Raw genomic sequence first — 922,746 nt, forward strand, 5'->3', positions numbered from 1 at the left:
CCTTCCAGCTGACCGTGCCATTGGCAGCGCGCACCGGGACGATGACAGGCTTGCCGAGCACATGACCGATGTTCGCGCGCACGGTGGCATCGCCGCTGAGATCGTTGATCTCCCAGAGGCGGCTGCCCGTACCGAAAGTCGCCGGATTAGTGACGTCTAATGCGAAGACACCGCGACCGCCTGCCCCAGTGGTGCCGACCAGGGTCGTTTTCCAGGTGTTGTTGTAATACGTATCCCCCACCGCAATCGGACCATCGACGAAGTAGCGATGATCAAACGGCTGGGCATTCCCCTTGTTTGCTTGATACGGCAGCAGCAGATTTCCCATATGGCCGTAAGACGTCGCAGGCACGTACGCAAAGCGTTCGCGTCCACCGCTGCCAGTGATAGCGCCGGCGCTGTCCATGCCTCCATCGAACGCATGCAGCATGCCGTCGTTGGCGCCCGCATACACCATATAGCCCTGACTGCTACGCTTGCTGTTCAGGTAGTTGGTATAGCTGGTTCCAAGCGTCCCACCCAGACCACGATACCCATAGTCGTCGACCGGCGCACTGATCACCGGCGCGGAGTTGATGATGTCGCCCAGCACCGTGGTTCGGTCGCGGAACTTGCCACCCTGCTGAATTTCCCCGCTCCGATCACCCAGCAGATAATTGGCTGCAGTGACGGCTGTTGCCCCAAGGTTGGTCAGATCCGTTTGCGAGCAGAGCGTCTGACTGGGATACAAGGTCTTGGACAGACCGCACAAGCCACTCAAACTGATCGTAGTGCCATCGAACTTCTGTACATTGCTGCCATCGTTGAAGTACACATTGCGCGCAGTGGCAGCGGGCATCTGCGCAGATGCTTCCCAGATCGGGGTGAAGCGCGCCTCCCGCGTATCCGGATCGACCGTGGCCTGATTGGCCTTCAACTTACTCGACCAATCGGTACCGTTGTTCTTGATCTGGTATTCGGGAGTCACGGTCAAGGAGCCCGCGCCAATACGCGCACCCGTCAAGGCCAAGGTTCCCGATGGTGAATTGGCAGCGCTGGCAGCCGACAGCACCCGACGCATGGCGCCAGTCACTTCATCAGGGCTCTTGGCATTGATGAACTGACCGCGGCTATTGATCGTGGCGTGCCAGAGCTCGTCGATGACGCGGCCATCGTCATCTGCAATCGGATCGCCATTGCTATTCCAGTCGGGAGCATTGGCATAAGGATCATTGGTAGCTGCCTGATTGACCTCGTAGATATTTCCTTGAGCACCCAGAGTGATTGCATAGAAATTCATATGCAGGTCTTTCTGGCAGTCCAAGCGCTTCCAATCCGCCGATGTCTTGTCGAGCGTCGCGCACTTATCGTCCACGGGCACGAGGCCTGTCGGAAAACTTGGACCGGTTACCAACGGCGTAGACGCGCCAGAATAATAGCTGGCAGTGATATCGGCGATCGTATTGCTGTAATTGTCGGCAAAGGGAGAGGCCGGAAAATCCACCGTGCCGGTCGAATCTGCATTGCCATATCCAGTAGCAACATTGTTGCTATTCGTATAGCCGTCAGTGAACAGCATACCGCCATTTTTCTGACAGGCACGCACCACCGGTGCACCATCTCCGGTCCGCTTGAACTGCTTACCCAGGAAATCGATGGCGACGCGGTTCGGCGTACCGCCATTCGGCTTAAGTCTGTAGATCAGCCCGAATAGCGATGTGCGCGAGGCGTCGTCATCCATGTCGTACATGGTCACGTTAGTTCGGTTATTAATCGTGAAATACCCAACTCGCATCTTGTCGACATCGGCCAAAGTGCGCGATGCGGAGCCGATGATCGAAAGAATTCGATTACGACTATATTGAAACCAATTAGCAAAATTCTGTTGCGCAGCGGTATAGGCAGCTGTATTGGTGCCGTAATTCGCTGCCAATATCTGATAGCGCCGCATATTGCAGCCTGGACCACAGGCATTGGCAATAATCGGTCGATTGGCATCGTTAGTGAGATAGCCCGTCGGCGCAGGAGCGCCCACAGGCAGATAAAACGTTGCCGGGACGTAGCCGATCTGAACCTGGCAATTGGCCATGATGGAAACTGTGCTACCTAATGTTGCCCAAATTCCGTTACTGCTAGGCAATCCATTACTGTTGGTCGTATTACACGACCGACTGCTCGACCGATATCGCGTCCCCGACGGTATCGTCATTCCCGTTAGGAACTGGAACGACTCGTCGTTTCCCTCGCGATAGGCAAGATTGTAGGTAGTGTTGTACCCCTTGGTGAAATCAGTGCCGTAAACCGCTGGATTACGCGGATCCAGGCGCGCCTGACTGAACGTGGCTGCCGGCCAAAGATTAGCTGTCGCCGTCGTTTGTGTGGGCGGCGTCCAAGGCTGATAGAGTACGTCGGGATTGTAGTAGCTCTTGTTATAGGTTGGTGATCTAGCAAACCCGAACGCATCAAGCGGCGGCATCGCATCACCTGGCGAATAAGAGGCGTTATAGCCGTCGCTTGGATACAGGTATACATAGCAATCGGCTGAGTTATTTGCACACCCCTCGCTAGAATTGTAGAAGACACCAGCAGAGCTGAAGAAACTACTGCCTGTCCATTGCAGACGTCCATCACCACCGGTGAAGATGCGCTCGAACGTCATCGAGTTGGAATCATCCACCGAAATAATGAATGCCGGCGGGATCGAGGTCGCGTTATTGAGTGGAGCTTGGGCCAAAGCGCCCTGCCCCTGGGCCGCGATCAAGCTGTAAACGAAGTACCCCCCAACCGCGACAAGCAGGATGACGGAGGCGATGGCGGTTCGAACGGTGCGACGAGACATGCTCACGGCCTCAGAGCTTGAAAATGGAATCGATCGCCGCCGACGAGGATGCATCCGTCGTCGCATCGTTGGCGAAAGTGGTGATTTGATAGACCGGGGTCACCGGGTCGACCGGATCGCCCATCGCGAGCGAACCGCCGCCGATGATGCACGAATCGATGCGCCGCACATTGACCGCCTGGTTCACCGACGTGGCCTTGCTGCGCGCCCAAGCCAGCGGATCGAAGACGGTATCGCAATTTTGCTGGATATCGGTGTCCACCACCGTTGCGTCGCTGGGAGCAGCCTTTCGATTGGCGATGGCTTCGATCGACCGCTCGCTCCTGCGCGTCACGCCCTCGGCATTCTGGAACGCAATATTGGTGACCAGATAATTGGACGCCATTTTTTCCTGCATGCCGGCCACCTGCATGCCGGCGATCCCGATCAATGCCAGCAGGATCAACATGATCAGGGCAACATAGAGCACTGCACCGCGGGGGCGGGAGGGCATCGGGCGGCGGCGAGCAAATGTATTCATGGGTCAATTTCCGAACAGGCGATTACGCAAGGCAATCGTGGATTCGTAGGTCATGCGGTAGCGGCCGTCGTTCTTGTCGGGTGGCGTGAAAGAGACGCCGAGTGCATTGGGATAACTGACAGCGCTTGCCGCCCGTTCTGCCGTGGCAGGTGCAGGACTACGTGCCAGGATGCCGACCTGAACCTGCCCAACCCGCCTCCACTGGCCCGCTGCGGTAGCATCGGTCGCGGTAGATACGTCGCTCGCAACAGCCTGCGTATTGATGTTCCCCAACGGCGGCGAGGTATTGGACATGTTCACGGTCTGATCGAGACCGAACAGCAACTGCATGTTCTCGATCCCTTCGACCAACTCTTCCGGCATGCCGTAATCATCGACACCATTGGACCGTGCGCGCATCAGTGCCGGCTCGCCCGATGTGGCCGAAGTGCCGACGTAATAGACCAGCGACTCAGCGCGGTAGAGCATCGCCTGGCCACTGGGACGGGTGGAGTAATTGGACAGATTGGTCCCGGTGGCGGTGACCTGGCCGCTGGCATAGGTGCCCTTGAACACCGTGGCATGGGCGCAGTCCGCAACCCCGAACAGGTTCGGAGCCGTCTGCCCTCCCTCTGTCAACCGCAATCCGGCAGAGGCATTGAAGCCCACGACGCTGTTGCTGCCCGTGGTCAACGTGGTGATCGGCACGCCTTCCGGAGCCAGGAAACGCAGAACCAGGATATCGCTGCCGCCGCGCGGATTGAGCTTGGCGATCGACGCTGGCAGATTCACTGGTACTGCCCAGCTGCCTCCAAGCTGCAGGCTGCCAGGAGGCGTCGTATTGGGCGCCTCGTAGCCTTGCACACTAATGCTGAAATCCAGCGGATGACCTGACCCACTGACCGCACCAGTATTGATGGTCGGATCACCTTCCCCGCGCACAAAATGAGCTTGGTCGTTGACGCAACCGAAGTGCCCGGCCATGCGAATGTCGCGCTGGAGAAAATCCATCGCGAAACGTCCGTTTTCCTGCGCACGCGCACCACCTTCGGCCAACATCGACGCGGTACGCGAGGCAGAAAAGACCTGAATGACCCCCAGCATCAGCACCAGGCCGATCACCATAGCGATCATCATCTCCACCAGGCTGATACCGGCAGCAGCGCGTTGGTTAGAAAAACGCCGCGTCATAGCTGCGATACCAGGGTGAAGGTAGTCTGAGCGTTGGGATTATTAGCATCCCAACGCTGATCCCCCCAACTGATGCCAACGGTGACCTGACCGTTATTATTGAGAACGGTTGCACTGGCGCCTTCGCCCAATGCGCGCACGACCTGGCATTTCCAACGCGAGATATTGTCAGCGATGGCCACGTTCCCAAGAGGTCGACTGCAGCTGGCTGCAGTCACAGTGTTTGCGGAAAAGGTGGCATCGGTATACCAGGCAGACTGGAAGCGGTTGCTTCGCATCTGGTCCATCAGGTCATACGCTAGGTTGGTCGCCTGGGTGCGGTAGTTGGAACTCTGCACGAAACGCACATTGGCCGTCTGCAACAGCGCAAAGCCGAGCAAGCCAAACGCGAGAACGACGATAGCAATCAACACCTCAAGCAGACTAAATCCCTTGGTGTGAGAGGGCGAAACGAAGGGACGGAGACGCATCATTGGCAGGAGCTCTTCTGAGACGTGATCTGGCCAGCGGCATTGACGAACAAGGTGCGACGCAGCGCCTGACCATCGCAGGTCATCGGCTGCAGCGTGATCTGCTGGTTGGTTGACGCGACCCTGCGCCCACGCCCATCGAAGGCAATCACGGCGCCAGAAGGACCGGTATTGGATAGTGAGGTGTCGATCGCGACAAAGCGCAGGACCGTATCGCCAGTTTTGAATGCCCCATCGCCATCTGTATCGGCCCAGGCCAGCATTCCTGCACCCCAGTTGTTGTCGCACGCGGTCCCGGATGCGCTACCGCAGACACCGCCACCACGGCGATTGCGAATAGCCTCACTGCGCGCCAACGATAGCAGACCGAGGGTTTCGTTGGCGCTGCTCGCGACTCGATTCGAGCGAAGCGTTCCGCGGAAGCTGGGAAACGCAATGGTGAGCAGGATGGCCAGTACGACGATCGTGATCATTAGTTCCACGAGTGTAAAGCCGGCAGATCGGCGAAAAGACATTGAACGCTCCCCAGCGTGACGTGTGCAGAATGCTACGTCCGCCCCCTAGCAACAAGCGCATGGGGGACGAACGGTTGTTTCAGGGTTACCGACGTATGCGTCAGACAATCTTTTCGGCGAATTACCTCTCCCTACCACTTTTCGGCCAGAGCTTGGAAATTCTTGAGCCCTAGGTCACCACCCGATAACAAGGCCGATAGTCCCCCGAGATCTTCATCCGGCGCTGCTCAACGAAGCCGCGCAGCAGCGCATCCAGGGCCTGCATGATCTCGGGATCGCCGTGGATTTCGAAGGGGCCGAATTCCTCGATGCGGCGCATGCCGTCTTCCTTGACGTTGCCGGCGACGATGCCGGAGAAGGCGCGGCGCAGGTCGGCGGCCAGGGCCGGCGCCGGGCGGCCGTGGTGCAGGTCGAGCGCGGCCATCGCTTCGTGGCTGGGCTCGAAGGGCTGCTGGTACTCGAGCGGGATGTGCACGGACCAGTTGAAGTAATACGAGTCTTTCTGGTCCTTGCGGTGCGCGCGCACTCCGTGGACCCCTTCGGCCATACGGCGCGCGACGGCGACCGGGTCGCCGACGATGATCTCGTAGCGCGAGGCGGCAGCGTCGCCCAGGGTGAGGCGAATGAAACGGTCGATCTGCTCGAAGTACGGCGCGGCGATGGTCGGGCCGGTGAGGATCAGCGGGAACGGCACGTCCGCGTTTTCTTCGCGTAGCAGGATGCCGAGCAGGTAGAGAATTTCCTCCGCGGTGCCGACACCGCCCGGGAACACTAGGATGCCATGTCCGATGCGGACGAAGGCCTCAAGGCGCTTCTCGATGTCCGGCATGATCACCAGATGGTTGACGATCGGGTTCGGCGATTCGGCGGCGATGATGCCTGGCTCGGTGACGCCGATGTAGCGGGTATTGTGCTTGCGCTGCTTGGCATGCGCGATGGTGGCGCCCTTCATCGGCCCCTTCATGGCGCCCGGGCCGCAGCCGGTGCAGATATCCAGCCCGCGCAAGCCAAGCTCGTAGCCGACCTGCTTGGTGTAAAGGTATTCATCGCGCGAGATGGAATGGCCGCCCCAGCACACGACCAGGTTCGGATCCAAGGGCTGCAGGATGCGCGCATTACGCAGCTGGCCGAACACGGCATTGGTGATGCCTTCGCTGGTGTCGAGATCCGCGCGTTGCGCTTCGAGCTCGATGGCCATGTAAGCGAGATCGCGGACGACGGCAAACAACAGTTCGGCCACGCCGCGGATGATCTCGCCATCGACGAAAGCCATTGCCGGTGCGTTGATCAGATCGATGCGGATGCCGCGATCCTGCTGATTCACCTGGATGTCGAAATCCGGGTAGAGATCGCGCGCAGCGCGCGGGTCGTCCGATGCGCTTCCGCTGGTCAGCACGGCCAGCGCACAGCGGCGCAACAGCTCATGCATGCCACCGCTGGATGCATCGCGCAACCGGGCCACTTCTGCCTTGGACAACACATCCAGACCACCACGCGGGTAGATCCGCGCATCCACCACCGGCAGCGCCCGTGCTGCCGTACTGCTGAGTTCCATAGCATGCTCCTGTCGTATGCACGGAACTTTAGCGTACTCACCCGCACAAAAGAAAACGGCCGGGAGACCCCGGCCGTTTTTGCAAACATCGACACGCTAGCCGGCTTTAGAACTGGTAGCGGAAGCCCAGCTGCAGCGCCCAGCGGGAGATGCCCTTGTCGTCGTAGACGGTCGCGGCATCCGGCTCATTGAAGCGGTAAACATACTTGCCAGTCGCCGCGTCGATACCGCCGTATTCAGCAACACCCTTGAAGCCCGGGAATGCGTACTCATCGACGCGGCCCCACTTCTTGTTGAGCAGGTTGCCCACGTTCATGACGTCGACCCAGATCTGCGCCTTGTTGCCATCGAAGAAGCCAGGAAGCTCCTGCTCGATGTGTAGATCGAACTGGTTGACCCAGGAATTACGTACCGCATTGCGGCCAGCAACCTGGCCCTTGTGCGTGGACAAGTACTGGTCATTGTTGACGTAGTTCCAGAACGCGTTTTCTTCGGCCGCGTTACGGAACAGCACATCGCCGCGCGCCGCCGGGATGTACAACAGGTCATTGGAGCGACCGTCGCCATTGGCATCGTTGTCGAACGTATAGCTGTAGGGACGACCGCTGCGGCCTTGATACACCAGACCGACCTTCGTTGCAAAATCGCCGAAGAAATTATGCTTCCACTGCAGCGTACCCAGGAAACTGTCCTTGATTTCGTATGCCGAGGTTGCATTGACCTCTTCATTCGCCTGGAAGGTTGCGGTGTTGAGCAGCTGCGACCCCGAAGTGGAACTGGTCAGACCGCTGACTTCTTTCGCGTTCGAGTAGGTGTAAGCCAAGCTCCACGACCAGTCGCTGTCGTTGAACGGCTTGTTCAAGCCGACAGTGAAACTTTGCGAGCCACCCTGATCGGTGGGGCGCGCAATGATGGCATCGTTGAAGCTCATGTTGCGACCAGCACGGATATCGGTACCGCTGTTCACACATGACGAACCAGCCGCCACACCCGTTTCGCGGAGACATGCATTACCCAGGGAATTCCAGTTAGCCGGATTGCGGCCATTGGCATTCCAGTAGATATCACGACCATCCTGGCCAACTGCCGTCGGATTACCGAGATTGAGCTGCTGGTAATAAATCGCTTCCTTGACCTTGGTCACCACACCTTCCATCGAGGCGACGATGCCGTACCACGGCAACTCGGTATCGAAGGCGAGGTTTGCTTTCCAAACGGACGGCTGGCTCAGATCCTTGTCAACAAAGTCGACCGACTGCGTGGCGCCCGATGTTCCGCGCGGCTGGTTGTTGATATCCGGCGTGAAGCGGATACCACTGTTGGACGCGTTGTTGAAGTTGTAATCGGTATAAGCCAAACCAGTATTGGAATACGGATTGGACAACCAAACCGACGCGGCAGCACCCTGGAACAGACCAACGCCGCCACGCAGCTGGGTCGGACGATCTGCATCGAAGGTGTAGTTGAAACCAAAGCGCGGCTGCCACAAGCCGTTGCCGTCAATGGTTTCATCATTGCGAAGACCGAATGCGTTAAACGCAGCCTGGTTGAACTGCGGCGAGTTCTTCACCATCGGCTCGTCATAACGCAGGCCGAAGTTCAGTGTCAGGTTGCTATTGACGGCCCAAGAATCCTGCAAGAACACGCCCACATTCCGCATGCCCCACTTCGCAGCGATATTGTCGATACCGGTGGGCGAATACGAGTAACGATACGCGTTCGGCAAATTTGCCTGGTAATTGGCAACCGAGTTGAAGGTGTAGCTACCGAAAACACGCGGACCATACAAGTTGTAGATGTCATTGTCTTCGTAGTCGAACCCGAACTTGACCGTGTGGTCATTCAAGAACAACGTGCCGGCGAAGAACGCGTTCCAGGTTTCGGTGCGCAACTCGTTAGCCTGAGTATTGGCTTCAGTACCCAGATTTAAGGTGTTGTTGCCGAAACGCACGGCGATGGCCGGCAACTGCGATGCCGCAGTACGAACTGCCGAGTAATCGCGATAAGACACCTTGGCTTCGGTCGAGAAAGTATCGGTCCAGTCGCTGAACAACTGACCGGTGTAGGTCTCGAGTTCGAAGTCGCGCACATAGTGGTACGAGTTCAACGCCAGCTGATTGTTGCCGAACCCATTGAGATTGGCCGTGCTCTGCTCGGACTTGCCATAGCGAAACGAACCACGATGCTTGTCGCTGATGTTCCAATCCAGCTTGAAGCCCTTCTCTTCTGAATCAGAATCCAATGCCGGCAAGGCCAGGGTCCCAGGGTCGAAGCCATAGACATTGCGCGAGATATCGATCACCTGATCGACCTGCGCCTGGGTAATACCGACTTCATTGCTGGCACCAGAACCGGCTGGACCGTAGCCACTGTTACCGGTAAACACACCCTTACCCTTGTACTTCTCATAGTTGGCGAAGAAGAACAATTTGTCCTTTACGATCGGGCCGCCCAGAGTCAGACCATACGTCGCTTCGTTGTCGAACAGCTGCGGGCGGATGTTGTTCTGATTCTTGCCCGACCAGTCGTTCTCGCGATAAGTGCCGTAGACCGAACCATGGAATTCGTTGGTGCCCGACTTGGTGACGGCATTGATCACGCCACCGGTGCCGCCACTGATCGTCACGTCGTAGTTGGCCACGTCCACCGAGATTTCATCGATGACGTCCATCGAGAACGGCTGGCGCGGGGTCGGCAGACTGTTGGATTCCAGACCGAAGGCGTCGTTGGTGCTGATGCCGTCGACGCGGATCGCGTTGTAGCGCGGGTTCTGGCCGGCGATGGAGATTTCGTTGCGGGCCTTGTCGGTTTGCGCAACGCGCGGATCCAGACGCACATAGTCCTGCAGGTTACGGTTGATCGACGGCAGCGACTCGATTTCTTCGCGGGTCACGTTGGTGCCGGTACCCATCTTGTTGGCGCTGAAAATGGCCGAGCCGTAATTGCCGGCGATTGCCTGCACAGTGCCCAGCGTCGCCAGATCGCCGCCCAGAGCGGCATCGACCTGATTGACCTTGTCCAGATTCAGATACACGCCTTCGCGGGTGGTGTTGCCAGCGCCCGAAGCGGTAATGGTAATGGTGTACGGCCCGCCCACACGCAAGCCGCGCGCGTTATAGCGTCCGCTGGCATCGGTGGTGGCGCGGCTGACCGTTCCGGACTCCACGTGCGTAATGGTGACTTCGGCGTTCGGGACGGGCTGGCCGCCACTGCCGGTCACCAGGCCGGCGACGCCAGCCGAGGTGCTTTGCGCAAACACAGGAGCGGCGGCGAGCGCGGCGACAAGGCCAAGCGTCAGCTTGGACATGCGGAGATAACGGGGGTGGGTCATTTCGGTAGCCTCGATACAGGTTGGGCAGTGACAAAAAGGCGCAGTCAGCCCAACCGTTCCCGGGGGTGGGCTGCCGATGATCTGGGGTCCCTTGCCGCGCGACTGGTTGCTGCCGCAACGGTTAACAACAGATTAACACGCTAAGCCCTGATTGTGACGGCGGCGTGACAAACTTCGCGCGCTGCTACATGAACTGCGAAGGTCAAGGCGTAATCGCCAGATCGTGCAAGGTCGCAACTTGAGCGAGACGCCCATCGCGCCTTTGAAGCTACGAAGTGGCCAAATTGGGTCAAATCGCCCAAACGCTTGCATTCGGCCATGGCGTGCGTGCTGCACATGGGGTTGCCATCTCTGTCGATGCGCCCCACCGAATATGACATTCCACCTGCACTCATGCGTCAGTGACGGATCAACCTCAAGACAGTCGCCAGCGGCCAAGGGCTGCGCCGCCTTTCATCGTCCAGAGCCCATTGCGTCGCACCGCTAGATGTCCGGACGCGACGGCGCGCTGGTGCCGGCACCATGGACCGTGCGCACGTAACCCACGGCCAGTGCGGGTTGAAACCCCGGGCCATCGATGCGTGTCGACGCACACACGGCGCGATCGCCAAGCCGCCCCGAGCTGCGCTAGATCGACACCGGCAGCTTGAAGTACGTGCCCAGGCCGTCCAGGAACATCTGTACCGAGATGGCGACCAGCAGCATGCCCATCAGGCGCTCGATGGCCGTCAGGGCGCGGTGGCCGAGCAGTTTGTACAGCAGCGGCGCGGCGGCCAGGATCGACGAGGCGCCGATCCAGGCGATCATCAGCGCAAGGCTCCAGTCCCACAGCCGCGTGGGCTCGTTGCTGCCCATGAGCATCACCGCGGCCATGCCGGACGGGCCGGCCACCAGCGGGATGGCCAGCGGCACGATGAAGGGTTCGCCGTCGGGAATTTCGCCCATCAGGCCTTCGGGCCGCGGGAAGATCATGCGGATGCCGATCACAAACAGCACGATGCCGCCGGCAATGGCCACCGATTCCTGGCGCAGGTGCATCAGCTCCAGCGCGTACTTGCCGCCCCACAGGAACGCCATCAACACGCACAGCGCGATCAGCAGTTCACGCGCAAGCACGAAACGCTGGCGCTTGGGCGGCAGCGGCTTGAGCACGCTGAGGAACACTGGAATGTTGCCCAGCGGGTCGAGAATCAGAAACAGCAGCAGCGCCGCAGAAAGAATGGTCATACCTGCGGACTCCAGATCGCACCGCGATGCGTCGCCCCTGCGGCTGACAGCATGCTGACGCATGCAGGTGCGTAACGTGCGGCATCGACCGCGTCGTTGTCTTCGTGATGGGTGAAAGCGCGTGCGCGCAATGCGGTGCGCATCGGGCCGGGCTGCATGCCGCCGACGCGTACCGGGCCGGCGGCGGTTTCATGATGCAAGGTGGCGATCAAGCCGCGTTGCGCATGCTGGGCGGCGCCATACGCCCCCCAATAGGCCTGACCCACGCGCGCGGGGTCGTCCACAACGAAGACAGCTGCCGCATCGTCCTGCTGCCGCAACAGCGGCAGGCATGCCTGGGTCAGCCAGGCGCGCGCGGTCAGGTTGACATGCAGGGTGCGTGCGAACTCAGCGGGTGAGACGAGTTCGGTTGGCGTCAGGCCGGAAAAGTCGGCAGCGCACTGCAGCAGACCATGCAGGCCACCAAGCTCGGTCTGCACCCGTTGCGCAAGCGCGGCGTAGTCGTCCGGGGTGGCGCCGGCCAGATCCAGCGGATACAACAGCGGCTCGGCACCCAGCGCTGCAACCGCGTCGTAGACGCGCTCCAGCGGGCGCACCTTGCGACCAAGCAGCACTACCGTGGCGCCTGCAGCCGCGCATGCCTGCGCCGCGGCGGCGCCCAGGCCACCGGCGGCGCCGGTGATCAGCACGACGCGCCCCGACAAGGCAGCCGACTGCGGCTGGGCCTGCACCGAACTCACGGCTGGTACGCCTCGCTGACGATGCGCTTGAGCTCGCCGGCTTCGAACAGTTCCAGCGTGATGTCGCAGCCGCCGATCAGCTCGCCATGGATGAACAGCTGCGGAAACGTGGGCCAGTTGGAGTAGCGCGGCAGATTGGCGCGCACTTCAGGCTCTTCCAACACGTTGACCGTACGCAGTTGGTCGGCACCGGCGGCCACCAGGGCCTGCACGGCGCGACTGGAAAACTCGCACATCGGAAATTGCGGGGTGCCTTTCATGAACAGCACGATCGGGTGTTGTTCGACTTCGGCCTGGATCCGTTCCATCACCGGCATTGGACTCTCCTGACTGGGAGCGGCAGGCCCGACCGCCGGGTCGGATAGACTTCCGCAAAGGCGCGCATTGTAAGCCTTCAGCGCGACCTGTCGCCGCACTCCCTTCGCTGCCACTGCCATCATGCCGATCGAACACGTTGCACTGCCCTATTCCCGCGCCGCCCTGGAACCGCATCTGTCGTCTGCGACGTTGGAGGCGCATCACGGCGTCTGTCACCGCAGCGAGGTCGAACAGCTCAACGCACGCCTGGAAGGCAGCGAGTTTGCCGAGCTGACGCTGGAAGACATCATCGCGCAGGCGCAGGGCACGTTGTTTCATCTGGCCGCGCAGGTGTGGAACCACAATTTCTATTGGCAGTGCCTGCGTCCGCGCGCTGGCGGGGAGCCGCTTGGGCGGCTGGGCGACGGCATCGCCAAATCGTTCGGCGACTTCGTGCATTTCAAGCAGGAGTTCAATCGCGTGGCCCTGAGCACGTTCGGCTCGGGCTGGGTGTGGCTGGTGCAGCGCCCGGACGGCGCGCTGGCAGTAGTCGCCACACCCAATGCCTCCACCCCGCTCACCGGGCCAGACATTCCGTTGCTCGCCTGCGATATCTGGGAGCACGCGTATTACCTGGACTACCAGCAGGATCGTGCGCGCTATCTGGAGGCTTTCTGGAAGCTGGTCAACTGGGATTTCGTCGCAAGCCGGCTGGGCTGACCTGGCCGCTCAGTTTCCAGCCGCAGATGCGAACCGGCTCATCTGCTGACACATCGCAGAACGGGTCCGCGTCCGCGTCCGACGCGCCCGCGCAAACGGGCGTGTCGTCGCGCGTGATCGCAACCGAAACGCTGCGCGCCTCACCCTTCGTTCAAACGCGCAACCACCGGCCGAACTTGCGCATCGCGCTGCAGCGCCGCGCCAGCATCGCTCACCGCCAGTGCCAGCGCCTGCGCTGTCTCCGCGCGCAGCGTTGCGTGCCCCACCTTGCGTCCATCGCGCGCTTGCTTGCCGTAGTCGTGCCAATGCCCACCGGGCACCGCCAGAAACGCCCTGGCCTCTGGCATCTCGCCCAGCCAGTTGAGCATGCAGGCGTGGCCGCGCATCGCAGTACTGCCCAGTGGCAAGCCAAGGACGGCCCGCACATGATTTTCGAATTGCGAGGTCTCGGCACCTTCGATGGTCCAGTGCCCCGAGTTATGCACGCGCGGCGCCATTTCGTTGGCAAGCAACTCGCCGTCGCGCACGAACAGTTCCAGCGCAAATACGCCGACATAGTCGAGCTTTTCCGCCACGGCACGCGCGTGCGATTCGGCCGAGGCTTGAAGGGCCGCCTCCACGCTCGCCGGTGCCAGGCTGGCCGACAGCACACCGTCCACATGCCAGTTTTCGGTCAACGGCCAAGCGCGGAATTCGCCATCGCGGCCGCGTACTGCAACCACGCTGACCTCGCGCTGGAACGGCACGAACGCTTCCACGATCAACCCGACGTGCGCCGCCTGGGCGCCAAGCGCGTCCCACGCTGCATCGGCATCGGCGAGCGTCTTGATCCGGAACTGGCCCTTGCCGTCGTAGCCGAAGCGGCGCGTCTTCAGCACGCAGGGCGTACCGATCCGCGCGAGCGCTGCGTCCAGGCCGGCGCGGTCGTCGATCGCGGCAAACTCGGGCACCGGAATGCCGAGTTCGCGGAACAAGGTTTTTTCGCTGAGCCGGTCCTGCGCAACCGCAAGCGCCGCCGGACTCGGAAACACCGGCACCTGCGCGGCAAGTTGCTGCGCGCTGGCGGCCGGCACGTTTTCGAAATCGAAGGTGATCACGTCCACCTGCCCGGCGAATGCGGCAAGGGTCGCCACGTCATCGAACGCGCCAACCTGCAGCGGTGCCACCTGGCCTGCGCAGGCATCGACTGCCGGATCGAAGACCGCAAAGCGTATGCCGAGCGGCGCACCGGCCAGTACCAGCATGCGCGCCAGCTGGCCGCCACCGAGAATGCCAACCGTGCTCATTGGCGCGGGTCGTCGCTGGCCATGACATCGTCGGTCTGCTTGGCGCGGAATTGCGCCAGCGCCTGACCGACCTGCGCCTGCTCGGGCGCCAGCATGGCCGCCGCAAACAACGCCGCATTGGCCGCGCCCGCATTGCCGATGGCGAAGGTGGCCACCGGAATGCCTGCAGGCATCTGCACGATCGACAGCAGCGAATCCATGCCGTTCAGCGCCTTGGACTGCACCGGCACGCCAAGCACCGGCACTGCGGTCTTGGCGGCCAGCATGCCCGGCAGGTGCGCCGCGCCGCCGGCGCCGGCAATGATCGCGCGCAGTCCGCGTGCGCCCGCCTGCTCGGCGTAGGTGAACAAGACGTCCGGGGTGCGGTGCGCCGAGACCACCTTGACTTCGTACGGCACGCCCAGCGCGTCGAGCTTCTGAGCTGCATGTTGCATGGTCTCCCAATCCGAACGGGAACCCATCACGATGCCGACCAGCGGCGCGGAGTGGTTGGAGGTCATGGCCCTGCCCTGCGGTAAAGACGTATTCTAGCCAATCTCCACGCAAGACAAGACTTCGATGGATCGCAAATTGCTCGACCTGCTGTGCTCGCCCGACACCCGCCAGCCGCTTTCGCTGCTCGACGGCAAAGGCCTGGAAGCACTCAATGCCGCCATCGCAGGCGGAACCCTGCAGCGCGCCGACGGCGCCGCACAAACCCAGCCGCTGCGTGAAGCGCTGATCACCCGCGACCGCAAGCAGATCTTCCGCGTCGACGACGGCATTCCGGTGCTGCTGGCCGAAGAAGCCATCGCCACCGCACAAATCGCCGACTTCCCCGAGAAGTGAGCCTGTCTCAGCACACCAACGTGCCGGCCGCGCCGCCCGCCGAATCGATCGACGCCGACGTAGCGCGTGCTTTGGCCGAAGACATCGGCAGCGGCGACGTCACCGCCGCACTGCTACCCGACCAAGCCGACAGCGCCTACCTGCTGTGCAAGCAGGACGCGGTCATCGCCGGCCGCCCCTGGTTCGATGCCACCCACCGCGCGCTCGACCCGCAGGTACGCATCGACTGGCACGTGCACGAGGGCCAGCACGTCGGCGCCGGCACGGTGCTCGCGCTGTTGCAGGGGCGCAGCCGTAGCCTGGTCAGTGCCGAACGCACCTCGCTCAATTTCATGCAGACACTGTCTGCCACGGCGACCACCACCGCGGCGTATGTGGCTGCGGTGGCCGGGACGCGCGCGCGCATCCTGGACACGCGCAAGACGCTGCCGGGCCTGCGCGCCGCGCAGAAATACGCCGTGCGCTGCGGCGGTGGCGACAATCACCGCATCGGCCTGTTCGACACGGTGATGCTCAAGGAGAACCACATCCGCGCAGCCGGTTCGCTGAGCGCGGCCGTGCGTGCCGCACGTGCGCAGCAACCGCAGCTGCCGCTGGTGGTGGAAGTGGAAACGCTGGAGCAACTGCACGAAGCACTGCAGGTTGGCTGCACGCGCATCCTGATCGACGACTTCGACCAGGCCATGCGCCGAGAAGCGGTGCGTCTCGTTGCTGCGCTACAGCCGGAACAACGCATTCCGCTGGAAGTCTCCGGCAGCGTGGATCTGGCCGGCATTCGCGCAATTGCCGAAGACGGGGTGGACTGCATCTCGATTGGCGGACTCACCAAGCATGTGCAGGCAGTGGATCTGTCGCTCAAACTCGGCCCACCGCCAGCGCGCTGATTTCACGCGTGCGCGCAGCCGGCTCTGGCAGCCTGCTGCGATTGTTTCCGTGCAGGACCTGCAATGACCGTCAAACCTTGGCCGTGGATCTGCTTCTTGCTGGCAGGTATCGGAAGTAGCGCTGCGGCTGCGGAGGTGTGCGATATCCCGCCACGGTTCGGAACGAGTCCCGCCGCGATCGCCATCGTGCGCAGCGCCTGCAATGAGCATCGGTTGTGGCAACGCCCGTTTATCGATGCCAAGGGACGCTTGGCCAGCCTGGGCGTCACCGAAGCCGAATCGGGCTATCTCGCCGATCACGGCGTGGTCGCCTGGCAACGCGTTGCAGGCTACTGGCGCGACAGTGGCACGCTTGCGTCCATGGGCGGACGCCCCGGCGCATCGAGCTGCGCGGCACTGGATGGTACGCGCTACACCGCCAGCGACTGCCGCGCATTTCTGATCGACAACCCATGGTCGGCCGCTTTCATCTCCTGGGTGATGACGCAGTCGGGGCTGAGCGGTTTTCATCGCTCCGCGCGCCATCTGGATTACATCCGCAGCGCCTACAACGACGGCACTACCGGACCGTACCGGTTCACCGATCCAGCGGTCGAGAAGCCGGCGCCCGGCGATCTGCTGTGCCTGCTGCGCGGCCGCAGCACCGCGTTGGGCTATGCCGGCTTGAAGGCCGCGCTGGGCGGCAGCGCACCGATGCCATGGCAGTCGCATTGCGATGTGGTGGTGGCCGCCAACGTCGGCGGCGATCGCACGCTGTATCTGATCGGCGGCAACGTATTCAACACGGTGATGATGCGCAAGATGCCGCTGGATCGCGCCGGCCGCGTGGTGTGGCCAACACCGCAATCGGACAGCAGCCAGGACCAGAACGAAGACAGCCTGGGCATCGCCAGCGAATGCACGCCGGCGCACGAAGACCTGTGCGACTTCAATCGACGCGACTGGGCTGCGCTGTTGAAGCTGCGTCCTGATGCGGCGATGGTTGCGCCGCTACCCACTGCGCCGCTGCCGACACCCGACACCGCACCCACAGAACAAACGATGCCGCCGGGCTTCCCACGCGTCGTGCCGCCGCGTCCGCAAACGCAGCAAGCGCCGACGCAGCAGCAAGGATAGATCGAACCAGTAACGCCGGGCGTACCCTCGTCGGCCCCTGCGGGGTACCTTCTCCCGATGGGAGAAGGATTCAAAGCCCCTCTCCCGCGGGAGAGGGCTTGAGGTGAGGGTACGGTGCGAAGCTCCTGCTCGCCTTCACCCCATTCAGCGTTGCACGCCCCCGTCCAGCGCTGTGCGCCCTTCTCTCGGGATGAAAAGGAATCCAAGCCCCTCTCCTGCAGGAGAGGGGTTGGGGCGAGGGTACGGGCAAGCCACTTACGTTCCGAATATCACCAGGCCTTGCACGTACCTCATCCGCCCCCTTTTGGGCACCTTCTCCCAGAGCGAGAAGGGGTCAAGTGCACAACAAAAAAGCGGGCCGAAGCCCGCTCTTTCGTCATGCATCACGCATGCTGCATCAGCACGCCGCGATTACTCGGCCGACGCCTGCACGCCTTCGCCTTCTTCCACTGCCTTGATCGACAGACGGATGCGGCCCTGCTTGTCCACTTCCAGCACCTTGACGCGGACCAGATCGCCTTCCTTCAACTTGTCGCCGACCTTCTCCACGCGCTCGCTGGAAATCTGCGACACGTGCACCAGGCCGTCCTTGCCCGGCAGGATGGTGACGAACGCACCGAAGTCCATGATCTTGGCGACTTTGCCTTCGTAGATGCGGCCCGGCTCCACGTCCGAGGTGATCTGCTCGATGCGCGACTTCGCAGCCTGCGCGGCAATGGCATTGACCGAGGCGATGATGATCGTGCCATCGTCCTGGATGTCGATCTGCGTACCGGTTTCCTTGGTGATGGCCTGGATGGTCGAGCCACCCTTGCCGATCACTTCGCGGATCTTGTCCGGGTGGATCTTGATGGTCAGCAGGCGCGGCGCGTAGTCGCTCAATTCCTGACGCGGGGTGGTCAGCGCATGCGCCATCTCGCCCAGGATGTGCAGGCGGCCAGCCTTGGCCTGCTGCAAGGCCTGCTTCATGATCTCTTCGGTGATGCCTTCGATCTTGATGTCCATCTGCAGCGCGGACACGCCTTCGGCAGTACCGGCCACCTTGAAGTCCATGTCCCCGAGGTGATCTTCGTCACCCAGGATGTCGGAGAGCACGACGAAGTCGTTGCCTTCCTTGACCAGACCCATTGCGATACCCGCGACCGGCGCCTTGATCGGCACGCCGGCATCCATCAGCGCCAGCGAGCTGCCGCAGACCGATGCCATCGAGGACGAACCGTTGGACTCGGTGATTTCCGAGACCACGCGAATGGTGTACGGGAATTCTTCCAGGGTCGGCATCACAGCCAGCACGCCACGCTTGGCCAGGCGGCCGTGGCCGATTTCACGACGCTTCGGCGCACCGAAACGACCGCACTCGCCCACCGAGTACGGAGGGAAGTTGTAATGGAACAGGAAGTTTTCCTTGTACTCGCCCGACACTGCGTCGATGACCTGACCGTCGCGCGCGGTGCCCAGGGTGGTGATCACGATCGCCTGCGTCTCGCCGCGGGTAAACAGCGCCGAGCCATGGGTACGCGGCAACACGCCGGCCTTGGCGCTGATCGGACGCACGGTGTCCAGTGCACGGCCGTCGATACGCACCTTGCTGCTCAACACCGAACCACGCATGGTCTGGTATTCCAGCTCGCCGAATTCCTTGGCCAGAGCGCCGGCAGCCCAGCCTTCGATGGTGGCGCGCGGCGCCAGTGCGCCCAGCACGTCCTTCTTGATCGCCGAAATCGCATCGCGGCGCTGCAGCTTGTCGCGCACCTGGAATGCCGACGCGAGCTGATCGCCCACAGCTTCCTTCAGTGCGGCGATCATGCCCTCGTTCTTTGCCGGAGCCACCCAGTCGGACGGCTTGGTGCCGGCTTCGACGGTCAGCTCGTTGATGACGTTGATGACCTTCTGCATCTCGCGATGACCGAACGTCACTGCGCCCAGCATCACTTCTTCGGACAGCAGCTCGGCTTCGGACTCGACCATCAGCACCGCGTTGGCGGTACCGGCCACGACCAGCTCCAGCTGCGAATCCTTCAGCTCGGTCACGGTCGGGTTGAGGATGTATTCACCGTTCTTGTAGCCGACCTTGGCAGCGCCGATCGGACCCTTGAAGGGGGTGCCGGCCAGCGACAGTGCAGCCGAGGCGCCGATCAGCGCGGCGATGTCGCCGTCGATGTCCGGGTTCATCGACATCACGGTGGCGATGATCTGCACTTCGTTCTTGTAGTCCTCCGGAAACAGCGGACGGATCGGACGATCGATCAGGCGCGAGATCAACGTTTCCTTCTCGGTCGCGCGTCCTTCGCGCTTGAAGAAGCCGCCCGGGATGCGGCCGCCAGCGTAGAACTTCTCCTGATAATCGACCGTCAGAGGAAAGAAGTCCTGCCCTTCGCGCGCGCTCTTGGCGGCGACGGCGGTGACCAGCAGTACGGTGTCGTCGAACTTGACGATCACGGCGCCGCCTGCCTGGCGAGCGATTTCGCCCGTCTCAAGAGTGACGGTGTGCTTGCCGTACTGGAAGGTTTTGGTGATTTTTGCCACGGAGGTTTTTTCCCTTAGGTATTGCTGTCTGCGTTGGACCGTCGTCGACCCATGCCGAGAACGGGCGGCCGGGAGGCTCCGGCCCAAGAGTGCGTATTGCTTAAGACGTAGTGCGATTGACCAAAACAAAACCGCGGCGCATCGCTGCGCCGCGGCGGTAGGACTCGATTAGCGGCGCAGGCCGAGCTTCTCGATCAAGGACTTGTAACGCTCGTTGTCCTTCTTTTTCAGGTAGTCGAGCAGGCTGCGGCGACGATTGACCATCTGCAGCAGACCACGACGGCTGTGGTGATCCTTCTTGTGGGTCTTGAAGTGACCGGTCAGCAGCTCGATGCGGGCGGTCAGCAGAGCGACCTGCACTTCCGGCGAACCGGTGTCCTGGGCGCTGCGCTTGTTGTCTTCAATAACTTTCTGGGTGTCGACGGACATGATGTTTTCTCGATAGATGCGTGGTCGACAGGAACGTGCGTGACGCACCGTCGGACTCGCCGTTAGCTTAGGATGAGCGCGCTTGGCGCTGAGGTGCCCCGATCGGGGCCGCGAAATTGTAACGTCGCCCGGCCCAGGGAACAAGTTGACAAAATCTTAACAGGCCGTAATTTCGTTCAGTCCATTGAACAATCGCTGCGGCGACAAGCGCCCGTCGGCGTCGACCAGGCCTAGCCCCGAGGGGGTTCCGTCAGGTCCGAATACAGCGACCTGCCCCGGTGGAAATGCGGCATCACGCAGGCGCTGGCCCATGCGGAAACGCGCCGCATGGGCCTGATCGAGCACGATTCGCGCAAAATCGGCCAGGCCGGCCTCGATCGGCAGCAATAGCGTCCGTGCTTCGGCGCCCGCCTCCAGCGCCGCCGACAATGCCTCCAGCGTGATCATCTGTGGAGCGCGAAACGGCTCCACCCACAGCCGACGCAACGAGGCGATGTGCGCTCCACATCCCAGCACCTCGCCCAGGTCACGTGCCAGGCTGCGGATATACGTGCCCGAGCCGCAGGTCACGCGCAGCCGCAGACCTGGGGCGCTGTAGCCCAGCACATCGATCGCCTGCACATCCACCTCTCGCACCGGCGCTTCGATACGTTCGCCGCGTCGCGCCTTGGCATACAGCGGCTCGCCGCCCTGCTTGAGCGCGGAATAAATGGGCGCTTGTTGCTGGATACGGCCGATGAAAGGCGCCAGCGCCGCCTGTAGATCGGCCTCGCTCAGATCCGGCACCGCACGCTCGCGCAGCGGCTCGCCGTCGGCATCGTCGGTGTCGGTGGTGACGCCCAACACGATCTCGGCGTCGTATGCCTTGGCTGAACCAAGCAGCAGTCCGGCGATCTTGGTGGCTTCGCCAAAACAGAGCGGCAACAGGCCGGTAGCCAGCGGATCCAGGCTGCCGGTATGGCCACCCTTGTCTGCACGCAATAACCGGCGTGCGGCCTGCAGTGCATTGTTGGAGCTCAGCCCGGCCGGCTTGTCCAGCAGCAGGATGCCGTGCAACGGGCGATAAACGATGCGGGGTTTCAAAAGATCGGTGCTCGAATCAGGCGCAGTGCGCGCCTGCGGGAATCAGGGCCGCGGCAGATGCGGCAGGCCGTGACAGCGCTCAGCGCTGTTCGGCATCTTCATCGCTGGACGTGGCCTCGGGGCCAACGTCGTCCAGGTCACGCAGCAGATTGTCGATGCGTTCGCCGCGATCGACCGAATCGTCGTAATGGAAGTGCAGCTCGGGCACGTGGCGCAGCTTCATCGCGCGCGCCAACTGGGTACGCAGCTGGCCGGCGATTTCCTTGAGCCCCTTGACCGCTTCTGCCGAACGCTCCTGCTGCAGCGCGGTGACAAAGACCTTGGCATGCGCCAGGTCGCGACTGATTTCGACGTCGGACACGCTGACCGACGGCAGGCCATGGTCGCGCACGGCCGCGTGCACGATCGTGCCGAGGTCGCGACGCACCTGCGCGGACACGCGGTCGGTGCGATGGAATGATTTGGTTGGCATGGTCGTGGACCTGGTTGATTCGGAGGGCCAGTTGGCACCGAAGCCAAAAAACAAACGCGGGCGGCCATGCCGCCCTCGCCTTGCAGAACCTGCATTGGACAACTCCGCCGAACGGAGTCCGGGGCCGGTAGGCCCCGGCAGCCGTTACAGCGTACGGGCCACTTCGATACGCTCGAAGCACTCGATCTGGTCGCCGGCCTTGACGTCGTTGTAAGCCTTCACGCCGATACCGCATTCGGTACCGTTGCGCACTTCGTCGACGTTCTCCTTGAATCGACGCAGCGATTCCAGCTCGCCTTCGAACACCACAACGCTGTCGCGGAGCACGCGGATCGGCTTGCTGCGCTTGACCACGCCTTCGATGACCATGCAGCCTGCAACCGCGCCGAACTTCGAGCTGCGGAACACATCGCGGACCTGTGCGATACCGATGATCTCTTCGCGGATTTCCACGCCGAGCAGACCGGAGGCCACCTGCTTCACCTGATCGATCACGTCATAGATGATCGAGAAGTAACGCAGATCAATGCCGTTGGACTCGACGATCTTGCGCGCCGAGGCATCCGCGCGCACGTTGAAGCCGATGATCGTCGCCTTGGAAGCAGCGGCCGAATTCGCGTCGGATTCGGTGATGCCGCCCACGCCGGAGTGGATCACGTTGATGCGGATGTCCTCGTTGGACAACGCCACCAGCGACTGCTTGAGTGCTTCCACCGAACCCTGCACGTCGGCCTTGATCACCAGGTTCAGTACCTGCTGACCTTCGCCCTTGCCCATCTGGGCCAGGATGTCTTCCATGCGGTTGGTCGCCGAGGCCACCAGACGCGATTCGCGGCGCTTGGTTTCGCGCTGCTGCGCCACGTCCTTGGCCAGGCGCTCGTCGTCGACGACCACGAAGTCGTCGCCGGCTTCCGGCACGCCGGACAAACCCAGCACCTGCACCGGAATCGACGGGCCCGCCGAGGCCGGCTGATGGCCGGTTTCGTCGAACAACGCACGCACGCGGCCGTACTGGATGCCGCACACCAGATAGTCGCCACGCTTCAGCGCACCCTGCTGCACCAGTACCGTCGCCACCGGGCCGCGGCCCTTGTCCAGCGAGGATTCGATGACGGTACCGCTGGCGCGGCCCTCGGCCACGGCCTTGAGCTCCAGCACTTCGGCCTGCAGCGAAATCGCGTCCAGCAGCGTATCCACGCCGGTACCGACCTTGGCCGACACTTCGATGAACTGGGTATCGCCACCGAACTCTTCGGCCACCACGTTTTCGGCCAGCAGCTCGTTCTTGACCCGCAGCGGATCCGCGCCGGTCTTGTCGATCTTGTTGACCGCCACGATCAGCGGCACGCCTGCCGCCTTGGCATGCGCAACCGCTTCCTTGGTCTGCGGCATCACGCCATCGTCGGCGGCAACGACCAGCACCACGATGTCGGTGATCTTGGCGCCACGGGCACGCATCGAGGTAAACGCGGCATGGCCGGGCGTATCCAGGAAGCTGATGACGCCACGACCGGTTTCGACGTGGTACGCACCGATGTGCTGGGTAATGCCGCCGGCTTCGCCGGAGGCGATCTTGGTACGGCGGATGTAGTCCAGCAGCGAGGTCTTGCCGTGATCGACGTGACCCATGATGGTGACCACCGGCGGACGCGACGTGGCCTCGCCCTGCGCATCTTCGGCATGCGCCAGCAGCGCGTCCTCGAAGTCGGCATTGTCGGCACGCACGGCTTTATGACCAAGCTCTTCGGTCACCAGTGCGGCGGTGTCGTGATCGATGCTCTGGGTGATGGTCGCCATGACGCCCATCTTGAACAACGCCTTGACCACGTCGCCGCCCTTGAGCGCGAGCTTCTGCGCCAGGTCTGCCACGGTGATGGTCTCGCCGATCGCCACTTCACGCACCACCGGTGCGGTGGGACGCTCGAACCCGTGCGGGCCGCTGTTGGCCTGGCTGCCGCCACGGCCGTTGTCATTACCACGGCGCGAGGACGACGAACCCGGGCGGCCGGTCGGCTTGCCGCGCACATTGGAACGCCGCGCGCGATCGGCCGCGGACAGATGCAACTGCCCGGCAAAGCGCTTGGTCGCATCGTCATCTTCAACACCGGCCACCATGACGTGCGAACCGCGCGTCTTGTGCTTGGCGGCATTGCTGCGGTCGTCCGCACGTGCCGGCGCTGCCGGACGCGAGGCCGGAGATGCGCCCGCCGGACGTGCCGCACGCGGTGCGGACGACGGCGAAGACGGTGCCCGCGCGGCAGGCGCCGACGGCGTCGGCGCATCAGCAACCGGGGCCGGCGCACTGGCAGCCGCAGCGGCTTCCTCGGCAGCCTTGCGCTCGGCTTCTGCACGGTCCTTGGCGGCCTGCTCTTCCTCGCGCTTGCGCTGAATTGCCTCGTCGCGCACGCGGTCGCTTTCGGCCAGGCGCTGCTGCTCTTCGAGGTTGCGCTGACGCGACTCCTCGAGCTTACGCAGGATATCGGCGCGTTCTTCGTCCGGCGTCATCGGTGCGGCGCGGCCGCTGCCTTCGTTCTCGGACTTCACGTAAGTGCGCTTCTGCCGCACTTCCACGTTGACCGTGGTCTTGGTGCGGCCGGCGTTGACAGTGACTTCCTGCAGCTTGCGCCGGTTGAGCGTGATCTTCTTGGCTGCTTCGCTCGCCGCTTCGGCAGACGTTTCCGCCTTGCCATGCGTGCGACGCAGGAAGCCAAGCAGTTTCATCTTCTCGGTGCTGGTCACGACCTGGTCGGGACCGCTGAACTTCATTCCGGCCTCGGCCAGTTGAACCAGCAGTTTATCGACCGGCGTATTGACCAGTTCGGCAAGCTTGCGGATGGTGGTTTGCTGCGACATTCGGATCCTATGATCTGGTTGGCGCCCCCTCGCCCAGAGCAAGGGATACGCTGATTCTAAGCCCTGATGGGGTCAGGGCGCGGTTCATTGCCGGCTCATTCGCCGCGCTCCAAACGGGCGATCTCCTCGGCGCGGGCCGCCAGGATCAGCGCCGCAGCGCGCTCCTGGGTCATGCCCTCGATGCCGAAGTCGACGATCTCGTCGGCGGCCAGGTCGGACAAGTCCTCGCTGGTACGCACGCCGTGCTCGGCCAGCGCAAAAGCCGTCTCCTCGTCCATCCCCTCCAGCGCCAGCAGGTCCTCGGTGGGCTGAGTTCCTTCCAGGCCTTCTTCCTCGGCCAGCGCGGCGTTGAGCAACGCATCGCGGGCACGGGCGCGCAGTTCTTCAACGATGTCTTCGTCGAAGCCCTCTACCGCCAGCAACTCGCCGACCGGCACGTAGGCGATTTCTTCGACCGTATTGAAACCTTCGGAGACCAGGATCGCGGAGATTTCCTCGTCCACTTCCAGGCGGTCCATGAACAGCTGGCGTGCCGCGGCCTGCTCGGCCTCGGACTTGGCGGCCACCTGGTCGGCGGTCATCACGTTGAGCTGCCAACCGGTCAGGCGGCTGGCCAGACGCACGTTCTGGCCGCCCTTGCCGATCGCCTGCGCCAGGCGGTCTTCTGCCACGGCCAGGTCCATCGAGTGCTTGTCTTCATCGACGATGATCGACTGCACTTCGGCAGGCGCCATTGCGTTGATGACGAAGTTGGCCGGGTTCTCGTTCCACAACACGATGTCCACGCGCTCGCCATTGAGTTCGTTGGACACCGCCTGCACGCGCGAACCGCGCATGCCGATGCAGGCGCCGATGGGATCGGTGCGGGCGTCGTGCGCGATCACGGCGATCTTGGCGCGGTCGCCCGGATCGCGTGCGCAAGCCTTGATCTCGACCAGGCCCTGACCGACTTCAGGCACTTCGAGCTTGAACAGTTCGATCATGAATTCAGGTGCGGCACGGCTGATGAACAGCTGCGGGCCGCGTGGCTCGGAACGCACCTCGGCCAGGTAACCGCGCACGCGGTCGCCGGGACGCAGCACGTCGCGCGGAATGCCCTTGTCTTTCGGAATGAAGGCTTCGGCGTTGCCGCCAAGATCGACAAAAATATTGCCGCGCTCCGCGCGCTTGACCACGCCGGTGATCAACTCACCCACACGATCCTTCCACGCATCCACCACCTGCTGACGCTCGGCCTCGCGCACACGCTGCACGATCACCTGCTTGGCAGCCTGCGCGGCGATACGGCCGAAGTCGGGATTCTCGATCTGTTCTTCGATGTAATCGCCCACTTCCACGCCGTCGGCTTCGTCGATGGCATCCATCAGACGCACCTGGCGGTCAGGGGATTCCATCACCACGTCATCGGCAACCACTTCCCAGCGACGGTAGGTTTCGTAAGTACCGTCCTTGTGATCGATGGTGACGCGGGCCAGCACGTCCTGGTCGGGATAGCGCTTCTTCGCCGCGGAAGCCAGCGCGGCCTCGATCGCTTCGAAGATCACTTCGCGCGGCACGCCCTTTTCATTGGCGACCGCATCCACTACCAGCAAAAGTTCCTTGCTCATTTCGTCACTCCGCGCGCGGCTTGCCAGCCGCCGACTCGTTGGATGGTTTCTTCTTTTCGTGCCCGGGTTTTTTCGGGCCGGGCTTGTTCGGTTTCTGCGGTGCCAGACCCAGCGCAACCCAATCCGGCACGATGCGCGCTTTGTCGATATTGTCGTAGCCGATCTGCACGTCCTTGCCATCGACAGCGAACACCACCGCCTCTGCCTCGGCATCGATGCGCAGGATCTCGCCCTGGAAGCGGCGCCGACCATCCTGCGCCAGCTTCAAGACGATCTTTGCCGACTCACCGGTGTGGCGCGCGAACTGTTCCAGCGTGAACAGCGGACGATCCACACCCGGCGATGACACTTCCAACGTGTAGTTACCGCTGATCGGGTCTTCGACGTCGAGCTGGGCGGAGACTTCGCGGCTCACGCGCTCGCAGTCGTCGACATTGATGACACGCTCGGGCTGTTCGGCCAGCGGCACGTCGATATATAGGCGCAATGTGGCGCCGCCTGGAGCGGGAAGATATTCCACGCCCAGCAGTTCCAAGCCCAGGGACTCAACCGTTGGACTCAGCAGATTCGCGATTTCGGTCGCTTTTTCGCTCACAGACTGCCCTGATCAGATGATTGCCAGTAGAACCCCGGCAACCGGCAGCAAACTTTCCGGTTCCGGAAAAAACAAGGGGCCCGATGGGCCCCTTGCGTGAAAAAAACCCGACCTCTCAGGGTCGGCGTAAAGACGGGAACATGCGTCCTTACGATCCAAGAAGCTGAATTACTGCGATAAAGCAACAATTCGAAACTTGGTAGCGGGGGCAGGATTTGAACCTGCGACCTTCGGGTTATGAGCCCGACGAGCTGCCAGACTGCTCCACCCCGCAGCAGAAGCGGAATTATGAAGAACTTGAGCGGCAATTGCAAGCCCTAGTTTTTCATCTGTTGGACAGCGTGGCGGCTGTTCAACGTCGCGGCGAATAATACCCGCAATGCAACAAAAACGAAACAGTCAGCGCGGTTTTATTTCAGTGCGACGCCACATGCAGGATGCGACGCCGCAAAACCTAACGCTGGCGCAGCGGTCTTAGGCGAGGCCGGCGAATGCGCGCTGGCACCACACCATGATCGGACTCCAGGCCAGACCAAGTGCAAGCAGGGCCAGCGCATTGACGCCGAGCACGGTGCCGAGCACGCGATCGTTATTGGCCGGCAACGGCTCGCCTACCGGCTCGTCGAAGTACATGACCTTGATGACGCGCAGGTAGTAGTACGCACCGATCACTGCGCAGATCACACCGACCAACGCCAGCCACAGCATGTCGCCCTTCACTGCCGCGCCCAGCACCGCCAGCTTGGTCCAGAAACCGAGGAACGGCGGGATACCTGCAAGCGATGCCATGATGCACAGCACCAGACCAGCCATCCACGGATTGCGCGCGTTGAGTCCCTTGAAGTCGTCGATGTTTTCCGCTTCGAACCCGTTGCGCGACAGCGCGATGATGGCGCCGAACGAAGCGGTGGACATGATGGTGTAGCTGACCGCGTAGAACATCGCAGCCGCATAGCCCTCTTCCCCGCCGCCCGCCACGCCCATCAGCAGGAAGCCGATATGAGAGACCGTCGAGTATGCGAGCATGCGCTTGAGGTTGCTCTGCGCAATCGCCATCAGGTTACCGACCACCAGCGAAACCGCCGACAAGCCGCCGATCAGCAGATGCCACTGCGGCGACAACGGACCCATACCGACTTCCAGCAGGCGATAGGCCATACCGAACGCCGCAAGCTTGGGCGCCGAGCTGATGAACAACGCGATCGGCGCAGGCGCACCCTGATACACGTCGGGCAGCCACATGTGGAAGGGTGCAGCACCCAGCTTGAAGGCGACGCCAGCGATCATGAAGATGGTGCCGGTCAGCAGCAACGTGCGTTCGTTCGAGCCTTCGATCGCATCGTGGATGCCGGCCAGGCTGAGCGTACCGGTGGCGCCGTAGACCAGCGACATGCCGTATAGCAGCAGACCCGACGCCAGCGACCCGAGCACGAAATACTTCATCGCCGCTTCGGTGGCCAGGCCATTGTCGCGGTTGGAGGCGACCAGTGCGTAAGAGCACAGCGCCAGCAGCTCCAGGCCCAGATAGACCATCAACAGGCTACCGGCCGACGCCAGCAGCATCATGCCGGCAGTGGCGAACAACACAAGCACCGGGATTTCGCCCTGGTAGAGATTACGCTCGCGCAGGTAGGTCCAGCCATACACCAGGCTCAACCCGCTGACCAGCACGATCACGGTCTTCATGACATCGGCTGCCGTGTCGCGCACGAACATGCCATTGAAGATATCGCCCTGCCCGCCCGTGCCGGTTGCAAGCAACACGAGCACCACGGCAAGCACGGCAACGGAGAACAGGTGGGTCCAGACCTTGTTCCGCTGGCTCACGAACAGGTCGAGCATCAGCAGTGCGAAGGCGCCGCCGATCAGCACCAGCTCCGGTACGAGCGGAGCTAGGTCAGCGGTGGTCAACGGCGCGAGCGTTGGCGTGGTCATCATTAAATCCTGAAAATCAAAACGTACGGCAAGCGGTCAGAGCTTGGTCGCGGCAATCTGGGTCGCCAGCTTGGCGATCGACGGTTCCATCAGATCGGTCAGCGGCTTCGGGTACAGGCCAAGGGCCAGCACGCCAGCGGCGAACACCCCCAGCACGAATGCTTCGCGGCCATTGATGTCTTTCAGCTCGGCCACGTGTGCGTTGGCCACTTCGCCGAAGAACACGCGCTTGTACAGCCACAGCGTGTACGCAGCGGTGATCACCAGCGTGGTGGCGGCGCCGAAGGCAACCAACGGATGTTTCTGGAAGCTGGCCAGGATGACCATGAACTCGCCGACGAAACCACTGGTTCCCGGCAGGCCGGCATTCGCCATGAAGAACAACATGGAGAAGGTGGCGAACCAGGGCATCACGTTGACCACGCCGCCGTAATCGGCGATGCGACGGGTATGCATGCGGTCGTAGAGCACGCCGATGCACGAGAACATCGCGCCGGACACGAAACCGTGCGAGATCATCTGCACCATCGCGCCCTGCAGGCCCAGACGCGCAGCGTCAGTGCTGCCGTACTCGCGTACCAGGGTGAAGGCGATAAAGGTACCGAGCGTGACGAAACCCATGTGCGCGATGGACGAATACGCCACCAGCTTCTTCATGTCGTCCTGCACCAACGCCACCAAGCCGACATAGATCACCGCAATCAGCGACAGCGTGATGACCAGCCAGGCGAACTCATGGCTCGCGTCGGGCACGATCGGCAGGTTGAAGCGCAGGAAGCCGTAGCCGCCGATCTTCAACGCAATCGCCGCCAGGATCACCGAACCGGCGGTCGGCGCCTCGACGTGCGCGTCCGGCAACCAGGTGTGCACCGGGAACATCGGCACCTTGACCGCAAAGGCGATCAGGAATGCGAAGAAGATCCAGGTCTGTTCCTTGGCGGTCAGCTGCAGCGCATACAGGTCGGCGAGCTGGAAGCTGCCGCCCTTCAGATACAGATACACCAGGCCCACCAACATCAGCACCGAGCCGAGGAAGGTATAGAGGAAGAACTTCATCGCCGCGTAGATGCGCCGCGGGCCGCCCCAGACGCCGATGATCAGGAACATCGGGATCAGCATGGCTTCGAAGAACACGTAGAACAACATCGCGTCGGTGGCGGCGAAGATGCCGACCGTGACGCCTTCCAGAATCAGGAAGGCAGCGACGTACTGATTGACGCGCTTATCGATCGAGCGCCAGGCTCCGATCAGGGCCAGCACCGTCACCAGCGTGGTCAGCACGATCAACGCGACCGCGATGCCATCCACGCCCAGGTTGTAGCCGATGTTGTAGGCCGGGATCCAAGTATGCAGTTCGATGAACTGCATGGCGTCATTGGCAGTGTCGTAGCCCAGCAGCGGCAGACTCAGCGCAAAGGTCGCCACCGCTACCGCCAAAGACGCCCAGCGGGCAGTCTCGGCGTTGCGCAACGCAAGGATCAGGGCGCCACCGATAATCGGCAGCCAGATCAAGATAGACAGTAAAGGCCAGTTCGACACGTTTTCTTATTCCGTACAGGTCAACGCCAGAAATGCATCAGTACCGCCAACAAGGCGATCAAACCGATGATCATTGCGAAGGCGTAGTGATAGAGGAAACCGGATTGCGTGCGACGCAGCAGATTTGCAGCCAGGTCGATCAGTCGGGCAGAACCGTTGACAACAGCGCCGTCGACCACATGGGTATCGACTGCACGTGACGCCTTGCCAAGCACAACGCCACCACCGGCGAAGCCATTGATCCAGAGCTTGTCGGCGCCGTACTTATTCTCAAGTATCCACACCAGCCACGACAGCTTCTTACGTGAGCTAGCTGCCCACTCAGGCTTCCAGAGATAGAACAGTGCCGCCAACAACAGGCCGGCAACCGTCAGGAAGAACGGAGCGGCCATCATGCCGTGCAGTGCGAATGCAACCGGGCCGTGGAACTCTTCGGCCAATGCACCAACGGTATCGCGTGCCGGATCGTAGAAATCGACGATGCCAGTGAAGAACGAAACTGCCTGGCCCTGCATAGCGTGTGCTGCATGGTGGCCCTGCCAGTCGGTCCCGAACAACATCGGACCGATCGTGAAGAAGCCGATTGCGATCGAGGGGATTGCTAACAAGACCAACGGCAGCGTTACCACCCACTTGGATTCATGCGGCTCGTGGGCACCGTGGTGACCATGTCCGTGATCGTCGTGGCCATGCGTGTCGTGGGCATGCGCATCGTGCGAGTGAACCTGCGCTTCGGCATCGGTATGCGCGCTGTCGTGATGCGAATGCGCGTCGTGCGCATGGGCGTCGCGGAACCGCTCCTTGCCGTGGAAGGTCAGGAACAGCAGACGGAAGCTGTAGAAACTGGTCACCAATACGCCGCCAAGCACAGCCCAGTAGCCATAGGTTGCAATCCAGCCATGCGACTCATGCGCATGATGCGCGGCCGCCTCGATAATGGTGTCCTTCGAGTAGAAGCCGGAGAAGAACGGCGTACCAACCAAGGCCAATGTACCGATCACGCTGGTCCAGTAGGTCACCTTCATGTACTTGCGCAGGCCACCCATCTTGCGCATGTCCTGCTCGTGGTGCATGCCGATGATCACCGAGCCGGCCGCCAGGAACAGCAGCGCCTTGAAGAAGGCGTGGGTCATCAGGTGGAACACGGCTGCCGAATAGGCCGACACGCCCAATGCCACGGTCATGTAACCCAGCTGCGACAGCGTGGAATACGCCACCACGCGCTTGATGTCGTTCTGCACGATACCGATCAGGCCGGTGAAGAAGGCCGTGGTCGCACCGATGAACAGGATGAAGTTCAGCGCTGTTTCCGACAGCTCGAACAGCGGCGACATACGCGCCACCATGAAGATGCCGGCGGTCACCATCGTTGCGGCGTGGATCAGCGCCGAGATCGGTGTGGGGCCTTCCATCGAGTCCGGCAGCCACACGTGCAACGGCACCTGGGCCGACTTGCCCATCGCACCAATGAACAGGCAGATGCAGATCAGCGTCATCACGCTCCATTCGTGGCCCGCGAACAGCTGCACCTTGGCGCCGGCCATGGTGGTCGCGTTGGCGAACACGGTGGAGTAATCCAACGAGCCGAACCACAACAGGACGCCGGCGATACCGAGGATGAAACCGAAGTCGCCGACACGGTTGACCAGAAACGCCTTCATGTTGGCGAACACGGCGGTCGGGCGCTTGAACCAGAAACCGATCAGCAGGTACGACACCAGGCCCACCGCTTCCCAGCCGAAGAACAGCTGCAGGAAGTTGTTGCTCATCACCAGCGTGAGCATGGAGAAGGTGAACAACGAGATGTAGCTGAAGAAGCGCTGGTAACCCGGGTCCTCTTCCATGTAGCCGATGGTGTAGATGTGCACCAGCAGCGACACGAAGGTCACCACCACCATCATCATCGCAGTCAGGCGGTCGACCATGAAGCCGACATGTGCCGAGTAGTTGCCGACATCAAAGAACGTGTAGAGGTTCTGGTTGAAAGGGCTGGCGCCCTGCTCCACCAGCTGATACAGCGTCAGGCACGACAGTACGCAGCTGACCGCAACACCGAGGATGGTGACGTACTGCGCGCCCTTGCGCCCGACCTGGCGCCCGAACAGGCCGGCGATGATGCTGCCGACCAGCGGTGCAAGCACCACTGCGATCAACAGACTCTTGGAGAGAGTGATTTCCATCTACAGGTCAGCCCTTCAACGTATCGACTTCGGCCACATTGATCGTGCGGCGCGTGCGGAACAGAGTCACCAGGATCGCAAGGCCGATTGCAGCCTCCGCAGCGGCAACCGTCAGAATGAAGAACACGAACAACTGACCGGCGGTATCGCCAAGCTCGCGCGAGAACGCGATGAAGTTGACGTTGACCGACAGCAACATCAACTCGATCGACATCAGCAGCACGATGACGTTCTTGCGGTTGAGGAAGATGCCGGCCAGCGAGATGCAGAACAGCACCGCGCCCAGTCCAAGCAGGTGGCCCAAGGTAATCAAGACTTCGCCTCCTGTCCGTCGGCCGCGTCGATTTGCGGCGCAACCTGTACCGGCTTTTCAACCGCCATTTTGACCATGCGCAGACGGTCGCCCGCCTTGACCCGGGACTGCTCGCCGGCATTCTGCAACTTAATGCCAGTGCGCTTACGAAGGGTCAGCATCACTGCAGCCACCACCGCCACCGTCAGGATCACCGCGGCAAATTCGAAAGGCAGCAGAAATTCGGTGTACAGGCTCTTGGCCAACCAGGTCAGGTTGGAACTGTCAGCCGCTTGCGCAGCTGCGTTGTCTGCCGGGAACGGCGTGGCGCTGCGCGCCTTGACACCGATCAACGTGACCATCTGCGCGAGCATGGCCACCGCCACGATGACGCCGAGCGGCATGTACTTGACCCATCCCTCGCGCAGGCGGCTGGTATCGATGTCCAGCATCATCACCACGAAGAGGAACAGCACCATCACCGCGCCGACATAGACCAGCACCAGCGTCACGCCGAGGAATTCAGCCCCGACCAACAGCCAGATGCATGCCATCGAGAAGAACGTGAGGATCAGGCACAACACGGCGTATACCGGGTTGCGCACGCTGATCACCGCACCGGCGGACACGACCGCGACGGCGGAGAAGGCGTAGAAAGCAAGAGTGACCCAGTCCATCATGACCTCAACGGAAGGCGGCATCGGCAGCGCGACGCTCGGCAATCTCGGTCTCTAACCGGTCTCCGATCGCCAGCAGCTGCGGCTTGTTGACAATGTTTTCGCCACGCTTCTCGAAATGGTACTCGAGGATGTGCGTTTCGACGATCGAGTCCACCGGGCAGCTTTCTTCGCAGAAGCCGCAGAAGATGCACTTGAACAGGTCGATGTCGTAGCGCGTGGTGCGGCGGGTGCCGTCTTCGCGCTTGGCCGAGTCGATGGTGATCGCCAACGCCGGGCAGACTGCTTCGCACAGCTTGCAGGCGATGCAACGCTCTTCGCCGTTGGGATAACGGCGCAGCGCATGCAGGCCACGAAAGCGCGGCGACTGCGGGAACTTCTCCATCGGATACAGCACGGTGTACTTGGGCTTGAACGTGTATTTCAACGTCAGCCACAAGCCGCCGAGCAGCTCGAGCAGCAGCAAGCTCTTGAAGTAATGGGTGATCTTGTTCATCAATTACACGCCCTTCTGGATCACGCCGTAAAACACCATCAACGCCGTCACTGCGATCCACACGATCGTGAGCGGAATGAAGACCTTCCAGCCCAGACGCATGATCTGGTCGTAGCGGTAACGCGGGAAGCTGGCGCGGAACCAGATATAGGCGCTGGCGAAGAAGAACACCTTCATCAGCAGCCACGGCCAGCCGCCTTTCCACAACCAGTCGATCCACGGCGAAACGTCCGCATTGACCCAGCCCTGGATCGGGCTCAACCAACCGCCGAGGAAGAAGATCGAGATCAGGAAGCTGACCAGGATCATGTTGGCGTATTCGGCCAGGAAGAACAGGGCGAACGCACCGCCGGAATATTCCACCATGTGACCGGCGACGATTTCCGATTCGCCTTCCACCACGTCGAACGGCGCGCGGTTGGTTTCGGCGACGCCAGAAACCCAGTACACGATGAACAACGGGAACAGCGGAATCAGGAACCAGTCAAAGAAACCGGAGTTGCCGGCCTGCGCGAACACGATCTGGCTCAGGTTGACGCTGCCGGAGGCGATCATCACACCGACCAGCGCAAAGCCCATCGCGATTTCGTAGCTGACCACCTGCGCGGCCGAACGCATCGCGCCCAGGAAGGCGTATTTCGAGTTCGATGCCCAGCCGGCCAGGATGATGCCGTACACGCCCAGCGAGGTCATCGCCAGCAGATACAGCAGGCCGACGTTGGCATTGGACAACACCAGCTTCGCATCGAATGGCACTACCGACCATGCGGCAAAGGCCGGCGCCAGTGTCAGCAGCGGTGCGATGACGAACATCGCCTTGTGCGAGCTGGTTGGCTGCACGATTTCCTTGAACAGGAGTTTGAAGACGTCGGCGAAGGCCTGGAAGATGCCCATACCCACATACATGGGCCCATGGCGCACGTGCATCCAGCCGATCAGCTTGCGCTCCCAGACCACGTAGAAGGCCACTGCCACGATCACCGGCACGGCGATCAGCAGGATCTTCAATACCGACCACAGCACCACGCCGCCATCGCCCAGCCCCAGGAACCACTGGTGCAACGGGTCGACCAGGTTCAACAACAATTCGTTCATGCAGCCACCACCGTTACACGACCGGCACCGAGCGGCGCGGTTGCGCCATGGCCGGATTCGATCCACACCGTGCCCGGTGCGACGCGCTTGTCCAGCACCACCGGCAACGTTGCCTTACCGGCATCGGTACCGACCTTGACCATCTGACCAGCCTGGACCTGCAACTGCGTCGCCTGCTCCGGATGCATCGCCACGCACGGCGCGATGTTGAGCGGATGCGACTGCAGCGCAGCGGCCCGACGCACCACCGCATCGGTGCGGTAAATCGCCGCAGTTGCAGCGACTTCCAGCCCGTTGCTGGCGGCCGCTGGCTGCGCCGACGCCGTTGGCGTCACGTTGCGGTTCTGCATGCCGGCGCGCAGGCCGATCAGGTCGATGAATTCGAAACCGGGCAGACCCAGTTCACCGCCAAGTGCACGCAGCACGCGCCAGCCCTCGCGCGCTTCGACCGGTAGGCGGCCAGCAGCACGTGCAGTCTGCACGCGGCCATCGAGATTGGTCAGCGATGCATCGATTTCCGGCAACGCACCGATCGGCAGAATCACATCGGCCACATCGCGCGTCGACGCACAGGCGAACTGGCTGAAGGCAACCACCTTGGCGCCTGCCAGCGCGCTGCGTGCAGCGGCGGCGTCGGCAAAATCCAGGCCTGGCTCGATGCCGTACAGCACGTACGCCTGACGCGGCTGGGCCAGCATGCCGGCGACATCGCGCGCGGTCGGCAGCACGCCCTGCGCCACCAGACCCACGGCATTGGCGCCTTGCGGGATGCGGCACAATGCTGCGCCGGTTGCGGCAGCAAAGTCGCGTGCGGCGGCACGCAACGCGGCAGCCAGCGGATGATTTTCGGCCAACGCGCCGACCACGATCACGGCGCGGCTTGCAGCCTTGACCGCATCGCGCAGGGTCGCATCGCTCAGTGCACCCGCCAACTGCGACGGCGCCACCACGGTGCGGCTGGCCTGGGTGAAGGCGAAATCGAAGTCGACCGGGTTGACCGAGTGAATCTGCGTACGATTCTGGATATGCGCCTTGCGCAGACGCGCATGCAGCAACGGCAGCTCATGCCGCACATTGGTGCCGAACAACACCACCACGTCAGCCTGTTCGATCTCCGCCAGCGGCGTGGCGAACGCTTCGGCTACCGCAGCGTCGGAGAAATCACGGTTGAGCAAACGGTGGTCCAGGTTGCCGCTGCCCAGACCTTCGGCCAGACGCGCGAGCAATGCGCCTTCTTCGTTGGACGTGGACGGATGCACCAACACGCCGAGCTGATCGCCGGCGTTTTCGCGCAGGATCTGCGTGGCGGCGGCTAGACCTTCGGTCCAGCTCACTTCAGTCCACTGCCCGTTGACCTTCTTCAGCGGCTTGACCGCACGGTCTTCGGCATACAGGCCCTGATGCGAATAACGGTCGCGGTCGGAGAGCCAGCATTCGTTGACTGCCTCGTTCTCACGCGGCACGGTGCGCAGCACTTCGCCACGACGCACATGCAGGAACAGGTTCGAGCCCATCGCATCGTGGTAACCCAGCGATTCGCGCGCCATCAGTTCCCACGGACGCGCGCGGAACTGGAACACCTTGTTGGTCAGCGCGCCCACCGGGCAGACGTCGATGACGTTGCCGGAAATCTCGGTGGTCAGCGGCTTGCCGTCGTAGGTGCCGATCTGCAGGTTTTCGCCGCGATACATGCCGCCCAGCTCGTAAGTGCCGGCGATATCAGCGGTGAAACGCACGCAACGGGTGCACTGGATGCAGCGGGTCATCTCGGTGGCGACCAGCGGACCGATGTCCTCGTCCGGCACTACCCGCTTGCGCTCGTTGAACCGGCTGACCGAACGGCCGTAACCGAGCGAAACGTCCTGCAGTTCGCACTCGCCGCCCTGATCGCAGATCGGGCAGTCCAGCGGGTGGTTGATCAGCAGGAATTCCATCACGCTGCGCTGGTACTTCAAAGCCTTTTCGCTACGCGTGGTGACCTTCATGCCGTCCATCACCGGCGTGGCGCAGGCAGGCGACGGCTTGGGCGACTTTTCGACATCGACCAGGCACATGCGGCAGTTGGCCGCGATCGGCAGCTTCTCGTGGTAGCAGAAGCGCGGAATCGGGATGCCGGCCTTGTCGGCCGCCTGGATGATCATCGAGCCCTTCGGCACGACCAGACTCTGGCCGTCGATCTCGACGGTCACATGGTCCGGTGGCACGTTCGGGTTCACTGGTTGGGCGCTCATGCAGCCACTCCGACTTGCGTATCGACGATCGAACGACCGTTGACGATGTAGTACTCGAACTCGTCCCAGAACTGGCGCAGGAAGCCTTGAATCGGCCATGCCGCCGCTTCGCCGAACGCACAGATGGTATGGCCTTCGATCTGACCAGCCACGGTGCGCAGCTGATGCAGGTCTTCCATCGTGGCCTTGCCGGCGACGATGCGCTCCAGCACGCGGTGCATCCAACCGGTGCCCTCGCGGCACGGGGTGCACTGGCCGCAGGATTCCTTATGGAAGAACTGCGAGATGCGGCAGGCGAAACGTACGCAGCAAACGCTGTCATCCAGCACCACAATGGCACCCGAACCCAGGCCGGTGCCGAGCGCACGCAAGGTGTCGTAGTCCATCTGCAGGCCGGCCACCTGGTCGGCCTTCAGCACCGGCATCGACACGCCACCGGGCACCACACCCTTGAGCTTGCGACCCGGGCGCAGCCCGCCGGCCATTTCCAGCAGTTCGTCGAAGGTGGTGCCGAGCGGCACCTCGAAATTGCCGCCCTTCTGCACGCAACCGGACACCGAGAAGATCTTCGGGCCGCCGTTCTTGGTCTTGCTCAAACCGAGGAACCACTCCGGGCCGTTGCGAATGATCGCCGGCACCGACGCATAGGTCTCGGTGTTGTTGATGGTGGTCGGCTTGCCGTACAGGCCGAAATTCGCGGGGAACGGCGGCTTGTAGCGCGGCTGGCCCTTCTTGCCTTCCAGCGATTCCATCAATGCGGTTTCTTCGCCACAGATGTACGCGCCAGCGCCCAGCGCACCGTAGATGTCGATATCCACACCGCTGCCGAGAATGTTCTTGCCTAACCAACCGTTGGCGTAGGCATCGGCCAGCGCCAGCTCGAAGTTTTCGAACGGCTCGTGGTGGAATTCGCCACGCAGGTAGTTGTAGCCCACCGTCGAGCCGGTGGCGTAGCAGGCGATCGCCATGCCCTCCACCACCGAATGCGGGTTGTAGCGCAGGATGTCGCGGTCTTTGCAGGTGCCCGGCTCGGATTCGTCCGAATTGCACAGGATGTACTTCTGCATCGTGCCCTTGGGCATGAACGACCATTTCAACCCGGTCGGAAAGCCCGCACCACCACGGCCGCGCAGGTTCGACGCCTTGACCATTTCGATGACATCGGCCGGCGGGATCTTCTCTTCGAGGATCTTGCGCAGCGCGGCGTAGCCACCGGTTTTCAGATAGCTCTCATACGACCACGGAGTGTCGTAGTGCAGGGTCGTGTAGACGACCTGATGCGGCTGCGGCGCCGGACCGACCGGGCCTGAGGGTGCGTGATGATGTGCCATGTCTTACTCCAGCCCGTCCAGCAGCGCGTCGACCTTTTCTTTCGTCAGATGCTCGTGATAGTGGCCATTGATGACCATCATCGGCGCCGCGGAGCAGGCAGCCAGGCACTCTTCTTCGCGCTTGAGGTAGACGCGACCATCGGCCGTCGACTGCCCCAGCTTGCAACCCAGCTTCTTTTCCGCGTGGGCCAGCAGATCCTCGGCGCCATTGAGCCAGCAGCTGATATTGGTGCAGAACGCCACGTTATGGCGGCCGACGCGCTCGGTCTCGAACATCGAGTAGAAGCTGGCGACCTCATAAGCCCATACCGGCGGCAGCTCCAGGTACTTGGCTACGCCCACGATCAATTCGTCGGTCAGCCAGCCCTGGTTCTGCTCCTGCGCGGCGTGCAGACCCTGCAGCACCGCCGAACGCTTGCGGTCCGGCGGGAACTTGGTCAGCCAGTGATCGATGTGGGCGCGCGTCTTGTCGCTCAGCACCACCTGCGGATCGACGTCGCGCGCCGCTTCGAAATTACCCGTCGCCTTCATCGGTCAACCTCACCGAAAACTAAATCGTAAGTACCGATCATCGCCACGACGTCGGCCAACAAATAGCCACGCACCACCGCGTCCATCGACGACAGATGCGCAAAACCCGGCGCGCGCAGATGCACGCGGAACGGCTTGTTGGCGCCGTCGGACATCAAGTAGCAACCGAACTCGCCCTTGGGTGCTTCCACCGCGCTATAGGTTTCGCCGGCCGGCACGCAATAGCCTTCACTGAACAGCTTGAAGTGATGGATCAGTGCTTCCATGTCGTCCTTCATGCCTTCGCGGCTGGGCGGAGCGACCTTGAAATTGGTGACCATGACCGGGCCTGGGTTGGCCTTCAGCCACTTCACGCACTGTTTGATGATGCGGTTGGATTCGCGCATCTCGGCCACGCGCACCAGGTAGCGGTCATAGCAGTCGCCGTTGGTGCCGACGGGGATATCGAAATCCACCGCGTCGTACTTGGCGTAGGGCTGCTTCTTGCGCAGATCCCACTCGATGCCCGAGCCACGCAACATCGGACCGGTCATGCCCCAGGCGCGTGCCAGATCCGGGCTGATGATGCCGACGTCGACGGTACGCTGCTTCCAGATGCGGTTATCGGTCAGCAGGGTCTCGTACTCGTCCACGCGTGCCGGGAAGGTATTGGTGAACTCCTCGAGGAAGTCCAGCATGGTGCCTTCGCGACCGGCATTGCGCTTCTTCAGCGCCCCGCCCTTGTGCCAACGCGACTCCTTGTACTGCGGCATGCGATCGGGTAGATCGCGGTAGACGCCGCCGGGACGGTAGTAGGCCGCGTGCATGCGCGCGCCACTGACCGCCTCGTAGACGTCCATCAGTTCTTCGCGCTCGCGGAATGCATACAGCATCACCGCCATCGCACCCAGATCGAGCGCATTGGAACCGACCCACATCAGGTGGTTCTTGATGCGGGTGATCTCGTCGAACATGGTGCGGATGTACTGCGCACGCTCGGGTGCTTCGATCCCCATCAGGGATTCGATCGCGCGCACATAGGCGTGCTCGTTGCACATCATCGAGACGTAATCCAGACGATCCATGTACGGAACCGACTGGTTGAACGGCTTGGACTCGGCCAGCTTCTCGGTGCCACGGTGCAGCAGGCCGATATGCGGATCGGCACGCACCACGGTCTCGCCATCCATTTCCAGGATCAGGCGCAACACGCCGTGCGCCGCAGGATGCTGCGGGCCGAAGTTCATCGTGTAATTGCGGATTTCCTGCTTGCTTTCGACAGGATTGCTCGCGAAGGCATCGGTTGCCTGGCGGAACTCACTCACTTGGCAGTCTCCGACTTGCCCACTTCACCAGCGGCAGTCTCATAACGGGCATCGTCGCGAATGACGCGCGGCACGCCGACGCGCGGCTCGACCGAGGTCACCGGCTCGTATACAACGCGCTTGCGCTCCTCGTCGTAACGCACTTCGACGTTGCCGATCAGCGGAAAGTCCTTGCGGAACGGGTGGCCGACGAATCCGTAGTCGGTCAGGATGCGGCGAAGGTCCGGGTGCCCATCGAACACGATGCCGAACAGGTCGAACGCCTCGCGCTCGAACCAGTTCACGCCCGGCCAGATATCGGTCAACGACGCCACCACCGGCACCTGCTCGTCCGGTGCGTAGCAACGCACGCGCAGACGCTGGTTGTGCTGGTAGGAAATCAGCTGTGCGACCACCGCAAAACGTTGCTTGGGCAGCTGCTGCGGCTGCGCGCCGGAAGAGCTTTCCTGGCTGGGGAATTCGCCCCAGGCGAAACGGCCGACGGCCTTGCCTTCGACGCCGCGACTGAAGCCCTGCGACGACACGTCGGCGGTATCCCACTCGTCGCTGCCGTAGCCCAGGTAATCGACGCCACACAGGTCGCTGAGCTGTTCGAAACCGAGCTCGTCACGCAGTGCAAGACAGGTGGCGTGCCAATCGGCGGCCGCGACTTCCAGCGTCACTTCGCCGCGCGGCAATGCCACGGCAATCTGCGCACCGGCGAAACGTGCCGCAAGTCGGTCAGTGAAGGAGGATGCTTGCTCTGCCATGGGGGCTTGGCTGCTCTCGGTAGAAGAAGACGGGTGTCAGCGCGCGATCGTCTGGGTACGCCAGATCTTCTTCTGCAGCTGCAAGATGCCGTAGACCAGCGCCTCGGCGGTCGGCGGGCAGCCCGGGACGTAGATGTCCACCGGCACGATGCGGTCGCAACCGCGCACCACCGAATACGAATAGTGATAGTAGCCGCCGCCGTTGGCGCAGCTGCCCATCGAGATGACCCACTTCGGATCGGGCATCTGGTCGTAGACCTTGCGCAGCGCCGGGGCCATCTTGTTGACCAGGGTACCGGCCACGATCATCACGTCGGACTGGCGCGGCGACGGGCGGAACACCACGCCGTAGCGGTCCAGATCCAGGCGCGAGGCGCCCGCATGCATCATCTCGACCGCACAGCAGGCCAGACCGAAGGTCATCGGCCACATCGAGCCGGTGCGCGCCCAGTTCAGCAGCGCATCGACGCTGGTGGTCACGTAGCCCTTTTCGAGCAACGGGTTTTCGCCTTCCGGGCGCAGGATGTCTTCCACCCGGCCTTCCGGCATCGGGTTGGTCATCAGACTATCCAGGGTCTGAATCACTCCCATTCCAGCGCTCCCTTCTTCCACACGTAGATAAAGCCGAGGAACAACATGCCGACGAACAGCCCCATGGTGACCAGCGAACGGGCGCCGATCTCCATGAACACCTGCGTCCACGGCACGATGAAGATGATTTCCAGATCGAACACGATGAACTGGATCGCGATCAGGTAGTAGCGCACATCGAACTTCATGCGCGCGTCTTCGAAGGCTTCGAAGCCGCACTCGTAAGGCGAGAGCTTGCGCGGGTCCGGGCTACGCGGACCGAGGAATCGACCGACCAACATCAGCACGATGCCGATACCGGTGGCGACGATCAGAAACAGCAGACTCGGCAAATATTCGGCCAGCACAGCGATTCTCTCTTGCCTCTGCCCGCACGCGCCGCGTGCCGGCATGGGGTATAGGCAGACCCCGCGCGCGACAAGCGATGCGCAGGAACTGCAGCCAAACAATGGTGCCCAAGAGGGGACTCGAACCCCTACGACCTAAGTCGCTACCACCTCAAGGTAGTGCGTCTACCAATTCCGCCACCTGGGCATACGTTGCGCCGCTGGGCATCCCAGTGCGCAGCGTATTGTAACCGGCTTCAGCGTTTTTGTGCTGGTTCTGAAGCGTTTTCTTCGCTTGCTGCAGGCGCCGGCTGCGCCGGTGCGGACTGCGCAGGCGCCACTGCCGGGGCGGCGGCCGGAGCCGGCTGCGACGGAGCGGTCGGCACCGCACCTGCGGCCGGGGCCTGCGGCAACGGCTGGGTGAGCTCGCCGGCGGCGGCCGGAGCCGGGGTTGCCGACTGCGACATCACACCCAGGTTCTGATCCGTAGGACGTGCGCCGTGCGTGGCGTACCACGCCATGAACAGGCTGATGCTGAAGAACACCACCGCCAGCCACTTGGTCGACTTGGACAGGAAGTTCGACGCACCCTGCGAACCGAACACGGTGCCGGACGCGCCGGCGCCGAAGCCGGAGCCGGCCGCCGCACCTGCGCCACGCTGCATCAGGATCAGCGCAATCATCGCCAGGGCGACCAGCACGTAGACCACATTGAGGATCAACATCAGCATTTCGAAATCCGTCCCCGGACAAAACTTAATGGGTTAGCACGCGGCCGCCGCGCGTGCGATGGCCAGGAAATCTTCGGCGACCAGTGACGCGCCTCCGACCAGCCCGCCATCGACGTCAGGCTGCGCGAACAGCTCGCCGGCGTTGTCGGGCTTGACACTGCCCCCGTACAGGATGGGCAACGAATCGGCGATTCTAGCATCCGCCTTCGCGACTTCGCCACGCAGGAAGGCGTGTACGGCCTGCGCCTGCTCCGGGGTCGCAGTGCGGCCGGTGCCAATGGCCCAGATCGGTTCGTAGGCCAGCACCGCGCCTGCGAAACCGGCGCTGCCGACCAGCGCCAGGACCGGGTCGAGCTGGGCACGTAGGATTGCCTCGGTCTGACCGGCTTCACGCTGTTCCAGCGATTCGCCCACGCACAGCACTGGAATCAGTCCAGCATGGATGGCGGCGGCAAACTTGCGTGCCACCAGCTCGCTGCTCTCATGGTGATACTGGCGGCGCTCGGAGTGGCCGACCAGCCCGTAGCCGGCACCGACATCGACCAGCATGGAGGCCGAGACCTCGCCGGTGTAGGCGCCCTTCTCATTACTACTGACGTCCTGGGCTCCGAACGACAGGTGATGGGCCTCGAAATCCTCGATCAGGTCGCCGAGGTAAGGCAGTGGCGGCAGGATGACGACTTCGACACCCTCCAGGGGCATGTGCGCGGCCACCTTGGCCACCAGTTCGGTGGCGAAGGCGCGGCTGCCATGCAGCTTCCAATTTCCGGCAACGATCTTTCGACGCATCAGGCGCAGGTTCCTGAGTTGAAGACAGGCGACAGAATAGCCCAAGGGCTGGCAGCAACCGGCACACTTCTGTCCGCCAGATGTCCTTCCCCTCCCCTTACAGGAACCTGCCATGTCCGTTTCGCCTGTCTTCGCCTTGATCACCGGCGCCTCCAGCGGCATTGGCCGCGAGATTGCGCGCGCATACGCCAGGCGCGGCGTGCCGTTGATCCTGACCGCACGACGGGTGGACCGGCTGCAGGCATTGGCCGAGGAATTGCGCAGCACGGTTCGGGTGGAAGTGCTGCCGGCCGATCTGGCCGACCCTGCCGCGGCCGAGGCGCTGGCAACGCAGATCCAGCGCAACGGCTGGACCGTGGGCACACTGGTCAACAACGCCGGTTACGGCGTGCCGGGCCGCTACCTGCATCACGACTGGGCCACGCATGCGCGCTTCCTGCAGGTGATGGTGGGCGCGGTGTGCGAACTGACCTGGCGACTGCTGCCGATGATCCGTGCCAGCGGCCAGGGCCGCATTCTCAACGTGGCCTCGTTCGCCGCACTGACGCCCAGCGCCGATGGGCAGACCCTGTATGCGGCCAGCAAGAGCTTCATGCTGCGCTTCAGCGAATCGCTGGCGCTGGAAAACGCCGATTGCGCGGTCAAGGTCTGCGCGCTGTGTCCGGGCTTTGCCTGGTCCGAATTCCACGACGTGACCGGCACCCGCGAGGCGATGTCCACCCTGCCCGCCTGGGCCTGGCTGCAGGCCGATGCAGTGGCCGAATATGGAATCGCCGCACTGGAGCGAGGCCAGGTGCTGGCGGTACCGGGCTGGCGCTATCGGCTGGTCAACGCAGCACTGCGGCTGTTGCCGCATGCGTTTGCCCTACGCCTGATGGCGCGCGGCTCGCATCGGGTGCGGCCGCTGGAATGATGCATCGGCAGGCTGCGTGTGCGGGCCATATCGCCTGTGCTCGGCAGCGCTTCGTGCCCGCCTTCGACCCGGGCGACCGGAGGGCTTGCGACGACCACGCAAGCGCATGTATCGAGCGTCAGATGATTTGGATGCACGCGCATGCCAGCGCAAGTCGGCATCAGCTCACGCACCTTCCCGCCAACGCTAAACCACCCGCTTGCTTCAGTGATTGACGATCTCGCCGTGCATGGCCGCCAGACGCGCCAGCAGGCGGTTTTGCGTGCGACGCGGAATCTTGCGCTGATCCATGGCCCAGTTCAGATCCTCGACCAGGGCATTGAAGTCGCCTTCGCGGATGGCCAGGTGCGCGTGCGCCTGCTGCATCGATTTGGCGGTGTCCGGGCATGGGCCGTCGGCGACATGGCAGAACTTCTGCACCAGGCGCTCGTTGAGCATGACGATATTGACGCGCGCGAATTTATCGACGATGCGTGGATCGTCGGCGATGCGCGAGAGCATGGTTTCCACCAGCGCTTCGATGCCGGCCTGCCCGCCGAGTTCGTCGTACAGCGTCTGCCGCGATTGCGTGCTGGCGCAGGCGCTCGTCAGGCCCAGCACGCAGAGCAGCGACCAGCGCAGCCATCGGTTCATCAGAACGCCACCTGCAAGGAGAGATAAGGGCCGCGCTGATCGGCAAGCGTGGCGATGTCGCCAAGATCGGCGAATGCAGCGGTCAACGAGACATGCTTACTCGGGAACCAGGCAACGAATGCATCTGCCCACGCTTGCTCGCGCGCAAAGCCGAGGTTATTGGGTTTGTCGCGATATTCCACACCCACTGCCCAGGACGGCGACAGCACGACGGCGGCGCTGACCTCCGGAACCAGGCGATAGCTGTTGCGGCGATCGCCGCCGAAGCCGAGCAAGCCGGCCTGGTTGGCGCGGGTAGCGCGCAAGGTGCCGTTGAGCAGCAGCTGATATCCAGCAGCGCCCTGCAGCAACAGGCGGCTTGCGCTGACATAGATGTCGGTGCCGTGATCGTCGCGCGCACCGATCGCCAACGGCAAGGTGCCGTTGCGCAGGCGTTTGTACTGCACGCCCAGGCTGACTTGTGGCGCATGTCCATACACAAGGTCGCCGGCCACGCGCACCTTGGCACCGAACACGTCCTGGCCAAGCGCATTCCATGGCAAGCCGAGCCGGTCCTGCAAGGTGCCCAGATCCAGGCGCTGGCGGGCAAGCGACAGTTCCAGCCGATTGCCGACCGTGAGCGCGGCGCCCTGCACGTCGAGACGGTAATCGCCGCTGTCGACATGGGTTGCGAACGCGACGGTGCCAAGCTCGTCGCGCGTGCCGTACCCGGACAACGTGGCCCACGGCACGATGCCGCCGCCGCTACTGCCTTCGATCATCGACACGCCGCCGGTGGCGAGCAGGCGCCCGTCACCGGCCAGGGCATGCAGCGGCGCGAACACGCCGGCCACCGCAGCAGCAACAAGCGCAACACGCAGATGCCCGCTCATCGCTGCACTCCTGCATGCGCTGGCGTGGTGATACCGAGTTGGCGCATGCACCAGGCCACCAGCGGCGCTTCTTCCAGCGGTGGCGAATACAGATAGCCCTGCACCATGTCGCAGCCGTAGCCGCGCAGCAACGCGAGGGCCGCGGCGTTCTCGACGCCTTCGGCAATCACGCTCAGCCCTAGGTTATGCCCCAGATCGATCGTGCTGCGCACGATGAAGGCATCGTCGGTGCCTTCGGCCAACTGCATGACGAAACTCTTGTCGATCTTCAATTCGTTCACCGGCATGCGCTTGAGTTGTGCCAACGAGGAATAGCCGGTGCCGAAGTCGTCGATGGACAGGCGCACGCCGACACTGCGCAATTGATGCAGCATGTGCAGCGCGAATTCGACATCGCGCATCAGGGCGCTTTCGGTCAATTCCAGTGTGACCGACTGCGCTGGCACGGCATGATGCTCCAGGCAGCCGCGGACGAAGTCGGGCAATCCGGGATCGGACAGATCCAGTGCCGACAGGTTGATGGCCATGCCCAGTTCCAGCCCTTGCTTGCGCCATTGCGCCTGGCAGCGCAGAGCTTGGTCCAGCACGAAGCGGGTGAGCGGATGGATCACGCCGGAGTGTTCGGCAAGCGGGATGAATTCGTCCGGGCCGATCGGCCCTAGCACCGGGTGATGCCAGCGCACCAGCACTTCGACCTGTTCGACATGATCGGTGCGCAGACAAATCTTGGGCTGGAAGCGCAAGGTGAGTTCGTTGGCGCCGATGGCCTGACGCAGATCGCCGGTGAGGCGCAAACGCCGCAAATGCTGTTCGTCCTGGCCCATGCGGTAGACGCTGGCGCCGAAGGCGGCCGTCGTACCGACCTGCCGCCGTGCAATGTCGGCCCGGCGCAACAAGGTGTCCGGGTCGGCGCCGTGCTCGGGAATCAAGGCGATGCCGATGCTGGCTTCGAGCTGGATGCGCGCCTGCGGCAACACCAGCGGGCGGCGCAACTGCAGCAGCAGGCGCTGCGCATCCTGCTGCACGCTGGCCGCATCGGCTTGCGCCACCACCACCATGAATTCATCGCTTCCCAGCCGGCCCACCAGGTTGGGCTCCTGCACGACCTCCACCAACCGACGCCCGGCTTCCACCAATACCTGGTCGGCGAAGTCGTGGCCCAGGCTGTCGTTGAGTTCCTTGAAGCGCTCCAGATCCAGGATCAGCACCGCGGCGGTGCCACCGGATGCCACGGTCTGATCCACCACGTCCTTCAAGCGTTCCAGCAACCAGATCCGGTTAGGCAACCCGGTCAGGGCGTCATGGCGGGCCTGATGCAGGATGTGCTGTTCGCGGCTGGCGATCTGGTGCTGCATGCGCCCGAAACTGTCGGCCAGTTCGGCGAGTTCGCGGCCCGGCGGCACCTGCACGGCGGTGCGGTAATCGCCGCGCTGAATGCGCCGTGCGGCCTGCACCAGTTGCGCCACCGGTTTGCTCACGCTGCGCGCAAGAAAAATCGCCACGCCCAGTGCAGCGACCGTGGCCAAGCCTGCCAGCAGCAGGATCCGCAGCTTGAGGATGCGGTACGGCGCCACGGCGCGATCCAGCGATGCCTGCAAGGCCACCCGCACCTGGCTGTCGCCCTGGATCGATTGCAGCCTGACCAGATAACGCGACTCATCCAGCGTCAGCGGGATCGATGCAGCCTGCACCTTCTCGGCCAGGGGCAGCTGCTGCGCGAATTGGGCGCGCGCCGAGGGCTCCAGGGTGGAGGCCAGCACGCGCACCGGCGGGCCATCGGTAAAGAAGGTCGCATCCAGCCCGGTGGTGGTGCGGAAATCCTGCGCCAGGCCATCGCCGGATTCGTTGCCGATCCCAATCCAGCCGACCCGGTTCGGCGCCAGCACCTGCACCACCGCCAACCGCACGATGTGCTGATTCAGCGCCACCACACCGACCGCGCGTCCATCGCGCTGCGCTTGCTGCAGCAAGGCCTGCACCGCACGCAATTGTTCGGCCTGCGGCACGTCGGCCAGGCCGGTCAAGAATTGGCCATCGGGCGACAGCAAGAGCGCGGTTTGCGCCGACATGCGCGCGGCGTGGTTACGCAAGGCCGACTGCATGGTCGGCACATCGCCGCTTGCAACGGCCGCACGAAACCCGAAATCGTCGGCCAGCACCGACGCCGACTGCAGCAGCTGTTCGTCGCGGCGCACGTTGATGCGTTGCCAGACCCGCTGCCCGATCTCCAGCTCTTCGCCAAGTTGCGCCTTGACGCTGCGCTCGGTCGCCACCTGAACGGCAAGGAAGGTCAGCGCCTGGGTGGCAAGCACGACCAGCACGAGCAAGGCCGCGATGCGGGTATGCAGGCGCATCGGCCTCATGGGCGCGGCTTCTTCGGGTCGGCGTTACGGAACTTGTCCTGCAGGGCGCGCACGCGCGCATCCGGTGGCGCCACGGCCGGCGCGGCGCCGGTGGTCTGCAGAGTCACGCGGCGCTGCACTGGTTCGCGTGTGATCACCAACGGCTCGCTGCTGGCCGCGCCCTTGATGCGCGGGTGCCAGACCCGCAGCGTGTAATTGCCCGCAGGCGCCTCCAGCTGGGCGCGGCCATTGCTGCCGGTCTTGCCGAAATACGGCGTGTCCAGCACCACGATGTAACCCAGCATCCAATCGTGGATGTTGCAGCCGATGGTGACCAGACCCGCCTGCTCGAAACGCACCGGCGTTGGGGTGGTGCCTTGAAACAGCGGCAGCTCGAAGCGCTTGGCCGGAGAGAATGAATACACCTGGTGGCGAATCTGATCGTTGTTCGGAAAGCGCACCAGGGTGCCGGTGCGCACTGCGAGCACGGCAGGCACGAACTGCGAATTGACCTGATCCATCTCCGCAGTCTTGGCCGCGGCTGGCGGAGCCGGCCGCGCCGGCTCCAGGCTCACGACCGCATCGACCAGCACGCCGCCGGCATCGGCGACGGTCACATTGACCGCTGTCGCCGACACCGATCCTGCGCCGGCACAGGCCGCCAGCACCGACACGACACCCAGCCATTTGATCCATCGCATGCGCACGCCCCCAGCCCTGTGCAATCGGCAGCGGGCGCCAGGCGAGTCCGACGTCGCGCTAGCGATTAGCCTCGGTTATCGGCCCGAGTGAACGCAAGCTTTAACCAGACGCGAGCGGAATCTTCTGAACAGAAGTGCGGCACCGGTCACCGGTGGTGTTGCGAGCGCGGCTGTTGCGCAGGCGCAGATCACTTCAGCTTGATCTCGCGCAGACGCTCTTCCAGGAAGCCATGCGCCGTGATCGGCTCCGGATAACGGCTGGGATTGTCGGCGCTGATGCACGAGGGCAGCACGTCGATGAGGAAATCCGGATTGGGATGCAGGAAGAACGGCACCGAATAGCGCGGCTGGCGCGCCTGCTCTCCGGGCGGATTGACCACGCGGTGGATGGTGGACGGATATACATGGTTGGTCAGGCGCTGCAGCATGTCGCCGATGTTGACCACGATGGTGTCGGCGTCGGCAGTGAACGGCACCCACTCGCCATCGTGGGAACGCACTTCCAGGCCGGCGGCACTGGCACCCACCAGCAAGGTGATGAAATTGATATCGCCATGCGCACCGGCACGCACGTTGGGAATGTCGTCGCTGGTGATCGGCGGGTAATGGATCGGCCGCAGGATCGAATTGCCGTTGTTGGTCTTGTCGACGAAGTAGTCCTGCGGCAGGCCGATATGCAGCGCCAGCGCCGACAGCACGCGCGAACCCAGTTGATCGAGCTGCTGGTACAGCTGGTAGCCGCGCTCGCGGAAGCCCGGCACTTCGCTGGGCCACAGGTTCGGCGGCATCACTGCGCGGTACGGCGAATCGTCCGGAATCTCGCGGCCGATGTGCCAGAACTCCTTCAGGTCGAAGTGCTTGGAATCCTTGGCGGTTTCCACGCCGAACGCGGTGTAGCCGCGCGCGCCACCGCTGCCTTCCACGTGATAACGGCGCTTGGTCGCTTCGGGCAACGCGAAGAACGCCTTGAACACGTCGTAGGCGGCGTCGATGTCGGCCTGGGCGATGCCGTGGTTGCGGATGCCGGCAAAACCCCACTGCCGATAAGCCGCTCCGAGCTCGGCGACGAAGGCGTCGCGATCGGTGTCGAAACGGGTGATGTCCAGCGTGGGGATGCGCGCGCTCATACGGATGTCTGCAGTCAAGGTCGAAAGGTCCAGAGAAACCTGCTGATCAGATCAGCAGGCGATACAACAGGTAGAACGTGGCGGCCTTGGCGATGACCACGCACACGCCAATGACGATCGACTCACGCCGCGTCACGCACTGCACCCGAGAGCCGGTCGAGCGTGTCCTGCATCAGGCCGGCGTCGTCAGCCTCCACGGTCACCCGTACCACCGGTTCGGTGCCCGACGGGCGCAGGAACGCGCGGCCGCGCCCTTGCACGGCGGCCTGCGCCTGCTGCAATGCCTGCTGCACGTTGACCGCTTCCACAATGGCCTTGGCGGTGCCGCCATCCAGGCGCACGTTGACGGTCTTCTGCGGCACCTTGCTCAGGCTGGCCAGCGCCTCGCGCAGGCTCTGCCCATCGCGGCCCAGCGCTTCGAGCACCTGCAGCGCACTGACGATGCCATCGCCAGTGCTGGCACGGTCCAGGCACAACAGGTGACCGGACGTTTCGCCGCCCAACGTGCCGCCGCCTTCGACCAGGGCCTGATGCACGTAGCGGTCGCCGACCTTGGCGCGCTGGAACGGGATGTTCAGTGCAGCCAATGCCTGTTCCAGACCGTAGTTGGTCATCAAGGTGCCGACCACGGTACCCGTCAGCCGGCCGCTGGCCTGCCACGAGCGGGCCAGCACATACAGCAGATCGTCGCCATCGACCGGATTGCCCTGGTCGTCGGCCATCAGCACGCGGTCGCCGTCGCCATCGAAGGCGATGCCCAGATGCGCGCCGCACTCGCGTACCTTGGCGGCGAGATTGTCGATATGGGTCGAGCCCACGCCGGCGTTGATGTTGAGCCCGTCCGGCGCGGCGCCGATGACCACCACCTCGGCGCCCAGCTCGCGGAACAGCATGGGTGCGATGTGATAAGTGGCGCCATGCGCGCAATCCAGCACCATCTTCAGCCCGTGCAGGGTGAAACCGCGCGCCACGCTGGCCTTGCAGAATTCGATATAGCGGCCGATCGCGTCACGGGTGCGAATGGCCTTGCCCAATCGCTCCGATTCCACCGTGTGGAACGGCTCGTCCAACGCCGCTTCGATCGCCGCTTCGGTGGCGTCGTCGAGCTTCTCGCCTTCGGCGGAGAAGAACTTGATGCCGTTGTCGTAATGCGGATTGTGCGAGGCACTGATCACCACCCCCGCATCGGCGCGCAGCGTGCTGGTCAAAAAGGCGATGGCCGGGGTCGGCATCGGCCCGATCAGCTGCACGTCGGCTCCGGCGGCAACCAGGCCTGCTTCCAGCGCCGCTTCGAACATGTAGCCGGAAATGCGGGTGTCCTTGCCGATCAGCACCAATGGCCGCTTGCTGCGGCCCTGGGTCAGTACACGGCCAAGCGCATTGCCCAGGCGCAGCACGAAATCGGCCGAGATCACACCCTGCCCGACCCGGCCGCGGATGCCGTCGGTGCCGAAGTACTTGCGTGCGCTCATGCGGCGTCGGCGTCTTGCGGATGCGGCTGCCGCATCATCATCGCGGTGAGCTCGGCGATGCGGTCGCGCAGCTGGCGGCGGTCGCAGATCTGGTCGATGGCGCCGTGGTCGAGCAGGAACTCCGAGCGCTGGAAACCTTCCGGCAGCGTTTCGCGCACGGTCTGTTCGATCACGCGCGGGCCGGCAAAGCCGATCAGCGCATGCGGCTCGGCGATGTTGATATCGCCGAGCATCGCGAACGAGGCCGACACGCCACCGGTGGTGGGATGGGTCAGCACCGAGATATACGGCAGGCCGGCTTCGCGCAGGCGGCCGAGCGCGGCCGAGGTCTTGGCCATCTGCATCAGCGAGAACAGGCCTTCCTGCATGCGTGCGCCGCCACTGGCGGAAAAGCACACGAACGGGCAGCCCACTTCCAGCGCCACTTCGGCCGCACGCGCAAAGCGCTCGCCGACCACCGACCCCATCGAGCCGCCCATGAAGGCGAAATCGAACGCAGCGGCGACCAGCGGATTGCCCTTGAGCGTGCCGCGCATGGCGATCAGCGCGTCGTATTCGCCGCTGGCCTTCTGGCTGGCCTTGATGCGCTCGCCGTAGCGCTTCTGGTCCTTGAACTTGAGCGCGTCGACCGGCCCGAGCTGAGCGGCGATTTCAGTGGTGGCGGTGTCCGGGTCGAACAGCGAATTCAGGCGCGCGCGGGCGCGGATGGCCATGTGGTGATCGCATTTCGGGCACACCTCGAGGTTTTCTTCGAGTTCCGGGCCGTACAGCGCGCTCCCGCAATTGCTGCACTTTTCCCACAGGCCCTCGGGGACACTGCGCTTCTTGGCCGGGGTGTTTTCGGTGCGGATGCCGGAGGGCATCAATTTGCTGAGCCAGCTCATGCGTGTATGACAATCCATGCAGGGCGGCCTGGCGGGCCGCAGAGGGGCGACAGTCTAACGCGCCGTGGGAATGCCAAGGTAGCCGGGGTCATGAATGCGGGATCTGGCGCAGAGACTTGCGGTCTTGGGCGGCGTGATGTCTCTGCGCAGGATGGCCGCGGACATATCGCGGCGACTGCCGTGGCGCGATGCGGCGCAATGGATTGGCTGCACGTGGCTGCGCCCGCCCCTCGCCCCACTCCCTAGCGCTGAGAGAGACGTTAGCGCTGAGAGAGACGTTCGGTTCTCATTTCTGGTCGAGCGCCTGGCGCAACGGGGCCAGGAACGCTTCGGCGCGCTCACGGGCGCTGCGGACCTCGCCTGCGTCCGCCAATGCGGCGACCAGGGCACTGCCCACCACCACGCCGTCGGCATCCACGGCCATGGCAGCGGCGCTGGCCGCATCCTTGATGCCGAAGCCGGCCACCACCGGCGCGCCGGCACGCTGGCGCAGCTGGCGCAGGCGATCGCTGGCGGCATGGGTGTCGAGCAGATTGGAGGCGCCGGTGACGCCGGCAAAGCTGACGTAGTACAGATAGCCCTGCGCGGTGCTGCACAGCATGTCCAGGCGCTGCTCGCTGGTGGTGGGCGAAGCCAGTGCGATCAGCGCCAAGCCGACCTCGGTAAAGATGGCGCGCGTTTCGCCAGCTTCTTCCGGCGGCAGGTCGACCAGCAGCACACCATCCACGCCCGCGGCGACCGCGGCTTCGGCGAAGCGTCGCGTGCCATGGATCTCGATCGGGTTGAGGTAGCCCATCAACACCACCGGAGTGGTGGCATCTTCGCGACGGAACTCGTGCACCGCTTCGAGCACATACGCCAGGCCGGCGCCGCGTGCCAGCGCGCGCTCGGAGCTGCGCTGGATGGTGGGACCGTCGGCCATGGGGTCGGAGAACGGCACACCCAGCTCGATCACATCGGCACCGGCGCGCACCAGCGCGTGCATCACCGGCACGGTGGCTTCCAGCGATGGGTCGCCGGCGGTGATGAAGGGGATCAGTGCCTTGCGCCCATTGGCACGCAGCTCGGCGAAGCAGGAATCGATACGACGCATGAAATCACTCGAACAAGGGAGGAAAGCCAGCTGCCATCTAACCTCAGGTGGCAAAGAAATACCGCATCAGCGCAAAGCACAGCGCAAACAGGTAGCCGTGGGAAAATCGATCGATGCGCAGCACCGGGTCGCCGCGACGCGCACGCCACGCACCAAGCGCGGCCATCAGCCCACCGGCGACCAGCGGCGCGATCAGCAGCGCTGCCAGTCGCGCGCCCAAGGTCGCAGTGAGGTGCTGCGGCAGCAGGCAGAGACTGACACCGCCAAGTAACGCGCCCAGGATTGCGTAGCCCACTGCCGCCAGCCAGGGCGAGGGCCTGCGCTCGAACGACTCGGCGACAGAGTGCAGGCCAACTTCGATCAGCAGCTCGGCCAAGGCCTGCAGGAGCACCTCGGCCACCAACTGGAGCATTCCTTCGAGCATCGCCGCGTCCCTGCATCCGGATAGCGTCAGCCGCCACCACTCTTAAAGAGCGATCCCCTCGCGCGCTGCGATGGTATGCACATCCTTATCGCCACGCCCGGACAGATTGCACAACACCAGCGCATCCCTGGGCAGCTCGCGCGCAAGCTTGATCGACTGCGCCACCGCATGGCTGGACTCGAGCGCGGCAAGAATGCCTTCGGTATGCGCCAGCAGATGGAAGGCGGCCATCGCCTCGTCGTCGGTAATGCCCTGGTACACCGCGCGACCGCTGTCGGACAGGAACGAATGCTCCGGGCCCACACCCGGGTAATCCAGGCCGGCGGAAATCGAATGGGTCTCGGTGATCTGGCCGTCATCGTCGCAGATCACGTAGGTGCGGTTGCCGTGCAGCACGCCCGGGCGACCTGCGGCGATGGAGGCGGCGTGGCGGCCGGTGGCGATGCCATCGCCGGCCGCTTCGGCGCCATAGATCTTGACGCCCGGATCATTGAGGAAGGCATGGAACAAACCGATCGCATTGCTGCCGCCACCCACGCAGGCACTGATCGCATCCGGCAGCCGGCCATAGTCCTGCAGCATCTGTTCGCGCGCCTCGCGACCGACAATCGCATTGAAGTCGCGCACCATGCGCGGGTATGGGTCCGGGCCAGCCACGGTGCCGATGATGTAGAAGGTGTCGCGCACGTTGGTCACCCAGTCGCGCATGGCTTCGTTGAGCGCGTCCTTGAGCGTGGCCGAGCCGGAAGTCACCGGGATCACCGTGGCGCCGAGCAGCTTCATGCGGTAGACGTTGATCTTTTGCCGCTCGATGTCGGTGGCGCCCATGTAGACCACGCATTCCAGGCCCAGGCGTGCCGCCACGGTGGCACTGGCGACGCCGTGCTGGCCGGCGCCGGTCTCGGCGATGATGCGGGTCTTGCCCATGCGGCTGGCCAACAGCGCCTGGCCGATGGTGTTGTTGATCTTGTGCGCGCCGGTGTGGTTCAGGTCTTCGCGCTTGAGCAGGATCTGCGCCCCACCCACTTCACGGCTGAGCCGCTCGGCGTGGTAGATCGGGCTGGGCCGGCCGACGTAATGCTTGAGGTCCTTGTCGTATTCGGCAATGAAACTCGGGTCCTGCCGCGCCTGATCGTAAGCGGCGGACAATTCCTGCAGTGGGCCGATCAAGGTTTCGGCGACGAAACGGCCACCGAACTTGCCGAAGTGACCGGCAGCATCCGGATAGGCGTAAAAGTCACTGATGGGCTGGGCCGACATGGGAATCCTCTGCAGCGATGCGTCATACGAGAGGCATCACTCTAGCGCAGCCGCGGCGCGCGATAAATCGATAAGATTGCCGCAACCTGTGAGCTGGAATCACATATGAGCGCCTTGCTTCCTCCATTGGCGGCGCTGCGTGCGTTCGAAGCTGCCGCGCGCCTGCAGAGCATCAGCCGTGCTGCGCAGGAATTGCACGTGACCCATGGCGCCATCAGCCGGCACGTGCGTTCGCTGGAACAGGCGTTGGGCGCGGCGCTGTTTGCGCGCCAGGGCCGCGGCCTGGTGCTGACCGCAGCGGGCGTTCGGCTTCGCGATGCCACCGGCGAAGGCTTTGGCGTGATTGGTCAGGCCTGGGCGGCATTACAACGCCCGGCCGCCGAAGCGCCGCTGGTGCTGGGGTGTTCGGGCAGCTTGCTGGCGCGCTGGGTGATTCCGCGCCTGGGACTGCTGCAGCAAGAGCTGCCTGACGTGCGCCTGCATCTGTCGGCCAGCGAACAGCCACCTGGTCCGGAGCTGGACGGCTTGGATGCCGCCCTGCTGCTGGACACCCCGCCCTGGCCCAGCGAGTGGCAGGTGCACACCCTCGGCGTGGAGTGGATTGGGCCGGTGCTGAGCCCTCAGCTCGCATCGACCCTGCAGATCGAGGGGAGCAACCCGGCCGCGCTCGGCGATCACGCGCTGCTGCACACCCGCTCGCGCCCGCAAGCCTGGCCGGAATGGGCCCAGGCGCACGGGCTGGCACCTGAGGGGCTGCGCTTCGGTACCGAATTCGAACACCTGGTGTATCTGTTGGAAGCCGCTGCCGCTGGTCTTGGGATCGCGATTGCGCCGCAGCCGTTGGTCGCCGCGGACCTGGCAGCCGGGCGCCTGCTGGCGCCATGGGGCTTCACCGCCACGCGAGGGCGCTGGGTCTTGTGCGCGGCCAAGCGCAACCCCGATCCACGCATCGAACGGCTGGCCGGCTGGCTAGGCAAAGCGCTGGCGACAGACCAGCACACCTCTTCAACCCTGCAGGCAGCGGAGAACTGAGCAGCCATCGCGCGCGATCACCCCATGAGCACTTCGCCAGCTGCTGGCGCATCGCGAACACGTGCAAGCGAAAAGGCGCAAGGATCAGGCGACTGTCCAGTGGATCCTGACGCAGCGGTGTTGCAGGCAAGAAGCAGCGCTTGAGATGCCTCGGCATAGCCGCTGCCACGAATCCCGAACCCCAACCACCCTCACGACATGTCGTGACAATCCGCCCGCCGCACTTCCTCGACGAACTTGCGCATCTTGTGGCCGTCCTTGATGCCGGGCGCCAACTCCACGCCACTGGAAACGTCCACGCCCCAAGGCAACGTGGCCACGATGGCGTCGAACACGTTGTCGGCGTTGATGCCACCGGCCAGCAGAAACGGACGGTGCAAGCCGGTGGGCAAGCGCGACCAGTCGAAGGTCTTGCCGGTGCCGCCGCCCGCGCCGGGCGCATGGCTGTCGAACAGAAAGCCAGCGGTATTGGGATACGACAACTGCAGCGTGCGCGCGTTGGCGTCCTCGCCATTCACGCCGCTGCTGCCCATCGGCACCGCCTTGAGATACGGCAGGTTGAAGCTACGGCAGAACGCGTCGTCTTCCTCGCCATGGAACTGCAACAAGGTCGGGCGCACGGTGCGCACCACTTCGCGCACTTCTTCCTTGGAATTGTTGCGGAACAACGCCACCACATCGACCATCGGCGCAATGGCCTGGCGCATCGCGCGCGCCTCGGCCGGCGCCACGCGCCGGGGGCTGCCATGCGCAAAGATGAAACCTACCGCGTCCACACCCAGCTCGCCGGCCAGCCGGATATCGCCGGCGCGGGTCATGCCACAAAACTTGATACGGGTGCGGTACAGCGATCGATTCATTGGGTCACCTCAGCAGGCAGATGCCACTCTGCAGGATACAGAGGTCCGATAAATACCAGACCTTGTGGCGGCGCTGTCGGGCCGGCCACAGTGCGGTCGCGTCCGGCGAGCAACGTCGCGATCCAGTCGGCCGGCTGCTCGCCGGTACCGACCAAAATCAGCGAACCCACAATATTCCGCACCATGTGATGAAGGAATGCATTGGCCTGGACCTGCACCTCCACCACCTCGCCGATACGCTGCACGTGGATGGCCTGCAGGTGACGGCGCGCGTGCAAGGCCTGACATTGCACGCTGCGGAACGCGCTGAAATCGTTCTCGCCCAATAAGGCCTGCGCCGCCGCATGCATGGCATCGGCATCGAGCGGGCGACGCTCCCAGCTCAGGGTATGCCGATACAGGGCTGGGCGAATCTGCCGATTGAGCAGGCGATAGCGGTAACGACGCGCGCGTGCGGAAAAGCGCGCGTGGAAGTCATCGGCTGCCGGCACGCACCAGCGCACGGCGATCGACGGCGGCAGGCGCGCAGTGGTGCCCAGCATCCAGCCACGCGGCTCGCGGCGTGCGTCGCTATCGAAATGCACCACCTGGCATTCGCCATGCACGCCCGCGTCGGTGCGCCCGGCGCAGACCACCTGCACCGGCGCATCGGCGACCGACGACAAGGCCGCCTGCAGGCTGGCCTGCACGCTCGGCCCGCCATGCTCGCCCAACTGCTGCCAGCCCTGGAACTCGCTGCCGTCGTATTCCACGCCCAGCGCGTAACGCATCGGTACCTGCCCTATGAGTGAATCGATGAAATCGGCGCGCCGGTCATGCCGCCGCCATCGCAGGCGATTGCCAGCACAGCCCCGTCGCTGCAAAAAAGGTGAAGTGTACGAGCCGCATTGGCTGGTGCCGAGCCGCGGGACGCGCGTGCGACCAGCGCGCAGTCAGTCGTCGGACGCGACGCTGCGCTCGGACCACACGGCCAACGTGGTGCCGCCGGGCTCGCGGAAATGAAACCGACTGCCGCCGGGAAAGCCGAAGACCGGTTTGACGATCACCCCGCCTGCGTCACGCACGCGCTCGATCACCGGGGCCAACGCATCGGCATACAACACCACAAGCGGCCCACCCTCGTCCGGCGCCGGCGCGGCTGCACGGTAGAAGCCGCCGTCCAGGCGTCCATCGTTGAAGGCCAGGTAATCCGGACCGTAGGCCTGGAATTGCCAACCGAACACCGCTTCGAAGAACGCACGGCTGGCATCCGGATCGATGGAGGCGAACTCCACATAGTCGATCCGGCGCTCGCGTGCGTCACTTTCCTGCGCAGTAAGGCGATCGATCGCCGGGCTCATGCCAGGCGTTCCAGCAGCTCGGCGGCTTCGGCGCGCGTGGCGTCGTCGCCGGTGGCGGCAACTTCCAGCAGCAGGCCGCGCGCGGTGTCCTTGTCGCCCAGGTCCATGTAAGCCACCGCCAGTTCCAGGCGATCGCGCCCGGCCGAGGCGACGTCCCGGCTGGCCGAGGGGCTGGGCGCAGCGCTCGGCGCCGCAGGCGGACGCTCGAAATCCAGGCTGTCTTGCGTGGCCACCGCTACCGGGGAAGCGGTAGACGGGACATCACCGATCGTGGGCGCGACATCTGCGTGACTCGCTTCCACGGCCTCGGACGCCGGGTGCGGCGGAGCCTGCGCCGCGTCGACGGGGGCGCTGTCCTGCGGCGGCGTTGCCACCACCGGCGGTGCGGCTCTCAGCGCACGCCAATCGTCGCTGTTGACCGCCATGGGCGCAGCAGCCGGCTCGGACGGCAGCGGCTCGCGACGCAGCACGTCCGACAATGGTTGCTGCGCGTCATGGGCGCGCTCTTCGTCGCGCAGATCGGCCTGCTCGAATTCGGTCTCGTGCACCACATCGGGCTCGCTGGGCTCAGTGGCTTGCGTCGCCTCTTGTGGCTCGGCGGCCTGCACCGGCGCGCCAGGCAGGACGAAGTCGAACTGCCGACGCGGCAACGGCGGCAGCGGCGAGGGTTTGCGACGGCGCGCGGCCAGCCACGCCACCACGGCCGCGACGATCAACACCAGCCCGCCGATCAACCACAGCGGAAAACCGCCACCCTGTTGTGCGGCCGCCGGGGTTTCCGACAGGCGCTTCTGTGCAGCCGCCAGGTCGCTGTCCTTCATGGCGATCAGCGCTTGCTGTTGCTGCTTGAGCTTTTCCAGATCCGCCACGCGGGTCCGCAGGTCCTGCAATTCCGCATCGCGGGTGGCGATGTCTTCCTTGGCCTGTTGCAACTGTTGATTGGCCGCCATCTCGCCCTCGCCTTCGGCACTGGTGCCGGACGTGACGCCGGCCTTGTTGGTCTGACTCGCCACTGCAGGGGCGATTTCGAGCCGCGCGCCGTTGCCAGCCGCTGCGGCAGGTGTGGCGGGCGGCGGCGTTGCGGCAGCGGCGGCGCCGGCCTCGGCCGGTTGCGGCACCGCCGATCGCGCCTGCCGCCACTGGGCGGCCTGCTCGCGCACCATGACCGCCGCTTCGGCCGCACCGACCTGGGCAAGCGCGTCTTCCTGCGGCGTGCGCAGCACCGCGCCCTGCTTCAGGCGATTGATGTTGCCGTTGATGAAGGCGTCCGGATTGGTGCGCAGCAACGCCAGCATGGTCTGGTCCAGCGAGTGCCCGCTGGAACGCGCCACCGCCGCGGCGATCTCCGACAAGGTCTGGCCCGCGCGCACGGCCGGCAACGTGTCGCCGGCCTGCGTCGCAGACGCAGCAGACGCACTGCCAGCTGCACGCGCAGCCGGTTCGGCCCTGGCGTTGTCCTGCGCGGCGGGCGCGGCGACCGGCGCCGGCTCGCGTGCGATCGCATTGCTGGAACCGGCACGCGGCGCTTCGATGGCCGGCTCGGCGATGGCGGCCGCGGTGTTGGGCGCATCGACCAAGGCGGAATATTCGCGCACCAGCCGGCCCTGGCCCCACTCCACCTCGATCAGGAAGTTGATCGCCGGCTGGTCCACCGCCTGGCTGCTGGTCACGCGGATCACCGCACGCCCGCGTGCGTCCTGCGCGAACTGGAACTGCAGATTGCTGACCAGCCCTTGCGGGCGCTCCAGGCCGACGCGCGCAAACGTGGTGGCCGATGCCAGTGCCACGCGCGCGTTGTCCAGTTCGCCCGGCTCGTTGGAGATGACCGGAATCTCGGCCACCAGCGGTTGCCCGGGCTTGGACAGCACCCGGATATCGCCCAGTCCCAACGCCATTGCAGCGCCGCTGCAGGCCATCAGCAGCAACGCACCTATCCCTTGTATCGGACGCATCGCGCCCCCGCCCCTATGTTTCATGGGCATCAATATAGCCGCTGGATGAGCGAAAAAGTCGGCGCCGTGATGCAGAGCGCTGTGCCAGCGACACTGCCGCAGTGCGGCATGCATGCGTGGCCAATGCAAACCGGCAAGTGCTGATGGGCGCTCTCACTGCGCGAGGTCTCAAGCGCGCAACGGCCTGTCGGCAGATTGCGTGGTGCAAAGTCACGCGCTGCGGGATGCCATGACATGGCGCCAATGGCGTGTCGCCTGAGCAGGCACGGAGTGTGTGCGAGCGGCTGGCGACAGGTCTGCGCACTGCAAGCTGCAAGGTCCTCCAATGCCACATGAGGCGATACGCGCACGTGCGCATGCCCGCAGACGCGCGATGGGCAGCGCGCCTGCAGGTGGAATTCGGTTGAGGTGGAATTCGGTTGAGAATCGAGCCGACGTTCCATGTGTCGGTGCGCACCCTGCCGGAGCGCTTGCGCGCGGTGCGCCTCTCTGGGAAGCATCACCGCGCGCCGGCATGCTCCAGCACGTGCACGGCGGTTGAGAGCGCCAACCGCACGTCGCGAGCCGTCCCCATGCAGGCGCGAACGGCGCGCTCAGCATCGCAGTGGCCGGGTGAGGCCTGCTGCACCAGGCGCCGGCCGCGCGCACGCATGGCGGCTGCGCGGTCGTCTTTGTCGTGCTGCTTAGCCTTCCTGTGCGACCAGTTCGGCCAGCTGCACGGCGTTGAGCGCAGCGCCCTTGCGGATATTGTCGGAGACGATCCACAAGTTCAGGCCGCGCGGATGCGAAAAGTCTTCACGGATGCGGCCGACGAACACCGCATCCTTGCCGGAAGCATGCGTGACCGGCGTCGGGTAGCCGCCGGGCTTGCGCTCGTCCACCACTTCCACGCCAGGCGACGCTGCCAGCAGCGCGCGCGCCTGCTCCACGGTGATCTTGTCGCGGGTCTCGATCGCCACCGCTTCGGAATGGCCGTAGAACACCGGCACGCGCACCGCGGTGGGGTTCACCTGGATGCTGTCGTCGCCGAGGATCTTGCGGGTCTCCCAGACCAGCTTCATCTCTTCCTTGGTGTAGCCGTTGTCCTGGAAGTCGTCGATGTGCGGGATCAGGTTGAAGGCGATCTGCACCGGGAACCGCTGCGGGTCGATGTCCTGAAAGCTCAACAACTCGCTGGTCTGCTTGCCCAGTTCTTCCATCGCCGAACGCCCGCCGCCGGAGACCGACTGGTAGGTCGCCACGTTGATACGCTCGATGCCGTACTGGCGGTGGATCGGGCCCAGTGCCACCAGCATTTGCATGGTCGAGCAATTGGGATTGGCGATGATGCCGCGCGGGCGCTGCTTGAGCGCTTCCGGGTTGACCTCGGACACCACCAGCGGCACGTCGTCGTCGTAGCGGAAGGCTGAGGAGTTATCGATCACCACCGCACCGGCCGCGGCGAACTTGGGGCCGTATTCCTTGGACACGCTGCCGCCGGCGGAGAACAGCGCGATGTCCACGCCGGCGGGGTCGAACTCGGCCAGGTCCAGCACATCGACCTTGCCGCCATTGAACTCCACCTGCCCGCCCGCCGAGCGCGACGACGCCAGCGCGTACAGGGTGGCGACCGGGAAGTTGCGCTCGGCCAGGATGCTCAGCATGGTCTCGCCGACAGCGCCGGTGGCGCCCACGACGGCGACGTTGAAACGACGGTTTTCGTTGCTCATGAGTTTGTCTTTATCGAAAGGGGAAATGAGGAAGCACTGCGCGCTGGGTTCGGGGAACCTCCAACGCTGGCCGCGGAGGTTCCCTATCGTTTGGTCGAAATGCTGCCGGTGACGCCGTTTTTTTTCGCGTCCACGCCGGTGCCGCCACGTTTGGTAGCGGCAACTGCATCGGCGTTGAGGGCGCTCGGCGGGTTGCCGGCATGCGGGCCCTTGCCCAGCGCAGCGATCAGGTTGTCCACCGCCAGTTGCACCATCGCGCGGCGCGTGGCCAGGCTGGCGCTGCCGATGTGCGGGGTGAGCACCACGTTGTTCAGCGCCAGCAGCTCCGGACGCACATGCGGCTCGCCTTCGTAGACATCCAGGCCGGCACCGGCCAGGCGGCCGTTGGCCAGCGCATCGGCCAATGCCAGCTCATCGACGATGCCACCGCGGGCGATGTTCACCAGCGTGGCGGTGGCGCGCATCTTGCCCAACGCCGCGGCATCGATGATGTGGTGAGAGTCCCTGGTGTACGGCAATACCAGCACCAGGTGATCGGACTGCGCCAGCAACGTCTCGAAATCCACGTACCGTGCGCCCAGCGCCTGTTCGGTAGCGGCCGGCAACGGGCTGCGGTTGTGGTACAGCACGCGCATGCCGAAACCGTGCGCACCGCGCCGGGCGATGCCTTGGCCAATGCGTCCCATGCCCAGGATGCCGAGCGTGCTGCCGTGGATATCGGCGCCGAGCATGGTCTTGAACGACCATTGCCCCCACTGCCCGTCGCGCAGCCAGCGCTCGGATTCGGTGATGCGGCGCGCGGTGGCCATCAGCAACGCAAAGCCGAGATCGGCCGTGGTTTCGGTAAGCACGTCCGGCGTGTTGCTGGCCAGGATGCCGGCCGCGCTCAAGGCCTCGATGTCGAGATTGTTGTAGCCCACGCCGACATTGGCGATGGCGCGCAGCTGCGGCGCGGCGGCGATTTCGGCCGCGCCGATGCGCTCGTTGAGGGTGATCAGGGCGCCGTCCAACGGTGCCAGTTGCGCGGCCAGCTCGGCCGGCGAATATGCGCTGACGCGCTGCGTGGTGGTCAGCTCGAAATGCTCGCCCAACTGCGCGACGACATCGTCGAACAGCGGCTGGCTCACCCACACCCTGGGACGACGTCCGTCAGACATCGACCTGACCGGGAATGCGCGGCGACACCTCGCCCACATCGCCGCACTGGGCACGATGGCGCAACGCCTGGTCCATCAGCACCAGCGCCATCATCGCCTCGGCGATCGGGGTAGCGCGGATGCCCACGCACGGGTCGTGCCGGCCGGTGGTGATGACATCGACCACGCTGCCATCGGCATCCACCGTCGCGCCGGGCAGGCGCAGGCTGGAGGTGGGCTTGAGCACCATCGAGGCGGTGACCGCCTGGCCGGTGGAGATTCCGCCCAGGATGCCGCCGGCATGGTTGCTGAGAAAGCCTTCCGGGGTGATCAGGTCGCGGTGTTCGGTACCCTTCTGCGCCGCGCTGGCGAAGCCGTCGCCGATCTCCACGCCCTTGACCGCATTGATGCTCATCAACGCCGCCGCAAGTTCGGCATCGAGCTTGCCGTAGATCGGCTCGCCCCAGCCTGCCGGAACGCCGCCGGCCACCACGTCCACGCGCGCACCGACCGAGTCGCCGGATTTGCGCAGCGCGTCCATGTAGGTTTCCAGCTCCGGCACCTGCGCCGCATGCGGCCAGAAGAACGGGTTGTCTTCCACCGCATCCCAATCGAAACCAGCGGGACGGATCTGGCCCAGCTGCGACAGGAAACCGCGCACCAGCACGCCATAGCGCTGCTTGAGCCACTTCTTGGCGATCACGCCGGCGGCCACGCGCATGGTGGTTTCGCGCGCCGACGAACGCCCGCCGCCGCGCGGATCGCGAATGCCGTACTTCTGCCAGTAGGTGTAATCGGCATGGCCGGGACGGAACTGCTGGGCGATGTTGCTGTAGTCCTTGCTGCGCTGATCGGTATTGCGGATCAGCAAGCCGATCGGCGTGCCGGTGGTACGGCCTTCGTACACGCCGGACAGGATCTCGATCTCGTCGGCCTCGCGGCGCGCCGAGGTGTGCCGGCTCTTGCCGCTGGCGCGGCGCTGCAGATCGTGGGTGAACTCTTCCGGCGCGAGCTCCAGGCCGGGAGGGCAGCCGTCGACGACGCAACCGATCGCCGGCCCGTGCGACTCGCCGAAGGTGGTGACAGTGAACAGCTTGCCGAACGAATTGGCACTCATGCGCGCAGGCTCATCGCTGCGCGGCCAGCTCGGCGATGCGGGCACCGTGGGCGATCAATTCGCGGCATTCCACCGCGAAGATGCCCATCTGCCCGACCTTGAACTCGACCCAGGCCAGATCCACTTCCGGCAGCAGCTTGACCAGGTGCTGCTCGGACTCGCCCACTTCGCAGATCAGCAAGCCGTCTTCGCTCAGGTGCTGCGGCGCATCGCGCAGGATCTTCAACACCAGGTCCAGGCCATCGTCGCCGGCGCGCAGGCCGAGTTCGGGCTCGTAGGAATACTCCTGCGGCAGCGCGTCGGTTTCCTCGTTGGTGACGTACGGCGGGTTGGTGACGATCAGGTCGTACTGGCGACCGCCCAGACCGTTGAACAGGTCCGACTTGAGCAAGGTGACATTGTCGGCATGCAGGCGCGCCTTGTTTTCGGCGGCCAGCGCCAGCGCATCGTCGCTGATGTCCACGCCATCCACATCCCACTGCGGGTTGTAGTGGCCCATCGCGATGGCAATGCAGCCCGAGCCGGTGCACAGGTCCAGCGCGCGAGTCACTTCGCGCCCGCCCAGCCAGGGCTCGAAGCCGGCTTCGATCAATTCGGCGATCGGCGAACGCGGCACCAGGGCGCGCGCATCGCTCTTGAAACTCAGGCCTGCAAACCAGGCCTCGCCGGTGAGGTAAGCGGCCGGCACGCGCTCGGTGATGCGGCGCTCGAACAGACCAAGCACCTGCTCTTTTTCCGAGCGCAGCAAGCGCGCCTGGCCGTAGGCCGGGCCCAGATCGTGCGGCAGATGCAGGCTGTGCAGGACCAGCTGGGTGGCTTCGTCCAACGCATTGTCGTAGCTGTGGCCGAAGGTCAGACCGGCTGCGTTGAAACGGCTGGTGCCGTAGCGGATCAGGTCGATGATGGTATGCAGTTCGTCGGCCGCGGCGGCAGTCATGGCAACAACTAAAGAGGAATCGGCCCCCGATTATAGAGGTCGGATCGGTATCATGAGCGTCCGTTGCACTGGAAACCGCCATGTTCAATCGCAATACCGGCATCGTGCTGCTGGTGGCCCTGGCCGCTGGCCTGGGGATGTTGCTGGGCCAGAAGTTCCTTGGCGGCGCGCCCAGTTCGCCATGGCCGCCCACCAAGACCATCACCTTTTATCCGCAGCCGCGCCCGCTGCCGCAATTCAGCCTGCGCCAGTCCGACGGCACCCAGCTGGTGCCCGGCGAACTCAAGGGGCATTGGACGCTGGTGTTTCTGGGCTTCACGTTCTGCCCCGATGTCTGCCCCACCACCTTGACCGATCTGGCAGTGGCGCAACAGCAATGGGAAAGCATTCCCGATGGCCTGCGCCCGCGCGTGCTGTTCGTGTCGGTGGACCCGCAGCGCGATCCGCCCGCGCGCCTGGGCGAGTACGCACATGCCTTCCACAAGGACACCCTGGCCGCCACGGCGGACGTGCCGGCGTTGGAGCGCTTCGCCACCGCGCTGGGCTTCGTGTTCCAGAAGGTCCCGGGCAAAGGCTATGCGCAAAATCCCAACGACTACAGCATGGACCACTCCGCCGGCATTGCCGTGCTCGATCCGCAAGGCCGCCTGGCCGGGCTGATCCGCCCCCCGCTCGATCCGAAGGCGATTGCCGCCGACCTCCAACAGCTGACCAAGGTAACCGCTCCGTGAGTCTTGTCACTTCCCTGACCTACGTGCTGCCGCACCGGTTGCTGTCCTCGCTGGCGCGCGCGCTGGCCTACTCGGATAGACCCGCCACCAAGCAGTGGTTGATCGACACGGTCACACGCAAGTTCGGCGTGGACCTGAGCGAGGCACAGGAGCCGGATCCGCGCGCCTATCCCACCTTCAATGCGTTCTTTACCCGCGCCTTGAAGCCCGGCGCACGCGTGCCGGATGCCGACCCGGCTGCGTTGCTGATGCCCGCCGACGGCCGCATCAGCCAGCTCGGCCCGATCGAGAACGGCCGCATTTTCCAGGCCAAGGGGCAGTCGTTCACTGCTGCAGAATTGCTTGGCGACGAGGCCGCGGCGGCGCCGTTCAACGACGGCCTGTTCGCCACCGTGTATCTGTCGCCCAAGGACTACCACCGCGTGCATATGCCGTGGACCGGCACCCTGCGCGAGACCGTGCACGTGCCAGGGCGGCTGTTCAGCGTGGGCCCGGACGCCGTACGCAACGTGCCGCGCCTGTTCGCGCGCAACGAGCGGCTGGTCTGCCACTTCGACACCGATTTCGGCCCGATGGCCTCGGTGATGGTAGGTGCGCTGCTGGTGTCCGGCGTGGAGACGGTCTGGAGCGGCGTGGAGATTCCGCGCTATGGCGACCGCATCACGCGCAAGGACTACCGCGGCAAGGGCATCGTGCTGGAGAAGTTCGCGGAGATGGCCAGGTTCAATTACGGCTCGACCGTCATCGTGTTGCTGCCGCCGGGTGTGGCGACGCTCGATGGCGGGCTTGCGGCCGAAGCATCGGTTCGTCTTGGCCAGGCACTCGCGCGTCGTCAGTGAAGTGCAACGCCGCCCTCGTAGGAGCGGACCTGGCCGCGGCCAGGCGTTTCCGGTGATACGCCGCCCCCACGCGCACGCCATCCTGCTCAGCCTCGGATGAAGAACATCCGGCATAAAACGGGCTGTTTGGATGGTTTGGTTGCGACCGGGTCCGCTCCCACGGCAACCAGGCTTGTCGTGCGCTCGCTGCCAACGTAGCAGCGAACCTGACAGCGACGAGGCCTTCCCCACAAGGCCTCGCACCCCCGCGCACCGTTTTCCAACCTTCGACTGACGACACGCTGCGCGCGCCGGAGCTACCGGAACGGCTTTGGCACAGCCTGGCCTGCCCCACGCCAGCGGGTTCTGGCCGATGCGCACCGCCGTTTGAAGGGTGCGGACATCAGCAACGCTCCACCAGCGCCCGGTTCAGCGATCGCACCCCGCCAACCTGATGCTTTGCCCCGGCTTGAGCGCATACGACGGCGCTTTCAAGCCGTTGGCCTTGGCCAGCTCCTTGATCTCGCATTGGTACTTCTGCGCGACGCGACCGAGCGTGTCGCCCTTGGCGATGGTGTAGCTGCGCACTTGCTTTGCCTTGGGCTTGGCCACTGCCGGCTGTCCGGTGGCGACGGTGGTCGGGACGCCGGCCATCTGGCTGACATCGCCCACCGCCACGCTGGGCACGTACTCGGGCGCGCTGCTGCTGCGCACGATTGCGCTGTTGAGATCGGCGGTGATCAGGGTGCGCGCCAGATCCGCACGCGGGCCATTGACGCAGTAACGGGTGTAGAGGTTGACGATGCGGTTGGTGGCATTGATGACCGTGCCGGCCGGAATCCAGCCATCGGATTCGTAACGTGGGTTGAGATTGCGCAACGCACGCATGTAGCCGTCGCGTGTGCCCATGCTGCCTAGGCAGATGGTGAGTTCGTAGATGGTGGTCGACTTGGCCAGCTTGAGCGTGGCCGGCTGCGCATCGAGCTTGGGAAAGTCCACCCCGTATTGACGCGGGTGTAGGAAGATCCACGCCGCCGCGATCACCATTGGCACGTAGTCCTTGGTTTCGGCCGGGAACTGGTTATAGACGTCCTGGTCCCAGAAGCCGCGCCCGCCGCTCTGCGCGAACACGCGCGCGGCACGGCCTTCGCCACCGTTGTAGGCGGCCAGTGCCAGTTCGATGCTGCGGTTGAGTCCGGCCATGCGTTCGTTGAGGTAGGCGGCGCTGGCTTCGGCGGCGCTGCGTGCATCGAAGCGGGTGTCGAAGCCGGTGCCGTCCGGGCCCAGCCCGAAGCGACGTCCGGTGGCGGGCATGAACTGCATCAACCCGGCGGCACCAGCGCGCGAGCTGGCATGCACCTTGCCGTTGGATTCCTTGGCCATGATGCCGAACAGCAGCGCTTCTGGAAGGCCGCGCTTCTGCCATTCCGGCCACATCACGCCGCGCAGGTTGCTGTAGTTCTCGTAGCTGGTCAGCAGCGCCGGGCGCATATCGGTGAGCCAGCGCCGGATACCGGCCTGCACGGCCGGGTTGTACTGCACCATCTTGTCGAATTCGTGGCGCTGGTCGTTGAGCAGCGTGGCGGCACGCGCGGCCTCGGGCACGCCGTTCGACGCCGGACCCAGATGGTCCGGGTCGGCTTGCAGCAGCGTGTCGTCGTCTTCCGGATCTTCGGCGGCCGGCGCCTCGGCATCGGCGCGCGCCTTGAGCAGGCGCTTGTAGGTGGCCAACTGATTGGACACCAGGCAACCACGCTGCTTGATGCAGGCGTCGATGATGTCTTCCATGTCCTCCAGCGCAGCATCGCCTTCGGCAGTGCCCTTGGGGTCGGAGTTGTTCACCAGCACCAGCGCATCGCGATAGCGCTTTTCGGCGGCGGCCATGCGCGCATCGAGCGCGGCGGCCTTCTCCGTGTCGCGTTTGGAGATGGCGTGGGCGGCGGGGACGACAGACATCAGCGCCACCACAGCCAGGACAGGCCATGGGCGCAAACCAAAATGAGCGAGCGGCATCGTAGGCAGTACAGCGGAAAGGCAGGCAGGGTAGCTGCCGGGGCAACATCGGGGCAAGGCAGCGAGGCCACCGGGGTCAGTGGGCCGTTAGCTTGGTGGGCGCGGTCGATGCGTGCAGTACCTGCAAACCGGCGCACCGACGCGAACGATCGAGTGCGTCTGCGGCTGCCGCGCGGCGTGCGTGCGTCGCCCGTTCGACCCAGCCTGCCTGCCAGGATCTGCCGCGTTGCCGGTTGGCATTGCCCGCTGGGATTGCCCGCTAGAATCGGCCCTTTCCTACCGGATCAGCGCAATGGCCTCGTTCCTGCTCGGCAAAGGCGTCACCGATGACATCCCTGTAGTGCTGGAAGGACGCTTCGGCAACCGCCACGGGCTGGTGGCCGGCGCCACCGGGACCGGCAAGACCGTGAGCTTGATGACGCTGGCCGAAGGCTTCTCGCGGCTGGGCGTTCCGGTGTTCCTGGCGGACGTGAAAGGCGATGTCGCCGGCCTGGCCGTGGCTGGCGATGGCGCGCCCGGCGTGCTGCAGCGCGCCAACGATTTGGGCATGACCGACTACGCCCCGGCCGCCAACCCGGTGGTGTTCTGGGACCTGTATGGCCAGATGGGGCACCCGGTACGTACGACGGTCAGCGAGATGGGCCCCACCCTGCTCGCCCGGATTCTGGAACTCAACGACACCCAGTCCGGCGTACTCGACATCGTGTTCAAGCTGGCCGACGACCGCGGCTTGCTGCTGCTGGACCTGGACGACCTGCGCGCGCTGCTCGCGCTGGTGGTCGAAGAGCGCAAGGAGCTCTCCACCAGTTACGGACTGGTGTCCAGCCAATCGGTTGCCGCCATCCAGCGCGCCTTGCTGCGTTTGTCCCAGGACGGCGGCGAACAGTTCTTCGGTGAGCCTGCGCTGGAGCTGGCCGAACTGATGCGCGTCGCGCCGGATGGCCGTGGCGTGATCGGCATCCTGGCTGCCAACCAATTGGTGCTCAAGCCGAAGCTGTATTCCACCTTCCTGCTGTGGCTGCTGTCGGAACTGTTCGAACGCTTGTCCGAAGTGGGCGACCTGGAACAACCCAAACTGGTGTTCGTCTTCGACGAGGCGCACCTGCTGTTCGACGATGCGCCGGCGGCGCTGGTGCAGCGCATCGAGCAGGTGGTGCGCCTCATTCGTTCCAAGGGCGTGGGCGTGTATTTCTGCTCGCAGTTTCCCGACGACATTCCCGACAATATCCTTGGCCAGCTCGGCAACCGCGTGCAGCACGCGTTGCGCGCCTACACGCCGCGCGACCAGAAGGCGGTCAAGACTGCCGCGCAGACCTTCGTCGGCAATCCCAAGCTCGATGTCGCCACCGCCATCTCCAGCCTGGGCACCGGCGAGGCGCTGGTGTCGCCGCTGCAGGGCAAGGGCGTGCCGGCGCCGGTACAGCAGACGTTGATCGCACCGCCGCGCTGCCGCATGGGCGCCATCAGCGAAACCGAACGCGCGCAGGTGCGCGCGGCAAGCCCGGTCGGCACCCGCTACGACACCGCGATCAACCGCGAATCGGCTGCCGAACTGCTGGCGCGCCGCGTCGAACAGGCCGCCGAACACAACGCAGCCCCACCTGCCCGCACTCGCGAAGATGACGACGCGCACGACAGCGGCTTCGGTCAGGCGGTCAAGGACGCGGTCTTCGGCACCCGCCGCCGCCAGGGCATGCTGGAAGCGATGGCCAAGCAGACCTCGCGCACGGTGGGCAACAAGATCGGGCAGCAGATCGTGCGCGGCATCTTCGGTAGCATTTTTGGCGGGAAGCGATGATCTGCTTGATCGCCGCTGCCACGTCTCGATGGCACCGTCGCCGTGAAGGGCTACCGCGTGTTGGCGTGAACGGACTCCAACACGCCATGCAACTTGGCGTACTGCAACAGCATGATGGTCTTGGCATCGGCGATCTCCCCTGAGCCGATCATCGCCAGCGCTGCATCCAGTGACAGCTCCAGCACTTCGATCTCTTCGCCGTCTTCTTCGAGTCCACCGCCGCCGCTGACCTTGTCGCCGTCGACGTATTCGCCGACGAAAAAGTACAGGCGCTCGGTGACCGAGCCAGGGCTCATGAAGGCCTCGAATACCTTGCGCACGTTGTCGATCCGGTAGCCGGTTTCCTCTTCGGTTTCCTTGCGGATGCAGGTCAGCGCATCGTCCTGGTCGAGCAGGCCGGCACAGGCTTCGATCAACATGCCATCCGGGTTGCCATTGAGCAGCGTCGGCAGGCGGAACTGGCGGGTGAGCATCACCGTCTGCTTGGCGCGGCTGTACAGCAGAATGGTGGCGCCATTGCCACGATCGTAGGCCTCGCGCGACAAGGTCTGCCAGCGGCCGTCCTTGCGCTGGAAATCGAACGTGACCTTGCGCAGCACATACCAATTGTCCGAGAGCACATCGATGCTGCGGATGCGGACCTGCGGGTTGCCGGTGGCAGAGGGAATCAAGCGACACTCCTTGTGGTGCAAGCGAGCAGTGCCACGGTTGCGGCGCGCACGGTCGCTCGTAGGGCCGCGATAGTGCGGCGGGCCACCATTTTACCTGTCGCTCAGCTGGCACCTCAGGCAGTCACGCACGCACCGCGTCGGCGGTCTGCCGATGCGCTTAGGGTGATGTCTGACACAGCATGCTTCGATGTAGGGCCGGCACTGACGCACGGCCTGGCCAGCAGTCTCCAGACCATGCCCGCAACACGTCGCCGGTCGCTGGCGATCCGGGTTCGCCGGCTTGCCCTCCCCCAATTGCGTGGCGGCGCACGGCCCCGCACAATCCCTTCACATCACACGCCTGGGGAGCGTCATGGAAGACCGTTTTCGCGCACGCAAAGTGGCCGCGCTGGCTGCGCCTGCACCGTTCTGGACCCGCATTCCCGCCATCGCCACCTACCCGCTGCGTGGCTCGGCGCTGTATGCGCTGATCGCATTGACGCTGTGCAGCGCCTTGCTGGTGCTGCCGGGCATCCTGAAACTGGTGATTGCCGGTGTGCTGGGCATGGCGACCTATACCTATGCCTTCGACATTCTGCGCCACACCGCCGATGGCCAGACCGATGCGCCACGCCTGGGCTATAACAGCTTCGACAGCGCGGTACTGCGCCTGATCCTGCTGGCCATCGCGCTGGGCATCGTGATCGGCGTAGGAGCCGTGATCGCCGGCCCGTTCGGCCTGACCATCGCCTATCTGGGCACCATGCTGCTGCCTGGCATGCTGATCTCGCTGGCCATCGACGGCAGCCTGCGCCGCGCGCTCAACCCCGCCGTCTCCATCGACATGGCGCTACGGATCGGCTGGCCGTATCTGGCCGCCTACGGCCTGCTCTACGTGATCCAGGGCAGCGGCACGGCAGCGGTCTTCTTCGCTACCAAATACCTACCGCCGCTCGTGCGCGAAGCGACGGTCATGGTGACCTCGATCTGGACGCTGTTCGCCAGCTTTCACCTGCTGGGGTATCTGGTGTACCAGTACCACGAGGAGCTGGGCTATGTGCCCAGTGGCGCGGATGCGCACGAACGTAGCGACCCGGACCAGCGCCTGCTCGACGAAGCGGAACAGTACGTGCGCGACGGGCATTCCGACGAAGCCTTTCAGGCCCTGCGCGGTGCGGTGCGCTCGCGCGCGGTGAGCCTGGCGGTGCACGAGCTGTATCAGCGCCTGTTGCGCCAACACCATCGCAACGACGAGCTGCGCGAACACACTCGCCAATACATCAATCGCCTGTTGCAGGAAAAGCAGGAACGGCGTGCACTCGCGCTGCAGCGCGAAGCGCTGGACATCGACCCCACGTTTACGCCGCTGACGCCCGAGCAGGCCAACCTGCTGGCCGAGCGCGCAAGGATGGCCGGGCAGTTCCAACTGGTCACCGATGGCCTGCTGGCCGCCATTGCTGCGTGGCCGCGCGACCCGATGCTGCCTGCCTGGTCGCTGGACGCCGGCGTGCTGCTGGCCGAGCGCTTCGGGCGCGATGATCAGGCGCGCGTCGTATTGCAGAACGCAAAGGATCGCTGCGACGACGAAGCACTACGCGCGAAGCTGGACGCGGCACTGAAAGCGATGACGATTCAGCCGGCGTGATCGGCTGAGGATCCGTTCTGCAGCTTCCAGGCAGACAGATCCCATCAAGCTCCGAACCATGCATGTCAGCCAACGCGACCGGCCCTTGCCCGCCCGGCGCCGCGCGAGTCAAAGAGCACGCGTTGGGCAGAAACCGCTCAACCGTTTTCGAGCAAAAAGCGTGCTTTGTTGGCCTGTCCCTGCTCGGGAAACTGATCCAGCAGCTGGCGCAGCAAGCGCGTGCGCTGCGCACCGTCCTGCAGCTCACCGTGACGCAAGGCAAGCACGAACCATTGTTGGGCCAATTCATCGCGCGGCGTACTCAATTCGCTTTCCTTCAATAGACGCTCGGCATCGGCCAACAGGCCGTTACGCATGCACGCAGCGATCAGCGCCCTGCGCGCCGTCGGGCTGCAGGCAATCCTGGCCTTACTGAGTTCGGCGGCAACTGCCAGCTGGATGCGTGTCTGTTCGGCGCTATGGGTCTGCAGGGCCAGCAGCGTCTCGGCATGGCGCAGGCTGTCCTGGCTGCGCCCTGCATGACGCGCAGCGCGATAGCGCGCAAGCGCAACCTCCAGATTGTGCGGCTGCTCGCTCGCCAACTCCGCCAGCAAATGTTCGGCCTCGGCGTTTTCCATCCGGCCCAGATGGCGCTGCGCACGCTCCCAGCGATCGTCCACCGCAACCGCGTCGCCCTCCTGCATAAATTCTGGCCGAGTTTGCCTCAACGCCACCAGCAAGGCGCCCAGCAACGCACCGCTCACCAGTCCGCCGGCATGCGCCTCGAAGGCGACTGCGCCGTCGTCGCTGGATGCCAGGCTATACAACTCCCAGCCCAGCCACAGCGGCAACAGCAGGATCGCCGGGCCGCGCACGTAATTGAAGACGACGAAAAACCAATAGAAAAAACGCACCCTGCGCCTGCCCCAGACCACGCAGAACGCACCCATCAGCGCGGCGATGGCACCGGAGGCACCCAGACCGCCACCGGGCTCGCCCCAGCGCCACCACAAGCTGGCCAGGCTGGCGCCGAATCCGCCGAGCAGATACAGCACCAGGAACCAGCCACTGCCGATGGCGCCTTCCAGCAAGGTACCCAAGGCAAGCAGGAACAGCATGTTGCCCAGCAAATGATCGAAGCTGCCGTGCAGGAACGTGGCAGTCAGCATGCGCGCTGGCGACCATTCGGAACTGCGCTGCACATGGCGCAGCGTAAATATCCTGGACAGCCGCGTGTCGTAAGGCGCACGCAATGCGCGCCACTCGCGCAGACGCGCGTCGCCGTTGAACAACGTGCCGCTGCGCAGGGCGTGTTCGAAGGCGACATCGTGCATCGTCAGGTGCGCCAGATACGCGATGCGTTGCGGTTTAGGCACGCTGTCCAATTTTGCCTGGCGTGCCGCGCGCAACTTGGCGTTGGCGGTCTACTGCAGGTAGCGCGCATGCGCATCGGCCTCCAGCGCGCCCAAGCCGGAGTGCACGTAGTAGTGCACGGCGCTCTCGACCAGGCTGTCGTCCTTGCGCTGGTAGCCCAGGTAGACCGCCACATTGATCAGCACCAGCAGCAGCGTCACCCAGGGGATGTTCTGCCGCGACCAGGGTTTGTGCAGCGGCATGATCAGCATGACAACATCCGTGTCTTAAGAATGGCGGAAAGCTTCGCTGTGCGGCGGCAGATGCGCAAGCACGTCATGCGCGCTAGCATCGCGACCCCGCCGTTGGAAACTGCCTGCCCCATGAGCCGCTGGCGCCCGCCTGCCGAGAAAAGCACTGCGCTGATCACGCCCGAAGGCCATGCCCGCCTCAAGGCCGAGCTGGACGACTTGTGGCGCGTGCGGCGGCCCGAAGTGGTCCGTGCCCTTGCGGCGGCCGCCGCCGAAGGCGACCGCTCTGAAAATGCGGAATACACCTATCGCAAGAAGCAGCTCGGTGAAATCGATCGGCGTGTACGCTATCTGAGCAAGCGGCTGGAAGCGCTGCGCGTGGTGGACACCGCACCCACCGACGCGAACGCGGTGTTCTTCGGCGCACAGGTGGAACTGGAAGATGCCGACAGCGGCGAGTTGCTGCGCTACCGCATCGTCGGCCCGGACGAAACCGATGCCGGACGCGGCTGGATCAGCATCGATTCGCCGCTGGCGCGCGCACTGCTGAAAAAGCGCGTGGACGACGAATTCGACGCGCACTTGCCGGCCGGCAAGCACACGTTTGTGGTGGTGTCGGTGCAGTACGTGCCGCTGTAAGGGATATACAGCGCGCGAAGCGATTCTGGCGCGTGCATCGGCAACGGCGGTAATCGAGGCCACAGAGAACCGAACACCCAGTGCCCCAGGACTGCCGCGTGACCTGCTGATACGCTCGCGCCCCGACCACCCTCATGCGGCGATGTCATGCCCACAGGCGATGTTGGTGCGCAGCGCGTCGTGCCGGGGGCGGCTGCGCGTCGCCAGCCTCGTCGCGCTCAGGCACGCTCCTACGGCTTGGCGTGCCCACCGCGGCATGTGCGCCGACGGTTCGGCACAGTCGGGAGCGCCGACGCCATCGGCCAGCCGGCATCCTGCTGCGGCTAAACGATCTGCAGGTTCAATGTCCGCCCTGGCTGCTGCACCGCGGGGCCAGACGGCAATGCATCGCCAAACAGATCGTGCTCGTCGCTGTCGGTGATTTCCACATCGACCAGATCGCCCACCTTCAAGCCGAGCTCGCCGCCGTTCTGGATATGCACCAGCCCATCGATTTCCGGCGCATCGGCACGCGAGCGGGCCACCGCGATGTCGTCTTCGATCACATCCACCAGGCACTGCTGCACGCTGCCGATCTTGGATTCCAGGCGCAACGCAGAGATCTGCGCCTGCTTGGCCATGAAGCGCGCCAGGCGCTCGTGTTTCACTTCTTCGGGCACCTGATCCGGCAATGCGTTGGCGCTGGCGCCATCAACCGGCGAATACGCAAACGCACCGACGCGGTCCAGCTGCGCCTGATCCAGGAAGTCCAGCAAGGATTCGAATTCGGCATCGGTTTCGCCGGGGAAACCGACGATGAAGGTCGAGCGCACGGTGATCTCCGGGCACATCGCCTTCCAGCGCTGCACGCGCTCCAGGGTTTTTTCCACCGCGCCCGGGCGCTTCATCAACTTGAGGATGCGCGGGCTGGCGTGCTGGAACGGGATGTCCAGATACGGCAGCAGCCTGCCTTCGGCCATCAGCCCAATCACATCGTCCACGTGCGGATACGGGTACACGTAATGCAGGCGCGTCCACACGCCCAGCTCCGACAACCCCTCGCACAGCGCCTTCATGCGGGTCTGGTACATGCGGTCGCGCCACGGACGCTCGGCGTACTTCAGGTCCACGCCATAGGCCGAGGTGTCCTGCGACACCACCAGCAATTCCTTGACGCCACCGCGCACCAACCGCTCGGCTTCGCGCAGCACCTCATCGACCGGACGCGAGACCAGATCGCCGCGCATCGAGGGAATGATGCAGAAGCTGCACCGGTGATTGCAGCCTTCGGAAATCTTCAAGTAAGCGTAATGGCGCGGGGTCAGCTTGATGCCGTAGTCCGGCACCAGATCCACGAACGGGTCGTGACGCGGCGGCAACGCGGCGTGCACTGCCTCCATGACGCTCTGGTAGTCCTGCGGGCCGGATACTGCCAGCACCTGCGGATACGCCTCACGAATCTGCTCCGGGCGCTTGCCCAGGCAGCCGGTGACGATGACCTTGCCGTTGGCGTTCATCGCTTCGCCGATCGCGTCCAGCGATTCGGTCACTGCCGAATCGATGAAGCCGCAGGTATTGACCACCACCACATCGGCAGCGTCGTAGCTGGGCACGATGTCGTACCCCTCCACGCGCAGCTGGGTGAGGATGCGTTCGGAATCGACGAGCGCCTTCGGGCAGCCAAGGCTGACGAAGCCGACTTTAGGGTTCAGCTGGGACATGGAAGCAGGAGCCTGGGAAGCGGAGCGGCCTGGGGCCTGAGCGGGTCAATTATAGCGGCGCGGGGGCGACGCTCTGAACCGCATGCCGCGCACGCGGGGTCATCTTAGCGGAACCCTCACCTTCGCCCCCGCCGATCCGGTCGATAATGCGCGCCTCCCCGGACTGCAGCAGGAGTTTCCATGGGTCACTGGACCACGCTCGACACCCCCGACGGCCAGGTTGCCGCCTGGCACGCCACACCCGCTTCCAGCCCGCGCGGCGGCCTGGTGGTGATTCAAGAAATCTTCGGCGTCAACGAACATATCCGCGCAGTGGCCGACGACTACGCCGCACGCGGCTATGAGGTGCTGGCACCGGCCTTTTTCGACCTGGAAGAAAAGGACGTGCAGTTGCCGTACGACCAGCAGAGCCTGCAGCGGGGCCTGGCGCTGGCCAACGCGGTCGGCCTGGAGCGCGCCGTGGAGGTGGTGAAATCTGCCGCCACCCTGCTCACCCGCGCCGGCAAGGTCGGTACGGTGGGCTACTGCTGGGGCGGCTCCGTCGCGCTGCTGTCGGCCATTCGCCTGGGGCTGCCGTCGGTCAGCTACTACGGCGGCCGCAACACCCAGCTGCTGGACGAAACCCCCAAGGCGCCGGTGATGTTCCACTTCGGCGAGCGCGATGCCAGCATTCCGCCCGAGGCGATCCAGGCCCATCGCGAGAAGCTGCCGCAGATGGAAACCTTCGTTTACCCGGCCGGGCACGCCTTCAACCGCAGCATCGACTCCACCCACTACGACGCCGACAGTGCCGAGCGCGCACTGGAGCGCACCCTGGGCTTCTTCGCGGCGCACCTGGGATGAGCGACACCGGACCGGACAGGCCTGCGGGCGACTTCCAGCTCGACCCGCGCCTGGCGGCCGATAGTGTGTTCGTGGCCGACGGGCCGCTGTCGCAGGTGCGGCTGATGGACGACACCCGCTTCCCGTGGCTGGTGCTGGTGCCACGGGTGGCCGATGTCAGTGAATGGATCGATCTGGATGGCGGCCAGCAGCGTTTGTTGCTGGCCGAAATCAACCAGCTCTCGCAGTTGCTGCGCGCCGAACCCGGGGTGGGCAAGCTCAATATCGGCGCGCTGGGCAACATCGTGCGGCAGCTGCATGTGCATCTGGTCGGCCGCCACCCCGGCGATGCCGCCTGGCCCGGGCCCGTCTGGGGCAGCGGCAGTGCGCAGCGCTTTGCGGCCGAGGCGTTGCAGCAGCATGTCGCGGCGTGGGCGCAACGGCTACGATAGGCACCTGTCTTTCAACCAGTCTCCCGCATGAAATCCAATGTCGTCGCCGCGCTGATCCTGATCCTCGTCGGCCTGCTGTTTCTGGCCAACAACCTGGGCTGGACCAATCTCAGTATCGGTCGCTTGATCGCCACCTGGTGGCCGGCCGCACTGGTTGCGTGCGGAATTGGCATGCTGTTCGGGCGCGGGAAGTAGGTCGGGCGGGGATTCGGGAGTCGGGATTGGCGAATCGCAGCAGCGGTATCTGGCTGCTAATGGCTCTAACGACCTATCTTCTGCGGTGGCATGCAGCAGCTTCCTTCTCCCCTGGGGACATTGTCCTCCTTTATGGGGGAGAAGGTGCCCCGAAGGGGCGGATGAGGGTACGGGCGAAGCCTCGTGCATTTACCGACGGCTAGTCTGAGCTGGCACTTCCGGCCCCGCCCCACATAACCGAACACTGACAGCCCAGACCCGCGTCGCCTGCCCTGATCACGCATCACCGCACTTGAGGCACTCACTGGCGATGCAACATGACGACTGTCATCCGCAACTGTTGACTTCCGGCACCTGATTGACGGGCGCATCGAGCGCAGCATGGCCTCACACCAACCGAGGATGTCGCCATGAACTACCGTCTAATTCCTGCCCTGTTCCTGATCGTCCTGGGCGCGTTGTTTCTGCTGGACAATCTGGGATTGGCGCATATGGATGTGGGCAACCTGATCGCGACCTGGTGGCCGGTGTTCCTGATCGCCGCCGGTGTGCGCCAATTGCTGCGCTACCGCGAGAAGGCGGCTGTGACCTGCTGAAGGCCACGGCCGCGCCACCCATCAGGTCCGCGGCAGGGTCACGCCGGTCTGGCCCTGGTACTTGCCGCCGCGGTCCTTGTACGAGGTTTCGCACACTTCGTCGGACTGGAAAAACAGCATCTGCGCCACGCCTTCGTTGGCATAGATGCGCGCCGGCAGCGGCGTGGTATTGCTGAATTCCAGGGTCACGTGGCCTTCCCACTCCGGCTCCAGCGGGGTCACGTTGACGATGATGCCGCAACGTGCGTAGGTGCTCTTGCCCAGGCATACCACCAGCGTGTCGCGCGGGATGCGGAAATATTCCACCGTACGCGCCAGCGCGAAGCTGTTCGGCGGAATGATGCAGACATCCGATTCGATATCGACAAAGCTGCCGGGATCGAAGTGCTTCGGATCGACGATCGTCGAGTTGATGTTGGTAAAGACCTTGAACTCGCGCGAGCAGCGTACGTCGTACCCGTAGCTGGAAGTGCCGAAGCTGACGATGCGCTGCCCGGCAGCATCGTGCTTGACCTGGCCGGGTTCGAACGGCTCGATCATCGCGTGCTGTTCGGCCATGCGCTTGATCCAGCGGTCGCTCTTGATGCTCATGCGTGTTCCTTGAAGACGGAAGGCGGCGGGCCGAGCGGCCCGCGCGAAGACGGCGAATTCTACCAGCGGCCGGCATCGCCGGCCCGATGCGCTACAGCAGGGATGCAGAGATCGGGATGCTGGCGCGTGGGCGCTTGCCCAGTTCCTCGGCAAGCCGCGTCGCCGCCGCTAGGTAGGCCTTGGCTGCCACCGACTCTGGCGCGGCCACCACAACCGGCTGGCCGGCATCGCCTTGCTCACGGATTGCGATCTCCAGCGGCAACGACCCCAGCAACGGCACGCCGTACTGCGCCGCCATGCGCTCACCGCCGCCTTCGCCGAACAGATGCTCGCGGTGGCCGCAGTTGCCGCAGGTATGCACCGCCATGTTCTCGACGATGCCGAGCACCGGCACCTCGACCTTTTCGAACATCTTCAAGGCCTTGCGCGCGTCCAGCGTGGCGATGTCCTGCGGCGTGGTGACGATGACCGCACCGGCTACCGGAATCTTCTGCGACAGTGTCAACTGGATGTCGCCGGTGCCCGGCGGCAGGTCGATCAGCAGATAGTCCAGGTCGTCCCACAGGGTGTCGTTGAACAACTGGGTCAGCGCGGACGTCGCCATCGGCCCGCGCCAGATCATGGGGGTGTCCTGATCGACCAACAGGCCGATCGACATCGCCTCGATCCCGAATGCACGCAGCGGCTCGATCGACTTATTGTCCGGGCTGTCCGGCCGCCCGCTCAGGCCCAGCATTGCCGGCACGCTGGGGCCGTAGATATCGGCATCCAGCACGCCGACGCGCGCGCCCAACTGATGCAGCGCCAGTGCCAGATTCACCGCAGTGGTGGACTTGCCCACGCCGCCCTTGCCCGACCCCACCGCAATCACATTGCGGATGCGCGAATGCGGCGCCAACGTGCCCTGCACCGCGTGCGCGGCGATTCTGCGTTCGCCCGTCATGCGCCAACCGCCTGCGCAACCGCGCGCGTCGCCAAGAAACCACTTTTCGCCATCGTGTTCATCGCCTACCCGGTTTGTCGTGTGCTACCGCGAGCGACTCAAGCATCGCCTTGCGCCGCATCGAAGAGGGCGTGAGTGTACCGGCTCGATCAGACGCAGCCGCCTTGTTTGCCAACGCGACACAGACGCACGTGCAGCTCGCACGTGACACTTACTGACAAATTTCGCAGAGATGGACACAAGATTAAAGAATTGTTACGGTCAAAATGCGGTTCAGCTGGTGCTCAGCGAACCCAACTGTGCAAATCGAATCCCAGCAAGGAATCCGCGAAATCATGTCGAGCCGTACCTCGCAACGCACCCGTCGCCATCGCCTCAGCACTGCACTTTTCGGCGTACTAGCCGCCTCTGCGGGCAATGCTGCCGCCCAATCCGAAAATGGCGTCGCGCCTGATACGACCGATCTGGACAAGGTCACCGTCACCGGATCGCGCATTGCGCGTACCGGCTTTGTCACGCCCTCGCCCGTGACGGCCATCAGCGCCGAAGAAATCCGCGCCACCGGTGCGACCACCATCAGCGACCTGATGGCGCGTATGCCGGCACTGGCACCGAGCTACACATTGGGCAACTCCACCCGCTTCATCGGCACCGCCGGCCTGGGCCTGCTCGACCTGCGCGGCATGGGCGTGGACCGCACGCTGGTGCTGGTCAACGGGCGTCGCCACGTAGGCTCAAGCCCAGGCTCGACTGCGGTGGACGTCAACACCATTCCGGTGGAATGGGTCGAGCGCGTGGAAGTCATCACCGGCGGCGCATCGGCGGTGTATGGCGCCGACGCGGTGGCCGGCGTGGTCAACTTCATCCTCAAGAAATCCTTCACCGGTTTTGAAACGCGCGCGCAGACCGGCCTGGCCGACGAAGGCAACTACAACCGCTCATTTGCCAGCTTTTCTGTCGGTACCGATTTCGCAGGCGGTCGCGGCAACATCGCGGTGTCCGGCGAATACAGCAAACAAGATCGTTTCGGTCGCGGCAACCGCGCCATCGGCCGCGAGTATCTGGTGAGTGTGCCCAACCCCGGTTTCGACCCCACCCGTCCGCCGAGCGAAAGCAATCCGCAAAACGTGCTCAGCGGCCCCGGTGGCAATCATTCGACCTCCTACGGCGGCACCTTCAATCTGGGCACGTTCGATTTCCGTAACCCGGCCAGCTACGGCAACCGCTATGTGTTCAACGACGACGGCAGCTTCCGGCGCAACCGTTACGACGGCACCGTGGTGAGCAACACTTCGTGCGTGGATTGCGATTTTGTCGACCTCAATGCGGTGGCCGATCTGCAACCCGGCTTCGATCGTAAAAGCGTCAACACCATGGTCAACTTCGAGATCAGCGAAAACCATCGCGTGTTCTTCGAAGGCAAGTACAGCGAAACCGATTCGGAATTTTTCGGCCAACCGGCATTCGACAGCTCGCTGCGCGTGCGCCGCCAGAACCCGTACGTCAGCCCCGAGCTCGGCGCCCTGATGGATTCGCGCGGCGCCACGCAGATCCTGATGAACCGCTTCAACGTCGATGCCGGCCGCCGCGGCGAAAACATCGAACGCAAGACCTACCGCGCCGTTGTCGGCGCCGAAGGCAACCTGACCGACAACTGGACCTACGATGTGTCTGCCAATTACGGCAAGACCACGGTGGACCGCCTCAACCTCAACAACCGCATCAATGAACGCTGGCAGGCCGGCATCGACGCCGCACGCGATGCCAGCGGCAACATCGTCTGCCGCACCACGCTGGATCCGACTGCGGTCAACCCCAACACCGGCCGCGTGTACTCGGCGCTGGCACGCGAGGGCTGCGTGCCTTTCAGCGTGTTCGGCAATGGTGCGGTCACTCCGGAAGCGGCTGCATGGTTCAACACCACCGCGCGCTCGCAAGCCAAGATCCAGCAGACCGTATTCAGCGCCTCGGTGGCCAACAGCAACCTGCTGTCGCTGCCGGCCGGCGATGTCGGCATTGCCGGCGGCGTGGAATACCGCAAGGAACAAAGCGAGGAAGTCACCGACCCACTGGCAGCATCGGGGGCGACCTTCCTCAACGCCATCCCGAACAGTGGCGGCGACTACAGCGTCAAGGAAGTGTTCGTCGAAAGCACCATCCCGTTGCTGGCCGGCCTGCCGGGCGTGGATCGCTTGGCGCTGGACGTTGCAGGGCGCTATTCGGACTACAGCAGTATCGGCTCGACCAAGACCTGGAATATCGGTCTTGACTGGACCATTATCCCGTCGCTGCGGTTGCGTGGCACGCTGGCACAGGCCGTGCGCGCGCCCAGCATTGGCGAGCTGTACGACTCGCAGAGCGAAAACTTCGCCACCATCAACGACCCCTGCAATTACCTGCCCACCAATATCAACCGTCCCGGCACCGCCGGCGATGTGGCGTTGCGTCAGGCCAACTGCAGCGCGCTGGGCATTCCGGTGGGCTGGATCGATACCTTTACCTCCACTCGCCCCGGCGTGAGCGGCGGTAATCCGGAGCTCAAGCCGGAGCGCGCGCGTAGCCTCTCGTACGGTTTGGTGTGGCAGCCGGAGTTCTTCGAAGGGTTCGGCATGTCGATCGACTATTGGCGCATCGACTTGCGCGACGCTATCGGCGCAGTGACCGCGGAAACCAATGCCACCCGTTGCGTGGATAACCCCGGCGGTATCGGCAACAGTTTTTGCGGCTTCGTGCAGCGCGCACCATTGGGTGGCTTCACCGATCCGCAGGGGCGCATCTATCCCGAACACAGCATCATCGGGTGGCAGGCGCTCAACGAAAATCTTGCCCGTTCGCGTCGCGTGGGCGTGGATCTGGAAATGGACTACCGCTTCCAGATCGGCGGAGGCAATACCGTGCTGCGGTTCGTCGGCACCCGCCTGATCCAGTCGCGCGAATGGGTGTTCCAGGACTTCCCGGCCGAATACGACGAGTACGTGACCTACGTGACCGACCCGCGCTGGCGTGCGCAGTTCCAGACCAAGTACAACTGGAACGAGTGGCGCGCCTCGTGGGACATGAACTATGTGGACGGCAACCTGCGGGTGACACCAGAGAGCTATAACAGCAACCCTGGCTCGGCCAGCCCGATCAGGAACGGCTCGTACGTCTATCACAACTTCCAGTTCGGCTATCAATTCCCCGGCTCGAAGATCGACGTATACCTGGGCATCGACAACGCCTTCGACAAGGATCCGCCGCGCAACTACTTCGGCTCGGATTTCACCTCTGCGCTGTATGACAACGTGGGCCGGTTCTTCTACCTGGGCACGACAGTGCGATTCTGATGGCCTCACGCGTGTAGAAAGAGCCCCGCTTGTCGGGGCTTTTTTTTTTGTGGTTTGGCAACGCGATGGATCATTACTCGCTGCGCAGACCACCCAACAACCTTCGAACACGCCGATTACATCAGGCAATCTGTATCGAACGTAACCATTAACTCACGAGCGCCGCTCCAGGTCGTTTGCCCAGGTGTGCAACATAACGCCACTTTGTGCCGAATTCCTCATTTTCGATGCGGATTTGGGTTATTTCATTAACAAATCATGTCAGATGCTTGCACTCGGTAGCAGGCATTCATTACATTCGGGTTAAGGCCATCTGACTCCCCGATGACCGCCCTATCCGAACTCCAGTTGAAAGGTCAGGAATGAGCAATCAGTTTCGTCGCCAAGTCCTCAAACGCACCGCTCTCGCCGTCGTGCTCGGTGCTTGCCTAACCAACGGCGCGGTCTACGCGCAAAGCACCACGGGCAGCATTTACGGCAGCGCCCCGTCTGAAGCCGGCAGCACGATCGTCGTGCAGAGCGACACCGGGCTCAGCCGCACCATTACGGTGGATGCCAATGGCCGCTACAACCTCGGCTCGCTGCCGGTGGGCGCCTACACCGTCACCCTGAAGCGCGGCGACCAGGTCGTCGACACCCGCAAGAACGTGCAGTTGCGCGTCGGCTCGGGCACTGAAGTCTCCTTCGCCGGCACGGCCGCATCGGGCAGCAACGCCGATGCAACCACGCTCGGCGCGATCACCGTTACCGCCGCCAACGCACCGAAGATCGATGTCAGCTCGACCAGCTCGCGCTCGGTCATTACCTCCGAGCAGCTGGCCACCTTGCCGCTGGGGCGTAGCGCCGAAGCGATTGCGTTGCTGGCGCCGGGTGCGGTGGCTGGTGCAGGCGCATTCAACAATGGCTCGCGCTCGGTGGTGTCTTTCGGTGGCTCGGGCGTCACCGAAAACGCTTACTACATTAACGGCTTCAACGTTAGCAACCCATTGAGCAACCTCGGCGGCGTGAGCTTGCCATATGGCGCCATCGACCAGCAGGAAACTTATACCGGCGGTTACAGCGCCAAGTACGGCCGTTCTACGGGCGGCGTGATCAGCCAGGTCGGTAAACGCGGCACCAACGAATGGCACTTCGGTGCACAGGCGGTGTGGGAGCCGAAGAACCTAGCGAGTTCGGTCGGCGATGTTTGGTACCCAAGCAATACACTCAACTCCAATCCGCGCTACAAGTATGAGGATCCTGATCTGCCGGGCACGATCTATCGCAGCGGCAAGGGCGACGTGCAAAGCCGCACGGTCTATAGCGCCTATGCCGGTGGCCCGCTGATTGAAGACAAACTGTTTATCTTCGTTGCTGGCGAAACCGACAAGACCGACGGTGCGGCAACCAACACAGCGACTGCGGCTACCGCGCAAGGACGCAATCATTACGAGTACAGCTCGCCAAAATTCTACGGAAAGATCGACTGGAACATTAACGACAACAATATTCTTGAGTACACCCGTATCGAGAACACGGATCGTCGTGCTGGCGCTTACAGCAACTATGACTACGAGACACGATCCGATGGTGGTCCGTCCGGCCTCTACGCGGATACTTACAAAATCAAAGATAGCTACGACATCTTCAAGTACACCGGCTACATCACCGACGACCTAACGGTGAACGCTACCTGGGGCCGCAGCACGCAGCACAACCAACAGTTCAACCCGCTGGTATCTTCGCTGCCCTTCATCGCTGGCTTGAATTTGCAAAATCCGGCCATCACCGGTGGCACGCCGATCTCCAACAATCAGGCGACCAACCGCTCCAAAGCGGATGACCCGATTAACAAGACCCGCAATCTGCGTCTGGAGTTGAACTACCGGCTAGGCGACCACGACCTGACCGCTGGTGTGGACAACATGTACTTCAACGCTTACGACGAAGGCGTGCGCACGACTGGTCCAGGATATCAGTGGATCTACGGCAGCGCGGGTGACGAAGTTTCGCCAGTTCGCGGAACGCTGGGCGTGGGCGCCACCGGCCCGGGCACCGACGGCTACTACGCGCAACGACGTATCTTCACTACCACCACCAGCATGGCGGTGGAGCAGAAGGCGTACTACCTGGAAGACCGCTGGCAGGTCAACGACCATTGGTTGCTGACGCTGGGTATCCGCAACGACAAGTTCACCAACTTCAATAGCGATCATGTGCCCTATGTCGACAGCGGCGACCAGTGGGCACCACGCTTGGGCGCTAGCTGGGACGTGTTCGGCGACTCCTCGCTGAAGATTTTCGCCAATTTGGGACGCTACTACCTCGCCCTGCCTAATCAGGTCGCGATTCGCGGTGCGTCTGCTTCGACCTACACGGACGAGTATTTCGCCTATACCGGTATCGATGCCAACGGCGAACCGACGGGCCTGCGGCCAATCGGCCCTGGTCCAGTGTCGAGCAATGGGGAATACGGCCAGGCTCCGGATCCGAATGCCTTTGCGCCAACCGATTTGAAGTCTCAGTATCAGGATGAATTCATCTTGGGCTTCGAGAAGACGTTAGGCGAAAGCTGGAACTCGGGCGCAAAAGTCACCTACCGCAAATTGCAGGCCGCCATCGACGATGTTTGCGATACCGGACGTATTGCAGACAAGTTAGAAGCTAGCGGCGGCAACCCGGATGCGGTAGACATTCCCGGCTGCGTAATGTTCAACCCAGGTAAAACCAACACCTACAATCTCGCTAACGTGGATGGCTCCGGATATACCCAAGTATCCATGTCGCAGTCGGACTGGGGCTTCACCGACAAGGCCAAGCGCAGTTATGTGTCGGTCGACCTGTTCCTGGAACACCCGTTCGATGAGAAGTGGTACGGCCGCATCGATTACACCTGGTCGCATAGCTACGGCAACACCGAAGGTCAGGTGAAGTCCGACCTCGGCCAGGCCGACGTATCCAAAACGCAGGATTGGGATTCGGCCGAGCTGATGTATTACGCCGGCGGCAGCCTTGCTAATGATCGGCGCCACCAGATCAAGGCGTTTGGTGCCTACCAGATCAACCCGGAATGGATGGCCTCCGCTACCCTTCGTGTGATGTCGGGCACACCGATCAGCTGCTTGGGCTTCTACGGCGGCCCGGATGCGGCGGCGGTCGACTACGACCCGATCGGCTACGGCTCTTCGTACCACTATTGCGGCCTACAACCATCGTCTCCTGGCGACGCAGGCCGTACGCCGTGGATCAAGAACCTCGATCTGGGCTTGACCTACCGCCCGACGTTCGCCGATCACAAGCTGGCTTTTGGCGTGCAGATCTTCAACGTCCTCAACGATCGAACGGTCAATCGTGTCGATGGCGTCTACGAAGGCGATGTTCCCTTCAACGTCTCCAACACCTACCGGGTAGGTCTGCAGCCTTACAACTACAACACGCCACGCTATGTACGCCTAACCGCCTCGTACGATTTCTGATGAGAGAAGAGGATCGAAGACGTCACGACGTCTTCGATCCGTCATCGGTATTTGCTCCAGGCCCCGGCTAGTTCGGGGCTTTTTTTGCAGATGGGTAGAGGTTTGGCTCAGCCGCGGAGAATCACCCGCGCCGCGTTATGCCCAGGCGCACCCGTCACACCTCCACCGGGATGGGTGCCGGATCCACACAGATACAACCCCGGCACCGCGCCGCGATAGGCACCCTGCCCCAGTAGGGGGCGTGCGCTGAACAGCTGATTGAGGCTGAGGGCGCCGTGAAAGATATCGCCTCCAACCAGGCCGAAGATGCGTTCCAGATCGAGCGGGCTGAGGATCTGCAGGCCCAGGACCGATGCCGCGAATCCGGGCGCGTAGCGCTCGACCGTGGCGATCATCAGATCGGCCACCTCGTCGCGATAATCGTCCCAATGCCCGCCATCGGGCAGTTGCGGTGCTACGTGCTGACAAAACAGGCTGGCGACATGCTGACCAGGCGGCGCAAGGGTGTCGTCCAGGGTGCTGGGAATGAGCAGTTCGACCACGGGCTCACGCGACCATCCCAACGCGCGCGCGTCATGCCAGGCCCGGTCCATGTAGTCCAGGCTCGGTGCCAGGATGATGCCGGCGGTCAGGTGATCGCCGTCGCCGGGCAACGCGGTGAAGTCCGGCAGGCGCGAGAGTGCGACATTCATGCGGAAGGTGCCCGACCCGCAGCGGTAATGGGCAATACGTTCGCGCGTTGTCGCAGGCACGTCGCCTGGCCGCATCAGGCGCTGATACAGCAGTTTCGGGTTGACGTTGGCCACGATCGCGCGGGCGTGGATCGTCTCACCGCCGGTCGTGACGACACCGACCGCACGCCCCTGCTCCACCAACACGCGCTCCACCACGCAGCCGGTACGGATTTGCACGCCGTGTTCGCGCGCGCTGGCGGCCATGGCCTGAGTGATCGCGCCCATGCCACCGATGGCGTGGCCCCATGCCCCCTTGACCCCGTTGCTCTGCCCGAACACGTGGTGCAACAACACGTATGCGGTACCCGGCGTGTGGGGACTGGCGTAATTGCCGACAATGCCATCGAAGCCGAACAAGGCCTTGATCGGCGCGCTTTCGAACCAGCGATCCAGATATTCGGCCGCTGAAATCGTAAACAGGTCCAACAGCTCCTGGCGCAATGTCAGCGGCAGGCCCTGCAACTGCAGCCCGAGCTTGCCTGCCCGCCATAGCTGCGGCAATACCTGCAACCAGCCGCCATCGGTGACATCAGGCGGTGGCTGCAAGGCCAGCGCACGCAATACATCGGCCAACTGCTCCAACCGCGCTTCGTAGGCGGGCAATGCGGCCGCATCCCGCGCTGAAAACCTGGCAACTTCCTGCGCCGTGCGCCCTGCCCCGGCAAGCAGATAGTCACCGTTCGGCAACGGCAGAAAATTGTTGAGACGTCGCGGCACCACGTGCAGGCCATGGCGTTCCAGTGCGAGATCGGCGATGACCTTGGGTTGCAGCAACGACACCGTGTACGCCGCCACCGAATTGCGGAAACCTGGATGAAACTCCTCGGTCACCGCCGCACCGCCAACCACGTCGCGCGCTTCCAACACCAGCACCCTTTTACCAGCCTTGGCCAGATAGGCAGCGCACACCAGCCCGTTGTGGCCGGCGCCGATGATCAGTGCATCCAGGGGTTCAGAGGCGACGGGCATGCACTGGTATATAGCACCGCTCATCCGCGCCCACCATGTGGCAGCGGCAGCGTATGAGCGCCTGCCCGCCGCTAACAATGCAGCACTACGGCGGCGCGCGCGGGTGGTAGGCGAAGAACGGTCGCTGCACAGTGCCGCTAGTGGTTGCCAGCAAGTGCCCCGCTGGGTGATTCGGGGGTGACCACGCCGACACCTCCAGCCGACAGCTGCAGGTTGTGTGACATCGACAGTACCGCCGTTGCCTACTGGCCATGGCGGGCCGGCTCACTGGATGTTCGGTACCCCCGCGCCCCAAAAGCTGGTGCCTCCCCCGGCCCTCTACGCCCCGCACCCATGACCTTCGACACCATGCCATCCGGCTGGCGAGGCGTAGAGTGCCGGCCACGGCCCCGGCGACGGGGCTTCCCATCGATGCTTCCGGAGTCCTTTGTGATTCGTACACCTCATTTATTGACGCTGACCCTGGCCGTGGCCACCGCCCTGAGCGGTTGCAAGAAGTCCGAAGACACCGCACCTGCCGCCCCTGCGGGCGACACCGCGGCCACTACCCCGGCAGCGCCCAAGACGCTGACCCTGGACCAGAGCAAGCTGCCGGCAGTGAACCAGTTCACCGCGGCCGACCTAGACCCCAACAGCAACGCCTGTACCGATCTGAACGCCTACGCCAATGCCAAGTTCCTGGCCGCCAACCCGGTGCCGAGCGACCGCACCAGCTGGGGCGCGTTCGAGATGCTCGACGAGCGCTCCAATGCGATCCAGCGGCAGTTGGTGGAACAGGCCGCAGCCGACGGCAAGGCCACCGGTGTGGAAAAGATCGTCGGCGACCTGTGGTCGACCGGCATGGACGAAGCCAAGATCAACGCGCAGGGCATCGAGCCGCTGAAGCCGGAACTGGCCGCCATCGACGCGATCAGCGACCAGGCCAAGCTGGTGGACTACCTGCGCAGCAGCGCGGCCAAGGGCAACAACGTCCTTTTCGGCTTCGGCGCCGAAGCGGACTTCAAGAAGTCCAGCCAGAACATCGCCTATGCCATGCAGGGAGGCCTGGGCCTGCCGGACCCGGAGTACTACACCAGCCCCGCCAACAAGGCCAAGCTGGAGGCCTACCAGGCGCACATCGCCAAGGTGCTGGAGCTGTCGGGCGTGGCCGCGGCCGATGCCGCCGCGCAGGCCAAGCAAGTGGTCGCGTTCGAAACCCGCCTGGCCAAGGTGTCCAAGACCAGCACCGAGCTGTCGCGCGACGCCTCGCTGGCCTACAACCCGATCTCCCCCGCCGAGGCCGACAAGCTGACCCCGAACTGGTCGTGGACCGAGTTCTTCAAGTCGCAGGGCGTGGCCACGCCGGAGATGTTCTCGCTGGCGATCCCCGCCTTCCATCAGGAAGTGAGCAAGATGATCGCCGACACCGACCCGACGATCTGGCGCGCGTACCTGCGCTTCCACACCGTCGATGGCGCTTCGCCGTTCCTGAGCCAGCCGTTCGTCGATGAGAACTTCGCGTTCTACAACAAGACCATGCGCGGCCAGAAGGAAATCAAGCCGCGTTGGAAGCGCGTGCTGGCCACCATCAACGGCCAGGCCGGCGAAGCGCTGGGCCAGCTGTACGTCAAGGTTGCCTTCCCGGCCGATTCCAAGGCCAAGATGGAAACCCTGGTGACCAATCTGCGTACCGCGCTCAAGGCCCGCATCGAAAAGCTGGACTGGATGAGCCCGGAGACCAAGACCAAGGCCATCGCCAAGTGGGAAAGCTTCACGCCCAAGATCGGCTACCCGGAAAAGTGGCGTGAGTGGAACGGCCTGAGCACCGGCCGCGACAGCTACCTGGGCAACGTGATGGCCGCGCAGGAATTCAACTACAAGTGGAACCTGTCCAAGATCGGCAAGCCGGTGGACAAGACCGAATGGAGCATGAGCCCGCAGACGGTCAACGCCTACTACAACCCGCTGCAAAACGAGATCGTGTTCCCGGCCGCCATCCTGCAGCCGCCGTTCTTCGACCCGAATGCGCCGGAGGAAATGAACTACGGCGGCATCGGTGCAGTGATCGGCCATGAGATGACCCACGGTTACGACGACCAGGGCAGCCGCTTCGGCGCCGATGGCAACTTCATCCCCGATCCGGGTTGGTGGACGCAGAAGGACCTGGACGCGTTCAAGGCACGCACCGGCAAGCTGGTGGCGCAGTTCGACGGCTACCGCACGCCGGCCGGCGACAAGGTCAAGGGCGACCTGACCCTGGGCGAAAACATCGCCGACCTGGGTGGCCTGAACACCGCCTACGACGCCATGAAGGCCGCCACTGCCGGCAAGGACGACCCCAAGACCGACGGCATCACCCGCGACCAGCGCTTCTTCCTCAACTGGGCCACGGTGTGGCGTCGCAACTTCACCCCGGAAGAACTGGCCGTACGCCTGAAGACCGACCCGCATGCACCGGCGAACTTCCGCGCCATCGGCGCACCGTCGAACATGCCGGCATTCGCCGCCGCGTTCTCGTGCAAGGCGGGCGATGCGATGGTGCGTCAGGGCGACAAGCAGGTCGTGATCTGGTAACTGCGCAAGCGCGGTAAAACCACGGGCGGCCATCGAAAGATGGCCGCCCGTTTTCGTTGTGCACCCCGTATTTACCGCAGTGCCTTCCTCCAAATCCGCCAGCCGGCACCAACGACCGAGGCAGGCCATGCTCCTGCACTGGATGATCTTTCCTGCACGCACGCGCTGCCAGACCGATGCCGACCAACGGGTAGAACGCGCATCCTGCTGCGACGCCGTCGCTGCGCTCGCCACAAGCGCAGGCTACGCAAGACCCGCAAACACCAGTTGCAATGCGGTGCGATCTGCAATCGCGCCTGCATGCAAGCCTCAACAAAACTCAACGCACGCGCCCCCTGGTGATGGGTCCGCTTATGCTCGGCGTTTATCCCAGCCGCTGGCGCCCATGTCACACACCAAGACCTCCACGCTTGCCCTTGCCCTGCTGGTCGCCCTGGCAGGCTGCCAACGCGAAGCGCAAACCAGCAGCACGCCGGAAAAAACCGCGACCTCGGCACCTGCAGCGACAGCGGCCGCGAAACCTGCATTCGACATCGGCGAACTGGATGCAGCTACCAACGCGTGCCAGAACCTGGACGATTTCGTCAATGGCCGTTGGAAAAAAGCCAATCCCATCCCGGCCGACCGCACCAGTTGGGGGGTCTCCGACGTGCTCGTGGAGAACAGCCTGACCACCCAACGCCAGATTGCCGAAGACGCCGCAAGGCAGGCGGACACCCAAACCAATCCTGTCGCCCACAAGATCGGCATGCTGTATGCCTCGGGCATGGATGAAGCGGCCATCGAAGCGGCCGGCGACCGGCCGATCAAGCCACAGCTCGACGCCATCGCCGCGCTGACCTCAGGCAAGGAGGTTGCCGATTACATCACGCATCGTTTTGCCGAAGGCGATGCGCAGGTGTTCGATTTCGGCGCACGTGCGGACTTCAAACATGCCGACAGGCAGATCGGGTTCGCGCAGGAAGGTGGACTGGGCCTGCCGACCAAGGAGTACTACACCTCTCCCGAATACGCGCCTATTCGCGAGGCATATCTGGCTTACATCGCCAAATCCTTCGAGCTCACCGGCAGCACCGCAGACGCCGCCAAGGCACAGGCGAGCGAGGTCCTGGCGCTCGAAACACGGCTGGCCGCGGCCTCGCTCACACGCACCGAGGCGCGTGACCCCAGGAACCAGTATCACTTCGTCAGCACGGCCGAGGCCGACAAACTCACGCCGCACTTTGCATGGAGCAATTTCTTCGCCGTGCAAGGCATCGACAGCGGTGCCGGCTTTTCCCTGTCGCAGCCGCGGTTCTTCGCCGAATTCGATCGTCAGCTGGCGAACGCGCCGATCGCCCAATGGCAGGCCTATCTGCGCTTCCACACCATCGACGACGCCTCCAAGCAGCTCAGCAAGGCCTTCGTCGACAACAACTTCGCGTTCTATGGCAAAACGCTGTCCGGGCAACCCGAACAGCAGCCGCGTTGGAAGCGCGTATTACGCACGGTCAACGGCGCAATGGGCGAAGGGCTGGGGCAGCTCTACGTCGCCAAGGTGTTCACGCCGGAAGCCAAACAGCGTGCCAGCGACTTGGTGGACAACGCGCGTGTTGCGCTCAAGGCACGCATCGAGAACGTCGACTGGATGAGCCCGGAAACCAAGGCCAAGGCCATCGCCAAGTGGCAAACATTCCTGCCCAAAATCGGCTATCCCGACACCTGGCGCGACTGGTCGGGGCTGGAGATCGTGCCTGGCGCGTATTACCGCAACCTGCAGGCAGCAGCGAAATTCAATTATCACTACGACATCGCCCAGATCGGTAAGCCCACCGACCGGATGCGCTGGCAGATGACCCCGCAGACGGTCAATGCGTATTACGACCCCAGCACCAATTCCATCAATTTCCCAGCTGGAATTCTGCAGCCGCCGTTCTTCGACGCCAGTGCGGACGACGCCTTGAACTACGGCGGCATCGGCGCGGTGATCGGGCACGAAGCCACGCACGGCTTCGACGATGAGGGTCGGCAGTTCGACGGCGCCGGCAACAATGTCGACTGGTGGACACCGCAGGATCGCAAGGCCTTCGAGCAACGTGCCGAGCGACTGGTCAAACAGTTCGATGCCTACGTGCCGCTGCCCGACCACCCCACGGTGCACGTCAATGGCAGGCTCAGCCTGGGCGAAAACATCGCCGACCTGGGCGGTACCAACGTCGCCTACGATGCGTTGCAGGCAGATCTGCGCGCGCATCCGGAACGCGCCGTCGCGATCGACGGCTACAGCCCGGATCAACGCTTCTTCCTGAACTATGCACGCAGCTGGCGTGGGCAGACGCGCGAACAGCAGCAGCTGGTCTACCTGGCAAGCGACCCCCATGCGCCCGACAACCTGCGCGCCATTGCCCCGCCCTCGAACATGCCCTCCTTCGCCAAGGCATTTTCCTGCAAGGCCGGCGATGCGATGGTGCGGCCAGAAAAAGACCGTGTGGTGATCTGGTAAGCCTGCACAGGCGACGGCTGCAAGCGCTTCCAACACGGTGGCACCCGGTACAGGCCCGCACGCGGGGGCCTGTCGCATTCATGCAAGCGGCCGGCACCGAACACGAACCGGCGCGCGCGCCTGCCTGCGCGGCACGCAGCCTTGCTAAACTCCGCCGACTTCAATCTGGCCACCCTTCTTCTCGATGCCCACCATTCGTCCGCTTGCCCTCGCTCTTGGCTTCAGCCTGATCTCGCTGCTGTCCGCCCCCGACGCCGACGCCGCTCGCAAGAAGAAGGCCGCAGCGCCCAAGGCTCCGGCCGTCTCGGCGGCCTGCACCAATTTCTACGACTACGCCAACGCCAGCTGGCTCAAGGCCAACCCCGTGCCGCAGGCCGGCGCCGTCACCGCGCTGGGTCAATTGTCCGAGCGCGCTCTGCAGCAACAGCGCGAGTTGCTCGATGCATCGATGAAGTCCCCGCAGGGCAACGTGCAGAAGCTGCTCGGCGATTTCTGGGCCAGCGGCCTGGACGAAGCGGCTGTCGAGAAGGACGGCTCCAATCCGATCGCCCCCCTGCTCTCGCGCATCGACGCGATCAAGAAGGCCAAGGATGTGCCCGCTTCCATCGCCGCGTTGCATCAGGTCGGTATTCCGGTCGGCTTCAATTTCGGCCCGGACGTGGACCTGAAGGCGCTCGATCGCCATATCGGCTACTTCATGCAGGGCGGCATGGGCCTGCCCGACCCGGCCTTCTACACCCGCACCGACGCCGACACCCAGGCGCTGATGGGCCGCTACCGCGCGTACGTCAAGCAGATCCTGGCGCTGACCGGCACCGCTGCCGACAAGCTCGACGCCGACGCCGCCTCCGTGCTGCAGATCGAAACCGCGCTGGCGCGTAGCGCGCAGTCGGTGCAGGGCATCAACAACCCGTTCAACAACTACGCACCGATCGCCACCAAGGAACTGGGCAAGCAGTACAAGAACCTGCGCCTGGCCGACTTTCTGGAGGCGCAGGGCGTCAAGGACGACCTGGTGTCGATGGCCGACCCGGCCATGTTCAAGCAACTCGACAGCATGATCGTCAGCATCAAGCCGGACCAATGGAAGGCCTACCTGCGCTGGCGCGTGGGCGATGCGATGGCGCCGTACCTGTCCAAGAGCTTCCACGATGCCGAATACCAGTTCCGTGGCCGTCTGCTGCGTGGCGATGCGGTGCCGCCGCAGCGTTGGCAGCAGGTGCTGGACGCGATCAACGTGGCCGCCGGCCCGATGCTCGGCCGCGAGTACGTGGCGCGTTATCTGAGCAGCGACACCCGTCGCCAGGCCGAAGCCATCGCAGACCAGGTGCGCGATGCACAGCTGGCCGCACTGGAGCGCACCGGTTGGGGCAACGGCGAGGTGGTGGCCGAAGCCAAGGCCAAGCTGGCCGCGATGAAGATCGAAGTCGGCGCGCCGCGACGCGACCTGGATTACACCGTGCAGCCGATGGGGCGCGGCAGTTTCGGCGGCAATATGCTGATCGCCTCGACCTGGCGCCACCGCGAAGAGATGAAGCGCATCGGCAAGGGCAACGCCGACCGTCGCTGGGACGTGCTGCCGCAACAGCCGGCGGTGGCCTACGACATTGCGCAGAACCGCCTGATCGTCACTGCCGCCGTGTTGCAGGCGCCGGTGTTGACCACCGGCGGCACCCAGGCCGCGCAGTACGGTGCCTACGGTGCGCTGGTCGCACACGAGATCACCCGTGCGATCGATGCCAAGGGCTCGCTGGTCGATGCCAAGGGCGAATTGCGCAGCTGGTGGACGCCGGCCGAAAAGGCGAGCTGGACCATGCTGACCAACAAGGTCGCCGCGCAGTTCTCCGCCTACCCGTACCCGGGCGTGCCCAACGCCAAGGTCAATGGTGCGCAGACCGCCGAAGAGAACCTGGCCGATCTGGCCGGCGTCGAATTGGCCTGGCAGGCGTTCAGCAAGGCGCAGCCGGCAGCCACCGAGGCCGACAAGCAGGCCTTCTTCACCGCCTGGGCCGGGCTGTGGGCACAGCAGTTGTCGCCCAACGAGGCGGTGCAGCGCGCAAGCGCCGACATCCGCGCACCGGGCCAGTGGCGCACCAATGGCCCGCTCTCGAACCTGCCCGAGTTCGGTGCAGCGTTCAGCTGCAAGGCCGGCCAGCCGATGCAGCGCGTGGATGCCGAGCAGTTGAAGATCTGGCGCTGAGTCAGGCGCCAGCAAGTCGCTGGCAATCAGCACGCAGTGGCAGGCAATAAAGAAGAGCGCGGACTCCGCGCTCTTTTTTTGTGCCTGGCATTTCGCCCATCCGTTGCTTACCTCAACGCGCTCTTCGTAGGGGCGGCCCGGCCGAGATGAAGCCTTGCCGGTAAAACCCCATCGCGGCCAGGGTCGCTCCTACGGAGCAGCGTGGATCTCAACGCACCACGCGCAACGGCGGCTTGCGCTTCCCGCCGCCCTTCCTTCCGCCGCTGCCGCCGAATGGCGACTGGCCGCGCCAGTAGCGGATCATCAGCCAGCCGAACAGCATGCCGCCCAGATGCGCGAAGTGGGCCACGCCAGGCTGCCAACCGGTCGCCCCGAGCAGTAACTCGATCGCGCCGAACACGATCACGAAGGTCCGCGCCTTCATTGGAATCGGCGGGAACAGCAGCATCACGCGCTGATTGGGGAACAGCATTCCGTAAGCCAGCAGCAAACCGAACACGCCGCCCGATGCGCCGACGACCGGCGCACCGCTTTGCGTGAACCAGGCCATCAGCAACTGGCACAGGCCGGCGCCGGCGACGCACACGAGGTAGTAGGTGAGAAAGCGCTTCTGGCCCCAGGTCTGTTCCAACGGCGCGCCGAACATGAAGAGCGCCAGCATGTTGAAAAATAGATGGTTGAAGCCGCCATGCAGGAATGCGTAGGTCAGCAGCTGCCAGGGCATGAAGCTGGCACCCGGCGAAAACGCATCGAAGCCGTTGGACAGCGGCCACAACATCAGCCACGACAACACGCTGTCCGATGGCAACACGCCAGCGCCCAGGTCGCCCACCGCCCATTGCAGCAGGAACAAGCCGATGTTGGCGATCAGTAATGCTTTGGTGACGGGCGGCAATTGAGGCATGGCGGCTTCCTTCGGAATGCTGCCGATGATAACGGCAGGCTTATGAAGGTCCCCACACGGCCGCATCCAGCCGCTGCGCGGCGCTGGCCCGGCGCACACGGCCACGTTCCACCTGGACGCCCTCGTCGCGCAGGCGCTGGCATTGCTCGCGGTAGCCTGCCGAGCCTTCGGGCAAGGCAATCCGGCCGTCGCTGCGCAATACGCGGTGCCAGGGCAGCTGCGGGTCGTCGTTGCCGCTGAGCACGCGTGCCACCAGTCGCGCACGGCCCGGCAGGCCCGCGCGCCGGGCAACTTCCCCATAACCGGCGACCTCGCCCACGGGAATTGCGCCGATCGCCTGAAGAATCCGCAGCCGCGCCTGCTCGCCGGACCGTGACGCGCCCTTGGAGCCTGCGCGCGCAGGCGGGCTGGCGCTGCCGCGCGGTGTTGGATGGCGAGATGTGGGCATCGCACAAGCATGCCAGCTGATGAGCGTGCGTGTGCGGATCGCCCTGCACGCGAGGGGAAAGTTGCAAGCCCTCTGCTCCCGGGAGAGGGCTTGAGGTGCGGGCGCAGCAAAGCAAACCGCCGAGGACACGCAATCAGTCGTCGTTTGTTGGTGGATAAAGGTACAACCAACCTTGAACATCAGGTCGCGTTGGATCGATGCGTCGCTTGTACCAGACCCTCACCCAACCCTCTCCCACAGGGCCAGGGGCTCGCTCCCTTCTTCCATCGATACACTGGGGGACCAGGTGGCGCGCAGCGCCGGATGAGGCTACGGCTGCCACTGGCTATCCCAGCCTGGCATTGGTCAAGGCATCGCCTCATGCGCCGCCACGCGGCAACCCACCATCGATGGCGACAGCGCCCTCCCTCAATGCATCAACACAATCTCCTCAGACGAAGTGGGATGAATCGCCACGGTCTCCTCGAAGTCCCGCTTGGTCGCGCCCATCTTCACCGCCACCGCAAAGCCTTGCAGCATTTCGTCGGCGCTCTCACCCAGCAGATGGACACCGACCACACGTTCTTCCTCGCCCACGCACACCAGCTTGAACAGACTGCGCTGCGGCGCGTCGGCCAGCGCGTGCAGCATCGGGCGGAAATTGCTGCGGTACACGCGCACCGCACCGTTGTACCGTGCACGCGCCTGTTCTTCGGTGAGCCCGACATTTCCAAGCGGCGGGTGCGAAAACACCACGCTGGGCACGTTTTCGTAGTCCATGCGCGCATCCGGCTGATGACCGAACAGGCGATCCATCAGCTTGCGCCCTGCCGCAATCGCCACCGGCGTCAGTCCGACCTTGCCGCCCACATCGCCGATGGCGTGAATATTCGGCACGTTGGTGGTCTGCCCGTCGTCCACCACCACTTCGCCCTTGTCGCCAAGCGCAACGCCCACCGCCTCCAGACCCAGCCCGGCGGTATTGGCGCGGCGACCCACCGCAAAAAACACCTTGTCGAAGACGTCGTTGCCCTGCTCACGCGGATGCACGCAATGACCATGCACGCGCAACGCACCGTGCAGATCGCGCTCCAATGCGGTGGTGGTGAAACCGAAGTGCAGCCGCACGCCCAGATGGCGCAGGTTGTCGGCCAACTGCAAGGTCAGCTCCGCATCGAAGCGCTCCAGCAAGCGCTCGCCCTGCACGAACAGATGCACGCGGCTTCCCAGGGCCTGCAGCAGCCCGGCGATTTCCACCGCGATATAGCCACCGCCGACAATCGCGACCCGCTCGGGCGCATGGCAGAGATTGAAGAAATCGTCGGAGACTTCGCCATGTTCTGCGCCCTCCACGTCCGGGCGTAGCGGGTGTGCGCCGGTGGCGATCACGATGTGCTCGGCGGTCACCGGTACGCCGTCGCTGCCCATGACGGTATGGCGGTCCTGCAATACGCCGCGTTGCGGGATCAGGACCACGCCATCTTCGTTGAGGCGGCGTCGATAGCTGGCGTGGATGTTGGAAATGTACCCCTGCCGATGCGTGACCAGCTCCTGCCAGGCCAGCGTCGGGCGCGGCACCTCGAATCCCAGCGCGCTGGCCAACTCGATCTTGCCGGCCAGATCGGCTGCCAGCCACATCGCCTTCTTCGGCACGCAACCGAGATTGACGCAGGTGCCGCCCAGTTCGTCGGGCTCCATGATCGCCACGCGCGCGCCATGTTTTGCTGCGCGAAATCCAGCCGCGAGGCCGCCGGAGCCGCCACCCAGAATCACCACGTCGTAGTCGTAACGCGCACTCATGCGAAACGCTCCGCCCGGTAAGGATGCGGGTCCAGCGCGGGTGCGCGGCCCGTGATCAGGTCGGCCATCAATTGTCCGCTTGCAGTGCTCATGCTGATGCCGAGCATGCCATGCCCGGCTGCGAGCCAGACGTGAGGATGGCCCGGCACCGCGCCCAGGACCGGCACGTCGTCCCAGGTCATCGGCCGCCATCCGTACCAGCGCTCGATCACCGCAGGCCCGCATGGCGCCTGAAGATATTCGGCCGCTGCACGCTCCAACGCAGCCAGGCGTGTGGCATTGAGCTGCGTATCGCGCCCGGAAAATTCCATCGTGCTGCCGATGCGCAGGCGGTCGCGCCACGGCACCACAAACACCCAGCGGTCCTTCAACACCACCGGGCGGCGCGGCATCAGATGCGGCGCGCTGTAGGTAATCGAATAGCCCTTGCCGGCCTGCACCGGCAGGCGCAAACCAAGTTGCGCCGCCAGCACCGGCGACCATGGCCCGGTTGCGATCACCACTTCGCGCGCAGGGCGCTTGCCGTGCTCGGTCTGCACGCAGCTGCCAGCTCCATCGGGCACGATTGCCTGCACGCGGCAGTGCGCATCGATCACCACGCCACGTGCGCGCAGCACCCTCGCAAGCTCTGCGGTGTACTGCTCCGGGCGCAGATGGGCATCGCCCGGGAAGTGGATCGCACCGGCGATCCCATCGCGAAATGCGGGATTCTGGCGTATGTAGTCCGCACCATCGATGACCTCGGCCCGGATCCCCCACTGCGCCAGCAGCGCGCATTCGTCGCGGTATTGCGCAAAGCGGCGCGCATCGCCGAACACGTAATCCAGCCCGTCGTTACGAAACTCGCACTCCAACCCGTACCGCGCCACCCACGCGTCGAAGCGCTGCCGCGCGTCGTGCAACAACGCCGCGCGCGCCTGTGCACTGGCCTGCCAATCGCGTGGATTGCAGCGCCGCGCGAAACGCAGCAGCCAGCGCCACAACCCCGGATCCAGACGTGGCGGGATATACAGCGGCGCGTCCGGGGTGAACATCCATTTCAGTGCCTGCGCAATCATGCCGGGCGCCGCCAGCGGCGGTGCATGGCTTGGCGTGATGGTGCCGCAATTACCGTAGGAGGTCGCCGCGCCGGGCGCACCGGCATCGAGCACGCGCACCCGCCTGCCCGCTTCGACCAGTGCCAGCGCGGTGGCCAGGCCAATCGCGCCCGCACCGATCACCACCACATCATCGCGGCTGCCGTGCATGCAGGCGCTACCCGGCGCGCCCAGCGCCACGCCACATCGGCGGCACCTGCAGATAGGTCGCGCTGCGCCATAGCCATTCCATCGGCCCGAAGCGGAACCAGTGCAGCCAGCACCGGCTCAGTTGCACCTGCAGCGCGAACAGTGCCAGCGCGAACGGCAGTTGCCACACCCGCGGCAGCTGTTCGAAATAGCCCAGCCCGTAGCCATAGAAGATGCCGGTGCAGACCAGCGATTGCAGCAGGTAATTGCTCAATGCCATCCGCCCCGCCGGCGCAAGCCATGCCAGACGCGGTGCCAGGCGCACCACCCATGCGGCGTAGCCCAGGCACATCAACGGCCCTGCAATCAGCGACAGCGCGAAGGCGCCGGACAGGCGCAGGTCCAGCCGCGCCGGATCGATCCACGGTTCCAATGCATAACTTGCCAGCATCACGCCCAGCCCGAGCGGCAACACGCCATGGCGCAGCGTCGCAAACAAGCGTGGGAAGCGCTCGGGCGCGGCGATCGCACCGCTGCGCACGAACCAGCTACCGAGCAGGAACATGCCGAGCATGGCCGGGCCATTGATGCTGAGCCCGGTCATCGCCTGCTGAAAGTCATGCCAGCGCTGCACCGTCGCCTGCAGGTAAGTGCCGCTGCCGAATGCGGCGCGCTGCGCCTGCACATTCGCCAGCGCCTGCTGCGCGGCGTCGGCCATCGCCGCTTTCCACTGCACCGTCGCGGCAGGATCGGCCTGCGCCAACTCGCCTGCCACCCCATACAGCAGGGTCAGCCCGGGTGCGCACAGGTACACCAACGCAGCGAACCACGGCAGCGTCACGGTCGGCACGTTGCGCGCACTGAGCAGCAGCAACGCCAGCAGGGCATAGGTCACCAGGACATCGCCGGACCACACCAGCAGCGCGTGGGCAAGCCCGATCGCCAACAGCCCGAGGGTGCGGCGCAGATACAGGCCGAAGAACGCGCGCCCGGCCTGCGCGGCGCGCTGCGCCATCACCGCAAAGCCCATGCCGAACAACAGCGAAAACAGCGTGTAGAACTTGCCTTGCACGAACACGTAAACCAGCGCATCGGCAACCCGGTCGGCGCCATGCCAATGCGGCTCCACTCCGGTCATGGCCAGATCGAGCGGCCCGACAAAGGCTTCGATGTTCATCAGCAGAATGCCCAGCAGCGCCACGCCGCGCAGGACATCCAGCACGACGATGCGCTCGGTCGCAGCAATGGGAAGCAGCACGTCGCGGGATGTCATCACGGCTCAGGCAACCAGATACGGCGGCGCGCGCCGCAGAATGCAAACGGCCCGCCGATGGGGCGGGCCGTCAGGAACAGCAATCATGCACGCGCCGCGGCAAACCGCACGGATGGGCCGACATGCGCGTGGACTGCATGCGCCAGCGCAGCGCCGGATGACCGGCCTACGTCAGTGGCGCGCAGGCGTCCCACCCGTCCAACCGCCATACGAGCGCGTGCCCCACCCTTAGTGGTGATGACCGCCGTCGCCGTGCACATGGCCGTGGTCGCGTTCTTCTGCGGTGGCTTCACGCACTTCGACGATCTCCACGTCGAAATGCAGATCCTTGCCGGCCATGGGGTGATTGAGGTCCACATCGACCACGCTCATGCCGACTTTCTGCACCGTCACTGCGCGCGGGCCGAAGTTGGTCTGCAGCACGACCTGGGTGCCGGGCACCAGCTTGGTGGCGCCAAAATGCTTCTTGGGTACGCGCTGGCTCAGGCCTTCGCGGTATTCGCCGTAGGCGTCGGTGGCCTTGACGTCCACGCCGAAGCTCTCGCCGGCCTCCTTCCCCATCATGGCCGCTTCCAGGCCCGGGATGATGTTGCCGTGGCCGATCATGATCGCCAACGGGTCACGCTCCTTGGAGCTCTCGATCGGCTCCTGGCCGATCTCCGAAACGGTGTAATGGAAGCGGACGACGCTGTCTTTTTCGATCTTCATGCCTGGCTCTGAATGGGCTGCCCGGTGGCAGACGGTTGAGGACGGCTTGTCGGCCGCCGGGTGCGCCGCCATCATGGCGACCTTTCGAACCGCCCATTATCCCGGCTCCATGCATATCACGCCAGTTTTCGCCGCCCGCGCCCGTTGCGCCGCGGCCAGCCTGTTGCTGGGCCTGCTGCTCCTGGGGGGCTGTTCATCGCACGCGCCGGTTCAGCGCCCGGCCGCGCCACCGCCGACAACGCGCGTGTGGCCGCAGGTAACGCCAGCCGACCCGGCCGCCGCCAACAACATCCTGATGCGCGCGCTGGGGTTGGTGGGCACCCCGTACCGGTTCGGCGGCAACACGCCGGAGACCGGGTTCGACTGCAGCGGGCTGGTCACCTATGTCTACCGGGATGTATTGGCCCTGGCGCTACCACGCACCTCTCGCGAACTGGCCGCAATTCAGGGCCCGCGCATCCCGCCCGAGCGACTTGCCACCGGCGATCTGGTGTTTTTCGGCTCCGGCGGCAACGTGACCCACGTCGGCATTTATGTCGGTGAAGGCCGCTTCGTGCATGCCCCTACCACGGGCGGTACGGTCCGCCTGGATTTCCTTGATGGAGCTTACTGGCGTGACCATTATTCAGGTTCGAAACGGGTTTTGCACTGAAATGTGACGCAGATCACAAGTCATAAAACGGAAAGTTAACTTTTTTTGAACGTAACGATTCTTTCACCAGGGCATCATCTCGCATCGACAGCAGAACTGTGATTCCCGCGTGACGAACGACGAACAGATCAAAACTGGCGCCGCACCGCTTCCGCCCCGGAAACCGCTCCGCCTGCTATGCGCCACCGCTCTCTTGATTGCAACACTTCCCGCATTCGCGCAGACCGCCAGCAGCACGCCATCCGCTTCGCAGACGACCACGCCTGACAGCGCCGTCGCCGCCGAGAAAGCCGCAACCCGTAGTCGCGCCGACGCCGCTGCCACTGCAACACTGGCCGCCCTGCTTCCGCACCTGGCTGCCAACGACGCCATTCCGCTGATGGATCGCTCGGCAATGTTCGCCGGCGATCTCAGCCGCCTGCTTGCCAACTACGACGTGTCGCAGAGCGCAGCCAATGCGGCCCAGAACGCCGTGGCCGACAGCCGCGTGCAGGTGATCCTGCAGCGCGCCATGGCCCTGCTCGGCACCCCGTATGTCTGGGGCGGCGAGTCCACCGAAGGGTTCGATTGCAGCGGCCTGGTCGGCTATGTGTTCAAGACTGCACTCGGCATCGATCTGCCGCGCGTCTCGCGCGACATCGCCCGCGACGAATCGGCCGAACTGATCAAGGACCCGAGCGCGCTGAAGGCTGGCGACCTGGTGTTCTTCGGCAAGCGCGGTCGTATCGACCACGTCGGCCTGGTGGTCGGCGACGGCAAGTTCCTGCACGCGCCCAGCCGCGGCAAGGACGTGCGCGTGGATTCGCTGGCGAGCGGCTACTGGAGCGAGAAGTTCATCCAGGCGCGTCGCGTGCTGTAACGCTCGGTTGCCCGGACTCAGTCAAGCAAGGCCGCGACGATCTCGCGGCCTTTTTGTTGTGCGGAACCCGGCCGCGACGTCCGTGTGCGACTGCGCAGCCTCTTGGCGCCTACCGGCCCGCGTGCCAGGCGCACCAGGAGCCACGCTGCCCGCACCGCATGCGCTTTCATCGGGCCAGACGACCTACCCCGTACGCGGCTTACTGCGACGTGTCGGCCTTGTACCGTGCCATGGTGTCCTCGATGCCCTTGCTCAACTCCATCACCTTGAGCGCATATTCGGCCAGGCGTTGATCTTCCGGGGTGTCGGGCCGCCAGGACGGCACTTCGACCGGGGTGACCCCGTCCGGGTCCATCGCCACGAACACGATGATGCAATGCGTGCACAGGCGCGAGTCGCCTCCCATCGGACTGCGCGCGCGTACGTCGATGGCCAAATGCATGCTGCTGCGGCCGGTGTAGACCAGCTTGGCCGACACCGCCACCAGATCGCCGATGCGCACCGGCGCCACGAACCGGATGCCGCCCACCGCCACGGTGACGCAGTAATGCCCGCTCCAACCGCTGGCGGCGGCAAAGCCAACCTGGTCGATCCACTTCATCACCACGCCGCCATGCACCTTGCCGCCGAAGTTGACGTCGCTGGGCTCGGCCAGAAAACGAAATGTCAGATCACGCTGTTGGCCAATCACCGCCCGCCCTCGTCAATGGATGAGCTGGAAGTGTGCCATGTGGTTGAAGCTCGTCGTACCCGCGACGCGATGGCCGTACCGGTCGACGTGAGCGCCTACGAACATCGGCCGGCACACCCCTCGTTGCCATTGCTGTCCATCAGCGAATGCCGGATGCCTTGAAATTCACATGCGAGCGTGAGCAGCGTCATCGCCAGATCGCCCGACGCACACTGCCCGGCGTTATCAAACAACACCCACAAGCACCCTCAACCGCCAAGCACCCCAGGGTTGTCCCGCTTGCGCAGACACAGCCATGGAAAATGCGGCTGCGACACGCTGAGCGCCTTTCGCGCACGGGCACTCCAACAACGCGGGTCGAATAACCACTGCACCGCAAAGCGCTCGAACGTCGCGTAGGTATGCTGGTGGTAATGCGCGGCCAGCTCCGGGACGCCCAGCTCGGTGAAGTAGCGCAGGCTGCGTGCGGCACTCTCCTGGCCGCGCTGCGGCGTGGCGTAGAGCGGGCTATCGAGAATATGCAGCTCGCCATCCTCGCGCAGATGCGCGAGCAAACGTTCGATCAACGCGCCAGGATCAGCAAAATATTGCACGCAGGCGGGTAGCACGATGATGTCGAATACGTCGCGCGGCAGTGCCACGGTCTGGATGTCGCCAGCGATGAAACTCAGGCGCGCTGCATGGCCGAACACCCGTGCGGCCTGGGTGAGCTCGGTGCGATTGACGTCGATGCCGCAGACCTCGCGTTGCAGCGACTGCGCCAGCAAGTGCGATAGCCAGCCATTGCCGCAACCGAGTTCGAGGATGGCGCCCTCGCCGGCATGCGTGCCCAGGTGCTTCACCAGCAAACTGCTCGACAGCGCGCGCACGCGCCATTCCAGCGTTGCCCCCAGTTTTCCGCCCGGACGCGGCAGGCTGCGCACCTGCGCATCGGTGTACAGCCGGCCTTCCTTGCGCCGGATCTCCAGATAGCGCGTCTCGAAGGGGTCGTCGGCCAAGCCGCGCTGCACGAACACGCCATCCATGCGCTGCAGCTCGGGCAGCTGCTGCAGCCGTTCGCGCAGGAGTGGAGATTCGGCACGCATCAAGCCGCCTCAGCGCAGTGGTCTGGCGCTGTCGGCCGGCGGTTCTTCCAGTCCCACATTGGTGGAGGCGGAGTCGTAGATGCGCTTGTCGAGCAGTCCGGTTTCCTTGGCCACCAGCACCGGCACCAGCATCTGCCCGGTGACATTGGTCATGGTGCGCATCATGTCCAGGATGCGGTCGATCGCATACAGGTAGCCGATCACTTCCAGCGGCAGATTGGCCGCACTGAGCACCACCGTCGCCATGATGACGGCCGTGCCCGGTACACCGGCCGTGCCGAAGCTGCCGAGCACCGAGGCGATCAGCACCACGAAATACTGGTTGGCGGTCAGCGGCACGCCGGTGTATTGCGCGATGAACACCGCGCATAACGCCGGAAAGATCGCGCCGCAGCCATCCATCTTGATGCTGGCGCCCAGCGGTACCGCGAATGCGGCGTAATCCTTGCTGACCCCCAGGTTATGCGTGATCGAACGCATTGCCACCGGCATTGCCGCAAAGCTCGACGAACTGACGAACGCCACCTGCATGCCAGGCGCGGCACCGCGGAAAAACTTCCACGGGTTCAGCCCATGTGCGAGCAACAGGCTGCTGTAGACCACCACAATGTGGATCGCGCAGGCCACATACAGCGCCAGGACGAAATTGCCGAACGGCAGCAGTTTCGAAAAGCCGTAGCTGCCGACCAGGCCAGCGATCAAGCCAAAGGTGCCGAGCGGAGTCATTTCCAGCACGAAGCGCGTCACCTGGATCATGATGTCGCTCATCTGCCCGGTGAGCTTGCGCGCCTCGGCCACCCGCTCGCCGAGCTTGACCATTGCAAAGCCCAGCAACGCGGCGAAGAAGATCACCGGCAGGATCGAGCCACGCCCCGCCGCCAGCACCGTTTCGCCGGCCGCGTTGGTCTTGGTGCCGATGCCGGTCAGTGCGTAGAACGGATTGGACGGCACCACATCCAGCAGCACCTGGACCGGGCTTGGCACATCGCGCGGCTTCCAGGCCGAATCCACGCTCAGACTGAAATGGCCGGCGCCCGGCTGCATGATCGTGCCGACCGCCAGGCCCACGCCCACCGCCAATGCTGCGGTGATGACAAACCATAAAAACGTGCGTCCACCGAGTGCGGCAACCGACTTTTGCCCGTGCAAGGACGAGATCGCATTGATCACCGCGAAGAACACCAGCGGGATGGCGATCATCTTGATCAGCGTGACGTACAGGTCACCCAGGGGACCGAACCACACATCGGCCGCCGGGCCCATGGCCCAGCCGACCAGCGCGCCGAGGACGAAGCCGGCCACCACGCGTTGCCAGAACGGAATGCGCAACCACGCCGCAACCAGTTTCATGTCGTCGAATCTTCCGGGGGGAAAGTGCATGCACCATAGCCCAGGGCTGCCCTGCCCGCGAGATCACCGCTGGAACAGCGCTGTGTCATCGGTGTGACACCACCCAGCGCGGCATAATGGGGATTGATTCAGCCACGAGTTCGATGCCGATGCGTTACCGCCTGCCTACCCTCGCCGCCCTGACCACGCTGTGCGTCGCCGCCTGCGCCTCCACGACCGGCAGCAGCACCTCCGCACCCGCGTCGGTCCGCGTGGAGGTACCGCCGGTGGCGCACCCGGCGGGCGAAACCCCGCAGTGGTGGTACCGCTCGGGCGCCGCCCGTGCCGCCGGCAACGGCGCCATGGCCGGCAAGGCGCGCAACGTGATCCTGTTCCTGGGCGATGGCATGAGCCTGACCACGGTCGCCGCCGCCCGCATCCTGGACGGCCAGCGCAAGGGCGGGCCGGGCGAAGAAAACCTGTTGTCGTGGGAACAATTCCCCGCCACCGCTTTCAGCAAGACCTACAACACCGACTCGCAGACGCCGGATTCGGCCGGCACCATGACCGCGATCACCACCGGCGTGAAGTCGCACATGGGCGCGATCGGGGTCAGCAGCGGCAACCGCAGCGACTGTGCCGACAGCTTGAACAAGGGCCTGCTGAGCTGGCTGCAGCTGGCCGACAGCGCCGGCATGGCCACCGGCATCGTCACCACCACGCGCCTGACCCACGCCACGCCGGCGGCAACCTATGCGCATTCGCCGGACCGCAATTGGGAAAACGACACCGACCTTCCCGAATCGGCGCGTGCTGCCGGCTGCCAGGACATCGCCCAGCAATTGCTCTCCACCGCCCGCTACGGCCGAGGCCCGCAAGTGGTACTGGGCGGAGGACGCAGCCAGTTCCAGAGCGTGCAGGAGCGCGACCCGGAATACGACGACAAGGTGGGCCTGCGCCTGGACGGCCGCGATCTGGTGTCCGAATGGAAACAGGCGCACCCGCAGGGCGCTTATGTCTGGAACGAGCAGCAGTTGCAGGCAGCGTCCGGTGCACCGGCGCTGCTGGGCTTGTTCGAGCCGGACCACATGCAGTTCGACCACGACCGCAACCGCACCCCGCAGGGCGAGCCCAGCCTGACCGAAATGACCCGCACCGCGATCCAGTCGCTGTCGCGCGACCCGAATGGCTTCGTCCTGATGGTCGAAGGCGGCCGTATCGATCACGCCAACCACGCCGGCAATGCCTACCGCGCACTCGACGAAACCGTGTCGCTGTCCGATGCCGTACGCGCTGCCGTGCAGACTGCGCCAGCGGACACGCTGATCATCGTGACTGCCGACCATTCGCACACGCTCAACTTTGTTGGCTACCCGGTGCGCGGCAACCCGATCCTGGGCAAGGTGCGCGGCACCGGCGGCGAAGAAGGCGACCGCAGCCAGCTGGCCACCGACCTGGCCGGCCAGCCATACACCACGCTCAGCTACGCCAACGGTCCCGGCTACACCGGTGCCAGCAATGCGCAGCCGGCCGGCCCCAAGAAATATCCGCACGAACCCAGCAGCAGCGAGCCGGCTGCCGGCCGCCCGGACCTGACCCACGTCGACACCGAGGCCCCCAGCTACATGCAGGAAGCGCTGGTGCCGACCAAATCCGAAAGCCACGGCGGCGAAGATGTCGGCATCTGGGCCACCGGCCCCGGCAGCGCGGCATTCCGCGGCACGCTGGAAGAGAACGTGATCTACCACGTCATCGTCCAGGCCACCCCGCGCTTGCGCGAGCGCCTGTGCAAGGCAGGCACCTGCGATGCCGCCGGCGTGCCGGTGGAATTGCCCAGGCCGGCCACCTTCGAGGCTGCGGTCAAGCGCTGATGCGCGGGCGGCGCTGCGGCGATGGCGGGCGAGCTGGCGCGTGATGCGGTTGCCGCATCGCCGCTCGACCTGCCCGCCTGGCGTCGCCACCGCCATGTGCAATCGCGCCTGCGAACAGCCGCAGTCCCCAGCCGTTGGTGTGGTGCTCGGATGGGCCGTAGCGGAACGATGCGGTGACCGCGCACGGCAGCACGTTGCAGCCCAGACTGCAGCTGCGCACGGTTGTTCGCGCTACGGGGCGCCGGGAACGACGGAATCGTCGATGGGTCCCAAGCAGAGAACACCCCGGGCAGGCGGCCGACACGCAATCACGCAGCAGGGATGGCATCTGCTCGCCGAGCGCGCAGGAGCCGCTGCGAGATTGCGCCTATGCTGACCGGCACCCCGCTCCTGTTGCCAGCCACCCCGCCCGGCCCGGTGCTGCTGGCCTATAGCGGCGGGATGGATTCCAGCGTGCTGCTGCATCTGCTGGCGGCGACGCCACGCTATCGGCACGCAGGATTGCGCGCGCTGCATGTGCATCATGGGCTGCATGCCGATGCCGATGCCTGGGCCGCGCATTGCCAACGCACCTGCGACACGCTGCAGGTGCCGTTGCAGATCGTGCGGGTGCAGGTGGCACGCGACAGCGGTCTTGGGCTGGAAGCGGCAGCACGCCACGCGCGCCACGCGGCGTTCGCGCAGGCGCTCGCTACCGGCGAATGGCTGGCGCTGGCGCACCATCGCGACGACCAGGCGGAAACCTTCCTGCTGCGTGCGCTGCGCGCGTCCGGCCCCGAAGGCCTGGCGGCGATGCGGCCGCAGCGCCCATTCGCCAGCGGCACGCTGTGGCGCCCGATGCTGGCGCACGCCCGCGCCGATCTGCTCGCCTACGCGCATGCGCAAGGGTTGCGCTGGATCGAAGATCCCAGCAATGCCGACCCACGCCATGACCGCAACTTCCTGCGCAGCCAGGTCGTGCCGTTGCTGCAGCAACGCTGGCCGCAAGCACCCGACGCGTTGGCGCGCAGTGCGCAACTGAGCGCCGATGCCAGCGCATTACTGCTGCAGCAGGACATGGCGTTGTTGCCGAGCGTGCGGACCGCAAGCGGCGCGCTGGATCTGCAGGCATTGCGCGCGCAACCGGTGGAACGAAGGGCACGGCTGTTGCGCGCCTGGGTGAGTGCGGCGCACGCGCCGCCGCTGCCTGCGCAAGGCGTGGCCGCGCTGGAACGGGAAATCGACAATCACGCTGCAGATCGGCAGGCCTGCTTTGCCTGGCAACAGGTAGAAGTACGCCGCTGGCGCCAGTACCTGTTTCTGCATCGCCACGCTGCGGCCTGGCCGTCGGACTGGCACGCGCAGTGGGACGGCGCAGCGCCCCTGCACCTGCCCGACGGTGCGCAGTTGCAGTTGCTCGGCGCACCCGGGCTGCGCTTTGCGCAACCGCTGCTGGTGCGCGCACGCCGGGGCGGCGAGCGCGTCGTGCTGCCGCAGCGCACGCATTCGCACCAACTCAAACACCTGCTGCAGGCGCTGGATCTACCGCCGTGGGAGCGCGGGCGCCTGCCGATCCTGTGGGACGGCACGCAGGTGCTCGCCGCCGGCGACTGCATCATTTCCGCCACCTTGGACGCATGGTTGCAGACCAATGCCGCCGCGCTGCAATGGCGCGCGGCTGCCGACGCGAATTGACCCGCCTGCGCGCGCGCCGCACACTTTAGCGATGGCCAAGAAGTCTTTGAACGAAACGTCCCCGGTTGCCCGCTTCGAACAGTCGCTGGAAGAACTCGAGCAACTGGTGCAGAAGATGGAAGTCGGCGATCTGAGCCTGGAGCAATCGCTCACGGCCTACGAGCGCGGCATCGGGTTGTACCGTGATTGCCAGCAGGCGCTGGAACAGGCCGAACTGCGCGTGCGCTTGTTGACCGACCCCGCCCGCCCCGAGCTTGCCGAAGCCTTCGAACCGCCGTCGCTGGACGGCTGAGGTGAGCTCGGCGCTGTTCGACCACTGGATCGCCCGCACCGAACGCAGCCTGGAGGCGGGCCTGCCGCGCGCCACGCATGCGCCGCAGCGCCTGCATGCAGCGATGCGCCATGCCGTGCTGGGCGGGGGCAAGCGCATGCGTCCGCTGCTGGTCTACGCAAGCGGCGCTTTGTTCGGCGCTGCTGAGGATCAGCTCGACACGCCCGCGGTGGCGGTAGAGCTGATTCACGCCTATTCGCTGGTGCACGACGACTTGCCGGCGATGGACGACGACGCGCTGCGGCGCGGCCAGCCCACCGTGCATATCGCCTTCGATGAGGCCACCGCGATTCTGGCCGGCGACGCCTTGCAGACGCGCGCGTTCGAATTACTCGCCACTGCCCCTGCCAGCGCCGAACTGCGCGTCAGCTGGATGCAGAGCCTGGCCACTGCTGCGGGCGCGGCCGGCATGTGCGGCGGCCAGGCGCTGGATATCGATGCGACCGGGCAACTGCAGTCGCTGCAGGATCTGCAACGCATGCATGCGCTCAAGACCGGCGCGTTGATCCGTGCGGCGGTCCGGATGGGCGCACTCACCGGAGGCGCCGCGGCAGCCGACCAGCAGCGTCTGGACGAATTTGCCGACGCCTTGGGCCTGGCCTTCCAGGTACGCGACGACATCCTGGATGTGGAATCGAGCTCGGCGCAGCTGGGCAAGACCGCCGGCAAGGACGCGGCGCAAGCCAAATCCACCTACCCCGCCCTGCTGGGGATGGATGGCGCCAAGGCGAAGCTGGCCGAGCTGGCCGCGCGCATGCACGACGTCCTGCAGCCCTATGGGCAACCAGGCGAGACGTTGGCCACCTTGGGCCGGTTTGCGGTGAACCGCGCGCACTAGGCGCAGTTGCCAACGCCGCTACACCGCAGCGAGCGGGAACGGCCGATGCCCGAATCGATCTGAAGTTTCCCGCGTGCCGCAATGGCGCGCTGGTGGCTCGCGCAGCCACATCTGGACGATTTGCGACATAACGCGGACGCGCCGGACGCGATTTGCGCACTCCGTGCGCCAGCGCACGGTCAACGTCTGCACCGGAGGCGCGCAAGCAGCGAACTCGGTCACACATTGCAACTTTTCCTGGCTGCATTTGTGTCGTGCGTTGACACATTCGGAGTTGCAGCACATGACCGATCGCACATTTTAAAGCTGAATTGTCGACATCCGTGCTATTTCAGCGGCGTTCATAAGTTCGCTACGAACAAAAATATTCGCAATTGAATAACTTGTCGCGTCCGCTCGTCCTGCCTAGGTTTGGCTTGCCCGCATCCGCGGACATCCCCCGATCACACGGAGAGTCACTGGTGAAGAACGTTTTTCTCGCATCGTTTGCAGCAGGCACGCTGGCCGTTGTTGGCGTCCTCGGATCGGCCCAGGCGCAGTCCGTGCGCGGCCCGCTTCCGTTGACCATCGAACTGTCGCCAGTGGCCGACCAGGCTGGGCGTCATCAGGGCAAGATCGCCGTCACCGTCACCAATAACGGCAGCCAGACCGCACGCGTGCCGACGTACCAGCTGCCGCTGAAATCGCTGGATAACGGCATTCTGGAAGTGAGCCGCGACGGCAAGCCGGTGGACTACACCGGGCGCCTGGTCAAGCGCGGCCTGCCCAAGGCCGCCGACTTCACCATCCTGCAGCCAGGCCAGAGCGTGAAGGGCGAGGTCGATCTGGCCGGCGCCTACGATCTGTCCACCAGCGGCAACTACACCATCCAGGTGCGCTCGGCGCTGCAGTACGCTTCCTTTTCCGACGGCAGCCTGATGAAAGCCGCCAGCGGCGAGCCGGCCGTCGCCACCAGCACCCCGCTCACCGTGTGGCTGGACGGCGTCAACCGTGGCGTACAGCGCCAGCTCGCAGTCGGCCCGACCGCCGTGGTCAACGGCATCAATTACCTCAACTGCAGCACCACCCGCACCAGCCAGATCGCCAGTGCCGTCACTGCCGCGCGCAACTACTCGCAGAACGCGCGCAACTACCTCAATGCCGGCAGCACCGGCGCGCGCTACACCACCTGGTTTGGTGCCTATAACGCCTCGCGCTACAGCCGGGTCAGCTCCAACTTCGTCAACATCGACAATGCGCTGGACCAGAACAACGGCCAGATCACCATCAATTGCGGTTGCACCGACAGTGCCTTCGCGTACGTCTATGCCAACGCGCCTTACGAAATCTATGTCTGCAATGCGTTCTGGAGTGCATCGACCACCGGCACCGACTCCAAGGCCGGCACGCTGGTACACGAGATGAGTCACTTCACGGTCGTCGCCGGCACCCAGGACCGCGTCTATGGCCAGTCCGGCGCGCGCAGCCTGGCGATCAGCAACCCGGCGCAGGCCATCACCAACGCCGATAGCCATGAGTACTTCGCCGAAAACACCCCGGCGCAGAACTGATCGCTCCATCGCCTGATACGACAAAGGCCCGGCATCGCTGCCGGGCCTTTGTTGTTTCCACCGCGCCGATTACTTGATCAGGCGCAGCGCGAACGGGTAACGGTAATGCTCGCCGTTGTTGGCCTTGACTGCGGCCAGGATGCACAGCACCAGGTTGGCAATCCACACCAGCGTCGGCAAGAAGAACAGGATGCCGAACGAGACAATGGTCAGGATGATCGCTGCCACGGTGGCAATGAGCACGGTGATCTGGAAATTCAGCGCTTCCTTGGCTTGATCGGTCGCGAACGGCTTGGACGGGCTGGCGTCCTTGCTGATCAACCAGATCACCAACGCACCGACGAACGAGGTCACGATGCCGAGCAGATGCGCGGCCAGCGCGAGCGTACGCTCCTCCGACGGACTGGTGCCGACCGGTGGCGGTGGCGGTGCGGCGTGCGATTCGAATTCGCTCATCATGTCTCCCCGTGCATGGTTGTGGTGCGGCGGACTATAGCAACGATTCAGCCAGCCACCAGTGCGGAAAGACATGGGTGCGGGGCCCGGCCATGGCTGCAATCGGCCGCGCCATGGCGAAAAAGACCACCCTGCCTTAGTGCGAGCTGGTGCCGCCCACAAGACGCAGAGGGCTTATTCACGCGCGTCGCAAGGTGCGTAGGTAGCGCTCGCACGTCGCGCGCGCCGCCGCAAGATCCATACCCCATTGCGCATATCGCATCCGAGACAGCGGCGGTGACCGTGACCTGCCCGCTTCGGCGTTACGCAGATGCATCGTCAGGTGCGAGCGGCGGCTCGTGGGGCGTGCGCCTACACGACAAGCCGCCCGGAAACCGGCGAAGCCGGCACAGCGGTGCCGCTCAGCTGTCGCCTGCCACCGTCATGCGGTTGATCAGCACAGAGCCGATCTTGACGTGCGAGCGCGGGTCGACATCGCTGCCCACCGCTTCGATGCCGGCGAACATGTCGCGCAGATTGCCGGCGATGGTCAGGCCATCGACCGGGTAGGCAATCACGCCGTTCTCGATCCAGAAGCCGCCGGCCCCGCGCGAATAGTCGCCGGTGACGGGATTGACGCCGTTGCCCATCAGTTCGGTGACCAGCAGGCCGCGCGACATGCCGGCAATCATCGACGCCAGATCGCCCGCATTGGCGGTGACCTGCAGGTTGTGGACGCCACCGGCATTGGCGGTGGTCTGCAGGCCCAGCTTGCGCGCCGAATAGCTGCCCAGCACATAGCGCTGCAGCACACCGTCGCTGATCAGCGCCGAACGCCGCGTCGCCACGCCTTCGCCGTCGAAGGCGGCCGAGCGCAAACCGCGGCGCAGGTGCGGCAGCTCTTCGATGTTGAACCAGTCCGGGAACAACGTGCTGCCGACGCTGTCGAGCAGGAAGCTGGCACGGCGATACAGCGCGCCGCCGGACACCGCGCCGAGCAGGTGGCCGACCAGCGAGCGCGCCACTTCCGGAGCGAACAGCACCGGCAACTGACCGGTGGGCAGCGAACGCGGCTGCAAGCGCGCCACGGTACGCGCGGCGGCATGGCGGCCGATGGCGTCGGGCGCTTCCAGGTCTTCGCGTGCCAGTGCACTGCTGTACCAGCCGTCGCGCTGCATGCCGTCGCCCTGCCCGGCGATCAGCGCGCAGCTGATCGAATGATGGGTACCGCGCTCGCGGCCGATGAAGCCATGCGAATTGGCGTACACCGACAGGCTCAGCCCGGTGCTGGCCGAGGCGCCGTCGGAGTTGCTGATGCGCGCGTCGGCGTCGCGGCCGGCGGTTTCGCAGGCCAGCGCCAGATCCACGGCGGTATCGGCGTCCAGCGCCCACGGATGCCAGCTGTCCAGCTCGGGGAACTCGCGCGCCATCAACTCCGGGTCGGCCAGGCCGGCGGCCACGTCGTCTTCGGTGAAGCGGGCGATCGCGCAGGCCTGCGCCACGGTGGATTCCAGGCTTGAATCCTGCAGGTCGGCAGTGCTGGCACTGCCCTTGCGCTTGCCGAAGTAGACCGTGACCGCAATGCCACGATCGCGCGTGGATTCGACCGTCTCTACAGCGCCCAGCCGCACATTGACGTCCAAGCCGCGCTCTTCGCTGCAGCTGACTTCGGCCTGCGTGGCGCCGGCGGCGCGCGCGCGCTCGAGCAGGCGCTGGGAGATGTCGGTGAGCGCATCCAGGCGCTGCAGGCTGTCGTCGGTGACGCGGATTTCGGAGGAGAGTGCGTTCAATGCTTTATCCTTGGAAACGCGGATCCGTCCGCGAAAGCCCGGCCATCCATGACCGGAATGTTTGAATTCGGTGCGGAGTTGTTCCGCCGACGCCCGGCCGTTCGAGGCCGCAGATGTTTATCAACCAAGTTTCGGGATGTGGTGGCAATGCGCGGACGCGATGAAGAGACCGGTGAATTTCGTGGCGCCAGCCGCAGCCAGCAGCGGCGCGAGGCGCTGGAGATTTTCGACCTGGGCGAAAAGCTGGTGGCGCTGACCCCGGCGCAGCTGGCCAAGTTGCCGGTGCCCGAATCGCTGATCCCGCATATCGAAGAGAGCAAGCGCATCACCTCGCATATCGCGCACAAGCGGCAGCTGGCGTTTCTGGCCAAGCACATGCGCCGCGAGGACGAGCAGACCCTGGCCGCGATCCGCGATGCGCTGGACGCCAACAGCGATACCGCGCGCCGCGAAGTGGCGGCGATCCACCGGGTCGAACGCTGGCGCGAACGCCTGCTGGCCGAAGGCGACGTGGCGCTGGCCGAACTGCTGGAAGCCTACCCGGCCGCCGATCGCCAGCAACTGCGTCAACTGGTGCGCAACGCGATCCACGAACGTGCCAAGAACAAGCCCCCGCGCGCCTACCGCGAGCTGTTCCAGGTGCTGCGGGAGCTGTCTCAAGAGCAGGGATTGGAGCGTGGGGATTCGGGATTGGAAGACGACGAGTCGGCGGCGGAAGGCGACGAGTAAGGATTCACGGAAGCGGCGGCGCAGTCGCCCGGCAGTGATCGCAGACCGGCCCGACTTCCACCGCCAATTCCTGCTGCGACGCATCGAGGTCGACGCGCCGTAAGCGCCAGACACACGGCAACGGACTGCCGCTGCGACGACCTCCAAATCCCGATGCCGCAAGCGCATCGGGACCAGTGCATCGCAAAGGCCTGACGCACTGCTTTGCGCTCCTGCCGCTACGATTCCCAAATCCCGATTCCCGATTCCCCGCATCTCAGGCCTGCGTTCCGCCAACCGTGATGCCGTCGATCAGCAGCGACGGCTGGCCGACGCCGACCGGCACGCTCTGCCCGTCCTTGCCGCACACGCCCACGCCTTCGTCCAGCGCCAGGTCGTTGCCGATCATGCGCACCTTCTGCATGGTTTCCGGGCCGTTGCCGATCAGGGTGGCGCCCTTGACCGGTGCGGTGACCTTGCCGTCTTCGATCAGGTAGGCCTCGGTGGCCGAAAATACGTATTTGCCGCTGGTGATGTCGACCTGGCCGCCACCGAAGTTCACCGCGTAGATGCCCTTCTTGACCGAGCGGATCATCTCTTCCGGGTCGTGCTGGCCGGCGCGCATGTAGGTGTTGGTCATGCGCGGCATGGTCAGGTGCGCGAACGATTCGCGGCGGCCGTTGCCGGTGGGCGCCACGCCCATCAGGCGCGCGTTGTGGCTGTCCTGCATGTAACCCACCAGCACGCCGTCTTCGATCAGCGTGGTGCACTGGCTGGGCGTGCCTTCGTCGTCGATATTGAGCGAGCCGCGGCGCCCGTCCAGGGTGCCGTCATCGACGATGGTCACGCCCGGCGAGGCCACGCGCTCGCCGATGCGGCCGGCGTAGACGCTGGTGCCCTTGCGGTTGAAGTCGCCTTCCAGGCCGTGCCCCACCGCCTCGTGCAACAGCACGCCGGGCCAGCCCGGGCCGAGCACCACCGGCATCACCCCGGCCGGCGCCGGGATCGCGTCCAGATTCACCAGCGCCTGGCGCAGCGCTTCGCGCGCAAACCCTTCCGGGCGGCCGTCGGCGAACAGTTCGGCATAGCCATAGCGGCCGCCGCCGCCGGAATAACCGGATTCGCGCCGGCCGCCCTGTTCGACGATCACCTGCACGTTCAAGCGCACCAGCGGCCGCACGTCTGCTGCCAGCACGCCGTCGCTGCGGGCGATCAGCACCGTGTCCACGCCGCCGGACAGGCTCACCATCACCTGCTTGACGCGCGGGTCGGCAGCGCGCAGGAACTGGTCGATCCGGCGCAGCAGGTCCACCTTGGTGGCGCTGTCCATGTCGTCGATGGGATCGGTGGCCGGGTACAGCGCACGGCCATTGCCGCGTACCAGCGCGCGGGTGGATTGCGCCCCGCCCTCGCGCGAGATCGCGCGCGCGGACTGTGCAGCTTCCAGCAGCGCATCGCGGTGGATGTCGTCGGAATAGGCGAAGCCGGTTTTTTCGCCGGCGATTGCGCGCACGCCCACGCCTTGTTCGATGGAATGCGCGCCGTCCTTGACGATGCCGTCTTCTACGCTCCAGCTCTCGCGCCGCGAATGCTGGAAATACAGATCGCCGAAGTCGATGCCCGGGCCCAGCAGGGCGCCGAAGGTGCGGTCGAGATGGCCGGCGTCCAGGCCGGAAGGAAGCAGCAGCCGGGTTTCGGCCAGAGTGAGAGCGTTATCGGTCATGTGGTCAGGATGGGGCCCGCGCGCCGGGGAGACAAGTCGTTCGGCTGAACATGCGCGCGGCTATCATCGCTGGCCAGTTCTTCACCGATCGCCCGCGCATGAAGCTCATCGCCTACGTCCTGGATGGCCATACGCTGGACATCCGCCCTGCCCCGCACGAGCGCGCGTGGATGGATGCCACCGACCAGCGCTACGCCTACCGCTGCCTGCCGCTGGCGATCGCCAATGCGCATGGCTGGGAGCTGCTGTGCCAGTCCGGTTTCGAGGCCAGTTGGGACGGCAGCGACGCACTGGCGGCGATCAGCATCAGCGCCGATGCCAACACGCAGGCACCGGCGATCAGCCACTTCGGCTATGGCGTGCTGACCTTCCACGTACCGTGCCTGTTCCGCACCGACACCGGCATCGATCTCTTCGTCACCGGGCCGCTGAACCGGCCCAAGGACGGCATCGGCGCGCTGAGCGGCATGGTGGAAACCGACTGGAGCCCGCACACCTTCACCATGAACTGGCGCTTCACCCGGCCCGGGCGGGTGCGCTTCGAGGCGGGCGAACCGTTCTGTCATCTGTTCCCGCTGCAGCGGCAGTTGATCGAGCAGGTGCAGCCGCAGTGGAAGCCGCTTTCCGAAGCGCCGCAGCTGGCGCAGCAACACGCCGACTGGACATCCAGCCGCACGCGCTTCCTGGACGAACTGCCCGATGCGCAATCGGCGGCGGCACGCGAAAAATGGCAGCGTGGCTATTTTCTTGGTGTGGCCGCACCCGGGCAGCCGCCGGTGCCGGGGCACCGGTCGCGGCTGCGCCTGCCGATGTTTACCCGTGCCGGCAGCGAGGACGCGCCCGCGGAGTGAGGCCGACGGAGTCCGTCAGCGCTGCGTCGGATCTGGCTTGCCGGACCTGCCGGAGGGGGCGGCCGGTTTGCTCGGCGCCCGCTCGCGCGCCTCGCGCTCCACCACGTCCACCTGCGGGTCTTTCCATGGCCCGGTGACGTGATAGGTCTTGGCACCGATCGCACCCAGCGGTTTGCCGAGCACCGCGTTGGCCGCTGCGCCGACGGCGGCACCCACCGGGCCGCCGGCCACTGCGCCGACCACGGTTAGCAGGTTGCCGGCCTTGGGGTTCACGTCCACGGTCTGGTCGAAGGTCTGCGCGCGCAGGTCGGTCTGGCCTCGGATCGCGATGTCGGCAGCCGGGCCTTCGATGCGGATGGCATCGGTCCGCGCGAAGCCCTCGCCGAAGCGCACCTCGCCGGCCAGCTTGTTGAAGGCCAGCCCCTTGGAGAAGAAATCGCGGAAGTCGAACATCAACCGGCGTGGCAGCTGCGCCACGCTCAGCAGGCCGAGCACGCGGCCGGCGCCCGGGTCCACTTCCAGCAATTGGCCATTGCGCACATCGACCTTGAGGTTGCCGTCCAGCGAGCCGAGCGCGAAACCGGTTGGTGAGCCCTGCCAGCCGGCATTGAGCTCCAGTTGCCCTTCGCCGCCGCGCAATTGGCCGCCCAGGGTGAGGTTCTGCAGCAGATTGCCCAGGTTGCGGCTGTCCACGCGCGCCGACAACCGCGTGCTGGCCGCCTCGCCCTTGCCGCGCCAGGCCCCGGTGAGGCCGATGTTCTGATCGTCCGAGCGCAGTTGCAGCTGATCCACCTGCATGCCATCGGTGAGCCGGCTGCTGCGCAGGGTGGCTGCGCCGAAGGTCATCTTGCCGATCTGCAGATCGTCGATATCCAGCGCCAGCGGCGGGATCGACACCGGGTCGAATTCGGCCACGGCACGACGCGCGGGCTCCGGCAACGCGCCTGCCAATGGGTCGCCGGGCTCTGGCGCGGCCGGCTCGGCAGGCGCCTCCACCGGCTGCCAGTGCACGGTCTTCAACGTGCCCTGCACCGTTGCGCCGTCGGCATTGGGAACGGTGAGCTGGCCGGCCAGCGAGGGGCCGTCCAGCGTCACCGCCACCGTGTCGCGGGTGGGGCGCAGCCGCAGACGCGTCTGCGGGAACACCCCACCGATCATCAGCAACCGGTCTGCCTGCACATCCACCTGCTGCAACGGCATCGGGTCTTTGGTGGGCACGGCCGGCTGGCCGGGCAACGGTGGCATGTCGGCGTCGCCGCTGCTGCCGCTGCTGCCGCTGCTGCCGCGCGCCAGGCTGATCCAGTCGATCGCATCCAGCGAGGCGGCGCGGCCGGTGACCACCAGCCCGTTGGCGGGTGGCCGTTCGGTGACGGTATCGGTGCCCATCACCACACGCACGCCGGTCTGCGCGCCATGGCTGCTGGCCTTGAGCGCCACCAGCTTGCCGAACCCCACATCGATGTCGCCATCGCCGAGCGGCAGCGCGACCCTGACCCGGGTGTCCAATGGCTCGCTGGCTGCCTTGTCCAACGGCGCGGGCAGATCCAGCGTGGTGCCGACCAGATTGGAGCGCAGCGTCAGCACCGCGTTCGCATCGGTCTGCCCCGGCGGCGGCAGTGGCACATCCACGCCCACCTGCCATGGCGCACTGCCATGCACGTACGGGCGCAGCCATTCCATCTGGGGTGCACGGTCGAACAGTTCCCTGGCATCTAGGATGGCGCCCAGACGTGCTTCGAAAGCTTGCCTGGGGTCCTGCACCAACCCGCCGGCGCGCAACGACAATTCGCCGCTGCGGCCTTCGTGCTGCACGCTCAGCCGCTCGGCGGCAAAGCCGGTGTCGCGATACTCGGCCTGCCCGCTGACCTGGTCGAAGGCCAGGTCCCAACGCGCGTCGGCCAGCTTGGCGCCCTGCAGGGCCACCGTGCCCTGCAGATGGCCACCGGCACCGTGCGTCCGCAAGGGGCGCAGCAGGTCGAAGGTCACGGCGGCCGGCCCGGACACGGTGAGATTGCGCAAGGTGTCGCCATAGCGCCGCTCCAGCGGACTCTTGCGCAACATGCCGAGCAGTTGCGCCGCATCGGCCTGCGTGGATGCGCGCACGTACAGTTCGGAGGTGGCAAAGCTGGGAATACCCGCTTCCAGCTGCGCGACCGGGGTACCGGCCAGATCACCCTGCCCTTGCAGCGAGAAGCCGTTGCCGATGAAGCTCAGGTTGGCCTGGACCTGCTCCATCGCCGGCCAGTCCGGCTGGAAGCGGATCACGCCATCGCGGATCTGCCCGAACGCTTCGAAGCGCCCGTCGTTGTTGTCGAACGGCCAATCGTCCAGATCGCCGCTGACCAGGCCAGTGCCGCCGGTGACGGTGCCGCCGGCCACGGCCATGTCGAGCCAGTCGATGGCGGCCTCGCTCATCTTGGAGCGGATCCAGAACTTGCGCGCCACCGGCAGCGCCACATCGTCCAGTTGGGCCGCCAGCTGCATGCGCGGGCGGCTGCCATCGCCCTGGAACCACAGCCCGCCACGCACGTTGGCGCCGTAATCCTTGCCCTGCACGCGCAACGCCGGCGTGGCGACCTGCCAGCCCGCGCCTTCGCGCCAACCGACGATCTTGCCGGCCAGCTGGATCTCGTGCACCACGCCGAAGCCGGTCGGCCAGTCGAAACGCAGCGTGGCGTCGGGCGCGGGATCCAGCTCGACGCCCTGCGCATCCCCATCGAGGGTGCCTCGCAGGCCACTGATGCCAGGCGCATTGCCCACCGGCAGAAACGCCAACGCTTCGATCTGGCCCCGCGCGCGCAGCGCACCGCCTGGCTCGCCGGCGACCTGCAGGTCGGCCACGCGCAGCTGCGGTTTGGACAGGCTCAGCCAACGCCGCAAGGCGGGCGACAACTGCTCGCTCAAGGCGGCAGCTGCAATCAGGCCCGAGACATCCACATGCTTGCCCACCACCGCATAGCGGCGCCCGCCGGCAATGCTCAGCCCGTCCAGGTGCTGCAGTTGCGCTGCCGGGCCCAGGCGCAGCAGCGGCGCGTCCACGCGCCATCCGCCATCGATGGTCTGCCAGCGCGCAAGCGCCTGCAGCCGTTCCCAGGTGAGCGTGCGCCGCGCGGTCTCGTCCGGCAGCGCGGCCCCGGACAGGCGGAGCTGCTGCAGGTCGACATCCACGCTCACTGCAGCGATCCGGCGTGCGCGCAATTGCGCCCAGGCCTGCAAGCGCCCACCACCGCCCTCCACGCGCATTCCGCCGAACTGCAGCAACGACGCCCATGCGGACAGGTCGGCCGGATCGGCTTGCACATAAGCGCTGCCGTCGCCGCTGTCGCGATCGAATTCCAGCACCGCCGTCAGCGGCGCGCGCGTGAGATCGATCCAGCTACGGCTGCCCACCTTCACCGTCGAGCCGCTGACGCGCAGGCGCAGGTCGATGCGCGGCAGCGTGGTGTCCAGGCCGATCGAAGGCGCGGCCACGTGCAGTCGGGCTTCGGCCAGCTGGATCTCGCCCAGCCGGCGCAGCGCATCCAACGGATCGGAGTTTCCGCCGCTGGGCATGCCCTGGACCGACCACACACCGTCGTCGCTGCGCTGCAAGGTCAGCGCCAGGCCGCGCAGCCGTATTTCGGTCAGCGAATGGCCCGGCAGCAACCCGGCGTACATCGCCAACAGCACCTCGGCCTGGCCGACGCGCACCTCGCCGTGCGGACCGATACGCAGCCCATCCAGCCGCAGCAGCGGACCGCGCCGGGTCCATTCGGTCTGCAGCCGGTCGAACGCAATCGGCTGACCGGCACGCTGGCTCAGCCACTGCGCAATCTGCTGCGGATGTTCCTCGGCCAACGGCAGCGCCTGGCTGGCCGCGCCCACCAACAACGCGACCGCCACCAGCGCAAGCGCGCAGGCAGTGATCGCATAGCGGCGAAACAGACGAAGACGGCGGCGCAGCGGGGTGGGCATCAGGAGCGGGGATTGGGCATTGGGCATTCGGGATTGGTTACAGCGTGTCCAAGCACGGTAACGTCAACGCTCCTGCTGGCCGCACATCATGACGGGGCCGGCTTTTACAAATCCCGAATCCCGGATCCCCAATCCCGAACTCACAGCAGCACCACATCGAACTGCTCCTGCAGGTACTGGTCGTCGGACTGAAAGCGGATGCTCTTGCCGAGGAACTCTTCCAGTTCGGCCACGGCGGCGGACTCTTCCTCGGTGATGCGGGCGACCACTTTCGACGAGGCGATCACCAACAGGCGCGCGGCATCGAACTGGCGCACGGCGCGGGTGATCTCGCGGAAAATTTCGTAGGTCACCGTTTCGGCGGTCTTGATGGTGCCGCGCCCGCCGCACTGGCCGCAGGTTTCCGAGAGCTGGCGCTCCAGGCTTTCGACGGTGCGCTTGCGGGTCATCTCCACCAGGCCCAACGGCGAGAACTCATACACCGTGGTCTTGGCATGATCGCGCGCCAGCGCTTTTTCCAGGGTGCGCAGCACCTGCCGGCGGTGCTCCGCATCGTCCATGTCGATGAAGTCGATGATGATGATGCCGCCCAGGTTGCGCAGGCGCAGTTGCCGCGCCACCGCCTGCGCGGCTTCCAGGTTGGTGCGGAAGACGGTTTCTTCGAGGTTGCGCTGACCGACGAACGAGCCGGTATTGACGTCGATGGTGGTCATCGCCTCGGTCTGGTCGATCACCAGATAGCCGCCGGATTTGAGCGGCACCTGCTTGTTCAGCGCGCGCCCGATCTCGTCTTCAACCCCGTACAGGTCGAAGATCGGGCGGTCGCCGGTGTACAGCTCCAGCCGCTCGGCCAGCACCGGCATGTACTTGGCCACGAACGCCTGCAATTGCACGAAGGTCTCGTTGGAGTCGACCTTGACCTTTTCCACGTCGCGGCGGATCAGGTCGCGCACCGCGCGCAGCGGCAGGCTCAGGTCTTCGTAGATGATGCTGCACGGCGGCGCTTCGCGGCCGCGGCGCTCGACCACGTTCCAGACCCGCGACAGGTAGGCGATGTCCTCGGCCAGCGCCTCGGCCGGCTGGCCTTCGGCATTGGTGCGGATGATGTAGCCGAAGCCGCCATGCTGGGCCGAGACCTCGCTGACGATGGTCTTCAGGCGCAGCCGCTCGGCTTCGTCTTCGATGCGCGCCGACACCCCAACCACCTTGGACTGCGGCAGCAGCACCAGATAGCGCGAAGGGATGCTGATCTGCGTGGTCAACCGCGCACCCTTGGTGCCGATCGGATCCTTGACCACCTGCACCACGATCTCCTGGCCGTCGCGCAGCAGCTCCACGATCGGCACCGAGGCCGGCGGCGGCGGCGGGATCGGGGTTTCTTCGGTATCGACCACGCTGGCTGGTGCCGGTGCCAGACGGACCACGTCGTTGGCGTGCAGGAACGCGGCACGCTCCAGCCCCACTTCGACGAAGGCAGCCTGCATGCCCGGCATCACCCGCTGCACCTTGCCCTTGTAGATATTGCCCACCACGCCCCGGCGCCAGCCGCGCTCGATGTGCAGTTCCTGCAGCATGCCGTTCTCGATCACCGCCACACGGGTCTCGCGCGGGGTGACGTTGACCAAAATCTCTTCCGACATCAATGCGCTCCGAAGGCTGTGAGCAACTGCGAGGTGTGGTACAGCGGCAATCCCATCACGCCGGAATAGCTTCCGGACAGATGGCGGATGAAGCGTTCGGCGCGGCCCTGGATCGCGTAGGCGCCAGCCTTGCCCATCGGCTCGCCGCAGGCGGCGTAGGCGGCGATCTGCGCATCATCGAGCGTGTCGAAGGTAACCTCCGACACCACCAATGCCTGGGCCGGCGCGCGCTGTGCGCAGACTAGAACCACCGCCGTGAGCACCTGGTGGGTGCGACCGGACAACGCGCGCAGCATGGCAACGGCATCGTCCACATCGACCGGTTTGCCGAACACCCGCTCGCCCAGCACCACCTCGGTATCGGAGCCCAGCACGATGGCGTCGGGGTCGGCGGCCTGTACCAGCGCCAGCCCGGCATGCGCCTTCTCCAACGCAACGCGCTGCACGTACTGGTCGGGCGATTCGTCGGCTGCGCGCAGCTCGGGCACATCCAGTTGCAGCGTCTGGAACGGCACATCCAGGCGTTGCAGGAGTTCTTGTCGGCGCGGCGAACGGGAAGCGAGATAGAGCATCCGTCCAGCATACCTGTTGCCCGCACTCGCCCGCTTGCCTGGTGAACGCACACACCGTTGCCGACGGCGCTGTCGTGCTCGACTCACAACATATTCATCGAGCTGCCAACACGCTCGCCACACAGACAAGGAGATCTCATGCGTACCCATCTCAAGCCGTTGTTGCTGGCCCTGTCCATCGCTGCCGGAACCGCCATGACTGCCCACGCCCAACCTGCGTCCAGCTACACCATTCCCAGCGACGGCACCCTGCTCAACGTCTCGGCCGAGGCCGAAGCCAAGCGTGTGCCGGACATCGCCACGCTGTCTGCCGGGGTGGTCACCCAGGCCGCCGACGGCAACGCCGCCATGCGCCAGAACGCCGAACAGATGAGCAAGGTCATGGCCGCGGTCAAAGCTGCCGGCATCGCCGACAAAGACGTACAGACCAGCGGCATCAATCTGAGCCCGCAGTACACCTACAAGGAAAACGAAGCGCCCAAGATCAACGGCTACCAGGCCAGCAACACGGTCAGCCTCAAGGTGCGCGACATCACCCGCCTGGGCAAGGTGCTCGACGCCCTGGTCGCGCAAGGCGCCAACGACATCAACGGCCCCAGCTTTTCGATCGACCAGCCCGAGCCGGTCTACGACGAAGCCCGCGTTGCCGCACTGAAGAAGGCCCAGGCGCGCGCCGAAACTTACGCCAAGTCGCTGGGGCTGAAGGTGCGCCGCATCGTCAGCATTTCCGAAGGCCGCAGCGGCGGCGCAGTCCGCCCGATGATGATGGCCGCCTCGATGCGCTCGGCAAAGGCCGAGATGGACACCCCGGTCGCCCCCGGCGAGAGCACCTTGTCGATCAACCTGGATGTGACGTTCGAGCTGGGGCGTTGACAGGGCAGACCACCGTCAAGCCACTGCGTTTGCACTGCCCTCCTCGGAGGGCAGTGTCGTTTGTACGCTCGGTAAAGCGCACCGCACCTCCGACCGTTGGCAGTCGCTGATGGTGACCAGTCACTAGCGACTAGCTACCTCTCTAAAGCAAAGGCACTACTTAGGTGCAAGTGCCCACAGTCACAACGACTTATCCTGAATGCGCGTTTTCGGCTGTTTGTGCTTAAAAAAACATGAAATTTAGCGAAATCATTCTTTAAGCAAGCGCGACCGCTCTCTAGCATCGATTGTCAGCGCACCGTCATCTTCGTGACGGCGCCCATCTGGAGAGCGATAGAGATGACCAGCCACGCCGCGCGGCAACGCCGCCCGTTTCGTTCCACGTCGCCTGCGCGCTATGGCCGCATCAGCATGCTTGCGCTTGCCCTGAGCGGCGCCGTCGGCATGCTCGCGACCGGCACTGCAGCCGCGCAAAGCACCACTGCCGGCATCTACGGAAGCGCGCCGGCCAGTGCAGGTGCAACGGTCACCGCGCAGAGCGACACCGGTTTGACGCGCACGGCAACGGTCGATGCCAATGGCCGTTATGCCATTGGCAACCTCCCGGTGGGCACCTACACCGTCACCCTGCAACGCGAAGGCCAGGCCGCCGAGACCCGCAAGAACATCGCACTGCGCGTTGGCGCCGGCACCGATGTGTCCTTTGGCAGCGGCAATGCGTCCGACGACACGGCCACCCTGGGCACCATCACGGTGACCGGCAAAAACATCTCGCCGGTGGACGTCTCCGCCACTGCTTCACGCACCGTCATCACGGCCGAGCAACTGCAACGCTTGCCACTGGCACGCTCGGGCGAAGCGATTGCGCTGTTGTCGCCGGGCGCGGTACAGGGCAGCGGTTATTTCGGCAACGCCATTTCCTTCGGCGGCGCCGGCGTGACCGAGAACGCCTACTACCTCAACGGCTATCTCAGCTCCAATCCGCTGACCAACATCGGCGGCGTCACCCTGCCCTACGGCGCCATCGACCAGCAGGAAACCTATACCGGCGGCTACAGCGCCCGCTACGGCCGTTCGGCAGGCGGCGTGCTCAGCCAGGTCGGCAAGCGCGGCACCAACGAGTGGCATTTTGGCGGCCAGATGCTGTGGCGGCCGAAGAGCCTGTCCAGCGACTACAAGAATGTCTTTTATCCGAATACCGCACCGCCTGCCGGCTATGAGTACAGCGATGAAAGCCTGCCCGGCACCTTGTACCGCAGCCGCAAGGACGACCAGGCATGGAATACGGTCTACAGCGCCTACGCGGGCGGCCCGCTGATCGAGGATCGGCTCTTCGTTTTCATCGCCGCCGAACAGGAACGCACCGAAGGCGCGTCGACCGCCAGCCGCGACAGCCCGGTCATCGGCCGCAACAACTACCGCATTGATGAGCCGAAGGTCTACGCCAAGATCGACTGGAATATCAACGACAGCAACGTCCTTGAATTCACTGGCGTAAAAAACAATTACCGCGAGAGCGGTGTCTATAGCGCTTTCAATGGCTACGACGGCATCACCTCGGATGCAGGCGATGCATTCGCCGACACCGTGAAGGTCAACGACCGTTACTACATTGGCAAGTACACCAGCTACATCACCGACGCACTGACCTTCAGCGCGACCTACGGCAAAAGCCAGCAGAGCGACTATCGCAACAACCCGAGCACAAATCCGTATCTGTATTCCGCCAACCTGCAGGACCCCGCCGTCACTGGAGGTACCGAGATCCGTAACAATCAGACTTCGTCTCAAGGACGCGACGGCGAAAACCGCACGCACGGTCTGCGCCTGGATCTGGAATACGTGCTGGGCGCCCATACGCTGGCCGCGGGCGTCGACAATATGTACTTCAACGCCGACAACGAGGGCGTGGTCACGACCGGACCGGGTTATACCTGGACCTACGGTAATTCGTCGCGTCCGGATTTGCCGATCAGCGGTTCGCTAGGCGTTGGTCCGGCAGGCGGCAACGGTTACTACGTGTATCGAGGCGTTTACAACACGTCTACCAGCATGTCGGTCCGGCAGAAGGCTTACTTTCTGGAAGACAAGTGGCAGGTGACCAACAACCTGTTGCTGACACTGGGCGTACGCAACGACAAGTTCACTAACTTCAACGATGCCGGCACGCCATATGTCGAAAGCGGCGACCAGTGGGCGCCGCGCCTGGGCCTGAGTTGGGACGTCTTCGGCGATTCGTCATTGAAAGTCTACGGTAACGCTGGCCGCTACTATCTGGCCCTGCCCAACAGCGTCGCCATCCGCGGTGCATCACCATCAACCTACACCCGCGAGTACTTCAATTACACGGGCATCGACGCGCAAGGCAATCCCACCGGCCTGACCCCGATCGCAGTCGACCCAAGCGTGGGTTTCTCCTGCGGCGGCAACGTGGTCTCCTCCAATCAGGAATGCGGCCAGCCGACCGACTCGGCCAGCGTTGCCGCCCGGGATCTCAAGTCGATGTACCAGGATGAGTTCATGGTCGGCTTCGACAAGACGCTGGGCAGCGACTGGGTTACCGGCGCCAAGTTCACCTACCGCAACTTGGGCACCACCATCGACGATGTCTGCGATTCGGACAAGATGCGCACCAAGCTGACTGCGATCGGCGTTGACCCCAGCACCGTCAATGTTCCCGGCTGCGTCATCTTCAACCCGGGCGAAACCAATTCCTTCAGCCTGGCTAACCTGGATGGTTCCGGCCGCACCGCGGTTTCGATGTCGTCGGCCGATTGGGGCTTCGACAAGAAGGCCAAGCGCAAGTACCTGGCACTGGATCTGTTCCTGCAGCATCCGTTCGACGGCAAGTGGGAAGGCCGCATCGATTACACCCTGTCGCGCAACTTTGGGAACACAGAGGGCCAGGTGAAATCCGATATCGGGCAGACCGACGTGTCCAAAACCCAGGACTGGGATGCCGCTGCGCTGATGTGGTATTCCGGCGGCTACCTGGCCAACGATCGGCGCCACCAGATCAAGATTTACGGCTCATACCAGATCGCATCGGAATGGCTGATCGCGGGCAATATCCGCGTCCTGTCCGGAACGCCGCGGTCCTGCCTGGGCTATGTCAGCACCAACGGCACTGATGAGTCTTCCGATGCGGGCGACCCGGTCGGTTACGGCTCGGCTTATCACATCTGCAACGGCCAGCCATCGCGTCCTGGCGACGCCGGCCGGTTGCCGTGGACCAAGATCGTCGACCTGGGCCTGACCTACCGCCCGGCATTTGCCGACAAAAAACTGGCCGTTACCCTGCAAGGCTTCAACATCTTCAACGAACGCAAGCCGCTGCAAGTGGACTCCACCTGGGAAGACAGCCCCTACACCCTGTCCAACACCTATGGCATGGGGGTCTATTTCACTCAGCCCCGCTACGCCGTGCTGTCCGTGTCGTACGACTACTGACGCACTCTCCCGTCAGCGTCGCTTCCCCAGCCCTGCGAAGGGCTGGGCTTTTCTTCGATCCACGCCCAGCTTCGGCTGGGCGTTTTGCTTGCGCGGATGAGTGCCGCGGCTGGTCCATGCGATATGCGTGAGCCGCAACGCATCCCCAAGCACCATGAAAACGACGCGTGCCGCGTTGACGGCTCGATGCAACCCCGCGCATTTGCGCGGCGCTTGTGCGGTTGCCACCACTGCGGTAAACCTACGCCACCGGATGGTGATGTGCGTCCGGCTCGCGCTGGTCCTTTCCGCAGTTCCGTTCTGGAGGTGGATGATGGTTCGCACGCAATCGCAGGTTTCTTCCCGTCCCCTTGGCATCGACCCCTCCCGCGTTCTGGCGATGAGCACGGCCGTGGCATTGCACCTGCTGGCCGGCGGGTTGTTGCTGATTCCGCTCTCGCACCGGGCCATTCCGCAGCAGACCGCGCCAAAAGAGCGCTGGCTCATGCCGGTCAGCATCCCGACGCCGCCACCGCCGCTGGTGTTTCCAGTCGAAGTAAAGTTCACGCCGAAAACGCATTCACCGACCAAGACGCTGCCGGTGCCGGTACAGACCCCGGTGATCAGTGAACCCTCCGTTGTCGACAGCGCACCGGCTGCCGTTGCCGCAACGGTCTCCGACGCTGTTGCAGACAGCGCTCCGACAACCACCCCACCCAGCGGCCCGGTCGAAGCAGGGCAATTGCAGTATCTGAGTTCGCCCGCGCCGAGCTATCCGGCGGCTGCACTGCGTGCAGGGCAGCAAGGCACGGTGGTGCTGCGCGTACTGGTTGGCACCGATGGGCGTCCGGCCGAAGTGAGCGTGCAGACCAGCAGCGGCCATCGCGTGCTCGACCTGGCCGCGCGTAGCCAGGTGCTGCGCAGCTGGCGCTTCCAGCCGGCGATGCAGAACGGCCAGGCCGTGCAGGCCTATGGTCTGGTGCCGGTGAGCTTCTCGCTGAACTAAGTGGCGACTGGATGCGGCGGCCTGCAACCGCAGCCGCCGCATCGATGTGGCTCTGCGCACCAGTTCCGTTAGGCGCTCTTATGCGCGGTGATACGGATGGTTGGCCAGCATCGCCGCGGCGCGATACAGCTGCTCGGCGACGATCAGGCGCACCAGCATGTGCGGCAGGGTGAGCGGGCCGATCGACCAGCTTTCGCTGGCGCTCTTGAGCACCTCCGCCGCGTGGCCTTCCGGCCCGCCGATGAGAAACGCCAGGTCGCGGCCCTGTCCGCGCCAATGCTCCATGCGTTGGGCGAGCTGTTCGGAACTGAGCGGGCGCCCGGGGACATCAAGCGCCACCACGTAGGCATTTTTTGGCAGCGCCGCGAGCACGCGACGGCCTTCGTCGTCGGTCGCGCGCTGCGCATCGCGGCCCTTGCCGCGCAGGCCGGGCTCGATCTCGACCAGCTCCAGCGGCATCCAGTGCGAAAGACGTTTTTGATATTCGGCAAAACCTTGCGCCACCCAGCTTGGTGCGCGCTCGCCGGTAGCGATGAGTCGGCATTTCATGGCCACATGATATCCGCGTCACAGCCCGGGCAGCCCGCGGCGATTTGTCACCGCGTGTCATGGTGTGGTTACAGCTGGCAATTAGTGTCGCTCGACCACCCAGCCACGCAGGAGTCGTTCGATGCCGATTTTCGATCCCGCCCGCCGCCAGGTTCTCAAGGGCAGTGCTGCCGTCATGGCCGCCGGCGCCCTTGGCAGCTTGAGCGCGCTGCAGTCGCGCCAAGCCCAGGCCGCCACCTCGCCTTCCACGCAGCTTGCACCGGTCCCGAGCCGGTACGGCCCGCTCGCCCCGGTCGCCGACCAGAGCACCGGTTTGCCGCTGCTGCAGCTGCCACAGGGTTTCAGCTATCGCTCGTTCGGCTGGAGCGGCGACCGCATGGACGACGGCCAGCCCTGCCCCGACCGCCACGACGGCATGGCCGTGGTCGGCCTGCGCCGACCCGACTGGCGCCCCGGTAGCGACCCGCTACGCGGTCTGGAATATGTGCTGATCCGCAACCACGAACGCGGCGCAGGCAACCCGTTCCGCGCACCGGCGATGTACGACACCGGCATCGTCAGCGGCACCCAGCAGGCCGGCGGCGGCACCACCACGCTCAGCTACGGCCGGCGCGGCTGGGGCAGCCTGGAGCCCAGCCTGGGCGGCACGCTGGTCAACTGCGCCGGCGGCCCCACGCCTTGGGGCACCTGGCTGAGCTGCGAAGAGATCAAGACCAATACGGTCTCCAGCACCGGCCGCAAGCATGGGTACGTGTTCGAGGTGGACCCGGACAGCCACCGCACCACCGGCCGCCCGCTGGTGGGCCTGGGCCGTTTCAGCCATGAAGCGGTGGCGATCGATCCGCGCACCGGCATCGTCTATCTCACCGAAGACGACCGCAACAAGGCCGGCCTGTACCGCTTCATCCCCAACGACCGCCGCGGCCGCAATGGCTCGCTGGAAAACGGCGGGCGATTGCAAGCCGCGCGCGTGCGCGGGCGCCGCAATGCCGATCTCACCGTGGCCAGCATCGGCCAGCAATTCCAGCTGGAATGGGTGGATATCTCCGAGCCCGACCTGGACAGCATCGCTGCGCCGGCCGGCTTTGCCGATATCGGCGCCAACGACACCCTGAGCGGCCCGTTCGCGCAGGCCTGGGCCGATGGCGCGCTGCGCATGAGCCGCGGCGAAGGCATCTGGTACAGCTACGGCAAGATGTTCATCGTCGACACCAGCACCGGCGTGGATGCGCAGGGGCGCCGTGGGTACGGCAACGGTGCGGTGTGGGTACTGGACCTGTTTACCCAACGCCTGAGCGCGCTGTTCGTCAGCGGCAATCAGCTGGCTGCGCACAACCCGGATAACGTGACGGTGAGTGCGCGCGGCGGCGTGGTGTTGTGCGAAGACGGCGGCGAAAGCCCGGACCAATACGGCCCCGGCGCGCGTCTGCTCGGGCTGACGCGCAACGGCGCCTCGTTCTATCTGGCCAAGAACAACGTGCAGCTGACCTCGCAGCAGATTGCCGATGCCGGCAAGACGATCGCCGAAGGCGACTACCGCGACACCGAGTTCTGCGGCGCGTGCTGGGACCCGTTGGCGCGCACCTTGTTCGTCAACATCCAGACGCCGGGCATTACCCTGGCCATCACCGGGCCGTGGGAACGCGGACCGCTGTAAGCGCGTGGCGCTGCGCACCTGCGGTATGCATGTCCCGAACAGCGCGTGGCCAAGGAATGCACGACGCCGACCGATTGCGCAGCGAACGCCCCACACAACAACGGCGCCCAAGGGCGCCGTTGTTGTCTCTGCGCGCCTGCGGCGCACCTGCGCAGACTCAGCGCAGTTCGTCGGACTCGTCTTCGTCGGACGGGCGTTGATCGCCCACGGTCCACAGACGCTCCAGTGCATAGAACTCGCGCACGCGCGGCAGCATCACATGCACCACCACATCGCCCAGGTCGACCAGGACCCATTCGGCTTCGCGCTCGCCTTCCACGCCCAGCGGCATCACGTCCAGACGCTTGGCGAACTTGACCACTTCGTCGGCGATCGATTTGACGTGGCGGGTCGAGGTGCCGGAGACCACCACCATGTAGTCGCAGACGCTGGACTTGCCGCGCACATCGATCTCGACCACGTCCTTGGCCTTGAGTTCTTCGACAGCCTCGCGCACGGTAGCCAACAGGGCCGGCACGGACGGCGGCGGGTTCGGAAGGGAGGTCTTGATGACTTGGGCTTGGCTGGTCAAAGCGGCAACTCGATGGAATTGGCGTGAATTATAGGCCGGTCCGGCAGCACGCGTGTTCAGGTAGCCGGGCGGACGCTGCGGTACAGGCCTTCACGCTGGATCATTGCGGCCACCGGGGGCGGCACCAGACGCTGCCATTGCGCGCCGGTGGCGATGCGTGACCGCACCGCACTGGCCGATTCGCCGCGCAGTGGCTGATGCAGCAGATACAGGCGGCCGGCCGGCGCACTGACCAGCTCGTCCGCGCGTGCGACCCAGCGGCCCTGCACCATCGCGGCCAGCTGCGGTGCGTCGGCCAACGCCAAGGGTGTGCCCGGACGGGCGGCAACCACGAAATGCGTCAGCCCGAACAACGCCTCCCACTGATGCCAATGGTGCAGCCCGACGAAGGCATCGGCGCCGAGCAACCAGGCGATCGGCACCGTAGGGCCAAGTTCGGCACGCAGCTCGCGCAAGGTATCGACCGTATAGGACGGCGCATCGCACTGCGCGGCGCGCTGCAGTTCGCGGGTATCCAGTTGCAGGCCTGGAGAGTTGGCCAGCGCCAGTTGCAGCATCTGCGCACGCTGCGCAGCGGTGGCACCGGGTGCAGGGCGATGCGGCGGGTCGGCCGCCGGCACCAGTTGCACGCACGCGCCCAGTTCGTCGCGCGCCGCGCAGGCGATGGCCAGATGGCCCAGGTGGATCGGGTCGAAGGTGCCGCCGTAGTAAAGATGGAGCTGGGAATCGGGATTCGGGATTCGGGAACCGGAAGAGCCGGGGTCTGCAACGTGGTCGGGATGGGAGTGTTGCTGTTCCTGCGATCCGGAAGAGCTGCTTGCAGGGCTGGCCTGCGCAAGCTGGTCGGAATGGGCTCGCTGCCGGTCACCCTGCCCTTCCCGGCTCCCCGGTCCCGGGTCCCGGGTCCCGGCGTCCCTGGCCTTCACGCCAACAATCTCACCGCGCGGGCTTCGGCCACGGCCACCAGCAGGCGTTCCAGACCAACCCAGGCATCGCCGTCGGCGCGGCCCTTGGCCATGCGATCGACCAGCCCGGCTTCGGCGACGAAGCGTTCCCAGCGGTGCGGTTCGGGGTGACGCTGCAGCGCGCGCTTGAAGGGCGCCTGGCGCGATTCCCACAGCCCTTGCGCCTTCATTTCGGCAGCCAGGTTGCCGCCGTTGGCCTGCACCTTCGCCAGTGACGCGGTGCGCAGCAGTTCCTTGATCAGGATCGGCATCAGCGCGGCGACCGCCTCGCCTTCGCCGCGCAGGCCGGCAAGCATGCGGATCACCGCGGCCGGCTGCCCGGACAACGTGGTTTCGGCCAGCCGGAACACGTCGTAGCGTGCGGCATCGGCCACCAGCGATTCCATCGCCTCCAGATCCAGCGTCTTGCCGTCGGCCAACAGGGCGAGCTTGTCGATTTCCTGCGCGGCGGCGAGCAGGTTGCCTTCCACCCGCTCGCTCAGGCGCTGCACGGCAGCGGCATCGGCGCGCAGGCCGTGCGCGCGCAGGCGGCGCTCGATCCAGTCGGACAGTTCGTGCGGTTTGATCGCCCAGGCCACCGCGATGGTGCCGATGCGACCGACCGCCTCCGCCCACTTGCCGTGATGCGCCTTGCTCCAGTCGTTGGCGGTGATCAGCAGCACCACGTCCGGCGGCGGGTTGGCGCAGAAGCGGGTGATGACCTCGGCCCCGTCCTTGCCGGGCTTGCCGCTGGGCAGGCGCACTTCGACCAGGCGGCGCGGACTGAACAGGCTGGGCGCATTGAAGCTGGCGTCAAGCTGGTTCCAGTCGAACTCGCGGCCATCGGCATCGAACACTTCGCGTTCGCCGATGCCTTCGGCGCGCGCGCGTGCGCGCACCGCATCGGCGGCCTCAAGCACACGCAAGGTCTCGGGGCCGGCGATCAGATACACCGGCTGCAAGGGCTGGCTGGACTGGCCGGCCAGCTGCTCTGGGCGAAGTTCCATCACCGAAAGCGCGGGGCGCGGCTCAGTTGCCCGACGTGGGCGCGGGCGGCAACGAGGCCGGCACGCTGGATTCGGGTGTCGTGGTCGGCTGCGCTGGCGCCGTCGGGGCCGGCGGCAATGGCGCGGTCGGCGTGCTCTCCAGACCTTCGCCGCGCTGCAGGCGTGCCCGCACCACGCTGTCGATACGACGCAGGATCGAGGCCGACATGTCCTTGCGCAGTTCGTCGGCAAGGATTTCGCGCTCGGTTGCCGTACCGGTGGCATCCACCGGTGGCGACACGTAGTCGCGCGAGAGCTCGATCACCTGCTGCGGCACCAGCACCGAGCCATTGGCGGTGGTGACGGTGAAAATGGCCGCGTAGCGCAGGCTGTATTCCTGTGCACGGCCCTGGCTGTCGATGGCGATCGGCAGATCGCCCCAACGCTCGGACAACACCTGCAACTGCGCAAAGCCGGTCTTGGCATCCTCGTCAGCCAGCGTGGCGCCGGAGGCCTTGAGACCCCGCCGCAACAGCTTGGCCAGCTCGCTGTACTGCACGGCGGACTGCACCTTCACCGCTGGTGTGTCGGGCGGCAACGCCAGCGAATTGCGCAAATGGAAGCCGCAGGCGGTGAGGCTCGAGACGAGCACGAGGGACGCAGCGAAGGCAGTAGGAAATCGAATCATGGGCACAGTCTGGATGAGCGCCCCGGCGGCGGCAACAGGCGGCTAGCCTGCCCGAGACCGCGTGAACGGGGCTTGAGAGGACGCCGCGAAACACTGCGGCGCCCCACGAATGAAAAAACGCGTCGCCACGCGCCAGTGAAACGCATCGTCGGCAACCACTGCCAAAACTCTACCCACGCGTCGTGCGCGCCAGTGAAATGCGGTGTCGAAAACGAAAGCCGTGCCCACGTAAGCCACGCCACGCGCCGACGCGGTGATTTGCCTGAAAACCCAGCAGCACGTCGTCACGCACCGATGGAATGGACGCCCGAGACACCTGGCGCTTCTCACCGATCGGCCTCGCCTTTTTGTGTTGTCGCGCGCCCATGCCATGCATCGCAAGATCCATCGCAGCAGCACATCCGCACATCGCACGCCGGTGCAGTGTGCGGCAGCTGCAACATCACCCATGCGCCTGACTGCGCTGGACGCCCCACCACCGTGCAAGCGCCGTTGCCACGCCGATCCGGCGCACTGCCCGGACCGGCGAAGGCAACCCGCCGGACCAGCACGGCTTAGCCGGCGACGATGTTCACGATCTTGCCCGGCACGATGATGATCTTGCGCACGCTCAGGCCTTCGAGGAACTTGGCGGCGTTCGGCTCGGCCTGCGCCAGCGCTTCGATCTGTTCGCGGGTCGCATCGGCAGCGACGTCGATCGTGCCGCGCAACTTGCCGTTGATCTGCACTGCCAGTGTCAACGCATCGCGCACCAGCGCGCTGGCATCGGCCTGCGGGAACGCCACGTTTTCCAGCAGCGTCTCGCCGCGGCCCAGGACCTGCCACAACGCGTGGCTGGCGTGCGGGGTGATCGGATTGAGCAGCAGCACCATCGCCTCCAGCGCTTCCTGGCGCACCGCGCGGCCCTGTTCGCTGGCGTCGTCGAACTTGGCCAGCGCGTTGGACAATTCCATCACTGCGGCAATGGCGGTGTTGAAGCTGTGGCGGCGGCCGTAGTCGTCGCTGACCTTGCCGATGGTTTCGTGGGTCTTGCGGCGGATCGCTTTCTGCTCGGCGCTCAACGCGGCGACATCCAGCGCGGCCGCCGCGCCCTCACCCACGTGCCTATGCACCTGCACCCACAGCCGGCGCATGAAGCGCGCCATGCCGTCCACGCCGGCCTCGTTCCACTCCAGCGACTGCTCCGGCGGCGCGGCGAACATCGAGAACAGCCGCACGGTGTCGGCGCCGTACTTGGCCACCATCGACTGCGGATCCACGCCGTTGTTCTTGGACTTGGACATCTTCTCGGTGCCGCCGATCTGCACCGGCTGACCGTCGGCGATCAGCACCGCGCCGGTGACGCGGCCCCGCTCGTCGCGCTGGATTTCCACGTCGGCCGGGTTGATCCAGTCCTTGCCGCCGTTGTCGGCATCGCGATAGAAGGTCTCGGCGATGACCATGCCCTGGGTGAGCAGGTTGGTCACCGGCTCGTCGCTGTCCACCAGCCGCGCGTCGCGCATGAGCTTGTGATAGAAGCGGAAGTACATCAGGTGCAGGATCGCGTGCTCGATGCCGCCCACGTACAGGTCGGCCGGCATCCAGTAATTGGCGCGGCGGTCGACCATGTCGCGTGCGTTGGGGCTGGTGTAGCGCGCCACGTACCAGCTCGATTCCATGAAGGTGTCGAAGGTATCGGTCTCGCGCTCGGCCGGGCCGCCGCAGTCCGGGCAGGTGGTCTGGCGCCAGCTCGGGTCGGTCTTGATCGGCGAACCGGTGCCGGAAAATTCCACGTTCTCCGGCAGCACCACCGGCAGTTGGTCTTCCGGCACCGGCACCGCGCCGCACTTGGCGCAATAGATCACCGGAATCGGGCAGCCCCAATAACGCTGACGGCTCACGCCCCAGTCGCGCAGGCGGTAATTGACCCGACGCTGGCCCTGGCCCTTGCGCTCGAAGCGCTCGGCCAGTGCTTCGAAGGCACCGCCGAAATCCAGGCCATCGAACTCGGCCGAATTGATCAGCTCCAGCTCGCGGCTCTTGTCGGTGTACCAATCGCGCCAGTGGGTGGCGTCCCAGGTCTGCTCTTCTTCGTTGCGCGGCTCGCGCAGCTTGACCACCTGCACGATCGGCAGGCCGTACTTGTTGGCGAACTCGAAATCGCGCTGGTCGTGGCCCGGAACGGCCATCACCGCGCCGGTGCCGTAGCCCATCAGCACGAAGTTGGCCACCCACACCGGCACCTGCTCGCCGCTGATCGGGTGGACCGCGGTCAGGCCAGTGGCCATGCCGCGTTTTTCCTGGGTTTCCAGCTCGGCTTCGGAGACGCCGCCATGCTTGAGCGTTTCCAGCAGCGCGGCCAGTTCCGGGTTGGACTTGGCGGCATGCAACGCCAGCGGATGCTCGGCGGCGATCGACACGAAGGTCACGCCCATCAGCGTGTCCGGGCGGGTGGTGAACACGCGCAGCGGGTCCAGCGGTGCGCCGTCGATGTCGCGCACGTCGAACTGGATTTCCAGCCCTTCCGAGCGGCCGATCCAGTTGCGCTGCATGGTCTTGACCGAATCCGGCCAACCATCCAGTTGATCCAGGCCGTCCAGCAGCTCCTGGGCGTAATCGGTGATGCGCAGGAACCACTGCGGGATCTCGCGCTTTTCCACCAGCGCGCCGGAGCGCCAGCCGCGGCCGTCGATGACCTGCTCGTTGGCCAGCACGGTCTGGTCGATCGGGTCCCAGTTCACCACCGCGTTGCGGCGGTAGGCCAGGCCCTTGCGCATCAAGCGGGTGAACATGCGCTGCTCGTGCACGTAATAGTCCGGCGTGCAGGTGGCGAACTCGCGCGACCAGTCGATGGCGTAGCCCAGCGATTTCAGCTGCGCGCGCATGTGCTCGATGTTGGCGTAGGTCCACTTGGCCGGCGCGGTCTTATTCTTGATGGCGGCATTTTCGGCCGGCAACCCGAACGCATCCCAGCCCATCGGCTGCAGCACGTTATGGCCGGTCATGCGCTTGTAGCGGCTGACCACGTCGGAGATGGTGTAGTTGCGCACATGGCCCATGTGCAGCGCCCCGGACGGGTACGGCAGCATCGACAGGCAATAGAACTTGGGTTTCTCCGAGTTCTCGTCGACCTGGAAGGCGCGGGTGGCATCCCAGAACTGCTGGGCGGAGGTTTCGACCTGCTGCGGGTCGTAGACGTTCGGTTCGACGGTGGACATTGGGAGCGGATGCTCGGGCGGTGCAAAGCGGTACAGGGTACCGCAGTGCAGCAGGTGGACCAAACCGTTACCGCAGCGCGGCCGGCTTCGGCGGCCAGATCCAGCCCGCCACCGCCAGCCAGCCGACCCAGGCCAGGAACGCCAGCCGTTGCGCAATGGCCTGGCGCACCAGGCCCGGCGGGCCGAACGCCAGCACTGCCACCAGCAATCCGGCCGCCAGGCTCAACCAGGCCAGCCTGCGGGTCGTGGCATCGTTGAGCAGCGCGGCGGCAATCAACAACATGCCGGGCACGAACGCCACGGCCCACAACAACCAGGCGGTGGCATGGGCCTGGCTGGCACGGCCATCCAGATCGGTGGGATCCAGCGGCAGCATGCCCATGCCCAGGAAGGCCAGGCCGGCCAGCACGATCAACTGTCCGCCCACGCGCAGACTCCAGCTGGCCTTGGGCGGCATGCGCGCCAGCAGGCTGACCCCGGTGGCCATGCCCAGCGCGCCTACCAGCACGAAGGCGACCAGATTGAAGCCCAGCGCATGCGGCACGCCCTGCGCGCCCAACAGCGCCACCGGATGGCTGGCCTGCAGATAGCCCGGCAGCGTGACGCCGAAACCGGCCAGCGCCAGTACGAAAACCGTTGCCGCGATCAGGCCCATGTAGCGCTGCGCGCGCTCGGTGGTTGCCATTGGCTTGCTCCAACACGGGGCGCGACGCGCCGCCAGAACGCGGCATTGTCGTGCCGGTCGGGCGCGGCGTGAACCCCTGACGCTGCCACGGCCATGCGGAAGGCGCCCGAACCGGGCACGTGAGCGCCTCATTGCGGCTGGGCTTGTGTCAGCCGCGTTTGCCACCATTACCTCCCATTGTTGCCGCACTTAACTTCTGGAAGCCCATGTCCGACAAGCCGCATGTATTCGATGCCACCACCGACACCTTCGAGACCGAGGTCCTGCAGAAATCGTTGACGACACCGGTCCTGGTGGACTTCTGGGCCACCTGGTGCGGCCCCTGCAAGTCGCTGACGCCGATCCTGGAAAAGCTGGCCGGCGAGTACAACGGTGCGTTCGAGCTGGGCAAGGTCGACGTGGACAAGGAACAGCAGATCGCTGCGGCGTTCCAGATCCGCTCGGTGCCGACGGTCTTCCTGGTCAAGGGTGGGGAGATCGTCGACGGCTTCCCCGGCGCGATGCCGGAAGGCCAGGTGCGCGAATTCCTGACCCAGCACGGCGTGCTGCCGGCCGAGCCGCAGGTGGCAGAAGACGTGCCGCCGGCGCCGCTCGACCCACAGGCGCAGGCCGCGGCGCTGCGTGAAGCGGTCGCCGCCGAACCGGACAAGGACGAACTCAAGCTGGACCTGGCGCTGGCGCTGCTCAAGACTGGCGACACCGCCGAGGCCGAGCAGTTGATCGATGCCCTGCCCGCCAACCTGGCCACCGACGACCGCGCGGTGCGCGCCAAGGCGCGGCTGAGCTTTGCCAACGTTCTCAAGGACGCCCCGGACGCCGGCACCCTGCAGGCTGCCGTGGATGCCAACAGCGCCGACCTGCGCGCACGGCACCTGCTCGGCGTGCGCCATCTGCTCGACGGCAACGACGAAGCGGCGCTGGAGCAGTTCCTGGAAATGCTGCGGCAGGACCGCAGCTTCGACGACAACCTGCCGCGCCGTAGCCTGATCGATGCCTTCCGCGTGATCGAGGACGAAGATCTGGTCGGCCGCTATCGTCGCAAGATGTCGGCGCTGGTGTTTTAAGCCCCAGCGTTGACGTGCGACACCTGCGCTGAGTTGAGGCGGTCACCCGATCGCCCTGCTCACCGCAGGATGCGCGCCGGGCCTGTGCCCGGCGTGTTGCGTTCGGGGGCCTGCATGGCTTTTTGACCCGGGCCAACGACCATGACGACACCAGCTCGCGGTCGGCAGCAACGGACGGACGCCGTGCCGACCACGCGCAGCCGGCCTACTCCATACGCATGCGAATGTTATGCTGCGCACTTTCCCTCGCCAAGGAAACAGGCCCGTATGCGCGCATCGCTGTTCAAGTTAGGCATCAACCTGTGGCCGCCATTTTTGTTTGCCGGCATCCACGTCACCGTGCTCTCGGCCGACTACCGTTTTGCGCGGGTGGAGCTGCGCCAGCGCCCATGGAATCGCAACTATGTCGGCACCCATTTCGGCGGCAGCCTGTTTGCGATGACCGACCCGTTCTGGATGCTGCTGACCATGCACAACCTGGGCCGCGAATATTACGTGTGGGACAAGGCCGGTAGCATCGAATTCGTCAAGCCCGGGCGCGGCACGGTAACGGCGGATTTCGTCATCGACGACGGCGTGCTGGCGCAATTGCGCCAGGCCACTGCAAACGGCGAGAAACATCTGCGCTGGTTCGAGAACACGGTCTACAACCGCGACGGCGAAGTGGTCGCACATGTCCGCAAGCAGCTCTACGTCAAACGCAAGCCGGTACGCTGAGGATGACGGCAGTGACGCTGCCACGCCAGCCGATACGGCGATGCATGTTTCGCTCGACTCGCCGCCCACGCAACGGATGATGGCAGAGCGAAACAGCTGCACGCCCTCCTGACCAGGTGCTAATGCCGCAGCAGCAAACGCGCAGGCGCTTTGCTATGGGCGCAACGCGAGTGTGGCCACCGCAGCCGCAAGCGTGCCGGCCGTTGCTGCAGTTGTCGCGCAACGCGCATCTGTTTTGTATCAGGCCATGGGCGCATTGACTTGGAACCCGTTGCTCACTGACAAGCCTGCGTTCCGGCATGCAGGTAGCGCCAGGCTGACGCAAGCGCTACGGGCCGCAGCCCTGGCTGCAACTCGTAGCGCGTGCGTTTGGTTATGGCCAGGCGCCGGCGCCTGGGCGGCGCTCAAGGCCTACCCTGTTGCCACTGCTGCAGCGCCTGCTTCTGACGCAAGGCCGCGCCAAGCGCGTGCAATTGCGCAGACAACTCTGCGATCACCGCGCGGCCTTCGCCTTCACCCGCGACGGGGAGATCGGCCAGCCGACCAAGCGCATCGTCGATGGTCGCGATCGAGACCGCTTGCGCAGCCACCTGGTCCCTTAGCTGCTGCAACGCATTGCGCAATCGGTCGACGTCAGCGCTGAGCGGCACGGGCACGCCCGTGCCTTCTTCCATGGCACGCGCCACTTCGCCCTGGGCTGGCGGGGGAAGCAAGCCAAGCACTGTGTCCAGGGGCTGGGCGAGCGTCTGCAAGGTGCGTGAAATCGTTCTATCCTGCTCGGCCGCCGCAATGGCGCGCTCGTGATCCAATCGCGTGGCCTGGGTGGTATTTGTGCCGTTCTTGGCTTTCAGCGCATTCCACACCACATCGTTGAAGAACATCTGCGCTCCTTGCTGCAACACCCATGCTGGAGAATTGTCGGCCTCTCCGGGCAAGCTGCCGCCGCCATACCCTCCTCTCAGCGGGGAAGCGATCAATCTGGTGGCACCCAACGAAGCCATGTTGGCCAACACATTGCCGACCATATGGCGTCCCAGCACATCGCGCAGCGCCGTCGTTGCCGCGTTCGCCGTGCTGAACGCCTGTTTCGCTAATGCCATCGCTTCCTGACCTGTCTGCAACAGATAGCTGGGAAAATGCACCGCATCGGACCACGTGGCAGGAGGTCGTGTCTTGTCCGGCAATGCAAGAGCGAACAGATTCAAGCGCTGATGCCCACCGAGCAAATCGGGAACCGTCATCTGGCCAGTGCGCCCCATTGCCTTGCCGGTGTCCAGCAACGCCTTATGCAAAGCGCCTGCACCACCCACCGCCAGCCCGGCCAGGCCAACTTCGGCAACCGCCGTACGGGTGGAGGGGTCGCCTGAGGTGCGCCGCGCGGCGTTAAAGCCGCCGCTGATGGTCGGCCTGAGCAGCATGGTGTCCAGCGCCGTATCGTCCAGCATGGACTGACGCTGCGCGATTCCTGCCCGACGGTCATAGGCCTGTGCCGTGAGCTCGGCACGGGTCGGCGTACCGTTTTCTCCGGGACGCACGAAGCGCTTGCTTCCCTCAGGGGTGATTTCCAATAGGACCGGCGGCGGGTCCGGCACCAGGATCTTGGGATCGATCGCCTGGAAACGCGGCAGATTGGCGACGCGCGCGCGCCTGTCCATCGATGGAATCAACAGCGTGTCGCAGGCATGCGACCCCATTCCCGAGATCACCCCAGCCAGGGTCGCTGTACTCAAGGGTTCGGAAGCGGGCGGGCGGCTGCTCTGGTAGGCAGTGGCTGCAGAAATGCCGAGCGGCGTCCGCAACGCGCCAACGAAAAACGACCTGAGACTTTCATACGCAATGGGCAGCGACGCTTTCCTGCCGACCGCCTTCATATCCCCGGCAACTTTGTAGGCAGCGTCCGGACCGAACGCCTCAATACGCTCCTGCAAGCGGGCATCGGCCCACTGCACGTATTCCGCCTGCAATGCGAGCTGCTCGTCCGACGGCTCCGCAAACGGGCGATCCTTCAGAACTGCACGCAGTTGCGCCTTCAGGCGTTCGCAAGCGGCGACACAGCGCTGCGCGTAAGCCCCCTGCGTCGCCGAAGAAGAAGCCGCCTGCTGGTTGCCTGGATGCCGCCCAGCGCGATGCTGGCGCTCCGCGCGCTCAGACGCAGCGCGGGAGGATTCACCCGCTTCCGGACGCCACTGCCTGGTTTTGGCGGGGGATAATTCACCCGACGGCAGCGTTGTGGTCTTGCCTGCACGCGCGCGCAAGCGCGGGCTCGGCTCCGCCAGCCCCTTTAGCACCGTCGAACGCGGCGTCTGCGGCTCTGGCACGAATGGTTCGCTTGCGTGCGCGGCACCGGGATTTGCGGACGATCCACTTGGGATGGACGGTGGAGCGCTGTTCTGGCGTTGGAGCTTCATACGACAGCCTCCCTCGCGCTGCCCGCCTGCGTCACCAGCGCATCCAGCACGACACGTGCGACGATCTGCCCCCGCTCGAGAGTGGCTGCCACGTCTTCGGGCGTCTGCGCGAGCAGCAATGGGCAGATGCACAGCAGGCCCAGGTTGGACATCGTCAGCCGCCACCCGTACTCGGTCAGCAGTTGCTCTTGCAGCGCAAGCAGCGTGACGACCTCGTCGCCCTCAAGTTCGCGTGCGGCCAACGGCAGGATGACTTCCGGAAATCCCGACACGCCATCGTTCCGGGGCTGCGCATGCACGCGACACAGCATGCCCGCAGGCCCGAGAACGGTCTCGCCTTCACGCAGGCGCTGCACCAGTGCATCGGTCAGGCCCAGGCGAAGACCAAGACCGGAAAAGAACGAAGCCACCATGGAATCAACATTGATCTGATCGGATGTCATTTGAGGTATCTCACAATGAAAGTGCGAGCTTCATCGCTTGGCTCTGCCTGGGCAGTGTCACTGTCAGCGCCCGGTCACCGCAAAAAAAGCGCGAATCACCGGCGCAACGCACGAAGCGCAAAAGCCTCACGCAAATAGTTCGATCCGCACGCTGGCCTGTTTGCTCAAGTCAGCGATCAAGGCTGTGGTGGCCACAGATTTTTCGGCACCTCAGGCCATGCCCGTCACCAATGACCATCGCCTGGCGCGCCGTCCGGCGCGGCAGTCCTGACGCGCAGCACCATTGGCATGCACCCACGACGACCTGCTCGCCCTGGACGCGCATTTTTGGAAGGTTGCTGACGAGACAGAGACCGGCCGACTGCAGAGTGCCAGTGCATTTGAAAAGACTGCCCTCTGTCACGCTCCACATCCATTGCATACCAGGCGCCGCTTCGGAACCTGATTTGGTTCGCGTACGGCGATAGAAAATCTGCTGGACAGATAGCGGGCATACGCGTCTGGTAGTTCAATTTTCGCGCAGTGCATTCACCACTTCGCCTCCACCAATACCGGCAGGCTCAGGATTGCACCAGGAACTTCGCTACGGGAGGGAGGTTCCACGGCATCTGCGATGCAATCCCATGCGATGCGCACCAATCGTCCGGTACGCACGCAATCTATCTGCCGTATACACGTCAGGAGATGTCCCGATGAAGTCATCCGCATCCGTCGATTCGGCCAGCCGCAGTGCGGGGTCGCACTTGCCTGAGATCCAGGAAACAGAGCTCGCCACTGCCTCCACCTCTGCGGCCGTCACACACCAATCCGCGCCGGACCCCGCACTCAGCCCACTTGGGCGTGCGCCCGTCAGGCGCAGTGGCGCAAACACGCTAGGGGCGCTCCTAGCCAGGCCCGAGCAAGACGCCCAGGCCCTCGTCCCGCAACCGGCAACCTCATCGAATGCAACGAAGGCGACGCTGGCACGGCTTCGTCAGCAGTTGGCTTCGGACGATGCACGCGCAATCGCACCGGACTTGGCGGCCGATCTGATCAGCAGGCTCAGGCCGATGAAATCGCCCGGCACCACGGGTGCGCAGGCACGCGCGGCCACGCATGCGGACCTGGTCAGCCGTATCAGCGAACACGATGTGATCGATTGGTACAAGGCGCAGGGGCTGAACGAAAACGACGTAGCCACGCTGCGGCGCACCGCACTGCTTTCCGGCATGCCCAACCCGAGCGGCAGCTTCCTCACCAATGCCATGCAGTACATCGTCTCGCCGTGGATCAACTATGCGACACGCCAACCGTGGGCCGGCGCAGGGTTCGGTCTGGCCACCATGCTGGTCGCCGCACCTGTGAATGCCGGCCAACAATCGGCGGTTGTCAGCCTGTGCGAGTCGATTCGCGAACACGGCGCACACGTCATCGTGCCGGACAAGAAGCAGATCAACGACAAGCACTGGCTCCCCGAACTGGCACACGCCCTCAAGGAAAAGATCGAAACGTTCGCCAAAGCCTGCGACGTGTTTCGCGAGATTCAGAGTGATCCGAATTCCTCAAGTAAGGAACGCGCGGCGGCAGCCGACGTCTTGCTGGCAGCAGAGAAGGAGCTGCACCAGGCCCAGCATGATTTCGTCATGACCCAGGGCGCACACGATCGCCAGTGGCAGGGCAACCGCTGGCAGGCCGTTCCACGCATCTTGCGTTCGCCGGTGGCCAGCACGCTGGGGCTGCTCAGCAAGACAGGCGCGATGCGTGCGCTGTCGCCGACGGCGCAGACGGTTGGCGCGATGTTGATGACGGCTGCGCAACATGTGGCCGCCGGCTTCGACGAGCAAGCCAAGCAGGAAGCCAACAACAAGCTCAACCTCTTGTACGCCGATGTACTGACCGACGCAGGCAAGCAGAAGCTGGCCAGCGGCGCGGCGGTCAGCGCAGAGGACATCAAGGCCGACAAGCTACGCAGCCTGATCCAGTCGCCCACCCAAGCGCTGGTCAAGCGCGTCACCGCCGGGGTCGCCGAGTTGGAGAAGCTGCTGGCGGATGCAGTGACAGCAGAGGGTACGCAGCCAGGCGCAATCACGGCGGACGACCGCGACATCGAGGCCGGCGACGCCAGCAAGGCGATGCAGGAACTGCGCTTGGTGCGCAACGACCTTGAGGCATTGCGCGAAGGCAGGCTCGACGAAATCGACCCGAACGGCACCGCATCCAAGCTGCTTATCGGCGCCGAGAAGTCCGTGCTGTCGCAGCAGCTGTTCAACGATATCGCCAAGAAGTACAACTATCTCGAGTTCACCGCGCAAACCGCACAGCGCATCGGCCAGATGTTCCATCTGATCTTCCTGGGCAGCGCCGCATCGTCGGTAATCAGCAAACTCGTTTCGGCCTCCCAGGGCGGGACCCGCAATGTTCCGCTCCCGCAAAGCCTGGCGGTCTCGGCGATCTCCGGGGGCATGGCCGCCGTTGGCGCCCTGAACCAGCACACCGCCATCACCATCAAGAACAACCGTCGCGAGGGAAGCACCGACATCGGGCTGGGGAAGCAGCTAGGCCGCGGAGTCCTGGGCGCCATGTATGAAACGTTCTCCCAGCGACGTGGGACCAAGGCCAGCAAGGCCATCAACACCTTGTTGGAGGGCAATGATGTTGAAGCGCTGCTGGCAACGGCAAGAGCGTTGTCTGTGCAGGAGGCAAGCACCTCTTCCAGCCAGCCACAGGATTTGCCATCGACATCCAGGGCGGCACCACCGCGCCGGGAACATGTTTCGGCCCCGAGTAGCCCGAACCGATCGAGGCTGGAACCGACCAACAACGAGATAACGCGGTCCAAGAGCGCTCGGAACTTGGGGACGGAACTGCACGAGTTCGCCCGCATGGCCGGCAAACACTCCAAGCACCTGGTGTGAGGTGATGATCCGGCATGTTGCAGGGCGTCGCTTCCCTGCAACATGGCCGCCGCACCGGACGCTGCCTTGTCCGTTACCGACGTCGATTGACGCGGGGTGTGCTGCTTCCTCGGCAGCCGCGCCGGCAGGCGGATGCCGAAGCGGACTCAGTGCCGGACCAGCGGCGGCATCAGGCCGAAGATGCACGCCGCTGCATCGTTCGCCTCGGCGGTGAACGAAGCGATATCGCTCCTATCCATGTCGGGTCGCCGCCTGTCTGCCAAGGCATTGGTCACCGGCCATCGCGCAGCTGGCGACCGCTGCCCGAGCGCAGACACTACCCGCATGGCTGGCGGATGTGAGCGACATGTGTGCAAAGCGGGCCGCCAGCGGGCGACGCTCACGGCCTGCTCGCTGGGGCATGCGGAGTCTGGGGTTTCCCAACCCACATGGAATGCTTTCATGAAAGCGATCAACGTCATCACTCTGGTGCTTCTCATCGTCGGTGGATTGAACTGGGGGCTGGTCGGCCTGTTCCAGTTCGATCTGGTTGCCGCACTGTTCGGCGGACAGGACGCACTGCTGTCGCGTGTGGTTTACACGCTGGTGGGGTTCTCGGCGCTGTGGCAGCTGGTACCGCTGTTCCGCAACAACCATGGCACTGCCGAGCATCACACCAGCCCGCACGTGCGCAACAATCCGTAACCTCCTGCCCGCGGCAGGTCTAGCATCTGTGCATGACGCCGGCGCACTGCGTCGGCGTCATGCCATGCGATGCATGCTTTGCGTCTGGGCGCGTGGTCGGCAAGAATCGCAGACACCTCCCTGCTGGCTGCCTTCATGCTCCTGCGCACTGTTGCTTCTGCCTGCCTGCTCGCCCTGCTGTTACCCGTAGCCGCCAACGCGGCTTACCGTAGCCCGCAACAGATTCTGGACAGCTCGCCGGCCAGCGCGTGGCGCGTGCTCGATCCGGACCGCACGCTGTACCTGGAGCTGGATGCCGGACGGGTCATCATCGAGTTGGCGCCGCAATTTGCGCCGGAGCACGTCGCCAACATTCGCACGCTGGCGCATGAGCGCTTCTGGGACGGGCTGAGCATCTATCGCTCGCAGGACAATTTCGTGGTGCAGTTCGGCGACCCCGATGGCGAGACGCCGGCCAAGGCCAAATCGCTTGGCTCGGCCAAGACGCATCTGCCGGCCGAATTCGAACGCGCATCGCAGGGCCTGGATTTCCAGCGCCTGCCCGACAGCGATGGCTGGGCGCCGCAGGTGGGCTTTGTCGACGGCTTCCCGGTCGGCCGCGACACGGCCACCGGCAAGACCTGGCTGGCGCACTGCTACGGCACCCTGGGCGCAGGCCGCAACAACGACGAAGACAGCAGCATCGGCGCCGAACTGTACGTGGTCACCGGGCAATCGCCGCGCCAGTTGGATCGCAACATCACCGTGGTCGGGCGTGTGGTCAAGGGCATGGAATTGCTCAGCGTGACGCCGCGCGGCCCCGACCCGATGGGCTTCTACGAAGACCCCGCGCAACGCGCACCGATCCGCGCGATCCGGCTGGCCAGCGAAGTGCCTGCGCCAGAGCGCACGCCACTGCAATTGCTGCGTACCGACAGCCAGACCTTCCGCGATGTGGTCGAGGCGCGCCGCAACCGCAAGGACGATTTCTACAAGCGCCCGGCCGGGCACATCGACCTGTGCAATGTGCCGTTGCCGGTGCGTGTGCCGCCGGCTGGTTGAATCGGAAATCGGAAATCGGGAATCGCAAGAGCGAGCCGCGCCCCGTCAGCGGGCGCGCTGGCTGAAGGCGACGCTGCCGAGGATCAGCACCGCGGCCACCAGCATGGTCCAGGTGAGCGGTTCGCCCAGCAGCGACCATGCCAGCAGCGCGCCGAACACCGGCACCAGATAGGTCACCGTGGACGCACGCGCCGGGCCGATGCGCTGGATCAGGCGGTAGTACATCAAGAACGCCAACCCGGTGCACACCACACCCAACGCGGTGGCGCAGGCCCACGCCACCGCCGGCACCGGCGTGGTCGGCCATTGCCACCAGGCCAAGGGCGCCAGCAAGAGCGCACTGCAACCCAGCGTCGACGCCGCCGACGCAGCAGGCGGCAAATCGCCCATATGGCGCTTCACTAGGTTGTAGCCGATGCCGTACAGCAGCGAGGCAGTTGCACCAGCCAGCGCTGCCGGCCCGACGCTCAAGCCGGCGGATTTGCCGGTGGCCAGCACCAGCACGCCGATAAACCCCACCAGCAAGGCCAGCGCGCGACGCGTGCCGATCCGTTCGCCGAAAAACAGGAAGGCGATCAGCGCGGTAAACAGCACCGTCATCGCATTGCAGATCGCCCCGACTGCCGCCGGTGCGTGTTGCGCGCCCCAGGCGAACAGCAGGAACGGCAACGCCGAGTTGAGCACGCCGATTGCCGCCAGCATGGGCCAGCGCTGTAACGGGAAACGTTCGCGTGCCAGCCACAGGAATGGCAGCAGCACCAACGCACCCAGCGCCAGGCGAATTTCCACCAGCACCACGGTGCCGAACTTGGGCGCGGCCACGCGCATGAACAAAAACGAGCAGCCCCACACCACGCCCAGAAAACCAAGCTCAAGCGGCGTACGCCATTGACGTACCGCAAGCTCGGGCTGCACCGACGATTGGACGCTCATGACCGTGCTCCCGAACCGTGCCATGCGGGGATGAAACGGCAGAAGACGGCAGCAGGCAGACAAAGAGACATGGCACGATCGTCGCGAAGGAATGATGCAGCATCGGTTGCCACCAGGGGCGCGACAAGCGCGTAGTATCGGGGCGAGCCACAAATCTCACTCATGCCTCGATGAATCTGCGCCCTACCTTGTTACCTGCGCTGGGCGTGTTCGCCGCTGCCGCCCGCCACCAGAATTTCGCCCACGCCGCCGAAGAACTGCACCTCACCGCCAGCGCGGTCAGCCACCATGTGCGCAAGCTCGAAGCGCTGCTGGGTGCGACCTTGTTCCAGCGGCTACCGCGTGGCGTCAAACTCACCGCCGAAGGCCGCCAGCTGGCCGATGCGGCCACCGCCGCGCTGGCCGAGATCGCGGCGGTAGCCGGCAACCTGCATCCGCGCGAAGACGCCATTCCACTGCGCGTCACCACGTTGCGCTCGCTGTCGTACTGCTGGTTGTTGCCGCGGCTGCCGCGCTTTTGCCGCGCCTATCCGCATATCCGCATGGACCTGCAATCGGATACGGCCTTTTCGCGTTTCGAAGAAGGCGGCCCGGACCTGGGTATTCGTTATGGCCAAGGCGCCTGGCCCGGACTGACCTCGCATCACCTGATGGACGACGAACTGTTCCCGGTGGCCTCACCGTCGTTGCCGGAAGTGGCTGCCCTGCGCACGCCGGCGCAGATCGCGCAATTACCGCTACTGACCGACATGTCGCCACAGGGGTGGCGCGACTGGTTCCGCGCAGCCCAGGTCCGCGGTACCACCGTGCCGCCGATGCACACCTTCAACGACAGCACCGACGCGATGCGCGCCGCCGTGTATGGCCTGGGCGCGGTGCTGGCGCGCAAGCACATCGCCCAGCCCTACCTGCAGCGTTACGAACTGGTACGCCTGCCCGGCCCCACGCTCAAGGCGCGTTACGCGTACTACATCGTGCACCCCAGCCACCGCGAACTCAGCCCGGCCGCGGCATTGTTCATCGACTGGCTCAAGCGCGAAGCACAGGACGAACGCACCCCGATGCCGGCACTGCCCGCCGAATTGGTGGCGTTGCCGCTGAGCGAAGGCGTACAGGAGCCGCGTGCAAGGCGGCGTTTGCGTAGCGCATCGGCGGCGGAATGAAGTTGCGCGGGTATCTGGCTGTTTGCGTGAAACATTTCGCTGCCCTTCACGCTACGGAAAAGGTGCTCGGCAGGAGTGGATGAGGGTAAGAGCGAAGGCTAGTGGAGTCCGGTGCACTTGCGGCTTCGGCGCGTACCTTCACCTCAAACCCCCGTTCCGCGCGCTTGCGCACCATCGGTGCGCAAGCGGTAGATCGGCGCCCCGCAGGAAAGTGGCTACCAGCACATCCTGAGCGACACTGCATAAATCGCTTGACAGCCATCCCTATCAAGATCATTAATTAGCTAATTCGTTAATTAGCTAACCCCATCCATGTCCATCGACCGCATCTTCGAAGCCCTGGCTTCCCGGCCACGCCGGGAAATCCTGGCCTACCTGTCCGCGCAGGAACTGACTGCCGGGCAGATCGGCGAACGGTTTTCGATGAGCGCGCCAGCCATTTCGCGCCACCTCTCCGTGCTGTCTGCAGCCGGGTTGGTCAGCAGCGAGCGGCGCGGCCAATTCGTGGTGTATCGGCTGACGCCCGACAACATGGTCAATACGCTCAGCGGCTTCGCATTTGAGGTCTGCCCCAAGGCAGGCCCGCTGCAGCGCGAGTCACGCAAGCTGGCCAAAAAAACCCGCTAATCCTCCACTCGACTTCTGCTGCAAGGACATGCCATGGACCACCAACGGATCGTCGCAGACACAAGCTTTCCGCGCGTATCGCTGCCCTCGTACAGCGGCGGCCGCCCGGTCGAGGTGATGCTGATTGCGCAACTGGACCCAGGCGCAGGCGATAGCTTGATCGCGCAGACCGGCGAACGGCAGCGGCACCACCCAGCACACCACGATGCCCTGGACGAACCGTCGGCGCAGCTGTCCGCGCCGGACTTCGGCCATGACGATCGTGCCTCGCTATTTTCGTTTTCGGTCGGGCCGCAGGGGCATCCATTCCACTGCCATGCCGGCAATCGCGTGTTCACCGCAATCACCGGAAGCGGCGGTGCGCAACTGCGCTTTTCCACCGCCTCGGCGCAGCAATTGCGTCAGGACCCGCGGGCCTTCCTGCAGGCGCTGCGCTACGTGGATCTGCCCGGCGATAGCCTGTTTACGGTGCGCTTCGGCGGCGGAACGTGGCACCAGTTCGTGCCTGCGCAAGGGAACGCGGCACACTCGGCGTTCTTTGCGCTGTCCTGCCATCCGGACGAAGCCGGCGGCGACTTGAGCCCCGAGCAGCAAGCCTTGGTCACCCAGGGCACGGCGACCATTGCCAGCTTGACCGAACTGCTGCCGCCCCCTGTCGCGGCGCTGCTGCAGTCCGATGCCTTTCGTGCGGCGGATGTGCCTACCGTTTCGCTGTCGCTGCACGTCAAACCGCAGAGCTGGCAGCAGCGCGCCTGCAGCCGTGCGCGCCGTTGGAGCGGGCGCATCCGCCAGCTGCCGCCGCGCACCCGCCGCCCCGGATTTGTCGCCACCCGCGTGGCACCGCTACGGATCCGCTCGCTGCACGCACTGCCGGCCGATGCATTGCTGCGCGAGCAGTTGAGCGGGCAGGTGCATTTTCAGGACACCCATCAGTTGCGCCTGGACACACGCCAACTGCGCAGCGACAGCCTGCAAGGCCTGATGTGCGACTTGCTGCAGGCATTCGTCGATCAGCCGCCGGGCGGGGTGAGCGGTTTGATGCGCCTGCGCAACCTGATGGTCAAGCCATTGGGACTACGTACCTCGCACCTGGGTTGCCCGGTGTCTTCGTTGCTCGACCCGAGCGCAGCGCAACGTTTTGCCGGGCGCTTCCCGGTGCTGGCACAACGCAGCGACGCCGATGGGCAGCACGTGCAGATCGTGCTGGGCGCCGACGACAAACATCTGCGCTTCCGCTCGTCGGTGGCATTGCGCCGGGTCGGCACGCACGAGATCGAGCTGACCATGGCCACCCGGGTGAGCTGCCGCAACGGGTTTGGCCGTGTCTACATGGCCTGTATCCATCATGCGCATCACCAGTACGTCATGCCCACGATGCTGCGCGCCGCAGTAGGCCGCGTGATGCAGTCCGACCCCGTTACCAGCCAGGCATGGCCGGCACGGCCCGCGTGATGTGAGCAGCGCGCCATCACCTCGTTTTGTCCTGGCGATGCCTAGGCTTGATGTCCCCAATCCACAGGACACTCCCATGCCTACCCTCCGCATGCGCATCACCGGCACCGACGACGACGCGCGTGCCATTGCCAACCTGCTGCAAAGCATCGACGGCATCGAGCACGTGGAAGAAGTGGACGATCTGATGCCGCACCTGGACGACGAAGATTCCAGCTCGGCAGGCCTGTCGGACGACGAAGGTCCGGGCAGCCACGAGTTCGAAGTGGAAGCCGGCAACGAGGCCACCGCGCAGAAGGTCCGCGACGCGGTGCAAGAGCTGGCACTGCAGCTGGACGTGTTTGTGGAATACGAAGTGGACGAAGGTTGAGCCGGGCTCAGCCCTACCTGTGGCGACAGTGCTGCGTTGCTGGATCACACGCGACGCCATGACGCGTCCTGCGTCGCTTGGGCATGCCGCTGCGCGCTCAAGCCGCGTGCGACCGAGCGCTGACAGCGCACGCCGCATGCACTGATCGGTCGGATGACCCCGCAGCTGCACGGCAGTCCCGCGCAGCTGCGGTACATCAGGACATCCGGCGCCGACGTACGCGCCAGCGCCACGCCTGCAACAACAACCAGCCGGCGATCAGTGCAACCGCAGCCACCGGCAGTAGCGCTGCCACTGCGCGGATGACGAACGCCACGCTGCTGGAAAATACCTCGCCGAACTCGGCAGCGGCTTGCGCGATCTCGCCCCTGCCCTGCTCGCCACCGGTACTGCGGAAATTGAGCGTCAGCAACTGCGTGCGCACCCGGCGCTGCTGCTGCGCGGCCTGCTGTTGGGTCTGCTGCGCCTCGGCTTCGATCTCGGCCAGCCGCTTGGACAAGGCCAGCAGATCGGTCACCGCCAGATCGCGGCGCTGCTGCAATTCCAGCAGGCGCGCATGCTCTTTTTGCAGCCGCGCCTGTGCCAGGCCGGTGTCGGCGATCTGCTGGGCCAGATCTTCGGCCCGCGTGCTACGCGCGGCGACATCGCCATGCTGGCCGGCCAACTGCACCATGGGTTCGATCCCTTCTGGTGCTAGCCGTACGCTGACGCGCCCACTGGGATCGCGCCCGCCTTCCTGCTCGACCGCCAGCAAGGCGCAGTCGCCGAACTGCGCGTCCTGGCAGGCAGTGCGTATCGCGGCGATGCGCTGGCCGATCTGGTCGGCAGGCAGCTCGATGCGCACATCGTGCTCGTAGGCCAGGGCATTGCCCTGCGCGGCGGGCGGTGCCGGCGCCGCAGCCCCGCCGTCGGCCGCCATCTCCGCGTGATGCTTCGCACACCCGCACAGCGCCCATCCCAGCAGCATGGCCGTGGCATACCGCTGCATGGCACGGCTCATCGGCTGGCTCCGTCGATTGCATGCACCTGCAGCCCGGCAAGATCCAGCGCCGGCAGGCAACGCACATTGACCGCGACGCCCATTTCGCCGGTCTTGGGGTTGAGGCCCTCGCTGAAGGGCGCGATCCCGCACTGCGTGCAATAGTGGTGATCGATGTGCTGCTGATTGAAACGGTAGCTGCCCACAGCTTCCGGCGCGGCCTGAAGCTGCAGCTGCGTGCGCGCGCCGAACCAGAGCAAACCGCCACGGCGGCGACACAGCGAACAGTTGCAGTCGTAGACCTCGGTGATGGGCGCTTCGGTCTGCAGATCGAACGCGATGCGTCCGCAATGACAGCTACCGGCATAGTGCATGTGATCCTCCTTGGAACAGGCCACCGTGCGGGTGGCAAGCATGATGTTGCGTGTACGCGCCGCCTGGGTAGCGAGGCGGCGCCCGGGAACCGGAGTGTACGAGCGATCGCGCCCGCAACGTGCAGCCGTCGTGTTCACCCGGGCGATTGCGCCGCTGCACGGCCGGCAGGATCGGGGCGCTCACCCACACGTGGTGCGCATCTGTCAGGGCACATGGAGGGCGCGCACGATCCGCAGGGTCAGGCGGCACACGCTGGTCCAAGCCTCGGCCGCGCCCGCCTGGCGGTGAGCGCCGTCGATTTATTGGCTGCCCTACACCAATGGCGGATGCGCACGTGGGCGCAGATGCCTATGCTGGCGGTTTGATTCCACCAGGACCCACGATGCGTCAACGCCTGCTTGTCCTTGCCCTGCTCACCGGCCTCAGCGCCTGCCAGCAACAGCCCGAATCACCGCGCGCCGATGCAGCCGCGCCTGCCGCCAGCCAGGCACAGACCCCGGATGCGCGCTTTGCCGCATTATCCAAACAGGCCCTGGACACCTGGATGCAGCTGTCGCCGGTGACCGCCACCCAGACCGGCGACCATCGCTTCGATGCGCAAATCGACGACCTGAGCGCCGGCGGCCGTCAGCGCAGCGTGGATGCGGGCAAGAAGCTGCTGGCCACCCTGGATGCAATCGAGGTGGCCAAGCTTTCGCGCGAGAACCAGGTGGATGCGGCCATCCTGCGCAATCAGCTGCAATCGGAGATCTGGAATACCGAGGTGCTGCAAAGCTGGGCCTGGGACCCGCAGGTCTACAACGGGCTGGCCGGCAGCGCGCTGTACAGCCTGATGGCGCGCGAATTCGCGCCGCTGCCCGAGCGCCTGACCGCGGCCACCCAGCGCATGGAAAAGATCCCGAGCATCTTTGCGCAGGCACGCGAGAACCTGGACCCGGCGCGCGTGCCGAAGATCCATGCCGAAACGGTGGCCAAGCAGAACAAGGGCATCCTGAGCATCGTCGACAGCTTCATCGCGCCCAACATCAGCCAGCTTGGCCCGATCGAGGCGGCGCGTGCGCAGGCGGCCATCGACAACCTGCGCAAGGCAGTGGCCGAGCAGCAGACCTGGCTGGACACCGTGCTGGTCCCCAATGCCAAGGGCGACTTCCGCATCGGTGCGGAAAAATACGATCAGAAGCTGAAATTCGCGCTGCTGTCGTCGCTGTCGCGTGCCGACATCAAGCAGCGCGCCGAATCCGAGCTCAAGCGCGTGCGCAGCGACATGTACGGGATTGCGCGCACGGTACTCAAGGACAAGCCCGGCGCCCCCAAGTTGCCCGACTCGCCCACCGACGACCAGCAGCAGGCGGCGATCGAAGCGGCGCTGGAACTGGCGTATGCCGACAAGCCGGCGCGCGACAAGGTGGTGGACGCGGCCAAGGCAGCGCTGGCCCAATCCACCGAATTCGTGCGCCACAAGGACTTGATGACGCTACCCGATTCGCCGGTGGACATCATCCTGATGCCGGAGTTCCAGCGTGGCGTGGCGGTCGCGTATTGCGATTCGCCCGGCCCGCTCGACAAGAATCTCAAGACGTTCTACGCGGTATCGCCGATTCCCGACGACTGGAACGACAAGCAGGTCGATTCGTTCCTGCGCGAATACAACACCCGCATGATCCAGCTGCTCAGCATCCATGAGGGCACGCCGGGTCACTACCTGGAAGGCTGGCATTCGGCCAAGTTCCCCTCCACGCTGCGCGCGGTGCTGCGCTCGGGCATGTTCGCCGAAGGCTGGGCGGTTTACACCGAGCGCATGATGCAGGAGCAGGGTTACCTGGATAACGACCCGCTGTTCCACCTGGTGCAGCTCAAGTTCTACCTGCGCACCATTGCCAATGCCATTCTCGACCAGGGTGTGCATGTGGACGGATGGGATCGCGACAAGGCGATGCACCTGATGACCCACGACACCTTCCAGCAGGAAAGCGAAGCCTCGGGCAAGTGGGTGCGTGCGCAGCTCTCCTCCGCACAGCTCCCGACCTACTTCGTCGGCGTGCAGGAACATCTGGACACCCGCAAGGCGGTACAGGACAAGCTCGGCGAGACCTTCAACCTGAAGGCCTATCACGACAAGATGCTGTCCTACGGTGCACCGCCGGTACGCTTCGCCCGCGAGCTGATGCTGGATCAACCGATCGAGTGAGCATTTCCCTTCTCCCCGCGGGAGAAGGTGCCCCGCAGGGGCGGATGAGGGTACGGGCGACGCCTCGCGTGCCTCATAGAGGACGCATTTTCCTGGTGCGAATTCAATCGACCATGAAGCCTTGTGTCATCCAAAACTAGCAAGTGGCTTCGCCCCGGACCCTCACCCCAACCCCTCTCCCGCCGGGAGAGGGGCTTAGGTCGCCGCCAATGTCTATTGGCCAGTTTCCAACCCGCGTTACCCCAGTCGCGTGTCCTTACACGTAGCTTTCCGTCACGCATCCGCAGCAACAAACCCTCCGGTCTGCCGCGCCCAAAGCCGTGCATACAGGCCGCCATGCGCAATCAATTGCGCATGCGTGCCTGTCTCGACGATCTTGCCGGCATCCATCACCACCAGCCGGTCCATGCGCGCGATGGTCGAAAGGCGGTGCGCGATGGCGATCACCGTCTTGTTGCCCATCAGCGCGTCCAGGCTGTCCTGGATGGCGGCCTCCACTTCCGAATCCAGCGCCGAGGTCGCTTCGTCCAGAATCAGGATCGGCGCGTCCTTCAGCAATACCCGCGCAATCGCGATGCGCTGGCGCTGACCGCCGGAGAGCTTGACCCCGCGCTCGCCCACATGCGCATCGAAACCGCGGCGGCCTTCGCCATCGATCAGCGTGTCGATGAAACTGTCGGCGCGTGCCTTGCGCACGGCATCGAGAATCTGCGCCTCGCTGGCCTGCGGCCGCCCATACAGCAGGTTATCGCGGATCGAGCGATGCAACAGCGAGGTGTCCTGGGTGACCAGGCCGATCTGCCCGCGCAGGCTTTCCTGCGTCACGGTTGCGATGTCCTGCCCGTCGATCAGGATGCGGCCCTGCTCCAGGTCGTAAAGCCGCAGCAACACGTTGACCAGGGTGGATTTGCCGGCACCGGATGGCCCGACCAGGCCGATCTTCTCGCCGGCACGCACCTGCAGATCCAGCCCGGCGATCACCCCACCGCGCTTGCCGTAATGGAAATGGATGTGCTCGAACTGCACCTGCCCCTGCGTTACCTGCAGCGGCACCGCATCGGCTGCATCCTGCACCTGCACCGGTTGCGAGATGGTCTGCATGCCGTCCTGCACGGTGCCGATGTCCTCGAAGATGCCGTTGACCGTCCACATGATCCAGCCGGACATGTTGTGGATACGGATCACCAGACCGGTGGCCAGGGTGATCGCGCCCACGCTGATCTGGCCGCGGCTCCACAACCACAGCGCCAGCGCGCAGGTCCCCACGATCAAAAAGCCGTTGGCCACTGCGATGGCGGTGTCCATGGCGGTGGTCACCCGGGTCTGCCGGCGGTGTTTCACCGCCAGTTCGTCGATGGCATCGCGCACATACGCCTGTTCGCGGCCGGCATGGGCGAACAACTTGAGCGTGGAAATATTGGTATAGCCATCGACGATGCGGCCGGTCGCCTTGGAGCGCGCATCGGAGGCAACCCATGCGCGCGCCTTCATGCGCGGCACGAAAAACGCCATCAGCGCGACGTACACCACCAGCCAGAGCAGCAGCGGCGCCATCAGCCAGGGGTCTGCCTGCGCGAACAGCCACAGGGCACTGCCGGTGTAGACCACGATGTACCACAGCGCATCCACCATCTGCACGGCCGACTCGCGCAGCGAGGTGCCGGTCTGCATCACCCGATTGGCGATGCGCCCGGCAAAATCGTTGTTGAAGAAGCCCAGGCTCTGGCGCACCACGTAGTTGTGCATCAGCCAGCGCGAACGGTTGCTAAGACCCGGCACGATCGCCTGATTGACCAGCAGATTGTGCAGGCCGGTGAAGAACGGCCTTGCCACCAGCGTGATGACCGCCATCCAGATCAGTTCGCCCGCATGCTGCCGGAAGAAGTCCGGCCCAGGCTTGTCGGCAAGCATGTCGACGATGCGGCCGAGGAAGTCGAACATCGCCACTTCCACCAGCGCCAGCAGCAGCCCGGCGATCAAGGTGGCCAGCAGGATCGGCCACAACGGCCGCAGATAATGCAGATAAAAGCGCCACACGCTGCGTGGCGGCATCTCCCGCTCGATGGGCGGGAAGATATCGATCAGAGACTCGAACCAGCGGAACATTGCGCGGACTTCGGAAACACCGGGATCTCAGGCTAGCCGATCGGGCGTCAAGCCGCAGTGGCGCTGGTCGGCACGCGGCTTGATCAGCCCATGCACTGCGTCAACGCCGTCGCCAGGAGAACAAGAGACGAGGTTTGCAGCGCCTTCGCCCATGAGGCGCCACCGCTGTCACTCGCGCACGCGCGCGAGCAGGCGATTGACCTCTGCCAGATCGAAATGCCCGGGTTCCAAGCGCCCACCCAAGCTCGCCAATTCCTGCACATGCCGCGGGTGGTCCGGGTCGGCGATGATGTGCAACAGCGCCTGGTAATCGGCAATGCCGCCACTGCTATTCGGCGGGCAGGCATTGGCACCGTCCACACAGCGCGCCACGCGCAGGCCGGCATCGGTCGGCAACAGCGCTTCCACTTGCAGCCGATGCTGCCAGCCAGGGCCGGCGCCGTAGAAATACTCGAAGCCTTCCAGTTCGCCCACCGCGCTTTCCAGCGTGACACGCGCGGCATGCTTGAGCCGGGGACGCTCGGGCACATCCAGCCCGGATTCGCCGTAACGCCCGCCGCTGAGGTCGAATTCGTAGGGATGGGCGCCATTCCAGCCCATCACCGGCTGCAATACGCGATGCAAGGTGGCCAGGCGTACTGCGCCCGACACCAGCAGGCGCCGCCAGATCAGCGGCGCACTGCCGGTCAATGCCACATGCAGTTGATACACCGGCGCAGGTGCCTGCAGCGCTTGCTGCGCGGATTTCTTTTTTGCCTTGGTCATCATGCGATGCGTGTGCCTGCCTGTTACCAGTATGGCGTGCCAGGCAGGCGAATGTAGACGCTGTCCAGATCGGCGAATGAAATCACTGCGCAACCGCCAGGCGGGCGCTGCCGGTGCCCGGGTCGGGATGTAGCACTTGTCCATCCCGCCTCTAAGCGCCCGTCCACGCCCGCCCGACCGCCACGCGTCACGGTTTGTTGGCCACGCTCAGGCACTGCGGCGCAGGCGCAAACCGAACAGCAGGTCATACAGGATCGGAATCAGGCCCAGCGTCACCAACGTGCCCAACGCCAGCCCACCGATCATGGTGATCGCCATCCCCGTCCACAGCGGGCCTGCAAACAGCATCAGCGGCACCAGGCCGACGATGCAGGTGAGCTTGGTCATGACGATCGGGCGCAGCCGCTTGACCGCGGCCGCCACCACCGCTTCGCGGCGCGGCAGGCCATCGGCAAGTTCGGCTTCGATGCGCTCCAGCAGCAACACCGCGTTGTTGACGATGATGCCGGCCAGCGCCAGCAGGCCGAAGGTCGCCATGAAGCCGAACGGATAGCCGGTCATCACCAGCGCCAGTGCCGCACCGATCAGCACGAACGGCACCGCCGACAGCACGATGAACAACTTGCGGAACGAGTTGAACTGCCACACGAACAGCAGCAGGATCGCGCCCAAGGCATGCGGCATGTAGTGCAGCAGGGCCTGATTGGCTTCGGCCGAATCTTCCAGCTCGCCACCAATCTCCACGCGGTAGCCGGGCGGCAGCTTGAGCGCGGCGATTGGCGCGGACAGCCGCTCGACGATCTCCGTCGCGGTCAGTTGCGGGTTGCGCGCGGTCACGGTGATCGCACGGCTGAGGTTGCGCCGCTGGATCGCCGACGGCTCGCTGTCGCGCAGCACCGTGGCGACCGCCGCCAACGGTACCGGTGCGCCGCCTGCCTGCGGGTACACCAACGTATCGGCCGGGTTGCCGTTGGCGGCACGCTCGTCGGTGCTGCCGCGCACGACAACCGGCACATCGGTGCCATCGTCGCGGATCAACGTGGCATCCACGCCGCTGTAGCGCCCCTGCAATGCCTGCGCAATGTCCTCGCTGCTGACACCGGCGCGGCGGGCCTTGAGCTGGTCCACCTGCACCAAATAGCGCGGAATGCGCGCCTGCCAGTCATCCTGCACGTCCACGGTGCCCGGCACCGCCCGCAAGGCCCTGGCGATCGCAGCAGCGCTGCTGCGCAGGACCGCCTCGTCCGGACCCACCACGCGATACACCGCCATCCCGGCTTCGGTGGCGCCCAGCGAAAAGCGCTTGGGCTCGGCGCGCAGCGCGGGGAAGTGGCTGCGCACATGCGAGCGCACCCGTGCGATCACCGCATCGATGTCGGTCCCCGGCCGCACGCTGACCGTGAAGTAGGCCTGGTTGGCCGCCGGCAGCGGCGGGTTCAGGCCCAGCACGATGCGCGGCCCGCCATCGGCAACATACCCGATGCTGTCCACCACCTCGGGGTTGGCGCGGCGGTCGCCCAACCAGCGGCTGAGTTCACTCACCGTGCGCAGCGTTTGGCGTGCATCGCTGCCCGCCTGCAAGGTCACCGGCATCTGGAACTGCAGGCGGTCGGACTTGGGCAGGAAGTCGTATGGAATGGACACCAGCACGGTGACCGCCACTGCCAGCATCGCCGTCATCGCGCCGATGAACAGCACCTTGTGCTGCAGCACGCGTTCGATCACACGGCGGTAGCCGCGATAGAACCGCGATTCGGCTGCATCGCTGGTCTTGGTGACATGCACCTTGGCGAAGTGCATGCACAGCAGCGGCGTCACCGTGATGCTCAGCAACCACGAACCCAGCAGCGTCACGCCAAGCACGGTGGCCAGCGAGCGCAGATATTCATTGGTGCTGGTCTGGCCGAAGAAGAACGGCGAGAACGCCAGCACGATGACCAACGACGAGGTCAGCAAAGGTGTCGCCAACGTCCGGCCCGCATCGATGCAGGCCTGGCGGCGTTCCTCGCCGGCCACCAGGCGGCGCTCGATGTCTTCGGCAATCACGATGCCGTTGTCCACCAACAAGCCCAGCGCAAGAATGATGGCGGCAATGGAGACCGTCTGCAGCTCCACGTTCAGCACACGCATGACGATCAGCGAGGCGAAGATGGTCAACGGCACGATCGCGCCGACGATCAACCCGGTACGCCAGCCCAGAAACAGCATCACCACCGCCATGACGATGACAATGGTCTCGCCCATGACGTGATGCATCTTGCCCATCTCGCGCTCGACCACATCGGCCTGGAAGCTCACCACGTGCTGGGTGAAGCCGACAGGCAGCTCGTGCGCGGTGTCGTCGAGCTTGGCGCGCAGCGCCTTGCCGAACTCGGCGATATTGGTGCCCGGCTGCATCGAGACCGAGACCACCACCGCCGGCTGGCCCTGGTAAACGGCCGCGCTTTGCGGCGGGTCGGCCGGCATCACCTGCACCTGCGCCAGCTCGCCCAGGGTCACCTCGCGGGCACCGCCCGCAGGTGCGCCGGGCACGCTCAGCAGAACAGCGCGCAACTGCTCGGGCGTGCGGATTTCGCCGGACGTGGCCACGGTCAGCGCCAGCCCCGACACCGCGACCTGCCCACCGGAACCCACCACATTCTGCGCGCGCAACTGCGCCATCACGCTGGACGGCGTCAAGCCGCTCGCCAGCAACCGTGCGCGATCAAACGACACATACACCGATTCGTCCTGCAGGCCATATAACTTCACCTGCTCCACGCCGGGCAAGGCGTACAGCTGCTCGCGCATGCGCCGCAACGGGCCGCGCATTTCGCTCATCGAAAAGCCCGGTGCGGTCACCGCGATCGACGCCACCGACACGCGCCCGAAGTCGTCGTCGACAAAGGGACCAAGCGTGCCCGCAGGCAATTGCGCGCCGGCCTCCGCGGCCTTGGCGCGTACCCGCTGCCACAGCGCCGGCAGATCCTGCACATCGTCATAGGCGGTCAGCTGCACGATCGCGCTGCCCGGATGCACCGTGGTGACGATGCGCTTGATGCCGGCCAGCTCGCGCAAGCGCTCCTCCACCGGACGCGCCAGCAGGTTTTCCACCTGCTCGCTGGGCATGCCGGGATAGGCCACCGACACCAGCGTGTCGCGTACGGTCACCGACGGTTCTTCCTGCGATGGGAAACCGAGAAACGCCACGATGCCGCCGATCAGGATCATCGCTGCGGCAAACAACGTCAGCCGGCTCGAGCGCATCGCCATCTGGGTCAGCTTCATGGCGTGCGACCTCCGCTCAGCTGCGTCTGCGCCTGCAGTGGCGTCACCGGCTGGCCGTTCACCAAGAAGCCCACACCGGCGCTCACCACCTGCTCGCCTGCCCGCAGCCCGCGCAGAATCTGGACGCGCTCGCCGACGATCGTTCCCAGGTCGACCGCGCGTTCGATCACGGCCCGCGTGGCCGGCTGGTAAACGAACACGCTGGCCTGTTGCCGGTTGAGTCGGGGCAATACCGCCGACAACGGCACGCTCGGCGTGGACGCGGCAGCAGGCGGCAGCGTCAGCATCACGCTGTCGCCGCTGCGCAGCGAAGGCGCGGCGGCGAGCGGTTCCAGCAACGCCTGCACCGTCGTGGCATTGTCCAGGCGGCTGGAAAGACTGCGCAGACGCAGTTCGATCGGCGCGCCGCCCGCATCCACCACGCGGGCATGCACGGTTTGCCCCGGCACCAGACCGGCACCGGCAATTGCCGGCAGCGTGGCGACCAGTTGCACATGGCCCTGCCCCTCCACCTGCAGCACCGCCTGCCCCGCCGCCACATCGGCCTGCGGCTGTTGCAGGCGCGCCACCACGCTGCCATCGAAGGGCGCGCGGAGCTCGCCCAGACGCGCGCCGCGGCGCGCCATGGCCAGGTCGGCCCTGGCCACCTGCAGCTGCGCGGCGGCCGCATCTGCCGCCGCCCGCGCGGCAGTCAAGGTGGCGCTGGAACTGGCGCCGTCATCGAACATTGCCTGTTGCTGGCGCAATTGCAGTTGCCGTTCGCCCGATTGCGCCAGTGCCGCGCGCACGTTGGCATCGGCCTGCTGTTCGCGCAGGCGCAGCGGCTCATCGTCCAGCCGTGCCAGCAGTTGCCCGCGGGTCACCCGGTCGCCGACATCCACCAGCACCGCAGACAGACGGCCTGCCCCTTCGAACCCCAGCTCGGCGCGTTGTTCCTGGCGCACCAGCGCCGGCACCTGCAGTGGGTTATCGCCCCCGTTGCCGAAGCGCTCCAGCTTCACCGCGCGCGGCGTCTCGGTGGCCGGCGCCTCCGGCCCGCTGCATGCGGCCAGTCCCAGCAGCAACGTGCCGCACACCAGGCCGCGATAGAACATCGTCATCATTGGATCCCCCGGTGTATGCCGCTCAGCGGCTGTAGGTCAGTGCGAGGTTGCCGCTGACCACGCTGCGGCGTGCCACCAGCGGGCTGTCTTCGGCGTTGTCCAGGTAGCGCGTTCCGGTGACCCCCAACGTGGTGGCCCAGTGGTCGCCCAACGAGTGTGTCCAACTGCCACCTACCGCGGCGGCATACGCACCGGACCCGGCATTGAAGGCGGCAAAGCGGGTGCGCGCGGCTTGCGCATCGGTGACGCCGAAGTAAGCCTGATTGAAGCGGCGGTCGCCGCCATGCACGTCCAGGTCCAGGGTGACCGTGTCGTTAGCGCTATGCAGCAGGGTGAACTCCATCCCGGCGCGATAGCGGTTGCGGCGCGCAGCATCCTTGAGCGTGAATTCGGCCTCCGCATTGACGTTCATGTAGGGCGTCACTTGCTGCATCACCAGCGTGCGTGCGGTCACCGAGCCAGGCACATCGCCCATGCCGGCCAGCAGGCGCGAGCCCGGCCGCCAGTTGCTGTCGCTTTGCAGCCGGCCCAGGTCGTAATACAACGATTGCGATACGTAGAAGCCGGACTTGCTCTGGAATTGCAGGCCGCCGCCGCGGGAGGTGTCGAAGAACAACACGCCGCGCTGCACCACCAGCACCGGGTTGAATTGCACGCGCGCGCGCTCGGCACCGGCATACTCCGGCGTGGCAACCGCTGCGGCGCCTGCCGTGATTTCAGTGCGGTCTCCCAGCAGGCGCGAACTCCCGGTCAGATCGGTTTGTGCGTGCGCAATGCACGGAATGGCGCTCATGCAGGCAAGCACGCTGGCGCGAACGGCATGGTGGCCACGCAGGCGATTGAAGGACGATAGGTGCATCGAAAGTCTCCGTCGGAAGTCAGGAAGCGGTGGGCAGGCGCACGCCATAGAAGGCTTGAAACAGCGCAATACGGCTCAGCACGCGTTGGCGTGCGGTATCCAGGTAATCGAGTTCGGTCTGAGCGATGCGGGTCCGCTCGGCCAGCAGCGCGCTGCGGTCTTCCAGACCGGCATCCACGCGTTCATGCATTCGAGCAAGACGCAGTTGCTCGCGTTCGACCTGCTCGCGCGAGCGCGGCTCGGCCTGCGACAAGGTGGCGTGCGCGTCGAGCGCGTTGGCGACCTCGCGGAATGCAGACTCGATCGCCTGCTCGTAGGCAATGACATCGGCACGTTTGCGTATTTGCGCCAGGTCCAGGTTGGCGCGATTGCGGCCGCCATCGAACAACGGCAGGTTCAGTTGCGGCATGAAGCTCCATACGCCGTGGCCTGCAGAAAACAGGCCGTTCAATCCGTCGCTGGCCGTGCCCACGCTGCTGCTCAAGGTGATGGATGGAAAAAACGCCGCGCGCGCCGCGCCGATGTCGGCATTGGCCGCGCGCAATTCCAGCTCGGCCTGCTGGATGTCCGGGCGTTGCAGCAACAGCGACGAATCCAGGGCGCGCCACGCACTGGCAGGCGTATCAGCGGCGATCAGACCCTGCAGGTCGCCGGGTACCGGAGTGCTGTCGTAGCCGGCCAGCAACTGCAGCGCACGCAGCGCCGCAGCGTGGTTGTCGTTGCCCTGCAGGGCCGCCACATGGGCTTGGTCGGCCTGTCGCTGCTGCGCATCGCGCTCGTCGCGCGCAATCAGCCCTACCTGATATTGCCGCTCGGCGATGGCAAGCAGCGCAGCGCTGTCGGCATCCAGCGATTGCAGCTGCTGCAGCGCCTGCGCGGTGGTGCGCTCGGCGGTGTAGGCACGCAGCACCTCTGCAATCAGGGCGCCACGCGCCGCGTCGCGGCCATAGGCGCTGGCCAGGTAGCGCTGGCGTGCGGCCTCGGACATCGCCTGCAGCTTGCCGAAAAAGTCCACTTCGAAATTGCCGATTCCCGCATTGGCAATCACCAGATCCTGCTGGTACCGCGCATCCAGCGTCGGGTTGTCGAAATGTTGCCGCAGCTGCTGCGCGCCGACGGCGAGCGTCGGCAGGCGCGACGCCCGCGCAATGCCGTACTGTGCACGCGCCTGTTCTACCTGCAACGCCGCACGGCGGAAATCGCCGTTGTGCGCCAAGGCACGTTCGATGAGGGGCCGCAGGTCGCGGTCTGGCGCGAAGGCCTGCAGAAACGCGCGCTCTTGCTCGTTCAGAGCGACGGCGGCGGTCGCATCGGCGTCGGGCTGGCCGGATGCCGGCGCCAATGCCGCCTGCGGGCTGCCGAAGGTGGCCGGCACGCCGACCACCGGGCGCTGGTAGGCCGGCGTCAGCGAGCAGCCAACCGACAGCACCGCACTGGCGGCAACCAGGCACACGCAGGACCAACGATGCGGAATAATTTGTGGAATCATGATGTCGGAGCACAGAGCCAATCTCGACCGACATCCTCGACCCGCAGCGTCCAGGTTGTTTTCGGGAATTATCCAGATTTGATCGAGACGACAGGGCAACACGCCATGACAGGCAAAAAGGTTCTGCTGGTGGAAGACGACAGCGATAGCGCCAGCATTCTGGAGGCCTATCTACGCCGCGACGGCTTCGATGTGGCGGTGGCCGGCGATGGCGAACGCGCCATCCAGCTCCACCGGCAATGGGCACCGGATCTGGTGCTGCTGGACGTGATGCTGCCCAAGCTCAGCGGCATCGAGGTGCTGTCGACGATCCGCCGCGCCGGCGACACGCCGGTGATCATGGTCACCGCCATTGGCGACGAGCCGGAAAAGCTTGGCGCCCTGCGCTACGGCGCCGACGATTACGTGGTCAAGCCATACAGCCCCAAGGAGGTGGTGGCGCGCGTGCATGCGGTGCTACGCCGGAGCGTGGCGGTGCGCGCGCCAGGCGACCCATTGCAGCACGGTCGGCTGAGCGTGGATCCGGCCGCCGTGGTCGCCAGCGTGCAACACGAAAACGGCGACAGCGTGGCGCTGGATCTGACGCCGACCGAATTCAACCTGCTCGCGCTGCTGCTCAAGACCCCATTCAAGGCCTTTACGCGCAGCGAACTGCTCGACGCCTGCCTGCCCGACAGCGATGCATTGGAACGGGTGGTGGATTCGCACATCCACAACCTGCGTCGCAAACTCGAAGTGCATGGCATCACCGGTGTGCTGGTCACCGTGCGTGCAGTGGGGTATCGCTTTCAATGAAGGTGCTGCGGCGGTTTCATGCCTGGCGCAACCAGGCGCCCCTGTGGTGGTGGGTGGGACTGCGCATGAGCGCGCTGGCGGTGGTCACCATGATGGTCATCGCGTTCGGCATGTGGTGCTATTTCAACCTGCGCTACAGCCTGATCCTGAGCAACGTGCCGGCCGAGCCGCGTGCCGAGATCTCCCAGCTGATCGAGCAGCCCCGGGCCAACCAGGCGCGCCTGTGGGAGCTGTTCCAGCGCTATTACGACATCGAAAATTTCCTGCCCGGGCTGGCCAATCCGGACTGGTGGATGCTGGGCGCCATGATGACCATCTCGGTCCCGGTCATCCTGTTCTGCGGCCTGCTTGCGTCGCGGCCGCTGTCGCGGCAATTTTCGCAGGTGGCTTTCGCCGCGCACCGGGTCAGCGATGGCGATTTCGGCGCACGCGCGCAAGTGGTGCGCGGCGCGCCGGACGAGCTCACCGCCCTGGCCGACGACTTCAATACGATGAGCGGCAGGCTGCAGCAATACGAGCGCGAATTACGCGACTCCAGCGCGATGCTGGCGCATGAACTGCGCACCCCGCTCAATGCCGCGATGGGACGCGTGCAAGGCATGCTGGATGACGTCTTCCCGCGCGAACCGGAGCAACTGCGGCTGGTGCATCGCCAGCTGGAGCAGATCAATCGGCTGATCGGCGACCTGCACCTGGTGTCGCTGGCGCGTGCCGGCCAGCTGGTGCTGGAGCCGGAAAGCGTCGAGCTGCGGGAGCTCGTCGCCGAGCGCATCGAGTGGGCAGGCCCGGCGCTGCGCGAGGCGCAGATGACCATTCACTACCCCACGGCTCCGGCGCTGCGCCTGCATGCCGACCGGCACCGGCTGGGCCAGGTGCTGTCGATCCTGATCGATAACGCGTTGCGCTACGCCGCAGCCGGCAAGTTGCTGGAAATCGAGGTGCGCCGCGACGGCAACAGCGTGCAGCTCACCGTCGGCGACCGCGGTCCCGGCGTGGCGCCTGCGCAACTGCCGCACTTGCTGGACCGCTTCTGGCGCGCCGACAGCTCGCGCGCGCGGCATTCCGGCGGCAGCGGCCTGGGCCTGGCGATCGCCTCGGCCATCTGCCAGGCGCACGATGGCCAACTGGTCGTCAGCAACCGCCCCGGCGGTGGCCTGCTGGCCAGCGTGCAGTTGCCGCTGGGGCGTTGACGCAAGGCCCGGCCGCACACGCCGCCAGTGCACTGCCCGCACCTGCGGGCAGTCGCGCGCCGATCACCGCGACTGCAGGCTCGGCACCGCGTCGCTCACATTGGCGTGGCGGCGCATGATCCAGTTGAACAACGGCGTGGCCATCAGCGTGGACAGGATCGCCATCAGCACCAGCACCGAGAACAGGCCCTGTTCGATCACACCCGCCTGCAAGCCGATATTGATGATGATCAGCTCCATCAGCCCGCGTGCATTCATCAGCGAACCGATCGCCATCGCGTCGCGGTTGTTCTCGCCGGTCGCTCGCGCCGCGGCCCAGCAGGCCACGCCCTTGCCGATGAACGACGCGGCCAGGATCGCCACGCCCGCCAGCATGATCTGCGGCTGCAGCAATACGCTGAGCTGGGTTTTCAAGCCCGAATAGGTGAAGAACATCGGCAGCAGCAACACCACGACGAACGGCTGCATCATCTCGCGCAGCTTCTCGGTCAGTGCGCCCCTGGGCAGGCAGACACCGAGCAGGAAACCGCCGAACACCGCGTGGATGCCGATCGCATCCATGGCCCAGGCGCTGATGCAGAACAGGATCAGCACCACCGCCAGGACACTGTTGCTCAGCGGCTGGCCGGGCACCACATGATCGGCCAGCCGCTTGAGCAGATGCCGGCCGACGAAAATCATGAAGACCGCATAGCCGATGCCGCCGCCGATGGCCAGGTAGGCACTGCCCCAACTGCCGCCGAAACTGGCCAGCACCACGGCCAAAATGCACCACGCTGCGGCATCGTCGAACGCGCCAGCGGTCAGCGCCAAGGTGCCCAAGGGGCTATTGGTCAGACCGCGTTCGTGGATGATGCGCGCCAGCATCGGGAAGGCGGTGATCGCAATGGCCGCGCCCAGGAACAGCGACGCTTCGGCCAGCTTGGCCTTTTCCGAAAACAGGCCCTGCACGTTGATCAACCATGGGCACATGGCAAATGCCAGCAGGAACGGCACCGCGATGCCCGCCATCGACACGCTCATGGCACTGCGATAGCGCGCGCGAAAGTGGTCGCCGCGGAAATCGGTTCCGACCAGGAACATGTACAGGCCCACGCCGAACTGCGCGAACACATACAGCACGTCCATGGTCTGCTTGGGGAACAGGGCCGCCTGCGCGCCCGGCGCCAGCAAGCCGAACAACGAGGGCCCCAGCATCACGCCGGCAATCATTTCGCCCACCACCTGCGGTTGCCCGAGGCGCTTGGCCAGCATGCCGACCAGCCGGCACACCAACAAAATCGCGGCAGCCTGCAAAAAGAAATACACCGACATCTGCGGAGTGGTCATGCGTGCGGCGACATCCCTGAAAAGTGCGCAGATCGTAACTGGACCTGCCGCACTTCGGTAGCGTGCGGCGGCCGATGGCGATCTGAGCCACCTGCGCGCTTGGGCCCGCCAGGCGCAGCGCGCAGGTCATCCGCGCGTGCCTGCATCATTTGCCCACAGCGGTCTGCGTCGGCACCGGCGTCAGCACCAGGTCCTGGAAATCGAAGCTGAAATCGGTCAGCGGCGAAATCGGCTCCATACGCATCTCGCGCACCGTGCCGTCCGGGGTCAGCGCAAAATTGACGAAGGCATCGGCATTCAAGGAGCGGTCGTCCCAGCGCACGATGAAGCTGTCGTGCTGCCAATGCTCCAGCGTGCCCACCAACTGGGCGGTCCTGGCGAACTGCAGGCGCAGCCGCTTGCCGTCCTGGACGATCACCACATCGCCATACCAGGGGTCGCGATAGGTGGCCGCGTAACTGCGCAGCGGCAACGACGGCGTGGACCGCGCCGCGCGCGCGTCCTGGTGCTTCTTCCAACTTGCGTCTGCCTCGCTGTCGGCCTTCTCCACCAGCTTGGCGTAAGCGGCGGTCCAATCGGTGGACGGCACCTGCAAGAAGGCATCCAGCACCTGGAAGGTCACGGCGTTGAACGCAGCGCCCACCTCCTGATTGGTCAACACCACCACGCCCAGCTTCTGATCCGGCAGCAGCGTCAGGCGCGACACCATGCCGGGCCAGCCGCCGGTGTGCCAGACCAGGCGATGGCCGCGGTAATCGCTCAGGCTCCAGCCCTCACCGTAGCCGGCGAAGTTCGGCCGCGCCGCGGCAAGCTCGGACACTTGCACCTCGCCGATCGGGATCGGCGTGATCATCGACCACATTTCCTGCTGGCGCTTGGCGCTGAACAGGGGTTTGCCATCGGGCAGGATGCCGCCGGCCAGTTGCACGTTCATCCACAGCGCCATGTCGTGCACGCTGGAATAGATGCCGCCGGCACCGGAGTTGTTGGACCAGGTCAGCGGCGCCACCGTGCGCAGCTCGGTGAAGTCGTACTTGGCATGCCCGACTGCCGCGTGATCGCCGGGCTGCAGATGGTCGGCGTTGAAGCGCGTGCCGCGCATGCCCACCGGGTCGAAGATACGTTGCTGCAGAAATGCCGCATAACTCTGCCCGGAGACCTGCTCGATCACCTTCTGGGCGACTGCGTACAGGATGTTGTCGTACGCATAGCGGTCGCGAAAACCGCCCTTCAGCGGCACCTTGGCCAGGCGCTGCACGACCTCTTCGGTGGTGTAGCTGGTGCTGGGCCAGAACAATAAATCGCCTGCACCCAGGCTCAGGCCGCTGCGGTGCGCCAGCAGATCGCGGATGCGCATTTGCCCGCTCACATACGGATCGGACATGCGGAACCACGGCAGATGGTCGATGACCTTGTCATCGAGCGAGAGCTTGCCTTCATCGGCCAGGATCGACAGCGACGCGGCAGTGAACGCCTTGGTATTGGAGGCAATCGCAAACAACGTGTCGGCCTGCACGGGCGCAGGCTTGCCGGTCTCGCGCACGCCGTAGCCGCGCTCCAGCACCACCTGGCCGTCCTTGACGATGGCCACCGCAATACCGGGCACGTCGAACTGTTTGCGCACGCGTTCCATCTGCGCATCGAACTGCTGCATGCCGGCGGGAAGTTCGGCCGCGTGCGTTGTCGTCACCAAGCTTGCCACCATCAGCACGCCCCCACTCAGCCATCGGTTCAAGGTCACTGCATCACCTTCAGGTTGTTGGTCAGATCGATCCGCCGGCGCCATCCAGCGCCAACGGTTGCGGCGCCACCAGCACGCCATTGGCATCGGCGTACAGCCAGTGGCCCGGAACGAAGGGCACGCCGGCAAAATTCACCGGCACATCCACATCGCCCAGATCGCGTCGCTCGGTGCGGCGCGGGCAAGCCGCCAGCGCCAGCACCCCCAGCGGCAACGTGGCAAGAATCTCGACATCGCGCACGCAGCCGTGGATCAGCACGCCGGCCCAGCCGTTCGCCACCGCATTGGCCGCGATCTGGTCGCCCAGCAGCGCATGCTTGAGCGAGCCCTGCCCGTCCACCACCAGCACGCGGCCGTCGCCCGGCATGGCGGCCAGCTCGCGCACCCGCGAGTTGTCTTCGAAACAGCGCACCGTGACCATGGGCCCGGCGAATGCCGTGCGCCCGCCGAAGTGGCGGAACAGCGGTTCGGCGATCGTCACGTCGGGGTAGCGGTCACACAGATCAGGCGTGGTCCAGGTCATCGGGGCGATCTCGCGCGGCAGAGCTGGCATGGTAGCCGGCTGTGGCCGCGCGCGGGCGATGGGTGACGGATGACCGATACCCGATGACCGACACCCGATAACGCGCCATGCAGGCACGCACGCTCAGCGAAGGTGCGCGCACGCGGACAACGCTGCGTTCGCCGCGTCGTGATGGTCGCTACAAGGCAGTCGCCATGCGGCGCTTGCCGCGTATGGTCTCCGTCGAGGCGCGCAACGCAGAAGGCGTGGGTTTCCGGCAGCTACGCCGTCTGCGGCTTGCGCAGCCCATCTCCAGCAGCGTGCAACGCCGGCGCGGCAGACCAGCGCAGGCGTAACCCAACGTTGGCACGACCGCCAGCCTGCCATGCAACGTTGCGTCGTGCGGGCTCAACCATTGCACTGCCCCGCGGCGCCCATTGGCAACGCATTTTCTCATCGCGCCACCTGCGCCACGGCTATGATCGGCCGGCACGCGTCGCACCCATCGACGCATCCGCAATGACGCACGACCTCGCCAGCGAGTCTCCATGCAATGACCGATCTGTTCGCTTCCGCCCCGCCCGCCCTCGAAGGTATCCACATCGGCATTGGTGGCTGGGTGTATGCGCCGTGGCGCGCAGGCATGTTCTACCCGGAAGGCCTGGTTCAGCGCCGCGAGCTGGAATACGCAAGCCGCCACGTCACCGCCATCGAAATCAACGGAACCTATTACGGCACGCAGAAGCCGGCCACTTACGCGAAGTGGCGCGATGAAGTGCCGCCCGGCTTCGTGTTCTCGGCCAAGGCGCCGCGCCGCATTACCCAGTCGCGCAAGCTGGCTGGCACCAGGGCGCAGGTGGAAGATTTCATCGGCGGCATTGTCGAGCTAGGCGATACGCTTGGGCCGCTGGTGTGGCAATTCGAACAAGGGCACCGGTTGCAGGCCGACGATCTGGACGCGTTTTTGTCGTTGCTGCCCAAGCGTGCAGGTCCGCGTGCGCTGCGCCATGTGCTGGAGATCCGCGACCACGATGCGGTAGATGCCTCGCTGCTCGCATTGGTCCGCGGCCATGGCGTGGCCACGGTGTTCACCGATTCGGATGAGCACCCCTCGTTCGCCGATCTCTCCACGGATTTCGTCTATGCGCGTCTGATGCGCAGCCAGGCGCGCCTGCATGCAGGGTATCCGGCGCCGGCACTGGCGCGTTGGGCAGAGCGCATCCAGGCCTGGCGCCGCGGCGAAGACCCGGCCGATCTGCCGCACGTGGACGCTTCGGCAGCGCCGGCACGGCAGCCGCGCGAGGTCTTCGTGTTTTTCATCAGTGCGGCGAAGGAACGCAACCCGGCAGCGGCGATGGCGTTGTTGAAAGAAGTGTCGGCGCGTCAGGGCAGCTAGCAACACGACAGCGCCGCCGCTTCGGATCGGCAGGTTCCATGCGTACGTTCGATTCTGCGTGCGGCGTCGGCAGCCCATCTGACGACGGCTTGCCGTTTTATCAGCCGCCCTTGGTCCGCACATGAGGGCAATCCGCGATGGTTGACGCGGCCGTCTCTTGCGCACAGCGCTGAGCGCTGAGGTGCCACGATCGATCGCGGCGTGGGCTGGTGCATCGCTCCTCGGCCATCCTGCCGTGATCCAGGTCGGCCGATGGCTGGCGGGTCGCACGATTGCTGCGCGACAGCCTGGCCAGCCATCCCTCCACCCCGCCGCTGCACGCCGGCGCCGCGTCCCTTGCAGCGCAACATCACGCAGTTTTCGGCGACAATGGCGCATGCCCACGACCGACCTGCGCAAGGCGCAACTGCAAATCCACTTCTGCGTCCTGCTTTGGGGCATCACCGCGATCCTGGGCAAGCTGATCACGCTGCAGGCACTGCCGCTGGTGTGGTGGCGCATGTTGATCGTGGTGGTGGCACTGGCCTTGTGGCCACGCGTGTGGCGTGGGTTGCGTGGCTTGTCCGGGCGTGTGGTGCTGGGCTATTGCGGCATCGGCGCGCTGGTTGCCTTGCACTGGCTTACCTTCTACGGCGCGATCAAGCTGGCCAATGCATCGGTGGCGGCGACCTGTATCGCACTGGCGCCGGTTTTCACCGCGGTCATCGAGCCATTGGTCACGCATCGCCCGTTCCGTCCGCGCGAGCTGCTGTTCGGGCTGGCCGTGTTGCCCGGCGTGGCGCTGGTCGTCGGCGGGGTGCCGGACGGCATGCGGGCCGGCGTGGTGGTGGGCGCGATTTCGGCGGTGTTCGTCGGGCTATTCGGCTCGCTCAACAAGCGCATGGTGGCGCATGCCGACCCGCTCACCGTCACCGCGCTGGAACTGGGCGCCGGCACGCTGACCCTGACCCTGCTTGCACCGGCGATGCCGCTGCTGCTGCCGGCCTTGCATGGCGATCTGCTGGTGGTGCCCAGCCTGCACGATGGCGTGTTGCTGCTGGCGTTATCGCTGGCCTGCACCTTGCTGCCATTTGCGCTGGCGCTGGTCGCCTTGCGGCATCTGAGCGCCTATTCGGTGCAATTGGTGACCAATCTCGAACCGGTGTACGCCATCGTGCTGGCGATCGCGCTGCTGGGCGAACAACGCGAACTGACCCTGCAGTTCTATCTCGGCGTGGCGATCATTCTCGGCGCGGTGTTCCTGCATCCGGTTCTGGAGCGTCGGCGCACGGTGGCGCACCCGGAATTGCTCGGCACAGCCGAGGCGAAAAATATCGTCGACTGATTGCACAGCGCTGCAAGATCGCGCTTGTCCACTGCGACCGCCGCGTTGAAGCACGCCGGCGTTCACGCTGCATCGCGCGGCGTCCGCGCCGCCCGGCATACGGCAATCGACGTCCCATGCGCTGGCCAGGCGATCTGCATCGGCAGATGCGCAACCACGCGCCCCTACTCCAGTGCGACCACCTGATCGCGCCCACCGCGCTTGGCCGCATACAGGGCCTGGTCGGCACGCTTGATCACCGCCTCCACGCTTTCCTGCGGGTACAAGGTCGCCACACCGATACTCACCGTCACCGGCAGCGCGATCGTCATCGCCGCCACGCTCTGGCGCAGGTATTCGCATTGCACGCGTGCCTGCAGCAGATCCGTATTGGGGAGCAGCAATACGAATTCCTCACCGCCATACCGGGCGATGGTGCCGGCACCGGCCATATGCGCACGCAACAATGCGGACAATTCGCGCAGCACTGCATCGCCCTGATCGTGCCCATGCACATCGTTGACGGTCTTGAAGTGGTCCACGTCCAGCAGCGCGACCGACAGCGGCTGGCCCACCGCACGCGTCTGTTCGGTGGCCGCCGCCAATGCCACCGCGAACGCGCGCCGGTTGGGCAGGCCGGTCAACGGATCGGTGCGGGTCTGTTCGACCAGGTCGGCGTTCAACGCATCCATCTGCGCGTAATAGCCAGCCATCTGCTGTTCGTACCACTCGCGCTCGTGCAACTGCTGGCGCAACTGCCTGCCGGCCAGCCGCAACTCAAGCAGCTGCGAGGCCTGCCGCGACAATGCCTGCAAGGCCTCGCGCTGGTCTTCGCGCAGATGCGCCGGGGTCTGGTCGAACACGCACAGCGAGCCCAGCGCCAGGCCCTGGCTGGTCACCAGCGGCGCGCCGGCATAGAAGCGCACCCCGCCGCTACCGACCACCATCGGGTTATCGTGGAAGCGTGGGTCCAGCAAGGTGTCGTCCACCATCAGCACTTCGTCCGGGCTCAGGATCGCGTGCGCGCAGAACGAGATATCGCGTGGTGCTTCGCTGCGTGGCGCACCGTGCGCAGACTTGAACCACTGCCGGTCTTCGTCCACCAGCACCACCGCCGCCATCTGCGTCTCGCACAGCGTGGAGGCAATCATGGTCAGGTCGTCGAATGCACGTTCGGCTGGCGTATCCAGCACGTCGTACTGGCGCAGCGCGGCCAGCCGCTCGGCCTCGTTGCTCGGCAATTCCGGTTTGATCACTGCCGCCCCCTGGCTGTTATCTGTGAAAGTATGCCGGAGCCCGGCAAGTGCCACCATCGGGCGCACCCTACGCTGCAGCGCCGCCCTGGACGGCATCGGATATTTCGAAGCGCGATCCATACAGCGGGCGCAAGCACCCGGCACGGCGTTGCACGTTTGGTGCGGCAGCACGGCACTACAGCGCGCGCATGTGCCGTGTCCGAAACGCCGGCTGCGCTGGCCTGACTGCGATGCAGCCGGCCCGGCACAGGCGCTTACCAGTCGGTGCGTTGCGGCAGCAGCCCGCGCAATTCCGCATCGCTGAGGTTGCGCCACTGCCCTGGCTTGAGCGCAGCCAGCTTGATGTTGTCGATGCGCACCCGGCGCAGTTGCGTCACCCGGTAGCCGAACTCGGCAGCCATCAGGCGAATCTGCCGATTCAGGCCCTGCTCCAGCACGATGCGGAAGCCGAATTTGGCAATGCGTGCGGTGCGGCACGGCAATGTGGTTTCGTTGTGGATGCGCACCCCGCGTGCCATGCCGCGCAGGAATTCATCGGTGACCGGTTTGTTGACCGCGACCAGATATTCCTTCTGGTGGCGATTTTCCGCGCGCAGGATCTCGTTGACGATGTTGCCGTTGCTGGTCATCAGGATCAGCCCTTCGGAGTCCTTGTCGAGCCGGCCGATCGGGAAGATGCGCTGCTCGTGACCGACGAATTCGACGATATTGCCCTTGACCGAACTCTCGGTGGTGCAGGTGATGCCCACCGGTTTGTTGAGCGCGATGTAGACGTGCTTGCGACCACCGAGCTTCTTGGCCTCGCGTATGCGTAGCGGCTGGCCATCCACCAGCACGGTATCTTCCGCGCCGACCACCGCGCCGGTGCCGGCGGGTACGCCATTGACGGTGACCCTTCGTTCGCCGATCAGGCGATCGGCCTCGCGGCGTGAGCAGAAGCCGGTTTCGGCGATGTATTTATTGAGTCGGATCGTCATTTGCCAATTATCGGCGATTTGGAGCAGGCCGTGCGCCATGCCGGCTGACCGCGCCAGCAATCGGCAGCAGGCAGTCGCCAGCCGCGTTGTACACGCAGCACCGGCCTGACGCTGCCCGACATCGCCCGGGTCAAGCGCGCTTACCCGGAGACGGCCACCAGCTGCGGCGTGTGCAACAGTTCTTCCAGCGGGCATGGACGATGCAGGCTGAAACCCTGCACCTGGCCCACGCCGGCCTCGCGCAGCCCGGGGATGTCGGCCTCCGATTCCACGCCTTCGGCGACCACCTCGATGCCCAGCGCCAGCCCGACCTGGGCGATCGAATGCACCGCCGCGCGATCCACCGCATCGTGCGCATAGTTGCGGACGAAGCCGCAATCGATCTTCAACACGTCCACGGTGAATTGCTTGAGATAGCCGAACGAGGCCAGGCCGCTGCCGAAATCGTCCAGCGCCACGTGACACCCGCGTGCGCGCACGCTCTGCACGAAACGCTGCGCGTGTTCCAGATCGCCGATGACCGCGGTCTCGGTGATCTCCATGCACAGCTTCGGCACCAGTGCCGGGTAGCGCTCGAACAGGGCGCAGACGACGTCGAGAAAATCCGGCTGCGCGATCGATTGTGCAGACAGATTGACGTGGCACAGGTCCAGCATCGCCACATGCATCGGATTGGCCGCCAACTGCGCGCACAGCGCTTCCAGCACATAGGTATCGACCATGCGCCCCAGGCCGTAACGCTCCACTGCCGGCAAGAATTCACCCGGGCTCAGCACCCGCCCGTCGCTGGCGCGCATGCGCACCAGCACCTCGTACTGCAGGCGTCCCGGGTCGTTCAGCACCTGGATTTTCTGCGCGTACAGCAGCAAACGCTCTTCGGCGATCGCCTGTTGCACCGCACTGATCCAGCCACCATCGTGGCGGCGCTGCGCCAGTGCCAGATCGTTCTCGTTGAAGCAGCGAACGCGGTTGCGCCCTTCTTCCTTGGCCGCATGACAAGCCAGATCGGCGGCGGTCATCAAGGTAGTGAGGTCGCTGACGCCGTGGCGAATCTCCACCACGCCAAAACTGCAACTGGGCGTCAGCGGTCGCCCCCCTTGATGGCTCCACGGTTGACCGAGCACGCCGTGCATGCGTTCCAGCACGGCCTGCGCCTGCGCCAGGTCGGTATTGGCCAGCAGGATGGCGAACTCATCGCCGCCCAGACGCCCCAGCCAATCGCCAGAGCGCAGCTGCATGGTGATCACGTCGGCGAAGTGGCACAGGAACTTGTCGCCGACCGCATGCCCGAAGGTGTCGTTGACCAGCTTGAAATGATCCAGGTCGACAAAGCACAGCGCGTGGCACATCTGCGGCGATTGCGGCAGCTCGATCAGGCGCAGCAGCCGGCGTTCGATTTCATGCCGGTTGATCAGCCCGGTCATCGCGTCGTGGCGCGCATGGAAGGCCACTTCGTCGGCCAGCTCGTGCGCGTGCGAGACATCTTCGATCACCGCCAGCACCAGGGTCGGCTCTTCCGGCCCCGGCTCGACCAACGACGCGCTCCAGCGGCCCCACATCACCCCGCCGTCGGCACGCACGAAGCGCAATTCGCCGGACTGCAGCAGCTTGGGCCAATCGAGCATGCCGCGGCTGTCCAGCTTGATGTCTTCCGGATGCATCACCTCGGCCAGGGTGCAGGCCTGCAACTCTTCGGGCCGGTAGAGCAGCACGTTGGCCATCGACGCGTTGGCATCCAGCACGTTGCCGCGCAGATCGAACTTGACCATGCCTAGCGCCGCCTGCTGAAACGCAGTACGGAAGCGGCCTTCATGCGACAGCAGATAATCGCGAATGCGCCGCATCGCCAGTACGCAGGTGATCAACACCAGCAGCAAGGTGGCCAGGCTGCAGACCACCATCACATCGTGCAGCAGCCGCGCGCAGCGGGTCAGGTAGGCCAGAAATTCGGACGCGTCGTGACGCATGCGGCCGTCCAGCAGATGCAGTTCATCGCGCAGTGCCTGCAGCGCACGCGGGTCGGGCCGGTTGGCGGCCTGCACCGAAGCGGCGCGGTCGGCCAGATCGCTCAGTTGCAGGATGCCGGCGTCGGTGCGCTTCCACAGTGCGATGGCGTCGCCGAGATACGGAAATTGGTGCCCGTAGCGATACAGCCGCACCATTTGCGGCATGTCTTCATGGGCATTACGCCCAGCGGTCAGACCGGCGTAGACCGCGTCCCAATCGATCACCGGCTGTTCGATCGCCACGCGTGCGGCGCGGTCGCCCAGCGGCACTTCCAGCGCGCGGCAGGCGGCCTGCAGATCGGCCGTATCCCCGCTGCCCAGGTAGCGCTCCATCCAGTACACCGATTCCTGCTGGGCGTTGGACCAATGGCTTTGGCCGACGATCCAGGCGGTCGCGCCGGACTGCACTTCGATCACCAGCGCCGACACCACCGTCATGCAGACGGCGATGCCGATCAACAGCGCAAGAGGAAGCGTCAGCCAGCCACGCACCAGGTGCATGGTCTGCCCACCGCCCTTGCCGCGTACTGCTTGCGCCATCGCCGTCCGTCCTTCGCCGCCCCAATGCGATTCAGGCGCCCACTGGGCGCCTGAAGGCAGTAACGGCCGCAACGGCCGAGTCTGTATGGCTATGCCCGCTTGGCGTGATGCGACAGGGGTTAGCGACGCTGACTAGATCAGCCTGATCGCCGCCGCCTCGAGGCGCCGTAACGCCTTACCTGCTCGCTATGCCCTTGGATGCATAGCGATACTGGGCAACCCGACCGTCTGCAGGATCCCTGCAAGCAGGGCCGGGCAGCCTTACTCGCCGCGCGGCTTCGGCGGACCCTTGCGGTGCGGCGCGCCGGCGCGGTCCATCGGACGGCCCGGGCCGTTCGGGCGACCGGACGGCTTGCCGCCACGCGGGAAGCGCGGCTTGGACGCCGCTGCGGCCGCTTCGCCGTCTTCCAGCTTGCGCATGTTGAGCTGCTGGCCAGACACCCAGACCTTCTTGAGGTGCTGCAGCAGTTCGCGCGGCATGTCGGCCGGCAGATCCAGAATCGAGTAATCGTCCTGGATGTCGATACGACCGATATAGCGGCTTTCCAGCCCAGCTTCGTTGGCGATCGCGCCGACGATATTGGCCGGCTTCACGCCGTGGCTGTGGCCCACTTCGATGCGGTAGCTCTCCATGCCGAACTCCGGCTCGCCACGTGGGGCCGGCTCGCGGCGTGGACGCTCGCCGGCATCGTCACCGCGCGGCGGGCGTGCAGCGCGCTCGCCGTCGGCACGCGGGCCACGTTCGAACTTCGGCTCGAAGCGGGGGCGATCGCCGCGGTCGGCACGCTCATGACGTTCGCGCGGCGCAGTGTCCTCGCGCGCACCGCGCACCGGCGGGGTCAGCAGGAACGGGGCATCGCCCTGCAGCAGCTTGGCCAGCGCGGCGGCGATATCGATCGCCGGCACGTTGTTTTCGGCTTCGTAGCGCTGCAGCAGGTCGCGGTACATGTCGATCTGGCCACCGGCCAGGGTCTCGGTGATGCGGCTCATGAAACGCGCGACGCGGGTGTCGTTGACCGCGTCCACGCTCGGCAGCTGCATCTCTTCGATCGGCTGACGGGTGGCGCGTTCGATGGAGCGCAGCATGCCCTTCTCGCGCGGCGTCACGAATAGGATCGCGTCGCCGTTACGCCCGGCACGGCCGGTGCGACCGATGCGGTGCACGTAGCTTTCGGTGTCGTAGGGAATGTCGTAGTTCAACACGTGGCTGATGCGCTCCACGTCCAGACCGCGTGCGGCCACGTCGGTGGCCACCAGGATGTCCAGCTTGCCGTCCTTGAGCTGGGCGATGGTCTTCTCGCGTGCGGCCTGCTGCATGTCGCCGTTGATGGCCGCTGCCGCCATGCCGCGCGCCTGCAGCTTCTGCGCCAGCTCTTCGGTGGCCGCCTTGGTGCGCGCGAAGATGATCATGCCGTCGAACGGCTCGACCTCGAGAATGCGGGTCAACGCGTCCAGCTTGTGCAGCCCGCTCACCCACCAGTAGCGCTGGCGGATGTTGGCCGAGGTGGTGGTCTTGGCCGCGATGGTGACTTCGGCCGGGTCCTTCAGATAGGTCTGCGCGATACGGCGGATGGCCGGCGGCATGGTGGCCGAGAACAAGGCCACCTGGCGCTGCTCCGGCAACTTCTTCAGCACCGCTTCGACGTCGTCGATGAAGCCCATGCGCAGCATTTCGTCGGCTTCGTCCAGCACCAGCGTCTTGAGCTGCGACAGATCCAGGGTGCCGCGGTCCAGGTGATCGATCACCCGGCCCGGGGTACCGACCACCACATGCACGCCGCGCTTGAGCGCGCTCAGCTGCTGGGCATACGGCTGGCCGCCGTAGACCGGCAGCACGCGGAAGCCGGGAATGGCTTCGGCATATTTCTGGAACGCCTCGGCGACCTGGATGGCCAGTTCGCGGGTCGGGGCCAGCACCAATGCCTGCGGCTTGACCTGGTGGAGATCGGCGTTGGACAGCACCGGCAGCGCGAACGCGGCGGTCTTGCCGGTGCCGGTCTGGGCCTGGCCGAGCACATCGCGACCGGCCAGCAACGCGGGGATGGTGGCAGCCTGGATCGGCGACGGCGACTCGTAGCCGACATTGGCAACGGCCTTCATCACAGCGTCCGAGAGGCCGAGATCTGCAAACAGCAGCGGCGCGGAAGATTCTTGGGTCATGGGTAACTCCGGAGGCGCCGCACGGAGCCGGCAGGCGCAAAGCAGCATAGTGTGCCTCTTCAGCCCCCTTGCTGTCGAAATTTTCGTGACAGTCCATTCAGGTTGTGAGGAATTGCGCTGCTGCGCGAATCATCCCCCGTGTCGTCCCTTGACCTGCCCGACCGGAGCCACGCCCCTGGACACAGACCTGCACACCCGCTTCAGCGCCCTGCTGCAGCAGCATCGCGGCATCGTGCTGAAGGTGGCGGCCAGCTATTGCCGCGGACGCGACGACCGCGACGAACTGGCGCAGGAAATCGCCACGCAACTGTGGCGGGCATTTCCCGGCTACGACCCGGGTCGGCGCTTTTCCACCTGGATGTACCGCATCGCCCTGAACGTGGCGATCAGCGATCTGCGCGGCCGCCGCGCGGCCGGCGAGCCGATCGCGCTGGATGCGGTGATGGAGCGCATCGCCGATCCACAGGCGCACGACCCTGTACGCGCGCAACAGGTAGCCGCGCTGTATGCCTTCATCGCACAGCAACCGCCGCTGGAACGCGCGCTGCTGTTGCTCTATCTGGACGAGCACAGCTATCGCGAAATCGGCGAAGTGCTCGGCATCAGCGAAACCAATGTCGCCACCAAACTCAGCCGACTGAAAACGCGCATTCGCGCCGAGCTGTGAACCCCACCGATCCGCAACCGGAGCAAGACATGGAACTGGACGACATCGCCCTGGCCTGGCGTTCGCTGGAACAACGGCTGGACCAACAAGCCGCACTCACCGGCCAGGTGCTCGGCGACCTGCGCAGCCACGCAGCACGCGCCCACCTGCGCCCGTTGTGGCTGAGCCAGTCGGCGCAACTGCTGTGCGCCATCGCAGTGAGTGGCATCGTTGCCCACAGTTGGCTCAGTTTCGCCGAACAGGCCGCTGCCGTCGTCGGCGGCGTGTTGCTGCAGGCGTGGTGCGTTGCGCTGGCTGCGTCTGCGGCCCGTCAACTGTGGCTGTTGTCGCAGTTGGATTTCGCCAGGCCACTGCTGCAGACACAGCGCGCGCTTGCACAGCTGCGGCGCTGGCGCACACGCGTGGCGCCGTGGCTGGGCGTGGCGTTCTGGGTGCTGTGGGTGGCAGTGGCAGACGCTGCGTGGCGGGCCTTCACCGGCGTTTCGTTGCCGTACGCCTGGCTGTTATGCAACCTGCTGGTGGGCGTACTCGGCGGCATCGGCACCTGGCTGGGCTATCGACGGCTGCAGCGCAGCGGTCACCCCTGGCTGGAACGCCTGGACGCCGCGCATGCCGGCCGCAGCGTCGCCCGCACCGAGACCCTGCTGGAACAGATCGCGCGTTTCCAGCGCGAGTAGGCGGATAATCGCGGCCTCCCTGCCACCGAGCACACCATGCAATACCTGGAATTCGACCTGGACGGCGACTACATCGAACTCAACCAGTTGCTCAAGCTGGCCGGCATTGCCGACAGCGGCGGCCAGGGCAAGGCGATCGTCGCCAGCGGCGCGGTCAGCGTCGACGGCGTGCAGGAGCTGCGCAAGACCGCCAAGATCCGTCCCGGCCAGCTGGTGCAGCTGGACGATGTGGAAATTCGCGTATTGGCATGGAACCCGGACGCCGAGCCTGACGCATGAAGGTGGTGGAGATCGGCCGGCGCAACAACGCACCTTCGGCCGACGATCCAACCCACGACGTCTGTGTTTTTTCGATCGCCATCGACTCGGACCAGCCGTTCTGGCTGGAGCAGTCCATCCGCGGCGGCCATGCCGAGCGAGGCGGCTGCAGCATGCTGGCCTTGCACGAACTGGATACCTGGCGCGGCGACTGGCGTGCAGAGGTGACCAGGGCCGGTTGCGCCTGGGTGATTCCACTGCTGGAGCAGGCCCTGCATACCGGCGATACGCAGGCGGCCACCGATGCAATCCTGGCGCGGGTGCAAGCGACTGATTGAAGCTCACACCCGCCGGCGACGCTGCATCAAATGCCCAGCAGTGCGCGCACCAGTTTGATGATGCCCCAGAACGACACCACCCAGATGGCGCTGCGCAGGTACGGAATACCCGCGGCATACACCGGCACATACGCCACGCGCGCCCACAGGTAGAGCTGCACGGCGAGTGCTGTTTCTGCGCTGGTGCGCCCGGCCACGCTCACCGCCAGCACGGCGGCCGCGAAGATCGGAAAGGTCTCGAGATAATTGCGAAACGCACGGTCCAGCCGCGCCGCCACGCCGGTGAGCGGCTTGGCCTCGCCATCGCGTGCGCTGGCATTCCACTTGGTGCCGCGCTGGGCGGTCATGCTGGCCGAGGCGGCCAGTAATTGCACCAGCCCGAGCACCATCGCCCAGCCCAGCATCTGCAGCTCGATCGTCAGTTGCATACGTTTCTCCCGGCCGATGGAAACATCACTTCACCGCCGTGCGCAGGCTGTAACCGGCCAACCGCCAGGTCTTGTCTTCGTCCAGACGGAACGACACCAGCTCGCGGACCGGTTGCTGCGCCTTGGCGAAACGGGTCGGGAAGCTGACGTTGACATACAGGCCTTCGGGCACCTGCGCGCCGGGACCGTACTTGACCCGCGTGACCGAGCCCTGCCCGCGCCCCACCACCGCACCCAGCCGCGCGCGTTCGGTGCCGATCTGGCTGACGAAGACGTCGCGCTTGACCGCGGTCTTGGCCACCTTGGACGCGCCATCCCACAAGGACGCGACCTGGTTGCCGTCCACCATCTGCGCCACGCGCAAGGCGGCCTGAGTCATCTCGGTGTTCTGCTTGGTCAGCTGCGCCTGCTGCGCCGGGCTGAGCGCCGGCTGCCCTGCGGGCGCTGCAGCGGCCGGTTGCGCTGCCGCCGGGCTGGCAGGGCGACCGGCCGCCTGCGGTTGTTGAGCGAACGCCAGCGCTGGAGCCAGTGCCAACACGATAACCAGACGAGAACGAAGCATTGGATGGGGACCTTGTACGGATCGGGTGGAAAGGGAGAGGCGCCACCCACCTTTTAGTGGGTAGCGCAGTCTAGAGCGCGTCATGCGCAACACAAGTCTGCGGCTGCAGGTCCGGGGACGGCGCTGAGGGCGACAAAGCAAGCGCTGACGCGGGCCTTTTGGAAAACACACTTCTCGAGCGCGCAAGCGGCGAGCAGAGACCTCCGGCCACCAATGCGCGCATTGGAAGTCATCAGGTCTGGCAGCGGCGTTTCATCCTTCTGTCTGGAGTGGCAGGCATGCTGCAGATGTCGGGCTCGGCTGGGTGCGCGGACGCGTGCCGCAATCACGTGAAGTGACCAGGCGCGCATTCCGCACAGGCACGCACCAACCTTGAATTCCCATTGCCGTTGTCAACGCGATCTAGACCTCGCTCCCGGGAGCCGGCGGTACGGCCGCCACGCCACGCGGCCGCCACAGACGCCAACTGACCCAGAAGGCACGCGCGATCGCGGCAATCAGCGCCGCCAGACTCAGCCAGGTGGCCAGCGTCGCCGGCCATTGTTCGTGCATCGCGGCAGCGGCCAGACGCAGCAGCTCGGCCACACCGAAGCCAACCAGCACCAACAGGGCCGAAGGTAGATATGCCAGTAACACACCCTTGGTCTTGCCTCGCATACGCCCCCCGGCTCGGTTGTGATGCAGCGACGATAGGCAGCGCGCAGTGCGATACGCGTGAAGCCCTCACTGCGTTCAACCGTCGGGGTGCGTCGCGGGCGACGGGCCGGCCTGGGCCGCGTCCTGCGCTGGCGCGGAGTCTGGCTCGGCTGCAGGTGTCGCCGCACCTGCGGCATCGCGCTGGGCTTGGTCGTTGTGCGTCTGGCCGGCCTGCGCCTCACCGGTCTGCGTCTCGGACGTCGGGCTGGCCGGCAGCGCCGCGGCATCGGTTTCGGCCAGCGGGCTTTCTTCCGGGCAGGCCCCATCCGGAAAGCCGAAGCGCTGCTTCAAGGCCAGGCCGCAGGCATTGACCGCGTCCAGGTCTGCACCCTCGCCCTTGCACTTCTGGTCGAAGGCGACCAGAAACGCGTCCTTGCGGCGTACGAAGGCATCGCCGCACTTGCGCATCTGGCGGATGCGTTCCAGATCGTCCTGCACGGCGTTGGTGCCGTCCAGCCCGTATTCGCGCAACTCTTCCACGCTGAGCAGGCGCAGGCTGCGGTTGGGCACGGTCATCATCAAGTCGGCCACCGCCACCGCCACGCCGTTGCGCTCCAGGTAATCCTTGACGTTGCCGTAGACCTCGCGCAGTTCGCGATTGAGCTCGGCGCGCGAAGTGGCCTTGGAGCTGATCCGCATCATGCGGTGAATGCCGACCTTGCCGGCGACCAGGCGGTTGTCGCCGGCCGCCAGCACGAACACGCAGGCGCTGTGGCAGATCGAGCCTTCGCGCACCCAGATGGTCCAGTTGGACTCGCCGATGGTATCGCCGGCGCGGATCGCCGCCTCCACCTGCCCGCCACTGGAATCCAGGTCCAGGATGCGATGCGGCAACTTCCACTGCTCCGCGACCGAGGCCAGCCGCCACACCAGCGCCGCAAAACCTGCATTGATCTTGCCGGCGTAGCGCACCCGCACCAGCCCGGTCTCGCGGCACGGCGCCAGCGCCGCTTCCACGCTGGCCCGGTCCAGTGCCGGCAACAACGTGCCGTCGCCGGCCTCGCGGCTGTAATCGGTTGCGCAGCTGATCCAGGCCTGGCCCGATTCCAGTTCCGCCTGCGGCCAGCCGGCCTCGCCCGCCTGCGTGCGCGGGCGCGGTGGCGGGACCGGGTCGGGCGTATCCACCGACACCATGTGATCGCCATCGTTTGCCTGCCCTGCACCACTCTGCTGCGCAACCGCTGCATCGGCGGAGGTCGCCGACCGATCGCAGGCGGCCAGCAGGAGCAAGCAGGCAAATGACAGACAAACCGATTTCAGCATGATGTGGGGCACGGAGCGCGACGGAGATCACCCGCAGTCTATGGCTGAATGGGTCGATGGGTTGACCCGGCCATGAACGCGCGGGCTCGCCGCAACCCTGTCCGAAAACGGCCAGCCGGCGCTAGGGCGAGCGCATAGACTGGCGCCATGCAGACCGCAACGCCCGACCGAACCCAATGCGACCGCGCCCGCCTGGCACGCGATGCACGCTTCGACGGGCTGTTTTTCACCGCCGTGCGCAGCACCGGCATCTATTGCCGCCCGGTGTGTCCGGCGCCGCCGCCGAAGCCGGCCAATGTCAGTTACTACCCCACTGCCGCGGCAGCCAGCGCCGCCGGCTACCGGCCGTGCCTGCGCTGCAGGCCGGAGCTGTCGCCGCAGGCGCAGCAGCATCTGGGCGAAGAAAGCGTGCAGCGTGCGCTGGCGATGATTGCCGACGGCGCGCTGCAGGAGCAGCCGGTGCAGACGCTGGCCGATGCGGTGGGCTTGAGCGCGCGCCAACTGCAGCGGCAATTCGTGCAGCAGCTGGGCGCCACGCCGATCCAGGTGCACGGCACGCATCGGCTGCTGCTGGCCAAGCAATTGCTGACCGAAACCGCCCTGCCGGTCACCGAGGTGGCGCTTGCGGCAGGCTTCAACAGCCTGCGCCGCTTCAATGCAGCCTTCCTGCAGGGCTGCGGCATGCCGCCCTCTGCATTGCGCAAGCAGCGTACCGAGGTCCCCGGCGGCGAACTGACATTGCGCCTGGGCTATCGCCCGCCACTGGATCTGCCGGCGATGCTGGCCTTCTTGCAGCGCCGCGCGATCCCGGGCATCGAGCAGGTCGATGCCAACGGCTACCGGCGCGTGATCGGCCCGCCGGGCAAGGCCAGCGTGATCGAGGTCAGCGCGGCACCGCAGCGCGCGGAACTGCTGCTGCGCATTGGCGCCACCGACCCGCGCCAGATTCCGCAGATCGTGCGGCGCGTGCGCCGGCTATTCGATCTGGATGCAGACCTACAGGCCGTGCACGCCACGCTCGCGCCGGAACCGTTGCTGGCCGAGGCACTCGCGCGCCGCCCCGGTCTGCGCGTGCCCGGCGGCTGGGACGGCTTCGAAGTGGCGGTGCGTGCGGTGCTGGGCCAGCAGATCAGCGTGGCCGGCGCAGCAACGCTGGCAGCGCGGCTGGTGAACCGTCATGGCGGTCATCATGCCGACATGCCACCCGGACTGGATCGCAGTTTCCCCACGCCCGAACAGCTAGCCGACGCGCCGCTGGAACAACTCGGGCTGCCGCGTGCGCGCGCCGCCACGCTGCGTGCGCTGGCATCGGCCTGCGCGCAAGGCCAGCTGCACTTCGGTGCCGGGCAGCGCCTGCCTGATTTCATCGCTGCCTGCACCGCGCTGCCCGGAATCGGGCCGTGGACCGCGCATTACGTGGCCATGCGTGCGTTGTCGCATCCGGACGCGTTTCCGGCCGGCGACCTGATCCTGCAGCAGGTGCTCGGCGCTCCCGGGCGCCTGAGCGAACGCGCCACCGAGGCCCGTTCGCAGGCGTGGCGACCGTGGCGCGCCTACGCCGTGCTGCACCTGTGGCATCTGGCCAACGACCGCAAGGACACCCGCGCATGAGCACACTGCACTACGACACCTTTCCCTCGCCGATCGGCGCACTGAGCGTGGCCGCCGACGACAGCGGCGTGCACCACATCCTGTTCGCGCAGAACCGCTACGACGCCATCGGCCGTGCGCGCTGGTTGCACGACCCTGATGCGCCGCTGGTGCGCGAAGCACGCGAACAGTTGCTCGATTACCTGCATGGCGGGCGACGCAGTTTCGATCTGCCGCTGGCGCCGGTCGGCACACCGTTTCAGCTGACGGTCTGGCGCACGCTGGCGCAGATTCCGTTCGGGCAGACCTGGAGCTACGCGCAACTTGCGCAGGCGGTCGGCAAGCCGGCCGCGAGCCGCGCGGTGGGCGCTGCCAACGGACGCAATCCGCTGCCGATCGTGCTGCCCTGCCATCGCGTGATCGGCGCCAATGGCACGTTGACCGGCTTCGGCGGCGGCCTGCCGACCAAGCAGGCCTTGTTGCATTTGGAAGGCTGGTCCCCGCGTGGCGCGCGCGCCGACGATCTGTTTGCACCTGCCTCGGCAGTGCGCACTGGCTGACTTCGCGGCGTCATCGCTGCGCCGTAAACTGACGCCATGATCGACCGACGTTTTGGAGTTGCCGCAGCGGCGCTTGCCTTGCTTGCGGCCTGTAGCAGCCAGCCATCTGCGCGCAGCGCGCCCACGCAGGTGCCGACTGCAGCGCCCAAGACCGCATCGGCCAGCACCCCGCACACACTGCTGCTCATCTCCATCGACGGCCTGCGCGCGGACATGCTCGATCGCGGCATCACGCCGAACCTGTCGCAACTGGCACGCGAAGGCGTACGTGCGCGCTGGATGACGCCCTCGTATCCGTCGCTGACGTTTCCCAATCACTACACCCTGGTCACCGGGCTGCGCCCGGACCACCACGGCATCGTGCACAACAGCATGCGCGACCCGACACTTGGGGGTTTCTGGTTGAGCAAGTCCGAGGCGGTGGGCGATGCGCGCTGGTGGGGCGGCGAACCGGTGTGGGTGGGCGTGGAAAACAGCGGCCAGCATGCGGCCACCTGGTCGTGGCCAGGCAGCGAGGCGGCAATCAAGGGCGTACGCCCGTCGCAGTGGCGCCATTATCAAAAAGGCGTGCGCCTGGACACGCGCGTGGACGCAGTGCGGGGCTGGCTGAAAACCGACGGCGCCCGGCACAATCGCCTCGTCACGCTCTACTTCGAACATGTGGACGAAGCCGGCCACGACCACGGCCCGGAATCGCGCGAATACGCCGACGCCGTGCGCGCGGTGGATGCGGCCATCGGCCGGCTGCTGACAGGCATGCAACGCGATGGCACGCGTACGCGCACCAACATCATCGTGGTCTCCGACCATGGCATGGCCGAGGTTGCGCCGGGGCATGCGATCAGCGTGGAAGACATCGCGCCGCCGCAGATCGCCACCGCAATCACCGATGGCCAGGTGATCGGCTTGCAGCCACTGCCCGGGCAACAGGACGCTGCCGAGGCCAGCGTGCTCGGTGCGCACGACCACTACGACTGCTGGCGCAAGGCGGAGCTGCCGGCACGCTGGCAGTACGGCAGCCACCCGCGCATTCCGTCGATCGTGTGCCAGATGCACGAAGGTTGGGATGCACTCTTCCCGGACAAGCTTGCCAAACGCGCGCAGCGGGGCACACGTGGCTCGCATGGCTTCGATCCGGCATTGGCGTCGATGCGGGCGGTGTTCCTGGCGCAAGGCCCGGACCTGGCGCAAGGCAAGACACTGCCAGGCTTCGACAACGTGGATGTCTATGCGCTGATGACCCGGCTGCTGGGTATTCCGGCCGCGCCCAACGATGGCAACCCGGCAACCTTGCTGCCGGCCTTGCGCGTGCCGCCGGCAGCCGACGCCAAATAGACGCGACCGGCACCCGCAGCAACGCCGCCATGCGCGCGCGCAGCATCCACGCCGAAAACGCGCACGCAGGCAAGACGCCGCGCTACGTCGTGGCCGCGCGGCTCATGTCGGCGACAGCGCAGGAATGTGGCTCGCTGTAGACACCGCTGCGGCCCAGCAGTGCGACAATGACGCAATGTCTGGTTCCAATCCCCCGTCGCGTCGCTTGCGGCCGTTGTTGTCCAGCGAAGGCTGGCGTCGTCGCGCTGCACTGTGGGGCGGCGCCATTGCGGTGGCGCTGGTGGCGATCGTATTCGCCAAGGCCAGCGACGCGGCCTTTCATCTATTTCAACGCATCACCGCACACTCGATCTGGTGGGCACTGCTGCTGACGCCGGGCATCTTCGCGCTGCTCGCCTGGCTCACCTCCGGTGCGCTGCGGCCCACGCGCGGCAGCGGCATCCCGCAGGTGATAGCCGCGCTGGAGCACCCGGAGCCGGCGTTTCGCGACAGCAACCTCTCGTTGCGCGTGTCGGTTGGCAAGCTCGCGTTGACCACCTTGTCGCTGCTCGGCGGCGCATCGGTGGGACGCGAAGGACCCACCGTGCATGTCGGCGCCAGCCTGATGCATGTGTTCGGGCGCTGGTTCGGTTTTCGCGACCCACGCGAGCTCTCGCATTTCCTGCTCGCCGGCGGCGCCGCCGGTATCGCGGCCGCATTCAATACCCCGCTCGCGGGCGTGGTCTTTGCGATTGAAGAACTGAGCGGGCGTTTCGAGCACCGCTTTTCCGGCACCCTGCTCACCGCGGTGATCGTCGGTGGGGTGGTGTCGCTGGGCCTGCTGGGCAACTACACCTATTTCGGCAAGGTGGCCGTGGCCTTGCCCTTGGGCCAGGCCTGGCTGGCGATCGCCTTGTGCGGCAGCGTGGCCGGGTTACTCGGCGGCATCTTCGCGCGGATGGTGCTGGCCAGCGTCAGCGGCAAACCGCGCTGGTTGGGCGCGCTGCGCCAACGGCATCCGGTGCTGCTGGCCGCGTCGTGCGGCGTTGCCCTGGTCGGGCTGGCGCTGGTGTTCGGGCAAGGCGCCTTCGGCACCGGCTACGAACAGGCGCGCAGCCTGGTGCAGGGGCATGCGGTGGTCGGCCACGAGTTCGGCATGATGAAACTCATCGCCAACCTGGTCTCGTATCTGGCCGGCATTCCAGGTGGCCTGTTTTCGCCGGCGCTGGCAGTGGGTGCCGGCATCGGCCACAACCTCTCGGTACTGATGCCCAGCGTGGACCCGCGCACCTTCGTGCTGTTGGGCATGTGCGCCTATCTCACCGGCGTGACCCAGGCGCCGCTGACCTCGGCGGTGATTTCGCTGGAACTCACCGACACCAGCCAGATGCTGCTGCCGATCCTGGCCACCGTACTGATCGCGCGCGCAGTCTCCGGGCTGGTCTGCAAGACGCCGATCTATCGTGGCCTGGCCGAGCAGTTGCTGGCACCGGGTGGCGCTACCGTGGCACCGACGACTTCCGCGCCTGGTCACTGACGCTGGATGCGGCCGGCCAGCAGTGCGCAGCGCGGCCGGCTGCGACAGCAATGATTCAGTGCCGGGTCGCCTGGTGATCGACCACATGTCCCGGCGTTGATCAGGTGGCGCCGGGCCTAAGCCAGCGCGCACACGTACGCCGGGTCCATGAACGTGCCGGGGGAAAAGACGTTGCCGCGACCTGATCGGGCATCGCCTGGCCAGCCGGCGCCTTCACGATGCCGGCCAGGCAATGCCGGACAGCGGACATAAAAAAACGCGGCGCAAGCGCCGCGTTCTGGTGTCGCGAAGCTGGCCGGGATCAGCCGGCCTTGGCGACGGTCTTCTTGGCGACGGCCTTCTTGGCCGGGGCCTTGACCACGCCCTTCTTGGCAACCGGGGCAGCTGCACCCACGACAACCTTGCTCACCGCGTGCGAACGCGAATTGCCGTAGCTGGCGTTGTAGCGCTTGCCCTTGGCGGTCTTACGGTCACCCTTACCCATTTCGTCGACTCCTGAATGTGAATACAAATTCCCGTGCTGGCACAGGTCTGGCGAGGTTTCACCGGCGGCGCCCTCGCGCAAGGCCGACAAGCCTACCACGGCGGCCCCGGCGCGCGTAGCTGGGCAGCGCCCGGCCGCCTTGCGGCACTGATCGACCCAAGAACGATGCATGCAGTCGTGGACTGTGCGCGGCCGCGGTTGGAGCAGCAGAGCAGCCAGAAAATGCGGGGGCAGACGTGGAGGAACTCCGCTGTCCGCATCGGCCTGGCGGCGACGCAACCGCACTACGACAAAGGCTTAGTGCGACTAACAAAACGTAGCGAGCAGCTATCAGGTGGGCACGAACGGCGCGCTCAGAACCTTAGCGTACGCGTGGTACATGCCGATTCCGAGCACCGGCCGCGCCCGCCTGGCGGCTGCGCAGTCGTGTTGTTAGCCGCCCTTAGTGCGCGCAGCTGGCGTCGTGCACATGCCCATGCCCGTGATTCAGACGCAGATTGACCAGGTGGGCGATACCGACCAGGGCGCCGCCCAGCGTCATCACCACCGCATGCGGCACCACCGAATGATGAAGCGGGTCGTACAGCAGGCCCAGCCACAGCAACCCCAGGCCGGGCAGCAGCAACGCCAGTGCATGCAGCGCTTTATGCCGGCGATACCCGAGCACAAGGCTGAAAAGGCCCAGCAGCGTCACGAACACCACGATGGCCCGTTCCACCCCGTCGCCCAGCCAGAACGACAGGCCCAGCGAAGGCGCCAGCGCCAGCACCAGTGGCAATACCGCACAGTGCACCGCGCACAGCAGCGAGCCGGTTGCGCCGAAGCGGTCAAGAAGATGGCGAAGGGTTGGTAGAGGCATGACGTCCAGCAGGGTACTCGCGGCGACGTGGAATAATATAACATCTTACTGTTCCAGCCCCGCATCAGTGCATCGCGCAGTCATGCGGGCTCGCCGCCGGCGCAGCAGGAAAGCTGCGCCTTACCACTGATACACAGTAACAATTACAGAGTCCGGTCCACCATGCCCCCTTTTGCTCCCTCTTTCCGCCGTTCTGCGCTCTCGCTGGCCCTGACCAGCCTGCTGACCCCTGCCCTGGCCATGGCCGAGGACGCTCCGGTCGCTGCCGATGGGCAGACCCCGCCCAGTTCGGACACGCGCCACGATGCCAGCCCCTCCAGTGGGCGTCATATCAAGGATCTGGACAAGGTGGTGGTCACCGCCAGCCCGCTGCGCGATGCGGCCGGTGAGTTGAGCCGCCCGGTGGAAGTGCTGGCCGGCGAGCGTCTGGACGAGGTGCGCAGTTCCAGCCTGGGCGAAACCGTGGCCAGCCTGCCCGGCGTGCAGAGTTCCAACTTCGGACCCGGCGTGGGCCGGCCGATCATCCGCGGCCTGGACGGCCCGCGCGTGGCAGTGCTGCGCGACGGCCTGTCCACCCAGGACGTATCCACCGTCAGCCAGGACCATTCCCCGGCGATCGAGCCGTTCCTGGCCAACCAGATCGAAGTGCTGAAGGGTCCTTCGACCTTGCTGTATGGCTCCGGCGCCATCGGCGGCGTGGTCAACGTGGTCGACGGGCGCATCGCCGAGACCCCGGTGGACGGCTTCAGCGGGCGCGCCGAAGTGCGCTTGGACGGCGGCGACAAGGACGGCAACACCGATATGTTCCGCGTCGATGCCGGTAATGGCAGCGGGCTGTCGATCCACGCCGATGGCGTGTATCGCAACCAGAACGACTACGACACGCCGAAAGGTCGCCAGCTCAACAGCTGGATCGATTCCAAGGTGGGCTCGATCGGTGCATCGCTGTCCGGCGACTGGGGGTTTGTCGGCCTGTCGGCATCGCGTTTCCGCGACAACTACGGCAACCCGGGCGAGCCGGGCGACCCGTCCATCGGCGAGCGCGGCGTGTCGCTGAAACTGCAGCAGGACCGCTACGACCTCAAGGGCGGGCTGACCGATCCGTGGGGCGAAGGCAGCGCGTTGCGTTACAGCTTCGGCCATACCGATTACGCACATACCGAATTCGAAGGCGCCGAAGTCGGCACCGTGTTCACCAAGCGGGCCAACGAAGGCCGCGTGGAAGCCTCGTTCACGTTTGGCGGCGGCTGGCAGACTGCATTCGGCCTGCAAGGCAGCGACAGCACCTTCCAGGCGATCGGCGAAGAATCCTTCGTGCCCAAGACCGATACACGCTCGCTCGGCGCATTTGCCGTTGCGCGCAACAGTTGGGAGCGGGTCACCGCGGAAGTCGGCGCGCGCGTGGACAAGGTCAAGTACCAGACCGATGTCGGCGTGGATCGCGATTTCACGCCGACCAGCTTCTCGGCCAGCGGCGGTTTCCGCTTCAACGAACAATGGCGTCTGACCGCCAACCTGGACCATGCCGAGCGCGCGCCGGCCGAAGAAGAACTGTTCGCCAACGGCCCGCATATCGCTACCCTCGCCTTCGAAATCGGCGACGCCAACCTGAAGACCGAGAAGGCCAACCAGGCCGAGCTGGGATTGAATTTCCAGAACGAATGGGTGGATGCCAAGGTGGCGGCGTACTACAACCGCTACAACGACTTCGTCTACATCGTCGACACCGGCGGCCAGTGGTTCAACGAAGAAGACAACGACTTCCTGCCGATTCGCCAGTGGACGCAGGCCGATGCGATCTTCCACGGCTTCGAAGGCGAGGCCACCGTCCACCTGGCCAACAACGAGAACGGTGCGTGGGACCTGCGCGTGTTCGGGGATACCGTGCGGGCGCGCCTGAACGATGGCGGCAACCTGCCGCGGATCGCACCGGGCCGCTTCGGTGCGCAGCTGCGCTGGGATGCGCAGCAGTGGCGCGCATCGCTCGGTGCCACCCGCACCATGAAGCAGGACAAGGTGGCAGTGAACGAAACGCCGACCGACGGCTACACCTTCGTCGATGCACATCTGGCGTATCACGTGGACCGCGGCAGCACGGCGTGGGAAGTGTTCCTGGACGGCAACAACCTGACCAACCAGGACGCGCGCGTGCACACCTCCTTCCTCAAGGACGATGTGATGCTTCCTGGCCGCAGCGCCTCGTTCGGCGTGCGCCTGTTCTTCTGACGGCAGACTCTCTCCCCTGCTGACTGGAAGGAAGGCCGCCTTCGGGCGGCCTTTTTTATGTGCATTGCCGAGCTATCGGCGCCGGCTTGCGCGCACTGCACTGCGCTTGCAGTCGCGTTCGCCAGCGCGTGGATTTGCACGGCACTCAGGACGGGAACACCGACGCGCGACACGCAGGCACGACCTTCTTCCCAACGTGGAAGCGCAGCCCAAGGCTGCTGCGTCGCACAACACGCTGCGGCGCATCTAGGGTTAAAACTTCATTAGCACTGCGCTGACAGGGGGCGCAAGCGACGCGATAGCGCGGGCGCGCGCGTGTGTACTGGCTGCCGATGCCTGCACACGCGGCGTGGCCCGGCAGCGTTCTTGCACTTTAAGACAAGGAGCCTTGCGCATGCGTTTTTCATCGCCCCGCTACACCCTTTCGCTTGCCGTCGCTGCCGCGCTGCTGGCACCGGATGGCCGCACGCAGACCGCCACGCCTGCATCAGGCAACCAGGAGGCCACCACGCTGGATGCGGTCATCGTCAGCGGCACCGCGCGCTTCAAGGGCCTGGCCAAGCGCGACGCCAGTTTTTCGATCACCACGGCCAGCCCGGAGCAGATCCAGCAGGCGGTGCCGCAAAGCACCGCCGACCTACTCAAGATCGTGCCCGGCGTGTGGGCCGAGCCCAGCGGCGGCGGCACCGGCGCCAACATCTTCGTGCGCGGCATGCCATCGGAAGGCGATGCGCCGTTCGTGACCATGCAACTGGACGGTTCGCCCCTGTTTCCGCCGCCGACCTTGTCGTTCCTGGAGAATTCCACGCTGTTCCGTGTCGATGACACCGTCGAACGCATGGAAGTGCTGCGCGGCGGCTCCAGCCCGATCTTCTCCAACGGCCAGCCCGGCTTGACCGTCAATTTCATCCAGAAAAAAGGCCAGGACGAACCCGAAGGCAGCGTGCGCCTGACCGGCGGCAACAACGCCTTGCGCCGCATCGATGTGTTCAACAGCGGGCCGATGGGTAATGGCTGGTACTACAGCGTAGGCGGTTTTTTTCGCGAAACCGACGGCGTGCGCGACCCGCAGTTCTCCGCCGACAAGGGCGGCCAGTTCAGCGCCACCTTGAGCAAGCGCTGGGACAACGGCGAGCTGTCGTTCTACGCGCGCCACACCGACGATAACAACGCGTTCTACACCGCGATCCCGTTGCTCTCGCGCAACAACGGCAGCGATATTTCCAGTTTCCCCGGCTTGAACGCGCAGACCGGCACCCTGCTCGGCCGCGACTTCCGCAATGTGGATCTGTTGGTCGGACCCGATGGCCAGACGCTGCGGCGCGACCTGGCCGACGGACGCGGCGTCAACATCGACGTGTTCGGCGGCGAATGGAACTGGGAGAGCGGCGGCTGGACCGTGGCCGACCGTTTCAACGTGATCAGCGGCAGCGCACCGACCTACGCGCTATTTACCGGCGATGCGCCACAACGCCTGGGCGATTTCATCGCCAGCTACGGCAGCAGTGGTAGCGCCAGCTACACCAATGGGGGCGGCGTGGTGGATGCGAATCAGCAGGTGCTCGAAGCCGGTTGGTGGTCGGTGGACAAACGCCTGAATTCCTTTACCAACGACCTGCGTCTGAGCCGCGAGCTGTTTGCCGGCAACACGCTGACCGTGGGCGCGTATTACGCCAAGTATTCCTCTGCCGACACCTGGTACCTGGGCAATACCATGTTGCTCACCGCGCAAAACAACGCGCGCCGCATCGATGTGGCGTTGGACGATGGCCGCCAGGCCACGCGCCAGGGGTTCACCAGTACCGCGTTCTTGAACCTGCGCGCCAAGTACGACGGCGAAAACATCGCCGCCTTCGTTGCCGACGAGTGGGAGCTGAGCGAACGCCTGCGCCTGGACCTGGGCGCACGCTACGAGCGCCAGAGCGTCACCGGCGATGTGCACGACACTACGACCGTGGATCTGGATGGCAACCCGGCCACGTTGTACGACAACGCCACCTCGCTGGCGCTGGCGACCACCCGGCGCATCGATCAGAACGATGAAGCGCTGTCATGGACAGCCGGTCTGAACTTCACGCTGGACCAGCACAACAGCCTGTTTGCGCGGGTCAACTCCGGGGTGAAGTTTCCCGGCTTCGACAACCTGCGCGATGGACAGACCCGCGTGCAGGACGTGGATCAATACGAGCTGGGTTTGAAGTCCGGCACAAGCGTCTACGACCTGTATCTCACCGCGTTCTACAACACCTTCAAGAACTCGCCGTTCCAGGCATTCCTGGCCAATGGCGAGAACTTCACCGCCGTGGGCGATTCGCGCGCACGTGGCCTGGAGGTGGAGGGTGCGATCCGGCCGTTCGGCGGGTTCGAGCTGGCTGGCACCGGGGTGTGGCTGGACGCCAAGTACCGCAATTATCGCGAGTTCACCGGCAACCAGGTGATGCGCCAACCCAAGCGCCAGTTCCGCATCACGCCCAGCTATTACTGGATGCTGCCGTTCGGCGACCTCAAGGTGTTTGCTACCTATTCGTACATCGGCGAGCGCTTTGCGGACCTGGCCAACAGCCAGCGCCTGCCCTCGTACAACATGCTGGATATCGGCGCCAACCTGCATGTGGGCGAACATTGGGAAGTGACGGCCAGCGGCAGCAACGTCACCGACACGGTGGGCCTGACCGAAGGCAACGTGCGCGTGCCTGGCGCAGCCACCGGTGGTGTCTTCATGGGCCGCCCCATCGCCGGGCGGCAGTACCAGATGTCGGTGGCGTACCGCTGGTAGTTCGTCGCCACACGCTGAGCCGCGCAGCAGCGCAGACTGCTGCGCGGCACCTCGCTACCGCATGCCTCGATGCGCAGCCTGGTGGCACTGGCATGCCCGGGCCATGGCCGACGTTGCCAGACGCTGCGGGCCGCATGCGTTTTCCCATGCGCGGCAGACGGTGTAACACGGTGATGAGAGGGCGGAGCCGAACAGCGCCGCATGCGAAGCACGACGACGCATCGTGATCGCTTATTTCGATCGAAGTGACTGCCACCGCCAAATTTTTCTGCAATTTTCGTCGGCAGAACTTCGCATGCAACGCATCACCCGACATGCCAGCCGTAAATTGCGCGATGTGTCACAAAGATGTCGTCGCTGGCATGCCTTGCAGACAATGCTGCCCCCATTTGTAATCCAGGCGTTCTTGATGCACACGCATCGACAACATCGGCTGCGTCGACACGCACAGGGGAGCCGACGCCGGACCTGACCGCAGCGTCCATCGGCAGACATGCGCTTGGTAACTCAACTGGGATAAACGCACATGGCTCTTGTTGCAGCCTCCTTTGCATCGATGTCGCACACCCCGGGCATCGACACGCGGCATCTGACTGCCTGCGGTGCAGCTCGGCTTTCGGATCGCACTGCCTGACGGGCTTTCCGGACCCGGCTGGCACCTGTTGGGTCCTTCACTCGCATTCCTCTTTCCGGCTCCACCAACACCGGCTTCACAGGCGCGAGCTTCGTGGAGTGGAGCAGCTGCAAAGGCCGATCGCGCGGTTGGCCTGACGGAGGAGTGTGTCACTCGACGGCGCCCCCCATTTGACTGGAATCAAACGGAATGAACTCTCTTCGCAGGCGACCTCTCGCGCTGTTGATCGTTGTCCTCCTGAGCGGAAGCACGCCGCTGTCGGTACTTGCTGCCACCCAGGCAACGGCGGCCGCCACCCCGGCCACTGCCAGCGCCCGCAATAGCGCCACAGCGAAAGCCACTGGCAACGACCCATTGCTGCGGTACCAGTGGCATATCTCCAATCAGGGGCAGGCCGTGATCGGCGACAGCCGTCCGGTCGCCGGCGTGGACATGGATGTGGACATCCTGCATGCCCTGGGCATTCGCGGCCGCGGCGTGCGGGTCGGCGTGGTGGACGATGGGCTGGAATTGGGCCATGAAGATCTGGCAGACAATATCCTGCCAAACGGGTCGCACAATTTCGGCGACGGGTCGCACGACACCACGCCGATCGACCCGAAAAATGGTCACGGCACGTCCGTCGCCGGCATCATCGGTGCGGTGGGCTGGAATGGCCGCGGCGGACGCGGCGTGGCGCCAGAAGTGCAACTGGCAGGATTCGACGTGTTTGCGCGCGATTCTTCGGTCACCGATGCCAGCGTCCGTTATGCATGGGGCGATGGCCCGGAGGCCCGCAATATCGATGTCTTCAACAACAGCTGGGGTTCGGCTACCCCGTTCTACCAGGATTTTCCTCTGGAAGACCAGCGCAGCTGGCAAGCATTGATGGCTTCGACACGAGGAGGCCTTGGCGGCATTTACGTCAAATCTGCGGGCAATAGCTTCCTGCGCTTCCTTGTGCCCGACGAGAACGGAAACCCCGTCAATAGCTGCAGCGAACAATCGCGTGCATTGAAAGTCGGCTGCTCGCTGGCCAACATCGATCCGTTGGCAAATCTGCCCGGAACCATCGTCGTGGCCAGCCTGAATGCCAAGGGCACCCGTGCCTCGTATTCGTCCACAGGCTCTGCGCTGTGGGTCTCCGGTCTTGGCGGCGAGTATGGCTTTCAACACAAGTGGTATCCCGACGCAGCGTCCACCTTTTCCCCGGATGCTGCCCCCTATGCCTACGACCCGGCGATTGTCACCACCGATCTCAGCGGCTGCGCAGCGGGCGAGAACGTCGAAGCTCCCGACGTGGTCTACAACGCATTGGATGGCAGCAAGTCGCAGATCGACGCATCGTGCAACTACAACGCGATCATGAACGGCACCTCGGCTGCAGCGCCCACGGTGTCTGGCGTGGCTGCGTTGATTCTCGGTGCCAATGCGAGCCTGAGCGCACGCGACGTCAAATATATCCTTGCGACAACCGCGCGCCAGATCGACCCATGGCAGCCGCAGGCGGTCTACCAGGGCAGCGTGATCGATCCGGGCTGGATCACCAACGCAGCCGGGCACCATTTCAGCAATTGGTACGGCTTCGGCCTGGCCGATGCCGCGGCCGCGGTCTACAAGGCGCGCTATTTCACGCCGCTGCCGCCCATGCGCGATACCCAATGGATCAGCTCCACCGATGCCGCCAGCCAGATCGGCGGCCCGGCGCGCCCGGGCAAACTGCGCATCCGTGTGCAGCAGGCGATGAAGGTGGAAGCGGTGCAGCTGTCGCTGCAGTCGGCGCACAAGACGCCGTCCAACCTGCGTGTGGTGCTGGTGTCGCCGAGCGGGACGCGCAGCGTTGTCGCCACGCCGTTTTCCGTCCTGGATCCGGCTGCTTATGCGCAGACCGGGTTCTATATCGACCTGACCTCCAGCAATGCGTTTCTGGACGAGAAATCGCGCGGCATCTGGACCCTGGAAGTGACCGACATGAGCGATCCCAGGAGCACTGTCGCACTCAACGCTTTCAAACTTCGCATCGTGGGGCACTGATATGAAACCGATGATTGTTGCTTGCCTATTGACGCTGTCACTCGCCGCAACCGGTGCTGCCCAGGCAGTGCAATACATGGACACCAACACCCTGCGTGCGGCGGCGACCGGCGTGCGTTTCAAGTCCGGACCGGACATGTTCCGCATGCTGCCGGCCACGGTGGTGAGCGAGCACAAGCCGCCACGGAACGCGATATCGGCGCAGCGCTCGGCAGCCAAAGCCGGCATTACGGGTGCAGTGGCCCCCAGCGACAAGGTCGCCGCGCGCATCGGGCCGTATGCGGTGGTGCTGGATGCGCCTGCGGGTGCCGCACGCAGTCTTGCCACGAACACCGAACGCCCCATCGCCGCTGCGGTGAATGAGCGCAACGGGCGTGTCGTGCTGGTCAACCCGCAGGTGAAACTCACCGGTACCACGCCCGCCACTGCGAAATCGCTGGCTGCCAGCACCGGCGGAACCATTGCATACACCTCGACGGTGGACGGCAGCGCGGTGATCACCTATGCATCGGTGGACCAGGCCCAGCGCGCACTGCCCGGCCTGCAGCGCAGCAGCGGTGTCGCGCAGGCGGCGCTGGTGGTCATGCAGGCGGTGATGCAACCCATGTAAGTACACCTGCCGCAGGCCGATCCCTGCGGCCGTTTCACGTCAGGCAGCATGCCGGCCGGTTTGGCCGGCACCTGCATCTGGCGTGCGCCCCCATGACCGATACCATGCCATGACACTGTCTCCCCTGCGGCGATTGCCGCTGCTTTACGCGTGCCTGCTGGCGCTCGGACCCTTCTCGCTGATAGCCGACGCTGCAGCAACCGGTGTTGACGCGCCGATCAAGACCACCCAGAACACAAACAATGCCAGCGACCCGTTGTTCCGCTACCAATGGCATCTGCTCAATCAAGGCCAGCCGGTGTTCGGCGACCAGCGTCCACGGCCAGGCGTCGATCTGGATGTGGACATCCTGCACACGCTTGGCATTCGCGGAGCCGGAGTCAAGGTGGCGGTCATCGATGGCGGGCTTGAGATTGCGCATGAGGATCTCGTCGACAACATCGTTGCCGGCGGCTCGCATAACTTCTTGAATGGTTCCAACGATCCGACGCCGCCTGCGGATGAAATCGACAATGACCACGGCACCGCGGTCGCCGGCATCATCGCGGCACGCGGATGGAACGGGCTAGGTGGACGCGGTGTTGCGCCGGAGGCGAATGTGGCTGGCTTCAACGCAATTTCCGAGAATGACGGAAGCAAGCAGTACGTCGATATCCGTTACTCCTGGGGCGATGGCCCGGAAGCCCGTGCGATGGACGTGTTCAACAACAGCTTCGGCATCTCGACAGCGGTCTATCCATTCAGCGATCTCGACGAGCAGCGCTCTCTGGAAAAAATGATGCGTGCCCAGCGTGGCGGCAAGGGCGGCATCTACGTCAAGGCAGCCGGCAATGATTTCAATACGCTGCTCGATGTGGATGCACAGGGCAAACTGATCGATCGCTGCAGCGACCAGACCCGGCAGCTTGGCGTCGCCTGCAGCAGCGCCAATATCGACAACCTCAACAGCCTGACCACCATGATTGTGGTCGGTGCGGTCAACGCCGACGGCGTGCGTGCGAGTTATTCCTCGCCCGGATCCGCAGTGTGGGTGTCCGGTCTTTCCGGGGAATTTGGGTTCCAGCGTCGCTTCGATCCGCATCCTGAGACTTACAGTCCGTTCTATACACTGCTCGCTGCGCAGGGACCGCAGCCATTCTTCTCACCGGCGATCGTCACGACCGATCTGAGCGGATGCGCGGCAGGCAATAACCGCGATCGCACGCGTGCGCCGCAGAACGCGCTGGATACCAGCCACTCAAAGATCGATGCCTCGTGCAACTACAGCGCACGCATGAACGGCACCTCTGCCGCCACACCGACGGTTGCAGGCGTCGCAGCGCTGATGCTGGGCGCCAACCCGCAACTGACGCTGCGCGATGTCAAATACATCCTGGCAACGACGGCGGTGCAGATCGATCCCCATCAGGCCAAGGCGTTCTACAAGGACGCCGTGATCGAGCCCGCCTGGATCACCAACGCGGCCGGCCACCGTTTCAGCAACTGGTATGGCTTCGGCTTGGTGGATGCAGCCGCGGCGGTGGAGCGTGCGATGCATTTCACTCCGCTGCCTGCAATGCAAGACACCGAGTGGACCGTCTATGACGGCAAGAGCAGCACCATCGGCGGTATCGGTTCGCCAGCGCGATTGGCGATCGACATCAAGCAGTCCTTCAAGGTGGAAGGCGTACAGCTGTACTTCGCGGGGACGCACAAGAATCCGCGTCAACTGCGCGCCGTGCTGGTCTCGCCCAGCGGCACCCGCAGCACCGTGATGACGCCGTTTTCCACGCTCGATCCGGGCGATGGCTTCGTGGTCTTCCTGACCTCCAGCAATGCCTTCCTGGACGAGGCGGCCGCCGGTCGCTGGACATTGGAGGTGGACGACATGCTCGCCGACAACGGCAAGGAACAACTGCAGCAATTCGAAATGCGCGTGGTGGGCCACTGACATGAAAACTTCTCTGATCACATTGCTGTGCGTCGTTGCCGCCAGCATGTCTGCACCCGCCTCGGCACAGGTGTTCGATCGCGCCCGCCTGCGGGCTGCCGCAACCGGGCAAACCGTTGTGGTGGACCGTGCCAGTTTCCGGCTGATCCCAGCAGCAGTGGTACAGCTGGCCGACACCGCGCGCGGTACGGCCGCCACGCAAACGCTAGCAAGCACGCAGGTCAGCGCGAACGCACCGGTTGCCCGCGTCGATCGCTACGCGATCTACCTGGACACCAGCGGCGCGGCGAACGCGGTCGCGCGCACCGCGCGCAGCGAACCACCGGCGACCGTCGTTGCCGCGCTGGAAACGCGGAGCGGCCAGCCGGCATTGCTCGGCGCTTCGATCAAATTGTTCGAGACCACGCCAGCCATCGCGCGCGCACTGGCCAGGCGTACGGGCGGCAGGCTGATCTATGCTTCCGCCACCGACGGCAGCGCGATGATCGGCTATGCCTCGGCGATGACCGCATTGGATAATTGCCGCCAGCTGCAAGGCAGCAACGGCGTGGGCGCGATCAAGCCGGAAGTGATCGTTCCGGCGGCACGGCCGTTGTGACGCCGCTGCGCGAGAACCGCGGCAGTCACGCGTGCCACGCTGCAGTGTGTTGCAGCGTGACGCGTCGGCGCAGCCCGCCTTACAGCGGCAGCGGGCTGCGCTCTGCAAACTGCCCGCGCCAATAGGGGTAGTACGGGTATGGCGGCTCCACCGCGCTGGCCTGATCCAGGCGGGCACGCTGGTCCTCGGTCAACGACCACCCCACCGCACCGAGGTTTTCGCGCAGCTGCGCCTCGTTGCGTGCGCCAATCAGCACCGTGCTCACGGTCGGCCGCTGCAGCAGCCAGTTGATGGCGATCTGCGGCACGCTGCGGCCGGTCTCTGCGGCAACGGCATCGAGCGCATCGACGATGTCGAACAAGCGCGTATCGTCGATCGCCGGGCCGGCCGCGGCGGTGGCGTGCAGACGGCTGTGTTGCGGCAATGGCTGCCCACGCCGCAGCTTGCCGGTCAGCCGCCCCCAACCGAGCGGGCTCCACACCACCGCACCGATCCCTTGGTCGATACCCAGCGGCATCAGCTCCCACTCGTAGTCGCGCCCGGCCAGCGAGTAATACGTCTGGTTGGCGACAAAGCGGCTCCAGCCGTGCGCATCGGCGACCGCCTGCGACTTCATCAGCTGCCACCCGGAATAATTGGACGCGCCCAGATAGCGCACCTTGCCCGCGCGCACCAAGCCATCCAGCGTGGACAGGGTCTCTTCCATCGGCGTCATCGCATCGAAGGCGTGCAGCTGCAGCAGATCGATGTAGTCGGTGCGCAAACGCCGCAAGGAGGCCTCCACCGCACGCAGCAAACGGAAACGCGAGGCGCCGGCATCGTTGGGGCCATCGCCCAGGCGCAGGCCGGTCTTGGTCGAGAGAATCACCTGATCGCGGCGGCCCTGCAGGGCCTGGCCAAGGATGTCTTCGGATGCGCCATCGGAATACACATCGGCGGTATCGAACAGGTTGAGCCCCGCATCCAGGCACAGCTCGATCATGCGCCGCGCCTGCGCCACATCGGTATCGCCCCATGCAGAAAACAGCGGCCCCTTGCCGCCGAACGTGCCGGCACCCAGGCCAAGCACGGGTACCTTGAAACCGGAACGGCCCAGTAGACGGGTTTCCATTGAGAATTCCTTGGTAACGTTAAATGAAAGATGCGTTGGATGACCGCTGGCCGCTCGCGCTTGTGGAGTGCTGCGCGCGAAACCAATGTTTATGCGCCTCGAACGCCGCCTGAGGCGCACTGCGCCAACCCGGCGAATGACCAGGGCGCGATCACCTCAACCCATCTGCGTACAGGCCAGTGGCGCAGTCGCGCGGCGGCGTTGCAACTGCACGCTCCATAGCGCCATGCCCAGCCCGATGGCACTCAACAGCGCGGCCACCCAGGGCGTTGCGGCCAGGCCCGCCTGCATGGCGATCACCACGCCACCCAGCCATGCGCCCAGCGCATTGCCCAGGTTGAAGGCGGCGATGTTGAGGCTGGAGGCCAGGTTCTGGCCGGCGCCACGCGCGTGTTCCAGCACGCGCAACTGCAGTGGCGCCACGGTGGCGAAGGCGGCCACGCCCAATAGCCCGACAAAGGCCACCATGGCGGCCTTGCTGTGCAGGACACAGCCCAGCGCGCCGAGCACCACCACCAGGGCGGCCAGGCTGCCCAGCAGGGCCGCGGTGGGGCGACGATCTGCCAGCCGGCCACCGAGCAGATTGCCGACGATCATGCCTACGCCGAACACCAGCAGCACCGGCGACACCGCCGATTGCGCAAGGCCGGTGACCTGCAGCAGCAGCGGCTGAATGTAGGTGAACACCGCGAACACGCCGGCGTAGCCCACCACCGTGATCGCCAGCGCCAGCAGCACCTGCCCCCGCTGCAACACCGCCACTTCCTGCCGCCACGACACCGGCGTGGCAGCACCTGCCGTGGCCGGCACCCACACCGCGACCGCGGCAGTGGCCAGCACGCCGATCGCTGCCACTGCCCAGAAGGTCGCGCGCCAGCCCAGTTGCAGGCCCAGCCAGGCACCGGCCGGCACCCCGAGCAAGGTGGCCACGGTCAGCCCGGCGAACATCAGCGAGATGGCCGATGCACGGCGTTCGGCCGGCACCAGCGACGTCGCCACCACGGCGCCAACGCCGAAAAACGTGCCGTGGGCCAGCGACGTCAGCACCCGCGCGACCATCAGGCTGGTGTAGTCCGGCGCCAGCGCGCAGGCCACGTTGCCGACGGTGAAGATCAGCATCAGCCCGACCAGCACCGCCTTGCGCGGCAGGCGTGTGCTGGCCAGGGTCAGCACCGGCGCGCCGACGAACACGCCCAGCGCATAACCGCTGATCAACAGCCCCGCCGCGCTGAGCGAAACGCCCAGATCGGCGGCCACCTGCTGCAGCAGCCCCATGATCACGAACTCGGTCGTGCCAATGCCGAAGGCACCGATGGTCAGTGCCAGCAATGCCGGCGGAAAGCGCGACGCACGCGCAGAGGTGAGGTTGGACATGGGCATTGGCCAGGGATGACTGCGCACAGCCTGCGCCCTGCGTTTACTTACAGAAACCCCTGCTATCCTGATTCACTTTCAAGCAATCATTGACAATCGCATGGACCGTCTTGGCGACATTGCCCTGTTCTTGCGCGTGCTCGACCTGGGCTCGATCACCGCGGGCGCGCGTAGCCTGGATCTGTCGGTGGCGGTGGCCAGCCAGCGTCTCAAGCGCCTGGAACGCGAATTGGGCGTGCGCCTGCTGCACCGGACCACGCGCCGCCTGCATCCCACTGCCGAAGGGCAGCGGCTGGCCGAACGTGGCCGCGTGCTGGTGGAAGATCTGGACGCGCTGGCCGAGGATCTGCGCGAAAGCGCGCACGACGTGGGTGGCGTGCTGCGCATGACCATGTCCGCCTCATTCGGGCGGCAATACGTGTCGCCGCTGCTGCCGGAATTCCAGGCCCGCCATCCGCGCCTGCGCATCAGCGCGCACCTGAGCGACGACCTGGTGGACCTGGTCAAACAGGGCTTCGATCTGGCGATCCGGATCGGACCACTGGAGGACTCCGGGCTGGTGGCCCGGCGCATTGCCGACAACCGCCGTACCCTGGCGGCCTCGCCCGCCTATCTGCAGCGTCACGGCACACCGCGCACGCCGGACGAACTTGCACAGCACGCCGGCGTGCTGCTGATGGGCCGTGACGGCCGCCAGGACGTGTGGACATTGCAAACGCCCGACGGTGGGCTGGTGCGCGTGCGCATGCAGAGCCGCTTCGAAAGCAACTTCGGCGAGCTGGTGCGCGACGCCGTGGTCGCCGGCCAGGGCATCGCGGTGCATTCGTACTGGCACATCGCCGACGAATTGCGCAGCGGCCGCCTGGTCGAAGTGATGCGCGACTACCCCCCGCCCACCTCGCACATCAGCGCAGTGACGCCGGCGCGCCAGCTGCAACCGCCGCGCGTGCGTGCGTTCGTGGATTTCCTGCTGGAGCGGCTGGGCGAGCAGCCGCCTTGGGACCTGGCGACATAACGCCGCCGCGCGCATGGGACCGGCCGGCACCGGCGGTTGCCGTGCGGAAGGCGCTGCAGCGAAACGCGCCTGCCGCGACTGCGAGCAGGTGTAGGGCGCCGTTTGCGGCATGCCAGTCACCTTCGGAAACGGCGGCATCGATGCATGGTCGCTGCGTCTCACGCGCCCCGACTGCGCGACTGGCTGGCGGCCCGAACGCGCAGCCTTCGGTCGCATGAGGTGACTGGCGAGCTGCTGCATCGTGCTATCGGCATGACCGTGCACGACCACAAGCTGAGGCCGGCAGCGTGCGCAACCGCCGAGGCAATCGCTCCCGCAGATCAACGCCCGCCGCGCAGCAGGCGTTTGTGCAGGCTACGCCGCTGCGCATCGCTCAATAGATGTCCATGCGTCCGCAACAGCCCCAGGATCTGCAGATGCGCCTGTGCGGTGCGCCGCGCCAATTCGGTGGCGGCAGCGGCTTGGAGCCGCTTCCACTCTGCCGGGCTGGTCGGCGTTGGAAAGCTGGAACGTTTTGCGGGCATGGCAGCAAGTGAATGCGAGAGACCTCGCCATGATACGGCCGGCCTGTGATCGCCCTATCAGGGCCGACGCAGTTCACGCGCAGGCGGCCACGACTGCTGCCGCGCTGTCCATCGGGCGCAAGCCCACCGCCCGCGCGATGGACCTTGCCGCCCACACCACCTGCACTCTTGTACGATCGGTGCCCTCGCGGCCGGGCCGCATCGCATCGTCGACGGGTTTTCGCATGTCTTCGCTGACCGAATTGAGCACGATCTTGCTGCGTCATGCGCCTGGCGACGGCATGCATCCCACGCAGATCGCCCGATTGCAGATCATGCGTAGCGCAGCGCCGACAGTGGCCATGCCCACTGTCTATACACCCATGCTGTGTCTGGTGGCGCAAGGCCGCAAGCAGGCAATGCTGGGCGCGCAGGCGTATGTCTATCACCCGCAGATGTACCTGGTGGCGTCGGTGGATCTGCCCATCGTCGGCTCGGTGATCCAAGCCAGCAGCGCGCAACCGTATCTGTGTTTCTGCCTGGACCTGGACACCGCGGTGCTCAGCGAGCTGGCGATCAATCATCCGGAACTGGTGGACACGCAGCGCGATGCGGCATCGGCCGGGCTGCTGCTCAATCGCAGCACGCCGCAGTTGCAGGACGCAGCGTTACGGCTGGCGCGCCTGCTCGATCGACCGCATGAAATTGCCGCGCTCGCTCCCCTGATCGTGCGCGAACTGTTGTACCGCCTGATGGCCGACCCGGCCAATGCGGCAGTGCGCCAGATGGCCATCGCCGACAGCCGGCTCAACCAGATTTCCAGGGCCATCGTGTGGTTGCGCGAGCACTATGCGCAGCGCTTCAGCATCGAGCAGATCGCCGATCTCTCGGCGATGAGCCGCTCCACCTTCCATGCGCATTTCAAGGCGGTGACCACGATGACGCCACTGGAATACCGCTCGCAGCTGCGCGTGCACGAAGCGCGCCGCCTGATGGTCGCCGAGGCGCTGACCGCTGCCGACGCCGGCTTCCGGGTTGGCTATGAGAGCGCATCGCAGTTCAGTCGCGACTATGCACGCATCCTCGGCATCTCGCCCGCGCGCGATGCGCAACGGCTGCGTGCCAACGCGCAGGACGCCACCGAAGCGGCGTGAGGTCTGCCGGGCGCAGCGCGGGCCGCGCAGCAGCCCCGGCAATCCGCCGCAGCGTCCACTCACGCCGAGGCGGCACCGTCACCGCGCCAGCATCGGCATCACCGCTGTCTACTCAGCCGCATATTGCGCTTCGCTCACCTGCTCCAGCCAGGTGACGGGCGTGCCGTCCTGCGATTCGGTAATGGCGATATGCGTCATCGCCACGTTGGCATTGGCGCCGTGCCAATGCTTGACGCCGGGCGGAATCCACACGATATCGCCCGGGCGGATCTGCTGCGCCGGCTTGCCCCACTCCTGCACGCGCCCGGCGCCGGCGGTCACGATCAGCGTCTGGCCCAGCGGATGGGTATGCCATGCGGTGCGCGCGCCCGGCTCGAAGGTGACGGTGGCGCCGCCGACGCGTGCCGGTGCGTCGGCCTGGAACGGTGCATCGATGCGCACCTTGCCGGTGAAATACGCGGCCGACCCCACTGCCGACGGCGCCCCACCCGCCTTGCTCACCCTGATCGGTCTCGCGGCCTCATCAGGAACCACGGCGGCCATCATCGACAATGACATTGCAGTCGCGAACAGATTCATTGCAGTGCTCCTTGATTCGAGTGTTCGAACTGTAGCGCGCTTGCCCGAGGCCACTAACCGGCTAACCGCGCATGCTCCCAGAAACACGGCGCATCAATCCGCAGCGCCGCGGAGTGCCTGCTGCTGCATTGAAGCCATCACGCACATTCGCGCATGATGCAGCCGCATGAATGGCATGCCTGACGCGGGCATTGGTGGCAATGGCACGGGAAAATCTCAATGACCTGCAGGTGTTCGTCACGGTAGCGCGCGAAGGCAGCTTCACCCGTGCCGCCGCGCAACTGGGCCTCTCCCAGTCGGCACTCAGCCACACCGTGCGCGCACTGGAGACGCGGCTGGGCATTCGCCTGTTGACCCGCACCACGCGCAGCGTGGCGATGACCGAAGCCGGGGCACGCCTGTTCGAAACCGTGGCACCGCGCCTGGAAGAGATCGACGCGCAGTTGTCCGCGCTCACCGACTTCCGCGACAAGCCGGCCGGCACCATCCGCATCACCACCGCCGGCCATGCCGCCGATGCCTACATCTGGCCGGCATTGTCGAAGGTGCTGCCAGACTACCCGGACCTCAAGGTCGAACTGACCGTCGACTACGGCCTGGCCGACATCGTTGCAGAACGCTACGACATCGGCATCCGGCTCGGCGATCAGGTCGCCAAGGACATGATCGCGGTACCGATCAGCCCGATGCAGCGCATGGCTGTGGTGGCAGTGCCGGGGTATTTCGTGCACCACACCATCCCGGCAGTACCGGCCGATCTGGCGCAGCACAATTGCGTCTGTCTACGCCTGCCCACCCACGGCGGTTTGCTGCCGTGGGATTTCGACAAGGACGGGCGCGAAGTGAAGGTGCGCGTGGACGGGCAATGGACCTTCAATGGCAGCAGCGCCATCCTGCGCGCTGCACTGGCAGGCGGCGGCCTGGCCTTTCTGCCGGAGACCATGGTGCTGGAGCACGTGGCCGCCGGGCGGCTGCGCCGCGTGCTGGAAGACTGGTGCGAGCCGTTCGCAGGCTATTACGCCTACTACCCCAGCCGCCGCCAATCCTCCAGCGCGCTCAAGGTCGTGATCGATGCATTGCGGCACGATCTGGTGCGTTGACACGCTCGTACAGAGCGTGCCCGGGCGCGATGACGCGTGCGGCAGGCAAGACCGCTGACGTTATTTGCCGATGAGTTTCTGCCGCTCCGGGCTGTAACGCGCACCGACAATCGCCACCGCATCCAGCGCCTGCTGGAGACGCGCAAGCTCCTCGCTACTCAAGGTCAATGCAGCACCGCGCAGATTTTCGTCAAGGCGATGCAGCTTGGTGGTGCCGGGAATCGGCACGATCCATGGTTTGCGCGACAGCAACCACGCCAACGCCACCTGCGCCGGCGTGGCGGCCTTGTCGGCTGCAATGGCCTGGATGCGTTCGACCAGCGCCTGATTGGCCTGCCGCGCCTCGGCAGCGAACCGCGGAACCTGATTGCGGAAATCGTCGGCGGAAAATTGCGTGTCGGCTCGGATGGCACCGGTCAAAAATCCCTTGCCGAGCGGACTGAATGGCACAAAGCCGATCCCGAGTTCTTCCAGCGTTGGCAGCACACTGGTTTCCGGCTCGCGCCACCATAGCGAGTACTCGCTCTGCACTGCGGTCACCGGCTGCACCGCGTGTGCGCGCCGGATGGTATCGGCGGACGCTTCGGACAAGCCGAAATGCATCACTTTGCCTTCGGCGATCAAGTCCTTGACCGTGCTCGCCACTTCTTCGATCGGCACCGCCGGGTCCACGCGATGTTGATAGAACAGGTCGATACGGTCGGTCTTCAGACGCGTCAGGCTGGCCTCGGCCACCGCACGGATGCGTTCGGGACGGCTGTCCAGCCCGGCGTCGGCTTGCCCTTCCTTGAAGCCGAACTTGGTCGCAATCACCAGCGTCTCGCGCTGCGCCGACAGCGCTTCACCCAGCAACGTCTCGTTGGCGAAGGGCCCGTAAGCCTCGGCCGTATCGAAGAAGGTAACGCCGCGCTCCACTGCCGCATGCAGCAAGGCGACAGCCTGCTTGTGCGCGGTCGCCGGCCCGTAGCCATAACTCAGGCCCATGCAGCCCAGCCCCAGCGCAGACACACGTAATCCGCTGTTTCCCAACTGTCGTGTTTGCATCGTTTGCTCCCGCGGCAACGGCCGCATCGAATGAGTCCGCCGCAGACAACAACACCGCTGCAGCACCGATGCGCCACGATAGTCCGGTGCCACAGGCGCATTGCACAGCGGGCGACGCTAAGCCTTATGAGCGACCCTCATCAACGCGCAGGCTGACCGTAGGATCTGCGCACGAGACGACGACGGCGCGCTACCGACGCCAGCCATCCAGCGCGCCGCCCTGCTGCCGCAACTAGAACCCGCTGGGCACCTCGCGCTTGCGATCCGCCTCAACCAGTGCAGATGCGGGACGATACGCACGCAGGAACAACGCCACCGCGCCGCTGACATACGCATCCAGCTGCACCGATTGCGCCTCTGGCGCATCGCCGCGCGCGGCAGCGGTGGCCGGCCGCCCGGTCATCAATCCGAAAAAATGCATCGATGCATCGGGCAGGTTGTCGATCACCAATGCGCCGCGTTGCACCTCGCGCGCCAATAGCGTGCGCATCATGGTGTCGTAGCGCTCGAAGCACAGCGTCCACATTTCCTCGCGCACCTGGCCAGGCAGCAGTGGCGGGCGTACCAGGCCATACGCGGCATCATCCCGCATGCTGCTGGCAGACACGCGCAGCACTGCATCGGCTACCGCAGTCAGGCGTTGCTCCAGCGGCCCCTGCAGCTCCAGCAAGGCCGTCCAGCGATTGGGCGAGGCCTGCGCCAGCGCTTCCAGGGTGGTGCGGAACAGCACCTCCTTGGACGCGAAATGCGCATATACCGTGGCCTTGGACACCATCGCGCGCTCGGCGATGGTGTCCATGCTGGTCCTGTCGAAGCCGTGCTGCTGAAACAGCACGCGTGCCGCCGCCAGGATGGCGCCACGCTTGTCGTGCGGCGCACGCCTGGGCGCAACCGACGGTGCGTCGTCATCCACGCGGCGGCTCCGTTGCCGGGGCCGCGGCGGCAGTGGGCGCTGCGCTTTGCAGCCAGCCCCCGCCCATGGCCTTGTAGAACGTCACCAGGTTGGTGAAGCGCGACAGCTGGGTGTTGATCAAGGTCTGCTGCGCGCTGTACAGCGAACGCTGCGCATCCAGCGCCTGCAGATAGCTGTCGATGCCGCGTTCGAAACGCGCCTGCGACAATCGGTAGCTATCGGCAGTGGCATCCACCAGCGCTTGCTGGGCCTGCAGTTGCCTGCCCAGCGTGTCGCGCTGCGCCAACGCGTCGGAGACCTCGCGGAACGCGCTTTGGATCGACTTTTCGTAGCGCGCCACCTCGATATCGCGGTTGGCCTTGGCCATGTCCAGATTGGCGCGATTGCGCCCGGCATTGAAGATCGGCAAGGTCAGCGTGGGCACGAAGCTCCAGGCGCGCGTCCCGGCATCGAATAGCCTGGACAGGCTACTGCTGGACGAACCGGTCGATGCGGTCAGGCTGATGCTGGGGAAGAACGCTGCCCGCGCCGCACCGATATTGGCGTTGGCCGCACGCAAGTTGCGCTCGGCTTCCAGAATGTCGGGGCGACGTTGCAGCAACTGAGACGGCAAGCCGGCCGGCACGCTGGCCAACACATTGCCTTCCACGCTCGCGTTGTCGGGCAGTGCATGCGGCAGCAATTCCACCGGCACTTGCGTGCCGACCAGCAGCACCAGGGCATTGCGATCCTGCGCCACCTGCGCGGTGTAGCGCTCCACATCCACGCGTGCGGTTTCCACCGTGGTCTGCGCCTGACGCAAGGTCAGTTGCGAGGCCGCACCCAGTTCGAAGCTGCGCTGCTGCAGGCGATAACTGTCGCTCTGGCTGGCCAGGGTGGATTGCGCCAGCTGCAGCAACTGCTGGTCGGCCGCCAAGGTCAGATAGGCGGTGGCCACTTCTGCCACCAGGCTGATATGCGTACTGCGGCGTGCCTCGGCGGTGGACAGGAATTGCTGCAACGCCTGTTCCTTCAGGCTGCGCACGCGGCCGAACAGGTCCAGCTCATAGGCACTGACGCCGATATTGGCGCTGTAGGTGCGGAACACCTGCGGCTGGCCGGGAATGGCAAGCTCCGAGGGCGTGCGCGCATTGTTGGCGGTGCCGGTGCCCTCGATGGCGGGCAGCAGCGCGGCGCGGTCCACCCGATATTGCGCGCGTGCCACCTCGATATTGAGCGCGGCCACGCGTAGGTCGCGGTTATTGTCCAAGGCCAGCGCAATCACCTGCTGCAGCGCCGGGTCGGTGAAGACCTGGCGCCAGCCGATATCGGCAATGTACGCGGCGTCGGCGGCGCTGCCGCTATCGGCAGTGGCAGCCGGAGGGGCTGCCGACACGTCGGTGCCGGCAAATTGCGCTGGCACCGGTGCGTCGGGCCGTGTGTAGCGCGGCATCAGCGTGCAACCGGACAGCACGCTGGCCACGCCAAGCGCGCAGAGTGTCGTGCGAATCGTGGTCATGTCAGTGTCCTGTCGGTTGCGGTGCGGGCGAGGCAGGCTGTGGACGGCGCTGGAACAGGCCGCACACCAGCACGAAGAACAGCGGCACGAAGAAGATCGCCAGCACCGTGCCGGAGAGCATGCCGCCGATCACCGCCGTGCCCAGCGCGTGCTGCGCGCCGGCGCCGGCGCCACTGGTCAACACCAGCGGCACCACGCCGAGGATGAAGGCCAGCGAGGTCATGAGGATCGGCCGCAAGCGCATGCGCGCCGCTTCCAATGCTGCAGCCACCAGGCTCTTGCCGCCCTCGTGCAATTCCCTTGCGAACTCCACGATCAAGATCGCGTTCTTCGATGCCAGGCCAATGGTGGTGAGCAAGCCCACCTGAAAGTACACATCGTTCATTTTCCAGGTCAGCATCGCTGCCAGCAGCGTGCCGAACACGCCCAGCGGTACTACCAGAATCACCGAGAACGGAATCGCCCAGCTTTCGTACAACGCGGCCAGGCACAGGAACACGATCAGGATCGAGACGCTGTACAACAGCCCGGTCTGACCGGACGAGGCTTTTTCCTGCCGCGACAACCCGGTCCACTCGAAACCGATGCCCGGAGGCAGCTTGGCGGCTGCGGCTTCGACGATCTGCATCGCCTCGCCGCTGGAAGCCGCACCCGGCAACGCCATGCCCAGGATCTCCATCGACGGCACGCTGTTGTAGCGCTCCAGACGCGGCGAGCCGGATTGCCAGCTCGCGGTGGCGAAGGCGTTGAACGGCACCATGGTGCCGGCGCTGTTGCGCACGAACCAATGGTCGATGTCCTGCGGGTTCATGCGGTAAGGCGCATCGGCCTGCAGCATCACCTTCTTGACCCGGCCCTTGTCGATGAAGTCGTTGACGTAGGTGCTGCCCCATGCGCTGGAAAAGGTATCGTTGATGTCGGAGATCGACACGCCCATCGCCTGCGCTTTATGCGGGTCGATTTCCAGCTTGAACTCCGGCGTGTCTTCCTGGCCATTCGGGCGCACCGCCACCAGGCGCTTGTCTTGCGACAGTTCGGCCAGCAATTGATTGCGCGCCTGCATCAGCGCTGCGTGACCCAGGTTGGCGCGGTCCTGCAGCATCAGATCGAAGCCGGTGGCATTGCCCAACTCCGACACTGCAGGCGGCGCGAACGCAAACACCTTGGCATCGCGGATACCGGCAAAAAATGCCCCGGCCCTGGCCGCCACGTCGGTGACGCTCTGGCCCTTGCCGGTGCGCTCGTCCCACGGCCGCAACTTGACGAAGGCAAAGCCCACGTTCTGGCCGCTACCGGCAAAACTGAAACCGGTCACGGCGAAGACACCGGCAACCGAATCCTTCTGGTCGACCAGGAAATGATGCTCCACCTGCTTGAGCACCTCGCTGGTGCGCGCGTTGGTGGCACCGGGCGGCAACTGCACCAGCACGAACAAGGTGCCCTGGTCTTCGTCCGGCAGGAATCCCACCGGCAATTTCATGAACCCGAACACCACCAAGGCCAGCAACGCCGCGTAGGCGAGCATGTAGCGCCAGCCCTTGCCAAGCATGTGCCTCACCACGCCCTGGTAGCCGGTGTTGCCGCGATCGAACAGGCGGTTGAACCAACCGAAGAACCCGGTAGTCGCCAGGCCGTGGCCCTTGTGCACCGGCTTGAGCAAGGTGGCGCACAAGGCCGGGGTCAGGATCATCGCCACCAGCACCGACAAGGTCATCGCCGAGACGATCGTGATCGAGAACTGCCGGTAGATCACGCCGGTGGATCCGCTGAAAAACGCCATCGGGACGAACACCGCCGCCAGCACCAGCGCCACGCCGATCAACGCGCCGGAAATCTGGTCCATCGATTTCCGCGTGGCGTCCTTGGGCGACAACTGCTCCTCGCTCATCACGCGTTCGACGTTTTCCACCACCACGATGGCATCGTCCACCAGCAAACCGATCGCCAGCACCATCGCGAACATGGTCAGGGTATTGATGGTGAAACCGAACGCCGCAAGCACACCGAAGGTGCCCAGCAGCACCACCGGCACCGCAATGGTCGGGATCAGGGTGGCGCGGAAGTTCTGCAGGAACAGGTACATCACCAGGAACACCAGCACCACCGCTTCCACCAGCGTGTGCACCACCTGTTCGATGGAGATGCGCACGAACGGCGTGGTGTCGTACGGCTTTTGCACCTTCATGCCGGGCGGGAAGAACTTTTCCTGCTCTTCCAGGCTCTTGTCGATCGCGCGCACCGTGTCCAGCGCATTGGCGCCGGTCGCCAGCTTGATCGCCAGACCGGCCGCCGGCTTGCCGTTGTAGCGGCCCACCGTGTTGTAGCTTTCGCTGCCCAGCTCGATGCGCGCCACATCGCCCAAGCGCACCTGCGAGCCATCGGACTGCGTGCGCAGCAGGATGTTTTCGAATTGCTCGGCGGTCTTCAGCCGGGTCTGTGCAGTGATGGTGGCGTTGAGCTGCTGGTTGGCCACCGCCGGCAACGCGCCCAACTGGCCGGCGGAAATCTGCGCGTTCTGCGCCTGGATCGCGTTGCGCACATCCACGGGCGTGAGGCTGAAATTGCTCAGCTTGTTGGGGTCCATCCACACCCGCATCGCGTACTGCGAACCGAACAAGGTGGTGTCGCCCACGCCTTCGACGCGGCTGATGGTTTCCTGCACGTTGGCAGCCACGTAATCGGACAGGTCCGAATCGCTCATGCTGCCGTCTTCGGACGTAAAGGCCAGCACGTTGAGGAAGTTGGTGGCCGACTTGGTCACCGTCACGCCCTGCTGCTGCACTTCCTGCGGCAACAACGGCGTGGCCAGCGACAACTTGTTCTGCACCTGCACCTGCGCGGTGTCCGGATCGGTGCCGTTTTCGAAGGTCAGGGTGATGGTCACCGCCCCGCTGGATTCGCTGGTAGACGCCATGTAGCTGAGGTGGTCCAGCCCCTTCATCTTCTGCTCGATGACCTGGGTGACGGTGTCTTCCAGCGTCTGCGCCGAGGCGCCCGGGTAGTTGGCGGTGATGGCGACTGCCGGCGGTGCGATGCTGGGGTATTGCGCGATCGGCAAGGTGGCGATGGACAGGATGCCGGCCAGCATCACGATGATGGCCAACACCCAGGCGAAGATCGGACGATCGATGAAGAAACGTGCCATGACGTGTGATCCCGCCTTAGTTGGCCGCACGCGGTGCGGTCGGGGCGGCAGGACCGGCAGCATTGCCGGCGGCGGGTGTGGCCTTGGGCTGCCACGGCACGGTCTTGACCACGATGCCATCGCGTGCGCGCGATGCGCCTTCGACGACCACCTGTTCGCCGGGCTTCAGGCCGCTGCGCACCAGCCACTGGTCGCCCACCGCGCGATCGGTCTCCAGCACCCGCAACTGCAGCTTGTGGTCGGCGCCGACGACAAAGGCCGTGGGTTTGCCCGCGCCGTTGCGCGAGACCGCCTGTTGCGGCACCAGCATGCCCTGCTCCTTGACGCCTTCCTGCAGCACCGCGCGCACGTACATGCCTGGCAACAGCTCGGCGTTCGGGTTGGGGAAGACCGCGCGCAGGGTGATCGAGCCGGTGTTCTGGTCGACGGTCACGTCGGAGAACGCCAGGTGCCCCTGCAGCGGGTAGGTGCTGCCGTCTTCCAGCAACAGCGATACCTTGGCCGCACCGTCGCCGGCCTGTTCCAGATCGCCGCGCGCCATCGCCTGCCGCAGGCGCAACACCGCACTGCTGGGCTGGGTGACGTCGATGTAGATCGGGTCCAGCTGCTGGATGGTGGTCAGCGCCGTGGCCTGGTTGGCGGTCACCAGGGCACCCGGGGTCACGCTGGAGCGGCCGATGCGTCCGGAGATGGGTGCGTCGAGCCGCGCAAACGCCAGGTTGATGCGCGCGGTTTCCACGCTCGCCTTGCCGGCTGCCACGTCGGCCTTGGCCTGGCCTAGCGCGGCATCGGTGTCGTCGCCTTCCTGCTGGCTGATCGCCTTGATCTGCGCCAGTTCCTTGTAGCGCTCGGCCTTGAGCTGCGCGGTGCGCAGGGTCGCCTCGGCCTTGGCCAGGGACGCCTGCGCGCTGGCATAGCTGGCGCGGTACTGGGCCGGATCGATCTGGTACAGGGTCTGGCCAGCCTTGACGTCGCCGCCTTCGGTGAACTGGCGCGACTGGATGATGCCGCCCACCTGCGGGCGAATTTCGGAGATCAGGTACGGAACGGTGCGCCCCGGCAATTCGGTGGTGAGCGTCACCGGTTGCTGCTTGACGGTCAGCACGCCCATTTCCGGAGTGCCTTCCTGCGGCGGCGGGCCTCCCGGTGGGCTGCCGCAGGCACTGAGCAGGGCGGTGGCGGCAACGGCAACAGCAAGCAACGACAGGCGAAACGAGGCATGAGCACGCACGGGCAGTCTCCGCAGGAGGTGTGATGATTAAATCTAAACGGTACGGTTCGGTATCCTAATAAGCACATCCGTGGCCGTCAAGCATTTCTGCCCAGTCGGTATACTTATGAATTATTGGGAGAACTTGATGCGGGTCAGAACCGAAGAAAAGCGCGAGGCCATCGTCCAGGCAGCCAGCGAGGTCTTCCTCGAGCTGGGCTTCGAGGGCGCGTCGATGTCGCAGATCGCCGCCCGCGTAGGCGGCTCCAAGCGCACGCTGTATGGCTACTTTCCGTCAAAGGAAGAGCTGTTCGTGGCCGTTGCCAAGGACATGTCCGACCGCTATTTCGACCCTTTGCTGCATGCGCTTTCGCAAAGCAGCGGCCCGGTCGATGAGGCTCTGCAGCGCTTCGGCGAGGATGTGCTGACCTTCCTGTGCGCCCCGCCCAACATCACCAGCTGGCAGACCATCATCGGGGTATCCGGCAGATCGGCGGTCGGCGCACTATATTTCAGCGCCGGGCAGCAGGAAGGCATACAGCGCTTCGCCGAATACCTGCAGGCACAGGTGGATTGCGGCCTGCTCCATTGCCAAGACACCCTGCTTGCCGCCCACCAGTACGCGGCCTTGCTGGAATCGGAAACCTTGATGCCCTGCCTGTTTGGCGCACTCAAAGACCCCACGCCCGAGTTTCTGCGCGACGCGACGCGACGTGCGGTGCAGACGTTTCTGGCCGCGTATGGCGGCAAGGCAGGCAAGGCGGCGTGACGCCCTTTGCGACTTCACTGCATTGCACTGCGCGACGAGGCGCAGTGCGCGCGTACGGACGCCAGGCCTGCAATCCACTCAGGCGTCTAACTGCCTTGCCGCGCCGCTGGCTTGAGCGCAGCAGCATCATCACCGCATGACGCAACCGGGCAGCGAGGCTGCGCTGTACGGCCGGCACAGGAATGCTGCTGCAGCGATTGAACGGTGTTGCGCTTGCGCTTGAACACGTTGCCATCGCACGCATGTTGCCGCCCGGGCATTGCGCCACCAGCACCTTGGAACAGGCCGCGTCGAGGCACGACCTAGCGGCTGGTTACTCCGCCACTGCGCATTTCGCGCACAGGCCATGCACTTCCAGCGTCTGTGCCTGCGGCTGGAAGCCCAGCGCCTTGGCGCGGGCTTCCAGTTGCGACACCACGTCGCGATCTTCCAGCTCCACCGCGCTGTGGCAGCGGTCGCAGATCAGGAACGGCACCGAATGCTGGGCGCTGTTGGGGTGGTGGCAGGCGACGAACGCATTGACCGATTCGAGCTTGTGCACGAAGCCGTTGGCCATCAGGAAATCCAGCGCGCGGTACACCGTGGGCGGGGCGTCGGCGCCGACGCCCTTGCCTTCGCGCACCCAGTCCAGCAGTTCATAGGCCTTGACCGGCTTGCCGGCGTCGGCGATCAGCCGCAGCACGTTCGCGCGGATCGGCGTCAGCCGCAGGCCGCGTTCGCTGCAGGCACGCTCCACCGCGCGCACGAAACCGTTGGCATCGTCGACGTGGTGATGCGGTGCAGTGCAGGCGAGATCTGGTGCGTGGGTGTGCTTGGTCATACAGGCTCCGGCGTCAGGCCGCTCCAATCTTGATGAGTGCCGCATCGATGCGTTTCAAGGCACCCTCGCGTCCGGCCAGGTACACCGTTTGCGAAATATCCGGGCTGACCTGGGTGCCGGTGATGGCCACGCGCAGCGGCTGGGCGATCTTGCCCATGCCCAGTTCCAGCGCGGCAGCAGCGTCGTGTAGCGCAGCCGAGACGTTTTCGACGCTCCACGCATCCACGGCAGCCAGCAGCTCGCGCGCCTTGCCCAGCGGCACCTCGGCGCCAAGCTTGAGGTGTTTCATCACCGCCGCTTCGTCATAGGTTTCCAGCGGCTGGTACCAGACCACGGCTTTTTCGGCCATTTCCTTCAAGGTCTGCACGCGCTCGCGCAAGGCCACCACCACATCGGCGGCGGCCGGGCCGGCGGCGATGTCCACACCGAGCTTGGCAAGCTGGTATTCCAACTGCGGGGCGATGCTGGCCGGGTCGTCGGTCTTCAGATAGTGCTGATTGACCCAGCCGAGCTTGGCCATGTCCAGGCGCGCGGCCTTGGAATTGACGTCCTTGACGTCGAACAGGTCCAGCAATTCCTGCCGGGTGAACAGCTCCTGGTCGCCATGCGACCAGCCCAGGCGCGCCAGGTAATTGATCAGCGCATGCGGCAGATAGCCGGCGTCCTTGTACTGCATGACGTCGGCCGCGCCGGTGCGCTTGGACAGCTTGGCGCCCTGCTCGTCCAGGATCATCGGCATGTGCGCGAACCTGGGCACCGGTGCGCCCAGTGCTTCGTAGATATTGATCTGGCGCGGGGTGTTGTTGATGTGGTCGTCGCCGCGGATCACCTCGGTGATGCCCATGTCCCAGTCGTCCACCACCACCGCGAAGTTGTAGGTGGGGAAGCCGTCCGGGCGGAAGATCACCATGTCGTCGAGCTCGCTGTTGGCGATCTCGATGCGCCCCTTGATCAGGTCCTCGAACACCACCGTGCCGCCGACGGGATTCTTGAAGCGGATGACCCGGTTGGGGTCGTCGCGATACGGCAGGTTCTGCTCGCGGGCAGCGCCGTTGTAACGCGGCTTTTCCTGCTTGGCCATGGCGGCCTCGCGCATGGCGTCGAGTTCTTCGCGGGTTTCGTAGGCGTAATACGCCTTGCCCTGCGCGAGCAGCTGCTCGGCAACCTCCTGGTAGCGCGCGATGCGCTGGGTCTGGTAGATCGGGCCTTCGTCGTAGCCCAGGCCCAGCCAGTCCATCGCTTCCAGGATGGCGTCGATGGCCGCCTGGGTGCTGCGCTCGCGGTCGGTGTCTTCGATGCGCAGCACGAACTGCCCGCCGCGGTGGCGCGCCTCCAGCCAGCAATACAGGGCGGTGCGGGCGCCGCCGATGTGCAGGTAACCGGTGGGGCTGGGGGCGAAACGGGTGCGGCAGGTCATGGAGCGCTCGGCGGACGGGAGTCGGCCGATTTTACCTTGCGCGGCGTGGCCCTGCCCGGCCCGTGGCTCAGCGGTTGCGCAGCAGGTCGCCGTACACCACGCAATCGCCGCCGCTGCGTGCCGTGCCCGGGGCGTCGTACAGCACCAGCCAGGTGGGAATCTTGCCGGCCAGGTGCCTGGGCAGGTTGCAGATGGCCTCGGCGCGGTCGCAGTCCTTGCCATGCGGCAGCACTGCCGATTCCAGCAGGTCGTGCTGGAAGCGCACCGGTGCGCGGTTGGCGGCCAGCACGGTGCGCGCATCCGGCCATTTGAACAGGCGAATCTCGCCATTCAGCACCATTGTCGGCCCGGCGAGCAGGTACAGATCGTCGCCGGAATAATGCAGGTCGCGAATGCCCAGCCCGCCCAGTTGCAGGAAGTGCTTGCGCAGCAGGGTGCCGTCTTCGTCCAGCGGTGCCAGGCGCAGATGGTCGCCATGCGCTTCCACCTGGATCTCCAGCATTGCCGACCAGCCACGCAGCACCGGACCGCGCAGGCCCAGCAGCAAGCGCTGGCCATCGACCACGATGCCCTCGATATCGAAGCCGTTGTCCTTGCCGGGAATCTTCAGGAACGGGCCGAAATGCGGGTCGTCGGCAAGCAGGTCGGTAAGTTGGTTGTGCTTGGCATCGCCCTTGAGGCGAAGTGCGCGGCGGCCGTCGGCGGCTTCGCGTACCAGCTGCGGGCTGCCGTCTTGCGCCTGCTCGATCGGCAGGCAGGCAAGCAAGCGGCGGTTGCCATCGAGCTTCAACTTGGTCAGGCGCTTGGCGTTTTCGGCGTCGTCGCGGCCGCGCTTGGCGTTCTTGCGCTTGCTGCCGTGCGAACCGACGACCCACAAGAATCCGTCCGACAGGCCCATGCCTTCCAGGTCGGCTTCCTCGCCGTCTTCGCCCGGCAGATCCAGCAGGTCCGCCAACGGAAAGCTCTGCCCTTCGCCGAAGCGCAGCGTCTCGCGCTGTACCGGATCGAGCTTGCGCAGCCGATCCACCGCGCAGGCTTCATCGCCGGCCACCCACAGCCAGTCGTCGGTGAAGGCGGCGCCGGACAGATTACTGTGCACCAGTGCACCGGGCGCGAATTCGAGCCGGACGCTATGCGGAATCAGGGTTTTCTTGGCCATTGGGAACCTGTGGGTGATGAATCAACCGAACGCGGCCAGCTTGGCACGCACCACATCGGCCGCCAACTGCCCCGGCCAATCGCGGTCGTTGGCCACCTGCGCCTGCGCGCGGCTGGCCTCGAACGCCGCAAAGTCCAACTCGGCCAGTGCCCACACCGTCTCGCCCTGGGTCTGCGCCAGCACGCCGTCGGCGGGGAAGCCGACATTCATCGGCGCAAACACCGCCGCCTCGCCGGTATTGATGTCCAACGCCGGGCTCCACGGCGCTTGGCCTGCAGTCACCGATTGCGCGACGAACACGCGGTTTTCCAGCGCGCGCGCCAGGCAGCCGATGCGCACGCGCATGGCGCCGGCGGCGGTGTCGGTGCAGCTGGGCACGATCAACAACCGTGCACCGGCCTCGTATTGCGCACGCACCGGCAGCGGAAACTCGCTGTCGTAGCAGATCGCGATCGCGGCGCGAATGCCGTCCAGTTCGAACACCTTCAGTTCCTCGCCCGGCTCGATCAGCCCGGTGGCCTTTTCGAAACCGGTGAGCTGCAACTTGTCCTGCCAGCCGTGCAGACCCTCCGGGGTGAACCAGTCGCTGCGATTGCGGTAGCGGCCCTGCCCCAGATCCAGCAGAAAACTGCCGGCAATCAGGTGCAGCCGATGTTCCCGCGCCAGGCCGGCAAACAGTTCCAGCCACGGCGCGCGCAGCGCCTGGATGGCCGCCAGCGATTCGGGCAGGCCGGCAGAAATCTGCGTGTCGAACGTTGCGCCCAGTTCCAGCGACAGATATTCGGGCAGCACCACCACCCGCGCACCGGCAGCGGCGGCTTCGGCGATCAGGGCCGACTGGCGCGCCGCAAACGCGGCGAAGTCGACTGGCTTGCCGATGGGGTATTTGGCAACGGCAATTTTCATCTGGTGGCCTTTGGGGTGTTGGATCGAAGCGGCGAAGCAATCAGACCAGCTCGCCAACGCATTGTGCAGCGATTTTGCAGACCGTTCGTGATGCTTGTCGGTGGCTGTAGGGCGCTGGCCGCACTCACTGCGACAACGCACGTGTCCACACAACCAAGCTGTGGTCGATCTCGCCATGTTGCAACTCCGCCCACTGCAGGTGCACGCGCATGCCCGGCTGCGGGGCGTAGCCACGTTTGCGCCAGAACGCATCGTTGGGACGGTAGTCGGCTGGTTGGCGCGGGTCGTCGGGCGCGCGTTCCACCGAACAGAACGCGGTCGATGCAAAGCGGCCCAACGCGCGTGCATGCGCTTCGCGCCGGTCGAAAAATGCATGACCGATACCCTGCCCGCGATACGCCGGCAGCAGCACCGATTCGCCGAAATAGAACACGCCGGCCGGATCGATGCCTGCCGCACGGAACGGTGCGTGGAACGCGTCGCTGTCATCGAGCAGCGGCAAACCGGTCGATGCACCGATCACCGCATCGCCATCGCGCGCCAGCACGAAGACGCTGTCCGGCGATGCCGCATAGGCCGCCAGATAGTCGCGCTCGTACGCGGCATCGCCTTGGTACAGATACGGCCATGCGCCGAACACGCTGATGCGCAGCTGCGCCACTGCATCCAGATGCGGCAGCACCTGCGTGCCGCGCACCGTTTCCACCATTAACGAGGAGCCAGCCATGCCGCCATGGTAAGCCAGCAAGGCGTGGCTGCAATGCGATGCTTCAACGCAGCCAATGACCATGGTTCGAACCGCAGGTCTGCGGTTGTTGCCACAGCAACCACACCGCCGCTTCGTCGGTGGCCAGCAGTACCCCGAGCAGCGCATCGGTGCTGCGTGCCCAGTAGCTGCCATTGCTCAGCCGTTGCCACGGCCCATAGCTGGGTGCCCGGGCGTGGCCGGTGCGGGTGTGCTGCTGCGCTGCCGCCTGCAGGAACGCATGCCCGCCGCTGCGCAGTTGCTGCGCGGTGCGTGCGTGCAGCTGCAGGCCCACCACCCCGCGGCGCCTGTCGCGGTTCAGCGGCAAGGCCGACAGCGCCGAGCTCTCCCAAGCGTGCGGCAGCGCTGCGGGAAGCAGCGCCACCGTGTCGATACCGGCGGGCAGCAAACGCTGCGCGCGCCGGTGCAAGTGTGCCTGCGTCAGCATGCCGGGCTCAGCGCAGGCTATTGCCAAGCTCGTACCAATCGAGCTTGCGGGTGACCCACATGATGCTGGCCAGGATGCCGAACAGCAGCAACGATCCCATCAGCAGCGCGTTGTCCTCGGAGATCAACAGGCTGTAAAGCACCGCGTACAAGGCGGTGAGCATCACCGAGAAGCCAGCCGCACGGACCCAACTGCGCAACACGCCGGACAGATAGAAGAACTGCAGGCCGATACACGCCGCCGCCGACACCAGATAGGCCTGCCAGAACGCGATGTGTTCGGAAAGGCTGAGCAACAGCAGGAAGAAGATCGCCAGCGCCAGGCCCACCAGCAGGTACTGCAACGGATGGATGGGCAGGCGCTTGATCAGCTCGAACAGCACGAAGGCCACGAAGGTCAGCACCACGAACAAGATGCCGTACTTGCTGGCGCGGTCGGCCTGGGTATACACGTCCACCGGGTCGACCAGGCGCACTTCCAGCGTATCCAGCGCCGCATGGCTGGACTGCAACTGGGTCTGCGCACCGGTGGCCAGCGACGACAGCGACCAGCTCGCATCGAAGCCCTTCGGCCCGATGCTCGGCACATTCGGCAGGAAGCGGCCGCCGAAGGACGGGTGCTGCCAGTCCGAGCGCAGGGCGATGTCGTTGTTGTCGGCGATCGGCGCGATGGCCAGCCGGCGCGTGCCGTCCAGCACGAACTGCATGTCCACCACGTTGCCGTCCTGCAGCCGGCCGGCGAGCGGGTCGGCCAGCGGACCCAGTTGGGCGTGGATGCCGGCCGAACGGTCGGCCAGTGCGCCTGCGCCGCTCTCCAGCGCCAGCGCGCGGCCATCGACCTGCAAGCGCGGCGTGCCGACCAAGCCGCGCACGTCGGAAATACCGATTGCCAGATACGGCTGGCCATACACACGGGTCGGCGCAGCCGCGTAGTCGAAGGGGTCGTACTCGGCATGCAAGGTGGCCTTCCAGGAATACACCTGCACGCGGTACAAGCCCACCTCGCGCACCGAGGGCACCATTTCGCCGCTGAGTTTCAGGCGACTCGGCGTCTGCAGCAGCGTACCTTCGCGCTTGCGCCAGACCTTGCGCTGGTTGCCCTGCTCGTCCGGCTCGGTGACCTGCACGTCTTCGGTATACGGCAGCACCCGCACCGGCGCGATGAACTGCTGCTCGCCGGCCTTGCTCTGCGCTACCCGCTCCACCGCCTCGTCGCGGTAGCGCGCGCGGTCCTGCACCGCGCCACGGATCAGGAGCAGCGGAATCAACAACAGCAGGATCAGCCCGCCGATGGTGGCGAACCGCAACAACAGTTTCAGGGATTTCATCGGCCATCCTCATCTTGGGAGGTGGCCAGGGTGCGCTGCGCCGGTGTCGGCGGTTTGAGGCGAATTTGAAGCGAATGTGAAGTGGGCAACCCGGACATCCGGCGACCGGCACTGTGACGCATTGACGAAATACGGCTTTCAACGCTCCAAAGTGCCACCCGTTCCCAAGACGGGCTTCCGTTTGATCGGCAGCACTTCGCCTGGCCGCCGCACGCAGCGACTTCACGCGTAACGATGCACGGGCAGGTGCGCAGCCCCGAATCCCTCCTTTCATCTGATCGCAGCTTCCAGTTCGCCGCGCTTCGATGAGGTCTCGAGCCGCACGCATTGCATCAGCGCTGCCGTGGCCGCACGCCCACTCGGCAGTGATTTGGCAACTGCGCACGACTGCATTCCTCTCTTAACCTGGAGCTGCCTTCCATGAACTCGCATCGTTCGCTCGCCCTTTGCCTGCTCGCCGCCCTGAGCCTGACCGCCGCCACCGCGCAGGCGGCAGTGCACGGCATGGGCCTGAAGCCTTCATCGTTGATGCAGCCGGTCACCCCGCTGTTCGGTACCGCGAGCGTGAGCACACCGCTGCCTGCCAGTGTCGACCTGACTGCATGGGCGATCACGCCGGGCGACCAGGGCCAGGTCGATGCCTGCGTATCATGGGCGACCGCTCACACCCTGACCGGTTGGTATGCCAACGCCAACAGACAGGCCCAGACGCGCTTTGCCCCGATGTACCTGTACAGCCAGGTCAACGGCGGCGTGGATGAAGGCTCTACCCTGGAAGCGCCGCTGCAGATCGCGCTTGCGCAGGGCATCGACACCGAGCAGCACTATTCGTGGGGCAACTACGATTGGAAACACCAACCCACTGCCTCCGACAGGGCCAACGCTGCCAGGAACCCGACGCCGTATCGCCATTACACCGTGCTGTATTCGGGCAGGGGGAATGGGGGAAGCGCCCTGATCCAACAGATCAAGCTCGCCCTTGCCTCTTCCACGCCGGTGGCGATCGGCTTCTATGTGCGCCAGGGCTTTGAAGACCTGACAGCCCAAAATCAGGTCGATTACGACACCACGACGCCGATCCTGGGCGGGCATGCGGTCATCGCGCTGGGCTACGACAGCGAAGGACTGATCGTGGAAAACAGCTGGGGCACCGCATGGGGCAACAAGGGCTTCGGCAAACTGTCCTGGTCGGTGGTCGCCAAGGATGTGATCGGCGCCGACGTGGTGTACTAGCACGGCGCGGCCACGCGCCGTGCGCTGAGTGATGCAGGCGCGGCATGTGCCCTGGCGCATGCCGCCGCCTTGAACGCAGCTGCCACCGGCGCCAGCCAGCCGCGACAACGGCCTGCAGCGACTCAGCCAATCGGCAGGCGCAACACCGCACGCGCACCGCCACCATCGCGGTTGCCCAGCATCACGTCCCCGCCATGCAGGCGCGCAACCTCGCGCACGAACGGCAAGCCGAGACCGGAGCTGCGCTGGCCGGTCTGCGGGCGTGCCAGCGAATAGAACCGCTCGAAGACGCGCTCGAGCGCGTAATCCGGCACGCCACTGCCGCGGTCTTCAACCAGCAACTCCCAGTGTCCGTCGCGCAGCCGCGCCTGCAGGCGCACATGGCTGTCTTGCGTCGAAAACGCGATGGCGTTTTCGAGCAGATTGATCAGTGCCTGCCTGAGCAGAAACCCATCGCCCAGTACGTGGTGATCGCCTGGCGCGCCAGCCCCTGCGTCCACCTCCACGGTGATGCCCGCCGCCGCTGCACGCAGCGCCACCGCGTCCGCCGCAGCCTGCAGCAGCCCATCAATACCGATGGGCTCGCGCTTCTGCAGCCAGCCGTGCTGCTCCACCTCGGCCAGTGCCAGCAGCTTGTCGATGGCTTCGGTGAGCCGGTGTTCCTGCGCGCGGATGGTGGCAACGAAGTGCTGGCGGTCGGCCTCCGGCAGTGGCTCGGTCAACAACTCCGAGGCACCGCGAATGGCCGCCAGCGGGCTTTTCATCTCGTGCGTCAGCGACTGCACGTACTGCTCCACGTAGGCCTTGCCTTCCAGCTTGCGACGCATGCTTTCCAGCGCCTGGCCCAGATCGCCGATTTCATCGCCACGCGGTTTGGGCGGCGGTACCGGGATGCCGGCGCTCACCGCCTGCGCATAGCGATTGAGCCGGCCGATGCCACGCATCAACCACCAGGTCATCAAGATGCCGATCAACGCGGAAATGCCGATCAACCAGGCGCCGCGCTGCAGGATGTTGCGCTGGCTGGCTTCGATAAACGGGTCGATGCTGCGATTGGGCTGCGCCAGGGTCAGCACGCCGATCAGTTTGCCGGGGTCGTCCGGTGCGTAGATCGGCGCGGCCACATGCATCACCGTGGCGGCAGGGTCGCCATCGATGTCCGGGCTGGAACGCGCGCCATATTCGCCGCGCAGCGTGCGGTAGACATCGTTCCAGCGCGAATTGTCGCGGCCCACGTCGCGGCCCAGCGAATCGAACACCACCACGCCGCGCGCATCGGTGACGGTCACGCGGTAATCCACCGTGTTCTTGCGAAAGCGCCATACCCACGCCTTGGGGTCGCGCTGCTGGGCCCTGGCCACGTTGCGCGCGAAGCGGCCATCGGCAAGCGTGCCGGCAGCCAACTCGCCACTGGCCATTTCCGCCAGCACATTGGCCGCATCCACCAGCGTGGATTCCATCGCCTGGCGCACCCCTGGCTTGACCTCGTTGACGAACACGCGCATCACGAAGAACGCGGCCAGGCCCACGATCAGGAAGAAGCCCAGGAACAGCTTGAGACCAAGCCGCATGTCAGCCCGCGGCCTCGCTCAGTTCACCACATGCGTGCCGGCGCATGCCTATACCTCCAGCGCGTAGCCAAGGCCACGGTGGGTGCGGATCGGGTCGGCCGGCACGCCGGCCAGGCGCAGCTTGCCGCGCAGCGTCTTGATATGGGTGTCGACGGTGCGGTCGGCACTGTCGGCGCTGGCGTCCCAACCGCGGTCCATCAGCTGCGCACGGCTCAGGATCGCACCGGGGCGCTGCAGCAATGCTGCCAGCAGCGCGTATTCGTAGCGTGTCAGCGGCAGCAGGGTCTCGCCATAGCGGATGCGGCTGCCCTCGCGGTCGATCGCAAACGCACCGTGCGGCTGCCAGCCCGATTCGGCCGGCGCGCCGGCATGGCGTCGGCGCAGGCGCGCACGCACGCGCGCCACCAGCTCGCGCGGCGAGAACGGCTTGGCCATGTAATCGTCGGCGCCCAGCTCCAGGCCGAGCACGCGGTCGATCTCGTCGTTGCGCGCGGTCAGGAAGATCACCGGCACCTGGCTGAAACTGCGCAACGTGCGGCACACCTCGAACCCGTTGATGTCCGGCAGGCCCACATCGAGGACCACCACATCGGCCGGATCGGCGCGCAGACGCGTCAGCGCATCGCGGCCCAGCAGGCAATGCTCAGGCGCATAGCCCTCGCTGCGTAGTGCGTAGAGCACGGTATCGGCAATGGCGGCTTCGTCTTCGACGACGAGCACGCGGGCGGCAGACTCTGACATGCCGCGCAGCATACCGGCATGCGGGCACGGCCTACAGGTCGAGGTGGTCCACGCATGGCGTGGCACGACGGGTGCACACGCCGCATTGCTCGCGGCATCGCGCAGCCTCTGGATGTCGCCACCGTGCGCTTGCGCTGGGCCGCCCGCAATGGGCGGCAACAAATCGCGCCGCAGCCTCTACACTGCCGCGATGAACTATCGCCACGCCTTCCATGCCGGCAACCATGCCGACGTGCTCAAGCACATCGCCCTGCTTGCCCTGATCGACACCCTCAAGCGCAAGGACACCCCGTTCTTCGTGCTCGACACGCACGCCGGGCGCGGCCGCTACCAACTCGGGGGCGAAGAGAGCCGCAAGACCAACGAGGCCGATGCCGGCGTGATGCGGCTGATGGCAGAGGCCAGCTTGCCCGAGGTGGTCGAGCGCTATCTGCGCGCGGTACAGGCCGACAACCAAGCCGTCGCTCGCCCCGCCACGCCCGGCCAGAAGCCCACCCGCCCGACCGCCGGCATCCAGCTCAACTACTACCCCGGCTCGCCGCTGCTGGCTGCGCAAGCACTGCGCGAGCAGGACCGCATGGCATGTTGCGAACTGCAGCCCGACGAAGCCGAGGCGCTCAAGGCCCTGTTCGCCAGGGACAGCCGGGTACGCGTGCACGCCGGCGACGGCTACGCGGCCATCCGCGCCTTCCTGCCGCCACGGGCTGGCGAAACCAAGATCGGCCGTGGGCTGGTGTTGATCGACCCGCCCTACGAATCGCAGGACGCCGAATACCCGCAGATCATCCATAGCGTGCGCGAAGCGTTGGCGCGCTGGCCGCAGGCGATCTGCATGGTGTGGTACCCGATCAAGCTGCGCCGCAGCCTGCAGCCGTTCATGCGCAAGGCCGCCGCGTTGCCGGCCAAGTCGGTGCTGGTCGCCGAGCTGCAGGTGCGCCCGGACGACTCGCCGCTGCGCCTGACCGGCAGCGGGCTGCTGATCGTCAACGCGCCCTGGCAGTTCGACCAGATGCTGGCGCCGGCGTTGCCAGTGCTCAAGCAGCATCTGGGCGAGCCCGGCGCCTCGACCCGGCTGGAGTGGCTGCGCCAGGACGGCTGAGCCGGCAGGCGCGTTTGCCTACCATCACGGTGGGTAGCCCGGCGGCGTCGTTGCACCGCTGCAATGGCCCGCGCCACGCGCACCGCATCGGCAACGCGGCAGGTGCCGCGAGCACCTCCAGCGCAGCGTAAACAAACGGGCGCTGCGCCGGATGCCCATGTCCCAGCAAGGCCGGGCCAGGCGACGAATGCCTTCCGGCGGCCCCGCGGCGTCCACTCGGCTGCCACAGTGCGCGCCCCATCACGCTCACGACCGGCTCACGGCTCCGCTCGTTACAGTTGTGTGAGAAGCACTGCCACCTCCTGTCGGCCCCCGGCGGCACACCGGATTCATTCACGGTTGCGCGCCGGGCTGGTGCCAGAATCTTCCGATCTTTAAGGAACACCGGTCATGGCCATTCGCAATCGCATGCCTCCCTGGCATGAAAACTTCAGCCTGCCCAATGGCCGCACCCTTCTGCTTCGCCCGATCCGTCCCGAGGATGGTCCGCCGCTGCAGGGAGCCTTCAGCCTGTTGGGACCGGAGGAAATTCGCGCGCGCTTTGTGCGCTCCTCCACCGAAATCACCCCGGAGATGGTGCAGCGCCTGACCCATCCCAACCCCAAGAGCGAGATCGTGCTGGTCGCCGCCGAGCAACTGCCGCCCGGCGAAGCGCTGGTCGGCGCGGTCGCGCGCGCCGCACTGGTGCCGGGCACCCGCCAGGCCGAATACACCATCCTGGTCAGCAGCTTCGTCGCCGGCCAGGGGCTGGGACGGCAGCTGATGCGCAAGCTGGTCAAGTGGGCACGGCGCAAGTACCTGGACTGCCTGTTCGGCGATGTGCTGCAAAGCAATGTGCCGATGCTGCAGTTGGCAGAATCGCTGGGCTTCAAGCCGCAGGCGCATCCGGAGTCGCCGGAGCTGGTGCGGATGGTGTTGGAGCTGGATGCTTGAGGGGCCGGGATACGGGATACGGGATACGGGATACGGGATACGGGATACGGGATTTGGGATTCGTAAAAGCAGATCGCGGCTGCTTTGCGTGATCGGGGCTTGGGTCTTGCTTCATCACGGAGAGCCACCGTTGCGCGGCGGCCTGATGTTCTCGACGGTAAGCTGCAAGACCCCCGAAAGGATCGGCACACTGGCTGACACCTAAGGCCACTTACGGATCCTTCCCCTCGCCGCTTGCAGGATCCTGGGGTGGCATGGGTGCCACGCTTCATCCGCGCACGCCGCTTCCCGAAGGTAGACAGCCCGACGTTTCGCCATTGAAAGCTGCCACAACCGTCGAGAGTGTTGCCGTGCGGACGGGAGCGCTGTGTCTGGCTCATACCCAGGCGCCACGTAAAACCGTCTGCTGTGGTGGCCTCGCCGCTTGCGGGACCGTGTGGCGGCATGGATGCCGCCACCGAGCCTGCAGATACAGATTCATGGCGTGTCCCGCAAGCGGTAAGGGTCGCGCGCACTCGACCGAGTGGGGTCTTTGCCTCGCGAGCGTGCGCATGACTTGCACCCGCGTACCCAACCCCATGACCCGCAGTGCACATCCGGGCGGGTGGCCCACCACCAGCTTTCACACCAGATGGACCGGCCGCAGCGGGGGCTCTGATAAAATCGCCGGCTGATGCCGTCGCCTACCTTCCCCTCCCCGCCGCTGCCCAAGTCTGGCCAGCTCCGCGCCTACTGGCGCGCTCCGTCCTCTCCGACTGCGCTGGCCTGGTCGATTGCGCGGGCAGCCGAAGCGCATGCCGGCCCGTTGCTGGTCATCGCACGCGATAACCAGAGCGCGCACCAGATCGAAGCCGATCTGCATGCCTTGCTCGGCGAACAGGCGGCGCTGCCGGTGGTGCCGTTTCCCGATTGGGAAACCCTGCCCTACGACCAGTTCAGCCCGCATCCGGAAATCATCAGCCAGCGGCTGGCCGCCCTGCACCGCCTGCCCGGCCTGACCCGCGGCGTGGTGATCGTGCCGGTGCAGACCTTGCTGCAGCAGCTGGCGCCGCTGAGCTACATCGTCGGCGGCAGCTTCGATCTCACCGTTGGCCAGCGGCTGGATCTGGATGCGGAAAAGCGTCGCCTGGAAAGCGCCGGCTACCGCAATGTGCCGCAGGTGATGGACCCGGGCGATTTCGCGGTGCGCGGGGGCCTGCTGGACGTGTTTCCGATGGGCGCGGACACGCCATTGCGCGTCGAGCTGCTGGATGAGGACATCGATTCGATCCGCGTGTTCGACCCGGAATCGCAGCGCTCGCTGGACAAGGTGGACGCGGTCAAGATGCTGCCGGGCCGCGAAGTGCCGATGGACGATGCCAGCGTGGAGCGCGTGCTGGCCTGCCTGCGCGAACGCTTCGATGTGGATACCCGGCGCAGCGCGCTGTACCAGGACCTGAAATCCGGGCTGGCGCCATCGGGCATCGAGTATTACCTGCCGATGTTCTTCGCCAAGACCGCAACGCTGTTCGATTACCTGGACAAGCGCGTGCTGCCGGTGATCGCCACCGGCGTGTCCAACGCCGCCGACGCCTTCTGGGCCCAGGCGCAGAACCGCTACGAACAGCGCCGCCACGATGTGGAGCGCCCGCTGCTGCCGCCGGACGAGCTGTACCAATCGCCGGATGCATTGCGCGAGCGGCTCAACAAGCTGGCGCGTATCGAAGTATGGGCCAGCGATCATGCGCGCATCGATGAGGCCGCCCCGCTCGGCGACCAACCGTTGCCGCCGCTGCCGGTGGCCGCAAAGGACGCGCCGGCCGGCCAGGCGCTGGCGACGTTCCTGAGCCATTATCCGGGCCGCGTGCTGATCGCTGCCGATTCGGCCGGCCGCCGCGAAGCCTTGATGGAAGTGCTGGCCGCCGCGCAGTTGAAACCGGAGCTGGTCGCCGATGTGCCGGCGTTCCTGGCGGGCACGCTGCGTTTTGCCATCACCGTGGCGCCGCTGGAGGACGGCTTTGCGCTGGATCAACCGCAGATTGCGCTGCTGACCGAGCGCCAGCTGTTCCCGGAGCGGGCCAATCAGCCGCGCCGCACGCGTCGGGTCGGACGCGAGCCGGAAGCGATCATCCGCGACCTGGGCGAACTGTCCGAAGGCGCGCCGATTGTGCACGAGGATCACGGCGTGGGCCGTTACCGCGGGCTGATCGTGCTCGATGCCGGCGGCATGCCCGGCGAGTTCCTGGAGATCGAATACGCCAAGGGCGACCGGCTCTATGTGCCGGTGGCGCAGTTGCACCTGATCAGCCGTTATTCCGGCGCCTCGGCCGAGACCGCGCCGCTGCATTCGTTGGGCGGCGAGCAGTGGACCCGTGCCAAGCGCAAGGCTGCCGAGAAGGTGCGCGACGTGGCCGCCGAACTGCTGGAGATCCAGGCACGTCGCCGTGCACGCGCCGGCCTGGCGTTGCAGGTGGACCGCGCAATGTACGAGCCGTTCGCGGCCGGATTTCCGTTCGAGGAAACCGGCGACCAGTTGGCCGCCATCGATGCGACGCTGCGCGATCTGGGCAGCAGCCAACCGATGGACCGCGTGGTGTGCGGCGACGTGGGCTTCGGCAAGACCGAAGTTGCGGTGCGTGCGGCGTTTGCCGCCGCCAGCGCCGGCAAACAGGTCGCCGTGCTGGTGCCCACCACGTTGCTGGCCGAGCAGCACTACCGCAATTTCCGCGACCGCTTCGCCGATTACCCGATGAAGGTGGAAGTGCTGTCGCGCTTCAAGAGCACCAAGGAAATCAAGGCCGAACTGGAGAAGGTCGCCAGCGGCGAGATCGACGTGATTATCGGCACGCACCGCTTGTTGCAGCCGGATGTGAAGTTCAAGGATCTCGGCCTGGTCGTGGTCGACGAAGAACAGCGCTTCGGCGTGCGCCAGAAGGAAGCGCTCAAGGCGATGCGTGCCAATGTGCACCTGCTCACGCTCACCGCCACGCCCATCCCGCGCACGCTCAACATGGCCATGGCCGGCCTGCGCGATCTGTCGATCATCGCCACCCCGCCGCCGAACCGCCTGGCGGTGCAGACCTTCATTACTGCCTGGGACAATACGCTGCTGCGCGAAGCCTTCCAGCGCGAACTCAGTCGCGGTGGTCAGCTGTATTTCCTGCATAACGATGTGGAAAGCATCGTGCGCATGCAGCGCGATCTGTCGGAACTGGTGCCGGAAGCGCGCATCGGTATCGCGCATGGGCAGATGCCCGAGCGCGAGCTGGAACGGGTGATGCTGGATTTCCAGAAGCAGCGCTTCAACGTGTTGCTGTCGACCACGATCATCGAATCGGGCATCGACATTCCCAATGCCAACACCATCATCATCAACCGCGCCGACCGCTTTGGCCTGGCGCAGTTGCACCAGTTGCGCGGCCGCGTGGGCCGCTCGCATCACCGCGCCTACGCGTACCTGGTGGTGCCGGATCGCCGCTCGATGACCTCAGATGCAGAAAAGCGCCTGGAAGCGATTGCCTCGATGGACGAGCTCGGCGCCGGCTTCACCCTGGCCACGCACGACCTGGAAATCCGCGGCGCCGGCGAATTGCTGGGCGAAGACCAGAGCGGCCAGATGGCCGAAGTCGGTTTCAGCCTCTACACCGAACTGCTCGAGCGCGCAGTGCGCAGCATCCGCCAGGGCAAGCTGCCCGACCTGGATGCCGGCGAAGAAGTGCGCGGTGCCGACGTCGAACTGCACGTGGCCTCGCTGATTCCCGAGGATTATCTGCCCGACGTGCACACACGCCTGACCTTGTACAAGCGCATTTCCAGCGCACGCGACCCCGATGCGCTGCGCGAACTGCAGGTGGAGATGATCGACCGCTTCGGCTTGCTGCCGGACCCGGTCAAGCATCTGTTCGCCATCGCCGAGCTCAAGCTGCAGGCCAATGCGCTGGGCGTGCGCAAGCTGGACCTGGGCGAAAACGGCGGGCGGCTGGTGTTCGAGGCCAAGCCGGCGATCGACCCGATGACCATCATCCAGATGATCCAGAAACAGCCGAAGATCTACACGATGGATGGCCCGGACAAGCTGCGCATCAAGTTGCCGATGCCCGAAGGCGCCGACCGTTTCAATGCGGCACGCGGCCTGTTGGCGGCATTGTCACCGGGCTGAAGCGCTGCGGCGCCGGCAAGCGGCGACCGCACCGAGCACGATCACCACGTATAAAACGCGACCGGGCAGGCGGGCAATCCTCCGCCTGGTCGCATTTGCCAGTCATGACTACCGCAGCCTGCGCGCCGCGCATCCGGTTTGGATAAAAGCGCCCGCCGGTGCTTCACGCGCGCACAAGCCGGGGCGTCACCTGCAACGCCGTGCCGGAACGGGGCGAACTGTCCGACGTGACAGGCTCGATCAGTCCCCCTGAGCCTGCTTCCGACAAAGCTGAGCAATTAATCCACAGGCGGTGACGGGTTTCGCAAATCCGTCATTGCGCTGAATTTTGCCTAAATATTTCCAAAAGGCGCCGATACCTGCATAGACCGGCATGGCCCGTGTGCAGCGCTGCTCACACCCGTCCAGGCCGTTGCGACCTTCCCAGGCCATGGTACGCACCCGTGCGCCATCGCACCGCTTGAGGCACCAATGAACACGCCACTGTCCGATCTACCCGCGCCGCTGACCCTTGCCCTGGAGGGCGAGATGACCATTCGTCGCGCGGCCGAGCTCAAGCCGTTGCTGCAGCCGGCCTTGCTGCATCCGGGTGGATTGCATCTGGACCTGGCCGCCGTCAGCGAGATCGATACCACCGGCCTGCAATTGTTGCTGGCCACCAAGCAGGCGATCCAGGCCGATGGCCGGCCGTTTTCGCTGACCGATTCCAGCCGTGCGGTGGTCGATGTCATCGAGCTGCTCGGCCTGCTCGAGGCCCTGTACCCGCATGCGGTTGCAGGCCTGGGCGAACGAATTCACTAACGGACTGGTGACGCGCGCATGGACATGAACCAGCTGATGCAGACCTTCCTGGCCGAGAGCCGGGACCTGCTCGAAGACATGGAACGTCATCTGCTCGAAGCCGAGCGCGGCGAACCGTCGCCGGATGCGGTCAATGCCATCTTCCGCGCCGCGCACACCATCAAGGGCTCCGGCGGCCTGTTCGACCTGCCGCAGCTGGTCGGCTTCACCCATGTGGTGGAGAGCGTGCTGGATCTGGTACGCGACGAAGCGCTGAGCTTGAGCTCGGAACTGATCGGGCTGCTGCTGGTGTGCTGCGACCATATCCATGCCTTGGTGGAAACCGCCGCAGACCCGAGCCACGCCGACCCGGTCGCGCTGGCCGCCGAAGCCGAACCGCTGCTTGCGCAATTGCAGACGTATCTGCAACGCAGCGCCTGCGGCGTCACTGCAGCCGCGGTTGCGCAAGGCGCACCGGAAAAGCAGAGTGGCTACTGGCGGATCACCCTGAAACTGTTCGCCGACGCACTGCGCTTCGGCAATTCGCCGCTCAAGCTGATTCGCAACCTGCGCAGCCTGGGCTCGGTCGAATCGATCACCACCGATATCAGCCAGCTGCCGGCATTCGACGACCTCGATCCGGAAGCCAACTACCTGGGCTTCCAGATCCTGCTGCGCAGCGATGCCGACCGCGCCGCCATCGAAGAGGTGTTCGAATTCGTCCGCGAAGATTGCGATCTGGAGATCGTGTCGGTTCCGGCGCCATCCGACGCCGCTGAATTGCTCAGCGCCGAAGCGGCAGCCAGCCCCACGCCGAACAAGCCGCTTGCTGCAGTACCCAGCGCCGCTTCGGCCCCAGGCCGTGCCGCGCCGGACGCTGCCGCGCGCAGCGCCGACGCGCGTTCCATCCGCGTGGATGCCGACAAGCTCGATCGCATGATCGATCTGGTCGGCGAACTCATCATCGCCGTGTCCAGCACGAGTGCCAATGCGCAACGCACCGGCGATGCGCAGTTGCTGGAATCGGCCTCGATCCTGGCTGGCCTGGTCGAAGACGTGCGCGAAAGCGCGTTGCAGCTGCGCATGGTCAAGATCGGCGGCACCTTCAGCCGCTTCCAGCGCGTGGTGCACGACGTGGCGCGCGAACTGGGCAAGGACATCGCGCTGGTGGTGGCCGGCGAAGACACCGAACTGGACAAGTCGGTGGTGGAAAAGATCGGCGACCCGCTCACCCATCTGGTGCGCAACGCGATGGACCACGGGATCGAGCCGGCAGACGTGCGCGTGGCGCGCGGCAAGCCTGCGCGCGGCACCGTCGGGCTCAACGCATATCACGACTCCGGCAGCATCGTCATCCAGATCACCGACGACGGTGGCGGCTTGAACCGCGACCGCATCCTGGCCAAGGCGCTCGAACGTGGTCTGATCGAACCAGGCCGCCAACTCAGCGACCGCGACGTCTTCGCGATGATCTTCGAACCGGGTTTCTCCACGGCGGAAAAGGTCACCAATCTGTCCGGGCGCGGCGTGGGCATGGACGTGGTCAAGCGCAACATCACCGCACTGCGCGGCACGGTCGAGATCGACAGCGCCGCCGGCGTGGGCACCACCATCTCGGTGCGCCTGCCGCTGACGCTGGCCATCATCAACGGTTTCCAGGTCGGCGTGGGCAAATCGGTCTTCGTGGTGCCGCTGGACGTGGTCGAAGAGTGCGTGGAGTTCACCCCCGACTACGCCAGCGACTACATCGACCTGCGCGGCAGCGTGTTGCCCTACGTGCGCCTGCGCGAACTGTTCGCGCTGGGCGGCAAGACGCCCTCGCGCGAAAGCATCGTGGTGATCCGGCAGGGCGCACAGCGCTTCGGCCTGGTGGTGGACACCCTGCTCGGCGAATGGCAGACGGTGATCAAGCCGCTGTCCAAGGTGTTCGCGCAGGTCAAAGGCATCAGCGGCTCGAGCATTCTGGGAAGCGGCGATGTCGCACTGATTCTGGATGTGCCAAGCCTGATTCAGCAGTTGCATCCCAACCAGGACGCGTTGGCGGCCTGAACGTCCGCGCCCCCGCTCCGTCCGAACCGTCGTTTGTCGTTACCTGACCCCAGGAAGCTACCGTCATGTCACACCGTCTACCGATCGCTACGCAGTTGTGGTTCACCGCCGCGCTTGCAATCGCCCTGCCCGTTGTCGTGGTCGTCGCCGGCGTGGCGCTGGCGCTCTCGCACGCAGCCTTGCTGGGCACCAGCCTGGTTGCAGCATTGATCAGCGGCGCCTTGCTGGTCTGGGCAATCCGTATCGCCAGCGCGTCGCTGGAGATGGCCACCACCATGCTGGACGCGTTCTCGCGCGGCAACTTCGATGTGGCGCTGCCGCAGGTGCGCGAGGACCAGGCCAGCGATGTCCTGCGCGGGCTGCGCAAGGTGCAGAGCGGCATCCGCCATGTCAACGAGGAAATCAATCGCGTTTCGCGCGAACACGATGCCGGCGAGATCGACGCGCGCATCGACGTGGCGCGCTTCGAAGGCGATTTCCGCGCAATGGGCGACGGCATCAACCGCATGGTGGCCAGCCATATCGCCGTCAAGAAGCAGGCGATGGCCTGTGTGGCCGAGTTCGGTCGCGGGAACTTCTCCGCCGAACTGGAACGGTTGCCGGGCAAGAAGGCCTTCATCAACGAGATCGTCGACCAGATCCGCGGCAACCTCACCGGCATGGTCGCCGAGGTCAATCGCATGTCGGCCGAGCACGATGCCGGCGATATCGATGTGGTCATCGACACCCAGCGCTTCACCGGCGATTTCCGTCGCATGGCCGAAGGCATCAACGCAATGGTGGCCAGCCATATCGCGGTCAAGAAGCAAGCCATTGCCTGCGTCAGCGAATTCGGCCGCGGCAACTTCACCGCACAGCTGCCGTTGCTGCCGGGCAAGAAGCGCTTCATCAACGACACCATCGAACAGGTACGCGGCAACCTCACCGGCCTGATCGCCGAGATCAACCACATGTCGGCCGAACATGAAGCCGGCGATATCGACGTGGTCATCGACAGCAGCCGCTTCGATGGCGACTTCCGCAGCATGGCGCTGGGCATCAACCAGATGGTGGGCGCGCATATCGCGGTCAAGAAGCTGGCGATGGGCGTGGTGGCCGAATTCGGCCGCGGTAATTTCGATGCACCGCTGGCGCAGCTGCCGGGCAAGAAGGCTTTCATCAACGACACCGTGGAGCGCGCGCGCGGCAACCTGCGCAGCATTTCCGAAGTGATCCAGGTCATGGGCGCGATGGCCGAAGGCGACCTCACCCACACCGTGGAAGGCCGCTACGAAGGCGCCTTCGCCGACATGCAGCGCTACGTCAACACCACCATGAGCCGCCTCACCGAGATCGTCGATGAGGTCAACCGTAACGCCGAAAACCTGGCCAGTGCGTCGGAAGAGGTCAGCGCCACCGCGCAGGCGCTGGCCCAGGCCGCCAGCGAACAGGCGGCCGGCGTGGAAGAAACCAGCGCCTCGCTGGAGCAGATGACCGCCTCCATCGCGCAGAACACCGAAAACGCGCGCGTCACCGACAGCATGGCGGCCAAGGCGGCCAGCGAAGCGGCCGACGGTGGCGACACCGTGCGCGCCACCGTGGTGGCGATGAAGGACATCGCCAAGAAGATCGGCATCATCGACGACATCGCGTATCAGACCAACCTGCTGGCGCTCAATGCCGCCATCGAAGCCGCGCGCGCCGGCGAACACGGCAAGGGCTTTGCGGTGGTCGCCGCCGAAGTGCGCAAGCTGGCCGAGCGCAGTCAGATCGCTGCGCAGGAAATCGGCGAAGTGGCCGAATCCAGCGTGGAATTGGCCGAAAGCGCCGGCCGCGTGCTCGGCGAGATGGTGCCTTCGATCCGCCGCACCTCCGACCTGGTGCAGGAAATCGCCGCCGCTTCCGAAGAACAGACCGCCGGTGTCAGCCAGATCAACACCGCCGTGGGGCAATTGAACCAGACCACCCAATCGGCCGCCGCCAATGCCGAAGAACTGGCCGCCACCTCGGAAGAGATGAGCGCGCAGGCCGAACAGCTGCAGCAGCTGATGGGCTTCTTCCGGCTGGGCAATGGCGGCCGCGCCGCGTCGGGCAGCAACAGGCAGGGTCCGCGCAGGATCGCCGCGCATGCGCCTGCCACGGTGAGCAGCGCGCAGCCACGACGCACCAACGTGCGCCAGCTCAGTGCGGTCGCCGCCACCGCCGATGCGATCGACGAATCGCAATTCGCCAGCTTCTGAGGAGCCGACGATGCAAGCGCTTCCTGCAACCGACCGCCAAGTGCCGTCTTCGACGGCACCGCAGCAATACCTCACGTTTTTGCTGGGTGGGGAAATGTTCGGCCTGGGCATCCTGGGCATCAAGGAAATCATCGAATACCGCATCCCCACCGACGTGCCGATGATGCCGCCGGCACTGCGCGGGGTGATCAATCTGCGTGGAGCGGTGGTACCGGTGGTGGATCTGCAGCAACGCTTCGGCCGCAACGCCAGCGCGATCACCAAGCGCAGCTGCATCGTGATCGTGGAGATCGCGCATGGCCAGCTGCATCAGGTGCTCGGGCTCCTGGTGGATGCGGTCAGCGAAGTGCTGGAAATCGCGCCTTCCGACATCGTCGACACGCCCAGCTTCGGCGCCGGCATCGCGCGCGACTTCATCCACGCCATGGGCAAGATCGGCGAGCGCTTCGTGATCCTGCTCGATGCCGATGCCGTGCTGGGCAACGACACGCTCGCCCAGCTGCCGGCCGCCGAGCTGGCGGCCTGACCTCACGCATGCACTCAAGGACTCCCATGCGCCCCGCCCTTCTCTCCTGCAACTGCACGCTGGCCGGCCCCGTCCTGGTCGTGGACGACAGCGTGGTCCAGCGCGAACACGCCATGGCGCTGTGTCGCCAGCTCGGCGCAAGCGTGGTCGACGGTGCCGTCGACGGAAACGCGGCACTGGAATGGCTGACGCGCGCCCAGGCGCCATCGTTGTTGCTGGTGGATCTGGAAATGCCGGGCATGGACGGCGTGCAGTTGCTCGACGCCCTGGCGCGCGGCAAATACAGCGTGCCGGTGGTGGTGGTCTCGCAACGCGGCGGTGCCTTGATCGATGCAGTGATGCAACTCAGCCGCAGTGCCGGCGTGCGCGTGCTCGGCGGCATCGAAAAGCCGATGAACCTGCAAGATCTGGCCACCGTGCTGGATTGCGAACCGGAGCCGGCCGCCGATGCACCGGCATTCGCGCCGGTGGCGATCTCGCCGCTGATGTCCAGCGGTGGTGCCGCCGCCTCGCGGCTGGACCGTGCCATGCGCCGCGGCGAGATCCGTGTGGCCTACCAACCCAAGCTCGACCTGAAGGACGGCCGCCTGCGTGGCGTGGAAGCGCTCGCACGTTGGCGCCGCCCGCAAGGCGACATGATCGGCCCGGACCGTTTCATTCCGCTGGCCGAACGCGAAGGCTTGATCCACGCGTTGACGCAGCAGGTCATCGACAAGGCCATCGCGCAATTGGTGGACTGGCGCGCCGAAGGCTTGGACCTGAGCCTGGCCTTGAACCTCTCGCCCCGGCTCTTGGGCGAAGACCATTTTCTCGAAGAGCTGTGCGCCAAGCTGGGCGAGAATGGCCTGAGCCCGGCCGACCTGGTGCTGGAACTCACCGAAAGCGCCATCGTGGAGCCGGCCAATGCGCTGAGCATGCTGGCGCGTTTGCGCCTGCACGGGTTCGGCCTGTCCATCGACGACTACGGCACCGGCTTCTCCTCGCTGCAGCGGCTGGCCAGCATTCCCTTCACCGAACTCAAGCTGGACCGCAGCTTCGTGCATGCGGCGCATCGCAGCCGCAGCCAGCGCACCGTGCTTGAATCGACGCTGGAGCTGGCGCATCGGCTCGAACTCACCGCCGTGGCCGAAGGCGTGGAAACGCCCGACGACTGGCGGCTGCTGCGCGAACTTGGCTGTGACCTGGCACAAGGCTATCTGATGGCCTCGCCGATGCCCGGGCCGATGCTGTCGGAGTGGTGGCGCGAACACGCCATGCGCATCGCACGCCTGAGCGACAGCACGTTCCACAGCGATGCGGACGTGGCCTGAGCCGATGAGCACCGCGACCGCCATCACCGAACAGGAGTTCGGCCGCTTCCAGCGCTTCATCTTCGAAGCGGCCGGCATCACCATTTCCTCCGGCAAGAAGGCGATGCTGTGCGGCCGCCTGGGCAAGCGCCTGCGCGAACATCAGTTCAGCACCTATACGCAGTACCTGCAGCTGCTGGAAAGCCGGCAGGACCGCAGGGAAATCCAGACCGCGATCGACCTGCTCACCACCAACGAAACCTATTTCTTCCGCGAGCCCAAGCATTTCGAGCTGCTGCGCAAGCTGGCCGGCGAACACCGTGGCGGGCTGCCGTTCCGCTGCTGGAGCGCGGCCAGTTCCAGCGGCGAAGAGGCCTACAGCATGGCCATGGTGCTGGACGACACCTTGCAGGGCCGCCCGTTCGAGGTGGTAGGCACCGACATCAGCACGCGCGTGCTGGCCAAGGCGCGCACCGGCCATTACGCGCTGCAACGTATCGACGGCATCCCGCAGGCCTATCTCAAACGCTATTGCCTGCGTGGCCAGGGCGAGTACGACGGCACCTTGCTGGTGGAGCGGCGGCTGCGCGAGCGCGTACAGTTCGTGCACGCCAACCTCAATGCCGCGCTGCCGGCACTGGGCAGCTTCGATGCGATCTTCCTGCGCAATGTGATGATCTATTTCAACGGCCAGACCAAGCGCGAAGTGATCCTGCGCGTGCTGTCCAACCTCAAGCCGGGCGGGCACTTCTGCATCGGCCATTCGGAAAGCCTGAGCGAACTCGACATCGATCTGGTCCAGGTGGCACCCTCGATCTTCCGCAAGGCATGACCCAAGGATTCACCGTGTCCACAGCGCTCCATCGCCCCGCCGCCAACCCCACGACCATCAAGGCCATGGTGGTCGACGATTCGGCAGTGGTACGCCAGGTCCTGGTGGGCGTGCTCAACGACGCGCCGGGCATCGAGGTCATCGCCACTGCCGCCGACCCGCTGCTGGCGATCGAAAAAATGCGCCAGCACTGGCCGGATGTGATCGTGCTGGACGTGGAAATGCCGCGCATGGACGGCATCACCTTTCTGCGCAAGATCATGAGCGAGCGGCCCACGCCGGTGGTGATCTGCTCCACGCTTACCGAAAAAGGCGCGCGCGTCACCATGGATGCACTGGCCGCCGGCGCGGTGGCGGTGGTGACCAAACCCCGCCTGGGTCTGAAGCAATTTCTCACCGACTCTGCCGACGAACTGGTGGCGACCGTGCGCAGCGCAGCGCGCGCCAACGTCAAGCGGCTGGCTGCGCGCGTGACTGCCGCGCCGCTGGAAGCGGAGGTCAAGCACACCGCCGATGTCATCCTGCCGGCACAAAGCGGACGTGCGCTGGCGCAGACCACCGAACGCATCGTCGCCATCGGCACCTCCACCGGCGGCACCCAGGCCCTGGAAGAAGTGCTCACCGCGCTGCCGCGCGTCTGCCCCGGCATCGTGATCGTGCAGCACATGCCGGAGAAATTCACCGCTGCCTTCGCCGCGCGCCTGAACGGTCTTTGCCAGATCGCCGTCAAGGAGGCCGCCAACAACGACCGGGTGATGCCGGGCCGTGCATTGATCGCACCGGGCGGCAAACATCTGCTGCTGCGTCGTAGCGGCGCGCAGTATTTCGTCGAAGTGCTGGAAGGCCCACCGGTCAACCGGCATCGGCCGTCGGTCGATGTGCTGTTCCGCTCGGCCGCGCGCGCGGCCGGCAGCAATGCGCTGGGCATCATCATGACCGGCATGGGCGACGATGGCGCCGCCGGCCTGCTGGAAATGCGCCAGGCCGGCGCACGCACGGTGGCACAGGACGAACACACCAGCATCGTGTTCGGCATGCCCAAGGAAGCGATCAAGCGCGGCGGCGCAGACCGTATCCTGCCGCTGGGCGCGATGGCGCGCGAGATCGTGACGCAGCTGCAGTGACGCGACGGACGTCCACGTCACGCGCTCAACGCTCTGACAGAGCCACCGCGTCTACCGCGTCTTCCGCGCGACAGACCCACTGCACCTGCTGGACAGAGCCTGTGCACCTGCTGGACACAGCCATTGCCCATGCTCCAATGCAGCCATTGCGTCTGCTCCAACGCAGCCACTGCGTCTGCGCCGCATCGACGCGCGCATTCTCCTGTCCATGAAAGACCGCCACATTCCCTTCTCCCGCCAGCGGGAGAAGGTGCCCGAAGGGCGGATGAGGGCAACACGCTAACCAGCCAGCTACAGCTGCGACTCCAGCGGCAACCAGCCCATTACCGCTGCTGCGCCACGTCGCCACACGCTCGCCGCCGGCTCGCGCGACCACACCTCGGGCGGCTGCGCGGCATCGTCGTGCCAACGCAGCTCGCCCTGCTCAAGGGTCACGCGGTAACTCACCGGCGCACTGATCTTGTGGTTGTACAGCCGCTCCAGCTCCGCGGTGACCAGGAGGTCGTTGAACAGCAGGCCCATTTCGGTATTGAGGTTCATCGAACGCGGGTCCAGGTTGAACGAGCCGATGAAACCGCTGCTGTCGTCCACGACAAACGCCTTGGTATGCAGGCTGGCGCCGCTGGAACCGAACAGGCTGCCGTCCGGCTTGCCCATCGGCTTGAGCTCATGCAGGCGCACGCCCTGCTGCAGGAGCGGCACGCGATAGCCGGCATAGCCGCTGTGCACGGCCACCACGTCGTTGGCCGCCAGCGAGTTGGTCAGAATGCTCACGCGCACATCGCGCTGGCGTAGGTTGCCGATCCAGCGCATGCCCTCGTCGCCCGGCACGAAATACGGCGAGATCACTTTGAGCTCGCGCTGTGCGTGCGCCATTTCGCCGATCAGCACCGGCGTCATCCAGTCGGCTTGCGGCGGCGCACCTTCGGCTTTTTCCGGCGGGTCGGAGACGATGCGCGCCTGCGACACCCAGTGCACCGGTCGGTCGCCCTGCATCAGTTCACGCACGCTTGGCGAGCGCTTGAGCCGCTCCACGTACGGATGCGCGCGCACCGATGCCATGCCCGCGTCCAGGCTGCCACGCAAGGCCTCCAGTGCCTGCGGCTTTGCGGTGACCAGCGCAGACAGCGGCAAGGCATTGGGGCTGTTCCAGTACGCGTCGAACACCTGCTCGGCCTGGCCCACCGCCGGCCCCATCAGCGCCGCATCCATATCCATGAAGTTGGTGCCGCGCGCCGCATCGAAATATTCGTCGCCCACGTTGCGCCCACCCACCACCGCGATGCGGCCATCGGCAATCCAGGCCTTGTTGTGCATGCGGCGATTGATGCTGAACATGCGCAGCACCATCTCCACGCCGCGCATCAAGGTGCCTTCGCGCGCGCGCGTGGGGTTGAACAGGCGAATCTCGATCAGCGGATGGCTATCCAGGGCAGCCAGCACCGAATCGCTGCCATGGATATTCATGTCGTCCAGCAACAACCGCACGCGTACGCCGCGATCGGCCGCGCGCAGCAATTCGTTATGCAGCAGGTTGCCGGTGAAATCGGCATGCCAGATGTAGTACTGCAGATCCAGGCTGCGCCCGGCCGCACGCGCGGTGAGCGCACGTACCGCAAACGCATCGACGTTATCCGGCAGGATCACCATGCCGGTCTGATCGACGTGCGCCTGTTGCAGTGGCGCCACCACCTTGTCGATGGGCGTCGCCACCGCCGTGGCAGGCAGCACGTGACTGACCGGCCCGCGTTGGCGGTCGGCAAAGCGCCCGTAGCCGTACAGCGATAACGCGCTGGCCAGCACCAGCACCAGCAGCGCAATGCCGAACCATTTGAAAAATTTCCGCTTTGTCACTGCCGATTCCGCGATGCGCAGCGCGGCAGTGTAGAGCCCACGCGGGCAGGCCGGTGTGCAGACGCCGCCACAAGCAACCTCGACAATTCCCGCGAGAAACAGACGGGTGTCGTGAAAGTGCCGTGGACGCGAGTACTCGCAGCACCGCGTGCCGCACAGGGCGAACGTGGTGATTTACGGCGTCATCAGCGGTGTGGCGCGCCAGCTGCCGAAGCACCAGCGCGCGCCCGCGGCGCTTACCAGATGGTCACCCGCTCGTTGTCGCCACGTACCATCGCATCGCCGGGCTTGCACTGGAACGCCTGCGCAAACGCCAGCATGTTCGACGGCGCACCGTTGGCACGGAAATTCGCTGGTGCGTGCGGGTCGGTGTTCAGGCGCACGCGCAATTCGCCATCGGTGAAGTTGCGGCGCCAGACCGTGGCCCAGTTCATGAAGAACCGCTGGTCCTGCGAATACCCATCGATCTGCGTGTTGGCGGCCGGCTGCTCCTGCAACGCCATTTGCAAGGCATCGTACGCCACGGTCAGGCCGCCCAGATCGCCGATGTTCTCGCCCAGCGTCAGCTTGCCTTTGACGTGCACGCCCTTGATCGCTTCATAGCCATCGAACTGTGCCACCAGCCGGTCGGTGCGCTCGGTGAACAGCTTGCGGTCTGCATCGGTCCACCAGCTATCAAAGTTGCCCTTGGCATCGAACTGGCTGCCGGAATCGTCGTAGCCGTGCATCATTTCGTGCCCGATCACCGCACCGATGCCACCGTAGTTCAAGGCCGGATCGGCCTTGGGGTCGAAGAACGGCGGCTGCAGGATGGCGGCCGGAAACACGATCTCATTGCGTGTGGCGTTGTAGTACGCATTCACCGTCTGCGGGGTCATGTGCCACTCGCGCTTGTCGACCGGCTTGCCGATCTTGTCCAGCATGTCGCGGTAGTTGAATGCCTGCGCGGCCTGCATGTTGGCAAGAAAGCCGTCGCCACGCGTCTGAAGGCCCGACCAATCGCGCCACTGGTCCGGGTAACCGATCTTGGGAGTGAAGCTGGCCCATTTCTCCAGTGCGCGCTGTTTGGTGTCCGCGCTCATCCAGTCGAGCTTTTCCAACCGCGCCTTGAGCGCCGCCGACAGGTTTTGCACCAGCTGCTGCATCTGCTCCTTCGATTCGGCCGGGAATGCAGATTGCACGTACAGCTGGCCCAGGGCCTCGCCCATCGCCTCGTTGACCGCATTCAAGGTGCGCTTCCAGCGCGGCAGCATGTCCTGCTGGCCGCGCAGGGTCTTTGCGTAGAAATCGAAATTGGCCTGCTCGAACGGCTTGGCCAGATACGGCGCCGCTTCGTCCACCGTATGGAAGCGCAGATACGCCTTCCAGGTAGCGATCGGCGTATCGGCCAGCATCGCATCGAGCTCGGCGAAATAGCCCGGCTGGCTCAGCGAGAAGGTGCCGGCCGGCACCTTGAGCGCTGCGAAAAACGCCTTCCAGTCGAAGTGCGGCGTGATGGCGTTGGCGCCGGCCACATCGACCGGGTTGTAGCGCTTGGCCGGGTCGCGCAGTTCGATACGCGACAACGACGCATTGGCCAGGCGCGTCTCGAACGCCATCACCGCCTTGGCCTGCGCGGCCGTCTGCGCTGCCGGGATACCCGACAGCTCCAGCATCCGCGCGATGTAGGCCACGTACTGCTCGCGGATCTTTGCCTGCGCCGGATCGGTGTAATAGCCCTTTTCGGGCAAGCCCAGACCGCCCTGCCCTGCGTAGGCGATCATCTGCTCGGAATTCTTGTAGTCGGCATTGGCACCGAACGAAAACACCAAGCCCTGGCCTTGCGCATAACTGTTGCGCAACCAGGCGGCGATGGACGGCGCATCGGTCAATGCGTCGATGTCCTTCAACTGCGGCTGCAGCGGCGTAATGCCCGCTTTGTCGATCGCCGCTTCATCCGAGCCGGTCCGCCACAGGTCGGCGATCTTGGCATCCACCGAACCGGCCGACAGATTGCCGCGCGCCAGTTGCTCCACCAACGCGTGCTGGATGGTCAGCGAGCGCTCGGCCAGCACCTCAAAGCTGCCCCAGCTGGTGCGATCGGACGGCACCGGATTGGCCTTGAGCCACTTGGCGTTGACGAACCCGTTGAGGTCCTGACACGCAGCGATGCTCGGGTCCAGGTCGCTGCTGCTGAATGCCACGATCGGCGCATCGAGCTTGGACACATCCACCTTGGTCGATACCGCCTGCGGCGCGGCAGGCGCCACCTTGGCGGTGTCATCGGAGGCGCCGCACGCAGACAGCGCGACCACGATGGCGACCGCAAGCGACAGCGGAGCTAACTTGCGCAACTTCATTGAATTCTCCAGGGCATGACCGCGCAGGCGCGATCGAAAAAAAGTCGACATCCGGTCGGCAAGCGCCGGCGAAGAACCGCGCAGCGCAGGCGCCCGCCTCTTCGTCAGTCGCTCTGCAACCGGCCAGACCACATCCGTGCAGCGGCACCGCAACATGAAGTCGATGCCGTGCGCCATGAAAGTCCATTGCATCTGTACAGCACGTGCGCGTCCGTCATCGGCACCGCCACGCACTGCTTCCACTCCACCTGCATGCCGGCGCAACGCGCGCCATCGCATGCGCTCAACGCCGCGCGTAAAACGGCGCCATCACCAGATACACCGGATACGCCAGCACCATCAGCGCCAGGGCGACCTCGTGCCCCGACGCCGCATCGGCCCACGCTTCCATCTGTGGCGCCGGCCCAGCCACGCCAAACCCCAGCAACAGCGCCCCCATCGCGCAGATCAGCAGTGCCAGCGCCAGCCCCGCGCCTGAGATGTCGCCAGCAGCCAAGGCGACAAACGCAGCCCCGCCGGCCACCAGCATGCCGAGCGTCACCAGATACGCGCGACAGTAAACGGCAGTCATCTGCCGGGTTCTCCGTTTGCCGGACATCGTGTCTCGCCTGCGCCTCGGTGCCGAGCGCGTATTACCCTCTCGCACCGCTTCCATTCATCACCGCACGTAGCCGCTTGCAGCCTCATGCGCACAAGAACACGCGCTGCGCGCACCGCACGCAGCGCTGCAACCGCCGCCGGCGATTACTTCGCCTTGCCCTGGTTGGCCACCGCTTCGGCCGCGCGCTTGGCCGCTTCCGGGTCGCCCAGGTAACGGAAGCTGCGCACCTGCAGGTTGTCGTCCAGCTCGAACAGCAACGGGATGCCGGTGGGGATGTTGAGCTCGAGGATCTGCTCGTTGGAGACATCGTTGAGGTACTTGTACAGCGCGCGCAGCGAATTACCGTGCGCGGTCACCAGCACGGTCTGCCCGGCCTTCAATTGCGGCGCAATCGCGTCGTGCCAATACGGCAACACGCGCACCAGCGTGGTTGCCAACGACTCGGTCCCCGGCAGCGCGTTGCGGTCCAGGGTGGCGTAGCGCCGGTCGTGGCACGGGTGGCCCGGGTCGTTGACGTCCATCGCCGGCGGCGGGATGTCGTAGGAACGGCGCCAGATCTTGACCTGCTCCTCGCCGTGCTTGGCCGCGGTTTCGGCCTTGTCCAGGCCTTGCAGGCCACCGTAGTGGCGCTCGTTGAGGCGCCAGCTCTTGGACACCGGCAACCAGTCCTGGTCCAGTTCCTTCAATGCGCCCTGCAGCGTGTGGATGGCGCGCTTGAGCACCGAGGTGTGGGCGACATCGAACTGCAGCCCTTCGTCCTTCATCAGCTTGCCGGCCGCCACAGCTTCCTGGCGGCCCTGGTCGGTGAGTTCCACATCCACCCAGCCGGTGAAACGGTTGTCCAGATTCCATTGGCTCTGGCCATGGCGCAGCAGTACGAGTTTGCGGGTCACTACGGTTCTCCGATTGGGGCCGATCAGCCCGCGATTGTAGCGGCAGCGCGTGCATCGCAGGCGTGCACGAGATCGCCACAGGCAGCGCGCGATGCTTTCGCAATGCAGACCAACGATCCCGTCTTCGCCGGTTGGGACGGCAGCGTGATTCAGGCGCGACAGTTGCAGCAGCAACTGGCACGGCGCGTGGTGCTCGATGACGCGGTGAGCGCAACGCCGCAGTTGCTTGCAGGGTTCGATGTCGGTTTCGAAGACGATGGCCAGATCACCCGCGCGGCTGCCGTGTTGCTGGATGTGCAGACGCTGCTCCCGCTGGAAACGCACGTCGCGCGCGTGCCGACCTCGATGCCCTATGTCCCCGGCCTGCTCAGTTTTCGCGAATTGCCCGCATTGCTGCAGGCCCTGGCGCTGCTGTCGCGTACGCCGGATCTGGTGTTCATCGATGGCCAGGGCATCGCGCATCCGCGCAGGCTGGGCATCGCGGCGCACTTCGGCGTGGTCACCGGCCTGCCGTGCATCGGCATCGCCAAGCAGCGCCTGGCCGGCAGCTTCGCCGAGCCTGGGCCCGAACGCGGCGACCACACGCCGATCCTGCTGGGCGGTGCGCAGATCGGCTGGGCACTGCGCAGCAAACCGCGTTGCAACCCCTTGATTGTCTCGCCCGGCCATTGCGTGTCGATGCAAGGCGCGCTCGACTGGACCCTGCGCACGTTGCGCGCCTATCGCCTGCCCGAGCCCACGCGCCTGGCCGACCGGCTGGCCTCGCGCCGCGGCGAGGTGACGGTACCGGCAGCCTGCTCCGGTCAGCTGCTGTGAGCAGGCGTTCAAGCCGCGTCAGGCGCCGCATGCACGGGCGGACGCACTGACGCGGCGCTGAGGCGATCAATCAGTTTTCAGTGATGGCGATGCGACCGGCACCGTCGACCCGGAAGAAAACCATGTTCTTGTTGGATGGGGGCTGGAAGTTCACGGAATACCCGACTGCGTAGGGCTGATCCCTGCATGAGGAAGACGAAGAAACCACCTGATAGTTGACCGCACTGTTGAGGGTCGGCCCTGCAACGCTCCTGTTGGCATAGACCGCATAGCAGGCAACCGTCTTTCCATTCGCCGAGAAGGCCAGCGAGCGGACACCAGCGGCCACACTGATAATGCGGCTGGAGACGGCATGCTGGACGCTCTGGGCAGTACCAAGGGCTGGCACCGACGCCGCCATTACCAAGAAGAGCAGCGATTTGGTTTTCTTTCCTGAGATCGATGAGACCATGAAGGTAATTCCTCAGATTGGGAATGAGAATCTCAAACGCATCGAGTAAAACGTTAGAGCGCGAGCGGCTTGCCGCCAGGTGCGCACCGCGGACTCTGCGCCGCGAGCGACCGTTGCCGATCCGGCAGCCGTGGATCGTGCAAGGGCCGCCATTATTCATGGCGCGATGACACACGTGACTTGGCACCACGCATTTAGGTTGCGCCGGTACGCTTCCCGCAATGCAACTTCGCTCGTGTTGAAACTTCGCCGCTGCCAGAACCTGCCAACCGATGCTTCGCGGCAGCAACGGCGGCGAGGTCTGGACACGGCCGCTTGCGGTGGAAGATCAGGCCAGCCATGCTGGCCACAAGCGCCTCCGGCCTTGCCGATTGGACATGCGGAAGGGAATGGCGCCCGCGCCTACGCCTCAATGTTGCGGCCTGCCTGATCCCGGACCGCAGCGCTGGATGAGTCGTCTTCGCTGGCAACAATGTCCACGTTGGCAACGCATCTGCCTGCAAGGGACCAGGGCGTTCTCGCCACGAACCGCTGCTACGCCATGCCATGCCATGCCCGGATGGTGTTCGCGGTGCGGTGCCAGCTCGCGCCGATCGCGCATTCCCCGACGCGCATGAAGCGCCATGACTCGGACACTGCGTTTTACGCCACGCGCCCGCCTCGGCCATCGCGCATGCCAAGCTCGTGCCTACGTCATCACTCCACGAGACCGCGCATGACCACCCTGATCGCTCCACGCGTCCATGACATCGGCGGCCTGGAAGTGCGCCGCGCCGTGCCCACCCTGCAGGCGCGCAGCGTCGGTCCATTCGTGTTCGTCGACCACATGGGCCCAGCCGTGCTGGAGCCCGATCACGGCATCGATGTACGCCCACATCCGCACATCGGCCTGGCCACGGTCACGTTCCTGTGGGCCGGCGAAATCGGCCACCGCGACACGCTGGGCTCGGATCAGGTGATCCGCCCAGGCGACGTCAACTGGATGACGGCCGGCCGCGGCATCGCCCATTCCGAACGCACGCCAGGCCCGGAGCGCGCACGCGAACACGCCTTGCACGGCATGCAGACCTGGATCGCCTTGCCGCGCTCGGCCGAAGAAACCGCGCCAGCCTTCCATCACCACGCGGCGGCAAGCTTGCCGCAGCAGCGCCGCGACGGCGTGTGGCTGCGCGTGATTGCCGGCCGCGCGTACGGTGAGGAATCGCCGGTGCAGGTGTTCAGCGGCACGCTGAATGTGGCGCTGGATCTGGCGCCCGACGCCGAACTCGATCTGGACACCGGGCACACCGAGCGCGCCCTGTACATCCTGGAAGGCCAAGCGCAGCTGGATGGTGCCGACGTGCCAGCTCGCCACCTGATCGTACCCTCGCCCGGCGCCCGTGGCCGCTTGCGCGCCAAGACCCCGCTCAAGGCGATGCTGCTTGGCGGCGAGCCGCTGGATGGGCCGCGTCATCTATGGTGGAACTTCGTGTCCAGTTCCAAGGAACGCATCGAGCAGGCCAAGGACGACTGGCAGGCAGGCCGCTTCGGCAGCATTCCCGGCGACGACGAGGAGTTCATTCCGCTGCCCGAGTCACCGGCCCCGAAACCGGTTAATTACCCTTGAAACCGTGCGCTGCGCGGGTGGACCAACACGCGCGATCACCAGGTCTCTTACCGGAAGTGCCACGCTGCACATGCGATGCCAGGCACAGGTGCGACACCACTTGAGCTGACTCGCAAAACTGTGGTAGTGATGGCCCTGTAGACGGAGCGCGTTGCGTAGACGGCAGTCCTTGGACGGGGAGTTCGAGGCACTGCAACGGCACGAAATCGGCGCGCCCGCATCGTCATCCAATGCCGGGGAATCGTGTATGAAGTCTGCATCCTGCCTTGTTGGCCTGAGCTTGCTGCTGGCCGCTGCCACCGCCCATGCCCAGACCTCGCCGGTCTGCCCGCCGTTGCCACCGGCCTCCGGCCTGCAGTGGAACGAGCTCGCCGGTGCCGATTACCTGGTCTGCAAGGCCATGACTGCCGATGGCCGGCAGGTGGTCGGCGTGATGCTCACTACCCGCGACCCGGCGATGACACTGGCACGCGAGCGGCGCGCCGAAAAGGGCCAGATCCAGCAGGAAGACTTCTACTGGTACAAGCTCGATCTGGGCGGCCGCGACATGCCGGGCACGGAATCGCGCCGTGTCACCGTGGTCGAACTGGGCAAGAAGCGCTACGCCCAGCTGTGGATCGATGGCGCCAGCACCGAAGAACTCGCCTCGATGCAGTCGATGGTGCAGAACATGGATCTGCAGCCGGCCAGCCTGGCGCTGCAGCGCTGACGCAGCGCGCGTCACAGCCCCGCGCACTGCTGCACCCGTCTTGCAGCGCGCGGGTTTGCCGGCACGCTGCAGACAGTGTCTGACGGTATCTGCCGCGAGCGTGTCGCCGCAGATCACCATTGCGCACTGATGCTCGTGCCCTCGCGTGTCGCGCCGACGCGCATGAGGCGACGCCCGAGCAGCTTGCGCATGCACCAAGCGCGCCGATGCGTCCAGCCGCTCAACGATTTTGATTCCGGTGGCCACCACGTGCGGCGGCGATGGGCTGGAGAACGCTCACGGTTGCAAACGTTGGAGCAGTGGCGCATGCCATGTCGGCATACGCCCGGAATCGGGTGGACCGATCGCTCGTTCCGATTCCGATTCCGCACTCACCGAACCCAAAGACTGCCGGCAAGCGTCTGTCAGTCGCTTCGAATCGCCGTGTCTCCACCGCCGCCAGCCGCCTGCAACTGAGTCTCGATGCGCACCTCGCCGGTCAGCAGGCGATGGATCGGGCATTTGTCGGCCACCTCCATCAACCGTGCGCGTTGCTCGTCGTCGAGCGCACCGTCAAGCACCACCGCGCGGGCGATCGCCGTGCCGGCAGCGCCGCGCTGCGTGTAACGCAGATGCACGTGCACCGCCGTCAGCGGCCACTGCTTGCGCGCGGCCACCATCGACACCGTGATGGCGGTGCACGCACCCAGTGCGCCCAACACCTGCGATTCGGGATCCGGCCCGGCGTCGCTGCCACCATTGGCCGGCTGCGTATCGCCGCTCCAGGTGTGCAGCCCGTCGTGGATGCTGACCGTGTACGGCACCGTGCCGGTGCGCACGCTGACGGGCCGGTCACTCATTGCCGGCTCCTGTTGTCGTACGCGGGCCGGTTCAAAACCGGCCTTCCTGGAAATCGACGAACGCCTGCATCAGCTCCTGCTTGGTGTTCATCACGAACGGGCCATGCCGCATCACCGGCTCGTTGAGCGGGCGGCCCGCGACCAGGATCAGCTGCGCACCGTCGGCACCGGCTTGCAGGCGCAGGCGCTGTCCGCCACCCAGCACGGCCAGCTGCTGCGCCGGCAACACGCGCGCGGTGTCGCTCTCGCCCACCGTCAGCGCGCCCTCGAAGGCATACGCGAACGCGTTATGTCCGCTGGGCAGCTGATACTCCCATTCCACGTTCGGCTCCAACGCGATATCCAGGTACACCGGGCTCGTTGCAGGTTGCACGATCGGCCCGACCACCTCGCCGACCGCACCGGCAATCACCTTGACCGTCACGCCGGGCGCCGGATGCGCCACCGGAATGTGGTCGGGTGCGTACTCCTGGTACTTGGGATCGGTCATCTTCTCGCGCGCCGGCAGGTTTACCCACAACTGAAAGCCGCGCATGCGCCCGGATTCCTGCTCCGGCATTTCCGAATGGATCAGCCCGCGACCGGCGGTCATCCATTGCACGCTGCCCGGCGTCAGCAGGCCTTCGTTGCCGTGGTTGTCCTTGTGGCGCATGCGCCCGTCGAGCATGTAGGTCACGGTCTCGAAACCGCGATGCGGGTGGCTGGGGAAACCGGCCAGATAGTCTTCGGCCTTGTCGGTGCCGAATTCGTCCAGCATCAGGAACGGGTCCAGCTCCGGCAGCTGCTGCGTGCCGATGACGCGGGTCAGCTTGACCCCGGCCCCGTCGGAGGTCGGCATGCCGCGAATGGTGCGCAGTACGTGCGCTGCTGTGGTGGTCGTGGTGCTCATCGCTTGTCCCTGTGCCCTGTGGCGAAGCGCCAATGATGGGTGCGCGCGGGCCGCCGCCCAACCGCGACCATTGCAACCGATCGTTCCAAACGCCGCCAGCGTGCCAGCGCTCTAACCGATCTGTGACCGCAGCACCCTACGACCAAAGTTTTAACCCGTTGCGCCCGCCTGGCATTGACCGCAGCCGGGCGTGGGGGGACCCTTGAACGAATCGTTCCTGAGGGGCATGCATGAAAGGGTTCTCCAAGCTGGCCTGGGGCGCGTTGGCGCTGCTGGCCGCGTTCTGCCTGGGTACCGTTGCGCTGCGGCGTGGCGAGCACATCAACGCGTTATGGATCGTGGTGGCCGCGGTGTCGATCTATCTGATCGCCTACCGGTTCTACAGCCTGTTCATCGCCGACAAGGTGATGCAGCTGGACATCACCCGCGCCACCCCGGCGGTCGCCAACAACGACGGCCTGGATTACGTGCCCACCAACAAGCACGTGCTGTTCGGCCATCACTTCGCCGCCATCGCCGGCGCCGGGCCCTTGGTCGGTCCGGTGCTCGCCGCACAGATGGGCTACCTGCCCGGCCTGCTGTGGCTGGTGGTGGGCGTAGTGTTCGCCGGTGCGGTGCAGGACTTCGTGGTGCTGTTCCTGTCCAGCCGTCGCAACGGCCGCTCGCTGGGCGATCTGGTGCGCGAGGAAATGGGCCAGGTGCCCGGCACCATCGCCCTGTTCGGCGCCTTCCTGATCATGATCATCATCCTGGCGGTGCTGGCGATGGTGGTGGTCAAGGCGCTAGCGGAAAGCCCATGGGGCATGTTCACCGTCATCGCCACAATGCCCATTGCGATCATGATGGGCGTCTACATGCGCTACATCCGCGTCGGCAAGATCGGCGAGATCTCGGTGGTGGGGTTGATCCTGCTGCTGGGGGCGATCTGGCTGGGCGGCAAGGTGGCCGCGGACCCGACCTGGGGGCCGGCCTTCACCTTCACCGCCAAGCAGATCACCTGGATGCTGATCGGCTACGGCTTCGTCGCCTCGGTGCTGCCGGTGTGGCTGCTGCTGGCACCGCGCGACTACCTGTCCACCTTCCTCAAGATCGGCACCATCCTGGCCCTGGCGATCGGCATCCTGGTTGTCATGCCGGACCTGAAGATGCCGGCGCTCACGCAATTTGCCTCCACCGGCGATGGCCCGGTCTGGAAGGGCGGCATCTTCCCGTTCCTGTTCATCACCATTGCCTGCGGCGCGGTCTCCGGCTTCCATGCGTTGATCGCGTCCGGCACGACGCCCAAGCTGCTCGCCAACGAAGGCCACATGCGCTACATCGGCTACGGCGGCATGCTGATGGAATCGTTCGTGGCGATCATGGCGCTGGTGGCCGCGTCGATCATCGAGCCGGGCATCTACTTCGCCATGAACAGCCCCGCCTCGCTGGTGGGCACCGACACTGTCGCAGTGGCTGCCAAGATCAGCGAGTGGGGCTTCTCGATCACACCGCAGGTACTCGAGGCCACGGCACGCGATATCGGCGAGCACAGCATCCTGGCGCGCGCCGGCGGTGCCCCTACGCTGGCGGTGGGCATCGCGCAGATCCTGCACCAGTTGCTGCCGGGCGAAGACACCATGGCGTTCTGGTATCACTTCGCCATCCTGTTCGAAGCCCTGTTCATCCTGACCGCGGTAGACGCCGGCACGCGCGCCGGCCGCTTCATGCTGCAGGACCTGCTGGGCAACTTCATCCCGGCGTTGAAGAAAACCGAGTCGTGGACCGCCAACATCATCGCCACCGCCGGTTGCGTGGCGCTGTGGGGCTACCTGCTCTACACCGGCGTGATCGATCCGTTCGGCGGCATCCAGACCTTGTGGCCGTTGTTCGGCATCTCCAACCAGATGCTGGCCGGGATCGCGTTGATGCTGGGTACGGTGGTGTTGTTCAAGATGAAGCGCGACCGCTACGCGTGGGTCACCATCGTGCCGGCGCTGTGGCTGTTGTTGTGCACCACGTACGCCGGGTTGATCAAGATCTTCGACAGCAACCCGGCGCAGGGCTTCCTGGCGCAGGCGCACAAGTTCCAGGCGGCCATCGCCAGCAACACCATCACCGCGCCGGCCAAGACAGTGCCGCAGATGCAGCAGATCGTCACCAATGCCTACGTCAACACCGGGCTGACCGTGCTGTTCCTGTTCGTGGTCGGCTCGATCCTGATCTATTCGATCAAGACGATCGTGGCAGCACGCCGCAACCCGCAGCGCACCGACCGCGAAACCCCGTACGTGGCGTTGCAGCCGCATCAGATGGCAGACCTGTAATGGGCACGCAACTCGTCCTGGCCAGTCACTATCAGGCGCATCGCCGCATCTGGCGGCGTCTGATCCAGACCGCGCGGCTGTGCTGCGGCATCCCCGACTACGACAACTACGTGCGCCACATGCTGGAAAAGCATCCCGACAAACCGGTGATGGACTACCCCGCCTTCTTCCGCGAGCGCCAGGATGCGCGCTATGGCGGCAAGAGTGGGTTTCGCTGTTGTTGATCGGTGACGGTTGATTGCCTGGCCGGTCGTCGGCTGATCAAGAGGTAGAACCGCAGCAGGGCGCGATGCGAATCGCGCCCTGTTGCGTTGGCTCGACCGCAACTCGATAAAACGAATCACGTAATGGCGCATTCGCTCGTCGCAGCGCCTGTCGATGTGATGGCCGATCGATCCGCAGCAAAGACCCAATCGACGCCTGCAGGAACCTGTTCGCGGCAGCGAGCTGCTTTCACCAGGCGTCAGTCAACTGTCTGGTGCGGTGTCCTCGCCACTTGCGGGACCGTTGGCGGCATGGATGCCGCCAACGACTCCCATGGACGGGTTCACGGCGTGTCCCGCAAGCGGCGAGGAAACCGCGCACTCGACGACCCAGCTTTTGAATGCGTCAAGATTGGGCGATGACGCGAATCGCGATCACTCGTACGGATCGCAACGTCCAATCCATCAATTGCAGGACACTACCCGCGCGTTGGCTGCGGGCCCTCTCACGTTGGTCGTTACGCATGTTTCGAAAAGACAACCGAACACCTTGCGGCGCGGTGTCCTCGCCGCTTGCGGGACGGGGCCACTGCGTACCCATGACACCGCCCCCCCTCACCAAGCTGCCGCCTTACCCAGCCCGCTTTTGCGCCAACCGCGCGAACAGCGCAGGCAAATCGCGCATGTCGTCGAACACTTCAAGCACACCAATGCGGCGCAGGGTGTCGCCATGCCCCGGTGGAATGTGGCTTGCACCGGTAAACCCCAGCACCTGCATGCCGGCCGTCACGGCCGCGGTTGCACCGGTGGGGCTGTCTTCGATGACCACACAACGCTGCGGCGCGACTCCGGCGGTGCGTGCCGCCAGCAGATACACATCCGGTGCCGGCTTGGGCCGCTCCACCATGTCGGCACTGAAAATACGTCCCGCCGCACGCGCGGTGAGCCCGGCCCGTTCCACCGAGGCAATCACATTGTGGCGCCGGCTATTGGAGGCCACCGCCAACGGCAGTGGAATCTGCTCCAACGCCTCGCGTACGCCTGCGATCGGCTGCACCTGCGACTGGATCAAGGCCTCGCTACGCGCCTGGATCTGCGCGAGCAGGGTCTCTGGCAACTGCAATGCAAAGCGCTCTTCCACCCGCCGCAGCACCTCGCGCGTGGTCTGCCCGAAGGTGGTTTCCAGCAGCTGTTCCAGCGGCTCGCTTGGCACGAAAGACGCCAGCGCCTCACGCATTACCCGGTCGGCCAGTATCTCGCTGTCGACAAGAACGCCATCACAGTCACTGATCAGTAGCTCGTACGCCATCGCACCCATCTGCTCACAAAGCGCCATTATGCCGGCCCGGGTGTGACCGTCGGCTGTGGGGCAGCAGGCTGTGGCGATGGACACTTCGCCGCTTGCAGCATGCGCACCATCAGGACAGGCGGCCCCGAGCATGCGGCCCGCCGTACCGTCATGTCACAAAAAGCCATGTCACGAAATCTTACCGCAAGCGATTTTTCCAGCTGCTAGGATCTGCCCCGCTGCGGCGGGACTTGCTGCAGCGTCATCAGGAATGCGATCAGGAGAAGGAGATTTCGATGCAACCGCGATTCCCCGCCCTGCTCGTTCTTGCGACCTCGTTTTTCGCGGTCTCATGCACCGCCTCGCCCGGTGCCAAGGAGCAAACCACCATGTCAGCTACGCTGCAGGACCACACCGTCGCCTTCCGCGACCCCGCCCTGACCGATATCGCCCAGGCCATTGCGCACGGTGATGTGGCCCGGATCAAGGCACTCGCCCCCACTGTCGATCTCGCCGCGCATGGCGATCAAAACGTCACCTTGCTCGAATGGGCAATCTGGAACGAACAACCGCGCGCGCTGGCCGCATTGCTCGATGCAGGCGCAGACCCGTCGCTCCCCGGCATGGACCAGGAGACGGTCGTGCACATGGCCGCCATGGCGCAAGACCCGCAGTATCTGCAGATCCTGTTGCAGCACAAGGCGCCGATCGATGTCGTCAGCGCGCGGGCGGGCTGGACGCCGCTGTTTCGCGCGGTGCAAAGCAAGCGCGATGCGCAGATCGATTTGCTGATCGAGGCCGGTGCAGATGTACAGCGCGTCGACCACACCGGCAACAGCCTGCTGCACCTTGCGGCGCAAAGTGGCGCAGCCAGCCCTGCAGTGCTCACCCTGCTCAAGGCCGGTGTCGATCCCACCGTGCGTAATGCCCAGCAGAAGACCTTCCAGGCGTATTTCTTCACCACGCCGGACCGCCTGCTCAACGCCAGCGGCCAGCAGGTCAGGTCGGACGTACGCGCGTGGTTGAACGCCCATAACATTCCCGTGGAAAGCAGCCGCTAAGCGCGCTTTTCGCATGACGAACGCAAGGAGCCGCGCATGAGCCCGTCAGAATCCTCTTCTTCCACCCCATTCGCAGAATCGATGCGCGGGCAACAACCGCATCCGGAAGACCGCCAGCTTCCAGCGATGCTGCAGGACCTTTACGCCACCGCCGCGCAGCGACGCGAAGGCGGTGCCGAAACCTTTGCCGCCCTGCCCAATGGCTGGTCGCGCATGGACGACCGCGCGCTGCAGCAGGCAGGCATCGACCCTGCCCTGCTGCACGACGCCAAGAGCGGCTTCGATGCCGCGTTCTATCGCAATGATCAGGGGCAGGTGGTGCTGGGCTTCTGCGGCACCGACGAAGGCAAGGACTGGAAGCACAACATCGGCCAGGGCCTGGGCTTCGACGATGCGCAATACGCTTCAGCGATCCAGCTCGGTAGCCAGGCCAAACAGGCGTTCGGCGACCAGGTGGTGATCAGCGGGCATTCGCTGGGCGGCGGTCTGGCCGCGGCATCGGCAATGGTCAACGACATTCCGGCGGTGACCTATAACGCCGCCGGCGTCAACGACCGCACGCTGGAGCGCCAAGGTCTGGATGCATCGGCGGCCAAGGATTACGCCAACAGCGAATTGATCCGCGGCTACCACGTCAAGAACGAAATCCTGACCCATCTGCAGGAAGACAGCATCCCGCTCAAATGGGCCATGCCCAATGCGGCCGGTCATCAGATCGAACTGCCGGAGCCGGACCCGTTGTCCTTCGGCCAGCGCCTGGTGCCGGGCATGATGCTCAAGCATCGGCTGGATCTGCACGGCATCGATTCGGTGATGAAGGCGCAGGACATGCAGTCGCAGGACCAGGCGCGCGGCACCGCATTGCAGCCCGGCAGCCAGCTATTCAACGACGCGGTGGTGCAGTTGGATGGGCAACGCGACCGCCTGGGGCTGCGCGACGACACCGCGTTTCTCAATACCGCTGCCAGCGTGGCCGCGCGTGCAGGCAACGATGGCTTGCAGCGTATCGATCACCTGGTGCCCAACCGTGACGGCGACAGCCTGATCGCGGTGCAGGGGTGCATGGACGACCCGGCCCATCTGCGCAGCCATGTGCAGACGGCATCGGCAGCCAACGAGCCGGCGCAGACCAATGTCAGCCAGCTGCACCAGCACAATCAGCAACACACCCAGCAGCCGCCGCAACCGCAGGAAGAGCAGCGCCGGGTGATTCAGCAGTAAGGCGCCGGTGGCCCGCGCAATGTCGCGGGCCACTCTTCGCCCTGCACGCGGCTGGCAGCAGCGCGTCAAGGTCTTGCGCGCGATCGCTGCCGGCTTCGCGCAGTGCAGCGTGTCTTTGAGACTAGTGCGCGTGTTCGACCGCGGCGCGACGTGGCCGACACCGTGTCATCGGAGTCGTCAGCCAATCGCGCACGATGCGCAGACGCGGCATGCCAGGCGCGGCACATGACGCAACGCCGAGCATCGCCCAGCCGCACTGGCGATTGCACAGCGGTGTGATACCTCGCTCGGTCGCTTCATCGTGGCGTTGCAGATTGCGGCGCGAGTTATCCAGCGCCTGCCATCGCCCGCAAGGTAATGCCGACCAGATAGGCCAGATAGGTGCCGGTGGCGTAGCCCATCGTGCCCAGCAACACACCCACCGGCGCCAGAGCCGGGTGAAATGCCGCGGCAACCACCGGCGCGGAGGCCGGGCCGCCGATATTGGATTGCGAGCCGATCGCAAAATAAAAGAACGGCACCCGCAACAACCGGCCAAGCCCCCATAACACGGCAATGTGCACGGCAATCCAGATCAGGCCGAGCAGGAACAACCATGGCCGGTCCAGCAGCGCCAGCAGATCCATCTGCATGCCGATGCATGCGATCAGGAAATACAGCAGCAAGGTGCCGATCCTGGACGCGCCCGCGCCCTCCAGCGTGCGCGCACGGGTAAAGCTCAGCAGCAGGCCCAGGCTGGTCGCCAGCACCACCACCCACACGAACGGCGTGTCCAGGCTGAACTGGCTGGCCCAATCCAACTGCGCCTTGCACCACGCGGCAAGAGGATTGGCCAGGGCATGCGCAAGGCCGACACCGCCGAATGCCACCGCCACGATCACCATCAAGTCGGCCAAGCTGGGAATGCGCGCATGCTCGGCCTGGAAGCGCGCCATGCGCTCCTGCAAGGCATCCAGCGCCCGGGTGTCGGCACCGCTGCGTGCATCGATCTTGCGCGCGCGGCCGGCCAGGAAGATCAGCGCCGCCATCCACACATAGCCCACGCCGACATCGACCACCGCGAACTGCCCGAACGTGGTTGCGTCCACATCGAACACTTCGCGCATCGCCAGCATGTTGGCGCCACCGCCGATCCAGCTGCCCGCCAGCGCTGCCATGCCGGCCCAGGTATCGCCGGCCACGGTGGCCGGATGCAGCCAGCGCATCACCCAGAACGCCACCACCGCACCCAGCATGATGCTCAGCGATGCGCCCAGATACATCGCCACCAGCTTGGGGCCGAGCCGCAGGATCGCGCGCAGATCGATGCTCAAGGTCAGCAGGATCAATGCCGCAGGCAGCAGCACGTCACGGGCGATCGGGTTGTACAACCGGGTGTTGGCACCATCGATCAAACCGACCGTGTTGTAGATGCCGGGCAGCAGATAACACAGCAACAAGGCCGGCACCACCGCGTAGAAACGCCGCCAGAACCCCTGCTCCCGTGCAGACGTCCAGAACACCGCGCCCAGGGTGGCGGCGATCAGGCCGAACACGACGATATCGTTTCGAATCAGCGCAGCACCGGCAGCATTCACGACAGGCGGACATCCAGAGAAGTAGCCGCCAGAGCGCGGACCGGACCCAGGTGGCCGATCCCTCGAATCTAGCCGACCCGGACGTCTGCGCAAACCCCGCACAGCTGCGGACAGCCGCCACCGTGGGCAATGGTTTACTGCAGCAAACGACTGCGTTGCGTACGGCCTCAGCCGTAACGCCGCACCACCCGATCGCCGCCGCCGGTGTTGACCACCACGCCGCTGGGCTGACCGGTGGTCAGGCAGTGCAGTTTTGCCATCCATTCGGCAAAGTCCAGGGCGCCCTGCTCGCGCAAATACCGCAGCGGCGACCAGTGCGGGCGGGTTACCCACCAGCCGCCCTGTGCGGGGTGGATGCGTACGACATAACGAGACTCGTCCATCAGGCCTCCGGCCAGTGCGTCTAGCGGTCGAGCAAAGGCGCATGGGGCGTAGGGCCGCGATGCGCGAGGAATGGGAACGCCTTCTCCCGTCCGGTATGCCGGCGTGCCCTTACTCAAGGGGCCGCGGGAGAGTAGCCAATGGCCCCGCGTCCGGCATAGCCAGGATGTTCTTTTATGCATGCCAATGCCGTCGGGCTGACACTGGCAGGTCGGTAGGAAAATTCTTACGTGACACACATCACGTCCAGCGCTACATTCGGTCAGGACTGGTGAACGCCGCGTCATCAGCAACCGTCAGACGAGCGTGGACGGTGCGCAGTGGGTGATCAGTCGCTCTTGAAGACTGCCTCTGGGGAGGGGTTGCATGCATCTGCTTAGGAAATTCCAGTTTTCGGTCAAGACCGCCATGGTCATTGGCTATGTGTTGGTGATCAGGGAAGCGGTCGTGCTGTGGTCGTAAGGCTGTTGCACGGTTGAGCGTGTCGGCCAGGCATGTCGGTTGGCGGGCTGCAAAAAAGAGGTAACGCGCCTGGACCGGTGTCGGTGATCGGCACCGGTCACGTCAGCGTGCGTGCAGTGACGGTGCCTGCCGCTGACGGTGCGGCCGGCGCCGATCGTGTCAGGACCCAGGCTGCCAGAGATTTGCGTGCGTACCCGTCACGGCGTCTCAGTCCGCATCGACCCAGCCGCGCTGCTGCGCGGCGGCCAGATCCGTCGGCGTGTCGATATCCAATGCCAACGCCGGGGCGCTTACGCACCCCAGGCTCTGCATGTCCAGGCTGGCGAACAGGCCCCGCAAGCCGCTATCGGCCTGCAATGGCACATCCGCCCAGGCCGCATGCGTGACCACCGCGGGAATGCCGCGCACGCCGCTGTAGCCACTGGTTGCACACCCGGAGACGGCGCGATCGGCTTCTTCCAGCAGGGAGCGCAGATGCGGGGCATCCAGCGCAGGCTGATCGCACCCCAGGATCAGGCTGCGTCGCAATGCCGGGTCGCCCTGCACATGCCGGCGCAACGCGGCCAGGCTGGAGCCCATGCCCTCGGACCAATCGGGGTGCCGCAGTATTTCGACATCCAGATCCTGCAATACCTCGCTCAACGTATCAGCATCGGCACCCAGCACGACCACGCAGCGGCGTGGCGCAGTCAGTAACGCAATGCGAGCGGCGCGATGCAGCAACGGCTCGCCATCGCGCATCAGCAATTGCTTCGAGCGGCCAAGCCGGCGCCCTGCCCCGGCGCCCAGCACCAGTGCGGCGTGATCGCCACTCATGCGCCGTACGCTGCTGGCGTGGCGGCAGCAGCGTGCGGTGCTGGTTGCCAGACGGCGGGAGCGTGGCGCTTTCCGACGTCGTCACCACGTGCGGAATGGTGGGTGGCGAAGAAGCTAACGCGAACAGCATCACGCGAGACGTCGACGTGGCGATCCGGAACAGGGGTCATGGCGACGTGCTGCTTGAATGGAAGACAGCTGCAGCCTAGAGCGCCGGCTGTGCGTGCAAGGTGACTACCCTTTGCGTGCGCTGTGGATGCATTGGCGAAGGCCTGCCCATGGCGATGCAGATGACAGCGTGCTGTCGGAGGCCTGCCACGATAGTGCTCGAAAGCAGCTGTGTGCGACCCGACCGGCTGCGATGCGCCTTGATGACTCACGCACGCGGCAGGAGCAGCCAGCGACTTATCGGCTTGCGGTCACGGCCTGTAGATCTACCACCGCTTGCGTGGCTTCGGCGATGATGCCGAGCGCGATGGTGTGCGGTGACGAGCGCCCCATGCGCCAGCCCGCCGGCAAACGCAGACGTGCGAGTGCGGCATCGCCATACCCAAGCGCCCGCAAGGCCTGTAAGCGACCTTCGCGCTTCTGCCGGCTGCCGAGGATGCCGATGCAGGCAACAGGGGACGCCAAGCCGCGCTGCGCAACCTGCATGTCGATCTCGGCATCGTGGGCCAGGCTATACAGCGCGGTGTCGGCATCCAGATGCAGGTCCTGCAGCGCATCGCCCAACGCACGTCGGTCGTAGTGCTCGGGCGCCAAGCCCGGCGGCGGTTCGCCCGGACCATGCGGCCGCAACACGCGCACGTCGATGCCCATCTGGCTGGCCAACGACACCAGCGCCAGCAGCGATGGGTCAGCGCCGACCAGCACCAGCCGCAACGGCGGACGATGGCTGCGCACGAATTCGCCTGCACGCGCGTCCTGTGCATTTGCCAGGTAACGCACCGTGCCGGACGCACGATCCAAGGCCACATGAAATGCACGCCGATGCTGGCGCGCGTTACGCCAACGTGCGAGGTGCTCGCCCAGATCCGGCACCGGCCACACCAGCACGCCGATGCGCCCGCCGCAGCTGAGCTGGATGTCCAGCACCTGGCTGCCTTCGCCATAATCCAGCCAGCGCGGCTGACCATCGCGCAGCGCTGCCATGGCTTCATGTGCCACCGCCGCCTCGACGCAGCCGCCTGAGACATAGCCTGCCACGTTCCCATCGGCGCTGATGGCCATCTCGCTTCCCAACGGCCGTGGGGAGGAGCCTTGCACATCGATCAAGGTTGCCATCGCCACGCGCTGCCCTGCACGCTGCCATGCGCTCAACGTTGGCAACAAATCGTCGAGCAACGCGTAGCCCGGCCATGCCGGCCACGCCGGCGGCGCATGCGCGATCGGGGCAACCACCGCGCTCACGCGCGCAGCATCTCGGGCAGGTGCGGCAGCAATTTGTCCAGGGTCACCGGATAGTCGCGCACACGCACGCCGGTTGCGTTGTACACCGCATTTGCGATTGCTGCTGCCACGCCGCAGATGCCCAACTCACCCACGCCTTTGGCCTTCATCGGCGACGATAGCGGGTCGCTTTCTTCCAGGAACACCACGTCCTGATGCGGGATGTCCGCATGCACCGGCACTTCATAGCCGGCCAGGTCGTGGTTGACGAAAAAGCCCAGGCGTTTGTCCACTGCCAGCTCTTCCATCAGTGCCGCGCCGGCGCCCATGGTCATGCCGCCGATGACCTGGCTGCGTGCGGATTTGGGATTGAGGATGCGTCCTGCGGCGCATACGGCAAGCATGCGCCGGATGCGCACTTCGGCGGTGGCCACATCCACGCCTACCTCGATGAAATGCGCACCGAACGTGGAGAGTTGATGCGTCTTGCTGAGGTCGCCGAACTCGATCTTGTCTTCCACCACCAGCGCGCCACTGGCCACGGCATCGCCGAGCGCAATGCGCTTGCCACCGGCGCGCACATAGCCATCGGCAAATTTGGCCGCGGCCGGATCCAGGCCCAATTGCCTGGCCACCGCTTCACGCAACTTGACTGCGGCCGCATAGACGCCTGCGGTGGAACTGTTCGCGCCCCATTGCCCGCCGGAGCCTGCAGAGGCCGGAAAGCTCGAATCGCCCAGGCGCACATCCACCCAGTTAAGCGGGACCCCAAGCATTTCCGCAGCGGTCTGCGCAATGATGGTATAGGAGCCGGTCCCGATATCGGTCATATCGGTTTCCACCACCAAGCGCCCGCCCTGCTCCAGCCGCATACGCGCGCCGGAGGTCGTGACCGGCGCGTTGCGAAATGCCGCCGCCACGCCCATGCCGACCAGCCAACGACCGTCGCGCGTGCTGCCCGGCCTGGCCTTGCGCTTGGACCACTCGAATCGCTTTGCGCCATCTTCCAGGCACTTGACCAGCTGACGCTGCGAGAACGGGCGTTGCGGATTTTCCGGGTCCACCTGGGTGTCGTTGACGATGCGGAACTTGACCGGATCCATGTCGAGCTTTTCGGCCATCTCGTCCATGGCGATTTCCAACGCCATCAACCCCGGCGCCTCGCCCGGCGCGCGCATGGCGTTGCCTTCGGGTAGATCGAGCACGGCCAGACGGGTCGTAATCAGGCGGTTAGCACCAGCGTAGAGCAATTGCGTCTGTGCAGCGGCGTTTTCCGGGCTGCCGTCGGGCAAGTCACCCGACCAGCTTTCATGCGCAATCGCCGTGAGCTTGCCGTCACGCCCGGCCCCAAGCCGGATGCGTTGCACCGTGGCCGGGCGGTGGGTGGTGTTATTGGCGATCAGCGGCCGCGGCAACATCACCTTGACCGGACGTCCGACCTGACGCGCGGCCAGCGATGCCAGGACTACATCGGCACGCAGGAACAGCTTGCCGCCGAAACCGCCGCCGACGTACGGCGACATGATCCGTACGTTTTCGCGCGGGAGGCCCAGCGTCCTGGCCAGATCGCCGGCACCCCAATTGATCATCTGATTGGATGTCCACACGCTGAGCTTGTCGCCATCCCACATGGCAATCGATGCGTGCGGCTCCATCATCGCGTGCGAATGATCCGGTGTGGTGTATTGGGCATCCAGTTGCACCGGCGCTGTAGCGAAGGCAGCGTCGAAGTTGCCGACATTGCTGTTGGGCGCGTCGCCCTTCTTGGTCACCTTGGCGCCGGCACGGGCCTTTTCCAGATCGTAGGCGCCAACGTGCCGGCCGTAATCGACCTTGATCAACTGGCCGGCCGCACGCGCCTGCTCGAAGGTTTCCGCCACCACCACGGCAATGGCCTGGTGGTAATGCGCGATCTCGGGGCCGCCCAACAGCTTGGCGGTGTTGAACTTGCCCTTTTGCAACTTGCCTGCGTTCTGCGCGGTCACGATGCCCAGCACGCCCGGCGCCTTGCGCGCCGCGCTCAGATCGATGCTGCGAATGGTGCCCTTGGCGATGCCTGCGCCCACCACATGCCCGTAAGCGGGCTGGCCCGGCAAGTCGTGATGTTCGTAGGCATACGGTGCCTGCCCGGTGGTCTTGAGTGGCCCGTCGATACGGTCGACGGGCTTGCCGACGACAGTGAGCTGATCGATGGGATTGGTGCCGGCGGGAGTGTCGAATTTCATATCAGGCCCTCGTGTCGGCCAGGATCGCGGTCAAGGTGCGCTCGACCAGCGGCACCTTGAATGCGTTGTGTTCGGTGGGCTGTGCGCCGTCGAGCAACACGGACGCAATGGCGCGGGCACCCTCTTTCGCTCTGGCTTCGGCAGCTTCGCTGCGCCATGGCTTGTGCGCGACGCCGCCGACTGCGACGCGCGTACTGCCGTCGCGCTGAACGACGGCGGCCACCGACACCAGGGCGAAAGCATACGAGGCACGGTCGCGCACCTTGCGGTACACGTGCGTGCCACCGAGCGGCTTGGGCAAGGTGACGGCGGTGATCAATTCGCCGCGCTCCAGCACGGTTTCCAGGTGCGGCGTCGTTCCCGGTGCACGATAGAACTCGGACAGGGCCACGGTGCGCGTCTGCCCATCCGGGCGCACCGTTTCCACCACGGCATCGAGCAGGCGCATGGCAATGGCCATATCGCTGGGATGGGTGGCAATGCACGCCTCGCTGGCACCGATAACTGCCAGTTGACGGTTATAGCCACCGATGGCCGCACAGCCACTGCCAGGCAGTCGCTTGTTGCACGGCTGATTGGTGTCGTAGAAATAGGGACACCGCGTCCGTTGCAGCAGGTTGCCTGCCGTGGTGGCGCGATTGCGCAGTTGTCCCGAGGCACCGGCCAGCAATGCGCGCGACAACACAGCGTAATCGCGGCGCACGCGCTGGTCGGCCGCCAGATCGGTATTGCGCACCAGTGCGCCGATGCGCAGGCCGCCCTCAGGCGTGGCCTCGATGGTATCCAGGCTCAGGCCGTTGACATCGATCAGGTGCGACGGCGTTTCGATCTGCAGCTTCATCAGATCGAGCAGGTTGGTCCCGCCTGCAATGAACTTGGCACCGGGCTGGCGCGCGGCCTTGGCTGCCGCATCGGCTGGCGAGGTGGCCCGCTCGTAGCTAAAGGCCTTCATGCGCGGCCTCCGGCAACGTCGTTGATGGCTTCAACGATGTTGGAATACGCACCGCAGCGGCAAATATTGCCGCTCATGCGCTCCTGCAATTCGGGTGTGGTGAGCTTGGTCTTTCCGGTGAGGTCTTCGGTGACATGGCTGGGGATCCCGCGCCTCACCTCGTCCAGCACCGCCACTGCCGAACAGATCTGCCCGGGCGTGCAATACCCGCATTGGTAGCCATCGTGCTTGACGAACGCCGCCTGCATGGGATGCAGCTTGTCCGGCGTGCCCAACCCTTCGATGGTGGTGACCTTGGCGCCCTCGTGCATCACTGCCAGCGACAGGCACGCGTTCATGCGTTGCCCGTCGACGATGACCGTACAGGCGCCGCACTGGCCGTGATCGCAGCCCTTCTTGGTGCCGGTGAGATGCAGATGTTCGCGCAGCGCATCCAGCAAAGTGGTGCGGTTATCCAGCGTCAGCGCGACCGGCTTGCCGTTCACCTCGAAAGCGACCTGGCTGGATGCATTGGCAGGCTCGGTTGCCGGCCGCTGCGAGATCGCAGTGGCGGCGGTGGCGGCCATCGACTGGGTTGCGGCAACGCTGGCTGCCGATGCCGTTCCTGCGATCAATACCTCGCGACGGGTCATCTTGATGTCTCTCATGGCTGGCATCTCCAACAATGCTGGCTTTTACAGTTCTCAATCAATGTGCAGCGCTGCCGGTCACAAGCGCGTGAGTGCGCGTTGGCGACTGCACGCGTGAAGCAGTGGTATTGCCAGATTCTAGTTGCGCCTTTGCCCGCATTAGCGCTGGTTGCTGCATGCGCCTATGAAAGACGCTCATCACTGCGAGTAACCAGGCCCATGCGCCGATGACGTTGGAGTCGGACGGGCCGGCCGAACAGTTCTTGGAATGTGCACGTGCAGCACGCGGGTTGGCCGCCGTGGGCTGCGAACGAACGAAACTCGAGAAGTATTGGTTGCGCTCGCCAGCAGCGTCATGCAGGCGGCGGCCCTTGCACACGTCGAACTACGGAATTCACGCGCCGGCGCTGCGGACGCATCGCCCGCGCTCAGTACCGCGGGCTGGATCAGAACTCCAGCGCGATCTTGCCGAGATGCCCACCGGCCTTCTGCAGCGCGAACGCTTCACCGATCTCATCCAGCGCAAAGCTGCGATCGATCACCGGCCGCAGCGGCAAGCTGTCGAGTGCGCGCACCAGGTCCTGTTGATGCCTGCGGCTGCCAACGACCAACCCCTGCAGGCGTTGCTGGCGCCCCATCATTTCGGCAGTCGGAACCGGCCCAGCGGCACCGGTCAACACACCGATCAAGGCGATATGCCCACCTACGCGCGCTGCACGGATCGATTGCGTCAGCGTGCCCGGGCCACCGACCTCGACCACATGGTCCACCCCACGCCCTTCGGTGATGTCCAGGACCTGCGCCGCCCATTCGGGATGCTGCCGATAGTTGATGAGGTGGTCGGCGCCGAGCGCTCGCACCTTCTCCAGTTTCTCGTCGGATGAGGAAGTGGCGATCACGCGCGCACCCATCGCCTTGGCAAATTGCAGCGCGAAAATCGACACGCCGCCGGTGCCTAGTACCAATACGCTGTCGCCGGCCTTGAGCCCGCCATTGACCGCAAGCGCGCGCCACGCGGTAACGCCGGCAGTGGTCAGCGTCGCAGCCTCGGCATGGCTGTAACCGCGGGGCGCATGGGTGAATGCCTGCGCGTCGGCGACGACCGCCGAGCGCGCATAGCCATCGACGCCATCGCCTGGGGTGGTGGCAAAACCGGCATGCAAGGGCTCGCCGTCCAGCCACTGCGGGAAGAAGGTGGACACCACATGATCGCCCACTGCGAACTCGTCGACCTCCGGCCCCACTGCTTCCACCACGCCGGCGCCATCGGACATCGGAATACGCCCGTCTGCGGTCGGCATCTGCCCGAGCACAACGCCCAGATCATGAAAATTGAGCGAACTGGCATGCAGGCGGACGCGGATCTGACCGCGTGCAGGCTGCCCCGGATCGGGCAGTGCAACCGACTGCAGCGATGCGATGGCGGCGGGATGGCGAAGACGAATGGCGTGCATGGGGAACTCCTGAGCGTGATTCAGTACCCGGGATAGCATGCTGCCCGTTACGCAAACGCAGTCGAGCTGGCTCTGATATCTGTCGCGGTGCGTGGTGAAGCGCTGCAGCGAGCGCTGCTGCAGCGGCCAACGCGCATAACGATGCGGGCAAGCGGGCTGTTGCATACAACGTGAGGCAGCAATCACAGATCTGTCATTGCACGTGTTGCCGCACCTAGGCACGCGCGCCACGACGCGTAGGCTCGCACGGCGGTTGCATCGCCCTGGTATCCAGACAGGTAGCCACAGTGACGTCAACAAGCAAGCGGCGGCGGCAACGTGCTCAGCGCATCGCGCTGCATTTCGTGCTGACTGTGTCCTGGATGTTGTTGCTGGGCTCGGAATATTGGTCCATCCACGAAGAACGCGCGACCGCGCTGCGTAGCGCACAGGCGCAGTCGTTGAATCTGGTCAATTCGCTGGCGCAGCATGCCAGCGACACCCTGTCCATTGCCGACGCAGTGCTGTCCGGGCTGGTGTCGCGGGTCGAACACGACCAGGGCTCCAGCGCGGCGCGTTCTGCGATGCATGAGTTTCTGGTGCGCGAAGCGCGCCGCTCCGATCGCCTGCATGGCATCTTCATCTATGCCGCGGACGGCAGTTGGGTGAGCTCGTCGCTGGACAGCACCCCCAGGACCCACAACAACGCCGACCGCGCCTATTTCAAATACCACCGCGACCATCGCGACGCCTTGTCGCTGGTCGGCCCGCCCGTGCAAAGCCGCTCGGACGGCTCCTGGGTGCTGACCTTGAGCCGCCGTCTCAACGCCCCCGGCGGCGAGTTCGCCGGCGTGGTGCTGGTCACCCTGCAGCTGAAGTATTTCCACAGCTACTACAGCACCTTCGAAGTTGGCCCGCACGGCACCATCGGCATGACCAACGACGATGGCATCGTGATGGTGCGCCGGCCAGACAAACAGGGCGTGATCGGCACCTCGATCGCGGGGACGTCGATCTACGTGACCATGCGCGCGCGCAAGCACGGCACCGCCACCTATCGCTCGCCGATCGACGGCGTGGAGCGCATCTCCAGCTTTGCACCGGCGCGCCCCTATCCGCTGACCGTGCTGACCGGCGTTTCGGTCGACGATGCGTTGGCGAACTGGCGGGAAGCCGCGCGCCAGCGCATCGTGGTGGCCGCGCTGGGCTGCACCCTGCTGCTGGGCGTGGGGATCTGGCTGGATTTGCAACTGCGCCGCATGCATCGCAACGAAGCCAAGCTGAGCACCGAAGCCTGGGTAGACGCATTGACCGGCATCGCCAACCGGCGCGCCTTCGACCACCGATTATCGCGTGCGTTGCAGGACGCGGTTCGCCTGGAGGCGCCATTGTCGGTGCTGATGATCGACGTCGACCACTTCAAGCTCTACAACGACACCTATGGCCACGTGAACGGCGATGCCTGCCTGCGTTTGATCGCAGGCGCCATTGCCGGCTGCTCGCGCCGCAGCGAAGACCTCGCCGCGCGCTACGGCGGCGAAGAGTTCGGCATGATCCTGCCGCATACCGATGCCGCCGGCGCGCTGCGCCTGGCCGACGCCGTGCGCAATGCGGTCGCCGAGCTCGGCCTGATGCACCTGTCCAGCCCCACCAGCGCGCACGTCACCGTCAGCATCGGCGCAGCCACCTTCGAGCCGGGCGAAGCGCCGCTGAGCCCCAACGCCATCGTGCACGATGCCGATTCGGCGCTGTATCGCGCCAAGCAGAAGGGACGCAATCGCACATCGGCCTAGCGCTGCCGGGATGCCGACAACCTGCCGTAGAGGTCACGCTGCTGTCGTAAGGTGGATGTCGCGAGCCGGAAGCAACGCATGGACGGCGCACCCACTCCATGCGTTGCGCGCACGCCTGCGATGGAGGGGCGCTGCACGTACGACCCGCGCCTCCGAGCACGCGTGACACACGCGTGGCTCTTGCCGCCGTTCTGCCGAAACCGGCCAATGCCTGCGCGGACTTCCCATAACGCGGAAGGCCCGCGCAATGCGGGCCTTCCTGGATGAGGCAACGACGAGCTGCCCTCAGAACGGGATATCGTCGTCTGCGAAATCGTCCATCGGCGGTGCCGACTGCTGCTGGGCCGGCTGCTGACGGCGCGGCGCATAGTCCTGACCACCGCCACCGCCGCCGTATCCACCACCCTGCCCACCGCCGCCGCCCTGCTGACGCGGCGCCGAGCGCTGCGGGCGATCGCCGCCCATCCCGCCACCGCCGCCTTCACCACGGCCGCCGAGCATCTGCATCTCGTTGGCGACGATGTCGGTGCTGTACTTTTCCACGCCGTCCTGGCCGGTGTACTTGTCGTAGCGCAGTTCGCCTTCGACGTAGACCTGCGAACCCTTGCGCAGGTACTCGCCGGCGATTTCGCCCAGCTTTCCGAAAAACACCACGCGGTGCCACTCGGTGCGTTCCTGGTTATTGCCGTCGCGGTCCTTGCGCATGCTGGTGGTGGCCAGGCTCACGCGCGTGATTGCCATGCCGGCCTGGGTGTACTTGGTGTCGGGATCGTTGCCGAGGTTGCCGACGAGGATGACTTTGTTGATGCCGCGGGCCATAGGTGCTTCCGAGATGATGCGCTGGCGCCGGGAGCGCGCAACGATGAATGTCTGTGCGGCAATGTTACCGCACCTGCCGCTCGGCGGTCCTGGCGGGTTGCCGCGCGGCGCTGCCGGGCAAGTGCCTTGCCAAGGGTCGGAAATCCAGCCCGTACAGACCTTTGCGGGTCACGGCCCAGCTGCGCAGGGCGGCAAATGTGAAGACGCCGGATGTGCCCGGCGGGACGGATCCGGCCGGGGCACCTATAATCGGCCCACATCACGAATGCCTGCGCATGACCATCGCCGAAGACCTCCCCACCGTGCTGGGCCTGCCCCAGATCCAGTCCCTCGCCGCGCCCGACATGACCGCGGTCGACGCACTGATCCGCCGCCGTCTGGCCTCGGACGTCGTGCTGATCAACCAGATTGCCGATCACATCATCTCTGCCGGCGGCAAACGCCTGCGCCCGATGCTGGTGATGCTGGCCGGCCACGCCGCTGGCGGCTCCGGCCCGGAGCACCACCAACTGGCGGCAATCATCGAATTCATCCACACCTCGACCCTGCTGCACGACGACGTGGTGGACGAATCGGACCTGCGCCGCGGACGCAGCACTGCCAACGCGCTATGGGGCAACGCTCCCAGCGTGCTGGTGGGCGACTTCCTGTATTCGCGCAGCTTCCAGCTGATGGTCGAACTGGACCGCATGGAAGTCATGCAGATCCTGGCCGACACCACCAACCGCATCGCCGAGGGCGAAGTGCTGCAGCTGCTGCACGTGCATAACCCCGACACCGACGAAGCGGCCTACCTGCGCGTGATCGAGCGCAAGACCGCGGTGCTGTTCGCCGCCGGCACGCGTCTGGGTGCGCTTGCCTCCGGCGCCAGCGCGCAGGTGCAGCAGCAGTTGTACGACTACGGCATGCAGCTGGGCTTTGCCTTCCAGATCGCCGACGACGTGCTCGACTACGCCGCCGAGGCCGCGGACCTGGGCAAGAACCTGGGCGACGACCTGGCCGAAGGCAAGGCCACCCTGCCGCTGATCCACGCAATGGCGCACTCGGATGCCACCACCCGTGAGCGCCTGCGACAGATCGTCGAGCAAGGCGATGCGGCGGCGATGCCGGAAGTGCTGGCCGCCATCCATGCCACCGGCGGCTTGGACTACAGCCGTCAACGCGCGGCCGAATACGCCGCTGCCGCCGAACAGGCGCTGGAAACCCTGCCGCACAGCCCTGCCGTGGCGGCGTTGCGCGGCCTGGCGCGCTACGCGGTCGAGCGCACGCACTGATCCGGCGCGCAGCGCGCGCCGGCCGGGATTTGAGATTGGAGATTAGGGATTCGCAAAGGCGGCTTGATCGCGGTTTTGCGCGTCCCGACATCGGTTAGCCGAATGATTGATCAGCGCAACGCCCGAGCAAAAACTCGGGGGTTTGATTCGCTGAAGGACGGGACTTCGCTCTTGCGAATGCCAATCCCAAATCACCAATCCCGGTTACTGCCCAAAGCGCTCGTCGAAGAAATCGCCGAGCATGCGATACGCCCGCTTGGCCGCACGCGGGTTGTACAGGCAGCCCGGCGGGCTGTTGGCATCGGCCTCGGCAAAGCAATGCACCGCGCCGCTGAAATTGACGAATTGCCAATCCGCGCCGGCTGCATTCATTTCGGTTTCGAACGCGGCGATATCCGCCTTGCTCACGCTCTTGTCGTCGGCACCGTTGAGCACCAGCAGCGGTGTCTTGGCCGAGCCGGCGGCGGCCGGGCTGGGAGTCGCGATGCCACCATGCAGGCTCACCACGCCGGCCAGCTGCGCGCCTGAGCGCACCAGCTCCAGCACCGTGGTGCCGCCGAAGCAGAAACCCACCGCACCGATGCGCGCTGCGTCCAGCGGCGCCTTGCCGGCCTGCGCCTTGAGCACCTCTACCGCTTTCAGTGCGCGTGCGCGCAACTCCGGCGGATCCTTCTTCAGGGCGCCGGCGAACTGCCCAGCCTCGCTGTCGTTGGCCGGGCGCTTGCCCTTGCCATACACGTCGGCCACCAGCACCACGTAATCGTCGCCGGCCAGCTGCTTGGCCTTGGTCACCGCCGAGTCGTTGACACCGCGCCAGTTGGGCACCATGACCAGCCCCGGGCGCTTGGCATCGCCGGCATCGTCGTACACCAGCACGCCGCTATAGGTGTCCTTGCCGATCTTCCATTCCAGCGGCTTGGCCTGCATCGCCGCTGCTGCGGGGAAGGCCAGCGAAGCCAGAACACCGATCAACCCAATGCCACGCCATGTCCGTTGCTTGTACATGTGCTTGCTCCCAGGATGGTGCGGCGAGTGTAGGCGCTGCTGCCGTGCAGGAGAGGTCATCGTCGCCGCTGCCGGCCACGGTGGCGGCAGGCAGTCAGTCCGATCGCACCTGCGCGTTCGCATGCGCTGCGCATGCGTGCTTTCGAGGCGATCGCGCCACCGCGGCGGCGCTGGCGTTGGCGCGGCGACCAACAGGCAACGAACATCCATCTGGTGGCGGAGAACAGCGCGCAGGCACAGCGGTGTGCGAGCGGCACATACCATTGCCGAGCATCGGCCATGCCCACCAGCCGATGAGTGCAGCCGGTGCGTTAGCCGCCTTCAGTGCACACCCAGTCCGTCAATCGCGCTGATTGCCGCCGGGTCGAACCCTGCCAGCTGCGCGAAGTGGCGGCCGCGCGCAACATAGTCGCTGTAGGCGCCGAAGCTGGGCGCCCCGGGCGAGAGCAGCACCACACCGCCCTGCTGGCCCAGCGCAGCGCGCGCCAGTCCCATGGCGTGTTCGAGATCGTTGGCCGCATGCAGGCCGAAGTGCCCCGCCTCGGCCAGCGGCGCCAGCAATGCATGGATGCGTGGGCCGTTGGCGCCCATGGTCACGATTTCCAGCGGCGCCTGCCGCGCCATCTGCTGGGCGAAATCGTGCCAATCCAGCCCGCGATCATGGCCACCGACCAGTAGTGCCACGCGTCGCTGCGCAAAGCACGCCAGGGCAGCCAGCGATGCATGCGGCGTGGTGCTGATGGAATCGTTGACGTAGCTGATGCCGTCCACGCTGCCGAGCAACTGCAGGCGGTTGGGCAATGGACGAAAGCTCGCTGCCGCCGGCGCGAGTGCCGCCGCATCCAGGCCCAAGGCCTCTACCGCCGCCAGCACCGCGCACAGGTTGCGGCGGTTGTGCTCGCCCGGCAGCGGCACATCGGCGGTATCGAAAATGGCCTGTTCGCCGCGATAGACCACGTCGCCACGCAGATGCCAACCGGCGGAATGATTGAACCAACGCACCTGGCTATCCGGCAACTGCAGGCCGGCAAGCAGCGGGTCGGCAGCGTTGAGCAAGGCGATCCGCGGCCGGCCTTCGGTCACCAGCGACAGCTTGTCGCGCACATAGCGTGCCTCATCGCCGTGCCAGTCCAGATGCTCGGGAAACAGATTCAACACCAGTGCCAGTTCCGGGCGCGCGCCGCTGCGCCCGACATCACCGGTCTGGTAGCTGGACAACTCGATCGCCCAATACGCCGGCGGCGGCTGCGGTGCCAGCACTTCCAGCAAGGGCTGGCCGATATTGCCGACCAACGCGGTGCGATGCCCGGCCGCGCGCAGCAGGTGCGCCAGCAGCGCCGTGGTGGTGCTCTTGCCCTTGGTGCCGGTGACGCAGATGACACCGGGCACGCTGCCGTCCGCCTGCGCGTGTTCGGCAAACCACAGCGCGGTGCCGCCGATGAAGCAGGTGCCCTGCGCGGCGGCGGCCAATGCCTCGGCGCGATACGGGCTGATGCCGGGCGACTTCACGACGATCTCGAATCGCCCCAGCGCCTGCGCGCTGGCAGCGGTTTCCACCTGCAAGGCCGCATCTTCCAGCGCATCGATCTCGCGCGCCTCTTCGGCGTTGCAGAACACCGTCAGCGCTTGCGTCGGCAGGCGCGCCCGCAGCGCACGGTACGCCGCGCGTCCTTCACGCCCCCAGCCCCACAACGCAACGGTCTTGCCTTCAAGCTGCGAAATTCGCACGCACGCGCTCCCACAGCGCCGGCGGAATCCGGTGCTCGCCATCGATGGCCATGAGTGGCTCGACCTGCAGATCATTTGGGTCGAGCTGCGGCTGGATGTCGCGGATGAAGCGCTTCACCAACGCGTCCTCCTTCCACTCCGCGCGGCTGGCCAGCACGGCCATCGCCGCGCGCGATTCACGGCCTTCGCCCACGCATTCGAACGGCTTGTGGTCCTGGAATTCCAGCAACGCGTCGTAGCCGCCGGCCTGGGTCGCATCGTCGAGCAGATTGCGCCCGAAGATGTTGACCAGCCGTGTCTTGGGCATGAACGGCGCCAGCGCCAGGAACACGAAATGGCACTTCGGGCACACGCCGCACCAGCGATGCACGGGGCGCTCGCCCATGATGTGGAAGTTGCGGTTGCAGCTGGAAAAATGCGCGTCGTAGTGATCGGTCTTGGCGAACTGCCGCGCCACCGCCAACTCCGAGAGCGGCCGCAGCAACGAGTAATAGCGCAGATCGGCTGCCACGTGCCGCTGCACGTACTCGCCGAACGCCTGTTCGAAGGCCCAGCCCTTGGACCACTGGTGATTGACCTCGCCGGTGCCGGGAATCTGGCTGCCGTAACTGGCCGAGCGTTCGTTGGAGAACACCACCTGGTCAACACCAGTGAGCAGCGCTGCGAGCACCAGAATGGCCGAGTTCACCGCGGTCACCGGGATATGCCCGTTCCACGCGCCCTGGCGGTTGAGTTCGAACAATTCCGGTGCCAGCACGCGGCCGATGTTGAGTACCGGCAACCCGGTGCGCTCTGCGCAGGCACGGATGAGTTGCGAACCGCCGATCCAGCTCACGGTCTGCGCCAGGCCGGCCTGGCGCAGCGCCTCGATGCTGACCAGCGAATCCTTACCGCCGCCGATCGCCACCAGCGCATGCTCGCGCAACCCCACTGCCGGCGCGGCGGCAGAGGCCTGCGCCGCCACCGGAAAATGGATCTTGCCGTGCAGATCCAAGCCATTGCGGTAAGCAAATTCGCCCAGGCCGTGCAGATACACGCTTTCCACCAGCGCGGCCGTCTCGGCATCGATGCCGTAGCTGTCGATGGCGATGTTCGGCGGCACCGCGGCCTTGAAATAACTGACCCCTGCAATGAGATGCAGCAGCCGCAGCGCCTGTTGCACGGCAGTTGCCCGCGCGCCCTCCAGCACGAACGGAGCGCCCGGCACCGCAACGGTCTCGACCAGCTCCGGGCCTTGATCGAAGGCATACACCAGCGTCGCCACGCCGGTCTGCGCGTCGAGTGCGCAACGCACGAAACGGAAGGTGGACATCTGATGTTTGTCGAAAGCGCTCATGGACTACCTGCAGAAACACGTACACGACGCAGATAACGTCGGCACAGGACATATTCAATCATGGAAAACGGCACCGCCGCCCAAAGCAACGGCAGGCAACCGATCACGAACAACAGCAGCATCACATCCGAGCGAATCACCGTTGCGTCGCCGGTGATGGCCAACGCGACCAGCAGATACAGCAGCAACGCCGGCAGATAGCCAAGCGCACTCAACACCACGGTGCGCAATGCCATGCCGCCGGCGCGCTGCGCGCGTGCCTGCCGGGCACGCCGACGTTGCCAGAACGCTGCGCTCCACGCGCCGAGGCCGGCAGCGACCAATGCGGGGATTGCCCACTTCAAGCTGTCGGTCCACGGGGTCGGTTGCCCGGCGATATCGATGGCGGTGGAAAACACCATCGCCACGCCACCGGCCAACGTGCTGAGTACGACGAACTCAGCCAGTGGACGCATCGATCACCTCTTCGCGCGGCAATTCGCGCTGATTGTAGGTGCTGGCCATCGTGTAGCCGTAGGCACCGGCATCGGCGACCAGCACCACATCGCCCGGTGCAGTGGCCGCTGGCAGCCGGCGACGCTTGCCGAACACGTCCGACGATTCGCAGATCGGCCCGACGATATCGAACATGCCATCGGCCGGCGCGTCGAGTTGGCTGAGGTTTTCGATGTCGTGCCAGGCGTCGTACAACGCCGGGCGAATCAAGGTGTTCATGCCCGCATCCAGGCCCACGCGGTGCACGCCGTCCTTCTCGATCACCTGGGTGACGCTGGCCAGCAAGACGCCGGCTTCGGCCACCAGATAGCGGCCCGGCTCGATCGCCAGGCGGTAGCCAGGATGCACCGCCTTGACCTCGGCCAGACCCTTGGCCCACACCTCCAGATCGAACGGCTCGTCTTCGGCGCTGTACGGAATCGGCAGGCCGCCGCCGATGTCGATGGTCTCTACCGTGCCGATGCGACGCGCGAAGCCGGCCAACTCGTCGTACATCATCCGCCAGTGCTCGCCGGTCTCCACGCCACTGCCCAGATGCGCATGCACGCCGGTGATGGTGACCTCGAGCGTGCGCGCCACATCGACGAATTCATCAACGCGCGTGGACGACAGGCCGAACTTGGACGCCTTGCCGCCGGTGTTGACCTTCTCGTGATGGCCGTCGCCGTGCCCCAGGTCGATGCGCAGCCAGATCGTGCGGCCACGGAACACCTCGGGCCAGTTGCGCAGCGCTTCGACGTTGTCCACGGTCACCGTCACGCCCAGCGCGAAGGCCGCCTCGTATTCGGCCTTGGGCGCAAAGCTCGGCGTGAACAGCACGCGCCGCGGCGACAACTCCGGCAGCGCCTGGAAGACGCGGCGCAATTCGCCGTGCGAGACGCACTCCAGCCCGAAGCCGGCCTGTTCCAGCGCCATCAAGATGGCCGGATGCGCGTTGGCCTTGATCGCGTAATAGCGCTGATCCACCGCGGCAATCTGCGCCAGCGCATGCGCACGCGCACGCACCGTGGGCAGGTGGTACGCGTAACGCGGCGTCCCGGCCTTGGACAGCGACAGCAGATGCGCGCGCTCGGCATGCCACCACGGCGTGGGACGCGGACGTACCGAGCCGATGATCTGCCGCCAGCGCGGGCCGAACACCTCTCCCTCGCTGACCGGCATTGCACCGCTGTCGATCAGTTCGGCATGCAGGATCGGCAGCAAACCGTCGGCATCGGCTTCGTCGATGACGAAGGTCAGGTTCAAGTCGTTGGACGACTGCGAAATCATGTGCACGCGCTCCTGCCCGAACGTGGCCCACACGTCGGAGAGCTTGTGCAGCAGCGAACGCATGCCGCGCCCGACCAGGGTGATGGCCGCGCAAGGAACGATGATCTTGACCTTGCAGATCTGCGACAGATCGGCCGACAACGCCGCCAGCACGTCGGTGTTGACCAGGTTTTCCGAAGGATCCAGCGACACGGTGACGTTGGTCTCGGCCGAACCAATCAAGTCCACCGACAGGCCATGCTTCTTGAACAGCGTGAACACGTCGGCCAGGAAGCCGACCTGCTGCCACATGCCGATGCCTTCCATCGACACCAGCACGATGCCGTTGCGACGGCTGATCGCCTTGACGCCCAACACCGGCTCGGCATTGCCGTCGATGCTGGTGCCCGGCAGATCGGGGCGCTCGGTGTCCAGGATCGCCATCGGCACGCCGGAATCGCGGCACGGCTTGATCGAGCGCGGGTGCAGCACCTTGGCGCCGGTGGTGGCGATTTCCTGCGCTTCGTAATAGTCCAGCCGGGTCAGCAGCCGCGCGTCCGGTACTTCCTTCGGGTTGGCGCTGAACATGCCGGGCACATCGGTCCAGATTTCCACGCGGCTGGCGCCGAGCAGCGCACCGAAGTACGCCGCCGAGGTATCCGAACCGCCACGGCCCAGAATCGCGGTGCCGCCATCGGCATGACGCGAAATGAAGCCTTGCGTGATCAGCAAGCGTGTCGGTTGCGCGGCGAAACGCGTGCGCCAATCGGCATCGGACTGCCACTGGCACGACACCGACAGCCGCTTGGACCACTCGCTCTGATTCGGCTGCGGGGGCAGCGCCGACAGCCATTGGCGCGCATCCAGCCAGCCCATGTCCAGGCCGCTGGCATGCAGGTACGCCGCACCGATGGTGGACGACAGCAACTCGCCCTGCCCCAGCACCTCGGCCTGCCAGTCCAGCGTGCGCGTTGCAGCGCGCGCGTCGCCCAACAACGCATGCAGTGCGGCCAGTCGCTCGCCCAGCACCGCATCGGCGTCCAGTTCGAGCTCGGCCAGAAACTCACGATGGCGTTGGTCCAGTGCCGCCATGCGCTGTGCGCTATCGGCGGCGCCGTCGGCAATGGCGGTGAGCTCGTTGGTCACGCCCGACAATGCAGACACCACCACCAGCACGCGACCGCCGGTCTGGTTCGCCCGTTTGCCCGCCAGTTTTCCAATCGTGTCCCAGCGATGACGACGCGACACCGAAGTGCCGCCGAACTTGAGGACGATCCAACGATCGGTAGAGTGGGGAGCTGACATTGAGATAGGCGTTTAGGATGGGGGGGGAAGATGCCCGGGATGCCGAGCGGAACCTCCGATTCTACTGCCAATGCCGCTGACATGACCCCGCGTGCGATCACAGCGTTCCGGTCGCCACGTCCACTGCCGTATCGGTTTGCACTGCAACCATCGCCGCGCCCTCCTTCGATCGAGATGTCCCCACCATGAGCAAGCACCGCTATCTGCAACTGGATGTTTTCGCCGCCCGGGCCGGCAGCGGCAACCCGCTGGGCGTGGTCTTCAATGCAGAGACGTTGTCGTCTGCGCAGATGCAGCAGATCGCCGCTTGGCTGAATCTGTCCGAGACGGTCTTCTTCCTGCCGGTCAGCGTGCCCGATGCCGATTACCACATCCGCATCTTCACCCCACGTGCCGAGCTACCGTTTGCCGGCCACCCCAGCGTCGGTGCCGCGTGGGCGGCGGTGACCCACGGCGTGACCGCGTACAAGCCCGACGGCCGGCTGCGCCAGCAATGCGCGGCTGGCGTGCTGCCGGTGGACGTGTTCGACCGGCACGGCGCCTTGCTGGTGCGGCTGCGCGCCCCGCGCGCGCGCGCCATCGACACGGGCGACACGTACGCCGAGGCGCTGCGTGGCGCCTGCACTGGCCTGCGCGTCAGCGCGCAGCCGGCCGCACTCTGGAACAACGGCCCGAACTGGTGGTTGCTGGAATTGGCCGACGCGCAGGCGGTACGGCAGGCAGCCCCGGAGCTTGCCGCCATTGCGCGCCTGACCCAGGCCAGCGCCGCCGTTGGCCTGGCCATCTACGCGCCCGTGCACGATGGCGATGCCGACTTGGTCGTCCGCGCGTTCTGCCCGGGCGATGGCATTGCGGAAGACCCGGTCACCGGCAGCGCCAATGCCTGTATTGCCGCCCGCCTGCATGGCGAGGGCCGCCTGCCCGGAGCGCAGTCGCGCTACGTCGCCAGTCAGGGCCGCGAGGTTGGCCGCGACGGCCGCGTCCAGGTGGAAGTGGACGCGGAAGGCGAAGTCTGGATTGGCGGAGCGACGCTGCAGGTGATCGACGGCCGCATCGATTGGTAAGCTGCCGCGCCTTTACTGCGGATCGACGCCCATGACCACTCGCCGTTTCCTGCAACTGGATGTGTTCTCCGCCCGCCCCGGCAGCGGCAATCCGCTGGCGGTGGTGCTGGATGCGCAGGGTCTGGACGATGCGGCGATGCAGGCCATCGCACGCTGGACCAAACTGCCGGAGACCACCTTCGTCTTTCCCGCCGAAAGCGCGCACAGCAGCTACCGGCTGCGCATGTTTTCGCCGCAGAAGGAGGTGCCGTTTGCCGGCCATCCCAGTGTGGGCACTGCGCATGCCGTGCTCGAGGCCGGCCTGGCCGCACCACAGGATGGCGTCCTGGTACAGGACGGCATCGCCGGCCGGTTGCCGCTGCGTGTGGAGCAGCGCGGCGGCCACCGCAGCATCGCGATCCGCACGCCACGCGCACGCGTGGCCGAGCAGGTGGATGCCAACGATCCGCGCCTGCGCGATGCCTTGCAGGGCTGGCCGCTGGGGACGCTGCCGCCTGCGCTGATGGACGGCGGCCGCACCTGGTGGGTGGTGGAACTGGCAGGCGAAGCCGCGCTGCGCGGCCTGCAGCCGGACTGGGACGCGATTGCCGGGTTGGCAGAATCCACCGGCAGCATGGGCGTGTTTGCGTATGCACGCGCCGGCGCACCGGGCACCTACGATCTGGCAGTACGTGCCTTCGTCGGCAATGGCCGGCGCTTCGAAGATGCGGCGTCCGGCGCGGCCAATGCGGTCCTGGCCGCATGGCTGGACAGCCGTGACGCATTGCCCGGCACCGACCGTCGCTACACCGTCAGCCAGGGCCGAGAAATCGGCTTCGATGCCCTGTTGGAACTGCATATCGATGCCGACGGCGACGTGTGGTCGGGTGGCCAGGTGCAGACGGTGATTCGCGGCACGCTGGACTGGGCTTAGGGCGGCAGCAGCGCTGCTGCGCTGGATTCAACGCAGCGGGTGGACTGCAGGTGCTGCCAATTTCTGATCACCGCCGGTGCACCGCGAATCGGCGCGTGTGTGAAACAGCAAGGCGCCTCGCATCGATCAGCGCCCACGCCTGGTTGACGCGCCATTGCTGCCGGCAATCGCTCCGCCAAACGCAAGAACGCTGCGGTTGCCCGCAGCGTTCTGTTTAGCCCGATGCCGGAACCACCAGCGGCACCGCATGCATCCGGCACTGATCAGTCGGGGCGCACGTCGACGCGCACACGGATTCGGTCGCCCGGGTTGTAATCGCTACGCGTGTGGTACATGCGGCCGGCGTATTCGTAGGTGACGTCGTAGCCATCCACGCGGTCGCGTTCACGGCGGTAGGACACCGGCTCGCAGACCCTCACGTTGCCCTGGTAGGTGCGGTGATTGGCCTCATAGATCGAACGGCCCGCCGCGACGCCCGCCATGGTGCCCACGGCGGTACCGACCAGACGACCATTGCCGCCGCCGACCTGGCTGCCGAGCACGGCACCCGCAATACCACCGATCACACTGGCCACGCCACGATTGGACACACCGGCTTGGGCATAGCCGCCGTCGCGGTAATACCCGTCGTTGCTCGTGTAATAACCGTCGGCGGGACGATCGTAGCAACGTTCGCTGGTGCGTTCGTTGTACGAGTCGGCAACGATGATCGGATCCACGCGCACGACGCGCGCATATTCGTAACGGCCATCCTCGTAGCCGCTGCGGCCGTAATCGCGGTAGCCGCTGTCATAGCGCTGCGCCGTGGCATTGCCCGCCACGGCCAGACCCATCACCAGAGCACCAAGCACGAGAGTTTTCATTGCGGCAGCTTCATAGGGAGGACACGCTGCCGATGCTCGTCCTGCGCCAGTGAAACCGCACTGAACCAAACCGCCCGCAAAACGCCGTATTCAGGTTGCCGCCAGCTGCGCGCGCCAGGCGTTTGCGCCGACGCGTCGCAGCGGTATTGGCGCTAGCTGGAAAACTCGGTTTCCAGGCTGATCGGCACCGCGCTCAGTGCCTTGGAGACCGGGCAATTCTTCTTGGCGGCGTCGGCCAGCTCGCGGAACTTGGCCTCGTCGATGCCGGGCACCACGGCCTTGAGCTTGAGGCGAATCTGCGACAACTGCGGGCCGCCTTCCATCGACAGATCCACATCGGCGCGCGTGTCCAGCGAGGCCGGCGGAAAACCGGCTTCGGTCAACTGCGCAGACAACGCCATGGTGAAACAGCCGGCATGCGCGGCGGCGATGAGTTCTTCCGGATTGGTGCCCTTCTCGTCGCCGAAGCGGCTGCTGAAGGCATAACGGGTGTTGTCCATCAAGCCGCTCTGCGGCGTGCTGAGCTGGCCCTTGCCGGTCTTGAGGTCGCCTTCCCAGTGGGCGGTGGCGTGACGTGAAATACCCATTGCGATCTCCTGCGCTGAAAGGAGCGCTCACGATAGGTGAGAGGGTGTTAGCTGGTGGTGCGGGGATTCGGGATTCGGGATTCGGGATTCGGGATTCGGGATTCGCAAGAGCAGACCGCCAGGCACCTCAGGCAGCAAGCGACTGTTTGTCTGCACGCATGATGTTGCGCATCGAACGCCACCGCGCGACCGACCACGGTGCACGTTCGGCGAGAAGCGGCTGCCTCTTCGCAATCGACGCCTCATGGATCAAAGGCCACCGCGCATTGGTTGCGCGGTGGGGGCGCCGCTCCTGGAGCGACTCACGATCCGGCGGCGCAGCCGCGCTTAGCCGAGCAGGGTTTCCAGCACGGCCATGCGTACGGCAACGCCATTGGCAACCTGCCGCAGCACGCAGGATTGCGCGCCGTCGGCCACTTCATCGGTGATTTCCACGCCGCGGTTGATCGGGCCCGGGTGCAGCACCGCGGCGTCGCGGCCAGCACGCGCCAGACGCTCGCGGGTCAGACCATATTCGGTGTGGTACTGCTCCAACGAGGGCACCAGGCCTTCTTCCATGCGCTCGCGCTGCAGGCGCAGCATCATCAACGCGTCGGCGCCTTCGAGCATGGCATCGAAATCCTGGCCGACCACGCAGCCCTCCAGTATGCCGTCGTCCGGCAGCAGGCTGGCCGGGCCGCAGACGCGAATTTCGCCAGCGCCCAGCGTGCGCAGGGCATGCAGGTCCGAGCGCGCCACACGCGAGTGCTTGACGTCGCCGACGATGACGACCTTGAGCTTGGAAAAATCGGTGCCCTTGGCCTGGCGCAGGGTGAGCATGTCGAGCAGGCCCTGGGTGGGATGCGCACTACGCCCGTCGCCGGCATTGATCAACGCGGTGCCCTCGCCCGCGGCTGCCGCCAGCGCTTCCACCGCGCCGTCGTCGGGGTGACGCACCACGAAGCCGCGCACGCCCATCGCTTCGAGATTCTTCAAGGTGTCGCGCGCGGTTTCGCCCTTGCGGGTGGATGAGGTGGATGCATCGAAATTGAGCACGTCCGCGCCCAGCCGCTGCGCCGCCAGATGGAAGGAGCTGCGCGTGCGCGTGGAGGGTTCGAAGAACAGCGTGCACACCGCCGTGCCCGCCAGCACGCTGCGCTTGCCCACGCGCCCCACCGCCGCATCGCGGATCTGGCCGGCGCGGTCGAGCAATTGCAGCAGCGTGGTGCGCGGCAGTCCTTCCAGGGTGAGCAGGTGGCGCAAGCGTCCGTCCGAATCGAGTTGCATGGTGGTCATCGCAGGTCGGGAGTCAAGGAAGAGAGGTGGCTTGGTCGGGCGCGGCCAACCAGCGTTCGACGATCACTGCGGCGGCCATCGCATCGAGCGCTTCGGCGTCGCGGCGTCGCTTGCGCCCATCGGCGCGCTCGCGCGCGAAACGCTGCGCAGCCTCGACCGAACTGGAGCGCTCGTCGATCAGGACAACCGGCAGCGCATAGCGCTCGCGCAGCTGGCGGCCGAACGCGTGTGCGCGTTTGCGGGCGGGTTGGTCTTTGTCGTCCAGCGTGAGCGGGTCGCCGACCACCAGGCCGTCCGGCCGCCACTGCTTGTACACGCGGTCCAACGCAACCCAGTCCGGGCCGTTGGCATGCACATTGATGACAGCCACCGCGCGCGCGCCGGCACCGAGCGCGGTTCCGACCGCCACGCCGATCCGGCGCGACCCCACGTCGAAGCCCAGCACCGTGCCATCGGGGCGAATCGCGCCCGCCTCAGGCATGCCCGGAATAATCCGTGAGCCGGAACAGGTCTACGCCGATACGCCCGGCAGCGGTCTGCCAGCGATCTTCCAGCGCGGTCGCAAACAGCACGTTGGCATCCGAGGGCGCGGTGAGCCAGCTGTTTTCGCCCAGCTCGAATTCCAGCTGGCCGGCACCCCAACCCGCGCAGCCCAGCGCGACCAGCGCATTGCGCGGGCCGTTGCCGGCCGCCATCGCCTCAAGGATGTCGCGCGAGGTAGTCAGGAACACGCCCTGCCCCACTTCCAGGCTGGAATCCCATTCGCGCGCATCGTCATGGATCACAAAACCGCGCTCAGGGTGCACCGGCCCGCCGCTGAGCACGACCTGCTCGCGCAGCGGCTCATCGTCGGTGTCGATGCCCATCTGCGACAACACTTCGCCCAGGGTGTATTCGGAAGGCCGGTTGACCAGCACGCCCATGGCGCCGTTCTCGTCGTGCTGACAGATCAGCGCGACGCTGCGCGAGAAGGTGGGGTCGGACAGCGCCGGAAGCGCAATCAGCAGTTGGTTGGCCAGAGGCGTGGGCAAAACAGACATGGCCGCATTCTAGCCGTTCGCTTCGCCGCGCGCAGAGCCGCTGCCATACTGGGCCTTGCCGGCGCCGGAAACGTGCGATGCCGCCGATGCGGCAGCCTTCGCGGCAGACCGCATGCGGCGCCTGACCGACACGTTCAGCTTGACCGCGATGCGTGCGAGTTGCAGCGCTGCAGCGGCGCAAACGGCCTCCCGGCCTCTGCGCTACTGCCGCTCGCCCGCCACGGCAGCGACCGGCGCGCGACTGGCAAGCCTCGCCCCACAACCACAGGCATCCACATGAGCGGTTACTGCAGCATCGCCCCAGGCCATCCGGTCCATGGCCACTACCACGATCACGAGTATGGCTTTCCGCAGCGCGACGAACGCGAGTTGTTCGAACGGCTGGTGCTGGAGATCAACCAGGCCGGACTGAGCTGGGAAACCATCCTGCGCAAGCGCGTCAATTTCCAGCGGGCTTACGACGGCTTCGACGTGGACGCTGTTGCGGCATATGGCGACCAGGACATCAGCAGGTTGATGGGCGATGCCGGCATCATCCGCAATCGCCTCAAGGTGCTGGCGGCCATCCACAATGCACAGGTCATCCAGGCGCTACGCGCCACGCACGGCAGCTTCGCGCAGTGGCTGGACGCCCACCACCCGCTCGACAAACCGGCCTGGGTCAAGCTGTTCAAGAAGACCTTCCGCTTCACCGGCGGCGAAATCACCGGCGAGTTCCTGATGAGCCTGGGCTACCTGCCCGGCGCACACCATGCCCGGTGCCCGGTGTTTGCGCAGATCCGGGCACTGGCGCCGCCCTGGCTGCAGGCGCAGACGCCGGCGAAAACGCGCACGGTCCAGCGCGGCTAGACACCTCTTGCACGGCGCACGCGAAATGCTCGGGGTCATGGCTATTCGCATCGGCATTTCCGGTTGGCGTTACGCACGCTGGCGCGGCACGTTCTATCCGGCTGGCCTGGCCCAGCGGCGTGAGCTCGAATACGCCGCGGGATGCTTTCCCAGCGTGGAAATCAATGGCTCCTTTTATTCGCTGCAGCGCCCGGACAGCTTCCAGCGCTGGCATGACGAAACGCCCGAGGACTTCGTCTTTTCGGTCAAGGGCCCGCGCTTCATCACCCACATGAAGCGCCTGCGCGATTGCGAGCAGGCGCTGGCCAACTTCTTCGCTTCGGGAATCTTGCGGCTGGGCGCCAAACTGGGCCCGGTCCTGTGGCAGCTACCGCCGACACTCCGGTTCGATGCCGAGCTGCTGGACGCATTTCTAGGCAGCCTGCCGCGCGACAGCGAGGCCGCGTTGGCGCGGGCGCGCAAGCGCGACACCGCGCTGATGCAGGGCCGCAGCGCCCTGGCAATCGATCGCAATCGGCCGATCCGTCACGCATTGGAAGTTCGTCACGACAGCTTCTGCGATCCAGCCTGCATGCGCCTGCTGCGGCGTCACAATGTCGCGGTGGTGGTCGCCGACACCGCAGGCAAATTCCCGTACATGGAGGACGTCAGCGCCGATTTTGTCTATGTGCGTCTGCATGGCGATGCGCAGTTGTACGCCAGCGGCTACAGCGATACCGCACTGGATCGCTGGGCAGCACGCATCGCCGCGTGGGCCAGCGGAGCCGAACCGGACGATGCAGCCCGGGTCGGCGCACGCGCCCGCAAGCGCGCAATGCGCGATGTGTACTGTTATTTCGACAACGACATGAAGGTGCATGCACCGTTCGATGCGCGCGGGTTGATGCAACGGCTGCAGTTGCCTACCGATTGCCCGGCACGCGAAACCACCTAGAACTGCTGACAAACGACGGCGCTTGTCGCCAGACGGGCCTGGCCGTTACACGGAAAGCGGCATGCATCGCTGGCACGCTGCGGTTCTGGCCGCGCCAGCCGCGCCCGCTGACCGTCTGCCCGCGACATCGTGCTAGCCGCTCCCGGACGCATGCGAGCGATCTTCGGCACGTATCACACGCCCATATAGCGGTGCGGGCGGTGATTGAACATCAGCACCAGACTCAGCATCAAGGCGCCGATGGCCGAATACAGCACCTTGTCCGGGGTCAGCACGAAGAAGGCGACCAGCATGAGCATCGCGTCGAAGCTCATTTGCACCTTGCCCGCGCTCCAGCCACGCTCGCGCTGCAGGTACACCGCTAGGATGCCGATGCCGCCCAGGCTGCCGCGGTGGCGAATGAAGAACAAGATTCCCAGGCCAGACAGCGCGCCGCCGGCGATTGCCGAAAATGCCGTGCTCATGTGCGCGTAGTCGGCCCAGCGCGGCAGCAGGTTGGTCAGCACGCCGCACGCGCCGACTGCCGCGAAGGTCTTCAGGGTGAATTCCCACCCCATCCGGCGCACGCTCAGCCAATAGAACGGCAGATTGACCAGCACGAACACCAGGCCGAAATTCCAGTGCAGCGCGTAGTGCAACAGGAAGGCCACGCCGGCCATGCCGCCGATCATCAGCCCGCCCTTGGCAAAGATGGCCAGACCGAGGGATGCAACCAGGGTCGCCAGCACCATGCCTTGCGCATCCTCAGCCACCGAATGATGGAAGGCGTGGTCGTCGGCGGCAGTTCCGGCCGAATCCGGCGGAGGAGTGAGCGGGCCGGCGGTGACCACGGCACCATCGTCGGGCAAGGGTTCTTGCTCCGGTCGCAGATCGGAATCGGGAAGGCTCACGGGCTTGGGCACTGCAGTGGGGTGCGATATTAGACACTATCGACCTACCCGGTTACATCTGAAACCGGGACGACGCCTCGCCAGCTCGCTGCGTGACAGGGGCGCCTCGGCCGGCCGTCGACCGCCGCCTCCTCCGCAGCACCCGGGCATGCCGGGACGGCGCGGCAACGGTATGGCCGGGCTTCTCGATCGTCGGCAGATGCGCGGACGATTCGAGCCGGGCCGTCTTCTTCTTTGGCGCGCTCAGGCGATTCCTCCACGCGGCGGCCCGGGCCGCGTCGTCGGTACGATCCTGGCGCAACGCTGGTCGCCACGCCCGGCACGAAATGGCAGCGGCACGCAGACGGGCTGGCGTCGCCGCGGCGCCAGCAGGTCAGTTCCGTGCACGCCCGGGCAGGTATCCGCGTTTGTTATCCGTCGACACTGGCACCCGTGCACGCGGGCACCGAAGCGTGCTGCACTCAGCGCACTTCGGAAATTTCCACACCGTCCAGGCCCTGCGACAAGGTCTTGGCATCGCCACCCTGCGAGAGCTTGATGCGCAGGCGTACTTCGTTCTGCGAGTCGGCGTAGCGCAGCGCATCTTCGTAACTGATTTCGCCGGCCTGGTAGAGCTCGAACAGGCTCTGGTCGAAGGTGCGCATGCCCAGGTTGGTGGACTCCTTCATGATCTCCTTGAGCTTGTGGATCTCGCCATCGCGGATGTAGTCCTGCACCAGCGGCGTGCCCAGCATGATTTCCATCGCCACGCGTCGGCCGCGGCCGTCCGGGGTCGGAATCAGCTGCTGCGCGACCACGCCCTTGAGGTTGAGCGACAGGTCCATCAATAGCTGGTTGCGCCGATCCTCTGGGAAGAAGTTGATGATGCGGTCCATCGCCTGGTTGGCGTTGTTGGCGTGCAGCGTGCACAGCACCAGGTGGCCGGTTTCGGCGAAGGCGATCGCATGGTCCATGCCTTCGCGGGTGCGCACCTCGCCGATCATGATCACGTCCGGCGCCTGGCGCAGGGTGTTCTTTAGCGCATTTTCCCAGCTGTCGGTGTCGATGCCGACCTCGCGCTGGGTGATGATGCAGCCCTCGTGCTTGTGCACGAATTCGATCGGGTCTTCGATGGTGATGATGTGCCCGGTGGAATTCTGGTTGCGGTAGCCGATCATCGCCGCCAGCGAAGTCGATTTACCGGTTCCGGTGGCGCCGACAAAGATGATGATGCCGCGCTTGGTCATCGACAGCGTCTTGATCACCGGCGGCAAGCTCAGCTCGTCCACGGTGGGGATGCGCGTTTCGATCCGGCGCAGCACCATGCCCACCTGATTACGCTGATAGAAGCAGCTCACACGGAAACGCCCGACCCCGGATACGCCGATGGCGAAATTGCACTCGTGGGTCTTTTCGAATTCCTCGCGCTGCGACGGCGTCATCACGTTCAACACCAGGTCGCGGCTCTACTGCGCAGTCAGCGGGGTCTGGGTAATCGGGCTGATCTTGCCGTGCACCTTGATCGCCGGCGGCATGCCCGAGGTGATGAACAGGTCCGAGGCCTTCTGATGCGCCATCAGCTTGAGGAAGGAGGTGAAGTCGATGGTGCTCATGGCGTGCTCCTCTGGAGCAGGGATTCGGGAGTGGAGATTCGGGATTGGCAAGAGCGGGTCCGGCACGGGAAATCGCAGTTGCGAATCCCCAATCCCGAATCCCGAATCCCGGCTACTCGAATATCCGCTTGTCCTTGGCGTACTCGCGGGCCTGGTTGCGCGTGATCAGGCTGCGCTTGACCAGGTCCTGCAGATGCTGATCCAGCGTCTGCATGCCGTATTGCTGGCCGGTCTGGATCGAGGAATACATCTGCGCCACCTTGTCCTCGCGGATCAGGTTGCGGATGGCCGGGGTGCCGACCATGATTTCCCACGCCGCCGTGCGGCCGCCGCCGACCTTCTTCAGCAGTGCCTGCGAAATCACTGCGCGCAGCGATTCGGACAGCATCGAGCGCACCATCGGCTTTTCGCCGGCCGGGAACACGTCGATGATGCGGTCGATGGTCTTGGCCGCCGAGCTGGTGTGCAAGGTGCCGAACACCAGGTGGCCGGTTTCCGCGGCGGTGAGCGCCAGGCGAATGGTTTCCAGGTCGCGCAATTCGCCGACCAGGATGATGTCCGGGTCTTCGCGCAGTGCCGAGCGCAGCGCCTCGTTGAAACCGTGGGTGTCGCGATGCACCTCGCGCTGGTTGATCAAGCACTTCTGCGAGGTGTGCACGAATTCGATCGGGTCCTCGACGGTGAGGATGTGCCCGTACTCATTCTTGTTGATGTAGTCGATCATGCCTGCCAGCGTGGTCGACTTGCCCGAGCCGGTCGGGCCGGTGACCAGGATCAGGCCCTGCGGCTGGTCGATCAGCTGGCGGAAGATCGGCGGGCAGCCCAGGTCTTCCAGCGTCAGCACTTCGGACGGAATGGTACGGAACACCGCGCCGGCGCCGCGGTTCTGGTTGAACGCATTGACGCGGAAACGCGCCAGCGACGGAATTTCGAACGAAAAGTCGACCTCGAGAAATTCCTCGTAATCGCGCCGCTGCTTGTCCGACATGATGTCGTACACCAGCGCGTGCACCTGCTTGTGATCCAACGCCGGAATATTGATGCGACGGACATCGCCATCGACACGGATCATCGGCGGCAGCCCTGCAGACAGGTGCAGGTCCGATGCCTTGTTCTTGACAGAAAACGCCAATAGTTCAGCGATATCCATGCGCTGCTTTTCCCCTAGGCTGCGATTGGAAGGTACTCCCCGGCCGGCAGTATAGCGTTCTGGCTGCCGGCGGGAAGCAGCCCTGTTGCCGGTTCAGGTCGGCCGCAACGCGCCTGGCTGAAACCGTTGCCTTGCGCCCGGGTGCGGAACCGCCCAAGGCCGAATGGCTGCTGCTCGGTGGCTTCAAGGACTCGCTGGCGAGCGCAGCGCTGGCCCGAGAGTAGCCGGCCGCGCTGCCGTCAGTGCGTATCGCGCCGGGCCTTGGGCGGACCAGGGGACGGTCTCCCACCTTGCTTCCAGACACTCCTCTAAATACACGCAGCGCCGGCGCGCCGATCCAGGCGCCTGGCAGCCCCCAACTGGATGGAAGCGTCTGCGGCCGGCACTATAGCGCTCCCGCCTTTCTTCGGAATGCCACGTGCCGGCTTCGTCGCTGCAGCAGATTCTCGATGCCATCCACGCCGCGGCGGCCGCACACGCGCGTGCCGACGTGCGGCTGCTGGCGGTCTCCAAGACCAAGCCGGCCGACGCCGTCGCCGCCCTGGCCGCGCAGGGCCAGCGCGCCTTCGGCGAAAATTACGTGCAGGAAGCCGATGCCAAGATTGCCCAGTTGCGTGCGTTGGGTTTGGAATGGCATCTGATCGGCCACCTGCAATCCAACAAGGCCGAACTGGCGAGCCAGTGCTTCGATTGGGTGCAGACGGTGGACCGCGCCAAATTGATTCCGCTGCTGGCACGCCATCGCCCTGCCGACCGCGCGCCGTTGAATGTGTTGATCCAGGTCAACATCGACGACGAGGACAGCAAGCATGGATGCGCACCCGAAGCGATCGACAGCCTGGCCGAAGCGATCGCCCTGCAACCGCGTTTGCAGCTACGCGGACTGATGGCCATCCCTGCCCCGTTTCCGGATCAGGCACGACGCCAGGCCGCGTTCATGCGCATGCAGGCGCTGTTCGAGCAGCTGCAAGCCCGCCATCGGCAGGTGGACACCTTGTCGATGGGCATGAGCTCGGATTTCGCCGAAGCGATCGCGGCCGGCGCCACCATGGTGCGGGTGGGCACGGCGTTGTTCGGTGCGCGCGATCAGGCGCCGGCCGCCTCTGCCTGATCGCCTCGCCTCCCACATCGATTCGTCTTATGAAGGTGCCGCAATGAACACACCTGCCTCGTCATCGCCCTCGTCTTCCGCTGCCACGTCCATCGCTTTCGTCGGCGGCGGCAACATGGCGCGCAGCCTGATTGCCGGGCTGATCCGGCAGGGCACGCCGGCTGCCAGCATCCGCGTGGCCGAGCCGGTGGCCGAGCTGCGCGACGCCTTGGCGCGCGACTTCGGCGTGCAGGTGGTCGAGGATGCGCGCGCCGCTGTCGATGCGGCCACGACCTGGGTCTTGGCGGTCAAGCCGCAGGTCTTGCCAATGGTGTGCGCGCAACTGGCCGATCTGGCGCAGGCACAACAACCGCTGCTGGTTTCCATCGCTGCCGGCATCACCGCCACGCAGCTGCAGCGCTGGTCGGGCGGCGATATCGCGGTGGTTCGTGCCATGCCCAACACACCCGCCCTGCTCGGCGCCGGTGTCACCGGGCTGTACGCCAACGCGCGCGTGTCGGCGGCGCAACGCCAACAGGCGACCCAACTGCTGGACAGCGCCGGCGTTACCGTCTGGATCGACGACGAAGTGCAGATGGATGCGGTGACCGCGGTCTCCGGCAGCGGACCGGCCTATGTGTTTCTCTTGGCAGAAGCGATGGAAGCTGCCGCGCAAGCGCAGGGCCTGCCCGCCGCAACCGCGCGCACCTTGGTGCTGCAAACGCTGCTCGGTGCCGCACGCATGCTCACCGAATCGGGCGAACCACCGGAGGTCCTGCGTCGCCGCGTGACCTCGCCCAACGGCACGACCCACGCCGCCATCGAGACGTTCCAGGCCGGCGGCTTTGAAGCCCTCACCGCCCAGGCCATTGCCGCAGCGACCGAACGCGGCCGCAGCCTGTCCGCGGCCAATGACTGATTGAAACGCGGCGGGTCTGCATGTCGCGTATCGCGCGGTGCCTTCGCGTGGCGCGCATGGCACGCCGAAAACGATTCGAACATCTGCGCAAACCGCCGCGCCAGCGCCTGATCACCGGAAGGTGGATGCAGGGCAATACAAGGCCGAAGGCTGCATAGCGCCCAATAACCGCTCCATTTGCCGCACATGGAACGTGCGTCCACGTTTGCAATCGATGGCAGCCATCTTGTCGGCGCGTGGCCCCGTTACATGCATCCCCCAAAAGGCTGGCCTTATCGGCTCGTTGCATCGTCGCCCCGGATGCGTGTTGCGGCGTTTGCTCGCGCAAACGATCTGCTGCTGTGCGTCAGACATGCAGCCAACGCGCGCATGGCACGGGCAAGCCGATGCGTTTTGTGCGCTTTTTCTGCCGCTGGTGAACGAATCCCCGTCGAAAGATGCTTTTTTCGTGCTGTTTCATCGTTTGCCTATTGGCGGCGCGCAGCAGTTGCCCTACATTTCGCGTTGCCGACTGGGTCGGCAGACCCAACACCACCAACGAATACGGAACACATCACTCATGGCAAAAACCGCCGCTAAGAAGGCTGCCCCCAAGAAGGCAGTGAAAAAGGTCGCCGCGACCAAGACCGCAAAGCCGGCCAAGGCCGCTGCTGCCAAGTCCGCTGCGCCCAAGCCGATCAAGGAAGCACTGAGCAAGACCGGCCTTGTCGCGCACATTGCCGAAAGCACCCAGTTGGCCCCGAAGGACGTCCGCGCCGTGCTGGCTTCGCTGGAAGCCACCGCACACGCCTCGCTGAGCAAGAAGGGCGTCGGCAGCTTCACCATCCCGGGCATGCTCAAGCTGACCACCGTGCACGTGCCGGCCAAGCCGAAGCGCAAGGGCATCAACCCGTTCACCAAGGAAGAGCAGATGTTCGCCGCCAAGCCTGCGACCACCAAGCTCAAGTCACGTCCACTGAAGAAGTTGAAGGACGCGGCGCTCTAATCGAGCACGCATCCTGTATCACGAAGACGGCCTGCGGGCCGTCTTTTTTTTGCGCTCGCTCCGCAGAGAGCAGCACATACCGCTCATCGGCACTGCCCTACCCTGCATGCTGGTTCGCCATCTGCAGGTGCCTGTGACCGGTCCGTCGAACACCCCGCCATCGTCGCCACGCCGAGTTGCCACCCGTAGCCCGGCACGTCGCCTGCGCAGCATTGTTGTCTCCATTGCGCTGTTGTGCGTGCTGGCGGTGGCCGCGCGCTGGGCCTGGCAGCTGCCGATCGCCCATCAGCTCCGTACCAGCTGGGAGCTGTCGCAAATGCCGCCGCCTGCGCAGTTGCATGTGCCGGTGGAAGGCGTGCGTGCGCGACAGATTGCCGACACCTTTGGTGCACCGCGTGGCCGCGACCGTACGCATGCGGGCGTGGATATCTTCGCGCCACGCGGTACACCGGTGGTGGCGGCAACGCGCGGCGTGGTCAGCGCCATCCGCGACCAGGGCCTGGGCGGAAAACAGGTCTGGCTGCTGGGTCCAGCGATGGAACGGCATTACTACGCGCATCTTGACGATTGGGTTGCCGGCCTCGCAGTAGGCGATGTGGTCGAGCCCGGCACCCTGCTCGGCAAGGTCGGCAGCACCGGCAATGCGCGCGGCACGCCGCCACACCTGCACTATGGTGTCTATGGACGCAACGGTGCGTACGATCCGCTGCCGCTCCTGCGCAAACATGCCGCTCGGCCAGCAAACTGAGCACGTTGGAACACTGCGTCATGGGCCACCCTATCGAGACGGTTGCGTCCTACGCCTATGGTGAGCACAGCCCAGAACGACGCGACCCATATGTCCCGCAAACGCTATCGCATCACGGTCACGCCGATCGAAAACGACGGCCGCCCTTGTGACGACCGCTGCACCATCGAATTCGAACAACGCTCGCGCGCCGACTGGATGCGGCTGCTCGAAGAACTGCACCTGCGCCGCGACCTGAGCAGCGACGAATGCGCGGCACTGACCGTAGGCTCGCAGTTGCTGGAAGACCTGGCGGCCCGCCCACGCGCCCAGCCCAGCGATACGCTGGACGCATTGCGTCCCAAACTGCAGCTGCTGCTGGAACGCCTGCAGCGCGTACACCCCGCCACCGGCGCCTGAAGACGCATCGCCACACGTACCCGCTACACTGCGCACCTCGGGGATGGGACGCGCCATGCGCTGGATGGGAATGCTCGTTATCGCAGCCGCACTTTCCGGTTGCAGCTGTCATCGCACTGGCGATCCGCAGGCAAACGTCGCCTCGGCGACGCACGCTGCGAGCGCATCGCGCCCGCGCGATAACGCCGCTACCGGCACCGCGACCGCATCACCCGCCCCTGCGGCTGATCCCACCGATGCCATTACGTTGGCCAACTACGCCCAAGCAAGCGCCACCGTTCAACGCTACCTCGGCGCGTTGCCGGGAGCGGCGCGCGCGCAGGCCGATGCCTTATGGGCCGGCGGTCGCCCTCCCCCGGTACCGGACGATGCGGCCTTGCGTGCCATCCCCAATATCCAGTCGATGCGCATCAACAACGATCCGCCCTTTGCACTGGATCAGGCGCAGCCGCCACAGCGTATCGAAGTACCGGTGCAATTGACGGTACGCACCACCACCGGCACGCAACGCCTGGTCGGGGCATACCGGCTGCAACCCCGGGCCGGCAGCGATGGCTGGGAAATCTATTCGGCCACGCTGCAGCCGGTGTTGCGCTAACCCGTGGTTCACCGGCGCCGACTAAGGTGATGTCACCTGTTGCCGGAGTCACCCGATGAAACTGCGTTCGCTTGCCGGTTCCATGCTCGCCCTCGCCTTGGCAATGCCCATCACCAGCGCCTGGGCTGCGCCGCAGATCCAGGGAAAACAAATCAGCGTGCAGGCCAGCGACCTGCAGCACTATCTGGGTGGTCGCTTCCCACAGACACATGACACGCTGGGCGGGCTGATCGCGATGACGGTCAGCAACCCGGCGCTATCGTTGCCGCCAGGCGATCGGCTCAAGATGGCCTTCGATCTTGCCGTGGCGACCGCAGGCGGCGCTCCTGCACCGGTCGGCAATGTGACCTTGACCAGCGCACTGCGCTACGACGTGGCCAAACAGGGCTTTTATCTGGATCAACCCAGCATCGACGACTTCCGCCCCGCCCATGCAGGCGCAAAGCTCGACCACAGCACGCGGCAGCTGCTCAATACCTGGCTGGCCGACTATGCGCGCAAGGAGCCGATCTATCGGATCGACCCGGCCATTGCATCCGTGATGGGTGCGGTGCAGGTGGAATCGGTCGGCATCCAGAACGGGCGGGTTGCGGTCAACTTCAACCAGAACATCGAGCAACTGGTGCCCGCGGCAGCGCTGTCCGGGAAGTAGGTCCGCGTGGTATTGGCGTGGATGGCGACAATCCACGCAAGGCTACACATCAAGGCCCGACGCATCTGCGCCGGGCCTTGGTGTTTCGAGCTGACACTGGCCAGTGAAGAACCTATGCAGCCAAGGCCTTGGCCACGGCTGCGGCGAATGCAGGAATGTCGTCCGGCTTGCGGCTGGTAATCAGTTGGCCGTCGACCACCACTTCGGCATCCTGCCAGCGCGCACCGGCATTGATCAGGTCCGTCTTGACCGATGGCCATGAAGTGACCTTGCGGTCGCGGACCAAGTCGCTTTCGAGCAGCAACCACGGCCCGTGACAGATCGCCGCCACCGGTTTTTGTGCGTTCGAAAACGCGCGAATGAACGTGATTGCCTGCTCATCGGTGCGCAGTGTGTCGGGATTGAGCACACCGCCAGGCAACACCAGTGCGTCGTAGGATTCCGCCGCTGCATGATCTAGCCGCCGATCGACCGTTACCGAATCGCCCCACTCTGTGTGATTCCAGCCGCGAATTTGCGCGCCGTCGCCGGGCGCGATCACCTCGACCTTGGCACCCCAGCCTTCCAGCAGGCGCTTGGGTTCGGTCAGTTCGGATTGCTCGAAGCCATCGGTGGCCAGCACGGCGACGGTTTTGCCAGAGAGCGAATAAGACATGGGAGGCTCCTTGAAAAGAAGCCCAGACCCTAGGAATCATGCCGTTGCGCATCCGTGAACCGATGTGTGCGCGGCGTCAGTACGCGCCACATGGCTGCGTGCTCAGCGCTTGGGTTGCAGCATCGTTCCGGTGCAATTCTTCGAGCCGCACCGGCATTCCCAAATTTTCTTCAGGCGTGGCGTATGACGCTCGGCAAGGGTGATGCCGTAGTTATAGGTGAGCTCTTCGCCGGGTTTGATGTCGCGCTTGGCCTCGATGAAGATCTTGTCCTTGCGGCGGTCGTCGCCCTCGGCTTCTTCGATCACCGCCTCGCAATTGGGATCGCAGCTGTGGTTGATCCAGCGCGCGACATTGCCTTCGTAGTTGGCATCCAGCACGTAGTCGTCGCTGAGCGTGAACAAAAAGGTATGCCCGCTTTCCACGTCGCCGGTGTCGTCGGCATCCACTTCGGCATGCGTGCGCAGCCGCCCCTTGTATTGAATGATGCGCTCGCCCTTGCGGAGCGGGGCGAGGGCGAACATGCCATTGCCGTGGATACGAGACTTGCGGGCGGCAACTTTGCGCGACATGTAAGGGTCCAGTGATGGGGCCGCTCATTGTGACTGCAGCGCGCCACTGCGCCAAGCACAAGCGCAGCGTGCGCCGCAACGGGCCACACTTGCCGGCGGCTGAACCGCGCCGTTGGCCCTGCCCTGCCGGAAAGAGTACAATTTCGGTCCGCTTTCGGATTCTGCCTTCCCCATGTTGCGCGTCACCAAACTCACCGATTACGCCACCGTGGTGCTGACCGTCCTGGCGGCACGCTGCGATCAGGTGCTCAGCGCAAGCGAATTGGCCGAACAGGCCGGTCTGGAAGCACCGACTGTCAGCAAGATTCTCAAGCCGTTGTCGCAGGCAGGCCTGGTCGAAGGCTTGCGCGGCGTGCACGGCGGCTACCGGCTTGCGCGCGCCGCCAGCGACATCACCCTGGTGGAGATCGTCGAAGCGATGGAAGGTCCGTTGGCGATCACCGAATGCAGCCAGGACCACAGCCAGTGCGGTATCGCGCAGCGCTGCGGCGTGCGGTCGAACTGGCGCCTGATCAACGACGTGGTCGGCGATGCCTTGCGTCGCGTCACGCTCGCGCAGATGTTGCAGCCCCTCTCTCTCCCTGGCGACAGCCGTCGGCGTTCGATCGCCGCACGCGTCGCGACCACCTGACCTGTAGGCAGCCCAATGGCCACCGAACTTGCTCCTCCGCAGAATGCGCAGATCCTCGAACGGCTGGGTCGACGTTACGACGCCGGCTTCATCACCGAAATCGAATCGGACTCACTCCCGCCCGGCCTGGACGAAGACGTCATCCGTGCGTTGTCGGCCAAGAAAGACGAGCCGCAATGGATGACCGACTGGCGTCTTGAGGCCTATCGCCATTGGCTGAAGATGCCGATGCCGGAGTGGGCGAAACTGCAGATCTCGCCGATCGATTTCCAGGCGTTGAGCTATTACTCCGCACCCAAGGGCCCGAAGTACGCCTCGCTGGACGAGGTGCCCAAGGAATTGCTGGACACCTACGACAAGCTGGGCGTGCCGCTGCACGAGCGCGCCAAGCTGGCCGGCGTCGCAGTCGATGCGGTGTTCGATTCGGTCTCGGTCGGCACCACCTTCCGCAAGGAGCTGGCCGAAAAAGGCGTGATCTTCTGTTCGATGTCCGAGGCCATCAAGGAACACCCGGAGATCGTCAGGCAGTATCTTGGCAGCGTGGTGCCGGTGGGCGATAACTACTTCGCCGCGCTCAACTCGGCCGTATTCTCCGACGGCAGTTTCGTGTTCATCCCTGCGGGTGTGCGTTGCCCGATGGAATTGAGCACCTACTTCCGCATCAATGCCGGCCATACCGGCCAGTTCGAGCGCACCTTGATCGTGTGCGAAGACAAGGCCTACGTCTCGTATCTGGAAGGCTGCACGGCGCCCATGCGCGACGAGAACCAGCTGCATGCGGCGGTCGTCGAGCTGGTGACGCTGGAAGATGCAGAAATCAAGTATTCCACCGTGCAGAACTGGTACCCGGGCGACGAGGAGGGCCGGGGCGGCATCTACAACTTCGTCACCAAGCGCGCCGAATGCCGTGGCGCGCGCAGCAAGGTGACCTGGACCCAGGTCGAAACGGGCTCGGCGATCACCTGGAAGTATCCGTCGTGCGTGCTGATTGGCGACGATTCGGTGGGCGAATTCCATTCGGTCGCGCTGACCCACCACCGTCAGCAGGCCGACACCGGCACCAAGATGATCCACATCGGCAAGCGCACCAAAAGCAAGATCGTCAGCAAGGGCATCAGTGCCGGCCGCGGCCAAAATACCTATCGCGGCCAAGTCAAGGTGGACCGCAATGCCGATGGCGCACGCAACTACACGCAGTGCGATTCGCTGTTGATCGGCAAGCAGTGCGGCGCCCACACCTTTCCCTATATCGAGGTGAAGAACCCGGGTGCCACCGTCGAACACGAGGCCACCACCTCCAAGATCAGCGACGACCAACTCTTCTATTGCCGCGCGCGTGGCATCAGCCAGGAAGATGCGGTGTCGTTGATCGTCGACGGCTTCTGCAAGCAGGTCTTCCGCGAGCTGCCGATGGAGTTCGCAGTGGAAGCCAAGAAGCTGCTGGAAGTCTCGTTGGAAGGCAGCGTCGGCTGACACATCTTCCTTCTCCCCTCGGGAGAAGATGGCGCGCAGCGCCGGATGAGGGTACGAGCGAAGCCAAGTGCACTCAAACAGCACGATGCTTCGCACCAACCCTCACCCCAACCCCTCTCCCGGCGGGAGAGGGGCTCAATCACTGGATACGATTATGCTCAACATTCAAAACCTCCACGCCAGCATCGCCGGCAAAGACATCCTCAAAGGCCTGTCGCTGGACATCCAGCCCGGCCAGGTGCACGCCATCATGGGTCCCAATGGCGCGGGTAAATCCACGCTGGGCAATGTGCTGGCCGGTCGCGATGGCTATGAGGTCGGCGCAGGCAGCGTGCAGTTCGACGGCAAGGATCTTCTCGACCTGCCGCCGGAAGAACGCGCTGCCGCCGGCCTGTTCCTGGCCTTCCAGTACCCGGTGGAAATTCCCGGCGTCAACAACACCTATTTCCTGCGCGCCGCGCTCAATGCGCAGCGCAAGGCGCGCGGCGAAGACGAGCTGGATTCGATGCAGTTCCTCAAGCTGGTGCGGCAGAAGCTGGCCGTGCTGCATCTGAAGGACGAGCTGCTGCATCGCGGTGTCAATGAAGGGTTCTCCGGCGGCGAAAAGAAGCGCAACGAGATCTTCCAGCTGGCAGTGCTCGAGCCCAAGCTCGCCATCCTGGACGAGACCGATTCGGGCCTGGATATCGATGCGCTCAAGAGCGTGGCCGACGGCGTCAACGCGCTGCGTTCGCCCGAGCGTTCGTTCCTGGTCATCACCCACTATCAGCGCCTGCTCGACTACATCAAGCCGGACGTGGTGCATGTGCTGGCCGAGGGCCGCATCGTGCAGAGCGGTGGCCCGGAACTGGCGCTGGAGCTGGAAAAGCACGGCTACCACTTCCTGAAGGACCGCGTCGTGCCTGAGGTTGCCGCCTGATGAGCGCCCTGCTCGATTCCCTGGCGCGCGGTTTCTGCGGCAGTGACGCACGCCGCGCCGAGCTCGATGCCGCCCTGCAGACCGGCCTGCCCGGCCCGCGTGCCGAGGCCTGGAAATACACCTCGTTGCGGCAGCTGGAACGGCGCAGCTTTCAGCCTGCCCCGCTGGTGCCCACGCTGGTGGATGCCGCCGCGCTGGACGACATTCCGTCGCCACGCCTGGTCTTCGTCAATGGCCGCCCATCCGAGGCGCTCAGCGATCTGTCCACGTTGCCGGAAGGCGTGCAGTTGGACACCCTGTCTGCATCGTTGGCTGCAAGCGACGAGGCGCAGCAGTTGCTGGGCCGCCGCTTCGACGGCAGCGATGAAGTCTTTGCGCGTCTGAATGCTGCGCTTGCCGACGAAGGCGTGCTGGTGCGCGTGCAAGCCGGCGCGCAGATCGAGCTGCCGCTGCATCTGGTGTTCGTCGGCGTGGCCGGCGAGCAGGATCTGTCTTGGCATCACCGCCATCTGATCGAATTGCGTGCCGGCGCCGCATTGCAGGTGGTCGAGCATCATCTGCACGTGGGCGATGCCGCGCATCTGGCCAACAGCGTGATGCATGTGCATCTGGCCCAGGGTGCAGCACTGTCGCACGCGCGCGTGCAAGCCGGCAGCGCACATGCGACGTCGCTGCTGCGCACCGAGGCGGTGCTGGCACGCGACGCCCGCTACCAGCGTGTGGACCTGGAGTTGGGTGCCGGGCTGTCGCGGCACGAGCTCAACGTGCGGCTGGAAGGCAACAACGCCCAGCTCACCGCCAATGGCGTGCTGCTCGGCAACGGCCGCCGGCATGTGGACACGCGCCTGGGCATCGAGCACATCGCGCGCGACACCGCCTGCGAGCTGGTGTGGCGCGGTGTGGGCGCGGACCGCAGCCGCGTGGTATTCCATGGGGGCATCCGCATCCGCGCAGGTGCCGACGGCACCGATGCACGGTTGTCCAACAAGAATCTGCTGCTGTCGTCCAACGCCGAAATCGACACCCAGCCGGTGCTGGTGATCGATGCCGACGAGGTACAGGCCGCGCATGGTGCCACGGTGGGCCAGCTCGACGACAACGCCTTGTTCTACTTGCGCTCGCGCGGCTTGCCGCAGGAAGAAGCGCAGCGCCTGCTGAGCGCCGCGTTCTGTCATGAGCCCTTGCGCGTGCTGCCAGCCGCCCTGAGTGCCGTGCTGGCACTGCAATTGGACCGTGCATTGAATTCGGCAGGCGTGGCATGAACATGCCGGCCATTCCGCCCAGCGCAGCGCCCGATTGGGACCGTGTGCGCCTGGATTTCCCGCTGCTGATGCGGCAGGTGCATGGCAAGCCGCTGATCTATTTCGACAACGCCAACACCGGCCAGAAGCCGCTGCAGGTGATTGCCGCCACCGACGAGTTCTACCGGCGCCAGAATGCCAACGTGAGCCGTGCCGTGCATGCGCTCGGCAGCGAGGCGACGGACGCGTTCGAGGGCGCGCGCAGCAAGCTGGCGCGCTTTCTCAACGTCCGCGCCGATGAGCTGGTGCTGTGCAGCGGCACCACCTTTGCAATCAATCTGGTGGCGTATTCGTGGGCATTGCCGCGGCTGGGCGCCGGCGATGTGATCCTGATTTCGCGCATGGAACACCATGCCAACATCGTGCCGTGGCAGTTGGTGGCCCAGCGCACCGGCGCCACCATTCGCGTGGCCGAAATCACGCCCGATGGCGCGCTGGATCTGGATGCCTTGCGCAAGGCGATGACCCCGGACGTCAAGCTGCTGGCAATCACCCACGTGTCCAACGTGCTCGGCACGGTCAACCCGGTACGCGAGATCTGCCGCGAAGCGCGCAAGCGCGGCATCGTCACCATGGTGGACGGCTCGCAGGCGGCACCGCATCGACGCATCGACGTGGCCAGCATCGGCTGCGATTTCTACGCCATCACCGGGCACAAGATGTGCGGCCCTACCGGCACCGGCGCACTGTGGGCACGTCGCGAGCATCTGCAGGCGATGCCGCCGTTTCTGGGCGGCGGCGAGATGATCAAGGAAGTCAGCTTCGAGAACACGGTCTTCAACGATGCGCCGCACAAGTTCGAAGCCGGCACGCCCAATATCGCCGGTTTCGTCGGCCTGGGTGCGGCGGTGGATTACCTGGAGTCGCTCGGGCTGGCGCACGTGGAAGCACGCGAAGCCGAACTGCTCGCCCATTTCACTGAAGAGCTGCAACGCATCGATGGCCTGCGCATCTTCGGCACCACGCCCGACAAGGCCGCGGTGGTGTCGTTCCTGATCGAAGGTGCGCACTCGCACGACCTGGCCACCCTGCTCGACCTGGAAGGCGTCGCGGTGCGCTCGGGCCAACACTGCGCGCATCCGCTGCTGCAGTACTACGGTGTCGCCGCCACCTGCCGCGCGTCGCTGGCGTTCTACAACACGCACGACGAAATCGAGCGCTTTGTCGCCGCGTTGGTGAAGGTGCGTCGACTGTTGGGCTGATGGGAATCGGGAATCGGGAATCGGGAATCGGGAATGGAGAATCGGAAGAGCGGTTCTCCCGAACGCTGGTAACGCCGGTAACGCTCGATGCATGGAACATGGCTCATCGAGCAGCACGTGCTTTTCCCCATTCCCCATTCCCCATTCCTCATTCCCGATTCCTCATTCCCGATTCCTCATTCCCGATTCCCGATTCCCGATTCCCGATTAAACTGCCTCCATGCAGACCACCACTTTCCGCACCGCCACCGTCGCTGACATCGACGCCCTTGTCCTGCTGGTGACCTCGGCCTATCGCGGCGATAGCAGCCGCGTGGGCTGGACCACCGAGGCCGATATTCTCGAGGGTGCGCGTATCGATCCGGCCGTGCTGCGCGACGATCTCCTGCGCGAACGCAGCCTGGTGCTGGTGGTCGAACAGGATGAGCGGCTGGTGGCCTGTGCGCATATCGCCGATGACCACGGCGCCGGGTACTTCGGGATGTTCGCGGTGGATCCTTCGTTGCAGGGCAGCGGGCTCGGCAAGACGCTGTTGGCCGAAGCCGAGCGCCTGGCACATAGCCAGTGGCAGCTGCCGGTCATGCGCATGACCGTCATCGATGTGCGCGATGAACTCATCGCGTTCTACGAACGCCGCGGGTATCGCCGCACCGGCATCGTCAAACCCTTCCCGTACGGCGACGAGCGCTTCGGCATTCCGCTGCGCCAGGATCTGCGTTTTGAAGTGCTGGAAAAGCAGTTGGGCGGGCCAACCCCGTGAGCGACACCTGGACCTTCGTCTGTGCCAGCGATGCGCTGCTGCCCGGTGAAATGCAGACCGTCTGGGACGAGGTCACCGACACGCCGATCGTGGTGTTCAACCTCGATGGCGCCTTGTATGCGCTGGAAGACCGCTGCAGCCACGAAGACTACGAATTGTCGCCCGGCAGCTTCGATCCGGTTGCCGGCACCATCGAATGCCAGTTGCATAGCGCGCGCTTCGATATCCGCGACGGCCGCCCCTTGTGCGCGCCTGCCTACACGGCCGTGCCCAAGTTCCCGGTCAAGCGCGAACACGACGGCATCTGGACCCGCGACGATCGCTGACGCAGTGCATTGCGGCGGCCAGCGCTCCAGGGCGCCACGCGTGGCAGCGTCTGCCATCGATCATAAATATTGCAAAGAAGAATGATTTGCATTTAAGATCGCATCCTTAAGGCCTTCTTAACAACTGGCCTGTCTGCGACCCCATGCAACCAGTCCTGCTCGACACCCGCCCCGCTCGTTCGCTGCGCCTGTGCGCCCTCGCGCAGCGCTTCAGCTTGCCTGGCTTCGGCGACTGTCGGCGCAGCGCTTCGGGTTAGCCGGCGCAGCGTCCACGCACTCCATCCCGCATCCGCCGAGCCATCGCCAGGTGGGAGCCTCGCCTCCTCTTTGAGACCTTCCATGACGCCTAGCATTTCCCCGCTCGCTTCGGCCGTGTTGCTGACGCTGTCCGCCCCCGCTTTCGCCCAGCCCGACGATGTGTCGGCGCCTCCAGGGGCGGTGGATCTGGATGCGATCCGGGTGCAGCAGGAACGTGCGCAGAAGCCCTCTTCGCCCAAGTACACAGAAGCGCTGCGCGACACGCCGCAGACCATTACCGTGGTCACCAAGCAGACCATGGACCAGCAGAATCTGCTGTCGCTGCGCGATGTGCTCAGCACCCTGCCCGGCATCACCTTCGGTGCGGGCGAAGGCGGCGGCGGCTATGGCGACAGCATCAACCTGCGCGGCTTCACCGCCAGCAGCGACATCACCACCGACGGCGTGCGCGACAGCGCGCAGTACAGCCGCAGCGACACCTTCAACCTCGAATCCGTCGAGCTCATCAACGGTGCCAACTCGGCCATGTCCGGCGCCGGCTCGGTCGGTGGCAACATCAATCTGGTCACCAAGACTGCCGGCCAGGGCAACTTCACCAACGTCATGATCGGCGGCGGCAGCGACCGTTACGGCCGCCTCACTGCCGACAGCAATTACGATTTCGAAAACGGCACTGCCGTGCGCTTGAATGCGATGGGCCACACCCAGGACGTGCCGGGCCGCGATGAAGAATTCCGTCACCGCTGGGGGTTTGCGCCGTCGGTGGCGTTCGGCCTGGGCTCGGACACGCGTTTCACGTTGAGCTATCTGCACCAGCACGACAACAACCTGCCGCAGTACGGCGTGCCCTTCGCGCTCAGCCCCTTCAACGATGGCCCGCTGCCGGGCGTGGACCGCGAAACCTACTACGGTTATCGCAATGTGGCGCGTCAGGAGATCGACGTGGACATGCTCACCGGCGTGCTGGAAATGGACTTCGACGACAACGTCAAACTGCGCAGCCTGGCGCGCTTGCAGCGCGTGGATCAGCGCACCACCGCCACTGCTCCGGAGGGCACCTGGTGCCTGCCCAACAACACCAACGCCTACACCGGCCGCGCGTGCGTGGGCCAGCCGCCGTCCACCTGGAACCCCAACAGCGGGCCGCGCGGACTGGTGCGCGATACCGAAAACTTCATCGCGCACAGCCAGACCGACCTGACCGCCACGCTGCACACCGGTGCAATCGAACATCGCGTCGTCGCCGGCGTCGCCTTCAGCAAGGAAGACTTCGAGCTGGATAGTGGTTCGCTGTTCCGCAATGCCGACGGCTCCACCACCGGCATCACCTACCCGCTGCAGTCGTTCGACAACCCGTACAACATCTGGACCGGCCCGCAGAACTATTTCCGCACCGGCCGCAGCAAGGGCAGCCTGACCAACCAGGCGGTGTACCTGTTCGACACGCTGCAATTCAACGAGCAATGGATGCTCAACCTGGGCGGCCGCTACGAGCACAACGAGGGCGACACCACCACCTATACCGTCAACGCCACCGGCGGCATCACCGGCGTGACTGCGGGCTTCCCCGCCGGCAGCAAGGATGATCTGTTTTCCTATCGCGCCGGTCTGGTGTTCAAGCCGGTCGACAACGCCAGCCTGTACCTGTCCTATGCAAATGCGAAGACGCCTTCCAAGGCCTCGGTCAACGGCTCGTGCACGCCGATTGCCACCTCCACCGTGGGTGCCAACTGCAATGTCGAACCGGAAACCGCGGTCAATATCGAACTGGGCGGCAAGTGGGATGCGCTGGACGAGCGCCTGGCGCTGACCGCCGCGGTGTTCCGCAACGAACGCGAGAACTACAAGGTCAACAGCGGCGACCCGCTGGTCCCCGAGCAGGTGCTGGACGGCAAGGCGCGCGTGGACGGCATTGCGCTCGGTGCGGCCGGCTACCTGACCGAGCGCTGGTCCATCTTCGCCAACTACACCTTCCTGGACAGCGAAGTGCTGCAGAGCGTGTCCAACCGCACCGCCAGCCTGACAGGCGACCCCATCGCCGGGCGCGAGCTGGTGCAGACCCCGCGCAACGCCGGCAATCTGTGGACCACCTACCAGCTCAACCAGTGGACCTTCGGTTACGGCGTCAACTATCAGGGCAGCTTCTACCCGAACAACACCTCGACCGCGGTCTACCGCAAGACCGACGCCTATTGGGTGCATCGCGCCATGGTCGGCCTGCGCGTCAACACGTGGCTCAGCCTGCAGTTGAACGTCAACAACCTGTTCGACAAGGTCTACTACACCAGCATCCGCAACAACCTCACTGTCAATGCCGCAGGAACCGTCACGGCGGGCAGCGGTTGGGCATTGCCGGGGGACGGCCGCTCGGCAGTGTTGAACGCCACCTTCAGCTTCTAACCCTCAGGCACGCCGTGCGCGCTGCGCTGGCGACGTGGAGACCACCGCATGTTGCTGCCCATTCCCGATGTGCTCAGCCCCGCGCAGCTCAGCCAGCTGCGCGCACAGCTGGACGTGGCCGACTGGGCAGACGGCCGCATCACTGCAGGCCACCAGTCGGCACAGGCCAAGGACAACGCACAGTTGCCCGAAGACAGCGCCGTTGCACGCGAGGCCGGCGCGCTGGTGCTGGAGGCACTGGCGCGCAGCAGCACGTTCTTTTCCGCAGTGCTGCCGCGCAGGATCTATCCGCCGCTGTTCAATCGCTACAGCGGCGGGCAGTCGTTCGGCTATCACGTCGATAACGCAGTGCGCTACGACCGCAGTCGTGGCGGCGCCGAAGCAGTACGCACCGATGTCTCCGCCACGCTGTTTCTCAGCGACCCGGACAGCTACGACGGCGGCGAGTTGGTCATCGAAGACACCTACGGCACGCAGTCGGTCAAGCTGCCGGCCGGGCATCTTGTGATCTATCCGGGCACGAGTCTGCACAGGGTCATGCCAGTCACGCGTGGCGCGCGCGTGGCGTGCTTTTTCTGGACTCAAAGCATGCTGCGTGACGCTGCGCAGCGCCGCCTGTTGTTCGAACTGGATGTCTCGATCCGCCGCCTCACCCAGGACACGCCCGGGCATCCCTCATTGATCCAGCTCACTGGCGTGTATCACAACCTGTTGCGGCAATGGGCCGATGTCTGAGCCGGCGCTGGACATCACGCAGCTGAGCGCGTTGCTGCGCACGCAGCCGGAACAGGCACGTGCGCTCTTGCACAAAGCCGCTGCGAACCATGACGTAAGTGCACAAGTGCTGCTCGCGCAGATGTACGCCGAAGGACGCGGCATTGCCGCAGATCCGGCTGCAGCGATGCTGTGGTACGAAGTGGCCGCCAACGCAGGGTGTGCGGAGGCGATGAACCAGCTGGGCCGCTGCCATGAGCTCGGGTTCGGCACGGCCAGCAACGATGTGCTGGCCGTGCTGTGGTATCGCCACGCCGCCGAACATGGCCTGGTCTGGGGCATGTACAACCTGGCACACATGTACGCCTCCGGGCGCGGCGTGGCGCAGGACCACACGCAGGCATTGGCGCTGTACCGCCGCGCGGCCGAAGCCGGTCATGCCAAGTCGATGAACTTCCTGGCGCGCTATCTCGACCAGGGCCTGGCCTGCGCTGCAGATCCCCTGGCCGCATGCGTGTGGTACCGGCGCTCTGCCGAAGCGGGCGATTTCCGCGGTCAGGCCGGCTACGCCACCCAGCTCGCCGACAGCGGCGAGCTGGATGACGCAGAACAGTGGATGCGCCGCGCCATCGCAGGTGGCCACGCCGGTTTTCTGCAACAGCTCGCCCCGCTGCTGGCCCGCGCGCGCCATCCGCGCCTGCGCGCCCTGCTGCACGAGGTGGCTGCACGGCAGCGGCAGTTGCAGCCTCGCGTTTCTGACGTTATGGCCTGAGCGCAGCATGTCCACCTCAGACCACGCTCACCTCGCCAGCGCGCAGCAACGTCGCGGTTTCTGGCTGCGCATGCTGCATCAGTGGCACTGGATCAGCTCGGCGTTGTGCCTGATCGGCATGCTGCTGTTTACGGTCACCGGGCTGACCTTGAATCACGCCGCGCGCATCGAAGCCAGCCCATCGACCGAGCAACGCACGCTGACGCTGCCGCCTGCCCTGCTGCACACGCTGGGCAAGCGGCAGGACGGCAATGCACCGCTGCCGCCCCGTGTGGCGCAATGGTTGGCGCGCCAGCTCGACATCAGCATCGGCGCACGCAACGGAGAATGGTCGGCCGACGAGGTGTATGTCGCACTGCCCCGCCCAGGCGGCGATGCGTGGCTGAGCCTGGACCGTACAACGGGTGCAATCGAATACGAGCGCACATCGCGTGGCTGGGTGGCCTATCTCAACGATCTGCATAAAGGCCGCAACGCCGGGCCGGCCTGGGGCTGGTTCATCGATGTCTTTGCGATCGCCTGCCTGGTGTTCTGCATCACCGGCCTGTTTCTTCTTCACTTGCATGCACGGCAGCGACACATGACCTGGCCGCTGGTCGGCCTGGGCCTGCTGATTCCGCTGTTGCTTGCCCTGCTGTTGGTCCACTGAATCCTTCTACCGGAGACGATCATGCGCGCCACATTGACCATCGCCCTGAGCGGCCTGCTCGCCATGCCGGCATATGCGGCCACGCTCGACATCAACGTCGAAATCCCCAAGCTCAACGTCGCCGAATACCACCGCCCGTATGTCGCGATCTGGCTGGAAGGTGCCGATCAGAAGGTCGCCGCCAATCTGGCGGTCTGGTATCAATCCAGGGACACCGCCGAAGGCCACGGCACCAAATGGCTGCCGGATCTGCGCCAGTGGTGGCGCAAGAGCGGCCGCACCCTGAGCGTGCCGGTCGACGGCGTCACCGGCCCCACCCGGCCGGCCGGCGCGCATGCGCTATCGTTCTCCGACACCAAGGACGCATTGAAGTCGCTGCCGGCTGGGCAATACACGCTGGTGGTGGAAGCCGCACGCGAAGTTGGCGGCCGCGAGCTGGTCAAGGTGCCTTTCACCTGGCCGGCGACCTCCGCGCAGACAGCCAAAGCCAGCGGCAGCAGCGAGCTCGGTGCGATCAGCCTGGTTGCAAAGCCCTGAACGCTGCGCTGGCGTTGACGGTGCTCTCCAGCACGTCGATGTTTCCGCAGGTCACACCTGCCGCATGGCGGCAATGCGTGTTGCTTCACACCCGGCGCTTTCCACGCATGTAGACAGCGTTGCAGTCTCGCCCTGATCCCACATGCGTCCCATCGTTGTCATCGTCTTTCAAGGAGTCGTCATGAAACGCTCGCTCGTCCTGATTAGCCTGCTTGCCAGCCTGCCGCTCAGCGCACTTGCTCATAAGGCCTGGTTGCTGCCGTCGCAGACCGTCATCGCTGGCGACGCGCCGTGGATCACCGTGGATGCTGCAGTGTCCAACGATCTGTTCTACTTCAACCACGTGCCGCTGCGACTGGATAACCTGAGCATCACCGCCCCCGATGGCAGTGCGCTCACGCCGGAGAACCCGGCGACCGGCAAGTACCGCAGCGTGTTCGACCTGCAGCTCACCCAGCCCGGCACCTACAAGCTGGCCATCGTCAATGCAGGCCTGTTCGCCAGCTGGAAGGAAGACGGCAAGCCCAAGCGTTGGCGTGGCGACGAAACCCGCTTCGCCACCGAGGTGCCGAAGAACGCGCAGGATTTACAGGTCTCGCAGTCCTTCAATCGGGTGGAGACCTTCGTCACCCGCGGTGCGCCGACCACCACGGTCTTCAAGCCCGCCGGCAAGGGCATCGAGTTGATTCCGGTGACCCATCCCAACGATCTGGTTGCCGGCGAACCCGCGCAGTTCACCCTGCAGCTGGACGGCAAACCGGCCGCCGGGCTGGAGATCGACATCGTGCGCGGCGGCACCCGTTACCGGAATGCGCAAAACGAGATCAAGCTCAAGACCGATGCCAAGGGTGGCTTCAGCGTGACCTGGCCGGAAGCCGGCATGTATTGGCTGGAAACCACCAGCGAAGACACAACGACCTCGCTGCCGCAGGCCAAGCAACGTCGCCTGGGCTATGTCGCCACGCTGGAAGTGCTGCCGCAGTAATCTGCCGGCACGCGGCAGGAGCGCACGCAACGTGCATCCTGCCGCCCCATCTTCATAAGACCCGTCCATGCCCGCATCGTCTTCCGCCGACCACGCCATTGCCACGCTCGGCGGCCGCAGCATGGGCACCACCTGGAGCGTGAAGCTGGTGGCACCGCGCGGACGCGATCTGCACCCCTTGCATGCGTGCATCCAGGCCGCGCTGGATCGCGTGGTCGCGCAGATGAGTACCTGGGAGGTCGATTCGGATATCAGCCGTTACAACCGCGCACCGGCGGGCAGCTGGCATCACCTACCCGACGAATTCCACGCAGTGCTGAGCGCAGCATTGGAGATCGCACAGGCCAGCGAGGGTGCCTTCGACCCCACCGTCGGTCCGATGGTCGAGCTGTGGGGCTTCGGCGCCGCCGGCGCGCGCCGGCGTGTGCCGGAAGCGCAGGCGATCGCATTGGCGAGCCTGCGTTGCGGCTGGCAACGCCTGCAGCTGGATGGCAAGCGTGTGCTGCAGCCAGGCGCAGTGGCACTGGATCTGTCCGGCATCGCCAAGGGCTTCGGTGTGGACTGTGTGCATCGCGCATTGCTGCAGTCGGGTATCGACAGTGCATTGATCGAGGTCGGCGGCGAATTGTTCGGCTACGGACGCAAGCCCGATACCAGCGTGTGGCGCGTGCTGGTCGAATCCGCCCCCGACGAAGACGCCGGCAGCGCACTACCACCACGCGTGCTGGCGCTGGACGGCCTGGCGGTCGCCACCTCCGGCGATCGCTGGCACCGCTTCGATGCCGACGGCACACGTTATACGCACACCTTCGACCCACGCACCGGCGCGCCCGTTCCGCATGCCCCTGCGGCGGTCACCGTACTCGCGCCCGATGCGATGCAGGCCGATGCCTGGGCCACCGCGATGACCGTGCTTGGCGTCGATGCCGGTCTTGCCCATGCACGCAAGGCGGAACTGGCCGTGCGATTCCTGGCACGCAAAGACGGCATCCTGCTCGAATCCATGAGCCCGGCATTCGAACGCCACCTGTCCGCGTCATGAGCAGCGCCACCTCACGCGTGTGGCTGGGCAACGGGCTGGTTCTGCTGGCGCTTGCGGTCATCGTCGGCTGGCTGGCCGGCCTGCATGAGGGCGCATGGTGGAGCCCACCCACGCCGCATCGTTGGCAACTGGCCACACTCGGCCTGGCGCTGTATCTGGGCCTGTGTGCGGTCGTGCTGCTGCGTGCCCGCAAGCGCGTCGGCGCACAACGCGCAGACGCCAGCGGCGTGTTGATCGTCTGGGCAAGCCAGACCGGTTTCGCGCGTGAGCTGGCGCAACGCAGCGTTGCCGCGCTGCAATCGGCTGGCGTCGGCGCGCATGCGCTGCCGATCGAAGCCGTCGATAGCGATCAACTCGCACGCGTGCCGCGGCTGCTGTGCATCGTCAGCACCACCGGCGAAGGCGATGCGCCCGACCATGCGCAGGCCGCCGAGCGCGCCTGGCGTGCCGACCACGCGCAGGATCTGACGGCGGTGCAGTACGCAGTGCTGGCGCTTGGCGACCGTGGTTACGCGCACTACTGCGCGTTCGGCCGACGCCTCGACGGTCGCCTGCAGGCGCGCGGCGCCACTCGCCTGTTCGAACGCATCGAGGTCGATAACGCTGACCCGAACGCCCTGCAGCACTGGCAACGCCGTCTGGCGGAACTGGCGCCCGCAATGGCGACGCAACCCGACTGGAGCCTGCCCACCTACACCACCTGGCAGCTACGCGAACGTGTCCACGTCAATCCCGGCAGTGTGGGTGCGCCGATTTACCGACTGCGCCTGACGCCATGCGATGGCGCGTTGCCGCAGTGGAGCGCAGGCGATATCGCGGAGATCGCACCGCGTCACACCCCGGATGCGGTCGAGTCCTGGCTGCGGCGTAACCACTACGATGGCGCGCAGCAGATCGACGGCCGCCCCCTGCGCGACTGGCTCGGCGGCGCGCAACTTCCCGTCGATACCGATGCCGCTCTCGGTATCGATGTGGATGCCGGTGCCAGCCTCAGAGCTAGTGCTAGTACTAGGGCTGGCGCCGATGCCGATGCCGATGCCGATGCCGATGCCGATGCCGAAGTCAGAATCGACCCAACTACGGGCACAGGTAAAGGCACTGATACAGCTACGGGAACAGCCACAGGCACAACTTCACCACTGGACGCAGATGCGTTGGTGCGCAGTTTGGTCACCCTGCCCCATCGCGACTATTCGCTTGCCTCCATCCCCGAGGAAGGCCATGCCGAACTGCTGGTGCGCGAGCATCGGCACGCCGACGGCAGCCTGGGGCTGGGTAGCGGCTGGCTCTGCGTCCATGCACAGATAGGCGCGCCCATCGCGCTGCGCTTGCGCAGCAACCCCGGCTTCCACCCGCCCGCACCCGACCAGCCGATGCTGCTGATCGGCAACGGCACCGGCATCGCCGGTCTGCGCGCGCATCTACGTGCACGCATCGCAGCCGGCGCGCGGCGCAACTGGCTGCTGTTCGGCGAACGCAATGCCGCGCACGACGCGCTGTATGCCGACGAGTTGCAGCAGTGGCACCAGGACGGCTGGATCGAACGCCTGGAGCTTGTCTACTCGCGCGATCAACCGCAGCCACCGCATTACGTCCAACACGCACTGGCCGCAGCCGCCGACCGCCTGCGTCATTGGATCGATCAAGATGCCTGTATCTACGTCTGCGGCAGCCTGCGCGGCATGGCACCCGAACTCGACCGCACATTGGATTGCATCCTCGGAGCCGATGTCAGCCAGGAACTGCTGGGCAGCGGGCGCTATCGCCGCGACGTGTACTGAACCATCGCACGCGGCACCGCCAAAAGCGCTCAACAAAGCGATTACGCAGATACCCGCAGCGCGTCTGCTGCTGAAATCCGCAATATCCCTGCTTGCGGTGGCTGCGCGCTAGACGCGCCGGTTGATCCAGGACCGCGCTCCGGCTTCCCCATTCTCTCTCGATCACCGCATTACGCTGCCAGATCGACCAGATTGCTCGTTGTCGCGCTGCCGCCAATGCTGCGGTACTGCCCCACGGCCATCTGCATCAACGCTGCATAGGCCTGCTGTGTGCCGTCGCTGCTGGATGCATCGGCCGATGACGGCGGTCGCGGCGGCGGATCGCGTGGCTGCATCGCTTCCTGCAGTTCCTGCAGACTCAGCGCCCCGCTCTTGTCGCTGTCGAGCAGGTCCAGCAGCTGCGTGCTCGACGCACTGTCGCCATTGACCAGCGTGCTCAATTCACCGCTGCTGACACTGTCGTCGCCATCGCTGTCCAGGCCGGCAAACAACGACTGCACATCCTGTCCTTGCTCACCCGGCGGTGGCGGAGGCGGCGGCAAGGCCTGCGCCAGTTCGCTCTCGCTGACGGTGCCGCCACCATCCTGATCGAGCATGCTCAGCAGCCCGTCGATGTCGATCTTGCTGTCGTCATTGCTATTGGACGACAGCGCGGTCGACAGCTCGGACGCGGTCAGGCTGCCATCGCTGTCACTATCGATGGATTTGAACAACTGCGTCAGCGGATTGGTTTTTTCCGCCTGTGCGGCGGATGCGGCGTTGCCGGTGGTCGCACTGCGGCTTGCATAGGACGTGTAGGCGGCGTAGCCGGCTCCGACCGAGCTGATGGTACTCATTGGTTTCCCCCTGGAATTGCCGGAACCACTCGCGGCGCCTGCACTGTTCCCTAGCCAGGTGGCACAGCGATGCCGTCGCTTGTCTGCGTTGACACGAATGCATCCGGGCGCGTGCCAGGAGGCGCGCCCTGCTCGCAGATACGTGAAGAAGGCCCTAGACCGGACTCACCCGAATCGCCAGCAATTCGCCGCCACCGTCGAGTACGTAACGGGTGCGCGTCGCTGCACTCAACCACGCGGTATCGCCAGCCGCCAACGGCGGCAAACCGCTGTCGCGCCCGAAACTGGCCTGGCCGGCAAGCAGATGAATCGCCCAGGCGCTACCTGGGTCGGCAAAGAACAACATGGTGCCGACCAGAGGACGATGCAGCAGCTCGGTCTGCAGCACATCGCGCCGCCACATCAGGTTGAAATCCTGGGTAGGACCGTCCAGCAGCACTGCCTCAACCGCCTCTTCGCCGGCAAATCGCACGCGTTGATAGGGCGGTACTAAGTCCACCCATCGCCTGCTGCCCGAAGCATTTGCAGCAAGGCGCTCACCAGCGCTCAACGATCCATCGACAGCAGCATGCTCGCCAACACTCTCTGCGCCACTCGCGTCTGAACCAACACCCTTCCAGGCACCCGCAGCGGTTTCGGTTTCGGCTCCGGCATTCTCGGCGCTGACGGTCACACGAGCGCTGGCAATGTCACTAGCACCGGTATGGATATGGGTTTCGGCTTTGGGTTTGGCTTTGGTTGCGGCTTGGACATCAGTATCGCCACCGCCGAACGTCAAACGCATGCCATGACCCCGAAGCAGCACCAACTCACGATCGATGCCCGGGAATGCCGAGAACGCGGCATCCTGCTCGATTTCGGCAATCGACAGCCGCAATGCCCATTGCGCTGTATCGCCCACACGCAGGATCTCCCGCGTCCAACCCAACTGATTGCGCCACCGCTCACGGCGGTACTCATTGGCCGGGATCACCCGGCTGCTCAGGTCTGTCAGCTGCATCGGCGCATTGTGCCTCAAGCTCACGCCCCGAGATCAGGCTGTATCTTGCCGCTTCGTCTGTCTTTATCGGCAAGACGTATAGCCAGTGACCTGAACATCAAGCGGCGGGCTGACGCCACGACCCATCGCAAGGCGGGCTCTACCAATACTTGGTACGCATGAGTCACTCGAACACTTGGAGGCTTTGAAGCAGTCCACTCAGCCTGAAGACTGCCCACCAAGTTTTGCTGTCCATTTCAAAACACCTTGGCGATGCGCGATCCCAAGATCTTCACAGGTCAAAACGAAAAACGCCCGGCTGCACATCCAAGTGCAACACCGGGCGATTCCACGTCCTTGTCGGCTTCCAGCCATCCCCCAGACATCCTGTCCAGTTAGGTTGCGGCCACGCATCCTCGCGTCGAACCGTATCTCGGATCCCTTCCCCTTAACGCCGTCCCACCGGTTTCACCGCCGCCCCCTTGGCAGCCTTCTTGGCTGGAGCCATCGTGGCTCCAACTTCGATCAGGTCGCGATTCCGTTCGACCGTCTTGAGTCCGATGCCCTTGACCAGTGCCAGTTCCTCGGCACTTTTGAAGGGACCGTTTGCCTGACGGTGCTCGACGATTGCCTCGGCTTTTGATCGCCCGACATTCATCAGCACCTTGTCCAATTCCTCAGCAGACGCGGTGTTGATATCGACCTTGTCGAGCGCATACGCATTCGAGGACAACAACAACGCCAGTAGCAGGGACTTCAGGACTACGGTAAATGACTTCATTGCAACGCTCCTTGTGGCTTGGGTGATGGTCCTAGCCAGCATTCCTGCCGGCGGAGCCAGTGTCCCGCGCCACATGCAGCAATCCTATCGCCAACGAACTTTTCACACAGCCGGTGAACTGCGCGCCGCCTTGTAGGGAAATACCTACCCCCCGAGGCGGGCGTAGAATGTGCGGCTACGTCACGCATTCGGAGCCTCCATGGACAGCGCCAAGATCGATCAATTCATCCGCGACACCTGGGACCGCGAGATCGTCCCGCAACTGGTCGATTACATCCGTATTCCCAACAAGTCGCCGATGTTCGATGCCGATTGGGTGGCCCACGGCTACATGGAGCAGGCGGTCGTGTTGATGGAGACCTGGGCGCGTGCGCAGGCCATCGACGGCATGCAAGTCGAGGTGGTGCGCCTGGAAGGCCGCACACCATTGATCTTCATCGAGATTCCGGCCACCGGCCCCGAGTCGGGCGAGGACACCGTGCTGCTGTACGGTCATCTGGATAAGCAGCCGGAGATGACCGGCTGGGACCCGGACCTGGGCCCCTGGGAGCCGGTGTTGCGCGACGACAAGTTGTACGGGCGTGGTGGCGCCGACGACGGCTATGCCATCTTCGGGTCGCTGGCCGCGATTCTGGCACTGCGCAACCAGGGCCTGCCGCATGCGCGCTGCGTGGTGTTGATCGAGGCCTGCGAGGAATCGGGCAGCTACGATCTACCGGCCTATGTAGACCATCTGGCCGAGCGCATCGGCAAGCCGTCGCTGGTGGTGTGCCTGGACTCGGGCTGCGGCAATTACGAACAGCTGTGGTGCACGACTTCGTTGCGCGGGCTGACCGGCGGCAACCTGACGGTCAAGGTGCTGGAAGAAGGCGTGCACTCGGGCGATGCTTCGGGCGTGGTGCCGTCCAGCTTCCGCCTGCTGCGCCAGCTTCTGTCCCGCATCGAAGACGAAACCACCGGCCGCATCCTGCTCGATGGCCTGCATGTGGAGGTGCCCGCCGAGCGGCTGACCCAAGCGAAGGCCGCCGCTGGCACATTGGATACCGCGATTTTCGACAAGTTCCCGATGGTCGATGGCCTGGTGCCGATGCACGAGGACCTCACCGAATTGGTGTTGAACCGCACCTGGCGCCCGGCGCTGTCGATTACCGGTGTGGATGGCATGCCGCCGCTGGCGTCGGCCGGCAACGTGCTGCGTCCGCAGACCGCGGTGAAACTGTCGCTGCGACTGCCGCCAACGGCTGACGGCAAGGCCTGCGGCGAGTTGCTCAAGACCGCGCTACTGCGCGACCCGCCCAATGGTGCGCAGGTGACGCTCGAACTGGAAAAGGCCTCGTCCGGCTGGAATGCACCGGCGATGGCACCATGGCTGGAGAAGGCGATCGACGACGCCAGCCAGGCTTTTTTCGACAAGCCGGCGATGTACATGGGCGAAGGCGGCTCGATCCCGTTCATGGGCATGCTTGGCGAGAAGTTTCCCGGCGCGCAGTTCATGATCACCGGCGTGCTCGGCCCGCATTCCAATGCGCATGGCCCCAACGAGTTCCTGCACATCCCGATGGGCAAGCGCGTGACTGCCTGCGTCTCGAAGGTGATTGCCGACCATCACGCCGCCTGCCTGCGCGGCGAAACCAGCGGCTCGCCGGTGGCGGCCGATAGCGGCACCCGTCATGGTGGGCATGGTTGCTGTTGAGTTGTGGCTTCATCGATGCGTGCGGTTGGCGCGCATCGATTTCATGAAAGGTGGGGCTGCGCTTTAAGTGGGGATGAGCGGGTGCGCCGTGGTCGTCGGGCTGACCCGCTTTGGCGCTCAGGCTTGCTGGCGCAACCTGGCCGCCGGGCTCCACGTACTGCCTGGACCGCATCCTTACCCGATTCCCTCTGCCGCTGGCAGAGGGGAGATCGGTTGTTTTTCTTCGGGACGTGCCTGGCGCGCATTGCCCAGCGCAGAACTGGCGTTCTTTGCACACCCAAGTCGGCAAGGGTTCCCGCAGGGGTTTGTTTATCGAAAGACGGCTTCTTTCTGAAGGAAGACAACTTCCCGGGAGTCACTGCCCGAACCATGAGCGCTTGGTAGCAGGAGCCGATGACCATGTCATGCTGAAGGCAGTGCATCGGCCCGCGCGCTCCAATGCTCGCTGCGTGAGGCAGCGACATCCGAAATGCTAGTCTGCCGATCCCGTCCACCTTCGGTGCTGCGATGAATCATCTGTTTGGTAGCGACAGCTGGCTCTACATTCTGCTGGTCGGTTTTGTGGTTGGGCTGCTGGCGCGTTTCATTACGCCGGGTACCCAACGTCTGGGCTGCCTGCTGACGATCGTGCTGGGCATTGCCGGTGCCGTGGTCGCCAGCTGGTTTGGCCGCTACATGGGGTGGTACCGCGCGGGCGAGCCGGCCGGTTTCCTTGGCGCGCTGCTCGGCGCGATTGCCATCCTGGCGTTGTTGCGGTTGTTCAGTGGCAGCAAGCGCTGAGCGTTTCACCGCGTTTCTGCCGCGTCTATCCATCACTCCACTACGCCTTCTCTCTTCATGACGTCACTTCATCCGGATCCTGCGCGCGATGCGCTTCGCCTGCATTGGGCACAACAAGCGCTCGACGATCCACATGCCTCGCTGCAGCGCGCATCAGTCGATGCGGGGTTTCGCAGCTACTGGCGCACGCGCGGGCGTGGCGTGGATCGCATCTTGATGGATGCACCGCCAAAGCTGGAAAACGTGGCGCCCTGGCTGCGCATGCATGCACTTCTGGGCGCCCATGGGGTACGCGTGCCTCAGGTGCTTGCACAGGATCTGGAAACGGGCTTTTTACTGCTAGAGGATCTGGGCGTTCCGACGCTGGCACAGGTGCTCACCGATGCCAACGCCGACGACTTGCTGGATGGCGCGATTGCCCAGCTGCTGCTGCTGCAAAGAATTCCCCCACCTGCCGATAGTGGCGTGTTTGGCGAGGCGCTGCTCCAACGCGATGCCGGCTTGTTCGAAGAATGGTTTTTAGGCCGCCACCTGGGCGTGCAGCTGGACTGCGCCCATGCCGAGCAGTTGCAATTGGTGCAGCGCCATCTGATGGACAACGCGCTGGCCCAGCCGCGCGTGTTCACCCACCGCGATTTCATGCCGCGCAATCTGATGCCGGTGCCCGATGGCCCGGCGGTGCTGGACTTCCAGGATTGCGTGATCGGCCCGATTGCCTACGACCCGATCAGCCTGTTCAAGGACACTTCGGTGAGCTGGCCGATCGCTCGCGTAGACAGCTGGCTGCAGCACTATCACGCACGTGCCGCAGCGGCTGGATTACCGGTGCCGCCGTTGGCGAAGTTCCTGCGCGATGCGGACTGGATGGGCGTGCAGCGCCATCTGAAAAACCTGGGGATTTTCTCGCGCCTGAGTCATCGCGATGGCAAGCATTGGTATCTGGACAATGTGCCGCGTTTCATGGCGTATCTGGACGAAGTGCTGCCGCGCTACGCCGAGCTTGCGCCGTTAATCGGCCTGCTTGACGCGGTGATCAAGCCCGCGCTGGCTGCGCGTGCCCAGCAGGCCACGGCATGAAGGCGCTGATCTTTGCGGCAGGATTCGGCGAGCGCATGCGCCCGCTGACAGAGCACACGCCCAAGCCACTGCTGTCCGTCGGTGGTGCGCCGTTGATCGTGTGGCATCTGCGCAAGTTGGCGGCGCTGGGCGTGGACGAGGCGGTGATCAATACCTCGTGGCTGGCCGAGCAGTTTCCGCAGCTGTTGGGAGACGGCAGCGCCTACGGTCTACGGCTGACCTATTCCTACGAAGGGACCACGCCGCTGGAAACCGGCGGCGGCATGTTGCATGCGCTGCCGCTATTAGGCGATGCGCCCTTTTTGCTGATCAACGGCGACATCTGGACGGACTTCGATTTTTCCCGTCTGCCGCAGGTACCCGCAGGACTTGCACAGCTGGTACTGGTCGACCGCCCCAGCTACGCAGCGCGCGCCGACTTCGCGCTGGATGCGGATGGCAAGGTGCGCGCAGATCTGCCCGCGACGCTCACCTATTCCGGCATTGGCATGTATCGACCAGCGCTGCTGCGCGATTGGCAATCGGTCATTGGCCAGTTGCCGGAACAGACTGGTACTGCGCCGCGCTTTGCGCTGGCGCCGATCCTGCGCGCAAAGATGGCGGAGGGCCTGATCGATGGCATCCACCACCCCGGACGCTGGACCGATGTCGGCACGCCGCAGCGGCTGGCCGCGCTGCAGGGGGAACTGGCGGGACCCGAGAAAAGCTGACGCGCCAGGGCGTGGGCATTACCTGCCGCCGATCCACCGCAGCGTATCCAACACACGGCACAACTGCACCGCGACCCGCTTCGCTTCTGCGTTATCCGGGTCCCGGCATCCCCGCTACCACACGCCGCAGAAATGGCACGGTGATGCGGCGTTTTGCGGCCAACGATTCGCGATCCAGACGATCCAGCAAGGCCACCAGCCCCGCCAGTTCGCGCTCGCTGTGGGTCAGCAGCCAGTCGATCGCCGCTTCGTCCAGCGCCAGGCCGCGACGCTGCGCGCGGTCGCGCAGTACTGCCCCGCGTGCCGCATCGTCGAGCACGGGCAACCCGATCCGAATGCATTGCGACAGCCGCGAACGCAGGTCCGGCAACACCAACGCCAGCCCATCGGGCATCTGTCGCGCGGTGTACAACAGCGTGATGCCGGCCGCGCGCGCGCGATTGTGGAAATCGAACAACGCCACTTCGTCGTCGCGTCGGCCGGCGATGCTTTCCACGCCATCCAGAGCGACCAGGCCGCGGCCTTCCAGCGCTTCGAGCGCATCGCGCAAGCGGCCGGCGGCCGCCTGCAGCGGCAGATACGCGGGAGTGCGCCCGGCCTGCTCGGCGGCGGCGCACAGCGACAGCGCCAGATGCGTCTTGCCGGTGCCGGCGGGGCCGGAGAGATACAACCAATCGCTCACATGCCCCGCAGCCAGCGCCTGCAACTGCGCAAGCAGGCCGTCGGGCGCGGCGATGTAACTGTCGAAACGCTGATCGGGTGGCGCGCGCAACGCCAGCGGCAACTGCGGAACACTCACGACCGGTCCGGGTCCTTGCTGGGGTCGATGATCACGCTGCGCTCGGGCGTGGACTGCAGCACGATGCCGGCGCGCTCGCCCGCATACAGATCGCTGCGCGTGTACTGCTCATGCGCATAGCGCAACAGCACGTTGGCCACTGCCGCGACCGGCAATGCCAGCAACATGCCGAGGAAGCCGAACAACTGGCCGCCGGCCATCACCGCGAAGATCACCGCCACCGGGTGCAGGCCGATCTTGTCGCCGACGATACGCGGCGTGAGCACATAGCTTTCCAGCAGCTGGCCCACCGTGAACACGACACCCACGCCGACCAGCAATTTCAGATCCAGCCCTTGCGCCTGCACGATGGCTGCCAGTAGCGCCAGCACGATGCCTGTGGTCGCGCCCAGGTACGGAATGAAGCTGATCAAGCCCGCGATGATGCCGATCAACAGGCCCAGGTTGAGCCCGATGATGGACATACCGGTGGCGTAAATCGCACCCAGCGCCAGCATCACCAGGAACTGGCCACGGATGAAGCCACCGAGCACGTCGTTGGATTCCTGTGCCAGGCGACTCACGGTACCAATGTAGGCGCGCGGGATGACGGCAGCCACGCGTTCGACCAGGCGATCCCAGTCGCGCAGGAAGTAGAACGCCAGGATCGGCAGCAGCGCCAGGTTGATCACCCAGGTCACCATCGCAAAGCCCGAGCGCGACACGTAGCCGAAGAGCGTCTTGGCGGCGCCACCGGCCTGTTCCCAATGGCTGCGGATCCAGTCGATCAAGCGCTCCGGATCCAGCCAGGCCATCAGCTGCATGCCGGTCTTGGCTTCCAGCCACGGGATGGCCGTGCCAATCGCCCAGTTGCGCATCTGCGGCAGCGCATCGATCAAGGTCATGATCTGGCGCTCGATCATCGGCACCAGAATCATCAGCGCCAGCACGAACAGCAGCGTCGCCAGCACGAAGACCAGCATCACCGCGACATTCCGCGAGCGTCCGGCACGTTCGATGCGATCCACCAGCGGGTCGCCCAGCCAGGCCAGCAACAGCGCCAGCACGAACGGGGTCAGGATCGGCGCCAGCAGCGAGACCACCCACAACACACCGACAATCACCGCCGCCCACTTGAGGCGACGCAGGAACAGGGCAATTTCGGCTTCGGGAGTCAAAGTCATTTCAGACGGTACTCGGCGTGCTCGTTTTCGAGAATGATCGGGCCTTCGGTCGGTACCGAGACCGAGACCAGCGGGCTGTTGTCGCCGAGCATACGGTTGAGGCCGGAAATACCCGTGAGCAATTCCAGGTCCAATTCCATCCGGTCGCCATTGGCGCTGACCGGGCGGATGCTGCGTACCACCGAGACGCCCTGCAGCGCGGCCGACACGCGCAGGTAGTCGTCGGCGCTGCTGATGCCGGTGATCACCACGCGGTAGACACCGGGCACGCCCGAATCCACCCGCTTGGCGTAGCGCTTGACCAGCGCATCGGCGGCGCCGTCGGCGCCGGCCGCCATGGCGCGGCGTGCATCGCCGTCGCTGCTGGTCCAGCTGGACAGCACATTGCCGTTGTCCACGAAGACCCAATCGGCAGTCCAGCCGGCGGCGTTGCGGTAGAGCTTGCCGATCAACTGCATCGGTGGGCTGTACTTGGCCGAGGCGCGCGACACCGCGGCGGTGTCCTTGCGCCAGATCGCGCCAGCCAGCGCCTGCTCGGCGGCGGCGCCGCTCGGCAGCCCGAGGCGGTAGCCACGTTCGATCGCACGGTCCAGCACGCTGCGCGCGGCATTGGCCTGGGCCACGCCAACCAGGCGTGGGCCGCTGCCATCGTCGATGGCCAACCACAGCACCGGCTTGGGCCGCGGCAAGGGCCACACCGGCAGGCCCAGCGCGGCGATCAGGCCATCCACATCCGATTGCCGGAAACGTGCCACCAGGGTCGTACGGAAGGTCGGCGCGCCGGTGCGCGAGGTGCCCTGATCCTGGCGGTAGTCGTAGTGTTCGACGTAGTTCGGCGCGTTGCGCAGCGCCTGCGGAACGCCGGGGCGGCTCATCACGGCGCGGTCGCCGGAGACCTTGCCCAGCACGGCGCCGAGCGCACGTGCCAGTGCGCCGGGGCGATCGGATTCGCTCTGGCTATTGACCGGCACTTCGGCGTCGTAGGCACTTTGCGCCTTGGCAACGTCGCCTTCGGTGCGCAGATCTGCTTGCGCAAAGGCCGGAGCGACGGGCATGGCGACCACGAGGGCGAGAAAGAAAGCGAGACTGCGGCGCATCGACGGTTCCATGACATAAGCGTATCCGGGTGAATTGTTGCCCGAATGGGGCGCTAGCGCCAACGTGGCTGCTAAAATCGCCGCCTTTACCGCCGAGCCACCCCCGCCCGTGACCAGCCAGACGCCTTCCAGCCCCTCGCCCATGACCTACCGCGACGCGGGGGTCGACATCGATGCCGGCAATGCATTGGTCGAACGCATCAAGCCGCTGGTCAAGCGCAGCTTCCGGCCCGAGGTCATGGGCGGCCTGGGTGGCTTCGGCGCGCTGTTCGACCTGTCCGGCAAGTACAAGGAGCCGGTGCTGGTCTCTGGCACCGACGGCGTGGGCACCAAGCTCAAGCTGGCTCAGCAATTGGGACGACACGACACCATCGGCATCGACCTGGTCGGCATGTGCGTCAACGACGTGCTGGTGCAGGGCGCAGAGCCGCTGTTCTTCCTGGATTACTTCGCCACCGGCAAGCTGGATGTGGACACCGCCGCGGCGGTGGTGGGCGGCATCGCGCGTGGCTGCGAGCTCTCCGGTTGCGCGCTGATCGGCGGCGAAACTGCCGAAATGCCCGACATGTACCCGCCGGGCGAATACGACCTGGCCGGTTTCACCGTGGGCGCGGTGGAAAAATCGCAGCTACTGGATGGCGCGCAGGTGCGCGACGGCGACGTGCTGATCGGCATCGCCTCCTCCGGCCCGCATTCCAACGGCTATTCGCTGATCCGCAAGATCTACGAGCGCGCCGGTGCGCCGGCCGAACACGTGCTGGACGATGGCACCAAGCTGATCGATGCGCTGATGGCGCCGACCGCGCTATACGTCAAGCCGGTGCTGGCCCTGCTCAAGGCGCATGGCGAGGCGATCCACGCCATGGCGCATATTACCGGCGGCGGGTTGACCGAGAACATCATCCGCGTCGTTCCGGACGGGCTGGGTCTGGACATCGACGCCACCGCCTGGACGCTGCCGCCGGTCTTTGCCTGGCTGCAGCGCGAAGGCGCGGTGGCCGATGCCGAAATGTGGCGCACCTTCAACTGCGGCATCGGCTTCGTGCTGATCGCCTCGCCCGAGCAGGCCGCCACGCTGGAGCAGGCGCTGGATGCGCAGTCGCTGGCGCACTGGCGCATCGGCCAGGTGGTGCCGGCGCATGGCGACGAGCGCGTGCGGATTGGCTGAGAGAAGACCTGCATGGACGCGTCCCCGATCGCCAGCCCTTCCACTGCCGCTGCCAGCGCCGAAGATCTGCAGCAGCTCAAGCTGCTGTCGATCTTCCACTACGTGCTGGCCGGCATCACCGGGTTGTTTTCGTTGTTTCCATTGATCCATCTGTTCATGGGCCTTGCCATCGTGACTGGCCATCTGCCCATGGAGAGCACCAGCCCGGACGCGCCGCCAATGGACCCGCGCTGGTTCGGCTGGTTTTTCGTGGTGTTCGCGGCAGCATTTATCTGCTGCGGCCTGACGCTGGCGGGGTTCATCGCCTATGCCGGCCGTTGCATCGCCCAGCGCAGGCGGCATCTGTTGTGCCTGATCGTGGCCGGCATCTCCTGCTCGTTCATGCCGTTCGGCACCGTCGTCGGTGTGTTTACGCTGGTGGTGCTGCTGCGTCCGCAGGTGAAGGCTCTGTTCGGTGCCGGCAACGCTGCGGTTTGAGACGTTTGTGAGCCTACTCTCCAATGCCCGCACCTGAGGCCCCATTGCGCCTGGCCGTGCTGGCCTCCGGCCGCGGCAGCAATCTGCAGGCCATCCTGGATGCGATCGCCAGCGGACGCCTGCATGCCGAGGTGGTCGGCGTATTTTCCGATCGCCCGCAGGCGCCAGCCTTGCAGAAGGTCGAGCCGGCGCGTCGCTGGAGCGCCAGCCCGCGCGATTTCGCCGACCGCGCCGCCTTCGATGCCGCGCTGGGCGATGCCATCGCCGCCACGCAGCCGGACTGGGTGATCTGCGCCGGCTATATGCGCATCCTGGGTGAGCCGTTGGTGCGCCGTTTCGCCGGGCGCACGCTCAACATCCACCCCTCGCTGCTACCCAAATACCGCGGCCTGCACACGCACGCGCGCGCGCTGGAAGCCGGCGATGCAGAGCATGGTGCCAGCGTGCATCTGGTGGTGCCGGAGCTGGATGCCGGCGCGGTGATCGCGCAGGCACGCGTGCCGGTCCTGCCCGGCGACAGTGCCGAACAACTGGCCACGCGGGTGCTGGCACGCGAGCACCCGCTGCTCCTGGCCACGCTGGAGCTGCTTGCCAGTGGCCGCGTCGCGGTGCACGGCGACACCGTGCTTGTCGACGGTCAGTGCCTGTTTACGCCACTGCGACTAGAGTCCGCAAACACCGCACTCTCCTGAATGCGGAAGACATCCCCCTCATCCCGTCTCGGACATCCTTGCGGCCTCCGTGCCCGCCACCAGCGCATGAACGTCATCCCGATCGCCGCCGCGCTGTTAACTGTCGCCTTGCTGACCGAGGCCGGCCCCGGCCGTGCGCAGCAGGCGCCCGCCGCGCCTGTGCCAGCGGCGCCCGTTCCGGTCACAACTCCAGGCGCCGCGCCGACACCGCCCGCAGCCCTGCCCGCCAGCACCTGGACCCCGCCGCCACTGGAACCGTTCGTGGCGACCTACCAGGCGTTCTACCGTGGCAAGGAAGCAGGCGATGCCACCATGCAGGTCAGCCACGGCGAGGGTAGCCAGTGGCGCATCGACATGTCGGTGCGTGGCCGCAAGGGCTTCGCGAGCATTCTCGGCTTGAACCTGGAACAGAGCACGGTGTTCCGCGTCGATGGCGATACCTATGTGCCGCTGAGCCAGAGCACGGTGCGCAAGGCGGTGTTCTTCGGCAAGAAGGTCACCGGTGTCTACAACTGGCAGGCCGGCACAGCGCAGTGGAACGGTGATCTGAAGGAAGATCGCCAGCAGCCGATCCCCTTGCAGCACGGCGACCAAAGCGCGTTGTCGCTGAACCTGTCGCTGATGCGCGACGCGCAACCCGGGCGCAACCTCAGCTATCGCTATGTCGACGTAGGCAAGGTGCGCAAATACGACTACCGCGCAGCCGACGCCACCGAGGTGGTGCAGGTGGGCGATCTGAGCTACGACGCGTTGCGCGTGTACCGCGTCAACGGTGGCGACAACGAAACCATCCTCTGGATCGCCAACGGGGTCCCCACCCCGGTGCGCATCCTCCAACGTGACAAAGGTGAGGATCAGGTCGATCTACGCCTGGTCGAATACCAAGGAGCCTGATCGATGAAAACCCTCCCCCGTCCCAGCGCCATCGTTGCCGCCGCCGCATTGGCCTTGGCCAGTCTGCCTGCCTTGGCCATGCAGCCATTCCAGGCCGACTACTCGGCCAACTACATGGGCATGCAAGCCAATGGCACCATGACCCTGGCCGCTGCCGGCGCCAACCAGTGGCGCTATACGCTGACCATCCAGAACCAGCTGGCCAACCTGACCCAGAGCACGGTGTTCGAAGAAGCAAATGGCCAACTGCGCCCGGTCAGCAGCAACGACACCTCATCGATGATGGTCAAGCGCCGTAATGTCACCGCCAACTACGACTGGAAGACCAGTCAGGCGACCTGGGGCGGCGACATCAAGCCGGACCGCCGCGGGCCGGTGAAACTGCAGCCCGGCGACATGGACGCGCTGCTGATCAACCTGGCCATCACCCGCGATCTGGCCGCCGGCAAACCACTGAACTACCGCATGGTGGACGAAGGCCGCATCAAGCCGATGAGCTATAAGGTGGTCGGCAAGGAAACCATCACCGTCAACGGCAAGCAGGAGCAGGCCACCAAGGTCTCGCGCGTGGACGGCGACAAGGAATTGATTGCGTGGGTGGTCAAGGACCTGCCGGTACCGGCGCGCCTGCTGCAGAAGGAAAAGGGCCAGGATGCGCTGGACCTGACCATCAAGTCGCTGCGCTGAGCGTTTGTGCCTGATCGAGCGTGCCCAGGAATGCGCTGCGGTGCGCTACTGGGAGCCACTATTGAGCCGGCAACCCGCCAATAGCCATTCTGAAGCGTGGTGAACCGAGTGCGCGGTGCCCTCACCGCTCGCGGGACACGCCGTGAATCCGTCCGTGGAGGCTCGGTGGCGGCATCCATGCCGCCACACGGTCCCGCAAGCGGCGAGGACACCGCACCAGGCAGTTCGCGGGCTGCTCTGTTGAAAGCGAGAGCAGCAACGGCCGGTTGAAGGCACGGTGAGGACACCGCCTCAAACCTCTTGCGTGCGCCTCGATTGAAGAACCAAGACGCCACGCCAGCGCGCTGAGTGTTGTTTGGTTGAGACTGTGCACCCCGACCATCGTGACTGGTCCTTGCCCGCCTACCGTCGCGGGACCTTATGCGGCATGGATGCCGCATAAGAGCCTACACGGACGTACTTGCGGCGTGTCCCGCGATGGTGGGCGGGCGAGGACCCTGCAGCCAAGCCTCAGCTCAGCCGCTCTTCATGCACCGATCGGAGCCAGGCCGAGCTGCGACCTCTCAGGGCTTGGCCGCGGCCTTGTCATCGCCGCTGGAGAACACCGTGCGGCAGTCCACGCGGATCTGCTCGCCGGTGCTACGCCAGTAGAACAGGTCGCAATGGCGCTTGCCTTCAACGGTCTTCTTCACCGCCACTGCATAGAACGATTGTGCGATCTCTTCGCGGCTGGCAGTGCCGTCGTTGTTCCAGTCCATGTCCTTGAACTCCACGCCCTGGGTGATGGCCATGCCCACGCTCCAGGCATAGGCCAGCCACGCCAGGATCAGCACGATCACGCCGAGCAGGATCTTGCGCCGGGTGGTGAAACGGCCGCGCAGGATCATGCGGTGCGCTGGATGGTCGCGCCCAGCGCCCCCAGCTTCTCCTCGATGTTTTCGTAGCCACGGTCCAGGTGGTAGATGCGATCGATGGTGGTGTCGCCATCGGCGACCAGGCCTGCCAGGATCAAGGATGCCGATGCGCGCAGGTCGGTCGCCATCACTGGCGCGCCGCTCAGGCGTTCGGCACCGCGCACGATGGCGGTGTGGCCTTCGACCTGGATATCCGCGCCCAGGCGCAGCAGCTCGTTGACGTGCATGAAGCGGTTTTCGAAGATGGTTTCGTTGATCACGCCCACCCCGTCGGCCACGCAGTTGAGCGCCATGAATTGCGCCTGCATGTCGGTGGGAAACGCAGGGTACGGCGCGGTGGTCAGGCTGACTGCGCGCGGACGCTTGCCGTGCATGTCCAGCGTGATGCTGTCGGCGGTGGTGGTGATGGTGGCGCCGGCCTCGGTCAGCTTGTCCAGCACTGCATCCAGCGTTTCCGGGCGCGCGCGGCGGACGGTGACGCTGCCGCCGGTCATCGCCGCGGCGACCAGGAAGGTGCCGGTTTCGATGCGGTCCGGCAGCACCGCATGGTGCCCGCCGCCCAGCCGCTCGACGCCCTGCACCACGATGCGCGGCGTGCCGGCGCCTTCAATCTGCGCACCGAGTGCGATCAGACAGTCGGCCAGGTCGGTGACTTCCGGCTCCATCGCCGCGTTTTCCAGCACCGTGGTGCCTTCGGCGAGCACCGCGGCCATCAGCACGTTCTCGGTGCCGGTGACGCTGACCATGTCGAACACATAGCGCGCGCCCTTCAGGCGCCCGTGGCTGGTGGCCTTGATGTAGCCATTTTCCACGCTGATGTCGGCACCCAGTGCCTGCAGGCCCTTGATGTGCTGGTCCACCGGGCGCGAACCGATCGCGCAACCGCCGGGCAGCGACACTTCGGCAGTGCCGTAGCGCGCCAGCAGTGGGCCCAACACCAGGATCGAGGCACGCATGGTCTTGACCAGCTCATACGGCGCAACCTGATGGGTGACCGAGCGCGGGTCGACCAGGATCGAACGGCCCTTGGCCAGCGTGCCTTCGTCGATGGTGACCTCCGCGCCCAGCTCGCTGAGCAGCTTCACCGTGGTGATCACGTCGTGCAGGTGCGGCACGTTGCTGATTTCCACCGGCGCATCGGCCAGCAGGGTCGCGCACAGGATCGGCAGCACTGCATTCTTGGCGCCGGAAATATTGACTTCGCCATGCAGCGCTTGGCCGCCGGTCACTACGATTTTTGCCATGGGAATCTGAGAAATCCGAAAGTAGAAGGGATGTCGGGAATGAAATAAGGCGCGTATCGATCGTGGTGCACACGGCGCGCGGTGGAACCGAGGGATCGAGCCGCGCCGGATGGGGACCGGGACGCGCTGGACGCAATCATTGCGTGGGCGTGGACGACGCCGGCCCAGGCGATGCAGGGGCATCCTGCTTCCCGACCCCGTGCTGCGCACCGCTCCGGCCCAGCCCGCTCGGCGGCTGCGTTCAGCCTTCTTCGGGCGTCAGCGTCTTCAGCTGCAGCGCGTGGATCGCCCCGCCCATCAGCTCGCCCAGGGTCGCATAGACCATGCGGTGCCGCGCCAGTGGTGGCTTGCCGACGAATGCAGGGCTGACCACGGTGGCCTCGAAGTGCACGCCGTCGTCGCCGTGCACGTCGACGCGGGCTTCGGGCAAGCCGGATTCGATGAGTTTACGGATGGTTTCGGCGTCCAAAGGGCGTTTCCTCATAAAATGAGCGCACATTCTACTCTTCACCCGAGTCCTGCATGGCTGTCTCGCCCCTGCCCTCCGCCACCGTCAGCGACGCCAGCCTGGTCGCCAGCGGCCAGCGCGTGCTGCAGATCGAGCGCGAGGCGCTGGCCAGCGTGGGCGCACGCATCGGCAGCGAGTTCGCCGCGGCCTGCCGGCTGGTGCTGGCCTCGCGCGGACGGGTGGTCGCCACCGGAATGGGCAAGTCCGGCCATGTGGCGCGCAAGATCGCCGCCACCCTCGCCTCGACCGGCACGCCGGCATTCTTCGTGCACCCGGGCGAAGCCGGACACGGCGACCTGGGCATGATCACCGAGGCCGACATCGTGCTGGCGCTGTCGTACTCCGGCGAATCAGACGAAGTGCGCATGCTGCTGCCGGTGCTCAAGCGCCAGGGCAACCCGATCATCGCCATGACCGGCCGCACCGGTTCCACCCTGGCCCAGGCCGCCGACGTGCATCTGGACGTCAGCGTGTCGGCCGAAGCCTGCCCGCTGCATCTGGCCCCCACCTCCAGCACCACCGCCTCGTTGGCGATGGGCGATGCGCTGGCAGTCGCGCTGCTGGATGCGCGCGGCTTCACCGCCGACGACTTCGCGCGCTCGCATCCTGCCGGCAGCCTGGGACGGCGCCTGCTGCTGCACATCACCGATGTGATGCACGCCGGCGAGGACCTGCCGCGTGTGCGCGAAGACGCCAGCCTGAGCGAGGCGTTGATGGAAATGAGCCGCAAGCGGCTGGGCATGACTGCCGTGGTGGACGCCGACGACCGTCTGATCGGCCTGTTCACCGACGGCGACCTGCGCCGCGCGCTGGACAGCGACATCGACGTGCGCAGCGCCGGCATCGCGCAGGTGATGACGCGCAACCCGCGCACCATCGGCGCCGACCAGCTGGCCGCCGAGGCCGCGCGGCTGATGGAGGACTACAAGATCAACGGCCTGATCGTGGTCGATGCGCAGCACCGCGCGGTGGGCGCATTGAACATTCACGACCTGTTGCGCGCCAAGGTGGTTTAACAGGTTCAGTTTTCAACCGCCGGACCCCGTTCTCACCGATTCGTGCCGATGCCCTATTCCCCTTTGCAGCACCTTCCCGCCGAGCTGATCGAGCGCGCCGCGCGCGTCCGCCTGGCCTGTTTCGACGTCGACGGCACCCTGACCGACGGTCGCCTGTACTACGACCATGCCGGCAACGAGAGCAAAGCCTTCAACGTGCTCGACGGCCAGGGTCTGAAGCAGCTCGACCACGCCGGCATCCAGGTCGCGCTGATCACCGCGCGCGCCAGCCTGTCGGCGGAAAAGCGCGGCCAGGATCTGGGCCTGCATGTGCAGATTGGGGTGAAGAACAAGCGCCTGGCAGTGCTGGCGCTGTGCCAGGAGCACGGCCTGTCGCTGGACCAGGTGCTGTTCATGGGCGATGACCTGCCCGACCTGCCCGCCCTGCTCGCGGTCGGCCTGCCGGTGGCGCCGGCCAACGCGCATCCATGGATTGCCGAGCGCGTGCAGTGGCAGACCCGCGCCCGTGGCGGCGAAGGCGCCGCGCGCGAAGTCTGCGATGTGGTGCTGGCCGCACAAGGCCAGGTCGAACGCATCATCGAAGGGTTTTCGGCATGAATTGGAACTGGCGCACCACCCTGGGCGTGGTGCTGTTCGTCGCAGCCGTGATTTCCGGCTGGTCGGCCTGGAAACAGCGCGCGCGCCCAGCCGCCGCGGCCGTGCAGGAGTCCGGCGCCGACTACATCCTGCGCGACTTCGAGCTGATTGCCCTGGACAAGCAGAGCGGCAAGGAGTCGATGACGCTGCGCGCGCCGGAGATGCATCGCAACCGGGCCGACCAGACCGCTGACATCACCACGCCGGTGTTCCTGATGCCCGACAACGCCAATCTGCCGTGGACCCTACGCGCCAAGACCGGCTGGGTCAATCCGGACGGCACCCAGCTGCGCCTGCGCGGCGATGTCGAGGGCGACAGCCCGACTGGCGGCGCCACGCCGCCCACCACGTTCCGCACCCAAAGCCTGGACGTGTTCCCGCAACAGAATATTGCCAAGACCGACGCGCCAGTGACCATGACCCGCCCGGGTATCATGCAGAGCGGCGTCGGCTTCGAAGCCGACCTCAAATCACGCCAGTACAAGCTCCTCTCTCAGGTCAAGACCCGCTATGAACCGAATGCTGCCCGCTAAACTGGCGTTTGCCGCACTGCTGCTGCCTGCGTTGGCAATGGCCAAGACCAGCGATCGCAACCAGCCGATGGCGATCGACTCCAATGCCAACGATTGCAACATGCTCGACGACAGCGGCAAGTGCCGTTTCAGCGGCAATGTGGTGATCACGCAGGGTACGCTGGAAATCCACGCCGACACCGCCGATATCTTCCAGAAGAACGGCCAGACCGATCGCGTGGTGCTCAACGGCAAGCAGGCCACGCTCAAGCAGGAGATGGACGACGGCGCCATGATGCACGGCCAGGCCGATAACATCGAATACAAGGTCGCCGATGAGATCATCATCCTGACCGGCAATTACAAGGTGGATTCGCCCAAGGGCACCAACGCCGGCCAGCGCATGGTCTACAACACCAAGACCGGCAACATGCAGAGCGGCGGCGATGGCAGCCGCGTGCGCACCATCATCCAGCCGAAGAACCCGGCGCCTGCTGCGGCAACGCCCGCTCCGACACCGGCCGCCAAGCCCGCTGCCAAGCCGCAGGGGAAGAAGTAATGCTGGTCGCCACCGGTCTGCGCAAGAAGTACAAGCAACGCGAAGTGGTCAAGGAGTTCGGCCTCACGCTGGAGGCCGGCGAGGTGGTGGGCCTGCTCGGCCCCAACGGCGCCGGCAAGACCACCTGCTTCTACATGATCGTGGGCCTGGTCGAAGCCGATGCCGGCCGTATCGAATTGGATGGCCGCGACCTCACTGCCGAGCCGATGTACGCACGCGCCAAGCTGGGCGTCGGCTACCTGCCGCAGGAGCCCTCGATCTTCCGCAAGCTTACCGTGGCCGACAACATCCGCCTGGTGCTGGAGCTGCGCGAGGAACTGGACAACGCCGGCCGTGAGAAGGAACTGGTCTCGCTGCTGGAAGAACTGCAGATCACCCATGTGGCCGATCAGCTCGGCGCCAGCCTCTCCGGCGGCGAGCGGCGCCGTTGCGAGATCGCACGCGCGCTGGCGGCCAAGCCGCGCATGATGCTGCTGGACGAACCCTTCGCCGGCGTGGACCCGATTTCGGTCGGCGAGATCCAGCGCATCATCATCCACCTCAAGGAGCGCGGCATCGGTGTGCTGATCACCGACCACAACGTGCGCGAAACCTTGGGAATCTGCGACCGCGCGTATATCCTCGCCGAGGGAGGCGTGCTGGCGCAGGGGGCACCAGACACGTTGCTAGCCAATCCCGACGTCCGTCGCGTGTATCTGGGGGAAACTTTCCGCCTTTGAGCGCGTCGCCGCGCCAACGCTTTTTCCAGTCAGTGCCCGCATGAAAGCCCGGCTCCAGACATCGCTAGGACAGCAGTTGGTCATGACGCCGCAATTGCGTCAGGCGATCAAGCTATTGCAGATGTCCACCACCGAGCTGGAAGTGGAAATCGCCGAGGCAGTGGAAACCAATCCGCTGCTGGAATGGGCCGACGAAGCTGCGCATGCGGCCAACGACATCGCGGTGGACTCCTCGCCGTCCGCGTCCACCGAACAGCCCCAGCGCGAAGAAGTCGCGCCTGCCGAGCGCGACGAGGATTGGTCGCAGGACGAACTGCAGTGGACCGGCTCGGGCAGCGGCGGCAGCTTCGACGACGACGAGTCCGGCGACGCGGCAGAGCGCGTGGCCGAATCCGAAACACTGGCCGACCACCTCTTGTGGCAGCTGCATCTATCACCGCTGTCGCCGCGCGACCGCCAGATCGGCGCGATGCTGATCGACGCGCTCGACGAAGACGGCTACCTGCGCGAACCGCTGTCGGCCATTCTCGAGACCCTGTCGCTGGGCGCCGCGGTCGACGAGGCCGACGTGCTCACCGTCCTGCATCAGATCCAGCGCTTCGACCCGGTGGGCGTGGGCGCGCGCACGCTGGGCGAATGCCTGGCGCTGCAGCTGGGGGTGCTCGATGCGGACACCCCCGGCCGCGAGCTGGCGCTGCAGATCGTTGCCGGCCCGCTGGAACGGCTGCCGCGCAGCGGTGTGGCCGGGCTGGCGCACGAGCTCAAGCGTTCCACTGCCGACGTGGAACAGGCGGTGCAGCTGGTGCGTTCGCTGGACCCGCGCCCGGGCAAACAGATCGGCGACCTGTCGCAGGACACCTATGTCGTGCCGGACTGCGTGATCTGGCGCCAGCGCGGGGTCTGGCGGGCCGCACTGGCCGGCCGCGCGCAGCCCAAGGTCACCATCCACCGCGGCTACGAAAACCTGATCCGCAGCTGCGGCGAATCCGATGCCGGCTATCTGCGTGGCCAGTTGCAGGAGGCGCGCTGGCTGCTCAAGAGCCTGGAGGCGCGCGGCGAGACCCTGTTGCGGGTGGTGCGCTGCCTGCTGGAACACCAGGCCGGGTTCCTGGAGTTCGGTGCGCAGGCCTTGCGCCCGTTGACGCTGCGCGAGATCGCGGGCGAGCTCGGGCTGCACGAATCCACCATTTCCCGCGCGATCGCCCGCAAATACGTGCGCACCCCGCGCGGCACCATCGCGCTGCGTTCGTTCTTCGCCTCCGGCATCGACACCGACAGCGGCGGCGAGGCCTCCAGCACCGCCATCCAGGCCATGATCCGGCGCCTGATCGATGCGGAAAACCCGCGCAAACCGCTCTCCGACGCCAAGCTGGCCGATCTGCTGAAAACATCCGGCGTACCAGTGGCGCGGCGCACCGTTGCGAAGTATCGTGAGGCCATGAACATTTCCGCCTCCCACGAACGCGTGCGCATCGCCTGACGTTGCAACCACCGCAACGCCGGCATGCGCCGGGCTTGTCGGATCACCGGAACGGTTCATTGGCCCACCGACCAATGGAGGTATCCGATGCGTATCGAGACGTATGGCCACCAGCTTGAAGTGACCCCCGCCCTGAGGGAGTACGTGGCAAGCAAGCTGCAGCGACTGCAGCGCCATTTCGACCAGCACTGCGAAGTCCGAACGCAGCTGGCCGTCCGCAAGCCGGACCACCACGTGGTCGCCACCGTCAACCTGCCCGGTCGCACCCTGCACGCAGATGCCAGCGGCTCCACCATGTATGCGGCCATCGACCTGCTGGTCGACAAGCTCGACCGCCTGGTCCTCAAGCACAAAGAGAAGAAATGTAACCACCACGCCCGCGAGGTGCGCGACAATCCCGCATGACGCTTCCCGCTTGATGCCCTCATGCCCTTAACCGATCTGATGGCGGCCGTGCGCACCGTGGTGTCGCCGGCCGCCGATCGCGACACCGTCCTGCATGCCGCCGCCGACCTGCTCTCCTGTCGTCAGGCCGGCGCCGACGAGCTCTACGCCAACCTGTGCGAGCGCGAGGCCCTGGGCAGTACCGCCATTGGCCATGGCATCGCCATTCCGCATGGGCGCTGCCCCAACCTCACCGAGCCACGCGGGGCCTTGCTGCGGCTGGACACGCCGGTGTCCTTCGGTGGTGACGAGCCGGTGGACCTGGTCTTCGCCATGGCCGTGCCGGCGCACTACACCCACCAGCACCTGATGCTGCTGTCCGAGCTGGCCGAACGGTTTTCCGATGCCGACTTCCGTCGGAACTTGCGCGCCGCACCCAACGCCGATGCCCTGATGGCGCTGCTCGCCGACATGCCGCCCGCGCAGGCGAGCGCGGCATGAATACCAGCATCACCGCACGCGAACTGTTCGACCAGCAGCGCGACAAGCTGGCCCTGCGCTGGGTCGCCGGCCCCAAGGGCGAGCACCGCGAGATCCAGGCCGGCAGCAACAACGCACGGCGCCCGTCGCTGGCTGGGTACCTCAATGTGATCTATCCCAACAAGGTGCAGATCCTGGGCACCGAGGAACTGGCCTGGCTGGACTCGCTGGATGCGCGGCAGCGCTGGGAAACCATCGAAAAGATCATCCAGGTGCAACCGCTGGCGCTGGCGATCAGCAAGAACCAGTCATGCCCGGAAGATCTGCGTGCGGCGGCGGACGAATCCAATACGCCGCTGTGGATCTCGTCCAAGCGCGGCCACGAGCTGCTCAACCATCTCTCCTACCATCTGGCACGCACGCTGGCGCCGCGGGTCACGTTGCATGGCGTGTTCATGGAGATCTACTCGATCGGCGTGCTGATCACCGGCGAAGCCGGCTCGGGCAAGAGCGAACTGGCGCTGGAACTGCTCAGCCGCGGCCACCGGCTGGTGGCCGACGATGCGCCCGAGTTCACCCAGATCGCGCCCGATGTGCTCGACGGCACCTGCCCCGAACTGCTCCAGGATTTGCTGGAAGTACGCGGCCTGGGCGTCTTGAACGTGCGCGACATGTTCGGCGACACCGCGGTGAAGAAAAACAAGTACCTGCGCCTGATCGTGCACCTGACCCGGCCGATGACCGAGCCCACGCCGTCCGGCTACGAGCGTCTGACCGGCGATTCGGGCAGCCGCCATGTGCTGGACCTGGACGTGCCGCTGATCACCCTGCCGGTGATGCCCGGCCGCAATCTGGCCGTGCTGACCGAAGCAGCGACCCGGCTGCACATCCTGCGCACCAAAGGCATCGACCCGGCAGCGATGTTCATCGCTCGCCACAGCAACCTGCTGGAGCGACGTACGCCATGAGTGTTGCGCCCTCCACGCTGATGATCGTGAGCGGGCTGTCCGGCTCGGGCAAATCGGTCGCGCTGAAGACCTTCGAAGACCTGGATTACTACTGCTCGGACAATCTGCCGGTCGAGCTGCTGCCGGACTTCGTCAAAAGCCGTCTGCGTGGCAACCCGATCGGCGACCAGCGCCTGGCGGTGGGCATCGATGTGCGCAGCCGCAGCGACCTGACCCAGCTGGCGCAGTGGCGCCAGGCCGCGCAGGAATACGGCATCGAAGCGCGATTGCTGTTCTTCGAGGCCAGCGACGAGGCGTTGATCAAGCGGTATGCCGATACCCGCCGCCGCCACCCGCTCAGCCATCTCGGCCTGGCATTGCCGGAAGCGATCACCCGCGAGCGCCAGTTGACCGAACCGTTGCGTACGCAGGCCGATGCCGTCATCGACACCAGTACGCTCAACGTGCATCAATTGCGCCGCCGCGTGGTCACCGAGTTCGCGCTTGGTTCCCATGACCGGCTGTCGCTGCTGTTCGAATCGTTTGCCTACAAGCGCGGCGTGCCGGCCGAAGCCGACTTCGTGTTCGACGCGCGCGTGCTGCCCAATCCGCATTGGGATCCGGAGCTGCGCCCACTCACCGGCCGCGATGCCGGCGTGCGCGACTACCTGGACAACGAGGCGGACGTGCAGCGCTACAGCGCGCAGATCGTGGACCTGCTCGACACCTGGCTGCCGCGACTGCGCAACGACACCCGCAGCTACGTGACCATCGCCTTCGGTTGCACGGGCGGCAAACACCGCTCGGTCTACATGGCCGAGCGCATGGCCCGCCATGCGCGCGAACAAGGCTGGCCGGAAGTGGCGACGTTTCATCGCGAGCAGGACTGAGGGGCTGGGATTCGGGATTCGGGATTCGTTGCAGCGGCATCCGCGAGGTGAGCGTGCTGTACCTACGTTGAGGGCGACACGCTCGCTGGCCTTATTCTTAGGTTGGAGTGCTTGCGCGGTGGCTGGCGTGGGCGGACGCTACGCAGGCCGACGACGCTGTCGCTGATGCGACTGGCTCGCCGACGTCCCGAAAATCGCGTGGCGTTCTCCTTCGACGCGCCATGCAACGCTGCACCATCAACACGCTGGCGCCGTCACCACCAATGCGTCGGTGATATTCCGCCGCGCATGGCGACATGCCCCCGCGCGCTGCAGGGAAACGGCAGCGCCCGCTTGCCATGCAGGCCGCACTGCTGACGCTGCGCAAGCCACGGATCGCGCCACGTCGGCAGCGCGCGATGGCGACCCATGCTGCCGCCGCGTCGCCGCAGCGGTCCTAAACGGCTATTCAGTTCGCAACGCATCTGTGCAGGCAGACGCTATCGCGCAGTCATGCCGACCTGTTAACGTTTCGGCATGGCCTGTGGCATTCTCCTCATTACTCATCCCGGCATCGGCGCAGCGTTGTTGAACGTGGCGACGGGGCTGTTGCGGCAATTGCCGTTGAAGACCGAAGCATTCGACGTGCCGTTCGATGCAGACCTGGACGCGTTGCTGCCCCAGGCGTCGTCGGCGATGCGCCGGGTCGACAGCGGCGACGGCGTGCTGGTCATGACCGACCTGTACGGCGCCAGCCCCAGCAATCTGGCCAACCGTCTGGCCAAGCTGGGCACCCCGGTTCGCCGGGTGTCCGCACTGAGCCTGCCGATGCTGCTGCGCGTGATGAACTACCCCGAACAAGGATTGCAGGAGCTGCCCGCCACTGCGGCGGCCGGTACCCGCAACGGAGCGATCATCGACGATGCTTGAACGCGAACTCATAGTTTCCAACCGACTCGGACTGCATGCGCGGGCCACCGCCAAGCTGGTGCAGACGCTGTCGTCGTATCGCAGCAACGCCACCTTGGCGGCCAAGGGGCGCGAGGTGAATGCCAAGAGCATCATGGGCGTGATGCTGCTGGCCGCAGGCCAGGGCACCAGCGTGGTGGTGCGGCTGGATGGCGAAGACGAAGCCGAGGCCTTGCAGGCGCTGGTGGACCTGTTCGAGCGTCGTTTCGACGAGGACAGCTGAGCATGTGCGGCGTCGGTGCCGTTGCGACCGACACGGCGCCGCTGCGCCAGGGCCGCGCATGAGCCTGCGCCTGCGCGGACATGGCGCTGCACGCGGCAACGCGCTTGGCCGCGCACGCGTGCGCCAGAGCCATACCCTGGAAGTGGCCGAACAACGCGTGCCCGCCAATCAGGTGGAAACGCAGCTGCAGCGCCTGCATGCCGCCATCGCGTCGGCACGGGTCGAGATGCAGCAGCTGCGCGACCGCCTGCACGGCGCACTGGCGCGCGAAGTCGGCGAATTTCTCGAGCTGCATGCATTGCTGCTCGATGACCCCGAGCTGCTGCAAGGCCTGGATGAACTGATCCGCACCCACCGTTACAGCGCCGACTATGCCTTGCGCGTACAGCGCGACCGCCTGGCGGCGGTGTTCGACGGGATGGAGGATGCGTATCTCAAGAGCCGCATGGACGATCTGGATCACGTGATCGGCCGCATCCATGCGTTCTTGCACAAGCGCGCTCCCGACCTCAAGGGTGTGGCCGGCGAAATCCTGGTGTGCGACAACGTGGCACCTTCCGAGCTGGCGCAGCTGCAGGCGCAAGGCGTGGTCGGCATCGTCACCACCGCCGGCAGCACGCTGTCGCACAGCGCGATCCTGGCGCGCAGCCTGCACCTGCCGTTGGTGGTGGGCGTCAGCGACGCGCTGCAGCGCATCGAAGATGGCGATGTGCTGATTGTCGATGCCGGCTCGGGCCAGGTCATCGTCGACCCCAAGCCCGAACATCTGCGCGACTATCGCGAGCGCCTGCGTGCGCTTGCCAAGGAACAGCGCGAGCTGGGCCGGCTACGCTCCAAGCCCACGCGTACGCGCGACAACGTCGATATCACTCTGCTGGCCAACGCCGAATCGCTGGAAGACGTGGCCAACGCGCATGCGCTCGGGGCCAGCGGCCTGGGCTTGTACCGCACCGAATTCCTGTTCCTGCAGCGCAACGAACTGCCGGACGAAGACGAACAGTTCCACACCTACCGCGACACCGTGCTGGGCATGAGCGGCCGCCCGGTCACCATCCGCACCCTGGATCTTGGCGCCGACAAGGCCGACCGCACCGGCCTGACACTCAGCGATGAGGACAACCCGGCGCTGGGTCTGCGGGGCGTGCGCCTGTCGCTGGCGCGGCCGGCGGTGGCGCAGGCGCAATTGCGCGCGATCCTGCGTGCGTCCGGCTACGGGCCGGTGCGCATCCTGGTGCCGATGGTCAGCGGCCGCGAAGAAATCCTGCAGCTGCGCAAGCAGTTGAAGAAGCTCACCGCACAGCTGCGCGCCGAAGGCCACGAGATCGCCGAGCACATCCCGCTGGGTGCGATGATCGAAGTGCCGGCTGCGGCATTGGCGCTGGACTGCTTCATCGACGATATCGATTTCCTGTCCATCGGCACCAACGACCTGGTGCAATACCTGCTGGCGGTGGATCGCAACAACGAGGCGTTGGGCGAGCTGTACTCGCCCCTGCATCCGGCCGTCCTCCGGCTGATCGCGCAGGTCATCGCCACCGGGCGCACCTACGGCAAGCCGGTCGCGGTGTGCGGTGAAATCGCCGGCGATCCGCGTTTCGTACCGATGCTGCTGGCGCTGGGGCTCACCGAGTTCAGCCTGCATCCGGCCACATTGCTGGAAGTGCGCCGCGCGGTGCGCGACACCCATCTGGGCGAGTTGCGCGTGCACGGCGAAAAATTGCTGCGCGCCCGCGATCGCAAGGGCATCGAAAAATGGCTGACTGGCCATGCGCAGGGGCTGCTGCGGTAATTGCGGCACGCAGCGCCCGGCCGCGCGGCCGATGCTTGAAGACCTGGGTTTCCTTCAGCACGGCGTTCGATAGCTCGCAGTCCTGAGGCAGGCCCAGACGATGGCGCGAATCGGCATGCACCGCTTGGGCAGTGCGATTGCTGCGCGCACCAGTCACGCCCGCTCGCACCGCGTTGATCGCCTCCTTGTCGAAAAGCGCCGAAGATGCCGCCTGCATCGTCAATCGCATCCCGCTCCATGCACCTTGAGCAGCTCGCGCGGCTTGGCTGCGTCCACGGCGCACGCCCTGCGCAAGCGCGCCGCAGCGGCCCTGTATGTTTCGTCACCATGCGCAAGCGATAATGCCTTGCTGACCCAGCACCGCGTCCTTTACTGATGGCGCGTCCACTCTTCCGGGAAGCCGCGCATGGCCGAAGCCGTTCGCCACGACAAAACCGCGCGCCAGCTACGCCTGCTGTCCGACGCGCTGGATAGCGGACGCCTGGGGCCGGTACGCCGGTTGGTCAATACGCTGGCGCCGGCGGAAATCGGCAACCTGCTCGAATCGCTGCCACCGGGCAAGCGCGAAGTGGTGTGGGGGCTGGTCGATCCGGAAGACGATGGCGAGGTGCTGCTGCATGTCGGCGACGAAGTGCGCGAAAGCCTGCTGGCCGACATGGACCCGGACGAGATCGTGGCGGCGGTCGAAGACCTGGACATCGACGATCTGGCCAACCTGGTCGAAGACCTGCCCGACACCGTCATCGATGAAGTGCTCAAGTCGATGGACCGCGAAAACCGCGAGCGGCTCGAGCAGGTGCTGTCGTATCCGGAAGACACCGCCGGGCGTCTGATGAACCCGGACGTGGTCACCGTGCGCGCCGACGTCAATGTGGACGTGGTGCTGCGCTATCTGCGCCTGCGCGGCGAACTGCCCGACCACACCGATCATCTGTACGTGGTGAGCCGGCGCCACCAATACCTGGGCCGCGTGCCGCTGGCGGCGCTGGTCACCCACGAAGACAGCACGCCGGTCAACCGGCTGATCGACGACGAGCAACCGGCCATCGATGTCGGCGACGGTTCGGACGAAGTGGCGCGGCGCTTCTCCGACCACGACTGGATCTCCGCGCCGGTGGTGGACGACAACAACATCCTGCTGGGCCGCATCACCATCGACGACGTGGTCGACATCATCCGCGAGCAGGCCGAGCACCAGGCCATGAGCGCGGCCGGTCTGGACGAAGACGAAGACATGTTCAGCCCGGCACGGCGCGCATTCCGGCGCCGCCTGATCTGGCTGAGCATCAATCTGTGCACCGCGTTTCTGGCGTCCAGCGTAGTCAGCAGGTTCGAGGGCACCATCGAGAAACTGGTGGCGCTTGCGGCGCTGATGCCGATCGTTGCCGGCATGGGCGGCAATGCCGGCACCCAGGTGCTGGCCCTGATGGTGCGCGGCCTGGCGCTGGGCCAGATCGGCTCGTCCAACGTGATGACCTTGCTCAAGAAAGAGCTCACCGTCGCGCTGATCAACGGGCTGTGCCTGGGCATCGGGCTTGGCTTGATCGTGCTGGCCTGGTTCCGGCAACCGATGCTATCGCTGGTGATCGGCACCGCATTGACGGTGAACATGCTCACTGCCGCCTTCGGCGGAGTGCTGGTGCCGGTGACGCTGAAACGGTTGGGCTTCGATCCGGCGTTGGCCGGTGGCGTGATCCTGACCACCTTGACCGACGTGATGGGCTTTTTGAGCTTCCTGGGCCTGGCCACGTTGATCCTGCTGCCCTGACCTGCGGTGTCTGGCCTGGAGCGTGTCATGCATGCGATGACGACAAGCAGATGAATATTCGACAGGAATCGCCTCGCCTCGACACGCCAGCGCACCGGCATGCGGTAATACTGCACCCATGTGATCGGTCGGGAGAGCTGCGTGATTCGTCGTTGTCTTGTTGTCATTGCCTTTGCGCTACTGCTGGCCGGCTGCACCAGCATGGCTGAGCGCCACCACGACGAACGCCGCGGCCACTTCGTCACCCGCACGCTGAAACTGGAAGGGCGCCTGTACCGCTATCAAGTGTTCGTGCCCGCGTCCAAGGTGCCGCAGCCGCGGCCCATCGTGCTGTTCCTGCATGGCTCGGGCGAGCGCGGCGATAACGGGCGCGATCAGGCCGAAGTCGGCCTGGGCCCTTACTTGAGCGAACACACTGCCGATTTCCCCGCGCTTGTCGTATTGCCGCAAGTGCCCAATGACGAAGAGTGGATGGGCGTCAATGCGCGCATGGCAATCGCGGCGCTGGATGCAGCCAGCGCCGAGTTCGCTGCCGACCCGCAGCGCACCTACCTCACCGGCATTTCGATGGGCGGCTATGGCGCCTGGGAAATCGGGCTGATGCAGCCGCAACGGTTTGCGGCGATCGTGCCGATCTGCGGCGCGCTCAAGGCACCGCGCGATGAGCGCCGCACCTTGTACGTGAGCCTGGTGGCGAAGGAAGCGGACCCGTACACCGCGGCAGTGACGCAACTCAAGCACGTGCCGATCTGGATGTTCCATGGCGCCAAGGACGATTCGGTGCCGCCGCACGACGACCGCGCGCTGTACCGCGCCGCCAAGGGCGTCGGGGCCAATGTGCGCTACAGCGAATATCCGCAAGGCAACCACAATGCCTGGGACGCAACCTATGCGGACCCGGCGATGTGGGAATGGATGTTCAAGCAGCGCCTGCGCTGATGTTGTGCAGCGCCACGCCGGCCCTGCGCCCGCGTGGCGGCATGACATGGCCGGTGCGTCTCAGTGGTGATACCCGGTGTCAGCGGTGATCTTGCCGCGGAATACGCGGTACGACCATACCGTGTAGCCCAGGATCAGCGGCAGCAGCATGACCAGTCCCACCATCGCGAACAGTTGCGAAGACGGCGGCGCGGCAGCCTGCCAGATGGTGTAGACCGGCGGCACCAGATACGGCCACATGCCCAGCACCAGACCCAAAAAGCCCAGCACGAACAGGCCCATCGCCAGCAGGAATGGCAGCGCATCCAAGCGCGCGGCCTCGCTCGCACGCCATAGCACCCCCCCCGCGATGGCGACCAGCAGCGGCACCGGCATCAGCCACAGATAGTGCGTGCCACTGAGCCAGCGCTCCATCACATGCGACTGCAGCGAGGGCAACCAGGCGCTGACCAGGCCGATGAAGATCAACACGCTGATGGTCAACGGTCGGCTCAACTGCCGCGCCAACTGCTGCACGTGGCCTTCTGTCTTGAGAATCAGCCAGGTACTGCCGAGCAGCGCATAGCCGAACACCAAGGCGGCGCCCGTCAGCATCGCGAACGGGCTGAACCAGCCCCAGATGCCGCCGACATAGCGGTCGTTCTCGATCGGCAGGCCCTGCACCAGCGCGCCAAGGATCACGCCCTGCGCGAAGGTGGCCAGGATCGAACCGGCAGCAAACGCATTACTCCACAAGCGCCGCGAGCGATGCGCCTTGAAACGGAATTCGAATGCAACGCCGCGGAACACCAAGGCCATCACCATCAACAGCACCGGCAGATACAGCGCCGACAAGATCACCGCATACGCCTTGGGAAATGCGGCCAGCAGCCCTGCCCCGCCGAGCACCAGCCAGGTTTCGTTGCCGTCCCAGATCGGCGCGGCGGTGTTCATCATCAGATCCAGCTGCGCTTCGTCCTTGCGGAACGGCGCCAGGATGCCGATGCCGAGCACGAAGCCGTCCAGCACCACGTACATCAGCACCCCGAAGCCGATCACCGCAAACCACGCCACCGGCAATACGCTGTTCATCTCCATCATGCAGCTCCGTCGATCGGTGCATCCGCTGCCGACAGCGGGCGTGCGGGCGTGTGTTCGCCATGGTCCAGATGCGGCGCGTCGGCATGTGGGGTGGGGCCTTGCTTGCCGATCTTGACCAGGTACCAGATGCCCCAGCCGAACACGAACGCGTAGCCGGCCACATACACCGCCAGCGAGATGGCGGTCATCAGCGCAGACTGCGGGCCCACCGCATCGGCGGTGCGCAACAAGCCGTAGACCACATAGGGCTGCCGGCCGATTTCGGTGACGAACCAGCCGGAAATCAGCGCGATGAAGCCGCTCGGCAACATCCAGCGCCAGACCGCCAGCAACCAGCGCCATTGCACCAGCTTGCCGCGCCATAACGCGAACGCAGACACCCAGGCCACCAGCAGCATCAATGAGCCGATCCCCACCATGATGCGGAAGGCGAAGAACACCGGCGTCACCGGCGGGCGCTCGCTTGCCGGCACCGACGTCAGTGGCGCGATGCTGCCATCCGGGCGGTGGGTCAGAATCAGGCTGCCCAGGCGCGGAATCGCCACCTCATAGTCGTTACGCTCAGCCTGTGCGTTGGGTAACGCAAACACCACCAGCGGGAATCCCTCGCCCGGCTGTTCGGCATGCCAGTGCGCTTCCATCGCGGCGATCTTCATCGGCTGATGCTTGAGCGTGTTCAAGCCATGCATGTCGCCGACGACGATCTGCAGCGGTACGGCGATCGCGGCAAACACCACGGCCAGCTTCAGCATGCGCAGCCCTGCCTGGCGATGTACGCCACGATGCAGATACCACGCGCCCACTGCACCCACCACGAAGCAGGTGGTGATGAACGAGCCAAGCGCCATGTGCGCAAGCCGGTACGGGAACGAGGGATTGAAGATGATCTGCAACCAGTCCACCGGATGCACGATGCCGCCGATGACCTCGTAGCCGGCCGGGGTCTGCAACCAGCTATTGGACGAAAGAATCCAGAACGTGGAAAACAGCGTGCCCAGCGCCACCATGCAGGTGGCCAGGAAATGCAGGCGCTCGGAAATTCGACCCCAGCCGAACATCATCACGCCCAGGAAACTGGCTTCCAGAAAGAACGCGGTGAGCACTTCATAGCTCAGCAGTGGCCCGATCACGCCACCGGCCACGCGGCTCAATTCCGGCCAGTTGGCCCCGAACTGGAAGGCCATCACGATGCCGCTGACCACGCCCATGCCGAAGGACACGGCAAAGATCTTCTGCCAGAAAAAATACAGCTCGCGCCAGACCGGCAGACGCGTGCGCAACCAGCGCCATTCCAGAAACGCCAGCAGGCTGGAAAGCCCGATGGTGAATGCCGGAAACAACACGTGGAACGCAATGACGAATCCGAACTGGATCCGCGATAACAGCAGTGCGTCCATGGAGAACCCTCCAGGAAAAAAGTGATCGTCGGCGTGCAGGTCGCAGCGCGATCGCCGGAATGCATTGCATCGGGCGATCGCGCGCGCGCTGCTGCGCTACGCGATCATGATAGGGACGGTCGCGCCCGTTCCCGATGCGACACGGCGTCGCATCTGCGACAAATTGCCGCCCTTGTACTGCGGTACGCCACACCGCCCGCCTCTGCTGGGCAGTGTGCGTCGACAGGCGGTGCAAGACCGGCCATGCCGAGCGTCCCAGAGCCAGGCCGTGGCAACGCTATGGCCGCACCCGCTCCCAGATCCGCAGAAAATTGCCGCTATACACATCCACGATGCGTTGCGTGGGCCAGCCGGCATCCAGCATCGCCTGCGTGAGCTTGGGCAGATCCGCCCCGCTGCGCATCCCGGTCGGCAGGCTGGAAATGCCGCCATCGAAATCGCTGCCGAAACTCAGGTGTTTCCATGGATCTTCGACGATCCCCATGGCGGCAATCTGCCGGGCAAACGCTTCGTAATACGCAACGACAAAGGCAAGATCGGCATCCATGTCCGGCGTGCCATCGGCCAGATAGGCGTGTTGCAAGAAGTACGGTGCCAGGATGACGCTGATGCAGCCACCGGTCTGCACGATGGCACGGATCGCCGCATCGTCGAGCGCCCGGTCCAGGTGACGTGAGGGCCGCGTTTCCACACCACGCGTGACGCTGCGCGATGCGCCATGCGAGACGAAGGCCGGCACGTCGCGACGGATGCAGATGCCGCAAGCGTCAAGGATCCCCTGGCTCGAGGTATGCGAAAGATCCACAAGAAGCCCGGCATCGATGCAGCGCTCCACCACCTGCCGGCCAAACGCCGTCAGCCCCGCGCCCTTCTTCTCGCCCCACGGATTGAGCGATGCATAGCCAGCCTGGGAGATGTCGGTATGGCTGAAATGATTGAGCGTCAGATAGGCGGCGCCGTCCTTGGCCGCACTGTCCAGACGCGCCAGCCGCAGCGCCTGGGTGCGGCGCCCGCGTGGCCCAAGCATGTGCGCCCCCTCCAACGACAGGATGGCGCTGCACAGACCCGCTGCGCGAATCGCGCGGAGCTCGGCGGCGCTGCGTGCCAGCCGCATTCGCCCGCCGCTGGCCGCCACCATCTCCTGGACATAGCGCCGATGCTCCACCCAGTGTTTCCAGGGGTCGAGAAAAGGCACGCCGATGAGGTTTTCCCAGAGTGCATGGGCGCTGAAACAGGCACCGCCATAGCCGCCCGCGAGAAAGTCCGGGCCGCTCACGTGGTACATCAGCGGTTGGTTGCGACCTCGCGGCGAGGTCTTGGACATCAACCAGAGGATCGGAGAACGCCGATGTGCTTTCCAATCGCCCTTCCAGAAATCGAAGCCGCCTAGCCGCGACAGATACAGCGAATCCAGATGCGTATCGACCGGACACGCTAACGCATGCACTGCTTCCAGCGTGAGCGGCGGAACCAAGTCGGCCAGATTGTCGGAGGAAACTGCATGCATGGGCGAACCCCGGCAATGACGTCTGACGACGTCGCCAATAAAAGCGCGTGTTCCGCGTTGAAGATCCGGTCGCTATTCTTCGAGCGCCCTGATGGGTGGAGCATGTGCGTCCAAAGGAGAATAACCGAACTGGACCGTCAGATCCCCGGGGCGAGTGCCCGGCCCGAGAGGAAAGCGCAGGACTGCTGACGCGTTTCTCGTTTCGCAGCGCACCGCGTCGGTGCGGGGGTTTTTTCGTTATTGGACCGGCCGTCGTCTCACCAGGAATCGACGGGTCCTGGAGGCTTTTGGCGACGATGCCGCATGCCGGGATGGGGAGCCCGCCGATATCGGCTAAGAGCAGCAAACAGAACTGCTGCGCAGCCGCGGCGGCTCCTGGACAGTTGGGTTAGTGTGCGTGCGAGATTGCGGACGCACTGCCCTGATGCCGTGGTCCGTGGCCAGGCCGACGCCTGAACACATCAACGTCGCCAGCAACGACGGGGGCAATTGCCGGTTGCACTCGCGTCATGAGCGCTGGCCGCCGGTTACAGCTGACACGCCCGCCAGCGCACACAACGCACCAACACACTGCCACGCTTCCAATTCCTCACATCCGCGCACGCAGGCGCCGCGCAACTTCGCTGACCGCTGCGATGACTGCGGTCAGCGCGACCATCGAGAGGAATTGCGCGCGCGTATCGGCCGAAGAGGCCAACAACACGAAGATCACGCCCAGGATGACCAGCGCCAGCACGGTCAGAAACGGATAGCCGCGCATGCGGAACGGCAATGCAAGGCCGGCACGGTCCGCGCGGGCGCGCAAGATCAGTTGCGATACCAGCGAGATCGTCCACACCAGCAGACAGGTGGCGCCGACGATGTTGAGCAGCATTGGCAACACCTTGTTCGGATACAGCAACTCCAGCGCTGCGGCGGCGAAGCCGAACAACACGCTGGCGATCACCGCCACCAGCGGCACCTGTTCGCCGCTGGTCCTGGCCAGCAACCGCGGCGCTTCGCCGCGCTGGGCCAGCGAGAAGATCATCCGCGAGGCACCGTACAGATTAGCGTTGAGCGCCGACAGCAGCGCGACCACCGCCACCAGGGTGATCGCCGTGGCGGCACCGGGAATGCGTGCCACGTCCAGCACGGCCGCGAACGGCGAGCTGAGCGCGGCGCTGGTCCACGGCACCACCGCCACGATCACGCTGATCGACCCGATATAGAACACCAGGATGCGCCAGGCGACAGTGCGAATGGTGCGCGCCAGGCTACGTCCCGGGTCGGCGGTTTCCGCGGCGGCCACCGCCACGATTTCGGTGCCGCCGAAGGCAAACACCACCACCAGCAACGCCGAGCCGATACCGGCCAGGCCCTTGGGCGCAAAGCCGCCGTTCTGGGTGAAGTTGGACAGCCCGGGCGATGCCACTCCGGGCAACCAGCCCGCCAGCAACGCCACGCCGATCAGCAGGAACACCACGATCGCCAGCACTTTCAGAATGGCGAACCAGAATTCGAACTCGCCAAAGTTGCGCACGCCGAGCAGATTGATCGCAGTGAACGTGGCCATGAACAGCAACGCCAGCAACGGCACCGGCAACGCCGGCCAGACCGTGGCCAGCAGCCCGGCGGCACCTACCGCTTCGGCCGCAATCACCACCACCACCTGAAACCACCACAGCCAGCCCACGGTGGCGCCGGCCGTCGGGCCCATCGCATCGGCGGCGTACACCGAGAATGCCCCGCTGGCCGGCTTGGCGGCGGCCATTTCGCCCAGCGCGTTCATCACGATGATGACCAACGCCCCGGCAATCAGATACGAGATCAGTACCGCCGGACCGGCCGCGTGGATGCCCACACCAGAACCTAGAAACAGCCCGGCGCCGATCGCCGTGCCCAGGCCCATCATCATCAATTGCCGCGGCTTCAGCGCATGGCGCAATGCAGGCGCGGCGGGCGCAGCGGTCTCAGCAACGGAATCGGTCGGAAGCGGCATGGACAGGCTTGCATGGATGGAATCGCGACACGATACCGCGTCGCAGCGCCTGCCGCGCCTCTTGACGCCAGCCCGGGGAAGGAGTGGCGATGTCTCGCGATCGCGCCTTGCGCGCGGGTGTGCAGCAGCCACGCCCGGCAACCTGCCGGTGCGCGCCGTCACCTGACGGCCGATGCAGCGCGCGCCTGTCACCTGTCGTCTCCAAGAACCGGGCAAAGCACATCCCCGAACAAGCCGGGGACGTGCCTCGATGCCGCCAAGAGCCAAGAGCCATCATGTGCGCAGCTTCCGGATGGACGGCCGCTACTCGTCATCGGCTTGTCCCCCGGAAACGCTGCGCTTGCTGTGCGCCGCCCAGGCCCTCCTGACCAGCGCTTGCTACAGCTCATTCGCGACTCCGGGCGCTACCGGTCACTCCGCCAGGTTCTTGCCCGCGCCCGCGGTGGCGATCACCTTGGCCTTGACCTGTGCTGCCGGCGTCACGGTGTAGATGTAGCCCAGCGACTCCGGGAACACCTTGGAGCTCACCCAGTTGGTGGCATTGGCGTAGGGCTTGCTGCCGTCCGGCGTGCTCCAGGTGATGCCGCTGCCAACGTAGTTGTTGATCAGGTCCCAGTAGCCGATCTCGCTGCTATCGCGCGAAGTCACCGGGTTCTTGATGTTCTCGAAGTAGTTGGACTCGATCTTGGCCACCCCACCCATGCGCACGTTGATGCCCGAGGTAAACACATTGTTGAAGTAGTTGTTGTAGATGTGGCTCAAGCCGCGGCGCTGCAATGGCAAGCGCGATTCCACGTTCTCGAAGCGGTTGTGGTGATACGTGGTGCGCGCAGCCGAGTTCTTGGTGTCGCTGTCGCTGTAGCCATTGAGCGCGACCTTTTGATAGTTGTAGACATAGTTGTAGGACACGGTGACGTGGTGCACGCCCTTCTTCATGTCGATGCCGCCATCGAAGGAGGCATCGCCTGCACCGGAGCACTTGGTGAGCGAGGCGAAGATGGTGTTGTGGTCGATCCAGATCTTGGACGGCTCGCCGCTGGAGTTGCCTTCCAGCGAAATCGAATCGGCATCTTCGCCACCTTGCAGCAAGCCGATGGTCATGTTCTGGATGATCACGTTGTGCGCATTGCCTACCACACGCACGCCGAAGTTCGCCGACGAGCCGTTGGCGCCCTTGATGGTGACATCGCTCTTGTTCTTGATCTGCACGGTCTTGGCCGGCAGCTTCCATTGCGCGCACACGTCCTTGATGGTGCCGAAGTCGAACTGGCCGGTGTAGTTAAGCACCAGCCCGCCGCTACCGGAATAGTTGTCGATGGCGGCCTGCACTGCTTCGAACGTCGCCACGTTGACTGGTGTCTTGTTGCCGCCGCCGGTAGTGGCCGCACCGTAACCGACCGGGCCGGCAATCGCGCCCGCGGCGCAAGCGGACAGTGCAAGCGCGAGTGCGCCGTGTAGCGTCTTGATGATCATGGAGCCTCTCCCAATGAAGTCGACAAGCAATGCCGGCCGCCTGCGCAGTGGCGACGACAACGGCAAGGCGATGCGTGGGGGGGCTGCATTCTTCGCGCGATTTAAAACATAAAACAATTATTCATCTTCGAAACTTAGACACACCGCGGTGTTCTCTTTCCGGGACATGCAAAAGGGACAGCCAAGGACAGCCGGGACAGGACACGCCAATGCCATGCGATAGCCCTGTGTTGATCGACGCATGTGTGCATGTGCTGCAGACGCCGGCGATGCGCAGGCGTTCGGGCGTGCAGAGCGATTGCGCCTGCAACCGTGACGATCCACGTGCCGACGCAGCGACAGGCATGGGCGCACCCAGTGCATGCCTGGCGATGGCAGCTGGCCAACTGCAATGCAGTCATGCATTGCAGCACTGCATCTACATCGGCACGAAGATGCAAACGCAAGCTGTAGCGCCAGCGCCAGCGCCGTCGCGGCGCATCAGAGCGTTGACGTGCCTGCCCACGCTGCGGCGTGTGCCCTGCGACGCTCGCGCATCATCGTGCGCCGGCAGCCCGAAACGGGCTTGCGTCAAAGTGCGAACCTCCATCGACACAGCTGCCCGGAACAACGCGCGCAGCGCCACGCGTGCAGCGATGCAAGCACGCAAGCGCTGCAGGGCCGCTATCGCAGGCACGGATTGATGGTGTCCACCCACAGCGACATCATCGCGGCAGGCAGGCAGCCAAACGCAGTGCAGTTGATCGGCCCGCTGGCCACCGCCACACCACACTGCACGCTCAGACAGCGCGATTGGCCAGTGCTGAGGAGCGCAGCATTTGTCCACCGGGCCACGGTGTCTGATCGTCCAGGAAATTGCCGACCAGGCGCATGCACGCCGCGCGTTCTTCCACGTGCGGCATGTGGCTGGAGTTGGCGAACACGTGCCAGCGCGCATCCGGGATCAACCGCGCATAGGGCTCGACGGTTTCCGGCGTGGCTTCGTCGTACTTGCCAGAGAGCACCAGCGTGGGTGCGGTGATGCGGTGCAGGCGCTCGATGATGCTCCAGTTGCGCAAGCTGCCCACCACGTGGAATTCGGTCGGGCCGTTCATGGCGTGATACACGGTGGGGTCGGCGTCGATGGCGGCAAACGTCCGCGCGACCTCGGCAGGCCACGGCAGCACGCGACATACGTGCTGCGCATAGAACACCTGACTGGCTGCGCGGTAGGCCGGATGGTCCAGCGTACCGGCGGCTTCGTGCTCGTCCAATGCGGCCTGGATATCGTCAGGCAGGCGCGCGCGCAGACGCAGCGCAGCCGCGCGCCACAACCCCATCGAGGCGGGCGAATTGGCGATGACCAGCGCTCGCAGGCCGGCCGGCCGGCGCACGGCGTGCTCGGCGGCCAGCATTCCGCCCCAGGACTGGCCCAGCAATGCGTACTGCGACAGCCCCAGATGCGCGATCAACGTCTGCAGCTCGTCCAGAAACAGCCCCACTGTCCAGAAGCCTGGCTCGGCATTGCGCAGATGGGTGGAGTTGCCGTTGCCCAGCTGGTCGTAGTGGATCACCGCGCGGCCGTTGGCCGCCAGGTCCTTGAAGCTGTCCACGTAGTCGTGCGTGCATCCGGGGCCGCCGTGCAGCACCAACAGCGGGCAGGCATCTGCGCACAGGTCGCCGGTAATGCGGTACCAGGTACGGTAGCCGCGGAATTCGACGTAACCCTCGGTGCACTGCATGACCTGCGCCTGCCTACGGCAATGATGAGCCCCGAGCCTAACGAGCACGCCGAGCGGCGTTAACTGGCAAATTTCACAGGTTTGAACGCGCCCGGATGCGCGGTTGGCGCTGGCCGATAGCCGGTTCGATCGAACGCTTTGCATCGCCGAATGCGTCGGGTATCGCGCGACTCGACATCGCTCCTGGATCGAAATAGCTAGTTCGAATCAGCACATCTATCGCATCTGTCCGCGCCACTGGACTCCATTCGGACCAACAACAGATCAGCGTTCAGAACACAGGTGGGTCGCGCCAAGGAAACGACATGGCATGTGCGCTCTGCCGCTCCGAAACCTGTGAAGCCGCGCGTACCGCAGCGCGCAGGCACGCTCGAAGAAAACTTATGGCTCCAGCAACCGATAGTGCATACCACGCACCACCGCTTCCACGCGGTTGCGGGCGCCCAGCTTGCGCGCGGCTGAATTCAGATGCAGGTTCACCGTGGCGGTTGAACGGTTGAGTGCCGCGGCAATCCGTTTGGACGTCAGGCCTTTTGCCGAATACTGCAGGCATTCGCGCTCGCGACGGGTCAGCGCGATGTGGTGGCAGCGGCGTTCCTGCGGTTCCAGCAACTCCTGCGCGCGCGCCTGGAAGGCGTGCGCCAGCAACAGGAACGGCAGCACCTGCGCTTCGGCCAACCGCGGCGCTTGTGCAGCGGCGGCATCGATCGCGCCGCTGAAGGTGGCAAATGCGCCACCAGGCAAATGCAGCGGCACGGTGACACCGGTGCCCATGCCGCTATCGCAGAGATAGCGGGTCACTTGCCGGTGCTGCCCCCCCACATATTCCACGCCCGCGCAGTGGCCGTCGGTGCGGTACGACCATACGAATGGCGTGGTACGCCGCGTTGCGCGCTGCTGAACAGGGTCATGTTGGTAGTAGCCGTGCTCGCACCACACATGCTGCATATCGCCCGGCGCATTGCGCTGCATGAACACCGTTGGCGTGATCAGCGCTCCCTCCAGACTCAGGGGCACCGGCGCATAGTCGTACACCAGCGACTGGAAACCGAGCGCGCAGACATCGCGAAATACCCGGTCCAGGCAGCTATCGAGCGTCTGCAGTGCCTGCAGATCGCAGCCCAGGCTGGCCAGAATGTCGAACATGGTGCTCCTTCGGTACCGGTGGTTGCCAGCAGATGACATCCAGCATGGAAAACCTAGCACTTTTACCAATGGATGGGCTTGTCGGCCACATTATCGTCACAATGCCGGTCACATGACGGCAGCACGGGACGGGCGTTCAGGTCGTCCGGGCGCTTGCGCTGCGTGCCGGCATTCCTTGCAACGGACACCTGCATGACCGACACGCCCCGCCGCGACGATGCGGCCACGCTGCAACGCTTCGGCTACGCACAGGAGCTCAAGCGGCAGCTCACGCTGAAGGATCTGTTGATCTACGGGCTGGTGTGCATGGTGCCCACGGCGCCGTTCTCGATCTTCGGCGGCGTCTTCGACATCAGTGCCGGAATGGTGCCGCTGACCTACCTGGTCGGCTTCGTGGCAATGCTGTTCACCGCACTGAGCTACCAGCAGATGTCGCAGGCATTTCCGGTGGCCGGTTCGGTATATGCCTATGTCGGGCGCGGGCTGAGCAGCGGCATGGGATTTCTGGCTGGCTGGGCGATTCTGCTCGACTACCTGCTGGTGCCGACGCTGTTGTACGTGGTCGGCGCCAATGCGATGCAGACCGTATTGCCGGCGATACCGCAGCCGGCGTGGATTGGGTTCTTCGTGGTGCTCAACACGGTGGTGAACCTGCGTGGCATCGAAACCACCGCACGCGCCAATCGCTTTTTCCTGCTTGCGCAGTTGCTGGTCCTGGCGGTGTTCGTGGTGCTGGCGACGCTGGCGATCCAGCGCGGCGTCAATGGCGCGCACTGGAGCTGGCGCCCCCTGTATAACCCGCAGGCGTTTTCTCCGCAGCTGATCTTCAGCGCGTTGTCGGTGGCGGTGGTGTCGTTCCTCGGCTTCGATGCGATCTCCACCATGTCCGAGGAAGCGCGCGGCGGCAACCGCGTGGTGGGGCGCGCAACCTTGCTGGCCTTGCTGATCGTGGCAGGCTTGTTCATCCTGCAAACCTGGCTGGCGGCATTGCTGCAGCCTACCCTGCAGCGCTACCCAAGCGCGCAGGCATCCAACGATGCGTTCTTCGAGATCGGGCGGTTGATCGCCGGACCATGGCTGCAAATTGTCATTGCGCTCACGGTGGCGATCAGCGCGGCAATCGCCAATTCATTGGTTGCACAGGCGGCCACGTCGCGACTGTTGTTCGCCATGGCGCGCGACCGGCAATTGCCGGGCTTTCTGCGCTACATCCACCCGCGCACCGGCGTACCGCAGCGTGCGATCCTGCTGGTGGCGGGCCTGAGTCTGGTATTGGGCGAAGTCTTCGTCGGGCAGATCGCGCTGCTGTCGTCGCTGTGCAACGTCGGCGCACTGACCGCCTTCGTGTTGCTGCATATCGCAGTGCTGTGGCACTTCCGCACCCACGGCCGGCGTGTGCTGCATGGCATGGTGCCCCTGATCGGGATCGTCATCCTGGCCTACGTCCTGCTCAATGCCGACCTGCATGCACAACTGGGCGGCGCTGCGTGGATGGCGGTGGGGCTGACGGTACTGGCGTTTCTGAAACTCAGCGGACGCTCCACCGAATTGCGCGCCAGCGACGCGCTGGAATAGCCTCAACAGCAGCACCGTCTGTTGTGCTGGCGTGCTCCTGGCCCACCCGTGCTGCGGTGTGCGATGGATCAATCTCGTGCTGGGCAACCTCAAACACGTCATCAAGGTGATGCATCACGCCATCAGCGCAAATACGCAGGGCTTGACTTGCAGAGATGGACGATCGCTCACCGTCGATCCGCTTCACGATGCGCTGCCACGACTTGCCACGGGCATGTTGCAGTCCAAGCAGTGCCTGGAGCCGGTTTGACCTGCAGCGAGCGATCTTCGTGGCCAGGAGTCAGGATCAATCAAAAATTTAGAAACTCTCTCTTGGCCTGGAAAACTCATTCGCAATTTATTGCCGGCTATCTAATCCGCCCGCGAGTGGCCGGCGGCTGGCGGTACGGCAGCCACGAGGTGAACAATTGCCTGCGGGAAAGACGCCGGTCTTCGGATGTTCCCTGCGACACTTCCATGGGAGAAAAGATGCGCTGCAGATCGCCCGGCTCGATCTTGGACAGGAAATAAGAGCGCCACAACGTCAATTCGTGATTGTCCGCCAGGTTGACAGTGCTGGCCGGGCCGTCCGTCACGGTGATGAACTGAGCGAAGCGATCACCGCTGGTGCTGCCGGCGCGCTCGTCAGCAGCCCCGGGGTGATCCCAGTGCGGGTGATGCATGAAAAAGGGCACCGACTGGATCGGATCCAGGGCGCGCGCAAACTGGCGCAGCGTGAATCGCAGTTCGCTGTCGTTCGATCTTAAGCTTTGCATATAGCGTCTGTCGGCGCCCGCTGGCCCGAGGCGCGGTGGATTGAATGAATAAATGCTGATCTTACCCGGGGCTCCGGCCGCGCGCAGAAAGTGCGTGATGTCGAAGCCGGCGAGCGTGGCCGCTGCTGCGCCCAGACTGTGCCCCGTCAACGACATCGACAGCGCCTTGCCGCTCTCCCGCGCGCGATTCGTGTAGCGTTTCAACACGTCCTTCATGACGGTTCCGTCGGCGCGCGGCAACTGAGCTTCGGACTGCCACCATTCCTGCCAGCCTGCTCCAACCCTGCCCAAGGTCGGAAGGCGCTCGTCAAATACGTTGACGTGTACCTGTGCGATCTGGCTTTTCATATCGCATAACAGATCGTCGGTCGCATTCAGGCATGTGCCGGAAAAACCCAGCACCGCCACAATCACATCGTCGGTCTCTCGCTCCCAGAGTTTCAACCGCCGCGTGGACATCGGCACATTCAGATGCAACCCATCGATGTCAGCCACCGTCGCCGGATCGCCCTTGTAGGATTCGCCTGCGCATGCGCGCATGCTTTCGAGCACAGTGCGGCAGCGTATTTCCCATTGCGGATCCTGTCCGTGCGGCTGCGCCGATGCACGATCCACTTGGGCAATCGCGCTGACGAGATCGCATGCCTGGGTATCTACCTGCGGCAGACGCATGCCAGATGACCGCCAGGCACCTGCCGTGATCGATCGTGTCGCGTTACGTCCGCGTTTGACCGGCGCAGCACTGAGACCTGGAAACGCACTGGCGCTGTCACGCGCGTGCCAGGGGAAAGCGGTCGCGGAGGCAGGCACGTCGCTATCGCCGTCGCGCGATTGCGCGTGCGGCAGCCTTGGAAAAGAAGTTGAGGTGGGTCGCATGCGACATGTTTCAGGTGAGTGCGCAGAGATTCTGTTTATATCCCCACCTGGCACGCAGCCAGAGATGTCGTCCACCGCCGTGAAAACGAACGAAGGATTCACTGGCTCCACCATCGCTGTGCATCCCTCAAGGCCGGGTTGAGGTCGCCCGAGGCCCTAGGAGCGCTGATCGCCACCACGACTATGACGTGGATTGAACACACCAAGCTGCCACTGCGCAGCTGGATGCTGGACTTGCACCTGCTGACTAGAACCAACATGGCCGCCCTGGGAGCCTATGCACCGCCCGGGGCCGACGGCATGACGGCCCAGTGGATGACAGACGCGTGCGGGCACTATATCGATCACGACCTTTCATTCCCGAACGAGATTTTCAGCACATATTCAGCTTTAAAGTTTCGCTAGGCTCGTTCGGCGCCAACGATGGCGCCCGCTTGTTGCAGCCCCCGCTGCAGCCTGACGATCCCTGACGAGAAGGACTACCCATGAATCGCAAGAACGCGATGTATCTGGCGTTGTTTTCCGCTGTTTCCGGCACCGCAGCGGCCGCCCCGCCGACCGAGATGGATGCAGCGCCGGTCACCACCGCGCCGCAGGCGGCCAAGCTTGGTGCGGCCACGTTGCAGTCGGCAAGTTTACGCGGCGGCGTTCTGCCCACGCGCGTGGTGCAGCTCACCGCACCTACCAGCGCCGAAATGGGTCGTGTGCGCGAACGTCGTATTGCACAGGTCAAGCATGGGCAGCCGTTGCAGATCGGTTTTTCGCGTGCGGTTGCACAGCCGACGGTGAACCTGTCCAAGCTGGATTGGCAAATGGCTCCCGATGGCTCGCGCGTGGCCAGTCTCAAAGTCAGCTCCGCACAGGCGGCGTCGCTGCGTGCATCGCTGGTACTGCGTGGCGCCGGTGCAAGGCCTGGCGACCCATCCAAGGTGACGCTGCGCTTTGCCGGCAACGATGGTCGCGTGTTCGAGCAATCCGGCGCCAGCTTTGCTGCCAGCGGCAACGACATCGGTTGGTCGCCGACGGTGAGTGGCGAGGATCTGCTGGTCGAGCTGTCGCTGCCGGCCGGGTTGTATCCGGAAAACTTCAGCCTCAGCATTCCGCAGCTGTCGCATCTGGATATCAGCCCCACTGCCAGCCCGCGCGACATGATGACCATTGCCATCGGCGAAAGCGATTCCTGTCAGAACGACATCGTCTGCCGTGCCAACCCCACGACCGGCTTCACCAGCGCCGCAAAGGCGGTGGCACGCATGGTGTTCACCACCAGCCAGGGCTCGTTCCTGTGCACCGGCACGCTGCTCAACAATACCAATTCGCCCAAGCGCAACCTGTTCTGGACCGCGGCGCATTGCATCAGCACGCAGACGGTGGCCAACACGCTGCAGACCTACTGGTTCTACGATGCGGCCAGCTGCAATGGCAGTACGGTCAGCTCGCAGGCAACCACATTGACGGGCGGCGCGTTCCTGCGGCATGCCAACACCACGCGCGACACCGCATTGCTGGAGCTGAAGACCGCACCGCCAAGCGGCGCGTTCTATGCAGCGTGGAATAGCGCGGCGATCGGTTCCACCGGCACCTCGATTGTCGGCATCCATCACCCATCGGGCGACGTCAAGAAGTATTCGCTGGGCACGGTGAATGCACTGAGCAGCTCCATCGATGGCAAGAGCCCGCTCTATCGCGTGGTGTGGAGCGACGGTGTGACCGAAGGCGGCTCGTCCGGCTCGGGCCTGTTCACCGTTGCCAGCGGTGGCGCCTACCAGCTGCGTGGCGGCCTGTATGGCGGCTATTCGTTCTGTAGCGCGCAGACCGATCCGGATTACTACTCGCGTTTCTCGGACGTGTATTCCACCATTTCCACCTACTTCGGCCAGTAAGCGGTAAGCCGCGTGGCAGGCGACCTTGTGCCTGCCACGCTTGATCGCGCATCGCCGGGCAATCCGTTTGCCGGGCGATGCGTCTTCGACTCAGCGACCGTGCATGCGTTGATCCGTGCACTGAAGTGTCCGCAGGCTGTCCAATGCCACCACCATCTTCTTGCTACGCACTGACGGCAACGGCGTGACGTGCTCGCGCGAGACATCGCTCCACGGCTGTTTTTTGCAGCCTCGCTCAACACATTGATCGGTGTGCGGTTGCCGGCGCGATGGGTGTACCAGATCCACTTCGGCCAATCGGGCAATGCCTGATTGACGTCGACTGCACCAACGGCGCACTAGCGGCGGCGAGCGTCGCAATGATGCAGACTGATGGGGCCTGTTCCTTCACAACGGTCGCCCATGGTTCGCGCACGTGCCCCACTGCTGGTCATCACCCTTGTTGCCTTGGCGCTGCAAGCCCCCGCCCTGGCGGCCGGCAAGCCGGCTGATCGCGAGGACATCAAGGCCTATGCGCTGCAGCGGTGCCTGGATAACAACTACACGCGTAGCGGCAAGTACGCACCCGATCAGCTACGCGACCGCTCGTATCTGCTGACCACCTATGCGATGGACAACGCCAAGGTCGGCGCGACCGACCGCCTGCATCGCTTTGTCGACGCCAACACGGCGGGGTTTGACAAGCGCGAAGTCCCGATGAAGGACGAAGCGCGCCGCGGCCCGTTCAATCGCATCTTCGCCCAATGCATGGCGTTCTATCGTTCGCCGGCCTTGGATGAATTCATTGCACGCGAATTTTGAGAATGGCAGCAGGCGCAGCGAAAAAATAACGCCCCAACCGCTGTTGCGGATCGCTGCCAGCGACGCCTGCCGTATGGTGTGTACAGCACGCAAACTTGCATCGACACCCAACCCACGCACATCGGCACGAGCCGCAATGACCGCATCCCATCCCTTCCGCTCCCGCCGCACGCTGCTACGCACTGCATTAGCTGCGAGTTCGCTGACTGCGGTGGGGCAGCTCGGTGCTGCTGTGCGTCCGCCGGCACGACGAACATCCGCCAAGCCCGACTCCGCGCCGCCTGCACCCTTTCCGGCCAAGGGCAGCGTGCTGGTGCTGCTGGGCACCAAGGGTGGCCCGACACCTTCGCCATTGCGGGCCGCGGCCGCCAATGCCCTGGTCATCGACGGGCAACCGTATCTCATCGATTGCGGCAACGGCGTGGCGCAGCAACTGGTCAAGGCCGGCATGCGACTGCCCATGCTGCGCGATATCTTTCTGACCCACCACCATTCCGACCACAACGCCGATCTGCTCAACGTGGTGTGGCTGGCCTGGGCCAGCGGCCTGCAGACGCCGGTGCATCTGTATGGCCCACCCGGCATCGCCAGGATGGTGGACGCGTTTGTCGCCATGAATGCCATCGACATCCAGGCACGCATCCGTGAGGAAGGCCGCCCGCCGTTCGAAGCACTCATCCATGTGCATGAGTTCGACCAGCCCGGCACCGTTCTGAAGAACGATCAGGTCACCGTCACCGCCACCTTGGTGGACCATTACACGCTCAAGCCGGCCTTCGCCTATCGGTTCGAGGCGCCCGACCGCAGCGTGGTGTTTTCCGGCGATACGCGCTACCTGCCCGCGCTGGCCGAGTTCGCCAAGAACACCGACGTCCTGGTGCACGAGGTGATGTATCTGCCGGCGTTGCAGACGATGCTGAAGGCCAACGACAACGCACCCACATTGCTCGACCATCTGCTCAAGAGCCACTCCACCAGCGAAGAGGTCGGCATGATTGCGGCTGCGGCCAACGCGAAGATGCTCGTGCTCAATCACTTCGTCCCCGGCGGCGATGCGTCCATCACCGATGCGATGTGGAGCGAAGGCGCGCGCAAGCATTACACCGGGCCGATCGTGGTGGGCAAGGATCTGATGCGACTGTAGCGCGGCGCGCACTGCGCCCGCCCGCCGCGATCCAATGCCGGCCCCAGAGCGTGTTATGTACGTTGAGGTGAGTGCGAGGCGTCGTGTAGCGCGTCGAGTAAGGCGTGCGCCTTGTCCAGGCTGGCCGCTTGGGCAAGGCGTGCAACGCGGTCTCTGCGCGCCACAGGGCGCTTCCCGGAGGATTGGCCGCCAGCAGCACGGAGTGCGCGCCGCGCGGCTTGCCTTGACGCCACAGCCAAGCCGCCAAGCACCGCGACGCCGCACCCCTCCGCTGGCGGCCAACCACCTCATCTCAAGGTGCATGACCCGCTCTAGGCAGGCACCGGGCTACGCATCCCCCACACCTGTTCGCCTGCCTTGCAGTAGCGCTCGATGAAGTCCTGCTGCGAGGGCATCTGCTGCACGGCGTGCTGGATCGGCTGGGCGATACCGTCGAGCAGGCGGCGCAGGTCGTGGTCGGAAAATGCGCGCGTCAACGGGTGATGCTGCTCGGGCGCAATGCCCTGCCCCATCAGCACGTGCGTCCAGGAATCGACACGAAACAGTTCATCGGCACCCTGCCAGGCGTGCGCGCGTTCGCGCCAGGCACGCAGGCGCAGCGCGAGCGACTCGGGCAGTTCCATCTGCCGGCACTGCTGCCATAGCGGTTCGTCGCGCTGGGTGGCGTGGTAGTGCAAGGTGACGAAGTCGCGCACGTGCTCCATTTCAGCGCGGCTGACGTCGTTGAACAGTTGCACCTGCGAGGGCGCAATGCCGTCGGCCGGAAACAGCGCCAGCAGCCGCACCACTGCAGAGATGGTGAGATGGATGCTGGTGGATTCCAGCGGCTCGATAAAGCCGCTGGCCAGACCGAGCGAGACCACATTCTTGTTCCAGGCCCTGAGCCGGCGGCCGGTGCGAAACGGCACCATCCACGGCTCCTTGACGGCAGGCGCAGCCACATCGCGCAGCAGCTTGGCGTGCGCTTCGTCATCGGACAGGTGCTTGCTCGAAAACACCAGGCCGTTGCCGACGCGATGCTGCAACGGAATATGCCAGCGCCAGCCGGCTTCGTGCGCGATGGCGCGGGTGTAGGGCACCGGTGGGCCGAGGGCTTCGGTCTGCACCGCTACCGCACGGTCGCACGGCAACCAATGGCTCCAGTCTTCGTAGCCGGTGTGCAGGGTCTGCTCGATCAGCAGACCGCGGAAGCCGCTGCAATCGATGAACAAATCGCCTTCGATCACGTGCCCGTCTTCCAGCACCAGGCTGGCGACATCGCCGCTGTGCGGCTGCACGGTCACCTGCTGAATCCTGCCTTCGACACGCTTGACGCCGCAGCCCTCGCTGCGCGCGCGCAGGAACTTGGCATACAGCGCCGCATCCAGGTGATAGGCGTAATTGACCGCCGGCTCGCCATGCAGCGCAAAGCGGTCCACGCGCGAGGCCACCGTTTCCAGGCAGTAATCGCCGAAGCTGCCCGGCATGCCGCGGCGCTGGCTTTCCAGCCACAGGTGATGAAACGCGCACACCAGGGTGCTCTGCCCGGTGATGCCGAATGGATGGATGTAGCGCTCGCCCTGGCGGCACCAATGCTCGAACGAGATCGACAGCTTGAAGGTACCTGCCACCGCACGCAGGAATTCCTGCTCGTCGATCTGCAGGAACCGGTGGAAGGTGCGGATGGGCGGCACCGTGGATTCGCCCACGCCGACGGTGCCGATCTGCTCGGACTCGACCAGGGTGATGTCCAGCAAATTGCGGAATTGATGCGAAAGCGCACAGGCAGCGATCCAGCCGGCCGTTCCACCACCGGCGATCACCACCTTGCGAATCTGAGCCTGAGTCACTGCGCACTCCTGTGGCATGGGTTGAGGGCGGTGCTGCACATCAGCGGTTCAACTTGCCGATCAGCATGGCGCGCAGCTGCCGCGACAGCATGGGGTCGATGGGGCCGAGCGCATGGCGCGCCGGTTCGGGCAGATGCTCGCCGGCCTGCTCGGCAGGGCCGAACACGTAGTGATCGAACAACGCGCGCCATGCCTGTTTTTCGGCTGCCGGACGGTCGCGAATTGCCCACAGCGCGTGATACAGCGCCGGCATCGCGGCGGGCAAGTGCGCTGGCGCACTGCTCCACCAGTAATTGATCAGCACGTTGAACGGCTGCAGCGATTGGACGTGGTGCCACCACATGCTGGGAATGAACAACGCATCGCCCGGCTCCAGCACCACGCTGCGCGCATGCGGCAAGGCATCGGCAAAACGCGGAAAGCGTTGCAGGTCCGGATCGGCGAAATCGACCATGCTCACCACCTGCCCGCCCGGCGTAGGATCGAGCGGACCCGGATACAGATTGGCGACCTGCTCCGGCGGAAACAGCGTAAAGCGCCGTTGCCCGACCGCGCAGCACGCCAGGTTGTCCAGCGCATCGTAGTGGCACGAAGCGATCACCCGGTTACCGATCCAGATGCTGGGCTGCACGGGGCTGCCGTTGGCAGCCACATCCAGATCGTTGTGGGCGCGCAACCCTGGCAGATTGGCGTCCACCGGCAACGAGGCCAGGTAATAGGTGGGCGGCTGCGGGTCGTCACGATGTGCCGCAATGGCATCCAGCAAGGTACTCACGCTGCCGCACTGCACCTGGAAGTTGAGCGCGCTGCAATCGTCGCGATAAAACGGGCGGCTGCCGATCTCCGGGCCGCCATAGGAATACTGCAGGGGGCGGCCGGTATCGTGCGCGCGCAACAGCGCCATGGCCTCATCGGCGCCGCGCAGCCCGGCCTGCACCAGCGACCAGTGCCGCGCAACGCCACGCAGCACCACCGGCTCGGCGGCCTGGCAAAGTGCGGGCAGCGGCAATACCTCAGGATCGCAGTCGCTACGCTCGGCGATGGCGGCGCCTGCAGCGACGGACAGATCGGTAGCACGTGCGGCCATACGCTCAGGCGTACGCGGCAACAGGGGCGCTGTGCGACTGCTGCAGGCGGCGCTGCTTCTCGGCCATCAGCCGGCGCACGTTGTGCAGCGATGCCAGCATCAGGAAGGCACCTTCCAGATAGCCGGCCTGATGCAACTGCTGCAGCGCTTGTGCATCCAGGGCGGCCAGCCGCTCGCGGTCGATCGCGAACAAGCCCTGCAACTGCGTGGCATGGCTGGCATCCAGCGCAACGTCCAGCCGCACCGGCTGGATCAGGCCGAGCGCGTCGAAGGCGGCCGCCATCGCCTGTCCCGCGTCCACGCCATCGCGGATGCCGCGCAACACGCCGATGATGTGTTCCAGATACGGGCTATGGCCGCCTTGCGGCAGGAACACCGCCTCGCCCTCGCTGCGGCTGATACGCGGATGTTCCAGGTCGACATGGATCACCGGCTCCTGCACCAGGGCCCCATCGACGTGTTGCTCCTGGAAGCCGATCAGGAACGGCCCCTTGGCAACGATGCCCGGCAGATAGCTGGCATTCCAGCGCCCGTCCTGCAGGAACAGGTTTTCATCCTGTGCGAAGCCCAGCAGCGCCACCGGCTGGTAACCACTCCCGGCCGGATCCTTGCGGAAGAACAGCGGGTACTCGCGCTGCAGCTCGGCATATTCGGTGACGAAGGCCGGCACCACGCCGACCGCGTCGCCGAATTGCGCACCAAAGCGCAGGATCACGCGCAGGTCGTGATGCGCCACGTTGTTGAGCACTGCGTATCGCGTCATCTGAAACTCCAGCAGCCGTCCATCGCGGAGCGCTGCAGTCATGAGGGAATTCGGGCGCACGCATTCCCCGCGTGCTTATCGATGCTGAGCATTGCCAAAAATGCGTGCGCCGGCAAGCCGCAGGGCAGCAACGCACTGCATGGCGCCGAAGACCGGCGCGTGGCGCATGCGTGCGCATTGCAAGGCCGTTCGCCCACACACCGACGGCGCGAGCACTGCGGCAAACGCGGCTGCAGACCGTACGCGCGCAACGGCGCAATAACCGGTTGCGGCCGCCATCACACGATGGCGGCCGCAGGATTGACGGCTAACAACGCGTGATGGATCAGAACGCGTACCGCACGCCCAGCGTGTAACGCGGTTGCTGGTCGATCAGGCGGATGATCTGCTTCTCCGAGCGGCCGTGCCAACGGACGTCTTCACCGGTCAGGTTGATCGCCTCGAAGCCCACCGACAGCTGCTTGTTGAAGGCGTAGCTGACGCTGAGGTCGAACTGCTGATACGGCTCGACGTAGTACGGGTTGCGGTTGGCATTGTCCTGGTTGGCAGCGATCAGGTATTCGTCACGCCAGTTCCAGGCCAGGCGTGCGCTCCAGCCATACTTTTCGTACATCAGCATGACGTTGGCGGTGTCGCTCAGACCGAGCAAGGCAAACTGATCGCGATCGATCACGGTGTTATCGAACGCCACATCCCCTTCCACGATGGTGTAGTTGGCGTAGATGCCGAAGCCGGTGCTACCGAAGAAGTACTGGCCGCCGAGTTCCCAGCCGTGGATGTTGGCCTTGTTCTGGTTGATCGGCCGCGACACATCGAACTGATAAAGCGGGTCGGAGGCATTGCCGGCGATATCGTAGGCATTCTCCAACGCAAGGCTTTGCGCCGAACTGCCGTTGTAGGCGCTCAGCCCGCCGGTGGCAGCAGCATTGCGCAGCAGTGCCATGGCCGCAAACAGCGAGGTGTCGTTGGCCGAACACGCGCCCGCGACATCGTTGCCGGCCGCGCCCACCTGTGCGGCGCAGGCACCGCTTTGCAGGAACGCCAGCGCGGCCTGGGCATCCGGCCCCGAAGTGGGGTCGGTCAGTCCGTACAGCGATTCACGCGTGACGGTATTGCCGATGAAATTGCTCACGCGCTTGTTCCAAAACGTCGCCGACACATAGCTGGCGTCGGCGAAATACCACTCCAGTGCCAGATCGAGGTTGTCCGATTCCAACGGATCGAGCGTGGGCGTCTGCGAGTCGCCGCCGGCGCGGTTGGACGGGTTGATCAGGATCGAGCCGTTGGGCGTATTGGGCGTGGGTCCGGCGATGAGATTGTTGTACGGTGCGCGCGCGATGGTCTGGCCGAACGAGGCACGGCCTTTCAGCGAATCGGTGAAATCGATGCTGAAGTCCATGTTGGGGAGGACGTAGTTGTAGCTGGTCTTCTCGCTGAAAGGCTGCTGGTCGGTAGACCGGATCAACTGGAAGTCGTTGTTGGACAGCCACAGCAGCGCGGTGGGCGTGGCCACCTGCGAGGTGGACTCCACGTCGGTGCGCTCGTAGCGCAGACCCAGCCGCGTATTGGTGGTCATCCCGGCGATGGCACCGGCAAGTTCCAACTGCACGTAGGCGGCACGGGTCTTTTCTTCCACCCGGTTGTCTGCAGTGTATTGCGGGTTGTAGCGCGTGGTTGCGCCGTACTGGCTTCCGCCCCACAGCGCCAGCTGATCGGCATCGCCACGCCATGCACTGGACGCCGCGCCGCTGGGATTGAAATCCTTGAACATGCCGGTGATGCTCACCGGTTGCAGCAATGCGACCATGCCCGGCTCGTTGCCTGCATTGGCCACGCCCCAATCGCCCAGCGGCGAGTTGGTCTCGCTGACCCGGCGTTGCATGGTGGTGTTGGTCGAACTCACGCCAAACTGGAAGCGCCCGTCGTCGAAGTCGAACTTGCCGTCCAGGCGTCCTTCCTTGGTTTCGGTCACCTGCTTCTGATAGAAAATGCGCAGCACCTGCGAGCCGAGCTCGGCGGGCGTGAATGCGGGATTGACCACGCCATTGGTGTTTGCCAGCGAATCGGCCGCAGTGGGATACCAGGTGCGTGCGCCGATCGGCAAGGAATTGTTGAACCACAATTCCTGCCCCCATTGGCCGCCGCAGTACGGCCCATTGGTGCAGTTGTTGGTGCCGGCGAAACTGAAGTAGGTCGCGCTGCCGCCGGTGGTCGGGTCGTTGGGCAAGCTTTGCGTCTTGGAGTTATGCGCATCGAAGCTCAACTGGAAGCGGTCGCTCACTTGCCAGTCGGCATTGAAGCCCAGCGAGCCGAGCGTGTACTTCTGCTCGTTGCGCTGTTGTTCCATGCCGAAGTCCTTCGCGCCATTGGGCACATCGCGCAGATAGACCGGCGTGGCCACGGCCTGGCCGGTATCGAAGGTCAGATCGGTAAAGCTGTTGGCGCGCTGCAGCCAGATGCCCTGCTCGCCGCGCTCTTCGCGAATTTCGTTGGCCGAGTAGGTGTAATCCAGGGTCAGGGTCAGGCTGTCGGTCGGTGCGAACTGCATCACCGCCTGGCCGTTCATGCGTTCGCGCTGGAAATCGGCGAATGCGTAGCGCAGATCGTTGGGCATGCCATACAACTGGCCGATCGCCGGGGCATTGGTCACCACCGCGTCCGGGCGCAGTGCCGGGTCGGTACCGGTCCAACGCTGGATGTTCCAGGTGTTTTCGGTGGCTTGGACCGAACCGCCATGGCGCTTCTGGTAGCTGGCGCTCAGGCCGATACCGAAGGTCTTGTCCGGGTTGGTATAGCTGAAGATGCCCGACACTTCCGGGGTGAGCGAATCGCCGAAGGGCTCGGAGCGGTCGGACACCATCTTGGCACCGGCGTTGGCCACCACGCCATCGTGATTGAACGGCTTGTCGGTCTGGATATTGATCGTCGCACCGATACCGCCGCTGGGCGCCGTTGCGCGGCTGGTCTTGAACACCTCGATGCCGGTAATGGCTTCGGAGGCGAGCTGGGCGAAGTTGAACGCGCGCGTGCCGACATCCACGCCGCCGATCGGCGTCTGGCCGGGCGCACCGAACGCATCGGCACCGGGGATCAGGCGGCCGTTGAGGGTGACGGTGTTGAACTGCGGGCCGAAGCCGCGTGCGGTGACCTGCGCGCCCTCGCCATCACGGCGCTCGATGGAAATGCCGGTGATGCGCTGGAGCGATTCGGCCAGGTTGGTGTCCGGAAACTTGCCGATGTCTTCGGCGCTGATCGCATCCACCACGCCGGCGGCATCGCGCTTGATGCCCATCGATTGGTTGAGACTGTTGCGGATACCGGTCACGTTGACGGCATCCAGGGTGGTGGCGGAATCACTGCTGGATTGCGGCGCCGGTGCAGGCGGCGGAGCGACATCCTGCGCAAAAGCGGGATTGATGACCAACAGGCCACCAACGAAGGTGAACATGGCCTTCGACTTGAAGCTGTTCAACGTACGACGCATCGATGTGTCCTCGGGAGTGGAGTCCAACCGCCAACGGCCGGTATCGCGGCATGCGATACGGCGGAATCGTGGCCACTGCCCGACAGGCCGTGGCCAACGCTGCTGCAACTGCTGGAGCCACCAATCCAACGCCATGCATTTGTCGTGCGGGCGCAGCCGGCGCCTGGATCGGACATGTCCTGATGGCATCTCCCTCCTTGCACCGCGCCACACGCACCACGCAACAACCGCTTGACGTTGTCTCAGTTGCCCTCGATCTGTCCCCTAGCACGCAGGCTGCCGATCGCCCCTTCGACCGTCGACCTGCGATGTGCGTGCACGTCTACCCGCCGCAGCAAAGGCGTTGCCACGCCATTGTTGCGTTTGTTGCAGGTTCTTTGCACGACGTGTCAGCCAGTGATAGCGCTAACATGCCGCGCAGCCTAGTCAGGGCATAAAGGGCTTGTCACCGTGCGTTGCAGCATAGTGATGGCTGTGCACTGTTACAGCCGATACCGCAGTCGCTTGAGCCCGCATGCGGTTTTCAATACTGGCGGGGCTGTAAGCGTTATCACGGCATTACGCAAAAACCGTCGGGTCGAACGGTGAAATTTGCACAATGAACGTGTCGCAATGGAGTGGAATGCGGCGATTGCGCAAACCTGGGTTCACGACCAGTGCCGGGCGTCTGGATTGCGCATGTAAAAGTCGGCGCTGCACAGGACGCGGCAACGCACTGCATGCGCCTGCCGATTGCACGTCGCCTGTGTGTCAGTGCAGCGACGAGCACTGCGCGAAGAAGAAGGTGCACGCTTCTCGAGGGTCGGCAGGGATTCGTGTAAAACAAGCCAAAAGTTAGCTAAGAGCAGCCGGCAAAACTACTGCACAGCTGCCAGGCGGACGCGGCCGGTGCTCGGATCCTCATACCACTCGTACACTGCGGTTCTGAGCGCGCCGTCAGCGTCCACCTGACGGCCGCTCGATGCGTTTTGTTAGCCACTTTGAATACCGTAAGTAAAAAGATGTTTGCACGAATCCTGCCGAGCCTCAATTATCTCAGGGGCACCTCGCGGGCTCCTGGAGCGCTTAGCTCCCATACCCGGAGTCGGCGAAAAGCAGCGCATCCCTCAGGTACTTGAGCCTCTCTTGCTGGATGGAGGTGTTGTACGCCCTGCGCTTGCCTCCCGCCTCGATCTCCCGGAAGTTCTGGGCGAAGCTCTCTTCCAATGGTTCCCGGATATGCGCGGGAAGATCGTCGAAAACGTCCTTCGACGTCGTATGCCGGAAGAAGCTCGCATCGAGCACGTCGGAGCCGCGCGCGATCGTGACGTCCACGTCATTGATGGTATCGCTCGTCCCGACAATCTTCCCGCTAAAATTCTTCTTGTGGAGATCCACAATCAAGTCATCGTTATTCGCCATCGCCTTCGCATTCGCCAGGGCGAAGGTCTTGCAGTTGATGACATCCTTCTGCGTGCCCGTGTTGAGGATGGTCAGCGTCGCGTTCTTCACGCCCTTCAACGCGGCGGTCATGACGGACAGCGTGTCGGTGCATCCCCATACGCTGTCGACCGCCAAGATGGACACCTTGCCACGACCTCCCGATACGTCCACCGCAATGCCATGGCTAGGCGCTCCCTTTCCATGGATCCGCTCCACGTTAACGACGGCGCGCCACCGCTGACCCCGCCTGGTATTGACAATAGCTTGCCGCAAGGCATCCGGCTCGGATGCCGACGCATCGAAGACCTTCACCTCGAGAGTGGGGTGGATGTGATTCTGGGCCACCACCACCTGTGGCTGGAACTTCTGATCTAGTTCGGCCGCCGGATATTGTTTTCCTTGACGCTCGGCGTGCTCCAGCGCGTCAATGAAGTCCTGCAATTGAGCCGCGAGCGTAGGTCCGGGCGGCGAATAAGGAAAAGACACTTGCCCTGCAATGATGCCGGTGCCGGAGGGACTGGCGGATGTCCCCGAGCGGGCCCGCCTCGCTCGGGGAGAGCCGAGTGCCGCCAAGTCATGCAGGCTGGGTGACATGGACGTATCGGGAGATGAAGGCCTAGGAGGGGTGGTCTGCTCTGTGGCGATGTTTGGATAATGCTCAAGTGAAGTTGCTGTAGGTGAGCCTGCCACCGAGCCTGCCACGCTCTTTGAATTGCATAGTCCCATGGTGATCTCCTGCAGTAACCGTAGAATGCAAGTTTGGTGACTAGTTCTCCGATTCGCTTGGCCTCACCGAAGTTCTGGCTGGGACGACGAAGGCATTGCCGCGAAAGTTGAGGGTCGGCAGGGAGTCAAGACGGCGCTGATTTGGGAATCCATCAGTTCGTATCCAGGCAACTGTCCTTGCCCCTATAACACAGCGCGTAATTGAAGCAGCTGTGGGGGTAGGAGCGCATATAGCCGTGGCGGCGGTTACGCGCCCCTTTGCTATCCGAAAGACGTAACGGCCGAGATGGCTGCTCAATACCGCGCCAGATAGCAGTTCAGTGTGTGACCATGCTGAGAGTCGGCAGGGATTCGTGTTAATGCCCTTTGCTTACAGCGGGTTAGCTCACCTTTGGCTGTTTTCTTACACGTATCCCTGCCGACCCTCTTCGCAATCGACTGCGCGGCTTTGGGCAGCTGACATACGCAGTCAGTCGTCGTCGGGCAACCCATCCTCATCGCACAGGAGCCACGTCGTCTAATGCCGATCGATGCCAGGCAACTGCTGCGCTCGCCCGGTGATCAACGCAGGCGCTTGTTTCCGTTTTCGTCGGCGGTTGCCGCACGCAGCCACCGACGCGACCGCGCTGCGGCCACGTCGGCACCCACGCCTCGCGCAATGCTCAGCCGCTCACGTCCGCGCGCGCGTCGCTGCGGTCGGCATCTGGCAGCACATGGTCCGGGTCCAAGGTGACGTGCAGCACTCTCTGGGTAGTTGGCACGGTGACTGTGGGGGTAGTGGTCTGCAGCCATGTTTCCACCGGAATGCGTCGGTCCAGGTGGCTGCCATCGGCCAGGTCCGCACGCAGGGTCGCCGGCATCACCAACTTCTGCCGGCTGCGCAATGTGACTTGCACTCCCTTGGCCGGGTCGTGGTCGACGTAATGCGCGTCGGCGATGCCCATGTCCAGCTGCCAATTGTTGAGATACCAGCCGCGCCACCACCAGGACAGGTCCTCACCGCTTTCGCTTTCCATCAGCCGGAAGAAGTCCGAGGGCGTGGGATGCTTGTAAGCCCAGGTGGCGATGTATTTGCGAAATGCAGGATCGAAACGCGCCGGTCCCAGGATCTGCTCGCGCAACAGCACCAGGCCGAGAGCACCCTTGAAGTAGGTCAGCGGATGGCGATAGGTCTCGCTGGTGGAATCTGCGTTGTCCATCAACGTCGGCGCGTGGGTGTCGGCCAGTAACGGCAGGATTTCGTCGACCGGGTTGCCACCTTTGGGCGCATATTCCGAATCGCGCTTGGGCGCGTATTCGCCCTTGTTGAACGCATCCGATGCATACACGTCGATGAAGGTATTGAAACCTTCATCCATGAACGCATGCCGGCGCTCGTTGGAGCCGACGATCATCGGGAACCAGGTGTGGCCGATTTCGTGTGCGGTGATCCAGAACAGGTCCTTGCCGCCGTCTTCGAAACCATCGAAGACGATGCCCGGATATTCCATGCCGGCCCCATAGCCGCCCAGGTTGATCGCTGCCGGCCACGGATACGGATACCACTGCGAAAAATGCTCGATGGCGCCTTTGACGTATTCGGTAGAGCGGTTCCACTTGTCTGCGCCCACGCCTTCCACCGGGTACACCGACATCGCAAGCGCGTGCTTGCCGCCCGGCAAATTGATGCGCGCCGCATCCCAGACGAACGCCGGCGATGCGGCAAATGCGACGTCGCGGGTGTGATCCATGTGGAAGCGCCAGGTTTGCGTGCCCTTGCCCGCCGGTTTGGCCGTACCTGCGGTTACCTCGGCAGGCGTGCGGATCAGCACGGTGCGGTCGCTGCTGCGGGCGTGTTCCAGGCGTTGCTGTTCGGTGCGGCTGAGTACGTCCTGCGGATTGGTCAGCGCGCCGGAGCCGGCGACCAGAAAGCCCACCGGCACGGTCACGGCATAGTCGAAATTGCCGTACTCCAGGTAGAACTCCGATCCCAGATACGGTTGCGTGTCCCAGCCACGCAGATCGTCGTACACCGCCATGCGCGGATACCACTGCGCAATCTCGTAGATCTCGCCTTGCTTGCTGGCACTGACCGCCGTGCGCCCGCCCCAGGTGCCGGGAATCGTGTAGCGGTAACGGATGTGCACGGTGAGCGCCTTGCCCTGCCCGGCCAGCGGTTGCGGCAGATCCACCCGCATGCGGGTGTCGTCGACGATGAAGCGCGCCGGCTGGCGGCGCCCGCCTTGATCGATCTCGACGCTGGCGATCTGCATGCCATCGGTGAACTGCTTGCGCTTGAGCGGCCGGCTGGCGGCAGCGCGCGCGTCGGCGCGGTAGATGTTCTGGTCCAGTTGCAGCCACAGCACGTCCAGCGTGTCGGGGCTGTGGTTGGTGTAGGTGATGGCGGCCTCGCCGCTGAGGGAATGCGTTGCCGGGTCGATGCTCGCGTTGAGATCGTAATCGGCGCGGTTCTGCCAGAACGCCGGGCCAGGTACGCCGCTGCCGCTGCGGTAGCTATTCGGAGCGTCGGGCAATTGCAGGGGCGCGAACAAGGCCAGCGGATCGAACACGCTCGCCGGCGCAGGCGTGGCAGCGGGAGCGGCGCGGGCTGGCGCGGCAGCGGCAAGCGCCGCCGCAGCGACGCAGGCCAGCGACAATGCAACGGTGAGTGATCGGCGCACGGTGGGGGTCATGCGAAATCCTGCGGCGGAGGGAATTCCCATCCTACGGCGCAGTTTGCCGCGCGCGGGAATGCCATTGGTCCCGGTTGCGGCTGCCTGAGGTTTGGGAGGTAGCCGCCGATGGCTGCTCTGGTGGAGGCCCAGGCACGCGCCGCACGCGCAGAGCGCCCGCGCGACGCCGGCCCTCCCCGCTCGGCCCGGTGCGCCGCGCCGGCTGGCCAGGCTGACTTACTCCGCCATCAGGCCACCCAATCGCAACGCCCCCTCACCACGGTGGCCCATGGCATCGTCCGGATTGCTCAGGCGGCAGCGGCGCAGCGACAGGCAGCCGCAGCCGATGCAGTCGGTGAGCTGGTCGCGCAAGGCCTGCAGTTCATTGATGCGCGCGTCCAGCTGGCTCCGCCAACGCGCCGACATGCGCGCCCACTCCGCACGCGTGGGCGTGCGTTGGTCCGGCAGTACCGAGAAGGCATCGTGCACCTGCTGCAACGGCACACCGAGCCGCTGGGCCACGCGGATCACCGCGATGCGCCGCAGCACATCGCGCGCATAACGACGCTGGTTGCCGGCGGTGCGCAGGCTGCTGATCAAGCCTTTGCGCTCGTAGAAGTGCAGCGCCGACACCGCAACACCGCTGCGCTTGGCGACCTCGCCCACGGACAACTCACGTTGCATTGCCTTGACCTCAACTTAGGTTGAGGCAGGATGCTGCGCGGCCTTCACCGGTGCAAGTACCGGTGAAGGCTCGATACACGTTTCCTTCCTGGATGTTCGATGCCTACCGAAAGACCGATCACTGCCGCAGTGCAGTCCATCCAAACGCAGCCCACCTCCATCCTGGCCGCGCCTTACCGCGCGGCGACGCTGGGCATGGTGGCGCTAGTGTCGCTCAACGCGTTCGAGTCGCTGGCGGTTGCCGCCGCCATGCCAACGGTGGCGCGCGAGTTGAACGGGCTGCCGCTGTATGCGTTGGCGTTCGGCGGCGCGCTGGCCACCAGCGTGATCGGGATGACGGCGGCCGGACGCTGGAGCGACCGTGCCGGTCCTGGCGGTGCATTGGCTGCCGGCCTGTTGTGCTTTGTGGTCGGCCTGCTGGTCGCCGGCCTGGCACCGAGCATGCCGATGTTGATCGCCGGGCGCTTGCTGCAGGGGCTGGGGGCCGGCGCCTATTCGGTGGCCCTATACGTCATCGTGGGGCGGCTGTACCCGGAGGTCTTGCGCCCACGCGTGTTTGCCGCGTTTTCGGCGGGGTGGGTGGTGCCCTCGTTGATCGGGCCGGGCATCAGCGGATTGATCGTGCAGCACCTGGGCTGGCGCTGGGTATTTTTGTCGGTGCCGCTGTTGGCGATTCCGGCTGGATTACTGCTGTGGCCGGCGCTGCGCGGACAGGCCTGGACACGCGACGGGTCCGAGGCGCCAACCGCCTCGATGGGGTGGGCTATCGGAGCGGCGATGGGCGTGCTTGGCGTGTATCTGGGCGGGCAACTGCACGGCATGCTGGCGCCGGGCGCAATGCTGCCGGCCGTGTTGCTCACCGCGTATTGCGCCTGGCGCCTGCTGCCGGCTGGTACGTTGCGGCTTGCGCGCGGCTTGCCGAGCGTGATCGCGCTGCGTGGCATTGCGGCGGCCGCCTTCTTCGGCTTTGAAGCCTTTTTGCCGCTGCTGCTGTCGCGCGAACGCGGGCTTTCGCCGCTGCTGGCCGGCGTGGCACTGAGCGTGGGTGCGTTGGGCTGGTTTGGCGGATCGTGGTACCAGGGCCACAGCCGCGCCGGTTGGTCGCGCCCTCGCCTGCTCAAGAGCGGCGCGCTGTTGATGACGCTGGGCATTGCGATCAGCGCGGGTGCGGTGTGGCCGCCGATTCCTGTGCCGTTGGCAATTGCCGGCTGGGCGCTGACCGGCCTGGGCATGGGCCTGCTGTATCCCAGCCTGTCGGTGGTGATGCTGTCGCTGTCGCCACCGGCCCAGCAAGGCGCCAACAGCTCTGCCTTGCAACTGAGCGAAGCCATCGCGGTGGCGGCCATGCTGGCGCTGGCGGGCGCAGTGTTCGCCGCGCTGCTGACATCGGCCACGCGCGCCGCCTACCTGAGCGTGTTCGCGTTGGCGTGGTTGCTGGCGGTGGCGAGCTTTTTTGTGGCGCGGCGGGTGTGATGGCGTCCGCGGCGACTACGCGGCATCGACGTAACGCCATACCACATTGCCGAGGCAACGTGGCCGGTCGATGGCAGCACGCGAATGAGCCCCAAGGCTTGGCGGATCGCAACGACCGAGGTGATCTCCAGGTTCACCACATGGAGAGGGTCGCTCGATGCCGGCCCGAGACCACAGCGTTAGCAGCGCCGACCACTTTGCCGATCCTGCCGGGATCGCATGGACCCGCACACGAAAAAAGCCCCCCTCGAACCGCTGGTCATTTTTTCGCCACCCATCTTGACAGCGTTGCAGGCCGGGGCCTGCACGCACTTGTCCACAGCCTTGTGCAACTTCCATCCACAGGGGATGTGGAAAAGATGCGTCGCCTTGCATGCGCCTGAGGCCTTGCGCGGCGCTGGCGCATCTGTCATGCGCGACCGGCGGAGCCAACGCGGTGGCGTTGTCGCCGCCGCCCCCCCCCTGGGCATGCCTCCCCACACCCGTCTGCAGGTGTGCCGCAAAGGACGGCCTGCTCCAATTAGCGACACCGCCACTTCGCACTGGCGATGCACCCGCCGATACACATCAATCGGTGATGACGTGCGGCACGAAGCGCGAGGTGTCGCGGGTGATCGGGCCAGCGTCGTCGCGCATGCCCAATCCGGCAGGACGATCCGCCACAACCCAGCTGCCCACCAACGCATGGCGCCCGTCGAACACCGGCAGCGGGTGATGCGCCTGCAGAATCGCCGGGCCGTCCACGTACGGGCCATCGGTGTGCGCGGCCTCGCCTTGCGCCGTCACCAGCGCGATGTTGGCGCCCTCGCGCGACAGCAGCGGCTTGCGCACCCAGCCTGCGGTTGGTGCCTCACCGGCCTGCGCAAAGCGGGCAGGCAGCAGATTCGGATGACCCTGATGGCGGTCCCACAGCAGCGGCAGGATGCCCTTGTTGCTCAACACCGACTTCCATGCCGGCTCGATCAGGCGCACCCGGTCGGCGATCAATGCCGGCCCGAAGCGTTCTTCCATCATGAATTCCAGCGGATACAGCTTGAACAGCGTGTGGATCACCCGGTCCTGTTCGTCGGTGAACCAGCCCTCGGCGCTCAGGCCGATGTCCTCGATGGCCACTTCCTCGGTGCTGATGCCCACCTGGTGCGCACAGTCGCGCAGGTAACGCACGGTGGCGCGATCCTCCAGCGAATCGCGCACCGCCGCAAAATGCATCTGCGCGCCGATCGCGCCATCGACGGCCAGCGCGCCCAGGGTTTCGCACAGCAGGTCCTGGATCAGGTTGTACTGATCGGTTCCCTTGGGCAGCGCACCGCTGGCGATCTGCTGTTCCAGCCACAGCCACTGGAAGTAGGCCGATTCGTAAAGCGATGTTGGCGTGTCGTAATTGAGTTCGTACAGCTTGGCCGGGCCATCGCCCGAATATGCCAGGTCCATGCGGCCATATAGATGCGGGTCGCGCCCTTTCCAGGAGTTGGCGATCCAGTCCCAGTAGAACGGCGGGATGGCCAGCTGGGTCATCAGCGCTTCCGAGCCCACCACCTCGTCCACCAGCTGCATCGCCATGTCGTGCAACTCTTGCGTGGGCGCTTCGATGTCGTCTTCGATCTGACGCAGCGAAAACGCGTAGTAGGCGCTTTCGTCCCAATACGGTTCGCCGTCGATGGTGTGGAAGTGGAAGCCCAGCGATTCGGCCTGCGTGCGCCAGTCCGCGCGTTCGGGAATCAGGATGCGTTGCATGTCAGCCGCCGAAGCCCGAGCTGCGCCCGCCGCTGCCGAACGAACTGCGCGCCGCCGCGCTGGAACCGAAGCCCGAACGCGACACGGTGATGGCGCGCGTGGGCATGTCGATGGCGCCGCTGCGCCCACGCACCGTGCCAATGCGGTTGCTGGCCAGATCGCCATTGGGCTTGTAGTAACCGCCGCTGCGGTAATCGCGGTACAGCGGAATCGAGCCGCCATAGCGGTAACCGCCGCCGCTCATGTTGCCCAGCGCATAACCCAGCAAAAAACCGCCCATCGGCGGGATCCAGCTCTGCTGCCCCTGCGGGTTGGTGATCGCCGTGCAGCTGCCGAACTGTTCATCGCACTCGTAGCGCGTGGTGAAGCGCGGCGCGGCCTGCTGATGCTTGGCCACCGCCTCGTCGTAGGCCTTGAGGCATTGCTGGATATCGGACTGTTCCTGCTTGATCTGGTAACAGTCCGACGCCGATTGCAGCACCACACCGGTCTCCGGCTCCGAGCCGCAGCCGGTGACGAAGGCGGCCGGCAGCGCAGCCATCAGGGTGAGTTTGAGATTGCGTGATCGCTTCATGCCTGCGCTCCGTTACGGCGTGATCGCGGCGGCATTGATCAGCCCCACTGCGATCGACACGCCGGCCGAAAAGATACCGGCGGCGGTGATGTTGTCGGTGATCTGCCGCGAGATGCGCCCAGCCACCAGATTGGCCAGCAGGTAGGCCACCACCTGGATGCCGCAGGCCACCAGGCCCCAGATCAGGGCGTCGATCAGGCTCACCGAATGGGTGATGGCCGAATGCAGCGGCAGCGCCACGCCGATCAGGTTGCCGGCCAGCGCGGTGGCCGCTGCCACATTGCCCTGCCGCAGCAAGGTGAAATCCTTATGCGGGGTGACCAGGGTCACCAGCACCACCGAGACGATCAGCACACCCAGGCCGGTACCGAAATAGGAAAGAAACGCGAGAAAACTCTGCAGATTGATCGGATTCATGACAGGACCAAGGTGGGTGGAAGACGCGCGGGCGCGCTCAGGTGATATCCAGATCGGCAACGGTGACATCGATACCGACCGCATAGGTGACGCAGAATTCGTTGGGGCCGGAATCTTCGCCGGTCACCAGCAGGAATTCTTCGCGCTGCAGCTCCGGCACATCGCGGCTGTAGAGCATGGCGTAATGGGTCAGATCGCCATCGCGGCGCGGCGGCTGGTAGCGGTACAGCACTTCGTCGTAGGCGATCGGCGGAATCCGTGACGCGTCATCGGTGGATTGCGTTGCGCGCTGCCACTGTCTGCCGGCGTACTCGATCTGCGCCGCGCCCAGGTGCGGGTGCTGCATCACGAACTCCTGAAACGCCTGCTTGCTGGGCGGGTTCACCGTTTCGCAATACACGAAGGCCTTCATCGCTTCCAGATCGCCCCCCACGGTGGTGACCTGCAGGAACGCATCGTCGTCCAGGTAGAAGCGATGCAGCGCATAGCCATCGCCCAGATTGACGTGACCGTAGCAGGGAATGCCCTGGTGCCCGCCCGGCAACTCGGCGGTCATGGCCTCCGGCGCCATGCGGTACAGGGTGGTGTCGATCTCCACCTGACCACCGACACGCAGCCCCAGGGGCAGCGCGTGACCGATCGCGCCACTTCCGGAAGTGGGCAGCGGCGGCGGTTGCGGTTGACCGAACAACTTGCTGAAAAAACTCATCGTCAGACACCTTGTGGCGATGGGGGAAGGGAAGCTGCCTCGCTGCGCATGGCCTGCCAGGCGATGGCGTGCGCCGGCACGCGCTGCTCGGACAGGTAATACAGCATGGCACCGGCGGCGACGGCGGTGCGTGCTGGCGGGTTCAAGCGCAACGCGCCGTCGGGCGCGCGCAGGCCCAGCAGCAATGCGCCACGCTGGCCAAAATCGGCCGCAAGCCGGCTGTAATCCAGCGGTTGCACATTCGCAGGCACAACAAGACTGAACTGGGTGGGACCATCGTCCACCGACAGCAGCTCGGCGGTGAGCGCCGCACTGCCCGGATCCTGCGCCGCACGTGCCAGGATCTCGGCGGTCATCGGCCGCGTGCACTCGATGGCCGGGTAATGGCAGTTGACCAATCGGGCCGCGCTGGCCGAATCGAAGTGCGCCACGACATGCGCGGCCGGCGCATGCGCCATCAACGCGAACACCGCCGCCAGGGTCTGGTCGTCGGAGGGCGGGTTGACGATCACCCGCGCCGCGCCGGCAATGCCGGCACGCAGGTACACCTCGGTGTGCGTGTACGACTCGGCGGCGATGAAGCGCATGTGGTCGGGCATCGGATTTTCCGCCACGCCCTCGGCGATCAGCACCACGCCTTCGTCATCGGTGGCGGTGTCGGACAGCAGCAATTCCAGCAGGCGCGTGGAGGCGGCGCCCTGCCAGCCGATCAGAATGGTGTGCCCGCGCAGGTCTGCATAGGCCATCTTGCCCATGTGGTGGCGCCTCCAGAAAGTGATGAGCACGCCGCTGGTCTTGGCCAGCACCGTGGCGAACAACGCCACCGCGCCCGGCATCAACACGAACGCGGCGATATAGCGCCCGGCCACCGAACCCGGCGACAGGTCGCCGTAGCCGATGGTGGTGGCAGTGGTCATGTAGTAGTACGGAAATGCGTCCAGGCCGACGAGCTTGTGCTCGCCGGCCCACAGCAGCAGCAACCAGCTCAGCCCCATGTGCGCCAGCAGTGCCAGCGCCACCATGCCCCAGCTGACGCGGCGCACGTGGCGCCGCAGGACCCGCAACAGCCGTCCAACGATGATCATGGCGCATCCTGTGCCGTGCGATGGATCAGCTGTCGCTGCGCGGAACCTGCTGCACGTCGCGCACCTGGCCAATCAGCGGCGCGGTGCCGCCGGCGTTCTCGTGACCCAGCTGCGCGGCCGGCTTCTTGAAGCGTGCCAGCACCGCAGCGGCGTTGGATTCGCCTTCCATCAGGCCGGCCGCCGCCAGGCGCCGATTGAGATCGCCATCGCCGGTGGACGCTTCGAGTTCTTCGGCCGATTCGATGCGCGCCGAGGTTTCGGCCTGGCGCGCCTTGATGCGCTCCAGCGATTCCAGCGCCGAGCCCATCTTGCTGCTGGCGCCGGAGTGGCGCGCGGCAATGGCGGCCTGCGCCTTCTGCACCGCGTCGGTGGCCTTGACCGTATCGATCTGCTGGCGCATGCCGCGCAGCTGGTTCTCGGTCTTCTGGATGGTGGCCTTGAGCGTCACCACCGACTGGTCCAGCGCGGTCTTGGAGGCCTTGTCGCCGGCATCCTCGCTTTCCAGGGCGGCCAGCTTGACCGCCACATCGTGTGCCAGCGCTTCATCGTTCTTGGCCAGCGCGCCTTCGATGTAGCGCGTGTATTCGGCCATCTTGCCGGCGCGTGCGTCGATCTTCTGCTGGGCCAGCTTGCTCTGCGCCATCAGCTTGGTGAGCTCTTCGCGCGAGCGCGTGAGCTGGGCGCCGGCATCGCGCATTTCCTGATCCAGGATGCGCAGCGCATTGGCGTCGACGGCCTTCTGGCCGGTTTCGTGTGCGGTACCACGCAGCAGCGTGATCAGCTTGGAAAAGATACTCATGACAACACGCCTTTAGGAAAAGAACGGCTTGAGAGATTCGGCGGCATCCAACGTATTGGCCGCCAGGGTCTGGATTTCTTCGTCGATCTGGTCGAGCGTCGAGGAGGCCGACAGTTCGCCAAACACCACGTAACGGTCCTTGCCCTCGACCTGGACCAGGCCCAGGTTGGACAAGGGGTTGAGCGGATTCAGGCGCAGGCAGGCGTCGTTGAAGGCGGCGCGGTCGTTGACGTGCTCGGCATGGGCCAGCAGCGTGGACACGAAAACCTGCGAGCCGGAAGCGGCAACCTGGATCTGCATGTCGCCGTGGTCGGCCAGGGTGAGATTGATGGCCGGCTCCAGGCCGTCGATCAGTTCGACCTGGATTGGCTGGCCACGGTAGCGCTCGGCCAGCAGGCCGTGCAATTCGACGGTGGTGTACTGCGTCATACGATGTCCTGTCCTTTGGTCATGCCGTGGTGGTGATGCAGCGAATGTCCTGCAGCGACCGGACATACTACAGACTGCCCGTGACCGGCAGAAAGGGCCGGAAGTCAGCTGGTCAGGCGCGCGGCAGGCGAGCAAACCGCCCGTTCAGCTGGCTTGTCGCCCCCTGCCGGGCGGCTGCCTCACGGATACAGCATCCGCTTGCTCCAATGGCTGGCCGCGTCGGCCTCGTAGCGCCAGCGCTCGTGCAGGCGGAACTTGGCGCCGTACCAAAACTCGAACGCCTGCGGCACCACCCGGAACCCGCCCCAACCATCCGGGCGCGGCACCTCGCGCCCTTCGAACGTCGCTTCGACCTTGGCAATGGCCGCATCGAACTCTTCGCGCGAACCCAGCGTCTGCGACTGCCGCGAGGCCCACGCGCCGATCTGGCTCATGCGCGGGCGCGAGGCGAAGTACGCATCGGATTCGTCCGCGCTCACCAGCTGCACGCCGCCTTCGATGCGCACCTGGATGCCGGCCTCGCGCAGGCTGCGCCACAGGAACAGCAGCGCCGCCTGCGGGTGGGTCTGCAGGTCGCGGCCCTTTGCGCTGTCCAGATGGGTGTAGAACACGAACCCGCGCGCGTCGAAGGCCTTGAGCAACACGGTGCGCGCGCTCGGCCGGCCATCCACGTTGGCGGTGGCCACGGTCATCGCGCTGGCTTCGGGTTCGGCGCTGTTCTGCGCCTCGGCATACAGCGCGGCGAAGGTGGCAAGAGCTTCTGCGTACAGATCGGTCATGACGGTGCGTGGCAGCCAGATGGACGCCTATTGTGGGCGCATCGCCCGCGCTTCGCCTATGCACCGCGATCCAATCGCCGAAACGACGCGGGGTTGGCGGGATTGGAGACGGCAATTGCGCCGTGCCATCGGCCCGGCCCGATGGCGTGAATGCTACGATCCCTGCGCATGAACCCCGCACCCAATCTCGTGATGGTCGGCCCGATGGGCGCCGGAAAAAGCTGCATCGGCCGTCGCCTGGCCGAGCGCTTCGGGCTGGAATTCGTCGATGTGGACCAGGCCATCGTCGACCAGGTGGGCAGCAGCATCCCGGCCATCTTCGAGCAGCATGGCGAAGCCAGGTTTCGGCAGTACGAGGCCCAGACCCTGCAGGCGCTGCTGGAACAGGACAACAAACTGATTTCCACCGGCGGCGGCGCCGTGCTGGATCCGCGCAACCGCGAGCGCATCTGCGCGCGTGGCTTCGTGGTGTACCTGCATGTCAGCGTGCCGGCGCAACTGACGCGGCTGGCGCGCGATCGCAATCGCCCGCTGCTGCAACGCGCCGACCGCGAGCAGGTGCTGCATGCGATGGCCGCGCACCGCACGCCGCTCTACCGCCAGGTCGCCGATCTCAGCCTGGAAACCGATCATCTTTCCCCCGCCGAGGCCACCGCGCAGCTGGTGCTGCGCCTGGCCGCGCAATGGCGCATGTCGAGTAACCCCGCATGACACTTCCCCGTTCCTCGCGCAGCGTCGATGTCGACGGTGTGCAGCCTTACACCATCACCATCGCCCCGGGCCTGCTGGCCGACGGCGCGCGCCTGGCCGGCCACGTGCGTGGCCGCCACGCGCTGCTGCTCAGCGACTCGCAGGTGGCTCCGCATTACGCGGCCGGCGTACGCACCGCCTTGTTGAACGCGCGGCCGGACCTGCAGGTCGGCGAGTTGGTCATTGCCGCCGGCGAAGCCTCCAAAACCTTGGAGACCTTTGGCTCTGCAATCACCGCGCTGGCCGAACTCGGCGCCACCCGCGACGCCTGCGTGTTCGCGCTGGGCGGCGGCGTGGTCGGCGACCTGGCCGGCTTTGCGGCAGCGTGCTGGATGCGCGGCGTGGACTGCGTGCAGCTGCCCACCAGCCTGCTGGCGATGGTGGATTCATCGGTCGGCGGCAAGACCGCAGTGGACATCCCGCAGGGCAAGAACCTGGTCGGCGCCTTCCATCCGCCGCGTGCGGTGATCGCCGACACCGACACCTTGCGCACGCTACCGCCGCGCGAACTGCGCGCCGGCCTGGCCGAGGTGATCAAGTACGGCGCCATCCGCGACCCGCTGTTCTTCCAGTGGCTGCACGCCGAGCGCCGCGCCCTGCTCGATGGCGATGCAGCGGCGCTGGCGCAGGCCATCGCCCGCAGCTGCGAGCACAAGGCCGAGATCGTGGCGCGCGACCCGCTGGAAAAAGGCGAGCGCGCCCTGCTCAACCTGGGCCACACCTTTGGTCACGCCATCGAAACCGAGCAAGGCTACGGCGCGCCCGGCAACGACAACCTCAACCATGGCGAGGCCGTCGCAGTGGGCATGGTGCTGGCGGCGCGCCTGTCGGCCGCGCTGGGCATGAGCGATACACAGGACACCGAGGCCTTGCGCACGCTGCTGCACGACTTCGATCTGCCCACCGAGATCCCGCCCGGCCTGACCCCTCAGGCCCTGCTCGCACGCATGCGCCTGGACAAGAAAAACATCGCCGGCCGCCTGCGCCTGGTGTTGTGGCGCGGCATCGGCAAGGCCGAGATCGTGCCGGATGTGGAAGAGGCAGCGGTGCTGGAGATCCTGGCGGGATAAGGCCAGCCGGCCGAAGGCACGGAACGCTGGACGCCGGCACCCAGCTGCCGTCGATCGCCACGACGCTCACTCTTTGTAGGAGCGTCCCCGGCGCGATGGGGCCTTCCCGACAATCCCTATCGCGCCCAGGTGCGCTCCTACGCACTGCCTGCCGCCGTCTGCACGGCGGTCGGAACCTCGCGCAGGAGCGCACCGGCAAGCGTGGACGCCCAACGACGCTCCCGGCGCAACCAGAACACCCGGACGCGCCACTGCTCTCAGCCTTCAGCAGCGCCCGGCTACAATCGGCCGCATGCGCATCCTTCTACAACACGATCCCGGCGGTAACGCGCCGCTCCGCTACGTCCAGCTGACCCTGCAACCGGATCTGTTCGGTGGTTGGGAATTGCTGCGCGAAACCGGGGAGATCGGCGGACGCACGCAACTGCGACGCGACCAGTACCTGCAACAGGAGGAAGCGGACCGCGCCTTCGACAAGGCGCGCGACACCCAACTTAAACGCGGTTTCCAACTCATCACCGGCGGCGCCGACGACGCGCCGCGCTGAGGACATACTTTCCCATGCTCAAGAACGATCGCCTGCTGCGCGCGCTCAACCGTCAGCCCGTGGACCGCACCCCTGTGTGGTTGATGCGCCAGGCCGGCCGCTATTTGCCGGAGTACCGCGCCACCCGCGCGCGTGCCGGCAGTTTCCTGGGCATGGCCAAGAATCCGGACATCGCCTGCGAAGTGACCCTACAGCCGCTGCAGCGCTTCCCGCTTGATGCGGCAATCCTGTTCTCCGACATCCTCACCATCCCCGATGCGATGGGCCTGGAGCTGTACTTTGTCGAAGGCGAAGGCCCCAAGTTCCGCCACCCGGTGCGCGATGCCGCCGCAATCCACCGCCTGGGCGTGCCGGACATGGAAACCGAGCTGCGCTACGTGATGGATGCGGTGCGGGTGATCCGCCGCGAACTGGATGGTTCGGTACCCTTGATCGGTTTCTCCGGCAGCCCGTGGACGCTGGCCTGCTACATGATCGAAGGCGGCGGCAGCAAGGAATACGCACGCATCAAGGCCATGGCCTTCAACGCGCCAGAGCTGCTGCATCACCTGCTCGGCACCGTCACCGACGCGGTGATCGCCTACCTGGCCGCCCAGCGCGCGGCAGGCGCGCAGGCGCTGCAGGTATTCGACACCTGGGGCGGCGTGCTCTCGCCGGCGATGTACCGCGAATTCTCGCTGCCCTACCTGACCCGCATCGCGCGTGAACTGGAGCGCGGCACCGGGGCCGAGCGCACCCCGCTGGTGCTGTTCGGCAAGGGCAACGGCGCCTACGTGGCGGATCTGGCCGCCAGCGGCGCCGAAGCCGTGGGCGTGGACTGGACCATCTCGCTGGCTGACGCCGCTCAACGGGCGGGCGGCCGCGTTGCCCTGCAGGGCAATCTCGACCCGGCCACGCTGTACGGCTCGCCCGACGCGATCCGTAGCGAAGTCGCCAAGACCCTGGACAGCTACGCCCAAGGCAATGGCGGCTCACGCGAAGGGCACGTCTTCAACCTCGGCCATGGCATGTCGCCGGATATGAATCCCGAGCACGTGGGTGTGCTGGTGGACGCGGTGCAGAGCCTGAGCAAGCGCTAAGCCGCCGCGGCGAGCGGACCGGGTCGCACGGACCCGGCCCGTGCCAGTGCCAGTTCCCGCGTGCATGTAGGCACTGCCGAGCCAGCTATTTCGCAACTGAACCGACCCACTGGCTCTGCGCGTTCACCCCGCCGCCAGATATATATATGTGCCGGACGCGTTGTGTCATGAAACGCGTCGCGCGATTCACACCGCACCCAAGCCGCCAATGCGATGACGCGATCTGCCTGAGCGTGCAGCGTCGGCCTTGCGCCCGCACGCGGCGCAGGCTGCCAACGCAGGCATTCCCGGGCGTCGCACACAGCGTTCCGTGCCGTGCACAGCAGGGAGACGATAATGCAGCGTTCCCCCGGCCAAGCCCCCATGTCTCAGCCCGTCCCCACCTTGCGCGCCTACGCCACCATCAAGCCGCTGCTGTGGCTGGTGTCGCTGGCCATCTTCATGCAGATGCTGGATGCGACCATCGTCAACACGGCGTTGCCGTCGATGGCGCGCAGCCTGCGCGAAAGCCCGCTGCAGATGCAGTCAGTGGTCTTCAGTTATGCGCTGGCAGTGGCGATGTTCATCCCTGCCTCGGGCTGGATCGCTGACCGCTTCGGTACGCGGCGCACCTTCCTCGCCGCGATCATCGTGTTCACCTTGGGCTCGCTGCTGTGCGCGGCAGCCCAGCACCTGCCGCAGTTGGTGGCCGCACGCGTGGTGCAAGGCATCGGCGGCGCGATGCTGCTGCCGGTGGGGCGGCTGGCGGTGCTCAAGACGGTGGCACGCGCAGACTTCCTGCGCGCGATGAGCTTTATCGCCATTCCCGCCCTGATCGGCCCGCTGATCGGCCCGACCCTGGGCGGCTGGCTGGTCGAAGTCGCCTCGTGGCATTGGGTGTTCCTGATCAACCTGCCGATCGGGGTCCTCGGGTTTATTGCCGCGCTGAAGATCATGCCCGACCACTATGGCGATGCACGCAGGCGCTTCGATCTGGTCGGCTACCTGATGCTGGCGTTCGGCATGGTGGCCTTGTCGCTGGCGCTGGATGGCATCTCGGAACTCGGCCTGCGCCATGCGTTCGTGATGTTGCTGGCCATCGGCGGACTGGCTGCACTGGCCGGCTACTGGCTGCATGCGGGCAACACCGCCAACGCGCTGTTTCCGCTGGCGCTGTTCAAGGTGGCGAGCTACCGCATCGGCATTTTGGGCAACTTGTTCGCGCGCGTGGGCAGCGGCTCGATGCCATTCTTGATCCCGTTGCTGTTGCAGGTGGGCCTGGGCATGAGCCCGATGAATGCCGGGCTGATGATGGTGCCGGTGGCACTGGCCGGTATGGCCGCCAAACGCGCGGCGGTCAAGCTGGTGGGGCGCTTCGGCTACCGGCGCGTGCTGATGCTCAACACCGTGTTGGTCGGCGTGGCCATGGCCAGCTTTGCGCTCATCGATATCGGCCAGCCGCTGTGGCTGCGCCTGGTGCAACTGGCCTGCTTTGGCGCGGTGAATTCACTGCAGTTTACGGTCATGAACACCGTGACCCTGCGCGATCTGGACCGCGACCAGGCCAGCCCCGGCAACAGTCTGCTGTCGATGGTGATGATGTTGGCCACCGGTTTCGGCGCTGCGGCAGCGGGCAGCCTGTTGGCGGCATTCAACACCCATCTGGGCGATACGCATGGCGCTACCGCCGCCTTGCATGCCACCTTCCTGTGTGTGGGCGGCATCACCTTGTCGTCGACGTTGATCTTCTGGCAGCTGGCCGAGACGCGCCCCCACCCCAAGGAAGTGGAAGCGGTTGCCGAGTAGGTGCTGCGCTGGGGCACTTTCACTTCCGCCGCGGCTACGCCCCATCGCGCGCGCGGGCATGCCGCAACGCCTCGGCGATGGTATTGGCCAACATCTCGCCGGTGAGTGGCTTGCGCAGGAAACGGTCGAAGCCCGCTTCCTGCGCGTTCGGTTCGGCGGCTTCATCGGAGCGTGCGGTCACTGCGATCAACGGCATCTCGTAGCCGAAGACGCGCAACTGCCGCGCCAACGCAAAACCATCCAGCCCGGGCAGGTCCAGATCCAGCAATGCCAGATCGAACGTGTTGTCGGCCGCTTCGGTCAACGCCGCCAGCCCGTGCGGCGCATGCACCACCGAGTGCCCCTGCGCGCGCAGCAGGCCGATGATGACCTCGGCGATGGTCGGGTCGTCTTCCACCAGCAGGATGCGCTGCGGCTCGACGGGGCTGGCGGCATGTGCCACCTCGCCGTCCAGCGTTGCATCCGACGCCACCCAGCGCAGCGGCAGATCCACCACAAAGCGCGTCCCGGCGCCGAGCCGGCTGATCACCTCGATATGCCCACCCATCGCCATCGCCAGCTCCTGACAGATGGCCAGGCCCAGGCCACTGCCGCCATAACGTGAGGTGGTCTTGGCACCGTCGCCCTGCTCGAAGCGCTGGAACAAGCGCGCCTTCTGTTCGGCATTGATGCCCGGGCCCGTGTCGGCCACTTCGAAGCGCAGGCCTTGATAGGAACCGAGCGTGGTCAGCTTCAGCGCGACCACGCCGCGCTCGGTGAATTTGATCGCGTTATTGAGCAGGTTGAGCAGGATCTGCCGGATACGGGTGGAATCGCCGCTGGCGGTGATGTCGCCCAGCAGCCCGATGTCCAGGCTGAAACGCAACCCGCGCTCTTGCGCCAATGGCGCCATCAGCGCTTCGACTTCGGCCACGAGCTGACGCACCGAAAATGGCTGGAAATCCAGTTCAAGCCGGCCCGATTCGATGCGCGCCAGATCCAGCGCATCGTTGACCAGCCGCAACAGATGCGCACCCGCACGACGGATCGACTCGGTGTAGCTGCGCTGCGTGGCGTCCTGCGTGGTCTTGAGCAGCAATTCGCTCATGCCCAACACACCCGTCATCGGCGTGCGCACCTCATGGCCCAGCGTCGCCAGAAACCGGGTCTTGGCCAAGGACGCCTGTTCGGCCAGCTCCTGTTTGTGCACGGCCAGCTGCCAGGCATTCAGGCGCCGCAGCCGACGGCGATACAACAATATGGCCGCGGCGATCACGCACACGCTCAGCACCGCCAACAGGCCCAGACCCCACGGCGATAGCCACCACGGCGGCAATACCTGGAAACGGACGATCTGGCTGGCCGACCAGATGCCATCTGCCGTGCGCCCCTGCACTTCCAGCGTGTAATGCCCGGAAGGCAGGCGCGAAAACAGGCGTTCGCCGGTGGAGCCCACGTCGACCCAGTCCGGATCGTAGCCACTGAGGCGGAAGCGGTAACTGGTGGATTCGGGATTGGTGAACGTGGGCATCCGCGCCACGATATGCAGGTCGCGATCGCCGTCCTGCACCTGCAGCGGCGCCTTGCCGGTGACATCCAGTTCGCGCTCGCCGCGTCGCAGGCTGACACGTTCGATCAACAGCTGCGGTCGGCGCAGATTCGGACGCATCGTGGCCGGATCGAACACCACGATGCCATCGGATGTGCCGCCCAGGATCTGCCCCGTGCTTGCCTGCACCAGCGTGGCCACCTGCATGGGCGAACTGGGAAGTCCGTCGTGCACGTCGTACACGCGCACCAGCTTGCTGCCGGGGTCGACCCGGATCAGCCCACGATGACTGGAGACCCAGGCCACGCCACCGGCATCGATCACCAGGCCGGTCGGCGAGACCATCGGAAATTCCTGGTCCTTTCCCACCGTATCCAGATGCGTAAGCTGCTTGCCGTCCCAGAGATAGCGCCGCAATTGTCCGGCCAATCCGATCCAGACGATGCCGCCATCTCCCTGGCGAAACACATAGGTTGGCAGGGACGGCGCGCCGCGTACCGGAACGAACTGGTCGGCAAGCGGATCCCATCGCCACAGCCCGGCATTGTTGCTCAGCCAGATCTGCCCATCGGGCCCGATCCGCATGTCCAGGACCGTCAGCGCCTTCAGCCCGTGGCTTCCGTAGTCGAGCGTCCTGAGCAGCTGGCCCTCGCTGCTCCACAGCTGCACCCCGTGCGTCAGCAGCGCCACCCAGATGCGACCCTGTGCATCTTCGGCCATCCTGCCAGGCCTGCCGACATCTTCGAGATCGGCTGCGGAATCCTGGTGCCCGAGCAGTGGCCAACGCCTGGCCTCGCCCGTCTTCGGGTTGTACCGAACCAGCCGTTCCTGCACGCCGATCCAGACCATTCCCTGCCTGCTTTCGATGACCGTATCGGGAATGCGTTCCGGATCGACCGGGGCCAGGCGTGGCTCCACGCGGCCGGTGACGGGATCGAAATGCTCAAGCGTTCCACGCGTGCCGACCAGCCAGATGCCGCCGGTGACCGAAGGCGCTGTGGCAACAACCGAGGGATTGGCGAGCGAGTGCGGATCATCTGCGCGATGCGAAAACAACGCGAAGGTGTCCCAGCGCGGAGGCAGGTGCCACAACCCGCCCTCCAGGCTGGCGAACCACAGACCTCCTTCGCGGTCCTGGTAGGCGGTGATCCAGTTCCGGTTGACCAGACCGTGCGCTGAAAAACTGTAGACCGGCACGCGTTCGACGCCACCGTCGCTGGAACTCATGCCCAGGCCGGTGGCGGTATCCAGCCAGTAGCGCCCGAGCCGGTCACGCAGCAGGACGCCCCGGACCTGCGCGGTGTCCTTACCGCTTTGCCAGCGGCGGGCCACGGGCCGCCCGACCGTGTTGAACTGGACGGGGTTGCCGTCGAAATCGGCAACCCAGAGCACCTTGCCGTCGGGCTCCTTGTACATTCGGTTGACCGACTGGGACGGGCCCGGAAGCGGCACGCGCTCCAGGCGCCGACCATCCCAGTGCGCAAGCCCGCCCCAGGTGCCGATCCACAGGCCGCCGTCGGGCGCGACTTCCAGACCGACGATATTGTCGGACGGCAAGCTAGCGGCATCGCCCGCCTTGGCAGAAAAGTGCTGCATGCGCCCGTCGGGGCGGTAACGATAGAGGCCCTGCTTGGCGGTGCCGATCCAGATATCCCCGTCCAGCGTTTGTGCCAACGACCACAGGGTGGCATCGCGCAATTCCGGGAACCGCGGATCTTCCAGTCGTTTGAACGTGCGCGTGTTCGCTTCCAGATAGCCGACGCCGCCGTCCTCGAAGCCCATCCACACCCGATCGTTGGCGTCGACACAGATGGTCCAGACCACGTTGCTGGTCAGGCCATCTTCCATCCGCCAGATCCGGTAGTTGCGGCCATCGAATCTGGCCAGACCGTCATCGCTGGCAAGCCACAGATATCCCTGTCTGTCCTCGGCTAACTGATTGATCGTGTCCGACGGCAGCCCGTCGGCGATCGTCAGCTGGATAGGCACCGGTGTTGCAGGCGTCCGCGCCTGCACCGGAAACACTGCCAGACACAGGCATACCCAGAGCACAGCGAGCAGCCGATGGGGCAAGCAGGATAGAAAGCGCACCGGATCAACTTCACGACAAGTCGGCGCATAGTGCGGGCCACGCGCGGTGCGGGCAAGCGCGCTCTGCCCGTTGTGCGCACGCGCTCAGGCTGCAAGGCGCCCGCGCGGCAGCGTCATTGGTCAGTCCGTTGCACGTTGCAGGGCTTGCGAAAAGCGGGCCCGACAATTCTTTCCGCCGACACTTGCTTGCGACGCAACCGCTTGCCGCGCCCCGGGTGGCAGGGCACCTGCAGCGCCCTTCCGCCTGGCCAGACCATCGCGACCCGCATCGCTGTTCGAGCGGCCCAAGAGCGGACGAACACGCCGCGTGATACTTGGATGCCTGCTCCGGTGACAGAGCATCCGCAGCGCTTGTCAGCGCTTGCTGCGTAACGCTTCGGCAATGGTGGAGGCCAGCATGTCGCCAGTGAGCGGCTTGCGTAGGAAGCTGTCGAAGCCGGCTTCCTGCGCACTTGGTTCGGCGACCTCGTCGGCGCGTGCAGTCACGGCGATCAACGGCATGTCGTAGCCGAAGACGCGCAACTGCCGCGCCAGCGCAAAACCATCCAGCCCGGGCAGGTCCAGATCCAGCAATGCCAGATCGAACGTGTTGTCGGCCGCTTCGGTCAGCGCCGCCAGGCCATGCGGGGCATGCACGACCGAATGCCCTTGCGCTTGCAGCAGGCCGACGATGACCTCGGCGATGGTCGGGTCATCTTCCACCAGCAGGATGCGCTGCGGTTCGATAGCCGTCTCGGCATGCGCGGTCTCGCCACCGAGCGCGGCGTTGGAAGCCACCCAGCGCAGCGGCAGATCCACCACAAAGCGCGTCCCCGCACCGAGTCGGCTGATCACCTCGATCTGCCCGCCCATGGCGATTGCCAGCTCCTGGCAGATCGCCAAGCCCAGACCACTGCCGCCGTAGCGCGAGGTGGTTCTGGCACCATCGCCCTGCTCGAAGCGCTGGAACAGCCGCGCCTTCTGTTCGGCGTTGATGCCCGGCCCCGTGTCGGCCACTTCAAAGCGCAGGCCTTGATAGGAACCGAGCGTGGTCAACTTCAAACCGACCACGCCGCGCTCGGTGAATTTGATCGCGTTATTGAGCAGGTTGAGCAGGATCTGCCGGATGCGGGTGCAATCGCCACTGGCAGTGATATCACCGAGCAGCCCGATCTCCAGGCTGAAGCGCAGGCCACGCTCCTGCGCCAGCGGCGCCATCAACGCCTCCACTTCGGCCACCAGCTGACGCACCGAAAACGGCTCCACATCCAGCTCCAGCCGCCCGGATTCGATGCGCGCAAGATCCAGCGCATCGTTGACCAGCCGCAACAGATGCGCGCCTGCGCGGCGGATCGACTCGGTGTAACTGCGCTGTTTGAGATCCAGCGAAGTCTTGAGCAGCAGTTCACTCATGCCCAAGACGCCCGTCATCGGCGTACGTACTTCGTGGCCCAGGGTCGCCAGAAAACGCGTCTTGGCCAGGGACGCCTGCTCGGCCACTTCCTGTTTGTGCACCGCAAGCTGCCAGGCATTCAAGCGACGCAACCGCCGGCGGTACAACAAGATGGCTGCAGCAATCACGCATAAGGTCAGCAGGGCCAGCAGGCTCAAGCCCCACGGCGACAGCCACCATGGCGGCAACACCTGAAAACGCAAGGTCTGGCTCGCCGACCAGATCCCGTCTGCAGTGCGCCCCTGCACTTCCAGCGTGTAACGGCCTGAAGGCAGACGCGAAAACAGGCGCTCGCCACTGGGCCCGACATCGATCCAGTCCGGGTCGTAGCCGCTCAGGCGGAAGCGGTAGCTGTTGGATTCGGAGTCGGCGAAGCTGAGCAGGCGGGCGACGATATGCAAGTCGCGATCGCCGTCCTGCATGACCAAAGGCGTGACATGACTCAGATCCAGCCCGCTCTCGCCGCGACGTAGACCCACACGTTCGATCACCAACGGCACCCGATGATCATTCGGCTTGAGTTCGGCAGGATCGAAGATCACCAGCCCATCCGGCGTCGCGCCGACGATCATGCCCTTTGACGATTGCACCAAAGAACGCGCAACGAATTGCGGATTGGGCAGGCCGTCATGAACCCCGAACACGCGCACGCCCCGCGTGGCCGGGTCAACGCGAATCAGGCCACGCATACTGGACATCCAGGCAACACCGTCGTGGTCGACCACCAGTCCCTGTGGCGCAAGCGCAGGGAAGTTCTGCTCGGGGCCCACTGTATCTAGATGTTGCAGGGTGCCGTTCTTCCACAAATAGCGGCGGAGCTTCCCTAGCCCGGCAAACCAGGCGATCTGGTTGTCGCTGAAGCGAAAAGTGAAGATAGGTTCGTCGGGTGCGCCGGCAATGCGCTCGAAGCGCGCAACCGACGCGTTCCAGCGCTGCAGACCACGATTACTGGCCAGCCAGAGCGCTCCGTCCGGCCCAGCCTGCAGGTCGTAAACCACCAGATCTGCTGCAAGGCCGTGGGTCCCGCGCAACATGGTGCGCAGCAAGCGACCTTGTTCGTCCCGCTCTTGTAGCCCAAGCGTGGCATGGACCCAGATGTGACCATCGGCGGTCTGCTGCAGCGCTTCCAAGGAAGCGTCCAGTGTCGCGTCCTGTGCAGCCGCGTCCGAGCCGCTTGCTGCAGCCTTCCAGTGCTGCACCTGGCCAGTAGCGGGATCAAAGCGCACCAGCTCGGCAAACTGCCCGACCCAGACGTTACCCTTGCGATCCTCCAGCACGCTATTGGACCAGCTGGCAGACCCCAGGGTGGGCAATACACGCTCGATTTTGCCGGTGGCAGGATCTACGCGTTCGAGCACGCCCGAGGTGCCCACCAACCACATCCGACCATCGCGCGATTTTGCAGTGCCCTGGATCGCCAGGTTGCCACCTTGGCCACCGTCGTCCATGTAGTTGAAAACAACCGCGAAACGATGCCAATTCGAGGGGAGATGCCAGAGCCCGCCGTTGGGGCTGGCAAACCATACACCGCCCTCGCGATCCTGATATGCCGATTCCCAGTTGGGACGGATGCGCCCGTGCGCAGACAGACTGTACAGGGGGACATTGCGCACCTCCGCACCAGTCGTATGGCCTAGGCCGGCCAGGGTGTCCAGCCAATAGCTGCCGTCCTGGTCGCGCAACAACACGCCCAATACCGGATATTCTGCAGGTGCCTGCCAACGGTGCGGACTGAGATGACCACTTGGATCGCGCCGAAACAGCTTGTCGTCGCTGGTCCCGATCCAGATGCTGCCATCGGCATCGGCAGTTAGCCGGGTGATGATCTGTGCGGTGCCATCCGGAAATGCCTGCCGCTCGAAGTCATTACCCGTCCAATGCGCAGCACCATCGGCGGTACCGATCCAAAGTGTGCCGCGGGTATCGACATCGAGCCGATAGATCGCGTTGTCGGGCAAGCTGCGCGGATCGTCGGCACGATGTGCGAAATGCTCCAGCGAACCATCCGGCCGCAGCCGGTATAGCCCACTCATTTCAGTGCCGAACCATATGCTGCCGTCGTCGGTAGACTTGATGTTCCAGATCGCAGCGCCGCGAAGTTCCGGATAGCGCGCACCATCATAGAAAGTGAATTGATGGCGTGCGGGGTCCAGCATCGCAAGGCCTGCCATGCCGGTCCCGATCCAGACCCGGTTGCGCTTGTCGACGTGAACCGCCCAGATCTGGTTGTCGCGCAAACCGTCTTCGATGCGCCAGATACGGAAGTTTCGCCCGTCGTAACGCGCTAACCCATCGCTGCTGGCCAGCCACAAATATCCATTGGCATCCTCATCGAAGCCGTACACCACGTTGGATGGCAGCCCGTCGGCCACGGTCAGCTGCCGCGGCTGCGGCAGTACCGGCACGCCGGCCAGCGTAAGACTCGGCCAGCCTGACACGACGGCCAGGCAAAGCAGTAATAGAGCCCGCGTCATCAAGGCTTTCAGCGGCATGCGACGACTGGGGTGTTGTGGTGGTAGCAGCATGCGCTCGCGTGTCCTTTGCACGCATAGTGCGGACCTTGCCTGATGCTGGCAACACACAGAAGCGCGCCAACGGTGATCGTTTACAGCAGGCAGGCATCGTACGGCCGTCTTTACGCGATGCGATGCCCGATGAGCACCGGCATCGTCAACGCATCGGGGCCGTGCACCCACGCTAGGTAGTGGCCTGCATGCCGGCGGCTGCGCGCGCAGCCGTAATCGCTTCCACCAGCAGATCGGCAGTGACCGGTTTGCGCAGGAATCCGTCGAAACCTGCGGCCTTGGCCTGGGTCTGCGCGGCGCTGTCAGCGCGTGCCGTGACTGCCAGCAGCGGGAAGCGATGGCCAAGTTGGCGCAGCTGCGATGCCAGGGCAAAGCCGTCCAGCCCGGGGAGATCCAGATCCAGCAGCGCGATGTCGAACCTGCCATCCACCGTTTCCGACAATGCAGCCAGCCCATGCGCGGCATGCACCACGCGGTGACCTCGATTGGTCAACAAGCCGCTGATTACCTCCGCCACGGTCGGGTCGTCTTCCACCAGCAGGATGCGCAGCGGCTCGCCTGCAGGCGCCTGCACCTGGCCGGTGGCGATACGTGTGCCGGAGCGGTCGATCGGCAAGGGCAGATCCACGGTGAACTGGGTGCCGACGCCAAGCCGGCTGCGCACGCGGATTCGGCCCTTCATCGCCACGGTGAGTTCCTGGCAGATCGCCAGCCCAAGCCCGCTGCCGCCGTAGCGCGAACTGGTGCGCGCACCCTCGCCTTGTTCGAAGCGCTGGAACAGTCGCTTCTGCTGTTCCGACCCGATGCCAGGACCCGTATCGCGCACCTTGAAGCGCAGGGCATCGCCGTGCTGGCTGACGGTAAGCGACACCTCGCCGCGTTCGGCAAACTTGATCGCATTGCCCAGCAGGTTGATCAGGATCTGACGCACCCGCGTTGCATCGCCCACGACCACCACATGCGGGGGAAGCTGATTGCGGTACTCCAAGCGCAGGCCGCGCGCGTCAGCGATGGGATGCATGAAATCGGCCAGTTCCTGGGTGAGCTGCGCGGGATCGAAGGGCTGCTGTACCAGCTCCAGCTTGCCGGCCTCGATGCGTGCCAGATCCAGTGCATCGTTGACCAAGCGCAGCAGATGCGTGCCGGCCTTGCGGATCGCATCGACATACCCGCGCTGCTTGGCATTCAGCGGCGTGGCCAGCAGCAACTCGCTCATGCCCAGCACGCCGGTCATGGGTGTACGCACTTCGTGGCCAAGCGTCGCCAGGAAATGCGACTTGGCGATCGATGCCTGCTCGGCCAGCTGTTGCCGCTGCTGTGTCAGCACCCACTCCTGCTGCCGCCGCACGCGCTTTCGCCAGGCCCAAACACTTAAGTACAGCAGCAGCATGCAGAGCGCTGCCGCGGCCAATTGCGCGGCCGTGCTCAACCACCACGGCGGCCGCACCTCCAGTTGCAACACCGGCGCAGCGACCCAATCGCCATCGCCGGCACGCGCCTGGACTTCGATGCGGTAGTCGCCAGGCGGCAATCGCGAGATCACGCGCTCGCCGCTGGCACCCTGCTCCACCCAGCGTTCGTCGTAGCCATTGACACGGTAGCGGTAATGCGCGGAGGCCGGATCGACAAACGACAACAGCCGTGCGCTGATGCGCAGATCGCGATCGCGCGCCTGCAGGATCACCGGCGCGTTGTGGGCAACCGTCTGCGGGCGCTCGGCATCGTTGCGCCGCACCTGCACCGATTCGATCACCAAGCGGGCCAGCGGCGCTGGCGCAAATGGCCGCGACGGATCGAACAACACGATGCCGCTGGTCGTCAGCGCCAGCACCTGGCCGTTGGGACCAATCGCCGGCGGACGCATCGAAAACTCGCTATCTGGCAGGCCGTCGCGTGGACCGAACCGGCGGACCTGCGGCTGGCCGCGCTTGTAAGCGAACAGGCCCCGCGAGGTGGTGGCCCAGACCGTGTCGTCGCCGCCCAGCGCCAGGCCGCGTATCTCGGTAGGAGGCAGGCCGTGTTCGTGCCCGACCCGCTCCAGCAGGCGCGCCTGCCGCCCGTCCCAGCCGTAGCGTTCCAGCGCACCGGAACGCCCAACCCAGAACTCGCGCGGCGACACGAAGGCCAGCGCATAGACTTCATGATTGGCGTCCTTGATCACTGCGCGAAAGCGTTCGCCCTGCCAGACCCACACACCATCCCCGGCTGCGACCCAGGCGGTGCCATCCGGCCGCACCGTCAGTTGCTGCACCATGCCGCCGACTTCACTGAGATCGGTGCCGAAGCGGAACGTGGCCAGCAGCCGTCCATCCGCGGCACGTCGCTGTACGCCACCTTCCACGATCGAAACCCAGAATTCGCCATCGATGCCGGGTGTCATCAGTTCCACCCGATGCGTTTCGGAAACACCGATCTGCATTGCGAGCTTCTGCTGCTGGCCGGTCTCCGGGGTATAGCGCGTCACGCCATCGCGCAGCGCGATCCACAAACTGCCGCCGCCGGCCGGCAGCACCGACTGCACGGTGCCGCCGCCCAATGCGTCGCTATGCAGGACCGGCACCAGCTCACCGTCATTGCCGAGCCGGTAGACGCCTTCGCCGGTCGTCACCAGAAAGCTGTCGCCATCGGCCGCAGCGTTGACCAGATACAGGCTCTCCAGCGGCTTGCCCTGGGTCTGGAAAATGGTGGAGAACCGCCGCCAGTCCGGCGGCAAATACGCCACGCCCTGCGAAATCAGTCCGAGCCATAGCCCGCCCTGCCGGTCCTGCATCACATCGAGCACGCCGCTATGTGCGGTGAGGAAGCCGCTGCCGCGATCGCCTTCCATCAGGCGCAGCGCGGTTTCTCCCGGCGCCACCCGGAAAAATCCGTCGGCTGCACCAATCCAGTAGCCACCGTGCACATCGTGTACCACGGTCGCGGCACGCAGGGCATCGGCCCCGCTCCAGGGCGCGCGTTCCAGCGCACCAGCAGGCGTCACCCTGTACAAGCCATTGCTGGTCCCGACCCACACCGTACCGTCGGCATCCTTGCTGAGCTTGAAAACCGTCGTGCTCAGTCGGTCTGGCGCGATGCGCACGAAGCGCTCGCCGTCGCGCATCACCAACCCGCTGTCGGTGCCGATCCATAGCCGGCCGCGCGCATCGGTCAGCAGGCTCATGATGGTGTTGCTGGGCAGTCCATCCGCCGCATCCGGTGTGGCACGGAACGCCGTCACCCGACCATTTTCTTCGCGCCGGCACAGCCCGGCACTGCTGGTTCCTACCCAGATCGCATCTTGTGCCTGGGCCAGTGCCCAGACCTGCCCATCGCATGCGCTGCCAACGTCGGGAAATGTCGTAAACGCCGAGCGCGCCGCATCCAGCATGCTCGGTGGCGAGCCGTTGATGCCAACCCATATCCGGTCGCGATCATCGACGAACAGCGTTTCCACTTCGTTGCCCGGAATCGAACTGGCGACATGCGGATCGTGCTGCCATACCTGCAAACCGATGCCGTCATAGCGCGCAAGGCCATCGCTGGTCGCCGCCCAGACATAGCCTTGCCGATCCTGGGCCAAGGCCAGCACCATGCGCGAAGGCAGGCCTTCGGCACTACCGAAGCGGCGCATGCGCGGGGTCTCGATCTGATTCACCGCCGCCGCATCCAGCCCGCTCAGCAGCAAGAGCACGGCCAGCACCGACATCAGCACGTTCTTCATCGTCATCCGTGTCCCCATCGCCGCGTGTGCGCCCGGCGTTCCTTGTTGGGACTGCACTTTACCCGCTACGCCGCAGTTCTTGGTCCCAGGAACTGGCTCGCTCCCTGGCCGAGTTGCCGTTCTGCTGCCCGCTGCGACTGACCCGGCATGCGACCAAATGCTTGGCCGGCCAGTGCAGCAGGTATCTGCTGCGCATGGCACTGGTCGTGGCGAACGCACTGCCGGTTTGCTGTCTGCCATGGAACCAAGACAGCGCCGGCGCGAGGCTGCTGTCGCGTCCTCGCCTGGCTTGCACCTGGACCTACGCGTCGCCGGCCTCGCGATCGCGCTGGCCATCATCGACATCGGCAAGCACCCGCGCCAAGGCCTGCGCCAGCAAATCGCCAGTGACCGGTTTGCGCAGAAAGCCATTGCAGCCGGCGGCCATCGCCTGCGGTTCGGCATCCGTGTCGGCACGTGCGGTCACGGCCACGATCGGGAAGCGCACACCGCGCGCGCGCAACTGCGCCACCAGCGCCGCACCATCGAGGCCGGGAAGATCCAGATCGCACAATCCCGCATCGAAACTGCGCGTGCTCACCTCTGCCAGCGCGGCAAGACCATGCAGCACATGCGTGACGTGATGCCCACGCGTCTGCAGCAGGCCCACGATCACCTGCGCCACGGTCGCATCGTCCTCGACCAGCAGCAGCTGCAACGGCGCTTGCTCACGCAGCGACGGAGCGCGCACTGCAGGCAGCGTGACCGCAGGCAAGGTGGACACCCAGTGCAACGGCAGCTCGACCACAAAACACGCGCCCTGCCCCAATTCACTGGTGACCGTCACCGCGCCGCCCATTGCCGCGGCAAGTTCGCGGCAGATCGCCAGCCCCAGCCCACTGCCGCCGTGCCGTGCCAGCGTGAGCGCGCCTTCGGCCTGTTCAAACCGCTGGAACAGCCGTCCGCGCTGCTCGGCGCTCATGCCCGGCCCGGTGTCGCGCACTTCCACGCGCAGACCCTGCCGGGTGTACTGCGGCAACGTGGTAAGGCGCAGGTGCACGCTACCGCGCTCGGTGAACTTGACCGCATTGAACAGCAGATTCAGCAGGATCTGCTGCACGCGACTGGCATCGCCATGCAATGCCGGTGGCAATGCCTCGTCGAGCTCGCACTGGAAGGCCAGCTGCTTCTGCTCGGCACTCGGGCGCACCAGTTCCACCACCTGGCCGACCAACTGGCGCAGATCGAAATCGCGGTAATCCAGCGGCAATTTGCCCGCTTCGATCCGGGCCAGATCCAGTGCATCGTTGACCAGACGCAGCAGGTGCTTGCCGGCCAGCTGGATCGCGCTTGCATAGCCTTGCTGACGGCCATCCAATGGGGTCTGCAGCAGTAACTCGCTCATGCCCAGCACACCGGTCATCGGCGTGCGCACCTCGTGACCCAACGTTGCCAGAAAGCGCGTCTTGGCGAGCGACGCCTGCTCGGCCAACTCGCGCTTGTGTTGCGCCAGCTGCCATTGCGCGCGCATGCGGATACGTCGGCGATAAGCGGCGGCCAGCAAGGCGCTCAACAGCAATCCGGAAAACCCAATCGCCGCAATCCCGATCTCGCTACGCCACCAGGGGGGCCTGACCGAAAATTGCAGCGAACGTACCTGCGAGCGATTGCCCAGCGGGTCGATGCCCTGCAGCGCAAGCGTGTAGTTGCCGGCAGGCAGGCTGGCGAATTCGCGGATGCCGGTGTTGCCTATGGTCTGCCAGTCAGTATCGAAGCCTTTCAGGAAGCTGCGATACCGATTGGACAGCGGGTCGCTGTACGACAGCAAGCGGCTGACGATCTGCAGCTGGCGGTCCTCCGGGCCCAGCTGGAACGGGCGGTCCATCGGCAAGGCGATGCGTGCGCCATTGCGCAGCACGCTGACGTGTTCCAGCTGCAGTGCCGGCACGAACGGGGCAACATCCGGCATTGCGGTATCCAGCAGCACGGTAGAGCCATCGCTGGTTGCCCCGATCAAGGTGTCGCCCGAAGTCAACAGGCAATGCTGGATGAACTCCTGACTGGTGAGGCCATCGCGCGTGCCGATATTGCGGACCCGTGCCGGATTCACCGAGGGATCGATCCGCCAAAGCCCGCGCAGACTGGAAATCCAGACACGCCCACGCGGGTCGATCTGCATGGCAGAGGCATCGAACCCGCTCAGTCCATCCGCTTCGCCTACCTGACGCACGCGCTTCCAGCCGGCGGCGCGCTTTTGCCACTGCTCTGCACCGGAGGCGCGATATACCCAAAGTGTGTCCGCAGACTGGCTGGCGAATGCCTGGATCGGCGTCCCCTCAAGCCCTGCCACCGGCACGAAGCGGCCTGTCGCGTCGTCCCATGCGAACATGCCGCCCTCGCCGGCCACCCAGACGCGTCCGTCGGGGCCCTGGTCCAGTTGTTGGATGTCGATCGCGCGTAGGCCATGCAGGTCTTGTTGGGTCATCCGCTGCAAGACCTTGCCGGTGCGCAGGTCGCGCTGCTGCACCATGTCGATGAAGGCCATCCAGACGGTGTCGCCATGCTCCATGATCCATTCCGGCGCCGACAACGCCGATGACGGCTCGGGCCCATCGGACGGCCAGTGCACGAAGTCACCGGTACGCAGGTCCATCCGCGAAAGGCCAAAGGTCAAATTCCCCAGCCACACCCGTTGCAGGCGATCTTCCAATGCCGACACCAACTCCATCCCTTTGAGCTGCGGCGACTGCAGGCCTGTCTGGAACGAATCGCCGGTGCTCGGATCCACGCGCAACAGACGCCCCTGCGCATCGACCTGCCATAAGCCCCCTGAGCGCTTGGCAGGCGCCAGGTTGCAATAGATCGCATCGCCCATCGGCACCGCGGGCTTGAGCACGGCACTGCGTTTCCAGTCGGCTGGCAGATACCCAAGCCCGGTGCCATGCATGGGCACCCACAGGCCGCCATCGGCCGCCCCCATCAAGCCGATCACGTTACGACGCGACAGCGGCCCCTCCCCGCTCAGGGCGGGCACCGGTGGACGCTCTCCGCGCGTGCGCCAAAGACCACGTCCGCTGCCCAGCCAGAATTCGCCATCCGGCGTCGCGACTGCGCCCCAGAACTCATTACCGTTGCCGAACATCGTTGACCAGGCAAGCGGCTGCCAGCGACCGTCGGCGCGCAGCACGTGCAATCCCGATTCGCTTCCCAGCCACAAACGGTCCCCGGCCCACTGCAAACCGAAGATGGCCGCTTCCCGGTTTGGCTCGTCCGCGACGTATTGGCGGTGCAGTTGCGTGCCGTCGTAATAGGCCAGGCCATTGCTGGTGCCGATCCACAGGCGGTGCTGGTTGTCCACCGCCAGGTTCATGACCATGGCGTGATCCAGCGCGCCTTCGATCCCGCCCAGGTTCACCGACGACATTCCTCCGTCGGCACCGATGCGCACCAGCGCACCGGTGGTGGTGCCGGCCCAGATGCCGCCATCGAATGCGGCGATGCTGAAGATCTCGCCGTCCTTCAGCAATGGATAGTCTGCAGCGCGATAGTGAACAAAGCGCCTGCGGCCGGCATCCAGCACGCTCAGCGTCTTGCCGCAGCCCACCCAGACCCGGTCCAGCGCATCGATATGCAATGCCTGCACCGCGTTGCAGGGCAACGACCCGGGGTCGGCCGGATCGTGCCGCCAGGTCCTGAAGCCCGCGCCGTCGTACCGCACCAGACCGTCGAGCGTTCCAAGCCATAGATAGCCGGCGCGATCCTGGCTGATGGCAACCACCATCGTCGAAGGCAATCCTTCGCTGGGTCCCACGATCCGAAAGCGTGGCACTTCCGGAATCTTTGCCGCGCACGGCCAGATCGCCAACAGCACGGCCAGCACCACGATGAGTACACGCATGGGGGAATCCTTTCCTCGTCCAGCCGGCATGCTCGCAACGGATCGTTGCGAGCGCAAGCCGAGCGCGCGTTGCCGGGATATGTCTAGAATCCGCCCATGACAATCCTCGCCCGCCTATTGGTGTCCTCTGCCCTGGTTGCAACCAGCCTCGCCGCCACCGCTGCGCCTGTGCGGTATGCGCTGGATCCGGTGCATACCCGGGTGTTGTTCGCGGTGGAACATGCCGGCTTTTCCAAGGCATTGGGTACCGTTTCCGGAAGTAGCGGCACCTTGGTCTTCGACCCGGACGACTGGGCCGCCGCCCGGCTGGATGTCACCGTGCCGCTGCACCGCGCAGACCTGGGCGATGCCAAGTGGAACCAGGCCACCCTGGCACGCAACCTACTCGACGCCGAGCGCTTTCCCGACGCGCATTTCGTCTCCACGCACGTCGAGGCCAGCGGCGAAAACCACGCCAAGGTCAGCGGTAACCTGACCCTGCACGGGGTCACCCGCCCGGTCACCCTGGACGTCACCCTCAACGCGCTCAAGCGCCATCCGCTCCCGCCGTTCCGCCGTACGGCCGGTTTCTCCGCCACCGCCACGCTGAGCCGTTCCGAGTTCGGGATTGATGCCTGGAAATCGATGATCGGCGACAGCGTGGAGTTGCGCATCGAAGCCGAAGCCGTGCGCGAAGGGCGCGCCGACGAGGAGACCCACGAGCCGCAAGCCGCACCCACGCCTGCGGACGCCGCCGCCACCCAGGAATCGGGCACATGAGCATGAAGAACCTCGAGCGCTGGGGCGGTGTGAGCCAGACCCTGCACTGGTTGATCGCACTGCTGATCCTGGTGCTGGGCATCGTCGGCCTGACCATGGGCGAGCTGCCCAAGACCCCGAAATACTTCTGGGTGTACACGGCGCACAAATCGGTGGGGCTGACTGTCCTGGCCTTGGTGATCGTGCGGCTTGGGTGGCGCATCTACGCCGGCGCACCGCCGCCGGTGGCCGGTACGCCGCGCTGGCAGGAGCGCATCGCCGGGTTCACCCACTGGCTGCTGTACGCCATGATCTTCGCCATGCCGCTGTCGGGCTGGTTGTACGACTCCACCAGCGGCCTGCGGCCGTTTCGCTGGTTCGGCCTGTTCAATGTGCCCAAGCTCAGCCCCCCGGACGAACAATTGCGCGCCATTGCGCACTTCGTCCACGAATGGGGTTTCTGGTTGCTGATTGCCGTGGTATTGGCGCATGCCGGCGCTGCGTTTTACCACCACCTGTTCCAGCGCGACGCCACCCTGGCGCGGATGTTGCCGCGTGGCTGGCTGGCTCCCAAACCATAAGGATTTCCCATGTCGTCCAAGTTGTTTGTCTCTCCGATGCTGGTCGCGGCCTCGCTGGTGGCCACGTTCGCCGCCGCGCCGGTGCTGGCCGCCGATTACGTGCAGGCGCCCGGCTCCAGCCTGGTATTTGCCAGCAAGTACGACGGTGAAGTGTTCACCGGCAAGTTCCCCGGCTTCGACACCACGCTGAGTTTCGATCCGGCCAATCTTGCCGGGGCCAAGCTCGATGTGCGTATCCCGCTGGCCAGCGCGGTCAGCGGCAACAACGATCGCGATTCCACCCTGCAGGGTCCGGATTTCTTCAATGTCGCCAAGTTCGCCACTGCGCGCTACCGCGCCGACAAGTTCCGCGCCCTGGGCGGCAACCAGTACGCTGCCGACGGCACCTTGGAACTGCGCGGTGTCAGCAAGCCGGTGATGCTGACCTTTACCTGGACGCCCGGCGCGCAGCCGGTGCTGTCCGGCAAGGCCGTCGTCAAGCGGCTGGACTTTGGCGTGGGCGGCGGCGACTGGGCCGACACCAAGACCATTCCCAACGAAACCGCGATCAGCACCAAGGTCGTGTTGAAGGCGAAGTAACGCCACAGGCTGCAACCGGACGCAGCCACTGAGCGGCGGACTACTCGTCGGGTCCGCCGCTTTTTTGTGCCCACATGGCGTGGAACAGCGAGCCGGTGCTCACCGGCTGCTATAGATTGCGGAGCCGGCGCGTTGTCTTGCCGCTCCTACCGCTCGGCGACGTCGTCGTCCAGCCATGTACGCAAGCGCACGCGATCGAACGGCCAATCCAGCTCGCGTCCACGCGCATCGCGCAGCACCGGCACGCGCGCGCCGTAAACGACCTCAAGCGCCGCGTCGTCGTCGATGAACACGCTGTCGAAATCGCCTGCACGCGCCTGCGCCAGCACTTCCACGGCCTGGTCGCACAGGTGGCAATCGTCGCGCTGGTACAGGGTCAGGGGCATCGGCCGGGCTCTCATGCTGCGCTGCAGCCGTGCCGCAAGCGCCGAACGACTAGAATAGCCGCCTTTACGCTCACCTCTCCGGCACGCATGGCTGTCAGCACGTTCGACCTGTTCAAGATCGGTATCGGCCCAAGTTCCTCCCACACCGTGGGGCCGATGCGCGCCGCCGAGCGCTTCGTGCATCGCTGGCTGCTCAATGCCGGGCGCCTGCAAGACGTGGTGCGCATCCGCGCCGAAGTCTTCGGCTCGCTCGCCCTGACCGGCCGCGGCCATGGCACCGACAAGGCGGTGCTGCTCGGGCTGGAGGGCCACCGCCCCAACCTGATCGACCCGGACATCATCCCCGCCACGCTGGAGCGCATTCGTACCAGCAAGCGCATCACCTTGATGGGCCAGCACGCCATCGTCTTCGACGAAAAGCGCGACCTGCCGATGAACAAGCGGCAGAAGCTGCCGTACCACACCAACGGCATGCGCTTTACCGCCTACGATGCCGATGAAGCCGTCATCGCCACACGCGATTACTATTCGGTCGGCGGCGGCTTCGTGGTCAATCAGGACGACGCCGCAGACGACCGCATCGTGGCCGACGAAACGCCGCTGCCCTACCCGTTCCTCAGCGGCGACGAACTGCTGGCGCAGTGCGCGCGCAGCGGCCTGAGCATTGCCGCGCTGATGTTCGAGAACGAAAAGAGCTGGCGCAGCGAAGAGGAGATCCGTGCGGGCCTGCGCGAACTGTGGAATGCGATGCAGTCCTGCGTGAAGCGCGGCATCCGCGAAGAAGGCACGCTACCGGGCGGCCTGAATGTCTCCCGCCGCGCACCAGCGCTGTACCGCGAACTGTCCTCCAAGCCGGAGGCGGCCATGCGCGACCCGTTGACCACGCTGGATTGGGTCAACCTGTACGCACTGGCCGTCAACGAAGAAAACGCCGCCGGCGGCCGCGTGGTCACCGCGCCGACCAACGGCGCGGCCGGCATCATTCCGGCGGTGCTGCATTATTTCGACCGCTTCTGCGCAGGCGCATCCGAACAACGCATCTTCGATTTCCTGCTCACCGCAGCGGCCATCGGCATTCTCTACAAGGAAAACGCCTCGATTTCCGGTGCCGAAGTCGGCTGCCAGGGCGAAGTGGGCGTGGCCTGCTCGATGGCCGCCGGCGGCCTGGTTGCCGCACTCGGCGGCAACCCCGGGCAGATCGAAAACGCCGCGGAAATCGGCATGGAACACAACCTGGGCCTGACCTGCGACCCGATCGGCGGGCTGGTACAGATTCCGTGCATCGAACGCAACGCCATGGGCGCGGTGAAGGCCATCAACGCCAGCCGCATGGCCATGCGTGGCGACGGCAAGCACAAGGTCTCGCTGGACAAGGTCATCAAGACCATGCGCGACACCGGCCGCGACATGCAGGACAAGTACAAGGAAACCAGCCGCGGCGGGCTGGCGGTGAACGTCATCGAATGCTGAGCCAATCGTAGGCGGAGTGCTGCTCAACCCAGCGCGCGCAGCGACGAAAAAACCCGCTCCACGGATGCATGCCCTTGCATTGCCGTTCTCGTGCACGCAGGAAGAAGATGCGCGAAATGCAGATGAGGGGACGCACCAGCCGCGGGGAACGCGCTGCCCTTCTCCCCGCACGGGGGAGAAGGTGCGCGAAGCGTGGATGAGGGCAATAGAGGTCGGCGCACGCATCGGAGCCGGGTCGCCAGCCATCGTCAGCAACGCGCCTGCAGCGCCCGACAACCGTCACCCGGCTGTACGTTCCCACCACATTCGCCGCTGTACCGTCAGGGCCTGGATTTGGATGGAGATCACGATGCGAAAGCGTGTTTGCACCCTCATGCTCGCCCTGGCCAGTAGTCCGCTCCTGGCGCAGGAAGCCAGTTATGGCGCGCGGCTGGAAGGCTTCGACTACCCACATCCAGTCAAGACTTATGCATTCACCTCGCAACAGCAGCCGCTGGAAATGGCCTATCTGGATGTTGCGCCAACCGGCACACCCAATGGCCACACTGCGGTGCTGTTGCATGGCAAGAACTTCTGCGCCGCCACCTGGGAAGACAGCATCGCCGCGCTAAGCAAGGCCGGCTACCGCGTCATCGCGCCAGACCAGATCGGTTTCTGCAAGTCCAGCAAGCCGGCCGCCTATCAGTTTTCGTTCGCGCAACTGGCAGACAATACGCATGCGTTGTTGAAGACGCTCGGCATCGAACGTGCGGTGGTGGTCGGCCATTCGATGGGCGGCATGCTGGCCATTCGCTATGCGCTGATGTACCCGCAATCCACCGAGCATCTGGCGCTGGTGGACCCCATCGGGCTGGAAGACTGGAAGGCCGAAGGCGTCCCCTGGCGCAGCGTGGATGCGTGGTACGACAACGAGCTGAAGACCAGCTTCGAACGGATCAAGAAGTACCAGATGGACGTGTACTACGCCGGTCAATGGAAGCCGGCATTCGAACGCTGGGCGCGCATGCAGGCCGGTATGTCGCTGGGCAAGGGCAAGCAGGCCGTGGCGTGGAATCAGGCGTTGACCTACGACATGGTCTTCAACCAACCGGTGGTCTACGAGCTGCCCAAACTTGCGGTACCTACCACGCTGTTCATCGGCCTCAAGGACCGCACCGCCATCGGCAAGGACACCGCACCGACCGAGGTCAAGGCACGCGTGGGCGATTACACCAAGCTGGGCAAGCGCGCGGCAGCCGCGATTCCGAATGCGAAACTGATCGAGTTCGCCGATCTGGGCCATTCGCCACAGGTGCAGGACCCGGCCCGCTTCAATGCTGCGCTGTTGAAGGCGATCGCGCCGTAATGCTGTGGGTCTATGCGAGGGCAACGGTCGGTCGCCCTCGCATCTTCACCGCCGCCGGTCGAAACCGGCTGCAGCCAGCACCGATGGGCAGATCGCGCCGGCACGGCAGTTAGTTGTAAACACGCACGCGCCAACTTTCATCCATCACGCACCCATCTCCGGCATCCGATCATCTTGCGACCACGCCCAGATCGAACGAGCGGTCGCCTGCAACCCGCACATTCGAGGCTCCAAGGTGTCGGCACGCGCCGCGTTGATATCGCGCGCGCGCCGCAGCGCCGCAAGGCGCACGGCAACGCACCGGCGTCAGCTCGGTCGCGCCATCAGCCGGCCACGATCCGCAGCACGTCATCCAGCAACGCCGCTGCAGTCACCTCGGCGCCCGCGCCCGGGCCCTGGATCAGCAGCGGCTGCGCGCGATAGCGGTCACTGCTGATCGCCACGCGGTTGTCGGTCCCGGCACCGCCGGCCAGGGGGTGGTCCAGCGCCAGCTCACGCAATCCCACGCTTGCACCGTGTGCGTCCACACGGCCGACAAAGCGCAGGCAACGCCCTGCCGCACGCGCCTGTTGCCAACGCGCGCCCACCACCGCATCCAGCGCGCCCAACTGCGCATCCAGTTCAGCAAGCGGCGCCTTGGCAATGACGGCAGGCACCAGCGATTCCACATGCACCTGCTCGGCTTCCAGTTGCCACCCCGCGGCACGCGCCAGGATCAGCAGCTTGCGCCGCACATCCTCGCCAGAGAGATCGATGCGTGGATCCGGCTCGGTATAACCAGCCGCCATCGCTTCGCGCACGCAGGCGGAAAACGCGCCACTGCCGTCGTAGCGATGAAACAGCCACGCCAACGATCCGGACAACACGCCTTCGATCGAATGAATGCGATCCCCACCGGCAACCAAGGCGCGCACGCTGCTCAACACCGGTAGCCCGGCGCCCACAGTGGCGCTGTCGCCGTAATACGCGCCGCTGGCATGGCGGGCCGCATGCAGCGCCTGCGCACGCGACAACGCGGTGCCCTGGCCCAGTTTGTTGGCGGTGACCACATGCACACCGCGCTGCAACCACTCGACATGCCAATCGGCCACGACATCGCTGGCAGTCGCATCCACCAGTACATCGCCGGCACGCAGTGCGGTGGTTTCTGCCCAGGGCTGCAAGAGCGTTTGCCCGCGCGGCGCCGCATTGGCGTGCTGCAGGGCCTGCTCGGCGCTGACGCCACAATCCTGCGCAACACGCGAATTGGCCAGCCAATCGAAGCGCGGCAAGCGCAGTTGGCGCTGCTGCAGCGCGGTGTAGCGCGTCACGAACGCGCGCCCCACGGTGCCGGTCCCCAGCAAGGCCAGGCGCGGTGTGGGCGTCACTGCTGCGACCGGAGCGCGGCGCGAAACGGGCAGGACATTGCTCACGCGTCGACCTGTTTGCGGCTGGCGGTGGTCAGGGTCGCTTCGGCACGGGCCAGGCCGGCGCGCAGATCGATCAGCAGATCGTCGGCCGATTCGATCCCGATCGACAGGCGCAGCAAGCCATCGGAAATACCGGCTGCCGCACGCGCTTCGGCGGTCATTGCCGCGTGCGTCATCGAGGCAGGATGCGCGATCAGGCTTTCCACTCCGCCCAACGATTCGGCCAGGGTGAAGTAACGCAAGCCATCGACGAACGCACGCACGGCCGCTTCGCCGCCTTCCAGTTCGAAACTCATCATCGCCCCGAAGCCCTTCTGCTGACGCGCGGCCAGTGCATGGCCCGGATGCGAGGCCAGCCCCGGGAAATACACCCGATTCACCGCCGCATGCCCGTCCAGCAACGCAGCGATCGCATCAGCGTTTTCCTGATGCACGCGCAGCCGGGCATCCAGCGTGCGCAGACCGCGCAAGGTAAGGAAGGCATCGAACGGCGAGCCGGTCAGGCCCAACGCATTGGCCCACCACACCAGTTGCTGATGCAGTTGGGCATCGCGTGCCACCACCGCACCGCCCACCACATCGCTATGGCCGTTGATGTACTTGGTGGTGGAGTGCAGAACCAGATCGGCACCGAAATCCAGCGGCTTCTGCAGCGCCGGCGACAGGAACGTGTTGTCCACCACCGTCAATGCGCCGACCTTCCTTGCAGCTTCGATGACAAAGCGCAGATCGGTGATGCGCAGCAGCGGGTTGGACGGGGTTTCGATCAGCACCAGCTTGGGCGACTGCGCCAATGCGTCGGCCAGCGAACGCGGATCGGTCAGATCCGCGGTGATCAGCGCGAAGTGGCCTTTCTTGGCCAACGCATTGAACAGGCGCCAGCTGCCGCCGTACGCATCATGCGGCACCACCAGCGTATCGCCGGGTTGCAGCACCGCGTTGAGCACCAGATTGATCGCGCCCATGCCAGTGGAGGTGATCACGCCGCCCGCGCCGCCTTCCAGTTCGGCCAGCGCTTCGCCTAACAGGTCGCGGGTCGGATTGCCGCTGCGGGTGTAGTCGTACTGGCGCTTGTTGCCGAAACCATCGAACGAGAAATTCGACGACAGCACGATCGGCGGGGTCACTGCCCCGTAGGCGGTGTCGCGATCGATACCGGCACGCACGGCGGCGGTGGCAGCAGTACAGGGGGCGTCGGTGGGGTCACGAAAGCTCATGCGGTTTCTCCGGTGCTGCGAAGGGCGGTAGTGAGGATTGCGTCGATGCGATCGATTTCTTTCAGGAAGGCGTCGTGCCCATACGGCGAGCGCAACACGCGCAGGCTGCCGCGCGGGCCGAGGCCTTCGACCAGGCTGACCATGTCGGCCAGCGGCACCAGGCGGTCGCCCTCCACCGCCACCACCACGGTGGGCACGCGCACTTGCGCGGGGTCGATGCGATGCAGGTCGATCGATTCGGACAGGCGCAGATACGCGTTCACCGGCGTGCGCGCCACGTACTGCGCACCGGCGGCGTCCAGATAGTCCTCGGCGGCCACACGCACGCGGCCGTTGATGACCTCCGGCGGCGCATCGAAGCGCTCGCTGAATTCTTCCGGCGTGCGGTAGCTGAGCATGGCGAACTGACGCGCCAGCGCCAGGCCATGCTGCTCCGCGCACTGCAGCTGGCCCAGCGCCACCGCGCGGCGCTGCAGGGCACGCCAGGCCGCCGCATACGGATGCGCGCGGTGCGCGCCGCTCACCGCGACCAGGGTGCCGACACGGGCCGCATGGCGAATTGCAAATTGCAATCCCACCAGCGCACCGTAGGAATAGCCGACAAAGCCATGCAAGCGTCCGATGCCCAGCGCGTCCAGCAAGGCGGCAATCGCATCGGCCTGATCGGCGGTATCGATCGGCGCGTCCAGGTTGCCATCGGCACCGAGAAAGTCGAATGCCAGCAGGCGACGCGCGGCAGGATCCAGTGCGCGGCCATCGCCGACCAGCCCATCCACCCAGCCCTTTTCGGGGAACAGGTCGCTGGCGGCCAGATGGCGGTGCGCGGAAATGCCGCCGGCCACGAAAACCACCGGCGCATTGGCCGCGCCGATCAGTTCATAGCGCAGCCGCAGCTCGCGCATGCCGGCATGGCGCATCGGCAGGGCGATGACGCGTTCGCCGCGCACGGCAGTGATGCCGTCGTCGCTGCTGGCGGGGGTGTCAACGAAATCGTTGGTAGACGGCGATGCTGTGTTCACGAGGCTCATGGCGGTATCCAGGTGGATCGGCCATCGAGCTTCGCGGAGCTCGCGTTCGACGTGCGCAAGGCACGATTCGAACCATCTTTCGGCGGACGCGGAGGTCCCCGCAGGATTTGGCACCAAACGCGGACGCTTGCGCGCTCCGCTGGCTGCCCCGGCATCAAAGGGCCTGTCCCTCCGCCGGTCTCGATGGTGAGGCTAAGATGCCACCGGAATTTTGCGATGTCAATCTCTTCATACGGATGGAAAGATATATTTTCATCCGTTACCACTCGGGTCGATGCTGGGCCGCATACTTGCGCCCCCTTGCTCGAGTCGATGGCGTGCCCTACCACGTGTCTCGTACTGCCCTGCCCGCCCTGATCGCGGCATGCGTCCTGCTGCCGGCCTGGGTACCTGCGGCACACGCACAACAGCCTTGGCACTGGCCCGGCGCTGCAAAGCACTCGCCCCAGGCACCTGGCGCACAACCCGCGACGACAGCCACAGGCACTGGCGCCTCGCTGCAACTGGAATGGCAGGCACCGGTGTATCTGGCCTGGGTCACCAATCCACTGGCCGGGCCTGCGCAACTGCGCCTGAGCGCACCGCCCAGCGAGGATTACCGCGCCGTGCCGCAATTACCGCTGACGCTCGAGTTGGCCGCCCACGAGCGCCGCCTCGTGACCCGGCTGTATCCAGCCAGCAATCAGCGCACCCTGGGCGGTTTCGGCCTCACGCTCGAGGTGGTGCCGGGCGATCCGAGGGCCGCCCCGCAGCCTGTGCGCTATCAATTGCCATTCCACAACGTGCCGGTGCAGGTGGCGCAGGGCTTTGGCGGGCAGTTCAGCCACGCCGATCCGCCCAACTGGTATGCGGTGGACTTCGCCATGCCGCAGGGCACGCCGGTGCTGGCAGCGCGCGAGGGCGTGGTCATGGAAGTGCAGCGCGATGTCCTCGACAGCACCCCAAGCGACCCCGCCGCTGGCGGCGGCAACCTGGTGCGCGTCCTGCATGCCGACGGCAGCATGGCCCTGTACGCCCACTTGGCGCCCGACGGCGTGGCGGTGCGACCTGGCCAGGCGGTGCGCACCGGCGAACGGCTTGGCGCCTCAGGCAATACCGGCTTCAGCACCGCGCCGCATCTGCATTTTGCAATCCAGCGCAATGCCGACATGCAGTTGCTCTCGTTGCCGTTCCGCATGCTCGGCCCGCAGGGCGAGCTGCGGTTTCCCTCGCCGGCGCCCTGACCGGCGCAGGCTTGACCGACGTCCGCCGCCCAAATCGCCGAGCCCAACCCCTGCCGCAAAAGCGTGTCGCAGCGAAGCCGCTATAATCATCGGCTTCCTCAGTTTCCGCAGGCGTCCGACCGGGCGCGCGCCCCGCCCATGTCCGAAGTCTCCAACGAAGCCGCGCGCCGGCGCACCTTCGCCATCATTTCCCATCCAGATGCCGGCAAGACCACGCTGACCGAAAAGCTGTTGCTGTTCGGCGGCGCGATCCAGATGGCCGGCTCGGTGAAGGGCCGCAAGGCCGCACGCCATGCCACCTCGGACTGGATGGCGCTGGAAAAAGAGCGCGGCATCTCGGTGACCTCCTCGGTGATGCAGTTCCCGTACGAGGGCAAGATCGTCAACCTACTCGACACGCCCGGCCACGCCGACTTCGGCGAGGATACCTACCGCGTGCTCACCGCGGTGGACTCGGCGCTGATGGTCATCGACGTGGCCAAGGGCGTGGAAGAACGCACCATCAAACTGATGGAAGTCTGCCGGCTGCGCGACACGCCCATCATGACCTTCATCAACAAGCTCGATCGCGAGGGCAAGAACCCGATCGATCTGCTGGATGAAGTGGAAACCGTGCTCGGCATCCAGTGCGCACCGGTCACCTGGCCGATCGGCATGGGCCAGCGCCTCAAGGGCGTGGTGCACCTGATCTCCGGCGAAGTGCATCTGTACGAACAGGGGCGCAATTTCACCCGTCAGGATTCCACCATCTTCCCCTCGCTGGAGGCGCCCGGCCTGGTCGAAAAGATCGGCGAGCAGATGCTGGCCGAGCTGCGCGAGGAGCTGGAACTGGTGCAAGGTGCCAGCAACCCGTTCGATCTTGACGCGTACCGCGCCGGCCAGCAGACCCCGGTGTTCTTCGGTTCGGGCGTCAACAATTTCGGCGTGCAACCGTTGCTGGATTTCTTCGTCGAACACGCACCGCCGCCGCAGGCGCGCGAAACCACCGGCCGCCGCGTGGAGCCGACCGAAGCCAAATTGAGCGGCTTCGTGTTCAAGATTCAGGCCAACATGGATCCGCAGCATCGCGACCGCGTGGCCTTCATGCGCGTGTGCTCTGGCAAGTTCACTGCCGGCATGAAGACGCTGCATGTGCGCAGCGGCAAGGACGTCAAATTGGCCAATGCACTGACCTTCATGGCGTCCGATCGCGAGATCGCCGCAGAAGCGTGGCCGGGCGATGTCATCGGCATCCATAACCACGGCACCATTTCCATCGGCGATACCTTCACCGAAGGCGAATCGCTGTCGTTCACCGGCATTCCCAACTTCGCGCCGGAACTGTTCCGCCGCGCGCGCCTGCGCGATCCGCTCAAGCTCAAGCAATTGCAGAAGGGCCTGGCGCAGCTGTCCGAAGAAGGCGCCACGCAATTCTTCCGCCCGTTGATGAGCAACGACCTGATCCTGGGCGCGGTCGGTGTATTGCAGTTCGACGTGGTCGCGTACCGGCTCAAGGACGAATACGGCGTGGATGCGATCTTCGAGCCGGTGAGCGTCACCACTGCACGCTGGGTGCACTGCGACAATCCCAAGAAGCTGGAAGAATTTCGCGAAAAAAATGCCGGCAACCTGGGCATCGACGCGGCCGGCCAGCTGGTGTACCTGGCACCGACTCGCGTGAATCTGCAGCTGGCACAGGAACGCGCGCCGGATGTGCGCTTTTCGGCCACCCGCGAACATGCGCATGTCAAGGCGATCGATTGACCTGCACATGACCTGCGGCAAGCGTGCGGTACCGCTGGCGATGCGAATTGCTCGCAATTGCGGTACCTTTTTGGCATGAACGCAGACGCCTCCCCCTCGACCGACCTGCGCGACGAAATCGCCAGTGCCGTCACGCACGGCCTGGGTGCGGTTGCCGCACTGGCTGGTGGTTCGGTGCTGATCACGCTGGCCGCCATCTATGGCGATGGCTGGCAACTGGCCACCGCCATCGTGTTCAGTGCCACGCTGGTATTGCTCTACGTCGCCTCCACGCTGTTCCATGCCATTCCGCATCCGGGCGCCAAGGCGCGCCTGCAGGTGCTCGATCATTGCGCGATCTATCTGCTGATCGCCGGCACCTACACACCGTTTACGTTGATCAATCTGCGCGGCCCCTGGGGCTGGGGATTATTCGCCGCCATCTGGACGATCGCCGCCGCCGGGGTGATCTTCAAACTGTTTTTTACCGGTCGCTTTCGATTGCTCTCGACGGTGCTGTATCTGGCGATGGGCTGGCTGATCATCGTGGCCATCGAGCCGCTGCTGCGCTCTGTCGACACCTGGTCGCTGTGCTGGCTGCTGGCTGGCGGGCTCTTCTACACCTTGGGCACGTATTTCTATCAGCGCGACACCCAGCGTTACTTCCATGCCATCTGGCATCTGTTCGTGCTCGCCGGTAGCGCTTGCCACTTCGTTGCGGTGACCGCGCAGGTGATGTGATCTGTGACCGACAGCGCGTTCGCGCGCCGTGCACGAGCCATCGCCAACCATTGCGCACGTGAACAACGTGCCCTCCTCTCCCGCTCATTCGCCCGCCCGCGTCTCGCGCCGTCGCCGCTGGTGGATCGGGCTCGGCATCGTTGCTGTCCTCATAACGATCTTCGTCCTGCTGTTCGACTGGAACTGGTTACGCGGGCCGGTCGAACGCGCGGTCAGCGCGAAGACCGGGCGCGAATTTCATCTGGGCCATCTGGATGTCGATCTGGGCCGTATCACCACGGTACGCGGCGAGCGATTGAGCTTGGGCAATGCATCGTGGTCCAAGCGCGGCGCGATGGCAGAAATGAACGCGGCCGAGATCGATGTCGAATTCTGGCCATTGCTGCGCGGCAGTCTGCGGCTGCCGGAGATCCGGCTGGAGCACCCCACCCTGTTGCTGGAAGCCGGCAACGACAGCCATCCGGGTAACTGGGTCTTCGACCAGAGCGATGGCGACGGCAGCATGCCGCGCCTGGGCCGCCTGTTGGTGAACAACGGGCGGCTGCAATATATCGACGATGCCAGCCGCTCGGACGTGGATGTGGCGATCAACAGCCTGGCGCCGCCCAGCAGCGACCAGCGCGCTGCGCCGATCGGCATCGATGGCAAGGGTCGCTGGAAAGGCTACCCGTTCTCGCTCAAGGGCAATACCGCCTCGCCACTGGAATTGAGCCAGACCGAACACCCCTTCCGCATCGATCTGCGCGGCAGCGCCGGCGCCACGCGGACGCACGTGCGCGGCACCTTGACCAATCCGTTTCAGTTCCGGGTGTTCGACCTGCAGATGGCGCTCAGCGGGCAGGATATGGAAGACCTGTACCCGCTGATCGGCGTCGCGATGCCCTCCACGCCGCCTTACAAGCTGGACGGCCGCCTGCGCCGTGACGGCGATGTCTGGCGCTATGAAAAGTTCACCGGCACTGCCGGTGACAGCGATCTTTCCGGCACTGCAGAGATCGACCTGCGCAACAAGCGCCCGTTCCTGCGCGCAGACCTGGCGTCCAAGCGGCTGGATTTCGACGATCTGGCCGGGTTCGTCGGCGCGCCCCCAAAGACCGGAACCAACGAATCGGCAAACGCCGAGCAGAAAAGGCAGGCCGCGCAGCTTGCCGCCAGCCCTCGCGTTCTACCGGCAACGCCTTACGACTTGTCCAAGTTACGTGCGATGGATGCCCAGGTCCGTTGGCGTGCGCAGCGCATCAACGCGCCGTCCTGGCCACTGGACGACATGGATGCCGCGCTGACTTTGAAAGACGGCTTGCTGCGGTTGGACCCATTGAACTTCGGCGTTGCCGGCGGCGACATCCGCTCCACCATCGGCATGGATGCGCGCAATGCAGTCATCACCACCCAACTGAAGGCCAGCATTCGCGGCATTCGTCTGGATCAGCTGTTTCCCGATGCCGCGCTCGCCAAGCAGGCCTCGGGCGCGATCGGCGGCGAGCTGGATCTGCGGGGCCGCGGCAACTCCATCGCCGCGATGCTCGGCAGCGCCGATGGCAGCATCGGCGTCGGCATGGGCCGCGGCCATGTCGGCAACCTGATCATGGAGCTGGCCGGCCTGGACATCGCAGAATCGCTGAAATACCTGCTCACCAAGGACCGGCAGATCCCTGTGCGCTGCATCTTCGGCGACTTCGGCGTGCAGGACGGGCTGATGCAGTCGCGGGCACTGGCCTTCGATAGCACCGACACCATCATCGTCGGCGAAGGCAACATCAGCCTCAAGAACGAAACGCTCGATCTGCTGCTGCGCCCGCGCCCGAAAGATCGCAGCATCCTCAGCCTGCGCTCGCCGCTGCGGATCGGCGGCACCTTCAAGGACCCAAGCTTCCGCCCCGACTTCAAGGCGTTGGGCGTGCGCGGCGCGATCGCGGTCGCGCTCGGCAGCATCGCACCGCCCGCTGCCCTGCTTGCGACCTTCGAACCAGGCCCGGGCAAGGACAGCGATTGCGGCGGCAAGTACGCGCAGTAAGGCAGCGCAGCGTCAGCTGGCGATGTAACGCTGCAGCTGGTCGATATCCTGCCGCTGCGCTTCGATCACCGCCTTGACCAGGTCGCCGATCGAAATCACGCCTTGCACGCGGCCGTTTTCGACCACCGGCAGATGGCGAAAGCGTCCGTCGGTCATGAGTTGCATGCAGCGCTCCACCGTGTCCGACGGCGTCACTGTCACAACCTCGGCGCTCATGATCTCGGCGACGCTGGTCGTGGAAGACGCGCGATCGCGCAGTACCACCTTGCGTGCGTAATCGCGCTCGGAAACGATACCGACCAAGCGCGTCCCTTCCATCACCAGGACCGCGCCGATGGCCTTCTCGGCCATCAGGCGAATCGCCTCGATCACCGCGGCATCGGCGGCAACCGCAAATACCTCAACCTGCTTGGTCCCCAACAGCTGTCGTACGGTCTGCATGGCCCGCTCCGCGCTTGGTCTGGTGATCGCAGACTACTCCCACCGCGCCGCGGTGGGTATCGACCAGATACAGCGGGCGCTGCTTGGCCTCGTCGTACAGGCGGCCCAGGTATTCGCCAATCAGGCCCAGGGCAATCAGCTGAACGCCCCCCAGAAACAGGATCACCGACATCAGCGTCGGCCACCCGGCCACTGGGTCGCCCATCAGCGCAGCCTTGATGACGACCCACGCGCCGAACAGGAACGCCAGCACCGCGGTCAGCAGGCCCAGATATGTTGCCGCGCGCAGCGGCACCGTGGAAAAACTGGTAATGCCATCGAGCGCGAAATTCCACAGCCGCCATACCGTGAACTTGCTGTGCCCAGACAGACGCGGCTCACGCCGATACGGCAGCGCTACCTGGCGAAACCCGACCCAGCCGAAGAGCCCCTTCATGAAACGGTGGCGCTCGCGCAGCTGCTGCAAGGCTTGCACGACACGCGGCGACAGCAAGCGGAAATCGCCGGTATCGGCAGGAATCGGGGTACGCGACAAGCGCCGGATCACCCGATAAAACGCGTGCGCAGCGCTACGCTTGAGCCAACTCTCGCCCTCGCGAATGACCCGCGTACCGAAGATGTTGTCGTAGCCGCCACGCCATAGCGCAACGAATTCCGGGATCAGCTCCGGCGGATCCTGGCCATCGGCATCGAGCAACACCACCGCACCCGGGAGCACGTGGTCCAGTCCGGCAGAAATCGCCACTTCCTTGCCGAAATTGCGCGACAACCGCACCGCACTCACCTGCGCATCCGCTTCGGTCAGCGCATGCAACACCTCCCAGGTGCCATCGGTGCTGCCGTCGTCGACATACAGCACGTGCGTCTGAAGTCCGGGCAGCTGCGCCAACACCGCGCACAGGCGCGGATGCAGCAGCGGAATGCTGGTTTCTTCATTGAAGGCCGCGATGAGCACCGTCAGGCGTTCGGGTGCCGGCGGCAGTTGCGCAGTCTCGATCGTGCTCACCGTGATGGCCCCTGCAGATAGGCAGGGCCGCCCAACTGGCGCGCCTGCCGCTGGATCCACGTCGCACGCCGCTGCACGAATGCACCAGGACGACGCGCGTCATAGCGCCGTGGCGATGGCAACACCGCTGCCAGGCGTGCCGATTCGCTTGGCGACAAGCCTGCCGCATCCTTGCTCCAGAACTGCTGTGCAGCCGCCTGCGCGCCATACACCCCGTCGCCGAACTCGGCCACGTTGAGATACATCTCCAGGATGCGTTGCTTCGGCCAGAACAGCTCGATCAACACTGTGTACCAGGCTTCCAGACCCTTGCGCACCCAGCTGCGGCCCTGCCACAGGAACACATTCTTGGCGACCTGCTGACTGATGGTGCTGGCGCCGCGCACGCGTCCACCGCGGGCATTGTGATCGCGCGCCTTCTCGATCGCCTGCAAGTCAAAACCGTGGTGCATCGGAAACTGCTGATCCTCCGCAGCCACCACCGAAATCGGCAGGCTTGCGGCGATCTTGTCGTAATCACGCCACTGCTGATGCAGCGAAAAACGCCAGTCGCCCTCGCCCCAGGCTTCCAGGTAACGCCCCACCATCATGCTGCTGATCGGCGGATCGACCACCCGCAAGATCAGCACCTGCAGCACGCTCGCCGCTGCAAACAGCAGCGGTGCCGCCATCAGCCAGCGCAACCAGCGCCGCGCGCGCCGCGGTGGCGCCGCCTGCTTGCCATCCCATGCATCCGTCCCCATTGTTCGCTACGACCTTCAATCCCGATGCCTGCCGCATTATCCGGCAACCCGCGTCCCTTACGCCCGATGTTTCCATGACCGATCACGATCAGCTTTCCCGTTTCCTGCTGCCCGCCGCCGGCGTGCGCGGCGTCCATGTGCGCCTGACCAAGGCCTGGCACGACATCCAGGGTGCCGCCGCCTACCCACCCGCCGCGCGCCAGCTGCTCGGCGAAGCTGCGGTGGCCGCTGCACTGTTCACCGGCCACACCAAGGTCGACGGGCGCCTGTCGGTGCAACTGCGCGGCAACGACATCTTGCGCACCCTGTTTGCCGAATGCACCGCCGCCGGCACCTTGCGCGGCATCGTGCAGCTGGCCGAGGATGCGGATGCGCCGACCGACCTGCGCGAACTGGGCGAGGCCGCGCTGCTGGCGATCACCATCGAGAACCCCGGCCTGGACCCGCGCGAGCCGCAGCGCTACCAGAGTCTGGTCGGCATGCAGGCACCTGATCTGGCCGAAGCCTTCGAAACCTATTTCCAGCAGTCCGAGCAGTTGCCGACGCGCTTGCTGCTGGCCGCTGGCCCGGATCAGGCCGCCGGCCTGCTGCTGCAGAAGCTCCCCGGCGATGACGGCGATAACGATGGCTGGACCCGCATCGGGGCCCTGTTCGACACCCTGGGCGCACCGGAGCTGCTCTCGGTCGCCGGCCAGGACCTGCTGCATCGCCTGTTCCACGAAGAAGCGCCGCAGTTGCTCGGCAGCAAGCCACTCAGCTTCGGCTGCTCCTGTTCGCGCGAGCGGGTTGCCTCGATGCTGCAATCGCTGGGCGAAGAGGAGGCGCGCGCGGCCGCCGAGGCTACTGGCGAAGTCGAGGTGCGCTGCGAATTCTGCGGTCGTGAGTATCACTTTCCGTTGACCGCGCTGGACGTACTTTTCAACGCGGCGCAGCCCTCGCAGGAAGCGCCGGAAAGGTTGCAATAGATAGGATGACGGTTGCGTTCTGGGGGCACGCGACCACTTGTTAAATAATCATAAACACCCTAGCATCCTACTTGCCCGCTCTCGGGAACTTAACAACTGCCCCTGGGTCTGACCTCTGGTATGCGATACCTCCTGCGCCTCCCGCTAGCTTTGATGGTTGCCCTCGCGGCGGCCACAGGCGTGCATGCGCAGTCGGCGCAACAGTTGCGCGAAAGCACGATCCTGCCGGTGTGGAACAAGGGCAGCGGCAAGGTGGAAGCCTTTCTGTACCTGGAGCCGACCGGTGAGCAGAAAGCCGGTGCACGCTGGCATTTCGGCCGCAACTCGCTCGATGCGGCGTTTGGCCTGAGCTCCGGCGACTCGCTTGGCCTGCTCTGCAACAGCAGCCGCGGCACCAACATCAGCGGTCTTGCCAGCCACTGCCTGCTTGCAGGCATCGGCGATGACGAAGAAGACAGCGCGGCTGCCTCGCGCCGCGTGTCCGGCACGCTGGGCTTCAATCGCGGCACTGGCCGGGTGGGCGTCACTGCCGGCACTGGCCGCGACACCCTGCCCGCCTGGCTGATCGGTGCAGGCAAGGCCCCGCTGACGCGGGTCGAGCAAAACGACCTAACCGTCTTCGGGCAGAAGAACATCGGCCGCGAAGGCTTTGTTTCGATCGGCGGCACGTATGCTCGCGCACGCCTGGTCCCGCTGGCCGACGTGTCCCCGGCCATTGCCGACCAGTGGGACAGCAAGACCTTGAGCGTTGGCGGCGGCTACGGTGCCTTTAGCGCAAATGTCATTGGTCGCGTCGTCGATGTCCCGGGCCAGCCCGAAAAGTGGGAAGGCCTGGGCCTGGGCCTGACGTGGCGCACCCCCTGGAGCGGCCAACTCACCGTTGGCGCCGAGAACGTCATTTCCCGCGGCAAGAACCCGTTCGCACCGAGTAACGAGAGCAACAGCGACGGTACGGTTCCGTACGTCAGATACGAGCAGGACCTGTAACCCACTGATTCCATAGCAATTCTCATAACGCCATCGGCCCGCAGCCGGTGGCGTTTTTCGTTGCGGATCACGCGCCCGGCTGCCACTTTCACAACCTTCTTCTTTTTCGTTAACGGGACTTTAATTTCTCTCGCAACGCATATACCATCGGTTCACCCTGACGTTTTGGATCCGCTTTTTTCGGAACCCCCGGCAGGCAAACAACCCTTGGCAGTACCCAAGATCACTTGGAGAGAGAGCTAATGAATTGCAAGTCCAACAAGCTGCGCGATGCAGTTGTCCTCGCGCTCGTCGTGGGTGTGGGCGGTACCGGCACCGCCATCGCCCAGGAAGCCGGCACCACCAACCTCGACAAGATCGAAGTGACGGGTTCGCGCATTAAGCGCGCCGACGTCGAAACATCGCAGCCGGTCTTCAGCATGAGCCGTCAGCAGATCGAGTCGCAGGGCTTGACCTCGATCGGCGATGTGATCCAGAACATCGCAACCAATGGTTCCGCGCTCAACACTAACGTCAACAATGGTGGCAACGGCGAAACCCGCGTCAACCTGCGCAACCTCGGCTCCAACCGCACCCTGGTGCTGGTCAATGGTCGCCGCTGGGTTGGTGGCACGGGCCTGGGCGGCGCGGTCGACCTCAACACGATTCCGACTGCTGCCGTCGAGCGCATCGAAGTCCTGAAGGACGGCGCCTCCACCATCTATGGTTCGGACGCCATCGCCGGCGTCGTCAACATCATCCTGCGCCAGAATTTCGATGGCGCGGAAGCCAACGCCTATTTTGGTCAGTACGACAAGGGTGATGGCAGCCGCGAATCCTACGACTTCACGATTGGCTCGACCGGCGACCGTTGGCACGCCACCCTGGGCGTGGGTTACGTCAAGGAAGAGCCGGTTTGGGCAGGCAATCGCGAGATCTCCTCCGTCCCGGTGTTTGGCGCTGTGCCCCGTACCGGCAACAGCACGACCATTCCGGGTGGACGTTTTGGCATTTTCGGATCGACTGGTCCGGACCCGACTACCGGCGCACCGACATTCGGCTCAACCCGCTTCAATGGCACGCCCGGCTTCTCGATCACCACCGATGGTGGCACCACCTCGCGCAACTACACCGCGGCCGACAGCTACAACTTCGCACCCGCGAACTACTTGGTGACGCCGCAGGAGCGCAAGTCGGTCTTCGCTGACGCTGGCCTGTCGATCACCGACAATGTCCGTTTCAAGACGACTGTTACTTATAACGAACGCGAATCGACGCAGGTGCTTGCACCGATGCCGATCGTTCTCGGTCGTTCGGCGCCCGGCACCAACGGTGCTGACATCGTCATTTCGGCTGCAAACATCTACAACAACACCGGCCGCGATATCGACTACATCCAGTATCGCGCCGAGGAAACCGGCGGCCGTATCTTCACCCAGAACGTAAAAACGTTCGGCTTCAACGGTGCATTCGAAGGCGACTTTGAAGTTGGCCAGCGCTTCTTCAGTTGGGAAGCAGGCATGTTCTACGGCAAGAACGACCAGACCGAGCGCACCACCGGCCTGTTCAATATTTCTGCGCTGCGTAACGCCCTCGGTCCGTCGTTCATCGACGCCTCCGGTGCAGCGCGCTGCGGCACTGCAGCAAACACCATCGATGGCTGCGTCCCGATGGACATGCTCCACGGGCCCGGGTCGCTCACTCCGGAAATGCTGCGGTATGCCGGCTTCAATGCCCATGACCTTTATGGCTACGAGCAGAAGACCTACTACGGCAACGTCGGCGGCGAACTCTTCGATATGCAGGGAGGCGCGTTCGCTTTCTCGCTGGGTGTCGAGCACCGCGAAGAATCCGGTTTCGACGATCCGGATGCGCTGATCAATTCCGGCGATACCACCGGCAACGCGCGCACCGCCACCAGTGGTGGTTACAAGCTCGACGAAGCCTATCTTGAATTGGCCGTGCCGCTTCTCGCCGATCTGCCGGGCGCTCAGCTGCTGGATTTCAGCCTGGCTACCCGTTATTCGGACTACAGCAACTTCGGCGACACCACCAACAGCAAGTTCGGTTTCCGCTGGAAGCCGATCACTGACTTGATGATCCGCGGTAACTGGTCGCAAGGCTTCCGTGCACCTTCGATCAGCGAACTGTTCCAGGGCGTCAGCGATACGTTCGAGGACGTCCGCGATCCTTGCGCAGGCTCGTACGATACTGGCGCAGTGAATACCTCGCGTCCTGGGTCTTGCGGCTCGGTGCCGGCCTACGCGCAGGCGAACCCGCAGGTCCGTACCGCGACTGGTGGCAACCAGCGTTTGAAGCCTGAAACGTCCACCTCCAAGACGTTGGGCTTCGTTTTCAGCCCGGGCTGGGTGACCGGCCTGGATGTTTCGCTCGATTGGTGGAACATTCAGATCGAAGATGCGATCGACACTCAAACCGTGCAGGAAACGCTCAACAGCTGCTACTTGGCTGGCGTGGCGAACGCCTGCTCTCTCATCCAGCGTGAAGCCACCGGTGAAATTTCGAACCTGCTGGCGGTCCCGAACAACATCGCCAGGATCGAAGCAGAAGGCTACGACCTGACGATTGGTTACCGCCTGCCCGATACGGCCTGGGGCAATTTCAGTTTCGTGTGGGATTCGACCTACCTCAGCAAGTTCGTGGTTGAGAAGCCGCTTCAGGATCCGGAAACCCGCGTTGGCCTGTATCGGGGCGGCTCGGCGCAGGACAATAACTGGCGCATCCGCTCTAACCTGATGGCCAACTGGGAATTGGGCGACATCGGCAGCTCTGTGGCGATGCGTTACTACAGCTCGCAGGTCGAAAACTGCATCGGCGCCAACGTCAGCAACCCGGTCAACATCGGCCTGCTCTGCTCGGATCCGAATCGTGTCACCAGTGCAGGTGCAGCACCTCGCAACCACATCCCGAGCGTGACCTATACCGATATCAGTGCGTACTGGAAGGCTCCATGGAATGCGCGTGTCACGGTCGGCGTCAACAACGCGTTTGATCGGGATCCGCCGCAATCTGCTACGGCGTTTGCAAATAGCTTCGATCCGCAGTACGAAATCCCGGGTCGCTTCTATTACATGCGCTACACCCAGAAGTTCTGATAATTGATTTAGAAAAGTCAGTAATCAAAAGGCCGCGATTCGAAAGAATCGCGGCCTTTTCGTTGGTCCTCACTCTCAAACATCTCGCTGGCGCTGCTACGCACGCCCAATAGCTCCCCCCGGAATCAACGTCTGGATCACATGCTCGACGTAGGCTTCGAAATCTTCCCGGGCCGGCTTGGGCTGTTGCAATTGCAGCGAGAGTTGCAGGAAGCCGACATAGGCGGCGTAGGCCAGGCGTGCGCGGTGCTGGGCGTCGGTGCGGGTCAGGCCGGCCTGGCGGAACGAGGCGATCAGGTAATCGAGGCGACGTTGCGAAACGCGGTCGATGACCGGGCGCACGGCCGGGTGGTCGAGTGCCTTGAGCAGTTCGCTATAGATGACGTGCGGTTTGACTTCGTGGGCAACCAGCTGAAACAACGCGCGCAGGCGAGCGCTGGGGTCGGGTACGTCTTCCAGGCTGCCGAACACTTCTTTTTGCTCGAAGATTTCCCAGCGCTCAAGGGCCGCCTGCAGCAGAGCGTCGCGCGAGGGGAAGTGCCAGTAGAAGCTGCCTTTGGTGACGCCGAGCCGGCGCGCCAGCGGCTCGACTGCAACCGCGCCCACCCCTTGTTCGGCGATCAGGTCGAGCGCGGCCTGTGCCCAATCGTCCGCGCTGAGGCGATTGCCGCGACCGGAGCTGGCGCGGGGCGTGGTGAGGCTGGAGTCGATGGTGTCGTTCATGCCGCGATTTAACCATACGCTTGTGTCAGTTGCAGTATGCATCACGAAATTGACATATCAGCGCCATGATTCAGTGGCTTAACCGTCCATACGATTGAGTATTGACAGTCGCCATCGTGCATCCATACCATTAAGTATGGTCATCTCACCCGCTAGCCTCGCCTCCACTGCGTCCCTGTCCAGCGTCAACGCTGGCGACGCAGTGCTCGCGGTGTCGATGCGGGGTGCCGAACACGCGCCGTCGGTACTGTTCGCGCATGGCTTTGGACAGACCCGACATGCCTGGGACGCCACTGCCGCGACGCTGGCTGACAGGGGCTACCGCACCCTGTCGTACGACGCGCGCGGGCATGGCGATTCCAGCGCCAATGCGGCGGATCACCCCTACTCGGCAACGCAGTTCACCGACGATCTGATCGTGCTGGCCGGCGAGCAGCCCGAGCCACCGGTGCTGGTTGCTGCGTCGATGGGGGGCTTGTTCGGGCTACTGGCCGAAGCGCGCTGGCCCGGCCTGTTTCGTGCCATCGTGCTGGTTGACATCACGCCACGCTGGGACACCACGGGTGTGGAGCGCATCCTGCGCTTCATGACCGCGCATCCGGACGGCTTTGCATCGCTGGATGCGGCCGCCGATGCGATTGCCGTCTACCTGCCGCATCGGCCGCGCAAAACGCCGGGGCAACTGCAGGCATTGCTGCGGCAGCGTGCCGACGGGCGTTGGCATTGGCACTGGGATCCGCGCCTGGTCGACGAGCTCGCCGGCCAGGACGCCCAGCTCCAGCAGCATGCATTGCTGGAGGCGGCAGCACAGGTGCGTTGCCCGATGCTGCTCATCAGCGGCGGACGCAGCGATCTTGTGACGCCAGCCAACATCGCCGAATTCCTCTCCATCGCGCCGCATGCGCAGCACGTGCATCTGCCCGATGCCACGCACATGCTGGCAGGCGACGACAACACCACGTTTACCGCCACCGTGTTGCATTATCTGGACGCACTGCCGGCGGCTTGCACCATCGCAGCGTCCAACACTACCGAGCATGTCACTGGAGCAAGACCATGAGCATCATTGCACCGTTCCTCCTCGTCATCCTGGCGGCGGGTATCGCTGCCTATCACCGGATGCGCCTTGCCACGTGGGTTGCGATCAGCGCCTGTGTGCTGGTGGCGTGCTGGCTGCTGGGTGCCAATCTCACCGCCACCCTCGTGGCCGCCGCGCTGGTGGTGCTGGTGTCCGCACCGGTGCTGCTGCCGTTCCTGCGCAAGCCGCTGCTGACCACGCCGCTGATGGGCTTCTTCCGCAAGGTGCTGCCGCCGCTGTCGCAGACCGAGCGCATTGCCCTGGAGACCGGCTCGGTCGGTTTCGAAGGCGAGCTGTTCACCGGTGACCCGGATTGGCAGAAGCTGCTGAACTATCCCAAGCCGCAACTGACCGCCGAAGAGCAGGCCTTCCTGGATGGCCCGGTGGAAGAGTTGTGCAAGATGATCAACGACTGGGAAATCACCCACGTCCACGCCGACCTGCCGCCGGAGCTGTGGGATTTCATCAAGAAGAACAAGTTCTTCGGCATGATCATTCCCAAGCAGTACGGCGGCCTGGGTTTCAGCGCGCTGGCGCACCACAAGGTGATCCAGAAGCTGTCCTCGATCTCCAGCGTGGTCAGCTCCACCGTGGGCGTGCCCAACTCGCTCGGCCCCGGTGAGCTGCTGCTGCACTACGGCACGCCGGAACAGAAGGACTATTACCTGCCGCGGTTGGCGGTCGGTGCGGAAGTGCCGTGCTTCGGCCTGACCGGTCCGTTCGCCGGCTCCGATGCCACCTCGATTCCGGACTACGGCATCGTCTGCAAGGGCGAGTGGAATGGCGCCAATGTGCTGGGCGTCAAGCTGACCTTCGACAAGCGCTATATCACCCTGGCACCGGTCGCCTCGCTGATCGGCCTGGCGTTCCGCGCCTACGATCCGGATGGCCTGATCGGCGACAAGAAGGACATCGGCATCACCCTGGCGCTGCTGCCGCGCGAAACCCCGGGCGTGGAAATCGGCCGTCGCCACTTCCCGCTGAATTCGCCGTTCCAGAACGGCCCGATCCATGGCGAAGAAGTGTTCATCCCGCTGAGCCAGCTGATCGGTGGCGTGGAGATGGTGGGCAAGGGCTGGAACATGCTCAACGAGTGTCTGGCTGTCGGTCGCTCGATCACCCTGCCCTCCACCGCCAGTGGCGGCAGCAAGGCCGCGGCGGTGGTCACCGGTGCGTATGCGCGTATCCGCAAGCAGTTCGGGTTGTCGGTGGGTCGTTTCGAGGGCGTGGAAGAAGCGCTGGCCCGGATCGGCGGCAAGGCCTATGCGATCAGTGCGCTGTCGCAGGCCACGGCCGCGGCGGTGGATCGCGGCGACGTGCCGTCGGTGCCGTCGGCGATCGCCAAGTACCACTGCACCACCATGGGCCGCGAAGTGGTCAGCGACATGATGGACGTGATCGGCGGCAAGGGCATCATCCTGGGGCCGCGCAACTTTGCAGGCCGCGCCTGGCAGGCCGCGCCGATCGGCGTGACCGTGGAAGGCGCCAACATCATGACCCGCAGCCTGCTGATCTTCGGCCAGGGCGCCATCCTGTGCCATCCGTGGGTGTTGAAGGAGATGCAGGCCGCACAGGATCCCGATACCCGTCGTGGCCTGGAGCAGTTCGACCAGAGCCTGTTCGGTCATATCCGCTTCGGTATTTCCAACGCCGTGCGCTCGTTCTGGTTCGGTCTGACCGGTGCGCGCATCGGTGCGGCGCCGGGCGATGCGTATACCCGTCGGTTCTTCCGCAAGCTGGATCGCTATTCGGCCAATCTGGCCTTGATGGCAGACGTGTCGATGCTGATGCTGGGCGGCAAGTTGAAGTTCAAGGAGTCGCTGTCCGGTCGCCTGGGCGATGTGCTGAGCCATATCTACATGACCAGCGCGATCCTCAAGCGTTATCACGACGAAGGCGCGCCGGCGAGCGACCAGCCGCTGCTGGCCTGGGCTTTCCACGACAGCGTGCACAAGATCGAAACCGCGCTGTCGGCGGCGCTACGCAACTTCCCGATCCGCCCGGTGGGCTGGTTGATGTGGGTGTTGATCTTCCCGCTCGGCCGTCGCGCCGAAGCGCCTGGCGATCGCCTCGGCCATCGCGTTGCTTCGCTGTTGATGACGCCCAACGAGGCGCGTGACCGTCTGGCCAAGGGCGTGTTCCTGACGCCGTGCGCCAACAATCCGGGCGGTCGTATCGCCAGCTACCTGACCAAGGCGGTGATGGCCGAGCCGGTGGAGCGCAAGTTCCTGAAGGCGCTCAAGACCAAGGGCATCGAAGCGCTGGATTTCCCGGCGCAGCTGGACGAAGCCGTGGCCGAAGGCGTGATCAGCTTGGAAGAGCGCAAGCTGCTGGAAGAGCTGCGCGAGATCATGATGGACACCATCACCGTGGACGACTTCGATCCGCATGAGTTGCGTGCGGCCAGCTTCTACGACAAGCCGCAGGCGCAACAGCCGCGCGAAGCCGCGTAAGGCGTCAAGCTTGGGCGAGAATGGACGACGGCGGGCTTCGGCCCGCCGTTGTTGTTTGTGGAGATGGGTGTTGTCTCCGGCATGCTGCCTGCAGACCTGATCAGCTGCAGTTTTCGACAGCACGCATGTGTGAGCGACGCCACGCAGTTGGCGGCCATCGAATGAGCGGGTGTCAGGGGCCGAACGCGCGCGCAAGTCGTGCACTTGAGGCAGTCAGGCACTGAGGCTACGAAGAGCTCATCGCAGCAGTGCCCCACTCCTGCGTGCAGCGGACAACTGCCGCAACCGGATCAGAACGGCAGCCACACCAGCGCCAAGGCGATCAACGCCGGCAGCGCCTGCACGAAGAAGATACGGCGGTTGACGCTATAGGCGCCGTAGCAACCTGCCACGACCACGCAGACCAGGAAGAAGCTCAGCACGTCGGCGCGGGCGGCCAGTGCGCCCCAAAACAGGCCAGCGGCCAGAAAGCCGTTGTAAAGCCCCTGGTTGGCCGCGAGCACGCGGGTGGCCTGCGCCTTTTCGAGGCTATTGCGGAAGGTCTTCAAACCCAGCGGGTGCGTCCACAGCACCATTTCCAATACCAGGATGTAGACGTGCAGCAGTGCGATGCACAGGCCGGCAATGATGGCGAACAGGGACATGGCAGACCGCCTCGGAAAATGGTGCCGCCAGCATAGCCGCGATTGCGGTCGTTCTGTTCGGCACACCTGCACTACCGGGCTGGCGCCTGCGCTTCTGGCGCTGCCAGTGTGAGACGCAGGCCCCCTGCCTGGTCGATGCCGAGCGCCAAGCTGCATCTGCGCATGTGCTGTCGCGGTGCTTAGTCGGAAACGCGCTTGTCCGTCTCCACGTCGCGCTCGGCGGGTAGCTTGCGCGCTTGCCGCAACAGGCCGAACGCACCGACCGTCATGCCGGTCGCCACGACCAGGCCGACGCCGAACACCGCGCTGGAGCCGAACGCAGAGACCAGCTTGTGCACCCAAACGAAGGTGAGATCGCCACCGCGATAAACCACCGTATCGATCGCGGCGCCGGCCTTGTAGCGCCACTCGCGATTTACCCGTGTGTACAGCGTTTCGCGCGCGGGCTTGGCCAGTGCGAATTCGCTGGAGCGGGTAATCACCTGCACGATCGCAATCATTAGTGGCAACGGCGACGCCGCCAACGCCGCATAGCCCAGCATGATGGCCACACCCGGGATCAACAACGCCGGCGCGATACCAAAGCGCGACAGCAACGCGCGCGTCACCAGCAGCTGCAGCACCAGCGCGAGCGCATTGATCGCCAGGTCGATGCTGGAGTAATAGGCGGTGGCCGCCGCTGCATCGGTGTAAAGCCGCCGCACCAGCGCCGCCTGTTCGTTGTAGAGCAAGGTCCCCACGCCCACGCCGAACAACACCATGAAGGCCAGCCAGCGCAACAGCGGTTCACGCACGATCAGCTTGAGGCCGCCGAGCACATCGCCGCCCATGGGCACTTCGCCGGAGCTCAGCTGGCCCTCCTGTTCGCGCGCAACGGCCCACAGCCGCAAGCGCAGCACGCAGAGCACGCATACCGCCAGGAACCCGGCCGACACCAACATCAGATGTGCGATGCCGATACGTTCGACCAGTACGCGCGTCAGGACCGGGCCCAGAAACGCACCCAGCGTGCCTGCCGCGCCGATATAGCCGTAGTAGCTGCGCGCTTGGGCATTGCTGAAGACATCGGCCATGAAACTCCAGAACACCGCCACCGCAAACAGGTTGAAGACGGTCACCCACAAAAAGAACGCCATGCCACGGCCCGGCACGCCGGTGTCGAACAGCACGTAGAACAGCAGCAGGGTGGCGATGAAGAAGCCATACACCCCCGGCAGGAACACCCGCCGCGGATAGCGGCTGACCAAAGCGCCGTAGACCGGTTGCAGCAGCACCATGATCAGGAAGGTGCAGGTAAACAGCACCTGCAGCGTGAAGTCCTTCAAGGGCACACCGTGCGCGGCGAAGAACGCGATCATGCCAGTGGGAAAGAGCGCCTCTACGTCGGCCGAGGCGCCCATCGCTTCGCGCACCGGGCGCAACACGTAGTAACCGCTGAGCAGACAGAAAAAGTAAAGAAACGACCACGCCAATGGTGGCGAGCTACGCAGTGCCGCGCTCAAACGGCCAGCCGCAGATCGCGGCGCAGAGGGGCTGGTCATGGGGTAACGGCCGCTCGCACAGGCGGGCCCGACAGAAAAAACATGGCAACGGCAGCACCTGTGAAAGAAGCGCGCAAGTTAGCCGATGCGAGGCAGCGCCACCAGCGACCAGTCGCAGGAGCCTGCGGCCCGGGTGCCCTCCGCGCCGGCACGCTGCTTGCTTCTTGTATCGCACCAGCGCGTGGCAACGCTTCGGCGGCACCGGACTACTCGAATTCTGAATCTAAAATCATCAATAGGATCAATGCGATGCCCATTCATCTTCCGGCAGTTTGTGCTATTGCAAAGCGCGGCGCTAGAATCGCCGGAGGCAGCGGAACAGGCGGGACAACCATGACAGAAATGCGCACGCGCCGACGGTTCCGACCGTTGGCTATCGGGCTGTTCGGGGCGTTGTTGCCCCTGGCCCTCTCTTCCACCGCGCAGACACCCGCGCTCACCGCTACTGCATTGCAGGCGGCCACCGTGGCGCAGTCGCCCACCGCACCGCTGCCCTATCGCACCTCGCTGCCGGCCAACCAAGTGTTGGCACCTGCTGCCGGTTTCGATGTGGCGGCATTCGAATCGATGGCGGACCAGCTGACCTACGGCAACCGGGTGCCCGGCATGGCGATGGCCATCGTGCAGGGCGGCAAGGTGCTCAGCGCGCGCGGCTATGGCGTCACCGATGTCAATCATCCGCAGCCGGTCGATGGCCACACGGTGTTTCGCCTGGCTTCGCTGTCCAAAGCCTTCGCCGGCACCATGGCCGGCCTGCTGGTCAACGATGGCGTGCTGCGCTGGGACAGCAAGGTGGTCGACTATGTGCCGGGCTTCCAGCTCAGCGACAACGCCGCCACCCGTCAACTCACCGTGGCCGAAGTGCTCAGCCATCGCGTCGGCCTGACCCGCAACGCCTACGACCGCGATATCGAATCCAACGTCGATTACTACTCGCTCAGCCATAAGCTGGCTGCTGCGCCGCTGCGTTGCGCACCGGGCGATTGCTACGCGTATCAAAACGTCGCCTTCAGCCTGGTTGGCGATGTCGTGTTCGCCGCATCGGGCAGCTTCTACGAGCAATCGGTGGAGCGCCGCATCTTCAAGCCGCTGGGCATGAACGACGCCAGCATGGGTCTGGCCGGTATCCAGGCCAGCCCGCACTGGGCACGTCCGCACGTGCGTAGCCGCAATGGTTGGGTGTCGCTGACGCCCAAGCCCACCTACTACCGCCTGGCGCCCGCTGCGGGCGTCAACGCCAGCGCCAGCGACATGGCGCAGTGGCTGCTCGCGCACACCGGCCATCGCACCGACGTGCTGCCTGCACCGCTGCTGGCGACGCTGCACGCGCCGCTGATCTCCACGCCGGGCGAAATGCGTTCGGGCTGGCGCCACGAGCGCGTGGATGCGGCCAGCTATGCGCTGGGCTGGCGCGTGTTCGACTACGCCGGCCATCAAGTGGTGTTCCATGCCGGCGCGGTGCAGGGTTATCGCGGCTTGGTCGCACTGCTGCCGGAGCGCGACCTGGGTGTTGCGATCCTGTGGAACGGCGAAAGCGGCCTGCCCTCGGGCATGCTGCCGACCATCCTGGACCGCGCGCTTGGCCTGCCGGCCAAGCGCTGGCTGGACATCGATGTGGATGGCGACTTCGGCAGCGAAAACATGCTGGCAGAAAAGCCCGACCCGGCTGGCAAGGGCGCGTCTTCCGGCAAGTCGGTGGCTTCGCCGCGCTGAGTGGACGTCGTGCACTGACCTCGTGTCGGTGACGTAGGCAAAGGCGGCTTCGGCCGCCTTTGCTGTTTCTGTGTTTCCAATGCGCGTTGGGCGGCTCGCCGATGGCATGCCTGCCGGGCGCGCAAGAGCAAGGCCGTGATTGCACGCTATGCCCGAATTCTTTGGCTGGCGTAACGCCCATTGCCACCAACGCTGAGACTGAGCCGATCTGTTCGGCGTGCCGACGTGGCGAGCCCGAACGGTTGGCTCTGGAATCTCCTGGCTTGGTCCGCCGCATGATCTTGCTCTGCGACCTGCTGCATTGCCGGCCCACCATCAAGTCAGGCAGCGGCGGCGTGCTGTCGTGCCCTCGCGCGAAGGACCGACAACTGTCCAGGTTGGCCGGCAGAGCCAGAATGATCGCGCGGCGACGTCTGCACTGCCGACCGGCATGCGCGTCTGGCGCCTCGATGCCGCGAACTTGAATCAGCGACGTTGCTCGGCCGCAACAGCTACACCGTTTGCAGACTGGCAACGCGCAGCCTGGCACCGACCACGCCAGTGCCAGGCACATAAAAAAGCTCCCTCCCCGCTGGGCGTCGGGGAGAGAGCTCGATGTTTACGGCGATCGGGTATTACAAGATCAGATCAGCGGTGCCGGGGTTGCGGGCAGCGCGACCGGAGCGGCCTTCTTCTTGCGAACGGCCGGCTTCTTCTTGGCGACCTTCTTCACGGCGGGCTTCTTGGCAGCGCTCTTCTTGGTGGCGGACTTCTTGGTCGCCTTCTTCGCGACTGCCTTTTTGGCGGTCTTCTTGACGGCCTTCTTGGCGGTCTTCTTGGCGGCTGTCTTCTTGGTCGCCTTCTTTGCAGTCTTCTTCACTGCCTTCTTGGCGGCAGTCTTCTTGGTTGCCTTCTTCGCAGTCTTCTTGACTGCCTTCTTGGCGGTTGCCTTCTTTGCAGTCTTCTTGACGGCCTTCTTGGCAGCAGTCTTCTTCACTGCCTTCTTGGCGGTTGCCTTTTTGGCGACCTTCTTGACTGCCTTCTTGGCGGCAGTCTTCTTCACTGCCTTTTTGGCAGTGGGTTTCTTTTTCGCAGCTTTTGCAGTGGCCATGTAATTGGCTCCTCGTCAGTGAACTATGGAGGTGAAACGCCCAGTTGAACCAAACCCCGCGACGGCATGCCGTCGTCGGGAACCGTCCGCAGATGATGCGCGACGGAACGGATACAGAAACACCCGCATCGAACGGCGACACGGGTGCGTAGTCGGAACGACAACTGCTTTCTTGGAGAGAAGCGGACCCGACTCCACCGTGATTAGCGCTTCGGTGGACATCCGGAACAAGCTTGTCGGCGCGATGTCGATTCTGCTCACTCTCTTCCGCAGCAATGTCTGCTGGGCGAAACCTAATCACGCTTTTTTTTACTGTCAACACTCTTTTGCAATTTTTTTTTTGCCCACCATCGCTGCGTGCCATGTCCACGCCAGCCAATCACCCCGCGTCTGCACATACTCGTCCAAGCGAGAAGCGCGCTCGCCCAACAGCGTTTTCAAAAAAGCGCTTCTTTTCCGCTGTTTTTTTTGTGTCGCGCGTTTGCGTGCCTGCCTGGGCGCTTGGACGGCACGGCGGTCAAGCCGATGCGATGGCATTGCTTGCCGCCTGTCCGCCAGCTGAAAATTTTTTATCCAACGGCTGCACTTCCGGCGTCGCATGAGCAGAAATGCGCAAACTTATTGAGCGCCTAGAGCGTCATGCACGCACCCGCGCGCACCGACGACCGCATCCATCGCGTGCACCAACCGATGATCGAGACAGGCGCCATGGCGCAGAATTTTTTCACCGGGCACACGCCAAACCCTCACGAACGACTCACGTCAGAAATCCGGCGCAGTGCAGGTGGGCCAGCAGTGGATGCACGTTGGATCGTGCCGAGCCACCGCATCGACATGCCACCGACGGCGTCGCGGTCGGCGGTCGACCGAACGACGCCTCCCTCTCTGCGATTGCGCGCCGGCTCGCGCCGCATCGCTGCACCAAGGCACGCATCACCGACGCAGGCGCGCTCAAAAAAAATGGCCGCTCCATGAGCGGCCATCGGATACCGGCTGCAACGACACCTGATCAGTGATCGTCGTCTTCGAGCAGCTCGGCATAGTCGTCCGGGTCCAGCAGGTCGTTGAGCTGTTCCTTGTCGTCGATCTCGACGACGAAGATCCAGCCTTCGCCATAGGCGTCTTCGTTGATGGTTTCCGGCTTGTCGCTCAACGCGCTGTTGACCTCGACAACGGTGCCGCTGACCGGGCTGTAGACGTCGGAGGCGGCCTTGACCGATTCCACTACCGCAGCGCCGTTGCCGACCTGTACGGTGTCGCCGACGCCCGGCAGTTCGACGTAAACCAGGTCACCCAGCAAGCCCTGCGCGTGGTCGGAAATGCCGACGGTCACGCGACCGTTGCTTTCGACGCGGGCCCACTCGTGGGATTTGAGGAACTTGAGGTCGCCAGGGATCTCGCTCATGGGTGTGCTCCGGGAAAGATGATGGTTGGGGACAGGTGGCTAGTTTAGACCGCGCGACAAGACAGGTGCACGCACGGCGATGGGGCGATGGCGATATGGATACGGACCCGGGCGCAGCGCCGCGCGCAATACGCGGCGCTACACGAGTCAGTCGCCGAGCACGCCGGGCTGTGCCTGGCCATCGCGCACGAACGGAAACTTCACTGCGCGCAGCGGCACCTGCTTGCCGCGGATGTCCACCCGCAGCTGCTCGATGCTGCCGGCCGGCACGCGCGCGAAGGCGATCGCCTTGCCCAGCGTGGGCGAGAACGTGCCGGACAGGATCTCGCCTTCGCCACTGGCGGTGAGCACGGTCTGGCCATGCCGCAACACGCCCTTCTCGTCCATCACCACACCGATCAGCTGACGCGGTGCGCCCTGCGCCTTTTGATATTCGAGCACGCTGCGACCGATGAAGTCGCGTCCTTCGTCCAGGGCGATCGTCCAGGCCAGCCCGGCCTCGTAAGGGGTAACGCCATCGTCCATGTCCTGCCCATAGAGATTCATGCCCGCTTCCAGACGCAGGGTATCGCGTGCACCCAGGCCTGCGGGTTTGACGCCCTGCGCGAGCAACGCATTCCAGAATGCGACGGCAGCCTCTTGCGGCAACACGATCTCGAAACCGTCTTCGCCGGTGTAGCCGGTGCGCGCAAGGAACAAATCAATGCCGTCGCGCGAACGCGTCTGCAGCGCGGCGAAACGGCCGAGCTTGCTCGCCGCTGCGGTGTCGGCCGGGTCGAGCAGATCGATGACCTTGGTACGCGCGCTGGGACCTTGCACGGCAATCATGGCGAAGTCGCTGCGCTCTTCCACCCGCACGTCGAAGCGTGCGGCCTGCTCGCCGATCCACTGCAGGTCCTTTTCGCGGGTGGCGGCGTTGACCACCAGACGGAAGAAATCTTCCGTCATGTAGTAGACGATGAGGTCGTCGATCACACCGCCCTGGGGATTGAGCATGCAGGTGTACAGCGCCTTGCCGGAGACCTTGAGCTTGTCCACCGAGTTGGCGAGCAGGTAACGCAGAAACTCGCGCACGCGCGCACCGTGCAGGTCGACCACCGTCATGTGGCTGACGTCGAACATGCCGGCGTCGCGGCGCACCTGGTGGTGCTCGTCCAGTTGCGAGCCGTAGTGGATCGGCATGTCCCAGCCGCCGAAGTCGACCATCTTGGCGCCAAGCGCACGATGGGTGTCGTTGAGGATGGTCTTCTGGGTCATGTGCGCCGTTCCAAAGGAAAGACGGCCATTATCGCCGTCCTGTCACGCTTGGGGGAACGGCATACCGCTGTGTGGTTGCGCCGCCTGCGGGCGCGAACGCAGCGCGACGCTACGCCGCGCTGCAACAACGCCGAGGTCGGCACCGCAATGCCCTGCCCTGCCCGCATACATCAACCGGCCGGCTGCACCAGCAAGCCCATGCCATCGGCGCCGACGATGCGCACCGGCGTGCCGGCCGGCAGATCCGGGCCGGCCACCACCCAGAACGCATCATCGACCTTGGCGCGGCCGCGACCATCGTGGATGGCCTGATCGAGCAGCACGCAGCGGCCGATCAACTGCTCGGCACGCCGATTGTGCAGCGGCGATCACTCTGGCGGCCATTGCCGCGGAACCAGGCGCGATACACCTGCACTGAGACGATGCTGAGCAGCACGAATGCCACGATCTGCCACAGCAACGCGATGTTCGGCAACACCAGCACCAATACGCACACCGCTGCGGCAGCGATCCCCATCCACAGCAGGAAGGCACCCGGCACAAGGGTCTCGGCCGCAATCAGCAGCAGCGCCAGCATTGCCCAGACCGCCACGTCCCAGCGCATGGCACAGGCTCCCGCGCGCGGCGGCATCGGCGGTACGCGCACGGGCGCGTCGGGCTTGCCGGCCGCCTCCTTGGCCAGCTCGGCAACGCCGGCGATCGAACCGATGATGCCGCTGGATTCCATCGGCATCAGCACAAATTTCCGGTTGGGCGCGGTGGCCAGCGCCGTGGACGCTTCCACATACTTCTGTGCGACGAAATAGTTGATCGCCTGCACGCTGCCGATGGCGATGGCGATGGCGATGGCGTCGGACACCATCTGCGTCGTGCGTGCTTCGGCTTCGGCCAGACGTTCGCGCGCTTCTGCGTCGCGGAAGGCGGCTTCCGTGAGTATGGCTCAGCGCTCCCGGCGACCAACGCCGGCCACGTGCGGGGCAGGCCCGGGCGCAGCCGCTGCATCCGGCCGCTGTCGCAAGGCAATCAACGTGTGCGCGCACATGCAAACGCGCTCAGGCGCTACGTGGCGAGAACATGATCACCGCCATGCCGAGCAGGCAACAGGCGGCGCCGAGCAGATCCCAGCACGTCGGCGTCACGCCGTCCACCCACCACAGCCACAGCAGCGCGCTGGCGATGTAGACCCCGCCATAGGCCGCGTACACGCGACCGCTCGCTTCCGGATGCAAGCTCAACAGCCAGACGAAGACGGCAAGGCTCAGCGCAGTGGGCAGCAGCAGCCACACGCTGCCCCCTTTGCGCAGCCAGAGATAAGGCAGGTAGCAACCGACCAACTCGGCGAGCGCCGTCGCGGCAAACAGCAGTAGCGTGGTCGGCGCGATCGTCATGCCGGCCGGGGCGTATCGGAGGCGGCGCCATCAGGGCCGGTTTGATACCCCGGTGCGCTGCGGGAAGCCTCACCGCCAACGGACGGGTCACTGCCGGCAGCGCTGTCTACAGGCGGTGCGTGGGACAGCGGGGCGTGCAAGGCCGATGCGTCGCCCGCGGAACCGTCGATGGCCGGCACATCGCCGCTGCGCTCCTCGCGTTTGACCTGTTGCCACAACGCTTCCTGCTCGCCCAGCGACAACGCGTTCAACGGCGTGCCGGCAGTACGCGCCCGCGCTTCCATCGCACGAAAGCGACGTTCGAATTTCAGGTTGGCGTGCCGCAACGCGGCGCCGACATCCACCTTGGCATGGCGCGCCAGATTGGCGCAGACAAACAACACATCGCCCAATTCGTCTTCCAGCCGGGCCTGATTGTTGGCCACCGGGCCGCGTGCGAATTCCACGCGCAACTCTTCGATTTCTTCCTGCAGTTTTTCCAACACCGGCACCGGGCCAGGCCAATCGAAACCCACGCGCGCCGCGCGCGACTGCAGTTTGGTGGAGCGCTGCCATTCCGGCAGCCCGCGCGCGATGCCGGCAAGTGCGGAGTCGTCCTGGTTGCCAGCGGCACGACGCTCTTCGCGCTTGATCTGCTCCCAGTTGGCGCTCACCGCCTGCGCATCGGGCGCCGGTTGCGCGGCGAACACATGCGGATGGCGACGTATGAGCTTGTCGCTGAGCGTGGCGACCACGTCGGCGAAGCCGAACGCTCCCTGCTCGGCCGCCATTTGCGAATGGAAGACCACCTGCAGCAACAGGTCGCCCAACTCGTCGCGCAGGCCAGCCAGGTCGTTGCGATCGATCGCATCGGCCACCTCGTAGGCTTCTTCGATGGTGTACGGCGCGATGCTGGCGAAGGTCTGCTGTACATCCCAGGGACAGCCGTGTTCGCGATCGCGCAGACGCGCCATCAAGTGCAACAGCTGCTGGATATCGCCGGTGGAAGGGGTCTGAGACATCGTGTATTCCTGGAACCTCTGAGTGAGTGCGCCGCCAGCGCATGTCCCACGCGAGGCAAGCGACGTACGCGGCCGTTGCACACCACCGCAACGGCGCGCGGCACGCAAGCGCGTGCGGGGATACCGGAGTGTACCTTTCAGGGCGTCAGGGCCTTGCACAGCCATGCCGTCGCCAAGACGGCACGCATGCCGCTCAGGCCAGCCAATCGCGCCAGGGCAGATTGGGGTCGCCCAGTGCGATGAAGTCGCCGTTGAGCAAGGTGTCGCGGCGGTTGTAGCGGAACGGTTTGCCGCTGGCGCCGGCCAGCAACACGCCACCGGCCGCATGCAGCACGCACTGGCCGGCGGCGGTGTCCCACTCGGAGGTGGGGCCGAAGCGGGGATACACGTCCAGATCGCCTTCGGCGATGCGGCAGAACTTCAACGACGACCCTTGCGCGACCACGTCGATCTCGCCCATCCGCTCCAGCGCGGCGGCGGTACGCGCGTCGCGATGCGAACGGCTGGCCGCCACCCGCAAGGGCGTGGCGGCCGGGGTGCGCGTGTGCAGCATCTCGTCGCGGTCGCCATCGCGGCGGAAGGCATTCTCGCCGCGCGCGGCATACCAGACCCGCCCGTCGACCGGCGCCTGCACCACCCCGAGCACCGGTGCACCCATATGGATGAGTGCGATGTTGACGCTGAACTCGCCATTGCGCTTGACGAATTCGCGGGTGCCATCGAGCGGATCGACCAACCAGTAACTGGTCCAGTACTGGCGTTGTTCCCAGGCCACATGCGCAGACTCTTCCGACAGCACCGGCACGTCCGGGGTGACACGGCGCAGGCCTTCGACGATGACGCGGTTGGCTGCCAGGTCGGCCTGGGTCAGCGGGCTGGCGTCGTCCTTGATCTCCACCGAAAAGTCCTGGGCGTAGACCTCCATGATTGCGGCGCCGGCATCGCGCGCGATGGCGATCACGGTTTCGCGCAGCTCCATCGGGATGCGGATCATGGATTGCGCTCCAGCCACTCGCGCGCAATGAACAAGGCGGCCAGCGAGCGGCCTTCGGAGAAATCTTCGCGCAGCATCAATTCGTCCAGACGTGCGATCGGCCACGGCACCACGTCCATCTCTTCCGGCTCGTCGCCCACCAGGCGCTCGGGGTAGAGGTCGCGTGCCAGCACCAACCAGGATTGGTGACTCATATAAGTAGGAGCAAGCGTCATTGCGCGCAGCACCTGTACCTGGCGTGCGCCATAGCCGGCTTCTTCCTTGAGCTCGCGGTCGGCGGCCTGCTCGGGTGTTTCGCCGGCGTCGATGCGGCCCTTGACCAGACCGAGCTCATAGCGATGCACGCCGGCGGCATATTCGCGCACCAGCAGTACGGTTTGCGCATCGAGCATCGGCACCACCACCACGGCGCCGTGGCCCTGGCTGAGTTGGCGTTCGTAGATGCGGCGCTGCCCGTTGGAAAATTCCAGATCCAGCTGCTGCCGACGGAACGGTCCGTCGCCCAGATCGGTGATCTTGTGGATGATCGGCAGACGCGAGCTCATGCGTCGCACGCAGCCGCAAAGCGGACCGATAGAATAGGCGGATGCATCGACATGTCCATGAACCCGAAATCCTAGCAGACCCTGCAGCCGCACAAACTGCCGAACATTGGCGACAACGCGATCTCGGCGTGGTGTGGCACCCCTGCACGCAGATGCGTGAGCACCCGCACACGCTGCCGCTGGTGCCGATCGCGCGTGGCGAAGGCGCATGGCTGGTCGGCCATGACGGCCGCCGCTATCTGGACGCGGTGAGCAGCTGGTGGACCAACCTGTTCGGTCATACCGAACCGCGCATCGGCGCGGCCATCGCGCGCCAGGCCGGCGAACTGGAACAGGTGATGCTGGCCGGCTTCACGCATACGCCGGCCGTGCAACTGGCCGAGCAGTTGCTGGCGATCGCGCCACGCCAGGCCGGGCGCGCGCCGTTGTCCAAGGTGTTCTACGCCGACAACGGATCGGCGGGCGTGGAGGTGGCGCTGAAGATGGCCTTTCATTACTTCCACAATCGCGGCGACCACCGGCGGACGCGGTTCATTGCACTGGAGAACGGCTACCACGGCGAAACCATCGGCGCGCTATCGGTGGGCGATATTCCGCTGTACCGGCGCGTGTATGCGCCGCTGTTGCTGGAGGCAATGTTCACGCCCTCGCCCGATGCCTACCTGGCCGAACCGGGGCAAAGCGCCGAAGACTATGCGCTGCAGGCAGCCGATGCGTTGCAAGCACTGTTCGAACGCTCGCCCGGCGAAATCTGTGCGCTGATTCTGGAGCCGCGCGTGCAATGCGCGGGCGGGATGCGCATGTACCACCCGGCGTATCTGCGCCGCGCACGCGAATTGTGCGATGCCCATGGCGCATTCTTGATCGCCGACGAGATCGCCACCGGCTTCGGCCGTACCGGCACCCTGTTCGCCTGCGAACAGGCCGGCGTGATGCCCGACCTGTTGTGCCTGTCGAAGGGGCTGACCGGCGGCTTCCTGCCGCTGTCGGCGGTGCTGGCCACGCAGCAGTTGTACGACGCGTTCCTGGACGATTCGCGCGAGCGTGCGTTTCTGCATTCGCACAGCTACACCGGCAATCCGCTGGCATGTGCGGCGGCGTTGGCGACCTTGAAGATCTTCGCAGACGACGACGTGATTGCGCGCAACCAACCCATCGCCGCGCGCATGCGCGAGCTCGCTGCGCAGATCGGCGCACACCCGGCCGTGGCGGACGTGCGCCAGGCCGGCATGATCGTGGCGTTCGAGCTGACCCAGGGCGGCGACAAGCGCACGCCGTTTGCGTCCGCCGCGCGCGTCGGCCTGAAGGCGTATCGCGCGGCGCTCGAGAAAGGCGTGGTGCTGCGCCCGCTCGGCGACGTGCTGTACTGGATGCCGCCGTATTGCGTGGACGAGGCCCAGCTTGCGTTGTTGGCCGACACCACCGGCCATGCCATCACCGAGGCGGTCGCATGCGCCTGACCCGCTCGCATGTCGCGCTGCCGCTGCACTGCGACCAGGAAGTGACGTTGCCGGAAGAGTCGGCCAATCACCTGCTGCGGGTACTGCGGCTGCGCGAGGGCGATGCCTGCATCCTGTTCAACGGCGACGGCAGCGACTACCACGCACGCATCACCGTGGCGGGCAAGCGCGATGCACGTGCGCTGGTGGAACGCGCCGAGCCGCTCTCCAACGAATCGCCGCTGCGCATCACCTTGATGCAAGGCATCGCGCGCGGGGAAAAGATGGATCTGATCCTGCAGAAGGCCACCGAGCTGGGCGTTGCGGCGATCGTACCGGTGATCGCCGAGCGCACCGAGGTCAAGCTCGATGCGGCGCGCACCGAAAAACGCGTGGCGCACTGGCGCAGCGTGGTGGTGTCGGCCTGCGAGCAATCCGGGCGCGCACGTCTTCCCAGCGTGGCCGTGCCGCAGGGTCTGCAGGACGCGGCGCAGGCTAGCGACGCGCATGCGCTCCGGCTGACGCTGGACCCACAGGGCGAGCATCGCCTGGGCACGTTGGCATCGAGCATCCAGCAACACGTCGTCGTGGCGATCGGGCCGGAAGGCGGCTGGTCGCCGTGCGATCGCGCGCTACTTGCCGAGGCGGGCTTCAGCGGCCTGCAGCTGGGGCCACGCATCCTGCGCACCGAAACGGCGGGACTGGCGGCGATTGCGGCGCTGCAGTCGCGGTTCGGGGACCTGTAGCACCATGGCACTGTAGGAGCGCACCGGTGCGCGACAGGGCGTTTATCGGTAACGCCTCATCGCGCCCGGGTGCGCTCCTACGGGATGCGGAGGTGATCGATCTGGTGCAGCCGGCTTACTGCACCGGCCGCTGTACGAGCGCTCAGCGGCCGTGCTGCAGGAACCAGCTGGCAGCACCGATGACGCCGAGCTGGCCGTGCTCGACGATGCTCACCGGCACCTGCTCCAACGCGGGACGCAAGGCGCCCTTGTCGAGCAGGCGCGCGACAAAATCGCTCTCGGCGATGAAGCTGGCGATTTGCGGCAGGAAACCGCCGGCCAGATAGACGCCACTGCGCACGCCATACAGCAACATCAGGTCGCCGACCACGCTGCCCATAAATCCGCAAAACGCTTGCAGCGCGTCGTGCGCCAATCCATCGTTGCCGGCCATTGCGGCCGCGGTGATGTCGGCCGGGGTGGCATGCACCACGCTGTCGCCGCGCAAGGCGGCCAGCACGGTGTACAGATTCAACAGGCCCGGGCCGGACAACAGCGTTTCGGTACCCACGTGAGTACGCGTGCGCCGCAGTTCCTGCAGCAACGCCATTTCCAGATCGCTGGCCGGCGCCAGTGCCGCGTGGCCGGCTTCGGTGGGCAGCACCACCGGATGGGCACCGTTGGGGATCCACAGCGCCGCGCCCAGGCCCGTGCCCGGACCAAGCACCAAGGCCGGGCCCGCGGCACCTTGCGCCGGGCCAGACAACTGCATGACCTGGTTGCCGATCATGTAATTGGCCGCGTAGGCGACCGCTTCGAAATCATTGACCAGATGCAGGGCCTGCATGCCGAGCTGCCGGCGGATCTGCTCGGGTGCCAGCACCCAGGGCAGATTGGTGGTGATCACGCTGCCGTCTTCCAGCGCGTAGCCGGCGCTGGCGATCACGCCCCGGCGGACTGGTGCACATCCCAGTTCCGCGAAGAACGTGGTCATGATGTCGGCCAGACCCGGATACTCGGCGCAGCGGTACTTGCGGTAGTCCAGCACCGTGACCGGCTTGCCTGCGTCATCGCTTTCGCACACCAGCGCCAGGCGCACGTGCGTCCCGCCCACATCGGCGGCAACGAAGGTTTCGTGGCGCGGAAAGGCCACCGCTTCCATTGGACTGCTTGCGCTCACGCATTCTCCTGATCAGTGGCGGCGGCTGGCGTCGTCGCGCGTTGTCCGACGAACGGCCAACGGGTAGACAACGTTGTCAGCAATCGCCCTGTAACGCAACCGTGGCAACCGCGACGCGTCCCGGACGGGACGGCGCGCGTCATTCGCCAAAAATACGCAGGCGCAACGGCGATTCCTGCACAACCCCAGGGCGAACCGGGGCAGCTGCGACATTTTCGATCGTACGCGCCGATGGTAGCAGTCGCGCTCGCAAAGCGTATTGCGCAAACTGCTGCGAGGCAAAGTCGGCTTTCGCCTGAAAATGCTGCATTGCAGCGCAATCGCAGCCACATCAGAGATCTGTGACGACGTGTTGACAACGCTGTCAGGGCTACGCGAGACTCGATTCAAATCGGAGTTCTGGCAGGAGGGGCCATGGACTGTTCGGTACTGAAGAACGGGCATTCCCTCGCCTGGCATTCCAGATTCGCGAGTCGTGCGTCGCCCGACGTTCCCGCTCGCTGATGTGCGTTTAGCTCCACCGCTTCACCACACGGGGGACACCTCCTTCACCACGCGAATCGCCTGCACCCTGCTTCGAAACAAGCGTGCCAGCGCAATCATCGCGATCGGTCAGGGCGTGTTGTTTTGCCGGCCACGCCGAGCGCGTTTTGTCCTATTGCAGGGCAGCACGCTCACAGCACTAACCAATGAGGTTTAGCCATGCACAGCCGCACCACGACGTTAGCACTCTGTATCACCGCCGCTCTGTACTGCTCCGGCTCTGCAATGGCTGCCGGACAAGAACAACAAGCCCCGGCCAGCACGCCGTCGGCCACCACCGAGCTGGATACCATCACCGTCACCGGCTACCGCGCGTCGCTGGAGAAGAGCCAGGCAGTCAAGCGCTCGGCCAACTCCATCGTCGATGCGATCAGCGCCGAAGACATCGGCAAGTTCCCGGACGTCAATGCGGCCGAATCGCTGTCGCATCTTCCGGGTATCAGCGTCGACCGCCAGTTCGGCGAAGGCGAAAAGGTCAGCATCAACGGCACCGACCCGGCCTTGAACCGCGTGCTGCTCAATGGCCAGACCATCGCCTCGGGCGACTGGGGCGGCAACCCGACCGATACCAGCGGCCGTACCTTCAACTACACGCTGCTGTCGCCGGAAATCATCGGCTTGATGGAGGTCTACAAGACCCCTGAAGCGCGCATCGACGAAGGCTCGATCGGCGGCACGGTGATCGTGCACACCCGCAAGCCGCTGGACCTGCCCAAGAACACCATCCGCGGCTCGGTCGGCTACAACTACAACGACCGCTCCGAAGAGGGCAATCCGCGCGGTTCGGCGCTGTGGAGCTGGAAGAACGACGACGAAACCTTCGGCGCGTTGATCTCCGCCACGCACGACAAGCAGGACTTGGCACGCGCCGGTATCGAATACTTCGGCTACACCACCGGTGCCAACATTCCGCCGACCGCCACCATCACCGGCGACGGCAGCGATGTGGCCACCGCGCGCGTGCCGGCCGGTATCAACAGCGCATTCTTCCAGCAGACCCGCGAACGCAGCGGCGTGCAAGGTGCGTTGCAGTGGAAGCCCGACGAGCAGAACGAGTTCAACCTGACCGGCCTGTACATCAAGGGCAAGTACAACAACTTCAGCGAGTCGCGTTACGTCTGCCCGGCCTGTAACAACGACATCCAGAAGATCACCAGCGCCAACGTCGAGAACGGCGTGGTCTCCTCGGCCACGGTATCGGACAACACCCGCGGTGGCGTCAACGATCAGCCATACGCGCAGCTGGATGCGAACTATCGCGAGAGCACCGTCACGACCAAGAGCCTGAACCTGCGTCACGACTGGTCGGGTGAAAAGTGGGTGTTCACCACCCAGGTTGGCGACACCCAGGCAACGGGCGGCAAGAACCCCGAATACCTGATGAAGTTCCTGATGACCGATGGCGGCTATAACTACGACTTCGACGGTTCGCACACCGCAGTCAATTACGCCAATGGCGGTGCATCGAACTGGACGCTGCCCGGCTCGCCGGCAGGCCTTGCTCCGGGTTCGCAGGATGCCAGCGCCACGCAGGCTGGCGGCATCTTCTATCAGAAGAGCAAGGATGAAGAGAAATATTTCCAGTGGGATGCAGCACGTGACCTGGCGGTTGGCCCGTTCACCAAACTGCTGTTCGGCTACAAGTACATCAACCATAACAATGGTGTAGACGCACGCGGCAACCGCATCAACACCACCGATCCGGTGTCGCTGACCCAGTTCAACCCGGGCACCACCCCGAGCGGTCTGTATGACGGTTTGGGTGCAAGTGGCGATCTGACCACCTGGCCAACCGCCAGCCTGAGCTCGGTCCGCAACTATCTGCTGTCGCAGCCGCAGGGACCGTACCGTACCGACTTCGGCTCCTCGTTCGACGTGAAGGAAATCACGCAGAACTTCTACACGCAGTTGAACTACGAGACCGGCAAGTGGCGCGGTAACGTTGGCGTGCGCCTGGTCGACACCACCGACAAGTCCGAGTACTGGCAGAGCCAGGACGGTGGCACCACCTTCAGCCGTGTTGCCGAAACCAACGACTACCGCAAGGCGCTGCCGAGCTTCAACATCGCCTATGACGTCACCGACGACACCGTGCTGCGCTTCTCGGCTGCCAAGGTCATCGCACGTCCGCGTTATGCCGATCTGGCCGGTTCGTTCACCATCAACAGCGGCAACGGCAACCTGACCGCCAACGGTGGCAACCCGGATCTGAAACCGTACGAATCCACCAACTACGATCTGGCTGCCGAATGGTATTTCGCGCCGTCCAGCATGTTGTCCGGTGAAGTCTTCTATCGCGATATCAGCTCCTACATCGTCAATACCACGGTCAGCCAGCAGCTCAATCCGGCGCCGCCGGCGGTGGCGGGCGTCTACCAGGTGACCACGCCGGTCAACGTTTCCGATGCGAAGGTCAAGGGCGCATCGATCAACTATCAGCAGGCGTTCGGCCTCGGCTTCGGATTGCAGGCGAACTACACGTTTGCCAAATCCGATGCGAGCACCGGCTTGAACCTGCCCTACCTGTCGCGCGATACCTACAACGTGATCCCGTATTGGGAACACGGCGACTGGACGGTGCGTGTGAACTACAGCTACCGCTCGAAGTACTTCACCCAGATCGGACGCCTGGGCTCGGAAGACTTCGCAGACAGCTACAAGCAGCTGGATTTGACCGCCTCGTATCAGATCACCGACTACATGGGCCTCACCTTCGGCGCCACCAACCTGCTGGATTCCACCTACCGCTTGTACAGCGGAACCAGGGACACCCCGACAGCGTTCTACAAGAACGGCCGCGGCTACCAGGCCCAGCTGAACTTCAAGTTCTGATGTAGTCCCGGCGCGCCACCGACCCTCCACGGTGGCGCGCTTTTTTTTGGACCTGTCGCTGTCCGCAGCGGCAGGTCGATGTCGCAACAAGGAGTGGTACTGGCCACGCCCCTTCGCCGCCGAGGGGGCGTGGCCAGGCCCGCTTTCGCCATCTACGCGCGGCCGCAGCATGACCGACGCGTTTCGCTTACAGGAGTGCAGTTCCCATGACGACCGATAGCCGCCAGTTCGCGGCTCCATCCCGCCGCCACGCCGGAGCTGCACCCAGGAGCCGAATGCTCGCGTTCGCTCTGTTGCTCGCGCTGCCCGCGCTGCACGTCAACGCGGCGCAATCGCCCACCGCCCCTACCGCCACTACGCTCAGCCCCGAGGCGATCGACCAGCAGTGGCTCGATGCCACCGCTGCCTATGCGCCCGAACGCGAGCGTCTGGTGCGCGAAGCCGAAGCCGGCGCACGCAAGGGCCCGTTCCGTCCCGACTGGGCCGCACTGAAGGCCTATCAATCGCCGGCGTGGTACGACAACGCCAAGTTCGGCATCTTCATCCACTGGGGCGTGTTCTCGGTGCCGGCGTTCGGCAGCGAGTGGTATTCGCGCAACATGTATCTGCAAGGCTCCAAGGAATTTGCCCATCACGTGGCGACCTACGGGCCGCAGGCGAGTTCCGGCTACAAGGATCTGATTCCCAAGTTCACCGCGCCCAAGTTCGACCCGAATGGCTGGGCCAAGCTGTTCCGGCAATCCGGCGCGCGCTATGTAGTGCCGGTGGCCGAGCACCACGACGGTTTTGCGCTGTACGACTCCAAGCTATCCGACTGGACCGCAATGAAGATGGGGCCCAAGCGCGACCTGCTGGGCGAGTTGTCCAAGGCCATCCGCGCACAAGGGCTGCATTTCGGGCTGTCATCGCACCGTGCCGAACACAACTGGTTCTTCGATGGCGGGCGCACCTTCGATTCGGACGTCAACGATCCGCGTTACGCCGCGCTGTATGGTCCGGCGCAGGTGCGCCTGCCGGGCAAGGACGATGCCGATGTGGCCAACGACTGGACACCGGTCTCGCAGGCCTGGCTGGACGATTGGCTGGCGCGCACCACCGAGTTGATCGACACCTATCAACCGGACCTGATCTATTTCGATTGGTGGATCGCCCACCCCACCTTCCGCCGCAGCCTGCCGACGATGCTGGCGTATTACTACAATCAGGGCGCGGCGCGTACCGAAGCAGACCGCGGCGTGGTGGTGAACTACAAGCTGGGCGCCTTCCCCGAAGGTGCAGGCACGCTGGATATCGAGCGCGGCCAGCTCACCGGCATCCACCCCACGCATTGGCAGACCGACACCTCGGTAAGCAACGCCTCGTGGGGCTATATCGAAAACGACACCTACAAGTCGCCCACCTTCATCATCCACATGCTGGCCGACGTGGTGGCCAAGAACGGCAACCTGATGCTCAACATCGGCCCGCGCGCCGATGGTTCGATTCCGGAGACCGAGCGCGGCATCCTGCTGGCGATCGGCAAATGGCTCAGGACCAACGGCGGCGCGATCTACGACAGCAAACCGTGGCGCGTGTATGGCGAAGGCCCCACCGAAGTGGTGGGCGGCACTTTCCAGGACATCAAGACCAAGCCGTACACGGCCGAGGATTTCCGCTTCACCACGCGCGATGGCGCGCTGTATGCGATCGAACTCGGCTGGCCCAGCAATGGCGAGGCGGTGATCCGCTCGCTCAAGGCCGCCGACGGCGTGCGCGCGGTGACCTTGCTGGCAAACGGCAAGAAGATCCCGTTCGAACAACGGGCCGACGGCCTGCATCTGCGCCTGCCGGTCAAGCCGGTTGGCGAGAGTGCCTACGTCTTCCGCATCGACCTCTCCTCCCCCACTCCCTGACGGATGTTGTCTTTCATGAGCAAGCGATTGACCTGGATGTTGCTCGCGCTGGCATTTGCCTGCGCCCCGGCCTTGGCCAAAAACCCCACGGCGTTGTTCTATCTGATGAACACGCAGAAATCGACCAACTCGTTCATTGCCAACGTCGACAAGATCGATGTGGTGGTGCCCACCTGGTACGGCGTGGACCAGAACGGCCTGGTCAACGGCACCCCCAACATGTACCTGTACGACATCGCCAAGCAGCACAAGCTGCGGGTGATGCCGATCCTGTCGATGACGACCGGTCGCGAAGGCTTCCACAAGCTGATGCATGACGAAGCCGCCAAGAAGCGCATGATCGAATCGCTGCTCATCCACGGCAAGCAGCACAAGTACTACGGCTTCCAGTTCGATTTCGAAAACATCGCCTGGACCGACCGCGACGCCTACACGCTGATGGTCAAGCAGACCGCAGATGCGCTGCACAAGGCCGGTTTCAAGATGTCGGTCGCCGTGGTGCCGAATGCACCGGGTCATGCCGAAGGCGGCCAGTTCTCCAAATGGATGTGGGAATACTGGCGCGGTGCGTACGACCTCAAGGCGCTGGGCCAGGCGGTGGATCTGGTCAGCCTGATGACCTACGACCAGCACACGCGCTGGACCACGCCGGGCCCGGTCGATGGCATGGTGTGGATGAAGAAGCACCTGGATTACGCCATCACCCAGGTGCCAAAGGACAAGCTGTCGCTGGGCATCGCCACCTACGGCTACCGCTGGTACACCGGCAACCCGGTGAAGGAAGACGGCACCGAGGCATCGAACATTTCCGCAACGTATATCGATGCAGACGAGTCATTCCCGCTGGCGCAGGAACAGAACGCCACCGTGCAGTGGGATCCGGTCGAGCAGGAATCGTGGTTCTACTTCTATCGCGACGACATGCGCGAGTGGGTGTTCCGCCCGGACGCGCGCAGCTTCAAGGCACGTTACGAGCTGACCAAGCAATACGGCCTGGAAGGCTTCAGCTGCTGGGTGCTGGGCGCCGAAGACCCGAAGGTGTGGGACGAGCTACCGACCGCGCAGCGCTAAGCGCAGCCGACGCTACGATGGCACAGTGATCAGGCGGGCGCGGCTGGTGCAAGGAATCGGACTGCGTGGCTGCATTCCGATTCCAGCGTTGCCCGCGCCCGTTTTGCAGCGACCGACTCCCCTGACGTGATCGCATGACCACGCGGTGCCCACGCTGCCCAGCGGGACCAAGCGTGCGCCAGTCACTGCGTCTTCCGACACGGCTTTGCTACTGTGCGTGGCTGCCGTGTACCGCCGCCATACCGGGATGTGATTGCATGACGTCGAACTCCGCACCCACCGCACGCCTGACAGCCGTCGCGCCGTTCTCCTCGCGCCTGCTTGCGCTTGCGTTCGCAGCAGTGTCGCTGGCCGGCTGCGGTCAACGTGCGCCAGGCACCTCGCCGGCCGCTGCCACCGCCGGCGCACCTGCTGCCGCAACCGCAGACACTGCGGGTACCCCGTTGCCACTGATTCCCGCAGCAGTCGAGGTCAAACGCGGTAGCGGCAGCTTCACGGTGGGCGCCGGCACGGTGATCTCGATCGTACCCGGCGATGCCGATGCACGCCGCAGTGCCGAACATCTGGCCGATTTGCTGCAACGCACACGCGGGCTGCGGTTGGAAGTGCGCGCCGAAACCAGCGCATCGCCGGGCAGCATCCGCCTGGAGCGCAGCGCGCAGGCGCCGGTAGCGCACAAGGAAGGCTACAGCCTGGAGGCCGACGCCAGGGGCGTGCGCATCGCCGCGCGCGATGGCGCCGGCTTGTTGTACGGCGCAATCAGCGCCTGGCAATTGATGACACCGGATGCACGCAAGGGCGAGGTCCGGCTGCCGGCGGTGACGATTCGCGACTGGCCGCGTTTCAGCTGGCGCGGCCAGCACCTGGATGTGGCCCGGCATTTCCATGACGTGGACACGGTCAAGCATGTGCTCGATACGATGGCCCTGCACAAGCTCAACGTGCTGCATTGGCATCTCACCGATGACCAGGGCTGGCGCATCGAGATCAAGCGCTATCCCAAGCTCACCGAGGTAGGCGCATGGCGCACACCGCCCGGCGCCGGCCAGCACGGCACGCCGCAGCGTTATGGCGGCTTCTACACCCAGGAACAGATCAGCGAGATCGTCGCCTATGCGGCGCGCCTGCATATCACCGTGCTGCCGGAACTGGACATGCCCGGCCATGCACAGGCAGCCGTTGCCGCCTACCCCGAAGAAGTGGGCGTACCCGGCGCACGCACGCAGGTGGGCGTGGACTGGGGCGTCAACCCGTACCTGTTCAACACCAGCGAACGTAGCCTGACCTTCATCACCAACGTGCTGGACGAAGTGCTGACCTTGTTCCCATCGACCTACATCCACATCGGTGGCGATGAGGCGGTGAAGGATCAATGGGAAGCCTCGCCGGCGGTGCGCGCGCAGATGCGCAAGCTCGGGGTCAAGGACGCGCATGCGATGCAGGGCTGGTTCAACGAACAGCTGGCGGCCTACCTCACCCAGCACGGCCGGCGCATGATCGGCTGGGATGAAATTCTGGAAGGCGGCGTGCCGGCCAGTGCGTCGGTGATGTCGTGGCGCGGCATCGAAGGCGCGGTGATTGCAGCACAGCAAGGCCATGATGTGGTGCTGGCGCCGGGCGACTGGCTGTATCTGGACAACCTGCAGACCACGCGCAGTGACGAACCGAACGGTCGCCTCACGGTGTTGCCGCTGTCGAAGGTCTACGCATTCGACCCGGTACCGGCCGAGCTCAGCGCCGAACAGGCCAGGCGTGTACTGGGCGCACAAGGCGCGTTGTGGTCCGAATACATCCCCTCGCAGTGGCATGTGGATCACGCCTTGTTCCCGCGGTTATCTGCAATAGCGGAAGTGACCTGGTCGCCGCCGGCAGCGCGCAACTGGAACAGCTTTCTGGCCCGCATGCCGGCGCAGCTGCAGCGCTACAAGGCGCTGGGCATCGATTACAGCGACGGCGCCTTCGCTGCCGATATCGCGCTGGAAGGCGGACCCAATCCGGTGCTCGCCGGCGGGCCGGCCAAGGTGACACTGAGCACGCAAGCCGGCGCGGGCACGCTGCACTACACCATCGACGGCAGCGAGCCCACGCCGGCATCGCCGCGCTACAGCGCGCCGTTGACGATTCGCTTGCCGACCACGGTCAAGGCCACGGCGTTCGATGCGAACGGCACGCCGCTGGCGGCCACGCGCAGCCGTACCTTCGATCGCGCCAGTTTGTTGCGGGTGGATACGCAGGGACTGCAGCACTGCGTCGAAACCGGCGCGCTCGGCTTGCGGCTGCCGCTGCTGCCGGAGATGACCGGCGCCGACACGCCGGTGTACAACGTCGACCTGTTCCATGCCTGCCGCCTGTATCCGCAGGCACGGCTGGACGGTATCGGCGCAATCCGCATCGACGCCGCACGCCTGCCCAACAACTTCGGCCTGGCACACGAGCAATCCAAGGTCGTGCAATACCCGGCCAAAACCCGCGGCGGTGAGCTGGAAGTGCGTCTGGGCTGCGACGGCGATCTGATCGCCAGCGTGCAGCTGCCGCGCAGCGACACCCTGGGCGAACAATTCACCCTGGAAACCGCACTGCCTGCACGCACCGGCATCCACGATCTCTGCCTGCGCTTCACCGCGCCGATCCGCGGCCCCCTGTATGCCATCGGCGCCGTCCAACTGATTGAAACCACTGCGCAGGCGCCCCCCGCCGCCACGCGCTGAGCCACCCTAGGAGAGTCACGCATGCCCCTGTCCCGTCATCGTTTTGTTCCCGCCCCCGCCCGTCTCGGGCTTGCCCTGGCCTTGGCCATCTCGCAGGCCTGGGCAGCACCGCCGACGGCAGTGACGCTGGACAGCGGCTGGCAGGTGCGGCTGGTGCCGGGTCAGGAGCAGGGCAAGACGTATCCGAAGGCAGCGGCGTGGCTGCCGGCGCAGGTGCCCGGTGCGGTGCAGACCGACCTGATCGCCGCCAAGATCGTGCCCGACCCGTTCTATCGCGATAACGAAGGCAAGATCCAGTGGGCGGGCCTGAGCGATTGGCAGTACCAGACCCGTTTCAACATCGATGCGGCCACGCTCAAGCGCGAACATGTCGAGCTGGTGTTCGACGGCCTGGACACGTTTGCCGAGGTCACCCTCAATGGCAAGCAGCTGCTCAGCGCCGACAACATGTTCCGGCAGTGGCGCGTGGATGCGAAATCCTTGCTCAAGCGTGGCGATAACGTGCTCGAGGTCAAGCTGTATTCGCCGATCAAGAAGATCCAGCCGTGGCTGGCCAAGCAACCGTATGCGCTGCCGGGCGCCTACGATTCGGCGTTCGGGGACGAGCCGGAGGCACGCCACAGCTCTACCTACGTGCGCAAGGCGCCGTACAACTTCGGTTGGGATTGGGGCCCGCGCATGGTCAATGCCGGCATCTGGAAGGATGTGCGCGTGGAAGCGTGGGACGCCGTGCGGGTGGATGGGCTGCATATCGCCCAGCAACGCGTGGATGCCGATAGCGCGCAATTGCAGGCGCAGCTGGAACTGCAGGCCGGCCGCAGCGGGCCAGTGCAGGTGACGCTGGATGTACTGGGCCCGGATGGGCAAAAAGTCGCCCAGTTCACCCAGGACGCGGTGGTCGATCCCGGGCAGAACCGCATCGACCTGGCGGTGCGCATCGCCAAGCCCAAGCGCTGGTTTCCGGCCGGCTACGGCGCGCAGGACCGCTACACCTTCGTGGCCAACGTACGCGATGCCGATGGCGACAGCCAGCAGATCAAGCGGGTCACCGGCCTGCGCTCGGTGGAGCTGCGCCGCGAAAAAGACCAGTACGGCAAGAGCATGGAGATCGTGATCAACGGCATCCCGATCTTCGCCAAGGGGGCCAACCTGATTCCGCTGGATGCCTTCCCCGCACGTGTCACGCACGCGCGCATGCGCAGCACCTTGCAGGACGCGCGCGATGCCAACATGAACATGCTGCGCATGTGGGGCGGCGGGCATTACCAGGACGACTATTTTTACGACGTCGCCGACGAGCTTGGCATCATGATCTGGCAGGACTTCATGTTCGGCGGCGCGGTGCCGCCGTACGACGTGGAGTTCCGCGAGAACACCCGGCAGGAGGCGATCGAACAGGTCAAGCGGCTGCGCGATCACCCCAGCATCGTGTTGTGGTGCGGCAACAACGAAGTGCAGACCGGCTGGGAAAACTGGGGCGACCGGGTCAAGTTCAAGCAGTCGGTGGACCCGGAAGAACGCGCCCGCATCGAACGCGGCATGACCACCTTGTTCGGCACCGTATTCCGTGAAGTGGTGGCCACCTACGATAACGACGTGCCGTACTGGGCCACCTCGCCGGGCACCGATTTCGATGGCGCGGCCGACCAGACCAACGATGGCGACATGCATTACTGGAAGGTGTGGGGCGGCCCTGCCCTGCCGGTCACCGAATACCTCAACGTCACCCCGCGCTTCATGTCCGAGTACGGCCTGCAGTCGTTCCCCGATATGCGCACCGTGCGGGCGTTTGCCGAGCCCGGCGACATGGATCCGGAATCGCCGGTGATGCGCGTGCATCAGAAGTTTGACAAGGGCAACGGCAACAAGCGGCTGATGCTGTACATCCGCCGCGAATTCGGCGAGCCCAAGGATTTCGACAGTTTCGTCTACCTGAGCCAGCTGATGCAGGCCGAAGGCATCAACATCGCCGCTTCGCATCTGCGTGCCTCTCGCCCGCAGTCGATGGGTTCGCTGTACTGGCAGCTCAACGATGTGTGGCCGGGCGCGTCGTGGTCCAGCGTGGATTACTACGGCCGCTGGAAGGCGCTGCATTACCACGCACGGCGCTTCTACGCGCCGGAAATGATCGCCGCATTGCGCAGCGACAAGGGCCAGACCGAGGTGTCGCTGGTCTCCGACCGCACCACCCCGCTGGCAGCGCGCTGGCGCATGCGAGTGATGGGCATGGATGGCAAGGTGCTGAGCAAGCGCGAAGAAAAGGCCAGCGTCAAACCGCTGAGCAGCCTGCAGGTGGGCAACTTCAGCGACAAGCAATTGCTGGGCAGCGCCGATCCCAAGCGCACCTACGCGGTGTTCGAGCTGCTCGACGGCGACACGTTGCTCTCGCGCGAGGTGGTGTTCTTCGCGCCGGCCAAGCAGCTTGCATTGCCGGCCGCGAAGATCGACAGCCAGTGGCGTGCCGATGGCGATGGCTACGCACTCACCCTGACCAGCAACACGCTGGCGCGCGAGGTGTGGCTGTCGTTCGGCGATGTGGATGCCACGCTGTCGGACAACGCCTTCGACCTGCTGCCGGGTGAGCCACTGACCGTGCGGGTGAGCAGCAAGGCGGCACTGGCGCAGTTGCAATCCACGCTGCAGGTGCGCGACCTGGCCGCCACGCTGGCTGGCGCGCCGCCGGAGCCTGCCGAAGCAAAGTAAACCGCCAGGAACAGGTCTCAGCAGACGACGCAGCACGCGCGTAAGCACGCTGCTTTATCCGCGAAGACCGCATGTAGCGCTGACGGCTCCATGCAATGCATCGCACGCAAGGCAGTCAGCGATTTGTAATGACCACTGCCCGCAGCATCACTGCGGGCGACCCAAGCGCAACGCGTGACGGCCATGGCCGCCGCGCAGGAGTGAACCGATGTCGTTGTCCGTCTTTCCGTGCCGTCTTGCCGCTGCACTCAGTGTGAGCCTGGCCCTGCCGCTCATCGCTGCACCGGCAGTGGCCGCAAAAAACACCGATGCAACGCCCGAACAGCGCGCCGCCGCCCTGGTCGCGCAAATGAGCCGCGAAGAAAAAGTGGCCCAGGCCATGAACGATGCACCGGCGATTCCGCGCCTGGGCATCCCCGCCTACGAGTGGTGGAGCGAAGGCCTGCACGGCATCGCGCGCAACGGCTACGCCACGGTGTTTCCGCAGGCCATTGGCCTGGCGGCGAGCTGGAATACCCGCCTGATGCAGCAGGTGGGCACGGTGGTGTCCACCGAAGCGCGCGCCAAGTTTAACCAGGCCGGTGGTCCGGGCAAGGACCATAAACGCTACGCCGGTCTTACCATCTGGTCGCCCAACATCAACATCTTCCGCGACCCGCGCTGGGGCCGTGGCATGGAAACCTACGGCGAAGATCCGTTTCTCACCGGGCAGATGGCGGTGGGCTTTATCCGCGGCCTGCAGGGCGAGGACCTCAACCATCCACGCACGATCGCCACGCCCAAGCACATCGCGGTGCACAGCGGCCCCGAGCCGGGCCGGCATGGCTTCGATGTGGATGTCTCGCCACGCGATGTGGAAGCGACCTATACGCCGGCCTTCCGCGCTGCCATCGTCGAAGGACAGGCCGGCTCGGTGATGTGTGCGTACAACTCGCTGCACGGCACCCCGGCGTGCGCGGCCGACTGGTTGCTCAACGGCCGCGTGCGCGGCGACTGGGGCTTCAAGGGCTTTGTGGTGTCCGATTGCGATGCGGTCGACGACATGACCCAGTTCCATTATTTCCGCCCGGACAACGCCGGCTCGTCGGCCGCCGCGCTCAAGGCCGGGCACGATCTCAACTGCGGGCATGCCTATCGCGAACTCGGCACGGCGATCGCGCGCGGCGAAGTGGACGAAGCCTTGCTCGACCAATCGCTGGTGCGCCTGTTTGCCGCCCGCTACCGCCTGGGCGAGCTGGAGGCCCCGCGCAAGGACCCGTACGCGCGGCTCGGCGCGAAGGACGTGGACAACGCAGCGCATCGTGCGCTGGCCTTGCAGGCGGCCGCCGAGTCGATCGTGCTGCTGAAGAACGATGCCAACACGTTGCCGCTCAAGGCCGGCACGCGGCTGGCGGTGATCGGCCCGAATGCGGACGCACTGGCTGCATTGGAGGCCAACTATCAGGGTACCTCGTCCGCGCCGGTGACGCCGCTGCTGGGCCTTCGTCAGCGCTTCGGTGCGCAGCAGGTGAGCTACGCACAAGGCGCACCGTTGGCTGCCGGCGTGCCCGGCATGATCCCGGAGACGGCACTGCGCAGCGATGGCAAGCCGGGACTGCGTGGCGAATATTTCGACAACGTCGACATGAGCGGTGCTGCACGCGTGGTGCGGCAGGACCGCACGGTGAGCTTCAACTGGGATCAGGTCGCCCCGGCAAAGGGCGTACCGGCCGACCGCTATGCCGTGCGCTGGAGCGGCGAGCTGCTGCCGCCCAGCGCTGGCGATTACACCCTGGCAGTGCGCGTGGCGCGTTGCTTCGACTGCAGCGGGCACGACCCGGTACGCCTGTATATCGACGACAAGCTGGTGGTTGCCGGCAACGCCGAAGACAAGCACGTGCCGGCCGGCATGCACAACGCCGACGGCCGGAGCGTGGAAACCGTGCTGCATTTCGACGACACCCGCCCACGCAAGATTCGCCTGGAAATGGAGCATCGCGGCCAGGATCAGGGCGTGCGCCTGGAATGGCTGGCTCCTGCCGCCGCGCAACTGGCCGAAGCCGAGCAGGCCGTGGCACAGGCAGACGCTGTGGTCGCCTTCGTTGGCCTGTCGCCGGATGTGGAAGGCGAAGAGTTGCGGATCGATGTTCCCGGCTTCGACGGTGGCGACCGCAACGACATCGCCCTGCCCGCCCCGCAGCAAGCGCTGCTCGAACGGGCAAAGGCGTCCGGCAAACCGCTGGTGGTGGTGCTGATGAGCGGCAGCGCGGTGGCCTTGAACTGGGCCAAGACGCATGCCGATGCGATCGTGGCCGCGTGGTACCCGGGCCAGTCCGGCGGCACCGCGATCGCGCGCATGCTGGCCGGCGACGACAATCCCGGCGGTCGCCTGCCGGTGACCTTCTACCGCTCCACCAAGGACCTGCCGGCCTACGTCAGCTACGACATGAAGGGCCGCACCTACCGTTACTTCAAGGGCGAGCCGCTGTTTGCGTTCGGCTATGGCCTGAGCTACACCCGCTTTGCCTATGACGCGCCGCAGCTGTCCACCACCACGCTGCAAGCCGGCAGTTCGCTGCAGGTAACCACGACCGTGCGCAACACCGGTGCACGTGCCGGCGACGAAGTGGCGCAGGTGTATCTGCAATATCCGGACCGTCCGCAGTCCCCGTTGCGCAGCCTGGTCGGTTTTCAGCGCGTGCATCTTGCAGCGGGCGAGCAACGCACGCTGACCTTCAACCTGGATGCACGCGCGTTGAGCGACGTGGATCGCAGCGGGCAGCGCGCGGTGGAAGCCGGCAACTACACGTTGTTCGTCGGCGGCGGGCAGCCGGGTACCGGCGCGGCCGGCAATACCGCGCCGTTTTCGATCCAGGGGCGTTCGCCGTTGCCGAAGTAGGCGCCGCATCGCGCTGACGCACGCAGTCGCCGGCCATGCCGGAGCAGGTGGACAACAGCGGCGCGGGTGTCGATGGCGTGTCGACGAGGCACCATGCTGCCGGAGGCAGCGACGTGCATGCCTACGCGCCCTTGTCGGCGTGTTGATCGGCGCTGACGATGCCGCTGGAGGGCGGCCGGACGAGTGCCGACGTGCGGGCTGCAGGCCGGAGGTCGTGGTGCCCAGCGTGGCGTTGTCGAAGGCGGTTTGCGGCCCGCATCCAGAAGGGCAGACCGCGGACCGGCCCGCGACTGCGCCATCGAATAGTCCACATGCGGCAACGAATTGTGCGACCGCACTATGCACATTCGGCGCACACGTTGTATGGTCATCGGGAATTGGTCATGCATAGGTCTCATCCTCAGCCGGCAGGTCGCGCGGCTCTGGAGCGGCACTGGCGTGCGGGCCTGCTGTCGACATCCAAGGAGTTCCAGGTCATGCATACCCGCCGCGACATCCTTCAGTTGCTCGGCGCTAGCGCCGGTGCCGGCTTGCTGGCCAGCGCCCTGCCCGCGTTCGCGGCCGCGCCCGCCACCGGCGCGTCCAGTGCAACCGGCCGCTTTGTCAGCAAGCGTCCGCCCAGGGCGCAGCGCCGCTTCGTCAGCAAGGCGGTCGAGCAGCAGATCGCGCAGATCAAGGCGCGCATCGCCGACCCCGAACTGGCCTGGCTGTTCGAGAACTGCTACCCCAACACGCTCGACACCACCGTGGAAACCGGCACCCGCAACGGCAAGCCGGACACCTTCGTCATCACCGGCGACATCCACGCGATGTGGCTGCGCGACTCGTCCGCACAGGTGCACCCGTACGTGCCGCTGGCCAGGCGCGACCCGGCGTTGCGGCGCATGTTCCATGGCCTGATCCAGCGCCAGGCTGCGTGCATCACGCTCGACCCCTATGCCAACGCGTTCCTGCCCGACGGCCAGACCCAGCGCCTGAAGTGGTCGCTCAACGACATCACCGAAATGAAGCCGGGCGTGGGCGAGCGCAAGTGGGAAGTGGATTCGTTGTGCTACCCCATCCGCATTGCGCACGAATACTGGCGCGCCACCGGCGACACCGCACCGTTCGACGACGACTGGCGCGCGGCAATGCACGTGGTGGTCAAGACCTTCCGCGAGCAGCAGCGCAAGGACAACCGCGGCCCGTACGTGTTCCAGCGGCCCTCGCCACTGGCCACCGAAACCCTGGTGCTGGAAGGCTACGGCCAGCCGACCAAGCCCAACGGCATGATCCACTCGATGTTCCGCCCCTCCGACGATGCCTGCGTGTTTCCATTGTTCGTGCCGGCCAACCTGTTCGCAGTCACCTCGCTGCGGCAGCTGGCCACGATGAGCACGGCCTTGCATCGCGACACCGCCTTCGCCGCCGAGTGCACCGCGCTGGCCGACGAAGTGGAAACCGCCACCCGCCAGTTCGGCCAGCAGCGCGATGCCGACGGGCAGGCGTACTGGGCGTTTGAAGTGGACGGCTTCGGTAACCAGTTATTCATTGACGACGCCAATGCACCCGGTCTGCTCAGCCTGGCCTACCTGGGCTGCTGCGATCGCGCCGACCCGGTGTTCCTGCGCACGCGCCAGCTGGCCTGGAGCGAACGCAACCCGTATTTCTCGCGCGGCAAAGCGGCCGAAGGCGTCGGCAGCCCGCACAGCGGCATGGGCACGATCTGGCCGATGTCGATCATTCAGTACGCGCTGGTCAGCGACGACGACGCGCAACTGCGCCAATGCCTGCAATGGTTGAAAACCACCCACGCCGGCACCGGCTTCATGCACGAGGCCTTCGACAAGGACAACCCGAGCACCTTCACCCGCGACTGGTTCGCCTGGGCCAATACCTTGTTCGGCGAACTGATCATCGACCTGCATCAACGCAAACCCCAGCTGCTGCGTAGCGCCTGACCTTCCCCTCTCCCATCGGGACCTCGGTCCCCTTCATGGGAAGAAGGTGCCCGAAGGGCGGATGAGGGTACGGCGCACCCACCTCGCGACATCAGAGATCACACACATGGCAACACGACGCGGTTTTCTCCAAGGCGCCATCGCCGCAGCCCTGTTCGGCAGCGTCGGTCTGCCCGGCCGGGGGCGCGCGCGCGCCGGCAATTACGCGCTTCCGGCCGACGCGCGTGCCCGCGCCGACCTCACCCGGCATGTGGATGTGTTCATCGGCACCGGCGGCCACGGCCATACCTTCCCCGGCGCCACGCTGCCGTTCGGCATGGTGCAGCTCAGCCCGGACACCTATAACGCGGTGTGGGATTCGTGTTCGGGGTATCACGAGTCCGATGGCTCGATCATGGGCTTCTCGCACACGCACCTGTCCGGCACCGGCATCGGCGACATGCTGGACGTCCTGCTGGTGCCCGCCACCGGCGAGGTCAAACTGGTGCCCGGCCCGCTCGACAACCCGGATGCCGGCTACCGCTCGCGCTACGACCACGCCGACGAAGCCGCATCGCCCGGTTACTACCGCGTGCGCCTCAAGGACAGCGGCGTGCATGCCGAACTCACCGCCACCGCGCGGGCCGGCCTGCACCGCTATCACTTCCCCAAGGGCAAACCCGCGCACGTGTTGCTCGACCTGTGCCACGGCATGCAGGACAAGCCGGAAATTGCCACCCGCGTGAGCGATGCGCAGCTGCGCGTGGTCGACGAACGCACCCTCACCGGCGGACGCCGCGTCTACCAATGGGCCAAGGGCCGCTACATCTATTTCGCCATGCGCCTGTCGCGCCCATTCAAGCACGTGCAGCTGTACAACGAAGACCAACCGCTGGCCGCCGGCACGCGCAGCACCGACGGCACCCACCTCAAGGCCGCGTTGCATTACCCCGATGCCGCCGATGCCCCGCTGCTGATCAAGGTCGGCATCTCGGCCGTCAGCGCCGACAATGCACTGGCCAACCTGGACGCCGAATTGCCGGACTTCGACTTCGCGCGCGTGCATGCGCAAGCGGTCGCTGCCTGGGAAAAGGAACTAGCCCGCGTGCGCATCGACAGCGATGACGACGCGCAACGGCGCATCTTCTACACCGGCCTGTATCACAGCCTGCTGGCGCCCACGCTGTTCTCCGATGTGGACAACCGCTACCGCGGCATGGACCTGCAGATCCACACCGCGCCGAAGGGCTACAACAACTACAGCACCTACTCGCTGTGGGACACCTACCGCGCCGCCCATCCACTGCTCACGCTGGTCCAGCCCGAGCGCGTGCCGGACCTGGTGCAATGCCTGGTGCGCGGCGCCAACGAATGCCCGGACGGCGTGGGCATCTGGCCGCTGCAGGGCGTGGAGACCGGCTGCATGATCGGCTATCACTCCGCCGTGGTGCTGGCCGAGGCGCATGCCAAGGGCTTTACCGGGATCGACTACAAGGCCGCCTGGCCGGCGTACCGCAAGCGTGCGATGGACGACACCACCCACGGCCTGGGCGAGTACCGCAGGCTCGGTTACATCCCCGCAGACAAAGTGGACGAATCGGTCAGCCGCACGCTCGAATACGCCTACGACGACTGGGCCTGCGCACACCTGGCGCAGGCCGCCGGCGCCAGCGCCGATGCACGCGCATTGCGCAAACGCTCGCGCAACTACCGCAACGTGTTCAATCGCGACAGCGGCTTCGTGCAGGCACGGCTTGCCGACGGCAGCTGGGCCACACCGTTCGACCCGCGCGGCATGGGCCACATCGCCAAGTGGCGCGATTTCACCGAATCCAACGCCTGGCAGGCCACCTTCCTCAACCAGCACGATCTGTACGGCTACATGGATTTGTACGGCGGCCGCGACGGTTTCGTCGCCAAGCTGGACGAGCTGTTTTCCACCAGTTCCGAACTGCCCGCCGATGCACCGCCGGATATCGACGGCATGGTCGGCCAGTACGCGCATGGCAACGAGCCCAGCCACCATGTGGCGTATCTGTTCGCCTATGCCGGCCAGCCGTACAAGACCCAAGCGATGGTGCGCCGGTTGCTGCGCGAGCAGTATCACGACGCGCGCAACGGCCTGTCCGGCAACGAAGACTGCGGGCAGATGAGCGCCTGGTTCGTGCTCAGTGCACTGGGGCTGTATGCGGTGGATCCGGTCAGCGGCAACTACATCGTGGGCAGCCCCTTGTTCAAGCGTGCCACGCTGGACGTGGGCAATGGCCGCACGCTGCGCATCGTGGCCAAGGACAACAGCGCGCAGAACGTTTACGTGCAGTCGCTGACCTTCAACGGCAAATCGCTCACCCGCGCCTGGCTACGTCACACCGAGCTGGCCGCCGGCGGCACGCTGGAGTTTGCGATGGGGCCCAAGCCTAACCCGGCCTTCGGCGCAGACAAGAAGGATCTGCCACCGTCGTTCGCGTAATGCCAGTACGTCGCTTGCACAAGCGGCGCGTTCGGTGCTTGCTGCGCGAATGGGGAACGCCCTTTCCCGTGTACGCAAACAGGGATCGCTTGTTCATTTGCCAGTGGAAGTTGCTTTCTCATTCCGCAAGCGGGGATTGCTCTTCCCTTCTCCCGCAAGCGGGCATTGCTCCTCCTTCTCCCGCAAGCGGGCATTGCTCCTCCTTCTCCCGCAAGCGGGTATTGCTCTTCCTTCTCCCGCAAGCGGGAGAAGGTGCCCGCAGGGCGGATGAGGGCAGAACGCAAACACCGCCGCCTGCCATCCACCCGCACCACCGGCCCCACCTACATCGAGACCTCCATGCTGCGTACCACTCTTGCTCCCCTGGTTCTGGCCCTGGCGCTCGCGCTACCCGCCGCCGCTGCCACACCCGAGCCCTGGCCCGCCTTCGGCACGCAGGGCACGCAATTCGTGCGCGCCGGCAAGCCGTACCAGCTGCTCTCCGGCGCCATCCATTTCCAGCGCATTCCGCGCGCCTACTGGAAAGACCGCCTGCAAAAAGCGCGTGCCCTGGGCTTGAACACCGTAGAAACCTACGTGTTCTGGAATCTGGTGGAACCGCAGCAAGGCCAGTTCGATTTTTCCGGCAACAACGATGTGGCCGCGTTCGTGCGCGAAGCCGCCGCGCAGGGCCTCAACGTCATCCTGCGGCCCGGCCCTTACGCCTGTGCGGAGTGGGAAGCCGGCGGCTACCCGGCCTGGTTGTTCGGCAAGGGCAATATTCGCGTCCGCAGCCGCGATCCGCGCTTTCTCGCCGCCAGCCAGTCCTATCTGGATGCGTTGGCCAAACAGGTGCAGCCGCTGCTCAACCATAACGGCGGGCCGATCATCGCCGTGCAGGTCGAGAACGAATACGGCTCCTACGCCGACGATCACGCCTACATGGCCGACAACCGCGCCATGTACGTCAAGGCTGGCTTCGACAAGGCCTTGCTGTTCACCTCCGATGGCGCCGACATGCTCGCCAACGGCACCTTGCCCGACACCCTGGCGGTGGTGAACTTCGCACCCGGCGAGGCCAAGAGCGCATTCGACAAACTGATCAAGTTCCGCCCCGATCAACCGCGCATGGTCGGCGAATACTGGGCCGGGTGGTTCGACCATTGGGGCAAGCCGCATGCCGCAACCGATGCCAGGCAACAGGCCGACGAGTTCGAGTGGATCCTGCGCCAGGGCCACTCGGCCAATCTCTACATGTTCATCGGCGGCACCAGTTTCGGCTTCATGAATGGCGCCAATTTCCAGAACAATCCCAGCGACCACTACGCGCCGCAGACCACCAGTTACGACTACGACGCCATCCTCGACGAAGCCGGCCACCCCACGCCCAAATTCGCGTTGATGCGCGATGCCATCGCCCGCGTGACCGGCGTGCAACCGCCCGCATTACCGGCACCGATCGCCACCGCCACGCTGCCGGCCACGCCGCTGCGCGAATCGGCCTCGCTCTGGGACAACCTGCCCGCGCCGATCGCCATCGACACCCCGCAGCCGATGGAACAGTTCGGCCAGGATTACGGCTACATCCTCTACCGCACCACGGTCACTGGCCCGCGCAAGGGCCCGCTGTATCTGGGCGACGTGCGCGATGTGGCACGCGTGTACGTGGATCAACGGCCGGTCGGCAGCGTTGAGCGGCGTTTGCAGCAGGTGTCGCTTGAGGTAGAGATTCCTGCAGGCCAGCACACCCTGGATGTGCTGGTCGAAAACAGCGGCCGCATCAACTACGGCACGCGCATGGCCGACGGCCGCGCCGGGCTGGTGGACCCGGTGCTACTGGACAACCAGCAGCTCACCGGCTGGCAGGCCTTCCCGCTGCCGATGCGCACGCCCGACAGCATCCGCGGCTGGACCCGCAAGGCAGTGCAAGGCCCGGCGTTTCACCGCGGCGCCCTGCGCATCGGCACGCCGACCGACACCTATCTGGACATGCGCGCCTTCGGCAAGGGCTTTGCCTGGGCCAACGGCGTCAACCTGGGCCGCCACTGGAACATCGGCCCGCAGACCGCGCTGTATTTCCCCGCGCCGTTCCAGCGCAAGGGTGACAACACGGTGGTGGTCTTCGACCTGGACGATGTCGCCACCCCCAGCGTGCGCGGCCTGAAGCAGCAGGTGTGGCTCACGCCGAAAGAGTGAGTCTTGCAAGGCGGCTGCAGACGCGTGCTCGCTCGCACAGCCGCCATCAGGTGGTGGACGCAGGGGCTGCGGCAGCCGCCTGTTCGCGGATGCGTGCTGCCTGGACTTCGGTCGCCAGCAGCGTGCCGCGCACATGGGTGGTGTGCTGACGGGCCTGTTTCATGCAGAACCGGGCGAACCCTGCAACACCTTCTTGCGGCACGATCGCGTTCGAGGTCAGCACCCGGATCAGGCGCTGCTGCAAACCGGGCATCCTGGCGGCGGCGCGCGCCTGACTTCGCACATCTGGGCTCGCCAGTTCCTGCTCGGCCATCTCCAGTTCCTGCAGCATCAGGCTGATCGCGCGCTGTTGGGTGGCGTCGCGCGTGCGCACCTGGTGCAATTGCGCCAGTAAACGTTCCGAAGCCTGATCGACCGTCGCCACCGGCGTTTGGTCATGAGAATGCGGATCATCGTGCACGTCGGGCTGCGGAAGGTCCGCCTGCGCGCTGAGCTTGGCGTCGAGATACTTCTTTTGCAGTTCGAGGCAGCATTGCATGTAGGCAATCTGCGACTTCACCGAGCCGGGCGTTTGCAGCCACTGCGCAAGCGCGGTTTCGGTCAGCACCGCGCTGTGCTTGGCATGGCTGCGCATCGCCTTGCCTCGCGCCTCCTGCGGCTTGCCGGTCAATACCGCGCGTCCATAGTTCGCTGCAGCGCGCAGGGCTGCATTGATGCGCCGACCCAGCGGCGCCGCCGGTGCCGATCGACCCGAGCCCTTGCCCTGATCCGTCGAGCGCGGCTTGGCCGGATGCAATTTCTGCAGGTCGTCGGCACCGGCCTGCACAAACGCGTCCAGCGCCTTTTCCTGCCCGTCGATGCAGGCGTAGAGCGCGCTCCGCAACTCGAATCCATGGTGGGGCACCACGTCATCTGCTGCTGTTGCGCCCGACCTGTCGGCAGTCGAAGCGGCGGGTTCCGGCATTGCCGGTTGCGCATCACCTGCGGCAGAGGCGCCTTGGCGATGCTTCGGCTCCAGGCCGGGATCGGGTTCTGCAACGATATCGTCTTCATCGCTCCCCTCCGCTTCCTCCGCCACTGGCGTCAGTGCAACGTCCACCGCGGTTGGCGGCAACTGGTCGGCGACGTTGGGCGCTTCCCGGGATGGCGCACCCTCCGCCTCGCGTGCAGGCAACAGATCCGCCACCGCCAGCAGCGCGCGATCGACGCCGGGCATGTCCTCGGTCTGGTACCTGCGATAGCGCTTCTGCTTGCCGTGCGCCAGCAGGAACTGATGGCTGCCGACCCCCATCGTGGCCGCACCGAGCAGGCCTGCGCCGATGATCAGGCCGGTGCCCACCGGGGCGGCCACCGTGGCGCCGGCAACGACGGCCGCGCTGACGCCGACCTTGGTCAACGTACTGGCGGTGTAGGTGACTCCACCCACGACAAAGCCCTTGTTCCACTGGTTGAACCGATGCGCAAAGCGGTCGTACTTGCCCAACTTGGTGTTCACAAAGTGCTGGTAGCGCTGTGCGCCAGGACTGAGTTCGCCAGGTTCGAGATCTTGCAGGAAGCGCTGGACCCTGCCGACATCCACGGCAACACGCGTCCTTTCCCGACGCGACTGGTGCAGGAAGGTGCCCCCCAATGCGGTGGCCGCCACGCTCGCCAACGGCGCGAGGACGAAGCTGCCGGCGATGCCCGCCGCAGAGGCCGCACCTGCGGCCGCGGCACTGTGGCCCACCAGGCCCGTCGCATTTGCGCTCTTGCTGGCGATTGCCAGCCCGCCCTGGATGCCGAGTTCGCTCGCTGCCTTGGTGAAGATCACCCCGGCCGAGGCCATGGAGGTTGCGGCAATGGCGCCGTCCCGCGTATTTCGCCGCTGCAGGTAGGCGTTGGTCTCGATCGCCTCGCCCAGTGCATGCGCGTAAGCATTGGCAGCGCCTGCCGGCGCTGTCGTGCCCAAGGCGGATTGCAGTGTCGCCTGCTCCGCGCGCAGGCGGCGTTCCTGCTGCCGCAAGTGCGTGCGCTGCTCGGCAACTTCGCGGGTTTCCTTGTACGCGGCATAGATCGCAAGACTCGACAGCGGCAGCATCGCGCCGCTGATACCCAGGCTCATCGCCAGATCGAATGTGCCTGCCGGCGCGCCTTCCTCGGCAAGGGCGTGCAGGACGCCGTCCTCCGCTGCATGCCCAACCACGTGCGGATCCGCCGGATGCCCGGCGTCGGCGTGTGGCCCATGGTGCCCTTCAGGCGTCGGCGCATGCGGGGCATCTGCAGCGTGCGGCTGTGCGGGATGTGCGCTCTGCGGTGGGTGTGGCAGGTGGTGGCCATCCGGTGCCGCTGCATGCTCGGCCGGTGAGTGCTCGGGTGGATGCGCCGAGTCCCCAGCGTCCGCGGACTGCTCGGGTTCGCCGCGGCGGGGAATGTCGTTGATCAATTCGGCCGTTTTGTCCGCGGTTCCATGCAAGGGGTCGGCCACGTACTTGGCGACCACGAAGACGTCATAGGCGGTCTCCGCTTCGGCAACCCGGGCATTGGCGTCTCCGTGGTGCGCTTGTCGCTCGCTCTCATCGCGGCGTGTGCGTCTGCGCAGTGGCCGGGTCTGCAGCACTTTCAACCCAAGTGGCCAACCCTGTCGATCTTGCGGCGATTCCGCTGCGGGCGGCGTTTCAACGGCCGCAGAATCGCCTGTGACAAGGTGCTGTGCAGTGGATCGTTGGACACGCATGAGCAAACTCCAACCGGTGCGAAGCGGCGATGGTGCGCCTGTCCTCTCCAGCCAGTCTTGTTGCGACGAACACGCGATTCCGTAAACGAACTCTCCGGCCCAACCACGCGTCGTGCGATTTATCCCGGAGAAAGCCGGCCATTGGGTACCTCCATGCCGGATGGGCAAGATGCAAGACGTCGCACCGATGGGCTGGCGGAGTTGGCACTGCGCCACACAGGCGCGGGCACGGATCCTGCTGTCGAGCCGCCGCGTTCTTGCACAACGCCCCCGGCCCTGTTGCGCAATCAGAAATAACCGCCGGAACAGTTTTCTGCCGATGGCGCTTTAGACCTGGCCGCAGCCGCCGTTATCAGAACGTCCGGTGCCGCTGCGCCGCCCGCATACCGTCGAGGTATCGGACGGCACAGATTCCAGGCAATATCACCGGCTGACTCCGTTACGGATGCGCTTGCTTGCGACGTAGACGGCTTGATTGCAGGTTCCAGGAGCGTTGCATGTCGTCGTCCACCGTTGCACAAGAGTCCGTTCCCGCCGTTGCCGAGCACACCCAGAACGCCTTCGCCGAGCAGATCCACAGCAAACCCATGGGCAGTGCAGAAGCCGCACACCTGATGACGTTCCTGTGCCAGACCGAATCGGCCAAGAAGCCGCAAACGCTGCTGCCGCCGCAAGCACGCGACGAGAACGCGGCCTGAGCGAGGTATTTGCGCAGGCAAGCATGGCGACAGCCGTGACGCTGTCGCCATCGGCGGTTACTTTGCAGTGTCGAACGAGGTGAGCACGGTGAGCAGACTGTTCAGATTGTCTGCGGCACCGCCTTGCGCAACGTTCTCGACATCTGCCGCGCAAGCGCCGGTATCGACACCGTAGGTCTGCATCACGCCTTGGTTGTTGGCCGCCTGCGCCAAGGGGGTTTGCTGCTGTTGTGCAGCGAGGGCATTCTGAAACAGGATGCCGGCCGAATGGGCCACGCTTTGGTAAATCGAACCCATCGCAAACGCTGGCGCTTCGCCAACGACCTTGACGTTGGCCTGGGTGACGGCATCGGTGATCTGCGGATTGACTGCGGTTGGAAAAGCCATCAATGCACTCCTGAGTGAATGGATGCACGGCGGTCTGCGTTGTACCGGCCCAGCGGCGCTAACAACGCATCGCGGTCATATCCCCGCAACGCCCCGCTGACAAACCGCCACACCACGCTCGCGATGCCATCTCGATAGCGGCCGGCCCGCGCGCAACTCGACCCTCGCATCGCCACGCTTCAGCGCACGTCGCAACATCTGTGTGATCGTGCGCGCGTGCGCACAGTCGCGCCCAGTTAGGCCAAGCGCCACCAGCCAGTAGAGGCCGACGCATAGCGGCCACATCGCTGTAAGTCTGGCAGTGCAATTCGACCAAGCCGCCCGAAGGACGGACCACGTGGTATTTAAGAGATAATAAAAAGGTCTTTCAAACTTCGCACAGGACCGGACCACGATGCATCCGCCACGCCTGCTGAGCCGCCTCGTTGCGAGCCTTGCTGCAAGCCTGGGTGTAGTTGCTGCCCAAGCCCAATCGCCTGCGTCGCCGCCCTCGCCGATCGTGCTCAGCGAGTTCATCGCCGACCCGGCTCCTACCCCGCAAGCCCACGCGTCCACCTTGCTGGAAACGCGCGATGGTCGCCTGTTGGCCGCCTGGTTCGGCGGCGAGCACGAAGGTGCGGCCGATGTCGGCATCTGGCTGGCTCAGCGCGGCCCGCAGCAATGGCAGACACCACGCCGCATTGCCGATGGCGCGCACGCAGGCGTCGATGGCGTTGCAGTGCCGGCCTGGAATCCGGTGTTGTTCCAATCGACCACCGGGCCGGTGCAGCTGTACTACAAGCTCGGACCCACTCCGCGCCAATGGTGGGGGCTGCGTCTGCTTTCCACCGACGATGGCGCGCACTGGTCGCCACCGCAGCGGTTGCCTGACGGCATTCTCGGGCCGATCAAGAACAAGCCGGTGCAATTGCCGAACGGCCGCATCCTGGCGCCCAGCAGCAGCGAAGACCGCGGCTGGCGCGCGCACCTGGAATGGAGCGACGACGACGGCGCGCACTGGCAACGCGGCATGCCGCTCAACGATGCGAAGGCGATCGGTGCGATCCAGCCCAGCCTGCTGCTATATCCGGATGGCCGTCTGCAGGCGTTGGGCCGCAGCCAGCAAAACAAGCTTTTCAGCACGTTCTCGCTCGATGGCGGCCTGCATTGGCAGCCCATGCACTTGCTGGACGTGGAAAACCCGAACTCGGGCACCGACGCGGTGATGCTGCGTGACGGCCGTGCGTTACTGGTCTACAACCCCGCCATTGCCGGCAAGGACTGGTGGGACGGCCGCGGTACCCTGGCCGTTGCCGTCTCCAACGATGGCGTGCACTGGCAACGCGTGCTGACGCTGGAAGACAGCGCCCATGATGAATTTTCTTATCCGGCTGTGATCCAGACCCGCGATGGGTTGGTGCATGTCAGCTACACCTGGAAGCGGCGACGGATCAAGCATGTGGTGCTCGATCCCACGCGGTTCGGCGCATGCAGCCCCTGCCAGGCGCCCGCCCCCGCAACGCTGTCTGAGCGCTGCACAACGGCATGCGGCCACGCGGCTGATCCTTCGTCATGATGACGATGGCTTCGCCCCTGGCGATTCGCCCATCGCGTTGCGTGCCAATCATCGTCATCGAGCGACAGCCAAGACGAGGAATGCGATGCGACGCGTCGATCAACCACGCCCGCCGGGCGCGCCTTTCGGACTGCGGGAGCAGACTACGTCCAATGCGGATGCGCCCGCGCGCACTGCCCCACCCGCACACCCCGCGCCCGAGCGCCCTACCGGCATGCTCGGCGGCCTGACCAGATATGTGCCTGGCGACCGGTCCGGGCGACCGCCAGCAATGCCTGCCGCTGCCGAGACCTCTCGCCGGCCAACCACCTCCGCCCGCCCGCTTCCCTACGGCGGATCCGGCAGCGCCGCGCGGATGAACGAGGCGGCTTTACATCCTTTGCGGACGCCTCAGTTGCCACAGCTCAGCGACATAGAACGCGCTCGCTTCCACTCCGTCACCACCGACTCGCAACACTTGCGGCCGGTGCGCCCCCGTATGCCACCAACCGAGGGCGCGTCACCCTTACGGCGCTCCACAGCGCTTCGCCCGTACCGCGACGTCCTGTCGCAATGGCAACGCCACTACAACGCAGATCGCAATCGCTGGCACAGCGCATGGCGCCAGGCCAACAGCAACAACCCGCAGATCGAGACACGCACAGGCCGGGCGCTGAAGGCGACAGCCGACCTGCTGGAGGACGCAACCCAACCGGGTCGGGTCGCGCTGGAGCTGCGCTCAGTTCCGCTGCCGCAATTTCCCGACCAGGCATTCCGTCTTTCGCATCTGCAGCACATGACGATCGACGCGGCAGGGTTGATGGAGCTCCCGGACGCCATGCAGCAATTTGCGGGTCTGGAAACACTGACGCTGGCGCGCAATCCGATTCGCTCGCTACCGGCATCCATCGCAAGCCTCAGCCGATTACGCGAGCTCTCCATCCGCGCCTGCCCGGAATTGACGGAACTTCCCGAACCCCTGGCAAGCACCGATGCATCCGGCGAGCACCAGGGCTTGGTCAACCTGCAGAGCCTACGGCTGGAACGGACCGGGATCAGATCGCTTCCGGCGTCCATCGCCAACCTGCAAAATCTGAAAAGCCTGAAGATACGCAACTCGCCGCTGTCCGCCCTTGGCCCGGACATCCATCACCTGCCAAAGTTGGAGGAGCTTGATTTGCGGGGCTGTACCGCGCTGCGCAACTATCCGCCGATTTTCGGCGGCCGTGCGCCACTGAAGCGACTGATTCTGAAAGACTGCAGCAACCTGCTCACGCTGCCACTGGACATTCACCGCCTGACGCAGCTGGAAAAACTCGATCTGCGAGGTTGCGTCAACCTTTCCAGACTGCCCTCGTTGATCGCCCAATTACCTGCCAATTGCATCATCCTGGTGCCGCCGCATCTCCAAGCGCAGCTCGACCAGCATCGTCCAGTTGCGCGCCCCGCCGAACCAGGGCGGACCGGACCGACCACCCCAGCTCTCTCGCCCTCTGCTGCCGGCGACCGCGCCGGGCCATCCTCTTCGGCGACCGCCAGCGAACTGCTTCGTACCGCTGCGCTCGAACGCATCGAAGACACCGCACAGGCCATGCTGAGCACGGTCATCGATGAAGAAAGAAATCCCTTTCTGGAAGGTGCCCCTTCCTATCTTCCAGAAAAGCGCCCGCCCGACACTCCCACCACCTTTGGCGAGATTCCGGCATTGCAGAAAATGCTGCAAGAAAGCAGGGATCGCCACTTCCTGCAACGGGTGAGCGACATGGCAGGCCCATCCCCCAGAATCGAAGACCCGAGCGAGGAAGGCCTCGCCCGCCACTACACGAACGTCAGCAACTGGAAGGCGCAGAAGAGCGCACACCTGGGCATCGTCGATCATCTCGGGCAGTTCGTTTATCACGAAGGAAGCCCGCTCGACGTAGCGACATTGGCCAAGGCAGTGCAGATGTGGAAGACCCGTGAGCTGATCGTCCACGCACACCCGCAAGACCGCGCGCGCTTTCCCGAGCTCGCTGTGCACATTCCCGAGCAGGTCAGCGACGACTCTGATAGCGAACAGCAGACAAGCCCGGAACCCCCACACCAACAGTAGAGGGCAAACACGAGATGCGCCGCAGCCCATCGAGCATCGCCGCCATCGTGCTTGCGCAAGTCAGGTAGCGGCTCGCTCGCCGAGCGGGGCGTTGCGCGCGTCTCACGCCCGTTGCAACGCGTCTACCATCCGTTGTACCCGCGCGGTATCGGTCCGTTGGTAGTCGCCGCCCAGATCGCGGATATACGGGTGCGGCGACGGTACCTGGGCGGCGATCACGCCACGCGCCGACGCATGGAATTCGTGGGCGCCGGTGTGCTGCCGCAGGGTGCGGATGTTGTGCTCGGAAAGCCCGGCACCGGGCATGATGCCGATGCGCCCGGCTGCCTGCCGCACCAACGCGGCAATGGTGTCGACTCCCTCCAGCGCACTCGCACGTGCACCCGAGGTCAGCACCCGCTCGCACCCCAGCGCGATCGCATCCTCCAGCACACGCGACGGATCGGCACTGACATCGATCGCACGATGAAACGTCACCCCCAACGACCCTGCTGCCTGCATCAACACGCGCATTGTCGCCAGATCGACCTGCCCATGCCGGTCCAGCGCGCCAAGGACCACGCCATCGCAACCAAGCCGCACGCACTGCTCCACATCGCGGCGCATCACCTCGACTTCTGCAGCGTCGAACACGAAGTCGCCCACGCGCGGACGAATCAGCACATACAACGGAATCCGCAAACGCTCGCGCACCACCGCCAACGTGCCGAACGATGGTGTCAGCCCACCGCCATCCAGCCCGCCGCACAGCTCCACGCGCATTGCACCGCCTGCTTGCGCGGCCAATGCCGAGGCCACCGAATCGGCAGCCACCTCCAACCCGAACCCGCTCATGCCGCCGGCTCGCTGGTGTAATGGCTCTGCCCAGGCACCAGCAGATCCTGCCGCTGCGCGTCGCACACCGCGTAACTGAAGCCCTTCTGGATCGCGAACGCACCCACTTCGCCGCGCTTGTTCATTGCCAGAAAGCCGACCTGCAATGTGCGCGTCAGCTCCGGCTTGCGACGGATCAGCCGCATCACCACCTCGCGGCAGGCATCGGCCGGCGACTTGCCCTGCCGCATCATTTCCACCACCGCAAAACTGCCGACGTTGCGGATCACCTCCTCGCCCACACCAGTCGAGGTCGCACCGCCCACTTCATTGTCCACGTACAGGCCCGCACCAATGATCGGGCTGTCGCCCACGCGGCCGTGCATTTTCCACGCCATGCCGCTGGTGGTGCATGCACCGGATAGGTTGCCGTGCGTATCCAGCGCCAGCATGCCGATGGTGTCGTGATTGTCCTTGCCGCCGGGCAACTTGGCATCGCGCCAGGCACGATTTTCGACATTGGCTTCTGGCGAATACTTGGAAGTCTTCAACCACTCTTTCCAGGCCGCTTCCGAGCTTGGGGTCAACAGCTTGGTTTTCGGAAACCCCTGTTCGAAGGCGAATTGACGCGCACCATCGCCTACCAACATCACGTGCGGCGTTTTCTCCATCACAGCACGCGCCACCGAAATGGCGTGCACCACGTCTTCCAGCGATGCCACCGCGCCGCAATTGCCCAGGTGGTCCATGATGCAGGCGTCCAGGGTGACCCGGCCATCGCGGTCCGGATAACCGCCCAGGCCGACGGTGGGATTGCTCGGGTCCGCTTCCGGCACTCGCACGCCGGCCTCCACCGCATCCAGCGCAAGACCGCCGCTGCTGAGAATCTTCCAGGCTTCCTGATTGGCGGCAACGCCAAAATCCCAGGTGGAAATCACCCGCGCCGCTCCACGCGGCAGCGCCGTCGGCCGCGCGCCCGGCGTGGCGCCTGCCGCGGCTTGCGCGCGGGCGCCCCAGCCGGCCAACCCGGACGCAATCGCGCCCAGCGTGGCGCTCTTGAGGAAGTGACGACGTTGAAGCATGCGGATGACTCCATGACGGAAACGGGCGGCCGCGCAGTGCGGTACCAGCCTTCCATCATGCGACAGCATGACGTGCGGATAAACCTTCTTGCGGTGTTGTCGCATGCGGATCCGTGCACAACCCTTGCTTGGCTGGGCTAACCCTGTCTCGGCCGCCGCGCATCCGATGCATGGATGTGGCTGGCGGCAAGCGACGGACGATGTGGTGCGCAGCCACGCTTGGCTCAGGGCTGGAGCAGCGGACGAGCCAGCCTGGGCCTTCCCCTTCGTCGCCCAGCATCCGCGCTTCGCGCCAGCTCCGTCGGAGCGAGAGCCCCTTGTCGTCAGACGGTTGGGAGTGAGGTCCGCTGCACCGCCGCAGCCCAGGCATGGCCGGCAAAAAAATTTTTCGACCGGTTAACCCCATTCACCGCACTCGCTCGTTTTACTGACAGAGGCGCAGTGCACGGCGACCTCGGGCTGTCCGGTTGTCCATCCATCCCACCTCGCCACGCAAAGGATTCCCATGTCACGTCACAGCCTGATTGCGCTCGCCTTGTTGCTGGGCGCCTGCTCGCACGAACCCACTGCACCGCCGCACGAACCATCACGCAGCGAGTCCGCACCACCACCCGCGCCAGCGCAGCCACCACAGACACCTGACCAGACCGACGCGCTTCCTGAAGTCAGGCCGCAAGCGCAGCTCGCAGCACCTGCCCCCGCGCATGCACTGCAAGCGCCATCGGCGCCTAGCCCGCCGTCGCCCCCCATCGAAGCGATGCCGGCCCCGGTCAGCGCCAGCCACCTGTCACGTCAGGCACCGGCAGCGATGCTGATGGCCCATCGCCCGGTTCTCGATAGCCGAATGCCGATGCCGCCAGTGGCACCCGCGCCTGCCCAAGACCGCGAGCGCTACCAACACATCGACGACAACGCCATCGTACAAGCCGCGCAACACCCGATCTCCACCTTCAGTATCGACGTCGACACCGGCAGCTACAGCAATGTGCGGCGGTTCCTCAACGCAGGCAGCCTGCCACCAGCGGATGCCGTCCGCGTGGAAGAATTGATCAACTATTTCCGCTACGACGACCCGGCGCCGACCAATGGCCAACCCTTCGCCGTGCGTACCGAACTGGCGACTACACCATGGAACAAGGACAGCCTGCTGCTGCGCGTAGGCATCGCCGGCCGCGACATCGCCACCGCCGATCTACCGCCCGCCAACCTGGTCTTTCTGGTCGACGTCTCCGGCTCGATGGACGCGCCGGACAAGCTGCCGTTACTGCAATCCTCGCTCAAGCTGCTGGTGCGCCAGCTGCGCGCGCAAGATCGCATCACGCTGGTGACTTACGCCGGCAACACATCGGTGGTGCTGCCGCCCACGCCGGGCGATCAGCAGGGGCGCATCGTCGAAGCCATCGATGCCTTGCAATCGGGCGGGTCCACCGCCGGCGCCAGCGGGATCGAGCTCGCCTACAAAGCCGCGCAGCAAGGCTATCTGCGTGGTGGCATCAATCGCATCCTGCTCGCCACCGATGGCGACTTCAATGTCGGCGTCACCAACTTCGATCAGCTCAAGGGCATGGTGGCCGAAAAGCGCCGCTCCGGTATCGCACTGTCCACGCTCGGCTTCGGTACCGGCAACTACAACGACAACCTGATGGAGCAGTTGGCCGATGCCGGCGACGGTGCCTACGCCTACATCGACACCGCGCTGGAAGCGCGCAAGGTGCTCACCCACGAGCTGGGCGCCACGCTGGCGACCATCGCGCGCGACGTCAAGATCCAGGTCGAATTCAATCCGAACACCGTCAAGGAATATCGCCTGATCGGCTACGAAAACCGTGCGCTGCGCGATGAGGACTTCAACAACGATCAGGTCGATGCGGGCGACATCGGCGCCGGCCATACCGTCACCGCCTTGTACGAAATCACCCCGACCGACGGCACCGCATCGGTCGACCCGCTGCGCTACGCAAGCGCTGCACAGCCTACGCAGGCGCGGCCCCTCAACGGCGAGCTGGCGCACGTCAAACTGCGCTACAAGCGGCCCGATGCACAGCGCAGCCAGTTGCTGGACACGGTGGTACGCAGCAGTCAACGCAAGGCACTGAATGCCACCAGCGATACCTTCCGTTTTTCTGCAGCGGTGGCCGGTTTCGGGCAGCGCCTGCGTGGCGGCAACCAGCTGCGGGGCTGGGATTACCCGCAGGTGCGCGCCCTGGCCGCCGGCAGCCTGGGCAGCGACCGTTTCGGCTATCGCGCCGACTTCCTGCAACTGGTGCAGCAGGCCGACGCACTGAGCACCCGGCCACTCGCCGACACCGACTGATGCGCGCAGCGCCTGCCTATACTGAGCGCATGCATCCTGCCGATCTTGCGCATCTTCCCGACGAGGAGCTCATGCTCCTCGTCGCCAATGGCTTTGTCGAACAACCGGCGACCGAATTGTTCAAGCGCCACAACCGCGCCTTGTTCAACTTCCTGGCCTGGTTGTGCGAAGGCAATCTGAGCGAGGCCGAAGACCTGGCGCAGAAAACCTGGGTCAAGCTGATGACCCGCTGTAGCGACTATCGCCCCGGGCAGGCCGCCTTCACCAGCTTTCTGTTCCAGATCGGCCGCAATGCCTGGCGCGACACCCGGCGCAGCGCATACCACGCCACCTCGGTGGCGCTGGACGATGTGCATCTGCAGTTGCCCGACGACGATCTGAGCGCCGAGCGCCTGGCCATGCTCGGCCAGCAACAACATCGCGTGCGTGCCGCACTGATGGCACTGCCGGATGCGCAACGGGAAGTGGTGGTGCTGCGCTTCTTTGCCGAGCTGGGCGTCGAAGAGATCGCGCATGTGATCGGCGAAGGCTTCGAGACGGTCAAGAGCCGGCTGCGCTACGCCTTCGCAAAGCTGCGCGTGAGCCTGGAGGCCGCGCCGTGAGCACGTCCTTCGATCGTTTCCTTGCCGGGCATGATGGCCTTGCTGCCTTGCTGCGTGCGCTGCCGCTGCATGCCCCGCCCGCGTCGATGGATGCCTGGTTTGCACACGCCGCGCAAGAGGCAGAAGCCGAGCGCGCTGCAGCGACCGCGACACAGGACACCTTGCAGTTTGAAGCGCCTGCCACCATGGCCAGCCTGTTTGCTGCCGCAGCAGCGCAAGCCGAACAGACGCAGGCTGCACAACGCGCGGCCGTGCAGGCACGTCTTGCGCAAGGCGACACCGCCGACCACACACTGGGCGCGCCATTGAGCGAGGCTGCACGCGAATGGATTGCGCAACAGATGCGCAATGCTGCCGATGCTGTGCCGGTCATGCCTGCTGCGCCTGCCGTGACAGGTACGTCGAACCCTGAATCGGTGGCTGGATCCGTGCCTGCAGCGGCCTCGGCTGGCACATCCAACCCAGTGCCGCTTTCCTCGCTCGCCGATGCCGGCAGATCTTCGGCTCAGGGAGCCGGCTCGATTCCGGATTCTTCTGACGCTCCCGCTTTTCATGCCGCTGCTGCTTCAACTTCGACGCAGGGTTCAACCCCGGCATCGGCTGCTTCGTCAATGCAAGCCCCTACACGGGCGCCATCGGGCATCGGCCCAGCGCCTGTTCGACGCAGTGCCCGACGCCTGCGCTGGATGCCGCCTCTGGCGCTCGCCGCGTCGGTCACGCTGGCCGTTGGCGTCGGCCTGCAATGGCAGGCCAGTCGACCGGTGCCGGATGCGCTCACACCGGCTGCGGCGGTCCCTGCGGCAGCCGAATCGGGAAGAGTTCCCGCGCGCCCCGCTGCGGCAGACGGAGCAGATCGTGCCTCAGAAGGCAGCGTCCAAGATGTTGCGCAGCGACCTGCCTTCGCATCCGCCGACAAACCCACTTCCGCGCAGCAGGTGGAGAGGCAGCCGGCACCTTCACTGCAGGAGCTCGCGCCAGCCGCCATGACGGCCCCGGTCAGCGCGCCCCTGCCTGCACGTGTGGTGACGCCTCCAGCTTCCGCGCGCCCCACCGGGATGACGTCCACCCAACCGCCAACGGTGCCGGAGCCGACGCAAGACGATGCGCACGTCGCGATGGCGCCGCCCCCACCGCCCGCCCCCATCACCGCGAACAACGACGATGTACAGGCCAGTGGTGCGCCCGCGGCAGACATAGATAACAGCGCACCTGCCCCGCGACCCACCGAGCGTGCGCCAGCGCCTGCGGCGCCCGCGGTGGCTGCGGAATTGTCGGTGTTGCCGGCGTTGCCGGCACCGTCGCAGGATCCATCGTTGCGGATCGAACGCATGGCCGCCAACGCACCTGCGACCACCGAGCTAGTGATATCGCGCAACACCTCGCGTGCCGCGCCAACAGCTGCACCTGCACCAAGACCGGAACCGCAGGCCGGCAAGCCGCAGCCCGCAGCGTCTCGCGACAGCTGGTCGTCCACCTCGGCCACCCGCATTGCGACACAGCAGGCACAGCAACAGCGCGAGACAAACACGCGCGAGCAGACACACCGCGTTGTATCACTGAAACTTTCCACACCACCAAGCGATTGGCTGGCGGACCGTGCTGCTTCCGGGAACACGCAGACACCGATAACGATCCGCATTCTGGCTGCCACGCCGAATGCAGCGGCCGTGCAGACCTGGGCGGCGCAGTTGCGCGATCAACTCAAACAACGTGGCCGGCCAACGCAGATCGAGCTTGCGCAAGACAGCACGCTAGCCGCCGATGAATTACGGCTTGAGCTCTCGGGCGCTGCGCCCTGAACCCGGCTCATCATCCACCGCGCCTTCACCAGGCGTGCCGTCGTCGCGCAATCTGCTGGTGAGCACATGATCGCGCCAGTGGCCATTCAACTGCAGATAGCGCCGCGCATAGCCTTCGATCTGAAAACCCAGCCGCCGCAGCACGCGCGCACTGCGCAGATTCTCCGGAACGTATTGCGCCATCACCCGGTGCAGGCCGAGCTGGCCGAAGGCAAAAGCGATCCCTTGCGTGGCTGCCCACTGGATCAAACCCCGTCCCTGCTGCGCCGCGTCCAGGCCATAGCCCATGTGGCACGCCTGGAAGGCGCCGCGCTGGATCTGCGTGAACCCGGTGGTGCCGATCACCTGCTCGCCCTGCAACAAGACCAGTTGCAACTCGCGCTCGCCAGGGATCGCGCCGCGGTATGCCATGCACAGACGGCGCCAGCCTTCGACGGTGTAGAACGCGGGCGGCCGCAGCGGCATCGCATCGGCCAGATGAGCGCGGTTGCGCGTGTGGTAGTCGGCCATTGCAGCCGGATCGACCACGGCCAGATCGCACAGCACCACGCCGTCGGCGCGGCGGATCGGCGCAAACAGCGGAGGACTCATGGCAGCCACGCCTCAACCACGCGTGTCGCCTTGCTGCCAGGTGCATCCGGCTGATGCATACCGATCATGCTCCGCAAGCCGTCTCCAAAGCAGGGCGTCATCCAGTGCGTGAGATGGAACGCCCGACAGTCAGCAACATCCTCCCTGTGCATCGCTCAATGCGCGGCAGCCTCCGCTGCACGGTGGCACTGCACCTGCCTGACGGCAAGCACAGCAGGCGGCCTCCCGCTCTCAGGCGGCAGCGACCGCAAGCGCCTGGCCGACCTGCGCTTCGATGGCGTCCAGGTTCGGCAATAGCGCGCTTTGCTCGCCCAGCAGCACGCGCATGTGCACACCGTCGGGCAGCGCATCTTCCGAGGCATCGGCCAGCAGGCCATCGCGCGGCACCGAAATCAGCTGCGGGAACGAGGCGGTCAGCAGCGCGAAATACGGCAATGCCGGGTTGCCACCCAGCGCCTTCAACACGATGACCTTGTTGTTGACCGCGGTGGGCTCATCGCCCATGCCGCTGAGGCGCGCGAACGACAGCAGCGGCACCTTCCAGCCGTACCAGTCGATGCGCCCGACCACCCAGCGCGGCATGTCGGGCAGCGGCTCGACCGCCACCCGCGACATCACCTCGGCCACCGTTGCGTTCGGCAGCAGCACGCGCTCGCTACCGGCCTGGATCAGGACGCCGCGGATTTCGTCGTTATTGGCGTAGCTCATCGCATGATTCCGATTCGAATGGGAGCGCCCGGCTTATGCCGGCCAACGCTGCGCCAGCGCCTGCGCCAACTGCGCAGGGTCGCCGGTCAGAATGCCTTGCCGCGCCAGACGCGCGGCGGCGGCCGGGTCGTAACAGCCGTCGGTGGATTGCCCGGCCAACCAGCCGCCTTGCTCGGCCAATGCCAGCGATGCCTCCACCAGCGCCTCGTTGGCACCGCTGAGCATCAGCACCGCACTGTCGGCCGGCGGCAGCGCGGCGATCAGCCCGGCCGGATCGGCCGGTGCCACGAACGCCAGCGCGCCGGCATGCTGTTGCACGCCGACCTCGTCGGAGAGCACATACACCTTGCCTGGTGCGACCACCTGCCCCGCTTCACCCAGTTCGACCGGCAACGCAGACACGCGCCCCATCTGCCGCACCAGGTTGCCGTACTGGCCGCCATCCAGGGTCATGCGCACCAGCACCGCACGCGGGAATTCCGGCGGCAAGGCGGCCAGCAGGCGACGGATCGCATCCGGCCCACCGATGCCAGCGACGACCAGCACAGCGCCGGTGACGCTGCCGCTGTGCTCCAGATCCACCAGCGACAAGCCGCCGGTGGACAGGGCCGCCACATCGGGTTCGGCGCGCGGGCGCACCACCACGGCCACCTCGTCCACCAGGCCCCAGGTACTGGAATCGCCCAGCGTCAGCCCCGGCTTTTCCACAGCGGCCGGTGCCGCCTCCTGCATGGAGGCATGCGCGAACAAGGCATCGCCGGGCACGCTGTCGAACGCGTGCGCGGCCGCTTCCAGGTGTTGATCCAGTTGCAGGTCCGAATGCTGCTGCGGTGCCAGCGTCAGGCCGGGCTCGGGCTGCAGCGAGGGCTCGCTTTCGGTGCCCGGCGGCAGCACGTCGGCGTGGCCGTGTAGCTTGGCGGCCAGATGGCGCACCCAGCGCTGCGCTTCCCAGCCCTCGCGGCGCACCGTCAGTTCGGCCTCGTCGAAGATCACGGTGACGCCGGGCATGTTGAAGGCCGGCTCCAGCGCTTCGAGCGCGTCTTCGATCGACGGTTCGAGTGCGACCAGCACGGCCACCGGCTCGGCGTCGCGCAGCATCTGCACGTCGACCGCCGCTGGCTCGTCTTCCAGCACCACCTGCGCGCCGGCCAGGCCAAGCGCCTCGCGCAGGCGCTCGCGCGCCTGACCGGGACGACCCAGCAAAGCAACCGGAGTTCCCATTGCGCCATTAGTCTCGGACACGGGCGATCCCCAGCAGGTCATACACGTTTCGCATCAGATCCAACTCTTGGTAAGGCTTGCCCAGGTAACGCTGCACGCCGATCTCGAAGGCGCGCTGGCGATGCTTCTCGCCACTGCGCGAGGTGATCATCACGATCGGCACCGCCTTGAAGCGCGGGTCGGCCCGCATCGCGGTCGCCAGCTCGTAGCCGTCCATGCGCGGCATTTCGATATCCAGCAGCATCAGGTCGGGCACGCGCTCTTCGAGCAGTTCCAGCGCCTCGACACCGTCGCGTGCGGTCGTGACATCCAAGTTGTGGCGTTCCAGCACGCGGCTGGTGACCTTGCGCATGGTCAGCGAATCGTCGACCACCATCACCAATGGCACCTGGCGCTGCGCTTCGGCCTGTGTTTCCAGCGACGGCCGCGCCGGCTGGGCCAGGAAACGACGCACCAGCGGGGCGACGTCCAGGATCACCACCACGCGGCCATCGCCGGTGATGGTGGCGCCGTAGATGCCCGGCACCGAGGCGATCTGCAGGCCCACCGGCTTGACCACGACTTCGCGATTGCCCAGCACCTGATCGATGGCCACCGCGGCACGCAGGTCGCCCGCCCGCACCAACAGCAACGGCACCTGCGCCTGGCCATCGGCACGCGCGGCGGCCTGGCCGACCAACGAGCCGAGGTCGTGCAGCACGTACTCTTCGCCGGCGTAGTGATACCCGCCCTCGCCCGACTCGTAACGGGTGCGCGAGATGCGGCCGATACCGCTGACCGAGCCCACCGGCACCGCGAACGTCGTTTCGCCGATGCGCACGAACACCGCCTGGGTGACCGCAAGCGTTTGCGGCAGACGCAAGGTGAAGGTGGCGCCCTGCCCGCGTACCGAGTGGATATCCACCGAGCCGCCGAGCTGACGCACTTCGTTGCGCACCACGTCCATGCCCACGCCACGGCCGGCCAACTGGCTGACCTGCTCGGAGGTGCTGAAGCCGGAAGCGAAAATCAGGTTATCGAGTTCGGCCTCGCTCAGCTCCTGGCCCGGTTCGATCAGGCCGCGCTCCTCGCCGCGGCGACGGATCGCCTCGCGGTCCAGCCCGGCGCCGTCGTCGGCCACTTCCAGCACGATTTCCGAGCCTTCGCGGCGCAGACGGATCGCAATGCTGCCTTCTTCCGGCTTGCCTGCGTCGCGGCGTTGCTCGGGCGTTTCCAGCCCGTGCGCCACCGAGTTGCGCAGCATGTGTTCCAGCGGCGCGACCATGCGATCGAGCACGTTGCGATCCAGTTCGCCCTGGGTGCCTTCCAGCACCAGGTGCACCTGCTTGCCGGTGTCGCTGGCTGCCTGACGCACCACACGACGCAAACGCGGCACCAGACCGTCGAACGGCACCATGCGCGCGCGCATCAGGCCATCCTGCAGCTCCGAACTGACGCGCGACTGCTGTTGCAGCAAGCCGTCGTACTGACGCGACAGATCTTCCAGCACACCCTGCAAGCCGCCCAAGTCGGCTGCCGATTCGTTCAGCGCGCGGCTGAGCTGCTGCAGGGTGGAGAAGCGGTCCAGTTCCAGCGGATCGAAGGTGCGATCGCCCTGGTCCTGTTCGCGCTGATAACGCGCCACGATCTGCGCTTCGGTTTCCAGATCCAGACGTCGCAACTGGTCGCGCAGACGGGCGTTGGTGCGATCCAGTTCGCCCATGGCGCCGCGGAACGCGCCCAGCTGCTGCTCCAGGCGCGAGCGGTAGATCGCCACTTCGCCGGCGTGGTTGACCAGGCGGTCGAGCAGGTCGGCGCGCACGCGCACCTGCTCCTGCTGCACGCGCGGCAGGAAGTCTTCTTCGGCCTGGCCTTCCACCGGAACCGGGGCGGACAGCGGCGCCGGTTCCACCGACGCCTTGGCGATCGCGCGGACATCTGCGTCGCTAGGCGGTGCGGCATTGCGGCCACGGGTACGGGTTTCGAAGGCTTCCACCAGATCGGTCGGCATCGTCACCGCACGGTGCATGCCGGTGCGGGTCAGCAACTGATGCAGGCGGTCGAAGCCACGCTCGAACAGACGCACGTCGTCGCGATCGATGTCGGTGCGGTTGGCCGCCACGGCTTCGAGCAGCGATTCGATTGCATGCCCCAGATCGCCGATGGCGTTGATGCCGGCCATGCGCGCACCGCCCTTGAGCGTGTGCAGATCGCGCTGCAGTCCATTGAGGACATCGCGGTCTCCCGGCACTTCGCGCATGCGGGCGATCAGGCCGTCGCAATGGTCCAGCAGGTCGCGACCTTCTTCGACGAAGATGTCGACCAGCTCGCCGTCGAGTTGATCGAAGTTCAGCGGGCCGGCATCGAATGCCGCGCCGATATCGTTGCTGGCCGCACCGGCACGCGCCGCATCTTCGACTGGGGCGCTGAACGCAGCGGTGGTGGTGTCTTCCGGCTCGTCGGCGCTGCGGTCGGTTGCGTGCTGATCTGCGGAGTCGTCGGCATGCTGATCGGCACCGGCGTGGTCGCTGGCTTGCGTTGGTTCCGCGTGCGCGGCGTGTCCTGCGCTTTCGAACTGATCTGCGTGCGCGGCATGATCGGCGTGATCGGCCACGGCAAACGCATCGACTGCGGCCTGCTCATCGGCCTGCGCCGCGTCGTCGGAGGTGACAGCCTGCGTGTCGTGCAGCTCCGGCGCGGTATCCGATTGCGGATCGCCGGTCTCTTCCACCTGATCGGCCGCATGCGCCATTTCGAATGCCTGCACCGATTCGACAGTGTGATCGGGCAGGACGTCGGCACCGGCCTGTGCGGCGTCAACTCGGTCGGCGTCTGCATGCTCGGCATCGGAATGCGCCGCTTCGGTCTGCTCGGCAGCCACATGCTCGGCGTCGGAATGCTGCGCTTCGGTATGCGTGGCTTCGGCGTCCAGGTGTTCCGTCGCGTGCTCTGCGTCGCTGGCATGTTCGTCGGAATGCGCGTGCGTTTGCAGCTGCTCACCGGCGTCGACGTACTGGTCAGACGGCACTTGCTCGTGGACGTGCGGCTGCGCATCGGCAGGCGCGTCATCGCCCGAATCCATCTGCTGATTCGAAGATGGTTGCGCTTCCAGCTCTGCATGCTCGCCCAGCTGCGCGGCTTCTTCCAGCGGTTGCTGTTCGCCCGCATACGGCTCGCCGGCATGCGGCAACGCTGCCTCGCCGTGCTGCGCCGCCTGGTCTACCGACTGCTCGCCCGCGTATTCCTGCGTGTCGGCATGGCCAGACTGATCGGACGACACGCTGTCCAGCGCTGCGGTTTCCGGGGTCCAGTCTTCCGCGGTCGTTGCATTGGCGTCATCAGCCAACGCTGCGTCGGCGTGCACGGCCTCCAGCGCTTCGATGCTCTCGACCGCCTCGTCAGCGCCTGCTGCAACTTGCTCGTCGTGCGCGGGCGCCTGCTGTGCCTGCCCGTCCACTGCCTGCTCGGCATCGGCTGCAGCCAGCGTCTGCGCATCGCCCAAGGCAGCTTCCGCATCGGCCAGCTCGTCTACCGCAATGCTGTCGGCGTGCGTGCTGGTGGCGTCGGCGTCGTGCTCGCCGGACACACGCTCAGCAAATGCCTCACCGGGCACCTCTGCTGCGTGCTCGCCCGGTACGTGATCGTGCGGTGCGGTCTGCGCATGCTGCAGTTCGGTGGCATCCCAGGCCTCGGCTTCAACCAGCGGCTCGTCGGCCGGCAGGTCGTGTGCGTCGATGCCCTGCGATGCGGCCCGGTCTGCCTCTTCGGCTGGCGCAGCATCGTCGTGCAGCGCATCGGCAAGCTGCTCGGATTCGGCAATCGGTACCAGCGCGTCGTCGCTCGATGCAGGCACGGACTCGGCAGAGGCGTGGACATCTTCGTGCACGGCGGCATGACCGGCATCGTCGACCGCATGCGGTGCAGGCGCGTCCAGTGCGAGTGCCGAATCATGCTCGGATTCGGCTTCGGCCAGCTCGTCCACGGCAATCGGCGCATCGTCCGGCTGCGGCTGCGCGTCTTCGGCATCTTGCGCCGATGCGGGGGCGTCGGACGGTAGCGCGCCGGCATCCAGGTACTGCGACAAATCCTGCGCACCGGTCAGTTCGACCGAGGCAACGCTGCCGTCTACCATGGCGCTCGGGGCGTCGACATCGTCCAACTCGTCCAGGAACACCTGCGGCGGCCACTGCGCTTCCGGCAAGCTGTCCACCAGCGTGCGCAAACGCTCGGTCAACGGTGCGAACGACGGAATCAACGGCGCATCGGCACGCAGCGCGGTCACCGTGGTGGCAATCGCAGCAGCGGTGGCGGTGAGTGCTTCGAGCCCTTCCGCCGACGGCATGACCGAGGCGGCCAGCAAGCGCTTGACGTAGCTTTCGGCCGGCGTCGTCACCAAGGTGATTTCCGGCACGTCGGTCATCGCGAACGCGCCACTCATCGTGTGCACGGCGCGCAGCACGTCTTCGGTCGCCAACTGCGGCTCGGCCTGGCTGGCCTGCAGCCACCCGTTCACCGTGTCCAGATGCGTGGCGACCTCGGCTTCCAGGATCTCGCGCAGCACGCTGTCCACCGAAGCCGGCGTTCCGCCGCTGGCGACAAACACGCCTGCGGCTGCCGCCGGAATCGCCACGGCCTCGGCCACCGGTGCCGCGGCTGCGGGCACGTAATAGACCTCTTCGCCAGCAGCAACGCGTTCGGCAATGCCCTGGATTTCAGGCAGATTGGCGCTGATGCGGCCCTGGTCGCGCAGCGCGGCGTTGAATTGCGGCAACACCTCGTAGGCCAGTTCGACCATCGACACGACCGCCGGGCTGGCCGGCCGCGAATTATCGAGCACGCGGTTAAGCATGCTCTCGATCTTCCAGCTGAACTCGCCGAGCACGCTGGCGCCAACCAGACGCCCACTGCCCTTCAGGGTGTGGAAGACGCGGCGGATCGGGCGCAGGGCTTCCGGGTTGGTGGGCGCGGCGCGCCACACCGGCAACAGCTGCCCCAGGTTGACCAACTCTTCGTCGAATTCTTCCAGGAACACGTCGCGGATATCGTTGTCGATATCGCTGTCGCCGAAGCCGCCGAAAATGCCGGCATCGGCAGCCTCCTGAGCGCGTTCGCTGGACACCGGTTCAGAGCTTGCCTGCGCGGTGTGCGCATCGGCGGCCGGTGCCGGCGCCTGCGGGCGCTCCACGTCGAACTGCGCGGCTGCTGCATCGAGCTGGGCCAGGAACGCAGCGGAGGCGTCGTCCAGCTCGAATTCGCTGACCACTGCCTGTTGCACGCGCGGGGCAACCGGCCCGGATGCCGCTTCGGACGGGACGTCCTGCGGCTCCTGCACCGGCTCGACGAACGGGTCGTCCAATTCCTGCGGCGGACTCGGCGGCGGCGAGAAGGCGTCTTCGATGCTGGTCTGCGCGCGACGCGCTGCGTTCTCGGCGATGAACTCCAACGGTGCTTCGGTCTGATCGGCGTCGCCCGGCAGGTCGATCTGCTCGATCTGCAGCGGCGCGTCCTCCGCAAGCACCGGCTCGGCGGCGTGCTCCTGCTCCAGCGCGCTCAGATCCACCGTGTAGCTGACCTGCGCGACCTCGTTGCCATCCTGCTCGGCCGACACCGGGTCGAACGCAGAGGTGGCGATCGGCGCGGCCTGCTCCGTGGTTTCCAGATGCCAGTCGCCAGGCGCCTGCGCGCCGTCGTCCGAAAGATCCAGCGGCGCCACGGTGAACGGCACTTGCGACTGGCCGGACACGGTTTCTTCGGCGGCGACCGGGTCGAAGGAGAACACCGTATCGGTCGCGGCAGCGCCGGTGTCGTGCACCACGCTGGCAGCGAACGGCGTCTCGACGACGGTTTCGTTCGCCCATTCCAGCGACGGCAAAGACGCATCGTTGGCGGCCTGCGGCGTGTCGGCGTGCTGCAACGGCGGGGCGGCCACCGGCTGCGGCTCGGCCGCGCTGCCCGGCTGGTCCGTGCCGACCGGCAAATCGGACGGCTGGCCCGACGGCAGCGGCCAGTAACGCAACGTTTCCAGGCTGTTGCGGGTGATATCCAGAATCTCTTCGCGGCCGGGACGGCGCTCGCGCAGGGCTTCCAGGTAGTACTCCAGGCTGGCCATCGCATCGGCCAGGGTATCCAGCTGGCGTCCGCTGGGCACGCGCTGCTTACCGATCAATTCCAGATCGACGTAGCGACGCACGCCTTCCAGATAATCGGCGGCCTGCGGCAGCTCGAGAATGCGCAACGCACCGCCGACTTCGCCGAGCAGGTGCGGCACCTCGGCCAGACGCGCGTGGTCCCAGTTGGTTTCGATGAAGGCGACGAAATGTTCGCGCGCCGCTCCGAAGTTGGCGATCGCCTCTTGCGCCAGCACATCGACCGTGCGGCGTACTTCCGAGGAGTTGGCACTGTTGCTGACTTCGGTACCGTCGCCCGGGTCGGCGCCGAGGCTGGCGACCTGATCGTCTAGCGAGGCATCCACGTACAGCAGCGCGCCGGCAATGTCCAGCAGCACGCTTTCGTCCATCTGGGTCTGGCCATCGACCACACGCGCCAACGCATCGCGCTGCTGCACGACGACGCTGCGCGCCACGCCCAAGCCCATCATGCCGAGGGTGTCGGCAACACTGCCCAGATCGTTGACCTGGGTCTGCAGCTCGCCGATCTCGCCGCCGGTGCGCAGATGCAGGTCCAGCGCGTCTTTCACGCGCAGCAATTCTTCCTTGACCGCATTGCCGACGGTGTCAAGCAACTCGCGATTGCGTCCGCTCAGACTGCCGCGCGCGTGATCCAGCTCGGCCTCGGTGGCAACACCGGCCTGCGGGTCGAACGCGAACAGCACGCTTTCGCTCAGACCCGGCTGGCCACGGGTGGCACGGATTTCATTGAGCAGCGGCAGCAACACGATCGGAATGTCGCGATGCCCGTTCTGCAAGCGCTCCAGGTAATCGGGCAGCAACACGGTGCCGCGCATCAGCATCGCGCAGGCCTCATCGCGGTCGGCGACCTCCCCTGCCTGCACGGCCTGGGCCAACAGCTCGAGCTCTTCGGCCACCATCGCCGGCGCATACAACTCGACCATGCGCAGCGTGCCCTGCACCTGGTGCAGGTAGCCGGCGCAGAACCGCATCCGACTGGTGTCGGAAGGTTCTTCGGCAAAGTACTCGATCTCGTTGCGCGCCTGGCGCAACGTCTCGTCCAGCTCTGGCTTGACCCAGCCCAGTGCGGCGTGACTCATCGCATCGCGAAGCGCGCTCATTGCAGCCCCCTGACTACGACCGACTCGCCGCCAGCGCGGCAACCGGTCACTTCCTGCATCGACGTAACGCTACTACGCGCCATCTGCTGATCCTTTCCCGTTCCGCGTCGTGGTCACGCCGGCAGCTTGAAGTCGGCGACCGAACGGCGCAGATCGGCAGCGAGCTGAGCCAGGTTGCCAATCGATTCGGCCGTCTGCTCCGCACCCTGCGATGTCTGGCTGGTGATCTGACGGATCACGCCCATGGTCTGTGTGATATCCGTCGCCGCGGCCGACTGCTGGTGCGCAGCGATGGAGATGTTCTTGATCAGGTTGTTCAAGGCGTTGGACACGCGCTCGATTTCGGTCAGCGCGGTGCCGGCGTCTTCGGCCAGGCGCGCACCGGACACCACTTCAGAGGTGGTCTGTTCCATCGAACTGACCGCTTCGTTGGTATCGGCCTGAATGGTCTGCACCAGACCTTCGATGCGTCGGGTCGCACTGGAGGTGCGTTCTGCCAGGCGCTGCACTTCGTCGGCCACCACAGCGAAACCGCGACCGGCTTCGCCGGCCGACGCCGCCTGCACCGCGGCGTTGAGCGCCAGGATGTTGGTCTGTTCGGAAATGTCGTTGATCAGTTCCACGATCGAGCCGATTTCCTGCGAAGACTCGCCCAGCCGCTTGATGCGCTTGGAGGTTTCCTGGATCTGATCGCGAATCTGGTCCATGCCCTGGATCGTCTCGCGCACCACGCCGGCACCCTCGGCGGCGATGACCACCGAGCGCTGCGCCACTTCGGCCGACTCGGTGGAGTTGCGCGACACCTGTTCGATGCTGGCGGCGATTTCGCTGATGCGCTCGGAGGCGGTGGTGATCTGGTTGGCCTGCTGGCCGGCGGCTTCGGCCAGCTGCATCGCGGTGGCCTGGGTCTCCTGGGTCGACACGGCGACCTTGGCCGAGGTGTCGTTGATCGTGGTCACCAGGTGGCGCAGCTCGTCCACCGCGTAGTTGATTGCGTCGGCGATCGCGCCGGTCATGTCCTCGGTCACCGACGCCTTGACGGTCAGGTCGCCCTCACCGAGCGAGCTGATTTCGTCCAGCAACCGCATGATCGCCTGCTGGTTGCGGCTGTTGAATTCCACCTGCGACTGGTAGCGCACGTCCTGCTCGCGGGTCCGCACGCGCACCGAGCTCCACACGAAGCCGATGATCGCCAGCAGCGCGACCAGGCCGGACACCACGCCCAGCCAGAAGTTCGGGAACAGGCGCGTGTCGCGCACCGAACCGAACGCCGAAAACGCATCGAACAGCTTCTTGCTGTCTTCGAGCATCTTGCCGGAGCCGGCCGTCAGCGCGGCGGCCGAGGACTGTGCGGCGAACAGGTTGCGCGAGCTGGCGAGGATGGCGTCGACGTCTTTCTTCATCGTCGTCCACTGCGCCTGCGACTGCTCCAGCGCCGACAACGCGGCCGGGTTGCGCACCGCGGCGATGCCGAGTTCTTCGTTGCCCGTGCGCAGGCCTTCCAGCATCTGCGTGAACACCACCGAGTCGCGTGCCAGTGCGTCGCCCGAGGCGGCCGCATTGGCGCCACCGGCGCGCATTTCCGTGACCCGGCGTGCCATGGTGCCGGCGACCACCACCTGCTGCAGCGTGTTGTAGATCTGCGAGGCAGGCGCGCCGCTGACCGTCATCGCGCGCACCACTTCGTTCAACTGCGCCTGCAGCTGCGGCACGCTGCCGGAGAAGCGTTCGGCGTTGCCGGCCAGACCGAGCACCGCCGGTTCGCTGGCGATGACCTGATCGGCGTTTTTGCTCAGCGGTACCCAGGTCGCCTTGAGTTGCGCCATCGAGCTTGCGATCGAGCTTTCCTGGCCGTAACGGCCATCCAGCTCGCTGACCGTGCTGTCGATACGGCCCTTGGTTTCCTTGAATGCGGCAAACGCCTTGGCGTCGCCGGACACCGCTTCGCGGCCCTGGTTGGCCAGCTGCTGCGAGAGCACCTGCAAGTCGGCCGCGCCGGTGCCGGCACCGGCAAGACGACTGCCCTGCCAGGTCGCGACGCCGGTATTGGCGCCAAACACGATCATCGACAACACCAGCAAGCCAAGCCAGAAGCTGGTGCTGACGCTGCCGAGCTTGTTGGTCTTGCGGGCGTCCGGGGCGGTACTCATGGTTCGACCTCGATCTGTATGACGTGGCGGGGTCGCGGATTAGGCCGCGGCCTGCCGGAATTCAGGAGTGCGCGACAGCAACGCCAGGGAAAACACACCCCAGTCCTGCGTCTCGTTGCGGAAGGCACGGTCGATGAAATGGGCGTAGCGGCCTTGCGCCAGCTCGCCGGGTTCCACCGCCTGGACCTGCTCGAAGCTGCGTTGGCCGTACAGCTCATCGATGGTCAGCGCGACGTCGCCGCCGCTCTGACGCATGATCAGCACACGCTGGCCTTCCTGCAGCACCGTGCGACGGCCCTCCAGGAACTGCTTCAGATCGATCACCGGGAACAGATTGCCGCGCAGGTTGCCCACGCCCAGCAGCCAGGGCTGTGCGCCCGGCACCGGAGTGACCGGCGGCATCGGCACGATTTCCGCAACTTCGCGGAAGTCCGAGACCAGTCGCCGGGTCCCGACGCGATACCCCACGCCGCGCCAGATATCGGCCGAGAACTGGCGTTCCGGCAGCGGCGTGGCGTGCGCCAGACTACGACGCTCGTAGTCTTCGAGAATGTCGAATGGAGAGCGCATCAACGCACCAATTGTCTGATGCGCGCGATCAGATCGTCTTCGCGCGGCGGCTTGACGATGTAGTCGCTGGCACCTTGTCGCAGACCCCAGGCCCTGTCGGTTTCCATGCCCTTGGTGCTGACCAGCAGCACGGGAATGTCCTTGGTTGCCTGGTCGCGTGCGAGAGCACGGGTTGCCTGGAAGCCGCTCATGCCGGGCAACACCACATCCATCAACACAAGATCGGGCGCCTGGCTGCGAACCAGCTCAAGCCCCTCTTCTGCATTATCGGTGGCGACGACCGTATGGCCTGCTTTTTCCAGCCATTGACTGAAGACTGCCCTGTCGGTGGGCGAGTCCTCGATCAATATAATTCGAGCCATGTTGCCTTTCCCCCTGGTCAGGCGTGGACGTACGTGCGGATCGCGCTCAGTAGTTCTTCACGGGTGAACGGCTTGGTCAGATATTGCTCGGAACCGACGATGCGGCCGCGAGCCTTGTCGAACAGGCCGTCCTTGGACGACAACATGATCACCGGCGTCGATTTGAAGAGCTGGTTGCCCTTGATCAACGCGCACGTCTGGTACCCATCCAGGCGCGGCATCATGATGTCGACGAAAATGATCTGAGGTTGCTGGTCCGCAATTTTGGCCAGTGCCTCGAAACCATCCGTTGCTGTCACTACTTCACAACCTTCCCGCTTCAGCAGCGTTTCGGCGGTGCGGCGAATGGTTTTCGAATCATCGATCACCATCACCTTCAGTCCTGCGAGTTCCCCACCCGCAGCAATGTTTTCACTCATGCAAATATCCCCGGGCGCGCGACGCTTCATCCCTTCCGACGTCGCTACGAAACTGCATGTATATCCCAAGACCCGCATCGACTGTCAAGGGTGCATTGCCGGGGCCCCGCCAGGCGGACGTTCCGACCACGTCTGGGTGCGTCCCGGCCGGCAAGTCGCGCACTACGACCCACCGGGCGCGCCATCGCCCATCGCTTGAAGTTACCATCGGCAGCTTGTTCGAAAGGTTTAGCCCCATGTCGCTCGACGTCGTTGTGGTGATGGATCCCATCGCCTCCATCAAGATCGCCAAAGACACTACGTTTGCCATGTTGCTGGAAGCCCAGCGCCGTGGTCACCGACTGCACTACGTGCGCCCCGGCGGGCTCAGCCTGCGCGAAGGGCGCGCGGTGGCGCAGGTGGCGCCGCTGAGCGTGCGCGAGGACAAGACCGGCTGGTTCACGCTGGGCGAGTTCGCCGAACGGGCGTTCGGGCCCGGCCAGGTGGTGCTGATGCGCAAGGACCCGCCGGTGGATGCGGAGTTCGTCTACGACACCCAGGTGCTGAGCGTGGCGCAGCGCGCCGGCGCGCAGATCGTCAACGACCCGCAGGGCCTGCGCGACTACAACGAGAAGCTGGCCGCACTGCTGTTTCCGCAATGCTGCCCGCCGACCCTGGTCAGCCGCGATGCCGCCGCGCTCAAGGCCTTCGTGCTGGAGCATGGCCAGGCGGTACTCAAGCCGCTGGACGGCATGGGCGGACGCTCGATCTTCCGTAGCGGCAGCGGCGACCCCAACCTCAACGTGATCCTGGAAACGCTGACCGACGGCAACCGCAAGCTGACCCTGGCGCAGCGCTTCATCCCCGACATCACGGCCGGCGACAAGCGCATCCTGCTGGTGGACGGCGAGCCGGTCGATTACTGCCTGGCGCGGATTCCGCAGGGCGACGAATTCCGCGGCAACCTGGCCGCCGGCGGACGCGGCGAAGGCCGGCCATTGTCCGAACGCGACCGCTGGATCGCCGCGCAGGTGGGTCCGGAAATGCGCCGGCGCGGCATGCGCTTCGTCGGCCTGGACGTGATCGGCGATTACCTGACCGAGGTCAACGTCACCAGCCCCACCTGCGTGCGCGAGCTGGATGCGCAGTTCGGCCTGAACATCGCCGGACTGCTGTTCGACGCGATCGAGGCCGGCACCGCGCAATGAGCACGGCCGCGGCCCTGCCGGCACCGATGGACGACGGTCGCCGGCTGATGATGACGCTGGTGATCTCGCTGCTGCTGCATGGCGTGCTGATCCTGGGGGTAGGCTTTGCGGTCAGCGAGGACGCACCGTTAGTGCCGACGCTGGATGTGATCTTCAGCCAGACCAGCACGCCGTTGACGCCCAAGCAGGCCGACTTCCTGGCCCAGGCCAACCAGCAGGGCGGCGGCGATCACGCCACCGCGCAACGCCCTCGGGACAGCCAGCCGGGCGTGGTGCCGCAGGACCGCACCGGGCTGGCGCCACAGGCGCAACGCGCCACGAGCGTGAACGCACCCGAGCCCACCCAGACCCGCGTGGTGACCAGCCGTCGTGGCGAGCAGGCCGTGCCGACGCCGCAGCCCAATCCGCAGACCGACCCGCTCACCCCGGCCGAGGCGCAGCGCATCCAGCGCGATGCCGAAATGGCCCGGCTCGCCGCCGAAGTGCATCTGCGCTCGGAGCAGTACGCCAAGCGCCCGAACCGCAAGTTCGTCTCCGCCAGTACCCGCGAATACGCGTACGCGAACTATCTGCGTGCCTGGGTGGACCGCGCCGAGCGCGTGGGCAACCTGAATTATCCGGACGACGCGCGCCGCCGCCGGCTGGGCGGCAAGGTGGTCATCAGCGTGGGCGTGCGCCGCGACGGCAGCGTGGAAAGCAGCCGCGTGCTGGTCTCCAGCGGGGTTCCGTTGCTGGACGATTCCGCATTGCGCGTGGTGCAACTGGCGCAGCCGTTTCCGCCACTGCCCAAGACCAAGGACGACGTGGACATCCTGCAGGTCACGCGCACCTGGCTGTTCCTGCCCGGCGGCGAGCTGCACGACGATCGCTGAGCCCCCTAGGCGTGTACTGCCCCATGCACTGCGCCACAGCCGAGTGGCACAGGCCTGAAAGAAGACAGACGCGCAGGATCAGCGGCGCTGCGGCGCGCGCGCCTCGTGCCGTGATGCCGGCGGCCTGAGCGTGGACGCCAGGCGGGCACTCCTGCGCAGCCTGGTCACCCTCTTGCACGCCTGCGCGACAGCAACCCGCCATAGCGGCGCGGACATGCAGCAAGCCGGCAATGACGACCTGCGATCGGCTGGCGCACAAACCTGGACCGCGCGACGACATGGCCGATTGCGCCATCTGCTGCGTGCAGCAGACGGCGCGGCAGGTCCGCGGTGGCCAGTGTCTCAGGCCACCTGCGCCGCAGCGTGCAACCGGTCGGCCAACGCCATGATCTCGGATGCATCCTGCACGCGTTCGCGCCAGGCGGCCGGAATGCCCTGGACACCGTAGAACGCGCCAGCAAGCTGGCCGCAGATCGCCGCGGTGGTGTCGGCATCGTCGCCCAGGTTGGCCGCGCGCAACACCGCATCGGCGAATGTGTCGGTGGTGGCGAAGCACCACAGTGCGGCCGACAGCGCGTCGACCACGTAGCCGGTGCCGCGAATCTGCACTGCCGGCACCGCTGCGGGGAGGTGTTGCCCCATCTAGCCGATTTGTCGGTTGTCCTGCCCGATCCGCAGATGCGCTACGCGACCCATGTGCGGTTACAGAATGCCTGCGGCGAATTATCGCAGGATGACATCTCCAAAAAGAATGAAATCGCGGTCGCGGTGCTGCTGCGTTTGGCCAGCGCATTGCCGCAACAGCCAGCAGACAAACGCGTGTTGGCTGCTACATCATTGCTCTTTCAAGCGTCGCGCCTTGACCTGGAAAGGGACAGGTCGGTGATCGTTGCTATCCGTGAACAAGCCGAAGCGGTGACACCACAAGTCGTCGAATTCAGAGCGCATTGCGACCGATTACTCGGAGAGGTGGATTCCAAACTTGCGGAAAAGCGTGCGGCAGGTCAGAGTTTTTGGAGTCGCTGGCGTTTCTGGTAGATGTCGATGCGAGCAGCCGTACGCGAGGTTGCGGTGACGTATTGCCGAACCGGGCGACTAGGATCGCGGTGAGCAGCATCTGCGTACAGGCAAATCGCCGATTGGGCTGATTCCATCGCTTCCAGAGCATCAGCGTCCCACAGAACCCAACGGCTGGGTCGATCCCGTCGTAGGGCGTCCTGTAGATGTCGGCTTACGCAGCCTGGGTACGCATGCCGTCGTGTTCGCGTGGGCGAGCGCGCCTTCTGACTGTGCCTGCAGACAGGCCTCGCTTTGGCGAAAGCTAAGCGAAACATCCAACCCGCTGCCGCCCCGCGGCGCACCTTCAGGAGACCCGAGATGCCGATTACCAGTACAGGCCTATCGCACGCTGTGGCGTCCACCAGCCACACGGAGGAGGGGCAGCCTTCCCAGGCGCAGGCCAGCACCCAATTGCCGAATCCGCACTTCGTAGAAAACAAGCGGTCCCCGGTCTTTGACAGACTCTCCGCACTGCCGCCCACGCTTCGCCAGAACATCGTGGGTCGATTGGACCATAGAAGCAAGGCGCGGCTCGGATCAACCTCGCGGCGGATGGCCGCTGAGATCGGTGAACGTACGCACACCCTGCAGGCACCAGCCGCACGCCGCAACCCAATCGCCGATTCGAGTGACGTCGATAGTGTATTTCCTATACACAACATCGCCCGAGTGATGGCACCGCTCTGTGCTGATGCGCGTCAAACGGGTGATAGGAAATTGAGGCTCAAGCGCATGGAAAACCTTGGCTCAGCCTCGCCTGAGAAAGCGGCGATGGCACGGGAGAAATTGCAAGGGTTCCTGGCGGCAAATCCCGACTACAACCCAATCGCCGATTTCGGTGAAGTCAGAAGTCTTGAGCGCTTGCATGCCGCCATGCAACTGGTGGAGCACCTGCCGTCTGTGGGCGATGAGGGGTGCAGTGCGCGCGCGCGCGCATATTTCGATCTGGCTTACTGCATCTGGAACCTGCCGGAATCCGAGCGTGGCGAAGCGTTCACGACGTTGTTTGCGCATCGCGACAAACTTCCCGGGCAAGCAGGGCGGGCTGTGCTGGAGCCCTTCATATTTCAATTGAGCCGCTTGCCCGGAGGGCAGCCCGGAGCGCCTCTGACAGCGTCCGAGCGCGGTCGGGCGTTCACGACCTTGTTGGCGCACATCAACGCACTTCCCGCGCAGTCTGGGTTGCGTGCATTGGAGTACTTGGCCGAGTCACTCGTTAATTTGCCCGAATGCGAGGCGGCGTTACGTGCGGTATTGCAAAGTCCCCTGGCTGCCCACGACCAAGTGGCGCCGGAGGTGATGGAGCAGGCCGAGAAGACGGGACTGGGGGCGCTATCTCCTCACGCGCGCTTGCTGGTGCTGGCACTGACTCGCCTGCCACTACCGGAGTGCATGAATGTGATCGTTGAAGTGGCTGCACAGCAACCAGGGCCGCGCGCGCGCGCGGTGGCGATTCTCTATCACCAGGCCATTTTGAAGGAGGGTGAGAATTTGAGGGACAGTTACAAGGCAGTTGCTAAAAAGCTTGCGTCGTCGATGAACGGACGAGATGTGTTGCCGCATCTTGCCGAGTTGTCGATTAACCTGCCTTTTGCGCAGATGCGCCTTGATGCTCATCAGTCCTTGGTGAATGCCTGCTCCAAGTTTTATTGCGATGGAATGTCCAAGCAAGAACGTATGGCATCGCATGAAATCACCGCCTCGGTCCTGATGCGTTTGACCGACGGACTGTCGCAATTACCTATTGAAAAGCGCTTTGAGGCGGCTTGGCAATTGTCAGAACAGGCAAAATCTCTCGATCCGGCAAGGCACCGGTCGGTGCTCCTCGCAATCCGTGAGAGAGCTGACACCATCTTGCCACGATCGGTCGAATTCAGGAATTGGTGCGATGAAATACTTGAAAAGCTGATTTCCAAACGTGCGCCAGGTTTGCGGTTCTGGTAGGCGAGGGTGTGAGCAGTCCCATGCTGCACTCGGACACGCCACTGGGCGGCATCGCATTGGCCTGCTGATGTCCGGCCTGTGCATGCATACAGGCACTATGATTCAGAGGTGAGGCGTCGATGTGCCTGAGGGTCGCGTAGGCCTCAGGCACGCGCATCGTAATGACGTTCCTAGGCTCCGCAGAGATTTCGGTGTGTCTGCGGTATCGCATTCGGGTAGACAAACGCAATTTTCGGCGCCGCCCGACGCCGCCTCCTCACTTAATAGAAAGATGTATGCGGCGCTCCAGATCGAACCGCTGCTGTCGCCACGCTCAGGAGATTCAAGATGCCTATTAACCGAGCCGGTTTGCCGCACGCTGCCGCATCTACCAGCCGCAGCGACGAGACGCCGACGACGTCCCGGACGCCGCCACGCGGACCATTGCCCGATGCGCAGCCGTCGCAAAACAATCCAGCCGCGGTCTTCGACGGACTCTCTGCAATGCCGCCCGAACTGCGCCAACAAGTCGTGAGTCGACTGTCAACAAGAAGCATGGCGCGACTTGGTGCAACGTCACGGCAGATGGCCGCTGACGTCCGCGAAGGAATGCAGACATTCCTCACCGAGCACCCGCACTACGACCCAGTTGCCGATGTCGGTTACGTTGATAGCGCCGCGCGTCTGCGCGTTGCCTTGCGCATGATCAGGAATCTCCCATATCGGGACGGTGAGGGTCGCGGCCCGCGCCTGCGTGCCTACGCAATGTACGTGGAACGCCTGCGAACGCTAGCGCAGTCCGAACGCATGGAGGCTGCCGTGATCTTGGCCGAACATGTCGGCCACCTCCCTGATCCGGTAGCGCTGCCTGTGCTGGAGAACTTGGCATGTGATATGAGATTCGTGCCAGAGGCGCACCGCGAAATGGTCGCGCGCGGCCAGGACATGCACCGCCGGGGAGACCATTCCGTCGCAAGACGTGCGCAGCACCTGCTCGCGCGTTGCGCCGAGCAAGGCGGCCCGCACCTGGGCCGCGAACAACCGGCAGGCGTCCAGCGCCTCGGCGGCGGCATGGGTGGTGCGCGAGCTGTCGGCGGCACGATCGCCCAACTCGTCGGGGCGATGCGCGTAGTACATCGCCACCGGCGCCAACCGCATCAGGGATCCATTGCCGGCCGCGCGCGGATCGGCGCTGCCGCTAGAGCACGTCATCCACTTTGAGATGAGGTGCGTTGGTCGTCAGCGGTGCGGAGCGGGTGTTGCGTGGCGCCGGCTTGGCTGGCCGCCAAGGCAAGCCGCGCGGCGCCCGCTCCGTGCCGCTGACGGCCAACCCTCCGGGAAGTGGCCTGTGGCGCGCCGATACTGCGTTGCGCGCTTTGCCCAGGCAGCCAGCCTGGGCCGCAGCGCACGCCTTGTTTCAACGCGCCACAGGCCGCTTCGCACTCATCTCAAAGTGGATGACACGCTCTAGGCGGGGCCGCCATCGAGATAGCGCTCCAGCGCCTGGCGGACGGTGTTGCCGATATCGAAACAGTGGCCGGTGCTGCTGAGGTAGCCGTGCTGATACCAGTTGCAATAGCGATTCATCTGGTCGGCGGGGTCGAAGCCTTGCCGATGCAGCAGGCTGTGCGCCAGGCACAGCGCCATCGAGGTGTCGTCGGTCCACTGCCCTGCACGCAGGGCGAACGGACCACCGCCGTGCATGTCGTCGATCGGCGTGAAGCTGCCGGGCGCCTGGAATTCCAGCGTGGTGCCCAGCGCATCGCCGACCGCCAGACCGAGCAGACAGCCGCGAAACCGCGCGCGTTCGAGATCGCCGTGTGTCATGGCGCGGCGGTGGCCGCCTTCGCTGCGCGGGCGGCCTGCTGCTCGACCAGGGTGAGTGCAACGTTGTCGCGCAGGTACGCCGGTTCCACGCGCTCTGGCGCCAGCCCTTCGCCCCGCTGCAGCGCGGGCACCGCAAGCGTGAGCAGATCGGCGGCATGCGGCAAGGCGCTGGCATCGACGCTGCTCAGCTGCGCGGCTAGGCGCTGCTGCAGCAGTCCGTCGGCGGCCGCAAATCCGGTTCCCACCCCAGCCACGCGCTGCACCGTCTCGGGCATGACCACCGCATCGGGCGTGCACACGCGCTCCGGGGCAAGTTCCAGCAACCCATTCTCGTTACGCGCGAATACCCCGGCGTAGACCTCGCCCATGCGTGCATCGATGCAGGCCAGCACCTGGCTCGCCTCGGCAGGCGCACGCAAGGCCAGCACCTGCAGCGTGGAAACGGCCAGCACCGGCAGATCCAGCGCCAGCGCGATGCCCTGCGCAATGCCGATCGCCAGACGCACGCCGGTGAACGCGCCGGGGCCGCGGCCGACCGCAATCGCATCGAGCTGGCGACGGGTGATGCCTGCCTCGGCCAGCAATTGTTCGGCCCACGGTAGCGCCAGTTCGGCGTGGCGGCGCGGCGCCAGTTCGAAGCGCTCGATCACGCGCCCGTCGACCTGCAAGGCGACGGAACAGGCTTCGGTGGATGTCTCGAAGGCGAGGACGTTCATTGGGGGAGCCGGGACCGGGGACCCGGGACTGGGGACCCGGGAGGGCGCAAAGTTTAACTGATCGATCCGAGTGGCCGGCACGGACCTGGGATGACAACCGCTGCACACCCGCCAACCAACCGGCAACGACGCCCACCCGGGTGCCGGAAGCGGTACGCACGCGTCTACCCGGGTGCCCGCTCCCGGCCCTCCGGTTCCGGCGCGAAAAACGCCTGCACATCGGCAATGGCATGCGTGCGCGCAAACGGCGGCAGCGATTTCATGAAGGTGCGGCCGTAGCTCTTGTTCACCAGCCGTGGGTCGCACAGCACCAGCACGCCACGGTCGGTTTCGCTGCGAATCAGCCGGCCCACGCCCTGCTTGAGCGCGATCACCGCCTGCGGCAACTGCTCGTCGCGGAATGGGTTGCCACCCTCGCGACGGATCGCATCCAGGCGCGCTTCGAACACCGGGTCGTCGGGTGCGGCGAATGGCAGCTTGTCGATCACGACCACGCTCAAGGCATCGCCCACCACGTCCACGCCCTCGCGGAAACTGGCCGAGCCCAGCAGCACGCCATTGCCGGAATCGCGGAAGCGCTGCAGCAAGGTCGCGCGCGGCGCCTCGCCCTGCACGAACAACGGCCACGGCGCGCCGCGCAGGGCTTCGGCGGCTTCACGCAGCGCGCGGTGCGAGGCAAACAGCAAGAACGCACGGCCGTTGGAGGCTTCCAGCACCGGCGTCAGCGCGCCGATCAAGGCAGTGCCGAACCCGCGTGCGGCCGGATCGGGCAGGTTCGGCGGCAGGTAGCACAAGGCCTGGCGCGCCCAATCGAAGGGGCTGGGTTGCAGCAATGTCACCGGATCGCTCAAGCCCAGCCGCTGCGCGATGTGGTCGAACTCGCCGCCCACCGCCAGCGTGGCCGAGGTGAATACCCAGGCCGCCTGCGATTTTTCGCGGTGTTCGCGCAGCGGGCCGGACACATCCAGCGGCGTGCGCTGGCAACGGAAGCCGCGCGGGCTGAGTTCGTACCAGAGCACATCGTTGTCGACCACCTCTTCCGGCGGGTCCTGCGCGAAATCGGCCACCGGCAGGTCTTCGCCGAGCCAGCGCGACAGGCGGTTCAACGCTTCCTGCGCACGTGCCGTGCAGCCGTCGAAACCCGGTGAGGCCTCACGCAACGGCAGCAGGGATTCACCCAACCGTGCCAGCGACGACAGCACGGCGTCGAACCCTTCGCGCACCTGCGGCTTGGCCAGCGCACGCCATTGCGTGCCGCGCGGCGGCAGCCCTTCCATGCCGGCACGCAGGCTGCGCAAGGCTTCGTCCAGCGCCAGGATCGGTGCCTGCAGGCTGGCCTGCGCGCCGGCCACCAGGCGCGCTTCGACCATGCAGTCGCGCGCCAGCTCCTGCCATGGCCGCATGCCGAAACTTTCGCCGAAGAAATTGGCCGCCAGTTCCGGCAACTGATGTGCCTCGTCGATGACGAAGGCCTGCGCACCGGGCAGGATTTCGCCGAAACCTTCCTGTTTGAGCGCCAGATCGGCCAGCAGCAGGTGGTGATTGACCACCACCAGATCGGCCGCCTGGGCACGCTGGCGCGCCTGCACCACGAAGCATTCGCTGTAGAACGGGCAGTCGGTGCCCAGGCAGTTGTCGACGGTGGAGGTCACCATCGGCAGCAGCGGCGAGTCGTCGGGCAAGGCTTCCAGCTCGGCCATGTCGCCGAACTGGGTGCGCCCGCTCCAGGCCACGATGCGCTGGAACTGCGAGACCTGTTCGGGCGTGGCAAAGCGCGGTTCGCCGCGCGCCTGCTGGGTGCGGTACTTGCACAGGTAGTTGGCGCGCCCCTTCAACAACGCACTGCGCAGCCCCACGCCCAGCGCGGCGCGCACGCGCGGCAGGTCGCGATGGAACAGCTGATCCTGCAGCGCGCGCGTGCCGGTGGAGACGATGGTCTTGAGCCCGGACAGCAGGGCCGGCACCAGGTAGGCGTAAGTCTTGCCGGTGCCGGTGCCGGCCTCTGCCAGCAGCACGTCGCGTTGTTCGAACGCTTCGGCGATGGCTCCAGTCAGCCGCAACTGCGCAGCGCGTGGCGCGAACGCGTCAAGCTGGCGCGCAAGCGCCCCGCCCTCGCTGAGCGCTTCGATGCTGGCAGTGGCAAGTTGGGACATGGGACCGAACGAAAAGCGGGCAGGAAGCACGACAGCCTAGCGCGTGCGCGATGACGCTGCCTGGGTTGGGCTTGTGCGCACATCCCTACGGCTGCGCCAGCAACCGTCGGGCGCCCTGCTTGTGCTTGCTGAAACCGCACCACGCAGCCAGGAGTACCTCGTCAGCTTGACCGCGACGTGCTCGGGCATCCAAAGCGCGCGACGACACGGCCACACCAGGCATCCACCGCCGCCCGCCTTGCGGCGTGCGCAGTCGCTCCGATCGCCGGCCTCAGTACCGCTTCACGCCTGGCACGGTGCAACCGGCAATCTGCGCCTTGGCAGAGGCCGCGTTTTCCTTTTCGCCACGCGCCAGACGCGACTGCTCGATGGTCGCCCAATGCCGACGGCACAACGGCCCGGTCCTGGACCCCAGGTCGATCGCCTGCTTGGCGAAGCGTTCGGCCGCCGGCCAGTCGGCCTGCAGCACGGACACTTCGGCACGTTCCTGCAGAATCGCCGGGTCGCCCGACACCAGGCCCAGCGCCTGATCCAGGGCCGCAGCGGCGCCGGCCAGATCGCCGGCCTGGCGTTTGCTCTTGGCGGTGTCGCGCAAATCATCCACCTGCGGGTCGCGCAGCGGCTGCACCGACAGTTCGGTGTCGTCTGCGCCGGCCTCGCGTTCGATCAGCAACAGCCGCTGGGTCGGAGTGGTCGGGTCCACCGGGGTCGGCGGCGGCGCGGGCGGTGCGCTGATGCAGGCAGTGAGTGCGGCCAGGACGCCGATCAGGGCGAGCAAACGGTGCAGTCGGTTCATGGGGTCATTCCAATCAACGCGTGGGTTGGGCCGCTGCGGGGGCGGCGGCAGGGTCTTCGGGCTTCTTTTCCAGGCCAAAGAAGCGGCGCCAGCCGCCGCCGCCGCTGGATTGTTCGGCAGGAGCGGCCGCTTCGCCGGGCGCAGCTTCGATCGACGGCGCATTGCCCGCGCACGGCGCGTAGGCCGGTGTGAAGCCGACCACGAACGGGAACTGGCGCGCGCCCGGGCAGCCCGGGTCGGTCACGCCGGTGCCGCTGGCGTCCACCCACTGCCAATCCAGGCCTTTCCCACTGACCTTCAATGGCGCACTCGGCAGGCGGGCAAAGATGCTCGACCACACCCGCATCGCACCGGTGGCGCCATACAGGCCGGTCTCTGCGTTCTGGTCGTTGCCCATCCAGATCACTGCCAGATGGTCGCCGGTGTAGCCGGCATACCAGCTGTCGCGACCGTCGTTGGAGGTGCCGGTCTTGCCGGCCGACGACAGGCGCCCCAGGCCATCGCTCAGCAACTGGCGCGCGGTGCCGCCGCTGACCACCTGCTGCAGGCCGATGCTGATGAGGTTGGCGGCCACCGAGTCGCCTTCCTGGGCCGGGGCCGGGGTCTTGTCGTAGCGCTTGAGCAGCTTGCCCTGCGGGTCGAGCACACCGCGCACCGCATGCAGTGGCTGGATCTCGCCGCCGGCTGCCAGGAATTGGTACAGCTGCGCCATGCCATACGGGCTCTGGTCGGTGGTGCCCAGGATCAGCGCCGGATTGGGCTCGGCCTTGATACCGGCCAAGACCTGGATCAGCTGCGCGATGCGGTCCGCGCCGACCTGCATGCCCACCCGCACCGTGGCCTGGTTGTAGGAATGCGCCAGCGCATCGACCAGGCGCACCGTGCCGTGGCTGCGGTTGTCGGAATTGCCCGGCGACCAAGTCTTGCCGCGGCTGAGCTGCACGGTCACCGGCGAGTCGTCGACCCAGCTGGACAGCGCCCAGCGGTCCGGCGAAGCCAAGGCCAGCATGTAGACGAACGGCTTGAGCAACGAGCCCACCTGCCGCTGCGCTTCCACCGCACGATTGAAACCCGGCTTGGCCACATCGCGGCTGCCGACCACGGCCAGCACATCGCCGTTGTGCACGTCGGTGAGCACCAATCCTGCCTGCAGCGGCGGTCGCTTCTTGTTGTCCAGCCGCTTGATGGTGCCGGTCACTGCACCTTCGGCATACGCCTGCGCAGACGGCGACATGCCGGTGAGCACGCTCATGCCGGCGCCCTGCAGCACGCCTTCCGGATAGTCGTGCGCCAGCTGGCGTCGCACCAGGTCCACATACGCCGGGAAGCGGTTGGCGGCGACCAGGCCGGGCTCGGTCGGCACACCCAACGGCGCAGCCAGTGCGCGCTTGTATTCGGCGTCGTTGATCAGGTTGTTTTCGTGCAGCTTGCCGAGCACGAAATTGCGCCGGTCCAGCGCGCGTTCCGGGTTACGCCGCGGGTCGTAGTACGAGGGCCCCTTGACCAGCCCGATCAACAATGCGATCTGCTCGGTGGTCATTGAATTGAGGTCGCGGCCGAACCACAGCTCTGCGCCCGAGGAAACGCCGTGGATCGCCTGGCCGCCGCGCTGGCCCAGATAGACCTGGTTGAGATAGGCCTCCAGGATGGTGCGCTTGTCGTAGCGCGCCTCCATGATCACCGCATACAGGATCTCGTTGAACTTGCGCGTGAGCGTCTGTTCCTTGCCGATGCCGAGCAGGCCGCTGCGGGCCAGCTGCTGGGTCAGGGTGCTGGCGCCCTGGCGGACCTGGCCGCCGGAGCGCGCCATGATCCAGGCCGCGCGCACCATGCCGCTCAGGTCGATGCCGTGGTGGCTGTTGAAGTCGCGGTCTTCCACTGCCTGCAGGCCGGTGACCAGCAGCTCGGGCACTTCTTCCATGCGCACCAGGCGGCGCTCTTCCTGCTTCTGGCCGTACAGGGTGGCGATGCGCGCCGGGTCCAGGCGTGCGCTTTTGAGCGCCTTGCGGTCGCCGGCGTCGCGCAGGCTGGCCACGCGCCCACCGGCCAGGCTGACTTCGACCCGGCGCGCCGGCACGCGTCCATCCACATCGATGTAGCCGCGGCTGGCGATGGTGAAGCGGCTGCCGTCCTGCTGGTAGGTGCCGGCCAGCTTCGCCTGACCGTCGTCGCGGTACGACGCCGCGTCCAGCTCGGTCTTCAGGGTGGCCGCATCCAGTGCGTTGCCCGGCACGAGCACCAGCGGCCGGCCGTATACGCGGGTCGGGATCTGCCAACGCAGTTCGCCAAAGCGCTGGGTGACCTGCTTGTTCAGATACATCGTATAGGGAATCAGGAAACCGAGCGCCAGCGCGAACGCGGCAAATCCCCAGACGATGAGTCTGCGTTGCCAGCGGGAGCCTTGCGCGTTGGTGTCGTCCTCGAAATCGTCGGGAGCGTCGTTGTCGTGGCGTCGGGGCACAGGAATGCGAGAATGTAGAGTCCGGCGAGTCTAGCAGCGCTGTCATGGCTGTGACCTGCCGGCCCCGTCGGCCGTTAAGAGCGGCTAACAAAACGCCCGACGCCGCTTCGCCAAGCGCGACGTGTTCTCGGCAGCAGCAGGCATGGTTCGTACACTGCGCGGGCAGATGCAACGATTGCCTCGACCCGCGCGCTGCTCGCACCGTTCACTGCCATACCACGCTGGAGTTCCAACGCAATGTCGATGTCTTTGGCCGATGCGCGCTATCTGTTCAATCGCGTCCTCGGCCTGATCCACCGCAGCGTGGCCAGCATGCGCACGCGCGGCTGGCGCGCCACCTGGCAGCGCATTCGCGTACACACACAGGCGCCTCCGGTCGCCCTGGGCACGCCGCTGTGGCTGCCGCAGGCCGCCCCATTTGCGGCGTTCGCACTGCCGCACAGCGCTACCCCGCGGGTGACGGTGGTGATTCCGGTCTACAACCACATTGCGCACACCCTGGCCTGCCTGCGCGCGCTGGCGGCGCATCCGCCGCTGCCGAGTGTGGAAATCATCGTCGTGGACGACGGCAGCAGCGACGCCACCGCTGAACAGTTGCCGCAGATCGCCGGCCTGCACTACCACGTGCGTGCGAGCAACGGCGGTTTCATCGCGGCCTGCAACGACGGCATCGCGCTGGCGCGCGGCGAGTTCGTGGTGCTGCTCAACAACGACACCATTCCGCAGCCTGGCTGGCTGGACCGGTTGATCGACACCTTTGCCCGGTATCCGGCCGCCGGTCTGGTCGGCGCGCAACTGGTGTATCCGGACGGGCGCCTGCAGGAATCCGGCGGCGTGGTCTTCGCCGATGGCAGCGCCTGGAGCTACGGCCGCTTCGAATCGTCCGAGGACCCGCGCTATGCATATGTCCGCGCGATGGACTACTGCTCGGGCGCGGCCATCGCGCTGCCGCGCGCGCTGTTGCAGACACTGGGCGGGCTGGACCGGCGCTACATGCCGGCGTATTACGAAGACACCGATCTGGCGTTTGCCGTCCGCGCGGCCGGATATCAGGTGCTGGTGCAGCCGGCCAGCGTGGTGGTGCATAACCAAACCCATGACACGAAGAAAGAATCAGTGGTTGCGGAGCATCAAAGGCAATTTGCTGAAAAATGGTCACCGCAACTCAGCGAACAAATTCAGCAGCCGGTGCTGCCCGGGCCTGCGCTGCTGCACCGCCACCAGCGACAGGTCTTGATCCTGGACGAGTGCGTGCCGCAGCCGGACCGCGACTCAGGCTCGCTGCGGCAGTTCAACCTGATCCGCCTGCTGCGCGAGGAAGGCGCGCATGTCGTCTTCGTGCCGACACGCCGCGAACACGCCGGGCGCCACACCCAGGCATTGCAGCAACTCGGTGTCGAAGTCTGGTACGCGCCGTTTCTCGAAGGCATCGGCAGCTGGCTGCGCAGCCATGGTGCGCGGTTTGCGGTGGTGCTGCTGGTACGCCACCACGTGGCGCATGCCTGCCTGCCATTGCTCAGGCAATACGCGCCTCAGGCGCGCACCTTGTTCGACACCGTCGACCTGCATTACCTGCGCGAACGCCGCGGTGCCGAGCTGGCCCGCGATGCCAATCTGCTGCGCAGCGCAGAACGCACCCGCCTGCGCGAGCTGGAGATCATGGCGGCCACCGATGTCACCGTGCTGGTGTCGGCCGCAGAACAGGCGCAACTGCGCGCAGATGCGCCGCACATCCGCACCGCGCTGCTGTCCAACCTGCATGAAGTCGCCGGCAGCGGCCATCGCTTTGCGCAACGCCGCGACCTGGTCTTCGTCGGCGGCTTTCGTCATCCGCCGAATGTGGATGCGGTGCAATGGTTCATCAGCGCCATCTTTCCGCAGGTCCGTGCGCAGCTGCCCGAGGTGCTCTTCCACTGCATCGGTGCCGACCTGCCTGACGCCCTGAAATTGCTGGCCGATGAGTGCCCCGGCGTGCAGTTGCATGGTCATGTCCCGGATCTGGTTCCGTTCATGGACAGTGCGCGTATCGCAGTGGCACCGCTGCGTTTTGGCGCGGGCGTGAAAGGCAAGATCAATCTGAGCATGGCGCACGGCCAGCCGGTGGTCGGCACCACCTGCGCGGTGGAAGGCATGCACTTGCGCGACGGCGAGGATGTGTGCGTCGCCGACGATGCGGACGCCTTCGCCGCTGCAATCGTGCGGCTGTATCAGGACGCAGCACTGTGGCAACGCCTGGCCGACAACGGCTTGCGCAACGTGGCCGAACATTTTTCGCTGGACGCAGCACGGGCGACGGTGCGCGAGTTGTTCATTGCGGGGTGAGCAGGTGGCTAGGGATTGGCGTCTGAATCGTTTGCATCACCAAACGCCGCAGTACACGCAATGATGGGCGATTGATCCGCTCGCGCCGCATCACGCTGCTGCGCTCGCACCCTCATCTGCCCCTCGCGGCATCTTCTCCCGGTGGAGAAGGGAGTGTGCATCGCAGCTTGATCGCGTACCGGTTGAAAGGCTGCACAGCTTGGTTCACCTGCGTCTGCAGCACGCATTGCATCTGATGCAAATAGGGGGGCTTGGAGCGTGGGACTGTGCCTGTACCTGATGCAACACGGGCCTGAGACCTTGGGACGACACACGCTCGGCGGGCTTCCACGTTACCCACATCACCAGCAACTGCTCACCGCTGTTCGGCCACCGCCTTGACCCGTCGCGTGAATTCGGCAAGTTCCGGCAAACCCGGATCCAGCTGATGCGCCTCGTCCTGCGCACGGCGGGCGAAGGCTGCGTCCTCCTGGCCCAGCCGTTCGCTCCCGACCGCCACCCAGCGCTGTGCAAGGCGGCGTCGCGCACCGGCCAATGCATCGGCATTGGGCGTCAGCGCCTGCCAGGCATCCAGGCACCCGCGCGCGGCGCGCAGGCGGTTGTTGCGCAGTTCGTCCTCGAAACAACGTTGGCTGGCCGGTACCACGCGCGCCGCGGCCTGCAGCACACGCGGATCGCGTGGCGCCAGCGCCTGCGCGGCACGCACGGCGTCATAGGCGCTGGCGCCAGGCGGTGTCATCCAGCGTTGCTGCGCTTCGGCATCGGCAACGCGCTGCAGCAATGCCCGCAGGCGGCGCTCGCGCGTGCCCCGCGACAGGCTCGCGTCCGGGCCGCGCTGGGCGTCGCGCGCGCGCGCAATCGCTTGCTCGGCCTGCACGATCGATGCGGCGCCAGGCACCAGGAGCTGTGCCTGACGCAGGGATTGCAGCGCATCGTCGAAGTGGAAATCCGCCGCCTGCCGGCTGGCCTGTGCGGCGTACTCGTCCGCGACCTGATCGCGGCCGCGCTGGGCGATTGCATCGTCCGGTTCGGCGGCCAGCACCGCGTTGAAATCGCGCGCAGCCGGGGCCAGGCGGCCACGTCGCAGCAAGGCCTGCGCGCGCTGACGTCGCTGTTCCAGCAGGCGGTGGTACTGGCCTTCGGTCAGCGGCATGTCGACATGCCCGGGGTCGTAACGCTTGGCCGCGGCCAGCAACGCCGACGCCTCGCCGAGCGCATCGCGCGCCAGTGCGTGGCGTGCCTGCGCCAACAGATCGGTCAGGGCGTCCTCGCGGCCTTCCAGTGCGTCGGTGCGGTCGGGCGCCAGGGTCAGGATGCGTTGATAGAGCGGCAACGCACTCTCCGGCGTGCCGTCCAGGCGACCCTGCTGCTGCGCGAGCGCGGCCTGCGCCAGCAAGGCATCCAGCCCGACCCGACGCGCCTGCAGCGCGCGCAGCCGCGCCGCAACCGGGGCGATCTGCGCCTGCGGCGTCTCCAGGGCGGTGGCCAGCGCCAGCGCGCGCTGCGCTGCTGCGGCATCGCCTGCCGCAACCGCTGCACGCGCCTGCGCTACCGCAGCAGCGCCGGTCCGCGCCAGCCCGGTACGGGCTTCCCCACGGTCGCTGTCCAGTGCAAGCGCGGCGGCGAACAGTTCGCGCGCACCGTTGCCGTTGGCGGCGCTGAGCTGGCCGCGTGCCAGGGCCGCATCGCCCCGCTGCAACAATTGCTGGATGCGCGTGTCCGGCCACAGCCAATCGGCCAGCGGCTTGCGCAGCACGATCACGGTGAGCAGCAAGCAGGCGCACAGCGCCAACACCATGCGCCAGAGCGCACGGCTGCGCAGTGGCGCCCAGAGGCGGGGCGATCTGGCCCAGCGCGGGAGCGGAGACATACGGTGGCGTCCATCCTTGGCGCGACCTGACGGGGACGCGTTCACCGCATTATGGTAGCGGTGGAGGCTGCGAAGGCGGTGTGGGCTCTTCGGGAATCGGGAATCGGGAATCGTCAGGCAAGCACAGCTCACCTCTTTCATGTGCTGTCTGTTTTCAACCGCGTGCTCTTGCCAGGTGCGCGGCGTCCTCAGCCCAGCCGCCGCACCTCGCTCACGCCGGGCAGCGCATCCAGCTTGCCGAGCAGGCCGGACAGCTGGTCGTAATCGCTGACCTTCAAGCGCAGCCGTAGCTGCGCCCTGCCGGTATCGCGCACGTTGTCGCTGTTGATTTCCAGCACGTGCGCGTCTTCCTGGGCGATCAGGTTGGTGATGTCCTTGAGCAGCCAGCGGCGGTCCACCGCGCGCACCTGCACATCCACTTCGTAGCCGCTGCCGGCCTTGCCCCACTCCACCGGCAACACGCGCTGCGGGTGGGCGGCGGCCAGGCGCGCCAGTGCCGCACAGTCGGTGCGGTGCACGGTGATGCCGCGACCGCGGGTGAGATAGCCGGCAATCGGTTCGCCGGCCACCGGCTGGCAGCAACGCGCCAACTGCACCAGCAAATTGCCCACTCCCTCGACGGTGAATTTGGATTTCCCCAACCCATCGCGCCGCGCGGTCGGCCGCGGGGGCGCCGGTACCGCCGGCTGGGACGCGGCACGTTCGGCTTCCAGCAACGCACGGCTGACCTGGTTCGGGCCGGTATCGCCCAGGGCGACCTGGATATACAGCTCGTCGACGTTTTCGGCGTGGAATTTGCGCGCGGCCACGCTCAGATCCGCATGCTGCAGGCCCAGGCGCTTGAGCTCGCGATCGAGCAAGTCCTTGCCCGCCTGCACATTGCGCGCGCGGTCCAGCTTGTGGAACCAGGCGCGTACCTTGTCGCGCGAGCGCCCGCTGGCCAGAAAGCCGTTGGAGGCCAGCAGCCAATCGCGGCGCGGGTCCGCTTCCTTGGCGGTCATGATTTCCACGCGGTCGCCGCTGCGCAGCCGGTAGGTCAGCGGCACGATGCGGTCGTTGACGCGTGCGCCACGGCAGCGATGCCCGACCATGGTGTGCACGTGATACGCAAAATCCAGCGGCGTGGCACCTTGCGGCAGATCGATCACCTCGCCCTTGGGGGTGAGCGCATACACGCGGTCTTCGATCAGCTCGGCATCCAGCGCGCCGGCCAGTTCGCCATGCTCGCCCTCCTGCACCTGCTCCAGCAGCTGGCGCATCCACAAAATCTTGCGATCGAACGCTTTTTCGCCGCCCTTGCCGCCTTCCTTGTATTTCCAGTGCGCAGCCACGCCGAGTTCGGCCTGGGCGTGCATTTCGAAGGTACGGATCTGGATTTCGATCGTGCGCCCTTCCGGGCCGACCACCGCGGTATGCAACGAGCGGTAGTCGTTGGCCTTGGGCCGGGCGATGTAATCGTCGAACTCGCTCGGCACCGGCGCCCACAACGAATGCACCGCCCCCAGCGCGGCATAGCACGCCGCCACGTCCTCGACCATGACCCGCACCGCGCGGATGTCGTACAGCTGATCGAACGACAGCCGCTTCTTCTGCATCTTTCGCCAGATGCTGTAGATGTGCTTCGGCCGTCCGCTCACCTCTGCGCGCAGGCCCTGCTGGGCAAGCGCTGCCGACAGGGTGCGCTTGACCGCTTCCAGGTAGCGCTCGCGCGCCACGCGGGTTTCGTCCACTTCGCGGGCGATGCGGCGATAGGTCTCCGGCTCCAGATGCCGGAATGCCAGGTCCTCCAACTCCCACTTCACCTGCCAGATGCCCAGCCGGTTGGCCAGCGGCGCGTGGATGTCGCGCGTGAGCTGGGCCAGCGCGCGGCGCTCATCTTCGCTCAGACGATCGGCCACGCGCATGCGCGCCAGCTGCCGTGCCAGCAGGATCGGCACCACGCGCAGGTCGTGGATGATGGAAAGCAGCAGACGCCGCAACCCTTCGCTGTTGCGCCCGGCCTCGCGTCCGGCATGCAGCGCCCAGACCTGATCGGCTGCATCCAGGCCGTCCAACAGGCCTTCCACCGCCACCCGCCGCTCCGCCGGTTGCCACGGCAGGCCCGCGATCGCGCCGCGCAAGGCAGGCAAGTCGAACAGCAACGCCGCAATCAGGGTGGCTTCGTCGGCGGCCAGCAGCGCCAATGCATCCAGGGTGTCGCCGAGCAATGCCCACGGCACGCGATCGGTCTGCGTAGGCGGCAGGTCCTGCCAGGCCTGCGCCAGCGCGTCGCGCACTGCCGGCGCGATCGAGGCCACGGCAGGCCGCTGCAGCAGCGCCTGCAGACGATCAAATGAGGAACTGGTCACAGCGGTGGACACGGCGGCGGGCAACAACGGGAGGCTGACGACTACGGTAACGTGCGCGTCACCTTCTCCACAACGCGTTTTACCGCGGCGCTCGCCGTGCGGGAGGACGCGCGTGCTTAGGCCAGGTTCACCCCGCAACGTCTTGATTCGTAACCGCCGGGCGCGAAAAGCGGCACGGCGCTGCGCACGGGAATCGGAACCTACGCACCTTTTTACGTGCCCTTTACAACTGCGCCAGACCGCCTGCCTATGCTCGGGGCACGTCGTGCGTTGCATCCTGCAGCCAGCGACGTTTTTCCCAACTGCTGAGGTAGCCGTATGAAGACCTGGAAGAAGCCTGTCGTTCGTGAAGTCAATTGTGGCGCCGAAATCAACTGCTACGTCTCCGGCGAGTTTTGATCCTGCACGTTTCATGCTTACCTTGCCGCCTTTCCTCTTGATGCATGACCGGCAGTTGCCGGCAGATTAGGTCCAGTTCTCCATGCGTATCATCGTCTTGGGATCGGCGGCCGGCGGTGGGCACCCGCAGTGGAATTGCCACACCCCCGCGAGCCTGCGGGCGTGGCAGCAAACAGACGGTGCCCAGCGTCGTACCCAGGCCAGCATCGCAGTCAGCGCCGATGGCGAGCGCTGGGTGCTGATCAATGCCTCGCCAGATTTCCGCCAACAAATTCTTGCGACACCGGCCTTGTGGCCGCAGCACGGGCTGCGACATTCGCCGATCGAGGCGGTGCTGCTGACCAGCGGCGAGATCGACCACATCGCCGGCCTGCTCTCGATGCGCGAAAGCCAGCGGTTCTCGTTGCATGCCAGCAGCCGCGTGTTGGGCCTGCTCGCGCAGAACCCCATTTTCGACGCCGTCAATCCGCAGTACGTGAGCCGGCAGCCGTTCGCGCTGGACACTCCGCTGGTGCTGTGCGGATTACAGCTCACGCCCTTCTCGGTGCCCGGCAAGGTGCCCTTGTTCATGGAGTCGCGCAGCGGCGGCGACCTGGCGGGGTCCGATGAAGAAACCCTCGGGCTCACCATCGACGATGGCCGCCACCGCATGCATTACATTCCCGGCTGCGCTGCGATGACCGACGCCTTGCGTGCGCGCCTGCAGGACGCCGAACTGGTGTTCTTCGACGGCACGTTGTGGCGCGATGACGAGATGGTGCAGCTGGGCGTCAGCCAGAAGACCGGCCAACGCATGGGCCACATGAGCATCGATGGCCCCGATGGCACCATTGCCGCGTTCGCGCCGTTGAACGTGGCGCGCAAGATCTTCATCCATCTCAACACCACCAATCCCGTGCTCAACACCCTCTCGCCCGAGTTCGCCAGCGCGCGCGCCAGCGGTTGGGAAGTTGCCCACGACGGCCTGGAGATCGCCCTGTGACTGCGCTGCTCAGCCCCGACCAACTGGAAGCAGACCTGCGTGCCATCGGCGCGCGCCTGTATCACGACCAGCATCCGTTTCATGCGCTGTTGCACCACGGCAAGCTCGACCGAGGCCAGGTGCAGGCCTGGGCGTTGAATCGCTTCGAGTACCAGCGCTGCATTCCGCTGAAGGACGCGGCGATTCTGGCGCGCATGGAAGACCCCGCGCTGCGGCGGATCTGGCGGCAACGCATCCTCGACCACGACGGCAATAGCGCCAGCGACGGGGGTATCGCACGCTGGCTGCATCTCACCGACGCGCTGGGCCTGGACCGCACGCTGGTGGAGTCCGGGCGCGCGCTGCTGCCCGGCACGCGCTTTGCGGTGCAGGCGTACCTGCACTTCGTGCGCGAAAAAAGCCTGCTCGAAGCGATCGCCTCGTCGCTGACCGAATTGTTCGCGCCCAACATCATCGGCCAGCGCGTGGCCGGCATGCTCAAGCATTACGACTTCGTGTCGTCCGAAGCGTTGGCCTATTTCGAGCATCGCCTGACCGAGGCGCCACGCGATTCGGATTTCGCGCTGGATTACGTCAAGCAGCATGCCGATACGGTCGAAAAGCAGGCACTGGTCAAGGCCGCCCTGCATTTCAAGTGCTCGGTGCTCTGGGCACAGCTGGATGCATTGCATGTGGCCTACGTGAGCCCAGGCATCGTGTGGCCGGACGCCTTCGTGCCGGACCGCGACGCCAGCCGGGTCGCGGCATGAGCGGCATTACCCGCCATAGCCAGCCGGCCCTGCGTGCAGGCGTGCGCCTGCAACATGACCGTGCGCGCGACCAGTGGGTATTGCTGGCGCCCGAACGCGTGGTCGAGCTGGACGACATCGCCTTGGTGGTCGCGCAGCGCTACGACGGCACGCGCTCGCTGGCGCAGATCGCGCAGGAGCTGGCTGCAGAATTCGATGCGGACGCGGCCCAAATCGAAGCGGACGTGATCGAACTCACCGATACCCTGCATCAGAAGCGTTTGCTGCGGCTATGAGCATCGCGCCGCCACCGCTATCGGTGTTGTTGGAATTGACCCACCGCTGCCCGTTGGCGTGCCCGTATTGCTCCAACCCGATCGCGCTGGCAGCGCTGCGCGAGGAAATGGACACCGCAGGCTGGCGCTCGCTGCTGCAGCAGGCCGCCGACATGGGCGTGCTGCAGGCGCATTTTTCCGGCGGCGAGCCCATGTTGCGCAAAGACCTGCCCGAACTGGTCGCACATGCGCGCGCACTCGGGCTGTACAGCAACCTGATCACCTCCGGCGTCGCCGGCGGCGAGCCAATGCTGGACCAACTGCAGGCGGCCGGGCTGGAACATGTGCAGTTGAGCGTGCAGGACGTGGATGCGGCCGGCGCCGACCGCATCGCCGGCTACCGCAACAGCTTGTCCAAAAAGCGCGAATTCGCCGCCGCGGTCCGCGCCCGCGGCCTGCCGCTGACGATCAACGCGGTACTGCACCGCCATAACGCCGAACGCGTGCCCGGGATGATCGCGCTGGCGCTGGAATGGCAGGCCGAGCGCATCGAGGTGGCGCACACCCAATACTACGGCTGGGGCCTGCGCAACCGCGCTGCGCTGATGCCCAGCCGCGAGCAACTGCTGGCCACCATCGACGCGGTGGAAACCGCGCGACGCCAACTCGGCGACCGCCTGGCGATCGATTTCGTCACGCCCGATTACTACGCGCGCCAGCCCAAACCCTGCATGGGCGGCTGGGGCCAACGCTTCGTCAATATCTCCCCGCGCGGCGACGTGCTGCCCTGCCATGCCGCCGAAACCATCGATGGCCTACGCTTTGACAATCTGCGCGAGCGCTCGCTGGCCGATATCTGGAACAACGGCGAGGCATTCGTGCGCTTTCGCGGCACCGCATGGATGCCGGAGGTGTGCCAGGGCTGCCCCAAGCGCGAGATCGATTGGGGTGGCTGCCGCTGCCAGGCGCTGGCGCTCAGCGGCGATGCCGCCACGCTGGACCCGGTCTGCGAACGTTCGCCCATCCATGCGCAGGTGCGCGCAACCGCCGAGCAGGAGTCGGCATCGCCGGCACCGGCCTTCATCTATCGCCGCCCAGAACGCCCCGCAGCAGCCACCGCAGACCCGCTGGAATAGGCAGCGCCGGCATGCGCCAACAGCGTCTACACTAGCCCTCTCTTCTTCTTCGGATGGCTTCCATGTCGCTCGCGCGCCGCATTCCCTTGCTGGTTTGCCTGACCTTGGCGCTGCATGCCGCCCCTGCCCTGGCGCAACGCGCGGTGCAAGGCGACCTGCAGTCGCAGATGAGTGCCGAACAGTTCAAGGCCGCCGGCCTGGACAAACTCAATGCGAGCGAACTGGCTGCGCTCAACGATTGGCTGCAGGGCAAGGTCGCCAAGGAGGCCGCAGTGGTGGTCGAACAGGCCAAGGAAGCCGGCCGCCAGGAAGTGATCGTCAAGAACCGCGGCTTCTTCGACTTCGGCAGCAAGGAGCCGATCGAGAGCACCATGGTTGGCGAATTCAAGGGCTTCGCCAAGGGCCGCGTTTACACGCTGGCCAACGGTCAGGAGTGGGAACAGACCGATGCCGCCAGCCTGTCTGGCGTGCGCAAGGACGCACCCAAGGTCAAGATCAAGCCGGGTCTGGTCGGCGTGTGGTATCTGCAGATCGAGGGTTACAACACCCCGGCCAAGGTGCGGCGGATCAAGTAAGCGCCTCCGCCGAGCTTGCGCGGCTGCCGAAAGCGGTTGCCACCCACGGCATCGGCATGCGCCGCGCGTATCCCGCCGCTGCGCGTTGCGCATGCGACATTGCAACCAGCCGCTGCAATGTGCTCGCCGTAGAGCAACGCATGCGCAAGGCGGCGCCGGTGCGGCAGACAGAGCGCAAGCGTCAGTGCGCACCCGCCATGCCCAGGCGCAGCCAACGTTGGCGCGCCGAATCATCGTACTCAGCATCGCGCACACGCAGCCATTGGCGGTAGCGATAGGTGCCGTCCTACTGACCGATTCCGACCACGCGTACACTCCTGCACACACCGCGCCCCCCACCCGTCGCTGACGCCACTGCTAACCGCGTTTTTCCCACGCAATTGGTCGCAGCAATCGCTGGCCACACGCACGGACTCTGGAGAACCTGCATGCGCTCGAAGACCTATTGCAGCCTTGCACTGCTATCGTCCCTGACACTCTTTGCAGGCGTCGCGCCCGCTGATCCCATCGCGTCCGCTGCGTCGCCGGCGGAGCGCTGCGCCAATGCACCGGACGTTGGCTTCGGGCAAGCCCTGGTGTGTTACCACGATGCCATCGAACAGCAACCGCTGACCTATACGCGCGTTGGCACCAGCAGCGTGGCCGGTGTCGAGCGGCGCGATTACCTACTGACCTCGCAGGACTGGTCGCCCGAGGGACTGGTCATGCCGGCGCGCTGGCAGCATGACGTGGCGATTTACGTGCCGACAGAGGCCTTGCCCACGCGCGCGGTGTTGATCTCAACCAATGGCACGCGTCACCCGGCGGATGGCAGTGCGGCGCAGCCGGCCAGCGAGTTGGCGCCCGAAGCGCTGGCCGCCTTGGCGCAACGCACCCGCACGGTGGTGATCGCGCTCAGCGACATCCCCAACCAGGCGCTGATCTACCAGGGCGATGCCACCCCGCGCCGCGAAGACGACAGCGTGGCCTATAGCTGGTCGCTGTTTCTCAAGGCGCCGCAGCAGCGCAAGACATTGCCGCTGCATGTGCCGATGGCGGCCGCGATTGCGCGCACCATGAGCCTGGCCGAGCGCGAACTGGCCCCACTGCGAATCCATCGCTTCGTCCTTGCCGGCGCCTCCAAACGCGGATGGGCCAGCTGGCACGCCACCATCGCAGACCGGCGCGTGGAGGCGGTGGCGCCATTGGTGATCGACATCCTCAACATGCCGGCCGTGCTGGAGCATATGTCCCGCACCTATGGCGGCAACTGGCCGATCGCCTTCAATGCCTATGCAAAGCAGGGCATCACCTCACAACTGCAGACCCCCGCCTTCGCGCAGTTGGTGCAGCTGCAAGATCCGCTAAGCTATTTGCACACGCCGTACCGCACGCGGCTGGCGGTGCCCAAGTACATTGTCAACGCCAGCGGCGACGACTTCTTTTTGCCGGACAACACCCAGTTCTTCTATGACGCACTACCCGGCAGCAAGGCGCTGCGCGTCCTGCCCAACAGTGCGCACAATATCCGCGCCTCCGTCGTCGATACCCTGGCGCCGTTTATCACGCGCCTGCAGCAGCAGCGCCCGTTACCGCAGGTAAGCGATGTGTTGCGTATGGGCCAAGCGCCGCAGATCCGCTTCCGCTCCTCCGAGCGGCCAACGCAGGTGCAGCTGTGGAGTGCACATAATCCGCACGCGCGCGATTTCCGCTACGCCTGCGGCATACGCTACAGCGCCGCGCCCATTGCGCTTGCTGGCGGCAGCACGGTCCCGGTACCGGTGCAGATTCCGGAGAACGGCTGGAGCGCGTATTTCGTCGAAGCCACTTACGCGGACGGATTCGTTGCCACCAGCCAGACCTATGTACTCGGCAAGCAGCGTTACCCCACCCAGGCACCGCCCACCGATAACGCGGCCTGCAGCACGTTGCCCGGCGTGACCACCGCTGCCGCCGTGCGCTGACGCAGTTCTTGAACGATGGCGATCGCCGGCTGAAGCACCTCGCGGGCAATTGAGCGCCATGCGCCAGTTGCCGGGTCGGCTTTTCGGCAACCACCGCGCCACGTTGGACGCATTTGTCCACGTTGCGCATTGAAGTCCGCACAGACAATGCCAAATGGCACGTTTTTGCACTTGAGCACGCCACCAAGATCGATCCAACCCGACTGATCCATTGACATCGTTGTCACTAACTCCTACACAGGCCCCTACTCGCTGACGGCATCGGCCGGTCAGACGGACCAAAGGACTGAATGTGGCTGCGATTTCGCGTTCCGCTTACGCCTCTGCCTCGCCCGATGTCCCCGTTGCCACCAGCTTCGTCGCTGCCGATGTCGGTGGCACGCATGTGCGTGTCGGGCACATGCTGCAGACGCGCGATGCAGCCATCGAGCTTTCGCATTACCGCACCTATCGCTGCGCCGAACACGCCAGTCTCCAGGCCATCCTCGAGGACTTCCTGCAACAGCGGCGCCGCGTCGATGCGGTGGTCATCGCCAGTGCCGGCGTAGCGCTGGACGATGGCAGCTTCATCAGCAACAACCTGCCCTGGACGATTTCGCCCAACCGCATCGGTACCGCACTGGCGGTGCGCAACGTGCACCTGGTCAACGATTTCGAGGCGGTGGCCTACGCAGCGCCGCAGATGGAACAACGCGCCGTGCTGCAGCTGAGCGGACCCACGCCGCGCCATGCGCGCGCCAACGGGCCGATTTTGGTGGTCGGCCCCGGCACCGGTCTGGGTGCAGCACTGTGGATCGATGCCAAGCCACGCGCAATCGTGCTGGCTACCGAAGCCGGCCAGGTCGCGCTGGCCAGCACCCACCCGCACGAATACGCCTTGCTGCAACGCCTGTTGCGTGGCCGGCACTATCTGCCGCTCGAGCACGTGCTTTCCGGCCCGGGCTTACTGCATCTCTACGACGCGGTGTGCGAGCTGCATGACGCAACGCCGCTCCATCGCCTGCCCGCCGCCGTGACGCACGCAGCGCTGCACGAAAACGATGCGCTTGCGCGCGAGTGCCTGCAAATTTTTTGCGGCCTGCTGGGGAGCGCGGTCGGCGACATGGCACTGGCCTACGGCGCTGCCGGTGGCATCTATCTGGCCGGGGGCTTCCTGCCGACGATCGGCCAGTTCCTGGCTGGCAGCACATTCGCCGAGCGCTTCCTGGACAAGGGAAACATGCGCGCGGTGCTCGAACGCATCCCGGTCAAATTGGTCGAGCACGGGCAACTGGGCGTGCTCGGCGCGGCCAACTGGTATCTGCAACACCACACCGAGCTGTCGTAAGCGATCTACCACGCGTTCCACCCCGAGCGCGCGTCTGCAAGACCCCGCATCCGGCGAGCGGCAGCCCGCCGTCCATCCCTGTGCGTGATGAGGAGAGACATCATGAAATACAGCACCACCCTGCTGTCCAGCGCCATTGCACTATCGCTGGCATTCGCTGCGCAAGCCCAGGACGGCGCTGGCACGCAAGCCACCGACCTGGATGCCGTCCAGGTGGTCGGCATCCGCGCCAGCCTGGAAAAATCGCTCGATACCAAACGCAACAACGCCGGCGTCTCCGAGACGATCACCGCCGAAGACATCGGTAAATTCCCAAGCACCAACGTGGCCGAAGCGCTCTCGCAGATTCCCGGCGTCACCCTGGACCGGCGCTTCGGGCAAGGCGAGCGCGTGAGTATCGACGGCACCGACCCCAGCCTCAATCTGTCGTTCCTGGACGGGCATCCGGTTGCGCAGGCGATCTGGCTCTATGGCGAACAGCCCAGCCGCGGGTTCGATTACACCCTGCTGGCCCCGCAGATCCTGGGCCGTGCGGAAATTCTCAAATCCTCCGAAGCGCGCCTGACCGAAGGCAGCCTGGGCGGCACGGTGCTGATGCACACGCGGCAGCCGCTAGATCTGAAGGCCAACGAAGTGGCTGCGTCCATCGGCTACAGCTACAGCGACCAGGCCAGCCAGGGCAAACCCAACGCGGCACTGCTCTACAGCTGGAAGAACGCGGCGCAGACCTTCGGCATTGCGGTGTCGGCGCAGCACTACGAAGAACGCGTCGACCGCCGCGGCATGGAAGTGTTCGGCTACGTACCGGCCAGCACCTTCGCCAATGCCGCAGGCAGCGTGCCTGCCGATGCGGATGTACCCAACTCGATCAACGCAGCCTGGTTCCAGCAGGATCGCGAGCGCGACAGCGCCGTGGTCAACCTGCAACTCAAGCCCAGCGAGGCGCTGGAGTTCAATCTGAGCGGCCTGTACATCAATGAGAACTTCGACAACTACAACCAGTCGATGTACAGCTTTTTGACCTGGAATGCCGGCACCGTGGCGGCGGTGGACCAACTTGGCGGCGTCCGTAACGGCGTGGTCACCAGTGGCCACTCCAGCGCCAATGCGATCCCGCTCGGCGGCACGGTGATCTACGACAACAACGTGCGCGAATCGGAGGTGACCACCAAAGGACTGGACCTGCGCGGCGCCTTCCGCGGCGAGGGTTGGGGCTTGAACGGACAGGTGGGCCAGAGCAAGTCCGAGAACAACGATCTCTCGCAATACTTCATCGAGCCGTTCTACAACGGCGGCTTCAGCTGGGACACCCGCCGCGGCATCCGCTTCGACGATCCGGCAGCGGCACGTAATCCCGCCAACTGGGGTTCGGCCGGCGGCTGGTTCGGCAACAACGGCATCTTCTCTACCGAAAGCAAGGACACCTACGGCCAGCTGGATTTCAATCTGCAGTTCGATGGCGTGTTCAATCAACTGCTGTTGGGCGTGCGCCACGGCAAGCATGACGAGCGCTTCGAGCTCAATGTCTATGGTGGTGTCACCCCCGGCACCCTGGCCGACGTGGGCACGATCGGGCTCACCGATCTGCAGGGGTTCTATCCCGATCACGGCCGACATATACAGGCAGGTCGCAACAACGTGCTGAACTGGATCCGCAACAGCCCGGTCGATTACAGCGCGCCGGATCCGGCCAGCTACCTCAACAACAGCTGGGCGCTGGAGCAGACCAACAATGCGGCCTACGCGCAGCTGAATTTTTCCGGCGGCGGTCTGCGCGGCAATCTCGGCGTGCGCTACGTGGATTCCAAGACCGAAGGCAGTGGCTTCGTCTACAGCGGCACGCCCTCCCTCGCCGAGGCCGGCAGCCTGTGGCAGACCCGCACCCGCAAGGAAGACTTTCTGCTGCCTTCGCTGACGCTGTCGTACGACACCAGCGACGACTGGGTATTCCGCTTCGCTGCGGCCAAGGTCATCGCCTGGGCACCGTACAACCAGATGGTCAACAACACCTTCCTCAACGACACCACCTTGACCGGCAGCGGCGGCAATGCAGACCTGTCGCCGTATGAATCCTGGAACTTCAATCTCTCTGCCGAATATTATTTCGCGCAGCAAGCGGTGGTGGCGTGGTCGGTGTTCTACAAGAAGATCGACAACTACATCGACACCAGCGCCAGCGTGGAGCGCCAGTACAACGCACTGCGCGACACTGCGCCGCAGAGCTGGGCGCAATTGCTCGGCAGCAACGGCTGTACCGCCGATGGCTATTGCGACTACAGCATCCAGCGGCCGCGCAACGCCGGCGATGGCAAGGTCAAGGGCTTCAACATCTCCTTCCAGCAACCGTTCGGCGACAGCGGCTTCGGCCTGACCGCCAACTACACCTATGCCGCCGGCGAAAACAACACCGGCGATGCCCTGCCCTACCAATCGCGCAACAGCCTCGCCTTCAGCCCCTACTACGAAAAAGGCCCACTCAATGCCCGGCTGACCTACAACTGGCGCGACAGCTATCTGGCCGGCGGTTATGTGGCCGGTGCGGCACCGGCAAGCGTGGACGATTACGCCGAACTCGGCGCCAGTATCGGCTATGCCTTCAGCCCGAACTGGTCGCTGCAGGTCGATGCGCAGAACCTGCTGGACGAGCAATACCTGCAGTATCTGGGCGACAAGGACCACCTGGCCGGACGCTACAAGAGCGGACGCCGCTACATGGCCAGCCTGCACCTGAAGTTCTAGCGCAGCTAGCAACGACTGCGCTCACCGCCAGGCGGGCGCGGTCGGTGCTCGTAGCCGGGCGTACCGCTTGTACGCCCCGGCTTCGAGCGCACCGTCTGCGCCGATCTGCCGACTGCTCGCGACGATATACGGGCCGTTCTCAGCATCGGAGGCGCACGCCGCGTGCCTTATAAAGACGCACGCGGCTTTGTTCGGATACATGCCCGACCGAAGGCTCAACTGCGCAGTGCAGCGACCCGTTGCGACAGTTTCTTCGCCGAAACGCCGGATTTGGCACCCAGCTCCTGCGCAAAGACCGACACGCGCAGTTCTTCCAGATCCCAACGCAGCGCCTGCCACTCTTGGCGGTCTTGCAAACCGTGCGCAGCGGCGGCTTCCACTGCATCCACGAACGGTTTGAGCTCGAGCATGCGCGCCTGGTCGCGCGCAGGATCGCGCTTTGCGCGCTCGGTACGCAGGATCATCGCCCTGAGGTAGCGCGGATAATTGGCCAATGCATCGGCCGGCGTGTCGCGCAGGAAGCCTGCATGCACCAGCGCGCGCAGTTGCTGCTCCATGTCGTCCAGGTTGCCGCGTGCCCAGCCCATCAACGGCGCCTCCAGCAGTGGCTTGAGTTCGGCCACGGCGCCCAGGATGCTTTCGGCCAACTTCAAACGCTCCATCGCTTCGCCGAACAGCCGCTTGCCCGCATCGTCGCGGCGCTGCGCAAATGCGCCGGGGTCGCGAATGGCGCCCAGGCCATCGGCCAGCACGGCATTGAGCGCCGCATCGACCAGATCGCCACGCAGGCGTTCCTGCGATTCGATCGCCGCATACAGCAGACCGGTCTTGGGCGATACCGGCAGTTGCTTGCGCGCCTGCTTGATCTTGTCGGCCAATGCGATTTCCAGCAAGCGCCGCACGCCGCGCGGATGCGCCCATGTAGCCTCGTTGCGGTCTGCAAAGATACGCAGCGCCGCATTGTCGCCTTGATCCACCAGCGCCGGGTATGCCGGCACGCCGGCCTCGCCGGCCACCTGTTCGGGAATCGGCGCACTCGGAAAGTCGCGCAGGCCTTCGGCGGCCAGCGCGCGCCCGGCCCGTGCGGCGAATGCCTGCCCCGCGCGCTCGCCGAAGCGCGCACGCAGCCCGTCCAGATCGCGCGACTCGGCCAGCACCTTGCCGTCGTCATCGCGCAGGCGCAGGTTCATCAGCAAATGCGTGTCCAGCGCCTGCTCATCGAAATCCAGCGCTGCCACTTGCGTCCCGGTGGCCTTGGTCAGAAAGCGCGCCAGTTCGCCGCGGATATCGTCGGCCGAGGCAATGCTAAATGCCTCGTAAAACGCACGTCCGAAATCCGGTGCCGGCACATAGTTGCGGCGTTGCGCCTTGGGCAGGCTACGAATCAACGCAGACGCCTTGTCGGCGACGAAGCCCGGCGCCAGCCACGACAGGCGCGCCGGATCCAGCGCATTGAGCAGGTGCAACGGCACCTCCAGCGTCACGCCGTCGTCGATGGCCCCCGGCTCGAAGCGGTAATGCAACGGCAAGCGCGCATCGCCGATTGGGAAATATTTCGGAAAGCGATCGGCTTCGCTGCCTTCGCCCGGCAGCAGATCGTTCAACGACCAATGCAGGCTGCGGCGCTTGTCCGGCGGCAAGGTCTTCCACCACGCATCCAGACCGCTGGCCGAATGCAGCTCGGCCGGAATGCGATCCAGATACCAGCGCGCCTGCCAGCCTTCGTCGGCAACGATACCGGCACGACGCAGCTTGGCCTCTTCTTCGCGCGCCTGCTCGAGCACCTTGAGATTGTCGGCCACGAATGCGGCCCGCGTATTGATTTCGCCCGTCACCAGGCCTTGGCGCACGAACAGGTCATGCGCTGCGGCCGGATCGATCTTGCCGAAGTGCACGGGCTTTTTCGGCGCCAGCACCAGCCCGAACAGGCTGATCTGTTCCGAAGCGACCACCTGCCCCTGCGCACGCGACCAGTGCGCATCGAAATGCTTGCGCGCCAGCAGATGCGGCAGCTCGGCAATCGCCCAATCCGGCTCGATCGCGGCATTGGTCATGCCCCACACTTTCTGCGTGTCCAGCAGCGTGGCCGCCAGAATCCACGGCGGCGGTTTGCGCGCCAATGCGGAACCCGGAAACGGCACGAAGCGGCGTTGCCGCGCGGCCAGATAATCGCCTTTTTCGGTGCGATGACCGATCTGCGTCGGCAGGCCCGCCAGCAGCGCGCGATGCAGCGCCTGATACGCCGCCGCACGCTCGCGCTCGGTGGTTCGCGCCGAGGCTTCGGCAGCCTCGGCCTGCTTGTTCGTCGCTGCAGGTGCAGGTTGCGCAGGTGCTGCATTCGGATCCGGCTTGCCTTCGCGCGCCAGCCGCGCAGCACGGTGCAGTTGGCCACGCGTGGGCCGGTTGACGTTGTGGCCGTCCTCGCGGGCGGGCGCGCTGGCACCGGCCAACAACGGCGCCAGCATCACATTGGCCGGCTCTTCGCTCCAACCCAGTTCTTCGCACAGCAACCGCAGCTGCCGGTGCAGCTCGCGCCACTCGCGCATGCGCAGGAAACCGAGGAAATGCCGGTTGCACCAGTCGCGCAGCTTGGATTGGGTGAGATCTTCATGCACCTGCCGGTACGCATCCCACAAGCGCAGGATGCCGACGAATTCAGAGCGCGCGTCGGCAAACAGCGCATGCGCGTTATCGGCGGCCTCGCGCGCTTCCGGCGGGCGCTCGCGCGGATCCTGGATGCCCAGGAATGCGGCGATGATGATCATCTCGCGCAGGCACCCATGTTGCTGCGCGGCCACCAGCATGCGCGCCAGCTTGACGTCCACTGGCAGGCGCGCCATCTGGCGCCCGGTGGCGGTCAGACGCCGCTGCGCATCGATGGCGCCCAGCTCCAGCAGCTGTTGCCATCCATCGGCCACCGCACGTTCGTCAGGTGCCTCCAGGAACGGGAAGTCTTCGATCCTGCCCAGCCCCAACTGCAGCATGCGCAAGATCACCCCGGACAACGAGGAACGTCGGATTTCCGGATCGGTGAACGCCGGACGCGCGGCAAAGTCCGCTTCGGCATACAGCCGGTAGCAGATACCCTCTGCAATGCGCCCGCAACGGCCCATGCGCTGGTTGGCGCTGGCCTGCGAGATCGGCTCGATATGCAGCCGGTCCAGCTTCTGGCGCGGGCTGTAGCGCTTGACGCGGGCAAGCCCCGGATCCACCACATAGCGGATGCGCGGCACCGTCAGCGAGGTCTCGGCCACGTTGGTGGCCAGTACCAGGCGCCGGCGCGGGCCCGGGTTGAACACACGGTCCTGATCGGCCGCCGACAGCCGCGCGTACAGCGGCACCACTTCGGTTTCGCGGTATTTGCGCCGTTCCAGCGACTGGTGCGCATCGCGAATCTCGCGCTCGCCCGGCAGGAACATCAGCACATCGCCGCGCGGGTCGATGCGGGTGATTTCGTCGATGGCCGCCACGATCGCATCGTTGACACTGCGCTCGCCGTCGCGGCCGCTGCCGTGTTCGCCGTCGTCGCTGTCGCCCGTATCGCCTTCCAGCGGGCGATAACGCACCTCGACTGGGAAGGTGCGGCCTTCCACGCTGATCACCGGCGCGTTGTCGAAATGCTGGGCAAAGCGCTCGGTATCGATGGTGGCCGAGGTGACGATCAACTTGAGGTCGGAGCGCTTGCGCAGCAACTGCTTGAGATAGCCGAGCAGGAAATCGATGTTGAGGCTGCGCTCGTGCGCCTCGTCCACGATGATGGTGTCGTAGGACGACAGCCAACGATCGCTGGCGATTTCCGCCAGCAGGATGCCGTCGGTCATGAACTTGATGCGCGACTGATCGCTGACGCGATCGGTGAAGCGCACCTGGAAGCCCACCGTCGTGCCCAATGGCGTCTTCAGCTCGTCGGCCACGCGCGCGGCCACTGCACGCGCGGCGATCCGGCGTGGTTGGGTGCAGCCGATCATCCCGGCGGCTCCGCGTCCGGCCGCCAGGCACAGCTTGGGCAGCTGGGTGGTCTTGCCCGAGCCGGTTTCGCCGGCGATGACCACCACCTGATGGTCGCGGATCAGCGCGATGATGCGCTCGGCCTCGCGTGCGATCGGCAACTGGTCGTCCAGCGTGATGGCCGGCTGCTGCTCGGCCCGCGCCTGGCGTTGCGCCTGCGATGCCGCCAGCGCCTGCTCGAACGCATCGCGCACCTGCGGGTTGCCCGGCTTGCCCTGCCAGCGCGACCATAGGCCCAGCAAGCGGCCACGGTCGCGGCTCATCGCACCATCCACGGCACGGCGGCGCTCACGCAAGGTGTCGGCAAGGGTGGAGTCGATAGCGCTCATTGATGGAAAAATGTGAAAAATTGAATGACGTTTGATCCTTTAGCCTGTCTATTGTGACGCCATATCAGTTCCCCAAGACATCCACCCTGCAAGGACCATCCCATGTCCAAGAAAAAAAACGCCAATAAGCCCGTCGTCGTCAGTGAGGCCCTGCCGGTCGCTGCTGCGTCGGCACCGCATATCGATATCGGGATCAAGGACAGCGATCGCAAGCAGATCTCCGACGGTCTGGCCCGCTACATGGCTGACGCCTTCACCTTGTATCTGAAGACCCACAACTTCCACTGGAACGTCACCGGGTCGATGTTCAACTCGCTGCACACCATGTTCGAAACCCAGTACACCGAGCAGTGGGCGGCGCTGGACGAGGTGGCCGAGCGCATCCGCGCCCTTGGCTACAACGCGCCGGGCTCGTACCGCGAATTCGTCGCGTTGACCTCGATCCCGGAAGAGCCGGGCCTGAGCGACAGCGCCGACTGGCGTGAAATGGTGCGTCAGCTGGTCAGCGGCAACGAAGCCGTCTGCCGCACCGCACGCAAGGTGCTGGGCACCGCCGACGACGCCGGCGACGACCCGACCGTAGACCTGCTGACCCAGCGTCTGCAGACCCACGAAAAGTACGCCTGGATGCTGCGCTCGCTGCTGCAGTAAACCCTCTGGGCTTCGCCCCTTCGGGTTTGAGCCCCTCTCCCGCCGGGAGAGGGGTTGGGGTGAGGGTACGGTGCGAAGCCCACGTCATCCCAACCGCATAAGGCTTCAGTGCGTCCCCTGCGCGCCGACATACAGCACATCGCGGCAATCTCCGATCTGCCATTGCGCGCAGCTGCTCCCATGCCATCCGGCCAGGGCTTGACCCGCACGGTATCCTAGGTCGATGTCTTCCCCCGCTCACGAACTGCTCAGCCGCGTCTTCGGCTACGACGACTTCCGCGGCCCGCAGCAGGCCATTGTCGAACACGTCGCTGCCGGCAACGATGCCCTGGTCCTGATGCCCACCGGTGGCGGCAAGTCGCTGTGCTACCAGGTGCCGGCGCTGCTACGCGACGGCATCGGCATCGTGGTCTCGCCGCTGATCGCGCTGATGCAGGATCAGGTCGAGGCCCTGCGCCAGCTCGGCGTACGCGCCGAGTTCCTCAATTCCACCCTGGATGCAGAAAACGCCCAGCGCGTGGAACGCGCCCTGTTGTCCGGCGACCTGGATCTGCTCTACGTTGCGCCCGAGCGCTTGCTGACCCAGCGCTTCCTCTCGTTGCTGGAACGTAGCCGCATTGCGCTGTTCGCCATCGACGAAGCCCATTGCGTCTCGCAATGGGGCCACGATTTCCGCCCGGAATACCGCCAGCTCACCGTGCTGCACGAGCGCTGGCCGCATATTCCGCGCATGGCGCTGACGGCCACCGCCGACCCGCCGACCCAGCGCGAAATCGCAGAGCGCCTGGATCTGGTGGACGCGCGCCACTTCGTCAGTTCCTTCGACCGCCCCAACATCCGCTACACGGTGGTGCAGAAGGACAACGCGCGCAAACAGCTGCAGGAATTCCTGGGCCGTCATCGTGGCTCGGCCGGCATCGTGTATGCGATGTCGCGGCGCAAGGTGGAAGAAACCGCGCAGCAACTGTGCGCGCAAGGCTTCAATGCACTGCCCTATCACGCTGGCCTGCCGGCAGAGGTGCGTGCAGAAAACCAGCGCCGCTTCCTGCGCGAGGACGGCATCATCATGGCCGCCACGATCGCTTTCGGCATGGGCATCGACAAGCCGGACGTGCGCTTTGTGGCGCACGTGGATCTGCCCAAATCGCTGGAGGGCTATTACCAGGAAACCGGACGCGCCGGCCGCGACGGCGACCCCGCCGACGCCTGGCTGTGTTACGGCCTGGGCGATGTGGTGCTGCTCAAGCAGATGATCGAGCAAGGCGAAGCCGCCGAAGAGCGCAAGCGTCTGGAGCGCGCCAAGCTCGACCACCTGCTGGGCTATTGCGAATCCATGCAATGCCGCCGCCAGGTGCTGCTGGCCGGCTTCGGCGAGACCTATCCCAAACCCTGCGGCAACTGCGACAACTGCCTGACCCCGGCCGCCGCCTGGGACGCCACGGTGGCCTCGCAGAAGGCGCTCAGTTGCGTGTATCGCAGCGGGCAGCGCTTTGGCGTGGGCCATCTGATCGACATCCTGCGTGGTAGCGAAAACGAACGTATCAAACAGCTGGGCCACGACCAGCTGAGCACCTACGGCATCGGCCGCGACCTGGACGAACGCACCTGGCGCGGCGTATTTCGCCAGCTGGTGGCCGCCAGCCTGCTGGAGGTGGATAGCGAAGGTCATGGCGGCCTACGCCTCACCGATGCCAGCCGCCAGGTGCTCAAGGGCGAGCGCCAGGTCATGATGCGCCGCGAAAACCCGGCTGCCGGGCGCGAGCGCAGCGCGCAGCGCACCGGCCTGCCGGTGCAGCCGCAGGATCTGGCGCTGTTCAACGCCTTGCGTGGCCTGCGCGCGGATCTGGCCAAGGAACAGAACGTGCCGGCTTTCGTGATCTTCCACGACAGCACCTTGCGCAACATCGCCGAACAACGGCCAACCAGCATCGATGCGCTGTCGCGGGTGGGCGGCATCGGCGGCGGCAAGCTGGCGCGTTATGGCGCGCAATTGATCGAGATCGTGCGCGAACAGGGCTGATGCAGCAGCATGTGTCAACACAACACCGCAGACGGCACAAAAATCCGCAGGATCGACAGCGCGCATTCAATCAGCCGTTGCTAGTTTCACAAAGCGAGCCGGCACGCGCCGCCAGCCCCTCTTCGTAGAGTCCAACCGATGAAACGCAGCCTGCTTGTTCTGGTCACTCTGTTTGCCACCGGCAGCGTCGCCGCTGGAAGTGCGTTGGCCCAAGCCAGCGACGGCAATCCCGAAACGGCGAGCGCACGTTCGCTGGACCTGAGCATTCCGCAAGCCCCGGTGCAGCTCCGCTCCGACCCGGAATACAGCAACGACCCGCCGGGCACCTTCTACGGCGACAAGAGCGGCCCCAAGCCGGCGCTAGCCCGGCCAAGTGCCGCTTCCATCGCTGCCGAGCGCGCCGAGCAATGCCAGGGCAAGCTGCATGGTGCTGTCGAAACCGGCCTGGGCTACTCCAGCCGCGGCGGCAACAGCAACTGGCAGGCGGTGAATTTGAATTCCTGCAAGACCTATTATGACGACGACGGTAAGGCGCACCAGATTGGCGTCAGCATCAGCGTCGGACGTGGTGAGGGCTCCATTTTTGGCCCGCGTTATGCACCCGGCGGCTATGGTCCGGGCCCGTTCGGCTGGTAACCATACGGCGAGGTGTGCGTTGACAGAGGGTTCACTGCCGCATCGCTGAGAATGTGGCCTGCCTTACGAGACCAGCTCATGCCACAGAACAAGGAACGGCCGGTTGTCTTCGTTGTCGAAGACGGCGACGGAACCCGACAGCTCAGCTGCCTTGTGCTGGAGAGCTATGGGTTCACCTGCCGTAGCGCCGGCTCGGTCGAAGAAGCTTTGGCCTTGATCGAAAGCGACCCGCGGGTGGACGTGCTGTTTTCCGATATCCATTTCCCGGGCGGCTTGACCGGTGTGGATCTGGCGCTCAAGACTGCACATGCGCCGTACAACCTGCCGGTGCTGCTGACTTCGGGCCTGGCGGTCGAATACGTGGAAGAGATCCTGCCCGACGGCGTGGCCTTTCTGGAAAAGCCGTATACCCCTGAGCAACTGCTCAGTGCGATCCGCAGCGTGATGGCCAAGCACCGCGTGCTGGCCACCCCGGTCGCGTAAACACGAGCGGCCGCGACTGGACGGCCGCCCACAATCCCGGTATTAAATGCCAGCCCTCGCGCGATGCGGCGACAACGGGGATCGACCACACCACGGTAGTACCACAGACGCGGCGTAACGCCCGGCTGGCCGTACCGTGTCCTACGCCAGGGGAAAACATGAGACATCTAGTGACCGCAGCCATTGCCATGGTTGCGCTAAGCGGTTGCGCCACGGTCATGAACGACGCGACCCAGCCAATTCGCATCGACACCAAGACGGCCGATGGGCAACTGGTTTCCGGCGCCGACTGCGCCATCAGCAACGACAAGGGCCGCGTCACGGTGAAGTCCGGCCAGACCGCACAAGTGCATCGTTCCGCGCGCGATCTGGAGGTGACCTGTGTGCTGCCCGGCCAACGTGATGCCGCCGGCCGTTCCATCTCGCGCGCCAACATGGGCATTTGGGGCAACATTCTGATCGGCGGGGCGATTGGCGCCATCGTCGATCACAGCAAGGGCACCGGCTATACCTACCCGAGCTGGATCCAGTTGGTGTTCGGGCAGACGCTGAGCTTCGACCGCCATCGTGAAGACCGGGGCCAACCGTTGCAGGGCGAGAACGCGCACGGTGTGGTGGTTGCAGGCAATCCCAGTTCAGGCAACTCCGCGCACGGGTCGGCGGTCACCCTGCCATTGGCGAGCGAACCGGCAGCCGCCGAGCAGGCAGACGTTGCGGCAGCGTCTGCCAGTGTCGGGGGCAACGCTGGGCCTGCAAGCCCGGCGATGTCGACCGCGTCGGCGGCAAGTCGCGCCCAGGGCATCAGCAATGGCCTGCAATGCGGCACCGTGCAGGCCACCAGCGCCACGCGCTTCAGCGCGGTCTGCAGCAGCGGCAATACGGTGCAGATCGATTGTTCCGGCTTCCGCTGCACCTCTACGTTTCAGTGATGCAGTGAGCTGGGCTGTGGGCACAAGCCCACGGTCATGCGCAGATCGTCGCGACGGCTGTCGGGTACGCCCCGACAGCGTGTCGGCTCGCTCCCGATTTACGTGATAGATGTCGCATTTAAACTGCAGCTACCGGACGCGAGGCCTGTTGGGCCGCTCAACTCGCGGGGCGCAGAGCACGCCCCTGCCGGGACACGGATGAAAAGGCGCGACAGAACGGCCGAGCCTTCCCTGCGATCTGCGCGTGCGTTCGTCCGTGCAGTCGCTTAGCACCAAAGAATTGGCGCCAGGTTCGATGCCTGGAAGACCTGCCCCGTCCTGCGATTGACCGCAGCTCTACCGTCGTTGCGATTGCGCATCACTTTCATGGCACTCAATCAGCGCGGCATGCCGATGAGCGCATCATTGCGCAAGCGCCTGCTTGGCCACCCGCTCATGCACCGGGCCATCCTTTCCCGAATCACGCTGCACAGGCACGCTCCCACACGTGCCAGGTGGCTGATTGATTGCTGCATGGATCGATGCAAGGCAACGCCAGCTTCCGCGCCAATTACGTCGATGCGCTGATCATCGAATGCGGCGGAACCATGCGCCCGCTTCTGCGGCAAGCCATGCATTTCACGCGATCAAGCAGGCCGCTCGCTAGGCTAACGTCATCGCAGCGCTGTGCTGCGCAAGACTGTCAGGAGTTCCGCATGGGCGACAATTCGTTTTTATCTCCGGCCTTCATCATCCTGGTCATCGGTGTGATTGCCGTTGTGCTGTTTCTGGTCACGCGTGCCAAGAAAAAGCGCAACAAGAAATAATCGCTGCATGCGCTGCTGGCCGTGACTGAGCACGCTTGCACACAGCGCGACGTGATTCCAGCGGCTGCAGCCGCATACTCCGTGCTGCAGTCAGAACCGCTCACCTGCCGGCAGGTAGCGCCATTCACCGATCGCCAGCTTGCCCAGCGACACCCGGCCCACGCGCAGGCGGCGAATGCTCACGACCTCCAGGCCCACTTCGCCGCACATGTAGCGCAATTGGCCTGGCTGCACGTGCTTGATCGCAAACCGCAGGCGGTCTTCGTTTTGCCAGCTCACCTTGCAGGGCGACAGACTGCGCTGCTGATAGACCAAGCCATGCGCCAGCCGCGCCATGCCGTAAGGGCGCAATTCACCGCGCACTTCGACCAGAAATTCCTGCTCGATCGCGCTGGCGTCAGCGCTCAACCGGCGCAGCACGCGGCCATCCTGGCTCAGGATCAGCAGGCCGCTTGCGGCGTCTTCCAGCGGCAGCGGTGCGTGCAAGCGTAGGAAGTGCCGTTTCAGCACACGTACTTCCGCCTGATCCAGTGCGCTGCGCGTTGCCGGCGTGGCCAGCGCCAGCGCGGCATCGACGCAGATGCCTGCCGGCTTGTGCAGCAACAAGGTGGCGGGCTCGGCAGGCGCCAGTACCGCATTTTCGGCCAGGGTAACCTGCGCCGCGGTAGCCAGCGTCTGCGGTTCTTCGACCACCACGCCGTCCACGCTGACCCACCCACCCTCGATGTACTGCTGGGCCTCGCCACGCGAGCAGCCGAACGCGGCAGCTACACATTTATCGAGACGGATCGGATCGGACATCGGGCGAGCTCAGCATCAGGGGACGGCAGTGTACGTGCTGGCTGCTCGCCCGCGTGAGTCGTTGCACGGCAACGATGGAGCGTTGCCCAATGCATTGGACGGTGCGCCTGCGCAAGTTGCGCATTACCCGCCACCAACGCAACGGCAAACGCCGTGTGCACGCAGGCACCGGCAAACGCTTCTGCACCGCACGACAACGTGGGAAACTCGAAGCTCACACAGGAGATCGCAGATGTTTATCCAGTTCGGCACCGCCCGGGTCCGCCTCAACCATATCTCTGTCATCAGCGACCCATTCAATGCTGGCGAAAGCTTCGGGTCGTACTGCCACTCGGTTCGGGTCGGGCTGATCTCCGGCGAAGAAGTCTTTGCGCGCTTCAACAGCGAGAGTGGCGCCAAGCAACTGCACGCAGACGTGGTCGCTGCGCTGGAAGCCTGAGCAAAGAGTGATCGCCATCGCATCGCGCCGCTGCGCACGCGATGGCTCACGCTGCAGCACGCGGTGCTTACTGGCATGCATGCTGCGGCGCGGCAATCCGCTCGGCATACAGCGTGGCACACCTCCAATGAGGTAGCGCGCACGACCTATCCGCTCACGGGCTCGCGGCAGATCGTTGCCCAGCGTTCGATGCAGCACTGGCCCTGCATGCAATCCGGTGACCGGTCATACGCGTCTGTCGGTCAGCGCACATGTCGGCAAAACGTCGGAAAATCGCTGCATTCCTGGCACGCTTCGATCCGGCCAGAAACATCCGAATTCGCGCCCTGGGGCACCCATGTCAGGACACGGGAAACTGCTGTCAGGAAACTTCCGATCTGTAATGAATCAGCGGTAAGTATTTTCGATCGACGGTCTTTAGCTCCCTCAAATCCGGCCGCTAGCTGGGCAAGACGCTTGAGTCGATGCACCCCGCATCCACCGAGCTGCTCAGCTGTACTACCTGGAAGCGGTCATGAATGACTTTCTGCAACGCCTCAATGTCGGCCGTCGCCTCGGAATGGCCTTCGGCATCTTAATTCTGCTGTCGGGCCTGCTGGTGGCGACCGGCCTGATCACCATGTCCAATGCGCGTTATGAGCTGGACACCATCGTCAACAACAACATGGAAAGGATCCGGCTGTCCTCCGATATGCTCGACGCCAACACCAACGTGGCGATCGGCTTGCGCGACGTGGTGATGGTGTCCGGCGATGCGGCCAACCGGCGCGCGCTGCACATCATCGAAAAGAGTCGTGCGCGCTACAAGCAAGCCCACGATGCCTTGGCTGCGATGCCAAGCAGCGAACTCGAGAAAAGCGCGCTCGCACTGGTGCAGGAAAAGCGCGACGTCTCGGTCAAGTTCAACAACCAGATTCTCGACTACGGCATGCGAGACCAGAATCAGCAAGCGCAGGCCTTGTTGCAAGGCGCTGCCGCTGCGGCGATGGACGAGCAACAAGCCGCAATTGCTGCAAATGCGGCCTTGGAGCGCCGCCTCAGCAAAGACGCATACGCGGCAGCGGTTGCATCGATGCACAACGGCAAGATCATCCTGGCCAGCGGCGGTATCGCTGCGCTGGTGATCAGTGCGCTGCTCGCATGGTTGATCACGCGCAGCCTCACCACGCCGTTGAGCCAGGCCACGCGCACTGCCGAAGCCATCGCCGCAGGCAATCTGCGCAACGATGTGCACACCACCGCAACGGATGAAACCGGTCGCCTGTTGCAGGCCATGGACAAGATGCAACTGCAGCTGCGCAACCTCATCGCGGCGCAGACCGACATGGCCAAGCATCACGACAACGGCCAGATCAGCTTCCGCATCGACGCAACCGTGTTCCCGGGCGACTACGGCCGCATGGCCAACGACACCAACGCGTTGGTGGCCTCGCACGTGGCCGTGCAAAACGATCTGGCGCGCATCATGGGGCGCTATGCCATCGGCGAACTCTCCGAAGACATGCAGCCCCTGCCGGGCGAAAAAGCCGCCTTCAGCAACACCATGTCGCAGGTCAAGCTCAACCTGTCGGCGATGAATCACCAAATCAGGCACCTTGCACAGGCGGCTGCCAATGGCGACTTCAGCGCCCGTGGCGATGTCGAACGCTTCCAGTTCGATTTCCGCATCATGGTGGAGAGCCTGAACCAATTGATGTCCACCGCGGACGGAAATCTGCAATCGCTGTCGGCACTGCTGCAGTCGATCGCAGCGGGCGACCTCACCGCACGCATGAGCGGCGACTTCCGCGGCGTGTTCGCACAGATGCGCGATGACGCCAACGCGACGGCGAGCCAGCTGGCGCAGATCGTCGGCAACATCCAGCAGTCGGCCGTGTCGATCAACGCGGCTGCCAGCGAGATCGCCGCGGGCAATCAGGATCTGTCGCAGCGGACCGAGCAGCAGGCCGCCAACCTGGAAGAGACCGCCGCTTCGATGGAAGAGCTGACCTCTACCGTCAAGCAGAATGCCGAGAGTGCGCGCCAGGCCAATCAACTGGCGATCGGCGCCGCGCGCGTGGCCTCGGAGGGGGGCAATGTGGTCGGCAAGGTCGTAGACACGATGAGTGGTATCGAAGCCTCGTCCAAGAAGATCGCCGACATCATCTCCGTCATCGACGGCATTGCCTTCCAGACCAACATCCTGGCGCTGAACGCCGCAGTGGAAGCTGCCCGGGCAGGCGAGCAGGGCCGTGGTTTTGCGGTTGTCGCCTCGGAAGTGCGCACGCTGGCGCAACGCTCCTCCGGCGCAGCCAAGGAAATCAAGGACCTGATCGACGATTCCGTCCAACGCGTGGCCGAAGGCTCGGCACTGGTGCACAGCGCCGGCAAGACCATGGGCGAGGTTGTGGCCAGCGTCCAGCGCGTCACCGACATCATGGGCGAAATTTCGGCGGCCTCGCAGGAGCAATCTGCCGGCATCGAACAGGTCAATCACACCATCACGCACATGGACGAGACCACGCAACAGAATGCGGCGCTGGTGGAAGAAGCCACTGCCGCGGCGCGCTCCATGGAAGAACAAGCCGTGCACCTCACCGACGCGGTCGCCATCTTCAAGATCGATGCACGGCACGCGCGCCGCGCAGACACCCGCGCTACCGCGCCGGTCGCGCATCTGTTGGACAAGGTACGCCACGCCTGAGTGGCGTGGCCCGCTGGCTGCCCTGCAGAGGCGCAGCTGGCCTGAGCGCACCGAAGCCGTTGCCGGCGGCAATCGCAACACGCCACTGACCTCGTCCCAAGCGCGCCCTGAGAGGCGCGCCTGGATCTTGCAACGGCGCCGTCCACATCCCAGGGACACCATCCACGGCAATGCCGCCTGTTCGCTGCCAACGAAACGGCCCAAACACCGCGAAGTGGCGCGCAATCGCAGCATCAGCGACGATCCGGTGGCCCTGGCCTGGCGGTGTACGGCAGCAGATCACGATGGATCGGGATACCCAGCTCCGATGTGTCGCAAGTCATGCGCAATGACTGCATCACACCGTCCAGCCAGAGCGATCAGCGCAGCGCCGCGTGCTCGGGTAGCAGCAACAGCACACACAGCAGCAGCATGAAGACCGCGATCAGTCCATCCAGTCTCCGCCACGCACGCGGATGCCGGAACACCGGCTGCAACAAGCGGGCCCCATAGCCCAGGCCAGAGAACCAGCTCACGCTGGCGATACACGCACCCAGTGGAAATGCCCAGCGCAACGCGCCGGGGTAATGCGTGGCCAGGCTGCCGAGCAAGAGCATCGTATCGAGATAGACGTGCGGGTTGAGGAAGGTAAACCCCAGGCAGGTGAGCATGGCGCGTTGCCAGCGGTCTTCGCCGTGTTCTGCCGGCGACATCGCGCCATCTCCGCGCCAGGCACGGCAGGCGGCCATCCACCCATACACCGCCAGAAATGCGGCGCCCGCGTAGCGCAACAGCTGCAGCAGGCCCGCGTATTGCTGCGCCAACGCGCCGATTCCAGCGACGCCGAGCAGGATCAGCGCGATATCGCCAAGTGCACAGATCGTCACCACCAATCCCACGTGCTGGCGCTTGAGCCCTTGCCGCAGCACGAACGCATTCTGCGCGCCGATCGCGACGATGAGACCGGCACCGGCAAGAAAACCGGCCACTGTTGCTTGAACGATCATGGTGGTGTCTCCGAGGCAGGCGCGCATCGTGTGCCCTTCCATCGAATTAGGAAAACTAAATAATCTGTATGCTGATTAGCATTTCTAATGCGGGTGAACGCATGGATCTTCTGCATCCGCAATTGGCCGCCTTCGCAGCCGTGCTGGACGAAGGCAGCTTCGACGCCGCCGCGCAGCGTCTTGCACTGACGCCCTCGGCGATCTCGCAACGCATCAAGGCGCTCGAAGACCGACTCGGGCAGGTACTGGTCATGCGCACGGCGCCTTGCCGGCCCACGCCGGCCGGCGAACGGCTGCTGCGCCGGCTCAAGCCCATGCAGGTCCTCGAAGCCGAAGCGATCGCCGACTTGCTGCCTGGCGATGGCATCGCCGGGCATCCACGTACCCTCGCCATCGCGGTCAATGACGACTCGTTGCAGACCTGGTTCCTGCAGGCGCTGTCTTCGCTGTACCAGGCGCACGGCTTCTTGTTCGATGTGCAGATGGACGACCAGGACCACACCCTGGAGTTGCTGCGCGCTGGCAGCGTGCTGGGCGCAGTCACCTCCGAGCGCGCGCCACTGCAGGGTTGCAATGTCCAGGCGTTGGGCGTGATGCGTTACCACGCGATCGCATCGGCGGCGTTCGTCGCTGCGCATTTCCAGGGTGGCTTCACTGCCGACGCGCTGGGAAAGGCGCCGATGCTGGTGTTCAATCGCAAGGACACCTTGCAGGCGCGTTTCGTCAGGCGGATCACGCGTAGCCCGCTGAGCCCGCCCACGCATTACCTGCCCACCTCCACCGGTTTTGTCGAAGCCGCTGCACGCGGGCTGGGCTGGTGCCTGGCGCCCGAAGCGATGGTGCTGCCTGCGGTGCGCAACAAGCAGGTCGTCATCGTCGACCCCACCCGCTGGCTCGATGTTCCGCTGTACTGGCAGTACGCCGCTGTGCGCTCGAACGTGTTGCAGCAACTCAACCAGGCACTGCGCGAGGCCGCTGCCACCAGCTTGCGTGGCAGCAGATAGACACCACGGCCACCGTTCTCACCGCCTGCCCGTCGCCGGGCTGCCATGCATCTGCATACGCTGCGAATTCCGCACCCATCGCCACATTGGCTGCACCTGCCACGCTAGCCGGGTAATCGCTGCGCATGCACGCGCAAGTACCGATCCCAGTCACTGTCCGAACCGGTTGAATGCCTGCGGTGCCATGCACGCCGGAGCATTGCGGCGGTCGGCGATATCGAACTTCTCAGCGCCCCCATGTCGTTCAACTGCAACAAGACCCGCGCTGATCACTCGGCGCTGCGCTGCTGCAACAGCGATAGCGCATGTTTTAGATCACGAAAATGGAAGGGTTTCTGCAGGCCATGCCGGTGCCGGTACTTTTCGGGAATCCCACCCTGCGCATAGCCGGTCACGAAGATATACGGAACACCGCGCGCATCCAGTTCTTCCGCAATGGGAAACGACAAGGTGCCGCCAAGATTGATATCCAGCAGTGCCAGGTCGAGGTTGCCTGCCTGCACCGCTTGCAACGCAGCGTCCACGTCGGCCACGGTTGCCACCACCTCGTAGCCCAGTTCCGCCAGGCAATCCTCCAAGAGCATCGCCACCAACGATTCGTCTTCGACCAAAAGTACGCGCATGGTCATGGCCGTGCCTCGGCATGCTCGGGCGGCAACGGGATGGAAACGCGGAAGCACACGCCAGCCGGATCGAAGGACAGCTCAACGTCGCCCTTGAGGTCGTGCTTCAAGCCACGCTCTAGAAGACGCGTGCCGAACCCCTTGCGCGTGGGTGGCTGCACGGGCGGCCCCCCGGTTTCCCGCCAGATCAATTCAAGCAGTTCCTGCTCGCCACGCGTGCTGCGCTCCCACGAAACCAGCACATTGCCAGCTGGCAAGGATAAGGCGCCGTGCTTGAGCGCGTTGGTGCACAGCTCATGCAGCGCCATCGACAGCGCCAATGCCCGCCGCGGATCAAGCCGACAGGAATCACCCTGCAACGTGAAGCGCTGGCTGTCGTGCGACTCATACAGCGCGGCAGCGTCGCGGGTCAGTTCCAGGATGTCGGCGCTGACCCAGTTTTCGCGCGTCAGCGTGTCGTGTGCCCGCGACAGCGCCAGCAAGCGCGCGTCGAGCTTTTCCTGTGCGTCGGCCAGGCCACCGGCGTTGGTGAACGACTGCCGCGCCAACGATTGCACCATCACCAACGAGTTCTTGACCCGGTGGTTGAGCTCGTTGATCAACAGCTGCAGATGCTGCTCATGCTGCTTGTGTTCGGTGATGTCGCGCGTGGCGCCGGCGATCGCCTCGACTTTGCCGTCGGGTCCGAACACCGGGGTAAAGATGTAGTCGTAGATGCGCAGGCCCTTGGTCGTATGCGGGAATGGCACTTCGCCGCGCACTAGCTGGCCTGTTGCGATTACCTGTTCGATCTCTTCATCGTGCATGGCCGCATGCCAGGGCTCGTAGCCCAGTTCCAGGCAGGTTTTGCCGCAGGCGTCTTCCCAGCGCATGCCCCACATCGTCAACAACGCCTGATTGGCGTAGACGAAGCGATGCTGGATATCGAACACATACAAAAGATCCGGTGTTGCCTGTAGCAGGGCCTCGTAAATGCGCGATTTCGCTGCGTCTTCCTGATGCTCGGCCATTGCGTCATGGTTCCAAAATTGAAGCGAACGATAAATGGACTTACGTGAACGCCTGATCATGCGTATTTGACGTCGGATCCAGCTCAACGAAAACGCGCGCCGTCGCCGGACAAAGCGGTTGCGATCGACCAATACCGCAAGCGCATTCCACTGTTTCGTGCCTGCACCGGCCAACCCCGCGCCAACCGGAGCCGGATCGAAGACCGGTCCCTGGTCGCCCTGCGCCATCGTCCCTGATAGCCTTCGGGCTTATTCCGCAGTGATCGCCGATTCGCCATGAAAAAAGCTGTTGTTCTGTTGTCCGGTGGCATGGATTCCGCCGCCGTCATCGCACTCGCGCAGGAGCAGGGCTTTGCCGTCTACGCGCTGAGCGTGCGCTATGGCCAACGCCATACGTCCGAACTGGACGCCGCAGCGCGCGTCGCTGCCGCGCAGGGCGTCGTTGCGCACAAGGTGGTCGACGTGGACCTGCGCAGCATCGGCGGCTCGGCATTGACCGACGACATCGACGTCCCCGACGCTGGCGGCGACGGCATCCCCGTCACCTACGTGCCCGCGCGCAACACCATCATGCTGTCGCTGGCGCTCGGTTGGGCCGAGGTCGTCGGCGCCAACGACCTGTTCTGTGGCGTCAATGCGGTGGACTACTCCGGCTACCCCGATTGCCGTCCCGAGTTCGTGCGCGCTTTCGAGGTGCTGGCCAACTTGGCCACCAAGGCAGGCGTGGAAGGTGCAGGGCTGCGCGTGCACGCACCGCTGCAGTTCCTCAGCAAGGCCGACATCGTCCGTGAAGGGGTGCGCCTGGGTGTGGACTTCGGCCTCACCGTCTCCTGCTACCGCGCCGATGCCGATGGACGCGCCTGCGGCCACTGCGACGCCTGCCGCCTGCGCGCGGCCGGCTTTGCCGATGCCGGCGTTCCCGACCCCACGCACTACGCCATTTTGTCTTGACGCCCGCGTAGGGTAGAATGCGCACCCCGACGCAATGTCGGGGTCAGTGGGCCGTTAGCTCAGTCGGTAGAGCAGAAGACTTTTAATCTTTTGGTCGATGGTTCGAATCCATCACGGCCCACCATCTCCAGCAAGGCTTTCAGCGAACTTCATCGCTCCGCAGAAGGCATCCGCTCCGCAATTGCGCAGTATTCGCTCGCCCGTACGAGCGCGCGGACACCGGTGCGCCGTTACGCTAACGCATCACCGCATAGCGGCTTACAGGTCTTTGCCACGTTGCGGGATCGCCGGCTACCTGAGCAAATCAAAACACCGTCCGGACTTTTTGCCAGCGCAAGGCAGTCGCCTGATGCACTGCGCTACGCGCCTGATCCTCACCGCCCAGGCTCGTCGTTCCACAGCAGCTTGTGCAGCTGCATCTGGAAGCGCACCGGCAAGCGGTCTGCCACGATCCAGTCGGCCAATTGCCGCGGGCTCACCTCGCTTTTGCTGGGCGAAAACCACACCGTGCAGCGGCGATCCAGTGCATGCGCGGCGACGATCTCGCGCGACCATTCGTAGTCGGCGCGGCTGCAGATCACGAACTTGATCTGGTCGCGCGCGGTCAGCAGCGGCAGGTTTTCCCAGCGATTGCGTGCCTCCTCGCCGGATGCGGGCGTCTTGATGTCGACCACGCGCGAGACGCGCGGATCAACGGCAGACACGTCCAGCGCACCGGAGGTCTCCAACGAGACGTCGTAACCGGCGTCGCAGAGCTTCTCCAGCAGAACCAGGCAACGCTTCTGCGCCAACGGCTCGCCGCCGGTCACGCAGACATGGCGCACGCCATGACTGGCGACTTCGGCGACGATTGCGTCAATGTCATGCCACTGCCCGCCATGGAACGCGTACGCGGTGTCGCAGTACAGGCAGCGCAACGGGCAGCCGGTCAGGCGGACGAATACCGTGGGCCAGCCAGCCGCTTCGGCCTCGCCTTGCAGGGACAAAAAGATTTCGGTGATCTTCAACCGCGGCAATGGCGACTGGACGATCTCGCTGGGGACGGCGGCGGCATTCATGGGCAAAGTATGCGCCGTGCCGGCAGGCACGAACGCGAGGCTCAGCGCAGTTGCTGGCCGAGACGGATGGACTGCAGGCGCTCCTGCGCAACGCGTGCCGCGTCGGAGCCGGGGTACTGCGAAGCAACCTGCTGCAAGGTCTGCTGGGCCTCGTTGTTCTTGCCTTCGCCGTACTGCGACAGGCCAAGCTTCAACAAGCCGCCGGCGGCCTTGTCATGCGTGGGATAGCGGCTGACGAGATCGCGGAACTGCGCCTCGGCAAGCTGGAAATTACGGGTGGCGTAATAGCTCTCGCCCAGCCAATACAAGGCATTGGGGGTATAGACGCCGTTGGGATAGAGCTCCAGAAAGCTCAGGAACAGCTGCGACGCATCGTCGTACTTGCCGTTCTTCAATGCATCGAAGGCCACGTTGTAGGCCGTACGTTCGTCGTTGCTGACGGCCAGGGTGCCTGGGTCGCCATGGACGGTTGGCGGCTTCTCGGAAGTTGCCGCCGCTGCGGGCCGCGCGGCAGGTGCCGGGGCCGGGGTCACGCTGCCGGTCGCTGGGGGCAATGGCGGTGTTGCGCCACCTGCGCCTTCCAACCGGTTCAAGCGTCCATCCAGGTCCAGATATTGGTCCTTGGACTGCTGCTTGAGTTGCTCATTGTCGTGCTGCAGCTGTTCGACGGTCGACCGCAATGCCTGCAGGTCCGAACGCGCCTGCTGCAGCTGATTGAGGAGATCGTTGTTGGCCTGACTATTGGCCTGCTGCTGCTCGAGCACGGCCACACGATCAGCGAGACTGGCTCGCTGGGCGTATGCCGGCGCGGCGACCACGAGGGCCGCCGCGACGAACAGGGATGTCACTCGAAAGCGCATCGCTTCTTACTGAGCCGTGTACACGATTTCGACGCGGCGGTTCTGCGACCAGCAGGACTCGTTCGACTCGGTGCAGACCGGACGCTCTTCGCCGTAGCTGACGACGGTCAGCTGGCTGGCCGAGCCACCGGCAGCCTGCAGCGAGGACGACACGGCATTGCCGCGACGCTCGCCCAGACCCATGTTGTACTCACGCGAACCACGCTCGTCCGCATTGCCCTGCAGGGTGATGCGCGAGGAAGGACGGTCACGCAGGTACTTGGCGTGGCAAGCCATGATGGCCTGGAATTCCGGCTTCAGGGAGTCCTGATCCAGATCGAAGTAAACAACACGCTGACGCAGGCAGGCATCGGTATCCAGGTCGCCCGGGCCGTACAGGCCAGAGGTGGACGGGCCGGTGGGAACCGAGGAACCAGCGGTGGTATCGGTCGCAGGAGGCGGAGTTTCCTTCACCTTCTTCGAGCAACCAGCCAGCACAGCAACGGACAGCAGGGAGACAAGCAAGACGCGGGTGGACTTGTTCATGGGGTACCTATGGAGGCTCTGGGCCAATGAGTGGTTTAACGCAGCGAAATATTAACATTAATGCGCGGTTCGGTAAGGCCCCCATGCGGGTTCTCTCACATCGCCGTCGGCCAGCACCAGGCGCTGGCGGACCCGAGCGTCGGAAGAGACCGCGTACAGCACGCCACGGCCGCCTTCGCGTGCGGCGTACAACACCATGCTGGCGTTAGGCGCAAAGCTCGGCGATTCGTCCAGCGACCCCGGCGACAGCGTGCTCCAGCTGGGCGAACCCAGGCTGCGGTCCATCATCGCGATACGGTAGGTGTTGCCGCTGCCCTGAGCCACGGCAATCTTCTTGCCGTCGAACGACACGCTGGCGGTGGCGTTGTAGTTGCCCTGGAAGGTCACGCGGTTGGCGCTGCCGCCGCTGGCTGCCACCTGGTAGATCTGCGGACGGCCGCCGCGATCGGAGGTGAAGTAGATGCTGCCGCCATCCGGCGCCCAGGTCGGCTCGGTGTCGATGCCGAAGTGGTTGGTGAGCTGGGTGAGCTGCTTGCTGCCCAGGTCCATCACGTAGATTTCCGGGTTACCGCTGCGCGACAGCGCCAGCGCCAGGCGACGTCCGTCCGGCGAGAACGACGGCGCGCCGTTGATGCCACGGAAGCTGGACACCAGTTCGCGTGCACCGGTGGCGATGTCCTGCAGGTAGATCGACGAGTTGCCGCGCTCGAAGCTCACATATGCCAGCTTCTTGCCGTCCGGGCTCCAGTTGGGCGACAGCAGCGGCTCGGCCGAACGCACGATGGTCTGCGGGTTGTAGCCGTCCGAGTCGGCCACCATCAGCGCATAACGCATGGCGCCGCCCTTGCCGCTGGCGGTCACGTAGGCAATGCGGGTCCAGAAGGCACCGCGTACGCCTGTGATTTTCTCGTAGATGGCATCAGCCATCTGGTGCGAAACATCACGCATTGCGTTGGCACGCGCCGTCATCGCCAGGCCCAGCATGCGCTCGCCCTTGGCCACGTCGAACAACTCGTATTCGACCCGGTATGCGCCTTCGCCGGCGTCCATGACGCGGCCGACCACGATGTAGTTCTGCTTGAGGGTGCGCCAGGTCTGGAACTGCACCTCGGTGCCGCGGGTCGGCTTTTCGACGATCTGCGCGGCCGGCAACGTGCGGAACTGCCCGGAACGATCCAGGTCGGCGCCGACCACGGCGGACACGTCGGTCTGCGGCGCGGTGCCCGAGCCCTGATACGGCATCGGAATGACAGCGATCGGCGTGGCAGACGCGCTACCGCCGACGATATCGATGGTGAGACCTTGCTGCTGCGCGAGTGCGCTCAGCGGCAACAACAGGGCGGTCAAGGCGGCTAGCCAACGCAGCGGTTTTTTCATGGACGGCTCGGATCGGGCAGGAAAAGTGTGCAAGGGATAGCAATCAACGAGTGAACATACTCGCAATCGTGAATGAGTTGACGTGAAAACGGAGCGAGCGATGGTGTAGCGACATGGACAGCCCCATGGGCGATCACGCGGGGTGGCACCAGGCTGCGGCGCCAGTGGCCGCCGCAGCCCGACAACGATTACTGATCCTGCGCAGTGAACACAAAGGTCAGGTTGCGCTGGAACACCGACTCGAACCCGCGGTAAGGCAATGGCTGGGCGCTCAACACGGCCGCTTCGATCGAACGCTGGCCAGCCTCGTCGTAGGGGCAGCCCGGCGCCACCTTGGCCTCCATCACGCTGCCGCCCGGCAGCTGGCGGATGTTGATGGTGCATTTCTGGCCTGGCGGCACCGACGGCGGACGCACCCACTGCGCCAACACTTTCTGTTGAATCGCCGCGGCGTATTTGGCCGACAAGTCGGTACTGGTACCGCCCTGCCCTGCGGTCGGTTGCGCGCTGGTCGCCGCGGCCGCGGAGGCCTGCTGCGCACGTGCGGCGGCGACCTGGCGCAACTTCTGTTCGGCCAGCGCCATCTCCTTATCGGCTTGCGCGCGCTGACGACGGATGTCGGCGATCTTCTTCTGGCGTTCGGCTTCTTCCGCCGCCTGCTGTGCGGCCGCCTGTTTCTTCTTGGCGTCGGCCTCTTCCTGCTGCTTGGCAAGGCGCAATTTCTGCTCGGCCTCTTCCTGGCGTTTCCGCTCGGTCAGGTCGATCTGCTCCTGGCGACGCTTGGCTTCCTGTTCCTGCTTGGCCTTTTCGGCGGAAATGGCCAGTGCATCCACGCGCTCCTGGTCGACCTTGTCGGGCTGGGCTATGCGCTCCTGTGCCTGCGCCTGCTGCGGCGTAGGCGCATCCTGCGGGCGCGGCTCGGGGATCGGCTGCGGCGGTGGCACGCTGTCTTCCGGCGCGGGCTCGGGCAATGGCGCAGGCGGGGGCGGGGGCGGCGTTTCGACCGGCGTGGCCTTCAGTGCCTGGCGCGCAACCCGCGCCTCGGCAGCCGACACGTCCAGCGAGGCCTCCATGCTGGGGTCGCCGGCCGCCGGCTCCACCGAGCGTTCGGGCGACCACAGCCAGCCGGCGATAAACACCAGCGCGACCAGGACGTGCACGACCAATGCCAGGACGACCGGTCGAAACCAGCCGTCATCGCGCGCCGTCTGCGTGGGGAGTGCGTCAGCGTGCATCGCTGCCTGCGGTGCCGCCGGAGTCGGAAATCAGCCCCACTTTCTCGACCTTGGCCTGCTTGAGCACGTCGATGGCATCCATGATCTTCTGGTACGGCGCGGCGCGATCGCCGGCCACCACCACACGTGCGTCCTTGTCCTGCGCCACGATGGCAGCCAGCTGTGCCTGCAGCGCAGCCACGTCCATCGCCTGCGGCTTGCCCTTGGGCAGCTGCAGCGCCAATTTGCCATCGGCAGCGACCACCACCACGACCGGGTCCTGCTTGCTTTCCAGCGCCTTGGCGCGCGAGCTGGGCAGGCTGACGTCGGTACTCAGGGTCAGCAACGGTGCGGTGACCATGAAGATGATCAGCAGCACCAGCATCACGTCGATATACGGCACGACGTTGATGTCGGATTTGAGCTTGCGCTTCTTACGACGGGAAATACCGGAGATCATCGCGAAACGTTCCTAATTAGTCCTCGGCGCCGGCTGGCAGTGCGCTTGCACGGTGCCCCGAAAAGGGACACCTGCACGTGGCACTGCGCACCGACGCGACTGGCCCTGCCGGACACTTCCCGCGTCACGCCATGCGGGGGCATGCCGGCAGCGCGCATCACTCGTCCGCGCCGGCCTGGCGCTGCAGGATGGAGCTGAACTCGTCGGCGAAGGTCTCATAGCGCACCGACAGCCGTTCCACGCGGGTGGTGAAGCGGTTGTAGGCCCACACGGCCGGAATCGCCACGAACAGACCGATGGCGGTGGCGAACAACGCTTCGGAGATACCCGGCGCCACCGCGGCGATACCGGCCTGCTCGCCGCTGCTGACCATGTCGTGCATGGTCACCATGATGCCGAACACGGTGCCGACCAGGCCGACGTACGGCGCAGTGGAGCCGATGTTGGCCAGCAGTTCGAGGTTGCGCTCGAGCTGGTCGACTTCGCGCGTGAACGCGGTGCGCATGGCACGCTGCGCGCCTTCCAGCTGCACGCGCGCATCCAGACGGCGGCGGTCGCGTAGACGCGAGAACTCGCGGAAGCCGCTTTCGAACATCGATTCCAGACCGCCCACGGTGCGGTTGCGGTCGGTGGCCGAGGCGTACAGCTTGGCCAGGTCCGCACCGGACCAGAACCGGTTCTCGAACTCGTCGGCCTCGCGATTGGCCAGCTTGAACGCACGCGCCTTGCGGAAAATGATCACCCAGCTGATGAACGAGCCGATCAGCAGCAGCAACACGATGATCTTGACCGGGATACTGGCGCGCAGGATCAGGTCTACATAGTTGATGCTGCTGTTGTGCGCCACGCTGGCGGTCTGCGCCGCGGCAGCGGCGACGTCCTGCGGCAGTGCTTCCACTACCGTGTCCTGCAGGGCCAGGAGCAATGCAATCGACATCCGTTCGTTCCTCAGTAATCGGATTCTGGGGTTTCTAGAGCTTTCAACACGTCATACAGCGCATCGTCCATGCCACGCGGACGGAAGTCGCTGGTACCGAGCGCGGCAATACGCACCTCGGCGGTCAGCAGCACTTCGCCTTCGCGACGGACCGATTGCGCGAACAGCAGGCTGGCCCGTCTGCATCGCAGCAATACCGCCGACACTGACAGCGCGTCGTCGAGCCGGGCCGGCTTGAGGAAATCCAGTTGCATCGAGCGGACCGCAAACACCAGGTCGTGCTCCTGGCGCATACGCTCCTGCCCGTAGCCGAGCGCACGCATCCACTCCGTGCGCGCACGTTCCATGAAGGCCACGTAGCGCGCGTGGTAGACCACCCCGCCGGCGTCGGTATCTTCCCAGTAGACGCGTGTCGGCCAACTGAATACAGGCAGGGATTGGGGATTGGAGAATGGGGATTCGATGGTCATGGGCACGGAATTTCGGTCGTGACGGCCCAGGTTGGCGACCAGCAGAGCGTCGTCAAAACAGATCTCCCGGTTCGCCGATGCCCGGGGTGCGCTCGCGCGGCACCTTCAGGCCCAGATGCAGATAGGCCTTGGGCGTGACCATGCGGCCGCGCGCCGTGCGGATCAGAAAGCCCTGCTGGATCAGATACGGCTCGATGACGTCTTCCAGCGTGCCGCGCTCCTCCGACAACGAGGCGGCCAGCGATTCCACGCCGACCGGGCCGCCATCGAAGTGTTCGACGATGGTGCGCAACATGCGACGGTCGAGCTCGTCAAAGCCTTCCGGATCCACTTTCAGCATCTGCATGGCCGCCTGCGCCACCGGCAGATCGATATGCCCGGCCGCCTTGACCTGGGCGTAGTCGCGCACGCGACGCAGCAGCCGGTTGCCGATACGCGGGGTGCCGCGCGCGCGGCGTGCGATTTCCGCCGCGCCTTCGGGCGTGCAGTCGATGCCCAGGATGGCCGCCGAGCGAATCACGATGCGGGTCAATTCCTGCGGGGAATAGAATTCCAGCCGCTGCACGATGCCGAAGCGGTCGCGCAAGGGCGCGGTGAGCAGGCCGGCACGGGTGGTGGCACCGATCAGGGTGAACGGCGGCAGGTCGATCTTGATCGAGCGCGCGGCCGGGCCGTCGCCGATCATGATGTCGATCTGGAAATCTTCCATCGCCGGATACAGCACTTCTTCCACCACCGGCGAGAGGCGATGGATTTCGTCGATGAACAACACATCGTGCGGCTGCAGGTTGGTGAGCAACGCCGCCAGATCGCCGGCCTTTTCGATCACCGGGCCAGAGGTCACGCGCAGGCTCACGCCCAGCTCGTTGGCGATGACGTGACTCAGCGTGGTCTTGCCGAGCCCGGGCGGCCCGAAGATCAGCACATGATCCATCGCCTCGCCACGCGCCTTGGCCGCCTGGATGTAGATCTCCATCTGCTCGCGCACCGGCTGCTGACCGAGATAATCGGCCAGGCGCTTGGGACGAATGCTCGCATCGGCGGCGTCGTCTTCGCGGGTGGAGCTGCTGGCGATGATGCGCTGCTCAGTCATCCGGCCATCTTCTCATGCCGCGCGCGGATGGCCCAACATCTAGACATCAAGCTCGGCCTGGCGCAGCACTGCGAAGAAGGCATCGAAGCGCGCGGCGCGCCAGGTCGGCACCAGCCCTTCCCAGTTTTCGAAATAGACGACCTCCGGCTCGCATTGCGGGCCGCGCGCGCGGTAGTCCAGGCACAGCAGGCTATCGACGTTATGGCAAGACAGCACCAGAACCTGATCCAGGCCGGCGTGCAGGCAGGCCGCAGCGCGGAAGTCACTCCGGTCTTCGAAGGCATCGGCAAAATCCAGCACGCTGCGGATCTGCGCCAGCGGCGATAGATCGCGATCAACCAGCACGCATTCCCAATCCACGTAGTGATCGGACGGAAAACGGGTACGCGGCACCCAGCACCAGCCGGTATCGCCCCCGTCCTGGACACTGTAGAGACGCTTGAACAATGCCGGCAGGCGCACGCCCAGGCGTGCTTCGGCCTCAGCGAAGGCATCGGCGTCCGCTGCGGCTCCGCCGTCGTTCCGCCCATCGGCGCCGCTCCAGAACGTGGTCAATGCCGGCGGCTGCGGCTGCCACTGCACCACATCTGCGTCGTGCTTGGCCTGCAACGCGGGGGACCAATAGTGGACATCGACCAACTGCGCCAGCAGGTCCTCCACGTTGGCGAACACCGCCAACCGGCGCTTGTCGCCTGCATCGACGTAGACCAGTGTGGGCTCGGCACCGAATGCGGAGTAGTCCAGGCACAGCGCCCGGCTCGGCGAACGGTCATCGGCCGCGATGACGATCAGATGGCGATCATCGCCACCGGCAGCAAGCCCGGCAAACGCGTCGTCGCGGTACTCCTCGCGGGCACGCACTTGCGCAAAGGAAAACAGCTCCGCACTGCCGAGCAGGCGCGCGCGCGGGAACAGCCATTCGGCCTTGAGCCAGTTGTCCGGCTCCTCCAGGGACTGACCACGCGCCATCTGCACCGCGCCGCCGTCGTAGCGTGCGTACAACTCACGCAGCCAGGCCGGCAGGCGGACACCGAGCCGCGCTTGCGCCGCCGCGATCGCGGCCTCGGTGGCCGGCACGCGCCCGAGGTTGAGTGCGTCATCCCAGAAGGTGTCCAGGCTCGGTGAGCGCCCGTAGACCATCCACTTGAGCGCGGCCACGCTCAGATCTCCACTTGCGCGCCCAACTCCACCAGGCGGTTACCGGGGATGCGGAAGAATCCGGTGGCCGGGGCGGCATTGCGATGCATCAGGGCGAACAGCTTGTCGCGCCAGATCGGCATGCCGCGATTGGCGCTGGCCACGATGGTTTCGCGGCTGGCGAAATAGGTGGTGTCCATCGGATCGAAATAGATCCCGCCCTGATCGCAGGAGCGCATCAGCGCCAGCGGCACGTCCGGGGTCTCCATGAAACCGAAGCGCACATGCACGCGGTAGAACTCGTCGCCGATCGCGTCGATCTTGAGCCGTTTCCCGGCGGCCGCGTACGGCACCTGCAGGGTTTCCACGGTCAGGAACACGTTGCGCTCGTGCAGCACCTTGTTGTGCTTGAGGTTATGCATCAGCGCGTGCGGCACCACCATCGGGTCGGCGGTCAGGAACACGGCCGTGCCGGGCACGCGCACCGGCGGCGCCAGCATCAACCCGGGCAGGAAGGTGTCCAGCTTGATACCGTCCTTGCGGATCTCGTCGTGCAGCAGCTTGCGGCCGCGGCGCCAGGTACGCATCAGGGTGAACAGGATCAGACCCAGCAACAACGGGAACCAGGCGCCGTCCAGGAACTTGATGATGTTGGCGTAGAAGAACGCGCAGTCCACGGCCAGGAACACCAGCGCGAACAACCACAGCAGCGGCGCCGGCACGCGCGGGTTGGCACGCGCGTAGATGATCATCAACACGGTGGTGATCAGCATGGTGCCGGTCACCGAAACGCCGTACGCGGTGGCCAACGAGGCCGAGTCGCCGAAACCGATCACGGCCACCGCCACCAGCGCCAGCAGGCACCAGTTCACCGCCGGCACATAGATCTGGCCGATGGTGGAGTGCGAGGTATGGCGAATGTGCATGCGCGGGATGTAGCCGAGCTGCATGGCCTGGCTGGCCACCGAATAGGCGCCGGTGATCAGCGCCTGCGAGGCGATCACCGTGGCTGCAGTGGCGAGCACGATCATGGGGTACAGCGCCCACTCGGGCACCGCCTCGTAGAACGGGTTGCTGACCGCGGCCGGATTGCGCAGCATCAGCGCGCCCTGCCCCAGGTAGGTCAAGGTCAGCATCGGCAGGACCACGAACTGCCACGAGCGGCGGATCGCCTTGGCGCCGAAATGGCCCATGTCCGCGTACAGCGCTTCGCCACCGGTCACCGCCAGCACCACTGCGCCCAGCACGAACACCGCATGCCAGTTGTGTTGCGCGAAGAAGCGCACGCCCCACCACGGATTCAGCGCATGCAGCACTTCCGGTGCGCGGGCCATGTTGTAGACGCCGATCGCGCCCAACGCGAAAAACCAGAGCAGCGTGATCGGCCCGAATGCCTTGCCGACACGTTCGGTACCGAAGCGCTGCGCCAGGAACAGCATGCCCAGCACCACCAAGGTGATCGGCACCACGAACGGCTCCAGCCTGGGCGCAGCCACCTCCAGGCCCTCCACCGCCGACAGCACCGAAATCGCCGGGGTGATGACGCCGTCGCCAAAGAACAGCGAGGCACCGAAGATGCCGAGGATGCCGACCACGTACATCGAGCGCGAACCGCCCGGCAGGGTGCGTTGCGCCAGCGCGGTCAGCGCCATGATGCCGCCCTCGCCGTCGTTGTCGGCGCGCATGATCACGGTGACGTACTTGAGCGTGACCACCAGCATCAGCGCCCAGAACACCAGCGACAGGATGCCCAGCACGGTGTCGTGGTCCGGGGTCAGCCCGTAGTGCGGCGAAAACGCTTCCTTAAGCGTATACAGCGGGCTGGTACCGATATCGCCGAAGACGACGCCGATCGCGCCGATGACCAGGGCGGTCTGGCTGTTGGCGGGCGCGTGGCTGGAGCCGGCTGATTTGGGGGTGTGGGACATGAGGTGGGCAGTTTTCGCCAGACAGCGTGAAGATGATGAGGGAGCCAGCACCTGTCGAAGGTGCCTGCACTGACGTCACAGACACCCAAGGTACGGGCTGGCCGCGGGCAAGGATGCGCAGTGTACGGGCCGCCCCTGTCGATGCCGAGTGCCGGCCGCGCCCGCTTTGCGGCCAGGCGATGGTTCGTGGCCGCGCTCAGCGCAGCGCGGCTTGCAGTGCCTTGCGGATGACCGTGGCGACCTCGTCGCCTTCTGCACCGGCGTCGCGCGCCATGCGGGCGGCCTCGGCCGGCTTGTAGCCCAGCTGTTGCAAGGCCACGGTGGCTTCGGAAACGGCGTCGGGCCCCAACTGGCCGGTGATCGGGGCGCCGCTGCTGAAATCGGCCGCGCGGTCGCGCAGTTCCACCACCATGCGCTCGGCGGTCTTCTTGCCGATGCCGGGAATGCGCGTCAGCGCGGTGATGTCGCCGCTGGTGATCAGGCGGGCGAACTCGTCCACGCTGACCCCGGACAACACCGCCAGCGCAATCTTGGCGCCGATACCGGTGACCTTCTGCACATCGCGGAACAACCGCCGCTCGCCTTCGCGCAGGAAACCGTACAGCGCGACGCTGTCTTCCTTCTGCGCGTAATGGGTGAACAGGATCACGTCGCGACCGACATCGGGCAGGTCGTAGAAGGTGCTCATCGGCGCCTCCAGCTCATACCCCACCCCACCCACGTCGATCACCAGCCACGGCGGCTGCTTGTAGGCCAGGATCCCGCGCAGACGGCCGATCATTGGGCACCGCCGTTGTGGTGCCGGGATTGGGGATTCGAGATTGGGGATTGGCAAGAACCCTCGCTGCCGTCAACAACGGTCCCAGCCCGACGAAGCGGCACAGCGCGCGCGGACTCGCGGTTGCGAATCCCCAATCCCAAATCCCGAATCCCGATTATCATTTCTTGCGGCTCCAGGCCTGTTGGGTATTGACGCCCAGGCGTTGCGCGGTGGCGCGCACGTGGGCGTGAGTGATGGCGACCGCCAATGCGTCGGCGGCGTCGGGCTGCAGCTTGCCTTTCAGGTTGAGCATGATGCCGACCATGTGCTGGACCTGCACCTTGTCCGCGCCGCCCTTGCCGACCAGCGCCAGCTTGACTTCGGTGGCAGCGTACTCGTGCACCGGCAGGTCGCGCATGACCACCGCGCAGATCGCCGCGCCGCGCGCGTGGCCGAGCTTGAGCGCCGAAGCGGCGCTCTTGCCCATGAACACCCTTTCGATCGCCACCTCATCCGGCCGGTAGGTCTCGATCAGCTCGCCCAGCCCCTGCAGCAGCCGCTTGAGCCGCTGGGAGAAATCACCCTCCCCCAGCAGCATCAGCGGCGCGTGGTGCACATGCCGGCTGCGACCGCCCTCGTCGATATCGATGATGCCGATGCCGGTGCGCTGCGAACCGGGATCGATACCCAGGATGCGGGTCATCTGGAAGCCGGGATTGGGGATTGGGGATTGGGGATTGGCGCAACGCACACAATGCAGCGGTCGCTTCGCTGTTGCGAATCCCGAATGCCCAATCCCGCCATCCCCATCTTCATTTACGCGCCAAGCGCCGCTTGATCGACGTTCGAATACACGTCCTGTACGTCGTCCAGGTCTTCGAGCATGTCCAGCAGCTTGCGGACCTGCACGGCGGTCTCGCCGTCCACGGCGATGTCGTTGTCGGCGCGGAAGGTGATTTCGGCGTGCGCCGGTTCCAGCCCGGCAGCGACCAGGGCGTCCCTGACCTGGGCGAAGGCGTCCGGGGCGGTCAGCACATCGATGGCGCCGTCTTCCGGGTACACCACCACATCGTCGGCGCCGGCTTCGATGGCGGCATCGGTGAGGGTGTCCTCATCGATGCCGGCGGCGAAGCTCAGCACGCCCAGGCGCTTGAACATGAAGGCCACCGAGCCCTCGGTGCCCATGTTGCCGCCGCATTTGCTGAAGGCATGGCGCACGTCGGCCACGGTGCGCACGCGGTTGTCGGTCAGGCAGTCCACGATCACCGCCACGCCGCCGGGCGCGTAGCCCTCGTAGCGCACTTCTTCGTATTCCACCCCTTCCAGCTCGCCGGTGGACTTCTTGATGGCGCGCTCCATCACGTCCTTGGACATGTTCGACGACAGGCCCTTGTCCATGGCCGTCCGCAGCCGCGGATTATTGGACGGGTCGCCGCCGCCGGCGCGGGCCGCCACGCTGATCTCGCGGATGATCTTGGTAAACATCTTGCCGCGCTTGGCGTCGGAGGCGTTCTTGCGGCCTTCGATCGAGGGACCTCTACCCATGGGTGGTTCCAGACTGGCTTCAATGACAGGGCGCGGATTTTACCTGATTGCCCGCCCTCACCGGGGCAGCGACATCCGCCTGCGCATGTTCACCACTGGAAGCGGCCGGTGCGCAGAAAGGCCAGCGCCTGTGCGGCGGCCTCGGGCGAGCGCAACAGGCCGCTGTGGCTTGCCTGCACCACGCAATGATCGCGCAGCCCGGGCAGGCGGGTTTCGGCCAGCGCCACGGTGCCGTCCGAGCCGCCGTCGAGCGGGGCGAGCCAGCGGCCGATCCCACGTGCCACGTTGCCGGCCACCTGACCGATCTCGGCCTGGCCGTCCCAGCGCACAAAGCCCTGTTGCAAGATCGCGGCGCTGCGGCCCAGCGCCCATAGCCCGCCACGTTGCGCCAGCCCGCGCGCGGCGGCGCTGCCGCACAACGGCGAGCCCAGGCAGACCACGCGACGCACCGGCAGGTCGGGGGCATCCTGCAATGCCTGCAGGGCCATCAGCCCACCCAGGCTATGACAGATCACCAGCTGCGCGCGGCTGGCGCGCAGGCGCTCGATCAGACGCGGCACCGCATGCGCGGGGCCGCCGAGCACGCTGGCGTAACCGAACAGCGCAGGCGCCAGCCCGTTGGCACGCATCCGCCGCGCCAATGGCAGCAGCCAGTGCGCGGTGTTCCAGATGCCGTGCACCAGCAGCACGTCGGCGGTCGCGGCGCGCGTACCGTCGCGCGGACTGCGCCGCGGCGCCGCCGGGCCGATGGAGGATGCGCTGGACACTGAGATGGTTACCTGCAGAGGGCATCAACTGCGCGTGCGTTGCGCGCTGACGCCAAGCGAACGCGCAACCGCAACGGGCGGCAGCACGGGTGCGATCAGTCCGCTGCCAGCACCGGGCTGCGCCGCAGGATGTATTCGCGGTCGACGATCTTGCCCACCGGAAAATCGTATTCGCCCACCTTTTCAAAACCATAGCGGGCGTAGAAGCGTTGCGCGCCGAAATTCTCCGACCACACGCCGATCCACAAGGTGCGTGGGCCGTCGCGCTCCAACCATTGCAGCGCAGTTTCGAACAATCGGCTGCCCCAGCCGCTGTTCTGATAGTCCCTCAGCAGATACAGCCGCTTCAGCTCCCCATCGCCGGGACGCACCTGATCGTGCGGCAGCCCGCAGGGGCCGGCGGCCGCATGGCCGACCAGCAGGTTCTCCATCTCCAGCAGCCAGATCGCGTAATCCGGATGCGACAACACGGTGCGCGCGCGCTCCACGGCATAGGTCTCTTCCAGAAAACCGCGCAGGTCCTCTTCCGGATACAGATGCCCGAAGGTTTCGGTAAAGGTCTGCGCGGCCAGAAGCGACAGCGCTTCGGCATCGTCCGGCGTGGCGCGGCGAATGCGGGTCATGCGGGCCCCTCTGGCAAGTCGACGCGGCAGCTTCTCGCATGCTGCGGCGTTGCTGCAAGTGGGGAATTGGGAATGGGGAATGGGGAGTTGTCGAGCGCCTGCGGGTCGGACATCAGATGCGTCTGCCCGGCTGGTGGTCTTACCACCCAGAGGCCTGGTTGCCGCGTGCGTTGGAATTGCCGCGCGTATCGGAGCGGCATGCAAAAAACGCGCTGCGTCACCTGCTAGAGCTTGGGCGCAGTTGCTGACAAGCACTCAGGGTTACGGAAAGTCGCGGTGCGCGATTGCTTGGCAGTTAGTTACGCACGCCACGCTGCGCATGCAGTGGTTCGACACGCGCGTTGCGTCAGCGCAGATCGGCCAGCAACGCCTTGCGCCAGCTGCCCGCTGCGCATGAACAGCACGGCCACGCAATGGGCGTGGCCGTGTGTTCGATGACGGGTCAGACCTGCTTCGGGCGCACCTGCACGTGCACTTCGGCGAGCTGGTCGGCAGCGATCGGCGACGGGGCGTCGGTCATCAGATCCTGCGCGCCGGTGGTCTTGGGGAACGGGATGACGTCGCGAATCGACTCGGTACCGGCCATCAGCGCGGCGATGCGGTCGATACCGAAGGCAATGCCGCCATGCGGCGGCGCGCCGTAGTTCAACGCGTCCAGCAGGAAGCCGAACTTGGCGCGCGCTTCTTCGGCGCCGATGCCGAGCAGTTCGAACACGGCGCTCTGCATGTCCGGGCGGTGGATACGGATCGAGCCGCCGCCGATTTCGTTGCCGTTGAGCACCATGTCGTAACCACGCGAGACCGCGGTGCGGGCGTTGGCGCGCAGGTCGGCAATATCGTCCACCGCCGGTGCGGTGAAGGGGTGATGCAACGCGACGTAACGCTGCGCCTCCTCGTCCCATTCGAACATCGGGAAGTCGGTGACCCACAGCGGCGCCCAGCCGTCGGCGACCAGGTTGAAGTCCTTGCCGGCCTTCAGGCGCAGCGCGCCCATGAAGTCGGACACCTTGGTGTAGCCGCCGGCACCGAAGAACACGATGTCGCCATTGCTGGCGCCGACATGCTTGAGCAGCGCGGCGAAGGATTCTTCGCTGAAGAACTTGGCGATCGGCGAACTGACCTCGCCGGTCTCCGACAGCTTGATGTAGGCCAGACCCTTGGCGCCGTATTTGGCGGCGTGCGCTGCGTATTCGTCGATCTGCTTGCGCGACAGGCTGGCGCCACCGGGAATGCGCAGCGCGGCAACGCGGCCATCGGCATCGTCGGCGGCAGCGGTGAACACCGGGAATTGGCTGGCCTTGACCAGCTCGGCCACGTCGACCAGTTCCAGCGCGATACGCAGGTCCGGCTTGTCCGACCCAAAGCGGCGCATCGCCTCGGCCCAGGTCATGCGTGGGAACTGCGCCGCTAGGTCGACATCCACCACTTCCTTGAAAATGGCGCGGATCATGTCTTCGACGAAATCCTGCACGTCGCGCTCGCGCACGAAGGCGAATTCCATGTCGAGCTGGGTGAATTCCAGCTGGCGGTCGGCACGCAGCGCTTCGTCGCGGAAGCAGCGCGCGATCTGGTAGTAACGGTCGAAGCCGGCCACCATCAGGATCTGCTTGAACAGCTGCGGGCTCTGCGGCAAGGCGTAGAACTCGCCCGGATGCATGCGCGCCGGCACCAGGAAGTCGCGCGCGCCTTCCGGGGTGGCCTTGGTCAGGATCGGGGTTTCGATGTCCTGGAAATCGCGCGCATCCAGATGCCGCCGCAGCGCCTGCACCAGCTTGATGCGGGTGCGCTGCATGCGCTGCATTTCCGGCCGGCGCAGGTCCAGGTAGCGGTACTTCAGGCGGGTTTCTTCGCCCGGGTTTTCGTGCGCGTGGAACGGCAGTGGCGCAGCCTTGTTGAGGATGCTGATGCGCGTGGCGATCACTTCCACCTTGCCGCTGCGCAGCTTGTCGTTGACCGCATGACGCGCGCGCACCACACCTTCCACCTGCAACACGTCCTCGTAGCCCAGGCTGGCGGCCACCTTGAACAGCTCTGCGCTGGCGTCGTCGCCGGCCACCGGCTCCACCGTCACCTGCACGATGCCTTCGTGGTCGCGCAGGTCGATGAAGCACACCCCGCCCAGGTTGCGGGCCACGTCGGTCCAGCCGGCGAGAGTGACGGTTTGGCCGATCAAGGTCTCGTCGACCAGGCCGCAGAAGTGGGTACGCATCGAAAGCTCCGCTGAAAACCCGACGCAGGACAGCGCCGGAAAGCCGGATATTCTGGGGCCGGCGAGCGGCAGGAGCAAATGCGCGGGCGCTCATGGGCGCTTAAGTCGGTGCCCGGCTGAATAGGCGCCACGCCCCTCCTGCACCAAGGACGACACGATGCTGCGCACTGCCCTGCTGCTCTCCGGCTTCGGCCTGATCACCCTCACCGGCGCATTTGCCAGCGTCACTGCCAGCGCCCAGGAGCGTGGCTGGAATGGCCCCAGCATCACCTGTTCCAGCAACGACAACCGCCGCCGCGAGTGCGATACGCCGTTCCGCGGCCGCGCGGTGCTGGTGGAAAACATCTCCGGCACGCGCTGCATCGAAGGCCGCAACTGGGGCAGCGAGCGCGGCCGGATCTGGGTGGACAATGGCTGTCGCGGCCGTTTCGTCGACGCCCGCAGCGGTGGCGGCTGGGGCGGCGGCTATGGCCCCGGCGGCGTTGGCGGGATCGCTGGAACGGTGCGCTGCGAGAGCAACGATCAGCGCCAGAACATCTGCGATACCGGCTGGCGCCGCGCCAATTTGGTGCGCCAACTCTCCAACACGCCCTGCGTGGAAGGCCGCAACTGGCGCCAGGAAGGCGGCCGGATCTGGGTGGACGACGGCTGCCGGGGCGAATTCGCGCAGGCCCGCGGTGGCGGTGGCTGGGACGGCGGCTATGGCGGCCGCGATGACCGCCCCGGCAACGGCTATGCGATCACCTGCGCCAGCGACGACCGGCGCCTGCGCACCTGCGCCTGGGATGGCCGCTATGGCCGCCCGGTGCTGACCCGCCAGCTGTCGGACACCCGCTGTGCGGAAGGTCGCACCTGGGGCTACGACGATCGTCGCGCCACGGTGTGGGTCAACGACGGCTGCCGGGCGCGTTTCGAGGCGCGTTGATGCACTGGCCGCGCAGGCTGGCTGGGTGAGATAGGCCTGCGCGCGTCGGCGAGACACCGGCGCCAGCGTTCTGGACCACGGCACGCATCCAGGCGGATGCGGCTGTAAACCTCAGTCGGGGCGATCCATAGAAGGGCGGCAAACCGCACGCGCAACGCGTGCGTCAGAGCCTTGCAGCCTCGCGGCTACCCGCCATGCTTCACCACAGTTTGCCGGGACTGCACTTGGCCCGGCTGACGTGGGTGTATCGACACCGGCCCGGCCAGCGAGATCGTCCACCGCGCATGCCGGGCGCTACCGGGGAACGCAGTCCTGGCCGCGGCGAACGGCGGTGGGATGTCACAGCCGTCCGGGTTGGCGGCAAGCACCCATGCAATCCTCCGCGACACAGCCGGCAGCACGGTGCTCGACGTGGAGTCGTTGCAACGCGCAACCGCGCTGTGCGGCGCAACCTGCACGCCGCGGCCACTTATGCCGGATCGGACGCGGGCTTGGCGGCCGGCTTGCTCTCCGCGGTTGCCGCCGGTTTGGCATCGCCGCCGGCGCTGCTGCTTTCGGTGAGGTTCTTCTTTTTCTCGCCGGCCGATTTGAAGTCGGTCTCGTACCAGCCGCTGCCGGACAGGCGGAACGACGGCGCGGTGACCTGGCGCTTGATCGTGGCAGCGGCGCAGGCCGGGCAGGTTTGCGGATCGGGGTCGGCCATTTTCTGCAGGCGGTCGAATGCGTGGCCGCAGGTAGTGCACTGGAAACCGTAGATGGGCATGGCAGGGATCAGCTGAAGACGTTGCAAGGGGCGCAAATTCTAGACGCATGCGGGCAGGCAAGGGCAGCGCGCCGCCTGCGACGGGCAGCAGGCAGCCGGTGATGCGTCTACTTGGCCGGCGCCAGGCGACGGCGGCAATGTGCAGTGGCCGCTTCGACGCCCCGCACACTCCGATGGGCTGCGCGCACCGACGCAATGCCGCCCCACCCTGCGCGCAGGCGTGGCTGGCGGCAGCGTGGGGCGAGCGCAGCGCACAACACCTCTGCGTGCACGCCATGCGATCGACACATGCATGGGTTGCGTATCCAAGCAACGCAACGCACGAGCAATCGCAAAACACCACCTGCGGCAATCACATCCTCACGCACAATCGCCGAAAAACGCGCACGCGCCAACGGCGCTGATCGAGCCGCACCGACCAGGCTGTTACACTCGAACACGTGATCGACGCGCCTTTTCCCCCCCGAGGGCCGCATCCATGTTGCGGTTGACTGCCTTACTGCTGGGCGTTGCCCTGCTACTCACCGGTAGCGGGTTGCTCGGCACGCTGCTCGCCGTGCGTGGCGATCAGGCCGGCTTCGATGCGCGGGCGTTGGGGTTGATCATGTCCGGCTACTTCGCCGGCTTCTTTCTGGGCACCTTCTTCGCACCGCCGCTGATTCGCCGCATCGGGCATATCCGCGCGTTTGCGTTTTATGCGGCGCTGGCAGCCATTGCGGTGTTGCTGCATCCGATCTGGTTGAACGCCTGGGGCTGGGGCGTGCTGCGCCTGGTGACCGGCGCGGCGTTGGTCGGCCTGTACACCGTGATCGAAAGCTGGCTCAACGCCGAGCCCGACGCGCGCCGGCGCAGCCGGGTGTTTTCGGTCTACATGGCGATCAATCTGTCGGCGCTGGCACTGGGCCAGGTCCTGCTCACCATCGGCGATGCAGGCGCACCGGCGATGTTCACGCTGACGGCGATCCTGTTCTGTGCAGCGGTGATGCCGGTGATGACCACGCGGCTGATCCCGCCCGAGGTGCCGCATGTATCGCGCCTGCGGTTGGTGACGCTGTATGCCCTGGCGCCGGTGGCCACGATTGGCGCCGGCCTTTCCGGCCTGGCGATGGGTGCGTTCTGGGGCTTGCTGCCGGTATACGCCAACCGGATCGGGCTGGATTCCGACGGCGTGGCGATGTTCATGCTCACCGCCATCGTGGGCGGTGCGGTGCTGCAGTGGCCGATCGGGCGCATCAGCGACGGGCATGACCGCCGCATCGGCCTGGTGACCGTGAGCGTGCTGGCCGCCGGCATCGCGATCGCTGCCGCGTTGCCGATGGTGCAGACACAGACCACCGTGCTGTTCGTTCTGTTTTTCGTCTATGGCGGATTGGCGTTTTCGCTGTACCCGTTCGCGGTGGCGCACATGCTCGATTACCTGCCGCGCGAAGACCTGCTTTCCGGCAGCAGCAGCTTGTTGCTGGTGCATGGCGTGGGTGCAGCGATCGGCCCTGCATTGGCCGGCGGCGCGATGCAGAAGTTCGGCCCGGCCGCGTTGCCGGTGTACTTCGCGGTGATGTTGTTGGCCCTGGCGGGCTTCACGTTGTCGCGGCTGCTGCGCTTCACCCGCCGCCGCCCCCATCCGATCGCCTTCCGCCCGATGCTGCGCACCACGCCGTCGGCACTGGAGTTGATGCCGGAAACACAGCAGACCGAAACGCCACCGCGAACCAAGTAACGCTGACCGTGCTCTCTCGCGCTGGCTTTAGGATGGTCGAACAATTCGATCAGCGGACTGCACACCTGCGACTGCGGCCAGCGCGGTTGTGCTGGATCTCGAAACTTCGCTCGCTGCCTGGTGCGGTGGCCTCGCCAATTGCGGGACCGTTGGCGGCATGGATGCCGCCATCGAGTCCCCAAGGGATGGGCTCACGGCGTGTCCAGAAGCGGTGAGGCATCGCGCTATCGACCGACTCCGCGTTTGACCCAGCCCGTTGACCAGCCCACATCCCGCTTGGCCCAAGATCTCGTCAGCTCGGCTGGAAGCATCCGAACGCCGCTAACCAAGCTAACCAAGTCTTCGCTCTGGCCATGAGGTTGCATACATCCGGCGCGTGATCGCGACCTCGCCTGTAGCGCGGTCATGATCACGCAACGCAAGCGCGGCAGTCTTTCCAGACCCCCTCCCCCGCTGTGGATTTCAATGGATTCGATGTCCTCCTTGCGCGTGCGCCGTCCTGCCACGCTGGCGTTACTGCTGGTTTCGCTCACCCTACCGGCGTATGCACAGCAGGTTCCCGACGGCGCAACGTCCGACCCGGCCGTCACCGATGAGCAAGTATCGACGCTGGATCAGGTGCAGGTGGTCGGCCAGGCAATGACCTATTCCAAGACCACCGTCAGCAAGGAAATGCTGGACCGCCAGTTCGTGCTCGGCAGCGTCAACGATGCGCTCAACGAACTGCCCGGCGTGGTGGTGACCGAAGCCGATGCCTTTGGCTCCTCGGATTGGGGCACGCAGATCAGCATGCGCGGCTTCGTCAGCAATCGCGATACGCAGCAGATCGGCACCACCATCGACGGCGTACCCAATGGCGGCTCGGCGTACGGCGGTGGCTCCAAGGCCAATCGCTTTATCGACATGCCGGATCTGGAAACGGTGGAAGTGAGCCAGGGCACCGCCGACATCGCCTCGCGCTCCAACGAAGCCCTGGGCGGCACCTTGAATTACCTCACCAGCGAACCGCTGGAAACGCAGCGTGTGCGCGTGATCGGCGGCATTGGCGATAACCAGGCGCGCAAGTACTACGCGCGCTACGACACCGGCCTGATCGGCGGCAATACGCGTGCCTGGGTCAGTGGCTCGTCGGCACGCAATGACGACTGGATCGACGGCAGCGGGCACACCAGCCGCGATCACCTGGCCGGCAAATTCGTCAGCGTGCTGAATCAGTGGACGCTCAGCGGATACGCCTCCTACGACGATGCCGACGAATCCGAATACACCAGCGTGACCCCGGAGCAATTCGCGCGCGACCCGGAGCACGACCTGTTGACCGGCACGCTCACCGGCATTCCGTACCTGGACCAGAACTACCGCTCCGGCTCGCGTGCCTTGCGCAAGAACACGTTCGGCTACCTGCGTGGCGCCTTCGATGGCGGCAATGGTTTCAAGACCACGCTGACCGGCTATGCGCACCGCATGCAGGGGCGCGGCGACTGGATTCCGCCGTATCTGGTGGATGTCAGCAACGATGGCGCCGGCGCACCCGAATCCGAAGCGCGTGGCGGCAACACCGTGTATGGCGGCAGCGATCTGGGCAAACTGTATTACCTCACCCCCGGGGGCGCGGCTGCCGCCATGCTGGCCGGTTGCGCCGGCAGCGACGCGGTGCCGGCCGAATCCAATCCGGCCTGCTATCCGGCCGGTTCGATGCCGGTGCAATCGTATCGACATAGCCACTACGACAATCACCGCGCCGGCGCGATGGCCGATGTGGAATGGCGCACCGATCTCGGCGCCATCGACAACACCGTGCGTGCCGGTGCCTGGCTGGAACGCGTTGAACGCAGCGTCACCCGCGACTGGCACCGCCTGCTCAACGTCGGCACCAACATCAGCTTCGATCATCAGGCGTACTGGGTGCAGTTCAAGGACAACTACCAGACCGACGAGCAGATGTATTACGTCGAAGACGTGATGCGTTACGGCGCATTCGCATGGCGCGTGGGCGTCAAGCAGTTCTTTGTCGACCAGACCCGCGACCGCCGCATCGGCGATGCGCAGCATGTGGAATCGGACTCGCATTCGGACCCGTTGCTATCGGCCGGCCTGACCTGGACCACACCGGTGCAGGGCCTGGAAGCCTTTGCCGGCTACTCGCAGAACTTCGCCGCGATTGCGTCCGGCGTGCTGGGCGAAACCGACCCGGTGGCGCTGAGCCGGGTGAAACCGGAAACCGCCGACAACATCGAACTTGGCCTGCGTGTCAGCCGCTGGCCGTTGACCGGCAGCGTCACGCTGTACGACATCCGCTTCGACAACCGCATCGTGTACGTGCCGGCCAACTTCGTCACCGGTATCGACTACCTGGGCGAAACCGATGGCGTGTACGAAAACTTCGGCGGTGTGCATGCGCGCGGCGTGGAAGCAGCGCTGGGCTACGGCTGGGACAACGGCTGGCGCATCAATGGCGCCTACACCTACAACAAGGCCGATTATCTCGGCAGCGGCGATGCCGCGCGCGATACCGCCTTGGAGATCACGCCCGGTGCGCAGGTGATCGGCCAACCGCGCAATACGCTGGTGGTGTCGGCCGACTGGCGCGGCCAGGCATGGCGCTTCGGTGTGTCCGGACGCTACCTGGGCAAGCGCTACCTAGACGCATCCAACCGCGCCGCACTCGATGGCGTGACCACCTTCGATGCCAATCTGGGTGTGGAACTTTCGCAACTGACCTCGCAGCTCAAAGGCCTGCAGCTCGCGCTCAACGTCAGCAACCTCACCGACAAGCGCTATCTGGAAGGTGTGGACGGTAGCGACAGTGCCTTCATTGCCGCCCCGCGCACCGTCGGCCTGACCCTGACGCTGGACCTGTAACGGCGAACTGCCATGCTATGCGATGCCCGCACCAGGCACCGGCGCGGGCAGTCCTTCCGATGCGATGAGCCCACATGATCGATCTGCCCCGACGCCGCCTGCTGCAAGCCGGCCTCACCAGCGGCGCGGCCGCGTTGCTGCCCAGCATCGCGCGCGCCGCAGCCATCGCGCCGGACCGGCGCAGCGGCACGCTGGAGGACCTTCGGCATGTGGTGATCCTGATGCAGGAAAACCGCGCGTTCGATCATTACTTCGGCGCGCTGCCCGGCGTGCGGGGTTTCGGCGACCGTTTCCCGATCCCTGCGCCCCCCTTGCCGGGCGCACCGGCGCGCACGGTGTGGCTGCAACCCAGCGAGGACGGCCGCCAGTGGTTGACGCCATTCGCGTTGGACACGGCCGCGCAGTTCGGCTTCATGCGTGTCAAGGGCACCCCGCATAGCTGGCCGGATGCACAACAGGCCTGGGACCATGGACGGCTCGGGCACTGGGCTGCCGCCAAGCACAATCATGCACTGGGCTATTACACGCGCGCGGACATTCCGTTTCAGTACGCGCTGGCCGACGCCTTCACCATCTGCGATGCGTACCACGCTGCGATCCAGACCGGCACCAATTCCAATCGCGTGTTCCTGTGGACCGGCGGCAACGATCCGCAGGCGCGCGCAGGCGGCCCGGTGATCGGCAATTCGCACGACAACTTTGCGGAACTGGGCGGCTTTGCCGAGCCGTATCGTTGGGGCACCTACGTGCAAGCCCTGCAGAACGCCGGTGTGTCCTGGCAGATCTATCAGGACATGGCAGACAACTTCACCGACAACCCGCTGGCCGGCTTTGCGGCATTTCGACAGGCGTACAGCGCCGCGCCCGGACATGATCCGCAATTGCGCGCGCGTGGCGTGAGCACGCGCGGTCTCGCGCAGTTGCGCCAGGACGTACTGGGCGGGCGCCTGCCTGCAGTGAGCTACATCATTGCCGACGCGGCCGGCAGCGAGCATCCGGATCCGTCCAGCCCCGCCCAGGGCGCGGCCTACACCGCACGCGTGCTGGATGCGCTCACTGCCGATCCGGCGGTGTGGAGTCGCACCGCCTTGCTGGTGATGTTCGACGAGAACGACGGCTTCTTCGACCATCTGCCGCCGCCCGCACCGCCGTCGCCGGATGCACGCGCAACGGGCGGGTTTGCCGGCGCATCGACGCTGGCCACCGACGACGACTATCACCGCCACCCGGCGCCGGGCGAGCAGAACGTGGATCTTCCCGAGCTACGCGGGCGGCCCTATGGGCTTGGCCCGCGCGTGCCGATGTATGTGGTCTCGCCATGGAGCCGCGGCGGCTGGGTGGATTCGCAGGTGTACGACCACACCTCGGTGCTGCGCCTGCTCGAACGCCGCTTCGGCGTGCCCGCGCCGGAAATCACGCCCTGGCGGCGTGCAGTGTGCGGCGATTTGACCAATGCCTTCGATTTCCGCCAGGCCGATACGCGCGCGTTCGTCGCCGCGCTGCCGGATGTCGGTGCAACCGCTACGCGCGCGGCCGCCTTGCGCGAACACGCACTGCCGCCGTTGCCGGCCACGTTGCAGCCGCCCGAACAACCGTTCGGCGTGCGCCGCTCGCGTGGGCTGCCATATCGTCCCAGCGTGGAGCTGGCCCACCTGCCCGAGCGCGGCGAAGTGACGCTCCGCATGGCCAATGCGGGCGCGGCGGCGGTGCTGCATGTCTACGACCGCTTCGATCTAGCGGCAATTCCACGCCGCTACACAGTGGGAAACGACGCCATCGTGGACGGCACGTGGACCACCTACGACGGCCGCTACGATCTGTGGCTGCTCGGCCCCAACGGCTTCCATCGCCATTACCGCGGCGACCTCGATGCAGCGCCGCTGCTGGCCGAGATCGCGCAGGACGCCGACGATGCGCAAGTGCTGTGCCTGACCTTACGCAATCCCGGCGACCGCCCACTGCAGGTCACGCTGGAACCTGGTGCCTACACGCAAGCGCAACCGCGCGAGCGCATCACCATCGCTGCCGGCAGCGAGCACCATGAGCGCTGGAGCGCTGCACCGACCGGCGGCTGGTACGACCTGTGGCTGGTCCAGGGCGGAGCGCGCCAGCGCCTGGCCGGGCGCGTGGAAACCGGTAAGCCTGGCATCAGCGACCCAGCGCTCGGGGGGCCGGCACGGCTGTATCAGGACGATCCTCCCCGCATCGACGGCCCAGGACCTGCCTGAAACGCGCGGGATTGGCAGCGGGGATGCGGCACGAAGCGGATCGGTGTGCCGTCATCGGCTCGCCATCGTGGCGTCGCGCCCTGCATATCGGCGTCGCCGATGGCCTTGTTCCGTGCGGGCGGCAACAGGGTCTGCTGCCGCGGTCACACCATGCCTGGCACGGCAAGGACAGCCATCGATGCGCTGCCCCTGACCGCCCTTTGCCAACACACACCGCGTCGCCGGCCAAGCCGCCGGCGTGCACTACCAATGCAGCCAGTACCTGCAGTCGCCGATCGTCTGCGGCTGCGCGCCCGCGGAATAACGCTGCACGATCGCCGCGTGCCACTGCGCCCGTTGCGGCGTGCTGCCCACCTTGTTGGGGCAATCGACCATCGCCGCCAGCGGCAGGCCACCCAGCGCAGTGTCGGTGCTGGCCAGCGACTGCAACGCCTGATCGGACGCCCAGTCGGCAATCATCACCGCGCGGCGCCCGGACCGATAGGGTAGTTCGGAAGACCAGTCATCGCCGAAAGCCACCACCACGCCCTGCTCGGGGGTCGCGGCACGGATCTGTTCGGCGATCTGCGAGATCGGCGTCGGCGCACGCGCTTGCTTCATGTTCTTCAGCGAACTCACCAAGCCAGAGCCCAGTGACAACAGGCACAGGAACACCGCCAATGCCACACCGCGGCCGGGTTTACCGATCGCCTGGCCACGCTGCACCACCCACCAAAGCACCAGGCCGACGATCGACGCGGCGAACACCACCTGCGCGTACTGGTAATAGGGATGCACCACCTGCAGATTGGTGAAGGCCAGCATCGGCGCCAGGTAGGCGAGCAATAGCACTATCACCGCCGCACGGATCTGGCGGATCGACAAGCCGGCGATGAGGATGATCAGGAACACCCAGTTCGAACCGACCGGTCCGGCGAAGCGCTTCTTGAAGATGGTCCCCCACCAAATGGCCGGATCCAGGCGCTGCTGCAAGGTGCCGTAATTGAAGCCCGACAGGCTATCGGACGTAACTTGCTGACCCAAAACAGAGTGTGCCTTCAAGGCATCGGCGTGGTGCAGCCAGAGCAGCAGCGCCACCAGCGCTGCCACAGCCGCCACAGCGCCCCAGCCCAACAGCTTCCAGTGACCGACCAGCCACTGTGGACGCCAGCCATGCTCATGCAGCGCCACCCAGGCCAGGGCCAGGACGGTGAAGACAGCAAAACCGAAGAAGGTGGTGATCTTGATCAGTGCTGCCAGTACTGCGGCGGCAACGGCGGCCCCGCCATGCCAGGCCCGCGGCTGCACGTATAGCCGTGCCATCGCCCAGACGAACACCAGGCCGAAGAACACCGCGGTGGATTCCATCATCACCGAGCGCCCCCACAACTGGGCCAGCGGCGACACCGCGAACGCACCAGCGATGCACAGTGCCAGCACGCGGTCGGGGCGCAGTACCAGGGCAATGCGATAGCTCATCCAGATGCAGCCCACGTGAAACAGGGTGGACAACAAACGCCCGCTATTGTCGGCGCTCATGCCGGTGATTTTGGACAGCAACGCGGCCAGCCACTGGAACAGCGGCAGCTCGAACGGGATCGACCACGGCGCGCCGAGCACCGGCGTGAGATACGACAGGAAAGGGCCACCACGCAGCATCCAGTCGATCGAGAGGACGGTCTGCGTCTGCCTGAAACCGGACGCATCGATGGGCGGCATCGACCAGCTGAAGACCAGCATGATCAACAGCGCGATGGCCGAATAGCACAGCAGGATCCGGGCCGGCAGCAGGCCACGGTCGGGAGTCAGTTGCTGGGTCACGCGTCGCGCTCCTGTAGGCGCCGGCCATCAGGCACAAGGCGGCCGGGCGCGCAGTGTCGGTTCTGCGGGCAGCGAGCGCAAGCCGTCGCTGGCACCGGCAGCTACCAGGAACTGGCCGCAGCTGCCGGTCCAGCAATGCCATCACACCTGCGATCACCGTGGCGCACGCAATGATCGAGCTGCCGCCCCTTCAGCAGCGCGGACCGCTCGATGCAGCACGCCGATCGTGTGCAACCAGGTTTCCACCAACTGCGGCCACTGCGCGATCGGCAGCCCTTTGGCGCGCAGACCGAAGGCATGGCCACCCTGGGCGTACACATGCATTTCCACCGGCACGTCGGCATGGTTGAGCGCGACGTAGTAGGCCAGCACCTGCGAAACGCCGTCCACGTGATCGTCCTGCGCCTGCAACAGGAAGGTCGGCGGGGTATCGGCGACGACGCGAATGTCCGGACGCAGGTCCAGGTGGGTGGGATCGCGGGTGTCGTCATCCTCGTCTTCGTGCGCCCACAAATGGCCCGGATACACGGCAATGGCGAAATCCGGGCGACAGCTCACGCGATCGGCGGCATCCACCGGCAGATACGTGCGCGCTGCAAAATGGGTACTGATCGCGGCCACCAGGTGACCACCGGCAGAAAAGCCGAGCACACCGATCTTGTGCTGATCCACGGCCAACTGGTCCGCCCGCGCGCGCACCATCCCCAACGCTCGTTGGGCATCCTGCAGGGCTGTTTGCACCTTCGGATAATAGCGGCGGTCGTTGACCCAGGTCGGCCCCGAGTTCGGTACACGGTATTTCAACAGCACACAGGTGATACCGCGCGCGGTCAGCCAGTCGCAGATTTCGGTCCCTTCCAGATCCATGGCCAGGACTTGATAACCACCGCCGGGAAACACCAGCACCGCCGCGCCGGTGTTGTGAGCCTTGGGCTTGTATACCGTCATCGTCGGGCGGCTGACATCGCTGAGCTTGGTCCATGGGTAACGCCCCTCGCCGGTGCCCACCGATTCGGGCTTCGGGTGGCGCACCGCATCAGGCACCGCGCGCGGCCAAAGCGGTATTTCGACCTGACCAGGCGCTGGCTGCCAGGCGCGCGCCGGTGCGAGCCCATGCACAAGCAGCAGCGCAACTGCCATCCACCCATGACACGACCTGATTTGCACGATTGGACCTTGAAGGGTTGAAGAAACAGAAAGCACGTCGTGAACTCATGCGCGAATGACGCGCGTGAGACACCGGAGCCTTGCACTCACGCCGCGATGCTCTCGCGCACCGCGACCGCCACCGCCTTCAACGCCGCATCGCGTGCCGCGTCGTCGACCTTGGCACCGTTCAAGTACGTGGTCAGCAACAGGGGCGCGCTTCCCTTCGGTGGCCAGAGGATGGCGATGTCGTTGCGCGTGTCGGTGCCGTTGCTGCCGGTCTTGTCGCCGATCTTCCAGCTGGCCGTGAGCCCCGCACGCAGGCAATCGTCGCCGGTGCGATTGTCGATCATCCAGTCGGTCAGCTGCTTGCGCGAGGCTGGCTGCAGCGCGTCGCCAAGCAGCAGCGTGCGCAGCGTGGCGGCCATTGCCGCAGGCGTGGTGGTGTCGCGGGGGTCGCCGTCGGCGAACCGGTTCATCTGCGGCTCGTAGCGGTCGGTGCGGGTCTGGGCATCGCCGATACCGCGCAGGAACGCAGTCACCCCGGCCGGTTCGCCGACCAGCGGGAACAGCAGATTGGCGGCCGGGTTGTCGCTATAAATCATCGTGGCCCGGCAGAGCTCGCCAACACTGAGCGAACCGCCGACATGGCGTTCGGTCACCGGGGCATGCTCCAGCATGTCGGAGGCACGGATCCTGACCTGCTGCGCCAGCGTCAGCTTGCCCTGGTCCACCCGCCGCAGCACCGCGGCAGCCAATACAAATTTGAAGGTGCTGCACATTGGAAAGCGCTCGTCCTCGCGCTGCCCGAGGCGCTTGCCGGTGGCGCTGTCGAGCAGGCAGATGCCCAGCCGGCCTCCGGTGCCACGTTCGATCTGCGCCCACTGTGCCTGCAGCATGTCGTCCACGTTTACCGCGGGGGTGAGTGCCCATGCGGGTCTGGACGCTGCAAGCAGCACGCCAGCGCCGGTTGCGTGCAGGAACTGTCGCCGATTCAACATGCGGTTGCCTCCTTGAGAGAGCCCGCAGTATCGATGCGCAGGATGCAGCCGACCATCGCGATGTTTCGATCTCAGGCATGAATTGAACTAATCTCTACCCATGCCCCGCCCCCGCCTGCCGCTCAATGCCCTGCGCGCGTTCGAAGCCGCCGCGCGCCATCAGAATCTGACCCGCGCGGCCAATGAGCTATGCGTCAGCCAGGCCGCGCTGAGTCACCAGATCAAGGCGCTGGAGCAGCAGTTGGGCACCAGCCTGTTTCACCGCCTGCCGCGCGGTGTAGCGCTGACCGACGAAGGCGCCGCGCTGGCGCCGGTGCTCGGCGAGGCCTTCGACCGCATCGCCGCCACCTTGGAACGCTTTGCCGATGGCCGTTACCGCGAGGTGCTCAGCGTGGGCGTGGTCGGCACCTTCGCCACCGGCTGGCTGTTGCCACGGCTGGCTGCATTTCATGCAACGCACGCGGATATCGAACTGCGCCTGTCCACCCACAACAACCGCGTCGACCTGGCCGGAGAGGGCCTGGATCTGGCCATCCGCTTCGGCGATGGCGATTGGCAGGGCCAGGTTGCCGAAGCCGTGATGGAAGCGCCCTTCGCGCCGGTGTGCGCGCCGGCAATGGCGCGCGGCTTGCGCGTGCCGGAGGATCTGGCGCGTGTGCCGCTATTGCGCTCGTATCGCCTGGATGAGTGGCCGCAGTGGTTCCGCGCGGCGCGTGCGACGGAGGTGCCTGCGCGCGGCAGCATGTTCGATTCGTCGCTTACCCTGGCCAGCGCAGCGGCAGCCGGCGCCGGCGTGGCGTTGTTGCCGTTGCCGATGTTTCGCCAGGACCTGGATGCCGGGCGCCTGGTCTGCCCGTTCCCGATCACCATCGACGCCGGGCGCTACTGGCTGACGCGGCTACGGTCGCGGCCGCAAAGCGATGCCGGGCGCCGGTTGCGCGATTGGCTACTGGCCCAACAGCACGTCAGCAGCTGAGCAGCGCTGCCACTCTCAGAGCGCCTTGGATGTCTTTCCCACCCGCAAGGCCAACTGGCGAAACGCCTCGAACTGCGCCCTGTCGGCGAACCAGTGCGGGCAGAACAGCTCGAACAGCCGGTCGTTGTGGTACAGCAACAGCACCCGGTCGTTTTCGCGGATGCGCATGTAATCGGACCAGGGCCGGCGGAAATGCCCGTCCGCCCAGGTGACTTCCAGACCGTTTTCGTCCCACGCATAGGTGTAGGTATGCCGCAGCGAGGCCTGCTGCGCATGCAGGCGTTTGATCCGCCGCGGCAGGCCCCACACGTGCAACGCCACCAGGCCGAGCAACCCACCGCCACCGCCGCCGATCAGCACCGGGCCGATAATCTCGCTCGCGCCGCTCAGGTGCAGCAGCCCCGCTCCGATCAACAGCAGGACTGCCAGAAACACGAGCAGGCGTTTCGCATCGTGACGCGCATGCAAGCGCTGCGCGGCCAGATGGTCTTCCAGACTGATGGTGACGCTGATCATGCGCGCGACATCCGTGTGTGGCTCAACGCGCAGCGTAACCCACGCGCTTTCATCGTGGCCAACACGACGCAGCGCGCAGGCAGCCGCTAGGTGTAGACCAGGCGCGGCAACCGCGATGTACGCCTGGTACATCTCGCAACGACCATCTGACACGCCATCGTACGGTTGCGCAGGCGTTTTTGTCAGTGACGCTTACGCACCGTCGATCAACTCCATCCATGCGGTCTCGGCTTCAGCCAGCTGCTGCGCGGTTGCTTCGCGGTCGCGTCCGAGCACCGCCATCTTTTCGCTGTCGGCGTAGTTGCCGGGATTGGCCAGCTCGCGATCCAGCGCAGCGAGCGCCGCTTCCAGCTCGCCGACGCGCTTTTCGGCACTGGCCAGCTTGTGCGGGTTGACGGCTTTTTTCGGCGGCAGCGGCTTGGTCGGCGGTGGCGGGGTCGGCGCCGCCTCGGCCATCTTCTGCTTGGTCCCCTGCGCGGCCGGGCGGCTCCGCAACCAGGCGGCGTATTCGTCCAGGTCACCGGCGAACGGCTCGACCACGCCATCGGCCACGCGCCAGAAACTGTCGCAGACCAGGCCGATCAGATGGCGATCGTGCGAGACCATCACGATGGCGCCTTCGAAATCGCTCAGCGCCTCGGCCAGCGCTTCGCGCATTTCCAGGTCCAAGTGGTTGGTCGGTTCGTCCAGCAGCAGCACGTTCGGCTGCTGCCAGGCGATCAACGCCAGCGCCAGGCGCGCGCGCTCGCCGCCGGAGAAACCATCCACCACTTCGAAGGCGCGGTCACCGGCAAAATTCCATTTCCCCAAAAAGTCGCGGAACGCCTGGTTGGAACCATCCGGCGACAACTCACGGAAATGGTCCATCGGCGATTGGCCTTCGTGCAGCGACTCCACCGTGTGCTGGGCGAAGTAGCCGATGCGCAAATCCGGATGTGCGCTGCGCTCGCCTGCCAGCGGTGCCAGTTCGCCCACCAAGGTCTTGACCAGGGTGGACTTACCCGCGCCATTGGGCCCAAGCAAACCAATCCGGTCACCCGCCTCTAGCCCGAATCCAACATCATGCAGCACGGTAATGGCATCGCTGGAACCACGCTTTTGCGATTCCCCATTCCCCATTCCCGATTCCCGCGGCACAGCGGCATAGCCGCAAGCCGCATGATTCAACCGGATCAGCGAGAACGGCAGCCGGCTGGGCTGCGCGAACTGGATGCGGAACTCGCGCTCGGCGCGCACCGCCTCGGTGCCGGCCATCTTGGCCAGCCGCTTCATGCGGCTCTGCGCCTGGGTCGCCTTGCTGGCCTGCGCCTTGAAGCGGTCGATGAAGCTCTGCAGATGCGCGCGCTCGGCCTGTTCCTTCTCGTGCGCGATCTGCTGCTGGCGCAAATGCTCGATGCGCTGGCGTTCGAAATCGGTGTAGCCGCCGACATACAGCTTGGCGGTGCCGCCATGCAGGTGCAGGGTGTGGGTGGCCACGTTGTCGAGAAATTCGCGGTCGTGCGAAATCAGCAGCAGCGTGCCCGGGTACTTGAGCAACCACTGCTCCAGCCACAGCACCGCATCCATGTCCAGGTGGTTGGTCGGCTCGTCGAGCAGCAGCAGGTCGCTGGGCATCATCAGCGCGCGCGCCAGATTCAGCCGCACCCGCCAGCCGCCGGAGAACGACGACACCGCGCGATGGTGCGTGTCGGCCGGGAAGCCCAGGCCGTGCAGCAACTTGCCGGCGCGCGCTTCGGCGTCGTAGGCGCCGATCTCGGCCATCTTCTGGTGTGCATTGGCCACTGCCTCCCAGTCCTCGCGCGCGGTAGCTGCGGCTTCTTCCTGCAGTACCGCAGACACCTCGATGTCCCCGCCCAGTACGAACGACAGCGCCGGGTCGGGCAGCGAGGGAGTTTCCTGCGACACGCTGGCCGTGCGCACCTTGCCGGGCAGATCGACATCGCCCTTGTCGGCCTCCAGCTCGCCCTTCACCGCAGCGAACAGGCTGGACTTGCCGGTGCCGTTACGGCCCACCACACCGACGCGGTAGCCGGCGTGCATGGTCAGGTCGACGTTGGAGAGCAGCAGACGCTCGCCGCGTCGCATGGAGAAGTTACGCAGGGAAATCATTGATGGACAGTCCGATAGAACGAAAAGGAATGAGCAGATGAGCAGCATTCCTGCGACGCCATTCTAGCGTTAACGAATAATTAGCGCCTTCAGCGTGGCCGCCGTCTTGTTCGCCCTCCCGCGACCGCCGCCTGCCTAGCCTTGCCTGGTCCTGCCTGGACCCACGTTTTCGGAGTTGTCATGAACGCCCCCCTTTCCGCGCTTGCGACCGCCGTGGTCGCTGCACTGCTTGCTTCCCCCGCCCTGGCCCAGACCGCCGCCCCGGCCAACACCCTGGATACGGTCATCGTCACCGGTACCCGCGTGTCGGACCGCACCGTGGCCGAGTCGCAGTCGCCGATCGACATCATCAGCGCCGAATCGCTGCAAGCCACCGGCACCCCGGAACTGGCCACCGCACTGGCGCGCGCCCTGCCATCGCTGAACTTCCCGCGCCCTGCCCTGAGCGACGGCACCAGCGCGATCCGTCCCGCGCAGCTGCGCGGCCTGTCGCCCGACCAAGTGCTGGTGCTGGTCAATGGCAAGCGTCGCCACACCTCCTCGCTGCTCAACCTCAACGGCACCATCGGTCGTGGCGCGGCGGCGGTGGATCTGAACACCATCCCGGTCGCGGCCATCGCGCGGGTGGAAGTGCTGCGCGACGGCGCCTCGGCGCAGTACGGCTCCGACGCCATTGCCGGCGTGGTCAACATCGTGCTCAAGGGCGCAGAAAAGGGCGGCAGCCTGCAAGCCGGCTTCGGCCAGTATTCGGCTGGCGACGGCAACAACTACGAGCTCTCCGGCGACACCGGCGTGGCCTACGGCGGCGACCGTGGCTGGCTGCACGTGGCCGCCCAGCTCAACCAGCAGGACCCGACCGACCGTGCACGCGCCTACGCCGGCGCGCCCAGCGTCTCGCAGCCGGCAGTCGGCCAGAAGGCGTTCAAGATCGGCGACCCGGAGGTCAATGCGCAGGCGGTCTCGGCCAATACCGAATTCGCCTTCAGCGACAGCATCACCGGCTATGCGTTCGCCACCGCCAGTAACCGCGACATCACCTCGTTCGCGTTCTTCCGCGCGCCGGGCAGCAGCCAGAACATCCTGTCGGTGTATCCGCAGGGCTTCCTGCCGGAAATCCAGACTTACGCCAAGGACCGCTCGCTGGTGGCCGGCGTGCGCGGCTCCACTGCCAGCGGTTGGGACTGGGACGCCAGCTACAACTACGGCTACAACCGCATCGATTTCCACACCCGCAATACGCTCAATGTCAGCCTGGGGCCGACCTCGCCCACGGCGTTCTACGACGGCGCGCTGGAAACTACGCAGAACATCGTCAACCTGGACGTCAAGCGCGGCTTCGATTGGGGCCTGGCGTATCCGGTAACGGTGGCCTTCGGCGCCGAATACCGCAACGAAAAGTGGAACCAGTCGCCGGGCGAAGTGGGCTCGTATTTCCAGGCAGGCACGCTGGCCGGTGGCGCGCAGGGATTCGGCGGCTTCGCTCCTAGCGTGTCGGGCCGCTACTCGCGCGACAGCTACGCGTTGTACGCCGACATCGAAGCCGACTTCACCGACAAGTTCTCTGCCGGCCTGGCCGGCCGCTACGAGGACTACAGCGATTTCGGCAGCCAGGCCTCGGGCAAGTTCTCCGCGCGCTATGCGTTCACCGACAGGATCGCATTGCGCGGCACGGTGTCCTCGGGCTTCCGCGCGCCGTCGCTGGCGCAGCAGTATTTCCAGTCCACCAGCACCACCTTCCTGGCCGGCAACCCGAACCCGTTCGAGATTCGCACCTTCCCCGCCGACAGCACCGTGGCGCGCGCGCTCGGCGCCGAGCCGCTGGATGCGGAAACCTCGCTGTCCTACAGCCTGGGCCTTGTGCTGCAGCCCACTGATGCGCTCTACCTCACCGTGGATGCGTACCAGATCGATGTGGACGACCGTATCGTGCTGTCGTCCAACCTGACCGGCGCGGGCGTGCGCAGTCTGTTGGAGTCGCAGGGCATCTTCGGCATCAATGGCGGGCGTTACTTCACCAATGCGGTGGATACGCGTACGCGCGGCGTGGACGTGGTGGGCAGCTACCGCTGGCAGCTGGCCGCCAGCAGCGTGGACCTGACTGCCGGCTATAACTATTCGGAAACCGAAGTGCGCAGCGTGGCCGCCAACCCGGCCGCGTTGTCGGCCAACGGGCTGAGCCTGGAGCGCATCGACCGCACCGAGCGTGGCCGCATCGAAGCAGGCTTCCCGCGCGACAAGTTCCTGATCAACGGCAGCTGGAACTCCGAACACTGGACGCTGGCCCTGGGGGCCACGCGCTATGGCAAGTACAGCACCCGCCCAGCGGACGCGAGCAACGACCAGACCTTCGGCGCCAAGTGGGTGGTGGATGCATCGGCCAGCTACAAGATCGATCGCTGGACGCTGACGCTGGGCGCAGACAATGTGCTGGATCAATACCCGGACGAAAACAACTTCGCCAATTCCACCAGCGGACAATTCCCGTACAGCAATCTGTCGCCGTTCGGCTTCAATGGTGCGTACGTGTATGGGCGCATCAACTACCGCTGGTAAGCGCTGCGCTTGAGCAGCCGAGGTTGTCTTTGTGATCGTGAGGCGGGCGATGCGATCGGCCATCTCGCGATCAGCGCGAGACATCCGCCGCATTTGCTGTGATCAGCAAATGCAACTTCGCTGCATGCATGGCGTGTCGCCATTGCATCCTTCGACATCCAGGGTCGACCACGCGCCCCGGCCAGCCCGGGGCGTGTGCGCATCTGCCTAAGGTCTTTTTGGAACGGCACACAAACTCGCTGCCGGCACCAGGCGGACGCGGCCGCGGCATCGACTCTGTATGCACTGCGGTTGGTGTCGCCGTCGGCGCGCACCTGACGGAATACGCGCGACGCGTTGGTCGCCACTATGCGCACCGTATCGCTGCGAGGTGAAGACCTGCCGGCAGCTGCGGTGGTATCAACGGTGCTCCCGTCATTGCCGGAGCACGCTCCATGGAAACATCGCAGCTGTCGCGCGGACGCTTGATCGACCATCTGCACCTGGTGGTGCAGGACCTGCCGGCCAGCCGGCGCTTCTACCAGGCTGTGCTGGACGTTCTTGGGATTCCGGTCGGCGGCGAAGGCGATGGGTTCTTCTGGGCCGACGAATTATTCGTTTCCGACCGCGACACGGTGGCACAGGGCGTGCTCACCGGCCGCCACCACCTGGCATTTCAGGCACGCGATGTGGCAATGGTGCATGCCTTCCATCAAGCGGCGCTCGCCCACGGTGGTCGCGACAATGGTGCGCCCGGCCTGCGCCCCTATCACCCGCAGTACTACGCCGCGTTCGTGCTCGATCCGGACGGCAACAACATCGAAGCGGTCTTCCATGGTGTTGCGCAACGCAGTGCTGATGCGGTGCAGATCACATTCTGATGCACAAGTTTCATAACTGGTATTGCCGTCCACTATGGTGCAAGCGAGCGCCTGCCCCAGCAGGTCTGGTGCAGGCGTCGCATCACTTTGGTGCACGATGACAACGTTGCCAGTAGCACGTCAGAGATGACAGTTGCTTGCGCAACGTAACCAAAATTTGACATGCGGTTACACGTGGTTAATGGTTGAGAACGCACCGCAGCTGCCGCGATGGACGCGGCCCGGGAGGGGGCCCCTGCGATGCATCCGTTCCCCACTCGGAGTTGTCACCGCATGAATTGCAAGACCAGTCCACTCGCAGTCGCCGTTGTTCTTGCACTGTCGTTTTCCGCTTCAACCGCGTCTGCGCAATCGCAGGCGCCGGCCCAGAAAACACTGGACACCCTGATCGTGACCGGCACGCGTGTGGCCGATCGCACGGTCGCCGAATCGGCATCGCCGATCGACATCATCTCGCCGCAGGCACTGGAATCGACCGGCACCACCGAATTGGCGACCGCGCTCTCACGCGCGATTCCCTCGCTCAATTTTCCGCGCCCGGCCATCTCCGACGGCTCCGACGCGGTGCGCCCGGCACAGTTGCGCGGCCTGTCGCCCGATCAGGTGCTGGTGCTGGTCAACGGCAAGCGCTATCACAGCACGGCGTTGATCAATCTCAACGATACCCAGGGGCGTGGCTCTTCGCCGGCAGACCTCAACACCATCCCGATCGCCGCGGTGGAGCGCATCGAAGTGCTGCGCGATGGTGCGTCTGCGCAATACGGCTCGGACGCCATCGCCGGCGTGATCAATGTCGTGCTCAAGGGCAGCGGCGAAGGCGGCAGCATCAATGGCCGCTACGGCAAGTACAGCGCTGGCGACGGCGAGCAGTACCAACTGTCCGGCGATGCCGGTTTCAGCTTCGCCGGCACCGGCAAGGTGCACCTGGCCGCACAGGCCGGGCACTCGGATCAGACCAACCGCGCGTTGCCGTTCCAGGGCCGTGTGGAGCAGCGTTATGGCGACCCCGACATCGACCAGGGCGCGCTCTCGTTCAACGGCGAATACAGCCCCACCGATTACCTCACGTTCTATTCGTTCGGCATGGTGAGCCGGCGCGAAGTGCTGTCCAACGGCTATTTCCGCTTTGCCGGTGATAATCGCAACCGCCCGGAAATCTATCCGGACGGCTTCCTGCCGCAGATCTACAACGTCAGCAAGGACGTCTCGTGGGTAGGCGGCTTGAAGACCTCCACCGAAGGGGGCTTGAACATCGATCTGAGCTACAACTACGGCCAGAACAATCTCACCTTCGATGTGCGCAACAGCTTGAACAACAGCTTGGGGCTGGCCAGCCCGACCGACTTCCACGCCGGTACGCTGGAAGTGACGCAGAACGTACTCAATGCCGATTTCACCAAGACGCTGGATTGGGGCCTGGCCTATCCGGTGACGCTGGCCTTCGGTGCCGAATGGCGCGGCGAGAAATTCAACGAATCGCCTGGCGATGCGGCTTCCTCGGCCAACGGCGGTATTCCCTCGGCCAACGGATCGTTGATTCCCGGCGCGCAGGTGTTTCCGGGCTTCAAGCCCTCCGATGCCGGTTACTACAACCGCAACAGTCATTCGTTCTACGCCGACCTGGAAACCGATTTGACCGAGAAGTTCTCGGCCGGGCTGGCCGGGCGCTACGAGAAGTACAGCGACTTCGGCGACACCGCCACCGGCAAGCTGTCGCTGCGCTATGCCTTTACCGACAAGGTGGCGGTACGTGCGACTGCATCCACCGGCTTCCGCGCGCCGTCGCTGCAGCAGCAGAACTTCCAGTCGATCGCCACCCAGTTCCTCAACGTGGCGCAGCCCAACGGCACGGTGACCGCGATTCCGTTCGAGATCGGCACCTTCCGTACCGACAACCCTGCCGCGATCGCGCTCGGTGCCGAACCGCTCAAGGCCGAAGAATCCAAGAATTACGGCCTGGGCGTGGTGTTGCAGCCGGTGGAGAATCTGTACATCACGGTGGATGCGTATCGCATCGATATCGACGACCGCATCGTGCTGTCTGAAAACCTCACCTCGACTGCGGTCCGCAACTACCTGCAGGCCAATGGGTTCCCGGGCATCGGTGGCGGGCGTTACTTCACCAATGCGGTAGACACCAAGACGCAAGGCGTCGATGCGGTCGGCACCTATCGCTGGAACCTGGATGGCGGCAGCGCAGAGCTGACCTCCGGCTACAACTACAACAAGACCGAAATCAAACGCATCGCCGATAACCCGGCAGCGCTGATGGCGATCGATCCGAGTGCGGTGCGCATCGGTCGCGCCGAAATCGGCCGTATCACCGAAGGCACGCCGCGCGACAAGTTCTTCCTTGGCGGGACCTGGTCGCCGGGCAACTGGTCGTTCACCGGCACCGCCACGCGCTGGGGCGAGTTCAGTACGTTCGGCACCAACGCCGGCAGCGACCAGACCTACGCGGCCAAGTGGACGCTGGATCTGGCCGCGTCCTACAAGTTGGGCGCGTGGAATTTCACCATCGGTGGCGACAACGTGCTCAACGAATATCCGGACCGCCAGCAAGCCGGCTTGGGCACGCGCACTTACCTGCCCTACAGCAGCGCCTCGCCGTTCGGTTTCAACGGCGCGCTGGTCTATGCAAACGTGAACTACAAGTGGTAACTCCCAAATGCCGGTCGGTCACGGCCGGCATTTGAGTCGCGCGGCACTGCATGTCTGACGTGTCGCCGACGTCACCGTCCCTGGCCACCCTCGCACACATGAGGTGGCCAGGTTAGACGCTCTCCGCTGCACGTTGCACCGCTTCAGCAAGGATGCGCGCAGCAAAGTGCGCAAGGCGCCACACCGCGCATTGCCGGTTGCTGCCCTCTTCGCGCGCACTGCTCCGTCCTGCGGACGCATGCGGCGCGCAGGCATGGCCGATTACCCGTTCGCAGTTGCATTCCCCGGTATTTACGGTGCTTCGTCGCTACGTCCATCACTCCTTTCGAGCCTTGACTCCCATGCACAACTCCAACGCACTTTCGCTGGCGATTTCAGTCGCACTCACCGTCTGTTCCTTCGCTGCCAGTGCGCAGTCGCAATCGACCCAGCCGCAGAAAACCCTCGACACCCTGATCGTCACCGGTACGCGCGTCAGCGACAGGACCGTGGCCGAATCCGAATCGCCGATCGACATCATCTCCGAGGAGTCCCTGCAGGCCACCGGCGCCACCGACGTCGCCACCGCGCTCGGCAAGCTGTTGCCGTCGCTGAACTTCCCGCGCCCGGCCATCGCCGACGGCAACGACGCCGCCCGTCCCGCCACGCTGCGCGGGCTGTCGCCGGACAACGTGCTGGTGCTGGTCGACGGCAAGCGCTATCACACCTCCTCGCTGGTGAACTACAACCCCTATGTCGGTCGTGGTTCAGCGCCGGCCGATCTCAACTCGCTGCCGATGTCGGCGATCGCCCGCATCGAGGTGCTGCGCGATGGCGCGTCGGCGCAATACGGCTCCGACGCGATCGCCGGCGTGGTCAACATCGTGCTCAAGCATGGCGCCGCGGCCGGCAGCAACAGCATTTCGGTCAATGGCGGCATCATGGACAAGGGCGACGGCGCACAGAACGGCGTCGACGGCTCGGTCGGCCTGCCGTTCGGCGCCACCAGCGGCGACACCGCGCCTGGCTGGGTGCGGCTGTCGTGGAATTACCAGAATTCGATGGACACCAACCGCAGCGAGAACACCAATCGCGCCACCACGCTTGCCGGCGCCGCCAATCCCAGCGGCGTGCCCTACCAGCGCCATGGCGATCCGGATGCCAGGTTCTACCAGGGCCTGGTCGCGTTCGGTTATGACTTCACGCCCAACGTCGAGCTGTATGGCCATCTGAGCCTCAGCCGCCGCGAAGTGACCTCCAACGGCTACTACCGTGCCTACGACAACACCGACCGCAACGTGCAGGCGGTGTATCCCAACGGCTTCCTGCCGCAGATCTACAACCCGATCAACGACCGCTCGGCGGTGCTCGGCGTCAAGGGCACCACGGCCAGCGACTGGCATTGGGACGTGTCGGCCACCTATGGCAAGAACGACATGACCTTCAACATCCTCAACAGCATCAACACCAATCTGTACTGGAGCACGGGCAGCTCGCCGACGAACTTCAATTCCGGCGGTTTCGAAACCGAACAAGGCACGCTCAACGCCGACTTCAACAAGTCCTTCGATTGGGGCCTGGCCTATCCGGTCAATCTGGCCTTCGGTGTGGAACATCGCCAGGACCGCTACGAGATCGTCGCCGGCTCGCCGGCGTCGTATTTCTTCGACCCCGACACCATCAACCCGGAAACCGGAACCCCGTACCCCGGCGGTGCGCAGGTGTTCTCCGGTCTGGAGCCCTCGGTAGCGGGCAAGTTCGGCCGTCACAGCAACGCGGCCTATGCAGCGCTGGAAGCGGACCTGACCGACAAGCTGTCCGGTGGCATCGCCGGGCGTTACGAGAACTACAGCGATGCCGGTTCCACCCGCTCTGGCAAGCTGTCGGCACGCTATGCGTTCACCGATACGTTCTCCATGCGTGCCACGGTTTCCAACGGCTTCCGTGCGCCCTCGCTGGCGCAGCAGAACTACGCCTCGGTGGTGACCCTGCCGCAGGACGGGCAGCTGATCCAGGTCGGCACCTATCGCACTTCCGACCCGATCGCCGTGCAGCTGGGCGCGCGCCCGCTGAGCCCGGAAAAGTCCACCAACTACGGGATCGGCAGCGTCTGGCAGCCGACCGCCAACTTCACCTCGACGCTGGACGTGTACCAGATCCGCATCTGGGACCAGATCCTGTATTCGGACCAGATCCAGCTCGCCCAGCCGATCGGCCAGGTGGGTGCGGTGCAATTCTTCGTCAACGGCGCCACCAGCCGCACGCGCGGCGTCGACTGGGTGAACAGCTATCGGGCCGATCTCGGTGCCGGCGGCAGCCTCAACCTGAGCGCCAGCGCCAATTACAACAAGACCAAGATCCTGGAGCTGTCCAATCCGAACTTCGGACGTGCCAGCCAGGGCCTGTTGACCGAATCCACGCCACGCACCAAGTACATGCTGGCAGCAGACTGGACCTTGGGCGGCTTCTCGCTCAACGGCAATGCCACCCGCTATGGCGCGATCAAGCGCATCGGCGATCCGGCCGACGGCAGCCAGGACCAGACCTATTCGGCGCGCTGGATCCTCAATCTGGCGGCCAACTACACCTGGCAGGCGCTGACCTTCACCGTGGGTGCCGACAACGTCACCAACCAGTATCCAACCAAGGCACAGCTGACCACCGGCTACGATGATCGCGCCAGCGGTCTGCAGTATTCCTCGTTGTCGCCGTTCGGCTTCAACGGTCGCTACTGGTACGGCCGGGTGACCTACCGCTTCTGATCGGCCGGCTCGAGCGAACCTGCCGATCCGCGCATGTGTATACGCAAACACCGCCGAGTGATCGGCGGTGTTTGTCGTTGTGGGCATCTCGATTCGGGTGCCGCGGCCGTGCCTCATCTGCCGCGACGATCGCCAGCGCAGTGATTGCCGCTGCGATGCCGTCCCGGCAGGTCACGCCACTGCACTGCCTGGCCGCGGCTCACCAGGAGGCGAGCAGCGTATCGACACCGCGCAGGTTGGCGCGGTCGTTCCAGCTCAGCGTGTCCAGCTGCTCCAGCCGAAGCGCCGGCAGACGCGCCAGCAGGCAGGCCAGTGCCGCTTCCACTTCGATCAGGGCCAGCCGGTTGCCCAGGCAGTGGTGGATACCACCACCGAGCGACAGCGCGCGGCCCTGCTGGCGGCGGATATCCAGCACCTGCGGGTCGGTGAACTGCAGCGTGTCGTGATTGGCCGCGCCCAGCATCAGATACAGCATGGCGCCCCGGGGAACCGCCACGCCCTCGATCTGGAAATCCTGCAAGGCGGTGCGCGTGGCCATCTGCACCGAGCTGTCGTAGCGCATGCATTCGAGCACTGCATTGGGCAGCAGGCCCGGGGTTTCCTGCAGCAGGCGCAATTGCTGCGGATGCCGATGCAGCGCGACCAGCGCATTGCAGATCATGTTGGAGGTGGTTTCGTGGCCGGCAAAGAACAGCAGGATCACGTTGGAGACGATCTCCTCCTCGCTCAGGCGGCGGCCGTTGTCCTCGGCCTGGATGAAGCGCGCGATCAGATCGTCGCCGCCAGCGCTGCGACGTTGCGCGATCACGCCGTGGAAATATGTTGCCAGCTGGTCGTACGCAACGCTGGTGGCCTGCAGTTCTTCCGCCGTCATCATCGGATCGAAGACTTTCGCCAGCGCGCTGGTCGCGTGACTCAGCGCGGTGACATCGGCTGCATCGATATCCAGCATCCGGTAGATGATGGCGATCGGCAGCGGGAACGCGAACTCGGCCAGCAGATCGCAGTGCCCGTTGGCCTGGAAAGCGTCGATCAACCCGGCGGCGGTATCGCTGGCTACCTCACGCATGGACTCCATCTGCCGCGCACCGAAGGCCTGCGTCATCAGTCCGCGCAACTGCGTGTGCAGCGGCGGATTGAGCAGCAGGAACATGCGGCTCATGCCCTGGAACAGCGGCAGGTGCACCGCCGCCTCGCCGTAACGCAGACGAATGCTTTGCAGATAGTCGCGACCGACCCGACGGTCGCTGAGCAGGCGATCGACCACGGCGTAGCGGCCGGACATCAGCCGCCCGTCCGCCACCTGCACCAGTGGGCCTTCTTCGCGCAGGCGTGCGTATGTCGGATAGGGATCGTGGCGGAACTGGGGTGTTGCCAAATCGCTGAGATGCATGGCCTGGCTCATGTGGCATCTCCCCCGAAATAGGGGCGATGCATGCGTACACCTGCCCAAGGACGCAGGTGCTCCACGGAATGCCCGGATTATCTGCATGCGTCGCGCCCCGGCCTTGCGCAAGCGCGAAGCGGTGTCGTCAATGTTGACTCGGCATGCCGGACTTGCGCCGTGCGTCTCAGCTCGCAGGCGCAGGCGACAGCGGTTTACGCGCCACCTGACGCATGCATCTGTCTGCACGCATGCGCTGCGTGTCGCATCGCGTTAATCATGCGCTGTGTACTATGGGCGTCCGGCCAACCGGACCTGTCTTGCGGTCCAGTTCCCCCTGCCGGACTCCAGCCATGACCACGCAATGCCCGCAGGCGACGCCCGGCGCAGTGCCATTGGCTGGCTCGACGATCTCCCGGACACTCTCACAACGGATTGGAATGCATCACGACACCAGCCTCATCGACATCATCGCCGTCGGCCTCGCGGTCGCCTTCATCCTTGGCACGCTCGCGCAGAAGGTGAAGCTCTCGCCGTTGGTCGGCTACCTGCTGGCCGGCGTGTGCGTAGGGCCGTTTACGCCGGGATTCGTGGCCGACCAGACCATCGCCAACCAGCTGTCCGAACTGGGTGTGATGTTGCTGATGTTCGGCGTGGGGCTGCATTTTTCGCTCGACGATTTGATGGAAGTGAAGTGGATCGCGGTGCCCGGCGCATTGGCGCAGATCGTGGTGGCCACCCTGCTCGGCTGGGCGCTGGCGTGGAGCATGGGCTGGTCGCTGATTCACGGCTTGGTGTTCGGCCTGGCGCTGTCGGTGGCCAGTACGGTGGTGCTGTTGCGTGCGCTGGAAGAACGCCGTTTGCTGGACACCCAGCGCGGCCGCATCGCGGTGGGCTGGCTGATTGTCGAAGACCTGGTGATGGTGCTGGCATTGGTGTTGCTCCCGGCGCTGGCGGATGTGCTCGGTAGCGGCGCAGCAGCCGCGGCGCACGATGCGCAATCGCCCTCGCTGCTGGCCGCGCTGGGCGTGACCTTGCTCAAGATGGTGGCGTTCGTCGCGGCGATGCTAGTGATCGGCCGGCGCGTGATTCCCTGGTCGTTGGAAAAAGTGGCGGCAACCGGCTCGCGCGAACTGTTCACCCTGGCCGTGCTCGGTATCGCGCTGGGCGTGGCATTCGTGTCGGCTACGTTGTTTGGTGTGTCGTTCGCGCTCGGCGCGTTCTTCGCCGGCATGCTGCTCAAGGAATCGGAACTCAGCCATAAGGCCGCCAACGATTCGCTGCCGTTGCGCGACGCGTTTGCGGTGTTGTTCTTCGTGTCGGTGGGCATGTTGTTCGACCCGATGATCCTGATCGCGCACCCGTGGCAGGTTCTGGCGACCTTCCTGACCATTACCGTGGGCAAGTCGCTGGCGGCATTTTTGATCGTGCGCGCGTTCGGCCACCCCACCGGCACGGCGCTCACCATTTCCACCAGCCTGGCGCAGATTGGCGAGTTTTCCTTCATCCTGGCCGGCCTGGGCGTGCAACTGGCGATCCTGCCGGAAACCGGGCGCGACCTGATCCTGGCCGGCGCGCTACTGTCGATCGTGGCCAACCCGTTCCTGTTCTCGTGGCTGGACCGCTGGCAGGCCAAGCAGGCGCAGGACGCGCCCGCCGCCGTGGAACCGGAACTGCCGCCCGGCCCGCCGTTGCCGGCCGATGGGCATGCCATCGTGATCGGCTACGGCCGCGTCGGCAGTTCGCTGGCGCAATTGCTGCGCAGCCGCGGCGTGCCGGTGCTGGTGATCGACGACAACGGCGACCACGTCGCCAAGGCCCATGCGGCTGGTATTCCCGGCATCCGGGGCAGCGCAGCGGCCGACCGCGTGCTGGCCGAGGCACGCCCGGAGCATGCCAAGATCGCAATCCTGGCCATTCCGCAGCCGCTGGAAGCCGGCGAAGCACTGGCCAAGCTGCGCGCCATCAACCCCTCGCTGACCCTGCTGGCGCGAGCCCACAGCGACGCCGAGGTCAAGCACCTGCTCGAACACGGCGCCGACGGCGCGGTACTGGCCGAGCGCGAACTGGCCTATTCGCTGGCCGAAATGGTGATGTCCACCCCGCCGTACCGCGCGTTGAACGTGCCGGCGTCGTGACAGTTGCTGGTTCGATGCCCCCAGTGCTCAGCGCCAAGACGACGCACATTACCCAATGGACTCACTATGGGGTAGCTACTGCCGATTGCATCGCCACGCGGCCGTCACCAAGACACACGACAGCCGCTATCAACATCAGCGTGGCTTGACCGGTCGGTACTGACGACGATCGCCGTACGCAGCGCCCTTGGTGTCCACGTTCGCGCATAAACGGTCGCCGCAAAGCATTACGTCGGCGCCGTTGTAAGCGCGCAGCAACTCGGCACGCAACCGATTGTCACGTATTTCCTGACGATATTGGGTCAACAACCACCCACCGCCGCCCAACAACAGCAGTAGACCTCCCAGGACAACCGCAGCGCCTTTCCACAGCAGCAGGCGCTGCCCGCGCTCGATGCGCTTGAGCTGATCGGACAATGATTGCGCGCCTTCCCCGATCAAACCACCGGCCTGCTGCAGCCGCTTTTCGAAACCGGCGACAGGTTGATCCAAGCCCTGCTGAATGCTCCGAATCAAGGTGTCGGGTACGCGCTGCAGCGTCTGCTCGGCCGAACGGGTGACCACGTTTGGCAACGACTGGGCGACTTGCTCCAACTGCTGGGCAAGGCGGCGTTGAAGTTGTTCCAGTTCGGCGCATCGACGCTCGAACTGTTCCATCAGCATGGCGGCTTTGCTGACCAGCGCCATCGGGTCTTGTACGTCCATCGTGCCTCCAGTCTTCCTGGTGATGACGACTACAGGCTGCGTGCGCCGATGCGCATGGTCTCTTGCTGCTGCGACTCGGCCTGTTGCCGCTGTGCCTGCATCGCCTGCCGGGCCGCCTGCTGTTCCTGCTGGTTCACCGTCTCGACGGCCTCGGCGTGCAATGCGCGGCCATGCGGCTCATTGGCAAGGCTCTGCGTCATCTGACGGAACTGATCACGGTCGCCGCTCTGTGCGGCGGCCAACATGCGATCGAGAAATGCGCTTGGGTCGTCCTTCAACGAGGGCATATTTCCGCTGTGAGTCGGCGACATCGCACGCGCATCATGCGCTCCCTGCGCCTCTCCCTTGAGCGGCACCTGCCACGCCTGCGGCACATGGCTGCGCTCGCGGTCATGCTGGAATTGCTGCATCTGCTGTTGCCAGGTCGGCGCATCCATCTCTCGACGTCCTGTTCCCGGTTCCAACGGACCGCGCAGGTGATCGACCCCATCGCGGGCCAGCCCAGGGATTCCACGCGAGTACACCGTCAAGCCGGACCGTAGCGTCTCGATGTCGCCGCGATACTTCTCGATCATCGGCGCGTACCGCCGAGCGAGCTGCTGCGTTGAAGGGTCTTCCAAGACGGAGGTATCCGCTTTGCCGGCCCCATCGACTGGCAGGAAGTTATGCATGCGATGCGATTCACCCAACCTGACAGCCGCCGAAAGCGGATCACGCGCGTCCAGCGCACTGCGGTCGTTGACGTAGTCCGCGGCCTTTAGGACAGCAATTTCCTGCGGTATGGCATAGACCTTGACTTGGCCGTAATGGCGGCCTGCGGCGCTGACTGCATCGCCGGCCATAACGTGATTGATCACATCGCTGCCGCCTTCCGGAATCCGCCGATCCAGACTGACCGCGCCGTAGGCGTCGAAGGTCTGCCCCTTAAGGCCGAAGTGATGCGCAGTGACTTGTGCCAAATTGCCACCGAGCGAGTGGCCAGCAACCGTCACATCGGGGATTGGTAGACCGGTACTGAGATGCTTTTGCTCTGCATATTTCAAGGCGCGCTGCGTAAACGTGATGGCGTCTGCTACCTGCGCATTGTGGCGAGTCGCGACCATCCCACCGTCGGCCAGTGCACCGTCCAGTAAGGGCTGGCGATCAAACTCGCTTCCTCGGTGGACAACCACTATTTCCCTGGTATCGGCTCTCTCGTAGATGACGCCTTGGTAGCCTGACGGCTTGTCCACGTATTGCAAACGTCGGACAGGTAGACCGCCGATATTTACAACAGCGCTTCGCTCTCCGGTATCTTCAGGCTTGTCGTAGCCATCGCGGGTCAGTGCGGCGTACTGCTGGCTGGTGAGACTCATGGGGCGCCCTTTCCGCCTTGAGATTTATACGAAATAAGTTACTTCGATTTGGCTCTGCGTATTTGTCAGCAGACTCTTCGCCAAAATCGACATAGTCTTCCAAATTACTCCTGGGATACCCCCCTGACCAAAAAAAAGTTGTTTTTTGCTTAAGTTCGTCAAAGTATTTTTTTTCTAGACTAGGCGAGAAAGCTGTTTCCGCCCTGCCACCTGTCGCCTTCAGGGAAACACCGAAACCTCCAAATTCCCAGTGGCAGACGCCCTTGCCGTAGTAGTCAGCATCGACCATGCCATCCATATAAATCATCGCCGTGAAAACCGTATCGTTGATCTTCTGAAAAGCAACAGGTATCGCGTGTTCTTTTGGCTTTGTCGACATCCCCAATGAAGCATCGAATGGCGCGCACTGATCACGATCCTTCATGTCGTAAAACGCTTTAGCTGACGCAGCCCCAAACGGCCCCGGCGCATTCTCAATGGTCATGGTCACCCTATAGGCCTGCTTCGGATGCTGGTTCTTCCGATAGATCGGATCGCCGTCTTCGTCGCGCGCCTGCGCGTCCCTCGATTGCATCGTGGTCTCCTTTGCTCCGCACGCGCACAGCGAAATCGTCAGAGAGATGTATAGCAGCGCGGCTGAAGTGCGGTACATAGTGGTTGGCCGATAAACGCCTTGTTTCCTCAAGGCTACGGCGTTTCCTGGGCAGCAACAACATTGGGTTCGGCGTAAGACACGTGCTGTTGAACAGTTCCAAGTGCGCAGCAACGATCCGGGTGTGGGGGATGACTGTCTACAGGCTCCAAGCTAACCCATCGGAATCACGCCGCAGTGGTTACCCAAAAAGACCGCTAGACACACTTGATAATCATTCCCATCAAGTGCAGGATGAGCGCCCGTTTCCTCGGCGGCCTCTTCCATGGCGGTTGCAGTCGGCATCCTCAATGCATTGCCAAGCGTGCAGCTCTGCGAGTTGCTGGGCCGCCTCGGCTATGGCTTCGTGGTGCTCGATCTGGAGCATGTGCTGCACGCGCCCGACACGCTGGAGCATGCCATCCGCGCCTGCGAGTTGTCGGGCTGCGAGGCCTGGGTGCGCGTGCCGGAGGTGGACGAAAAACTGATTGGCCGCGTGCTGGATGCCGGCGCGCGCGGAATCGTGGTTCCGCGTACCGAGTCTGCGGCGCAGATCGGCGACGCCATCGCCGCGGCGCGCTTCCCGCCGCTGGGCCGGCGCGGCATCACCGGCGGCCGTGTCACCGGCTTTGGCAATGTCGATCTGCCCACCTACATCGCGCATGCCAATGCGAACACCCGTATCGTGCCGATGATCGAAAGCGCCGCCGGCGTGGCTGCCCTGCCGGAGATTCTTGCCATCCCAGGCGTGGCCCTGGTGATGGAAGGTGCGCTGGATCTTGCGCTGGATCTGGGTCTGGGCCCGCAGCCCACTCATCCGCAGGTGTGGGAATTGCTGCTGCAACTGCATGCGCAGTGTCTTGCTGCAAACGTCCCGTTCTGCCCCAACCCGCGCACTGACGCGCAGCGTGCGCACTGGCTGCAGCAGCCGGAGCTGCGCTGGCTGCTGGCCGGCGAAGACCGCGCGCTGATCCAACGCGCCCTGCGCGGCCATTTGGCCAGCCTTGCCGTCCCCCAATCACCTCCCGCCTGCAGGAGCACGCCGTAGATGTCGACGTTCCGTTTTCACGCCCTGGCCATCGCTATCGCGGCGAGCACGCTGACGCTGCCGCAGCTGGCGCGCGCAAGCGATACGCCGACGACCGATGCGCTTGATGCCAGCGGTGGCGGCACGCCGATTCGTGCGCTGGATGCGATCCAGGTGCAAGGCAGCCTGCTCGGTCGCTCCAAACCCGACGATGTGCAGCGTTACGCCGGCAGCCGCCAGGTGATCGACCGCGAGCAGTTGCGCAATGGCGGCAACCGTTCGCTGGACGATGCATTGCAGCGCGTGCCCGGCATCAAGATCTTCGACGAAACCGGCACCGGCGCACTGCCGCAGCTGATGCTGCGCGGTCTGTACGAAAGCCGCAGCGGTCGCGTGCAGGTGCTCGAAGACGGCATTCCACTGGCGTTGGCCCCGTATGGGCAGACCAGCCTGTCGCTGTTTCCGGTGGGGCTGAACCAGATCGACCGCATCGACATCGTGCGCGGCGGCGCAGCGGTGCAGTACGGGCCGAATAACGTGGGCGGAGTGATCAACCTGGTCAGCAAGGAGATCCCGAGCGCGTGGAGCACCACGCTGGCGCACAAGGTCACTGCCGGCGGCCAGGGCCGGTTCCTGCAGGACAGCGCGCTCAGCAGCGGCGGATATCTCACCGATAACTTCGGGATGCAGGTCGATGCCAATCGCACCTATGGCGAGTACTGGCGCGCGCATAGCGACACCGACATCAGCAATCTGCGCGTCCGTGCCGAATGGTGGCTGGACGACACCAAGCTGCTCAAGGCCAGCGTGCAGCGTTATCTGGTCGACATGGACCTGGCCGGTGCCCTCAGTCCGGACGATTACCGGCGCGACCCGCGCCAGTCCACCCGCCCGCTGGACAGCTTCAACGGCCGCACCACACGTGCGTCGCTGAGCTACGAACAGCTGCTGGGCGATTGGGGTCCGATGCAGGAGGTGCGCCTGGATTGGAGCAACTTCAGTGCACGCAGCAGTCGCAATTTCATTGTCGGCATGCGCCAGGCCTCCACCGAAACGTGGCGCTCGGACCTGCCGCCGCAACTGCGCCAGACCGCACCGCGCGATTTCCGCGTGGTCGGCAGCGAGCCACGGCTGAGCTGGAGCATGGGCGATGCCGGTGGCGTGCGTCAGCAGTGGACTGCCGGGGTGCGTGCAGTGCGCGAGGACATCGATTTTCTCGTGGGCAATCTGCGTCTGCGCGACGGGCTGTTCACCACCGTGCGCGATTGGCGGTTCGAAGACCGCGCGTTGGCCGCATACCTCAGCAACGCCATCACCCTGCCGGGCGAGCGCGTGACGATTACGCCGGGCCTGCGCTACGAACGCCTGGATTCGCGCTATTTCAATCGTGCCACCGGCGTCAGCACGCTCAACCAGACGCGCGATGTCCTGCCGGGGCTGACGTTGGGCTTCCAGGCAAACGAGCAATGGTTTTTCTACGCCGACGGGCAGCGTTCGATGCGTGCGCCGCAGGTCACCCAGATCATCTTCGGCGACAACCTGGATGCCGAACTGGCATGGAATTACGAGGCGGGCGCGCGCTATCAGCCCAACGAGCGGACACGTGTCCAGCTGGGCGGCTACCTCATCGATTTCGATCAGCAGATTCAGCTCGACAACACCACGCGCGTGTTCCGCAATCTCGGCAAGACCCGCCATCAAGGTGGCGAGCTGGAACTGCAATGGAGCCCGGAGCAACTGCGTGCGCTCACCCTCAACGCCAGTTATGCCTATCTGGATGCCAGCCAGGAATCGGGTGCATTCCGCGGCTTGCGCGTGCCTTACACCTCGCGCAACCAGATCACGCTGGGCGGCACTTACGCGCTCGGTCACACCACTGTCGCGCTTTCCGGCTATTACTTCAGCAAGGCCTTCAGCGACGCTGCCAACACCGTGCAGGAGAATGCCATCGCTTCGGTGGGTCAGTTGCCGGCCTACATGGTATGGAACACGCAAGTGAGCCATACCTTGTTCGAACGCGATGGACAGAAGTTCAGCGCATCGTTGGCGATCAACAACCTGTTCGACCGGCAATACTGGTTCCGTGGCGTGGACACCAGCCCCTGGGGGCGTCAGGCCGCGCCTGCGCGCACCGTCACTGCCGGACTGGAGTACACGTTTTGAACCTGCATCACCTGGCAAGCGCTGCACACGACCGACGCACACAGGCGTAGGTTGCGCGCGAAGCGACGGCGGTCGTACTGACAGCCGCCAAGACAACACGGCGTGCATGAGGCACGCATCATTGCCGCAGCACGCGGCATGCGATCGACGTATCGCAGGCCACCCAACGCCGCCATGGCGCCAGGCAGCCCGTTCAGTACCGGTTTCCCCCACCGTCCTGTCGAACGAGAGCTGCCATGACTGCGACATCCGCTGCACCGTTGGTGATCCTCACCCATGTCTGCCATCCGGCCATCACCGAAGGTTTCCTGCCCGCCGCGCGCGCGCTGGGCCTGCCCGTATGGTTGCTGACCGACCACCGGCTCGATCACCTGGCCTATTTCCGCGAGCATCCCGCCCATGCACCGCAGCGGGTGATCGAATGCGATGTGTTCAATCCGCTCGGCGTCCTCGACGTACTGCACGATGCAGACATCACCCCGCGCGCGGTGTTCAGCAATAGCGACCATCTGCAGACCAGCACCGCGCTGGTGGCCGCAGCGCTTGGCCTGCCGGGCAAGGACTGGCAGGTGTGCTACGCCGCCAAGAACAAGGCTGCGATGCGCCAACGCTTGCGTGCGCGTGGACTGCCCTGCCCGTGGTTTTGCACGCTGGCGCCGGGCGCGGCGTTGCCGGCCCAGATTCCATGGCCTGTGGTGGCCAAGCCCCGCGAGGGCGTGGCGAGCCTGGATGTGCGCTGCTGCACCGATGCAGCGCAATTGCAGGCGTACCTGGACGATGGATGGCAGCGCCATCCGCAGCGCACCGTGCTGTTGGAAAGCATGCTGGAAGGTGCGCTGTTTACGCTGGAAACGCTGGGCGATGGCAAGCACCTGCAAGCCATCGGCGGCTTCAAGGTGCGATTGTCGCCGCCGCCGCATTTCGTCGAATGCGAAGCGCAGTGGGATGCCAACGTGGACACGCCGGTGATCGCGCAGGCGCTGCAACAGCTGCGCGCGTTCGGTGTCGGCTTCGGGCTGTGCCATAGCGAATTCATCCTCACCGCCGATGGCCCGGTGCTGGTGGAAATCAATTACCGCAGCATCGGCGATCGGCGCGAATTCCTGCTCGACGAGATGTTTTCCAAGCAATGGTTCAACGCGGCGCTGGCACCGCATCTGGGCCTGCCGTTGCCACAGCTCCGCAGTGCCCATGCGCATGCTTTGCTGCGCTACTACGTGGCCGAACACGACGGCGAATTGGTCGCCGCCAGCGAAGACCGCCGCCAGCGCGATGCGCACAGCGACGTGCAGTACCGGCGGATGCGCGCACCGGGCGAGCGCATCCGCCTGAGCCATTCCAACAAGGATTACCTGGGCGTGCTGAGTGCGTTGGCACGCGATGCGCAGACACTGCAACACGCAGTGGTGCAGGCCGAAGCGGGCCTGCAGTGGCGCATCGACGGCGCGGAACTGCGCGCATGAGCAGCACGGACGACCAACGCTACATCGCCACCCGCATCATCGATGCCTGCCTGCGCGAAGACCTGCGTGGGATTGCGACCCGCGGCAGTGCGGCGGTGCCGGATGCGCAGGTGCTGGCGCAGTGGACCGACCCCAGCCCGGTGCATGGATGGTGGCGCATCGCTCATCTGCCCGGCGGCACGATGTGGGTGCCGATCCATCGTCAAGGCGTGCTGCAGGACATCGGTGCCTGCGGCGACAGCTGGATTGTGCGCAGCGACGAGGGCGTGCATGTCGAACGTGGCGCGCACGCCTGGCTGCACCGCCTGAGCGCAGAACTCGACAGCGAAACGCAACAGCTGCATCGCGCCTACGCCGACGAAGCCGACTGCGCCGCCGCGCACCGCGGGCTGGCGCGGCAGGCCTACCACGCGCAGGCACCGGCGTTGCGCACTGCGCTGCATCACCGCGATGCCGCCGAGCGCGCCTACCGCTGCGACCAACTGGCCAGCTACCGCGACCATCCGTTCTATCCCACCGCGCGCGCCAAGGCCGGGCTGGATGCGGCCGAGCTGCGCCACTACGCGCCGGAATTCGCGCCGACCTTCGCGCTGCGTTGGCTGGCGGTTCCGCAGGCGTTGGCGCAATGCACCAGCGCCCCGCCGGCCGAGCTGTGGCCGGATTTCGCCAGCCTGGGCCTGCCGCCCGAGTTGGCCGCCACGCATCTGCCCTGGCCGGTGCATCCGCTGGTGTGGGAGCGCCTGGAGCAGGAGGGCTTCGCACTGCCCGAGAACGTGCTGCGAGCGCCCAACGCCTGGCTGGACGTGCGCCCGACGCTGTCGGTGCGCACGCTGGTGCCGCTGCGGCTTCCGCACCTGCATCTCAAACTGCCCATTCCGATGCGCACGCTGGGCGCCCTCAACCTGCGTTTGATCAAGCCGTCCACGCTGTATGACGGGCACTGGATGGAGCGCGCGTTGCGGCGCATCGATGCGCTGGATCCTGCACTGCAAGGCCGCTGCGTGTTCGTCGACGAGTCGCACGGCGGGCATGTCGGGCAGACGCGGCATCTGGCCTATCTGGTGCGGCGCTACCCAGCGCTGGACGATGCCACGCTGGTCCCGGTGGCTGCGCTATGCGCGCCCATGCCCGATGGCCGTCCGATGGCGATCCATCTTGCCGAGCGTTTTGCGCATGGCGACCTGCTGCATTGGTGGCGCGACTACACCGAACTGCTGCTTGCCGTACATCTGCGCCTGTGGCTGCGTTATGGCATTGCACTGGAAGCCAACCAGCAGAACAGCGTGCTGGTGTATGCCGATGGCCAAGCCACGCGCCTGTTGATGAAGGACAACGACGCTGCGCGGATTGCGCTGCCGCAGTTGCGCGCGGCGCTGCCGGAGCTGGATGCAATGGGCCCGCTGCAGGATGCGCGTATTGCGGTGGACGATCCGCAGGCGTTGGCGCAGATGTTCTGCACGATCGTGCTGCAGCTGAATCTGCAGGCGGTGCTGGAAGGCCTGGCCGAATGGCAACCCGCATTGCGCGCACCGTTATACGCGCAGCTGCAGGACCAGTTCGCTGCGACGCTGGCGCAACTGGACGCCGATGGCATCGATACCGGCCCTGCGCGCCGGCTGTTGGCTGCGCCACGGCTGCCGGTGAAATACCTGCTCAGCGCCGGCAGCCTGCTCAGCAAGCACCTCACCGGCGCCACCGACATCAACAAGTTCTACGGCGACAGCGCGCCCAATCCATTCGGCGATGCGTTCGCCGATACGCAACAACCGCCGCGCAGGCAAGCGGGCGTGCCGCGATGAGGCGCATCCTGGGTCCGGTGCTGGCTGCGCATTATCTGGCGGCATTCACGGCGTTGGGCATGCCGCTGTTTCTGCCGCAGGTGTTGGCCGAACTCGCACCCTCGGCCGCGGTGGGCTGGAGCGGCGTGCTGTATGTCTTGCCCACGCTCTGCACCGCACTGACGGCAAGCAGCTGGGGGCGGTGGGCGGACCGCCATGGACGCAAACGTTCGCTGCTGCGCGCACAACTGGGCCTGGCGCTGGGCTTTGCGATTGCCGGCTTCGCGCCGTCGCTGACCTGGCTGGTGATCGGCCTGCTCGTACAAGGCACCTGTGGTGGTTCGCTGGCGGCGGCAAATGCGTATCTGGCCAGCCAGCCGCAGGCCGGCCCGTTGGCGCGTGCATTGGACTGGACACAGTATTCGGCCCGCCTTGCCATGGTAAGCGCACCGGCACTGCTGGGCATGGCACTGGCGCTGGGTCCTGCGCAATCGCTGTATCGCGCACTGGCGTTGCTGCCATTGATGGCGTTTGCGTTGACGTGGCGACTGCCGGCCGATCGGCCTGCTGCGCGAGAACACACTGCCGGCAAGGCTGCTACGTCTTCCGGGCACGCAGCTTCATCGCCTGCATCGCCGCGCACCCATGCCGCGCCGTTGTGGCCAGCCCTGCTGCTCGCGCAGTTCTTGTTCTGCTTTGCGATGGTGGTGACATTCCCGTATTTCATTCCGTATGCGCTTGCGCGCGGCGCCGGCCACGATGCGCTTGCCGGTTTGCTCTACAGCCTGCCGCATCTGGTCTATCTGGTGGTGCTGCCCTGGTGGCGACGCGGCGATAGCGAGGCGTGGCTTGTGCCGGGCCTGGCGTTGTTCGCGGTGGCCTGCGTGTGGCAGGCGCTGTTGCACGATGCCCTCGCACTGGCGGCAGCGCGGCTGTTGTTTGGCTTCGGCATGTTGTTCGGGTTGCGTGGGCTCAACCGCAGCCTGGCGCACATTGCCAGCGGGCATGGCGCCGGGCGCCTGTTCGGCCGCTTCGATGCCTGCGGCAAATGGGCCGGCGTGTTCGCCGGTGCCGCTGCCGGTGCACTGGCACAGGCGTCCGGCCCCGCCACCCCTTTCCTGGCTGCGGCGCTGGCTGCGGCCGCTGCTGCGCTCACCGTTCTGGTGCGCTTTCCTTCGAGGAGAACTGCCGATGTCGCCGCACACGATGCATGACCCCTGGTACGACAGCATGGCCGACGCGCAGGCCTGCAGCTGCTGGTTGAACTGCTATCTGCGCGAATTCGCGATTCCGCAGCATGCGGTGCAGTTCGACTATCGCGGGCTGGATCGACCCGGCCCGCGCGTGGCCGAACAACGCTGGCTGCGCATCGATCTGGGCGAGGTCGGGACGCTGTGCGTGCGCATCGCCTATGCCGATCGCCTGGGCCGCTGCCGGTTCGCCTCCGCGCCGTTTCTCAAGAGCGCCGGCAAGCCGTGGCATAGCCTGGATGCGCAAACGCTGGCACGCTGCCTGTTGCAGGCCCTGGGCAGCGCGCAGGACATCAACCCGGAGCTGCTGGCGCAAAGCGCCAATAGCGTGGCCGTCACCGCTGCGTTATTGCGCCAGGCCCAGGTCGCCGCCGCTACCGGCGAGGCGATGATCGACACCGAACAATCGATGCTGTGGGGGCATGCACTGCACCCGACGCCCAAGAGCCGCGAGGGTGTGGATCTGGATCAGGTGCTGGCCTGCGCACCGGAAGCGCGCGCGTCGTTCCAGCTGTTCTGGTTCCGCATCGACCCGCGCCTGCTGCGCATCCAGGGACGCGACGTGCGCGCGACATTAAAGCAGCTCAGCGGCAGCGACGATCTCTATCCCTGCCACCCCTGGGAAGCGCAGCGGCTGCTCGACGCCCCCTTGCTGCGCAGCTTGCAGGCACGCGGCCTGATTACGCCGGTCGGCCCATTAGGCGATGCACTGCGGCCCACCTCGTCGGTCCGCACGCTGTACCACCCGGAACTTGCGTATTTCCTCAAGTGCTCGGTGCATGTGCGGCTCACCAACTGCGTGCGCAAGAATGCATGGTACGAACTGGAGAGCGCGGTTGCGCTCACCGAGCTGTTGGCACCGAGCTGGCGTGCCCTGGCCACACAGGTGCCGGGCTTCGATGTGATGCTGGAGCCGGCGGCGACTTCGCTGGACGTAGCGTCGGTCGATCCCGCATTGCATGCCGCCGACCCGTTGGCGGCGCGCACCTTGTCGGAGAGCTTCGGCATTCTGTACCGGCAAAACATTCCCGCCGCGCAACGTGCACGCTGGCAACCGCAGGTGGCTGCGGCCTTGTTCACCTGCGATGCGCAGGGCAATAGCGTGTGCGCCGCGCGCCTGCGGGCGCTCGGCAGCGCGCAGATGGGCCACCGAACCGCAACGCTGCTGTGGTTCCGCGCCTACGCCGGCCTGCTGCTGGACGGAGTGTGGAGCGCGCTGTTCCAGCACGGCATCGCGCTGGAGCCGCATCTGCAAAACACCGTGATCGGCTTTGCCGACGGCTGGCCGACGCGGGTGTGGGTCCGCGACCTGGAAGGCACCAAGCTGCTCGCCCATCACTGGCCGGCGGCGCGCCTGCGCGGCGTCGGCGAACGCGCACGCCAATCGCTGTACTACACCCCAGAACAGGGCTGGAACCGGGTGGCGTATTGCGCGCTGGTCAACAATCTGGCCGAGGCCATCTTTCATCTGGGCGAAGGTGATGCCGCACTCGAAGCGCGGCTATGGCAATGCGTGGGCGAGATCGCGCTGCGCTGGCAACAACGCCATGGCGCGCAAGCGGCGCTGCAGGGTCTGGTCGACGGCGCGCCGCTGCCGGGCAAGAACAATCTGGGTACCCGTCTCTGGCAGCGTGCCGACCGCCAATCCGACTACACCGCGCTGCCCAACCCCATCCCCCGCATCACGGCGCAGCGGCAGGTGGCGGCGTGAGTCTGCACATCGACACCGCCGCACTGCTTGCTGCCTTGCCGCAGGTGCGCGACCGCTGCGAAGGCCCGATCTGCGCGTATGTCTACGATCTGGCGGCATTGGACACGCATGCGGCCTGGATGCGTGCGCAGCTGCCGGCGCAGTGCGAGCTGTTCTATGCAGCCAAAGCCAATGCAGAACCGCCGATTCTGCAAACGCTGGCAGCGCACGTGGATGGCTTCGAAGCCGCATCCGGCGGCGAACTCGCCTGGCTGCATGCGCAGCAACCGCAGGCACCGTTGTTGTTCGGTGGCCCGGGCAAACTCGATACCGAACTCGCCCAGGCAGCCGCCCTGCCCGACTGCACCGTGCATGTGGAAAGCCTGAGCGAACTCGAACGCCTGGCAGCAATTGCAGCGCACGCCGGCCGCTGCGTGCCCGTATTCCTGCGCATGAATATCGCCGTACCCGGCGCGCAGAGCACGCGCCTGATGATGGGCGGGCAACCCTCGCCGTTCGGCCTGGATCCAAGCGATCTGGATGCAGCAATCCGGCGAGTGCAGGCCAATCCATCGCTGCGCCTGGAAGGCTTCCATTTCCATCTGATGTCGCATCAACGCAGCGCCGCCGCGCAGCTGCATCTGGTGGCCGCCTACCTGCACACCGCGCAGCAATGGCGACAGACCTATGCGCTTGGTCCACTGCGGGTAAACGCCGGTGGCGGCTTCGGTGTGGACTACCTGGCACCGGACGCGTCGTTCGACTGGGCCCGCTTCTGTGCCGAGCTGCCTGCCGTGCTGCGCGAACACGGTACAGACCTGCGCTTGCGTCTGGAGCCGGGCCGTTACCTCAGCGCCAGCTGCGGTTGGTACCTGATGGAAGTGCTCGATCTCAAACGCAGCCACGGCGCCTGGTTTGCGGTTGCGCGCGGTGGTACCCATCACTTTCGTACGCCGGCCGCGCAAGGCCACGATCATCCATTCCGCGTATTGCGCGGCACCCGCACCCCCGTGATCAGCGACACGCCGGTCACCCTGGTCGGCCAGTTATGCACGCCCAAGGACGTGCTGGCACGCCAGCAACCGGTGGCCGCACTCGCACCCGGCGATTGCCTGGCCTTCCCGCTGGCGGGCGCGTATGCGTGGAATATTTCGCACCAGCAGTTCCTGATGCACCCGCCGCCGCAGATGGTGTTCTTGCCGGCGACGCATTATCTGGGTGACGCGACCTCGCCCGACCGCTGCACGGGCAACCGAATGTCCGCACGCAACTCGGCCTCGGCGACGGTTTCCGGATCATCGAGATAGAGATAATGCAGCGGTGCCTCGCGCAGTGTGTAGCCGCTATCCGGCAGCCAGCATGCCAGGACGTGGTCGAGTGCGTCTTCCAGTCCCGCGTAATTTCCCACACGACGCACGACCGCATGCAGGCCACCGCTGAGTTGGCGCAGGTGCAGGGGCGCTGACGGCGCCACGGCGGTGTCGAATGCCATCGCGCAATCGAACAGGTGCTGCGGCGGCGGTACATCGCGGTGGTCGCTCAGCGGCAGCCCGATCAGCGCCTGCAAGTGGTCGATCACTGCACTGCGCTCGGCCCATGCGGCGATGCGGCCGAAGCCACGGTCCAGGTCATCGAACGCGCCACGCCTGCGCAGCACCACCACTTCCAGGGGGTCGAGCACCTGCACCAGCACCTGCACCTGCAATGGCGCGTCGTGCGCCTGCGCTGGCAGCGAAGGGCCGGCCAGTTGCTGCAACTTCTGTGCGCGCAGCTGCGGTGCGTTACGCAGGCTTGAAGGGCTGGCCTGCAGCACCGTCCGAAACGCGCGCGCCAGCGCCTGCGGGGTGTGATAGCCGACGGCCAATGCCACCTCGGTGACCGAGCGGCCCTGCTCGCCCAGCAGATGCAGCGCATAACTCAGACGCAACCGCGCGGTGGTGGCGCCCAATGTCTCGCCCGCCAAGGCCCGGTAAACACGATGGAAATGCGGCGGCGATTGATGCGCCAGCGCGGCCAGCGTCGCCAGGTCCGGCAGCGGTTCGCCCGCGCGGATGCTGGCCTGCAAATGGGCCACGACGCGCTCGACTGCACGCTGCCGATGGAAGACGACCGAGGTTGCTGCTGGCATGGGCGACTCCTCTGGAAGGCGGTGAGCATCGCGCACAGGGGCATCCGGCGCGGTCCCGATCTTGCGCATTTGCGGCACCTGGCCGCGTTGGTCGGGTCTAGCGGCATACAGTGGTTGGCACCCGTTCGCCAGTCGTCGGGCAGCTGCGGCGTTGAAACAAAGCAGCGATCCAAACACTCCACGCAGCGGGCCTGCTTGCCCGTTTTCAGCGCAATCGCGTCGCACCCAGCCTTCAGCTCGTTTGCAGCGCCAAGGCCACCAGCACCGCTGTTTCGCTGATCTCCACCAATGCACCGCAGGTATCGCCGGTCATGCCGCCCAGGCGCTGCAGGCAGGCACGACGCCACATTACCAACACCACACTCGCCACTGCGCAGGCCAGCATGCCGCGCAAGCGCCCGACGGCGAAGGCGCAGGCCAGCCCGAGCAGCAACGACAACAGCAAGCCAGCACGCGAACTGCCAACCAGGCCACTGCCAAGCCCGCCGGCACGCACGTACGGCGTCGTCAAAAAAGCCGCTACCAGCGCCGTGCGCGCCAGCAGCGGAGCAAGCCACACCCCACCCGGCGCCGTGGGCAACAGGGCAGCCAGCGCCGTGTATTTGAGCAGCAAGATCAGCACGATCGCAGTCACCGCCATCGGGCCGCTGGTGGGATCTTTCATGATCGCCAGGGTGCGCGTGCGATCGCCCATGCCGCCGACCCAGGCATCGGCGGTGTCTGCCAGGCCGTCGATGTGCAAGGCGCCGGTAAACCAGACCCAGCTGCTCAACAACATCGCGGCCCCGAGCAACGCCGCCGCATCCCGCAAACACCACGCCAACGCGCTCACCACTGCGCCGATCAGCAGTCCGACGGCCGGGTACCACGGCAGCGAACGCGCCTGCGCGCCGGGCCGGGTGAACACCCGGGCGGGCACCGGGATGCGGGTCAGGAACCCGATCGCCGCCAGCAACCCGTCGATCATTCGGTGTCGTGCGCCAGTGGCAATGCCGTGGATGAGACCGGCGATCTCAAGCCGCCAGCCGCGTCGGTCGGCGGCCAGGCCAGCGAATGCAGCGACGCATGCGGCACTGCCAGTTCGGTCATCCGGCCGAAGCCACTCCCGGCGACCAGGCACTGCAACGCGCGGATGGCGCCGCCGTGGGTGACCACCAGCACGCGCTGTGCCGGGTAGCGGGCGACGATGGCATCGAGCGCGGCCGACAGACGCGCGCAGAAGTCGGTAAACGGTTCGGCCTGCGGTGGCGGATGGCGCACCGGGTCGGCCCAGAAGCGGCCCAGCGCTTGCCCTTCGTCGCGATCGATGTCGGCCACGGGCACGCCCTGCCAGCGGCCGAAGTGATATTCGCGCAGGCGCCGGTCCAGCTGCAGCGGAATGGCACGCGCGTGGGCAAGCTCGGTGGCGAACAACGCGCAGCGCTGCAACGTGGACGCCACGACTGCGTCCCACGTGCCATCGGCAGTGGCCGCACGCAATTGCTGCCAGCCCAGTTCGGTGAGCGGGTCGTCGAGCTGGCCGCGATAGCTGCGTTGCCCGGTGTCGCCATGCCGCAACAAGGTGATTTGCGCGCTCATGCGTCCGACACCCCGGCTTCGGCAAACGTCGCCATGCCGTTATGCAAGGCGCAGGCGCTGCGCAGCAGCGGAATCGCCACCGCCGCGCCGCTGGCTTCGCCCAGACGCAGGTCCAGTTGCAGCAAGGGCTCGGCATCCATTGCGCGCAGCAGCGCTGCATGCCCACGCTCCTGCGAGCGATGCCCGAACAACAACCACTCGCGCACGCCGGGATTCAGGCGAGTGGCCACCAGTGCCGCCGCCGTGGTGATGAAGCCATCCACCAGCACCGGGATGCCGGCCTGCGCGGCGGCGATATAGGCGCCGACCAAGGCAGCGATTTCGAATCCGCCCAGCCGGCGCAGACGCTCCAGCGGGCTCGATGCATCGGCATGCAAGGCCAGCGCACGCGTGATCACGGTGGCCTTGTGCGCGATGCCTTCGGCATCCAGGCCGGTGCCTGCGCCGGCCATCGCCTGCGGAAACTGCGACAGCAGGGCGCAGCCCAGCGCCGCGGCGGCGGTGGTGTTGCCGATGCCCATCTCGCCGCCGACAAATAGCTGGGTATCGCAACTCTTGGCCTGCGCGATGCTGTCGGCACCGGCGGCGAGCGCATCGCGCAATTGGGTGGCCGTCATCGCCGGCTGCTCGCAGATATTGGCGCTGCTAGGCGCAATCCAGGCACGCCGCACCCGCGGCAGGTCGCCGGGGTCGTTGACCACGCCCAGATTCACCACTTCCAGCCGCGCGCCCAGCTCGCGCGCCAGTACCGCAATGGCGGCGCCACCGCGTGCGAAATTGCGCACCATCTCGCCGGTCACTGCCTGCGGAAAAGCCGAGACTCCTTCGGCCGCTACGCCATGGTCGGCGGCATACACCGCGATCCAGACCCGCTGCACTCCGGGCCGGTCGGTGCGTTGCCAGGCGGCCAGCTGCACTGCCAGGTGTTCCAGCCGGCCCAATGCGCCGGGCGGCTTGGTCAGCTGTTCCTGCCGGGCAAGCGCGGCAGAGCGCATGCGCGCGTCCGGCACTGCGCAGGCACCAAAGATCCAATCGCTACTCACACGCGCTCTCCTTCAACACCATCGGCAATCCTGCCACCACCAACACCACACGCTCGCACTGTAGCGCCAATGCCTGATGCAGCCAGCCAGCCTCGTCCACAAACCGACGCGTGAGTTCGCCCAACGGCACGATGCCCTGCCCCACTTCGTTGCTGACCAGCAGGATCTGCCCCGGCAACTGCGGCAGCGTTGCCAGCAGCGCATCGCGCTCGCGCGCGAACACGCCTGCATCCGGGTGGCTGAGCAGATTGCTCAGCCACAGGGTCAGGCAATCCACCAGCACGCAGCGATCCGGCGCGGCATGCGCCTGCAACGTCGCCGCCAGCGCGATGGGCTCTTCCACGCACTGCCAATGCGCGGGGCGTTGGCTGCGGTGATGGGCAATGCGCCGATGCATTTCGTCATCGAAGGCTTGCGCTGTGGCCAGGTAAGTCACTGCGCGCCCGGACGCTGCCGCGATGCGCTCGGCCAGTGCGCTCTTGCCCGAACGGGCGCCGCCAAGAATCAGTTGCCGCATGCCGGTTCCCTGCTGATGAGGCGTGTCAGTGCCGCGGTATCCAGATGCGTGTGCACCGCATCGGCCAGACGCTCCAGGCTGGCTTCGCGCAGCGCGGCAAGATCCAGTGGCGCGGCCTGCGCCAGACCGGCCCACGCCAGCAATGCAGCCAGTGCCTGCGGGTGGTCGAACACCCCATGCACATAGGTGCCGAGCACCTGGCCGTCGTCGGAGATGGCGCCATCGGTACGCCCATCGTCCAGCTGCAGCAATGGCCGTGCCAATGCGGCGCCGCTGCTGAGACCGCAGTGAATTTCATAGCCGCTGACACTGGCATCGCCCAGCAGCAGGCGCCCGTGCACGCGAAGCAGTTGCTTGTGCGGCTGCAGCGTGGTTTGCAGCGACAGCCACCCAAGACCGGGGCTGCTGCCCGCTGCCCCCTCGATGCCATCCGGGTCGTGGAGATGGGTGCCCAGCATCTGCAGTCCACCGCAGATGCCAAGCAGTTTTCCGCCGTAGCGCAGGTGACGGGCAATGGCGGCGTCCCACCCGTGCGTACGCAGCCACTGCAGATCGTGCCGGGTGGATTTGCTGCCCGGCAGCAGGATCAGATCGCACGGCGGCGGCGTCTGCCCGGGACCGATCAAATGCACATCCACCTGCGGATGCGCCAGCAACGCGTCGATATCGGTGTGATTGCTGATGCGCGGCAGCACCGGCACCACCACGCGCAATTGCGACTGTGGTTTCTGCGGCGCGTTGCGTGGCACCGCATCTTCGGCATCCAGCTGCAGGCCGTGCAGATACGGAAGGACGCCGAGCACCGGCTTGCCCGTTTCGCGCTCCAGCCACGCCAGGCCGGGCTGCAGCAGCGCCAGATCTCCGCGAAACCGGTTGATCACAACACCGGCAACGCGTGCGCGCTCGCTGGCCGAGAGCAACGCCAGCGTGCCGACCAGATGAGCGAACACGCCGCCGCGGTCGATGTCGGCCACCAGGATCACGGCGCAGTCCACCGCTTCGGCATAGCCCATGTTGGCGATGTCGTTGTCGCGCAAATTGATCTCGGCCGGGCTGCCGGCACCTTCCACCAGCACCACATCGAAGCGCTCGACCAGGCGCGTGTGCGAGGCCAACACGGCGTTGAATGCGGTCGCCTTGTAGGCGTGATAGCCCACCGCATCCAGGGTGGCGACCGGATGCCCGTGCACGATGACCTGCGCACCGGTATCGCTGTCGGGCTTGAGCAACACCGGGTTGAAATCGGTCTGCGGCTCCAGCCCGCATGCCTGTGCCTGCAATGCCTGCGCGCGGCCGATTTCGCCACCGTCCACCGTCACTGCCGAATTCAACGCCATGTTCTGCGGCTTGAATGGCGCCACCGCAATGCCCTGCCGATGCAGCCACCGGCACAGCGCGGCCACCAGCGTGCTCTTGCCCGCATCGGAGGTGCAGCCCTGCACCATCAGGACGCGCGCGCTCATGCCAGCACCTGGCGCAGTGCCACGCCCAGGCGCGCCTCGCCCGCGGCGTCGGGTGGAAGACCCAGGCGCAGACTGTTCGGTGTGTCGAACAGCCGCGTCAAAATGCCGCGTTGCGCCAGCGCGACGTGCAAGGCAGCCGCGTCGTCGCGCCGGCACCACTGAAAGAACGCCGTGCCTGCGGTAGGTACGATCGCATGCGCATGCAACAGCTGCGCAAGCCGCTGCGAGGCCGCGTGCAGACGCGCACGTGCCTGAACCTGCCACGGCGTATCGGCCAATGCCTGCTGCACGGCCCATCGCGCCGGCCCGCTCAGCGTCCATGGTCCCAAGCGTTCGCGCACGGCATCCAGCAATGCGCGATCTGCGCAGACAAAGCCCGCACGTGCGCCTGCCATGCCGAAGAACTTGCCCACCGAGCGCAGCACCACCAGACCGGGCCGCTGGCTGAAAGCGCAGACGCTGTGTCGCGGGGTCGCATCCATGAAGGCCTCGTCGATCACCAGCCACCCGCCGCGTGCTGCAAGCCGCGCATGCAACTGCAGCAGCGTGTCGGGATCGAAGCACTCGGCGCATGGATTATTGGGATGAATCAGCACGGCCACATCCAGCGTCTCACCTGCGTGCAGCAATTGCGCCGCGCTCATCGGCACGACCTGATGCCCGGCACGCCGCCATGCCTGTGCATGCTCGGCGTAGCCAGGCGTAAGTACGCCGACGCGGCCGGGCGCGCGCAGCAGTGGCAAGGCCTGAATCGCCGCCTGCGAGCCGGCCACCGGCAGTACCTGCGGCGCGCCGTAATAGGCAGCCGCGCACTCTGCCAGGCCATCGTCGTCTTCCGGCAAGCGCTGCCACGCATGTTCCGGAATGGCGGGCACCGGCCAGGCGAACGGGCTCACGCCGGTGGACAGGTCCAGCCAGTGCGCGAGCGGAATGTTGTAAGCCTGCGCAGCGCGGCGCAGGCGCCCGCCATGTTCAAGCATTGCGCACTCCCGGCGATGGAACGGCGCTACCTGCGCCGGCGTGAACGGTGCGCCGGTGCGTGTTGGTGCAACGCCAGGCCATCCGCGTGCCGATCATCGCATCGCCAGCGCGGTTGCCAGCGCGCCCAGCAGCAGCCAGAACGCGACCCCGGCGCGCACCAGCCGCAATGCGCGTTGCACGCTGTTTGCGCTTGCTGCCGCGCCCTCGCCCAGCGCGGGGCGCGGCTGCCAATGGCCGTGGTACGGCGCAGGCCCGCCCAATCGGACATGCAGCGCGCCTGCGCCCGCCGCCATCACGGGGCCGGCATTGGGGCTCTTCCAGCCGCGTCCCTGCCGCCACGCGCAGCGCATGCCCGCACGGGTGCGACCCAGCACGGCGTAGGTCGCTGCGGTGAGCCGCGCCGGCAGCCAGTTCAACGCATCGTCGATGCGCGCCGCGGCCCAGCCGAAGTTGACGTAGCGCGGCGTGCGATAGCCCCACATGGCATCCAGCGTATTGGACAGCCGGTACAACACCGCGCCCGGTGCGCCCAGCGCGACGCCCCAGAACAGCGCGGCGAACAAGGCGTCGCTGCCGTTTTCCAAGACCGACTCGGTCGCTGCGGCAGCGACTTGGGTGGCGTCCAGCGCAGCCGTATCGCGGCTGACGATACGACCCACTGCAGCGCGGGCGGCAGGCAGATCAGTGACCTGCAGCGCATCGATCACCGCTTGCGCGTGTTCGCCCAGGCTACGCAGGCCCAGCGCCAGATACAGCGTGATCGCGGCGAACGCGGCCGCCGCCCAGGGCGACACGCACCACAGCCCCCATTGCACCACTGCAGCGACACAGGTCAACGGCAACACGCTCACGCACCACGCCAGGACGCCCGCGCTGCGTCGGTTGGAGTGCAGGCGCGCTTCGATACGTTGCGCCCAGGTGCCGAACAGCACCAGCGGATGTCCGCGCCGCGGCTCGCCGAGCAGCAAGTCCAGCAGCACGGCAACGGTGGCAGTCACCAGCAGCATGGCGTGCAGTCCCGGCGCATGCCAGCCAACATGCCGAGCCATGCAAGGCATTGCGCGCGCACGCCCACGGCTACAGCTCGATGCCGAGTTGCGCCTTGATGCCGGCATTGAAGGCGTGCTTGACCAGGCGCATCTCGGTCACGGTGTCGGCGACCTCGATCAACCCGGCCGGCGCGCCGCGCCCGGTAATCACCACATGCTGGCCGGGCGGCCGCGCGGCCACGGCAGCAAGCACCTCATCCAGCGCGATGTAGTCCTTCACCAGGGCGATGTTGAGTTCGTCCAGCAGCACGAAGTCGTAGCGCGCATCGGCCAGCATGCCGCGCGCGCGCTGCCAGGCCGCCTGCACGGCGGCGATGTCGCGTGCGCGGTCCTGGGTTTCCCAGGTGAAGCCTTCGCCCATGACGTGATAATCGAGCAGATCCGGAAAGCGACGGAAAAACGCTTCTTCGCCGGTCGAAAACGTGCCCTTGATGAATTGCACCACGCCGCAATGCAGGCCATGCCCAAGCGAGCGCGCCAGCATGCCGAAGCCGGACGAGCTCTTGCCCTTGCCATTGCCGGTATTGACCAGCAGCACACCGCGGTCGATCACTGCACGTGCAATGCGCCGGTCGACCAATTCCTTCTTGCGCTGCGCGCGTTCGCGGTAATGCGCCTCATCGTGCTCGGGGGCGGTCATGCGCGTGCTCCCATGGGTGGACGTGCACCAGCGGCGCGGTGTGCAGCCAACAGGGCGAAAGCCAGGCCGATATAGCCGGCCAGTGTTGCAAGTGCGTGTGGATAGTCCGCCGGCACGCGCGCAATGAACCCGCTGAGCGTGGCATGCGGGTAGCGACCAGACAGGAAATAGAAACCGGCCTTGGAGAGCACATAGGCGGCGCTGCCGCTGATCAGCAAGGCCAACAGCGGCCCGGTGACGCGACGCCAGGCCTGGCGCTGCAGTTGCGATGCAAACAGCAGCCCGCCCCACCACAACGCGGCGTACGCCAATGCCAACGCCCAGTACGCCGGCGACAGGCACCAGTCGCTGCTGCTGCCCGAGGCCAGGCCGATCAGATCCAGCAGCGATACGATCCCGAACAGCAGCGGCAACATCCACAGCGGGCGTAGCAGCGCACCGGCCAGAAAAAATACCGCCCATGAGGCCGTGGGCAAGGCATCCACATTTGCAAAATGCTCGCCGCGCGCACAGACCATCAAGCCGGCAAGTGCGATGCCGCACGCTCTGGCCGCTGTGCCGTGCAACGGCAACGGCAACGGTGTCGCTGCAGCGCGCCGCGCCACCATCACGACACATCCGATGGCGTGGACAACGGCGCTGCGGCGTGCAGATGACGCCAGCGCAGCACGCACCATGCGGCTGCCAGCACCACCGCCAGATACAGCGCTGTGGTGCGCACGAACAACGGCCCCCACTGCCAGGCGCGCTGCAGGTACTGCGCCCAGTGCGGGTCGGCATAGCGCCCGCCCCACCAGTAGAACGCGCCATTGGAGATCAAGAACGACAGCACGGCGGCCAAGGTGCCCAGACCCCAGGCGATGCTCAGCGACGCAGCGCCTGGCCGCCCACGTGCGAGAGATGCGCGCCCGGCGTACCAGAGCACGCCATAGGCCACCGGCAAGGCCGCGTAGGCCGCCGTGATGCAGAAGTCGCTGACGCCGGCCAGGCGCACTGCAGCCCAATCGATCGCCACCGACAACCCCAGCAAGGCAACGAAGTCGCCGTGCCGCCGCAATGCCAGGCCACCGAGAAAGAACACCGCCATGGAGGCATCCGGCAGGTGCAGCCAGTCACTGACATGATGGAAGCGGGTCGCGGTCATCAGCAGCATCGAAGCGATGAACACCAGGCGTTCGCACGAGCGGGATAAAGGCGGCATCGATAGTTTCCTTCAGATTTTCGATCGCCACCCGGATGGCGCAACAGACATCTGGCAAATGATCGCCCCCTGCAAACCGTAGCGATCCTTGCACCCAGCGGCAAGCGCCGACTGCGCAGCCGGTGTCGGCGGCGCGCTTGGATGGGCTAACACAATGTCGCGCGCACTCGCCAGGCGCATGCAGACAGCATGAGCAGACGCAGTATCCGCCTGGTCCATGCGGATCCGGGCACCGCCCGCAACCATGCGGTGGCTGCGCGGTCGTGTCGTCGGCTGCTCTCAGTGCGCCGGTTGGTAGCGGAAGGTCAGCAGATAATTGCGGCCTGGCTGGGCATACCAGCGTGCGGTTTCGTAGTGGCGGTCGAACACATTGTTGGCGGCAAATTGCACCTTCCAGTCCGCATTCACTGCATAACTCACGCGCAGATCCAGCAAGCCGTAGCCGGCCAACCGATCGGTATTGGCCAGATCGTCGTAGCGAGCACCCGAACCGAACAGGCTCGCGCCAATGCCGAATGCACCGATGCTGCGGTCGGCATCGATACGCCCGCTCTGGCGTGCACGCCGCGGCAACCAATTGCCATGATTGACTTCACCATCGGCCTGCGGCGCAAGCCAGGTCAACGCGCTGCGCACGGTCCAGCCGGCCAGCGCGGTGTCGTAGCCGGCTTCCACGCCGCGGATGCGCGCCCGATCGATATTATTCGGCTGCCCGAACGGGTGCGTGGCATCCACCAACGACGCGTCGTAAGCGATGAGATCGTCGATACGGGTCTGGAACGCGCTGAGCGTCCAGGTGCCCCAATCGTAGCGACCGCGCAGACCGAGCTCGGCACTCCTGGAGGTTTCCGGCCCGAGCAGCGGGTTTCCGTAATCGGGGTAGTACAACTCGTTGAAGGTGGGTGCCTTGAACGCAGTGCCGTAGCTGGCCGTCAAGCGCAGATGCTCGGCCAGATCCCAACCCCACAGCAGGCTGCCGGTAGTCTTGCCGCCGAACTGGCTGTTGTCGTTGCGGCGCAGGCTGGCCTGCAGCGATTGGCTGCCAAAGGTCTGCTGCCACTGCGCAAATGCGGCGCGGTCGATGCGGCTGTCGGCATCGTAATTGTCGCTGCTGGCGATGGCGTCGCGCTGCCAATCGAAGCCGACCGTGAGCAGACCGGGGCCGGTGTCGAGATCGGCCTGCAACGCACCCTGCTTGCGGCGGGTGTCGTAGGTCGACAGGTAGGCGCCTTGGTAATACGCATCGCTCAGATCGGCGCTGGCGCCCACGCTGGCAGTGAGCGTGAGCGCCTCGCTCGGCGCATAGCGCACGCGGCCGCCGATGGCCTGCTGCACGCCCTTGCCCAGATTGCCGCCGAATGCCGAACCGTCGTATTCGTTGCGGCTCTGCGCGCGCATTGCATGCACATCGGCATCCCACTGGCGATTGAAACGCCAGCCGCCCTGCGCGCTCAACGAATCGTTGCGATAGCCGTCGCGGTCCGGGTCATAGGCGCTGGAGCTGGTATCCAGATACGCGTTGATACCGTCGGTTTCGTCGTGCACGGCGTTCACCGAATACCAACCACCGGCATCGCTCAGATCGCCCGGGCTGCGCCCGGCGATGCCCGCGCCGTAGCGGCGCGCGTTGTCGCTGCCGGCCGCCACGCTCAAGGTCGGCACGACACTGCCTTGCGGGCGTCGGGTAAAGATCTGGATCACACCGCCCAGCGCTTCGGAGCCATACAGGCTGGAAAACGGGCCACGCACGATTTCGATGCGTTCGATCTGCTCGATCGGCACATCCTGCAGCGCCGCACCGCCGGCGGTCGCCGAGCCGATGCGCACGCCATCGATCAGCACCACCACCTGGTCGGCCTCGGTGCCGCGCAGGAACAGCGAGGTCGCCTTGCCGGGTCCGCCATTGTTGGCCAGCGACACGCCCGCTTCGCCGCGCAACAGGTCCTGCAGCGAATTGACCTGACGACGCTCGATCTGTGCGCGGTCGATCACCGTGACCGGTGCCAGGGCCTGGTCCTGGGTCTGTGCGGTGCGCGAGGCGGTGACCACGACTTGGTCCAGATCGATGGCGGCCTCGGCCTGGGCCGCAGTGGCAGCGCACAGCGACAGCCCCACGACGAGCACGGCACGACGCGGCGAAACGGAAGAAAGGGACATCAACTGCTGCTCCTGGAACCGCGCCAACCCGCGCGTGGGCAATCGGGCGGCAAGCAGCAACGGGCCAGGCGTCCGGCGCGCAGCGTCAGACGAGCAAGGCCACGCCCACCGCATGCCGGGTCAATCCCTCAGGCCGGTCTCCGGGCTCGCGAGTGGAAGCTGGTGCTTCCGATGCCGCGCCTTCCCATGCGGCTGCACAGTGGCATGTTGCGGCACCTGGCCTCGCCCACCGTTGCGGGGGCAGCTCCGGAATTGCGCCTGGCCCAAGGCGACGCGCGCACCGGATTCCCGTTTAAACCGCCGGCCAACCGGCAGTCACCTCAGGGGCGCGCATGGTAGCAGGATTGGCGCACCGCGCCGCCGAGATCGGCGGCGACGGCCAGAAGCACGTTCCAGCTCGACGTAGGAGCGCACCTGGGCGCGATGGGCGTTCCCGGTAAAGCCATCGCGCCCAGGTGCGCTCCTACGCCGTGCGGGCCGCGTACTCAGTCCTTGGTAAACACCAGCCGCCCGCCGTCGGCGCGCACGCGCACGCTCTCGCCGCTGAGATACTGGCCGGACAGGATCTGCTGCGCCAGCGGGTTCTCCACCTGCGACTGGATCGCGCGTTTGAGCGGGCGGGCGCCGTACACCGGATCGAAGCCGACATTGCCCAGCACCTCCAGCGCCGCATCGTCCAGGTCCAGCTTGAGTCCGCGCTCGGCCAGGCGTTTTTCCAGGCCTTGCAACTGGATGCGCGCAATCGACTTGATCTGCGCCTTGTCCAGCGGATGGAACACCACGATGTCGTCCAGCCGGTTGATGAACTCCGGGCGGAAGTGCGCCTGCACCACGCCCATCACCGCGGCCTTCATCTGCGTATACGCCTCGGCGCTATCGTCGCCGGACAGCTCCTGGATCTGGTGCGAGCCCAGGTTGGAGGTCATCACGATGACGGTATTGCGGAAGTCCACGGTACGGCCCTGGCCATCGGTCAGGCGGCCATCGTCGAGTACCTGCAGCAGGATGTTGAACACATCCGGATGCGCCTTTTCCACTTCGTCCAGCAGGATCAGCGAATACGGACGACGACGCACGGCCTCGGTGAGGTAACCGCCCTCTTCATAGCCCACATAGCCCGGAGGCGCGCCGATCAGGCGTGCGACCGAATGCTTCTCCATGAACTCGCTCATGTCGATGCGGATCATCGCCTCGGTGCTGTCGAACAGGAAATCCGCCAGCGCCTTGCACAGTTCGGTCTTGCCCACGCCGGTGGGACCTAAGAACAGGAACGAGCCACTGGGGCGGTTCGGGTCGGACAGGCCGGCACGCGAGCGGCGCACCGCATCGGACACCACCTTGATCGCCTCGTTCTGACCGACCACGCGATGATGCAATTCGTCTTCCATGCGCAACAACTTGTCGCGCTCGCCTTCGAGCATCTTGTTGACCGGAATGCCGGTCCAGCGCGACACAACTTCGGCGATTTCCTCGGCGGTCACGCGGTCCTGCACCAGCTTGAAATCGTGGTGTTCCACCTCGTTGGCCAGCAGCATCTGCTTTTCCAGTTGCGGCAGCACGCCGTACTGGATCTCGCTCATCTTGGCGTAGTCCTGGCGGCGCTGTGCGGCCTCCAGTTCCAGCTTGGCGTGCTCGATCTGCTCCTTGATCTTGGTGGTGCCCTGCAGCGCGGCCTTTTCCGACTTCCACACTTCATTGAGGTCGGAAAACTCGCGTTCGAGCTTGTCGATATCGCTTTCCAGATCAGCCAGGCGTTGCCGCGAGGCCTCGTCCTTTTCCTTCTTGAGCATCTCGCGCTGGATCTTGAGCTGGATCAGGCGGCGCTCCAGGCGGTCGAGTTCTTCGGGCTTGGAGTCGATCTCCATGCGGATACGCGATGCCGCTTCGTCCATTAGGTCGATGGCCTTGTCCGGCAGCTGGCGGTCGGTGATGTAGCGGTTGGACAGCGTGGCCGCGGCCACGATGGCCGGGTCGGTGATCTCCACGCCGTGATGCACCGCGTAGCGCTCCTTCAGGCCGCGCAGGATCGCGATGGTGTCTTCCACAGTCGGCTCGCCCACGAACACTTTCTGGAAACGGCGCTCCAGTGCGGCGTCTTTTTCGATGTACTTGCGGTATTCGTCCAGCGTGGTGGCGCCGATGCAATGCAGCTCGCCGCGTGCCAGCGCCGGCTTGAGCATGTTGCCGGCATCCATCGCGCCATCGGCCTTGCCGGCACCGACCATGGTGTGCAGCTCGTCGATGAACAGGATGATCTGGCCCTCGTTCTTCGACAGGTCGCCGAGCACCGCCTTCAGGCGCTCTTCGAATTCGCCGCGGAATTTGGCGCCGGCGATCAACGCGCCCATGTCCAGCGAGAGTACGCGCTTGCCGCGCAGGCCTTCGGGCACTTCGCCGTTGATGATGCGCTGGGCCAGGCCTTCGACAATGGCGGTCTTGCCCACGCCGGGTTCGCCGATCAGCACCGGGTTGTTCTTGGTGCGCCGTTGCAGCACCTGGATGGTGCGGCGGATTTCCTCGTCGCGGCCGATCACCGGATCGAGCTTGCCGCTCTCGGCGCGTGCGGTCAGGTCGATGGTGTATTTCTCCAGCGCCTGGCGCTGTTCTTCGGCGTTTTCAGACTGCACGGTTTCCCCGCCACGCAGCTTGTCGATGGCCGCTTCGATCTTCTTCTTGTCGCCACCGGCCGCGCGCAACGCCACGCCCAGCGGGCTGGCATCGTCGGCAGCGGCCAGCACGAACCATTCGCTGGCGATGAACGCGTCGCCATGTTGCTGGGCGAGCTTGTCGGTCTGGTTGAGCAGGCGATTGAGATCGTTGCCGATCGACAGATTGCCTTCCTGCCCGGACACCTTGGGCAGCGTGTCCAGCGCCTCGCCCAGGCGCTCGCGCAGCAGCGGTACGTTGACGCCGGCCTGCGACAGCAGCGGGCGCGTGCTGCCGCCGCTCTGGTCGAGCAGCGCGGCCAGCACGTGCACCGGCTCGATGATGTTGTGGTCGCGGCCCACAGCCAGCGACTGCGCGTCGGCCAGCGCCTGCTGGAACCGCGAGGTGAGCTTGTCCATCCGCATGGGAGATCCTCTGAACAGGTGGCCGGCACCGCCGGCGATATCGTGCAGATGCGGTTGGCGAGCGAGGTTTCAAGGTTTGCCGGTGCTGGAGATGCAAGCGGCCAGGCCGGCGCTGCCCAGGCGGCTCGGCGAAGCGGTGTAAGTGGCGGTGTAAGTGCAGGTGGCTTCCGCAGGGTGACGCACCCGCCAGCCACGCCGCGTGTCGCCCTGGGCGGTGGGTGAAACGGCGCGCAGGGGCCGGTATGGTCGCGGGAGCTGAGCCCCACACGCGCGGGGCTGGGGGATGCGTTGCAACGGCGAGGCTTCCTGTGCCGTCGTCTCGCGGGGTGCCGCATGGCGCATCTGCGCCTTCGGGGCAGCTGGCTCCGGCACCTGTGTCGCGCCCAGCAGACGCGACAGCACCTGTGCCTGGATCGTCGCCAGCGCCGGCAGCCCGGGCGCACGCGGATGCGGCACGGGCCCGCCACATCCAGGCCGACCTTGCCGTGATCGAGCACCACGATGCGATCGGCCAGCGCGCTCGCCTCGGCCACGTCGTGGGTGACCAACACCAACGCAAACCCGTGCTGCCGCCACAACCGCACGATTTGCTGCTGCATCACGATACGGCTCGATGCATCCAGCGCCCCAACGGTTCGTCCAGCAGCAACAGCCGCGGCCGATGCACCAATGCACGTGCCGGCGCCACCGGCCGACGTTGGCCGCCGGACAGCGTGGACGGCCACGCGTTGCCGCGCATGCCCAGGCCCACCGCGTCCAGCGCCTGCTGCGCCTGCGCGCGACCGGCCCGGCGCCGCACGACTGGCGTGCAGGCAACAAGACCAGCTCGACCGAGCGATGCGATACGGCATGCTGTTTGCCGGCGCCCCAAGCGTCCAGTAACCAATGCTCAGGTGGTTATTCAGTCCGGTGCGTTGGCGGTAGCGAATGCACCAAGCTCTGGCATGCATGCACGCTGCACAATCGCGCATGAGTGGCGATAATGCGCCGATGGATGCTCCCAAGCCCTGGCACCTCTACCTGCTGCTATGTCGCAACGGCAGCTATTACTCCGGCATTACCAACGATCTGGAGCGGCGCTTCCAGGCCCATCTGCGTGGTACTGGTGCGCGTTACACGCGTGCCAATCCGCCCGTGCAGCTGCTCGCCAGCCACCGGTACCCGGACCGCGCCAGCGCTTCGCGCGCAGAGTGCGCGCTCAAGCGCCAGCCACGTGCGCGCAAGCTCGCCTGGCTGCAGGCACAACCGAACGGTGCGGAGTCACAACCTGCTGACGCATCGATCACGCCCGTCTAGCCGTCGTTTTTCTACCCTGCAGCGCCCGACATGCGGAGCGGCGCATGCATTATCAGCTGTACTACTGGACCGGTCTGCAAGGCCGCGGCGAATTCGTGCGACTGGCACTGGAAGACGCCGGCGCGGCCTACACCGATGTCGCACGTATCCAGGGCGACGAGGTCATGACGGCGTTTTTGCAAGGCGAGCAGGTGGGCGCGCAGCCGTTCGCACCACCATTTCTCAAAGCCGGCGACGTGGTGGTGGCACAGGTCGCGGCGATCCTGCACTTTATCGGGCCACAGCTGCAATTGGTGCCCGATTCGGAACCACAGCGGCTACAGGCGCTGCAATTGCAGCTGACCATCGCCGATCTGGTGGCCGAGGTGCACGATACCCACCACCCGATCGCAACCGGCCTGTATTACGAAGACCAACAAGCCGAAGCGGCCAAGCGTGCGCAGGACCTGCGTGAAAACCGCTTGCCCAAATTCCTGGGCTATTTCGAGCAGGTCCTGCAACAGGCTGGCGGCACGCACGTGCTCGGCACGCATTCGTACGTGGATCTATCGTTGTTCCAGTTGGTGAGTGGCCTGGAGTACATGTTCCCCAGACGCATGGCGAGGTTGGCAAAAAACTTGCCAGGGCTGAAGGCGCTGCAGCGGCACGTGGCGCAACGGCCGCGCGTTGCGGCCTATCTGGCGTCCGAACGACGCGTGTCCTTCAATACCAACGGCATCTTCCGCCATTACCCGGAGCTGGATGCGGCATAGGCAGCGGCAGCGAGGGCGCTGCGGCCGGTCGCAACAGGCTGGCGCCGCATAAGGGTGCGGCGCGGCCCGCGGTGCTGATTGCCGCGATCGATCACGCAACCACGCCACCTGACCCTGAGCGACGCGTGCAGCGTTACGTCGTGTACGTACGCACCCACCCAGGTGCGAAGGCCGCAGGTCGCCTGACATGCGGCGTTCGCTCTCCGGTAGCGGGAAGCCAGCGGCCTCAGCGCCCCTGCAGCAAGGCCGTGCGAATCCGCTGCAGTTGCGCCTTGACTGCAGCCGCTTGCGTCGGCCCCAGGCGCAGCAGTGCCTTCTGCCCCACCGACAGCGATTCCAGCGATGGGTCGACGAAGCGGTAGCGGCCACGGTCGTCGCGTTGCACGCCGATCGGCTGCGTCGGCTCAGGCGTGCGCAGCAAGTGGTCGATCACATCGATGACGCGGTCGTTGAAGTAACGATCCGGCGCGCCCAGATCCGCGTACGCCTGCTGAAACAGTGGATAGAAGCGCACATAGCTGCGCGCCATGGCCTGCGCATCCACGCTGGTGAATGCGGCCACGTAAGGTGCATAGCGCGCCGCATTGGCCTGATCGAGCACCGGATGATCGCCTGTGCCGGCCACCTGCAACTCGCCAGGCACCGGCTGCAGCACCAAGGCACGGCGGCTGATGCTGGGTTGGGTGAGGTTGTCGATCATCACCACCACGCGTTCGATCAGGTGCTTGCGCAACACGATCGACAACGCGTCATCGTCCTGCACCAACGCCCGCAGCGCTTGCCACGCGGCATCGTCGCTTTGCGCCAACGCAGGAATCGCAGCATCGGCAGCGTCGGCCGATGCTGCCGGCACCGGATGACGCGGCTCGCCACTGGCCGGCGTCGGCTGTGGGCTGACCGCAGCGGCCACAGCACTGGCGGTACGGCTGATGGGTGCAGGCAAGGTGCCCTGCGGATCGGGCGGGCCGCTGAACAGCCACCACGCGGCGCCAGCGATCAAGGGGACCGCCAACAACCACGGCCAGCGCGAGGATTTGCTTTGCATCGTGGAACTCCTGACATCGACAACATCCAGTGTGTGACCGTGGGATGCTGCGGTGGTTCCATCGATTTACGGTGTCGCTCGTTGAGCCGCTTGACGCTGGACGCGGCGCACTACGCCCGCGACCACGGGAAACGCAGCGCCCGGCTCGCCGGCTGTCTTACTGTCGCGGGACTCTTGGCGGCATGAATGCCGCCGAGGAGCCACAGGGACGTACTTGCAGCGTGTCCTGCGATGGTGGGCGGGCAAAGGCCGTGTAGCGGACCGGCAGAAGCTTCGCTGCGCGATCCACGCCGCTTAGCCGACGAAATCCAATCGCGCGTTCACCCAAGCCGCGACAATTGCAGCGGCAACCTGTTCGGCCTGCCTGGCCGGCATGTGCTTTTCGCTTACCAGCCAGGCGGCCGTCTCTGCGCGCACCTTCGGCAACAGCGCGCGCGCAGCGTTGCGCTCGGCTGCCGGCCAGTCGCTGTCGTCGCCGGACCACGCAGCAATCGCCTGATCCGGATCGTTGCCGTAGCGCTTGCGCAACTCCGGCTGCAGGTACAGTGCCGGCGACACGGCAGCCCGGAGCGCGATGATCTGCCACTCGGCGTAGCTGGCATAGCGAATGGTGCCTGCGTCCTTGCTCAAGGCTTCGATCAGTCCTGCGAATCCGTCATCCAGCTGTTTCCAGCTCGGTCGCGCGAACAGCCCACCGGGCGGCTCGCAGATCGGCGCGAAACTGTCGCGTGTCGAACCATAGAGCGGGCCGAACGCCTCATAAGCCGGCTCGCCCACTGCAGCGAAGATGAAGCAATGCACATACGGCCGCTCGGAACGATCTTCGCGCTCGATCCACATGCGCAACAAGGTCAGCACACGCTGTTGCTGTTGCATGGCGGGCGCGCCTTCCACATCGTCGAGCAAGGACGCTGCGAAATCGTCGGTCTTGCGCAACGCCTTGCGTGCGCTTTCAAAACGCGCGCTCGCCAACGCCGCATCCACGCCAGCGGCAGGCACGAAGTCATGCAGATACGCCAGCCATGCCGATGCCAGCGGCGCGTCGTAGCCCTGCAACTGGCGCGCAGCGTCCGCTGGCGTTTTCGGGATGCTGGCGATGATGCGGTCCAGCGTTTGCTGCTGGGCGTCGAGTGTCTTGCCCAGCGCATCGACCCTGGTCTTCAGACTGCGTTGCAGGCAGGCATCTACCTTGGCGTCCTGCGCGCAGGCATTGCGCTGGCGCAACCAGGCGCGTTGCTGATCGCGCACTGCGGTGAGCGAGGCGCGCGGTGTGGTGTCCAGCACGCCGCGGTAGGCCTCATCCAGCTGATCTTCCAGCTGGCCGAGCGCCGGCACCGCGCACAGCCGCTTTTCCACCGGCGTGCCCGCCTGCTTGCAGTCGAACGACGCCGACCATGCGGCGCCAGCGCTCAGCACCAAAGCGCCAGCCACAATGCTCTGCACGACACGCATCCGATAAGTCACTGCAACGCCTCCTTGCGCGCCGGCAGCAGCGACAGCAGCAGCAGCGTCGCCGCCAGCGCCACATAGGCACCGACGAACTGCCAGCTGATCACCCGCGCCAGGCCTTGCAGCGACCACGGCAGGTAGATGCCGCCGCGCGGGTCCACCGAGTGGATCAGGCCGAACAGGGTCAGCCCGGCAGCTACCAGCAGGAACGCCGCGCCGCGTCGCAAGCGGCCGTCGATCATCGCCGCCACCGTGGCGATCCATAGCATCGCGGTGATGATGAAGCCATTGCCCAGCGCGAAGATCACTGCCAGCTCCGGCAACCCGTGGCCATCGACCTTGGTGGTCAGCGCGACCAGCTGATCCGGTGCAATCCAGCCCGGCGCCTTAATCGTCAGCAGGTACGCGACCGACGGCAGAAAGCCCAGCACCATCGCACCGGCATGCTGCCTGGGCGTGGCCTGGAATGCCTGGGTGGTGATGTCGATGGAGACATACACGATGATTGGCGCCAGCACGGCCAGCGGCAGCCACTGCACCAAGCCGCTGATCACGCCAAGCATGCCGCCGATCCCGATGAACACCCCGGTCAGCAGCGTGTAACCGGAGCGCGCGCCCATGTGCTTGTACGCGGGCTGGCCGATGTAGGGCGTGGTCTGCGCAACGCCGCCGCAGACGCCGGCCACCAGCGTGGCCAAGGCTTCCACCAGCAGGATGTCGCGGGTGCGGTAATCGTCGCCGGCCGCGCGCGCGCTCTCGCTGACGTTGATGCCGCCCACCACCATCAACAAGCCGAACGGCAACAGCAACGGCAGGTACGCCACCGTGGCCGGCAGGCCGTCGATAAAGCCCAGCGTCGGCAGCGGCAGCACGATCTGCGGCGGATTCCACGCCGGCAAGGCGAAGCCGGGGGCACCCAATCCCGCCAGGCCAAGCCCGTAATACAACGCGGTGCCGATCACGAACGCCACCAGCACGCCGGGCAATTTGGTCGGCAGGCGGCCCTTGGCGAGCAGCACATACAGCAGCAGGCCCAAGGTAACGAAGCCGGCTACCGGCGAACGGAGCGTTTCCAGCAATGGCAGCAAGCCCATCAGCACCAGCGCGATACCGGCGATGGAACCGAGCAGGGCCGCCCGCGGCAGCGCGCGCGTCACCGCTTCGCCTGCGAAGGACAGCACCAGCTTGAGCAGGCCCATCACCACCAACGCGGCCATGCCCAGTTTCCAGGTGGCGATCGCGGCGGCCTGCGGGTCCAGCCCTTGCGCTTTGAAGCCGGCAAATGCCGGGCCGAGCACCAGCAGCGCCATGCCGATGCTGGTGGGCGCATCCAGACCCAGCGGCATGGCAGTGACGTCGTCGCGCCCGGTGCGTGCGGCCAGCCGCCGCGCCATCAGGGTGTACAGCAGGTTGCCCACCAGCACGCCGAACGCGGTGCCGGGGAACATGCGCTGGAACACGACGTCGGCCGGGAACTGGAAGATGCCGACCAGGGCCATCGCGATGAAGCCAAGGATAGACAGGTTGTCGACCACCAGGCCGAAGAAACCATTGAGATCGCCAGCGACGAACCAGCGCGGCGCAGCCGCAGGACGCGAAGAGGGAGCCGACATGAGAACCAGAGAAGCGTGGGGGTCGGCCGATGGTAGCCGCTGCATTGCGGGGACGACAGCGGCGCGGTGGATCAGAGCGTGTCGTGGCCAGGGGCCGTCGGGCTGTCCGTGAGCAGGCAGCCCGGCGCCATCGCCCGCTACTGCATCGCCGCATCCACCTCGATCCAGCCCACGCTGTCGCTGCGGCCGGCGCTGCGATAACGCACCTGCAACCGCGTACCATCGGCGCTGACGTCCAGCGCATCGGCCTGATCGCCGCGCACCAGATAGCGTTTGGTGACGGTGGCCGTCGGCGTGGCGTACAGCGGCAAACGCCTCACCTGTACGTGCAGTTGCACCGGCATCGGTTCCTCGAGCGTGGTACCGATTTCGCTTGCCACCTTGACGCCGCGCGGGTCGTACATCGGCCACACCGACAGCGGCATGCCATCCTCGCTTCCCGAATCCAGCAACGCCTGGATCTGCGGCGACTCGATCCGCTGCTGCGTCCGCCAAACGTACAACCGCCCGCCAGCGTCGTAGCGGTAGACATCCGCATACCACATCGGCCCACCGCGGCAGGAACTGGTCAGGCTGCGCTGCTGTTGATCGGCAACCAGATTGAAGAATCCTTCGCACTGCACCGCCGGGCGCGTCGGTGCAGCAAGCGCATGAAAGCGGCGCTGTGCAGGATCGAACACAAAGACCCAGACCGCCTCGTTGACCTGACCCAGCATCACCGACACCGCAAGATCCGGGCGCCCGTCGAAGTTGTAGTCGTCGCTGCGCAGCTGCACGTCGCCTTCGCCATCGTCCACATTCGCGTCGAACCACTGTTCGGCATCGCCGGGAGACAGCACCACATGCAGGCGCTGGCCGACCAAGGTGGCGGTCGCACGGGTCTGCGCATCCAGCGTCAGACGAAGGCTTGTGTCGTCTGCCGCAGCGCCGAACGCCAGCCCGCCTGCCATCGCAACCAACAGTGCGCGAGCGGCGCGGACGGGCGACAAATGCAAGAAGCCAAGGCGCATGCGCAGCTGGCTCGAAGCGGTGCGCAGACACTCGCTCGCCGGCTGCGCACGCGATGCCCGCCAATGCATGAAGACGCGCGACATACGCCGATCGACGCTGGCGAGCGTGGCGGTCGGCAACTGCACGGACCTGTCGGTGCGCAAGCCGGCCAGCGGACTCAGAACGACACCTCCACCGGCTGCCGCGACCACAGCACCGACTGGTGCCCGGTGGCCTGCTTCCAGGCCAGCCGGATCGCTTCGATGTCGTTGCGCCGTTGCGGGGTGTCCTCGTGCAGGATCACCAGCACCTTGGTGTCCAGCCGGTTCGGCTCCTTGGCGCCGCGGAACAACCATTGGCCGTAGGCGTCGAACACGGTCAGACCATCGGGAAAGCGCGGGGTCACTTCCTTGTCCAGAAACGCGCGCCATTGGGTTTCGTCGATGGTGCGGGTCTGCGGGCGGTCGGCCGGGCCGGATTCTTCGCCCACGCCGAAATACAACTCGCTGCGCACCCAACCCCGTGCCGCCGCCGGCCGCGCTGCATCGCCCTGCAGGCTGGCAGTGGTCGCGGTCGGCACGGTGCCGGGCGTGGTGGCGCAAGCGGTCAACGCCAGCATGGCGGCAAGCAGGCAAGACGGCAGCAACTTCATCGACTTCTCCACAACAGGTCTGGGGGGGCACTTGGGGCAGGCTCATGCAAGGCCGATATCAGCTCATGCCGGCGCGCACGCACTGTGCCATCTCGCGCCGCCCTGAACAACGCGATAATATCTTTCCATCCGGATGAATGTGGACGATCCGCCCCCTTGCGCCCCAGCCCGGCCGGATGCCGACCGCGCGGCGCGTTGCAGTTGCAGGAGAGAGAACAGCATGACCCGCCCCACCCTTTCGGTGATTGGCCTGGCCATCGCCGCCGTGCTCAGCGCCAACGCGCAAGCCCAGCAGGCCGATGCCGGTGCCACCACCCTGGACACCGTGATCGTCACCGGCACCCGTGCCAGCGACCGTACCGTGCTGGAATCCACCGTGCCGGTGGACGTGCTCACCGCCGAAGACATCCGCAAGGCCGGCGTGGTCAACGGCGAGTTGGGCAGCGCGCTGCAGGCGCTGCTGCCTTCCTTCAACTTCCCGCGTCAGTCCAACTCCGGCGGCGCCGACCATATCCGCGCCGCGCAGCTGCGCGGGCTCTCGCCCGACCAGGTGCTGGTGCTGGTCAACGGCAAGCGCCGCCATACCTCGGCGCTGGTCAACACCGACAGCAAGATCGGCAAGGGCACCACGCCGGTGGATTTCAATTCCATCCCGATCAACGCGATCAAGCGCATCGAAGTGCTGCGCGACGGGGCCGGCGCGCAATACGGCTCGGATGCAATTGCCGGCGTCATCAACGTGATCCTGGACGACAACCCCGAGCGCGGCGAACTGGAAGCCAGCTTCGGCGCCTACAACACCGACGTGAAGCCGATCGACCGCCGCGTCACCGACGGCCAGACCAGCTATGCCAGCGCAAAAGTGGGCACGCTGCTGGGCGACGACGGCGGCTTCTTCAAGGTCGGCCTGGAGCTGAAGAACCGCGAGGCCACCAACCGCGCCGGCTTCGACCAGATTCCCTCGTTCGAAGAACAGACCCCGGCCAATCTGGCGCTGCGGGGCCAGCGCAATTACGTGCTCGGCGATGGCGCCACCAAGGGCCTGAATGCCTGGCTCAACACCAAGGTGCCATTCAGCGCCAGCGGCGAGTTCTACGCCTTCGGCACCTACAACCAGCGCGATACCGAAGGCGCCAATTACTTCCGCTACCCGGACGGCAGCGCCAACTGGCGCGAGATCTACCCCAATGGCTACCGCCCGATCTCCGAAGGCGAGAATCGCGACCTGCAACTCGTGGCCGGTGCGCGCGGGCAATGGGGCAGCTGGGATTACGACGCCAGCGTCAACTACGGCCGCAACGACTTCACCTACCGGCTACGCAATTCGCTCAATGCATCGCTGGGACCCGGCAGCCCCACACGCTTCAAGACCGGTGATTTCGCCTTCGCGCAGACCGTGGGCAACATCGACCTGACCCGCGTGTTCGACGCCGCCGGCGCCACGCACACGTTCGGCACCGGCGCCGAGTTCCGCCGCGAGCAATACCGCACCCACGCCGGCGATCCGGCCAGCTACGCGGCCGGCCCGTTCACCGATCGTCCCACCGGCTCGCAGGCCGGCGGCGGGCTCACTCCGCAGGACGAAGCCGACCTGTCGCGCAACGTGGCCAGCGCCTACGCCAACGTCTCCAGCCAGTTCGGCGACAAGTTCTCCACCGACCTGGCTGGCCGCTACGAGCATTACCAGGATTTCGGCAGCCAGTGGACCGGCAAACTGGCCGCACGCTACGCATTCGCACCGGCCTTTGCGCTGCGTGGCGCCATCTCCAACAACGTGCGTGCGCCTTCGCTCAGCCAGATCGGCTATGAAGCCACTTCCACCGGTTACGACGCCGCCGGCCGCCTGACCCAGGGTCGCCTGCTGTCGGTCAACAACCCCATCGCGCGCGGACTGGGCGCCACCGATCTGAAGCCGGAAAAGTCGGTCAATTACAGCCTGGGCTTCACCAGCAAGCTGGGCGATCACTTCGACGTGTCGCTGGACTTTTTCCAGATCGATATCGACGACCGCATTGCGCTGTCCGAAGACATCACCGGCGATGCGCTGACCAGCTTCGTGCAGCAGAACTACGGCGTCACCGGGGTGCAGAGCGCCAGCTATTTCCTCAACGCCGCCGATACCCGCACCCGCGGCGCCGAGCTGGTCGCCAACTGGCGTCAGTACGCCTTCGGCGGCGACCTGCTGCTGACCGGCACCTACAGCTATGCCAAGACCGAGTTGGAAAACATCATCGCCACCCCGGCCCAGTTGCTCGCATTGAACCCGGAGTACGTGCTGTTCGGCGTGGAAGAAAGCAACACGCTCACCGACGCCGCACCGCGCACCCGCGCCTCGCTTGCCGCGAACTGGAGCAACGAGCACTGGAACCTGCAGACTCGCGTCAACCGCTACGGCAGCGCCACGCGCGTGTTCGATTTCGGTGGCGGCTTCGTGCCGCGCCAGACCTACGGCGCCGAGTGGCAACTGGACCTGGAAGCCGAATATCACCTGGGCACGCAATGGACGCTGGCCATCGGCGGGCAGAACATCCTGGACAACTACTCGGACCGTTCCATCGACGACATCGCCTACTTCGGCAACCTGCCCTACGACGTGCTCTCGCCGATCGGCAGCAACGGCGCGTATTGGTATGGGCGGGTGCGGTACAGCTTCTGATTCGGGATTCGGGATTCGGGATTCGGGATTCGGGATTCGGGATTGGCAAACATCGTACTTCGTGCGAATCCCCAATCCCGACTCACGAATCTCCGCCGTTCCATAACCTGAATCTCACACCCCATTGCGCACACTAGCGCAATGGCAGACGCGCATTCCCCCCTACCGTCGCCGCCATTGCTGGACGATGCCTGTGCATTGTTTCTGGACGTGGACGGCACCCTCATCGACTTTGCCGACCGCCCCGAGGCGGTGAAGCTATTGCCCGAAGTGCGCGAGGCCATCGGCCTGCTGAGCGAGCGTCTCAACGGCGCCGTTGCGCTGGTCAGCGGCCGGCCGCTTGCCCAGCTGGACGCCCTGTTCGCGCCATTGCTGCTGCCGGCCGCCGGTCTGCACGGGCACCAACTGCGTAGCGATCTCGCGGCACGCGCGGCAATGCCGCAAGACACGTCCGAGTGGCTGCACGGCCTGCATCAACGTGCCGCGGCGCTGACGCACCAGCATCCAGGCGTGCTGGTCGAAGACAAGGGTGCCAGCGTGGCACTGCACTGGCGCGCCCGGCCGCAGGCCGGCCCCGAGGTGCTCGCCTTCGCGCAGCAGGAAATTGCACAGCTTTCCGGTTATCGCCTGCAGCCAGGCGACCACGTGGTGGAATTCGTGCCCGAAGGCAGCAACAAGGGCCTGGCGGTCGAGCAACTGATGCAGCACGGCACCTTCGCCGGCCGCACGCCGGTGTTCGTCGGCGACGACCTCACCGACGAATTCGGCTTCGACGCCGCCAACCGGCTCGGTGGCTGGAGCGTGCTGGTCGGCGATCGCGCACAGACCAGCGCGCGCTTTCGCGTCGGTGGCACCGCCGACGTACACGCGTGGTTGCAACGCAACGCACGCAGCCGCTGAGCACAGCGCACCTTCTCTCATTCACTTCAACAGGATCGTTTGCACTCCATGACCGAGCCAAACCTGGATCTGGGCGTCATCGGCAACTGCAGTTTCGGTGCATTGGTCGATCGGCAGGCACGTGTGGTGTGGAGTTGCCTGCCGGCATTCGACGGCGACCCGGCCTTTTGCACGCTGCTTTCGCCCAAGACCGAAGGCGGCGACTTTGCCGTGGAACTGGAAGATTTTGCCAGCAGCGAGCAGCACTACCTGCCCAATACCGCCGTGCTGCGCACAGTGTTGCGCGATAGCCACGGTGGCGAGCTGGAAGTCATCGACTTCGCGCCGCGCTGGCGCAACAACGGACGCTTCTATCGGCCTGTGAGCATCATCCGCCAGATCCGGCCACTGAGCGGCAACCCGCGCATCATCGTGCGCGCCCGCCCGCTGGCCGACTGGGGCGGCCGCACGCCGGACACCACCTGGGGCAGCAATCACATCCGTTGGGTGTTGCCGGAATTCACCCTGCGCCTGACCACCGATGTGCCGGTGCGCTTCGTACGCGACGGCTTGCCGTTCGTGCTCAGCCATCCGGTGAGCCTGGTGCTGGGCGTGGACGAATCGCTGACCCGCTCGCTCACCGGTTACGTGCAGGAAGCGCAGGAACGCACCGAAGAATACTGGCGCGAATGGGTGCGCTACCTGTCCATTCCGCTGGACTGGCAGGAAGCGGTGATTCGCAGCGCAATCACGCTGAAGTTGTGCCAGTACGAAGACAGCGGCGCGATCATCGCGGCGATGACCACCTCGATTCCGGAAGCGCCCAACACGCCGCGCAACTGGGACTACCGCTATTGCTGGCTGCGCGACGCCGCCTTCGTGGTGCGTGCGCTCAACCGGCTCGGCGCGACCCGCACGATGGAGCAGTTCATCGGCTACATCTTCAATATCGCCACTACCGACGGCACCATGCAGCCGCTGTACGGCATCGGCTTCGAATCGCAACTGGAAGAACACGAAGTCGATACCATGGCCGGCTACCGCGGCATGGGGCCGGTGCGGCGCGGCAACCTGGCGTGGATCCAGCAGCAGCACGATGTCTATGGCAGCGTGGTGCTGGCGTCCACACAGCTGTTCTTCGACCTGCGCCTGAAGGATCAAGGCGATGCCGACACCTTCCGCCGGCTTGAACCGCTGGGCGAGCGCGCCTATGCGTTGCATAACGTGCCCGATGCCGGCCTGTGGGAATTTCGCGGCCGTGCCGAAGTGCATACCTACACCGCGGCGATGTGCTGGGCGGCCTGCGATCGCCTGTCCAAGATCGCCGACCGGCTGGTGCTGCCCGAGCGCAGCAGCTACTGGCGCGAACGTGCCGACAGCATCCGCGAACGCGTGTTGAGCGAGGCCTGGAGCGAGGAGCGCGGCCATTTCACCGACACCCTCGGCGGCCACCGGCTCGATGCATCGCTCTTGCTGCTGGCCGATATCGGCATCGTCGCCAACGACGACAGCCGCTTCGTGCGCACGGTCGAGGCGGTCGGTCGCGTGCTCAAGCACGGCGATGCGCTATACCGCTACATCGCACCGGATGACTTCGGTGAGCCGGAAACCAGCTTCACCATCTGCACCTTCTGGTACATCGATGCACTGGCTGCGATCGGGCGCAAGGACGAGGCGCGTGAATTGTTCGAGCGCATCCTTTCGCGCCGCAATCACCTGGGCTTGCTGTCGGAAGATCTATCGTTCGAGGACGGCGAAGCCTGGGGGAATTTCCCTCAGACCTATTCGCATGTTGGCTTGATCATCGCAGCGATGCGCTTGTCGCGGAGCTGGCAGGAGGCGTCATGAGTCGTTTGGTGGTGGTATCCAACCGCGTTGCGGTGCCCGGCGAAACCCGCGCCGGTGGCCTGGCAGTTGGCCTGTTGGCGGCGCTCAAGGAACGCGGCGGCATGTGGTTCGGCTGGAGCGGCAAGACCGTGCGCGGCGACAGCGGCGGCATGCACGAGCAGACCGAAGGCGACATCACCTTCGTCACCATGGACCTCAACAAGCGCGACATCGATTCGTACTACAACGGCTTCGCCAATCGCACGCTGTGGCCCTTGCTGCACTTCCGCCTGGACCTGGTCGATTACGATCGCGCTACCCGCGAAGGCTATATGCGCGTCAACCGGCTGTTTGCCGAGAAACTCGCGCCGCTGCTGAAAGACAGCGACACGCTGTGGATCCACGATTACCACATGATTCCGCTCGGCGCGATGCTGCGCGAGCTGGGCGTGGGCTGCAAGATGGGCTTCTTCCTGCACGTGCCGATGCCTTCAGCCGATCTGGTGCAGGCCATGCCCGATCACGCGCGCCTGTTCAGTACCTTCTATGCATACGACCTGGTCGGCTTCCAGACCCAGCGCGATGCCGAACGTTTCAAGGCCTATGTGCGCCTGTTCGGCGGTGGCCGCATTCTGGAAGGCGACCTGGTGGAAGGCCCGGGTGGACGCCGCTTCACCGCCTCTTCGTTTCCGATCGGGATCGATACCGACCTGATTGCCCACCAGGCCAAGGCCTCTGCCGGCAAGCAGGCGGTGCGTGATCTGCGCGAAAGCCTGCGTGGCCGACAGTTGGCCATCGGCGTGGACCGCCTGGATTATTCCAAAGGGTTGCCGGAGCGCTTTCAGGGCTTCGAGCGTTACCTGGAGCGGTATCCGGATCAATCCGGCAGCCTGACCTATCTGCAAATTGCACCGGTCTCGCGCGGCGATGTCACCGAATACCGTCAATTGCGCAGCCAGCTCGAACAGATCGCCGGCCACATCAATGGCGGACATGCAGAGCCGGACTGGACGCCGCTGCGCTACGTCAACCAGAACTTCAGCCATGCCACGCTGACAGGCTTCTATCGCGCGGCCTCGGTGTGTCTGGTCACGCCACTGCGCGATGGCATGAACCTGGTTGCCAAGGAATTTGTGGCCGCGCAGGACCCGGCAGACCCGGGCGTGCTGGTATTGTCGCTGTTTGCAGGTGCAGCCGATGAAATGAAGGAAGCGCTGCTGGTCAACCCGCACGATCTGGATGGCGTGGCCGACGCGATCGCCACAGCGGCAAGCATGCCGTTGGCAAGCCGCATCGAACGCTGGCACGCAATGATGGACCACCTGCGCAAGAACAACATCAACCACTGGCGCCAGCGCTATCTGCAAGCGCTCTCTGAGGTGTAGGACAAACCTTCTTCCGCCGCGACATTGCCCTCCTTCATGAGGAAGAAAGTGGCCGAAAGGCCGATGAATGTACGGCGCAATTTGCCTGAAGTCCGTAGTTCCCGGAGGACTTCCTGCATGATGCAGCCACATCGGGCCGCTGCGATGTCCGACCAAGCTGCCCCGACGCGCAAGGGGATGAATACCTCGGACCTCGATAGCCTGTCGCTGCACTCGACACGGCAGTCACAGGCAACGTGCGCCGCTACACCCTGCGCTTCCATCGTGGTCGCGCTCAGTAGCAGCGCATGTCGACCCGGCTCTGCAGGCAACGGACCGCACTTGGCAAAGCGTTCGACAGCCACATGTTTCCGCTATGCCAAACGTGCAGGTTGGAACGCTGGTTCCTATTCCGTCACGGACAAAGGGCGTGTGGGGGTCTAAAATATTCACATGATTAGCGCTGAGGACCCTGGGAGGGGCTGCGCGTTCATAGCGTTCAACGTTCGTCTCTGGATCCGGGCCGCGTGATGGCGCCTGCGATCGCTCTCCCTCCACGACTCGCCACCGCTCGCTGGTGCCCGAGTCCTTCCTGACATCTCAAAATGACTGATCAATCCTCAAAACGTGGGCTAGGCACCTGGTTGCTGGTGGCCTATGCCGTGGTGATCGCCGTGCTTGGCGCGGTGCTCGCCTATCAAGGCGGCCGCCTAGTGGCCGTCGGCGGCTCCTGGTATTACCTGATCGCGGGTATTGCCCTGTTCCTTGCGGGCGTCCTGCTCGCGCTGGGCAAGCGCGCCGGGCTGTGGCTGTTTGGCGCCACGTTGGCCGGCACCATCGCCTGGGCACTGTGGGAAGTGGGCCTGGATGGCTGGGGCTTGGTACCGCGCCTGGCCATGATGTCGGTGCTGGGGCTGGTGTTGCTGCCGTTCTGGGGTGTGGCGCGTCGTCGCATGCAGCCATTGTCCGGCCTGGGCTATGCGCTGGTGACCGGCGTGCTGCCAATCCTGGGTGCGGCGCTGATCCTGTGGCCGCTGCTGATGCCGCGCAATGTCGAGCTGGCCGATGCCTCCAAGCTGCCGGCCGACAGCGCCACGGCCTTCAGCCGCGGCACCGTGCCCAGCCCCGACGGCAACGTCGCGGCCAATCACGACGCCAGCAACTGGACCTCCTATGCGGGCTCCAATCTGTCCAACCACTACACGCCCGGCGCGCAGATCACCCCGGACAACGTGAAGAATCTCAAGGTTGCGTGGGAGTTCCACACCGGCGACCTGAAGCCCAAGGACTCCAAGCTGGGCTACGCCTTCCAGAACACCCCGCTCAAGGTCGGCGACCTGCTCTACATCTGCACCCCCACCCAGAAGGTGATCGCGGTGGAAGCAGCCAACGGCAAGGAGCGCTGGCGCTTCGATCCGCAGACCAACCCGAAGGCGATGGCGGGCGTGGCTGCCACCACCTGCCGTGGCGTGTCGTACTACCAGGCGCCCGAAGGCACCGCCGAGTGCCCGACCCGGATCTTCTGGCCGATGGTCGATGGCCGCCTTGGCGCGCTGGACGCGCAGACCGGCAAGCTGTGCACCAGCTTCGGCAGCAACGGCTATGTCGATCTGAATGCGGGCACCGGCAACACCAAGCCGGGTTTCGTCGGCCCGACCTCGCCGCCGGTGGTGATGCGCGGCGTGGTAATCCAGCCGACCGGCCAGGTCCGCGATGGCCAGGAAGGCGATGCGCCGTCCGGCGTGGTGCGCGGCTTCGATGCGCTCACCGGCCAGCTGCGCTGGGCCTGGGACCTGGGCAACCCGGCGATCACCGCCGAGCCGCCGGCCGGCCAGACCTACACGCGCTCAACCCCGAACGTATGGTCGCTGATGGCCGCCGACGACGAGCTGGGCCTGGTCTATCTGCCCACCGGCAATGCATCCGGCGACTTCTTCGGCAAGGGCCGCACCCCGCAGGACGAGGAATACACCGCCTCGCTGGTTGCGGTGGATGCCGCCACCGGCAAGGAACGCTGGCACTTCCGTACCGTCAACCACGACCTGTGGGACTACGACATCGGCCCGCAGCCGAACCTGGTCGATTGGCCGATCGCTGGCGGCGGTACGCGTGCTGCGGTGATCCAGGCCACCAAGTCCGGCCAGGTGTTCGTGCTGGACCGCGCCACCGGCGAGCCGATCATGCCGGTCAAGCAGATCCCGGTACCGCAGGGAACCGACCACGGCGACTGGACCGCTGCCACGCAACCGATCTCGCCGGGCATGCCCAACACCGTGGGCGCGCCGAGCCGCGAGTTCGAAAAAATCATCGAATCCGATGCCTGGGGCATGACCCCGTTCGACCAGTTGGTCTGCCGTATCCAGTTCAAGCAACTGCGCTACGAAGGCATGTTCACCCCGCCCACCCTGCAGGGGTCGCTGGCCTTCACCGGCAACCACGGCGGCATCAACTGGGGCGGTGTTTCGGTGGATCTGCAGCGCGGCATCATGGTGATGAACAGCAATCGCCTGCCGTACACCCTGCAGGTGTATACCCGCGAAAAAATGAATGAGCTGGGCGTGGTGTCGGTGTTCGACGGCAAGAGCAAGACGCCCGGCTACATGGCGCAGAAGGGCCTGGCCTACGGCGCCCGCAAGGAGCCGTGGATGTCGCCGCTCAACACCCCGTGCGTGGCCCCGCCGTGGGGCTACATCGCCGGCGTGGACCTGCGCACGCAGCAGGTGATCTGGCGCCGTCCGCTGGGCACCGGTTACGACCAGGGGCCGATGGGCATTCCGTCCAAGACCAAGTTCGAGATCGGCACGCCCAACAACAGCGGCTCGCTGGCCACCGCTGGCGGGGTGACCTTCATCGGCGCGACCCTGGACGACTTCATGCGCGGCTTCGACACCCGCACCGGCAAGCAGGTCTGGGAGACCCGCGTCCCCGCCGGCCCGCAGGCAGCGCCGATGAGCTACACCATTAACGGCAAGCAATACATCGTGGCCGCCGTCGGTGGACACGACCGCATGGAAACCAAGTCGGGCGACAGCGTCATTGCCTGGGCCCTGCCGGACGATGCGCAGGCCGCGCCTGCCAAGTAACGGCAGCGCTCCAAGCACCACGCGGCCAGGCGGTACGCCGATGCGCATGAGCGCATGCAGTCTGCACTGCCTTGGCCGCTGCGCATCACCGCCTGGCTGCGCTCTGGCGCATAGGCCACCTGCCGTCGGTCCAGGGCCGACGGATGCACCAATCAACCGGTCGTCGCGAGACGGCCGGTTTTTTTGTGCGCGCTTGCCGCTACGGCGAAGGCACGTGGGGGCAAAGCCGGCGATGTCGGCCCAGCGTATGACGCGCGGCTAACGCGCTTGCTGTCGGAGCTGAGTTTCAGGCGTCCGAACCCAGGCCAACCTCCCAGGATGGCGCTCCCATGCGGCAGTCAGATGCTGCGCAAGTGCGAATCCAGCGCGCAGGCCGTTGGCAACCGAATCAGCCCCAACTTCGATGGGATTTGCCCGCTCCCAATAGCAGTTCGCTGACATGCCGGGCATTCGCTCGCGCGGGCGCTTTTCACGCAGAATTTACAATTGAGTCGACGTACTCGCGCGTCGATCGCCACGGGCACGCATACCCTGCCGAACTGAAATCGCTTTCATATCAAGGACATCACGCCATTTCGGGACCTGGTTGTCACATTCCGACGAACGGCACCTTCACATCATCATGATTCGGACTCAGCCGCCGATACCCCCATTGCGGGCCATGGACTGCCGATGCCGCTCCCCCTTCTCAGATCATCCAGCTGGACTCAGCCTATGTCGCTTGCACACGATGCCGCCCCCGTTGCCCAACCGCCCGCCGGTCGGCACGTTGCGCGCGCCACCTGGACTACATGGCTGCCCGCCGCTGCACATGTCGCGCTGATGGCATTGCTGGCCTGCTATGCCGCCACGCTGGTACCCGGCAGCTTCCTGAGCGGGCTCGGGCGCGTGCTGCCCGCCCTGCTGGTGTTGGGCGCGGCAAGCGCCGGGCTCTGGTGGTGGTCGCGCCGTCGTCACGACACGCAGTTGCAGCAGGCAATGCGTGCGGTGGTGGCGATCGGCGACGGACGCACCCAGCGTCTGGACCTGCGCAACGCCTCCGGCGACCTCGCACCGTTGCTGCACGCGCTGCAGGATGCCCAGGACAAGCTCGCCATCCGCATCGATGTGATGGAGCAAGGCCTGCGCCATGGCCAGTTCGTGATCAAGGCGCTGGACGATCTGGACACCATGATCCGCATCGCCGACGACGATGGACAGGTGCTGTTTGCCAACCGCAAACTGCTCGCCATGCTCAAGCTGATCGAGCCGGATGTGCAGAGCTTCCGTCCCAGCTTCCATGCCGAAGGCTTCGTCGGCGGCAGCATCGGCGACATCTATCCCGACAGCCAGGCCGCGATCGACCGCATGCGCGCGTTGAATGCCTCCAAGGCCGTGCGTGCGCCATTCTTCGGCCGCCAGATCGACTTCGTGTACAGCCCGATCATCGCCGCCGACGGCACCAAGCTTGGCACCATCGCGCAGTGGATGGACGTCACCGCGCAGGTCAACGCCGAACAGGCACTGATCCAGATCATCGACGCCGCCTCGGCCGGCGATTTCAGCCGTCGCATGCAGATCGATGGCATGGACGGTGTGTTGCTGACCCTGGCGCAAGGCATCAACCGCATCTACGACTCGGTGGAAACCCATCTGGCCGCATTGGCGCGCGTGATCGGCGCGCTGGCCGAAGGCGACCTGACCCAGCGTGTGGACGGCGATGCGCACGGTATCTTCGCGCGCTTGCGCGATGACACCAACCAGACCGTCACCCGCCTCACCGAAATCATCGGCGGCATCCAGGCCGCATCGGACACCATCCGCCAGGCCGCAGTGGAAATTGCCGCCGGCAACATGGATCTTTCCGAGCGCACCGAGCAACAGGCGGCCAACCTGGAAGAAACCGCCAGCTCGATGGAAGAACTCACTTCCACCGTGAAGCAAAACGCCGAGAGCGCGCTGCAGGCCAATCGCCTGGTCGTCGGCACCGGCGACGTGGCGCAGAGCGGCGGCCAGGTGATGGACGAGGTGGTCGCCACCATGGGCCAGATCAGCACCGCCTCGCGCAAGATTGGCGAGATCATCGGTGTGATCGACGGCATCGCGTTTCAGACCAACATCCTGGCGCTCAACGCCGCAGTGGAAGCCGCGCGTGCCGGCGAACAGGGCCGCGGTTTTGCGGTGGTTGCCTCGGAAGTGCGTGCATTGGCACGGCGCTCGGCCGATGCGGCCAAGGAAATCAAGACGCTTATCGCCGACTCCACCGACAAGGTGGAACTGGGTTCGGGCCTGGTGCACCGCGCCGGCGCGACCATGCGCGAGATCGTCGGCTCGGTCAAACACGTCACCGACATCATGAGCGAGATCACCTCGGCCAGCGCCGAGCAGTCCAGCGGCATCGAGCAGGTCAACCGCACGGTCGCGCAGTTGGACGAGGTGACCCAACGCAACGCTGCGCTGGTGGAAGAAGCCACCGCCGCTGCGCGCAGCCTGGAAGAACAGGCCGTGGAACTGGCCGATGCAGTCTCGATCTTCCGCCTGCAATCCGACACCCGTCCCGGCGCTTCCCACGTCGCGCGCGCCAGCTTCCACAACGCGGCATAAGCCTGGCATGCACAGCGATTCGTAGGAGCGCACCCGGGCGCGACCGGGTTTCTGCGGAAATGCCATCCATCAACAGGTGCGCTGCTGAGGCCAGCCGAGCGATGCGCCGCGTCGCCTCGTTCCGGCGTAGGTTCGCAGTGAATTGCATCGCAATGCGATGCAGCGCGCCTCAGGCCAGCGCCCCGATGCCGGGTGCACTGCCTCAGTCCAGAAACCGCGCGTGCTGCTCGGGCGTGGGCAGCATGCAGTGATCGCTGCGGCCGAACCAGCGATAACGATTGCGTGCGATCAGCCGGTAGCCGAGATCGCGCACGCGACGCGGGATCAGGCGCAGCGCCTCGCTCAGCCGCCAGAGCCCGCCCAATCCCGCAAGCACGCGCACGATCGCGTCGCTATCGGTCCAGGCACCGGTGGTGTCCACCAGTAGAAACGACAAAGGGTCGTCCGGATCCAGACCGTGCTGCTGCAACAGTGCGCGCCCGGCTTGCCCCTGCATGGCAGCAAAGCAATAGCGCCCACGCCGATCGTGGCGCAGCAGGAATTTGACCCAGCCATTGCAGAGCAGGCACACGCCATCGAAGACGATGGTGGCCCGCGCCGCAGGTGGGGCAACAGGCGATTGATCAGCGCGGTTCAAGCCAGCCCTCATAACGAATGAACGGTCCTACCAGCGGCAACTGCACGTCCACCAGAAACGCATAACGGCCGCCGTCGGCATGCTCGCGGCAGCGCACCTGCCGGAACCAGCGGGCAGGTAACCGAATCATCCCGAACGCCCACACGCCGGTGGCCTGCCAATACAACGATTGCGCATCGGCCTGCAGCGAAAATTCAAAGCGCACCGCGCCCAGGTGTTCGCGCAAGCTGGCGCCATGACGCCATAGCCGCGAATGCATCGGCATGCCATCAAAGCGCCGATGCCAGCGCTCGCCGCGCGCGTCGGTCAGAAAATCCACTTCCACCGCCACCTCGCCACTGCGCGGCAAGCGGCTCAGCAGCGCCAGCAACGGAACCAGCGCATGCGTGCCGCGTTGAATCCTGGCCCGGCCGGCGAAGGTCTGCCGCTGCTGCACCGAATGCAGCGCGCGCACCGGCGCAGGCAGTTGCTCGAACGCGTCCTGCCCCAGCACCTGTGCGAACAGCGGCACGCTCAGGGCGCGATCCAGGCCAGCGTGGCCATGCGTCCGCTGCGGCGATCGCGGCGATGCGAGAAAAAGCGCTGCGGATCGGAAATGGTGCACAACCCGCCGCCATACACCGCAGCGGCCGGCACACCGGCCCGCTGCAGCCGCTGACGTGCCAGCGCATACAGATCCACCCGCCAGTGCCCCGGGCGCGTGGCGACAAACGCCTGTTGCGCCTGTGCATCGTGCGCAACGAAGGCGCCGAACACGTCCTCGCCGATCTCATACACCTGGGGCCCCGCGGCAGGACCCAGCCAGGCCACCAGTTGCTGAGGTGGCGTCCGCATCGCCGCCACGCTGCGCTCCAGTACGCCGTCGGCCAGCCCGCGCCAACCGGCATGTGCAGCAGCGACCTCGCTGCCATCGACGGCAGCGAACACGACCGGCAGGCAATCGGCCGTGAGGATTGCCAGTACTACGCCAGGCGCCGAGGTCACCGCAGCATCGGCAACCGGTTCGTGCGCGCCTGGCGGCTGATCCGCCGCGCAGTCGGTGGAATCGGGTGCAGCGGGCGGTGCATCCACCCGTACCACGTCCACGCCGTGCACCTGCCGCAACCACTGAGGCGAGCTCGGCAGTTGCAGTGCCGCGGCAAGCAGTGCCCGGTTGCGCTCCACCTGCTCGGGCACATCGCCTTCGGCGCTGTTGCGGTTGCCAAGGTTGAGCGTATCGAACGGCGGCAGCGAGCCGCCCAGACCGTGACGCAGCGTGGTGAGCGCACGGATGCGCGGTGGCGCCGGCCAGTCGGCTGGCAGGGTGAAGGGCGCAGCCATGGGCATCTCAGCGGCGTGCCAGCTCGGCGGCGCGTGCGCTGTCTTCGCGCAGCACGGTCATCAGGCGCTGCAGATCGGCCGGCACCGGCGCACTGGCGCGGACCGGCTCGCCGCTGACCGGATGCAGGAATTCCAGGGTTTCGGCGTGCAGCGCCTGGCGCTTGAAGCTGCGCAGTTCGTGCACCAGCTCGTCGGTAGCGCCCTTGGGCAGCTTGAGCGCGCCGCCGTACAGCGGGTCGCCGACGATCGGCGACTTCAGGTGCGCCATGTGCACGCGAATCTGGTGGGTACGCCCGGTTTCGAGCCGGCACTCCAGCGCGGTGTGCGCACGGAAACGCTCGCGCAGGCGGTAATGGGTGACCGCATCGCGGCCGTCGTCGCGCACCGCCATCTTCAGGCGGTCGCGCGGGTGGCGATCGATCGGGGCGTTGACGGTGCCGCCGGAGACCAGCGCGCCCACCACCACGGCCAGATACTGGCGATGCACCTCGCGCGCGGACAGCTGCTCCACCAGCGCGGTCTGCGCCTGCACGGTGCGCGCCACCACCATCACGCCACTGGTGTCCTTGTCCAGGCGATGCACCACCCCGGCGCGCGGCACCGAGGCCAGCGCCGGGTCGCGGAACAGCAGCGCATTGACCAGGGTCTGGTCCGGATTGCCGGCGCCCGGATGCACCACCAGGCCGGCCGGCTTGTCGATCACCAGCACCTGCTCGTCTTCGTACAGCACGCTCAGCGGAATGTCCTGCGGCGCGGCGTGGGTCTGGGTTTCCAGCACCACCTGCAGCTGCACGCTCTCGCCGCCGCGCAAGGTATCGCGCGGGCGCGCCATTTCACCGTCCAGCAGCGCGTCGCCGGACTTGATCCATTCCGACAGCCGCGAGCGCGAAAATTCCGGGAACAGCTCGGCCAGCACTGCGTCGAAACGGCGTCCGGCGGCGTTGTCGGGCACGATCGCCTGGCGGATGGACGGGTCGAGGGGTTCGGCAGATGGGTCGGACATGGACACGGGCACTCGGGCAAAAAGCGGGAATTTGGGGTCCGGGCGGCGGGAGTCAGTCGCCGGACAGGCCACTAGGCTATCATCGCGCTCTCGTTTTCCTGATGCGTCCTGCCCAGACCCATGATCCGACGGTCCACGTTTTCCGCGCCTGCGCGCCTGATTGCCCTCATGCTGGTCATGGCGTTCGTCGTCACCGGCTGCCACCGAGGCGCCAAGGACAAGAATCCCGACGAGGGCATGCCGGTCGAGCAGCTCTACGGCAAGGGCCATAACCTGATGGAGAAAGGCAACTGGGCCGGCGCAGAAGCCAGCTACAAGCGCCTGATCGCCCAGTACCCGTATGGCCCGTACACCGAGCAGGCGATGATCGAAACCGCCTACGCCCAGTACAAGGCCGGCAAGCACGACGACGCCGTCTCCAGCGTCGACCGCTTCATCCGGACCTACCCGACCCACCGCAACATCTCGTATCTGTACTACCTGCGCGGCCTGGCCAACAGCAACCGCGACACGGTGTTCCTGCGCCGCGTGTGGTCGCTGGACCCGAGCCGCCGCGACCTGTCTTCGCCGCAGCAGGCCTACAACGATTTCAATACCGTCACCGATCGCTACCCGAACAGCCGTTACGCCGCCGACGCACGCAAGCGCATGATCGAGCTGCGCGACATCTTCGCCCAGCACGAATTGGACAACGCGCTGTACTACCTGCGCCGCGACGCCTGGGTGTCGGCCGCCGGCCGTGCCAACTACCTGCTCGAAACCTATCCGCAGAGCGCCTTCCAGTACGACGCGGTCGCGGTACTGGCCGAGGCCTACACGCACCTGGGCAACAAGACCTTGGCAGCCGACGCACGCCGCGTGCTGGAGCTCAACGACCCGCAGCATCCGTGGCTGACCGGCAACTGGCCGAAATACCCGTGGGCCATCCGCAAGCTCAACCCGTTTGCCGGCGAAAAATCCGCCGCGACCGGGCAGAGCAATTCGCAGATGAATCGCGACTGAGATATCAGGCGCAGCGCACGACGAAAAGAGGCCGAAAGGCCTCTTTTTTGTTGCCGCGACGATGACGGCAGCACGAAAGTGCCGGACCGACGACGATACGGCGGCGATTGCCGCCGCTGATGCGCCCACGCGAGCAATTGGTTCCCACGCGCAGACGCATGGCCGGAGCCGGTGCGCGCATTCTGGAACCGGCACCAGGTCACCCAATGCCCTTGGGTCTGCTGTCTATACTCATCCCGAACCAGCTCCGACTCCTTCGAGCGCCAGCCAAGGAAGCCGCATGTCTCGTGCCACCATCGCGTTGCTGCTCATGCTCTCGCTGGCGGCCCTGACCGCCAGCGCCACCGCGGCCCCCATCGTCTACGGCGTCAACGCGCACGACAGCCGTTCCGGCTACGCCATGACCCAGGCCGAGGCACGCTTCAAACTGCTGGCAGCGCGCAACCTGGGCAGCTACCGGTTCGATATCGATCCGCGCGATTACGCCACGCTGGATGCGCTCGTCCCCTTGGCGCGCAAGTACGGCATCACCCTGCGCCCGATGGTCTACCCGATGTCGCGCGAGATCGGCTACCAGCTGGCACGCCGCTATGCCGCAGACATCAAGGTCTGGGAAATCGGCAACGAACAGGATCTGGTCCGCGCCGAAGCCGATACCCGCATCGCCGCAATGACCACGATGTATCTGGGCATGCGCCAGGCTTCCGACGAACTGGGCGCAGGTTTGCGCTTCACCATCAACATCACCGCCTGCAATAGCGACGATCGCAGCGCCAACGCGCGTTGCCCGGGCGATCGCAACGGCTCGCTGTGGTTTTTGGCAAAAGCCAAGGCGGCCGGCTTCAACTTCGACCACATCAGCTTCCACTACTACGCGTTCTACCAGGATGCCGGCTATTGGACGGACCTGTATCTGGGCCAGCTGCGCACTGCCGCGCGTACCTACAACACCCCGGTGTTCTTCAACGAGCTGAACTGTGCGGAGATCTATACAGGCAGCACCACTGGCGGCACCGCAGGTGATCGGGGCTGTTACGACAGCCTGGCGCAACTGTTGCGCAACGTGCGTGACAACTACGCCGACGTGGTGGCCGAGGTGAATGTCTACGAATTACTGGACCAGGCCACCATCCAGGGGCCTGAAGGCCACTTTGGCCTGATGTACGACCTGGCCCGACCAAAACCGCCCCTGGATCTGCTCACGCGGTTCGCCCAGCCGCCAGCCAGCGCAGCGGCAGCCACTGCGTCAGCCGAGTGACCAGACTAGCCGTCCGGATTACTGCCCGCGATACCCGTTGGTGATCGGATAGCGCCGTTCGCGACCGAATGCACGCCGCGATACCTTGGGCCCGGGCGCGGACTGATGGCGCTTCCACTCGTTGAGCCGCACCAGGCGCAGCACATGCTCGACGGTATCGGCCGCGTAGCCAGCCGCAACGATGTCGTCGCGCGACTGCTCCTGGTCGACGTAGCGATACAGGATGCCGTCGAGCACATCGTACGGCGGCAGCGAATCCTGGTCGGTCTGGTTGGCGCGCAACTCGGCCGACGGCGGGCGCGAGATCACCGCCGGCGGAATCACCGGCGCGCCGCCGACGGTGTTGCGCCATTTCGCCAGGCCGAACACCTCCGTCTTGTAAAGGTCCTTGAGCGGCGCATAGCCACCGCACATGTCGCCATAGATGGTGGCGTAACCCACTGCGTATTCGCTCTTGTTACCGGTGGTCAGCACCAGCCCGCCGAACTTGTTCGACAGCGCCATCAGGATCACGCCACGGCTGCGCGACTGCAGGTTTTCTTCGGTGATGTCCGGCTGGGTGCCTTCGAACATCGGCCCCAGCGCGCCGAGCAGGCCTTCGAAAGCCGGTTCGATCGCGATGGTCTCCAGCTTCACGCCCAGCGCGCGGCATTGCTCGTCGGCCAGGTCGTTGGACAGGGTGGCGGTGTAGCGCGACGGCAGGCGCACGGCGGTCACGTTGTCGCCGCCCAGCGCATCCACCGCCATCGCCAATACCAGTGCCGAGTCGATGCCGCCGGACAAGCCAAGCCAGACCTTGCTGAAGCCGTTCTTGCGGCAATAGTCCTGCAGCCCGCGCACCACCGCACGCCAGGCCAGCGCATCCATGCTCTCGTCGCCGTCATCCACCCACACCACCGGAGTGAAGCTGCGCTCGCCGGCCGCGTAGTCCACCACCAGCCACTGGTCCACGAAGGCTGCAGCGGCGGGATGCACGGTGCCGTCGCCATCGGCCACCACCGAGGCGCCATCGAACACCAGTGCATCCTGCCCGCCCACGACGTTGAGATAGGCAATCGCTGCCCCGCTCTCGCGGGTGCGTTCGGCCAGCAATGCATCGCGTTGGGCATGCTTGCCACGCTCGTACGGCGAGGCATTGGGCACCAGCACCAACTCCGCGCCCGCCCGTACCGTGTTGGCCAAGGGCTCGGCGAACCAGAGGTCTTCGCAGATCACCACGCCCACCTGCACGCCCTTGACCGTGACCACGCAGCTCTCGCCATCCGGATCCACGTCGAAATAACGACGCTCGTCGAACACCGCATAGTTGGGCAATTCGCGCTTGCGGTAGGTGGCTTCGATCCGCCCGTCGCGCAACACGCTGGCGGCGTTGTAGACCACGCTGCCGGCGCTTTGCGGCCAGCCGACCACTGCCACGATGCCGCGCGTGGCCGCCGCAATCCGCGCCAGCGCCTGTTCGCAATGAGCGAGGAATCCCGGTCGTAACAGCAGGTCTTCCGGCGGATACCCGCTGATCGCCAATTCGGGAAACAGCACGATGTCGGCTTCGAACTCGTCGCGCGCCGCTGCGATGTACTCGATGATGCGATCGGTATTCTGCGTCACGCCGCCGACCGGGAAGTCGAACTGGGCCATGGCGATGCGGAGGGTGTGTGCTGTCACTGCTGACTCCATCAAAACAGGCTTTCAAGGTAACCCGCTTCGCGCTGCGAACGGATCGCCAGCACGTACACGGTGTCGTCCAACGGTGCGTAACGATAGAGCGCAAGATAGCCGCTGGCATCGCGACCGATGACCAGTTCGCGGAATCCGCCCTGCACCGCGCGCCCTATCAGTGGATTGTCCGTCAATGCATCGATGGCCTGGAAGACACCTGCGAGTTTTCGCTGCACATTGGCTGCATCGTGTTCCAGCAGATAGGCGACCAGACGGCGTGCATCGTCGGCAACGCGCGCGGCAAGCACGATCCTGGTCACCTGTCAGCGCTCGACGGCGCTGGCCACCGGTGGCGCGGGGTCGTCTCCATCGGCAAGTTGCTGCATGTACTGGCGTACGTCCGCCCAGGACAGCGTGTTGGCGCCCTCCTGGATGGCAGCCCAGCGTTGCTGCGCCTCGGCATGAAATGCCGTGCGGCGCTCGTATGCATCGATTTTTTCCGCGATGGCGTCGACGATAAAGCCGTGCGCCGTGGTTCCGGCATCTTTCGCCGCCCTGGCGACACGCGCTTTCAGTTCGTCGGGCAGACGGATGGTGGTCGTGGACATGGCAACCTCGGGGGACCGAATGGCGGACCCAAAGTAGCACACTTGTGACACACTTTGCATGACACGCTCCTTGTGCAATTCAGGGCTTTAGCATCGACATAGGCATGGAGCCGAACAGTCGGCCCAGCGTGCGTCGTGCAGTGCGCAATCCCTGCCATCTGCATCAGGTATCCCCGTAAACGCAGAAAGCCGCCCGAAGGCGGCTTTCTGCGACACCACACTGGTAAGACTTACTTCACCAGCGCCGCAATCGCCGCACCCAGATCGCCCGGCGAGCGGACGGTCTTGACGCCGGCGGCTTCCATCGCCGCGAACTTGCCTTCGGCCGTGCCCTTGCCACCGGACGCGATCGCACCGGCATGGCCCATGCGCTTGCCGGCCGGCGCGGAGGCACCGGCGATGAAGCCGACCACCGGCTTCTTGACGTGGTTCTTGATGTACTCGGCACCGGCTTCCTCGGCGTCGCCGCCGATTTCGCCCACCATGATGATGCCTTCGGTCTGCGGGTCTTCGTTGAACAGCTTGAGGCAGTCGACGAAGTTCAGGCCGTTGATCGGGTCGCCACCGATGCCGATGCAGGTGCTCTGGCCCAGGCCCACTTCGGTGGTCTGCTTGACCGCTTCATAGGTCAGCGTGCCCGAACGCGACACGATGCCGATCTTGCCCGGCTTGTGGATGTGGCCCGGCATGATGCCGATCTTGCACTCGCCCGGGGTAATCACGCCGGGGCAGTTCGGCCCGATCAGCACGGTGTCCGGATGCGAACGGGTCAGCACGTTCTTGACGCGCAGCATGTCCAGCACCGGGATGCCCTCGGTGATGCAGACGATGACCTTGATGCCGGCCGCAGCCGCTTCCAGGATCGCATCGGCCGCGTACGGCGGTGGCACGTAGATCACCGAGGCGTCGGCGCCGGTGGCCTGGACCGCATCGGCGACGGTGTTGAACACCGGCAGATTGATGTGGGTGGTGCCGCCCTTGCCGGGCGTCACGCCGCCGACGACCTGGGTGCCGTACTCGACCATCTGAGTGGCGTGGAAGGTGCCCTGCTGGCCGGTAAAGCCCTGCACGATCACCTTGGTGTTCTTGTTAATCAAAACGGACATGGATAGTTCCTTCGGTATCGTGGATCAGGCGGCGTTCTTGACAGCTTCAACGACTTTCTTGGCGCCGTCGTTGATGTTGTCGGCCGGGATGATGGCCATGCCGCTATCGCGCAGCAGCTGCTTGCCTTCTTCCACGTTGGTGCCTTCCAGGCGCACCACGACCGGAACCTTGACGCCCACTTCCTTGACCGCGGCGATGATGCCTTCGGCGATCATGTCGCAGCGGACGATGCCGCCGAAGATGTTGACGAAGATGCCTTCGACCTTGTCCGAGGACAGGATCAGCTTGAACGCTTCGATGACGCGCTGCTTGTTCGCACCGCCACCCACGTCCAGGAAGTTCGCCGGCTCACCGCCATTGAGCTTGATCACGTCCATGGTAGCCATGGCCAGGCCTGCGCCGTTGACCATGCAACCGATGTTGCCGTCCATGGTGACGTAGTTGATGTCCAGCTCCGACGCGGTCACTTCGGTCTCGTCTTCCTGCGTCTTGTCGCGCATGGCGACCAGCTGCTTCTGACGGAACGCGGCGTTGTCGTCGCTGTCGAACTTGCCGTCCAGCGCGTACAGGTTGCCGTCGTCCAGGATCGCCAGCGGGTTGATTTCAACCAGCGCCAGGTCCTTTTCGTTGAACAGGCGATACAGGTTCACCATGATGCTGGCGAACTGGCCGGCCTGCTTGGCGTTGAGGCCGAGCTTGAAGCCGAAATCGCGGCCATGGTAGCCCTGCACGCCTTCGACGAAATCGACGTTGAGGGAGTGGATCAGCTCCGGCGTCTCGGCAGCCACCTGCTCGATCTCCACGCCGCCTTCGGAAGAGGCGATGTAGGTGATGGTCTTGGTGCCGCGGTCGACCAGGATCGACAGGTACAGTTCCTTGACGATCTCACCGGCCGTGGTGACCAGCACCAGGTTGATCGGCAGCTCGACGCCGGCGGTCTGGTAGGTGGACATCTTGGTGCCGAGCATCTTGGCGGCTGCGGCCTTCACGTCGTCGGTGGTCTTGCAGAACTTGACGCCGCCAGCCTTACCGCGGCCGCCCGCGTGGATCTGCGCCTTCACCATCCAGGGGCCATTGCCCAGGGAATTGGCGACTTCAACCGCTTCGTCCGGGGTCGCCGCGACCTTGCCGGCCGGAACGGGGATGCCGTACTCGGCAAGCAGCTGTTTTGACTGGTATTCGTGGAAATTCATGCGTCACCGTGGGAAAAGGAAACGACCGCTGCGTGCAACGCAGACCGCCGGGGCGGCACGTCATGGGACGCGAACGGGCCGCCTATTGTGGCCGACCACGCCGTGCGGCGCAAAATTGCCCGGGATTGGCCGCCCGATCGCAGCGCTTGCGCGCAGGCCGACTCTGTGCGCAAGCGCTGCGCAGGCCGCGCACCTGCCTATACTCGCGGCTCGCTCCAGCGGGGAATCGGCTTGGCATCCATCGCATCGCTCATCGCCCGGATCCAGTCCGCGCCGCAGCGCGAGCTGTACTTTTTCTCGTTGTACCGGGTGCTGGTGGCCGGCCTGATCGCCGCGCTGGTGTTCAGCCCCTTGTCCGACGCCATTCCCGATCCGCGCTACCCGCGCCTGGCCGCCGGCGTGGCGATCGGCTACCTGTGCATGGCGATCCCGCTGCTGTTCTGGGGCCGCGGCGAACGCCGCCTCACCCCCACCGTGCTGTGCGCGGTAGTGGCCGACATCCTTGCAGCCACCCTGGCCACGCACGCCCTGCCCGGTGCCAGCGCCGGGATTGCGATGATGCTGCTGTTCAACGTGGCGGCCGCCTCGATCCTGTTGCGGCTGCGCTACGGCATGAGCATCGCGGTGCTCGCCAGCGCCGCCATCCTGCTGGAATACCTGTGGACCCTGCTCGAAGGCGGCGGCGCCACTCGTCCGGTGGCCGAGCTTGCGATGTTTGCCACCAGCTACGTCGCGGTGGCCTTCATCTGCGAACAAATCGCCGCCCGCGCCCGTCGCAACCAGATGCTGGCCGAAGAACGCGGCGCCCAGGTCGCCAATCTGTACGAGATCAACGAGCTGATCATCCGGCGCATGCGCACCGGCGTGCTGGTGGTGGATACCCACAACCACATCTCGTTGGCCAACGAAGCAGCGCTGAGCTTGCTGGGCGATGGTGACCAACGCACCCCGTCCACCGACCTGTCGCTGGTGGCGCTCACCCCGGAGCTGGCGCGCCGGCTGCAGCGCTGGCGTAGCGGCTGGCGCCAGGAAGAAGCCCCGCTGCAACTCGGCGCCGACCGCCCGGAAGTGCAGCCGCGCTTCGTGCGCCTGCTCGCCGACAGCGATCTGGTGCTGGTGTTTCTGGACGATGCCACGGTGGTGTCGCGCCGTGCCGAGTCGCTGACCCTGTCGGCCATGGGACGCTTCTCGGCCAGCCTGGCGCACGAGATCCGCAACCCGCTGGCCGCCATCAGCTACGCCTCGCAGTTGCTGGAAGAATCGCCGGACATCGGCGATGCCGACCGCCGCCTGCTGCAGATCATCCACCAGCAATGTCAGCGCACCAACGGCATCGTCGAAAGCGTGCTCGCACTGGCACGCCGGGAACGCGCCACCCCGGACAACCTGGACCTGGCCGCATTCGTGCGCCGCTTCGTGGTCGAATATCGCCAGACCTTGTCGATGGAAACCGACATCCTGGAGGCCAGCATCCAGGGGAGCTCCGTGCATGCGTTGGTCGATCCCAAGCACCTGCATCAGATCCTCACCGCGCTGGTGCACAACGCACTCAAGTACGGCCGGGTGTTGGACGAGCCGGCGCGGGTCAAGCTGCACGTCGAGCGCCTCGAGCGCATGGCTGTGATCGATGTGATCGACCGCGGCCCAGGCATCCCGGAGGCCGTGGCGGCGCAACTGTTCCGCCCGTTCTACACCACCTCCGAGCACGGCACCGGCCTGGGGCTGTACATCGCCCAGGAACTCTGCCGCGCCAACCAGGCGCAACTGGACTATGTCGCGGTCCCCGGCGGCGGTGCGTGCTTCCGGATTTCGTTGCAAGGACCCAATGGATTGCTTGGCAAGTGAGCTCTCGGCTATCGGCTGAGTGGGATGTCTGATGTGACGATATCGCGCAGCGCGGCACTTGTTCGATAGCAGAACGTTGCAACTGGCGAAGACGCACACCCAACGCGGTGCCTGGCTGCGGGTCGTGCGGGCTTACGCCAGCAAGGCTGTCGGAGGCAGACGCGTTTGGCAACGCAGCCCATCGACAGCCCCGCATCGCCGACTGGCATCGGCGCCTTGCAAACGCGCTGAATGCCGCAGTGATGCACCCGCGTAGCAGGTGAATCGGTGGGCCGCGACCTGCTCGACAATTGTCGACCATCATCACGCTGGGCTATCGTGCGTCCCATGAACGAACCCAAAAGCGCCCTGGTTGTCGATGACGAGCGTGATATCCGCGAGTTGCTTGTTCTCACCCTGGGCCGCATGGGCTTGCGCATCAGCACCGCGGCGAACCTGGCCGAGGCGCGCGAGTTGCTGGCCAACAACCCCTACGATCTGTGCCTGACCGACATGCGGTTGCCGGACGGCAACGGCATCGAACTGGTCACCGAAATCGCAAAACACTACCCGCAGACACCGGTGGCGATGATCACCGCCTTCGGCAGCATGGACCTGGCCGTGGAAGCGCTGAAAGCCGGCGCCTTCGATTTCGTCAGCAAGCCGGTCGACATCGGCGTGCTGCGCGGCCTGGTCAAGCACGCGCTGGAATTGAACAATCGCGACCGTCCCGCTCCGCCACCGCCGCCACCGGAACAGGCCAGCCGCCTGCTCGGGGACTCCAGTGCCATGGAAAGCCTGCGCGCCACCATCGGCAAGGTCGCGCGCAGCCAGGCGCCGGTCTACATCGTCGGCGAATCCGGCGTGGGCAAGGAACTGGTCGCACGCACCATCCACGAACAAGGCGCACGCGCCGCCGGCCCGTTCGTGCCGGTCAACTGCGGCGCCATTCCCGCCGAATTGATGGAAAGCGAATTCTTCGGCCACAAGAAGGGCAGCTTCACCGGCGCGCATGCCGACAAGCCCGGCCTGTTCCAGGCCGCGCACGGCGGCACCTTGTTCCTGGACGAAGTGGCCGAATTACCGTTGCAGATGCAGGTCAAGCTGCTGCGCGCCATCCAGGAAAAGTCGGTGCGACCGGTCGGCGCATCCAGCGAATCGCTGGTGGATGTGCGCATCCTCTCGGCCACCCACAAGGACCTGGGCGACCTGGTCTCCGACGGCCGCTTTCGGCATGACCTGTACTACCGCATCAACGTAATTGAGCTGCGTGTGCCGCCGCTGCGCGAACGCGGTGGCGACCTGCCGCAGCTGGCCGCTGCCATCATCGCGCGCCTGGCGCACAGCCATGGCCGCCCCATTCCGCTGCTGACCCAGTCGGCGCTCGACGCATTGAATCACTACGGCTTCCCAGGCAACGTGCGCGAACTGGAAAACATCCTCGAACGCGCCCTGGCCCTGGCCGAAGACGACCAGATCAGCGCCACCGACCTGCGCCTGCCCGCTCACGGCGGCCACCGTCTGGCCGTCCCCAACGGAGGTGCCGCGGCCGAACCGCGCGAAGCCGTCGTCGACATCGACCCGGCCTCAGCCGCGCTGCCGTCCTACATCGAGCAACTGGAGCGCGCCGCGATCCAGAAGGCGCTGGAAGAAAACCGCTGGAACAAGACCAAGACTGCGGCGCAGCTGGGCATCACGTTTCGCGCGCTGCGTTACAAGTTGAAGAAGCTGGGGATGGAGTAGAAGAGCCGGAAATCGGGAGTGGGGAATCGGGAATCGGGAATCGGGAATCGTAAAAGCGCAGTCGCCGGCTGCGATGGTTCTCGCGGGAGACGCCGCTATGGATTGGCTCACGCATCATCTTGCGGTGGCCCGCTGTAATCCTTGGCCCAGCTGTCCAAACAAAAAGGCCTGGGACGTAGAGTTCCCAGGCTTTTCGATTCCCCAATCCCGATTCCCAGCCCTTAGTCCTTGGTCACCCGATTGATCTCGGCCAGGCTGGTCACCCCGTGGGCAGCCTTCATCAAGGCCGACTGCCGCAAATCGCGGATACCGATCGCCTGCGCGGCCTCGGCGATCTGCATCGCATTGCCGCCCTCCAGCACGATCGCGCCGATCTCGTCGGTCATCGGCATGACCTGGTAGATACCGGTACGCCCCTTGTAGCCTTCGGTGCACTCGTCGCAACCGACCGCCTCATACAGCTCGATCCCGGCGGCAAGCTGTGCGGGCGTGAATCCTTCAGCCAGCAAGGCGTTGTCAGGCAGCGTCGACTTGCGCTTGCAGTTGTTGCACAACCGCCGCGCCAGACGCTGCGCGATCACCAAGGTCACCGACGAGGTAATGTTGTAGGGCGCGATGCCCATGTTCATCAAGCGTGCGATGGTCTGCGGCGCATCGTTGGTGTGCAACGTCGACAACACCATGTGACCGGTCTGCGCCGCCTTGATCGCAATCTCGGCCGTCTCCAGGTCACGGATTTCGCCAACCATGATGATGTCTGGGTCCTGACGCAGGAACGAGCGCAAGGCTGCCGCGAAGGTCATGCCACGCTTGTTGTTCTGCTGTACCTGATTGACGCCAGGCAAGCGGATTTCGACCGGATCCTCCGCGGTGGAGATATTGCGCGTCTCGTCGTTGAGAATTCCCAGCGCCGTATACAACGACACCGTCTTGCCCGAACCAGTCGGCCCGGTCACCAGCACCATCCCGTACGGCTTGTGGATCGCCTCCAGGAACAGCTTCTGCTGATCCGGCTCGTAGCCCAGCTTGTCGATGCCCAGCTTGGCCGCGCTGCCGTCCAGGATACGCAGCACCACCTTCTCGCCGAACAGCGTCGGCAAGGTGCTGACGCGGAAGTCGATCTGCTTGGTCTTGGACAGGTTGAGCTTGATGCGCCCGTCCTGCGGCACCCGCTTCTCCGCGATATCCAGCTGCGACATCACCTTCAAGCGAGCCGCGATGCGCTGATTCAGCTTCACCGGCGCCTTGGCCACATTCTTGAGCAGCCCATCGATCCGCAACCGCACCCGGTAATCGTCTTCATAGGGCTCGAAATGGATGTCCGAGGCTCCCCGCCGGATCGCATCCACCAGCACCTTGTTGACGAACTTCACCACAGGCGTGTCGTCGCCCTTGGCATCGACCCCGGCATCCCCGCCGGCGCCCATGTCCTCGTCGCCGGTGGAGACGTCCAGATCCCCCATCTCATCGTCGTCGTTGCCAAGCGACGAACCCAACGACGCGTTGCTGGCCTGCCACTGTTCCAAGGTACGACGAATCTGGTCCTCGTCGACCAGGATCGGCTCGACCACCAGATTGGTGTGGAACTTGATGTCGTCCAGCGCCCGGGTCTGGGTCGGGTTGCTCACTCCCACAAACAACCGATTGCCGCGCTTGAACAGCGGCAGCACCTGGTACTTCTGGAGCAACTCCTCGCTGACTAGCTTGACTGCGTTCTGGTTAGCGTCGAACGCAGACACATCCATCAGCGGCATGCCGAATTCCACTGCGTTGGCCGCCGCCAGCTGCGACGCCGACACCAGCCTCTTCTCGGCAAACCACTGCGGCAGCGGCACCTTGGCAGCGGCCGCCTGTTCCATCGCCGTCCGCGCTGCGGCTTCCTCCAGGGCGCCATCCTGCACAAGGCGACGCGCGATGCCGGTGATGCCAACGAGATTGGTGGTAGCTACTGAATTCATCGTTTGATTCCCGCTGATGTCCCCATCCTCCCGATCATCGGGACGACGCCCCATATTTATACTCGGTCAACATTCTCAGATCAGTATTGACCTCGACTGGTCGCCCGGCCCGCTCTTCCACCACATCAACGCCTAGGAGATCGGCCGCGGTGACCTTCCGCACAGCGGCCGCATCAGACGCATTGGCCGGATCAAAGACCGGCCGCCCATGCATTCGGGTCGCGTAAATGGCTTCGCCACCAGCGCGAAGCGTATCGCGGAAGTCGCGTCGTGACATGATGACACTGTTGCCAAACAGATAGGCCTGTGGAAACTCCGAAGCTGCCGTCTTGAGGACCTCTGGAGACCCGGTGGCATTCACCAACGCTACGCCTGAATCGGAAAGATGCGCGCCAACCAGGCGAAAGAACTCCTGCGAAAGAAGCGTCGTTGTACCAGAACGCCAGTGGAAGGTACTGTTTACCACGACCGCATCGTAGCGCGCGCCCCCTTGTGCCCTCAACCAGCGACGACCATCGTCGATATGGATGTGGACACGCGGATCCCGCAGGATCGGTGCGACCTGTGGGTGACCGGCGATCAACTCGAGATAGCCCGGATTGATCTCGACAACGTCCACGCGCTCCACAGTGGGGAATGATGCAATCACACGCGTCCAGCTGCCTCCGCTAAGACCGATCACGAGCACACGCTTGGGATTCGGCACAGCCGCCATGGCTGCATAGACACGATCGATCTTGTTGCTGTTCGATCGCAGATCGACGTTGATGCGCCCGTCGTACACATTGCCGCCAAATACGATGTCTCCCTGTGGGTCGGCGACCGTATGGATGATTCCTTCCTTGCGCTCCAGCAGCCAGTCGGCCGGAGCCCCCCCCGTTGCCATCACGATGCGGCTGGCAAGCGCTGGCAATGCAGGCTGGAGTAGAAGTGTCGCAAGCGCGACCACCATTGCAGGCACCGCAAGTAGGCGAAGGCCGACCAGCCACATCCCTGCAACCGCGGTGACAGTGGCGACACCGACGAAAAGCTGCTCCATTGCCATCACGTCCATCAGCCAGAGCGTGACGATCAGTGGACCGAGGGTACATCCCGCCACATTGGCGAAGTAGACCTTGGAGAACGACCCGCCTTTCCACGCCACTGCATCATTGCTGCCGAGATGGTGCACCACCGGGAATAATGCACTCTTCAGTGCAGCGGTTGCGATCACCAGAGGCAGCATTGCCAAAGTCACGGGAAGAAAACCGATCCCCCAAGAAAACAGGAAAGGGGCGGCGATATCGACCAGCGCGGACAGCAACAGCACGAACGAGGCGCGACGCCTGATGTCCAGGACCCGGCCAACGCACAGACGACGCCCAAAATGCGCTCCTACCGCGATACCCAGAAGATACAACGCAAGGATCATCGCGAATGTCTCTGGCAGACCACCGGTCGCGAATCCCGCAAGCCGCACCCACAGCACCTCCTGCACCAGACTCGCCGCGCCCACAAGGAAAGCAACACCCCGCGGCATCCATTTCAAGCTCATGCCGCCGCTCTCCGTACCAGAAACCATCCACCGAGGGCGACCGTTGCATTGATGGCTGCCGCCAGCCAGGTGACCTGCCGCAAGTCCATGATATGAAAAAGATAAAGACCGGTCCCGATGGCCCCCGATGCCGCGCCCATCGTATTGGCAAGATAAAGCAAACCTGTTGCCTCACCTACGTTGCGGACAACACGGTCCAGCAGGATCACCAGGATCGGCAAGGTCATCCCCATCAAGGTTGTCGGCACGATCAACGCAAACAGTGCACCGAACACGACGACCCCATGCCCAAGCCCACCAGCATGCATCATGACCAGATCGATTACAGCGACACTACATACGCCATAACACGCAATACCAAGCTCCACTGCGAGGAACCATCGCAGTGGACTTGTGGCACGGTCCGCGGCCCAGCCCCCGATCAGCGCCCCAAGCCCAAGCCCTAGCATGAATACCGAGACGATGACTGCGACAGACAGCGTGTCCGCTCCCAGACCCGAAACAAGGACACGCTGCCAGCTCACCTGGTAGATCAATGCCGCAGCACCGGAGAGGAAAAACAACACGCCCAAGGATGAAATCCACCCAGCTTTTTCGGACACATTGGTTGATGAACCGTTCAACACGGACTCCTATTCAGTGACAGCGGGGAACATCGAGCGGCAGCGACGCGATATCGATCGGAATACCAGGCTTTGCTGAGGAAAAATCCTGCGATTGGCGGTAGCCGGGCACGTCGATACCCGCCAATCGGGTCGTGGTGTCGAAGACCATGGAGGTAGATAACATCGCGTCGGCATTCGCGCGTAGATTCCGAACGGCCTCCGGCGCGTGCTTGAGGTACGCCTCAGATCCCCACCATACCGCCGCGACGTGATGGGTCGCTGGTGATGATTGACCATGCCCGCTTTCGGCGCGACAGTCATCGAACAGCGCCTCGCCGTGATCGGCGACATAGAACATCCAGGATGCAGCATCAAGTTTCCCGAGCTGACCGATCAGGCCATCAAGGAAACGATCGGTGGCGCGGATCGAGTTGTCGTATCCATTGACCAGGTACTCCTTGTGATCCGGATCATACAACCTGGCATCGCCATGTTCCGGCTTGTCCGGTAGGAAGACCGCATCCTTGGGGCGGTATCGGTCCCGATAGCGGAAGTGACTGCCCATCGTATGGATCACCAGGAACAGATCGCGCTGGTCGGCGGCAAGGAGACGTCTGACGTGCGGCAGCAGATCCTCGTCGCGGACGCCTGCGTGGCGATAGTCGACCGGGCTGACAAAGCACACCTCATCGGCATCCTTGGCCAGAACCGTAATAGGCGAATCATGGAACCCCATCGGCGCCTGATTGGAGAGCCACACCGTGTGATAGCCAGCTTCGCGGGCCGCCTGCAACAACGAGCGCTCACCGAAGGTAGCTTCGACCGAACCCGGCGGCTTGCGGCTCAGAATCACGGGCACCGACAGCCGGGTGAAGGTGGCTCGCGAGTAGAACTTTTTAAAGCTGATCAGGTCATTGCGACTCGAAAGCCGAGGCGTACTGTCACGGCTGTAGCCGTTCAGCGCCCAATGATCGGCTCGACCTGTCTCGCCGATCACCAGCACATGCACACGCCGTGGCCAGCCCCCCACCACCGAGCGGCTGGCTCCGAACCGAAAGCTTTCAAGGCCGGCATCAGCAGCGACCAGCTCTCGACGCTGCCGGAAATACTCCCAGATGACCAACGGCATCCCCGTCGGGTACCCCCGCCGCAAGGCCTCCATGCGTTCCAAGGATGGCTGATCGAAAGCAGCATCCACCGTCGTCTCGTGCCAGCCTTCGAATGCGACGACGATTGCCAGCAGCGCCGCACATACGCCACCGCCGAATAATGCAAGCCGCCTGCCCGGCCATCGCAGAAGTTGCGGCGGCCATAGCATGAGCCCTGCCCAGATCACAACAATCAGTCCCCAGCCAGACAGAAGGCGTACAGGCACCGAGTGCAGCAACGGCAAAGCTTCGCCACTGGTGGTCTCGGAGACTAACGCGAGCGCGTTGACGTCCACCATTCCCCCGAAGCGCAGCAGCATCTCCACCTGCAGAATCGCGCCGGCACTGATGAGTGCCAGCCAAGTGCAGGTTAGGCGGGGCAGCCTTCGTAGGGGCGAGACCGAAACAACCAGGCCCGCCAACGCATATAACGCAGATATCCCGACGTTATCGCCCCCGTTCATGATCAACATGACAACGGGGGTCAAACTGACTGACACGAAAAAAATTGCCCCTACTAGCGCCCGTTTGCCCCGCAACACGATATGCCCCCAGAAAAAAAGAGGCCCCGCGTCGCGGGGCCTCTACAAGGTACTCGTCTGAACCTATCAGGTGCCCGAGTTACGGCACTCCGCCGGCAGGTACTTGGTGTTGATGGCGGAAGAGCAGGTCCACTTCAGCTGGCCACCACCGACATCAGTCGGGGTCAGCAGGATGTCACCGGTAGCGTTGGGCACCGTGGAGGTCACAGTGACGCGACCCGTTGCATTGGTGATGGCGACATTGCTGACATACTTCGTGGCACCCGGGAATACGTAGCCCGAATTCGCAGCAGTAACATTAGTAACACCGCCGAGCGACGATGCAGTCTCAGTTACCGCAAGCTTGGCAGGCGCCGACATCGTCAGCGCTTCACTGAGCTTGGCGCGAGTGGTGTAGTCCTGATAAGCCGGCAGCGCGATGGCAGCCAGGATGGCGATGATCGCGACCACGATCATCAGTTCGATAAGTGTAAAGCCTTGCTGCTTCTTCATGGATGCATCCCCTAGTAGGTTGTGAGTTAACCAAAATCTCCGGCCCGGGCACTTGGTGCACCCGAGCAGGGCGTGTGTGCAAATCGGTACATGCAGATTACGTGCCAATCAGCAGTCCCCGTTCGCGTCTTCTCCCCGGGGCAATGATGCCAGGCATTTCGGAAAATGAAAGCTGCTCTACCTTCAAGTGCGACGGGGATGACCATGTGACGCGCAAGGTCAGATTCCGACTACGAGTGGTCACTTCTCAAGACGCCGCAGGTCCATCGATCGATATGATGCCCTTGCCTAGCAAACACGCTACCATCACTGCATATTCCGGCCTGGGGATGGCTGGATTTGGGGGAGACGACATGTCAATCGCGCGTAGCGCCATCAAGAAACAACCGGTCGACCGGAGCACCAGCATGCTACAGACCTTCATTTGGGAAGGGGCTGACAAGCGTGGCGTGAAGATGAAGGGAGAGCAGACAGCCCGTAACGCCAATATGTTGCGAGCAGAGCTGCGCCGTCAGGGCATTGTGCCCAGCATGGTGAAGCAAAAGCCGAAGCCTCTGTTCGGAGCGGCGGGGAAGAAAGTTACCCCCAAAGACATCGCGTTCTTTAGCCGCCAGATGGCGACGATGATGAAGTCGGGCGTGCCCATCGTCAGTTCGTTGGAGATCATTGGCGAGGGACACAAAAACCCACGCATGAAAAAAATGGTCGGCCAGATCAGGACAGACATCGAGGGGGGATCCTCGCTCTATGAGTCCGTCAGCAAACATCCCGTTCAGTTTGACGAGCTCTACCGCAACCTTGTCCGCGCGGGCGAAGGTGCTGGCGTTCTGGAGACAGTCCTCGACACGGTTGCTACCTACAAAGAAAACATTGAAGCCCTAAAGGGCAAGATCAAAAAGGCATTGTTCTACCCTGCCATGGTGGTTGCGGTGGCAATTATCGTGAGTGCGATTTTGCTCATCTTCGTGGTGCCTCAGTTCGAAGAAGTATTCAAGAGCTTCGGTGCTGAACTACCGGCATTCACTCAGCTCCTCGTCAACGCATCGCGCTTCATGGTCAGCTATTGGTGGTTGATGCTGGTAGTCGCGGTTGGATCTGTCGTTGGCTTCATCTTTGCCTACAAACGTTCTCCACGGATGCAGCATGGACTTGATCGATTGATCCTCAAGGTGCCCGTAATCGGGCAGATCATGCACAACAGTGCGATTGCACGCTTTGCACGGACAACTGCAGTGACATTCAAGGCAGGCGTTCCTCTAGTGGAGGCACTTGGGATCGTAGCTGGCGCTACTGGCAATAAGCTTTATGAGGAGGCTGTTTTCAGGATGCGGGACGATGTGTCTGTGGGTTACCCGGTCAACATGGCGATGAAACAGGTGAACCTATTTCCACATATGGTTATTCAAATGACTGCGATTGGCGAAGAGGCCGGCGCGCTTGATGCAATGCTCTTCAAAGTGGCTGAATACTTTGAGGAAGAGGTCAATAATGCCGTGGACGCACTCAGCAGTCTGCTTGAACCACTGATCATGGTGTTCATCGGCACCATCGTCGGTGGCATGGTCATCGGCATGTATCTTCCGATCTTCAAACTCGGCGCAGTGGTTGGATAAGACGTAATGGCATTTCTCGACCAGCATCCCGGTCTCGGCTTTCCTGCCGCGGCTGGACTGGGACTGCTGATCGGCAGCTTCCTGAACGTGGTGATCCTGCGCTTGCCCAAGCGCATGGAGTGGCAGTGGCGGCGCGATGCGCGCGAGATTCTGGAGCTGCCGGACATTTACGAGCCGCCACCGCCGGGGATCGTGGTGGAGCCCTCGCACGACCCGGTGACAGGCGACAAGCTCAAGTGGTGGGAGAATATTCCGGTCCTGAGCTGGGTCATGCTGCGCGGCAAGTCGCGCTATAGCGGCAAGCCGATCTCGATTCAATATCCATTGGTCGAGTTGCTCACCTCGATCCTGTGCGTGGCCAGCGTGTGGCGCTTCGGCTTTGGCTGGCAGGGCTTCGGCGCGATCGTGTTGAGCTGCTTCCTGGTGGCGATGTCCGGCATCGACCTACGGCACAAGCTGCTGCCTGACCAGCTGACTCTGCCGCTGATGTGGTTGGGTTTGGTCGGCTCGATGGACAACCTCTACATGCCGGCCAAGCCCGCCCTGTTGGGCGCGGCGGTTGGCTATGTGTCGCTATGGACGGTGTGGTGGCTGTTCAAGCAGCTCACCGGCAAGGAGGGCATGGGCCATGGCGATTTCAAGCTGCTGGCCGCGCTCGGTGCCTGGTGCGGCCTGAAGGGCATCCTGCCCATCATCCTGATCTCCTCGCTGGTCGGCGCCATCCTCGGCTCGATCTGGCTGGTCGCCAAGGGCCGCGATCGCGCCACCCCGATCCCGTTCGGCCCCTACCTGGCCATTGCCGGCTGGGTGGTGTTCTTTTGGGGCAACGACCTGGTGGACGGCTACCTGCACTTCGCAGGCCTGCGTTGACCCTGGCGCGACGATGAGCGATTTCATCGTCGGCCTTACGGGCGGCATCGCCTCCGGCAAGAGCGCGCTGGCGGTGGAGTTCGAGAAGCTGGGTGTACCGGTCATCGATGCCGATGTGGTAGCGCGGCAGGTCGTCATGCCGGGTCCTGTTCTCGATTGCATCATCGACTACTTTGGACCAGGCATCCTGCTGCCGGATGGCACGCTGGATCGCTCCGCGCTGCGCAAAATTGTTTTCGCAGATCTGACGCAACGCAAAGCGCTCGAAGCAATTACGCATCCGGCTATCCGTGCAGAGTTGCAGCGCGCGGCACAGGCGGCTGAAGGTCCTTATGCCATCGTCGCGATCCCTTTGCTCACCGAGGCGGGTGGCCGCGCAGCCTATCCCTGGTTGGATCGCGTGCTGGTGATCGATGCGCCAGTCGAACTGCAACATGCAAGATTGATGCGCCGCGATGGAAGCACGCCGGAATTGGCGGATCAGATGATCGCTGCGCAGGCGTCCCGCGAGCAGCGTCTTGCGCTGGCGGACGATGTCGTGGTCAACGATGGCCAGCCGGCGCATCTGATTCGAACGGCGCACGAGCTCGATGCGCGCTATCGCCAGCGTACGAATTAGCGCGTCATTCCTGTAATTCCGCGCACCCCACCGACGGGAGCGCAAAACATGACAGGTCGCAATGCCGACCTAGCGATGAAACGCCAATGTCGCAATCACGCCCCGCTCCTGCCCTGGCCGTACGCTGACCCGCCAGCCGTACAGATCACAAAGACGACTGACGATCGACAAGCCGATGCCGCCGCCTTGCGAGTGGCCGGCGTGGGTGCCGCGGTAGCCGCGTTGGAACAGTTTGGCGGCGTCTTCTTCGCTCAGGCCGGGGCCCGAATCGATCACTTCCACTGCATCGCCCAGCACGCGCACGCGCACCTGGCCATCCTGGGTGTATTTGACGGCGTTGCCGATCAGGTTGCCGAGCGCGACCGACAGGGCCGATTCTGGGGCCTCGATGACCAGATCGCGCACGCCTTCCAGCACGAGCTCCAGGGGTTTTCCACCGAGCTGCGCGCGGTGCGAGTCGATCAGTTGTTCGGCCACCTTGGCGACATTGCTGCTGCCCTGCCCGCGCTCGTTGCGCGAGAGCAACAGCAGCGAGCCGATCAAATCGCTGCATTGCTGCTCGGCGCGCTGGATGCGTTGCAGCCGCTGCAACACCTTTTCGTCCAGGTTCGGTTTGGTCAGCAGCAGCTCGGTAGCGCCGCGGATCACCGCCAGCGGCGTGCGCAGTTCGTGACTGACGTCGGCGTTGAATTCGCGGTCGCGCTGCACCACTTCGGTCAGACGCGCCGAGTAGTCGTCCAGCGCTTCGGCCAGCTGGCCGACTTCGTCGTCCGGAAAATGCGCCGCCAGCGGTTTGGGTTGGCTGGTGCCGCCACGATAGGCCCGCAGGCGCGCAGCCAGATCGGAGACCGGGCGCATCACCTTGGACGCAGACCACCAGCCGATCAGCAGCGAAAACCCGCTGAACACCAATACCGACAAGATCAGGGTGCGCTTGAGCTGGATTTCGCCCTTCAACGCCTGGGTCATGTCGTAGGCCAGGAAGAACCATTCGCTCGGCGTTTTGCGCACCGCCAGCTTGTACGAATAGGTATTGCCGCTTTCGTCGACGCCGGTGATGGTGTGGATGCCGTCGGGCAGCTGGTACCACTCCGGTTGTTCGCGGCGCAGCGCTTCGAACTTGTCGCTTTTGACCACGCGCCCGCGCATCTGCTGCAGGGGCAGATCGGGATTGCGCATCGGATCGGAGTAAAAGCGTTGCGCGAAGGCGTCGATGTTGCGGTTCATCACGTCTTCCACCAACTGGTTTTCCACGCGCGAGCGCGCCCAGTTGGTGGCGAAGGCGAACAGCGTTGTCAGGCAGAAGCCCAACAACACGAACGACAGGATGATGCGGCTGCGCAGGCGCCGCCGATAGCGGCCGCGCCTGCGCGCCGGCCGCGTCTCGCCCGTACTTTCAGGCATCGGGCGAGGCGATGCGGTAGCCGATGCCGTGGCGGGTCTGGATCATCGGCACATCGAACGGCTTGTCGACCACGGCGCGCAGGCCGTGGATATGCACGCGCAACGAATCCGAATCGGGCAGTTCTTCGCCCCACACGCGGGTTTCCAGTTCCTGGCGCGTAACCACCGCCGGCGAGGCTTCCATCAGCGCCTGCAGGATCTTCAGCGCAGTCGGGTTGAGTTGCAGCAGCTTGCCGCGGCGACGCACTTCCAGCGTATCCAGGTTGTATTCCAGATCGCCGGTTTCCAGCACGCGGGTGTGCACACCCTTGCCGCGACGCGACAGCGCGTTGAGGCGTACCTCCACTTCCTGCAGCGCGAACGGCTTGATCAGATAGTCGTCGGCGCCGGAGTCGAAGCCGGCCAGCTTGTTGTCCAGCGAGTCGCGCGCGGTCAGCATCAACACCGGGGTCTGCTTGCGCGCCTCGTTACGCAGCTTGCGGCAGACTTCGATGCCATCCATGCCAGGCAGGTTGAGGTCGAGCACGATGGCGTCGAACTCGTGCACCACGGCAAGGTGGAGGCCAGTCACCCCGTCGGCGGCGAAGTCCACCGTATGACCACGGTCTTCGAGGTAATCGCCGAGATTTGCGGCGATATCGCTGTTGTCTTCAATTACTAGAATTCGCACTGGAACCTCGTTCGTTAAGCTGTTTTTAGCGCTGGCGCCGAGAAATTTCGTCTTGACTCACCGTGGTCTGACGGCGCCGCTGGGCAGCCGTCATGCACTGTTTCGTACTCATCTGCGACCCAGTCGCGCGCTCGCGCCGACAAATCAGCCGGCTATCTTCGCGTGCCTTGGTCAAAATTCGGGTGACGAGCTCCTGATCGTTGCGAACCGCTGCCAATTGCTCTGGCTGCAGTGCCTGGATATCTGGCTGCGTCTGGAATGCTGCTTCGATTCGATCCAGCGCAGCGTTCACCTTAGCGCGCTCATCCTGACTGATCTCGGAGTACTTCTCGCCGTCGGCAAGATCGGTACGGACCTGCGCCGCCTGAGGCTCGAACGGCTTGTCCAGATCGAGCACCACCGCCGATGCATGACCGCTCATCAGGCCCGTCGCGAGCAGCAGTCCCGTAACACTCCATCGTTTTGCCATGCGACGCCTCCTTGCCCGACCGATTTAACATTGGCGAATGTAGACGCGAACCCCTACAGCGGCAAGCCGTCCATAAAAAGGCCCAAGTGCGACACCGCACTTGGGCCAAAAGTTCATCCCGATCACCGTCACTGCCGAGAGCGGAGCTACGGTCGGGAGAGGCTAGCGAGGCCGTAATTAGATTTTCGTTAATTTTTTGGTAAAGCCGTTAGCCGGCCGATCGGCGGACGGACTGCTCAAGGTGCTGGACAATCGCCGCGGCGACGTCCACGCCGCACACGCCTTCCACTCCTTCCAAACCTGGGGTGGAGTTGACCTCCAGTACCAGTGGGCCGCGTTTTGACCGGATCAGGTCGACCCCTGCCACTGCCAGGCCCAAGGCGCGTGCCGAGCGCACCGCCACCTCCTGCTCCTGCTCGGTTGCCTCGGCCACGGCTGCAGTGCCACCCAGGTGCAGATTGGACCGGAAATCGCCTTCGGCCGCCTGGCGGCGCATTGCTGCGACGACCTTGTCGCCGACCACGAAACAGCGCAGGTCGGCCCCTTCGGCTTCACCGATGAACTCCTGCACGATGAAGTTGGCGTACAGCCCGCGCAGCGCTTCGACCACGCCGCGCGAGGCGCTGGCCTTTTCGGTCAGGATCACCCCGGCGCCTTGCGCCCCCTCATTCAACTTCACCACATGCGGCGGCGGGCCGAGCATGGAGAGCAGGTCCTGGGTGTCGTCGGGGTTGTCGCCGAAGACGGTGACCGGCATGTCGATGCCCTGCGCGGCCAACAATTGGTGCGCGCGCAGTTTGTCGCGCGAGCGCAGGATGGCGTCCGACGGGTTGGGCGTGTAGGTGCCCATGAACTCGAGCTGGCGCAGCACTGCGGTGGCATAGCGGGTGACCGAGGCGCCGATGCGCGGGATCACCGCATCGAAGCCGGTGATCGCCTTGCCCTTGTAGTGCAGGCTGAAGCCGTCGGCGGCGATGCGCATGTAGCAGCGCAACGGGTCGAGGATGCGCACGGTGTGCCCGCGCTTGCGTCCGGCTTCGATCAGCCGCCGGGTCGAATACAGCTTGCTGTTGCGGGAAAGGATGGCGATTTTCATCGCGGCGGGTACGCGGCGCGGCTTGGACATGGGCAGAGTCTGATGACGAAGTGACCCAAGTCCGTACAGTGCAGGCCGATTGCGCGTTCGCGGCAGGCCCGCGATGTACGCTGCGATCAGGCCGACTGCGACGGCCCCGAGAATGAAAGAGCGAAGTACCGCGACAAGTCCAACAACGCTGTGGCTGCACGGCCTCAACCGGATCGATGCTAGCAGGGCGTTGGCGCGTCGCTCAAGCAACGCAGACGCGTGGTTGCGCAACGCACTTCGCGCGTGCCTTATCCAGATCGCAACCCGTCGGTGGCCTTGCCCGATTGCTTGCGCATGGCCGCACTGTGGCGCGCGTGCGCGCCGACGGGACGTTGCGAGGGCACGCCACGTCAACGATTCCGACGGCCGCCCTCACGCCACACCCCTGTTGCCGTAACGCGTTTTGCACAGCTGTAGACGCAATGCTTGAGGCCCCTCAATGCCGGCGTGCCGGCGCATCCGAGACTCTCCATGCGACGTCCAGCAAGCGCGGCCTATGCCAATCCCTCCCGCATCCGTCAGGGGCGCCCGTTCCCACGCGGTGCCGTCTTCGACGGCAAGGGCACCAACTTCGCGCTGTTTTCCGCGCATGCCACGCGTGTCGAGCTGTGCCTGTTCGACGAACAGGGCAACGAAACCCGCGTCGACCTGCCGGAGTACACCAACGAAATCTGGCACGGGTATCTTCCCGATGCCAAGCCGGGCCAGCGCTATGGCTATCGCGTACATGGTCCCTATGCGCCGACCGAAGGTCATCGCTTCAATCACAACAAGCTGTTGCTGGACCCGTATGCGCGCGAGCTGGATGGCGACCTGATCTGGTCCGACGAGCTCTACGGCTACACGGTGGGTCATCCCGATGGCGACCTGAGCTTCGACGAGCGCGATAGCGCACCCTTCATGCCCAAGTGCGTGGTGGTAGAAGACACCTACGACTGGGGAGACGACACGCGCCTGCTCAAGCCGTGGAATGAGACGGTCATCTACGAAACCCATGTGCGCGGCTACACGATGCGCAATCCGCAGGTACCCGAGGCGGTGCGCGGCACCTTCGCCGGCCTGGCCCAGCCGCAGGTACTCCAGTACATCAAGGACCTGGGCATCACCGCGGTGGAGCTGTTGCCGGTACACGCCTACCTGGACGACCAGCATCTGCTCGACAAGGGGCTACGTAATTACTGGGGCTACAACACCATCGGCTTTTTTGCGCTGAAGTCGCGTTACCTGTCCAGCGGACATCGCGATGAATTCCGCGACATGGTCAAGGCCATGCACAAGCAGGGTCTGGAAGTGATTCTGGACGTGGTCTACAACCACACCGCCGAAGGCAGCGAGCTGGGGCCGACCTTGTCCTTCAAGGGCATCGACAACGCCAGCTATTACCGCCTGGCCGACGACAAGCGCTACTACATCAACGATACCGGGACCGGAAATACGCTGAATCTGAGCAATTCGCGGGTGATCCAGTTCGTCAACGATTCGCTGCGCTACTGGGCCGGCGAAATGCATGTGGATGGTTTCCGCTTCGATCTGGCCACCATTCTTGGCCGCGAGCCGAGTGGCTTCGATCAACGTGGCGGCTTCCTGGATGCCTGCAACCAGGACCCGCTGCTGTCGGAAGTCAAGCTGATTGCCGAGCCGTGGGACTGCGGCCCAGGTGGTTATCAGGTAGGCCACTTCCCGCCGGGTTGGTCGGAGTGGAACGACAAGTTCCGCGACAATGCGCGCGAATTCTGGAAAGGCGAAGACGGCAAGCTGGCGGAATTTGCGACCCGCTTCACCGGTTCGGCCGATCTATTCGATCGCCGCGGCCGGCGCCCGTGGGCATCGGTGAACTTCATCACCGCACACGATGGCTTCACCCTGCGCGATCTGGTCAGCTACAACGAAAAGCACAACATCGATAACGGCGAGGACAATCGCGACGGTTCGTCCAACGATGGCTCATGCAACTACGGCGAAGAAGGCGACACCGATAACGCCGAGGTGTTGCAGATCCGCGAGCGGCAGATGAAGAACCTGCTTGCCACGCTGCTGCTATCGCAAGGCACGCCGATGATGCTCAGCGGCGACGAGCGCGCGCAGACCCAGGGAGGCAACAACAATACCTATTGCCAGGACAACGAGATCACCTGGCTGGATTGGGAAAACGATCCCACCGACGGCCGCCTGACCGAGTTCGTGAAATCACTGACCCGTCTGCGCAAGCGATACCCGATCCTGTCGCGGGGCCGCTTTCTCAACGGCCAATACAACGAAGAAGCCGGTCTGCGCGATCTCACCTGGCTCAATCCGGGCGGCATCGAAATGGACGATGCGCATTGGACCGACCCCGCCGCACGTTCGGTGGGCCTGCTGCTGGAAGGCAAGGCGCAGACCTCGGGGGTCAAGGAACTGGCCAATGACGACACCTTGCTCATCGTCATCAATGCTTATCACGAGGGCGTGACCTTCACCTTGCCCTCCTCCGATGAGCCGGTGCACTGGAAGCTGGTGCTCTCCACCGACGAAGCGCTGGAAGTGGACATGATGCCGGCCGGTGCCAGCGAATTCCTGGCCCCGCCGCGCAGCGTGTCGGTCTTCGAGTGCAAGAGCGACCAGTAAAGCCGTCCCAGCAACGCGCACTCAGGAGCGATGCTTGCTTCCTACCGGCATCGGAGAGGCAGCAAGCGTTTTTGTTTCCGACGATGGAATGACGGAGGGGTCTTGCGTGCGCTACGCGGGTTGCGCGTGGCCAGGGTCATGGTGCCGATGGCAACACCCCAGCGAGTCTGTGCGATCTCTCACGTTGGGCCACGTCCTCATTGCTTGCTCCCTGGATCAGGAATCAGTAGGTCAGCATCCATCGCCGGGATTTGCGCGGGAAACACGGCGAACGCTTTCTCGCAATGATTGAGCGCGTGGGTTTTGCTTGAAATCGGGAATTGAATGTGTGGTTTGAAGACACGCGGCTTGCGGCACTCGAGCGTTCATTGCACGGCCAAAAGCCAGCAGATGCCACCAAAAAATCTGCGGCCAACCGGACTTGAAGCGTGCAAACACCACAACATCTATCGCTGCCAGATCATCAAAAGTCCGGCATGGCTCCGCAGACCACCGAAATCAGCCAAGTGTCTTGGAATAACACGCGCAAAGCAGGGCGCTGTGCGCCAGACATTCACCAAAAGATCGAAGGCCAAAAGCAACGCCTTGCCCATTGCGGGCCTTCGACATCCCTTGTGGGGTGACTCAACCCGGATACAGCGGGAAGCGCTTGTCCGGATGATTGGCTTTCCACTCTTTATAAGAGCTGGTGCCTTCCCAGGCCTTGAAGGCGCGCGGCGTACGACCACGGCCGGACCAGGTTTCGCCGGAATGCGGAATCCAGTACTTGGCGACCACTTCGCCGGTGGAAGACAGCGGCCCCTTGGTCTTGCCGGTCATCGCCAGCGAGGCGATCTGGGATTTTTGCTTGGCATTGAAACGGTTGCCGAACTGGGTAAGCACCTCGATCACCTGGTCGAAGGCTTCCAGCGTCTGGGCGTATTTCAGCTGCGCTTCTTCCTGCTCAAGCTTGCGCAGCTCTTCCAGCAGTTGAGCCCGGGCGGCGGCGGTGGGTGAAGCGGGCGAATCCTGGCGCATTGGCAAAACATGAGGTATGGGCGGGTCAACGAGTATTGCCGCTGGGCCGCCCAGCGTAAAGCGCCCGGGCCCGTGCGGGTCTGCTGGCGCTCAGCGATGGCGCAGCAGGGCGTGCTCGCGGGCCATGGTCAGGACCGGGCCGATTCGCCCGGCGCGGATCAGTTCGCTGCAGTGCTTGCCGACGAATTCCACCCGCGGCGTGCGAAACCACTGCACCACCCGATCCAATTCGCCGGCATTGATCGACCAGGCGTGGTAGACCGCCTCGCCCAGCTCCTCCACCCCAATCAGCCCGAGCTGGCGGATCTGTTCGGGATCGAGCGCGAACATGTCCAGGACCTTGCCTGCATTGTCCGGCGTGACATGGCCGGTGCGCACGTGCCTTGCCAGCCCAGCGCCGTAGGCGATCGACGCCACCCACGCAGACTCGGCACGGCGCATCCCCTTGATCAGCGCGCCGACGAGTTGGGAATGGGTGGTCATGCCTGCACTATGCGGCGGCGCTAGAGCCGGCTCAATCGGGATCTCCCCGACTCTGCGCAAGAAAATTCAGAAGCCGGGAGGCCGGCGGGCCTCGGTGCGCCGCAGCGCCATCACCGCCGCGCCGGTCTCCACCCCGCAGCGGCCGCTTCATTCACCGAACAGAAGAAGCGCTCGCCCTTCGCCGGCGAGATGCGCGTCTTTGCATAATCGCGCTGGCCCGGCATATGAAAGATCTTCTTGCCGTCACTGGAGATATTGCCCTTGATCCTGCAGTTGATTGGCGCCGATGCTGCAACCTGGCGCGTGGTTGCTGTCCGCGCCTTCTTGTCGCGGCGGTAGTCTGCCGGCATCTGAAACGCGCCCTGCCAGAGATTGCGGCGCTGCTGCTGCGCGAGGCGCTCGTCTACCTCGAACGCGGTAGCGTATTGACGATAGGCGACCGCCCAGCCAGAGCGCACCATCCAGGCATTGACGGACTGCCCCTGCACGAAGCATTCGGCGACCGTGCGGCCATAACGATCGGTATCTTTCGGCTGGCAATGCACGGTCTTGTCCAGCAGATAGCCATCCAATGCCGCTGCAGCGCGGCGGCCGCACGGCCAGGCGCTGCCATCGTGTGCATTGCACTGTTGCGCGCTCTCCGGCGCATCGAGGCCCCACAGGCGGATGCGCTGATGGGCAACGGTGATGGTGTCACCATCGGTCACCGTTGCACGACCAACCAGCTCTGCAGCACTTACAGGTAAAGCAATAAGCACCAGTACCGACAACACCCAGCATTTCAACAACTTCAACAACTTCAACAGCCACTTCCTTTCCAATCGGCAGACTGCGCTCCGCGTGTCTTGCCTTAGTGCAACTGCAGCCGGTCGGCCTGGTCAAGCATTCCATCGAACCTGACATCTGCGCCGGCAACCAATGCCAGCGCAGGGGCGGGCACTGTATGCCAATCCATCCGCGATGCCCATCCTTTTTGCTCGTTCTTTGTGCAGGCTTCAGATGTCTTCCATGCGCAGAGCGGGCACGCAGTGTGATGGATGGCGCGCAGGCAGATAAGCGCGCTCTGTCGCTATTGATGACACGCGAAAATTCGCTGGAGGATATTCAGCCGAAGCAATGACCAGACGGGTGCCAGAGGCGAACTTCATCAGCATGCACATTGCGCCGCTCGTTGCGCACGATGCGTCATGTACAGCGCGGGACGCTGCCAACACCGAACGCGCGATGACCAACGTCGATGCGCTGTGGCTCAGAGTGATGCGCAATCGCGTAGCGCCGATCACCTGATCACCGGCTGCATCAATCGGGGAGAGTGAACTGCGGAGCGATGCGCTCGGCAAGAAAACGTGCCGGATATGGAGCGGGCGATGGGAATCGAACCCACGTCAGTAGCTTGGGAAGCTACAGCTCTACCATTGAGCTACGCCCGCCTGGCGCTGACAGAGTTTATGCGGGCGCAGGTGTCCGGCGCAATGTGCGCAGATAGAACGAGGGCCGGTTGCCCGGCCCTCAGATGTTGCGTGTGAGTTATCTGTGGCTTGCCGCGCCTCAGAAGTTGCCGCTGAAGTTCACAAACAAGGTCGCGTCGCGGGCGCTACGCTGGGCGGTGGTGGTGCTCAGGCCGATGTTGCTCTGCAAGCCCCACAGCCCGGTGCGGGCACCCAGGACGACAGTGGCGTAGTTGCGATCGAAGTTCTGACCAGGAACGGTGTACATGCCCACTTCCGGCATCGACTGCAGCCAGGCGCTGGCTTCGCCGCCGTCCTTGAACTCGTGGTCGTAGGTTGCCTGCAGGTACGGCTTGACCATGGCGCCGTCCAGACGCACCTGGAAGCCAACGCGGCCCACCAGCGAATCGATGTCCTGATTGGCGTAGCCCAGCGCGGTGGCGCTGTCGTTGCTTTCGGTATAGCCGTCGAGCTTGATTTTCTGCCAGGTCAGGCCGGCCACCGGGCCGTACTTGAGGTTGCCTTCGCCCAGCGAATACCCGGCGTTGAGGGCGGCGGTGAGGTTGCTGCCGTCGGGGGAGCCGCTGTGCACGCGGGTGGCTGGCCCAAGCTGGACTTCGCGGTCCACGTCGTAGCTCAGCCAGCTGTAGCTGACCTGCGCATTGACCCACACCGGGCCGGTGTACCAGCCGAAGAAGCCGCCCAGGGTGGTGTCGTCCTGCTTGAAGCTGCCGTTGCGGTTACCGAAGTCGGCGTCCATGCGGCCGAAACCGGCAAAACCACCGAACACCAGGTCGCCTGCAGTCCAATCCACACCGAACAGGCCGGCCGGCGCCATGCCGTCGTACAGGTCCGCGTGGTCGTAACGCTGCATGTCGCCGCGCACGCTGCCCCACCAACGCATGCCGTCGGCGTCCGGCTTGCCGTCCAGATGCCAGGCCACCTGGTCGGCGCGCGCGCGGCCGCCGGCCTGCGCCGAATGCGTCAGCACCTGCTGCAGACGCGGCGCTTCCAGCAACGAGATGGCGTATTCGCCCAGGATCTGGTGCACCGCCGTGGTCGGGTGGATGCCATCGGCGAACACATAGGTGTTCTGCGCATTGGCGGCGACCAGGCTGGTCGGGTTACAGGCCGGCAACGGCACGGCCGGGTTGCAGGCGGTGCTGGTGACATTGCTGAAACCATAGGTGCCCGGGTTGGCGACGATTTCCTGCAGCATGTGGAAGGTGTCGACCGGAATCACGCGCAGGCCAGCGGACTGCAGGCCATTGAACAAGGCGGTGTTATAGGCCGTGGCCGCAGCGGTGCCCTGCGCCATCCCCACGGCGCCGCCGGCGCGGAAGCGCGGGGTGAGGCCGACGTCCGGAATGGTCGGCACCATGACGTAACGCGCGCCGGCATTCTGCAAGGTGGCCACGGCACCGACCTGGGCGGTGACTGCGCTGCCGATGATGGCCTGGGCCTGGGCCGGAGCGAGGGACGCGGCGAGCAGGTCGTTGGCGCCGCCCCATACGGTGTACAGCGCATTGGGGTTGGCACGGCCGCCGTTGGCGGTGAGATAGGTGTTGATCTGGCTGGTCACCGACGGCGCAGCGCCGAGTGCGCTGACCGAGCTGGCCTGGATGCGCGCACCGCCGGCAGCGTAGTTGTCGCCGGTCTGGCCGTTACCGTTGGGCGCGGCGTTGGTGCCGAAATGGTCGCCGACATATTCGGCCCACACCCAACCCGGGTTGGTGGTGAACTTGCCGGTGACCGCGCGCGAAGCGGCCGGCAGCAGCGGGTTGTAATACCCGCTGTCGGTGAGGCTGTCGCCGAAGAACACGGTCTGGTCGAAGGCCGACTCGGCCATGGCCGGGGCGGCCGCAATAGCGATGGCCATAGCCATCAGGGAGCGGATCGGGCGAAGTGTGGAAGCCATCGGAATGCCTGCTTGAAGTGAGTGGGACCGGACCGGCGTGCATACGTACGCTGGCGAATGGCACATGGTTTCACCCTGGCCGCCCGCGCTCACGCTGCATTGCCGCATAACGCAAAAACGCGCGCCGGAGCGGCACGCGATGCAACAATGATGACATGAACATCCAACTCAACGGCACCCCGCGCACGCTTCCGGACAATTTGCCGCTGGCCACCCTGCTGGAGCAGGAAGGCCTAGCACAACGCCGCGTCGCGGTAGAGGTCAATGGCGAAATCGTGCCGCGCGGACGGCATGCAGATCACGCATTACGCGAGGGCGATGTGGTGGAAATCGTGCACGCGCTGGGCGGAGGCTGATGCGCCGCGCAAGCCGGCGCATCCGCGTCCGATCGGTGATAATTGCCGCATGACGAATCCCGCCCCCTCTGATGCGCTGGTCATCGCCGGCAAACACTACCGTTCGCGCCTGCTCACCGGCACCGGCAAGTTCAAGGACCTGGACGAAACCCGCCTGGCCACCGAAGCCGCCGCAGCCGAAATCGTCACCGTCGCCATTCGCCGGGTGAACATCGGCCAGGATCCCAACGCACCCAGCCTGCTGGATGTGCTGCCGCCGGAGCGCTACACGCTGCTGCCCAACACCGCCGGCTGCTACACCGCCGAAGAGGCGGTACGCACCTGCCGGTTGGCGCGCGAACTGCTGGACGGCCACAACCTCACCAAGCTCGAAGTGCTCGGCGACGAGAAGACGCTGTACCCGGATGTGGTGCAGACGCTCAAGGCTGCCGAACAACTGGTCGCCGATGGTTTCGAGGTAATGGTCTACACCTCCGACGACCCGATCCTGGCCAAGCGCCTGGAAGAGATCGGCTGCGTGGCGGTGATGCCGCTGGCCGCGCCGATCGGCTCGGGACTGGGCATCCAGAACAAGTACAACCTGCTGGAAATCATCGACAACGCCAAGGTGCCGATCATTGTCGACGCTGGGGTGGGCACCGCCTCGGATGCGGCAATCGCCATGGAGCTGGGCTGCGATGGCGTACTGATGAACACCGCCATTGCCGGTGCGCGCGACCCGATCCTGATGGCCAGCGCGATGCGCAAGGCGATCGAGGCCGGACGCGAGGCGTTCCTGGCCGGGCGGATTCCGCGCAAGCGCTATGCATCGGCGTCGAGCCCGGTGGATGGTGTGATTGGATGAGTGGGCGGTCTGCGTTGACATTGCAGCCGAGGCGCAATGGTTGGCAGTGCGGAGTGCCGGATATGACCGCGGCCAGATCGCGCGTTGCTGCGAGCGCCCCCCCTCACGCCGTACCCTCACCCCGACCTCTGCCCCGCTCCGCGCCCCGGCCCGTGCCTGCGTCGTGGGCGCTCCCAGGCACGCGCGCCATGGCGCGCAACTGTGCCTCCTCGCTCCGGTGGGAGAGGGGCTTTCGTTTTGCCGATGACTTAATTCATGACTGATCCTTTCACCAGCGACGGCGCCAAGATGCCGCCCAAGCCCTTCACCATCGAAGAGGGCCGCCGGCAGGTGCGCAGCTTCGTGCTGCGCCAGGGCCGTTTCACCCCCGCGCAGCAACGCGCCTTCGACGACCTGTGGCCGCGGTTCGGGCTGGACTACACCGGTGCGCCGCGCGATCTGGCTGCCACCTTCGGACGCGATGCGCACAAGGTGCTGGAGATCGGCTTCGGTAATGGCGCCGCGTTGCGCTTTGCCGCGCAGCAGGACCCAAGCCGCGATTACATCGGCATCGAGGTGCATGCTCCTGGCGTGGGCCGCCTGCTCAACGCGCTGGACGAAGACGGCAGCCCCCATGTGCGCCTGTATCACCACGACGCGGTGGAAGTGCTGGAACACGAAATCGCCGACGGCGCGCTGGACGAAGTGCGTATCTATTTCCCCGATCCATGGCACAAGAAGCGGCACAACAAGCGCCGCCTGATCCAGCCGGCATTCGCGCAGTTGCTGGTGCGCAAGCTGCGCGAGGGCGGCCGCCTGCATGCGGCCACCGACTGGGCCGATTACGCCGAACAGATGTGGGACGTGCTCGATGCCACCCCGGGCCTGGTCAATCGCGCCGGCCCACGCGGCCACGTCGAACGCCCGGCCTGGCGCCCGCAAACCCACTTCGAGACGCGCGGCCAGAAGCTTGGGCACGGTGTGTGGGATTTGCTTTATGACCGGGAATCGGGATTGGGGATTCGTAACAGCGGCATCCCCGGCAACCAGACGCTTCAGCGCTTTTAACCAATCTCCACTCCCGAATCACGAATCCCGGCCCCCAATGGACACCGCGCTGACGCTGACCAACGATATGAAGCTCGTCCTCGGGCTGGTCGGTTTCACGATGGCGATGTTCCTGTTCGAGCGCATTCGCGCCGACGTGGTGGCATTGATCGTGCTGGTGGTCTTGGGCGTCACCGGGCTAGTGGCGCCGGAAGAACTGTTCGGCGGGTTTTCCGGTAATGCGGTGATGAGCATCATCGCCACCACCATTCTGGGCGCGGGTCTGGAGCGCACCGGCGCGTTGAACCGGTTGGCCAGCTGGCTGTTGCGGCGTTCGCACGGCAGCGAGCAACGCCTGATGATGATGACGCTGGCCATCTCCGGCTTGAACTCCTCGTTCATGCAAAACCCCTCGGTGATGGCGTTGTACCTGCCGGTCGCCTCGCGCCTGGCCGCACGCACCGGGCTCACCTTGCAGCGCATGCTGCTGCCGATCGCCGCGGCCATCGTGATGGGCGGCGCGCTCACCATGGTGGGCAATTCGCCGCTGATCCTGCTCAACGACCTGCTGGTCTCGGCCAACAACAACCTGCCCTCGGGCATGGCCAGCATCGAGCCGTTGACGATGTTCGCGCCGCTGCCGATCGGCGTGGCGCTGCTGATCGCCGCACTGCTGTACTTTCGCTTCTACGGCGACCGCAAGCTGATCGAAGAAGAACGCCTGATCAACGAAGGCGTGACGCCCTCGCGCACCGAAAGCTATTTCGCCAAGACCTACGGCATCGACGGCGATGTGTTCGAGCTGACCGTCACCGCGGAAAGCCCGCTGGTGGGCATGACCCTGGGCGAGGCCGAAGCCTTGCACGATGCACCGTTGCTGCTTGCGCTCAAGACCGGTAACGACACCCGCCTGGCACCGCCGGCCGATATGCGCATCTGGGTCGGCAGCGTGCTCGGCGCGATGGGCCCGCGCCAGGAAGTGGCCGACTTTGCGCAAAACCAGTTCCTGCGCATGTCCTCGCGCCTGCGCAACCTGGGCGATTTGTTTAATCCCAGCCTGGCCGGTATTTCCGAAGCGTTGATTCCGCCGAACTCGCGGTTGATCGGCAAGAGCGCCGGCGAATTGCGCTTGCGCAAGCAGGCGGGCATCAGCCTGTTGGCAATCAACCGCGACAAGCAGGTCATCCGCGAAGACGTGCGCAACGTGCCGCTGCGCGCCGGCGACATGCTGGTCTTCCACAGCATCTGGCAGGACCTGGCCCAGGCGGCGGAAAGCCGCGATTTCGTGCCGGTGACCGACTTCCCCAAAGGCGAGCAGCGTCCGCACAAGTTCAAGATCGCGATGGCGATCTTCGCCTTCACCATCCTGATCGCACTGACCTCGCGCCTGCCGGTGGCGCTGACACTGATGACCGGCGTGGCCTGCATGCTGGTCAGCGGCGTGCTGCGCATGGACGAGGCCTACGCCTCGATCAACTGGAAGACCATCTTCATGATGGCCGGGCTGATTCCGCTGGGCTGGGCCATGGACAGCAGCGGCACCGCGGCCTGGGTTGCCGGCCACACCATCGACCGCCTGCCCGAAGGCGTGCCGGTGTGGGCGCTGGAAATCAGCCTGGCACTGTTGACCACAGCTTTTTCCCTGGTGATCAGCCACGTGGGCGCGACCATCGTGATGGTGCCCATTGCAGTCAATCTGGCGCTGGCCGCCAACGGCAACCCCACCGCGTTCGCGCTGATCGTGGCGTTGTCGGCGTCCAACAACCTGATGACCGCGTCCAACCCGGTGATCTCGATGGTGGCCGGCCCGGCCAACTATCAACCGCGCGAGTTGTGGCGCGTGGGCGCACCGCTGTCGCTGATCTACATCGTGGTGATGGTATCGGTGATCAACCTGATGTTCTGGTGGGCGGCGCGCTGATCCGGCGTTGCGCTTTTTTCGAGCGGCCGACAAAGCGTCATCGGCAATCGTTGCTGGCGCTTACCCCAGCAGCACCTGCTCATCTTCGACCCGCACCGGCACCGCAAACAGCGATTGGCCGCGGCATGGGCCGCTGACGCATTCGCCACCGCTGAGTTCGAAGGCCGCACCGTGCGCGGCGCAGACCAACTGGCCTTCCTTGGTCTTCAGGAACTGCCCCGGCGCCCAGTCCAGCCGGCGGCCGGCATGCGGGCAGATATTCAACCACGCACGGACCTGGGTGCCTTCGCGATACAGCACCAGCGATTCGGCACCGCTGTCCAGCAGTGCTTCCACTTCCAGAAACCCGGCATCGGGAATCTGCATCAACGTGGCAAGCGTGGTGGGCGATGGCAACGACATGCAGGGAACCGGGAACGATGGCGATGGGGCCTGGATTGTGGCATGCGCGCCTGGCCAGCACGGGGAGCCTCAGACGGCGACTGCGGGACAACGCCATGCCCAGCCAACCGGCCACAACTGGCCGCATACGCTGTCATCACCGCCTGCCGCACGTGATCGCCTTCGCAAATTGCAGTGTCAATTAACGAACTTTTCACTCAATGACATGAAACCGCAACGATACTGCGCCCTCGTTTCCTGCCCGGCAGCCCACCGCCATGCCTGCACGCCTCTTCCAATTCGGCAACTTCCATCACCTGTTTGCGCCGCGCAAGCCGCGTCACCCATTGGTGCGCGTTGCCGCCGGCCTGGCTGGTCTGGTGATCCTTGCGGTGCTGATCTTCTTCAGCGTGTTCGTTGGCGCAGCGATGATCCTGGGCGGCATCGCCTGGAAGCTGTTGAGCAAGCCGAACCGCCGCACGCCGCAGCAGGCACGCGTGGTCGACGCCGAGTACCACGTGGTGCGCAAGCCCGCGTTGCCGTTGTCGCACTGACACCTGGCCGACTGCATCGCTGCGCCGCGGTCTCGACCTGCGCAGCAGTTGCGGGGGTTGGCCGATGCCTGCATCGATGATGATTTGATTCCAGCACGCCACACCTGGCGTGCGACGGCTTGCCGCGCGTTGAGCAGTGCCATGTCGCCGGGTGCTGCGCTGCGCTGATGGGCCACAGGCGCATTGGGTGCTGCTTCGAGCACCAGTTCACCGCCCTGCGCGCACGTCTTCTCACAGCCGCATCAATGCACACCGCGCTCGCATCGAACGCCAGCGGCGCGCTGCCAGTCCTGTGGTGGGTTCGCAATCGTCTGGTTGTATCCATTGCCACTCACGCGTCGACGCTTCAGAGGCCTCGCAGCGCTGCCAAATCGGCCATGTCATGCACTGGATGCAAGCGTCATGGTTCCGTCGTACACAGGCGAACCGCTAGACTCACCTGCCCGTATGTTGAGGATGCGCGCATGACCCACGATGTGATTCCCGCCGCCGATGTTCCGCGCATTCCTGTGGTGGGTGGTGGTAGTTTTCCGGTGCATCGCATCTACTGCGTGGGGCGCAACTTTGCCGACCATGCGCGCGAGATGGGCGCCACCGCACCAGCCTCCAAGGCCGAGCGTGGCCAGCCGACCTTTTTCATGAAGCCTGCCGATGCCATCGTGGTCGGCCACGGCGACCGCATTCCCTACCCGCCCGGCACCAAGGAACTGCACCATGAAGTGGAACTGGTGGTGGCGCTGGGCAGCGATGCGCCGGCCGGCGAGTTGCCGGTGGAACAGGCCGAGCGCCTGATCTACGGCTACGGCGTGGGCCTGGATCTGACCCGTCGCGACCTGCAGGCCGCGGCCAAGGCCAAGGGCTTGCCGTGGGATATCGCGAAGGGCTTCGATCACTCCGCACCGATCAGCGAGCTGGTGCATGCCGGCGAAGTCGGCGCGCTGGAGGCGCTGAATCTGTCGCTGGAGGTCAACGGCCAGGTGCGTCAGCAGTCGTTGCTGGATCAAATGATCTGGAACGTGCCGGAGATCCTGCATGAGCTTTCCAAACTCTACGCACTGCGCGCAGGCGACCTGATCTTCATGGGCACGCCGGCCGGCGTCGGCCCGTTGCTGCCGGGCGACCAGTTCAGTGCGCGCCTGGAGAACGTCGCCGAGCGCCACGGCATCATCGCGGGCTGACATCGAGCCGGCTACGATCGGGCTGCGGCAGTTGGTCCGCGACCGCAGTTGGAGTGCACTATGGGAATGGTCAGCGAATTCAAGCAATTCGCAATGCGCGGCAATGTCATCGACCTGGCGGTCGGTGTGGTCATCGGTGCGGCGTTCGGCAAGATCGTCACCGCGCTGGTGGAGAAAATCATCATGCCGCCGATCGGTTGGGCCATCGGCAATGTGGATTTTTCGCGCCTGGCGTGGGTACTCAAGCCGGCCGGCGTCGATGCCACCGGCAAGGAAATCCCGGCCGTTGCTATTGGCTACGGCGATTTCATCAACACCGTCGTGCAGTTCCTGATCATCGCTTTCGCGATCTTTCTGGTGGTCAAGTTGATCAACCGCGTGACCCATCGCAAGCCGGACGCGCCGAAGGGCCCGAGCGAAGAAGTACTGCTGCTGCGCGAGATTCGCGACGCGCTCAAGAACGACACGCTCAAGCCGCCGGGCGCGCTGTAAGCGGGCACAACCAACTGGCGCATCCTGTGGCGCAACTTCGCGCAGAAGGATGACCTTTCGCACGCAGACGGGGGACCTGGCGCTGATAAGCTCGAGGTCCCCTTGTCGTTGGAGCCGCCCTGCATGCGTCGTCTCGCTGTTGCCATCTCTGCCCTACTCGCCTGCTCCTCCGCACTTGCCGCGCAGACCAGCATCCCCGACAGCGCATTGCGTACCGCAGCGCAGCTACGCGAGCAGGCGCTGGCCGATGACACCGGCTTTTCGGTGGTCCAATCGTTGACCACCGAGGTGGGCCCGCGCATTGCAGGTGGCGAAGCAGACCCACGTGCGGTGGCCTGGGCCAAGGCGAAATTCGCTTCACTGGGTTTCGACAAGGTATGGACCGAGCCGGTGACCTTTCCGAAATGGGAGCGTCGCAGCGAACACGCTGTCGTGATCGGGGCGCATGCGCAGCCGTTGACCATCACCGCATTGGGCGGCAGCCCGGGCGGCACCGTCGAGGGCGAGGTGGTGCGTTTCGAAACGCTGGCTGCGTTGCAGGCCGCGCCAGCCGGCTCGCTGGCCGGCAAGATTGCCTTCGTCGATTACCAGATGGTCAAGGCGCGCGACGGCAAGGATTACGGCAATGGCGGCGCCGTGCGCAGCAAGGGGCCGTCCGAAGCGATACGCAAGGGTGCCATTGGATTTGTCATGCGCTCGGCCGGCACCGACTCGCACCGCGTGCCGCATACCGGCATCACCCGTTTCGATGAGGGCCTGACGCCGGTGCCGGCTGCAGCGCTGTCGGTGCCCGATGCCAACCAGCTCGCGCGGCTCACCGCACTGGGCAGCACGCGCGTGCGCCTGAAGTTGGATTGCGGCTGGGACGGCACGGCCACCTCGTACAACGTAATCGGCGAAATCACCGGGCGCAGCAAGCCCAAGGAAGTGGTGGTGATCGGCGGACATCTGGATTCATGGGATCTGGGCACCGGCGCCATCGACGACGGCGCCGGCGTGGCGATCACGATGGCTGCCGGCCACCTGATCGGCCAACTCAAGCAGCCACCCAAGCGCACCATCCGCGTGGTGGCCTTCGCCAACGAAGAGCAAGGCCTGTACGGCGGCAAGGCGTATGCCGCCGCGCATGGCACCGATGCCAAGGACATGGCACTGCATCAGATCGGCGCGGAAAGCGACTTCGGCGCCGGACGCATCTATGCGTTCAACACCGGCGCGGCCGCACCGGACGACTCGCGTGCAGCGACCAGGCAGATTGCCGAGGTGCTGGCACCGCTGCGCATCGCGTATGAACCGGGCAAGGGCGGCCCTGGCCCGGATGTCGGGCCGATTTCCGCCAAGGGTGGAGCCTGGGGGTGGCTGGCGCAGGATGGCACCGACTACTTCGACCTGCACCACACCGCCGACGACACGCTGGACAAGATCGACCCGAAGGCGCTCGCGCAGAACGTGGCCGCCTACACCGTGTTCGCGTATCTCGCCGCAGAAGCCGATGGCGATTTCGGCAGCCGCGCGAAGAGCGTGCAACCGCCGAGCGAGTGAATGGCCAGGATGATGCGGGGCATGCGCCGAACGCTCGATTCGGCCGTGATTTGCCGGTTTTCAAGCGCCAGGCGCATGCAGGAATCGCACGATGCCTGGCGCTGCTGCTTGCGCAGATCGGCGCGTTCGTCTGGCAAGTGCGCAGTTGCGATGAAGCGGCTGCCACTGGCCGCGGGTCGTACCGGGTAGAGGCACATCACTTGCTCGGCAGCGGTGCGTAGGCGGTGGATTCGGCGATGACCGGCAGCCGCCGCTGGTACTGCGTCAGGTGATGGGTCGGTTGTTTTTCGTGGTCGCTTCACACGTCGAACCGGTAGCGCGCGCATTCGCTCTTACTCCAGGATGAGCACACACAATGGTGGCCAAGCGCCAACGCAGTGCGAACAATGCGGCGACGTTGTTGGATGTCGCCAAACACGCCGGCGTCTCGCCGATGACCGCTTCGCGTGTGATCAACCGTCACCCGCATGTGGGCGAAGCGATGCGCGCGCGCGTGGAGGCCTCGGTACAGGCATTGGGCTACCGGCCCAACCTCGCCGGCCGCTCGTTGCGGACCAGCGGGCTGCTGCGTATCGGCGTGCTGTACAGCAACCCGAGCGCCGCATACCTCAATCAATTCATGCTCGGCCTGCTTGAGCAGAGCAGCCTCACCGGCAGCCAGGTCATGGTGGAGAAGTGCGGCGCCATCCGCAGCCAGCGTGCGGCCACCGAGCGCCTGCTCGCTGCCGGCGTCGATGGGGTGATCCTGCCACCGCCGTTATGCGACTCGCGCCAGACCATCGCGGAACTCGATGCGCGCGGCATTCCGGTCGTGGCGGTGGCCAGCGGCGCACCGATGGCGCAAATCAGCTCGGTGCGGATCGACGACTACCAGGCCGCACGCGCCATCGTCGACCACCTGATCGAGCTCGGGCATCGTCGCATTGCGTTGATCAAGGGCGACCCCAAACACACCCCGAGCGCACTGCGCGCCAACGGCTATCTCGACAGCCTGCACGCTGCCGGCGTGTCGGTCGCAGATGGCTTGATCGCCGAGGGCCTGTTCACCTATCACTCCGGTCTTCTGGCCGCACGCAGCCTGTTGGCGCAGCGGCCACCACCCACGGCGATCTTCTGCAGCAACGACGACATGGCGGCCGCAGCGGTGGCGGTCGCGCACGGACTGGGCTTGCGCGTGCCCGAAGATGTCTCCATCGCCGGCTTCGACGATACGCCGGTGGCCACCACCATCTGGCCCGAACTCACCACCGTGCACCAACCGGTCACTGCGATGGGTCGTGCTGCTGTGTCACTGCTGGCCGACGCGGTTCGTCAACGCCGCAAGGGCGACACCGCACCCGGCGTGCATCAGGTGATGAAGTACACGCTGGTCAAGCGTGGCTCGACGGCAGGGCCGCCGAAGACATAGCGCCACAGCGCGCCATCACCATCCCGGTTCGGCATAGACGCATCACCTCAATCTATGCGCACGCTGCGCCGTCGCGGCCGACCGCTGCCGTTTCAACAGCAATCAGACTGACAGTTGCAGCATTCAACTGCCGGCGTGATTGCGCAGACGCCCGCCCAATCACGCAAAAAAACGGCCACATCGCTTCCCGACGATGTAGCCGAATGGGAGGGTATTCGACGTCACCGCCGAACGTACTGCAGCGCCGTATCAAACGGCGACGGGAAGAACGCGTAAGGACCGCTCGGAGAGGAGCGAGGACAACCGCATGTGCGGCACGGCGCGGGGACACACCGTGCCGCACAGCAGTGTCTTGCATCAGTGCATGGCATCAGAAGCGCAAACGCAGACCCGCGTAGTAGCGACGCTCGAAGATGTTCTGGTCGAAGTAGTGATTGGTCCACTGTGCGTAACGGCGTTCGCTTTCGCCAGTCAGGTTGGTGGCCTGGGCGTACAGGGTCAGGTGATCGTTGACGTCGTAGCTCAGCGACGCGTCCAGGTAGCCGACGTCGTCGTTCCAGATCGCCAGCTCGTCGCCCCATGCGGAACTGTTGACCTGGCTGAAGCGCTTGCTGCGCCAGTTGTAGGCCACGCGCGCCTGCAGCTTGTCCTTTTGATACCACAGCACCGCGTTGGCCTGGTGCTTGGAGTTGTCGCCGATCGGCAGCGTGTTGCCGTCGATATCGGTGTTGTCGGTATCGGCATCGGAGAAGGTGTAGTTGATGTTGGTGCCGAAGCCGCTCAGCCAGCCCGGCAGGAAATCGAAGGCCTGCTGGTAGCCGATTTCAAAGCCCTTGATCTTGCCTCCGCCGCCATTGACGATGCGCTCGACCGGGCCGCCCGCGCGCACGACGCCATCGGCATCGGGCAAGGCTTCGATATTGGTAACGGTGGTGGGGAACGACTTCACGTCGATCAGAAACGCACCCACGCTGATCAACGAGGCATCGGCGAAATACCATTCCCACGAGGCGTTGTAGTTGGTGGCGCGGTACGGATCCAGATCCGGATTGCCCGAACGGCCATTGAGGAACAGCACCGCATCCGATGGCAGCGACGGATTACGCGGCGGCGTGCCGTTGACCGCATAGAAGCTCACCAGACCACGGCCCAGATCGGGCAGGTCCTGACGCGCAACCGCCTTGTTGTAGGCGAAACGCAGCTTCTGCGCGTCGGTGACGTCCAGCGACAGGTTCGCGCTGGGCAGCACATCGGTGTACTGGCGATTGAGACGGTTGGTGCCGATCGCGGGACTGACGCCGTTCCATTCGACATTGCCGATATAGACGTTGCCGCTGCTCAGGTACTGGTCGATCGCCAGCTTGGTCTGCACGATGCGCGCGCCGATGTTGGCCGTCCACGGCACGCGCGTGCCGGTCCCGCCTTCCAGGTTGGCCATGAAATAGGCCGAGCTGGTTTTTTCGGTGACCTGGTAGGAATCGGCTGCCTGCTGATACGCCACGTTGCCCGGATACAGGCTGTTGAGATAAGCAACCGGGTCTTTCATCGCCTGTGGGTTGATCGCCGGTAGGCCCTGACTGCCCAGGCCGGTGACCTTGAGCGGATCGAAGTCGTTGAAATACGCCCAGTAGCCGGGAATCGAATTGAACGGCAGCAAGCGCGCTTCGGACACGCCGCTGCATGTATCGACGATCAGCGGATCCTTGTAGTAGTACAGCGAACGGTTCGGGTCGGCACAGCTGGACGACACCGGCGACAGATACCGATAGGTATCGAGCTTGAAATCGCGCTCACCGTAGCGAATGCCGAACTGGAAGCCGCGTACCACGCCCTCGTCGAACTCGAAGGTGCCATCGGCGCGGAACGCGTCCATCTTGGCGTCGATCTTGTTGCCCTGCGCCCAGGTGGACATCAGCTGCCAATTGTCTGGATTGGACACATCGGTCGCGAGGTTGACCGCCGGGTAGGTGCCACGGAAATCCACCGATGCATCCACGGTGGGCAGGCCATTGACGTTAGCCCACTGGGTCACGCCGCCGGCACGTGGGATCTGGTCGCCGCGCGTCACTGCTGCATCGGCACGCGCTTCGTCGTAGGTGCGCTGCGCATCGCCATGCACCCAGCGGAACGAGGCACGGAATGGGCCGCCGTCGTCGTAACGCAATTCCAGATTGGTATTGAGCGCATCCGAATCCGCCACCCCGGCCATCGAATGCGCCTGAAAGCGGTTGTAACGAAAATTGCCGTACTCCAACACGCCGTTGGGATCGACCACAGATCCCGGCTGCAACTGATTGGTCGCCCAACCGGTGTGCAGCTGCGCGGCAACCGAGGTGTCGTGGTCTTCGAGCTTGGTGTAGGCCGCGTCCGCCAACACGGTCCACGAATCGTTGATGTTGAACTGGAACGAGCCATTGATGCCGGTGCGCTGGCGATCGGTGCTGCGGTTATCCAGCTCGGTCGCCACCCAGTTGTAGAAGTAGTCGCGCGGCAGATTGCCCGGGTCGGTATTGCTGCCGATACGTCCATCGCCGTTGAAGTCGAAGCCGACATTCTGTTCGGTGGATTTCTGTGCGCCGTTGGAATACACGCTGGGGTGCTTGTTTTCCAGCGTGGCATCCGAATACGACACCGCCAGCAACGCGCCCCAACGCGCGGTGCGAAAACTGGCCAACCCCGAATACAACGCGTTGGCTTTCTGCACGCGGTCGCCGTACGAGCCTTCGGCCTGGCCGCTGAAGGTCCAGCCTTCCGGCAGATCGAATGGGCGCCGCGTCTTCAATGAGACCGTGCCGCTGATGCCGCCATCCAGATCGGCGGCAGTGGGCGACTTGATCACGTCCACGCCACTGAACAGCGTGGGTGGAATGTCCACGAAATCCGGCTGCGCGCGGCCGATGTTCGGCTGACCATATTGATCGCCGCCGCCTGCACTCAGGTACAACTCGCCGTTCATGGTGGTCTGCACCTGCGGCATGCCGCGGATATTGAGCTGCGAACCTTCGCCGGCCGACCGCCGGATCTGCACGCCAGGCACGCGCTGCAACGAATCGGTGATGGTGACGTCGGGCAATTTGCCGATGTCTTCGGCAGAAATCGAATCGATGATCTGCGCCGCGCTGCGCTTGTTCTCGATAGCTTCGGCCTGCGCGCCGCGCACGCCCTTGACCATCACCTTGTCCAGTTCGGTGACGCCTGGAGCGGTGGCGGTGTCTTGCGCGCTTGCGCCGCCGGCAAGCAGAGTGAGCGCAGCCGCGAGCGCGGCGGCCAACGGGGTATGGCGGGTATTCGAATGCAGCTTGTTCATGGTCCCCTCCCAGGGATGACAAATCCACGACCGTTTCGACTGGCATTGCCGGCACGGCAATGCGGTATTGGCTGACGTACCAGACGGGGCGTCAGTGCGAGGCACCGTGCATGGCACGGCGCGGCAACACGCAGACGTCGCTACGGAGCCCCGTTGGCGACGCCTGTCGATGGTTCGGCATTCCAGCCACGCAGTTGCAGCGTGGCGTTGCGCAAGGTGGCAGCGGACGGCCCGCGAATTTCCACCACGCGCTCTTCGCCTGGTACCAGGCTCAGATAGTTGTCGCTGTAATAGGCCGGCAGGATGCGTTGGCCTTGCGCATCCACCAGGGTCAACTTGGTGTTGAGGGCCACCTGCTGCGACCGGTTGCGGACAGTGGCGCGCAGCATGGCCTCGTTGCCCTGCTGCAATTGTGTGGTGAGCTGCAACGGCACCTTTGCGAGCGCATCCAGCCCACGCATCGCCACCGCATCGCGCGCCACCCAGTAGAAGTTGCGCGAACGCACCACCGCGTCGCGGTCGAGCAACTGCAGCCGCACAAAGCCCAGCCCGTTGGTGTCCTTCAGCAACGGCGCCAACTGCAGCACGGGTGCCGACACTGACACTGCCGCGGCGTCCAGCGGCTGTTCGCGCTGTTGCAGCAGCGTGCCGTCGTGTGCGTACACCTGTGCACGCACACGCAATCCACGCACCGGCGTGGCAGCGTTGTTGACCACGACCACTTCGTGCCCCGGCAGATTCATCTGCACATGCAGCGTCTCGGCTGCAGTGCGCACGCCGTAATACGCGGCGTGGGTGTCGTAATCGTGGCTATACACCTGCCACATGTTGCTCGGCCACGCCGGATGGCTCATCCACAGCAGGCGGCCGCTGTTCTTGCTCCACAGTTGCGCGTTGAAGCCTTCGAAGATGGCGCGATGGGTTTCGTAATTGAGCAGCTGCGCCTTGCGCTCGAAATCCTCTAGGCTGGTCGGTGCGCCCAGCTTGTCGGTCAGCGTGCGCATGAAACTGTTGGTATCGCCATTACCGGACTGGTGCCAATCGTGGTACGCCCAGGCGTCGCTGATTGGCCATTGGTCGCCAACCGCCGGCACCGAGGCCTTGAACGACTCCAGCGTGGAGAACGATGGCGTGCCCACTTCCACCGAGAAGCCCTGCGCCAGCTTGTTGAAGTAGGCCACCGGCTCGCGATAGTTGTACGGCCCACTGCCTTGTAAATTGATCTCGTTGGAGCTTCCTGTGTACCAGCGCGTGCCGTCGAGTTCGGCGACCAGCTTGTCCAGGCCTTCGTTGAGGATGGGGGCCGGCACGCCTTCGTTGCGCCCGAACCACAACACGATGGACGGATGATTGCGGAAGCGCTTGATCACCTCGGCCGCGTTGTCCAGGAACAGCGCCGCGTCGGCCGGTTCCATGTTGTAGTTCTGCGTGGACTGCCAGAAATCGTTGAGCACCAACATGCCGTATTCGTCGGCCAGCTCGAAGAAGCTTGCTTCGGTGTTCTGCCCCACCCAGTTGCGCACCACATTGAAGTGCGCATCGCGCTGCAGGCGAAAGTACGGCTCCAGCCGCTCACGCGACACGCGCTTGCGCCAATCGTCCATGCCCCAGTTACCGCCCTTCACCGCAATGCGCACACCGTTGATGCGGATGACCAGATGCGGGGCCAGCGTGGAATCGTCCAGCTGCTGAACTGCCGGCGAGCCCAGCGCACCGGGATACAGCGACTGCGCGTTGCCGCCGGGTACCGGCCGGATCGCCGCATGGCGTACATCGACGATGCGTTCGCCACGCTGGCGGGCCTGGTTGAGATCGACCAGCACACGGCGCAATGCGCCCTCGTCGTCGAATAACGACAGCTCGTAGGTCACTTCGCGAATACCGAAGCGCAGCTGCTGCGCATCCGAGCGCGCGCCTTCCACATCGACGCCCACTTGCAGCGTGTACAGCGCAGGCTCGCCGTAGCCGTTGGGCCACCACAGGCGCGGGTTGACGAGGCGCAACTGCGGCGTGTCGGCCGCGGTGAACCTCAGCGTACTGCCGCCGGCCGGCACCGTGACCTGGCGCTGGATGGTCACATCTCCGAAGGCCAGCTGCACATTGCCCTGCACTGCGGCAGGCGTGTCGTTGCGCAGCGGCACGTTGATTTCCAGTTCGGCGCGTTGATGATCCGGCGCCAAGCGCGCGGTCAGCACCTGGATGTCGCCAAGTGCGAGCGGGCCGCTGGCGTGCAACTGCACGTCCTGCCACAGACCGGCATTACGGTCGCGTACCGCGGGAATCCAGTCCCAACCCTCGCTGGCGATAAAGGTCGGCCCATCCAGGGCCTGCATGCCGCCGTTTTCGCCGACGCCTGCGCGCATCGATTGTTCGTGCGCAATGCCCGGATGCGGTGGCGGCGACACCCGTACCGCAATGACGTTGCGACCTGGCTTGAGCTGCCTGCTGACATCGAAACGACCGCGTGCGAATGCGCCGCGCGTGCGCCCGACCTGCACGCCGTTGACCCAGATTTCGCCGGCATAGTTGATGCCGTTGAACAGCAGTTCCAGACGCTTGCCTTGCGCGGCGGCAGGCAGATCGAAACTGCTGCGATACCACCAGTCCTGACGGCTCAACGCTTCGGGAATGGCCATATTGTTCAGGCCGATGTCCGGATCCGGATACACGCCACGGTCGACCAGCGTGGTGAGCACGGTACCGGGCACGGTCGCCACATGCCATGACGCATTGCCGGTGGTGTCATCACGACGCGACAGCGTGGCGCCGGTCGCTGCACCAAGCTCCGGTGCTGCGGCCAGTTGCCATGCATCCACGCGCCAGGATGTGGCATCCAGCGATTGCAGCGCAGGCGCATCCGGTACTGGCTGTGCAACCGGCGCCGAGAACGCTGCGCTGCTGCGCGGCAACGTCGCGGCCGGCTGCGGCGCAAGCTGGCCGGCCATCTGCTTGACCTGCAAACGCCAGCCTGGCGATGCGTCTTCGAAGCGCTGCAGTGCCGGATCCGGCGCGTTTGCGGCAAGCCGTGCAATGGCCTGTGCATCCAGCGCGCCCGCCTGTGCGGTAAAGCCCGCGATATCGCCGCCGAAATGTTGCGTATACGCCGCAGGTTGCTGGCGTGGACCGAAGACGAGCGTCGGCGCGATGGCCGTCTGTTGCACACGACCGCTGGCGACCTTGCGGCCGTTGGCGTACAGGGTCAGGCGTTCTCCCTGGGCAACTGCGGCCACTTGCGTCCAGCTGCCTGCACGCAAGGTCTGCGTACTGCGCAGCACATTGTCGGCGCCCTGCGCAAAGTCGAGTGTGCCGCCATCGATCGCAAAGTAGCGGCCTGCGCCTTGCGGATCGCCGACGCCTGCAATCAATGCAGGACCTGTAATCGACCGTGATGGGCGCACCCATCCAACCACGCTCCAGTCCGCATCGGCAGACAACCACGGCGTCTGGGCGGCGAGCTTCTTGGTCAGCGCAACGCCACCGGCAAGCACGCGCACGTCATACGGACCGGGCGGATCGTCGGCAGGCGCTGCCTCCACTGCAGTCCAACCCATGCAAGCACACAACACCCACAGCGCTCCGCGGCGGAACGCCTTGCGAACCATCAGCATTAGAGGCCTCTCCCAAGCTCTACTGCCACACAACGGTGCACACCGCTTCGATGCAATCGGCAACCCGTCGTGCAGACGTTCTGCGTCATGACCTCCGTGATGCCGCCCGTGGCTGCCGCCCCTGTTTCAGCGGCCATGGTGCGAGGTAACGTTACCCCAGCTGGATATCGACAACAACCTTTCTGCGTTAGGGTTGGCAATCCCAGGAGGAGGGAATCATGCGAAACCTGATCCAGTCCGCAGTCCCCGCGGCATGTGCATTGTTGTGTTTGATCGCTGCACCCGCTGCAGCACAGAGCTTGCGCGTACAGTCGCCCGATGCACGCACGCAAGTGGAATTCACGCTGCGCGACGGCGGCGTGCCCAGCTATCGCGTGCTGTATCGCAACACGTTGGTGCTCGACGATGCACCGCTCGGGCTGGATCTGGGCCGAGGCAACAAGCTCGGCCGTGACATGACGCTAGAAGGCAGCACGACCGAACTGCACGACAGCCGCTTCACCTTGACGGTGGGAAAGACGCGCCAGGCACGCGACCATTATCGAGAACTGCGCGTGCAACTGGCCGATACGCAACACCGCAAGCTCAGCATCGAACTGCGTGCCTATGACGACGGCGTTGCACTGCGTTACGTCCTGCCGGATGCGGGCCAGGTGCGCATTCGCGACGAACTCACCAGCTTTGCTTTCCCGCACGATTACCGCTGCTGGAACTTGAATCTGGGCCGCTTCGGGACCAGCCACGAGGGCGAATACGATGCAATCGCCGCATCCAGATTGCGCGCGCATCATCTGCTCGAGTTACCGCTGGTGTGCCAGACCGATGCCAACGGCACCACGCTTGCGATCGGCGAAGCGAATCTGCGCGATTACGCCGGCTTGTATCTCACCGGTCGTTCCGATGGCGGCCTGGGCGTGTCGGCAAAACTCTCGCCGCGCCTGGACGACCCCACGGTGGCGGTCAGCATCGATGCCAAGGGACGCGATTTCGCCACGCCATGGCGGGTGATCATGCTGGCCGACAACCCCGCGAGCCTGATCGAATCCAATTTGATTTCCGCGCTGAACCCGCCACCTGCCTTCGATGCGAGTTGGGTGCGCGCGGGCAAATCGGCGTGGGATTGGTGGTCGGGCAGCCTGGCCAGCGGGGTGGCGAACCCGGGCATGAATACCGCCACCATCCAGCGCTATATCGATCATGCGCGGGATTTGAAGCTGCAATACATGCTGATCGACGACGGCTGGTACTACGGCAGTACCGGCGATGGCCAGTACAACGCCGATGCAGACATTCTCCGCCCGGTCGAGCAACTCGATCTGCCTGGTCTGGTGAACTACGCACGCAAGCGCGGTGTGGGGCTGTGGCTGTGGGCGCACTGGCGCGCGCTCGATGCGCACATGGACCAAGCGCTCACCTGGTACCAGCAGCTGGGCATCAAGGGCATCAAGGTCGATTTCATGGACCGCGACGACCAGCAGATGGTGGACTTCTATCATCGTCTGCTGAGCAAGGCCGCCGAGCACAGGTTGCTGGTGGATCTGCACGGTGCGTATCACCCGACCGGGCTGACCCGCACCTATCCGAACTATCTCACCCAAGAGGGCGTGCTCGGCGCCGAGTACAACAAGTGGAGCGCACGCATCACCGCGACCCACAACCTCACCTTGCCGTTTACGCGCATGTTGCTTGGACCGATGGATTACACCCCTGGCGGCTTTCGCAATGTCCACCCGGCCGAGTTCAAGCCACAGCACTTCGGGCCGCAGGTGATGACCACACGCGCGCAGCAATTGGCGATGTACGTGGTCTACGAGAGTCCGTTTGCGGTGGTTGCCGACAGTCCCGAGCAATACGAAAACGTGCCCGCCGCGCAGTTCCTGCGCGATGTGCCTGCAAGCTGGGACCAGACGCGCGCATTGGATGGCGCCATCGGCGAGCACATCGCACTGGCGCGGCGTAGCGGCAAGGACTGGTATGTGGGCGCGATGACCAACGAGCAGGCGCGCACGCTGACCCTGCCGCTCTCGTTCCTGGGCGAAGGCAGCTGGACCGCCACCATCTATACCGATGGAGAGACCCCGAGCGACGTACGCATCGACACACGCAGGCTCACACGTAACGACACATTGCAGCTTGCGCTTGCTGCAGGCGGCGGCGCTGCAGTGAGGCTGCAAAAAAAGTAAGAGCAGCCATGCTGATAGTGGAGTGAACTGGCACACCTTTGCGCAATAGCAAACGCCGTACGCAAAGGTGTGCATGACCATTGACATGGCATCCGCTTAGCGCATTGCGCTTGCTTCGTGCCTGATGTCACGCAATGCATTGTTGCCCATCCAGTTGTTTTTTGCGCAGCTAGACTGCGCACGCCTTCAACGCAGGCATGCGCCCCGAACGGACCTCGGAATGCACCTGCGGACTGAAGCTGCTGTCCTGCATGGTACGCCGCCGCGTGCAGGCAGTTTCATTCCGGCGCCAAGGGACAACACATGACCTTCCGTTCTCATCGGCCGATATCGATCAGCCACGCGATTGCTGCGCTTTGCGTTTTTGCACTGGCTCCCACAGCCGGCGCTGCCACGCTGCTATCGCCATCGATCTCGACGACCAGCGACCGCAGCATCGATACACTGATGCCACCCTTGCTTCTTACACCGGCCACCGTAAGCGTCGCACCTACCCAACGCGACGCGCTTGGCACGTCGCTGGCTGCATCGCGGGCATTCCCGCAGGTCACGCGCGACTTCAAGGCGTTTCTGGATGCGCAGGCGCAGCTCAGTTACGCAACACGTGGTGCTGCGGCCAAGGTCAGCGACCCCACCGCCTTCGCCGAAATGCAGCGTTATCTGTTCAATCGTTACAACGGTCTGACCGTGCTGCGCAGCGTGCAACAGGACGGCAAGGTGTTCGATTGCATTCCAAGTGCGCAGCAACCTGCCTTGCGCGATGGCAGCACGCCGGCGGCACCCCCCTCCCTCTCAAGTAACAAGGGGACGGTGGCGCCGGTCAACCCGGGTCAACGTTGCGACACCGGCAGCGTGCCGTTCGAACGCATCGGCTTGGCCGAGATGAGCAAGCATGCGAATCTGCGTAGCTTTCTACGCGGCACAACCCCGCGCGCGATCGCTCCCAGGCAGGCTGACGCTGTGCCGGCGGTGCAGGAAGCGGCGCCGGTAACGCATTACTACTCCATCGTCTTTCTGGATACCGCCGGCACATCGGTCACAGGCGCGGGAGCCGACATCAATCTTTGGGCACCCACGTTACGCTCCACCAACGAGAAACAAACCATCAGTCAGATATGGATCGTTGGTGAAAGCGCAAGCGAGCAAGTGCAAACACTTGAAGTGGGCTGGGAGATCCAGCCAGACGCAGGCTGGGGCAACAAGCCGATCGTTTTCATTTATTCCACCCAGGACGGTTACGTCACTACAGGTTGTCATAATCTGGATTGCAGCGATTTCGTGCAGACCAGCACGCGACATGTCCTGGGCGCTCAGCCGGCCGCAGGATTCAGCATTGCAGGCGGCAAGCAGACCCTGCTGGGTGTCGAATTCCAGAAGAATACCGACGGCAACTGGTGGCTGCGCCTGGACGGCGAATGGATCGGTTACTACAAAGCATCACTGTATTCGGGCGATCTCGCCGATGGACGCGTTGCGTACGTGAGCGCAGGCGGCGAGGTCTCGACCAACGGCGGTGTAGCCAGCACACGCATGGGGAGCGGTCAGTTCGCAGCGGCCGGCTATCGCCAGGCCGCATTCCAGGCCAACCACTTCTACCGCGATGCGGCGATGGTCACCCATCCCGTGCAGCGCCTGTCATCGCTGAGCGTGGAGCATCCGTCCTGCTACACGCTGGCGATGGCCGGTTACAGCTATCCGTATGCCTTGGATGCCGGCGTCACCCGCACCGGCTTGTCGCCGGAAATGCAGAATGGTGGTTTCTATTTCGGTGGGCCGGGCTGCGAACGCTGAATCGAGTTGCGTTGGGTCGATCGCGCGCACCGTTTGGTGCGCGCGATCGATCAGGGCAAGTCCACGCCTGCACATACCGCCGGACGCGCGTGCTTGATGGGTTGCACGCCACGCGCATCGAACTGCAGCCCCGCCTGTGCCGGCGCAAATGCCGGCCAAGCCGGCAGGCCCTTGGCATTCGGATTGCCCTGCTGCACGAACGCGGCCCAATAGCGCTGCAGGGACACCGGCGGCTGGCCGATCGGCAGATTCTTGAACAGGAACGGCAACTCGGCGCTATGTGTCACCTGCCCACCGGGCACCGCCGTATCGAACACGTAATGCCACACCGGCACGCCCAGCGCAGCCTGGCGTTGCGCCACGGTCACCGCCGGGCAGCGGAAGGTGAGATCGGTGGACAATTGCATGGATGCATTGCCTTGCCGCGCGGCGCGCTGCGCGATAGCGGCACGATGCGTTTGCAGGATGGTGTCGGCGTGGTCGGGATAGTCGCGGCGCACCCGCTTCTCGGCGCCGTCCTCGCCGCCATAGCGCAGTTCCTGCACCACGTAACCGATCAACAGTGGCACCTTTGCCTGCGCGCCGGCAGCCAGCAGTTCGGCCGGCGCACGTGGCAGCACGCGCCCGTCGACCACCGCCTGCAACCAGATATAGCCGTCGTCATCCAAGGCCGGCACATCCACGCCCTGCGCGGCCTTGAGCAGTTGGTCGGCCGGCAACGCGCGTAGTTGCGCCAGCCGTGTGGCCGAATCGTCGATGCCGGCACGTTTGGCAATGCTCACACCCAGCGCGCGATTGTCTTCCAGGCTGCGCGCCGGCAGGCCGAAGCCGGCAGTGCCGCTCTGTTCGATGGCTGCCGAGAACAGGCCACGTGCGAGCGGGCTGAGCATCAGCAAGCCCACGTCCTGGCCGCCGGCCGACTGCCCGGCAATCGTGACTCGCGCGGGGTCGCCGCCGAACTGCGCGATGTTGTCGCGCACCCATTGCAGCGCCGCGATCTGATCGAGCAAGGCGACATTGCCGGCGGCTTCGTTGTCGCCATCGGTCAGCTCCGGCAACGACAGGAACCCCAGCGCGCCCAGCCGGTATTGCAGCGTCACCACCAGCATGCCCTGCGCCACCAGGTTGGTGGGCAGATGTCCGTCGGCGCCGCCGGCCACGTTCGCGCCACCGTGGATCCATACGAACACCGGCAGCGGCTTGGCCGGATGCAACTGCGGTGTCTGCACTTCGACATAGAGGCAATCTTCGGTGCCGCGCCTGGCCATGGCGTTGTTCCAGCCCAGCGCCGGCTGCACGCACGGCGTGGCGGCCTGAGTGGCGTCGCGCACCTGCGTCCATGCGGCGACCGGTTGCGGCGGGCGCCAGCGCAGCGCGCCCAGTGGCGGCGCAGCGAAGGGGATCGCGCGGAAGACCGCACTGCCGTCGTCCTGCCATTGGCCACGCACCACACCATGATCGGTGCGCACCTCGGGAGGTGCCGCCGGCGTAGCGGCAGACGCGTTGGCACTGAACAGGCAACCGGTCGCAAGCAACAACGCACAAAAACGCACCATCAGTGTTCTCCGTTGAGCACGCGCGCGTGCCAGGCGGCCTGGAAGACCGCAGTGGCCGAGGCGACGTTGAGACTTTCCACCTTGCCGCTGCCGCGGATCGACAACTGCAGATCGCAATCGCGCGCGAAGGCGCGGTCCATGCCTTCGCTTTCCGCGCCCATCACATACACCAGGCGCTGCGGCAGCGCGGCGGCGAAGACGTCCTGGCCACCATCGACCAAGGTCGCGGCAATCGCAAAACCGGCCTGGCGCAGCTGCGCCATCGCCGTTGCAGTGTCGGGCAGTTGCACCAGCGGTACCGCTTCGGCGCCGCCTTCGGCCACGCGTGCCGCCGCGCCCGACAGGCCCAACGTGGAGCCGGCCGGCAACAACAGACCGGCCACACCGAAGTGCGCCGACGAGCGCAATATCGCCCCGAAGTTGTGCGGGTTGCCCACCCCGTCCAGCCACAGCGCCAGCACCGGGCCCTGCGGCAACGCTGCCAGCCATTCCTGCAACGGTTGCGGGGCGACGCGCAGCACCTCGGCGACGATGCCTTCATGGTGCGCACTGGCAGCGAGCTTGCTCAGATCGGCCTCGTCCACCACCCGATAGCCGATGCGCTGGGTCACGCACCAGGCCAGCAGCGCCTTGAACTGCGGAATGCGCGCCTCGCTTAGGTACAGCTTGCGCAGCGCCTGCGGGCGCGCCTTGAACACGGCCTGCACGGCGTTGATGCCGTACAGCCGCACCTCACGCGCGTTGCCGCTTGCTGCAGCGGCAGGTGGCGTGACAGCGGAAGTGTGCTGCGCTGGAGCGCGGGGTGCGGCACTGCGCGGTGCAGGTGTGCGCGGCGCAGCGCGGCCCCACGGGTTGTGCGAGGGGCCGGAGCCGCCGTCGCGTGGCGGCCGTCCGCCGCGTCCATCATGCTGTGTCATTGTCGGATCCAGGAGTTCGAGTTGCTTGCAGTGCGGAACGGCTGCTTCCGGCCGTTTCGCCGTCTGCGTGTCGATCGTGTTGCAGCACCGGAAGGCCGCTGCCGCACAGGCAGTGACGCCGATGGTAAGCCACCGGCGCGATGGTCCGTACATGGCGGCTGTACCGAAGCATGTTGAACGTTGCGCCGCCCTGCGGGGGCGAGGTTGAGGTGGCCGACTGCGCGCAGCATCTGCAAGACTCCTGCGGCGGCCATTTCCCGTCCTGCAGCTGACCATCATGTGCATGCAATCACGCAGGGGCGGATGCGCACACCGGTACGCCAACCGCAACGGGTGGATTCACCCGCGCGAACACACGCAGATCGTGCAGCCCATCCGGCTTGAGTAGCGCACAGCGGCTGACGCCTTCTTCGACGAAGCCATTGCGCAGCAACACCGTGGCCGATGCAGGATTGCGATCGAGCACAGTGGCCTGCATGCGATACAGCGGTCGTGTCTGCATCGCCCAGGCGACATACGTGCCCACGATGCGTGTCATCCAGCCGCGGCCCCAGTACGTGCGACCGATCCAATACCCCAGCTCGGCCGAGTAGCGACGTTCGCCCTGCCCTGGGCGCACTGCGATCGTGCCGCAGGCCTGGCCATCGATCTCGATGGCCAGCACCGGGTCTCGCAAATCGACAACCCTACCCGCTAGGAACGCTTCGCCATCGGCACGGGTATATGGGTGAGGGAATCGCTCGCTCAATCCGCGCGGCACCAACGGGTCTTTGGCATGCCGCACCAAGGCATCCAGGTCGTCTGCACGCCAGCGGCGCAATACGAAGCTCTCGCCTCGCAGGTGTATCGCCTGATCCATACCGGCACTCGCGGTGGCGGACGCGCCATGCTGCTCCCACCGCCGCGAACGCGCATTCTGCGCTTGCGTGCCTGCGCGCGAGCGGATCGATTCGCCAGAGCCGACAGCCGTGCCTGCATTGGCGTGAGGTGTGTGGCTGCTCCGACACCTGAGTCGATCAAGCTCCACGCAGACCACCTGCGCGCCGCGTTTTGAGACGACTCGCTGCAAGCGCCCATTCGTCTCGGTACGAGAACCAAACGGGGTTAAATATGCGAATGCGATACAGCGCATGCTTGTCGAAAGTATGCGTATTTGAGCGCTTAATTCGACGAAAAACCACAAGCGGAACTTTCATAGCCCGGTCATCTTCAGCGCCCCTTTGGCCGCATAGCAATCATCTCGACGAACAATCATCCATTCCCCCCGTCTACATCTCGCGACTGTGCCAGGCCGATGTGCATTCGTGTGCATAGCTCTGGCGGCACAGCTCGACTTCTCAACTTTTTTAACTCGCTTTGGAGAGGCTCTTGAATTCCGAATCACCGACCCAGCGCTCCGCGTCACGCCGTTATGCGAGCGCTGCAGCGCTTCTGTTTCTAACTCTGGTTGGCATGAGTACTACCGGCACCGCGTTTGCGCAGACCCAGGCGCCGGACGCACGACTCACGCGCGTGGCCAATCTCGCCGGCCAGCACAAGCCTGCTGGTGTCCCGCAGGACTATGTGCAGACGCCGTTCGGTTATTTCGCGCCTGCCTGTGTTCGTCATATTGGCGCTAGCGAACGTATTCTTGCCGACGGCACGCTGCAAAAAGCCAATGGTATCCAGGAACAATCTGCGCGCTGCAGCCAGGATAATTTCACCTCCAACGGCGTTCGGGTACGGCCCAATGGTCTTGGTCTGGACGGTCAGGAGGTCCGCCGCGGCGCGTCCAGCGCTGCCTTCAAAAAGCGCAGCCCCGTCCCGGCTGCCATCGACCACGCCTACATCAGCTCAGCCGGGTACTACAGCGGGGTGTCGCCCGGACGCATCGTGGCGAATTGGAAAGTGCCGCCGAACCCAACCAACGTGGCGAGGCAGACGATCTACTTCTTTCCGGCATTGCAAAGCGATACGCCTGTCATTCTGCAACCGGTACTGGGTTACCGCGGCGAAAGCAACAGCTGGGACCTGAGCAGTTGGAACTGCTGCAAGGAGGGCGTGGTCTGGTATAGCGATTTCATTCCAGCCAAGAGCGGCGACCAGATCAACGGGGACGTCTATGCGACATGTGCTGCCGGAAGCGTCTGCTCAAGCTGGAACATCGATACCCGCAATGTCACCAGCGGACGCAGCGTAAGGCTCAGCACTACCTCCTATGGCGATCTGACCCAGATCATGGCGGGCGCACTGGAGGTGTACTCGGTGGACAGTTGTGACGAGTATCCGGCGAGCGGCAATATCACGTTCACCGGGGTGGCCGTATACGACTACCGGATGAAGCAGGTCAGGTCGCCGCCGTGGGAGGAGATCATCGATAACTCCGGCCTCGATTTGCAATGCAACTACCAGTTGGACACTACCTCCACCACGGCAACCATCCACTACTAAAAGCGTAATTTCGCGCCGCCGCTAGAAACCGGCGGCGCTTCACGCTCGCAGAGAAACCGAGGGATGGCAACGCCGCAGGTCGTGCGGTCCTATAGCTGAGCCGCTTGCTGCATCGCCAGTGGCGGCCTTGGCTAACATCGGCTCGGCATGAGGAAGCAATCACTCCAACCTGGCACGTTGTTGTGGCGCCCGTGCCACATCAACGCGTGTAGCACTTTCGCCTGCGGCCGATGCAGTAGAACCAACCTCACTGGATGAGTGATGATCCCGAGTCGCTCACGCCAGGCCGGTGGGATCTTGCGTTGCCACCGGAGCGGATGGCCTTTAACGCTTGCGGGCCTGCGCCTGCCGTAGCGCAGCGCACAGGCGGATGGTCTCGCCGGTCTGCGCCAGGCCACGGTCGGCGCCACTGAGCTTGGCCAGGCGCGGCTTGAAGAACGCATCCAGGCGATCGGCCTCGTCCACGCTGCAGCCACCGGAAGCACCCAGCGCCGGCAACCCGCCACCATCGAACGAGCCACTGCGTTGCACGATGCGGTCGAAGTTGGCGGTGAACCAGGCCCACATCGACTCATGCGAACGCTCATCGCTGTGCCCTCGCATCAGCAGGCTCTTCATCTCGCCCACCTTGATCGCGTCGGTCAGCGCGAAATCGCGCACCTGCTTCAGCAGCGCCGGGTCCTGCACCGCACCCAGTGCGGCGATCATGGCGTTGCGCTGGGCCGGGTCGGCATGCGTGCGCAATGCATCGATCAGCGCCTGCACTGCCGGTGCGCCGCGTTCCTGGACAGTCACTGCCAGCACGGTGCCGAGCAGGTCCGGGTTGGCGGCGGAGAAATCCAGCGCACCCTTGCCGCCGGCCAGCACCGCATCGCCTTGCGCCAGCAGGGCCTTGCGGACCTCTGCGTTCTGCAGACGCAAGGCGAACACACTGGCCAACGACGTGCGCAGTGCGGTGTCGTCGATCGACTCACCGCTGCGCCGCGTGTAGCCCAGCGCACGCAGACGCGGCAGGTACGCCTGTTCGGCGGCCTTGCGCAATGCGCCGCGCTGGGCCTCGGTGGTGGCCTGGTAACGCCAGATCCACCCGAAGCGGTCCAGCAACGCGGTGGACACATCGGCCGATGCCGACGGCGCCAACTGCGCGAGCGCTGCCAGCACGGCCGCGTTGTCGGCATCACCGTGACGGTACGCCGCATTGATCGCATCAGCGTAGGCGAGCTGTTCGTTATCGTCCAGCTGGCCGACCTGCTTGCCAAGCGCCGCCAACTGCTTGCTGGGCAGCGAGAAACGGTAATAGCCGGCGCCACGCGCATTCGGGAACACCCAGGTGTTCTTGCCGGCGCCTTCCAGCACGATGCTGCCGCTGCCGCCTTCAAGCAACTGGCAGGCGGTGCCAACCTGGTTCTTGCCCTTGCCGTACTTCACGCACACCGGCACGCCCCACTGTTGCGCGGCAGAGCCGCTGGAGCCCAGCGGCAGGTAGCGTTGCTGCTGCAGCTTGACCACGGTCTTGCCGCCTTCGCGCGCCACCTGGGTCTGCAGATACGGCACGCCCGGCTGGTTGAGGAAGCTGCGGAATGCGGCCTTGAAATCATCGCCCTTGCCGGCCGCTTCTGCGATTGCATCGACCAAGTCATCGGCGGTGGCGTTGCCGAACTTATGCTTGGCGATATAGGCGCGCATGCCCTGGCGGAACACGTCTTCGCCAACGAAGGCTTCGAACATCGCCAGCACCGCCGCGCCCTTCTGGTAGGTGATGCCGTCGAAGGCGGTTTCGATATCGCCATTGCCGGTGATCGGCTGGCGAATCTTGCGTGCGCTCACCAGGCTGTCGTTTTCCATCGCATGCTGCGCACCGCCGATACGGTCCAGATTGGCGTGGTATTCCGGATGTAGCTGCATGGTGATCTTCTGCTGCATCCAGGTCGCGAACGCTTCGTTGAGCCACAGGTCGTCCCACCACGCCATGGTCACGGTGTCGCCGGTCCACTGATGCGCCAGCTCGTGCGCATTGACGTTGAAGGAGCGCTGCACGTTCTCGGCCGGCGAATCCTTGTCCAACAACAGCAGCCAATCGCGGAAGGTCACAAACCCCGGGTTTTCCATCGCGCCGGCGCTGAAGTCCGGCGCTGCGACCAGATCGAGCTTGTCGAACGGATAACCGAAGGCGTAGTAGTCCTCCAGCGCGGCGATGATGGCCGGGGTCTGGTCCAGTGCGGGGGTGATGCGCGGGCCCTGGCCCTTGGCGGCAATGCCGCGCAACGGCGTGGCGTTGGGGCGCTGCGGGGTGGCCGGCATCGGCGCCACATCCACCACGTCCCACGGGCCGGCGGCGTAGGCGACCAGATAGGTCGGCAGCGGCACGGTCGGGGCGAACGTCACCGTCTTCCAGCCCTTGCCGGCCGGCTTGGTCGAGGTCGCGATGGTGTTGGCCAGCGCCTGGTCATCGCTGGGCACGGTCAGGCTGATGTCGAACGGCGTCTTGAACGCCGGCTCGTCGAAGCCGGGGAACGCGTAGCGCGCACTGATCGGCTCCATCTGCGTCATCGCATACGCCTTGCCCTGGTATTTCACCTGGTACAGGCCCTGCAGCTGTTGGTTGAGCGGCGCGCTGTAGGCGATCTCCACGGTAAGCGTCTGCGGCGAGAGCGTGCGGCCGAAATCCAGCCTTGCCATGCCGGTTTGCGCATCGGCTTCCACGTAGCGTGCAGTCAGCGCCTTGCCCTTGCCCTTACCGGGCTTGACGGTGACCTTGCTGACCTTCAGCTCCTTGCCGTGCAGCCAGAGATGGTCGGACGCCTGCTTGAGCTGCACGCGGATGGTGGTGCGGCCGCTGAATTGCGTCTGCTCCGGGTCGATCTTGAGCGCGAGGCTGTAGCGCTCCGGTACTGCCCAGGTCGGCAGACGACCATTGGGAACCGGCTCGCCGGACGACTGTGCCAGCACGTTGCCGCAGCACAACGCGAGAAGGGAAGGAGCAAGCAGGCAGGCAAGACGACGCATCGACAACTCCGAGGATGGCAATCGTCGAAGTGCACCATATCCACCCGTGACTGTCATGGGCCATTGGTTGGCGACTGGCGCGCACCCGTGCTGTGCCGCGCCCACAGGACCGGCCACAATGCGCGCCCGTCCTGGCTGGGCACCGTTATGAGGCTCGCAGCGACGGCCTACCGTGCACAACCATATGAGACGTATCGCAGCACGCGGCATCGCCGCCGCATGCAACGTACCGCGCAGCGCAGCGACACCGGCCGCTCAGATGGACGAATGCACACACCGGCCCAGCACGTCGATGGCCTGACACATTCCCCTGCATCGACGAACGCCGGCAGCCGTTGCGCTGCCGGCCGCGCTCACGCATGCCCACCCACCGACGGCGTCTGCGCTTCCAGGGTTTCCAGCTGGCGTGCCACCGCTTCGGGCGACTTGGTAAACGGCGCGATCAGGCTGTAGAACGCCGGCACCACGTACAGCGACAACAACGTGGACAGCGAGACGCCGAAGATCACCACCACGCCGATGGTGGCGCGGCTGGCCGAGCCAGGCCCACCGGCTACCACCAGCGGAATCGCGCCGACTACCGTCGCAATGGAGGTCATCAGGATCGGGCGCAAACGCACCGATGCCGATTCCACGATGGCCGCATGCACACTGCGCCCTTCGTCGCGCAACTGGTTGGCGAATTCCACGATCAGGATGCCGTTCTTGGCCGCCAGCCCCACCAGCATCACGATGCCGATCTGACTGAACAGATTGAGCGTGCCGCCGGTCAGCCACAGCCCCACCAGCGCGCCCAGCACGGCCAACGGCACGGTGAGCATGATCACCAACGGGTGCGCAAAGCTTTCGAACTGCGCGGCCAGCACCAGATACACCACCAGCAGCGCCATGCCGAAGGTCAGCAACACCGCACTGCCCGATTGCTGGTACTCGCGCGATTCGCCTTTCCAGTCCACCTGCGCATATTCGGGAAGTTCTTCCTGCGCGGCCTGCTGCGCCCAGGCAATGGCATCGCCAAGCGGGTAGCCCGGGGCCAGGCCGGCGGTGATGGTGATCGCACGCAGGCGATTGAAGCGATTCAAGGTGCCGGCTTCGGCCACTTCGCTCAAGGTCACCAGGTTGGAGAGCGGGATCAGTTCGCCACGGTTGGAACGCACGCGAATGGCGGTGAGGTCTTCCGGCGACATGCGGCCTTCGCGCCCGGCCTGCAGCATCACGTCGTATTCCTCGCCGTTGTCGACGAAGGTGGTGACGCGGCGCGAGCCCATCAACGCTTCCAGCGCCCCGCCGATGGCAGTGACCGGCACGCCCAGATCGGCCGCGCGCAGGCGGTCGATATTGACGCGCATCTGCGGGCGGGTTTCCTTGTAATCAGAGTCGGGGCCGACCAGACCGGGGTTGGCTTCCATGCGCTGCAAAATGCGGTCGCGCCATTGCGCAATCTCCGCGTAATCCGGCCCGCCCAGCACCAGCTGGAACGGTTGTCCACGGCTACGCACCAGCCCGCCGCTCACCTGCGTGCGCGCACGCACGCCGCTGAGCACATTGAGTTTCTGCTGCACCTCATCGGCCACTTCGGTGGTGGGGCGGGAGCGCTTTTCCCAATCCTGCAAGAACACGCTGACCCGGCCGGTGTGCATTTCCTCACTGCTGCCAAAGCCGCCAGGCACGCGCGGGTTGGCGCGCACGATGGGTTTGTCCGGCCCCACGAAGGGGCGCAGGATGTCTTCCACCTGATGCATCTGCCCAACCGTGTAATCGAAGCCGGCCCCTTCCGGGCCGTCGATCATGATCTGGAAATTGCCGCGGTCTTCGGCCGGCGCCAGTTCGGAAGGAATGCGGCCCATCAGCCATGCGCTGGCGCCCAGCGCCAACAGCATCAACAGCGCAAAGATCCAGGTGCGGTGCACATGCCGCTCCAGCGAGCGCCCATACGCACCGGATACCGCCTGCATGCGCCCATCGAACCAGCGGTGGAAGCGATTGGGCTTGGCCTGCCCGTGCGCGCGCAACAATTTGGACGACATCATTGGCGTCAGCGTCAGCGCCACGAAGGCCGAGATCGCCACTGCCGCCGCCAGCGCCACCGCCAATTCGCGGAATAGCCGCCCGGTATTGCCTTCCAGAAAACCGACCGGCAGAAACACCGCCACCAGCACGGCCGTGGTCGCAATCACCGCGAACGCCACCTGCCCGGTGCCGCGCTTGGCGGCCACCAGCGGCGGTTCGCCCAGATCGATCCGGCGCTGGATGTTTTCCACCACCACGATGGCGTCGTCCACCACCAGGCCGATACACAGCACCAAGGCCAGCAGGGTGAGCAGGTTGATCGAAAAATCGAAGGCGTATAGCGCAATGAATGCGGCAATCAGGCACACCGGCACCGTCACCGCAGGAATCAGCGCGGCACGCGCGCTGCCCAGAAACACCCAGATCACCACCAGCACCAGCACCACCGCTTCCACCAGCGTGTGATACACGCGCTCCACCGCCGCATCGATGAAGGTGGTGGTATCGAAGGCAACGAAGATGTTGGTGCCCTTCGGGAGCGACTTCTGCACTTCTTCGGCCTGCGCGCGCGCTTCGCGCGCCACGTCCAGCGCATTGGCGGTGGAGTTGCGCACGATGCCCAGCCCCACGTTGGGCACGCCATTGCTCTGGAAATAGGCGCGCCGCTCGGCCGAGGTCAGCTCCACCCTGGCCACATCGCCCAGCCGTACCACGTAACCGCCCTCGCCCTTGTTCAACGGCAACTTGGCGAAATCTTCGGGCTTGAGATAACTGCGCTCCACGCGCAAGGTGAAATCGCGCTGCGCCGATTCGATGCTGCCGGCGGGCAGCTCGACGTTTTCGTTCTGCAGCGCCGCTTCCACATCGGCCACGGTGAGTTCGCGTGCCGCCAATTGGTCGCGGTCCAGCCAGATGCGCATCGCATAGCGCTGGCGCCCGCCGATCCGCACCTGCGCCACGCCATCCAGGCTGGAGAAGCGGTCGACCACGTAGCGCTCGGCGTAGTCGGACAGCTGCAGCGTGTCCATCGTGCTGGAGCTCATGTTGAGCCACAGGATGGGGTCGGCGTCGGCTTCGACCTTGGAAATCTCCGGTGGACGCGCCTGGTCGGGCATGCGGTCGGACACCCGGCTGACCGCATCGCGCACGTCGTTGGCGGCCGCTTCCACATCGCGCGATTGCACGAACTCGATACTGATGTCGGAGGAGCCATTACGGCTGCGCGCCTCGATGGTGGAGATGCCCTCGATGCCGGCCAGCGCGTCTTCCAGCACCTGGGTGATGCGGCTTTCCACCACTGCGGCAGAGGCGCCGGTGTATTCCACATCCACTGAGACGATGGGCGGGTCGATGGCCGGCAACTCGCGTAGCGTGAGGCGGGTGAACGACATCACCCCCAGCACGATCAGCAGCAAACTCATCACCACCGCCATCACCGGGCGGGTGATCGACAGGTCGGAGAGTTTCATTGTGCGGCCGCCTGCGGGCGGGGCGCTGCGGGCGCGGCCTGATCGGCAATCTTCAGGCCCGGGCGCAGCTTGCCGGTGCCGTCCACTACGATGCGCTCGCCGGCCTTGATGCCTTCGAGGATTTCCACCTTGCCGTCGCGGCGCTCGCCCAGCCGCACATCGGCGCGCTCCACGGTGCTGTCGGGCTTGACCCGGAAGACGTACGATTCGCGCCCCACCTGCACCACCGCAATTTCCGGAATCACCACCGCCTGCCGCGCCGGCTGGAACAGCCGCACATCCAGCAGCATGCCCGGACGCAGCCGGCGATCGTCGTTGGGGAAATCCGCACGTACCGTCACCGAGCGCGTGGTCTCATCGATCCGCGAATCGATGGTCACCACCTCGCCCTGGAACTGCGCGCCCGGATACGCCGCCGCGCTGCCGCTCACGGCATTACCGAGTTGCACCAGGCCGAACTGCGATTCCGGCACCTGGAAATCCACGTACATGCGCGCTACATCGTCCAACGTGGCGATCACCGTGCTGGAGGTGATCAGCGAGCCAGGGCTGATCTGGCGGATGCCCAGCACACCGGAAAACGGCGCGCGCACTTCGCGGTCGGTGATTTCCGCGCGCATCTGCTGCACCCGCGCCTGTGCGGCATCGCGCAGCGCGCGCTGCGTGTCCACGGTGGACTTGGCCACCAGTTGCTGGCCAACCAGACTCAACTGGCGGCGGTACAACTGGTCGGTCTCTTCGAAGGTGGCCTGTGCGGCGGTCAATGCCGCCTGCTGCGAATTGCCGCGCAGACGCAGCAGCAATTGCCCGGCCTTGACCTCGTCGCCGCTGTCGAAATACACCTGCTCCACCACATCGCTGACCGCGGCGGTGAGCGCCACCGATTCGCGCGCACGCACGGTGGCGATCGACTGCACGGTCGAGTTCCAGGGTTGGGTGGCCACCGTCTGCACCGAGACCGGAATGGGTTTGGCGGCGGCCGGCGTGCTGGCCTGACGGCTACAACCGGCCAGGACAGCGGCCAACAAGAGCGCGGCGCAAACGCGCGCGCTGGGCAGAACAGGCATCAGAACATCCTGGCGGGGTACGTCGAAAGTTTACCGACCTAGCCGCCATGAATTGACAGAAAGGGCGCGCTTTGCACCATGACCAAAGACCCTTGCTGTCCTTGGCACGATGCGCTGGTCAGCGCGGCCAGCACCTGGCCGCGCATTCGCCAGACGGGCGCCGCCGGTATGCAATAACGGCGTGTATGGGGTCATACACCGCCGCTGCGTACACGCACCGCGTTTGCCTGACGACCGCATGCCCTGTCGTGTTCGCCGCGCTTAGAGCGGCGAACAAAACGTAGCGAGCAGTCGTCAGGTGGGTGCGGACGGCGCACAGGACCGGAGTGTACGAGTGGTACATGCCGATTCCGAGCACCGGCCGCGCCCGCCTCGCGGCTGCGCAGGAGTTTTACTAGCCGCGCTTAGCGTTCCAGCCCCAGATATTCGAGCACATGGTGCGCCAGCGCCTCTACGTTCTCACCATCGGCGTGAAGATGGATCTCCGGGTTCTGGGGTGCCTCGTACGGCGAGTCGATCCCGGTGAAATTGGGAATCTGCCCGGCGCGCGCCTTGCGGTACAGCCCTTTCACATCGCGCGCTTCGGCAACGGCCAGCGGCACGTCCACGAAGACCTCGACGAACTCGCCCTGGTCGAAGCGTTCGCGCGCCAGCTGCCGCTCGGCACGGAATGGCGAAATGAAACTCACCAGCACGATCAGGCCGGCATCGGCCATCAGCCGGGCCACTTCGGCCACGCGACGGATGTTTTCCACGCGGTCTTCGTCGGTGAAGCCCAGGTCGCGGTTGAGCCCGTGGCGCACGTTGTCGCCGTCCAGGATGAAGGTGTGATAGCCCAGCGCGTGCAGGCGCTTGTCGACCAGGTTGGCGACCGTGGACTTGCCGGCCCCCGACAGCCCGGTAAACCACAGCACGCATGGCGCTTGGCCCTTGATGCGCGCACGTGCGCTGCGATCCACGTCCAGATGCTGCCAGTGCACGTTGCCGGCGCGGCGCAACGCGAATTCCAGCGTGCCGGCGGCCACGGTGGCATTGCTTTGGCGGTCGATCAGGATGAATCCGCCGAGCACGCGGTTGCGCGCGTAAGGCGAGAACGCGATCGGTTCGTCCAGTGCCAGGTTGCAGTAACCCACCTCGTTGAGTTCCAGGCGCTTGGCAGCCAGCCGCTCCTGCGTGTTCACATCGACCTTGTGCTTGATCTCGCTGATGCTCACGGTCACGGTGCGGGTGCCGATCTTGAGCCAGTACGGGCGGCCGGGCAGCAACGCAGCATCGTCCATCCACAGCAGATGCGCGGCGAACTGGTCGGCCACCTCCGGCGGGTCGTCGACGGCGGCAATGATGTCGCCACGGCTGATGTCGATCTCATCGCGCAAGGTCAGCGTCACTGCCTGCCCGGCGCGTGCGCTGTCGACCTCGCCGTTGGCATCGCGCACGCTTGCCACCTGCGTGCGGCGCCCGGACGGCACGACCACCACCGCATCGCCCGCACGCACCTGGCCGGCGGCAATCGTGCCCGCATAGCCACGGAACTGCGCGTTGGGGCGGTTGACCCATTGCACCGGCAGGCGCAGGCCGCTACCAGCATCCGGCGACTCCAACTGCACGGTGTCCAGGTGCTGCAGCAGATGCGGGCCGCCGTACCACGGCATCTGCGTCGAAGCGCTGGACAGATTTTCGCCCGCCAGCGCCGACAGCGGAATGCACTGCACCTGGGCGATGCCCAGCTGCGCGGCAAGTGCGGTGTAGCCTTCTGCGATGTCGGCGAACACCTGCGCGTCGTAATCCACCAGGTCCATCTTGTTGACCGCCAGCACCACATGCCGGATGCCCAGCAACGACACGATGTAGCTATGCCTGCGGGTCTGCGTCAGCAGGCCCTTGCGTGCATCCACCAGCACCACCGCCACATCGGCGGTCGACGCGCCGGTGGCCATGTTGCGCGTGTACTGCTCGTGTCCGGGGCAATCGGCCACGATGAATTTCCGCCGGTCGGTATCGAAATAGCGGTAGGCCACATCGATGGTGATGCCCTGCTCGCGTTCGGCCGCCAGCCCGTCCATCAGCAGGGCATAGTCGATGCCCCCGCCCTGGGTGCCATGCCGTCGGCTATCGCTTTCCAGCGCGGCAAGCTGATCGTCGAACAAGCGCTTGCTGTCGTAGAGCAACCGCCCGATCAGCGTGCTCTTGCCGTCGTCCACGCTGCCGCAGGTGATGAAGCGCAGCAGCGGCTTGGATTCGTGTTGCTGGAGGTAGGCGCCGATGGTGCCGGGAATTGGGAGTCGGGAATCGGGAATCGCAAAAGCGTTCTCCGCCAACGTGACGTCTTCCGGCAACCGCTGTTGCGATTCCCCATTCTCCATTCCCCATTCACTGCCCATCAGAAATACCCCTCAAGCTTCTTCTGTTCCATCGATGCGCCCGGGGCGTGGTCGATCATGCGGCCCTGGCGCTCGGAGCTGGTGCTGACCAGCATTTCGGCGATGACCGCTTCCAGCGTGTCGGCCTCGGAGTCGATGGCGCCGGTGAGCGGGTAGCAGCCCAGCGTACGGAAGCGCACCGAGCGCAGTTGCGGGGTTTCGCCAGGGCGCAGCGGCAGGCGCGCGTCGTCGACCATGATCCAGGCGCCGTCGCGCTCCACCACCGGGCGCGGGGCGGCGAAGTACAGCGGCACCACCGGAATCTTCTCGCGGTAGATGTACAGCCAGATGTCCAGCTCGGTCCAGTTCGAGAGCGGAAACACGCGCACGCTTTCGCCCGGACCGGTGCGCGCGTTGTACAGATTCCACAACTCCGGGCGCTGGTTCTTCGGGTCCCAGCGGTGGCGTGCGGTACGAAACGAAAAGACGCGCTCCTTGGCGCGCGATTTCTCTTCGTCGCGGCGTGCCCCACCGATCGCCGCATCGAAGCCGCCGTGCTCCAGGGCCTGCTTCAGGCCCTGGGTTTTCATGATGTCGGTGTGCACGGCGGCACCGTGGCTGATCGGGCCAACGTCCTGCGCAACGCCGTCGGGGTTGATGTGCACGCGCAGGTCCACGCCGGTCTCGGCCGCGCGGCGGTCGCGGAAGGCGATCATCTCGCGGAACTTCCAGCGTGTATCGATATGCAGCAGCGGGATCGGCGGCCGCGATGGCGAGAACGCCTTGAGCAGCAAGTGCAGCAGCACCGAGCTGTCCTTGCCCACCGAATACAGCATCACCGGAGCCCGGAACTCGGCGGCGACTTCGCGCAGGATGTGGATGCTTTCGGCTTCGAGCCGGTCGAGATGGGACAGCGGCGGCAGGGTCATCAGAATGTCGTGGGTGTCGGCGGGCAGACCAGCCGATGGTAGGGCAAGGCGCTGCAGTGTGTGCCGCCCCGATGACTGCGCGAAATAAGCGCCCGGCATAACGCGATAACGGCAATTCCTTTCTGGTGGGCGCAACGCTTCCCTAACATCGTCCCTCTCATCAAATCCCCCGGATCCGAATGACCGCCGCCAGTTCCGCGCTACCGCCCAGCCCCTTGCCCGACGAGCGCAAGGCGCTGCTGGACCGGTTGGTCGACGGCCTGGATACCGCATCGCTGTGGTGGCTGTCCGGTTACACCGCCGGGCTGGCGCAGGGCCATCCGCCGCGCGCGCTGGCCGTGTTGCCGGGCGGACAAGCACAGGCAATCGCCCTGGAAGGCCAGCGCCTGACCGTGGTGTACGGCAGCCAGACCGGCAACGCGCGTCGCCAGGCAGAGCACCTGGCCGCCGAGGCCGAAGCCGCAGGTCTGAGCGTGCGCCTGTTGCGCGCCGACGCCTACCCCACCCGCGAGCTGGCCAGTGAGCGGCTGTTGTATGTGGTGATCAGCACCCAGGGCGAAGGTGACCCGCCAGACGATGCGATCGGCCTGGTGGAATTCCTGACCAGCCGTCGCGCGCCCAAGCTGCCCGAGCTCAAGTACGCAGTGCTGGGGCTGGGCGATTCCAGTTATGCCGATTTTTGCGGTATCGCCCGACGCATCGACGAGCGCCTGGCCGAACTGGGCGGCCGCCGCGTGCAGCCGCGCGGCGAAGCCGATCTGGACATCGACAGCGTCGCCGCGCCATGGCGCGCGCAGGCGCTCACGCATGCGCGCGAGCAACTCAAGGGCGGCCTGCACTCGGCCACGGTCACGCCACTGCGCAGCACCCCGGCCACGCCGGTGTGGTCGCAGCAGCAGCCGTTCGCCGCCGAGCTGTTGTCCAATCAGATCATCAGCGGGCGCGATTTCAAGGGCCCGGGATTTCGCGTCTACGCGGTCCCCGGCAAGCGCGTGCGTCATCTGGAATTTTCGTTGGAAGGCAGTGGCCTGAGCTATGAGCCGGGCGATGCGCTGGGCATCCGCCACCGCAATCCGCCTGCGTTGGTCGATGCGGTGCTGCAGACATTGCGGTTGGACGGCAACGCCGTCGTCACCGTCGGCGAGCAGACACTGGCAGTGCATGCATGGCTCGCCACCCAGCGCGAACTGACCAAGCTGTCGCGGCCGTTTCTCACCGCACATGCCGAGCGCGCAGGCGCGCAAGAACTGCAAGCGCTGCTCGCCCCCACCCAGACTGCCGGCCTGGCGTCGCTGCTCGCCGATCATCAGGTGATCGACGTGCTGCGCCGCTGGCCGGCGGATTGGGACCACGCCGGCCTGCTCGCCGCGCTGCGTCCGCTCACCCCGCGGCTGTATTCCATCGCCTCCAGCCGCAAGCGCGTGGGCGATGAGGTGCATCTGGCGGTGGACGAGGTCGCCTACCAGGCGCATGGGCATGCGCATCTGGGTTCGGCCAGCGGCTTTCTGGCCGCGCTTGCCGAAGGCGACACTGCGCCGGTGTACATCGAACCCAACCACCGCTTCCGCGTGCCGGCCGATACCGATCGCGACATCCTGATGATCGGCCCGGGCACCGGCGTGGCACCGTTCCGCGGCTTCGTGCAGGAGCGTGCGGAAACCGGCGCCAAGGGCCGTAACTGGTTGTTCTTCGGCGCCCAGCATTTCAATACCGATTTCCTGTACCAGGCCGAATGGCAGCTGGCCCTGCAACGCGGCGAGTTGCATGCGCTGGACCTGGCGTTCTCGCGCGACCAGGCCGAAAAGCTCTACGTGCAACACCGCCTGCGCGCGCGTGGCGCCGAGGTCCATGCCTGGCTGCAAGGCGGCGCGCACGTGTATGTGTGCGGCGCCACCCGCATGGGCAAGGACGTGCACGCCGCCCTGCTCGACATCGTCGCCACTCACGGCGCCCTGGATGCCGAGACCGCCGCCGCGTATCTCACCCAATTGCAGGTGGAGGGGCGCTATGCGCGGGATGTCTATTAGTGCCGGGATTGGGGAGTGGGGATTGGGGATTCGTGAGAGCGGGTGTCCGCGATCTTTGTGCTGTGTGGGTAATGCCCGCGCTTTGCTGTTGCTAATCCCCAATCACGAATGCCGAATCCCGTTATGAGCCACTCCGTCGAAGACATCAAATCCGAAAGCCGCCGTCTGCGTGGATCGTTGCAGCAGAGCCTGGCCGATGCGGTGACCGGGGCGTTGCGTGAGGACGATCAGACCCTGATCAAGTACCACGGCAGCTACCAGCAGGACGACCGCGACATCCGCGATGAGCGGCGGCGGCAGAAGCTGGAGCCGGCGTACCAGTTCATGATCCGCACGCGCACCCCGGGCGGGGTGATCACGCCCACGCAGTGGCTGGCACTGGATGGCATCGCCACCCGTTATGCCAATCATTCGCTGCGCGTTACTACGCGCCAGGCCTTCCAGTTCCATGGCGTGATCAAGCGCGAATTGAAGGCCACCATGCAGGCCATCAATGCCACCTTGATCGATACGCTGGCCGCCTGCGGCGATGTGAATCGCAACGTGCAGGTGGCCGCAAATCCGCTGCTGTCGCAGGCGCATGCCACGCTGTATGCCGATGCGGCGCGCGTGTCCGAGCACCTGCTGCCCAACACGCGGGCGTACTACGAAATCTGGCTGGACGAAGAGCGCGTGTCCGGCTCCGGCAGCGAGGAGGAGCCGATCTATGGCGAGCGGTATCTGCCACGCAAGTTCAAGATCGGTTTCGCCGCACCGCCGCTCAACGATGTGGACGTCTTCGCCAACGATCTGGGCTTCATCGCCATCCTGCGCGATGGGCAATTGCTGGGCTACAACGTCAGCATCGGTGGCGGCATGGGCGCCTCGCACGGCGATGCCGAGACCTGGCCGCGGGTGGCCAACGTGATCGGCTTCGTCACCCGCGACCAGTTGCTCGATATCGCCACGGCCGTGGTCACCACGCAGCGCGACTTCGGCAACCGGGCGGTGCGCAAGCGCGCACGCTTCAAATACACCATCGACGACCACGGGCTGGACACCATCGTGGCCGAAATCGCGCGCCGCGCCGGCTTCGCATTGCAACCGGCGCAGCCGTTCGCGTTCGACCACAACGGCGACCGCTATGGCTGGGTCGAAGGCGAAGACGGGCGATGGCACCTGACCCTCTCCTTGCCGGCCGGTCGCATTGCCGACACCGACACCGCTGCGCATCTGAGCGGGTTGCGCGCAATCGCGCAGTTGAACGTCGGCGAATTCCGCATGACGCCCAACCAGAACCTGGTGATCGCCGGCGTACCGGCCAGCGAGCGCGCACGCGTTGACGCGCTGGTGGCGCAGTACGCGCTGGATGCCGGCAACCGCGCCGCCACCGCCCTGGCGCGCGGCGCAATGGCCTGCGTGGCACTGCCCACCTGCGGCCTGGCGATGGCCGAGGCCGAACGCTACCTGCCCGATTTCAGCGCCGCGCTGCAGCCGCTGCTGCAACAACACGGACTGGCCGACACGCCGATCGTGCTGCGCGTGTCCGGCTGCCCGAACGGCTGCTCGCGCCCGTATTTGGCCGAAATGGCGCTGGTCGGCAAGGCCCCCGGGCGCTACAACCTGATGCTGGGTGGCGACCGCCGCGGCCAACGCCTCAATACGCTGTATCGCGAAAACATCACCGAGCCGGAGATCCTGGCTGCATTGCAACCGCTGCTGGCGCGCTATGCCACCGAAGGCGACCACGCCAACGATGAAGGCTTCGGCGATTTCCTGCACCGCGCCGGCGTGATCGCGTTGCCGCCCTACCCCACGCACCGTCGCCTCGACCTGGAATTGCTCGCATGACCGCGCTGCCCGCTGCATCGATTACCTCTTCCGCGTTCGACGATCTGGACGCGCTCAATGCGCAGCTGGAAGGGCTGCGCGCCGACCAACGCGTGGCCTGGGCGCTGCAGCATGGCCCGCAGAACGCGGCCTTGTCGTCCAGCTTCGGCGCGCAATCGGCCGTCACCTTGCATTTGCTCAGTCAGCAACGCCCCGACATTCCGGTGATTTTGATCGACACCGGATATCTGTTTCCGGAAACCTACCGCTTCGCCGATGCCCTGACCGAGCGACTCAAGCTCAACCTCAAGGTGTATCGCCCGCTGGTCAGCCGCGCCTGGATGGAAGCGCGCCACGGCCGCCTGTGGGAACAGGGCATGGTCGGCATCGATCAATACAACAACCTGCGCAAGGTCGAACCGATGCGGCGCGCCCTGGACGAACTCGAGGTGGGCACCTGGTTTACCGGCCTGCGCCGCAGCCAGTCCGGCGGCCGCGCGCAGACGCCGATCGTGCAGAAGCGCGGCGAGCGCTACAAGATCAGCCCGATCGCCGACTGGACCGATCGCGATGTGTGGCAATACCTGCAAGCACACGATCTGCCGTATCACCCGCTCTGGGAACAAGGCTACGTGTCCATCGGCGATTTCCACACCACCCGTCGCTGGGAGCCCGGCATGCGCGAGGAAGACACGCGTTTCTTCGGCCTGAAGCGCGAGTGCGGCATCCACGAAGACATCTAGCGGCAGCGGTCACGTGCACCTGTGCGGGTGACGCTTGACCAGCATGCGCTGCAGCTGCATGGGCAGGCTGCATCCAGGATGCAATGGTGGTGCACTGCGCGCCGTGCTCATGCACCGGCGCGCCCGTCACCGCGCCGAGGCACCGGCGTGCGTGCGCCGCATCCAGTAACGATCGAACGCCCACATCAGCAACAACGACAGGCCGACCAGCGGAAAGATCAGCCCGCACAGCACCAGCAGCACCATCAAGCCGCGTAGCGTGCGCGGGTCGGCCGGCAACGGCGGTACACCCAGGCCCCCGCTGGGGCGGCGCTTCCACCACATCACCGCCGCGCTGACGCACAACAGCACAATGGCGATGCAGGCGAACAACAGGATCAACTGGTTGGCAGTGCCGTATTGCTGCCCCAGGTGCACGTTGATGCCCCATTCCAGCAGCTTGGCCAGCGGCCCGTAGTCGCGGTAACGCATGTCCAGCAGCACCGCACCGCTGTATTGATCCAGGTGGATCACGCGCTGCCGCTGCAGATCGGCCGGGTACACCGACGCGGTATAGACCCCGGTCGCACCACGCGGCGGCGCCACGCTATATCCCGGCTGGATGCCGCGTGCCTCGAAACGCGCCATCGCTGCATCCAGACCGATCGCGCCGCGTCCCGGCGCAGCGAATCCAGCGGAATCGCCGTGATCGGCATGCGCGTTGTCTGCCGAATGCGCGTGTTGGGCCGCGTGCTCCGCCTGGGCCAGGTGCCCTGCGTGTTCTTCATGGCCTGCATGCGCTGCGCTTGTCGTGAGCGCTCCCTGCCGGGAACGCTCGGGATGCTCGTCGCCCACCTGCAACGCACGCGCGTGCTCGCCATGCGCGTGCTCATCCACCGCGCCAGTTGGCTGTGCAGGCACCACAGATTCCGGCAGGCGCGCCTGCCGCAACGACCATGCCGGCTCGCCACTGTCGGTCAAGCGCTGCTGCGACATCGGCTGCTGCACGCGCAGCCCGGCGGGATAGCCGAAATCATGCCCATTGACCCAGCGATTGACCTGCGCACCCCACAGCCACGACCACGGCATGCCGGTCAGCGCCAGGAACAGCAGGATCGCACCAACCCCGGCACCGGTCACTGCGTGCAGGTCGCGCCAGAACAGCCGCTGTGTCGGCTTGCCGCGCACGCTGATCACGCCGCCGCGTCGCCCGCGCGGCCACCACAGATACACGCCCGTGAGCACCAGCACGATGGCCCATCCGCCGGCCATTTCGATCAGGCCGCGGGCATATGGCCCCACCAGCGCAAGACTATGCAGCCGGCGGATGGTCCAGCTGAGCGTGCCGTGCTCGGGCAAGGCGCCCAACACCCGTGCACTGTACGGATCGACATACACCACCTGCCGCACGCCGTGCGCATCCACCAACCCGATCTCCGCGCTCGCATCGGCGCGTTTGGGCGTGGTGTACACGAACAAGCGGCCGCCATAGCGCCCTTGTGCAGCGGCAACCAACTGCTGTGCGGGCAAGCGCACATCGCCTACCGGCACCACCTTCAACCCGTGGTGCACGCTGCGGTCGATGGCGTCCTGGTACAGGAACGCGGCCCCGGTCACCGCCAGCCAGATGATGAAAGGCAGCACAAGCAGCCCGGCATAAAAATGCCAGCGCCACACCGCGCGATAGAAGCGCCAGCGGCTGGCTTGGCGCGACTCGTCCACGCCACCGTGGTCAATCGTTGCATGCATCAGAAGCTCCAATCCCACGACACCGACAACGCACGTCCATCGCCGGGCGAGTAACCGGAGCTGCCGCTGTCGTACCAGGCGTACACATACGCGCGATCGGTGACATTGCGTAGCTGCAGGCTGAGCGCATTGCGCGCGTCCACCGCCCAGCGCGCGCCCAGGTTGAGCAAGGCGTAGCCACCGGTGCGGCCCAACGTGTTGGTGCGTTCCAGGTAGTAATCGCCTTGTGCGTTGCCCCAGGCGCTCACCTGCACCGACGAACTGACCTGCCACTCCAGCCCGGCGGTGGCCAACCAGTGCGGCACGTTTTCGATCTCCTTGCCACGCGTGGCCGGGGCGCTCGGATCGGGCGTGACGATGCTGGCCTTCTGCCGCGAATACGAAACCCATGCACGCCAATGCTCGGCCGGCTGCAGGTTGAGCTGCGCATCCCAGCCGCGCCGCAGCGTACGGCCGACATTGGCCACATCGCCGATGCCGACCACGCCATTGACGCCGAGAACGGTCGCCACCTCCCCGGATGCGCGCTGCTCCCAATACGCCAGGCGCCCATCCAGCAGGGACGACGGCGCGAACTTGAAGCCGGTCTCCCAACCGTCGTTGATCGAGGGCCCGAGGTTGCCGGGCTGGCGACGGTAGGCGCCATCGCCGCTGCCGATCTGGAAGGTGCGCCCCCAGTTCGCATACACGCTGCTCTGCTCGCCCACGCGGTAGCTCGCACTGAACTTGGGTTGCTTGATGGTGCCGTAGTCGTAGACCGGCGCAATGCTGCCGGCCAGCACGTCGTGCAGCTGTCCATCGACACGATCGATGCGATACCCCGGCACCAGCTGCAGGCGCGCAATGGGGGTCAGCACCGCCTGCACATACGCGCCACGCGTGCGCAGGTCGTAGTCCCAATCGCGCAGCTGTGCCCCGCGCACACGGGCCACCGTGCGATACCGCTGCGATTGGTTGGCCTGCCACTGCGCATCCACCCCGGCTTCCAGGTTGGCCTGCAGCGCACCCCAGTCCGGCTGCCAGTTGCTACGCAGCAGCAGCCCGCGATGGGTTTCGTCGGTATCGCGTTCCTGCTGCAGCCCGGCCGCAGAAAACCGCACCCAGCGTTGGTTGCGGTAGTCGTTCTGGTAGGCCTTGGCGCTCCATTGCGCCTGCTCACCGAGCGCACCGTCCGCATGCAACGCAGTCTGGCGCAGACGACGCTCGCTTCGGTCGTTCTGCGCATAGTCCGGCGAACTGCGCGGCGCCGCACGCGCGGTGGCGGCATCCAGATAGCCGGCTTCCAAGGCATGGTTGTCGTAGTACCGCGTGGTGAGCCCCGCGCGGAATGCGCCGTCCGGGTCGGTGTAGAACCACTTGCCCGCCACGCTGCGCTTGCGTGCGTCGGCATGATCGCGATACCCGTCCGAGTCGCGCCAGGCCAGCACGTAGTTCTGGCTCCAGGCGCCCTGTTCGAAACCTTTGCTCAGTTGCACCTCGCGCGCATCGAAGCTGCCGGCCGTCACGCTCAAGCGGCCGTCGTTGCCGCCGGTACGGGTGAGCACGTCCACGCTGCCGGCAATGGCATTCAGGCCATAGCGCGCGTCGTTGGTGCCGCGCACGATCTCGATGGCGCTGATGTCCTGCGGGAACACCGCGTCCAGGTACGGCATGGCGCCGGCGTTATCGTTGCTGGGGATGCCGTCGATCAGCAGCTTCACCGCATTGATGCGCCCCTCGCCATTGAATCCGCGGAACGAAAAGCGCCCCGCATCGGTGCCCATGCGGAACTGGGTGACCTGCACCCCGGGCGCGCGCATCAGCAGTTCCCAGCTGTAGTCCACATGTTGATCGTGCAGCAGCTCGCCGCCGATCACATCCACCGAGCTCAGCACGCGTGCCGTGCTCGGGCTGCGCTGCGCATGTTCGCTCACCTGCACCTTGCCCAGCGTGAGTGCGGCGTCTTGCGCCTGCACATCGCATGCAGGCCCCCACACCAGCGCCAACGACGGCGCATACCACATCGTTTTCAACAACCGCAAACGCATGACCAACCCTTCGCCGTGACTGCACGGCCGCACAGCCGTGCGCTGCCACCATCGCGGCGCACATCGGCATCACTCGATAAGAAGCGAGTCGCCCGCACTGCCCGGCAGGGCGCCGACAACCTCAGGCGCGTACGGGGCCTTGCTGCGTGGACGCCCGCACAGGGGCCACCTTATGCGCCCAATGGTGGTCCACGTGCGCCGAGTGCGGCCCATCGAAAGACCGAGCGTGCGCTTGCCTGGGTAAACACCGGAGCCGGCGTCGGCCGCAGTTGCAGCAGGCACAGCAACGCCACGATGAGCAATGGCAGCAAGCGTGCGGCCAGGACGCAGTAATCGCAGGCTTCGCCATGCGTCGCTGCATCATGGGTGCCGGCGTGCGGCATGTTCACTACGGCGCCGGAGTGCGCGTCCGCAGCCAGACCGGGCGGCTGGGTTCGATGACCGGCATGCAGCGCGCGCTCTGCAGACAGTGCCGCAGCACCCATGCACATCGGCTCGATCGGCTGCGCCTGGCTCCAGCGGCTGATCAGCGGAGCGACCAGCATCAGCACCACCGCCAGACAGGCAAGCAGGGGCAACAACCGGTGGCGACGGGACAAGCGCAGCATGCCTCGAAGTGTAAGCCGCCACGCAGGCCGGGGCGATGGTCGCGGCCGATGCGCGACCGCATGTCGCACCTGGCTGTCCCGGTCATCCCCGGATGACCCGCGCCCAAGCATGCGCCGGAGCCGGCGCGCCAGAACCGGATGGGCCTGCCGCTTCAGCCCCAGGCCCGTTTACCGCATGCCGGCCCCGTCCACGCGCCGCCGTCCTGGTCGGCAGTCACACTTTCGTCCCGCCTCTGTGACCGCAAGCACACGATCGGCCTTGGCATGCCCTATGCTTGCCGCTTCCACCCTGTAGCCGCGCGCATGAGTACCGTCCTGTCCGATCGAGCGGCCGAACCGCTTCCCTGCGCACCCAAGCCCCCCAGCGAAGCATTGCGTCTGCAGGCGCTGCGCAGCTACGGCATTCTCGACACCCCGCGCGAAGCGGCCTTCGATGACATCACCCGGCTTGCCTCGATCATTTGCCAGACGCCGATCGCACTGATCAGCCTGGTCGATGCGGACCGCCAGTGGTTCAAGAGTGAGCTCGGGATGGGCGAGCGCGAAACCCCGCTGTTCAAGTCGATGTGCGCGCATGCGCTGCTCGAGAACGATGTGCTGGTGGTGCCCGACACGCGCCATGACATCCGCTTCGCGCGCAACCCGCTGGTCACCGGCGAGGCGCCGCTGCATTTCTATGCAGGTGCCTTGTTGAAGACACCCGACGGCCTGCCGCTAGGCACGGTGTGCGTGCTCGACCGGCAGCCGCGCCAACTCACCGAGGAGCAGGTGGAAGCCCTGCGCGCATTGGCACGCCAGACCATGGCGCAGCTGGAATTGCGCCGCGCACTGGCAATCGCCGAGGAATCCGATCGCTACCGCAGCCGCCTGATGGCCATCGCCGGGCACGATCTGAAGACCCCATTGCGCACTGCCGCCTACGCCATCGACAAGATGCGCCGGCACGCCGACGTCGACGCCGTTCCCAACCTGGTCACCGCGCGCGATGCGATCAGCCTGGTGGGCCGCAGCCTGGACGAGCTGGCCACGCTGGCGGCCGCGAGCAAGGCCGCCATGCCGGACCTGCAGCCACTGCAGCTGGAAGACGTGCTGCATTCGATCCTCGGCGTGTGGCGTCAACCGGCCATCGACAAGTACCTGGCCCTTCGCTATGTGCACACCTCGCTGCGCGTGCGCAGCCACCCCACACTGCTGACCACCTTGATCGGCAACCTGGTCGGCAATGCCATCAAGTACACCGAGCGTGGCCGCGTGCTGGTCGGCACCCGCCGCCGCCCCGGTTTTGCGGAAGTGGAGATCATCGACAGCGGCATCGGCTTGAACATGGACCAACCCGAGCAGGTCTTCCAGGCGTTTCGCCAGGCCGACCCGCGCAGCGACGGTTTGGGCATCGGCCTGTGGATCGTGCATCGCACTGCCGAGACGTTGGGCTGTGAAGTGGACGTCCGGCCGCGGCCGCAGGGCGGGACCTGTTTTTCGGTGCGGATTCCGTTGGCCTAAAAATGTGTGGCCCGCTGCGTATTCGGGCTGCGCGGCAAACGCCTGGGTCTCACCTAGTGGGGCACCGGTCTGTGGCCAGACCTCAACGCGCGAACCCTCCATCCCGTCGGCCCGACGTTGCAGCTGCCCGCGCCACGCCAAGTCGCGCCTCGGTGGCGACCGCTCAGACCCGGCAACTCGCCGCAGGTGTCAGAATCCAGCACCGGCTCCGATCGCGCACTGCCTGCCGTGCATGGGCAGGACTTGGCGCTGTTCCATCTTCAACCGATGCTCGCTGCGGAAATAAAAAAGGCGGACCCGGGCTCCCGACCCGGGTCCGCCGCCAAGCACGCCAGGCCTCTCCCCAGGGACCCGGATGCGCCAGCCGCTCTGTGCACAGCCTCGCGCAACAGTGATGCGACAGCGCTAGCAACCCTTCGACGACACCGCGAAACACACCGGCAATGCGATCACCTGCATCGCCAGCTCTGCGCCGTCCACCCCTAGACGTTCGAGAGTGTCGCGTCATGGTTGCTATAAGGGTTTTCGACAACGCAGCGCGCAACTTGATGCGCCCGGTCGACGCCGACTGCATCGCCCTGACACGGGTAGGGAAAATCACCCACAGCACGCATGGCAGCGCTGCCGGGCAGGCACGCATCCCATTGATCCTGCGGATATTTTTTTGCGGCGATTGCGCTGCAGTGCAGCACCAAGGTCATCGCGAACGCACCGATCACACGGCCAAGCCGCCACCGTTTGGAAGGGGCATGCACGCACGTCCACTCCGGCTCCCTCCCGTGCGCCGTCCACATCGCCTGACCACTGCCCGGTGGGCTGTGCTAGCCGCCCATATCCCGGCCTCAGACGTCGGACGCATCCGCATCCTGGCGCGCGAACCACTCGGCCGAATGCACATCCTCGGCCGCAACGTCCAGCGCCTTGCGCAGCACTTCCAGCGGGATCTGCACGCGCGTGCTGCCCGCCTGCACCGCCACCCATAACGCTTCGTCGCGCGGGTCGGCCAGCACCGTCAGCACCTCATGTTCGCGGCCGGCGATGCTGGCCGACAGCTGCAGCGACATGCCGCCGTCCGGCTCGGGCGACCACAGCCTGCTCAGTGCGGGGCGCAAGGGCTCGGTCATCGTGCCGCTCAACTGGTGATGGTCTGGGTCAACGATTCCCAGGTCGGCGGCAACGGCCAGTTGGGCGCCTGATTGCCGTCCAGCACGCGGCGTAGGTCGCGCTTGTCGATTTGCGGCGCGAGCACATGCACCAGGTCCAGCGCGTAGTCGCGCAGCACGCGGTCGCGCGGCAGCACCGCCCAGGCGATGCACTCGGCGATCGGCGCCGGCGCCGGCCAGGCGCGCAGGTCCTCGTCGAAGGCATTGACCGCCATTTCCGCGACCAATCCCACGCCAAGCCCTGCGCGCACATAGGTCTTGATCAGGTCGGCATCCAGCGCGGTCAGCGCGATACTCGGCTCCAGCCCCACCTGCGCAAACGCGCGCTGCAGCGAAGAGCCCGGCCGAGTGGAGGATTCGTAGCTGATCAGCGGATGCTCGGCCAGCGCCTGCATGTCCGGTGCCGTGCGCGGGTGATCCAGTGCATGCCCCCGCGGCACCACCACCAGCCGCCGCCAGCGGTACAGCGGCACTGCGATGCCGGCGCTCGGCTCGCCACCGGCGGTGCTGACCACCGCGATGTCCGCATCGCCCTGGCTCAGCAGATCCAGGGCCGCACTTTCGGCGGCCTGCTGCAGATGCACGCTCACTTGCGGGTAGGCATTCTTGATCTGCGCCACCGCCGGCGGCAGCACGAAGCGCGCCTGGGTATGGGTGGTGGTCAGGGTCAGCTGGCCCTGGCTTTCGCGGCGCTGGTTGGCCGCATAGGTGCGGATGTTGTTGGCCTCCGACAGCACCGCGCGCGCGCGCTCGATCACTTCCACACCGGCCGGCGTCACTGCGTCCAGGCTACGTCCCTTGCGCACGAACAGCAGAAAGCCCAGTTCGTCCTCCAGCTGCTTGAGCTGCTTGGACAGGCCGGGCTGGGTCGCGTGCACCCGCGCGGCGGCCAGGGTGATGTTCAGCTCGGCATCGGCAATGGCCACCAGATAGCGAAGTTGGGTCAGCGTCATGGCTTATATCCAAAAAAGCGCGAGGCGCTACAAGGACTTCGACTGTAGAGGAGTTCTGCGGGCCAGCTTATAACCGAACGCTATTTTTAGGATGGATGAAGTCATTTCCGACGGCTATAAGCCGGCGTTACGGTCTGGCCCTCCCTCAAGGATGCTGCCGAACCGTGACTCCTGCGTTCCCGCTGCTTGCCGACCTGCGTGGCCGTGCCGTCCTGGTGGTCGGCGGCGGTGCCGATGCCGAACGCGCCACTGCCCAGCTGCTGCAGGCCGGTGCGCTGCCGCTGGTGGGCGCGCCCGAGCTCACGGCGCAGCTGCGGCACTGGGCGCAGGCCGGGCAGCTGCGCTGGTTGGCCGGTCGGTTCGACCCGGCATGGCTGGCGCAACCCGACCAACCGCTGTGGCTCACCATCGCCGCCAGCGAATCGGAAGCGCTCAACGACGCCCTGCGCCATGCGGCCAGCGCCCGCCGGCTGCTGACCCACATCGCGACGCCTGCGGCGTCCGCAACGGCTCCTGCGCGCTCCCCCGCACCGCGCAGCCCGATCGGCACGCTGGCACCCGGCAACGTGAGCCTGGTCGGCGCCGGCCCCGGCGATCCCGGCCTGCTCACCCGGCATGCGCTGCGCGCACTGCGTCAGGCCGAGGTGGTGCTGCACGACCGCCTGGTCAGCCCGCAGATCCTGCGCCTGGCTCGGCATGGCGCGCACCTCATCGAGGTGGGCAAGTCGGCGCAAGGCCATAGCACCCGGCAGGAACAGATCCACGCCCTGATGCTGGACCACGCCCGCGCCGGTCGCCGTGTGGTGCGGCTGAAGGGCGGCGACCCGTTCGTGTTCGGCCGCGGCGGCGAAGAGCTGGAATTCCTGCGCGCGCACGGCATCGGCTTTCAGGTGATTCCCGGCATCACCGCCGCCATCGCCTGCGCTGCGTATGCCGGCATCCCGCTCACCCACCGCGACCACGCGCAATCGCTGCGCCTGATCACCGCGCACTGCAAGGATTCGCTGGACACGCTGGACTGGCAGGCGCTCGGCCAGGAGCGGCAGACGCTGGCCTTCTACATGGGCGTGGCCGGCCTGGACGCCATCCAGCAGCGCCTGCTGCAGGCCGGGCGCGCAGCCTCCACCCCGTTTGCGCTGGTCGAAAACGGCTCGCGCCCGCAGCAACGCATAATCACCGGTACGCTCGCCAGCCTGGCCGCCAGCGCCCGGCAGCATGCCGTGGCCGCCCCGGCGCTGCTGATCCTGGGCGAGGTGGCGACGCTGGCGCAGACGCTGCACTGGTTCGGCAGCGCGCCGCTGAGCGCCTTGCCGCCGTACTCACCCGGCGCAACGCCCCACACGCCCACACTGGCCCACGCAGCCTGATCCCGACGGAGACCCCATGGCCCTGTACGACAACATTCTCGACACCATCGGCCGCACCCCGGTGGTCAAGCTCCAACGCCTCGCCCCGGACAACGTGACCTTGTACGTCAAGGTCGAATCGTTCAATCCCGGCGGCTCGGTCAAGGACCGGCTGGCGCTGGCGATCATCCTCGACGCCGAACAACGCGGCCTGCTCAAGCCCGGCGACACCATCGTCGAAGCCACCTCCGGCAACACCGGCGTGGCACTGGCGATGGTGGCCGCAGCGCGCGGCTACAAATTCGTCGCCACCATGGTGGAAACCTTCTCCATCGAACGCCGCAAGCTGATGCGTGCCTACGGCGCGAAGGTCATCCTGACCCCGGCTGCCGAGCGCGGCAGCGGCATGGTGCGTAAAGCCAAGGAACTGGCCGAACAGCACGGCTGGTTCCTGGCCAGCCAGTTCGCCAATCCGGCCAACCCGGCCTACCACCGCAACACCACCGCTGCCGAAATCCTGCGTGACTTCGCCGGCCACCGGCTGGACCATTTCGTCACCGGCTGGGGCACCGGCGGCACCCTCACCGGCGTGGGCGAGGTCCTGCGCGTTGCGCGACCGGAAGTGCGCATCACCGCCTCGGAGCCGGCTGGCGCCGCCCTGCTGCAAGGCCAGGACTGGAAGCCGCACAAGATCCAGGGCTGGACGCCGGACTTCGTGCCCGAGGTGCTCAACCGCGAGGCCGCCCACCAGGTTCTGAGCGTGGAAGACACCGACGCCATCACCGTCGCGCGGCGCCTGGCCGCCGAAGAAGGCATCTTCACCGGCATCTCCGGCGGTGCCACCGTCGCCACCGCGCTGCGCGTGGCAGAAGGCGCCGCATCTGGCGCCGTCATCCTGGCGATGCTGCCGGACACCGGCGAACGCTACTTCTCGACCCCGCTCTTTGCCGACATCAACGAAGGCTCCGACGACGACTGGCTGGCCGGACTGCCCTGATCGGGCGCAGTCGATGACCAGGCCCGAAGCCGCGCAATGCGCGGCTTTTTTTGGCCCCGGCCGAACAGTGCACTTGCGCCGAAAGACGCGGCGTCGCGGCGGCCACGTCGTGCCCACGATCCGTGACCGCCCCGAGGTGAAGGCGCACGCGGTATTGCCGAGACCAGGCGTGACACGTGCCCGGCACGCCTCGCGCTGGGCGCAGCATCCGCCCGGTTTTCCGGATGTCGGGACGCCCGCACTCCCGTCCATGTCAAGGAAACGTTAGGATGGCGGCCGTAATGTAGGGAGAGATGTGTGAGCAACCAGCCGTATGGACACAGCGAGACCCGTGCCGCACGGGCGCCATGGCTGGTAAAAATGACCTCCCCGGTCCACTTTGCGCTCGCCCTGGGGCTGGGCGCGTGGTTGCAAGAGGCGCTGGACCTGCCTCTCCCTCCTCCCGCGCCGCTGGCCTGGATCGAATTGGCTGGCGGCGGCATCGCCTGTCTCGGCCTGGGGTTGGCGGTGAGCTGCTTCGTGCTGTTTGCGCGTCGGCGCACCACCATCATGCCCAGCGGCCATCCCTCGCGCCTGGTGCTGGACGGCCCGTATCGCGTCACCCGCAACCCGATGTACCTGGCCTTGGTGCTGAGCTACGTCGGCCTGTGCCTGCAACTCGGCTTGCTGTGGGCGGTTGTGTTGGTGCCGCTGCCGTGGCTTGCGCTGCAGCGCTATGTCATTCCGTTCGAAGAGGCGCGGCTGCGCGCCGAATTCGGCCGCCACTACAACGACTACTGCGCGCGTGTCCGCCGCTGGTTGTAGACCCGACATGCATCGCCTCGTGCGTTGCGAAGGTTGTCGCCGATCGCTCCGAGGCAGCGCCCAGATGTCGCGGGGCGGCATACATTCCACCCCGTCGGACAGTCGCAGCAGATGAGATGAATGGCCGATAGCGTGCGGATTCCGCAGCGTGCTCCCCATCACGCGCCCATCATGCAATTCGCATAATTATCGCGCTATGAGAATCGAAGTCTGGCAAGGCGACATCACCGAACTCGACGTTGACGTCATCGTCAACGCCGCCAATGAATCACTGCTCGGCGGTGGTGGCGTCGATGGCGCCATCCACCGTGCCGCCGGCCCGCGCTTGCTGGAAGCCTGCGAAGCGTTGCCGCAGGTGCGCCCGGGCGTGCGTTGCCCCACCGGCGAAATCCGCATCACCGACGGTTTCAATTTGAAGGCACGCCACGTCTTTCATACCGTCGGCCCGGTGTGGCGCGACGGCAAGCACAACGAACCCGAACAGCTGGCCAACTGCTATTGGCAATCGCTGAAACTCGCCGAACAGATGATGCTGCACTCGATCGCGTTCCCGGCGATCAGCTGCGGTATTTACGGCTATCCGCTGTATCAGGCAGCGCGCATCGCCGTGACCGAAACGCGCGATTGGCAGCGCTCGCACAAGGTGCCCAAGCACATCGTCCTGGTGGCCTACAACGAGGCGACCTACAAGGCCTACCAGCAGGCGTTGGCCACGCAGGAAACTGCGGCGGCCTGAGATTGGATTGACGTTGGCGGCCTGCCGCATCGACCGGCTGGACTGCGCAAGCCATTGAGCGATTCTGATTAAGCAAAGGGCGCCGAAAGGCGCCCTTTGCGTTTTTTGGCGCGGCATCAAAGCGCACCTGTGGATGCGCAAACAAAAAACGCCGGCATCGCTGCCGGCGTGTTTGTTTCATCGATGCGGCGGCCTTGCAGCCGCCATCAATCGATCAACCCTTCCACTTACCCAGCGCGGCCAGGCCGTTTTCCTTGGCGCGCTCGTAGATGACCTGCTGCGCCTTGGCGAAGTTGCCGGTCATGTCTTTGGCCCACAGCTTCAGCGCGGCCTGCTGCATGGCGCGGCCGTAGGAGAAGCTCAACGGCCAGGGCAGATTGCCGAGCTGGTGCATTTCGTTGAGGTGGGCGGTGGACTGCTCGTCGGTCTGGCCGCCGGACAGGAACACGATGCCCGGCAGGATCGCCGGCACGGTGGACTTCAGGCACATCACGGTGGACTCGGCTACCTCTTCGATGCTGGCCTGCTCTTCGCAGCTCTTGCCGGAGATGACCATCGACGCCTTCAGGATGGTGCCTTCCAGCACGACATTCTGCTCATACAGCGCGCCGAACAGCGAGCGCAGCGTGGCTTCGGTGACTTCGTAGCAGGTTTCGATGTCGTGGCTGCCGTCCATGATCACTTCCGGCTCGACCATCGGCACCAGGCCTTGTTCCTGGCACAGCGCTGCGTAGCGCGCCAACGCATGCGAGTTGGCCTCGATGCAGGTGCCGGACGGAATGTCTTCGCCGATGTTGATGACCGCACGCCACTTGGCGAAGCGCGCACCCAGCGTGTAGTACTCCTCCAGCCGTGCACGCAGGCCGTCCAGGCCTTCGGTGACCAGTTCGCCCGGCATGCCAGCCAGCGGCTGCGCGCCCTTGTCGACCTTGATGCCCGGGATGATGCCGTGGGCGGTCATGTACTCGGCGAACGGCACGCCATCCTTGGTCTTCTGACGGATGGTCTCGTCGAACAGGATGGCGCCGGAGATGTAGTCGCTCAGCTTGGGCGTGGTCAGCAACAGTTCGCGGTAGGCGCGACGGTTCTCTTCGATGTTCTCGATGCCGACGCTGGCAAAACGCTTGGCGATCGTACTGGTCGATTCGTCGATGGCGATGATGCCCTTACCCGGGGCGACCATCGCCTGGGCGGTTTCGGCAAGCTGTTCGATGCTCATGTAGTTCCTGTGGCAGCTGCGGGGGAGAACGAAAGTATAGCGACGAAAGTCGTACACATTCCTTCACGGAATGCCTGCAACCGATTACACGTGATCTGCGTGACAGGATGTGTGGTGATGCTCGCATCGCGGGAATCGGGAATCGGGAATCGGGAATCGGGAAAGCTGAGCATGGTGCGCGGCGCGGCGCTTGCGGTGCCGTGATGCATGGCTGCAATGACTGCGCTGGCGCGTTGATATGGAGCCATGCGTGAGTCAGCCGGCATTTTTGAGGGTTGGCCGCGTCGCTGCTTCGTCCGTCGCAATAGCGCTGCGCCTGCGGCGTACGTTACATCGTAGACAGCGTCTTGTTCCGCCATGACCAGCACCGTTGCGGCAGCGCGCGTGCGATGTGGTGGGGACCGGGTACCTGCCGGATCCGGCCGTTGACCAACGATCCGGCCACGACCGGGTGCGCGTCCAGCGGCCAGGTCGCCACACAGCACGACGGCGGCCCTGGGGCCGCCGTCGTGTGTCGCCTCTGTTCCGGCTCAGGTCATGCGCCGGATGCAGTCCACAGGCGTTAGAGCTCGCCCAGCCCGGTGGCGCGACCGTCTTCGCCCACTTCCAGCAAACGCAGCGTATTGGTGGCGCCGTGGGTTTCCATGTGCTCGCCACTGGTGAACACCACGCGGTCGCCAGGCCCCATGCGCTCGTTCTCCACCAGCAGACGGATCGCCGCACGTGCGGCTTCGCGCGGGGTCAGGCCGCGGCTGTCGAAGCTGATCGGGAACACGCCACGCATCATGGCCATCTGGCGGCGCGCGCCATCATGACGGGTGAAGGCGTAGATCGGCATATTGGAGCGGAAGCGCGACAGGAAGCGCGGCGTGCCGCCGGATTCGGTCAACGCCACCACGCCGCCCAGGCCGATGTGCTCGGACAGGAACATGGTTGCCATCGCAATCGCCTGGTCGGCGCGCTGCAGATTGCGTTGCGCCGCTTCGAAGTCGGTGTCGAATTCGAACTGGTGTTCGGCTCCCAGGCAGATGCGCGCCATCGCTTCCACCGCACGCACCGGATAAGCGCCGGCGGCGGTCTCGGCCGAGAGCATCACCGCATCGGTACCGTCGATGACCGCGTTGGCCACGTCCAGCACTTCGGCGCGGGTGGGGATCGGGCTTTCGACCATCGACTGCAGCATCTGCGTGGCAGTGATCACCACCTTGTTCTGCGCCAGCGATTCGCGAATGATCTTCTTCTGCAGGCCGGGCAATTCAGCGTCACCGATCTCAACGCCCAGGTCGCCACGCGCCACCATCACCACATCGGAGGCTTCGACGATCTCGACCAGGTTTTCGATCGCCTCGGTGCGCTCGATCTTGGACACCAGTTGCGCATCGCAGCCGTGCTGCTGGGCGATCTGACGCGCGTCGTGCATGTCCTGCGCATTGCGACAGAACGACACCGCAATGAAGTCCACGCCGATCTTGGCCACGATGCCGATCAGTTCCTTGTCGCGCTCGGTCAATGCGCCCAGCGACAGACCACCGCCCTGCTTGTTGAGGCCCTTGCGGTCGGACAGCACACCATCGTTCAACACCTTGGTGACGATGCGCTCGCCCTGCACATCGGTCACCTGCAACTGCATCAGGCCATCGTCGAGCAGCAGCACGTCGCCGGCGGTCACGTCCTGCGGCAGCCCCAGATAGCTGACGCCAACCTGCGTCTGGTCGCCAGCCGGCGCGTTGGCATCGGCCACCAGGTCGAAGCGATCGCCCATGGTCAGTTTGATCTTGCCTTCGGCAAACCGTTCGATACGGATCTTCGGGCCCGGCAAGTCGGCCAGGATGCCGACCTCGGCACCGACGCGGGCCGCAGCGGCACGTACTTCGGCGGCGCGCTTGGCCTGGCCGGAGGGGTCGCCATGGCTGAAGTTCAGGCGCACCACGTTGACGCCCGCCTTGAACAGCGTATCCAGCACACCGGGCGCATCCGTTGCCGGTCCGAGGGTGGCGAGGATCTTGGTGCGGCGTTGACGTTCTTTCATGATGGCCTCCCTGTAAAAGCCGCGAAACTTAACACACACGTCACGTACCGAGGATGGCATTGCGGCATAGCCTTCCTCCGATTCCGGCATGTCTTATAGACAGTGCGGGACAGTACGTACGCCTGCGCCCGCGCTGCCATGAGCAATGCGAACGGTCGCCACCCTAACCCGGCGACGGTGAAGAGTGTTCTGCGCGCTGCGAACCGCAACTGCAGGCGCGGCGACCAAGCGAACGCAACGGCCGACGCGCACTGTCCATCACTGAAGCAACGCCGCCAGTTCAGCCGGCGTGCGTGCCAGCGCACCGGCACCGGCGGCGCGCAATTCGCCCTCGTCGCCGAAGCCCCACAACACGCCAATGCTGTGGATGCCGTGGTGATTGGCGCCATCGATATCCATGCGCCGGTCACCGATCATCACGCAGCCGGCCTTGTCGATCTGCAAACGGCGCAGCGCTTCGGCAATGAGGTCCGGCTTGAAGCGACGTTCGCCGTCTTCGCTGGCACCGATCACCTCCTCGAAGCACGCACCGAAGGGCAGATGCTCGACGATGCGCCGCGCGTAGCGCTCATTCTTCGAGGTCACCACGGCCAGACGATGACCGGCGCGCTGCAGGCCGGTGACAACCTCGCCGATGCCGTCGAACACGCTGAGTTCGGTCCAGCCTACCGCGTCGTAGCGTGCGCGGTAGAGCCCGAGCGCGCGCTGCACCAACTCCGGATCGTCCGGAAAACACTCGGTGAAGCTGTCGCGCAACGGCGGGCCGATCCAGGCGCGCAAGGTCTGCGCCGACGGACGCGGCTGGCCGAGTTCGTCGAAGGCGTGCACGATGCTGGCAACGATGCCTGGCTCCGAATCGACCAGCGTGCCGTCCAGATCGAAAAACAGCGTGGCTGCACTCACTGACCGCGGGCCTGGAGTGCGGCCACCGCTGGCAAGGTCTTGCCTTCCAGAAACTCCAGGAACGCACCGCCACCCGTGGAAATGTAGGTGACGTCCTTGGCGATGTCGTACTTGTCCACGGCGGCCAGGGTGTCGCCACCGCCCGCGATCGAGAACGCCTTGGAACCGGCGATCGCGCGCGCCAGCGTTTCGGTGCCGTGGCTGAAGGACTCGAATTCGAAGACGCCCACCGGCCCGTTCCACACCACGGTACCGGCACTGGCGATCAGCTCGGCGTAGCGCTGCGCGGTGTGCGGGCCGATATCCAGGATCAGATCGTCCGCGTCGACCGCGTCCAGCGACTTCACGCTGGCCTGCGCATCGGGCAGGAACTGCTTGGCAACGACCACATCGGTGGGCAGCGGAATCTCGGCGCCACGCGCCTTGGCATCGGCCACGATCTGGTTGGCGGTCGGGATCAAGTCCGGCTCGTTCAACGACTTGCCCACGGCATGCCCGGCCGCGGCGATGAAGGTGTTGGCGATGCCGCCGCCGACGATCAGTTGGTCGACCTTGTTGACCAGGTTGGATAGCAACTCCAACTTGGTCGAGACCTTGCTGCCGGCGACGATCGCTAGCAGGGGCTTGGCCGGGTTGTCCAGCGCCTTGGCCAGGGCGTCGAGTTCGGCCATCAACAGCGGGCCGCCTGCGGCGACCGGCGCGAAGCGGATCACGCCATGCGTGGAGGCCTGCGCACGGTGCGCGGTGCCGAAGGCATCCATCACGAACACGTCGCACAACGCGGCGTACTTGCGCGCCAGCGTCTCATCGTCCTTGCCCTCGCCGACATTCATGCGGCAGTTTTCCAGCAGCACCACCTGGCCCGGCGCGACGTCCACGCCGTCGACCCAGTCGCGCACCAGCGGCACGTCCACGCCCAGCAACGCGGCCAGGCGCGTGGCCACCGGCGCCAGCGAATCTTCTTCGGTCCAGCTGCCTTCCTTGGGGCGGCCCAGGTGCGAGGTCACCATCACGGCCGCGCCTTTTTCCAGCGCCAGCTTGATGGTGGGCACCGAGGCGGTGATGCGCTGTTCGGAGGTGATCTGGCCGTTGTCGATCGGCACGTTGAGATCCTGGCGGATCAGCACGCGCTTGCCGGAGAGATCGAGGTCGGTCATGCGGACAATGGACATGGGCTCAGCTCGTTCGGTCTAGGGAGGGGGAATGGGGAATGGTCATGCAGACGCACCCAGCAGAGGCGCCGGTGCAAACATGTGAGCGCTTTGCCTTAGCGGCAACCGGCTGTGGATCGCCATCGCGCCTTCGTTGCGCCCGCATGTGGACCGCGCAGCGCCGGTTGCCCACCACGCGCCAGGCCGCCAGGACGGCTGGCAAGGCGCGGGATGCTTGGTCGAACACGACGGGCAATACGGCTGCCTTGGTCACGGGGGACGCCCATTGTCCGACCTTCGCGCCGCAGCGGCAAACCGCCATGCGAAGCGGGCGCGATCAGCCGTTGCGATTGGCCGATGCGCTACGCAACAGGCTCACCGCGAAACCGCCGACCAGCAAGGCGCCACCGACCAACAGACCCCACAGCAGCCAACGCTTCCAGTCGCGCGGCGCGGCGGCCGGTTGCAACGCGGCATCCCCCGCCAGCGGCTGTGCCTGCGCAGCCAGGCGGGCCTGCGCCGGCTGCCACCGTGCGCCGCGTTCGCGCCGCAGTGCCTGCAGCATTGCGCCCAGTGGTGCGTCGGTGCGCTGCGCACGCGCACTGCCGGCGACCAGCGCATATGGCGGCTGGCCCTGGGCGAGAAACATCAACCGCTCCGGTTGGTACCCGACGCGCAGCGTCGGCACGGCGGTGCTGCGCCCCTGGGCGGCGACCAACCGCCATTGGCGATCGCGCACGGGGGCAGTCAGCAGTTGCGGCGGCGACGCGGCTGCCGTGCCCTGGCCCAGTCGATACGCCAACCAGGGGCCGGCACGTTGCAGCCACGGCGCATCGTCGCTATCGCGACTTGCCACGATCCACTCGACCGCCTCGGCCTGACTGCCGCCGACATCCAATTGGCTGATCGGAAAGCGACCGGGCAAGGCATACACCAGCGCCGCATCTCTTGCGGTGCCTGGCAAGTCCAGCCACTGCGGCGGTGTGGACATGGCGACGCCATCCAGCTCCGCCTCGACCACGCGTAATGCCGGCAGCTCGCCCGATGCGGTAACCAGGCGCAAGTAACGCGCACCATCGTCCAGGGCGATACGACGCTGCTGCAGTCGCTGCGCCTGATTGTCCAGCGCCATGACCGTGGCGCTGGAGACGAGCACGCGCCAGTCGCGCAGATCGTCGCTGCCTTCCACACGCACCTGGGCCTGCACCGGCATGTCGCCCTCCCAATCCAGCACCAGCGCACGCGGGCGATCGCGCAGCGCGCTGGCATCGATCAGCCAGCTCACACCACGGCCCGCAGCGACAGCCCCGGTCGCAAAGCGACCTTCCAGGCGGCGCACCGCACCACTGGCGTCGCGCTCGGCAATCAACTGCAGGTCGCCGTTGGCCGGCGCGGCACCTGCCGGCAGCGCAAACAGGGGCAGGCGCTGATGGCGTACCGCAGCCGCCGGTGCTGCATCCATCGGCAGCCAGGCGGTGGGCAGCTCTTGTCCAAGCGCATCGATCACCGTGACATCGCGCAACGCCGCGTCGTGCGCGGTGCGATACACCGCCGCATCCAAGCTCACCTGATAGAGGCCGACATCCGCGCCGGTGACCTGCAGCGGCCACTGCTGGCGGTAGTCCTGCCGCACATCGGCGGCCTGCGCCAGCAGCGGCAACAGTATCAGCAGCAGTGCCCATCGCATCGTGTTCATGCCTGATCCTTTTCGACGCCGTTCTCTTGGACAGCATGACCTTCGGTCGCGACCGCACGCGGCGGCGCCGGCGCCAGATAGCCCACCACGGTGCACAACAGGCCATAGGCCATGAACGAGCCGATGCCGAGAAGATTGCCCAGATGCTGGCGGTCGACCAACACCAACTTCGCCAGGACCAGCCCCATCAGCAGCGCGCCGCCCAGCCACAGCCCGCGTTGACCACGACGCGAGCCGATCACCCAGCCCAGCACGCCGAGTACGCTCCAGACGATGGTGAGGCTGGTCTGGGACAAGGTGGCGCCGATCAGCGCCGAATCCCACGGCACACCGCCCCAGTGGTGCACGCTGTGCAAGGTGCTGCCGGTGATCAACGCCCAACCCAGCACACCCAGCGCGGTCACCCGCCAACGCTGCAGCACTGTCGGCGCAGCTGCCGACCAGGCCCAGCGCGCAAGCAAGGCCAGGACCGCCAATTGCGCCAGCTCGGCGGGATTGAGCAACGGCAACCATGGCAACGGGGCGGCGCTCACCGGATCCAGCAATGCGAGCAGCCAGCCGAGTCCCAGTACCGCGAACACGCAACTCAGCAACGCGTTGCGTGCAGGGTCGAAGCCGGTTCCCTGCGGCCAGGCCAGCCATGGCCAACGCAACAGCCCCAGCGTCGCCACCAACAACCACGGTGCCGCCAGCAAGGCGCAACGCCAGCCATTGGACAGCAAGAACGCGTCGGCCAGCCAGGCCGTGCCCAACGAGATGACCAACGGCCACAGCAGCCACCAGATGAACTGCGCCGCCATCGCGCCAGCGCCCTGCTGCGTGCGCAAGCACCACAGCGCACGCGCGCCCGCCACCGCAAACACACCCCATGCCAGCGCGCCCCAATGCGCGAATGGCTGGGTGTGCGCAGCGCCCTGCCACAGCGCCAATGGCGCCGCCAGCGCCAGACCAGACATCACCGTCCATACCAGCGCCGCTGCAGGACGGCGGCGATGCACTTCGGCCGCCAGCCATACACTGAGTGCGACCAAGCCCAGCAGCAGATCCGGCTCGCTGCGCAGATCGGCAAAACGCACGATCTCGTGCACGCCGCACAGCGTCCACCAGCCCAGTCCCCACAGATATGCCAGTAGCGCACGCCGCCGATGCCCGGCATCGCGCAGGAACCAGGCACTGGCCCAGCCGGCAAGCGCCAGCAGCACGGTACTCATGCAGGTTGCGTTGGCCACCGCGACCGCATCGTAGCGCCAGGCATCCACGCCGAACGCGACACCCACCGCCGCAAACACCTGCAGCGCGACACCGCTGACCTGCGAGACCCGCCGTTGTTGGCCAAGCCCCAGCCACAGCAACCCCACGCCTTCCAGCGCAAACACGCTCGCAGTGGCACGTGCCGACAGCGCCAGCGGTACGGCCAGGGTTGCGAACCCGACCGCCAGCATCGCGTGCGCCTGGCCCAGCACGCGCGTAGGCGCGCGGCGCAGCAGCCAGCTGCCCAGGCCCGCGTACAACGCTGCCACCGCCACCGCGCACAACGCCAATGGCAGCCGATCGCCCTCAAGCAGGCGCGCCTGCAACGCGAAGGCGACGAGCGGCGTTCCGAACAACAGGCTGCCATCGATGAGCCTGCCGGCACTGCCGTCGCCGCGGCGCGCATGCAGGACCGGAATCGCCACGTACATGGCGAAAAACAGCAACAGGAACGGCTCGGTCGTGGCGAATTTGGCCGGGGAGTACTGCAGCGCCCCCCACACGGTGCCGATGCCGAAGGTGAAAGCAAACCCCAGCAGGTTCAGCACGCGCCACGGGCGTGTCCATGCAATCGCCACGATGCCGGCGTTGAGTACGGCGTAGTACGAAAACAGCGCGACATGATTGCCGCTGCCGGTAGACAACCAGATCGGCGCAAGAAAACCCGCCAGCACGCCCAGCACCGCCAACGTGCGCGAATCCTGCAGCACCGCCAGCACGCACATGCCCGCGATCAGCACCACGCTGATGCCCAGCGCCGTTCCGGCATCGAGCAAGCCGTACAACTTGAAGGCCGCGAACACCGTCAACAACAAGCCGCCGATGGCGCCGCCCTGCAAGGCCAACGCAAAGCCCGGCCGCTGCGCGCGCTGCTTCCAACCGAAGATCAGACCGGCCAATGCCAGGACGCTGATGCCGGCCAAGCGCAGCTCGATCGGCATGCGCATCCAGCCCTGGTCGCTGGCGTACTTCAACAGCGACGCCACGCCGGCCAACAACACCAGCATGCCGACCTTGACCGGCACATTGCCCTGGGTGAACCAACGCTTCAAGGCGCTGGCCGCGCGCGCGATGGCGCTGGGCGCGGCCGGAGGCTGGGGTGGTTGCGATTGTGCGGATTGCGGTTGCGCCGGCTCGGCGCGCGTCGCCTGCGCTTGCGGGCTGGGACGTTCCGACCCCGCGATCGCACTGTGCGCCATCGCCTCTGCGGGTGCCTGCGCCGGCAACGGTGGCGGCACCGCCGAGGCAGACACGCCAACCGCGTCGTGGTCCGCGCCCGGCGCCTGCCAGCCAACGGCCTGACGCGCTGCATCGGAGGTGCGGTACCCAGGTAGATCGCCGTCGGCAATGGAGCCCGGACCAGTGCCGACAGCGGACGCCTCGCCCGGTCGTTCCCATGCCCTGCCCTGCGCGTCCGCGGGTGCTTGCGCTGGCGCATCCGCAGGCCCGGCACCACTGCGCTGCCACTGCGCAAGCCGCTGCTCCAGCGCCGCCACCCGTCTCCGCAGCCCAGCCATCCACACCAGCGCGATCACCACACCCACCGGCACGGCGAGCAGCACCAGGGCCACCAACACGATTATCGTTTCCAACGCAGCAATCCCCGAGCCGGCGTCCAGCCGAATGCGCGCACCATACAGCCTCGGGCTACGGCTGGGCAGCCAGCCTCTCGCTCAGACGACGGATGGAGCGTCGGCAAGCTGCAGTCGCACGCGTGCTTGCGTGGATGCTTCACACAAGAAAACGCCCGGAAAACCGGGCGCTTTGAACGATTATTCGCGGTAACCGCTGTCGTTCTTGTTATGGATGATCCAGATCAGGTTGCCGCCGGTCCCCATCGACTTGCCCGCGAACACCAGGCGTCCCTGGCCCTTGTAGGCCATTTCATAACGGTAGCGGTCGCCACCGAAGAAAAACGGGATAAATGCCTTGCCGGTCACGTAAGCACCCTGGTCGTCCGGCTGACCAATCAGGTCGGTGACCTGCTTCATCGGCATACCGATTTTCAACTGGGTGAACTTGCTGCCAGGCGCCGGCTTGCCGGTGATTTCGCCTTCGTAATCGTTGATGCCCTTGACGGTCTCGCCGTAGCCCGCCTCGACATCGGACGACTTGATCACCTCACCATCGGCATTCATCCAGGCCGGCGTCCCGGTCTGCTTTTTTGCAGCCCAGCTGGTCGACGGCACGGAACACGCAACTACCACGCTCAGCGCCAGGGCGCCTGCCAAAAACTTATTCATCACTCTTCTCTCGATCCATGGAGTTCCCCGATCCTTCGTACACGACACGGGAACGGCCGCCGTGCATGCAAATTAGCGCACGTGAGTCCAGCAAAGTCCACTTCCGGGCAGCCGCCGAAGGCGTCGCAGTGCAAGAAACGCAACATCCATCGCTTACAAATGAAAAAGCCCCGGCATGCCGGGGCCTGTTTCATCACTGCGCCAGACACTTACTTGGCGACAACCCGCACCATCTCCAGGCACTTGTTGGAGTAGCCCCACTCGTTGTCGTACCAGGACACCAGCTTGACGAAGGTGGAGTCCAGCGCGATGCCAGCGTCGGCGTCGAACACCGAGGTGCAGGTTTCGCCGCGGAAATCGGTGGCCACGACCTTGTCTTCGGTATACCCCAGCACACCCTTCAGTGCGCCTTCGCTCTGTGCCTTCACTTCGGCGCAGATTTCGGCGTAGGTGGCCGGCTTTTCCAGTTCGACAGTGAGGTCGACCACCGAGACGTCCGAGGTCGGCACGCGAAAGCTCATGCCGGTGAGCTTCTTGTTGAGCTCGGGGATCACCACGCCCACGGCCTTGGCCGCGCCGGTGGAGGACGGAATGATGTTCTCCAGGATGCCGCGACCACCGCGCCAATCCTTGTTGGACGGGCCGTCCACGGTCTTCTGCGTCGCAGTGGCCGCATGCACGGTGGTCATCAGGCCGCGCTTGATGCCCCACTTGTCGTTGATGACCTTGGCCAGCGGCGCCAGGCAGTTGGTGGTGCACGAGGCGTTGGAGATGATCGCTTCGCCCTTGTAGGTCTTGTCGTTGACGCCGTAGACGAACATCGGGGTGTCGTCCTTGGACGGCGCTGACAGGATCACTTTCTTGGCGCCTGCATCGATGTGCTTCTGAGCGGTTTCCTTGGTCAGGAACAGGCCGGTGGACTCGATCACCACGTCGGCGCCGACGGCATCCCACTTGAGGTTGGCCGGGTCGCGCTCCTGGGTCAGGCGGATCTTCTTGCCGTTGACGATCAGCGTATTGCCGTCGACCGAGACGTCGGCCTTGAAGCGGCCATGCACCGAGTCGTACTGCAGCATGTAGGCCAGGTAGTCGGGCTCGAGCAGGTCATTGATGGCCACGATCTCGATGTCATTGGCGAAGTTCTGCACCGCAGAGCGCAGCACGTTGCGTCCGATGCGACCGAATCCGTTGATGCCAACCTTGATTGCCATGTTCACTAGCTCCTGCGACCGCGACAGCGCGGCGGATGGAAAGGGGCTGTCATTCTAGCAGCGTCACTGTCGGCAGCCGTGTTGTTGTGGGCCGGGATTGGGAACGGGCATTCGGGATTGGTTGGCGGTTCGCCAGTGCTCTGTGCGTCGCCTGGTGAGCCACCGGGCCGCAACTGCGCTCGGTCCCTGCAGGAACGCGCGTGAGCGGCCGATCCGCGCGCCACGGCATCGATGACCGACGGCGTCCGGATGCACCCATGCCGGTCGCATCAAGCGACATGCATTGGGCACGATAAAACGGTCACACGCCCAAACATTTCAATCACTTAAGGAATAATCGGATACGCTGAAGAGCATATTCAATGCTATGCCGAACAGCAGAATTTCGGCACCCCGTGGATTTCGATACTGGCCCTGCCCGCTGAGGCACCCCCATCAATCACACGGAGATTTCCCATGCGTCGCACCCTCTTCTCTCTGGTTCTGGCTCTGGCTGCCACCCCGGCGCTGGCTGGCGGCGTGATGCATTACACCGACAAGGCCAAGCTGCCGGCCGGCGGCGAAGAACGCGAAGTCGCTGCGCTGTTCGACACGTGGAACGCGGCGCTGGCCACGGGCAACCCGCACAAGGTGGCAGACCTGTACGCACCGGACGGCGTGTTGCTGCCGACGGTCTCCAACGAAGTGCGCGCCTCGCGCGAGCAGATCGAAAACTACTTCGCGATGTTCCTGACCAAGAAGCCGCAGGGCGTGGTCAATTACCGCACCGTGCGCGTGCTCGATGACGACAGCGCCGTGGATGCCGGCGTGTACACCTTCACGCTGACCGACAAGCACGGCAACAAGAGCAACGTGCAGGCCCGCTACACCTTCGTCTACGAAAAGCGCGACGGCAAGTGGCTGATCATCAACCACCACAGCTCGGCGATGCCGGAAGTGGATGCACCCAAGGTCGCCAAGGTCAAGTAAGCGGTACATCGCACCGGCGATCGATCGCTGTCGACGCCACTGCGCACGCAACCGTCGGCGTCCCTCCCGCCGCCGACAGCTGTGCCAAGCGCATCGCACGATGCCACGCGTGCGATGCGCGCTGCGAGCCCCAGCAAGGCGCGCAACGCCGTGTTCCGCGCAGAGTGTGGCAACAGCCATTGCAGGCCCGCACACCTGGGCGCACGGCCAAATTGATCAGGATCAAGGCAGCGGCGACGCCAAGCGCGAAGACTTCCCACGTCCATTGCACCCCACGAGACTTCTCATGCGTATGCGCTCTACCCTTCTGTTCGCCGCTCTGGCCGCTTCTTGCGTCAGCCTCCCCGCACTGGCGCAATCCAAAGGCGACTGGACCGTTGCCGTCGGTGCCCACCAGGTCGCTCCCAAATCCGACAATGGCAGCCTGGTCGGCGGCACCCTCGACGTGGATGTGGGCAAAGACATCAAACCCACATTTACCGCCGAATATTTCGTCGCAGACAACCTGGGCATCGAGGTGCTGGCTGCGCTGCCGTTCGAGCACGATATCGCGCTGCGTGGACTGGGCCGCGTCGGCAGCACCAAGCACCTGCCGCCGGTGGTGTCGCTGCAGTACCACTTCAACAGCCAGGGCAAGGTGTCGCCCTTCTTCGGCGCGGGCATCAACTACACGCGCTTCTTCGACACCGATACCGGCGGCGCGCTGGCCGGCAGCACGCTGGAGCTGGACGATTCCTGGGGCCTGGCACTGCATGCAGGCGTGGACTACAAGCTCAGCGACCGCGGCGCGCTGCGCGTCAACCTGCGCTGGATCGATATCGATACCCGAGCGCGCCTGGACGGCAACCGTATCGGCACGGTCAATATCGACCCGCTGGTCTACGGCCTGGCCTACGTGCACCGGTTCTGATCCCCGCGGCGTGGGCGGCGCATCTCTGGCACACTTGCCGTCCAGGGACGTGCATCACCGCCGGAGTTGCGGACAGGTCGGTCACGTCGCCCGCCTGTCCGACCTACCGGGGATTCCATGAACACGCTGACTCGCACCGCCCTCGCCATCGCACTGGCCGCCTCGGCCGCACCCGCCCTTGCACAGTCGGCCGGTCATTGGACGACCGGTTACGGTGCCGGCTATGTCTCGCCCAAGTCCAATAGCGGCACCTTCGGCGGCACCCAGGCCGAGATCAAGGGCGCGCCGGCACTGTCGTTCACCTACGAATACTTCCTGCGCAACAACCTGGGTATCGAAGTGCATGCGGCAATTGCAGGCAAGCACGACCTCGAGCTGCAGGGCATCGGCAAGGTGGGCAGCTATTGGACGGTGCCACCGAGCGTGCTGCTGCAGTACCACATCAATGGCTACGGCACGGTGTCGCCGTTCGTGGGCATAGGCATCAACTACACCACGTTCCTGGGCGAAGACACCGAGCCGACGGTTACTAGCGGCGATCTGCGTTTCGACGATTCGGTCGGCGCCACTGCGCATGTCGGCGTGGACTTCATCTTCAACGACCGTAGCGGCCTGCGCGTGGATGCGCGCTGGACCGATTCGCGCAGCAACGTCGACCTCAACGGCGGGCGGCTGGGCAAGGCACGGATCGATCCGTTGACCTTCGGCGTGTCGTACCTGGTGTATTACTAAGAGCGCCTAGCAACACGACTGCGTTCATCGCCAGATGGGCGCGGCCAGCGCCCACTACGGCATGCCCCCACGCGGATGCTGCAGTTGCCGCTTGCGTGCAACTGTTTGCTCCATCCGGGCGCGCTCCAGGCACGTGCCGGCACCATGCTGAGGCGTGGCTGTCGCAGCTCCGGGAGGGCCATCAAACCGTCCCGGACCGATGCGTACAATCGCCGGATGAAAACACGTTCCCTCTCTGCATTCGTTGTTGCGACGGCAATGGCCGCCGCATTCCACCCAAGCACCGCCCTGGCCTGGGGCCCGCAAGGCCACCGCCTGGTGGCGCGCATCGCCGAAACCGAGCTGAGCCCGCAGGCACGCACGCAAGTGGCGCAATTGCTGGCCGGCGAGCCGGACCCGACCCTGCACGGCGTGGCCACCTGGGCCGATGAGCTGCGCGAGCACGACCCCGACCTGGGTAAGCGCTCCGGGCCGTGGCACTACGTCAACCTGGGCGAACACGACTGCACGTACTCGCCACCGCGCGACTGCCCGGACGGCAACTGCGTGATCGCCGCGCTCGACCAGCAAGCCGCCCTGCTCGCAGATCGCACCCAGCCGTTGGACGTACGCCGCAAGGCCTTGAAGTTCGTGGTGCATTTCGTCGGCGACATCCATCAGCCGATGCACGCCGGCTATGCGCACGACAAGGGCGGTAACGACTTCCAGCTGCAGATCGACGGCAAGGGCAGCAACCTGCATGCGCTGTGGGACAGCGGCATGCTCAACGACCGCCATCTGAACGACGATGCGTACCTGCAACGCTTGCTGGCATTGCCGGCCGCCACTGCGGGGTCTGCGGCGCTGCCGCCGCCGGCTGCGGCATGGGCGCAGGCTTCGTGCAAGATCGCCATCACGCCGGGCGTCTACCCGAGCGCACACGTGTTGCCCGCCACCTACATCGCCACCTATCGCCCGATCGCCGAAACCCAGCTGCGCATCGCGGGTGACCGGCTTGCCGCCATCCTCAACGCGGCGCTGGCCGGCCCCTGACGTGGAGACGCCGATGCAGCCCCAGGTGCTTGCCTTCTTTCATGCCGACAGTAACACCTTCACCTACGTGGTCGCCGATGCGGCCACCGGTGCGGCGGCAGTGATCGACCCGGCGCTGGACTACGCGGCCGATAGCGGCAGCGTCGGCAGCCAGGCGGCGCAGGCCATCCTTGCGGCCATCGAGCAACACGGATGGCAGGTGCAATGGCTGCTGGAAACTCACGCGCATGCCGATCACCTGTCTGCAGCGCAGTGGCTGAAGCAGCATTGGCCGCAGGCGCGTATCGGTATCGGCGAGGGTATTTGCCAAGTGCAACGCACCCTTGCCGCGCAGTACGCATTGCCGGCCGACTTCCGCGCCGATGGCTCGCAATTCGATCATCTGTTTGCCGACGACGAGCGCTTCAAGCTTGGCGATATCGAAGCACGCGTCATCGCGGTGCCCGGCCACACCAGCGACAGCATTGCGTATCTGATCGGCGATGCGTTGTTTCCTGGCGACTCGTTGTTCATGCCGGATGCGGGCACGGCGCGTTGCGATTTTCCCGGCGGCGATGCACGCCAGCTGTTTGCCTCGATCCAGCGCCTGTATGCGCTGCCGGAAAGCACCCGCGTGTTCGTCTGCCACGACTATGGCCCGGGCGGGCGCGCGGTGGCGCATCAGACCAGTATCGGCGCGCAGCGGCGCAGCAATATCCATGTGCGCGACGGCGTGGATGTAGAGACCTTCGTGGCGCAGCGGCAGGCGCGCGATGCCACCTTGCCCGAGCCCAAGCTAATCCGCCCGGCCCTGCAGACCAATCTTCAGGCCGGGCGTTGCGCCGGAGTGGTCCTGTAGCGCGCGCAGGCTCGCCACGCGGTACGCATCGCGTAGCCGCTATGATCGGGGCCCTGTCCTGGTGAGGAGCCTTCGATGCGCATGATCGGTTTCTGGCAGCGCGCGTTGTGCGTGCTGATGCTGGCGTTGCCCCTGCTGGTGAGTGCGCAGACCGCACCGGTGACGGTGTTTGCGGCCGCGAGCCTGAAAGAATCGATGGACGAAGCCGCGGCCGCGTACGAAAAAGCCAGCGGCACGCCGGTGCGCGTGTCGTATGCAGCGAGTTCTGCGCTGGCACGCCAGATCGAACAGGGCGCGCCGGCGGACGTGTTCTTTTCGGCCGACCTGGAGTGGATGGACTATCTACAGCAGCGTGGGCTGGTGCTGCCGGCGCAGCGGCACAGCCTGCTCGGCAACACACTGGTATTGATCGCGCCGGCGAACAGCAAGCTGCACGTTGACCTGCGCACCCCCGGCGCCATTGCCAAGGCGCTTGGGCAGGGCGGACGCCTGGCCGTAGGCCAGACCGCCAGCGTGCCGGCCGGCAAGTACGCAGCCGCCGCGCTGCGCAAGCTCGGCCAATGGGACAGCGTCGGCAACCGGCTTGCCGAATCGGAAAGCGTGCGTGCGGCTTTGATGCTGGTCTCGCGTGGCGAAGCGCCGCTGGGCATCGTGTATGGCTCGGACGCGCGCGCCGATGCCAAGGTGCGCGTCATCGCCACCTTCCCCGACGACAGCCATGGCCCCATCGTGTATCCGGTTGCTGCATTGAAGAACAGCAACAACCCCGCCACCGCCGCATTCGTCAGCTGGCTGGGAAGCAAGCCGGCCAAGGCGATCTTTGCGCGCCGTGGTTTTTCGCTGAAGGATTGAGGCACACCGTTTGTCGATGTTCACCCCGGAAGAGCTGACCGCGATCGGCTTGAGTCTCAAGGTCGCGATCGTGGCAGCGCTCGCCAGCCTGCCGCCGGGCATTGCCTGCGGCTGGCTGCTGGCGCGGCGCCGCTTCCCCGGCAAGGCCCTGCTGGACGCGCTGCTGCATCTGCCCCTGGTGATGCCGCCAGTGATCACCGGCTATGCGCTGCTGGTGGTGTTGGGCACACAGGGGCCGGTGGGCAGCTGGTTGCTGGAACATCTCGGTATCCAGTTCGCCTTCCGCTGGACCGGCGCGGCGTTGGCGTGCGCGGTCATGGGATTTCCGCTGATGGTGCGCGCGATCCGTCTATCCATCGAAGCCACCGATCGTCGCCTGGAAGCGGCCGCCGCCACGCTGGGGGCCGGGCCGTGGCGGGTGTTCTTCAGCATCACCTTGCCGCTGGCCTGGCCGGGCCTGGTCGCCGGCATGGTGCTCGCGTTCGCCAAGGCGCTTGGCGAGTTCGGCGCCACCATCACCTTCGTGTCCAATATCCCTGGCGAAACGCAGACCTTGTCGTCGGCCATCTACGGGCTGATGCAGGTCCCGGGGATGGAATCGGGCATCTGGCGGCTGGCCGGCGTGGCGCTGGCGATCTCGCTGGCGGCGCTGCTGCTGTCCGAATGGCTGGTGCGCCGGCCGCATCCGCGCGAGGACGCGTGATGCTGGATATCGACCTGCAGCTGCAGCGCGGCGCCTTTGAACGCCGCATCCGCATCCACGACGATGCGCGTGTCGTGGCGCTGGTGGGGCCCTCCGGCGCGGGCAAGACCACGGTGCTCAATGCAATTGCCGGCTTGGTGCGTCCGCAGGCCGGGCATATCCGCATCGATGGGCGCTGCCTGTACGACGCCGGGCAAGGCATCGACCTGCCGACGCATCAGCGCCGGATTGGTTATGTGTTCCAGGATGCGCGGCTGTTTCCGCATCTGGATGTGCGGCGCAACCTGCGCTACGGCCGGCATGCGCGCGGCAAGGCACCGTTCGGCTTCGACGATGTGGTGGCCTTGCTCGGCATCGCACCGCTGCTGCAACGCCGGCCGCGCAACCTCTCTGGCGGCGAAGCGCAGCGCGTGGCGATTGGCCGCGCGTTGTTGGCGCAACCGGCGATTCTGCTATTCGACGAACCGCTGTCGGCCCTGGATCAGGCGCGCCGCGAAGAATTGATTCCCTACCTGCAGCGCGTGCGCGACGAGATTCGCCTGCCAATGCTCTACGTCAGCCACAACCCCGATGAAGTGCAGCGCATTGCCGACAGCGTGCACGTGCTGGATTGAAGGCGGTGTGGGCGGTGATAGGGCGTTAGCGGTTGACGCGTTATGAGAGGGCGCCGCGTTGTTGGTGACTGGACATGCTGCGCAACGGCTGCAGCAGCTATCGGACCACCTTCCCGGTCCGCACGCTCACCTTGCCTTGCCGCACCTCGAAGGTGAACGCGAACGACAACGTCACCGGTACCGGCTCGATCTGGGCGGCGCCAGTGCAATCGTCTGGCACTGACGGTTGCGCAGCGCCTGATGGATACGTGCACATCGCCGCCGGAACAAACTGCCATCGCAGCGCGGCGGCGCGCACCGCTTGCATGAGATCGGCGTTGTCCGGCAGCAGCCCGGCGGCGCATTCGTCGCGGTCGGACATTGGATCCACGCGCTGCACCGTGCCCTCTGCGCTCAGAATGAGATGCGCGCAGACGGTGGTGGGCGCCAGGCTCTGGCGTGGCGAATCGGGGGGCAGCACCGGGGCGTCGCTGCGCGCCGCGCGTGGCATGCGAAAGCGTTGCGTTGGTGCCAGCGTATAGGATTGGACGCCCGCAGCGCCGCCGCCGTCCGGCTGTGGAGGCAGCATGCGTTGATCCACCGAATCCTCGCGCTGGCTGCGTTGCTGCTCGGCCAGTTGGCGCGTGGCGCAACTATTCATGGCCAGCATCAGGGCGAGGCTACCGATCAGGCAGCGGTTCATTGCAACGCCCCGCGTGAGGCGCATCCCGCAGGTGCGCAGCTGGCCACACGTTCGGACCGGTCGGCAGCGTGTGGGCCTGCAGCAGCTTCGGTACCGGAATGGATATCTGCAACTGCCGATGCCGCATCTGGTGGATCCAGTTCGAATTTCACCGGCACGCGCACCTCGGACGCGACCGCCTTGCCATCCTCCAGCGCAGGTGTGAAGCGCCAGTGGCGTGCTGCGTCGAGCACGGTCTGATCGAACACGCCTGCCGGCGTGCTGCGCACGATGGCGATATGGTCGGGTGTGCCAGTCGGGCTCACTGCGATCTGCAGTTCGACAAATCCCGCCAGGCCTGCAGCGACGGCGTCAGGCGGATACCTGGGCGGCTGCATGGTGCCAAAATCCAGCGTATTGCCAGGCACGCGCATGCCATGCAATCGCGCAGGCTGGAATGCCCAGCAGGCGCCACTGACCATCACCGCTAGTGCCACCACCACGCGCAGGTTCCATCGCGCGCGGGGCGCCTCCACCGTAGGCTTCAGCAAGGCTGCCACGCGTTGGGTGAGCGCATGCGGCGCATTCCAACGGCAGGCCGTCGGCGTCCAGCCGGCACCACAGTGGGTCTTGAGCATCGCGGTGGCGTAACTGCGGCGCTTGCCCGGATAGCGCGTCAGCACCTCTGCGTCGCACGCCAGTTCCTGATCCAGCCGGAACGCGCGCAATGCCAGATGCATCAACGGATTCCACCAGCCGATGCACAGCAACAGCGCGGCCAGCAGATTGGCATACAGATCACCGCGCCGCAGATGCAGGCGCTCATGCGTCAGGATCAAGGTGCGTTCGGCGGCGCTGTAGCGCGTATCGAAATCCATCGGCAGCACGATGCGTGGGCGCCAGAGTCCCAACGATACCGGCAGGCCTACATCGTGCGTTGCCGCCCATACTTCGCCCTCGAGCGCATGCAACGCGCCCAAGCTGCGTACGAATCGCCGCTGTCGCCACCAGAGCGCTACGGTCATCGCGACCGCACCGGCCAGCCAGGTGGCCATCAAGGTCCCCGCCCATGCGTGATCGCCCTCCTGCAGGTTGAGCGGCATCGCGACCATCGCCGGCATCTTCGGCAACGCTGACGCGAGCGGCGGCCCTGGTATTGCAGCTGCCAATACGGCAAGTGGCACGGCGAGCCAGATCGCATACGCCGCTGTTGCGCCCAGCCAGCCACGCAGTGCGCGCCGCAGCAGCAGACAGGCCACCAATGCGGCACTGCTATACAAGGTGACGCGCAACAGCAATGGCAGCTCAAGGTGCATCGTCCAACTCCTTGAGCAGACGCTTCAATTCTGCGATGTCCGAGGCACTGAGTTGCCCGCGTTCGCTGAAGTGCGCCACCAGCGGTGCAACGCGCCCGCCGAACAGCCGCTGCAGCAATCCTTCGCTCTGCTGCTGCACCCACTGTTCGCGCGCCAGCAGCGGCGCGTAGTGATACCTGCGGCCGTGTTTTTCTGCCGCAACGGCGCCCTTGGTGAGCAGCCGATTCAGCAAGGTCTTGATGGTGGGCTCGGCCCAGCCGGTGTGCGCCAACGCGGCGATCACTTCTTCTGCGGTGCGCGGCGCACCATCCCAGAGCACTTGCATCACCACCGCTTCGGCGTCGCTGATCGGCATGCGATTACATCCGCAATTTTTATCGATTACGCGCGTAAACAGATTGCTTGTCAAGCAGTGATCGAACGGGCTCCCGACACCTGCCCGCATTGATGGCGGCCAAGCATGGCGCACGAGTATCGGAATGCAGGCAGCACGCGACCGGCTCGGCTACTCTGCGTGGATGACCGAGCACCTCACCGACCTGAGCGCCGCCGTGGAGCGGATCCTGCAACGCATCGACGGCCCGCTGCGCGTGGGCGCGCCGCTGGGCATCGGCAAGCCGCACCGTCTGTTGAACGCGCTCTACGCACAGCTCAAGGACACGCCGTCGCGGCCACTGGCAATCTACACGGCGCTCTCGCTCAATCCCCCCAGGCCGGGTACCGGACTCCAGGCGCGCTTTGCCGCACCGTTCATCGCGCGCCACTTTGGCGAGGATTTCCCTCGCCTTGCCTATGTCGACGCCATGCTGCGCGATGCCTTGCCCGCGCATGTGCAGGTGGAAGAGTTCTACATGCAATCCGGCGGGCTCTTGCATTCCACCCAGGCCCAGGCCGACTACACGAGCCTCAACTACACGCATGCCGCTGCAGCGGTGGCGCAACGCGCGCCCAACCTGATCGTGCAGAAAGTGGCGCGCGAACCGGGCAGCACGCGGCTGTCGTTGTCGTGCAACAACGACATCACCCAGGACACGCTGGACGCGGTGCAGGCACTCGGCTTGCCGCGCCCGATGCTGGTGGCGGAAGTCGATCCGCTGTTGCCGTGGATGGGAGGCACCGCAGCGGTAGATGCCGCATTCTTCGACTTGGTCATCGATTTGCCAGGCCCGTTCCCACAGCTGTTCGGCTTGCCGCGGCAAGCGGTGAGCAGCGTCGACTACGCCATCGGCTTGTATGCCAGTGCCCTGGTGCGCGATGGCGGCACCTTGCAGATTGGCATCGGCACGCTGGCCGATGCACTGAGCCATGCACTGGTGCTGCGGCATACCGATAACGCGACCTATCGCCGTGTGCTGCATGCGCTGGATCCGGCACTGGAACACCACCCGGCCGTGCAGGCCAGCGGCGGCCTGGAGCCGTTTGCCGTCGGCTTGTACGGTTGCAGCGAGATGCTCAACGAAGGCTTCAAGCAATTGGTGGACAGCGGCGTGATCCGTCGCAAGGTGCACGACGATCTGCCGCTGATGCAGCGCATTGCCGATGGCAGCGCCGACATAGCCGATCACGCACGTCTTGCCGCCGAAGGCGAGTTCCTGCATGGCGCGTTCTATCTCGGCTCGCCCGCGTTCTATCAATGGCTGCGCGATCTGGATGCCCCGACACGCGCGGCGATCGGCATGCGCCGCATCAGCGAGATCAATCAGCTCTACGGCGGCAACGAGACGCTAAACCGCTTGAAACGCAAGGATGCACGCTTCTTCAACTCCTGCATGATGGCGACCGCGCTGGGCGCGGCAGTCTCCGACGGGCTGGAAGATGGCCGCATCGTGTCCGGGGTCGGCGGGCAGTACAACTTCGTGGCGATGGCGCATGCACTGCCGCAGGCACGTAGCGCCTTGATGCTGCGCGCCACCCGCGAGGCTGGCGCACACACCGCCAGCAACCTGCGTTGGAACTACGGACACACCACCATTCCACGCCATCTGCGCGACCTCTACATCACCGAATACGGCATTGCCGATCTACGCCACAAGACCGACCAGGACTGCGTGCTGGAAATGGCCGCCATCTGCGATGCCCGCTTCCAGGGTGAATTGCTTGCCCAGGCGGAACGGTCGCGCAAGTTGCGCACAGCGCCGGCAATGCCGGTAAGCGCGCAGCGCAACACACCATGGGCACTGGAACAGGCACTGGCGCCATTTCGACGCGACGGCAGCCTGCCCGATTACCCGCTCGGCAGCGACTTCACGAAAATCGAACAGCGTCTGCTGCCCGCATTGGGCTGGCTCAAGGGCGCAACTGCCAGCACTGGCGGAAAGATCGCCACGGTGGCCCGCGCACTGCTCACGCGCCAAGCGCCCGGTGCCGATGATGTTGCTTGCCTGCAACGCATGGCACTGGATGCGCCAAACAGCCTTGGTAATCGCCTGCAGGCGCGGCTGCTGATCTATGCCTTGCGACAGACCGCCGCGTCATGAAGAAACAGTGCCGCGATTTGCCACCGGCTCGAACGCACCGCGGCAAGCACTGACGCATCACGGAAACACAGCGGAAAGATATGCGTCAAACTGGGCCGTGATGATGGCGACCTCGTCGCTTTCCGGCTGTGCTGCATGCATCTTTTTCGCGTATTTACTGCTGTCACGTCAGGGTTCGATCGCAAAACGAATTTGGTGCGCGCAAAGCGAAGAAGGACGCAGCGCACCGCCATCTTCGCCGCGCTGTTGCTGAGCAGTCTTGTCGCGCAAGCCGCACCGCGCCTGACCGACCTGCAGTACATCGGCAGCCACAACAGCTACCACGCCGGCTTTGCGCCCAGCGAAGCGGCGTTATTGAAGCAACTGGACCCGACACTGTTTGCCGCGCTGGATTACCGCCATCCCGCCTTGACGCAGCAACTTAACGATGGCGTGCGCCAACTTGAACTGGACGTCTTCGCCGATGCACAGGGCGGGCGCTACGCACATCCGGCCATCGTTGCGCAGATCGCCAAGGCCGGTCTGCCGACCGCACCGGCAAGCGCGCCCGCCGGAGTGATGGACAGGCCCGGCTTCAAGGTCATGCATGTGCAGGATCTGGACCAGCGCAGCAACTGCCAGCCGTTGATTGCCTGCCTGCAGGAAATCCGCACCTGGTCGAAGCAGCACCCGGGCCACGTGCCCATCTTCATCCTGCTCGAAACCAAGCAGGCGCCGATCCAGTTGACGTTTCCCACCGTACAACCCGAACCCTTCGATGCAAAGGCGATGGATGCACTGGATGCCGAACTGCGTTCGGTCTTCCAGCCCGGTGAATACATCAGCCCCGATCAGGTGCGGGGCCGCGCGCCTACGCTCAACGCAGGCGTGCTCGCGCATGGCTGGCCGTCGTTGGCCCAGGCGCGCGGCAAGGTGGTATTTCTGCTCGACCAACGCGTTGCCGGTGCCAGCTACCTGCCCGGCCACCCATCGCTGCGTGGCCGGGTGTGTTTCACCAATGCGGTGCCAGGCGAAGACGATGCGGCCTTCGTCGAACGCAACGACGGCCCTGCCGATGACATCAAAAAGCTGGTCAAGGCGGGCTATCTGGTACGTACACGCACCGATGCGGATTTGCAGGAAGCCCAGCACAACGACACCGCCCGGCGCGACGCCATGCTGGCCAGCGGCGCGCAATTGCTCAGTACCGACTTCCCGATCAACGAGCCGGCCGATAACGGCTACGTGGTGCGCTTCGATGGCGGCGCGGTGGCGCGTTGCAATCCGCAACGACCGGACCCGGGTTGCCACGACATCGACCTGCACCACTGAGGGCAGCAACGCGCACAAGCGGCCCTACGCATCAGCCCTGTCGCAATGGAAGCGTCGGCGATCCATGGCCGTGCCCGCTGCCCGGGCGCGAGCCTCCCCTCCCCCATCACGCGAGCATCAAGATGCAGTTTTCCCGCCCCCTCCATCGCTTGACCTGCGCCATTGCCGCGGCGCTTTGCGCGCCATCGCTGGCGTGCGCTGCAGAGATGACCACCACCACGTTGGACTCGGTCAACGTGCAAGCCACCCAGGCCGCGGCGCCCGGTTCGCTCAACGAACAGCGCCTGTCCAATAGCGTCAACAGCGTGATGAGCAAGCAGCAGATCGATGCAATTCCCTCCGGCGGCATTGCCGATGTGGTAGCGCACATGCCGGGATTATCGGCCTACAGCGACATGCATCTTGGCCAGGCCACCACCGGCGAGAACGCCTACGTCAGCATCCGCGGCATGGACGCCAGCTATAACGCATACACGCTCAACGGCTTTGGCATGCCGGAAACCGACTCCTCGACGCGCGCCATTTCCTTGAACATGCTGGCGCCATTCGGCATCCAGTCGGTGCAGGTCTCCAAATCGCCGACGCCCGACATGCCCGGCGATTCGATCGGCGGCGCGATCGATATGCGCACCCCCAATGCATTTGATTTCGACCAAGACCTCTATGCCAAGAGCACCGCGCAAGGTCAGTTCAATGCATTGGCCCACCACCTGGGTGGCAAGGACAGCGGCGGCACCTTCCAGCAAGAGCTGGCCTGGAAGTTCGGGGAAGGCGATGCCTTCGGCATCTACGCCTCGGCCTATTACGGCAAGAACAACAACATGGCGCAGGCCCCTGCGCCCAACAGCAAATACGTGCCCGCCGACCCTGCGCTCGCCGCCGCCACCGATTTGCGCGATGTCGGCCCGCTGATCAGCACCCGCTACAAGTACAGCCTCTACGCCAGCCAGATCGAACGCTATGGCGGCAACCTGTCGCTGGATTGGCAGGGCGACACGAGCGCGTTGTATGCACGTGCCATCTACGGCAGTTACGGCGTCACCGGCACGCAGGACCAGTCCAGTGCGCGCCTGGAGACCTATCGCAACCAGCCCACGGCGGTGCGCGGCGGGTACTTCAATACCCACGATATCGACGAGACGCTGGCCACGGTGCAACTGGGCGGGCAGACCACGCTCGACCGGCTGCACCTGGACTACGGTACCTCGTTCGGCCGCGGCACGCGCAGCCGGCCGGATTATGTGTCGGCCAGTCTGTATGGGTTTACCCCGGGCAGCTTCGCCTTCGACCTCAGCGACCCCACCTACCCGAGCATCGGCCCAAGCTCGCCGGCGTTGAAGGACTTCTTCTACAACCTGGATTCTTCGCTGTTGTGGAAGGTGCAGGGCCACGACGCCGGCAGCCACGATAACCGTTTCAACGCGCATACCGACATTGCGTACCAGGTCGATGGCGCTGTGCTGGACAGCGTCAAACTTGGCCTGTCGGCCGATCACTCCGAGCGCGACGCCTATGACCACCCGTTCTTCCACAAGGATGGCAACTTCGTCACCAACGGCCCGTACTTTGGCGGCCCCAATTACGCGTTTCCCACCGCCGGTGGCCCGCCGCTGAGCGCGATTCCCGGCCGCATCACGTACAACGCATTCGATGGTCACTATGCGGGGCCGTTCAAGCTGCTCGATCGCGGCTGGATGCGCGCGCAGGCGCTGCCTTACAAGTACATCGACGACCCGAACGGCGCAGGCATCTATACCGCCAACGACTACAACGCCAACACCACCTCCAGCACCGAAGCGATCTATTCGGGCTATGCGATGGCGGCGCTGCATCTCGGCAAGGTGAGCATACTGCCCGGCGTGCGTTACGAACTGACCCAGTATTCGGCCGACTCCTGGCAATCCAACGGCGATGGCAGCACCGGCAGTTTCGTCGGCAGCGGCAGTACCTATGGCAAAGTCTTGCCAGGCATCAGCGTCAACTATCGGCCGGACGATCTCACCGTATATCGCGCGTCGTTGCGCCGCAGTTTCAGTCGCCCGGCATTCGGGCTGATTTCCGGCGAGACGGTGTATTCGATCGACGACACCCAAAGAGTGGTCGGCATCTCCAAGCCCAACCCCAACCTGCAGGCGAGCACCGCCGACAACGCCGACCTGTCTGCCGAATTCTACGACCACGAGGGCGGTGTGCTCAGCGCCTCGACGTACTACAAGCGCATCAATGGGTTCATCTATACCTCGCAATCGGCCACCAGCAACGACAGCACCCTGGGCGGCCTGGTGCCAACCGGCACCACCTTCGAAAATGGCGTGCCGGTGACCATGCCGCAAAATGGCGGCACCGCAAAGCTCTATGGGCTGGAGTTGGCGGCGAGCAAGCGCCTGCAACAGTTGCCCGGCCTCTGGAGCAACTTCGGCGTCACCGCCAACCTTACGCTGCAGCACAGCCAGGCAGATAGCAAACGCAGCGACCAGCCGGAAAAGACCTGGCTGCCGCGCGCACCGGAACGCATCTACAACCTGGATCTGTTCTACGACGACACGCACCTGCGCACGGACCTGAGCTACAACTACACCGGCCTGCAACTGCTGGGGCTCACCACCGACCGTCTCAATTACTACCTGCAGCCGGTGAAGTCGCTGGATTTCAACGCGACCTATCACTTGCCGCACCATATCGATGTCGGCGTGTCGGCAAAGAACCTGCTCAATGCCGCCACGTTCTACGAAACGCAGGGCAAGTCCAAGCGCTACATGGCCTACGATCCCGGCGCCGACGGTGCCTATGTGCAAACCGGACGCACCTACATGCTGACCTTGGGCTACACGTACTGATCCATAGGCCGGCACGCTGCAGCGGTGATCTTTCAACGGAAAGTACGCCGCTGCGGCGATTGCCACCTGCTATCCAGCGGCTGTCGCAGTGCCATTGCTGGATCCGCGATTGCGCAGCCGCATCATCGCGCCGCGGTATCGGTATCGGTATCGGCAGTGAGGCTCCGTCACAACGGTGTGCTGCGTCAGTCGATTGCGCAGCGCGCAATGTCCACCGCAATGCCGCATCGCACCGCTTGCCCAGTCAGTACCGGTGCAGCGATTTCACGCAGAAAACGCAGGCGGCTGCGGCAAGGTGCGCGCATGCCTCTTTCGGACCTGCACATGCCACCACGCCCCTACGCTCGCGCCTGCTTGCTTGCCCTTGCATTGGGTACTTCCTTGTCTGCGCTGGCGCAGGCGCAACAGCCCGCGCCTGCCGCTGCGCCTGCATCGGCCGCAGCTCCCGCGGCCAAGGTTGTTCCTACCGGTGCGCGCTCGGACCTGCACGCGCAGGTGTTGCTGGATCGCGCGCATTTTTCGCCGGGCCAGATCGACGGCGAGCGCGGTTCCAATCAAAAGCGCGCAGTGTCAGGGTTCCAGGCCGCCCACAACATCAAGGCCACAGGCGAGCTGGATGACGCGACCTGGCAAGCCCTGCAGGCCGACACCACACCGGCCCTGGTGCAGTACACGCTTACCGACGCCGATGTCGCCGGCCCGTTCCAACCCATTCCCAAAGGGCCTGCCGAGCAGGCCAAGCTGACTGCGCTTGGCTATGCCTCCGTCGACGAAGCGCTGGGCGAACGTTTCCACGCAGACCCCGCGCTGCTGGCCCAACTCAACCCTGGCGTGGATCTGAGCAAGGCCGGCAGCGTGATTCAGGTACCCAACATCGACGGGGTGCCGCCCCTGGCCAAGCCAGCCAAGCTAGTGGTGGATAAGTCCGATTCGACGCTGCGGCTATTGGACGCCGACGGCAAGGTCTATGCGCAATTCCCGGTGTCTTCCGGCAGCAAGCACGACCCGTTGCCCATCGGCCGTTGGAAAATTCTCGGCATCTCGCGCGACCCGGTGTTCAAGTACAACCCCAAACTGTTCTGGGACGCGAAAAAGGGCGATCAGAAGGCCACCTTGCCAGCGGGCCCAAACAATCCGGTCGGCCGTGTCTGGATCGATCTGTCCAAACCGCATTACGGCTTGCATGGCACGCCCGAGCCCGGCCATGTCGGCAAGACCGAATCGCATGGCTGTGTGCGTCTGACCAACTGGGACGTGGTCAACCTCGCCAGCGTGGTGGGCCCGTCGGTGCCGGTGGTGATGCAGGAATAGACATGAAACTGCTGTTGACCTTGGTGGTGGGCGTCGTGCTGGGCGCGGCCGGCTATTGGTGGCTGGAACGCACCGCGCCGGAAGCGAAAGTAGAACCGTCATCCAGCGCTGCACCCATCGCAACAGATCGCAGCTCAGCGAGTGCTGCGCCGATGGCAGCCCCTGCAGCGGCCGCCACGGCGGCACCGATGGCTGCCTCAGCACCACTGTCCGATCCCGCGCCCGCCGGCATGCCTGCCGCAACAACGCCAGCGCAGCCGCCTGCCGCTGCGGCACCGGGCAGCGACTTGCTGATTCCGGTACAGGGCATCGGCGCCAGCCAGTTGCAGGACACCTTCACCGATGCGCGCAGCGAAGGCCGCGTGCACGATGCCATCGACATCCTCGCTCCTACCGGCACACCGGTTGTGGCAGTTGCCGACGGCACGGTGGAGAAACTGTTCACCAGCGAGCGTGGGGGCCTGACGATTTACCAGTTCGAGCCTGGCGGCAAATACTGCTATTACTATGCGCACCTGGAGCGCTACGCCGACGGCCTGGCGGAGAAACAATCGATCAAGCGAGGCCAGGTCATCGGCTATGTCGGCAGCACTGGCAACGCCAATCCTGCCGCACCGCATCTGCACTTCGAGATCCATCGGTTGGGGCCGGAAAAACAATGGTGGAAGGGCGAGGCGCTCAATCCCTATCCGGTGTTGCACGGGGACCAGCCCCTGCAGTGAGATGGTCGCCCAAGTGTGTCTCGCTACGGCCTGCGTTTTTCGCATAGCGCCGCCATCTGCCGCAACGCCTGCGCGCCTTCATCGACTGGTTGGCAGAGGTCATGGCACCGTATCTGCAGCCGCTTTTGCAATAAGCAGCAGGTACATCGGCGCAGCGCGCTACGCCGATCGGCAGTCATGCACAGCGAACCCCTTGCATTGCGGACTTCGCAGCGCACGTGTGGCGCTGATGTCTAGTGCATCGCATGCATGTTGACTCGATGACGCGACACGCTGCCTCACGACAATCGAGGTCTCGATGCACCGCGCGCCCTGATCGCGCAATCAGCGCGGCTGACAGAGGCCCTGTTCGGCAGTGCAATTCCCTGCAATCTGCTGAAACTCGGAACACCAAAAAGCACAAGCATCTTTCGCAAGATGCCCGTGCCATGGCGTAATCGCAGCGAGCGTTGCAGACGCCCGATGTCGCTTCAGATCAGAACGTGTAGTTGAAGGTCAGCATGCCGTTGCGCGATGCGCCCCACGCACCATAGCCATTGTTGAACTGCGCGTAATAACGCTTGTCGAGCAGGTTGTCGATATTGAGCTGCACCGAAAACTGCGGCGACAGGCGATAGCGCGCAAACGCGTTGACCACTGCGTACGGGCTCTGCTGGAAGGTGCCATACACCGGGTCCACATAGTACGAACGGTTCTGCCAGTTGACGCCACCGCCCACGGTCAGATCGCTCCACGCGCCCTGTGGGGTGTAGCTACTGAACAGCTTGATGGTGGTGCGCGGCAGTTGCGTGTTGATCGAGGCACCGCTGTCGTCGCGTGCGGTGTAATGCGAGGCGCCCAAGGTCGCGTTCCAGCCCTGAGTCAGGCGGCCGGAGAGTTCGAAATCGAAGCCTTCGCTGACCACACCATTGGCAGCGACGTAAGCAAAATCGCTGCTGCCCGGCACCAGCGTGCTCGTCGCCACACCCAGATTGTCCTGCTCGATGCGGAACAGGGCCAGCGAGGCATTGAGCTGGTCGTCGAACCAGGCCGCCTTGACGCCGGCTTCGTAGCCCTTGCCGCTCAACGGATCCAGGTAGCCGCCATTGGCATCGCGCAAGGTCTGCGGGTTGAAGATCTCGGTGTAGCTGACATAGGTCGACCAGACATCGTCGATGTCGTAGACCAGCCCGGCGTATGGAGTGACTTCGGTCTGGGTGTCGGAGAACGGCACCAGCCCCTGCGTCGCATCGGCGTTACGGCCGTCAATCTGCCAATCGGTATAGCGCGCGCCCACCAGCAACGTCAGTGGATCGGCCAGCGAGAAGCGTGCGGCCACGTAGGCGGCCTTCTGCTTGATGGTGCCATCGCTCTGCACCGTGCGCGGGCTCCAGTTGGGCTCCGGATACGCGCCATTCCAGCCCAGGTAGCTGTCCAGGGGTGCGGGGAAGTCGAAGGTACCGTTATTGACGTACTCGCGCCGGTTGTAGCTGGCGCCGGCGACCAGTTGATGTTCGCGGCCGAACAGCTGGAACGGGCCCTGGGCATACACGTCGGCGCCGTCGGCCTTGCGCTCGGTCTGGTAGTTGCCCGAATACGGCACCACCCCACCGCCGGTGGTGCGGTCGAAGCCGAAGATGGTGTAGAACGGATAGAACAGGTGGTTCGTCGCTTCGGTGTTTTCGTGGCTCACATTGGCCTTGAGGGTCCAGCCGTTGTCGAAGCTCTGTTGCAGGCTGGCGAAGGTGCGCTGCAGGCGCGTGTCCCAGAACGTCCAGTCGGCCGCCGGATTGAACGAGCGCTTGTAGTCGGTACGCGTGCCATCGCTGTAGAACAGCGGGAAGCCGCCCCAGGTGACATCGTCCGATTCCTTTTTCTGGTACTCATAGCCCACGCTCAACAGCGTGCTGTCGGTGAGGTCGGCATCGATGATGGCCGAGCCGATCTTCTTGCGCAGGCTGTAGCGATCCATGTCCGATTCGCCGTCCTGATACACGCCCACTACGCGTGCGCGCACGGTGCCTTCGGGACTCAGCGGCACGGTGAGATCGGCCACGCTGCGGGTCTTGTTGAAGTCTCCCCCGCCCACCGACACGGTGCCGGTGAAGTCGCGGCTGAGCGCATGCTTGCGTACCAGATTGATCGAGGCCGACGGATTACCCGAGCCGGTCAATAAACCGGTTGCGCCGCGCACCACTTCCACCCGGTCGTACAGCGCTACGTCCAGTGCCGAATCGCCGTAGCTCCACGCCTGCTCCATGTAGGCCGGGATGCCATCGAATTGGTAGTTATCGATATAGAAGCCGCGTGCATAGAAGTCCAACCGTTCGCTGTCATTCTGCGAAGCCGAGATACCGGTGACGTTGTTGAGCACGTCGGTGATGCTCTGCAGGTTCTGGTCGTCCATGCGCTCGCGGGTGATCACGGTGACCGACTGCGGAATCTCGCGCAGCGCCAGGTTCATCCGCGTCCCGGCAGAGGTTTTCTCCACCGTATAGCCCTTGGCCTGCTCACCCTGCACGGTCATCCGGTCCAGTGTGGTGACCTCGGCATCGGCGGTGGGCGCTTCTGCCAAGACCTGGCCGGCGGCCAGCGTACAAAGCGCAGCGAACAGTGCGCGGGGCAGGGCGTGGCGGCGTGCGCCCACAGAAATAAGACGCATTTCGGTACTACGGATCATCGGGTGACTCCAACGCAGGCGGATCGGGCCGTACGCACCGCATAGGCGCAGCGCCGGCAACAAGGGGGAGGAACGGTGCGCCATACCATCGGCAGCGCATCATTTTAATGGGAATGATTCACATTTTAAATAGCCCGCGTAGCACCTCGTTGGTATCGACCGCCACAAGGCGAACGCTGGCTCCCTGGCTCCCTGGCTCCCTGGCTCCCTGGCTCCACGCCCTGCCGGGTCGCGATATCACGCGTGGGAGACCATGGCGTGCAAGAGCCGCCGCGTACGCATCGGCTCGCCGGCGCCAGGTCCACGGGCCGCAGCTGTCCCGCTTCTGCCATCAGCCGTCATACGTGGCGGGCATGGCCTCGCGCGTTGGCGCCACCCTGTGCAGGCCCTCCCGCGCAGCCATTGCGGTTACACATGCATCTGGCAACCCGTCGGCCGCCACGGTTGCCGCAATGATGCATGCCGCGGGTTTGCGTACTGTTGCGATGGCGATCGTCCCTAAGACTGCGGCGCTCCGATCCACCGCTGCAGGAAGCGCTCGCATCGAATTGCGCAAATTCTCGCGACATGCGGCGTTGCCAGAGATGCGGGCGCCCCCCCTCCGCCGGCCACGCAGCACTCGAAATGGAGACATCGCACCGCGAGTGCGCGAAACGCAGCGCGTTGGGACATCCGCCACAAACAAAAACGCCGGCTTTCGCCGGCGTCTTTGTGACTCATATCAGCGCGCTACAGCGCCTTCGCTGCGGCCACCACGTGCTCGGCAGTGATCTTGAAGTACGCATACAGCTGATCGGCCGGTGCCGAGGCGCCGAAGGTATCCATGCCGACGACATCGCCATCCAGGCCGACGTACTTGCGCCAGAAGCCGGTCACGCCCGCTTCCACCGCCACGCGCTTGCGCACGGCATTCGGCAACACCGACTCGCGATAGGCCGCATCCTGGCGGTCGAACACATCGGTCGACGGCATCGACACCACGCGCGTCTTGAGGCCGGCCGCATCCAGCGTCTGCTTGGCTTCCACCGCCAGGCCTACTTCCGAGCCGGTGGCGATCAGGATCACGTCCGGCGTACCGCCTTGGGCATCGGCCAGCACGTAACCACCGCGTTCGATCAACTTGATCTGCTCGGCGCTGCGCGGCTGATGCTGCAGGTTCTGACGGCTGAAGATCAGGCAGCTCGGGCCGTCCTTGCGGGTAATGGCCGCCTTCCAGCTCACTGCCGATTCCACCGCATCGCCCGGGCGCCACACGTCGTTGTTGGGGATGTAGCGCAGCGAGGCCAGGTGTTCCACCGGCTGATGGGTCGGGCCGTCTTCGCCCAGGCCGATCGAGTCATGCGTGTACACGTGAATCGCATGCGCCGGGTTCAACGCGCTCATGCGCACGCCGTTGCGTGCGTAGTCGCTGAACACCAGGAAGGTGGCGTCGAAGGGAATGAACCCGCCATGCAGCGCCAGACCGTTGGCAATGGCGGTCATGCCGAACTCGCGCACACCGTAGTACACGTAGTTGGCATCCGGGTCGTCGGTGGCGACCGACTTGCTGGCCTTCCACAAGGTCAGGTTGGAGTGCGCCAGGTCGGCCGAACCACCGATCAACTCCGGCAGCAGCGGGGCAAACGCTTCAATCGCCAGCTGCGAAGCCTTGCGCGAGGCAATGGTCTGGCCCTCTTCCTGCGCCTTGGCGATGTAGGCATCGGCCTTGGCGATGAAGTCGGCCGGCAACTCGCCGTGCGAGCGACGGGTCAGCTCGTCGGCTTCGCTGGCGTACTGCTTGGCATACTTGTCGAACAGCTGCTCCCATTCGGCCTGACGCAAGGTACCGGTACCGCCGGCACGCCAGCCGGCGTAGATCTCTTCGGGAATTTCGAACGGGCCGTACGGCCATTCCAACGCCTTGCGTGCGCCTTCCAGTTCGTCCTTGCCCAGCGGCGCGCCATGCGAGGATTCCTTGCCGGCCTTGGTCGGCGCACCGAAGCCGATCTTGGTACGGCAGCAGATCAGCGTGGGCTTGTCGGTGTTTTCCAGCGCCGCCTCGATGGCGGCCTTGATCTTGTCGGCGTCATGCCCGTCCACATCGCGGATCACGTGCCAGCCATAGGCCTCGAAACGCGCCGGGGTGTCGTCGCTGAACCAGCCGGCGGTATTGCCGTCGATGGAAATCTGGTTGTTGTCCCAGAACGCCACCAGCTTGCCCAGGCCCCAGGTACCGGCCAGCGAGGCGGCTTCGTGCGAAATACCCTCCATCAGACAACCGTCGCCCATGAACACCCAGGTGCGGTGATCGACGATTTCCAGCTCCGGGCGGTTGTAGCGCTGCGCCAGCAACTTCTCGGCCAACGCGAAACCGACCGCATTGGCGAAGCCCTGGCCGAGCGGACCAGTGGTGGTTTCCACGCCGGGAGTTTCGCTGCGCTCGGGGTGGCCGGCGGTCTTGCTGTGCAGCTGGCGGAACTGCTTGAGCTGCTCGATCGGCAGGTCGTAACCGGACAGGTGCAACAGCGCGTACTGCAGCATCGAACCGTGGCCGTTGGAGAGCACGAAGCGGTCGCGGTTGAACCACTGCGGGTTGTTCGGGTTGTGCCGGTAGAAGTCGTTCCACAGCACTTCGGCGATATCGGCCATGCCCATCGGCATGCCGGGATGACCGGACTTGGCGGCTTCGACCGCGTCTGCGGCAAGAAAACGGATGGCGTTGGCCAGCTGGCGGCGGGTGGGCTGGGTCATGGGCGTCTATGGAAGCGGAGGGAACACCGCTGGAAGCGGAGGCCCCTATTCTCCCACACAGCGCGTTAGGGGAATCGGGAATCGGGAATAGAGAGTCGGATGCAGTGTTGCCGATTGGTCGATGCAATCACATGCGCGCCTAATCACCGTAGCCATCCGTGAAGCGCACCGTCACACCCCACCCTCGCACCAGCCCGCCTTACCCATTCCCGACTCCCGATTCCCTATTCCTCGCCCTTGGCCACCAAGGTCGTCAGCGCCAGATCCCCGGTCACGTTCAGCGCCGTGCGGCACATGTCCAGGAAGTGGTTGACGCCCAGGATCATGCCGATACCCACCGGGTTGACCCCGACCATCGCGCAGATCAGCGCCACCACCGGCAGCGAGCCGGACGGCACGCCGGCCGTGCCGATCCCGCCCAGGATGCAGACCAGCATCACCATGAACTGCTGGCCCAGGCTCAGGTCCACGTTGAAGAACTGCGCCAGGAAGATCACCGTGACGCCTTCGAAGAGTGCGGTGCCGTTCTGGTTGGCGGTGGCGCCCACGGTCAGCACGAAACGCGACACGCGCGCCGGCAGGCCCATCTCGTCGGCCACGCGTAGCGCCGTCGGCAGGGTCGCGTTGCTGGACGCGGTCGAGAACGCCATCACCGTCGCTTCCTGGGTCTGGCGGAAAAAACCCAGCGGCGAGCGTCCGGCGAATTTCACCGCAATGCCGTAACTGACCACCATGTGCAGGCCCAGCGCCAACACCACCACGCCCACGTAGGCGCCCAGACGAATCAGCAGATCGAAGCCGAACAGCGCGGCCAGGTTGAACATGAAACACGCCACCGCATACGGCGCCAGGCGGATCACCAGCCCGATCAAGGTCATCGAAATCTCGAAGACCCCTTCGATGCCGCGCCGCAATGTGGCGACCTTTTCGTCTTCGGTCAGCACCATGCCCACGCCGAACATCACCGCAAAAAACATCAGCGACAGAATCGCGCCGTTGCTCGACGCGGCGGCAATCACGTTGCTGGGCACGATCGACAGCAGCATGTCCATGCCCTGCGGCTGCGTGCCGGAGCTGGAAATGATCTCGCGGGTGCGCTCGGCATTTTCCTGGATCAGCTGACTGGCCAGTTGCGGGTCCACGCCCGCACCGGGCTTGAGCACGTTGACCAGCACCAGCCCCAGCAACACCGCCACACCGGACAGCACCACGGTATAGCCCAGGGTGCGCCACCCCACCCGCCCGAGCGCGCGGATGTCGCCCATTTCGGAAATGCCCATGACCAGCGCCGAGAACAGCAGCGGCACGATCAGCATGAAGATAAGATTGAGGAAGACCTGCGAAAACGGCGTGGTGACGTACTTGGTCGCCAGGCGCACCCACTCAGCGTCGCTGCCGGCCAGGTAATAGACAGCCAGGCCCAACAACAGGCCAACGGCAAAGCCAATTCCCATCTTCCAATGCAGGGGCAGGCCCGGGCGGCGCGTGGCTGGGGATGCTGTCATCTGGTCAGGCCTTGGTGGACACAAAGACCGGAGCTTAACAAACGCCATGGATGCGGCCACCTACCCGGGTGCTGCTATATGCCTGGTGCGGGTAGGCGAGCTTCTCGCTGTCGGGTGAGGCAGGCGTTTTGCAGTTGGCTGCAGGAGTTGCTGTTTAGGCGCAAAGCAGGACAGCCGGCATTTCGAGCCGTCGCGGCGTTCAGATGAAATCAGATGGCTGAAAGCGAAAGCCCGCCTGTCGAGTGCGCGGTGCCTGCCCTCGCCGCTCGCGGGACCCTTGGCGGCATGGATGCCGCCACCGAGCTTACAAGGACGTACTTGCAGCGTGTCCGGCGAGGGGGCGGGCAAGGGCACTGCGGCTAACCCAGCGCCAACGCTCCTTGCTCTGTGCCCCATAGTTTGCAGATCACGCGCATCCAAAATCGACGCGTTATCCGCGCTGGAAGGCAATGTCGCCGCTCAGAGCAAGTAATGGCGGCCAACAAAATCTAACGAGCCACTGTTAGGTGTGCAGATCCCCCACCAGCAATCGAAGTACCGTTGTTGCAGACCCTTCGTCACCCCGGCTGCAACTGCGCGGCCAATATGTCAGTCGTTCCAGGCCGCCATCAATGCGACACCGTCAATCAAGGCGCAGGCGGATACAGCGGCGCCAGCACCTCCGGTTCGGCCGCACTTGCATGCCGCCAGCGCGGCCCCTTGGCGAACGCTTCACGCAAGGCAGCGCGCGCGCCGGTCACATCGCCGTCGCCGCCCCAGCGTGCCCGCTGCATGCGCGCCACGGCTGCACGCTGCGCCGGGTCGGCCAATGCCGCCATCACTGCATCGATATCGGCAACGCCGGCCATGCCGCAGAGCACCGCCGCTACCTCGTCCATGCCGCCGGTGTCGAGCGCGCGGCGCAACTCGGCAACGCCGTGGGTCGCACGTCTGCCCTGGGCTGGCACGTTGCTGCCGTTGCCCTCATTGCCGCCTGATGCACCGCGCGGAGCACCGCGCCGACGCAATAACGCCCACACCAGCGTGGCGATCCACAAAAGCGCAAATCCGATCGCCGCCGCGATCCATCCCCACGGCGTTCGCGCGGGAGATGGTGCTTGCAGGGTGAGCGTGCGATCGGGTGTCGGCGCCGATTGATCGGGTGCCGGAGTCGGCGCCGATGCCGGCGCAGGCGTCGCAAACGCACCGCTACCTGCCGCCACATCAAGCGTCAGGTCGGGCAGTGACGCGGTCTTGGCTGCGCCTGCCCCCACATCCCACCATGCCATCTGCAGCCCGGGCACCACCAACGGACCGGCGCGGTTGGGCACGATCGAATAGCGCCGGGTCAGTCGCAGTTGCGGCGAGCCGTCCACAAAGCGTTCCTCGAATTGCGGCGGCTCGGCGAATACCTGCGCGTCGGGCACGCTGGGCGTGGGCAATTCGGGAAACTGCGCCTGGGTCGCGCCGCGCGCACTGGCTTCCACCACGAATTGGGCCGCCTCACCGGCTCTCGCCCGCTGAGGCGTGGTCGTGTAGCGCAACTGCAGGCTGCGCAACGGCAGCCACGGCTGCGGCGCATTGGCCGGTTGCGCGCGCACCTGCAGCGGAATGCTCGCACTGCGCGCACTCAACTCACCGTTGCCGCGCCCGAAGTAATCGTCGAAAAACCCGCCTACCGAACGCCCGTTGAAACGTGCCGGCGGCAGTAGCAGGCGACCGCTGCGCTCGGGCACCAGCAGGTAGCGCCGCTCCACCACATTATATTGGCGTCCATTGACGACCTTGACCGAGCTGACGTCGTCGCCGACGCGCTGCATCGATGCCCCATCGGGTGCCTCAAGATCCAATTCGCCCGATGCCAGTTGGGTGGCGAAGTACAACCGCACCACCACGCCCACGCTTTGCTGCACGTAGGGTTGCGGGTCGTCCACCTGGGTTTGGACGAAGGCTTCTTCATTGCCCTGCGCCGCACTCGGCGCGCCGGCAGCGTTGCCGGAGCTGCTCGCGGGATCGTTCGCCGCGCCAACCACCTGCAGGCGCAGCGGTTCGGTGCGTTCATTGCCCACGCGTATCGCCGGCACGATGAGTTCGCCGCTCCTGCGCGGCGTCAGTACCACGCCGAACAAGGCGCGCACCGTCACCGACCCATTGGTCACCTGCATCTGCTGATTGGCGCTCTTGGCGCCCAGCGAAAAATCGCTGCGCAGCGGCGTGTAATCCGGGTCGACGCCGCGTTGGTCGGTTTCGATATTCAACATCGCCACATCGCCGGCATTGACGCTGTCGCGATCCAGCCACGCGCGCGTGACCGCACCTACCGGCGCGCACGCCAACAGTGCCACGCTGGCCAGCATGCCGATTGCCGCGCGACGTAAATGCTGTCTGCCGATCATCGTCCGTCCCGTTGCCTGCGTTCGTATTCCAGCCTGAATTTGGTACGCAGCAGGCTGCCCGGATCGTCCGGCACCCGCCGCAGCCATGCGTCCACCGCCTGACGTTGCTCGCGTTGTTCCGGCGTCTCGCCGGCGACGGCGGCCTCCTGCTTGCCGCTGGCATCGGCCTGCTTGTTGCCCGCCTGCGCCATGGCCTGCTGCATCTTGCGACGCTGTGCCTCATCGGCCTGCTGCTGCGCCTTGGCATCGGCAGATTGCGGCGGCGTGTCCTGCTTGCGTTGCTCGCCCTGCCCGTTCTTGGCCTGCGCATCTTGTGGCCTGCCGTCCTGTGGCGGCTGCCCCTCAGAGGGCTGGTTCTTGCTGTCGTGCTGGTTCTGCCCATCCTGGCCGGATTGCTTGTCCTGCTGATTCTGGCCCGCCTGCTGTTGCCCCTTCCCATCCTGGCCGGATGGCTTCAGGTCCTTGGACTGCCCCTTGCCATCCTTGTTGGTCTGCTGCTGGCGCTTGCGCGCCGCATCGACCGCCGCGCGATTGGCGATGGCGTCCTGCTGATTCGGATGTTGCTTGAGCGCACGGTCGTAGGCCGCGATCGCCGCGTCGTACTGGCCTTGTCGCGCCAGCGCGTTACCGAGGTTGTACAGCCCCTCATCGGTCGGTACCGCTTCGAAGGCCTTCTGCGCCGCTGCGAAATCGCCCTTGCGATACGCCTGCACCCCGGCATCCAGGCGCTGTTGTTGCACCTGATCGGCACGCTGCCACAAGGTGCCATCGGCCGCGTGCGCGGGCTGCGCCAGCGGCAGCACGCACACCATCGCCAGCACGGCCACCACCGCGCGGCGACGAAACGCCAGCAGGGACAGCAGCATCACCGGCAGCACCAGCCAATAGCCTTCGTCGAGCCAGCTCTTGCCGCCATCGGACTCGGCGGTTTCATCGGCCAACGGCTGTTGCGATGGATCGAGCACGCCCAACGCCCGCAGGTCTGCATCGTCCGGCGCAATGCGCGCATAGCGCCCGCCCCCCTGCGCGGCCAGGGTGCGCAGACTGCCCTCGTCGAGCTTGGCCTGTGCAATTTCACCGCTGGCCGTGCGATACGCCGCACCGCGCTCGCCGCCCACACCGAGCGCCGAGACACTGAAGCCGCGCGAACGTGCCACCCGCGCCGAACTTTCGGCGGAGCGATCTGCGCTATCGCTGACAAGCAGGATCTCGCCTTGCTTGAAGCCGGCCTGCTGCAACAACTGCGCGGCCGCATCGATCGCCCGGTCGGCACGCTTGCCATCGACCGGCATGACCGACGGCGACAGCGCATCCAGAAACAAGGCCACGTTGGCACTGTCTTCGGTCAATGGCGCAACCGTAAAGCTCTCGCCTGCATACACCAGCAATGCCACCTCGCCACCGGCACGTTTGCGCAGCAGCGTCGCCAGCTTGGCGCGCGCCTGCAGCAGGCGCGAAGGCGGCAGGTCGGTTGCGTTGGCACTGGACGACAGATCCAGCACCACTACCAGCGGCATGCTCGATTGAAACACCGGACGCTCGGTCTGCCGCCAGCTCGGCCCGCTCATCGCAAGCACGGCCAACGCATAGGTCAGCGCAGCCAGCACGAATCCCAGCCATCCGCGCCGACCGCCGGAGACCAACAGCTTCGGCAACAGATGCGCATCCACGCTTTGCCGCCAGACGTCGGCATCGCGGCGACGCCAGTGCCACAGCGCAGCCGCCGGTACGATCGCCAACAGCGCCCACAACAGCGTCGGGCGCAACAGATGTAACGACTGCAGCCACCCCGCCAGCTCGGTCAGCGCGTCCATTGCCACCTCCGCGGCAGCAGATAGGCCAACAGGGCAACGACGATTGCCGCGCCCAATGGCCAGTAGTAACGCTCGACGCGCGGCTGCACCGAAGGCCCCAGTCCCTTGACCGGTTCCAGCCGATCCAGCTCGGCATAGATGCCGGCAAGCTCCTCAGTATCGCGGGCGCGGAAGAAGCGCCCGCCGGTCTGCTGGGCGATCTTGCGCAGCCCGTCTTCGTCGATGTCGTCGTTGCCGCCGGCCGGAATCGGCACCCCGAACAAGGAATAGCCGCCACTGCCGCCAAAGGCAATGGTGTGCACGCGCACGCCTTCGGCCTTGGCCAGTTCCGCGGCCTTCAGGGGATTGAGTACGCCGGCGGTGTTGACGCCATCGGTGAGCAACACCACCACGCGCTGGCCCTGCTTCTGTTCGCGCAGGCGCTTGACCGACAAGGCGATCGCATCGCCAATCGCGGTTTCGCGCCCGGCCAAGCCCACCACGCTGTCGCTCAACTGATCGCGCACGGAGGTCAGATCCGCGGTCAACGGTGTCAGCGCATACGCGCGTTGGCCAAACACCAGCAGACCGACGCGGTCGCCGTCGCGCCGATCCAGAAAGTCCGACAGCACGGCCTTGGCGGCGGTGAGCCGGTCCACCACCTTGCCACCAAGCACCATGTCGGGCTCGCTCATGCTGCCCGAAAGATCCACCGCCAACATCATCTGGCGCGCCTCGCGCGGTGGTTGAATCACCTCGCCCAATTGCTGCGGACGTGCCAGCGCAGCACACAACAAAAACCAAGCCAGCCACGCCAGCCAACGCGGCATCCGCAGCACCGGCGCGCTTTTGGCCTGCGCCACCGCCTGCAACTGCTCCGCATATGGCACGCGGAGTGCGGCCGCATCGGCGCGGCGTTGGGGCCAGAACCACATCAGCAACGGCAAGGGCATCAGCCACCACGCCCACGGCCAGGCGCAGTGCGCCAACGCATCCTGCCATTGCGACCACTGCAACCAGTTCATCGCCGGCCCCGCATCAACGCCACAAAGCGCTGCCGCGCCAACGCTTCTACCGCAGGCAGATCGCTGATGGTGGGTGCGCGCTGAAAGCCGCCTTCCAGTACAGCCCGGCCCGGCCCCTGCGAAAACACCTGGTCCTTGCGCTTGCGCCCATCCAGAAACTGCAACCACGCCTCGCCCTGCAAGCGGTCGGCCTGCGGGTCGACGCGCCGCGCCGCACGTCGCAGCAACACCGACACGGCCGCCAAGCGCTGCGCAGGCGTGGTGGCGCGCGCTAGTTCCGCATCGAACGCAGCCAGCCAGCGGCGCTGGCACTGACGCCGGCGCCACCACCAGACCCATGCGCTCCCCACCACCAGCACGACAACCGCGATCACCAGCCACCAGCCCGGTGCCAGCGGCCACCACGACGGCGACGGCGGCAGGTGCACATCACGCAGCGGCAGCGACTGCGGGGACATCGTCAGCGACTCCGCGCGGCAGGGCTGCCGCCCAACCACGCATCGCTGGCATCGTCGGTGGACAGGCGATGCAAGCGCACGCCGCGTGCCTGCAGGAGCGATCCCAAATGCTCCAGCGGCGCGACGAATTCGGCCTGCCAGCGTGCACGTCCGGCCTGGGTCGACAGATCGATCGCGATGCGCTCGCCACGCACGTCGAAGGTGACTGCACGTGCCGGTGGCGCCAGTTCCAGCGGATCGACCAGCACGATCACCACCACCTCGTGATGCAAGGCCAAGCCCGACCAGCGCGTGGCAGAAATCCGGCCGGCGCTGCGCGCATCGGCCAGCACGGTCAGGCGCGCGCCGGGGCGCAACAGGCGCGCCGCATGATCCAGCGCCACCTCCAGCCCCGCATCGCCGGACGGCGGCTGGGCATACCAACGCGCCAAGGCATCCAACACCGGCAGCACACCACGCTGACCGGACCGCGGCGCAATCGGCGCCTCGCTCGCGGTGCCGCGCAAGGCTGCAATGCGATCGCCCCGGCGCTGCGCCAGCCATGCGGCGACCGCGCCGGCGCGTGCGGCCTGCACCGATTTGTAGCGCACGCGCGTACCGAAGAAGAGCGCAGGCGAGGTATCGGCCACGATCAGGCTCAAACGCTCGCGCTCAGCCTGAAACAATTTGGTGTGCGCTCGCCCGGTTCGCGCGGTCACGCGCCAATCGATATGCCGCGCATCATCGCCAGCCACGTACTCACGCGACTCGGCATATTCCATGCCGCGCCCGCGCGTGGCGGCCGGCACCGGCCCCACCACCCCGTGCCGGCCACGTCCCGGTTGACCGCGATGGATTGCAGTACCGCGCAGCGCAATCAGTTCTGCAAGCGCTGGGCGCACTCCATCGCCAGCGACTGGCGAGGGGGCGGCTGCAGGGGACGAGAACGGCATCGAAGACATCGGTGTCTGGCGAGAGTGCGGCATACCTCAGCGACGCTGCCCGATCAGGGCAGCGGAATCTTTTCGAGCAATGCAGCGATCAGGCGTTCGCCGTCCCAACCCTCGGCGGTGGCCTCGTAGCTGGGTAGGACGCGATGCCGCAGTACGTCCGGGGCAACGGCGCGGATATCGTCCGGCGTCACGTAGTCGCGCCCGGCCAGCCACGCCCTTGCGCGCGCGCACCGTTCCAGTGCGATCGAGCCACGCGGGCTGGCGCCCCAGGCGATCCTCCGTGCCAATGCCGGGTCGTAACGCTTGGCATCGCGCGAGGCCAGCACGATTTCGATCAGATAGCGTTCCAGCTGCGGTGCCAGATGCACGTCAAGCACCACACGGCGCGCGGCGAAGACATCTTCCAATGGAATCTTGTCGGGTACGGTCTCGTGCTTTTCCAGCGTGTCGCGGGCGGCCTCGCGTGCCAGGCGCAGGATTTCCGCCTCGGCGTCGGCCTGGGGATAGCCGATGCGCACATGCATCAGGAAGCGATCCAACTGCGCTTCGGGCAGCGGGAACGTACCCTCCTGCTCGATCGGATTCTGCGTCGCCATCACCAGGAACAACTGCGGCAGCGCATAGGTATGCCGGCCGACCGTCACCTGCCGCTCGCCCATCGCCTCCAGCAGCGCGGATTGCACCTTGGCTGGTGCGCGGTTGATTTCGTCGGCCAGCAGGATCGGGTGGAAGATCGGCCCGGGCATGAACTCGAACCGGCTGTCCTGCGGCCGCCAGATTTCGGTACCGGTCAGATCGGCAGGCAGCAGGTCCGGGGTGAACTGCACCCGGGCAAAATCCGCTTCCAGCCGCGAAGCCAGCGCACGGATCGCGGTGGTCTTGGCCAACCCGGGCGCGCCCTCGACCAGCAGATGGCCATCGGCCAGCAAGGCAATCAACAGCCGCTCCACGAGCGCTGCCTGGCCAACGATGCGCTGCGCAAGCGATTCGCGCAGCGAGGTGAATTGACGGTGCAGCCGGTCCTCGGCGGGCGCGGCAACGGCTTCGGGGGGGAGCAGTGGCGGTGCGTTCATAGGTCCAGTGTGACTGATTCGAACGCGATTGGTTCACTCGGCGATGGGGCCAGGTTCAGTCAAGGCCAAACATAGCAGTACGGCACGAAGGTTGAGCTGGAGCAAATTTCCACCTAAGGGCTGGTCCTGAGCCCCAGGATAACGTATCGGCACTTTTCTCCATCGCTTGGCGTCATGCCCTCATTCAATATTTACAAATCAAAATAGTTCATATTTAGAAATTATACTTTCAAAATTAGCAGCCAATCGCCATGCCCGGGATAGCGGGACGCCTTAAGCAGACTCCTGATTAGCCCTGACTCTCAGCCATGAAAATTGCTCGCTGCACGCAGGACCGGCTCTGGACATGGGTTGGATTGCATCATGGCCGTGGCAAGTCGCGGCAGCATCTCGCGCAAGCGGAATCGACGATTAAAACGATAGGCCGCTTCTCCCAGGTAGCGCCTTGCGTATTTGCCTTGCGCGATAGCGTGATACACGCCGCTGATGGCGCGTTTGAGATTGCCCAGCACCACGTTGAGCCAACGTGCACCGGCCGTTTCGGTCGCGGCACGACCACCGCCAGTGTCCAGCGTGGTGTGCGCGTGGCCGGCGTCTTCCAGCCGGCGGAAGCAGGCCAGCCCATCGGTGTAGACCTCGCATTCGGGCGCCAGGCGACGGGCAATCCAGTCCTGCAGCGAGGTGTTGTCGAAGCTGCGCACCGGCTCAATCACCACAAAGCGCGGCGCGGTGAAGGTGGCATCGGTCTGCACCGCAATCAGGAACGCTTGTTTGTTCTCTGATCCGCGTCCGGCCTTGCCACCGTTACGCTCGCCGCCGAGATAGGCATCGTCGATCTGCACGAAACCCGCCAATTTCCGCGTGGCTTCACGCTCGGCCATGACCTGCATGATCTTGTGCTTCATCCGTCAGGCCGTCTTGTAGTTAACCCCCAGATGACGCATCAGCTCCAGTGCGGCCATGTTGGTTTTGGTCGAGGTCAACAGGTGCAAGGCCAGCATCCAGGTGCGCAGCGGCAGTTTGGTGCCTTCGAACATCGTGCCTGCCATCAGACTGGTCTGATGCCGGCACGCGCTGCATTGGTAGTAGATCGCAGCACGCCGCTTGAAACGCGAGCGCACGCGCCCGGCACAAACAGGGCAACGAAAGCCCTGCGGCCAACGCCACGTGTAGAGCGCGCGATAGCACTTGGCCTCGGTGCCGTAGAACGCGAAGAACTCAGGCATCGACAATCCAGCCTGGAACTGCACCGCATTGATGCTCATCACGTCACCTCGTTGGCTTCAGAGTGACAGCAGCATCCACCCAGCGCGGCGCAGATCCTGCGACTGGCGGCTGAAGGTCAGGGCTAATCAGGAGCAGACTTGGCATTGCCTAACGCTAAGTAAATTTCGACGCGGCACATAGAAATAAGTGCAATGCACACCTTGGCGCACACTTACGCCTCAAAAAGTAAAAAGGCCGCTTTCGCGACCTCTTTACTTTAAATATTTAAGTCTTAGCGGGCCGCGCTTGCCACACGAAGCACCTTGGGCGTTACAAACACAAGAAGCTCTGCCTTTTCCTTGCTACGACCACGCTTTTTGAACAAATTCCCCAAGAATGGAATATCGCCTAAGAACGGAACCTTGGCCACGCTCTCACGATCAGTAAACTCATATACACCGCCGATAACAACCGTCTCACCATCTGCCACCAGGACGGCAGTGTTGACCTCGCGACGATTAATTTCGGGAACAGTACCGTACTGCGGCAGAGTAATAAATCGAGCCACCTCATCTTTTTTGACATTCATGTTAAGGAAAACACGATTATCGTTAGTGATTGTTGGAGTGACTTTTAGCTCGAGCAAGACCTCTTTAAACTGAACATTAGCCTGTGAGCCACCACCCGCGGCGCCAGCACCACTAATGGTGACGTAGCCAATTTCACGACCTTGCTTGATCACGCCTTCGCGTTGATTTGCAGTCACGATGCGAGGGTTGGAGACGACTTCACCACGCCCTTCCTCCTGCATTGCGGAAAGCTCGATATCCAGATTGAAGTTCGAGCCCAACAAGGTATAGGCCAGACCAGCGGCGCCACTGTTCGTAAAACCGCCAGCTCCAAGATCAATATTCAAGCCTGACGGAAACAGAAATTGCGGGATGGTATTGCTAGTTCCAGGCGAGGTTGCAGTCGCAGTACTAGCGAGTTCGTTGGCGCGCTGGGCCGAGGTGTTTTGGTAATTCACATTACTTTCCAGCGAACCGCTCAGAATTCCGCGCCCAGTCGCGCCCGAGACACCAAAGCGCGCACCCAAATCACGCGCAAAAGTATCCGTCGCAATGACAATCCGGCTCTCGATCAGCACCTGATCCACTGGGCGGTCAATATGCGAAATCAGCTCGCGCATTTGCGCGACCTTCTTCGGAATATCGCTGATCATCAATGTGTTGGTGCGTTCATCGGCAACCAACCGACCACGTGGCGAAAGGAAACCATTGTCCTGCTGCCCCGCACCACCTTGTCCGCCCTGGCCGCCACCTTGCCCGCCACCAATCCCCTTGGCCTCTGTCAGCGCTTTGAAGATCACCGCAGCGTTGTGGTAATTGATCTGCACATAATCGGTGATCAAGTCCTCGCGGTTCTCGATCGCGATGCGGGCGTCTTCCTTGTCCTGCTCGAACTTGGCCAGCTCCGGTTGCGGGGCGACCCACACCACGCCACCATCGCGGCGCTTGTCCAGGCCCTTGGCACGCAGCACGATGTCCAGCGCCTGGTCCCACGGCACGTTCATCAGGCGCAGCGTGACGTTGCCCTGCACGGTGTCGGAAGCGACGATATTGAGGTTGGACTCCTCGGCGATCAGCTGCAGCACGGTGCGCACCGGCACGTCCTGGAAGTTGAACGTCACCGGGCGGCCGCTGTAGCCGCGCGCAGCGATCTGCGCGGCAGCCTGCGTGACCGCCGCCGGGCTCACACCGCCAACCGCCGGCTGGCCCTTGCGCGGGGTGATTTCCACCACGTATTCGTTGCCGGTCTGGTAGGCCAGCGAGTCGAAGGCACCCTTGGTCGACAGCACCAGCTGCGAACCGGAGCCGGACGGCTTCACTTCAACGCGCCGCACCGGCGTGGCGAAGTCGGTGACATTGAGCGGGCGTTGCAGCTCGGCGGGTAGCTTGGCATTGCTGATGTCCACCAGCACGTTGTCGCCTTGCGTCCGCAGGTCCGGGCTGGCGCCCTGGCCGTCGAACTGCAGGATCAGACGGCCAGCGCCGTCTTCGCCGCGCTTGAAATCGATTTTGGACACCGCCAGGCTCGCCGGAGCGACCTTGGCCGGATCCTGCGCGGGCTGAGTCAGCGCCGCGGCGGCGAACGCGCTGCCGCTCGCCAGTGCCAGCGCGAACCCCAACGCGCAGGCCTGGAAGATCGCGTGGCGTCGTACCGGACGCAGCCGCTGGGCATTGGAAAACGTCATCGTGCTATCCCCTATCACTTTATTGATCATCCAATGCGAGTGCGGCCGGCCGTTCAAGCCATCCACCCGCACCGTCCGGCACAAGTTCAATCAGCTCGATGCGGTCTTCGTAGACCCCGGTCACCCGGCCATCGCTCTGTCCCAGATACACACCCGGCCGCACCCGGTAGGTCACCTTGTCAGGCGCCATCACCAATGCGATCAGGCCCGAACCGCCGCCAATGGTCCCCACCATGTCGAGGGCGTCGAGCGGAAAGGCTTCCAACGGTTCCTTGCGCCGGTTCGGATCCGGACGCGTGCCGTTGCCACCTTCCGCGCTGACCCAGGCATCGCTGAACGGGTCGCGCATCGCCTGCGCTGCATATTCGAAGGTCTCGAATTGCTGCATCACCGGCAATGGCTCCAGCGGCGGCGCAGGACGCGCGCGCACCTCGGCAACCCAGGCCTCCAGATTCGGCGCATCGCCCGGTGTGCTGGTCACACCGCGCGTACACGCCGGCAATACTGCAATTAACGCCACACAGGACAGAATCTTGAGCAATTTCATGGTCATTGGCCGCCCTTCTTCGCAGCGTTGGCCGCAGCCTTTTCCTGCTCGGCCATTTCCTCATCGTCCAGATAACGATAGGTCTTGACCGTTCCGGACAGCTCCAGCGCACCGCGCGGGCCGATACCGGCCTTGGGGTCCTTGGGCTTGAGGTTGATGTCGTGCATGGTCAGGATCACCACGCGCGGCAGCGAGGCCACACCGCTGACGAAGGCACCGAACTGGTGATAGCTGCCCACCATGCGCAGAGCGATCGGCTTTTCGGCGTAAAACTCCTTCGGCGATTCCGGACCGGGCTGGAACAGCTCGTTGGACAGGCCGCTGGACAACGCGGTCTGCGAAATGTCGATGATCAAATCCGGCATTTCGGTCTTGCTGGGCAGCTGACGCAGCATCTGCTGCAGCACTTGTTCCATCTGCGCGAGCTGCTGCTTGAGCGGCTCCAGGTTCACCGCGCGGCCCTGTTGGGTCTCGAACTCGGTGCGCAGCTGGGATTCGGTGCTTTCCAGGCCTTCCAGTTCATCGCGCTTGCTGCTGATCAACAGGAACCAGGCCAGCACCATGATGAACAAGCCGACCACCACGCAGAACACGATGCGCGCCTGCTGCGGCCAACCGCCGATGTTGTTGAAATCCAGATCGCTGAGCTTGAATGATTTCTTACTCATGACGCCGCCCCCTCCTGCGGCCGATTGGCTGGCGCCGGTGCTGCCTGCGTCGGTGCAGGAGCAGCGGCCGGCGGCGTTGCGGGCGCAGGCGCCGCGGCCGGAGCGGCAGGCGTCGCACCGGCAGGCGCAGCACCCGGTGCTGCGGTGCCCGGCGCAGCCGGATCCGCTGCGCCCGGCGCGGTGCCGTTCTTGTCAGCCTCGTTCGGGTTGGCCAGCTTGACCTTGAGCGTGAACACGTACGGCAGCGTCTTGGTGTCCATCGACGACGCGGCAGGTTGACCGGCCTTGTCCTGACTCTTGGCCTCGATGATCGACAGGTCCGGATTGGTCATCCAGCCCGAGCTTTCCAGGTTGCGCATGTATGCACTGACCCGCGCATTCGATTGCGAGCGACCTTCCAGCGTGAGGATGTCGCCATCCTGCTTGATGTTGGTCAGCGCCACGCCATCGGGAATGGTGCGCACCAGCGAATCGAACAGGTGCACCATCTGCGAGCGGTTGGCTTGCAGTTCCTCGATCACCTTCTTGCGGGCAAGCAGGCGGTCCTTCTTCTTGTCGAGTTCCTTGATCTCTTCGTTCTGCGCCTTGACCTTGTCGATCTCGGTGGTCAGAAACGCATTGCGCTCGGTCTGGCCGCTGATCTGCGCGTCGTAATAGAACCAGATCAACGCCGACAACAGCACGCCGCCCAATGCGGCGAAGCCCAGCATCGAATAGAACTCGCGCTCGCGTGCCTTTCGGCGCTCCGCGCGCCAGGGCAATAGATTGATTCTTGCCATCAGTCGAAGCTCCTCAGGGCCAGGCCGGTGGCGATCATCAATGCAGGCGCATCCAGCGCCAGCGCATGGGCCTGAACCTTCGGACCAAGCGTCATCTGGGCAAGCGGATTTGCAACGACCGTGGTCACGCCGAGCTGCTCTTCCACCATCTCCGGCAGGCGCGCCAGCGCGGCGCAACCGCCGGCCAGCACGATGCAGTCGACGCGGTTGAACTCACTGCCCGCATAGAAGAACTGCAGCAGACGGCTGATCTGCTGCACCGTGGCTTCCTTGAACGGCTCCAGCACCTCGACCTCGTAACTTTCCGGCAGGCCGCCCTGACGCTTGGCAAGGCCAGCCTCTTCATAGGTCAGCCCGTAACGGCGCATCACTTCGTCGGTGAGCTGCTTGCCGCCGAACACCTGCTCGCGGCTATACAGACTGCGACCGGAGCGCAGCACGCTCAGCGTGGTCATGGTGGCGCCGATATCCACCAGCGCCACCACCGCATCGGCGGCCACCGGCAATTCGCTGGCAACCAGCGCGAAGGCGTTTTCGACCGCGAAGGCCTCCACGTCCATGACCTTGGCGGTCAAACCGCCGAGTTCCAGCGCCGACTGGCGCAGTTCCACATTCTCCGAACGCGAGGCGGCCAGCAGCACCTGCACCATATCCGGGCTGTTGGGCATCGGGCCCAGCACCTCGAAATCGAGATTGACTTCCTCGATCGGGTACGGAATGTAATTGGTGGCTTCCAGTTCGACCTGGGCTTCCAGGTCGCTATCGTCCAGATCGGCCGGCATCGGGATCAACTTGGTGATCACCGCCGACCCGGCGACAGCAGCGGCCGCGTTCTTGGCCTTGCTGCCGGAACGGTTGATGGCGCGGCGAATGGCTTCGCCCACCGCCTCCACTTCGACGATGTTCTTCTCCACGACCGCATTCGGCGGCAATGGTTCCACCGCGTAATGTTCCACGCGAAAACGGTTCCCACTGCGCGATAGCTGCAAGAGCTTCACGGCAGTAGAACTAATGTCGACACCAATCAGTGGCGACTGACTCTTGGGTAAAAGCCCCACGGTAACTCCCCTGCCGACGGGCACTTGGACGCACGTGCGCCCTCGTATTAATAATCAAATTTTAACAGTTGACAAGCCCTTCACGCGCTAGGCAATGACCCGGCGACGCGACCCCAGTACTGTCTTCTGCGATCCCCAGAGTTCGGCCCCAGCCAAACTCGGCGTCATCTATACTCTGTGACCAAGAAATCTGCAATCGGAATCTCTCTTACATGCCCCGTATTCGCCGTTGGCTGGGCTGGATCCTGGCCACGATCGTCGTGCTCGCACTGCTTGGCGCAATTGCTGCCGGCGGCCTGTATTACGCCATTTCCTCGAAGTTGCCAGACGTTCAATCGCTCAAGCAGGTCGAGCTGCAGGAGCCGATGTACGTCTATTCCAGCGATGGCCGCCTCATGGCGGTTTATGGCGAGACCCGGCGTTATCCCATCCAGATGAAGGACGTGCCGCTGCGCCTGAAGCAGGCCTTCCTGGCCACCGAGGACGCGCGCTTCTACGAGCACGGCGGCGTGGACTACAAGGGCATTGCCCGCGCGGTGTGGCTGCTGACAACCACCGATGCCAAGCGCGTGCCGGGTGGTTCGACCATCACCCAGCAGGTGGCGCGGCAGTTCTTCCTGAGTTCGGAGTACAGCTACACCCGCAAGCTGGCGGAGATCCTGCTGGCGCGCAAGATCGAAAGTGAGCTGAGCAAGGACGAGATCTTCGAGCTGTATCTCAACAAGAGTTTCTTCGGCAACCGCGCCTACGGCGTCGGGGCCGCTGCCGAGTATTACTACGGCAAGAAGATGAGCGAATTGAACCTGGACGAGATGGCCTCGCTGGCCGGCATCCCCAAGTTCCCGTCCAGTGGCAACCCGATCAGCAACCCTGAGCGTGCGCAGGAGCGTCGCGACTATTACGTGCTGCAGCGCATGGCCGACCTGGGCTTTGTCAGCCAGGCCGAAGCCGACGCCGCCAAGGCCGTGCCGATGCACGCCAAGCCGCATGAGCCGCCGGTGGAGGTGTACGCCCCTTACGTGGCCGAGCTGGTGCGTCAGGAAATGATCGCCAAGTACGGCGGCGATGTGCTCAACAAGGGCTATCACGTCACCACGACCATCGATGCGACCCTGCAGACCGGTGCGGATGTGGCAGTCGCCGACGGCTTGCGGGTCTACGATCATCGCCATGGCTGGCATGGCGTCGAGCAGCACTTCGACGTGCCCGCCGATGCGGACGCGCCTGCACTGGCCAAGCACCTGGCAGGCGCGTTCACCCAGGGCGGACTGCGTGCGGTGATCGTGGCGCGCACCAATCCCGATGGCGGGGTCACGGTCGTGCTGAGCGACAAGACCGAACTGACCCTGCCCGCCAGTGCCAGCCGCTGGACCGGCAAGACCCCGGCCAAGCTGCTGACCCGCGGCGACCTGACCCGCATTCGCGCCGGCGAAAAGGACGGCGAGTGGATCATCGACCAGTTGCCGCGCGGCCAGGCGGCATTGGTTTCGCTGGACGCCAATAGCGGCGCCCTGCGTGCCCTGGTAGGCGGCTTCAGCTTTGCGGGGAACAAGTTCAACCGCGCCACCCAGGCACGCCGCCAGCCAGGGTCGAGCTTCAAGCCGTTCGTCTACGCAGCCGCATTCGAAAAGGGCTTCAACCCGGCCTCGATCGTGCTGGACGCGCCGGTGGTGTTCCGCGACCGGCGTGGCAAGACCTGGTCGCCGCAGAACGATGGAGGCGGCTTCCGCGGGCCGATGCGCCTGCGCGAAGCGCTGGTGCAGTCGCGCAACCTGGTGTCGGTGCGCCTGCTGGACGCGATCAGCGTCGATTTCGCACGCAAATACATCAGTCAATTCGGTTTCCAGGAGGCCGAATTGCCGCCGAACCTGTCGATGTCGCTGGGCACCGCTTCGCTCACGCCGCTGTCTGTGGCACGCGGCTATGCGGTGTTCGCCAATGGCGGCTCGCGGGTGGACACCTGGATCGTGGATGAGGTCAAAGACCGCGAGGGCAATGTCATCTTCAAGGAAGTGCCGGCCGTAGCCTGCCGCACCTGCGCCCTGCAAGGCGGCAATGTGGCGCCCGTGAGCCAGGTCGTCGATGGCTTCAACTTCGGCGCGCAGGCACCGGAAACACCGCCTGCCGCGCCGGCCACGGCCACGCCGACGCCGGCGCAGACCGCCCCTGCGGCAACCGCGCAGACCAAGATCGCGCCGCGCGCAATCGACGAGCGCACCGCCTACCAGCTGGTGTCGATGATGCGCGACGTGGTCCAGCGCGGCACCGGCACCGCGGCCAAGGTCCTCGGCCGCGAGGACGTGGGCGGCAAGACCGGCTCCACCAACGAGCACCGCGACGCGTGGTTCTCCGGCTTTGGCGGCCCCTACGTCACCACCGTATGGGTGGGCCGCGACGACTTCCGCTCGCTCGGCTATCGCGAATACGGCGGCAAGGCGGCGCTGCCGATCTGGATCGACTACATGCGCGTAGCGCTCAAGGACAAGCCGATCGCCGCCAACGATCCGCCCGATGGCATGACCCAGGCCACCATCAATGGCGCCGTCGAATGGGTCAAGAACGAAGATCTGGACCGCTTGCAGGATTACGACTACGGCCTGCAGGAACAGCAGGACGAAAAGGCGTTCGACATTTTCTGAGGAGCCGGGATTGAGGAATCGAAAGCGGCGTGGCTGTTCGGTTCCCCAATTTGTTGGCCCCCGTTGGATAAGCGCCAGCCATTGCCGACCTGATGGATCGCTGGCGGCATCGTTGCCGGGTCGGCGCAGCGCTCACCTGCCCGCCACGGATATCGCACGCGCCTTGCGCCTTGCCCGTGCATACCCGCACCTGGACGATCGCCCGGTCACCGCTGCGTGATCGTTCCTTTGCAATGACATGACGCATTCGCCATGTCTTCATGCAGCTGTTGTAGAGTCCAGATCAGGTTCATTAGGGGAGCCCGGTCATGCATCACGCACGCGCGCACGCCGATACACGAACCCGGGAACGTCGCCATCGTCTGGCGCACGAAGCCGCACGCCTGATGGCCGAAGGCGGCATCCGTGATTTCCATCAAGCCAAGCTCAAGGCTGCCAGCCGGCTCGGCATTCATGACGATGCGTCGCTGCCACGCAATCGCGAGATCGAAGATGCGTTGCGCGAGTACCAACGCCTGTTCGCCGGACCTGCGCACGGTGCGCGTCTGCGCCAACGTCGCGAAGCCGCGTTGCGGGCGCTTGAGTTTCTCAGCCCCTTCCAGCCACGGCTGACCGGCCCGGTGCTGGACGGCACCGCCGACGCCAATGCACCGGTGCACCTGCAGTTGCACAGCGACGATGCCGATGCCGTGCAGCGGTTTCTGGAAGAACACCGCATTCCGGCCGAGTCGCGCACGCGCCGGCTGCGCCTGGATCGCGAGCGCAACGGCGAGTTTCCGGTGTGGCTGTTCAGCGCCGAAGACCTCACCTTCGATCTCACCGTGCTGCCCTACGACGCGCTGCGGCAGGCGCCGCTGTCGCAGCTGGACGAAAAGCCGATGCAGCGTGCGTCGGCCGCGCAGGTGCGACAGTTGTTGACAGACGGCGACGGTTCCACCGGCTCACCGCTGCTGCGCTGAGTCGGCCATATGACGCGGAACCTGACTACGCGGGCGAGCTCTGTGCTTCTTTAACCGGCGTCACGACGCCGCTACGCAGCGGTCGTTTATTCGGGCCCAGCCAGCCGGACGAACCGTCGTGCAACACGACGCTGCCAATCGCCACGACAGCAGCACGCTGTGCTGGAAGGCGACTGCCGCGCAACCATCCAAATGCAAACGCCCCGCACTGCGGGGCGTTTGTTTACGCAGGTACGCGTGGACCGATCAGCGCTTGGCGCTGTCGGTGTAATCGCGCTTGTCGTAACCGGTATAGATCTGGCGCGGACGGCCGATCTTCATTTCCGGGTCGACCTGCTGCTCCAACCAATGCGACACCCAACCTGCGGTGCGTGCGATGGCGAACATCACGGTGAACATTTCCACCGGGATATTGAGCGCCTTGTAGATGATGCCCGAGTAGAAGTCGACGTTCGGGTACAGCTTGCGCTGCACGAAATAGTCGTCCTTCAGCGCGGCTTCTTCCAGCTTCAGCGCCACTTCCAGCAGCGGGTCGTTGACGCCCAGCTCGCCCAGCACCTTGTGGGTCATCTCGCGGATGATCTTGGCGCGCGGGTCGAAGTTCTTGTAGACGCGGTGACCGAAGCCCATCAGACGGAACGAGGAATTCTTGTCCTTGGCCTTGGCCACGGCCGATTCGACGTTGTCGGCGGTGCCGATCTCTTCGAGCATCTTCAGCACGGCTTCGTTTGCGCCACCGTGTGCCGGACCCCACAGCGCGGTGATACCGGCGGCGACCGAGGCATACGGATTGGCACCGGTCGAGCCGACCAGACGCACGGTCGAGGTCGAGGCGTTCTGCTCGTGGTCGGCGTGCAGGATGAACAGCAGATCCAGGGCCTTGGCAACGACCGGATTGATCTCCAGCGGCTCGCTCGGCACTTCGAACATCATGTGCAGGAAGCGGTCGACGTAGTTCAGGTTATTGCGTGGGTAGCGGATCGGCCAGCCGATCGAATAACGGTACGCCGCAGCCGCCAGGGTTGGCACCTTGGCGATCAAACGGATGGCGGCCTGACGGCGCTGCTCCGGATCGTTGAGGTCCAGGGTGTCGTGGTAGAACGCCGACAGCGAGGCGACCGAGCCGGCCAGCATGGCCATCGGGTGCGCGTCGTGACGGAAACCGCCGAGGAAGTTCTTCAGCGACTCGTGCATCATCGTGTGATGCGTCACTTCGTGGTCGAACTTCTTGAATTCGTCCGCCGTCGGCAGTTCGCCGTTCATCAGCAGGTACGAGACCTCAAGGAAGCTGGACTTTTCGGCCAGCTGCTCGATCGGGTAACCGCGATACAGCAACACGCCATTGTCGCCATCGATGTAGGTGATGGCCGACTTGCAGCTGGCGGTGGCGGTGAAGCCCGAGTCGTAGGTGAACAGACCGGTTTCTTTGGTCAGCTTTGAGATATCGACGCAATCATTGCCAAGCGTGGGCTTGAGAACCGGCAGAACGACCGACTTGTCGCCGGCGTTGAGCGTGACCTGATCAAGATCGGACACTGTGTACGCTCCTTCAGTGGAAGGCGCCTGATCCCACATGGGCAGGCACGTGATGGAAGTCCAAGGCATCGCCCCGGATCAGACCATTATCGCACAGCAGCATTTTGGCCGTCGCTTGGACAGAAGTCGTAGACGCATCGCGCCAGGCATACAGGCGAAGCGTTCAGCGCCCCAAAAAACAACGGCCGCGCAATGCGCGGCCGCTGCCGGTACAGCCCGTCCTGCAAGTTCAGCGCGCGTAGCGCTTCTGGAACTTGTCGATCCGGCCGCCGGTGTCGATCACCTTGTGCTTGCCGGTATAGAACGGGTGCGAGGACGAGGAAATTTCCACCTTGATCAGCGGATACTCCTGGCCGTCTTCCCACTTCACGGTCTCTTTCGAGGTCATGGTGGAACGGGTCAGAATCTTGAAATCGGACGTCACGTCGTGAAAGACGACGTCTTTGTAGTTGGGATGAACGTTATCTTTCATGGACTTGGCGCCGGGCTGCCTGGATAAGCCGGGTATTATAGCTGCGCCCAGGCAGCCGGCGCAAGGTCGCCTCAGTTCGCCGCCAGGGCGGCCCCGACCAGCGCGTAGAACTGCTGGATGTCATAGGCCAGCAGCAGATTGGCATTGTCGGGCGCCCCGCCCTGCCGGTTCCAGTCCACCAGGGTCATGCCACGGGTATGCGCACCGGACAGTTCGATATGGACCGGGCGCTGTTCCAGCCGCTGCGCGCCTTCCGGGTGCAGTGCGAACGCCATCGCCAGCGCGTCGGCGGCATACCAGTACTCGCCGCGGCTGTCTTCGGACCACAGCCGGGTCTTGCGCGAGATCTCCTCGTAGAATCGGGCGCGGCCAGAATCGGCCGCCAGCCATTGCTCCACGTCCCGGTGCAGCAGGCCGTGGGCAATGGTGGCTTCCCAGTCGGCCACGTCGAACTGCGGAAAACCGCCGAACACGATATGCGCCGCTTCCGGGTCGAATCCGATATTGAACTCGGCCGCAGCGGTGATATTGCCGTGCCCGGTCAACGCTCCGCCCATCACCACCAGCCGCGCCACGCGCTGCGGCAGGGTCGGGTCCAGGGTGAGCGCCAGGGCAAGATTGGTCAGTGGACCGAGCGCCACCAGCAGCAGCTTGCCGGCGTGTTCGTGCGACAGACGCAGGATGGCGAGCGCGGCGTGTTCGGCCTCGGCCGTGCGCTTGGCCGGTGCCAGGCCCACATCGCCGAATCCGTCGAGACCGTGCACGTGCGCCGCATCCACCGACGGGTGCAGCAACGGCTGTGGGCAGCCGGCGTAGACCGGCACATCGGTACGGCCAGCGATCTCGCAGACCTTCAAGGCGTTGCGCACGGTGTGCTCCAGGCCCACGTTGCCGGCGGCGATGGTCAGGCCGACCACCTCGTGGCGTGTGTCGTTGAAGACCATCAGCAGCGCCAAGGCGTCGTCCACGCCAGGGTCGGTGTCGATCAGCAGCGGTATCTTGTCAGTCATGGGATTCGGGATTGGGCATTCGGGATTCGTTGCCGCATCTTCGCAAGGATCGGCCGGCCACGCGAATCAGCAGCACGCAGCCGCCACGCTGTTACGAATCCCGATTCCCGACTCCCGGCCGCTCAAGCGGCCGCATACCGCACCGCGCCGCCGATCCAGCGTTCGACCACGCGGTCGGCGATTTCCGGCGCCTCGTCCAGCAGCCGCTCGGCCAGTACCTGCACGCGCGGCAACAGCCCGGCGTCGCGTGCCAGATCGGCGATGCGGAAACTGGCCAGGCCGGTTTGCCGGGTGCCAAGCAATTCGCCCGGGCCACGCAACTCCAGATCCTTCTCCGCGATCACGAAACCGTCGTTGGTCTGGCGCATGGTTTCCAGACGCTGCCGCGCCATCATCGACAACGGCGCCTGGTACAGCAGCACGCAACTTGAGGCGGCTGCGCCACGCCCGACCCGACCGCGCAACTGATGCAATTGGGCCAGGCCCAGCCGCTCGGCATTTTCGATGATCATCAACGAGGCGTTAGGCACGTCCACGCCGACTTCGATCACGGTGGTGGCCACCAACAGGTCGCTGCGGCCCTGCTTGAAATCCAGCATGGCCTTCTGCTTTTCGGCCGGCTTCATGCGGCCGTGCACCAGCGCCACCCGCACGCCCGGCAACTGCGCCGACAAGGCCTCGAAGGTGACTTCGGCGGCCTGCGCTTCGATGCGCGGCGGACCGCCTTGCTGGCCTTGCGCGCCTTTCTCGGGTTCTTCGCTTTCTTCGATCAGGGTGCACACCCAATATGCCTGCCGTCCTTCGGCGCAGGCGGCGCGAATGCGTTCGACCAATTCGGGCCGGCGCTCTGCGCTCAGCACGATCGTCTGCACCGGCGTGCGGCCGGGCGGCAATTCGTCGATGGCCGAAACATCCAGATCTGCGTAAGCCGACATCGCCAACGTGCGCGGAATGGGCGTGGCGGTCATCACCAGTTGATGCGGCACGCTGCCCGCCGCCGCTCCCTTGTCGCGCAACGCAAGGCGCTGATGCACGCCGAAGCGGTGTTGCTCGTCGATGATGGCCAACGCCAGGTCGTGGAAGACCACCGCTTCCTGCATCAACGCATGCGTGCCGACCACGACCTGCGCCTGACCGGAGGCGACCTCGGCCATCACTGCCGCGCGCGCCTTGCCGGTGACCTTGCCCGCCAGCCAGACGATGCGGATGCCCAACGGTTCCAACCAGCCGCGCAGATTGGTGAGATGCTGCTCGGCCAGCAATTCGGTGGGCGCGGCAAGTGCGACCTGCTTGCCCTGCTCCACCGCCAACATGGCCGCCAGCGCCGCGACCACGGTCTTGCCGCTGCCGACATCGCCCTGTACCAGCCGCAGCATCGGCGAGGGTTGCGCAAGGTCATGCGCAATCTGTTCGAACACGCGTTGTTGCGCGCCGGTCAGCTGGAACGGCAGCGCCTTGCGCAATTGCTGCACCAACGTGCCGTTGCCGGGCAGGCTGGGCGCGTGCAGACGCTGCAACGCGATGCGTTGCCGGCGCAGGCTGAGCTGGTGCGCCAGCAATTCCTCGATTGCCAGGCGCTGCTGGGCCGGGTGGCCTCCGGCGAGCAGTTGCTGTGGATCAGTGCCAACCGGCGGGCGATGCATGGTGAGCAAAGCCGCGCGCAATGAGGGCAATCGCTCGTCCTGCAGCCAGTGCGGTGGCAACAATTCCAGCGCACTTTCGGGCGGCAGACGCTCCAGCGCCTGGCCGATGAGCTTGCGCAACGTCGCCGGGCCAACGCCTTCGAGCACCGGATACACCGGATCCAGACTGTCGCCCAACCCGGCATCTTCGTCCGGTGCGAGCACGCGGTAACTGGGGTGCACGATCTCCCAGCCGTGCTGGCCGGGCTTGGGTGTGCCGAACACCCGCAGCCGCGTACCGACGGCGAACTGCGCGACCTGCGCCGCACGAAAATGAAAGAAGCGCAGCACCAGCGTCCCGTGCGAGGCGTCGGACACTGCCACGCGCAGCACCGGCCGGAAGCGGAAGCCGCGCTCCACCGCATCCACGCGTCCTTCGACCTGCGCCGGCACGCCACCTTGCAGCTGCGCGATGGTGGTCAAGCGCGTGCGGTCTTCGTAACGCAGCGGCAGATGCAGCCACAGGTCCTGCACGCTCAGGATGCCGCGCGCAGCGAACTTGTCGGCCACTTTCGGGCCGACACCGGGCAGGCTGGACAGCCGAGCCTGGCCGGCGACGGCCAGACTCGGTGTGACGACGCGCGTGCGCGACACGGCCGATCAGCGGCGCAGGATCACTCGATCACCATCACTGCATCGACTTCGAAGCCGGCGCCCTTGGGCAGACCGGAGACTTCGATGGTCGAACGCGCCGGGAACGGTGCCTGGAAATACTCCTGCATCACCGCGTTGACTGCAGCGAACTGCCCCAGGTCGGTCAGATACAGACCCAGACGCACGATCTTGTCGAGCGAGCCGCCGGCCGCTTCGGCCACCGCCTTGAGGTTGTCGAATGCACGGCGCGCCTGCGCACCGATGTCGCCCGGCACGATCTCGCCGGTGGCCGGGTCCAGCGGGATCTGCCCGGAGAAATACACGGTGTTGCCGGCACGCACGGCCTGCGAATACGGGCCGATGGCGGCAGGCGCCTGGTCGGTATGGATGATCTGGGACATGGACACTCCACTGCAAAGGGTTGCCGCAGTTTAGGCCTTTGTGCGGATTTGCTCGACTGTTGCGCGAGTGCGCCAGGCGCTACTGGCGTCCGACGCTCTGCACCACGTGCAGACGCCGTAGCCGGCGCATCACCTCGGCCAGGTGGCGGCGGTCGCGCACCTGGATGTTGAAGCGCAGCACGGCTGCGTTGAAGTCGCGGTCCAGATAGTCCACGCGCTCGATATTGGACTGACTCTGCGCGATGGCTGCCGCCAGCTGCGCCAGCACGCCGGTGCGGTTTTCCACTTCGACCACCAGCGCGGTGTCGTAGTCGCCGGTCACGTTGGAGTCCCAGTCGATCGGCACCCACCGTTCGGGCGATTTGCGCAGTTCCGCCAGGTTCGGGCAGTCCAGGCGGTGCACCACGATGCCCTTGCCTGCGGTGTGATAGCCCATGATTTCGTCGCCGGGAATCGGCTGGCAGCAATTGGCGAAACTGATCACGCCGCGCTCGCTGCCGTCGATCAGGATCTTCTCGTGCGAATGCTTGGACAGACCACCGCCACGCAGTTCTGCGTAAGCCATCAACGCCTGCGCGGCCTGATTGGGCATCCAGTTGCCAAGCGCCACATCGGCCAGCAGCGCTTCCAGACGCGGGTAGCGGTGCTCGGCAAGGAAGGCGTCCAGGCGGCCCTTGGGCAGCCGTTCCAGCGAAGAGTCCATTGCTTCCAGCGCGCGGTCCAGCATACGGTGGCCCAACTGCACGGCATCTTCGTGCTCGAGTTGCTTGAGCTGATGCCGGATGGCGGTGCGCGCCTTGCTGCTGACCACAAATTCCAGCCACTGCGGTTTGGGCGTGGCCGAGCGGGCGGTGATGATCTCCACCGCCTGCCCGCTGACCAGCTTGGTGCGCAACGGCACCAGCTTCTTGTCCACGCGCGAGGCCACGGCGCGATTACCCACGTCGGTATGCACCGCGTAGGCAAAATCCAGCGCGGTGGAATTGCGCGGCAATGCCAGGATCTTGCCCTTGGGCGTGAACAGATAGACCTCGTCCGGGAACAGGTCGACCTTGACGTTGTCCAGGAATTCCAGCGACGAGCCGGCGGCGCGCTGCGAATCGATCAGTTCCACGATCCAGTCGTGCGCACGACTCTGCGCGCTGTTGGGCGAGGCCGAGCCGACCTTGTAGGTCCAGTGCGCCGCTACGCCGCGTTCGGCGATCAGGTCCATCTCTTCGGTGCGGATCTGCACTTCGATCGGCGAGCCGTACGGTCCGAACAACACGGTGTGCAGCGACTGGTAACCATTGGCCTTGGGGATTGCGATGAAATCGCGGAAGCGCCCGTCCAGCGGCTTGAAGCTGGCATGCACCGCGCCCAGCGCGTGATAGCAATCGGCCACCGTGCGCACCACCAGGCGAAAGCCGAACACGTCCATCACCTGGTCGAAGGACTTGTTCTCTTCGTGCATCTTGGAATAGATGCTCCAGGGCGTCTTGATGCGGCTGACCAGCCGATGCTCCAGCCCTTCCTTGGCCAGCCGCTGGGACAGCTGCACTTCCACCTGCGCCATCGATTCGCGCCGCACCACCGGCTGGCTGCGGATGTGCTTTTCGATGATGGCGTGGCGCCACGGATACAACGCGCGGAAGCCCAGATTCTGCAATTCGGACTTGATCAGGCTCATGCCCAGCCGCTGCGCGATCGGTGCGTAGATCTCCAGCGTCTCGCGCGCGATGCGGCCGCGCGCCTCGGTGCTCTGCGCGCCGAGCGTGCGCATGTTGTGCAGGCGGTCGGCCAGCTTGATCATGATCACGCGCAGGTCGCGCGACATCGCCAGCAGCATCTTGCGGAAACTTTCCGCCGCCGCTTCCTGGCGGTCGCGGAACTTGAGCTTGTCCAGCTTGGTGACGCCATCGACCAGCTCGGCCACCGCCTCGCCGAACTCCGACGCCAGTTCTTCGCGCGTCAGCGGCGTATCTTCAATGGTGTCGTGCAGGATTGCGGCGATCAGCGATTCCATGTCCAGGCCCAGCTCGGCCAGCACGCCAGCCACCGCCACCGGGTGGGTGATGTAGGGCTCGCCCGACTTGCGGGTCTGCCCGGCATGCGCGCTGGCGCCCACTTCCCAGGCACGGCGCAGGATCGGCAGCTGCTCCTTGGGCAGGTAGCTGGCCGCGCGCTCGAGATGCAGGACGTAGTCGGGGATGGCCTGGTCGGAAGACGGAGACGTCACGACGGTCGCCTGGGCAGTGGGGCCTGGGTTCATGCCGGAAGACTATGCCAGCCGTGCAGTCTGGGCAAACATTTGCACACGCAGGCGTATTGCCGGGACCGAAAACGAAAACAGCCCGCATCGAGGCGGGCTGTTCTGATCGATCGCAGCGATGCTGGGATCAATCGTCGTTCTTGGACATGTCTTCGTCGGCGACCACTTCGGCGGCGGCCCATTCCAGCGCTTCGCGCTCGGCGCGTTCGCGCTCGGCCTTCTCGACTTCATCGATCAGCGCGTTGTCGATCCGGCGTGCGGCGATCTCGCGCAGTGCCATCACGGTGGGCTTGTCGCTGGCATCGGCATTCTCGATCAGCGGCTGCACGCCGTTGGCGAGCTGACGGGCGCGCTTGGAGGCCATCATGACCAGCTCAAAACGGTTGTTCACGACTTCCAGGCAATCTTCTACGGTAATGCGGGCCATGCGGGCTCCCGGCGACCAGCAACGGCCGCGCATCGAATGAGGGAAAGGGGGCGGAGTGTACGCTCCGGCCGGCGCCGCAGCAACCGCCACCCATTCAGTTTCCTTTGGAATCAGCGGTTTGAGCCGCTTGGAGCGACCAGGAAACCTTCCTGAGCAGTCGCTGGTGCAGCCGGCGCGTGTCAGGACCGCGGTCTACGCGCGGTGGATGCCGTCGCGCGGCGGCGCCCGTCCGGTGACCAGCCCCGCGCTGCTAGCGGCGCTTACTCCAGCAGCGCCTGGATCAATCCGGCGTGCCGCTGCTGTTGTGCCTGCCGACGCAGCCGACTGGCGGTGAAGATGGCGCACATCTCCGCCACGGCGATGTCGAAGGTCTCGTTGATGATCACGTAATCGAACTCTTCGAAATGCAGCATCTCTTCACGGGCGGCGGCCAGGCGTTGCGCCATCACGTCCTCGCTGTCCTGCCCGCGCTTGCGCATGCGCTCGTCCAGCGCCTGGCGCGACGGCGGCAGGATGAACACGCTGACCGCATCAGGCACCTTCTGGCGCACCTGACGCGCGCCCTGCCAGTCGATCTCCAGCAGGACGTCGTGGCCGGCGGCCAGCTGCGGCTCCACCGACTGCCGCGCGGTGCCCTTCCAGTCGCCATGCACCAGCGCATATTCGAAGAAATCGCCCGCCTCGATCATGCCCTGGAACTCGTCGGCGGAGACGAAATGGTAGTGCTCGGCATGCCGTTCGCCCGGCCGCGGCGCGCGCGAGGTGAACGAGATCGACAGGGCGATCTTCGGGTCGCGTGCCAGGGTGGCGTTGACGATGCTGCTCTTGCCGGCGCCGGAGGGGGCCGCAACGATATAGAGAGTGCCGCGCATAGGATCAGGGATTCGGGATTGGGGAGTCGGGATTCGCGAACGGACTGCGGACCGGTGCCACCGGGGTCGACATGCTACCGGGATTGGCCGCAGCCCGCTGAAACGCGAGGTTGCCGTCGACCAATCCCGAATCCCCAATCACCAATCCCGGCTACTCGATGTTCTGCACCTGCTCGCGGATCTGGTCGATCAACACCTTCAGATCCACGGCGGCATTGGAGGTGCGGCTGTCCACCGACTTGGAGCCCAGCGTATTGGCTTCGCGGTTGAATTCCTGCAGCAGGAAGTCCAGGCGGCGACCGACCGGTTCGCGCTGCCTGAGCACGCGACGGATCTCGGCGATGTGGCTGGACAGGCGGTCCAGCTCCTCGTCCACATCCAGCTTCTGCAGCCACAGCACCAGCTCCTGCTCGGCACGGCCCGGGTCGACCGGATGCGGCAGGTCGGCCAGGCGCGCGGCCAGCTTGGCGCGCTGACCTTCGCGAATCACCGGAATCAGGACGCGCACCTCGGCGGCGATGCGTTCGATGGCATCTACCCGCTCGCTGATCGCCTCGGCCAGCTTGGCGCCCTCGCGCTCGCGCGCGATCACGAAGCTACCCACCACCTCCTCCAGCAACGCCAGCGCCTGTGCCTGCAACGCGGGGGCGTCCACGTCCTGCACCTGCAGGACGCCGGGCAGCTGCAGCAGGTCGGTGAAGCCGACCTGCAATTTGGGGAACAGACCATCCAGCCGCGTGGCCAGCGCACCCAATTGCTGTAGCAGCGATTCGTTGACCGCCAGCGTCTGCGCGTTGTCGGGCGCGCGCAGGCGCAGCGTCAGATCCAGCTTGCCACGGCTGTTTTTCGCCGCCACCCGCTCGCGTAGCAACGGTTCCAGCGCACGCAATTCCTCGGGCAGACGCACACCCACTTCCAGAAAGCGGTGGTTGACCGAGCGCAGCTCGCAACCGAGCGTGCCCCAGGGTGTGATGCGTTCGCTGCCAGCGAACGCCGTCATGCTTCGGATCATCGTCAATCCCGTGCCGTCAAAGCGCGAATGGTACCCTAGCCGCCCTCGCCGGCTGCCTGCACGCTGCGCAGTGGCGCCAGACCCACCTCCCGACTTCCGGACTCATCGCATGACCTTTTCCCGTCCCAGCGGCCGCACGGCCGACCAGCTGCGCCCGGTGCGCATCGAACGCGCCTTCACCCGCCATGCCGAAGGCTCGGTGCTGGTCAGCTTCGGCGACACCCGCGTGCTGTGCACCGCCAGCGTGGAAAACCGCGTGCCGGGCTTCCTGCGCGGCAAGGGCGAAGGCTGGGTCACCGCCGAATACGGCATGTTGCCGCGCTCTACCCACACCCGTTCCGACCGCGAGGCTGCACGCGGCAAGCAGGGCGGACGCACGCTGGAAATCCAGCGCCTGATCGGCCGTGCACTGCGCGCCTGCGTGGATCGCAATGCACTCGGCGAACGCACCATCACCCTGGACTGCGACGTGCTGCAGGCCGATGGCGGCACCCGCACCGCGGCCATCACCGGCGCATACGTGGCGTTGGCCGATGCGGTGAACCTGCTGATCAAGCGCGGCGACATCAAGAAACACCCGCTGATCGGCGCGGTGGCTGCGGTGTCAGTCGGCATCTATCGTGGTGAACCGGTGCTGGATCTGGATTACCCGGAAGACAGCGACTGCGATACCGACATGAATGTGGTGATGAACGACGGCGGCGGTTTCATCGAGCTGCAGGGCACGGCCGAAGGCCATGCGTTCCGTCGCGACGAACTCAACGCGCTGCTTGCCCTGGCCGAGAAAGGCATGGGCGAGTTGTTCGCACTGCAACGCGCTGCGCTGGCCGGATGAGCCGTCGTATCGCCCTGACCACCTTGCTGGTTGCCGATTACGATGCGGCCATTGCCTGGTACGCCGGCGCGCTGGGTTTCCACGTGCTGCAGGATCGCCCGCTCGATGACGGCAAGCGCTGGGTCGTGATCGGCCCGGGCGGTGCAGACGATGCCGCCCTGCTGCTCGCGCAGCCGGCCAACGCCACGCAACGCGCGCGCATCGGCGACCAGACCGGTGGGCGGGTGGATCATTTCCTCTACACCGATAACTTCTGGCGCGACCACGCGGCCATGCAGGCGTTCGGCGTGGAATTTCTGGAAACCCCGCGCGAAGAGCCGTACGGCACGGTCGTGGTGTTTCGCGATCTGTACGGTACCAAGTGGGATCTGCTGGAGCCCAAGCAATGAAACAACTGGTCCTGGCCAGCGGCAACGCCGGCAAGCTGGAAGAACTGCGTGCCATGCTCGCCGGCCTGCCGCTGCGCATCGTCGCGCAAGGCGACCTGGGCGTGGAAGATGTCCCGGAAACCGGCCTGACCTTCGTCGAGAACGCGCTGATCAAGGCGCGCCATGCCAGCGCGGTGACCGGTTTGCCGGCCCTGGCCGATGACTCGGGGCTGATCGTGGATGCATTGGATGGCGCGCCCGGTCTGTACAGCGCGCGCTATGCCGGCAGCCCAACCGATGCGCAGGCCAACAACGCCAAGTTGCTCGATGCGATGCGCGAGGTTCCGACCGATCGCCGCAGCGCGCGGTTTTATGCGGTGATCGTGTTGCTGCGGCATCCGGAAGATCCGCAGCCGCTGATTGCCGAAGGCAGTTGGGAAGGGGTGATCACCACCGAACCGCGCGGCGCTGGCGGCTTCGGCTACAACCCGGTGTTCCTGGACCCGGTGTATGGCCTGACCGCCGCGGAGATGGACACCGCGTTGAAGAACCGCCTCAGCCATCGTGCGGTCGCCCTGGCCACGCTGCAGCACAAGCTGCATGCGATGGCGCTGTAAGGCACGCCTTGCGCAATGCCCCAGCTGATTCCGCCGCCGCTGTCGCTCTACGTGCACCTGCCCTGGTGCGTGCGCAAATGCCCGTACTGCGATTTCAACTCGCACGCGGCCAAGGGCGTGCTGCCGTTCGAAGAATACGTGGATGCGCTGATCCGCGACCTGGATGAGGATCTACCGCTGGTGTGGGGCCGCGTGGTGCATTCGGTGTTCTTCGGCGGCGGCACGCCCAGCCTGTTTCCGCCGCAGGCGATCGACCGCTTCCTGCAGGCCGCGGCGGCGCGGCTGCGTTTTGCCCCGAATCTCGAAATCACCCTGGAAACCAATCCCGGTACCGCAGAACACGGCCGTTTCGAGCACTACCGCGCTGCGGGCGTCAACCGCCTAAGCTTCGGCGTGCAGACCTTCGACGACCTGGCACTGCAGCGACTTGGCCGCATTCACGACAGCGCCGAAGCCGAGCGCGCGATCAAACTGGCGCAAGACGCCGGCTACGATAATTTCAATATCGACCTGATGTACGCGCTACCCGAGCAGACGCTGATGCAGGCCGAGCACGATCTGGAGCGCGCTTTCGCGCTGCAGCCGACACACCTGTCGCATTACCAGCTCACGCTGGAGCCGAACACGGTGTTCTTCGCGCGGCCGCCCAAGGGCATTCCCGACGACGATGCCGCCTGGGATATCCAGGAGCACTGCCAACGCCTGCTGGCCGACGCCGGCTACGCCCAATACGAAGTCAGCGCGTACGCCAAGCCCGGGCGACAGTGCGCGCACAATCTCAATTACTGGCGCTTCGGCGACTACCTGGGCATTGGCGCGGGCGCGCACGGCAAGATCAGCTCCGGTGCCCAAGGGCACGTGCTGCGGCGCTGGAAGCACAAGCATCCGCAGAGCTATCTGGCCAGTGCCGGCACCGCCGCATCCATCGGCGGCGATGAAATCGTGCCGGGCGAACGGCTGCCGTTCGAATACATGCTCAACCTGCTGCGCCTGCATGAGGGCTTCCGGCTCAGCGACTTCGAGGCTTCGACGGGCCTTGCGGCCTGCGTCATCGAAGCGCCGCTGGCGCGCGCAGTGGCGCAGGGCTGGATGAGGCGGCAAGACGGGCGCGTGGTGCCGACTGAGTTGGGACGGCGCTTTACCAATGATGTGGTCGAGCTGTTCCTGGTCTAAGCGCAGCGAAGAGCTGCGTTCACTGCCAGGTCGGCGCGGCCGGGCGCCTGGCATCGGCATGTACCGCCTGCGTCCAGTACGCCATCACGCCTGGCTGACCCGTGCGCGAGGTGTGAGCGGGCCTGGGCGCGTTGGCAGTACCGATGGATCGGCCGTCCGAGCTGCCGCACACCCGCATGACCACCGGCTGGCACACCGCAGGCCGCATGCGCCGATGCCGCGCGGTCAGCGAAAAAACATGCTACATAGCTCACGCTTCGAACCGAGCCCACCTCCCCCGGATGTCCATGCACGTGTCTTCCATGCAACCTGCAGTTAGCGGCCCGATTGCCGATGCGCCGGTGTCCGCGCGCGGCCGGCGACTGCTCGGCATGCTGCACGCGCAGTGCGTGCAGGCGTTGAGCGGGCCGCTGCGGCTGACCGTCGTCGAGCTGGAACGCGAGCTGTTGCATCAGGCCGAGCATGCACGCAATAGCCAGATCCAGGCCGAAACCTACGCACAGATGCGCGGCCTGCGCGACCACATCGACCGGTTTCCGCAGGCATTCCTGCAGGAACTGGCGCACGCGCTGGCAAGCCTGCGTGAGCGCCCGGTGCTGACACCATTGACCGATGTGCCTGCGCAAACACAGATGCTGACCCTGGTCGAAGACACCGATATCGACCGCGACATCGTATTGAGCGACATCGCACGGCGCGAAACGTCGCGGCGTGCCGATGCCCTGCACCTGCTGGCGCAGCGCTTGGCAGTGATCGGCGCGGTGGCCGAATTCGAGCTGGAAGAATTGCCGATGGGTCCCTACGCGCTGTGCCGCATCGTGCGCCAGTGCGGTCAGACGCTGGGGCTGAACCTGGATGGGCAGCTGACGCTGTACAAGGTGTTCGAGCGCCAGGTGATGGACCGCCTGGGCGACCTGTTCGAAAGTGCCAACGGCGCGCTGGCCCAGGAAGGCATCCTGCCGGGGCTGATCTATCACCCGTATCTGGTCAAACCCACGCAGGTGCAGTCGCGGCGTGCGCCGCCGGCAGCGGCGCATGGGTCGAAGGACGCTGCCGCAATGAGCACGCCCGGTGCGGGCCCGCGCACACCGCGACCGGCCACCGGCTGGGCGGGCCAAGCCGCACCGACGGCGTGGCAGAGCGCCTTGCTGGATCCCGCTGCCGCGCCACCGGCCATGGCAATCGCCGCACCTGCGCAGGCGCTGTCGCCGGCGCTCAACGACGCAGTCCAGGCGCTGGGCGGCTTGATGGCGTCGGCACGGCAGTCGCAGGCAGCGGTGCACGCAAGCCACGCAGGCGCGGGGGCGCCCGCCCATCACGAGGTCATGGCGCCCTCTCCCACCTCGCTCGCCGCTGTGGCCCAGGCATCGCAGCACAGTGCCGCCGCTGCGGTGCCCAAGGCAGCGCTTGGCGATGCCTTGGCCAGCCTGCAAGGCGTGCTGGCCACGCAGGCGGCAGCAACGCCACATGCATCCGGCATCGATGCGGTGCAGCGGCAGGTGCTGAAAGTGCTGCGCCGTCAGCACGGCCCCGATGCCGCGCTATCGCCGCAGGACAACGACACCTTCGACCTGCTCGGCCTGCTCTATGCGCAAATGCAGCGCGAAGTGCGCGAGCAAGCTCCCGCCCAGGCGCTGCTTGCCAAGTTGCAGGTGCCGGTGGTGCGCGCAGCGTTGGCCGACGCGCATTTTTTCGTGCGCGACCAGCACCCGGTGCGCGAACTGCTCAACACCGTCGCCGAGTCCGGGGCCGTGTGGCTGGGCGAGGACGATGCCGACCCGCAACTGCTGCACAAGCTGGGCAGCGCGGTCGACAAGATCGTCAACGACTATCAAGGCGACGAGGCTGTTTTCGCCGCGGCCAACGACGACATCCAGACGCATCTGCGCACCCTCGCGCGCAAGGCCGAGGTGGCCGAGCGGCGGCATGTGGATGCTGCGCGCGGAAAGGAGCGGCTGGAATCTGCCAAGCAGCAGGCCCAAGCGCGCATCGAGCAGCTGTGCGAACAAAGCGCGCCGCCGCGCTTTGTGCAATCGCTGCTGCGCCAGGCCTGGTCGGACGTGCTCACGCTGACATTGCTGCGGCAGGGCGAGCAGTCGCCCGAATGGGACGAGCGCCAAGCGCTGACCGCACGCATTGGCGAGGTCACCTGCCGCAGCAAGGGCCAACCCACCGACATCGCGCTGGGCACCGACGTGGAAACCGCGTTGCTGCAGGTGGGGTATCACCACGACGAAGCAGCGGCGATCGCACGGCGCTTGTCCACGCCCGGTGGCGAGGACGAGGTGACCTCGCGCACCGAGCTTGCCGCCAAGCTCAAGGCACGCGCGCGGCTTGGCGACCAGGGCGACAACGCTGCGCGCAAGCAGGCGGCTACGCCGCGCACGCCCGCCGAAGAGGAGTGCTACCTGCAGGTGCGCAGCTTGCCGTTCGGCACCTGGTTCGAATTCGTGGTCAACCAGCAAGGCGACCTGCGCCGGCAACGCCTGTCCTGGTACAGCCCGATGACCGGCAACGCGCTGTTCGTGAATCAGCGCGGGCAGAAGGTTGGCGAGCACTCGCTGGACAGCCTGGCACGGCTGATGGCCGGTGGGCAGGCACGTTTGGTGGTGGAAGAGAAATCGCGTCTGATCGATCGCGCCTGGCATGCCACCGTGCGCACGCTGCGCAGTCTGGCCGGCCAGTCGCCTGTTGCCGAGGCCCAGCCATGATCCAGGACACCCGCCGCGCACCGCGCCGCCAGCCGACCGACCTGCTGCCGGTCATCGATATGCTCAGCGAGGCGCAGATCGGCCGGGTCGGCAATGTGTCCGAAACCGGCATGCTGTTGTTGGCCTCGGTGCCGCTGCACGACGACGCCCTGTACCAATTGCGCTTTTCGCTGCCCGAACGGGTTGGCCGCGCGACCGAGATCGATGTCGGCGTGCATCTGCTGTGGTCCGAAGCCGCACACGCACCCGGGCAGGCCTGGGCGGGCTTCCGCTTCCTGACCATGTCCGAGCCGCACCGGCAACGCCTGCGCGCCTGGATCGCCGAAGAACATCTGGCCGGGTAAGCGCGGCCGACACACGGCCACGCAATGGCCAAGCGGGCGCTGCCGCTGCCTGCCGCTGCAGGCCCATACGTCGCCTGTTGCTCCTTCGCGCCGGCGGTCGTCCACGGACGATTGCGCCCTGGTTGTCGGCCGTATCAGACACAGCGCCGTTGCAGGGATTGCGGCAAACTGCGCATCGCCTTTGCATTGCCGATCGAGCCCCGCATGCCCCAACCCTCCTTGAGCAGCCTGTACTCCGACCACCTGCGCACCCTCACCGCGCGCGCCGACGAAGCGCTGCAACGCGGCGGCTTCGAGCATCTGGTGGTTCCCAGCGGCAGCACGCATTACCAGCTGTTCGACGACCGCGATTACCCCTACGCGGTGAACCCGCAGTTCAAGGCCTGGGTACCGCTGACACGGGTCCCCAACAGCTGGCTGGTCTACACGCCGGGCAAGCGCCCGACGGTGATCTTCTATCAGCCGTTCGACTACTGGCATGTGGTGCCCGACGCGCCCAGCGGCTGGTGGGTCGACCACTGCGACATCCACATCATCCGCACCCCGGAGCAGGCGCTGGCGCTGCTGCCCAAGCACGCTGAGCGCTGCGCGATCCTCGGCGAGCCGCAAAGCACGCTCGGTGCATACGTGCCGAACAACCCGCAGCCGGTGCTCGATTACCTGGAATACCAGCGCGCGTTCAAGACACCCTACGAGCTGGCATTGCTGCGCATCGCACAGCAACTGGCGGTGCGCGGCCATCGCGCTGCGGAAGCCGCGTTCCGCGCCGGCCAAAGCGAATTCGGCATCCACATGGCGTATTGCGCGGCAGTGGGCCAGGACGCCAATGACTTGCCGTACGGCAACATCATCGCGCTCAACGAACACGGCGCGGTGCTGCACTACACCGAACTGGGCCAGCAGCCGCCGCAACCGCTGCGTAGCTTCCTGATCGACGCCGGCGCCTCCGCATACGGCTACGCCAGCGACATCACCCGCACCTACGCCGCCGACCCCGGCAGCGACTTTCAGGCGCTGATCGACGCGGTGGACGCCTCCCAGCTGCGCATGGGCCAGAACGTGCGCGCCGGCGTGGACTACAAGCAGTTGCACATCGAGGCGCATCTGGCGTTGATGGGCATCCTCAAGGAGTTCGGCGTGCTGACCGTCTCGCCGGAAGCGGCTTTGGCCACCGGCGTCAGCGCCGCGTTCTTCCCGCACGGCCTGGGCCATCTGATCGGCCTGCAAGTGCACGATGTGGCCGGTTTTGCCGCAAGCGACCGCGGCGGCCGCATCGAACGCCCGGCCGGCCACCCGTATCTGCGCCTGACCCGCGTGCTGGAACCCGGCATGGTGGTGACGATCGAGCCCGGCGTGTACTTCATCGACATGCTGCTGGACGAAGTGAAGAAGAACGGCCACGCCGCCAGCGTCAACTGGCAGCGCGTGGAAGCCTTCAAGCCCTACGGCGGCATTCGCATCGAAGATGAGGTGGCGTGCACCGACGGCAGCGCGGAAAATCTGACCCGCCCGGTCTTTGCCTCCGCATGAGCACCAGGCGCAACTGACGGCACTACGGTTGCGCTGAAGTGGGCTCTCAGCCGCGCCATCCACCGCCCGATCACGCCCGGCAACGTTTGGGCATCACCCTACGGAACATCGCCATGAACGACCCACGCCAGAGTTCGCACCCGGACCACCCGATGTATCAACAGATCGAACGCGGCGTGCATGCGATCGATGCCGCGCATGGCCGCGTCCCCGATCAGACCAGCGCACGCCTCACCGCCGCCTTGCTGCCACTGGCCAAGGAAGGTGGGCTCGTGCGCGTGGATCATGTGCTGATGAGCGAAGCGAACGATCGCGGCGTGCACGGCGGCGAAAACGTGTTCGTGGTGCAAGGCGACCCGGCCAACCCCGCGCATCTGCGCGCGCACATGAAAACCGAACAGGCGCTGGGCACGCCGGAAGAGCAATCGTTCGAGCGCGCCCGTCAGCTCGGCGGGCAGAGCGCGCCCGTGCAACAGCCCGAACGCACGCAGGCGCCGCAGCTGGGCCAATAACCGCCAGCCAACCCACGCCTGCGCAGCCGCCCGGCGCGCGCGGCCGATGCCCCGAACCGGCGTCCGCCATGGCACTGCTGCGGCAATTGCGCTGCGGCAACGTCTGCGTCATGACGCCAGCTGCAGCGTGTCGGTCCTTGTCAATGTCGTGCACGCCGGCGCTCATGCGCCGCCGGCCATCTCCGCTTCGATCTCGTCGGCACTGCGCGCCAGCGCATCGGTCAGCACACGGTGGCCATCGGCAGTGATCAGCACATTGTCTTCGGTGCGAATGCCGATGCCGCGCCACTTGGCCTCTACCGAAGTGTCGTCGGCCGACACGTAGAGCCCCGGTTCGATGGTGAACACCATGCCGGGCTCGAGCAGCCGCGAATCGCCGGCCAGCCGGTAGTCGCCCACATCGTGCACATCCAGGCCCAGCCAGTGGCCGGTCTTGTGCCGATAAAAGCGTTTGTAGTGTCCATCGGCGATGTTGCGCTCAAGTTTTCCCTTGAGCAGGCCCAGGCGCAGCAGGCCTTCGGTCAAGGTTTCCACCGCCGCCAGATGCCCGGCTTCGTACGCTACGCCGGGGCGCGCCTGTGCAAGCGCAGCCGCCTGCGCAGCACCGACCAGATCGTGCAATGCACGCTGCGCTGGCGTGAAGCGGCCGTTGACCGGAAAGGTGCGGGTGATATCGGCCGCATACCCACGATATTCGGCACCGGCATCGATCAGCACCAGCTCGCCATCGCGGCTGCGCGCATTGTTGGCACGGTAGTGCAGCACGCAGGCGTTGCTGCCGGTGCCGACGATGCTGCCGTATGCCGGCCATGCGTCGGCAGCGCGGAATTCGCGCTCGACCTCGGCCTGCAGTTCGTATTCGTGCACACCCGGCCACGCCATCCGCATCGCTGCACGGTGCGCGCGCACGCTGATGTCGGCAGCCTGCTGCATCAGCGCGATTTCGTCGCGTGATTTGAACAGGCGCTGCTCGTGCAACAGATGCCCGAGCTCGAGGAATTCGTGTGGCGGCTGCGCCCCGTGGCGCACCTGCTCGCGCACGCGCTTGAGCCAGCCGATCAATTTGAGATCGAAATCGACATCGCGCCCGAAGTGGTAGTACACGCGGCTACGCCCTTCCAGCAGGCCGGGCAGGATCTCGTCGACATCGTCGATGGGGTACGCATCGTCCATGCCGTAGCGTTCCACCGCACCTTCCTGGCCCTCGCGCGGGCCATCCCAGGCTTCGCGTTCGGCATCGCGTTCGCGGCAGAACAGAATCGCTTCGCCATGCTTGCGGCCGGGCACCAGCACCAGCACCGCCTCGGGCTCCGGAAACCCGCTCAGATACCAGAAATCCGAATCCTGTCGATACGGGTAATGCGTGTCGTGGCTGCGCACGCGCTCAGGCGCGGCCGGCAAGATCAAAATCGCCTGCTCGCCCGCCATCTGCATCAGCTGCTTGCGCCGGCGCGCGTACTCGGCCGCGCCAATCCCGGTGAGCTTCTTCATGCCGGCAATCAGTTCAGACGCTGGCGAAAGCGCGGCCCCATCACGCAGTCGCCATGCAGCAACAGCACCGCCACGCGTACGAATTCTTCGATCTCGGCCAATGCGGTGTCGTCCTCGTCGGCCGCGTCGAAGTCCTCGCTGGAGGCCTGCGCCAGACGCGCCAGATCCTGCAGCGCTTCCTCGCCTTCTTCGCTCAGTGCCGGACGCTGCTGCGCAGCCAGGCCGAAGCCGCCCAGGAAGGCGCGGCACCAGTCGAACAATGCATCGGTGCGCGCCGGCAACGGGGCGCCGTCTTCGACCAGCAGCAGCTCGAAGGCGAAATCGCGGTCTTCCAGTTGCGCCACGGTGGCCTGCCGCAGCTGATCCAGCGCCCCACCCTGCTGGGGCGCCACCTGACCGCTGTCGGCCAGAATGCGCGCCAGCCAGTCGGCGCTGTCGGCACCGCCGCCGGAGAGCCACCCGCACAGTCCACCATGCAACTCCGCCGCAGAGGACGCCAGCGCGAGCTGACGGCTTTCGTGTTGCACAGCGGTTACGTCGGGCAGATCCATCGGGTCATCCAGGCTGAAGAGCGAAAGGTGCCGGCGCACGGCCGGCGATATGACTTCCCAGTGTACCAAGGCGGCCTGCGTGGGCCGCGACCTGCGCGTTTCAGAGCGCGTTCCCCTCCTGCAATGCCGGCCTGCCTGGATCGGTGCCAGGCCTTGCAGGGCTTGGACCGACGCCAGGGATTGGGGCAAGCGTGGGCGCTTGACCACCCCGCGCACGCGCCCCTATCGTGAGCGCATGGACAACGCTGCCGCCCTCGCCCAGATCCGCGCACTCGCTGCCCGCGTGGAGGCGTTGGTGGAGCGTACCCAACGGCTCACCGACGAGAACCGCAGCCTGCGTCACCAACAGGAGCAGCTCATCGGCGAGCGCTCCCAACTGTTGACCAAGAACGAGCAGGCGCGCTCGCGGGTGGAAGCGATGATCGCCCGCCTGAAGTCATTGGAGCAGCACACGTGAGCAACAACGAACCGGTCAGCGTGCGTATTCTGGATCGTGAATACACGGTGGGCGTGACGGCAGACGAGCACGAAAGTCTCACCGCCGCCGCGCGGCTGCTGGATCTACGCATGCGTGAGATCCGCGGCAGCAATCGCATGGCAGCAGTGGACCGTGTGGCAGTGCTTGCTGCGCTCAACTTGGCGCACGAGTTGCAGCAACTGCGCGAACAACAGGCGCTCTACGATCGTGAATTGGCAACGACGCTGGACACCTTGAATCGCCGGCTCGACAGCGTTGCCGACACACCGCGCTGAGTGGAATTCGCACTGCCATCGCAAATATGAATCCTCAAGCCCGCCGACCGACGAGTGGGCTAGCCATCGCGGCACAGAGGTCTATAATTCACCTGCGTTCTCTGCTGTAAACGACAGCGTGCAAAACATTCGCCTTGTCCCTTAATTACGACCACGGGGGCGCGACGAAGCCGGGTGTGCAAGTCCGCCTTGTAGCGGGAAGCCCGATGGCCTCACAACGTCCCCACTTGAACCCCGGGTTCAAGGTCGTTTCGCCCGCATCGTCACGGCGGAGAATGCAAATCTGAAACGGCGCCTTCGGGCGTCGTTTCTTTTTTGTGCGTCTGACGGTCTGACATGCGGCAGTTGAAGCGGCCCTGCGGATCTGTTGCGCTCGCGATGCTGGTGCCGTGTCGGTGGCGTTGCCGCGCGCGGCAATGCGCACGCTGTATCGCCCATGCAGATGCAGATGCAGATGCAGATGCAGATGCAGGGCATAGTCCGGGTAGTGCGCACACCGTAAGGCTCTATCGGCACGCCCATAGCGCAGGCGCAACTGCGGGCCGCATGGCACGCCATGCTAGGCAGGCGCGTGTGCGCATTCGACAATGCAACACCATTGCGCTGCGAGACACCGATGACCGAGGACCGAGATGCGTTGCGCCAGCAGTTGCGCGCACACCGCCGCAGCCTGCCGGCAGCGCAGCGCCTGGCCGCAGCCGATGCGTTGGCACAGCGTTTGCTGGCGCTGCCGTTCGCGCCGCAACAGGGCGCCGTAGCGGGCTATTGGGCGATGGACGGCGAAATTGCGCTGCACCGCTGGCAGCTGACCTTGCCGGCGGGAGTGCGCTACTGCCTGCCGGTGCTGGACGGGCGCGTGCTGCGCTTTGCGCCGTGGCGGCCGGGCCAGCCGCTGGTGAGCAATCGCTACGGCATTCCGGAGCCGGATGTGGCACGCGCCGACACGTTGGCACCGGAGGAGATGGCACTGGTGGTGACGCCGCTGACCGGCTTCGATGCGGCGTGCCGTCGGCTGGGAATGGGAGGCGGCTGGTATGATCGCAGCTTCGCGTTCCGGCATCGCCAGGCGCCGCCTCCCTGGCTGGTCGGTGCTGGCTTCGCTGCGCAGCAGGTGCCCGCCCTGCCTTCCGAAGCATGGGATGTGGCGGTCGACGCCATCTGCACCGAACGCGCCACCTTCCTGAAAGACGACACCGTTTCCGAATGACTGCCCGCAAGCGCTACTGGTTGATGAAGTCCGAGCCGGACACGTTCTCCATCGATGATCTGGAACGTGTCGGCACCGAGCCCTGGAACGGCGTGCGTAACTACCAGGCGCGCAACTTCATGCGCGATGGCATGCAGGTGGGCGATGGCGTGTTTTTCTACCATTCCAACTGCAAGGTGCCCGGCATCGTCGGCATCGCCAAGGTGGCGAGCGCGGCGTATCCGGACGACACCCAGTTCGACCCGTCTTCCGACTACCACGACCCAAAATCCACCCGCGAGGACCCGCGCTGGATGCTGGTGGACGTGGCGTTCGAGCGCAAACTCGCCCGCACGATTTCGCTGGATGAAATCAAGCAACAGGCCGATGCGCTGGGCGAAGGCTTTGCGCTGATCGCACGCGGTAACCGCCTGTCGATCCTGCCAGTGACCGCCGCGCAGTGGAAGTTGCTGCTGGCGATGGAAACGCCGTGATTGGGGATTCGGCAGTTGGGATTCGCCCATTGCCACCCCGCGTGACCGGCTTTTACGAATCCCAAATCCCCAATCACTAATCCCGAGCTCTTACCCATGTCCGAAGCAAAACGCCTGGCCGCCGAAAAAGCGATCGATTACGTGGAAGACGGCATGATCGTCGGAGTGGGCACCGGCTCGACGGTGGCTTACTTCATCGACGCGCTGGGCCGCATCGGCCATCGCATCAAGGGCGCAGTGTCCAGCTCCGAACAGAGCACCGCGCGCCTGCGCCAGCATGGCATCGAGGTGCTGGACCTCAATCACACCGGCAATCTGTCGCTGTACGTGGACGGCGCCGACGAGTGCGACCCGAACCGTTGTCTGATCAAGGGCGGCGGCGCAGCGCTGACGCGCGAGAAGATCATTGCCGAAGCCAGCGAGCGCTTCATCTGCATCGTCGACCCCAGCAAGCAGGTGCCGGTGCTGGGCAAGTTCCCGCTGCCGGTGGAAGTGATTCCGATGGCACGCAGCCTGGTGGCCCGCCAGATCCTGGCATTGACCGGCGGCCAGCCGGTGTGGCGCGATGGCGTGGTCACCGACAACGGCAACGTGGTGCTGGACGTGCATCACCTGCAGATTACCGACCCGGTGGGCCTGGAGCGCAGCTTGAACCAGATTCCCGGCGTGGTCTGCGTGGGTTTGTTCGCGCGGCGCCCGGCCGATGTGGTGATCGTGGGCGGCGAGCCACCGCAGGTGATCTGAAGATCGCGTGCGGGCCTTCGCATGCGCAGTGACGGCCCGCATTGCGAAGCGATGGCGGGTCGCACATATCCCGCTTGCAGCAACCGCACGACGCACCGCAGCCGCTTGACGCACGCGGCCGCTTGGCAGATGGTGCGGCATCCTCGCCAGTCGGTATGCCGCATGCGTTGTTCTGGTCTTCTAATCCTTGCGCTTCTGATGCTGCTCGGCGGCTGCGCCAGCAGCGACGACAGCTGGGTGGAACTGGCAGGCACGCGCTACAAGGTGGAACTGGCGCAGAACGATGCCGATCGCGCCAAGGGCCTGATGTTTCGCGATGCCATGGACCAAGACCGCGGCATGCTGTTCATCCACGACCGCCAGGAGCCGATGGCGTACTGGATGAAGAACACCAAGATCGCGCTGGATATCCTGTATTTCGATGAACAGCGCCGGCTGGTCTCCCAGCAGCGCGATGTGCCGCCGTGTTCGGCCGGCGACGCCTGTCCGCCCTATCCCAGCAGGCAGCCCGCGCGCTATGTGCTGGAGCTGAATGCCGGCCAGGCCGCCAAGCTCGGCCTGAAGGATGGGGCAACGCTGCGCTTCAGCCCGGACATCCCGACGCCCGAATAAGCGGCTGCAAGCAGGTCCTGGGACCATACCAGCCAGGCGCATGGGGCCTGCCGACGGGTGAGACCTGCGCGTCACCTTTCCGAACGGCGTTTGCGACCGTCGGACGCAGGGCCGCCTGTCAGCGTTACGCGTTCATGCGCCCCGCGTCCCTGTCAGGAAGTACCGGACTTGAACCCTGCGCCGCTTGCCGACACTCTTGGCAGCATGGTCGACATGCTCCCACTTCCCCATTGGACCGCGCTCGCCAGCCTGGACGACGATGCGGTGCCGTTGATGTCCACCGCGCTGCTGATCGCGCGCGACGAGTATCCGCAGCTGGATGCCGAGCTGTACGACACGCTGGTGCAGAGCCACGTCGAGCATCTGCGCCGCGAAGTGGACGCAATCGATCTATGGCCGCTGAAGATGGCGGCGGTCAATCGCTACTTATTCGACGAGCTGGGCTATTCGGGCAATCACGACGAGTATTACGACCCGCGTAACAGCTACCTCAACCAGGTGTTCGAGCGCCGGCTGGGCAATCCGATTTCACTGGCGATGGTGCAGATCGAAGTGGCGCGCCGGCTGGGCATCCCGTTGGCGGGGGTGTCGTTTCCCGGCCATTTCCTGGTGCGTCTGCCGGTGGATGACGGCGTGCTGGTGATGGACCCGTTCAACGGCGGCCGTCCGCTGGGCGTGGATGAGCTGCGCGAACGTGCCCGCCCGCATCTGGGCGGCGAAATTCCCGACGACCGCGCGCTCGCGCAGATTCTCGACCCCGCCCCGCACCGCGCGATCTTGATCCGCATCCTGCGCAACCTGCACGGCGTCTATGCCGATGCCGAGCACTGGGACCGCGCTGCCCGCAGCGCCGACCGCATCCTGAAGCTGGTGCCCGACCAACCCGAGGCCCTGCGCGACCGCGGCATGGCCTATCTGCATCTGGGCCACCGCAACGGCGCACGCCACGATTTATCGCGCTACCTGGTGCTCAACCCGGGCGCGCAGGACGCGGCCCATCTGCACGAACACCTGGTGGAATTGAATAGCCAGCGCGCGCGGGCGCATTGAGCGGGTAGACGCGCCGGCTGGCTAGGCCAGTCTGCCCGGATAGGCCACCGCCGCGTGGTTCTCGGCAACGCGCGCACTGGCCGGCCCGCATCGCAGCAGCATCGTGGTCGCCGACACTGCCTGATTGCACGCCGTTGGCGGCGCTCAGTCGATCTCCACCATCTCGAAGTCCTCCTTGGTCACGCCGCAATCGGGGCAGGTCCAGGTGTCGGGGACGTCCTGCCAGCGGGTACCCGGGGCGATGCCTTCTTCGGGGATGCCGTCGGCCTCGTGGTAGAGAAACCCGCAGACGACGCACATCCAGGTGCGGTAGGTGGTCGTGGATGTCTCGCTCATCGGATAATCGCGGTCATGCAACAGTGGGCCTGCATTGTCCCATCCCATCCACCGCTTTCGGAAGCGTTGCCATGCCCAACCGTCTCGACGTTCGCGGCGTCTATCTGATCACCCCCGACGAGCCCAACACGCAGCGCCTGCTGCTGCGCACGGCGCCGTTGCTGGGGTCGATCACCTGGCTGCAATACCGCAACAAGCAGGCGGATGCGGCGCTGCGGCTGCGCCAGGCCGGCGCCTTGCGCGAGGCATGCGCGGCCCATGGCGTGCCGTTGATCATCAACGACGATGCGCAGCTGGCGGCGCAGGTCGGTGCGCAAGGCGTACATCTGGGCGAAGACGATGGCGATGTGGCGGCAGCGCGCGCACTGCTGGGCGAGCAGGCCATCATCGGGGTGTCGTGCTACGACGAAATCGAGCGCGCGCGCGCCGCAGCGGAAGCGGGCGCCAGTTACGTGGCCTTCGGTGCGTTTTTCCCGACCACCACCAAGCAGACCACCCGGCGCGCAACGCCTGCATTGCTGCAGCAGGCTGCCGAACTCAACCTGCCGCGCGTCGCGATCGGTGGCATTGCGCCTGCGCAGGTGCCTGCGCTGGTGACTGCCGGCGCCGATCTCATTGCGGTGGTCAGTGGCGTGTACGCGGCGCCGGATCCGGTCTCAGCGGTGCAGGAGTATCGCGCAGGGTTTGCGGCTCAGCGCGGCAAGCTTTGAAAGTTGTTCATCCAAGCGCTTCAATCGATTTGAAGACAGCGCGTTTTTCATTTCGCTGCATCGCTTGGGTGAAAAACCAGGTGCGTCGCGCGCGCGGTGCCCTCGCCGCTTGCGGGAGACGCCGCAAATCCGTCCTTGGAGGCTCGATGGCGGCATCCATGCCGCCAACGGTCCCGCAAGCGGCGAGGACACCGCACCAGAAGGTTGGCTGGCGGCCAACCGAGCGGGTCGTTGCGTGCGCGGCCACGCTGCTGCCGATTGCTTCGTGATGGCACTTGCCGGGCACGACGAGAGAATGACCAGAGAAGCGGGTGATTGACCGATGTGGAAAGCGCCTCGAGCGCTGCTCCCACATGCACAGCAACCAACGCGACAGGCCCTTGCCCGCCTACCGTCGCCGGACCTTACGCGGCACGGATGCCGCGTAAGAGCTTACAGGGACGTACTTGCAGCGTGTCCGGCGATGGTAGGCGGGCAAGGGCCCTGCAGCCAAGAAGCAGATCTAAGGCTCCCAGGCTTGGCCATACAAACCGTCCAATCCACTTCAAGACCGCGACATGTATTTCACTGCATCGCGTTGCCTCGAACATCGCGTGCGCGGTGCCTTCGCCAGACGGTTTGCTGGCAGTTTTATTGAAAGCGATGCAGACACGCGATCATGACGTACCCCTGCTAGCCGAACGCCGAGATCAAGTGCACTGCGCTCAGCCAAGTCGTCGCTCAGGCGGCGTGTTCCCGCTCATCAGAATGATGTCGACTTGAGCGCCATCCCCAAAAAAAAACAGCGACGCGTGCCATCACGCGTCGCTGCCGGGACTGCCGTTATCGCGTGGCGCGATTAAAAGTCGTAGCTCAACGTCACCCGACCCGAGCGCGGCGCCTGATAGGCGACGACCTGGTCCCATAGCGGGTTGGTGGTGTTGTCGGGCAATTGCGAGAACGGGTAGATGTTGGTCGCGGTCTGCTCGTTGGTGATGTTGAATACGTCCAAGCGCAACGCCAGCTTGCCATCTGCAAATGCCGGCTTGTAGGTCACGCCCATGTCCAGCTGCGCGATCCAGCCCAAACGCCCCTGCGAGCCGGGAGGCGATGCCACGCCGGTGCCGGTCTCCGGGTTGTAGCAGTAGTGATACGGGCCGCCGGTAATTGCACTGCCGCCGTAGCCGGCCGGATCGCGGCCGCTATATTCGGTCCCGTAGTAGTTGCCCAGGCAGTTGTGCGGAGCACCGGAAATCAGGCTGAAATTGGCCGATGCGCCCCATTGCGGAGTGAATTGGTAGAAGCCGAACAGCTTGAGCTGATGGCGATGATCGTTGGATTGATCGCCATTGAAGTGTTCCATCAACGCAGGGTGGTCCCAGCTTTGCGTGGTCGAGACCGAGGCCTGGCCCTGATAGCTGCCCAGCGCGCCGCCGGTGCGCCACAGATCCGAACGCACCTGGCCCTCGGTGGTGCCGTAGCTATGCGACCAGACGTAATTGACCTTGGCATACCACTTGCCGTCGAACGGACGCTCCAGATTGAACTCCACCGCCGAATAATTGCGCTTGAACTTCGGGAAACCTGCCGCCTCGCGGCTCACCGATATTTCGTGGAACTGGCCATCGGTGCCGATCACTCCCCAGGTATTGGTCTGGCCCGGATTGATCAACGATGCGCCCGCCACCTTGGAGAAATCGATGGTCACGCCTTGCGCCGCTGCCGCATCGATCAACGCGGTGTTGGAGACGTCATAGTTCTGGTCGTCGATGCCGGCATTGAGACGGCGATGCGTGCCGCGCACGCCCAGCACCCAGCCGCTATCGAGTTGCTTGGTAAATCCGAGGATGAGTTCGTCCTGGTTTTCGCCTTCGATGTCCTTGGCCACCGCGGTACGTACATCGGCGATGCGACCGAAGCGCGAATTGGCCGACACCGCCGAACCCAGCTGCTGCGCCAGGATCGGCGTGCCGTCGGCATTGATGCCGCTGTAGGTGAAGTAGGTATCGGTGGTCGTGGCCGGGGTGAACAGACTCACCGCCGATAGCGGCAGACCGAGGTAGTAACGGCCAAGGTTACCGAACACCTTCAAGCTGGAATCGCCATTGACGTCCCAGCTAAAGCCCAAGCGCGGCGCCCACGCGTTGTCGATTTCGATGTAGGGATCACCGAACGGGGTGTAGTTGGTGAACTCGTCCTTGCGCAGGCCCAGGCTCAGCAGCAGATTGTCGGTGACCTGCCACTTGTCTTCGATGTAGTAGGCGCGTTGCTTGGCCTCGTACGAATACAGGCTGGTGTTGATGTTGCGCACCACGTAGTAGCCACTGGATCCATTGACCGGATCCACCAAACCCGGGCTCGGCGCACCGATGCCGCCGGCTTCGTTGGCCGACTGGCTGACCAGGCCGCCAGTGGCCAGCCCGTACGGGTCATTGGTCTGTCCGTAGGTCCAGGCAAACCCGGGGCCAGAGAGGATCGAGCCGACATCGATGCCTTCTGACTTCTGGTTATCGAGACCGAAGTTGAGCGTGTGGTGGCCGATGCGCCATTCCAGATTCAGGCGCTGGTTGTCTTTTTTGTACTCGCGGTCCGGCGAGCTGACCGAGGTGACCAGCTGGTTGCCGATGCGCGGTGTGCCGCCGGTGTAGGCAGGGTTCTGCAATGCGGCGCTGTTGATCACCGGACCGCCAGCAGCGTCGTAGTTGAACGGCGTCAGTTCGTCCGGCGTTCTCATCTTGCCGTACAGGGCGGTCACGGTGAGGTTGTCGCTCAGGTAGCCGGTGTACTTGCCGGTGAACAGCGTCGGCCCGGTTTTCCAGGTGGATTCGTCGGTGAAGTAGGCGCCACGCTGACGCGCAACATAGTCGTAGCGATAGATCGAGCCATTGGTTTCGGCGACGTCGCTGGCACCGGTCACCTCGATCAGGTGGTTGTCGGTGATGTTCCAGTCCACCTTGGCGTACCAGCGCTTCTGCGTGTAGTCGTAGTCGGTGAGGCCGCCGGTGCGGCCGTTGTCGGTGTCGCGATTGGTGCCCACGCGCACGCCGTCGGAGTTCACCTGCTCGGCGGCCAGGAAGAAGAACAGCTTGTCCTGGATGATGGGCCCGCCGACATAGGCGCTGTAGGTGGTCTGGTTGGCCTCGGCCTCGCTGGCGGGCTGGTACAGGCCATTGGCCGCACGCGCATAGCGGTAGGCGGCGTTGTTGATGGTGCTGCCCTGGCTGTCCGGGCGCCAATAGATGTCGCGCTGATTGGCCTTGAGGCCGTTCGGCTCCCAGATCACTGCAGCGCCGAACTTCCACTCATTGGTGCCGCGCTTGCCGATCTGGTTGATCACGCCGCCGTTGGCGCGGCCGTACTGCGCGCCGTAGCCGCCGGTAAAGATTTCCTGTTGGTCGATGGCGCCGTACGGCAGGGTCAGGCCGCCCAGGTTATTGCTGATGGTGGTGGTGTTGAAACCGTTGAGGTAGTACGCGTTTTCGCTGGCGGCCGAGCCGCCGAAGCTGGGGAGCGAGCCGCCGAGCGGGCCGTTGTCGAAGCCGCCGCTGTTGACCACCACCCCCGGTGCCAGCAGCGCGATCGCTTCGGCGGTGCGGCCCAGCGGCAGTTGCTGCAACTGTTCGGCGGTGACCACGGTGCGCGTATCCACGCTGCTGACGTCGATGGTGGTGAGGCTAGCGGCGCTGACGGTGACGCTGTCCAGGGTCTGCACGCCGCTCCCCGCGGCTGCGCTGGCAGCGAAGGACACGTCTGTATTGGCCCCGACGGTGATGGCGACGTTCTCGCGCGTCTCCACCACTGCGCCATCGCGCTTGACCGTCACCTTGTAGGTGCCCAGCGGCAGATTGCCGGCGGTGTAGCGGCCGCGTGCGTCCACCGGCACCTCGCGGCTGAAGCCGCTATTGTTTTCCACCAGCACGCTCGTGCCACTGCCCTGCCCCACGCTGCCGACGATGCTGCCGGTGGTGGACTGCGCGTGGACGCTGCCCATGGCCACGACCAATGCCAATGCCAAGGCACGCTTCTGGATACTACGGTTCATGCTCTCTCCCCAGGTCTTGAACTGTCGGCAAGGCGACAAACGAACGGTGCCAATGGCTACCGAAATCACACTTTCTGAACATCTGCAGCGCGATGCCAATGACTGCGCGCCATCAGCTCATTCCAAACTGTCGATCACGTCGCGTTCGATCATAGGCAGCCAAGTTCCCCCATCCGCCCACTTCGACGGGTAGGCGGGTGTCCGACGGGTAGGCGCGCAAGGCCGCAGGCCTGACAATGGCGCACGCGATGCCCGCTGCCGGGCGTCGATGCCCCCAATCGGTATTCCTCAAGGATTTGCGCATGAACCATTCCCGCTCCCACGCCCTGTTCGCCCAGGCGCAGACCTTGCTACCCGGCGGCGTCAACTCGCCGGTGCGGGCGTTCAAATCGGTCGGCGGCGAGCCGTTCTTCGTGGCGCGCGCCGATGGCCCGTATCTGTTCGATGTCGACGACAACCGCTACATCGACTACGTGGGCTCGTGGGGGCCGATGATTGCCGGACACAACCACCCGGCCGTGCGCGAAGCGGTCGAGCGGGCGATCGGCAACGGGCTGTCGTTCGGTGCGCCTTGCGCAGCCGAAGTGACGATGGCGCAGACCATTACCCGGCTGGTGCCCTCCTGCGAGATGGTGCGCATGGTCAACTCCGGCACCGAAGCCACGCTGTCGGCGGTACGCCTGGCGCGTGGCGCCACCGGGCGCAATCGCATCATCAAGTTCGAAGGCTGCTATCACGGCCACGGCGATTCGTTTCTGGTCAAGGCCGGCAGCGGCATGCTGACCCTGGGTGTACCGACCTCGCCCGGCGTACCCGCAGGGCTGAGCGAGCTGACCGCCACGCTGAGCTTCAACGACTTCGAGGGCGCCACCGCGCTGTTCGACGAGATCGGCGCGGAGGTGGCGGCGGTGATCATCGAGCCGGTGGTCGGCAACGCCAACTGCATTCCGCCGCAGGCCGGCTATCTGCAGCATCTGCGCACGCTGTGCACGCGGCACGGCGCGTTGCTGATCTTCGACGAAGTGATGACCGGCTTCCGCGTCGCGCTCGGTGGTGCGCAGGCACATTACGGCGTGACCCCGGACCTGACCACCTTCGGCAAGATCATCGGCGGCGGCATGCCGGTGGGCGCGTACGGCGGCCGCCGCGACTTGATGGAGCAGGTTGCTCCGGCCGGGCCGATCTACCAGGCCGGCACCTTGTCGGGCAACCCGGTGGCCATGGCCGCCGGCCTGGCGATGCTGGAGCTGGTGCAGGAGCCGGGCTTCCACACGCGCCTGAGCGAGGCCACCAGCCTGCTGTGCGAAGGCCTGGAAGATGCCGCACGCGCGGCCGGCATTGCCGTCACCACCAATCAGGTCGGCGGCATGTTCGGGCTGTTCTTCACCGACGACATCGTGGAAAGCTACGCACAGGCCACCGCGTGCGACATCACCAGCTTCAACCGCTTCTTCCACGCGATGCTGCAGCGGGGCGTGTACCTGGCGCCCTCGGCGTACGAAGCCGGCTTCATGTCCAGTGCGCACGACCAGGCGGTGATCGAAGCCACGCTGGCGGCAGCGCGCGAGGCGTTTGCGGAAGTGGCGCGCTGATTGGCCGGGAATTGGGAATTGGGAATCGGTGAGCGCGGAGGCGTCGCTGGTTTGCTGCTTTGCGATGCGGCGTGATCGTGCCGCACTGGCAGTGGCGCAGGACACTGGCGAGGTAGGCATCACCGGGGTTCCTGGTGAGCCTGCGCGTACGTGCAACCGGTTTCGTTCGTAGCAACGGCGACTGCACGGCGGTGCGCGTTGCCAGACTGTGCGCCATGCTCGCAGCGAACTGTGGATGGCGCTGTCTTTGCACAGGAGCGGCTGCCACAACGCAGCGGGTAGCCGTCAGCCGGGCCTGGGCGGGGCGCAGGACCGCGGTGCGTGGTCCACGCCGCATCGCGCATCGGCCGCGGCTGTGTGGTAGCGAGCGTAGTCGCTTTGGCAATTGCTTTTGGTCGCTGCTCTCTCACCACCGCGGCCACGCGCAGGCGACCTCTAGCGTTCCTTGACCGAGTGCACGGGCCGGCGCTTCGGCCGCAATGCCTCCTCGACTCGGCGCAACACGCTTTGCTTTTGTCGTGTGGCTGTCATACCTTTCTGAAAAAGGTGCTCAGGGACGGGCATGGGTGGGGACCCTCGAAGCAGCCGCTGCACCTGCGTCGCCGAATCCGGCGATGACGCTGCATTGCCGCTGTTTCACCCCGATCTGCAGCGTGTCGAGTCGGCACGCTGTCGACGCTCGATACGGCCGCCCTCGCCTCATGCTCAAGCCTGTTGCGCTGCTCACCCCGCGCCCGACACCGTCGCGCGACCCCGTGAATCCCGATTGGCTGCTTGCCGGCAAGCTGGAGCCTGCGTTGCCGCCCCCCAGCGCGGTGGTGCGTGGCGCACTGCTGGCTGCGCTGGATCAGGCGCAGGCACGTCCGCTGACGCTATTGCTCGCCCCGCCCGGATTCGGCAAGACCACGCTGCTGGCGCAGTGGCATGCGCACCTGAGTACGCGCGAGCAGAGCGCGGTGGCATGGCTGTCGCTGGACGAAGAAGATGCCGACGCCGGGCGTTTTCTCGGCCATCTTGCGTATGCGCTGCAGAACGCAGGCGCCGACCACGCGCTGTGCGCGGCCGTGCTGCACAACCGCGATCACGACCCGCGCGACGCGGCGGCATTGCTGATTCGCGCGCTACGCGCAGCGCCCCGGCGCATCAGCGTGATTCTCGACGACTACGACCGACTCGGCAGCAGCCCTGTCGATGAACTGGTGCTACGCCTGATCGAACACAGTGGCGGGCGTTTGCATCTGGCACTCGCGACCCGCCGCGTACCCAATCTACCCCTGGCGCGGCTGGATCTGCACGCGCAGCTCAGCCGCATCGGCAGCACGCAGCTGGCGCTCGACGACACCGAAGCGCAGGCGTTGCTGGGCCCGCACGTGACCGCACCGGTGGCGGACGAACTGCGGCGCTACACAGAAGGCTGGCCGGTGGCGCTGCAACTGGCACGGCTGTGGTTGGAAGGCGATACCCAGCGTCGGCAGGAAGTCACCGTACGTTTCTCCGGGCGCAGCGCGCAGATTGCCGCGTACCTGGCCGAACAAGTGGTCAACGATCTGGACCCAGACACCCGCGAACTCCTGTTGCGCACCAGCCCGCTGGAACGCTTCAACGCCGCGCTCGCCGACGCGGTGCGCCAACGCCAGGACAGCGGCCGCTTGCTGGCGCGGCTGGAGCATTTCCATGGTCTGCTGGTGCCGCTGGATGGCGAGCGCGAATGGTTCCGCTACCACCCGCTGTTTGCCGACTTTTTGCAGCAACTGCTCGACCGCGAACATCCAGGCCTGAGCGTGCAGCTGCATCAACGCGCAGCGCGCTGGTTCGGCGATCATCAGCAGCTTGCCGAAGCGGTGCGGCATGCTTGGCGCGGCGGCTGCGGCGATCTTGCCGCCAGCTACATCGCACGCGCCGGCACCTGGCAGCTGCTGTTGACTCACGGCACGCATGAAGTACGCGCACTGCTGCGCCATTTCGACCACCGCACCATCCGCGACACACCCGCGCTCAATCTCACCCAGGCGCACCTGCACATCAAGCTGGGCGAATTCAGCCATGCACGCCTGTTGCTGGAGCGCTTCCGCGATTTTCCGGCTGCGTTACGCGAGCCGCTGCAGCGCGACTACACCGTGGTCGTGGCGCTGCTGCGCGACCGTCTGGATGAAATCTGCGGCAATCCGCATGGCCTGACCCAGATTGCCGCCCAGGCTGGCGCACTGGACGAAGACGACCATCTGGGCCGCGGCATGTTGCTCTGCATCTGCGCCACCACCGCGATTGCGCAGGGCGCGTTCGCGGTTGCCGAGCGCTACGCGCGCAACGCGCGCGACACCATGCAACGTGGCGGCAGCGAGGTCGGTGCCAGCCGGGCCATGTTGTCGCTGGGGCAGAGCCTGTTCTATCGCGGCCGGCTCAGCGATGCGGAAGCCTGCTATCAGCAGGCACTGAGCTGGTGCGCACGTACCCCGCAGCCGGATCGGGTGCTGGAAGCCGCCGCTCAGTGCCTGCTTGCGCAGTTGCACTACGAACGCGGCCATCACGACGACGCAGCCGACCTGCTGCATCCGGCGCTGGAATTGCTGGAGCAGCACGATGGCGGCGTGGACGTGCTGGCCGCCGGATACGGCACTGCGCTGGGGCTGGAACGCGTGCGCGACCATAGCGGACGCAGCGCGTTGCTGTTGCTGGAGCATATCGAACAGATCGCACACGGACGCAAATTGGCGCGCTTGTCGGAACTGGCTGCAGCATGGCGGCTGATGCTGTTACTGGAACATCCAGGCAACGCCGCCATCGATGTGCTGATCGCACGTACCGGCGGCGAATCCGGCCTGGCGCATACCTTGCGCTCGCCACACCGCTGGCACGATCGCGCGGCGATGGGCTTCGCACTGGCCCGCTGGCATCGCCTGGCCGGGCGCAGCAGCGCCGCGCTGAGCATCCTCGGACAGATCGAGCAAGCCTGCCTGGCCAACGACAATGTCTGCCATCTGGCGCGCGCCCGTGGACGCATCGCGCTGGTACTGCAGCAACGTGGCGAACTGGTTGCCGCCCTGCCGTATCTGTACAGCGCATTGGACCATGTCGCGCTCACGCAAAGCTGGCAGGCGATCGTGGAACTGGGCTTGCCGGCCAAGGCGATGCTGCGCTCGCTACGCCAGCACGACCCGCAGACCGTGGGCGGCACCACGCGTGCCTTGACCATCCAGGCCTTGCTCGAACGCCTTAGCGGCAACGACGACCCGGCCGGTGACATCTTCAGCGAGCGCGAACTGGAAGTGCTGGCGCAACTGGCGCGTGGCTATTCCAACAAGCAGATCGCACGCTGCCTGCACCTGTCGGAAAACACGGTCAAATTCCATCTGAAAAACCTGTACCGCAAGCTCGACGCGCGCAGCCGCGAAAGCGCGCTTGCGCAAGCATTGCAGCGCGGGTTGTTGCGTGGAAGCGGCCCGCATGCAGATCAGCCGCTGCGACCTGGCTGAGCCAGGTCGCATGCATCTTGCGTTCAACGCAGGTTTGCACGTGTGGCGGCCAGGCCTGACAGCGTTGGCCGCCCGCACGCATCACCCGAACGTCAGCGTGCCCTTCATCATCGCCCAATGGCCGGGGAACGAGCAGAAGAACGTGTAGTCGGCGCCCTTGCTCAGTTTGCTGGTGGGAAAACTCACCGTGGTGCTGTCGCCGCCGCCAATGACCTTGGTGTGCGCAATCACGCGTGCGTCGGCCTTGGGCAGATAGCTGTCGGCGATGGTCGAACGTACGCCGGCATTGGCCACCGCCTGGAAATCGGCAGACTTGGTCAACACCCAGTTGTGCCCCATCACGGTGGCAGCCATCTTGCCGGAATGCTTGAGCGTAAGCTCCACCTGCGTGCACTCGGGCGCTAGCTTGATCGCGCTCTGGTCGAACTTCATTTGATCGTTGCCGGTGATGGTCACCGCGCACGTCCGTGCCCATGCCGTCGGCGCCATCAGCGCCAGCGCACACACAGCAATCGTGGAAAACAGCTTCAAGAGAACACTCCTGCGTTGGGAAGGTGCAGCACATCGCACGCGGCGCACCATTGCAACAGCGACGTGGTCAGAGGTGCTGATAGTGCCAGAGTAACGCGGAGTCGCAATCAACAAGGCATCACGCGCCAGCCCACTGCATACGCTCGCGCATCGACCAACGATGCCAGGCGTCCTGCTGATTGCAAGCAGACCTTCGGCCGCATGCGTGCTTCACGCGTAACGGAAAAACGCATCCATCGGATCTGCTGCTGCGGACGCGATGGCCGGCACCGGCAACGGGCCGCGCTTACCGGCGATCACTTGTACGAACGCCTGCTTGAAACGCGCCATCTCCGCATCGGTGCCCACAGTGATCCGCGACCAGGTTGGCCACACCGGCCAGCTGCGGCCGATGAACACGCCATGGGTGGCCATGTCGTCCTTGAAACCGGCGGCAGGCCGCTTTACATCCACCATGAAGCAGTTGCTCTCCGAGGCAGTGCACGCATAGCCCTGCCTGGCGAGAAAGTCCATCACATCCGTGCGCGTCGCGGCCGTACGTGCGCGCCGTTGCGGCACCAGTGCAGGATCACGCAGGCTGGCCAGCCCGGCAGCGGCGGCTGTGACCGGCAAGCTGTTGACGCTGTAGAACTTCAGCTTGGCCAGCAGGTCCGGACGCGCGGCCGCATAGCCCAGGCGGATGCCGGCCATGCCATAGAGTTTGGAGAAGGTGCGCAACACCACCACGTCTTCGCCTGCAGCCACCATGTCGACCATGCTGCGCGTGTTTTGCGCGAAGTGGATATACGCCTCATCCACCACCAACACGCTGCCTTTGGGCTTGTGCGCCAAAGCGTAGTCCAGATCCTTGCGTGCGGTGACCGAACCGGTGGGATTGTTGGGGTTGCAGATGTAGATCACGCCCGCGTTGGCGTCCGCCGCGCACATGGCCTGTACATCGTGCGAAAAGTCCTTGCGCAGCGGCACCTTGATCAGGCGCGCACCATTGCGGGTTGCCGCACGCCAACCGGATTCGTAGGTGGGGTCGGCCGTGACCAACGCGGCGCTGGGCGAAGTAAATGCCAGCATCGTGTAGTCGAGCGGTTCGGTGGACCCGGCATACGCCATCAGGTGATCGACCGGCAGCGCGAGCTCGGCAGCCAGGGTGGTCATCAATTCCATCTGTACCTGCCGCAAATACCGCCCGCCTTGCGGGGCGATCTGCGCGATGGCCTTTACTGCGGCAGCCGACGGTCCATCCGGAAATTCATTGGAGTCGATCATCACCGGTGCCAGCGCCGTTGCCGGTGCGGGCGCGATGGCAGTGGAGCGTTCGACGGCGCTGGCCAGCAGCGGCAAGCTGCCGGCACCGGCGGCGCCGGCAAACAACGCGGAGTCGCGTAGAAACGCGCGGCGCGAAAGAGCAGTGTTCATGACAACCTCCAGCAGGATGACAACGCGGATTCAGGGACGCACGGCAACCACTTCGATCTCGACCCGATACAGCGGGTTACCCAGCGCTGCGATCTGGAATGCCGAGCGCGCCGGCAGGTTGGGTTGCTCCTTGGTGCCGAAAAACTGGCGATAGCCTTCCATGAAGCCGTTGAAATCCATCTTGCCGCCCATCGCCGGATCGCCGACCAGAAACACCTGCATCTTCACCACATCGCCCATGCCCAGCCCCAACGTGGCCAGCTGCTGCTTGATCTGGTTCAACACGCTCACCGTCTGCGCCTTGGTGTCGCCATAGGCGGCCGCCGAATCCTTCGGCGCACTGGTATCGATCACCGCCGGCACCTTGCCACTGACATACACCGTGGCCTTGCCGGCCGGAATTTCCACCGCGGCAGCGATGGGAAAATCGCTGTTGGGAATCTTGTGGCGGATCACCTCGGCCGCGTGTGCGGCACCGAGACTGGAAGACCAAAGCACTGCGGCGGTGAGAACGGTCGTGATGGAACGGAGCATGGCAATTCCTTGTAGGAGAGAAGATCAGCGGCGGAGTGATCTGACGTCGTCGATGGTCACGCGCTCGGCATAGTCGTTACCGAAGTGCGTGCGCACATAGCTCACCACTTCGGCCACCTGGCGGTCGTCGAGCATGTCGGCGAAACCCGGCATCCCCGCGTGGCCGTCGAGCACCATCATGGTCACGTACGGGCCGGCGGCCAGTTTCGGGTTGCTGGCAAGCGCAGGATAGTCGCCGGCACCTTGCGCGCCACGCCCGGCCGGCATATGGCAACCCTGGCAGATCGCCTGGTAAACGTCCTGGCCGGAGGCCTTGGCGAAGCCTTGCTGCGGAAACAGCTGGGTGGCATCGGAACTCTGCGCCTGCGCATCGCGCACGTTGGGCGGCAGCAACAAGGCGAGAATGGCGAGCGCAACAGTGGCGCCGCACGCTCTTGGCAGCAGACTCATGCGCGCGCTCCCTGGGCAATGACCTTGCGATGCAGGCGGCCAACGACATCGTGCGCCGACAGAATGGCACCCTCCTGCCAGGCCGGAATGTACGACACGTGCTCGCCGGCCAGTGCCAGCCGTCCGTCGATCTGGCACAGCGGTTGGTAATGCTCGGCGCGCGCCTGCTCGCTCCACATGCCGAAGCAGCCATGCGTGAACGGCACGCGGTGCCAGCCGACCGCAATGCCGTTTTCGAATTCGCGCGGATACTGCGGATGCAGCTGGGTGCCGTATTCCACTGCTTTACGCACGCGCTGCTCCGGGGACATCGCGGTGAACTGGTAGGCATCCAGCCCCCACACATAGGCGCCGAGCAGCACGCCTTTGCCAGGGCTGTGGTAGTTGGTGCTGGGGTAGCTGATCAAGGTGATCGGCAGATCGGTGTAACTGATGCCGCCGTAGATCGCTTCGTCTTCTTCCCAGAAACGGCGCTTGAATTGCAGCCCCACTTTCACCGAGGCCGCATACGGCACCTTGCCGATCGCCGTGGTCATCGCATCGCTGGCGGTGACCGGTATGCGGCTGAGCACCGACAACGGAATGGTGCAGATGCACCAATCCGCAGTGGCGAGACGTTCTTCGCCACCACGCGCCGCATCCTGCCAGGACACGCGCACGCCGCTGCCGTCTTGGTCGATCTTGGTGACCTTGGCGTTATAGGTGATGGCATTGCCCAGTTGACGCGCGAACGCCTTGCCGATCTGGTCCATGCCTCCCACCGGCTGGAACATGGTGGCCTGCATTTCGTAGTTGTTGCCGGCTGCCAGTGTGGTCCACAGGCGCGAGCGCAGCACGTCCTGCACGCTGAAAGGATCGGAGAATTCCGGCTTGCCCGACAAGCCACCGCCGGGATAGCGCGCAAACCCGCGCCGCTCGCTGCTGTCCTTGCCTTTGACATATCCGAACTTCTGGTCGAGCGCGCCCCAGGTACGCAGTGATTCCAGCAGCAGCTCCTGATCCTCGCGGCTGACGGCCGTGTCCAGGGCGCGTTGCTGCGTGCACTTGGCCAGCAACTCGGACACATGGCCCTTGTAGTCGGCGTCGATGGCACGAAAGCGCTGCGGTTTGCCGCCGAAGCCGTTCTGGCTGTGCAGCAGCGCGTTGTAATTGACCTGATTGAACGCTTCCAGCGCCACGCCGAACTGCTTGCAGTAACTCAGCACCGCCTTGTGGTGATGCGGAATGCGCCACGGCCCGGGATTGAGATACAAACCCTCGTCGAACTGGCAATGCTGCCTGGCCCCGCCCAACTCGGCATAGCGGTCGCCGCCGCGCAGGGTCCAGTTACGCCCGCCGGGGCGGTCGTTGTATTCGAGCAGTTGCACGCGGTAACCGGCCTTGCGCAACTCGAACGCCGCGCTCATGCCGGCCAGCCCGGCACCGAGGATCAAGACCGATGCCCCCTTGGGGTCGCCATCCAGTTGCAGTGGGCCTTTGAAACTGGATTCGGCCGCCATGCCCAGGCTGCTCATCGCCTGATACATCATCGCGCCACCGGCGGTCATACCGATGCGCGCCAGCAATTGCCGCCGCGTCATCGCTCCCGTGTGATTGCCTTGCATCAACGCACGTCCCCTGCATGTCGTGGACTAACGCACGCGACCGGCAACCCTGCCGGCCGCGGCTGCACTTCAGAATGTGTAGGCCAGGCTGGCGAACAGCTGCCGTGGTGCGATCAACTGATACGAGCCCGAGCTTTCGTTGGGAAATACCGCCCCGATCGCATCGTCCTTGTCGAACAGGTTGTAGACCGACAACTGCAGCCGGCCACCGGCAAGGAACCCGCCGTCTTCGCCCTGATACCCGACGCTGCCGTTGACGATGAAGGTGGCATCTACCCGATCGGTATTGAGCGTATCGCCGTAGCGCTTGCCAGTGTATTTGGCATCGAGGTTGGCAAACAAATGCGTGCCTTCCCAACCGCCGTTGACGCTGAACATCACCTTCGGCGCATCCGGCACCTCGTTGCCTTCCACCTGCACCAGGTTGCCGCTGACCGGGCCGAAATAGTTGTCCTGGAACTCGGAGTTGTTCCAGGTCAGCGATGCGCCCAGCCGCCAGCCTGGCGCCGGCTTCCACATGCCGGACATTTCGGCCCCGTACGTCTGCACGTCGCCGACGTTGGCGTAGACGGTGGGCGCCACCACCAGCGGGTCCGGGTCGGTCAGCGCGATGATGCGGTTCTCGTAATCGATCCTGTAGGCGGCGATGTAGCCGCTCCACTGCGTGGATTCGGCGCGGATGCCGATATCGATGTTGGTGGACTCTTCCGGTGCGATATCCGGGTTGAACGCACCCGAGGTCAGCGCCAGCCGCGGCGCCGAGCTGAAGTTTTCCGCATAGTTGGCGAACACCTGCACGCCCTCGGCAAGCTGGAAGCTGGCGCCGACCTGGGGCTGGAACCAGTCGCTGTTCTTGATGGTGACATCGCGGCGCACGCCGACATTGAAATCATCCAGATTGGCGATGCCGTCGTAGTCGCGTTTGACATCCAGCCCCTTGGCACCGAACTCCATCGTCAAGCGGTCGTCGAGCAGGCGCAGCGTGTCCTTGATGTAGAGCTGCTTCACTTCGGTGGAGAAGTGGTTGTCGTAGTAGATGACGATCGGCAGCGCGCCCTTGAGCAGCTCGCCGGTGGCCGGGTCCAGGTTGTACAGCGGGCGCACCTGATCGAAGTCGTAGTTTTCGTACCACGCGCCGACTTCGAGCTTGTTGTGCTCGGTCTCCCATGACACCGCTGTGGTGAGGCCATAGCGATCGCCCCCCATGATTTCTTCGCGCCGCGTCATCGCACCGACGTGGGTGACAGTGCCGGTGGCATCGACGATCTGCGGGTCGTTGATGGCGATGTCGGTGCGCCCCGGCGTGCCGGCGATGGCATCGTTGTACAGGCCTGTCGCCGTGCTCGGCGGAGTGCCGCCGACGCCATACCCATGCTTGTTCTCGTAATAGCCGGTAAAGGTGAAGCCGATTGCATCGTTGAACAGGAAATTGCCGTGCAGGCTGAGCAGCGAGTCGCGTCGCCCGTTCTGCCATTCGCTGTAATGCTCGGCATCCACTTCCGGGTTGCCGGTGATGCGCTCATGCAGGTCCCACGCCACCGAACCGTCGGAGTTGTACGACTGCACGTCGTAGTCCTTGCGGTTGTTGTAGATCCATCCCAGCGTCAGGCTGCCAGCGTCCCAGGCCTGGCGAATCTTGGCTTCGAAGTGATCGCTCTTCTGCGTGGCCGGCTCCATGTCCCACACCCCGCCTTGCGTGCGCGAGGCGGACAGATACGCGCTGGGGCCGCCTTTCCACCAGTCCGGCGTATCCAGGCGCACGAAGCTGCGCACCAGATCGTCCGAACCAATCGTCTGGGTGAGATTGCCGCTCCAGCTGTCGCCGCCCTTTGGTGGCAGGCTGGTGTAGCGGATCGCACCGCCCAGTGCATGGTAGGAAGGCTGGGTGACATCGCCCGAACCGGCGGACACCGTCACATCGAGCAGGTTTTCGCTGGAGACGTAGCGCGTAATCGGCCCGCCTTCGCGGGTGTCGAAGGTTTCGATCGGAATGCCGTCCAAGGTCACGCCGATCTGGTTGGCGGAAAACCCGCGGATGGTCATCGAATCACCGAATTCATACAGCCCGAACGGGTCGGTGGTCTGCACGTTCACGCCGGGCAGGCTGGCCAACAGCTGCTGCGGCGCCACCCCTGGCACCTGCGCCTGGATCTCGTCCGCCGAGATGGACGCGGTGGTGCGGGTGGAGCCGGTGCCCACCACGCTGACCGCATCCAGCGTGCGTGCGTCTTGCGCCAGCGCAGGCAAGCTCTGCGCGCCGGCCAGCAGCAAGGTCATTGATGCCAGCGCGCGGCGCGGGCGGGTGGTGGCGAGGATGTCGGCGACCGAGGCCGCCAATCGATCGGTGTTCGAGCACTTTGGCATGCAATCAACCCCTGGAGACGTGTGGCGTGCTGAGTGACCGGGCGCTCCCCCGAGACCGGCTGATACCGCGGATGCGGCGTGCAGTGACCATAACCAGCGCGATTGCTGCCTAACCTGGGTGCGGCGGGTGGGCTCGGCGCAGGCGGGTAGGTCGCTACCGAATTCAAAACTCTGAATAGGTAGCGCAGCCACCTACCTGCGCGAATGCCCTGCATTGCAGCTCTTGCGCGCTTGCCATGCCGCGCCGAATCGACAACGCTGCGCAGCCGCCGTACGAGCACGCATATGTCGCCCGCACCACCATCGCTGCTGTTGCTGGATTTCGACGGCGTGCTCGCGCACTACGCGCGGCCACGGCGCCTAGCCGCGCTTGCAGCAGCGGCGCAATGCTCACCGCAGCGCGTGCATGAGGTGTTGTTCGTGCAAGGTCTGGAGCGCGCCTACGATGCGGGTGCGATCGACACGCAGGCGTATCTGGCGCGTCTGAGCGAAGGGCTGGGGCAGCCAATCGATCGCACTACCTGGATCGATGCGCGCGTGGCGGCCTGCCGCGCCGACCCGTCGGTGGTGACACAGGTGCTGGCGGTGTCGACGACTACGGCGGTGGCGGTGCTCACCAATAATGGCCCGTTGATGGCAGAAGCGATCGAGCGGATCGTGCCCTCGCTATTTCCGTTGTTGCGGGGCCGCGTGCTGTGCAGCGGTGCACTGGGCGGCCGCAAACCGGATGTGCCGGTCTATCAGCGCGCGCTTGCGCAACTTGAGCAACGCGCCGAACGCACGTTGTTTGTCGACGACCTGTTCGTCAACGTGCGTGGCGCACGCGCGGCCGGCCTGCACGCCGACACCGTGCGCGATGCGCGTGCACTGCGGCGAGTGCTGAAGCGATACGGACTTGCATGAAACCAAGCCCCTCTCCCGTCGGGAGAGGGGTTGGGGGTGAGGGTACGGCGGAAGACAGCCATCCCCTCCGGGCAATGGAAAGACCGGGCACTGCGTCAGCGCGCTACATGCCACACACCACGCATCTCCAAGGCCCTTGCAGCCGGCTGCGGGCCGGCCAGGGGGCGCGCAAGCACCGCCCGACATCACGCCTGGGCGACATACTCGGCAATGGCCAGACGCAAGCGCGCCAGGCCATCGGCCAGTTCGGCATCGGTGAGATTGAGTGCCGGCACGAAGCGCAATACATCCGGGCCGGCCTGCAGCAGCAGCAAGCCATGCGTGGCCGCCAGGTCGAGGATCGCCCCGGCCTGCCCCGCGTGCGCAGGAGCCAGTACCGCGCCCAGCATCAGGCCACGCCCACGAATCTGCGCAAACAGGCCAAAGTCGGCATTGAGCGCTTCCAGCCCGGCGCGCAATGCCGCAGATTGCCGCACCACGTTATCGGCAATCTGCGGCGAGGCCAGCTTGCGCAGCGCCACGCGCGCCACTGCCGCGGCCAGCGGGTTGCCGCCGAAGGTGGTGCCGTGCGCGCCGAACTGCATGGTTTCGGCGACCTTGGGCCCGGCCAGCATCGCGCCGATCGGGAAACCGCCACCCAAGGCCTTGGCCAGGGTCACGATGTCCGGCGTCACCTGCTCCTGCCAATGCGCGAACAGCGTGCCGGTGCGGCCCATGCCGCATTGAATTTCGTCCAGCACCAGCAGCGCATCATGCTGGTCGCACAGCGCGCGCACGCGGCTCAGAAAGCCCGGCGCGGCCGGCATCACGCCGCCCTCGCCCTGGATCGGCTCGACCATCACCGCCGCCACATCGCCGCCGGCCATCGCCGCTTCCAGCGCCGCGACATCGTTGAAATCCACATAGCGAAATCCACCCGGCAGCGGCTCGTAGCCTTCCTGATACTTGGGCTGCGCAGTGGCGGTGACCGATGCCAGCGTACGGCCATGAAAACTGCCGCGGAAGGTGACGATGACACGCTTGTCGGCCGGACGGCCCTGGCTGCTGGCCCACTTGCGCACCAGCTTGATCGCCGCCTCGTTGGCCTCGGTGCCGGAATTGCACAGGAACACCTTGTGCGCGAAACGCGAGGCGCTCACCAGTTCTTCGGCCAGTTTCAGCGGCGGCGCGCTGAAAAACACGTTACTGGTGTGCCACAGCTTGCCGGCCTGCTCGGTGAGCGCAGCCACCAGATCGGGGTCGTTATGGCCGAGCCCGCTCACCGCGATGCCCGACGACAGATCCAGATATTCGCGCCCGGCATCGTCCCACACGCGGCTGCCCTGGCCGCGCTCCAGCACCACCTGGCGCGGGCGATACACCGGCAGGTAGTAGTGCGCGAGGGACAGGGGCGAATCGGCAGCGGTACTCATGAGGATGGGTCGCAGAAGCGGAGGGAGAAGCGGCATTCTCGCGCATTCGCCGGCCTGCGGCACAATGCGCGCATGCGCCCCTTCTCCGATCCGCAACTCACTGCCGCCACCGACGATGGCTGGCGCCGGCAGTGGTTCGACATCATCTACCGCCACGACACCCGCCCCTCGCGCAATTTCGACCTGATGCTGGTGGTCGCGATCCTGGCGAGCGTGGTGGTGATCATGATCGACAGCGTGCCGCGCATCCATTCGCATGCCGCGGACTGGCTGGTGCCGCTGGAATGGGCGTTCACGGTGATCTTCACCATTGAATACGCGCTGCGCCTGGCCGTGGTGCGGCGCCCGCTGCATTACGCGCTCAGCGTGTGGGGCGTGATCGACCTGCTGTCGATCCTGCCCAGTTATCTCTCGTTCTTCGTGCCCGGCGCACAGACGCTGTTGGTGGTGCGCGTGCTGCGCATCCTGCGGCTGTTCCGCATTCTCAAGCTCACCCGCTACATCGAAGAAAGCGGACAGTTGCTGGATGCGCTGTGGCGTAGCCGTCGCAAGGTGTTGGTGTTCCTGTTCACCGTGCTCACCATCACCGTGATCGCCGGCGCCACGATGTACATCATCGAAGGCCCGCAGCACGGCTTTACCAGCATCCCCACCAGCATGTACTGGGCCATCGTCACCATGGCCACGGTGGGCTTCGGCGATCTGGTGCCGCAGACCACGCTGGGTCGCTTCGTCACCTCGGCCCTGATCCTGATCGGCTACAGCATCATCGCCGTGCCCACCGGCATCTATACCGCCGAACTGGCCAGCTCATTGCGCGACGGTGGCCACACCGGCAAACGCGATGCGCGCAACTGCGCCCGCTGCGGGCTGGAAGGCCACGCGGCCGACGCACGTTATTGCCGGCAATGCGCCGAGCCACTGCCGGAGCTGGGCAATGGCTGAGGCGCTGGAGCAGCCAACGCCACGGCGCCGCCGTCAGGCGGACGCGGCCGTTGCTCGGCAGTGCGTGTGCCACGCGTACACGGCGGTTGCGCCGTGCCGTCCACGCTCACGACAAGTGCGTACCCTGTGGTTAGCCGCTCTCAGTCCAGAAACAGATCCGGCAACAGCGCGCGCGATGGATCCATTGCATAGCCGCTCAAGTCGGTGATGCCAGCCTGGGCGAGCACCTCGTCATCGATCAGGAACCGGCCGTAAAACCCGGCTGCGGCGCGCGTCAGCACCGCATGCGCGGCGTCGGCCATGATCTCCGGCCGACGGCAGGCCGCCGCGTCCACGCCGGCAAGCATGTTGATGGCATCAGTGGCGATCACGGTACGCGGCCACAACGCATTGATCGCCACGCCTTGCGGGCCGAATTCCGCGGCCAGCCCCAGGGTGACCAGACTCATGCCCATCTTGGCCAGCGTGTAGCCGGTGTGCGCGCCCCACCACGCCGGGTTCAACGAGGGCGGCGGGGCCAAGGTGAGGATGTGCGGATTGGCCGCCTGCAGCAGATGCGGCAGGCACGCCTGCGCGCACAGGAAACTGCCGCGCGCGTTGACCTGCTGCATCAGATCGAAGCGCTTCATCGGCGTGTCCAACGTACCGCGCAACCAGATCGCACTGGCGTTGTTGACCAGGATGTTGATCCCGCCGAACGCATCGACCGTTGCCGCCACTGCCGCACGCACCTGAACTTCGTCGCGGATGTCGCACTTGAGCGCCAGTGCCTGCCCACCGGCCGCCGTCACCGCCGTGGCCGCGCTATGGATGGTGCCAGGCAATTTGGGATTGGCCACCGCCGACTTGGCCGCAATCGCCACATTCGCCCCATCGCGCGCCGCCCGCAACGCAATCGCCAAGCCAATCCCACGCGAGGCACCGGTGATGAACAGGGTTTTGCCCGATAACGTCATGGGATTAGAGAGTCGGGATTGGAGATTCGTAAGAGCTTATTCCTTCATTGCTACCACCAACCACCCACCGCTCAAGCAATACGCTCTTGCGAATCCCCAATCCCGAACAACCAATCCCCGCCGCTCAGGGCTTGGGCCCCTGCCCTTCGTTGTCTTCCCAGTGCAGCACGCGGCGGGTCACGAAGCGGTAGACCGGTTTGCCGGTGGCAAACCACAGCTCGCGAACCCAGGAGGTGCGCTTGAGCACGCGGCGTTCCACCGGGGTCAGTGCGGCCGGGCAGTACATGCGCTTGTGCTTGAGCAGGTGGCGCAGATCCTCGCGGGCAAGCAGACGCATCCAGCGCGCGCGCGGGTTGCCGCGCACCGCCAGCTGGAAGTCGATCACCGCCGGGCTGCCGTCCTCCTGCACCAGCCAGTTGGCTTCCTTGGCCAGATCGTTGTGGGCCACGCCGCGGCGATGCAGCTGTTGCAACAGCCGGCGCGCGCTGCGGAAGTAGGCCAGATCGCCGCGCGGCGGTCGCTGGTACATCGCAGCGCCGTCCAGATAGCTGCGGTCCAGGTGCCGCCCGTCCCAATGCAGCAGCCGCGGTGTGCGCGGCACGCCATCCAGCTGGCGCAAGGCCAGCGCTTCGCGGCGTGCCAGCCACCAGGCCACGCCGCGCAACAGCCACGGCGCCACGCTCAGGTCGCGACGCACGAACATGCGTTGGTCATCGCGGATCAGCAGAATGCGTCCGAACGTATCGGACTTCAGCGGCAGATTGGCTGCAGGGTCGTGAGTCATCCCCCATTGTAGGCGGCAGGTCTGTCTCGCTGCCCACCTTTGCGGCGCGCGCGCGTGCGGCAGCTGCATGGCCGCAACCTCAGGTGAAGCCGATCCCCCGATGTGAGGACGATGCAGGTCAGGCGCCGCCGCGCCCACCTATAATTCAGGTATGAACTCATGGATCGACGCCACGCTGGAGTGGATCGGACACCACCCCACCTTGGCTGGCGTGGTGATCTTTGGCATCGCATTTTGTGATGCGGTGATCGTGCTGGGCGCCATCGTGCCTGCGTTGCCGTTGCTGTTCGCCATTGGCGTGCTCATCGGGCTCGGGCAGATCAACGGCCCCTATGCGGTGGTGTGCGCCACCCTGGGCGCCTTCGTTGGCGATGCGCTGAGCTTCTGGGTCGGCCATCGCTGGGGCCATCAGCTGCACACCTACTGGCCATTCCGGCGTTACCCGCAACTGCTGGAACGCGGCGAGCTGCTGTTCCGCCGCAATGCCTTCAAAAGCATCCTGATTGCGCGCTACGTGGGTGCAGTGCGCCCGTTCGTGCCGGCGATTGCCGGCATGTCGCGCATGCCCTTCAAACGGTATCTGGTCGCCAGCGGCCTGGCCTGCGTGTCGTGGGCGTTGTTGTTCCTGGTGCCCGGCTGGGTGCTGGGCACGGCCTACGACGCAGTGGCCGCGGTGGCCGGGCGCCTATTTGTGGTGGTTGCCTTGCTGGCGGCCGTGATCGGGCTTGCCTGGGCGGTGGTGCTGTATTCGTATCGCTGGTCGGCCGGTCACCTGGATGCCTTGCTGGCGCGCCTGCTGGAGTGGTCGCACCGGCATCCGGTCCTGGGGAATTGGTCGGTCGGCGTCTTCGACCCACGCCGTCGCGAATCGGTGCCGCTGGCCATGATGGCCTTGATGCTCTTGCTGCTCGGCTGGGGCTGGTTTGTGCTGCTGATGGTGGTGCTGGCGCATGGCGAGCCGCTGCGCGTGGATCTGGCCGTGCACGACCTGATGCTGGCGCTGCGTAATCCGTTGGCCGACTACCCGATGGTGGCGCTGGCCTCGTTGGGCGACTGGCAGGTGCTGTTGCCGGCCATTGCCGCCGCGATGGGCTATCTGGCCTGGCGCCGTCGCTGGATGGCCGTGGCCCATTGGGTCATCGCGCTGGCGTTCGGCCTGGCGCTCACGCAGCTGCTTGGCGCCACCGTGCAGGTGGTGCGCCCGCCTGCGGCCAGCAGCGGTTTCGGCTTTCCGTCGGTTGCGGTCACCATGGCCACGATCGCCTTCGGCTTTTTCGCGCTGTTGATCGCGCGCGAGTTGCCTGGCCGCCGCCGCGTGTGGCCGTATCTGGTCAGCGGCGCCATCGTCTCGCTGATCGGTTTTGCGCGTTTGTACCTCGGTGCGCACTGGCTCAGCGACGTCGTCGGCGGCATGTTGTTCGGCATCTTCTGGCTGCTGGTGCTGGGTATTGCCTACCGTCGCCGTGCCACGCGCGCGTTCTGGGTCAAGCCGGTGTCGTGGATCTTCTACGGGGTGTTCGTGAGCTGCGCAATTTATTTTGCGCCGCGCAACCTCGACCTCAAGCTGGCCAAGTTCGAACCGCCGCCGCCGGCAGTGATGGAGTTACCCGCAAACGCGTGGTGGGAAGACCAATGGCGCCTGCTGCCGGCACGCCGCAACGAATTCGACGACGATCAGCGTTGGCCGCTGGACGTCCAGTTGGCCGGCCCGCTCGCCCCGCTGCAGCGCCAGCTCCAGGCGCGCGGCTGGCGGGTCCAGCCGCAGGCGGGCTGGGAACAGGCGCTGCACCTGCTCGACGTCAGCGGCCGCCCGGACGAAGTGCCGATTCTGCCGGCCACGCTGGATACCCAGGTCGAGGCCCTGTTGATGGTGCGCCACGCCGCGCCCGGCCACGTGCATGTGCTGCGTCTGTGGCCGGCGGCAGCGCGCCTGCAGCCGGATGCACAACCGCTGTGGGTGGGCAGCACCCAGACCTTGCGCTACAGCCGCCATTTCAGCCTGATCGGGCTGTGGTACCCGCTGCGCGGCGTCGATCCTGCACTGAGCGCATTGCGCGAGGCACTCGGCCCGCTGCCCCATCGCATGGAACAGCGTCGTCGCTCGCAGGTGCCGGTGATCCTGATCGACAGCACCTCGGGCAGTGCAGTGCAGTGCGTGGCGAGAACAAAGACAACGCCGCGCCGGGGACGGATACCGCTGCGTCCGATCCTGCTGCATCGGGTCCGCCACAACAACGCCGTTGATCGATCGGGCAACAGGCGATTGGCCGGCGATCGCGTGGTTGGGTCGAGATGGGGTGTCAGCGACAGCTGTTGAGCCCTGTCTCGATGGTGACGTGCTGGCGCCGTCTGGAGGCCGCTGAATTTTCAGGGTGAACGCTTAGTTCGTCGAGCACGGCGCCCTCGCCGCTTGCGGGACACGCCGTGACCCATCCGTGGGGCTCGATGGCGGCATGGATGCCGCGTAAGAGCTTACAAGGACGTACTTGGCAGCGTGTCCCGCGATGGTGGGCGGGCAAGGGCCCTGCAGAAAACTCGCCGTTGGCCGCTCCACAGCTGCCTGCACCGTTCAATCGCCTCTCAAGGCAAACGATAAGATGCGAATCAGCGCAGTTCGGCGATGCAAAGGCCGCATTGGTCTGGCGCGCGACACCTCACCACAACACGCCATCCACTGGCTGCATCGGCTCCGGCGCTTGCTCACCAATTGCCTGAAGCGCATCGATCTCCACCGTGCGGCACATGGTATCCAGCGGCAGGTCGTGGATAGTGTTGGCGAATGGGTCGACCAACTCGTCGCCGATCTTCAGCACCGCCAGAAACATCAGGCCGGCCACTGTCGATCCCACCGGCGTGGCGTACTGCAGCGTTTCCACCAAGCCGATTGGCAGCAGCACGCAGAACAGCCGCGTAAACAGGTTCGGATAGAAGCGATATTGATACGGCAGCGGCGTATTTTTCAGGCGCTCCATGCCGCCTTGCGCGTTGGCGATGTCCACCAGAATGCGTTCGACGCTGGCCTGCTGGATGCTGTCGATCCAGCCCTCACGACGCGCCTGCTCGACGCTGCGCCCGGTGGTATCGAGCAACCCGTTTGCCACGTTGGTGCGCACCACCACCGCCGCCGCTTCGTCGGCATCCACATGCGGGGACAACGCCATCACCACCGGCAACCGGCGCAGTTGGCAGCGCAGCGCGTTGACATAGGCAATCTGGCGCAGCGCAATGGTGCGCCCAAGATCGCCGGCTTCCGGTGTGGACAGGATACTGACGCTCAAGCGCACCAGATTACGCGAGGCATTGATCATCTGGCCCCACAGCACCCGCCCCTCCCACCAGCGTTGATAGGTGGAATTGGCGCGAAAGCCCAGGAACAACGCCAGCGCAGAACCAAAGATGGTCAGCGGCAACGCCGGCGCACGGAACGGCAGCACGTAGTAAATGATGGTGATCAACACATCCCATACGAACAATACCGCCAGGGTCCGCCAGACCTGGCTGATCACATCTGCCACACGCGGCTTTACATCGACAATCAAAGGCACACCCCATCAAAAGAAACGAGTGACGCCATTGCGCGCATCCAGTGCATGGATGCGGTCGGTAGCGCACTCAAGCGTGCGCAGTGTGCCGTTGCCACGGTGCAAGCACGGTGATGGGGCCGATCGAAACCATTGCCCACGCGGCCGGCGTGATGGAAGGCGTCGCGAGTGGCCATCCGTTGGGTGTGCACGGCGTGCGGGAACACAGCGCACACGTGGCGCATGAAAGTTCGGAGCGCAGCCCGTACCCATGTGGCGGGCGCAGCCGTGTTAGCAGCCGCTCTTAAGGCATCCAGGCCAGCAATTGGTCCAGCCGCCGATGCGGATCGTCCTGCTGCAACAGCGAGAGCCGCTGCTGCTCGGTCAATGGCAGCAGCTCGGCCAACCGCCAACCAACCCAGGCGGCCTGATCCATCAACCCCGGTCCCACCGATGCAAATTCGCCACCCACCTGCTCCAGCATGCGCTCCAGCACCGTGGACAGCAGGCCGTGCTCGGGCCGCAATTCGTCGTCCGGATCCGGTTCGCGCCAGGCGACATCTCCCACCACCAGACCGTTATCGCGAATGCGCGAGCGCTGTACGTGGAAACGCCGCGTGCCACGCAAGCGCAGCACCAGCACGCCGTCGGCGCCCACATCGAAATCCTCGATGCGTACTTCTGTACCGAACGCGGCCGGCGTAGCCGGCACGCCGACTTCGTTGCCTTCCAGGATCAGGCACACGCCGAAGCTTGTGCCGTTACGGCCGCATTCGCGTACCAGATCCAGATAGCGGCGTTCAAACACGCGCAAGCCCATCGCCGCGCCAGGCAACAGCACGCTGTGCAAGGGGAACAGCGGCAACGCGCTGGTGTCTGCAGTGGCGGGGATCGGCACCATCAGGACAACTGCGCCAGGAAACGACGCGGCGCACCGTCGAAGCCACCGTTGGACATGAACACCACATGGTCTCCGGGCCGGGCAATTTCGCCCAGCGCGCGCAGCAAGGCATCCACGTCCTGCACCACGCGCGCCTCGCCGCGCACCTTCGCAATGATCGGTGCCGCGTCCCAGGCCAGTTCCGGCCGATGCAGAAACACCACTGCATCGGCATCGTGCAACGACGGCGCCAGTGCCTGGGCATGCGCGCCCAGCCGCATCGAATTGCTGCGCGGCTCCATTGCCACCACAACACGCGCCGCACCGACCTTTGCACGCAGACCCTGCAACGTCGTCGCGATGGCGGTGGGATGGTGCGCAAAGTCGTCGTACACGGTGATCGCGCGCGCGCTACCGATGACTTCCAGCCGCCGCTTGACGCTCTGGAACTGTGCCAGTGCCGGCATCACCGTCGCCGGATCCACACCCACCGCCTGCACCGCCGCCAGCGCCGCCAACCCGTTCAGGACGTTGTGCCGCCCAACCAGGGGCCACTGCACCTGGCCAATTTCCACGCCACGGTGCAGCACCGCAAACGCGCTGCCATCGGCCGCGATCAACCGCGCGCTCCAGTCCAGCGACGCATCGAACCCGAATCGCTCCACCGGCGTCCAGCATCCCATCGCCAGCACCTCGGTCAGGTGCGCGTCTTCGCCGTTGACGATCAGGCGACCGCGCGCGGGCACCGTGCGCACCAGGTGGTGGAACTGGCGCTGGATGGCCGCCACGTCCGGGAAGATGTCGGCGTGGTCGTATTCCAGGTTATTGAGGATCGCCACCAACGGCCGGTAGTGCACGAACTTGCTGCGCTTGTCGAAAAACGCGGTGTCGTATTCGTCGGCTTCCACCACGAATTCGCGCCCCTGGCCCAGTCGCGCCGACACGCCGAAATCTTCGGCCACACCACCGATCAGAAACCCGGGCGCGCGCCCGGCCGCCTCCAGCAGGTAGCTCAGGATGGTGGTGGTGGTGGTCTTGCCGTGGGTGCCGGCCACGGCCAGCGTGTCGCGGCCGGGCAATACCTGCTCGGCCAGCCATTGCGCGCCGGAGGTGTACCGGCGGCCGGCATCCAGCACCGCCTCCACCGCCGGATTGCCGCGCGAAAGCGCATTACCGACAACCACGTCGGTCGCATCCGGCGAAATATTGGACGGCGCATAGCCCTGCGCCAACGCAATGCCCAGCGTTTCCAGCTGTGTGGACATCGGCGGATAAATGGCCTGGTCGCTGCCTTCCACCTGCCAGCCCAGCTCACGCGCCAGGGCGGCCACACCGCCCATGAAAGTTCCGGCGATGCCGAGAATGTGGAGTTTGCTCATGCCGCCCATTGTCGCCGATCGCCGCAGTTGCCGGACATTCCATTCCAGCGCACGCCCAAGTGTCGGGGATTTCCTACCGTACTGTCGGGAATTTCCCGATGTGCGAACCCGGTCACATCCCTCACTATGCTGAACGCCAGTCGCAGCATCCCTTTGGTCCTACTCCCCAAGAGGCCAAATCCCCAGGGAGCTCATGCTGTTGGGGCTCTGAGCAAGCCTACTACTGGCGTTATTCTGCCCCGGGCGTCTTGTACGTCCGGGGTTTTTCTTTTGGCACCACTGCCCGGGCGATCACGGCGAGAACACGGCGCGACCAGACGCCGCGCCTGCGGCCGGGCCTTGCGCCCGGCCCATTGCCGACTCAGCGGCCGAGCGCCTTGCTGATGCGTTCCAGCACTTCGTCCAGCGAACCCACGCCGTCCACGCGCGCCAACTTGCCGCGCTGCTCGTAGAAGCCGATGACCGGTGCGGTGGAATCGGTATAGACCTGCAGCCGCTTGCGCACCGATTCGGGGTTGTCGTCTTCGCGGCCTTCGGCCTTGGCACGACCGGCGATGCGCTCGACCAGCAATTCGCTGGCCACATCCAGCTGCACCACGGCATCCAGCGGCTGGCCGATCTTGCCGAGCAGCTCGTCCAGCGCATTGGCCTGGGCCACGTTGCGCGGGTAGCCGTCCAGGATGAAACCCTTGGCCACATCGGCCTGGCCGAGGCGCGCCTCCAGCATGCCGAGCAGGATGTCGTCGGACACCAGGTCCCCGCGTGCCATCACTTCCTTGGCCTTCAACCCCAGCGGCGAGCCAGCGGCCACTTCGGCGCGCAACAGGTCGCCGGTGGAAATGTGCGGAATATCAAACGTGTCTTTGAGACGTGTCGCCTGGGTGCCCTTGCCCGAACCGGGCGGTCCCAATAGAACCAATCGCATCAGTGGACTCCACTTTCGAATAAAAACGCGTTGCGGTGGGCGGCGTTAGACTCACGTCTTCGCCGGCGCTGACCGTATGGTCGTGCAGCTTACCGCATCCGGGGAATGTCCCGGCACTGTCCCCTGCGCCATGTCCCCATGTGAGGAGTCTGTCCCCCTATGACCACTGGCAACCTGCTCTATGCCCAATCCGGCGGCGTCACCGCCGTCATCAACGCCACTGCAGCCGGCGTCATCGCCGAAGCGCGCGCACGCAAGATCAAGGTGCTGGCCGCACGCAACGGCATCCTGGGCGCCTTGCGCGAGGAATTGATCGACACCTCCAAAGAGTCCGCCGCCGCCATTGCCGCCCTGGCGCAGACGCCCGGCGGTGCATTCGGCTCGTGCCGCTACAAGCTCAAATCGCTGGAAGAAGACAGCGCCAAGTACGAGCGCCTGCTCGACGTGCTGCGCGCGCACGACGTCCGCTGGTTCCTCTACAACGGCGGCAACGACTCGGCCGACACCGCGTGGAAGGTCTCGCAGCTCGCAAAGGCCTATGGGTACCCGCTGCACTGCATCGGCGTGCCAAAGACCATCGACAACGATCTGGCGGTGACCGACACCTGCCCCGGCTTCGGCTCGGCGGCCAAGTACACCGCCGTCTCGGTACGCGAGGCCGCACTGGATGTCGCCGCCATGGCCGACACCTCCACCAAGGTCTTCATCTATGAGGCGATGGGCCGCCATGCCGGCTGGCTGGCCGCAGCGGCAGGCCTGGCCGGGCAAGACCCGGACGACGCCCCGCAGATCATCCTGCTGCCCGAACGCGCCTACGACCAGGCTGCATTCCTGGCCAAGGTGAAACAGGTCGTGGACAAGGTGGGCTGGTGCGTGGTGGTGGCCAGCGAGGGCATCCAGGACGCACACGGCAAGTTCGTCGCCGATGCCGGCGGCGCGGCCGACTCGTTCGGCCATGCACAGCTCGGCGGCGTGGCCTCGTTCCTGGCCGCACAGGTCAAGCAGGAGCTCGGCTACAAGGTGCATTGGACGCTACCCGATTACCTGCAGCGCTCCGCGCGCCATCTGGCATCGAAGACGGACTGGGAACAGGCGCAAGCGGTCGGCAAGGCCGCCGTGCAGTACGCGATCAAGGGCATGAACGCGGTGATCCCGGTGATCGAACGCGTCAGCGACGCACCATACCGCTGGAAGATCGTGCCTGCACCCCTGCACAAGGTGGCCAATCACGAAAAGAAGATGCCGCCCAGCTTCCTGCGCAAGGACGGCTTCGGCATCACCGAACGCGCCCGCCGCTATTTCGCCCCGTTGATCAAGGGCGAAGCGCCGCTGGCCTACGGCAGCGATGGCTTGCCGAAGTATGTGAGTTTGAAGAATGTCGCGGTGGCGAAGAAGTTGCCGGCTTGGGAAGGGTGAACCGGAAGCGATCGTCTTCAGCCAGAGCTGCCACTATCGCAAGCCTTGCGCAGGCGGAACCGGTGTACTGTCGAGAACCGGTGCACTGCCGCCGATCTGCAATGTCCGCACTCCGCACCATGGTCAAGCTACGGCCAACCTCGGGCGCCACCCGGCCGCCCATTGGTATCCGAGAGATAGGCCGCGCCGGCAAATGCCGCGATTGACTGTAGGACTTTTCCTACAGATGCCCGGCAGACCAAGACAGGCGTGCGACTTGGCGGGAGTGAAGGCGGGGGCGCCCCATTGGCTCGGTAGAAATTTGGTTAACTGTGTGCCACAGTTCGCACCAAACCTGCCTCATCGCGCATAAGGATCATGGCTTCAGCAGGCAATCCTCTCCAACGCCCCAAGGCGGCAGTTCCTGTCGCAGGCTGCCTGCGTGCGGAAAGAAGCGGCCTCACTCATTCGCGACGAGCCGATGATTTATAACGCCAGCGCTGCTTGCTGACCAAGCGAGCGGCCCTCACGTCTGTTCCCGCTGCACTGTTCCTGCCACCTATCTACACCGTAAAGATCGACGAGACTCGCCATGACCGCACGTTCCCGCCGCCTCCGCCATCCGATTTCCCGCCTTGCCGCCAGCTTGCTGCTAAGCATCGGGCTGTATGCAGGGTCTGCCAACGCGCAGGTCGTCGTGACCAACCCGACAGGCATGGCAAAGGATCTCAAGGAATATGCAGAACAGGCCAAGCGCTGGACCGAAACGATCAAGCAGTATCAACAGCAGTTGCAGCATTACCAGCAGCAGCTCATCAAGTTGCAGCGCCTGCAGTTCAATGAGCTTCCACTCGAAAACAACTTCGTTTTGCGCGATTCGAATTTTGGGATGGACGCCTACTGTCCCGGAGCCTCTGGCATTGGGGGCATCGTAGAAAAAATGGTGCCGATTTCGTTGGGTTCGCTGACTGGTAACGATTTGCGAGAAAAGCAGACCGAAGTTTGCAGGCAAATTGTGATTGCACAAAACGCGCAATACAACGAGGCGGTCTTGATGATCCAGCGCCTGGTGGAACGCGCCAGAGACTTCGAACGTGTGCAACGCCAGCGCGATAGCGGGGGAGACAAGCAAGGAGCGCTCGCTGCAAACGACAACGAAGTTCAGCGTTATGCGGCACGCAACGCGATGGAGCTCAGCCACTGGGAAGCCAGGATGAAGGCCTATGACATCTACATCGCAGGCCTCAAGGATGACCAGAGCCTGCTAGCCAAGCGCGCGCTCGAAGGCGACAAGAACAACCTTTTCGGGCAGGTCATCCAGGCAGCCGCACTGAAGATTGCGCTGTCTAAGTAAATGCATTGGCGGGCAACCGAAGCCTCATCACGGTACATAGGCAGATAGCAATGGACGTTTTGTTTCAGGGCGGAATGAACTGGTTGCAGCCCTTGGCGGATGCCAATCTCGGCGACTTCGTTTTCTTCAAGTTGGTCAACGACTACTTCAACAGCGAAATCCAGGACTTCGGCATGGACCTGATGAAGCGGGCCATGCGCTGGGTCAGCGCCATCGCGTTGACCGTCACCACGCTGTGGATACTGATTCTTGGCTACCGCATCGCCACCGGGCAATCGCGCGAGAGTGCGATGGCCACCATGATCAAGGCCGGCAAGGTGGCCCTCATCATCAGCTTTGCCTCGGCCCTGGGCGCCAATGGCGCCATGCTGCATCAAAGCATGACCCAGAATCTGGACAAGGAGATCCACACCCTGTTCACCGGCAAGGAAAGCACCGCTGCCGATGCCATCGACGAGAACCTGGCCTACACCCAGATTGCGCTGGCCACGTTGGATGCGGTACGGGTGGAGTCCACTGAGCCGGAAATGTTGGAGAAAAAAGGTCGCGCCATGCTGATGGCTGGCTTCGGCACCGCCAGCCCACCGATGGCCGCGGGGGCGATGCTGCTGCTGTTCAAGTTCACCATGGCCTTCTTGATCGGCATCGGACCCATCTTCATCCTGGCGCTGGTCTTCGACCAGACCAAGGATCTGTTCAAGAAGTGGCTGTTCTACATCATCGGCACGCTGTTCTCGATGGCCATGCTGTCGGTGGTCACGTCCATGGTGCTCAAGTTCACCGCCAAGGTGGCCGCGGCGTACTGGGCGGTCAAGTTCATTCCATTCGGTAATGCCGAAGGCCTGTCCAGCCAGGCGCTGCAGCAAGGCGGCATCGGCCTGATCATGACCATGCTCATCGTCACCATACCCACCATCGCCGCCGCGCTATGGCAGGGCAATATGGGCACGTTCTTGACCTACACAGCATTCAATAGTGCGGCATCCCCAGGCCCCCAGGGGCAGCCGGCTGGGTCGTATATGCCGCAGCAGGCGCCTAGAAATAACAGTCAAGGAGATGAGCGCAGCACAGAGACAGCAAACGCTACTAAGGCAATCGCTGGAGGTTCAACTCCAACATATACCCAGGCACCAGGCTCACGAGGGAACGCCAGCAGAAGTGAAGGTAGTGCTACGTAGCCAACCTGGTTACTTAGTTATTGGAATGCGGTGAATTTTCTAATGAAAATATATAAATTTTTATTTTTACTCTTTTTTATAAATGCCTTCCCTGCTCTGGCAGAACAGGGGTGCCCCCCTGGGCAATACCCTATCGGAGGACAGGGTGTAGCGGCATGCGCACCAATTCCTCAAGGGAACTCTAGCAATCAAGCTCCTCGACCACTCGGCAAGTGGCTTAAGACTTGGGGCGCTGTCGCCCATGATCCCGTTGATGGGGTGCTAGGTGTCTCGTCAGGAAAATTGTCTAAACGAGATGCTGAAAAAGATGCGCTTATGAAATGCGCCGAAGCTGGAGGAACTAGGTGCAAAGACTGGGTAAGCTACCAAAATCAGTGTGCCGCAGTGGCCGGCCCGCAAAAAAATGGGGTCAATGTTGCTGGAGCATTACAATTTTCCAGGGGTCCATCTCTCGAAGATGTGAGACGCAAAGCGGAAAACGAGTGCACCTCTTCAAGCGGATTTGCATGCACCATTCTTTATTCGAATTGCTCGGAACAAGTATTCAAAGCCTATTAAACCCCAATTTTCTACTAAATATTATTTAATTGGGAACCTTATAATTCTATGGTGTTGCTGCCCTCAACCATTAGTTTCACATCTCTCGCAAAATACTACTAAGCCCATCACGAATAATGACTTGGACTACCGGCACCTATACGACCACTAGTCCAGGCCAGTGCAGTATCAGCTTAGATATTCTGGCGCACCACCCTATTGCGATTAGGCGCAGCAGCCTAAAATTCGAGCAGCGTCACAGTGCAGTAGCTGACTTCAAACCCGTGGATGACTTGCAGCTTCCCCGACAGCTTTAGTCAACTCGGGCGTGTTAGACGATAGCCGACCTTGAATTTACGGACCCTGCTAATTTGCGTTGGCAGATGTCAAGGGTAGTACGGTCGCACCCACGGCGGACCAAACTGTATTTTTATCGCAGAATCTGTGCGAGCAGCAAAATTATATCCAATGATGCCAATAACTGTCAGTCGTTTCGCCTTCCTCCTCATGCCATTCTTCTTTGCAGGATGCAAGCCCATGAATGCCCCCGGTGAGCCCTCGTCCCCCTACAACGTAGACACCGATCCGATCTATCGGAAGAACCCGCATCCGGCGCAGGCTTATCGCATTACCATGACGATTGACGATGCGCCAGGTCCCTTTGACTGGATCTCGGGTACGGCGTTTTACGAAATGACCAACCGCGATGCGTGCACTCCCTTTGATCGTTCGCTAGGCATGTCGACAAAGCCTAAAGAAGATGGGATTCCTATCCACTTCGAGAAACGGGATGCATCCACCTATGTTGCGACGATCTATGCCGATGGCATGGTCGATGCAGACTATTACGGCAAGGGCGTGTGCGTCTTTGAACTCAATGGAGTCGGCATCTCGTTGAAGGCCACTGGAAGAAAAGAGGAGACGCGGTTTCAGCCAGTTCTTTTTAAAAGCGAAATCCATAGCTCAGCGCCCAAGATTACCTATTTCTGGAAAGGTCGTTACCCCAAGGAAGATATGGAAAACTTCCCTGATGGCGGTCGACTTTCTCTCGATCAATTCAATGATGACGCGCGAAACAATATTTTCAAAGTCACCTTGATCGCAGAGAGGATTCAGTTATGAGCCTCACGAGCCAGCAGTATGCAGCGCTTTCGAAGGATGTTTACGACCGTCCCGAGCAAGTCGGAGCGAACAGTAGCCCAGTAGATATTGGCGGAATCTCTTATCGCCGCCTAGAGTACGCCGATACCGCATCAGGCTACCAAGGAATTATTTATCAACGTGTCGACACAAACGAAATTATCGTTGCTCACCGAGGAACGGAATTCGAGCGTCAGCCAAAACAAGATGGTGCCTACGCGGATGGTGGCATGGTTGCTGCACGTCATAACCGCCAGGTGGATGATGCGCTTGAACTGACACAACATGCTTTGGCTTATGCGCAAAAAATGGGCAAAGATGGAGCGCTCCCCGAAGTCACAGTCACCGGCCACTCGCTCGGCGGCGACTTGGCGCAAGTTGCGGCACATCACTACAGCCTCAAGGGCGAGACCTTCAATGCGTACGGTGCGGTCAGCCTGGACCGGCGCATTCCCGAAGGTGGCACCGATGTCATCAATCATGTGATGGCTGGCGATGCCGTCAGTGCTGCCAGCAAGCACTACGGTCAGGTGAAGGTCTATGCCTCCTCCCGTGAGATCGCCTTGCTGGAACAGGCTGGCTACGACAATACCCACAGCGCTTTGGATGCGCGCAATCCAGCAGTGGCCATCCCGCTCGGTGACTCGCACCGCATCCATAACTTCCTACCTGTCGATGGCAACGGCAAGCCGGATCGCTCAGTGCTGGAAGACCCCAAGTCGCAGCAGCTGGCGCAGCAGTACGCGCCGATGATCGACAAGTACCGCGACGATGTGGCGCTCTTGCGCGGCGGCTTGACGCTGGCATCGCGGCAAATGCAGTCCATGAACGTGGTCGATGGCATCAATCATCTGCGCGGCCCCTTGGCGCCAGGTGCCGGTGCAGCTGAGATGGCAGCCGAGCGCTGGAAGGAAACGCAGCAACGCATGGAGCGCGAAGACAAGCCGGTCTACGTGGCCCCTGGCTGGAAGCTGCCACTGGGCACTACTCCCGAGCGCTGCGTAGATCCCGGCGCGGCGGCCATGTCCAATGATCCGTTGTACCGCTCCATCCACAGCAAGTTGCCGCAGGGCACGTCCGATGCCGTGGCCCTGCATGCCACTTTGGAAGCCAAGCGCGCCGGCATCGTCAACGTCGACCAGCTGCGCAGCGTCACCGTGCAAGACGGCAACGCCTGGATCGTCGGCAACACGCCGGGCTTCCGCGCCAAGGTCGATCTGGCAGCGGAAGCACCACCCGCGCAGGAAAGTTTGCGCCAGTCACAGGCTTTGGATACGCAGCGCTCGCAAGAGATTTCCCAGCCCTCGCCTGCGCGTGTACTCTGAGAATTGTTGCCCTTGCAGCAGAGCGCACGATGCGTATGCAAGCAATCACTGCATGTCCCAGCTTTAATCCCTCTGCCAGATCTGAGGGAGGCGGCATGGATTTGATGAAGCGCGCCATGCGCTGGGTCAACGCCATCGCGCTGACGATCACCACGCTGTGGGTGCTGATTCTGGGTTACCGCATCGCCACCGGGCAATCGCGCGAGAGTGCGATGGCCACCATGATCAAGGCCGGCAAGGTGGCCCTCATCATCAGCTTTGCCTCGGCCCTGGGCGCCAATGGCGCCATGCTGCACCAAAGCATGACCCAGAACCTGGACAAGGAAATCCATCGCCTGTTCACCGGCGATGAGGGTACCGCCGCCGATGCCATCGACGAGAACCTGGCCTACACGCAGGTCGCAATGGCCACACTGGATGCGGTGCGCGTCGATCCAGCCCAGCCGGAAGTGCTGGAGAAGAAAGGCCGCGCCATGCTGATGGCAGGCTTCGGCACCGCCAGCCCACCGATGGCCGCCGGCGCGATGCTGCTGCTGTTCAAGTTCACCATGGCCTTCTTGATCGGCATCGGGCCCATCTTCATCCTGGCGCTGGTCTTCGACCAGACCAAGGACCTGTTCAAGAAGTGGCTGTTCTACGTCATCGGCACCTTATTCTCGATGTCGATGCTGTCGGTGGTCACGGCCATGGTGCTCAAGTTCACCGCCAAGGTGGCAGCGGCCTACTGGGCGGTCAAGTTCATCCCCCTGGTCAGCGCCGAAGGCCTCTCCAGCCAGGCGCTACAGCAAGGCGGTATCGGACTGATCATGACGATGCTCATCATCACCGTCCCCACCATTGCCGCCGCGCTATGGCAGGGCAATATGGGCACGTTCCTCACTTACACAGCGTTTAATAATGCGGCATCCCCTGGCCCGCAGGGGCAGCCGGCGGGGTCGTACTCAGCTCCCGCGAAAAATTCTGAGACTTCTCGTAGCTCAGAAAATCTTAGTACATTGAATAATGGTGGAGCTTCTACTGGATATTCCCAACCCCCAGTTCAACAAAATCCCGGAAGTCGTGGCTTAGCAAGTCAAAACAGTAACGACCGCCTATCTTCCTAAGACTTTCATTAATCTAGTACTAAATTCCGCCTTTAAAATAGGTCGAAAAGTTAGCAGTCATGAAAATTTTCACAAGCCCTTATAGTGCATTTACGTTGTATTTCTTAATTGCATATTCAACAAACGTGCTTGCTGAAGGCAGCTGCCCGCCAGGCCAATATCCTATAGGCGGCCAAGGAATAGCCGCCTGCGCTCCAATTCCGCAAGGCAATTCTAGCTCTGAGCAAAGCTACCCAAGCGGAAAATGGGTTAAAACTTGGGGCGCGGTAGCAGTTGGAACACTCAATAACACCCCTTATTACGGGGTTCCGACTGGGAGAAAATCAAAATCAGATGCAACCAAGGATGCGTTAAATCTTTGCGCCAAAAAGGGCCCCACTAACTGCAAGGTAACATTGACTTATTTTAATCAATGCGCAGCCATAGCTGAGCCACAAAATGCATCAGGCGAGGTTGACATGAAAGGAAATGTGATAGCGGTCGGAAAAGCATCACTAGAAGAAGCGAAGCAATATGCAACAGAAGAGTGCCAAAAAGACAATAAAACCTCCGAATGCAAAGTTATATATAACAAGTGCTCAGAACCTTTCTTTAAAGAGTTCTGATTTCACAGAATCTAGGCAACTAAAAATTTAGGTAGATACAACGGAAGCGTGTCACAAAATTGCCTATCTTTCTCTTAGATTTTACTAAGCACCTTAACTTAACAGTCTTCAGCACAGATGGGTGAGTAATGATGACACCCCTTACTATATTAAAGCAACGATCTATTCAGTTCCTGGGCGCTAGGCCCCTCTATCACTTACTGGTTTCTATCGACCCAGGCACATCCACCTGTACAGTGGCTAATTCGTATCGCCTCAATGAGAGCATGCGCTCAGATCTTTGCGCACATGGACCATCTTCTATCAGCACTATAGCCAGAATAGTCCAACTAGCGGCATTGAATAGTAATTGGTGACTGACGCATTCATGGCTTTGGTGTTTTTTAAGGCCTTACTTTTCCACCTGTAACGTGTTGATCGACATATTGGCTGCTTGGCGCCCGCTGATCCAGCCAATTGCATTATCGCGGTGGCGCGACGCCAGAAGTAGCGTGGACCACCTCCATTTGGGCCTAAACTGCGCATCTTCATTGCATAGTGCGCGCAGGCAGCAGAAGCATCCCAAATGACCCCCATGATCATCAGCCGTTTCGCTTTACTCCTCATGCCCTTCTTCTTTGCAGGATGCAATCCCATGAATGCCCCATCCTCACAAGCTGACGCAACGCACAGTCGTCCCGATCCGGTCTATCAGAAGAATCCGCATCCTACTCAGGCGTATCGCATCACTTTGACGATTGAAGATGCGCCAGGACCGTTTGAATGGATCTCCGGCACGGCCTTCTACCAGATAACCAACCATAAGCAATGCACGCCCATCGAGCCCATTGCCGGTGTATGGAGCAAGTCTGATGAGGATGGCATACCTATTCACTTTGAGAAGCTAGATGCCTCCACATATACTGGGACGATCTATGCCGACGGCATGGTTGATGCTGACTATTATGGCAAAGGCGTGTGCGTATTTGAGCTAAATGGGGTTGGCATCTCGCTAAAGGCCACCGGGAAAAACGAGGAAACACGGTTTCAGCCAGTTTTATTCAAAAGCGAAATTTATAGCTCAACCCCTAAGATTACTTATTTCTGGAAAGGCCGTTACCCCAAAGAAGATATCGACAACTTCCCCGATGGCGGGCGTCTTGCAGAAGATCAGTTTAATGATAGCGCAAGAAAAAACATCTTTAGGGTGACATTGACCACGAAGAAGGCAACGCCATGAGCATAACAAGCCAACAGTATGCAGCGCTCTCGGACGATGTCTATAAGCCCCCTGGGGAGACGGGCTCCAACAGCACACCTGAAAATATTGGTGGCATTTCCTATCGCCGTATCGAATACGTCGATAGCCCCTCGGGTTACCAAGGCATCATTTATCAGCGTGTCGATACAAACGAAATAATTGTCGCTCACCGCGGCACAGAGCCAGAACGACAGCCAAAAGAGGATGTCGTCTACGCCGATGGCGGAATGTTGGCTGTGCGCCACAACAACCAAGCCTTAGAAGCGATTGAGTTGACGCGACATGCGTTGGCTTACGCGCAAAAAACAAGCAAGGATGGAGCGCTCCCCGAAGTCACCGTCACCGGTCACTCGCTTGGCGGCGATCTAGCCCAAGTCACCGCACATCATTATGGCCTCAAAGGCGAGACCTTCAACGCCTACGGCTCGGTCAGTCTTGATCGTCGCATTCCAGAAGGCGGCACACATGTAATCAATCACATAATGGCAGGCGATGCAGTCAGTGCTGCCAGCAAGCATTATGGCCAGGTCAAGATCTACGCCATGCCAGAAGAAATCGCCGCTTTGCAGAAAGCCGGTTATGCCAACGACCGCAGTGTGCTGGATGACCGCAATCCACTTGTCGCAGTGGAGTTGGGCGACTCGCATCGCATGCATAACTTTCTGCCCGTCGATACCAACGGCAAGCCAGATCGCTCGGTGTTGGAAGATCCCAAGTCGCAACAGCTGGCACAGCAGTATGCGCCGATGATCGACAAGTACCGTGACGATGTCGCGCTCTTGCGCAGCGGCCTGACACTGGCATCGCGCAGCGCCCAATCGATGAACCTAACCGATGCCATCAATCACTTGCGCGGCACGCTAGCCCCTGGTGCCGGCGCGGCGGAAATGGCGGCAGAGCGCTGGAAGGAAACGCAACAGCGCATGGAGCGCGAAGACAGGCCGGTCTATGTGGCTCCTGGCTGGAAGCTGCCTCTGGGCAATACCCCGGAGCGTTGCGTAGATCTGGACGCGGCGGCCATGTCCAACGATCCGCTGTACCGGTCCATCCACAGCAAACTGCCGCAGGGCACCGCCGATGCCGTGGCCATGCATGCGACTGTGGAAGCCAAACGCGCTGGCATCGTCAACGTCGACCAGCTACGCAGCGTGACCGTGCAGGATGGCAATGCCTGGATTGTTGGCAACACCCCGGGCTTCCGCACCAAAGTGGATCTGGCAGCGGACGTCCCTCCGTTGCAAGAGAGCCAACAGCAGTTGCGCGCGCTGGATGCGCAACGGGCGCAGCCGGAGATGACCACACCGACACCGACGCGTGTAATGTAAGACCATGACCGCGCGGATCGCACCGATGACTGACCCGATGCCCACTGCTGCGGCAGCTTGGTGTGCACCGCGTGCGGCAAACTGGTATCCGCCCTTGGCGGATGCCAATCTCGGCGACTTCGTTTTCTTCAAGTTGGTCAACGACTACTTCAACAGCGAAATCCAGGACTTCGGCATGGACCTGATGAAGCGGGCCATGCGCTGGGTCAGCGCCATCGCGTTGACCGTCACCACGCTGTGGATACTGATTCTTGGCTACCGCATCGCCACCGGGCAATCGCGCGAGAGTGCGATGGCCACCATGATCAAGGCCGGCAAGGTGGCCCTCATCATCAGCTTTGCCTCGGCCCTGGGCGCCAATGGCGCCATGCTGCATCAAAGCATGACCCAGAATCTGGACAAGGAGATCCACACCCTGTTCACCGGCAAGGAAAGCACCGCTGCCGATGCCATCGACGAGAACCTGGCCTACACCCAGATTGCGCTGGCCACGTTGGATGCGGTACGGGTGGAGTCCACTGAGCCGGAAATGTTGGAGAAAAAAGGTCGCGCCATGCTGATGGCTGGCTTCGGCACCGCCAGCCCACCGATGGCCGCGGGGGCGATGCTGCTGCTGTTCAAGTTCACCATGGCCTTCTTGATCGGCATCGGACCCATCTTCATCCTGGCGCTGGTCTTCGACCAGACCAAGGATCTGTTCAAGAAGTGGCTGTTCTACATCATCGGCACGCTGTTCTCGATGGCCATGCTGTCGGTGGTCACGTCCATGGTGCTCAAGTTCACCGCCAAGGTGGCCGCGGCCTACTGGGCGGTCAAGTTCATCCCCCTGGTCAGCGCCGAAGGCCTCTCCAGCCAGGCGCTACAGCAAGGCGGTATCGGACTGATCATGACGATGCTCATCATCACCGTCCCCACCATTGCCGCCGCGCTATGGCAGGGCAATATGGGCACGTTCCTCACTTACACAGCGTTTAATAATGCGGCATCCCCTGGCCCGCAGGGGCAGCCGGCTGGGTCGTATATGCCGCAACAGGCTCCTAAAGATAATTCAGTTACACCGCCATCATCTCTAGGTTCAGCGGATCAGAGGGTTTCCGGCACTCCGCAAGCACCTCCGCCTCAAGAGGGTAGTGGTTCTAGAGGTGTCGCTAATCAGGGCGCCAGTCGGCTGACTTGAGTCGAATTGAGGTATTTATGAAATTGGGCTGGGCATTGATTTTTTCCACGCTTTGGACAGCGAATATTGCTAAGGCGGAGCAGGGCTGTCCGCCGGGCCAGTATCCTATTGGCGGCCAAGGTGTAGCTGCGTGCGCACCAATTCCGCAAGGAAATTCGACCGAACAGCAATCTCGCCCAAGTGGTAAATGGATAAAAACGTGGGGAGCTATAGCGATGGGGTCTGTCGACTCTGTTTTTAGCTACGGCGTAACTACTGGCAAGCTGTCGAAATCTGAGGCTGAAAAGGATGCACTGAATCGTTGCGCCTCCCATGGCGAAAAAAACTGCCAGATTGGGCTTGCCTACAAAAATCAATGCGCTGCTATCGCTGAGCCAAAAGTTAACGGGAAACCATTTTCAAGTGGCCTTTCGAATTTTGTCGGTGCGGGCACTACCATGGAAGCAAGTAATGTCGCTTTGGAAAGGTGCAGAATTGAAAATAGATCCACGCCGGGAGTGGAGTGCAAGATTATCTATGAGGCATGCTCGGAGCCTATATTCAAAGCTTATTGATCAATATTTTAACTAGAGGCTTTACTGCGGGCATTTCTCAAAGCTAGGTCTGCCGGCCGACTACTGCTCCCTGTTGGCCAGCCACCGGAACGGTTACAGTTAGGAACTTTTGCCGGCTCAACGCAGTGTCTGCTCAGATGTTTGCGCGCTTCTACCCTGTCGCATACGACCCGAAAATCTGAGCTAGGTACCGGTAATAGTTGGCTTCTAGTGTATTAATTTCGCGTAGCCTTGCAGGCAGTCATGGCTCATGCGGACCGCTTATTTGCAAGTGCACTCTTGAATTTCTGCGGATCTTGCTAATACGCGCTGATACGATGTCAAGTATAATGCGCATCACCTCAATTAGAGCCAAAAACTCCGCATCTTCTATCGCGCAATGCGTGCATGCAGCAGAGGCATCTCCAATGGCTCCCAAGATTATCGGCCGTTTCATTTTCCTCCTCATGCCCCTCCTCGTTGCAGGATGCCAACCAATGGCTACGCCATCCTCAAAAGCAGACGCGACGACCAGCGATCCGACTTACCAGAAGAACCCGCATCCGATGCAGGCGTACCGGCTCACGATGACGATCGAGGATGCGCCGGGTCCGTTTGAATGGATCTCGGGCACGGCGTTCTACCAGATGACCAACCACAAGCAATGCACGCCAATCGAGCCCATTGCCGGCGTGTGGAACAAGTCTGATGAACACGGCATTCCAATCAATTTTGAAAAGCGCGATGCATCCACCTACGTTGCGACGATCTATGCCGATGGCATGATTGATGCGGACTACTATGGCAAGGGCGTCTGCCGGTGGGAACTCACTAGCGTGGATGTTTCGTTAAAGGCAACAGGGAAGAACGAAGAAACACGGTTTCAGCCAGGTCTATACAAAGATAAAATATCGAGCGGCCTCCCGACTACGACCTATTTCTGGTCAGGCGGATATCCTAAAGATGAGATGGACAACTACCCCGATTCAGGTCACTCAGACCCGACTCAATTTAAGGAAGATTTACGCAAACAGCTGTTCAAAGTGACTCTGATTGCCAGAAAGGACGCATTATGAAGCTGACCGCACAACAATATGCTGAGCTGGCAAGCGATGTTTATAGAAAGCCAAACGAAACGGGTGAGGATAGTCAAACGGCAAATATAGGCGGCATTTTGTATAAACGGCTCGAATACATTGACACACCTTCGGGCTATCAAGGCATCATCTATCAGCGCATAGATACGAGTGATATTATTGTCGCCCATCGGGGCACCGAATTTGATCGTCAACCCAAACAAGATGGTGCCTACGCCGATGGCGGCATGGTCGCAGCTCGTCACAACTACCAAGCTGCCGATGCAATTGAACTCACCCGACATGCAATGCAGATAGCTGAGCGTCAAGGCACGCGTGACGGGCATACGCCCGAAGTCACCGTCACCGGCCACTCGCTTGGCGGCGACTTGGCGCAAGTCACGGCACATCACTACGGCCTGAAAGGCGAGACCTTCAACGCCTACGGCGCGGTCAGCCTGGACCGACGTATCCCCGAAGGCGGCACCGATGTGATCAATCATGTGATGGCTGGCGATGCGGTCAGTGCTGCCAGCAAGCACTACGGCCAAGTGAAGGTCTATGCTTCGTCTCAAGAGATCGCCCTGCTTAAACAAGCTGGCTACGAAAATACCCCCAGCGTGTTGGATGCGCGCAATCCAGCTGTAGCCATCCCGCTCGGTGACTCACACCGCATCCACAACTTCCTACCCGTCGATGGTAACGGCAAACCAGATCGCTCGGTGTTGGAAGATCCCAAGTCGCAACAGCTGGCGCAGCAGTACTCGCCGATGATCGACAAATACCGTGGCGATGTTGCGCTCTTGCGCGGTGGCCTGACCCTGGCATCGCGCCAATTGCAGTTCATGTACATAGCCGATGGCGTCAATCATCTGCGCGGCCCCCTCGCCCCTGGTGCCGGCGCGGCAGAAATGGCGGCAGAGCGCTGGAAGGAAACGCAACAGCGCATGGAGCGCGAAGACAAGCCTGTGTATGTGCCACCTGGCTGGAAGGTGCCAATAGGTTCCGTTACCGAGCGTTCCGTCGAGCCAGGCGCGGCTCCCATCTCGAACGATCCGCTGTACCGCTCCATCCACAGCAAACTGCCGCAGGGCACCGCCGATGCCGTGGCCATGCATGCGACTGTGGAAGCCAAACGCGCTGGCATCGTCAACGTCGACCAGCTACGCAGCGTAACCGTGCAGGATGGCAATGCCTGGATTGTTGGCAACACCCCGGGCTTCCGCACCAAAGTGGATCTGGCAGCGGACGTCCCTCCGTTGCAAGAGAGCCAACAGCAGTTGCGCGCGCTGGATGCGCAACGGGCGCAGCCGGAGATGACCACACCGACACCGACGCGTGTAATGTAAGACCATGACCGCGCGGATCGCACCGATGACTGACCCGATGCCCACTGCTGCGGCAGCTTGGTGTGCACCGCGTGCGGCAAACTGGTATCCGCCCTTGACGGATGCCAATCTCGGTGACTTCGTTTTATTCAAGTTGGTCAACGACTACTTCAACAGCGAAATCCAGAACTTCGGCATGGAGCTGATGAAGCGGGCCATGCGCTGGGTCAGCGCTATCGCGTTGACCGTTACCACGCTGTGGATACTGATTCTGGGTTACCGCATCGCCACCGGGCAATCGCGTGAGAGTGCGATGGCCACCATGATCAAGGCCGGCAAGGTGGCCCTCATCATCAGCTTTGCCTCGGCCCTGGGCGCCAATGGCGCCATGCTGCACCAAAGCATGACCCAGAACCTGGACAAGGAAATCCATCGCCTGTTCACCGGCGATGAGGGTACCGCCGCCGATGCCATCGACGAGAACCTGGCCTACACGCAGGTCGCAATGGCCACACTGGATGCGGTGCGCGTCGATCCAGCCCAGCCGGAAGTGCTGGAGAAGAAAGGCCGCGCCATGCTGATGGCAGGCTTCGGCACCGCCAGCCCACCGATGGCCGCCGGGGCGATGCTGCTGCTGTTCAAGTTCACCATGGCCTTCTTGATCGGCATCGGGCCGATCTTCATCCTGGCGCTGGTCTTTGACCAGACCAAGGACCTGTTCAAGAAGTGGCTGTTCTACGTCATCGGCACCTTGTTCTCGATGTCGATGCTGTCGGTGGTCACGGCCATGGTGCTCAAGTTCACCGCCAAGGTGGCCGCCGCCTACTGGGCGGTCAAGTTCATCCCATTCGGTAATGCTGAAGGCCTCTCCAGCCAGGCGCTGCAGCAAGGCGGCATCGGCCTGATCATGACCATGCTCATCGTCACCATACCGACCATCGCCGCCGCGCTATGGCAGGGCAATATGGGCACGTTCATGGCCTACTCGGCGTTTGGGACTGCAGCAAGTCAAGGACCGCAAGGGCAGCCTGCTGGGTCGTATATGCCATCACGTATTGAGGCAAACAATAATCAAGTAGGTTCTGAGGCGAGCCCGTCGAGTTTCTCTGCAGGACGGGTTTCTGGCCCCGCGCCTTCTAGTTCCGAAACTCCTCAAGTAGGGACAAGAGGAATTGCTACTCAACGAGATAGTAGCCGTTTGGGCTAATAGATGCACTTACTCTACTTTTGATATGTAACGGCTATTTAGGGTTTCAGGAAAAAAATGCTGAAGATTACTTTACTCAGTCTTGGCTTGTTAATTTATACTTTTTGTGATTATGCTGCCGCCGAAGGAAATTGCCCCCCCGGCCAGTTTCCAATCGGCGGCCAAGGAGCTGTTGCTTGTGCACCCATGCCGCAATCAGGCTCCGCCACGCCTCAGGAGTCACGTCCACTTGGCAAGTGGATTAAAACTTGGGGAGCGATTGCTCTTGGCACTGTTAATTCCACTCCTTTTTATGGAGTGCCGACAGGCGCGTTATCAGAATCAGAAGCCAAGCAACAATCTTTGGAACGTTGCGCGAAACTTGGGCCAAACAACTGCCGTGTTACTCTGACTTATCAAAATCAATGTGCTGCCATAGGTGAGCCACAAATTAATGGAAAACCAAATCCAGATGGATTGATTCAATTCATAGGCAGGTCGTCCAAAGAAAAAGCCGCCGAAGATGCTTTAACTCAGTGCAAAAAAAGAAATCCTGAAATGCAATGCAAGGTTATCTATGAGGAATGCTCAGAACCCATCTTTAAAAGATACTAGCGGAGTATCCCTGAGCTAGGGCACCGGTAATAGTTGGCTTCTAGTGTATTAATTTCGCGTAGCCTTGCAGGCAGTCATGGCTCATGCGGACCGCTTATTTGCAAGTGCACTCTTGAACTTCTGCGGATCTTGCTAATACGCGCTGATACGATGTCAAGTATAATGCGCATCACCTCAATTAGAGCCAAAAACTCCTCATCTTCTATCGCGCAATGCGTGCATGCAGCAGAGGCATCTCCAATGGCTCCCAAGATTATCGGCCGTTTCATTTTCCTCCTCATGCCCTTCCTCGTTGCAGGATGCCAACCCATGACTGCGACATCCTCAAAAGCCGACGCAACGACCAGCAATCTGACTTACCAGAAGAACCCGCATCCTAAGCAAGCGTACCGGATCACTATGACCATCGAGGATGCGCCTGGGTCGTTCGAGTGGATCTCCGGCACGGCCTTCTACCAGATGACCAACCACAAGCAATGCACGCCAATTGAGCCCATTGCCGGTGTGTGGAACAAGTCTGACGAAGATGGCATTCCCATACACTTTGAGAAGCGTGATGCATCCACCTACGTTGCGACAATCTATGCCGATGGCATGGTTGATGCTGACTATTACGGAAAAGGGGTATGCAAATTTGAGCTAGATGGGATCGGAATCTCTCTTCGGGCGACTGGCAAGGAAGAGGAAACACGGTTTCAGCCCGCACTCTTCAAATCACAAATACACGACACAAGATCGGTAAAGTTTTACTTCTGGAAAGGCGGTTATCCACGAAGTGAGATGGACAACTACCCAGACACCGGCGAATACAGTGCGGACAAATACTCAGAACCCAACAGAAGCAACTTATTTCAGATAACGCTAAAGTCTGAAAAGGTGTCTAAATGAGCCTGACACATCAGCAGTATGCACTGCTTGCAAGCGATGCGTATAAAGAGCCTAACGAGACGGGCCCTAATAGTAAGCCAGTGAATCTCGGCGATCTCCTAGTTAGGCGCCTTGAATACATGGATCGTCCCTCAGGTTATCAGGGTGTCATCTATGAGAGGATAGACACAGGCGAGATTATCGTAGCCCACCGCGGCACAGAGACCGAGAGACAGTTAAAAGAAGATGGCGTGTATACCGACGGCGGCATGGTTGCAACACGTCACAACAACCAGATCGATGATGCGATCAAATTGACCCGTCATGCGTTGATGTATGCAGAGCAAAAACATCTCAAGACCGGCCAATCAGCCCCTCAAGTTACCGTCACCGGCCACTCGCTTGGCGGCGATCTGGCCCAGGTCACCTCGCATCACTACGGCCTCAAGGGCGAGACCTTCAACGCCTACGGCGCAGTAAGCCTAGACCGGCGCATCCCCGAAGGCGGTAACGATGTCATCAATCACGTGATGGCTGGGGATGCGGTCAGTGCTGCCAGCAGGCATTACGGCCAGGTCAGGATCTACGCTGCAACACAGGAAATCACTGCTCTGCAGAAGGCAGGCTATGCCAACGATCGCAGTGTGTTGGATGACCGCAACCCGCTTGTCGCCGGGGCGTTGCGTGATTCGCATCGCATGCATAACTTTCTGCCGGTCGATGCCAACGGCATGCCGGATCGCTCGGTGTTGGAAGATCCCAAGTCGCAACAGCTGGCGCAGCAGTACTCGCCGATGATCGACAAATACCGTGGCGATGTTGCGCTCTTGCGCGGTGGCCTGACCCTGGCATCGCGCCACTTGCAGTTCATGTACATAGCCGATGACGTCAATCATCTGCGCGGCCCCCTCGCCCCTGGTGCCGGCGCGGCGGAAATGGCGGCAGAGCGCTGGAAGGAAACGCAACAGCGCATGGAGCGCGAAGGCACGTCGGTATATGTGGCTCCTGGCTGGAAGCTGCCTCTGGGCAATACCCCAGCGCACTGCATGGATTCGGGCGCGGCGGCCATGTCCAATGATCCGCTGTACCGGTCCATCCACAGCAAACTGCCGCAGGGCACCTCCGATGCCGTCGCCATGCATGCCACCGTCGAGGCTAAACGTGCAGGCATCGTCAACGTCGACCAGCTGCGCAGCGTCACCGTGCAGGACGGCAACGCCTGGATCGTCGGCAACACCCCGGGCTTCCGGGCCAAGGTGGATCTGGTGGCAGAGGCACCGCCGTTGCAAGGGGGCCAGCAACAGTTGCACGCACCGGATACACAACGGACGCAGCCGGAGATGACCAAACCGACACCGGCGCGCGTGATCTAGAACGATGGCTGATCAAAAACGACGATGTCAGCAATATGCTCCAGGAGCCTGGCCTGAGATACAGACGACGAACAGTATTGGAACATGGAAGTGGTGCTTGCCAAACATCAGAACTCGCCGCATCGCCCTGAGTGCTATGAGGCGAGCTTGCTCGCCGCTCTCTACTGACACGCCTTGCCTTCCACCGTCATCTGCGCAGCGAACATGGGCACCTGCGGGATCTTGCCGGCGGCGGCTTGTTGCTTGGCGTCTTCCAGATAGATGCGCGACTGGCCCTGGCCATCGAGCTGCGGCTTGGCATCCACCGGCTTGCGCCATACGCGTACCACCGCTTGCTGTGACGGGCAGGCTGCGCTTGGCACGCGGATCACATCGTTGAAGATCCAGCCCGAGGCGACACTGGGCGCGGCCTTGGCGAAATCCACGAAGCGTGCGCGTGGTTGACAGGTGGGGCTGCTGCGGACCACCGACAATGTATACGGCTGTGCAGCATTTCCGGTAAACACGCCTTCCAGTCGTGCGCAGGCTTCCGGGATCTGACGCAAGGTGTGCACGGCGCCGACCGCTTGCGCGGTGCCGGGTGCGCGCGGCTTGAGTTCGGGCGTGGGATCGGCCGCAAACGCTTGGCTCGTCAGCAACAGCGTTGCGAGCATCGCGGCGTATTTTTGCGCAGCATGGTGGGACATGGACACTCCTGGGTCGACCGAATCACGTTGGCCGCAGGCTGTCACGCCGCAACTGAACGACGCGCCAAAGCCATAACGCTGGTCGCCACGCAAGGCGCGGCGCATACTCGGTCGCGATCCGGCCACCTGAACATTCGCGACGCGCATTACGGCCCAGGCGGCCGTCGAGTCCGTATTCGTCAGTCCACTCGTTGTGTGCATCGCCCTTGGTTCGTCCCGACCGGACGACATCCATTCTCTTGGGAGGGGTCATGCTGGAACACTATGGGTTGTGGCTTGCGCTGGGTTGTGCGGTCTTGGCAATCGTCTATGGAATCGTGTCGGCGCGCTGGGTGGTCGCGCAGCCGAGCGGCAATGCACGCATGCAGGAGATCGCCGCCGCGATCCAGGAAGGCGCGCGTGCCTATCTCAACCGGCAATACCTCACCATTTCGGTTGCTGGGGCAGTGCTGTTCGTGTTGGTCGGGCTGTTCCTGAGTTGGTACACCGCGATCGGGTTTGCACTGGGTGCGGTGTTGTCCGGGTTAGCCGGCTATATCGGCATGAACGTCTCGGTGCGCGCCAATGTCCGCACCGCCGAGGCGGCGCGGCATGGCATCGGCAAGGCGATGGATGTGGCGTTCCGCGGCGGCGCGATCACCGGCATGCTGGTGGTCGGCCTCGGGCTGCTCGGCGTGGCCGGCTACTTTGCTGTGCTGCAGGCCATGGGGCTGCCACTGGAGCAGAACCTGCATGCCTTGGTGGGCTTGGCATTCGGGTCGTCGTTGATCTCGATCTTTGCGCGCCTGGGTGGCGGAATTTTCACCAAGGGCGCAGATGTGGGCGCCGATCTTGTCGGCAAGGTCGAGGCCGGCATTCCCGAGGACGATCCACGCAATCCGGCAGTGATTGCGGACAATGTCGGCGACAATGTGGGCGACTGTGCCGGCATGGCCGCCGATCTGTTCGAAACCTACGCAGTCACCGTGATCGCCACGATGCTGCTCGGCAGTCTGACGCTGGCCGAAACCGGTCCGCATGCCGTGCTCTATCCGTTGGTGCTCGGCGGAGTATCGATCATCGCTTCGATCGTGGGCGCGGCCTTCGTCAAGGTCAAAGGTGGCGGTTCGATCATGGGTGCGCTTTACAAAGGCGTGATCGTGTCGGGCGTGCTGGCGGCGTTGGCTTACTGGCCCATCACCCAATCGCTGATGCGCGACAACACCCACGGCGCCGCGGCGTTGTACGCCTGCGCACTGATCGGCCTGGTGCTCACCGGCCTGATCGTGTGGATTACCGAGTACTACACCGGCACGCAGTACACCCCGGTGCAGCATGTTGCATCGGCCAGTACCACGGGGCACGGCACCAACATCATCGCAGGGCTCGGTATTTCGATGAAATCTACCGCGCTGCCGGTGATCGCGGTCTGCGCAGCAATCTGGGGTGCGTTTCACTTCGGCGGCTTGTACGGCATTGCGATTGCAGCAACGGCCATGCTGTCGATGGCCGGCATGATCGTTGCGCTGGATGCGTATGGACCGATTACCGATAACGCCGGCGGCATCGCCGAGATGGCCGAGCTCCCTCCCGAGGTCCGCAACATTACCGACCCGCTGGACGCGGTGGGCAACACCACCAAGGCAGTGACCAAGGGCTACGCGATCGGATCGGCGGCGCTGGCGGCGCTGGTGCTGTTTGCCGACTACACGCACAACCTGCAGGCGGCCAATCCCGACCAGGTGTACGCCTTCGATCTATCCGACCACACGGTGATCATCGGGCTGCTGATTGGCGGGCTGATTCCCTATCTCTTCGGCGCGATGGCGATGGAAGCGGTCGGCCGCGCCGCGGGCGCCGTGGTGGAAGAGGTGCGCCGCCAGTTCCGCGAACTTCCCGGCATCATGGCCGGTACCGCCAAGCCGCAGTACGACCGCGCCGTCGACATGCTGACCCGCTCGGCGATTGGCGAAATGATCGTGCCTTCCCTGCTGCCGGTGGTGGTTCCGATCATTGTCGGGTTGCTACTGGGTCCGCGTGCACTGGGGGGCTTGTTGATCGGCACGATTGTCACTGGTTTGTTCCTGGCGATTTCGATGACCACTGGCGGCGGCGCGTGGGACAACGCCAAGAAATACATCGAGGACGGCCACTTCGGCGGGAAAGGCAGCGAGGCGCACAAGGCTGCGATCACCGGCGACACGGTCGGTGATCCGTACAAGGACACCGCGGGGCCGGCGATCAACCCGCTGATCAAGATCATCAACATCGTGGCCTTGTTGCTCGTGCCCCTGCTGTAACGCTGCGATGACCGCAGGGCACGTGACCTGCGGTCATGACGTCGGGAAGCAGCCGACCGACCGAACGCGTCGCGGCAAGTCCGAACCGGTCACTGCGGAAAGCGGCAACTGGGGCATAGGGACCGGGCCAATAAGGCGTCGCCGGGCCGGGGCATTTGCCCTTCCCAGCTCAGGATCGGCATCGCGCCGGGGCCCGCTGGCGGCCCCCATCGTCGATAAGAAGATGGCGCCATCAGGCAGAAGGGGCTGGCCTGTGCCGGCAAGCCCCCGTCCCGCCCGGCCTACGATCACAGGCAGCCGATCAGGCCGTCATAGATCGGCGGTGCGCCGCCCGGCAGTGGCTTGAACAGCGGATTGGCCACCGCAAGCGTGCGATACATCTCATCCAGGCGGGTACCGGCCTTCAACGGTGCCGTGCAGCGCCACACCCGGCTGTCCGACCGCAAGTAACCGCTACGCGGGTCGACGCTGACCTCACTGGCGCCGAAGGTCCAGATGCAGCTCCGCACCACCCCGGTGACGCGATGCACCGAGCAGCGGAAGCGCAGCGGCTGGTAGTCGCTGAAGTCGCCGCCACAAAAGGTGTCGCCGCAGATATTGTCGAAATCGCGGTCCAGCCGCTGCTCCAGATCGATGAACGCCTCCCAGCCCTCGCCATTGGCGGGCCAGTCCACCGCATCCACGAAGGTGGGCGGAGGCGTCGCGGCGGCAGCGAACTGGGCGGTAAGGGACAGCAGCAGGAGAACCAGCAAACGCGCAAGCCTGGACATGGGCAATTCCTATGCGGTGGATGAGCCTGCAGCGTGCGCCTCCGGCCGGGCCGCAACGATCAGGCAGCCACCCGCGATGAACGCGGGCTATGCCGCACGCAGCGGTCAGGACATTGCCCATTCAGTGTCGCTGCAGCGCAACAGCCGAACGCGTAGAATCGCGCTCCACACACTGCTGACGCCTCGGAGCTACCCGCATGGGCCTTGAACTGGTCACCTCTGGCAAGAATCTGCCGGAAGAAATCAACGTCGTCATCGAGATCCCCAAGGATTCGGAGCCGGTCAAGTACGAAGTCGACAAGGCCAGCGGGGCGATCTTCGTCGACCGCATCCTGTCGACCCCGATGCGGTATCCCTGCAACTATGGCTACGTGCCCAACACCCTGTGCGGCGATGGCGACCCGGCCGACGTGCTGGTGGTGCTGCCCTTGCCATTGGTGCCGGGCTCGGTGGTGCGCTGCCGTCCGGTGGGCGTGCTGCGCATGAGCGACGAGGCCGGCAGCGACGAAAAGATCCTGGCTGTGCCGATCGAGAAGATCTTCTCCGGTTACGCGCACATCGAAGACATCAACCAGGTGTCCAGCCACTGGATGGAACGTATCGGCCACTTCTTCGAGCATTACAAGGACTTGGAGAAGGGCAAGTGGGTCAAGCTGGACGGCTGGGGCGGCGCGGCCGAGGCCAAGCGCATCCTGACCGAGTCGGTGGAACGCTACAATTCCGACGCACCCTGATCCATCGATCGTGATGCTGCCCTGCGTGTAGGGGGCGATCGGGATCACGCTTCTGGCGTGATCCCGGTGACCGCAGTCGGCAGATTGGGTACATTGCCGAAAGCGTTTGGCCGGTGTCTGTCACCGGTGACTTCTGGGGAAGTGTCTTGCGTATTCTGTTTGTTGGGGACGAAGCCAGTCTTCCGTCCGACCTTGACGACTACGTCGCCGACCTGGGCGACCAGTGGCAGGCGCAGCGGGTGGCCGATGGCAATTCGGCGATCGAAGCTGCCGCGCTGTCGCCGTTCGACGCCGTCATCGTTGCCCCGGTCCTGCCGGACCTGACTGCCGCCACCTTGCTGGGGCAAATCCGCACGCTGCGCCCGGACACCATTCGTATTGCGTTGATCGATGCGCAAGGCGGCCAGCGCACGCCGCCGGCCCGCATCATCGGCGTGGCGCATCGCTTCTTGCCGATGCCGCTGGCGCCCGAAGTGCTGCTCGAGGCGGTCACCAGCCTGGAGGAACTGCGCGAGCTGCTCAGCAATCCTCGCCTGCGCGCGGCGATCGGGCGGATCGAAAAGCTGCCCTCGCCCCCGCATTTGTACCTGAGCCTGATGCATGCGCTGGAAGAGGACGACGGCGCCGACGCGGCCGATATCGCCAAGCTGATCGCCGGCGACCCGGCGATCGCAGCGAAAGTGCTGCAATTGTGCAATTCGGCGTTCTTTTCCGGTGGCCGCAGCATCACCGACCTGCGCACGGCGGTGACCCGCCTGGGCGTGGCGACGCTGCGCGACCTGGTGCTGGCCAGCGAAGTGTTTTCGGTCCAGACGCTTACGCCGGCCGAGCGCAACGCGATGCAGCGCCGCGCCCTGCTCTCTTCGCGCCTGGCGGCCAAGGTGCTTCCGCCGACCAGCGCAGAACTCGGTTCCACCGCCGCACTGCTGGCCGACATCGGCTTGCTGCTGCCGGGCGTACGCGACGAGCGCGAGGCGCCGGCCGAAGGTGGCGACGAACGCCTGGGTCACACCGAAGCCGGCGCCTACCTGCTCGGCCTGTGGGGCTTGCCGATGCCTATCATCGAAGCGGTGGCCTTCCATCGCCATCCGCTGCGTTCCAGCATGCGCAGCTTCTGGGTCACCGGCGCAGTGCATGTCGCCACGGCATTGGCCAGCGGCGAAAGCGTGGACGAAGAGTACCTGACCAAGGTCGGCGTCATCGCCCGCCTGCCGAGCTGGCGCGAACAGGCCGATACGTTGCTGGGGCTTGCCGAGGCGTAAGTCACTCGCTTGCGGCATCCCGAAAGAAGCGCGGCCAAGGCCGCGTTTTTTTATGCCGTTTCTTCGACCGCCCTGCATGGGGCCGTTGCGCCAGGGCCGCGCATTGCAAGCCTTGGTCTGGGCGATGTGTCACGGCACTCACCCCAAGCGCACCGCACTACAGGCAGACGATGCGCTCAAGCGCTGTGGAAGCTGCCCGAGAAGAAAGACTGCAGTTCTTTGCGAGCGGAGTCGCTGAGCAACTTCCACATCCTGCGCGCGTTTTTCGCGGAACTGCCGCACCGCTTGAGTCGCGCAGCGATGACTTCGCATCTAAATCACGCGCCGCATGCGCATTGCCTCATCGCAACAGGGCACTGCATAAAAAAAGACGGGCCTTGCGGCCCGTCTTTCATTTACTACGCGCGTCGATGGATCAGAAGCGCTGGGTGTACTTCATGTACATGAAACGACCGATTTCGAAGCCGCCGTAGTAGGCAAAGCTGCTGTTCGGTGCCGAGTACTGCAGCGGACCGCGGTGATCGAACACATTGTTCGCGCCGAGTGCGATCGTGGCGTCCCACGGCGCCTTCCAGTTGACCTGCAGGTCGTGGAAGGTATTGGCGCCGGTGTGACGCAGCGGGTCGGACTCGCCGTTGGCGATATGGTCCGGCGCATCGCAATAGCCTTCGGCCAGCGTGATGCAGCTTTCCTTCATGCCCGAGTAGTAACGCAGGGTGTAGTTGACGCCGAAATCACCCAGCGACCAGTTCACGCCAACGTTCGAACGCACGCGGAAGATGCCCGGCTCGCCGACACGGCCAATCATGATGGCGTTGCCTGCGCTGTCCTGGCCGGCTTCGTCGTACTTGCTGACGTAGCTGGTCTGCCAGTCGAAGGTGAAGGAACCGATGGCCGTTTCCGGCAGGCGGTACTTCACACCCAGGTCGTAGCCTTCGGTTTCCATCTGACCGAGGTTGGCCACGCCGTAGCTCATCGCCGAGATATGACCATCGGCTGCACGTGTGACATTGGCGCAACGTTCAGCGTCGCCGAGCACATAGCAGTCGCGCAGGATGCGGTCGACGCTATCGGCGATGATCATGTCGTTGATCTCGTAGCGGTACCAATCCAGCGAGATGTCCAGACCCTGCACCCAACGCGGGCTCCAGACCAGACCGGCGGTCTTGCTCGTGGAGGTTTCCGGCTTCAGGTTCGGGTTGGCGCCGCTGATGAATTCATCAGGCGTCTGGCACGGATAGGTCGTGCAAGGCACGAAGCCCTGGCCGAGCTGGGTGTAGCCCAGCGGCACGCCAGCGTTGGTGCAGGCCGCGTTGCCGTTGACGCTGTTGGGGGCGCCGACGCCGCAAGGATCGATGTAATCCTCGAAGCTGCTGCTCAGGCCGCCGTACAGGTCGCTGATGGTGGGCGCACGGAAACCTTCCGCATACGTCGCACGCACCAGCAGGTCTTCCAGCGGACGCCAGGTCAGGCCGAACTTCGAGTTCAGCGTGTTACCGAAGTTGCTGTAGTCCGAGTAACGCGTTGCAGCGTTGAAGGTCAGTTCCTTGGCGAAGGCGACATCGCTCAAGAGCGGAACATTCAATTCGAGGTAGACCTCGTCCAGCGAGTACTGGCCCTGCGTGGTCTTGGCACCCAGACCGGTGCTTTCGCCCGACTGCGCAAACGCATCCGGAGAGAAGCGACCTTCTTCCTTACGGTGTTCGTAGCCCACCGCAACGCCCAGATCGCCAGCCGGCAGCTCAACCACCGAACCGGACAGGTTTGCGGTGAAGCTGGTGGTCTTGGTCAGGCCGGTATCGGTGAAGGTCGGGAACAGGAATTCCTGCAGCGCCGGGTCGGCAAGCGAGCCCTGACCTGCAACGTTGTACGGCAGCAGCGGATTCCACGGACGGCAGGCCGACAGCGAGATCGGATCTGCAGCGGTACCGCACTGCGCAACGCCCTGGCCGTTGATGAAGGACGGGCCCAGCGCCTGACGCGACGCGATGAGGCTCATGTCGCCACGGCTACGCTTGGTGTTCTCGTTGCGGTTCCACAACGCACCCACATCCCAATCCCAGGTCTTGCCGCCGATGTCGAAGTAGCCACTCAAGGTCGGCGCGAAGCGCAGGGTCTTGAGCTGGTTTTCGCTGGCACGCGGCACTTCCCAAAGACGACGACGGAAGTCGACATCCTGGCCGATCGGATTGAATGCGCTGCTGCCTTCCAGCGGAGTGCCGAAGGAACCGGACTGATACGGGTAGCCCGCGATCTGCCCGTCGGTCGTGCGCTCGTTGTAGGCAATATCGGCGTTGAAGGTGATGGCATCGGCAACGTCGTAGTTGACGTTTGCAAATACCGACTTCCGCTCGATACCGGTCTGCACCATCATCTGCTGGTTCGAGTTGGCGTACTCGGCCGGCGTGATCGGGTGATAGTCGGCCGGGTTGTTCGGGTTGCCGCCGGCATTGAGCGTCTGCCACACCGCGGTGTCCGGATCATCGCAGTCCACCTGCAGCGGATTGCACCACGAACCGTTCTGGCTGATGGGGCTCCAGCTGTTCGGGGTCGAGTTGGGACCGCGCGAACCATCGCGGCTGAACCAGCGGTTCTTGGCGAACACCGGGTCCTGCTTGGAATATTCGGCAGACAGCGTCACGCCACCGCGCTCGCCCTGCGAGCCAACAGTGAAGGAGTACTGCGTGGTGTCGCCGTCGCCCTGGCCGAACTGGCCGAACTGCACGCTGGCTTCAGCGCCGTCGAAACGCTTACGCGTGATGACGTTGACCACACCGGCGATCGCGTCGGAGCCGTAGATGGACGAGGCGCCGTCCTTCAGCACTTCAATACGCTCGATTGCCGACATCGGAATCTGGCTGAGATCCTGCAGACCGGAGGTCGACGCACCCAGACGCTTACCGTTCACCAGCACCAACGTACGCTGCGCACCGAGGTTGCGCAGGTCGACGTAGTAACCGCCAACGTCTTCGCCGGACGACAGCGCGTCGGCACGCGAGATGGCCGGGGAGCCGGCGGAGGTCAGGTTCTGCAGCACATCGGCAACAGACGTCAGGCCCTGCTTTTCCAGCGCTTGACGATCAAGGGTCAAAATCGGCTGCTGCGTTTCGACGTCGGCGCTGCGGATGCGCGAGCCGGTGATCTCGATACGGTCAAGCGTGGTGGTCGACTCTTGTGCGGCGGCAAAAGCCGGCGTCAACGCGATCGCAATACCGGCGGGCAACAGGCCCAGCCGCACTGCGGAGGTGCGAAGGTTCATCAATCTCTCCAGGGTTCGTTAGTGGCGCGTTAAGCGCCCCTGTGCAAATTACGATTGCGTGAACGCCGTCGCTTTGCGCGTCACGTTACGTGGCTTTGCCGAATCTGGCGGATTTGCCGTTTGGTCGCGGTAGTGCGATGCGGAGACACCGAAGCGCGCACGAAACGCACGCGCGAAGCTGCAGCAATTGTCGAAGCCGCTTGCGGCTGCAACCTCGCCGATCATCATCGAGGTATCGCGCAACAAATCGGATGCACGTTCCAGACGCAAGCGTGCGGACAGCGCCTGCGGGCTTTCTTCGTACAAACTCTGAAACGTCTTGGAGACGTACCAACTGGAAAAGTTGGTCAGCTGCGCCAGTTCGCTGATGCGCACCACGCGGTCGCTGTTGCCTTCCAGGTACAGCCGTGCACGCTGCATACGCCCAAACACCTGACGCCGACGGCTGCGCGAGCGGCCCGGGCAACGCTGTTCCTGCGCAATAAAATCGCGTTGCATCGCGGCCAGGTGCAACAGCAACGGCCGCGCGGACGCACTGCCGCTTTGTGCGGCGGCATTGCGCCACAGGCGCAAGGCAATGCGCAGATCGCTGCGCGACAACTGGGCGCGGCCGGGATACAGCGTGGCATCGGTCAGTTCGGCAAGCGACTGCAGGCTCTCGCCATCCAGACCGACGCCCACGCATAGCGCGCTGCGATCTGCCTGCAAGGTGGGATGGGAATCCTTGTCGAAGGCGATCCAGTCGCCGGCACGCAGACGAAAGCGGCCCTCCTTGGATTCCACCCATGCGCGTCCGCGTAGCTGTATCCACAAGGTGAATGTCGCCGCGTTGGTACGGATGCTGCCGAGCCGCGAGACTGCCAGACAGATAGTCGATGTCGACTCGTTGGCGTTATCGAGCGCGAGCGCAAGCCCACGATCCGCGGTGATGACCTGTTGCATGTTGGCAGCCCCCTGTACAAAAGAGGGCGTAGTGTTTTGCCGACTGTGGCGTCAGTCAGGAAGTTTTGACGAAACTGCGCCGAAATTGCCACGAAGCCTTCCCGAAGAACTTACGAGGCGATTTTTCTCAATACCGACAATAAGTTAGCAATGACGCCAATAGGCGCCACGGAATGCTGTGGCAATGGCATATACGCGATGGCGCTGCCATCTTCTTCGGCCAGCGACACATACAGCGTCCCATCGCGCTGGTTCAGGCTGAAACCGTTGATGGTGGTGAATTTGACCGCATCCAGGCACTGGCCGCGGCCGCTGCGCAACTCGCGATCGTAGGCAGCGCAACTGTCGGTGGACGACAGGTAATGCAGCTGGCCATTCACGCCCGGCGCCCAACTGCGATACCGCCAGCGCGATGGCTGTTGCGGATCGACAGCATGCAAGGTGTCGGCGGCCAGCGATGGAGCGACCTGCCACACACCGCCCCCGCTGAGGCGGGTCAGCAAGACCTGTCCGCTGGCGCGGTCCAGTCGCAATTGCGAGACGTCCTGCAGCGTCGCCAGCGCACGCCATGGGCTGCTGCGCCGGTCGTACAGCGTTGCGAAGGTATGCCCGTCGTCGGCAGCAGCAAGGACAAGCAGCCGGTCCGGATCGGGAAGATGGATCGCCTGCAGCGGGCGCGGCTGCGGCACGGGTAGTCGCACTACCTGGCCGCTACTGGGGGTCACTTCGAATAGCGCCGCATGCCCGGCCGCATCGCTGCCGCTGACCAGCACGCGTTGCGAATCGGCTGACCAGTCGGCGGCCTGGCGCGAATCCGGGCGCAGCCCTTCGATCAAGCGCACCGAACCGGGCTTGCTGACATCGCCCCACCACAGTGCGTACGCACCGGATCGATTGGATGCAAAGATCAGCTGGCGCCCATCCGGCGCAATCATCGGCTGATCGTCGCGCCCGCTGGATGGAAACAGTCGGCGTCGAATGTAGCCACCGTTCATCGTGTCGCCAATGACCTGATAGACGCCAAACTGCGGTTTGCGTTGCACGAACACCAGATGCCCATGCGCCACGTCCGGTGCTTGCGCATCGTCCACGCCCACATCGTGCAAGCTGTGGTCCCGCAGATCGAGGCGATACAGCCGCGCCTCGCTGTCCACGCGACGCCCGAAGATCAAACCGCTGCCATCGGGCAGCCAACTCCATCCACGGATATCGGCGTTGTCATGGGTGAGCCGTTCGGCGACGCCGCCCTCGGCCGGAATCCGCCACAGGTCCCCGAGCTGCGGATTACGCAGGAACACGATCCAATTCCCATCGGGCGAATACCGCGGCGCGTAATCGAAATCACCCGCCTGCGCCGGATAGTCAAGCGTCTGCCACTGCCCGGTTGCCAGATCCAGGCGACGCATGCGGGCCGCACCGTGCGTGCCGGTCATGCTGCCGAACACCAGCGCGCGCCCATCCGGCGACCAGCTGAAACTCAGCATGTCGGCACCATCGCACCGCATTACCTCGCGCGACGCCGCAGGCCCGGTGGCTGCGGCAATCATGACCCGGCAGCTGCCATCGGGCGCCTGCCTGGAAAACGCGATCTGCCGGCCATCCGGCGACCACGCCGGCAAACGATCGGAGACGCCGGGCGCAGGCGTCTCCAGTACCCGTGGATAGGCGTTGTCGGTGGTCTTGACCAGGATCGAGGTGCCGGTGCGATCGCTGGTCAATGAGGCGTACGCCACCCTCGCGCCATCGGGCGACAGGCTTGGCGTGAGATCGAATCCACCGCCTGCGGTAATGACCTGATACGGCCGTTTGGGGCTGCCCAGCACCGCATGCGCTTGCGCGGTCTCAGGTGCCGGAGCAGGTCGCCATGAGGTCCATACCGCAAGGCTCAGCACGACCAGCAACGCCACGCTGGCGACTGCCAGCGCCATCGAGCGCCGGTGTCGTGGCGCGGCCGGCGCCGCAACGACGGGCGCTACAGGCTGGCCAGGCGCGGTGCGGACGGGCGATGCGGTAGCGTCGGACTCGTCGGGGACGGACGCCACGCCTTGGTCTGGCTGCGCCGGCTCGAGCGTATCCGGACCCAGTGCTTCACCAGGCAGCGTCGCCGATGCAGGTGCCTGCGCTTCCCACACAACCGCCGCCATCAAGCGATACCCGGTCTTGGCGATGGTCTCGATGTGCTCCGAGCGCTGCCCGCCGTGGCTGGCAAACGCCTTGCGCAGCTGCGTGACCGCCTGGGTCACCACATCGTTGGTCGGCAAGGTATCGGGCCAAACCTCGGCAAGCAGTTGCTCGCGCGTGACCACCTGGCCCGGCTGCCGCGCCAGGGTCAGCAACACCGCCAGGGATTTGGGCGCCAGCCGCAGCGGACGCTTTGCGCCAGGTGCGTGCACCTCGCGCGAGGCAACGTCGACCACGCACTGACCGACACGCAGCCGGCCCGATGGCATTGCAATAGCGGGAGGAACACTCATCGGCAAAAACACGCGTCGGCATGCAAGAACAACAAAGAGCGCCCCGCGCCTTCCGCGAAACGCCAAATTCAGCAAAGGACGACGACCAACTGTGTCATGCATCCATTTGGTGCAAATTTTACGCTATGCCCGTTGCTTCCTAAGACAGGCGGCAGCGTCAGGCTCTCTCTCTCTCGCCGACGAATTCGAATAATTACGACGTACCCTTCGCGCCTTCTGGCGCGATTTTTTTATCTGCGATTCAGCTAAATCAGCTGAAACCCTTATTTACTGGAATCGCTTGCAACCCTGCCATAGCGCGGCACTTGCGGACCGCGCCGTAATCTGTTCAGTACAAAACTGAACTTTTCCTAAGCAGGCGCCACATCACGTTTTATGAAACGCTGCCATGTAACGCGTCACGTGGCGCGATAGACCTGCGCGCCCTGCGCGACAAATTGCGCGGACTTTTCCTGCATGCCCGTCGACAGCGCTTGCGCCTCGCTCATGCCGTGCTCGGCCGCGTAGTCACGCACGTCCTGGGTAATCTTCATCGAGCAGAAGTGTGGCCCGCACATCGAGCAGAAGTGCGCCAGCTTGTGCGCGTCCTTGGGCAGGGTTTGGTCATGGAACTCCTTGGCCTTTTCCGGATCCAGGCCAAGATGGAACTGGTCGTCCCAACGGAATTCGAAACGCGCCTTGCTCAAGGCGTTGTCGCGCACCTGCGCGCCCGGATGCCCCTTGGCCAGGTCGGCGGCATGCGCGGCGATCTTGTAGGCCATGATGCCGTCGCGCACGTCCTGCCGGTTGGGCAGGCCCAGGTGCTCTTTCGGAGTGACGTAGCAGAGCATGGCGGTGCCGAACCAGCCGATCATCGCCGCACCGATCGCGCTGGTGATGTGGTCGTAGCCCGGCGCGATGTCGGTAGTCAGCGGCCCCAGGGTGTAGAACGGCGCCTCGCCGCATTCGCGCAGCTGCTTGTCCATGTTTTCCTTGATCAATTGCATCGGCACATGGCCGGGGCCTTCAATCATGGTCTGCACATCGTGTTTCCAGGCGAGCTTGGTCAGCTCGCCCAGCGTTTCCAGCTCGCCGAATTGCGCCGCGTCGTTGGCGTCGGCGATGCAGCCGGGGCGTAGGCCATCGCCCAACGAAAACGCCACGTCGTAGGCCTTCATGATCTGGCAGATGTCTTCGAAGTGCGTGTAGAGAAAATTCTCCTTGTGATGCGCCAGGCACCACTTGGCCATGATCGAACCGCCACGCGAGACGATGCCGGTCACGCGCTGTGCGGTCAGCGGTACGTAACGCAGCAACACGCCGGCGTGGATGGTGAAGTAATCCACGCCCTGTTCGGCCTGTTCGATCAAGGTGTCGCGGAAGATGTCCCAGGTGAGTTCTTCGGCGCGTCCATCGACCTTCTCCAGCGCCTGATAGATCGGCACCGTGCCGATCGGGACCGGCGAGTTGCGGATGATCCATTCGCGCGTCTCATGGATGTGCTTGCCGGTGGACAGATCCATGACCGTGTCCCCGCCCCAGCGGATCGACCACACCAGCTTCTCGACCTCTTCGGCAATGCCTGAAGACACCGCGCTGTTGCCGATGTTGGCATTGATCTTGGTCAGGAAATTGCGGCCGATGATCATCGGCTCGCTCTCGGGGTGATTGATGTTGTTGGGCAAGATCGCGCGGCCCCGTGCGATCTCTTCGCGCACGAACTCCGGTGTAATGCGTTGCTGGATCGAAGCTCCGAACGCCTGGCCCGGGTGCTGCCTGCGCAAGCTTGCATCGGTCACCGCTTCCAGGCGCTGGTTTTCGCGGATCGCCACGTACTCCATTTCCGGCGTGATGATGCCGCGGCGCGCGTAATGCATCTGGGTGACGTTGGCGCCCTGGCGCGCTACCCGCGGCAGACGCCGCGCCGGAAAGCGCACTGCATCCAGACGCACATCGTGCTCGCGGCCACGCCCGAAGCTGGAGCTCAGCCCGTCCAGGGCGACGGTGTCGCCACGCTCGGCAATCCACTGCGCACGCAGCGGTGCCAGACCGGCTGCCAGATCGATCGCCACCCGCGGATCGGTGTAAGGTCCGGACGTGTCGTAGACGCTGAGCGGCGGATTCTCTTCGCCGCCGAACAAGGTGGGCGTGCGCGTCAAGGCGATCTCGCGCATCGGAACCTGCAGATCGGCGCGCGAGCCTTGCACGAAGATCTTGCGTGAACCGGGAATCGGCTGGGTGACAGCCTCCGACAACGACTGGGCTTGTTGTTGCAAAACGGTGGGCGCGGCATTCATGGCATTCGTCCTGTGTGCTGGCCCTGCGAAGGAGTCGCAGTGCGGACGAAGCGGCGGCGCTCGATACCGACTGCCCGTGCACGCACGAACCATCGCATCTGACGAAGCTTCCCTACGCCGGTATCAGCCGGATCAGGTTCGAAGGGACTATCTCAACCGCAGCACGCTGCGGTACCCCCACTTCGGCGGCGATTAAACCACATCGCACCTGCGCAGCTAAACAAAATCCGCCACATACCCGCAGCGCGCACGGCCCGCGCTAAACCCGTAGGGCATACCGCACTGACGCAGCGGCCGCACCGGCCTGCTGTTGCGCGTCGCAAGGTTGTCGCGTTCGGCGGCGACATATGTCCGCACAGGTCATCTCACGTCGCTGCAGCACACGCCCAGCGTCGCCCGGGCATTACATGGCGCGCCGATGCATTGCGCGCGTCGCCACGCAACAAGGCGCCGATTGACGAAAAACGGCGGCGAAACCCGCTCGTTAAATTCCCGCTAAGCCTGCGTGGCGTGCCGAAGACGCCGCACGCATGCAGGTGTCATTCACGGGGATCGCGCTGTCGCTCCTCCTCTACCGGGAACCGCCGTACATATGACTAAGACAACGCTCCACCCGACGATGCGTCGGGGCTCGCTCGCGATCGCCATCAGCCTGTGCGTCAGCACGAGCGCCATCGCCCAGGAACAAACCGACAAGAGTCCGACCAACCTGGACAAGATCGAAGTCACCGGCTCGCGCATCCGTTCGGTCGATGTGGAAAATTCGCAACCGGTACTGGTACTGACGCGCCAGGACATCGAAAAGCAGGGCCTGACCTCGGTTGCCGACGTTCTCAAGCGCATTCCCTCCAATGGCGCGACGATGAACAGCACCGTCAACAACGGCGGCGACGGCTCGGCCACGGTGAGCCTGCGCAACCTGGGCGCCTCACGCACGCTGGTGTTGGTCAATGGCCGGCGCTGGGTCTCGGGCCTGTCCGGTTCGGTGGATCTGAACACCATCCCCTCGGCCATCGTGGAGCGCGTGGAAGTCCTCAAGGATGGCGCCTCGTCGATCTATGGCTCCGATGCCATCGCGGGCGTGGTCAACATCATTACCCGTACCAATTTCGATGGCGCCGAAGTCAACGCCTACGTTGGCCAATACGGCCAGGGCGACGGTCAGCGCACCTCCTTCGACGCGACCGTGGGCGCCACCAGCGAGCGCGGCAATCTGGTCATCGGCTTGTCCAGCGTCAAGGAAGATGCGGTGATGGCAGGCGACCGGGAGATCTCCGCCGAGCCGGTGTACGGCGCGGGCTCGTCGGCCTATAGCAGCTACTCGGCAAGCGGCCGCCTCCGTGCAAATGGCACCAGCGGCGCCTGGACGGTATTGCCCGACAGCGCCACCGCGAGCGGCGACAGCAGGTATCCGCGCTATGGCCTGGACCAGTACACCGCCTTCAACACGTCCGAATATGGCTACAACTACGCCAAGGACAATTACCTGGTCACGCCACAGAAGCGCGACGCGTTGTACGTGCAGGGCAACTACGCACTCACCGACAACGTGCGCTTCAAGTTCGATGGACTGTATAACCGCCGCCAGTCGTCGCAGCAATTGGCAGGCTTTCCGCTGGCCTCCGTCAACACCGGCATCCTGTTGAGCGGCGAGAGCTACTACAACCCGTACAACACTGTCTACGGCGGCGACGGGCGCGATGTGGGCTGGTCGCACCGCTTGACCGAATTCGCGCGCACCTATCAGCAGGACGTCAAGACCTCGCACGTGTACACCGGGCTGGAAGGCGACTTCCAGTTTGCCGACAGGCAGTTCAGTTGGGATGTGGGCTTTGCGCACAACCAGACCGACCAGACCGAAACCCAGTATGGCGATGTCAATCTGCTCAACCTGGGCAATGCGCTCGGTGCATCGGGCATCGTCAATGGCACCCTGGCGTGCCTGGACAGCGGCGGCGCCGTCATTGCCGGCTGCGTACCGTTCAACCCCTTGTCGCCGGCCGGTGGCGTGACCCAGGAAATGCTGGACTACATCCTGTTCACTGCGCACAACACATATCAATATAAAAACAACAGCTTCACCGCCAACCTCACCGGCGAGCTGTTCGAGCTGCCCGCCGGCTGGATGAGCTTTGCCGCCGGTGTCGAACATCGCGAGGAAAGCGGATTCTCCTCACCGGATGCCTTGATTTCGGCCGGCTATACCTCGGGCAATTCGTTCACGCCCACCTCTGGCTCGTACACGCTCAACGACTACTACACCGAAGTGGCGATTCCGCTGCTGAAGGATGTGCCCGGTGCGCAGTTGCTGGAATTGAGCGCAGCAGTGCGTTATTCGGACTACAACACCTTCGGCAGCACCACCAATAGCAAGTTCGGCTTCAAGTGGAAACCGGTCGCCGACCTGCTGATTCGCGGCAATTACGCCACCGGTTTCCGCGCGCCATCGATCGAAGATCTGTATCTGGGCGCCTCGGACAGTTTCGACACCTATTCCGATCCCTGCTCGACCAATAGCACCTCCTACACAAGCGCGATTGCAGCCGCATGCGCAGCCCGCGGCGTGCCTGCCAATTACGTTGCCGAATACAACAGCGCCAGCGGCAACTCCGGCCAGACCATCTATCCGTTCACCTACACCAGCAACGCCAACCTGCAACCGGAAAAATCCAAGAACACCACGCTTGGCTTTGTCTACAGCCCGGCTTCGGTACAGGGCCTGGACGTATCGCTGGACTGGTGGAAGATCGAAATCACCGACGCCATCACCGAATTCAGCGCCAATCAGATCCTGTCGCAGTGTTACCAATTCAACGTCTCGGCGTTCTGCGATCTGGTGACCCGCGATGCGACAGGCGCCATCACCGGCCTGGTGATCCAGCCGGTGAATGTCGGCGAGCAACGCATGCAAGGCTACGATTTCACCGCGCGTTACAAACTGCCGCAGACCGCAATCGGCCAGTTCATGCTCACGCTGGATTCGACCTACGTGGCCGTCAACGAGCAGAAGCAGGACGACAATTCTGCGTGGGAAAGCTACAACGGCATCTACCACACCAATAATCCGAACTGGCGCACCCGCGGCACGCTCACCCTGGACTGGAGCTACGGCAATCTGGCCGCCAACTGGGCCGTGCGGTACTACTCGGGCATGAAGGACTACGATTCGGAACTGGACGACAACGGAAACTATCGCCACGTTGCGGCGACTGCGTTCAACGACATGCAGGTGTCTTACCAGCTTCCATGGAATGCGACCGTGCGGTTGGGTCTGAACAACGTCTTCGACCGCGACCCGCCGGTCGCGCTCAGCGCCTCGGCCAACTCGTTCGATCCGGCCTACGCCATCCCAGGACGCTACAGCTATCTGCAGTACACGCAGCGCTTCTGAGCATGCTGTCCTGATCCACATGTTGTCACAACGACCTCCTGCGGGAGGTCGTTGTCTGTGTGGCACGGCTAACACGCAATCAAGCGCTTGGCACACGGCACGGCGATGGCGACATGCACAGACATTTCCAGGGCACATCGCACCGCTAGCCTGCAGCCACTACAACAAGAAACCTGCTCTCTCTCCCTGCCGCCGATCTTCGGCGGCTTTTTTTTGTTGTCCGGGTGGAGGCGCAGCAGCCAAACCCCGGCCGGGCGACGCCATCACTCCAGCGTATAGCCCACCCGCAAGCCGCCCCAGTGCTTGCCGCCGACGAAGATCGGCGTGGACAGGTCGAACATGATCTGGCCGGTATCGCGGCGATAGACCTGCAGGCGGTAAGGATCGGTATGCGCGCCCACGCTGCGCCCAACGCGGTCGGTGAACTTGCGCTTGGTGCGGTTGCCGACCAGATCGCGCTTGGCATCGCCGGTCAACGGTTGGGTGAAGCGCAGGTTGTGCGTGGGCACATACCCATCGGGGTTGGCGCAGATGGCGAAGACAATCCACGGGTGCGCGTCCAGCAGCGGCTCCTGCAAAGCGGGCAGTAGCTGGTCGCAGAGCGCATCGAAGTCGGTACTGAACTTGGGCGGCTCCACGCCGGCGATCGGCGTATAGGTGCGCGCGAACAATGCGGCTTGCTCGATCTGCCCGCGCGCAATGGCTTGCGCCAGCGCACTGCCGATCTTGCCGGCCGTGGCAACGGCCAGCTCCTTGACCCGTGCGTGCCTGGGCACCTGCAGCGGGTCCGGCGGCAACCGGAACAAGCCCACGCAATCGCGCAGGGTTTCGGTGCCGCGCTCCAGCGCTTCGCTGCGTTCGGCCACGTGCGCGGCATGCTGCAGATTGCTGCGGCCCAACGCCACCACGCCATCTACCGCACGCTCGATCCCGCGAATTTCCCCGTCCTGCGCCTGGATGCGCCCGGCCACGGTGGTCATCGCGCTGCTGGCCTGCCCGAGCACACGGGTGATGCCATCGAGCACCGCTTCTGTGCCACGTGCAGAGGCTGCGCCCTCCCCTACGGCGGCGCTGGTTTCGGCCAGGATCGCGCGTACGTCGCGTGCCGCCGCTGCGGCGCGTTCGGCCAGCCGCCGGATCTCGGTGGCCACCACCGCAAACCCGCGCCCGGCATCGCCGGCATGCGCGGCTTCGATGCTGGCATTGATCGACAGGATATTGGTCTGGAACGCCACCGAATCGATGACCTCGATGACTTCGCCCGCACGTGACGCTCGGCGCTCCACTTCGTGCATTGCTTGGCCCAGCGCATGCGCGGCAGCCACACCTTGCCGCGCACTGTCGTCGGCGCTGGCGGCCAGCGCAATCACCTGCGCCAGCTCGGCATTGACGTCCTGCAGGCTGGACGACAGCCGCTCCACCGCGGTGCGCGCACCGTCCAACGCCTCGTTCTGCGCCTGCGACTGGCGCACCATTTCATCGTTCTCGGCCACCAGCGGCGGCACTTCGGCAGCGATCTGCACCGACAAGGCCACTGCCTGGCGGATGGCCTCGGCCAGATTGCCGAACCCGGCTTGCAGGCGCCGGCCCATCTCGGTTTCCGCCAGTCCCGGCGGCAACAGGAGTTCAAGCTCGCAGCCGGCCAGCGCCTGGGCAGTGCGCTCGAGCACCGTGCGGTCTTCGTGCTCGGCCTGCAGGCGTGCAACCAGCGGCTGCAGCAGGGGCGAGATCGGCACCGGCCGGCTGCCGTCGGCCAGACGCGTGGCCTCGCGCAGCAGGATTGCCGTTTCCACATGCGGCAGCGACAGCATCCAGCCGCCATGCGCGCGGTCGCGCACATAACGCACGCGCCGCGCCGGGTCGTCGCCCGGGGCAGCCCAGACGCCGTCTTCGCCAACCAGATCGGCCGCGCTCAAGCCCCACACCACCGAGGCCGGCGCGCCCTGCAGCTCAAGCGCCGTTTTGCCCAGCACATCCAGGCCGACGCGGTTGCAGGCCACCACACACGCCTCGGCGGACAACCGCAGCAAGGCCACGGGCGCATCCGGGAGCACGGCCGTCTGGGTCTGCGACGGCGGGTCGGGCTGTTGCATCGAATTCATGAGGGGCTCCTGCTCCATCCCGTGATTAGCGGCGTGCGGCGGCCGGAGTTGAGCGGCAACCTCAACCGTGTCGCGCGCTCAGTATCCGGCCGCCTGGCCGTCCTTGCGGCTCTCCGACGCACCGTAGTACACGCCGCTGGCCGCATCGCGGGCGATGGCCTGATACCCGCCGTACGGACCGTCGGCAAAGATCACCCGGTGGCCTTTGCGCATCAGCGCGCGGATGGTGTCGTAGGAGAAGCCGGTTTCCAGATTCACCTCGCCGCCATCGCGCATCGCGGTGGCCTGCCCGGTCGGTTCGGTGGAGCCCTCGTGCTGGATACGCGGCGCGTCGCCGGCTTCCTGCAGGTTCATGTGGAAGTCCACCAGGTTCATCACGATCTGCACGTGCCCCTGCGGCTGCATCGCCCCGCCCATCACGCCGAAGCTCAGCCAGGGCTTGCCGTCCTTGGTGACGAAGGCCGGGATGATGGTCTGGAACGGCCGCTTGCCCGGCGCGTAGCCGTTGGGATGATCCTTCTTCAGCACGAACATCTCGCCGCGGTCCTGCAGGATGAAACCCAGCCCCGGCGGCGCCATGCCGCTGCCCATGCCGCGGTAGTTGGACTGGATCAGCGAGACCATCATGCCGTCGGCATCGGCCACGGTCATATAGATGGTGTCGCCTTCTTCCAGTTGCCTGGGTGTCCCTGGCTGTACTTCCTTGAGCGCCTTGTCCATCGAAATCAGCGCGCGCCGCTGGTTGGCGTAGTCCTTGGAGATCAGCCTGGCCAGCGGTGCCGGCTGAAACGCCGGGTCGGCGTAGAAGCGCGCGCGGTCGGCGAAGGCCAGCTTCTTGGCCTCGGTGAACAAGTGCACGTGCTCGGCCGAGCCGAACGGAATCTTGGAGAAATCGTAACCCTCCAGGATATTGAGCATCTGCAACGCGGCGATGCCCTGGCTGTTGGGCGGCAGTTCCCACACATCAACGCCGCGATAATTGGTGGACACCGGTTCGACCCACTCGCCCGTATGGCTGGCCAGGTCCTCATAGCTGAGGTAGCCGCCGTTGGCCTTGAAGTAGGCACCGATGGTGCGCGCGATCTCGCCCTTGTAGAACGCGTCGCGGCCGCCGTCGGCGATCTGCTGCAGCGTGTTGGCCAGGTTCGGGTTCTTCCACAGCTCGCCCTTGCGCGGGGCGTGGCCGTCGATGGTGAATTGCTCCTTGAACCCGGGGTATTGCGACAGGCGCGGCACCGAACGGTCCCAGTAATAGGCGATGGTCTCGGCGACCGGATGGCCTTCGCGCGCGTAGCGGATCGCCGGCGCCAGGTTCTGTGCCATCGGCTTGCGCCCGAAGCGCGCGTGCAGCGCGAACCAGCCGTCCACCGCGCCCGGCACCGACACCGGCAACGGGCCGGTCGGCGGAATGTCCTTCAAGCCACGGCGCTGGAATTCGGCCAGGGTCAGCGATTTGGGCGAGCGGCCGGAGCCGTTGTAGCCGTAGAGCTTGTGGGTCTTGGGGTCCCAAACGATCGCAAATAGATCCCCTCCCACGCCATTGCCGGTGGGCTCCATCAGGCCCAGCGCCGCATTAGCCGCGATCGCTGCATCCACCGCCGAGCCGCCATCCTTCATCACGTCCAGCGCGATCTGGGTGGCCAGCGGTTGCGAGGTCGCGGCCATGGCATGCGGCGCAATGACTTCCGAGCGGGTGGCAAACGGCTGCCCGGTGACGCGGTCGGCAGCGCCGAGGGGCGGCGCGAGCAACGCCAGAGCAGACACCAACAACACAGGTACGCGACGCATCACCGAGGGCCCCTGACACTGAGAATGAGGTGCCAACCATACCAGCGGGCCGCGTCCTGCCGTCCGATCGACACTTGGCAGCGCGCTCAATGCCGCGCAGATGGTGATCCCCGTCGGCGCTTGTTGCGCCGTCCCGATCAGGTTTCAGCAGTAACCATGCAGCTGCGACGGGGCTTTGCATGCCACTCGGCACATCGATGCGGATGTTTCATGCGCAAGGGTTGACACCCTGGTTGCCGCGGTGGTTATCTCAGGCCCATGCCGCACCACTTCACCACCTCGAACGCCCCACTGTCCGCGCCCTCCGGCGCGTTGGCTGCGTCGCTTCTCGTGCTCGTACTTATTACCTCGCCAACCGGTGCGGGACGAGACTTCGTGTAGGCAACAGACACACAAGGCTTCGATCAGACCCCGCACCGGCAACGGCGCGGGGTTTCGCGTTTCAGGGATCACCAAAAGTTTCGAATGACATGAACGACATCACTGCCACATCCGCAACATCGCCATGCGCCCAGCTGCGCATGAGTGCCTGTGGTTGCCTGCGCACTGTCATCGCGCGTCCCCGCTTTGCTCAGCCGGCCAGTGCACGCACTGCCGGCTGATCCATTTATCCACTGCCCATCTCCACTGCCAACCCCGCAAGGACATTCCATGAGCAACGACACCCAACCGAAAATCGCGATCATCGGCTACGGCAGCCAGGGCCGCGCACATGCGCTGAACCTGCGCGATTCCGGCTTCGACGTCACCGTCGGCCTGCGTGCCGGCGGCCCGACCGAAGCCAAGGCGCAGGCCGATGGCTTCACCGTCGTGGCGCCGTCCGAAGCGGTCAAGAGCGCGGACCTGGTCGCCATCCTGACCCCGGACATGGTGCAGAAGAAGCTCTACGAAGAGGTCATCGCCCCGAACATGAAGCAGGGCGCCTGCCTGCTGTTCGCGCATGGCCTGAACGTGCACTTCGACATGATCAAACCGCGCGCCGATCTGGACGTGGTGCTGGTCGCGCCCAAGGGCCCGGGCGCATTGGTGCGTCGCGAATATGAAATCGGCCGCGGCGTGCCGTGCATCTATGCGGTGTACCAGGACACCAGCGGCAAGGCCGAGCAGTTCGCGCTGACCTATGCCGGCGGCCTGGGTGGCGCGCGCGCCAACATCATCAAGACCACGTTCAAGGAAGAAACCGAAACCGATCTGTTCGGCGAGCAGGCCGTGCTGTGCGGCGGCGCCTCCTCACTGGTGCAGGCCGGTTTCGAAGTGCTGGTCGAGGCCGGGTATCAGCCCGAAATCGCATACTACGAAGTGCTGCACGAATTGAAGTTGATCGTGGACCTGTTCTACGAAGGCGGCATCACCCGCATGCTGGAATTCGTGTCCGAAACCGCACAATACGGCGATTATGTCAGCGGCCCGCGCGTGATCGATGCCGGCACCAAGGCGCGCATGAAGGACGTGCTGACCGACATCCAGAACGGCACTTTCACCAAGAACTGGGTGGCCGAATACGACGCCGGCCTGCCGAACTACAACAAGTTCAAGCAGGCCGATCTGGAACACCCGATCGAGGAAGTGGGCAAGAAGCTGCGCGCCAAGATGGTGTGGCTCAACGGGCAACAGCAAGCCGCTGCCGCACCTGCGAATCAACAGGCGGCATAACGCCGCCGCCTCCCCCACCGCTTAAACCGAAGGTCCGCAACGCATGAACACCTCCGCACACAGCACGCCCCGCAATGGCGCGCGCTGGCTGACGCAGGCCCTGGAAGCCGAAGGCGTGGAAACGCTGTTCGGCTATCCGGGCGGCACCATCATGCCGTTCTACGACGCCCTGGTGGATTCCAGGCTCAAGCACATCCTGGTCCGTCACGAACAGGGCGCCGCACTGGCTGCCAACGGCTATGCCCGTGCCAGCGGCCGGGTCGGCGTGTGCGTGGCCACCTCAGGCCCGGGCGCGTCCAACCTGGTCACCGGCATCGCCGACGCGATGCTGGACTCGGTGCCGATGATCTGCCTGACCGGCCAGGTCGCCACGCCGCTGCTGGGCACCGACGCCTTCCAGGAGCTGGACGTGTTCGGCATGACCATGCCGATCGTCAAGCACAGCTTTCTGGTGCGGCGTGTGGAGGAGCTTCCGGAGATGGTGCGCGAGGCATTCCGCATTGCGCGCGAAGGACGTCCCGGGCCGGTGCTGATCGACCTGCCCAAGGACGTGCAGGTGGCCGACGCCTCGCATCTGCCCCTGCATGTTCCGGCAGCGGTGCAGCCGCCGCCGGCGCCGGCGGACGCAAAGCTGGCCGAAGCACTGGCGGCGATCGCCAGTGCCGAGCGCCCGGTGGTGTACGGCGGGGGCGGAATCGCGCTGGCCGGCGCGGTGGAGGCGTTCCGCCGTTTCGTCGAAGCCACCGGCATCCCGACCGCGCTGACCTTGCGCGGCCTGGGTGCATTGCCGCATGCGCATCCGGACTACCTTGGCATGCTGGGCATGCACGGGACCCGTGCGGCCAATATGGCCATCCAGGAATGCGATCTGCTGGTGGTGGTCGGTGCGCGTTTCGACGACCGTGCCACCGGCAAGCTGAGCGAGTTCGCTCCGTTTGCGCGCGTCATCCATCTGGATGCCGACGCGTATGAAATCTCCAAGCTGCGCACTGCCGATATCGCGGTGCCCGGCGACGTGGCAGTCAGCTTGAAGGCCTTGAGTGCGGCGCGCGGCAACTGCCAGGCCTGGCGCACGCGTTGTTTTGCCAACCGCGAAAAGTTCGGCGCGCGTTACGACGCGCCCGGCACCGATATCTACGCACCGGCGCTGCTGAAGCGCCTGAGCGAAGTGGCTCCGGCCGACACCATCATCGCCTGCGATGTGGGTCAGCATCAGATGTGGGTGGCGCAGCATTGCCGCTTCAACGATCCGCGTAATCACCTCACCAGCGGCGCCCTCGGCACCATGGGCTTCGGCCTGCCGGCCGCGATGGGCGCACAGTTCGCCTGCCCTGACCGCACCGTGGTGCTGGTCTCCGGCGACGGCAGTTTCATGATGAACGTGCAGGAGCTGGTGACGATCGCACGCTGCAAGCTGCCGGTGAAGATCGTGCTGCTGGACAACAGCTCGCTGGGCATGGTGCGGCAGTGGCAGGAACTGTTCTTTGCCGAGCGTTACAGCGAAATCGACCTGTCCGACAACCCGGATTTTGCGGCGCTGGCGCAAGTGTTCGGCATTCCGGCCAAGCGCATCATCGCCCGCGGCGACGTGGATGCGGCACTGGCCGAGCTGCTGGCCCAGCCCGGTCCAGGCCTGCTGCATGTCGCGATCGACGCGCGTGCCAATGTGTGGCCGCTGGTGCCGCCCAACAACGCCAACAGCACCATGCTGGACAGCAATCCCGCACATGCGGCCAAGGAGACATCGCATGCGTTACCGGCTTGATCTGGTGCTGAAGCCGGCAGAAGGCGCGTTGGTGCGGGTGATCGGCATGACCGAACGCCGTGGCTTCCGCCCATGTGCGATCCAGGGCGCAGCAGCGCCGGACGATGCCGGGCGCTGGCATCTGCTGCTGGATGTGGACAGCAACCGTCCGCCGGAAACGCTGCGCCTGCAGCTTGAGAAGGTCTACGACTGCGAATCGGTGGTGATCACCGCACTGGAATCGGTCGAGGCTGCGGCATGAGCATGCAGACCTCGCGCGACCATCAGACTGCCGTCCGGAGGTGTCTTCTTCCGGATCGGCCGCGCGCGTGCCGCAATGCCTGATTCCGGCCGCCCTTCCGCACAGGAGCCAGAGGTAGGCGACGTGGCCGTCAGCGTGGCCGACGTGCTGGCCGCACAGGCGCGCCTGCGCAAGTACCTGTCGCCCACGCCGCTGCACTACGCCGAACGCTTCGGTGTGTGGTTGAAGCTGGAGAATTTGCAGCGCACCGGCTCCTACAAGGTGCGCGGCGCATTGAATGCGTTGCTGGCCGGGCTGGAACGCGGCGACGAGCGCCCGGTGATCTGCGCCTCGGCCGGCAACCACGCGCAAGGTGTGGCTTGGTCGGCGTACCGGCTGGGCGTGCAGGCCATCACGGTGATGCCCTACGGCGCGCCGCAGACCAAGATTGCCGGTGTCGCGCATTGGGGCGCCACCGTGCGCCAGCATGGCAACAGCTACGACGAAGCGTTCGCGTTTGCGCGCGAGCTGGCCGACCAGAACGGCTATCGCTTCCTGTCCGCCTTCGACGACCCGGACGTGATCGCCGGCCAGGGCACGGTGGGCATCGAGCTGGCGGCGCATGCGCCGGACGTGGTGATCGTGCCGATCGGCGGCGGCGGCCTGGCCTCCGGCGTGGCGCTGGCATTGAAGTCGCAGGGCGTGCGCGTGGTCGGGGCGCAGGTGGAAGGTGTGGATTCTATGGCGCGCGCCGTCCGTGGCGATCTGCGCGAGATCACCCCGGTGCCGACGCTCGCCGATGGCGTGAAGGTCAAGATTCCAGGCCTGCTCACGCGCCGCCTGTGCTCGAGCCTGCTCGATGACGTGGTGATCGTGCGCGAGGCCGAATTGCGCGAAACATTGGTACGCCTGGCACTGGAAGAACACGTCATTGCCGAGGGCGCCGGCGCCCTCGCCCTGGCCGCCGGTCGCCGGGTTTCCGGCAAACGCAAATGTGCGGTGGTCTCTGGCGGTAATATCGACGCAACCGTGCTGGCCACACTCTTGTCCGAGGTGCGGCCGCGTCCGCCACGCAAGCCGCGCCGTCGCAATACCGAGCGGCTGCGCAACGAACGCAGCGCCAATCCGCCACCCGCCACACACGTTCATTCCCGCCCATCCGCAGTCGCTTCAACGCCTGTCACCGCCATCGCCGTAGAGGAGTCTTCCTGGTGAACACGACCGTATCCAACCAGACCCCGCGTATCCGAATTTTCGACACCACCCTGCGCGACGGCGAGCAATCCCCCGGCTGCAGCATGACGCCCCAGCAGAAGCTGGTCATGGCGCGCGCGCTGGACGAACTCGGCGTGGACATCATCGAAACCGGTTTTCCCGCCAGTTCGCATTCGGACCGCGAAGCGGTGGCGATGATGGGCCGCGAACTGCGCCGCCCCACCCTGGCGGTGTTGTCGCGCTGCCTGCAGGCCGACATCGAAACCTCGGCCAAGGCGCTGGAAACAGCCGCAAACCCGCGCCTGCATGTGTTCTTGTCCACTAGCCCGCTGCATCGCGAGCACAAGCTGCGCATGAGCCGCGAGCAGGTGCTGGAATCGGTGCACAGGCACGTGACGCTGGCGCGCGGCTATATCGACGATGTGGAATTTTCTGCCGAGGATGCAACTCGCACCGAAGAAGATTTCCTGGCCGAGGTCACCCGCGTGGCGATCGCCGCCGGCGCCACCACGATCAATTTGCCCGACACGGTCGGCTTCACCACGCCGGAAGAAATCCGCGGCATGTTCTCGCGCCTGATCGCCAGCGTAGAAGGTGCCGACAAGGTCATCTTCAGCGCGCATTGCCACAACGATCTGGGCCTGGCGGTGGCCAACTCGCTGGCGGCCATCGAAGGCGGTGCGCGCCAGGTGGAATGCACCATCAATGGCATCGGCGAGCGCGCGGGCAATTGCGCGCTGGAAGAAATCACCATGGCGCTGAAGGTGCGCGGTGCGTTCTACAACATCGATTCGGCGATCAATACGCCGCGTATCGTCTCCACCTCGCAATTGTTGCAACGCCTGGTCGGCATGCCGGTGCAGCGCAACAAGGCGGTTGTGGGCGGCAACGCATTCGCGCACGAATCGGGCATTCATCAGCACGGCATGCTGCGCCATCGTGGCACCTACGAAATCATGCGCCCGGAAGATGTGGGCTGGGAATCCTCGCAAATGGTGCTGGGCCGCCACAGCGGCCGCGCCGCGGTCGAGCAGCGCCTGCGTGCGCTGGGTTATCTGCTGGAGGAGGAAGAGGTCAAGCTGGTGTTCGAACAGTTCAAGGCGCTGTGCGAGAAGCAGCGCGTGGTCACCGATGCCGATCTGCAGGCATTGATGCAGGACGCTACCGTGCAGGAAGGCTACCGCCTGGCGTCGATGACCATCAGCGATGTGGGCAGCCGCGCGAATGCACTGGTGGAGTTGTCCGACCCGGAAGGCAATCGCGTGGCCGAAACCGCACAGGGCAATGGCCCGGTGGATGCGCTCTTCGGTGCATTGGCCTCGGCCACTGGCGTGAAGCTGGAGCTGGACAGCTACCAGGTGCACAGCGTGGGCATCGGCGCGGACGCACGCGGCGAAGCCAGCCTGAGCGTGCGCCACGACGGCGTGGAATACGAAGGCACCGGCACCAGCAAGGACATCATCGAAGCCAGCGCGCTGGCGTGGCTGGATGTGGCCAACCGCTTGTTGCGTCAGCGCGAACGTGGCGTGGTCGCCGGCAAGACGGCTGCGGTGGCGTAACGCTGCGCATTGGATCGATGATGCAAGCCTCACGGCCAGCAGAGTGATCTGCTGGCCGTTTCGGTTTTTGCGTGCGAACTTTTTTACAAGTGTGCCGGTTGGCTGCTTGCGTGCTTGCCGACGTGGCAAAGCTCCGGCCTGCTGCAGGCACTTGCACGCATACCGGCCTGGGACACGCCGCAAGTACGTCCATGTAGGCTCTGGCGCGGCATCCATGCCGCTCAAGTTGCCACACCGGCACACGCGCAGGTACCACCGGCTGCTGTCGGCAGCTGAGGACACGGATGCGTTATTGCGCTGGCGACCATTCCCGCGCACTACAACGCTCCGGGACTGCGAGCGCTTTTACAGCGCAGCCACCACCGCATCGCCCATTGCCACGGTGCCCACCATCGTGGTGCCTTCCGACCAGATGTCGGCGGTGCGCAGGCCTTGATCGAGGACCTTGCCCACGGCGCGCTCGATGGCGTCTGCGGCATCGGCCTGCGCGAAGGTGTAGCGCAACATCATCGCCACCGACAGGATCGTGGCCAGCGGATTGGCAATGCCCTTGCCGGCGATGTCCGGCGCCGAACCATGGCACGGCTCGTACATGCCTTTGCTGTTGGCATCCAGCGAGGCCGACGGCAGCATGCCGATGGAACCGGTGAGCATGGATGCCTGGTCGGAGAGAATGTCGCCGAACATGTTGTCGGTCACGATCACATCGAACTGCTTGGGCGCGCGCACCAACTGCATCGCCGCGTTGTCCACGTACATATGCGACAACGCGATATCCGGGTAGTCCTTGGCCACTTCCTCGACCACTGCACGCCATAGCTGGCTCGATGCCAGCACGTTGGCCTTGTCGACCGAACACAACTTCTTCCCGCGCAGGCGTGCCATCTCAAAACCTGCCTTGGCGATGCGACGAATCTCGCTCTCGCTATACGGCAAGGTGTCGTACGCCTGGCGTTCGCCGTTGTCCAAGGTGCGGTTACCACGCGGCTGGCCGAAGTAGATGCCGCCGGTAAGCTCGCGCAGGATCAGCAGATCCAGTCCGGCCACGACCTCGGGCTTGAGCGTGGACGCATCGGCCAGCTGCGGATACAGCAATGCCGGCCGCAGGTTGGCGAACAAGCCCAGCTGCGAGCGGATCTTGAGCAAACCGCGCTCCGGGCGCAGCGACGGGTCGATGGTGTCCCACTGCGGGCCACCCACCGCGCCCAGCAACACCGCATCGGCGGCGCGCGCGCGCTCCAGTGTTTCATCGGCCAACGGGCTGCCGTATTTGTCGTACGCAGCGCCGCCCAGCTCGTCATACACCAGCTCGAAACCCAGACCGTGTTGCGCGTCGATGCGCTTCAATACCTTGACCGCTTCGGCCATGATCTCCGGGCCGATCCCGTCGCCGGGAAGAATCAGAATCTGCTTGCTCATGCCACCCTCGTGAAGTGACGCCGCAGCGTCATTGAATTCAATGCAATACACGCACGCGGCACGATCGACGCACGCGCGTGCGGCTCAACCTCACTGCAGCGCGCCAAACAACCACGGCTGGCGCGCGCGATGGTCTTGCTCGAAGCGCCCGATGGCATCGGCGTCCTGCAAGGTGAGGCCGATATCGTCCAGCCCGTTGAGCAGGCAGTGCTTGCGGAAGGCATCGATGTCGAAGCCGTACTCCACGCCATCGGGGCGGCGCACGCGTTGTGCGGCCAGATCCACGGTGAGCTGGTAGCCCTCGGTCGCCAGGCATTGTTCGAACAACGCATCGACCTGCGCTTCGGCCAGCACGATCGGCAGCAGGCCGTTCTTGAAACTGTTGTTGTAGAAGATGTCGGCAAAGCTCGGCGCGATTACGGTGCGAAAGCCGTACTCGTCCAGCGCCCACGGCGCATGCTCGCGCGAGGAACCGCAGCCGAAGTTTTCCCGGGCCAGCAAGACGCTGGCGCCCTGATAGCGCGGGAAATTGAGCACGAATTCGGGATTGAGCGGGCGCGTGCTGTTGTCGCGACCAGGCTCGCCGATATCCAGATAGCGCCACTCGTCGAACAGGTTCGGACCGAAACCGGTGCGCTTGATCGACTTCAGGAATTGCTTGGGAATGATCTGGTCGGTATCGACATTGGCGCGATCCAGCGGCGCCACCAGTCCGGTGTGTTGGGTGAAAGGGGTCATTGAGAGAGGCCGGGATTTGGGATTGGGGATTGGGGATTCGAAAAGGCTGCGGATGGGCGGAGCGCTTCTACGAATCCCGAATCCCCACTCCCGAATCTCCAAGTTCACGCACATCGACAAAATGCCCGCTCACCGCCGCAGCCGCCGCCATCGCCGGGCTGACCAGATGCGTGCGGCCGCCGGCGCCCTGGCGACCTTCGAAGTTGCGGTTGGAGGTGGACGCGCAATGCTCGCCGCTGCCCAGCTTGTCCGGGTTCATGGCCAGACACATCGAGCAGCCTGGCTCGCGCCATTCGAAGCCGGCGTCCAGAAACACCTTGTCCAGGCCTTCGGCTTCGGCCTGGGCCTTCACCAGGCCCGAGCCCGGCACCACCAACGCCTGCTTGATGGTGGAAGCGACCTTGCGGCCCTTGGCCACTGCGGCGGCGGCACGCAGGTCTTCGATCCGCGAATTGGTGCACGAGCCGATGAATACGCGATCCAGACGGATGGCGGTGATCGGCTGGTTGGCGGTCAATCCCATGTATTTGAGCGCGCGCTCGATCGAATCGCGCTTGGTCGGGTCCTGCTCGGCGGCCGGATCGGGCACGTGCTGATCGATGGCCAGTACCATTTCCGGCGAAGTGCCCCAGCTGACCTGCGGCTTGATGTCTTCGGCACGCAACTCCACCACGGTGTCGAAGTGCGCGTCCGGGTCGGAGACCAGCGTGCTCCAGAGCGCCACCGCCGCATCCCAGTGGGCGCCCTTGGGGGCGAACGGCCGCCCTTTGACGTAGGCAATGGTCTTCTCGTCCACCGCCACCATGCCCACGCGGGCACCGGCTTCGATGGCCATGTTGCAGATGGTCATGCGGCCTTCCATCGACAGCGCGCGGATGGCGCTGCCGGCAAATTCCAGCGCATGCCCGTTGCCGCCGGCGGTGCCGATCTTGCCGATCACCGCCAGCACGATGTCCTTGGCGGTCACCCCGAACGGCAGCGTGCCTTCCACGCGCACCTGCATGTTCTTCATCTTCTTGGCGATCAGGCACTGCGTGGCCAGCACGTGCTCGACTTCCGAGGTGCCGATGCCGTGCGCCAGCGCGCCGAATGCGCCGTGCGTGGACGTGTGCGAATCGCCGCAGACCACGGTCATGCCCGGCAAGGTGGCGCCCTGCTCGGGGCCGACCACGTGCACGATGCCCTGGCGGGTATCGTTCATCTTGAACTCGAGGATGCCGAAGTCGTCGCAGTTCTCGTCCAGGGTCTGCACCTGCAGGCGCGAGACCTCGTCGGAAATCGACTCCAGACCGCCCTGGCGCTCGGCGCGCGTGGTCGGCACGTTGTGATCGGGCGTGGCGATATTGGCGTCGATGCGCCATGGCTTGCGCCCGGCCAGGCGCAGGCCTTCGAAGGCTTGCGGCGAGGTCACCTCGTGCAGGATGTGGCGGTCGATATAGATCAGCGACGAACCATCGTCACGGCGTGTGACCTCATGCAGGTCCCACAGCTTGTCGTACAGGGTCTTGGCAGTCATCGCGGCAATCCGAGTGGCGGATGGTGGGTGCGCCCACCTGGCTGAGATCGATGCTAGGAGCTTGCCTTGGATTACGCAAATTCATATTGTTTATTCAAGAAATGAATTTTAGGAATAGCAATGGACCTGGCGAGCCTCAATGCATTCGTGGCGATCGCCGAGAGCGGCAGCTTTTCGGCAGCCGGCGAGGCCTTGCACCTGACCCAGCCAGCGGTAAGCAAGCGCATTGCACTCCTGGAAGCGCAATTGTCGGCGCGGCTGTTCGATCGCCTGGGCCGGCAAGTGGTGCTGACCGAAGCCGGCCAGGCGTTGCTGCCGCGCGCGCAACGCATCCTGGCCGAGCTGCAGGACACCCGCCGCGTGCTGGAGCATTTGGGCGCAGCCGTTGGCGGCCGCTTGAGCCTGGCCACCAGCCACCATGTGGGTCTGCACCGCCTGCCGGCCTTGTTGCGCGGCTTTGCCACGCAACATCCGCAGGCGGCGCTGGACATCCAGTTCCTGGATTCGGAGCTGGCGTACGCCGCGGTGCTGCGCGGCGAGGTGGAGCTGGCAGTGACCACCCTGGCACCGGACACGCGCGCTCCGCTGCGCGCGCAGCCGATCTGGCACGACCGCCTGCAGTTCGTCGTTGCACCCGATCACCCGTTGGCGGCACTGCCTGCAGTGTCGCTGGACGATGTGGTGGCGCACCCGGCGGTGTTGCCCGATCCGGGCACCTTCACCCATCGCATCGTTGCCAACCTGTTCGCCGAGCGCGGCCTGGTGCCGAGTTTGCGCATGACCACCAATTACCTGGAAACGATCAAGATGCTGGTGTCGGTGGGCCTGGCCTGGAGCGTGCTGCCCGAGCGCATGATCGACCACCAGATCGTGGCGCTCCCGCTGGCCGATGTCGCGTTATCCCGCGAGCTGGGATGCGTTACCCATGGCGGGCGCACCTTGTCGCGTGCGGCGCAGGCGTTTGTTGCGCTGTTGCATGCGCAGGCGGATCCGGCGCAGGCGTAGGCTGTGGGCGAATGTCTGCAGCGTGCTGCACGTGTCGGCGAAAGATGACGTCAGCAGTTTGATCTCGGCACGAGCGCACGAGAGGTGCGATGCGTCCTGCGCACGCGGCTTGCTGACTCGGCGATGCCGCGGCCCGGCCGGCAACGCTGCGCTTCTTCTTCGCCACGCACCGCCCGTGCAATGTAACAACACCTGTCTTGCATCGGGCCCGCATGCAGCAGTCCACGGGCCTCAGCAACGTCTTACGGCCCGATCAAACGATCCCGCCCCTGCCGCTTGGCTTCGTACAGACGATGGTCGGCCAACGCCAGCAATTCGCGCCGGCTGGGCGCCTCCTCGCTCATCGCCATGCCCATGCTGGCGGTACAACGCACGGTCATGCCCTGCGCATCGACTTCGATGTCGGCCAGTCGCTGTCGCATGCGCTCGAACAGCGCGCGCGCCTGTACCGCATCCAGCCCGGTGGCCGCCAGCAGGAATTCTTCGCCACCATGACGCGCGGCAAAGCAGCGCGCCTGATCCTGCTCGCTCAACACCTCGCCGATGGCCGACAGCACCGCATCGCCAACCTCATGGCCGTAGTCGTCGTTGATACGCTTGAAGTGATCGATATCCATCAACGCCAGCGCCAACGCCGCGCCACCGGCGTGCGCCTCATCGAACCATTGCTGCAGTACACGCTCGGCTTCGCGCCGGTTCGGCAGCGCCGTCAGCACGTCGTGGCTGGCGCGGTATTCCAGCTGGCGCATCAACGCTTCGCGTTCCTGGCTGGCCTGCTGCAGCGCCAGGTTCTTGTCGCTCAGTTCGCGCGTGCGCCGGTCGATGACGGTATTGAGCTGGCGCTGACGCAGGCGATAGCTGGCGGTACGCCACAGATACAACCCGTAGATCACGCTGGCCAGGCCGAGGATGCCCAGGCCGATCACTTCGCCGCGGCGCCACCACGGCGGCGCCAGTTCGATGACCAGGCTGGCTTCGCCCAGCAGGTCGTTCTGCCGCCAATCCACCGGTAGCGACATCGCTTGCACGCGGAAGCGGAAACGGCCCGGCGGCAAATTGGTGTAGACCGCTTCGCTGGCATTGTCGGCATCCACCCACTCCGGGTCGAAGCCCTCCAACCGGTAGCGATACCGCACCTTGTCCGGGCCGCGGAAATTCAGTCCGGCATACACGATCGCGATACGCCGGGTCTCGGCGCCGAACCGGTGCGGGCCACTGAGCGGCTGCACCATGCCATCGACCAGCAGGCGCTCGAAGACGATCGGCACCCGATGGCCTTGTAAGGTACCCACGCGGGCCGGGTCGATCACGCCCAGGCCTGCGGCGGTGGGGAACAGCAACTGCCCGGACTGGGTCAGCCAGCCAGCCGGCGCGCTGCTGCCGTTGCCCTGGTTGCTGGGCATGCCGTCGCTGCGGTCGACCACTTCCACGCTCAATTGCTCGCGCGTGCCCGCATCGAGCTGGTCGAAGTTATCGCGTGCGATGCGGAACACCCCGTGGTTGCTCGACAGCCAGAAATAGCCACGGCCGTCGTCGATCACGCGAAACACCTTGTCGCGCGGTAGCCCGACCCGGTGGTCGTAGACGCGGAAGCTGTCGCCGCGCAACCGCAGCAGGCCGCGATCGCTGGCAATCCACACATCGCCAGCGGCATCGCGCAGGAAATCGAAGGCGTTCTGCCCGGGGAAATCCTGCTCGCCCAGCCAGGCGCGGGTACTGCCGTCCGGCGACAGCGCAGTCACGCCGCGATCGGTGCCGATCCAGACGATGCCCTGCGCATCGCGGTACAACACCTGCACCGAGCCATCCGGTACGCCGTCGGCTGCGGTGTAGCGGCGTGCCTTGCCGTTGCGCCACCGCACCAGCCCGGCGGTGGTGCCGATCCACAGATCGTCGCCGTCCGGCAACACCGCACGCACCGACATGGAGGGCAGGCCATCGGCCGCGCCGATGCGCACCAGCACGTGGCCTTGCGCGTCCAGACGCACCACGCCCTGGCTATAGGTACCGGCCCACACGCCGCCATCGCCAGCATCGGCCAGCGCCAGCACCGATTGCTCGAGCACGCGCCCTCCTTCGCTGGGCGACAGCGACACGCGGCTGATGGTGCCCTCGCGCCAACGATCCAGGCCGACGGCATTGCCCACCCACACCGTGCCCTCGCCGGTCTGCAGCACGCAGCGCACGTAGTCCGAACTCAGACCCTCGTCGTGGGTGACGCCGTGCGCGGCGCCCTCGGCAATGCGGAACAGCCCGTGGGTGCTGCCGACCCAGATCAGGCCTTCGGCGTCTTCCAGCAGCGCCGGGCTGGCGACGCCGGAAATGGCGATCTGCTCGTCCGGGTCGTTCGGCCCGCTGTGCACCACCAGCGTGCCCGAAGACAGGCTCATCCACAGGTGCCCGCGGCGGTCCAGCAACACCGAGTCCACGCGTTGGCCCTGGCGGAAACGCTGCAGGCCACCGCCACGGCTCCACCACCACACGCCATCGTCGCCGGCGACCAACAGGCCGCCCTGACGGTCGCTGGCCAGCCGCCGCACCGGCGCATCGCGCATCCCGTGCCCCCTTCCCCAGGCCATCGCCTGGACGCCATCGTGCGGCAGCCTATACAGCCCGACCTCGGTACCAACCCACAGGTCGCCGCGTTCGTCCGCAGACAATGCCGTGACGCGCGCGCGCGGCAAGCCGGTCTGGCGGCCGACGTCGACCACCCGCCCGTCGCCCTCGATGCGGTACAGCGTCTGCGGCGTGCCCACCCACAGCGCGCCATCGGCACGCCGCAGCAGGGCGCTGACCGCAAGATGCCGCGCCGACGCATCGCCCAGTTGCTGCCAATGACCGTCCTGATAGTGGTAGACGCCGTCGAACGCAGTGCCGAACAGCATGCCGCCGGTGCTGTCGCGAACCACCACAAATACCCCGCCCAGCTCGACGCCGGGAGTGTTCTGGCGGTCGTACACGGTGAAATCGCGCCCGTTGAAGCGCGCCACGCCTTCCCAGGTACCCAGCCAGATCAGCCCGTCTTCGCCCTGGGCCACCGCGTGCACCAGGTTGTGCGGCAGGCCGTCGTCCATGTTCCAGCGCGTGACGGTGTGGTACGCGGCGTGCTTGAGCACCTGCGCGGCCGCGGGCCAGGCGTTGAGCAGTGCGCAACACAACAGCAGCCACAGCCACGCCTGCCCGATCCGCCGCACGCACGTGCTGCGAACGCAGCTTATGTGCGCCTGCGTACCGCCCCTTCCCACGCTCCCCGTCCCCTCGTCCGTGCTCGCTGGAGATACCTGCCCGTATGCACCGGCAGGCCTACGGCCAATTTATCACCGGGGTTTTTGTGCTGCCTTCGGTGGATCCCTGACAGCTGCCGGGAGCGGCACGACACCGGGAACCGGGCAGGCGGAACCGTTAACGTAGCGGTCGGGCGCCGAGTATAAATATAGAACCCGATGGTCTAGTATTGACGGCATGTCCAGCTCGTCCCCCCTCAATTCCAAGACCAAGAGCAATGGCCCTGGTCGTCCCAAGGATCTTGGAAAGCGTGCCGCCATCCTGGGTGCCGCCCGCACCATGTTCATGGAGCAGGGCTATGCAGGGGTCAGCATGGATGGGATCGCCGCGCAGGCCGGCGTCTCCAAACTGACCGTGTACAGCCACTTCGGCGACAAGGAGAGCCTGTTTTCCGAGGCGATCCGCGCCCAGTGCCAGCACATGATGCCGGACGACCTGTTCGATCACGCCCCCAAGGGCGCATTGCGCGACCAGCTCACCGAGATTGCCCATGCGTTCTTCGCCATGGTCAGCACCGAATCGGCCATCTCCACCCACCGCATGATGATGGCGCCCGGGACCGGCGACGTGCATATCCGCGAGATGTTCTGGGATGCAGGCCCCAAGCGCACGCAGCGGGCGCTGGCGGATTTCCTGTCTGCGCGGGTGGCCGACGGCCAGCTGGAGATCCCGGACGTGGCGCGCGCTGCCTCGCAATTCTTCTGCCTGCTCAAGGGCGAGCTCTACGCCTTGATGATGTGCGGCCTGCACGGCCAGCCCACCCGCGCCCAGGTCAATGAGCACATCGACACCAGCGTGGACTTCTTTTTGAGGGCCTATGCGCCGCGCTGAGCGCCCCCGGCCTTTGGTGGCGATGACTTCCGGCACTGCGCCGGATGGCAGCGCGCGGCGATGCTAGATGCGCCAGGTGCCTCGCGCACCGGTAAAATGTTCGCCCCACCGCGTTGGATACCCGCACCATGACGATCGATTTCACCCAGGCCCGCGAAAAGATGGTCGAGCAGCAGATCCGGCCGTGGGACGTGCTGGACCTGCGCGTACTCGACGTGCTGGCGCGCATGCCGCGCGAAGCCTTCGTGCCGGAGGCCTACAAGACGCTGGCCTATGTCGACGTGGAAATTCCGCTGTCGGCCGGTCACAAGATGATGAAGCCGGTGGTCGAAGGCCGCATGTTGCAGGCACTGGACCTGCAACCGGGCGAGGACGTACTGGAAATCGGCACCGGCAGCGGCTTTGCCACCGCCTGCCTGGCCGCACTGGCGCGCGAAGTCCTCAGCCTGGAGATCGACCCGGCGCTGGCCGCGGCTGCGCGCGCCAATCTGGACCGCACCGGCCTGGGCAGCAACGTCCGTATCGAAACCGCCGATGTCTTCGGCTGGCAGAGCGAGCGTCGCTTCGACGCCATCTGCGTGACCGGCGCGGTCCACACGCTGCCCGTCCAGTGGCTGCAGTGGTTGCGCCCGAACGGCCGGTTGTTCGTCGTGCGCGGTCACGACCCGGTGATGGAAGCGGTCCTGGTCCGTGGCGAGGTCAACGCCCCGCGCATCGAATCGTTGTTCGAAACCGACCTCGCCTATCTCCAGGGCGCCGCACCGACGCCCCGATTCCAATTCTGATTCCCAAGGAAGCTCCCCCGATGATCCGCCGATCCCTCGTCCTGGCCCTGGCCGCCGCCCTGTCTCCGATGGCTGCGCACGCCACCGACCTGCTGCAGGTCTACGAAATGGCCCGCAACGGCGATCCGCAACTGGCCGTGGCCGAGTCCACGCGCCTGGTCAATCGGGAGGGTCAGGTGCAGGCGCGTGCGGCGTTGTTGCCGCAGCTGGACGGTAGCGCCGGCTACACCCAGTCGCATCGTGAGCTGGAGGGCGTCGATGGCCGCTCCACGACCAAGCAGCGCCAGTACGCGATTCAGGGCAGCCAGACCATCTTCAATTGGGCGCAGTTTTCCAACCTGCGCGCGCAGCGCGAAGTAGCCAAGGCTGCGGATTTCACCCTGGCATCGGCCAACAACGACCTGATCACCCGCACCTCGGCAGCGTATTTCCAGGTGCTGGTGGGGATCGAGTCGCTGGCGGCAGCCGAGACCAACGAGGCGGCCGCAAAGAAGCAGTTCGACTACGCCGACAAGCGTCTGGAAGTGGGTCTTGCACCGATCACCGACGTGCACGAGGCCCGCGCCCAGTACGACCAGGCACGGGCAGACACCATCAACGCGCGCAATACGCTCAAGGACTACTACCAGGCACTGACCGAGCTCACCGGCCAGCCTGTGGTCGGCTTGCGCGCATTGCCAGATGAGTTCCGCCCCGAAGTACCGGCCGCCTACAGCAACGTGGATCAATTGGTTGCCACCGCGATCGCCGACAATCCGGCGCTGAGGGCGCAGCAGTTGCAGGTCAGTGCTGCCGAGGCGCAGGTCAGTGCCGCCCGTGCCGGCCATCTGCCCACGCTGAGCCTGGGTGCCAATGTCGGCCGCAGCAATAGCTGGGGTGGTCAGGGAACGGTGGATGAGGCGGCGGGCAACTTCACCACCGCAGGCCGCGACATCGACACCGATTCCGTGGGCATCACGCTGACGATCCCGATCTTTGCCGGCGGCGCGACCCAGTCGGCCGTGCGTCAGGCACTGTCGCAACGCGATATCCAGCAGGACACCTACGAGCAGCAGAAGCGCGCGCTGGATCGCAACACCCGCAATGCCTACCAGACCGTTGTTGCCGGTATCAGCGAAGTGGAAGCCCGCCGCCTGGCCGTGGTGTCGGCGCAAGCCGCCTACGACGCCTCGCAGGTGGGTCTGGAAGTGGGCACGCGCACCGTGCTGGACGTGGTGCAAAACCAGCGCACGCTGTTCCAGGCGCAGCTGAATTACGCACAGTCGCGTTACAACTTCCTGCAGAACCGCCTGCTGCTGGGCCAGGCCATCGGCAAGCTCGACATCACCGATCTGCAGGACGTCAACCGCCTGCTATCGCAGGACGCCGAATCCAAGCTGCAGGGCAGTGGGTCGTTGCAGTAAGGCGAGCTGGATGCGCAAAAAAAAAGCGGTCCGAGGCCCGCTTTTTTTTGCGCGATGCAACCGCATGCGCACCTGTCGTGACGGCGGCTGCAAGTGCGCTAACCCGGCCACGCAGGCGTGCAGCATCCGGTGCAAGTGAACCCACCACGCGTCTCGCTGCCCGGCGCAAGTTCTCACCGTTGAGCGCAACGAGGGCTGCACGCCGGCGCCAGGCTCGGCGGAGTGCGGCACGCCCATGCACGCAGCCACGCAGCGAGCGACAAACCTCATGCCACAACGCCCGCGCTCGCCAGCGGCGGCAGATCGGCAGCGATCTGCACCAAGGTGCGGGCCACCGCGCCCTTGCCGTTGGCGACCAGCGCCAGGCCTGCAGTGGTCATCGCCTCGCGTTGTGCGGGGTCGGCGAGCAGGCGCGCCAAGGCCTGGTAGACGCACTCGGCATCCTCGCAGATGACAACCGCATCGGCTTGGCGCATGCGCCGCGAAATCTCCGAGAAGTTATGCAGATGCGGGCCAGTGATTGCCGGCGTTCCGACGGCGGCCGGCTCAAGCAGGTTATGCCCGCCGATCGGCTGCAGACTGCCACCGACGAAAGCCACCTGCGCGCACGCATAGAAGCTCATCAGCTCGCCCAGGGTGTCGATGACGAATACCTTGTCGCCCGCCTGCGGCCATTGCTGCGCCTTGCGCGTGGCAACGCGCCAACCGCGCTCGCGTGCCAACGTCTCGACCTTGGGAAAGCGCTCGGGATGGCGCGGTGCCCACAACAGCAGCAAATCCGGAAATTGCAGCAGCAACCGTGCGTGGATATCGGCAACGGCGGCCTCTTCGCCTTCGTGCGTGCTGGCGGCGATCCACACCGGGCGCGTGGCTGGCACGTGCATGCGAAACTGCGCGACCAACGCCTGCAATTGCGCTGGCGCGGCGATATCGAACTTGAGATTGCCCAGCGCGATCACCTGATCCGGGCGCGCGCCCAGGGTGACGAACCGCTCAGCATCGTCCTGCGACTGCGCCGCCACGCAGGTGACGGTGCGCAGCGCGCGACTGATCAACGGCGCCAGCAACCGATAGCCGCGCAACGAGCGCGCAGACAACCGTGCGTTGAGGATGTACACCGGAATCTGGCGATCGCGGCAGCCGAACAACATGTTTGGCCACAGCTCGGTTTCCAGGATCAAGGCCAGGCGCGGGCGGAAGTGTTCGAGAAACCGCCCCACGCTGCCCGGCACGTCGTAGGGCAGATACACATGGTCCACCGCATCGCCCCACAGCGCGCGCACGCGCTCGGAGCCGGTGGGGGTGATGGTGGTGATGACCCAACGGATATCCGGGCGCTGCGCTCGTAGCGCATTGACCAGCGGCGCGGACGCGTTGACCTCGCCCACCGACACCGCATGCACCCACACCCGCGGGCGCCCGCAGGCGTGCGTGTAGGACGCATAGCGCTCGTTCCAGCGATTGAAGTATTCGCGCACGCGGAAACCGCGCCACACCAGGTGGTACACCGTGACCGGCAACAACAGGTAGAGCAGCGCCGAGTACAGCCCGCGCAACAGCCATTCGATCGGATCTTTCCGCATCCGTGCAGGATACGGGAGCGTCCGTGCGTGCGCATGTGCACGCTGCCTGCTGGGCGCAATCCCTTAGAGCGTGTTATGCACGTTGGGGTGAGTGCGAAGCGTCTTGTGGCGCGTCGAGACACCGCGTGCGCCTTGCCCAGGCGACCAGCCTGGGCAAGGCGCGCAACGCAGTATCGGTGTGCCACAGGGCGCTCCCGGAGGGTTGGCCGTCAGCGGCGCGGAGCGGGCACCGCGCCGCTGACGGCCAACGCATCTCATCTCAAAGTGCATCACACGCTCTAGAATTGACGCATGTCCGAGCCCGCCAACGTCGCCGTCCGCCCTTCCCTGCGCAACCCCAAGCACTGGCCGATGTATCTGGGCCTGGCGGTGATGGTGGTGGCAGGGCGCCTGCCCTGGACGCTGCAACGTGCCGTGGGCCGCGGCGTGGGCTGGATTGCCATGCGCCTGGCGGGCACGCGTCGGCGCGCGGCCGAGGTCAACCTGAAACTGTGTTTCCCCGAGCAGGACGATGCCTGGCGGGCGCGGCTGTTGCGCGACAGTTTCGACGCGCTCGGCGTGGGCCTGTTCGAGTTCGCGCGCGCCTGGTGGGGCAGCATCGATGTCATTCGACCAGGCGTGCAGATCGAGGGCCTGGAGCATCTGCAGCAACTGCAACAGCAAAAACGTGGCGTGTTGCTGGTATCCGGCCACTTCATGACGCTGGAAATGTGCGGGCGCCTGCTATGCGACCACGTGCCGCTGGCCGGCATGTACCGCAGGCATCGCAACCCGGTGTTCGAGTGGGCGGTCAAGCGTGGGCGCTTGCGCTATGCCACGCACATGTTCGCCAACGAAGACCTGCGCGCCACCATCAAGCATCTCAAGCGCGGCGGTTTTCTGTGGTATGCGCCGGATCAGGACATGCGCGGCAAGGACACCGTGTTCGTGCCGTTCTTCGGACATCCCGCCTCCACCATTACCGCCACGCATCAGCTGGCACGGTTGACCGGCTGCGCGGTCGTGCCGTACTTCCATCGTCGCGAAGGTGGCCGTTACATCCTCAAGATCGCACCGCCGTTGGCCGACATTCCGTCCGATGACGTCATCGCCGATACCACGCAGGTCAATGCCGCCATCGAAGACATGGTACGCGAAGCGCCGGACCAATACCTGTGGATCCATCGGCGCTTCAAGCGTCAACCGGGTGGACGTAGCGATTTCTATCGCTGACGCCGGCTCGGCGAACGCCTGCAACGCATGTGTGGGCGTTGCCGCCGCAGCTCGCAAAAGGGAGGAAGTGCCGATCAACCGCATGCGCCACGCTACTGCGGCGCGCGGTCCGCATCGTCGTTGAGCAAGGCGCCGGCATACAGCCCGGCCAGCATCAGGCTCAGCCCGCCCCAGAAGCTGGAATAGAACGCCAGATGGGTGTTGAACGGAAACACCGTGGCCACCAACGCAATCATCGCCGGCCGCGCCTGCTCGCGTGCCACCACGCTTGAGTAGCGCCACGCACGCCATGCCTGCGCCGCGCCAGCCAGCCACAGCAGCAAGCCGATCACGCCGGTTTCGGCCAGGATCTCGAGCATGATCTGATGCGCATGAAAGGCCGGCCCGCCGCCCCAGGCCGGCGCTTGGCCAGGTGCCGGATTGCAGGCCGGATAGGCCTGCCGGAACCCGCGCACGCCTACGCCGTTGAGCGGATGCGCGCGGATCATGCACAGCGACGCGCCCCAGATCTGGGCACGCCCGGACAAGGCCTGGTCCACGCCCTGTTCGCCATTGCCGAACGCCAGCGTGGTGCGCTGGATGCGCTCGCGCGCCTGTGGTGCCACCGCCACCACCGCCACGGCCAACAGTGCGCCGACCACCGCCGCGGCCAGCAAACGACGCCCGCCCAGCAGCTGCCAACCGGACAGCAGCATGATCACGCCATAGGTGATCCACGACGCGCGCGAGCCGGCCAAGACCAACACAATGCCGACCGCCGCCGCGCCGACAAGCCAGGCCAAGACATGACGCCGCCCCAACGCCAGCAACAGGAACGGCGACAGGCTGGCCAGGGTCTGCCCGAATTTCAGATTGCAGGGGCCCAGCACGCCGCTCAACCGGTCCACCAGCGCCAGTTCCTGGGCCGTGCACAGGCCATGGCCGCTGATCAGCTGCTTGATCTGATCGATGCCAAAAAACAACGGGCTGGTGCCGAAGGCGGCCTGCAGCAACGCGTCCAGCGTCCACACCCCACCGATGACCGCCAGCCCGGTAAAGGTGCGACCCCGACGCTGTGCATTGGCCACGGCGATGGCGCATAACCACATGAACGGCAGGTAGCGCAGATCGGTGGCCGACTTGCGTAGTGCGCGGCCGGCATCCATCGCGTCGAACGCCGACAGCATCTGCGGCAACCAGTACGCCAGGAACAACACGCTGGTCAGCGCCCAGGCTGCGCCGCTGAGCAGGCGCGTGCCGCCGCGAAAGCGCGCGTGCAACAGGCGGTACGCCGCGAACAACGCGCCCAGCGACAACACCGTTTCGGCCAGGCCGGGCGTAGGCCATAGCGCCACGAACACGATCACCCACAGCGGCGCCCAGCGGCCGGCATCGGGCGTCAACACGGGCGCCCGCGGGAGGGCCTCAGCGGCGGAGTTCGTCATAGACCTTCAGGGTGGCCGTTTGCATGGCCTGCAACGTGTAGGGGATCACGGCCGGCGCTGCCGGGGCGTGCTGCAGCAACTGCAGCGCCTGCGTGCATAAGGCGCGGGCATCGAAAGCGGCGACCGCACCACCGGGCTGCAACTCGGCCAGCAATTCGCCAACACCGCCGTGTGCCCAACCCAGCACCGGACGGCCGACCGATAGCGCCTCCACCACGGTGCGACCGAAGGCTTCCGGCTTGCGCGAAAGCTGCAGCACCAGATCGCTGGCCGCATAGGCCTCGGCGATGCGGGCAGTGGGCTCGGTCAAGGCGATTGCCTCGGCAATGCCCAGCCTCGACGCTTCTGTCTCCAGCTCCCGCACATATGCCTCGCGCCCGGGCTCGCGTGCGCCGGGCAACCACAAAAAGGCCGGCACGCCGGCTGCTCGGATGTCGGCGAGCAGCTGCAGGCCATCAGCATGCCCCTTCAGGCGCGTGCCGCGGCCCGGCAGCAATAGCAGCGGTGCATCGGCCGGCAGAGCGGGCAGCAGCGTCTGTGCCCAAGCACGTGCGCGGCGGTCCGGCTGCAGCCGGCGCGGGAACTGCGCGATATCCACCCCACGCGGAATGGTGCGCAGCCGCGCCGGATCGGTCTGCGGGTAATGCGTGCACACGTATTCGCGCACCGTCTTGGACACGCAGATCACGCGCTCGCCGTAGGTCATCACTGCGCTGTAGCGGCTAGGCGAATTAAGCCCGTGCACGGTGGTCACCAGGCGCGGCCGCGTTGCCTCGGGCATGCCGCGCAGCGCGTACCAACCCAGCCAGGCCGGCAGCCGCGAACGTGCATGCACGATGTCGGCCCCGAGTTCGGCGAACAAGCGACGCAAGCCGATCACATGCCGCAGCGTCAGCAACGATTTGCGGCCGATCTCTAGGGTGAGATGCTCGCCACCCACATCCAACAGCGGCTGCACCAGGCGTCCGCCGGCCGACACGACGACGGCGCGATGACCGGCGCGCACCAGCGCGGCAGCGATTTCCAGGGTGGAGCGCTCGACGCCGCCGGACTGCAGTGCCGGCAGCAGTTGCACCACGGTCAGGCGGTGCATCCGGCCAGTATCAGTCGGCGAGCACGAACAGCGCGCCGCAATACGGGCACTTGGCTTCGCCGTTGGGCTCGTCTTCGATCGGCAGGTACACGCGCGGATGCGAGTTCCACAGCGCCATCTGCGGCGTCGGGCAGCTCAGCGGCAGGTCGCCGCGGTGCACGGTGTAACGCTTTTCGGCATTGGCGGGCGCGGTGGCGGTCTGGCTCATGGCGGTGCGATCGGAAGGCAAAGGCAGAGCGCGGATTCTAGCAGCCCGCGTGGTGATCGGCCCATCGACCGGGCGGTACAGGCCCGCGCGGGGGTGAGTTGCAAGAGTTGCCAATCCAATCGCCGAGGCCGCTATGGAATCGGCGATTCTGCAGCAGCCCCCAATCGGCGGCGCGACAGCGCAACGACACCGCACCGCGCATGCCGCCTATCATCGGGAGCCGGCGTCTATCCAACCGGCGACGTGAACCATACCGGGCGCAACATCGGCCCAGCGCACGTGCCGTTACGTGCCCCAAGGAGACACTGCCCCGTGACCTTGCCTGTTGTCCTGCTGCATAAGCGTGGTCTGCCGCGCACCATCGCCATTGCCCTGTTCTGTCTCGCTGCGCTGCCGGCGATGGCCGCCACGCACTTCGCAAGCGCGTTCGAGGACGGTGACCCCTCACCGATGCCGGTGACCGACACTGCCGTGCAGGTTGCCGTCGGCGCCGGCCCGGCAGCGCCGTACGCCGCCAAGCCAAATGCCGGCTACAGCGGGGCGCATGCGCTGCGTTACGCGAGCAACGGCGCAGGTGGGCGACGCGCGTTGTTCACCACCGATCTGCTGATCCAGACGCAGACCACGCTGTCGTGGATGGTCTTGCCGGAAAGTGTCGGCAACGACCATGTGGCATCCACGTATGTCTCGCTGGACCTGCTGCTGGACGACGGCACACATGTCTCTGCCAGCGCAGCGCGCGATCAACATGGCGTGGCATTGGGTGCGCAGGCGCAGGGCGATTCGAAGACGCTGTACCCGCAACAGTGGGCGCGCAAGCAGGTGCGGTTGGGAGATGTGCCCGGGCTGCGTGGGCGGCGTGTGCGTGCGATCGAACTGGACGTGGCGCCGCCTGCGGGCGCGCGCGCTGCCGGGTGGATCGACGATATCACCATTGCCGAGGTGCCGCTGGCAACGCCGGCGCGGCCCTCGGATCGGGTGCTGACCACGCGCGGCACGCAATCCAATGGCACGTTTTCGCGCGGCAATAATTTTCCCGCGACGGCCGTGCCGCACGGTTTCAACTTCTGGACGCCGGTCACCGATGCGGGAACGCTGACCTGGCTATATCGCTGGAACGAGCACAACGGTGCAGACAATCGCCCGCGTCTGCAGGCGCTGTCGCTGAGCCATCAACCGAGCCCGTGGATGGGCGACCGGCAGACGTTTCAGGTGATGCCCTCGCTCACTGCCGGCGTGCCGGACGCCGATCGCAGCAGGCGTGCACTGGGGTTTTCGCATGACGACGAACAGGCCCGCCCCTATCGCTACGCCGTGCAACTGGACAACGGCATCCATGCCGAGATCGCACCGACCGATCACGCGGCGCTGTTTCGTTTTCGCTTCCCGGCGCGGGGCGATGCCAACCTGCTGTTCGACAACGTGGACGCGCGCGGCGGGCTAAAGTTGGATGCTGCGACCCAGACACTGTCCGGTTACACCGATGTGCGCAGCGGTTTGTCGACGGGCGCAACGCGCATGTACGTCTATGCCAGCTTCGACAGGCCCTGGCACAGCAGCGGCCTGCTCGACACTGGCCGCCCGACCGGATGGATCAAGTTCGATGCCGGCAGCACGCGACAGGTGCAGATGCGCATTGCCACTTCGCTGATGTCGGTGGATCAGGCAAAACACAATGCAGAACTGGAAATTGCCGCAGACGCGAGCTTCGAGCAGGTCGCCGCGCGCGCGCAGGAGGCCTGGGATGCATTGCTGGGGCGCTTCGAAGTGCCCGATGCCACTGCCGACCAGGCAACCACGCTGTATTCCAACCTGTACCGGTTGTACCTGTATCCGAACTCGGCGCATGAAAACGTGGGCACTGCGACTGCCCCGGATTGGCGCTACGCCAGCCAGAACAGCTGGTCGGACGACACTATCGACGGCAGCGCGGTGCGCAGCTTCGCACCGATCCGCGATGGCCGGGTGTACGTCAACAACGGGCTGTGGGATACGTTTCGCACGGCCTGGCCTGCGTATGCGCTATTTGCGCCCGATGATGCCGGCGCCCTGGTGCAGGGGTTTGTCGAACAATCCCGGGCGGGCGGCTGGATTGCGCGCTGGTCGTCGCCCGGTTATGCAGACCTGATGGTGGGTACCAGCTCGGATGTGGCGTTTGCTGATGCCTGGCGAAAAGGCGTGCAAGGCTTCGACCCGGCCGAGGCCTACGCCGCTGCACTGAAGAACGCCACGGTCGTTGCGCCGGACCGGCATGTCGGGCGCAAGGGCATGGCGCGCTCGACCTTCCGCGGCTATACCGATACCGACACGCATGAAGGCATGTCGTGGTCGATGGAGGGCGCCCTCAACGACTTCGGCATTGCCAACATGGCCGAGGCGTTGTCCATCCAGGCCAACACTGCCGCAGCGCGCGAGCGCTATGCGACCGAAGCGCTGTATTTTCGCTACCGCGCAGCCGGGTATGCGGCGCTGTTCGACCCGGCGGTCGGCTTCTTCCAGGGGCGCAAACCCGACGGCACGTGGCGCGTGGACGCGGCGCAGTACGATCCACGCGTGTGGGGCAACGATTACACCGAATCCAGCGGGTGGACGTTTGCATTCACCGCGCCACACGATGGCGAAGGCCTGGCTACGCTCTACGGTGGCCGCGCGGCACTGGCCGCCAAGCTGGACATGTTTTTCGCCACGCCCGAGACTGCCCAAGCGCAGTTTGCAGGCTCGTATGGCAACACCATTCACGAGATGACCGAAGCACGCGATGTGCGCATGGGCATGTACGCGCACAGCAACCAGACTGCGCACCACATTCCATGGATGTATTTGTATGCAGGGCAACCGTGGAAGACACAGCGCATTACGCGCGAAGTTCTGGCGCGCCTGTACTTGGGTAGCGAGATCGGCCAGGGTTACCCTGGCGACGAAGACAATGGCGAGATGTCGGCGTGGTATCTGTTCGCTGCGCTGGGGTTGTATCCGTTGCGGATGGGAGCGCCGGAGTATGTGATCGGCTCGCCGCTGTTCAAGCAGGCGCGCGTGCGCTTGCCGGGCGGCGGTACGCTGACGATCAATGCGCCGCAGAATTCGCCGGAAAATGTGTATGTGCAATCGCTCAGGCTCAACGGCAAGCCATGGCGCAAGACCTGGTTGCCGCATGCGGCGATCGCCAAGGGTGCCACGCTGGACTTCGAGATGGGGCCCACGCCCTCGCGCTGGGGCAGCGCACCAGAGGATGTGCCGCCGTCGTTGACCGCGCCAGGCAAGCGCCCTGCCCCGTTGCGTGACCTGCTGGGTGCCAGCGCACGCGTGACGCAGGCCGATGGTCGCGCGCTGACGGCTTTGCATGACGACGATGCGGGCAGCGCGAGCGCGGTGTCGCCCGCCACGGTGCTGACGTTGAGCGGTCTTGATCGCGGTGAGGCCATGCTTTACACCGTGACCAGCGGCGACGCTGCGATTGCGTCGGCCGCGTGGACGCTGGAAGCACGCACTGCAGGAGGCACGTGGCGCCTCGTCGATACGCGCCGCGAGGAGCGCTTTCAATGGCCACTTCAAACGCGCCCGTTCCGGATCGCGACGCCCGGTTCGTATGCGGAGTATCGGCTGCATTGGACCGCGCCTGCGCGTGCACAGGTGGCGGAGATCGAGTTACTGGGTGCGGTGCCGGATGGGCGCTGAGGACTGAGGTTTTGGGCGTGATCGCTGGGATGATGACGCCCCGCGACGCCTGCTGTTTGCGTCGCTCGTCAACGTTTTGGATGGTCGACGCTGAGTCGCTGCCAAGGGTAGGCCGTACCCTCACCCCAACCCCTCTCCCGCGGGGAGAGGGGCTTGTGGGTTATTGCTGCAGACTGGGGACTAAGAGCAGCTAACAAAACTACTGCGCTACGTTTTGTTAGCCGCTCCAAGTGCCTGGGCGCCTTGCAACACCCTATCGAGGAAGACACTTCTCGGCCGTTGTCTTGCCGGCCGAGCGCTTGCTGCTTCAAATCAAGCAGCACTCGGCCAAGTCTTGGACACCTGGCAAGTCTGAACATCTCGAGTCAGTCGGTGCCCTTGTCGGCTGCCGCCTTTTCCGCATCGCGCTGCCTGCGGATCTGCGCATCCACCGCTGCGATGGCGGTCATGTTCATCACCCGGCGCGAGGTGGCGCTGGTGGTGAGGATATGCACCGGCTTGGAGATGCCCATCAGGATCGGGCCGATCGCCACGCCATCGGTGAACACGCGCACCAGGTTGTAGGCGATGTTGGCCGCTTCCAGGTTCGGCAACACGAACAGGTTGGCGCGGCCCTTCAAGGTGCTGTTGGGCATGATCTGCTTGCGTAGCGCCTCGTCCCAGGCGGTGTCGCCCTGCATTTCGCCGTCGATGTTGAGCTCGGGCTTGCGCTTGAGCAGCGCTTCGCGCACCTGGCGCATCTTCAGCGCATCGCGCGAGTCGTGGCTGCCGAAGTTGGAGTGCGACAGCAGCGCGATATTCGGCTCGATGCCGAACAGCTTGAGGCGGTACGCGGCCTGCAATGTGGCTTCCACCACCTGCTCCACCGTCGGGTCTTCCTGCACGTGGGTGTCCAGGAAGAAGAACACGCCGAGCTGGTTGATAACGCCGGTCATCGCCGAGGTGGAGCTCACCCGCGGTTCCAGCGGGATCACGCTGCGCGCGTAGCCCAGCTTCTTGTGGAAGCGGCCAACCACGCCGGACAGCATCGCGTCGGCTTCGCCGCGCGCCACCATCACTGCCGCGATCAGGGTCGGGCGCGAGCGCATCAACTCCTTGGCCGCGGTGACGGTCACGCCACGACGCTCGGTCAGCGCGTGGTAGTACTGCCAGTAATCGTTGAAGCGGGGGTCGTCGAGGATGTTGGTGATCTCGAAATCCACGCCGGCGGTCAGGCGCAGGCCCATGCGTTCGATGCGTGCTTCGATCACGTCCGGGCGGCCGATCAGGATCGGGAAGGCCAGGCCTTCGTCGACCACGTTCTGCACCGCGCGCAGCACCACTTCTTCCTCGCCCTCGGCATACACCACGCGCTGCTTGTCGGCGCGCGCGCGGTCGTAGACCGGCTTCATCATCAGGCTGGTGCGGTAGACGAACTGGCCGAGCTTGTCGCGGTAGGCCTCCATGTCGGTGATCGGGCGCGTGGCCACGCCCGAATCCATGGCCGCCTGCGCAACCGCAGACGACAGTTCCACCAGCAGGCGCGGGTCCAGCGGACGCGGAATCAGGTAGTCGGGGCCGAAGCTCGGGGTCTCGCCGCCATAGGCCGCACCCAGGTCGGAGGCCTCGCGCCGCGCCATCGCCGCGATCGCCTTGACGCAGGCGATCTTCATTTCCTCGTTGATGCCGGTGGCGCCCACATCCAGCGCGCCGCGGAACAGGTACGGGAAGCACAGCACGTTGTTGATCTGGTTCGGATAGTCCGACCGACCGGTGCCGATGATGCAATCCGGGCGCACCGCCTTGGCCACTTCCGGGGTGATTTCCGGATTGGGGTTGGCCAGCGCGAAGATCACCGGCTGGCGCGCCATGCTGGCGACCATCTCCGGCTTGAGGATGCCGGCGGCCGACAGGCCCAGGAAGATATCGGCGCCTTCGACGATTTCGGCCAGGGTGCGCTTGTCGGTATCGCGGGCGTAGCGCTGCTTGTCCGGGTCCAGATCGGTGCGGCCGGTGTGGATCACGCCATCGCGGTCCAGCGCCAGGATGTTCTCCGGCTTCAGGCCCAGCGATACCAGCATGTTGACGCAGGAAATGCCGGCCGCGCCCATGCCGGTGGTGGCCAGCTTGACCTCTTCGATCTTCTTGCCAGTGACCACCAGCGCATTGAGCACGGCGGCGCCAACGATGATCGCGGTGCCGTGCTGGTCGTCGTGGAACACCGGGATGTTCATGCGCTCGCGCAGCTTGCGCTCGACGATGAAGCATTCCGGCGCCTTGATGTCTTCCAGGTTGATGCCGCCGAAGGTCGGCTCCAGGCTGGCGATGATGTCCACCAGCTTGTCCGGGTCGTTCTCGTTGATTTCGATATCGAACACGTCGATGCCGGCGAACTTCTGAAACAGCACGCCCTTGCCTTCCATCACCGGCTTGGAGGCCAGCGGGCCGATGTTGCCCAGGCCCAGCACCGCCGTGCCGTTGGTGATGACCGCCACCAAATTGCCGCGCGCAGTAAGCTCGCTGGCCTGGGTGGCATCTTCGACGATGGCCTCGCAGGCGAACGCCACGCCCGGCGAATACGCTAGCGACAGATCGCGCTGGGTCAGCATCGGCTTGGTCGCGGTGACCTTGATCTTGCCGGCCGGCTGCTGGCGGTGGTAGTCGAGGGCGGCCTGTTTGAAGTCGTCGGTGGACATCGGTGGTGTGGTTCTCGAAGGCGCAGGAGGCTGAATTCTACCCTCCTGCCTGAACAAGGGCCTGTCGCGCAGCTGTCAGCGCGGCAGGGAAATCACGGATGCGGCGTGGCGCGCAGCGCAGCCGGCGTGGAGGCCAGACAAGAACGGCCCTGCATCCCGTCGCTAACACCGACGGAAGACAGGGCCGTAGGAAGCATCAACGCAGGCTGGCAGGTGCCACGCCGGGTTGGCCGACCGGGGCCAGCAGCGGCGGTTCGCCGCCGTCCAGCACCAGCTTGAGCCGGTCGCGGTCCAGGGCGTTTTCCCAGCGCGAGACCACCACGGTGGCCACCGCGTTGCCGATGAAGTTGGTCAGCGAGCGGCATTCGCTCATGAAACGGTCCACGCCCAGAATCAGCGCCATGCCGGCCACCGGCACTTCAGGCACCACGGCCAGCGTGGCGGCCAGGGTGATGAAGCCGGCACCGGTGACGCCGGCCGCTCCCTTGGAGCTGAGCATCGCCACGGCCAGCAGTGCGATCTGATGGCCCAGGGTCAGTTCGGTATTGGTGGCCTGGGCGATGAACAGCGCCGCCAGCGTCATGTAGATGTTGGTGCCGTCCAGATTGAACGAGTACCCGGTTGGCACCACCAGGCCCACCACCGACTTCTCGCAACCGGCCTTTTCCATCTTCTCCATCAGCGACGGCAACGCCGACTCCGACGAGGACGTGCCCAGCACCAGCAGCAGCTCGGCCTTCAGGTAGCGGATCAGCTTGAGGACCGAAAACCCGCACAGCCGGCTCACCAGCCCCAGGATCACCAGCACGAACAGCAGGGATGTCAGATAAAACGAACCCACCAGCCAGGCCAGGTTGACCAGCGACTCCACGCCGTACTTGCCGATGGTGAAGGCGATGGCGCCGAAGGCACCGATCGGGGCGGCACGCATCAGGATGTGTACCAGCTTGAACACCGGGGCGATCAGCGCTTCCAGCAGGTTCAGCACCGGCTTGCCGCGCTCGCCCACCAGCGCCAGCGACACGCCGAACAGCACCGCCACGAACAGCACCTGCAGGATGTTCGGCCCGGTCAGCTTGCCGTTGACGACCTGATCGCCGGTGAACGCGCCGATCAGCGAGTTGGGGATGATGTCCATCAGGAAGCCGACCAGGGTCAGGTCATGCGACTTCTCGACGTAGCTCTTGACCGCACTCTGGTCCAGATCGGCCGGATTGATGTTCATGCCGGCGCCGGGCTGCACCACATGGGCAACCACCAGACCGACCACCAGGGCCAAGGTGGAAAAGAACAGGAAGTAGGCCATCGCCTTGCCGAACACCCGGCCCACCGTCTTGAGATGGGTCATGCCGGCGATGCCGGTGACGATGGTCAGGAAGATCACCGGGGCGATGATCATCTTCACCAGCTTGATGAACGCGTCGCCCAGCGGCTTGAGGCTTTCGGCGAAGGCGGGCTCGAAATGGCCCAGCAGGGCACCGAGAACGATCGCCACCACCACCTGAAAATACAGTTGGCGATAGAAGGGGACGGATGCCGGCAGGGGGCCGGCAGGCTTGCTGATGTGCATGACACCACTCCGAGAGACGAGAGAGGGTGCCGAGCAGGCACCCGTTGCACGCATTCTGGCCGCACGTCACAGCCCCGGCCGATAGCCCATTGGTACTACCCCGTGTCCAGCGGCTGAACGGGGGCTTACACTTCAGCCGCGCCGCCGCCGGCCGTTAATTCCGTTTAACGCAGACACCGTTTCTGTGCTGCCGTCGTCCGGACCCTGCGCGCTTGCTGAAGACATTCATTGCGACCGCCATGGCAGGACGCCCGGCCCCTTTTCATTGCCGAAGACCATACCTATGCGCCTCAATCTGCTTGTCCTGGCGTTGGCTGCTGCCATCGTCCCCGCCGCTGCCAATGCAGCCACCTCGATCGAAAACTGGCCGACCAAGTACACCTTCGGTGACGGCACCGAGCTTGGCCTGACCGGCAACTACGCCTACGACGACAACAACTTCTCCGGCGACGACCGCCTGGAAGACCGCAACGACTTCCGCCGCAAGGAATTTGGCGCCACCATCAAGAAGAAGGGCGTCTACGACGCCATGGTGTACTACGACTTCGAGTCCAAGCTGTGGCTGGACGTGTTCTACCGGTTCGAGACCAAGGCCCTGTTCGGCCAGGATTACGGCCGCGTGCGCCTGGGCTACATGAAGGTGCCGGTGGGCCTGGAAGCGGTGCAGAGCTCGCGTGCGGGCAGCTTCATGGAACTGGGCCTGCCGATCCAGGCGGTGTTCCAGGGGCGCCGTACCGGCGCGGAATGGACGCTGGAACGTCAGCAGTACCTGCTGCAGGCCGGCGCGTACGGCGGCAAGGATCTGCAGGGCGACAACCCGGGCACCACCCAGGCCGTGCACGCGGCATGGACCCCGATGAAGGCCGAAGGCGACGTGCTGCACCTGGGCATCGCCGGCTCGATCGAAAACCCGCGCGGTTACAGCGACGGCCGCGGCGTGTCGTTCAGCCCGCGTGTGCGCCTGCGTGCGCGCCCGGAAGCCGGCCTGACCGATGTGCGCCTGATCGATACCGGCACCATCCTCGATGTGGACCATGTGATCCGCACCGGCCTGGAAGCGGTCTGGATCCATGGCCCGTTCTCGCTGCAGAGCGAAGCCCTGCGTGCCGAAGTGGCGCGCAACGCGAACCAGCCGCACTTCATCGCCCAGGGCCAGTACGTCTACGGCACCTGGACGCTGACCGGCGAATCGCGCAGCTATGCCGGCGGCGTGCCGGGCAACATCAAGCCGTCGCACGACTACGGCGCGGTCGAGCTGACCGCCCGCTACAGCCGCCTGAACCTGGAAGACAACAATGTGCATGGCGGCCGTCAGCACGACACCACCATCGGCGCCAACTGGTACCTCACCAGCCACTTCAAGTTCCAGGCCAACTACAGCTGGGTGGATTCCTCGCGCAATGGCGTGCATGAAACCCCGCACGTGATGGAACTGCGTGCGCAGGTGCAGTTCTAAGCTGCACTGAGCAAAAGCAGCGCGCCGGCGATTCGCGCCGACGCACTGCCGCGTCATGGCCGCGCGCCGGTTCGCCGACGCGCCGCCGGAACCGCACCGCCACAGGCATTCGACACGGCCGCATCCATCCCGGGTGCGGCCGTTGTCGTATTCGGCGCTTGCTCAGCGTGCGATCAGAGCGGCTGACACAGATCGCGAGCAGCGGCCAGGCAACTGCGGGCCGAGCGCCCGGAACCGTCGTCGACGCGTGGCACATGCGGCACCGAGCGCCGGCTGCGTCTGTCTGGAGGTGAGCGCAACCGTTTCTTGTTGGCCGTTACGCGCTGATGGCTACGCGATCCGGCAGCAGACCGCATACTTGCGCCCATGTACGCATCGCAACGCCGTCGCCTGCTGCTCACCTTGTCCATCGTGCTGGGCGGGATGGTGGTGGCCATGGTGGCGGCCGGGCACTTCGTCGAACAGAGCGCGCTGCACGATGAAAGCGCCACCGTGCGCCGCCAGCTGCGGCTCTACGCGCAGGCGCTGCAGCAGCGCGTGGACCGCTATCGCACGTTGCCGCAGATTCTGGCGCTGGACCCGGAGTTGCGCGCGGCCGTGTCCGGCCCGCTGTCGCCGGCACAGGTGGATGCGCTCAACCGCAAGCTCGAACGCGCCAACAATGTCACGCAGTCGTCCACGCTGACCTTGATCAACCATGACGGCGTGGCACTGGCCGCCAGCAACTGGCGGGCGCCACGGAGCAACGTGGGCGTGGATTACGCCTTCCGCCCGTATTACCAGCAGGCGCTGGCCACCGGCAGCGGCAGCTTCTACGGCATCGGCATGACCACCAGCGAGCCAGGCTATTTCCTGTCGCAGGCCATTGTCGATGGCGCCGGCCGGGTGCAGGGCGTGGTGGTGATCAAGATCGCGCTGGCTGCGCTGGAGCGCGAGTGGCTGCAGACCCCGGATATCGTGCTGGCGTCGGACGCGCACGATGTGGTGTTTCTGGCCAGCCAGCCGGAGTGGCGCTACCGCGTGCTGGCCCCGCTCAGCGACCGCGATCGCCGCGAACTGCAGAGCACCCGCCAGTACGCCGACCAGGAATTGCTGCCGCTGCGGCGCCGGCTGATCGAGCAGACCGGGTACGGCGGCGTGCTGGCCGACGTGCGCGACCCGCCGCTCGGCGCGCAGGTGCTGTGGCAGACCCTGGAAGTGCCCGAAAGCGGCTGGCGCCTGCATCTGCTGCACGACACCCGCGCCAGCGCCGCTGCCGGTCGCGCCGCGGCGATTGCCGCCGCCGGCGCGTGGCTGGCCTTGGCACTGCTGTGGTTGTTCGTGCAGCAACGGCGGCGGCTGTCGGCGTTACGCCAGCGCAGCCGGCACGAACTGGAAACCTTGCTGCAGCAACACGCCGAAGAACTGCGCACGGCCCAGGACGGCGTGGTGACCGCCGCGCAGCAGGCCAATGCCGGCCTGAGCCGCAGCCTGGAACATCTGCCGCAAGGCGTGGTGGTGATCGACGAGGCGCTCAACCTGGTGGCGTGGAATTCGCGCTATGTGGAGCTATTCCGGTTCCCGCCGGAACTGCTCAAGATCGGCCGCCCGATCGAAGACCTGTTCCGCTTCAATGCACGCCGCGGCCTGCTGGGACCGGGGCCGATCGAGGCGGCGATCGAGCGGCGCCTGAATCATTTGCGCAGCGGCAAGCCGCATATGCGCGAGAGCGAAAAAGAAGACGGCACCGTGCTGGAAATCCGCGGCAATCCACTGCCCGATGGCGGCTTTGTCACCAGTTACGCCGACATTACCAGCTACAAGAACGCCGCACGCGAACTGCGTTCGCTGGCCGACGCGCTGGAACACCGCGTGGCCGAGCGCACCCGCGACCTGGCGGCGGCCAAGCGCGAAGCTGAAAGCGCCAACCGCTACAAGACCCGCTTCGTCGCCTCGGCGGTGCACGACCTGCTGCAGCCCCTCAACGCCGCGCGCATGTTCGTCTCGGTGCTGCGCGGGCAAGTGCGCGAGGCTGGCAGCGCACGCGTGGTCGACAACATCGACGGTGCGCTGGCTGCGCAGGACGCCATCCTCAACAGCCTGCTCGACATCTCGCGCCTGGAAGCGGGCAGCCTGAAGACCCAGGTGCGCGACTTTGCGCTTGCGCCCTTGCTGGACACCCTGGCGCGCGACTTCGGCATCCTGGCCGAAGACCGCGGGCTGGTACTGGAATCGGTACCGACCTCGGCGGTGGTATTGAGCGATGAAAACCTGCTGCGCCGCATCCTGCAGAACTTTCTGTCCAACGCCATCCGCTACACGCCGCGCGGGCGCGTGCTGATCGGCTGCCGTCGCCGTGGCGGCTGGCTGCGTATCGAAGTGCACGACCAGGGCCCCGGCATCCCCGACGCCTTGCAACACGAAATCTTCGAAGAATTCCGCCGCCTGGACGACGGCGTGGCCAACGATCGCGGCGCAGGCCTGGGCCTGGCCATCGTCGAGCGCATCGGCCGTCTGCTCGGCCATCGCATCGGGCTGCGTTCCACCCTGGGCGCCGGCAGCGTGTTTTCGGTGACTGTCCCGCTGGGCGATCGCACCGCCATCGCACGGCAACTGCCAGCGCCGGCCAGCACTGCCGAACACGGCAACGACCCCATCCTGCACGGCTGCCGGGTATGGTGCGTGGACGATGAGCCATTGGTGTGCGAAGCCACCCGCACGCTGCTGGAACGCTGGGAATGCCGGGTGGATTTCGCCGGCGGCCCGGATGAGGCATTGAGCGCTGCCAATGCCGAGGAGGTGCCGGAACTGCTGCTGCTGGATGTGCGCATGGGCGCACACCACGGCCCCATGCTGCTGTCGCAGTTGGTGGAACGCTGGCAACGCGAGCCACGGGTGATCCTGGTCACCGCAGAACCCGACCCTGTCCTGCGCGAGCATGCGCTGGATCTGGGTTGGGGATTTTTGTCCAAACCGGTCCGCCCGCCTGCCTTGCGTGCGCTGGTGACGCAGATGTTGATGCGGCGCGGGTAGCGCGCTGCCAGCGCTGCCTGCTTGCTCTCACGCGCCCAAGACCGGCAGCGCACGCACCAATCTAATCGGCACATCGGCAGGCCGCCAGCGCACCTGCGGCGACGGCATGGACGGATCGACCTTCAGGTCAGGCGGCAACGCCAGCGGCCGCTGGCGAATGCGGCATGCGCATCGTGGCGAGGGTACTGCGCGTCGCGCACTGCAGCCGCGCGGGCCGATGTTCAATGCGCATCAATCGATGAGAAAGCAGCAATTATCAACATCGACCATCTGGACCAGAATCGAGTGCCTCAGGTGTCAGACGTCCATGCATACCTATCGTGGAGGGCGATTTATGCACAGTTCCAGCGGTGAGGCAACGCAACAGTCCAAACTCGGGATGGTGCTGAGGGTGACCTCGGGCAACTTCCTCGAGCAGTTCGACTTCTTCCTGTTCGGCTTTTACGCAACGCAGATCGCCGCGGCCTTCTTCCCGGCGAGCAACGAATTCGCGTCCCTGATGATGACCTTCGCCGTGTTTGGTGCGGGCTTTCTGATGCGGCCGCTGGGTGCGGTGATCCTGGGTGCCTACATCGACGATGTCGGGCGCCGCAAAGGCCTGATCGTCACCTTGGCGATCATGGCCAGCGGTACCGTGCTGATCGTGCTGGTGCCAGGCTACGCCAGCATCGGCTTGTGGGCCCCGGCCCTGGTGCTGCTCGGGCGCTTGCTGCAGGGCTTTTCGGCCGGCGCGGAAATGGGCGGCGTGTCGGTGTATCTGGCCGAGATGGCGACACCGGGCCGGCGCGGCTTCTATGCCAGTTGGCAATCGGCCAGCCAGCAGCTTGCCATCGTCGCGGCGGCCGCGATCGGGTTTGCGCTCAACCAGCTGATGGCGCCGCAGGATCTGGCGCAATGGGGCTGGCGGATTCCGTTCGGCATCGGTTGCGTCATCATCCCTTTCATCTTCTTGCTGCGGCGAAGCCTGGAAGAGACTGCCGAATTTGCGCAGCGCCGGCAGCCGGTCACGATGAAGCAGGTGATGCGTGGGCTGGCGAACAATGCCGGCATCGTGATTGCCGGCGGCTTGATGGTCGCGCTGACGACGACCGCGTTCTATCTGATCACCGTGTACGCACCGACGTTCGGCAAGACCGTGCTCAAACTCAGCACCGGCGATGCATTGATCGTGACGCTGCTGGTGGGCGTGTCCAATTTCATCTGGCTGCCGATCGGCGGCGCGCTCAGCGACCGCTTCGGCCGCAAGCCGCTGCTGGTGACCATGGCGGTGGTGTGCATCGCGACGGCCTATCCGGTGCTCGCGTTGCTTGCGGCCGCACCGAGCTTTACGCATATGTTGCAGGCGCTGCTGTGGCTGTCCTTCATCTATGGCCTCTACAACGGCGCCATGATCCCGGCGCTCACCGAACGGATGCCGGCGCATGTGCGGGTTGCGGGATTCTCGCTCGCCTACAGCCTGGCAACCGCGGTGTTTGGCGGTTTTACGCCGGTGATCTCCACCTGGCTGATCCATGTCACCGGCGACAAGGCGGCGCCCGGCTATTGGCTGGTCTTCGCGTCGGCGTGCGCGCTGGGGGCCACGCTGTTTCTGTATCGCCGCCAAGGCAATCCAGCGACGGCGACCGGCCTGGATTCTGCGGCAGGAGCGACGAAATGATGCGGAGCAGGTGGAAAAAATGGTTGGCTGCGATCATTGCAACGGTTTTGCTGTCCACAGCGGCGGGCGCACAGGAGTTGACCGTGATGACCTCCGGCGGTTTCACGGCCGCCTTCGATCGCCTGGCGCCGCAATACACCAAGCAGACCGGGGTGAAGGTCACCACCCTGCTCGGTCCTTCGATGGGCGAAACGCCACAAGCCATTCCCAACCGGCTTGCACGCGGTGAGCATGCCGATGTGGTGATCATGGTCGGCAGCGCGCTGCAGAAGCTGATCGATGCCGGCGTGGTCGACCCGGCATCGCGGGTGGAACTGGCCGATTCCAGGATCGGCATGGTGGTGCGCAGCGGTGCACCCAAACCCAAGATCGACAGCGTCGAGCACTTCAAACAGACGCTGCTGCACGCCGATTCGGTGGCCTATTCCGACAGCGCCAGCGGCGTCTACATCGAAACCACGCTATTCAAAAAGTTGCAGATCGAAGGCCCGATGATGGCCAAGAGCAAGAAGATTCCGCGCATCCCGGTGGGCACGGTGGTGGCCGATGGCAGCTATCAGCTCGGCTTTCAGCAGGTGGCCGAGCTGCTTCCGGTGGCAGGCGTGGAGTTTGTCGGCAAGATCCCCGAACCGCTGCAGTCGATCACGCGCTATGCGGCAGGCGTTCCGGTCAACGCGGAGCACCCCGAGGCGGCCAAGCGCCTGCTTGCGTACCTGCAGTCGGGCGATGCGCAGGCGGTGGCGCGCGCGAGCGGTCTGGACCCGGTGTCACCCTGAACGTGCGGGCATCCGTCGCACCAGTTCCGCCAGTTCCAGCGCGGTCGGTGTCAGCGTGCGTCCGCGACGTTTAAGCAGCCCCACGTTGCGCGACACCTCCGGTTCGACCAGCGGCACCGCCGCCAGCACCGGATGCGGGCCGGACGGCATGGCAATCGACGGCACGGCGGCAATACCGACGCCGGCCTCCACCAACCCCAGCAACGTGGTGACATGCCGGGTCTCGCAGATGCTCGGCTTGTCCGGCGTGAATGCAGCCAGCGCCCGATCCAGCACCAGCCGGTTGCCCGATGTCTTGTCCAGCGTGATGTAGTCGTAACCGTAGGCTTCCTGCCAGCTGACCTGCGCGCGCCCGGACAGCGGATGGTCCTGGCGGCAGGCAATCACATAGCGCTCCTGCAACAACGGTTCGAACTCCACCTCCGGCGCCAGGTTGCCGCTGAAGCTGACCCCGAAATCCGCTTCGCCGGAGGCTACTGCCGCGCTGACATGACTGGCGCTGCCGTCGAACAGCCGGATGCGGATCTTGGGAAACAACTGATGCAGCCCGTGGATCGCCTGCGGCATGAAGTAGTACGCCGCAGACGGCACGCAGGCCACGGTCACCGTGCCCATCCTGCTGGACCCTGCATCGCCGATGCTCATCAGCGCCATGTCCAGATCGTCGAGCATGCGCTCGACCTGCGGCATGAACGCCTGGCCGACGGTGGTGAGCGTGACCTTGCGTGTGGTGCGCTCGAACAGTTTGACGTTCAACGCCGACTCGAGCTTGTCGATCCTGCGGCTGAGTGCCGGCTGCGTGATGCGGATGCGTTCGGCAGCGCGGCGAAAGCTGCCGTTTTCGGCAACCGCACGGAATGCCTGCAGATCGTTGAGGTCGAATTTGATGGTCACGGTGCCGCGGCTTCAGTGTTCGATGGCGGTCGCCATAGCATAGACGCTTGCCTGCGGTGTTGCGTCTGACGCCAAGAGAGCCGCTGCATTCGGGCGCAGTGCATGCATCGGCATGGGAACAGCCATGACTGGCCGCGGCCATTCGGACGATCAGGCAAGGATGCCGGATAACCAGGCTCACGCTCGCCCCCCGCGCCGCTGCACAGTGGCTGGCAACACGCACCACGTCGCTACCGGGAGACATCACGCATGCATCAGCCACGCTCACTGGACCACTACCGCTTGCTCGGCCGCTCCGGCCTGCGCGTCTCGCCCCTGTCGCTGGGCACCATGACCTTCGGCGAAGCCTGGGGCTGGGGCGCAGATGCAGGCGAAGCCAAACGCATCTTCGACGCCTATGCCGACCGCGGCGGCAACTTCATCGACACCGCAGTGAACTACACCAACGGCGGCTCCGAACGCATCCTCGGCGAGTTGATCAAGGACCGACGCGAACGCTTCGTGCTGGCCACCAAATTCACCATGGCGCGCGATGCGGACAACATCAATTCCGGCGGCAATCATCGCCTGAACCTGATTCGCTCGGTTGAAACCAGCCTGCGCCAACTTGCCACCGACCGGATCGACCTGCTGTACCTGCACGCCTGGGACTTCACCACCGCACCGGACGAGGTGATGCGCGGGCTGGAGCATCTGGTGCAATCGGGCAAGGTGCTTTATCTGGGCATCTGCAATACCCCGGCCTGGCGCGTGGCGCAATTGCAGACCCTGGCCGACCTGCGCGGCTGGTCGCCGTTGGTGGCGCTGCAGATCGAGTACAGCCTGGTCGAACGCAGCGTCGAACACGAGCTGCTGCCGATGGCGCGCGAACTCGGCCTGGGCGTGTTGCCGTGGTCGCCGCTGGGCGGTGGCATCCTCACCGGCAAATACAGCCGCGCCGATCTGACCGACGACAATGCGGCAGAGGTGTCGAGCAGCCGCAAGGGCGTGATCGCCTCGACCGGGCATCTCAATGCACGCGCGCTGGAGATCGCCGATGTGGTCGGTGCGGTCGCCGATGAACTGGGCGCATCGCGCTCGCAGGTGGCGCTGGCCTGGACCTTGCGCAACCCGGCCGTCGTGTCGCCGGTGATGGGCGCACGCACCTTGCAGCAGGCCGAAGACAACTTCGGCGCGCTGGAGATCGTGCTCAGCGACGCGCATGTCGCGCGCCTGGACGCGGTCAGCGCAGTGCCGCCGATCTTTCCCGAACGCTTCATCGGCAGGCCGATGGCGCAGCAGTTGATCTACGGCACCCATCACGTGCAGCTGCGCACCTAACCACCACGGAGCAGCCATGACCAGACTCCCAACCATCACGTCAGCAGCGCTGCTTGTCGCCGCAGCGTTCGCAGGCAATGCCGGCGCCACATCCAAGGATGCTGCATCCACAGACACCTGCGCAGAGCAACTCGTGCCCATCTGCAACAAGCGCATCGTCGAAGCGGCCTTTGCGCAGTGGCGAAACGGGGGCAGCGGTATCTTCGAGACGCTGCTGTCGCCCGAGGTGGTGTGGACCATCGAAGGCTCCGGTCCGAGCGCCGGCACCTTGCGTGGTCGCGAGGTGTTGGTCGACGCCGCGGTGCGTCCGCTGAGCGAGCGCCTGGCCTCGCCACTGCGGCCCGTGCAGCAACGCATCTGGGCCGATGGCGAGCACGTCATCGTGCAGTGGGAAGGCGTGGCCACGCTGCGCGATGGCGGCAGCTATCGCAATCGCTACGCATGGATCATGCGGATGGCCGGTGGCAAGGCGGTCGAGGTCAACGCGTTCCTGGACCTGCCCGCCTACGACGCCGTGCTGCAGCGCGGTCGCAGCCAAATGCAACGCAGGGCCAGCCCATGAGCGACAGGCCGATGAAAGCCGCCATCGCGGTGGCGCTGGGCGCCGGCTCGGCGCTCGCCTGCCCGTTCGCGGCAGCTGCGCAACCGCCTAAGGCGCCGACCACTATCGCGACCCAGCAACCAGGACATCCGATGCAAGCACACCCCTATCTCGGCATGTGGGTCACCGGCGACGGACGGATCCGGCAGGAACTCCTGCCGAACGGCCGCTACGACGAGGCCCGCGGCACGCGCCAAAGCGCCTACCAGGGCCGTTACGAAATCACCGGCACTCACATCGAATACTGGGACGACACCGGCTTCACCGCCGATGGCCGCTTCGTCACCGACGACGAGCTGCATCATGGCGGCATGGTGTTCTATCGGCAGCCGCCGGCCTAGAGCCAATAGACACTGCGGCAGTCGCCATGCGGCTGGTGCTCGCTGCCGCATGTAGCTGTGCGTGCACTGAGGGTCTGAGTACGCAGTCCATGCTCACCTGACGACTGCGCGCTGCGTTTTGCCAGCCGCTCTTGATGCGCAGGCGCAATGCCTGCATGCGTTCTGCGGGATGTGTCATGTGGGCTGCAGACGGCAATGCGCGGCCACCCGTCGCGCAGGCTAGCTCAGCCCTCGCCTTCCGGCTCCAGCGCCTTGACCAACACCGCGGCCTGGGTGCGGCTGTAGCAGTCGAGCTTTTTCAGGATCGCGGTGACATGCACCTTGACGGTGTTCTCGGCCAGGCCCAGTTCGTGCGCGATCTGCTTGTTGAGCAGGCCATCGGCCAGGCTCAGCAGCACACGGAACTGTTGTGGCGTGAGCTGGGCGAGTTTGGAAGCCAGTTGTGCGTCGGCCTCCGAACGCTCGGCGGTCATCGGCGGGAACCAGGTGCCGCCTTCCAGCACGCTGGCCACCGCGGTGCCGATCGATTCGGCCGGCGTGGATTTGGGAATGAACCCGGCCGCGCCGAACTGCTGCGCACGCCGGATCACACGCGGATGATCGTTGGAGGAGATCACCACCACCGGAATGTCCGGGTGTTCGCCACGCACGTGCAACAACGCCGAAAAACCGCGTGCACCGGGCATGGCCAGATCCAGCAGCACCAGCTCGGCCTGCGGATGCGAACGCAACATGGCACTCAGGGTGGCAGCGCTGGAGGCTTCCACCACGTTGGCCTGCGGCAGGGTCTGCTGCAGCACGTGGATGACGGCGGCGCGGAACAGCGGGTGGTCGTCGGCGACGAGAATGGTGAGATCAGCCATACGCCAAGTCTGGCACAGGGCCGCCGCCGATGCCTTGCACTGGAGCGTGTCATGTACGTTGAGGTGAGTGCGAAGCGGAGGGTTGGCCGTCAGCGGCACGGAGCGGGTGCTGCGTGGCGCCGGCTTGGCTGGCGCGCCAAGACAAGCCAAGCGGTGGCCGCTCCACACCGCTGACGGCCAATGCATCTCATCTCAACGTGCATCACACGCTCTAACGCGGCGGCTGCGTGCTCGCCCGCCAGGCGTCCAGGAACTGGCGGCGTTTGAGCTTGTCCAGATACACCAGCAGACCGGGGCCGAGCGGGATCGGGCGGAACGGTGGCTGCGCCGAACCGCCGCGGCCACCGGCGGCCGGCAGGATCGGCATCAGCCGCGCCTCGCGCGACAGCACCTGCTGGCCGCGCGGCGAAAGCAGGTAGTCGAGAAACCGGCGCGCCTCCGGCGCATGCGGCGCCGTCTTGGGGATCACCGCCGTGCGCAGCGCCACCAGCGTGTAGTCCTGCGGCTGCACGATGCCCAGCGGCGCGCCCGCATCGATGCGGGCCTGCGCGTAGGAGCCAAGCACGTTGTAGGCCAGCAGGAGCTCGCCACGGCTGACCCGATCGAGCAGGCTGCCGGTGCGCTCCTCCAACACCACCCGGTTGGCCCCCAGCGCCGCGAGCAGCGCGCCGGCGATACTGCCCACCTGGCCGTCCTGGGTCGCGAACAGATACCCCACGCCGCTGCGTTCGACATCGTAGGTGCCGACCTTGCCGCGCAGCGGTGCATCGGGCGCGCGCAACAACGCCAGCAACTGCCGGCGCGTGCGCGGCACGCGGGCGGCATCCAGCTTGCGCGTGTTGTAGACGATGGCCACCGGCTCGTAGCTGATGCCGAACACTTCATGGCGCCATTGCGCCCACGCCGGCAAGGCTTCGGTCTGTGCGGAGCGATGCGCCAACGCGTGGCCGTCGTTCACCAGTTTGGTCTGCAGATCCATGCTGGCGCTGATCAGCATGTCTGCAGCAGGTGCGCCATGGCCTGGGTGCAGATAACGGTCATAGATGTCCCAGGCAATCACGTCTTCGTAGATCACCTCGGTGCCCGGATGCAGCCGCTGGTAATCCCGGATGACTGCGCCGAACACTTCCAGGTCGGTGGAGCCCTGCACGCGCAGCTGCACACGCACCGGGCCCTGTGCAGGAAAGCGCCGCACATCGCCGGGCGCCGCGCAGGCCAGGCCATGGACCAGCAGCAACAGCAGCATCCACATCGCCCGCATCACGCGTCTCCTCCGGGAAAATGCAGCGAGGCGATCAAGCCGCCACCGATGCGGTTGGACAGATCGATGCGCCCACCATGCGCTTCCACCACGCGCTTGACGATGGCCAACCCCAGCCCGGCGCCACCGGCCGGCGCATCCGCCCCCCGCACGAAACGCTCGAACACACGCTCGGCTTCGGCCGCCGGAATGCCCGGGCCATGATCGGCAATGGTCAGCACGTGGTGGTTGCCGTCGCTGGTGAGCGCCACCTGCAGCGGGGCACCGGCACCGTATTTGCAGGCGTTGTCGATCAGGTTTTTCAGCGCCTCGCGGAGCAGCAAGGCATCGCCGCGCAGCAGCGCCGGTTTCGGGTCGATCGCCAGCTGCACGCGCGGTGCGCCTGGGCTGCGCGGCAGCGCTTCGTGCAGGGCCTGATGCAGTACATCGGCCAGATCCACGGTGGCAAAGCGCTGCAGGTTGGCACGGTGGATCACGCTGGCATCGCTGAGCAACTGATTGAGCAGCCGGCTCATATGGCTGGCGTTGCGCTCGATCGCCACCAGGCTGCGTTGCATCTCGTGCGGGTCATCGTCGTCCATCGCCAGCTGCGCCTGCGCGCGCAAGGCCGCCAGCGGTGTGCGCATCTGGTGCGCGGCTTCGGCCATGAAGGCGCGCAGGGTTTCGTTGCTGGACGATAGCCGCGCCATGAAGCGGTTGAGCGCGGTCACCATCAACTGCATTTCCTGCGGCGCCGGCACGTTCAGCGGCTTGAGGTCGGAGGGTTCGCGCCGCGACAGATCGCGCTCGATGCGCTGCAGCGGCCGCAACGCGCGGTAGACACCCAGCCACACCAGGCCCAGCGCCAGCAGCGACAGCACGCCGATCGCCACCAAGGCGTTGAGCACCACATCGCGCGCCACCGCATCACGTGCGCGCCGGGTCTGGCCCACCTGCACGCGCACCTCGCCCTGCCCCGAGGCCGACGCCACCCGATGCATCACCACCGCAAAGCGCACCGGCTCGCCGCTGTACTGCGCATCGAACAGCAGCGGCCGCTCGTCGCGGGGCGCACGCGGCGGCGGCGGCAGCGTGTCTTCGCCGGTAATGGTGCGGCCCTGCGCATCGAACACGCGATAGAACACGCGGTCTTCCGGCGCCATGCCGAGCAGATCCAGCGAGGCATACGGCAGATCCACCTGCCAGTCGCCGCCGACCAAGGCCACACTGTCGATGATCGACAGCGCCGAGGACACCAGCAGGTGATCGTAGGACCGATTGGCCGCCCGCTCGCCGTAATCGCGTGCGGCAAAGAACAGCACCACTGCACCCAGCAGCGACAGGCTGCCCAGGTACAGCAGCAAGGTGCGCCGGATCGACGGTGCCACCACCAGCGGCTCAGCCATCGGCGCCCGGCTCCACCGGCGCATGCGGGTCGGCTTCTTCGAGTTTGTAACCGGCACCGCGCACGGTGACGATACGCAACGGCGCGGCGGCCAGCTTGCGCCGCAGCCGGCCGACATACAGCTCGATCGCATTGGGGCCGGCGTCGTCGTCGAAGCCGAACAAGCCGTTGCCGATCTCGTCCTTGCCAACCACCTGTCCGAGCCGTCCGATCAGGATCTCGAACAGGCGATATTCGCGATTGGGCAACTCGATCGGCACGCCATCCAGCAGCAGCGTGTGCGCGGCATTGTCGAAGACGAATCCGCCGATCTGCACCACCTCGCTGGCCTGCCCCCGGTTACGCCGCAGCAACACGCGGCAACGCGCTTCGAACTCACGAAAGTCGAACGGCTTGCCCAGGTAATCGTCCGCACCGACATCCAGTGCCTGCACGCGGTCTTCGATGCCATCGCGCGCAGTCAGCATCAGCACCGGCGTGGTATCGCCCCGCTCGCGCATGCCGGCCAGCACCCGCAGCCCATCGAGTTTGGGCAGACCGATGTCCAGCACCACCAGATCGAAGCTCTGATACCGCAGCACGCTGGCCGCCGCCAACCCATCGGCCTGCCAATCCACCGCATGCCCGCTACGGCGCATACGCCGCACGATGGCATCGGCGAGATCGGCATTGTCTTCGACTAGCAGAAGGCGCATGGGGCAGGGATTCGTGAATAGGGATTGGGGATTCGGAACAGCGGTTGGTCGCGGCCGGAAGGTAACAGGCCACGCGTACAAAAGCTCGCCGCTGTTGCAACTCTGCTTTTGCGAATCCCAAATCCCGACTCCCCAATCCCCGCCCCCAAACGACAGGTCCATGACAGCTTCGCCGGACTAGGCTGCTGCCAACGCGCCGCGGCGGTTGTGCGGTGCATTGCCAAACGTGATTCACACCTGTACCTGGGAGGGTCTGTGAGCAACGACACCTTGCGTTTGCGTGCCTTGGGCGCCTGCGCGGCGATCTGCCTGGCACCGGCGGCACATGCAGCCGACGAGGCCGGCCCGGTCACTGCCGAAGTGGGCGGGCGCGTGCATTGGGACTTCACCATGTTCGACAACGACGACCGTGGTGCACGCGAGCGCAACGACACCCAGTTCCGCCGCGTGTGGCTGGACGTGTCTGGCAAGTTCTACGGTTTCAACTACAAGGCCGAGGCGGATTTCGCCGGCCTGCAATACGAGGCGGGCAGCCGCGGCATCCTGGCGCGCGATGTCTATATCGCCAAGAAGTTCTCGGCCGGTACGTTGACCGTTGGCCAATTCAAGCAGTACTTCTCGCTCGACGATCGCACCGGCTCCAACTACGGCCCATTCCTGGAACGCGGCTACGCCTCGACCACGCTGGCGCCGATCTACCGCAAGGCCATTTCCTGGCAGACCAGTCGCCCGGATGCAACCTGGTCAACGTCCGCCTACAGCCTGGAAAGCATCGACAATTCTTCGACCAAGGGCGGTGCGCTCGGCACGCGCCTGACCTATGCGCCGGAGATGGGCCAGGCGCGCTTGCGCCACCTGGGTGTCTCGCTGGCGCACGAGCGCTATTCGCATCCGGGCAGTGGGGGCGCTTCATCGCTGCTGATCCGCCCACGTCCGGAAAACGATCTGGCCAACAATAGCCGCATCACTCTGGCGCGCTTTGCCGATGGCCGCGATACCGATTTCGACAAATGGTCGCTGGAATATGCCGAAGTGCTCGGCCCGTGGTCGTGGCAGAGCGAATTCAGCGGTGGCCTGCTCGACGATGGCGCGCAGCACGCCAAGGTGTTGGCCAGCTATGGGCTGGTCAGCTGGTTCGTCACCGGCGAATCGCGCGGGTACGACCGCAAGACCGGCCGCTTCAGCCGCATCGCCACGCCCAACCGCCCCTCCGGTGCGTTCGAGCTGGCATTGCGCTACGACTACATGCGTGGCGGCCAGCATCTGGACGGGCAGCCGGACTTCATCAACGCCAGCACGCAGTCGTGGACGCTGGGCGGCAACTGGTATTTCAAGCCGAACCTGCGCGTGATGCTCAACGTGATCGATAGCCACAACCGCGACCGCATCGCCAACGCAGTGGTCGACCACACGCTGGCGGTAACCGGCCGCTTTCAGTACGACTTCTGATGCGCAACTGCATCGTGTCGGCAATCAGAAACACCGACGTGCGCACGCTGTTCGCGCATATCTGCGCAACGCGCCGCTACGTCGATACGCCCGCGCGCAACGCCGCGCTTGCGCCACCTCGCGTGCGTCCAGCAGCAACCGCGCACCTGCATCGTCGGCGCTGCGCACCCTGCGCAACGCTGCGCTCCACTCTCCCCCTGCTGTACGCCTCAAAGGATTCGCCCGCATGCTGACCGCGCTCGGTTTCGGAATGGTGATCACCTTCATGTACCTGATCATGAGCAAGCGGCTATCGCCGTTGGTGGCTCTGATCACGGTACCGATCGTGTTCGCGTTGCTGGGCGGCTTCGGCACCGGCATCAACGAGATGATGCTCGAAGGCATCAAGAAGATCGCGCCCACCGGCGTGATGCTGATGTTCGCCATCCTGTATTTCGGGGTGATGATCGATGCCGGGCTGTTCGACCCGCTGGTCGGCCGCATCCTGCGCCTGGTCAAGGGCGACCCGCTGAAGATCGTGATGGGCACGGCGATCCTGGCGATGCTGATCTCGCTCGACGGCGACGGCTCCACCACCTACATGATCACCGTCTCGGCCATGTTGCCGCTGTACCAGCGCCTGGGCATGAACGCGCTCAACCTCACCTGCGTCACCATCCTTGCCAGCGGCGTGATGAACCTGACTCCGTGGGGCGGCCCCACCGCGCGTGCGGCCACCGCGCTGCATGTGGAACCGGGCGATGTGTTCGTGCCGCTGGTGCCGGCCATGCTGTTGGCGATCGCCGGCATCCTTGCGCTGGCATGGTATCTGGGCATGCGCGAACGCCGCCGCCTGGGCGTGGTGCGCCTGCCGGCGGACGGCAACTGGCTGGACACCAGCATCCCCGAAGACAACGACGCCCTGCCGCGCGTGGAAGACACCGAGGACATGAAGCGGCCCAAGCTGCTGTGGGTGAATCTGCTGTTGACGTTGGTCTTGATGGGCGCGCTGGTGAAGGGCGTGCTGCCGATGCCGGTGCTGTTCATGATCGGCTTCGCGCTGGCGCTGATGATCAACTACCCCAATCTGGCCGAACAGCGCCGCCGCCTGGTCAACCACGCCGGCAACGTGCTGTCGGTGGTGTCGCTGATTTTCGCTGCCGGCATCTTCACCGGCATCCTGTCCAACACCGGCATGGTCGAAGCGATGTCGCGCAGTTTTCTGGCCGTCATTCCCGACAGCTGGGGCCCGTATCTGGCGGTGATCACGGCGATCGTCAGCATGCCGTTTACGTTCTTCATGTCCAACGACGCGTTTTATTTCGGCGTGCTGCCGATCCTGTCCGAAGCCGCGGGCCATTACGGCATCACCCCGGTGGAAATGGCCCGCGCCTCGCTCGCCGGCCAGCCGGTGCACCTGCTCAGCCCCCTGGTGCCATCGACCTATCTGCTGGTCGGCCTGGCCAAGGTCGACTTCGCCGACCATCAACGCTTCACGCTCAAGTGGGCGGTGCTGATTTCGCTGTTGATGCTGGGCGGCGGGTTGTTGTTTGGTCTGTTCCCTTTGGCGCGCTAGCCGCGCGCCGGGATTCGGCACTCGGGATTGGGGATTCGCAAAAGCGAATACCGCTGCCCGCTATTGCGAATCCCGTCATCCCCAATCCCGAATCCCAACTCCGAAGGAGTGACACCCAATGACTCTCCGCATCGCATACGTCACCAGTGGCATGGGCAGTGTCGGTACCGCGATCTGCCAGAAACTGGCGCGCAGCGGGCACACCGTGGTTGCCGGTTGCGGGCCCAATTCGCCGCGCAAGGCGTCGTGGCTGCGCGAGCAGCGCGAGTTGGGCTTCGATTTCGTGGCATCCGAAGGCAATGCCGCCGATTGGGAATCCACCGTGGCTGCGTTCGCCAAGGTCAAGGCCGAAGTCGGCGAGATCGATGTGCTGGTCAACAATGCCGGCGGCAGCCGCGACACCTTGTTCCGGCAGATGAGCCGCGACGACTGGAATGCGGTGATCGCCAGCAACCTGCATTCGTTGTTCAACATCACCAAGCAGGTGGTCGATGGCATGACCTCGCGCGGCTGGGGGCGCATCGTCAATATCGGCTCGGTCAGCGCGCACAAGGGGCAGATCGGCCAGATCAATTTCGCCACCGCCAAGGCGGCGATGCATGGTTTCAGCCGTGCGTTGGCGCAAGAGGTCGCCTCGCGCGGGGTCACCGTCAACACCATCTCGCCCGGCTATATCGCCAGCGCCTCGATCAGCAGCTTTCCGCCGGATGTGCTCGATCGCCTGGCCACCTCGGTGCCGGTGCGCCGGCTCGGCAAACCGGCCGAAGTTGCCGGACTGTGCGCCTGGCTCGCCTCCGATGAGGCCGCCTATGTCACCGGCGCCGATTACGCGGTGAATGGCGGGCTCTACATGGGCTGAGCGAGCGCGCAAACGAGGCCGGTTGCGCTGTACGCACAAAACGCTCTCGCCGCGCACCGCTACATGTCTCGCTGCCCACCTGCCCCGCACGTCCGGCGCCCGATTTGCGGCAGCGCCCACAAGGCCAGCAGATCCGTGCGCGTGCGCGCCGCGCCCGCGCGTACAAGCAGCCGCCACCGTGCGAACAACCCGCCTCTAGTGCGAACTGATTACACTCTGGCTTTTCCGCAGCGCGCTGCCATGGCCAAACCTTCAGACCGCACCACGCTCACTGCCCGTCCGCAGATGGCCGACATCGCGCGCATGGCGGGCGTGTCCGAATCCACCGTGTCGCGGGCCCTGGCCGGCAGCCCGGTCGTGGCCGAACGCACGCGCGCCTATATCAAGCAGATTGCGGCCGATGCCGGCTACCAGGTCGACCCGGTGGCGCGCAGCCTGCGCGCCAAACGCTCCAACACCGTGAGCGTGGCAGTGCCGATGATGCATGCGCTGGATCAGCCGCTTTCGGACCCGTTCCTGATGACCATGCTGGCGCTGCTGGCCGAAGAACTCACCGGACGCGGCTACAGCATGCTGCTCTCCAAACTGGACCGGCATCAGGATGGCTGGGTGGAACAACTCGCGCGCGGCAGCCGCTCCGACGGCGTGATCGTGCTGGGGCAAAGTTCCGAACACGCCGCGCTGGATGCAGCCGCACGCGACGGCCTGCCGATGGCGGTATGGGGCAGCCGCATCGATGGGCAGTCGTACATCAGCGTGGGTAGCGACAATTTCCAGGGCGGCGTGCTCGCCACCGACCATCTCATCGCCAGCGGCCGCCAGCGCATCGCCTTTCTGGGCGACGACCAATTGCCCGAGGTGGCACCGCGGTTTGCCGGCTATCGCCACGCGCTGGAGCGACACGGGCTGGAATTCGATACGCGGCTGCACGCGCGCAGCCATTTCGTCAGCGAAGATGCCTACCGCCTTACCCGCGCGATGCTCAAGAAAGCCGACCCGCCCGATGGCCTGTTCGCCGCCTCCGATGTCATCGCCGTGGGTGCAATCCGCGCCCTGGTCGAGGCCGGCCATCGCGTGCCGCAGGACATTTCGCTGGTGGGCTTTGACGACATCCCGCTGGCCGCCTACAGCCAACCGCCGTTGACCACCGTGCAGCAGGATCTGGGCCTGGCCGCGCGGCTGTTGGTAGACCGGCTGCTGGCGTTGATTGCAGGCGAGCAGGTGCAATCGGTTGAAATGCCGGTGAAGCTGGTGGTGCGCGAGTCGGCGTGAGGCGGAGATTCGGGATTCGGGATTGGGAGATACCAGACCGGCAACCCGCTTCCTTCTCCCGCCTGCGGGAGAAGGTGCCCGAAGGGCGGATGAGGGCCGGCGGCCAGCCGATCCACCGTACTCGCCACCTCAGGCAACCCGGCAGGCACTCGCGTCTGGCATCTGCGGCAGCCAGCGATGTCAGCCCCGCATTGCTACGCCCCTGCCGGGATCGTCCCCTGCTTGCGGCCCCGCACGCACAGCATCGCCGCTGCCGCTGCCAGCATCAGCGCGCCGGCCAGGCGGACCACGTTGCGCGGGTCGCCGTGCAGCACATGCTCGTAATACAGCGGCAAGGTGACGATCTGGATCAGCATCGGCAGCACGATGAACAGGTTGAACAAGCCCATGTACACGCCGGTGCGCTCGGACGGGATGCTGTCGGCCAGCATCAGATACGGGTTGCCCATCATGCTGGCCCAGGCCAGGCCAATGCCGATCATCGGCAGCAGCATCAGCCAGCGATTTTCGATGCCAGGCAGCAGCCACATGCCGATACCGGCGGCGACCAGGCAGGCCGCATGCGTGTACTTGGGACCGAAGCGACGCACCACCGGCACCATCGCAAACGCCGCCAGAAACGCAACGAAGTTATAGAACCCGCCGATCTGCCCATTGACCAGGCCGGCCTCGCGGAAACCATGCGAGGTGGGGTCGGTGGTGCCGAACAATGTGGTCGACAGCGACAGCACGATGTATTGCCAGTAGCAAAAGATCGCGTACCACTGAAACAGCATCACCGGGGCCAACTGGCGCATGGTGGGCGGCATCTCGCGCAGCGCGCTGCCGATTTCGCGCACCGTCGCACCCAGCCCGGCGCCGCGCTGGCGGATGCGTGCGATCTCTGCCGGCGCGATCGCCGGCTCGCGCACGCTGCGTGCGGTGAGCAGGATCGAGCCTGCTGAAAAGCCCGCGCCGATCACGAACGCGGCAATGGTGACGTAAGGGATGTGGTGTGCGTTGGCAGCGTCCTGGTTCATGCCCATCCACACCAGCAACGGCGGCGTGAGGTAGGCCAGCGTCTGCGCAAGGCCGGTAAATGCGCTCTGGGTGAGATATCCCAACGGTCGCTGCGGCGGCGCCAGGACGTCGCTCACCAGCGCACGGTAGGGCTCCATCGCCACGTTGTTGGCCGCATCCAGCACCCACAGCAGGCATACCGCCATCCACAGCGCGGTACTGAACGGCATCGCCAGCAGGCACAGGCTGCACACCAGCGCGCCCAGCACCATGTACGGCATGCGCCGGCCCCACCGCGTCACCGAGCGGTCGCTCCACGCCCCTACGAACGGCTGCAGCACCAGGCCGGTGATCGGCCCGGCCAGCCACAGGTACGGCAGGTTGGCGTGGTCGGCGCCCAGATAATTGTAGATCGGGCTCATGTTGCTCTGCTGCAGCCCGAAGCTGTATTGCACGCCAAAAAACCCGGCGTTGAGCGCCAGGATGCGCGCGAAGGAGAGCTTAGGAACGGTCGACGACATGCAAGGCCCTGGGCATCGGTGCGGCTCCCGGTGGCCGCAGCGCACTGTACCCTGCCGTTGATGCAATCGATTGTAACGCTGCATCGCAGCACGTTTCCCCATCTGAAATAAATCAGAT

The 922,746-nt window shown here is 65.0% G+C and carries 725 protein-coding genes, 4 tRNA genes, 5 other RNA genes, 14 pseudogenes and 3 riboswitches (1 of these 751 running past the window's edge); of the genes and pseudogenes, 341 read left to right on the top strand and 407 right to left on the bottom strand.

The window, feature by feature from the left end; translation table 11 throughout:
* The 10 genes and pseudogenes from ACCQ07_RS13255 to grxD form a co-directional block, all read right to left on the bottom strand.
* A pseudogene (locus tag ACCQ07_RS13255) lies at positions 1–2,818 on the bottom strand (pilus assembly protein); it reaches 1,061 nt to the left of the window's first position.
* A gap of 10 nt (positions 2,819–2,828) precedes the next feature.
* Positions 2,829–3,338, bottom strand: coding sequence for a pilus assembly PilX family protein (locus tag ACCQ07_RS13260; RefSeq protein ID WP_372363383.1), 510 nt, complete (start codon positions 3,336–3,338; stop codon positions 2,829–2,831).
* A gap of 3 nt (positions 3,339–3,341) precedes the next feature.
* Positions 3,342–4,508 carry a PilW family protein gene (locus ACCQ07_RS13265; protein ID WP_372363384.1) on the bottom strand — a complete coding sequence of 389 codons (1,167 nt, stop codon included), beginning with the start codon at positions 4,506–4,508 and terminating at the stop codon, positions 3,342–3,344.
* Positions 4,505–4,981: a type IV pilus modification protein PilV gene (pilV, locus tag ACCQ07_RS13270; RefSeq protein WP_071118449.1), complete on the bottom strand. Its 477-nt coding sequence runs from the start codon at positions 4,979–4,981 to the stop codon at positions 4,505–4,507. Before pilV ends, ACCQ07_RS13265 begins: the two co-directional genes overlap by 4 nt.
* On the bottom strand, positions 4,978–5,493 hold the full coding sequence (locus ACCQ07_RS13275; RefSeq protein WP_071118448.1) for a GspH/FimT family pseudopilin: 516 nt from the start codon (positions 5,491–5,493) through the stop codon (positions 4,978–4,980). The genes pilV and ACCQ07_RS13275 overlap by 4 nt, the downstream gene beginning before the upstream one ends.
* Before the next feature lie 169 nt (positions 5,494–5,662).
* On the bottom strand, positions 5,663–7,048 hold the full coding sequence (gene ppnN / locus ACCQ07_RS13280; RefSeq protein WP_031423299.1) for a nucleotide 5'-monophosphate nucleosidase PpnN: 1,386 nt from the start codon (positions 7,046–7,048) through the stop codon (positions 5,663–5,665).
* A gap of 106 nt (positions 7,049–7,154) precedes the next feature.
* Positions 7,155–10,379, bottom strand: a complete 3,225-nt coding sequence (locus tag ACCQ07_RS13285; protein ID WP_031423301.1) for a TonB-dependent receptor — start codon at positions 10,377–10,379, stop codon at positions 7,155–7,157.
* A gap of 627 nt (positions 10,380–11,006) precedes the next feature.
* Positions 11,007–11,606 carry a YhgN family NAAT transporter gene (locus tag ACCQ07_RS13290; RefSeq protein WP_003485603.1) on the bottom strand — a complete coding sequence of 200 codons (600 nt, stop codon included), beginning with the start codon at positions 11,604–11,606 and terminating at the stop codon, positions 11,007–11,009.
* Complete coding sequence (locus ACCQ07_RS13295) at positions 11,603–12,346, bottom strand: SDR family NAD(P)-dependent oxidoreductase (protein ID WP_071118447.1); 744 nt, start codon at positions 12,344–12,346, stop codon at positions 11,603–11,605. Before ACCQ07_RS13295 ends, ACCQ07_RS13290 begins: the two co-directional genes overlap by 4 nt.
* Complete coding sequence (gene grxD / locus ACCQ07_RS13300) at positions 12,343–12,663, bottom strand: Grx4 family monothiol glutaredoxin (protein ID WP_003485599.1); 321 nt, start codon at positions 12,661–12,663, stop codon at positions 12,343–12,345. The genes ACCQ07_RS13295 and grxD overlap by 4 nt, the downstream gene beginning before the upstream one ends.
* A 121-nt stretch (positions 12,664–12,784) precedes the next feature.
* Between grxD and ACCQ07_RS13305 the strand changes: the two genes are divergently transcribed.
* A complete protein-coding gene (locus ACCQ07_RS13305; protein ID WP_008570987.1) occupies positions 12,785–13,363 on the top strand; it encodes a superoxide dismutase in 579 nt (192 codons plus the stop codon).
* 140 nt (positions 13,364–13,503) lie between these two features.
* On the opposite strand, the gene ACCQ07_RS13310 is transcribed toward ACCQ07_RS13305, so the two are convergent.
* Both ACCQ07_RS13310 and purE read right to left on the bottom strand, forming a co-directional pair.
* Positions 13,504–14,649, bottom strand: a complete 1,146-nt coding sequence (locus ACCQ07_RS13310) for a 5-(carboxyamino)imidazole ribonucleotide synthase (RefSeq protein WP_372163973.1) — start codon at positions 14,647–14,649, stop codon at positions 13,504–13,506.
* Positions 14,646–15,149: a 5-(carboxyamino)imidazole ribonucleotide mutase gene (gene purE / locus ACCQ07_RS13315; RefSeq protein ID WP_008570985.1), complete on the bottom strand. Its 504-nt coding sequence runs from the start codon at positions 15,147–15,149 to the stop codon at positions 14,646–14,648. The genes ACCQ07_RS13310 and purE overlap by 4 nt, the downstream gene beginning before the upstream one ends.
* A 58-nt stretch (positions 15,150–15,207) precedes the next feature.
* Here purE and ACCQ07_RS13320 point away from each other — a divergent pair, with 58 nt between their 5' ends.
* The 3 genes from ACCQ07_RS13320 (at position 15,208) to ACCQ07_RS13330 (ending at position 17,477) form a co-directional block, all read left to right on the top strand.
* The gene (locus ACCQ07_RS13320; protein WP_008570984.1) at positions 15,208–15,477 is read left to right on the top strand and encodes a Trm112 family protein; all 270 of its coding nucleotides are present in this window, start codon (positions 15,208–15,210) and stop codon (positions 15,475–15,477) included.
* A complete protein-coding gene (nadC, locus tag ACCQ07_RS13325; RefSeq protein WP_372363385.1) occupies positions 15,474–16,361 on the top strand; it encodes a carboxylating nicotinate-nucleotide diphosphorylase in 888 nt (295 codons plus the stop codon). Before ACCQ07_RS13320 ends, nadC begins: the two co-directional genes overlap by 4 nt.
* Before the next feature lie 63 nt (positions 16,362–16,424).
* Positions 16,425–17,477, top strand: a complete 1,053-nt coding sequence (locus ACCQ07_RS13330) for a DUF2272 domain-containing protein (RefSeq protein WP_372163975.1) — start codon at positions 16,425–16,427, stop codon at positions 17,475–17,477.
* A 411-nt stretch (positions 17,478–17,888) separates the two neighbouring features.
* Here ACCQ07_RS13330 and pnp read toward each other — a convergent pair whose 3' ends face one another.
* The 25 genes from pnp to tpiA all read right to left on the bottom strand — a co-directional run bounded on the left by pnp (position 17,889) and on the right by tpiA (position 43,839).
* Positions 17,889–20,003, bottom strand: a complete 2,115-nt coding sequence (gene pnp / locus ACCQ07_RS13335) for a polyribonucleotide nucleotidyltransferase (RefSeq protein ID WP_372163977.1) — start codon at positions 20,001–20,003, stop codon at positions 17,889–17,891.
* A gap of 168 nt (positions 20,004–20,171) precedes the next feature.
* Entirely contained in the window at positions 20,172–20,432 is a 261-nt protein-coding gene (rpsO, locus tag ACCQ07_RS13340; RefSeq protein WP_003485583.1) for a 30S ribosomal protein S15, read from the bottom strand.
* Between the two features lie 156 nt (positions 20,433–20,588).
* On the bottom strand, positions 20,589–21,515 hold the full coding sequence (gene truB / locus ACCQ07_RS13345; protein ID WP_031423316.1) for a tRNA pseudouridine(55) synthase TruB: 927 nt from the start codon (positions 21,513–21,515) through the stop codon (positions 20,589–20,591).
* 79 nt (positions 21,516–21,594) lie between these two features.
* Positions 21,595–21,987 (bottom strand): 30S ribosome-binding factor RbfA, encoded by a 393-nt coding sequence (gene rbfA / locus ACCQ07_RS13350; protein WP_005914265.1) that lies wholly within the window; start codon positions 21,985–21,987, stop codon positions 21,595–21,597.
* A 144-nt stretch (positions 21,988–22,131) separates the two neighbouring features.
* Positions 22,132–24,840: a translation initiation factor IF-2 gene (infB, locus tag ACCQ07_RS13355; protein ID WP_008570978.1), complete on the bottom strand. Its 2,709-nt coding sequence runs from the start codon at positions 24,838–24,840 to the stop codon at positions 22,132–22,134.
* 95 nt (positions 24,841–24,935) lie between these two features.
* Positions 24,936–26,447 (bottom strand): transcription termination factor NusA, encoded by a 1,512-nt coding sequence (nusA, locus tag ACCQ07_RS13360; protein ID WP_005914268.1) that lies wholly within the window; start codon positions 26,445–26,447, stop codon positions 24,936–24,938.
* 4 nt (positions 26,448–26,451) lie between these two features.
* On the bottom strand, positions 26,452–27,042 hold the full coding sequence (gene rimP / locus ACCQ07_RS13365) for a ribosome maturation factor RimP (protein ID WP_008570977.1): 591 nt from the start codon (positions 27,040–27,042) through the stop codon (positions 26,452–26,454).
* A 197-nt stretch (positions 27,043–27,239) separates the two neighbouring features.
* Positions 27,240–27,316 (bottom strand) — tRNA-Met (locus tag ACCQ07_RS13370).
* Between the two features lie 200 nt (positions 27,317–27,516).
* The gene (nuoN, locus tag ACCQ07_RS13375) at positions 27,517–28,977 is read right to left on the bottom strand and encodes an NADH-quinone oxidoreductase subunit NuoN (protein ID WP_003485567.1); all 1,461 of its coding nucleotides are present in this window, start codon (positions 28,975–28,977) and stop codon (positions 27,517–27,519) included.
* Positions 28,978–29,013: 36 nt separating this feature from the next.
* Positions 29,014–30,516: an NADH-quinone oxidoreductase subunit M gene (locus ACCQ07_RS13380; protein ID WP_011347935.1), complete on the bottom strand. Its 1,503-nt coding sequence runs from the start codon at positions 30,514–30,516 to the stop codon at positions 29,014–29,016.
* 20 nt (positions 30,517–30,536) lie between these two features.
* A complete protein-coding gene (nuoL, locus tag ACCQ07_RS13385) occupies positions 30,537–32,696 on the bottom strand; it encodes an NADH-quinone oxidoreductase subunit L (protein WP_071118441.1) in 2,160 nt (719 codons plus the stop codon).
* Positions 32,697–32,703: 7 nt separating this feature from the next.
* On the bottom strand, positions 32,704–33,009 hold the full coding sequence (nuoK, locus tag ACCQ07_RS13390; protein ID WP_005914274.1) for an NADH-quinone oxidoreductase subunit NuoK: 306 nt from the start codon (positions 33,007–33,009) through the stop codon (positions 32,704–32,706).
* Positions 33,006–33,668 carry an NADH-quinone oxidoreductase subunit J gene (locus ACCQ07_RS13395; RefSeq protein ID WP_008570973.1) on the bottom strand — a complete coding sequence of 221 codons (663 nt, stop codon included), beginning with the start codon at positions 33,666–33,668 and terminating at the stop codon, positions 33,006–33,008. Before ACCQ07_RS13395 ends, nuoK begins: the two co-directional genes overlap by 4 nt.
* A 4-nt stretch (positions 33,669–33,672) precedes the next feature.
* Complete coding sequence (nuoI, locus tag ACCQ07_RS13400; protein ID WP_003485557.1) at positions 33,673–34,161, bottom strand: NADH-quinone oxidoreductase subunit NuoI; 489 nt, start codon at positions 34,159–34,161, stop codon at positions 33,673–33,675.
* Between the two features lie 3 nt (positions 34,162–34,164).
* Positions 34,165–35,256, bottom strand: a complete 1,092-nt coding sequence (nuoH, locus tag ACCQ07_RS13405) for an NADH-quinone oxidoreductase subunit NuoH (protein ID WP_008570972.1) — start codon at positions 35,254–35,256, stop codon at positions 34,165–34,167.
* Positions 35,253–37,487 (bottom strand): NADH-quinone oxidoreductase subunit NuoG, encoded by a 2,235-nt coding sequence (gene nuoG, locus ACCQ07_RS13410; RefSeq protein WP_071118440.1) that lies wholly within the window; start codon positions 37,485–37,487, stop codon positions 35,253–35,255. Before nuoG ends, nuoH begins: the two co-directional genes overlap by 4 nt.
* A complete protein-coding gene (gene nuoF, locus ACCQ07_RS13415) occupies positions 37,484–38,818 on the bottom strand; it encodes an NADH-quinone oxidoreductase subunit NuoF (protein ID WP_003485551.1) in 1,335 nt (444 codons plus the stop codon). Before nuoF ends, nuoG begins: the two co-directional genes overlap by 4 nt.
* Positions 38,819–38,821: 3 nt before the next feature.
* Positions 38,822–39,349, bottom strand: a complete 528-nt coding sequence (gene nuoE, locus ACCQ07_RS13420) for an NADH-quinone oxidoreductase subunit NuoE (RefSeq protein ID WP_003485548.1) — start codon at positions 39,347–39,349, stop codon at positions 38,822–38,824.
* Entirely contained in the window at positions 39,346–40,653 is a 1,308-nt protein-coding gene (locus ACCQ07_RS13425) for an NADH-quinone oxidoreductase subunit D (protein ID WP_008570969.1), read from the bottom strand. The genes nuoE and ACCQ07_RS13425 overlap by 4 nt, the downstream gene beginning before the upstream one ends.
* The gene (locus ACCQ07_RS13430; RefSeq protein WP_008570968.1) at positions 40,650–41,402 is read right to left on the bottom strand and encodes an NADH-quinone oxidoreductase subunit C; all 753 of its coding nucleotides are present in this window, start codon (positions 41,400–41,402) and stop codon (positions 40,650–40,652) included. Before ACCQ07_RS13430 ends, ACCQ07_RS13425 begins: the two co-directional genes overlap by 4 nt.
* 36 nt (positions 41,403–41,438) lie before the next feature.
* Positions 41,439–41,993, bottom strand: coding sequence for a NuoB/complex I 20 kDa subunit family protein (locus ACCQ07_RS13435; RefSeq protein ID WP_005914280.1), 555 nt, complete (start codon positions 41,991–41,993; stop codon positions 41,439–41,441).
* Complete coding sequence (locus ACCQ07_RS13440) at positions 41,984–42,340, bottom strand: NADH-quinone oxidoreductase subunit A (protein WP_003485539.1); 357 nt, start codon at positions 42,338–42,340, stop codon at positions 41,984–41,986. Before ACCQ07_RS13440 ends, ACCQ07_RS13435 begins: the two co-directional genes overlap by 10 nt.
* 102 nt (positions 42,341–42,442) lie before the next feature.
* Positions 42,443–42,527, bottom strand: a tRNA-Leu gene (locus tag ACCQ07_RS13445).
* A 49-nt stretch (positions 42,528–42,576) separates the two neighbouring features.
* Positions 42,577–43,050, bottom strand: a complete 474-nt coding sequence (gene secG, locus ACCQ07_RS13450) for a preprotein translocase subunit SecG (protein ID WP_014090525.1) — start codon at positions 43,048–43,050, stop codon at positions 42,577–42,579.
* A gap of 33 nt (positions 43,051–43,083) precedes the next feature.
* The gene (gene tpiA, locus ACCQ07_RS13455) at positions 43,084–43,839 is read right to left on the bottom strand and encodes a triose-phosphate isomerase (RefSeq protein WP_008570966.1); all 756 of its coding nucleotides are present in this window, start codon (positions 43,837–43,839) and stop codon (positions 43,084–43,086) included.
* Positions 43,840–43,951: 112 nt separating this feature from the next.
* Between tpiA and ACCQ07_RS13460 the strand changes: the two genes are divergently transcribed.
* Positions 43,952–44,752, top strand: a complete 801-nt coding sequence (locus tag ACCQ07_RS13460) for an SDR family NAD(P)-dependent oxidoreductase (protein WP_008570965.1) — start codon at positions 43,952–43,954, stop codon at positions 44,750–44,752.
* A 204-nt stretch (positions 44,753–44,956) separates the two neighbouring features.
* Here the strand turns inward: ACCQ07_RS13460 and ACCQ07_RS13465 are convergent, their stop codons facing one another.
* The 10 genes from ACCQ07_RS13465 to trpB form a co-directional block, all read right to left on the bottom strand.
* Positions 44,957–45,385 (bottom strand): group I truncated hemoglobin, encoded by a 429-nt coding sequence (locus tag ACCQ07_RS13465; RefSeq protein WP_008570964.1) that lies wholly within the window; start codon positions 45,383–45,385, stop codon positions 44,957–44,959.
* On the bottom strand, positions 45,385–46,257 hold the full coding sequence (locus tag ACCQ07_RS13470; RefSeq protein WP_008570963.1) for a DUF3034 family protein: 873 nt from the start codon (positions 46,255–46,257) through the stop codon (positions 45,385–45,387). The genes ACCQ07_RS13465 and ACCQ07_RS13470 overlap by 1 nt, the downstream gene beginning before the upstream one ends.
* Positions 46,254–48,620, bottom strand: a complete 2,367-nt coding sequence (locus ACCQ07_RS13475) for a putative bifunctional diguanylate cyclase/phosphodiesterase (RefSeq protein ID WP_218505873.1) — start codon at positions 48,618–48,620, stop codon at positions 46,254–46,256. The genes ACCQ07_RS13470 and ACCQ07_RS13475 overlap by 4 nt, the downstream gene beginning before the upstream one ends.
* Positions 48,617–49,300, bottom strand: coding sequence for a methylamine utilization protein (locus ACCQ07_RS13480; protein ID WP_109291388.1), 684 nt, complete (start codon positions 49,298–49,300; stop codon positions 48,617–48,619). Before ACCQ07_RS13480 ends, ACCQ07_RS13475 begins: the two co-directional genes overlap by 4 nt.
* 188 nt (positions 49,301–49,488) lie before the next feature.
* A complete protein-coding gene (locus tag ACCQ07_RS13485; protein ID WP_011347947.1) occupies positions 49,489–50,427 on the bottom strand; it encodes an isopenicillin N synthase family dioxygenase in 939 nt (312 codons plus the stop codon).
* A 122-nt stretch (positions 50,428–50,549) separates the two neighbouring features.
* Positions 50,550–51,899, bottom strand: a complete 1,350-nt coding sequence (glmM, locus tag ACCQ07_RS13490; protein ID WP_122272597.1) for a phosphoglucosamine mutase — start codon at positions 51,897–51,899, stop codon at positions 50,550–50,552.
* The gene (gene accD / locus ACCQ07_RS13495) at positions 51,896–52,783 is read right to left on the bottom strand and encodes an acetyl-CoA carboxylase, carboxyltransferase subunit beta (RefSeq protein ID WP_008570957.1); all 888 of its coding nucleotides are present in this window, start codon (positions 52,781–52,783) and stop codon (positions 51,896–51,898) included. Before accD ends, glmM begins: the two co-directional genes overlap by 4 nt.
* A 286-nt stretch (positions 52,784–53,069) precedes the next feature.
* Positions 53,070–53,876, bottom strand: a complete 807-nt coding sequence (trpA, locus tag ACCQ07_RS13500) for a tryptophan synthase subunit alpha (RefSeq protein ID WP_031423335.1) — start codon at positions 53,874–53,876, stop codon at positions 53,070–53,072.
* Between the two features lie 43 nt (positions 53,877–53,919).
* Positions 53,920–54,300, bottom strand: a complete 381-nt coding sequence (locus ACCQ07_RS13505) for a hypothetical protein (protein WP_218210746.1) — start codon at positions 54,298–54,300, stop codon at positions 53,920–53,922.
* A 42-nt stretch (positions 54,301–54,342) separates the two neighbouring features.
* Positions 54,343–55,560, bottom strand: coding sequence for a tryptophan synthase subunit beta (gene trpB / locus ACCQ07_RS13510; protein WP_005914297.1), 1,218 nt, complete (start codon positions 55,558–55,560; stop codon positions 54,343–54,345).
* Positions 55,561–55,665: 105 nt separating this feature from the next.
* On the opposite strand from trpB, the gene ACCQ07_RS13515 reads away from it, so the two are divergent.
* Complete coding sequence (locus ACCQ07_RS13515) at positions 55,666–56,592, top strand: LysR family transcriptional regulator (RefSeq protein WP_031423341.1); 927 nt, start codon at positions 55,666–55,668, stop codon at positions 56,590–56,592.
* A 191-nt stretch (positions 56,593–56,783) separates the two neighbouring features.
* On the opposite strand, the gene ACCQ07_RS13520 is transcribed toward ACCQ07_RS13515, so the two are convergent.
* The 8 genes from ACCQ07_RS13520 to prmB all read right to left on the bottom strand — a co-directional run bounded on the left by ACCQ07_RS13520 (position 56,784) and on the right by prmB (position 65,643).
* Entirely contained in the window at positions 56,784–57,452 is a 669-nt protein-coding gene (locus ACCQ07_RS13520) for a phosphoribosylanthranilate isomerase (RefSeq protein ID WP_372363386.1), read from the bottom strand.
* Entirely contained in the window at positions 57,449–58,222 is a 774-nt protein-coding gene (gene truA / locus ACCQ07_RS13525) for a tRNA pseudouridine(38-40) synthase TruA (RefSeq protein WP_136732725.1), read from the bottom strand. The genes ACCQ07_RS13520 and truA overlap by 4 nt, the downstream gene beginning before the upstream one ends.
* 162 nt (positions 58,223–58,384) lie before the next feature.
* The gene (locus ACCQ07_RS13530; RefSeq protein WP_008570950.1) at positions 58,385–58,792 is read right to left on the bottom strand and encodes a VOC family protein; all 408 of its coding nucleotides are present in this window, start codon (positions 58,790–58,792) and stop codon (positions 58,385–58,387) included.
* Positions 58,789–60,744, bottom strand: coding sequence for a type IV pilus assembly protein FimV (locus ACCQ07_RS13535; RefSeq protein ID WP_443098100.1), 1,956 nt, complete (start codon positions 60,742–60,744; stop codon positions 58,789–58,791). The genes ACCQ07_RS13530 and ACCQ07_RS13535 overlap by 4 nt, the downstream gene beginning before the upstream one ends.
* Before the next feature lie 683 nt (positions 60,745–61,427).
* The gene (locus tag ACCQ07_RS13540; protein ID WP_011347954.1) at positions 61,428–62,453 is read right to left on the bottom strand and encodes an aspartate-semialdehyde dehydrogenase; all 1,026 of its coding nucleotides are present in this window, start codon (positions 62,451–62,453) and stop codon (positions 61,428–61,430) included.
* Positions 62,454–62,536: 83 nt separating this feature from the next.
* Positions 62,537–63,610 carry a 2-hydroxyacid dehydrogenase gene (locus tag ACCQ07_RS13545; RefSeq protein WP_014090539.1) on the bottom strand — a complete coding sequence of 358 codons (1,074 nt, stop codon included), beginning with the start codon at positions 63,608–63,610 and terminating at the stop codon, positions 62,537–62,539.
* A complete protein-coding gene (gene aroC, locus ACCQ07_RS13550) occupies positions 63,603–64,706 on the bottom strand; it encodes a chorismate synthase (protein ID WP_008577522.1) in 1,104 nt (367 codons plus the stop codon). The genes ACCQ07_RS13545 and aroC overlap by 8 nt, the downstream gene beginning before the upstream one ends.
* A 10-nt stretch (positions 64,707–64,716) precedes the next feature.
* A complete protein-coding gene (prmB, locus tag ACCQ07_RS13555; protein WP_008577520.1) occupies positions 64,717–65,643 on the bottom strand; it encodes a 50S ribosomal protein L3 N(5)-glutamine methyltransferase in 927 nt (308 codons plus the stop codon).
* Positions 65,644–65,723: 80 nt separating this feature from the next.
* Here prmB and ACCQ07_RS13560 point away from each other — a divergent pair, with 80 nt between their 5' ends.
* Positions 65,724–66,374, top strand: coding sequence for an SCO family protein (locus tag ACCQ07_RS13560; RefSeq protein ID WP_008577518.1), 651 nt, complete (start codon positions 65,724–65,726; stop codon positions 66,372–66,374).
* On the top strand, positions 66,371–67,213 hold the full coding sequence (gene asd, locus ACCQ07_RS13565) for an archaetidylserine decarboxylase (protein WP_057681391.1): 843 nt from the start codon (positions 66,371–66,373) through the stop codon (positions 67,211–67,213). Before ACCQ07_RS13560 ends, asd begins: the two co-directional genes overlap by 4 nt.
* 408 nt (positions 67,214–67,621) lie before the next feature.
* Here the strand turns inward: asd and ACCQ07_RS13570 are convergent, their stop codons facing one another.
* Complete coding sequence (locus ACCQ07_RS13570; RefSeq protein WP_011347957.1) at positions 67,622–69,205, bottom strand: transglycosylase SLT domain-containing protein; 1,584 nt, start codon at positions 69,203–69,205, stop codon at positions 67,622–67,624.
* 292 nt (positions 69,206–69,497) lie between these two features.
* Here ACCQ07_RS13570 and ACCQ07_RS13575 point away from each other — a divergent pair, with 292 nt between their 5' ends.
* Positions 69,498–71,003, top strand: a complete 1,506-nt coding sequence (locus ACCQ07_RS13575; protein ID WP_372363387.1) for a helicase HerA-like domain-containing protein — start codon at positions 69,498–69,500, stop codon at positions 71,001–71,003.
* Positions 71,004–71,053: 50 nt separating this feature from the next.
* Here the strand turns inward: ACCQ07_RS13575 and nudK are convergent, their stop codons facing one another.
* Positions 71,054–71,674 (bottom strand): GDP-mannose pyrophosphatase NudK, encoded by a 621-nt coding sequence (gene nudK, locus ACCQ07_RS13580; RefSeq protein ID WP_014090544.1) that lies wholly within the window; start codon positions 71,672–71,674, stop codon positions 71,054–71,056.
* Between the two features lie 352 nt (positions 71,675–72,026).
* On the opposite strand from nudK, the gene ACCQ07_RS13585 reads away from it, so the two are divergent.
* On the top strand, positions 72,027–73,298 hold the full coding sequence (locus ACCQ07_RS13585) for a hypothetical protein (protein WP_372363388.1): 1,272 nt from the start codon (positions 72,027–72,029) through the stop codon (positions 73,296–73,298).
* Positions 73,299–73,435: 137 nt separating this feature from the next.
* Here the strand turns inward: ACCQ07_RS13585 and ACCQ07_RS13590 are convergent.
* Positions 73,436–74,902: pseudogene (locus ACCQ07_RS13590) on the bottom strand (rhomboid family intramembrane serine protease).
* 111 nt (positions 74,903–75,013) lie between these two features.
* On the opposite strand from ACCQ07_RS13590, the gene greB reads away from it, so the two are divergent.
* On the top strand, positions 75,014–75,520 hold the full coding sequence (gene greB / locus ACCQ07_RS13595; protein ID WP_011347962.1) for a transcription elongation factor GreB: 507 nt from the start codon (positions 75,014–75,016) through the stop codon (positions 75,518–75,520).
* Between the two features lie 323 nt (positions 75,521–75,843).
* On the opposite strand, the gene rimO is transcribed toward greB, so the two are convergent.
* Positions 75,844–77,220 carry a 30S ribosomal protein S12 methylthiotransferase RimO gene (rimO, locus tag ACCQ07_RS13600; RefSeq protein ID WP_011347963.1) on the bottom strand — a complete coding sequence of 459 codons (1,377 nt, stop codon included), beginning with the start codon at positions 77,218–77,220 and terminating at the stop codon, positions 75,844–75,846.
* Between the two features lie 180 nt (positions 77,221–77,400).
* On the opposite strand from rimO, the gene ACCQ07_RS13605 reads away from it, so the two are divergent.
* From ACCQ07_RS13605 to ACCQ07_RS13620, 4 genes are all read left to right on the top strand, one after another.
* Complete coding sequence (locus tag ACCQ07_RS13605) at positions 77,401–78,063, top strand: dienelactone hydrolase family protein (RefSeq protein WP_372363389.1); 663 nt, start codon at positions 77,401–77,403, stop codon at positions 78,061–78,063.
* Positions 78,060–78,494, top strand: a complete 435-nt coding sequence (locus ACCQ07_RS13610) for an HIT domain-containing protein (RefSeq protein ID WP_218490037.1) — start codon at positions 78,060–78,062, stop codon at positions 78,492–78,494. The genes ACCQ07_RS13605 and ACCQ07_RS13610 overlap by 4 nt, the downstream gene beginning before the upstream one ends.
* Before the next feature lie 27 nt (positions 78,495–78,521).
* Entirely contained in the window at positions 78,522–78,689 is a 168-nt protein-coding gene (locus ACCQ07_RS13615; protein ID WP_008577498.1) for a LiaI-LiaF-like domain-containing protein, read from the top strand.
* 410 nt (positions 78,690–79,099) lie between these two features.
* On the top strand, positions 79,100–79,285 hold the full coding sequence (locus ACCQ07_RS13620) for a LiaI-LiaF-like domain-containing protein (protein WP_008577497.1): 186 nt from the start codon (positions 79,100–79,102) through the stop codon (positions 79,283–79,285).
* Between the two features lie 21 nt (positions 79,286–79,306).
* On the opposite strand, the gene dcd is transcribed toward ACCQ07_RS13620, so the two are convergent.
* Both dcd and apbC read right to left on the bottom strand, forming a co-directional pair.
* On the bottom strand, positions 79,307–79,876 hold the full coding sequence (dcd, locus tag ACCQ07_RS13625) for a dCTP deaminase (protein ID WP_008577495.1): 570 nt from the start codon (positions 79,874–79,876) through the stop codon (positions 79,307–79,309).
* A gap of 91 nt (positions 79,877–79,967) precedes the next feature.
* Positions 79,968–80,819: an iron-sulfur cluster carrier protein ApbC gene (gene apbC / locus ACCQ07_RS13630; protein WP_008577493.1), complete on the bottom strand. Its 852-nt coding sequence runs from the start codon at positions 80,817–80,819 to the stop codon at positions 79,968–79,970.
* 335 nt (positions 80,820–81,154) lie between these two features.
* On the opposite strand from apbC, the gene ACCQ07_RS13635 reads away from it, so the two are divergent.
* Entirely contained in the window at positions 81,155–84,145 is a 2,991-nt protein-coding gene (locus ACCQ07_RS13635) for a TonB-dependent receptor plug domain-containing protein (protein WP_372363390.1), read from the top strand.
* A gap of 362 nt (positions 84,146–84,507) precedes the next feature.
* Positions 84,508–87,600: a TonB-dependent receptor gene (locus tag ACCQ07_RS13640; RefSeq protein ID WP_014090548.1), complete on the top strand. Its 3,093-nt coding sequence runs from the start codon at positions 84,508–84,510 to the stop codon at positions 87,598–87,600.
* A gap of 107 nt (positions 87,601–87,707) precedes the next feature.
* On the opposite strand, the gene ACCQ07_RS13645 is transcribed toward ACCQ07_RS13640, so the two are convergent.
* The gene (locus ACCQ07_RS13645) at positions 87,708–89,303 is read right to left on the bottom strand and encodes a phytoene desaturase family protein (protein ID WP_372363391.1); all 1,596 of its coding nucleotides are present in this window, start codon (positions 89,301–89,303) and stop codon (positions 87,708–87,710) included.
* Between the two features lie 450 nt (positions 89,304–89,753).
* On the opposite strand from ACCQ07_RS13645, the gene ACCQ07_RS13650 reads away from it, so the two are divergent.
* The 3 genes from ACCQ07_RS13650 (at position 89,754) to ACCQ07_RS13660 (ending at position 96,538) form a co-directional block, all read left to right on the top strand.
* The gene (locus ACCQ07_RS13650) at positions 89,754–91,856 is read left to right on the top strand and encodes a M13 family metallopeptidase (protein WP_029819769.1); all 2,103 of its coding nucleotides are present in this window, start codon (positions 89,754–89,756) and stop codon (positions 91,854–91,856) included.
* A gap of 385 nt (positions 91,857–92,241) precedes the next feature.
* Positions 92,242–94,338 carry a M13 family metallopeptidase gene (locus tag ACCQ07_RS13655; RefSeq protein ID WP_372164001.1) on the top strand — a complete coding sequence of 699 codons (2,097 nt, stop codon included), beginning with the start codon at positions 92,242–92,244 and terminating at the stop codon, positions 94,336–94,338.
* Between the two features lie 184 nt (positions 94,339–94,522).
* Entirely contained in the window at positions 94,523–96,538 is a 2,016-nt protein-coding gene (locus ACCQ07_RS13660; protein ID WP_014090552.1) for a M13 family metallopeptidase, read from the top strand.
* 208 nt (positions 96,539–96,746) lie between these two features.
* Here ACCQ07_RS13660 and ACCQ07_RS13665 read toward each other — a convergent pair whose 3' ends face one another.
* From ACCQ07_RS13665 to ACCQ07_RS13690, 6 genes are all read right to left on the bottom strand, one after another.
* Positions 96,747–97,442 carry a rhomboid family intramembrane serine protease gene (locus ACCQ07_RS13665; protein ID WP_014090553.1) on the bottom strand — a complete coding sequence of 232 codons (696 nt, stop codon included), beginning with the start codon at positions 97,440–97,442 and terminating at the stop codon, positions 96,747–96,749.
* Positions 97,443–97,482: 40 nt separating this feature from the next.
* Entirely contained in the window at positions 97,483–97,890 is a 408-nt protein-coding gene (locus ACCQ07_RS13670) for an MGMT family protein (protein WP_033478907.1), read from the bottom strand.
* 408 nt (positions 97,891–98,298) lie between these two features.
* Entirely contained in the window at positions 98,299–99,669 is a 1,371-nt protein-coding gene (gorA, locus tag ACCQ07_RS13675) for a glutathione-disulfide reductase (protein WP_071117670.1), read from the bottom strand.
* Entirely contained in the window at positions 99,666–100,946 is a 1,281-nt protein-coding gene (locus ACCQ07_RS13680) for an NAD(P)/FAD-dependent oxidoreductase (RefSeq protein ID WP_372164006.1), read from the bottom strand. The genes gorA and ACCQ07_RS13680 overlap by 4 nt, the downstream gene beginning before the upstream one ends.
* The gene (locus tag ACCQ07_RS13685) at positions 100,924–102,168 is read right to left on the bottom strand and encodes a DUF418 domain-containing protein (RefSeq protein WP_218541049.1); all 1,245 of its coding nucleotides are present in this window, start codon (positions 102,166–102,168) and stop codon (positions 100,924–100,926) included. The genes ACCQ07_RS13680 and ACCQ07_RS13685 overlap by 23 nt, the downstream gene beginning before the upstream one ends.
* Positions 102,169–102,396: 228 nt before the next feature.
* On the bottom strand, positions 102,397–102,876 hold the full coding sequence (locus tag ACCQ07_RS13690) for an FKBP-type peptidyl-prolyl cis-trans isomerase (protein ID WP_071117672.1): 480 nt from the start codon (positions 102,874–102,876) through the stop codon (positions 102,397–102,399).
* 109 nt (positions 102,877–102,985) lie between these two features.
* Between ACCQ07_RS13690 and ACCQ07_RS13695 the strand changes: the two genes are divergently transcribed.
* Together ACCQ07_RS13695 and ACCQ07_RS13700 are read left to right on the top strand one after the other, a co-directional pair.
* Entirely contained in the window at positions 102,986–103,528 is a 543-nt protein-coding gene (locus tag ACCQ07_RS13695) for a C40 family peptidase (RefSeq protein ID WP_029819777.1), read from the top strand.
* A gap of 109 nt (positions 103,529–103,637) precedes the next feature.
* Positions 103,638–104,387 (top strand): C40 family peptidase, encoded by a 750-nt coding sequence (locus tag ACCQ07_RS13700; protein ID WP_071117673.1) that lies wholly within the window; start codon positions 103,638–103,640, stop codon positions 104,385–104,387.
* A gap of 199 nt (positions 104,388–104,586) precedes the next feature.
* On the opposite strand, the gene ACCQ07_RS13705 is transcribed toward ACCQ07_RS13700, so the two are convergent.
* From ACCQ07_RS13705 to ACCQ07_RS13715, 3 genes are all read right to left on the bottom strand, one after another.
* Positions 104,587–105,078: an acyl-CoA thioesterase gene (locus tag ACCQ07_RS13705; protein ID WP_014090559.1), complete on the bottom strand. Its 492-nt coding sequence runs from the start codon at positions 105,076–105,078 to the stop codon at positions 104,587–104,589.
* Between the two features lie 248 nt (positions 105,079–105,326).
* Positions 105,327–106,163 (bottom strand): class I SAM-dependent methyltransferase, encoded by an 837-nt coding sequence (locus ACCQ07_RS13710; RefSeq protein ID WP_071117674.1) that lies wholly within the window; start codon positions 106,161–106,163, stop codon positions 105,327–105,329.
* 9 nt (positions 106,164–106,172) lie between these two features.
* The gene (locus tag ACCQ07_RS13715; protein WP_014090560.1) at positions 106,173–107,513 is read right to left on the bottom strand and encodes a dicarboxylate/amino acid:cation symporter; all 1,341 of its coding nucleotides are present in this window, start codon (positions 107,511–107,513) and stop codon (positions 106,173–106,175) included.
* Between the two features lie 143 nt (positions 107,514–107,656).
* Between ACCQ07_RS13715 and ACCQ07_RS13720 the strand changes: the two genes are divergently transcribed.
* From ACCQ07_RS13720 to ACCQ07_RS13740, 5 genes are all read left to right on the top strand, one after another.
* Positions 107,657–109,363 carry an alkaline phosphatase family protein gene (locus ACCQ07_RS13720; protein WP_071117675.1) on the top strand — a complete coding sequence of 569 codons (1,707 nt, stop codon included), beginning with the start codon at positions 107,657–107,659 and terminating at the stop codon, positions 109,361–109,363.
* A 369-nt stretch (positions 109,364–109,732) separates the two neighbouring features.
* Positions 109,733–111,037, top strand: a complete 1,305-nt coding sequence (gene tilS, locus ACCQ07_RS13725; RefSeq protein WP_071117676.1) for a tRNA lysidine(34) synthetase TilS — start codon at positions 109,733–109,735, stop codon at positions 111,035–111,037.
* Positions 111,038–111,068: 31 nt separating this feature from the next.
* Positions 111,069–111,329, top strand: a complete 261-nt coding sequence (locus ACCQ07_RS13730) for an exodeoxyribonuclease VII small subunit (protein WP_003486852.1) — start codon at positions 111,069–111,071, stop codon at positions 111,327–111,329.
* Position 111,330: 1 nt separating this feature from the next.
* Positions 111,331–112,206 (top strand): polyprenyl synthetase family protein, encoded by an 876-nt coding sequence (locus ACCQ07_RS13735; protein WP_277573990.1) that lies wholly within the window; start codon positions 111,331–111,333, stop codon positions 112,204–112,206.
* A 461-nt stretch (positions 112,207–112,667) separates the two neighbouring features.
* Positions 112,668–113,756: a M35 family metalloendopeptidase gene (locus ACCQ07_RS13740; RefSeq protein ID WP_008573158.1), complete on the top strand. Its 1,089-nt coding sequence runs from the start codon at positions 112,668–112,670 to the stop codon at positions 113,754–113,756.
* A 69-nt stretch (positions 113,757–113,825) separates the two neighbouring features.
* Here ACCQ07_RS13740 and ACCQ07_RS13745 read toward each other — a convergent pair whose 3' ends face one another.
* Positions 113,826–114,287, bottom strand: a complete 462-nt coding sequence (locus ACCQ07_RS13745; RefSeq protein ID WP_014090566.1) for a DUF4870 domain-containing protein — start codon at positions 114,285–114,287, stop codon at positions 113,826–113,828.
* Positions 114,288–114,613: 326 nt separating this feature from the next.
* Positions 114,614–115,981, bottom strand: a complete 1,368-nt coding sequence (gene pmbA / locus ACCQ07_RS13750; protein ID WP_218503247.1) for a metalloprotease PmbA — start codon at positions 115,979–115,981, stop codon at positions 114,614–114,616.
* A 147-nt stretch (positions 115,982–116,128) separates the two neighbouring features.
* Between pmbA and yjgA the strand changes: the two genes are divergently transcribed.
* Positions 116,129–116,710 (top strand): ribosome biogenesis factor YjgA, encoded by a 582-nt coding sequence (gene yjgA / locus ACCQ07_RS13755; RefSeq protein ID WP_008573162.1) that lies wholly within the window; start codon positions 116,129–116,131, stop codon positions 116,708–116,710.
* 256 nt (positions 116,711–116,966) lie between these two features.
* Here the strand turns inward: yjgA and tldD are convergent, their stop codons facing one another.
* Positions 116,967–118,412 (bottom strand): metalloprotease TldD, encoded by a 1,446-nt coding sequence (gene tldD / locus ACCQ07_RS13760; RefSeq protein WP_011347993.1) that lies wholly within the window; start codon positions 118,410–118,412, stop codon positions 116,967–116,969.
* A 98-nt stretch (positions 118,413–118,510) separates the two neighbouring features.
* On the opposite strand from tldD, the gene ACCQ07_RS13765 reads away from it, so the two are divergent.
* Positions 118,511–119,263 carry a DUF6065 family protein gene (locus tag ACCQ07_RS13765; RefSeq protein WP_014090569.1) on the top strand — a complete coding sequence of 251 codons (753 nt, stop codon included), beginning with the start codon at positions 118,511–118,513 and terminating at the stop codon, positions 119,261–119,263.
* A gap of 15 nt (positions 119,264–119,278) precedes the next feature.
* Here ACCQ07_RS13765 and ACCQ07_RS13770 read toward each other — a convergent pair whose 3' ends face one another.
* The 3 genes from ACCQ07_RS13770 to ACCQ07_RS13780 all read right to left on the bottom strand — a co-directional run bounded on the left by ACCQ07_RS13770 (position 119,279) and on the right by ACCQ07_RS13780 (position 125,429).
* Positions 119,279–123,217, bottom strand: coding sequence for a YhdP family protein (locus tag ACCQ07_RS13770; RefSeq protein ID WP_372364147.1), 3,939 nt, complete (start codon positions 123,215–123,217; stop codon positions 119,279–119,281).
* Between the two features lie 140 nt (positions 123,218–123,357).
* On the bottom strand, positions 123,358–124,857 hold the full coding sequence (gene rng / locus ACCQ07_RS13775) for a ribonuclease G (RefSeq protein WP_011347997.1): 1,500 nt from the start codon (positions 124,855–124,857) through the stop codon (positions 123,358–123,360).
* Positions 124,857–125,429 carry a Maf-like protein gene (locus ACCQ07_RS13780; RefSeq protein ID WP_011347998.1) on the bottom strand — a complete coding sequence of 191 codons (573 nt, stop codon included), beginning with the start codon at positions 125,427–125,429 and terminating at the stop codon, positions 124,857–124,859. Before ACCQ07_RS13780 ends, rng begins: the two co-directional genes overlap by 1 nt.
* A gap of 138 nt (positions 125,430–125,567) precedes the next feature.
* Between ACCQ07_RS13780 and ACCQ07_RS13785 the strand changes: the two genes are divergently transcribed.
* The 3 genes from ACCQ07_RS13785 (at position 125,568) to ACCQ07_RS13795 (ending at position 130,737) form a co-directional block, all read left to right on the top strand.
* The gene (locus tag ACCQ07_RS13785) at positions 125,568–126,302 is read left to right on the top strand and encodes an SIMPL domain-containing protein (RefSeq protein ID WP_008573166.1); all 735 of its coding nucleotides are present in this window, start codon (positions 125,568–125,570) and stop codon (positions 126,300–126,302) included.
* A 339-nt stretch (positions 126,303–126,641) separates the two neighbouring features.
* Positions 126,642–129,752 carry a TonB-dependent receptor gene (locus tag ACCQ07_RS13790; RefSeq protein ID WP_136732742.1) on the top strand — a complete coding sequence of 1,037 codons (3,111 nt, stop codon included), beginning with the start codon at positions 126,642–126,644 and terminating at the stop codon, positions 129,750–129,752.
* A 310-nt stretch (positions 129,753–130,062) separates the two neighbouring features.
* Positions 130,063–130,737 carry an energy transducer TonB gene (locus ACCQ07_RS13795; protein ID WP_071118012.1) on the top strand — a complete coding sequence of 225 codons (675 nt, stop codon included), beginning with the start codon at positions 130,063–130,065 and terminating at the stop codon, positions 130,735–130,737.
* 78 nt (positions 130,738–130,815) lie between these two features.
* On the opposite strand, the gene rlmH is transcribed toward ACCQ07_RS13795, so the two are convergent.
* Positions 130,816–131,286 (bottom strand): 23S rRNA (pseudouridine(1915)-N(3))-methyltransferase RlmH, encoded by a 471-nt coding sequence (rlmH, locus tag ACCQ07_RS13800; protein WP_003486825.1) that lies wholly within the window; start codon positions 131,284–131,286, stop codon positions 130,816–130,818.
* A 121-nt stretch (positions 131,287–131,407) separates the two neighbouring features.
* Between rlmH and ACCQ07_RS13805 the strand changes: the two genes are divergently transcribed.
* Positions 131,408–132,943, top strand: a complete 1,536-nt coding sequence (locus ACCQ07_RS13805; RefSeq protein WP_057681410.1) for an alkaline phosphatase PhoX — start codon at positions 131,408–131,410, stop codon at positions 132,941–132,943.
* A gap of 157 nt (positions 132,944–133,100) precedes the next feature.
* On the opposite strand, the gene rsfS is transcribed toward ACCQ07_RS13805, so the two are convergent.
* The 6 genes from rsfS to ACCQ07_RS13835 form a co-directional block, all read right to left on the bottom strand.
* Positions 133,101–133,514, bottom strand: coding sequence for a ribosome silencing factor (rsfS, locus tag ACCQ07_RS13810; RefSeq protein WP_005912943.1), 414 nt, complete (start codon positions 133,512–133,514; stop codon positions 133,101–133,103).
* 56 nt (positions 133,515–133,570) lie between these two features.
* On the bottom strand, positions 133,571–134,440 hold the full coding sequence (gene nadD / locus ACCQ07_RS13815) for a nicotinate-nucleotide adenylyltransferase (protein ID WP_218560200.1): 870 nt from the start codon (positions 134,438–134,440) through the stop codon (positions 133,571–133,573).
* Positions 134,437–135,465: a DNA polymerase III subunit delta gene (holA, locus tag ACCQ07_RS13820; RefSeq protein ID WP_014090574.1), complete on the bottom strand. Its 1,029-nt coding sequence runs from the start codon at positions 135,463–135,465 to the stop codon at positions 134,437–134,439. Before holA ends, nadD begins: the two co-directional genes overlap by 4 nt.
* Before the next feature lie 22 nt (positions 135,466–135,487).
* Positions 135,488–136,132, bottom strand: a complete 645-nt coding sequence (locus ACCQ07_RS13825; RefSeq protein ID WP_008573172.1) for an LPS-assembly lipoprotein LptE — start codon at positions 136,130–136,132, stop codon at positions 135,488–135,490.
* Between the two features lie 554 nt (positions 136,133–136,686).
* Entirely contained in the window at positions 136,687–139,329 is a 2,643-nt protein-coding gene (gene leuS, locus ACCQ07_RS13830) for a leucine--tRNA ligase (protein WP_218533231.1), read from the bottom strand.
* Between the two features lie 67 nt (positions 139,330–139,396).
* Positions 139,397–140,014 carry a DUF998 domain-containing protein gene (locus tag ACCQ07_RS13835; protein WP_008573173.1) on the bottom strand — a complete coding sequence of 206 codons (618 nt, stop codon included), beginning with the start codon at positions 140,012–140,014 and terminating at the stop codon, positions 139,397–139,399.
* A 206-nt stretch (positions 140,015–140,220) separates the two neighbouring features.
* On the opposite strand from ACCQ07_RS13835, the gene trxA reads away from it, so the two are divergent.
* Entirely contained in the window at positions 140,221–141,078 is an 858-nt protein-coding gene (gene trxA, locus ACCQ07_RS13840) for a thioredoxin (RefSeq protein WP_014090577.1), read from the top strand.
* A gap of 267 nt (positions 141,079–141,345) precedes the next feature.
* Positions 141,346–141,795, top strand: coding sequence for a DUF4442 domain-containing protein (locus ACCQ07_RS13845; RefSeq protein ID WP_122272567.1), 450 nt, complete (start codon positions 141,346–141,348; stop codon positions 141,793–141,795).
* A 404-nt stretch (positions 141,796–142,199) separates the two neighbouring features.
* Here ACCQ07_RS13845 and xopF1 read toward each other — a convergent pair whose 3' ends face one another.
* Together xopF1 and hap3 are read right to left on the bottom strand one after the other, a co-directional pair.
* Positions 142,200–144,203, bottom strand: coding sequence for a type III secretion system effector XopF1 (xopF1, locus tag ACCQ07_RS13850; RefSeq protein WP_228737742.1), 2,004 nt, complete (start codon positions 144,201–144,203; stop codon positions 142,200–142,202).
* Complete coding sequence (gene hap3, locus ACCQ07_RS13855) at positions 144,200–144,646, bottom strand: Hpa3 family type III secretion system protein (protein ID WP_031423417.1); 447 nt, start codon at positions 144,644–144,646, stop codon at positions 144,200–144,202. The genes xopF1 and hap3 overlap by 4 nt, the downstream gene beginning before the upstream one ends.
* Positions 144,647–145,338: 692 nt before the next feature.
* Between hap3 and xopN the strand changes: the two genes are divergently transcribed.
* From xopN to ACCQ07_RS13870, 3 genes are all read left to right on the top strand, one after another.
* Positions 145,339–147,540 (top strand): type III secretion system effector XopN, encoded by a 2,202-nt coding sequence (xopN, locus tag ACCQ07_RS13860; RefSeq protein WP_372364148.1) that lies wholly within the window; start codon positions 145,339–145,341, stop codon positions 147,538–147,540.
* Positions 147,541–147,981: 441 nt separating this feature from the next.
* Positions 147,982–148,224, top strand: coding sequence for a DUF378 domain-containing protein (locus ACCQ07_RS13865; protein ID WP_011348011.1), 243 nt, complete (start codon positions 147,982–147,984; stop codon positions 148,222–148,224).
* 69 nt (positions 148,225–148,293) lie between these two features.
* Positions 148,294–149,265, top strand: a complete 972-nt coding sequence (locus ACCQ07_RS13870; protein ID WP_008573185.1) for a peptidylprolyl isomerase — start codon at positions 148,294–148,296, stop codon at positions 149,263–149,265.
* A 45-nt stretch (positions 149,266–149,310) separates the two neighbouring features.
* On the opposite strand, the gene ACCQ07_RS13875 is transcribed toward ACCQ07_RS13870, so the two are convergent.
* Positions 149,311–150,198 carry a DMT family transporter gene (locus tag ACCQ07_RS13875; protein ID WP_029819802.1) on the bottom strand — a complete coding sequence of 296 codons (888 nt, stop codon included), beginning with the start codon at positions 150,196–150,198 and terminating at the stop codon, positions 149,311–149,313.
* 170 nt (positions 150,199–150,368) lie between these two features.
* Between ACCQ07_RS13875 and ACCQ07_RS13880 the strand changes: the two genes are divergently transcribed.
* The 4 genes from ACCQ07_RS13880 (at position 150,369) to ACCQ07_RS13895 (ending at position 153,810) form a co-directional block, all read left to right on the top strand.
* Positions 150,369–151,361, top strand: a complete 993-nt coding sequence (locus ACCQ07_RS13880; protein WP_011348013.1) for a LysR substrate-binding domain-containing protein — start codon at positions 150,369–150,371, stop codon at positions 151,359–151,361.
* Between the two features lie 312 nt (positions 151,362–151,673).
* Positions 151,674–151,988, top strand: a complete 315-nt coding sequence (locus tag ACCQ07_RS13885; protein WP_011348014.1) for a metalloregulator ArsR/SmtB family transcription factor — start codon at positions 151,674–151,676, stop codon at positions 151,986–151,988.
* Between the two features lie 117 nt (positions 151,989–152,105).
* Positions 152,106–153,440, top strand: coding sequence for a DUF2867 domain-containing protein (locus ACCQ07_RS13890; RefSeq protein ID WP_372364149.1), 1,335 nt, complete (start codon positions 152,106–152,108; stop codon positions 153,438–153,440).
* Positions 153,441–153,516: 76 nt separating this feature from the next.
* Complete coding sequence (locus ACCQ07_RS13895; protein WP_005912915.1) at positions 153,517–153,810, top strand: hypothetical protein; 294 nt, start codon at positions 153,517–153,519, stop codon at positions 153,808–153,810.
* 196 nt (positions 153,811–154,006) lie between these two features.
* On the opposite strand, the gene ACCQ07_RS13900 is transcribed toward ACCQ07_RS13895, so the two are convergent.
* Positions 154,007–154,810, bottom strand: a complete 804-nt coding sequence (locus ACCQ07_RS13900; protein ID WP_008573188.1) for a DUF4349 domain-containing protein — start codon at positions 154,808–154,810, stop codon at positions 154,007–154,009.
* Positions 154,807–155,205, bottom strand: coding sequence for a GFA family protein (locus tag ACCQ07_RS13905; protein ID WP_082429798.1), 399 nt, complete (start codon positions 155,203–155,205; stop codon positions 154,807–154,809). Before ACCQ07_RS13905 ends, ACCQ07_RS13900 begins: the two co-directional genes overlap by 4 nt.
* Positions 155,206–155,546: 341 nt before the next feature.
* Between ACCQ07_RS13905 and ACCQ07_RS13910 the strand changes: the two genes are divergently transcribed.
* Complete coding sequence (locus ACCQ07_RS13910) at positions 155,547–157,352, top strand: DUF885 domain-containing protein (RefSeq protein WP_372363393.1); 1,806 nt, start codon at positions 155,547–155,549, stop codon at positions 157,350–157,352.
* 273 nt (positions 157,353–157,625) lie between these two features.
* Here ACCQ07_RS13910 and ACCQ07_RS13915 read toward each other — a convergent pair whose 3' ends face one another.
* The 6 genes from ACCQ07_RS13915 to ACCQ07_RS13940 all read right to left on the bottom strand — a co-directional run bounded on the left by ACCQ07_RS13915 (position 157,626) and on the right by ACCQ07_RS13940 (position 166,941).
* Positions 157,626–159,458 (bottom strand): ABC transporter ATP-binding protein, encoded by a 1,833-nt coding sequence (locus ACCQ07_RS13915; protein ID WP_014090589.1) that lies wholly within the window; start codon positions 159,456–159,458, stop codon positions 157,626–157,628.
* Between the two features lie 168 nt (positions 159,459–159,626).
* Positions 159,627–160,226 (bottom strand): plasmid pRiA4b ORF-3 family protein, encoded by a 600-nt coding sequence (locus tag ACCQ07_RS13920; protein WP_071118633.1) that lies wholly within the window; start codon positions 160,224–160,226, stop codon positions 159,627–159,629.
* 204 nt (positions 160,227–160,430) lie between these two features.
* On the bottom strand, positions 160,431–163,490 hold the full coding sequence (locus ACCQ07_RS13925; protein WP_372363394.1) for an efflux RND transporter permease subunit: 3,060 nt from the start codon (positions 163,488–163,490) through the stop codon (positions 160,431–160,433).
* Positions 163,487–164,593 carry an efflux RND transporter periplasmic adaptor subunit gene (locus ACCQ07_RS13930; RefSeq protein ID WP_046931890.1) on the bottom strand — a complete coding sequence of 369 codons (1,107 nt, stop codon included), beginning with the start codon at positions 164,591–164,593 and terminating at the stop codon, positions 163,487–163,489. The genes ACCQ07_RS13925 and ACCQ07_RS13930 overlap by 4 nt, the downstream gene beginning before the upstream one ends.
* A 22-nt stretch (positions 164,594–164,615) precedes the next feature.
* The gene (locus ACCQ07_RS13935) at positions 164,616–165,452 is read right to left on the bottom strand and encodes a MipA/OmpV family protein (RefSeq protein WP_029819811.1); all 837 of its coding nucleotides are present in this window, start codon (positions 165,450–165,452) and stop codon (positions 164,616–164,618) included.
* Between the two features lie 19 nt (positions 165,453–165,471).
* The gene (locus ACCQ07_RS13940; protein WP_372364150.1) at positions 165,472–166,941 is read right to left on the bottom strand and encodes an efflux transporter outer membrane subunit; all 1,470 of its coding nucleotides are present in this window, start codon (positions 166,939–166,941) and stop codon (positions 165,472–165,474) included.
* Between the two features lie 105 nt (positions 166,942–167,046).
* Between ACCQ07_RS13940 and ACCQ07_RS13945 the strand changes: the two genes are divergently transcribed.
* Both ACCQ07_RS13945 and ACCQ07_RS13950 read left to right on the top strand, forming a co-directional pair.
* On the top strand, positions 167,047–167,736 hold the full coding sequence (locus ACCQ07_RS13945; protein ID WP_372363395.1) for a response regulator: 690 nt from the start codon (positions 167,047–167,049) through the stop codon (positions 167,734–167,736).
* Positions 167,733–168,926, top strand: coding sequence for a sensor histidine kinase (locus tag ACCQ07_RS13950; RefSeq protein ID WP_008573491.1), 1,194 nt, complete (start codon positions 167,733–167,735; stop codon positions 168,924–168,926). Before ACCQ07_RS13945 ends, ACCQ07_RS13950 begins: the two co-directional genes overlap by 4 nt.
* A 63-nt stretch (positions 168,927–168,989) precedes the next feature.
* Here ACCQ07_RS13950 and ACCQ07_RS13955 read toward each other — a convergent pair whose 3' ends face one another.
* The 3 genes from ACCQ07_RS13955 to rraA form a co-directional block, all read right to left on the bottom strand.
* Complete coding sequence (locus ACCQ07_RS13955) at positions 168,990–170,255, bottom strand: cation:proton antiporter (RefSeq protein ID WP_008573493.1); 1,266 nt, start codon at positions 170,253–170,255, stop codon at positions 168,990–168,992.
* 145 nt (positions 170,256–170,400) lie between these two features.
* The gene (locus ACCQ07_RS13960; protein ID WP_485130056.1) at positions 170,401–171,996 is read right to left on the bottom strand and encodes a serine hydrolase; all 1,596 of its coding nucleotides are present in this window, start codon (positions 171,994–171,996) and stop codon (positions 170,401–170,403) included.
* 22 nt (positions 171,997–172,018) lie between these two features.
* Positions 172,019–172,519, bottom strand: coding sequence for a ribonuclease E activity regulator RraA (rraA, locus tag ACCQ07_RS13965; protein ID WP_071118636.1), 501 nt, complete (start codon positions 172,517–172,519; stop codon positions 172,019–172,021).
* Between the two features lie 532 nt (positions 172,520–173,051).
* On the opposite strand from rraA, the gene ACCQ07_RS13970 reads away from it, so the two are divergent.
* Positions 173,052–173,894: a DUF72 domain-containing protein gene (locus ACCQ07_RS13970; RefSeq protein WP_008573497.1), complete on the top strand. Its 843-nt coding sequence runs from the start codon at positions 173,052–173,054 to the stop codon at positions 173,892–173,894.
* Between the two features lie 376 nt (positions 173,895–174,270).
* Positions 174,271–175,218 carry a DMT family transporter gene (locus ACCQ07_RS13975; protein ID WP_003487571.1) on the top strand — a complete coding sequence of 316 codons (948 nt, stop codon included), beginning with the start codon at positions 174,271–174,273 and terminating at the stop codon, positions 175,216–175,218.
* Positions 175,219–175,382: 164 nt separating this feature from the next.
* On the opposite strand, the gene ACCQ07_RS13980 is transcribed toward ACCQ07_RS13975, so the two are convergent.
* The 4 genes from ACCQ07_RS13980 to ACCQ07_RS13995 all read right to left on the bottom strand — a co-directional run bounded on the left by ACCQ07_RS13980 (position 175,383) and on the right by ACCQ07_RS13995 (position 182,136).
* Positions 175,383–176,510, bottom strand: a complete 1,128-nt coding sequence (locus ACCQ07_RS13980) for a GGDEF domain-containing protein (RefSeq protein WP_033478757.1) — start codon at positions 176,508–176,510, stop codon at positions 175,383–175,385.
* Between the two features lie 197 nt (positions 176,511–176,707).
* Positions 176,708–177,430, bottom strand: a complete 723-nt coding sequence (locus ACCQ07_RS13985) for a pseudouridine synthase (RefSeq protein WP_014090599.1) — start codon at positions 177,428–177,430, stop codon at positions 176,708–176,710.
* 140 nt (positions 177,431–177,570) lie between these two features.
* A complete protein-coding gene (locus tag ACCQ07_RS13990) occupies positions 177,571–179,976 on the bottom strand; it encodes a putative bifunctional diguanylate cyclase/phosphodiesterase (protein ID WP_029819818.1) in 2,406 nt (801 codons plus the stop codon).
* Positions 179,977–180,237: 261 nt separating this feature from the next.
* Complete coding sequence (locus tag ACCQ07_RS13995) at positions 180,238–182,136, bottom strand: DEAD/DEAH box helicase (protein ID WP_046931892.1); 1,899 nt, start codon at positions 182,134–182,136, stop codon at positions 180,238–180,240.
* A 148-nt stretch (positions 182,137–182,284) separates the two neighbouring features.
* Between ACCQ07_RS13995 and ACCQ07_RS14000 the strand changes: the two genes are divergently transcribed.
* The 4 genes from ACCQ07_RS14000 to ACCQ07_RS14015 are packed head-to-tail and all read left to right on the top strand — an operon-like array spanning position 182,285 to position 184,076.
* Positions 182,285–182,803, top strand: coding sequence for a sigma-70 family RNA polymerase sigma factor (locus ACCQ07_RS14000; protein WP_008576880.1), 519 nt, complete (start codon positions 182,285–182,287; stop codon positions 182,801–182,803).
* 29 nt (positions 182,804–182,832) lie between these two features.
* The gene (locus ACCQ07_RS14005; protein ID WP_277574002.1) at positions 182,833–183,480 is read left to right on the top strand and encodes a hypothetical protein; all 648 of its coding nucleotides are present in this window, start codon (positions 182,833–182,835) and stop codon (positions 183,478–183,480) included.
* Between the two features lie 36 nt (positions 183,481–183,516).
* Positions 183,517–183,759 (top strand): RNA-binding S4 domain-containing protein, encoded by a 243-nt coding sequence (locus ACCQ07_RS14010; RefSeq protein ID WP_005912879.1) that lies wholly within the window; start codon positions 183,517–183,519, stop codon positions 183,757–183,759.
* Positions 183,756–184,076, top strand: a complete 321-nt coding sequence (locus ACCQ07_RS14015; protein WP_122272554.1) for a hypothetical protein — start codon at positions 183,756–183,758, stop codon at positions 184,074–184,076. Before ACCQ07_RS14010 ends, ACCQ07_RS14015 begins: the two co-directional genes overlap by 4 nt.
* A gap of 26 nt (positions 184,077–184,102) precedes the next feature.
* On the opposite strand, the gene ACCQ07_RS14020 is transcribed toward ACCQ07_RS14015, so the two are convergent.
* The 4 genes from ACCQ07_RS14020 to ACCQ07_RS14035 form a co-directional block, all read right to left on the bottom strand.
* Positions 184,103–184,504: an MAPEG family protein gene (locus ACCQ07_RS14020; RefSeq protein ID WP_017155823.1), complete on the bottom strand. Its 402-nt coding sequence runs from the start codon at positions 184,502–184,504 to the stop codon at positions 184,103–184,105.
* Positions 184,505–184,529: 25 nt separating this feature from the next.
* Entirely contained in the window at positions 184,530–185,066 is a 537-nt protein-coding gene (locus ACCQ07_RS14025; protein ID WP_011348040.1) for a DUF4019 domain-containing protein, read from the bottom strand.
* Positions 185,067–185,468: 402 nt separating this feature from the next.
* Positions 185,469–185,723, bottom strand: coding sequence for a hypothetical protein (locus ACCQ07_RS14030; RefSeq protein ID WP_005912872.1), 255 nt, complete (start codon positions 185,721–185,723; stop codon positions 185,469–185,471).
* Positions 185,724–185,798: 75 nt separating this feature from the next.
* On the bottom strand, positions 185,799–187,025 hold the full coding sequence (locus tag ACCQ07_RS14035) for a COG3904 family protein (RefSeq protein WP_372363396.1): 1,227 nt from the start codon (positions 187,023–187,025) through the stop codon (positions 185,799–185,801).
* Between the two features lie 147 nt (positions 187,026–187,172).
* On the opposite strand from ACCQ07_RS14035, the gene ACCQ07_RS14040 reads away from it, so the two are divergent.
* The 4 genes from ACCQ07_RS14040 to ACCQ07_RS14055 all read left to right on the top strand — a co-directional run bounded on the left by ACCQ07_RS14040 (position 187,173) and on the right by ACCQ07_RS14055 (position 192,026).
* On the top strand, positions 187,173–188,636 hold the full coding sequence (locus ACCQ07_RS14040; RefSeq protein WP_122272552.1) for an AlkA N-terminal domain-containing protein: 1,464 nt from the start codon (positions 187,173–187,175) through the stop codon (positions 188,634–188,636).
* Positions 188,633–189,175, top strand: a complete 543-nt coding sequence (locus tag ACCQ07_RS14045) for a methylated-DNA--[protein]-cysteine S-methyltransferase (protein ID WP_372183509.1) — start codon at positions 188,633–188,635, stop codon at positions 189,173–189,175. The genes ACCQ07_RS14040 and ACCQ07_RS14045 overlap by 4 nt, the downstream gene beginning before the upstream one ends.
* Positions 189,176–189,211: 36 nt before the next feature.
* Positions 189,212–190,510, top strand: coding sequence for an alkaline phosphatase family protein (locus tag ACCQ07_RS14050; protein WP_372363397.1), 1,299 nt, complete (start codon positions 189,212–189,214; stop codon positions 190,508–190,510).
* A 124-nt stretch (positions 190,511–190,634) separates the two neighbouring features.
* Positions 190,635–192,026 (top strand): chloride channel protein, encoded by a 1,392-nt coding sequence (locus ACCQ07_RS14055; RefSeq protein ID WP_139790274.1) that lies wholly within the window; start codon positions 190,635–190,637, stop codon positions 192,024–192,026.
* Between the two features lie 301 nt (positions 192,027–192,327).
* Here the strand turns inward: ACCQ07_RS14055 and ACCQ07_RS14060 are convergent, their stop codons facing one another.
* The 3 genes from ACCQ07_RS14060 to ACCQ07_RS14070 form a co-directional block, all read right to left on the bottom strand.
* Positions 192,328–192,510, bottom strand: a complete 183-nt coding sequence (locus ACCQ07_RS14060) for a 30S ribosomal protein THX (RefSeq protein ID WP_008571876.1) — start codon at positions 192,508–192,510, stop codon at positions 192,328–192,330.
* A gap of 304 nt (positions 192,511–192,814) precedes the next feature.
* Positions 192,815–192,891: non-coding RNA, sX9 sRNA (locus ACCQ07_RS14065), on the bottom strand.
* Positions 192,892–192,952: 61 nt separating this feature from the next.
* The gene (locus tag ACCQ07_RS14070; protein WP_008571877.1) at positions 192,953–193,369 is read right to left on the bottom strand and encodes a MerC domain-containing protein; all 417 of its coding nucleotides are present in this window, start codon (positions 193,367–193,369) and stop codon (positions 192,953–192,955) included.
* Between the two features lie 162 nt (positions 193,370–193,531).
* On the opposite strand from ACCQ07_RS14070, the gene ACCQ07_RS14075 reads away from it, so the two are divergent.
* From ACCQ07_RS14075 to ACCQ07_RS14100, 6 genes are all read left to right on the top strand, one after another.
* Entirely contained in the window at positions 193,532–195,595 is a 2,064-nt protein-coding gene (locus ACCQ07_RS14075) for a TonB-dependent receptor (protein ID WP_071117448.1), read from the top strand.
* Positions 195,596–195,989: 394 nt separating this feature from the next.
* Positions 195,990–198,371 carry a TonB-dependent receptor gene (locus ACCQ07_RS14080; RefSeq protein WP_372363399.1) on the top strand — a complete coding sequence of 794 codons (2,382 nt, stop codon included), beginning with the start codon at positions 195,990–195,992 and terminating at the stop codon, positions 198,369–198,371.
* An 856-nt stretch (positions 198,372–199,227) separates the two neighbouring features.
* Positions 199,228–201,018 carry a S8 family peptidase gene (locus ACCQ07_RS14085; protein WP_057681433.1) on the top strand — a complete coding sequence of 597 codons (1,791 nt, stop codon included), beginning with the start codon at positions 199,228–199,230 and terminating at the stop codon, positions 201,016–201,018.
* A gap of 1 nt (position 201,019) precedes the next feature.
* Entirely contained in the window at positions 201,020–201,628 is a 609-nt protein-coding gene (locus ACCQ07_RS14090; protein WP_057681434.1) for a hypothetical protein, read from the top strand.
* 109 nt (positions 201,629–201,737) lie between these two features.
* Positions 201,738–203,558, top strand: coding sequence for a S8 family serine peptidase (locus ACCQ07_RS14095; RefSeq protein ID WP_057681435.1), 1,821 nt, complete (start codon positions 201,738–201,740; stop codon positions 203,556–203,558).
* A gap of 1 nt (position 203,559) precedes the next feature.
* Positions 203,560–204,156: a hypothetical protein gene (locus tag ACCQ07_RS14100; protein ID WP_057681436.1), complete on the top strand. Its 597-nt coding sequence runs from the start codon at positions 203,560–203,562 to the stop codon at positions 204,154–204,156.
* 79 nt (positions 204,157–204,235) lie between these two features.
* On the opposite strand, the gene ACCQ07_RS14105 is transcribed toward ACCQ07_RS14100, so the two are convergent.
* Positions 204,236–205,267 (bottom strand): aldo/keto reductase, encoded by a 1,032-nt coding sequence (locus tag ACCQ07_RS14105; protein ID WP_057681437.1) that lies wholly within the window; start codon positions 205,265–205,267, stop codon positions 204,236–204,238.
* Between the two features lie 156 nt (positions 205,268–205,423).
* On the bottom strand, positions 205,424–206,641 hold the full coding sequence (locus ACCQ07_RS14110; protein ID WP_057681438.1) for an MFS transporter: 1,218 nt from the start codon (positions 206,639–206,641) through the stop codon (positions 205,424–205,426).
* Positions 206,642–206,741: 100 nt separating this feature from the next.
* Here ACCQ07_RS14110 and ACCQ07_RS14115 point away from each other — a divergent pair, with 100 nt between their 5' ends.
* Positions 206,742–207,656 (top strand): LysR family transcriptional regulator, encoded by a 915-nt coding sequence (locus tag ACCQ07_RS14115; RefSeq protein ID WP_008571887.1) that lies wholly within the window; start codon positions 206,742–206,744, stop codon positions 207,654–207,656.
* 320 nt (positions 207,657–207,976) lie between these two features.
* On the opposite strand, the gene ACCQ07_RS14120 is transcribed toward ACCQ07_RS14115, so the two are convergent.
* A complete protein-coding gene (locus tag ACCQ07_RS14120; RefSeq protein ID WP_014090619.1) occupies positions 207,977–208,180 on the bottom strand; it encodes a hypothetical protein in 204 nt (67 codons plus the stop codon).
* A 224-nt stretch (positions 208,181–208,404) separates the two neighbouring features.
* Here ACCQ07_RS14120 and ACCQ07_RS14125 point away from each other — a divergent pair, with 224 nt between their 5' ends.
* Positions 208,405–209,313: an AraC family transcriptional regulator gene (locus tag ACCQ07_RS14125; RefSeq protein ID WP_011348053.1), complete on the top strand. Its 909-nt coding sequence runs from the start codon at positions 208,405–208,407 to the stop codon at positions 209,311–209,313.
* Positions 209,314–209,421: 108 nt separating this feature from the next.
* Here ACCQ07_RS14125 and ACCQ07_RS14130 read toward each other — a convergent pair whose 3' ends face one another.
* On the bottom strand, positions 209,422–209,892 hold the full coding sequence (locus ACCQ07_RS14130; RefSeq protein ID WP_031423492.1) for a (R)-mandelonitrile lyase: 471 nt from the start codon (positions 209,890–209,892) through the stop codon (positions 209,422–209,424).
* Between the two features lie 200 nt (positions 209,893–210,092).
* Between ACCQ07_RS14130 and ACCQ07_RS14135 the strand changes: the two genes are divergently transcribed.
* On the top strand, positions 210,093–210,992 hold the full coding sequence (locus ACCQ07_RS14135; RefSeq protein ID WP_057681465.1) for a LysR family transcriptional regulator: 900 nt from the start codon (positions 210,093–210,095) through the stop codon (positions 210,990–210,992).
* 60 nt (positions 210,993–211,052) lie between these two features.
* Here the strand turns inward: ACCQ07_RS14135 and ACCQ07_RS14140 are convergent, their stop codons facing one another.
* The 5 genes from ACCQ07_RS14140 to ACCQ07_RS14160 form a co-directional block, all read right to left on the bottom strand.
* Positions 211,053–212,036: an aldo/keto reductase gene (locus tag ACCQ07_RS14140; protein ID WP_209261241.1), complete on the bottom strand. Its 984-nt coding sequence runs from the start codon at positions 212,034–212,036 to the stop codon at positions 211,053–211,055.
* Between the two features lie 232 nt (positions 212,037–212,268).
* On the bottom strand, positions 212,269–212,949 hold the full coding sequence (locus ACCQ07_RS14145; RefSeq protein WP_372363400.1) for a TetR/AcrR family transcriptional regulator: 681 nt from the start codon (positions 212,947–212,949) through the stop codon (positions 212,269–212,271).
* The gene (locus tag ACCQ07_RS14150) at positions 212,942–214,447 is read right to left on the bottom strand and encodes an efflux transporter outer membrane subunit (protein WP_055026674.1); all 1,506 of its coding nucleotides are present in this window, start codon (positions 214,445–214,447) and stop codon (positions 212,942–212,944) included. Before ACCQ07_RS14150 ends, ACCQ07_RS14145 begins: the two co-directional genes overlap by 8 nt.
* 1 nt (position 214,448) lies before the next feature.
* Positions 214,449–217,592 carry an efflux RND transporter permease subunit gene (locus tag ACCQ07_RS14155; protein WP_218502122.1) on the bottom strand — a complete coding sequence of 1,048 codons (3,144 nt, stop codon included), beginning with the start codon at positions 217,590–217,592 and terminating at the stop codon, positions 214,449–214,451.
* A gap of 16 nt (positions 217,593–217,608) precedes the next feature.
* Entirely contained in the window at positions 217,609–218,823 is a 1,215-nt protein-coding gene (locus ACCQ07_RS14160; RefSeq protein ID WP_184419930.1) for an efflux RND transporter periplasmic adaptor subunit, read from the bottom strand.
* 106 nt (positions 218,824–218,929) lie between these two features.
* On the opposite strand from ACCQ07_RS14160, the gene ACCQ07_RS14165 reads away from it, so the two are divergent.
* A complete protein-coding gene (locus ACCQ07_RS14165; protein WP_071118156.1) occupies positions 218,930–219,571 on the top strand; it encodes a TetR/AcrR family transcriptional regulator in 642 nt (213 codons plus the stop codon).
* A gap of 313 nt (positions 219,572–219,884) precedes the next feature.
* On the opposite strand, the gene ACCQ07_RS14170 is transcribed toward ACCQ07_RS14165, so the two are convergent.
* From ACCQ07_RS14170 to creD, 7 genes are all read right to left on the bottom strand, one after another.
* Positions 219,885–220,391, bottom strand: a complete 507-nt coding sequence (locus ACCQ07_RS14170) for a transcriptional repressor (RefSeq protein ID WP_005912830.1) — start codon at positions 220,389–220,391, stop codon at positions 219,885–219,887.
* 13 nt (positions 220,392–220,404) lie between these two features.
* Positions 220,405–221,808 carry a glutamate--tRNA ligase gene (gene gltX / locus ACCQ07_RS14175; RefSeq protein WP_031423501.1) on the bottom strand — a complete coding sequence of 468 codons (1,404 nt, stop codon included), beginning with the start codon at positions 221,806–221,808 and terminating at the stop codon, positions 220,405–220,407.
* 67 nt (positions 221,809–221,875) lie between these two features.
* Entirely contained in the window at positions 221,876–222,967 is a 1,092-nt protein-coding gene (locus tag ACCQ07_RS14180) for a DUF3616 domain-containing protein (RefSeq protein WP_136732766.1), read from the bottom strand.
* A gap of 21 nt (positions 222,968–222,988) precedes the next feature.
* The gene (locus tag ACCQ07_RS14185) at positions 222,989–223,873 is read right to left on the bottom strand and encodes a carbon-nitrogen hydrolase family protein (RefSeq protein WP_372363401.1); all 885 of its coding nucleotides are present in this window, start codon (positions 223,871–223,873) and stop codon (positions 222,989–222,991) included.
* Between the two features lie 124 nt (positions 223,874–223,997).
* Complete coding sequence (locus ACCQ07_RS14190) at positions 223,998–224,600, bottom strand: GNAT family N-acetyltransferase (RefSeq protein ID WP_029819849.1); 603 nt, start codon at positions 224,598–224,600, stop codon at positions 223,998–224,000.
* A gap of 43 nt (positions 224,601–224,643) precedes the next feature.
* Positions 224,644–225,066 carry a hypothetical protein gene (locus tag ACCQ07_RS14195; protein ID WP_029819850.1) on the bottom strand — a complete coding sequence of 141 codons (423 nt, stop codon included), beginning with the start codon at positions 225,064–225,066 and terminating at the stop codon, positions 224,644–224,646.
* A gap of 7 nt (positions 225,067–225,073) precedes the next feature.
* Positions 225,074–226,393 (bottom strand): cell envelope integrity protein CreD, encoded by a 1,320-nt coding sequence (creD, locus tag ACCQ07_RS14200; protein WP_136732767.1) that lies wholly within the window; start codon positions 226,391–226,393, stop codon positions 225,074–225,076.
* A 420-nt stretch (positions 226,394–226,813) separates the two neighbouring features.
* Between creD and ACCQ07_RS14205 the strand changes: the two genes are divergently transcribed.
* Entirely contained in the window at positions 226,814–227,626 is an 813-nt protein-coding gene (locus ACCQ07_RS14205) for a C1 family peptidase (RefSeq protein WP_136732768.1), read from the top strand.
* Positions 227,627–227,748: 122 nt separating this feature from the next.
* Here ACCQ07_RS14205 and creC read toward each other — a convergent pair whose 3' ends face one another.
* Together creC and creB are read right to left on the bottom strand one after the other, a co-directional pair.
* The gene (gene creC / locus ACCQ07_RS14210) at positions 227,749–229,197 is read right to left on the bottom strand and encodes a two-component system sensor histidine kinase CreC (protein WP_372363402.1); all 1,449 of its coding nucleotides are present in this window, start codon (positions 229,195–229,197) and stop codon (positions 227,749–227,751) included.
* A 48-nt stretch (positions 229,198–229,245) separates the two neighbouring features.
* Positions 229,246–229,950, bottom strand: a complete 705-nt coding sequence (gene creB / locus ACCQ07_RS14215; protein ID WP_008576101.1) for a two-component system response regulator CreB — start codon at positions 229,948–229,950, stop codon at positions 229,246–229,248.
* Positions 229,951–230,128: 178 nt separating this feature from the next.
* On the opposite strand from creB, the gene ACCQ07_RS14220 reads away from it, so the two are divergent.
* The 3 genes from ACCQ07_RS14220 to mfd all read left to right on the top strand — a co-directional run bounded on the left by ACCQ07_RS14220 (position 230,129) and on the right by mfd (position 236,108).
* Positions 230,129–231,037, top strand: coding sequence for a 23S rRNA (adenine(2030)-N(6))-methyltransferase RlmJ (locus ACCQ07_RS14220; protein ID WP_011348069.1), 909 nt, complete (start codon positions 230,129–230,131; stop codon positions 231,035–231,037).
* A 390-nt stretch (positions 231,038–231,427) separates the two neighbouring features.
* Positions 231,428–231,970, top strand: a complete 543-nt coding sequence (locus tag ACCQ07_RS14225) for a GNAT family N-acetyltransferase (protein ID WP_003488532.1) — start codon at positions 231,428–231,430, stop codon at positions 231,968–231,970.
* A 673-nt stretch (positions 231,971–232,643) separates the two neighbouring features.
* On the top strand, positions 232,644–236,108 hold the full coding sequence (mfd, locus tag ACCQ07_RS14230; protein WP_014090633.1) for a transcription-repair coupling factor: 3,465 nt from the start codon (positions 232,644–232,646) through the stop codon (positions 236,106–236,108).
* 240 nt (positions 236,109–236,348) lie between these two features.
* On the opposite strand, the gene ACCQ07_RS14235 is transcribed toward mfd, so the two are convergent.
* Complete coding sequence (locus ACCQ07_RS14235; RefSeq protein ID WP_127164924.1) at positions 236,349–236,540, bottom strand: hypothetical protein; 192 nt, start codon at positions 236,538–236,540, stop codon at positions 236,349–236,351.
* 39 nt (positions 236,541–236,579) lie between these two features.
* Between ACCQ07_RS14235 and ACCQ07_RS14240 the strand changes: the two genes are divergently transcribed.
* The 7 genes from ACCQ07_RS14240 (at position 236,580) to ACCQ07_RS14270 (ending at position 244,927) form a co-directional block, all read left to right on the top strand.
* Complete coding sequence (locus ACCQ07_RS14240; RefSeq protein ID WP_003488096.1) at positions 236,580–236,909, top strand: STAS domain-containing protein; 330 nt, start codon at positions 236,580–236,582, stop codon at positions 236,907–236,909.
* 18 nt (positions 236,910–236,927) lie between these two features.
* A complete protein-coding gene (locus tag ACCQ07_RS14245; protein WP_008576106.1) occupies positions 236,928–238,937 on the top strand; it encodes a chemotaxis protein CheA in 2,010 nt (669 codons plus the stop codon).
* Positions 238,938–239,002: 65 nt separating this feature from the next.
* Positions 239,003–241,156 carry a methyl-accepting chemotaxis protein gene (locus ACCQ07_RS14250; protein WP_372363403.1) on the top strand — a complete coding sequence of 718 codons (2,154 nt, stop codon included), beginning with the start codon at positions 239,003–239,005 and terminating at the stop codon, positions 241,154–241,156.
* Positions 241,157–241,166: 10 nt separating this feature from the next.
* Positions 241,167–241,682, top strand: a complete 516-nt coding sequence (locus tag ACCQ07_RS14255) for a chemotaxis protein CheW (protein WP_011348073.1) — start codon at positions 241,167–241,169, stop codon at positions 241,680–241,682.
* 26 nt (positions 241,683–241,708) lie between these two features.
* Positions 241,709–242,992, top strand: coding sequence for an EAL domain-containing response regulator (locus tag ACCQ07_RS14260; RefSeq protein ID WP_029819860.1), 1,284 nt, complete (start codon positions 241,709–241,711; stop codon positions 242,990–242,992).
* Positions 242,993–242,996: 4 nt separating this feature from the next.
* Positions 242,997–243,803, top strand: a complete 807-nt coding sequence (locus ACCQ07_RS14265) for a CheR family methyltransferase (protein WP_008571300.1) — start codon at positions 242,997–242,999, stop codon at positions 243,801–243,803.
* Positions 243,800–244,927 (top strand): protein-glutamate methylesterase/protein-glutamine glutaminase, encoded by a 1,128-nt coding sequence (locus ACCQ07_RS14270; RefSeq protein ID WP_008571299.1) that lies wholly within the window; start codon positions 243,800–243,802, stop codon positions 244,925–244,927. The genes ACCQ07_RS14265 and ACCQ07_RS14270 overlap by 4 nt, the downstream gene beginning before the upstream one ends.
* Before the next feature lie 291 nt (positions 244,928–245,218).
* Here ACCQ07_RS14270 and ACCQ07_RS14275 read toward each other — a convergent pair whose 3' ends face one another.
* The 4 genes from ACCQ07_RS14275 to gpmA all read right to left on the bottom strand — a co-directional run bounded on the left by ACCQ07_RS14275 (position 245,219) and on the right by gpmA (position 250,614).
* Positions 245,219–246,781 carry a phospholipase D family protein gene (locus ACCQ07_RS14275; protein WP_372363404.1) on the bottom strand — a complete coding sequence of 521 codons (1,563 nt, stop codon included), beginning with the start codon at positions 246,779–246,781 and terminating at the stop codon, positions 245,219–245,221.
* Between the two features lie 236 nt (positions 246,782–247,017).
* Complete coding sequence (locus ACCQ07_RS14280; protein WP_218496131.1) at positions 247,018–249,120, bottom strand: M13 family metallopeptidase; 2,103 nt, start codon at positions 249,118–249,120, stop codon at positions 247,018–247,020.
* Positions 249,121–249,403: 283 nt separating this feature from the next.
* Positions 249,404–249,718, bottom strand: coding sequence for a hypothetical protein (locus ACCQ07_RS14285; RefSeq protein ID WP_029819865.1), 315 nt, complete (start codon positions 249,716–249,718; stop codon positions 249,404–249,406).
* A gap of 146 nt (positions 249,719–249,864) precedes the next feature.
* Positions 249,865–250,614: a 2,3-diphosphoglycerate-dependent phosphoglycerate mutase gene (gene gpmA / locus ACCQ07_RS14290; protein WP_008572455.1), complete on the bottom strand. Its 750-nt coding sequence runs from the start codon at positions 250,612–250,614 to the stop codon at positions 249,865–249,867.
* A 102-nt stretch (positions 250,615–250,716) separates the two neighbouring features.
* On the opposite strand from gpmA, the gene nfi reads away from it, so the two are divergent.
* Positions 250,717–251,430 (top strand): deoxyribonuclease V, encoded by a 714-nt coding sequence (gene nfi, locus ACCQ07_RS14295; protein ID WP_372363405.1) that lies wholly within the window; start codon positions 250,717–250,719, stop codon positions 251,428–251,430.
* Positions 251,431–251,500: 70 nt separating this feature from the next.
* On the opposite strand, the gene ACCQ07_RS14300 is transcribed toward nfi, so the two are convergent.
* Positions 251,501–251,881 carry a hypothetical protein gene (locus tag ACCQ07_RS14300; RefSeq protein WP_031423533.1) on the bottom strand — a complete coding sequence of 127 codons (381 nt, stop codon included), beginning with the start codon at positions 251,879–251,881 and terminating at the stop codon, positions 251,501–251,503.
* A gap of 715 nt (positions 251,882–252,596) precedes the next feature.
* Here ACCQ07_RS14300 and ACCQ07_RS14305 point away from each other — a divergent pair.
* Positions 252,597–253,487, top strand: a complete 891-nt coding sequence (locus ACCQ07_RS14305; RefSeq protein WP_078563413.1) for a pirin family protein — start codon at positions 252,597–252,599, stop codon at positions 253,485–253,487.
* 247 nt (positions 253,488–253,734) lie between these two features.
* Complete coding sequence (locus ACCQ07_RS14310) at positions 253,735–254,196, top strand: hypothetical protein (RefSeq protein WP_008572445.1); 462 nt, start codon at positions 253,735–253,737, stop codon at positions 254,194–254,196.
* A 404-nt stretch (positions 254,197–254,600) separates the two neighbouring features.
* Here the strand turns inward: ACCQ07_RS14310 and ACCQ07_RS14315 are convergent, their stop codons facing one another.
* A complete protein-coding gene (locus ACCQ07_RS14315) occupies positions 254,601–255,035 on the bottom strand; it encodes an OsmC family protein (RefSeq protein WP_031423537.1) in 435 nt (144 codons plus the stop codon).
* A 31-nt stretch (positions 255,036–255,066) separates the two neighbouring features.
* Positions 255,067–255,924 (bottom strand): pirin family protein, encoded by an 858-nt coding sequence (locus ACCQ07_RS14320; RefSeq protein WP_127166699.1) that lies wholly within the window; start codon positions 255,922–255,924, stop codon positions 255,067–255,069.
* Between the two features lie 230 nt (positions 255,925–256,154).
* On the opposite strand from ACCQ07_RS14320, the gene ACCQ07_RS14325 reads away from it, so the two are divergent.
* Complete coding sequence (locus tag ACCQ07_RS14325; protein ID WP_008572442.1) at positions 256,155–258,227, top strand: carbon starvation CstA family protein; 2,073 nt, start codon at positions 256,155–256,157, stop codon at positions 258,225–258,227.
* A complete protein-coding gene (locus tag ACCQ07_RS14330; protein ID WP_003488133.1) occupies positions 258,227–258,451 on the top strand; it encodes a YbdD/YjiX family protein in 225 nt (74 codons plus the stop codon). The genes ACCQ07_RS14325 and ACCQ07_RS14330 overlap by 1 nt, the downstream gene beginning before the upstream one ends.
* A gap of 610 nt (positions 258,452–259,061) precedes the next feature.
* Here the strand turns inward: ACCQ07_RS14330 and ACCQ07_RS14335 are convergent.
* Positions 259,062–259,766 (bottom strand): HAD family hydrolase, encoded by a 705-nt coding sequence (locus ACCQ07_RS14335; RefSeq protein ID WP_008572438.1) that lies wholly within the window; start codon positions 259,764–259,766, stop codon positions 259,062–259,064.
* Positions 259,767–259,969: 203 nt separating this feature from the next.
* Here ACCQ07_RS14335 and ACCQ07_RS14340 point away from each other — a divergent pair, with 203 nt between their 5' ends.
* Entirely contained in the window at positions 259,970–260,779 is an 810-nt protein-coding gene (locus ACCQ07_RS14340) for an ankyrin repeat domain-containing protein (protein WP_208596909.1), read from the top strand.
* A gap of 36 nt (positions 260,780–260,815) precedes the next feature.
* Entirely contained in the window at positions 260,816–262,000 is a 1,185-nt protein-coding gene (locus ACCQ07_RS14345) for a Tle-like phospholipase domain-containing protein (protein ID WP_372164070.1), read from the top strand.
* A 326-nt stretch (positions 262,001–262,326) separates the two neighbouring features.
* Here the strand turns inward: ACCQ07_RS14345 and ACCQ07_RS14350 are convergent, their stop codons facing one another.
* The 8 genes from ACCQ07_RS14350 to ACCQ07_RS14385 all read right to left on the bottom strand — a co-directional run bounded on the left by ACCQ07_RS14350 (position 262,327) and on the right by ACCQ07_RS14385 (position 271,885).
* Positions 262,327–263,577 (bottom strand): DUF819 family protein, encoded by a 1,251-nt coding sequence (locus ACCQ07_RS14350; RefSeq protein WP_011348089.1) that lies wholly within the window; start codon positions 263,575–263,577, stop codon positions 262,327–262,329.
* Between the two features lie 167 nt (positions 263,578–263,744).
* On the bottom strand, positions 263,745–263,960 hold the full coding sequence (locus ACCQ07_RS14355; protein WP_008572430.1) for a hypothetical protein: 216 nt from the start codon (positions 263,958–263,960) through the stop codon (positions 263,745–263,747).
* Between the two features lie 667 nt (positions 263,961–264,627).
* Positions 264,628–265,236, bottom strand: coding sequence for a nucleotidyltransferase family protein (locus tag ACCQ07_RS14360; RefSeq protein ID WP_008572425.1), 609 nt, complete (start codon positions 265,234–265,236; stop codon positions 264,628–264,630).
* A gap of 405 nt (positions 265,237–265,641) precedes the next feature.
* The gene (locus ACCQ07_RS14365; RefSeq protein WP_008572422.1) at positions 265,642–266,646 is read right to left on the bottom strand and encodes an XdhC family protein; all 1,005 of its coding nucleotides are present in this window, start codon (positions 266,644–266,646) and stop codon (positions 265,642–265,644) included.
* Entirely contained in the window at positions 266,643–268,850 is a 2,208-nt protein-coding gene (gene paoC / locus ACCQ07_RS14370; protein ID WP_008572420.1) for an aldehyde oxidoreductase molybdenum-binding subunit PaoC, read from the bottom strand. The genes ACCQ07_RS14365 and paoC overlap by 4 nt, the downstream gene beginning before the upstream one ends.
* A 1-nt stretch (position 268,851) precedes the next feature.
* Positions 268,852–269,802 (bottom strand): FAD binding domain-containing protein, encoded by a 951-nt coding sequence (locus tag ACCQ07_RS14375; RefSeq protein WP_008572418.1) that lies wholly within the window; start codon positions 269,800–269,802, stop codon positions 268,852–268,854.
* A complete protein-coding gene (paoA, locus tag ACCQ07_RS14380; RefSeq protein WP_033478648.1) occupies positions 269,799–270,449 on the bottom strand; it encodes an aldehyde dehydrogenase iron-sulfur subunit PaoA in 651 nt (216 codons plus the stop codon). Before paoA ends, ACCQ07_RS14375 begins: the two co-directional genes overlap by 4 nt.
* 428 nt (positions 270,450–270,877) lie before the next feature.
* Positions 270,878–271,885, bottom strand: a complete 1,008-nt coding sequence (locus tag ACCQ07_RS14385) for a zinc-dependent alcohol dehydrogenase family protein (RefSeq protein WP_014090655.1) — start codon at positions 271,883–271,885, stop codon at positions 270,878–270,880.
* Positions 271,886–272,172: 287 nt separating this feature from the next.
* Between ACCQ07_RS14385 and ACCQ07_RS14390 the strand changes: the two genes are divergently transcribed.
* Positions 272,173–273,657, top strand: coding sequence for a GGDEF domain-containing protein (locus ACCQ07_RS14390; RefSeq protein ID WP_372363407.1), 1,485 nt, complete (start codon positions 272,173–272,175; stop codon positions 273,655–273,657).
* Between the two features lie 285 nt (positions 273,658–273,942).
* Here the strand turns inward: ACCQ07_RS14390 and ACCQ07_RS14395 are convergent, their stop codons facing one another.
* Positions 273,943–274,476: a single-stranded DNA-binding protein gene (locus tag ACCQ07_RS14395; RefSeq protein WP_008572410.1), complete on the bottom strand. Its 534-nt coding sequence runs from the start codon at positions 274,474–274,476 to the stop codon at positions 273,943–273,945.
* Between the two features lie 275 nt (positions 274,477–274,751).
* On the opposite strand from ACCQ07_RS14395, the gene ACCQ07_RS14400 reads away from it, so the two are divergent.
* A complete protein-coding gene (locus ACCQ07_RS14400; RefSeq protein ID WP_008572409.1) occupies positions 274,752–275,750 on the top strand; it encodes a polyprenyl synthetase family protein in 999 nt (332 codons plus the stop codon).
* A gap of 204 nt (positions 275,751–275,954) precedes the next feature.
* Here ACCQ07_RS14400 and ACCQ07_RS14405 read toward each other — a convergent pair whose 3' ends face one another.
* The 6 genes from ACCQ07_RS14405 to ACCQ07_RS14430 form a co-directional block, all read right to left on the bottom strand.
* Positions 275,955–276,755, bottom strand: a complete 801-nt coding sequence (locus tag ACCQ07_RS14405; RefSeq protein WP_008572408.1) for a dienelactone hydrolase family protein — start codon at positions 276,753–276,755, stop codon at positions 275,955–275,957.
* A 183-nt stretch (positions 276,756–276,938) separates the two neighbouring features.
* Positions 276,939–277,014: non-coding RNA, sX9 sRNA (locus tag ACCQ07_RS14410), on the bottom strand.
* Between the two features lie 62 nt (positions 277,015–277,076).
* Complete coding sequence (murD, locus tag ACCQ07_RS14415) at positions 277,077–278,483, bottom strand: UDP-N-acetylmuramoyl-L-alanine--D-glutamate ligase (RefSeq protein ID WP_218559510.1); 1,407 nt, start codon at positions 278,481–278,483, stop codon at positions 277,077–277,079.
* Complete coding sequence (gene murL, locus ACCQ07_RS14420; RefSeq protein WP_372164075.1) at positions 278,464–279,819, bottom strand: UDP-N-acetyl-alpha-D-muramoyl-L-alanyl-L-glutamate epimerase; 1,356 nt, start codon at positions 279,817–279,819, stop codon at positions 278,464–278,466. The genes murD and murL overlap by 20 nt, the downstream gene beginning before the upstream one ends.
* Positions 279,816–280,274: a hypothetical protein gene (locus tag ACCQ07_RS14425; RefSeq protein WP_008572403.1), complete on the bottom strand. Its 459-nt coding sequence runs from the start codon at positions 280,272–280,274 to the stop codon at positions 279,816–279,818. Before ACCQ07_RS14425 ends, murL begins: the two co-directional genes overlap by 4 nt.
* Positions 280,258–282,867 (bottom strand): bifunctional aspartate kinase/diaminopimelate decarboxylase, encoded by a 2,610-nt coding sequence (locus ACCQ07_RS14430; protein ID WP_127166718.1) that lies wholly within the window; start codon positions 282,865–282,867, stop codon positions 280,258–280,260. The genes ACCQ07_RS14425 and ACCQ07_RS14430 overlap by 17 nt, the downstream gene beginning before the upstream one ends.
* Before the next feature lie 185 nt (positions 282,868–283,052).
* Here ACCQ07_RS14430 and ACCQ07_RS14435 point away from each other — a divergent pair, with 185 nt between their 5' ends.
* Positions 283,053–283,931, top strand: coding sequence for a PhzF family phenazine biosynthesis protein (locus ACCQ07_RS14435; RefSeq protein WP_372164077.1), 879 nt, complete (start codon positions 283,053–283,055; stop codon positions 283,929–283,931).
* A 31-nt stretch (positions 283,932–283,962) separates the two neighbouring features.
* A complete protein-coding gene (locus ACCQ07_RS14440; protein WP_372363408.1) occupies positions 283,963–284,844 on the top strand; it encodes a PhzF family phenazine biosynthesis protein in 882 nt (293 codons plus the stop codon).
* 263 nt (positions 284,845–285,107) lie between these two features.
* On the opposite strand, the gene ACCQ07_RS14445 is transcribed toward ACCQ07_RS14440, so the two are convergent.
* The 5 genes from ACCQ07_RS14445 to ACCQ07_RS14465 form a co-directional block, all read right to left on the bottom strand.
* Positions 285,108–285,707: a glycine zipper 2TM domain-containing protein gene (locus ACCQ07_RS14445; protein WP_014090663.1), complete on the bottom strand. Its 600-nt coding sequence runs from the start codon at positions 285,705–285,707 to the stop codon at positions 285,108–285,110.
* Between the two features lie 152 nt (positions 285,708–285,859).
* Positions 285,860–286,294, bottom strand: coding sequence for an OsmC family protein (locus ACCQ07_RS14450; RefSeq protein ID WP_005913281.1), 435 nt, complete (start codon positions 286,292–286,294; stop codon positions 285,860–285,862).
* A 327-nt stretch (positions 286,295–286,621) separates the two neighbouring features.
* A complete protein-coding gene (locus tag ACCQ07_RS14455) occupies positions 286,622–287,569 on the bottom strand; it encodes an aspartate carbamoyltransferase catalytic subunit (protein WP_031423560.1) in 948 nt (315 codons plus the stop codon).
* A gap of 13 nt (positions 287,570–287,582) precedes the next feature.
* The gene (ruvX, locus tag ACCQ07_RS14460) at positions 287,583–288,050 is read right to left on the bottom strand and encodes a Holliday junction resolvase RuvX (RefSeq protein WP_008571823.1); all 468 of its coding nucleotides are present in this window, start codon (positions 288,048–288,050) and stop codon (positions 287,583–287,585) included.
* A complete protein-coding gene (locus ACCQ07_RS14465; RefSeq protein ID WP_003489930.1) occupies positions 288,043–288,609 on the bottom strand; it encodes a YqgE/AlgH family protein in 567 nt (188 codons plus the stop codon). Before ACCQ07_RS14465 ends, ruvX begins: the two co-directional genes overlap by 8 nt.
* A 276-nt stretch (positions 288,610–288,885) precedes the next feature.
* On the opposite strand from ACCQ07_RS14465, the gene ACCQ07_RS14470 reads away from it, so the two are divergent.
* Together ACCQ07_RS14470 and ACCQ07_RS14475 are read left to right on the top strand one after the other, a co-directional pair.
* Positions 288,886–289,458 (top strand): DNA-3-methyladenine glycosylase I, encoded by a 573-nt coding sequence (locus tag ACCQ07_RS14470; RefSeq protein WP_184419895.1) that lies wholly within the window; start codon positions 288,886–288,888, stop codon positions 289,456–289,458.
* 7 nt (positions 289,459–289,465) lie between these two features.
* Positions 289,466–290,392, top strand: coding sequence for a DUF72 domain-containing protein (locus tag ACCQ07_RS14475; protein ID WP_031423562.1), 927 nt, complete (start codon positions 289,466–289,468; stop codon positions 290,390–290,392).
* Positions 290,393–290,565: 173 nt separating this feature from the next.
* On the opposite strand, the gene ACCQ07_RS14480 is transcribed toward ACCQ07_RS14475, so the two are convergent.
* The 3 genes and pseudogenes from ACCQ07_RS14480 to ACCQ07_RS14490 form a co-directional block, all read right to left on the bottom strand.
* The gene (locus ACCQ07_RS14480) at positions 290,566–291,240 is read right to left on the bottom strand and encodes a YitT family protein (RefSeq protein WP_008571826.1); all 675 of its coding nucleotides are present in this window, start codon (positions 291,238–291,240) and stop codon (positions 290,566–290,568) included.
* A 503-nt stretch (positions 291,241–291,743) separates the two neighbouring features.
* A pseudogene (locus tag ACCQ07_RS14485) lies at positions 291,744–292,874 on the bottom strand (PilT/PilU family type 4a pilus ATPase).
* A gap of 112 nt (positions 292,875–292,986) precedes the next feature.
* Positions 292,987–294,024: a type IV pilus twitching motility protein PilT gene (locus tag ACCQ07_RS14490; RefSeq protein ID WP_003489919.1), complete on the bottom strand. Its 1,038-nt coding sequence runs from the start codon at positions 294,022–294,024 to the stop codon at positions 292,987–292,989.
* Positions 294,025–294,442: 418 nt separating this feature from the next.
* On the opposite strand from ACCQ07_RS14490, the gene ACCQ07_RS14495 reads away from it, so the two are divergent.
* From ACCQ07_RS14495 to ACCQ07_RS14525, 7 genes are all read left to right on the top strand, one after another.
* On the top strand, positions 294,443–295,135 hold the full coding sequence (locus tag ACCQ07_RS14495) for a YggS family pyridoxal phosphate-dependent enzyme (RefSeq protein ID WP_008571828.1): 693 nt from the start codon (positions 294,443–294,445) through the stop codon (positions 295,133–295,135).
* Between the two features lie 43 nt (positions 295,136–295,178).
* Positions 295,179–296,033 (top strand): pyrroline-5-carboxylate reductase, encoded by an 855-nt coding sequence (gene proC, locus ACCQ07_RS14500; protein WP_033478563.1) that lies wholly within the window; start codon positions 295,179–295,181, stop codon positions 296,031–296,033.
* A gap of 559 nt (positions 296,034–296,592) precedes the next feature.
* Positions 296,593–297,018, top strand: coding sequence for an HU family DNA-binding protein (locus ACCQ07_RS14505; protein WP_008571830.1), 426 nt, complete (start codon positions 296,593–296,595; stop codon positions 297,016–297,018).
* Between the two features lie 106 nt (positions 297,019–297,124).
* Positions 297,125–297,766, top strand: a complete 642-nt coding sequence (locus ACCQ07_RS14510) for a M23 family metallopeptidase (RefSeq protein WP_057680719.1) — start codon at positions 297,125–297,127, stop codon at positions 297,764–297,766.
* 57 nt (positions 297,767–297,823) lie between these two features.
* The gene (locus ACCQ07_RS14515; protein WP_071117357.1) at positions 297,824–298,165 is read left to right on the top strand and encodes a DUF3861 family protein; all 342 of its coding nucleotides are present in this window, start codon (positions 297,824–297,826) and stop codon (positions 298,163–298,165) included.
* A 55-nt stretch (positions 298,166–298,220) separates the two neighbouring features.
* A complete protein-coding gene (locus ACCQ07_RS14520; RefSeq protein WP_071117359.1) occupies positions 298,221–298,763 on the top strand; it encodes a hypothetical protein in 543 nt (180 codons plus the stop codon).
* A gap of 55 nt (positions 298,764–298,818) precedes the next feature.
* Complete coding sequence (locus ACCQ07_RS14525) at positions 298,819–299,415, top strand: DUF1439 domain-containing protein (protein WP_008571834.1); 597 nt, start codon at positions 298,819–298,821, stop codon at positions 299,413–299,415.
* Positions 299,416–299,527: 112 nt separating this feature from the next.
* Here the strand turns inward: ACCQ07_RS14525 and ACCQ07_RS14530 are convergent, their stop codons facing one another.
* Positions 299,528–300,070, bottom strand: coding sequence for a type 1 glutamine amidotransferase domain-containing protein (locus ACCQ07_RS14530; protein ID WP_209261259.1), 543 nt, complete (start codon positions 300,068–300,070; stop codon positions 299,528–299,530).
* A gap of 102 nt (positions 300,071–300,172) precedes the next feature.
* Entirely contained in the window at positions 300,173–300,640 is a 468-nt protein-coding gene (locus tag ACCQ07_RS14535; protein ID WP_003487757.1) for an SET domain-containing protein, read from the bottom strand.
* 172 nt (positions 300,641–300,812) lie between these two features.
* Here ACCQ07_RS14535 and ACCQ07_RS14540 point away from each other — a divergent pair, with 172 nt between their 5' ends.
* The 15 genes from ACCQ07_RS14540 (at position 300,813) to ACCQ07_RS14610 (ending at position 316,390) form a co-directional block, all read left to right on the top strand.
* The gene (locus ACCQ07_RS14540) at positions 300,813–301,271 is read left to right on the top strand and encodes an SUF system Fe-S cluster assembly regulator (RefSeq protein WP_011348117.1); all 459 of its coding nucleotides are present in this window, start codon (positions 300,813–300,815) and stop codon (positions 301,269–301,271) included.
* Positions 301,272–301,286: 15 nt separating this feature from the next.
* Positions 301,287–302,744: a Fe-S cluster assembly protein SufB gene (sufB, locus tag ACCQ07_RS14545; protein WP_008571839.1), complete on the top strand. Its 1,458-nt coding sequence runs from the start codon at positions 301,287–301,289 to the stop codon at positions 302,742–302,744.
* A 154-nt stretch (positions 302,745–302,898) separates the two neighbouring features.
* Entirely contained in the window at positions 302,899–303,663 is a 765-nt protein-coding gene (gene sufC / locus ACCQ07_RS14550; protein ID WP_008571840.1) for a Fe-S cluster assembly ATPase SufC, read from the top strand.
* Entirely contained in the window at positions 303,663–304,925 is a 1,263-nt protein-coding gene (gene sufD / locus ACCQ07_RS14555) for a Fe-S cluster assembly protein SufD (RefSeq protein WP_005913315.1), read from the top strand. The genes sufC and sufD overlap by 1 nt, the downstream gene beginning before the upstream one ends.
* Positions 304,922–306,166, top strand: coding sequence for a cysteine desulfurase (locus ACCQ07_RS14560; protein WP_005913317.1), 1,245 nt, complete (start codon positions 304,922–304,924; stop codon positions 306,164–306,166). Before sufD ends, ACCQ07_RS14560 begins: the two co-directional genes overlap by 4 nt.
* A 220-nt stretch (positions 306,167–306,386) precedes the next feature.
* Positions 306,387–306,926: a GNAT family N-acetyltransferase gene (locus ACCQ07_RS14565; RefSeq protein WP_008571841.1), complete on the top strand. Its 540-nt coding sequence runs from the start codon at positions 306,387–306,389 to the stop codon at positions 306,924–306,926.
* Positions 306,923–307,252, top strand: a complete 330-nt coding sequence (locus tag ACCQ07_RS14570; RefSeq protein ID WP_003487771.1) for a non-heme iron oxygenase ferredoxin subunit — start codon at positions 306,923–306,925, stop codon at positions 307,250–307,252. Before ACCQ07_RS14565 ends, ACCQ07_RS14570 begins: the two co-directional genes overlap by 4 nt.
* 339 nt (positions 307,253–307,591) lie before the next feature.
* Positions 307,592–309,910 (top strand): TonB-dependent receptor, encoded by a 2,319-nt coding sequence (locus ACCQ07_RS14575; protein ID WP_071118573.1) that lies wholly within the window; start codon positions 307,592–307,594, stop codon positions 309,908–309,910.
* A gap of 48 nt (positions 309,911–309,958) precedes the next feature.
* Positions 309,959–310,645 (top strand): Fe2+-dependent dioxygenase, encoded by a 687-nt coding sequence (locus tag ACCQ07_RS14580; RefSeq protein WP_057680715.1) that lies wholly within the window; start codon positions 309,959–309,961, stop codon positions 310,643–310,645.
* Positions 310,638–311,396 carry a tetratricopeptide repeat protein gene (locus ACCQ07_RS14585; protein ID WP_277573572.1) on the top strand — a complete coding sequence of 253 codons (759 nt, stop codon included), beginning with the start codon at positions 310,638–310,640 and terminating at the stop codon, positions 311,394–311,396. The genes ACCQ07_RS14580 and ACCQ07_RS14585 overlap by 8 nt, the downstream gene beginning before the upstream one ends.
* 7 nt (positions 311,397–311,403) lie before the next feature.
* Positions 311,404–312,045, top strand: coding sequence for a PepSY-associated TM helix domain-containing protein (locus tag ACCQ07_RS14590; protein ID WP_011348124.1), 642 nt, complete (start codon positions 311,404–311,406; stop codon positions 312,043–312,045).
* A gap of 21 nt (positions 312,046–312,066) precedes the next feature.
* Positions 312,067–312,582: a DUF2271 domain-containing protein gene (locus ACCQ07_RS14595; protein ID WP_372363411.1), complete on the top strand. Its 516-nt coding sequence runs from the start codon at positions 312,067–312,069 to the stop codon at positions 312,580–312,582.
* A gap of 181 nt (positions 312,583–312,763) precedes the next feature.
* Positions 312,764–313,567, top strand: coding sequence for a DUF4198 domain-containing protein (locus ACCQ07_RS14600; protein WP_005913323.1), 804 nt, complete (start codon positions 312,764–312,766; stop codon positions 313,565–313,567).
* A 67-nt stretch (positions 313,568–313,634) separates the two neighbouring features.
* The gene (locus ACCQ07_RS14605) at positions 313,635–314,609 is read left to right on the top strand and encodes an FAD:protein FMN transferase (protein ID WP_005913324.1); all 975 of its coding nucleotides are present in this window, start codon (positions 313,635–313,637) and stop codon (positions 314,607–314,609) included.
* On the top strand, positions 314,606–316,390 hold the full coding sequence (locus ACCQ07_RS14610; protein WP_372164089.1) for a flavodoxin domain-containing protein: 1,785 nt from the start codon (positions 314,606–314,608) through the stop codon (positions 316,388–316,390). Before ACCQ07_RS14605 ends, ACCQ07_RS14610 begins: the two co-directional genes overlap by 4 nt.
* Before the next feature lie 170 nt (positions 316,391–316,560).
* Here the strand turns inward: ACCQ07_RS14610 and xopAW are convergent, their stop codons facing one another.
* The 3 genes from xopAW to ACCQ07_RS14625 form a co-directional block, all read right to left on the bottom strand.
* On the bottom strand, positions 316,561–317,226 hold the full coding sequence (gene xopAW, locus ACCQ07_RS14615) for an EF-hand domain-containing protein (protein WP_008572619.1): 666 nt from the start codon (positions 317,224–317,226) through the stop codon (positions 316,561–316,563).
* A 154-nt stretch (positions 317,227–317,380) separates the two neighbouring features.
* Positions 317,381–318,226 (bottom strand): HutD/Ves family protein, encoded by an 846-nt coding sequence (locus tag ACCQ07_RS14620; RefSeq protein WP_127167415.1) that lies wholly within the window; start codon positions 318,224–318,226, stop codon positions 317,381–317,383.
* 427 nt (positions 318,227–318,653) lie between these two features.
* Entirely contained in the window at positions 318,654–319,028 is a 375-nt protein-coding gene (locus ACCQ07_RS14625; RefSeq protein WP_008572623.1) for a ComEA family DNA-binding protein, read from the bottom strand.
* A gap of 157 nt (positions 319,029–319,185) precedes the next feature.
* On the opposite strand from ACCQ07_RS14625, the gene ACCQ07_RS14630 reads away from it, so the two are divergent.
* From ACCQ07_RS14630 to murU, 4 genes are all read left to right on the top strand, one after another.
* Positions 319,186–320,679, top strand: coding sequence for a M20 family metallopeptidase (locus ACCQ07_RS14630; protein WP_218555644.1), 1,494 nt, complete (start codon positions 319,186–319,188; stop codon positions 320,677–320,679).
* A gap of 507 nt (positions 320,680–321,186) precedes the next feature.
* A complete protein-coding gene (locus tag ACCQ07_RS14635; RefSeq protein ID WP_005913344.1) occupies positions 321,187–321,459 on the top strand; it encodes a GlsB/YeaQ/YmgE family stress response membrane protein in 273 nt (90 codons plus the stop codon).
* Between the two features lie 57 nt (positions 321,460–321,516).
* Complete coding sequence (locus ACCQ07_RS14640) at positions 321,517–322,536, top strand: aminoglycoside phosphotransferase family protein (protein WP_005913345.1); 1,020 nt, start codon at positions 321,517–321,519, stop codon at positions 322,534–322,536.
* Positions 322,533–323,246: an N-acetylmuramate alpha-1-phosphate uridylyltransferase MurU gene (gene murU, locus ACCQ07_RS14645; RefSeq protein WP_011348135.1), complete on the top strand. Its 714-nt coding sequence runs from the start codon at positions 322,533–322,535 to the stop codon at positions 323,244–323,246. Before ACCQ07_RS14640 ends, murU begins: the two co-directional genes overlap by 4 nt.
* Positions 323,247–323,337: 91 nt before the next feature.
* Here the strand turns inward: murU and hda are convergent, their stop codons facing one another.
* Genes hda through ACCQ07_RS14660 form a run of 3 tightly spaced genes read right to left on the bottom strand, consistent with a single transcriptional unit; the run spans position 323,338 to position 326,317 of the window.
* Complete coding sequence (gene hda / locus ACCQ07_RS14650) at positions 323,338–324,045, bottom strand: DnaA regulatory inactivator Hda (RefSeq protein ID WP_008572635.1); 708 nt, start codon at positions 324,043–324,045, stop codon at positions 323,338–323,340.
* Entirely contained in the window at positions 324,042–325,208 is a 1,167-nt protein-coding gene (locus tag ACCQ07_RS14655; protein ID WP_008572638.1) for an AI-2E family transporter, read from the bottom strand. The genes hda and ACCQ07_RS14655 overlap by 4 nt, the downstream gene beginning before the upstream one ends.
* Complete coding sequence (locus ACCQ07_RS14660; RefSeq protein WP_029819911.1) at positions 325,205–326,317, bottom strand: DUF2066 domain-containing protein; 1,113 nt, start codon at positions 326,315–326,317, stop codon at positions 325,205–325,207. Before ACCQ07_RS14660 ends, ACCQ07_RS14655 begins: the two co-directional genes overlap by 4 nt.
* A gap of 22 nt (positions 326,318–326,339) precedes the next feature.
* Here ACCQ07_RS14660 and purM point away from each other — a divergent pair, with 22 nt between their 5' ends.
* The 5 genes from purM to ACCQ07_RS14685 all read left to right on the top strand — a co-directional run bounded on the left by purM (position 326,340) and on the right by ACCQ07_RS14685 (position 330,223).
* On the top strand, positions 326,340–327,473 hold the full coding sequence (gene purM / locus ACCQ07_RS14665; protein WP_029819912.1) for a phosphoribosylformylglycinamidine cyclo-ligase: 1,134 nt from the start codon (positions 326,340–326,342) through the stop codon (positions 327,471–327,473).
* 12 nt (positions 327,474–327,485) lie between these two features.
* Positions 327,486–327,950, top strand: a complete 465-nt coding sequence (locus tag ACCQ07_RS14670; protein ID WP_218560248.1) for a hypothetical protein — start codon at positions 327,486–327,488, stop codon at positions 327,948–327,950.
* A 23-nt stretch (positions 327,951–327,973) separates the two neighbouring features.
* A complete protein-coding gene (purN, locus tag ACCQ07_RS14675) occupies positions 327,974–328,642 on the top strand; it encodes a phosphoribosylglycinamide formyltransferase (protein ID WP_372363414.1) in 669 nt (222 codons plus the stop codon).
* Between the two features lie 66 nt (positions 328,643–328,708).
* The gene (locus ACCQ07_RS14680; protein ID WP_008572646.1) at positions 328,709–329,536 is read left to right on the top strand and encodes a DUF3108 domain-containing protein; all 828 of its coding nucleotides are present in this window, start codon (positions 328,709–328,711) and stop codon (positions 329,534–329,536) included.
* A 3-nt stretch (positions 329,537–329,539) separates the two neighbouring features.
* Positions 329,540–330,223, top strand: coding sequence for a DUF3108 domain-containing protein (locus tag ACCQ07_RS14685; RefSeq protein WP_008572650.1), 684 nt, complete (start codon positions 329,540–329,542; stop codon positions 330,221–330,223).
* 563 nt (positions 330,224–330,786) lie between these two features.
* Here ACCQ07_RS14685 and ACCQ07_RS14690 read toward each other — a convergent pair.
* The 3 genes from ACCQ07_RS14690 to ACCQ07_RS14700 all read right to left on the bottom strand — a co-directional run bounded on the left by ACCQ07_RS14690 (position 330,787) and on the right by ACCQ07_RS14700 (position 332,850).
* Positions 330,787–331,110, bottom strand: a complete 324-nt coding sequence (locus ACCQ07_RS14690; RefSeq protein ID WP_029819916.1) for a hypothetical protein — start codon at positions 331,108–331,110, stop codon at positions 330,787–330,789.
* Complete coding sequence (gene murA / locus ACCQ07_RS14695) at positions 331,107–332,381, bottom strand: UDP-N-acetylglucosamine 1-carboxyvinyltransferase (protein WP_014090694.1); 1,275 nt, start codon at positions 332,379–332,381, stop codon at positions 331,107–331,109. The genes ACCQ07_RS14690 and murA overlap by 4 nt, the downstream gene beginning before the upstream one ends.
* Before the next feature lie 241 nt (positions 332,382–332,622).
* Positions 332,623–332,850 (bottom strand): BolA family protein, encoded by a 228-nt coding sequence (locus ACCQ07_RS14700; protein ID WP_014090695.1) that lies wholly within the window; start codon positions 332,848–332,850, stop codon positions 332,623–332,625.
* 53 nt (positions 332,851–332,903) lie between these two features.
* Here ACCQ07_RS14700 and ACCQ07_RS14705 point away from each other — a divergent pair, with 53 nt between their 5' ends.
* From ACCQ07_RS14705 to ACCQ07_RS14775, 15 genes are all read left to right on the top strand, one after another.
* Positions 332,904–333,905 (top strand): KpsF/GutQ family sugar-phosphate isomerase, encoded by a 1,002-nt coding sequence (locus tag ACCQ07_RS14705; RefSeq protein WP_008572656.1) that lies wholly within the window; start codon positions 332,904–332,906, stop codon positions 333,903–333,905.
* A gap of 48 nt (positions 333,906–333,953) precedes the next feature.
* Positions 333,954–334,502: a KdsC family phosphatase gene (locus ACCQ07_RS14710; RefSeq protein ID WP_008572659.1), complete on the top strand. Its 549-nt coding sequence runs from the start codon at positions 333,954–333,956 to the stop codon at positions 334,500–334,502.
* Positions 334,499–335,074 carry an LPS export ABC transporter periplasmic protein LptC gene (lptC, locus tag ACCQ07_RS14715; protein WP_008572662.1) on the top strand — a complete coding sequence of 192 codons (576 nt, stop codon included), beginning with the start codon at positions 334,499–334,501 and terminating at the stop codon, positions 335,072–335,074. The genes ACCQ07_RS14710 and lptC overlap by 4 nt, the downstream gene beginning before the upstream one ends.
* On the top strand, positions 335,052–335,612 hold the full coding sequence (lptA, locus tag ACCQ07_RS14720; protein WP_011348149.1) for a lipopolysaccharide transport periplasmic protein LptA: 561 nt from the start codon (positions 335,052–335,054) through the stop codon (positions 335,610–335,612). The genes lptC and lptA overlap by 23 nt, the downstream gene beginning before the upstream one ends.
* Positions 335,612–336,331 (top strand): LPS export ABC transporter ATP-binding protein, encoded by a 720-nt coding sequence (gene lptB, locus ACCQ07_RS14725; RefSeq protein ID WP_008572666.1) that lies wholly within the window; start codon positions 335,612–335,614, stop codon positions 336,329–336,331. The genes lptA and lptB overlap by 1 nt, the downstream gene beginning before the upstream one ends.
* Positions 336,332–336,371: 40 nt before the next feature.
* Positions 336,372–337,811 (top strand): RNA polymerase factor sigma-54, encoded by a 1,440-nt coding sequence (locus ACCQ07_RS14730; protein ID WP_042773930.1) that lies wholly within the window; start codon positions 336,372–336,374, stop codon positions 337,809–337,811.
* Between the two features lie 87 nt (positions 337,812–337,898).
* Positions 337,899–338,216: a ribosome hibernation-promoting factor, HPF/YfiA family gene (gene hpf, locus ACCQ07_RS14735; protein ID WP_005913379.1), complete on the top strand. Its 318-nt coding sequence runs from the start codon at positions 337,899–337,901 to the stop codon at positions 338,214–338,216.
* A 21-nt stretch (positions 338,217–338,237) separates the two neighbouring features.
* Positions 338,238–338,696 (top strand): PTS sugar transporter subunit IIA, encoded by a 459-nt coding sequence (locus ACCQ07_RS14740; RefSeq protein WP_122272508.1) that lies wholly within the window; start codon positions 338,238–338,240, stop codon positions 338,694–338,696.
* Entirely contained in the window at positions 338,693–339,643 is a 951-nt protein-coding gene (gene hprK, locus ACCQ07_RS14745; RefSeq protein ID WP_003487845.1) for an HPr(Ser) kinase/phosphatase, read from the top strand. Before ACCQ07_RS14740 ends, hprK begins: the two co-directional genes overlap by 4 nt.
* Positions 339,640–340,512, top strand: coding sequence for an RNase adapter RapZ (gene rapZ, locus ACCQ07_RS14750; RefSeq protein WP_008572674.1), 873 nt, complete (start codon positions 339,640–339,642; stop codon positions 340,510–340,512). Before hprK ends, rapZ begins: the two co-directional genes overlap by 4 nt.
* Positions 340,513–341,028: 516 nt before the next feature.
* Positions 341,029–341,421 (top strand): PTS sugar transporter subunit IIA, encoded by a 393-nt coding sequence (locus ACCQ07_RS14755; protein ID WP_003487850.1) that lies wholly within the window; start codon positions 341,029–341,031, stop codon positions 341,419–341,421.
* A complete protein-coding gene (locus tag ACCQ07_RS14760; RefSeq protein WP_005913389.1) occupies positions 341,414–341,683 on the top strand; it encodes an HPr family phosphocarrier protein in 270 nt (89 codons plus the stop codon). The genes ACCQ07_RS14755 and ACCQ07_RS14760 overlap by 8 nt, the downstream gene beginning before the upstream one ends.
* 58 nt (positions 341,684–341,741) lie before the next feature.
* Positions 341,742–343,472 carry a phosphoenolpyruvate--protein phosphotransferase gene (gene ptsP / locus ACCQ07_RS14765; RefSeq protein WP_372363415.1) on the top strand — a complete coding sequence of 577 codons (1,731 nt, stop codon included), beginning with the start codon at positions 341,742–341,744 and terminating at the stop codon, positions 343,470–343,472.
* A 406-nt stretch (positions 343,473–343,878) separates the two neighbouring features.
* A complete protein-coding gene (mgtE, locus tag ACCQ07_RS14770) occupies positions 343,879–345,240 on the top strand; it encodes a magnesium transporter (protein WP_003487859.1) in 1,362 nt (453 codons plus the stop codon).
* 201 nt (positions 345,241–345,441) lie between these two features.
* Positions 345,442–346,179, top strand: a complete 738-nt coding sequence (locus ACCQ07_RS14775) for a carboxylesterase family protein (RefSeq protein WP_008571972.1) — start codon at positions 345,442–345,444, stop codon at positions 346,177–346,179.
* 60 nt (positions 346,180–346,239) lie between these two features.
* Here ACCQ07_RS14775 and cydB read toward each other — a convergent pair whose 3' ends face one another.
* The 7 genes from cydB to ACCQ07_RS14810 form a co-directional block, all read right to left on the bottom strand.
* Positions 346,240–347,256 (bottom strand): cytochrome d ubiquinol oxidase subunit II, encoded by a 1,017-nt coding sequence (gene cydB / locus ACCQ07_RS14780; protein ID WP_303400222.1) that lies wholly within the window; start codon positions 347,254–347,256, stop codon positions 346,240–346,242.
* Positions 347,256–348,656 carry a cytochrome ubiquinol oxidase subunit I gene (locus tag ACCQ07_RS14785; RefSeq protein WP_011348156.1) on the bottom strand — a complete coding sequence of 467 codons (1,401 nt, stop codon included), beginning with the start codon at positions 348,654–348,656 and terminating at the stop codon, positions 347,256–347,258. The genes cydB and ACCQ07_RS14785 overlap by 1 nt, the downstream gene beginning before the upstream one ends.
* A 277-nt stretch (positions 348,657–348,933) precedes the next feature.
* Positions 348,934–350,163, bottom strand: coding sequence for a dipeptidase (locus tag ACCQ07_RS14790; RefSeq protein WP_031423619.1), 1,230 nt, complete (start codon positions 350,161–350,163; stop codon positions 348,934–348,936).
* A gap of 589 nt (positions 350,164–350,752) precedes the next feature.
* Positions 350,753–352,141 carry an amino acid permease gene (locus ACCQ07_RS14795; protein ID WP_011348158.1) on the bottom strand — a complete coding sequence of 463 codons (1,389 nt, stop codon included), beginning with the start codon at positions 352,139–352,141 and terminating at the stop codon, positions 350,753–350,755.
* 411 nt (positions 352,142–352,552) lie between these two features.
* Positions 352,553–353,614: a pectate lyase family protein gene (locus ACCQ07_RS14800; RefSeq protein ID WP_008573029.1), complete on the bottom strand. Its 1,062-nt coding sequence runs from the start codon at positions 353,612–353,614 to the stop codon at positions 352,553–352,555.
* Positions 353,615–354,393: 779 nt separating this feature from the next.
* A complete protein-coding gene (locus ACCQ07_RS14805; RefSeq protein ID WP_008573030.1) occupies positions 354,394–355,335 on the bottom strand; it encodes a proline iminopeptidase-family hydrolase in 942 nt (313 codons plus the stop codon).
* 381 nt (positions 355,336–355,716) lie between these two features.
* Positions 355,717–356,481: a LuxR family transcriptional regulator gene (locus tag ACCQ07_RS14810; protein ID WP_008573033.1), complete on the bottom strand. Its 765-nt coding sequence runs from the start codon at positions 356,479–356,481 to the stop codon at positions 355,717–355,719.
* Positions 356,482–356,673: 192 nt separating this feature from the next.
* Between ACCQ07_RS14810 and ACCQ07_RS14815 the strand changes: the two genes are divergently transcribed.
* Both ACCQ07_RS14815 and ACCQ07_RS14820 read left to right on the top strand, forming a co-directional pair.
* Positions 356,674–358,056 (top strand): APC family permease, encoded by a 1,383-nt coding sequence (locus ACCQ07_RS14815; protein ID WP_031423623.1) that lies wholly within the window; start codon positions 356,674–356,676, stop codon positions 358,054–358,056.
* A 76-nt stretch (positions 358,057–358,132) separates the two neighbouring features.
* On the top strand, positions 358,133–358,306 hold the full coding sequence (locus tag ACCQ07_RS14820; RefSeq protein WP_228735157.1) for a hypothetical protein: 174 nt from the start codon (positions 358,133–358,135) through the stop codon (positions 358,304–358,306).
* Positions 358,307–358,403: 97 nt separating this feature from the next.
* Here ACCQ07_RS14820 and xopAP read toward each other — a convergent pair whose 3' ends face one another.
* Entirely contained in the window at positions 358,404–359,483 is a 1,080-nt protein-coding gene (gene xopAP / locus ACCQ07_RS14825) for a XopAP family type III secretion system effector (protein ID WP_057680701.1), read from the bottom strand.
* A gap of 689 nt (positions 359,484–360,172) precedes the next feature.
* Between xopAP and ACCQ07_RS14830 the strand changes: the two genes are divergently transcribed.
* The 3 genes from ACCQ07_RS14830 to ACCQ07_RS14840 all read left to right on the top strand — a co-directional run bounded on the left by ACCQ07_RS14830 (position 360,173) and on the right by ACCQ07_RS14840 (position 363,515).
* Positions 360,173–361,570, top strand: a complete 1,398-nt coding sequence (locus ACCQ07_RS14830; protein WP_057680700.1) for a trypsin-like serine peptidase — start codon at positions 360,173–360,175, stop codon at positions 361,568–361,570.
* A gap of 402 nt (positions 361,571–361,972) precedes the next feature.
* Complete coding sequence (locus ACCQ07_RS14835; protein WP_057680699.1) at positions 361,973–362,371, top strand: hypothetical protein; 399 nt, start codon at positions 361,973–361,975, stop codon at positions 362,369–362,371.
* Between the two features lie 136 nt (positions 362,372–362,507).
* Positions 362,508–363,515: an MBL fold metallo-hydrolase gene (locus tag ACCQ07_RS14840; protein WP_033478686.1), complete on the top strand. Its 1,008-nt coding sequence runs from the start codon at positions 362,508–362,510 to the stop codon at positions 363,513–363,515.
* A 311-nt stretch (positions 363,516–363,826) separates the two neighbouring features.
* Here the strand turns inward: ACCQ07_RS14840 and ACCQ07_RS14845 are convergent, their stop codons facing one another.
* The 4 genes from ACCQ07_RS14845 to ACCQ07_RS14860 form a co-directional block, all read right to left on the bottom strand.
* On the bottom strand, positions 363,827–365,344 hold the full coding sequence (locus ACCQ07_RS14845) for a tryptophan halogenase family protein (RefSeq protein ID WP_372363416.1): 1,518 nt from the start codon (positions 365,342–365,344) through the stop codon (positions 363,827–363,829).
* Between the two features lie 40 nt (positions 365,345–365,384).
* The gene (locus ACCQ07_RS14850; protein WP_031423634.1) at positions 365,385–366,431 is read right to left on the bottom strand and encodes a cupin-like domain-containing protein; all 1,047 of its coding nucleotides are present in this window, start codon (positions 366,429–366,431) and stop codon (positions 365,385–365,387) included.
* Between the two features lie 4 nt (positions 366,432–366,435).
* Complete coding sequence (locus tag ACCQ07_RS14855) at positions 366,436–367,194, bottom strand: SapC family protein (RefSeq protein ID WP_011348172.1); 759 nt, start codon at positions 367,192–367,194, stop codon at positions 366,436–366,438.
* A gap of 325 nt (positions 367,195–367,519) precedes the next feature.
* Entirely contained in the window at positions 367,520–370,678 is a 3,159-nt protein-coding gene (locus ACCQ07_RS14860; protein ID WP_008573056.1) for a TonB-dependent receptor, read from the bottom strand.
* Between the two features lie 902 nt (positions 370,679–371,580).
* Here ACCQ07_RS14860 and ACCQ07_RS14865 point away from each other — a divergent pair.
* Positions 371,581–371,655, top strand: a non-coding RNA gene (locus ACCQ07_RS14865) — sX9 sRNA.
* Positions 371,656–371,743: 88 nt separating this feature from the next.
* Here ACCQ07_RS14865 and ACCQ07_RS14870 read toward each other — a convergent pair.
* From ACCQ07_RS14870 to soxR, 3 genes are all read right to left on the bottom strand, one after another.
* Positions 371,744–372,541, bottom strand: a complete 798-nt coding sequence (locus ACCQ07_RS14870; protein WP_209244054.1) for a YopJ family acetyltransferase — start codon at positions 372,539–372,541, stop codon at positions 371,744–371,746.
* Positions 372,542–373,488: 947 nt separating this feature from the next.
* Positions 373,489–375,498: a M1 family metallopeptidase gene (locus ACCQ07_RS14875; protein ID WP_057680694.1), complete on the bottom strand. Its 2,010-nt coding sequence runs from the start codon at positions 375,496–375,498 to the stop codon at positions 373,489–373,491.
* Positions 375,499–375,714: 216 nt separating this feature from the next.
* Complete coding sequence (soxR, locus tag ACCQ07_RS14880; protein ID WP_057680693.1) at positions 375,715–376,161, bottom strand: redox-sensitive transcriptional activator SoxR; 447 nt, start codon at positions 376,159–376,161, stop codon at positions 375,715–375,717.
* Positions 376,162–376,260: 99 nt separating this feature from the next.
* Here soxR and ACCQ07_RS14885 point away from each other — a divergent pair, with 99 nt between their 5' ends.
* Positions 376,261–377,634, top strand: coding sequence for an MFS transporter (locus ACCQ07_RS14885; protein WP_057680692.1), 1,374 nt, complete (start codon positions 376,261–376,263; stop codon positions 377,632–377,634).
* 567 nt (positions 377,635–378,201) lie between these two features.
* Here ACCQ07_RS14885 and ACCQ07_RS14890 read toward each other — a convergent pair.
* From ACCQ07_RS14890 to pdxH, 8 genes are all read right to left on the bottom strand, one after another.
* Complete coding sequence (locus ACCQ07_RS14890) at positions 378,202–379,368, bottom strand: glutathionylspermidine synthase family protein (RefSeq protein WP_011348178.1); 1,167 nt, start codon at positions 379,366–379,368, stop codon at positions 378,202–378,204.
* 1 nt (position 379,369) lies between these two features.
* Positions 379,370–379,942 carry a DUF1190 domain-containing protein gene (locus ACCQ07_RS14895; RefSeq protein WP_008573065.1) on the bottom strand — a complete coding sequence of 191 codons (573 nt, stop codon included), beginning with the start codon at positions 379,940–379,942 and terminating at the stop codon, positions 379,370–379,372.
* Positions 379,943–379,954: 12 nt separating this feature from the next.
* Positions 379,955–380,359: a DUF350 domain-containing protein gene (locus ACCQ07_RS14900; protein ID WP_003489536.1), complete on the bottom strand. Its 405-nt coding sequence runs from the start codon at positions 380,357–380,359 to the stop codon at positions 379,955–379,957.
* 37 nt (positions 380,360–380,396) lie between these two features.
* Positions 380,397–381,074: a YjfK family protein gene (locus ACCQ07_RS14905; protein ID WP_171309888.1), complete on the bottom strand. Its 678-nt coding sequence runs from the start codon at positions 381,072–381,074 to the stop codon at positions 380,397–380,399.
* Positions 381,071–382,153 (bottom strand): potassium channel family protein, encoded by a 1,083-nt coding sequence (locus ACCQ07_RS14910; protein WP_046931902.1) that lies wholly within the window; start codon positions 382,151–382,153, stop codon positions 381,071–381,073. Before ACCQ07_RS14910 ends, ACCQ07_RS14905 begins: the two co-directional genes overlap by 4 nt.
* Before the next feature lie 25 nt (positions 382,154–382,178).
* Positions 382,179–382,952 (bottom strand): PspA/IM30 family protein, encoded by a 774-nt coding sequence (locus tag ACCQ07_RS14915; RefSeq protein WP_011348181.1) that lies wholly within the window; start codon positions 382,950–382,952, stop codon positions 382,179–382,181.
* 12 nt (positions 382,953–382,964) lie between these two features.
* Complete coding sequence (locus tag ACCQ07_RS14920) at positions 382,965–383,381, bottom strand: YjfI family protein (protein WP_042773933.1); 417 nt, start codon at positions 383,379–383,381, stop codon at positions 382,965–382,967.
* A 179-nt stretch (positions 383,382–383,560) separates the two neighbouring features.
* Complete coding sequence (pdxH, locus tag ACCQ07_RS14925) at positions 383,561–384,160, bottom strand: pyridoxamine 5'-phosphate oxidase (RefSeq protein WP_008571714.1); 600 nt, start codon at positions 384,158–384,160, stop codon at positions 383,561–383,563.
* Between the two features lie 168 nt (positions 384,161–384,328).
* Here pdxH and ACCQ07_RS14930 point away from each other — a divergent pair, with 168 nt between their 5' ends.
* The 5 genes from ACCQ07_RS14930 to mdtD all read left to right on the top strand — a co-directional run bounded on the left by ACCQ07_RS14930 (position 384,329) and on the right by mdtD (position 389,391).
* Complete coding sequence (locus ACCQ07_RS14930) at positions 384,329–384,871, top strand: shikimate kinase (RefSeq protein ID WP_014090723.1); 543 nt, start codon at positions 384,329–384,331, stop codon at positions 384,869–384,871.
* Complete coding sequence (aroB, locus tag ACCQ07_RS14935; RefSeq protein WP_209261278.1) at positions 384,868–385,980, top strand: 3-dehydroquinate synthase; 1,113 nt, start codon at positions 384,868–384,870, stop codon at positions 385,978–385,980. The genes ACCQ07_RS14930 and aroB overlap by 4 nt, the downstream gene beginning before the upstream one ends.
* Positions 385,981–386,272: 292 nt before the next feature.
* Positions 386,273–386,527 (top strand): WGR domain-containing protein, encoded by a 255-nt coding sequence (locus ACCQ07_RS14940; RefSeq protein WP_014090725.1) that lies wholly within the window; start codon positions 386,273–386,275, stop codon positions 386,525–386,527.
* 14 nt (positions 386,528–386,541) lie between these two features.
* The gene (gene hemE / locus ACCQ07_RS14945) at positions 386,542–387,606 is read left to right on the top strand and encodes a uroporphyrinogen decarboxylase (RefSeq protein ID WP_008571718.1); all 1,065 of its coding nucleotides are present in this window, start codon (positions 386,542–386,544) and stop codon (positions 387,604–387,606) included.
* A 363-nt stretch (positions 387,607–387,969) separates the two neighbouring features.
* A complete protein-coding gene (gene mdtD / locus ACCQ07_RS14950; RefSeq protein ID WP_014090726.1) occupies positions 387,970–389,391 on the top strand; it encodes a multidrug transporter subunit MdtD in 1,422 nt (473 codons plus the stop codon).
* Positions 389,392–389,425: 34 nt separating this feature from the next.
* Here the strand turns inward: mdtD and ACCQ07_RS14955 are convergent, their stop codons facing one another.
* From ACCQ07_RS14955 to ACCQ07_RS14970, 4 genes are all read right to left on the bottom strand, one after another.
* Positions 389,426–392,971: a hybrid sensor histidine kinase/response regulator gene (locus ACCQ07_RS14955; RefSeq protein ID WP_209261280.1), complete on the bottom strand. Its 3,546-nt coding sequence runs from the start codon at positions 392,969–392,971 to the stop codon at positions 389,426–389,428.
* A gap of 393 nt (positions 392,972–393,364) precedes the next feature.
* Positions 393,365–396,934, bottom strand: coding sequence for a sensor histidine kinase (locus ACCQ07_RS14960; RefSeq protein ID WP_372363417.1), 3,570 nt, complete (start codon positions 396,932–396,934; stop codon positions 393,365–393,367).
* Positions 396,935–397,139: 205 nt separating this feature from the next.
* Positions 397,140–400,667, bottom strand: a complete 3,528-nt coding sequence (locus ACCQ07_RS14965; protein ID WP_372363419.1) for a sensor histidine kinase — start codon at positions 400,665–400,667, stop codon at positions 397,140–397,142.
* 301 nt (positions 400,668–400,968) lie between these two features.
* Positions 400,969–404,544, bottom strand: coding sequence for a hybrid sensor histidine kinase/response regulator (locus ACCQ07_RS14970; RefSeq protein WP_372363420.1), 3,576 nt, complete (start codon positions 404,542–404,544; stop codon positions 400,969–400,971).
* A 96-nt stretch (positions 404,545–404,640) separates the two neighbouring features.
* Here ACCQ07_RS14970 and ACCQ07_RS14975 point away from each other — a divergent pair, with 96 nt between their 5' ends.
* The 3 genes from ACCQ07_RS14975 to ACCQ07_RS14985 are packed head-to-tail and all read left to right on the top strand — an operon-like array spanning position 404,641 to position 406,442.
* Positions 404,641–405,303, top strand: a complete 663-nt coding sequence (locus tag ACCQ07_RS14975) for a YceI family protein (protein ID WP_372363421.1) — start codon at positions 404,641–404,643, stop codon at positions 405,301–405,303.
* On the top strand, positions 405,300–405,863 hold the full coding sequence (locus tag ACCQ07_RS14980) for a cytochrome b (protein WP_008575305.1): 564 nt from the start codon (positions 405,300–405,302) through the stop codon (positions 405,861–405,863). The genes ACCQ07_RS14975 and ACCQ07_RS14980 overlap by 4 nt, the downstream gene beginning before the upstream one ends.
* A gap of 9 nt (positions 405,864–405,872) precedes the next feature.
* A complete protein-coding gene (locus ACCQ07_RS14985) occupies positions 405,873–406,442 on the top strand; it encodes a YceI family protein (RefSeq protein WP_008575303.1) in 570 nt (189 codons plus the stop codon).
* Between the two features lie 146 nt (positions 406,443–406,588).
* Here ACCQ07_RS14985 and ACCQ07_RS14990 read toward each other — a convergent pair whose 3' ends face one another.
* Positions 406,589–406,828: a glutaredoxin family protein gene (locus ACCQ07_RS14990; RefSeq protein WP_071118562.1), complete on the bottom strand. Its 240-nt coding sequence runs from the start codon at positions 406,826–406,828 to the stop codon at positions 406,589–406,591.
* Between the two features lie 87 nt (positions 406,829–406,915).
* Here ACCQ07_RS14990 and ACCQ07_RS14995 point away from each other — a divergent pair, with 87 nt between their 5' ends.
* Both ACCQ07_RS14995 and ACCQ07_RS15000 read left to right on the top strand, forming a co-directional pair.
* Positions 406,916–408,298 carry an L-serine ammonia-lyase gene (locus ACCQ07_RS14995; RefSeq protein WP_071118561.1) on the top strand — a complete coding sequence of 461 codons (1,383 nt, stop codon included), beginning with the start codon at positions 406,916–406,918 and terminating at the stop codon, positions 408,296–408,298.
* A gap of 337 nt (positions 408,299–408,635) precedes the next feature.
* Entirely contained in the window at positions 408,636–409,643 is a 1,008-nt protein-coding gene (locus ACCQ07_RS15000; RefSeq protein WP_372363422.1) for an alpha/beta fold hydrolase, read from the top strand.
* Between the two features lie 323 nt (positions 409,644–409,966).
* Here the strand turns inward: ACCQ07_RS15000 and ACCQ07_RS15005 are convergent, their stop codons facing one another.
* The 3 genes from ACCQ07_RS15005 to metX are packed head-to-tail and all read right to left on the bottom strand — an operon-like array spanning position 409,967 to position 413,297.
* Positions 409,967–411,055, bottom strand: coding sequence for a homoserine dehydrogenase family protein (locus tag ACCQ07_RS15005; RefSeq protein WP_055026784.1), 1,089 nt, complete (start codon positions 411,053–411,055; stop codon positions 409,967–409,969).
* On the bottom strand, positions 411,052–412,269 hold the full coding sequence (locus ACCQ07_RS15010) for an O-succinylhomoserine (thiol)-lyase (protein ID WP_029819947.1): 1,218 nt from the start codon (positions 412,267–412,269) through the stop codon (positions 411,052–411,054). The genes ACCQ07_RS15005 and ACCQ07_RS15010 overlap by 4 nt, the downstream gene beginning before the upstream one ends.
* On the bottom strand, positions 412,266–413,297 hold the full coding sequence (gene metX / locus ACCQ07_RS15015) for a homoserine O-succinyltransferase MetX (protein WP_011348198.1): 1,032 nt from the start codon (positions 413,295–413,297) through the stop codon (positions 412,266–412,268). The genes ACCQ07_RS15010 and metX overlap by 4 nt, the downstream gene beginning before the upstream one ends.
* A 69-nt stretch (positions 413,298–413,366) precedes the next feature.
* Positions 413,367–413,487, bottom strand: a riboswitch (SAM riboswitch).
* Positions 413,488–413,614: 127 nt separating this feature from the next.
* Between metX and ACCQ07_RS15020 the strand changes: the two genes are divergently transcribed.
* The 4 genes from ACCQ07_RS15020 to ACCQ07_RS15035 all read left to right on the top strand — a co-directional run bounded on the left by ACCQ07_RS15020 (position 413,615) and on the right by ACCQ07_RS15035 (position 418,997).
* On the top strand, positions 413,615–414,520 hold the full coding sequence (locus ACCQ07_RS15020; RefSeq protein WP_014090740.1) for a M23 family metallopeptidase: 906 nt from the start codon (positions 413,615–413,617) through the stop codon (positions 414,518–414,520).
* Positions 414,521–414,658: 138 nt separating this feature from the next.
* Positions 414,659–416,263 (top strand): peptide chain release factor 3, encoded by a 1,605-nt coding sequence (locus ACCQ07_RS15025; RefSeq protein WP_008572087.1) that lies wholly within the window; start codon positions 414,659–414,661, stop codon positions 416,261–416,263.
* Positions 416,264–416,338: 75 nt separating this feature from the next.
* Positions 416,339–416,983 (top strand): PAQR family membrane homeostasis protein TrhA, encoded by a 645-nt coding sequence (gene trhA, locus ACCQ07_RS15030; protein ID WP_008572085.1) that lies wholly within the window; start codon positions 416,339–416,341, stop codon positions 416,981–416,983.
* A gap of 58 nt (positions 416,984–417,041) precedes the next feature.
* The gene (locus tag ACCQ07_RS15035; RefSeq protein WP_136732813.1) at positions 417,042–418,997 is read left to right on the top strand and encodes an AsmA family protein; all 1,956 of its coding nucleotides are present in this window, start codon (positions 417,042–417,044) and stop codon (positions 418,995–418,997) included.
* A gap of 12 nt (positions 418,998–419,009) precedes the next feature.
* Here ACCQ07_RS15035 and ACCQ07_RS15040 read toward each other — a convergent pair whose 3' ends face one another.
* From ACCQ07_RS15040 to mtgA, 3 genes are read right to left on the bottom strand one after another with little or no spacing between them, the layout of a single operon-like run.
* Positions 419,010–419,438: a CBS domain-containing protein gene (locus ACCQ07_RS15040; RefSeq protein ID WP_014090742.1), complete on the bottom strand. Its 429-nt coding sequence runs from the start codon at positions 419,436–419,438 to the stop codon at positions 419,010–419,012.
* A complete protein-coding gene (locus ACCQ07_RS15045; protein ID WP_008572082.1) occupies positions 419,398–420,444 on the bottom strand; it encodes a glycosyltransferase family 2 protein in 1,047 nt (348 codons plus the stop codon). The genes ACCQ07_RS15040 and ACCQ07_RS15045 overlap by 41 nt, the downstream gene beginning before the upstream one ends.
* Positions 420,441–421,187 carry a monofunctional biosynthetic peptidoglycan transglycosylase gene (mtgA, locus tag ACCQ07_RS15050; RefSeq protein WP_008572081.1) on the bottom strand — a complete coding sequence of 249 codons (747 nt, stop codon included), beginning with the start codon at positions 421,185–421,187 and terminating at the stop codon, positions 420,441–420,443. Before mtgA ends, ACCQ07_RS15045 begins: the two co-directional genes overlap by 4 nt.
* Before the next feature lie 74 nt (positions 421,188–421,261).
* Between mtgA and hslO the strand changes: the two genes are divergently transcribed.
* From hslO to ACCQ07_RS15065, 3 genes are all read left to right on the top strand, one after another.
* Positions 421,262–422,152 (top strand): Hsp33 family molecular chaperone HslO, encoded by an 891-nt coding sequence (gene hslO / locus ACCQ07_RS15055; RefSeq protein ID WP_372363423.1) that lies wholly within the window; start codon positions 421,262–421,264, stop codon positions 422,150–422,152.
* 153 nt (positions 422,153–422,305) lie between these two features.
* Complete coding sequence (locus ACCQ07_RS15060; RefSeq protein ID WP_029819951.1) at positions 422,306–423,139, top strand: XOO1806 family protein; 834 nt, start codon at positions 422,306–422,308, stop codon at positions 423,137–423,139.
* 242 nt (positions 423,140–423,381) lie between these two features.
* A complete protein-coding gene (locus tag ACCQ07_RS15065; RefSeq protein WP_071118557.1) occupies positions 423,382–426,234 on the top strand; it encodes a TonB-dependent receptor domain-containing protein in 2,853 nt (950 codons plus the stop codon).
* A gap of 96 nt (positions 426,235–426,330) precedes the next feature.
* Here ACCQ07_RS15065 and ACCQ07_RS15070 read toward each other — a convergent pair whose 3' ends face one another.
* On the bottom strand, positions 426,331–426,957 hold the full coding sequence (locus ACCQ07_RS15070; protein WP_071118556.1) for a TetR/AcrR family transcriptional regulator: 627 nt from the start codon (positions 426,955–426,957) through the stop codon (positions 426,331–426,333).
* 136 nt (positions 426,958–427,093) lie between these two features.
* Here ACCQ07_RS15070 and ACCQ07_RS15075 point away from each other — a divergent pair, with 136 nt between their 5' ends.
* Positions 427,094–428,017, top strand: coding sequence for an alpha/beta fold hydrolase (locus ACCQ07_RS15075; RefSeq protein WP_065627447.1), 924 nt, complete (start codon positions 427,094–427,096; stop codon positions 428,015–428,017).
* The gene (locus ACCQ07_RS15080; RefSeq protein ID WP_008572075.1) at positions 428,014–430,488 is read left to right on the top strand and encodes an acyl-CoA dehydrogenase; all 2,475 of its coding nucleotides are present in this window, start codon (positions 428,014–428,016) and stop codon (positions 430,486–430,488) included. The genes ACCQ07_RS15075 and ACCQ07_RS15080 overlap by 4 nt, the downstream gene beginning before the upstream one ends.
* Positions 430,489–430,778: 290 nt before the next feature.
* Here ACCQ07_RS15080 and ACCQ07_RS15085 read toward each other — a convergent pair whose 3' ends face one another.
* Both ACCQ07_RS15085 and ACCQ07_RS15090 read right to left on the bottom strand, forming a co-directional pair.
* The gene (locus ACCQ07_RS15085; RefSeq protein WP_011348209.1) at positions 430,779–431,132 is read right to left on the bottom strand and encodes a DUF1304 domain-containing protein; all 354 of its coding nucleotides are present in this window, start codon (positions 431,130–431,132) and stop codon (positions 430,779–430,781) included.
* Positions 431,133–431,311: 179 nt separating this feature from the next.
* Positions 431,312–432,673, bottom strand: a complete 1,362-nt coding sequence (locus tag ACCQ07_RS15090; protein ID WP_011348210.1) for an NTP/NDP exchange transporter — start codon at positions 432,671–432,673, stop codon at positions 431,312–431,314.
* A gap of 333 nt (positions 432,674–433,006) precedes the next feature.
* Between ACCQ07_RS15090 and ACCQ07_RS15095 the strand changes: the two genes are divergently transcribed.
* Positions 433,007–434,386 (top strand): serine hydrolase domain-containing protein, encoded by a 1,380-nt coding sequence (locus tag ACCQ07_RS15095; RefSeq protein WP_011348211.1) that lies wholly within the window; start codon positions 433,007–433,009, stop codon positions 434,384–434,386.
* A 622-nt stretch (positions 434,387–435,008) separates the two neighbouring features.
* Here ACCQ07_RS15095 and ACCQ07_RS15100 read toward each other — a convergent pair.
* Positions 435,009–435,476 (bottom strand): hypothetical protein, encoded by a 468-nt coding sequence (locus tag ACCQ07_RS15100; RefSeq protein ID WP_008572071.1) that lies wholly within the window; start codon positions 435,474–435,476, stop codon positions 435,009–435,011.
* Between the two features lie 362 nt (positions 435,477–435,838).
* Between ACCQ07_RS15100 and ACCQ07_RS15105 the strand changes: the two genes are divergently transcribed.
* Entirely contained in the window at positions 435,839–436,078 is a 240-nt protein-coding gene (locus ACCQ07_RS15105) for a hypothetical protein (RefSeq protein ID WP_156202010.1), read from the top strand.
* A gap of 204 nt (positions 436,079–436,282) precedes the next feature.
* The gene (locus tag ACCQ07_RS15110; protein ID WP_126952652.1) at positions 436,283–436,492 is read left to right on the top strand and encodes a hypothetical protein; all 210 of its coding nucleotides are present in this window, start codon (positions 436,283–436,285) and stop codon (positions 436,490–436,492) included.
* Here the strand turns inward: ACCQ07_RS15110 and gcvH are convergent.
* The 8 genes and pseudogenes from gcvH to nudE form a co-directional block, all read right to left on the bottom strand.
* Positions 436,486–436,881: a glycine cleavage system protein GcvH gene (gene gcvH, locus ACCQ07_RS15115; RefSeq protein ID WP_003482419.1), complete on the bottom strand. Its 396-nt coding sequence runs from the start codon at positions 436,879–436,881 to the stop codon at positions 436,486–436,488. The two genes, ACCQ07_RS15110 and gcvH, sit on opposite strands and share 7 nt — an antisense overlap.
* A 147-nt stretch (positions 436,882–437,028) precedes the next feature.
* A complete protein-coding gene (gcvT, locus tag ACCQ07_RS15120) occupies positions 437,029–438,138 on the bottom strand; it encodes a glycine cleavage system aminomethyltransferase GcvT (protein ID WP_008572070.1) in 1,110 nt (369 codons plus the stop codon).
* Between the two features lie 170 nt (positions 438,139–438,308).
* Positions 438,309–438,742: pseudogene (locus ACCQ07_RS15125) on the bottom strand (NfeD family protein).
* A 6-nt stretch (positions 438,743–438,748) separates the two neighbouring features.
* Positions 438,749–439,066 (bottom strand): annotated as a pseudogene (locus ACCQ07_RS15130) (SPFH domain-containing protein); the annotation flags it as partial.
* 124 nt (positions 439,067–439,190) lie between these two features.
* Positions 439,191–439,526, bottom strand: coding sequence for a YnfA family protein (locus ACCQ07_RS15135; RefSeq protein WP_372363425.1), 336 nt, complete (start codon positions 439,524–439,526; stop codon positions 439,191–439,193).
* Positions 439,523–440,527, bottom strand: a complete 1,005-nt coding sequence (gene mazG / locus ACCQ07_RS15140; protein ID WP_372363426.1) for a nucleoside triphosphate pyrophosphohydrolase — start codon at positions 440,525–440,527, stop codon at positions 439,523–439,525. The genes ACCQ07_RS15135 and mazG overlap by 4 nt, the downstream gene beginning before the upstream one ends.
* Positions 440,528–440,720: 193 nt before the next feature.
* Complete coding sequence (cysQ, locus tag ACCQ07_RS15145) at positions 440,721–441,521, bottom strand: 3'(2'),5'-bisphosphate nucleotidase CysQ (protein WP_008572065.1); 801 nt, start codon at positions 441,519–441,521, stop codon at positions 440,721–440,723.
* Positions 441,518–442,066, bottom strand: a complete 549-nt coding sequence (gene nudE / locus ACCQ07_RS15150) for an ADP compounds hydrolase NudE (protein ID WP_003482427.1) — start codon at positions 442,064–442,066, stop codon at positions 441,518–441,520. The genes cysQ and nudE overlap by 4 nt, the downstream gene beginning before the upstream one ends.
* A gap of 41 nt (positions 442,067–442,107) precedes the next feature.
* Here nudE and bioA point away from each other — a divergent pair, with 41 nt between their 5' ends.
* Together bioA and ACCQ07_RS15160 are read left to right on the top strand one after the other, a co-directional pair.
* Positions 442,108–443,526, top strand: a complete 1,419-nt coding sequence (gene bioA / locus ACCQ07_RS15155; protein WP_011348219.1) for an adenosylmethionine--8-amino-7-oxononanoate transaminase — start codon at positions 442,108–442,110, stop codon at positions 443,524–443,526.
* On the top strand, positions 443,517–444,251 hold the full coding sequence (locus ACCQ07_RS15160; RefSeq protein WP_372363427.1) for a 16S rRNA (uracil(1498)-N(3))-methyltransferase: 735 nt from the start codon (positions 443,517–443,519) through the stop codon (positions 444,249–444,251). The genes bioA and ACCQ07_RS15160 overlap by 10 nt, the downstream gene beginning before the upstream one ends.
* A 142-nt stretch (positions 444,252–444,393) precedes the next feature.
* Here ACCQ07_RS15160 and ACCQ07_RS15165 read toward each other — a convergent pair whose 3' ends face one another.
* Complete coding sequence (locus ACCQ07_RS15165; protein ID WP_372364151.1) at positions 444,394–445,392, bottom strand: glucokinase family protein; 999 nt, start codon at positions 445,390–445,392, stop codon at positions 444,394–444,396.
* A gap of 720 nt (positions 445,393–446,112) precedes the next feature.
* On the opposite strand from ACCQ07_RS15165, the gene ACCQ07_RS15170 reads away from it, so the two are divergent.
* The 9 genes from ACCQ07_RS15170 to ACCQ07_RS15210 all read left to right on the top strand — a co-directional run bounded on the left by ACCQ07_RS15170 (position 446,113) and on the right by ACCQ07_RS15210 (position 466,601).
* Positions 446,113–448,785, top strand: coding sequence for a TonB-dependent receptor (locus tag ACCQ07_RS15170; RefSeq protein WP_014090757.1), 2,673 nt, complete (start codon positions 446,113–446,115; stop codon positions 448,783–448,785).
* Between the two features lie 206 nt (positions 448,786–448,991).
* Positions 448,992–450,677: an alpha-L-fucosidase gene (locus ACCQ07_RS15175; protein WP_078565777.1), complete on the top strand. Its 1,686-nt coding sequence runs from the start codon at positions 448,992–448,994 to the stop codon at positions 450,675–450,677.
* 3 nt (positions 450,678–450,680) lie between these two features.
* Complete coding sequence (locus ACCQ07_RS15180) at positions 450,681–451,748, top strand: glycosyl hydrolase family 18 protein (protein ID WP_014090759.1); 1,068 nt, start codon at positions 450,681–450,683, stop codon at positions 451,746–451,748.
* Positions 451,749–452,005: 257 nt separating this feature from the next.
* Entirely contained in the window at positions 452,006–454,456 is a 2,451-nt protein-coding gene (locus ACCQ07_RS15185) for a family 20 glycosylhydrolase (RefSeq protein WP_372363428.1), read from the top strand.
* A gap of 21 nt (positions 454,457–454,477) precedes the next feature.
* Entirely contained in the window at positions 454,478–457,159 is a 2,682-nt protein-coding gene (locus ACCQ07_RS15190) for a beta-mannosidase (protein WP_372363429.1), read from the top strand.
* A gap of 208 nt (positions 457,160–457,367) precedes the next feature.
* Entirely contained in the window at positions 457,368–460,037 is a 2,670-nt protein-coding gene (locus ACCQ07_RS15195; protein ID WP_033478616.1) for a glycoside hydrolase family 3 C-terminal domain-containing protein, read from the top strand.
* Between the two features lie 476 nt (positions 460,038–460,513).
* A complete protein-coding gene (locus tag ACCQ07_RS15200; RefSeq protein WP_372158016.1) occupies positions 460,514–461,977 on the top strand; it encodes a glycoside hydrolase family 125 protein in 1,464 nt (487 codons plus the stop codon).
* A gap of 106 nt (positions 461,978–462,083) precedes the next feature.
* A complete protein-coding gene (locus ACCQ07_RS15205; RefSeq protein WP_372363430.1) occupies positions 462,084–464,426 on the top strand; it encodes a GH92 family glycosyl hydrolase in 2,343 nt (780 codons plus the stop codon).
* A gap of 339 nt (positions 464,427–464,765) precedes the next feature.
* Positions 464,766–466,601, top strand: a complete 1,836-nt coding sequence (locus tag ACCQ07_RS15210; protein WP_136732823.1) for a glycoside hydrolase family 35 protein — start codon at positions 464,766–464,768, stop codon at positions 466,599–466,601.
* Between the two features lie 46 nt (positions 466,602–466,647).
* Here ACCQ07_RS15210 and xopK read toward each other — a convergent pair whose 3' ends face one another.
* Complete coding sequence (gene xopK / locus ACCQ07_RS15215) at positions 466,648–469,314, bottom strand: type III secretion system effector XopK (RefSeq protein WP_372364152.1); 2,667 nt, start codon at positions 469,312–469,314, stop codon at positions 466,648–466,650.
* Between the two features lie 497 nt (positions 469,315–469,811).
* On the opposite strand from xopK, the gene ACCQ07_RS15220 reads away from it, so the two are divergent.
* Complete coding sequence (locus ACCQ07_RS15220; protein ID WP_008572048.1) at positions 469,812–470,012, top strand: hypothetical protein; 201 nt, start codon at positions 469,812–469,814, stop codon at positions 470,010–470,012.
* 57 nt (positions 470,013–470,069) lie between these two features.
* Here the strand turns inward: ACCQ07_RS15220 and ACCQ07_RS15225 are convergent, their stop codons facing one another.
* Entirely contained in the window at positions 470,070–470,399 is a 330-nt protein-coding gene (locus tag ACCQ07_RS15225) for a RebB family R body protein (protein ID WP_029819972.1), read from the bottom strand.
* Positions 470,400–470,793: 394 nt separating this feature from the next.
* Here ACCQ07_RS15225 and ACCQ07_RS15230 point away from each other — a divergent pair, with 394 nt between their 5' ends.
* Together ACCQ07_RS15230 and xopL are read left to right on the top strand one after the other, a co-directional pair.
* Entirely contained in the window at positions 470,794–471,954 is a 1,161-nt protein-coding gene (locus ACCQ07_RS15230; protein ID WP_029819973.1) for a sialidase family protein, read from the top strand.
* Between the two features lie 355 nt (positions 471,955–472,309).
* On the top strand, positions 472,310–474,025 hold the full coding sequence (xopL, locus tag ACCQ07_RS15235; protein ID WP_372364153.1) for a type III secretion system leucine-rich repeat domain-containing effector XopL: 1,716 nt from the start codon (positions 472,310–472,312) through the stop codon (positions 474,023–474,025).
* Positions 474,026–474,127: 102 nt separating this feature from the next.
* On the opposite strand, the gene ACCQ07_RS15240 is transcribed toward xopL, so the two are convergent.
* Together ACCQ07_RS15240 and ACCQ07_RS15245 are read right to left on the bottom strand one after the other, a co-directional pair.
* Positions 474,128–474,859: a copper homeostasis protein CutC gene (locus ACCQ07_RS15240; protein ID WP_372363431.1), complete on the bottom strand. Its 732-nt coding sequence runs from the start codon at positions 474,857–474,859 to the stop codon at positions 474,128–474,130.
* Positions 474,856–475,920, bottom strand: a complete 1,065-nt coding sequence (locus ACCQ07_RS15245; protein WP_011348236.1) for a glycosylasparaginase — start codon at positions 475,918–475,920, stop codon at positions 474,856–474,858. Before ACCQ07_RS15245 ends, ACCQ07_RS15240 begins: the two co-directional genes overlap by 4 nt.
* 808 nt (positions 475,921–476,728) lie before the next feature.
* Between ACCQ07_RS15245 and ACCQ07_RS15250 the strand changes: the two genes are divergently transcribed.
* The 3 genes and pseudogenes from ACCQ07_RS15250 (at position 476,729) to ACCQ07_RS15260 (ending at position 480,635) form a co-directional block, all read left to right on the top strand.
* On the top strand, positions 476,729–478,234 hold the full coding sequence (locus ACCQ07_RS15250) for a vWA domain-containing protein (RefSeq protein WP_372165841.1): 1,506 nt from the start codon (positions 476,729–476,731) through the stop codon (positions 478,232–478,234).
* A gap of 29 nt (positions 478,235–478,263) precedes the next feature.
* A complete protein-coding gene (locus tag ACCQ07_RS15255) occupies positions 478,264–478,836 on the top strand; it encodes a sigma-70 family RNA polymerase sigma factor (RefSeq protein ID WP_033478940.1) in 573 nt (190 codons plus the stop codon).
* 1,582 nt (positions 478,837–480,418) lie between these two features.
* Positions 480,419–480,635, top strand: a pseudogene (locus ACCQ07_RS15260) (hypothetical protein).
* On the opposite strand, the gene ACCQ07_RS15265 reads toward ACCQ07_RS15260, so the two are convergent.
* The 8 genes from ACCQ07_RS15265 to pilG all read right to left on the bottom strand — a co-directional run bounded on the left by ACCQ07_RS15265 (position 480,603) and on the right by pilG (position 493,884).
* Positions 480,603–481,226, bottom strand: coding sequence for a GNAT family N-acetyltransferase (locus ACCQ07_RS15265; RefSeq protein WP_008575175.1), 624 nt, complete (start codon positions 481,224–481,226; stop codon positions 480,603–480,605). The pseudogene ACCQ07_RS15260 and the gene ACCQ07_RS15265 sit on opposite strands and share 33 nt — an antisense overlap.
* Positions 481,227–481,457: 231 nt before the next feature.
* Positions 481,458–481,934 (bottom strand): chemotaxis protein CheW, encoded by a 477-nt coding sequence (locus ACCQ07_RS15270; protein ID WP_008575177.1) that lies wholly within the window; start codon positions 481,932–481,934, stop codon positions 481,458–481,460.
* A gap of 33 nt (positions 481,935–481,967) precedes the next feature.
* Positions 481,968–483,155 (bottom strand): chemotaxis protein CheB, encoded by a 1,188-nt coding sequence (locus ACCQ07_RS15275; RefSeq protein ID WP_029819981.1) that lies wholly within the window; start codon positions 483,153–483,155, stop codon positions 481,968–481,970.
* Positions 483,156–483,162: 7 nt separating this feature from the next.
* Positions 483,163–490,383, bottom strand: coding sequence for an Hpt domain-containing protein (locus ACCQ07_RS15280; protein WP_372363432.1), 7,221 nt, complete (start codon positions 490,381–490,383; stop codon positions 483,163–483,165).
* Between the two features lie 113 nt (positions 490,384–490,496).
* A complete protein-coding gene (locus ACCQ07_RS15285) occupies positions 490,497–492,533 on the bottom strand; it encodes a methyl-accepting chemotaxis protein (RefSeq protein WP_008575181.1) in 2,037 nt (678 codons plus the stop codon).
* 39 nt (positions 492,534–492,572) lie between these two features.
* Positions 492,573–493,103 (bottom strand): chemotaxis protein CheW, encoded by a 531-nt coding sequence (locus ACCQ07_RS15290; protein WP_003482487.1) that lies wholly within the window; start codon positions 493,101–493,103, stop codon positions 492,573–492,575.
* The gene (locus ACCQ07_RS15295; protein ID WP_005913708.1) at positions 493,103–493,465 is read right to left on the bottom strand and encodes a response regulator; all 363 of its coding nucleotides are present in this window, start codon (positions 493,463–493,465) and stop codon (positions 493,103–493,105) included. Before ACCQ07_RS15295 ends, ACCQ07_RS15290 begins: the two co-directional genes overlap by 1 nt.
* Positions 493,466–493,482: 17 nt before the next feature.
* A complete protein-coding gene (gene pilG / locus ACCQ07_RS15300) occupies positions 493,483–493,884 on the bottom strand; it encodes a twitching motility response regulator PilG (RefSeq protein ID WP_005913706.1) in 402 nt (133 codons plus the stop codon).
* A 236-nt stretch (positions 493,885–494,120) separates the two neighbouring features.
* On the opposite strand from pilG, the gene gshB reads away from it, so the two are divergent.
* Together gshB and tolA (ACCQ07_RS15310) are read left to right on the top strand one after the other, a co-directional pair.
* Positions 494,121–495,071 carry a glutathione synthase gene (gene gshB / locus ACCQ07_RS15305; protein ID WP_008575184.1) on the top strand — a complete coding sequence of 317 codons (951 nt, stop codon included), beginning with the start codon at positions 494,121–494,123 and terminating at the stop codon, positions 495,069–495,071.
* A complete protein-coding gene (gene tolA / locus ACCQ07_RS15310) occupies positions 495,068–495,943 on the top strand; it encodes a cell envelope integrity protein TolA (RefSeq protein ID WP_218555613.1) in 876 nt (291 codons plus the stop codon). Before gshB ends, tolA (ACCQ07_RS15310) begins: the two co-directional genes overlap by 4 nt.
* 342 nt (positions 495,944–496,285) lie before the next feature.
* Here the strand turns inward: tolA (ACCQ07_RS15310) and ACCQ07_RS15315 are convergent.
* Positions 496,286–496,567, bottom strand: a pseudogene (locus tag ACCQ07_RS15315) (ADP-ribosylglycohydrolase family protein); the annotation flags it as partial.
* Between the two features lie 54 nt (positions 496,568–496,621).
* Here ACCQ07_RS15315 and ACCQ07_RS15320 point away from each other — a divergent pair.
* Both ACCQ07_RS15320 and ACCQ07_RS15325 read left to right on the top strand, forming a co-directional pair.
* Entirely contained in the window at positions 496,622–496,981 is a 360-nt protein-coding gene (locus ACCQ07_RS15320) for a hypothetical protein (RefSeq protein WP_126952620.1), read from the top strand.
* A gap of 339 nt (positions 496,982–497,320) precedes the next feature.
* A complete protein-coding gene (locus ACCQ07_RS15325; RefSeq protein WP_057680665.1) occupies positions 497,321–498,946 on the top strand; it encodes a hypothetical protein in 1,626 nt (541 codons plus the stop codon).
* A 951-nt stretch (positions 498,947–499,897) separates the two neighbouring features.
* Here ACCQ07_RS15325 and ACCQ07_RS15330 read toward each other — a convergent pair.
* The 6 genes and pseudogenes from ACCQ07_RS15330 to mrcB all read right to left on the bottom strand — a co-directional run.
* Positions 499,898–500,125: pseudogene (locus ACCQ07_RS15330) on the bottom strand (ADP-ribosylglycohydrolase family protein); the annotation flags it as partial.
* Between the two features lie 270 nt (positions 500,126–500,395).
* Positions 500,396–500,752, bottom strand: a pseudogene (locus ACCQ07_RS15335) (ADP-ribosylglycohydrolase family protein); the annotation flags it as partial.
* Complete coding sequence (gene tsaB / locus ACCQ07_RS15340) at positions 500,749–501,468, bottom strand: tRNA (adenosine(37)-N6)-threonylcarbamoyltransferase complex dimerization subunit type 1 TsaB (protein ID WP_008575199.1); 720 nt, start codon at positions 501,466–501,468, stop codon at positions 500,749–500,751. The gene tsaB and the pseudogene ACCQ07_RS15335, both read right to left, overlap by 4 nt.
* Positions 501,469–501,632: 164 nt before the next feature.
* Entirely contained in the window at positions 501,633–503,621 is a 1,989-nt protein-coding gene (gene yoaA, locus ACCQ07_RS15345) for a DNA repair helicase YoaA (RefSeq protein WP_127167316.1), read from the bottom strand.
* 271 nt (positions 503,622–503,892) lie between these two features.
* Entirely contained in the window at positions 503,893–504,417 is a 525-nt protein-coding gene (locus tag ACCQ07_RS15350) for a hypothetical protein (RefSeq protein WP_008575203.1), read from the bottom strand.
* Between the two features lie 13 nt (positions 504,418–504,430).
* Positions 504,431–506,878 (bottom strand): penicillin-binding protein 1B, encoded by a 2,448-nt coding sequence (gene mrcB / locus ACCQ07_RS15355; RefSeq protein WP_218504454.1) that lies wholly within the window; start codon positions 506,876–506,878, stop codon positions 504,431–504,433.
* Between the two features lie 237 nt (positions 506,879–507,115).
* Here mrcB and ACCQ07_RS15360 point away from each other — a divergent pair, with 237 nt between their 5' ends.
* Positions 507,116–509,200, top strand: coding sequence for a glycosyltransferase (locus tag ACCQ07_RS15360; protein ID WP_136732835.1), 2,085 nt, complete (start codon positions 507,116–507,118; stop codon positions 509,198–509,200).
* Positions 509,201–509,555: 355 nt separating this feature from the next.
* On the opposite strand, the gene ACCQ07_RS15365 is transcribed toward ACCQ07_RS15360, so the two are convergent.
* Both ACCQ07_RS15365 and ACCQ07_RS15370 read right to left on the bottom strand, forming a co-directional pair.
* Positions 509,556–510,998 (bottom strand): hypothetical protein, encoded by a 1,443-nt coding sequence (locus ACCQ07_RS15365; protein WP_041469761.1) that lies wholly within the window; start codon positions 510,996–510,998, stop codon positions 509,556–509,558.
* A gap of 260 nt (positions 510,999–511,258) precedes the next feature.
* Positions 511,259–513,445, bottom strand: a complete 2,187-nt coding sequence (locus ACCQ07_RS15370; RefSeq protein ID WP_014090786.1) for a RelA/SpoT family protein — start codon at positions 513,443–513,445, stop codon at positions 511,259–511,261.
* Positions 513,446–513,736: 291 nt separating this feature from the next.
* On the opposite strand from ACCQ07_RS15370, the gene pqqA reads away from it, so the two are divergent.
* The 9 genes from pqqA (at position 513,737) to ACCQ07_RS15415 (ending at position 523,522) form a co-directional block, all read left to right on the top strand.
* On the top strand, positions 513,737–513,817 hold the full coding sequence (gene pqqA, locus ACCQ07_RS15375) for a pyrroloquinoline quinone precursor peptide PqqA (RefSeq protein WP_002812057.1): 81 nt from the start codon (positions 513,737–513,739) through the stop codon (positions 513,815–513,817).
* An 82-nt stretch (positions 513,818–513,899) separates the two neighbouring features.
* Positions 513,900–514,799, top strand: a complete 900-nt coding sequence (gene pqqB / locus ACCQ07_RS15380) for a pyrroloquinoline quinone biosynthesis protein PqqB (protein ID WP_136732836.1) — start codon at positions 513,900–513,902, stop codon at positions 514,797–514,799.
* On the top strand, positions 514,796–515,548 hold the full coding sequence (gene pqqC, locus ACCQ07_RS15385; RefSeq protein ID WP_014090788.1) for a pyrroloquinoline-quinone synthase PqqC: 753 nt from the start codon (positions 514,796–514,798) through the stop codon (positions 515,546–515,548). Before pqqB ends, pqqC begins: the two co-directional genes overlap by 4 nt.
* The gene (gene pqqD / locus ACCQ07_RS15390; RefSeq protein ID WP_008575224.1) at positions 515,545–515,823 is read left to right on the top strand and encodes a pyrroloquinoline quinone biosynthesis peptide chaperone PqqD; all 279 of its coding nucleotides are present in this window, start codon (positions 515,545–515,547) and stop codon (positions 515,821–515,823) included. The genes pqqC and pqqD overlap by 4 nt, the downstream gene beginning before the upstream one ends.
* Positions 515,820–516,938, top strand: a complete 1,119-nt coding sequence (gene pqqE / locus ACCQ07_RS15395) for a pyrroloquinoline quinone biosynthesis protein PqqE (RefSeq protein ID WP_008575225.1) — start codon at positions 515,820–515,822, stop codon at positions 516,936–516,938. The genes pqqD and pqqE overlap by 4 nt, the downstream gene beginning before the upstream one ends.
* Positions 516,939–517,000: 62 nt before the next feature.
* Positions 517,001–517,513 (top strand): hypothetical protein, encoded by a 513-nt coding sequence (locus ACCQ07_RS15400; protein WP_014090790.1) that lies wholly within the window; start codon positions 517,001–517,003, stop codon positions 517,511–517,513.
* 428 nt (positions 517,514–517,941) lie between these two features.
* On the top strand, positions 517,942–519,456 hold the full coding sequence (locus ACCQ07_RS15405; RefSeq protein WP_303403212.1) for a PhoPQ-activated pathogenicity-related family protein: 1,515 nt from the start codon (positions 517,942–517,944) through the stop codon (positions 519,454–519,456).
* 292 nt (positions 519,457–519,748) lie between these two features.
* On the top strand, positions 519,749–520,783 hold the full coding sequence (locus ACCQ07_RS15410) for a glucokinase family protein (RefSeq protein ID WP_014090793.1): 1,035 nt from the start codon (positions 519,749–519,751) through the stop codon (positions 520,781–520,783).
* 102 nt (positions 520,784–520,885) lie between these two features.
* Positions 520,886–523,522: a TonB-dependent receptor gene (locus ACCQ07_RS15415; protein WP_372363433.1), complete on the top strand. Its 2,637-nt coding sequence runs from the start codon at positions 520,886–520,888 to the stop codon at positions 523,520–523,522.
* Between the two features lie 215 nt (positions 523,523–523,737).
* On the opposite strand, the gene hrpA is transcribed toward ACCQ07_RS15415, so the two are convergent.
* The gene (gene hrpA, locus ACCQ07_RS15420) at positions 523,738–527,859 is read right to left on the bottom strand and encodes an ATP-dependent RNA helicase HrpA (RefSeq protein ID WP_071118512.1); all 4,122 of its coding nucleotides are present in this window, start codon (positions 527,857–527,859) and stop codon (positions 523,738–523,740) included.
* Positions 527,860–527,961: 102 nt separating this feature from the next.
* On the opposite strand from hrpA, the gene ACCQ07_RS15425 reads away from it, so the two are divergent.
* The 6 genes from ACCQ07_RS15425 to ACCQ07_RS15450 all read left to right on the top strand — a co-directional run bounded on the left by ACCQ07_RS15425 (position 527,962) and on the right by ACCQ07_RS15450 (position 533,384).
* Entirely contained in the window at positions 527,962–528,510 is a 549-nt protein-coding gene (locus ACCQ07_RS15425; RefSeq protein ID WP_031423751.1) for a Dps family protein, read from the top strand.
* Between the two features lie 223 nt (positions 528,511–528,733).
* Positions 528,734–530,530, top strand: a complete 1,797-nt coding sequence (gene recQ, locus ACCQ07_RS15430; RefSeq protein ID WP_071118513.1) for a DNA helicase RecQ — start codon at positions 528,734–528,736, stop codon at positions 530,528–530,530.
* 138 nt (positions 530,531–530,668) lie between these two features.
* Complete coding sequence (locus ACCQ07_RS15435) at positions 530,669–531,166, top strand: hypothetical protein (protein WP_008578046.1); 498 nt, start codon at positions 530,669–530,671, stop codon at positions 531,164–531,166.
* A 78-nt stretch (positions 531,167–531,244) separates the two neighbouring features.
* Positions 531,245–531,649, top strand: a complete 405-nt coding sequence (locus ACCQ07_RS15440) for a response regulator (RefSeq protein WP_008578047.1) — start codon at positions 531,245–531,247, stop codon at positions 531,647–531,649.
* Positions 531,650–531,867: 218 nt separating this feature from the next.
* Positions 531,868–532,578, top strand: a complete 711-nt coding sequence (locus ACCQ07_RS15445) for a hypothetical protein (protein WP_256127329.1) — start codon at positions 531,868–531,870, stop codon at positions 532,576–532,578.
* 521 nt (positions 532,579–533,099) lie between these two features.
* Positions 533,100–533,384, top strand: a complete 285-nt coding sequence (locus ACCQ07_RS15450) for a hypothetical protein (protein ID WP_372364181.1) — start codon at positions 533,100–533,102, stop codon at positions 533,382–533,384.
* Between the two features lie 90 nt (positions 533,385–533,474).
* Here ACCQ07_RS15450 and ACCQ07_RS15455 read toward each other — a convergent pair whose 3' ends face one another.
* Positions 533,475–534,185, bottom strand: coding sequence for an rRNA pseudouridine synthase (locus ACCQ07_RS15455; RefSeq protein WP_218490241.1), 711 nt, complete (start codon positions 534,183–534,185; stop codon positions 533,475–533,477).
* A 232-nt stretch (positions 534,186–534,417) separates the two neighbouring features.
* Here ACCQ07_RS15455 and ACCQ07_RS15460 point away from each other — a divergent pair, with 232 nt between their 5' ends.
* Positions 534,418–534,624: a hypothetical protein gene (locus tag ACCQ07_RS15460; RefSeq protein WP_008578051.1), complete on the top strand. Its 207-nt coding sequence runs from the start codon at positions 534,418–534,420 to the stop codon at positions 534,622–534,624.
* Positions 534,625–535,138: 514 nt separating this feature from the next.
* Positions 535,139–537,307 (top strand): methyl-accepting chemotaxis protein, encoded by a 2,169-nt coding sequence (locus ACCQ07_RS15465; protein ID WP_372363434.1) that lies wholly within the window; start codon positions 535,139–535,141, stop codon positions 537,305–537,307.
* Between the two features lie 359 nt (positions 537,308–537,666).
* Here the strand turns inward: ACCQ07_RS15465 and ACCQ07_RS15470 are convergent, their stop codons facing one another.
* Entirely contained in the window at positions 537,667–538,293 is a 627-nt protein-coding gene (locus ACCQ07_RS15470) for a LysE/ArgO family amino acid transporter (RefSeq protein ID WP_372164178.1), read from the bottom strand.
* Positions 538,294–538,394: 101 nt separating this feature from the next.
* On the opposite strand from ACCQ07_RS15470, the gene ACCQ07_RS15475 reads away from it, so the two are divergent.
* Positions 538,395–539,297: a LysR family transcriptional regulator ArgP gene (locus tag ACCQ07_RS15475; RefSeq protein ID WP_338334214.1), complete on the top strand. Its 903-nt coding sequence runs from the start codon at positions 538,395–538,397 to the stop codon at positions 539,295–539,297.
* A gap of 269 nt (positions 539,298–539,566) precedes the next feature.
* On the opposite strand, the gene ACCQ07_RS15480 is transcribed toward ACCQ07_RS15475, so the two are convergent.
* Together ACCQ07_RS15480 and ACCQ07_RS15485 are read right to left on the bottom strand one after the other, a co-directional pair.
* Positions 539,567–539,926: a response regulator gene (locus tag ACCQ07_RS15480; protein ID WP_008578055.1), complete on the bottom strand. Its 360-nt coding sequence runs from the start codon at positions 539,924–539,926 to the stop codon at positions 539,567–539,569.
* Positions 539,923–540,930 (bottom strand): sensor histidine kinase, encoded by a 1,008-nt coding sequence (locus ACCQ07_RS15485; RefSeq protein WP_218555609.1) that lies wholly within the window; start codon positions 540,928–540,930, stop codon positions 539,923–539,925. The genes ACCQ07_RS15480 and ACCQ07_RS15485 overlap by 4 nt, the downstream gene beginning before the upstream one ends.
* Before the next feature lie 276 nt (positions 540,931–541,206).
* On the opposite strand from ACCQ07_RS15485, the gene queC reads away from it, so the two are divergent.
* Positions 541,207–541,881 carry a 7-cyano-7-deazaguanine synthase QueC gene (gene queC / locus ACCQ07_RS15490; RefSeq protein ID WP_008578058.1) on the top strand — a complete coding sequence of 225 codons (675 nt, stop codon included), beginning with the start codon at positions 541,207–541,209 and terminating at the stop codon, positions 541,879–541,881.
* Positions 541,882–541,929: 48 nt separating this feature from the next.
* Positions 541,930–542,005 (top strand) — tRNA-Lys (locus ACCQ07_RS15495).
* Positions 542,006–542,255: 250 nt separating this feature from the next.
* Here the strand turns inward: ACCQ07_RS15495 and queE are convergent.
* From queE to aspS, 17 genes are all read right to left on the bottom strand, one after another.
* Positions 542,256–542,939, bottom strand: coding sequence for a 7-carboxy-7-deazaguanine synthase QueE (gene queE / locus ACCQ07_RS15500; protein WP_008578060.1), 684 nt, complete (start codon positions 542,937–542,939; stop codon positions 542,256–542,258).
* A 41-nt stretch (positions 542,940–542,980) separates the two neighbouring features.
* Positions 542,981–543,799 carry a tol-pal system protein YbgF gene (ybgF, locus tag ACCQ07_RS15505; protein WP_007971751.1) on the bottom strand — a complete coding sequence of 273 codons (819 nt, stop codon included), beginning with the start codon at positions 543,797–543,799 and terminating at the stop codon, positions 542,981–542,983.
* Between the two features lie 6 nt (positions 543,800–543,805).
* A complete protein-coding gene (pal, locus tag ACCQ07_RS15510; RefSeq protein ID WP_003482562.1) occupies positions 543,806–544,324 on the bottom strand; it encodes a peptidoglycan-associated lipoprotein Pal in 519 nt (172 codons plus the stop codon).
* Between the two features lie 57 nt (positions 544,325–544,381).
* Positions 544,382–545,701, bottom strand: coding sequence for a Tol-Pal system beta propeller repeat protein TolB (gene tolB / locus ACCQ07_RS15515; protein ID WP_003482565.1), 1,320 nt, complete (start codon positions 545,699–545,701; stop codon positions 544,382–544,384).
* Between the two features lie 188 nt (positions 545,702–545,889).
* Positions 545,890–546,936 carry a cell envelope integrity protein TolA gene (gene tolA, locus ACCQ07_RS15520; RefSeq protein WP_371892682.1) on the bottom strand — a complete coding sequence of 349 codons (1,047 nt, stop codon included), beginning with the start codon at positions 546,934–546,936 and terminating at the stop codon, positions 545,890–545,892.
* Positions 546,926–547,375, bottom strand: a complete 450-nt coding sequence (tolR, locus tag ACCQ07_RS15525) for a protein TolR (protein ID WP_005913652.1) — start codon at positions 547,373–547,375, stop codon at positions 546,926–546,928. The genes tolA (ACCQ07_RS15520) and tolR overlap by 11 nt, the downstream gene beginning before the upstream one ends.
* Positions 547,376–547,532: 157 nt before the next feature.
* Positions 547,533–548,312 carry a protein TolQ gene (gene tolQ, locus ACCQ07_RS15530; protein WP_008578063.1) on the bottom strand — a complete coding sequence of 260 codons (780 nt, stop codon included), beginning with the start codon at positions 548,310–548,312 and terminating at the stop codon, positions 547,533–547,535.
* A gap of 11 nt (positions 548,313–548,323) precedes the next feature.
* Positions 548,324–548,782 (bottom strand): tol-pal system-associated acyl-CoA thioesterase, encoded by a 459-nt coding sequence (gene ybgC / locus ACCQ07_RS15535; protein ID WP_014090805.1) that lies wholly within the window; start codon positions 548,780–548,782, stop codon positions 548,324–548,326.
* Positions 548,783–548,834: 52 nt separating this feature from the next.
* A complete protein-coding gene (gene ruvB, locus ACCQ07_RS15540) occupies positions 548,835–549,875 on the bottom strand; it encodes a Holliday junction branch migration DNA helicase RuvB (RefSeq protein WP_008578065.1) in 1,041 nt (346 codons plus the stop codon).
* A gap of 39 nt (positions 549,876–549,914) precedes the next feature.
* The gene (locus ACCQ07_RS15545) at positions 549,915–551,033 is read right to left on the bottom strand and encodes an SMI1/KNR4 family protein (RefSeq protein WP_011348274.1); all 1,119 of its coding nucleotides are present in this window, start codon (positions 551,031–551,033) and stop codon (positions 549,915–549,917) included.
* 2 nt (positions 551,034–551,035) lie between these two features.
* Positions 551,036–552,940 carry a potassium transporter Kup gene (locus tag ACCQ07_RS15550; protein ID WP_008578069.1) on the bottom strand — a complete coding sequence of 635 codons (1,905 nt, stop codon included), beginning with the start codon at positions 552,938–552,940 and terminating at the stop codon, positions 551,036–551,038.
* Between the two features lie 196 nt (positions 552,941–553,136).
* A complete protein-coding gene (gene ruvA, locus ACCQ07_RS15555) occupies positions 553,137–553,721 on the bottom strand; it encodes a Holliday junction branch migration protein RuvA (RefSeq protein ID WP_008578070.1) in 585 nt (194 codons plus the stop codon).
* Positions 553,722–553,878: 157 nt separating this feature from the next.
* Entirely contained in the window at positions 553,879–554,403 is a 525-nt protein-coding gene (ruvC, locus tag ACCQ07_RS15560) for a crossover junction endodeoxyribonuclease RuvC (RefSeq protein WP_057680643.1), read from the bottom strand.
* A 113-nt stretch (positions 554,404–554,516) separates the two neighbouring features.
* Positions 554,517–555,245, bottom strand: a complete 729-nt coding sequence (locus tag ACCQ07_RS15565; RefSeq protein ID WP_008578072.1) for a YebC/PmpR family DNA-binding transcriptional regulator — start codon at positions 555,243–555,245, stop codon at positions 554,517–554,519.
* Positions 555,246–555,334: 89 nt separating this feature from the next.
* Complete coding sequence (locus ACCQ07_RS15570; RefSeq protein ID WP_055026643.1) at positions 555,335–556,012, bottom strand: alpha/beta hydrolase; 678 nt, start codon at positions 556,010–556,012, stop codon at positions 555,335–555,337.
* A gap of 95 nt (positions 556,013–556,107) precedes the next feature.
* Positions 556,108–556,635 (bottom strand): GNAT family N-acetyltransferase, encoded by a 528-nt coding sequence (locus tag ACCQ07_RS15575; protein WP_071118519.1) that lies wholly within the window; start codon positions 556,633–556,635, stop codon positions 556,108–556,110.
* Positions 556,636–557,077: 442 nt separating this feature from the next.
* Positions 557,078–558,844, bottom strand: coding sequence for an aspartate--tRNA ligase (gene aspS / locus ACCQ07_RS15580; RefSeq protein WP_372363436.1), 1,767 nt, complete (start codon positions 558,842–558,844; stop codon positions 557,078–557,080).
* Between the two features lie 157 nt (positions 558,845–559,001).
* Here aspS and ACCQ07_RS15585 point away from each other — a divergent pair, with 157 nt between their 5' ends.
* Entirely contained in the window at positions 559,002–559,769 is a 768-nt protein-coding gene (locus tag ACCQ07_RS15585; RefSeq protein WP_046935335.1) for a DUF3011 domain-containing protein, read from the top strand.
* A 469-nt stretch (positions 559,770–560,238) separates the two neighbouring features.
* Here ACCQ07_RS15585 and ACCQ07_RS15590 read toward each other — a convergent pair whose 3' ends face one another.
* The gene (locus ACCQ07_RS15590; RefSeq protein ID WP_008578079.1) at positions 560,239–560,532 is read right to left on the bottom strand and encodes an FmdB family zinc ribbon protein; all 294 of its coding nucleotides are present in this window, start codon (positions 560,530–560,532) and stop codon (positions 560,239–560,241) included.
* A gap of 478 nt (positions 560,533–561,010) precedes the next feature.
* Here ACCQ07_RS15590 and ACCQ07_RS15595 point away from each other — a divergent pair, with 478 nt between their 5' ends.
* The 3 genes from ACCQ07_RS15595 to ACCQ07_RS15605 all read left to right on the top strand — a co-directional run bounded on the left by ACCQ07_RS15595 (position 561,011) and on the right by ACCQ07_RS15605 (position 567,339).
* Entirely contained in the window at positions 561,011–562,249 is a 1,239-nt protein-coding gene (locus ACCQ07_RS15595) for an MFS transporter (protein ID WP_122272449.1), read from the top strand.
* 405 nt (positions 562,250–562,654) lie between these two features.
* Complete coding sequence (locus ACCQ07_RS15600; RefSeq protein ID WP_218555605.1) at positions 562,655–565,111, top strand: TonB-dependent receptor domain-containing protein; 2,457 nt, start codon at positions 562,655–562,657, stop codon at positions 565,109–565,111.
* A 74-nt stretch (positions 565,112–565,185) separates the two neighbouring features.
* Positions 565,186–567,339, top strand: a complete 2,154-nt coding sequence (locus ACCQ07_RS15605; protein WP_372363437.1) for a phosphocholine-specific phospholipase C — start codon at positions 565,186–565,188, stop codon at positions 567,337–567,339.
* A gap of 243 nt (positions 567,340–567,582) precedes the next feature.
* Here the strand turns inward: ACCQ07_RS15605 and ACCQ07_RS15610 are convergent, their stop codons facing one another.
* The 3 genes from ACCQ07_RS15610 to bla form a co-directional block, all read right to left on the bottom strand.
* Positions 567,583–569,139 carry an ArnT family glycosyltransferase gene (locus ACCQ07_RS15610; protein WP_372363438.1) on the bottom strand — a complete coding sequence of 519 codons (1,557 nt, stop codon included), beginning with the start codon at positions 569,137–569,139 and terminating at the stop codon, positions 567,583–567,585.
* Positions 569,140–569,292: 153 nt separating this feature from the next.
* A complete protein-coding gene (locus ACCQ07_RS15615; RefSeq protein WP_371892674.1) occupies positions 569,293–570,279 on the bottom strand; it encodes an alpha/beta hydrolase in 987 nt (328 codons plus the stop codon).
* Positions 570,280–570,392: 113 nt separating this feature from the next.
* Entirely contained in the window at positions 570,393–571,286 is an 894-nt protein-coding gene (bla, locus tag ACCQ07_RS15620; protein ID WP_372363439.1) for a class A beta-lactamase, read from the bottom strand.
* Positions 571,287–571,386: 100 nt separating this feature from the next.
* Here bla and ampR point away from each other — a divergent pair, with 100 nt between their 5' ends.
* Positions 571,387–572,262, top strand: coding sequence for a LysR family transcriptional regulator AmpR (gene ampR, locus ACCQ07_RS15625; protein WP_008578086.1), 876 nt, complete (start codon positions 571,387–571,389; stop codon positions 572,260–572,262).
* A gap of 15 nt (positions 572,263–572,277) precedes the next feature.
* Here the strand turns inward: ampR and ACCQ07_RS15630 are convergent, their stop codons facing one another.
* On the bottom strand, positions 572,278–572,778 hold the full coding sequence (locus ACCQ07_RS15630; protein ID WP_372363440.1) for a YcxB family protein: 501 nt from the start codon (positions 572,776–572,778) through the stop codon (positions 572,278–572,280).
* Positions 572,779–572,970: 192 nt separating this feature from the next.
* On the bottom strand, positions 572,971–574,887 hold the full coding sequence (locus ACCQ07_RS15635) for an ABC-F family ATP-binding cassette domain-containing protein (RefSeq protein WP_372363441.1): 1,917 nt from the start codon (positions 574,885–574,887) through the stop codon (positions 572,971–572,973).
* A gap of 180 nt (positions 574,888–575,067) precedes the next feature.
* On the opposite strand from ACCQ07_RS15635, the gene ACCQ07_RS15640 reads away from it, so the two are divergent.
* The 4 genes from ACCQ07_RS15640 (at position 575,068) to ACCQ07_RS15655 (ending at position 583,702) form a co-directional block, all read left to right on the top strand.
* The gene (locus ACCQ07_RS15640) at positions 575,068–577,440 is read left to right on the top strand and encodes a TonB-dependent receptor plug domain-containing protein (RefSeq protein ID WP_209261313.1); all 2,373 of its coding nucleotides are present in this window, start codon (positions 575,068–575,070) and stop codon (positions 577,438–577,440) included.
* A 434-nt stretch (positions 577,441–577,874) separates the two neighbouring features.
* Positions 577,875–578,300 carry a VOC family protein gene (locus ACCQ07_RS15645; protein WP_008571081.1) on the top strand — a complete coding sequence of 142 codons (426 nt, stop codon included), beginning with the start codon at positions 577,875–577,877 and terminating at the stop codon, positions 578,298–578,300.
* A 273-nt stretch (positions 578,301–578,573) separates the two neighbouring features.
* Positions 578,574–580,961 (top strand): TonB-dependent receptor plug domain-containing protein, encoded by a 2,388-nt coding sequence (locus tag ACCQ07_RS15650; protein WP_014090819.1) that lies wholly within the window; start codon positions 578,574–578,576, stop codon positions 580,959–580,961.
* A 341-nt stretch (positions 580,962–581,302) separates the two neighbouring features.
* Positions 581,303–583,702 (top strand): TonB-dependent receptor plug domain-containing protein, encoded by a 2,400-nt coding sequence (locus ACCQ07_RS15655; RefSeq protein ID WP_008571079.1) that lies wholly within the window; start codon positions 581,303–581,305, stop codon positions 583,700–583,702.
* Positions 583,703–583,901: 199 nt separating this feature from the next.
* On the opposite strand, the gene ACCQ07_RS15660 is transcribed toward ACCQ07_RS15655, so the two are convergent.
* On the bottom strand, positions 583,902–585,095 hold the full coding sequence (locus ACCQ07_RS15660; RefSeq protein ID WP_372364154.1) for a cytochrome P450: 1,194 nt from the start codon (positions 585,093–585,095) through the stop codon (positions 583,902–583,904).
* A gap of 431 nt (positions 585,096–585,526) precedes the next feature.
* On the opposite strand from ACCQ07_RS15660, the gene ybaL reads away from it, so the two are divergent.
* Positions 585,527–587,224 (top strand): YbaL family putative K(+) efflux transporter, encoded by a 1,698-nt coding sequence (ybaL, locus tag ACCQ07_RS15665; protein WP_122272439.1) that lies wholly within the window; start codon positions 585,527–585,529, stop codon positions 587,222–587,224.
* Positions 587,225–587,359: 135 nt separating this feature from the next.
* On the opposite strand, the gene ACCQ07_RS15670 is transcribed toward ybaL, so the two are convergent.
* The 3 genes from ACCQ07_RS15670 to ACCQ07_RS15680 are packed head-to-tail and all read right to left on the bottom strand — an operon-like array spanning position 587,360 to position 589,858.
* Positions 587,360–587,929, bottom strand: a complete 570-nt coding sequence (locus ACCQ07_RS15670) for a hypothetical protein (protein ID WP_008571075.1) — start codon at positions 587,927–587,929, stop codon at positions 587,360–587,362.
* A gap of 29 nt (positions 587,930–587,958) precedes the next feature.
* Complete coding sequence (locus tag ACCQ07_RS15675) at positions 587,959–589,284, bottom strand: DUF6792 domain-containing protein (RefSeq protein ID WP_209261314.1); 1,326 nt, start codon at positions 589,282–589,284, stop codon at positions 587,959–587,961.
* Positions 589,226–589,858 (bottom strand): hypothetical protein, encoded by a 633-nt coding sequence (locus tag ACCQ07_RS15680; protein ID WP_372363442.1) that lies wholly within the window; start codon positions 589,856–589,858, stop codon positions 589,226–589,228. The genes ACCQ07_RS15675 and ACCQ07_RS15680 overlap by 59 nt, the downstream gene beginning before the upstream one ends.
* Positions 589,859–590,201: 343 nt before the next feature.
* On the opposite strand from ACCQ07_RS15680, the gene ACCQ07_RS15685 reads away from it, so the two are divergent.
* From ACCQ07_RS15685 to ACCQ07_RS15715, 7 genes are all read left to right on the top strand, one after another.
* Positions 590,202–590,963 carry an HpcH/HpaI aldolase family protein gene (locus ACCQ07_RS15685; protein WP_029820029.1) on the top strand — a complete coding sequence of 254 codons (762 nt, stop codon included), beginning with the start codon at positions 590,202–590,204 and terminating at the stop codon, positions 590,961–590,963.
* Positions 590,964–593,105 carry a TonB-dependent receptor family protein gene (locus ACCQ07_RS15690; protein WP_372363443.1) on the top strand — a complete coding sequence of 714 codons (2,142 nt, stop codon included), beginning with the start codon at positions 590,964–590,966 and terminating at the stop codon, positions 593,103–593,105.
* A 236-nt stretch (positions 593,106–593,341) separates the two neighbouring features.
* The gene (locus ACCQ07_RS15695; protein ID WP_029820031.1) at positions 593,342–594,568 is read left to right on the top strand and encodes an ATP-grasp domain-containing protein; all 1,227 of its coding nucleotides are present in this window, start codon (positions 593,342–593,344) and stop codon (positions 594,566–594,568) included.
* Positions 594,565–596,367 carry an IucA/IucC family protein gene (locus tag ACCQ07_RS15700; RefSeq protein ID WP_372164202.1) on the top strand — a complete coding sequence of 601 codons (1,803 nt, stop codon included), beginning with the start codon at positions 594,565–594,567 and terminating at the stop codon, positions 596,365–596,367. Before ACCQ07_RS15695 ends, ACCQ07_RS15700 begins: the two co-directional genes overlap by 4 nt.
* Positions 596,364–597,560: an MFS transporter gene (locus tag ACCQ07_RS15705; protein WP_136732858.1), complete on the top strand. Its 1,197-nt coding sequence runs from the start codon at positions 596,364–596,366 to the stop codon at positions 597,558–597,560. Before ACCQ07_RS15700 ends, ACCQ07_RS15705 begins: the two co-directional genes overlap by 4 nt.
* Complete coding sequence (locus ACCQ07_RS15710) at positions 597,538–599,307, top strand: IucA/IucC family protein (protein ID WP_372164204.1); 1,770 nt, start codon at positions 597,538–597,540, stop codon at positions 599,305–599,307. Before ACCQ07_RS15705 ends, ACCQ07_RS15710 begins: the two co-directional genes overlap by 23 nt.
* The gene (locus tag ACCQ07_RS15715; protein ID WP_372164206.1) at positions 599,304–600,593 is read left to right on the top strand and encodes a type III PLP-dependent enzyme; all 1,290 of its coding nucleotides are present in this window, start codon (positions 599,304–599,306) and stop codon (positions 600,591–600,593) included. Before ACCQ07_RS15710 ends, ACCQ07_RS15715 begins: the two co-directional genes overlap by 4 nt.
* Here the strand turns inward: ACCQ07_RS15715 and ACCQ07_RS15720 are convergent.
* From ACCQ07_RS15720 to ACCQ07_RS15785, 14 genes and pseudogenes are all read right to left on the bottom strand, one after another.
* On the bottom strand, positions 600,497–601,591 hold the full coding sequence (locus tag ACCQ07_RS15720) for an AraC family transcriptional regulator (RefSeq protein WP_372363445.1): 1,095 nt from the start codon (positions 601,589–601,591) through the stop codon (positions 600,497–600,499). The two genes, ACCQ07_RS15715 and ACCQ07_RS15720, sit on opposite strands and share 97 nt — an antisense overlap.
* Positions 601,592–601,646: 55 nt before the next feature.
* Positions 601,647–602,381 carry an adenosylcobinamide-GDP ribazoletransferase gene (locus ACCQ07_RS15725; RefSeq protein ID WP_372164209.1) on the bottom strand — a complete coding sequence of 245 codons (735 nt, stop codon included), beginning with the start codon at positions 602,379–602,381 and terminating at the stop codon, positions 601,647–601,649.
* Positions 602,378–602,992, bottom strand: coding sequence for a histidine phosphatase family protein (locus ACCQ07_RS15730; protein ID WP_218498481.1), 615 nt, complete (start codon positions 602,990–602,992; stop codon positions 602,378–602,380). Before ACCQ07_RS15730 ends, ACCQ07_RS15725 begins: the two co-directional genes overlap by 4 nt.
* Positions 602,989–604,035, bottom strand: coding sequence for a nicotinate-nucleotide--dimethylbenzimidazole phosphoribosyltransferase (gene cobT, locus ACCQ07_RS15735; RefSeq protein WP_014090830.1), 1,047 nt, complete (start codon positions 604,033–604,035; stop codon positions 602,989–602,991). Before cobT ends, ACCQ07_RS15730 begins: the two co-directional genes overlap by 4 nt.
* The gene (gene cobU / locus ACCQ07_RS15740; RefSeq protein WP_277572549.1) at positions 604,028–604,552 is read right to left on the bottom strand and encodes a bifunctional adenosylcobinamide kinase/adenosylcobinamide-phosphate guanylyltransferase; all 525 of its coding nucleotides are present in this window, start codon (positions 604,550–604,552) and stop codon (positions 604,028–604,030) included. The genes cobT and cobU overlap by 8 nt, the downstream gene beginning before the upstream one ends.
* Positions 604,540–606,015, bottom strand: coding sequence for a cobyric acid synthase (locus tag ACCQ07_RS15745; protein ID WP_372164211.1), 1,476 nt, complete (start codon positions 606,013–606,015; stop codon positions 604,540–604,542). The genes cobU and ACCQ07_RS15745 overlap by 13 nt, the downstream gene beginning before the upstream one ends.
* Positions 606,012–606,995: a threonine-phosphate decarboxylase CobD gene (gene cobD, locus ACCQ07_RS15750; RefSeq protein ID WP_184419757.1), complete on the bottom strand. Its 984-nt coding sequence runs from the start codon at positions 606,993–606,995 to the stop codon at positions 606,012–606,014. Before cobD ends, ACCQ07_RS15745 begins: the two co-directional genes overlap by 4 nt.
* Before the next feature lie 93 nt (positions 606,996–607,088).
* Positions 607,089–608,003: an adenosylcobinamide-phosphate synthase CbiB gene (cbiB, locus tag ACCQ07_RS15755; protein WP_372363446.1), complete on the bottom strand. Its 915-nt coding sequence runs from the start codon at positions 608,001–608,003 to the stop codon at positions 607,089–607,091.
* 70 nt (positions 608,004–608,073) lie between these two features.
* On the bottom strand, positions 608,074–608,685 hold the full coding sequence (cobO, locus tag ACCQ07_RS15760; protein WP_372164213.1) for a cob(I)yrinic acid a,c-diamide adenosyltransferase: 612 nt from the start codon (positions 608,683–608,685) through the stop codon (positions 608,074–608,076).
* Positions 608,682–609,293 (bottom strand): hypothetical protein, encoded by a 612-nt coding sequence (locus tag ACCQ07_RS15765; protein ID WP_008571050.1) that lies wholly within the window; start codon positions 609,291–609,293, stop codon positions 608,682–608,684. Before ACCQ07_RS15765 ends, cobO begins: the two co-directional genes overlap by 4 nt.
* The gene (locus tag ACCQ07_RS15770; protein WP_029820041.1) at positions 609,293–609,886 is read right to left on the bottom strand and encodes a hypothetical protein; all 594 of its coding nucleotides are present in this window, start codon (positions 609,884–609,886) and stop codon (positions 609,293–609,295) included. Before ACCQ07_RS15770 ends, ACCQ07_RS15765 begins: the two co-directional genes overlap by 1 nt.
* 279 nt (positions 609,887–610,165) lie before the next feature.
* Entirely contained in the window at positions 610,166–612,043 is a 1,878-nt protein-coding gene (gene btuB, locus ACCQ07_RS15775) for a TonB-dependent vitamin B12 receptor (RefSeq protein ID WP_277574690.1), read from the bottom strand.
* A gap of 114 nt (positions 612,044–612,157) precedes the next feature.
* Positions 612,158–612,381, bottom strand: a riboswitch (cobalamin riboswitch).
* 147 nt (positions 612,382–612,528) lie between these two features.
* Positions 612,529–615,114 carry an ATP-dependent chaperone ClpB gene (clpB, locus tag ACCQ07_RS15780; RefSeq protein WP_218488483.1) on the bottom strand — a complete coding sequence of 862 codons (2,586 nt, stop codon included), beginning with the start codon at positions 615,112–615,114 and terminating at the stop codon, positions 612,529–612,531.
* Between the two features lie 282 nt (positions 615,115–615,396).
* Positions 615,397–615,904: pseudogene (locus ACCQ07_RS15785) on the bottom strand (ATP-binding cassette domain-containing protein); the annotation flags it as partial.
* Between the two features lie 179 nt (positions 615,905–616,083).
* Between ACCQ07_RS15785 and ACCQ07_RS15790 the strand changes: the two are divergent.
* On the top strand, positions 616,084–616,410 hold the full coding sequence (locus ACCQ07_RS15790; RefSeq protein ID WP_033479402.1) for a GIY-YIG nuclease family protein: 327 nt from the start codon (positions 616,084–616,086) through the stop codon (positions 616,408–616,410).
* A gap of 44 nt (positions 616,411–616,454) precedes the next feature.
* Positions 616,455–617,162 (top strand): glutathione S-transferase, encoded by a 708-nt coding sequence (locus tag ACCQ07_RS15795; RefSeq protein ID WP_372363447.1) that lies wholly within the window; start codon positions 616,455–616,457, stop codon positions 617,160–617,162.
* Between the two features lie 226 nt (positions 617,163–617,388).
* Here ACCQ07_RS15795 and ACCQ07_RS15800 read toward each other — a convergent pair whose 3' ends face one another.
* The 5 genes from ACCQ07_RS15800 to ACCQ07_RS15820 form a co-directional block, all read right to left on the bottom strand.
* Positions 617,389–618,207 carry a DUF3014 domain-containing protein gene (locus ACCQ07_RS15800; RefSeq protein WP_014090840.1) on the bottom strand — a complete coding sequence of 273 codons (819 nt, stop codon included), beginning with the start codon at positions 618,205–618,207 and terminating at the stop codon, positions 617,389–617,391.
* 294 nt (positions 618,208–618,501) lie between these two features.
* A complete protein-coding gene (locus tag ACCQ07_RS15805) occupies positions 618,502–619,659 on the bottom strand; it encodes a lysozyme inhibitor LprI family protein (protein WP_372364155.1) in 1,158 nt (385 codons plus the stop codon).
* Positions 619,660–619,667: 8 nt separating this feature from the next.
* Complete coding sequence (locus ACCQ07_RS15810) at positions 619,668–621,269, bottom strand: SulP family inorganic anion transporter (protein ID WP_136732868.1); 1,602 nt, start codon at positions 621,267–621,269, stop codon at positions 619,668–619,670.
* A 137-nt stretch (positions 621,270–621,406) separates the two neighbouring features.
* Positions 621,407–622,471 carry an XAC2610-related protein gene (locus ACCQ07_RS15815; protein WP_218507794.1) on the bottom strand — a complete coding sequence of 355 codons (1,065 nt, stop codon included), beginning with the start codon at positions 622,469–622,471 and terminating at the stop codon, positions 621,407–621,409.
* Positions 622,438–622,911 carry a DUF3574 domain-containing protein gene (locus ACCQ07_RS15820; protein ID WP_372164221.1) on the bottom strand — a complete coding sequence of 158 codons (474 nt, stop codon included), beginning with the start codon at positions 622,909–622,911 and terminating at the stop codon, positions 622,438–622,440. Before ACCQ07_RS15820 ends, ACCQ07_RS15815 begins: the two co-directional genes overlap by 34 nt.
* A gap of 220 nt (positions 622,912–623,131) precedes the next feature.
* On the opposite strand from ACCQ07_RS15820, the gene ACCQ07_RS15825 reads away from it, so the two are divergent.
* The 6 genes from ACCQ07_RS15825 to ACCQ07_RS15850 all read left to right on the top strand — a co-directional run bounded on the left by ACCQ07_RS15825 (position 623,132) and on the right by ACCQ07_RS15850 (position 635,303).
* Positions 623,132–625,567: a TonB-dependent receptor plug domain-containing protein gene (locus ACCQ07_RS15825; RefSeq protein ID WP_057681821.1), complete on the top strand. Its 2,436-nt coding sequence runs from the start codon at positions 623,132–623,134 to the stop codon at positions 625,565–625,567.
* 141 nt (positions 625,568–625,708) lie between these two features.
* On the top strand, positions 625,709–626,467 hold the full coding sequence (gene otsB / locus ACCQ07_RS15830; RefSeq protein ID WP_065627904.1) for a trehalose-phosphatase: 759 nt from the start codon (positions 625,709–625,711) through the stop codon (positions 626,465–626,467).
* Between the two features lie 48 nt (positions 626,468–626,515).
* Positions 626,516–628,294 (top strand): glycoside hydrolase family 15 protein, encoded by a 1,779-nt coding sequence (locus ACCQ07_RS15835; RefSeq protein WP_008577800.1) that lies wholly within the window; start codon positions 626,516–626,518, stop codon positions 628,292–628,294.
* Positions 628,291–629,658 (top strand): alpha,alpha-trehalose-phosphate synthase (UDP-forming), encoded by a 1,368-nt coding sequence (otsA, locus tag ACCQ07_RS15840; RefSeq protein WP_008577799.1) that lies wholly within the window; start codon positions 628,291–628,293, stop codon positions 629,656–629,658. The genes ACCQ07_RS15835 and otsA overlap by 4 nt, the downstream gene beginning before the upstream one ends.
* Before the next feature lie 623 nt (positions 629,659–630,281).
* Entirely contained in the window at positions 630,282–632,720 is a 2,439-nt protein-coding gene (locus ACCQ07_RS15845; RefSeq protein ID WP_218561303.1) for a glucose/quinate/shikimate family membrane-bound PQQ-dependent dehydrogenase, read from the top strand.
* Positions 632,721–633,434: 714 nt separating this feature from the next.
* The gene (locus ACCQ07_RS15850) at positions 633,435–635,303 is read left to right on the top strand and encodes a methyl-accepting chemotaxis protein (protein WP_372164225.1); all 1,869 of its coding nucleotides are present in this window, start codon (positions 633,435–633,437) and stop codon (positions 635,301–635,303) included.
* 202 nt (positions 635,304–635,505) lie between these two features.
* Here ACCQ07_RS15850 and ACCQ07_RS15855 read toward each other — a convergent pair whose 3' ends face one another.
* From ACCQ07_RS15855 to rluD, 4 genes are read right to left on the bottom strand one after another with little or no spacing between them, the layout of a single operon-like run.
* Positions 635,506–635,940: a thiol-disulfide oxidoreductase DCC family protein gene (locus ACCQ07_RS15855; RefSeq protein ID WP_033479391.1), complete on the bottom strand. Its 435-nt coding sequence runs from the start codon at positions 635,938–635,940 to the stop codon at positions 635,506–635,508.
* Entirely contained in the window at positions 635,927–636,451 is a 525-nt protein-coding gene (locus tag ACCQ07_RS15860) for a DUF4166 domain-containing protein (protein ID WP_014090849.1), read from the bottom strand. The genes ACCQ07_RS15855 and ACCQ07_RS15860 overlap by 14 nt, the downstream gene beginning before the upstream one ends.
* Before the next feature lie 2 nt (positions 636,452–636,453).
* Positions 636,454–637,266, bottom strand: coding sequence for a peptidoglycan editing factor PgeF (gene pgeF / locus ACCQ07_RS15865; RefSeq protein ID WP_218488481.1), 813 nt, complete (start codon positions 637,264–637,266; stop codon positions 636,454–636,456).
* A gap of 1 nt (position 637,267) precedes the next feature.
* Positions 637,268–638,263 (bottom strand): 23S rRNA pseudouridine(1911/1915/1917) synthase RluD, encoded by a 996-nt coding sequence (gene rluD, locus ACCQ07_RS15870; protein WP_008577792.1) that lies wholly within the window; start codon positions 638,261–638,263, stop codon positions 637,268–637,270.
* Between the two features lie 120 nt (positions 638,264–638,383).
* Between rluD and ACCQ07_RS15875 the strand changes: the two genes are divergently transcribed.
* Positions 638,384–639,265: an outer membrane protein assembly factor BamD gene (locus ACCQ07_RS15875; protein ID WP_005915798.1), complete on the top strand. Its 882-nt coding sequence runs from the start codon at positions 638,384–638,386 to the stop codon at positions 639,263–639,265.
* A 280-nt stretch (positions 639,266–639,545) separates the two neighbouring features.
* Positions 639,546–640,523, top strand: a complete 978-nt coding sequence (locus ACCQ07_RS15880; RefSeq protein WP_372363448.1) for a hypothetical protein — start codon at positions 639,546–639,548, stop codon at positions 640,521–640,523.
* Positions 640,524–640,541: 18 nt separating this feature from the next.
* On the opposite strand, the gene ACCQ07_RS15885 is transcribed toward ACCQ07_RS15880, so the two are convergent.
* The 5 genes from ACCQ07_RS15885 to sucC form a co-directional block, all read right to left on the bottom strand.
* Positions 640,542–642,197 (bottom strand): NAD+ synthase, encoded by a 1,656-nt coding sequence (locus ACCQ07_RS15885; protein ID WP_029820060.1) that lies wholly within the window; start codon positions 642,195–642,197, stop codon positions 640,542–640,544.
* Positions 642,197–642,499, bottom strand: a complete 303-nt coding sequence (locus tag ACCQ07_RS15890; protein ID WP_303400552.1) for a type II toxin-antitoxin system RelE/ParE family toxin — start codon at positions 642,497–642,499, stop codon at positions 642,197–642,199. The genes ACCQ07_RS15885 and ACCQ07_RS15890 overlap by 1 nt, the downstream gene beginning before the upstream one ends.
* Before the next feature lie 3 nt (positions 642,500–642,502).
* Entirely contained in the window at positions 642,503–642,847 is a 345-nt protein-coding gene (locus ACCQ07_RS15895) for a YlcI/YnfO family protein (protein ID WP_008577787.1), read from the bottom strand.
* Positions 642,848–643,017: 170 nt separating this feature from the next.
* On the bottom strand, positions 643,018–643,893 hold the full coding sequence (sucD, locus tag ACCQ07_RS15900; protein ID WP_029820064.1) for a succinate--CoA ligase subunit alpha: 876 nt from the start codon (positions 643,891–643,893) through the stop codon (positions 643,018–643,020).
* A gap of 24 nt (positions 643,894–643,917) precedes the next feature.
* The gene (gene sucC / locus ACCQ07_RS15905; protein WP_057681815.1) at positions 643,918–645,087 is read right to left on the bottom strand and encodes an ADP-forming succinate--CoA ligase subunit beta; all 1,170 of its coding nucleotides are present in this window, start codon (positions 645,085–645,087) and stop codon (positions 643,918–643,920) included.
* Positions 645,088–645,318: 231 nt separating this feature from the next.
* Between sucC and ACCQ07_RS15910 the strand changes: the two genes are divergently transcribed.
* Together ACCQ07_RS15910 and ACCQ07_RS15915 are read left to right on the top strand one after the other, a co-directional pair.
* Positions 645,319–646,932 carry a sensor histidine kinase gene (locus tag ACCQ07_RS15910; protein ID WP_122273517.1) on the top strand — a complete coding sequence of 538 codons (1,614 nt, stop codon included), beginning with the start codon at positions 645,319–645,321 and terminating at the stop codon, positions 646,930–646,932.
* A 267-nt stretch (positions 646,933–647,199) separates the two neighbouring features.
* On the top strand, positions 647,200–648,654 hold the full coding sequence (locus ACCQ07_RS15915) for a sigma-54-dependent transcriptional regulator (RefSeq protein ID WP_011348337.1): 1,455 nt from the start codon (positions 647,200–647,202) through the stop codon (positions 648,652–648,654).
* Positions 648,655–648,875: 221 nt separating this feature from the next.
* Here ACCQ07_RS15915 and pilB read toward each other — a convergent pair whose 3' ends face one another.
* The 5 genes from pilB to ACCQ07_RS15940 all read right to left on the bottom strand — a co-directional run bounded on the left by pilB (position 648,876) and on the right by ACCQ07_RS15940 (position 654,933).
* The gene (gene pilB / locus ACCQ07_RS15920; RefSeq protein ID WP_372363449.1) at positions 648,876–650,612 is read right to left on the bottom strand and encodes a type IV-A pilus assembly ATPase PilB; all 1,737 of its coding nucleotides are present in this window, start codon (positions 650,610–650,612) and stop codon (positions 648,876–648,878) included.
* A gap of 34 nt (positions 650,613–650,646) precedes the next feature.
* Positions 650,647–652,173: a spermidine synthase gene (locus tag ACCQ07_RS15925; protein WP_031423872.1), complete on the bottom strand. Its 1,527-nt coding sequence runs from the start codon at positions 652,171–652,173 to the stop codon at positions 650,647–650,649.
* Positions 652,143–652,772 (bottom strand): spermidine synthase family protein, encoded by a 630-nt coding sequence (locus ACCQ07_RS15930; RefSeq protein WP_042773942.1) that lies wholly within the window; start codon positions 652,770–652,772, stop codon positions 652,143–652,145. Before ACCQ07_RS15930 ends, ACCQ07_RS15925 begins: the two co-directional genes overlap by 31 nt.
* A 10-nt stretch (positions 652,773–652,782) precedes the next feature.
* The gene (locus tag ACCQ07_RS15935; RefSeq protein ID WP_031423877.1) at positions 652,783–654,372 is read right to left on the bottom strand and encodes a phosphoethanolamine transferase; all 1,590 of its coding nucleotides are present in this window, start codon (positions 654,370–654,372) and stop codon (positions 652,783–652,785) included.
* A 135-nt stretch (positions 654,373–654,507) separates the two neighbouring features.
* Positions 654,508–654,933 (bottom strand): pilin, encoded by a 426-nt coding sequence (locus ACCQ07_RS15940; RefSeq protein ID WP_031423879.1) that lies wholly within the window; start codon positions 654,931–654,933, stop codon positions 654,508–654,510.
* A 353-nt stretch (positions 654,934–655,286) separates the two neighbouring features.
* On the opposite strand from ACCQ07_RS15940, the gene ACCQ07_RS15945 reads away from it, so the two are divergent.
* The 3 genes from ACCQ07_RS15945 to coaE are packed head-to-tail and all read left to right on the top strand — an operon-like array spanning position 655,287 to position 658,035.
* Complete coding sequence (locus ACCQ07_RS15945; protein WP_218496974.1) at positions 655,287–656,546, top strand: type II secretion system F family protein; 1,260 nt, start codon at positions 655,287–655,289, stop codon at positions 656,544–656,546.
* Positions 656,547–656,552: 6 nt separating this feature from the next.
* The gene (locus ACCQ07_RS15950) at positions 656,553–657,416 is read left to right on the top strand and encodes a prepilin peptidase (protein ID WP_008576868.1); all 864 of its coding nucleotides are present in this window, start codon (positions 656,553–656,555) and stop codon (positions 657,414–657,416) included.
* Positions 657,417–657,429: 13 nt separating this feature from the next.
* Positions 657,430–658,035, top strand: coding sequence for a dephospho-CoA kinase (gene coaE / locus ACCQ07_RS15955; RefSeq protein WP_031423884.1), 606 nt, complete (start codon positions 657,430–657,432; stop codon positions 658,033–658,035).
* Between the two features lie 69 nt (positions 658,036–658,104).
* Here coaE and ACCQ07_RS15960 read toward each other — a convergent pair whose 3' ends face one another.
* The 4 genes from ACCQ07_RS15960 to rimK form a co-directional block, all read right to left on the bottom strand.
* Positions 658,105–659,439, bottom strand: a complete 1,335-nt coding sequence (locus ACCQ07_RS15960; RefSeq protein WP_372363450.1) for a sensor histidine kinase — start codon at positions 659,437–659,439, stop codon at positions 658,105–658,107.
* Positions 659,432–660,109: a response regulator transcription factor gene (locus tag ACCQ07_RS15965; RefSeq protein ID WP_003490678.1), complete on the bottom strand. Its 678-nt coding sequence runs from the start codon at positions 660,107–660,109 to the stop codon at positions 659,432–659,434. Before ACCQ07_RS15965 ends, ACCQ07_RS15960 begins: the two co-directional genes overlap by 8 nt.
* Before the next feature lie 25 nt (positions 660,110–660,134).
* Positions 660,135–660,578 (bottom strand): hypothetical protein, encoded by a 444-nt coding sequence (locus ACCQ07_RS15970; RefSeq protein ID WP_039582692.1) that lies wholly within the window; start codon positions 660,576–660,578, stop codon positions 660,135–660,137.
* Positions 660,579–660,786: 208 nt separating this feature from the next.
* Entirely contained in the window at positions 660,787–661,674 is an 888-nt protein-coding gene (rimK, locus tag ACCQ07_RS15975; protein WP_503255977.1) for a 30S ribosomal protein S6--L-glutamate ligase, read from the bottom strand.
* Between the two features lie 501 nt (positions 661,675–662,175).
* On the opposite strand from rimK, the gene glgX reads away from it, so the two are divergent.
* Positions 662,176–664,308 (top strand): glycogen debranching protein GlgX, encoded by a 2,133-nt coding sequence (gene glgX / locus ACCQ07_RS15980; protein ID WP_031423887.1) that lies wholly within the window; start codon positions 662,176–662,178, stop codon positions 664,306–664,308.
* Positions 664,309–664,932: 624 nt separating this feature from the next.
* On the opposite strand, the gene ACCQ07_RS15985 is transcribed toward glgX, so the two are convergent.
* The 3 genes from ACCQ07_RS15985 to ACCQ07_RS15995 all read right to left on the bottom strand — a co-directional run bounded on the left by ACCQ07_RS15985 (position 664,933) and on the right by ACCQ07_RS15995 (position 666,611).
* Positions 664,933–665,325 carry an H-NS histone family protein gene (locus tag ACCQ07_RS15985; protein WP_008576847.1) on the bottom strand — a complete coding sequence of 131 codons (393 nt, stop codon included), beginning with the start codon at positions 665,323–665,325 and terminating at the stop codon, positions 664,933–664,935.
* Positions 665,326–665,415: 90 nt separating this feature from the next.
* Positions 665,416–665,808 carry a hypothetical protein gene (locus ACCQ07_RS15990; RefSeq protein WP_057681806.1) on the bottom strand — a complete coding sequence of 131 codons (393 nt, stop codon included), beginning with the start codon at positions 665,806–665,808 and terminating at the stop codon, positions 665,416–665,418.
* Between the two features lie 110 nt (positions 665,809–665,918).
* Positions 665,919–666,611: a thermonuclease family protein gene (locus tag ACCQ07_RS15995; protein ID WP_372363452.1), complete on the bottom strand. Its 693-nt coding sequence runs from the start codon at positions 666,609–666,611 to the stop codon at positions 665,919–665,921.
* 313 nt (positions 666,612–666,924) lie between these two features.
* Here ACCQ07_RS15995 and ACCQ07_RS16000 point away from each other — a divergent pair, with 313 nt between their 5' ends.
* Positions 666,925–667,095 (top strand): hypothetical protein, encoded by a 171-nt coding sequence (locus tag ACCQ07_RS16000; RefSeq protein ID WP_503254907.1) that lies wholly within the window; start codon positions 666,925–666,927, stop codon positions 667,093–667,095.
* A gap of 69 nt (positions 667,096–667,164) precedes the next feature.
* Here the strand turns inward: ACCQ07_RS16000 and ACCQ07_RS16005 are convergent.
* Positions 667,165–667,238 (bottom strand) — tRNA-Gly (locus ACCQ07_RS16005).
* 118 nt (positions 667,239–667,356) lie between these two features.
* Positions 667,357–669,141 (bottom strand): autotransporter domain-containing esterase, encoded by a 1,785-nt coding sequence (locus ACCQ07_RS16010; protein ID WP_014090904.1) that lies wholly within the window; start codon positions 669,139–669,141, stop codon positions 667,357–667,359.
* Positions 669,142–669,329: 188 nt separating this feature from the next.
* On the opposite strand from ACCQ07_RS16010, the gene thiS reads away from it, so the two are divergent.
* The 4 genes from thiS to ACCQ07_RS16030 all read left to right on the top strand — a co-directional run bounded on the left by thiS (position 669,330) and on the right by ACCQ07_RS16030 (position 673,321).
* A complete protein-coding gene (thiS, locus tag ACCQ07_RS16015; RefSeq protein ID WP_008576838.1) occupies positions 669,330–669,530 on the top strand; it encodes a sulfur carrier protein ThiS in 201 nt (66 codons plus the stop codon).
* A 49-nt stretch (positions 669,531–669,579) separates the two neighbouring features.
* On the top strand, positions 669,580–670,374 hold the full coding sequence (locus tag ACCQ07_RS16020) for a thiazole synthase (protein ID WP_011348384.1): 795 nt from the start codon (positions 669,580–669,582) through the stop codon (positions 670,372–670,374).
* A 255-nt stretch (positions 670,375–670,629) separates the two neighbouring features.
* Positions 670,630–671,421, top strand: a complete 792-nt coding sequence (trmB, locus tag ACCQ07_RS16025) for a tRNA (guanosine(46)-N7)-methyltransferase TrmB (protein ID WP_218540620.1) — start codon at positions 670,630–670,632, stop codon at positions 671,419–671,421.
* A 37-nt stretch (positions 671,422–671,458) separates the two neighbouring features.
* On the top strand, positions 671,459–673,321 hold the full coding sequence (locus ACCQ07_RS16030; RefSeq protein WP_071118745.1) for an SLC13 family permease: 1,863 nt from the start codon (positions 671,459–671,461) through the stop codon (positions 673,319–673,321).
* A gap of 60 nt (positions 673,322–673,381) precedes the next feature.
* On the opposite strand, the gene ACCQ07_RS16035 is transcribed toward ACCQ07_RS16030, so the two are convergent.
* Complete coding sequence (locus ACCQ07_RS16035; protein WP_057681803.1) at positions 673,382–673,723, bottom strand: Rieske (2Fe-2S) protein; 342 nt, start codon at positions 673,721–673,723, stop codon at positions 673,382–673,384.
* 257 nt (positions 673,724–673,980) lie between these two features.
* On the opposite strand from ACCQ07_RS16035, the gene ACCQ07_RS16040 reads away from it, so the two are divergent.
* The 5 genes from ACCQ07_RS16040 to ACCQ07_RS16060 all read left to right on the top strand — a co-directional run bounded on the left by ACCQ07_RS16040 (position 673,981) and on the right by ACCQ07_RS16060 (position 678,876).
* Positions 673,981–674,256 carry a hypothetical protein gene (locus ACCQ07_RS16040; protein ID WP_057681802.1) on the top strand — a complete coding sequence of 92 codons (276 nt, stop codon included), beginning with the start codon at positions 673,981–673,983 and terminating at the stop codon, positions 674,254–674,256.
* A gap of 464 nt (positions 674,257–674,720) precedes the next feature.
* Complete coding sequence (locus ACCQ07_RS16045) at positions 674,721–675,434, top strand: fumarylacetoacetate hydrolase family protein (RefSeq protein WP_014090906.1); 714 nt, start codon at positions 674,721–674,723, stop codon at positions 675,432–675,434.
* Positions 675,435–675,494: 60 nt separating this feature from the next.
* On the top strand, positions 675,495–675,926 hold the full coding sequence (gene mscL, locus ACCQ07_RS16050) for a large-conductance mechanosensitive channel protein MscL (protein WP_003487203.1): 432 nt from the start codon (positions 675,495–675,497) through the stop codon (positions 675,924–675,926).
* A gap of 123 nt (positions 675,927–676,049) precedes the next feature.
* The gene (locus ACCQ07_RS16055; RefSeq protein WP_372363453.1) at positions 676,050–677,468 is read left to right on the top strand and encodes a M28 family peptidase; all 1,419 of its coding nucleotides are present in this window, start codon (positions 676,050–676,052) and stop codon (positions 677,466–677,468) included.
* Positions 677,469–677,823: 355 nt separating this feature from the next.
* The gene (locus ACCQ07_RS16060; RefSeq protein WP_008576822.1) at positions 677,824–678,876 is read left to right on the top strand and encodes a LacI family DNA-binding transcriptional regulator; all 1,053 of its coding nucleotides are present in this window, start codon (positions 677,824–677,826) and stop codon (positions 678,874–678,876) included.
* A 370-nt stretch (positions 678,877–679,246) separates the two neighbouring features.
* Here ACCQ07_RS16060 and ACCQ07_RS16065 read toward each other — a convergent pair whose 3' ends face one another.
* Together ACCQ07_RS16065 and ACCQ07_RS16070 are read right to left on the bottom strand one after the other, a co-directional pair.
* The gene (locus tag ACCQ07_RS16065) at positions 679,247–682,183 is read right to left on the bottom strand and encodes a TonB-dependent receptor (protein WP_014090908.1); all 2,937 of its coding nucleotides are present in this window, start codon (positions 682,181–682,183) and stop codon (positions 679,247–679,249) included.
* A gap of 140 nt (positions 682,184–682,323) precedes the next feature.
* On the bottom strand, positions 682,324–685,791 hold the full coding sequence (locus tag ACCQ07_RS16070; RefSeq protein ID WP_057681801.1) for a glycoside hydrolase family 2: 3,468 nt from the start codon (positions 685,789–685,791) through the stop codon (positions 682,324–682,326).
* Positions 685,792–686,009: 218 nt separating this feature from the next.
* On the opposite strand from ACCQ07_RS16070, the gene ACCQ07_RS16075 reads away from it, so the two are divergent.
* Together ACCQ07_RS16075 and ACCQ07_RS16080 are read left to right on the top strand one after the other, a co-directional pair.
* Positions 686,010–687,974, top strand: coding sequence for a glycoside hydrolase family 97 protein (locus ACCQ07_RS16075; protein WP_372164242.1), 1,965 nt, complete (start codon positions 686,010–686,012; stop codon positions 687,972–687,974).
* Positions 687,975–688,277: 303 nt separating this feature from the next.
* Positions 688,278–689,765 carry a neprosin family prolyl endopeptidase gene (locus tag ACCQ07_RS16080; RefSeq protein WP_372164244.1) on the top strand — a complete coding sequence of 496 codons (1,488 nt, stop codon included), beginning with the start codon at positions 688,278–688,280 and terminating at the stop codon, positions 689,763–689,765.
* A 50-nt stretch (positions 689,766–689,815) separates the two neighbouring features.
* On the opposite strand, the gene ACCQ07_RS16085 is transcribed toward ACCQ07_RS16080, so the two are convergent.
* The 3 genes from ACCQ07_RS16085 to ACCQ07_RS16095 all read right to left on the bottom strand — a co-directional run bounded on the left by ACCQ07_RS16085 (position 689,816) and on the right by ACCQ07_RS16095 (position 693,097).
* Complete coding sequence (locus ACCQ07_RS16085; protein WP_011348397.1) at positions 689,816–691,321, bottom strand: carboxylesterase/lipase family protein; 1,506 nt, start codon at positions 691,319–691,321, stop codon at positions 689,816–689,818.
* Positions 691,321–692,238, bottom strand: coding sequence for a TrmH family RNA methyltransferase (locus tag ACCQ07_RS16090; RefSeq protein ID WP_033479195.1), 918 nt, complete (start codon positions 692,236–692,238; stop codon positions 691,321–691,323). The genes ACCQ07_RS16085 and ACCQ07_RS16090 overlap by 1 nt, the downstream gene beginning before the upstream one ends.
* 289 nt (positions 692,239–692,527) lie before the next feature.
* A complete protein-coding gene (locus ACCQ07_RS16095) occupies positions 692,528–693,097 on the bottom strand; it encodes a GNAT family N-acetyltransferase (RefSeq protein WP_372363454.1) in 570 nt (189 codons plus the stop codon).
* A 593-nt stretch (positions 693,098–693,690) separates the two neighbouring features.
* On the opposite strand from ACCQ07_RS16095, the gene ACCQ07_RS16100 reads away from it, so the two are divergent.
* Positions 693,691–694,668, top strand: coding sequence for a hypothetical protein (locus tag ACCQ07_RS16100; protein ID WP_008576809.1), 978 nt, complete (start codon positions 693,691–693,693; stop codon positions 694,666–694,668).
* A gap of 324 nt (positions 694,669–694,992) precedes the next feature.
* On the opposite strand, the gene ACCQ07_RS16105 is transcribed toward ACCQ07_RS16100, so the two are convergent.
* The 6 genes from ACCQ07_RS16105 to cysD form a co-directional block, all read right to left on the bottom strand.
* Entirely contained in the window at positions 694,993–697,674 is a 2,682-nt protein-coding gene (locus tag ACCQ07_RS16105; RefSeq protein ID WP_057681797.1) for a M1 family metallopeptidase, read from the bottom strand.
* A gap of 353 nt (positions 697,675–698,027) precedes the next feature.
* On the bottom strand, positions 698,028–701,153 hold the full coding sequence (locus tag ACCQ07_RS16110) for an efflux RND transporter permease subunit (protein ID WP_011348407.1): 3,126 nt from the start codon (positions 701,151–701,153) through the stop codon (positions 698,028–698,030).
* Positions 701,150–702,220 carry an efflux RND transporter periplasmic adaptor subunit gene (locus tag ACCQ07_RS16115; protein ID WP_011348408.1) on the bottom strand — a complete coding sequence of 357 codons (1,071 nt, stop codon included), beginning with the start codon at positions 702,218–702,220 and terminating at the stop codon, positions 701,150–701,152. Before ACCQ07_RS16115 ends, ACCQ07_RS16110 begins: the two co-directional genes overlap by 4 nt.
* Positions 702,221–702,488: 268 nt before the next feature.
* A non-coding RNA gene (locus ACCQ07_RS16120) (sX9 sRNA) lies at positions 702,489–702,563 on the bottom strand.
* 61 nt (positions 702,564–702,624) lie between these two features.
* Positions 702,625–704,583 (bottom strand): sulfate adenylyltransferase subunit CysN, encoded by a 1,959-nt coding sequence (gene cysN / locus ACCQ07_RS16125; RefSeq protein WP_371892572.1) that lies wholly within the window; start codon positions 704,581–704,583, stop codon positions 702,625–702,627.
* Between the two features lie 17 nt (positions 704,584–704,600).
* Entirely contained in the window at positions 704,601–705,509 is a 909-nt protein-coding gene (gene cysD / locus ACCQ07_RS16130) for a sulfate adenylyltransferase subunit CysD (RefSeq protein ID WP_218531566.1), read from the bottom strand.
* Between the two features lie 179 nt (positions 705,510–705,688).
* Here cysD and ACCQ07_RS16135 point away from each other — a divergent pair, with 179 nt between their 5' ends.
* The 3 genes from ACCQ07_RS16135 to ACCQ07_RS16145 all read left to right on the top strand — a co-directional run bounded on the left by ACCQ07_RS16135 (position 705,689) and on the right by ACCQ07_RS16145 (position 710,088).
* Complete coding sequence (locus ACCQ07_RS16135) at positions 705,689–707,536, top strand: assimilatory sulfite reductase (NADPH) flavoprotein subunit (RefSeq protein ID WP_277573664.1); 1,848 nt, start codon at positions 705,689–705,691, stop codon at positions 707,534–707,536.
* Positions 707,537–707,659: 123 nt separating this feature from the next.
* On the top strand, positions 707,660–709,366 hold the full coding sequence (gene cysI / locus ACCQ07_RS16140; protein ID WP_372363455.1) for an assimilatory sulfite reductase (NADPH) hemoprotein subunit: 1,707 nt from the start codon (positions 707,660–707,662) through the stop codon (positions 709,364–709,366).
* On the top strand, positions 709,363–710,088 hold the full coding sequence (locus ACCQ07_RS16145; RefSeq protein WP_031424105.1) for a phosphoadenylyl-sulfate reductase: 726 nt from the start codon (positions 709,363–709,365) through the stop codon (positions 710,086–710,088). Before cysI ends, ACCQ07_RS16145 begins: the two co-directional genes overlap by 4 nt.
* A 126-nt stretch (positions 710,089–710,214) precedes the next feature.
* Here the strand turns inward: ACCQ07_RS16145 and ACCQ07_RS16150 are convergent, their stop codons facing one another.
* From ACCQ07_RS16150 to ACCQ07_RS16160, 3 genes are all read right to left on the bottom strand, one after another.
* Positions 710,215–711,816, bottom strand: a complete 1,602-nt coding sequence (locus ACCQ07_RS16150; protein WP_071118479.1) for a PepSY-associated TM helix domain-containing protein — start codon at positions 711,814–711,816, stop codon at positions 710,215–710,217.
* Positions 711,816–713,819 carry a TonB-dependent receptor gene (locus ACCQ07_RS16155; RefSeq protein WP_209261419.1) on the bottom strand — a complete coding sequence of 668 codons (2,004 nt, stop codon included), beginning with the start codon at positions 713,817–713,819 and terminating at the stop codon, positions 711,816–711,818. The genes ACCQ07_RS16150 and ACCQ07_RS16155 overlap by 1 nt, the downstream gene beginning before the upstream one ends.
* A 194-nt stretch (positions 713,820–714,013) precedes the next feature.
* Positions 714,014–714,451: a DUF2946 family protein gene (locus tag ACCQ07_RS16160; protein WP_008574685.1), complete on the bottom strand. Its 438-nt coding sequence runs from the start codon at positions 714,449–714,451 to the stop codon at positions 714,014–714,016.
* 303 nt (positions 714,452–714,754) lie between these two features.
* Between ACCQ07_RS16160 and ACCQ07_RS16165 the strand changes: the two genes are divergently transcribed.
* Complete coding sequence (locus tag ACCQ07_RS16165) at positions 714,755–715,951, top strand: sensor histidine kinase (RefSeq protein ID WP_031424111.1); 1,197 nt, start codon at positions 714,755–714,757, stop codon at positions 715,949–715,951.
* Between the two features lie 482 nt (positions 715,952–716,433).
* On the opposite strand, the gene ACCQ07_RS16170 is transcribed toward ACCQ07_RS16165, so the two are convergent.
* The 3 genes from ACCQ07_RS16170 to ACCQ07_RS16180 all read right to left on the bottom strand — a co-directional run bounded on the left by ACCQ07_RS16170 (position 716,434) and on the right by ACCQ07_RS16180 (position 718,067).
* Positions 716,434–716,706, bottom strand: a complete 273-nt coding sequence (locus ACCQ07_RS16170; protein ID WP_218496948.1) for a hypothetical protein — start codon at positions 716,704–716,706, stop codon at positions 716,434–716,436.
* 87 nt (positions 716,707–716,793) lie between these two features.
* A complete protein-coding gene (locus ACCQ07_RS16175) occupies positions 716,794–717,075 on the bottom strand; it encodes a hypothetical protein (protein WP_008574682.1) in 282 nt (93 codons plus the stop codon).
* Positions 717,076–717,083: 8 nt separating this feature from the next.
* Complete coding sequence (locus ACCQ07_RS16180) at positions 717,084–718,067, bottom strand: LysR family transcriptional regulator (protein WP_008574681.1); 984 nt, start codon at positions 718,065–718,067, stop codon at positions 717,084–717,086.
* A gap of 164 nt (positions 718,068–718,231) precedes the next feature.
* On the opposite strand from ACCQ07_RS16180, the gene cobA reads away from it, so the two are divergent.
* The 4 genes from cobA (at position 718,232) to ACCQ07_RS16200 (ending at position 721,950) form a co-directional block, all read left to right on the top strand.
* A complete protein-coding gene (cobA, locus tag ACCQ07_RS16185; RefSeq protein WP_372164249.1) occupies positions 718,232–719,434 on the top strand; it encodes a uroporphyrinogen-III C-methyltransferase in 1,203 nt (400 codons plus the stop codon).
* 16 nt (positions 719,435–719,450) lie between these two features.
* The gene (gene cysK / locus ACCQ07_RS16190; RefSeq protein ID WP_011348421.1) at positions 719,451–720,410 is read left to right on the top strand and encodes a cysteine synthase A; all 960 of its coding nucleotides are present in this window, start codon (positions 719,451–719,453) and stop codon (positions 720,408–720,410) included.
* A 297-nt stretch (positions 720,411–720,707) separates the two neighbouring features.
* A complete protein-coding gene (locus ACCQ07_RS16195) occupies positions 720,708–721,214 on the top strand; it encodes a methyltransferase family protein (RefSeq protein WP_065627662.1) in 507 nt (168 codons plus the stop codon).
* A 196-nt stretch (positions 721,215–721,410) separates the two neighbouring features.
* Complete coding sequence (locus tag ACCQ07_RS16200; protein ID WP_008574675.1) at positions 721,411–721,950, top strand: O-acetyl-ADP-ribose deacetylase; 540 nt, start codon at positions 721,411–721,413, stop codon at positions 721,948–721,950.
* Between the two features lie 214 nt (positions 721,951–722,164).
* Here ACCQ07_RS16200 and ACCQ07_RS16205 read toward each other — a convergent pair whose 3' ends face one another.
* The 8 genes from ACCQ07_RS16205 to gap all read right to left on the bottom strand — a co-directional run bounded on the left by ACCQ07_RS16205 (position 722,165) and on the right by gap (position 733,653).
* Positions 722,165–723,169 carry a class I fructose-bisphosphate aldolase gene (locus ACCQ07_RS16205; protein ID WP_003487259.1) on the bottom strand — a complete coding sequence of 335 codons (1,005 nt, stop codon included), beginning with the start codon at positions 723,167–723,169 and terminating at the stop codon, positions 722,165–722,167.
* Positions 723,170–723,731: 562 nt separating this feature from the next.
* Positions 723,732–725,198 carry a pyruvate kinase gene (gene pyk / locus ACCQ07_RS16210; RefSeq protein ID WP_011348424.1) on the bottom strand — a complete coding sequence of 489 codons (1,467 nt, stop codon included), beginning with the start codon at positions 725,196–725,198 and terminating at the stop codon, positions 723,732–723,734.
* A gap of 258 nt (positions 725,199–725,456) precedes the next feature.
* Positions 725,457–726,101 carry an HAD family hydrolase gene (locus ACCQ07_RS16215; protein ID WP_008574673.1) on the bottom strand — a complete coding sequence of 215 codons (645 nt, stop codon included), beginning with the start codon at positions 726,099–726,101 and terminating at the stop codon, positions 725,457–725,459.
* Positions 726,098–727,273, bottom strand: coding sequence for a phosphoglycerate kinase (locus tag ACCQ07_RS16220; protein WP_218502757.1), 1,176 nt, complete (start codon positions 727,271–727,273; stop codon positions 726,098–726,100). The genes ACCQ07_RS16215 and ACCQ07_RS16220 overlap by 4 nt, the downstream gene beginning before the upstream one ends.
* Positions 727,274–727,589: 316 nt before the next feature.
* On the bottom strand, positions 727,590–728,948 hold the full coding sequence (locus ACCQ07_RS16225) for a DUF3999 domain-containing protein (RefSeq protein WP_046932537.1): 1,359 nt from the start codon (positions 728,946–728,948) through the stop codon (positions 727,590–727,592).
* The gene (locus ACCQ07_RS16230) at positions 728,945–731,776 is read right to left on the bottom strand and encodes a DUF2339 domain-containing protein (RefSeq protein ID WP_372364156.1); all 2,832 of its coding nucleotides are present in this window, start codon (positions 731,774–731,776) and stop codon (positions 728,945–728,947) included. Before ACCQ07_RS16230 ends, ACCQ07_RS16225 begins: the two co-directional genes overlap by 4 nt.
* Before the next feature lie 195 nt (positions 731,777–731,971).
* The gene (locus ACCQ07_RS16235; protein ID WP_008575072.1) at positions 731,972–732,442 is read right to left on the bottom strand and encodes a hypothetical protein; all 471 of its coding nucleotides are present in this window, start codon (positions 732,440–732,442) and stop codon (positions 731,972–731,974) included.
* A gap of 209 nt (positions 732,443–732,651) precedes the next feature.
* Positions 732,652–733,653 carry a type I glyceraldehyde-3-phosphate dehydrogenase gene (gene gap, locus ACCQ07_RS16240; RefSeq protein ID WP_003490161.1) on the bottom strand — a complete coding sequence of 334 codons (1,002 nt, stop codon included), beginning with the start codon at positions 733,651–733,653 and terminating at the stop codon, positions 732,652–732,654.
* A gap of 456 nt (positions 733,654–734,109) precedes the next feature.
* Between gap and ACCQ07_RS16245 the strand changes: the two genes are divergently transcribed.
* The 8 genes from ACCQ07_RS16245 to modC all read left to right on the top strand — a co-directional run bounded on the left by ACCQ07_RS16245 (position 734,110) and on the right by modC (position 740,303).
* The gene (locus ACCQ07_RS16245) at positions 734,110–734,622 is read left to right on the top strand and encodes an SgcJ/EcaC family oxidoreductase (protein ID WP_014090936.1); all 513 of its coding nucleotides are present in this window, start codon (positions 734,110–734,112) and stop codon (positions 734,620–734,622) included.
* A 286-nt stretch (positions 734,623–734,908) separates the two neighbouring features.
* Positions 734,909–735,532: an OmpW/AlkL family protein gene (locus ACCQ07_RS16250; protein WP_033479020.1), complete on the top strand. Its 624-nt coding sequence runs from the start codon at positions 734,909–734,911 to the stop codon at positions 735,530–735,532.
* 117 nt (positions 735,533–735,649) lie between these two features.
* Positions 735,650–736,264: an OmpW/AlkL family protein gene (locus ACCQ07_RS16255; RefSeq protein WP_071118022.1), complete on the top strand. Its 615-nt coding sequence runs from the start codon at positions 735,650–735,652 to the stop codon at positions 736,262–736,264.
* Positions 736,265–736,522: 258 nt separating this feature from the next.
* On the top strand, positions 736,523–737,296 hold the full coding sequence (locus tag ACCQ07_RS16260; protein WP_041469795.1) for a S1/P1 nuclease: 774 nt from the start codon (positions 736,523–736,525) through the stop codon (positions 737,294–737,296).
* Between the two features lie 13 nt (positions 737,297–737,309).
* Positions 737,310–738,134, top strand: a complete 825-nt coding sequence (locus ACCQ07_RS16265) for an MBL fold metallo-hydrolase (RefSeq protein WP_071118027.1) — start codon at positions 737,310–737,312, stop codon at positions 738,132–738,134.
* A 75-nt stretch (positions 738,135–738,209) separates the two neighbouring features.
* The gene (modA, locus tag ACCQ07_RS16270) at positions 738,210–738,986 is read left to right on the top strand and encodes a molybdate ABC transporter substrate-binding protein (RefSeq protein ID WP_071118024.1); all 777 of its coding nucleotides are present in this window, start codon (positions 738,210–738,212) and stop codon (positions 738,984–738,986) included.
* Positions 738,987–739,002: 16 nt separating this feature from the next.
* A complete protein-coding gene (modB, locus tag ACCQ07_RS16275; protein ID WP_008575885.1) occupies positions 739,003–739,689 on the top strand; it encodes a molybdate ABC transporter permease subunit in 687 nt (228 codons plus the stop codon).
* Positions 739,689–740,303 (top strand): molybdenum ABC transporter ATP-binding protein, encoded by a 615-nt coding sequence (gene modC / locus ACCQ07_RS16280; RefSeq protein WP_057681677.1) that lies wholly within the window; start codon positions 739,689–739,691, stop codon positions 740,301–740,303. Before modB ends, modC begins: the two co-directional genes overlap by 1 nt.
* 97 nt (positions 740,304–740,400) lie before the next feature.
* On the opposite strand, the gene ACCQ07_RS16285 is transcribed toward modC, so the two are convergent.
* From ACCQ07_RS16285 to ACCQ07_RS16295, 3 genes are read right to left on the bottom strand one after another with little or no spacing between them, the layout of a single operon-like run.
* Complete coding sequence (locus ACCQ07_RS16285) at positions 740,401–740,985, bottom strand: hypothetical protein (RefSeq protein ID WP_071118025.1); 585 nt, start codon at positions 740,983–740,985, stop codon at positions 740,401–740,403.
* The gene (locus ACCQ07_RS16290; protein ID WP_071118026.1) at positions 740,982–742,280 is read right to left on the bottom strand and encodes a TonB family protein; all 1,299 of its coding nucleotides are present in this window, start codon (positions 742,278–742,280) and stop codon (positions 740,982–740,984) included. Before ACCQ07_RS16290 ends, ACCQ07_RS16285 begins: the two co-directional genes overlap by 4 nt.
* Entirely contained in the window at positions 742,270–742,635 is a 366-nt protein-coding gene (locus ACCQ07_RS16295; protein ID WP_008575878.1) for a BlaI/MecI/CopY family transcriptional regulator, read from the bottom strand. The genes ACCQ07_RS16290 and ACCQ07_RS16295 overlap by 11 nt, the downstream gene beginning before the upstream one ends.
* Positions 742,636–742,798: 163 nt before the next feature.
* Between ACCQ07_RS16295 and ACCQ07_RS16300 the strand changes: the two genes are divergently transcribed.
* The 5 genes from ACCQ07_RS16300 to ACCQ07_RS16320 all read left to right on the top strand — a co-directional run bounded on the left by ACCQ07_RS16300 (position 742,799) and on the right by ACCQ07_RS16320 (position 750,938).
* Complete coding sequence (locus ACCQ07_RS16300) at positions 742,799–744,757, top strand: acetyl-CoA hydrolase/transferase C-terminal domain-containing protein (protein WP_372364157.1); 1,959 nt, start codon at positions 742,799–742,801, stop codon at positions 744,755–744,757.
* Positions 744,758–744,892: 135 nt separating this feature from the next.
* On the top strand, positions 744,893–746,068 hold the full coding sequence (locus tag ACCQ07_RS16305; protein WP_372363456.1) for a phosphatidylinositol-specific phospholipase C1-like protein: 1,176 nt from the start codon (positions 744,893–744,895) through the stop codon (positions 746,066–746,068).
* A 122-nt stretch (positions 746,069–746,190) separates the two neighbouring features.
* Positions 746,191–748,905, top strand: a complete 2,715-nt coding sequence (locus ACCQ07_RS16310; RefSeq protein ID WP_372363457.1) for a TonB-dependent receptor — start codon at positions 746,191–746,193, stop codon at positions 748,903–748,905.
* 381 nt (positions 748,906–749,286) lie between these two features.
* Positions 749,287–750,216 carry a L,D-transpeptidase family protein gene (locus ACCQ07_RS16315; RefSeq protein ID WP_029820174.1) on the top strand — a complete coding sequence of 310 codons (930 nt, stop codon included), beginning with the start codon at positions 749,287–749,289 and terminating at the stop codon, positions 750,214–750,216.
* Positions 750,217–750,218: 2 nt separating this feature from the next.
* Positions 750,219–750,938: a M23 family metallopeptidase gene (locus ACCQ07_RS16320; RefSeq protein WP_209261361.1), complete on the top strand. Its 720-nt coding sequence runs from the start codon at positions 750,219–750,221 to the stop codon at positions 750,936–750,938.
* Positions 750,939–751,413: 475 nt separating this feature from the next.
* Here the strand turns inward: ACCQ07_RS16320 and fhuE are convergent, their stop codons facing one another.
* The 15 genes and pseudogenes from fhuE to ACCQ07_RS16395 form a co-directional block, all read right to left on the bottom strand.
* Entirely contained in the window at positions 751,414–753,597 is a 2,184-nt protein-coding gene (gene fhuE / locus ACCQ07_RS16325; protein ID WP_136732489.1) for a ferric-rhodotorulic acid/ferric-coprogen receptor FhuE, read from the bottom strand.
* 729 nt (positions 753,598–754,326) lie between these two features.
* On the bottom strand, positions 754,327–756,327 hold the full coding sequence (tkt, locus tag ACCQ07_RS16330) for a transketolase (protein ID WP_029820177.1): 2,001 nt from the start codon (positions 756,325–756,327) through the stop codon (positions 754,327–754,329).
* Between the two features lie 224 nt (positions 756,328–756,551).
* Positions 756,552–757,832, bottom strand: coding sequence for a dicarboxylate/amino acid:cation symporter (locus tag ACCQ07_RS16335; protein WP_014090951.1), 1,281 nt, complete (start codon positions 757,830–757,832; stop codon positions 756,552–756,554).
* Positions 757,833–758,458: 626 nt separating this feature from the next.
* Complete coding sequence (locus ACCQ07_RS16340) at positions 758,459–760,207, bottom strand: BatD family protein (protein WP_277574722.1); 1,749 nt, start codon at positions 760,205–760,207, stop codon at positions 758,459–758,461.
* Complete coding sequence (locus tag ACCQ07_RS16345) at positions 760,204–762,021, bottom strand: VWA domain-containing protein (RefSeq protein ID WP_055026788.1); 1,818 nt, start codon at positions 762,019–762,021, stop codon at positions 760,204–760,206. Before ACCQ07_RS16345 ends, ACCQ07_RS16340 begins: the two co-directional genes overlap by 4 nt.
* Positions 762,009–763,025 carry a vWA domain-containing protein gene (locus ACCQ07_RS16350; protein ID WP_029820181.1) on the bottom strand — a complete coding sequence of 339 codons (1,017 nt, stop codon included), beginning with the start codon at positions 763,023–763,025 and terminating at the stop codon, positions 762,009–762,011. The genes ACCQ07_RS16345 and ACCQ07_RS16350 overlap by 13 nt, the downstream gene beginning before the upstream one ends.
* Entirely contained in the window at positions 763,022–763,483 is a 462-nt protein-coding gene (locus ACCQ07_RS16355; protein WP_029820182.1) for a DUF4381 domain-containing protein, read from the bottom strand. Before ACCQ07_RS16355 ends, ACCQ07_RS16350 begins: the two co-directional genes overlap by 4 nt.
* Positions 763,484–763,485: 2 nt before the next feature.
* A complete protein-coding gene (locus ACCQ07_RS16360; RefSeq protein ID WP_372363458.1) occupies positions 763,486–764,448 on the bottom strand; it encodes a DUF58 domain-containing protein in 963 nt (320 codons plus the stop codon).
* A gap of 20 nt (positions 764,449–764,468) precedes the next feature.
* Positions 764,469–765,488 (bottom strand): AAA family ATPase, encoded by a 1,020-nt coding sequence (locus ACCQ07_RS16365; protein WP_218489717.1) that lies wholly within the window; start codon positions 765,486–765,488, stop codon positions 764,469–764,471.
* A gap of 302 nt (positions 765,489–765,790) precedes the next feature.
* A pseudogene (locus ACCQ07_RS16370) lies at positions 765,791–766,753 on the bottom strand (IS1595-like element IS1595 family transposase).
* 233 nt (positions 766,754–766,986) lie between these two features.
* Positions 766,987–768,948 (bottom strand): type IV pilus secretin PilQ, encoded by a 1,962-nt coding sequence (locus ACCQ07_RS16375; protein WP_372363459.1) that lies wholly within the window; start codon positions 768,946–768,948, stop codon positions 766,987–766,989.
* 19 nt (positions 768,949–768,967) lie between these two features.
* Positions 768,968–769,501 carry a pilus assembly protein PilP gene (locus ACCQ07_RS16380; protein ID WP_007974439.1) on the bottom strand — a complete coding sequence of 178 codons (534 nt, stop codon included), beginning with the start codon at positions 769,499–769,501 and terminating at the stop codon, positions 768,968–768,970.
* Positions 769,498–770,163 carry a type IV pilus inner membrane component PilO gene (locus ACCQ07_RS16385; protein ID WP_008575845.1) on the bottom strand — a complete coding sequence of 222 codons (666 nt, stop codon included), beginning with the start codon at positions 770,161–770,163 and terminating at the stop codon, positions 769,498–769,500. Before ACCQ07_RS16385 ends, ACCQ07_RS16380 begins: the two co-directional genes overlap by 4 nt.
* On the bottom strand, positions 770,160–770,942 hold the full coding sequence (locus ACCQ07_RS16390) for a PilN domain-containing protein (RefSeq protein WP_011348457.1): 783 nt from the start codon (positions 770,940–770,942) through the stop codon (positions 770,160–770,162). The genes ACCQ07_RS16385 and ACCQ07_RS16390 overlap by 4 nt, the downstream gene beginning before the upstream one ends.
* Positions 770,942–772,000, bottom strand: coding sequence for a pilus assembly protein PilM (locus ACCQ07_RS16395; RefSeq protein WP_011348458.1), 1,059 nt, complete (start codon positions 771,998–772,000; stop codon positions 770,942–770,944). Before ACCQ07_RS16395 ends, ACCQ07_RS16390 begins: the two co-directional genes overlap by 1 nt.
* A gap of 212 nt (positions 772,001–772,212) precedes the next feature.
* On the opposite strand from ACCQ07_RS16395, the gene ACCQ07_RS16400 reads away from it, so the two are divergent.
* Positions 772,213–774,639, top strand: a complete 2,427-nt coding sequence (locus tag ACCQ07_RS16400) for a penicillin-binding protein 1A (protein ID WP_372164264.1) — start codon at positions 772,213–772,215, stop codon at positions 774,637–774,639.
* A 308-nt stretch (positions 774,640–774,947) separates the two neighbouring features.
* Positions 774,948–775,598, top strand: a complete 651-nt coding sequence (locus tag ACCQ07_RS16405) for a hypothetical protein (RefSeq protein WP_011348460.1) — start codon at positions 774,948–774,950, stop codon at positions 775,596–775,598.
* A gap of 246 nt (positions 775,599–775,844) precedes the next feature.
* On the opposite strand, the gene ACCQ07_RS16410 is transcribed toward ACCQ07_RS16405, so the two are convergent.
* The 9 genes from ACCQ07_RS16410 to ACCQ07_RS16450 all read right to left on the bottom strand — a co-directional run bounded on the left by ACCQ07_RS16410 (position 775,845) and on the right by ACCQ07_RS16450 (position 785,855).
* On the bottom strand, positions 775,845–777,134 hold the full coding sequence (locus ACCQ07_RS16410) for a citrate synthase (protein ID WP_003486167.1): 1,290 nt from the start codon (positions 777,132–777,134) through the stop codon (positions 775,845–775,847).
* Between the two features lie 229 nt (positions 777,135–777,363).
* A complete protein-coding gene (locus ACCQ07_RS16415; protein ID WP_005911911.1) occupies positions 777,364–777,606 on the bottom strand; it encodes a type B 50S ribosomal protein L31 in 243 nt (80 codons plus the stop codon).
* A 71-nt stretch (positions 777,607–777,677) separates the two neighbouring features.
* On the bottom strand, positions 777,678–778,616 hold the full coding sequence (locus tag ACCQ07_RS16420) for a nucleoside hydrolase (RefSeq protein WP_372164266.1): 939 nt from the start codon (positions 778,614–778,616) through the stop codon (positions 777,678–777,680).
* A 122-nt stretch (positions 778,617–778,738) separates the two neighbouring features.
* Positions 778,739–780,892 carry an ATP-dependent DNA helicase RecG gene (recG, locus tag ACCQ07_RS16425; RefSeq protein ID WP_372164268.1) on the bottom strand — a complete coding sequence of 718 codons (2,154 nt, stop codon included), beginning with the start codon at positions 780,890–780,892 and terminating at the stop codon, positions 778,739–778,741.
* Positions 780,893–780,912: 20 nt separating this feature from the next.
* On the bottom strand, positions 780,913–781,293 hold the full coding sequence (locus ACCQ07_RS16430; protein WP_005911914.1) for a RidA family protein: 381 nt from the start codon (positions 781,291–781,293) through the stop codon (positions 780,913–780,915).
* 79 nt (positions 781,294–781,372) lie between these two features.
* The gene (locus ACCQ07_RS16435; protein ID WP_008575831.1) at positions 781,373–783,544 is read right to left on the bottom strand and encodes a RelA/SpoT family protein; all 2,172 of its coding nucleotides are present in this window, start codon (positions 783,542–783,544) and stop codon (positions 781,373–781,375) included.
* A gap of 127 nt (positions 783,545–783,671) precedes the next feature.
* Complete coding sequence (rpoZ, locus tag ACCQ07_RS16440; protein ID WP_002812428.1) at positions 783,672–783,971, bottom strand: DNA-directed RNA polymerase subunit omega; 300 nt, start codon at positions 783,969–783,971, stop codon at positions 783,672–783,674.
* Between the two features lie 260 nt (positions 783,972–784,231).
* The gene (gene gmk / locus ACCQ07_RS16445) at positions 784,232–784,843 is read right to left on the bottom strand and encodes a guanylate kinase (RefSeq protein WP_008575828.1); all 612 of its coding nucleotides are present in this window, start codon (positions 784,841–784,843) and stop codon (positions 784,232–784,234) included.
* Positions 784,844–784,994: 151 nt separating this feature from the next.
* Complete coding sequence (locus ACCQ07_RS16450; RefSeq protein WP_011348463.1) at positions 784,995–785,855, bottom strand: YicC/YloC family endoribonuclease; 861 nt, start codon at positions 785,853–785,855, stop codon at positions 784,995–784,997.
* 109 nt (positions 785,856–785,964) lie between these two features.
* Here ACCQ07_RS16450 and rph point away from each other — a divergent pair, with 109 nt between their 5' ends.
* From rph to ACCQ07_RS16490, 8 genes are all read left to right on the top strand, one after another.
* Positions 785,965–786,690, top strand: coding sequence for a ribonuclease PH (rph, locus tag ACCQ07_RS16455; protein WP_008575825.1), 726 nt, complete (start codon positions 785,965–785,967; stop codon positions 786,688–786,690).
* Positions 786,687–787,079, top strand: a complete 393-nt coding sequence (locus tag ACCQ07_RS16460; RefSeq protein WP_014090965.1) for a VOC family protein — start codon at positions 786,687–786,689, stop codon at positions 787,077–787,079. Before rph ends, ACCQ07_RS16460 begins: the two co-directional genes overlap by 4 nt.
* A complete protein-coding gene (gene rdgB / locus ACCQ07_RS16465; RefSeq protein WP_008575822.1) occupies positions 787,076–787,675 on the top strand; it encodes an RdgB/HAM1 family non-canonical purine NTP pyrophosphatase in 600 nt (199 codons plus the stop codon). The genes ACCQ07_RS16460 and rdgB overlap by 4 nt, the downstream gene beginning before the upstream one ends.
* 15 nt (positions 787,676–787,690) lie before the next feature.
* Positions 787,691–788,848, top strand: coding sequence for a radical SAM family heme chaperone HemW (gene hemW / locus ACCQ07_RS16470; RefSeq protein WP_372164271.1), 1,158 nt, complete (start codon positions 787,691–787,693; stop codon positions 788,846–788,848).
* A gap of 281 nt (positions 788,849–789,129) precedes the next feature.
* Positions 789,130–791,559 carry a DUF1631 domain-containing protein gene (locus ACCQ07_RS16475; RefSeq protein WP_372363460.1) on the top strand — a complete coding sequence of 810 codons (2,430 nt, stop codon included), beginning with the start codon at positions 789,130–789,132 and terminating at the stop codon, positions 791,557–791,559.
* Positions 791,556–791,903: a PilZ domain-containing protein gene (locus ACCQ07_RS16480; protein ID WP_008575819.1), complete on the top strand. Its 348-nt coding sequence runs from the start codon at positions 791,556–791,558 to the stop codon at positions 791,901–791,903. The genes ACCQ07_RS16475 and ACCQ07_RS16480 overlap by 4 nt, the downstream gene beginning before the upstream one ends.
* A gap of 204 nt (positions 791,904–792,107) precedes the next feature.
* Positions 792,108–793,433, top strand: coding sequence for a Xaa-Pro dipeptidase (pepQ, locus tag ACCQ07_RS16485; RefSeq protein WP_109291046.1), 1,326 nt, complete (start codon positions 792,108–792,110; stop codon positions 793,431–793,433).
* A gap of 113 nt (positions 793,434–793,546) precedes the next feature.
* A complete protein-coding gene (locus ACCQ07_RS16490) occupies positions 793,547–793,945 on the top strand; it encodes an XVIPCD domain-containing protein (RefSeq protein WP_008575817.1) in 399 nt (132 codons plus the stop codon).
* Between the two features lie 162 nt (positions 793,946–794,107).
* On the opposite strand, the gene ACCQ07_RS16495 is transcribed toward ACCQ07_RS16490, so the two are convergent.
* A complete protein-coding gene (locus tag ACCQ07_RS16495; RefSeq protein ID WP_014090969.1) occupies positions 794,108–795,436 on the bottom strand; it encodes an aminopeptidase P N-terminal domain-containing protein in 1,329 nt (442 codons plus the stop codon).
* An 8-nt stretch (positions 795,437–795,444) separates the two neighbouring features.
* Entirely contained in the window at positions 795,445–795,987 is a 543-nt protein-coding gene (locus ACCQ07_RS16500; protein WP_011348467.1) for a YecA/YgfB family protein, read from the bottom strand.
* Between the two features lie 235 nt (positions 795,988–796,222).
* On the opposite strand from ACCQ07_RS16500, the gene ACCQ07_RS16505 reads away from it, so the two are divergent.
* The 8 genes from ACCQ07_RS16505 to ACCQ07_RS16540 all read left to right on the top strand — a co-directional run bounded on the left by ACCQ07_RS16505 (position 796,223) and on the right by ACCQ07_RS16540 (position 800,826).
* Positions 796,223–796,444, top strand: a complete 222-nt coding sequence (locus ACCQ07_RS16505) for a TIGR02449 family protein (protein WP_003486122.1) — start codon at positions 796,223–796,225, stop codon at positions 796,442–796,444.
* On the top strand, positions 796,441–796,740 hold the full coding sequence (locus tag ACCQ07_RS16510; RefSeq protein ID WP_029820193.1) for a cell division protein ZapA: 300 nt from the start codon (positions 796,441–796,443) through the stop codon (positions 796,738–796,740). Before ACCQ07_RS16505 ends, ACCQ07_RS16510 begins: the two co-directional genes overlap by 4 nt.
* 95 nt (positions 796,741–796,835) lie before the next feature.
* Positions 796,836–797,019: non-coding RNA, 6S RNA (gene ssrS / locus ACCQ07_RS16515), on the top strand.
* 337 nt (positions 797,020–797,356) lie between these two features.
* On the top strand, positions 797,357–797,947 hold the full coding sequence (locus ACCQ07_RS16520) for a 5-formyltetrahydrofolate cyclo-ligase (protein WP_008575811.1): 591 nt from the start codon (positions 797,357–797,359) through the stop codon (positions 797,945–797,947).
* Positions 797,944–798,420: an EVE domain-containing protein gene (locus tag ACCQ07_RS16525; RefSeq protein WP_029820195.1), complete on the top strand. Its 477-nt coding sequence runs from the start codon at positions 797,944–797,946 to the stop codon at positions 798,418–798,420. The genes ACCQ07_RS16520 and ACCQ07_RS16525 overlap by 4 nt, the downstream gene beginning before the upstream one ends.
* A gap of 96 nt (positions 798,421–798,516) precedes the next feature.
* Complete coding sequence (rpiA, locus tag ACCQ07_RS16530; RefSeq protein WP_008575808.1) at positions 798,517–799,164, top strand: ribose-5-phosphate isomerase RpiA; 648 nt, start codon at positions 798,517–798,519, stop codon at positions 799,162–799,164.
* A gap of 162 nt (positions 799,165–799,326) precedes the next feature.
* Positions 799,327–799,776, top strand: a complete 450-nt coding sequence (locus ACCQ07_RS16535) for a DUF192 domain-containing protein (protein ID WP_372363462.1) — start codon at positions 799,327–799,329, stop codon at positions 799,774–799,776.
* Between the two features lie 168 nt (positions 799,777–799,944).
* Positions 799,945–800,826, top strand: a complete 882-nt coding sequence (locus ACCQ07_RS16540; RefSeq protein ID WP_014090972.1) for a SirB1 family protein — start codon at positions 799,945–799,947, stop codon at positions 800,824–800,826.
* A gap of 144 nt (positions 800,827–800,970) precedes the next feature.
* On the opposite strand, the gene ACCQ07_RS16545 is transcribed toward ACCQ07_RS16540, so the two are convergent.
* Positions 800,971–801,210: a rubredoxin gene (locus ACCQ07_RS16545; RefSeq protein WP_008575804.1), complete on the bottom strand. Its 240-nt coding sequence runs from the start codon at positions 801,208–801,210 to the stop codon at positions 800,971–800,973.
* Between the two features lie 23 nt (positions 801,211–801,233).
* Between ACCQ07_RS16545 and thiE the strand changes: the two genes are divergently transcribed.
* Complete coding sequence (gene thiE, locus ACCQ07_RS16550) at positions 801,234–801,872, top strand: thiamine phosphate synthase (protein ID WP_109291039.1); 639 nt, start codon at positions 801,234–801,236, stop codon at positions 801,870–801,872.
* An 84-nt stretch (positions 801,873–801,956) separates the two neighbouring features.
* On the opposite strand, the pseudogene ACCQ07_RS16555 reads toward thiE, so the two are convergent.
* Together ACCQ07_RS16555 and ACCQ07_RS16560 are read right to left on the bottom strand one after the other, a co-directional pair.
* Positions 801,957–802,158 (bottom strand): annotated as a pseudogene (locus ACCQ07_RS16555) (hypothetical protein); the annotation flags it as partial.
* Positions 802,159–802,710: 552 nt separating this feature from the next.
* Positions 802,711–805,893, bottom strand: coding sequence for an outer membrane beta-barrel protein (locus tag ACCQ07_RS16560; protein ID WP_011348478.1), 3,183 nt, complete (start codon positions 805,891–805,893; stop codon positions 802,711–802,713).
* A gap of 302 nt (positions 805,894–806,195) precedes the next feature.
* Here ACCQ07_RS16560 and hemL point away from each other — a divergent pair, with 302 nt between their 5' ends.
* Positions 806,196–807,485, top strand: a complete 1,290-nt coding sequence (gene hemL / locus ACCQ07_RS16565) for a glutamate-1-semialdehyde 2,1-aminomutase (protein ID WP_008573122.1) — start codon at positions 806,196–806,198, stop codon at positions 807,483–807,485.
* 701 nt (positions 807,486–808,186) lie between these two features.
* The gene (locus ACCQ07_RS16570) at positions 808,187–810,958 is read left to right on the top strand and encodes a winged helix-turn-helix domain-containing protein (protein ID WP_372363463.1); all 2,772 of its coding nucleotides are present in this window, start codon (positions 808,187–808,189) and stop codon (positions 810,956–810,958) included.
* An 81-nt stretch (positions 810,959–811,039) separates the two neighbouring features.
* Here the strand turns inward: ACCQ07_RS16570 and azu are convergent, their stop codons facing one another.
* The 6 genes from azu to ACCQ07_RS16600 form a co-directional block, all read right to left on the bottom strand.
* Positions 811,040–811,489, bottom strand: a complete 450-nt coding sequence (azu, locus tag ACCQ07_RS16575; RefSeq protein WP_005911961.1) for an azurin — start codon at positions 811,487–811,489, stop codon at positions 811,040–811,042.
* 210 nt (positions 811,490–811,699) lie between these two features.
* Complete coding sequence (locus ACCQ07_RS16580) at positions 811,700–812,902, bottom strand: pyridoxal phosphate-dependent aminotransferase (protein WP_372363464.1); 1,203 nt, start codon at positions 812,900–812,902, stop codon at positions 811,700–811,702.
* 30 nt (positions 812,903–812,932) lie between these two features.
* Complete coding sequence (locus tag ACCQ07_RS16585; RefSeq protein ID WP_031424214.1) at positions 812,933–813,436, bottom strand: RidA family protein; 504 nt, start codon at positions 813,434–813,436, stop codon at positions 812,933–812,935.
* A gap of 24 nt (positions 813,437–813,460) precedes the next feature.
* Complete coding sequence (locus tag ACCQ07_RS16590; protein WP_228996766.1) at positions 813,461–813,886, bottom strand: c-type cytochrome; 426 nt, start codon at positions 813,884–813,886, stop codon at positions 813,461–813,463.
* Entirely contained in the window at positions 813,883–815,490 is a 1,608-nt protein-coding gene (locus tag ACCQ07_RS16595; RefSeq protein WP_372363465.1) for a flavin monoamine oxidase family protein, read from the bottom strand. Before ACCQ07_RS16595 ends, ACCQ07_RS16590 begins: the two co-directional genes overlap by 4 nt.
* A 69-nt stretch (positions 815,491–815,559) precedes the next feature.
* Positions 815,560–817,854 carry a TonB-dependent receptor gene (locus tag ACCQ07_RS16600; protein WP_372363466.1) on the bottom strand — a complete coding sequence of 765 codons (2,295 nt, stop codon included), beginning with the start codon at positions 817,852–817,854 and terminating at the stop codon, positions 815,560–815,562.
* 285 nt (positions 817,855–818,139) lie between these two features.
* Between ACCQ07_RS16600 and ACCQ07_RS16605 the strand changes: the two genes are divergently transcribed.
* A complete protein-coding gene (locus ACCQ07_RS16605; RefSeq protein ID WP_372363467.1) occupies positions 818,140–818,757 on the top strand; it encodes an HAD-IA family hydrolase in 618 nt (205 codons plus the stop codon).
* Between the two features lie 185 nt (positions 818,758–818,942).
* On the opposite strand, the gene ACCQ07_RS16610 is transcribed toward ACCQ07_RS16605, so the two are convergent.
* Complete coding sequence (locus ACCQ07_RS16610; RefSeq protein ID WP_008577885.1) at positions 818,943–820,169, bottom strand: acetylornithine transaminase; 1,227 nt, start codon at positions 820,167–820,169, stop codon at positions 818,943–818,945.
* 72 nt (positions 820,170–820,241) lie between these two features.
* Here ACCQ07_RS16610 and ACCQ07_RS16615 point away from each other — a divergent pair, with 72 nt between their 5' ends.
* Positions 820,242–821,114, top strand: coding sequence for an ion transporter (locus ACCQ07_RS16615; protein ID WP_029820205.1), 873 nt, complete (start codon positions 820,242–820,244; stop codon positions 821,112–821,114).
* A 140-nt stretch (positions 821,115–821,254) separates the two neighbouring features.
* Here ACCQ07_RS16615 and ACCQ07_RS16620 read toward each other — a convergent pair whose 3' ends face one another.
* Positions 821,255–822,070 (bottom strand): SDR family oxidoreductase, encoded by an 816-nt coding sequence (locus ACCQ07_RS16620; protein WP_372363468.1) that lies wholly within the window; start codon positions 822,068–822,070, stop codon positions 821,255–821,257.
* A 124-nt stretch (positions 822,071–822,194) separates the two neighbouring features.
* A complete protein-coding gene (locus ACCQ07_RS16625) occupies positions 822,195–822,854 on the bottom strand; it encodes a serine/threonine-protein kinase (RefSeq protein ID WP_372164291.1) in 660 nt (219 codons plus the stop codon).
* A 151-nt stretch (positions 822,855–823,005) separates the two neighbouring features.
* On the opposite strand from ACCQ07_RS16625, the pseudogene ACCQ07_RS16630 reads away from it, so the two are divergent.
* A pseudogene (locus ACCQ07_RS16630) lies at positions 823,006–825,098 on the top strand (bifunctional DedA family/phosphatase PAP2 family protein).
* 410 nt (positions 825,099–825,508) lie between these two features.
* On the opposite strand, the gene ACCQ07_RS16635 reads toward ACCQ07_RS16630, so the two are convergent.
* From ACCQ07_RS16635 to ACCQ07_RS16650, 4 genes are all read right to left on the bottom strand, one after another.
* Complete coding sequence (locus ACCQ07_RS16635) at positions 825,509–826,393, bottom strand: bestrophin family protein (RefSeq protein ID WP_218496916.1); 885 nt, start codon at positions 826,391–826,393, stop codon at positions 825,509–825,511.
* A 286-nt stretch (positions 826,394–826,679) separates the two neighbouring features.
* Positions 826,680–827,276 carry an LON peptidase substrate-binding domain-containing protein gene (locus tag ACCQ07_RS16640; RefSeq protein WP_008577875.1) on the bottom strand — a complete coding sequence of 199 codons (597 nt, stop codon included), beginning with the start codon at positions 827,274–827,276 and terminating at the stop codon, positions 826,680–826,682.
* Entirely contained in the window at positions 827,276–828,643 is a 1,368-nt protein-coding gene (mpl, locus tag ACCQ07_RS16645; RefSeq protein ID WP_206212847.1) for a UDP-N-acetylmuramate:L-alanyl-gamma-D-glutamyl-meso-diaminopimelate ligase, read from the bottom strand. The genes ACCQ07_RS16640 and mpl overlap by 1 nt, the downstream gene beginning before the upstream one ends.
* Before the next feature lie 352 nt (positions 828,644–828,995).
* Positions 828,996–829,559: an adenylate kinase gene (locus tag ACCQ07_RS16650; RefSeq protein ID WP_003483308.1), complete on the bottom strand. Its 564-nt coding sequence runs from the start codon at positions 829,557–829,559 to the stop codon at positions 828,996–828,998.
* A 159-nt stretch (positions 829,560–829,718) separates the two neighbouring features.
* Here ACCQ07_RS16650 and ACCQ07_RS16655 point away from each other — a divergent pair, with 159 nt between their 5' ends.
* The 18 genes and pseudogenes from ACCQ07_RS16655 to ACCQ07_RS16740 all read left to right on the top strand — a co-directional run bounded on the left by ACCQ07_RS16655 (position 829,719) and on the right by ACCQ07_RS16740 (position 848,916).
* Positions 829,719–830,975 (top strand): 6-phosphofructokinase, encoded by a 1,257-nt coding sequence (locus ACCQ07_RS16655; protein ID WP_071117271.1) that lies wholly within the window; start codon positions 829,719–829,721, stop codon positions 830,973–830,975.
* A 571-nt stretch (positions 830,976–831,546) separates the two neighbouring features.
* On the top strand, positions 831,547–832,308 hold the full coding sequence (locus tag ACCQ07_RS16660) for a hypothetical protein (RefSeq protein ID WP_372363469.1): 762 nt from the start codon (positions 831,547–831,549) through the stop codon (positions 832,306–832,308).
* 50 nt (positions 832,309–832,358) lie between these two features.
* Entirely contained in the window at positions 832,359–833,486 is a 1,128-nt protein-coding gene (locus tag ACCQ07_RS16665; protein ID WP_218555707.1) for a TrbL/VirB6 family protein, read from the top strand.
* A 42-nt stretch (positions 833,487–833,528) separates the two neighbouring features.
* Positions 833,529–834,044: a DUF4189 domain-containing protein gene (locus ACCQ07_RS16670; protein WP_218555550.1), complete on the top strand. Its 516-nt coding sequence runs from the start codon at positions 833,529–833,531 to the stop codon at positions 834,042–834,044.
* A 516-nt stretch (positions 834,045–834,560) separates the two neighbouring features.
* A complete protein-coding gene (locus ACCQ07_RS16675) occupies positions 834,561–835,145 on the top strand; it encodes a hypothetical protein (RefSeq protein WP_184438399.1) in 585 nt (194 codons plus the stop codon).
* Positions 835,142–836,488, top strand: coding sequence for a Tle-like phospholipase domain-containing protein (locus ACCQ07_RS16680; protein WP_218555549.1), 1,347 nt, complete (start codon positions 835,142–835,144; stop codon positions 836,486–836,488). Before ACCQ07_RS16675 ends, ACCQ07_RS16680 begins: the two co-directional genes overlap by 4 nt.
* A gap of 92 nt (positions 836,489–836,580) precedes the next feature.
* Positions 836,581–837,591: pseudogene (locus tag ACCQ07_RS16685) on the top strand (TrbL/VirB6 family protein); the annotation flags it as partial.
* Positions 837,592–837,650: 59 nt separating this feature from the next.
* Positions 837,651–838,196, top strand: coding sequence for a DUF4189 domain-containing protein (locus ACCQ07_RS16690; RefSeq protein ID WP_218496903.1), 546 nt, complete (start codon positions 837,651–837,653; stop codon positions 838,194–838,196).
* A gap of 634 nt (positions 838,197–838,830) precedes the next feature.
* On the top strand, positions 838,831–839,415 hold the full coding sequence (locus tag ACCQ07_RS16695) for a hypothetical protein (protein WP_228735458.1): 585 nt from the start codon (positions 838,831–838,833) through the stop codon (positions 839,413–839,415).
* Positions 839,412–840,761 carry a Tle-like phospholipase domain-containing protein gene (locus ACCQ07_RS16700; RefSeq protein WP_372363471.1) on the top strand — a complete coding sequence of 450 codons (1,350 nt, stop codon included), beginning with the start codon at positions 839,412–839,414 and terminating at the stop codon, positions 840,759–840,761. The genes ACCQ07_RS16695 and ACCQ07_RS16700 overlap by 4 nt, the downstream gene beginning before the upstream one ends.
* 37 nt (positions 840,762–840,798) lie before the next feature.
* The gene (locus ACCQ07_RS16705; RefSeq protein ID WP_503255983.1) at positions 840,799–841,938 is read left to right on the top strand and encodes a TrbL/VirB6 family protein; all 1,140 of its coding nucleotides are present in this window, start codon (positions 840,799–840,801) and stop codon (positions 841,936–841,938) included.
* A gap of 17 nt (positions 841,939–841,955) precedes the next feature.
* A complete protein-coding gene (locus ACCQ07_RS16710) occupies positions 841,956–842,492 on the top strand; it encodes a DUF4189 domain-containing protein (RefSeq protein WP_083347984.1) in 537 nt (178 codons plus the stop codon).
* Positions 842,493–842,899: 407 nt separating this feature from the next.
* A complete protein-coding gene (locus ACCQ07_RS16715; protein WP_372364158.1) occupies positions 842,900–843,547 on the top strand; it encodes a hypothetical protein in 648 nt (215 codons plus the stop codon).
* The gene (locus ACCQ07_RS16720) at positions 843,544–844,896 is read left to right on the top strand and encodes a Tle-like phospholipase domain-containing protein (RefSeq protein ID WP_372363473.1); all 1,353 of its coding nucleotides are present in this window, start codon (positions 843,544–843,546) and stop codon (positions 844,894–844,896) included. The genes ACCQ07_RS16715 and ACCQ07_RS16720 overlap by 4 nt, the downstream gene beginning before the upstream one ends.
* A gap of 37 nt (positions 844,897–844,933) precedes the next feature.
* Positions 844,934–846,082 carry a TrbL/VirB6 family protein gene (locus ACCQ07_RS16725; protein ID WP_503255984.1) on the top strand — a complete coding sequence of 383 codons (1,149 nt, stop codon included), beginning with the start codon at positions 844,934–844,936 and terminating at the stop codon, positions 846,080–846,082.
* A 57-nt stretch (positions 846,083–846,139) separates the two neighbouring features.
* Positions 846,140–846,676 (top strand): DUF4189 domain-containing protein, encoded by a 537-nt coding sequence (locus ACCQ07_RS16730; protein WP_136733900.1) that lies wholly within the window; start codon positions 846,140–846,142, stop codon positions 846,674–846,676.
* A gap of 240 nt (positions 846,677–846,916) precedes the next feature.
* Complete coding sequence (locus tag ACCQ07_RS16735; protein WP_372364159.1) at positions 846,917–847,564, top strand: hypothetical protein; 648 nt, start codon at positions 846,917–846,919, stop codon at positions 847,562–847,564.
* Positions 847,561–848,916 carry a Tle-like phospholipase domain-containing protein gene (locus ACCQ07_RS16740; RefSeq protein WP_372363475.1) on the top strand — a complete coding sequence of 452 codons (1,356 nt, stop codon included), beginning with the start codon at positions 847,561–847,563 and terminating at the stop codon, positions 848,914–848,916. The genes ACCQ07_RS16735 and ACCQ07_RS16740 overlap by 4 nt, the downstream gene beginning before the upstream one ends.
* 161 nt (positions 848,917–849,077) lie before the next feature.
* On the opposite strand, the gene ACCQ07_RS16745 is transcribed toward ACCQ07_RS16740, so the two are convergent.
* On the bottom strand, positions 849,078–849,602 hold the full coding sequence (locus ACCQ07_RS16745) for a hypothetical protein (RefSeq protein ID WP_011348509.1): 525 nt from the start codon (positions 849,600–849,602) through the stop codon (positions 849,078–849,080).
* Between the two features lie 251 nt (positions 849,603–849,853).
* Between ACCQ07_RS16745 and ACCQ07_RS16750 the strand changes: the two genes are divergently transcribed.
* On the top strand, positions 849,854–851,881 hold the full coding sequence (locus tag ACCQ07_RS16750) for a sodium-translocating pyrophosphatase (protein WP_014090993.1): 2,028 nt from the start codon (positions 849,854–849,856) through the stop codon (positions 851,879–851,881).
* A gap of 287 nt (positions 851,882–852,168) precedes the next feature.
* Here ACCQ07_RS16750 and ACCQ07_RS16755 read toward each other — a convergent pair whose 3' ends face one another.
* The gene (locus tag ACCQ07_RS16755) at positions 852,169–852,651 is read right to left on the bottom strand and encodes a hypothetical protein (RefSeq protein ID WP_008573723.1); all 483 of its coding nucleotides are present in this window, start codon (positions 852,649–852,651) and stop codon (positions 852,169–852,171) included.
* A 197-nt stretch (positions 852,652–852,848) separates the two neighbouring features.
* On the opposite strand from ACCQ07_RS16755, the gene ppa reads away from it, so the two are divergent.
* Both ppa and ACCQ07_RS16765 read left to right on the top strand, forming a co-directional pair.
* Positions 852,849–853,385: an inorganic diphosphatase gene (gene ppa / locus ACCQ07_RS16760; RefSeq protein WP_005911986.1), complete on the top strand. Its 537-nt coding sequence runs from the start codon at positions 852,849–852,851 to the stop codon at positions 853,383–853,385.
* 113 nt (positions 853,386–853,498) lie between these two features.
* Positions 853,499–854,647: an HDOD domain-containing protein gene (locus ACCQ07_RS16765; RefSeq protein ID WP_372363476.1), complete on the top strand. Its 1,149-nt coding sequence runs from the start codon at positions 853,499–853,501 to the stop codon at positions 854,645–854,647.
* A 415-nt stretch (positions 854,648–855,062) separates the two neighbouring features.
* On the opposite strand, the gene ACCQ07_RS16770 is transcribed toward ACCQ07_RS16765, so the two are convergent.
* From ACCQ07_RS16770 to thiC, 4 genes are all read right to left on the bottom strand, one after another.
* A complete protein-coding gene (locus tag ACCQ07_RS16770; protein WP_008573719.1) occupies positions 855,063–857,906 on the bottom strand; it encodes a TonB-dependent receptor plug domain-containing protein in 2,844 nt (947 codons plus the stop codon).
* A gap of 48 nt (positions 857,907–857,954) precedes the next feature.
* On the bottom strand, positions 857,955–858,848 hold the full coding sequence (locus ACCQ07_RS16775; RefSeq protein ID WP_372363477.1) for a helix-turn-helix domain-containing protein: 894 nt from the start codon (positions 858,846–858,848) through the stop codon (positions 857,955–857,957).
* Positions 858,849–858,958: 110 nt separating this feature from the next.
* On the bottom strand, positions 858,959–861,298 hold the full coding sequence (locus ACCQ07_RS16780; protein ID WP_372364160.1) for a winged helix-turn-helix transcriptional regulator: 2,340 nt from the start codon (positions 861,296–861,298) through the stop codon (positions 858,959–858,961).
* 422 nt (positions 861,299–861,720) lie between these two features.
* Complete coding sequence (gene thiC / locus ACCQ07_RS16785; protein ID WP_127165992.1) at positions 861,721–863,598, bottom strand: phosphomethylpyrimidine synthase ThiC; 1,878 nt, start codon at positions 863,596–863,598, stop codon at positions 861,721–861,723.
* 91 nt (positions 863,599–863,689) lie between these two features.
* A riboswitch (TPP riboswitch) is annotated at positions 863,690–863,787 on the bottom strand.
* A gap of 430 nt (positions 863,788–864,217) precedes the next feature.
* Between thiC and ACCQ07_RS16790 the strand changes: the two genes are divergently transcribed.
* Positions 864,218–866,989, top strand: a complete 2,772-nt coding sequence (locus ACCQ07_RS16790) for a TonB-dependent receptor (RefSeq protein ID WP_372364161.1) — start codon at positions 864,218–864,220, stop codon at positions 866,987–866,989.
* 263 nt (positions 866,990–867,252) lie between these two features.
* Here ACCQ07_RS16790 and ACCQ07_RS16795 read toward each other — a convergent pair whose 3' ends face one another.
* Both ACCQ07_RS16795 and ggt read right to left on the bottom strand, forming a co-directional pair.
* Complete coding sequence (locus ACCQ07_RS16795; RefSeq protein WP_170922851.1) at positions 867,253–869,109, bottom strand: methyl-accepting chemotaxis protein; 1,857 nt, start codon at positions 869,107–869,109, stop codon at positions 867,253–867,255.
* A 60-nt stretch (positions 869,110–869,169) separates the two neighbouring features.
* The gene (ggt, locus tag ACCQ07_RS16800; RefSeq protein WP_008573707.1) at positions 869,170–870,879 is read right to left on the bottom strand and encodes a gamma-glutamyltransferase; all 1,710 of its coding nucleotides are present in this window, start codon (positions 870,877–870,879) and stop codon (positions 869,170–869,172) included.
* Positions 870,880–871,530: 651 nt separating this feature from the next.
* Here ggt and ilvC point away from each other — a divergent pair.
* The 5 genes from ilvC (at position 871,531) to ACCQ07_RS16825 (ending at position 877,291) form a co-directional block, all read left to right on the top strand.
* Positions 871,531–872,532, top strand: a complete 1,002-nt coding sequence (gene ilvC / locus ACCQ07_RS16805) for a ketol-acid reductoisomerase (protein ID WP_008573705.1) — start codon at positions 871,531–871,533, stop codon at positions 872,530–872,532.
* 43 nt (positions 872,533–872,575) lie between these two features.
* On the top strand, positions 872,576–874,297 hold the full coding sequence (ilvG, locus tag ACCQ07_RS16810) for an acetolactate synthase 2 catalytic subunit (protein WP_008573703.1): 1,722 nt from the start codon (positions 872,576–872,578) through the stop codon (positions 874,295–874,297).
* Positions 874,281–874,538: an ACT domain-containing protein gene (locus ACCQ07_RS16815; RefSeq protein WP_003483347.1), complete on the top strand. Its 258-nt coding sequence runs from the start codon at positions 874,281–874,283 to the stop codon at positions 874,536–874,538. Before ilvG ends, ACCQ07_RS16815 begins: the two co-directional genes overlap by 17 nt.
* A gap of 123 nt (positions 874,539–874,661) precedes the next feature.
* Positions 874,662–875,732 carry a threonine dehydratase gene (locus tag ACCQ07_RS16820; protein ID WP_008573702.1) on the top strand — a complete coding sequence of 357 codons (1,071 nt, stop codon included), beginning with the start codon at positions 874,662–874,664 and terminating at the stop codon, positions 875,730–875,732.
* Positions 875,729–877,291: a 2-isopropylmalate synthase gene (locus tag ACCQ07_RS16825; protein WP_011348521.1), complete on the top strand. Its 1,563-nt coding sequence runs from the start codon at positions 875,729–875,731 to the stop codon at positions 877,289–877,291. The genes ACCQ07_RS16820 and ACCQ07_RS16825 overlap by 4 nt, the downstream gene beginning before the upstream one ends.
* A 345-nt stretch (positions 877,292–877,636) precedes the next feature.
* Here ACCQ07_RS16825 and leuB read toward each other — a convergent pair whose 3' ends face one another.
* The 3 genes from leuB to leuC form a co-directional block, all read right to left on the bottom strand.
* Complete coding sequence (gene leuB, locus ACCQ07_RS16830) at positions 877,637–878,710, bottom strand: 3-isopropylmalate dehydrogenase (protein ID WP_218489737.1); 1,074 nt, start codon at positions 878,708–878,710, stop codon at positions 877,637–877,639.
* A gap of 90 nt (positions 878,711–878,800) precedes the next feature.
* The gene (gene leuD / locus ACCQ07_RS16835) at positions 878,801–879,448 is read right to left on the bottom strand and encodes a 3-isopropylmalate dehydratase small subunit (protein WP_014091004.1); all 648 of its coding nucleotides are present in this window, start codon (positions 879,446–879,448) and stop codon (positions 878,801–878,803) included.
* Positions 879,449–879,515: 67 nt separating this feature from the next.
* Positions 879,516–880,964: a 3-isopropylmalate dehydratase large subunit gene (gene leuC, locus ACCQ07_RS16840; protein ID WP_014091005.1), complete on the bottom strand. Its 1,449-nt coding sequence runs from the start codon at positions 880,962–880,964 to the stop codon at positions 879,516–879,518.
* A gap of 120 nt (positions 880,965–881,084) precedes the next feature.
* On the opposite strand from leuC, the gene ACCQ07_RS16845 reads away from it, so the two are divergent.
* A complete protein-coding gene (locus ACCQ07_RS16845; protein WP_008573692.1) occupies positions 881,085–881,969 on the top strand; it encodes a LysR family transcriptional regulator in 885 nt (294 codons plus the stop codon).
* Positions 881,970–882,211: 242 nt separating this feature from the next.
* Here ACCQ07_RS16845 and ACCQ07_RS16850 read toward each other — a convergent pair whose 3' ends face one another.
* The gene (locus ACCQ07_RS16850) at positions 882,212–885,214 is read right to left on the bottom strand and encodes a two-component regulator propeller domain-containing protein (RefSeq protein ID WP_372363478.1); all 3,003 of its coding nucleotides are present in this window, start codon (positions 885,212–885,214) and stop codon (positions 882,212–882,214) included.
* Positions 885,215–885,431: 217 nt separating this feature from the next.
* Here ACCQ07_RS16850 and ACCQ07_RS16855 point away from each other — a divergent pair, with 217 nt between their 5' ends.
* The 3 genes from ACCQ07_RS16855 to ACCQ07_RS16865 all read left to right on the top strand — a co-directional run bounded on the left by ACCQ07_RS16855 (position 885,432) and on the right by ACCQ07_RS16865 (position 888,273).
* Positions 885,432–886,085 carry a TetR/AcrR family transcriptional regulator gene (locus ACCQ07_RS16855; RefSeq protein ID WP_003483364.1) on the top strand — a complete coding sequence of 218 codons (654 nt, stop codon included), beginning with the start codon at positions 885,432–885,434 and terminating at the stop codon, positions 886,083–886,085.
* Positions 886,086–886,213: 128 nt separating this feature from the next.
* The gene (locus ACCQ07_RS16860; protein ID WP_011348526.1) at positions 886,214–886,870 is read left to right on the top strand and encodes a protein-L-isoaspartate O-methyltransferase family protein; all 657 of its coding nucleotides are present in this window, start codon (positions 886,214–886,216) and stop codon (positions 886,868–886,870) included.
* Positions 886,871–886,890: 20 nt separating this feature from the next.
* Positions 886,891–888,273 (top strand): TolC family outer membrane protein, encoded by a 1,383-nt coding sequence (locus tag ACCQ07_RS16865; protein ID WP_011348527.1) that lies wholly within the window; start codon positions 886,891–886,893, stop codon positions 888,271–888,273.
* A 266-nt stretch (positions 888,274–888,539) separates the two neighbouring features.
* Here the strand turns inward: ACCQ07_RS16865 and waaA are convergent, their stop codons facing one another.
* Positions 888,540–889,856 carry a lipid IV(A) 3-deoxy-D-manno-octulosonic acid transferase gene (waaA, locus tag ACCQ07_RS16870; protein ID WP_071117224.1) on the bottom strand — a complete coding sequence of 439 codons (1,317 nt, stop codon included), beginning with the start codon at positions 889,854–889,856 and terminating at the stop codon, positions 888,540–888,542.
* 291 nt (positions 889,857–890,147) lie between these two features.
* On the opposite strand from waaA, the gene ACCQ07_RS16875 reads away from it, so the two are divergent.
* Positions 890,148–891,068, top strand: a complete 921-nt coding sequence (locus ACCQ07_RS16875; protein ID WP_008573681.1) for an LpxL/LpxP family Kdo(2)-lipid IV(A) lauroyl/palmitoleoyl acyltransferase — start codon at positions 890,148–890,150, stop codon at positions 891,066–891,068.
* 92 nt (positions 891,069–891,160) lie between these two features.
* On the opposite strand, the gene ACCQ07_RS16880 is transcribed toward ACCQ07_RS16875, so the two are convergent.
* The 3 genes from ACCQ07_RS16880 to ACCQ07_RS16890 are packed head-to-tail and all read right to left on the bottom strand — an operon-like array spanning position 891,161 to position 893,793.
* The gene (locus ACCQ07_RS16880; protein ID WP_372164315.1) at positions 891,161–892,492 is read right to left on the bottom strand and encodes an O-antigen ligase family protein; all 1,332 of its coding nucleotides are present in this window, start codon (positions 892,490–892,492) and stop codon (positions 891,161–891,163) included.
* Positions 892,473–893,585: a glycosyltransferase gene (locus ACCQ07_RS16885; protein ID WP_127172418.1), complete on the bottom strand. Its 1,113-nt coding sequence runs from the start codon at positions 893,583–893,585 to the stop codon at positions 892,473–892,475. Before ACCQ07_RS16885 ends, ACCQ07_RS16880 begins: the two co-directional genes overlap by 20 nt.
* Positions 893,586–893,595: 10 nt before the next feature.
* Positions 893,596–893,793 carry a zinc-finger domain-containing protein gene (locus ACCQ07_RS16890; RefSeq protein ID WP_008573675.1) on the bottom strand — a complete coding sequence of 66 codons (198 nt, stop codon included), beginning with the start codon at positions 893,791–893,793 and terminating at the stop codon, positions 893,596–893,598.
* A 312-nt stretch (positions 893,794–894,105) separates the two neighbouring features.
* Between ACCQ07_RS16890 and ACCQ07_RS16895 the strand changes: the two genes are divergently transcribed.
* Positions 894,106–897,468, top strand: a complete 3,363-nt coding sequence (locus tag ACCQ07_RS16895) for a GH92 family glycosyl hydrolase (protein WP_372363479.1) — start codon at positions 894,106–894,108, stop codon at positions 897,466–897,468.
* A gap of 365 nt (positions 897,469–897,833) precedes the next feature.
* On the opposite strand, the gene ACCQ07_RS16900 is transcribed toward ACCQ07_RS16895, so the two are convergent.
* Positions 897,834–900,143, bottom strand: coding sequence for an NADP-dependent malic enzyme (locus ACCQ07_RS16900; RefSeq protein ID WP_008573671.1), 2,310 nt, complete (start codon positions 900,141–900,143; stop codon positions 897,834–897,836).
* Between the two features lie 196 nt (positions 900,144–900,339).
* Positions 900,340–901,713, bottom strand: a complete 1,374-nt coding sequence (locus tag ACCQ07_RS16905) for a dicarboxylate/amino acid:cation symporter (RefSeq protein WP_003483384.1) — start codon at positions 901,711–901,713, stop codon at positions 900,340–900,342.
* Positions 901,714–901,996: 283 nt separating this feature from the next.
* Between ACCQ07_RS16905 and ACCQ07_RS16910 the strand changes: the two genes are divergently transcribed.
* From ACCQ07_RS16910 to ACCQ07_RS16925, 4 genes are all read left to right on the top strand, one after another.
* Positions 901,997–903,169, top strand: coding sequence for an OprO/OprP family phosphate-selective porin (locus tag ACCQ07_RS16910; protein WP_008573669.1), 1,173 nt, complete (start codon positions 901,997–901,999; stop codon positions 903,167–903,169).
* Between the two features lie 366 nt (positions 903,170–903,535).
* On the top strand, positions 903,536–906,181 hold the full coding sequence (locus ACCQ07_RS16915) for a hybrid sensor histidine kinase/response regulator (protein WP_008573667.1): 2,646 nt from the start codon (positions 903,536–903,538) through the stop codon (positions 906,179–906,181).
* A 307-nt stretch (positions 906,182–906,488) separates the two neighbouring features.
* On the top strand, positions 906,489–907,838 hold the full coding sequence (locus ACCQ07_RS16920; RefSeq protein ID WP_218497655.1) for an MFS transporter: 1,350 nt from the start codon (positions 906,489–906,491) through the stop codon (positions 907,836–907,838).
* Positions 907,835–908,614, top strand: coding sequence for a substrate-binding domain-containing protein (locus tag ACCQ07_RS16925; protein WP_338339663.1), 780 nt, complete (start codon positions 907,835–907,837; stop codon positions 908,612–908,614). The genes ACCQ07_RS16920 and ACCQ07_RS16925 overlap by 4 nt, the downstream gene beginning before the upstream one ends.
* On the opposite strand, the gene ACCQ07_RS16930 is transcribed toward ACCQ07_RS16925, so the two are convergent.
* Entirely contained in the window at positions 908,606–909,508 is a 903-nt protein-coding gene (locus ACCQ07_RS16930) for a LysR family transcriptional regulator (RefSeq protein ID WP_005912048.1), read from the bottom strand. The two genes, ACCQ07_RS16925 and ACCQ07_RS16930, sit on opposite strands and share 9 nt — an antisense overlap.
* Positions 909,509–909,757: 249 nt before the next feature.
* Here ACCQ07_RS16930 and ACCQ07_RS16935 point away from each other — a divergent pair, with 249 nt between their 5' ends.
* From ACCQ07_RS16935 to ACCQ07_RS16945, 3 genes are read left to right on the top strand one after another with little or no spacing between them, the layout of a single operon-like run.
* A complete protein-coding gene (locus tag ACCQ07_RS16935) occupies positions 909,758–910,828 on the top strand; it encodes an aldo/keto reductase (RefSeq protein WP_011348537.1) in 1,071 nt (356 codons plus the stop codon).
* 16 nt (positions 910,829–910,844) lie between these two features.
* A complete protein-coding gene (locus ACCQ07_RS16940; RefSeq protein ID WP_014091015.1) occupies positions 910,845–911,390 on the top strand; it encodes a nuclear transport factor 2 family protein in 546 nt (181 codons plus the stop codon).
* Positions 911,391–911,401: 11 nt separating this feature from the next.
* On the top strand, positions 911,402–911,770 hold the full coding sequence (locus ACCQ07_RS16945; RefSeq protein WP_039419067.1) for an Atu4866 domain-containing protein: 369 nt from the start codon (positions 911,402–911,404) through the stop codon (positions 911,768–911,770).
* Positions 911,771–911,994: 224 nt separating this feature from the next.
* On the opposite strand, the gene ACCQ07_RS16950 is transcribed toward ACCQ07_RS16945, so the two are convergent.
* From ACCQ07_RS16950 to ACCQ07_RS16965, 4 genes are all read right to left on the bottom strand, one after another.
* On the bottom strand, positions 911,995–912,633 hold the full coding sequence (locus ACCQ07_RS16950) for a response regulator (RefSeq protein WP_003483405.1): 639 nt from the start codon (positions 912,631–912,633) through the stop codon (positions 911,995–911,997).
* 211 nt (positions 912,634–912,844) lie between these two features.
* Entirely contained in the window at positions 912,845–913,894 is a 1,050-nt protein-coding gene (locus tag ACCQ07_RS16955; protein WP_041855086.1) for an ABC transporter substrate-binding protein, read from the bottom strand.
* A complete protein-coding gene (locus tag ACCQ07_RS16960; RefSeq protein ID WP_011348541.1) occupies positions 913,894–915,279 on the bottom strand; it encodes a sensor histidine kinase in 1,386 nt (461 codons plus the stop codon). Before ACCQ07_RS16960 ends, ACCQ07_RS16955 begins: the two co-directional genes overlap by 1 nt.
* On the bottom strand, positions 915,272–915,973 hold the full coding sequence (locus ACCQ07_RS16965; RefSeq protein WP_005912054.1) for a response regulator transcription factor: 702 nt from the start codon (positions 915,971–915,973) through the stop codon (positions 915,272–915,274). Before ACCQ07_RS16965 ends, ACCQ07_RS16960 begins: the two co-directional genes overlap by 8 nt.
* A 255-nt stretch (positions 915,974–916,228) precedes the next feature.
* On the opposite strand from ACCQ07_RS16965, the gene ACCQ07_RS16970 reads away from it, so the two are divergent.
* The 4 genes from ACCQ07_RS16970 (at position 916,229) to ACCQ07_RS16985 (ending at position 921,108) form a co-directional block, all read left to right on the top strand.
* Positions 916,229–917,422, top strand: a complete 1,194-nt coding sequence (locus tag ACCQ07_RS16970; RefSeq protein ID WP_005912055.1) for an OprO/OprP family phosphate-selective porin — start codon at positions 916,229–916,231, stop codon at positions 917,420–917,422.
* Between the two features lie 226 nt (positions 917,423–917,648).
* Complete coding sequence (locus ACCQ07_RS16975; RefSeq protein ID WP_003483418.1) at positions 917,649–918,977, top strand: CitMHS family transporter; 1,329 nt, start codon at positions 917,649–917,651, stop codon at positions 918,975–918,977.
* A 118-nt stretch (positions 918,978–919,095) separates the two neighbouring features.
* The gene (phbB, locus tag ACCQ07_RS16980) at positions 919,096–919,836 is read left to right on the top strand and encodes an acetoacetyl-CoA reductase (protein ID WP_005912059.1); all 741 of its coding nucleotides are present in this window, start codon (positions 919,096–919,098) and stop codon (positions 919,834–919,836) included.
* 240 nt (positions 919,837–920,076) lie between these two features.
* A complete protein-coding gene (locus tag ACCQ07_RS16985) occupies positions 920,077–921,108 on the top strand; it encodes a LacI family DNA-binding transcriptional regulator (RefSeq protein ID WP_008573641.1) in 1,032 nt (343 codons plus the stop codon).
* Positions 921,109–921,302: 194 nt separating this feature from the next.
* Here ACCQ07_RS16985 and ACCQ07_RS16990 read toward each other — a convergent pair whose 3' ends face one another.
* Positions 921,303–922,628, bottom strand: a complete 1,326-nt coding sequence (locus tag ACCQ07_RS16990) for an MFS transporter (protein ID WP_029820233.1) — start codon at positions 922,626–922,628, stop codon at positions 921,303–921,305.
* Positions 922,629–922,746 lie beyond the last annotated feature (118 nt).

This window comes from Xanthomonas sp. NCPPB 3583, assembly GCF_041475715.2.
GTDB lineage: Bacteria > Pseudomonadota > Gammaproteobacteria > Xanthomonadales > Xanthomonadaceae > Xanthomonas > Xanthomonas euvesicatoria.

Bases quoted from the DNA above. Each gene is read 5' to 3' on its own strand.
- ACCQ07_RS13260 (WP_372363383.1), bottom strand. From the start codon at position 3,338: ATGAATACATTTGCTCGCCGCCGCCCGATGCCCTCCCGCCCCCGCGGT.
- ACCQ07_RS13265 (WP_372363384.1), bottom strand. From the start codon at position 4,508: ATGACGCGGCGTTTTTCTAACCAACGCGCTGCTGCCGGTATCAGCCTG.
- pilV (WP_071118449.1), bottom strand. From the start codon at position 4,981: ATGATGCGTCTCCGTCCCTTCGTTTCGCCCTCTCACACCAAGGGATTT.
- ACCQ07_RS13275 (WP_071118448.1), bottom strand. From the start codon at position 5,493: ATGTCTTTTCGCCGATCTGCCGGCTTTACACTCGTGGAACTAATGATC.
- ppnN (WP_031423299.1), bottom strand. From the start codon at position 7,048: ATGGAACTCAGCAGTACGGCAGCACGGGCGCTGCCGGTGGTGGATGCG.
- ACCQ07_RS13285 (WP_031423301.1), bottom strand. From the start codon at position 10,379: ATGACCCACCCCCGTTATCTCCGCATGTCCAAGCTGACGCTTGGCCTT.
- ACCQ07_RS13290 (WP_003485603.1), bottom strand. From the start codon at position 11,606: ATGACCATTCTTTCTGCGGCGCTGCTGCTGTTTCTGATTCTCGACCCG.
- grxD (WP_003485599.1), bottom strand. From the start codon at position 12,663: ATGCCGGTGATGGAACGGATCCAGGCCGAAGTCGAACAACACCCGATC.
- ACCQ07_RS13305 (WP_008570987.1), top strand. From the start codon at position 12,785: ATGCCGATCGAACACGTTGCACTGCCCTATTCCCGCGCCGCCCTGGAA.
- ACCQ07_RS13310 (WP_372163973.1), bottom strand. From the start codon at position 14,649: ATGAGCACGGTTGGCATTCTCGGTGGCGGCCAGCTGGCGCGCATGCTG.
- purE (WP_008570985.1), bottom strand. From the start codon at position 15,149: ATGACCTCCAACCACTCCGCGCCGCTGGTCGGCATCGTGATGGGTTCC.
- ACCQ07_RS13320 (WP_008570984.1), top strand. From the start codon at position 15,208: ATGGATCGCAAATTGCTCGACCTGCTGTGCTCGCCCGACACCCGCCAG.
- ACCQ07_RS13330 (WP_372163975.1), top strand. From the start codon at position 16,425: ATGACCGTCAAACCTTGGCCGTGGATCTGCTTCTTGCTGGCAGGTATC.
- rpsO (WP_003485583.1), bottom strand. From the start codon at position 20,432: ATGTCCGTCGACACCCAGAAAGTTATTGAAGACAACAAGCGCAGCGCC.
- rbfA (WP_005914265.1), bottom strand. From the start codon at position 21,987: ATGCCAACCAAATCATTCCATCGCACCGACCGCGTGTCCGCGCAGGTG.
- infB (WP_008570978.1), bottom strand. From the start codon at position 24,840: ATGTCGCAGCAAACCACCATCCGCAAGCTTGCCGAACTGGTCAATACG.
- nusA (WP_005914268.1), bottom strand. From the start codon at position 26,447: ATGAGCAAGGAACTTTTGCTGGTAGTGGATGCGGTCGCCAATGAAAAG.
- nuoN (WP_003485567.1), bottom strand. From the start codon at position 28,977: ATGACCACGCCAACGCTCGCGCCGTTGACCACCGCTGACCTAGCTCCG.
- nuoL (WP_071118441.1), bottom strand. From the start codon at position 32,696: ATGGAAATCACTCTCTCCAAGAGTCTGTTGATCGCAGTGGTGCTTGCA.
- ACCQ07_RS13395 (WP_008570973.1), bottom strand. From the start codon at position 33,668: ATGATGGACTGGGTCACTCTTGCTTTCTACGCCTTCTCCGCCGTCGCG.
- nuoI (WP_003485557.1), bottom strand. From the start codon at position 34,161: ATGAACAAGATCACCCATTACTTCAAGAGCTTGCTGCTGCTCGAGCTG.
- nuoH (WP_008570972.1), bottom strand. From the start codon at position 35,256: ATGAACGAATTGTTGTTGAACCTGGTCGACCCGTTGCACCAGTGGTTC.
- nuoG (WP_071118440.1), bottom strand. From the start codon at position 37,487: ATGAGCGCCCAACCAGTGAACCCGAACGTGCCACCGGACCATGTGACC.
- nuoF (WP_003485551.1), bottom strand. From the start codon at position 38,818: ATGGCACATCATCACGCACCCTCAGGCCCGGTCGGTCCGGCGCCGCAG.
- nuoE (WP_003485548.1), bottom strand. From the start codon at position 39,349: ATGAAGGCGACGGGTAATTTCGAAGCGGCGCGCGACGTCGATCCGCAG.
- ACCQ07_RS13430 (WP_008570968.1), bottom strand. From the start codon at position 41,402: ATGGCAGAGCAAGCATCCTCCTTCACTGACCGACTTGCGGCACGTTTC.
- ACCQ07_RS13435 (WP_005914280.1), bottom strand. From the start codon at position 41,993: ATGGGAGTGATTCAGACCCTGGATAGTCTGATGACCAACCCGATGCCG.
- secG (WP_014090525.1), bottom strand. From the start codon at position 43,050: ATGCTGATGTTGATCCTCAATGTGGTCTACGTGCTGGTCGCCCTGGCG.
- tpiA (WP_008570966.1), bottom strand. From the start codon at position 43,839: ATGCGTCGAAAGATCGTTGCCGGAAATTGGAAGCTGCATGGCAGCCGC.
- ACCQ07_RS13460 (WP_008570965.1), top strand. From the start codon at position 43,952: ATGTCCGTTTCGCCTGTCTTCGCCTTGATCACCGGCGCCTCCAGCGGC.
- ACCQ07_RS13465 (WP_008570964.1), bottom strand. From the start codon at position 45,385: ATGAACCGATGGCTGCGCTGGTCGCTGCTCTGCGTGCTGGGCCTGACG.
- ACCQ07_RS13470 (WP_008570963.1), bottom strand. From the start codon at position 46,257: ATGAGCGGGCATCTGCGTGTTGCGCTTGTTGCTGCTGCGGTGGCCGGC.
- ACCQ07_RS13475 (WP_218505873.1), bottom strand. From the start codon at position 48,620: ATGAGGCCGATGCGCCTGCATACCCGCATCGCGGCCTTGCTCGTGCTG.
- ACCQ07_RS13480 (WP_109291388.1), bottom strand. From the start codon at position 49,300: ATGCGATGGATCAAATGGCTGGGTGTCGTGTCGGTGCTGGCGGCCTGT.
- ACCQ07_RS13485 (WP_011347947.1), bottom strand. From the start codon at position 50,427: ATGAGCGCGCGCATCCCCACGCTGGACATCACCCGTTTCGACACCGAT.
- glmM (WP_122272597.1), bottom strand. From the start codon at position 51,899: ATGAGCGCACGCAAGTACTTCGGCACCGACGGCATCCGCGGCCGGGTC.
- accD (WP_008570957.1), bottom strand. From the start codon at position 52,783: ATGAGCTGGCTCAGCAAATTGATGCCCTCCGGCATCCGCACCGAAAAC.
- trpA (WP_031423335.1), bottom strand. From the start codon at position 53,876: ATGCGTCGTATCGATTCCTGCTTCGCCGAGCTGCGTGCCAATGGGCGC.
- ACCQ07_RS13505 (WP_218210746.1), bottom strand. From the start codon at position 54,300: ATGCTCGAAGGAATGCTCCAGTTGGTGGCCGAGGTGCTCCTGCAGGCC.
- trpB (WP_005914297.1), bottom strand. From the start codon at position 55,560: ATGTCGGCCCAGCCCATCAGTGACTTTTACGCCTATCCGGATGCTGCC.
- ACCQ07_RS13515 (WP_031423341.1), top strand. From the start codon at position 55,666: ATGAGCGCCTTGCTTCCTCCATTGGCGGCGCTGCGTGCGTTCGAAGCT.
- ACCQ07_RS13520 (WP_372363386.1), bottom strand. From the start codon at position 57,452: ATGAATCGATCGCTGTACCGCACCCGTATCAAGTTTTGTGGCATGACC.
- truA (WP_136732725.1), bottom strand. From the start codon at position 58,222: ATGCGTTACGCGCTGGGCGTGGAATACGACGGCAGCGAGTTCCAGGGC.
- ACCQ07_RS13530 (WP_008570950.1), bottom strand. From the start codon at position 58,792: ATGAGCCCGGCGATCGATCGCCTTACTGCGCAGGAAAGTGACGCACGC.
- ACCQ07_RS13535 (WP_443098100.1), bottom strand. From the start codon at position 60,744: ATGCGTCCGATACAAGGGATAGGTGCGTTGCTGCTGATGGCCTGCAGC.
- ACCQ07_RS13540 (WP_011347954.1), bottom strand. From the start codon at position 62,453: ATGAGCAACGAAAACCGTCGTTTCAACGTCGCCGTCGTGGGCGCCACC.
- ACCQ07_RS13545 (WP_014090539.1), bottom strand. From the start codon at position 63,610: ATGTCTGACGGACGTCGTCCCAGGGTGTGGGTGAGCCAGCCGCTGTTC.
- aroC (WP_008577522.1), bottom strand. From the start codon at position 64,706: ATGAGTGCCAATTCGTTCGGCAAGCTGTTCACTGTCACCACCTTCGGC.
- prmB (WP_008577520.1), bottom strand. From the start codon at position 65,643: ATGACTGCCGCCGCGGCCGACGAACTGCATACCATCATCGACCTGATC.
- ACCQ07_RS13560 (WP_008577518.1), top strand. From the start codon at position 65,724: ATGTTCAATCGCAATACCGGCATCGTGCTGCTGGTGGCCCTGGCCGCT.
- ACCQ07_RS13570 (WP_011347957.1), bottom strand. From the start codon at position 69,205: ATGCCGCTCGCTCATTTTGGTTTGCGCCCATGGCCTGTCCTGGCTGTG.
- ACCQ07_RS13575 (WP_372363387.1), top strand. From the start codon at position 69,498: ATGGCCTCGTTCCTGCTCGGCAAAGGCGTCACCGATGACATCCCTGTA.
- ACCQ07_RS13585 (WP_372363388.1), top strand. From the start codon at position 72,027: ATGGAAGACCGTTTTCGCGCACGCAAAGTGGCCGCGCTGGCTGCGCCT.
- greB (WP_011347962.1), top strand. From the start codon at position 75,014: ATGAGCCGCTGGCGCCCGCCTGCCGAGAAAAGCACTGCGCTGATCACG.
- rimO (WP_011347963.1), bottom strand. From the start codon at position 77,220: ATGTCCCAGCTGAACCCTAAAGTCGGCTTCGTCAGCCTTGGCTGCCCG.
- ACCQ07_RS13605 (WP_372363389.1), top strand. From the start codon at position 77,401: ATGGGTCACTGGACCACGCTCGACACCCCCGACGGCCAGGTTGCCGCC.
- ACCQ07_RS13610 (WP_218490037.1), top strand. From the start codon at position 78,060: ATGAGCGACACCGGACCGGACAGGCCTGCGGGCGACTTCCAGCTCGAC.
- ACCQ07_RS13615 (WP_008577498.1), top strand. From the start codon at position 78,522: ATGAAATCCAATGTCGTCGCCGCGCTGATCCTGATCCTCGTCGGCCTG.
- ACCQ07_RS13620 (WP_008577497.1), top strand. From the start codon at position 79,100: ATGAACTACCGTCTAATTCCTGCCCTGTTCCTGATCGTCCTGGGCGCG.
- dcd (WP_008577495.1), bottom strand. From the start codon at position 79,876: ATGAGCATCAAGAGCGACCGCTGGATCAAGCGCATGGCCGAACAGCAC.
- apbC (WP_008577493.1), bottom strand. From the start codon at position 80,819: ATGACGGGCGAACGCAGAATCGCCGCGCACGCGGTGCAGGGCACGTTG.
- ACCQ07_RS13635 (WP_372363390.1), top strand. From the start codon at position 81,155: ATGTCGAGCCGTACCTCGCAACGCACCCGTCGCCATCGCCTCAGCACT.
- ACCQ07_RS13640 (WP_014090548.1), top strand. From the start codon at position 84,508: ATGAGCAATCAGTTTCGTCGCCAAGTCCTCAAACGCACCGCTCTCGCC.
- ACCQ07_RS13645 (WP_372363391.1), bottom strand. From the start codon at position 89,303: ATGCCCGTCGCCTCTGAACCCCTGGATGCACTGATCATCGGCGCCGGC.
- ACCQ07_RS13655 (WP_372164001.1), top strand. From the start codon at position 92,242: ATGTCACACACCAAGACCTCCACGCTTGCCCTTGCCCTGCTGGTCGCC.
- ACCQ07_RS13660 (WP_014090552.1), top strand. From the start codon at position 94,523: ATGCCCACCATTCGTCCGCTTGCCCTCGCTCTTGGCTTCAGCCTGATC.
- ACCQ07_RS13665 (WP_014090553.1), bottom strand. From the start codon at position 97,442: ATGCCTCAATTGCCGCCCGTCACCAAAGCATTACTGATCGCCAACATC.
- ACCQ07_RS13670 (WP_033478907.1), bottom strand. From the start codon at position 97,890: ATGCCCACATCTCGCCATCCAACACCGCGCGGCAGCGCCAGCCCGCCT.
- gorA (WP_071117670.1), bottom strand. From the start codon at position 99,669: ATGAGTGCGCGTTACGACTACGACGTGGTGATTCTGGGTGGCGGCTCC.
- ACCQ07_RS13685 (WP_218541049.1), bottom strand. From the start codon at position 102,168: ATGACATCCCGCGACGTGCTGCTTCCCATTGCTGCGACCGAGCGCATC.
- ACCQ07_RS13690 (WP_071117672.1), bottom strand. From the start codon at position 102,876: ATGAAGATCGAAAAAGACAGCGTCGTCCGCTTCCATTACACCGTTTCG.
- ACCQ07_RS13695 (WP_029819777.1), top strand. From the start codon at position 102,986: ATGCATATCACGCCAGTTTTCGCCGCCCGCGCCCGTTGCGCCGCGGCC.
- ACCQ07_RS13710 (WP_071117674.1), bottom strand. From the start codon at position 106,163: ATGCGTGCCGAATCTCCACTCCTGCGCGAACGGCTGCAGCAGCTGCCC.
- ACCQ07_RS13715 (WP_014090560.1), bottom strand. From the start codon at position 107,513: ATGAAACTGGTTGCGGCGTGGTTGCGCATTCCGTTCTGGCAACGCGTG.
- ACCQ07_RS13720 (WP_071117675.1), top strand. From the start codon at position 107,657: ATGCCGATGCGTTACCGCCTGCCTACCCTCGCCGCCCTGACCACGCTG.
- tilS (WP_071117676.1), top strand. From the start codon at position 109,733: ATGCTGACCGGCACCCCGCTCCTGTTGCCAGCCACCCCGCCCGGCCCG.
- ACCQ07_RS13730 (WP_003486852.1), top strand. From the start codon at position 111,069: ATGGCCAAGAAGTCTTTGAACGAAACGTCCCCGGTTGCCCGCTTCGAA.
- ACCQ07_RS13745 (WP_014090566.1), bottom strand. From the start codon at position 114,287: ATGTCTTTCCGCACTGGTGGCTGGCTGAATCGTTGCTATAGTCCGCCG.
- yjgA (WP_008573162.1), top strand. From the start codon at position 116,129: ATGCGCGGACGCGATGAAGAGACCGGTGAATTTCGTGGCGCCAGCCGC.
- tldD (WP_011347993.1), bottom strand. From the start codon at position 118,412: ATGACCGATAACGCTCTCACTCTGGCCGAAACCCGGCTGCTGCTTCCT.
- ACCQ07_RS13765 (WP_014090569.1), top strand. From the start codon at position 118,511: ATGAAGCTCATCGCCTACGTCCTGGATGGCCATACGCTGGACATCCGC.
- ACCQ07_RS13770 (WP_372364147.1), bottom strand. From the start codon at position 123,217: ATGCCCACCCCGCTGCGCCGCCGTCTTCGTCTGTTTCGCCGCTATGCG.
- rng (WP_011347997.1), bottom strand. From the start codon at position 124,857: ATGTCGGAAGAGATTTTGGTCAACGTCACCCCGCGCGAGACCCGTGTG.
- ACCQ07_RS13780 (WP_011347998.1), bottom strand. From the start codon at position 125,429: ATGCTCTATCTCGCTTCCCGTTCGCCGCGCCGACAAGAACTCCTGCAA.
- ACCQ07_RS13785 (WP_008573166.1), top strand. From the start codon at position 125,568: ATGCGTACCCATCTCAAGCCGTTGTTGCTGGCCCTGTCCATCGCTGCC.
- ACCQ07_RS13790 (WP_136732742.1), top strand. From the start codon at position 126,642: ATGACCAGCCACGCCGCGCGGCAACGCCGCCCGTTTCGTTCCACGTCG.
- ACCQ07_RS13795 (WP_071118012.1), top strand. From the start codon at position 130,063: ATGATGGTTCGCACGCAATCGCAGGTTTCTTCCCGTCCCCTTGGCATC.
- rlmH (WP_003486825.1), bottom strand. From the start codon at position 131,286: ATGAAATGCCGACTCATCGCTACCGGCGAGCGCGCACCAAGCTGGGTG.
- ACCQ07_RS13805 (WP_057681410.1), top strand. From the start codon at position 131,408: ATGCCGATTTTCGATCCCGCCCGCCGCCAGGTTCTCAAGGGCAGTGCT.
- holA (WP_014090574.1), bottom strand. From the start codon at position 135,465: ATGGAACTTCGCCCAGAGCAGCTGGCCGGCCAGTCCAGCCAGCCCTTG.
- ACCQ07_RS13825 (WP_008573172.1), bottom strand. From the start codon at position 136,132: ATGATTCGATTTCCTACTGCCTTCGCTGCGTCCCTCGTGCTCGTCTCG.
- leuS (WP_218533231.1), bottom strand. From the start codon at position 139,329: ATGTCCACCGTCGAACCGAACGTCTACGACCCGCAGCAGGTCGAAACC.
- ACCQ07_RS13835 (WP_008573173.1), bottom strand. From the start codon at position 140,014: ATGGCAACCACCGAGCGCGCGCAGCGCTACATGGGCCTGATCGCGGCA.
- trxA (WP_014090577.1), top strand. From the start codon at position 140,221: ATGTCCGACAAGCCGCATGTATTCGATGCCACCACCGACACCTTCGAG.
- ACCQ07_RS13845 (WP_122272567.1), top strand. From the start codon at position 141,346: ATGCGCGCATCGCTGTTCAAGTTAGGCATCAACCTGTGGCCGCCATTT.
- xopF1 (WP_228737742.1), bottom strand. From the start codon at position 144,203: ATGAAGCTCCAACGCCAGAACAGCGCTCCACCGTCCATCCCAAGTGGA.
- hap3 (WP_031423417.1), bottom strand. From the start codon at position 144,646: ATGACATCCGATCAGATCAATGTTGATTCCATGGTGGCTTCGTTCTTT.
- xopN (WP_372364148.1), top strand. From the start codon at position 145,339: ATGAAGTCATCCGCATCCGTCGATTCGGCCAGCCGCAGTGCGGGGTCG.
- ACCQ07_RS13865 (WP_011348011.1), top strand. From the start codon at position 147,982: ATGAAAGCGATCAACGTCATCACTCTGGTGCTTCTCATCGTCGGTGGA.
- ACCQ07_RS13870 (WP_008573185.1), top strand. From the start codon at position 148,294: ATGCATGCTTTGCGTCTGGGCGCGTGGTCGGCAAGAATCGCAGACACC.
- ACCQ07_RS13875 (WP_029819802.1), bottom strand. From the start codon at position 150,198: ATGAGCGTCCAATCGTCGGTGCAGCCCGAGCTTGCGGTACGTCAATGG.
- ACCQ07_RS13880 (WP_011348013.1), top strand. From the start codon at position 150,369: ATGAATCTGCGCCCTACCTTGTTACCTGCGCTGGGCGTGTTCGCCGCT.
- ACCQ07_RS13885 (WP_011348014.1), top strand. From the start codon at position 151,674: ATGTCCATCGACCGCATCTTCGAAGCCCTGGCTTCCCGGCCACGCCGG.
- ACCQ07_RS13890 (WP_372364149.1), top strand. From the start codon at position 152,106: ATGCTGATTGCGCAACTGGACCCAGGCGCAGGCGATAGCTTGATCGCG.
- ACCQ07_RS13895 (WP_005912915.1), top strand. From the start codon at position 153,517: ATGCCTACCCTCCGCATGCGCATCACCGGCACCGACGACGACGCGCGT.
- ACCQ07_RS13900 (WP_008573188.1), bottom strand. From the start codon at position 154,810: ATGAGCCGTGCCATGCAGCGGTATGCCACGGCCATGCTGCTGGGATGG.
- ACCQ07_RS13905 (WP_082429798.1), bottom strand. From the start codon at position 155,205: ATGCTTGCCACCCGCACGGTGGCCTGTTCCAAGGAGGATCACATGCAC.
- ACCQ07_RS13910 (WP_372363393.1), top strand. From the start codon at position 155,547: ATGCGTCAACGCCTGCTTGTCCTTGCCCTGCTCACCGGCCTCAGCGCC.
- ACCQ07_RS13915 (WP_014090589.1), bottom strand. From the start codon at position 159,458: ATGTTCCGCTGGTTCGAGTCTCTGATCGATATCTTCCCGCCCATCGAG.
- ACCQ07_RS13920 (WP_071118633.1), bottom strand. From the start codon at position 160,226: ATGATGACCAAGGCAAAAAAGAAATCCGCGCAGCAAGCGCTGCAGGCA.
- ACCQ07_RS13925 (WP_372363394.1), bottom strand. From the start codon at position 163,490: ATGAAGCTGACCCAGATGGCGATGCGCTCGAGCCGGCTGACGTTGTTT.
- ACCQ07_RS13930 (WP_046931890.1), bottom strand. From the start codon at position 164,593: ATGATGACGATGTTCTATCGCGGCCTGGTGTGCGGCACGTTGCTGCTG.
- ACCQ07_RS13935 (WP_029819811.1), bottom strand. From the start codon at position 165,452: ATGCACCTATCGTCCTTCAATCGCCTGCGTGGCCACCATGCCGTTCGC.
- ACCQ07_RS13940 (WP_372364150.1), bottom strand. From the start codon at position 166,941: ATGATTCCACAAATTATTCCGCATCGTTGGTCCTGCGTGTGCCTGGTT.
- ACCQ07_RS13945 (WP_372363395.1), top strand. From the start codon at position 167,047: ATGACAGGCAAAAAGGTTCTGCTGGTGGAAGACGACAGCGATAGCGCC.
- ACCQ07_RS13950 (WP_008573491.1), top strand. From the start codon at position 167,733: ATGAAGGTGCTGCGGCGGTTTCATGCCTGGCGCAACCAGGCGCCCCTG.
- ACCQ07_RS13955 (WP_008573493.1), bottom strand. From the start codon at position 170,255: ATGACCACTCCGCAGATGTCGGTGTATTTCTTTTTGCAGGCTGCCGCG.
- rraA (WP_071118636.1), bottom strand. From the start codon at position 172,519: ATGACCTGGACCACGCCTGATCTGTGTGACCGCTACCCCGACGTGACG.
- ACCQ07_RS13970 (WP_008573497.1), top strand. From the start codon at position 173,052: ATGACCGATCTGTTCGCTTCCGCCCCGCCCGCCCTCGAAGGTATCCAC.
- ACCQ07_RS13975 (WP_003487571.1), top strand. From the start codon at position 174,271: ATGCCCACGACCGACCTGCGCAAGGCGCAACTGCAAATCCACTTCTGC.
- ACCQ07_RS13980 (WP_033478757.1), bottom strand. From the start codon at position 176,510: ATGGTGGCACTTGCCGGGCTCCGGCATACTTTCACAGATAACAGCCAG.
- ACCQ07_RS13985 (WP_014090599.1), bottom strand. From the start codon at position 177,430: ATGACGATCCGACTCAATAAATACATCGCCGAAACCGGCTTCTGCTCA.
- ACCQ07_RS13990 (WP_029819818.1), bottom strand. From the start codon at position 179,976: ATGGCGCAAGCAGTACGCGGCAAGGGCGGTGGGCAGACCATGCACCTG.
- ACCQ07_RS13995 (WP_046931892.1), bottom strand. From the start codon at position 182,136: ATGACCCAAGAATCTTCCGCGCCGCTGCTGTTTGCAGATCTCGGCCTC.
- ACCQ07_RS14005 (WP_277574002.1), top strand. From the start codon at position 182,833: ATGGAACTGGACGACATCGCCCTGGCCTGGCGTTCGCTGGAACAACGG.
- ACCQ07_RS14010 (WP_005912879.1), top strand. From the start codon at position 183,517: ATGCAATACCTGGAATTCGACCTGGACGGCGACTACATCGAACTCAAC.
- ACCQ07_RS14015 (WP_122272554.1), top strand. From the start codon at position 183,756: ATGAAGGTGGTGGAGATCGGCCGGCGCAACAACGCACCTTCGGCCGAC.
- ACCQ07_RS14020 (WP_017155823.1), bottom strand. From the start codon at position 184,504: ATGCAACTGACGATCGAGCTGCAGATGCTGGGCTGGGCGATGGTGCTC.
- ACCQ07_RS14025 (WP_011348040.1), bottom strand. From the start codon at position 185,066: ATGCTTCGTTCTCGTCTGGTTATCGTGTTGGCACTGGCTCCAGCGCTG.
- ACCQ07_RS14030 (WP_005912872.1), bottom strand. From the start codon at position 185,723: ATGCGAGGCAAGACCAAGGGTGTGTTACTGGCATATCTACCTTCGGCC.
- ACCQ07_RS14035 (WP_372363396.1), bottom strand. From the start codon at position 187,025: ATGCTGAAATCGGTTTGTCTGTCATTTGCCTGCTTGCTCCTGCTGGCC.
- ACCQ07_RS14040 (WP_122272552.1), top strand. From the start codon at position 187,173: ATGCAGACCGCAACGCCCGACCGAACCCAATGCGACCGCGCCCGCCTG.
- ACCQ07_RS14045 (WP_372183509.1), top strand. From the start codon at position 188,633: ATGAGCACACTGCACTACGACACCTTTCCCTCGCCGATCGGCGCACTG.
- ACCQ07_RS14050 (WP_372363397.1), top strand. From the start codon at position 189,212: ATGATCGACCGACGTTTTGGAGTTGCCGCAGCGGCGCTTGCCTTGCTT.
- ACCQ07_RS14055 (WP_139790274.1), top strand. From the start codon at position 190,635: ATGTGGCTCGCTGTAGACACCGCTGCGGCCCAGCAGTGCGACAATGAC.
- ACCQ07_RS14060 (WP_008571876.1), bottom strand. From the start codon at position 192,510: ATGGGTAAGGGTGACCGTAAGACCGCCAAGGGCAAGCGCTACAACGCC.
- ACCQ07_RS14070 (WP_008571877.1), bottom strand. From the start codon at position 193,369: ATGCCTCTACCAACCCTTCGCCATCTTCTTGACCGCTTCGGCGCAACC.
- ACCQ07_RS14075 (WP_071117448.1), top strand. From the start codon at position 193,532: ATGCCCCCTTTTGCTCCCTCTTTCCGCCGTTCTGCGCTCTCGCTGGCC.
- ACCQ07_RS14080 (WP_372363399.1), top strand. From the start codon at position 195,990: ATGCGTTTTTCATCGCCCCGCTACACCCTTTCGCTTGCCGTCGCTGCC.
- ACCQ07_RS14090 (WP_057681434.1), top strand. From the start codon at position 201,020: ATGAAACCGATGATTGTTGCTTGCCTATTGACGCTGTCACTCGCCGCA.
- ACCQ07_RS14095 (WP_057681435.1), top strand. From the start codon at position 201,738: ATGACACTGTCTCCCCTGCGGCGATTGCCGCTGCTTTACGCGTGCCTG.
- ACCQ07_RS14100 (WP_057681436.1), top strand. From the start codon at position 203,560: ATGAAAACTTCTCTGATCACATTGCTGTGCGTCGTTGCCGCCAGCATG.
- ACCQ07_RS14105 (WP_057681437.1), bottom strand. From the start codon at position 205,267: ATGGAAACCCGTCTACTGGGCCGTTCCGGTTTCAAGGTACCCGTGCTT.
- ACCQ07_RS14110 (WP_057681438.1), bottom strand. From the start codon at position 206,641: ATGTCCAACCTCACCTCTGCGCGTGCGTCGCGCTTTCCGCCGGCATTG.
- ACCQ07_RS14115 (WP_008571887.1), top strand. From the start codon at position 206,742: ATGGACCGTCTTGGCGACATTGCCCTGTTCTTGCGCGTGCTCGACCTG.
- ACCQ07_RS14120 (WP_014090619.1), bottom strand. From the start codon at position 208,180: ATGCCCGCAAAACGTTCCAGCTTTCCAACGCCGACCAGCCCGGCAGAG.
- ACCQ07_RS14125 (WP_011348053.1), top strand. From the start codon at position 208,405: ATGTCTTCGCTGACCGAATTGAGCACGATCTTGCTGCGTCATGCGCCT.
- ACCQ07_RS14130 (WP_031423492.1), bottom strand. From the start codon at position 209,892: ATGAATCTGTTCGCGACTGCAATGTCATTGTCGATGATGGCCGCCGTG.
- ACCQ07_RS14135 (WP_057681465.1), top strand. From the start codon at position 210,093: ATGGCACGGGAAAATCTCAATGACCTGCAGGTGTTCGTCACGGTAGCG.
- ACCQ07_RS14140 (WP_209261241.1), bottom strand. From the start codon at position 212,036: ATGCAAACACGACAGTTGGGAAACAGCGGATTACGTGTGTCTGCGCTG.
- ACCQ07_RS14150 (WP_055026674.1), bottom strand. From the start codon at position 214,447: ATGACCACGATTCGCACGACACTCTGCGCGCTTGGCGTGGCCAGCGTG.
- ACCQ07_RS14155 (WP_218502122.1), bottom strand. From the start codon at position 217,592: ATGGCACGTTTCTTCATCGATCGTCCGATCTTCGCCTGGGTGTTGGCC.
- ACCQ07_RS14165 (WP_071118156.1), top strand. From the start codon at position 218,930: ATGAATTATTGGGAGAACTTGATGCGGGTCAGAACCGAAGAAAAGCGC.
- ACCQ07_RS14170 (WP_005912830.1), bottom strand. From the start codon at position 220,391: ATGACCAAGCACACCCACGCACCAGATCTCGCCTGCACTGCACCGCAT.
- gltX (WP_031423501.1), bottom strand. From the start codon at position 221,808: ATGACCTGCCGCACCCGTTTCGCCCCCAGCCCCACCGGTTACCTGCAC.
- ACCQ07_RS14180 (WP_136732766.1), bottom strand. From the start codon at position 222,967: ATGGCCAAGAAAACCCTGATTCCGCATAGCGTCCGGCTCGAATTCGCG.
- ACCQ07_RS14185 (WP_372363401.1), bottom strand. From the start codon at position 223,873: ATGAAAATTGCCGTTGCCAAATACCCCATCGGCAAGCCAGTCGACTTC.
- ACCQ07_RS14190 (WP_029819849.1), bottom strand. From the start codon at position 224,600: ATGGCTGGCTCCTCGTTAATGGTGGAAACGGTGCGCGGCACGCAGGTG.
- ACCQ07_RS14195 (WP_029819850.1), bottom strand. From the start codon at position 225,066: ATGCTGACGCAGGCACACTTGCACCGGCGCGCGCAGCGTTTGCTGCCC.
- creD (WP_136732767.1), bottom strand. From the start codon at position 226,393: ATGAAATCCCTGAAACTGTTGTTGCGGTTCGCCACCATCGGCGGGCTG.
- ACCQ07_RS14205 (WP_136732768.1), top strand. From the start codon at position 226,814: ATGAACTCGCATCGTTCGCTCGCCCTTTGCCTGCTCGCCGCCCTGAGC.
- creC (WP_372363402.1), bottom strand. From the start codon at position 229,197: ATGCGGCTTGGTCTCAAGCTGTTCCTGGGCTTCTTCCTGATCGTGGGC.
- creB (WP_008576101.1), bottom strand. From the start codon at position 229,950: ATGCTGCGCGGCATGTCAGAGTCTGCCGCCCGCGTGCTCGTCGTCGAA.
- ACCQ07_RS14220 (WP_011348069.1), top strand. From the start codon at position 230,129: ATGAACTATCGCCACGCCTTCCATGCCGGCAACCATGCCGACGTGCTC.
- ACCQ07_RS14225 (WP_003488532.1), top strand. From the start codon at position 231,428: ATGGCCATTCGCAATCGCATGCCTCCCTGGCATGAAAACTTCAGCCTG.
- mfd (WP_014090633.1), top strand. From the start codon at position 232,644: ATGCCGTCGCCTACCTTCCCCTCCCCGCCGCTGCCCAAGTCTGGCCAG.
- ACCQ07_RS14235 (WP_127164924.1), bottom strand. From the start codon at position 236,540: ATGGCCTGGGAAGGTCGCAACGGCCTGGACGGGTGTGAGCAGCGCTGC.
- ACCQ07_RS14240 (WP_003488096.1), top strand. From the start codon at position 236,580: ATGAACACGCCACTGTCCGATCTACCCGCGCCGCTGACCCTTGCCCTG.
- ACCQ07_RS14245 (WP_008576106.1), top strand. From the start codon at position 236,928: ATGGACATGAACCAGCTGATGCAGACCTTCCTGGCCGAGAGCCGGGAC.
- ACCQ07_RS14250 (WP_372363403.1), top strand. From the start codon at position 239,003: ATGTCACACCGTCTACCGATCGCTACGCAGTTGTGGTTCACCGCCGCG.
- ACCQ07_RS14255 (WP_011348073.1), top strand. From the start codon at position 241,167: ATGCAAGCGCTTCCTGCAACCGACCGCCAAGTGCCGTCTTCGACGGCA.
- ACCQ07_RS14260 (WP_029819860.1), top strand. From the start codon at position 241,709: ATGCGCCCCGCCCTTCTCTCCTGCAACTGCACGCTGGCCGGCCCCGTC.
- ACCQ07_RS14265 (WP_008571300.1), top strand. From the start codon at position 242,997: ATGAGCACCGCGACCGCCATCACCGAACAGGAGTTCGGCCGCTTCCAG.
- ACCQ07_RS14270 (WP_008571299.1), top strand. From the start codon at position 243,800: ATGACCCAAGGATTCACCGTGTCCACAGCGCTCCATCGCCCCGCCGCC.
- ACCQ07_RS14280 (WP_218496131.1), bottom strand. From the start codon at position 249,120: ATGAAGTTGCGCAAGTTAGCTCCGCTGTCGCTTGCGGTCGCCATCGTG.
- ACCQ07_RS14285 (WP_029819865.1), bottom strand. From the start codon at position 249,718: ATGTCCGGCAAACGGAGAACCCGGCAGATGACTGCCGTTTACTGTCGC.
- nfi (WP_372363405.1), top strand. From the start codon at position 250,717: ATGCAGACCAACGATCCCGTCTTCGCCGGTTGGGACGGCAGCGTGATT.
- ACCQ07_RS14300 (WP_031423533.1), bottom strand. From the start codon at position 251,881: ATGGTCTCATCGATCTCAGGAAAGAAAACCAAATCGCTGCTCTTCTTG.
- ACCQ07_RS14305 (WP_078563413.1), top strand. From the start codon at position 252,597: ATGACCACCCTGATCGCTCCACGCGTCCATGACATCGGCGGCCTGGAA.
- ACCQ07_RS14310 (WP_008572445.1), top strand. From the start codon at position 253,735: ATGAAGTCTGCATCCTGCCTTGTTGGCCTGAGCTTGCTGCTGGCCGCT.
- ACCQ07_RS14315 (WP_031423537.1), bottom strand. From the start codon at position 255,035: ATGAGTGACCGGCCCGTCAGCGTGCGCACCGGCACGGTGCCGTACACG.
- ACCQ07_RS14320 (WP_127166699.1), bottom strand. From the start codon at position 255,924: ATGAGCACCACGACCACCACAGCAGCGCACGTACTGCGCACCATTCGC.
- ACCQ07_RS14325 (WP_008572442.1), top strand. From the start codon at position 256,155: ATGAAAGGGTTCTCCAAGCTGGCCTGGGGCGCGTTGGCGCTGCTGGCC.
- ACCQ07_RS14330 (WP_003488133.1), top strand. From the start codon at position 258,227: ATGGGCACGCAACTCGTCCTGGCCAGTCACTATCAGGCGCATCGCCGC.
- ACCQ07_RS14335 (WP_008572438.1), bottom strand. From the start codon at position 259,766: ATGGCGCTTTGTGAGCAGATGGGTGCGATGGCGTACGAGCTACTGATC.
- ACCQ07_RS14345 (WP_372164070.1), top strand. From the start codon at position 260,816: ATGAGCCCGTCAGAATCCTCTTCTTCCACCCCATTCGCAGAATCGATG.
- ACCQ07_RS14355 (WP_008572430.1), bottom strand. From the start codon at position 263,960: ATGGACGAGTCTCGTTATGTCGTACGCATCCACCCCGCACAGGGCGGC.
- ACCQ07_RS14360 (WP_008572425.1), bottom strand. From the start codon at position 265,236: ATGAGTGGCGATCACGCCGCACTGGTGCTGGGCGCCGGGGCAGGGCGC.
- paoC (WP_008572420.1), bottom strand. From the start codon at position 268,850: ATGAAATTCGACACTCCCGCCGGCACCAATCCCATCGATCAGCTCACT.
- ACCQ07_RS14375 (WP_008572418.1), bottom strand. From the start codon at position 269,802: ATGAAGGCCTTTAGCTACGAGCGGGCCACCTCGCCAGCCGATGCGGCA.
- paoA (WP_033478648.1), bottom strand. From the start codon at position 270,449: ATGAGAGACATCAAGATGACCCGTCGCGAGGTATTGATCGCAGGAACG.
- ACCQ07_RS14385 (WP_014090655.1), bottom strand. From the start codon at position 271,885: ATGCACGCCATTCGTCTTCGCCATCCCGCCGCCATCGCATCGCTGCAG.
- ACCQ07_RS14395 (WP_008572410.1), bottom strand. From the start codon at position 274,476: ATGGCCCGCGGCATCAACAAAGTCATCCTCGTCGGCAACCTCGGCAAC.
- ACCQ07_RS14400 (WP_008572409.1), top strand. From the start codon at position 274,752: ATGACCATCGCCGAAGACCTCCCCACCGTGCTGGGCCTGCCCCAGATC.
- ACCQ07_RS14405 (WP_008572408.1), bottom strand. From the start codon at position 276,755: ATGTACAAGCAACGGACATGGCGTGGCATTGGGTTGATCGGTGTTCTG.
- murL (WP_372164075.1), bottom strand. From the start codon at position 279,819: ATGAGCGCTTTCGACAAACATCAGATGTCCACCTTCCGTTTCGTGCGT.
- ACCQ07_RS14425 (WP_008572403.1), bottom strand. From the start codon at position 280,274: ATGCGTCCACTGGCTGAGTTCGTCGTACTCAGCACGTTGGCCGGTGGC.
- ACCQ07_RS14430 (WP_127166718.1), bottom strand. From the start codon at position 282,867: ATGTCAGCTCCCCACTCTACCGATCGTTGGATCGTCCTCAAGTTCGGC.
- ACCQ07_RS14435 (WP_372164077.1), top strand. From the start codon at position 283,053: ATGAGCAAGCACCGCTATCTGCAACTGGATGTTTTCGCCGCCCGGGCC.
- ACCQ07_RS14440 (WP_372363408.1), top strand. From the start codon at position 283,963: ATGACCACTCGCCGTTTCCTGCAACTGGATGTGTTCTCCGCCCGCCCC.
- ACCQ07_RS14445 (WP_014090663.1), bottom strand. From the start codon at position 285,707: ATGAAAACTCTCGTGCTTGGTGCTCTGGTGATGGGTCTGGCCGTGGCG.
- ACCQ07_RS14450 (WP_005913281.1), bottom strand. From the start codon at position 286,294: ATGGGTATTTCACGTCACGCCACCGCCCACTGGGAAGGCGACCTCAAG.
- ACCQ07_RS14455 (WP_031423560.1), bottom strand. From the start codon at position 287,569: ATGACCACCATGCAACTCGATTCGGACGGACGCTTGCGCCACCTGCTC.
- ruvX (WP_008571823.1), bottom strand. From the start codon at position 288,050: ATGCCTGAGGCGGGCGCGATTCGCCCCGATGGCACGGTGCTGGGCTTC.
- ACCQ07_RS14465 (WP_003489930.1), bottom strand. From the start codon at position 288,609: ATGTCTGTTTTGCCCACGCCTCTGGCCAACCAACTGCTGATTGCGCTT.
- ACCQ07_RS14470 (WP_184419895.1), top strand. From the start codon at position 288,886: ATGAGCGGTTACTGCAGCATCGCCCCAGGCCATCCGGTCCATGGCCAC.
- ACCQ07_RS14490 (WP_003489919.1), bottom strand. From the start codon at position 294,024: ATGGATATCGCTGAACTATTGGCGTTTTCTGTCAAGAACAAGGCATCG.
- proC (WP_033478563.1), top strand. From the start codon at position 295,179: ATGAACACACCTGCCTCGTCATCGCCCTCGTCTTCCGCTGCCACGTCC.
- ACCQ07_RS14505 (WP_008571830.1), top strand. From the start codon at position 296,593: ATGGCAAAAACCGCCGCTAAGAAGGCTGCCCCCAAGAAGGCAGTGAAA.
- ACCQ07_RS14510 (WP_057680719.1), top strand. From the start codon at position 297,125: ATGCTGGTTCGCCATCTGCAGGTGCCTGTGACCGGTCCGTCGAACACC.
- ACCQ07_RS14515 (WP_071117357.1), top strand. From the start codon at position 297,824: ATGGTGAGCACAGCCCAGAACGACGCGACCCATATGTCCCGCAAACGC.
- ACCQ07_RS14520 (WP_071117359.1), top strand. From the start codon at position 298,221: ATGCGCTGGATGGGAATGCTCGTTATCGCAGCCGCACTTTCCGGTTGC.
- ACCQ07_RS14525 (WP_008571834.1), top strand. From the start codon at position 298,819: ATGAAACTGCGTTCGCTTGCCGGTTCCATGCTCGCCCTCGCCTTGGCA.
- ACCQ07_RS14530 (WP_209261259.1), bottom strand. From the start codon at position 300,070: ATGTCTTATTCGCTCTCTGGCAAAACCGTCGCCGTGCTGGCCACCGAT.
- ACCQ07_RS14535 (WP_003487757.1), bottom strand. From the start codon at position 300,640: ATGTCGCGCAAAGTTGCCGCCCGCAAGTCTCGTATCCACGGCAATGGC.
- ACCQ07_RS14540 (WP_011348117.1), top strand. From the start codon at position 300,813: ATGTTGCGCGTCACCAAACTCACCGATTACGCCACCGTGGTGCTGACC.
- sufB (WP_008571839.1), top strand. From the start codon at position 301,287: ATGGCCACCGAACTTGCTCCTCCGCAGAATGCGCAGATCCTCGAACGG.
- sufC (WP_008571840.1), top strand. From the start codon at position 302,899: ATGCTCAACATTCAAAACCTCCACGCCAGCATCGCCGGCAAAGACATC.
- sufD (WP_005913315.1), top strand. From the start codon at position 303,663: ATGAGCGCCCTGCTCGATTCCCTGGCGCGCGGTTTCTGCGGCAGTGAC.
- ACCQ07_RS14560 (WP_005913317.1), top strand. From the start codon at position 304,922: ATGAACATGCCGGCCATTCCGCCCAGCGCAGCGCCCGATTGGGACCGT.
- ACCQ07_RS14565 (WP_008571841.1), top strand. From the start codon at position 306,387: ATGCAGACCACCACTTTCCGCACCGCCACCGTCGCTGACATCGACGCC.
- ACCQ07_RS14575 (WP_071118573.1), top strand. From the start codon at position 307,592: ATGACGCCTAGCATTTCCCCGCTCGCTTCGGCCGTGTTGCTGACGCTG.
- ACCQ07_RS14580 (WP_057680715.1), top strand. From the start codon at position 309,959: ATGTTGCTGCCCATTCCCGATGTGCTCAGCCCCGCGCAGCTCAGCCAG.
- ACCQ07_RS14585 (WP_277573572.1), top strand. From the start codon at position 310,638: ATGTCTGAGCCGGCGCTGGACATCACGCAGCTGAGCGCGTTGCTGCGC.
- ACCQ07_RS14590 (WP_011348124.1), top strand. From the start codon at position 311,404: ATGTCCACCTCAGACCACGCTCACCTCGCCAGCGCGCAGCAACGTCGC.
- ACCQ07_RS14595 (WP_372363411.1), top strand. From the start codon at position 312,067: ATGCGCGCCACATTGACCATCGCCCTGAGCGGCCTGCTCGCCATGCCG.
- ACCQ07_RS14600 (WP_005913323.1), top strand. From the start codon at position 312,764: ATGAAACGCTCGCTCGTCCTGATTAGCCTGCTTGCCAGCCTGCCGCTC.
- ACCQ07_RS14605 (WP_005913324.1), top strand. From the start codon at position 313,635: ATGCCCGCATCGTCTTCCGCCGACCACGCCATTGCCACGCTCGGCGGC.
- ACCQ07_RS14610 (WP_372164089.1), top strand. From the start codon at position 314,606: ATGAGCAGCGCCACCTCACGCGTGTGGCTGGGCAACGGGCTGGTTCTG.
- xopAW (WP_008572619.1), bottom strand. From the start codon at position 317,226: ATGAGTACCATCAGCTCGGTCGGAGCCGGCTACGCCGCCTACACGTCC.
- ACCQ07_RS14620 (WP_127167415.1), bottom strand. From the start codon at position 318,226: ATGCAGCTGACAGACCTGAGCAGCCGGGTGATCCCGGCCAATGAGTAC.
- ACCQ07_RS14625 (WP_008572623.1), bottom strand. From the start codon at position 319,028: ATGCTGGCTAGGACCATCACCCAAGCCACAAGGAGCGTTGCAATGAAG.
- ACCQ07_RS14630 (WP_218555644.1), top strand. From the start codon at position 319,186: ATGGACAGCGCCAAGATCGATCAATTCATCCGCGACACCTGGGACCGC.
- ACCQ07_RS14635 (WP_005913344.1), top strand. From the start codon at position 321,187: ATGAATCATCTGTTTGGTAGCGACAGCTGGCTCTACATTCTGCTGGTC.
- ACCQ07_RS14640 (WP_005913345.1), top strand. From the start codon at position 321,517: ATGACGTCACTTCATCCGGATCCTGCGCGCGATGCGCTTCGCCTGCAT.
- murU (WP_011348135.1), top strand. From the start codon at position 322,533: ATGAAGGCGCTGATCTTTGCGGCAGGATTCGGCGAGCGCATGCGCCCG.
- ACCQ07_RS14655 (WP_008572638.1), bottom strand. From the start codon at position 325,208: ATGACTTTGACTCCCGAAGCCGAAATTGCCCTGTTCCTGCGTCGCCTC.
- ACCQ07_RS14660 (WP_029819911.1), bottom strand. From the start codon at position 326,317: ATGGAACCGTCGATGCGCCGCAGTCTCGCTTTCTTTCTCGCCCTCGTG.
- ACCQ07_RS14670 (WP_218560248.1), top strand. From the start codon at position 327,486: ATGGACGCGTCCCCGATCGCCAGCCCTTCCACTGCCGCTGCCAGCGCC.
- purN (WP_372363414.1), top strand. From the start codon at position 327,974: ATGCCCGCACCTGAGGCCCCATTGCGCCTGGCCGTGCTGGCCTCCGGC.
- ACCQ07_RS14680 (WP_008572646.1), top strand. From the start codon at position 328,709: ATGAACGTCATCCCGATCGCCGCCGCGCTGTTAACTGTCGCCTTGCTG.
- ACCQ07_RS14685 (WP_008572650.1), top strand. From the start codon at position 329,540: ATGAAAACCCTCCCCCGTCCCAGCGCCATCGTTGCCGCCGCCGCATTG.
- ACCQ07_RS14690 (WP_029819916.1), bottom strand. From the start codon at position 331,110: ATGATCCTGCGCGGCCGTTTCACCACCCGGCGCAAGATCCTGCTCGGC.
- murA (WP_014090694.1), bottom strand. From the start codon at position 332,381: ATGGCAAAAATCGTAGTGACCGGCGGCCAAGCGCTGCATGGCGAAGTC.
- ACCQ07_RS14705 (WP_008572656.1), top strand. From the start codon at position 332,904: ATGGCTGTCTCGCCCCTGCCCTCCGCCACCGTCAGCGACGCCAGCCTG.
- ACCQ07_RS14710 (WP_008572659.1), top strand. From the start codon at position 333,954: ATGCCCTATTCCCCTTTGCAGCACCTTCCCGCCGAGCTGATCGAGCGC.
- lptC (WP_008572662.1), top strand. From the start codon at position 334,499: ATGAATTGGAACTGGCGCACCACCCTGGGCGTGGTGCTGTTCGTCGCA.
- lptA (WP_011348149.1), top strand. From the start codon at position 335,052: ATGAACCGAATGCTGCCCGCTAAACTGGCGTTTGCCGCACTGCTGCTG.
- lptB (WP_008572666.1), top strand. From the start codon at position 335,612: ATGCTGGTCGCCACCGGTCTGCGCAAGAAGTACAAGCAACGCGAAGTG.
- ACCQ07_RS14730 (WP_042773930.1), top strand. From the start codon at position 336,372: ATGAAAGCCCGGCTCCAGACATCGCTAGGACAGCAGTTGGTCATGACG.
- hpf (WP_005913379.1), top strand. From the start codon at position 337,899: ATGCGTATCGAGACGTATGGCCACCAGCTTGAAGTGACCCCCGCCCTG.
- ACCQ07_RS14740 (WP_122272508.1), top strand. From the start codon at position 338,238: ATGCCCTTAACCGATCTGATGGCGGCCGTGCGCACCGTGGTGTCGCCG.
- hprK (WP_003487845.1), top strand. From the start codon at position 338,693: ATGAATACCAGCATCACCGCACGCGAACTGTTCGACCAGCAGCGCGAC.
- rapZ (WP_008572674.1), top strand. From the start codon at position 339,640: ATGAGTGTTGCGCCCTCCACGCTGATGATCGTGAGCGGGCTGTCCGGC.
- ACCQ07_RS14755 (WP_003487850.1), top strand. From the start codon at position 341,029: ATGGCCTGTGGCATTCTCCTCATTACTCATCCCGGCATCGGCGCAGCG.
- ACCQ07_RS14760 (WP_005913389.1), top strand. From the start codon at position 341,414: ATGCTTGAACGCGAACTCATAGTTTCCAACCGACTCGGACTGCATGCG.
- ptsP (WP_372363415.1), top strand. From the start codon at position 341,742: ATGAGCCTGCGCCTGCGCGGACATGGCGCTGCACGCGGCAACGCGCTT.
- mgtE (WP_003487859.1), top strand. From the start codon at position 343,879: ATGGCCGAAGCCGTTCGCCACGACAAAACCGCGCGCCAGCTACGCCTG.
- ACCQ07_RS14775 (WP_008571972.1), top strand. From the start codon at position 345,442: ATGGCTGAGCGCCACCACGACGAACGCCGCGGCCACTTCGTCACCCGC.
- cydB (WP_303400222.1), bottom strand. From the start codon at position 347,256: ATGGAGATGAACAGCGTATTGCCGGTGGCGTGGTTTGCGGTGATCGGC.
- ACCQ07_RS14785 (WP_011348156.1), bottom strand. From the start codon at position 348,656: ATGGACGCACTGCTGTTATCGCGGATCCAGTTCGGATTCGTCATTGCG.
- ACCQ07_RS14790 (WP_031423619.1), bottom strand. From the start codon at position 350,163: ATGCATGCAGTTTCCTCCGACAATCTGGCCGACTTGGTTCCGCCGCTC.
- ACCQ07_RS14795 (WP_011348158.1), bottom strand. From the start codon at position 352,141: ATGCCGCTTCCGACCGATTCCGTTGCTGAGACCGCTGCGCCCGCCGCG.
- ACCQ07_RS14800 (WP_008573029.1), bottom strand. From the start codon at position 353,614: ATGATCATCAAGACGCTACACGGCGCACTCGCGCTTGCACTGTCCGCT.
- ACCQ07_RS14805 (WP_008573030.1), bottom strand. From the start codon at position 355,335: ATGCAGTGCACCGAGGGTTACGTCGAATTCCGCGGCTACCGTACCTGG.
- ACCQ07_RS14810 (WP_008573033.1), bottom strand. From the start codon at position 356,481: ATGTTCGACATTCTGGCCAGCCTGGGCTGCGATCTGCAGGCACTGCAG.
- ACCQ07_RS14815 (WP_031423623.1), top strand. From the start codon at position 356,674: ATGACCGACACGCCCCGCCGCGACGATGCGGCCACGCTGCAACGCTTC.
- xopAP (WP_057680701.1), bottom strand. From the start codon at position 359,483: ATGCGTCTGCCGCAGGTAGATACCCAGGCATGCGATCTCGTCAGCGCG.
- ACCQ07_RS14830 (WP_057680700.1), top strand. From the start codon at position 360,173: ATGAATCGCAAGAACGCGATGTATCTGGCGTTGTTTTCCGCTGTTTCC.
- ACCQ07_RS14835 (WP_057680699.1), top strand. From the start codon at position 361,973: ATGGTTCGCGCACGTGCCCCACTGCTGGTCATCACCCTTGTTGCCTTG.
- ACCQ07_RS14840 (WP_033478686.1), top strand. From the start codon at position 362,508: ATGACCGCATCCCATCCCTTCCGCTCCCGCCGCACGCTGCTACGCACT.
- ACCQ07_RS14850 (WP_031423634.1), bottom strand. From the start codon at position 366,431: ATGGCCGCACGTGCTACCGATCTGTCCGTCGCTGCAGGCGCCGCCATC.
- ACCQ07_RS14855 (WP_011348172.1), bottom strand. From the start codon at position 367,194: ATGACGCGATACGCAGTGCTCAACAACGTGGCGCATCACGACCTGCGC.
- ACCQ07_RS14860 (WP_008573056.1), bottom strand. From the start codon at position 370,678: ATGCGTCGTACGTTGAACAGCTTCAAGTCGAAGGCCATGTTCACCTTC.
- ACCQ07_RS14875 (WP_057680694.1), bottom strand. From the start codon at position 375,498: ATGACCCCCACCGTGCGCCGATCACTCACCGTTGCATTGTCGCTGGCC.
- soxR (WP_057680693.1), bottom strand. From the start codon at position 376,161: ATGCAACGTGAGTTGTCCGTGGGCGAGGTCGCCAAGCGCAGCGGTGTT.
- ACCQ07_RS14885 (WP_057680692.1), top strand. From the start codon at position 376,261: ATGCCTACCGAAAGACCGATCACTGCCGCAGTGCAGTCCATCCAAACG.
- ACCQ07_RS14890 (WP_011348178.1), bottom strand. From the start codon at position 379,368: ATGCAACGCATCCTGATTCCCGAACGCGCGGACTGGCGCACGCAGGCC.
- ACCQ07_RS14895 (WP_008573065.1), bottom strand. From the start codon at position 379,942: ATGAAGCGATCACGCAATCTCAAACTCACCCTGATGGCTGCGCTGCCG.
- ACCQ07_RS14900 (WP_003489536.1), bottom strand. From the start codon at position 380,359: ATGAATCCGATCAATCTGCAGAGTTTTCTCGCGTTTCTTTCCTATTTC.
- ACCQ07_RS14910 (WP_046931902.1), bottom strand. From the start codon at position 382,153: ATGATCATCGTTGGACGGCTGTTGCGGGTCCTGCGGCGCCACGTGCGC.
- ACCQ07_RS14915 (WP_011348181.1), bottom strand. From the start codon at position 382,952: ATGAGTATCTTTTCCAAGCTGATCACGCTGCTGCGTGGTACCGCACAC.
- ACCQ07_RS14920 (WP_042773933.1), bottom strand. From the start codon at position 383,381: ATGACGCAGTACACCACCGTCGAATTGCACGGCCTGCTGGCCGAGCGC.
- pdxH (WP_008571714.1), bottom strand. From the start codon at position 384,160: ATGACCGATCTGTACGCAGAAGCTCTTGCCACCTTCGCCGCGCTGTAT.
- ACCQ07_RS14930 (WP_014090723.1), top strand. From the start codon at position 384,329: ATGAACCCCGCACCCAATCTCGTGATGGTCGGCCCGATGGGCGCCGGA.
- aroB (WP_209261278.1), top strand. From the start codon at position 384,868: ATGACACTTCCCCGTTCCTCGCGCAGCGTCGATGTCGACGGTGTGCAG.
- ACCQ07_RS14940 (WP_014090725.1), top strand. From the start codon at position 386,273: ATGCGCATCCTTCTACAACACGATCCCGGCGGTAACGCGCCGCTCCGC.
- hemE (WP_008571718.1), top strand. From the start codon at position 386,542: ATGCTCAAGAACGATCGCCTGCTGCGCGCGCTCAACCGTCAGCCCGTG.
- mdtD (WP_014090726.1), top strand. From the start codon at position 387,970: ATGTCTCAGCCCGTCCCCACCTTGCGCGCCTACGCCACCATCAAGCCG.
- ACCQ07_RS14960 (WP_372363417.1), bottom strand. From the start codon at position 396,934: ATGCCGCTGAAAGCCTTGATGACGCGGGCTCTATTACTGCTTTGCCTG.
- ACCQ07_RS14965 (WP_372363419.1), bottom strand. From the start codon at position 400,667: ATGAAGAACGTGCTGATGTCGGTGCTGGCCGTGCTCTTGCTGCTGAGC.
- ACCQ07_RS14970 (WP_372363420.1), bottom strand. From the start codon at position 404,544: ATGCGTGTACTCATCGTGGTGCTGGCCGTGCTGTTGGCGATCTGGCCG.
- ACCQ07_RS14975 (WP_372363421.1), top strand. From the start codon at position 404,641: ATGACAATCCTCGCCCGCCTATTGGTGTCCTCTGCCCTGGTTGCAACC.
- ACCQ07_RS14980 (WP_008575305.1), top strand. From the start codon at position 405,300: ATGAGCATGAAGAACCTCGAGCGCTGGGGCGGTGTGAGCCAGACCCTG.
- ACCQ07_RS14985 (WP_008575303.1), top strand. From the start codon at position 405,873: ATGTCGTCCAAGTTGTTTGTCTCTCCGATGCTGGTCGCGGCCTCGCTG.
- ACCQ07_RS14990 (WP_071118562.1), bottom strand. From the start codon at position 406,828: ATGCCCCTGACCCTGTACCAGCGCGACGATTGCCACCTGTGCGACCAG.
- ACCQ07_RS14995 (WP_071118561.1), top strand. From the start codon at position 406,916: ATGGCTGTCAGCACGTTCGACCTGTTCAAGATCGGTATCGGCCCAAGT.
- ACCQ07_RS15000 (WP_372363422.1), top strand. From the start codon at position 408,636: ATGGAGATCACGATGCGAAAGCGTGTTTGCACCCTCATGCTCGCCCTG.
- ACCQ07_RS15010 (WP_029819947.1), bottom strand. From the start codon at position 412,269: ATGAGCTTTCGTGACCCCACCGACGCCCCCTGTACTGCTGCCACCGCC.
- metX (WP_011348198.1), bottom strand. From the start codon at position 413,297: ATGAGCCTCGTGAACACAGCATCGCCGTCTACCAACGATTTCGTTGAC.
- ACCQ07_RS15025 (WP_008572087.1), top strand. From the start codon at position 414,659: ATGTCCGAAGTCTCCAACGAAGCCGCGCGCCGGCGCACCTTCGCCATC.
- trhA (WP_008572085.1), top strand. From the start codon at position 416,339: ATGAACGCAGACGCCTCCCCCTCGACCGACCTGCGCGACGAAATCGCC.
- ACCQ07_RS15040 (WP_014090742.1), bottom strand. From the start codon at position 419,438: ATGCAGACCGTACGACAGCTGTTGGGGACCAAGCAGGTTGAGGTATTT.
- mtgA (WP_008572081.1), bottom strand. From the start codon at position 421,187: ATGGGGACGGATGCATGGGATGGCAAGCAGGCGGCGCCACCGCGGCGC.
- hslO (WP_372363423.1), top strand. From the start codon at position 421,262: ATGACCGATCACGATCAGCTTTCCCGTTTCCTGCTGCCCGCCGCCGGC.
- ACCQ07_RS15060 (WP_029819951.1), top strand. From the start codon at position 422,306: ATGGTTGCCCTCGCGGCGGCCACAGGCGTGCATGCGCAGTCGGCGCAA.
- ACCQ07_RS15065 (WP_071118557.1), top strand. From the start codon at position 423,382: ATGAATTGCAAGTCCAACAAGCTGCGCGATGCAGTTGTCCTCGCGCTC.
- ACCQ07_RS15070 (WP_071118556.1), bottom strand. From the start codon at position 426,957: ATGAACGACACCATCGACTCCAGCCTCACCACGCCCCGCGCCAGCTCC.
- ACCQ07_RS15075 (WP_065627447.1), top strand. From the start codon at position 427,094: ATGGTCATCTCACCCGCTAGCCTCGCCTCCACTGCGTCCCTGTCCAGC.
- ACCQ07_RS15080 (WP_008572075.1), top strand. From the start codon at position 428,014: ATGAGCATCATTGCACCGTTCCTCCTCGTCATCCTGGCGGCGGGTATC.
- ACCQ07_RS15085 (WP_011348209.1), bottom strand. From the start codon at position 431,132: ATGTCCCTGTTCGCCATCATTGCCGGCCTGTGCATCGCACTGCTGCAC.
- ACCQ07_RS15090 (WP_011348210.1), bottom strand. From the start codon at position 432,673: ATGACCAGCCCCTCTGCGCCGCGATCTGCGGCTGGCCGTTTGAGCGCG.
- ACCQ07_RS15095 (WP_011348211.1), top strand. From the start codon at position 433,007: ATGACAGAAATGCGCACGCGCCGACGGTTCCGACCGTTGGCTATCGGG.
- ACCQ07_RS15100 (WP_008572071.1), bottom strand. From the start codon at position 435,476: ATGGCCACTGCAAAAGCTGCGAAAAAGAAACCCACTGCCAAAAAGGCA.
- ACCQ07_RS15105 (WP_156202010.1), top strand. From the start codon at position 435,839: ATGTCCACGCCAGCCAATCACCCCGCGTCTGCACATACTCGTCCAAGC.
- gcvH (WP_003482419.1), bottom strand. From the start codon at position 436,881: ATGAGCGAGATCCCTGGCGACCTCAAGTTCCTCAAATCCCACGAGTGG.
- gcvT (WP_008572070.1), bottom strand. From the start codon at position 438,138: ATGACCCAGAAGACCATCCTCAACGACACCCATCGTGCGCTTGGCGCC.
- ACCQ07_RS15135 (WP_372363425.1), bottom strand. From the start codon at position 439,526: ATGACGATCGCGCCGACCACGCTACTGCTGTTTGCCGCGACGGCGCTC.
- mazG (WP_372363426.1), bottom strand. From the start codon at position 440,527: ATGTCTCAGACCCCTTCCACCGGCGATATCCAGCAGCTGTTGCACTTG.
- cysQ (WP_008572065.1), bottom strand. From the start codon at position 441,521: ATGATCCGCATCCCGATGGAGCTGCGCGAAACCGTGATCGCCATCGCG.
- nudE (WP_003482427.1), bottom strand. From the start codon at position 442,066: ATGAGCTCGCGTCTGCCGATCATCCACAAGATCACCGATCTGGGCGAC.
- bioA (WP_011348219.1), top strand. From the start codon at position 442,108: ATGCATCGACATGTCCATGAACCCGAAATCCTAGCAGACCCTGCAGCC.
- ACCQ07_RS15160 (WP_372363427.1), top strand. From the start codon at position 443,517: ATGCGCCTGACCCGCTCGCATGTCGCGCTGCCGCTGCACTGCGACCAG.
- ACCQ07_RS15165 (WP_372364151.1), bottom strand. From the start codon at position 445,392: ATGGAAGCGGTGGCCTTTCCGCGCCACGAAACCTTCGTTGCCGCCGAT.
- ACCQ07_RS15170 (WP_014090757.1), top strand. From the start codon at position 446,113: ATGCACAGCCGCACCACGACGTTAGCACTCTGTATCACCGCCGCTCTG.
- ACCQ07_RS15175 (WP_078565777.1), top strand. From the start codon at position 448,992: ATGACGACCGATAGCCGCCAGTTCGCGGCTCCATCCCGCCGCCACGCC.
- ACCQ07_RS15180 (WP_014090759.1), top strand. From the start codon at position 450,681: ATGTTGTCTTTCATGAGCAAGCGATTGACCTGGATGTTGCTCGCGCTG.
- ACCQ07_RS15185 (WP_372363428.1), top strand. From the start codon at position 452,006: ATGACGTCGAACTCCGCACCCACCGCACGCCTGACAGCCGTCGCGCCG.
- ACCQ07_RS15190 (WP_372363429.1), top strand. From the start codon at position 454,478: ATGCCCCTGTCCCGTCATCGTTTTGTTCCCGCCCCCGCCCGTCTCGGG.
- ACCQ07_RS15195 (WP_033478616.1), top strand. From the start codon at position 457,368: ATGTCGTTGTCCGTCTTTCCGTGCCGTCTTGCCGCTGCACTCAGTGTG.
- ACCQ07_RS15200 (WP_372158016.1), top strand. From the start codon at position 460,514: ATGCATACCCGCCGCGACATCCTTCAGTTGCTCGGCGCTAGCGCCGGT.
- ACCQ07_RS15205 (WP_372363430.1), top strand. From the start codon at position 462,084: ATGGCAACACGACGCGGTTTTCTCCAAGGCGCCATCGCCGCAGCCCTG.
- ACCQ07_RS15210 (WP_136732823.1), top strand. From the start codon at position 464,766: ATGCTGCGTACCACTCTTGCTCCCCTGGTTCTGGCCCTGGCGCTCGCG.
- xopK (WP_372364152.1), bottom strand. From the start codon at position 469,314: ATGCGTGTCCAACGATCCACTGCACAGCACCTTGTCACAGGCGATTCT.
- ACCQ07_RS15220 (WP_008572048.1), top strand. From the start codon at position 469,812: ATGTCGTCGTCCACCGTTGCACAAGAGTCCGTTCCCGCCGTTGCCGAG.
- ACCQ07_RS15225 (WP_029819972.1), bottom strand. From the start codon at position 470,399: ATGGCTTTTCCAACCGCAGTCAATCCGCAGATCACCGATGCCGTCACC.
- ACCQ07_RS15230 (WP_029819973.1), top strand. From the start codon at position 470,794: ATGCATCCGCCACGCCTGCTGAGCCGCCTCGTTGCGAGCCTTGCTGCA.
- xopL (WP_372364153.1), top strand. From the start codon at position 472,310: ATGAACGAGGCGGCTTTACATCCTTTGCGGACGCCTCAGTTGCCACAG.
- ACCQ07_RS15240 (WP_372363431.1), bottom strand. From the start codon at position 474,859: ATGAGCGGGTTCGGGTTGGAGGTGGCTGCCGATTCGGTGGCCTCGGCA.
- ACCQ07_RS15245 (WP_011348236.1), bottom strand. From the start codon at position 475,920: ATGCTTCAACGTCGTCACTTCCTCAAGAGCGCCACGCTGGGCGCGATT.
- ACCQ07_RS15250 (WP_372165841.1), top strand. From the start codon at position 476,729: ATGCTGATGGCCCATCGCCCGGTTCTCGATAGCCGAATGCCGATGCCG.
- ACCQ07_RS15255 (WP_033478940.1), top strand. From the start codon at position 478,264: ATGCATCCTGCCGATCTTGCGCATCTTCCCGACGAGGAGCTCATGCTC.
- ACCQ07_RS15265 (WP_008575175.1), bottom strand. From the start codon at position 481,226: ATGAGTCCTCCGCTGTTTGCGCCGATCCGCCGCGCCGACGGCGTGGTG.
- ACCQ07_RS15270 (WP_008575177.1), bottom strand. From the start codon at position 481,934: ATGAGCTACGCCAATAACGACGAAATCCGCGGCGTCCTGATCCAGGCC.
- ACCQ07_RS15275 (WP_029819981.1), bottom strand. From the start codon at position 483,155: ATGGGAACTCCGGTTGCTTTGCTGGGTCGTCCCGGTCAGGCGCGCGAG.
- ACCQ07_RS15280 (WP_372363432.1), bottom strand. From the start codon at position 490,383: ATGAGCGCGCTTCGCGATGCGATGAGTCACGCCGCACTGGGCTGGGTC.
- ACCQ07_RS15285 (WP_008575181.1), bottom strand. From the start codon at position 492,533: ATGAGTACCGCCCCGGACGCCCGCAAGACCAACAAGCTCGGCAGCGTC.
- ACCQ07_RS15290 (WP_003482487.1), bottom strand. From the start codon at position 493,103: ATGCGCTCTCCATTCGACATTCTCGAAGACTACGAGCGTCGTAGTCTG.
- ACCQ07_RS15295 (WP_005913708.1), bottom strand. From the start codon at position 493,465: ATGGCTCGAATTATATTGATCGAGGACTCGCCCACCGACAGGGCAGTC.
- pilG (WP_005913706.1), bottom strand. From the start codon at position 493,884: ATGAGTGAAAACATTGCTGCGGGTGGGGAACTCGCAGGACTGAAGGTG.
- gshB (WP_008575184.1), top strand. From the start codon at position 494,121: ATGTCGCTCGACGTCGTTGTGGTGATGGATCCCATCGCCTCCATCAAG.
- tolA (WP_218555613.1), top strand. From the start codon at position 495,068: ATGAGCACGGCCGCGGCCCTGCCGGCACCGATGGACGACGGTCGCCGG.
- ACCQ07_RS15320 (WP_126952620.1), top strand. From the start codon at position 496,622: ATGCGCTACGCGACCCATGTGCGGTTACAGAATGCCTGCGGCGAATTA.
- ACCQ07_RS15325 (WP_057680665.1), top strand. From the start codon at position 497,321: ATGCCGATTACCAGTACAGGCCTATCGCACGCTGTGGCGTCCACCAGC.
- tsaB (WP_008575199.1), bottom strand. From the start codon at position 501,468: ATGAACGTCCTCGCCTTCGAGACATCCACCGAAGCCTGTTCCGTCGCC.
- yoaA (WP_127167316.1), bottom strand. From the start codon at position 503,621: ATGTCCCAACTTGCCACTGCCAGCATCGAAGCGCTCAGCGAGGGCGGG.
- ACCQ07_RS15350 (WP_008575203.1), bottom strand. From the start codon at position 504,417: ATGAACCGACTGCACCGTTTGCTCGCCCTGATCGGCGTCCTGGCCGCA.
- ACCQ07_RS15360 (WP_136732835.1), top strand. From the start codon at position 507,116: ATGTCGATGTCTTTGGCCGATGCGCGCTATCTGTTCAATCGCGTCCTC.
- ACCQ07_RS15365 (WP_041469761.1), bottom strand. From the start codon at position 510,998: ATGGTGTTGGCGCTGTGCGCCTGCTTGCTGCTCACCGTGATCGTGCTG.
- pqqA (WP_002812057.1), top strand. From the start codon at position 513,737: ATGAAGACCTGGAAGAAGCCTGTCGTTCGTGAAGTCAATTGTGGCGCC.
- pqqB (WP_136732836.1), top strand. From the start codon at position 513,900: ATGCGTATCATCGTCTTGGGATCGGCGGCCGGCGGTGGGCACCCGCAG.
- pqqD (WP_008575224.1), top strand. From the start codon at position 515,545: ATGAGCGGCATTACCCGCCATAGCCAGCCGGCCCTGCGTGCAGGCGTG.
- pqqE (WP_008575225.1), top strand. From the start codon at position 515,820: ATGAGCATCGCGCCGCCACCGCTATCGGTGTTGTTGGAATTGACCCAC.
- ACCQ07_RS15400 (WP_014090790.1), top strand. From the start codon at position 517,001: ATGTCGCTCGCGCGCCGCATTCCCTTGCTGGTTTGCCTGACCTTGGCG.
- ACCQ07_RS15405 (WP_303403212.1), top strand. From the start codon at position 517,942: ATGCGCTCGAAGACCTATTGCAGCCTTGCACTGCTATCGTCCCTGACA.
- ACCQ07_RS15415 (WP_372363433.1), top strand. From the start codon at position 520,886: ATGAAATACAGCACCACCCTGCTGTCCAGCGCCATTGCACTATCGCTG.
- hrpA (WP_071118512.1), bottom strand. From the start codon at position 527,859: ATGAGCGCTATCGACTCCACCCTTGCCGACACCTTGCGTGAGCGCCGC.
- ACCQ07_RS15425 (WP_031423751.1), top strand. From the start codon at position 527,962: ATGTCCAAGAAAAAAAACGCCAATAAGCCCGTCGTCGTCAGTGAGGCC.
- recQ (WP_071118513.1), top strand. From the start codon at position 528,734: ATGTCTTCCCCCGCTCACGAACTGCTCAGCCGCGTCTTCGGCTACGAC.
- ACCQ07_RS15435 (WP_008578046.1), top strand. From the start codon at position 530,669: ATGAAACGCAGCCTGCTTGTTCTGGTCACTCTGTTTGCCACCGGCAGC.
- ACCQ07_RS15440 (WP_008578047.1), top strand. From the start codon at position 531,245: ATGCCACAGAACAAGGAACGGCCGGTTGTCTTCGTTGTCGAAGACGGC.
- ACCQ07_RS15445 (WP_256127329.1), top strand. From the start codon at position 531,868: ATGAACGACGCGACCCAGCCAATTCGCATCGACACCAAGACGGCCGAT.
- ACCQ07_RS15450 (WP_372364181.1), top strand. From the start codon at position 533,100: ATGCAAGGCAACGCCAGCTTCCGCGCCAATTACGTCGATGCGCTGATC.
- ACCQ07_RS15455 (WP_218490241.1), bottom strand. From the start codon at position 534,185: ATGTCCGATCCGATCCGTCTCGATAAATGTGTAGCTGCCGCGTTCGGC.
- ACCQ07_RS15460 (WP_008578051.1), top strand. From the start codon at position 534,418: ATGTTTATCCAGTTCGGCACCGCCCGGGTCCGCCTCAACCATATCTCT.
- ACCQ07_RS15465 (WP_372363434.1), top strand. From the start codon at position 535,139: ATGAATGACTTTCTGCAACGCCTCAATGTCGGCCGTCGCCTCGGAATG.
- ACCQ07_RS15470 (WP_372164178.1), bottom strand. From the start codon at position 538,293: ATGATCGTTCAAGCAACAGTGGCCGGTTTTCTTGCCGGTGCCGGTCTC.
- ACCQ07_RS15475 (WP_338334214.1), top strand. From the start codon at position 538,395: ATGGATCTTCTGCATCCGCAATTGGCCGCCTTCGCAGCCGTGCTGGAC.
- ACCQ07_RS15480 (WP_008578055.1), bottom strand. From the start codon at position 539,926: ATGACCATGCGCGTACTTTTGGTCGAAGACGAATCGTTGGTGGCGATG.
- ACCQ07_RS15485 (WP_218555609.1), bottom strand. From the start codon at position 540,930: ATGGCCGAGCATCAGGAAGACGCAGCGAAATCGCGCATTTACGAGGCC.
- queC (WP_008578058.1), top strand. From the start codon at position 541,207: ATGAAAAAAGCTGTTGTTCTGTTGTCCGGTGGCATGGATTCCGCCGCC.
- queE (WP_008578060.1), bottom strand. From the start codon at position 542,939: ATGAATGCCGCCGCCGTCCCCAGCGAGATCGTCCAGTCGCCATTGCCG.
- ybgF (WP_007971751.1), bottom strand. From the start codon at position 543,799: ATGCGCTTTCGAGTGACATCCCTGTTCGTCGCGGCGGCCCTCGTGGTC.
- pal (WP_003482562.1), bottom strand. From the start codon at position 544,324: ATGAACAAGTCCACCCGCGTCTTGCTTGTCTCCCTGCTGTCCGTTGCT.
- tolB (WP_003482565.1), bottom strand. From the start codon at position 545,701: ATGAAAAAACCGCTGCGTTGGCTAGCCGCCTTGACCGCCCTGTTGTTG.
- tolA (WP_371892682.1), bottom strand. From the start codon at position 546,936: ATGCACGCTGACGCACTCCCCACGCAGACGGCGCGCGATGACGGCTGG.
- tolR (WP_005913652.1), bottom strand. From the start codon at position 547,375: ATGATCTCCGGTATTTCCCGTCGTAAGAAGCGCAAGCTCAAATCCGAC.
- tolQ (WP_008578063.1), bottom strand. From the start codon at position 548,312: ATGTCGATTGCATTGCTCCTGGCCCTGCAGGACACGGTAGTGGAAGCA.
- ybgC (WP_014090805.1), bottom strand. From the start codon at position 548,782: ATGACCATCGAATCCCCATTCTCCAATCCCCAATCCCTGCCTGTATTC.
- ruvB (WP_008578065.1), bottom strand. From the start codon at position 549,875: ATGACTGAGCAGCGCATCATCGCCAGCAGCTCCACCCGCGAAGACGAC.
- ACCQ07_RS15550 (WP_008578069.1), bottom strand. From the start codon at position 552,940: ATGTCCCACACCCCCAAATCAGCCGGCTCCAGCCACGCGCCCGCCAAC.
- ruvA (WP_008578070.1), bottom strand. From the start codon at position 553,721: ATGATCGGCCGTCTGCGCGGGATCCTGGCCTACAAGCAGCCGCCGTGG.
- ruvC (WP_057680643.1), bottom strand. From the start codon at position 554,403: ATGACCCGCATCCTGGGTATCGATCCCGGTTCGCAGCGCACCGGCATC.
- ACCQ07_RS15565 (WP_008578072.1), bottom strand. From the start codon at position 555,245: ATGGGTAGAGGTCCCTCGATCGAAGGCCGCAAGAACGCCTCCGACGCC.
- ACCQ07_RS15575 (WP_071118519.1), bottom strand. From the start codon at position 556,635: ATGACCCGCATTCGCCGCGCCACGCCGGACGATGCCGAAGCGCTGTCG.
- aspS (WP_372363436.1), bottom strand. From the start codon at position 558,844: ATGCGTACCCACTTCTGCGGCCTGGTCGACGAGACCTTGATCGGCCAA.
- ACCQ07_RS15585 (WP_046935335.1), top strand. From the start codon at position 559,002: ATGCTGCGCACTGCCCTGCTGCTCTCCGGCTTCGGCCTGATCACCCTC.
- ACCQ07_RS15590 (WP_008578079.1), bottom strand. From the start codon at position 560,532: ATGCCCATCTACGGTTTCCAGTGCACTACCTGCGGCCACGCATTCGAC.
- ACCQ07_RS15595 (WP_122272449.1), top strand. From the start codon at position 561,011: ATGTTGCGGTTGACTGCCTTACTGCTGGGCGTTGCCCTGCTACTCACC.
- ACCQ07_RS15600 (WP_218555605.1), top strand. From the start codon at position 562,655: ATGATCACGCAACGCAAGCGCGGCAGTCTTTCCAGACCCCCTCCCCCG.
- ACCQ07_RS15605 (WP_372363437.1), top strand. From the start codon at position 565,186: ATGATCGATCTGCCCCGACGCCGCCTGCTGCAAGCCGGCCTCACCAGC.
- ACCQ07_RS15615 (WP_371892674.1), bottom strand. From the start codon at position 570,279: ATGGCAGTTGCGCTGCTGCTTGTGCATGGGCTCGCACCGGCGCGCGCC.
- bla (WP_372363439.1), bottom strand. From the start codon at position 571,286: ATGTTGAATCGGCGACAGTTCCTGCACGCAACCGGCGCTGGCGTGCTG.
- ampR (WP_008578086.1), top strand. From the start codon at position 571,387: ATGCCCCGCCCCCGCCTGCCGCTCAATGCCCTGCGCGCGTTCGAAGCC.
- ACCQ07_RS15630 (WP_372363440.1), bottom strand. From the start codon at position 572,778: ATGATCAGCGTCACCATCAGTCTGGAAGACCATCTGGCCGCGCAGCGC.
- ACCQ07_RS15635 (WP_372363441.1), bottom strand. From the start codon at position 574,887: ATGATTTCCCTGCGTAACTTCTCCATGCGACGCGGCGAGCGTCTGCTG.
- ACCQ07_RS15640 (WP_209261313.1), top strand. From the start codon at position 575,068: ATGAACGCCCCCCTTTCCGCGCTTGCGACCGCCGTGGTCGCTGCACTG.
- ACCQ07_RS15645 (WP_008571081.1), top strand. From the start codon at position 577,875: ATGGAAACATCGCAGCTGTCGCGCGGACGCTTGATCGACCATCTGCAC.
- ACCQ07_RS15650 (WP_014090819.1), top strand. From the start codon at position 578,574: ATGAATTGCAAGACCAGTCCACTCGCAGTCGCCGTTGTTCTTGCACTG.
- ACCQ07_RS15655 (WP_008571079.1), top strand. From the start codon at position 581,303: ATGCACAACTCCAACGCACTTTCGCTGGCGATTTCAGTCGCACTCACC.
- ACCQ07_RS15660 (WP_372364154.1), bottom strand. From the start codon at position 585,095: ATGCATCTCAGCGATTTGGCAACACCCCAGTTCCGCCACGATCCCTAT.
- ybaL (WP_122272439.1), top strand. From the start codon at position 585,527: ATGCATCACGACACCAGCCTCATCGACATCATCGCCGTCGGCCTCGCG.
- ACCQ07_RS15670 (WP_008571075.1), bottom strand. From the start codon at position 587,929: ATGGACGTACAAGACCCGATGGCGCTGGTCAGCAAAGCCGCCATGCTG.
- ACCQ07_RS15675 (WP_209261314.1), bottom strand. From the start codon at position 589,284: ATGAGTCTCACCAGCCAGCAGTACGCCGCACTGACCCGCGATGGCTAC.
- ACCQ07_RS15680 (WP_372363442.1), bottom strand. From the start codon at position 589,858: ATGCAATCGAGGGACGCGCAGGCGCGCGACGAAGACGGCGATCCGATC.
- ACCQ07_RS15685 (WP_029820029.1), top strand. From the start codon at position 590,202: ATGGCGGTTGCAGTCGGCATCCTCAATGCATTGCCAAGCGTGCAGCTC.
- ACCQ07_RS15690 (WP_372363443.1), top strand. From the start codon at position 590,964: ATGTCGACGTTCCGTTTTCACGCCCTGGCCATCGCTATCGCGGCGAGC.
- ACCQ07_RS15695 (WP_029820031.1), top strand. From the start codon at position 593,342: ATGACTGCGACATCCGCTGCACCGTTGGTGATCCTCACCCATGTCTGC.
- ACCQ07_RS15700 (WP_372164202.1), top strand. From the start codon at position 594,565: ATGAGCAGCACGGACGACCAACGCTACATCGCCACCCGCATCATCGAT.
- ACCQ07_RS15705 (WP_136732858.1), top strand. From the start codon at position 596,364: ATGAGGCGCATCCTGGGTCCGGTGCTGGCTGCGCATTATCTGGCGGCA.
- ACCQ07_RS15710 (WP_372164204.1), top strand. From the start codon at position 597,538: ATGTCGCCGCACACGATGCATGACCCCTGGTACGACAGCATGGCCGAC.
- ACCQ07_RS15725 (WP_372164209.1), bottom strand. From the start codon at position 602,381: ATGATCGACGGGTTGCTGGCGGCGATCGGGTTCCTGACCCGCATCCCG.
- ACCQ07_RS15730 (WP_218498481.1), bottom strand. From the start codon at position 602,992: ATGAGCGCGCAAATCACCTTGTTGCGGCATGGCGACACCGGGCAACGC.
- cobU (WP_277572549.1), bottom strand. From the start codon at position 604,552: ATGCGGCAACTGATTCTTGGCGGCGCCCGTTCGGGCAAGAGCGCACTG.
- ACCQ07_RS15745 (WP_372164211.1), bottom strand. From the start codon at position 606,015: ATGAGCGCGCGCGTCCTGATGGTGCAGGGCTGCACCTCCGATGCGGGC.
- cobD (WP_184419757.1), bottom strand. From the start codon at position 606,995: ATGCTTGAACATGGCGGGCGCCTGCGCCGCGCTGCGCAGGCTTACAAC.
- cbiB (WP_372363446.1), bottom strand. From the start codon at position 608,003: ATGCTGCTGGTGACTGCCACCGTTGCCGTGCTGCTGGACTTGCTGCTC.
- cobO (WP_372164213.1), bottom strand. From the start codon at position 608,685: ATGACCGCCCCCGAGCACGATGAGGCGCATTACCGCGAACGCGCGCAG.
- ACCQ07_RS15765 (WP_008571050.1), bottom strand. From the start codon at position 609,293: ATGGTGGCGCGGCGCGCTGCAGCGACACCGTTGCCGTTGCCGTTGCAC.
- ACCQ07_RS15770 (WP_029820041.1), bottom strand. From the start codon at position 609,886: ATGCCGCCTTTATCCCGCTCGTGCGAACGCCTGGTGTTCATCGCTTCG.
- btuB (WP_277574690.1), bottom strand. From the start codon at position 612,043: ATGTCCCTTTCTTCCGTTTCGCCGCGTCGTGCCGTGCTCGTCGTGGGG.
- clpB (WP_218488483.1), bottom strand. From the start codon at position 615,114: ATGCGGATGGACAAGCTCACCTCGCGGTTCCAGCAGGCGCTGGCCGAC.
- ACCQ07_RS15790 (WP_033479402.1), top strand. From the start codon at position 616,084: ATGAGTGGCGATAATGCGCCGATGGATGCTCCCAAGCCCTGGCACCTC.
- ACCQ07_RS15795 (WP_372363447.1), top strand. From the start codon at position 616,455: ATGCATTATCAGCTGTACTACTGGACCGGTCTGCAAGGCCGCGGCGAA.
- ACCQ07_RS15800 (WP_014090840.1), bottom strand. From the start codon at position 618,207: ATGCAAAGCAAATCCTCGCGCTGGCCGTGGTTGTTGGCGGTCCCCTTG.
- ACCQ07_RS15805 (WP_372364155.1), bottom strand. From the start codon at position 619,659: ATGCGTGTCGTGCAGAGCATTGTGGCTGGCGCTTTGGTGCTGAGCGCT.
- ACCQ07_RS15810 (WP_136732868.1), bottom strand. From the start codon at position 621,269: ATGTCGGCTCCCTCTTCGCGTCCTGCGGCTGCGCCGCGCTGGTTCGTC.
- ACCQ07_RS15820 (WP_372164221.1), bottom strand. From the start codon at position 622,911: ATGAAGTTGCTGCCGTCTTGCCTGCTTGCCGCCATGCTGGCGTTGACC.
- ACCQ07_RS15825 (WP_057681821.1), top strand. From the start codon at position 623,132: ATGACCCGCCCCACCCTTTCGGTGATTGGCCTGGCCATCGCCGCCGTG.
- otsB (WP_065627904.1), top strand. From the start codon at position 625,709: ATGGCAGACGCGCATTCCCCCCTACCGTCGCCGCCATTGCTGGACGAT.
- ACCQ07_RS15835 (WP_008577800.1), top strand. From the start codon at position 626,516: ATGACCGAGCCAAACCTGGATCTGGGCGTCATCGGCAACTGCAGTTTC.
- otsA (WP_008577799.1), top strand. From the start codon at position 628,291: ATGAGTCGTTTGGTGGTGGTATCCAACCGCGTTGCGGTGCCCGGCGAA.
- ACCQ07_RS15850 (WP_372164225.1), top strand. From the start codon at position 633,435: ATGTCGCTTGCACACGATGCCGCCCCCGTTGCCCAACCGCCCGCCGGT.
- pgeF (WP_218488481.1), bottom strand. From the start codon at position 637,266: ATGCCCATGGCTGCGCCCTTCACCCTGCCAGCCGACTGGCCGGCGCCA.
- rluD (WP_008577792.1), bottom strand. From the start codon at position 638,263: ATGTCCGACCCATCTGCCGAACCCCTCGACCCGTCCATCCGCCAGGCG.
- ACCQ07_RS15875 (WP_005915798.1), top strand. From the start codon at position 638,384: ATGATCCGACGGTCCACGTTTTCCGCGCCTGCGCGCCTGATTGCCCTC.
- ACCQ07_RS15880 (WP_372363448.1), top strand. From the start codon at position 639,546: ATGTCTCGTGCCACCATCGCGTTGCTGCTCATGCTCTCGCTGGCGGCC.
- ACCQ07_RS15885 (WP_029820060.1), bottom strand. From the start codon at position 642,197: ATGGAGTCAGCAGTGACAGCACACACCCTCCGCATCGCCATGGCCCAG.
- ACCQ07_RS15895 (WP_008577787.1), bottom strand. From the start codon at position 642,847: ATGCAAAGTGTGTCACAAGTGTGCTACTTTGGGTCCGCCATTCGGTCC.
- sucD (WP_029820064.1), bottom strand. From the start codon at position 643,893: ATGTCCGTTTTGATTAACAAGAACACCAAGGTGATCGTGCAGGGCTTT.
- sucC (WP_057681815.1), bottom strand. From the start codon at position 645,087: ATGAATTTCCACGAATACCAGTCAAAACAGCTGCTTGCCGAGTACGGC.
- pilB (WP_372363449.1), bottom strand. From the start codon at position 650,612: ATGAATTCAGTAGCTACCACCAATCTCGTTGGCATCACCGGCATCGCG.
- ACCQ07_RS15925 (WP_031423872.1), bottom strand. From the start codon at position 652,173: ATGGTTTCTGGTACGGAGAGCGGCGGCATGAGCTTGAAATGGATGCCG.
- ACCQ07_RS15935 (WP_031423877.1), bottom strand. From the start codon at position 654,372: ATGTTGATCATGAACGGGGGCGATAACGTCGGGATATCTGCGTTATAT.
- ACCQ07_RS15940 (WP_031423879.1), bottom strand. From the start codon at position 654,933: ATGAAGAAGCAGCAAGGCTTTACACTTATCGAACTGATGATCGTGGTC.
- ACCQ07_RS15945 (WP_218496974.1), top strand. From the start codon at position 655,287: ATGTCAATCGCGCGTAGCGCCATCAAGAAACAACCGGTCGACCGGAGC.
- ACCQ07_RS15950 (WP_008576868.1), top strand. From the start codon at position 656,553: ATGGCATTTCTCGACCAGCATCCCGGTCTCGGCTTTCCTGCCGCGGCT.
- coaE (WP_031423884.1), top strand. From the start codon at position 657,430: ATGAGCGATTTCATCGTCGGCCTTACGGGCGGCATCGCCTCCGGCAAG.
- ACCQ07_RS15960 (WP_372363450.1), bottom strand. From the start codon at position 659,439: ATGCCTGAAAGTACGGGCGAGACGCGGCCGGCGCGCAGGCGCGGCCGC.
- ACCQ07_RS15970 (WP_039582692.1), bottom strand. From the start codon at position 660,578: ATGGCAAAACGATGGAGTGTTACGGGACTGCTGCTCGCGACGGGCCTG.
- rimK (WP_503255977.1), bottom strand. From the start codon at position 661,674: ATGAAAATCGCCATCCTTTCCCGCAACAGCAAGCTGTATTCGACCCGG.
- glgX (WP_031423887.1), top strand. From the start codon at position 662,176: ATGCGACGTCCAGCAAGCGCGGCCTATGCCAATCCCTCCCGCATCCGT.
- ACCQ07_RS15985 (WP_008576847.1), bottom strand. From the start codon at position 665,325: ATGCGCCAGGATTCGCCCGCTTCACCCACCGCCGCCGCCCGGGCTCAA.
- ACCQ07_RS15990 (WP_057681806.1), bottom strand. From the start codon at position 665,808: ATGACCACCCATTCCCAACTCGTCGGCGCGCTGATCAAGGGGATGCGC.
- ACCQ07_RS16000 (WP_503254907.1), top strand. From the start codon at position 666,925: ATGACCAGACGGGTGCCAGAGGCGAACTTCATCAGCATGCACATTGCG.
- ACCQ07_RS16010 (WP_014090904.1), bottom strand. From the start codon at position 669,141: ATGGCTATGGCCATCGCTATTGCGGCCGCCCCGGCCATGGCCGAGTCG.
- thiS (WP_008576838.1), top strand. From the start codon at position 669,330: ATGAACATCCAACTCAACGGCACCCCGCGCACGCTTCCGGACAATTTG.
- ACCQ07_RS16020 (WP_011348384.1), top strand. From the start codon at position 669,580: ATGACGAATCCCGCCCCCTCTGATGCGCTGGTCATCGCCGGCAAACAC.
- trmB (WP_218540620.1), top strand. From the start codon at position 670,630: ATGACTGATCCTTTCACCAGCGACGGCGCCAAGATGCCGCCCAAGCCC.
- ACCQ07_RS16030 (WP_071118745.1), top strand. From the start codon at position 671,459: ATGGACACCGCGCTGACGCTGACCAACGATATGAAGCTCGTCCTCGGG.
- ACCQ07_RS16035 (WP_057681803.1), bottom strand. From the start codon at position 673,723: ATGTCGTTGCCATCGCCCACCACGCTTGCCACGTTGATGCAGATTCCC.
- ACCQ07_RS16040 (WP_057681802.1), top strand. From the start codon at position 673,981: ATGCCTGCACGCCTCTTCCAATTCGGCAACTTCCATCACCTGTTTGCG.
- ACCQ07_RS16045 (WP_014090906.1), top strand. From the start codon at position 674,721: ATGACCCACGATGTGATTCCCGCCGCCGATGTTCCGCGCATTCCTGTG.
- mscL (WP_003487203.1), top strand. From the start codon at position 675,495: ATGGGAATGGTCAGCGAATTCAAGCAATTCGCAATGCGCGGCAATGTC.
- ACCQ07_RS16055 (WP_372363453.1), top strand. From the start codon at position 676,050: ATGCGTCGTCTCGCTGTTGCCATCTCTGCCCTACTCGCCTGCTCCTCC.
- ACCQ07_RS16060 (WP_008576822.1), top strand. From the start codon at position 677,824: ATGGTGGCCAAGCGCCAACGCAGTGCGAACAATGCGGCGACGTTGTTG.
- ACCQ07_RS16065 (WP_014090908.1), bottom strand. From the start codon at position 682,183: ATGAACAAGCTGCATTCGAATACCCGCCATACCCCGTTGGCCGCCGCG.
- ACCQ07_RS16070 (WP_057681801.1), bottom strand. From the start codon at position 685,791: ATGCTGATGGTTCGCAAGGCGTTCCGCCGCGGAGCGCTGTGGGTGTTG.
- ACCQ07_RS16075 (WP_372164242.1), top strand. From the start codon at position 686,010: ATGCGAAACCTGATCCAGTCCGCAGTCCCCGCGGCATGTGCATTGTTG.
- ACCQ07_RS16080 (WP_372164244.1), top strand. From the start codon at position 688,278: ATGACCTTCCGTTCTCATCGGCCGATATCGATCAGCCACGCGATTGCT.
- ACCQ07_RS16085 (WP_011348397.1), bottom strand. From the start codon at position 691,321: ATGGTGCGTTTTTGTGCGTTGTTGCTTGCGACCGGTTGCCTGTTCAGT.
- ACCQ07_RS16090 (WP_033479195.1), bottom strand. From the start codon at position 692,238: ATGACACAGCATGATGGACGCGGCGGACGGCCGCCACGCGACGGCGGC.
- ACCQ07_RS16095 (WP_372363454.1), bottom strand. From the start codon at position 693,097: ATGGATCAGGCGATACACCTGCGAGGCGAGAGCTTCGTATTGCGCCGC.
- ACCQ07_RS16100 (WP_008576809.1), top strand. From the start codon at position 693,691: ATGAGTACTACCGGCACCGCGTTTGCGCAGACCCAGGCGCCGGACGCA.
- ACCQ07_RS16105 (WP_057681797.1), bottom strand. From the start codon at position 697,674: ATGCGTCGTCTTGCCTGCCTGCTTGCTCCTTCCCTTCTCGCGTTGTGC.
- ACCQ07_RS16110 (WP_011348407.1), bottom strand. From the start codon at position 701,153: ATGAAACTCTCCGACCTGTCGATCACCCGCCCGGTGATGGCGGTGGTG.
- ACCQ07_RS16115 (WP_011348408.1), bottom strand. From the start codon at position 702,220: ATGCCTGTTCTGCCCAGCGCGCGCGTTTGCGCCGCGCTCTTGTTGGCC.
- cysN (WP_371892572.1), bottom strand. From the start codon at position 704,583: ATGGAGAATGGGGAATCGCAACAGCGGTTGCCGGAAGACGTCACGTTG.
- cysD (WP_218531566.1), bottom strand. From the start codon at position 705,509: ATGACCCTGCCGCCGCTGTCCCATCTCGACCGGCTCGAAGCCGAAAGC.
- ACCQ07_RS16135 (WP_277573664.1), top strand. From the start codon at position 705,689: ATGACCGCCGCCAGTTCCGCGCTACCGCCCAGCCCCTTGCCCGACGAG.
- cysI (WP_372363455.1), top strand. From the start codon at position 707,660: ATGAGCCACTCCGTCGAAGACATCAAATCCGAAAGCCGCCGTCTGCGT.
- ACCQ07_RS16145 (WP_031424105.1), top strand. From the start codon at position 709,363: ATGACCGCGCTGCCCGCTGCATCGATTACCTCTTCCGCGTTCGACGAT.
- ACCQ07_RS16150 (WP_071118479.1), bottom strand. From the start codon at position 711,816: ATGCATGCAACGATTGACCACGGTGGCGTGGACGAGTCGCGCCAAGCC.
- ACCQ07_RS16155 (WP_209261419.1), bottom strand. From the start codon at position 713,819: ATGTGGTATGCGCCGTCGTTGGCGCTGGTGTGGGGGCCTGCATGCGAT.
- ACCQ07_RS16160 (WP_008574685.1), bottom strand. From the start codon at position 714,451: ATGCTGCGCTTGTCCCGTCGCCACCGGTTGTTGCCCCTGCTTGCCTGT.
- ACCQ07_RS16165 (WP_031424111.1), top strand. From the start codon at position 714,755: ATGAGTACCGTCCTGTCCGATCGAGCGGCCGAACCGCTTCCCTGCGCA.
- ACCQ07_RS16175 (WP_008574682.1), bottom strand. From the start codon at position 717,075: ATGACCGAGCCCTTGCGCCCCGCACTGAGCAGGCTGTGGTCGCCCGAG.
- ACCQ07_RS16180 (WP_008574681.1), bottom strand. From the start codon at position 718,067: ATGACGCTGACCCAACTTCGCTATCTGGTGGCCATTGCCGATGCCGAG.
- cysK (WP_011348421.1), top strand. From the start codon at position 719,451: ATGGCCCTGTACGACAACATTCTCGACACCATCGGCCGCACCCCGGTG.
- ACCQ07_RS16200 (WP_008574675.1), top strand. From the start codon at position 721,411: ATGAGAATCGAAGTCTGGCAAGGCGACATCACCGAACTCGACGTTGAC.
- ACCQ07_RS16205 (WP_003487259.1), bottom strand. From the start codon at position 723,169: ATGAGCATCGAACAGCTTGCCGAAACCGCCCAGGCGATGGTCGCCCCG.
- pyk (WP_011348424.1), bottom strand. From the start codon at position 725,198: ATGAAAGAACGTCAACGCCGCACCAAGATCCTCGCCACCCTCGGACCG.
- ACCQ07_RS16220 (WP_218502757.1), bottom strand. From the start codon at position 727,273: ATGTCCATTGTCCGCATGACCGACCTCGATCTCTCCGGCAAGCGCGTG.
- ACCQ07_RS16225 (WP_046932537.1), bottom strand. From the start codon at position 728,948: ATGAACACGATGCGATGGGCACTGCTGCTGATACTGTTGCCGCTGCTG.
- ACCQ07_RS16235 (WP_008575072.1), bottom strand. From the start codon at position 732,442: ATGAATAAGTTTTTGGCAGGCGCCCTGGCGCTGAGCGTGGTAGTTGCG.
- gap (WP_003490161.1), bottom strand. From the start codon at position 733,653: ATGGCAATCAAGGTTGGCATCAACGGATTCGGTCGCATCGGACGCAAC.
- ACCQ07_RS16245 (WP_014090936.1), top strand. From the start codon at position 734,110: ATGCGTCGCACCCTCTTCTCTCTGGTTCTGGCTCTGGCTGCCACCCCG.
- ACCQ07_RS16250 (WP_033479020.1), top strand. From the start codon at position 734,909: ATGCGTATGCGCTCTACCCTTCTGTTCGCCGCTCTGGCCGCTTCTTGC.
- ACCQ07_RS16255 (WP_071118022.1), top strand. From the start codon at position 735,650: ATGAACACGCTGACTCGCACCGCCCTCGCCATCGCACTGGCCGCCTCG.
- ACCQ07_RS16260 (WP_041469795.1), top strand. From the start codon at position 736,523: ATGGCCGCCGCATTCCACCCAAGCACCGCCCTGGCCTGGGGCCCGCAA.
- ACCQ07_RS16265 (WP_071118027.1), top strand. From the start codon at position 737,310: ATGCAGCCCCAGGTGCTTGCCTTCTTTCATGCCGACAGTAACACCTTC.
- modA (WP_071118024.1), top strand. From the start codon at position 738,210: ATGCGCATGATCGGTTTCTGGCAGCGCGCGTTGTGCGTGCTGATGCTG.
- modB (WP_008575885.1), top strand. From the start codon at position 739,003: ATGTTCACCCCGGAAGAGCTGACCGCGATCGGCTTGAGTCTCAAGGTC.
- modC (WP_057681677.1), top strand. From the start codon at position 739,689: ATGCTGGATATCGACCTGCAGCTGCAGCGCGGCGCCTTTGAACGCCGC.
- ACCQ07_RS16285 (WP_071118025.1), bottom strand. From the start codon at position 740,985: ATGAACCGCTGCCTGATCGGTAGCCTCGCCCTGATGCTGGCCATGAAT.
- ACCQ07_RS16290 (WP_071118026.1), bottom strand. From the start codon at position 742,280: ATGCACCTTGAGCTGCCATTGCTGTTGCGCGTCACCTTGTATAGCAGT.
- ACCQ07_RS16295 (WP_008575878.1), bottom strand. From the start codon at position 742,635: ATGCCGATCAGCGACGCCGAAGCGGTGGTGATGCAAGTGCTCTGGGAT.
- ACCQ07_RS16300 (WP_372364157.1), top strand. From the start codon at position 742,799: ATGACCGAGCACCTCACCGACCTGAGCGCCGCCGTGGAGCGGATCCTG.
- ACCQ07_RS16305 (WP_372363456.1), top strand. From the start codon at position 744,893: ATGCATCTTTTTCGCGTATTTACTGCTGTCACGTCAGGGTTCGATCGC.
- ACCQ07_RS16310 (WP_372363457.1), top strand. From the start codon at position 746,191: ATGCAGTTTTCCCGCCCCCTCCATCGCTTGACCTGCGCCATTGCCGCG.
- ACCQ07_RS16320 (WP_209261361.1), top strand. From the start codon at position 750,219: ATGAAACTGCTGTTGACCTTGGTGGTGGGCGTCGTGCTGGGCGCGGCC.
- fhuE (WP_136732489.1), bottom strand. From the start codon at position 753,597: ATGATCCGTAGTACCGAAATGCGTCTTATTTCTGTGGGCGCACGCCGC.
- tkt (WP_029820177.1), bottom strand. From the start codon at position 756,327: ATGACCCAGCCCACCCGCCGCCAGCTGGCCAACGCCATCCGTTTTCTT.
- ACCQ07_RS16335 (WP_014090951.1), bottom strand. From the start codon at position 757,832: ATGACAGCATCCCCAGCCACGCGCCGCCCGGGCCTGCCCCTGCATTGG.
- ACCQ07_RS16340 (WP_277574722.1), bottom strand. From the start codon at position 760,207: ATGATCGGCAGACAGCATTTACGTCGCGCGGCAATCGGCATGCTGGCC.
- ACCQ07_RS16345 (WP_055026788.1), bottom strand. From the start codon at position 762,021: ATGGACGCGCTGACCGAGCTGGCGGGGTGGCTGCAGTCGTTACATCTG.
- ACCQ07_RS16350 (WP_029820181.1), bottom strand. From the start codon at position 763,025: ATGAACTGGTTGCAGTGGTCGCAATGGCAGGATGCGTTGGCGCACTGC.
- ACCQ07_RS16355 (WP_029820182.1), bottom strand. From the start codon at position 763,483: ATGTCCCCGCAGTCGCTGCCGCTGCGTGATGTGCACCTGCCGCCGTCG.
- ACCQ07_RS16360 (WP_372363458.1), bottom strand. From the start codon at position 764,448: ATGCCGCACTCTCGCCAGACACCGATGTCTTCGATGCCGTTCTCGTCC.
- ACCQ07_RS16365 (WP_218489717.1), bottom strand. From the start codon at position 765,488: ATGAACGCACCGCCACTGCTCCCCCCCGAAGCCGTTGCCGCGCCCGCC.
- ACCQ07_RS16375 (WP_372363459.1), bottom strand. From the start codon at position 768,948: ATGACGTTTTCCAATGCCCAGCGGCTGCGTCCGGTACGACGCCACGCG.
- ACCQ07_RS16380 (WP_007974439.1), bottom strand. From the start codon at position 769,501: ATGACCATGAAATTGCTCAAGATTCTGTCCTGTGTGGCGTTAATTGCA.
- ACCQ07_RS16385 (WP_008575845.1), bottom strand. From the start codon at position 770,163: ATGAGTAAGAAATCATTCAAGCTCAGCGATCTGGATTTCAACAACATC.
- ACCQ07_RS16390 (WP_011348457.1), bottom strand. From the start codon at position 770,942: ATGGCAAGAATCAATCTATTGCCCTGGCGCGCGGAGCGCCGAAAGGCA.
- ACCQ07_RS16400 (WP_372164264.1), top strand. From the start codon at position 772,213: ATGCCCCGTATTCGCCGTTGGCTGGGCTGGATCCTGGCCACGATCGTC.
- ACCQ07_RS16405 (WP_011348460.1), top strand. From the start codon at position 774,948: ATGCATCACGCACGCGCGCACGCCGATACACGAACCCGGGAACGTCGC.
- ACCQ07_RS16415 (WP_005911911.1), bottom strand. From the start codon at position 777,606: ATGAAAGATAACGTTCATCCCAACTACAAAGACGTCGTCTTTCACGAC.
- ACCQ07_RS16420 (WP_372164266.1), bottom strand. From the start codon at position 778,616: ATGACTGACAAGATACCGCTGCTGATCGACACCGACCCTGGCGTGGAC.
- ACCQ07_RS16430 (WP_005911914.1), bottom strand. From the start codon at position 781,293: ATGTCCCAGATCATCCATACCGACCAGGCGCCTGCCGCCATCGGCCCG.
- ACCQ07_RS16435 (WP_008575831.1), bottom strand. From the start codon at position 783,544: ATGAACCCAGGCCCCACTGCCCAGGCGACCGTCGTGACGTCTCCGTCT.
- rpoZ (WP_002812428.1), bottom strand. From the start codon at position 783,971: ATGGCCCGCATTACCGTAGAAGATTGCCTGGAAGTCGTGAACAACCGT.
- gmk (WP_008575828.1), bottom strand. From the start codon at position 784,843: ATGCGCGGCACTCTCTATATCGTTGCGGCCCCCTCCGGCGCCGGCAAG.
- ACCQ07_RS16450 (WP_011348463.1), bottom strand. From the start codon at position 785,855: ATGATCCGAAGCATGACGGCGTTCGCTGGCAGCGAACGCATCACACCC.
- rph (WP_008575825.1), top strand. From the start codon at position 785,965: ATGACCTTTTCCCGTCCCAGCGGCCGCACGGCCGACCAGCTGCGCCCG.
- ACCQ07_RS16460 (WP_014090965.1), top strand. From the start codon at position 786,687: ATGAGCCGTCGTATCGCCCTGACCACCTTGCTGGTTGCCGATTACGAT.
- rdgB (WP_008575822.1), top strand. From the start codon at position 787,076: ATGAAACAACTGGTCCTGGCCAGCGGCAACGCCGGCAAGCTGGAAGAA.
- hemW (WP_372164271.1), top strand. From the start codon at position 787,691: ATGCCCCAGCTGATTCCGCCGCCGCTGTCGCTCTACGTGCACCTGCCC.
- ACCQ07_RS16475 (WP_372363460.1), top strand. From the start codon at position 789,130: ATGTCCATGCACGTGTCTTCCATGCAACCTGCAGTTAGCGGCCCGATT.
- ACCQ07_RS16480 (WP_008575819.1), top strand. From the start codon at position 791,556: ATGATCCAGGACACCCGCCGCGCACCGCGCCGCCAGCCGACCGACCTG.
- pepQ (WP_109291046.1), top strand. From the start codon at position 792,108: ATGCCCCAACCCTCCTTGAGCAGCCTGTACTCCGACCACCTGCGCACC.
- ACCQ07_RS16490 (WP_008575817.1), top strand. From the start codon at position 793,547: ATGAACGACCCACGCCAGAGTTCGCACCCGGACCACCCGATGTATCAA.
- ACCQ07_RS16495 (WP_014090969.1), bottom strand. From the start codon at position 795,436: ATGAAGAAGCTCACCGGGATTGGCGCGGCCGAGTACGCGCGCCGGCGC.
- ACCQ07_RS16500 (WP_011348467.1), bottom strand. From the start codon at position 795,987: ATGGATCTGCCCGACGTAACCGCTGTGCAACACGAAAGCCGTCAGCTC.
- ACCQ07_RS16505 (WP_003486122.1), top strand. From the start codon at position 796,223: ATGGACAACGCTGCCGCCCTCGCCCAGATCCGCGCACTCGCTGCCCGC.
- ACCQ07_RS16520 (WP_008575811.1), top strand. From the start codon at position 797,357: ATGACCGAGGACCGAGATGCGTTGCGCCAGCAGTTGCGCGCACACCGC.
- ACCQ07_RS16525 (WP_029820195.1), top strand. From the start codon at position 797,944: ATGACTGCCCGCAAGCGCTACTGGTTGATGAAGTCCGAGCCGGACACG.
- rpiA (WP_008575808.1), top strand. From the start codon at position 798,517: ATGTCCGAAGCAAAACGCCTGGCCGCCGAAAAAGCGATCGATTACGTG.
- ACCQ07_RS16535 (WP_372363462.1), top strand. From the start codon at position 799,327: ATGCGTTGTTCTGGTCTTCTAATCCTTGCGCTTCTGATGCTGCTCGGC.
- ACCQ07_RS16545 (WP_008575804.1), bottom strand. From the start codon at position 801,210: ATGGGATGGGACAATGCAGGCCCACTGTTGCATGACCGCGATTATCCG.
- thiE (WP_109291039.1), top strand. From the start codon at position 801,234: ATGCCCAACCGTCTCGACGTTCGCGGCGTCTATCTGATCACCCCCGAC.
- ACCQ07_RS16560 (WP_011348478.1), bottom strand. From the start codon at position 805,893: ATGAACCGTAGTATCCAGAAGCGTGCCTTGGCATTGGCATTGGTCGTG.
- hemL (WP_008573122.1), top strand. From the start codon at position 806,196: ATGAACCATTCCCGCTCCCACGCCCTGTTCGCCCAGGCGCAGACCTTG.
- ACCQ07_RS16570 (WP_372363463.1), top strand. From the start codon at position 808,187: ATGCTCAAGCCTGTTGCGCTGCTCACCCCGCGCCCGACACCGTCGCGC.
- ACCQ07_RS16580 (WP_372363464.1), bottom strand. From the start codon at position 812,902: ATGAACACTGCTCTTTCGCGCCGCGCGTTTCTACGCGACTCCGCGTTG.
- ACCQ07_RS16585 (WP_031424214.1), bottom strand. From the start codon at position 813,436: ATGCTCCGTTCCATCACGACCGTTCTCACCGCCGCAGTGCTTTGGTCT.
- ACCQ07_RS16590 (WP_228996766.1), bottom strand. From the start codon at position 813,886: ATGAGTCTGCTGCCAAGAGCGTGCGGCGCCACTGTTGCGCTCGCCATT.
- ACCQ07_RS16595 (WP_372363465.1), bottom strand. From the start codon at position 815,490: ATGCAAGGCAATCACACGGGAGCGATGACGCGGCGGCAATTGCTGGCG.
- ACCQ07_RS16600 (WP_372363466.1), bottom strand. From the start codon at position 817,854: ATGCCAAAGTGCTCGAACACCGATCGATTGGCGGCCTCGGTCGCCGAC.
- ACCQ07_RS16605 (WP_372363467.1), top strand. From the start codon at position 818,140: ATGTCGCCCGCACCACCATCGCTGCTGTTGCTGGATTTCGACGGCGTG.
- ACCQ07_RS16610 (WP_008577885.1), bottom strand. From the start codon at position 820,169: ATGAGTACCGCTGCCGATTCGCCCCTGTCCCTCGCGCACTACTACCTG.
- ACCQ07_RS16615 (WP_029820205.1), top strand. From the start codon at position 820,242: ATGCGCCCCTTCTCCGATCCGCAACTCACTGCCGCCACCGACGATGGC.
- ACCQ07_RS16620 (WP_372363468.1), bottom strand. From the start codon at position 822,070: ATGACGTTATCGGGCAAAACCCTGTTCATCACCGGTGCCTCGCGTGGG.
- ACCQ07_RS16625 (WP_372164291.1), bottom strand. From the start codon at position 822,854: ATGACTCACGACCCTGCAGCCAATCTGCCGCTGAAGTCCGATACGTTC.
- ACCQ07_RS16640 (WP_008577875.1), bottom strand. From the start codon at position 827,276: ATGGTGCCGATCCCCGCCACTGCAGACACCAGCGCGTTGCCGCTGTTC.
- mpl (WP_206212847.1), bottom strand. From the start codon at position 828,643: ATGGGCGGCATGAGCAAACTCCACATTCTCGGCATCGCCGGAACTTTC.
- ACCQ07_RS16650 (WP_003483308.1), bottom strand. From the start codon at position 829,559: ATGCGATTGGTTCTATTGGGACCGCCCGGTTCGGGCAAGGGCACCCAG.
- ACCQ07_RS16655 (WP_071117271.1), top strand. From the start codon at position 829,719: ATGACCACTGGCAACCTGCTCTATGCCCAATCCGGCGGCGTCACCGCC.
- ACCQ07_RS16660 (WP_372363469.1), top strand. From the start codon at position 831,547: ATGACCGCACGTTCCCGCCGCCTCCGCCATCCGATTTCCCGCCTTGCC.
- ACCQ07_RS16665 (WP_218555707.1), top strand. From the start codon at position 832,359: ATGGACGTTTTGTTTCAGGGCGGAATGAACTGGTTGCAGCCCTTGGCG.
- ACCQ07_RS16670 (WP_218555550.1), top strand. From the start codon at position 833,529: ATGAAAATATATAAATTTTTATTTTTACTCTTTTTTATAAATGCCTTC.
- ACCQ07_RS16675 (WP_184438399.1), top strand. From the start codon at position 834,561: ATGAATGCCCCCGGTGAGCCCTCGTCCCCCTACAACGTAGACACCGAT.
- ACCQ07_RS16680 (WP_218555549.1), top strand. From the start codon at position 835,142: ATGAGCCTCACGAGCCAGCAGTATGCAGCGCTTTCGAAGGATGTTTAC.
- ACCQ07_RS16690 (WP_218496903.1), top strand. From the start codon at position 837,651: ATGAAAATTTTCACAAGCCCTTATAGTGCATTTACGTTGTATTTCTTA.
- ACCQ07_RS16695 (WP_228735458.1), top strand. From the start codon at position 838,831: ATGAATGCCCCATCCTCACAAGCTGACGCAACGCACAGTCGTCCCGAT.
- ACCQ07_RS16700 (WP_372363471.1), top strand. From the start codon at position 839,412: ATGAGCATAACAAGCCAACAGTATGCAGCGCTCTCGGACGATGTCTAT.
- ACCQ07_RS16705 (WP_503255983.1), top strand. From the start codon at position 840,799: ATGCCCACTGCTGCGGCAGCTTGGTGTGCACCGCGTGCGGCAAACTGG.
- ACCQ07_RS16710 (WP_083347984.1), top strand. From the start codon at position 841,956: ATGAAATTGGGCTGGGCATTGATTTTTTCCACGCTTTGGACAGCGAAT.
- ACCQ07_RS16715 (WP_372364158.1), top strand. From the start codon at position 842,900: ATGGCTCCCAAGATTATCGGCCGTTTCATTTTCCTCCTCATGCCCCTC.
- ACCQ07_RS16720 (WP_372363473.1), top strand. From the start codon at position 843,544: ATGAAGCTGACCGCACAACAATATGCTGAGCTGGCAAGCGATGTTTAT.
- ACCQ07_RS16725 (WP_503255984.1), top strand. From the start codon at position 844,934: ATGCCCACTGCTGCGGCAGCTTGGTGTGCACCGCGTGCGGCAAACTGG.
- ACCQ07_RS16730 (WP_136733900.1), top strand. From the start codon at position 846,140: ATGCTGAAGATTACTTTACTCAGTCTTGGCTTGTTAATTTATACTTTT.
- ACCQ07_RS16735 (WP_372364159.1), top strand. From the start codon at position 846,917: ATGGCTCCCAAGATTATCGGCCGTTTCATTTTCCTCCTCATGCCCTTC.
- ACCQ07_RS16740 (WP_372363475.1), top strand. From the start codon at position 847,561: ATGAGCCTGACACATCAGCAGTATGCACTGCTTGCAAGCGATGCGTAT.
- ACCQ07_RS16745 (WP_011348509.1), bottom strand. From the start codon at position 849,602: ATGTCCCACCATGCTGCGCAAAAATACGCCGCGATGCTCGCAACGCTG.
- ACCQ07_RS16750 (WP_014090993.1), top strand. From the start codon at position 849,854: ATGCTGGAACACTATGGGTTGTGGCTTGCGCTGGGTTGTGCGGTCTTG.
- ACCQ07_RS16755 (WP_008573723.1), bottom strand. From the start codon at position 852,651: ATGTCCAGGCTTGCGCGTTTGCTGGTTCTCCTGCTGCTGTCCCTTACC.
- ppa (WP_005911986.1), top strand. From the start codon at position 852,849: ATGGGCCTTGAACTGGTCACCTCTGGCAAGAATCTGCCGGAAGAAATC.
- ACCQ07_RS16770 (WP_008573719.1), bottom strand. From the start codon at position 857,906: ATGAACCTTCGCACCTCCGCAGTGCGGCTGGGCCTGTTGCCCGCCGGT.
- ACCQ07_RS16775 (WP_372363477.1), bottom strand. From the start codon at position 858,848: ATGCAACAGGTCATCACCGCGGATCGTGGGCTTGCGCTCGCGCTCGAT.
- ACCQ07_RS16780 (WP_372364160.1), bottom strand. From the start codon at position 861,298: ATGCCATCGGGCCGGCTGCGTGTCGGTCAGTGCGTGGTCGACGTTGCC.
- thiC (WP_127165992.1), bottom strand. From the start codon at position 863,598: ATGAATGCCGCGCCCACCGTTTTGCAACAACAAGCCCAGTCGTTGTCG.
- ACCQ07_RS16790 (WP_372364161.1), top strand. From the start codon at position 864,218: ATGCGTCGGGGCTCGCTCGCGATCGCCATCAGCCTGTGCGTCAGCACG.
- ACCQ07_RS16795 (WP_170922851.1), bottom strand. From the start codon at position 869,109: ATGGAGCAGGAGCCCCTCATGAATTCGATGCAACAGCCCGACCCGCCG.
- ggt (WP_008573707.1), bottom strand. From the start codon at position 870,879: ATGCGTCGCGTACCTGTGTTGTTGGTGTCTGCTCTGGCGTTGCTCGCG.
- ilvC (WP_008573705.1), top strand. From the start codon at position 871,531: ATGAGCAACGACACCCAACCGAAAATCGCGATCATCGGCTACGGCAGC.
- ilvG (WP_008573703.1), top strand. From the start codon at position 872,576: ATGAACACCTCCGCACACAGCACGCCCCGCAATGGCGCGCGCTGGCTG.
- ACCQ07_RS16815 (WP_003483347.1), top strand. From the start codon at position 874,281: ATGCGTTACCGGCTTGATCTGGTGCTGAAGCCGGCAGAAGGCGCGTTG.
- leuB (WP_218489737.1), bottom strand. From the start codon at position 878,710: ATGAGCAAGCAGATTCTGATTCTTCCCGGCGACGGGATCGGCCCGGAG.
- leuD (WP_014091004.1), bottom strand. From the start codon at position 879,448: ATGACCCCTTTCACCCAACACACCGGACTGGTGGCGCCGCTGGATCGC.
- leuC (WP_014091005.1), bottom strand. From the start codon at position 880,964: ATGACTGCCAAGACCCTGTACGACAAGCTGTGGGACCTGCATGAGGTC.
- ACCQ07_RS16845 (WP_008573692.1), top strand. From the start codon at position 881,085: ATGGACCTGGCGAGCCTCAATGCATTCGTGGCGATCGCCGAGAGCGGC.
- ACCQ07_RS16855 (WP_003483364.1), top strand. From the start codon at position 885,432: ATGTCCAGCTCGTCCCCCCTCAATTCCAAGACCAAGAGCAATGGCCCT.
- ACCQ07_RS16860 (WP_011348526.1), top strand. From the start codon at position 886,214: ATGACGATCGATTTCACCCAGGCCCGCGAAAAGATGGTCGAGCAGCAG.
- ACCQ07_RS16865 (WP_011348527.1), top strand. From the start codon at position 886,891: ATGATCCGCCGATCCCTCGTCCTGGCCCTGGCCGCCGCCCTGTCTCCG.
- waaA (WP_071117224.1), bottom strand. From the start codon at position 889,856: ATGCGGAAAGATCCGATCGAATGGCTGTTGCGCGGGCTGTACTCGGCG.
- ACCQ07_RS16875 (WP_008573681.1), top strand. From the start codon at position 890,148: ATGTCCGAGCCCGCCAACGTCGCCGTCCGCCCTTCCCTGCGCAACCCC.
- ACCQ07_RS16880 (WP_372164315.1), bottom strand. From the start codon at position 892,492: ATGACGAACTCCGCCGCTGAGGCCCTCCCGCGGGCGCCCGTGTTGACG.
- ACCQ07_RS16885 (WP_127172418.1), bottom strand. From the start codon at position 893,585: ATGCACCGCCTGACCGTGGTGCAACTGCTGCCGGCACTGCAGTCCGGC.
- ACCQ07_RS16890 (WP_008573675.1), bottom strand. From the start codon at position 893,793: ATGAGCCAGACCGCCACCGCGCCCGCCAATGCCGAAAAGCGTTACACC.
- ACCQ07_RS16900 (WP_008573671.1), bottom strand. From the start codon at position 900,143: ATGTCCACCGACGACTTCAAACAGGCCGCCCTCGACTACCACCGCCAG.
- ACCQ07_RS16905 (WP_003483384.1), bottom strand. From the start codon at position 901,713: ATGCACATCAGCAAGCCTGCCGGCCCCCTGCCGGCATCCGTCCCCTTC.
- ACCQ07_RS16910 (WP_008573669.1), top strand. From the start codon at position 901,997: ATGCGCCTCAATCTGCTTGTCCTGGCGTTGGCTGCTGCCATCGTCCCC.
- ACCQ07_RS16915 (WP_008573667.1), top strand. From the start codon at position 903,536: ATGTACGCATCGCAACGCCGTCGCCTGCTGCTCACCTTGTCCATCGTG.
- ACCQ07_RS16920 (WP_218497655.1), top strand. From the start codon at position 906,489: ATGCATACCTATCGTGGAGGGCGATTTATGCACAGTTCCAGCGGTGAG.
- ACCQ07_RS16925 (WP_338339663.1), top strand. From the start codon at position 907,835: ATGATGCGGAGCAGGTGGAAAAAATGGTTGGCTGCGATCATTGCAACG.
- ACCQ07_RS16935 (WP_011348537.1), top strand. From the start codon at position 909,758: ATGCATCAGCCACGCTCACTGGACCACTACCGCTTGCTCGGCCGCTCC.
- ACCQ07_RS16940 (WP_014091015.1), top strand. From the start codon at position 910,845: ATGACCAGACTCCCAACCATCACGTCAGCAGCGCTGCTTGTCGCCGCA.
- ACCQ07_RS16945 (WP_039419067.1), top strand. From the start codon at position 911,402: ATGAAAGCCGCCATCGCGGTGGCGCTGGGCGCCGGCTCGGCGCTCGCC.
- ACCQ07_RS16950 (WP_003483405.1), bottom strand. From the start codon at position 912,633: ATGGCTGATCTCACCATTCTCGTCGCCGACGACCACCCGCTGTTCCGC.
- ACCQ07_RS16955 (WP_041855086.1), bottom strand. From the start codon at position 913,894: ATGCGGGCGATGTGGATGCTGCTGTTGCTGCTGGTCCATGGCCTGGCC.
- ACCQ07_RS16960 (WP_011348541.1), bottom strand. From the start codon at position 915,279: ATGGCTGAGCCGCTGGTGGTGGCACCGTCGATCCGGCGCACCTTGCTG.
- ACCQ07_RS16965 (WP_005912054.1), bottom strand. From the start codon at position 915,973: ATGCGCCTTCTGCTAGTCGAAGACAATGCCGATCTCGCCGATGCCATC.
- ACCQ07_RS16975 (WP_003483418.1), top strand. From the start codon at position 917,649: ATGCTGACCGCGCTCGGTTTCGGAATGGTGATCACCTTCATGTACCTG.
- phbB (WP_005912059.1), top strand. From the start codon at position 919,096: ATGACTCTCCGCATCGCATACGTCACCAGTGGCATGGGCAGTGTCGGT.
- ACCQ07_RS16985 (WP_008573641.1), top strand. From the start codon at position 920,077: ATGGCCAAACCTTCAGACCGCACCACGCTCACTGCCCGTCCGCAGATG.
- ACCQ07_RS16990 (WP_029820233.1), bottom strand. From the start codon at position 922,628: ATGTCGTCGACCGTTCCTAAGCTCTCCTTCGCGCGCATCCTGGCGCTC.